This is a genomic window from Burkholderia pyrrocinia (genome assembly GCF_018417535.1).
In the GTDB taxonomy this organism is placed as follows: Bacteria; Pseudomonadota; Gammaproteobacteria; order Burkholderiales; family Burkholderiaceae; genus Burkholderia; species Burkholderia pyrrocinia_E.
The window spans coordinates 1,599,702-2,510,410 of sequence record NZ_CP070978.1 but is presented as its reverse complement, the minus strand read 5'-3'; the positions used below and the strand labels follow the sequence as shown (position 1 = coordinate 2,510,410).

Annotated in this window: 816 protein-coding genes, 23 pseudogenes and 1 riboswitch (2 of these 840 cut by a window edge); of the genes and pseudogenes, 455 read left to right on the top strand and 384 right to left on the bottom strand. The window is 66.3% G+C overall.

The window, feature by feature from the left end; all coding sequences use genetic code 11:
* Positions 1 to 438, bottom strand: partial view of a LysR family transcriptional regulator gene (locus JYG32_RS29480; RefSeq protein ID WP_213265952.1) — the start only. Its footprint begins 531 nt before the window's first position; only the first 438 of its 969 coding nucleotides appear in the window; the start codon lies at positions 436 to 438; its stop codon lies off the left edge, out of view.
* A gap of 140 nt (positions 439 to 578) precedes the next feature.
* Between JYG32_RS29480 and JYG32_RS29475 the strand changes: the two genes are divergently transcribed.
* On the top strand, positions 579 to 1,883 hold the full coding sequence (locus JYG32_RS29475) for an MFS transporter (RefSeq protein ID WP_213265951.1): 1,305 nt from the start codon (positions 579 to 581) through the stop codon (positions 1,881 to 1,883).
* A gap of 89 nt (positions 1,884 to 1,972) precedes the next feature.
* Entirely contained in the window at positions 1,973 to 3,466 is a 1,494-nt protein-coding gene (locus tag JYG32_RS29470) for a M81 family metallopeptidase (RefSeq protein WP_174380763.1), read from the top strand.
* Positions 3,467 to 3,620: 154 nt separating this feature from the next.
* On the opposite strand, the gene JYG32_RS29465 is transcribed toward JYG32_RS29470, so the two are convergent.
* Positions 3,621 to 4,049 carry a Tautomerase enzyme gene (locus tag JYG32_RS29465; protein WP_213265950.1) on the bottom strand — a complete coding sequence of 143 codons (429 nt, stop codon included), beginning with the start codon at positions 4,047 to 4,049 and terminating at the stop codon, positions 3,621 to 3,623.
* A 125-nt stretch (positions 4,050 to 4,174) separates the two neighbouring features.
* Between JYG32_RS29465 and JYG32_RS29460 the strand changes: the two genes are divergently transcribed.
* Entirely contained in the window at positions 4,175 to 4,771 is a 597-nt protein-coding gene (locus JYG32_RS29460) for a TetR/AcrR family transcriptional regulator (RefSeq protein ID WP_174380761.1), read from the top strand.
* An 89-nt stretch (positions 4,772 to 4,860) separates the two neighbouring features.
* On the opposite strand, the gene JYG32_RS29455 is transcribed toward JYG32_RS29460, so the two are convergent.
* Positions 4,861 to 5,136, bottom strand: a complete 276-nt coding sequence (locus JYG32_RS29455; RefSeq protein ID WP_213265949.1) for a hypothetical protein — start codon at positions 5,134 to 5,136, stop codon at positions 4,861 to 4,863.
* A 397-nt stretch (positions 5,137 to 5,533) separates the two neighbouring features.
* On the opposite strand from JYG32_RS29455, the gene JYG32_RS29450 reads away from it, so the two are divergent.
* Positions 5,534 to 6,481 (top strand): GlxA family transcriptional regulator, encoded by a 948-nt coding sequence (locus JYG32_RS29450; protein ID WP_213267506.1) that lies wholly within the window; start codon positions 5,534 to 5,536, stop codon positions 6,479 to 6,481.
* Between the two features lie 55 nt (positions 6,482 to 6,536).
* Here JYG32_RS29450 and JYG32_RS29445 read toward each other — a convergent pair whose 3' ends face one another.
* From JYG32_RS29445 to JYG32_RS29415, 7 genes are all read right to left on the bottom strand, one after another.
* The gene (locus JYG32_RS29445) at positions 6,537 to 7,019 is read right to left on the bottom strand and encodes a YybH family protein (protein WP_174380759.1); all 483 of its coding nucleotides are present in this window, start codon (positions 7,017 to 7,019) and stop codon (positions 6,537 to 6,539) included.
* Positions 7,020 to 7,145: 126 nt separating this feature from the next.
* On the bottom strand, positions 7,146 to 8,000 hold the full coding sequence (locus JYG32_RS29440; protein WP_213265948.1) for a DJ-1/PfpI family protein: 855 nt from the start codon (positions 7,998 to 8,000) through the stop codon (positions 7,146 to 7,148).
* Positions 8,001 to 8,152: 152 nt separating this feature from the next.
* On the bottom strand, positions 8,153 to 8,899 hold the full coding sequence (locus JYG32_RS29435; protein WP_174380757.1) for an SDR family oxidoreductase: 747 nt from the start codon (positions 8,897 to 8,899) through the stop codon (positions 8,153 to 8,155).
* Positions 8,900 to 9,625: 726 nt separating this feature from the next.
* Positions 9,626 to 11,161 carry a multidrug efflux transporter outer membrane subunit OpcM gene (gene opcM / locus JYG32_RS29430; RefSeq protein ID WP_174380756.1) on the bottom strand — a complete coding sequence of 512 codons (1,536 nt, stop codon included), beginning with the start codon at positions 11,159 to 11,161 and terminating at the stop codon, positions 9,626 to 9,628.
* Between the two features lie 10 nt (positions 11,162 to 11,171).
* On the bottom strand, positions 11,172 to 14,372 hold the full coding sequence (gene ceoB / locus JYG32_RS29425; protein WP_213265947.1) for a multidrug efflux RND transporter permease subunit CeoB: 3,201 nt from the start codon (positions 14,370 to 14,372) through the stop codon (positions 11,172 to 11,174).
* A 45-nt stretch (positions 14,373 to 14,417) separates the two neighbouring features.
* On the bottom strand, positions 14,418 to 15,635 hold the full coding sequence (ceoA, locus tag JYG32_RS29420) for a multidrug efflux RND transporter periplasmic adaptor subunit CeoA (protein ID WP_213265946.1): 1,218 nt from the start codon (positions 15,633 to 15,635) through the stop codon (positions 14,418 to 14,420).
* Positions 15,636 to 15,667: 32 nt separating this feature from the next.
* Entirely contained in the window at positions 15,668 to 16,528 is an 861-nt protein-coding gene (locus tag JYG32_RS29415; protein ID WP_174380753.1) for an alpha/beta hydrolase, read from the bottom strand.
* Positions 16,529 to 16,702: 174 nt separating this feature from the next.
* On the opposite strand from JYG32_RS29415, the gene ceoR reads away from it, so the two are divergent.
* The 4 genes from ceoR to JYG32_RS29390 all read left to right on the top strand — a co-directional run bounded on the left by ceoR (position 16,703) and on the right by JYG32_RS29390 (position 20,522).
* The gene (ceoR, locus tag JYG32_RS29410; protein ID WP_174380752.1) at positions 16,703 to 17,707 is read left to right on the top strand and encodes a putative multidrug efflux transcriptional regulator CeoR; all 1,005 of its coding nucleotides are present in this window, start codon (positions 16,703 to 16,705) and stop codon (positions 17,705 to 17,707) included.
* 443 nt (positions 17,708 to 18,150) lie between these two features.
* Positions 18,151 to 18,444 carry a DUF4148 domain-containing protein gene (locus tag JYG32_RS29405; RefSeq protein ID WP_096473389.1) on the top strand — a complete coding sequence of 98 codons (294 nt, stop codon included), beginning with the start codon at positions 18,151 to 18,153 and terminating at the stop codon, positions 18,442 to 18,444.
* Between the two features lie 694 nt (positions 18,445 to 19,138).
* Positions 19,139 to 19,750, top strand: coding sequence for a M35 family metallo-endopeptidase (locus JYG32_RS29395; RefSeq protein ID WP_249744705.1), 612 nt, complete (start codon positions 19,139 to 19,141; stop codon positions 19,748 to 19,750).
* A 13-nt stretch (positions 19,751 to 19,763) separates the two neighbouring features.
* A complete protein-coding gene (locus tag JYG32_RS29390) occupies positions 19,764 to 20,522 on the top strand; it encodes a hypothetical protein (RefSeq protein ID WP_213265944.1) in 759 nt (252 codons plus the stop codon).
* Between the two features lie 114 nt (positions 20,523 to 20,636).
* Here the strand turns inward: JYG32_RS29390 and JYG32_RS29385 are convergent, their stop codons facing one another.
* The 3 genes from JYG32_RS29385 to selD form a co-directional block, all read right to left on the bottom strand.
* Positions 20,637 to 21,716, bottom strand: coding sequence for a purine-nucleoside phosphorylase (locus JYG32_RS29385; RefSeq protein ID WP_213265943.1), 1,080 nt, complete (start codon positions 21,714 to 21,716; stop codon positions 20,637 to 20,639).
* A 283-nt stretch (positions 21,717 to 21,999) separates the two neighbouring features.
* Positions 22,000 to 22,590 (bottom strand): LysE family translocator, encoded by a 591-nt coding sequence (locus JYG32_RS29380; protein WP_213265942.1) that lies wholly within the window; start codon positions 22,588 to 22,590, stop codon positions 22,000 to 22,002.
* Positions 22,591 to 22,662: 72 nt separating this feature from the next.
* Positions 22,663 to 23,727 (bottom strand): selenide, water dikinase SelD, encoded by a 1,065-nt coding sequence (gene selD / locus JYG32_RS29375; RefSeq protein WP_213265941.1) that lies wholly within the window; start codon positions 23,725 to 23,727, stop codon positions 22,663 to 22,665.
* Between the two features lie 105 nt (positions 23,728 to 23,832).
* On the opposite strand from selD, the gene JYG32_RS29370 reads away from it, so the two are divergent.
* The gene (locus tag JYG32_RS29370; RefSeq protein WP_213265940.1) at positions 23,833 to 24,669 is read left to right on the top strand and encodes a DMT family transporter; all 837 of its coding nucleotides are present in this window, start codon (positions 23,833 to 23,835) and stop codon (positions 24,667 to 24,669) included.
* A 32-nt stretch (positions 24,670 to 24,701) separates the two neighbouring features.
* Here JYG32_RS29370 and JYG32_RS29365 read toward each other — a convergent pair whose 3' ends face one another.
* Positions 24,702 to 25,805: a porin gene (locus tag JYG32_RS29365; protein ID WP_213265939.1), complete on the bottom strand. Its 1,104-nt coding sequence runs from the start codon at positions 25,803 to 25,805 to the stop codon at positions 24,702 to 24,704.
* A gap of 350 nt (positions 25,806 to 26,155) precedes the next feature.
* Here JYG32_RS29365 and JYG32_RS29360 point away from each other — a divergent pair, with 350 nt between their 5' ends.
* The 3 genes from JYG32_RS29360 to JYG32_RS29350 are packed head-to-tail and all read left to right on the top strand — an operon-like array spanning position 26,156 to position 29,354.
* Positions 26,156 to 27,055, top strand: a complete 900-nt coding sequence (locus JYG32_RS29360; protein WP_213265938.1) for an N-formylglutamate amidohydrolase — start codon at positions 26,156 to 26,158, stop codon at positions 27,053 to 27,055.
* Entirely contained in the window at positions 27,052 to 27,825 is a 774-nt protein-coding gene (locus tag JYG32_RS29355; protein ID WP_213265937.1) for an IclR family transcriptional regulator, read from the top strand. Before JYG32_RS29360 ends, JYG32_RS29355 begins: the two co-directional genes overlap by 4 nt.
* 38 nt (positions 27,826 to 27,863) lie before the next feature.
* Positions 27,864 to 29,354, top strand: coding sequence for a YfcC family protein (locus JYG32_RS29350; protein WP_174380741.1), 1,491 nt, complete (start codon positions 27,864 to 27,866; stop codon positions 29,352 to 29,354).
* Positions 29,355 to 29,463: 109 nt separating this feature from the next.
* Here the strand turns inward: JYG32_RS29350 and JYG32_RS29345 are convergent, their stop codons facing one another.
* Complete coding sequence (locus JYG32_RS29345; protein WP_213265936.1) at positions 29,464 to 30,972, bottom strand: PLP-dependent aminotransferase family protein; 1,509 nt, start codon at positions 30,970 to 30,972, stop codon at positions 29,464 to 29,466.
* 126 nt (positions 30,973 to 31,098) lie between these two features.
* Between JYG32_RS29345 and JYG32_RS29340 the strand changes: the two genes are divergently transcribed.
* The 3 genes from JYG32_RS29340 (at position 31,099) to JYG32_RS29330 (ending at position 35,279) form a co-directional block, all read left to right on the top strand.
* Positions 31,099 to 32,382: a 4-aminobutyrate--2-oxoglutarate transaminase gene (locus JYG32_RS29340; RefSeq protein ID WP_213265935.1), complete on the top strand. Its 1,284-nt coding sequence runs from the start codon at positions 31,099 to 31,101 to the stop codon at positions 32,380 to 32,382.
* Positions 32,383 to 32,467: 85 nt separating this feature from the next.
* Complete coding sequence (gene gabD, locus JYG32_RS29335; protein WP_213265934.1) at positions 32,468 to 33,937, top strand: NADP-dependent succinate-semialdehyde dehydrogenase; 1,470 nt, start codon at positions 32,468 to 32,470, stop codon at positions 33,935 to 33,937.
* A gap of 394 nt (positions 33,938 to 34,331) precedes the next feature.
* Positions 34,332 to 35,279, top strand: a complete 948-nt coding sequence (locus JYG32_RS29330) for a hypothetical protein (protein ID WP_213265933.1) — start codon at positions 34,332 to 34,334, stop codon at positions 35,277 to 35,279.
* Between the two features lie 64 nt (positions 35,280 to 35,343).
* Here JYG32_RS29330 and JYG32_RS29325 read toward each other — a convergent pair whose 3' ends face one another.
* Positions 35,344 to 36,888, bottom strand: a complete 1,545-nt coding sequence (locus tag JYG32_RS29325) for a methyl-accepting chemotaxis protein (protein WP_213265932.1) — start codon at positions 36,886 to 36,888, stop codon at positions 35,344 to 35,346.
* Between the two features lie 325 nt (positions 36,889 to 37,213).
* Here JYG32_RS29325 and JYG32_RS29320 point away from each other — a divergent pair.
* From JYG32_RS29320 to JYG32_RS29310, 3 genes and pseudogenes are all read left to right on the top strand, one after another.
* Positions 37,214 to 37,648: pseudogene (locus JYG32_RS29320) on the top strand (class I SAM-dependent methyltransferase); the annotation flags it as partial.
* Positions 37,649 to 37,662: 14 nt separating this feature from the next.
* Positions 37,663 to 38,250, top strand: coding sequence for a GNAT family N-acetyltransferase (locus JYG32_RS29315; protein ID WP_174381416.1), 588 nt, complete (start codon positions 37,663 to 37,665; stop codon positions 38,248 to 38,250).
* A gap of 75 nt (positions 38,251 to 38,325) precedes the next feature.
* The gene (locus JYG32_RS29310) at positions 38,326 to 38,826 is read left to right on the top strand and encodes a DUF523 domain-containing protein (protein WP_433960876.1); all 501 of its coding nucleotides are present in this window, start codon (positions 38,326 to 38,328) and stop codon (positions 38,824 to 38,826) included.
* Positions 38,827 to 38,918: 92 nt separating this feature from the next.
* On the opposite strand, the gene pcaF is transcribed toward JYG32_RS29310, so the two are convergent.
* Positions 38,919 to 40,121: a 3-oxoadipyl-CoA thiolase gene (gene pcaF, locus JYG32_RS29305; protein ID WP_213265930.1), complete on the bottom strand. Its 1,203-nt coding sequence runs from the start codon at positions 40,119 to 40,121 to the stop codon at positions 38,919 to 38,921.
* A gap of 413 nt (positions 40,122 to 40,534) precedes the next feature.
* Here pcaF and JYG32_RS29300 point away from each other — a divergent pair, with 413 nt between their 5' ends.
* Positions 40,535 to 41,362: an IclR family transcriptional regulator gene (locus JYG32_RS29300; RefSeq protein ID WP_433960863.1), complete on the top strand. Its 828-nt coding sequence runs from the start codon at positions 40,535 to 40,537 to the stop codon at positions 41,360 to 41,362.
* Between the two features lie 294 nt (positions 41,363 to 41,656).
* On the opposite strand, the pseudogene JYG32_RS29295 reads toward JYG32_RS29300, so the two are convergent.
* A pseudogene (locus tag JYG32_RS29295) lies at positions 41,657 to 41,809 on the bottom strand (succinylglutamate desuccinylase); the annotation flags it as partial.
* A gap of 15 nt (positions 41,810 to 41,824) precedes the next feature.
* On the opposite strand from JYG32_RS29295, the pseudogene JYG32_RS29290 reads away from it, so the two are divergent.
* Positions 41,825 to 41,959 (top strand): annotated as a pseudogene (locus JYG32_RS29290) (LysR family transcriptional regulator); the annotation flags it as partial.
* A gap of 50 nt (positions 41,960 to 42,009) precedes the next feature.
* On the opposite strand, the gene JYG32_RS29285 reads toward JYG32_RS29290, so the two are convergent.
* The 4 genes from JYG32_RS29285 to JYG32_RS29270 all read right to left on the bottom strand — a co-directional run bounded on the left by JYG32_RS29285 (position 42,010) and on the right by JYG32_RS29270 (position 46,502).
* A complete protein-coding gene (locus tag JYG32_RS29285; protein ID WP_213265928.1) occupies positions 42,010 to 43,341 on the bottom strand; it encodes an MFS transporter in 1,332 nt (443 codons plus the stop codon).
* 53 nt (positions 43,342 to 43,394) lie between these two features.
* Entirely contained in the window at positions 43,395 to 44,585 is a 1,191-nt protein-coding gene (locus JYG32_RS29280) for a M20 aminoacylase family protein (protein WP_174381421.1), read from the bottom strand.
* A gap of 266 nt (positions 44,586 to 44,851) precedes the next feature.
* The gene (locus tag JYG32_RS29275) at positions 44,852 to 45,724 is read right to left on the bottom strand and encodes an SDR family NAD(P)-dependent oxidoreductase (RefSeq protein WP_213265927.1); all 873 of its coding nucleotides are present in this window, start codon (positions 45,722 to 45,724) and stop codon (positions 44,852 to 44,854) included.
* A gap of 199 nt (positions 45,725 to 45,923) precedes the next feature.
* Complete coding sequence (locus JYG32_RS29270) at positions 45,924 to 46,502, bottom strand: TetR/AcrR family transcriptional regulator (protein ID WP_213265926.1); 579 nt, start codon at positions 46,500 to 46,502, stop codon at positions 45,924 to 45,926.
* A 201-nt stretch (positions 46,503 to 46,703) separates the two neighbouring features.
* Between JYG32_RS29270 and zwf the strand changes: the two genes are divergently transcribed.
* Positions 46,704 to 48,179, top strand: a complete 1,476-nt coding sequence (gene zwf, locus JYG32_RS29265) for a glucose-6-phosphate dehydrogenase (RefSeq protein ID WP_174381424.1) — start codon at positions 46,704 to 46,706, stop codon at positions 48,177 to 48,179.
* A 90-nt stretch (positions 48,180 to 48,269) separates the two neighbouring features.
* Here zwf and JYG32_RS29260 read toward each other — a convergent pair whose 3' ends face one another.
* A complete protein-coding gene (locus JYG32_RS29260) occupies positions 48,270 to 49,211 on the bottom strand; it encodes a LysR family transcriptional regulator (protein WP_213265925.1) in 942 nt (313 codons plus the stop codon).
* Positions 49,212 to 49,312: 101 nt separating this feature from the next.
* Here JYG32_RS29260 and JYG32_RS29255 point away from each other — a divergent pair, with 101 nt between their 5' ends.
* The 7 genes from JYG32_RS29255 (at position 49,313) to JYG32_RS29225 (ending at position 55,700) form a co-directional block, all read left to right on the top strand.
* The gene (locus JYG32_RS29255) at positions 49,313 to 50,515 is read left to right on the top strand and encodes an MFS transporter (RefSeq protein ID WP_213265924.1); all 1,203 of its coding nucleotides are present in this window, start codon (positions 49,313 to 49,315) and stop codon (positions 50,513 to 50,515) included.
* 31 nt (positions 50,516 to 50,546) lie between these two features.
* Positions 50,547 to 50,870, top strand: coding sequence for a MoaF-related domain-containing protein (locus JYG32_RS29250; RefSeq protein ID WP_213265923.1), 324 nt, complete (start codon positions 50,547 to 50,549; stop codon positions 50,868 to 50,870).
* 13 nt (positions 50,871 to 50,883) lie between these two features.
* Positions 50,884 to 51,834, top strand: a complete 951-nt coding sequence (locus JYG32_RS29245; protein WP_213265922.1) for an LLM class oxidoreductase — start codon at positions 50,884 to 50,886, stop codon at positions 51,832 to 51,834.
* Positions 51,835 to 51,985: 151 nt separating this feature from the next.
* Positions 51,986 to 52,792: a 2,5-didehydrogluconate reductase DkgB gene (gene dkgB, locus JYG32_RS29240; protein WP_213265921.1), complete on the top strand. Its 807-nt coding sequence runs from the start codon at positions 51,986 to 51,988 to the stop codon at positions 52,790 to 52,792.
* A 69-nt stretch (positions 52,793 to 52,861) separates the two neighbouring features.
* A complete protein-coding gene (locus tag JYG32_RS29235; protein ID WP_213265920.1) occupies positions 52,862 to 53,977 on the top strand; it encodes an alkene reductase in 1,116 nt (371 codons plus the stop codon).
* A gap of 20 nt (positions 53,978 to 53,997) precedes the next feature.
* The gene (locus JYG32_RS29230; RefSeq protein WP_174381431.1) at positions 53,998 to 55,002 is read left to right on the top strand and encodes an aldo/keto reductase; all 1,005 of its coding nucleotides are present in this window, start codon (positions 53,998 to 54,000) and stop codon (positions 55,000 to 55,002) included.
* Between the two features lie 179 nt (positions 55,003 to 55,181).
* The gene (locus JYG32_RS29225) at positions 55,182 to 55,700 is read left to right on the top strand and encodes a DUF3455 domain-containing protein (protein WP_213265919.1); all 519 of its coding nucleotides are present in this window, start codon (positions 55,182 to 55,184) and stop codon (positions 55,698 to 55,700) included.
* A 140-nt stretch (positions 55,701 to 55,840) separates the two neighbouring features.
* Here JYG32_RS29225 and JYG32_RS29220 read toward each other — a convergent pair whose 3' ends face one another.
* Positions 55,841 to 56,506, bottom strand: coding sequence for an O-methyltransferase (locus JYG32_RS29220; protein WP_213265918.1), 666 nt, complete (start codon positions 56,504 to 56,506; stop codon positions 55,841 to 55,843).
* 48 nt (positions 56,507 to 56,554) lie between these two features.
* On the opposite strand from JYG32_RS29220, the gene JYG32_RS29215 reads away from it, so the two are divergent.
* The 3 genes from JYG32_RS29215 to JYG32_RS29205 all read left to right on the top strand — a co-directional run bounded on the left by JYG32_RS29215 (position 56,555) and on the right by JYG32_RS29205 (position 59,958).
* Complete coding sequence (locus JYG32_RS29215) at positions 56,555 to 57,232, top strand: TetR family transcriptional regulator (RefSeq protein WP_213265917.1); 678 nt, start codon at positions 56,555 to 56,557, stop codon at positions 57,230 to 57,232.
* A 529-nt stretch (positions 57,233 to 57,761) separates the two neighbouring features.
* A complete protein-coding gene (locus tag JYG32_RS29210) occupies positions 57,762 to 59,150 on the top strand; it encodes an NCS2 family permease (protein ID WP_174381435.1) in 1,389 nt (462 codons plus the stop codon).
* A 214-nt stretch (positions 59,151 to 59,364) separates the two neighbouring features.
* Positions 59,365 to 59,958 (top strand): hypothetical protein, encoded by a 594-nt coding sequence (locus JYG32_RS29205; RefSeq protein ID WP_213265916.1) that lies wholly within the window; start codon positions 59,365 to 59,367, stop codon positions 59,956 to 59,958.
* 9 nt (positions 59,959 to 59,967) lie between these two features.
* On the opposite strand, the gene JYG32_RS29200 is transcribed toward JYG32_RS29205, so the two are convergent.
* Both JYG32_RS29200 and JYG32_RS29195 read right to left on the bottom strand, forming a co-directional pair.
* Entirely contained in the window at positions 59,968 to 60,369 is a 402-nt protein-coding gene (locus JYG32_RS29200) for a CopD family protein (protein ID WP_174381437.1), read from the bottom strand.
* Positions 60,366 to 60,674 (bottom strand): DUF3817 domain-containing protein, encoded by a 309-nt coding sequence (locus tag JYG32_RS29195; protein WP_174381438.1) that lies wholly within the window; start codon positions 60,672 to 60,674, stop codon positions 60,366 to 60,368. Before JYG32_RS29195 ends, JYG32_RS29200 begins: the two co-directional genes overlap by 4 nt.
* 107 nt (positions 60,675 to 60,781) lie before the next feature.
* Between JYG32_RS29195 and JYG32_RS29190 the strand changes: the two genes are divergently transcribed.
* From JYG32_RS29190 to JYG32_RS29175, 4 genes are all read left to right on the top strand, one after another.
* Entirely contained in the window at positions 60,782 to 61,729 is a 948-nt protein-coding gene (locus tag JYG32_RS29190) for a GlxA family transcriptional regulator (RefSeq protein ID WP_213265915.1), read from the top strand.
* A gap of 142 nt (positions 61,730 to 61,871) precedes the next feature.
* Entirely contained in the window at positions 61,872 to 62,792 is a 921-nt protein-coding gene (locus JYG32_RS29185) for a LysR substrate-binding domain-containing protein (RefSeq protein ID WP_174381440.1), read from the top strand.
* 225 nt (positions 62,793 to 63,017) lie between these two features.
* Positions 63,018 to 63,800: an ABC transporter substrate-binding protein gene (locus JYG32_RS29180; RefSeq protein WP_174381441.1), complete on the top strand. Its 783-nt coding sequence runs from the start codon at positions 63,018 to 63,020 to the stop codon at positions 63,798 to 63,800.
* 226 nt (positions 63,801 to 64,026) lie between these two features.
* A complete protein-coding gene (locus JYG32_RS29175; protein ID WP_174381442.1) occupies positions 64,027 to 65,142 on the top strand; it encodes a succinylglutamate desuccinylase/aspartoacylase family protein in 1,116 nt (371 codons plus the stop codon).
* A 118-nt stretch (positions 65,143 to 65,260) separates the two neighbouring features.
* Here JYG32_RS29175 and JYG32_RS29170 read toward each other — a convergent pair whose 3' ends face one another.
* Positions 65,261 to 66,067, bottom strand: a complete 807-nt coding sequence (locus JYG32_RS29170; RefSeq protein WP_174381443.1) for a MetQ/NlpA family ABC transporter substrate-binding protein — start codon at positions 66,065 to 66,067, stop codon at positions 65,261 to 65,263.
* A 307-nt stretch (positions 66,068 to 66,374) separates the two neighbouring features.
* Between JYG32_RS29170 and JYG32_RS29165 the strand changes: the two genes are divergently transcribed.
* The 10 genes from JYG32_RS29165 (at position 66,375) to JYG32_RS29120 (ending at position 75,974) form a co-directional block, all read left to right on the top strand.
* Positions 66,375 to 67,532 carry a porin gene (locus JYG32_RS29165; RefSeq protein ID WP_213265914.1) on the top strand — a complete coding sequence of 386 codons (1,158 nt, stop codon included), beginning with the start codon at positions 66,375 to 66,377 and terminating at the stop codon, positions 67,530 to 67,532.
* A 206-nt stretch (positions 67,533 to 67,738) separates the two neighbouring features.
* Positions 67,739 to 67,999 carry a DUF2866 domain-containing protein gene (locus JYG32_RS29160; protein ID WP_011353838.1) on the top strand — a complete coding sequence of 87 codons (261 nt, stop codon included), beginning with the start codon at positions 67,739 to 67,741 and terminating at the stop codon, positions 67,997 to 67,999.
* A gap of 124 nt (positions 68,000 to 68,123) precedes the next feature.
* Positions 68,124 to 68,507: a DUF6232 family protein gene (locus tag JYG32_RS29155; RefSeq protein WP_174381444.1), complete on the top strand. Its 384-nt coding sequence runs from the start codon at positions 68,124 to 68,126 to the stop codon at positions 68,505 to 68,507.
* A 234-nt stretch (positions 68,508 to 68,741) separates the two neighbouring features.
* A complete protein-coding gene (locus JYG32_RS29150; RefSeq protein WP_174381445.1) occupies positions 68,742 to 68,969 on the top strand; it encodes a hypothetical protein in 228 nt (75 codons plus the stop codon).
* A 245-nt stretch (positions 68,970 to 69,214) separates the two neighbouring features.
* Positions 69,215 to 71,485 carry a TonB-dependent hemoglobin/transferrin/lactoferrin family receptor gene (locus JYG32_RS29145; protein WP_213265913.1) on the top strand — a complete coding sequence of 757 codons (2,271 nt, stop codon included), beginning with the start codon at positions 69,215 to 69,217 and terminating at the stop codon, positions 71,483 to 71,485.
* Between the two features lie 49 nt (positions 71,486 to 71,534).
* A complete protein-coding gene (locus JYG32_RS29140; protein WP_213265912.1) occupies positions 71,535 to 72,626 on the top strand; it encodes a hemin-degrading factor in 1,092 nt (363 codons plus the stop codon).
* Positions 72,623 to 73,540: a heme/hemin ABC transporter substrate-binding protein gene (locus JYG32_RS29135; protein ID WP_213265911.1), complete on the top strand. Its 918-nt coding sequence runs from the start codon at positions 72,623 to 72,625 to the stop codon at positions 73,538 to 73,540. The genes JYG32_RS29140 and JYG32_RS29135 overlap by 4 nt, the downstream gene beginning before the upstream one ends.
* Positions 73,541 to 73,555: 15 nt before the next feature.
* Positions 73,556 to 74,644, top strand: a complete 1,089-nt coding sequence (locus JYG32_RS29130; RefSeq protein ID WP_213265910.1) for a FecCD family ABC transporter permease — start codon at positions 73,556 to 73,558, stop codon at positions 74,642 to 74,644.
* Between the two features lie 19 nt (positions 74,645 to 74,663).
* Positions 74,664 to 75,485 carry a heme ABC transporter ATP-binding protein gene (locus JYG32_RS29125; RefSeq protein ID WP_213265909.1) on the top strand — a complete coding sequence of 274 codons (822 nt, stop codon included), beginning with the start codon at positions 74,664 to 74,666 and terminating at the stop codon, positions 75,483 to 75,485.
* A 105-nt stretch (positions 75,486 to 75,590) separates the two neighbouring features.
* Positions 75,591 to 75,974, top strand: a complete 384-nt coding sequence (locus tag JYG32_RS29120; RefSeq protein ID WP_213265908.1) for a VOC family protein — start codon at positions 75,591 to 75,593, stop codon at positions 75,972 to 75,974.
* A gap of 21 nt (positions 75,975 to 75,995) precedes the next feature.
* Here the strand turns inward: JYG32_RS29120 and JYG32_RS29115 are convergent, their stop codons facing one another.
* The 3 genes and pseudogenes from JYG32_RS29115 to JYG32_RS29105 form a co-directional block, all read right to left on the bottom strand.
* Positions 75,996 to 76,607, bottom strand: coding sequence for a trimeric intracellular cation channel family protein (locus JYG32_RS29115; protein WP_213265907.1), 612 nt, complete (start codon positions 76,605 to 76,607; stop codon positions 75,996 to 75,998).
* Between the two features lie 8 nt (positions 76,608 to 76,615).
* Positions 76,616 to 78,733, bottom strand: a complete 2,118-nt coding sequence (locus JYG32_RS29110; RefSeq protein ID WP_213265906.1) for a penicillin-binding protein 1A — start codon at positions 78,731 to 78,733, stop codon at positions 76,616 to 76,618.
* Between the two features lie 189 nt (positions 78,734 to 78,922).
* A pseudogene (locus tag JYG32_RS29105) lies at positions 78,923 to 79,054 on the bottom strand (ion channel); the annotation flags it as partial.
* A gap of 246 nt (positions 79,055 to 79,300) precedes the next feature.
* Here JYG32_RS29105 and JYG32_RS29100 point away from each other — a divergent pair.
* Positions 79,301 to 80,533: a molybdopterin-dependent oxidoreductase gene (locus JYG32_RS29100; RefSeq protein WP_249744694.1), complete on the top strand. Its 1,233-nt coding sequence runs from the start codon at positions 79,301 to 79,303 to the stop codon at positions 80,531 to 80,533.
* Between the two features lie 10 nt (positions 80,534 to 80,543).
* Entirely contained in the window at positions 80,544 to 80,888 is a 345-nt protein-coding gene (locus JYG32_RS29095) for a c-type cytochrome (protein ID WP_213265905.1), read from the top strand.
* A 244-nt stretch (positions 80,889 to 81,132) separates the two neighbouring features.
* On the opposite strand, the gene JYG32_RS29090 is transcribed toward JYG32_RS29095, so the two are convergent.
* Positions 81,133 to 82,566, bottom strand: coding sequence for an aldehyde dehydrogenase family protein (locus JYG32_RS29090; protein WP_213265904.1), 1,434 nt, complete (start codon positions 82,564 to 82,566; stop codon positions 81,133 to 81,135).
* 133 nt (positions 82,567 to 82,699) lie between these two features.
* Here JYG32_RS29090 and JYG32_RS29085 point away from each other — a divergent pair, with 133 nt between their 5' ends.
* Positions 82,700 to 83,611 (top strand): LysR family transcriptional regulator, encoded by a 912-nt coding sequence (locus tag JYG32_RS29085; RefSeq protein ID WP_249744684.1) that lies wholly within the window; start codon positions 82,700 to 82,702, stop codon positions 83,609 to 83,611.
* A 167-nt stretch (positions 83,612 to 83,778) separates the two neighbouring features.
* Here JYG32_RS29085 and JYG32_RS29080 read toward each other — a convergent pair whose 3' ends face one another.
* From JYG32_RS29080 to JYG32_RS29060, 5 genes are all read right to left on the bottom strand, one after another.
* The gene (locus JYG32_RS29080; RefSeq protein ID WP_174382998.1) at positions 83,779 to 84,615 is read right to left on the bottom strand and encodes a bifunctional allantoicase/(S)-ureidoglycine aminohydrolase; all 837 of its coding nucleotides are present in this window, start codon (positions 84,613 to 84,615) and stop codon (positions 83,779 to 83,781) included.
* 869 nt (positions 84,616 to 85,484) lie between these two features.
* Positions 85,485 to 85,940 (bottom strand): hypothetical protein, encoded by a 456-nt coding sequence (locus JYG32_RS29075; protein ID WP_034181694.1) that lies wholly within the window; start codon positions 85,938 to 85,940, stop codon positions 85,485 to 85,487.
* A gap of 376 nt (positions 85,941 to 86,316) precedes the next feature.
* A complete protein-coding gene (locus JYG32_RS29070) occupies positions 86,317 to 86,976 on the bottom strand; it encodes a methyltransferase family protein (protein ID WP_213265902.1) in 660 nt (219 codons plus the stop codon).
* Positions 86,977 to 87,128: 152 nt separating this feature from the next.
* A complete protein-coding gene (locus JYG32_RS29065) occupies positions 87,129 to 87,293 on the bottom strand; it encodes a hypothetical protein (RefSeq protein ID WP_167347856.1) in 165 nt (54 codons plus the stop codon).
* A 253-nt stretch (positions 87,294 to 87,546) separates the two neighbouring features.
* Positions 87,547 to 87,966, bottom strand: coding sequence for an HIT family protein (locus tag JYG32_RS29060; RefSeq protein WP_034181692.1), 420 nt, complete (start codon positions 87,964 to 87,966; stop codon positions 87,547 to 87,549).
* Positions 87,967 to 88,251: 285 nt separating this feature from the next.
* Here JYG32_RS29060 and JYG32_RS29055 point away from each other — a divergent pair, with 285 nt between their 5' ends.
* Together JYG32_RS29055 and JYG32_RS29050 are read left to right on the top strand one after the other, a co-directional pair.
* Positions 88,252 to 89,427, top strand: a complete 1,176-nt coding sequence (locus JYG32_RS29055; RefSeq protein WP_213265901.1) for a YncE family protein — start codon at positions 88,252 to 88,254, stop codon at positions 89,425 to 89,427.
* A gap of 192 nt (positions 89,428 to 89,619) precedes the next feature.
* Entirely contained in the window at positions 89,620 to 91,020 is a 1,401-nt protein-coding gene (locus JYG32_RS29050) for a serine hydrolase domain-containing protein (protein ID WP_213265900.1), read from the top strand.
* Between the two features lie 83 nt (positions 91,021 to 91,103).
* Here JYG32_RS29050 and JYG32_RS29045 read toward each other — a convergent pair whose 3' ends face one another.
* From JYG32_RS29045 to JYG32_RS29015, 7 genes are all read right to left on the bottom strand, one after another.
* A complete protein-coding gene (locus JYG32_RS29045) occupies positions 91,104 to 91,727 on the bottom strand; it encodes a glutathione S-transferase family protein (protein WP_174383002.1) in 624 nt (207 codons plus the stop codon).
* A gap of 71 nt (positions 91,728 to 91,798) precedes the next feature.
* Positions 91,799 to 93,298, bottom strand: coding sequence for a TIGR01777 family oxidoreductase (locus JYG32_RS29040; protein ID WP_213265899.1), 1,500 nt, complete (start codon positions 93,296 to 93,298; stop codon positions 91,799 to 91,801).
* Positions 93,295 to 94,164 (bottom strand): thiol-disulfide oxidoreductase DCC family protein, encoded by an 870-nt coding sequence (locus JYG32_RS29035; protein WP_213265898.1) that lies wholly within the window; start codon positions 94,162 to 94,164, stop codon positions 93,295 to 93,297. The genes JYG32_RS29040 and JYG32_RS29035 overlap by 4 nt, the downstream gene beginning before the upstream one ends.
* Positions 94,165 to 94,257: 93 nt before the next feature.
* Positions 94,258 to 94,728, bottom strand: coding sequence for a DUF2269 family protein (locus JYG32_RS29030; protein ID WP_174383005.1), 471 nt, complete (start codon positions 94,726 to 94,728; stop codon positions 94,258 to 94,260).
* Positions 94,725 to 96,044 carry an SDR family oxidoreductase gene (locus JYG32_RS29025; RefSeq protein ID WP_433960862.1) on the bottom strand — a complete coding sequence of 440 codons (1,320 nt, stop codon included), beginning with the start codon at positions 96,042 to 96,044 and terminating at the stop codon, positions 94,725 to 94,727. Before JYG32_RS29025 ends, JYG32_RS29030 begins: the two co-directional genes overlap by 4 nt.
* Before the next feature lie 88 nt (positions 96,045 to 96,132).
* Entirely contained in the window at positions 96,133 to 96,666 is a 534-nt protein-coding gene (locus tag JYG32_RS29020) for a GbsR/MarR family transcriptional regulator (protein WP_174383519.1), read from the bottom strand.
* Between the two features lie 141 nt (positions 96,667 to 96,807).
* On the bottom strand, positions 96,808 to 97,938 hold the full coding sequence (locus JYG32_RS29015) for an RNA-guided endonuclease InsQ/TnpB family protein (protein WP_433960861.1): 1,131 nt from the start codon (positions 97,936 to 97,938) through the stop codon (positions 96,808 to 96,810).
* Positions 97,939 to 98,030: 92 nt separating this feature from the next.
* Here JYG32_RS29015 and fabV point away from each other — a divergent pair, with 92 nt between their 5' ends.
* A complete protein-coding gene (gene fabV / locus JYG32_RS29010; RefSeq protein WP_213267502.1) occupies positions 98,031 to 99,233 on the top strand; it encodes an enoyl-ACP reductase FabV in 1,203 nt (400 codons plus the stop codon).
* A 55-nt stretch (positions 99,234 to 99,288) separates the two neighbouring features.
* On the opposite strand, the gene JYG32_RS29005 is transcribed toward fabV, so the two are convergent.
* Positions 99,289 to 99,993: an SDR family oxidoreductase gene (locus JYG32_RS29005; RefSeq protein ID WP_213265896.1), complete on the bottom strand. Its 705-nt coding sequence runs from the start codon at positions 99,991 to 99,993 to the stop codon at positions 99,289 to 99,291.
* A 340-nt stretch (positions 99,994 to 100,333) separates the two neighbouring features.
* Here JYG32_RS29005 and JYG32_RS29000 point away from each other — a divergent pair, with 340 nt between their 5' ends.
* The gene (locus JYG32_RS29000) at positions 100,334 to 100,918 is read left to right on the top strand and encodes a TetR/AcrR family transcriptional regulator (protein WP_213265895.1); all 585 of its coding nucleotides are present in this window, start codon (positions 100,334 to 100,336) and stop codon (positions 100,916 to 100,918) included.
* A gap of 85 nt (positions 100,919 to 101,003) precedes the next feature.
* Here JYG32_RS29000 and JYG32_RS28995 read toward each other — a convergent pair whose 3' ends face one another.
* The 3 genes from JYG32_RS28995 to JYG32_RS28985 all read right to left on the bottom strand — a co-directional run bounded on the left by JYG32_RS28995 (position 101,004) and on the right by JYG32_RS28985 (position 102,686).
* Positions 101,004 to 101,582 (bottom strand): hypothetical protein, encoded by a 579-nt coding sequence (locus tag JYG32_RS28995; protein WP_213265894.1) that lies wholly within the window; start codon positions 101,580 to 101,582, stop codon positions 101,004 to 101,006.
* A gap of 185 nt (positions 101,583 to 101,767) precedes the next feature.
* A complete protein-coding gene (locus tag JYG32_RS28990) occupies positions 101,768 to 102,121 on the bottom strand; it encodes a YhfC family intramembrane metalloprotease (protein ID WP_213265893.1) in 354 nt (117 codons plus the stop codon).
* Positions 102,122 to 102,155: 34 nt separating this feature from the next.
* Positions 102,156 to 102,686 carry a GNAT family N-acetyltransferase gene (locus JYG32_RS28985; RefSeq protein WP_213265892.1) on the bottom strand — a complete coding sequence of 177 codons (531 nt, stop codon included), beginning with the start codon at positions 102,684 to 102,686 and terminating at the stop codon, positions 102,156 to 102,158.
* Between the two features lie 191 nt (positions 102,687 to 102,877).
* Here JYG32_RS28985 and JYG32_RS28980 point away from each other — a divergent pair, with 191 nt between their 5' ends.
* The 4 genes from JYG32_RS28980 (at position 102,878) to JYG32_RS28965 (ending at position 105,044) form a co-directional block, all read left to right on the top strand.
* Entirely contained in the window at positions 102,878 to 103,243 is a 366-nt protein-coding gene (locus tag JYG32_RS28980; RefSeq protein ID WP_213267501.1) for an ArsR/SmtB family transcription factor, read from the top strand.
* Positions 103,215 to 103,700, top strand: coding sequence for an SRPBCC family protein (locus JYG32_RS28975; RefSeq protein WP_213265891.1), 486 nt, complete (start codon positions 103,215 to 103,217; stop codon positions 103,698 to 103,700). Before JYG32_RS28980 ends, JYG32_RS28975 begins: the two co-directional genes overlap by 29 nt.
* Before the next feature lie 119 nt (positions 103,701 to 103,819).
* Positions 103,820 to 104,296, top strand: coding sequence for an SRPBCC family protein (locus JYG32_RS28970; RefSeq protein ID WP_174383508.1), 477 nt, complete (start codon positions 103,820 to 103,822; stop codon positions 104,294 to 104,296).
* A gap of 109 nt (positions 104,297 to 104,405) precedes the next feature.
* The gene (locus tag JYG32_RS28965) at positions 104,406 to 105,044 is read left to right on the top strand and encodes a 2-hydroxychromene-2-carboxylate isomerase (RefSeq protein WP_174383509.1); all 639 of its coding nucleotides are present in this window, start codon (positions 104,406 to 104,408) and stop codon (positions 105,042 to 105,044) included.
* 270 nt (positions 105,045 to 105,314) lie between these two features.
* Here the strand turns inward: JYG32_RS28965 and JYG32_RS28960 are convergent, their stop codons facing one another.
* Positions 105,315 to 105,572 (bottom strand): hypothetical protein, encoded by a 258-nt coding sequence (locus JYG32_RS28960; RefSeq protein WP_174383510.1) that lies wholly within the window; start codon positions 105,570 to 105,572, stop codon positions 105,315 to 105,317.
* On the opposite strand from JYG32_RS28960, the gene JYG32_RS28955 reads away from it, so the two are divergent.
* Positions 105,571 to 106,263: a phosphatase PAP2 family protein gene (locus JYG32_RS28955; protein ID WP_174383511.1), complete on the top strand. Its 693-nt coding sequence runs from the start codon at positions 105,571 to 105,573 to the stop codon at positions 106,261 to 106,263. The genes JYG32_RS28960 and JYG32_RS28955 overlap by 2 nt on opposite strands.
* A gap of 100 nt (positions 106,264 to 106,363) precedes the next feature.
* Here the strand turns inward: JYG32_RS28955 and JYG32_RS28950 are convergent, their stop codons facing one another.
* The 3 genes from JYG32_RS28950 to JYG32_RS28940 all read right to left on the bottom strand — a co-directional run bounded on the left by JYG32_RS28950 (position 106,364) and on the right by JYG32_RS28940 (position 108,731).
* Positions 106,364 to 107,023 carry a glutathione S-transferase family protein gene (locus JYG32_RS28950; RefSeq protein ID WP_213265890.1) on the bottom strand — a complete coding sequence of 220 codons (660 nt, stop codon included), beginning with the start codon at positions 107,021 to 107,023 and terminating at the stop codon, positions 106,364 to 106,366.
* Between the two features lie 126 nt (positions 107,024 to 107,149).
* A complete protein-coding gene (locus JYG32_RS28945) occupies positions 107,150 to 108,220 on the bottom strand; it encodes an MBL fold metallo-hydrolase (protein ID WP_174383513.1) in 1,071 nt (356 codons plus the stop codon).
* 229 nt (positions 108,221 to 108,449) lie between these two features.
* Positions 108,450 to 108,731: a hypothetical protein gene (locus JYG32_RS28940; protein ID WP_213265889.1), complete on the bottom strand. Its 282-nt coding sequence runs from the start codon at positions 108,729 to 108,731 to the stop codon at positions 108,450 to 108,452.
* Positions 108,732 to 109,561: 830 nt separating this feature from the next.
* Here JYG32_RS28940 and JYG32_RS28935 point away from each other — a divergent pair.
* The 3 genes from JYG32_RS28935 (at position 109,562) to JYG32_RS28925 (ending at position 111,537) form a co-directional block, all read left to right on the top strand.
* Positions 109,562 to 110,164, top strand: coding sequence for a hypothetical protein (locus JYG32_RS28935; RefSeq protein WP_213265888.1), 603 nt, complete (start codon positions 109,562 to 109,564; stop codon positions 110,162 to 110,164).
* Positions 110,161 to 110,556 carry a hypothetical protein gene (locus tag JYG32_RS28930; RefSeq protein WP_213265887.1) on the top strand — a complete coding sequence of 132 codons (396 nt, stop codon included), beginning with the start codon at positions 110,161 to 110,163 and terminating at the stop codon, positions 110,554 to 110,556. Before JYG32_RS28935 ends, JYG32_RS28930 begins: the two co-directional genes overlap by 4 nt.
* Positions 110,557 to 110,628: 72 nt before the next feature.
* Positions 110,629 to 111,537 carry an HTH-type transcriptional regulator ArgP gene (locus JYG32_RS28925; RefSeq protein ID WP_213265886.1) on the top strand — a complete coding sequence of 303 codons (909 nt, stop codon included), beginning with the start codon at positions 110,629 to 110,631 and terminating at the stop codon, positions 111,535 to 111,537.
* 32 nt (positions 111,538 to 111,569) lie between these two features.
* Here the strand turns inward: JYG32_RS28925 and ltaE are convergent, their stop codons facing one another.
* The 3 genes from ltaE to JYG32_RS28910 form a co-directional block, all read right to left on the bottom strand.
* Complete coding sequence (ltaE, locus tag JYG32_RS28920; RefSeq protein WP_213265885.1) at positions 111,570 to 112,583, bottom strand: low-specificity L-threonine aldolase; 1,014 nt, start codon at positions 112,581 to 112,583, stop codon at positions 111,570 to 111,572.
* Between the two features lie 115 nt (positions 112,584 to 112,698).
* Positions 112,699 to 113,232: a YMGG-like glycine zipper-containing protein gene (locus JYG32_RS28915; protein WP_213265884.1), complete on the bottom strand. Its 534-nt coding sequence runs from the start codon at positions 113,230 to 113,232 to the stop codon at positions 112,699 to 112,701.
* A 13-nt stretch (positions 113,233 to 113,245) separates the two neighbouring features.
* A complete protein-coding gene (locus tag JYG32_RS28910) occupies positions 113,246 to 113,572 on the bottom strand; it encodes a hypothetical protein (protein WP_213265883.1) in 327 nt (108 codons plus the stop codon).
* Between the two features lie 493 nt (positions 113,573 to 114,065).
* Between JYG32_RS28910 and JYG32_RS28905 the strand changes: the two genes are divergently transcribed.
* The 3 genes from JYG32_RS28905 to JYG32_RS28895 are packed head-to-tail and all read left to right on the top strand — an operon-like array spanning position 114,066 to position 116,666.
* Positions 114,066 to 115,478, top strand: a complete 1,413-nt coding sequence (locus JYG32_RS28905; RefSeq protein WP_174383387.1) for a cytochrome ubiquinol oxidase subunit I — start codon at positions 114,066 to 114,068, stop codon at positions 115,476 to 115,478.
* Between the two features lie 29 nt (positions 115,479 to 115,507).
* Positions 115,508 to 116,515 (top strand): cytochrome d ubiquinol oxidase subunit II, encoded by a 1,008-nt coding sequence (gene cydB, locus JYG32_RS28900; RefSeq protein WP_174383388.1) that lies wholly within the window; start codon positions 115,508 to 115,510, stop codon positions 116,513 to 116,515.
* The gene (locus tag JYG32_RS28895) at positions 116,487 to 116,666 is read left to right on the top strand and encodes a hypothetical protein (protein ID WP_174383389.1); all 180 of its coding nucleotides are present in this window, start codon (positions 116,487 to 116,489) and stop codon (positions 116,664 to 116,666) included. Before cydB ends, JYG32_RS28895 begins: the two co-directional genes overlap by 29 nt.
* A 106-nt stretch (positions 116,667 to 116,772) precedes the next feature.
* Here JYG32_RS28895 and JYG32_RS28890 read toward each other — a convergent pair whose 3' ends face one another.
* The 3 genes from JYG32_RS28890 to JYG32_RS28880 form a co-directional block, all read right to left on the bottom strand.
* Positions 116,773 to 117,060 carry a helix-turn-helix domain-containing protein gene (locus JYG32_RS28890; protein WP_213265882.1) on the bottom strand — a complete coding sequence of 96 codons (288 nt, stop codon included), beginning with the start codon at positions 117,058 to 117,060 and terminating at the stop codon, positions 116,773 to 116,775.
* 14 nt (positions 117,061 to 117,074) lie between these two features.
* Positions 117,075 to 118,391 (bottom strand): type II toxin-antitoxin system HipA family toxin, encoded by a 1,317-nt coding sequence (locus JYG32_RS28885; protein ID WP_213265881.1) that lies wholly within the window; start codon positions 118,389 to 118,391, stop codon positions 117,075 to 117,077.
* 119 nt (positions 118,392 to 118,510) lie between these two features.
* Complete coding sequence (locus JYG32_RS28880; RefSeq protein ID WP_047902250.1) at positions 118,511 to 118,705, bottom strand: YqaE/Pmp3 family membrane protein; 195 nt, start codon at positions 118,703 to 118,705, stop codon at positions 118,511 to 118,513.
* A 165-nt stretch (positions 118,706 to 118,870) separates the two neighbouring features.
* On the opposite strand from JYG32_RS28880, the gene JYG32_RS28875 reads away from it, so the two are divergent.
* Positions 118,871 to 120,010, top strand: a complete 1,140-nt coding sequence (locus JYG32_RS28875; protein WP_213265880.1) for a hypothetical protein — start codon at positions 118,871 to 118,873, stop codon at positions 120,008 to 120,010.
* Positions 120,011 to 120,112: 102 nt separating this feature from the next.
* Here the strand turns inward: JYG32_RS28875 and JYG32_RS28870 are convergent, their stop codons facing one another.
* Positions 120,113 to 121,789 carry an alkaline phosphatase family protein gene (locus tag JYG32_RS28870; protein WP_213265879.1) on the bottom strand — a complete coding sequence of 559 codons (1,677 nt, stop codon included), beginning with the start codon at positions 121,787 to 121,789 and terminating at the stop codon, positions 120,113 to 120,115.
* A gap of 250 nt (positions 121,790 to 122,039) precedes the next feature.
* Here JYG32_RS28870 and JYG32_RS28865 point away from each other — a divergent pair, with 250 nt between their 5' ends.
* A complete protein-coding gene (locus tag JYG32_RS28865; protein ID WP_174383393.1) occupies positions 122,040 to 122,261 on the top strand; it encodes a hypothetical protein in 222 nt (73 codons plus the stop codon).
* 59 nt (positions 122,262 to 122,320) lie between these two features.
* Here the strand turns inward: JYG32_RS28865 and JYG32_RS28860 are convergent, their stop codons facing one another.
* Positions 122,321 to 126,130 carry a DUF748 domain-containing protein gene (locus tag JYG32_RS28860; RefSeq protein WP_213265878.1) on the bottom strand — a complete coding sequence of 1,270 codons (3,810 nt, stop codon included), beginning with the start codon at positions 126,128 to 126,130 and terminating at the stop codon, positions 122,321 to 122,323.
* A 151-nt stretch (positions 126,131 to 126,281) separates the two neighbouring features.
* A complete protein-coding gene (locus tag JYG32_RS28855) occupies positions 126,282 to 127,718 on the bottom strand; it encodes a DUF1254 domain-containing protein (RefSeq protein WP_213265877.1) in 1,437 nt (478 codons plus the stop codon).
* Between the two features lie 298 nt (positions 127,719 to 128,016).
* Between JYG32_RS28855 and JYG32_RS28850 the strand changes: the two genes are divergently transcribed.
* The 3 genes from JYG32_RS28850 (at position 128,017) to JYG32_RS28840 (ending at position 131,626) form a co-directional block, all read left to right on the top strand.
* Positions 128,017 to 128,295, top strand: a complete 279-nt coding sequence (locus tag JYG32_RS28850; protein ID WP_213265876.1) for a toxin HicA — start codon at positions 128,017 to 128,019, stop codon at positions 128,293 to 128,295.
* Positions 128,292 to 128,615 (top strand): type II toxin-antitoxin system HicB family antitoxin, encoded by a 324-nt coding sequence (locus JYG32_RS28845; protein WP_047902238.1) that lies wholly within the window; start codon positions 128,292 to 128,294, stop codon positions 128,613 to 128,615. Before JYG32_RS28850 ends, JYG32_RS28845 begins: the two co-directional genes overlap by 4 nt.
* A gap of 182 nt (positions 128,616 to 128,797) precedes the next feature.
* Positions 128,798 to 131,626 (top strand): heavy metal translocating P-type ATPase, encoded by a 2,829-nt coding sequence (locus tag JYG32_RS28840; protein WP_213265875.1) that lies wholly within the window; start codon positions 128,798 to 128,800, stop codon positions 131,624 to 131,626.
* Between the two features lie 187 nt (positions 131,627 to 131,813).
* On the opposite strand, the gene JYG32_RS28835 is transcribed toward JYG32_RS28840, so the two are convergent.
* From JYG32_RS28835 to JYG32_RS28820, 4 genes are all read right to left on the bottom strand, one after another.
* Entirely contained in the window at positions 131,814 to 132,293 is a 480-nt protein-coding gene (locus JYG32_RS28835; protein ID WP_213265874.1) for a GNAT family N-acetyltransferase, read from the bottom strand.
* A gap of 135 nt (positions 132,294 to 132,428) precedes the next feature.
* Entirely contained in the window at positions 132,429 to 132,584 is a 156-nt protein-coding gene (locus JYG32_RS28830; RefSeq protein ID WP_174382494.1) for a hypothetical protein, read from the bottom strand.
* 175 nt (positions 132,585 to 132,759) lie between these two features.
* Positions 132,760 to 134,148, bottom strand: coding sequence for a flagellar hook-length control protein FliK (locus JYG32_RS28825; RefSeq protein WP_213265873.1), 1,389 nt, complete (start codon positions 134,146 to 134,148; stop codon positions 132,760 to 132,762).
* A gap of 92 nt (positions 134,149 to 134,240) precedes the next feature.
* Positions 134,241 to 134,939, bottom strand: coding sequence for an MgtC/SapB family protein (locus JYG32_RS28820; protein WP_213265872.1), 699 nt, complete (start codon positions 134,937 to 134,939; stop codon positions 134,241 to 134,243).
* 113 nt (positions 134,940 to 135,052) lie between these two features.
* Here JYG32_RS28820 and JYG32_RS28815 point away from each other — a divergent pair, with 113 nt between their 5' ends.
* Positions 135,053 to 136,162: an AGE family epimerase/isomerase gene (locus tag JYG32_RS28815; RefSeq protein WP_213265871.1), complete on the top strand. Its 1,110-nt coding sequence runs from the start codon at positions 135,053 to 135,055 to the stop codon at positions 136,160 to 136,162.
* Here the strand turns inward: JYG32_RS28815 and JYG32_RS28810 are convergent.
* Complete coding sequence (locus tag JYG32_RS28810; protein WP_213265870.1) at positions 136,135 to 137,754, bottom strand: methyl-accepting chemotaxis protein; 1,620 nt, start codon at positions 137,752 to 137,754, stop codon at positions 136,135 to 136,137. The two genes, JYG32_RS28815 and JYG32_RS28810, sit on opposite strands and share 28 nt — an antisense overlap.
* A 291-nt stretch (positions 137,755 to 138,045) precedes the next feature.
* Here JYG32_RS28810 and JYG32_RS28805 point away from each other — a divergent pair, with 291 nt between their 5' ends.
* Positions 138,046 to 138,489 (top strand): PaaI family thioesterase, encoded by a 444-nt coding sequence (locus JYG32_RS28805; RefSeq protein WP_047902232.1) that lies wholly within the window; start codon positions 138,046 to 138,048, stop codon positions 138,487 to 138,489.
* 53 nt (positions 138,490 to 138,542) lie between these two features.
* Here the strand turns inward: JYG32_RS28805 and JYG32_RS28800 are convergent, their stop codons facing one another.
* Together JYG32_RS28800 and JYG32_RS28795 are read right to left on the bottom strand one after the other, a co-directional pair.
* On the bottom strand, positions 138,543 to 139,595 hold the full coding sequence (locus tag JYG32_RS28800) for a CaiB/BaiF CoA transferase family protein (RefSeq protein WP_213265869.1): 1,053 nt from the start codon (positions 139,593 to 139,595) through the stop codon (positions 138,543 to 138,545).
* A 249-nt stretch (positions 139,596 to 139,844) separates the two neighbouring features.
* Positions 139,845 to 140,609, bottom strand: coding sequence for an IclR family transcriptional regulator (locus JYG32_RS28795; protein WP_213265868.1), 765 nt, complete (start codon positions 140,607 to 140,609; stop codon positions 139,845 to 139,847).
* A gap of 135 nt (positions 140,610 to 140,744) precedes the next feature.
* On the opposite strand from JYG32_RS28795, the gene JYG32_RS28790 reads away from it, so the two are divergent.
* The 7 genes from JYG32_RS28790 to JYG32_RS28760 all read left to right on the top strand — a co-directional run bounded on the left by JYG32_RS28790 (position 140,745) and on the right by JYG32_RS28760 (position 148,495).
* Positions 140,745 to 141,527: a crotonase/enoyl-CoA hydratase family protein gene (locus JYG32_RS28790; RefSeq protein ID WP_213265867.1), complete on the top strand. Its 783-nt coding sequence runs from the start codon at positions 140,745 to 140,747 to the stop codon at positions 141,525 to 141,527.
* Between the two features lie 82 nt (positions 141,528 to 141,609).
* Complete coding sequence (locus JYG32_RS28785) at positions 141,610 to 142,830, top strand: CaiB/BaiF CoA transferase family protein (RefSeq protein WP_213265866.1); 1,221 nt, start codon at positions 141,610 to 141,612, stop codon at positions 142,828 to 142,830.
* Positions 142,827 to 143,627: an enoyl-CoA hydratase/isomerase family protein gene (locus tag JYG32_RS28780; protein WP_213265865.1), complete on the top strand. Its 801-nt coding sequence runs from the start codon at positions 142,827 to 142,829 to the stop codon at positions 143,625 to 143,627. The genes JYG32_RS28785 and JYG32_RS28780 overlap by 4 nt, the downstream gene beginning before the upstream one ends.
* Before the next feature lie 86 nt (positions 143,628 to 143,713).
* Positions 143,714 to 144,766 carry a porin gene (locus JYG32_RS28775; RefSeq protein ID WP_213265864.1) on the top strand — a complete coding sequence of 351 codons (1,053 nt, stop codon included), beginning with the start codon at positions 143,714 to 143,716 and terminating at the stop codon, positions 144,764 to 144,766.
* 10 nt (positions 144,767 to 144,776) lie between these two features.
* On the top strand, positions 144,777 to 146,099 hold the full coding sequence (locus JYG32_RS28770) for an MFS transporter (protein ID WP_213265863.1): 1,323 nt from the start codon (positions 144,777 to 144,779) through the stop codon (positions 146,097 to 146,099).
* Between the two features lie 37 nt (positions 146,100 to 146,136).
* Positions 146,137 to 147,291 carry an acyl-CoA dehydrogenase family protein gene (locus tag JYG32_RS28765; RefSeq protein ID WP_213265862.1) on the top strand — a complete coding sequence of 385 codons (1,155 nt, stop codon included), beginning with the start codon at positions 146,137 to 146,139 and terminating at the stop codon, positions 147,289 to 147,291.
* Between the two features lie 265 nt (positions 147,292 to 147,556).
* Positions 147,557 to 148,495: an alpha/beta hydrolase gene (locus JYG32_RS28760; RefSeq protein ID WP_213265861.1), complete on the top strand. Its 939-nt coding sequence runs from the start codon at positions 147,557 to 147,559 to the stop codon at positions 148,493 to 148,495.
* Positions 148,496 to 148,552: 57 nt separating this feature from the next.
* Here JYG32_RS28760 and prpF read toward each other — a convergent pair whose 3' ends face one another.
* From prpF to prpB, 4 genes are all read right to left on the bottom strand, one after another.
* Positions 148,553 to 149,743 (bottom strand): 2-methylaconitate cis-trans isomerase PrpF, encoded by a 1,191-nt coding sequence (gene prpF, locus JYG32_RS28755; protein WP_213265860.1) that lies wholly within the window; start codon positions 149,741 to 149,743, stop codon positions 148,553 to 148,555.
* A 192-nt stretch (positions 149,744 to 149,935) separates the two neighbouring features.
* Complete coding sequence (gene acnD, locus JYG32_RS28750) at positions 149,936 to 152,530, bottom strand: Fe/S-dependent 2-methylisocitrate dehydratase AcnD (protein WP_213265859.1); 2,595 nt, start codon at positions 152,528 to 152,530, stop codon at positions 149,936 to 149,938.
* A gap of 81 nt (positions 152,531 to 152,611) precedes the next feature.
* The gene (gene prpC / locus JYG32_RS28745) at positions 152,612 to 153,784 is read right to left on the bottom strand and encodes a bifunctional 2-methylcitrate synthase/citrate synthase (protein ID WP_174382478.1); all 1,173 of its coding nucleotides are present in this window, start codon (positions 153,782 to 153,784) and stop codon (positions 152,612 to 152,614) included.
* A gap of 157 nt (positions 153,785 to 153,941) precedes the next feature.
* Complete coding sequence (gene prpB, locus JYG32_RS28740) at positions 153,942 to 154,835, bottom strand: methylisocitrate lyase (protein WP_174382477.1); 894 nt, start codon at positions 154,833 to 154,835, stop codon at positions 153,942 to 153,944.
* Positions 154,836 to 155,005: 170 nt separating this feature from the next.
* Here prpB and prpR point away from each other — a divergent pair, with 170 nt between their 5' ends.
* Positions 155,006 to 156,988 (top strand): propionate catabolism operon regulatory protein PrpR, encoded by a 1,983-nt coding sequence (gene prpR / locus JYG32_RS28735; protein ID WP_213265858.1) that lies wholly within the window; start codon positions 155,006 to 155,008, stop codon positions 156,986 to 156,988.
* Between the two features lie 48 nt (positions 156,989 to 157,036).
* Here the strand turns inward: prpR and JYG32_RS28730 are convergent, their stop codons facing one another.
* Complete coding sequence (locus tag JYG32_RS28730; RefSeq protein WP_213265857.1) at positions 157,037 to 157,681, bottom strand: CGNR zinc finger domain-containing protein; 645 nt, start codon at positions 157,679 to 157,681, stop codon at positions 157,037 to 157,039.
* A 254-nt stretch (positions 157,682 to 157,935) separates the two neighbouring features.
* On the opposite strand from JYG32_RS28730, the gene JYG32_RS28720 reads away from it, so the two are divergent.
* Positions 157,936 to 158,319: a VOC family protein gene (locus JYG32_RS28720; protein WP_174382474.1), complete on the top strand. Its 384-nt coding sequence runs from the start codon at positions 157,936 to 157,938 to the stop codon at positions 158,317 to 158,319.
* A gap of 141 nt (positions 158,320 to 158,460) precedes the next feature.
* Here the strand turns inward: JYG32_RS28720 and JYG32_RS28715 are convergent, their stop codons facing one another.
* The gene (locus tag JYG32_RS28715) at positions 158,461 to 159,309 is read right to left on the bottom strand and encodes an ureidoglycolate lyase (RefSeq protein ID WP_213265856.1); all 849 of its coding nucleotides are present in this window, start codon (positions 159,307 to 159,309) and stop codon (positions 158,461 to 158,463) included.
* A gap of 663 nt (positions 159,310 to 159,972) precedes the next feature.
* Here JYG32_RS28715 and JYG32_RS28710 point away from each other — a divergent pair.
* Complete coding sequence (locus JYG32_RS28710; protein WP_213265855.1) at positions 159,973 to 160,794, top strand: IclR family transcriptional regulator; 822 nt, start codon at positions 159,973 to 159,975, stop codon at positions 160,792 to 160,794.
* Between the two features lie 173 nt (positions 160,795 to 160,967).
* Positions 160,968 to 161,519 carry a hypothetical protein gene (locus JYG32_RS28705; protein WP_213265854.1) on the top strand — a complete coding sequence of 184 codons (552 nt, stop codon included), beginning with the start codon at positions 160,968 to 160,970 and terminating at the stop codon, positions 161,517 to 161,519.
* Between the two features lie 652 nt (positions 161,520 to 162,171).
* Here JYG32_RS28705 and JYG32_RS28700 read toward each other — a convergent pair.
* From JYG32_RS28700 to JYG32_RS28680, 5 genes are all read right to left on the bottom strand, one after another.
* Positions 162,172 to 164,529, bottom strand: coding sequence for a GNAT family N-acetyltransferase (locus tag JYG32_RS28700; RefSeq protein ID WP_213265853.1), 2,358 nt, complete (start codon positions 164,527 to 164,529; stop codon positions 162,172 to 162,174).
* Positions 164,530 to 165,103: 574 nt separating this feature from the next.
* On the bottom strand, positions 165,104 to 165,406 hold the full coding sequence (locus JYG32_RS28695) for an H-NS family nucleoid-associated regulatory protein (protein ID WP_213265852.1): 303 nt from the start codon (positions 165,404 to 165,406) through the stop codon (positions 165,104 to 165,106).
* Between the two features lie 103 nt (positions 165,407 to 165,509).
* A complete protein-coding gene (locus JYG32_RS28690) occupies positions 165,510 to 165,782 on the bottom strand; it encodes a hypothetical protein (protein ID WP_213265851.1) in 273 nt (90 codons plus the stop codon).
* Positions 165,783 to 165,843: 61 nt separating this feature from the next.
* Positions 165,844 to 166,371 (bottom strand): BON domain-containing protein, encoded by a 528-nt coding sequence (locus JYG32_RS28685; protein ID WP_213265850.1) that lies wholly within the window; start codon positions 166,369 to 166,371, stop codon positions 165,844 to 165,846.
* A 54-nt stretch (positions 166,372 to 166,425) separates the two neighbouring features.
* Complete coding sequence (locus JYG32_RS28680) at positions 166,426 to 167,913, bottom strand: sigma-54 interaction domain-containing protein (RefSeq protein ID WP_174379451.1); 1,488 nt, start codon at positions 167,911 to 167,913, stop codon at positions 166,426 to 166,428.
* Between the two features lie 315 nt (positions 167,914 to 168,228).
* Between JYG32_RS28680 and JYG32_RS28675 the strand changes: the two genes are divergently transcribed.
* Complete coding sequence (locus tag JYG32_RS28675; RefSeq protein ID WP_034181616.1) at positions 168,229 to 169,632, top strand: GntP family permease; 1,404 nt, start codon at positions 168,229 to 168,231, stop codon at positions 169,630 to 169,632.
* 432 nt (positions 169,633 to 170,064) lie between these two features.
* On the top strand, positions 170,065 to 170,316 hold the full coding sequence (locus JYG32_RS28670) for a DUF4148 domain-containing protein (RefSeq protein WP_174379452.1): 252 nt from the start codon (positions 170,065 to 170,067) through the stop codon (positions 170,314 to 170,316).
* 39 nt (positions 170,317 to 170,355) lie between these two features.
* Here the strand turns inward: JYG32_RS28670 and JYG32_RS28665 are convergent, their stop codons facing one another.
* Both JYG32_RS28665 and JYG32_RS28660 read right to left on the bottom strand, forming a co-directional pair.
* Positions 170,356 to 171,951: a thioredoxin family protein gene (locus tag JYG32_RS28665; RefSeq protein WP_174379453.1), complete on the bottom strand. Its 1,596-nt coding sequence runs from the start codon at positions 171,949 to 171,951 to the stop codon at positions 170,356 to 170,358.
* Between the two features lie 298 nt (positions 171,952 to 172,249).
* Complete coding sequence (locus JYG32_RS28660; protein WP_213265849.1) at positions 172,250 to 172,750, bottom strand: GNAT family N-acetyltransferase; 501 nt, start codon at positions 172,748 to 172,750, stop codon at positions 172,250 to 172,252.
* Between the two features lie 574 nt (positions 172,751 to 173,324).
* Between JYG32_RS28660 and JYG32_RS28655 the strand changes: the two genes are divergently transcribed.
* The 3 genes from JYG32_RS28655 (at position 173,325) to JYG32_RS28645 (ending at position 177,361) form a co-directional block, all read left to right on the top strand.
* Entirely contained in the window at positions 173,325 to 175,676 is a 2,352-nt protein-coding gene (locus JYG32_RS28655) for a phosphocholine-specific phospholipase C (RefSeq protein ID WP_213265848.1), read from the top strand.
* Positions 175,677 to 175,943: 267 nt separating this feature from the next.
* The gene (locus tag JYG32_RS28650; protein WP_011353737.1) at positions 175,944 to 176,213 is read left to right on the top strand and encodes a hypothetical protein; all 270 of its coding nucleotides are present in this window, start codon (positions 175,944 to 175,946) and stop codon (positions 176,211 to 176,213) included.
* A gap of 152 nt (positions 176,214 to 176,365) precedes the next feature.
* The gene (locus JYG32_RS28645; protein WP_174379456.1) at positions 176,366 to 177,361 is read left to right on the top strand and encodes a DedA family protein/thiosulfate sulfurtransferase GlpE; all 996 of its coding nucleotides are present in this window, start codon (positions 176,366 to 176,368) and stop codon (positions 177,359 to 177,361) included.
* 64 nt (positions 177,362 to 177,425) lie between these two features.
* Here JYG32_RS28645 and JYG32_RS28640 read toward each other — a convergent pair whose 3' ends face one another.
* From JYG32_RS28640 to JYG32_RS28610, 7 genes are all read right to left on the bottom strand, one after another.
* The gene (locus tag JYG32_RS28640; RefSeq protein ID WP_213265847.1) at positions 177,426 to 178,898 is read right to left on the bottom strand and encodes an OprD family porin; all 1,473 of its coding nucleotides are present in this window, start codon (positions 178,896 to 178,898) and stop codon (positions 177,426 to 177,428) included.
* Positions 178,899 to 179,062: 164 nt separating this feature from the next.
* Positions 179,063 to 180,082, bottom strand: coding sequence for an ABC transporter ATP-binding protein (locus tag JYG32_RS28635; RefSeq protein WP_174379458.1), 1,020 nt, complete (start codon positions 180,080 to 180,082; stop codon positions 179,063 to 179,065).
* A complete protein-coding gene (locus JYG32_RS28630; RefSeq protein ID WP_213265846.1) occupies positions 180,079 to 181,071 on the bottom strand; it encodes an ABC transporter ATP-binding protein in 993 nt (330 codons plus the stop codon). Before JYG32_RS28630 ends, JYG32_RS28635 begins: the two co-directional genes overlap by 4 nt.
* 1 nt (position 181,072) lies before the next feature.
* Positions 181,073 to 181,975, bottom strand: a complete 903-nt coding sequence (locus JYG32_RS28625; RefSeq protein ID WP_174379460.1) for an ABC transporter permease — start codon at positions 181,973 to 181,975, stop codon at positions 181,073 to 181,075.
* Between the two features lie 13 nt (positions 181,976 to 181,988).
* Positions 181,989 to 182,927: an ABC transporter permease subunit gene (locus JYG32_RS28620; RefSeq protein ID WP_213265845.1), complete on the bottom strand. Its 939-nt coding sequence runs from the start codon at positions 182,925 to 182,927 to the stop codon at positions 181,989 to 181,991.
* Between the two features lie 11 nt (positions 182,928 to 182,938).
* Positions 182,939 to 184,552: a peptide ABC transporter substrate-binding protein gene (locus JYG32_RS28615; protein ID WP_213265844.1), complete on the bottom strand. Its 1,614-nt coding sequence runs from the start codon at positions 184,550 to 184,552 to the stop codon at positions 182,939 to 182,941.
* 179 nt (positions 184,553 to 184,731) lie between these two features.
* Positions 184,732 to 185,313 carry a cupin domain-containing protein gene (locus JYG32_RS28610; protein WP_047902204.1) on the bottom strand — a complete coding sequence of 194 codons (582 nt, stop codon included), beginning with the start codon at positions 185,311 to 185,313 and terminating at the stop codon, positions 184,732 to 184,734.
* 499 nt (positions 185,314 to 185,812) lie between these two features.
* Between JYG32_RS28610 and JYG32_RS28605 the strand changes: the two genes are divergently transcribed.
* Positions 185,813 to 187,333, top strand: a complete 1,521-nt coding sequence (locus JYG32_RS28605; protein ID WP_213265843.1) for a peptide MFS transporter — start codon at positions 185,813 to 185,815, stop codon at positions 187,331 to 187,333.
* 117 nt (positions 187,334 to 187,450) lie between these two features.
* Complete coding sequence (locus tag JYG32_RS28600; protein WP_213265842.1) at positions 187,451 to 187,657, top strand: hypothetical protein; 207 nt, start codon at positions 187,451 to 187,453, stop codon at positions 187,655 to 187,657.
* A gap of 46 nt (positions 187,658 to 187,703) precedes the next feature.
* On the opposite strand, the gene JYG32_RS28595 is transcribed toward JYG32_RS28600, so the two are convergent.
* The 3 genes from JYG32_RS28595 to JYG32_RS28585 all read right to left on the bottom strand — a co-directional run bounded on the left by JYG32_RS28595 (position 187,704) and on the right by JYG32_RS28585 (position 190,440).
* Entirely contained in the window at positions 187,704 to 188,828 is a 1,125-nt protein-coding gene (locus JYG32_RS28595) for an OpgC domain-containing protein (protein WP_213265841.1), read from the bottom strand.
* A 399-nt stretch (positions 188,829 to 189,227) separates the two neighbouring features.
* Positions 189,228 to 190,127, bottom strand: coding sequence for an EamA family transporter RarD (rarD, locus tag JYG32_RS28590; RefSeq protein WP_174379467.1), 900 nt, complete (start codon positions 190,125 to 190,127; stop codon positions 189,228 to 189,230).
* Between the two features lie 16 nt (positions 190,128 to 190,143).
* Positions 190,144 to 190,440 carry an acylphosphatase gene (locus JYG32_RS28585; RefSeq protein WP_174379468.1) on the bottom strand — a complete coding sequence of 99 codons (297 nt, stop codon included), beginning with the start codon at positions 190,438 to 190,440 and terminating at the stop codon, positions 190,144 to 190,146.
* Between the two features lie 204 nt (positions 190,441 to 190,644).
* Here JYG32_RS28585 and hpnA point away from each other — a divergent pair, with 204 nt between their 5' ends.
* Together hpnA and JYG32_RS28575 are read left to right on the top strand one after the other, a co-directional pair.
* Positions 190,645 to 191,652, top strand: coding sequence for a hopanoid-associated sugar epimerase (gene hpnA, locus JYG32_RS28580; protein WP_213265840.1), 1,008 nt, complete (start codon positions 190,645 to 190,647; stop codon positions 191,650 to 191,652).
* Positions 191,653 to 191,760: 108 nt separating this feature from the next.
* Positions 191,761 to 193,164, top strand: a complete 1,404-nt coding sequence (locus tag JYG32_RS28575) for a phage tail protein (protein ID WP_213265839.1) — start codon at positions 191,761 to 191,763, stop codon at positions 193,162 to 193,164.
* Positions 193,165 to 193,294: 130 nt separating this feature from the next.
* Here JYG32_RS28575 and JYG32_RS28570 read toward each other — a convergent pair whose 3' ends face one another.
* Positions 193,295 to 194,482 carry a glycosyltransferase gene (locus tag JYG32_RS28570; protein ID WP_174379470.1) on the bottom strand — a complete coding sequence of 396 codons (1,188 nt, stop codon included), beginning with the start codon at positions 194,480 to 194,482 and terminating at the stop codon, positions 193,295 to 193,297.
* Between the two features lie 396 nt (positions 194,483 to 194,878).
* Here JYG32_RS28570 and ispH point away from each other — a divergent pair, with 396 nt between their 5' ends.
* Both ispH and hpnH read left to right on the top strand, forming a co-directional pair.
* The gene (gene ispH / locus JYG32_RS28565; RefSeq protein ID WP_174379471.1) at positions 194,879 to 195,820 is read left to right on the top strand and encodes a 4-hydroxy-3-methylbut-2-enyl diphosphate reductase; all 942 of its coding nucleotides are present in this window, start codon (positions 194,879 to 194,881) and stop codon (positions 195,818 to 195,820) included.
* A 12-nt stretch (positions 195,821 to 195,832) separates the two neighbouring features.
* The gene (hpnH, locus tag JYG32_RS28560) at positions 195,833 to 196,993 is read left to right on the top strand and encodes an adenosyl-hopene transferase HpnH (RefSeq protein ID WP_174379472.1); all 1,161 of its coding nucleotides are present in this window, start codon (positions 195,833 to 195,835) and stop codon (positions 196,991 to 196,993) included.
* A gap of 215 nt (positions 196,994 to 197,208) precedes the next feature.
* Here hpnH and JYG32_RS28555 read toward each other — a convergent pair whose 3' ends face one another.
* From JYG32_RS28555 to JYG32_RS28545, 3 genes are read right to left on the bottom strand one after another with little or no spacing between them, the layout of a single operon-like run.
* Positions 197,209 to 197,697 carry a hypothetical protein gene (locus tag JYG32_RS28555; protein ID WP_213265838.1) on the bottom strand — a complete coding sequence of 163 codons (489 nt, stop codon included), beginning with the start codon at positions 197,695 to 197,697 and terminating at the stop codon, positions 197,209 to 197,211.
* Positions 197,694 to 197,888, bottom strand: coding sequence for a hypothetical protein (locus JYG32_RS28550; RefSeq protein ID WP_174379474.1), 195 nt, complete (start codon positions 197,886 to 197,888; stop codon positions 197,694 to 197,696). Before JYG32_RS28550 ends, JYG32_RS28555 begins: the two co-directional genes overlap by 4 nt.
* 14 nt (positions 197,889 to 197,902) lie before the next feature.
* Entirely contained in the window at positions 197,903 to 198,280 is a 378-nt protein-coding gene (locus JYG32_RS28545) for a hypothetical protein (RefSeq protein WP_213265837.1), read from the bottom strand.
* 490 nt (positions 198,281 to 198,770) lie between these two features.
* Here JYG32_RS28545 and JYG32_RS28540 point away from each other — a divergent pair, with 490 nt between their 5' ends.
* Together JYG32_RS28540 and JYG32_RS28535 are read left to right on the top strand one after the other, a co-directional pair.
* A complete protein-coding gene (locus JYG32_RS28540; RefSeq protein ID WP_213265836.1) occupies positions 198,771 to 199,124 on the top strand; it encodes a DOPA 4,5-dioxygenase family protein in 354 nt (117 codons plus the stop codon).
* A 118-nt stretch (positions 199,125 to 199,242) separates the two neighbouring features.
* On the top strand, positions 199,243 to 199,674 hold the full coding sequence (locus tag JYG32_RS28535) for a nuclear transport factor 2 family protein (protein ID WP_213265835.1): 432 nt from the start codon (positions 199,243 to 199,245) through the stop codon (positions 199,672 to 199,674).
* A gap of 46 nt (positions 199,675 to 199,720) precedes the next feature.
* On the opposite strand, the gene trhA is transcribed toward JYG32_RS28535, so the two are convergent.
* The 3 genes from trhA to JYG32_RS28520 all read right to left on the bottom strand — a co-directional run bounded on the left by trhA (position 199,721) and on the right by JYG32_RS28520 (position 202,835).
* Positions 199,721 to 200,341, bottom strand: a complete 621-nt coding sequence (gene trhA, locus JYG32_RS28530; RefSeq protein WP_174379478.1) for a PAQR family membrane homeostasis protein TrhA — start codon at positions 200,339 to 200,341, stop codon at positions 199,721 to 199,723.
* Between the two features lie 196 nt (positions 200,342 to 200,537).
* Positions 200,538 to 200,744, bottom strand: a complete 207-nt coding sequence (locus JYG32_RS28525; RefSeq protein ID WP_006480280.1) for a YbdD/YjiX family protein — start codon at positions 200,742 to 200,744, stop codon at positions 200,538 to 200,540.
* 12 nt (positions 200,745 to 200,756) lie between these two features.
* Positions 200,757 to 202,835 (bottom strand): carbon starvation CstA family protein, encoded by a 2,079-nt coding sequence (locus JYG32_RS28520; RefSeq protein WP_174379479.1) that lies wholly within the window; start codon positions 202,833 to 202,835, stop codon positions 200,757 to 200,759.
* Between the two features lie 270 nt (positions 202,836 to 203,105).
* Here JYG32_RS28520 and dapF point away from each other — a divergent pair, with 270 nt between their 5' ends.
* Positions 203,106 to 203,936 carry a diaminopimelate epimerase gene (gene dapF, locus JYG32_RS28515; protein ID WP_213265834.1) on the top strand — a complete coding sequence of 277 codons (831 nt, stop codon included), beginning with the start codon at positions 203,106 to 203,108 and terminating at the stop codon, positions 203,934 to 203,936.
* A gap of 208 nt (positions 203,937 to 204,144) precedes the next feature.
* Here the strand turns inward: dapF and JYG32_RS28510 are convergent, their stop codons facing one another.
* The 3 genes from JYG32_RS28510 to JYG32_RS28500 form a co-directional block, all read right to left on the bottom strand.
* Positions 204,145 to 204,573: a PRC-barrel domain-containing protein gene (locus tag JYG32_RS28510; protein ID WP_213265833.1), complete on the bottom strand. Its 429-nt coding sequence runs from the start codon at positions 204,571 to 204,573 to the stop codon at positions 204,145 to 204,147.
* A gap of 198 nt (positions 204,574 to 204,771) precedes the next feature.
* Positions 204,772 to 205,896 (bottom strand): 3-deoxy-7-phosphoheptulonate synthase, encoded by a 1,125-nt coding sequence (locus tag JYG32_RS28505; protein WP_249744682.1) that lies wholly within the window; start codon positions 205,894 to 205,896, stop codon positions 204,772 to 204,774.
* 190 nt (positions 205,897 to 206,086) lie between these two features.
* The gene (locus JYG32_RS28500) at positions 206,087 to 207,403 is read right to left on the bottom strand and encodes a lipase family protein (protein WP_213265832.1); all 1,317 of its coding nucleotides are present in this window, start codon (positions 207,401 to 207,403) and stop codon (positions 206,087 to 206,089) included.
* A gap of 472 nt (positions 207,404 to 207,875) precedes the next feature.
* On the opposite strand from JYG32_RS28500, the gene JYG32_RS28495 reads away from it, so the two are divergent.
* Positions 207,876 to 208,430 (top strand): hypothetical protein, encoded by a 555-nt coding sequence (locus JYG32_RS28495; RefSeq protein WP_213265831.1) that lies wholly within the window; start codon positions 207,876 to 207,878, stop codon positions 208,428 to 208,430.
* Positions 208,431 to 208,458: 28 nt separating this feature from the next.
* Positions 208,459 to 208,881 (top strand): hypothetical protein, encoded by a 423-nt coding sequence (locus JYG32_RS28490; protein ID WP_174379489.1) that lies wholly within the window; start codon positions 208,459 to 208,461, stop codon positions 208,879 to 208,881.
* Positions 208,882 to 208,960: 79 nt separating this feature from the next.
* Here the strand turns inward: JYG32_RS28490 and JYG32_RS28485 are convergent, their stop codons facing one another.
* Complete coding sequence (locus JYG32_RS28485; RefSeq protein WP_174379490.1) at positions 208,961 to 209,668, bottom strand: YceH family protein; 708 nt, start codon at positions 209,666 to 209,668, stop codon at positions 208,961 to 208,963.
* Positions 209,669 to 210,101: 433 nt separating this feature from the next.
* Here JYG32_RS28485 and JYG32_RS28480 point away from each other — a divergent pair, with 433 nt between their 5' ends.
* Positions 210,102 to 210,866, top strand: a complete 765-nt coding sequence (locus tag JYG32_RS28480) for an SDR family oxidoreductase (protein ID WP_213265830.1) — start codon at positions 210,102 to 210,104, stop codon at positions 210,864 to 210,866.
* 37 nt (positions 210,867 to 210,903) lie between these two features.
* Here the strand turns inward: JYG32_RS28480 and JYG32_RS28475 are convergent, their stop codons facing one another.
* Genes JYG32_RS28475 through JYG32_RS28465 form a run of 3 tightly spaced genes read right to left on the bottom strand, consistent with a single transcriptional unit; the run spans position 210,904 to position 213,334 of the window.
* Complete coding sequence (locus JYG32_RS28475) at positions 210,904 to 211,608, bottom strand: MOSC domain-containing protein (protein WP_213265829.1); 705 nt, start codon at positions 211,606 to 211,608, stop codon at positions 210,904 to 210,906.
* Positions 211,605 to 212,501 carry a dihydrodipicolinate synthase family protein gene (locus JYG32_RS28470; protein WP_213265828.1) on the bottom strand — a complete coding sequence of 299 codons (897 nt, stop codon included), beginning with the start codon at positions 212,499 to 212,501 and terminating at the stop codon, positions 211,605 to 211,607. The genes JYG32_RS28475 and JYG32_RS28470 overlap by 4 nt, the downstream gene beginning before the upstream one ends.
* A 50-nt stretch (positions 212,502 to 212,551) precedes the next feature.
* Positions 212,552 to 213,334 (bottom strand): aldolase, encoded by a 783-nt coding sequence (locus tag JYG32_RS28465; protein WP_213265827.1) that lies wholly within the window; start codon positions 213,332 to 213,334, stop codon positions 212,552 to 212,554.
* Positions 213,335 to 213,467: 133 nt separating this feature from the next.
* Between JYG32_RS28465 and JYG32_RS28460 the strand changes: the two genes are divergently transcribed.
* Positions 213,468 to 214,010, top strand: a complete 543-nt coding sequence (locus tag JYG32_RS28460; RefSeq protein WP_213265826.1) for a helix-turn-helix domain-containing protein — start codon at positions 213,468 to 213,470, stop codon at positions 214,008 to 214,010.
* 31 nt (positions 214,011 to 214,041) lie between these two features.
* Complete coding sequence (gene hutC, locus JYG32_RS28455) at positions 214,042 to 214,779, top strand: histidine utilization repressor (RefSeq protein WP_213265825.1); 738 nt, start codon at positions 214,042 to 214,044, stop codon at positions 214,777 to 214,779.
* Positions 214,780 to 214,863: 84 nt separating this feature from the next.
* On the opposite strand, the gene JYG32_RS28450 is transcribed toward hutC, so the two are convergent.
* Both JYG32_RS28450 and JYG32_RS28445 read right to left on the bottom strand, forming a co-directional pair.
* Positions 214,864 to 215,712: a phytanoyl-CoA dioxygenase family protein gene (locus JYG32_RS28450; protein ID WP_213265824.1), complete on the bottom strand. Its 849-nt coding sequence runs from the start codon at positions 215,710 to 215,712 to the stop codon at positions 214,864 to 214,866.
* 31 nt (positions 215,713 to 215,743) lie between these two features.
* Positions 215,744 to 216,544: an ABC transporter substrate-binding protein gene (locus JYG32_RS28445; RefSeq protein WP_213265823.1), complete on the bottom strand. Its 801-nt coding sequence runs from the start codon at positions 216,542 to 216,544 to the stop codon at positions 215,744 to 215,746.
* Positions 216,545 to 217,023: 479 nt separating this feature from the next.
* Here JYG32_RS28445 and JYG32_RS28440 point away from each other — a divergent pair, with 479 nt between their 5' ends.
* Positions 217,024 to 217,503, top strand: coding sequence for a helix-turn-helix transcriptional regulator (locus tag JYG32_RS28440; protein WP_213265822.1), 480 nt, complete (start codon positions 217,024 to 217,026; stop codon positions 217,501 to 217,503).
* 229 nt (positions 217,504 to 217,732) lie between these two features.
* The gene (locus JYG32_RS28435) at positions 217,733 to 218,593 is read left to right on the top strand and encodes a LysR family transcriptional regulator (RefSeq protein ID WP_174379500.1); all 861 of its coding nucleotides are present in this window, start codon (positions 217,733 to 217,735) and stop codon (positions 218,591 to 218,593) included.
* Between the two features lie 55 nt (positions 218,594 to 218,648).
* Here JYG32_RS28435 and JYG32_RS28430 read toward each other — a convergent pair whose 3' ends face one another.
* The 3 genes from JYG32_RS28430 to JYG32_RS28420 form a co-directional block, all read right to left on the bottom strand.
* Positions 218,649 to 219,122 carry a nuclear transport factor 2 family protein gene (locus JYG32_RS28430; protein WP_213265821.1) on the bottom strand — a complete coding sequence of 158 codons (474 nt, stop codon included), beginning with the start codon at positions 219,120 to 219,122 and terminating at the stop codon, positions 218,649 to 218,651.
* 56 nt (positions 219,123 to 219,178) lie between these two features.
* Positions 219,179 to 220,363 (bottom strand): amidohydrolase family protein, encoded by a 1,185-nt coding sequence (locus JYG32_RS28425; protein WP_213265820.1) that lies wholly within the window; start codon positions 220,361 to 220,363, stop codon positions 219,179 to 219,181.
* A gap of 67 nt (positions 220,364 to 220,430) precedes the next feature.
* Positions 220,431 to 221,630, bottom strand: a complete 1,200-nt coding sequence (locus JYG32_RS28420; protein WP_213265819.1) for an amidohydrolase family protein — start codon at positions 221,628 to 221,630, stop codon at positions 220,431 to 220,433.
* Between the two features lie 539 nt (positions 221,631 to 222,169).
* On the opposite strand from JYG32_RS28420, the gene JYG32_RS28415 reads away from it, so the two are divergent.
* From JYG32_RS28415 to JYG32_RS28405, 3 genes and pseudogenes are all read left to right on the top strand, one after another.
* Positions 222,170 to 222,814: a glycine zipper 2TM domain-containing protein gene (locus JYG32_RS28415; protein WP_213265818.1), complete on the top strand. Its 645-nt coding sequence runs from the start codon at positions 222,170 to 222,172 to the stop codon at positions 222,812 to 222,814.
* A gap of 344 nt (positions 222,815 to 223,158) precedes the next feature.
* Positions 223,159 to 223,278: pseudogene (locus JYG32_RS28410) on the top strand (transcriptional regulator); the annotation flags it as partial.
* A gap of 147 nt (positions 223,279 to 223,425) precedes the next feature.
* Positions 223,426 to 223,935, top strand: a complete 510-nt coding sequence (locus tag JYG32_RS28405; protein ID WP_213265817.1) for a GNAT family N-acetyltransferase — start codon at positions 223,426 to 223,428, stop codon at positions 223,933 to 223,935.
* A 64-nt stretch (positions 223,936 to 223,999) separates the two neighbouring features.
* Here JYG32_RS28405 and JYG32_RS28400 read toward each other — a convergent pair whose 3' ends face one another.
* Positions 224,000 to 226,000 (bottom strand): glycoside hydrolase family 28 protein, encoded by a 2,001-nt coding sequence (locus JYG32_RS28400; RefSeq protein WP_213265816.1) that lies wholly within the window; start codon positions 225,998 to 226,000, stop codon positions 224,000 to 224,002.
* A gap of 262 nt (positions 226,001 to 226,262) precedes the next feature.
* On the bottom strand, positions 226,263 to 226,841 hold the full coding sequence (locus JYG32_RS28395; RefSeq protein ID WP_213265815.1) for a CS1 type fimbrial major subunit: 579 nt from the start codon (positions 226,839 to 226,841) through the stop codon (positions 226,263 to 226,265).
* A 515-nt stretch (positions 226,842 to 227,356) separates the two neighbouring features.
* Between JYG32_RS28395 and JYG32_RS28390 the strand changes: the two genes are divergently transcribed.
* Both JYG32_RS28390 and JYG32_RS28385 read left to right on the top strand, forming a co-directional pair.
* Positions 227,357 to 228,715 (top strand): aspartate aminotransferase family protein, encoded by a 1,359-nt coding sequence (locus tag JYG32_RS28390; protein ID WP_213265814.1) that lies wholly within the window; start codon positions 227,357 to 227,359, stop codon positions 228,713 to 228,715.
* Positions 228,716 to 229,325: 610 nt separating this feature from the next.
* Positions 229,326 to 230,732 (top strand): amino acid permease, encoded by a 1,407-nt coding sequence (locus JYG32_RS28385; protein WP_213265813.1) that lies wholly within the window; start codon positions 229,326 to 229,328, stop codon positions 230,730 to 230,732.
* Between the two features lie 17 nt (positions 230,733 to 230,749).
* On the opposite strand, the gene JYG32_RS28380 is transcribed toward JYG32_RS28385, so the two are convergent.
* Positions 230,750 to 231,934: a M20 aminoacylase family protein gene (locus JYG32_RS28380; protein WP_213265812.1), complete on the bottom strand. Its 1,185-nt coding sequence runs from the start codon at positions 231,932 to 231,934 to the stop codon at positions 230,750 to 230,752.
* A gap of 29 nt (positions 231,935 to 231,963) precedes the next feature.
* Positions 231,964 to 233,196, bottom strand: a complete 1,233-nt coding sequence (locus tag JYG32_RS28375) for a diaminopropionate ammonia-lyase (RefSeq protein ID WP_213265811.1) — start codon at positions 233,194 to 233,196, stop codon at positions 231,964 to 231,966.
* 178 nt (positions 233,197 to 233,374) lie between these two features.
* Between JYG32_RS28375 and JYG32_RS28370 the strand changes: the two genes are divergently transcribed.
* Positions 233,375 to 233,851: an Lrp/AsnC family transcriptional regulator gene (locus tag JYG32_RS28370; RefSeq protein WP_213265810.1), complete on the top strand. Its 477-nt coding sequence runs from the start codon at positions 233,375 to 233,377 to the stop codon at positions 233,849 to 233,851.
* A gap of 26 nt (positions 233,852 to 233,877) precedes the next feature.
* Here the strand turns inward: JYG32_RS28370 and hpaB are convergent, their stop codons facing one another.
* The 9 genes from hpaB to JYG32_RS28325 all read right to left on the bottom strand — a co-directional run bounded on the left by hpaB (position 233,878) and on the right by JYG32_RS28325 (position 245,142).
* Positions 233,878 to 235,299, bottom strand: a complete 1,422-nt coding sequence (hpaB, locus tag JYG32_RS28365; protein WP_249744680.1) for a 4-hydroxyphenylacetate 3-monooxygenase, oxygenase component — start codon at positions 235,297 to 235,299, stop codon at positions 233,878 to 233,880.
* An 84-nt stretch (positions 235,300 to 235,383) separates the two neighbouring features.
* The gene (locus tag JYG32_RS28360) at positions 235,384 to 235,563 is read right to left on the bottom strand and encodes a hypothetical protein (protein ID WP_213265808.1); all 180 of its coding nucleotides are present in this window, start codon (positions 235,561 to 235,563) and stop codon (positions 235,384 to 235,386) included.
* A 443-nt stretch (positions 235,564 to 236,006) separates the two neighbouring features.
* Positions 236,007 to 236,879 (bottom strand): JmjC domain-containing protein, encoded by an 873-nt coding sequence (locus JYG32_RS28355; RefSeq protein WP_213265807.1) that lies wholly within the window; start codon positions 236,877 to 236,879, stop codon positions 236,007 to 236,009.
* A gap of 1 nt (position 236,880) precedes the next feature.
* Entirely contained in the window at positions 236,881 to 238,533 is a 1,653-nt protein-coding gene (locus tag JYG32_RS28350) for an ABC transporter ATP-binding protein (RefSeq protein WP_213265806.1), read from the bottom strand.
* 96 nt (positions 238,534 to 238,629) lie between these two features.
* Positions 238,630 to 239,325, bottom strand: coding sequence for a hypothetical protein (locus tag JYG32_RS28345; protein ID WP_213265805.1), 696 nt, complete (start codon positions 239,323 to 239,325; stop codon positions 238,630 to 238,632).
* Between the two features lie 873 nt (positions 239,326 to 240,198).
* Positions 240,199 to 241,920, bottom strand: coding sequence for a tannase/feruloyl esterase family alpha/beta hydrolase (locus JYG32_RS28340; RefSeq protein ID WP_213265804.1), 1,722 nt, complete (start codon positions 241,918 to 241,920; stop codon positions 240,199 to 240,201).
* Between the two features lie 28 nt (positions 241,921 to 241,948).
* Positions 241,949 to 243,088, bottom strand: a complete 1,140-nt coding sequence (locus JYG32_RS28335) for a porin (protein ID WP_213265803.1) — start codon at positions 243,086 to 243,088, stop codon at positions 241,949 to 241,951.
* 67 nt (positions 243,089 to 243,155) lie between these two features.
* Positions 243,156 to 244,361: a 3-(3-hydroxy-phenyl)propionate transporter MhpT gene (gene mhpT / locus JYG32_RS28330; RefSeq protein WP_213265802.1), complete on the bottom strand. Its 1,206-nt coding sequence runs from the start codon at positions 244,359 to 244,361 to the stop codon at positions 243,156 to 243,158.
* Positions 244,362 to 244,647: 286 nt separating this feature from the next.
* The gene (locus JYG32_RS28325; RefSeq protein ID WP_174379515.1) at positions 244,648 to 245,142 is read right to left on the bottom strand and encodes a MarR family winged helix-turn-helix transcriptional regulator; all 495 of its coding nucleotides are present in this window, start codon (positions 245,140 to 245,142) and stop codon (positions 244,648 to 244,650) included.
* Between the two features lie 256 nt (positions 245,143 to 245,398).
* Here JYG32_RS28325 and JYG32_RS28320 point away from each other — a divergent pair, with 256 nt between their 5' ends.
* From JYG32_RS28320 to JYG32_RS28310, 3 genes are all read left to right on the top strand, one after another.
* Positions 245,399 to 246,166 carry a GntR family transcriptional regulator gene (locus tag JYG32_RS28320; RefSeq protein ID WP_213265801.1) on the top strand — a complete coding sequence of 256 codons (768 nt, stop codon included), beginning with the start codon at positions 245,399 to 245,401 and terminating at the stop codon, positions 246,164 to 246,166.
* Between the two features lie 86 nt (positions 246,167 to 246,252).
* The gene (locus JYG32_RS28315; RefSeq protein WP_174379517.1) at positions 246,253 to 247,296 is read left to right on the top strand and encodes an aromatic ring-hydroxylating oxygenase subunit alpha; all 1,044 of its coding nucleotides are present in this window, start codon (positions 246,253 to 246,255) and stop codon (positions 247,294 to 247,296) included.
* A 56-nt stretch (positions 247,297 to 247,352) separates the two neighbouring features.
* Positions 247,353 to 248,333 carry a PDR/VanB family oxidoreductase gene (locus tag JYG32_RS28310; RefSeq protein ID WP_213265800.1) on the top strand — a complete coding sequence of 327 codons (981 nt, stop codon included), beginning with the start codon at positions 247,353 to 247,355 and terminating at the stop codon, positions 248,331 to 248,333.
* 40 nt (positions 248,334 to 248,373) lie between these two features.
* Here the strand turns inward: JYG32_RS28310 and JYG32_RS28305 are convergent, their stop codons facing one another.
* The 4 genes from JYG32_RS28305 to JYG32_RS28290 form a co-directional block, all read right to left on the bottom strand.
* Positions 248,374 to 248,556: a hypothetical protein gene (locus JYG32_RS28305; RefSeq protein ID WP_213267534.1), complete on the bottom strand. Its 183-nt coding sequence runs from the start codon at positions 248,554 to 248,556 to the stop codon at positions 248,374 to 248,376.
* Positions 248,546 to 250,459 carry a feruloyl-CoA synthase gene (locus JYG32_RS28300; protein WP_213265799.1) on the bottom strand — a complete coding sequence of 638 codons (1,914 nt, stop codon included), beginning with the start codon at positions 250,457 to 250,459 and terminating at the stop codon, positions 248,546 to 248,548. The genes JYG32_RS28305 and JYG32_RS28300 overlap by 11 nt, the downstream gene beginning before the upstream one ends.
* 91 nt (positions 250,460 to 250,550) lie before the next feature.
* Positions 250,551 to 252,002, bottom strand: a complete 1,452-nt coding sequence (locus JYG32_RS28295) for an aldehyde dehydrogenase (protein WP_213265798.1) — start codon at positions 252,000 to 252,002, stop codon at positions 250,551 to 250,553.
* Between the two features lie 42 nt (positions 252,003 to 252,044).
* Entirely contained in the window at positions 252,045 to 252,872 is an 828-nt protein-coding gene (locus JYG32_RS28290; protein WP_213265797.1) for a p-hydroxycinnamoyl CoA hydratase/lyase, read from the bottom strand.
* Positions 252,873 to 253,042: 170 nt separating this feature from the next.
* Here JYG32_RS28290 and JYG32_RS28285 point away from each other — a divergent pair, with 170 nt between their 5' ends.
* Complete coding sequence (locus tag JYG32_RS28285) at positions 253,043 to 253,936, top strand: amidohydrolase family protein (protein ID WP_213265796.1); 894 nt, start codon at positions 253,043 to 253,045, stop codon at positions 253,934 to 253,936.
* A 94-nt stretch (positions 253,937 to 254,030) separates the two neighbouring features.
* Here the strand turns inward: JYG32_RS28285 and JYG32_RS28280 are convergent, their stop codons facing one another.
* The 8 genes from JYG32_RS28280 to JYG32_RS28245 form a co-directional block, all read right to left on the bottom strand.
* On the bottom strand, positions 254,031 to 254,933 hold the full coding sequence (locus JYG32_RS28280; protein WP_213265795.1) for an SMP-30/gluconolactonase/LRE family protein: 903 nt from the start codon (positions 254,931 to 254,933) through the stop codon (positions 254,031 to 254,033).
* 46 nt (positions 254,934 to 254,979) lie between these two features.
* A complete protein-coding gene (gene araH / locus JYG32_RS28275; protein WP_174379525.1) occupies positions 254,980 to 255,999 on the bottom strand; it encodes an L-arabinose ABC transporter permease AraH in 1,020 nt (339 codons plus the stop codon).
* Positions 256,000 to 256,030: 31 nt separating this feature from the next.
* Entirely contained in the window at positions 256,031 to 257,584 is a 1,554-nt protein-coding gene (araG, locus tag JYG32_RS28270; RefSeq protein WP_213265794.1) for an L-arabinose ABC transporter ATP-binding protein AraG, read from the bottom strand.
* A 20-nt stretch (positions 257,585 to 257,604) separates the two neighbouring features.
* A complete protein-coding gene (locus tag JYG32_RS28265; RefSeq protein ID WP_213265793.1) occupies positions 257,605 to 258,618 on the bottom strand; it encodes an arabinose ABC transporter substrate-binding protein in 1,014 nt (337 codons plus the stop codon).
* Positions 258,619 to 258,692: 74 nt separating this feature from the next.
* Positions 258,693 to 259,622 carry a Gfo/Idh/MocA family protein gene (locus JYG32_RS28260; protein ID WP_213265792.1) on the bottom strand — a complete coding sequence of 310 codons (930 nt, stop codon included), beginning with the start codon at positions 259,620 to 259,622 and terminating at the stop codon, positions 258,693 to 258,695.
* 25 nt (positions 259,623 to 259,647) lie between these two features.
* Complete coding sequence (locus tag JYG32_RS28255; protein WP_213265791.1) at positions 259,648 to 260,577, bottom strand: dihydrodipicolinate synthase family protein; 930 nt, start codon at positions 260,575 to 260,577, stop codon at positions 259,648 to 259,650.
* 50 nt (positions 260,578 to 260,627) lie between these two features.
* The gene (locus JYG32_RS28250; protein ID WP_213265790.1) at positions 260,628 to 261,986 is read right to left on the bottom strand and encodes an MFS transporter; all 1,359 of its coding nucleotides are present in this window, start codon (positions 261,984 to 261,986) and stop codon (positions 260,628 to 260,630) included.
* 189 nt (positions 261,987 to 262,175) lie between these two features.
* Complete coding sequence (locus tag JYG32_RS28245; protein WP_213265789.1) at positions 262,176 to 263,927, bottom strand: IlvD/Edd family dehydratase; 1,752 nt, start codon at positions 263,925 to 263,927, stop codon at positions 262,176 to 262,178.
* Between the two features lie 114 nt (positions 263,928 to 264,041).
* Here JYG32_RS28245 and JYG32_RS28240 point away from each other — a divergent pair, with 114 nt between their 5' ends.
* Positions 264,042 to 264,992: a LysR substrate-binding domain-containing protein gene (locus tag JYG32_RS28240; RefSeq protein ID WP_213265788.1), complete on the top strand. Its 951-nt coding sequence runs from the start codon at positions 264,042 to 264,044 to the stop codon at positions 264,990 to 264,992.
* A 91-nt stretch (positions 264,993 to 265,083) separates the two neighbouring features.
* On the opposite strand, the gene JYG32_RS28235 is transcribed toward JYG32_RS28240, so the two are convergent.
* Positions 265,084 to 265,560 (bottom strand): OsmC family protein, encoded by a 477-nt coding sequence (locus JYG32_RS28235; RefSeq protein ID WP_213265787.1) that lies wholly within the window; start codon positions 265,558 to 265,560, stop codon positions 265,084 to 265,086.
* 94 nt (positions 265,561 to 265,654) lie between these two features.
* Here JYG32_RS28235 and JYG32_RS28230 point away from each other — a divergent pair, with 94 nt between their 5' ends.
* Both JYG32_RS28230 and JYG32_RS28225 read left to right on the top strand, forming a co-directional pair.
* Positions 265,655 to 266,296 (top strand): GntR family transcriptional regulator, encoded by a 642-nt coding sequence (locus JYG32_RS28230; RefSeq protein WP_213265786.1) that lies wholly within the window; start codon positions 265,655 to 265,657, stop codon positions 266,294 to 266,296.
* 438 nt (positions 266,297 to 266,734) lie between these two features.
* The gene (locus JYG32_RS28225; RefSeq protein WP_213265785.1) at positions 266,735 to 268,840 is read left to right on the top strand and encodes a TonB-dependent siderophore receptor; all 2,106 of its coding nucleotides are present in this window, start codon (positions 266,735 to 266,737) and stop codon (positions 268,838 to 268,840) included.
* Between the two features lie 107 nt (positions 268,841 to 268,947).
* Here JYG32_RS28225 and JYG32_RS28220 read toward each other — a convergent pair whose 3' ends face one another.
* A complete protein-coding gene (locus JYG32_RS28220) occupies positions 268,948 to 269,982 on the bottom strand; it encodes a LacI family DNA-binding transcriptional regulator (RefSeq protein ID WP_174379536.1) in 1,035 nt (344 codons plus the stop codon).
* Positions 269,983 to 270,171: 189 nt separating this feature from the next.
* Here JYG32_RS28220 and JYG32_RS28215 point away from each other — a divergent pair, with 189 nt between their 5' ends.
* From JYG32_RS28215 to JYG32_RS28195, 5 genes are all read left to right on the top strand, one after another.
* Positions 270,172 to 271,329, top strand: a complete 1,158-nt coding sequence (locus JYG32_RS28215) for an ABC transporter ATP-binding protein (protein ID WP_213265784.1) — start codon at positions 270,172 to 270,174, stop codon at positions 271,327 to 271,329.
* 9 nt (positions 271,330 to 271,338) lie between these two features.
* Entirely contained in the window at positions 271,339 to 273,324 is a 1,986-nt protein-coding gene (locus JYG32_RS28210; RefSeq protein WP_213265783.1) for a beta-galactosidase, read from the top strand.
* A 63-nt stretch (positions 273,325 to 273,387) separates the two neighbouring features.
* Positions 273,388 to 274,647: an ABC transporter substrate-binding protein gene (locus JYG32_RS28205; protein ID WP_213265782.1), complete on the top strand. Its 1,260-nt coding sequence runs from the start codon at positions 273,388 to 273,390 to the stop codon at positions 274,645 to 274,647.
* A 54-nt stretch (positions 274,648 to 274,701) separates the two neighbouring features.
* Positions 274,702 to 275,646, top strand: coding sequence for a carbohydrate ABC transporter permease (locus tag JYG32_RS28200; RefSeq protein ID WP_213265781.1), 945 nt, complete (start codon positions 274,702 to 274,704; stop codon positions 275,644 to 275,646).
* A gap of 16 nt (positions 275,647 to 275,662) precedes the next feature.
* Entirely contained in the window at positions 275,663 to 276,514 is an 852-nt protein-coding gene (locus JYG32_RS28195; protein WP_213265780.1) for a carbohydrate ABC transporter permease, read from the top strand.
* A gap of 118 nt (positions 276,515 to 276,632) precedes the next feature.
* On the opposite strand, the gene JYG32_RS28190 is transcribed toward JYG32_RS28195, so the two are convergent.
* Positions 276,633 to 277,184 (bottom strand): ArsR/SmtB family transcription factor, encoded by a 552-nt coding sequence (locus JYG32_RS28190; RefSeq protein WP_213265779.1) that lies wholly within the window; start codon positions 277,182 to 277,184, stop codon positions 276,633 to 276,635.
* On the opposite strand from JYG32_RS28190, the gene JYG32_RS28185 reads away from it, so the two are divergent.
* Positions 277,090 to 278,313, top strand: a complete 1,224-nt coding sequence (locus tag JYG32_RS28185; protein ID WP_349631815.1) for an MFS transporter — start codon at positions 277,090 to 277,092, stop codon at positions 278,311 to 278,313. The two genes, JYG32_RS28190 and JYG32_RS28185, sit on opposite strands and share 95 nt — an antisense overlap.
* Positions 278,314 to 278,324: 11 nt before the next feature.
* On the opposite strand, the gene JYG32_RS28180 is transcribed toward JYG32_RS28185, so the two are convergent.
* From JYG32_RS28180 to glcC, 3 genes and pseudogenes are all read right to left on the bottom strand, one after another.
* Positions 278,325 to 279,728 carry a GGDEF domain-containing protein gene (locus tag JYG32_RS28180; RefSeq protein ID WP_213265777.1) on the bottom strand — a complete coding sequence of 468 codons (1,404 nt, stop codon included), beginning with the start codon at positions 279,726 to 279,728 and terminating at the stop codon, positions 278,325 to 278,327.
* A gap of 333 nt (positions 279,729 to 280,061) precedes the next feature.
* A pseudogene (locus tag JYG32_RS28175) lies at positions 280,062 to 280,436 on the bottom strand (DUF6306 domain-containing protein); the annotation flags it as partial.
* Positions 280,437 to 280,668: 232 nt separating this feature from the next.
* Entirely contained in the window at positions 280,669 to 281,439 is a 771-nt protein-coding gene (gene glcC / locus JYG32_RS28170) for a transcriptional regulator GlcC (RefSeq protein ID WP_096473203.1), read from the bottom strand.
* 223 nt (positions 281,440 to 281,662) lie between these two features.
* On the opposite strand from glcC, the gene glcD reads away from it, so the two are divergent.
* The 8 genes from glcD (at position 281,663) to JYG32_RS28130 (ending at position 292,730) form a co-directional block, all read left to right on the top strand.
* Positions 281,663 to 283,162: a glycolate oxidase subunit GlcD gene (gene glcD, locus JYG32_RS28165; RefSeq protein WP_213265775.1), complete on the top strand. Its 1,500-nt coding sequence runs from the start codon at positions 281,663 to 281,665 to the stop codon at positions 283,160 to 283,162.
* Positions 283,162 to 284,238 carry a glycolate oxidase subunit GlcE gene (gene glcE, locus JYG32_RS28160; RefSeq protein ID WP_213265774.1) on the top strand — a complete coding sequence of 359 codons (1,077 nt, stop codon included), beginning with the start codon at positions 283,162 to 283,164 and terminating at the stop codon, positions 284,236 to 284,238. Before glcD ends, glcE begins: the two co-directional genes overlap by 1 nt.
* Before the next feature lie 19 nt (positions 284,239 to 284,257).
* A complete protein-coding gene (gene glcF, locus JYG32_RS28155; protein ID WP_213265773.1) occupies positions 284,258 to 285,478 on the top strand; it encodes a glycolate oxidase subunit GlcF in 1,221 nt (406 codons plus the stop codon).
* Positions 285,479 to 285,498: 20 nt separating this feature from the next.
* Positions 285,499 to 285,903: a GlcG/HbpS family heme-binding protein gene (locus JYG32_RS28150; RefSeq protein ID WP_174384003.1), complete on the top strand. Its 405-nt coding sequence runs from the start codon at positions 285,499 to 285,501 to the stop codon at positions 285,901 to 285,903.
* A 326-nt stretch (positions 285,904 to 286,229) separates the two neighbouring features.
* Complete coding sequence (locus JYG32_RS28145; protein WP_213265772.1) at positions 286,230 to 288,404, top strand: malate synthase G; 2,175 nt, start codon at positions 286,230 to 286,232, stop codon at positions 288,402 to 288,404.
* A 550-nt stretch (positions 288,405 to 288,954) separates the two neighbouring features.
* On the top strand, positions 288,955 to 290,520 hold the full coding sequence (locus JYG32_RS28140; protein WP_213265771.1) for a sensor domain-containing diguanylate cyclase: 1,566 nt from the start codon (positions 288,955 to 288,957) through the stop codon (positions 290,518 to 290,520).
* Positions 290,521 to 290,670: 150 nt separating this feature from the next.
* On the top strand, positions 290,671 to 292,053 hold the full coding sequence (locus tag JYG32_RS28135; RefSeq protein WP_174384000.1) for a cache domain-containing protein: 1,383 nt from the start codon (positions 290,671 to 290,673) through the stop codon (positions 292,051 to 292,053).
* A 32-nt stretch (positions 292,054 to 292,085) separates the two neighbouring features.
* Positions 292,086 to 292,730, top strand: coding sequence for a response regulator (locus JYG32_RS28130; protein ID WP_174383999.1), 645 nt, complete (start codon positions 292,086 to 292,088; stop codon positions 292,728 to 292,730).
* An 84-nt stretch (positions 292,731 to 292,814) separates the two neighbouring features.
* On the opposite strand, the gene JYG32_RS28125 is transcribed toward JYG32_RS28130, so the two are convergent.
* A complete protein-coding gene (locus JYG32_RS28125) occupies positions 292,815 to 293,411 on the bottom strand; it encodes an MlaC/ttg2D family ABC transporter substrate-binding protein (RefSeq protein ID WP_213265770.1) in 597 nt (198 codons plus the stop codon).
* Positions 293,412 to 293,740: 329 nt separating this feature from the next.
* Between JYG32_RS28125 and JYG32_RS28120 the strand changes: the two genes are divergently transcribed.
* Both JYG32_RS28120 and JYG32_RS28115 read left to right on the top strand, forming a co-directional pair.
* Complete coding sequence (locus JYG32_RS28120; protein ID WP_213265769.1) at positions 293,741 to 296,374, top strand: MMPL family transporter; 2,634 nt, start codon at positions 293,741 to 293,743, stop codon at positions 296,372 to 296,374.
* Entirely contained in the window at positions 296,367 to 297,362 is a 996-nt protein-coding gene (locus tag JYG32_RS28115) for an MlaA family lipoprotein (protein WP_213265768.1), read from the top strand. The genes JYG32_RS28120 and JYG32_RS28115 overlap by 8 nt, the downstream gene beginning before the upstream one ends.
* 110 nt (positions 297,363 to 297,472) lie before the next feature.
* On the opposite strand, the gene JYG32_RS28110 is transcribed toward JYG32_RS28115, so the two are convergent.
* From JYG32_RS28110 to JYG32_RS28090, 5 genes are all read right to left on the bottom strand, one after another.
* Positions 297,473 to 298,129, bottom strand: a complete 657-nt coding sequence (locus tag JYG32_RS28110) for a phosphorylase (protein ID WP_433960875.1) — start codon at positions 298,127 to 298,129, stop codon at positions 297,473 to 297,475.
* A 54-nt stretch (positions 298,130 to 298,183) separates the two neighbouring features.
* Positions 298,184 to 300,157, bottom strand: a complete 1,974-nt coding sequence (gene shc / locus JYG32_RS28105; RefSeq protein ID WP_213265766.1) for a squalene--hopene cyclase — start codon at positions 300,155 to 300,157, stop codon at positions 298,184 to 298,186.
* A gap of 10 nt (positions 300,158 to 300,167) precedes the next feature.
* Positions 300,168 to 301,421 carry a hydroxysqualene dehydroxylase HpnE gene (hpnE, locus tag JYG32_RS28100; protein ID WP_213265765.1) on the bottom strand — a complete coding sequence of 418 codons (1,254 nt, stop codon included), beginning with the start codon at positions 301,419 to 301,421 and terminating at the stop codon, positions 300,168 to 300,170.
* 13 nt (positions 301,422 to 301,434) lie between these two features.
* On the bottom strand, positions 301,435 to 302,283 hold the full coding sequence (hpnD, locus tag JYG32_RS28095; protein ID WP_174381315.1) for a presqualene diphosphate synthase HpnD: 849 nt from the start codon (positions 302,281 to 302,283) through the stop codon (positions 301,435 to 301,437).
* 269 nt (positions 302,284 to 302,552) lie between these two features.
* Complete coding sequence (locus JYG32_RS28090; RefSeq protein ID WP_174381316.1) at positions 302,553 to 302,885, bottom strand: hypothetical protein; 333 nt, start codon at positions 302,883 to 302,885, stop codon at positions 302,553 to 302,555.
* Between the two features lie 192 nt (positions 302,886 to 303,077).
* Between JYG32_RS28090 and JYG32_RS28085 the strand changes: the two genes are divergently transcribed.
* Positions 303,078 to 303,962 (top strand): alpha/beta fold hydrolase, encoded by an 885-nt coding sequence (locus JYG32_RS28085; protein ID WP_213265764.1) that lies wholly within the window; start codon positions 303,078 to 303,080, stop codon positions 303,960 to 303,962.
* Positions 303,963 to 304,013: 51 nt separating this feature from the next.
* On the opposite strand, the gene JYG32_RS28080 is transcribed toward JYG32_RS28085, so the two are convergent.
* Genes JYG32_RS28080 through JYG32_RS28070 form a run of 3 tightly spaced genes read right to left on the bottom strand, consistent with a single transcriptional unit; the run spans position 304,014 to position 305,936 of the window.
* Positions 304,014 to 304,952 (bottom strand): GGDEF domain-containing protein, encoded by a 939-nt coding sequence (locus tag JYG32_RS28080; RefSeq protein WP_174381318.1) that lies wholly within the window; start codon positions 304,950 to 304,952, stop codon positions 304,014 to 304,016.
* On the bottom strand, positions 304,949 to 305,575 hold the full coding sequence (locus JYG32_RS28075) for a chemotaxis protein CheC (RefSeq protein WP_174381319.1): 627 nt from the start codon (positions 305,573 to 305,575) through the stop codon (positions 304,949 to 304,951). The genes JYG32_RS28080 and JYG32_RS28075 overlap by 4 nt, the downstream gene beginning before the upstream one ends.
* Positions 305,568 to 305,936, bottom strand: a complete 369-nt coding sequence (locus JYG32_RS28070; protein WP_011548759.1) for a response regulator — start codon at positions 305,934 to 305,936, stop codon at positions 305,568 to 305,570. The genes JYG32_RS28075 and JYG32_RS28070 overlap by 8 nt, the downstream gene beginning before the upstream one ends.
* A 470-nt stretch (positions 305,937 to 306,406) precedes the next feature.
* Here JYG32_RS28070 and JYG32_RS28065 point away from each other — a divergent pair, with 470 nt between their 5' ends.
* Positions 306,407 to 308,650, top strand: a complete 2,244-nt coding sequence (locus JYG32_RS28065) for a hybrid sensor histidine kinase/response regulator (RefSeq protein ID WP_213265763.1) — start codon at positions 306,407 to 306,409, stop codon at positions 308,648 to 308,650.
* A 60-nt stretch (positions 308,651 to 308,710) separates the two neighbouring features.
* Here JYG32_RS28065 and JYG32_RS28060 read toward each other — a convergent pair whose 3' ends face one another.
* The gene (locus JYG32_RS28060; RefSeq protein WP_174381321.1) at positions 308,711 to 309,265 is read right to left on the bottom strand and encodes an NADPH-dependent FMN reductase; all 555 of its coding nucleotides are present in this window, start codon (positions 309,263 to 309,265) and stop codon (positions 308,711 to 308,713) included.
* Between the two features lie 367 nt (positions 309,266 to 309,632).
* On the opposite strand from JYG32_RS28060, the gene JYG32_RS28055 reads away from it, so the two are divergent.
* Positions 309,633 to 310,232, top strand: coding sequence for an RNA polymerase factor sigma-70 (locus tag JYG32_RS28055; RefSeq protein WP_174381322.1), 600 nt, complete (start codon positions 309,633 to 309,635; stop codon positions 310,230 to 310,232).
* Positions 310,210 to 310,425 carry a zf-HC2 domain-containing protein gene (locus tag JYG32_RS28050; RefSeq protein WP_174381323.1) on the top strand — a complete coding sequence of 72 codons (216 nt, stop codon included), beginning with the start codon at positions 310,210 to 310,212 and terminating at the stop codon, positions 310,423 to 310,425. Before JYG32_RS28055 ends, JYG32_RS28050 begins: the two co-directional genes overlap by 23 nt.
* Before the next feature lie 122 nt (positions 310,426 to 310,547).
* Here JYG32_RS28050 and arsC read toward each other — a convergent pair whose 3' ends face one another.
* The gene (gene arsC, locus JYG32_RS28045; RefSeq protein ID WP_174381346.1) at positions 310,548 to 310,904 is read right to left on the bottom strand and encodes an arsenate reductase (glutaredoxin); all 357 of its coding nucleotides are present in this window, start codon (positions 310,902 to 310,904) and stop codon (positions 310,548 to 310,550) included.
* Positions 310,905 to 311,887: 983 nt separating this feature from the next.
* On the opposite strand from arsC, the gene parA reads away from it, so the two are divergent.
* Entirely contained in the window at positions 311,888 to 312,550 is a 663-nt protein-coding gene (parA, locus tag JYG32_RS28035; protein WP_034181507.1) for a ParA family partition ATPase, read from the top strand.
* Positions 312,551 to 312,573: 23 nt separating this feature from the next.
* Positions 312,574 to 313,635, top strand: coding sequence for a ParB/RepB/Spo0J family partition protein (locus tag JYG32_RS28030; RefSeq protein WP_174381324.1), 1,062 nt, complete (start codon positions 312,574 to 312,576; stop codon positions 313,633 to 313,635).
* A 90-nt stretch (positions 313,636 to 313,725) separates the two neighbouring features.
* Here JYG32_RS28030 and JYG32_RS28025 read toward each other — a convergent pair whose 3' ends face one another.
* Positions 313,726 to 315,093 (bottom strand): replication initiation protein, encoded by a 1,368-nt coding sequence (locus JYG32_RS28025; RefSeq protein ID WP_174381325.1) that lies wholly within the window; start codon positions 315,091 to 315,093, stop codon positions 313,726 to 313,728.
* 1,821 nt (positions 315,094 to 316,914) lie between these two features.
* Between JYG32_RS28025 and JYG32_RS28020 the strand changes: the two genes are divergently transcribed.
* Positions 316,915 to 318,096: a DNA-binding protein gene (locus JYG32_RS28020; protein WP_213265761.1), complete on the top strand. Its 1,182-nt coding sequence runs from the start codon at positions 316,915 to 316,917 to the stop codon at positions 318,094 to 318,096.
* Positions 318,097 to 318,233: 137 nt separating this feature from the next.
* Here the strand turns inward: JYG32_RS28020 and JYG32_RS28015 are convergent, their stop codons facing one another.
* The 3 genes from JYG32_RS28015 to JYG32_RS28005 form a co-directional block, all read right to left on the bottom strand.
* Positions 318,234 to 319,253 (bottom strand): tyrosine-type recombinase/integrase, encoded by a 1,020-nt coding sequence (locus tag JYG32_RS28015; protein WP_174381327.1) that lies wholly within the window; start codon positions 319,251 to 319,253, stop codon positions 318,234 to 318,236.
* A gap of 101 nt (positions 319,254 to 319,354) precedes the next feature.
* Positions 319,355 to 319,732, bottom strand: a complete 378-nt coding sequence (locus JYG32_RS28010) for a DUF2471 family protein (RefSeq protein ID WP_174381347.1) — start codon at positions 319,730 to 319,732, stop codon at positions 319,355 to 319,357.
* Positions 319,733 to 319,862: 130 nt separating this feature from the next.
* Complete coding sequence (locus tag JYG32_RS28005; protein ID WP_174381328.1) at positions 319,863 to 320,474, bottom strand: helix-turn-helix domain-containing protein; 612 nt, start codon at positions 320,472 to 320,474, stop codon at positions 319,863 to 319,865.
* Positions 320,475 to 320,635: 161 nt separating this feature from the next.
* On the opposite strand from JYG32_RS28005, the gene JYG32_RS28000 reads away from it, so the two are divergent.
* Both JYG32_RS28000 and tdh read left to right on the top strand, forming a co-directional pair.
* Entirely contained in the window at positions 320,636 to 321,835 is a 1,200-nt protein-coding gene (locus JYG32_RS28000; protein ID WP_213265760.1) for a glycine C-acetyltransferase, read from the top strand.
* Between the two features lie 13 nt (positions 321,836 to 321,848).
* Complete coding sequence (tdh, locus tag JYG32_RS27995; protein WP_034187547.1) at positions 321,849 to 322,877, top strand: L-threonine 3-dehydrogenase; 1,029 nt, start codon at positions 321,849 to 321,851, stop codon at positions 322,875 to 322,877.
* A 385-nt stretch (positions 322,878 to 323,262) separates the two neighbouring features.
* Here tdh and JYG32_RS27990 read toward each other — a convergent pair whose 3' ends face one another.
* Entirely contained in the window at positions 323,263 to 323,679 is a 417-nt protein-coding gene (locus JYG32_RS27990; protein ID WP_174381329.1) for a hypothetical protein, read from the bottom strand.
* A 53-nt stretch (positions 323,680 to 323,732) separates the two neighbouring features.
* Positions 323,733 to 323,945, bottom strand: a pseudogene (locus JYG32_RS27985) (GNAT family N-acetyltransferase); the annotation flags it as partial.
* A 191-nt stretch (positions 323,946 to 324,136) separates the two neighbouring features.
* On the opposite strand from JYG32_RS27985, the gene JYG32_RS27980 reads away from it, so the two are divergent.
* Positions 324,137 to 324,742: a TetR/AcrR family transcriptional regulator gene (locus JYG32_RS27980; RefSeq protein WP_174381330.1), complete on the top strand. Its 606-nt coding sequence runs from the start codon at positions 324,137 to 324,139 to the stop codon at positions 324,740 to 324,742.
* Positions 324,743 to 324,806: 64 nt separating this feature from the next.
* Entirely contained in the window at positions 324,807 to 325,286 is a 480-nt protein-coding gene (locus JYG32_RS27975; protein WP_174381331.1) for a DUF1348 family protein, read from the top strand.
* 580 nt (positions 325,287 to 325,866) lie between these two features.
* Here JYG32_RS27975 and JYG32_RS27970 read toward each other — a convergent pair.
* Positions 325,867 to 326,952 carry a tartrate dehydrogenase gene (locus JYG32_RS27970; protein WP_213265759.1) on the bottom strand — a complete coding sequence of 362 codons (1,086 nt, stop codon included), beginning with the start codon at positions 326,950 to 326,952 and terminating at the stop codon, positions 325,867 to 325,869.
* 116 nt (positions 326,953 to 327,068) lie between these two features.
* On the opposite strand from JYG32_RS27970, the gene JYG32_RS27965 reads away from it, so the two are divergent.
* The gene (locus tag JYG32_RS27965; RefSeq protein ID WP_213265758.1) at positions 327,069 to 327,992 is read left to right on the top strand and encodes a LysR substrate-binding domain-containing protein; all 924 of its coding nucleotides are present in this window, start codon (positions 327,069 to 327,071) and stop codon (positions 327,990 to 327,992) included.
* Positions 327,993 to 328,102: 110 nt separating this feature from the next.
* On the opposite strand, the gene argC is transcribed toward JYG32_RS27965, so the two are convergent.
* Positions 328,103 to 329,041, bottom strand: coding sequence for an N-acetyl-gamma-glutamyl-phosphate reductase (argC, locus tag JYG32_RS27960; protein ID WP_213265757.1), 939 nt, complete (start codon positions 329,039 to 329,041; stop codon positions 328,103 to 328,105).
* A 120-nt stretch (positions 329,042 to 329,161) separates the two neighbouring features.
* Here argC and JYG32_RS27955 point away from each other — a divergent pair, with 120 nt between their 5' ends.
* Positions 329,162 to 330,046 carry a LysR family transcriptional regulator gene (locus JYG32_RS27955; protein ID WP_213267499.1) on the top strand — a complete coding sequence of 295 codons (885 nt, stop codon included), beginning with the start codon at positions 329,162 to 329,164 and terminating at the stop codon, positions 330,044 to 330,046.
* A gap of 40 nt (positions 330,047 to 330,086) precedes the next feature.
* Here JYG32_RS27955 and JYG32_RS27950 read toward each other — a convergent pair whose 3' ends face one another.
* Both JYG32_RS27950 and JYG32_RS27945 read right to left on the bottom strand, forming a co-directional pair.
* Positions 330,087 to 330,551 carry a hypothetical protein gene (locus JYG32_RS27950; protein ID WP_213265756.1) on the bottom strand — a complete coding sequence of 155 codons (465 nt, stop codon included), beginning with the start codon at positions 330,549 to 330,551 and terminating at the stop codon, positions 330,087 to 330,089.
* Between the two features lie 59 nt (positions 330,552 to 330,610).
* Positions 330,611 to 331,828 (bottom strand): patatin-like phospholipase family protein, encoded by a 1,218-nt coding sequence (locus JYG32_RS27945; RefSeq protein WP_174381336.1) that lies wholly within the window; start codon positions 331,826 to 331,828, stop codon positions 330,611 to 330,613.
* Between the two features lie 86 nt (positions 331,829 to 331,914).
* Here JYG32_RS27945 and JYG32_RS39145 point away from each other — a divergent pair, with 86 nt between their 5' ends.
* Positions 331,915 to 332,121, top strand: coding sequence for a hypothetical protein (locus JYG32_RS39145; RefSeq protein WP_249744671.1), 207 nt, complete (start codon positions 331,915 to 331,917; stop codon positions 332,119 to 332,121).
* Positions 332,028 to 332,255, top strand: a pseudogene (locus JYG32_RS27935) (zinc ribbon domain-containing protein); the annotation flags it as partial. The gene JYG32_RS39145 and the pseudogene JYG32_RS27935, both read left to right, overlap by 94 nt.
* Here the strand turns inward: JYG32_RS27935 and JYG32_RS27930 are convergent.
* Both JYG32_RS27930 and JYG32_RS27925 read right to left on the bottom strand, forming a co-directional pair.
* The gene (locus JYG32_RS27930) at positions 332,245 to 333,030 is read right to left on the bottom strand and encodes a 3-hydroxybutyrate dehydrogenase (RefSeq protein WP_174381337.1); all 786 of its coding nucleotides are present in this window, start codon (positions 333,028 to 333,030) and stop codon (positions 332,245 to 332,247) included. The pseudogene JYG32_RS27935 and the gene JYG32_RS27930 sit on opposite strands and share 11 nt — an antisense overlap.
* A 50-nt stretch (positions 333,031 to 333,080) precedes the next feature.
* A complete protein-coding gene (locus tag JYG32_RS27925) occupies positions 333,081 to 333,821 on the bottom strand; it encodes an acetoacetate decarboxylase (protein WP_071333518.1) in 741 nt (246 codons plus the stop codon).
* A 439-nt stretch (positions 333,822 to 334,260) separates the two neighbouring features.
* Between JYG32_RS27925 and JYG32_RS27920 the strand changes: the two genes are divergently transcribed.
* Positions 334,261 to 334,842 (top strand): undecaprenyl-diphosphatase, encoded by a 582-nt coding sequence (locus JYG32_RS27920; protein WP_213265755.1) that lies wholly within the window; start codon positions 334,261 to 334,263, stop codon positions 334,840 to 334,842.
* Between the two features lie 26 nt (positions 334,843 to 334,868).
* On the opposite strand, the gene JYG32_RS27915 is transcribed toward JYG32_RS27920, so the two are convergent.
* From JYG32_RS27915 to JYG32_RS27905, 3 genes are all read right to left on the bottom strand, one after another.
* Positions 334,869 to 335,105, bottom strand: a complete 237-nt coding sequence (locus JYG32_RS27915; protein WP_174381339.1) for a hypothetical protein — start codon at positions 335,103 to 335,105, stop codon at positions 334,869 to 334,871.
* 197 nt (positions 335,106 to 335,302) lie between these two features.
* Positions 335,303 to 336,124: a siderophore-interacting protein gene (locus tag JYG32_RS27910; RefSeq protein WP_213265754.1), complete on the bottom strand. Its 822-nt coding sequence runs from the start codon at positions 336,122 to 336,124 to the stop codon at positions 335,303 to 335,305.
* 37 nt (positions 336,125 to 336,161) lie between these two features.
* Positions 336,162 to 336,872, bottom strand: a complete 711-nt coding sequence (locus JYG32_RS27905; protein ID WP_174381341.1) for a PadR family transcriptional regulator — start codon at positions 336,870 to 336,872, stop codon at positions 336,162 to 336,164.
* 820 nt (positions 336,873 to 337,692) lie between these two features.
* On the opposite strand from JYG32_RS27905, the gene JYG32_RS27900 reads away from it, so the two are divergent.
* From JYG32_RS27900 to JYG32_RS27880, 5 genes are all read left to right on the top strand, one after another.
* Complete coding sequence (locus JYG32_RS27900; RefSeq protein ID WP_213265753.1) at positions 337,693 to 338,694, top strand: FHA domain-containing protein; 1,002 nt, start codon at positions 337,693 to 337,695, stop codon at positions 338,692 to 338,694.
* Positions 338,691 to 342,734 (top strand): TOMM system kinase/cyclase fusion protein, encoded by a 4,044-nt coding sequence (locus JYG32_RS27895; protein WP_213265752.1) that lies wholly within the window; start codon positions 338,691 to 338,693, stop codon positions 342,732 to 342,734. The genes JYG32_RS27900 and JYG32_RS27895 overlap by 4 nt, the downstream gene beginning before the upstream one ends.
* A gap of 33 nt (positions 342,735 to 342,767) precedes the next feature.
* Positions 342,768 to 343,112: a BMA_0021/BMA_0022 family TOMM bacteriocin gene (locus JYG32_RS27890; RefSeq protein ID WP_174381344.1), complete on the top strand. Its 345-nt coding sequence runs from the start codon at positions 342,768 to 342,770 to the stop codon at positions 343,110 to 343,112.
* A gap of 16 nt (positions 343,113 to 343,128) precedes the next feature.
* On the top strand, positions 343,129 to 343,491 hold the full coding sequence (locus JYG32_RS27885; RefSeq protein WP_174381345.1) for a BMA_0021/BMA_0022 family TOMM bacteriocin: 363 nt from the start codon (positions 343,129 to 343,131) through the stop codon (positions 343,489 to 343,491).
* Positions 343,492 to 343,582: 91 nt separating this feature from the next.
* Positions 343,583 to 345,820 (top strand): TOMM precursor leader peptide-binding protein, encoded by a 2,238-nt coding sequence (locus tag JYG32_RS27880; RefSeq protein ID WP_213265751.1) that lies wholly within the window; start codon positions 343,583 to 343,585, stop codon positions 345,818 to 345,820.
* Between the two features lie 137 nt (positions 345,821 to 345,957).
* On the opposite strand, the gene JYG32_RS27875 is transcribed toward JYG32_RS27880, so the two are convergent.
* Positions 345,958 to 346,530, bottom strand: a complete 573-nt coding sequence (locus JYG32_RS27875; RefSeq protein ID WP_213265750.1) for an AidA/PixA family protein — start codon at positions 346,528 to 346,530, stop codon at positions 345,958 to 345,960.
* 683 nt (positions 346,531 to 347,213) lie between these two features.
* On the opposite strand from JYG32_RS27875, the gene ansP reads away from it, so the two are divergent.
* Entirely contained in the window at positions 347,214 to 348,704 is a 1,491-nt protein-coding gene (ansP, locus tag JYG32_RS27870) for an L-asparagine permease (RefSeq protein WP_213265749.1), read from the top strand.
* 54 nt (positions 348,705 to 348,758) lie between these two features.
* On the opposite strand, the gene JYG32_RS27865 is transcribed toward ansP, so the two are convergent.
* Entirely contained in the window at positions 348,759 to 349,298 is a 540-nt protein-coding gene (locus JYG32_RS27865; protein WP_174379262.1) for a cytochrome b, read from the bottom strand.
* Positions 349,299 to 349,484: 186 nt separating this feature from the next.
* Entirely contained in the window at positions 349,485 to 350,435 is a 951-nt protein-coding gene (locus JYG32_RS27860; RefSeq protein ID WP_213265748.1) for a helix-turn-helix domain-containing protein, read from the bottom strand.
* Positions 350,436 to 350,630: 195 nt separating this feature from the next.
* On the opposite strand from JYG32_RS27860, the gene JYG32_RS27855 reads away from it, so the two are divergent.
* Positions 350,631 to 352,121, top strand: a complete 1,491-nt coding sequence (locus tag JYG32_RS27855) for an aldehyde dehydrogenase family protein (protein ID WP_213265747.1) — start codon at positions 350,631 to 350,633, stop codon at positions 352,119 to 352,121.
* Positions 352,122 to 352,196: 75 nt separating this feature from the next.
* On the opposite strand, the gene JYG32_RS27850 is transcribed toward JYG32_RS27855, so the two are convergent.
* The 5 genes from JYG32_RS27850 to JYG32_RS27830 all read right to left on the bottom strand — a co-directional run bounded on the left by JYG32_RS27850 (position 352,197) and on the right by JYG32_RS27830 (position 357,138).
* On the bottom strand, positions 352,197 to 353,288 hold the full coding sequence (locus JYG32_RS27850; RefSeq protein ID WP_213265746.1) for a porin: 1,092 nt from the start codon (positions 353,286 to 353,288) through the stop codon (positions 352,197 to 352,199).
* A gap of 170 nt (positions 353,289 to 353,458) precedes the next feature.
* Complete coding sequence (locus JYG32_RS27845; protein WP_174379266.1) at positions 353,459 to 354,181, bottom strand: SDR family NAD(P)-dependent oxidoreductase; 723 nt, start codon at positions 354,179 to 354,181, stop codon at positions 353,459 to 353,461.
* The gene (locus JYG32_RS27840) at positions 354,159 to 355,280 is read right to left on the bottom strand and encodes a 2,3-butanediol dehydrogenase (protein ID WP_174379267.1); all 1,122 of its coding nucleotides are present in this window, start codon (positions 355,278 to 355,280) and stop codon (positions 354,159 to 354,161) included. Before JYG32_RS27840 ends, JYG32_RS27845 begins: the two co-directional genes overlap by 23 nt.
* A 1-nt stretch (position 355,281) precedes the next feature.
* The gene (locus JYG32_RS27835; protein WP_213265745.1) at positions 355,282 to 356,586 is read right to left on the bottom strand and encodes an MFS transporter; all 1,305 of its coding nucleotides are present in this window, start codon (positions 356,584 to 356,586) and stop codon (positions 355,282 to 355,284) included.
* Between the two features lie 18 nt (positions 356,587 to 356,604).
* A complete protein-coding gene (locus tag JYG32_RS27830; protein WP_174379269.1) occupies positions 356,605 to 357,138 on the bottom strand; it encodes a 2,4'-dihydroxyacetophenone dioxygenase family protein in 534 nt (177 codons plus the stop codon).
* A 184-nt stretch (positions 357,139 to 357,322) separates the two neighbouring features.
* Between JYG32_RS27830 and JYG32_RS27825 the strand changes: the two genes are divergently transcribed.
* Positions 357,323 to 358,303: a helix-turn-helix domain-containing protein gene (locus JYG32_RS27825; protein WP_213265744.1), complete on the top strand. Its 981-nt coding sequence runs from the start codon at positions 357,323 to 357,325 to the stop codon at positions 358,301 to 358,303.
* 80 nt (positions 358,304 to 358,383) lie between these two features.
* Here JYG32_RS27825 and JYG32_RS27820 read toward each other — a convergent pair whose 3' ends face one another.
* The 3 genes from JYG32_RS27820 to JYG32_RS27810 form a co-directional block, all read right to left on the bottom strand.
* A complete protein-coding gene (locus tag JYG32_RS27820; protein WP_213265743.1) occupies positions 358,384 to 359,949 on the bottom strand; it encodes a GMC family oxidoreductase in 1,566 nt (521 codons plus the stop codon).
* A gap of 153 nt (positions 359,950 to 360,102) precedes the next feature.
* Positions 360,103 to 361,071, bottom strand: a complete 969-nt coding sequence (locus JYG32_RS27815) for a helix-turn-helix domain-containing protein (protein WP_213265742.1) — start codon at positions 361,069 to 361,071, stop codon at positions 360,103 to 360,105.
* A gap of 346 nt (positions 361,072 to 361,417) precedes the next feature.
* Entirely contained in the window at positions 361,418 to 362,365 is a 948-nt protein-coding gene (locus JYG32_RS27810; RefSeq protein WP_213265741.1) for an aldo/keto reductase, read from the bottom strand.
* Positions 362,366 to 362,521: 156 nt separating this feature from the next.
* Here JYG32_RS27810 and JYG32_RS27805 point away from each other — a divergent pair, with 156 nt between their 5' ends.
* Genes JYG32_RS27805 through JYG32_RS27790 form a run of 4 tightly spaced genes read left to right on the top strand, consistent with a single transcriptional unit; the run spans position 362,522 to position 368,721 of the window.
* Complete coding sequence (locus tag JYG32_RS27805; protein WP_249744670.1) at positions 362,522 to 365,224, top strand: type VI secretion system Vgr family protein; 2,703 nt, start codon at positions 362,522 to 362,524, stop codon at positions 365,222 to 365,224.
* A gap of 13 nt (positions 365,225 to 365,237) precedes the next feature.
* Positions 365,238 to 366,140: a DUF4123 domain-containing protein gene (locus JYG32_RS27800; RefSeq protein WP_213265740.1), complete on the top strand. Its 903-nt coding sequence runs from the start codon at positions 365,238 to 365,240 to the stop codon at positions 366,138 to 366,140.
* 46 nt (positions 366,141 to 366,186) lie between these two features.
* Entirely contained in the window at positions 366,187 to 366,939 is a 753-nt protein-coding gene (locus JYG32_RS27795) for a DUF3304 domain-containing protein (RefSeq protein WP_249744669.1), read from the top strand.
* A 36-nt stretch (positions 366,940 to 366,975) separates the two neighbouring features.
* Positions 366,976 to 368,721 (top strand): T6SS phospholipase effector Tle1-like catalytic domain-containing protein, encoded by a 1,746-nt coding sequence (locus JYG32_RS27790; protein ID WP_213265739.1) that lies wholly within the window; start codon positions 366,976 to 366,978, stop codon positions 368,719 to 368,721.
* Between the two features lie 81 nt (positions 368,722 to 368,802).
* On the opposite strand, the gene JYG32_RS27785 is transcribed toward JYG32_RS27790, so the two are convergent.
* The gene (locus JYG32_RS27785; RefSeq protein WP_213265738.1) at positions 368,803 to 369,423 is read right to left on the bottom strand and encodes a LysE/ArgO family amino acid transporter; all 621 of its coding nucleotides are present in this window, start codon (positions 369,421 to 369,423) and stop codon (positions 368,803 to 368,805) included.
* A gap of 110 nt (positions 369,424 to 369,533) precedes the next feature.
* On the opposite strand from JYG32_RS27785, the gene JYG32_RS27780 reads away from it, so the two are divergent.
* On the top strand, positions 369,534 to 370,427 hold the full coding sequence (locus JYG32_RS27780) for a LysR family transcriptional regulator ArgP (protein WP_174379279.1): 894 nt from the start codon (positions 369,534 to 369,536) through the stop codon (positions 370,425 to 370,427).
* A gap of 48 nt (positions 370,428 to 370,475) precedes the next feature.
* Here JYG32_RS27780 and fnr read toward each other — a convergent pair whose 3' ends face one another.
* The 4 genes from fnr to JYG32_RS27760 form a co-directional block, all read right to left on the bottom strand.
* Entirely contained in the window at positions 370,476 to 371,222 is a 747-nt protein-coding gene (gene fnr, locus JYG32_RS27775) for a fumarate/nitrate reduction transcriptional regulator Fnr (protein ID WP_085038217.1), read from the bottom strand.
* 103 nt (positions 371,223 to 371,325) lie between these two features.
* On the bottom strand, positions 371,326 to 371,793 hold the full coding sequence (locus JYG32_RS27770) for a universal stress protein (protein WP_174379280.1): 468 nt from the start codon (positions 371,791 to 371,793) through the stop codon (positions 371,326 to 371,328).
* Between the two features lie 391 nt (positions 371,794 to 372,184).
* Complete coding sequence (locus JYG32_RS27765) at positions 372,185 to 372,352, bottom strand: hypothetical protein (RefSeq protein WP_174379281.1); 168 nt, start codon at positions 372,350 to 372,352, stop codon at positions 372,185 to 372,187.
* A gap of 29 nt (positions 372,353 to 372,381) precedes the next feature.
* Positions 372,382 to 372,792 (bottom strand): DUF3005 domain-containing protein, encoded by a 411-nt coding sequence (locus tag JYG32_RS27760; protein ID WP_174379282.1) that lies wholly within the window; start codon positions 372,790 to 372,792, stop codon positions 372,382 to 372,384.
* A 279-nt stretch (positions 372,793 to 373,071) separates the two neighbouring features.
* Between JYG32_RS27760 and JYG32_RS27755 the strand changes: the two genes are divergently transcribed.
* Positions 373,072 to 373,305: a hypothetical protein gene (locus tag JYG32_RS27755; RefSeq protein WP_059238184.1), complete on the top strand. Its 234-nt coding sequence runs from the start codon at positions 373,072 to 373,074 to the stop codon at positions 373,303 to 373,305.
* Between the two features lie 127 nt (positions 373,306 to 373,432).
* Positions 373,433 to 374,353, top strand: coding sequence for a serine O-acetyltransferase EpsC (gene epsC / locus JYG32_RS27750; protein WP_174379283.1), 921 nt, complete (start codon positions 373,433 to 373,435; stop codon positions 374,351 to 374,353).
* A gap of 29 nt (positions 374,354 to 374,382) precedes the next feature.
* Here epsC (JYG32_RS27750) and JYG32_RS27745 read toward each other — a convergent pair whose 3' ends face one another.
* The 3 genes from JYG32_RS27745 to JYG32_RS27735 all read right to left on the bottom strand — a co-directional run bounded on the left by JYG32_RS27745 (position 374,383) and on the right by JYG32_RS27735 (position 376,828).
* Positions 374,383 to 375,186, bottom strand: coding sequence for an SDR family oxidoreductase (locus JYG32_RS27745; RefSeq protein ID WP_213265737.1), 804 nt, complete (start codon positions 375,184 to 375,186; stop codon positions 374,383 to 374,385).
* Positions 375,186 to 375,815: a GTP cyclohydrolase I FolE gene (folE, locus tag JYG32_RS27740; protein WP_174379285.1), complete on the bottom strand. Its 630-nt coding sequence runs from the start codon at positions 375,813 to 375,815 to the stop codon at positions 375,186 to 375,188. Before folE ends, JYG32_RS27745 begins: the two co-directional genes overlap by 1 nt.
* Before the next feature lie 86 nt (positions 375,816 to 375,901).
* Positions 375,902 to 376,828, bottom strand: a complete 927-nt coding sequence (locus JYG32_RS27735; RefSeq protein WP_174379286.1) for a LysR family transcriptional regulator — start codon at positions 376,826 to 376,828, stop codon at positions 375,902 to 375,904.
* A 165-nt stretch (positions 376,829 to 376,993) separates the two neighbouring features.
* On the opposite strand from JYG32_RS27735, the gene JYG32_RS27730 reads away from it, so the two are divergent.
* From JYG32_RS27730 to JYG32_RS27700, 7 genes are all read left to right on the top strand, one after another.
* A complete protein-coding gene (locus tag JYG32_RS27730) occupies positions 376,994 to 378,226 on the top strand; it encodes a 4-hydroxybenzoate 3-monooxygenase (RefSeq protein WP_213265736.1) in 1,233 nt (410 codons plus the stop codon).
* Between the two features lie 143 nt (positions 378,227 to 378,369).
* Positions 378,370 to 379,086 (top strand): 3-oxoacid CoA-transferase subunit A, encoded by a 717-nt coding sequence (locus tag JYG32_RS27725; RefSeq protein ID WP_047902047.1) that lies wholly within the window; start codon positions 378,370 to 378,372, stop codon positions 379,084 to 379,086.
* A gap of 13 nt (positions 379,087 to 379,099) precedes the next feature.
* Positions 379,100 to 379,756 carry a CoA transferase subunit B gene (locus tag JYG32_RS27720; RefSeq protein ID WP_213265735.1) on the top strand — a complete coding sequence of 219 codons (657 nt, stop codon included), beginning with the start codon at positions 379,100 to 379,102 and terminating at the stop codon, positions 379,754 to 379,756.
* An 88-nt stretch (positions 379,757 to 379,844) separates the two neighbouring features.
* Positions 379,845 to 381,218, top strand: a complete 1,374-nt coding sequence (locus tag JYG32_RS27715; protein WP_213265734.1) for a 3-carboxy-cis,cis-muconate cycloisomerase — start codon at positions 379,845 to 379,847, stop codon at positions 381,216 to 381,218.
* Entirely contained in the window at positions 381,218 to 382,003 is a 786-nt protein-coding gene (gene pcaD, locus JYG32_RS27710; RefSeq protein ID WP_213265733.1) for a 3-oxoadipate enol-lactonase, read from the top strand. Before JYG32_RS27715 ends, pcaD begins: the two co-directional genes overlap by 1 nt.
* 10 nt (positions 382,004 to 382,013) lie before the next feature.
* Positions 382,014 to 382,400 carry a 4-carboxymuconolactone decarboxylase gene (pcaC, locus tag JYG32_RS27705; RefSeq protein ID WP_213265732.1) on the top strand — a complete coding sequence of 129 codons (387 nt, stop codon included), beginning with the start codon at positions 382,014 to 382,016 and terminating at the stop codon, positions 382,398 to 382,400.
* 201 nt (positions 382,401 to 382,601) lie between these two features.
* Complete coding sequence (locus JYG32_RS27700; RefSeq protein ID WP_174379291.1) at positions 382,602 to 383,960, top strand: MFS transporter; 1,359 nt, start codon at positions 382,602 to 382,604, stop codon at positions 383,958 to 383,960.
* Positions 383,961 to 384,018: 58 nt separating this feature from the next.
* Here JYG32_RS27700 and JYG32_RS27695 read toward each other — a convergent pair whose 3' ends face one another.
* From JYG32_RS27695 to JYG32_RS27670, 6 genes and pseudogenes are all read right to left on the bottom strand, one after another.
* Entirely contained in the window at positions 384,019 to 384,267 is a 249-nt protein-coding gene (locus tag JYG32_RS27695) for a hypothetical protein (RefSeq protein ID WP_047903701.1), read from the bottom strand.
* 108 nt (positions 384,268 to 384,375) lie between these two features.
* On the bottom strand, positions 384,376 to 384,993 hold the full coding sequence (locus tag JYG32_RS27690) for a LysE family translocator (protein WP_213265731.1): 618 nt from the start codon (positions 384,991 to 384,993) through the stop codon (positions 384,376 to 384,378).
* Positions 384,994 to 385,528: 535 nt separating this feature from the next.
* Positions 385,529 to 386,083: pseudogene (locus tag JYG32_RS27685) on the bottom strand (transposase); the annotation flags it as partial.
* Between the two features lie 526 nt (positions 386,084 to 386,609).
* Positions 386,610 to 387,014, bottom strand: coding sequence for a hypothetical protein (locus JYG32_RS27680; RefSeq protein ID WP_213265730.1), 405 nt, complete (start codon positions 387,012 to 387,014; stop codon positions 386,610 to 386,612).
* Between the two features lie 170 nt (positions 387,015 to 387,184).
* Positions 387,185 to 388,423, bottom strand: a complete 1,239-nt coding sequence (locus JYG32_RS27675; RefSeq protein WP_213265729.1) for a dicarboxylate/amino acid:cation symporter — start codon at positions 388,421 to 388,423, stop codon at positions 387,185 to 387,187.
* Positions 388,407 to 389,069 (bottom strand): GntR family transcriptional regulator, encoded by a 663-nt coding sequence (locus JYG32_RS27670; RefSeq protein WP_174379301.1) that lies wholly within the window; start codon positions 389,067 to 389,069, stop codon positions 388,407 to 388,409. Before JYG32_RS27670 ends, JYG32_RS27675 begins: the two co-directional genes overlap by 17 nt.
* A gap of 150 nt (positions 389,070 to 389,219) precedes the next feature.
* On the opposite strand from JYG32_RS27670, the gene JYG32_RS27665 reads away from it, so the two are divergent.
* Positions 389,220 to 389,684, top strand: coding sequence for a GNAT family N-acetyltransferase (locus JYG32_RS27665; RefSeq protein ID WP_174379302.1), 465 nt, complete (start codon positions 389,220 to 389,222; stop codon positions 389,682 to 389,684).
* Between the two features lie 129 nt (positions 389,685 to 389,813).
* Positions 389,814 to 390,904, top strand: a pseudogene (locus tag JYG32_RS27660) (IS3 family transposase).
* 32 nt (positions 390,905 to 390,936) lie between these two features.
* On the opposite strand, the gene JYG32_RS27655 reads toward JYG32_RS27660, so the two are convergent.
* The 7 genes from JYG32_RS27655 to JYG32_RS27625 form a co-directional block, all read right to left on the bottom strand.
* A complete protein-coding gene (locus JYG32_RS27655) occupies positions 390,937 to 391,995 on the bottom strand; it encodes a maleylacetate reductase (protein WP_213265728.1) in 1,059 nt (352 codons plus the stop codon).
* A gap of 34 nt (positions 391,996 to 392,029) precedes the next feature.
* On the bottom strand, positions 392,030 to 392,929 hold the full coding sequence (locus tag JYG32_RS27650) for a sugar phosphate isomerase/epimerase family protein (RefSeq protein ID WP_213265727.1): 900 nt from the start codon (positions 392,927 to 392,929) through the stop codon (positions 392,030 to 392,032).
* Positions 392,930 to 393,099: 170 nt separating this feature from the next.
* Positions 393,100 to 394,452, bottom strand: a complete 1,353-nt coding sequence (locus JYG32_RS27645; RefSeq protein ID WP_174379306.1) for an amidohydrolase family protein — start codon at positions 394,450 to 394,452, stop codon at positions 393,100 to 393,102.
* A 75-nt stretch (positions 394,453 to 394,527) separates the two neighbouring features.
* Entirely contained in the window at positions 394,528 to 395,106 is a 579-nt protein-coding gene (locus tag JYG32_RS27640) for an NADPH-dependent FMN reductase (RefSeq protein ID WP_213265726.1), read from the bottom strand.
* An 81-nt stretch (positions 395,107 to 395,187) separates the two neighbouring features.
* Positions 395,188 to 395,439: a hypothetical protein gene (locus tag JYG32_RS27635; RefSeq protein WP_249744668.1), complete on the bottom strand. Its 252-nt coding sequence runs from the start codon at positions 395,437 to 395,439 to the stop codon at positions 395,188 to 395,190.
* Positions 395,440 to 395,606: 167 nt separating this feature from the next.
* Positions 395,607 to 395,954, bottom strand: coding sequence for a Dabb family protein (locus JYG32_RS27630; protein WP_213265725.1), 348 nt, complete (start codon positions 395,952 to 395,954; stop codon positions 395,607 to 395,609).
* The gene (locus JYG32_RS27625) at positions 395,951 to 396,835 is read right to left on the bottom strand and encodes an intradiol ring-cleavage dioxygenase (RefSeq protein ID WP_213265724.1); all 885 of its coding nucleotides are present in this window, start codon (positions 396,833 to 396,835) and stop codon (positions 395,951 to 395,953) included. The genes JYG32_RS27630 and JYG32_RS27625 overlap by 4 nt, the downstream gene beginning before the upstream one ends.
* Positions 396,836 to 396,950: 115 nt before the next feature.
* Between JYG32_RS27625 and JYG32_RS27620 the strand changes: the two genes are divergently transcribed.
* The 12 genes from JYG32_RS27620 to JYG32_RS27565 all read left to right on the top strand — a co-directional run bounded on the left by JYG32_RS27620 (position 396,951) and on the right by JYG32_RS27565 (position 411,295).
* Positions 396,951 to 397,871: a LysR family transcriptional regulator gene (locus JYG32_RS27620; protein WP_174379310.1), complete on the top strand. Its 921-nt coding sequence runs from the start codon at positions 396,951 to 396,953 to the stop codon at positions 397,869 to 397,871.
* A 242-nt stretch (positions 397,872 to 398,113) separates the two neighbouring features.
* Complete coding sequence (locus JYG32_RS27615) at positions 398,114 to 399,184, top strand: zinc-binding dehydrogenase (protein ID WP_174379311.1); 1,071 nt, start codon at positions 398,114 to 398,116, stop codon at positions 399,182 to 399,184.
* 89 nt (positions 399,185 to 399,273) lie between these two features.
* Positions 399,274 to 399,993: an SDR family NAD(P)-dependent oxidoreductase gene (locus JYG32_RS27610; RefSeq protein ID WP_124825509.1), complete on the top strand. Its 720-nt coding sequence runs from the start codon at positions 399,274 to 399,276 to the stop codon at positions 399,991 to 399,993.
* Between the two features lie 136 nt (positions 399,994 to 400,129).
* A complete protein-coding gene (locus tag JYG32_RS27605; protein WP_213265723.1) occupies positions 400,130 to 401,293 on the top strand; it encodes a Gfo/Idh/MocA family protein in 1,164 nt (387 codons plus the stop codon).
* A 247-nt stretch (positions 401,294 to 401,540) separates the two neighbouring features.
* Positions 401,541 to 402,467 (top strand): ABC transporter substrate-binding protein, encoded by a 927-nt coding sequence (locus tag JYG32_RS27600; protein WP_213265722.1) that lies wholly within the window; start codon positions 401,541 to 401,543, stop codon positions 402,465 to 402,467.
* A gap of 90 nt (positions 402,468 to 402,557) precedes the next feature.
* Entirely contained in the window at positions 402,558 to 404,099 is a 1,542-nt protein-coding gene (locus JYG32_RS27595) for a sugar ABC transporter ATP-binding protein (RefSeq protein WP_174379315.1), read from the top strand.
* 83 nt (positions 404,100 to 404,182) lie between these two features.
* Entirely contained in the window at positions 404,183 to 405,145 is a 963-nt protein-coding gene (locus JYG32_RS27590; RefSeq protein ID WP_249744885.1) for an ABC transporter permease subunit, read from the top strand.
* 367 nt (positions 405,146 to 405,512) lie between these two features.
* The gene (locus tag JYG32_RS27585) at positions 405,513 to 406,697 is read left to right on the top strand and encodes a porin (protein WP_213265720.1); all 1,185 of its coding nucleotides are present in this window, start codon (positions 405,513 to 405,515) and stop codon (positions 406,695 to 406,697) included.
* Positions 406,698 to 407,566: 869 nt separating this feature from the next.
* The gene (locus JYG32_RS27580; RefSeq protein WP_213265719.1) at positions 407,567 to 408,733 is read left to right on the top strand and encodes an MFS transporter; all 1,167 of its coding nucleotides are present in this window, start codon (positions 407,567 to 407,569) and stop codon (positions 408,731 to 408,733) included.
* Positions 408,734 to 409,027: 294 nt separating this feature from the next.
* Entirely contained in the window at positions 409,028 to 409,771 is a 744-nt protein-coding gene (locus tag JYG32_RS27575) for an AfsA-related hotdog domain-containing protein (protein WP_174379319.1), read from the top strand.
* Positions 409,772 to 409,774: 3 nt separating this feature from the next.
* Complete coding sequence (locus JYG32_RS27570; protein ID WP_174379320.1) at positions 409,775 to 410,533, top strand: HAD family hydrolase; 759 nt, start codon at positions 409,775 to 409,777, stop codon at positions 410,531 to 410,533.
* 18 nt (positions 410,534 to 410,551) lie between these two features.
* Positions 410,552 to 411,295 carry a dienelactone hydrolase family protein gene (locus tag JYG32_RS27565; protein ID WP_174379321.1) on the top strand — a complete coding sequence of 248 codons (744 nt, stop codon included), beginning with the start codon at positions 410,552 to 410,554 and terminating at the stop codon, positions 411,293 to 411,295.
* Positions 411,296 to 411,365: 70 nt separating this feature from the next.
* On the opposite strand, the gene JYG32_RS27560 is transcribed toward JYG32_RS27565, so the two are convergent.
* Positions 411,366 to 412,310, bottom strand: coding sequence for a LysR family transcriptional regulator (locus tag JYG32_RS27560; protein WP_213267496.1), 945 nt, complete (start codon positions 412,308 to 412,310; stop codon positions 411,366 to 411,368).
* Between the two features lie 390 nt (positions 412,311 to 412,700).
* Between JYG32_RS27560 and JYG32_RS27555 the strand changes: the two genes are divergently transcribed.
* The 9 genes from JYG32_RS27555 to JYG32_RS27515 all read left to right on the top strand — a co-directional run bounded on the left by JYG32_RS27555 (position 412,701) and on the right by JYG32_RS27515 (position 424,905).
* Positions 412,701 to 413,492 (top strand): alpha/beta hydrolase, encoded by a 792-nt coding sequence (locus JYG32_RS27555; RefSeq protein WP_213265718.1) that lies wholly within the window; start codon positions 412,701 to 412,703, stop codon positions 413,490 to 413,492.
* 101 nt (positions 413,493 to 413,593) lie between these two features.
* Positions 413,594 to 414,328, top strand: a complete 735-nt coding sequence (locus JYG32_RS27550; RefSeq protein ID WP_174379324.1) for an SDR family NAD(P)-dependent oxidoreductase — start codon at positions 413,594 to 413,596, stop codon at positions 414,326 to 414,328.
* 146 nt (positions 414,329 to 414,474) lie between these two features.
* Entirely contained in the window at positions 414,475 to 415,410 is a 936-nt protein-coding gene (locus JYG32_RS27545) for a LysR family transcriptional regulator (protein ID WP_213265717.1), read from the top strand.
* Positions 415,403 to 416,518: a ketoacyl-ACP synthase III family protein gene (locus JYG32_RS27540; protein WP_213265716.1), complete on the top strand. Its 1,116-nt coding sequence runs from the start codon at positions 415,403 to 415,405 to the stop codon at positions 416,516 to 416,518. Before JYG32_RS27545 ends, JYG32_RS27540 begins: the two co-directional genes overlap by 8 nt.
* A complete protein-coding gene (locus tag JYG32_RS27535; protein WP_213265715.1) occupies positions 416,515 to 418,146 on the top strand; it encodes an FAD-dependent monooxygenase in 1,632 nt (543 codons plus the stop codon). Before JYG32_RS27540 ends, JYG32_RS27535 begins: the two co-directional genes overlap by 4 nt.
* A 26-nt stretch (positions 418,147 to 418,172) precedes the next feature.
* Positions 418,173 to 419,345, top strand: coding sequence for an efflux RND transporter periplasmic adaptor subunit (locus tag JYG32_RS27530; RefSeq protein WP_213265714.1), 1,173 nt, complete (start codon positions 418,173 to 418,175; stop codon positions 419,343 to 419,345).
* Positions 419,346 to 419,351: 6 nt separating this feature from the next.
* Entirely contained in the window at positions 419,352 to 422,546 is a 3,195-nt protein-coding gene (locus JYG32_RS27525; protein WP_174379329.1) for an efflux RND transporter permease subunit, read from the top strand.
* A gap of 12 nt (positions 422,547 to 422,558) precedes the next feature.
* Positions 422,559 to 424,067 carry an efflux transporter outer membrane subunit gene (locus tag JYG32_RS27520; protein WP_213265713.1) on the top strand — a complete coding sequence of 503 codons (1,509 nt, stop codon included), beginning with the start codon at positions 422,559 to 422,561 and terminating at the stop codon, positions 424,065 to 424,067.
* A 76-nt stretch (positions 424,068 to 424,143) separates the two neighbouring features.
* Positions 424,144 to 424,905: an SDR family NAD(P)-dependent oxidoreductase gene (locus JYG32_RS27515; RefSeq protein WP_249744667.1), complete on the top strand. Its 762-nt coding sequence runs from the start codon at positions 424,144 to 424,146 to the stop codon at positions 424,903 to 424,905.
* A gap of 136 nt (positions 424,906 to 425,041) precedes the next feature.
* On the opposite strand, the pseudogene JYG32_RS39735 reads toward JYG32_RS27515, so the two are convergent.
* A pseudogene (locus JYG32_RS39735) lies at positions 425,042 to 425,164 on the bottom strand (slipin family protein); the annotation flags it as partial.
* Positions 425,165 to 425,441: 277 nt separating this feature from the next.
* Between JYG32_RS39735 and JYG32_RS27505 the strand changes: the two are divergent.
* From JYG32_RS27505 to JYG32_RS27490, 4 genes are all read left to right on the top strand, one after another.
* The gene (locus JYG32_RS27505; RefSeq protein ID WP_213265712.1) at positions 425,442 to 425,894 is read left to right on the top strand and encodes a type II toxin-antitoxin system HicB family antitoxin; all 453 of its coding nucleotides are present in this window, start codon (positions 425,442 to 425,444) and stop codon (positions 425,892 to 425,894) included.
* A 62-nt stretch (positions 425,895 to 425,956) separates the two neighbouring features.
* Complete coding sequence (locus JYG32_RS27500; protein WP_213265711.1) at positions 425,957 to 434,584, top strand: GH36-type glycosyl hydrolase domain-containing protein; 8,628 nt, start codon at positions 425,957 to 425,959, stop codon at positions 434,582 to 434,584.
* Between the two features lie 161 nt (positions 434,585 to 434,745).
* Complete coding sequence (locus tag JYG32_RS27495; RefSeq protein ID WP_249744666.1) at positions 434,746 to 434,964, top strand: glycine zipper 2TM domain-containing protein; 219 nt, start codon at positions 434,746 to 434,748, stop codon at positions 434,962 to 434,964.
* 91 nt (positions 434,965 to 435,055) lie between these two features.
* Complete coding sequence (locus tag JYG32_RS27490; protein ID WP_213265710.1) at positions 435,056 to 436,237, top strand: DesA family fatty acid desaturase; 1,182 nt, start codon at positions 435,056 to 435,058, stop codon at positions 436,235 to 436,237.
* 64 nt (positions 436,238 to 436,301) lie between these two features.
* Here the strand turns inward: JYG32_RS27490 and JYG32_RS27485 are convergent, their stop codons facing one another.
* Both JYG32_RS27485 and JYG32_RS27480 read right to left on the bottom strand, forming a co-directional pair.
* Complete coding sequence (locus JYG32_RS27485; RefSeq protein WP_174379334.1) at positions 436,302 to 436,481, bottom strand: hypothetical protein; 180 nt, start codon at positions 436,479 to 436,481, stop codon at positions 436,302 to 436,304.
* A 67-nt stretch (positions 436,482 to 436,548) separates the two neighbouring features.
* Positions 436,549 to 436,821 (bottom strand): hypothetical protein, encoded by a 273-nt coding sequence (locus tag JYG32_RS27480; RefSeq protein ID WP_213265709.1) that lies wholly within the window; start codon positions 436,819 to 436,821, stop codon positions 436,549 to 436,551.
* A gap of 123 nt (positions 436,822 to 436,944) precedes the next feature.
* Between JYG32_RS27480 and JYG32_RS39140 the strand changes: the two genes are divergently transcribed.
* Positions 436,945 to 437,292 carry a hypothetical protein gene (locus tag JYG32_RS39140; RefSeq protein WP_249744665.1) on the top strand — a complete coding sequence of 116 codons (348 nt, stop codon included), beginning with the start codon at positions 436,945 to 436,947 and terminating at the stop codon, positions 437,290 to 437,292.
* 156 nt (positions 437,293 to 437,448) lie between these two features.
* On the opposite strand, the gene JYG32_RS27470 is transcribed toward JYG32_RS39140, so the two are convergent.
* On the bottom strand, positions 437,449 to 437,625 hold the full coding sequence (locus tag JYG32_RS27470; protein WP_213265708.1) for a CsbD family protein: 177 nt from the start codon (positions 437,623 to 437,625) through the stop codon (positions 437,449 to 437,451).
* A gap of 707 nt (positions 437,626 to 438,332) precedes the next feature.
* On the opposite strand from JYG32_RS27470, the gene JYG32_RS27465 reads away from it, so the two are divergent.
* Entirely contained in the window at positions 438,333 to 438,479 is a 147-nt protein-coding gene (locus JYG32_RS27465; protein WP_213265707.1) for a DUF3096 domain-containing protein, read from the top strand.
* Positions 438,480 to 438,774: 295 nt separating this feature from the next.
* On the opposite strand, the gene JYG32_RS27460 is transcribed toward JYG32_RS27465, so the two are convergent.
* Positions 438,775 to 440,064, bottom strand: a complete 1,290-nt coding sequence (locus tag JYG32_RS27460; protein WP_213265706.1) for a cation:proton antiporter — start codon at positions 440,062 to 440,064, stop codon at positions 438,775 to 438,777.
* Positions 440,065 to 440,418: 354 nt separating this feature from the next.
* On the opposite strand from JYG32_RS27460, the gene JYG32_RS27455 reads away from it, so the two are divergent.
* Positions 440,419 to 440,637: a hypothetical protein gene (locus JYG32_RS27455; protein WP_213265705.1), complete on the top strand. Its 219-nt coding sequence runs from the start codon at positions 440,419 to 440,421 to the stop codon at positions 440,635 to 440,637.
* A 183-nt stretch (positions 440,638 to 440,820) separates the two neighbouring features.
* Here the strand turns inward: JYG32_RS27455 and tkt are convergent, their stop codons facing one another.
* A complete protein-coding gene (tkt, locus tag JYG32_RS27450; RefSeq protein WP_213265704.1) occupies positions 440,821 to 442,896 on the bottom strand; it encodes a transketolase in 2,076 nt (691 codons plus the stop codon).
* Positions 442,897 to 442,976: 80 nt separating this feature from the next.
* A complete protein-coding gene (locus JYG32_RS27445) occupies positions 442,977 to 443,762 on the bottom strand; it encodes a PRC-barrel domain-containing protein (RefSeq protein ID WP_174379344.1) in 786 nt (261 codons plus the stop codon).
* Positions 443,763 to 445,300: 1,538 nt separating this feature from the next.
* Between JYG32_RS27445 and JYG32_RS27440 the strand changes: the two genes are divergently transcribed.
* Entirely contained in the window at positions 445,301 to 445,726 is a 426-nt protein-coding gene (locus JYG32_RS27440; RefSeq protein WP_174379345.1) for a PRC-barrel domain-containing protein, read from the top strand.
* A gap of 113 nt (positions 445,727 to 445,839) precedes the next feature.
* Here the strand turns inward: JYG32_RS27440 and JYG32_RS27435 are convergent, their stop codons facing one another.
* Complete coding sequence (locus JYG32_RS27435; RefSeq protein ID WP_174379356.1) at positions 445,840 to 446,559, bottom strand: Crp/Fnr family transcriptional regulator; 720 nt, start codon at positions 446,557 to 446,559, stop codon at positions 445,840 to 445,842.
* A gap of 268 nt (positions 446,560 to 446,827) precedes the next feature.
* The gene (locus JYG32_RS27430; RefSeq protein ID WP_213265703.1) at positions 446,828 to 447,100 is read right to left on the bottom strand and encodes a glycosyltransferase; all 273 of its coding nucleotides are present in this window, start codon (positions 447,098 to 447,100) and stop codon (positions 446,828 to 446,830) included.
* A 57-nt stretch (positions 447,101 to 447,157) separates the two neighbouring features.
* Between JYG32_RS27430 and JYG32_RS27425 the strand changes: the two genes are divergently transcribed.
* Entirely contained in the window at positions 447,158 to 447,484 is a 327-nt protein-coding gene (locus JYG32_RS27425; RefSeq protein ID WP_249744664.1) for a divalent metal cation transporter, read from the top strand.
* 148 nt (positions 447,485 to 447,632) lie between these two features.
* On the opposite strand, the gene JYG32_RS27420 is transcribed toward JYG32_RS27425, so the two are convergent.
* Positions 447,633 to 448,244: a TetR/AcrR family transcriptional regulator gene (locus tag JYG32_RS27420; RefSeq protein WP_174379347.1), complete on the bottom strand. Its 612-nt coding sequence runs from the start codon at positions 448,242 to 448,244 to the stop codon at positions 447,633 to 447,635.
* Positions 448,245 to 448,421: 177 nt separating this feature from the next.
* Between JYG32_RS27420 and JYG32_RS27415 the strand changes: the two genes are divergently transcribed.
* From JYG32_RS27415 to JYG32_RS27400, 4 genes are all read left to right on the top strand, one after another.
* Positions 448,422 to 448,595 carry a hypothetical protein gene (locus JYG32_RS27415; protein WP_213265702.1) on the top strand — a complete coding sequence of 58 codons (174 nt, stop codon included), beginning with the start codon at positions 448,422 to 448,424 and terminating at the stop codon, positions 448,593 to 448,595.
* 128 nt (positions 448,596 to 448,723) lie between these two features.
* Positions 448,724 to 449,311, top strand: a complete 588-nt coding sequence (locus tag JYG32_RS27410) for a tetratricopeptide repeat protein (protein ID WP_213265701.1) — start codon at positions 448,724 to 448,726, stop codon at positions 449,309 to 449,311.
* Positions 449,312 to 449,431: 120 nt separating this feature from the next.
* A complete protein-coding gene (locus JYG32_RS27405; RefSeq protein ID WP_213265700.1) occupies positions 449,432 to 450,259 on the top strand; it encodes a hypothetical protein in 828 nt (275 codons plus the stop codon).
* Between the two features lie 190 nt (positions 450,260 to 450,449).
* Positions 450,450 to 451,214, top strand: coding sequence for a hypothetical protein (locus JYG32_RS27400; RefSeq protein ID WP_213265699.1), 765 nt, complete (start codon positions 450,450 to 450,452; stop codon positions 451,212 to 451,214).
* Between the two features lie 220 nt (positions 451,215 to 451,434).
* On the opposite strand, the gene JYG32_RS27395 is transcribed toward JYG32_RS27400, so the two are convergent.
* Positions 451,435 to 453,768, bottom strand: a complete 2,334-nt coding sequence (locus JYG32_RS27395) for a molybdopterin-dependent oxidoreductase (protein ID WP_213267493.1) — start codon at positions 453,766 to 453,768, stop codon at positions 451,435 to 451,437.
* A gap of 109 nt (positions 453,769 to 453,877) precedes the next feature.
* Here JYG32_RS27395 and JYG32_RS27390 point away from each other — a divergent pair, with 109 nt between their 5' ends.
* The 3 genes from JYG32_RS27390 (at position 453,878) to JYG32_RS27380 (ending at position 456,461) form a co-directional block, all read left to right on the top strand.
* On the top strand, positions 453,878 to 454,441 hold the full coding sequence (locus tag JYG32_RS27390; RefSeq protein ID WP_213265698.1) for a TetR/AcrR family transcriptional regulator: 564 nt from the start codon (positions 453,878 to 453,880) through the stop codon (positions 454,439 to 454,441).
* A gap of 516 nt (positions 454,442 to 454,957) precedes the next feature.
* Positions 454,958 to 455,842 carry a metal-dependent hydrolase gene (locus JYG32_RS27385; RefSeq protein WP_213265697.1) on the top strand — a complete coding sequence of 295 codons (885 nt, stop codon included), beginning with the start codon at positions 454,958 to 454,960 and terminating at the stop codon, positions 455,840 to 455,842.
* Between the two features lie 121 nt (positions 455,843 to 455,963).
* Complete coding sequence (locus JYG32_RS27380; protein ID WP_213265696.1) at positions 455,964 to 456,461, top strand: DUF6632 domain-containing protein; 498 nt, start codon at positions 455,964 to 455,966, stop codon at positions 456,459 to 456,461.
* A 220-nt stretch (positions 456,462 to 456,681) separates the two neighbouring features.
* On the opposite strand, the gene JYG32_RS27375 is transcribed toward JYG32_RS27380, so the two are convergent.
* Positions 456,682 to 456,945, bottom strand: coding sequence for a TRIC cation channel family protein (locus JYG32_RS27375; RefSeq protein WP_213265695.1), 264 nt, complete (start codon positions 456,943 to 456,945; stop codon positions 456,682 to 456,684).
* 402 nt (positions 456,946 to 457,347) lie between these two features.
* Here JYG32_RS27375 and JYG32_RS27370 point away from each other — a divergent pair, with 402 nt between their 5' ends.
* The 7 genes from JYG32_RS27370 (at position 457,348) to JYG32_RS27340 (ending at position 461,945) form a co-directional block, all read left to right on the top strand.
* The gene (locus tag JYG32_RS27370) at positions 457,348 to 457,503 is read left to right on the top strand and encodes a hypothetical protein (RefSeq protein ID WP_174378585.1); all 156 of its coding nucleotides are present in this window, start codon (positions 457,348 to 457,350) and stop codon (positions 457,501 to 457,503) included.
* Positions 457,504 to 457,746: 243 nt separating this feature from the next.
* Positions 457,747 to 458,226, top strand: a complete 480-nt coding sequence (locus JYG32_RS39730; protein ID WP_433960860.1) for a hypothetical protein — start codon at positions 457,747 to 457,749, stop codon at positions 458,224 to 458,226.
* Complete coding sequence (locus JYG32_RS27360) at positions 458,227 to 458,493, top strand: DUF1488 domain-containing protein (protein WP_174378586.1); 267 nt, start codon at positions 458,227 to 458,229, stop codon at positions 458,491 to 458,493.
* A gap of 249 nt (positions 458,494 to 458,742) precedes the next feature.
* Positions 458,743 to 460,341 (top strand): SagB/ThcOx family dehydrogenase, encoded by a 1,599-nt coding sequence (locus tag JYG32_RS27355; RefSeq protein ID WP_213265694.1) that lies wholly within the window; start codon positions 458,743 to 458,745, stop codon positions 460,339 to 460,341.
* Between the two features lie 118 nt (positions 460,342 to 460,459).
* Positions 460,460 to 460,708, top strand: a complete 249-nt coding sequence (locus tag JYG32_RS27350) for a hypothetical protein (RefSeq protein ID WP_249744662.1) — start codon at positions 460,460 to 460,462, stop codon at positions 460,706 to 460,708.
* 65 nt (positions 460,709 to 460,773) lie between these two features.
* The gene (locus JYG32_RS27345) at positions 460,774 to 461,493 is read left to right on the top strand and encodes a Crp/Fnr family transcriptional regulator (RefSeq protein WP_174378588.1); all 720 of its coding nucleotides are present in this window, start codon (positions 460,774 to 460,776) and stop codon (positions 461,491 to 461,493) included.
* Between the two features lie 248 nt (positions 461,494 to 461,741).
* A complete protein-coding gene (locus JYG32_RS27340; RefSeq protein WP_174378589.1) occupies positions 461,742 to 461,945 on the top strand; it encodes a hypothetical protein in 204 nt (67 codons plus the stop codon).
* Between the two features lie 195 nt (positions 461,946 to 462,140).
* Here JYG32_RS27340 and JYG32_RS27335 read toward each other — a convergent pair whose 3' ends face one another.
* Complete coding sequence (locus JYG32_RS27335; protein WP_174378590.1) at positions 462,141 to 462,563, bottom strand: type II toxin-antitoxin system HicB family antitoxin; 423 nt, start codon at positions 462,561 to 462,563, stop codon at positions 462,141 to 462,143.
* Between the two features lie 380 nt (positions 462,564 to 462,943).
* On the opposite strand from JYG32_RS27335, the gene JYG32_RS27330 reads away from it, so the two are divergent.
* Entirely contained in the window at positions 462,944 to 463,816 is an 873-nt protein-coding gene (locus JYG32_RS27330; protein ID WP_174378591.1) for a slipin family protein, read from the top strand.
* Positions 463,817 to 464,122: 306 nt separating this feature from the next.
* Here the strand turns inward: JYG32_RS27330 and JYG32_RS27325 are convergent, their stop codons facing one another.
* From JYG32_RS27325 to JYG32_RS27290, 8 genes are all read right to left on the bottom strand, one after another.
* Entirely contained in the window at positions 464,123 to 464,302 is a 180-nt protein-coding gene (locus JYG32_RS27325; RefSeq protein WP_213265693.1) for a hypothetical protein, read from the bottom strand.
* A gap of 805 nt (positions 464,303 to 465,107) precedes the next feature.
* Positions 465,108 to 465,326 (bottom strand): hypothetical protein, encoded by a 219-nt coding sequence (locus JYG32_RS27320; RefSeq protein ID WP_217447100.1) that lies wholly within the window; start codon positions 465,324 to 465,326, stop codon positions 465,108 to 465,110.
* Positions 465,327 to 465,344: 18 nt separating this feature from the next.
* Positions 465,345 to 465,557, bottom strand: coding sequence for a 30S ribosomal protein S21 (gene rpsU / locus JYG32_RS27315; RefSeq protein ID WP_129516188.1), 213 nt, complete (start codon positions 465,555 to 465,557; stop codon positions 465,345 to 465,347).
* Between the two features lie 33 nt (positions 465,558 to 465,590).
* Positions 465,591 to 465,800: a hypothetical protein gene (locus tag JYG32_RS27310; RefSeq protein WP_174378594.1), complete on the bottom strand. Its 210-nt coding sequence runs from the start codon at positions 465,798 to 465,800 to the stop codon at positions 465,591 to 465,593.
* A gap of 47 nt (positions 465,801 to 465,847) precedes the next feature.
* Positions 465,848 to 466,132: a hypothetical protein gene (locus JYG32_RS27305; protein ID WP_174378595.1), complete on the bottom strand. Its 285-nt coding sequence runs from the start codon at positions 466,130 to 466,132 to the stop codon at positions 465,848 to 465,850.
* A gap of 335 nt (positions 466,133 to 466,467) precedes the next feature.
* Positions 466,468 to 466,734, bottom strand: coding sequence for a translation initiation factor IF-1 (gene infA / locus JYG32_RS27300; protein ID WP_174378596.1), 267 nt, complete (start codon positions 466,732 to 466,734; stop codon positions 466,468 to 466,470).
* Positions 466,735 to 467,281: 547 nt separating this feature from the next.
* Positions 467,282 to 467,485, bottom strand: a complete 204-nt coding sequence (locus JYG32_RS27295; protein ID WP_174378597.1) for a cold-shock protein — start codon at positions 467,483 to 467,485, stop codon at positions 467,282 to 467,284.
* A 282-nt stretch (positions 467,486 to 467,767) separates the two neighbouring features.
* Positions 467,768 to 468,052 (bottom strand): hypothetical protein, encoded by a 285-nt coding sequence (locus JYG32_RS27290; protein ID WP_174378598.1) that lies wholly within the window; start codon positions 468,050 to 468,052, stop codon positions 467,768 to 467,770.
* 719 nt (positions 468,053 to 468,771) lie between these two features.
* On the opposite strand from JYG32_RS27290, the gene JYG32_RS27285 reads away from it, so the two are divergent.
* Complete coding sequence (locus tag JYG32_RS27285) at positions 468,772 to 468,987, top strand: hypothetical protein (RefSeq protein ID WP_174378599.1); 216 nt, start codon at positions 468,772 to 468,774, stop codon at positions 468,985 to 468,987.
* Between the two features lie 117 nt (positions 468,988 to 469,104).
* Here JYG32_RS27285 and JYG32_RS27280 read toward each other — a convergent pair whose 3' ends face one another.
* From JYG32_RS27280 to JYG32_RS27270, 3 genes are read right to left on the bottom strand one after another with little or no spacing between them, the layout of a single operon-like run.
* A complete protein-coding gene (locus JYG32_RS27280) occupies positions 469,105 to 469,839 on the bottom strand; it encodes a polysaccharide deacetylase family protein (RefSeq protein ID WP_213265692.1) in 735 nt (244 codons plus the stop codon).
* A gap of 22 nt (positions 469,840 to 469,861) precedes the next feature.
* On the bottom strand, positions 469,862 to 470,422 hold the full coding sequence (locus tag JYG32_RS27275) for a hypothetical protein (RefSeq protein ID WP_213265691.1): 561 nt from the start codon (positions 470,420 to 470,422) through the stop codon (positions 469,862 to 469,864).
* A gap of 5 nt (positions 470,423 to 470,427) precedes the next feature.
* Positions 470,428 to 471,573 (bottom strand): glycosyltransferase, encoded by a 1,146-nt coding sequence (locus tag JYG32_RS27270; protein ID WP_213265690.1) that lies wholly within the window; start codon positions 471,571 to 471,573, stop codon positions 470,428 to 470,430.
* 536 nt (positions 471,574 to 472,109) lie between these two features.
* Here JYG32_RS27270 and JYG32_RS27265 point away from each other — a divergent pair.
* The 3 genes from JYG32_RS27265 (at position 472,110) to JYG32_RS27255 (ending at position 477,097) form a co-directional block, all read left to right on the top strand.
* A complete protein-coding gene (locus JYG32_RS27265) occupies positions 472,110 to 473,411 on the top strand; it encodes a dicarboxylate/amino acid:cation symporter (RefSeq protein WP_174378602.1) in 1,302 nt (433 codons plus the stop codon).
* A gap of 540 nt (positions 473,412 to 473,951) precedes the next feature.
* Positions 473,952 to 475,886, top strand: a complete 1,935-nt coding sequence (locus tag JYG32_RS27260) for an SMP-30/gluconolactonase/LRE family protein (protein ID WP_213265689.1) — start codon at positions 473,952 to 473,954, stop codon at positions 475,884 to 475,886.
* Positions 475,887 to 476,239: 353 nt separating this feature from the next.
* On the top strand, positions 476,240 to 477,097 hold the full coding sequence (locus JYG32_RS27255) for a peptidylprolyl isomerase (RefSeq protein ID WP_213265688.1): 858 nt from the start codon (positions 476,240 to 476,242) through the stop codon (positions 477,095 to 477,097).
* A 22-nt stretch (positions 477,098 to 477,119) separates the two neighbouring features.
* Here the strand turns inward: JYG32_RS27255 and JYG32_RS27250 are convergent, their stop codons facing one another.
* The gene (locus tag JYG32_RS27250; RefSeq protein ID WP_213267492.1) at positions 477,120 to 477,557 is read right to left on the bottom strand and encodes a GNAT family N-acetyltransferase; all 438 of its coding nucleotides are present in this window, start codon (positions 477,555 to 477,557) and stop codon (positions 477,120 to 477,122) included.
* A 43-nt stretch (positions 477,558 to 477,600) separates the two neighbouring features.
* On the bottom strand, positions 477,601 to 478,557 hold the full coding sequence (locus JYG32_RS27245) for a hypothetical protein (protein WP_213265687.1): 957 nt from the start codon (positions 478,555 to 478,557) through the stop codon (positions 477,601 to 477,603).
* Between the two features lie 350 nt (positions 478,558 to 478,907).
* Here JYG32_RS27245 and JYG32_RS27240 point away from each other — a divergent pair, with 350 nt between their 5' ends.
* Together JYG32_RS27240 and JYG32_RS27235 are read left to right on the top strand one after the other, a co-directional pair.
* Complete coding sequence (locus JYG32_RS27240; RefSeq protein WP_213265686.1) at positions 478,908 to 480,200, top strand: MASE1 domain-containing protein; 1,293 nt, start codon at positions 478,908 to 478,910, stop codon at positions 480,198 to 480,200.
* Positions 480,201 to 480,213: 13 nt separating this feature from the next.
* Entirely contained in the window at positions 480,214 to 481,029 is an 816-nt protein-coding gene (locus JYG32_RS27235) for an alpha/beta hydrolase (protein WP_213265685.1), read from the top strand.
* Positions 481,030 to 481,075: 46 nt separating this feature from the next.
* Here JYG32_RS27235 and JYG32_RS27230 read toward each other — a convergent pair whose 3' ends face one another.
* From JYG32_RS27230 to JYG32_RS27200, 7 genes are all read right to left on the bottom strand, one after another.
* A complete protein-coding gene (locus tag JYG32_RS27230; protein ID WP_213265684.1) occupies positions 481,076 to 482,098 on the bottom strand; it encodes a MerR family transcriptional regulator in 1,023 nt (340 codons plus the stop codon).
* Between the two features lie 176 nt (positions 482,099 to 482,274).
* Positions 482,275 to 483,234 (bottom strand): amidohydrolase family protein, encoded by a 960-nt coding sequence (locus JYG32_RS27225; protein ID WP_213265683.1) that lies wholly within the window; start codon positions 483,232 to 483,234, stop codon positions 482,275 to 482,277.
* Position 483,235: 1 nt separating this feature from the next.
* Entirely contained in the window at positions 483,236 to 484,183 is a 948-nt protein-coding gene (locus tag JYG32_RS27220; protein WP_213265682.1) for a YncE family protein, read from the bottom strand.
* A gap of 87 nt (positions 484,184 to 484,270) precedes the next feature.
* Positions 484,271 to 485,563, bottom strand: coding sequence for an MFS transporter (locus JYG32_RS27215; protein WP_213265681.1), 1,293 nt, complete (start codon positions 485,561 to 485,563; stop codon positions 484,271 to 484,273).
* Positions 485,564 to 485,759: 196 nt separating this feature from the next.
* A complete protein-coding gene (locus tag JYG32_RS27210) occupies positions 485,760 to 486,677 on the bottom strand; it encodes a dihydrodipicolinate synthase family protein (protein ID WP_174378611.1) in 918 nt (305 codons plus the stop codon).
* Between the two features lie 8 nt (positions 486,678 to 486,685).
* Complete coding sequence (locus tag JYG32_RS27205; protein WP_174378612.1) at positions 486,686 to 487,858, bottom strand: L-rhamnonate dehydratase; 1,173 nt, start codon at positions 487,856 to 487,858, stop codon at positions 486,686 to 486,688.
* 59 nt (positions 487,859 to 487,917) lie between these two features.
* On the bottom strand, positions 487,918 to 488,964 hold the full coding sequence (locus JYG32_RS27200) for a 4-hydroxythreonine-4-phosphate dehydrogenase PdxA (protein WP_213265680.1): 1,047 nt from the start codon (positions 488,962 to 488,964) through the stop codon (positions 487,918 to 487,920).
* A 169-nt stretch (positions 488,965 to 489,133) separates the two neighbouring features.
* Here JYG32_RS27200 and JYG32_RS27195 point away from each other — a divergent pair, with 169 nt between their 5' ends.
* Complete coding sequence (locus JYG32_RS27195) at positions 489,134 to 490,078, top strand: LysR family transcriptional regulator (protein WP_174378614.1); 945 nt, start codon at positions 489,134 to 489,136, stop codon at positions 490,076 to 490,078.
* Between the two features lie 195 nt (positions 490,079 to 490,273).
* Here JYG32_RS27195 and JYG32_RS27190 read toward each other — a convergent pair whose 3' ends face one another.
* Complete coding sequence (locus tag JYG32_RS27190) at positions 490,274 to 491,548, bottom strand: MFS transporter (protein ID WP_213265679.1); 1,275 nt, start codon at positions 491,546 to 491,548, stop codon at positions 490,274 to 490,276.
* Positions 491,549 to 492,228: 680 nt separating this feature from the next.
* On the opposite strand from JYG32_RS27190, the gene JYG32_RS27185 reads away from it, so the two are divergent.
* The 7 genes from JYG32_RS27185 to JYG32_RS27155 all read left to right on the top strand — a co-directional run bounded on the left by JYG32_RS27185 (position 492,229) and on the right by JYG32_RS27155 (position 498,926).
* The gene (locus tag JYG32_RS27185; protein WP_213265678.1) at positions 492,229 to 492,756 is read left to right on the top strand and encodes a CS1 type fimbrial major subunit; all 528 of its coding nucleotides are present in this window, start codon (positions 492,229 to 492,231) and stop codon (positions 492,754 to 492,756) included.
* 90 nt (positions 492,757 to 492,846) lie between these two features.
* Positions 492,847 to 495,102 carry a TcfC E-set like domain-containing protein gene (locus JYG32_RS27180; protein WP_213265677.1) on the top strand — a complete coding sequence of 752 codons (2,256 nt, stop codon included), beginning with the start codon at positions 492,847 to 492,849 and terminating at the stop codon, positions 495,100 to 495,102.
* Positions 495,103 to 495,135: 33 nt separating this feature from the next.
* Positions 495,136 to 495,822 (top strand): pilus assembly protein, encoded by a 687-nt coding sequence (locus tag JYG32_RS27175; protein ID WP_213265676.1) that lies wholly within the window; start codon positions 495,136 to 495,138, stop codon positions 495,820 to 495,822.
* On the top strand, positions 495,822 to 496,295 hold the full coding sequence (locus tag JYG32_RS27170; protein ID WP_213265675.1) for a hypothetical protein: 474 nt from the start codon (positions 495,822 to 495,824) through the stop codon (positions 496,293 to 496,295). Before JYG32_RS27175 ends, JYG32_RS27170 begins: the two co-directional genes overlap by 1 nt.
* A 478-nt stretch (positions 496,296 to 496,773) precedes the next feature.
* Positions 496,774 to 497,472, top strand: a complete 699-nt coding sequence (locus JYG32_RS27165; RefSeq protein ID WP_213265674.1) for a hypothetical protein — start codon at positions 496,774 to 496,776, stop codon at positions 497,470 to 497,472.
* Positions 497,473 to 497,480: 8 nt separating this feature from the next.
* The gene (locus tag JYG32_RS27160) at positions 497,481 to 498,032 is read left to right on the top strand and encodes a hypothetical protein (protein ID WP_213265673.1); all 552 of its coding nucleotides are present in this window, start codon (positions 497,481 to 497,483) and stop codon (positions 498,030 to 498,032) included.
* A gap of 195 nt (positions 498,033 to 498,227) precedes the next feature.
* The gene (locus tag JYG32_RS27155; RefSeq protein ID WP_213265672.1) at positions 498,228 to 498,926 is read left to right on the top strand and encodes a hypothetical protein; all 699 of its coding nucleotides are present in this window, start codon (positions 498,228 to 498,230) and stop codon (positions 498,924 to 498,926) included.
* A gap of 52 nt (positions 498,927 to 498,978) precedes the next feature.
* Here the strand turns inward: JYG32_RS27155 and JYG32_RS27150 are convergent, their stop codons facing one another.
* Positions 498,979 to 499,185: a DUF1737 domain-containing protein gene (locus tag JYG32_RS27150; RefSeq protein WP_174378622.1), complete on the bottom strand. Its 207-nt coding sequence runs from the start codon at positions 499,183 to 499,185 to the stop codon at positions 498,979 to 498,981.
* A gap of 187 nt (positions 499,186 to 499,372) precedes the next feature.
* Between JYG32_RS27150 and JYG32_RS27145 the strand changes: the two genes are divergently transcribed.
* From JYG32_RS27145 to JYG32_RS27120, 6 genes are all read left to right on the top strand, one after another.
* Positions 499,373 to 500,047 carry a histidine phosphatase family protein gene (locus JYG32_RS27145; protein ID WP_213265671.1) on the top strand — a complete coding sequence of 225 codons (675 nt, stop codon included), beginning with the start codon at positions 499,373 to 499,375 and terminating at the stop codon, positions 500,045 to 500,047.
* A gap of 49 nt (positions 500,048 to 500,096) precedes the next feature.
* Positions 500,097 to 501,128, top strand: a complete 1,032-nt coding sequence (locus JYG32_RS27140) for a phosphotransferase (RefSeq protein WP_213265670.1) — start codon at positions 500,097 to 500,099, stop codon at positions 501,126 to 501,128.
* A 67-nt stretch (positions 501,129 to 501,195) separates the two neighbouring features.
* The gene (locus JYG32_RS27135) at positions 501,196 to 501,960 is read left to right on the top strand and encodes an SDR family oxidoreductase (protein ID WP_213265669.1); all 765 of its coding nucleotides are present in this window, start codon (positions 501,196 to 501,198) and stop codon (positions 501,958 to 501,960) included.
* Positions 501,961 to 501,967: 7 nt separating this feature from the next.
* Positions 501,968 to 502,726, top strand: coding sequence for an SDR family NAD(P)-dependent oxidoreductase (locus tag JYG32_RS27130; RefSeq protein ID WP_213265668.1), 759 nt, complete (start codon positions 501,968 to 501,970; stop codon positions 502,724 to 502,726).
* A 33-nt stretch (positions 502,727 to 502,759) separates the two neighbouring features.
* Positions 502,760 to 504,004 (top strand): acyl-CoA dehydrogenase family protein, encoded by a 1,245-nt coding sequence (locus tag JYG32_RS27125; protein ID WP_213265667.1) that lies wholly within the window; start codon positions 502,760 to 502,762, stop codon positions 504,002 to 504,004.
* 100 nt (positions 504,005 to 504,104) lie between these two features.
* Positions 504,105 to 505,010: a LysR family transcriptional regulator gene (locus JYG32_RS27120; RefSeq protein WP_213265666.1), complete on the top strand. Its 906-nt coding sequence runs from the start codon at positions 504,105 to 504,107 to the stop codon at positions 505,008 to 505,010.
* Between the two features lie 137 nt (positions 505,011 to 505,147).
* On the opposite strand, the gene JYG32_RS27115 is transcribed toward JYG32_RS27120, so the two are convergent.
* From JYG32_RS27115 to JYG32_RS27085, 7 genes are all read right to left on the bottom strand, one after another.
* Entirely contained in the window at positions 505,148 to 506,218 is a 1,071-nt protein-coding gene (locus JYG32_RS27115; protein ID WP_213265665.1) for a porin, read from the bottom strand.
* Between the two features lie 84 nt (positions 506,219 to 506,302).
* Entirely contained in the window at positions 506,303 to 507,403 is a 1,101-nt protein-coding gene (locus JYG32_RS27110; protein WP_213265664.1) for a porin, read from the bottom strand.
* 166 nt (positions 507,404 to 507,569) lie between these two features.
* Complete coding sequence (locus JYG32_RS27105; RefSeq protein WP_213265663.1) at positions 507,570 to 509,204, bottom strand: HAL/PAL/TAL family ammonia-lyase; 1,635 nt, start codon at positions 509,202 to 509,204, stop codon at positions 507,570 to 507,572.
* Between the two features lie 17 nt (positions 509,205 to 509,221).
* Positions 509,222 to 510,544: an MFS transporter gene (locus tag JYG32_RS27100; protein WP_174378632.1), complete on the bottom strand. Its 1,323-nt coding sequence runs from the start codon at positions 510,542 to 510,544 to the stop codon at positions 509,222 to 509,224.
* Between the two features lie 30 nt (positions 510,545 to 510,574).
* The gene (locus JYG32_RS27095; RefSeq protein WP_213267491.1) at positions 510,575 to 512,215 is read right to left on the bottom strand and encodes a urocanate hydratase; all 1,641 of its coding nucleotides are present in this window, start codon (positions 512,213 to 512,215) and stop codon (positions 510,575 to 510,577) included.
* 24 nt (positions 512,216 to 512,239) lie between these two features.
* Positions 512,240 to 513,331 carry a DUF917 domain-containing protein gene (locus JYG32_RS27090; protein WP_213265662.1) on the bottom strand — a complete coding sequence of 364 codons (1,092 nt, stop codon included), beginning with the start codon at positions 513,329 to 513,331 and terminating at the stop codon, positions 512,240 to 512,242.
* Between the two features lie 260 nt (positions 513,332 to 513,591).
* A complete protein-coding gene (locus tag JYG32_RS27085) occupies positions 513,592 to 514,482 on the bottom strand; it encodes a LysR family transcriptional regulator (RefSeq protein ID WP_174378634.1) in 891 nt (296 codons plus the stop codon).
* Positions 514,483 to 514,581: 99 nt separating this feature from the next.
* On the opposite strand from JYG32_RS27085, the gene JYG32_RS27080 reads away from it, so the two are divergent.
* Both JYG32_RS27080 and JYG32_RS27075 read left to right on the top strand, forming a co-directional pair.
* On the top strand, positions 514,582 to 515,967 hold the full coding sequence (locus JYG32_RS27080; protein ID WP_213265661.1) for a dihydroorotase: 1,386 nt from the start codon (positions 514,582 to 514,584) through the stop codon (positions 515,965 to 515,967).
* On the top strand, positions 515,964 to 517,235 hold the full coding sequence (locus tag JYG32_RS27075) for a Zn-dependent hydrolase (protein ID WP_213265660.1): 1,272 nt from the start codon (positions 515,964 to 515,966) through the stop codon (positions 517,233 to 517,235). Before JYG32_RS27080 ends, JYG32_RS27075 begins: the two co-directional genes overlap by 4 nt.
* Before the next feature lie 53 nt (positions 517,236 to 517,288).
* Here the strand turns inward: JYG32_RS27075 and JYG32_RS39135 are convergent.
* From JYG32_RS39135 to JYG32_RS27060, 4 genes and pseudogenes are all read right to left on the bottom strand, one after another.
* Positions 517,289 to 517,354 (bottom strand): annotated as a pseudogene (locus JYG32_RS39135) (hypothetical protein); the annotation flags it as partial.
* A 60-nt stretch (positions 517,355 to 517,414) separates the two neighbouring features.
* A complete protein-coding gene (locus tag JYG32_RS27070; RefSeq protein ID WP_213265659.1) occupies positions 517,415 to 518,542 on the bottom strand; it encodes a J domain-containing protein in 1,128 nt (375 codons plus the stop codon).
* A gap of 210 nt (positions 518,543 to 518,752) precedes the next feature.
* Positions 518,753 to 521,137: a DNA polymerase II gene (locus JYG32_RS27065; protein WP_213265658.1), complete on the bottom strand. Its 2,385-nt coding sequence runs from the start codon at positions 521,135 to 521,137 to the stop codon at positions 518,753 to 518,755.
* 264 nt (positions 521,138 to 521,401) lie between these two features.
* Entirely contained in the window at positions 521,402 to 522,976 is a 1,575-nt protein-coding gene (locus JYG32_RS27060; protein ID WP_433960859.1) for an EAL domain-containing protein, read from the bottom strand.
* Positions 522,977 to 523,461: 485 nt separating this feature from the next.
* Here JYG32_RS27060 and JYG32_RS27055 point away from each other — a divergent pair, with 485 nt between their 5' ends.
* Positions 523,462 to 523,758 carry a hypothetical protein gene (locus JYG32_RS27055; protein WP_174378640.1) on the top strand — a complete coding sequence of 99 codons (297 nt, stop codon included), beginning with the start codon at positions 523,462 to 523,464 and terminating at the stop codon, positions 523,756 to 523,758.
* A 35-nt stretch (positions 523,759 to 523,793) separates the two neighbouring features.
* On the opposite strand, the gene JYG32_RS27050 is transcribed toward JYG32_RS27055, so the two are convergent.
* Both JYG32_RS27050 and JYG32_RS27045 read right to left on the bottom strand, forming a co-directional pair.
* On the bottom strand, positions 523,794 to 524,102 hold the full coding sequence (locus tag JYG32_RS27050) for a hypothetical protein (protein ID WP_213265656.1): 309 nt from the start codon (positions 524,100 to 524,102) through the stop codon (positions 523,794 to 523,796).
* Positions 524,103 to 524,176: 74 nt separating this feature from the next.
* Positions 524,177 to 525,223 (bottom strand): AraC family transcriptional regulator, encoded by a 1,047-nt coding sequence (locus JYG32_RS27045; protein ID WP_213265655.1) that lies wholly within the window; start codon positions 525,221 to 525,223, stop codon positions 524,177 to 524,179.
* 94 nt (positions 525,224 to 525,317) lie between these two features.
* Between JYG32_RS27045 and JYG32_RS27040 the strand changes: the two genes are divergently transcribed.
* The 3 genes from JYG32_RS27040 (at position 525,318) to JYG32_RS27030 (ending at position 527,112) form a co-directional block, all read left to right on the top strand.
* Positions 525,318 to 526,247 (top strand): sterol desaturase family protein, encoded by a 930-nt coding sequence (locus JYG32_RS27040; protein WP_213265654.1) that lies wholly within the window; start codon positions 525,318 to 525,320, stop codon positions 526,245 to 526,247.
* Positions 526,248 to 526,499: 252 nt separating this feature from the next.
* Positions 526,500 to 526,781, top strand: a complete 282-nt coding sequence (locus tag JYG32_RS39130; protein ID WP_249744660.1) for a transcriptional regulator — start codon at positions 526,500 to 526,502, stop codon at positions 526,779 to 526,781.
* 88 nt (positions 526,782 to 526,869) lie between these two features.
* On the top strand, positions 526,870 to 527,112 hold the full coding sequence (locus JYG32_RS27030; protein ID WP_249744884.1) for an energy transducer TonB family protein: 243 nt from the start codon (positions 526,870 to 526,872) through the stop codon (positions 527,110 to 527,112).
* A 52-nt stretch (positions 527,113 to 527,164) separates the two neighbouring features.
* On the opposite strand, the gene JYG32_RS27025 is transcribed toward JYG32_RS27030, so the two are convergent.
* From JYG32_RS27025 to JYG32_RS27015, 3 genes are all read right to left on the bottom strand, one after another.
* Positions 527,165 to 528,790, bottom strand: a complete 1,626-nt coding sequence (locus JYG32_RS27025) for a histidine-type phosphatase (RefSeq protein ID WP_213265652.1) — start codon at positions 528,788 to 528,790, stop codon at positions 527,165 to 527,167.
* Between the two features lie 179 nt (positions 528,791 to 528,969).
* The gene (locus JYG32_RS27020) at positions 528,970 to 529,404 is read right to left on the bottom strand and encodes a phosphatase (protein WP_174378646.1); all 435 of its coding nucleotides are present in this window, start codon (positions 529,402 to 529,404) and stop codon (positions 528,970 to 528,972) included.
* 324 nt (positions 529,405 to 529,728) lie between these two features.
* Positions 529,729 to 531,078 carry an NAD(P)/FAD-dependent oxidoreductase gene (locus JYG32_RS27015; RefSeq protein ID WP_213265651.1) on the bottom strand — a complete coding sequence of 450 codons (1,350 nt, stop codon included), beginning with the start codon at positions 531,076 to 531,078 and terminating at the stop codon, positions 529,729 to 529,731.
* A 99-nt stretch (positions 531,079 to 531,177) separates the two neighbouring features.
* On the opposite strand from JYG32_RS27015, the gene JYG32_RS27010 reads away from it, so the two are divergent.
* The gene (locus tag JYG32_RS27010; protein WP_174378648.1) at positions 531,178 to 532,131 is read left to right on the top strand and encodes a LysR family transcriptional regulator; all 954 of its coding nucleotides are present in this window, start codon (positions 531,178 to 531,180) and stop codon (positions 532,129 to 532,131) included.
* 34 nt (positions 532,132 to 532,165) lie between these two features.
* Here JYG32_RS27010 and JYG32_RS27005 read toward each other — a convergent pair whose 3' ends face one another.
* Positions 532,166 to 532,363, bottom strand: a complete 198-nt coding sequence (locus JYG32_RS27005) for a hypothetical protein (RefSeq protein ID WP_213265650.1) — start codon at positions 532,361 to 532,363, stop codon at positions 532,166 to 532,168.
* Between the two features lie 191 nt (positions 532,364 to 532,554).
* On the opposite strand from JYG32_RS27005, the gene JYG32_RS27000 reads away from it, so the two are divergent.
* Complete coding sequence (locus tag JYG32_RS27000; protein ID WP_213265649.1) at positions 532,555 to 533,472, top strand: AraC family transcriptional regulator; 918 nt, start codon at positions 532,555 to 532,557, stop codon at positions 533,470 to 533,472.
* A 66-nt stretch (positions 533,473 to 533,538) separates the two neighbouring features.
* Here the strand turns inward: JYG32_RS27000 and JYG32_RS39125 are convergent, their stop codons facing one another.
* Entirely contained in the window at positions 533,539 to 533,697 is a 159-nt protein-coding gene (locus JYG32_RS39125) for a DUF1016 N-terminal domain-containing protein (RefSeq protein WP_249744659.1), read from the bottom strand.
* Positions 533,698 to 533,896: 199 nt separating this feature from the next.
* On the opposite strand from JYG32_RS39125, the gene JYG32_RS26990 reads away from it, so the two are divergent.
* Positions 533,897 to 534,784, top strand: coding sequence for an NAD(P)H-binding protein (locus tag JYG32_RS26990; RefSeq protein WP_213265648.1), 888 nt, complete (start codon positions 533,897 to 533,899; stop codon positions 534,782 to 534,784).
* A 43-nt stretch (positions 534,785 to 534,827) separates the two neighbouring features.
* Here JYG32_RS26990 and JYG32_RS26985 read toward each other — a convergent pair whose 3' ends face one another.
* Both JYG32_RS26985 and JYG32_RS26980 read right to left on the bottom strand, forming a co-directional pair.
* Positions 534,828 to 536,030 carry a benzoate/H(+) symporter BenE family transporter gene (locus JYG32_RS26985; RefSeq protein WP_213265647.1) on the bottom strand — a complete coding sequence of 401 codons (1,203 nt, stop codon included), beginning with the start codon at positions 536,028 to 536,030 and terminating at the stop codon, positions 534,828 to 534,830.
* 241 nt (positions 536,031 to 536,271) lie between these two features.
* Positions 536,272 to 537,297, bottom strand: a complete 1,026-nt coding sequence (locus JYG32_RS26980; RefSeq protein WP_213265646.1) for a fatty acid desaturase — start codon at positions 537,295 to 537,297, stop codon at positions 536,272 to 536,274.
* A gap of 306 nt (positions 537,298 to 537,603) precedes the next feature.
* On the opposite strand from JYG32_RS26980, the gene JYG32_RS26975 reads away from it, so the two are divergent.
* Positions 537,604 to 538,704, top strand: coding sequence for a porin (locus JYG32_RS26975; protein WP_213265645.1), 1,101 nt, complete (start codon positions 537,604 to 537,606; stop codon positions 538,702 to 538,704).
* A gap of 23 nt (positions 538,705 to 538,727) precedes the next feature.
* Complete coding sequence (locus JYG32_RS26970) at positions 538,728 to 539,552, top strand: phosphate/phosphite/phosphonate ABC transporter substrate-binding protein (protein WP_213265644.1); 825 nt, start codon at positions 538,728 to 538,730, stop codon at positions 539,550 to 539,552.
* Positions 539,553 to 539,647: 95 nt separating this feature from the next.
* Here JYG32_RS26970 and dbpA read toward each other — a convergent pair whose 3' ends face one another.
* From dbpA to JYG32_RS26945, 5 genes are all read right to left on the bottom strand, one after another.
* Entirely contained in the window at positions 539,648 to 541,045 is a 1,398-nt protein-coding gene (dbpA, locus tag JYG32_RS26965) for an ATP-dependent RNA helicase DbpA (RefSeq protein ID WP_174378656.1), read from the bottom strand.
* Entirely contained in the window at positions 541,042 to 541,239 is a 198-nt protein-coding gene (locus JYG32_RS26960) for a hypothetical protein (protein WP_174378657.1), read from the bottom strand. Before JYG32_RS26960 ends, dbpA begins: the two co-directional genes overlap by 4 nt.
* 338 nt (positions 541,240 to 541,577) lie before the next feature.
* Positions 541,578 to 543,260 carry a malate dehydrogenase (quinone) gene (gene mqo, locus JYG32_RS26955; RefSeq protein WP_213265643.1) on the bottom strand — a complete coding sequence of 561 codons (1,683 nt, stop codon included), beginning with the start codon at positions 543,258 to 543,260 and terminating at the stop codon, positions 541,578 to 541,580.
* 560 nt (positions 543,261 to 543,820) lie between these two features.
* Positions 543,821 to 544,102, bottom strand: a complete 282-nt coding sequence (locus JYG32_RS26950) for a hypothetical protein (protein WP_213267490.1) — start codon at positions 544,100 to 544,102, stop codon at positions 543,821 to 543,823.
* Positions 544,103 to 544,167: 65 nt separating this feature from the next.
* A complete protein-coding gene (locus JYG32_RS26945) occupies positions 544,168 to 544,656 on the bottom strand; it encodes an Lrp/AsnC family transcriptional regulator (protein ID WP_213265642.1) in 489 nt (162 codons plus the stop codon).
* A 125-nt stretch (positions 544,657 to 544,781) separates the two neighbouring features.
* On the opposite strand from JYG32_RS26945, the gene JYG32_RS26940 reads away from it, so the two are divergent.
* Positions 544,782 to 545,819 (top strand): histone deacetylase family protein, encoded by a 1,038-nt coding sequence (locus JYG32_RS26940; RefSeq protein WP_213265641.1) that lies wholly within the window; start codon positions 544,782 to 544,784, stop codon positions 545,817 to 545,819.
* Between the two features lie 71 nt (positions 545,820 to 545,890).
* Positions 545,891 to 547,033: a branched-chain amino acid ABC transporter substrate-binding protein gene (locus JYG32_RS26935; RefSeq protein WP_213265640.1), complete on the top strand. Its 1,143-nt coding sequence runs from the start codon at positions 545,891 to 545,893 to the stop codon at positions 547,031 to 547,033.
* Positions 547,034 to 547,058: 25 nt separating this feature from the next.
* Here the strand turns inward: JYG32_RS26935 and JYG32_RS26930 are convergent, their stop codons facing one another.
* Positions 547,059 to 547,955: a mechanosensitive ion channel family protein gene (locus tag JYG32_RS26930; protein WP_213265639.1), complete on the bottom strand. Its 897-nt coding sequence runs from the start codon at positions 547,953 to 547,955 to the stop codon at positions 547,059 to 547,061.
* 328 nt (positions 547,956 to 548,283) lie between these two features.
* Here JYG32_RS26930 and JYG32_RS26925 point away from each other — a divergent pair, with 328 nt between their 5' ends.
* On the top strand, positions 548,284 to 549,636 hold the full coding sequence (locus JYG32_RS26925; protein ID WP_213265638.1) for a M23 family metallopeptidase: 1,353 nt from the start codon (positions 548,284 to 548,286) through the stop codon (positions 549,634 to 549,636).
* A gap of 173 nt (positions 549,637 to 549,809) precedes the next feature.
* Here the strand turns inward: JYG32_RS26925 and JYG32_RS39610 are convergent.
* Positions 549,810 to 550,198 (bottom strand): annotated as a pseudogene (locus tag JYG32_RS39610) (fucose-binding lectin II).
* Between the two features lie 941 nt (positions 550,199 to 551,139).
* Between JYG32_RS39610 and leuA the strand changes: the two are divergent.
* Complete coding sequence (gene leuA / locus JYG32_RS26915) at positions 551,140 to 552,849, top strand: 2-isopropylmalate synthase (RefSeq protein WP_213267489.1); 1,710 nt, start codon at positions 551,140 to 551,142, stop codon at positions 552,847 to 552,849.
* Here the strand turns inward: leuA and JYG32_RS39725 are convergent.
* Positions 552,846 to 553,619 carry a condensation domain-containing protein gene (locus JYG32_RS39725; RefSeq protein WP_433960858.1) on the bottom strand — a complete coding sequence of 258 codons (774 nt, stop codon included), beginning with the start codon at positions 553,617 to 553,619 and terminating at the stop codon, positions 552,846 to 552,848. The genes leuA and JYG32_RS39725 overlap by 4 nt on opposite strands.
* A gap of 415 nt (positions 553,620 to 554,034) precedes the next feature.
* On the opposite strand from JYG32_RS39725, the gene JYG32_RS26900 reads away from it, so the two are divergent.
* Together JYG32_RS26900 and JYG32_RS26895 are read left to right on the top strand one after the other, a co-directional pair.
* Positions 554,035 to 554,817: a DUF3050 domain-containing protein gene (locus tag JYG32_RS26900; protein WP_213265637.1), complete on the top strand. Its 783-nt coding sequence runs from the start codon at positions 554,035 to 554,037 to the stop codon at positions 554,815 to 554,817.
* Entirely contained in the window at positions 554,814 to 555,203 is a 390-nt protein-coding gene (locus JYG32_RS26895) for a cupin (protein WP_213265636.1), read from the top strand. The genes JYG32_RS26900 and JYG32_RS26895 overlap by 4 nt, the downstream gene beginning before the upstream one ends.
* Positions 555,204 to 555,279: 76 nt before the next feature.
* On the opposite strand, the gene JYG32_RS26890 is transcribed toward JYG32_RS26895, so the two are convergent.
* The gene (locus JYG32_RS26890) at positions 555,280 to 556,053 is read right to left on the bottom strand and encodes an AraC family transcriptional regulator (RefSeq protein ID WP_213267488.1); all 774 of its coding nucleotides are present in this window, start codon (positions 556,051 to 556,053) and stop codon (positions 555,280 to 555,282) included.
* A gap of 109 nt (positions 556,054 to 556,162) precedes the next feature.
* Between JYG32_RS26890 and JYG32_RS26885 the strand changes: the two genes are divergently transcribed.
* From JYG32_RS26885 to arsN2, 9 genes are all read left to right on the top strand, one after another.
* Entirely contained in the window at positions 556,163 to 557,653 is a 1,491-nt protein-coding gene (locus JYG32_RS26885) for a TolC family protein (protein ID WP_213265635.1), read from the top strand.
* Between the two features lie 59 nt (positions 557,654 to 557,712).
* A complete protein-coding gene (locus JYG32_RS26880; RefSeq protein ID WP_213265634.1) occupies positions 557,713 to 558,837 on the top strand; it encodes an HlyD family secretion protein in 1,125 nt (374 codons plus the stop codon).
* Complete coding sequence (locus tag JYG32_RS26875) at positions 558,834 to 560,414, top strand: DHA2 family efflux MFS transporter permease subunit (RefSeq protein ID WP_213265633.1); 1,581 nt, start codon at positions 558,834 to 558,836, stop codon at positions 560,412 to 560,414. Before JYG32_RS26880 ends, JYG32_RS26875 begins: the two co-directional genes overlap by 4 nt.
* Positions 560,415 to 560,526: 112 nt before the next feature.
* Positions 560,527 to 560,934, top strand: a complete 408-nt coding sequence (locus tag JYG32_RS26870) for a peptide ABC transporter ATPase (protein ID WP_174378665.1) — start codon at positions 560,527 to 560,529, stop codon at positions 560,932 to 560,934.
* A gap of 204 nt (positions 560,935 to 561,138) precedes the next feature.
* Positions 561,139 to 561,474, top strand: a complete 336-nt coding sequence (locus tag JYG32_RS26865; protein WP_213265632.1) for an ArsR/SmtB family transcription factor — start codon at positions 561,139 to 561,141, stop codon at positions 561,472 to 561,474.
* Between the two features lie 22 nt (positions 561,475 to 561,496).
* Positions 561,497 to 561,991 (top strand): arsenate reductase ArsC, encoded by a 495-nt coding sequence (locus tag JYG32_RS26860; RefSeq protein WP_213265631.1) that lies wholly within the window; start codon positions 561,497 to 561,499, stop codon positions 561,989 to 561,991.
* Positions 561,992 to 562,055: 64 nt separating this feature from the next.
* Complete coding sequence (arsB, locus tag JYG32_RS26855; RefSeq protein ID WP_213265630.1) at positions 562,056 to 563,126, top strand: ACR3 family arsenite efflux transporter; 1,071 nt, start codon at positions 562,056 to 562,058, stop codon at positions 563,124 to 563,126.
* 65 nt (positions 563,127 to 563,191) lie between these two features.
* Complete coding sequence (arsH, locus tag JYG32_RS26850) at positions 563,192 to 563,914, top strand: arsenical resistance protein ArsH (protein ID WP_174378668.1); 723 nt, start codon at positions 563,192 to 563,194, stop codon at positions 563,912 to 563,914.
* Positions 563,892 to 564,464 carry an arsenic resistance N-acetyltransferase ArsN2 gene (gene arsN2, locus JYG32_RS26845; RefSeq protein WP_249744656.1) on the top strand — a complete coding sequence of 191 codons (573 nt, stop codon included), beginning with the start codon at positions 563,892 to 563,894 and terminating at the stop codon, positions 564,462 to 564,464. The genes arsH and arsN2 overlap by 23 nt, the downstream gene beginning before the upstream one ends.
* A 321-nt stretch (positions 564,465 to 564,785) precedes the next feature.
* On the opposite strand, the gene JYG32_RS26840 is transcribed toward arsN2, so the two are convergent.
* Together JYG32_RS26840 and JYG32_RS26835 are read right to left on the bottom strand one after the other, a co-directional pair.
* The gene (locus tag JYG32_RS26840) at positions 564,786 to 565,106 is read right to left on the bottom strand and encodes an XRE family transcriptional regulator (RefSeq protein WP_174378669.1); all 321 of its coding nucleotides are present in this window, start codon (positions 565,104 to 565,106) and stop codon (positions 564,786 to 564,788) included.
* Entirely contained in the window at positions 565,103 to 565,444 is a 342-nt protein-coding gene (locus JYG32_RS26835) for a SymE family type I addiction module toxin (RefSeq protein WP_213265629.1), read from the bottom strand. Before JYG32_RS26835 ends, JYG32_RS26840 begins: the two co-directional genes overlap by 4 nt.
* A 498-nt stretch (positions 565,445 to 565,942) precedes the next feature.
* Between JYG32_RS26835 and JYG32_RS26830 the strand changes: the two genes are divergently transcribed.
* The gene (locus JYG32_RS26830; protein WP_249744655.1) at positions 565,943 to 566,125 is read left to right on the top strand and encodes a hypothetical protein; all 183 of its coding nucleotides are present in this window, start codon (positions 565,943 to 565,945) and stop codon (positions 566,123 to 566,125) included.
* A 39-nt stretch (positions 566,126 to 566,164) separates the two neighbouring features.
* On the opposite strand, the gene JYG32_RS26825 is transcribed toward JYG32_RS26830, so the two are convergent.
* Entirely contained in the window at positions 566,165 to 566,974 is an 810-nt protein-coding gene (locus JYG32_RS26825) for a TlpA family protein disulfide reductase (protein WP_213265628.1), read from the bottom strand.
* Between the two features lie 735 nt (positions 566,975 to 567,709).
* Positions 567,710 to 568,711 (bottom strand): hypothetical protein, encoded by a 1,002-nt coding sequence (locus JYG32_RS26820; RefSeq protein WP_213265627.1) that lies wholly within the window; start codon positions 568,709 to 568,711, stop codon positions 567,710 to 567,712.
* Positions 568,712 to 568,904: 193 nt separating this feature from the next.
* On the opposite strand from JYG32_RS26820, the gene JYG32_RS26815 reads away from it, so the two are divergent.
* A complete protein-coding gene (locus tag JYG32_RS26815; protein WP_213265626.1) occupies positions 568,905 to 569,630 on the top strand; it encodes a class I SAM-dependent methyltransferase in 726 nt (241 codons plus the stop codon).
* A 221-nt stretch (positions 569,631 to 569,851) separates the two neighbouring features.
* Here the strand turns inward: JYG32_RS26815 and JYG32_RS26810 are convergent, their stop codons facing one another.
* Positions 569,852 to 570,328 (bottom strand): GNAT family N-acetyltransferase, encoded by a 477-nt coding sequence (locus tag JYG32_RS26810; protein ID WP_174378674.1) that lies wholly within the window; start codon positions 570,326 to 570,328, stop codon positions 569,852 to 569,854.
* A gap of 245 nt (positions 570,329 to 570,573) precedes the next feature.
* Here JYG32_RS26810 and JYG32_RS26805 point away from each other — a divergent pair, with 245 nt between their 5' ends.
* Positions 570,574 to 572,238 carry an ABC transporter ATP-binding protein gene (locus tag JYG32_RS26805; protein ID WP_213265625.1) on the top strand — a complete coding sequence of 555 codons (1,665 nt, stop codon included), beginning with the start codon at positions 570,574 to 570,576 and terminating at the stop codon, positions 572,236 to 572,238.
* A gap of 33 nt (positions 572,239 to 572,271) precedes the next feature.
* Here JYG32_RS26805 and JYG32_RS26800 read toward each other — a convergent pair whose 3' ends face one another.
* Positions 572,272 to 573,309 (bottom strand): aldo/keto reductase, encoded by a 1,038-nt coding sequence (locus JYG32_RS26800; RefSeq protein WP_213265624.1) that lies wholly within the window; start codon positions 573,307 to 573,309, stop codon positions 572,272 to 572,274.
* A gap of 133 nt (positions 573,310 to 573,442) precedes the next feature.
* Between JYG32_RS26800 and JYG32_RS26795 the strand changes: the two genes are divergently transcribed.
* From JYG32_RS26795 to JYG32_RS26780, 4 genes are all read left to right on the top strand, one after another.
* Positions 573,443 to 574,330 (top strand): LysR family transcriptional regulator, encoded by an 888-nt coding sequence (locus JYG32_RS26795; protein ID WP_213265623.1) that lies wholly within the window; start codon positions 573,443 to 573,445, stop codon positions 574,328 to 574,330.
* A gap of 221 nt (positions 574,331 to 574,551) precedes the next feature.
* Entirely contained in the window at positions 574,552 to 574,851 is a 300-nt protein-coding gene (locus tag JYG32_RS26790) for an ArsR/SmtB family transcription factor (protein WP_213265622.1), read from the top strand.
* A 20-nt stretch (positions 574,852 to 574,871) separates the two neighbouring features.
* Positions 574,872 to 576,224: a pyridoxal phosphate-dependent decarboxylase family protein gene (locus JYG32_RS26785; protein WP_213265621.1), complete on the top strand. Its 1,353-nt coding sequence runs from the start codon at positions 574,872 to 574,874 to the stop codon at positions 576,222 to 576,224.
* 177 nt (positions 576,225 to 576,401) lie between these two features.
* Complete coding sequence (locus JYG32_RS26780) at positions 576,402 to 576,869, top strand: cupin domain-containing protein (protein WP_213265620.1); 468 nt, start codon at positions 576,402 to 576,404, stop codon at positions 576,867 to 576,869.
* A 238-nt stretch (positions 576,870 to 577,107) separates the two neighbouring features.
* On the opposite strand, the gene JYG32_RS26775 is transcribed toward JYG32_RS26780, so the two are convergent.
* Positions 577,108 to 577,782, bottom strand: a complete 675-nt coding sequence (locus tag JYG32_RS26775; RefSeq protein WP_174378680.1) for an ArsR/SmtB family transcription factor — start codon at positions 577,780 to 577,782, stop codon at positions 577,108 to 577,110.
* A gap of 72 nt (positions 577,783 to 577,854) precedes the next feature.
* Here JYG32_RS26775 and JYG32_RS26770 point away from each other — a divergent pair, with 72 nt between their 5' ends.
* The 4 genes and pseudogenes from JYG32_RS26770 to JYG32_RS26755 all read left to right on the top strand — a co-directional run bounded on the left by JYG32_RS26770 (position 577,855) and on the right by JYG32_RS26755 (position 581,081).
* Positions 577,855 to 578,595 (top strand): MBL fold metallo-hydrolase, encoded by a 741-nt coding sequence (locus JYG32_RS26770; protein ID WP_213265619.1) that lies wholly within the window; start codon positions 577,855 to 577,857, stop codon positions 578,593 to 578,595.
* Between the two features lie 4 nt (positions 578,596 to 578,599).
* The gene (locus tag JYG32_RS26765; RefSeq protein ID WP_213265618.1) at positions 578,600 to 579,841 is read left to right on the top strand and encodes an MFS transporter; all 1,242 of its coding nucleotides are present in this window, start codon (positions 578,600 to 578,602) and stop codon (positions 579,839 to 579,841) included.
* 14 nt (positions 579,842 to 579,855) lie between these two features.
* Positions 579,856 to 580,676 (top strand): annotated as a pseudogene (locus JYG32_RS26760) (SDR family NAD(P)-dependent oxidoreductase).
* 36 nt (positions 580,677 to 580,712) lie between these two features.
* The gene (locus JYG32_RS26755) at positions 580,713 to 581,081 is read left to right on the top strand and encodes a hypothetical protein (protein WP_213265617.1); all 369 of its coding nucleotides are present in this window, start codon (positions 580,713 to 580,715) and stop codon (positions 581,079 to 581,081) included.
* Here the strand turns inward: JYG32_RS26755 and surE are convergent.
* The 3 genes from surE to JYG32_RS26740 form a co-directional block, all read right to left on the bottom strand.
* Entirely contained in the window at positions 581,014 to 581,793 is a 780-nt protein-coding gene (surE, locus tag JYG32_RS26750; RefSeq protein ID WP_174378684.1) for a 5'/3'-nucleotidase SurE, read from the bottom strand. The two genes, JYG32_RS26755 and surE, sit on opposite strands and share 68 nt — an antisense overlap.
* 177 nt (positions 581,794 to 581,970) lie before the next feature.
* Positions 581,971 to 582,279, bottom strand: coding sequence for an AzlD family protein (locus tag JYG32_RS26745; RefSeq protein WP_213265616.1), 309 nt, complete (start codon positions 582,277 to 582,279; stop codon positions 581,971 to 581,973).
* Complete coding sequence (locus JYG32_RS26740) at positions 582,272 to 583,006, bottom strand: AzlC family ABC transporter permease (RefSeq protein ID WP_213265615.1); 735 nt, start codon at positions 583,004 to 583,006, stop codon at positions 582,272 to 582,274. Before JYG32_RS26740 ends, JYG32_RS26745 begins: the two co-directional genes overlap by 8 nt.
* A gap of 125 nt (positions 583,007 to 583,131) precedes the next feature.
* Here JYG32_RS26740 and JYG32_RS26735 point away from each other — a divergent pair, with 125 nt between their 5' ends.
* From JYG32_RS26735 to JYG32_RS26725, 3 genes are all read left to right on the top strand, one after another.
* A complete protein-coding gene (locus JYG32_RS26735) occupies positions 583,132 to 583,590 on the top strand; it encodes an Lrp/AsnC family transcriptional regulator (RefSeq protein WP_006749370.1) in 459 nt (152 codons plus the stop codon).
* Between the two features lie 220 nt (positions 583,591 to 583,810).
* On the top strand, positions 583,811 to 584,380 hold the full coding sequence (locus JYG32_RS26730) for a hypothetical protein (protein ID WP_174378687.1): 570 nt from the start codon (positions 583,811 to 583,813) through the stop codon (positions 584,378 to 584,380).
* Between the two features lie 145 nt (positions 584,381 to 584,525).
* Positions 584,526 to 585,215: a YebB family permuted papain-like enzyme gene (locus JYG32_RS26725; protein ID WP_213265614.1), complete on the top strand. Its 690-nt coding sequence runs from the start codon at positions 584,526 to 584,528 to the stop codon at positions 585,213 to 585,215.
* Positions 585,216 to 585,256: 41 nt separating this feature from the next.
* Here JYG32_RS26725 and JYG32_RS26720 read toward each other — a convergent pair whose 3' ends face one another.
* The 3 genes from JYG32_RS26720 to JYG32_RS26710 form a co-directional block, all read right to left on the bottom strand.
* Complete coding sequence (locus JYG32_RS26720) at positions 585,257 to 585,544, bottom strand: helix-turn-helix domain-containing protein (protein WP_072438177.1); 288 nt, start codon at positions 585,542 to 585,544, stop codon at positions 585,257 to 585,259.
* Positions 585,531 to 585,872, bottom strand: coding sequence for a type II toxin-antitoxin system RelE/ParE family toxin (locus JYG32_RS26715; RefSeq protein ID WP_213265613.1), 342 nt, complete (start codon positions 585,870 to 585,872; stop codon positions 585,531 to 585,533). Before JYG32_RS26715 ends, JYG32_RS26720 begins: the two co-directional genes overlap by 14 nt.
* Positions 585,873 to 586,087: 215 nt before the next feature.
* On the bottom strand, positions 586,088 to 586,720 hold the full coding sequence (locus JYG32_RS26710; protein WP_174378690.1) for a LysE family translocator: 633 nt from the start codon (positions 586,718 to 586,720) through the stop codon (positions 586,088 to 586,090).
* A 405-nt stretch (positions 586,721 to 587,125) separates the two neighbouring features.
* Between JYG32_RS26710 and JYG32_RS26705 the strand changes: the two genes are divergently transcribed.
* From JYG32_RS26705 to JYG32_RS26685, 5 genes are all read left to right on the top strand, one after another.
* The gene (locus JYG32_RS26705) at positions 587,126 to 588,787 is read left to right on the top strand and encodes a ShlB/FhaC/HecB family hemolysin secretion/activation protein (RefSeq protein WP_433960857.1); all 1,662 of its coding nucleotides are present in this window, start codon (positions 587,126 to 587,128) and stop codon (positions 588,785 to 588,787) included.
* A gap of 63 nt (positions 588,788 to 588,850) precedes the next feature.
* Positions 588,851 to 592,213 carry a GLUG motif-containing protein gene (locus JYG32_RS26700; RefSeq protein ID WP_213265612.1) on the top strand — a complete coding sequence of 1,121 codons (3,363 nt, stop codon included), beginning with the start codon at positions 588,851 to 588,853 and terminating at the stop codon, positions 592,211 to 592,213.
* A gap of 593 nt (positions 592,214 to 592,806) precedes the next feature.
* The gene (locus tag JYG32_RS26695; protein WP_213265611.1) at positions 592,807 to 595,911 is read left to right on the top strand and encodes a hybrid sensor histidine kinase/response regulator; all 3,105 of its coding nucleotides are present in this window, start codon (positions 592,807 to 592,809) and stop codon (positions 595,909 to 595,911) included.
* Between the two features lie 622 nt (positions 595,912 to 596,533).
* Positions 596,534 to 597,202 carry a response regulator gene (locus JYG32_RS26690; RefSeq protein ID WP_174378693.1) on the top strand — a complete coding sequence of 223 codons (669 nt, stop codon included), beginning with the start codon at positions 596,534 to 596,536 and terminating at the stop codon, positions 597,200 to 597,202.
* A 189-nt stretch (positions 597,203 to 597,391) separates the two neighbouring features.
* Positions 597,392 to 600,478: a hybrid sensor histidine kinase/response regulator gene (locus JYG32_RS26685; RefSeq protein ID WP_249744653.1), complete on the top strand. Its 3,087-nt coding sequence runs from the start codon at positions 597,392 to 597,394 to the stop codon at positions 600,476 to 600,478.
* Between the two features lie 210 nt (positions 600,479 to 600,688).
* Here JYG32_RS26685 and JYG32_RS26680 read toward each other — a convergent pair whose 3' ends face one another.
* Both JYG32_RS26680 and JYG32_RS26675 read right to left on the bottom strand, forming a co-directional pair.
* Positions 600,689 to 601,021 carry a DUF2322 family protein gene (locus JYG32_RS26680; RefSeq protein ID WP_213265610.1) on the bottom strand — a complete coding sequence of 111 codons (333 nt, stop codon included), beginning with the start codon at positions 601,019 to 601,021 and terminating at the stop codon, positions 600,689 to 600,691.
* A 104-nt stretch (positions 601,022 to 601,125) separates the two neighbouring features.
* On the bottom strand, positions 601,126 to 601,830 hold the full coding sequence (locus JYG32_RS26675; RefSeq protein WP_213265609.1) for a flavin reductase family protein: 705 nt from the start codon (positions 601,828 to 601,830) through the stop codon (positions 601,126 to 601,128).
* A 288-nt stretch (positions 601,831 to 602,118) separates the two neighbouring features.
* Here JYG32_RS26675 and JYG32_RS26670 point away from each other — a divergent pair, with 288 nt between their 5' ends.
* Both JYG32_RS26670 and JYG32_RS26665 read left to right on the top strand, forming a co-directional pair.
* Positions 602,119 to 602,445: a thioredoxin family protein gene (locus JYG32_RS26670; protein ID WP_213265608.1), complete on the top strand. Its 327-nt coding sequence runs from the start codon at positions 602,119 to 602,121 to the stop codon at positions 602,443 to 602,445.
* A 10-nt stretch (positions 602,446 to 602,455) separates the two neighbouring features.
* A complete protein-coding gene (locus JYG32_RS26665) occupies positions 602,456 to 602,875 on the top strand; it encodes a secondary thiamine-phosphate synthase enzyme YjbQ (protein WP_213265607.1) in 420 nt (139 codons plus the stop codon).
* Between the two features lie 75 nt (positions 602,876 to 602,950).
* Here the strand turns inward: JYG32_RS26665 and atsR are convergent, their stop codons facing one another.
* Genes atsR through JYG32_RS26650 form a run of 3 tightly spaced genes read right to left on the bottom strand, consistent with a single transcriptional unit; the run spans position 602,951 to position 606,179 of the window.
* Positions 602,951 to 604,759 carry a hybrid sensor histidine kinase/response regulator AtsR gene (gene atsR / locus JYG32_RS26660; RefSeq protein ID WP_213265606.1) on the bottom strand — a complete coding sequence of 603 codons (1,809 nt, stop codon included), beginning with the start codon at positions 604,757 to 604,759 and terminating at the stop codon, positions 602,951 to 602,953.
* A gap of 1 nt (position 604,760) precedes the next feature.
* A complete protein-coding gene (locus tag JYG32_RS26655) occupies positions 604,761 to 605,264 on the bottom strand; it encodes a molybdopterin-dependent oxidoreductase (protein WP_174378701.1) in 504 nt (167 codons plus the stop codon).
* A 42-nt stretch (positions 605,265 to 605,306) separates the two neighbouring features.
* Entirely contained in the window at positions 605,307 to 606,179 is an 873-nt protein-coding gene (locus tag JYG32_RS26650; protein ID WP_174378702.1) for a response regulator, read from the bottom strand.
* A gap of 360 nt (positions 606,180 to 606,539) precedes the next feature.
* Here JYG32_RS26650 and JYG32_RS26645 point away from each other — a divergent pair, with 360 nt between their 5' ends.
* The 3 genes from JYG32_RS26645 (at position 606,540) to JYG32_RS26635 (ending at position 609,197) form a co-directional block, all read left to right on the top strand.
* Entirely contained in the window at positions 606,540 to 607,127 is a 588-nt protein-coding gene (locus JYG32_RS26645) for a tetratricopeptide repeat protein (RefSeq protein ID WP_174379349.1), read from the top strand.
* Between the two features lie 119 nt (positions 607,128 to 607,246).
* Positions 607,247 to 608,074, top strand: a complete 828-nt coding sequence (locus tag JYG32_RS26640) for a hypothetical protein (protein ID WP_213265605.1) — start codon at positions 607,247 to 607,249, stop codon at positions 608,072 to 608,074.
* A 97-nt stretch (positions 608,075 to 608,171) separates the two neighbouring features.
* Positions 608,172 to 609,197 carry a hypothetical protein gene (locus tag JYG32_RS26635; RefSeq protein ID WP_213265604.1) on the top strand — a complete coding sequence of 342 codons (1,026 nt, stop codon included), beginning with the start codon at positions 608,172 to 608,174 and terminating at the stop codon, positions 609,195 to 609,197.
* A 190-nt stretch (positions 609,198 to 609,387) separates the two neighbouring features.
* Here JYG32_RS26635 and JYG32_RS26630 read toward each other — a convergent pair whose 3' ends face one another.
* Positions 609,388 to 609,657 carry a hypothetical protein gene (locus JYG32_RS26630; protein WP_213265603.1) on the bottom strand — a complete coding sequence of 90 codons (270 nt, stop codon included), beginning with the start codon at positions 609,655 to 609,657 and terminating at the stop codon, positions 609,388 to 609,390.
* A gap of 517 nt (positions 609,658 to 610,174) precedes the next feature.
* Between JYG32_RS26630 and JYG32_RS26625 the strand changes: the two genes are divergently transcribed.
* From JYG32_RS26625 to JYG32_RS26575, 11 genes are all read left to right on the top strand, one after another.
* On the top strand, positions 610,175 to 611,581 hold the full coding sequence (locus tag JYG32_RS26625; protein WP_213265602.1) for an undecaprenyl-phosphate glucose phosphotransferase: 1,407 nt from the start codon (positions 610,175 to 610,177) through the stop codon (positions 611,579 to 611,581).
* Positions 611,582 to 611,667: 86 nt separating this feature from the next.
* The gene (locus JYG32_RS26620; protein WP_213265601.1) at positions 611,668 to 612,852 is read left to right on the top strand and encodes a polysaccharide biosynthesis/export family protein; all 1,185 of its coding nucleotides are present in this window, start codon (positions 611,668 to 611,670) and stop codon (positions 612,850 to 612,852) included.
* The gene (locus tag JYG32_RS26615; RefSeq protein ID WP_213265600.1) at positions 612,849 to 613,340 is read left to right on the top strand and encodes a low molecular weight protein-tyrosine-phosphatase; all 492 of its coding nucleotides are present in this window, start codon (positions 612,849 to 612,851) and stop codon (positions 613,338 to 613,340) included. The genes JYG32_RS26620 and JYG32_RS26615 overlap by 4 nt, the downstream gene beginning before the upstream one ends.
* Before the next feature lie 7 nt (positions 613,341 to 613,347).
* Positions 613,348 to 615,597 (top strand): polysaccharide biosynthesis tyrosine autokinase, encoded by a 2,250-nt coding sequence (locus tag JYG32_RS26610; RefSeq protein WP_213265599.1) that lies wholly within the window; start codon positions 613,348 to 613,350, stop codon positions 615,595 to 615,597.
* Positions 615,598 to 615,616: 19 nt separating this feature from the next.
* Positions 615,617 to 616,795 carry a non-hydrolyzing UDP-N-acetylglucosamine 2-epimerase gene (gene wecB, locus JYG32_RS26605; RefSeq protein WP_174381732.1) on the top strand — a complete coding sequence of 393 codons (1,179 nt, stop codon included), beginning with the start codon at positions 615,617 to 615,619 and terminating at the stop codon, positions 616,793 to 616,795.
* Between the two features lie 28 nt (positions 616,796 to 616,823).
* Positions 616,824 to 618,068 carry a UDP-N-acetyl-D-mannosamine dehydrogenase gene (wecC, locus tag JYG32_RS26600; RefSeq protein WP_213265598.1) on the top strand — a complete coding sequence of 415 codons (1,245 nt, stop codon included), beginning with the start codon at positions 616,824 to 616,826 and terminating at the stop codon, positions 618,066 to 618,068.
* A gap of 20 nt (positions 618,069 to 618,088) precedes the next feature.
* Positions 618,089 to 619,375: a hypothetical protein gene (locus JYG32_RS26595; protein WP_213265597.1), complete on the top strand. Its 1,287-nt coding sequence runs from the start codon at positions 618,089 to 618,091 to the stop codon at positions 619,373 to 619,375.
* Entirely contained in the window at positions 619,372 to 620,622 is a 1,251-nt protein-coding gene (locus JYG32_RS26590) for a hypothetical protein (RefSeq protein ID WP_213265596.1), read from the top strand. Before JYG32_RS26595 ends, JYG32_RS26590 begins: the two co-directional genes overlap by 4 nt.
* Positions 620,619 to 621,635 (top strand): glycosyltransferase, encoded by a 1,017-nt coding sequence (locus JYG32_RS26585; protein ID WP_213265595.1) that lies wholly within the window; start codon positions 620,619 to 620,621, stop codon positions 621,633 to 621,635. The genes JYG32_RS26590 and JYG32_RS26585 overlap by 4 nt, the downstream gene beginning before the upstream one ends.
* Positions 621,632 to 622,396 (top strand): WecB/TagA/CpsF family glycosyltransferase, encoded by a 765-nt coding sequence (locus JYG32_RS26580; protein WP_213265594.1) that lies wholly within the window; start codon positions 621,632 to 621,634, stop codon positions 622,394 to 622,396. Before JYG32_RS26585 ends, JYG32_RS26580 begins: the two co-directional genes overlap by 4 nt.
* Before the next feature lie 19 nt (positions 622,397 to 622,415).
* Entirely contained in the window at positions 622,416 to 623,156 is a 741-nt protein-coding gene (locus JYG32_RS26575) for a heparin lyase I family protein (RefSeq protein ID WP_174381726.1), read from the top strand.
* Positions 623,157 to 623,237: 81 nt separating this feature from the next.
* On the opposite strand, the gene JYG32_RS26570 is transcribed toward JYG32_RS26575, so the two are convergent.
* Positions 623,238 to 624,254: a 1-aminocyclopropane-1-carboxylate deaminase gene (locus tag JYG32_RS26570; RefSeq protein ID WP_213265593.1), complete on the bottom strand. Its 1,017-nt coding sequence runs from the start codon at positions 624,252 to 624,254 to the stop codon at positions 623,238 to 623,240.
* Positions 624,255 to 624,452: 198 nt separating this feature from the next.
* Between JYG32_RS26570 and JYG32_RS26565 the strand changes: the two genes are divergently transcribed.
* The 3 genes from JYG32_RS26565 to JYG32_RS26555 all read left to right on the top strand — a co-directional run bounded on the left by JYG32_RS26565 (position 624,453) and on the right by JYG32_RS26555 (position 626,037).
* Positions 624,453 to 624,953, top strand: a complete 501-nt coding sequence (locus JYG32_RS26565; RefSeq protein ID WP_213265592.1) for an Lrp/AsnC family transcriptional regulator — start codon at positions 624,453 to 624,455, stop codon at positions 624,951 to 624,953.
* A gap of 110 nt (positions 624,954 to 625,063) precedes the next feature.
* A complete protein-coding gene (gene parS / locus JYG32_RS26560; RefSeq protein WP_213265591.1) occupies positions 625,064 to 625,567 on the top strand; it encodes a type II RES/Xre toxin-antitoxin system antitoxin in 504 nt (167 codons plus the stop codon).
* The gene (locus tag JYG32_RS26555; RefSeq protein ID WP_174381722.1) at positions 625,564 to 626,037 is read left to right on the top strand and encodes an RES family NAD+ phosphorylase; all 474 of its coding nucleotides are present in this window, start codon (positions 625,564 to 625,566) and stop codon (positions 626,035 to 626,037) included. Before parS ends, JYG32_RS26555 begins: the two co-directional genes overlap by 4 nt.
* A 60-nt stretch (positions 626,038 to 626,097) precedes the next feature.
* On the opposite strand, the gene mdeB is transcribed toward JYG32_RS26555, so the two are convergent.
* On the bottom strand, positions 626,098 to 628,836 hold the full coding sequence (gene mdeB / locus JYG32_RS26550; RefSeq protein ID WP_213265590.1) for an alpha-ketoglutarate dehydrogenase: 2,739 nt from the start codon (positions 628,834 to 628,836) through the stop codon (positions 626,098 to 626,100).
* Between the two features lie 149 nt (positions 628,837 to 628,985).
* Here mdeB and JYG32_RS26545 point away from each other — a divergent pair, with 149 nt between their 5' ends.
* On the top strand, positions 628,986 to 629,513 hold the full coding sequence (locus JYG32_RS26545; protein WP_047901851.1) for an Lrp/AsnC family transcriptional regulator: 528 nt from the start codon (positions 628,986 to 628,988) through the stop codon (positions 629,511 to 629,513).
* Positions 629,514 to 629,749: 236 nt separating this feature from the next.
* On the top strand, positions 629,750 to 631,471 hold the full coding sequence (gene poxB, locus JYG32_RS26540) for a ubiquinone-dependent pyruvate dehydrogenase (RefSeq protein ID WP_213265589.1): 1,722 nt from the start codon (positions 629,750 to 629,752) through the stop codon (positions 631,469 to 631,471).
* 39 nt (positions 631,472 to 631,510) lie between these two features.
* On the opposite strand, the gene JYG32_RS26535 is transcribed toward poxB, so the two are convergent.
* Positions 631,511 to 632,431, bottom strand: a complete 921-nt coding sequence (locus JYG32_RS26535) for a LysR family transcriptional regulator (RefSeq protein WP_213265588.1) — start codon at positions 632,429 to 632,431, stop codon at positions 631,511 to 631,513.
* 120 nt (positions 632,432 to 632,551) lie between these two features.
* Here JYG32_RS26535 and JYG32_RS26530 point away from each other — a divergent pair, with 120 nt between their 5' ends.
* The 5 genes from JYG32_RS26530 to JYG32_RS26510 all read left to right on the top strand — a co-directional run bounded on the left by JYG32_RS26530 (position 632,552) and on the right by JYG32_RS26510 (position 638,168).
* Entirely contained in the window at positions 632,552 to 633,535 is a 984-nt protein-coding gene (locus JYG32_RS26530; RefSeq protein ID WP_213265587.1) for an aldo/keto reductase, read from the top strand.
* Between the two features lie 235 nt (positions 633,536 to 633,770).
* Positions 633,771 to 634,361 carry a class I SAM-dependent methyltransferase gene (locus JYG32_RS26525; protein ID WP_174381717.1) on the top strand — a complete coding sequence of 197 codons (591 nt, stop codon included), beginning with the start codon at positions 633,771 to 633,773 and terminating at the stop codon, positions 634,359 to 634,361.
* Between the two features lie 154 nt (positions 634,362 to 634,515).
* The gene (locus JYG32_RS26520; protein WP_213265586.1) at positions 634,516 to 635,949 is read left to right on the top strand and encodes an alkaline phosphatase; all 1,434 of its coding nucleotides are present in this window, start codon (positions 634,516 to 634,518) and stop codon (positions 635,947 to 635,949) included.
* A gap of 32 nt (positions 635,950 to 635,981) precedes the next feature.
* Complete coding sequence (locus JYG32_RS26515) at positions 635,982 to 637,373, top strand: alkaline phosphatase (RefSeq protein ID WP_213265585.1); 1,392 nt, start codon at positions 635,982 to 635,984, stop codon at positions 637,371 to 637,373.
* 33 nt (positions 637,374 to 637,406) lie between these two features.
* Positions 637,407 to 638,168: a hypothetical protein gene (locus JYG32_RS26510; RefSeq protein ID WP_213265584.1), complete on the top strand. Its 762-nt coding sequence runs from the start codon at positions 637,407 to 637,409 to the stop codon at positions 638,166 to 638,168.
* Positions 638,169 to 638,315: 147 nt separating this feature from the next.
* On the opposite strand, the gene JYG32_RS26505 is transcribed toward JYG32_RS26510, so the two are convergent.
* The 3 genes from JYG32_RS26505 to JYG32_RS26495 form a co-directional block, all read right to left on the bottom strand.
* Positions 638,316 to 639,455 carry an acyltransferase family protein gene (locus JYG32_RS26505; protein WP_213265583.1) on the bottom strand — a complete coding sequence of 380 codons (1,140 nt, stop codon included), beginning with the start codon at positions 639,453 to 639,455 and terminating at the stop codon, positions 638,316 to 638,318.
* A complete protein-coding gene (blaOXA, locus tag JYG32_RS26500) occupies positions 639,452 to 640,261 on the bottom strand; it encodes an OXA-1043 family class D beta-lactamase (protein WP_213265582.1) in 810 nt (269 codons plus the stop codon). The genes JYG32_RS26505 and blaOXA overlap by 4 nt, the downstream gene beginning before the upstream one ends.
* Positions 640,262 to 640,629: 368 nt before the next feature.
* On the bottom strand, positions 640,630 to 641,781 hold the full coding sequence (locus tag JYG32_RS26495; RefSeq protein WP_213265581.1) for a porin: 1,152 nt from the start codon (positions 641,779 to 641,781) through the stop codon (positions 640,630 to 640,632).
* A gap of 572 nt (positions 641,782 to 642,353) precedes the next feature.
* On the opposite strand from JYG32_RS26495, the gene JYG32_RS26490 reads away from it, so the two are divergent.
* The 8 genes from JYG32_RS26490 to JYG32_RS26455 all read left to right on the top strand — a co-directional run bounded on the left by JYG32_RS26490 (position 642,354) and on the right by JYG32_RS26455 (position 649,337).
* Positions 642,354 to 643,391, top strand: a complete 1,038-nt coding sequence (locus JYG32_RS26490; protein ID WP_174381712.1) for an ABC transporter substrate-binding protein — start codon at positions 642,354 to 642,356, stop codon at positions 643,389 to 643,391.
* A gap of 70 nt (positions 643,392 to 643,461) precedes the next feature.
* On the top strand, positions 643,462 to 644,427 hold the full coding sequence (locus JYG32_RS26485; protein WP_174381711.1) for an ABC transporter permease: 966 nt from the start codon (positions 643,462 to 643,464) through the stop codon (positions 644,425 to 644,427).
* A 14-nt stretch (positions 644,428 to 644,441) separates the two neighbouring features.
* On the top strand, positions 644,442 to 645,263 hold the full coding sequence (locus tag JYG32_RS26480; RefSeq protein ID WP_174381710.1) for a quaternary amine ABC transporter ATP-binding protein: 822 nt from the start codon (positions 644,442 to 644,444) through the stop codon (positions 645,261 to 645,263).
* 31 nt (positions 645,264 to 645,294) lie between these two features.
* The gene (locus JYG32_RS26475; RefSeq protein ID WP_213265580.1) at positions 645,295 to 645,564 is read left to right on the top strand and encodes a hypothetical protein; all 270 of its coding nucleotides are present in this window, start codon (positions 645,295 to 645,297) and stop codon (positions 645,562 to 645,564) included.
* A 387-nt stretch (positions 645,565 to 645,951) separates the two neighbouring features.
* Positions 645,952 to 647,196, top strand: coding sequence for a hypothetical protein (locus JYG32_RS26470; RefSeq protein ID WP_249744883.1), 1,245 nt, complete (start codon positions 645,952 to 645,954; stop codon positions 647,194 to 647,196).
* Positions 647,197 to 647,427: 231 nt separating this feature from the next.
* Positions 647,428 to 647,916, top strand: a complete 489-nt coding sequence (locus JYG32_RS39110) for a hypothetical protein (protein WP_249744652.1) — start codon at positions 647,428 to 647,430, stop codon at positions 647,914 to 647,916.
* A 3-nt stretch (positions 647,917 to 647,919) separates the two neighbouring features.
* Positions 647,920 to 648,612 carry a C39 family peptidase gene (locus JYG32_RS26460; RefSeq protein WP_213265579.1) on the top strand — a complete coding sequence of 231 codons (693 nt, stop codon included), beginning with the start codon at positions 647,920 to 647,922 and terminating at the stop codon, positions 648,610 to 648,612.
* 8 nt (positions 648,613 to 648,620) lie between these two features.
* Positions 648,621 to 649,337 (top strand): hypothetical protein, encoded by a 717-nt coding sequence (locus tag JYG32_RS26455; protein ID WP_213265578.1) that lies wholly within the window; start codon positions 648,621 to 648,623, stop codon positions 649,335 to 649,337.
* 105 nt (positions 649,338 to 649,442) lie between these two features.
* Here JYG32_RS26455 and JYG32_RS26450 read toward each other — a convergent pair whose 3' ends face one another.
* From JYG32_RS26450 to JYG32_RS26425, 6 genes are all read right to left on the bottom strand, one after another.
* Positions 649,443 to 650,810 (bottom strand): acetate kinase, encoded by a 1,368-nt coding sequence (locus JYG32_RS26450; protein ID WP_213265577.1) that lies wholly within the window; start codon positions 650,808 to 650,810, stop codon positions 649,443 to 649,445.
* A 623-nt stretch (positions 650,811 to 651,433) separates the two neighbouring features.
* Positions 651,434 to 653,101, bottom strand: a complete 1,668-nt coding sequence (locus JYG32_RS26445) for a GMC family oxidoreductase (RefSeq protein ID WP_213265576.1) — start codon at positions 653,099 to 653,101, stop codon at positions 651,434 to 651,436.
* 17 nt (positions 653,102 to 653,118) lie between these two features.
* Complete coding sequence (locus JYG32_RS26440) at positions 653,119 to 654,336, bottom strand: mandelate racemase/muconate lactonizing enzyme family protein (protein WP_213265575.1); 1,218 nt, start codon at positions 654,334 to 654,336, stop codon at positions 653,119 to 653,121.
* The gene (locus JYG32_RS26435) at positions 654,333 to 655,664 is read right to left on the bottom strand and encodes an MFS transporter (RefSeq protein ID WP_249744651.1); all 1,332 of its coding nucleotides are present in this window, start codon (positions 655,662 to 655,664) and stop codon (positions 654,333 to 654,335) included. The genes JYG32_RS26440 and JYG32_RS26435 overlap by 4 nt, the downstream gene beginning before the upstream one ends.
* 133 nt (positions 655,665 to 655,797) lie before the next feature.
* Positions 655,798 to 657,222 (bottom strand): aldehyde dehydrogenase, encoded by a 1,425-nt coding sequence (gene aldA, locus JYG32_RS26430; protein ID WP_213265573.1) that lies wholly within the window; start codon positions 657,220 to 657,222, stop codon positions 655,798 to 655,800.
* A gap of 314 nt (positions 657,223 to 657,536) precedes the next feature.
* Positions 657,537 to 658,475: a LysR substrate-binding domain-containing protein gene (locus JYG32_RS26425; protein WP_047901832.1), complete on the bottom strand. Its 939-nt coding sequence runs from the start codon at positions 658,473 to 658,475 to the stop codon at positions 657,537 to 657,539.
* Positions 658,476 to 658,700: 225 nt separating this feature from the next.
* On the opposite strand from JYG32_RS26425, the gene JYG32_RS26420 reads away from it, so the two are divergent.
* A complete protein-coding gene (locus tag JYG32_RS26420) occupies positions 658,701 to 659,576 on the top strand; it encodes a LysR substrate-binding domain-containing protein (RefSeq protein ID WP_174378431.1) in 876 nt (291 codons plus the stop codon).
* 175 nt (positions 659,577 to 659,751) lie between these two features.
* On the opposite strand, the gene JYG32_RS26415 is transcribed toward JYG32_RS26420, so the two are convergent.
* The 3 genes from JYG32_RS26415 to JYG32_RS26405 all read right to left on the bottom strand — a co-directional run bounded on the left by JYG32_RS26415 (position 659,752) and on the right by JYG32_RS26405 (position 661,216).
* Positions 659,752 to 660,114: a hypothetical protein gene (locus JYG32_RS26415; RefSeq protein WP_174378430.1), complete on the bottom strand. Its 363-nt coding sequence runs from the start codon at positions 660,112 to 660,114 to the stop codon at positions 659,752 to 659,754.
* Positions 660,111 to 660,836, bottom strand: coding sequence for a hypothetical protein (locus tag JYG32_RS26410; RefSeq protein WP_213265572.1), 726 nt, complete (start codon positions 660,834 to 660,836; stop codon positions 660,111 to 660,113). The genes JYG32_RS26415 and JYG32_RS26410 overlap by 4 nt, the downstream gene beginning before the upstream one ends.
* 107 nt (positions 660,837 to 660,943) lie before the next feature.
* On the bottom strand, positions 660,944 to 661,216 hold the full coding sequence (locus JYG32_RS26405) for a hypothetical protein (RefSeq protein WP_213265571.1): 273 nt from the start codon (positions 661,214 to 661,216) through the stop codon (positions 660,944 to 660,946).
* A gap of 236 nt (positions 661,217 to 661,452) precedes the next feature.
* Between JYG32_RS26405 and JYG32_RS26400 the strand changes: the two genes are divergently transcribed.
* Positions 661,453 to 661,710: a type II toxin-antitoxin system ParD family antitoxin gene (locus JYG32_RS26400; RefSeq protein WP_213265570.1), complete on the top strand. Its 258-nt coding sequence runs from the start codon at positions 661,453 to 661,455 to the stop codon at positions 661,708 to 661,710.
* Positions 661,707 to 662,006 carry a type II toxin-antitoxin system RelE/ParE family toxin gene (locus JYG32_RS26395; RefSeq protein ID WP_213265569.1) on the top strand — a complete coding sequence of 100 codons (300 nt, stop codon included), beginning with the start codon at positions 661,707 to 661,709 and terminating at the stop codon, positions 662,004 to 662,006. Before JYG32_RS26400 ends, JYG32_RS26395 begins: the two co-directional genes overlap by 4 nt.
* 179 nt (positions 662,007 to 662,185) lie before the next feature.
* Here the strand turns inward: JYG32_RS26395 and JYG32_RS26390 are convergent, their stop codons facing one another.
* The 4 genes from JYG32_RS26390 to fae form a co-directional block, all read right to left on the bottom strand.
* Positions 662,186 to 663,559: an MFS transporter gene (locus JYG32_RS26390; RefSeq protein ID WP_213265568.1), complete on the bottom strand. Its 1,374-nt coding sequence runs from the start codon at positions 663,557 to 663,559 to the stop codon at positions 662,186 to 662,188.
* A 122-nt stretch (positions 663,560 to 663,681) separates the two neighbouring features.
* Positions 663,682 to 665,133 carry an NAD-dependent succinate-semialdehyde dehydrogenase gene (locus JYG32_RS26385; RefSeq protein WP_213265567.1) on the bottom strand — a complete coding sequence of 484 codons (1,452 nt, stop codon included), beginning with the start codon at positions 665,131 to 665,133 and terminating at the stop codon, positions 663,682 to 663,684.
* 30 nt (positions 665,134 to 665,163) lie between these two features.
* The gene (locus tag JYG32_RS26380) at positions 665,164 to 666,186 is read right to left on the bottom strand and encodes an aldo/keto reductase (RefSeq protein ID WP_213265566.1); all 1,023 of its coding nucleotides are present in this window, start codon (positions 666,184 to 666,186) and stop codon (positions 665,164 to 665,166) included.
* A 40-nt stretch (positions 666,187 to 666,226) separates the two neighbouring features.
* Positions 666,227 to 666,751: a formaldehyde-activating enzyme gene (fae, locus tag JYG32_RS26375; protein ID WP_174378423.1), complete on the bottom strand. Its 525-nt coding sequence runs from the start codon at positions 666,749 to 666,751 to the stop codon at positions 666,227 to 666,229.
* 326 nt (positions 666,752 to 667,077) lie between these two features.
* On the opposite strand from fae, the gene JYG32_RS26370 reads away from it, so the two are divergent.
* The 3 genes from JYG32_RS26370 to JYG32_RS26360 all read left to right on the top strand — a co-directional run bounded on the left by JYG32_RS26370 (position 667,078) and on the right by JYG32_RS26360 (position 669,530).
* Positions 667,078 to 668,091, top strand: coding sequence for a LysR family transcriptional regulator (locus JYG32_RS26370; protein ID WP_249744650.1), 1,014 nt, complete (start codon positions 667,078 to 667,080; stop codon positions 668,089 to 668,091).
* A gap of 389 nt (positions 668,092 to 668,480) precedes the next feature.
* Positions 668,481 to 668,831, top strand: coding sequence for a hypothetical protein (locus JYG32_RS26365; RefSeq protein WP_213265565.1), 351 nt, complete (start codon positions 668,481 to 668,483; stop codon positions 668,829 to 668,831).
* 138 nt (positions 668,832 to 668,969) lie between these two features.
* Positions 668,970 to 669,530 (top strand): hypothetical protein, encoded by a 561-nt coding sequence (locus JYG32_RS26360; protein ID WP_213265564.1) that lies wholly within the window; start codon positions 668,970 to 668,972, stop codon positions 669,528 to 669,530.
* On the opposite strand, the gene JYG32_RS26355 is transcribed toward JYG32_RS26360, so the two are convergent.
* Positions 669,531 to 670,406: a LysR family transcriptional regulator gene (locus JYG32_RS26355; RefSeq protein WP_174378420.1), complete on the bottom strand. Its 876-nt coding sequence runs from the start codon at positions 670,404 to 670,406 to the stop codon at positions 669,531 to 669,533.
* A gap of 129 nt (positions 670,407 to 670,535) precedes the next feature.
* Here JYG32_RS26355 and JYG32_RS26350 point away from each other — a divergent pair, with 129 nt between their 5' ends.
* Together JYG32_RS26350 and JYG32_RS26345 are read left to right on the top strand one after the other, a co-directional pair.
* Positions 670,536 to 671,855, top strand: a complete 1,320-nt coding sequence (locus tag JYG32_RS26350; protein WP_213265563.1) for a DUF3422 family protein — start codon at positions 670,536 to 670,538, stop codon at positions 671,853 to 671,855.
* A 29-nt stretch (positions 671,856 to 671,884) separates the two neighbouring features.
* Entirely contained in the window at positions 671,885 to 672,085 is a 201-nt protein-coding gene (locus JYG32_RS26345; protein ID WP_213265562.1) for a hypothetical protein, read from the top strand.
* 37 nt (positions 672,086 to 672,122) lie between these two features.
* Here JYG32_RS26345 and cynR read toward each other — a convergent pair whose 3' ends face one another.
* Positions 672,123 to 673,049 (bottom strand): transcriptional regulator CynR, encoded by a 927-nt coding sequence (gene cynR / locus JYG32_RS26340; RefSeq protein ID WP_213265561.1) that lies wholly within the window; start codon positions 673,047 to 673,049, stop codon positions 672,123 to 672,125.
* Between the two features lie 113 nt (positions 673,050 to 673,162).
* Here cynR and JYG32_RS26335 point away from each other — a divergent pair, with 113 nt between their 5' ends.
* The 3 genes from JYG32_RS26335 (at position 673,163) to JYG32_RS26325 (ending at position 675,143) form a co-directional block, all read left to right on the top strand.
* Positions 673,163 to 673,822, top strand: coding sequence for a carbonic anhydrase (locus JYG32_RS26335; protein WP_174378416.1), 660 nt, complete (start codon positions 673,163 to 673,165; stop codon positions 673,820 to 673,822).
* Between the two features lie 30 nt (positions 673,823 to 673,852).
* On the top strand, positions 673,853 to 674,323 hold the full coding sequence (gene cynS, locus JYG32_RS26330) for a cyanase (RefSeq protein WP_174378415.1): 471 nt from the start codon (positions 673,853 to 673,855) through the stop codon (positions 674,321 to 674,323).
* A 385-nt stretch (positions 674,324 to 674,708) separates the two neighbouring features.
* Positions 674,709 to 675,143: a GNAT family N-acetyltransferase gene (locus JYG32_RS26325; RefSeq protein ID WP_213265560.1), complete on the top strand. Its 435-nt coding sequence runs from the start codon at positions 674,709 to 674,711 to the stop codon at positions 675,141 to 675,143.
* A gap of 131 nt (positions 675,144 to 675,274) precedes the next feature.
* Here the strand turns inward: JYG32_RS26325 and JYG32_RS26320 are convergent, their stop codons facing one another.
* Positions 675,275 to 676,171: a LysR family transcriptional regulator gene (locus tag JYG32_RS26320; protein ID WP_213265559.1), complete on the bottom strand. Its 897-nt coding sequence runs from the start codon at positions 676,169 to 676,171 to the stop codon at positions 675,275 to 675,277.
* Positions 676,172 to 676,309: 138 nt separating this feature from the next.
* Between JYG32_RS26320 and tam the strand changes: the two genes are divergently transcribed.
* A complete protein-coding gene (gene tam, locus JYG32_RS26315; RefSeq protein ID WP_174378412.1) occupies positions 676,310 to 677,095 on the top strand; it encodes a trans-aconitate 2-methyltransferase in 786 nt (261 codons plus the stop codon).
* A 30-nt stretch (positions 677,096 to 677,125) separates the two neighbouring features.
* Here the strand turns inward: tam and JYG32_RS26310 are convergent, their stop codons facing one another.
* Positions 677,126 to 677,725, bottom strand: a complete 600-nt coding sequence (locus tag JYG32_RS26310; protein WP_174378411.1) for a GNAT family N-acetyltransferase — start codon at positions 677,723 to 677,725, stop codon at positions 677,126 to 677,128.
* Positions 677,726 to 677,763: 38 nt separating this feature from the next.
* On the opposite strand from JYG32_RS26310, the gene JYG32_RS26305 reads away from it, so the two are divergent.
* The 3 genes and pseudogenes from JYG32_RS26305 (at position 677,764) to JYG32_RS26295 (ending at position 679,080) form a co-directional block, all read left to right on the top strand.
* Positions 677,764 to 677,907 carry a hypothetical protein gene (locus JYG32_RS26305; RefSeq protein WP_213265558.1) on the top strand — a complete coding sequence of 48 codons (144 nt, stop codon included), beginning with the start codon at positions 677,764 to 677,766 and terminating at the stop codon, positions 677,905 to 677,907.
* A gap of 134 nt (positions 677,908 to 678,041) precedes the next feature.
* Positions 678,042 to 678,224: pseudogene (locus tag JYG32_RS26300) on the top strand (porin); the annotation flags it as partial.
* Positions 678,225 to 678,420: 196 nt separating this feature from the next.
* On the top strand, positions 678,421 to 679,080 hold the full coding sequence (locus JYG32_RS26295; RefSeq protein ID WP_174378409.1) for a M24 family metallopeptidase: 660 nt from the start codon (positions 678,421 to 678,423) through the stop codon (positions 679,078 to 679,080).
* A gap of 75 nt (positions 679,081 to 679,155) precedes the next feature.
* On the opposite strand, the gene JYG32_RS26290 is transcribed toward JYG32_RS26295, so the two are convergent.
* The 4 genes from JYG32_RS26290 to JYG32_RS26275 all read right to left on the bottom strand — a co-directional run bounded on the left by JYG32_RS26290 (position 679,156) and on the right by JYG32_RS26275 (position 683,660).
* Positions 679,156 to 681,609 (bottom strand): phosphocholine-specific phospholipase C, encoded by a 2,454-nt coding sequence (locus JYG32_RS26290; protein ID WP_213265557.1) that lies wholly within the window; start codon positions 681,607 to 681,609, stop codon positions 679,156 to 679,158.
* Between the two features lie 97 nt (positions 681,610 to 681,706).
* Positions 681,707 to 681,844, bottom strand: coding sequence for a hypothetical protein (locus tag JYG32_RS39105; protein WP_249744649.1), 138 nt, complete (start codon positions 681,842 to 681,844; stop codon positions 681,707 to 681,709).
* A gap of 167 nt (positions 681,845 to 682,011) precedes the next feature.
* Positions 682,012 to 682,692, bottom strand: a complete 681-nt coding sequence (locus JYG32_RS26280; RefSeq protein ID WP_213265556.1) for an HAD family hydrolase — start codon at positions 682,690 to 682,692, stop codon at positions 682,012 to 682,014.
* 23 nt (positions 682,693 to 682,715) lie between these two features.
* Positions 682,716 to 683,660 carry a choline ABC transporter substrate-binding protein gene (locus JYG32_RS26275; RefSeq protein ID WP_433960856.1) on the bottom strand — a complete coding sequence of 315 codons (945 nt, stop codon included), beginning with the start codon at positions 683,658 to 683,660 and terminating at the stop codon, positions 682,716 to 682,718.
* A 260-nt stretch (positions 683,661 to 683,920) separates the two neighbouring features.
* On the opposite strand from JYG32_RS26275, the gene JYG32_RS26270 reads away from it, so the two are divergent.
* The 4 genes from JYG32_RS26270 to JYG32_RS26255 all read left to right on the top strand — a co-directional run bounded on the left by JYG32_RS26270 (position 683,921) and on the right by JYG32_RS26255 (position 686,502).
* Positions 683,921 to 684,601, top strand: coding sequence for an MgtC/SapB family protein (locus JYG32_RS26270; protein WP_213265555.1), 681 nt, complete (start codon positions 683,921 to 683,923; stop codon positions 684,599 to 684,601).
* Positions 684,602 to 684,645: 44 nt separating this feature from the next.
* The gene (locus JYG32_RS26265) at positions 684,646 to 685,413 is read left to right on the top strand and encodes a DeoR/GlpR family DNA-binding transcription regulator (protein ID WP_213265554.1); all 768 of its coding nucleotides are present in this window, start codon (positions 684,646 to 684,648) and stop codon (positions 685,411 to 685,413) included.
* Between the two features lie 152 nt (positions 685,414 to 685,565).
* Positions 685,566 to 686,057, top strand: a complete 492-nt coding sequence (locus tag JYG32_RS26260) for a molybdopterin-dependent oxidoreductase (protein ID WP_213265553.1) — start codon at positions 685,566 to 685,568, stop codon at positions 686,055 to 686,057.
* 121 nt (positions 686,058 to 686,178) lie between these two features.
* Positions 686,179 to 686,502: a winged helix-turn-helix domain-containing protein gene (locus JYG32_RS26255; protein ID WP_174378446.1), complete on the top strand. Its 324-nt coding sequence runs from the start codon at positions 686,179 to 686,181 to the stop codon at positions 686,500 to 686,502.
* Between the two features lie 25 nt (positions 686,503 to 686,527).
* Here the strand turns inward: JYG32_RS26255 and JYG32_RS26250 are convergent, their stop codons facing one another.
* Complete coding sequence (locus JYG32_RS26250; protein ID WP_213265552.1) at positions 686,528 to 687,874, bottom strand: DUF2325 domain-containing protein; 1,347 nt, start codon at positions 687,872 to 687,874, stop codon at positions 686,528 to 686,530.
* Positions 687,875 to 687,994: 120 nt separating this feature from the next.
* Complete coding sequence (locus tag JYG32_RS26245) at positions 687,995 to 688,531, bottom strand: hypothetical protein (protein ID WP_213265551.1); 537 nt, start codon at positions 688,529 to 688,531, stop codon at positions 687,995 to 687,997.
* Positions 688,532 to 688,935: 404 nt separating this feature from the next.
* On the opposite strand from JYG32_RS26245, the gene JYG32_RS26240 reads away from it, so the two are divergent.
* Both JYG32_RS26240 and JYG32_RS26235 read left to right on the top strand, forming a co-directional pair.
* Entirely contained in the window at positions 688,936 to 689,748 is an 813-nt protein-coding gene (locus tag JYG32_RS26240) for a class I SAM-dependent methyltransferase (protein WP_213267481.1), read from the top strand.
* 147 nt (positions 689,749 to 689,895) lie between these two features.
* Positions 689,896 to 690,300, top strand: a complete 405-nt coding sequence (locus JYG32_RS26235; RefSeq protein WP_213265550.1) for a nuclear transport factor 2 family protein — start codon at positions 689,896 to 689,898, stop codon at positions 690,298 to 690,300.
* Positions 690,301 to 690,674: 374 nt separating this feature from the next.
* Here JYG32_RS26235 and JYG32_RS26230 read toward each other — a convergent pair.
* Together JYG32_RS26230 and JYG32_RS26225 are read right to left on the bottom strand one after the other, a co-directional pair.
* Positions 690,675 to 690,902: pseudogene (locus tag JYG32_RS26230) on the bottom strand (arginase family protein); the annotation flags it as partial.
* Positions 690,903 to 691,055: 153 nt separating this feature from the next.
* Positions 691,056 to 691,937, bottom strand: a complete 882-nt coding sequence (locus tag JYG32_RS26225) for a helix-turn-helix transcriptional regulator (RefSeq protein WP_174378403.1) — start codon at positions 691,935 to 691,937, stop codon at positions 691,056 to 691,058.
* Positions 691,938 to 692,134: 197 nt separating this feature from the next.
* Between JYG32_RS26225 and JYG32_RS39605 the strand changes: the two are divergent.
* Both JYG32_RS39605 and JYG32_RS26215 read left to right on the top strand, forming a co-directional pair.
* A pseudogene (locus JYG32_RS39605) lies at positions 692,135 to 692,477 on the top strand (cupin domain-containing protein).
* A gap of 84 nt (positions 692,478 to 692,561) precedes the next feature.
* Positions 692,562 to 692,899: pseudogene (locus JYG32_RS26215) on the top strand (FAD-dependent oxidoreductase); the annotation flags it as partial.
* Between the two features lie 232 nt (positions 692,900 to 693,131).
* Here the strand turns inward: JYG32_RS26215 and JYG32_RS26210 are convergent.
* From JYG32_RS26210 to JYG32_RS26200, 3 genes are all read right to left on the bottom strand, one after another.
* A complete protein-coding gene (locus tag JYG32_RS26210; RefSeq protein WP_213265549.1) occupies positions 693,132 to 694,511 on the bottom strand; it encodes an MFS transporter in 1,380 nt (459 codons plus the stop codon).
* Between the two features lie 247 nt (positions 694,512 to 694,758).
* Positions 694,759 to 695,127, bottom strand: a complete 369-nt coding sequence (locus tag JYG32_RS26205) for a hypothetical protein (protein WP_213265548.1) — start codon at positions 695,125 to 695,127, stop codon at positions 694,759 to 694,761.
* 32 nt (positions 695,128 to 695,159) lie between these two features.
* On the bottom strand, positions 695,160 to 695,540 hold the full coding sequence (locus JYG32_RS26200; RefSeq protein WP_213265547.1) for a winged helix-turn-helix transcriptional regulator: 381 nt from the start codon (positions 695,538 to 695,540) through the stop codon (positions 695,160 to 695,162).
* A 136-nt stretch (positions 695,541 to 695,676) separates the two neighbouring features.
* Here JYG32_RS26200 and JYG32_RS26195 point away from each other — a divergent pair, with 136 nt between their 5' ends.
* The 6 genes from JYG32_RS26195 (at position 695,677) to JYG32_RS26170 (ending at position 703,269) form a co-directional block, all read left to right on the top strand.
* Positions 695,677 to 696,309 carry a glutathione S-transferase C-terminal domain-containing protein gene (locus JYG32_RS26195; RefSeq protein WP_174378399.1) on the top strand — a complete coding sequence of 211 codons (633 nt, stop codon included), beginning with the start codon at positions 695,677 to 695,679 and terminating at the stop codon, positions 696,307 to 696,309.
* Between the two features lie 106 nt (positions 696,310 to 696,415).
* The gene (locus JYG32_RS26190) at positions 696,416 to 696,802 is read left to right on the top strand and encodes a hypothetical protein (protein ID WP_213265546.1); all 387 of its coding nucleotides are present in this window, start codon (positions 696,416 to 696,418) and stop codon (positions 696,800 to 696,802) included.
* 92 nt (positions 696,803 to 696,894) lie between these two features.
* Positions 696,895 to 698,187 (top strand): TolC family protein, encoded by a 1,293-nt coding sequence (locus JYG32_RS26185; protein ID WP_213265545.1) that lies wholly within the window; start codon positions 696,895 to 696,897, stop codon positions 698,185 to 698,187.
* An 11-nt stretch (positions 698,188 to 698,198) separates the two neighbouring features.
* Positions 698,199 to 699,722, top strand: a complete 1,524-nt coding sequence (locus tag JYG32_RS26180; RefSeq protein WP_213265544.1) for an efflux RND transporter periplasmic adaptor subunit — start codon at positions 698,199 to 698,201, stop codon at positions 699,720 to 699,722.
* Positions 699,719 to 702,925 carry an efflux RND transporter permease subunit gene (locus tag JYG32_RS26175; protein WP_213265543.1) on the top strand — a complete coding sequence of 1,069 codons (3,207 nt, stop codon included), beginning with the start codon at positions 699,719 to 699,721 and terminating at the stop codon, positions 702,923 to 702,925. Before JYG32_RS26180 ends, JYG32_RS26175 begins: the two co-directional genes overlap by 4 nt.
* Entirely contained in the window at positions 702,916 to 703,269 is a 354-nt protein-coding gene (locus JYG32_RS26170) for a copper-binding protein (protein WP_213267480.1), read from the top strand. Before JYG32_RS26175 ends, JYG32_RS26170 begins: the two co-directional genes overlap by 10 nt.
* A gap of 121 nt (positions 703,270 to 703,390) precedes the next feature.
* Here the strand turns inward: JYG32_RS26170 and JYG32_RS26165 are convergent, their stop codons facing one another.
* Complete coding sequence (locus JYG32_RS26165; RefSeq protein ID WP_213265542.1) at positions 703,391 to 704,401, bottom strand: sodium:calcium antiporter; 1,011 nt, start codon at positions 704,399 to 704,401, stop codon at positions 703,391 to 703,393.
* Positions 704,402 to 704,474: 73 nt separating this feature from the next.
* A riboswitch (yybP-ykoY riboswitch) is annotated at positions 704,475 to 704,651 on the bottom strand.
* 116 nt (positions 704,652 to 704,767) lie between these two features.
* Between JYG32_RS26165 and JYG32_RS26160 the strand changes: the two genes are divergently transcribed.
* The 4 genes from JYG32_RS26160 to JYG32_RS26145 all read left to right on the top strand — a co-directional run bounded on the left by JYG32_RS26160 (position 704,768) and on the right by JYG32_RS26145 (position 707,573).
* Positions 704,768 to 705,043 carry a metal/formaldehyde-sensitive transcriptional repressor gene (locus JYG32_RS26160; protein ID WP_096475699.1) on the top strand — a complete coding sequence of 92 codons (276 nt, stop codon included), beginning with the start codon at positions 704,768 to 704,770 and terminating at the stop codon, positions 705,041 to 705,043.
* 11 nt (positions 705,044 to 705,054) lie between these two features.
* Positions 705,055 to 706,071 carry a CDF family Co(II)/Ni(II) efflux transporter DmeF gene (dmeF, locus tag JYG32_RS26155; RefSeq protein WP_213265541.1) on the top strand — a complete coding sequence of 339 codons (1,017 nt, stop codon included), beginning with the start codon at positions 705,055 to 705,057 and terminating at the stop codon, positions 706,069 to 706,071.
* A 2-nt stretch (positions 706,072 to 706,073) separates the two neighbouring features.
* On the top strand, positions 706,074 to 706,259 hold the full coding sequence (locus JYG32_RS26150) for a DUF1289 domain-containing protein (RefSeq protein WP_082146167.1): 186 nt from the start codon (positions 706,074 to 706,076) through the stop codon (positions 706,257 to 706,259).
* 105 nt (positions 706,260 to 706,364) lie between these two features.
* Positions 706,365 to 707,573 (top strand): MFS transporter, encoded by a 1,209-nt coding sequence (locus JYG32_RS26145; protein ID WP_213265540.1) that lies wholly within the window; start codon positions 706,365 to 706,367, stop codon positions 707,571 to 707,573.
* A 22-nt stretch (positions 707,574 to 707,595) separates the two neighbouring features.
* On the opposite strand, the gene JYG32_RS26140 is transcribed toward JYG32_RS26145, so the two are convergent.
* The gene (locus JYG32_RS26140; RefSeq protein ID WP_213265539.1) at positions 707,596 to 709,023 is read right to left on the bottom strand and encodes a heavy metal sensor histidine kinase; all 1,428 of its coding nucleotides are present in this window, start codon (positions 709,021 to 709,023) and stop codon (positions 707,596 to 707,598) included.
* Positions 709,020 to 709,691, bottom strand: coding sequence for a heavy metal response regulator transcription factor (locus JYG32_RS26135; protein WP_213265538.1), 672 nt, complete (start codon positions 709,689 to 709,691; stop codon positions 709,020 to 709,022). The genes JYG32_RS26140 and JYG32_RS26135 overlap by 4 nt, the downstream gene beginning before the upstream one ends.
* A gap of 275 nt (positions 709,692 to 709,966) precedes the next feature.
* Between JYG32_RS26135 and JYG32_RS26130 the strand changes: the two genes are divergently transcribed.
* The 10 genes from JYG32_RS26130 to JYG32_RS26085 all read left to right on the top strand — a co-directional run bounded on the left by JYG32_RS26130 (position 709,967) and on the right by JYG32_RS26085 (position 720,361).
* Positions 709,967 to 710,332, top strand: coding sequence for a hypothetical protein (locus JYG32_RS26130; RefSeq protein ID WP_213265537.1), 366 nt, complete (start codon positions 709,967 to 709,969; stop codon positions 710,330 to 710,332).
* Between the two features lie 88 nt (positions 710,333 to 710,420).
* Positions 710,421 to 710,732 carry a hypothetical protein gene (locus tag JYG32_RS26125; RefSeq protein WP_213265536.1) on the top strand — a complete coding sequence of 104 codons (312 nt, stop codon included), beginning with the start codon at positions 710,421 to 710,423 and terminating at the stop codon, positions 710,730 to 710,732.
* Positions 710,729 to 712,213 (top strand): TolC family protein, encoded by a 1,485-nt coding sequence (locus JYG32_RS26120; protein WP_213265535.1) that lies wholly within the window; start codon positions 710,729 to 710,731, stop codon positions 712,211 to 712,213. The genes JYG32_RS26125 and JYG32_RS26120 overlap by 4 nt, the downstream gene beginning before the upstream one ends.
* A gap of 1 nt (position 712,214) precedes the next feature.
* Complete coding sequence (locus JYG32_RS26115; RefSeq protein WP_213265534.1) at positions 712,215 to 713,510, top strand: multicopper oxidase family protein; 1,296 nt, start codon at positions 712,215 to 712,217, stop codon at positions 713,508 to 713,510.
* Positions 713,511 to 713,578: 68 nt separating this feature from the next.
* Positions 713,579 to 713,926 (top strand): copper-binding protein, encoded by a 348-nt coding sequence (locus tag JYG32_RS26110; RefSeq protein ID WP_213265533.1) that lies wholly within the window; start codon positions 713,579 to 713,581, stop codon positions 713,924 to 713,926.
* Positions 713,927 to 713,940: 14 nt separating this feature from the next.
* Complete coding sequence (copC, locus tag JYG32_RS26105; RefSeq protein ID WP_174378383.1) at positions 713,941 to 714,321, top strand: copper homeostasis periplasmic binding protein CopC; 381 nt, start codon at positions 713,941 to 713,943, stop codon at positions 714,319 to 714,321.
* Complete coding sequence (locus JYG32_RS26100; RefSeq protein WP_213265532.1) at positions 714,318 to 715,259, top strand: copper resistance D family protein; 942 nt, start codon at positions 714,318 to 714,320, stop codon at positions 715,257 to 715,259. Before copC ends, JYG32_RS26100 begins: the two co-directional genes overlap by 4 nt.
* A 214-nt stretch (positions 715,260 to 715,473) precedes the next feature.
* Positions 715,474 to 717,285: an ExeM/NucH family extracellular endonuclease gene (locus JYG32_RS26095; protein WP_213265531.1), complete on the top strand. Its 1,812-nt coding sequence runs from the start codon at positions 715,474 to 715,476 to the stop codon at positions 717,283 to 717,285.
* A gap of 732 nt (positions 717,286 to 718,017) precedes the next feature.
* Positions 718,018 to 719,886, top strand: a complete 1,869-nt coding sequence (locus JYG32_RS26090) for a S10 family serine carboxypeptidase-like protein (RefSeq protein WP_213265530.1) — start codon at positions 718,018 to 718,020, stop codon at positions 719,884 to 719,886.
* A 43-nt stretch (positions 719,887 to 719,929) separates the two neighbouring features.
* Positions 719,930 to 720,361: a 2-oxoglutarate dehydrogenase gene (locus JYG32_RS26085; RefSeq protein WP_213265529.1), complete on the top strand. Its 432-nt coding sequence runs from the start codon at positions 719,930 to 719,932 to the stop codon at positions 720,359 to 720,361.
* Between the two features lie 62 nt (positions 720,362 to 720,423).
* Here the strand turns inward: JYG32_RS26085 and JYG32_RS26080 are convergent, their stop codons facing one another.
* On the bottom strand, positions 720,424 to 721,386 hold the full coding sequence (locus tag JYG32_RS26080; protein ID WP_249744645.1) for a helix-turn-helix domain-containing protein: 963 nt from the start codon (positions 721,384 to 721,386) through the stop codon (positions 720,424 to 720,426).
* A 382-nt stretch (positions 721,387 to 721,768) separates the two neighbouring features.
* Here JYG32_RS26080 and JYG32_RS26075 point away from each other — a divergent pair, with 382 nt between their 5' ends.
* Together JYG32_RS26075 and JYG32_RS26070 are read left to right on the top strand one after the other, a co-directional pair.
* A complete protein-coding gene (locus tag JYG32_RS26075; RefSeq protein WP_213265528.1) occupies positions 721,769 to 723,016 on the top strand; it encodes a D-arabinono-1,4-lactone oxidase in 1,248 nt (415 codons plus the stop codon).
* Between the two features lie 33 nt (positions 723,017 to 723,049).
* Positions 723,050 to 723,829 carry an SDR family NAD(P)-dependent oxidoreductase gene (locus tag JYG32_RS26070; protein WP_174378376.1) on the top strand — a complete coding sequence of 260 codons (780 nt, stop codon included), beginning with the start codon at positions 723,050 to 723,052 and terminating at the stop codon, positions 723,827 to 723,829.
* A gap of 47 nt (positions 723,830 to 723,876) precedes the next feature.
* Here JYG32_RS26070 and JYG32_RS26065 read toward each other — a convergent pair whose 3' ends face one another.
* On the bottom strand, positions 723,877 to 724,959 hold the full coding sequence (locus JYG32_RS26065; protein WP_174378375.1) for a helix-turn-helix transcriptional regulator: 1,083 nt from the start codon (positions 724,957 to 724,959) through the stop codon (positions 723,877 to 723,879).
* A gap of 573 nt (positions 724,960 to 725,532) precedes the next feature.
* Between JYG32_RS26065 and JYG32_RS26060 the strand changes: the two genes are divergently transcribed.
* Positions 725,533 to 725,802, top strand: coding sequence for a DUF4148 domain-containing protein (locus tag JYG32_RS26060; RefSeq protein ID WP_174378374.1), 270 nt, complete (start codon positions 725,533 to 725,535; stop codon positions 725,800 to 725,802).
* A gap of 253 nt (positions 725,803 to 726,055) precedes the next feature.
* Here the strand turns inward: JYG32_RS26060 and JYG32_RS26055 are convergent, their stop codons facing one another.
* Together JYG32_RS26055 and JYG32_RS26050 are read right to left on the bottom strand one after the other, a co-directional pair.
* Entirely contained in the window at positions 726,056 to 727,588 is a 1,533-nt protein-coding gene (locus JYG32_RS26055) for an amino acid permease (protein WP_174378373.1), read from the bottom strand.
* A 268-nt stretch (positions 727,589 to 727,856) separates the two neighbouring features.
* Entirely contained in the window at positions 727,857 to 728,936 is a 1,080-nt protein-coding gene (locus tag JYG32_RS26050; protein ID WP_213265527.1) for a zinc-binding dehydrogenase, read from the bottom strand.
* Positions 728,937 to 729,046: 110 nt separating this feature from the next.
* On the opposite strand from JYG32_RS26050, the gene JYG32_RS26045 reads away from it, so the two are divergent.
* Positions 729,047 to 729,844, top strand: coding sequence for a helix-turn-helix transcriptional regulator (locus tag JYG32_RS26045; protein ID WP_213265526.1), 798 nt, complete (start codon positions 729,047 to 729,049; stop codon positions 729,842 to 729,844).
* Between the two features lie 160 nt (positions 729,845 to 730,004).
* Here JYG32_RS26045 and JYG32_RS26040 read toward each other — a convergent pair whose 3' ends face one another.
* From JYG32_RS26040 to JYG32_RS26015, 6 genes are all read right to left on the bottom strand, one after another.
* Positions 730,005 to 731,483, bottom strand: a complete 1,479-nt coding sequence (locus JYG32_RS26040; RefSeq protein WP_213265525.1) for an aminotransferase class V-fold PLP-dependent enzyme — start codon at positions 731,481 to 731,483, stop codon at positions 730,005 to 730,007.
* 352 nt (positions 731,484 to 731,835) lie between these two features.
* The gene (locus JYG32_RS26035; RefSeq protein ID WP_174378369.1) at positions 731,836 to 732,150 is read right to left on the bottom strand and encodes a TrfB-related DNA-binding protein; all 315 of its coding nucleotides are present in this window, start codon (positions 732,148 to 732,150) and stop codon (positions 731,836 to 731,838) included.
* An 18-nt stretch (positions 732,151 to 732,168) separates the two neighbouring features.
* Positions 732,169 to 732,426 (bottom strand): PAAR domain-containing protein, encoded by a 258-nt coding sequence (locus tag JYG32_RS26030; protein ID WP_174378368.1) that lies wholly within the window; start codon positions 732,424 to 732,426, stop codon positions 732,169 to 732,171.
* 71 nt (positions 732,427 to 732,497) lie between these two features.
* Entirely contained in the window at positions 732,498 to 733,979 is a 1,482-nt protein-coding gene (locus JYG32_RS26025; RefSeq protein ID WP_213265524.1) for a virulence factor, read from the bottom strand.
* The gene (locus JYG32_RS26020) at positions 733,976 to 736,150 is read right to left on the bottom strand and encodes a T6SS effector phospholipase Tle3 domain-containing protein (protein ID WP_433960874.1); all 2,175 of its coding nucleotides are present in this window, start codon (positions 736,148 to 736,150) and stop codon (positions 733,976 to 733,978) included. The genes JYG32_RS26025 and JYG32_RS26020 overlap by 4 nt, the downstream gene beginning before the upstream one ends.
* Positions 736,151 to 736,292: 142 nt before the next feature.
* Positions 736,293 to 739,061, bottom strand: coding sequence for a type VI secretion system Vgr family protein (locus JYG32_RS26015; protein WP_213265522.1), 2,769 nt, complete (start codon positions 739,059 to 739,061; stop codon positions 736,293 to 736,295).
* Positions 739,062 to 739,960: 899 nt separating this feature from the next.
* On the opposite strand from JYG32_RS26015, the gene JYG32_RS26010 reads away from it, so the two are divergent.
* The 11 genes from JYG32_RS26010 to JYG32_RS25960 all read left to right on the top strand — a co-directional run bounded on the left by JYG32_RS26010 (position 739,961) and on the right by JYG32_RS25960 (position 750,489).
* Positions 739,961 to 741,214 (top strand): MFS transporter, encoded by a 1,254-nt coding sequence (locus JYG32_RS26010; RefSeq protein ID WP_213265521.1) that lies wholly within the window; start codon positions 739,961 to 739,963, stop codon positions 741,212 to 741,214.
* Between the two features lie 152 nt (positions 741,215 to 741,366).
* Positions 741,367 to 742,296: a LysR family transcriptional regulator gene (locus tag JYG32_RS26005; RefSeq protein WP_213265520.1), complete on the top strand. Its 930-nt coding sequence runs from the start codon at positions 741,367 to 741,369 to the stop codon at positions 742,294 to 742,296.
* 114 nt (positions 742,297 to 742,410) lie between these two features.
* Positions 742,411 to 742,905 (top strand): hydroxyquinol 1,2-dioxygenase, encoded by a 495-nt coding sequence (locus tag JYG32_RS26000; protein WP_213265519.1) that lies wholly within the window; start codon positions 742,411 to 742,413, stop codon positions 742,903 to 742,905.
* A gap of 42 nt (positions 742,906 to 742,947) precedes the next feature.
* Positions 742,948 to 743,967 carry a hydroxyquinol 1,2-dioxygenase gene (locus tag JYG32_RS25995; RefSeq protein WP_213265518.1) on the top strand — a complete coding sequence of 340 codons (1,020 nt, stop codon included), beginning with the start codon at positions 742,948 to 742,950 and terminating at the stop codon, positions 743,965 to 743,967.
* A 50-nt stretch (positions 743,968 to 744,017) separates the two neighbouring features.
* Complete coding sequence (locus JYG32_RS25990) at positions 744,018 to 745,484, top strand: aldehyde dehydrogenase family protein (protein WP_213265517.1); 1,467 nt, start codon at positions 744,018 to 744,020, stop codon at positions 745,482 to 745,484.
* A 7-nt stretch (positions 745,485 to 745,491) separates the two neighbouring features.
* On the top strand, positions 745,492 to 746,559 hold the full coding sequence (locus tag JYG32_RS25985) for a maleylacetate reductase (protein WP_213265516.1): 1,068 nt from the start codon (positions 745,492 to 745,494) through the stop codon (positions 746,557 to 746,559).
* A gap of 28 nt (positions 746,560 to 746,587) precedes the next feature.
* Positions 746,588 to 747,460, top strand: coding sequence for an intradiol ring-cleavage dioxygenase (locus JYG32_RS25980; protein WP_213265515.1), 873 nt, complete (start codon positions 746,588 to 746,590; stop codon positions 747,458 to 747,460).
* Positions 747,461 to 747,464: 4 nt separating this feature from the next.
* Entirely contained in the window at positions 747,465 to 747,776 is a 312-nt protein-coding gene (locus JYG32_RS25975; protein ID WP_174378357.1) for a YciI family protein, read from the top strand.
* A gap of 3 nt (positions 747,777 to 747,779) precedes the next feature.
* Positions 747,780 to 748,115, top strand: coding sequence for a Rieske (2Fe-2S) protein (locus JYG32_RS25970; protein WP_213265514.1), 336 nt, complete (start codon positions 747,780 to 747,782; stop codon positions 748,113 to 748,115).
* A gap of 193 nt (positions 748,116 to 748,308) precedes the next feature.
* A complete protein-coding gene (locus tag JYG32_RS25965) occupies positions 748,309 to 749,397 on the top strand; it encodes a porin (protein WP_213265513.1) in 1,089 nt (362 codons plus the stop codon).
* Between the two features lie 279 nt (positions 749,398 to 749,676).
* Complete coding sequence (locus JYG32_RS25960) at positions 749,677 to 750,489, top strand: hypothetical protein (protein ID WP_213265512.1); 813 nt, start codon at positions 749,677 to 749,679, stop codon at positions 750,487 to 750,489.
* 334 nt (positions 750,490 to 750,823) lie between these two features.
* On the opposite strand, the gene glmS is transcribed toward JYG32_RS25960, so the two are convergent.
* Entirely contained in the window at positions 750,824 to 752,653 is a 1,830-nt protein-coding gene (glmS, locus tag JYG32_RS25955; RefSeq protein WP_213265511.1) for a glutamine--fructose-6-phosphate transaminase (isomerizing), read from the bottom strand.
* 156 nt (positions 752,654 to 752,809) lie between these two features.
* On the opposite strand from glmS, the gene JYG32_RS25950 reads away from it, so the two are divergent.
* A complete protein-coding gene (locus JYG32_RS25950; RefSeq protein ID WP_034181959.1) occupies positions 752,810 to 753,301 on the top strand; it encodes an Lrp/AsnC family transcriptional regulator in 492 nt (163 codons plus the stop codon).
* 19 nt (positions 753,302 to 753,320) lie between these two features.
* On the opposite strand, the gene panB is transcribed toward JYG32_RS25950, so the two are convergent.
* A complete protein-coding gene (panB, locus tag JYG32_RS25945) occupies positions 753,321 to 754,175 on the bottom strand; it encodes a 3-methyl-2-oxobutanoate hydroxymethyltransferase (protein WP_213265510.1) in 855 nt (284 codons plus the stop codon).
* A gap of 77 nt (positions 754,176 to 754,252) precedes the next feature.
* On the opposite strand from panB, the gene JYG32_RS25940 reads away from it, so the two are divergent.
* Positions 754,253 to 755,071, top strand: a complete 819-nt coding sequence (locus tag JYG32_RS25940; protein ID WP_213265509.1) for an AraC family transcriptional regulator — start codon at positions 754,253 to 754,255, stop codon at positions 755,069 to 755,071.
* A gap of 33 nt (positions 755,072 to 755,104) precedes the next feature.
* Here the strand turns inward: JYG32_RS25940 and JYG32_RS25935 are convergent, their stop codons facing one another.
* Positions 755,105 to 755,638: a methylated-DNA--[protein]-cysteine S-methyltransferase gene (locus JYG32_RS25935; protein ID WP_213265508.1), complete on the bottom strand. Its 534-nt coding sequence runs from the start codon at positions 755,636 to 755,638 to the stop codon at positions 755,105 to 755,107.
* The gene (locus JYG32_RS25930; protein ID WP_213265507.1) at positions 755,635 to 757,113 is read right to left on the bottom strand and encodes a DNA-3-methyladenine glycosylase 2 family protein; all 1,479 of its coding nucleotides are present in this window, start codon (positions 757,111 to 757,113) and stop codon (positions 755,635 to 755,637) included. Before JYG32_RS25930 ends, JYG32_RS25935 begins: the two co-directional genes overlap by 4 nt.
* A 321-nt stretch (positions 757,114 to 757,434) precedes the next feature.
* On the opposite strand from JYG32_RS25930, the gene JYG32_RS25925 reads away from it, so the two are divergent.
* Positions 757,435 to 758,727, top strand: a complete 1,293-nt coding sequence (locus JYG32_RS25925) for an MFS transporter (RefSeq protein WP_174378348.1) — start codon at positions 757,435 to 757,437, stop codon at positions 758,725 to 758,727.
* Positions 758,728 to 758,796: 69 nt separating this feature from the next.
* On the opposite strand, the gene JYG32_RS25920 is transcribed toward JYG32_RS25925, so the two are convergent.
* Positions 758,797 to 759,900, bottom strand: a complete 1,104-nt coding sequence (locus JYG32_RS25920) for a LacI family DNA-binding transcriptional regulator (protein WP_174378347.1) — start codon at positions 759,898 to 759,900, stop codon at positions 758,797 to 758,799.
* 101 nt (positions 759,901 to 760,001) lie between these two features.
* Here JYG32_RS25920 and JYG32_RS25915 point away from each other — a divergent pair, with 101 nt between their 5' ends.
* Complete coding sequence (locus JYG32_RS25915) at positions 760,002 to 760,838, top strand: NAD-dependent epimerase/dehydratase family protein (RefSeq protein WP_213265506.1); 837 nt, start codon at positions 760,002 to 760,004, stop codon at positions 760,836 to 760,838.
* Positions 760,839 to 760,857: 19 nt separating this feature from the next.
* On the opposite strand, the gene JYG32_RS25910 is transcribed toward JYG32_RS25915, so the two are convergent.
* The 4 genes from JYG32_RS25910 to JYG32_RS25895 all read right to left on the bottom strand — a co-directional run bounded on the left by JYG32_RS25910 (position 760,858) and on the right by JYG32_RS25895 (position 764,658).
* Positions 760,858 to 761,178 (bottom strand): DUF1330 domain-containing protein, encoded by a 321-nt coding sequence (locus JYG32_RS25910; protein ID WP_174378345.1) that lies wholly within the window; start codon positions 761,176 to 761,178, stop codon positions 760,858 to 760,860.
* A gap of 194 nt (positions 761,179 to 761,372) precedes the next feature.
* Positions 761,373 to 761,984, bottom strand: coding sequence for a LysE family translocator (locus JYG32_RS25905; protein ID WP_174378344.1), 612 nt, complete (start codon positions 761,982 to 761,984; stop codon positions 761,373 to 761,375).
* Entirely contained in the window at positions 761,984 to 763,714 is a 1,731-nt protein-coding gene (locus JYG32_RS25900) for a B12-binding domain-containing radical SAM protein (protein ID WP_249744644.1), read from the bottom strand. Before JYG32_RS25900 ends, JYG32_RS25905 begins: the two co-directional genes overlap by 1 nt.
* A gap of 485 nt (positions 763,715 to 764,199) precedes the next feature.
* On the bottom strand, positions 764,200 to 764,658 hold the full coding sequence (locus JYG32_RS25895) for a MerR family transcriptional regulator (RefSeq protein ID WP_174378343.1): 459 nt from the start codon (positions 764,656 to 764,658) through the stop codon (positions 764,200 to 764,202).
* A 77-nt stretch (positions 764,659 to 764,735) separates the two neighbouring features.
* On the opposite strand from JYG32_RS25895, the gene JYG32_RS25890 reads away from it, so the two are divergent.
* A complete protein-coding gene (locus JYG32_RS25890) occupies positions 764,736 to 765,980 on the top strand; it encodes an NADH:flavin oxidoreductase/NADH oxidase family protein (protein ID WP_213265505.1) in 1,245 nt (414 codons plus the stop codon).
* A 172-nt stretch (positions 765,981 to 766,152) separates the two neighbouring features.
* On the opposite strand, the gene JYG32_RS25885 is transcribed toward JYG32_RS25890, so the two are convergent.
* The 4 genes from JYG32_RS25885 to JYG32_RS25870 form a co-directional block, all read right to left on the bottom strand.
* On the bottom strand, positions 766,153 to 768,270 hold the full coding sequence (locus JYG32_RS25885) for a TonB-dependent receptor (RefSeq protein WP_213265504.1): 2,118 nt from the start codon (positions 768,268 to 768,270) through the stop codon (positions 766,153 to 766,155).
* A gap of 38 nt (positions 768,271 to 768,308) precedes the next feature.
* The gene (locus JYG32_RS25880; RefSeq protein ID WP_213265503.1) at positions 768,309 to 769,772 is read right to left on the bottom strand and encodes a PepSY-associated TM helix domain-containing protein; all 1,464 of its coding nucleotides are present in this window, start codon (positions 769,770 to 769,772) and stop codon (positions 768,309 to 768,311) included.
* Between the two features lie 242 nt (positions 769,773 to 770,014).
* Complete coding sequence (locus JYG32_RS25875; RefSeq protein WP_213265502.1) at positions 770,015 to 770,500, bottom strand: hypothetical protein; 486 nt, start codon at positions 770,498 to 770,500, stop codon at positions 770,015 to 770,017.
* Positions 770,501 to 770,710: 210 nt separating this feature from the next.
* Entirely contained in the window at positions 770,711 to 771,034 is a 324-nt protein-coding gene (locus JYG32_RS25870; protein ID WP_213265501.1) for a DNA-binding protein, read from the bottom strand.
* Positions 771,035 to 771,629: 595 nt separating this feature from the next.
* Between JYG32_RS25870 and JYG32_RS25865 the strand changes: the two genes are divergently transcribed.
* Complete coding sequence (locus JYG32_RS25865; protein WP_213265500.1) at positions 771,630 to 772,262, top strand: LysE family translocator; 633 nt, start codon at positions 771,630 to 771,632, stop codon at positions 772,260 to 772,262.
* Between the two features lie 69 nt (positions 772,263 to 772,331).
* On the opposite strand, the gene JYG32_RS25860 is transcribed toward JYG32_RS25865, so the two are convergent.
* On the bottom strand, positions 772,332 to 773,960 hold the full coding sequence (locus JYG32_RS25860) for an NADP-dependent glyceraldehyde-3-phosphate dehydrogenase (protein WP_213265499.1): 1,629 nt from the start codon (positions 773,958 to 773,960) through the stop codon (positions 772,332 to 772,334).
* A 610-nt stretch (positions 773,961 to 774,570) separates the two neighbouring features.
* On the opposite strand from JYG32_RS25860, the gene JYG32_RS25855 reads away from it, so the two are divergent.
* Positions 774,571 to 775,038, top strand: coding sequence for a hypothetical protein (locus JYG32_RS25855; protein ID WP_213265498.1), 468 nt, complete (start codon positions 774,571 to 774,573; stop codon positions 775,036 to 775,038).
* A 15-nt stretch (positions 775,039 to 775,053) separates the two neighbouring features.
* On the opposite strand, the gene JYG32_RS25850 is transcribed toward JYG32_RS25855, so the two are convergent.
* Positions 775,054 to 776,001, bottom strand: a complete 948-nt coding sequence (locus tag JYG32_RS25850) for a LysR family transcriptional regulator (RefSeq protein WP_174378336.1) — start codon at positions 775,999 to 776,001, stop codon at positions 775,054 to 775,056.
* Between the two features lie 225 nt (positions 776,002 to 776,226).
* Between JYG32_RS25850 and JYG32_RS25845 the strand changes: the two genes are divergently transcribed.
* The 3 genes from JYG32_RS25845 to JYG32_RS25835 all read left to right on the top strand — a co-directional run bounded on the left by JYG32_RS25845 (position 776,227) and on the right by JYG32_RS25835 (position 780,197).
* Positions 776,227 to 777,255 carry a DUF1338 domain-containing protein gene (locus JYG32_RS25845; protein ID WP_174378335.1) on the top strand — a complete coding sequence of 343 codons (1,029 nt, stop codon included), beginning with the start codon at positions 776,227 to 776,229 and terminating at the stop codon, positions 777,253 to 777,255.
* 435 nt (positions 777,256 to 777,690) lie between these two features.
* A complete protein-coding gene (locus JYG32_RS25840; protein WP_213265497.1) occupies positions 777,691 to 778,842 on the top strand; it encodes a branched-chain amino acid ABC transporter substrate-binding protein in 1,152 nt (383 codons plus the stop codon).
* A 182-nt stretch (positions 778,843 to 779,024) separates the two neighbouring features.
* Positions 779,025 to 780,197 carry an NAD(P)/FAD-dependent oxidoreductase gene (locus JYG32_RS25835; RefSeq protein WP_213265496.1) on the top strand — a complete coding sequence of 391 codons (1,173 nt, stop codon included), beginning with the start codon at positions 779,025 to 779,027 and terminating at the stop codon, positions 780,195 to 780,197.
* Positions 780,198 to 780,290: 93 nt separating this feature from the next.
* On the opposite strand, the gene JYG32_RS25830 is transcribed toward JYG32_RS25835, so the two are convergent.
* Entirely contained in the window at positions 780,291 to 781,472 is a 1,182-nt protein-coding gene (locus JYG32_RS25830; protein WP_213265495.1) for a serine hydrolase domain-containing protein, read from the bottom strand.
* A 231-nt stretch (positions 781,473 to 781,703) separates the two neighbouring features.
* Between JYG32_RS25830 and JYG32_RS25825 the strand changes: the two genes are divergently transcribed.
* From JYG32_RS25825 to JYG32_RS25800, 6 genes are all read left to right on the top strand, one after another.
* Entirely contained in the window at positions 781,704 to 782,570 is an 867-nt protein-coding gene (locus JYG32_RS25825) for an AraC family transcriptional regulator (protein WP_213265494.1), read from the top strand.
* An 87-nt stretch (positions 782,571 to 782,657) separates the two neighbouring features.
* The gene (locus JYG32_RS25820) at positions 782,658 to 783,560 is read left to right on the top strand and encodes an alpha/beta hydrolase (protein WP_213265493.1); all 903 of its coding nucleotides are present in this window, start codon (positions 782,658 to 782,660) and stop codon (positions 783,558 to 783,560) included.
* 1,224 nt (positions 783,561 to 784,784) lie between these two features.
* The gene (locus JYG32_RS25815) at positions 784,785 to 785,630 is read left to right on the top strand and encodes a GNAT family N-acetyltransferase (RefSeq protein ID WP_213267478.1); all 846 of its coding nucleotides are present in this window, start codon (positions 784,785 to 784,787) and stop codon (positions 785,628 to 785,630) included.
* A gap of 108 nt (positions 785,631 to 785,738) precedes the next feature.
* On the top strand, positions 785,739 to 786,119 hold the full coding sequence (locus tag JYG32_RS25810) for a VOC family protein (RefSeq protein WP_213265492.1): 381 nt from the start codon (positions 785,739 to 785,741) through the stop codon (positions 786,117 to 786,119).
* Positions 786,120 to 786,272: 153 nt separating this feature from the next.
* Positions 786,273 to 786,812, top strand: a complete 540-nt coding sequence (locus JYG32_RS25805; protein ID WP_213265491.1) for a hypothetical protein — start codon at positions 786,273 to 786,275, stop codon at positions 786,810 to 786,812.
* Between the two features lie 73 nt (positions 786,813 to 786,885).
* A complete protein-coding gene (locus JYG32_RS25800; RefSeq protein ID WP_249744882.1) occupies positions 786,886 to 787,536 on the top strand; it encodes a hypothetical protein in 651 nt (216 codons plus the stop codon).
* A gap of 62 nt (positions 787,537 to 787,598) precedes the next feature.
* Here JYG32_RS25800 and JYG32_RS25795 read toward each other — a convergent pair whose 3' ends face one another.
* A complete protein-coding gene (locus tag JYG32_RS25795; protein WP_213265489.1) occupies positions 787,599 to 788,570 on the bottom strand; it encodes a LysR substrate-binding domain-containing protein in 972 nt (323 codons plus the stop codon).
* Positions 788,571 to 788,706: 136 nt separating this feature from the next.
* Between JYG32_RS25795 and JYG32_RS25790 the strand changes: the two genes are divergently transcribed.
* Positions 788,707 to 791,007: an NADP-dependent malic enzyme gene (locus JYG32_RS25790; RefSeq protein ID WP_213265488.1), complete on the top strand. Its 2,301-nt coding sequence runs from the start codon at positions 788,707 to 788,709 to the stop codon at positions 791,005 to 791,007.
* A gap of 175 nt (positions 791,008 to 791,182) precedes the next feature.
* Here JYG32_RS25790 and JYG32_RS25785 read toward each other — a convergent pair whose 3' ends face one another.
* Entirely contained in the window at positions 791,183 to 792,106 is a 924-nt protein-coding gene (locus JYG32_RS25785) for a recombination-associated protein RdgC (RefSeq protein ID WP_213265487.1), read from the bottom strand.
* A 361-nt stretch (positions 792,107 to 792,467) separates the two neighbouring features.
* Between JYG32_RS25785 and JYG32_RS25780 the strand changes: the two genes are divergently transcribed.
* The 3 genes from JYG32_RS25780 to JYG32_RS25770 all read left to right on the top strand — a co-directional run bounded on the left by JYG32_RS25780 (position 792,468) and on the right by JYG32_RS25770 (position 794,562).
* Positions 792,468 to 793,667, top strand: coding sequence for a PLP-dependent aminotransferase family protein (locus JYG32_RS25780; protein WP_213265486.1), 1,200 nt, complete (start codon positions 792,468 to 792,470; stop codon positions 793,665 to 793,667).
* Positions 793,668 to 793,679: 12 nt separating this feature from the next.
* Positions 793,680 to 793,871 carry a hypothetical protein gene (locus JYG32_RS25775; protein ID WP_174378318.1) on the top strand — a complete coding sequence of 64 codons (192 nt, stop codon included), beginning with the start codon at positions 793,680 to 793,682 and terminating at the stop codon, positions 793,869 to 793,871.
* A 94-nt stretch (positions 793,872 to 793,965) separates the two neighbouring features.
* The gene (locus tag JYG32_RS25770) at positions 793,966 to 794,562 is read left to right on the top strand and encodes a pyridoxamine 5'-phosphate oxidase family protein (protein ID WP_213265485.1); all 597 of its coding nucleotides are present in this window, start codon (positions 793,966 to 793,968) and stop codon (positions 794,560 to 794,562) included.
* Between the two features lie 16 nt (positions 794,563 to 794,578).
* Here JYG32_RS25770 and gcvA read toward each other — a convergent pair whose 3' ends face one another.
* Positions 794,579 to 795,472, bottom strand: a complete 894-nt coding sequence (gene gcvA, locus JYG32_RS25765; protein ID WP_213265484.1) for a transcriptional regulator GcvA — start codon at positions 795,470 to 795,472, stop codon at positions 794,579 to 794,581.
* 134 nt (positions 795,473 to 795,606) lie between these two features.
* On the opposite strand from gcvA, the gene JYG32_RS25760 reads away from it, so the two are divergent.
* Positions 795,607 to 796,311, top strand: a complete 705-nt coding sequence (locus JYG32_RS25760) for an SDR family oxidoreductase (protein WP_174378315.1) — start codon at positions 795,607 to 795,609, stop codon at positions 796,309 to 796,311.
* Between the two features lie 210 nt (positions 796,312 to 796,521).
* Here JYG32_RS25760 and JYG32_RS25755 read toward each other — a convergent pair whose 3' ends face one another.
* Both JYG32_RS25755 and JYG32_RS25750 read right to left on the bottom strand, forming a co-directional pair.
* Entirely contained in the window at positions 796,522 to 796,863 is a 342-nt protein-coding gene (locus tag JYG32_RS25755) for an NIPSNAP family protein (RefSeq protein WP_174378314.1), read from the bottom strand.
* Positions 796,860 to 797,096, bottom strand: a complete 237-nt coding sequence (locus JYG32_RS25750) for a hypothetical protein (protein WP_213265483.1) — start codon at positions 797,094 to 797,096, stop codon at positions 796,860 to 796,862. Before JYG32_RS25750 ends, JYG32_RS25755 begins: the two co-directional genes overlap by 4 nt.
* Positions 797,097 to 797,483: 387 nt before the next feature.
* On the opposite strand from JYG32_RS25750, the gene JYG32_RS25745 reads away from it, so the two are divergent.
* The 9 genes from JYG32_RS25745 (at position 797,484) to JYG32_RS25705 (ending at position 805,731) form a co-directional block, all read left to right on the top strand.
* The gene (locus tag JYG32_RS25745; protein WP_213265482.1) at positions 797,484 to 798,527 is read left to right on the top strand and encodes an alpha/beta fold hydrolase; all 1,044 of its coding nucleotides are present in this window, start codon (positions 797,484 to 797,486) and stop codon (positions 798,525 to 798,527) included.
* A 32-nt stretch (positions 798,528 to 798,559) separates the two neighbouring features.
* On the top strand, positions 798,560 to 799,063 hold the full coding sequence (locus JYG32_RS25740) for a cytochrome P460 family protein (RefSeq protein ID WP_213267477.1): 504 nt from the start codon (positions 798,560 to 798,562) through the stop codon (positions 799,061 to 799,063).
* A 277-nt stretch (positions 799,064 to 799,340) separates the two neighbouring features.
* On the top strand, positions 799,341 to 799,664 hold the full coding sequence (locus tag JYG32_RS25735; protein ID WP_213265481.1) for a DUF4148 domain-containing protein: 324 nt from the start codon (positions 799,341 to 799,343) through the stop codon (positions 799,662 to 799,664).
* A 95-nt stretch (positions 799,665 to 799,759) separates the two neighbouring features.
* The gene (locus JYG32_RS25730) at positions 799,760 to 800,551 is read left to right on the top strand and encodes an alpha/beta fold hydrolase (protein ID WP_213267476.1); all 792 of its coding nucleotides are present in this window, start codon (positions 799,760 to 799,762) and stop codon (positions 800,549 to 800,551) included.
* Positions 800,552 to 800,997: 446 nt separating this feature from the next.
* Positions 800,998 to 801,468 (top strand): rhodanese-like domain-containing protein, encoded by a 471-nt coding sequence (locus tag JYG32_RS25725; protein ID WP_174378308.1) that lies wholly within the window; start codon positions 800,998 to 801,000, stop codon positions 801,466 to 801,468.
* Positions 801,469 to 801,496: 28 nt separating this feature from the next.
* The gene (gene epsC / locus JYG32_RS25720; protein ID WP_174378307.1) at positions 801,497 to 802,438 is read left to right on the top strand and encodes a serine O-acetyltransferase EpsC; all 942 of its coding nucleotides are present in this window, start codon (positions 801,497 to 801,499) and stop codon (positions 802,436 to 802,438) included.
* 8 nt (positions 802,439 to 802,446) lie between these two features.
* A complete protein-coding gene (locus JYG32_RS25715) occupies positions 802,447 to 802,668 on the top strand; it encodes a helix-turn-helix domain-containing protein (RefSeq protein WP_011356215.1) in 222 nt (73 codons plus the stop codon).
* Between the two features lie 143 nt (positions 802,669 to 802,811).
* On the top strand, positions 802,812 to 803,744 hold the full coding sequence (locus tag JYG32_RS25710) for a family 2A encapsulin nanocompartment shell protein (RefSeq protein ID WP_006479760.1): 933 nt from the start codon (positions 802,812 to 802,814) through the stop codon (positions 803,742 to 803,744).
* Entirely contained in the window at positions 803,719 to 805,731 is a 2,013-nt protein-coding gene (locus JYG32_RS25705) for a family 2A encapsulin nanocompartment cargo protein cysteine desulfurase (protein ID WP_213265480.1), read from the top strand. Before JYG32_RS25710 ends, JYG32_RS25705 begins: the two co-directional genes overlap by 26 nt.
* 62 nt (positions 805,732 to 805,793) lie before the next feature.
* On the opposite strand, the gene JYG32_RS25700 is transcribed toward JYG32_RS25705, so the two are convergent.
* From JYG32_RS25700 to JYG32_RS25665, 8 genes are all read right to left on the bottom strand, one after another.
* Positions 805,794 to 806,687, bottom strand: coding sequence for an acetylglutamate kinase (locus JYG32_RS25700; RefSeq protein WP_213265479.1), 894 nt, complete (start codon positions 806,685 to 806,687; stop codon positions 805,794 to 805,796).
* Between the two features lie 48 nt (positions 806,688 to 806,735).
* Positions 806,736 to 807,257 (bottom strand): PTS sugar transporter subunit IIA, encoded by a 522-nt coding sequence (locus JYG32_RS25695; RefSeq protein ID WP_213265478.1) that lies wholly within the window; start codon positions 807,255 to 807,257, stop codon positions 806,736 to 806,738.
* Positions 807,258 to 807,396: 139 nt separating this feature from the next.
* The gene (locus JYG32_RS25690) at positions 807,397 to 807,615 is read right to left on the bottom strand and encodes a hypothetical protein (RefSeq protein WP_217447073.1); all 219 of its coding nucleotides are present in this window, start codon (positions 807,613 to 807,615) and stop codon (positions 807,397 to 807,399) included.
* Positions 807,616 to 807,673: 58 nt separating this feature from the next.
* Entirely contained in the window at positions 807,674 to 807,823 is a 150-nt protein-coding gene (locus JYG32_RS25685) for a hypothetical protein (RefSeq protein ID WP_213267531.1), read from the bottom strand.
* A gap of 335 nt (positions 807,824 to 808,158) precedes the next feature.
* On the bottom strand, positions 808,159 to 808,773 hold the full coding sequence (locus tag JYG32_RS25680) for a LysE family translocator (RefSeq protein ID WP_213265477.1): 615 nt from the start codon (positions 808,771 to 808,773) through the stop codon (positions 808,159 to 808,161).
* Positions 808,774 to 808,952: 179 nt separating this feature from the next.
* The gene (gene groL / locus JYG32_RS25675) at positions 808,953 to 810,593 is read right to left on the bottom strand and encodes a chaperonin GroEL (protein ID WP_213265476.1); all 1,641 of its coding nucleotides are present in this window, start codon (positions 810,591 to 810,593) and stop codon (positions 808,953 to 808,955) included.
* Positions 810,594 to 810,605: 12 nt separating this feature from the next.
* The gene (locus JYG32_RS25670) at positions 810,606 to 810,896 is read right to left on the bottom strand and encodes a co-chaperone GroES (protein WP_174378300.1); all 291 of its coding nucleotides are present in this window, start codon (positions 810,894 to 810,896) and stop codon (positions 810,606 to 810,608) included.
* 153 nt (positions 810,897 to 811,049) lie between these two features.
* Positions 811,050 to 812,009, bottom strand: coding sequence for a LysR substrate-binding domain-containing protein (locus JYG32_RS25665; RefSeq protein ID WP_213265475.1), 960 nt, complete (start codon positions 812,007 to 812,009; stop codon positions 811,050 to 811,052).
* 184 nt (positions 812,010 to 812,193) lie between these two features.
* Between JYG32_RS25665 and JYG32_RS25660 the strand changes: the two genes are divergently transcribed.
* The 3 genes from JYG32_RS25660 to JYG32_RS25650 are packed head-to-tail and all read left to right on the top strand — an operon-like array spanning position 812,194 to position 815,381.
* A complete protein-coding gene (locus JYG32_RS25660; RefSeq protein ID WP_213267475.1) occupies positions 812,194 to 813,315 on the top strand; it encodes a M20 aminoacylase family protein in 1,122 nt (373 codons plus the stop codon).
* A gap of 46 nt (positions 813,316 to 813,361) precedes the next feature.
* Positions 813,362 to 814,144, top strand: a complete 783-nt coding sequence (locus tag JYG32_RS25655; protein WP_213265474.1) for an ABC transporter substrate-binding protein — start codon at positions 813,362 to 813,364, stop codon at positions 814,142 to 814,144.
* Positions 814,145 to 814,196: 52 nt separating this feature from the next.
* Positions 814,197 to 815,381, top strand: a complete 1,185-nt coding sequence (locus tag JYG32_RS25650) for a porin (protein ID WP_213265473.1) — start codon at positions 814,197 to 814,199, stop codon at positions 815,379 to 815,381.
* A 503-nt stretch (positions 815,382 to 815,884) separates the two neighbouring features.
* Here JYG32_RS25650 and JYG32_RS39095 read toward each other — a convergent pair.
* Positions 815,885 to 816,064 (bottom strand): annotated as a pseudogene (locus JYG32_RS39095) (NAD(P)-dependent alcohol dehydrogenase); the annotation flags it as partial.
* Between the two features lie 233 nt (positions 816,065 to 816,297).
* Between JYG32_RS39095 and tssF the strand changes: the two are divergent.
* From tssF to JYG32_RS25565, 17 genes and pseudogenes are all read left to right on the top strand, one after another.
* Positions 816,298 to 818,178, top strand: a complete 1,881-nt coding sequence (gene tssF, locus JYG32_RS25645; RefSeq protein WP_213265472.1) for a type VI secretion system baseplate subunit TssF — start codon at positions 816,298 to 816,300, stop codon at positions 818,176 to 818,178.
* A gap of 151 nt (positions 818,179 to 818,329) precedes the next feature.
* Positions 818,330 to 821,329: a type VI secretion system Vgr family protein gene (locus tag JYG32_RS25640; protein WP_213265471.1), complete on the top strand. Its 3,000-nt coding sequence runs from the start codon at positions 818,330 to 818,332 to the stop codon at positions 821,327 to 821,329.
* Positions 821,329 to 822,198 carry an ankyrin repeat domain-containing protein gene (locus JYG32_RS25635; RefSeq protein WP_213265470.1) on the top strand — a complete coding sequence of 290 codons (870 nt, stop codon included), beginning with the start codon at positions 821,329 to 821,331 and terminating at the stop codon, positions 822,196 to 822,198. The genes JYG32_RS25640 and JYG32_RS25635 overlap by 1 nt, the downstream gene beginning before the upstream one ends.
* 15 nt (positions 822,199 to 822,213) lie before the next feature.
* Positions 822,214 to 822,657: a hypothetical protein gene (locus JYG32_RS25630; protein WP_213265469.1), complete on the top strand. Its 444-nt coding sequence runs from the start codon at positions 822,214 to 822,216 to the stop codon at positions 822,655 to 822,657.
* Positions 822,658 to 822,722: 65 nt separating this feature from the next.
* Positions 822,723 to 823,181 (top strand): DcrB-related protein, encoded by a 459-nt coding sequence (locus tag JYG32_RS25625; RefSeq protein ID WP_213265468.1) that lies wholly within the window; start codon positions 822,723 to 822,725, stop codon positions 823,179 to 823,181.
* 24 nt (positions 823,182 to 823,205) lie between these two features.
* A pseudogene (locus tag JYG32_RS25620) lies at positions 823,206 to 827,066 on the top strand (RHS repeat-associated core domain-containing protein); the annotation flags it as partial.
* 329 nt (positions 827,067 to 827,395) lie between these two features.
* A complete protein-coding gene (locus JYG32_RS25615) occupies positions 827,396 to 827,830 on the top strand; it encodes a hypothetical protein (RefSeq protein ID WP_249744642.1) in 435 nt (144 codons plus the stop codon).
* A 61-nt stretch (positions 827,831 to 827,891) separates the two neighbouring features.
* Positions 827,892 to 829,033: pseudogene (locus JYG32_RS39495) on the top strand (RHS repeat-associated core domain-containing protein); the annotation flags it as partial.
* Positions 829,023 to 829,448, top strand: a complete 426-nt coding sequence (locus tag JYG32_RS25605) for an NTF2 fold immunity protein (protein ID WP_213265465.1) — start codon at positions 829,023 to 829,025, stop codon at positions 829,446 to 829,448. The pseudogene JYG32_RS39495 and the gene JYG32_RS25605, both read left to right, overlap by 11 nt.
* A gap of 165 nt (positions 829,449 to 829,613) precedes the next feature.
* Complete coding sequence (locus JYG32_RS25600) at positions 829,614 to 830,138, top strand: SMI1/KNR4 family protein (protein WP_213265464.1); 525 nt, start codon at positions 829,614 to 829,616, stop codon at positions 830,136 to 830,138.
* A 1,542-nt stretch (positions 830,139 to 831,680) separates the two neighbouring features.
* A complete protein-coding gene (locus tag JYG32_RS25595; protein ID WP_213265463.1) occupies positions 831,681 to 832,553 on the top strand; it encodes a DMT family transporter in 873 nt (290 codons plus the stop codon).
* A 157-nt stretch (positions 832,554 to 832,710) separates the two neighbouring features.
* Entirely contained in the window at positions 832,711 to 833,430 is a 720-nt protein-coding gene (locus JYG32_RS25590) for an SDR family oxidoreductase (protein ID WP_213265462.1), read from the top strand.
* Between the two features lie 147 nt (positions 833,431 to 833,577).
* On the top strand, positions 833,578 to 835,536 hold the full coding sequence (locus JYG32_RS25585) for an arylsulfatase (RefSeq protein WP_213265461.1): 1,959 nt from the start codon (positions 833,578 to 833,580) through the stop codon (positions 835,534 to 835,536).
* Between the two features lie 142 nt (positions 835,537 to 835,678).
* Entirely contained in the window at positions 835,679 to 836,728 is a 1,050-nt protein-coding gene (locus tag JYG32_RS25580) for a formylglycine-generating enzyme family protein (RefSeq protein ID WP_213265460.1), read from the top strand.
* Positions 836,725 to 837,537, top strand: a complete 813-nt coding sequence (locus JYG32_RS25575; RefSeq protein ID WP_213265459.1) for a MetQ/NlpA family lipoprotein — start codon at positions 836,725 to 836,727, stop codon at positions 837,535 to 837,537. Before JYG32_RS25580 ends, JYG32_RS25575 begins: the two co-directional genes overlap by 4 nt.
* Positions 837,531 to 838,505, top strand: a complete 975-nt coding sequence (locus JYG32_RS25570; protein ID WP_213265458.1) for a YkgJ family cysteine cluster protein — start codon at positions 837,531 to 837,533, stop codon at positions 838,503 to 838,505. The genes JYG32_RS25575 and JYG32_RS25570 overlap by 7 nt, the downstream gene beginning before the upstream one ends.
* 65 nt (positions 838,506 to 838,570) lie before the next feature.
* A complete protein-coding gene (locus JYG32_RS25565) occupies positions 838,571 to 838,897 on the top strand; it encodes an antibiotic biosynthesis monooxygenase family protein (protein ID WP_034182033.1) in 327 nt (108 codons plus the stop codon).
* A gap of 218 nt (positions 838,898 to 839,115) precedes the next feature.
* Here the strand turns inward: JYG32_RS25565 and JYG32_RS25560 are convergent, their stop codons facing one another.
* Positions 839,116 to 839,421, bottom strand: a complete 306-nt coding sequence (locus tag JYG32_RS25560; protein WP_249744640.1) for a hypothetical protein — start codon at positions 839,419 to 839,421, stop codon at positions 839,116 to 839,118.
* 22 nt (positions 839,422 to 839,443) lie between these two features.
* Positions 839,444 to 840,376: a LysR family transcriptional regulator gene (locus JYG32_RS25555; protein WP_213265457.1), complete on the bottom strand. Its 933-nt coding sequence runs from the start codon at positions 840,374 to 840,376 to the stop codon at positions 839,444 to 839,446.
* 205 nt (positions 840,377 to 840,581) lie between these two features.
* On the opposite strand from JYG32_RS25555, the gene JYG32_RS25550 reads away from it, so the two are divergent.
* The 4 genes from JYG32_RS25550 (at position 840,582) to pdeR (ending at position 849,216) form a co-directional block, all read left to right on the top strand.
* The gene (locus tag JYG32_RS25550) at positions 840,582 to 841,355 is read left to right on the top strand and encodes a putative hydro-lyase (protein ID WP_174378287.1); all 774 of its coding nucleotides are present in this window, start codon (positions 840,582 to 840,584) and stop codon (positions 841,353 to 841,355) included.
* A gap of 87 nt (positions 841,356 to 841,442) precedes the next feature.
* Complete coding sequence (locus JYG32_RS25545) at positions 841,443 to 842,741, top strand: MFS transporter (RefSeq protein WP_174378286.1); 1,299 nt, start codon at positions 841,443 to 841,445, stop codon at positions 842,739 to 842,741.
* Positions 842,742 to 842,856: 115 nt separating this feature from the next.
* The gene (locus JYG32_RS25540) at positions 842,857 to 846,501 is read left to right on the top strand and encodes a hydantoinase B/oxoprolinase family protein (protein ID WP_213265456.1); all 3,645 of its coding nucleotides are present in this window, start codon (positions 842,857 to 842,859) and stop codon (positions 846,499 to 846,501) included.
* Positions 846,502 to 847,212: 711 nt separating this feature from the next.
* A complete protein-coding gene (pdeR, locus tag JYG32_RS25535; protein ID WP_213265455.1) occupies positions 847,213 to 849,216 on the top strand; it encodes a cyclic di-GMP phosphodiesterase in 2,004 nt (667 codons plus the stop codon).
* Positions 849,217 to 849,265: 49 nt separating this feature from the next.
* Here pdeR and JYG32_RS25530 read toward each other — a convergent pair whose 3' ends face one another.
* Entirely contained in the window at positions 849,266 to 850,129 is an 864-nt protein-coding gene (locus tag JYG32_RS25530; protein WP_174378283.1) for a crotonase/enoyl-CoA hydratase family protein, read from the bottom strand.
* Between the two features lie 427 nt (positions 850,130 to 850,556).
* The gene (locus JYG32_RS25525) at positions 850,557 to 850,739 is read right to left on the bottom strand and encodes a hypothetical protein (RefSeq protein WP_213265454.1); all 183 of its coding nucleotides are present in this window, start codon (positions 850,737 to 850,739) and stop codon (positions 850,557 to 850,559) included.
* Positions 850,740 to 851,208: 469 nt separating this feature from the next.
* On the opposite strand from JYG32_RS25525, the gene JYG32_RS25520 reads away from it, so the two are divergent.
* From JYG32_RS25520 to JYG32_RS25465, 12 genes and pseudogenes are all read left to right on the top strand, one after another.
* Positions 851,209 to 851,931: a response regulator gene (locus JYG32_RS25520; RefSeq protein WP_174378281.1), complete on the top strand. Its 723-nt coding sequence runs from the start codon at positions 851,209 to 851,211 to the stop codon at positions 851,929 to 851,931.
* Positions 851,932 to 851,935: 4 nt separating this feature from the next.
* Positions 851,936 to 854,539, top strand: coding sequence for an ATP-binding protein (locus JYG32_RS25515; protein ID WP_213265453.1), 2,604 nt, complete (start codon positions 851,936 to 851,938; stop codon positions 854,537 to 854,539).
* A gap of 157 nt (positions 854,540 to 854,696) precedes the next feature.
* Positions 854,697 to 855,965, top strand: a complete 1,269-nt coding sequence (locus JYG32_RS25510; protein WP_213265452.1) for an ABC transporter substrate-binding protein — start codon at positions 854,697 to 854,699, stop codon at positions 855,963 to 855,965.
* Between the two features lie 68 nt (positions 855,966 to 856,033).
* The gene (locus JYG32_RS25505; protein WP_249744880.1) at positions 856,034 to 856,990 is read left to right on the top strand and encodes a carbohydrate ABC transporter permease; all 957 of its coding nucleotides are present in this window, start codon (positions 856,034 to 856,036) and stop codon (positions 856,988 to 856,990) included.
* Between the two features lies 1 nt (position 856,991).
* Positions 856,992 to 857,822 carry a carbohydrate ABC transporter permease gene (locus tag JYG32_RS25500; RefSeq protein ID WP_213267411.1) on the top strand — a complete coding sequence of 277 codons (831 nt, stop codon included), beginning with the start codon at positions 856,992 to 856,994 and terminating at the stop codon, positions 857,820 to 857,822.
* A gap of 35 nt (positions 857,823 to 857,857) precedes the next feature.
* Entirely contained in the window at positions 857,858 to 858,994 is a 1,137-nt protein-coding gene (locus JYG32_RS25495) for an ABC transporter ATP-binding protein (RefSeq protein ID WP_213267410.1), read from the top strand.
* 105 nt (positions 858,995 to 859,099) lie between these two features.
* Entirely contained in the window at positions 859,100 to 859,909 is an 810-nt protein-coding gene (locus JYG32_RS25490; protein WP_249744879.1) for a ThuA domain-containing protein, read from the top strand.
* Positions 859,906 to 861,054: a Gfo/Idh/MocA family protein gene (locus tag JYG32_RS25485; RefSeq protein WP_174378274.1), complete on the top strand. Its 1,149-nt coding sequence runs from the start codon at positions 859,906 to 859,908 to the stop codon at positions 861,052 to 861,054. The genes JYG32_RS25490 and JYG32_RS25485 overlap by 4 nt, the downstream gene beginning before the upstream one ends.
* Before the next feature lie 148 nt (positions 861,055 to 861,202).
* Complete coding sequence (locus tag JYG32_RS25480; RefSeq protein ID WP_213267409.1) at positions 861,203 to 862,621, top strand: maltoporin; 1,419 nt, start codon at positions 861,203 to 861,205, stop codon at positions 862,619 to 862,621.
* Positions 862,609 to 863,550, top strand: coding sequence for an aldo/keto reductase (locus JYG32_RS25475; RefSeq protein WP_213267408.1), 942 nt, complete (start codon positions 862,609 to 862,611; stop codon positions 863,548 to 863,550). The genes JYG32_RS25480 and JYG32_RS25475 overlap by 13 nt, the downstream gene beginning before the upstream one ends.
* A 39-nt stretch (positions 863,551 to 863,589) precedes the next feature.
* Positions 863,590 to 864,597, top strand: a pseudogene (locus tag JYG32_RS25470) (glucokinase); the annotation flags it as partial.
* Positions 864,598 to 864,938: 341 nt separating this feature from the next.
* On the top strand, positions 864,939 to 866,909 hold the full coding sequence (locus JYG32_RS25465; protein WP_174378271.1) for an APC family permease: 1,971 nt from the start codon (positions 864,939 to 864,941) through the stop codon (positions 866,907 to 866,909).
* A gap of 42 nt (positions 866,910 to 866,951) precedes the next feature.
* On the opposite strand, the gene JYG32_RS25460 is transcribed toward JYG32_RS25465, so the two are convergent.
* Complete coding sequence (locus JYG32_RS25460) at positions 866,952 to 867,110, bottom strand: hypothetical protein (protein ID WP_174378270.1); 159 nt, start codon at positions 867,108 to 867,110, stop codon at positions 866,952 to 866,954.
* A 252-nt stretch (positions 867,111 to 867,362) separates the two neighbouring features.
* On the opposite strand from JYG32_RS25460, the gene JYG32_RS25455 reads away from it, so the two are divergent.
* A complete protein-coding gene (locus tag JYG32_RS25455; RefSeq protein ID WP_249744881.1) occupies positions 867,363 to 869,249 on the top strand; it encodes a DUF3857 and transglutaminase domain-containing protein in 1,887 nt (628 codons plus the stop codon).
* 56 nt (positions 869,250 to 869,305) lie between these two features.
* Positions 869,306 to 869,473, top strand: coding sequence for a hypothetical protein (locus JYG32_RS25450; protein ID WP_213267406.1), 168 nt, complete (start codon positions 869,306 to 869,308; stop codon positions 869,471 to 869,473).
* Positions 869,474 to 869,529: 56 nt separating this feature from the next.
* Here JYG32_RS25450 and JYG32_RS25445 read toward each other — a convergent pair whose 3' ends face one another.
* The 3 genes from JYG32_RS25445 to JYG32_RS25435 all read right to left on the bottom strand — a co-directional run bounded on the left by JYG32_RS25445 (position 869,530) and on the right by JYG32_RS25435 (position 873,170).
* Entirely contained in the window at positions 869,530 to 870,846 is a 1,317-nt protein-coding gene (locus JYG32_RS25445) for an MFS transporter (RefSeq protein ID WP_213267405.1), read from the bottom strand.
* 117 nt (positions 870,847 to 870,963) lie between these two features.
* Positions 870,964 to 871,899, bottom strand: coding sequence for an HpcH/HpaI aldolase/citrate lyase family protein (locus JYG32_RS25440; RefSeq protein ID WP_213267404.1), 936 nt, complete (start codon positions 871,897 to 871,899; stop codon positions 870,964 to 870,966).
* 41 nt (positions 871,900 to 871,940) lie between these two features.
* Positions 871,941 to 873,170, bottom strand: a complete 1,230-nt coding sequence (locus JYG32_RS25435) for a Zn-dependent hydrolase (RefSeq protein ID WP_213267403.1) — start codon at positions 873,168 to 873,170, stop codon at positions 871,941 to 871,943.
* 141 nt (positions 873,171 to 873,311) lie between these two features.
* Here JYG32_RS25435 and JYG32_RS25430 point away from each other — a divergent pair, with 141 nt between their 5' ends.
* Positions 873,312 to 874,274 carry a LysR family transcriptional regulator gene (locus JYG32_RS25430; RefSeq protein ID WP_213267402.1) on the top strand — a complete coding sequence of 321 codons (963 nt, stop codon included), beginning with the start codon at positions 873,312 to 873,314 and terminating at the stop codon, positions 874,272 to 874,274.
* Between the two features lie 27 nt (positions 874,275 to 874,301).
* Here JYG32_RS25430 and JYG32_RS25425 read toward each other — a convergent pair whose 3' ends face one another.
* From JYG32_RS25425 to JYG32_RS25405, 5 genes are all read right to left on the bottom strand, one after another.
* Positions 874,302 to 875,228, bottom strand: coding sequence for a 2-hydroxyacid dehydrogenase (locus JYG32_RS25425; RefSeq protein WP_213267401.1), 927 nt, complete (start codon positions 875,226 to 875,228; stop codon positions 874,302 to 874,304).
* Positions 875,229 to 875,282: 54 nt separating this feature from the next.
* Positions 875,283 to 876,077 carry a class II aldolase/adducin family protein gene (locus tag JYG32_RS25420; RefSeq protein ID WP_213267400.1) on the bottom strand — a complete coding sequence of 265 codons (795 nt, stop codon included), beginning with the start codon at positions 876,075 to 876,077 and terminating at the stop codon, positions 875,283 to 875,285.
* 89 nt (positions 876,078 to 876,166) lie between these two features.
* Positions 876,167 to 876,814, bottom strand: a complete 648-nt coding sequence (locus JYG32_RS25415; protein WP_249744877.1) for an RraA family protein — start codon at positions 876,812 to 876,814, stop codon at positions 876,167 to 876,169.
* Positions 876,815 to 876,840: 26 nt separating this feature from the next.
* Complete coding sequence (locus JYG32_RS25410; RefSeq protein ID WP_213267398.1) at positions 876,841 to 878,193, bottom strand: MFS transporter; 1,353 nt, start codon at positions 878,191 to 878,193, stop codon at positions 876,841 to 876,843.
* Positions 878,194 to 878,354: 161 nt separating this feature from the next.
* The gene (locus tag JYG32_RS25405) at positions 878,355 to 879,404 is read right to left on the bottom strand and encodes an AraC family transcriptional regulator (RefSeq protein ID WP_213267397.1); all 1,050 of its coding nucleotides are present in this window, start codon (positions 879,402 to 879,404) and stop codon (positions 878,355 to 878,357) included.
* Positions 879,405 to 879,475: 71 nt separating this feature from the next.
* On the opposite strand from JYG32_RS25405, the gene JYG32_RS25400 reads away from it, so the two are divergent.
* A complete protein-coding gene (locus JYG32_RS25400; protein WP_213267396.1) occupies positions 879,476 to 880,678 on the top strand; it encodes an MFS transporter in 1,203 nt (400 codons plus the stop codon).
* A gap of 48 nt (positions 880,679 to 880,726) precedes the next feature.
* On the opposite strand, the gene JYG32_RS25395 is transcribed toward JYG32_RS25400, so the two are convergent.
* Complete coding sequence (locus tag JYG32_RS25395; protein WP_213267395.1) at positions 880,727 to 881,605, bottom strand: aldo/keto reductase family oxidoreductase; 879 nt, start codon at positions 881,603 to 881,605, stop codon at positions 880,727 to 880,729.
* Between the two features lie 96 nt (positions 881,606 to 881,701).
* Between JYG32_RS25395 and JYG32_RS25390 the strand changes: the two genes are divergently transcribed.
* Complete coding sequence (locus JYG32_RS25390; protein ID WP_213267394.1) at positions 881,702 to 882,601, top strand: LysR family transcriptional regulator; 900 nt, start codon at positions 881,702 to 881,704, stop codon at positions 882,599 to 882,601.
* A 78-nt stretch (positions 882,602 to 882,679) separates the two neighbouring features.
* Here JYG32_RS25390 and JYG32_RS25385 read toward each other — a convergent pair.
* The 3 genes and pseudogenes from JYG32_RS25385 to JYG32_RS25375 form a co-directional block, all read right to left on the bottom strand.
* A pseudogene (locus JYG32_RS25385) lies at positions 882,680 to 883,039 on the bottom strand (carboxymuconolactone decarboxylase family protein); the annotation flags it as partial.
* Positions 883,040 to 883,175: 136 nt separating this feature from the next.
* The gene (locus JYG32_RS25380) at positions 883,176 to 883,937 is read right to left on the bottom strand and encodes an isocitrate lyase/PEP mutase family protein (RefSeq protein WP_213267393.1); all 762 of its coding nucleotides are present in this window, start codon (positions 883,935 to 883,937) and stop codon (positions 883,176 to 883,178) included.
* On the bottom strand, positions 883,924 to 884,982 hold the full coding sequence (locus JYG32_RS25375; RefSeq protein WP_213267392.1) for a saccharopine dehydrogenase NADP-binding domain-containing protein: 1,059 nt from the start codon (positions 884,980 to 884,982) through the stop codon (positions 883,924 to 883,926). The genes JYG32_RS25380 and JYG32_RS25375 overlap by 14 nt, the downstream gene beginning before the upstream one ends.
* Before the next feature lie 118 nt (positions 884,983 to 885,100).
* On the opposite strand from JYG32_RS25375, the gene JYG32_RS25370 reads away from it, so the two are divergent.
* Complete coding sequence (locus JYG32_RS25370; RefSeq protein ID WP_213267391.1) at positions 885,101 to 885,694, top strand: TetR/AcrR family transcriptional regulator; 594 nt, start codon at positions 885,101 to 885,103, stop codon at positions 885,692 to 885,694.
* 31 nt (positions 885,695 to 885,725) lie between these two features.
* On the opposite strand, the gene JYG32_RS25365 is transcribed toward JYG32_RS25370, so the two are convergent.
* Complete coding sequence (locus tag JYG32_RS25365; protein ID WP_174378261.1) at positions 885,726 to 886,193, bottom strand: MarR family winged helix-turn-helix transcriptional regulator; 468 nt, start codon at positions 886,191 to 886,193, stop codon at positions 885,726 to 885,728.
* 81 nt (positions 886,194 to 886,274) lie between these two features.
* Between JYG32_RS25365 and JYG32_RS25360 the strand changes: the two genes are divergently transcribed.
* From JYG32_RS25360 to JYG32_RS25340, 5 genes are all read left to right on the top strand, one after another.
* The gene (locus JYG32_RS25360; RefSeq protein ID WP_213267390.1) at positions 886,275 to 886,643 is read left to right on the top strand and encodes a YciI family protein; all 369 of its coding nucleotides are present in this window, start codon (positions 886,275 to 886,277) and stop codon (positions 886,641 to 886,643) included.
* An 88-nt stretch (positions 886,644 to 886,731) separates the two neighbouring features.
* The gene (locus JYG32_RS25355) at positions 886,732 to 887,349 is read left to right on the top strand and encodes a glutathione S-transferase family protein (protein ID WP_174378259.1); all 618 of its coding nucleotides are present in this window, start codon (positions 886,732 to 886,734) and stop codon (positions 887,347 to 887,349) included.
* Between the two features lie 154 nt (positions 887,350 to 887,503).
* A complete protein-coding gene (locus JYG32_RS25350) occupies positions 887,504 to 890,299 on the top strand; it encodes a type VI secretion system Vgr family protein (protein ID WP_249744876.1) in 2,796 nt (931 codons plus the stop codon).
* Between the two features lie 44 nt (positions 890,300 to 890,343).
* On the top strand, positions 890,344 to 895,245 hold the full coding sequence (locus JYG32_RS25345; RefSeq protein WP_249744875.1) for an RHS repeat-associated core domain-containing protein: 4,902 nt from the start codon (positions 890,344 to 890,346) through the stop codon (positions 895,243 to 895,245).
* A gap of 2 nt (positions 895,246 to 895,247) precedes the next feature.
* Positions 895,248 to 895,712 (top strand): hypothetical protein, encoded by a 465-nt coding sequence (locus JYG32_RS25340; protein ID WP_174378258.1) that lies wholly within the window; start codon positions 895,248 to 895,250, stop codon positions 895,710 to 895,712.
* A gap of 897 nt (positions 895,713 to 896,609) precedes the next feature.
* Here JYG32_RS25340 and JYG32_RS25335 read toward each other — a convergent pair.
* From JYG32_RS25335 to JYG32_RS25315, 5 genes are all read right to left on the bottom strand, one after another.
* Positions 896,610 to 897,332, bottom strand: coding sequence for an HAD family hydrolase (locus JYG32_RS25335; protein ID WP_213267389.1), 723 nt, complete (start codon positions 897,330 to 897,332; stop codon positions 896,610 to 896,612).
* 23 nt (positions 897,333 to 897,355) lie between these two features.
* On the bottom strand, positions 897,356 to 898,327 hold the full coding sequence (locus JYG32_RS25330) for an ornithine cyclodeaminase family protein (RefSeq protein ID WP_213267388.1): 972 nt from the start codon (positions 898,325 to 898,327) through the stop codon (positions 897,356 to 897,358).
* Positions 898,328 to 898,435: 108 nt separating this feature from the next.
* Positions 898,436 to 899,566: a DSD1 family PLP-dependent enzyme gene (locus tag JYG32_RS25325; protein ID WP_213267387.1), complete on the bottom strand. Its 1,131-nt coding sequence runs from the start codon at positions 899,564 to 899,566 to the stop codon at positions 898,436 to 898,438.
* 127 nt (positions 899,567 to 899,693) lie between these two features.
* Positions 899,694 to 900,620 (bottom strand): LysR substrate-binding domain-containing protein, encoded by a 927-nt coding sequence (locus JYG32_RS25320; protein ID WP_174378255.1) that lies wholly within the window; start codon positions 900,618 to 900,620, stop codon positions 899,694 to 899,696.
* A 196-nt stretch (positions 900,621 to 900,816) separates the two neighbouring features.
* Positions 900,817 to 901,731: an NAD(P)/FAD-dependent oxidoreductase gene (locus JYG32_RS25315; RefSeq protein ID WP_213267386.1), complete on the bottom strand. Its 915-nt coding sequence runs from the start codon at positions 901,729 to 901,731 to the stop codon at positions 900,817 to 900,819.
* 129 nt (positions 901,732 to 901,860) lie between these two features.
* Between JYG32_RS25315 and JYG32_RS25310 the strand changes: the two genes are divergently transcribed.
* From JYG32_RS25310 to JYG32_RS25295, 4 genes are all read left to right on the top strand, one after another.
* The gene (locus tag JYG32_RS25310; RefSeq protein ID WP_065502838.1) at positions 901,861 to 902,301 is read left to right on the top strand and encodes an Rrf2 family transcriptional regulator; all 441 of its coding nucleotides are present in this window, start codon (positions 901,861 to 901,863) and stop codon (positions 902,299 to 902,301) included.
* 260 nt (positions 902,302 to 902,561) lie between these two features.
* Positions 902,562 to 903,143 carry a DUF2760 domain-containing protein gene (locus JYG32_RS25305; RefSeq protein WP_213267385.1) on the top strand — a complete coding sequence of 194 codons (582 nt, stop codon included), beginning with the start codon at positions 902,562 to 902,564 and terminating at the stop codon, positions 903,141 to 903,143.
* Positions 903,140 to 904,981, top strand: coding sequence for an Hsp70 family protein (locus tag JYG32_RS25300; RefSeq protein WP_174378252.1), 1,842 nt, complete (start codon positions 903,140 to 903,142; stop codon positions 904,979 to 904,981). The genes JYG32_RS25305 and JYG32_RS25300 overlap by 4 nt, the downstream gene beginning before the upstream one ends.
* Positions 904,982 to 904,986: 5 nt before the next feature.
* On the top strand, positions 904,987 to 907,788 hold the full coding sequence (locus tag JYG32_RS25295) for an Hsp70 family protein (RefSeq protein ID WP_213267384.1): 2,802 nt from the start codon (positions 904,987 to 904,989) through the stop codon (positions 907,786 to 907,788).
* Positions 907,789 to 907,921: 133 nt separating this feature from the next.
* Here JYG32_RS25295 and ctlX read toward each other — a convergent pair whose 3' ends face one another.
* Together ctlX and JYG32_RS25285 are read right to left on the bottom strand one after the other, a co-directional pair.
* Entirely contained in the window at positions 907,922 to 908,920 is a 999-nt protein-coding gene (gene ctlX, locus JYG32_RS25290; protein ID WP_213267383.1) for a citrulline utilization hydrolase CtlX, read from the bottom strand.
* Between the two features lie 59 nt (positions 908,921 to 908,979).
* Positions 908,980 to 910,059, bottom strand: a complete 1,080-nt coding sequence (locus tag JYG32_RS25285) for an ornithine cyclodeaminase (RefSeq protein ID WP_213267382.1) — start codon at positions 910,057 to 910,059, stop codon at positions 908,980 to 908,982.
* A 289-nt stretch (positions 910,060 to 910,348) separates the two neighbouring features.
* Between JYG32_RS25285 and JYG32_RS25280 the strand changes: the two genes are divergently transcribed.
* Positions 910,349 to 910,709, top strand: the 5' portion of a protein-coding gene (locus tag JYG32_RS25280) for an Lrp/AsnC family transcriptional regulator (RefSeq protein ID WP_006753967.1). 71 nt of this gene lie beyond the right edge of the window; the window shows 361 of its 432 coding nt (coding positions 1-361); its start codon is at positions 910,349 to 910,351; its stop codon lies off the right edge, out of view.

Here is a 910,709-nt window from a genome sequence, read left to right as displayed (position 1 = left end):
GACATGCGCGCGACTCTCGGCCACCTCCTGAAGCACGCTGTTGACGGGCAGCACGTCGACGATCACGTCGAGCTTCGGATAGCGCATGCAGAAATCGGTCAGCACCTCGTCCATCAGCACGTCGACATAGCCCTCGCTGGTCACGATACGCACCTGGCCGGATTGCAGCCGCCGCAACGCCTGCAGGCGCTCCTCGAACAATTCCTGCTGCGAGCGGCAGCCGCGCCAGTATTCGAGCAGATGCGCGGCGGCCTCGGTCGGGCGCACGCCGCGCGCCTGGCGCTCGAACAGCACGACGCCGATTTCCTCCTCGAGCAGGCGAATCTGCCGCGTGATCACGGACGGCGCGGTATTGATGCTGTCGGCCGCGCCGCGGATCGAGCCGTGGGTCAGGACTTCATGAAAGTAGCGCAAGCGGCGCTGGTTCAGTTCGCGCATGGAGATTCCGGTTTGCGGTATGTGTTGCCTGTCGAGCAACATTAGCTCACTTAAGTTGCTCTTGCTCTGCTTTTTCGTCTCTCCGACGATGCGGCAATCGAGATCGATGCCGCAAGACGCTCACGCCACTGGAGACAGACATGTCCGCCGTTTCATCCTCCCGCCATCCGGCCGCGCAGGACAGCGCGCCCGTGCAGGCGCTGTATCGCAAGCTGAACTGGCGCCTGCTGCCGCTCCTGCTGCTGTGCTACACGTTCGCGTATCTGGATCGCGTGAACATCGGCTTCGCGAAGCTCCATATGCAAAACGCGCTCGGCTTCTCCGACGCGGCCTACGGCCTCGGCGCGGGCATCTTCTTCCTCGGCTACGTGCTGTTCGAGATTCCGAGCAACCTGATGCTGCCCAGGATCGGCGCGCGCAAGACCATCAGCCGGATCATGGTGCTGTGGGGCCTGACGTCAGCCGCCATGATGTTCGTGCACGACGTGACGTCGTTCTACGTGCTGCGCTTCCTGCTCGGCGTGTTCGAAGCCGGCTTCGCGCCGGGCATGATCTTCTACCTGACCTACTGGTACGGCCCGCGGCGAATGGCCGGCGTGATGGCCGTCGTGATGCTCGCCGGCCCGATCGGCGGCATCGTCGGCTCGCCGCTCTCGACCTGGCTGATGACCGCCCTCGACGGCGCGCACGGGCTGGCCGGCTGGCAATGGATGTTCGTCGTCGAGGGCCTGCCGTGCGCCGTGCTCGGCGTGCTCGTGCTCAAGGTGCTGGCCGACCGGCCGGCCGATGCGGCGTGGCTGACCGAGCGCGAGAAAAGCCTGCTCGCGGCCGAACTGCAAGCGCCCGCGGCCGGTCACCACGCGTTCGGACAGGCGGCGCGCGACCCGCGCGTCTACCTGCTGGCCTTCGCGTACTTCACGATGATCTGCGGAATCTACGCGGTCAGCTTCTGGCTGCCGTCGATCCTCAAGGCGAACGGCGTGACCGACACGATGCAGATCGGCTTCTATTCGATGATTCCGTACATCGGCGCCGCATGCGCGATGCTCGTGATCGGCCGGCGCTCGGACCGCCGCGGCGAACGTCGGCTGCACAGCGCCGTGTCGGCGCTGGCAGGCGCCGCCGCATTGGCCGCCGCGACCTTCGCCGGCGGCAACCTTGCGGTATCGCTCGTCTGCATGACGATCGCCACGGCGTTGTTGTGGGCAGCCTACACGGTGTTCTGGGCGATCCCGTCGCAATACCTGACGGGCAACGCAGCCGCGGGCGGCATCGCGCTCATCAACACGATCGGCCTGTTCGGCGGCTTCCTCAGCCCGACCGTCATCGGCGAAATCCGCACCGCGACCGGCAGCATGCAGGCGGGGCTGCTCGTCATCGTCGCGTTGATGGTCGCAGGCGCCGTGGCGCTGATCATGAACCGCCTGCCCGCCGCGGCGCGATGACATGACGCGCCGCCGCGCGGCCGCCGTACCGCCGGCCGCGCCGGCGGGCGCGTACCGCCCGCATCCATCGTTTTCCTGGAATCAGTTTCATGACCACACGCATCCTGATTGCCGGTTTCCAACACGAAACCAACACCTTCGCGCCCACCAAGGCCGCCTATGCAAACTTCGAACGCGGCGAGGGGTTTCCGGCCCTGGTGCGCGGCTCGGACGTGCTCGCGCTGCGCGACGTCAACATTCCGGCGGGCGGCTTCATCAACGCTGCCAAGCGGCGCGGCTGGACCTTGCTGCCGGTGATCTGGGCGGGCGCGAGCCCGTCGGCGCATGTCACCGAGGATGCGTTCGAGCGCATTGCCGCCGAGATCGTCGACGCGGCGCGACGCGGCGGCTGCGACGCGGTGTATCTCGATCTGCACGGCGCGATGGTCGCCGAACATACGGACGACGGCGAAGGGACCTTGCTCGACCGTGTCCGCACCGCGATCGGCCCGGCCGTGCCGGTGGTCGCCTCGCTCGACCTGCACGCGAACGTGACCGACCTGATGCTGAGCCGTGCCGACGCGCTGGTGGCCTTTCGCACCTATCCGCACGTGGACATGGCCGAGACCGGCGAACGCGCGGCCGTGCTGCTCGAACGCCTGCTCGCGGGCGGCGGCCCGCTGCGTCGCGCGGCGCGGCGGCTGCCGTTCCTGATTCCGATCAACGGGATGTGCACGCTGCTCGATCCCGCGCACGACATGTATGCGCGCCTCGCGGCGCTGGAGACGGGCGGTGTGGTCTCGCTGTCGTTCGCGCCGGGCTTTCCGGCAGCGGATTTCCCCGAATGCGGGCCGGTTATCTGGGGCTACGGTGACACCGACGCGATCGACACGGCCGTGCAGGCGCTGTACGACAAGATGCTGGCCGACGAGGCGAAGTGGCAGGTGCCGTTCCTGTCGCCCGACGACGCCGTGCGCGAGGCCATGCGGCTCGCGGAGGGCGCGAGCAAGCCCGTCGTGATCGCCGACACGCAGGACAACCCCGGCGCGGGCGGCGATTCCAATACGACGGGCCTGCTTCGCGCGTTGCTGCGCAACGGCGCGCGCGACGCGGCGCTGGGCTTGCTGTGGGATCCGGCTGCTGCTGCGGCAGCCTGGCGAGCCGGTGTCGGCGCCAGCCTCGAACTGTCGCTCGGCGGCTCGGGCGTGCCCGGTGACGAACCGTTTCACGGGCGCTTCGAGGTCGTCGCGCTGTCCGACGGCGTGTGCCGCTACGACGGCCCGATGATGAACGGCATGCAGGCCGACGTCGGGCCGGTGGCCTGTCTGCGGATCGACGGCGTGCGAATCGTCGTGAGCGGCGGCAAGGCGCAGATGCTCGATCGCAATCTGTATCGCGTGGGCGGCGTCGAGCCGGAAGCGATGAAGATCCTGGTCAACAAGAGCTCGGTGCATTTCCGCGCCGACTTCCAGGACATCGCGCATGCGGTGCTGGTCGCCAAGGCACCGGGGCCGATGCAGGCCGACCCCGCGGACCTGCCGTGGACCCGCCTCGCGCGGGGCATGCGGACGAAGCCGATGGGAACTGCGTTCGCGGGAACGTGACGCGCTCGAACGCTGCCGGTTCGTCGAAGCAGGCCCGGTTCGCGGGATGGCGGATTGCCGCCCTGCGCGCTGCAGGCGGCAATGCCCGAGCGGTGCGGCGGCGATCGCCGCCGCACCGTCGGTCGACGTATGATGGCTCGACCGTTAGTTGCAGTTACTGCGCAGCCGCCGCACTCTGGATCGAATCGACGAGCGACGCGTTGTCGTAGCGCCGTCCGGCAATCCCCCATCCACCGTCGACGGCATGGACGACATTCACCCAGACTTGCGCCGGCATCAGCCGCCCGCCTGCGCGGCGCAGCACGATCGCGGTCGCCCGTTCGACGAATTGCCGCTGCTTGTCGGGCGCCGCGAGCGCCACGGCGGGAAGCTTCAGTTCGACGAATGCGGCGGGCTCCGCGCGTCCATGCACGAAGGTCCGGTGCCGCGGCAGCACGTTGAGCGTGCCCACCACGTTCGGCGCCAGGAACGCATTCCCGGTCAATCCTTCGACATCCAGCAGCGCATCGGTCAGCTCGGCAAACACCGGCCCTTCGTCGTCCGGCGTGAAAACTCCTTCGGATACTGTCAGCGTAATCGGCATCGCACTTCCTCCTGGTCAGGTCATCGGAATCGTGACGTGATATAAATATCAGTCACTCTCTATACATTAGACACTGATCGCTCTCTATGCAAGATAAAGAGTGATCGCTCTGAAGCGAGCCTGTCATGCGTTATTCCGTCGAGCACAAGCACGAAACCCGCGCGCGCATCCTCGAAGCCGCGAGCCGATTGTTCCGTCAGGAGGGATATGGCGGCTCCGGCATCGGCCCGCTGACGAAGGCGGCGGGTGTCACCAACGGCGCGTTCTACGGACATTTCAAATCGAAAGGCGAAGCGTTCCGCAGCGTCGTCCTCGCCGGCCTCGACCAGCTCCGGCAAGGTGTCGCGATATTCAAGGCCGAGCATGGCGCGCGCTGGCGGCGGCCATTTGTGTCGTTCTATCTCGGGCCGCGGCGCACCTGCGAACTCGGCGAAAGCTGTGCGCTGCCGAGCCTGTCCCCCGAGGTGATGCGCGCCGACGACGACACGCGCGACGCGTATGAACAGGCATTGCGGCAGATCGTCGACGAAGTGTCGTCGGGACTGGGCGACACACCCGACGACGACCGCGCGATCGCATTCCTCGCGCTGCTTTCAGGCGGCGTCACGCTCGCCCGCGCGGTGCGCGACCCCGTGCTGGCGGAGCGCATCGCCGATGCGGTCGGGCGATATGCGGTGCTGATCGCGGAACGCACGGACGTGCTGCCGGAGGAGCGCGCTTAGTGCAGCGCGGTGTGCCGGGTGTCAAACGAGGCCGCCGAGGATTGGCGGGAGAGCGTTGGGGTGTCCGAGGTCGGCCACGAAGCATGGCATCAGTCCAGTGGGGCGAGCGCATCCAGTCCATCCGGAAGACCCGACGCCCCGTTGAGTTTGGTGATGTTCCATCTCGTGGAGTCGTTCCACTCGCAATCCATTCGATAGGAATACCGAGAGTTGGCACGAAGGAGGCAGACGCGAAATTTCTTTCCGTTGTTCGATAACGCGTCGCGCAGTTGCACGCCGATGCGCACAATGCCGCCAATGAAATCCCGATGCTGCATCGTCGGGATCAATTCGATGCCGCCTGTCGTGGTGCAGAACGCTCGCACCCCATACTGGGAATCGCTCGGCGCGTCAAAACGAAATAGACTTCGCGCCAACCTGGAAATGTCGCCTGCATATGACTGACGACGTGTTTGGCCAGCGCAATCACCTGTTCTGTTGCAACACTCCTCGCTGCTATGCAGCCTCAAGTGCGTTGCATCGACGGGTTGAATCCGCAGACCTTTTGCAGCCAATATGCGCGACGTGGTGGCTGCGATGACGGCCAGAACGAACGTCCACCTCCTCGAGGCTGAAGACGTGCCTGCGCCGTTACCACCATCGGCTGCAGGCTGGTCGATGAGGGCACAAATGACGATTTTCCCTCATTACACGCCGCATGACGCTATTCGAGGGTTTTTTGTAAAATACGCCTTTCTTGGGTCTTCCACTAACGATTTCGTCATGCATCGAATTGGATTTTTCGTTTGCCGTGGCCACGATGCTCTTGATCTCGGTGGACCACTTTCGGCTTTTAATCAGGTGGCCGCAGTCGCTGGCCATACTCCGTATGATCTTCATGTAATCTCGCAGTCTGGAGGTCCGGTTCCTGGCAATACGGGCCTTTCGATCGAGACAAAGCCGATCGGAAAGCGCACGTTTGATACCGTCGTCTTCGTGGGCGGTGATATAGATCCGATGCAGACATCGGAGAACATCGCCGCTGCCAGGAAATTGGGCGCCAGGGCCTCGCGGGTGGCAAGCGTGTGTACGGGAGCGTTTCTGCTTGCGGAAACCGGCTTGCTGGATGGATTGAGAGCAACGACACACTGGCGATACGCTGCTCTATTGCAGTCGCGCTTCCCCCGCACCAGGGTCGAGGGCAATAGTATCTATATCGTGGACGGCCGTATTTGGACGTCGGCGGGAATCGCCTCCGGAATAGACCTGGCGCTCGGCATGATTGAAAGAGACTTGGGTTCGAATATTGCGCGCGCTGTTTCCAGGCTTTTGGTTGTTCCGTATCGTCGACCAGGAGGGCAGTCCCAATTCTCCGCTATGTCGCAAATGGAGCCGGAATCGGATCGTATCCGCATCGCCCTGAACTTTGCCAGGGAACATTTGGCTGAAGCGTTACCTGTAGAACGACTCGCCGATGCGGCAAGATTAAGTCTGCGACAGTTCGGACGAGCATTTCGCCGGGAAACTGGTGAAACACCTGCCAAGGCGGTCGAACGCTTGCGGGTTGAAGCTGCGAGGCTGCGCCTGCAGGATGGTAGCGAACCGATCGAACAAATTGCTCTGGCTGTAGGATTCACTGATCCGGAACGGATGCGGAGGGCCTTCATCAAACTGCATGGCCACCCTCCGCAGGCGATCCGGCGCGAGAGCAGATTGAACAGTGCGCGCTGATCGAGCGCCGGCCTACTGGCGCTCGCGGTACGTGGCTACCTATATCGCCAGGCGCTCAACGGCCATCGGATTTCTGGGTAGCGTAATCATTCCAGATGTCGCGATGCAATTTCCACGCGCCGCCCTCCTTGAGAAAGAGGAGGATCTGCTTACCACTGTATTTAAGGTTTCCAACATGGTCACGGATTTCCGCATCCGAGACCTCCGTCACGATGCGGTCGTTACCGTAGAACTCGTAATTGCTGAACGATACGGTGTCGGGTTTTGCCCCGGCATACCCCTTGGCGAAGTACGCGGCAATCGCGCTGCCACCCGTCACCCTGTCGCCGCCGGGCGGCAGGAGTGCGCCGTCGTTGGTATACAGACGGCCTATCGCCTCATAGTCCCCTCGCGCAAAGGCATCTGCCCATCGCGCGTTCTCGGCTTTGATGGCCGCTTCGGTTCGAGGCTGCGGGCCGCCAGCAATTGCTGGCACGGCAAACGCGAAAAAGGAAAAGCAGGCTGCAAGGGCTGCAGCAAAACGACGAATCTGTTGCATTTGAGAATTTCCGATCAGGATTTAAATCGAAGGGGCTGCGCCAGATTGGGCAGGTGAGGCAAGCAATGTCGGCGGCGGCTTCATCGAAACCCGTGCGAGTACTCACAGACATTGCCTGCGGGCATCTCAGCTAACGCCTGGGATTCGTGCGAGCCCCCTGGATGCACCGGGCAGTTCTTTGTCGACCATCGCGACGACTTCCTGCCGTGCGTCTCTGGGATGACCGGAATGGAACGGCGGAGCGGGATCGTATTCGATCACGAGTTGCGTGAATTCGGCGGCCTGTTGACCACGCAGCTTCGCTGCGACGCGAAGTGCGAAATCGATGCCCGCCGTCACGCCGCCGCCGCTCATGAAGCGGCCGTTGTCGTCTTCCGCGAATCGATCCGGCACGGGGATCGCACCATATTCGGACAGCTTGTTGACGAAGGCCCAATGGCAGGCGCTTCGCTTACCCTTGAGAATGCCCGTCGCAGCGAGCACCAGCGATCCGTTGCAAACCGACGTCACATGTTTGGCGCTTTCCGCCAAACGCCGGATCTGCGCTTGATACTCGGGCCGCATCGGCGCCGTCAAATCGGACCCGCCGGGCACCAGAATCAGGTCTGTCTGCTCGATATCGGCCAGTCGTTCAGTCTTGCCATACACGACTCCGAATTCGAGGGTCACGTTGCCCCCATTGAGGCTCGCATAGCGAACGTTCGTATTCGGTAACCGGTGGAAAATCTCGCTGGGGCCGGCGAAGTCGAGAAGCGTCCCGCCGTCGTAATTGACAATCAAAATGTTGAGCGGGTCGATCGGCGCAAGTTCTCCGTTGCTGGCTGCCTGCGCAAGAGCAGGCGTGGTATGGCCAAGCAGGGCTCCGCCACCCAGCACGGCGCCCAGCGTGGCGATGCTTCCCAACTTGAGAATATCGCGGCGCGAACGACCTGCTCCGGTGAGGGGCTTTCCGGAGGCATTGTTTTCGCTACTGTCGGTCAAGATCATTTCTCCTTGCGCTTCGACCCCTCCGCGTGCGCAACCAGGTTGGGCCGGATTGAAAACCACCACGACAAGAAAGCGTGGTGGACATGTGATCACGGTGTGGATGAGCCGGAAGGTCGTGCTGGGCTCTTGAATCGGAAAGCTCAGGCTTAAAGCTGCGAGGCACCGCCATCGACAATCAGTTCGCTGCCGACAACGTAGGAAGATTCGTCGCTGGCGAGATAGAGCGCCGCGTAGGCAATGTCCTCTGCCTTTCCCAGATGGCCAACCGGGATGGTCTTCGCGAACTCGTTTTTGAAGTTGCGGACGTCCTCGTCCGACATACCCCACTTGCTGAGCAGGGGCGTGTCCGTGCCGCCAGGCGCGATCGCGTTGAACCGGATCTTGCGATCGAGAAACTCGTAGGACCAACTACGGGCAAGTGATCGCACCGCAGCCTTCGCCGCCGCAGTCAACGATATGCCATGCTTGCCGGTCTGGGCGACGAACGATGTGTTGAGAATGACTGAGGAGCCCTCTCGCAAATCCGGCAGCATCGCTTGAAGCGTGTAAACCACGCCCTTGACGTTGATGTCCATGATCTCGTTGTAGAGGTCGTCATCGATGTCATTGACCGCGGACGGGAAAGCCCAACCAGCGTTGGCGAACACGACATCCAGGCCGCCGAACTTTTCTTTTAACTCTGCGGCAATCGCCCGCATGTCCTCGATCGAACGTACATCGCCCTTGAGAACTAACGCATTCTCGCCAAGCTCGGCCTTCACGCGCTCAAATGCGGCAACATCGCGACCGGTAACCGCTACCCGAGCGCCTTCTGCAATGAAAAGCTTGGCGGTCGCCAGACCGATGCCGCTAGTACCGCCCGTAATCAAAGCTGACTTGTTCTTAAGCCTCATTCTCTGCTCCTTTCTTTGCTTGAGATCGATCAAACCGAGAGCTCAAGGCGCAATCGCGGTTGTGCTCGTATTCCGGCTTGATTCCTGCGCAAATTATGGAGCCTGAAATGAATGGCTCAAAGGTCGTATAACCCTCAAAAAACGCCAACCGATCCAAACTAATGACTAACGCACCTCAGCGTTTACCGGCGGGCCGCGCACAAAGATGCCGGGCCCGCGGCTAACCCGAAAATCGAGCGAAACCTCGGACTCTCCATTAACTTCGGCGCATTCGTGTCGGGCGTGCAACTTCCGTTGAAACAGCAGACGCCGCGTGTCAAGCAGGCACAGGGGGCCCGGAATCGCGCCAACGTGCCGCTCGCTGCCCCCGGTCGGCAGGGAAGCGCGCACGCAAGGGCCGGGGCCGTCATACGCCTGATAGAGATTTGCTGGTTTTGCAGGCTCGTCATGTAGCGTGCTGGTACTAGTGACTGCAGTGCAGCGTGCGAATGTCTGATATCGACGAGACAGCGGACTAGCGTCACATGCTGACGAGTGACTCAACCGGGTCGACAACAGCCCTCGAACCCGGATGCTACCCACCGCCCCCACTGGATCGCCACACCCCCACCCCGCCCGAAATCCACAAACGACAAAAAGCCCCGACCCGCGCTACCGCGGATCGGGGCAGTTCCCGGCCAGCAACCGTTCCGGCTGCCGCCTCGGCTCGCTATGCGTGTCGGCGTCTCAACGCGCGGCCACGTTCTCCTTGCTCGACGCCGCGTCGCCGACCGCCGTCGGCGCCGCACCCCATCCGCCGCCCAACGCGCGGATCAGGTTGACGGTCGACACGGCCTGCGCGCCGGTCAACTGGTTCGCCTGCAACTGCGACACCAGCACCGACCGCTCGCTGTCGATCACGTCGAGGTAGGCGACCTCGCCCTCCTGATACTGCGTGCGCGACAGCGTCGCCGCGCGGCGCGACGCATTGACGGCCGCATCCTGCGCGCGGATCTGGTCGTCGAGCAGGCGCAGATCGGCGAGATTGTCCTCGACCTCGCGGAACGCAACGAGCACCTGCTGGCGGTAATTCGCGACCTGCTCGTCGTACTGCGCGCGTGCCTGCTGCACGCCGGCCGCGCGGCGCCCGCCGTCGAACAGCGGCAGCGTCAGCGCGGTGCCGGCGAACGGCCCGAGCAGGAACGTGCGGCTCGACCACATGAACAGGCTGCCGAGCGTCGACGCCTCATAGCCGAACGCCCCCGTGATGTCGAGCTTCGGGAAATACGCCGACTTCGCGAGCCCGATCCGCGCGTTCGCGGCCGCCATCGCGCGCTCGGCCGCCGACACGTCCGGACGGCGTTCGAGCAGCGCGGACGGCAGGCCCGCCGGAATCTTCACGCCGACCGGTACGATCGGCGTTTCCTTGAACGCGAAATCCGCGGGCGCCTTGCCGAGCAGGATCGCGAGCGCATGCTCGGAGGCCGCGCGCCGGCGCGCGACGCCGACCGCATCGGCCTGCGCCGTGGCCAGTTCGTTCTTCGCGCGCGACACGTCGAGCTCGCTGATGTCGCCTTCGTTGAAACGGCGCTGCACGAGCTTCAGTGCCTGCTCGCGCAGCTCCATCGTGCGGCGGTACAGGTCCTGGTCCGAGTCGAGCTGGCGCAGTTCGAAATAGTTCTGCGCGACGTCCGCCTGCAGCGCGAGCTGCACCGAACGGAACAGCGCTTCGCTCTGCGCCTGGTCGGCACGCGACGCCTCGACGTTGCGGCCGACACGGCCGAACAGGTCGGCCTCGTAGGACACCGTGCCCTGTGCGCGCCACAGCGTCGCGTTGGTCGGGCCCGTGCCTTGCGGCTGGAACTGCGACGCCGACGACAGCCCTTCACGCGTCGGCCCGAAACCGGCGCCGATCTGCGGGAACCATTGCGAGCGCGCCGAACGCGTCGCCGCGCGCGCTTCCTCGACACGCGCAGCCGCGGCCTTCAGGTTCTGGTTCGCGGCGAGCGCCTGCGTCTCGAGCGAATCGAGCACCGGATCGCCGAACACCGTCCACCATTCGCCGCGATGCGCGCCGTCCGCCGGCTCGGCCGTCTTCCACGTGCCGGCCTGTTCGCCCGCGGCGAGCGTCGGCGCTTCCTTGAACGCGGCAGGCGTCGACACATCCGGGCGCTTGTAGTCGGGGCCCACCGCGCACGCGGCGAGCAGCGTCGCGAGCAGGGTGCTCGCGGCCGCTACCTTCGCGAAACGCATCAGGCCATTCGTGTTGTGCATGTTGTCCATCTTCCTATCCTCAAGCATCCGAAGCCGGCACGCCGGGAGCCGCCACGCCGTAGCCAGCCGAATCCTTGCCGGCGACGTGGATCTTGCCGCCCGCGAGCGTACGCAGCACGACGTAGAACACCGGCGTCAGCATCAGCCCGAACAGCGTCACGCCGAGCATCCCGAAGAACACCGCGATACCCATCGCATGGCGCATCTCCGAACCCGCACCCGTCGACGTGACGAGCGGCACGACGCCCATGATGAACGCGATCGACGTCATCAGGATCGGGCGCAGCCGCAGCCGGCTCGCCTCGATCGCGGCCTCGAGCGGCGTCCTGCCGTCGTGTTCGAGTTCACGCGCGAACTCGACGATCAGGATCGCGTTCTTCGCCGACAGCCCCACCAGCACCATCAAGCCGATCTGCGTGAAGATGTTGTTGTCGCCCTGCGTGAGCCACACGCCCGTCAGCGCCGACAGAATGCTCATCGGCACGATCAGGATCACCGCGAGCGGCAGCGTCAGGCTTTCATACAGCGCGGCGAGCACCAGGAACACGAGCAGCACGCTGATCGGGAACACCCACATCGCCGAATCGCCCGCGAGGATCTGCTGGTACGTGAGGTCGGTCCACTCGAACCGCACGCCGCGCGGCAGCGTCTCGTGCGCGATCCGCTCGACCGCGGCCTGCGCCTGCCCCGACGAGAAGCCCGGCGCCGGGCCGCCGTTGATGTCGGCCGCGGTGTAGCCGTTGTAGCGCACCACCATTTCCGGGCCGAACGTCGGCGTCACCGTGACGAGCGACGACAGCGGCACCATCTCGCCCTTGTCGTTGCGCGTCTTCAACTGCAGGATGTCGTCCGCGCGCTGGCGGAACGGCGCATCGGCCTGCACGCGCACCTGGTATACGCGCCCGAAGCGGTTGAAGTCATTCACGTACAGCGAGCCGAGATACACCTGCATCGTGTTGAACACGTCGGTAACCGGCACGCCGAGCTGCTTCGCCTTCACGCGGTCGAGATCGACGTTGAGCTGCGGCACGTTGATCTGGTAGCTCGTGAACAGCGGGCCAAGCTCCGGCGCCTGCTGCGCGCGCTTGATGAAGTCGTTGGTCGCATCCGCGAGCCGCGCATAGCCGACCGCGCCGCGATCCTCGATCTGCATCTTGAAACCGCCGAGCGTGCCGAGGCCGAGCACCGGCGGCGGCGGGAACACCGCGACGAACGAGTCCTTCATCGCGCCGTACTGCTGGTTCAGCGCTCCCGCGATCGCGCCGGCCGACAGCGCCTTGCCGTGCCGTTCCGAGAACGGCTTCAGCGTGACGAACACGATGCCCGCGCTCGAGCTGTTGGTGAAGCCGTTCACCGACAGCCCCGGGAACGCGACCGCGCTCTCGACGCCCGGCTGCTTCAGCGCGATCGAACCCATGTCGCGGATCACCTTCTCCGTACGGTCGAGCGATGCACCGTTCGGCAACTGCGCGAACGCGATCAGGTATTCCTTGTCCTGCGCGGGCACGAAGCCGCCCGGCACGACCTTCGACACCAGCACGGTCGCGCCCACCAGCACGAGATACACGCCCAGCATCAGCGTCTTGCGCGACAGCACGCCGCGCACGCCGCGGCCGTAGTTCTCCGCGCCGCGATGGAACACCTTGTTGAAGCCGCGGAAGAAGCCGCCGAGCACGCGGTTCATCACGCGCGTGAGCCAGTCTTCCTTGTCGCCATGGCCCTTCAGCAGGATCGCGGACAGCGCCGGCGACAGCGTCAGCGAGTTGAACGCCGAGATCACCGTCGAGATCGCGATCGTCATCGCGAACTGCTTGTAGAACTGGCCGGTCAGGCCCGACATGAACGCGAGCGGCACGAACACGGCGACGAGCGTCAGCGCGATCGCGATGATCGGTCCGCTCACTTCCTGCATCGCCTTGTAGGTCGCCTGTCGCGCATTCATCCCGCTCTCGATGTTGCGCTCGACGTTCTCGACGACGACGATCGCATCGTCGACCACGATCCCGATCGCGAGCACCATCCCGAACAATGACAACGCATTGATCGAATACCCGAACGCGAGCAGCAGCGAGAACGTGCCGATGATCGACACCGGCACCGCGATCAGCGGAATCAGCGACGCGCGCCAGGTCTGCAGGAACACGATCACGACGATCACGACCAGCGCGATCGCTTCGAGCAGCGTGTGCACGACGGCCTTGATCGACGAACGCACGAACTGCGTCGGGTCATAGACGATCTTGTAGTCGACGCCCGCCGGCATGTCCTGCTTCAGCTCGGCCATCGTCTTGCGCACTTCGTCCGAGATCTGCAGCGAGTTCGCGCCCGGCGACTGGTTGATCGCCATCGCAACGGCCGGCTTGTTGTCGAGCAGCGAGCGCAGCCCGTATTCGGACGCATCGAGCTCGATCCGCGCGATGTCGCGCAGGCGCGTGACGCCGCCGTCCGGCGTCGTCTTCACGACGATATCGCCGAACTCGTCTTCCGTCTGCAGGCGGCCGCGCGCGTTCACCGACAACTGCAGCGGCGTGCCGGGCAGCGACGGCGACGCGCCGATCACGCCGGCCGCGACCTGCACGTTCTGCTCGCGGATCGCCTGCACGACGTCCCCGGCGGCCAGCCCGCGCTGCGCGACCTTCTGCGGATCGAGCCACACGCGCATCGCGTAGTCGCCCGAACCCCACAACTGCACCTGGCCGACGCCCTGGATCCGCGACAGGCGATCCTTCACGTTGATCAGCGCGTAGTTGCGCAGGTAGGTCATGTCGTAGCGGTTGTCCGGCGAGATCAGGTGCACGACCATCGTCAGCGTCGGCGAGCTCTTCACCGTGGTGATGCCGAGCCGCTGCACGTCTTCCGGCAGGCGCGGCAGCGCCTGGTTCACGCGGTTCTGCACGAGCTGCGTGGCCTTGTCCGGATCGGTGCCCAGCTTGAACGTGACGGTGATCGTCATGTTGCCGTCGCTGTTTGCCTGCGACTGCATGTAGAGCATGTCCTCGACGCCGTTGATCTGCTCTTCAAGCGGCGACGCGACCGTCTCGGCGATCACTTTCGGGTTCGCGCCCGGGTACTGCGCCTTCACGATCACGGAAGGCGGCACGACTTCCGGATATTCCGAAATCGGCAGCAGGAACATCGCGATCACCCCGCCGAGCAGGACGATCACCGATAGGACTCCTGCAAAGATCGGTCGGTCGATAAAGAATTTGGAAATGTTCATGTGTGGCTCTGTCTGGTTGAACGCGGATGCGAAGCGGCGTGCCGCTTACGAATCCGCCTTCGCCGGTGCGGCCGGCTTCGCGGTGCTCGCGATCGGCGCGGACGGCGCGTCGCCGCCCGTCATCGGGACCATGTGCGGCTTCACCTGCTCGCCGGGCCGTACGCGCTGCGTGCCGTTCACGATCACGCGGTCGCCCGCGGAAAGCCCGCTCACGATCACGCGCCGGTTGCCGTGCTGCATCCCCTGCTGCACTTCGCGGTACGACACGCGGCCCTGCTGGTCGACGACGAACACGAACTTCTTGTCCTGGTCGGTGTTGATCGCCGCGTCGTCGACGAGCAGCGCTTCGTGCGGCGCGCTGCCGCCCACCTTCACGCGCGCGTAGAGGCCCGGGACGAGCGCACCGTCGGCGTTGTCGAAGCGCGCGCGCACGCGGATCGTGCCCGACGACGTGTCGAGCCGGTTGTCGACCGAATCGATCACGCCGCTGCGCGAGTAGCCGGTTTCGTTCGCGAGGCCGAGCTCGACCGGCACCTTGCGGCCGTCGCGCGCACCGTTGATGTATTGCAGGTAGGTCTGCTCGTCCGCATCGAACGACGCATAGATCGGCGACACCGACACGAGCGTCGTCAGCGGCGCGGCCGATGCGCCGGCCGACACGACGTTGCCGACCGTGATCTCCGCGCGCGACACGCGGCCCGACACCGGTGCGGTGATCCGCGTATAGCCGAGGTTGATGCGCGCCGTTTCCAGCGCGGCATCGGCGGCCTTCAGGTTCGCATTCGCCTCGCGCGCCGCGTTCTGCTTCTCGTCGTAATCGCGCTTCGCGATCGCGTTGTCGCCGATCAGCCGCTGCGCGCGCTGCCAGTCGGTCTGCGCGTAGCCGTTGCGGGCCTGCGCGCCTGCGAGCTGCGCGGCCGCGCGGTCGGTTTCCGCCTGGTACGGGCGCGGGTCGATCACGAACAGCACGTCGCCCTTCTTCACGAGCGCGCCGTCCTTGAAGTTCACCGCGACGATCGTGCCCGACACCTGCGGGCGCACGTCGACCCTTTCGACCGCTTCGAGGCGGCCCGAATAACTTTGCCAGTCGGTCACGGTCTGCGGCACGACAGTCGCGACGTCGACTTCGGGCAGCGGCGCGGCCGCTTTTTCGGGCGCGTTTGCGTTCACGCGCATTGCGCCGAACGTTCCGAGGCCGACGACGGCGAGCGTCACGATCGCCGCTGTCGCGATTCGGGAACGGGAGGTGCGTAGGATGGCCATGTGGATCTCCAATAAACGTGGATTGGTTTTGGTTATTCGGAACGATTCGGCTGGCGCGCCTGGAAGCGGCACTGGAAGAAGCGCACGGCTTCCTCGAATGCGGCTTCGTGCGTCGCGAGCGCGGCATGCGTGATATCCGGATAGCGGATCACCTGCGTGAGCACGCCCGACGAAATCAGGCAGCTCGCATATTTCTCCGCTTCGATGTGCAGCACGTCGTTCTGCGCGGTGACGACGAGCGTCGGCGGCAGCCCCGCGAGGCGCACCGATTCGAGCGGCGCCGCATACGGGTGCATGCGTTGCGCCGCCTGCGGCAGATACGCGCGATAACACGCCGCGCATTCGCGCGCGGTGATGTCGGACGCGAGGCGCTCAGCATCGCCGATGCGCGTCATGCTCGGGTCGAGCATCGGTCCGAACAGCGCCTGCGCGGCGATCGACACTTCGCCGCGGTCGCGCGCGATGAACGCCAGACAGTTCGCGAGCTGGCCGCCCGCGTCGTGGCCCGCGACACCGATCTTCTTCGGATTGCCGCCGAACGCGCGAGCACGCGTCGCGGCCCACACGGCCGCGCGATACGCATCCTCCGGCGCGGCCGGAAAAGGAAAGGCCGGCGCGAGCGAATAATCGACCGACACTACGAGAGCTGGTAAGCGTTCTGCTAAAAAACGCGCGGCGAAATCGGCGTCTTCGAGCGAACCGCGGACGAAACCGCCGCCGTGGAAATAAAGCACTACTGGCAGCCCGGTCTTGTCCGGGCGGCGGTAGAGGCGCAGCACGATGTCCTGCGCGTAGCCGGGAATTTCCACTTCGGCGACCGTCAACGCCGCGCCCGCCAAGGCTTGCGCGGGCAACGCGGCTTTCAGGAATTTGCTGAATTCAGAGGCGTCCATGACGATGCAGCATCCATTTCGAGATGGAACGAATTCTGGGTCCGGCAGACATTGGGATAAATGCCTATAATCCGGCAACACAATTCAACGACCCCGAACAATCCGAGGCTGCGTTCACCCACGAGGTAGCGCAGCCTTCTTGTTCCGGCGGCAAATTAGATTGCGGAGGTTGTGATGGACCGGCTTCAGGCCATGCAGGTGTTTACTCGCGTCGTCGATACAAGCAGCTTCACCAAGGCAGCAGAAACGCTCAGCTTGCCGCGGGCGTCCGTCACGACGATCATCCAGAATCTCGAAGCGTTCCTCGGCGTGCGGCTGATGCACCGCACCACGCGTCGGCTGTCGCTGACGCCGGACGGCGCCGCGTACTACGAAAGATGCGTACGGATCCTCGCGGACGTCGAGGAAACCGAAGCGAGCTTCCAGGCCAACAACCGGAAGCCGCACGGAAAGTTGCGTATCGACATGCCGGGCTCGATCGGGCGGCTGCTCGTGATTCCGTCGCTGTGCGAATTTCATACGCGCTATCCGGACATCGACCTGCAGCTCGGTCTGTCCGACCGGCCGGTCGACCTGCTGCAGGAAGGCGTCGACTGCGTGATCCGCGTCGGCGCGCTGCAGGACTCGTCGCTCGTCGCGCGCCGGGTCGGCCTGTTCGAATGCGTGACAGTGGCCGCGCCCTCGTATCTCGAACACTTCGGCGAACCGAAGACGATCGACGACCTGAGCCAGCACAAGGCCGTCAACTATTTCTCGAGCCGCACCGGGCGCACGATCGACTGGACCTTCCTGATCGACGGCAAGGAAGTCGAGATGAAGATGGAAAGCATCGTGTCGGTGAACGACGCGGATGCTTACGTGACCTGCGGGCTCGAAGGCTTCGGGCTGATCCAGCCGCCGCTGTTCATGGTGCTGCCGCACCTGCGCGAAGGCCGGCTCAAGGAAGTGCTGCCCGGCGTCAAGCCGCTACCGATGCCGATCTCGGTCGTGTATCCGCACAGCCGCCATCTGTCGCCGAAGGTGCGCGTGTTCGTCGACTGGGTCGCCGAAGTGTTCGACCGCTGCCCGCTGCTGAGCGGCAAGGGCAGCCTCGACGCGACGTGCAGCAAGCGCACGTTCGAGGAAGCCGAACGCGCGCCGGCGCTCGATACGCCGGTCATCAACGAGTGGGTCGCGTAATCGTCTGAACCAGCACGCGCGGGCTGCGAGACCCGCGCGCTGTCCCGCCTTCGCGCTGCCTTCCCGCGCGGCGCCCGTCATCTTTCCCGAATCCGCAGCAAACCTTTGTGCCGAGCGCGGCAATCGTCCGCGTGCGTCGTTGCGCGCCGTCGTCGCACCCGTGCGAGCCCCGCTGCACGGGGCTACCGGCGATTTCCGCATAACCCTGCCGACCGTGCGGATGACGATTGTTCCTTTGCAACGACAAATCAATTCGCGTCTGCCGCATTTATCGCGACGGAACAGATACCTAGAGTAAACCCTGTCGCGCACCTCGTTGCGCATCGAACAGATCCCGCTTGATGGGACTGGAGCGAGCGCTGAAGCGCCAACTCCGACCTGATGCAAAGCATGGGATCTGAGTAAGCGCTGAAGCGCTAACTCGTATCGACAGGAGTCATGCCATGAACCGCCGCCACCTTTTCTCCGCTCTCGCCCTCGCACTCGCCGTGTCCGCACCGGCCTTCGCCGATTCGGGCACGCCGCACGCCGGCGACTACGGCAACACATCGTGGTACTCGCAGCACAACGGGCCGCGTACGCGCGCCGAAGTGAGCGCGGAAGTCGAACAGGCTCGCCGCGACGGCACGCTCGCGTACCTGCGCAAGGCGACTTCGTATCCGCAAGGGCTCGAACTCGCGCAAGGCCCGTATCGCTCGATGCCGGAAAGCAACCAGCTCGCCGGCGGAGGCCGGTAAACGCGCAACGCCGCGCAGCGGGTCGCCCCGTGCGCGGCGTCGCGAAACACCCATCGACGACTCGCTGAGTCAGTTAGTTGCAGGAGCACATGATGAACGACCAACTTCCTTCGCCGCTCGATCACTGGGACGACACCACGCCGGTCTGGACGCCGTTCCGTTCGGCCCCGCGATCGCATTGACCGCCGGCTGAATCATCGTTCGGCCATTACCTGCGCGGCACGCCGTCGCGCCATTCGCCCCAGTGCGTCACGATGTCCTGCACGAGCGGATTGCCCGCGCGGTACAGGTTTTCGGTCGCCGGGGACGGCGCGTCGGCCACTGCGGCGTATTTGTGCCGCAGTCACAGCAACCACTGTAGCGACACAATTGGTGACGTTATCCACGGTAAATCCAACGACCAAGACGCATCAATGCTCGACACATCGATTGACACGGGCTGATTAGTCTGTCGGGTCATACTCGATGGTCTATCGGCCGCATATCGCATGTCCAAGCGGCCTCAATCCAGATCATCACGCCGGTTGAGCCAGTGAAAGAACACCTGTTCGCCGCAAGAAACCGCGGTCTTGCCTACCTTCCATTCACACTTCCCAATACTCATTCGTTCCGTCAACTGCAATTTGGTGCATCATCGGTCTACTTCAGGCACTTAGCATCAGTACTCCAAATGATATCCATATGGAGAGTGCCTATGACAGCGTCGTCACAGCCCCGTGTATCGCTCGACGGACCGCCAATCTGTCCGAACATGACGGATTCAGCGTTCAGGAAACGGATACTTGAATTGCGGGACGAAGCAGTCGAGATCACACTGCAACGGCGCAGGGAACTGATGCGATGGAATCCGGCCACGGAAGCGCGAGTCATCGAGTGGTTCGGCTCGGCAAATATCGATACAAGGCGCAGACTAACTTCGGGGCTCGACGCCCTTGCCAGGGTGATGGCTAGTCTCGGCCCAAGCAATTTCGTCCGCATCGGTTCCGATGCCGACCGCGCAACAGGATGTCTGCCAAACATGAAACATCTCGACGCCGAGGTCGCGCATGTCTGTCGCCCCGACACCGCGACTCATACTATCGCCATCAATCTCCCGTTTTGCTCGCTACCCGAGCGATCAGCCGGAAACCTCTCCTCGCAGCAACTGACCATCGTTCACGAATGCGCCCATTTTGCAGACACTTTCGACGCGGGCGACCATCCAGCGGCATACGGTCGCCGGGCCTGCGCCCAGTTCGCGAAACGCTACCCGGGCATGGCGATCGGCAATGCAGACAACATCGCCTGGTTCATTCTGGCGCGTTGAATCGGAGCAACTCATGCGACATGCCCTCCCTGTCATATTCGGTGCCCTCCTGTCACTCCCGATACAGGCCAATGCATGCAAGATCCTGTTGACCGACAGCATGGAACTGCCGCTCAATTCGACCGAGATCGCCAACAGCGACAGACTCGCCGTCGTCAGACACTACCTGACCGCCAAGGAATGGACGCGCGAAGGGGCGGCGGCCTCGATCGACGCGACGGCCTATGATTGGGAAAACCGCCCCAATCGACTCGCGCGGCAACGCGGTGCGCAGATGAAATCGTTTCTCGTGCAACTCGGTATGTCCCCCGATGACATCTACGTCGGCGAGCGAATCGTGTCGCGCAGGAACGGCAAGCTCGATCCCGATGACAGGAAGCAGCTTTGGGTCCAGTTCGTTCCGAAATGCCCGCCTGCAGGGTGTCAGAGTCTCTGCAACTCGGCAGGTACGCCCGGTGTCGCCAGTTATGCACTGACACCCGAGACGCCAGGGCCCCGGCCCGACTCGACCCGCTTTTCGTGCGGCGACAGCAGGGAGCCCACATCGGCGCGTTTTGTGACAACGGAACGCTGGACCGCACGCACACGCAACCAGACCTTGCTTTTACGAACTCAAGACCAGAAGCCGTTGATGCACACCTGCTACCGGATCAGCACCAGTGCAACGCAATACATCGGCATGACGGACGAGCACGGTGAGACTGCGACCATGCAGTTATTGGGGCCCGAATATACGCGCATCGAACTCAAGCTCGCGCAACCCGGGCCGTGATCCTCGGCAGCCGGTCCCGCGAGCCCCAATCCGGTCGCTCCAGGCGATATTGACTCGCCCGGAGTTCGGCTACGCGTGAATGATCGAGTGACTCCAGCGCGTCGCTACACCCACTCACCTGCGCGGCACGCCGTCGCGCCATTCGCCCCAGTGCGTCACGATGTCCTGCACGAGCGGATTGCCCGCGCGGTACAGGTTTTCGGTCGCCGGGGCGAAGCCGCCCTGGTCCGCATAGTTCAGCAGGTTGTCGGCGCTCGTCTGCCCTGCATACGGCCGGTCGAAATCGGACCCCGTGCGCAGCACCGCGACGCGCGACAGGTCGACCCGCTTCACGCTCGCCGCGCGCTTGAGCGCTTCGTACGTCGCGTTGTCTTCCTGCGCGGTCATGCAGTAGGTGCCCTTGCCGTCCGTCAGGATTTTCGTCCACTGGCGCGCGCGCTCGCCGATCAGCGTGCCCGAGAACCACGTGTTGCCCGATGACGTGTCGCACTGGATCACCGTCGGCGGCCGGTTCGCCGGCGCATACGTGAACTTCGCGCGCGCGGCCTGCGCCTGCGCACTGTCGGCGAGCACGACGTTGCGCGACAGCGCGTACGCGGCGTCGGTCAACTGCGGATTGAGCTGGAACACTTCGGTGCGGTAGTCGAGCGGCGGCTTGTCGTTCGGGCTCTTCGTGTTGATGCCGAGATAACCGGTATTCCAGCCGGCCGGAATCTCGCGCGCATCGAGCTCCCACTGCAGGCTGAAATCGACGAGATATTTCGACCACGCGGCCGAACCGACCGTGCCTTGAGCGGGGTCGACGCCCGCGATGCCCGAGACCAGGAAATACGTGCGGCGCAGATCGAAGCGCTGCGAGAACGTGAGCGCCATGATCGTCGCCGACGCGTTCGCATAGCCCATGCCGGTCGTCACCACGCACACGTCCTGCTTGTTGCAGTGAACGGCCGGATAGTCGGGCGACAGGCCCGGCATGGCGATGTCGCGCCACGGGCCGATCCGGTCGAGCCACGCCTGGCCCTCCGGACCGAACATCGTGATGATCATGACCTTGACCGGGCGGCCCTGTGCACCGGTCTCGGCAAATGCAGTGTTGCCCGCGTTGTTGCCCTGGTTGTCCTGCGCGATCGACGGCGCGGTCGCACAGGCCGCGAGCGAGAATGCGGCGGCGGAAAGAATGGAGCGAGTCAGCATCGGCGTTCCTTGTTTCGGTGATGTTGGGTGAGAACGGCTCTCGGAGACTGCGCGAGGGAGTATAGAACGGGCCTGCGCATTGCGGAACCCGACTACGAAACGGTGGCCGGTGTTTCGTGCGACGGTGCGCGTGTTGCGCAATGCGACACGCGTCGTCGGTTTCGCACCGTCGCCGTGCACCACAACCATCAGGAATGCTATCCGGTTGGCAGGAACGAATGCCCGCCGACATGCCGCTGCGCATCGCACCCGTCGACGTCGACTTCGGCCGGCTCCCGAGCCGCTACACGCGCACCAGCCCCGCGACGCCGTAGCCGAGCACGACCAGCGCGGCGACCACGTGGCTCGCCGCGAGCCACCCCGGCGATTTCACGACGTGCCCGATCGCACTGCCGCCGAACGCGAACACGAGCTGCCCCGCGAGGCTGCCGGCAAACACGCACGCGGCGCCGAACAGCCAGTGCCGATGCGCACCGGCGGCAGCCGTCGCATAGCCATAGAACAGCAGGATGGTGAGCGGATTCGCGAGCGTGACGAAGAACATCGACGTGAACGGGCGATTGCCCGGCGGCGGCGCATCGCCATCGAGTGTGCGGCGCCGATCCGTCAACGCCAGCCACAGCATCCGTATGCCCATCGCGAGCAACACGAGCGCGCCGATGGTACGGAACAGCGACAGGTGCGACGCGAGCGTGCTCGCGAGCATCGCGCCGATCGTGAACGCGACGACCGCATAACAGCCGTCGGCAGCGGCCACGCCCACCGCCGCGCGCACGCCGGTGGCGGTGCCGGCACGCATGCCGTAGTTCGCGATCATCAGCGCGACGGGCCCGACCGACAGCGCGATCATCAGCCCGAACAGGAAGTCGTTCATCGGTCGTCGATGCGTTCGATGGAAGGCATCGATTCTAGCGACCGCACAACGATCCGGCGTGGAAAATCCGCGTCAGGCGACGTCGACGCGCGCAGGCCCGTCCACCATCTCGCCGATCACCGCGGCGCGGTCGAAGCCGTCGGCACGGAAGCACGCAAGGACTTCGTCGACCGCTTCCGGCGCGCACGCGACGAGCAGGCCGCCCGACGTCTGCGGATCGGTCAGCAGCGCCTGTGCAACGGGCGGCAGGCCGTCGGCGAGCCGCACGTCCGTGCCGTACGCGGCCCAGTTGCGGCCCGATGCGCCGGTGAACACGCCGTCGGCGACGAACGCCTCGACACCCGCGAGCCATGGCAGCGATGCGTAATGCACGCGCGCGGTGAGATGCGCGCCGCGCGCCAGTTCGAGCGTATGGCCGAGCAGCCCGAAGCCCGTGACGTCGGTCAGCGCGTGCACGCCCGGCAGCGCGGCAAGCTCGGCGCCCGGCCGGTTCAGCTTGGTGGTCGTCGCGACCATCTGCGCATAGCCCGCGGCGTCGAGCTGGTTCTTCTTCAGCGCGGCCGACAGCACGCCGACGCCGAGCGGCTTGCCGAGCACGAGTACGTCGCCCGCGCGCGCGGCCGCGTTGCGCTTCACGCGCGACGGATGCACGACGCCGATCGCCGCGAGCCCGTAGATCGGTTCGACCGAGTCGATCGAATGGCCGCCCGCGACCGGAATGCCGGCCTCCGCGCACACCGATTCGCCGCCGCGCAGCACGGCCGCGATCGTCTCGTGCGGCAGCACGTTGATCGGCATCCCGACCAGCGCGAGCGCGAGGATCGGCTTGCCGCCCATCGCATAGACGTCGGACAGCGCGTTGGTCGCCGCGATGCGGCCGAAGTCGAACGGATCGTCGACGATTGGCATGAAGAAGTCGGTGGTCGCGACGATCGCCTGCTCGTCGTTCAGCCGGTACACGGCCGCGTCGTCGGACGTCTCGGTGCCGACCAGCAGGTCCGGGAACAGCGCGGGCGGCGTCGCGCGCTTCAGCAGCTCGGACAGCACGCCCGGCGCGATCTTGCAGCCGCAGCCGCCCCCGTGCGACAGGCTCGTGAGGCGCGGAACGGCAGGCTGGGCTTGGGTGGCTTCGGTCATGGTCGGCATCCGGTGAATAACAACGTTCCATTATCGACAATTCCGCGCGAGCGCGCCCGATACCCACATAATCGTCGGCGCCCGTCCTCGTCCGCACCCTCATTCATGGATCACCTGTTCATCGGCCTCGTGCTGTGCTCCGCGCTGCTGCACGCCATCTGGAACGCGTTCCTGCACGTCAGCGAGGACCGGCTCGTCCAGCTCGGCACGATGTCGCTGCCGTATCTCGCGTTCGGCGTCGCCGGCGCCGTGCTGCTGCCCGCGCCGGCGCCCGCCGCCTGGCCGTACGTCGCCGCATCGGCCGCGCTCGAGGTCGCGTACTGCTTCACGCTCGCGCGCGCATATCGCAGCGGCGAGTTCGGGCAAATCTACCCGATCGCGCGCGGGATGTCGCCGCTGCTCGTGTCGGTGCTCGCGCTCGCGGTGCTGCACGAGCAGCCGACGCCGTTCGGCTTCGCGGGCATCGCGCTCGTGTCGTTCGGCATCATGTCGCTCGCGCTGCGCCGCGGCTTCAGGTTTTCGGGGGAAGGCGTGCCGTATGCGCTGCTCACGGGCGTGTTCATCGCCGCGTATTCGATCTGCGACGGGATCGGCTCGCGCGTGTCCGGTAGCGCGCTCGGCTACATCGCGTGGGTATACCTGCTGTGGAGCGTGCCGCAGCTCGTGCTCGTCTGCGCGGTGCGCGGCGGCCCGCGCGCGGTGCTCGGCTCGCGCATCGCGCTCACGCAGGGCGCGATCGCCGGCACGATCTCGCTCGCCGCATACGGGATCGTGATCCTCGCGTACCGGCACCTGCCGGTCGCGACGGTGTCGGCGCTGCGCGAAACAAGTTCGATCTTCGCAGTCGCGATCGGCTGGTTCGTGATGCGCGAGCGGCCCGGCGCGCAGCGGCTCGCCGCGTGCGCACTGGTGGTCGCGGGCGCGGCGCTGATCCGGCTTTAAGCGGAAGGAACGCGCGCCCGCGGCCTGCCGCGTCAGAACTTGTGGCGGATGCCCGTCACCGCGACGATCTGCGTACGCGTGCTCGACGGATTCGAGATCCCTTCGATCGCGGCCACCGTGTTCGACGACGCGCGCTGGTAGAACGCATTCACGTAGATATCGGTGCGCTTCGACAGGAAATACTGCGCGCCGACGCTCGTCTGCAGGTAGTGCGAACTCGGCTTCGGCCCCTGCGACGCGAGCACCTGCGTATAGGTTTCGCCGAGCGCGAACTGCAGCGCGGGCGTCATCAGGTAGCGCACGCTGCCCTCGTAGTTGTTGAAGCGCATCGCGCCACCGGTCTGCAGGTTGAACAGCGAGCTCGTGTACAGCACCCCGAACGTCGCGGCGCCCCATGCATACGCGCCGCCCGCGCCCCAGATCTGCTGGCGCGTCACGCCCTTGATGAACGTGTAGTAATTGTCGGACGCCGCCGCGCCGGTCGTGTCGACTGCCGGATGGTCGACACGCACATACGCCGCGCCGAGTTGCAGCGGCCCGTTCTCGTAGCTCGCGCCGACGCTCCACACGCGGTTTTCCGCGAACGACGTCGAATTCGAGAAGCCGTACAGGCCGACCGCGCGCAGGCCGTACCACGTGGGCGTCTGGTACTGCACCGAGTTGTTGGTGCGGAACGTGTTGTTCAGGTCGTCGGTATCGAACGGATGCAGCGCGTACTGCGTGAGCGCGGTGGTCGCGCCGATCTGCAGCGGCTCCAGCACTTCCTGCGCCGCGTTGTACTGGCGGCCCATCGTCAGCGTGCCCCAGCGGTCGTTTTCCAGCCCCACGTACGCGCGGCGCCCGAACAGCCGGCCGCCCTGGCTCGCGGCGCCGGTCTCGATGTTGAAGCCGTTCTCGAGCCGGAACACCGCGCGCGTGCCGCCGCCGAGATTCTCCTTGCCGAGCAGCCCCCAGCGCGTGCCCTGTTCGTTGCCGCCCGTCGCCTGCCACGCGGCATGCCCGTTCTGGTTGTTCGTGTACGTGATCCCCGAATCGACCACGCCATACAGCGTCACGCTCGACTGCGCATGCGCGTGCGTCGCACCCGCCGCGATTGCGACGCCTGCCAGCGCGACCGCCATCTCTTTCCGTTTCATCTCCGACCCCTTTTGTCGATTGAATATGGGAAGCGATTTATTTCGCCCCACAACGTGTTTTATTGAATAAAACATCGTCTTATTCATTGTCGAATTCGGCGATTTAAAGCGTCAAGCCATGCCAAAAATCGCTCGCGAGAGTCAAAACGCCCCGGCTCACCAGGCGTTTCGAGGAATGAAACAAACCCAATAACGGCGGGCGAGACAGGCCAATCTCCGCGCGTAATCCCGGCACCGAAAAAAGCCCTTGACCGCGATTTTCTGCCGTTGTGAAATATTGATACGCTGTTTTAATGTTTAAAACAAACAGACGAGACGCTTCGAGAAACTAGGTAAAGAACCTGATCCCCATGCTGACGTTTAATTGCAACAACGCGACCGCCGGCGAATCGCCCGCGTATTTCGTCGCGCAGCCGACGGCGCCCGCGCTGCCGATCGTCGTCGATTCGCCGCACAGCGGCATCGCGTATCCGCCCGACTTCTCCCCCGTTTCGCCGGACGACGCGATCCGCACGACGTGGGACGCATACATCGACGAACTGTGGGCCAGCGCCCCCGCGCACGGCGGCACGCTGCTCGGCGCGACGTTCCCGCGTGCCTACATCGATCCGAACCGCGCGGAAACCGACATCGACGCGACGCTGCTCGCCGAGCCGTGGCCCGAGCCGCTTTCACCGCAGCCGTATACGCAGCGCGGGATGGGGCTGATCCGGCGCGACGCGCTGCCCGGCGTGCCGCTGTACGACCGCAAGCTGTCGCTCGCCGAAGTGCGCCACCGGATCGACGCGTACTACCTGCCGTACCGCCGCGCACTCGCCGGCATCGCCGAGCCGCTGCATGCCGCGCACGGCGCGCTGTGGCACATCGACTGCCATTCGATGAAGTCGCGCGGCAACGCGATGAACGTCGACGCGGGCGCGTTGCGCCCGGACGTCGTCGTCAGCGACCGGCGCGGCACGACCGCCGACCCGGCCTTCACCGCGTGGACCGCGCAGTGGTTCGCCGGCGCCGGTTATCGCGTGCAGATCAACGATCCGTACCAGGGCGGCGACCTGCTGACCGCGCTCGCCGATCCGGCGCGGCAGCGCCACAGCATCCAGATCGAATTCAACCGCGCGCTGTACATGGACGAAGCCGCGTTCGCGAAACACGCGGGCTTCGCCGCATTGAAGCGCTCGGTCGACGCATACCTCGACGCGCTCGCCGATTACGTGCGTACGCGCGTCGCATCGCCGGGAGGTGCCGCATGACGACCTATATCGTCGACGCCGTCGACAGCGCGCTGCAACTGCTGACCTACGTGGCCGAGCATCCGAACCTCGGCGTGACCGAGTTGGCGTCGCAACTCGGCATCAACAAGTCGCGCACGTACCGGATGCTGTGCACGCTCGAACTGCACCGCTTCGTCGTGCAGGACCCGCGCACGTCCACCTATGCGCTCGGCCCGCAGGCGTTCGTGATCGGCGTGGCCGCGTCGCAGCAGAACGCGCTCGTGCGCGCCGCGCACCGGCACATGCTCGCGCTCAACCAGGCGATCAACGAGACCATCGTGCTGCGCGTGCGCGAAGGGCTCGAATCGGTGTGCGTCGCGCGTTGCGAAACGACGCACGCGGTGCGCACCGTCGGCTCGGTCGGCAACCGCCGGCCGATCAATTTCGGCGCATCGGGCAAGGTGCTGCTCGCGTTCGCGCCCGACGCGGTGCGCGACGAATATCTCGCGCAACTGCGCAGGAACGGACAGGCCGACGACCTGCCGAAGCTCGCCGGCGAACTCGACGCGGTCGCGCGCAAGGGCTACGCGGTGAGCAGCGGCGAGGTGACGCCCGGCGCGGTCGGGATCGCGGTACCGGTGCGCGACCTGACGGGCGCGACGGTCGCGTCGGTCAGCGTGACAGGGCCCGAGGTGCGCGTAAGCCACGCGGACATCCCCGACTATCTCGAACGCCTGCAGGCGTGCAGCCACGCGATTTCCGCCGAACTCGGCTACGTCCCGGCGCGCGCCGCGCTGCAACCGGCCTGACGGCCCGCTCCCTTCACCGACGAACCGACGAGGATCCGATGTCCGCCTCTTCCCCGAACCCGGCCGGCGCGCATGGCGCCGACGCTGCCGCCCTCGCCGCCGACGATCCGGTTGCGCCCGCCGGCCACGCGCCGCATCCGCACGGCAAGATGCTGCACCCGGTCGTGATGATGCTGTGGGTGCTGGCCGCCGCGATCGCGCTCACGTGGAGCGTCGACTCAGGCCACTTCGAGCGCAACGGCCGGCTCGTCGTGCCGGGCACCTATCACGTGGTGCCGAAGACGACCGCGCTAGCAACGCTCGTCGCGCCGGCCGTCAGCCACAGCACGCCCGCGCACGCGCTGCCGGCAAGCCTCGTGTCCGCGTTCGTCGCGGTGCCGGAAGGCTTGCTGAAAAACGCGCCGCTGATCGTGATGGTGATGTTCGTCGGCGGGATGTTCGGCGTGATGCGCCGCACGGGCGTCGTCGATGCCGGCATCGACCGGCTGCTGCAGCTCACCGGCAACAACGCGTACCTGCTGACGCCGATGCTGATGATCCTGATCGGGCTCGGCAGCACGCTGCTCGGCTTCATCTCCGAATACCTCGTGATCATTCCGATGGTCGTCGTGATCGCGCGGCGCCTCGGGCTGTCCGACCTGTTCGCGGTCGCACTCGTCGCGCTCGCCGCGAAGATCGGCTATATCGCGTCGGTCACGAACCCGCTCGCGCTCGCCGTCGCGCAGCCGCTCGTCGGCGTGCCGCTGTTCAGCGGCGTCGCACTGCGCGCGGCCGTATTCGTCGTATTCCTGACGATCGGCATCCTGTACCTGCTGCGCTACGTGCGCAACACCGGCTACCGGGCCGGGCAAACCGCGTCGGGCAACGCCGCACACGCGGCCGCGAAGCTGTCGCTGCGCCACAAGGCGACGCTGCTCGTGTTCGCCGCGGCGGTCGCGATGCTGATCTACGGTACGCGCGAACTGAAATGGGGCAACGTCGAACTGGCGGCGTTCTATGCGGCGGTCAGCATCGCGACTGCCGTCATCGGCCGGCTCGATTCCCGCAGCGCGGCCGACGCGTTCGTCGACGGGATGAAGAACATGATGCTCGCGGCGCTGCTGATGGGGCTCGCCGCATCGGTCGAGCTGCTGCTGCAGAACAGCCTCGTGCTCGACACGCTGATCCATTTCTTCACGCGGCTCGCTGACGGCCAGTCGCCGGTGTGGGTCGCGAACGGATTGATGGGCGTGCAGATGGTGCTCGACGTGTTCATTCCGTCGGTGTCGGGCAAGGCCGCGGTCAGCATGCCGATCATCGGGCCGATCGCGCAGCTCTCGGGCGTGAGCGGCCAGACGTCGGTGCTCGCGTTCGTGCTCGGCGGCGGGCTGACGAACCTCGTCACGCCGACGTCCGGCATGCTGCTCGCTTATCTCGCGACCGCGCGCGTCGACTTCGGCGCGTGGATCCGCTTCGTACTGCCGCTGTTCCTGACGCTGCTCGCGCTGTCGTGCGTCGTGCTGACGTTCGCGGTGTGGATCGGGTATTGAGGTTCGGCGGCACGGCAAAACGCGAATGCTCTCCGCGCTGCGGAGAGAATCGTTCCCTCCCACCTCGACGGCGGGAATCTCGACGTGATGCTGCAACCAGGTACGCTGCTCAAGCCACCTCGATCGCACCGCCGAACGCCCGCTCGTCGATCGCCTCGGCAAGCGTCGCGAACGCCGGCGCGATCTCGTCCTCCGGCACGCACGCATAGCCGAGCAGCAACCCCGGCGCCGCGCGCTCGCGATCCGCGTAATAGCCGGACAGCGGCCGCACGACGATATTGCGTTCGAGCGCAGCCTGCGCGACCGTGCGATCGTCGACGCCTTCCGGCAATTGCGTGACGAGATGCAGCCCCGCGTCGCTGCCGAGCGCCTGCAGCGTATCGCCGTAGCGGCGCGCGACCGCATCGAGCAGCACCTCGCGGCGTTGCCCGTACAGCGTGCGCATCTTGCGGATATGCGACACGAAGTGCCCTTCCGCGATGAATTCGGCGAGCACGGCCTGCTGCAGCAACTGCCCTTCGCGATACAGCTCGGCGCTCGCGGTCGCGAAGCTTTCCGCGAGCGGTTCCGGCGCGACCAGGTAGCCGACCCGCAGCCCGGGGAACAGTGTCTTGCCGAAACTGCCGACGTAGATCACCTGCCCGGCCGTATCGAGACCCTGCAGCGACGCGAGCGGCCGGCTGCCGTAGCGGAATTCGCTGTCGTAGTCGTCCTCGATGATCCAGCAGCCGTGCTGGCGCGCGTATTCGAGCAGCATCCGCCGACGCGCGAGGCTCATCACCATCCCGAGCGGATACTGGTGCGACGGCGTGACGAGCATCAGCTTCGGCGGTTCGGCGAGATCGGCGGCCGACGGCGCGATGCCTTCTTCGTCGACCGGAATCGGCCGCGTGGTCAGCCCCGACACGTTCAGCACGCTGCGCACGCCCCAGTAGCACGGATCCTCGGTCCAGATCGCGTCGCCCGGATCGGTCAGGAGCCGCACCGCGAGGTCGATCGACTGGTGGATACCGGTCGTGATCACGATCTGCTCGGGCGTGCAGCGCACCGAGCGCGACGTGCGCAGGTAGTCGGCCAGTGCCTCGCGCAGCAGCGCGAGCCCGCCGCCCGGCGCATAGGTCAGCAGGTCGGGGCGCAGGCGCCGCCAGTACTTGTTGTGCAGCCGCGTCCACGCGCGCGCCGGAAATCGCGACACATCGGGCACGCCCGGCATGAACGCGCCGCCCTGACGCTTCGACACGCCGGCCCCGTCGACGAGCCGCGTGCCGCGCGCGGACAGCCGCCGCGCGGACGCCAGCACGACGGCCGGGCCGGCCGCCGCGTCGGGCGGCGCACCGACGATCTCGTCCGGCGCGCTGTCGGCGACGAACGTGCCGCGGCCCGTCGCCGAGTTCACGTAACCTTCGAGCGCAAGCTGTTCGTAAACCTGGGTGACCGTGTTGCGCGCGATCCCGAGTTCGGCAGCCAGCAGCCGCGACGACGGCACGCGCGTGCCGGCCGGCAGTTCGCGCGACAGGATCGCCTGTTGCAGCAGCCGGTGAAGCTGCCGGTAGATCGGCTGTTCGCCGCCGCGCACGAGGCGCTGCGCCAGCCAGTCCGACAACACGGTCGCGCGCATGATTGGCTCCTGAATATTTATTAAAATGGCTCTGATTGCCAGAGCCAAATGTGATTATAGTCGCCTCCATGGGCTGCCAACGCACCCGATTTTCTACCCACCGGAAAGAACATCAAGGAGATGACCGTGAAGAATGCCGACCTGCAAGCCCGCAAGAACGCCGCCACCCCGCGCGGCGTCGGTGTGATGTGCGATTTCTACGCAGCCCGCGCCGAGAACGCGGAACTGTGGGATGTCGAAGGCCGCCGCTTCATCGATTTCGCCGCCGGCATCGCGGTGCTGAACACGGGCCACCGCCACCCGAAGATCGTCAAGGCGATCGCGGATCAACTGAACAACTTCACGCACACCGCTTACCAGATCGTCCCGTACGCGTCGTACGTCGAGCTGGCCGAGAAGATCAACGCACGTGCGCCGGGCGATTTCCCGAAGAAGACCGCGTTCTTCACGACCGGCGCCGAAGCCGTCGAGAACGCGATCAAGATCGCGCGCGCAGCGACCGGCCGGCCGGGCGTCATCGCGTTCTCGGGCGGCTTCCACGGCCGCACGATGATGGGCATGGCGCTGACCGGCAAGGTCGCCCCGTACAAGCTGAACTTCGGCCCGTTCCCGGGCGACGTGTTCCACGCGCCGTACCCGAACGCGCTGCACGGCGTGACGACCGCCGACTCGATCAAGGCGATCGAGATGCTGTTCAAGGCCGACATCGATCCGAAGCGCGTCGCCGCGATCATCTTCGAACCGGTCCAGGGCGAAGGCGGCTTCAACCCGGCGCCGGCGGAATTCGTGCGCGCGCTGCGCAAGATCTGTAACGAACATGGCATCCTGCTGATCGCCGACGAAGTCCAGACCGGCTTCGCGCGTACCGGCAAGCTGTTCGCGATGCAGCACTACGACGTGCTGGCCGACCTGATCACGATGGCGAAGAGCCTCGCGGGCGGCATGCCGCTGTCGGGCGTCGTCGGCCGTGCGGACGTGATGGACGCGGCAGCGCCCGGCGGCCTCGGCGGCACGTACGCGGGCAACCCGCTGGCGGTTGCGTCGGCGCACGCGGTGCTCGAGATCATCGACGAAGAGAAGCTGTGCGAGCGCGCCACGCAACTCGGCGACGTGCTGAAGGCGAAGCTGAGCGCGCTGCAGGCCGACGTGCCGCAGATCGCCGACGTGCGCGGCCCGGGCGCGATGATCGCGATCGAGTTCCTGAAACCGGGTTCGGGCGAGCCGGATGCGGAATTCACGAAGCGCGTGCAGACGCGTGCGCTCGAGCGCGGCCTGCTGCTGCTCGTGTGCGGCGTGTACTCGAACGTCGTGCGTTTCCTGTTCCCGCTGACGATCACGCAAGCCGTGTTCGACGAAGCGCTCGTGATCCTCGAGGAAGTGCTGAAGGAAACGGTCGGCGTGCCGGCCTGAGTTCCCGTCCACTGAATGCGCCGCCGCCGTCGTCAGGACGGCGGCGGCCGTTTCGTCTCCTTCATCTTCAAAGCAGACTACTCAAATGAGCACTGTTCAGGAAACCCTGGCACTGAAAGATCCGTCGCTGTTCCGCCAGCAGGCGTACGTCAACGGCGAATGGCAACGCGCATCGAACGGCGAGACGTTCGAAGTCCGCAACCCGGCGACGGGCGGCCTGCTCGGCACCGTGCCGGCGATGGGCACGGCCGAGACGCGTCAGGCGATCGACGCCGCGAACGCCGCATGGCCGGCGTGGCGCAAGAAGACCGCGAAGGAACGCGCGGTCATCCTGCGCAAGTGGCACGACCTGATGATGGAAAACGCCGACGACCTCGCGCTGATCCTGACGACCGAGCAGGGCAAGTCGCTGGCCGAGGCGAAGGGCGAAATCGGCTACGCGGCATCGTTCCTCGAATGGTTCGCGGAAGAAGGCAAGCGCGTGTACGGCGACACGATCCCGACGCCGGCGAGCGACAAGCGCATCGTCGTGACGAAGGAAGCGATCGGCGTGTGCGCGGCGATCACGCCGTGGAACTTCCCGGCGGCGATGATCACGCGCAAGGTCGGCCCGGCGCTCGCCGCAGGCTGCCCGATCGTCGTGAAGCCGGCCGAGGCAACGCCGTTCTCCGCGCTCGCGATGGCCGTGCTGGCTGAGCGCGCAGGCGTGCCGGCCGGCGTGTTCAGCGTCGTCACGGGCGACCCGAAGGCGATCGGCGGCGAGCTGACGTCGAACCCGATCGTGCGCAAGCTGTCGTTCACCGGCTCGACGCCGGTCGGCCGCCTGCTGATGGCGCAATGCGCGGCGACGGTCAAGAAGGTGTCGCTGGAACTCGGCGGCAACGCGCCGTTCATCGTGTTCGACGACGCCGATCTCGATGCGGCCGTGCAGGGCGCGATCGCGTCGAAGTACCGCAACAGCGGCCAGACCTGCGTGTGCACGAACCGCTTCTACGTGCATGAAGCCGTGTACGACCAGTTCGCGCAGAAGCTCGCGGCGGCAGTCGGCCAGTTGAAGGTCGGTCGCGGCACGGAGCCGGGCGTGACGCAAGGCCCGCTGATCAACGAAGCGGCCGTGCTGAAGGTCGAGGCGCACATCGAGGACGCGCTCGCGAAGGGTGCGACCGTCGTGACGGGCGGCAAGCGCCACGCGCTCGGCCACGGCTTCTTCGAGCCGACCGTGCTGACGGGTGTCACGCCGGCGATGAAGGTCGCGAAGGAGGAAACGTTCGGGCCGCTCGCGCCGCTGTTCAAGTTCGGCAGCGACGACGAGGTGATCCGCCTCGCGAACGACACCGAGTTCGGTCTGGCCGCGTATTTCTTCAGCCGCGACATCGGCCGCGTGTGGAAGGTTGCCGAAGCGCTCGAATACGGGATGGTCGGGGTGAACACGGGCCTGATCTCGAACGAAGTCGCGCCGTTCGGCGGCGTCAAGCAGTCGGGCCTCGGCCGCGAAGGCTCGCACTACGGCATCGACGACTACGTCGTGATCAAGTACCTCTGCCTCGCCGTGTGACGGTTCAGGGCCTGCCGCTTGCGTGACAGGCCCTGACCGCCCGGCCGGAACCGGGCGGTCCGACGCGGGCCGGTGCCCCTCTCCGCCGCGCCCGCGTCGCCTTGCGGCGCTACTCTCGATGTCTTCGTGCTCCACATGCGCGATTTCGGCGCCGCCTCGGCCGAACGTCACAACGTTCGCGAATTTCGTTCAAGTCTCATTTCTCGTTCCGCGGCAAGCCGCTAGATTGAGCGTTCCGCCTCGATCCGGTTTGCACACGCATGAACACTTCACCCGACGGCCTGGCCTGCGCACAACCCGCGCGCAGCGTCCCCGCACCGCTTCCTCGCATTCGCCCCGGCGCCCGCCGGCGCCCGCGGCGCGCCATCGCGCCTGCGCAGCAAGGAGCCTGCGCATGATCTTGAGTACGTCCAATCGTCGAACGATCCCGCCTGCGGGAAACTCGCGCGGCACGAGCAATCACCAGCCGTTCACCATCATCTACGACGGGCCGGCACTCGCCGAGCACCGGATGGACGTGCGCGACCTGGCCCCGGCGCTCATCGCGATCGCCGACCTGTTCACGTCCACCAACAAGGAGCTCAACGGCGAAAACGCCGAGGTGCGTCTCGAGGTCCGGGGCAGCTTCAAGGCCGGCTCGTTCCACTCGGAGCTGATCTTCGTCCAGTCGCTCGCGAGCCAGATCCGCGACCTGTTCGCGGGGCCGAACGCCGGCGCGTTCAGCAACGCAATGGCGATCCTCGGGGCACTCGGCATCGTCGGAGGCGGCGGCCTGATCGGCCTGATCCGCACGCTGCGCGGACGCAAACCGCATCGCATCGAGCAGGAAGGGGAACAAACCCGGGTCTGGATCTCGGAACAGGAATCCTTCACTGTCGACGAAGTCACCTATCGGCTCTACCTGAACCGGACGGTCCGCGTCAGCCTGCAGAAAGCGCTGTCGCCGCTCGAACGCGACGGCATCGCCAGCTTCCGCATCGCTCGCGGCGACACGGTCGAACTCACGATCGAGAACGACGAACTCGATGCGTTCGCAAGCGGCGACGATCCCGGCGAAGTGGTCACCGATACGGTCGCACGCAAGGTGCTGCTGCTCGAATCCGTCGTGTTCAAGGACGGCAACAAGTGGCGCGTGCACGACGGCACATCAGCGTTCTTCGCCGCACTGGAGGACGAACAGTTTCTCGCGAAAGTCGACGCCGGCGAGCGCTTCGGAAAAGGTGACGTGCTGGTCGTCGATCTTCGTCAGACACAGATCGTCACTGACGAAGGGCTCCGCAACGAATACCGCATCGTCAAGGTTCGCGAGCATCGTGCGCCGCTGCAGCCGGCGCTGATCTGACCGTCGCCGGCATGATGCGCGGGCCGGTGCCCCTGTCCGCCGCGCCCGCGTCGCCTCCCCGCGATCAGCGGAACACGTTCACCGCATCGACCAGCCGCGTCGCCTGCTGCTTCAGGCTTTCCGACGCCGCCGTGCTCTGCTCGACGAGCGCCGCGTTCTGCTGCGTGATGTTGTCCAGATGCACGACCGCCTGATCGACCTGCGCGACACCCGTGCTCTGCTCGGCCGTCGACGAGCTGATCTCCGCGATCAGGTCCGACACGCGCTTCACTTGCGTGACGATGTCCTCCATCGTCTTGCCCGCGCCGTCGACAATCCGCGCGCCCGATTCGACCCGTGCGACGCTCGCGCCGATCAACGTCTTGATTTCCTTCGCCGCGTTCGCGCTGCGCTGCGCGAGCGCCCGCACTTCGCCCGCAACCACCGCGAAGCCGCGCCCCTGTTCGCCCGCACGCGCGGCCTCAACCGCCGCATTCAGCGCGAGGATGTTGGTCTGGAACGCGATGCCGTCGATCACGCCGATGATGTCGGCAATCTTGCGCGAGCTGTCGGTGATGTCGCTCATCGTCGCAACGACCTCGCTTACCGCCTGCCCGCCGCGCCCCGCTGCGTCGCTCGCCGACACCGCGAGCCGGTTTGCCTGCAGCGCGGTTTCCGCGTTGCTGTCGACGGTCGCCGTCATCTCGGCCATCGACGCGGCCGTCTCCTGCACGCTCGACGCGGCCTGCTCGGTACGCGCGCTCAGGTCGTTGTTGCCCTGCGCAATCTCGTTGCTCGCGCGCTGCACGTTGTGCACCTGCTCGCTGACGTCGTCGACCAGCCAGCGGAACATCAGCGCGAGCTGGTTGATCGTGCGCAGCGTCATCCCGATCTCGTCGACGCGGTTCATCCGCACTCCGCGCCGGCTTTCACCGGTCGCGACGTTCAGCGCCTGGTCGTGCAGCCGCTTCAGCGGCCGCACGATCTGCGCGTCGAGCCACAGGCCGGCCACCGCCGCCACGCCGACCGTCACGCCGGCAAACGCCGCGAGCCCGCCGCCGGCCAGCCCGCATGCCCAGCCTGCGCCGATGACAGCCGGCGCCAGCACGCACAGCGCCGCATGAACGCGCGCGCGCACCGACATCGTCTGCGACAGCGACGCAATGCGCAGCAGCCCGGTGCGGATGACCAGCCCCTTGTGGAACCGGCGCTGACCCGCCTTGCCTTCGCGAAACGCGCGATACAGCGCGTCGGCAGCCTCGGTTTCGTCGTGCGGCGCCTTCGTGCGCACCGACAGGTAGCCTTGCGGCTCGCCGTTGCGCATCACCGGAATCGCGTTCGCGCGCACCCAGTAGTGATCGCCGTTCTTGCGGCGGTTCTTCACGAGCGCGGTCCACGGCTCGCCGCGCCGGAGCGTCGCCCACATGTCGGCGAACGCCTCGCGCGGCATGTCCGGGTGGCGCACCACGTTGTGCGGCTGGCCGACGAGCGCCTCGTTCGAGAAGCCGCTCACCTGCGCGAATGTCGTGTTCGCGTACGTGATGATGCTGTCGGCATCGGTCGTCGACATCAGCGTAACGTCGTCGGGAAAATCGAATTCTTGTTGGGTAACAGGCTGGTTGTTGCGCATGCAAGGCTCCGAAAGGCGGATCTGTCGTCCGCGCCGCGCTGAAATCACGCTCAGTAGCCGAAAAACGGTTTATCGCTTTACGACGGTCTTCAACTTTACTGTCGGCAATTCGGCCGAAAACCTTACCCCTGTCGCGTATAAAATATTCAATTCGGCCGATACCATGATTTCGATCAAATAATCCGGCGATAATCACCGCGCGCGTTTATCCGGATGTCACGACGCGCTGCGCGGCAACCCCGTTCGGCGTGCCAATGCGGGCAGCCGTTGCACGCGACGAAACGATTCGGTCTATCCTGCGCCATTCAACCGGCATTCAAATTCGATGAAAAAGGCATTGCACGAACTGAATCGGCTGTCCTGGAATACGGCGACGGTCGCGCATAACAGCCATAAAGGCGATCAGGCCGCGTTTTTCCGCAATGGCGGCTCGACGCTCTTTCCGGAAGAACGCGAGTTGCTCGGCGACGTCACCGGACTGCAGCTCCTGCACCTGCAGTGCAACGCGGGGCCGGACACGCTGAGCCTCGTGCGCGACGGCGCGGATGCGACGGGCGTCGACATCTCCGACGAAGCGATCGGCTTCGCGCGGCAACTGTCGGCCGATGCAGGCCTGCCAGCGCGATTCGAGCGCGCCGACGTGCTCGACTGGATGCCCGACGCCACCGCGTGCGGCGAGCGCTTCGATCGCGTGTTCACGTCGTACGGCGCGATCTGCTGGCTGTCGGACCTGAACGCATGGGCGCGCGGGATCGCCTCGCACCGGGCTGCCGCATGACGCGCCGCACCGCCGCCGAACGCGACGCGCTTTCCGCACGCAAGCTCGCGCGCGCCGAGGTGCCGCTCGTGTGGACCATCGACCGGCGCGAGATCATCGAGCACCTGTATGTGCTGCGCGACGGCGCACTGCATCTCGTTCCCGAGTTCTACGACGTCGGCGGCTGGCCCGACGGCGAAGCCGATCACTACACGCCGATCCTGCTCGACTGCCACGATCGCGGCGGCTGGTTCCTCGGCATGTTCGACGGCGCACGGCTCGTCGCGGCGGTCATCGTCGACAGCCGCCCGCTCGGCCCGCGACACGACATGCTGCAACTGAAGTTCCTGCATGTGAGCCGCGACTGGCGCGGCTGCGGGCTCGGCGAGCAACTCTATCGCGCGGCCCACGCGCAGGCGCGCGCGATGAGCGCCGAACGCCTGTATGTGTCGGCGACGCCGTCGCAGCGCACGATCGACTTCTACCTGCGGCTCGGCTTCACGGTCAGCGCATCGCCCGACCCGGCGCTGTACGCGCTCGAGCCGGAAGACATTCATCTGGAAGGGCCGACGGCCCTGACGCACCGGCATGCGGGTAACGCGTAGAATTTCCCGCTTTGCCGCGGCTACCATCAGCCAACACGGAGAGCGAAATTGCAGAACGAACCGCAGCCGCAAGCCATGCCGAAGATCCTCGTCAGCATGTGCGTGGTCGGTCATCCGGTGCGTTACAACGGCTCGGCCAAGACCGCCGCGCACGAGACGCTCGAACGGTGGCAGCGCGAAGGGCGTCTCGTGCCCGTCTGCCCCGAACTGGCGGGCGGCTTCAGCGTGCCGCGCCCGCCCGCCGAAATCGCGGACGGCGCGTCGGGGCAGCGGGTTCTGGCGGGCACCGCACGCATCGTCGACGTGAACGGCACCGACGTGACAGCGCCGTTCGTTTCCGGTGCACAAACCGCGCTGGCACTCGCACGCACGCACGATTGCCGCTTCGCGATCCTGGCCGACGGCAGCCCGTCGTGCGGCAGCACCTTCATTTATGACGGAAGTTTCGCGAACCGGCGGCATGCAGGCGCCGGCGTCACGGCGGCGTTGCTGCGCCAGCATGGCATCGAGGTGTTCGCGGACACCGAGATCGACGCGCTCGACGCGCGCCTCAGGCAGATATCGCAGGCCGGTTAACGACGATGCGCGGCACGACGATTGTCGTGCCGCGCATCGTTGCGGAAACGGCAAAGCGGCGCGTGTCCGGCCGCTTTACCGCGTCACGCGGGTCAGACGCGTTCGATCGCGATCGCGATACCCTGGCCGACGCCGATGCACATCGTGCACAGCGCGAAGCGGCCGTTCGTGCGATGCAGCTGGTACATCGCGGTCGTCACGAGACGTGCGCCCGATGCGCCGAGCGGATGGCCGAGTGCGATCGCGCCGCCGTTCGGGTTCACGCGCGGATCGTCGTCGGCGACGCCGAGCATGCGCAGCACCGCGAGGCCCTGCGACGCAAACGCCTCGTTCAGCTCGATCACGTCGAACTGGTCGATCGTCATCCCGAGCCGCGCGAGCAGCTTCTGCGTAGCCGGCGCGGGGCCGATGCCCATCACGCGCGGAGCGACGCCGGCCGTCGCGATGCCGAGCACGCGTGCGCGCGGCGTCAGGCCGAAGCGCTTCGCGGTTGCCTCGTTCGCAAGCAGCAGCGCGGCGGCGCCGTCGTTGACGCCCGACGCGTTGCCGGCCGTCACCGAACCGTCCGGGCGCACGACGCCCTTCAGCTTCGCGAGCGTTTCGAGCGACGTCTCGCGCGGATGTTCATCGCGCGACACGACCACCGGATCGCCCTTCTTCTGGGCAATCGTGACGGCGACGATTTCCTCGGCGAGCGTGCCGTCCTGCTGCGCGCGCGCGGCCTTCTGCTGGCTGCGCAGCGCAAATAGATCCTGGTCGGCGCGGCTGATGTTGTAGTCGACCGCGACGTTCTCGGCCGTCTCGGGCATCGAATCGACACCATGCAGCTGTTTCATCAGCGGATTGACGAAGCGCCAGCCGATCGTCGTATCGAAGATGTCGGCCTGGCGCGCGAACGCGCTCGCGGCCTTGCCCATCACGAACGGCGCGCGCGTCATGCTCTCGACACCGCCCGCGACCATCAGCGCGGCCTCGCCCGACTTGATCGCCCGTGCGGCCACGCCGACCGCATCCATCCCGGAACCGCACAGCCGGTTGATCGTCGAACCCGGCACGCCCTGCGGCAGGCCCGCGAGCAGCAGCGACATGCGCGCGACGTTGCGGTTGTCCTCGCCGGCCTGGTTCGCGCAGCCATAGATCACGTCGTCGATCGCCGTCCAGTCGACGTCGCGGTTGCGCTCGACGAGCGCCTTGAGCGGCACCGCGCCCAGGTCGTCGGCACGCACGCCGGACAGCGCACCGCCGTAACGGCCGATAGGGGTACGGATCGCATCACACAGAAAAGCTTCGGTCATCAGTGTCTCCTGTCGATCAGATGTCGACCGGACTTGGCGCTTTAGCGCTTAGTCCGATCCCATGCAAAGCTGTTAGCGCTTTAGCGTTTACTCAGATCCCATGGCGTGGTTGGCTGGAGTTAGCGCTTTAGCGCTTACTCCAGCCCCACGGCGGTCGATCTGAGCTGGCGCTTTAGCGCTTACTCCGGTCCCATGCTTCGCGGTCGACCGGCGTGGGCGCGTCAGCGCCGGCTCCGGCCACATGCAAGGCTGGGAAATGAACGGGGCGCGCCCCTTGCCTTGCCTGCCGGGATGCGCTTAAATGTTCTATATACGAACATAAGATCGTGTATCGAACGTTCAACGCATCATAGGGAGTGCGGGGACGACCTGTCAAGCGCCCGGTCCGCCGTGCGGTTGGCGTGTCAGGCCCCATGCGCTATCTTCTCGGCTGCACGACATTCCAACCGCTCATGACAACCGAAGACACTCAGACGAAACCCGGCGACTCCTATGTGCAGTCGTTCGCGCGCGGCCTCGCGGTGATCCGCGCTTTCGACGCGGCGCGCCCGGAGCAGACGCTCACCGAAGTCGCGTCGGCTACCGGCCTGACGCGCGCAGGCGCGCGCCGGATCCTGCTCACGCTGCAGACGCTCGGCTACGTCGAGGCCGACGGCCGGCTGTTCCGGCTCACGCCGAAGATCCTCGAACTCGGCTTCGCGTACCTGACGTCGATGCCGTTCTGGAATCTCGCCGATCCCGTGATGGAGCAATTGTCCGCGCAGATCCACGAAAGCTGCTCGGCCGCCGTGCTCGACCGCACCGAGATCGTCTACGTGCTGCGCGTGCCGACCCGCAAGATCATGACGATCAACCTGTCGATCGGCAGCCGACTGCCCGCGTACTGCACGTCGATGGGCCGCGTGCTGCTGTCCGCGCTCGACGACGCGGCACTCGACGAAACGCTCGCGCAGAGCAGCATCCGCGCGCACACGCCGCGCACGATCACGGACCTCGGCGAACTGAAGGCGACGATCGCACAGGTGCGCCAGCAAGGCTGGGCCGTGGTCGACCAGGAACTCGAAGTGGGCCTGATGTCGATCTCCGCACCGATCCGCAACCGGCGCGGGCAGATCATCGCGGCGATGAACATCAGCGGCAACGCGCAACGGCACACCGCGAAGCAGATGGTGAAGGAGTTTCTCGGGCCGCTGCAGCAGGCCGCGCAGACGGTGTCGGAGCTGGTGGCGCGGCGGGGGTGAGCAACGGGTCGGGTGGGCGTAGCGCCCCGATGCGTCCGTCCGGCATAAGACTTCCCGGGCAACTGGGACAACCACGCGCCCGGCTCGATTGTCGTATCAGCGACACGACAATTCACGCAAAAAAGACGGGCGACACAGGCCGCCCGTTCAACGCTCTGACTCAATTGCAACGTTCTTCTCACGGAACACGGAGCAAACTCCGCGCCGCACAATGTAGTGACGCGCGGAAGCCCCGTCAATTTGACAAGAACGAAACTGCGCTGAACCTCTCGGACACCGTGCCCGCCGCGCCCCTCACGCGCCGAGCCACATCCCCGTGCGCACCGGCACCGTGCCCGTCACGCGGCCGAGCGGCGCACCGGCCGTCACGAAGCGGATCGTGCGCCGCATGTAGAACACACCGTCGGTCCCGCTCGAGATCGTCGTGATCGCATCCGTCAGCGGATCGCCGGCGCGCTCGCGAAGGTGCCCGTGCGCGAGCTGGCCGAATCGCAGGACGTCTGCCTGCTGCAGCGCGCGGCCGTTCCGCTGACGCCGGCCGCGCAGGAACCGACGACGATGCTCGCGTCGTACCTGAGGACGGTGCGCGGACGGTAGGCACGTATTGCCGCCGGCTGCCCGTCGCCGGACGCCCGTCACACCGCACGTCAGTCCATCGACTCGTGGGCCGTCTCGCGCAGCATCGCGACCGCGATCAGCGACAGCACCACGCATGCGGCCACGTAGCCGGCCGGTGCGAGCTTGCTGCCGGTCGTCTTCACGAGCCAGGTCGCGACGAGCTGCGCGGTGCCGCCGAAGATCGTCACCGCGAGCGCATACGCGATCGAGATGCCCGTCGCGCGCACATGACGCGGCAGCGACTCGCACATCAGCGCCATCTCCGACGCCGAGCCGAGCGAATAGAACAGCAGCATCAGCGCGGTCAGCGGCAGGATCACCGACAGCGTCGGATGATGGTTCATCAGCCAGAACGCCGGGAACAGCAGCGCGACCAGCACGCCGCGGCCGACGAAGATCGGCAGGCGCCGGCTGCCGATCCGGTCCGACAGCCAGCCGAACAACGGGCACGTCACCAGCATCACGCAGCCCGATGCGACGCCGACGAACATCGACAGCTTCATCGGCAGGCCGAGCGTATGGATCGCGTAGGTCGGCATGTAGAAGGTCAGGATGTAGGTCGACACCGTACCGCCCATCACCGTGAGCATCAGCAGCAGCACCGTGCGCGTGTGCTTCGAGAACAGCTCGTGCAGCACGCCGCGCTCGATCCCGTGATGGCCGTCGCCGGGCGCATCGTCCGCGAGCCGGCGGCGCAGGTACATGCCGACCGGCGCGATCAGCACGCCGACAAGGAACGGCAGCCGCCAGCCCCAGCTTTCGAGCGCATCCTTCGTCATCGTGTTCGACAGCAGCGCCGCGAAGCCCGAGCCCATCAGCGCGGCGCCGCCCTGCGTCGCGAGCTGCCAGCTTGCGCGGAACGCGCGGCGCGACGTGCCGCCCTGTTCGAGCAGCGTCGTGGTCGCCGCGCCGAATTCGCCGCCCTGCGAGAAGCCCTGCATCAGCCGCGCGAACACGACCAGCAGCGGCGCGGCCACGCCGGCCTGCGCATACGTCGGTGCGATCGCGATCAGGCCCGTGCCGAACGCCATCAGCATGATCGTCAGGTTCAGCGCGGCCTTGCGCCCCTTGCGGTCCGCGTAGACGCCAAGCACGACGCTGCCGAGCGGCCGCGTGAAGAAGCCGGCGGCGAACGTCGCGACCGACAGCAGCAGCGACGTGGTCGGATCGCTCGACGGGAAGAACAGCTTGCCGATCAGCACCGCGAAAAAGCCGTACACGGTGAAATCGAAGAATTCCAGCCAGTTGCCGATCACGGCCGCCGCGATCGCGCCGCGCCGCGTGACGGCCGGCGCGCCGGTTGTGCCGGCTTCCGCGGCCCCCGTCGATGCCGGGTGCAGTGCGAGATGGTCTTTCTGCATCGTTTTATTCTCCTCTCAATGCGGCCGGAAGCGCCGGCCGCCCGCCGCCGCGATCACTGCCCCAGGTAACGCTCCACGAGACGCGTCCAGAACGCCGCGCCGATCGGCAGGTTGCGATCGTTGAAGTCGTATTTCGGGTTGTGCACCATGCAGCCGTCCTCGCCTTCGCCGTTGCCGAGCCGCACGAACGAACCCGGGCGCTGCTGCAGCATGAACGCGAAATCCTCGCTGCCCATCAGCAGGTCGGTCTGCTCGACCACGTGCGCGTCGCCCACGAGCTCGCGCGCGACCTGCGCGGCGAAATCCGTTTCGGCATCCGTATTGACGACCACCGGGTAGCCTTCGATGTACTCGACGTTCGCGGTCGCGCCGTAGCTCGCGGCCTGCGTTTCGGCCAGCTCGACGATGCGGCGCTTCAGCAGCGCACGCACGTCGGGGCTGAACGAGCGCACGCTGAGTTCGAGGCGCGCACCGTTCGGAATCACGTTGTTCGCGGTGCCCGCGTGCATCGAGCCGACCGTGACGACCGCCGGCTGCGCGGGGTCGACGTTGCGCGCGACGATCGTCTGCAACGCCATCACGATGCTGGCCGCGACGACGACCGGGTCGACCGTCAGGTGCGGCCGCGCCGCGTGGCCGCCGACGCCTTCGATCGTGATGATCGCCTTGTCGCCGGCCGACATGAACGGGCCGCGCCGCGTGAGGAATACGCCGGGCGCCGCGCCCGGATGGTTGTGCATGCCGAATACGGCGTCGCACGGGAAGCGTTCGAACAGGCCGTCGTCGATCATCTTCTTCGCGCCGCTGTCGACGCCGTGCTCTTCCGCCGGCTGGAAATACAGGTGCACGGTGCCGGAGAAGTTGCGCGTCTTCGCGAGATGCTGCGCGGCGCCGAGCAGCATCGTCGTGTGGCCGTCGTGGCCGCACGCGTGCATCTTGCCGTGCGTGCCGCTCGCATACGGCAGGCCGGTCGCCTCGACGATCGGCAGCGCATCCATGTCGGCGCGAATGCCGATGCTGCGTGTGCCGTCGCCCACGCGCAGCGTGCCGACCACGCCCGTCTTGCCGACCCCGCGCGTCACCTGCCAGCCCCATTGCCCGAGCTTGTCCGCGACGAGCGCGGCCGTGTCGTGCTCTTCGTACGCGAGTTCGGGATGGTGATGGATGTGGTGACGGATCTCGCGCAGCCCGCCGGCGGCGGGCAGCAGATCCTCGATTTCGGTGAATCGGACGTCGGTGGTCATCAAGCGGCTCCTGCTGATTGTCAGCGTGTCAGCCGCACGCCGGGGGTGCGTGCGGGAAAGCGAGCCACTATATCGAGCCGATATCGGTTCAATAAGATGCGGAATTTTTCACCGCGATAAGGTTTATTAATCAGGGTTAGTACGGGGAGCAATACGTGTATCGCGCCCCGTCACATCGGCCGGTATCCGATTGTCCGGCCGCCCGCATCGGACCTGCCGTTACGCACGGCCCATGCCGCCGCGCGAGCGGCGCAGGGCCACGCTCATTACACGCGCTTCAACGCGTCCAGCCCCTCCGGCAGCTTCGTATCCGGAAACTGCGTGGCCAGCGTCGTATCGCGCCACCGCGCCGCTTCTTCCGCGCGCTGCGTTTCCGCCTGCTCGCACACGACCAGCGCATCGCCACCGAGCAGCAGGCGCATCGGCACATCGTCGCGACGCGACAGCTCGACGATCAGCTTCGCGATCCGTACCGGGTCGCCCATCTCCTGGCCGCCATACGTGCCGAGCAACTCGAGCATCCTCCCGACCGACGGCTGATAGTCGGGCAGCAGATCGTCGATGCCGCGCTTCGCCTGCGCGGCCCAGTCGGTGCGCATCCCGCCCGGTTCGAGCGTGCAGACGCGCACGCCGAACGGCGCGACTTCCTTCGACAGCACGTCGCTGAATCCGCCGACCGCCCACTTCGCCGCCTGATACGCGGACAAACCGGCCATCGACGTGCGCCCGCCGACCGACGACACCTGGAAGATGTGACCCGAGCGCTGCGCGCGCATCGTCGGCAGCACCGCGCGCGTCAGGTTGACCACGCCGAACAGGTTCGTTTCGATCTGGTCGCGGAAGTCATCGGCGCCCATCTGCTCGAACGGAGCCGTATGGCCGTAGCCCGCGTTGTTCACCAGCACGTCGATGCGGCCGAACCTGTCGCGTGCCGCCGCCACCGCCCGCTCGGCCGCCGGCTCGTCGGTGACGTCGAGCGCCACCGGCAGCAGCCGGTCGCCGTATTGCTCGGCCAGATTGGCCAGCCGCGCGGGATCGCGCGCGCCGGCCACCAGCCGGTCGCCCGCCGCCAGCACGGCTTCCGAAATCGCTCGCCCAAGACCGCGCGCGGCCCCTGTTACCAGCCAGACTTTCGACATTTTTCCACTCCTCGAAAAGATGAAACCACGAAAATGAATGATTGCTCACTCATTAATATCGACGATGCATCGATGATTCGCACGACGCCTCGCCCTGCCTGAAACCGTCCTGCCTTCCGTCGGACCGCACGCACACCGCGCACGCACCGCCTATGCCGTTACGACGGCCAACGCTTCCGTCACATCGTTCGCCGCACGCTCACACCGCGTGCAGCACAGCCCACAGCGCACGAAACCCGGCTTCCCGGTACGCATCGGCCCGCGCGGGATCGCGCGCGATCGACTCCATCGCCGTTTCCGCGATCGACATAAACAGCGCAGCGCAAAATGCATGCGCCTCGTCGGGTTTCAGCCCGCTCGACGCGGCGACCTGCTCCCGCAGCAACGTGTTGATCCCGCCGAAGCCTGCGGCGCCGGCCGCGCGATGCGCGTCGTCGATGCGCCCGCTCACGCCGAGCTGCTGCAACGCGCGCCGCCCGTCCGGATTCGCGACGCCCCACGACACATAGCCGTTCCACGCATGCCGCACGGCCTGCTCGACCGGCGCACCCTCCGGAAACCCGGCCATCATCGCTTCGCGCATCTCGGCCTTCAGGCTCAGATACAGCGCGTTCAGCAACGCATCCTTGGTCTCGAAGTACGTGAACACCGTGCCTTCCGCCACGCCGGCGAGCCGCGCAATGCGCGCGGTCGTCGCGGTTGCGCCATCCTCGGCGAGCGCGCGCGCGGCGGCAGCGAGGATTGCTTCGTGCTTGTCGGGACTGCGCGGTCGAGCCACGTTCGATTCCTTTAATGAGTGAGCACTCAATCATAATCAAGCCTGCTGACGGAATGCAAGCCCTGTTACATCTGGGGGAACGCACACACAATCCATCAAAACCGTGCACTATTATCGTTTTGCCGTACTGGTGCCGGCCATCCGGCGCCCGATGCCCACGACGTTCGTTTCACGTTCACCGTTTCAACCCGCGAACCTCCCATGACGAATCAGCCTACCCAGACCGCGGCCGACCGGCCCGTCGACATGATCATCTTCGGCGGCGGCGGCGACCTGGCCGCCCGCAAGCTGTTGCCCGCGCTGTACATGGCGCACCTGCACTGCAACCTTCCGCCCGAAACGCGCATCATCGCCGTCGGCCGCCGCGACTGGGGCATCGACGGCTATCGCAAGTTCATGGACGAGCAGTCGCGCCCGTTCATCGACGAAAAGGCGTTCAACGCCGATGCGTGGAGCCGTTTCCTCGACCTGTTCAAGTACGTGCTGATCGACGTGAATGCGCCGGACGACTACCTGCGGCTCGCCGAAGCGACGCGCGGCGATGCGATCCGCGTGTTCTACCTGTCGACGTCGCCGGAGCTGTTCACGACGATCTGCGACAACCTGTCGGCCGCGCGCCTCGTCGACGCGCGCTCGCGCGTCGTCCTCGAAAAGCCGCTGGGCCACGATCTCGCGTCCGCGAAGGCGATCAACGATGCGGTCGGCAAGCACTTCGAGGAATCGCAGATCTATCGGATCGACCACTATCTCGGCAAGGAAACCGTGCAGAACCTGATGGTGCTGCGCTTCGGCAACCCGATCTTCGGGCCGCTGTGGCAGGCGCCGAACATCCGCAGCGTGCAGATCACGGTCGCGGAAACGGTCGGCGTCGGCAGCCGCGCGGGCTTCTACGACCATACGGGCGCGCTGCGCGACATGGTGCAGAACCACCTGCTGCAACTGCTGTGCATCGTCGCGATGGAGCCGCCCGTGTCGCTCGACCCGGACGCGGTGCGCGACGAGAAGCTGAAGGTGCTGCGCTCGCTGCGGCCGATGGCGGTGTCGGACGTCGCGCGCGACACGGTGCGCGGCCAGTACACGGCCGGCGCGGTCGACGGCCAGCCGGTCAAGGGCTATCTCGAGGAAGACAACGTGCCGGCGGACAGCCGCGCGGAAACCTTCGTCGCGCTGCGCGCGCACATCAACAACTGGCGCTGGGCGAACGTGCCGTTCTTCCTGCGCACGGGCAAGCGGCTGCAGCGCCGCCAGTCGGAAATCGTGATCGAGTTCGCGGACATGCCGTTCTCGATCATCCCGACCGGCCCGCGCCATTACGGCAACCGCCTCGTGATCCAGCTCCAGCCGGAAGAGTCGATCCAGCTGCAGATGCTCGCGAAGGAACCGGGCAGCGGCATGAACATGGTGCCCGTGAGCCTGAACCTCGACCTGCAGCAGGCGATTCCGGAGCGGCGCGCGGAAGCGTACGAACGGCTGCTGATCGACGTGATCCGCGGCCGCCTCACGCACTTCATGCGCCGCGACGAGCTCGAAGCCGCATGGTCGTGGGTCGAGCCGATCCTCGACGGCTGGAAGCAGCTCGGCGACCGGCCGCGCCTGTACACGGCCGGCACGTTCGGGCCGGCGGCCTCGTCTGCGCTGCTCGCGCGCGACGGCATGTCCTGGTCCGAAGAGGCGTAATCGCAGCACGACGGCGTGCCGCCACACGGCACGCCGCGCCCATCGGGGCGTGTGCCCGCCCCGCCTTCCCCCGCAAACCACCCGCCGCCGCTACCGCGGTTCCAGCCACGCGGCCTTGCGCCGCGCCGGCACATCGTTGCCACTGCCGCCGCCCAGCACCTCGATCATGTAATCGACGAACGACGCGATCCGCGACGAAATCGCGGTATTGCGGTAGTACACCGCATGGATCGGCTGCTCGACGTCGAGCGTCTGGCGCGCGAGCACCTGCACGAGCCGCCCCGCTTCGCGATCCTGCGCGGTCATGAAATCCGACAGGCAGACGATGCCCGCGCCGTCCAGCGCAAGCTGCCGCAGCGTCTCGCCGCTCGACGACCAGATGCCCGGCTCGATGCGGCACGGCTCGCCGTCGGTGCCGAGGATCGGCCACACGTTCAGCGATTCGGGCTGCGTGAAGCCAAGCAGCGTGTGCTTGTCGAGATCCTCGACCTTGCGCGGCTGGCCATGCGCTTCGACATACGCGGGGCTCGCGAGGATGCGCAGCCGGCTGTTGCCGATGCGCCGGCTGTGCAGCGTCGAATCCTTCAACCGGCCGATCCGGATCGCGACGTCGGTGCGCCGCTCCAGCAGGTCGATGATCCCTTCGTTGCTGTTCAGCTCCAGTTCGACCTTCGGGAAGCGTTCGCGATAGCCGCGCACGAGCGGCACGATCACGTGCAGCATGAACGGCGTCGCGGCGTCGACGCGCAGGCGCCCCGACGGCATCTCGCGGCGCGCGAGCATCTGCTCTTCCGCGTTCTCGACCGATTCGATGATCGCGCGCGCATCCTGCAGGAACGCGCGCCCTTCCTCGGTCAGTTCGAGCCGCCGCGTGGTCCGGCGCAGCAGCGTGGTCTTCAGCTTCTCCTCGAGCCGCGCGAGCGTGCGGCTGGCGGCCGAAACCGTGAGGTCGAGCTGCTGGGCCGCAGCGGTGATCGAACCGGTGTCGACCACGGCTGCAAAGGCCTGGAGTTCGTCGAGCGTGATCTTCATTGTTGATTTGAAATCAAAACAATTTGGTTTATAGACCAGTTTTTCCGCAAAAGTAAAGGCGGCACACTGCGATCCATCCTTACTGGAACCCGGATCCCACCATGCCACTCGCCCTGCTTGCGCTGACCATCAGCGCCTTTGCCATCGGCACGACCGAATTCGTGATCGTCGGGCTGATTCCGACGATCGGCGCCGACCTCGGCGTCAGCCTGCCGTCGGCCGGCCTGCTCGTCAGCCTGTACGCGCTGAGCGTCGCCATCGGCGCGCCGCTCCTCACCGCGCTCACCGGCCGCGTGCCGCGCAAGACGCTGCTCGCCGCGCTGATGGCGCTCTTCACCGTCGGCAACCTCGTCGCATGGCAGGCGCCGAGCTACGAATCGCTGGTCGTCGCGCGCATCCTCACCGGCCTCGCGCACGGCGTGTTCTTCTCGGTCGGTTCGATCATCGCGACCACGCTCGTGCCGAAGGACAAGGCCGCCAGCGCGATCGCGACGATGTTCAGCGGGATGACCGTCGCGTTCGTCGCGGGCATTCCGCTCGGCACCTTCATCGGCCAGCACTTCGGCTGGCGCGCGACGTTCCTGATCGTCGCGCTGTTCGGCCTCGTCGCGTTCCTTGGCGCGGTCGCATTCGTGCCGCGCGGGCTGCCGCAAACGCCGCCGGCGCCGCTCGCCCGCCAGCTCCGCGTGCTCGGAGAGCCGCGCCTGCTGCTCGTCTATGCGATGACGGCCGTCGGTTACGGCGGCTCGCTGATCGCGTTCACGTACATGGCGCCGCTGCTCGAACAGATCGCCGGCTTCACGCCGTCGCAGGTCAGCCTCGTACTCGTCGGCTATGGCGTGTCGGTCGCGTTCGGCAACGTGTGGGGCGGCAAGCTCGCGGACGCCGTCGGCCCCGTGAAGGCACTCAAGCGGATCTTCCTGCTGCTCGCGATCGTGCTGCTCGCGCTGACCTTCACGATCCACGTCAAATGGCTCGCGGTGCTGACGATGCTCGCGTGGGGCGCGGTCGCGTTCGGCAACGTGCCGGGGCTGCAGGTGTATGTCGTCAAGCAGGCGCGCCACTTCGCGCCGGACGCCACCGACGTCGCATCGGGCTTCAACATCGCCGCGTTCAACCTCGGCGTCGCCGGCGGCTCGTCGCTCGGCGGCCTGATCGTCGCGAACGTCGGCCTCGGCCATACGCCGTGGATCGCCGCCATCGTCACGCTCGGTGCGTTCGCGCTCACCGCACTGAGCGGCCGTCTCGACCGCCACCACGGGCTGCCGGAACGCACGGCAGAACCCGTCGAACTCGCCCATTGAACGTCACACTTTTTTGCAGGAGCTGATCAGCATGCACGCATCGACCCAGCGTCCGCCGTTCGCCGGCCAGACATTCGAAGTCCGTTACGACGGCCTCACCGCGCTCAACGCGTACGACGAGGACGGCCGCCACATACGCTACGAGATCATCGAAGGCGCATACGCCGGCGCGAAGGGCGAAGTCGCGTGCACGTGGCAGCACATCGCCGGCGAGACCTACGCGATCTCGTGGCAGGAAGCCGACCGCGCGACGGTCGTACATATCGACGATTTTTCCGCCGGCACGTCGCGCTCGTTCTTCACCGCGTCGTCGCTCGATTTCTACCGGCTGGAAGGCAGCCTGCGCGCGGTCTGACCGGAGCCCGACCATGTCCACTTCACTCGACACACTCGCCGACGGCGGCTTCAGCGTCGGCATCGAACTGCCGCTCGACAACGACTGGTCGCCGGCCGGCGACGCGAAGCGCCGGCATGACGGCCGCCGCCCCGGCGTGCCCGACCTGGAAATCCACGCGGAACTCGCGCAACTGGCCGACACGCTCGGCTTCCGCGCGCTCTGGGTGCGCGACGTGCCCGTGTACGACCCGTCGTTCGGCGACGCCGCGCAGGTGTTCGAAACGTTCTCGTATCTCGGCTACCTCGCCGGCATCACGCGCGACATCCTGCTCGGCACGGCGGCCGTCGTGCTGCCGCTGCGCGAACCGCTGCTGACGCTGAAATCGGCCGCAACGATCCAGGAACTGAGCGGCGGCCGACTGCTGCTCGGCGTCGCGAGCGGCGACCGGCCCGTCGAATATCCGCTGTTCGGCCGCGACTTCGCATCGCGTGGCGCGAATTTCCGCGACCAGATCGCGCTGCTGCGCGACGGCGCGCGCGCTCACCTGCCGCCCGGCCTCGACGTGCTGCCCGCCGCCCGTTCGCCGGTGCCGCTGCTCGTCGCGGGTCTCGCGCAGCAGACGCCCGCGTGGATCGGCGAGCACATGGACGGCTGCCTCGCATATCCGGGCACGCCGGCCGACCACGCGCAGCGCGCCGCGAACTGGCGCGCGGTGGCCGGCGACAAGCCGTACGTGAGCTTCATCCACCTCGACCTCGCGGAAGACCCGCACGAACCGCTGCAGCGGCACCGCTTCGGCGCCCGCGCGGGACGCATCGCGCTGACCGAAGAACTCGCGGCGATGCGCGACGCCGGCGTGCGGCACATCGGCCTGCATTTCCGCCGCAACCGCCGTCCGCTCGACGAGACGATGGCCGAGATCGCCTCGGATGTGCTGCCGGCGTTCCACGCGAATGCGAGTGCGCGAACGCACGTCGCATAAGGCCGGCAACGGCTCGCGGCGGGCCCGGTTCACGACCGATATTTGAATTTAAATCAAATATTTTTGACCCCTAAAGGCGTTTATCTCATCAGTCTCAAGCGCCAGAATGACTCGCATACCGCAACGGTTCCCCTTCTCCCAGGAGCACACGATGAGCAAGATTCCCGCATTCGGCCTCGGTACCTTCCGCCTGCAAGGCCAGGTCGTCATCGACTCGGTCCGCAACGGCCTCGAAGTCGGTTACCGCGCGATCGACACCGCGCAGATCTACGGCAACGAAGCCGAAGTCGGCGAAGCGATCGCCGCATCGGGCGTGCGCCGCGAAGACCTGTTCCTCACGACGAAGATCTGGGTCGACAACCACGCGCCGGACAAGCTCGTGCCGAGCCTCGAAGAAAGCCTGCGCAAGCTGCGCACCGACCATGTCGACCTGACGCTGATCCACTGGCCGGCCCCGGACAACGGCGTCGCGCTCGACACGTTCATGACCGCGCTCGCCGATGCGAAAGCAAAGGGCCTCACGCGCCGGATCGGCATCTCGAACTTCAACATCGAACTGACGAAGGAAGCGATCGCGGCCGTCGGCAAGGAGGCGATCGCAACGAACCAGATCGAACTGAGCCCATACCTGCAGAACCGCAAGCTCGTCGAGTTCCTGAACCGCGAAGGCATCCACGTGACGTCGTACATGACGCTCGCGTACGGCAAGGTGCTCGACGACCCGGTGATCGGCGCGATCGCGCAACGTCATGACGCGACGCCCGCACAGGTCGCACTCGCGTGGGCGCTGCAGCTCGGCTACTCGGTGATTCCGTCGTCGACGAAGCGCGAGAACCTCGCGAGCAACCTGCTCGCGCAGACGCTGCGCCTGACCGACGAAGACATGGCGCAGATCGCCGCGCTCGAACGCAACAGCCGCGAAGTCGACCCGGCCGGCCTCGCGCCGACGTGGGACTGACGCGCCGCCCGCCATTCGACATTTGACCCGTCCGCGGCCAGCCGGCCGCGGCACCGACAGGACATCATCGTGACCCAGGACCCGCTTTTCCAACCGCTGCGACTCGGTACGCTGACGCTGCCGAACCGCATCGTGATGCCGCCGATGACGCGTTCGCGCGCGAGCCAGCCCGGCGACGAAGCCAACGAACTGATGGCCGCGTATTACGCGCAGCGCGCGAGCGCGGGCCTGATCGTCAGCGAAGGCACGTATATCGCGCCGCTCGGCAAGGGCTACGCATGGACGCCCGGCATCCACACGCCGTCGCAGGTCGCCGGCTGGCGCAAGGTGACGGACGCCGTGCATGCCGCGCACGGCCGCATCTTCGCGCAGCTGTGGCACGTCGGCCGGCTCAGCCACACGAGCCTGCTCGGCGGCCGGCAACCCGTGTCGTCGTCGCCGATCCAGGCGAAGGGCGTGAACGTGTTCGTCGCCAGTGAGGACGGCAGCACGCCTGGCTTCGTACAGGCGTCCGAGCCGCGCGCACTGACGATCGACGAGATCCGCGAGATCGTCGATCAGTACCGCGCCGCCGCGCGCCACGCGATCGAGGCCGGTTTCGACGGCGTCGAGCTGCATGGCGCGAACGGCTATCTCGTGAACCAGTTCATCGACTCGAACGCGAACACGCGCACCGACACCTACGGCGGCTCGCTGGAAAACCGGCTGCGCTTCCTGCGCGAAGTCACGCAGGCGCTGATCGAAGGCACCGGCGACGCGTCGCGCGTCGGCATCCGCCTCGCGCCGCTGACCACACTGAACGGCTGCGTCGACGACGATCCGGAAACGACCTACCTCGCCGCCGCGACGCTGCTCGGCGAACTCGGCGTCGGTTACCTGCACATCGCGGAAGCCGACTGGGACGACGCGCCGCTGATGCCGGTCGCATTCAAGCAGCAACTGCGCGCCGCGTACCCGGGCGTGCTGATCTATGCCGGCGCTTACACAGCGGAACGCGCACGCGAAGCGATCGCCGCGGGCTGGGCCGACCTCATCGCATTCGGCCGCCCGTTCGTCGCGAACCCCGACCTGCCCGAGCGCCTGCGCTCCGGCGCCGTGCTCACGCCGCACGACCGCAACACGCTGTTCGGCGGCGGCGCACAGGGCCTGACCGACTATCCGACGCTCGCGCAAGCCGCGGCGTGAACGATCCACAGGAGTCCGACATGAGAATCACGCTCCCTTCCCGCCTGGGTTTCGGCACTGCGCCGCTGGGCAACATGTATCGGGACATCCCGAACGAGGAAGCACTGGCCACGGTCGATGCGGCCTGGGAAAGCGGTATCCGCTACTTCGACGCGGCACCGCTGTATGGCGCCGGCCTCGCCGAGCTGCGCGTCGGCGAAGCGCTCGCCGGCCGTCCGCGCGACGAATATTCGCTCGGCACCAAGGTCGGCCGGCTGGTCCTCGACGAACACGAGGATGCGTCGCAACGCGATCTCGGCGAAAAGGGCGGCCTGTTCCGCCATGGCCTGCCGAACAAGATCGTCTACGACTACACCGAGGACGGCACGCTGCGCTCGATCGAAGCGAGCCTCGAGCGGCTGCGCACCGACCGGCTCGACACCGTGTGGATCCACGATCCGGCCATCGACTTCCACGGCGAGCGCTGGCTCGACGTGTTCGACGTCGCGATGTCGGGCGCGGCCAGGGCGCTCACGCGGCTGCGCGACGAGAAGGTCATCAAGGGCTGGGGCCTCGGCGTGAACCGGATCGAACCGTGCGAGCTCGCACTCGAACGCTCGGATCCCGACGGCTTCCTGCTGGCCGGCCGCTACACGCTGCTCGACCATGCGGGCGCGCTCGAACGGCTAATGCCGGAAAGCGCCGCACGCGGGCTCGGCATCATCGTCGGCGGTCCGTACAACTCCGGCGTGCTCGCCGGCGGCACCCACTTCGAGTATCAGCCGGCGACGCAGGCAATGCTCGATCGCGTCGCGCGCATCCGGCAGATCAGCGAACGGTTCGGTGTCGACGTCCGCGCGGTGGCGCTGCAGTTCTCGCTCGCGCACCCGGCCGTCGCGGCCGTGATCCCCGGCGCGAGCCGGCCCGATCGCATCGACGAGAACCTGCGGCTCGCGTCGGCGCCGATTCCGGCCGCGCTGTGGGACGCGCTGAAGGCCGGACGCCTGATCGCGGAACACGCGCCGACGCCGGCCGGCGCGGCCTGAGCCGCTTCCGTACGACCGCCGCGACGAGCGGCCGCGCACATCCATTCCGTCGCAATCGCGGCGACTCGGCGACTATCGCCGCGATTGCCATTTCCGAATTGCAGCCTGCGCAATCGGCGTCTAGCGTTTACGGGATCGACCCCGCACGACCGTCACCCGACCTGAAAGGACGCCCCGCCATGCCAGGCTGCTCCCCGAAACGCGACATGCTGCCGGCCCTCGCGGCCGGTCTTTCCTTCGCAGCTTTCACGTTGCCGGCATACGCCGACGATCCGGCCGGTCTCGCGCCGCCCGAGCCTGTGACGCCCGTGCTGTCGACGACTGCGACCGGCGTGCAGATCTACGCGTGCGAATACGACGCCGGACACCGGCTCGCGTGGGCGTTCCAGCGCCCGGAAGCGATGCTGTTCGACGCCGCCGGCGCGCTCGTCGTCCGGCACGGCGCGGGGCCGTCGTGGGAAGCGCTCGACGGCAGCCGCATCACCGGCAAGAAGCTCGCGGAAGCGCCGAGCGCGCATCCGGGCAGCATTCCGCAGCTCCTGCTCGCCGCGACGCCGGCCGCAACCGGCACGCTCGCCGGCGCGCGCTTCGTGCAGCGGCTCGATACCGCGGGCGGCACGCCGCCGGAAGCGACGTGTTCGACCGAGCATGCGATCGGCCGCTTTCCGTATTTCGCGCGATACGTGTTCCTGAAGTAACGCGCGGCGGCATCCCGAAGCGCGGACGCCGCCGTCAGGTTACTCGAAGCCCGTCAATTTGATCAGTTATCCTTCATTTACAGATCGGATTCCCGGCATCTTCATCGCCATCGTTCCGGCTACGACACGATGCGCTCGCGTCAGCGCGTGCGCATCGACAGCTCGACATCGCCGCCGAATGGCACCGACAGGTAGCCGTTTTCCGGCGCGCGCACGTAGGCGAGGTAGTCGGGACTGTATGCCGCGTTGTCGGCGACGACGAACGCGCCGGGCCGCAGCCGGCGCTCGACCAGCGCGAGCACGTCGGGATACAGCGCCTTCGCGCCGTCGAGCAGCAGCAGGTCGACCGTTTCGGGCAGATCGGCCGCCAGCGTGCGCAGCGCGTCACCTTCGCGGATCTCGACGAGTTCGGCCAGCCCGCCGGCCGCCAGGTTCTCGCGCGCCCGCGCGACCTTCGACACTTCGAACTCGCTCGTGATCAGCCGGCCGCCGCCGTTGTCGCGCAGCGCGGCCGCGAGGTGCAGCGTCGAGATGCCGAACGACATGCCGAATTCGACGATCGCGCGCGCGCCGGTGCTACGCGCCAGCATGTACAGCAGCGTGCCCGTGTCGCGCGACACGGCGAGCGGAAAGTCCTTCAGGCGCGCATAGAAATCGACGTAGTCGGTCTTGCTGCGCATCAGCCGCGCATGCTCGTCGTGCGTCATGCCGGCGAACGCCGGGCTCGTCGCGGGCGACGACGCGTCGGCCTCGTCGAACAGGCGGTCCAGCAGCGAAGCCAGCGGGTCGAGAATCAGGGTGGTCATGCGAATCTCCGGGATCGGGTTGAGTGCGTCGTTGCACCCGATTAGAATATGACGAACTATTCAGGTTTTACTATTCGCATTGGCAACCCGCTCATGACCGACCGCCGAAACGCCCGGATCGCCACGCGCAAACAGCCTCGGCAGGCCCGTTCGACCCGTCTCGTCGAAGATGTCCTCCAGGCCGCTGTTCAGGTTTTGGCGAGCGTTGGCGCGCAGCGCTTCACGATGGCGCGCGTGGCCGAGCGGGCCGGCGTGAGCGTCGGTTCGCTGTACCAGTACTTCCCGAACAAGGCGGCCGTGCTGTTCCGGCTGCAGCACGACGAATGGCGGCAGACGTCCGAGATGCTGCGCGGGATGCTGGAGGACGCGCGTCAAACGCCGCCCGAGCGGCTGCGCACGGCCGTCCACGCGTTCATCCGTTCGGAATGCGACGAGGCGCGCATGCGCATCGCGCTCGACGACGCCGCGCCGCTCTATCGCGACGCGCCCGAGGCGCAGGAAGCGAAGGCGGCCGGCAATCGGATCTTCCAGACGTTCATGCGGGCGGCGCTGCCCGATGCACCGGACGCGACACGCACGCTCGCGTGCGACCTGATCACCACCACGCTCGCCACGGCCGGCAAGGCGTTTTCGGAAACCGAGCGCACGCCCGCGGAAATCGACGCGTATTCGGCGGCCATGGGCGACATGTTTTGCGCGTACCTCGAGCGTCTCGCGCACGCTTGATGCCTGGACGGGAGCGGAACTGCGCACGCGCAACGCGCCGTATCGTCCGGATGCAGGTTGCGCGCAGCGGCGAACCACCGCATGCGCAGCCGCTTCCACCCGCGTTCCCTGCCACGATGAAAGATTGTCGTAATACCCGATGCACCACCCGCTTCCGCCCTGCCCGCCGACCCCGCATTCAAATAGTTGCCTTAACGGATTCGAACTAGGCGTATACACGCGTTCCGGCACGACGGAGCCCCGTTGCACGCCGATATAAGCGCTGCGACATGCGCTGCATGCTCTTCCCCCAATGGGACGTGATGGGCGGTTCGCCTAACCTTCGCTACGGCAAAGCACACGTGACGGGGTCGACAACACAACGCGTCGTACGACGCGACACACTCGCGATCGTTTCGATTCGCGCGTAACGACACGGATCACGCGTCATTCGTCCCCACGACGTTGCCGACAATCCCAACCAGATACGAGACACCCTGACGACGGCTCGCTACGGGCCGTTTCAGCATGCTGATAAAGGAGCAAGCTCATGAGTGATACCCCGGTGCAGCCGACGGTCGGCGTCGGCGCGGAAGAAACTGACTTTGGCACCCAGGGTGTCATCGACCGGTACTTCGGCATTTCGTCGCGCGGCAGCACGCAGCGCCGCGAAATCATTGCGGGCGTGACCACCTTCCTCGCGATGGTCTATTCCGTGTTCGTCGTGCCCGGCATGTTCGGCAAGGCCGGCTTCGACACGAGCGCCGTGTTCGTCGCGGTCTGCCTCACCACCGCGTTCGGCTCGCTGCTCATGGGCCTGTGGGCGAAGCTGCCGATCGCGATCGGCTGCGCGATCTCGCTGACCGCATTCACCGCGTTCGGCCTCGTGCTCGGCAAGGGGCTGCATCCGACGGTCGCGCTCGGCGCCGTGTTCCTGATGGGCCTCGTGTTCACGGGCATCTCGGTCACCGGCGTGCGCTCGTGGATCCTGCGCAACCTGCCCGCGGGCGTCGCGCACGGCACGGGCATCGGCATCGGCCTGTTCCTGCTGCTGATCGCATCGAACGACGTCGGCCTCGTGATCAAGAACCCGGGCGCCGGGCTGCCGGTCTCGCTCGGCCAGATCACCGCGTTCCCGGTCATCATGTCGGTCGTCGGCCTCGCCGCGATCTTCGGTCTCGAAAAGCGTCGCGTACCGGGCGGCATCCTGCTCGTCGTGATCGCGATCTCGGTGTTCGGCCTCGTGTTCGATCCGGCCGTGAAGTACCACGGCATCTTCGCGCTGCCGTCGCTGAGCGCACCGGGCCACGCATCGCTGATCGGCGCGATGGACATCAAGGGCGCGCTGTCGATGGCCGTGCTGCCGAGCGTGCTGGCGCTGGTGATGACAGCCGTGTTCGACGCGACCGGCACGATCCGTGCCGTCGCCGGGCAAGCCGGCCAGCTCGACGAGAACGGCCGCATCATCAACGGCGGCCGCGCACTGACCGCCGATTCGCTCAGCTCGATCTTCTCCGGCTTCCTCGGCGGCGCGCCGGCGGCGGCCTACATCGAGTCGAGCGTCGGCGTGGCCGCGGGCGCGAAGACGGGCCTCGCGGCAGCCGTGGTCGGCCTGCTGTTCCTCGTCGTGATGTTCTTCTCGCCGCTCGCGGGCCTCGTGCCGTCGTACGCCACGGCACCCGCGCTGATGTACGTCGGCCTGCTGATGCTCGGCAGCGTGAGCAAGCTGCACATGGACGACATGGTCGACGCGATGTCGGGCCTCGTGTGCGCCGTGTTCATCGTGCTGACCGCGAACATCGTGACGGGCATCATGCTCGGCTTCTCGACGCTCGTGATCGGCCGCATTGCGAGCGGCGAATTCCGCAAGCTCAACGTCGGCACCGTGCTCATCGCAGCCGTGCTCGTCACGTTCTATCTCGGCGGCTGGGCAATCTGACCGCGGGTCATGCGCGACGTCGCCGGCAGAAGGGCGGCGCGCATCGGGACGACAACGTCTCCTCCACCATCGTCGTTGATGGTCTCCAGGCCTGGGAACGCAAGTTTCCAGGCTTTTTTTGTCGATGCGGCGCGGTGCGATGCGCATCGCCGAAGCGGCGCGGCGCGAATTCGCGCCCGGTGCTACGATCGGGCTTTGCCTTCAGGAGCCGCCCATGAACGCGCTCGGCATCGTCTCCGAATCGAGCACCCGGACCTCGGCGCGCAAGCCGCCGTTCATCCCGTCGTTCGGCTTCCACGAAGTGCACGAATCGCAGCCGATCCATGCGTCGCCGGCCCGCATCATCGACGCGGTCGCGTCGCTCGACATGCGCGCCGATCCGGTCATCGATGCACTGATGACGGTGCGCGAATTCCCGTCGGCCGTCGTCGACACGCTTCGCAACGGGCCGGCCCGTTGCGAACGCGCGCGTTTCGGTTTCCACACGTTCACGCTGCTGCACCGGGACGACACGTCGCTGTCGCTCGGTCTCGTCGGACGCTTCTGGCGCCCGACGACCGACGTGCGCGCCATCGCCGATGCAACGGCCTTCGTCCGGCACGACGACCCACGCGACGCGAAGCTGGTGCTCCGGTTCGAAGTCGTCGGGCTGGCATCGGGTGCGTACATCCTGCGTACCGAAACCTTCATCCACTGCCCGATCGCACGGACGCGGCGGCTGTTTACGCCGTACTGGCTCGCGATCCGGCTGGGGAGCGGGTGGATCCGGCGCCGCATGCTGGCGGCAATCGAAACGGCACTGGCGTAGGCCAACGCATCAAAACGGCTTGATCACGACCAGCCCGACGACGATCCCCGTCGCGACCGCGACAGCGCCCGCTGCATGCCCGAGCCATTGCGCGGGCACGACGACGAGATCGTCGCGCTCCATGCGCCGCAGCGTGCCGGCCAGCATCCCGTGCAGCGCCGACAGCGCTGTCACGACCACCAGCTTCACCGACAGCCATGCAGCGCCGAACCAGTGCCCGCTCAGCGCGATCGCAATCCCCGTGATCCAGACGAGCGCGAGCGCGGGCGCCGTCACCGAACGATCCCAGCGCCGCACCGCGCGATGCACGGCGAGGTTGGCGATACGGACGCCGACGGACAGCATCAGCAGCCCGCCGACGAACGTGACGACGGCGACGACATGCGCGGCCTTGAGCAACAGGTAAATCATTGCGCGTGCCTCCTGCGTGCGATCCATCCGGCGCTCGCCAGCCCCGCAAACGGCACGACGGCCGACAGCACGAGCCGCGCGACGTCGCCCTTGCTCCACAGCCCGCTCGACGCGGTGCCGACGACCGCCCACGCGTACATCGCGAAAGCGATGCCGTGAATCGGCCCCATGATCGATACCGCAACCGGATAACCGGCCAGATGCTTGAGCGGCACGGCGATGCACACCAGCACGACGAGCGTGGTCGCCTCCAGCAGCGACAGGTACTGCAGGTTGCGCAACGCATTGCGATCGTCTTGTTTCATCGGCAGGCCTCCGGGTTGGTCCGCGGCAATTGTCGCGTGTGGTGCGGGTCCGATCCATTGGCTAAAATGACATCTTTAAACGGATTCTGGCCACGGCCTCGAACGCCATGCATACGGTCGCCGTCCTCGCTTTGCCCGATGTCGTCCCGTTCGATCTGGGCGTCGCATGCGACACGTTCGCGCGCGTGCGTTCGCCCGGCGTCACGCACGCGTACCGCGTGCGCGTGTGCAGCGAGCATGCGCGCGTCGCCGGCGACCTGTTCGAACTGCGGCCCGCGTTTCGCCTCGATGCGCTCGCCGACGCCGCCACGATCGTCGTCCCCGGCACGTCCGTGCCGCTCGCGCCCACGTCGCGCCGCGTGATCGCCGCCCTGCGCGCGGCGGCCGCGCGCGGTTGCCGGATCGCGTCGATCTGCAGCGGCGCGTTCGTGCTCGCGGAAGCCGGCCTGCTCGACGGCCTGCGCGCGACGACGCACTGGCTGGCGGCCGGCGAACTCGCGCGCCGCTACCCGAACGTGACGGTCGACCCGAACGTGCTGTTCATCGACAACGGGCAGATCCTGACGTCGGCCGGCGCAGCGGCCGGCCTCGATCTGTGTCTGCACATGATCCAGGCCGACTACGGCGCGGCGGTCGCCGTCGACGCCGCACGCTATGCGGTGGCGCCGCGCGTCCGCGAAGGCGGACAGGCGCAGTTCATCGCGCCGGAATGGCCGACCGGCACCGACGGGCTGCAAAGCCTGATGGACTGGTTGCAGGCGAACCTGCGCAAGCCGCTCACGCTCGACGCGATGGCCCGCCAGGCGTCGACGAGCGTGCGCACGCTGACCCGGCGCTTTCAGGAGCAGACGGGCACGTCGCCGCGGCAATGGCTGCAGACCGCGCGCGTCAGGCATGCGCAGCAGTTGCTCGAAGTCACGGAGCTGTCGATCGAACATGTCGCGACGGAGGCCGGGTTCGGTTCGGTCACCGCGTTTCGCGAGCGGTTCGCGCGCGTCGTCGGCATGTCGCCGCAGCGCTATCGTCACGCGTTCCGCGCGCGGTCCGGCGCATGACGTCCGCTGCGCATCGGCACGCGATGCTTCGACCCGACGACGTGAGCCCACGCGCGCACGATCATCAGGATTGCTGCCGAACACGACTGCCGCCCCACCTCGCCCGCCCAAGCCACACTTTCGCGCCAACCGGACCCGACCGATGACCCGCATCCGCAATCCCCTGAACATCGCGCAGCTCCAGGCGTTCGTCTCTGCCGCGCATCTCAAGAGCCTGCGCGCCGCCGCTCGCGAACTCGGCGTCACGCAGCCCGCGATCACGCACACGATCCGCGAACTCGAAACGGCGCTCAACGCGGAGCTGCTCGCGCGCAGCGTGCGCGGCGTCGAGCTGACCGCCTGCGGCCACGCGCTGCTGCCGCGCGCCGAGCAGTTGCTTGGCGACATCCGCCGCACGGTCGAGGCCGTCGAGCAGGTGAAAGGCGAGATGTCGGGGCGCGTCGCGGTCGGCACGATGCCGTCGATCGCGCTGACGGCGCTGCCGCGCGCGGTAACGGCATTCCGCCGGTCGATGCCGAACGTCAACCTGCATCTTGTGGAAGTGACGGTGCCCGACGCGCTCGCGCAGCTGCGCAACGGCACGCTCGACATCGCTGCGATGCATCATGTGCCCGCGCTCGACCGCGATTTCACGCAATCGCCGCTGTTGTCGACCGAATTCACCGTCGTGATGCGCGAAGGCCACCCGCTCGCGCATGCGCGCCGTTTAGAGGAACTGCTCGACGCCGAGTGGATCGTCACCGTCGGCGCCGAGCAGTTTCCGCACAGCGTGATGGTCGGGATGTTCGAGGCGCACGGGCTGCCGCTGCCGAAGCGCCTGCTGAGATCGCCGATGTCGTTCGCGGTGACGCTCGGGCTCGTCGCACGCTCGGACGTGATCGGCTGCTTCACGCGTCCGCTCGCCGCGATGGTCGCGCCGCTCGGCATCCGCACGGCCGAACTCGACGAAAGCATGCCGCGCTTCGACCTGTCGATCATCGCGCGGCGCGACATGCTGCCCACGCCCGCCGTTTCGCAATTCGTCACGTGCCTGCAGCGGGCGGTCAACGAAACGCTCGGCTGAATCGTTCCTGTGTCTGAAACGGCGGCGCACCCGACGCGCCGCCGCCGGGCCCGGTATCGGGGCTTGTCCTAGGCGCCCTGCCGGTATTTTGTCTTGATAATCTCCGCACGTCGCGCGCCCGCATCGGGCGGGCGAAACGGACAGTCCGGCGCGAAGCCGTGCCGGACCGAAGGCTTACGGCGCGGCACAACCGCGCACCCATCGAACAAAACGAGGAGTCACCGAGTGAAAAAGATTCTTGCGGCTGTGACCGTTGCCCTGCTCGCCGTATCGGCCGGCAGCGCGTACGCGAAGGACTGGTCGACCGTGCGGTTCGGCGTCGACGCAAGCTACCCGCCTTTCGAATCGAAAGGCGCCGACGGCAAGGTGGTCGGCTTCGACGTCGATCTCGGCAACGAAATCTGCCGCCGCATCAACGCGAAGTGCGTGTGGATCGAAAACGACTTCGACGGGATGATCCCGGCGCTGAAGGCCCGCAAGTTCGACGGCGTGCTGTCGTCGATGTCGATGACGCCGGCGCGTCAGGAACAGATCGCGTTCTCGGCGAAGCTGTTCAACACGCCGACGCGCCTCGTCGCGAAGAAGGGCGCCGGCCTGATGCCGACGGCCGAATCGCTGAAGGGCAAGTCGGTCGGCGTCGAGCAGGGCACGATCCAGGAAACCTACGCGAAGACCTACTGGGCATCGAAGGGCGTGAACGTCGTGCCTTACCAGAACCAGGACCAGGTCTACGCCGACCTGATCTCCGGCCGTCTGGACGGCGCGCTGCAGGACGCGGTGCAAGCCGAGATCGGCTTCCTGAAAACGCCGCGCGGCGCGAACTTCGATTTCGCCGGCAAGGATATCGACGATCCGAAGACGCTCGGCGAAGGCGCCGGCATCGGCCTGCGCAAGGAAGACACCGACCTGAAGGCGAAGATCGACGGCGCGATCGCCGGCATGCGCAAGGACGGCACGTACGCGAAGATCGCGAAGAAGTACTTCGATTTCGACGTCTACGGCAAGTAACACCGCAAGCAAGCGCACGATTCGCATCCGTGCAGACGGGCTCCGCAAGGAGCCCGTTTTTTTTTGCGCACGGCGCCGGGAACGTTATTTTTTTCGCGCCAAGCCGATGATTCTCAACGGAAAACTACGCGATCGGGTACCGGTTTGATGGGGGCGACGCAGGCAACGTACAATCGATCTTCCACGCACACCGGATCATTCGCGGCTGCGCCGCACTCCCCTCATCATGCAAACGCAGATCCATCCGCTGATTTCCCCCGCCGTCGGCACCGAACGCCAGATCACGAGCTTCCACTACGGCCCGCGCGGCGGCAAGAAGGTCTACATCCAGTCGTCGCTGCACGCGGACGAACTGCCCGGCATGCTGGTCGCCACGCTGCTGCGCCGCAAGATCGCCGCGCTCGAGACGGCCGGCAAGCTGCGCGGCGAAGTCGTCATCGTGCCCGTGCCGAACCCGATCGGCCTGTCGCAGCACGTGTTCGGCGATCACCTCGGCCGCTTCGAACTCGGCTCGATGCAGAATTTCAACCGCAATTTCTACGATCTCGCGGCGCTCGTGCTGCCGCGCGTCGAAAGCCGGCTCACGCACGACGCGCAGCGCAACCTCGCCGCCGTGCGCGCCGCGATGCGCGAAGCGCTCGACGAGCAGAAGCCGCGCACCGAGCTCGACTCGCAGCGCCTCGCGCTGCAGAAGCTGTCGTTCGACGCCGATATCGTGCTCGACCTGCACTGCGACAGCGATGCGGTGATGCACCTCTATACGAATCCCGATCTGTGGGCGGACGTCGAGCCGCTGTCGCGCTATCTCGACGCACAGGCGTCGCTGCTCGCGCTGAATTCGGTCGGCAACCCGTTCGACGAGATCCACAGCTTCTGCTGGTCGGATCTGCGCAGCCGTTTCGGCGACCGCTTCCCGATCCCGAACGGCGCGATTTCCGTCACGGTGGAACTGCGCAGCGAACGCGACGTGTCGTACGAGTTTGCCGAAAAGGATGCGCAGGCGATCGTCGAATACCTGACCGAGCGCGGCGTCGTCGACGGCACGCCGGCGCCGCTGCCGCCGCTCGCGCATCCGGCCACGCCGCTCGCGGGCACCGATCCGCTCGTCGCGCCGGTGTCGGGCGTGATCGTGTTCCGAACGCCGGTCGGCGCGATGATCGAAGCCGGCCAGGCAGTGGCCGACATCGTCGATCCGCTGACCGATCGCGTCGTCACGCTGAAGAGCAGTGTGTCGGGCGTGCTGTACGCGCGCCAGATCGTGCGCTTCGCGACGGCCGGCATGGAAGTCGCGCGGATCGCCGGCGCGACCGCGATCCGCACGGGCTCGCTGCTGTCGGCCTGAGCGATCGGCCCGCGCGCCGGGCCGCGGCGCGCACCAACGAAATCGCCCGCTTGCGCGGGCGATTTGCTTTCCGGGTCGTCGGTATCCGGCGATCCGGCCGGCCGGTACGCGTGAACGCTCAGAACGCCGGCACGATCGCGCCGCCGAACTTCTGGTCGATGAACTTGCGCACGTCGTCCGATTCATAGGCCGCGACGAGCTTCTTCACCCACGGCTTGTCCTTGTCCTGCGCGCGCACCGCGATCAGGTTCGCATACGGCCCGCGCAGATCCTCGATCGCGATCGCATCCTTCACCGGCGTGAGCCCCGCCTTCACCGCGTAGTCGGTGTTGATCGACGCGGCATCGACATCCGGCAGCGCGCGCGGCAACTGCGCGGCGTCGAGCTCGACGATCCTGATCTTCTTCGGATTCTCGGCGACGTCGAGCGGCGTCGCGTTCACGCCGTTCGTGCCGGCGCCCGCCTTCAGCTTGATCACCCCGTATTTCTGCAGCAGCAGCAGCGCGCGGTTGCCGTTCGACGGATCGTTCTGGATCCCGACCTTCGCGCCCGCCGGCAAGTCCTTCAGCGACTTGATCTTCTTCGAATAGAAGCCCATCGGCGCCGTGTAGGTGAGCCCCACGTTGACGATCCTGTAGCCGCGCTGCTTGATCTGGCTGTCGAGGAACGGCTGGTGCTGGAAGCCGTTCGCGTCGAGGTCGCCCGAATCGAGCGCCGCGTTCGGCTGCACGTAGTCGTTGAATTCGATGACCTTGATCGCGAGGCCTTCGCGCGCGGCCACTTTCGTCACTTCGGTCCAGATCTGCGCGTCGGGGCCGCTCATCGTGCCGATCTTCAGCGTTTGCGGGTCGGCGTGCGCGCCGGGCGCAGCGATTGCCAGCGCCGCGGCGAGTGCGCCGAGGCCGGTCAGGATCGAACGTCGCATGGTGTCCTCTTGTCCCGTGTCGTTGTTGAAGCACGGATCGTGGCACGGGGTCCGAACACCACCAACCAAGCTTATTTCATGTGCATATTCCCGATCCGGATCGAATCTCAGCCGAAATCGGTATAACTCCCCGCTATACAACCGGGCAGAATTCAGTGTCGCATCGGCGCCACAGATTCTTCATATGACAGTCGTTGTCATATTCATTACGTTGCTTACCGATAAAGTTGCGGCCGGTACGTGAAAGCGCCCATAGAGAGCGCCGGAACCGCAACTGGACACGCCATTTATTCGCTCGGAGAATCCTTTGAACAAGAAACTGTTGACCATCGCCGCCCTGGCAGCAACGGCCGGCACGGCGCACGCACAAAGCAGCGTGACCCTGTACGGCGTCATCGATGCCGGTATCAGCTACGTGAACCACAGCAAAACCGCCAACGGCGGCACGGGCAAGCTGTTCAAGTATGACGACGGCGTTGCCCAGGGCAGCCGTTGGGGCCTGCGCGGCACCGAAGACCTCGGTGGCGGCCTGAAGGCGATCTTCGTGCTCGAAAACGGCTTCAACAGCGGCAACGGCACGCTCGGCCAGGGCGGCGCGATCTTCGGTCGCCAGGCTTACGTCGGCCTGAGCCAGTCGCAATACGGCACGGTCACGTTCGGCCGCCAGTACTCGTTCTCGACCGACATCCTCGGCTCGAACTACTCGACGGGCGGCAACACGGTCGCGGGCAACTACGCGTACCACGTGAACGACATCGACCAGCTCACGTCGAGCCGCATCAACAACGCCGTGAAGTTCCAGAGCGCGAACTACTCGGGCTTCACGTTCGGCGCGTTGTACGGCTTCTCGAACTCGACGGACTTCGCCGGCGCAGCCGCGACGACGACGGGCACGACGACGACGGCAGGCTCGTCGCGCGCATACAGCTTCGGCCTGAACTACGCGAACGGCCCGCTGTCAGTCGGCGCCGCGTACACGGACATCCGCTTCCCGAGCCAGTCGACGCCGGCGTTCTCGACGACGATCGCGAACATCAGCACGGGCAACGTCCGCGACCTGCGCACCTACGGCGTCGGCGGCCGCTACGTCTGGGGCCCGGCAACGGCATGGCTGCTGTGGACGCGTACGCAGTTTTCGACCGTTTCGGGCGCGGGCGGCACGTTCTACAACGCGTACGAAGCAGGCGGCAAGTACGCCTTCACGCCGGCTCTGTCGGGCGGCATCGGCTACACGTACACGAACGCGACGCAGAACGGCAACTCGTGGCACTGGAACCAGGTCAACGGCATCGCCGACTACGCACTCAGCAAGCGTACGGACGTGTACGGCCTGGTCGTGTACCAGCAGGCATCGGGCCGGGGCGTGCAGGCGCAGATCGGCTCGAGCACGAGCTACTTCAATACGTCGGGCACGGGTTCGAAGAACCAGATCGCCGCACGTATCGGCATCCGTCACAAGTTCTAAAGCATCCGCTTAACTCGCGGATCACGACGGCAAGAAGCGCCCCGCTCCACGCGGGGCGCTTTTTTATGTGCTTTTAAGTTTCGCTTAATTCTGGGCTGAGAGGATGCTCTCACCCCCCCTGTTGGCCGCCTGAGCATCGGCGGCTTTTTTTTTACATGCCGACGGCGCCGCCATCGATTGCCCACAAGACAGGATCGGAGGCCATGATGATCGAAGATACCGTTTTCAGCCATCTGCACGCGATTCTGACGTGCCAACACTCGATGCCGGTCCAGAGCTGCCGCGTATCGGTCGAAATGCAGCGCCCGTGGGGCCGCCCGTACCGGCTCGTCGAATGGACGATGCATCTCGACGCACCCGCGCGGCGCCAGATCGTGCCGGCCGAATCGACCGACGAAGAGATCGCCGAGGTCGTCGCGTCGCACGTGCCGGGCCGGCTTTACGGCGACGGCCGGCTGCAGTTCTGAACGCCGCCCTGTTCCACCCGCTTCCCGTATTCCGGCCGCCCCGCACGCATCGTGCGGCAGTCGGTCTCGTTTGACGCGGCAACGAAACCTGCTACGCTGCGCGTTTTCGTCCACGCAACACACGATGGAAAACGCATTCAACGAACGCGGCGTCATGATCACGCGCAACGGCCTGTCGGCCGCCGGGCAGGTATTCGCACTGCGTGACATCCGCCACGTCGACGTCGTCAAGATTCCGAAGAACCGCCTCGTTCCGTTGCTGATCGCGCTGATCGGCGCGGCCGTCGCCATCGCCGGCGGCATCGGCGCATCGAGCGCCGCGCTCGTCGTCGGCGTGATGCTCGCCGTCGTCGGCTATCTCGCCTGGGCCACGCAGGACGTCACGTATCGCCTGATGGTCGAGATGCCCGACGGCAAGCGCGAAGCGCTGTCGAGCGTCGACGCCGAGTTCGTCGAACGCGTCGCGCAGGTCGTGCGCGATGCGCAGGCCGCAACGGCAGCCGGCTGATTCCGTTCGCATCCCTTGCACGCTTCGGTTCGCGGCTGCCGATGCGCGCGGCGTGTTTCGGCTCGCTCGCCACATCGCCACATCGCCACATCGCCACATCGCCACATCGGACCGTCGCGTCTCCATCGCATCGCGTTCCCGCCGCATCCTCGCAAGCACCGCGCCTGCGCTGCGCACGCCGACCGCCTAGTATGGAAAGAGCGGCCCGCCGCCGCATCGTCCGAGGAGGTCGGCATGAACGCCCAATTGCTGTCCGGCATGCTTCGCGCGCAGGAACTGCTGCTCGTGTCGATGATCCGCGCGCTTCCCCTTGACGAACGCCGCGCGCTCGTCGACCTCTACACCGAACAGATCGCGTTCGCCGAACAGGCGGGCCTCGAAAGTCACAGCGATCGCGCGACGCACGATGCGTTCATCGCGCATGCGCGCAACCTGCTGATCCGCATCGAAGCGCTGGCCTAGCGCTGGCGCGCCGGCGCGTTTCTCCCGAATTCCCCACCGCGGCTCGCCCGGGCCGCGCAGGTAAGCGCTCACCCACACGGGCCGCTTTCCTTCCTTGTATTGATAATAATTCTCATTTACACTGGTAAAGTTATCAGTTGCCTTTCAATTCGCCGTTCGCCGCATGCCGCGCGCGGACGGGCCAGCCAGGTGAACGCGTCACCCAGCCAGCCTTCGGGCTTGTCATCGTCAATGGGAGACCACCTGTGCATTGCTATACGCTGGCGCGGCGGCCGATCTGCGCCGCACTGTTCGGCGCGGTCGGCCTGTCCGCCGCCCCGGCTCACGCCGATTCGTCGCCGCAAGGCGCCGCCCGCCCTTCTGCCGTCCTCGTCGCCGCGTCCACGCGCGGCGATGCGGCGCTGCTCGACCCCGTCACCGTCACGGCCACCCGCACCGCCACCGCTGCGAGCCGCACGGCGGCGTCCGTGTCGGTGATCACCGACGAGGATCTCGACGAGCAACAGGCCACCAACATCAAGGACGCGCTGCGCTACGAGCCCGGCGTCACGGTGCGGCGCACCGCGTACCGGCCCGGCAGCGCCGCGCTCGGCGGAGGCCGCGACGGCGATTCGAGCATCAACATCCGCGGCCTCGAAGGCAATCGCGTGCTGCTGATGGAAGACGGCATCCGCCTGCCGAACGCGTTTTCGTTCGGTCCGCTCGAAGCGGGGCGCGGCGACTACGCCGATCTCGACACGCTCAAGCGCATCGAGATCCTGCGCGGGCCGGCCTCCGCGCTTTACGGCAGCGACGGCCTGACCGGCGCGGTGAACTTCATCACGAAGGATCCGCGCGACCTGCTGTCGATCTACAACAAGCCCTACTATTTCTCGTTCCGGCCGGGCTACGACTCGGCCGACCGCAGCATCGGCGCGACCGTGTCGGCCGCGGGCGGCAACGACCGCGTGCAGGGGATGATCATCGCCGACGGCCGGCGCGGCCACGAGGTCGACACGCGCGGCAGCAACAACTCGGCGAGCACGCTGCGCACGACGTCGAATCCGCAGGACGTCTATTCGGAATCGCTGCTCGGCAAGCTCGTGCTGACGCCCACCGCGCGCGACACGATCAAGTTCACCGCGGAAACCGTGCAGCGGCGCGTGAGCACCGACGTGCTGTCCGCGATCAATCCGCCGAATACGCTCGGCCTCACGACGAACGACCGGCTCGAGCGCAACCGCTTCAGCGTCGACTACGACTTCCGCGACGACGCGTTCCGCTGGTTCCAGACCGCGCACGTGCAGTTCTACTACCAGGGCGCGAAGCAGGATCAATACGCGTTCGAGACGCGCGGCGCGCCGCTGAAATCGCGCTCGCGCGACAACCAGTACAAGGAACGCACGTTCGGCGGCTCCGCGTTCGCCGAAAGCGGCTTCGCGACCGGCCCGCTCGCGCACAAGCTGCTCTATGGCGTCGACGGCAGCCTGTCGCGCGTGACGAACATGCGCGACGGCACGGTGCCGGGCGTCGGCGAAGCGTTCCCGAACAAGGCGTTCCCCGACACCGACTACACGCTGTTCGGCGCGTTCGTACAGGACCAGATCGGCTACGGCCGCCTGCTCGTCACGCCGGGCCTGCGCTTCGACACGTACCGGCTGAGCCCGACCGAAAACGATCCGCTGTTCACCGGCAAGGCCGTGTCGACGAGCGCGAACGAACTGTCGCCGCGCGTCTCGGTGCTGTACGAGATCACGCCCGCGCTGATTCCGTACGTGCAGTACGCGCACGGCTTCCGCGCGCCGACGCCCGACCAGGTGAACAGCAGCTTCTCGAACCCGGTGTACGGCTACACGTCGATCGGCAACCCGAACCTGAAGCCCGAGACGAGCGACACGTTCGAAGCCGGGCTGCGCGGCAAGGCCGGCACGGGCTACGGCGTCGTGCGCTACAGCGCGGCCGCGTTCACGGGCCGCTACCGCAACTTCATCTCGCGCACGACGATCGCCGGCAGCGGCCGGCCGGCCGACCCGTTCGTGTTCCAGTACGTGAACTTCGCCGACGCGCGCATCCACGGCCTCGAAGGCCGCGCCGAATGGGCGATGCCGAACGGCATCACGCTGAAGACGGCGATGGCGTTCACGAAGGGTTCGACGCAGAACAACGGCGCGGCCAGCCAGCCGCTCAACACGGTCAACCCGTTCTCGGCCGTGTTCGGCGTGCGCTACGAGCCGGGCGAGCGCTGGTTCGTGCAAACCGACCTGCTGTTCCAGGCCGCGAAACGCGGCAAGGACATCGACAAGTCCGACTGTTCGAACAAGGCGTGTTTCGCGCCGCCGTCGTCGTTCGTCGTCGACCTGCGCGGCGGCTATCGCTTCAACAAGCACGTGAGCGCGACGATCGGCATCCGCAACCTGTTCGACCGCAAGTACTGGAACTGGTCGGACGTGCGCGGCATCGCGGCCGATTCGCAGGTGCTCGATGCGTATACGTCGTCCGGACGCACGGTCGCCGTCAGCATGAAAGTGGATTTCTGATGCGCGGCGCCCGCGCTACCACCCCAACCGTTACTTGAAGGAGTCCGACATGATGCAATCCGCCCTTCCCGGTCAACCGGCCAGCCCGGCCCGCGCGGCCGCCGCATTGCGCGACGCGTTCATCAAGCTCAAGACCGAGCGCCAGTTGCGCAACCGCGACGTTGCGCAGGCGCTCGGCGTCAGCGAAGGCGAGGCGCTCGCCGCGTTCGTCGGCGAGCACGTCGTGCGGCTCGACGCGCGCTTTCCGGCGATGTTCGAGGAAATGCCGCGCCTCGGCCGCGTGATGGCGCTCACGCGCAACGACACGGCCGTCCACGAGAAGGACGGCGAATATGCGCAGATGAGCCACGATGGCCCCGTCGGCCTCGCGCTCGGCGACATCGACCTGCGGATCTTCTATCGCCACTGGGCGTCGGCGTTCGCGGTGCGCGACGAAACCGTGCACGGCCCGCTGAAGAGCCTGCAGTTCTTCGACGCGCAGGGCCATGCGATCCACAAGGTCTACCTGCGCGCGCACAGCGACCACGCCGCGTACGACGCGTTCGTCGAACGCTGGCGCGCGCCATCGCAGGAGCCGGGCCTCGAAGTCGTGCCCGCCGCGCCGAAGACGCCCGAGCGTGCCGACACCGAGATCGACGTCGCGGGCTTCCGCGCCGCGTGGGATGCGATGACCGATACGCACCAGTTCTTCGGCATCACGCAGCGCTTCGGCGTGAGCCGCATGCAGGCGCTGCGCCTCGCCGATCCGCAATACGCGTATCCGGTCGAAACCGCGCGTGCGCTGCGCCACGTGCTCGAACAGGCCGCGCAGAGCGGCCAGCCGATCATGGTGTTCGTCGGCAATGCGGGGATGATCCAGATCCATACGGGCCCCGTCGCGAACGTGCGCGAAGTCGGCGCGTGGATCAACGTGCTCGACCCGGGCTTCAACCTCCATGTGCGCGAGGACCTGATCGCCGCCGCGTGGGTCGTGAAGAAACCGACGAGCGACGGCATCGTCACGTCGCTCGAACTGTTCGACCGCCAGGGCGACCACGTCGCGCTGCTGTTCGGCGAGCGCAAGCCCGGCAAGGTCGAGCGCGACGACTGGCGCGCGCTCGTCGCGACGCTGCCGTCGGCTGCACGCGGGGACGCACGGTGAGCGCGCGGTCGTTCGATCCGCGGCGCCGCGCGGTGCTGGCGGGCACGGTTGCCGGCGCGCTCGCGGGCGCGCTGCCGGGCAGCGTGCTCGCACAAGTTGCGCAGGCCGCGCCGAAGCGCGTGATCGTGATCGGCGGCGCGCTCGCGGAAACCGCGTTCGCGCTCGGCGGTGCCGAAACGCGCCGCTACCGGCTCGTCGGCGCCGACACGACCTGCACCTACCCCGACGCCGCGAAGCGCCTGCCGAAGGTCGGCTACCAGCGCGCGCTGTCGGCCGAGGGGCTGCTGTCGCTGCGGCCCGATCTCGTGCTCGCGTCGGCCGAAGCCGGCCCGCCCACTGCGATCGCGCAGGTGAAAAGTGCCGGTGTCGCGGTGACGACGTTCGACGAACGCCACGACGTCGAGTCGGTGCGCGCGAAGATCACCGGCGTCGCGCAGGCACTCGACGTGCGCGACGCCGGCACCGCGCTGCTGCAGCGCTTCGATCGCGACTGGCAGGCCGCACGTGACGCGGTCGCCGCGCGCGCACCCGGCGGCGCGCAGCCGCCGCGCGTGCTGTTCGTGCTGAACCATACCGGCAACCAGGCGCTCGTCGCCGGCCAGCGCACGGCCGCCGACGCGATGATCCGCTACGCGGGCGCGCGCAACGCGATGCAGGGCTTCGATCACTACAAGCCGCTGACGACCGAGGCGCTCGCGGCCGCCGCGCCCGACGTCGTGCTGATCTCCGACGAAGGGCTCGCGGCCGTCGGCGGCCGCGCCGCGCTGCTCGCCACACCCGGCTTCGGCGCGACGCCGGCCGGCCGCGCGCAACGCGTGGTATCGCTCGATGCGCTGTTCCTGCTCGGCTTCGGCCCGCGCCTGCCGCGCGCCGTCACGACCCTGCACCGACGCCTGTCGGATGCGCTCGCCTGATTCCGGACTGCCCCGATGCCCGCTCACGCTTCGCCTTTCCCCGCGCCATCGCCCGCCTCGCGCCCCGGCGCCGCGCGCGTCGGCACGTCGCGCCGCTTCGCGCCGTTCGCGCTGGCCGCGCTCGCGTGCCTCGTGTGCGCGATGTCCGTCGTCGCGCTGTGCGTTGGCGCGTACCGCATTCCGCTCGCGGAGGCATGGGCGGCGCTGACCGGCGATGCGGCCGCGCAGCAGGCGCGCGCGGTGCTGCTCGACATTCGCGCGCCGCGCGTCGCGCTCGCGCTGCTGGTCGGCGGCGGCTTCGGCGCGACCGGCGTCGCGATGCAGGCGCTGTTCCGCAATCCGCTCGCCGATCCGGGGCTCGTCGGCGTGTCGAGCGGCGCCGCGCTCGGCGCGACGACAATGATCGTGCTGGGCCCCGTCCTCTTTGCTTCACACGTGAGCGCGGCCGCATTGCCCGTCGCGGCCTTCGCGGGCGCGCTCGCGGTCGCGACGCTCGTCTACCGGCTCGCCGCATCGCGCGGCCGGCTCGCGCTGCCGCTGCTGCTGCTTGCCGGCATCGCGATCAACGCGCTGGTCGGCGCCGCGATCGGGCTGCTCACGTTCGTCGCCGACGACGCGCAGTTGCGCTCGCTGACCTTCTGGAGCCTCGGCAGCCTCGGCGGCGCGCAATGGTCCGCGCTGGCGGCCGTCGCACCGTGCGTCGCGATCGGCTGCGTGCTGCTCGCACGTGAACGCGATGCACTCAATGCGCTGCAGCTTGGCGAAACCGAGGCGCTGCATCTCGGCGTGCCGGTGCAGCGGCTGAAGCGGCGCGTGCTCGTCGCGGTCGCGCTCGCGGTCGGCGCGCTCGTGTCGTGCGCGGGCATCATCGGCTTCATCGGGCTCGTCGCGCCGCATTGCGTGCGCCTCGCGTGCGGCCCCGATCAGCGCGTCGTGCTGCCCGGCGCCGCATTGCTCGGCGCGTTGCTGACGCTCGCCGCCGATCTCGCCGCGCGCACGATCGCCGCGCCCGCCGAAATTCCGCTCGGCGTGCTGACCGCGCTGCTCGGCGCGCCGTTCTTTCTCGCGCTGCTGTGGAAGAGCCGCGGCGCGCTCGGCGCGTAACCCTTCCGTCACGACGATCATGCTGACCGCCCACCACCTCGACGTCGCTCGCCGACACAACGCCATCCTTCGCGACCTGTCGCTGTCGATCGAGCCCGGCCGCGTGACCGCGCTGCTCGGCCGCAACGGCGCGGGCAAGAGCACGCTGCTGAAGACCTTCGCCGGCGAACTGACCGGCAGCGTCGCGCCGAACAGCGTGCGCGTGACGGGCGACATCACGCTGAACGGCGAACCGCTCGCGCGCATCGATGCGCCAAGGCTCGCGTGCCTGCGCGCGGTGCTGCCGCAGGCCGCGCAACCGGCCTTCCCGTTCAGCGTCGACGAAATCGTGCTGCTCGGCCGCTATCCGCATGCGCGGCGCAGCGGTGCGACGTCGCACCGCGATCGCGACATCGCGTGGCACGCGCTCGAACGCGCGGGTGCCGAAACGCTCGTCGGCCGCGATGTCACGACGCTGTCGGGCGGCGAACTCGCACGCGTGCAGTTCGCGCGTGTGCTCGCGCAGCTGTGGCCGGACGACGACACGATGGAAAACGGCCCGCGTTACCTGCTGCTCGACGAGCCGACCGCCGCGCTCGATCTCGCGCATCAGCACCGCTTGCTCGATACCGTGCGTGCGGTCGCACGCGAATGGCGGCTCGGCGTGCTCGCGATCGTCCATGACCCGAACCTCGCCGCGCGGCACGCGGATACGATCGCGATGCTCGCCGACGGCACGATCGTCGCGCATGGCACCCCGCGCGACGTGATGACGCCCGCGCATATTGCGCAGTGCTACGGATTCGCGGTGAAGATGGTGGAAACCGGCGACGGTACGCCGCCGGTGATGGTACCCGCGTAGCGCAGACGCTTACTGCGCGGTCGTCGTGTCGCTCGATGCCCTCCCTTGCCTTCTACAGCGACTTTCACCTGACATCATTCGTGCATCGCCCTCGAGGAGACCCACATGCCGCTTCCGATGACCCGCATCATCCTGTACGTCCGCGACGTCGCGTTGCAGAAGGCGTTCTACCAACGGTATTTCGACTTGCCCGTCACCGAGGAAATCGACGATGAATGGGTCGTGCTCGACGCGGGCGCGGTCGAACTGGCGCTGCATCGGGCGGGCCCGGCGTTTCGCCAGGCAGCCTCGTCCGTGCATGCGAATGCCGACGCAAGCACCGTGAAGCTCGTCTTCTCCATCGCCCCCGATATCGACGCGCATCGCGACCGGCTCGCCCGCGATGGCGTGACCGTGCGCGATCTCAAGCGCTACGACGGCTTCGCGTACCGGATGTATGACGGCCTCGATCCGGAGGGCAATGTCTTTCAGGTGATGCAGCCGGACTGAATGTCGGCGCGCGGGCCGTGCTCAATGCTCGACATCCGCCGCACCGAAGGTCCGCATCTTCCACCCGAGCCGTACCGCGAGCATCCGCATCGAGAATCCGGCCGCCAGCGCGACCACCGTCGCGAAACCCGCATCGATGCCGACATGCTGGATCCCGACGTACAGCGTGCCCGTGACGAACGCGACGCTCGCGTACAGCTCCTCGCGCAGGATCAGCGGCATCTCGTTGCACAGCAGGTCGCGCAGCATTCCGCCGCACACGCCCGTGATCGCGCCGGCCAGCACGACGATGATCGGCGCCGTGCCGGTCGATGCGCCGATGTCGCAGCCGATGATCGTGAACGCCGCGAGGCCGATCGCGTCGACGGTGACGAACAGCGTCTTCATCCGCGCGACATGCCGGGCGACCCACGACGCGACGGTTGCCGCGACGAGCGTGATCACGAGGTATTCGGGATGCGCGATCCAGCCGAGCGGGTAGTGGCCGAGCAGCACGTCGCGCACGGTGCCGCCGCCGAGCGCCGTCACCGCGCCGACCAGCGCGAGCCCGAAGCGGTCCATTCCGCGCCGCATGCCCATCAGCGCCCCCGACATCGCTTCCGCGACGATCGCAATCAGATAGAGCGTATGCATGGCGCGCGTCAGTCGTCGGTCCGGAACAGGTCGAGCACGCGTTCGCGCTCGGCCGCATCGACCGCGGCGGGCATCGGCTCGTCAGGCTTGCCGTTGCCGGCAGGCGCGTCGGACGCGTCCTGCACAGCCGCGCCGCCGCATGCAAAACGGCTGCGGATGTACGGCGGCACGTCGGCCGTGCACGCGCCGCGCGTGTATTCGGCGTAGACGAAGTCGCCATCGACCAGCGCGACGTCCTGCGGCGGTGAAGCATCGACCGGCGTGCGCCCGTCGACGGCCGTCTTCATGTAGTCGAGCCAGACCGGCAGCGCCAGCGTCGCGCCGGTCGCGCGCCCCATCGGGCGCGGCGTGTCGTAACCGAGCCACGCGACCGCGACGATGCCCGACGAGTAGCCGGCGAACCACACGTCCTTCGAGCCGTTCGACGTGCCCGTCTTGCCTGCCGCGTCGTCGCGGCGCAGCGCGAGCGCGCCGCGCGCGGTGCCGGAGCGCACGACGTCGCGCAGCATGCTGTCCATCACGAACGCGTTGCGCGACGACACGACGCGCTCGCCTGCCGGTGCGGTCGCCTCGTACATCGCGCCGCCGTGACGCTGCTTCACCGACAGGATCAGGCGCGGCTCCATCCGCGTCCCGCCGTTCGCGAACACGCTGTACGCGCTCGCGAGTTCCAGCGGCGTCACCGCGCCCGCGCCGAGCGCGAGCGGCAGCGATGCCGGATTGCGCTGCGCGTCGAAACCGAAGTGCGCCGCGTGCTGCTGCACGTAGCGCGCGTCGGCGGCCTGCATCAGGCTGACCGCGACCAGGTTCTTCGAGCGCACGAGCCCGCGCCGCACCGGGATGAAACCCTCGTAGCGGTTGCCGAAATTGCGCGGACGCCACGGCCGCGCACCGGTTTCCGCATGCGTGAGCGTGCGCTGCGTATCGTCGACGAGCACGCCGGGGAAGTAGCCCTTCTCCAGCGCCGCCGAATAGACGAACGGCTTGAAGCTCGAGCCCGGCTGGCGGTACGCCTGCAGCGCATGGTCGAACACGTTGCGCTTGAAATCCGCGCCGCCGACGAGCGCGAGCATGTCGCCGGTCGCCGCATCGAGCGACACGAGCGCGCCTTCGAGCCCGTTGCGCGCATCGCGCTTCGCGCGTGGCTGCCGGCTCAGCGTACGTTCGAGCGCGGCTTCGGCCGCGCGCTGGTCGCGCATCGAGACCGTCGTCGTCACGTCGAGGCCGAGCGTATAGGCATCGTCGTGAAAACGCTCGACCATCATGCGGCGCGCGCGCTCGGCAACGTACGGCGCGGCGACGATCCCGGGCGGCGGCGTGGTCGCCAGCGCGATCGGCGCATCGACGGCCGCGCGGTACGTCGCGTCGTCGAGCTGGCCGAGCGCATGCATCCGGCCGAGCACATAGTTGCGCCGCGCCGTTGCGCGCGCCGGGTTGACGACCGGGTTGAACGCGGACGGCGCCTTCGGCAGCCCCGCGAGCACGGCCGCCTCGCCCGCGCTCAGCGCGTCGAGCGGCTTGCCGAAATACACGTTCGCGGCGGCCGCGAAACCGTATGCGCGCTCGCCCAGGTAGATCTCGTTCATGTACAGCTCGAGCAGCTTGTCCTTGCTGTATTCGCGTTCGAGTTTGGCCGCCATCAGGATCTCGGCGAGCTTGCGGCTCAGCACCTTGTCGCGCGTCAGGTAGAAGTTGCGCGCGACCTGCATCGTGATCGTGCTGCCGCCCTGCCCCGGCTGCCCCGTCACGACGTTCGCGAACGTCGCACGCGCGAGGCCGCCGAAATCGACCGCGCCGTGCTGGTAGAACTTTGCGTCCTCCGCGGCGAGCAGTGCCTGACGCATCAGCGGCGGAATGCGTTCGAGCGGCACGAACTCGCGCCGCTCGACGCCGTATTCGGCCAGCAAGTCGCCGTCGCGCGAGAAGATCCGCAGCGGCAGCGCGGGACGATAGACGGCCAGGTGCTCGACGGACGGCAGCTGCGTCCAGATGCGCTGGATCGTCCATGCGCCGATGCCCGCGCATGCGAGCGTCAGCCCGAACAGCGCGCCCGCGAGCGTGCGCCACACGCGTCGGCGGCACGGCGGCGCGGGTTGCGGCGGAGGGGAAGCGGTGTGGTCGGTCATGTCGGGCTCCTTCTTCGAGGCCGCGACGGTCGGCGCGCGATACGCGCCGACCGGTCACGGAAGGCGCGCATTGTCGAATGGGATGCGGGGAAACCGGAACCTTCTTTAGCCAATGTTTGGCAGGCTAAATTTAATTTAGGAAAGCGCGCCGGGGCCGTTCGCGCGTCTCGCGCCGGGCGCGTACCTGATCAACGTCAGCGCGCGGTGATACGGGTCGCGCCAGCCGAGCGGCGGCATGCCGCAGGCGATCACGTGACGGGTGCCCGACCAGATCTTGCGGCCGCGGCCGCGGGGATGAAGGGACGCGGGGGAGTCGTTCATGGCACGTCGCCGCTGACGGGAAGCGACGAGCGCAGCAGGGGGGAACCCGAGCGGGAATGCGCGGCGCGACCGAGGCCCGGCGGCCGTTGCTGCACCGCTTCCACGTGTGACTCCCTTCCGGCCCGATATCGCGCCGGATTGCGCCTATCATGAAATCTCGACTCATCGGCCGCGCATGATCCGGCGTTTTGGCAGCCACGCGCGATCGCGGGTTCGGCAGACAGATCGGCAAACAAGGGAGTCGTCATGGCAGACCCACATAATCCACAGCGCCGTCACCTGATGCAGGCCGCCGCCGCTGGCGGCCTGCTGGCCGTCGGCGCAAGCTGGTATCGCCGCGCATGCGCGGCCGACGCGGTCACGCTGCCGTTCGAGAACGGGCTGCGCGAGCTGACCCGCGACTTTCCGCAAAAGGGCGAAATGCTGCTGGTGCGCATCCGCCCCCCGCTGCTCGAAACGCCTTTCTCCGTGTTCGATGACGGCGTGTTCACGCCGAACGACCGGTTCTTCGTGCGATGGCACCTCGCCGACATCCCGGTGCGGATCGACGCCGGCGCGTTCCGGCTCGCCGTGCACGGGCTCGTCGACCGCCCGCTCGAACTAAGCCTGCACGACCTCATGAGCGGCTTTCCGCGCGTCGAAGTCACTGCCGTCAATCAGTGCGCCGGCAATTCGCGCGGCTTCTTCAAGCCGCGCGTCGCCGGCGGCGAATGGGGCAACGGCGCAATGGGCAACGCGCGCTGGACCGGCGTGCGGCTCAAGGACATCCTCGATCGGGCGGGCGTGAAGGCGGGCGCGGTGCAGGTCCGCTTCGACGGCCTGGACAAGGGCGTGCTGCCCGCCACGCCGGCCTTCATCAAGGCGCTCGATGTCGATCGCGCGCGGGACGGCGAAGTGATCGTCGCGTTCGGGATGAACGGGCAGCCGCTGCCGCTGCTCAACGGCTTCCCGCTGCGCCTCGTCGTGCCGGGCTGGTATTCGACGTACTGGGTGAAGATGCTGAACGACATCGAGGTCATCGACCGGCGCGACGACAATTTCTGGATGGCGAAGGCCTATCAGATTCCCGACACGCCGCACGCGAGCATTCAGCCCGGGCAGGCCGGCGTCAAGACCGTGCCGATCAGCCGGATGGTGCCGCGATCGTTCATCACCAACCTCGACGACGGCGTCGTGATCGCGCTGGACCGGCCGCAGACGGTCCGAGGCATCGCGTTCGGCGGCGACACCGGCGTGCGCAAGGTGCTGTTCTCCCATGATGGCGGCGCGTCCTGGGCGACGGCGCGCCTCGGGAAGGACTACGGCAAGTACAGCTTGCGCCGCTGGGAAGCGCAGTTCACGCCGCACCGCGCCGGACGGGCCGTGTTGCAGGTCAAGGCGATCAACGACGGCGGCGTCGAGCAGCCGGACACGCCGAACTGGAACCCGGCCGGCTACATGCGCAACGTGGTCGAAACGACGAATGTATTCGTCGCGTGAGGAGCCGATCATGATGAAGACGTGTGCCGCGCTCCTGCTCGCAGCGGTGACCTGCGCGGGAAGCGCCGCGATGGCGGAAACGGGCAAGACGGCGCGCGCCGCGCCGACCGGAACGGTCGAGGTCGCGTTGCCCGGCGATACGCAGAAGTTTCCGCCCGGCCCGGGCGCCGATCTCGCGAACCTGCATTGCCTGATCTGCCATTCGGTCGACATGGTGACCCGGCAACCGCCGCTGTCGTTCCAGGAGTGGAAGGCGGAGGTCATCAAGATGCGCGCGGTCTATGGCGCGCCGTTGCCGCCCGAGGCGATCGACGATCTCGCGCGATATCTGACCGCGATCAACGGGAAGCCGTGACATATCGCAACGGGCGTCGCACGCGTGCGCGAACTCGCCGCGCACGCACTTGGCGTGCAGGCGTGTGGCGCCGCCGTGTTCGCCGGCGGCCCGGCATGGTCCGAACGCACCGCATTCGCCCGTTCCGACCCGCGCACGCGATCGCCGGCGACGCCCTGGCGCATGCGATGCGGTGCCGTGCAGCGGTTCGCGATGCGCAAACGCCCCCGCACGGCATACGGGGGCATCGGACGGGAACGCTTGCTCAGACAACCCGGCTTGCGCTGCCGATCAGGGTCTTGGGTTCCAGGTACGCGCTGATGCCCCACCGGCCCATTTCGCGCCCCAGCCCCGAATGCTTGAAGCCTCCGAACGGCGCAAGCGGCTCATGGGCCAGCGTATTGACGAGCACGCGGCCGGCATCGATCTGCAGCGCCACGCGCTCGCAACGTTCGGGATCCGTGCCCAGCACCACCGCGCTCAGGCCATAGCGCGTATCGTTGGCAATGGCGATCGCATCGGCATCGTCTTCGTAGGGGATGATGGTCAGCACCGGGCCGAAGATTTCCTCCTGCGCGATCCGCATCCGGTTGTTCGCACGAGAAAAGATCGTGGGCCTCACGAACCACCCGGCTTGCAAGCCTTCGGGCCGCCCCTCGCCGCCCGCCAGCAGCACCGCACCTTCTTCCTGTCCGATGCGGATGTAGTTTTGCACCCGCTCCCATTGCTTCGCGCTGACCATCGGTCCGATGTCGGACTCGGCGTTGCGCGGATCGCCGGAGCGGATGCGCGCAACCGCCTGCCTGGCCACGTCTTCGAATTCCGTAAGCCGGTGGCGCGGCACCAGCACGCGCGTACCCGCGATGCACGCCTGGCCGCTGTTGACGAATCCGGCCTGCAACACGAGCGGCATGATGCTCGCGAAATCCGCATCGTCGAGCACCACCGTGGGCGACTTGCCGCCGAGCTCCAGCGTCACGCGCTTCATCGTGGCTGCGCCCGCGCTCACCAGATGCTGGCCCACCGCGGACGAGCCGGTGAAGGAAATCTTGGCGACGTCGGGGCTGCGCGAGATCGCGTCGCCCACCACGTCGCCCCGCCCGTTGACGATATTGAAGACGCCGTCGGGCAAGCCCGCCGCATGCAGCGCCTCGGCGACGATCTGCGTCTGCATCGCGCTCATCTCGCTGGGCTTGATGACCGCGGTGCAGCCGGCCGCCAGCGCGGTGGCCAGCTTGTTGCAGATGAACCCCGCATCGCTGTTCCACGGCGTGATCAGGCCGGCCACGCCGACGGGCGTCATGATCACGCGGGCCGAGCCGGCCTGCTCCTCGAACGCGAACGACTCCAGCGCGGCGATGGCCTGCCGGATGGCGTCGGCCGGATAGGTCGCCATCCAGCGGCCGCGCACGACCGGCGCGCCGTATTCGGTCACGATTGCCTGCATCAGGTCGGCTTCCCGCGCGACGACGGCCTCGCGCATGCGCGTGAGCGCGGCGATGCGTTCTTCCCGCGTGGTGCGCGACCAGCCGGGGAACGCGGCCTTGGCCGCGGCGATCGCCCGCTCGGCATCCTGCGCGTCGCCGAGTCGGACCTGGCCGATGACCTGCTCGGTGCTCGGGTCGTGCAGGTCGAACCATTCGTGGCCGTGCGGCGTCACGAATTCGCCGTTGATGTAGATGTGTTCGATGCGTTGCATGGTGCGTGCTCCTTTGCGCGTATCCGACAAGCTGTCATGACACGCAGTCTAGGAATACATTACTGTTCTGATAAGCCGCTTTATGGCTGATGACTCATCCCGAAAATCAGGACAATCGATGCACCGCACCGGAATGACCGAACTGGAAGTGGTCCTGGCCGTCGCGCGCCGCAGCAGCTTTCGCGGTGCGGCGCTGGAACTGGGCATGTCCACGACGGCGGTGAGCAGCGCGGTGGCCGGACTGGAGGCGCGCCTGAAGGTGCGCCTGTTCAACCGCTCGACACGGAGCGTGTCGCTGACCGATGCAGGCCAACGCTACGTGGAGCGCATCGCGCCCGCGCTTGCCGAGATCAGGAGCGCCGGCGAAGAAGCCGGCACCGGGCCCGACACGCCCAGCGGCACGCTGCGCATCAATGCGCCGCAGGGCGCCGCGCACCTGTTGATGGAACCGCTGTTTTACCCGTATGCACGGCGCTACCCCGACGTCCGCATCGACATCGTGAGCGAGTCGCGCCTGATCGATATCGTTGCCGAAGGGTTCGACGCCGGCATCCGCCTGGCCGAATCCGTGCCGCAGGACATGATCGCCGTAGCGCTCTCGCGCGATACCCGCATGCTGGTGGTGGCGACGCCCGACTATCTGAAGCGCCAGGGCACGCCCCGTCATCCGCGCGATCTGCTCAAGCACCAAAGCATCGGCATGCGCATGTCCCACGGCGGCATCTATCACTGGGAGCTCGAACGCAACGGGCAGAAGCTGCAGATGGACCTGCCCGTACGGTTCGCGCTCAATGAACCGTCCGCCATCAAGCAGGCGATCCTGTTCGGGCTGGGCATCGGCTTCGTTTCCGAATGGTTCATCGACGAAGAACTGAAGACCGGTGCCCTGGTGCCGGTGCTGGTACCGTGGTGCCCGTCGTTCGGCGGGCTGCGGCTCTACTATTCGGGCCATCGCTTCGTGCCCGCGCGGTTGCGCGCGCTGATCGGCCTGGCGCATGAGCTGCGCTTGACCGGCGCGCCATTGCGCGACGGGCAGGCGGGATGATGCGCGGGATGGCCTCCGCCTTTCCGGCGCGGGAAAGGTCACTGAGCTTGCAGTCGAAATGCGCGTCACCGGCCGCCTGGATGCAATGACCCGCCAGTCTCCGCGCCATGAAAAAAACCCGCCGGCATCCGCTGGCGGGCTTTCGCGTTCGACTGCCGGCGCGGCGTTCAGCGCGCGGGGTTCAGCGTCAGGTTCATGTGACGGTTCACATCCTTGTACAGCAGGTAGCGGAAGCGGCCAGGGCCACCCGAATAGCATGCCTGCGGGCAGAACGCGCGCAGCCACATGAAGTCGCCCGCTTCCACCTCGACCCAGTCCTGGTTCAGGCGATAGACGGCCTTGCCTTCGAGCACGTACAGGCCGTGCTCCATCACGTGCGTTTCGGCGAACGGAATCACGCCGCCCGGCTCGAACGTGACGATGTTCACGTGCATGTCGTGACGCATGTCGCTCATGTCGACGAAGCGCGTCGTCACCCACGCGCCGTTGGTGCCCGGCATCGGGATCGGCTCGACGTCCTGCTCGTTGGTCACGAAGGCTTCGGGAAGCGGGATGCCGTCGACGACCTGGTAGTGCTTGCGGACCCAGTGGAAACGCACCGCGGCGTCGCTGACGTTGTGCAGCGTCCAGTCCGCGCCCGGCGGAATGAACGCGTAGCCGCCCGGCTTCAGCACGTGCTTCGTACCCTGCAGCGTCAGCTCGGCTTCGCCTTCGACGACGAACAGCACGGCTTCGGCGTTCTTGTCCTGCTCGGGCTTGTCGCTGCCGCCGCCCGGGTTCACTTCGACGATGTACTGCGAGAAGGTTTCGGCGAAACCCGACAGCGGGCGGGCGATCACCCACAGGCGCGTGTTCGTCCAGAACGGCAGCCAGCTCGTGACGATGTCGCGCATCACCCCCTTCGGGATCACCGCGTACGCCTCGGTGAACATCGCGCGATCGGTCAGCAGATCGGTCTGCGGTGGATGGCCGCCGTGCGGCGCGTAATACGTTGTCTTAGACATAGTGCATCCAGGCAATGGGTTGGTCCGGCCCCGGGCGCAAACGGCATCGGGCGGCACGCAGGCGCGTGGGGCACGCATGCGGCGGCGGGACATCGTTGCCGGGGTGGCTTGAAAGCGCATGCGCCTTCGTTCGGTCGGCCAGGCTTCGCGACGGATCCGTCCGGTTGATCGGACGCGGCGACCGATGCAGGTGGGTCCGGCGGCCGGGCCGCGACGCTCGCGATCATGCGGCGAGGCGCGGCTAACGGCACGGTTCGATTCCGTACGCGGGCATCGTTGACGATAGCGAAGTCGATCGCAATCGACCAATTAAATGTTGCGATGCTATCCATTCGATTTTCCACTACTCGCCGGCGCCCGCGATGCGCGGTGAAGCGGCATGGCGCAGCGGTCTGCATATCAGGGAAATCCTGACGGCGGGCGCATTGCGGACGAGCGCCGGGACGATCGACGCATCGCCTCCGATCGCGGCAACACCGGTCTCGCAACGCGGATCGCGATACATCCGGTTACGCGGATTGCAGACGGTCGATGTGCGCGCGCAAGCGAGTGGCTCCATTGCGGTCGCGAGCCTTCGTCAGGCCGGAACGGGTTGACGCGTCGAACGGAAAACCGATGGCGTTCGCCGATCTTGCGCACACGTATTCAGGCGCGGCAGGCGGTAGGGTCGGAAAGCGGGGAAATACGACGAGGAGGGAAATGGCCGGCCCGTCGATCGGGCATATGGCAGCGGCTGATGAAGCCGGAAAGGGTCGCCGGTCTTGCCGGCGATGGCGGCCCGGCAGGCCGCCGGGCCGACTCGCGCGTCGGGTGCCGACGCCGTCGGCTCGACGGTGCGCAGGTCGCGCACCGTGCCGCGCCAGCGGCGATCAGTCCCAGTCGCGGTGGTGATGATGCTTGTGGCGACGATAGCCGCGATCGCCTCGATAACCGCGATCGCCGTAATCGCGTTCGTACGAGCTGCGCGACATGTTGCCGCCGAGCGCCGCGCCCGCGCCGCCGCCGACCGCCGCGCCCAGCAGGCCGCCGGTGCGGCCGCCCATCGCGTTGCCTGCCGCGGTACCTGCGCCGCCGCCGAGTGCGCCGCCGATGATCGCGCCGGTGCGCTCGCGACGGTTCGACGTCACCGCACCACCCGCGCCACCGCCGATGGCGCCGCCGATTACCGAGCCGGTGCTGCCGCCGACCGCACCACCGACCGCTGCGCCGGCAACCCCGCCGAGCGCGCCGCCAAGCGCGTTGTTCAAGTCACCGGCCAATGCCGGCAGTGCAGTCGTGCCGGTCAGCGCGGCGACGACGAGAGCGGGGGCGATTTTCTTCCACATTCCCGTATTCTTCCTTGTTCGCAATCTGGTTATCGAAGGTCCGCTCGGTACGACGATCTGAATCGATCGACGTCGGTTCAGGCATTGTGCCGAACCCCGGACCAATTCATTTCAACGAGCTTGCGGCGAAGAATAGCACCGGTCCCACCCCCTTGCCGTGGACATTCTGGTAACAAGTTGTTTGCGAATAACGGACGTAGAACGCGCTCCCTGAAATCGCCTGGAACCCGCGCCGGCATTGGCTTCGGCGACAATCAGGCCCTGCGGAACGGCAGGCCGGCCACGCACGGCGTCGCGCGTTTGAGACACACGTGGCAACACATCGGGCCCGTGTCGCGAGCGCGCCCCGAAACGACGGTCGGGGCGAGACGAGGGGTCAGTACACGCCGGGCAGCAGCCGCCACGTCCGCGCGCAATACGCGTCGTATTCGGTGCCGAATTGCGAACGCAGCAGCGCTTCCTCGGAGCGGATGCGCGCGACGAGCGGCACGATCATCAGCGCGACCAGCAGCACGCCGACGCCCGAGCGGAACGCGAGCGCCCAGCCGACCGAATTGACGAGCAGGCCGAGATAGCTCGGATTGCGGATGCGGCGGTAGATGCCGTCGGTCACGAGCGTATGGCCCGGCTGGATCGCGACGAGCCCGCTGAAGCGCTTGCCGAGCACGAACACGGGCCAGATGCGCAGCGCACCGCCCGCGATGTACAGCACGACGCCGAGCCATCGCACCGTATCGCCGCCGAAGGTCCAGACATCGAGCCGGTCGGTCAGCGCCGGCAGATAGGCGAGCAGGAAGCCGGTCACCGCGAATGCCGCGAGCACCCAGCGGTTGTCGCGGTTCTCGCGCTCGCCGGCGCTCAGGTTGCCCTCGGTGAACATCGCGACGACGGCCATCGCGAGCGTCGCAACGACGACGACGATCAGCGGCGGATGCGAGAAAAAGGCAGCGAACCCGCCGCTGCCGAGCACGGCGAGCCCGAGATAGACGAGCGTGGATACGCCCGACAGGACAGCGACCTTGCGTGTGACCGACATGGCTGCCTCACCGGAGATGCGCTTTCCTGTGAAGTATAGGAACCGCGCGCACGATGCGCAGCGCGCCGTCGTCATGCGGCGCGCGAATCCGCGCGAATCTTCCGGCGAAGGGCAGCGGACCGGCGCGGGCAGCGCCCGCGCCGGGTGCCCGATCAGCGGATGCGGAAGTTGCCGCCGATCCCGATGCTGACGGGCGGCGCGTAATACGCCGGCGCGTAGCCGTAGTAGGCCGGCGCGGGCGCATAGCCGTACGGCGGCGCGACGTAGCAGCCGGACAGGCCGCCGATCAGGGCAAGCGTGATGAGAAGTCTGGACATGGCTCGATTCCCGGCGAGAAAGACGAATGACACCTTGCGAAGACCGCGCCGCCGCGAGCGGCGGCGGCCGGCACGAAGAGGCGCTCCGCTCTTCCTGTCGCTCGATGAAGCAATGCGCCGAGTCTAGCGCCGGGCTTGCCGGGCCGAGTTTCGCCGACGGTTACACGTGTTACTTCGCGTGACCGCCGAAACAACCCGCTGCGACGCGGCGGCCGGGATGTACGCCGTCGCCGCGCCGCATGCGAACGCGCCGTTACACGAAGCGCGCGCGAATGCGCTGGGCGATCGATTCGAGCGTCGCCGCGTCGGCAATGTCGCGTGCATGCATCCGCAGCTCGGCGCCTTCCCAGCGCGGGATCACATGGAAGTGCACGTGCGGGACCGTCTGGCCGGCCGCCGCGCCGTTGAACTGGCCGATGAACACGCCGTCCGGCTCGAGCGCCGCGCGCACGGCCGCCGCGACACGCTGCGTCATGCGGATGCCGGCCGCGGCCGCGTCGCCGGACAGCTCGAAGATCTGCGCGGCCGGCTCCTTCGGAATCACGAGCACGTGACCGTCGGCCTGCGGCATCAGATCCATGATCGCGAGGGTTGCGTCGTCTTCCGCGACCTTCACGCACGGCAGTTCGCCGCGCAGGATTCTGGCGAACGGGTTGTTGTTGTCGTAGGACATGGCGGTTTCCGATAACGGTTGGAATGGGTGAGCGTTCGATGCCCGACGATTATCGGCCGACGGCGCCCAATATTTCAACTTGTCAGGCCGTGTCGCCATCGCAGCGAACAATGGCTGCCGGTGCGCGTGCAACGAGCGCAACCGGATGGAATAAGCAGCCGTCGCCATCCGTTTATTTCGAGCGTGGGTTCGCGCGGCAAGATCGCGAACCGGCGCCGGACACCCGTCGGCTGCGCTGGCCGGCAGCCGGGATGACTGATCGCGATCATCAACCGGAGTCATGTCATGGACCCTCTCCCCTCCTGTCGTTCGCCCGCCCCGCCCGTCTTCGCGGTTCACCCACCGGTTTTCGCGCGCGCGTCGCACGCACTTGCGCGCACGCTATGCCGCGCGGCTTGCGCCGCCGGGCTGGCCGCCTTGTCGTCGACGTTCGCGTGGGCCGGCGGCAACGACATCATCCTGCCGATTTCGTCGGTCACCGCATCGACCGTGCCCGCCAACGGCGATCTCAATCCGTACGGCATCGCGTTCGTGCCGCGCGGCGTGCCGACCTGGAGCACGCTGAAACCGGGTGACGTCGTCGTGTCCAACTTCAACGCGGCGTCGAACCTGCAAGGCACCGGCACGACGATCGTGAAGCTGTCGCCCGGCAATACGCCGGCGACGTTCTTCCACGGCAGCAATCTGGGCCTGACGACCGCGCTCGCGGTGCTGCGCAGCGGCTTCGTGCTGGTCGGCAACGTGCCGGCGCCGGACGGCAAGACCGTGGTCGCGCCGGGCTCGCTGCTCGTCATCAATCCGCAAGGCAATCTCGTCAAGCAACTGGTCAGCGCCACGCTGCTCGACGGGCCGTGGGACATGACCGTGATCGATCGCGGCCAGCGCGTGACCGCGTTCGTGTCGAACGTACTGAACGGCACGGTCGCACGAATCGAACTGGCGATCGGCGACGACGGCGTCACGATGCTGCCGGGCTCGCGCATCATCGCGTCGGGCTACGTGAACCGGACCGATCCGAATGCACTCGTCGTCGGCCCGACCGGCCTCGCGTACGACCCGGACGTCGATGTCCTGTATGTCGCGTCCACGGGCGACAACGCGGTGTTCGCGATCCAGAACGCCGCGTCGACGAACCGCAACGGCGGCGTCGGACGGATGATCTACTTCGACGCAAAGCACCTGCACGGCCCGCTCGCGCTGGCGCTCGCGCCGAACGGCCATCTCGTGACCGCGAACGGCGACGCGGTCAACCCCGACCCGCTGCAACCGAGCGAGATCGTCGAATTCACGGTGGACGGGCGCTTCGTCGCGCAAATGCAGGTCGATACCGCGCCAGGCTCGGCATTCGGCCTTGCGTTCGGGCACGGCAGCAAAGGCCAGCCGCAATTCGCGGCCGTCGACGACAACACGAATACCGCGACGGTCTGGACCCTGCGTTCGGACAACAACAACATGCAATGACGTACCACGTGAACGGGCCGCAATGCGGCCCGTTCACATGCGCGATCGACACATACGATTCGCACACGCCGGGCAACATGCGCCCGATCGACGCCACCCGGCGTCGCCAGCACCCGCGATTGCCACCGCTTGCCCGAACCTGCGACACTGCCGGTTCATGGCTTGCCTGCAGACAACCAAGGACGCTCGCGCATGACGACACCCATCAAGCCGTTGATCCGACGGGGCGCCGCCCTCGTGCTGCTGGCCGCGCTCGGCTATGCGGGATACATGCTGTCCCGGCTCGCGCCGATCGCGACCGGCTATGCGGCGAAGGCGCTGTGTTCCGGCGTGTACGTGTCGGGCCGCCCGGCCGCGTCCGTGATCGACGTCGACATCATGGCCGGCGTACATCCGCTGCTGAAACTGGTGCGCCCGTCGCTCGATCCCGACCATCATCGTGCGGTGGCGACCTTCGCCGGCTTCGCCGAACGCGCAGCCGACTTCCGGCCCGGGCTCGGCTGCACGCTCGTGCTCGGGCCGTCGCCTGCCACGTTGCCGGCTGCGTTGCCCCTTCTCCCCGATCCGCCGCCCGCACAGCCGGCGCCCGTCGCGCCACCCGCCGGCATCGACGCGCACAAGCTGCAGACCGCGCTCGATCGCGCATTCGACGAACCCGATCCGGCGAAACCGCGACGCACGCGCGCGGTCGTCGTGATGTGGCGCGGACAGGTGATCGCCGAACGCTATGCGCCCGGCTTCACGGCCGATACGCCGCTGCCCGGCTGGTCGATGACGAAGACCGTGACGGCCGCGCTGGTCGGCATGCTCGTCGCGCAGCACAAGCTGTCGCCCGATGCGTCGGCGCTGCTGCCCGAATGGCGCGGCACCGGCGACCCGCGCGCGGCCATCACGCTCGACGAGTTGCTGCGGATGACGAGCGGCCTGCAATTCAGCGAGGACTACGACGACCCGCTGTCCGACGTCGCCGTGATGCTGTTCACGCAGCCCGATACCGCGCGGTTCGCGTCGGCGAAGCCGCTCGCCTCGACACCCGGCACGCAGTGGTACTACTCGAGCGGCACCAGCGCGATCGTCGCGCGCGTGATGCGCGAAGCGCTGGGCGGCAGCGAGGAAGACTACCTCGCGTTGCCGCGCCGCGCGCTGTTCGCGCCGCTCGGGATGCGCAGCGCGGTGTTCGAGCCCGATGCATCCGGCACGCTCGGCAGCTCGTCATACATGTATGCGAGCGCGCGCGACTGGGCTCGCTTCGGGCAGCTTCTGCTGCAGGACGGCGAGTGGAACGGGCAGCAGCTGCTGCCGGAGGGCTGGGTGCGCTACCTGACGCGCGTGACGCCGCAGGCACCGCGCCAGGAGTTCGGCGCGCATCTGTGGGTCAAGGTACCGGAGCCGTTCAACGATCGCGATCCGCATGCGAGCGCGATGCCGGCCGACGCGTTTCATGCGGTCGGCCATGAAGGCCAGTTCGTGAGCGTGGTGCCGAGCCGCCAATTGGTGGTCGTGCGGCTCGGGCTGTCGCGGCCGGAATCCGCGTGGAATCACGAGGCGTTTCTCGCGCGCGTGCTCGACGCCGTGCCGGCACCCGGCGCGTGACGACCGACGCGCGTGCCCGTGCATGCCGGTAGTAAAGCGGCGGCGCTTGCAACGCCGCCGCTTCGCGCGCTACCTGCGATGCGTCACGGATTCGCGCTGCCGGCGTAGGTCTTGAAGCCTTCGCGCGTCGCAAGACGCTCGATATAGCGCGACACCGCCGGGAAATCCGGATGCTCGAACGGCGTGCCGAACCAGCGGTTCACCGACAGGCCGATCGGAATGTCCGCGAGCGTGAAGGTGTCGCCGGCCACGAACGCGCCGGTCGATTCGAGCTGCGTATTCAGCACGCGCATGTGCTTCGTCCAGCCCGCGATCGACTGCGCGATGCCGTCCGGGTCCTGATGATCGGGCGACTTCCGCACGAGGCCGAGGAACGCGCCGACCCACGAACGGTTCAGGTCCGCGCCCTGCCAGTCGATCCATTGATCGACCCGCGCGCGCGCCTGCGGCTCGGCCGGATACAGCGCGTCGCCGCCATAGCGGTTCGCGAGGTAGCGGATGATCGTGTTCGATTCCCAGAGCACGAAATCGTCGTCCTTGATGACCGGCACGAGCGCGTTCGGATTCAGCGCGAGATAGGCCGGATCGTTGGTCGTGCGAAAGCCCGCGCCCCAGTCTTCCTGTTCGAACGGCAGGTTCAGCTCGGTGCACAGCCACAGCACCTTGCGGACGTTGATGGACGGGATCTTGCCGAGGATGTGCAGCATGCAGTCTCCTTGTGAGGTCGGATGCGAGCGCTCGGGACGCACGACACGCCCCGAACGCGTTCACGCCGAATTTAAACACGACGTCGCGGGAAACGGCAGGCCGTGCAGGCAAAATCGGCGTGCGGCCGCTTCGTCAGGTCGCGCAGCGCGTGCTCGGCGGTCGGGAACCCGAACATGAAGCCGTCCTGATGCAGCCGCGCCGGCATCACCCGCTGCCCGTCCAGCAGCAGCTCGGCCATCTCGCCCATCGCGCAGCGCAGCGGCGCGGCCGGCACGTGCAGCCATGCGGGGCGACGCAGCACCTTCGTCACGACCTGCACGAACTCGCGCTGGGTCAATGCACCGGGCGCGACCGCGTTGTAGACGCCGCGCATGCCCGGGTTCGACATCGCGCGCGCGATGATCCGCAGCACGTCGTCGCGGTGAATCCAGCTCATCACCTGCGCGCCGTCGCCGAAACGTCCGCCCATCCCGAAGTAATGCGGCAGCAGCATCGGGCGCAACGCGCCGCCGGGGCCGAACACGACGCCCAGCCGCAGCACCACCGAGCGCACCCCATGACGCTCGAGCGGCTGCGCGGACAGCTCCCACTGCCGGCACAGCTCGGACATGAAGCCGGTGCCGGCGCTGCTGCCCTCGTCGAGCCGTTCGTCGGCCGGGCGCACGCCGTAGTAGCCGATCGCGGATGCCTGGATCCACGTGCGCGGCTTGACCTCGGCGGTCTCGACCCAGCGCATCAGCGACTGCGTGACGCCGACGCGGCTGGCGAGCAGCAGCGCCTGCCGGCGCTTGCTCCAGTGCGCGCCCAGCACCGGCGCACCTGCGAGATTGATCACCGCGTCGAAACGCTCGTGCGGCTGCAGTTGTGCGACGGACGTCACGCTGCGCACGCGGCCCTGGAACTGATAGGCCGCGCGCAGTGGATCGCGCGCCAGCAGCGTGACCGTATGCCCTGCATCGAGCAGCCGGTTCACGAGGGTTTCGCCGATAAAGCCGGTCCCGCCAGTGACCAGCACGTTACCGGCCGGCTGTCCCGCGAACGGATTGGCGACCGGAGCGTGTTGCGCGATCCGGCAGGCGGCAATCCCGTCGCGGATACCCGACACCGTCACGCCGACGGCGAACAGGCTGAGCAGCCAGCCGCGCCAGCCGAGGTCGATCGCATGCAGCGCGGTCGGTTCGTGCGCCCAGACGGCCAGTTGCATCGCGAGCATCCCGAACAGCGCGCCGCCGTTGACGGCCAGCAACGTGTGCAGCACGCGTTCGGTCGCCGGCAGCTTGCGGCTTTGGTCCTCGACAACGAAATCCCACAACGTCAGCACCACTTCGACGAGCACCACCAACGCGATCGCCGCGACCCAGGCGCCATGAAACGCGACGTTCGCGATCGATGCGAACACGAGACCGTAGAGCACGGAACGCACCGCATGAATCGCCAGCTCGAGCCGCGCGCGCGGGCTGTGCGGCAAGTCCTGCGTGAGTTCGTGGTGATAAAGCGTATCGAATGCGCCCATCGCGCCCTGCACGATCAGCAGGTTGAGCGCCCAGTCGAAGGCAGGCAAGGTGTTCATACGGTATCCCTCCTCCACAGCCAGACAAGCGGCGGAACCATCGCGACGAGTGCCGCCGCGTCGATCGCCACGTGGCCCCGTACATGGGCCTGCAATGAAAACAGCATGTCCTGCGGCGCCCAGACCAGCAGGCCGGCCAACAGCCATCCCCACACGTCCCGCTTCCGCAACCGGTTGCCGAGGTGGACGAGCGCGAGCATCCAGACCGACGCGCACTGCACCGTCGCGCCGATCAGCGACATCCACCATATCTGCTGGGCACGCGCCTGCTCCGGTGCCGCGCCCGCCCAGAAATGCAGCTCGATGCCGCGGTGATACGCATCGACGAACGGTGCACCGGCGAGCCACGGAACGGCCACGCCGACGAGCAGATGCACGATCGCCGCGCCATACATCCAGCTCACTACGATGCGGCGCATGTCATCGCGCGCAGGGCGATCCGCCGGCGTGCTTTCGGCGGCCTTGCCGATACCGCACGCCGGCCCGTCGCAGTGCGCTTCGGCGTGATAGCCGAGCCAGCGCGAAACCGCATGCCGGTTGCGTGCGAAGCGGCGATACAGCGGCGCAAGTGCGTCGCGCATCGCCTGCACGCGAAGCGGCCAGACAAGCCAGCGGCGCCCGACCAGCGTATAGGCGGCCAGGATGCTGTCCATGCCGGTCAGCATGCGTCCGTCGGGCAGGCGCGCGTGCAGTTCGCGATTCAGCGCGGGCAGGTCGACACCCAGCGGCGCGGGATCGAAACCCGGCTCGGCGATATCGACGAACGCCAGCCGGTGTCGCGTATTCCAGGCCCCGAGACGCCGTATTTCCGCGACGCACAACGGACACCGTCCGTCGAAGTACAGTACCAATTCATTTGAGTCCATGCTTCGCACTCCTTCTTTTTATCGCAAGCATCGTGAATCGATCGACTGCGTTCAGGTGCGCGTTGCCGCCGCTCCCGTGCGGAGACAACGCGTTTACATCGGCTTGAGCACCATCAGGAAGTAGACGGACAGCATCGCGAAGAACGCCGGGTAGCCGAGCAGTTCCCAGCGCTTCGCATAGCGCCAGTAGCGTTCCGGCAATGCGGCGTCGCCGTTCACGTGAGCGAGCTTCGCCATCGCGGCGAGTTCGACCTGCAGCCACACGACCGGCAGCCAGCACGCGCCCGCGACCGCGTACAGCACGATCGACGCGACGAGCCACGGCGTATGCCACGGCCAGCCGGCCGTGTGCGCGAGCCACAGCCCGGATGCCGGCTGGAAGAGCACGGCCGGCGTCGTGAACCACCAGTCCGCGCGCACCACGAGTCGCGACACGGCCGCGATCGCGGGCACCGACCGCGTGCGGTTCGCGAAGAACAGGTAGAACGCGGTGCCGAACCCCGTGCCGACCAGCAGCACCGAGGACAGGATATGCAGCGCCTTGACGACGAGATAGGTATTCATGCGTGCTCTTCTTCTGAAAACAGGATCAACAGGATCGCGAGAATCGGCACGTTCTTGAGCACCGGGCCGAACGGTTCGGCCAGCAGGCCCGGCATCGTGACCGCGATGACGGCCGAATACGCGACGATCAGCGCGGCTTGCGCGGCCCACAGGCGGCGCGACGGCGCGGCGACGGTCGCGATGCCGAACGCGAAGTCCAGCGCGCTTGCCGCGTAGAGCGCGACCAACGCAGGCAGCCCCGTCAGGTGCGCATGCGCGAGCAGTGCGAGGCTCGCGTGCAGCGGATGGATGAACGCGCTTGCGATGGCCGTCCAGATCCACACGATCGCGAGCGCACCCAGCAGCAACGGGCGCCGCCACATCGCAAGCGCGTCGCGACGCAGCGCGGCCGCGTCCGCGCCGATGAAACCATCGATGCCGCGTGGCGGCCGGCCGAGCACGGCCGTGGCAGCCGCCGGATCGCCGGTGTTTCCGCCGCGCAGCATCGTCCACGTGTCGCGCGTCAACATCGCGCCCGGCAGCGTGCCGAGCAGCGCGGCCGCCGCGCCGACCAGCGGGCCCGGCAGCGTCACGCCGGCGGCCGGCGGAAAACCCAGCGCGGCGCGGTAGCGGGCCAGCATCTCGCGGTATTCGACTTCGTCGTTGCCGACCACGTCGATCACCGCGCTGCCGGCCGCCGGCGAATCGAACGACTGCGCGACGAGCCGCGCGACGAGTTCGGCGAGATCGTCGACGTGCACGGGACGCAGCCGCTGATGGCCGCCCGCCGGCAGGGCATGCACGGGCAGGCTCGCAAGCATCCGGAAAAACCGCGCCGACGTGCCGGCCGCCCCGTAGACGAGCGCGGGACGCACGATCCGGGAGTCGATCGGCAGCGTCTGCAGGAAGCGATCGGCTGCGTGCTTGCTCGCGAAGTACCGCGTATCGCCACGCTCGACACCCAGCGCCGAGATCTGGATCACGCGCCGCACACGCGCGCGGCAGCAAGCGGTGAAGAGCGCGCACGGCGCGGCGCGATGTACGGCATCGAGCGTCGCGCCGCGTCGATCGCCGAGGATGCCGACCGCATTGATCACGACGTCGACGCCTTCCAGCCGCGCCAGCCACGCTGCGGGATCGACGTCCTTCGCGAAGTCGATCGCGACGTCGCGCGGGCCGGCCGCATCGCGCACGCCGCGCAGCACGCGATGGCCGCCGGCCTCGAGCTGCGCGCACAGTGCCCGCCCGATGAAGCCGTTCGCGCCGCAGACGAGGACGGTCATGCTGCGTTCCCCGGTACAGCCGCTCTGGCCGGCCGACGGCAAGACTGCGTTCATTTTCATCCTCTATTTACAGTTATTTCTGTAACGACAGAAATATCAATTCCGAAAAAAGCGGGCTGCCTGCCCGCACTTCCGTTACCGCTTACTTCGACGGCTTGCGCCTGACCGTCTGGCTGATCTTCGCGCCGATGCCGAGCGCCTTCATCAGCGTGTCGGGCTTGAGCCGCAGCATCTCGTCCGACCAGGTCGTGAGCGTCTCGACGAACTGCAGCGTGTCGCGGATGCGCTGTTCGGTCTCGCGGCTCTCGTTGGCGATCTCCGGGCTCGTCAGGCAATCGCGCAGCACCGTGAGCGTCGGCTCGATCTCGCGCTGCCGCCGCCCTTCGACGATCAGCTTGAACAGTTCCCAGATGTCGGTCGACGTCTCGAAATGGTCGCGGCGGTCGCCGAGCACATGCACGACCTTCGCGAGTCGCCACGCCTGCAGCTCCTTCAGGCTCGTGCTGACGTTGGAGCGCGCGACGTCGAGCGTCTCGGCGATCTCGTCGGCCGCGACCGGCCGGCCGGCCAGGTAGAGCAGCGCGTGGATCTGCGAGACGGTTCGGTTGACGCCCCACCGCGAGCCCATTTCGCCCCAGTGGAGAATGAATCGTTCGGCAATCGGTGTGAGTTCCATGTCGGGAAATTTATTCATTTCAGTTATTTCTGTCAAGAGAGAAATAAATGATGCAACGAGAATCGCTGCCCTCGTGGTCCGACCCCAGGCAATTGCGGCCGCCGTCGCCCCCGCCTTTCCCGCCGTGCCCGCCCGCTTCCATTACAATGCGCGGGATTTTTCCGATTTCAGACCGCCCGCGCCTTTCTGACAAGAGGTTTCCTTGACGTCCTCCCACGCCTGAAGGCGGAGGATTTCCACACCTGGCGATGCACGTCCGCATCGGAGAATGTTCAACGCAGCATTGGTATCTCGATCATGCAAGACACCGCAGTCACTGCAGGTCCACTCCCTTATTCGCAGCCCCGCGATACCTTTCGGCCGCGTCGTGCTGTCTTTCGAACCGCACGACGAACAGGACTGGGTAGAACCGCTTTCGTCGATTTCCTCGAACGTGACCCCGTGCGCCATCGCCTTGTAACGGAGCTTGTTTCGGAAGGACGACCAGGATGCGTCGTAGATGCTCTTTGCCATCCTGGTTCCGGCGAGTTTCACGGCCGACACGTTGCCGACCGCGATGTAATCGAAGCGTCGTACCAAATCGAGCGCGAGCTTGTGCTGGAAATCGGCGCGCACATGCGCCACCTTCGCATGCAGTTTCGCGATATGGCGCTTGTGCTTTCGCGCCCGTTGGGCTTTCGCCAGCTTTTCGGCCGCGCGCCGGCTGAACCGGTCGTTGGGCACCTTCTCGCCGGTCGAAAGTGTGGCGAAGTCTTTCAGACCGAGATCGATACCGATGCCGGAACGGATCGGTCGGACTGGAACATCGGGCATCTCGATCACGATATTCAGGAACCAGTTGCCCCGCGCATCCTGCGCAAAGTTGGTTCCGTCCTTGATCTTGCCTTCGGGAAGCGGCCGGCTGTTGAACACGCGAAAGGTATTGCCGGCGAAACGAAACGCGTATCCCTCGCGTTTCAGATCACGCCCCTTCAGCGGTACCCAGCCGAGCGATTTCGTGCCGCGATAGCGCAAGTAAGGCCGCCGACGCTGGCTGCGCGACTTCGCGTATTGCTCGCAGGTTGCGTTGATGGTACCGGAGTGGATACCAAGCTCCTTGCTGCTGCCGGTGGTCAGCACGTTCAGGTCAAAGCCGGTCGGCCATTTCTTGCTCCACTTGAGCGCGTGCTTCTGCGTGTCGTTGCAGAAGTTCCAGACGTAGTTCACCGCACGGCTCTGCTTGTTAAGCAGTCCGTTGAGCGACTTCACCCGGTAGCGGTAGACAAGAATCATACCGGTGATCCTAAACTGTGGAAGAAGCTGCCTGTCAACAGCATTCCTTTCCTTCCCGCCATCAATGGCGGGGTTTCTCGGAGCAAATTCTGATGATCATCAAACCGCGCGTGCGTGGCTTCATCTGCGTGACGACTCATCCCGTCGGCTGCGAAGCCAACGTCAAGGAACAGATCGACTACGTGACTTCGCACGGCCCGATCGCCAACGGCCCGAAGAAGGTGCTCGTGATCGGCGCGTCGACCGGCTACGGCCTCGCCGCCCGGATCTCGGCCGCATTCGGCTCGGGCGCGGACACGCTCGGCGTGTTCTTCGAGCGCGCCGGCAGCGAATCGAAGCCCGGCACGGCCGGCTGGTACAACAGCGCCGCGTTCGAGAAATTCGCGGCGGAAAAGGGGCTGTATGCGCGCAGCATCAACGGCGACGCATTCTCCGACAAGGTCAAGCAGGTCACGATCGACACCATCAAGCAGGATCTCGGCAAGGTCGATCTCGTCGTCTACAGCCTCGCGGCACCGCGCCGCACGCACCCGAAGACGGGCGAAACCATCAGCTCGACGCTCAAGCCGATCGGCAAGCCGGTCACGTTCCGCGGCCTCGACACCGACAAGGAAGTGATCCGCGAAGTCGCGCTCGAACCGGCGACGCAGGAAGAGATCGACGGCACCGTCGCCGTGATGGGCGGCGAGGACTGGCAGATGTGGCTCGACGCGCTCGATGAAGCCGGCGTGCTGGCCGACGGCGCGAAGACGACCGCGTTCACGTATCTCGGCGAGCAGATCACGCACGACATCTACTGGAACGGCTCGATCGGCGAAGCGAAGAAGGATCTCGACAAGAAGGTGCTGTCGATCCGTGAAAAGCTGGCCGCGCACGGCGGCGATGCGCGCGTGTCGGTGCTGAAGGCCGTCGTCACGCAGGCGAGCTCGGCGATCCCGATGATGCCGCTGTACCTGTCGCTGCTGTTCAAGGTGATGAAGGAAACCGGCACGCACGAAGGCTGCATCGAGCAGGTATACGGGCTCTTCAAGGACAGTCTGTACGGCACGACGCCGCACGTCGACGATGAAGGCCGCCTGCGCGCGGACTACAAGGAACTCGATCCGCAGGTGCAGGCGAAGGTCATCGCGCTGTGGGACCAGGTGACGAACGAGAACCTGTACGAGCTGACCGACTTCGCTGGCTACAAGACCGACTTCCTGCGGCTGTTCGGCTTCGAGATCGCCGGCGTCGACTACGACGCGGACGTGAACCCGGACGTGAAGATCCCGGGCACCATCGACACCACGGCCTGACGGCGCGGCCCGCCGCGCGCGCAGCGCGGGCGGCGGGCCGACCTTCCCGGCGGCGTCAACGCGGCGCCGGTTCCTCCAGATAGACGCCCGCCGACAGCGTGGCCTTCACGTGCCGCGTGAACTCGTCGGTCGACACTTCCTCCGCGCCCGCTTCGATCGCGTCGTAGGCCTGGCGCACGACGTCGTCCGGCGTTGCCTTCGGCACGTCGAAGCCGCGCGTCAGGTCGGTATCGATGAAGCCGGCATGCAGCCCGACGACCTGCGTGTGCTGCTCGCGCAGCGAATGGCGCAGCCCGTTGGTCAGCGCCCATGCGGCCGATTTCGACACGCCGTAGCCCGACAGGACCGGCCGGTTCACCCAGCTCGCGACGGACAGGATGTTCAGGATCGCGCCGCCGCCATGGCCGGCGAGGGTGCCCGCAAACGCCCGCGACATCGCCAGCATCCCGAATACATTCGTTTCGAAGTGCTCGCGCAGCGCGTCGGGCGCGCCGTCGTCCGTCAGGCTGCCGGGCCGCGCAATGCCTGCGTTGTTGATCAGCAGCGTGACGTCGCGCGCCGCGTCGGCAGCCGCGGCGACGGCCGCCGGATCGGTCACGTCGAGCTTCACGGGCACGACGCCCGGCAGCGTCACGGTGGCCGGATCGCGCGCCGCCGCATAGACCTTGCGCGCCCCTCTTGCGAGCGCCTGCTTCGCAAACTCGAGCCCGAGCCCGCGGTTTGCGCCCGTCACGAAAACGACTGCACCTTCGATCTTCATGATCGCTCCTTTCGCATGATGAATCGCCCGCACGCCGGCTCGTCGCGCGCGGGAGATCCGGTGGAAAACGAGGCTGCCATTGCATACCGAATCGCTGCGCCACCGGGGGCAGGCGGCGAGCCGTCCGCTGCCCGTCACCCTGCGGCGCCAAAGACCCTGACCGATTTCCATCCGTATTCCGGCCGTGGCTTCGCACCACCCGCCAAGTCGGCTACACTCGATATCAATGTCGATCACCATTGTCTTTGCGGTGCATTGTGTTCGCGCCATTCGAACGTGTCAATGGTGATCGACATTGTGTTTTTCAATCGACGTGATCGACAGAATCAGGGAGGGATCGATGGGCGTGTCAAGACAGCAGGCTGCCGAGAACCGGAGCGCGATCGTCGCGGCTGCCGAGCGGCTGTTCCGCGCGCGCGGCGTCGACGCCGTGGGGCTGACGGAGCTGATGAAGGAAGCCGGCTTCACGCAGGGCGGCTTCTACAACCACTTCAAGTCGAAGGATGCGCTGGTCGCCGCGGTGATGGACAAGGCGATGCAGGACCGCGCGGATTCGCCGAATGCCGACAGTCTCGCCGCTCAGGTGGCGTCGTATCTGTCGGCGGCGCATCGCGACAACGTCGAGGCCGGGTGCCCGCTGTCCGGCTTCGCGGGCGATGCGCCGCGACTGACCGATGCGGCGCGCGCGTGCTACGCGCACGGCCTCGCCACGTATCTCGACCGGCTGGAACGAATGGTGGCGATCGAAGGCGCGACGCCGGAGCAGACGCGGCGCGACGCGCTCGCAGTCTTCAGCCAGATGGTCGGCGCGCTCGTGCTGTCGCGCGCGATCGCCGGCACCGATCCCGCGCTGGCCGACGAGATCCTCGAGGCCGGACGCGATACGCTCATCGACGGACGCGACGCTCCGATCGCGCCGGCGTAACGAAGCGCGCGGCGGTGCGCCGCGCTTCCTGCGCTTCCTGCGCTTCCTGCGCTTCCTGCGCTTCCTGCGCTTCTGCGCTTCTGCGCTATTCGACCGCCCGCGCGGCATCCCACAGCGGCTGCCCGCCCAGCGCCGCATGCCACGCATCGAAACGCGTGCGCCACGATTCGAACGGCTCGGTCAGCGGATGGCGCGGATCGTCGCTGAGCGAATACGCCATCCCTTCGATCAGCCAGCGCGGCTTGGTCGCGACGGCCAGGTTGCCGAGCACTTCGGCCTGACGGTGATGGATCAGCTCGTGCGCGAGAAAGTAGGTCTGCCAACCGCGCGGCGCCACGGCCACGCCGAAATTGCCGAGCGTCAGCGCCGCGCGTTGGCCGAGGCCGAATGCGTCGGCGCACGCGCGCGTCGAACAGAACACGATGCGCGGCACGGCGTGGAACCCGCCGACAGCCGCCGCCGCGCGCGCATAGCCGTCGCGATAGAGCTGCTGCGCGTCGCCGAGCTTCGCGGCATCGTCCGTGCAGATGTCGGCGCTCGGGCAGGACACGCCGGGGATCAGCGCGGGCGCGACGATACGCAGCGGCTTGACGAGCGCATACGCGGCAATCGGCAGCGCGACGAGCAGGCCCGTGAGGGCGAAAGCGACATGGGAGCGTTTCATCGAGGCGGCGGGTCCGTAGCGTTTTGTTGGAGTTCTTCCTGCGTGAATATATCGGACCGGCACGGTTGCCGGCCCCGCTTTTCTTTCTGACCGGCTTCCGACGCCGCCCGGCTCTCGACTCGCGGCGCGACCGGGGACAGGTCCCTGCGCTCGCCGGCATCGCCATCGTCACGACCGCATGGCCTTCAGCTTCGCCGGCCGGCGGCGAACCGGAGACCGGCCGGCGATCCGGCGACCGAGCCTCGCCGCGCATGGCTGAAACGGGCGACGCACATCACGCGGCGTGCCCGGTGCGCGCGAACAGGATCGCCTCGACCAGGCCAGCGCGGGTCGTGAGCAAGCCAGCGATACAGCGGAACCTGCCACGACATGCGCAGCACCGGCTGGAACACGAAGAAGGTCAGCATGCCGTAGAAGAACACGCGCAACGGTGCCTGCGTGCGGCGTCGCCATGCGGCCGCAAGCAACGCAGGCACGAGCAGCGCGACGACACCGGCCGCGAGCGTGACGAACAGGAGAGCCGGGGCGACGGGATGCACGGTGGATGCCGATGAGCGACGCGGACGCGCGCCGCTACGCGAGTTGCTTGTGGAAGAACGTCGTCGCGCAGAGCGCGCCGTCGGGCATCAACGCAAAGTTCGGCACGACGCCGACGCGCTGCCAGCCGGCCCGCTCGTACAGCCGCTCGGCGTCGCCGCCCGTCACGGTGTCGAGCACGAGCACGGTCTTGCCGGCGGCGCGCGCGGCTGCGTCGGCCGCCGCCATCAGCCGCGCGGCGACGCCCTGCCGGCGCGCGTGCCGGGACACCAGCATCTTCGCGATGTCCGCGCGATGCGGCTGGTTCTCGGGCTGCGCGGTCACGACCTGCACGGTGCCGACGATCCGGCCTTCGGCGTCCTCGGCGACGAGCAGGATGCGCTCGCCGTTCTCCACGCCCTCGGCCACGCGCGTCCAGAACGCGACGGCGGTCGGCCGCTCGATCGGCAACATGAAACTCACGGACGCGCCGCCCTCGACGCAATCGATCAGTACGTCGGCCAGCGCGTCGACGCAGGCCCTCGCGTCGCGCGCGCTGATGCGGCGGACGGTAACAGGTTCGGTCATGCCATCTCCGGTAGTCGGCCGGGCGGCACGCGTTCGTTCGTCATACGCCCGGATTGGAAAGAACGCCGGCCGGCCGTCTAGGCTTGCACAACGGCGGCAGGCGTCCGGCAACGCGGCGCAGGTTGGCGCGTGTTACCGCCCCATCATCCTACGCGACGAAATTGTCCGCTGCATCGCCTATACTTAGCCACATGGCTAACTTTCAACCCGGCATCAGCGACGTATTCCACGCCCTCGCCGACCCGACGCGCTGCGCGATCGTCAGCGCGCTCGGCCAGGGCGAGCGGACCGTCTCCGCGCTGGCCGCGCCGTTCGACATGGCGCTGCCGTCGTTCATGAAGCATGTCGCCGTGCTCGAGCGCAGCGGCCTCGTCCAGACCCGCAAAACCGGCCGCTCGCGCACCTGCGTGCTGGTCGGCAGCCGGCTGACCGAGGCCGAGGAATGGCTCGCCGCGCAGCGCGCGCTGTGGGAAGCGCGATCCGATCGTCTCGTCGAATTCGTCGAACGCCGCCATCAGGAGGAGCAAGATGCCAGCCAACCACGTCGAACCCGCTGAAGCCCACGATCTCGTCATCACACGCACGCTGCGCGCGCCGCGCCACGCGCTGTGGCGTGCCTGGACCGACCCCGAACTGCTCAAGGAATGGTGGTGCCCGAAGCCGTGGACCACCGAGGTGCGCGCGTTCGACCTGCGGCCGGGCGGCGCCTTCCACACGTTCATGCGCGGCCCCGATGGCGGCACGAGCGACAATCCCGGCTGCTTCCTTGAAATCGTGCCGGAAGCGCGCATCGCGTTCACGTCGATGCTCGCCGGCGGCTGGCGCCCGCAGGTGCCGTGGATGGGCTTCACGGCGATCGTCACGATGGCGGACGACGATGCGGGCAGCCGCTACGAGGCGCGCGTGATGCACCCCGATGCCGCGACGCGCGAGCGCCACGAAGCACTCGGCTTCTTCGAGGGCTGGAACATATGCATCACGCAGCTCGACGCATTCGCGGCCACGCTGCGCTGACCGCGGGCGTGTGCGCGGTCATTGCATGCCGCCGCGCCCGCGCCTACGATTCCTGAAGGAAGCGTGACGACACGCCGGCATCCGGCGTGCACCGTCGCGCGCGCTCCGCGGGAGGCGAAATGTTGCAGACGCACACACATTCGACCCGGGTCAGCCGGCACCTGAACGCACCGCGGGGGCGCGTCTACCGCGCGCTGCTCGATCCGCACGCGGTCGAGCAATGGAAGGTGCCCGACGGCATGACGTGCCGCGTGGACGCGTTCGATGCGCGTGAAGGCGGCGCGCTGCGCGTATCGCTGAGCTACGACGCGCCGTCGGCCGGCACCGGCAAGACCACCGCGCGCACCGATACCTATCACGGCCGCTTCGTCACGCTCGTGCCGGACGAGCGGATCGTCGAGATCGACGTGTTCGAGACCGACGATCCGATGCTGCGCGGCGCAATGACGATCACGATCACGCTGTCCGACGAAGCGGGCGGCACGCGCGTGGACGCCGTGCACGACGGGGTGCCGCCCGGCGTGCCGGCCGCCGACAACGAGACCGGCTGGCGCATGGCGCTGGCGAAGCTCGCGGCGCTGGTGGAAACCGCGTAGCAGCCGTTCGCGCCGGCGACGGGAATGCAGCGCGACAGCGCGAAACGCCGCTGCGTGCGACACTGGCCCGCACCCGATCCATCCGGACCCGCACGAGGAGACTCTCGCGATGAACGCCGCGCGCACCGCCACCTGGTATTTCGATTTCGTTTCGCCGTTCGCCTACCTGCAGCAGGAACGGTTCGACCGGTTGCCGCCCGCCGCGGCGTTCGAGCCGCGGCCGATCGTGCTCGGCGCGCTGCTCGCGCACTGGGGCCAGAAAGCGCCGGCCGAGATCGCGGCGAAGCGCGTCTTCACCTATCGCCACGCGCAATACCGCGCGGACAAACTCGGCATCCCGTTCCGGATGCCGCCGGCACACCCGTTCAACCCGATCAAGCCGCTGCGCCTCGCGATCGCGATGGGCAGTTCGCTCGATGCGATCCAGCGGATCTTCCGGCATATCTGGCGCGACGGCCATGACGTGTCGACGCCGGAGGGCTTCGCCGCGCTCTGCGAAGCCGTCGGATTTCCGGAAGGCGTGACGGCCGTCGAAGCACAGCCGGTGAAGGACGCGTTGCGCGCAAACACCGACCACGCGATCGCGCATGGCGTATTCGGCGTGCCAACCTTCGAACTCGACGGCGACCTGTTCTGGGGCGAGGATGCGACCGACATGTTCGCCGACTGCGCCACGTCGCGCGCATGGCTCGACTCGCCCGAGGTGCGCCGCATCAGCGCGCTGCCCGAAGGGATCCGGCGCGGCTGACGGCTCAGCCGCCATCCGGCGCTTCCGTCTTCTCCTGCGTCGGACGTCGCGCCCTTCGACGCGCCCCGCAAGGCCTCGCGCATCATCGCGACGAACCGCGCAAGCGCGTCGGTCGGACGAGGCGGACAGGCCCACCGGGCTTGCCCGCCTTTTCTTTTATTTTCGACCGGCGCATGCATCGCGGTGCGCGGCCTGACAGATTCGCACCGGGCATAACCCGCATTCGTTCATCCGGCGCAAGGTCCGCACCGGCCTGCGGAATTGTCCAGTTCAACCAAATATTTTTCCGGCGACCGTGTGCATCGACGCACAAACGTCGGACGATTCGATTCTGCCCCGCCGCCCGGCGCTCTCCCATCCGGCCCCACCACACAGCCCCGTTTTATCAGGGGATTCCCGGTATTTTTTCGCATTTTCTTCGAAATAACGGGTGACATACTTGCCCCCCGTTGCGCTCCAGTGCGAGCGCGCTTCCAGATCCTGCCGGCCGCACGTCATGCGTTGCGCGTCCGAGGGGGCACAGAACATGAACAATTTCGACACCACGATCCAGCTCTTCCTCACCCACATGACGTTCGGCCCGCTGATGAATCACGTGATCCGCGTGGTCGCCGGCCTGTACACGTTCAAGGGCTTCGTGCTCATCCCCGTGCTGTGCTGGCTCTGGTTCCAGCCGGGCCCGGACCGCGAGCGGCAACGCGAGCTGGTTATCGCGACGGTCGCGAGCGGGCTCATCGCGCTCGCATTCGGCCGGCTGCTCGCGCAGGTGCTGCCGTTCCGCGTACGGCCGATCTACAACCCCGACCTGCACCTGCACTTTCCGTCGGCCGGACTGCGCGCGGCAACGCTGCAGACGTGGAGTTCGTTTCCGAGCGATCACGCGATGCTGTGGATGGCGATCGCGACCGGCATCTTCATCATCGCGCGCCGCGTCGGCGTGCTCGCGCTGCTGTATTCCGTCGTATTCATCTGCCTGCCGCGCGCGTATCTCGGCTTTCACTACCCGACCGACCTGATCGCGGGCGCCGCGATCGGCATCGCGATCGCGTGGCTGCTGACGCGCGACGCGATCCGGTCGCGCTTCGCGCCGCAGGTGCTGGCGATGATCCGGCGCTTCCCTGCGCCGGCCTACACGCTCGCGTTCCTGCTGTGCTTCGAGTTGATCACGCAGTTCGACGAACTGCTGACGCTCGCGCAGTCGGCTACGCACACGATGTGACGGGCACGCGCCGCGATGCTCCCGCTGCTTTCTTTCCGTCGCCCCGGCACGCGCTGCCGGCCATGCGCGGCGGCCGCGCGCCGCGCGACGGTTGCGCAAATCAATCTCGATCGGGCGCGCCGAGCGGAAAGAACGAGCGAAACGGCCGCGCCTCGTCGACCGCTCGCGCGAACGACGGCCGCGCTAGCAGACGCTTGCGGTACGCGAGCACGTTCGCGAACGACGGATCGATCCGGTGCGTCCAGTCCGCGTAGAACAGGAACGGTGCCGCGCCGCAATCGGCGAGGCTGAAGCGCTCGCCGGCTGCCCATTCGCGATCGGCCATCTTCTGGTCCAGCCACGCATACGACGTATCGAGCATCGCGCGCGCATCGGCAACGCCGCGCGCATCGCGCTCGGCTTCCGGCCGCAGCGCGTCGTGCACGACCTTCTGCTGCGGCGTCGACACGTAGTTGTCGAAGAAGCGATCCATCATCCGCACCTCGAGCGCCGCGTGCGGATCGTCGGGCAGCAGGCGCACCGGGCCCGGATGGTTGAGGCCGAGATACTCGATAATGATCGACGCCTCGACCACGGTACGGCCCGCATCGACGAGCACCGGAAACCGCTTCAGCGGCCACAGCGCGGTCAGTTCCTGCATCGGCTTCGGATCGTCGTGCGCGAGCACGCGATACTCGAACGGCGTGCCGTTCTCGTACAGCGCGGTCAGCACTTTCTGGCAGTAGGACGAAAAGGGATGGGCGTAAAGCGTCGGCATCATCGCGTGGTCTCTCAGGGTTTCGGCGCCGCGTCATGCGGCGCCACATGATCTCGGATACCTTGACGACGAACGGCGCCCGGCCGTTTCGACATCGGTCCGGAAATTTTTTTGCGCGGCCTCGGGACGCTACGACCGGCCGTCCATCACGACGCGCCCTTCGGCGCGCCAGCGCAGCATCCCGCCGCCGAGATTCGCGACCGCATCGAAGCCGGCTTTCTGCAGGATCACGTTCGCCTGCGCGGACCGCCCGCCGGCCCGGCACACGGTCACGACCGGCCGGTCGCGCGCGATCTCGCCGGTGCGCGCGGCCAACTCGCCGAGCGGAATCGGCGCCGCGCCGGGCAGGTGGCCGAGCGGGCCCGTGAATTCGTCAGGCTCGCGCACGTCGACGACCTGCACCGCCGACAGATGATCCTCGAGCCACTGCGGATCGATTTCCCAGAAGCCGGCGAACGTATAGACGAGCGGCGCCCAGTCGGGCCCCGCCTGCGCATCGGGCGCGTTCGCGGCGACGCCGCACTGCAGGTTCGCCGGCACCGCGACGTCGATCTGGCGCGGGTGCGCGAGCCCGAGGTTGCGCATGTAGCCGGCGAAATCGTCTTCGCTGAGATCGCCGCCGAGGCGTGGATTGAAGCGCCGCTCCTCGCCGACGCTCGTCACCGTGAGCCCGCGATAGTCGTGCGCGGGATACAGCAGGCACGCGGCGGGTAACGTGAAGAGCCGCCCGTGCACCGCGCGATACAGCGCGCGCGGGTCGCCCTGCTGGAAGTCGGTGCGGCCCGTGCCGCGGATCAGCAGGCAATCGCCGGTGAACGCCATCGATTCGTCGTCGAGCACGAGGCTGATGCAGCCGCTCGTGTGGCCGGGCGTCGCGCGCACGGTCAGGTAGCGCGAGCCGAATGCGCAGCGGTCGCCGTCGTTCAGGTAGCGGTCGGCGCCCTGCGCGCCGCTCGCGGCCGAGATCGCGATCGTGCTGCCCGTGCGCTGCTTCAGCAGCCACGCGCCCGTCACGTGATCGGCGTGCACATGCGTGTCGACGGTCGCGACGAGCCGCAGCCCGAGCTCGTCGAGCAGCGCCACGTCGCGGCGCACCTGCTCGAACACCGGATCGATCAGCAGCGCTTCGCGCGACGTGCGGTCGGCGAGCAGATACGTGTAAGTCGACGATTGCGGGTCGAAAAGTTGCCGGAAGATCATCGCGAAGTCGCTCCGTCGCCTGTTCAGGTTGGTGTTGTATGGCCCACGTGCCGTGCGTCACCGACGCGCGTGTGCGCGAGCACGAGTGCCGCCCCGTCCGTATGCCTGCCGCGCCGCATGATCCGGAAGCTCACGGCTACGTCTGCTGCGCATCGTCGTCCGGCATCGACGTCGGCATGATGACATCGTCGCCGGACAACCGGCATCGCACCTGCCGCGTTTCGCGCATTCATATAGCGTAGATCAAAATGCATGCGCTGCCGGCATCCCACACATCGCAACCGATTCCGATGACGAATGGCGCACGGAGGGACGATTCGCCGCGCCCGGACGGCGGCGCGCGCTGCCTTACACTCACAAAGCGCGGGCTTGACTCCGGGCGATCAGAGTATTTTGCATTTTTGACGTCTGCGATTTTTACCTGCTGCCGGTCGTATGTGATCTTCCTCCAATCGACAGCACAATCCACTTCGATTTCTTGTTCTGTTTTTTTCCAAAAAATCCGGGTCATCCGATTTTGGTCGTTTCGACTCGAGCAGCTTCTTCATTTCCACCGGTACCGGTAGTTCCGACGCTCAACCGAGCAAGACGGCGCGACGCGAAGGAAGAGACGGGAGATCTCCCAGCAAACCGCGCAGATTTTCAGGTGCTCGCCGGTGCATCAATGCCCGATGCTGGCGGCGTTTCGTCTGAAAAAAACGATGCTCGATATTATTCTGAGTGTCCGAAATTTCTCTATTCAACATATAAAAGTTTCGCAACGTGCATTGTGAACTGCGACCCCTTTAGTATTTATCGATCAAATGTAAAATGAAGTGACTCATCGATCAGTGTCCGAATCCAAGTCAGAACAATTCGGCATACTCCAGATGGCGGAATTCGCGCAAGGGTCGGACCGTTCTCCCACCCGATTTCTCGCTCGTTACGCTCTTTGCATTTCGTAACAAGTCGGGTTGATTCGTCGCGGCCTGCTGTTTTAAATTTCGCGGGTCGTCCGGCAGCATCCGGCAGTTGGGCGACGTTTCATTCTACAAATCGCGACATGCCGGATACCTGGGTGGCCAGCCATCCGACACTGCAAGCCTGCACGCTGTGCGGGCTTGATCAAGCGATCGAACTCGCAATGGGTATCGATTCGACTACATGCAGCCCGTTGGGACCCGACGCGCCGTAGTGGGCTCGCCGAGTTGTTCATGTCATGCCGAACTGGAGCCAGCTTGATAGTGGAATCCACGGTCGCATTTTTATATTTGCGTCGTACTCCTAATGTATCGCCAAGATTCACCCAGATTTGCGACGGTACAACTCAACTTTGCGCAACGCGCCGAAAAAGGACAGAAAATGGAATTCGTACGAATGGGAATCGTCTTTGTTCATCTCATAGCCTGCTGTGTCGCGATTGGTCTCGTGCTGACCAGTGACATTGCCATGGTCAGGCGACTGTTGGATTCTGACGCGCCTACCGATCTTGCCCAGGTCCACCTGCCCAGCCTGCAGCGCACCGTCACGTTGGCGCTGATGGTGCTTTGGATCACCGGCATCGCGATCATTGCGTTCGATATGCGGACTCAGGGTCTCGGGTATCTCGGCAATCCCAAGCTGCAGGCCAAGATTGGCATCGTCGCGTTGCTGACCTTCAACGGTATCGCTTTGCACTCCGCGGTCCTCCCGGCATTGCAGAAGGCGGGATCCTTGCTGAAGCTTTCCTTCGAACGGCGCATGGTTGCCATTTTCGCGGGCGTGATTTCCGCCGTCTCGTGGTTCTATGCGGCAATGCTTGGCGTCGGGCGCCCATTGAGCTGGAAGTATTCATTGATCCAGATCCTGGCGGCTTACCCGGCACTGGTTGCGAGTGGAATCGCCGCCATGTTGTTTATCACGGCAGTGGCGAAATCCAGGACGCCCGTTGAACGACGGAATACCGAAAACGTGGCGGCCTATTGATCGCCGACACCCGAGGGATGCGCACTGCTCGCGGCAGTGCGCATTCTGTCTTCGCACATTCCGCGCTTTGGCCAGCGTCGGATCCCGAATTTTCGGGTGCACGCGTGCACTCGCCGGAGCCGGCGCGGCTGTTTCTCCCTGGACATCGAACAGGTACCGGCGACGCCACGCGCGCGATCGCGTACCTCGAACACGCCGACACGTTGAAATACAGCGCCCCGCTGCGCCGCTTGTCGAACAAGATCGACAAAGAGATCATGCGGGCAAGCCGAATGGGAAATCCGCGCGAGCACCTTGCGCCAGACCATCTGGCACAACATGCCGAATCGGTCACGGTTTGGTCCCAAGGCATGACCGAGTTCCATTTCACAATTGATCGCCACGCGTCATAATCGGCCGCAACGCCATGACTAGCAGGGCTTCATCGTTTTGAACATCACAATCTGTCTCGTTTCATCTGAACCATGTCGCTGACGATCGATCCGAAGCAGGCCGCCGCGCTGCTGGCCGTCGCCGACACGGGCAGCTTCGAGCAGGCGGCCGTGCGCCTGCACGTGACCGCATCCGCCGTCACGCAGCGGGTCCGCGCGCTGGAGGCGAGCCTCGGCACGCCGCTCGTGTTGCGCACGCGCCCGTGCCGCCCCACGATGGCCGGGCAGCGCGTGCTGCAGCACCTGCGCCGCGTCGCGCTGCTGCAGGCCGACCTGCAAAGCACGCTCGCGACCGAGCGCGAATCGCCGATCTCGGTGACGATCGCGCTGAACGCCGACAGCCTCGGCACGTGGTTCCTGCCCGCGCTGACCTCCGTGCTCGCGGGCGAGCGAATCCTGTTCGAGCTGATCGTCGAGGATCAGGACCACACGTTCGCGCTGCTCGAAAGCGGGATGGCGGTCGGCTGCGTGACGACCGAACCGAAGCCGATGCGCGGCTGCATCGCGACGCCGCTCGGCACGATGCGCTACCGGCTGCTCGCGGCCGCCGCGTTCGCGGTCCGCTGGTTTCCGCGCGGGCTGAACCGCGCGAGCGCGCGCAAGGCGCCCGTCGTCGCGTATTCGCGGCGCGACACGCTGCAGTCGTCGTTCCTGAAGGAGAAGTTCGGATTGCCCGAAGGCGCGTACCCGTGCCACTACGTGCCGGGCACCCATTCGCACTTCGCGGCGGTGCAGCACGGGCTCGGTTACGCGATGGTGCCGGAGCCGCTGATCGGTACCGCGCCGCTCGACGCGCAGGGGCTCGTCGATCTCGCACCCGCGCATCCGACCGACGTCACGCTGTACTGGCACGCGTGGACCGTGCAGTCGCCGACGATGGCGTCGCTGTCCGCGCGGGTCGTCGAGGCAGCGCGCCGGTTGCTCGCGCCGCTGCCGAAATGACATGAGCCGATGACGAGCCCGGCTCGTGGCGGTTACGCGCGCCGCTGCGAGAAATACGCGCCGACCGCGCCGAGGAACGTGTCGATGTCCGCGCGCGACACGTCGCAGTGGGTGACGAAGCGCGACGCGTACAGCATCTGCGTGAGGATCCCGCGCGCCTTGAGCCACGCCTCGAGCGGCGCACAATCGGCTTCGGGGAATTGCGCGAACACCATGTTCGTCGCATGCGACAGCACCTTCACGGCTTCGATGCGCGCGAGGCCATCCGCGAGATGCGCGGCGTTCGCGTGATCGTCCGCGAGCCGCTCGACGTTGTGGTCGAGCGCATACAGGCACGCCGCCGCGAGAATGCCCGACTGCCGCATCCCGCCGCCGAGCACCTTGCGCCAGCGCTGCGCACGCTCGATCAGCGCACGGCTGCCGACCAGCACCGAGCCGACCGGTGCGCCGAGCCCTTTCGAAAAACAGATCGACACGCTGTCGAACGGTGCGCACAGCTCCGCGATCGGACGGCCCGACGCGACGGCCGCGTTGCATACGCGTGCGCCGTCGAGGTGCGTGGACAGCCCGCGGCTGCGCGCGAACGCGACGGCTTCCTGCACATAAGCTTCCGGCAGGACCTGACCGCCGATCGTGTTTTCGAGCGCGAGCAGGCGCGTGCGGGCAAAGTGATTGTCGATCGGCTTGATCGCCGCGGCGATCTTCGCGAGCGGCAGCGTGCCGTCCGGCGCGTTCTCGATCGGCTGCGGCTGGATGCTGCCCAGCACGGCGGCGCCGCCGCCTTCGTACTTGTAGGTATGCGCGAGCTGGCCGACGATGTACTCGTCGCCGCGCTCGCAATGGGACATCAGCGCGGCGAGGTTGCTCTGCGTGCCGCTCGGAAAGAACAGGCCGGCTTCCTTGCCGGTCCGCCCGGCCGAAACCGCCTGCAGGCGCAGCACGGTCGGGTCGTCGCCCCATACGTCGTCGCCGACTTCGGCGGCAGTCATCGCGGCCAGCATCGCCTGGCTCGGACGTGTCACGGTATCGCTGCGTAAATCGATCATCTTCGTGCCCTGAGTGAACGCGGACCGGAACCGATGCGCCCGGCCCTGCCGAAACGAAACTCAGAGTGTACGCAATTCACGCAGCGCATGCCGACGCGCCGGACGAACGCTCCCGTCAATACCGCGGCGGCGGCTGGACACCCGCCGGCGGCATCGGCGGCGCCGCGCGCGGCGCGCCCCCGCCATATCCGCCGCCACCGCCGCTCATTCCGCCGGGCACCGGCACGCGGTTGCCCGTCGCATACATGCATTGCAGGTACGCGTAGTCGTAGCGGCGCTGGATGTCGTAGGCCGAGCCCTGCGCGGCGCCCGCGCCGACGACGCTGCCCGCGAGCAGCCCCGCACCGGCGCCGACGGCCGCACCGGTACCGCCGTTGAACGCGGCGCCGGCCGCCGCGCCGAGCGCGGTGCCGACGGCCGCGCTGCCGACCGCGCTCGCGGTCGATGCCTGCCCGGCACTCACGCCGCCCGATTGCTCGAATGCGTACTGGCGGCAGCTTCCGTCGTCGGCGCGGAACTGGTCGAACGACTTGCCGGTGCCGGGCAGCGCCATCACGCTCGGCCCGGTCGGCAGGTACGCGCACGCGCCAAGGAGGCCGGCCAGTGCCAGTACGGCCGGCACGCGCCAGGATCTGAATGCGGATTTCATCGTCGCGCCTCCGTCACTGCGGCCGCGCCGGCACCGATCGCCAGCCCGACTTGCAGGTCTTCACATACGGGTAGTAATGCTTCGACGCGTCGCAGTAGTACCAGAGGTTCGCGTCGCGATCGTCCTGCGGCTGCCCCTTCTCGACGTACTCGGGCGGCGGGCCGGGATCGACGGGCACCGCGACGACGGGCGGCGGGTAGTAATACGGCGCGGGGACGACGGGGTAGTAATACGGGTAGCCGGGGCCGATGTAGACCCCGACCCGGGCGGCATGCGCCACGCCGCCCGTCGCGAGCGCCACCGCGGCCGCCGCGCCCAGCGCGAGCTTCATTCCATTCACGTCACGTTCTCCGGCAGACCGGTTCGTCGATGCGAACCCGACACCCCGAACGCTACGCCGCGCGCGATCCGGCAGCCATTACCGGCGAACGCGCGAATGTTGCGCGACGTTACCAATGTGACAGACCCCGCCTGCCGCACGGCCGCCCGCATTACGCGGCTAACGCGTCGAAACGGATCGGCCGCGCAGGGCGACGCACGGAGGGCGCCCGGCACGCCGCTTGCGCACGCGCGAAACCGTTCCGATGACGCGACGCGCCATATTGACGCACGTGCGTCAGACCGCCGCGCCGCGGCCTCGCGCGCCGCGAACGGCCTTCTTGATACGAATCAACGATTTATCCCGAAATCGCGCGCGGCGGACTGGACATCTGCGACGAGTTGGCGCATTTCGCGGTGCAACATCGCGGCACATACTCCAGCCAACCCCGCCACCTGTCGGCCGGGGTCCGCCGGCACCCGCCGGCGGGTATCGTCAGCTTCGGTCATCTGGTATGGACACCGCACTTTCGGCCCTCGATCTGGCCCGCCTGCAATTCGCGTTCACCGTCTCCTTTCACATCGTCTTCCCGGCGCTGAGCATCGGCCTCGCCAGCTTCATCGCGGTGCTCGAATATCGCTGGCTCAAGACCGGCAAGCAGTACTACAAAACCCTCTGTCTGTTCTGGTCGAAGATCTTCGCGGTCGCGTTCGGGATGGGCGTCGTCTCCGGCGTCGTGATGAGCTACCAGTTCGGCACCAACTGGTCGGGCTTCTCGAGCTTCGCCGGCGCCGTCACCGGGCCGCTGCTGATGTACGAGGTGATGACCGCGTTCTTCCTCGAGGCCGGCTTCCTCGGCATCATGCTGTTCGGCTGGAACCGCGTGAGCCCGCGCGCACACTTCGGCGCGACGCTGATGGTCGCGGTCGGCACGCTGATCTCGACGTTCTGGATCCTCGCATCGAACAGCTGGATGCAGACGCCGCAGGGCTTCGAGATCGTCGACGGCCGCGTCGTGCCGACCGACTGGTTCGCGATCATCTTCAACCCGTCGTTCCCGTACCGCCTGTTCCACATGGCGATCGCCGCGTTCATCGTCGCCGCGCTGGTCGTGGCCGCGACGGGCGCATGGCACCTGCTGAAGGGCCGCCGCGACAAGAGCGTGAAGAAGATGTTCTCGATGGCGCTGTGGCTGCTGCTCGTGCTCGCGCCGCTGCAGGCCGTGATCGGCGACCAGCACGGCATCAACACGCTGAAGCACCAGCCCGCGAAGATCGCCGCGATCGAAGGGCTGTGGGAAACCGAAAAGGGCGGCACGCCGCTCAACCTGTTCGGGATTCCGGACATGAAGGCGGAAACGACCCGCTACGCGGTGAAGGTGCCGCACCTCGGCAGCCTGATCCTCACGCATAGCTGGGACGGCGAGATCCGCGGGCTGAAGGACTTCCCGCCTGAGGACCGCCCGAACTCGACCGTCGTGTTCTGGAGCTTCCGGATCATGGTCGGCCTCGGCTTCGCGATGATCGGCCTCGCCGCGCTCGCGTGGTTCCTGCGCCGCCGCGGCCGCCTGTACGAATCGAAGTGGTTCCAGCGCGTCGCGCTCGTGATGGGCCCGACCGGCTTCGTGTCGCTGCTCGCGGGCTGGGTGACGACCGAAGCGGGCCGCCAGCCGTGGGTCGTGTATGGCGTGATGCGCACCGCGCAGGCCGTGTCGCCGCTGTCGGTGCAGCAGGTCAGCCTGTCGATGATGACGTTCGTGATCGTGTACTTCCTCGTGTTCGGCACCGGCGTGTACTACATGCTGAAGCTGATGAAGGCCGGCCCCGCGCTGCCCGACGCGAAGCACGACGACACGCCCGACACGCGCCCCGATCACACCGCGCGCCGCCCGATGTCGGCCGTCGACGAGCTGATCGAGACCGTCTGAGCCCACCCCATCCGCAAACGAGAAAACCTATGGACGTCACCGTAATCTGGGCCGCAATCATCGCATTGGGGCTCTTCATGTACGTCGTGCTCGACGGCTTCGACCTCGGCATCGGCATCGTCTTCCCGTTCTTCCCGGACGAGAAGGAACGCGACCTGATGATGAACACGGTCGCGCCCGTGTGGGACGGCAACGAGACGTGGCTCGTGCTCGGCGGCGCCGGGCTGTTCGCGGTGTTCCCGATCGTCTATTCGACCGTGCTGTCGGCGCTGTACCTGCCGCTGATCTTCATGCTGGTCTGCCTGATCTTCCGCGGCGTGTCGTTCGAGATCCGCGCGAAGGCGCGGCGCACGAAGCAGCTGTGGGATCTCGCGTTCATCGGCGGCTCGGCCGGCGCGACGCTGTTCCAGGGCATCGCGCTCGGCGCGTTCCTGCAGGGCATCGACGTGAAGGACGGCGTGTTCGCGGGCGACGCGTTCGACTGGCTGACGCCGTTCAGCCTGCTGACGGGCCTCGGCCTGATCGTGACCTATGCGTTGCTCGGCTGCTGCTGGCTCGTCGCGAAGACGGAAGGCGACCTGCAGCGCCGGCTGCATCGGGTCGTGTGGCCGCTGACCGTCGTGCTGCTCGGCTTCATCGCGGTGGTCAGCCTGTGGACGCCGCTGCAGGATCCGGCCATCGCGCAGCGCTGGTTCGATTCGGGGCTGTTCTGGCGCCTGCTGCCGGTGCCGTTCCTGGTCGCCGGGTGCGCGGTGTGGATGCGCCGCGCGGTACGCGACCGGCACGACATGACGCCGTTCGTGCTTGCGCTCGCGCTCGTGCTGCTCGGCTACGTCGGCCTGCTCGTCACGCTGTTCCCGTATGCGATTCCTCAGACCATGACGATCTGGGAAGCGGCGGCGCCGCGTTCCAGCCAGACCTTCACGCTGGTCGGCGCAGCGGTTATCCTCCCGATCATCATCGCCTACACGACGATGGGCTACTGGGTATTCCGAGGCAAGGTGCGCCATGAAGACCAGCATTACTACCACCACTGATTCCGCCGATCGCCCGCCCGAGGCGCCACGACCGCGGATGCGCGGCTGGATGTGGTTCGTCGTCCTGTGGGCGGGCGGCGTGGCCGGCGCCGTCACGCTCGGCTATGCGTTCAAGATCTTCATGAACCTGACGCTGTTTGCGGTGAAGTGAAGTCGGGGCGCCTGGGCCGGGCAATCGCGCCGCGCGCGCGGCCCAGGCACGGCGCGCATCGATCGCCCGATGGATACGCGATGCGCGGCCGCTTCCTCCGCGTGCGTTATTGCGGCGCCCGCCGCACGACGCCGAGCTTCAATCCCAACATGCCGAATATGCGGTTCATCGTCTGTACCGTCCCGTCGCTGCGGCCCTGCTCGATATCCTGAATCGTCTTCGTCGACACGCCGGCGAGCTTCGCCATCTCGGCGCTCGTCAGCCGCATCGTCTGCTTCAGATGACGCACCGATTCGCGCAGCGACCACTCGGGATGCGCGAGAACGTCGTCGATCGCTTGCCGCCGCAACGCAAGCTGTTCGGGAAGCGACATCGCGTTATAGCGTTTGTCCATCGTGTCGCCCCCGCCTAGCGCAGTACATCCAGTTCGCGGGCGAGCCGCTCGATGCCCGGTTTCAGGAACGCATGCACATCGTGCTCCAGTCCGAGATCGACGCCCCGATCGGCGATCTCCTGCAAGCGCGGCGCCATTGCGTGCAGCCGTGCCCGCAATGCGTCGCGATCCAGCGCGGCATGCGCCTCCCCCGCCTGCGGCTCGCTCGACCGGACGACCCCATCGAGTACCCGCGCCCAGTCTGGCCGACCACCGTCATTTCCTTCCCAGCGGATGCGCCGTGCAATGCCGTCGGGATGCAGATACATCGGTGCGAAGTCGTAAAGCGGCGTCAAGGCAACGCGTCCATCGAAGTCGCGTTGCAATGCCGTGTTCCGCGCATGATTGTCCTTGTTGCCCAACGCAAGATTCGCGACGTCGCGGCACAGATACTCGGCCACCTCGGCTTGAGGATCCGTGCATTGGCGTACGAGATGCCCGCACACCTCGTCGTGACTCGGCACGACACCGAAGCCGGCTTTACCCGTCAACGAAGCGATGCTTTCCTGAGCGAACCGGACGACGCTATCGTCAACGCGCGCGCGATCGAACCGCGGGATGAATAGCGACCGGTCGCGCAGCATCAGCGGCGCATGCACGCGCAAGCCAAGATGCTGGGCCAATGCCATGTAGGGTGCTTCATGACGCAGGATCTGTGCAAGACGCTCGTTCGCGCCGCGTCCGAACTTGACGATGTAGTGTGCGACCGCGCGCGCGTCGGGCAGCGTGTGATCGAGGTAGAGCAGTCCGTCGTCGGCACGGGTCAGCAGCAGCTTCGGCCACTCGCCCTGCACGCCCGAAGAGCCTGCGACGAAGAATCCGTGTTCGGCGAGATATTCGCTGAATGCGTCTCCGCGCGCGGCTACGTCATCGTCCGTAAAACCTTGCTGCGGCCCCTGGCGCTCGGCAAGCCACTGCGCGGCTTCCTTGACGCGCAGATTGCCGATCGAGTTACCGGCTCCCGCGAGCAGCAACGGCCAGTCGGCACGCTCCTCGGCTGTTTCCGGCAGATCGAGGCGGCGCAACAGTTCCTGACGACCGAAGCCTTGCGGCAGCAAATCGATCAGGAAAATCGGCCAGTGGTGCGTCACCAGCGGCTCGAGATCGACCGGAAAACCGCACGCCATCGCGTGCGCATCGCGGGCGAATTGATGCCGGACGACCCATTCGACGTCGTAACCCGTATAGGCACGACCACGCCAGCCCTCGTCGGGCTCGCCGAACAGGGTGACAACGCCGACGTCGTGCCAAATGCCGTCGGCGTGGAGCTGGATCGTGCAGGAGGCGCTCATTTCAGCAGAAATCTATATAAATCATGCCGTTTACCATAGATGAATTATATAGATTTCTACTGAAATAGGAATCTTGCTCTTGAACGCCAGAAGCAGCGGTCGGGGGAATCTCCCGCCGCTTACCGCCGCTCGCGCAGCGCCGCCTCGATCTTTTGATCGGTCTTGTACTGGCTCAGCGCATACACCGACCAGATCGCGGCCGGGAGCCAGCCGATGATCGTGAGCTGCAGGATCAGGCAGATCACGCCGGCGATCGGGCGGCCGATCGTGAAAAACTGGAACCACGGCAGCAGCAGGGCAAGCAGAAGGCGCATGAACAATCCTTTCGGTGCGTCGTCGAACGGGTGATGCGTGACGAATATGCCGGTGCGGGTGGCGTAATTCAAGCCGCCCGCCACGATATGGGCCGTATCGGCGCCCCTGCTACACTTCCGCGTTTCAGAACGACAAGTAATCAGAAAAACAAAGGAGAGAGAGCATTGAACGATAAACCGGTACGCCACCATCGCGCGCCGTCAGCCTACGCGCACGGCAAAACGTGGCAACGCTGCACCGCCGTCGCGCTCGCCGCATCCTGCATCGCCGGCGCGACAACCGCCGCACCGGCCGCGGACAAGACCCCGCGCTACTACCTCAGCCTCAGCCGCGACGGCGGCGACCAGATGCCATGGAGCGACGAGCCGTATAGCTGGACCACGCACGACGGCAAGGTGCTGCAACAGGGCGTGACCGACGCGAAGGGGCGCGCCGCCGTCGCCCGGCAGCCGGGCGAGACGCGCTATTCGCTCGACACGGTCAATCTCCGCTGGGACTACACGGTCGACGACGCGTGCTGGACACGCCGCGGCGCCGATTTCGGACATTGCGTCAAGACGGTGGACACGGTCGACAAGGTTGCGCAGCGCAGGGCCGACGAGGACCGCGCAGAGCAGGACGCAGCCAGGGCCCGTCGCGACGCTGCGCTCGCCCGCTATCGCGCAGCGGCCGCCGCCAACGACGACGAACTCGCGTGGCTCGGCCCGCTGCCCGCCGAATGGTCGAAAGACAAGGTCCAGCAGCAGCTTGACGATGTGTACGGCAAGATCAAGCACGAGCTCGACAATCTCGGCGACGCCGACATCGACGTGTCCCGTTTCGTCTGCAAATCGCCGGATCAGATCGGCCCGGTACCCGACCAGCAAGCCGTGATTGACTACCTGGGCAGTTTGCGCGAGCCGGGCTCCACGACGCGCGCGCAATGGAAGGCGCTCGTAGAAGCCGCGCGCCAGGGCAACTGGCTCGCGCGGCTGCAGATCTTCCTCGCGCTCGGAGCGCGCCCGAACGACGATCTCGTCGCGACCTACCGACGGACACAGTTGATGGCGTGGCTACAGGCAAACCACGTCGGCGCGCTCTACACGTACTACCTGAACGCGCTTGCCGCGACGGGCTTCTTCGAGGGCCGCGGGCCCGGCGACGCGTCGCCGATCCCGCTCTATGCGGCGATGCGCGGCAGCTATTCGGCGATGAAGCGCGCCGGCGACAGGCTCATGCTCGACAACGACCCGAAAATCCAGGCGATCGGCAAACGGATGAGCGACTGCGCGATGCAGATGATGCCGGTGCTGTTCGCGAAGTAAGCACCGGCGTCCTCGCAAGCGCGGCGCCGTCAACCCTCTGCCGGCGCCGCATGCCCGCTCCCCGCCGCGAGGCGGCGGGGGATTTTCGGGATGTCGCCCCGCTCAGTGCCCGATACCGAGCCCCGGCAGCACGCCCGTATTCTCGGCCACGACCGCATGCAGCAGGCGCGGATCGGCGCCGAGCAGCTTGAGGATCGTCGGCGCGACCTGCTTCGTGCCGACGAGATCGTTCACGGCGCGCGCGCGATGGATGCCCGGATACGACACGAGCAGGCCGAGGTGGCTGTCGTCCGGCGCGTTGCCGCCGTGCTCTTCATCCTTCTTCGTGCTCGACGTGTAGATCACGCCCGGATTCGGCTGGACGATGATGTCCGGCGTGCGGCCGTTGGCCGGATCGCCGAACCGGTCGGCGAGCGCCGCGCCGTACAGGATGTAGGCCTGCGGACCGTCCGCGCAGATTCCCGGCGCGTTGCAGCCCAGGTTCGCCTTCAGCGTCTGCACCACGGCCGTGCGCTGGCTGCGGTCACGCAGCCAGATCAGGCCGACGTCGTCGGTCTGCACGAAGCCCGTGCCGACCAGGCCCGACCCGTCGTTCAGGTTGCCCGTCGTCGTGTTGTTCTGGCCGAAGTTGCCGTTCGAGTCGAGGTAGTTGTTCGCTTCGAGCAGCTTCGACAGCGTGTCGCCGTTCTTTACGAGCTTCGTGTGGTCGGTCGGCGACTGGCCGTGCTTCGACGTCACGATCACGGCCGTCGACGTGTACAGGTTGGCCTGCTTCAGCGCCGCGACGATATGGCCGATCGAGTTGTCGACATAGGTGATCGCGTTCGCGACCTGCCCGCTCGGCGTGAAGTCAGCGTCGAGATACCCGCCGCCCTTCGCGACCGGCGCCTTCTGCGCGACGCTCAACGTCTGGAAGTCGGCGCCGAACAGCGTCGGCACCGGCGCGCTCTTCGTGCCCGTCGAATCGCGGCCTTCGATCTGGTTGATCAGCGCCTGCACGTGCAGGTTGTCGAAGCGCGCGGTGTGCGAATAGACGTCCGTGTAGTCGGTGTTCGTCGCCGGGTCGATCGAGTTGATCTCGGTGCGCATCAGATCGTCGACGCCGGTGCCCGACGGGCCGTTCAGCCAGTCGTAACCCCACGCATGCTTGTCGGCCCACGCGGTGTGCGCATTCGGCACGCCGGCCTTCACGGCTTCGAACACCGTGTTGGTCTTCACGTAGTTGTGCGGATAGACCGGCACGCACTGGCCGCCCACGCGTGCATGCGGGATCGCCTGCGGGTTGAACGCGCCGCCGCCGTCGAGGTGCACGAGCTTGCCGCCGTTGATCGCGTCGATGCCGGTCGTTTCGTCGAACACGACGTTCCAGCCCTGCTTGCCCGAGCAGGTCGTGTCGCTCGGCGCATACAGGTTGCGGTCATACGACACGTCGTAGAACAGGCCGGCCGTCTTCGGCGAGCCGCCCGTCACGAGTGCCGCGAGGCCCGGGAACGAATCCGACAGGCCGGGCGTGTACGCATTCGTATACGTCACGCCGCTCTTGGCGAGCACCGCGATGTTCGGGCACGTGTTCGCGCCGATGCAGCGCGCGAGATCCTGCTCGTGCAGACCGTCGACGCTGATCAGCAGCACGTGCTTCACGACACGGTGCGCATTGCCGCGATCCTCGCCCTGGCTGTTGCCGTCCTGCTGCGCCGCGTGCGCGCCCACGCTTGCGAGCGCCAGCGCGCCCGCCACCATCGCCGCCATCTTCCGCTGCTTACCGAAAAACGAAATCATCACCCCACCTCATCGATTGATGTTGAACTGCGTGACTTGCCAACAGGCGCGCAAAATATCGCCGGATCGTGCGGCGGTCGGATGAAGCAAGGCTTTCTGTTGTCTGTCAAACGTAACCAAACGCAAGTGACATGAAGCGGTCGCAATGCGATCCGCTCCGTGCGTCGGGCCGTACGACCGGATTTTTTTTCGGCTTGGCCCACGACTATTGGCGTGTGATAAAGGGTTTTCCCTGACCCGGAGCACGAGTATGTCGACCCTGGAAGCTCTCCGGTTCGTGCTGGACGATGCACGTACCCCCGAAATCATTCGCCATCATGTCGTCGACGCGCTGCAATACGCGCTGCGCAACTACGGACAGGTGTTCACCGCGAAGGAAATCGAATGGCTGACGCAGTGGGACGACGCGCGTCTGCCGCTGGCCGCGAGGAAGGAACTGGAGAAGCGCGAACCGGCAATCGCCGCGCGCTGAAAAAAAACGCCGCCGCGCCCGGCTCGTGCGGACGCGGCGGCAGCAGATGAAGCGACGGCTTACTGGAGCCCGAAGTCGACGCGGGTCGTCGCGCCCTTGTCTTCGATGCCCTTCGCATCGAGCTTCGGCGCGACAACGAACATGCGGCTCGAATCGATCTTCCCTTCGAGGTACTGGCGCACGGCCTGCGCGCGCTGCTGCGCGAGCGCACGCAGCGCGTTGTCGTCGGCCGGAGCGTGATCGGCCAGCGCCTGCTTCATGTCCGCATCGGGCAGCGTCTTCTGCAGGCCGACCAGGTTGCGCGGCTTCTTGAAGTCGGCGGCCTTGTACGCGCGCGTCAGGTACTTGGAATATTCGGCGGGGTCGACCTTCACCGACATCGGATCGATGCTCTCGCCCTGGCCGACCACGTCCTTCAGCTTCTGCTGGCGAACCAGCCGCTCGACGTACGCGTCGCGCAGCCCCGGCGTGTCCTTCGCCGGATCGACGCGGCCGATCAGGTCGAGGCGGATCGACGGCTTCTCGGTCAGCATCTTCACGACGGTGTCGAGCTTCTTCTGCTGTGCGTCGGTCAGGTCGTACGTGCCGGGCGCGAACTCGACGTAGCCGAGATCCTCGCCGCCGCCGCCGAACGCATTCGCGAGCAGCGTGAACGGCGACGTGACGGCCTTCGCGATCAGGTTCAGCACCGCATGCCAGATCAGCCCGCCGACGCTGAACTCCGGATTCGACAGCGAACCCGACACCGGCAGGTTCACGTCGATCTGGCCGCGCGTGTTCTTCAGCAGCGAGATCGCGAGCTTCACCGGCAGCTTCGTCGCCGTGTCGTTTTCTACACGATCGCCGAACGTGAGCTGATCGATGAAGATGTGGTTGTTCGCCGACAACTGGTCGTTCGCGAGCTGGTAGTGCAGGTCGACGTTGAGCTTGCCCTTCGTGATCGGGTAGCCGGCGTACTTCGCGGAATACGGCGTCAGGTTGGTCAGTTCGATGTCGTGCGCGGTCGCCGTGAGGTCGAGCGCGGGTTTCTCGATCAGCGGGTTCACCGAGCCCTTGATCGAGATCGGCCCGTTGCCCGCCAGGTTCGCGGCGACATCGACCGGCGCGGACGTCGTCGAATCCGTGCCGAACGCGCCGACCGTGCCCTTGATCGCGATCAGGTTCGCCGTGTAGTTGGGCTTGATGAAGTTGTCGGTGTACGTCACGCGGCCGTCCTGCAGCACGAGCTGGCCAAAGTGCATCCGTACCGGGTTCTGCGGCGGCGTCGCGGCCTTCACGACCGCCGGCGCCGATGCGGCGGCCGGCGCGGACGCCTGCTGCGCGACCGCGGCCGACGCGGCAGGCGCGGCGGCCGGCGGCGTCATGCCCGGCGACAGCGGCACCGGTTCGCCCTTGCTTGCATCGCGCGTCAGCGACTGCGCGGGGCCCGATTGCTTCGCGACGACGTCCTTCAGGTTCAGGCGCCCTTGCGCATCGAGCAGCACGCGGCCGTAGAAGTTCGAGAACGTCACGCGCGCGGCGTCGACGTCGGTGCCCTTCTCGTCGTAGTTCGCCTTCAGGTTCGACAGCGCGAGCGAGCGCCAGCCCGCGAACGGGTCGGACGTCGCCTTGTCGAGCATCCGCACGTCGACGAGCGCGACGTCGCCGCGATAGGTCGCGCGCGGCGCGTCCTTCACCTGCGCGAACGTCAGGTTGCCCTGTGCGTTGAGCAGCGCGCTCGCGATCGTCGCGTTCAGCGCGCTGCCGAAGTACGGCTCGAACGCAGCCGCGTCGAGGCGGTTGCCGTTGATCTTCAGGCCGAGCTTCAGCGGCTGCGCGGTCACGTCGCCCGCGACGTTCAGCGAGCCCTTGCGGTTCAGCGTCGCCTTCAGCTGCACCGGCAGCGGCTTGGTCATGTCGTCGCTGAGTTTCTGCACCGACAGTTCCAGCGGCTTGATCGCCAGCTTCACCGGGCGCGACGTCGACAGGTCGGTGAAGTTCGCAGACGAATCCTTCACGTTCAGCGCGTCGATCCGGTAGTGCCACGATGGCGCGGCGGCCGCGGCCTTGCGCGCGACCGTGCGCTTCGGCACCGACGCCTGCGCGGGTTCGGCCAGCGCCGCGAGGTCGATCTTGCCGTCCTTCAGGCGCTTCACGTCGAGCGCGAGCCCGCTCGCGTCGACGCTCGCGATCTCCGCGGTGCGCGCGGCGACGTCGACCTTCGTGATCTTCGCGCTCGCGTCGGGCAGCACGATCGCGGGCGCCTTCGTGTCGGGCGTCGCGATCTTCAGCGACTTCAGGCTCACCGTGCTGTCGGCGACCTGCGCGGCGAGCGGCGTCTTGCCCCAGTCGGCCTGTGCGTTGACGGTCGCGCCGAGCGTGCCGTCGAGCACGCGCGCGCGCGTCGCCTCGCCGAGGTACGGCTGCAGCGCCGGCAGTGCGAGCGCGGCGACCGTCAGCTTCGTGTCGGCCTGCTTCGCCGCGAGATTGAACGCACCTTCGGCCGTCACGTCGCCGCCGCGCGACAGCGACGTCGACAGCGTGTATTTCGCGGGCGTCTTGCCCTGCAGCGAGAAGCCGTCGAGCGTCGCGGCGAGCTTCGTGAGCGACAGCGCGGTCGGCGGCGCCGGCACGCGATCGTCGACGTTGACCGTGCCGCCGTCGATCGCGAAATGACGGATCGTCAGGTCGAGCGGCGCCGCCGCCTTCGCGCTGGCGGCGGTTTCGGCCTTCGCGCCGCTGGCTGCTGCTGCGGCGGCGGTCCCGGAAGCGGCTGCGGCACCCGACGCCGCCGGCTCACCGGCTTCGGCCTTCGGTGCGGCGCCCGGTTGTGCGACGAGCTTCTCGACGTTCAGCACGCCCTGCTTGTCGCGCGACAGGTCGACCACCGGCTGGTCGATCCGGATCTCGTCGAAGTGCATCGCGTTGCGCAGCGGCTCGAGGCTGGCCGCCGCGACGTGCACGCCGCGCGCGGCGAACAGCGGCGCGGACGCGTGGTCCGTGACCTTCGCGTCGTTCAGGTCGACGGTGCCCGAGACACGCAGCGCGGGCGTCTCGCCGCTCATCACGAAATTGATCGCAAGGTTGCTGCTCAGCAGGCCGCTCGTCACGGCCACCGGCAGCTTCGCCGGCACGTACGAGATCAGCTTCGGCACGTCGAGGCGGTCGAACTTCAGCGCGATCTCCGACTCGCGCGACTGCGCGAACGGCTTGGTCTTGCCGTCGATCGCGATCGGGCTGCCGTCGAAACGCGCGCGCAGCTTCGGTTCGACGAAGATGTCGGTCTTCGACGCCAGCGTCGCGATATACGGGATGCCGAGCGTCCAGTTGTCGACGACGTGCTTTTCGTTCAGCAGGCGATCGTCGAAGTCGATCCGGCCGTCGTTCACCTGGATGTTCGATATCGAGAACTGCGTCGGCTTGCTTGCAGGTTTGGACGGCGTGGAGAATTTCTCGATCAGGTCGGTGAAGTTGAAGCGCTGCGCGTCGTAGCGGACGATGTGAAAGCGCGGCGAATCGAGGCGGATTTCGTTGACGATCGGCGCGCCGCGGAACAGCGACGACCACGACGGCCTCACGACGAGCTTGCCGATGTCGACGAAGTCGCCGTGGCCGCCGCGCTCGCCGACGTGGATGCCGTCGGCTTCGAGATTCAACGTGTACGGGTTCAGCGCGATGCGCTGGATCGTGGCCGGCCGGTCGAGCTGCCGGCTCAGTTGCTGTTCGGCGACATGGCGGATCAGCGGCGGCGCAGCGAAGAACCCGAGCAGTCCGAATAAAACGAGGAAGATCAGCACGCCGATGCCGATACGCCGGGTCCGGCGCGAGCGTGCAATGCCGCCGAGGGCATGGAGGGTCGAGGATACGGTTTCTTTGTCTGCGCTTGCCATGCTTGAATATCTCGGGAATGGATGCCGGGCCGCATCGGAGAACCGGGCGGCCCCGCACGCTATCCCGAAAGTATAGGCTCAGGAGGTGACGGTACGGAGGTCGGGCGCCGCCGCTGCGCCCGCGGGTCGGACAACGGCGGCGGTCAACCGTTCATTTGCGGACGACGACGGGCGGCATCCACGACCCGTCGCTCGCCTGCGGCTTCGGCGCGTACAGGCGCAACGCGAGCGCGAAGTCGGTGCGCGGCGCCGGCAGCCAGTTGCCGGCATGCGTGCCGCCCGGCGACGCCGACACGACGACGTCGATCGAGCCGTCGTGGTTGCGGCGCAGCCGGTCGCGATCGCCAAGCGAGCGGCGGGCTGCCCCGAGGTCGGGCAGCGCGCCGTTCGTCTCGTACGGCGTGAGCGTCCAGAACGCGCGCGCCGGCGGCAGCGCGCCCGGCGCGAAATGCAGCACGTAGCGGTTCGCGCCGTTCAGCGGATGGCCGTCGCTGTCCACGCGGACGACCGCGAGCGTCTCGTCGTCGCGCGTCGCGGTGCCGAACTGCGAGTAGGCCGCATACGCGCGCAGCGCGTAATCCTGGCCGTACTTGCCGGCCGTGTCGCCGATCCAGCTCCAGCCGTTCGCGTTCAGCAGGTTCGACGGCGGCGCCGCGAGCCGCGCGCGCGCCTCGGCGACGCCGGCCGTCGCGGCCGTGAGGCGGTCGCCCGTCCACAGCACCGGGTAGCCGGCCGACACGCCGATGTCGCCGAGCAATTCCTGCGCGTGCGCGTCGTCGGCCGGCGCCGGGTTGTCCTGCAGCGCCTGCGCGAAGCGCGCGAAGAACGCCTTCGGGTCGAGCGCGGCCACCTGCTCGGCCGGCGTGCCGCCGCCCACCGCTTCGGACGGCGCGCTGCCCGCATGGACCGCGACCGACGCGCCGCGCGCGGCGCCCGTGTAAACGGACAGCGGCACCACGCGGATCGCGCGCTGCAGCTTCTTCACGTTCGTCAGGTCGCGCCCGCCGCTCGTCTGCAGCCGCACTTCGAGCCAGGCATTGCCCGACGGCACGTCGACGCGCTGCACGCCCTTCGGCAGCGTGCCCTGCCAGTCCTTCGCGGCAAAGGCAATCGTTTGCGATCGCGCGCCGCCACGGGCGCCGCGTGCCGGCACGCTCGACGACGACCACAGCACATTCGTCCACATGTCGAGCGCACGCGCATCCCAGTAGCGGCCGCGCGTGTCCGGCAGCGTGACGATCACGGGTTCGGCGGCGACGTCGAGCCAGCCGGTCGAGTCGAGCGTGTCGACGCCCGGCAGCGGCGGATTGACCGCGCCGACGGGCGGCAGCGCCTGCGCGTGGCGCAGCGTGTTGAGCGGCGCCTGCCCCGGCTGCGCGCCGTCGCCGCCCGTCGCCGCGTCCTTCGCGACGTCCATCAGCACGAGCGGATACGCATAGATATAGGAGTCGGCGACTTCCGCGCGCATCCAGCCGGTTTTCCGCTGGATCGCGTCCGGTTGCGACGCGCATCCCGCAAGCAACGCCGCAATGGCCAGCGACGCGCACGCGCGCCGCAGAGAAACTGATTCCCGCTGGTTTTCAATCATCGATTACTGGCCGAATATCGTTCTTTTCAGTCAACGCCTTGTTCGACTCGCGAACGACGAAAACAAGGCACCTCAGCTTGCCCGCATGACCGTCTCGCTACGGTGGGCGCTGATGTCAGGCCGGTATCATAGCGCCTAAGGGCATCCCCCAATATGCCGAATAGAGGACGGAACGGTAGCGCTATCGACGGATTCGAAATATTTCGCGAGATTCGCCAAAAAACCGGGGACGTCGAAGCGACACCTGCACGCGCCGGAACGATTCCGAAGCGGAGAGGTTCGTGGTCTGGATTGACAAATGGTGTCACTATTGACACCATGCGCTATGGCAAGCGATTGGAAGATCCTCGAACAAATGAGGCGCGAGCCCGCGAATGTGCGATTCAACGATCTGTTCAAGGTCTGCGAGGCACACTTCGGAGCGGCCCGCCAATCCGGTTCAAGCCAGGCCATTTTCAAGACACCGTGGCAAGGCGATCCACGAGTGAATATCCAGAATGATCGCGGGAAAGCGAAGGCGTATCAGGTGCGGCAGGTTCTCGACGCGATCGATCGACTGAAGGAACAGAAATCATGACCCAAGACCACTTTACGTACCGCGTAACGTGGTCCCCGGAGGACGGGGAGCACGTCGGCCTCTGCGCGGAGTTCCCGTCTCTTTCATGGCTCGACGAAACGCCGGAAGGCGCACTGGCCGGCATTCGCCGGCTCGTCGCCGATGTCGTGCGCGACATGGCCGCGAACGGGGAGAAGGTGCCCGAGCCGATCGCCGACCGAACCTACAGCGGTGAATTCAAAGTCCGCATCCCTCCGCAGGCGCACCGCGCGCTGGTGATCCAGGCCGCCGAACAAGGCGTCAGCCTGAATCGTCTCGCGAGCGCCAAGCTCTGCGCCTGACCGCGCAATCGAGCGCAAACGCACGACCGCCCGGCTGTCCGTCTGGAAGCCGGGCGCTGGCTTTTTCCGGGCCGTAACAACCGGTGTGCATCGACAGCGTCACCACCGCTTGACCTTACCATCATGGGAATGTTGATACTGGAACCATTCGCGGCACGAACCGCGCTTTTGGGGAATCCGACATGACTGAACCACTTGCCTCCGCCGCGCTGCAAACGATCGAACTGACCGTCGACGGCATGCATTGCGGCGGCTGCACGGGCCGCGTGCAGCGCGCGCTGGCCGCCGTGCCGGGCGTCGTCGACGCGGCGGTCGATCTCGACGCGCGCACGGCGACGGTGACCGCGCAGGAAACGGTCGAGCCCGGCCAGCTCGTCGACGCGGTCGGCGAGATCGGCTACCGCGCGGTGGTGCGTGACGCGGCGGTTGAAGCCGTCGCGGCCGTGCCTGCGGCACACGCGCTGCGCGAAGAAACGCCGCCCGTGCCGGCGGCGGCGTTGCCTGCAGCCACGGCCACGATCGAACTCGATATCGACGGAATGACCTGCGCGTCGTGCGTATCGCGCGTCGAAAAGGCGCTCGCGAAGGTGCCGGGCGTCACGCGTGCGTCGGTCAATCTCGCGACCGAACGCGCCACGGTTGACGCTGCGGCAGACGTTTCCGCGTCGCAACTGACGGACGCCGTGAAGCAGGCCGGCTATGGCGCGACGCCGGTCGCCGACGCCGTCGCCACGCGGCCGGCAGAATCCGCCGCCTCCACCGATCTCGGTCTCGAACTCGATATCGGCGGCATGACCTGCGCGTCCTGCGCCGGCCGCGTCGAAAAAGCGCTGGCCGCCGTGCCGGGCGTCGCGCGCGCGTCGGTCAATCTCGCGACCGAGCGCGCATCGGTGCACGGCGCCGGCGCACTCGACGCCGCCACGCTGATCGCGGCGGTCACCACGGCCGGCTACCGCGCGTCGCTCGCCGTCGCGCCGTCGGCCGGCGCAATGGCCGGCGCCGACGCGCAACCGGCCAGCCCTGCGCAGGATCCCGACGCCCGCAAGCGCCGCGAAGCGGTTCGCGAACGCAATCTCGTGATCTGGTCGGCGGTGCTGAGCGCGCCGCTCGTCGCGCCGATGCTCGTCGCACCGTTCGGCATCGACCTGATGCTGCCCGGCTGGCTCCAGCTCGTGCTCGCGTCGATCGTGCAGTTCGGCTTCGGCGCGCGCTTCTACCGTGCGGCCTGGCATGCGGTGAAGGCGCGCGCCGGCAACATGGACCTGCTGGTCGCGCTCGGCACGTCGGCCGCGTACGGGCTGAGCCTGTGGATGCTGCTGCGCGATCCCGCGCATCCCGGCCACCTGTATTTCGAGGCGTCGGCCGTCATCGTCACGCTCGTGCGCTTCGGCAAATGGCTCGAATCGCGCGCGAAGCGCCAGACCACCGAGGCGATCCGCGCACTGAACGCGCTGCGGCCCGACCGTGCGCGCGTCGTCGAGCACGGCATCGAACGCGACGTACCGCTGTCGCAGGTGCGCGTCGGCACGAACGTCGGCATCCGCCCCGGCGAGCGCGTGCCCGTCGACGGCCGGATCGTGTCGGGCCGTTCGCACATCGACGAATCGCTGATCACCGGCGAAAGCCTGCCCGTGCCGAAGGACGACGGCGATGCCGTCACGGCCGGCTCGATCAACGGCGAAGGCGCGCTCGTCGTCGAAACCACCGCGATCGGCGCGGAGACGACGCTCGCGCGCATCATCCGCCTCGTCGAATCCGCGCAGGCCGAGAAGGCGCCGATCCAGCGGCTCGTCGATCGTGTCAGCGAAGTGTTCGTGCCGGCGATCCTCGGGATCGCGCTGCTGACGCTGGTCGGCTGGCTGATCGCCGGCGCCGGGACGGAAACCGCGATCCTCAACGCGGTCGCGGTGCTCGTCATCGCGTGCCCGTGCGCGCTCGGCCTCGCGACGCCCGCCGCGATCATGGCCGGCACGGGCGTCGCGGCCCGGCACGGCGTGCTGATCAAGGACGCGCAGGCGCTCGAACTCGCGCAGCGCGCCACCGTGATCGCGTTCGACAAGACCGGCACGCTGACCGAAGGCAAGCCGTCCGTGACGGCGTTCGAAGCGGTCGGCGTGCCGCGCGACGAAGCGCTCGCGCTCGCGGCGGCGGTGCAGCGTCAGAGCGACCATCCGCTCGCACGCGCCGTGGTCGCCGCGCACGACGCGGACGTGTCCGCGCGCGGTGCTGGCGCGCCGTCGGCCGTCGCGGCCGATGCGCGCGCGGTGGCCGGACGCGGCGTGGAAGCGCGCGTCGGCGGGCAGTTGCTCGCGCTCGGCAGCACGCGCTGGCGCGACGAGCTCGGCATCGCGGTGTCGCCGGCGCTCGACGCTCGCGCGGCGGAACTCGAACGCGCGGGCAACACGATTTCGTGGCTGATGCGCGCCGATGCGCCACGCGCGTTGGTCGCGCTGATCGCGTTCGGCGACACGGTGAAGCCGGGCGCCCGCGACGCGATCGCGGCGCTGTCGGCGCGCGGCGTCGCGAGCGTGCTCGTGACGGGCGACAACCACGGCAGCGCGGCGGCCGTCGCGGCGTCGCTCGGCATCGGCGAAGTGCATGCGCAGGTGCTGCCCGACGACAAGGCGCGCGTCGTCGTCGAACTGAAGCGTACGCACGGCGGGATCGTCGCGATGGTCGGCGACGGGATCAACGATGCGCCCGCGCTCGCCGCGGCCGATGTCGGCATCGCGATGTCGACCGGCACGGACGTCGCGATGCACACGGCCGGCATCACGCTGATGCGCGGCGATCCGGCGCTCGTCGCCGATGCGATCGACATCTCCAAGCGCACGTACCGGAAGATCCAGCAGAACCTGTTCTGGGCGTTCGTCTACAACCTGGTCGGCGTGCCGCTCGCGGCGCTCGGCTTGCTGAACCCGGTGATCGCGGGCGCGGCGATGGCGTTTTCCAGCGTCAGCGTCGTGACCAACGCGCTGCTGCTGCGGAGATGGAAAGGCCGCGCGCGCTGATGTGCCGGTGATGCGTGCCGAATGGCCGTTCGGTGTTCGGTGTTCGGTGTTCGGTGTTCGGTGTTCGGTGTTCGGTGTTCGGTGTTCAGCGCTTGGCGAACAGGAAGGATCGGGAGGGTGGCCGGTGGTGGCCGTCAGCGGTGTGTCGAATCGGCCGCACGTGACGACGCAGCGCCGGCCAGCGGATTCAGCCCGGGATAACAGGCTTGATCAACGTCGTCGTGATCGGCGCGAAGCCGCACGCACGATACAGCGCGCGGGCCGCCGTGTTGTGATTGAACACCGACAACCCGATCTCGGTGATGCCATACCCGCGCGCCTCGGCGTCGAGCGCATCGAGCGCGCGCGTGGCCCAGCCCTGGCGGCGCCGGGACGGGACGATATCGAGGTCGTAGATGAACAGCGTGCGGTTCGGCCCTTCGGGCACGATCGCGTACCAGAGGTCGCCCACCGCATCGCCGCTGGTGCCGTCGATGAGCACGACGAGTATCTGGCCGGATGTCCGCAGGCCGTCCGGCAGCAGCGTGTCGAAACAGGCGCGCGCACGATCGGCCGCGTCTTCGACAGCGTTTTGTCCGGATGAAACGAGATCGCGCGCATAGCCGTCGATGGCTCGCGTGCGGTACGCGTGGAATTCGCCGGCCGTCATCGGCCGCATCTGGAGCATGGCCCGGTCGCCGTGAAGGGTATCGGACTTCCAGTGTAGCGGGACGGTCGCGCCGGCGCGCAATGCGGCGGCGGAAAGCGGGCGGGCAGGTACGGCAGGCGCCGCGCTGAATCAGCGAATCAGCGAATCAGCGAATCAGCGACGATACAGGACGATCGGCACGAGATGCGCACGGCGCACGCGCTCGGCTTCGGCTCGACGCGCAGCGTACGAGTAATCGGCGTCGAGCGGCAGGTGCGGCGACACGAACAGGTCGTCGATCTTTTGCAGCAGGGCAAGGATGAAGCTCATGTGAGACTCCTGACAGATGTGGCTAGGGTTTTCCCTTAGATTGACTCCATTCTAAGGGTTTTCCCTGAATTCTGCCAGTGCGCCGCATCAGTTTGCCGCATACGCACCGTCGCCGATCGCAAGCGCGGAACGGCGATCCTTTGCCCGTCGGGCTTCCAGGATAGGGTCGGAACGATCAGCGCGTGCGGCGGGCACGCTTGGCGACGGCCGCCTCGCGGTTCGCATTGCGCTGAAGCCGGTCGACCTGCGACAGGAGCGCTTCGTGGTGCTCCTCGAGCGTCGTCAGCGTCGCCTGCTGCGTCGACAGATCGGCCGCCAGGCGATCGATCCGCTGCTGCTTGTTGGCCGCGTCCTGCTTCAGGTGTGCGATCTGCCGCGTTTGCAGCACCAGCGCGACGAGCCCTGCCAGCACGACGACGGCCAGCGCCAGCAGCAGGCGGTTGACGCGGCGCATCTCGCGATCGGCCGTGCGCGTCAGACCGTCCACGTCGGCCTGCAGCGCGGCGAGCCGGTCGGTCAGCGGGCGCAGGTGCGTGTCCGGATCGAAGGCCGGCGCGACCGGTTGCGCGCGTTCCGACGACGGCTTCGTCACGAACGACGCGGCGGAAGCCACCGGCTGCGTGACCGGCAACGGCGAGGCGTTGGTCGGGGCAGCGTCACCGGGGTTCGCGGGGTTCGCGGCGATCGCCGACTCAGCCGGCTCAGCCGGTTGTGCCGGCGCCTGCGGCTTGACTGTCAAAGCGGCATCCAGCACCGGATTCGATCCGTTCGCGTCCAGCGCCTTGTCGACGCTCGTCGCAGCCGGCGCAGATTGCACCGCCGTCGCGTCGATTGCACCGGCAGTCGCCCGGCGTTTGGTGCCCGACGAGGAACGGCGCTCTTTCACTGCGTCGCCGCGAGATCGCCCTTCGCGGGATTTGACGGCCGCGTCGCCGGTCGCCGCTTCGACAGCAGCCTTCGCGACTTCGCCATCAGCCGCTTGCCGATCGGCCGCCTCCACCACGGCGCCATCTGCCGCTTGCAGCCCGGTTGCCGTTACGGTGGCGCCATCGGCCACACGCACATCGGCCGCCTTCGTTGCAGCGCCGTCGGTCGCAGGCACATCGACCGCCTTCACTGCAACACCATCAGCCGCAGACACACCGTCTTCGCTCCCGGCATCACCACCTTCAGGCGCCGAAACACTGTCGACCTCCACCGCCACTTCCGGCTTCACCGCAGTATCAGCTTCCGCCTGTCCCACGACACTCGCACCCTCCGGCGCGCTGAATCCGTCCAGCGAGGCCTGCCGCCCGGCGGCCGCATCGTCCGCGACGCCGGCCGCCGCGTCGGCTTCCGCAACCGCTTCGTCGCGCCCCGTGACCTGCACCCGCTCGCCCGGCTCGAGTACCGGATCGCCGAACAGGTCGAACGTCAGTTCGTCCCGCGGCGCATCGCCGGGCCGCGACGTCGCCCTCGCGGACGTGCTGCCCGCGGCAGCCGCCGAGCGCTGGCGGGAACGGGCCGACGAACGATTGAAACGGGAACGGGAACGGGAGCGAGGCGTGGAAACGGATTCGGTCATGGAAATCGGATGGCAGGGCCCGCGAGCGCGGAACCGGATGTCGAACGGAATCGGTGGCCGGCCATTGTCGCACGCCCCGCAACCGATTCAGCCTATTCGTCGCCCGACAGCCCGCTCCCTTCCTCGAAACGCGTGACGCCCGGCAGCCCGCGCAGCTTGTCGCAGATCGCCCGGTATTCGAGTTCCGACACCCGCGCGAGCGCGATGCGCACCTCGTCGTGCTCTCCGGTGTCGTCGGCGCGCTGCGCGATGAACTGCTTCACGCGCGCGCTGTCGGGGCCGAGCGCCGCGTGCAGCGAATCGAACGTCAGCGCACCACTCACCACCGTCAGCGCGAGCTGGCGCCGCTGGCGCACCGTGAAGTAGCGCCGCTCCAGCGGCTTGATGCCGGCCAGGATGATCAGGATGATGATCGTCGCCGAAATCGACGCGACATAGAGCCCGCCGCCCACCGCAAGGCCGATCGCGGCGACCGACCACAGGCTCGCGGCCGTCGTCAGCCCGCGCACGATCTCGCCGCGCAGCAGGATCGAGCCCGCACCGAGGAAGCCGATGCCCGACACGACCTGCGCGGCGATCCGCGACGGATCGAGCACGATGTGCTCGCTGCTGCCGAGCACGTCGGCGAAACCGAACGCCGATACGATCATGATCAGCGTCGAGCCGACACACACGAGCATGTGCGTGCGCAGGCCGGCCGCCCACGACAGGCGCTCGCGCTCGAAGCCGATGACGCTGCCGAGCGCGGCCGCGAGAACGAGCCGCATCACGAGTTCCAGATTGCTGAGCATCCGATTTATCTCCTTTTTTTTGGTGCCGGCCGCGCGGAATGTTTTATCCTTGCCGTCGGCCGCGCCGATCCGGGCCGCGCCGACACGTTTCGATCCAAACGCTCAACCCCGTCATGTCCGTTTCCGACTCTGCTTCCGCCCAGGCCGCCCAGCTGCGCCACCATTTCGCGCACGTCGTCTTGCCGATCTGGCGAGGTTCAGGGTTCGACCACACCTTGCGGCTGCCGTTCGAGGCCGTCGATCCGGCCACCCACGCGCCGCTGCCCGCTACCCGTTATCGCGCAATGGCCTGTGCGCGGCAACTTTTCGTGTTCGCGCAGGCCGGCGACGCGACGCACGCGGCCACGCTGTTCGACGCGCTGTGCAGCCGCTTCCGCGACACGCGCCACGGCGGCTGGATCTACAGCGTCGACGCGCAGGGCGCGCCGCTCGATACGACCAAGGATCTCTATACGCACGCGTTCATCGTGTTCGCGTGCGCCGCGTGGCATGCGGCGTCGGGCGACGCCGCCGCGCGCACGGTGGCCGAGGAAACCGCCTCGTTGATCCAGGACCGCTTCGCGCCGCGCCCCGGCGACGCGCTGCTCGATGCGGCGCGCCACGCCGATTTCTCGTCATCCGGCAGCGGCGCGCTGCAGAATCCGCTGATGCACCTGACCGAAGCGTGGCTCGCGGCCGCCGACGCATTCGGCGATACGGCGTTCGACGATGCGCTCGCGCGCACCGCGCAGGCCGTCGAGCGCACCTTCGTCGACACGGCGACCGGCTGCGTGGCCGAGTTGCCGCTCGGGGCGGCCGACAACCGCTTCGAGCCCGGCCATCAGTTCGAGTGGTTCTATCTGGTCGATGCGGCCGGCGCACGGCTCGCGCAGACCGGGCTCCCCGGCGCGCTGTCGCGCGCGTTCGCGTTCGCGGAGCAATACGGCGTCGACGCGCAGACGGGCGGCGTCTGCGCGGCGCTCGATGCGCAAGGCGCGTGCATCGACGGCACGCAGCGGATCTGGGCGCAGACCGAATACCTGCGCGCGCTCGCGACGCACGGCGGCACGCCGGCCTCCGCGCCGCTCGCGCAGCAGATCGGGCGCTTCGCCGCGCGCTTCCTGCATCCGCGCGGCTGGTTCGAGTGCAAGACGGCGGACGGGCAGGTGTCGCGCGCCGACATGCCGTCGACGACGCCCTACCATCTCGCGACCGCCTACGCGGCGCTGCCGGCCGGTTCGTAACCCGCGTCGGCGAACGACGGCGCCGCGCGTTCGCCACGTGCGGCGCGCGCATCGCCGAGTTCGAACACCGACACCGCCTGCATCAGGTGCGCGGTCTGGTCGTTCAGCGACGCGGCCGCCGCCGCGACTTCCTCCACCAGCGCCGCGTTCTGCTGCGTCAGTTGATCCATCTGCGTGACGGCCTGGTTCACCTGCTCGATCCCGACGCTCTGCTCGACCGACGCGGCCGTGATCTCGGACATCGTCTGCACGACGCGCGTGATCGACGCCGACACCGTCCGCATCGCGTCGCCGGCGCGCTCGACCAGTTCCGCACCGCCGTTGATCTGCGCGACCGAATCCTCGATCAGCGCCTTGATCTCCTTCGCCGATTGCGCGCTGCGCTGCGCGAGCGAGCGCACTTCGCCCGCGACGACCGCGAAGCCGCGCCCCTGTTCGCCGGCCCGCGCGGCCTCGACCGCCGCGTTCAGCGCGAGGATGTTGGTCTGGAACGCGATGCCGTCGATCACCGAGATGATCTCCGCGATCCGCCCCGAGCTCTGCGCGATGCCGCGCATCCGGTCGATCACGCTGTCGACCACACCGCCGCCGTGGCTCGTCGCTTCAAGCGCCGCGTCGGCCAGCGCGCTGGCCGCGCGTGCGCTGTCGGTGTTCTGCCGGACGGTCGCGGTCAATTCCTCCATGCTCGCGGCCGTTTCCTCGAGCGATGCGGCCTGCGTGCCCGTGCGCGCCGACAGGTCGGCGTTGCCGCCCGCGATCTCGCCCGCGCCGAGGTGGATCGCATCGGACGCGTGGCGCACCGTGCGCACGGTGCCCGCGATGCTCGTCTGCATCGCGGCGAGGCCGCGCAGCATCCGGTCGATCTCGAATACGCCGCCCGCCCGCACGGCTTCGTCGAGCCGGCCCTGCGCGATCTGCTCGAAATGGCGGCCGGCCTCGTCCAGCGGCGCGACGACCGCGCGCCGCGCGGCCGCGTAGATCGCCGCGCTCGCCGCGAGCATCGCCGCCAGCAGCGCGATGCCGACCGACTTGAACCAGAGCATGCCGCCGTCTATCGTGTCGAGTGCCGTGCGGCTCGATGCACTGCCGTATTCGGCGAAGCGATGCAGCTCGGCGATGTAGGCATCCTGGATGCCTTGCGTCGGCTGGTCGAGGAAGGCCTGGATGTTGTCGGCGTCGAGGAACTGCACGAGTTCGCCAAGCGCGCCGCGCAGCGCGCGATAGCGCCCGGCGAGCGCCGCGACGCGTGCGCGGTTCGTGTCGTCGACCGGCTGCGCGGCCGTCAGCGCGGCAAACGCCTTGTCCGCTTCGGCAAGCGAAGCGCCGGCATGGCGGATGATGTCCCCCGGCTTCGGGCCGCCGCGCACCATCCGCGTGCCGGCGCGCGACAGGTTGATGCGCGCGTCGAGCAGTTGCTCGGTCGCCTGGTTGGCCGCGTCGACCTGCGCGATCGCGACGTTCGACAGATCGTCGACGCCGCTGCGCGTCGACGCGAGCGCCCAGAAGCCGAGCGCTTCGATCGCAAACAGAAAGAGGCAGAACACGGTCAACACGCCGAGCAGACCCGACGCGAGCTTGATTTTTCCGAACATGGGGAGATTCCTGGAGAGCGGACGATGAGGCAATGCCCCGGCATTAGCGGCATTTCTTCGTCGGACTTTAGGAGCGGCCGTTCAGGTGCGGCCGGCAACGCGGACCCGTGACGCGCGTCGCTCGCGCATTCCCGCCGAATCGCCCGCAAACAAGGACAACTCCCGCGTTCGACGCAATAATCGCGTCGCATCGCGCCGGAAATTGCAGGAAACGCGGACGAATTTCCTTGCTTATCCGCAGCCCCCTTCCTAGAGTTCAGCGCAAGCGGGCACTCATTTCGAGGAAAGTCGATGACCGACATCACGGACCACGCGCGCGGCGCATTGCGCGCGCAACCGTTCAGCATGCTGCTGGGCACGGAGCTGATGCATATCGGCGACAACGAGGTGTCGCTGTGCCTGCACGTGCGCGACGAACTGCGGCAGCAGCACGGTTTCGTGCACGGCGGCGTCATCAGCTATCTCGCCGACAACGCGCTGACATTCGCCGGCGCGCTCGTGCTCGGCCCGCGCGTGATCACGGCCGAATACAAGATCAACTACCTGCGGCCGGCCGTGAACGGCACGCTCGTCGCCCGCGCGAAGCTCGTCTATGCGGGCCGGCACCAGGCGACCTGCCAGTGTCATGTGTTCGTCATCGACGGCGATCACGAGCGGCTCGTCGCGATCGCGCAAGGCACGATCAATCGCGTCGGCGACGGCAAGGTGCCGGATATGCCGGAGGAAACCGCCTGAAAACGGCCTGAGCGGCCGTCACCCGATACCGCGAGCAGCGTGCCTCCGCGCCGCTAACCCGCGGCGTCCCCTGTCAGCGGCAGGAAACGCGGCGCCACGCGCGCCCGCACGTTGCCGTTCCCGTCGGTACGGTAGATCCCGCGCGCCGCGTTGTGCGGATGCGCGGCCGCGTCGGCCACGCTCAATACCGGCGCGAAACACGCGTCGGTGCCTTCGAGCAGCGCGCGCCAGTGCGCGGACGGCTGCTGCGCGAACACCTCGGCGAACCGCACCTTCAGCGCGGGCCAGCGCGCGCGGTCGTACTGCGACGCCGGATCGACGTCGGTCAGCCCGAGCCGTTCGACCAGCAGCGCATAGAACGGCGGCTCGAGCGCGCCGATCGTCACGCATTCGCCGTCCGCGCAGCGATACACGTCGTAGAACGGCGCGTCGTGGAAGAGGCTCGGCTGCGCGCCGTCGAGCTGCCCGTTCGCGCGCGCCCACAGCGCGAGCGAACCGAGCATCGACACGATGTCGACGATCGCGCCGTCGACCACGCGCCCCGGCCCGCCGCCGCGCACGTCGAACAGCGCGCAGACGATCCCGAACGCGAGCCCGAGCGCGCCGCCCGCATCGCCGACGACGGTCGGCGGCAGGCCCGGCCGGCCGTCGTTCGGCGCCGACAGCGACAGCAGCCCCGTCAGCGCGACGTAATTCAGGTCGTGCCCGGCCGCGGCCGCGAGCGGGCCGTGCTGGCCCCAGCCGGTCATCCGCCCGTACACGAGCTTCGGGTGGCGGCGCGCGCAATCTTCCGGCCCGAGGCCGAGCCGCTCCATCACGCCGGGCCGCAACCCCTCGATCAGCGCGTCGGCCTGCGCGATCAGTTCGAGCGCCGCATCGCGGCCGGCCGGCGCCTTCAGGTCGAGCTCGACCATCGTCTTGCCTTCGCGCAGCAGGTCGCCGTCGCGGCCCCGCAGCGCGTCCGGCGCGCTCGTGCGCCCGGACGGGCGCGCGATCAGCGTGATCCGCGCGCCCATCCCGGCAAGCATCCAGCCCGCCAGCGGACCGGGGCCGAGACCTTCGAATTCGACGATGTGGATGCCGGAAAGCGGCGCGTTCAATGGCATTGCGACCTCGCAGAAATGCAACCGGGACGGGGCAACGAAACGCATCGATTCTATGCGAATGCGTGCGACGCGCGCGGCACGCGTGGCACGAACGACGACCGGCCCGATACACGGGAACGACGTCCCGGCCGCATCGCCCTCGCTCGCCCTCGCTCGCCCTCAATCGCCCTCAATCGCCCACAATCTCCGCCAGGCACCGGCACTCGCCCGATGCCGGCAACGCCCGGCGCGCAGGCCAGCTTCGCCCGGCTAGCCGGCCGCCTCATCCGCGCGTTCGACCAGCGCCTCGCGCATCGCCCCGACGATCGCGTCGCGATGCGCGTCGATCCGCTCGACCGGCCCGGCCACGCCCATCGCCAGCGGCAGGCCGTTCCAGCCGTCCGCGATCACCATCGAGATCATCGCGGCGCCTTGCGTCACCGTATGCGCCGAATACGAGTAACCGTGCCGGCGCGTCTGTTCGACCTTGTCGAGCACGACGTCCTCGTCGATCGTCCTGCCCGACTTCCCGAGCCGGCGGATGCTGCGCGCCACGAGCCGGCGGATCGTGCTGTCCGGCTGGATGCTCAGCAGCGCCCAGCCGAGGCTCGACATGCAGATCTCGCGGCGCGTGCCGATCGGCGCATAGAACTGGATCGGAATCGTATGGGTACCCGCGACCGCGTCGAGGTACTGCACGTACAGATCGCTCTGCACCGCGACCACGACCGCCTCGTGCGTGCGGGCGGCCAGCCGCTTCGCGACGGCGTGCCAGTGCCGCCGGCTGCCTGCCGCCGAATCGACGAGCGCTTCGCCGAGATTGACGAGCCGCGCGGTCGGCGCATAGGCGTGCGTCGCATCGTCGTACGCGAGATAGCCGAGCGCCTTCATGCTGGTCAGCAGCGCCGCCGCGCTCGACCCCGGATAGCCGCAACGCGTGGCGATCTCGCGCACGCTCAGCGGCCGCTGCAATGCGCTGAAGAGTTCCAGCACCTCGAACACGCGCGCCGCGCTCTTGACCACGTTTCCGCTCATCCCGCCCTCTCCGCACGCAACCGGGACGGGCGTTCCACATATGTGGAACGGAATTTCCCGCCGCCAACCGTCGTGACGATACTAGGCTTCGACCCGCGGCGTGAAGTCCCGCGGCACAGAACCCACGGAGACACCATGGCAGCCTTTCTGATCCGTGAACGGCAGGGCCCGATCCTGACCGTCACGATGAACCGTCCCGAAACCCGCAACGCCATTTCGGACACCGATGCGATCGACGCGCTGACCGAATGCTGCGACGACGCGAACCGCGACGACTCGATCCGCGTGCTGGTCCTGACCGGCGCCGGCACGGCGTTTTCGTCGGGCGGCAACGTGAAGGCGATGCGCGCGTTCATCGAATCTGACCCGCACGACCTCGCGGCGATCCGGACGAGCTATCGCCGCGGCATACAGCGCGTGGCGCAGGCGTTCCAGCAGCTCGAAGTGCCGGCCATCGCGGCGGTCAACGGCCCGGCCATCGGCGCCGGTACCGATCTCGCGTGCATGTGCGACATCCGCATCGCCGCCGACAGCGCGCGCTTCGCCGAAAGCTTCATCGCGCTCGGCCTCGTGCCGGGCGACGGCGGCGCGTGGTTCCTGCCGCAGATCGTCGGCGCCGCCGTCGCCGCGGAAATGTCGTTCACGGGCGACGCGCTGGACGCGCAGGCGGCGCTGCGCTGCGGGCTCGTCTCGCGCGTCGTTCCCGACGGCGACCTCCTCGCGCACGCGCATGAACTGGCCGGCCGCATCGCCCGCCACTCGGGCACCGCGTTGCGCCTGACCAAGCGGTTGCTGCGCGAAGGCCGGCACGCGAGCCTCGACACATTGCTCGACCTGTCGGCCTCGTACCAGGCGTTCGCACACGCCACGCCCGAACATCGCGCGGCGGTGAACGCGCTGTTCGCCGCACGCGGCTGAACCGGCGACGCGTCGCATGCCGTGCGGCCGGCACATGCCGGCATGCCGGACCATCGAATTCCACATCGAAGGAGACATCGTCATGACCAGCAACAACGAAGGCGCACTCGCAGGCGTGCGCGTGGTAGACCTGAGCCGCGTCTATGCGGGGCCGTTCTGCGCGCAGACGCTCGCCGACCACGGCGCCGACGTCATCAAGATCGAGCCGCCGCAGGGAGACGAAACGCGCGACTGGGGGCCCGCAATGCCGGGCGGCCTCTCCAGCTACTACTGGGGGCTCAACCGCAACAAGCGCAATCTCGCGCTCGACCTGTCGCATCCGGACGGACGCGACGTACTGTTCCGCCTGCTCGAGACGGCCGACGTGCTGGTCGACAACTTCAAGCAGGGCACGCTCGAACGCTGGGGCATCGGGTACGAAGACTGCCTGCGCGAACGCTTCCCGCGCCTCGTCCATTGCTCGATCTCCGGATACGGCACCGACGGCCCGCTCGCGCGGTTTCCGGGCTACGACGCCGTCGCGCAGGGGCTGGCCGGCTTCATGTCGATCAACGGCGAACCAGGCGGCATGCCGCTCAAGGTGCCGTTTCCGGTCGTCGATTACGCGGCCGGCCTGAGCGCCGTGTCGAGCATCCTGCTCGCGCTGGTCGAACGGACGCGCTCCGGGCTCGGGCAACACGTCGACATCGACCTGTTCAGCACGGCGCTGTCGATGCTGCATCCGGTCAGCACGAGCTGGATGGCGACCGGCGACATCCCCGTCGCGACCGGCAACGTGTACGGCGCGATCGCGCCGTACGGCGTCTATCCGTGCAAGGACAAGCCGGTCGCCACCGGCGCCGGCAACAACCGCACGTTTGCGCGGCTCGTCGAAGCGCTCGGCGTGCCCGAGCTTGCGCGCGATCCACGGTTCGCGACCAACGCAAAACGTGTCGCGAATCGTGACGCGCTCGACACGCTGCTCGGGCAACTGACCGCCGAGCTCCGCGCCGACGACGTCGTCGACCGACTGTTGCACGCGGGCGTCGCGACGGGGCCGGTGAACACCGTCGCCGACGCATTCGGCCATCCGCAAACGGCTCGCAACGCGATGTTCGTCGACACCGACACGTACACCGGCGCGGGCATCCCCGCCAAACTCTCTCGCACGCCCGGATCGATACGCCGGCCGCCGCAGCCGTTCGCCGCCGACACCGACGCCGTGCTCGACGCGTTCGGCATCGACGCAGCCCGTCGGGAAGCGTTGCGGCAGGCGGGCGTGCTCCACGACACGCGCGCGAACGCGACCGGGAGCGCGTCATGACCCGTTCGAGCGCGTTTTCTTCGCCGACGGGCGACGACGCCCCGTCGATCCTGCGCAACGACGACGACGGCATCGCGTGGCTGACGATCCATCGCCCGCACGTCGCCAACGCGTTGTCCGCCGAAGCGATCCGGCGCCTGTGCGACGAACTGGTCACGCTCGACGACAACCCCGCGATTCGCGCGATCGTGATCCGCGGTGCGGGCGAACGCGCCTTCAGTGCGGGCATCGATCTCGGCGATCCCGAAATGCGCGGGATGCGGCCGATGCGCGGGCTCGCACGAAACGTGCACGAGCTGATCCTGGAGCTGCGCAAGCCGACCATCGCGGCAATCAACGGCTTCGCCGTCGGCGGCGGCTGCGAAATCGCGCTCGCGTGCGACCTGCGGATCGCCGCCGAGCACGCGTACTTCGCGCTGCCCGAAGCGCGGGTCGGCATGGGCGCGAATTTCGCGAGCGTGCTGTTGCCGCGCATGCTGCCGCGCGCCATCGCGATGGAGCTGCTGTTCACGGGCCGCCGCTTCGACGCGGACGAAGCGCAGCGCGCCGGGTTGCTGAACCGCGTCGTCCCCGGCGCCGCACTCGACGACACGGTGCGCGAACTGGCGCAGGCGATCGCCGCGAACGCGCCGCTCACGATCCGCCGCATCAAGGAAACCGCGACCCGCAGCCAGGGGCTGCCGGTTGCCGCGGCGCTGCGGCTGGACGTCGGCCCCGACGTCTACGCGAGCGAGGACCGGATCGAAGGCGCCCGCGCGTTTCTCGAGAAGCGCAAGCCGGTATTCAGGGGGCGCTGAGCCCGACGCAGCACGGCGACACAACGCGCGCAACCGCTCCCAGAACGCGGGCGCGCAAAAAAAAGACATGGAACGGAGACACCTTCATGCAACGGAAAGCCTTCCTGATCGGCGCCTTCGCACTGTGCGCGGCGTCGGCACACGCGTCGTCGGTCACGCTGTACGGGATCGTCGACAGCTACGTCGAATTCGATCGCATCGGCAGCCTGTCGAGCGTGCGGCAGAGCGGCGGCGGATCGTCGACCAGCCGCTTCGGGCTGACGGGCGTCGAGGATCTCGGCGGCGGCACCTCGACGAAGTTCGTGCTGGAAAGCGGCTTCTCGCCAGCCGACGGATCGTTCCAGGGCGGCACGCTGTTCTACCGGCAGGCATACGTATCGCTGCAGAACACACGCTACGGCGACCTCCGGCTCGGCCGGCAATACACGCCGTCGTTCTACATCGTGTACGAAGGCGATCCGTTCGGGCTCAACGAACGGCTGTCGCCGCTCGCGCTGCTCGCGACGTCGACGGACACGATCACGAGCAACACGACACCGCCGATTCCGCGCTTCAACCAGGCGGCGTCGTATCTCAGCCCCGACTGGAACGGCCTGCGCGTGATGGCCACGTACGGCTTTCCGACACCGAACGCGCTGTCCACGCAGGCCGGACGCAACTATGGCGCCGGGCTCCAGTACCGGATCGGCGGGCTCTATCTCGGCGCGGGCTTCCAGGGCGACGTGTCGGCCGGCAACCTGTCGCCCGTCGTCTACCCGTCGACGACCCGCCATTACGTGTTCGCGGCCAACTACGCGTTCGCGCGCGTCAAGCTGTACGCCGCGTTTCTCCATGGCGTCAGCACGGCGCCGAACCTGCCCGCGTTCTCGACCGCGAGCGTCGGCGCATCGATCAACGTCGGCGCGCTCGATCGCGTGCTCGTATCGGTCGTGCGCCGTGACGTGAAAGGCTCGGCAAACGACGCGACCGCGCTCGGCGTCGGGTACGACCATCCGCTGTCGAAGCGGACTTCGCTCTACGCGCGCTATCTCTACATGAAAAACGGCGGCGACGCACGCAACACGATCGTCGTCGGCCTGCAGCCGCAACCGGGCGGCACCGAGCAGGTGCTCGCGCTCGGCATCGTTCACCGCTTCTGACGGAGTGCCCATGACCCCGACCCTTTCCACCCGCCCGGCCGCCGTCGACGATGGCGCGACGCAGGCGCTCTACCGCCGGATCTCGCGCCGGCTGCTGCCGTTCCTGATCCTCTGCTACACGCTGTCGTTCATCGACCGGATCAACGTCGGCTTCGCGCACGCGCAGATGGCCGCCGAACTGCACTTCTCCGACGCCGTCTATGGGCTTGGCGCGGGCATCTTCTTCATCGGCTACATGGCATTCGAGATTCCGAGCAACGCGTTGCTCGCGCGGATCGGCGCACGCAAGACGATTGCACGAATCATGGTGCTGTGGGGGCTCGGCTCGGCCGCGACGATGTTCGTCACGACGCCCGCGCAGTTCTACGCGTGCCGATTCCTGCTGGGCGTGTTCGAGGCCGGCTTCTTCCCCGGCATCCTGTTCTATCTCGGCGCGTGGTATCCGCCGCGGCAGCGCGCGAAGGCGTTCGCGCTCTTCATGACGGCGCTGTACCTCGCGGGCATGATCGCCGGGCCCGTGTCGGGCGCCATCCTCACGTACTTCGACGGAGCGGCCGGCCTGAGCGGCTGGCAATGGCTGTTCCTCGTGGAAGGCCTGCCGAGCAGCGCGATCGGCATCGTCGCGCTGCGGTTTCTCGACGACCGACCGGACGATGCACGCTGGCTGTCGGACGCCGACAAGGCCGCGCTGCGCGCCGCGCACGCGCATGCCGAACCCGGTACGCCGGATGCGAACGCGGCGCGGCCGCTGCTCGCGCACCGCGATTTCTGGCTGCTATGCGCGGCCAATTTTGCGATCGCGGCCGCCGGCTACGCACTCGTGTTCTGGATGCCCGTGATCCTGCATCGCGGCGGCCTGCACGGCGCGATGCAGATCGGGCTGCTGTCGGCGCTGCCCTACCTGTGCGGCATCGTCGGCATGCTCGGGATGGGCTGGCGCACCGAACGCCGGCGCGAATGGCGCGGGCACGGTGCATTCGCCATGCTCGCGTGTGCGGCGGCGCTCGCCGGGCTGGCGAGCGTCGACGGCACGCCGCACCTGGTAATCGCGCTCTGCATCGCGGTCGCCACGCACGCCGCGGCACTGCCCGCGTTCTGGGTGGTGCCGGGGCTCGCACTGCCGAAGCGCTCGATGGCGGTCGCGATCGCGGCGATCACGATGTCCGGCGCGATCGGCGGGTTCGCAAGCCCGTTCCTGATGGGCGTGCTCAACACGGCCACCGGGTCGATGCGCGGCGGGCTCTATTTCAACGCGGCGTTGCTCGCGGCCGGCTGCGTGGCGCTGCTCGGCACGCTGCGCGCGCGGCCGGCGCCGCTGCCAGCCGCGCGCTGATCGCGCCGGTTTCCTTCACTCAATCATCGATCTGCACATGAACTTCGAACTTGAACTCGAACACCGGATGATCAAGGACCTCGTCGCGCGCTTCGTGAACGACGAGCTGATTCCGATCGAAGCAGCCGTGATGGCGCGCGAGGCCGACGGCCAGCGCTTCGCGCTGCTCGCCGACGAACGCGCGCGACTCGACGAACGCTCCCGGCAGCTCGGTCTGTGGGGGCTCGACGCGCCCCTCGACGTCGGCGGCGCGGACCTGTCGGCCGTCGCGATGGTCGGCGTGAACGAAGCGATCGGCACGACCGTGACGCCGTACATCCTGCCGCCCGATTCGCCGAACCTGAGGATGCTGTGCGACTCGGCCGACGACGCGCAGCGCGCCCGCTATCTCGACCCTTATGCGCGCGGCGTCTCGCGTTCCGCGATGGCCATCTCCGAACCGGGCGCCGGCTCGGACCCGGGCGCGCTGTCGACGACGGCCGAGCGCGACGGCGACGGCTGGGTGCTGAACGGCCGCAAGATCTGGATCAGCCACGCGAGCGAAGCCGACTGGACGATCGTGATGGCGCTGACGGACCGCAACAAGGGCAAGCGCGGCGGCATGTCGGCGTTCATCGTCGAGCGCGATACGCCGGGCTTCATCATCGAACGCCGGATCGCGATGATCGGCGGGCTGTCCACCTACGAGATCGTGCTGGACAACTGCCGCCTTCCCGCCACGCAACTGCTCGGCCGCGAAGGCGAAGGCTTCGTGCCGATGCAGGGGCGCCTGTCGAACCGGCGGCTGGAGATGGCGGCCTGGTGCATCGGCCGCGCCGAGCGCGCGGTCGCGCTGCTGTGCGACCATGCGAAACAGCGCAAGACCTTCGGCGTGCCGCTCGCGGAACGCCAGGCAGTCCAGTGGTGGGTCGCCGACGCACTGACGCAGATCCACGCATGCCGCCTCATGACCTACGAAGCGGCCGCGCGGGTGGATGCCGGGCAGGATGCGCGCACGCAGATCTCGATGGTCAAGGTGTTCGCGACGGAGATGGCGTGGACCGTCATCGATCACGCGATGCAGACGCTCGGCGCGATGGGCATGACGAAGGAACTGCCGTTGCAGCAGATGGCCAGCGAAGCGCGGCTGATGCGCATCTTCGAAGGCCCGAGCGAGGTCCACCGGTGGGTCGTCGCACGCAGTGTGCTGTAGGCAGCCGCGCCGCGCGGGCCGCGCACGACGCATCGCGACGCATCACGACGACGATGTCGTGCCGGTCGGCGCCGCTGCGGGAACTTGCCCGTCGACGGCGAGGTCAGCCCACTGTCGTGCCGCATATGACCCGCACCCGACGGCACCGGTCACCTGACGCGGCATGCCTGACGGACACGATCGCGGCGGCCTGCCGGCCGCCGGGCCCCGCTGCGGCGACGCCGGTTCGTCCGTTATCGCCGCCACCCAACCACGGAGCAACCGCTTGGATACCCTGCATCTCGTCGATCCCGAAATCCGCCCGCTGCTCGACGTGTGGCCGACCGTCACGCTCGGCGCCGACAACCTCGCGCAGGCGCGCGAGCGCGTGCTGCCGCTGCCGCCGCCGGACCCGGCCGGCAGCACGCTCGAGCGCCGCACCGTCCCGGGCCCCGCCGGCGCGCCGGACGTCCCGCTCCACCTCTACACGCCCGACGACGCCGCGCGACCGCTCCCGGCGATCGTCCACATGCACGGCGGCGGCTACGTGCGCGGCGCGGCGAAGGACCTGGAGGCCATTCATCGCCAGGCAGTCAAGCAGCTCGGCTGCGCGCTGATCTCGATCGACTACCGCCTCGCGCCGGAAACGGTGTTCCCCGGCGCGATCGAGGATTGCTACGCGGGCCTCGCGTGGACCTTCCGCCATGCCGATACGCTCGGCATCGACGCGACGCGCATCGGCATCATGGGAGAAAGCGCGGGCGGCGGGCTCGCCGCCGCGCTGGCGCTGCTGGCGCGCGACCGCGGCGAATTCCCGCTCGCGTTCCAGCACCTGATCTACCCGATGCTCGACGACCGCACCTGCACGCGCACACCGCATCCGCATGCCGGCGAGTTCGTCTGGCACGCGGCCAACAACCGGTTCGGCTGGACGTCGCTGCTCGGCCACGCGCCGGGCATCGACGGCGTGTCGCCTTATGCCGCCGCCGCGCGCGCGGAAACGCTCGACGGCCTGCCGCCGACATTCCTGTCGATCGGCTCGCTCGACCTGTTCCTCGAAGAAAACCTCGACTATGCGCGACGGCTGCTCCACGCGGGCGTGCCGACCGAACTGCATGTGCTTCCCGGCGGCGTGCACGGTTTCGACATCGTGCCCGACGCGCGCCTCTCCGAAACGGCACGCCGCCTCAGCCACGACGCGCTGCGCCGCTTCCTGCACGGCTAGCCGAAACGACGCGGGCGGCCGAAGCCGCCCGCGCATTCCGGTCGATCGACGGAAACGTCAGAACGCGTCGCCCGGCACCCTCACCCAGCCTTCCATCAGCACGCGTGCGCTGCGGCTCATGATCGCCTTCGTGACGATCCACTCGCCGTTCTCCTGCTGCGCTTCCGCGCCGACGCGCAGCGTGCCCGACGGATGCCCGAAGCGCACCGCGTTGCGTTCGCCGCCGCCCGCCGCCAGATTGACGAGCGTGCCGGGGATCGCCGCGGCCGTGCCGATCGCGACCGCCGCCGTACCCATCATCGCGTGGTGCAGCTTGCCCATCGACATCGCGCGCACCAGCAGGTCGACGTCGCCCGCATTCACGCGCTTGCCGCTCGATGCGACGTAATCAGCCGGCTTCGCGACGAACGCGATCTTCGGCGTGTGCTGCCGCGTCGCGATTTCATCGAGCGTGTCGATCAGGCCCATGCGCAACGCGCCGTGCGCGCGGATCGTCTCGAACTTCTCGAGCGCCTTCGCGTCGCCGTTGATCGCGTCCTGCAGCTCGGTGCCCGTATAGCCGATCGCTTCGGCCTCGACGAAGATCGTCGGGATCCCCGCGTTGATCATCGTTGCCTTCAGCGTGCCGACGCCCGGCACCGCGAGATCGTCGACCAGGTTGCCGGTCGGGAACATCGACCCGCCCGCGCCTTCTTCGTCGGCGGCCGGGTCCATGAATTCGAGCTGCACTTCTGCGGCCGGGAACGTGACGCCGTCCAGCTCGAAGTCGCCCGTCTCCTGCACCGCGCCGTTCGTGACCGGCACGTGGGCGATGATCGTCTTGCCGATGTTGGCCTGCCAGATCCGCACGGTCGCGACACCGTCGCGCGGCACGCGCGCCGGATCGACGAGCCCGCCGCCGATCGCGAACGGGCCGACCGCCGCCGACAGGTTGCCGCAGTTGCCGGTCCAGTCGACGAACGCCTTGTCGATCGCGACCTGCCCGAACAGGTAGTCGACGTCGTGGCCGGGCCGCGTGCTCTTCGACACGATCACCGTCTTGCTGGTGGACGACGTCGCGCCGCCCATCCCGTCGATCTGCTTGCCGTACGGATCGGGGCTGCCGATCACGCGCAGCAGCAGCGCGTCGCGCGCGGCGCCCGGCGCCTGCGCCGCATCGGGCAGGTCCTGCAGCCGGAAGAACACGCCCTTGCTGGTGCCGCCGCGGATATAGGTCGCGGGAATCCTGATTTGAGGAATGTGAGCCATGTCCGTTTTATCCCAGGTCGGCGGGACCGGTGCGTCGGCACCGCTTCCCGCCCGCTGCAACGCACGCCGAAGCCATGCGCAGCAAACCGAATCGGGCCAGCCGCACGGCCGGCACCCCTGCGCCGCCGCGACAACCGGCCCTTCGCTCCACGCGCCGCCACGGCGCGCGGAACCGCCTTTACCGCCTTCCCGTCACGCCGCCTGCGACGATTCGAGGAAGTCCTGCGCGAAGCGCTGCAGCACGCCGCCGGCTTCGTAGATCGACACTTCCTCGGCCGTATCGAGCCGGCACGTCATCGACACCTCGACGCGCTCGCCGTTCCTGCGGTGAATCACGAGCGTCAGGTCGGCGCGCGGCGTGCGCTCACCGATCACGTCGAAGGTCTCGGTGCCGTCGATGCCGAGCGTCGTCCGGTTCGTGCCGGGCTTGAACTCGAGCGGCAGCACGCCCATCCCGATCAGGTTCGTGCGGTGGATCCGCTCGAACCCTTCGGCGGCGATCGCCTCGACGCCCGCGAGCCGCACGCCCTTCGCGGCCCAGTCGCGCGACGAGCCCTGGCCGTAGTCGGCGCCGGCGACGACGATCAGCGGCTGCTTGCGATTCATGTACGCCTCGATCGCTTCCCACATCCGCATGACCTTGCCTTCCGGCTCGACGCGCGCGAGCGAGCCCTTCTTCACCGCGCCGTCGACCACCGCCATCTCGTTGATCAGCGTCGGGTTCGCGAAGGTCGCACGTTGCGCTGTGAGGTGGTCTCCCCGGTGCGTCGCGTACGAGTTGAAGTCCTCTTCGGGCAGGCCCATCTTCGCGAGGTATTCGCCGGCCGCGCTGTTCGCGAGAATCGCGTTCGACGGCGACAGGTGGTCGGTCGTGATATTGTCGCCGAGCACCGCGAGCGGACGCATCCCCTGCAGCGTGCGCTCGCCGGCCAGCGCGCCTTCCCAGTACGGCGGACGGCGGATGTACGTGCTCTGCGCGCGCCAGTCGTACAGCGGCGCCGCGCGCTCGCCCGCATCGGCGCTGCGCGCGAACATCGGCTCGTAGACCTTGCGGAACTGCTCGGGCTTCACGCTCGACGCGACGATCGCATCGATCTCCTCGTCGGTCGGCCAGATATCCTTCAGCGTGACCGGCTTGCCGTTCTGGTCGTGGCCGAGCACGTCCTTCTCGATGTCGAAGCGGATCGTGCCGGCGATCGCATACGCGACGACGAGCGGCGGCGACGCGAGGAACGCCTGCTTCGCATACGGATGGATGCGGCCGTCGAAGTTGCGGTTACCGGACAGCACGGCCGTCGCGTACAGGTCGCGATCGACGATCTCCTGCTGGATCTTCGGGTCGAGCGCGCCCGACATCCCGTTGCAGGTCGTGCACGCGAACGCGACGATGCCGAAGCCGAGCTTCTCGAGTTCCGGCAGCAGGTTCGCTTCTTCCAGATACAGCTCGACCGCCTTCGAGCCCGGCGCGAGCGAGCTCTTCACCCACGGCTTGCGCGTCAAGCCCTTCGCGTTCGCGTTGCGCGCGAGCAAAGCCGCTGCGATCACGTTGCGCGGGTTGCTGGTGTTCGTGCAGCTCGTGATCGCGGCGATGATCACCGCGCCGTCGGGCATCTCGCCCGCCTTCTCTTCCCACTGGCCGGCGATCCCGCGCGCGGCGAGGTCGGACGTCGGCAGCCGCTTGTGCGGGTTCGACGGGCCGGCCATGTTGCGCACGACGCTCGACAGGTCGAACGTCAGCGTGCGCTCGTACTGCGCATCGTTCAGCGTATCGGCCCACAGGCCCGCCGCCTTCGCATAGGTCTCGACGAGCTTCACCTGCTCGTCGCTGCGGCCGGTGAGGCGCAGGTAGTCGATCGTCTGGCCGTCGATGAAGAACATCGCGGCCGTCGCGCCGTATTCGGGCGCCATGTTCGAGATCGTCGCGCGATCGCCGAGCGTGAGGCTCGCCGCGCCTTCACCGCGGAATTCCAGATACGCGCCGACCACCTTTTCCTTGCGCAGGAATTCGGTCAGCGCGAGCACGACGTCGGTCGCGGTGATGCCGGGCTGGCGCTTGCCGGTCAGCTCGACGCCGACGATGTCGGGCAGGCGCATCCACGACGCGCGGCCGAGCATCACGTTTTCGGCTTCGAGCCCGCCGACGCCGATCGCGATCACGCCGAGCGCGTCGACGTGCGGCGTGTGGCTGTCGGTGCCGACGCAGGTATCCGGATACGCGACGCCGTCGTGCGCCTGGATCACCGGCGACATCTTCTCGAGGTTGATCTGGTGCATGATGCCGTTGCCCGGCGGGATCACGTCGACGTTCTCGAACGCCCTCTTCGTCCACTCGATGAAGTGGAAGCGATCCTCGTTGCGGCGATCCTCGATCGCGCGGTTCTTCGCGAATGCGTCCGGATCGAAGCCGCCGCACTCGACGGCGAGCGAGTGGTCGACGATCAGTTGCACGGGCACGACCGGGTTCACTTTCGCCGGGTCGCCGCCGCCGTCGGCGATCGCGTCGCGCAGGCCGGCGAGATCGACGAGTGCCGTCTGCCCGAGGATGTCGTGGCACACCACGCGCGCCGGGAACCACGGAAAATCGCGCTCGCGCTTGCGCTCGACGATCTGTTTCAGCGACTCGGCGAGGATCGCCGGATCGCAGCGGCGCACGAGGTTTTCGGCGAGCACGCGCGACGTGTACGGCAGCGTGTCGTAGGCGCCGGGCGCGATCGCTTCGACCGCGGCACGCGCGTCGAAATAGTCCAGCGACGTGCCGGGCAGGGGTTTGCGGTTGGCGGTATTCATGATGTGGGGGGATACCTGGGTATGGCGTTCAGCGCGCGGCGGCCGCCCGCGCTGCGGGGGCCGGCGCGCGCTGCGGGAGGATCAGCGCTTCTCGATCGGCACGAACTGCAGGTCTTCCGGGCCCGTGTAGTTCGCGCTCGGGCGGATGATCTTGTTGTCGACGCGCTGTTCGATGATGTGCGCGCTCCAGCCCGACGTGCGCGAGATCACGAACAGCGGCGTGAACATCGCGGTCGGCACGCCCATCATGTGATACGACACCGCGCTGAACCAGTCGAGGTTCGGGAACATCTTCTTCGCGTCCCACATCACCGATTCGAGGCGCTCGGCGATGTTGTACAGCTTCAGGTCGCCCGCTTCCTTCGACAGCTTGTGCGCGACGCCCTTGATCACCTTGTTGCGCGGATCGGAGATCGTGTAGACCGGGTGGCCGAAGCCGATCACCACTTCCTTGTTCTCGACGCGGCGGCGGATGTCCGCTTCGGCGTCGTCCGGCGAGCTGTAGCGGCTCTGGATTTCATATGCGACTTCGTTCGCGCCGCCGTGCTTCGGCCCGCGCAGCGCACCGATCGCGCCGGTGATCGCCGAGTAGATGTCCGAGCCCGTGCCCGCGATCACGCGGCCGGTGAACGTCGACGCGTTGAATTCGTGCTCCGCGTACAGGATCAGCGACGTGTGCATCGCCTCGACCCACGACTTCGACGGCGTCTTGCCGTGCAGCAGGTGCAGGAAGTGGCCGCCGATCGAGTCGTCGTCGGTTTCCGTCTCGATGCGCTTGCCGTTGTGCGAGAAGTGATACCAGTACAGCAGCACCGAGCCGAGCGACGCCATCAGGCGGTCGGCGATGTCGCGCGCGCCCGGCAGGTTGTGGTCGTCCTTCTCCGGCAGCACGGTGCCGAGCACCGACACGCCCGTGCGCATCACGTCCATCGGGTGCGCGGACGCCGGGATCTGCTCGAGCGCCGCCTTCAGCGCGCTCGGCAGGCCGCGCAGCGCGCGCAGCTTGGTCTTGTACGCGGCCAGTTCGGTCAGGTTCGGCAGCGTGCCGTGCACGAGCAGGTGCGCGATTTCCTCGAATTCGCACGATTCGGCGACGTCGAGAATGTCGTAGCCGCGGTAGTGCAGGTCGTTGCCGGTCTTGCCGACCGTGCACAGCGCCGTGTTGCCGGCCGTCACGCCCGACAGCGCCACCGACTTCTTCGGCTTGAATGCGCCTGCGGCGGCCGGTGCTGCTGCGTCTTTCGTCTCGCTCATGTTTCCGTTCTCCAATATGTAGCGGTGTCGACCGGACTTGGCGCTTCAGCGCCTAGTGCGGTCCCATGCAAAGCTGTCGACCGGACTTGGCGCTTTAGCGCCTGGTTCGGTCCCATGCAAAGCATCCCGGGAATCGTGTCCCGGCGCGCGGGCCGCGTTACTTCTTGCCCTGCGCGAACAGCTCGTCGAGCTTGCGTTCGTATTCGTGATAGCCGAGGAAGTCGTACAGCTCGGCGCGCGTCTGCATCGTCGGCACGGCCGCCTTCTGCGTGCCGTCGCGGCGCAGCGTCTCGTAGAAATTCAGCGCGGCCTTGTTCATCGCGCGATACGCGCCGCAGCAGTACAGCGCGATGTCGACGTTCGCCTCGCGCAGTTCGTCGAGCGTGAACAGCGGCGTCGAGCCGAACTCGGTCAGGTTCGCGAGGATCGGCACCTTCACGGCCGCCTTGAAACGGCGGTAGTCGTCGAGCGTCTTCATCGCTTCCGGGAAGATCATGTCGGCGCCGGCTTCGACGTACGCGACCGCGCGCTCGATCGCCGCGTCGATCCCTTCGGCGGCGGCCGCATCGGTACGCGCCATGATCACGAACTGGTCGTCGGTACGTGCGTCGACCGCGGCCTTGATGCGATCGACCATTTCCTCGGCCGGCACGACTTCCTTGCCCGGACGATGGCCGCAACGCTTCTGGCCGACCTGGTCCTCGAGATGCACGGCCGCGACGCCGGCCTTGATGAACGAGCGGACCGTGCGCGCGATGTTGAATGCGCCGCCCCAGCCCGTATCGATGTCGACGAGCAGCGGCAGGTCGGTTGCGTTGGTGATCCGGTTCGCGTCGATCAGCACGTCTTCCATCGTGCTGATGCCGAGATCGGGGATCCCGAGCGAGTTCGCGGCGACGCCGCCACCCGACAGGTACACGGCCTTGAAGCCGACGGCCTGCGCCATCTTGGCTGCGTATGCGGTGATCGCGCCGACCACCTGCAGCGGCTGCTCGGCCGCGACTGCCGCGCGGAATTTCGCGCCGGCGCTCTGAAGATGCGTGTTGCTCATGAACGGCCTCCTGAAGGAATGCCCGATAACAGCAAGGACCGGGCCAGCTCGCGAAACGTCGCTAACCCACTGATTCTTAAGCAAGCGGCGCGGGCGCTGCAGCGCCCGGCGATTTCAATTCGGCAATTTCGTGTTTCAAAAATGAAATCCCGCGCGCATAATCGATCGCCATGGACCTCTCCTCGACCAAGCCTGTCGGCCCGGCCGATCGCGCGGCGCGCCCGCGCATCTGGGCGATGGGCATCAGCCGCCTGCGCGAACTTTTTCGCGAGATCGCCGGCGAATTCGACGAACGCGCCGACGTGCGCATCGTGACGCGCGCGTATGAGGATGCGCTCAGCGCGATCGCCGAGGCCGGCGCCGCGCGGCCCGACGTGATCGTCGCAGCCGGCTCGAACGGCGCCTTCCTGAAGACGCGTGCGCAGGTGCCGGTCGTGGTCGTGTCGCCGACCGGCTTCGACGTGATGCAGGCGCTCGCGCGCGCCCGGCGCGACGCGTCGCGGATCGCGCTCGTCAGCGCCGGAGAAACGCCGCCCGAGGTACGCCGCTTCGTCGCCGCGTACGGCCTCGACGTGCAGTTTGCGTCATATCAGTCCGCGCAGGAAGCGGAAGCCTGCGTGCACGACCTGCGCGACCGCGGCATCGAGACGATCGTCGGCCCCGGCCTCGTCACCGATCTCGCAGCCAGCGCCGGCATGGGCGCGGTGTTCCTGTATTCGCATGCGTCGGTACGCAAGGCCGTCGATACGGCGCTCGAAGTCGCGTATGCGACGCATGCCGAGGCGTTCCGCCGCCAACGGCTCGACAACCTGCTGCAACACCTGCGCGACGGCGTGGTCGCGCTCGACGCGCGCGGCCGCGTCGAGGCGATCAACGAGCGGCTCGCGTCCGCGCTCGGGGTCGAACCCGCGGCGGCCGTCGGCCGGGCACTCGTCGACCTGCGGCCCGAGCTGCGCACGCTGCGCGGCGAGGACGGCGACGCGCTCGCGACCGTGCGCGGCGTGCGCTATGTCGTGCATCGCGGGCCGCTCGTCGATCGCGGCGTCACGTCGGGCAGCGTGCTGACGTTCCAGGAATCGCGCGCGGTCGAACGGCTCGACCGTGCGCTGCGTTCGCAGCCGACCACGCAACAGTTCGCGGCGCGCTACGCGCTCGACGACGTGATCGGCGCATCGGCGCCGATGGCGCGCGTGCGCGACCTCGTGCGCCGCTACGCGAAATCCGACGCGACCGTGCTCGTGCTCGGCGAAAGCGGCACCGGCAAGGAAATGATCGCGCAGAGCCTGCACGCGCTGTCCGCGCGGCGCAGCTACCCGTTCGTCGCGGTCAATTGCGGCGCGTTTCCGGAAGCGCTGCTCGAGAGCGAGCTGTTCGGCTATGAGGAAGGCGCGTTCACCGGCGCGCGGCGCGGCGGCAAGACCGGCCTGTTCGAGGCCGCGCACCGCGGCACGCTGTTTCTCGACGAGATCGGCGAGATGCCGCCGTCGCTGCAGAGCCGGCTGCTGCGCGTGCTGCAGGAGCGCGAGGTGATCCGCCTCGGCTCGACCGAGCCGATCCGCATCGACGTGCGCGTGATCGCCGCGACGCATCGTCCGCTGCTCGCGGCCGTCGAGGCCGGCACGTTCCGCGCGGATCTCTATTACCGGCTCAACATCCTGAACGTCGGCCTGCCGCCGCTGCGCGAGCGCGCGGCCGACATCCCCGCGCTCGCGGCGACGCTGCTCGTGCAGGCCGCGCGGCGCGAGCCGCGCCTCGCCGAGCGCCTGCGCGACGCCGGCGATGCCGCGCGCGTGCTCGGCGCGACGCAGGCAACCCTGGCGCGCTACCGGTGGCCCGGCAACGTGCGGGAACTGCAGAACGTGATCGAGCGCATCGCGGTGGAACTCGCCGAGGAAGCCGATGAAAACGATCCCGCCGCAGCGTGCGCCGTGCTCGATCCCGACGCGCTGCAGGCGATCGCACCCGAGCTGTTCGCGGCGCCGCCCGATGCGCTCGACGCCGACGATGCGCAGACGCTGCACGCGCGCCGCCGCCGCGCGGAAGCCGACGAGATCCGCGCGGTGCTCGACGCGTGCGGCGGCGACCGCGACCGCGCATGCGCGATGCTCGGCATCAGCAAGACGACGCTGTGGCGGAAGTTGTCGGCGAAGTAGCCAGGTTCGGGGGCGACGCGCCGGTGCGCGTGCGCCCGGGCAGGCTCGTCAGTCGGCCTTGTGATAGTGGCGGTAGGCCTTCGCGCGATTGCCGCACGACGACATCGAGCACCAGCGGCGACTGCCGTTCTTGCTGTCGTCGATGAACAACCACTGGCATGCGTCGTTCGCGCAACGCTTGACCTTCGCGAGCCGCGCGCCGCCCAGCAGGTCGGTCGCCGACCACAGCACCGGGCTCAGCAGCCCCGCGAGCGTTGCGCCCGCGCCGCCGATCCGCCACGCATAGCCGCCGTCGATGCGCGCCAGCGCGACGCGCGGCGACGCTTCCGCCAGAAAACCGCCGAGCAGCGCGAGATCGTCGGGCTGCGGCTCGCGCCGCTCGGCCTGCGCATGAAAGAGCCGATACAGCGCCTCGCGCAACGCGAGCGCACGCGCGAGCATCGCCGGCTCGCCTTCCTCCACGCCGCGCACGCGGCACCGGTCGGCCATGCCGGCCGGCACCCCGGCCTGCTCGCGGCACCACGCCAGCAGGTCGTCCATCGTTCCGAAGGTTTCCGTCGGCGGGTCGCTGCCACGCCAGTACAGCGTGTTCGCGAAATCGATGCTCAGGGTTTCGGGCGGCGCCGGAATCAGGCAGTCCATCGTGACGGAAGGTTGCGTATCGCTCATGACACCATCGTATCTAACCACCATGCCGGTTGACAAGCGTCCGGACGCTTTCTAACATAACCAGCATGGTGGTTAAAAAGGTTTGCTGCACTGACGTCCCCCCTTCAGTTCAAGGAGCCACAGATGATCGATCGTCTTTCCCGCGGAGTTATCCACAACGACCGCAACTGCGCGTTCTACGACAGCACGCTCGGCGCGCTCCGCTACAAGCGGCTGGCATGGTGCTTATAAGCGGGTTTGCTGCACTGAGGTCCCCCTTCAATTCAAGGAGCCAACAGATGATCGATCACCTTTCCTTCGGCGTCGCCCACATCGGCCGCAGCCGCACGTTCTACGACAGCACGCTCGGCGCGCTCGGCTACAAGCGGCTGTATAGCGACGACGGCTCCATCGGGTACGGCACGACCGAACCGGAGCTGTGGTTGCAGCACGCTGCCCGCCCCATCGCCGCCGATCCCGAATCGGGGCTGCACCTGTCGTTCAAGGCCGCGTCGCCCGTCGAGGTCGACGCGTTCTACCGCGCCGCGCTCGAGCACGGCGGTCAGGACAACGGCGGGCCCGGCAAGCGCGAGCATTACGGTCCCGGCTACTACGCGGCGTTCGTCGTCGATCCCGACGGGTATCGGCTCGAAGCACATTGCGAACTCGACAACGTCGTGTGATCGAGCCCGCGTACACCGCGTACAAACGGCAAGGGCCCGATTCCGCATTGCGCAGAATCGGGCCCTTAGTTTTGACACATCAGCGTCCGGCTCCCGGCGACCGCCGCCGGCGGTCGTGTAACAGGATCGCAGCTCGTACGGTTACTGTGCGCCGCGCGTGTGCTGCAACTGCTCGCCGAGCCCTTCGATCCCGAGGCGCACCGTCTGGCCGGCCTTCAGGAACACCGGCGACGGCTTGACGCCCATGCCGACGCCCGGCGGCGTGCCGGTCGTGATGACGTCGCCCGGCTGCAGCGTCATGCAGCTCGACAGATAGGCAATCAACTGCGCGACGGTGAACACCATCGTGCGGGTGTTGCCGTTCTGATAACGGTGGCCGTCGACTTCGAGCCACAGGTCGAGACGCTGCGGATCGGGCACCTCGTCGCGCGTGACAAGCCACGGCCCGATCGGGCCGAACGTGTCGAAACCCTTGCCCTTGTCCCACTGGCCGCCGCGCTCGATCTGCCATTCGCGCTCGGACACGTCGTTGACGACGCAATAGCCCGCGACGTAATCGAGCGCACTCGCTTCGTCGGTGTCCTTGCACCGCGCGCCGATCACGACGCCCAGCTCGACTTCCCAGTCGGTCTTGACCGAACCCTTCGGGATGTCGATGCCGTCGTTCGGGCCGCAGATCGAACTCGTCCACTTGCCGAACACGACCGGCTCCTTCGGTACCGGCATGCCGGCTTCGGCCGCGTGATCGGCATAGTTCAGGCCGATGCCGATGAACTTGCCGACGTGCCCGACGCACGCGCCGATGCGCGGCTCGCCGGACACGAGCGGCAGCGTGGCCGGATCGATCGCGCGCAGCCGCGCGAGACCCGCGTCGGACAGCACATCGCCGGCAAGCTCCGGCACGTGTGCGGACAGGTCGCGAATCCGGCCCTCCGCGTCGAGGATACCGGGCTTTTCCTGGCCGGACGGGCCATAGCGAAGCAGTTTCATCGTGCTCAACCTCTGTTGTCGAATGGGACAGGATACCGGCCGACGCGGCCATTCGCGGCCGCACGCCGGACTGATCGTCGATCGTCGATTGCGCGCGTCGGCGCCGCATCCGGCCTGCCGTCGACGCGCGAGGGTCGCGCGGGCGCAGCGATCGCGGCGCCGCACGGAAGCACGGCGCGCATCGAACGGGCGGCCGCCGGTCTGCGCATCGGCGACGACGGCCCGGCACCCGCGACGCATGCCGGCCGATGCCGGCCGGCTTCACGCGCGGCCGCGCCCTCGCTGGCCCGCAAGCCTTTGTACCATCGGCCGCGCGCCGTGAAATGACGCGCGACGGATACCGACTATTGGTGCGCCTGCAGACGTTGCGGCGCAGCATCGGACGCGACCGCACAGCGCGAACCGCCACGCATGCCGGCATCGCCTGCCACCGGTGCATGAATACTGGCTATTCGGGGTGCCCCTGTCATCGAAAACGTTTGCCAATCCGTTCTTATTCGGTAACGATCGGTAAAAAGACACGGCATTGCACACTATATGTTTATTGCTAAGCTCGCACGAATGGCTTTCATCGCCATACGCGGGCCCGACTTATGCGCGTGCAGAACCGGCCAGCGTGCGTCGCCAGCCGATCGACGGTAATCCCCCAACCTCACACCCATAATGCAGACAACCAACGACCCGCTTCCTGGCTGCGACGCACGGGAATCGATGGCCGCCATCGACCGCTATCGCGCACCCGCGCTCGACAAGGGCCTCGACATTCTCGAACTCCTGTCCGAGCAGAAAGAAGGACTCACCCGCACCGAAATCACGAAGGAACTCGGCCGCAACGCGAGCGAAATCTACCGGATGCTCGAACGCCTCGTCGCGCGCCGCTATGTGATGCGCTCGACCGGCGGCGACCGCTACACGCTCAGCCTCAAGCTGTTCGCGCTCGCGCACCGGCATCCGCCGATGAACCGGCTGATTGCCGAGGCCTTGCCGCCGATGCAGCGCTTCGCCGATGCCGCCGAACAGTCGTGCCACCTGACCGTCTACGATCGCGGCAACCTGCTCGTGATCGCGCAGGTCGACGGGCCCGGCCCGTGGGGCGTGTCGGTCCGGCTCGGCTCGCGCGTCGGGCTCGCCGATACCGCGTCGGGGCGCGTGATGCTGTCGTTCCAGGGCCCCGAGCAGCGCGCACACATGCTGGCCGAGCATCGCAAGGTCAAGGGTGAAGCGCCGCTGAACGAGCAGGAACTCGCGTATGCGTGCCAGTCCGTCCGGCAGGATGGCTATCTGCGCCAGGACAGCCGCCAGGCGTACGGCGTGACCGACCTGACCGCGCCGATCCTCGGGCCGTCCGGCCATGCGGTCGCGGTGCTGACCTGCCCGTACATGCGCCGGATCGACACGCACGCGGCGCCGTCCGTCGACGTCGTCGTCGAAGGGTTGCGCGACACGGTCGCCCATCTGTCGATGGGCCGCACCGAGACCTGCTGACGCGCGGGTTCGACGAAGCGCACCGGGCGCGGCGCAGTTGCGCCGTACCCGGTCGCGCGCGATGCCCGTGCAGTGCACGATACGCGGTGCCATATCGTGCGCTCACCGCGCTACGCTAGAATAGCGGCCCTCTCAAAAACTACGGCGGCCGGTTGTCACGGCCGTCGTGTCCGATGGATGTCATGGCCAAACTTCTGAACGATCAAGAATTCCAGCGTTTCTCCGAACTTCAGCAGAAGCAGGCAAGCTTCACGATCACGCCCGAGGAGGCGGACGAGCTGCGCGATATCGTCGCGCGCGCGCAGAAGAAGCGCGACGATCGTGCCGCCGCGATGCAGGCGATCGAGAACTACATCGAGCAGTTCGACATCACGCCCGACGAACTCTTCTCGCCCGAGCAGATCGGCGACGCGGCCCGCACCTACGGGCTCATCACCGCGACCAAGAAGGAACGCACGCTGCCGCCGTCGATCACGTTCAACGGCAAGCCGTACCAGTGGACCAAGACGCTCCCGGACGACGTGCGCGGTGCGCTGTTCGAAGCATTCACGTCCGGCGAGTCGGTCAAGCGTTTCATCGCGATGCCGAAGGACACCGCGCGTTGCGCGCTGACGATCGCCCGCCTCGAGCGCGAAACCGGCGCCGTCTATGCCGATCCGCACCTCGAGGAACTCGCGATTTCACGCGACCAGGTGAACGACGCGGCGTCGAAACTCGTTGCCTGAATCTGACCGCGGGCACGGTTCATGCGTGTCCGCACCCGTGTGTGACGCCGGCATTGGCCGGCGCCGCGCTCTCGGGAGCCGTGCATCCGCATGCTCCCGAAAAGTCTCACCTTGGTGTCCCGCAAGCGCTCACCAATGCCTCCCGAAAAAGCTCACCCAAGGCTCCTGGAGACCCTCACCAAAGTCTCCCGAATGTCCTCACCGAACTCTCCCGCAGACCCTCACCAACGTGCCCCGGAAAGGCTCACCAGCATCTCCCGCAAGTGCTCACCGGCCGCTCCCGGGAAGGCTCACCGAACGCTCCCGTATCGGCTCACCACGCTTCCCCGGAAAAGCTCACTCGCGGCTCCCGAAAAATCTCACCTTTGTGGTAATTCCGGATCGGCGAGGCTGAAATACGATGGCGAATACGTGTGGACACATCGCGTGAAGCGGCCGTGCGGAGCAGATAACGTGGAACGCCGCAGGCGTCTTCCGGTGCTGCGGGAGTGTCGATATCGCGTGTGAACGGATCCAGGACATTCACCGGCGCTTCGTGCAAGAGGCAGGTTCAAATGCTCTGCATTCCTGAATTGACACACTCTCGGCATGACAGGATCTCGAAGACATCGACTGCATGCGATGTCTCCACGCTTCACGCAGCCGACAGACGCTACTGCTGCAACTTCATCCGGAAACCCACTACGCCGGGCTCCTCGGTCGTCGACACCGCAAAGCCGCACGACTTCGCGAGCGAGATCATCGCCGAATTCTCGCGCAGCGCCTCGCCGATCATCCATGCGGTTCCGCGCGAACGCGCGTAGTCGATGATGCGGGCCATCATCAGCCGGCCGAGCCCCTTGCCCTTCTGGTCGGGCCGCACCGCGATCGCGAACTCCGCCGTCTCGTTGTCGGGATCGGCGACCGCGCGCGCGACCGCGAGCGTGTGGTCGCGCCCCGACACATCGGTGAACGACACGATGAAGGCCATCTCACGGTCGTAGTCGATCTGCGTCATGCGCGCCACCTGCGAATGATCGAAGCTGCGCACCGCGCCGAAAAAACGCATCCGCAGATCGTCCGGCGTCATCGCACCGAGCAGTTCGTTGTGCGCGGCCTCGTCTTCCGGACGGATCGGACGGATCGTCACCGTCTCGCCGCGCCACTCGAGCGTCTGCTCGAGGTGGCGCGGATACGGCATGATCGCAAGCCGGCTGCGCCCCGCAGCCAGCGTGATGCGCGGCGCGATCACCTGCGCGCGGTCGGTGCGCACGCGTAGCGTGACGGACATCGCAACGACTTCGCGCACGTCGCAGACGACCTGCGACAACGCCGTCAACGCGTCGAGCGTCGGCTCGACAGGCGTGCTGCGCGCATACGGCGAGCGTTCCATCACCGCGCGCGCAAGCACGGTGTTCAGCGGCGGCAGGCCGTAGACGACGAACGGCGCCGATACGCCGTCCGCCGGCGGCACGGCATAGCGAAACACCGGACCGAAGTTCGAATCGTCGTACATGTCGACCGTGACATCGACGACTTTCGCGCCGGCCGGCTCGCCTGCCTGCTCGCCCTGCAGACCGAAATGGGACAGCCAGCGCAGCGCGGCATCGCCGGCCAGTTCATGCTGGCCCGCTTCGACCATCCGGCGCGCGTCGACCTGCGCGGATGCAACGCACTCGGCCGGCTGCAGCGGCGTACCCTCGGGCGTCTGCATCAGCAGTTGCCGCCCGAGACTGTAGTCGACGAGACGCGCATACGCGCGCGCGAGCCGCTGCGGCGTCGTGTACACCGGGATGCCGTTCGCGTGCAGCGCATCGCGCGTCGCCGCGTCGACCGCGCCGAAGAAACACGCGAGGATGCCGCGATGCGCGTACTGCCGCGATTCAATCAGCGTGCGCGCAACCGAACCCGCCGGCGCGCTGTGGGACGTCGAATGGACGACGAACAGCGTGCCTGTTTGCGGGAACGGCGCGAGCGCCTTGATCGCCGCGGAGAAGTGCTCGGGGCGCGCATCGTCGCCCAGCGTCAGCGGATTGCCGGGCGCAGCCAGATGCGGCAAAGCCGCCGATACGGCCGACGTTGCCGCCGGCGACCAGTCGGCCAGCCCGACGCGCACTTCCGCGACCGCATCGACCGCGAGTTTCGCGACGCCCGCGTCGCTCGTCACGAGCGTCGCCGCGCCGCGCGCCGTGACACGGCCGACGCCGAGCGTCTCGATCTCGTCGAGCAGATCGTCGAGCGCATCGACGCGCACCATCCCCGCGCGCTGGAACGCCGCCGTATAGAGCGCGTCGCCGGGATCGGCGCGCCCGGTGCGCAACGCAAGCACCGGCTTGTTGCGGGCGGCCGCGCGCGCGGCCGACATGAACTTGCGTGCCGCGCGCACGGAATCGAGTTCGAGCAGGATCGCGCGCGTGCCGGGATCGCTCGCAAGATAGTCGAGCACGTCGCCCGCATCGACGTCGGACTCGCTGCCGAGCGCGACGACATGCGAAAAGCCGAGGCCCCGCGCATCGGCCCAGCCGAGCACCGCGTTCGTCAACGCATTCGATTGCGACACCCATGCGACGCCGCCCGAACGCGCCGTATAGGCCGGTGCGCCGAAATGCGCATGTCGCGCGGGCGACAGCACGCCGAGGCTGCCGGGCCCGACGATACGGAGCACGAACGGCTTCGCCGCCTTCAGCGTGCGATCGAGCGCGGTGCGATCGGCATCCGTGCGCGCCTCACCGACGATCACCGCGACGCGCGTGCCGAGTTCGCCGAGCTTGCGCACGATGCCGGCCCAGGTCGCGGGTGGCGTGCAAATCACGGCAACCGACGGCGGTGCGGGCAGCCGGTCGACGTCGGCGACGACCGCATGCCCGTTCAGCTCGCGATATTTCGGATTGACGGGCCACACGGGCCCGTCGAACGCGCCGTCGAGCACGCGCGACCACACCATCGCGCCGATACTGCCCGCGCGCGATGACGCGCCGACGACCGCAACGGACTTGGGCTGGAACAACGCATCGAGATGGCGAACGGTCACATCGGCTCCCTGCGGTAACGAAACACGACCCGAGCGGCATACGGCACGAACCTGCCGTGCGCCGCTCGACGCGAACCCCAAGCATAGGCGAAGCGCATGCGGCTGCCTATATGCCGAACGGCCGACTACCCGACGAACGTCAACGCTCGCACCATGGACCTGCAATACACGCGCGGCCCGGCATCGCCGCGTGCCGCAAGCCACGCGGCACGACGCTGCCGCCGCTTCCTCGAAGGTGAGGATTTACAGGAGCCATGGTGAGCATTTTCGGGAATTGCACCGCACAACGCGCAAACGCGCGAAAGGTGATGAAAATCCGCGACGCATGTGCACCGCGAAAATCGCGAATGCCGATGCGCATGCGCTGCGCGATTGCACGGTTGTTTACCGGAATTCACCGCGATAGGCCGCCGAATCGCGGCGAATTCGCAAAACAGCATCCGTTAATTGCGCGGCATTGCGCTGCAATTCGTCGACGGGAATCGCACGGCGACGACACAAAAACAAACGGTGCGACGGCCGCATGGCCGTTCGCACCGTCAGTCAACGCACGAAAGGTGAGGATTTTCGGGAGTCAGTCCTTGATCAGGAAACGCCCGCGGTTCTTGCCCAGCCACGCCGGCGCCCGCCCGCGGCCACTCCATGTTTCGCCCGTCTTCGGGTTCAGGTATTTCGGTGGCAACGTGCGCTTCGGCTTCGCGGTGGCAGCGGCGGCGGACCCTACCGGAAGAAAACCGAGCTCTTCCGGCGTAATGTCGTATTCGTCGATTTTCGCGCGGATATCGGCAATCGCGTCGGCAATCGCCTTTTCGCGTTCCTTGTCGATCTTTTGCTGAAGCCGTTCGAGCTGCGCGGTCAGTTGCCTGTAGGTCGCCATATGGATGGGACTCCGTGAGTGTTATTCGTGAAAAATAGGTGACTCCAAGCAAACAGAAAAGCGCTTCGCCCGATCGTGGTTTCCTCAGCCGGTCATTTCGGGATCAATAACCGCTTTTCTTCTTGCATGCGAAGAGAAGATTTCGCGCGGCGTCATCAGTCGATTGCTGGATCACTTCGAAATCCCCGTTGCAGATGGCCCGGGCATTGTCCGTGCAATTGCTCCAGTCGTTGCCGGTGCATTGCACCTGCGTAGTCGGACGCCCGTCCGAAGTGAACAGCGGCGCGCTGCCACCGCACCCGCCGAGCGCTGCAACCAGGGCCAACAATCCGGCCGCCCGAGGCCACCGACTGACCGACGCAAGCATGTGATTCATTGTTCTTCCCGTCAACCATTTTTTGAATGTCGCGAGTATGCCATGCGTGGCCCGCTTTCCGTCAGTTCGGCGTGCGGCCCGGTTGCCCGCGCGCCTTGTACGGCAAGCTCCGGCGCGGATCGTCGGTGATGCGAACGAACACCTGCTCGACGTCCGGAAGCGCCTCGAGTTCGCGTTGCAGCGCCTGGCGATCGAACGCCGTATCCGCGCATCCTTCGACATAGATAAAACGCCGCTGCACGGTGATCCACAGGCTCGTCCCGCGCAGGCGATCGGAGCCTGCGAAGTGCGCCTTCGCGGCATCGGCGATCGGCGCGTCATACATATACGAGTTCGGCTTCGTGCAGCGATGGGCGAGCCAGCAGGTCGTACCGCGTTCGGCGCGGTAATGCGCGTCGTCCGTCATCTCGGCCCGGGTCATCCATGGGCCGAGCGGCAACGGGCATTCGGCCACGTCCCGCGACAGCGCGACGAACGGATCGTTGTACCAGTTGCGCCGCGCCTCGGGCGCGCCTGCGTCGCCGGACTGCGCGAGCGCCGTGGTCGCCAGCAACAGGGTCAAGCACCCTGCGATGCCGATCCGCTTCATCGTGATCTCCTGTTCGATGCTTCACGTCCGACCGCATCGGCAGCGCCGATCGGCCTACCGGTCGATGCCCAGCGCTGCCAGCTTCTTGTACAGCGTCGCGCGGCCGATCCCGATGCGCGCGGCCGCTTCCACGACCTTGCCGTCACAGGCCGCCAGTGCGTCGATCAGGAACTGACGCTCCCAGGCCGCCAATGCATCGGCATACGAAGCGACCGGCGCACCGGCTGCACCGGTTGCATCGCTGGCGCCCCGCTCGACCGGCGCTGCGGCAATCCTCTGCGCCGGCGATACGCCGTCCGTCGATACGCGCACCGGCCCGAGGAACGGTGCGAGCGCACGCGCATCGATCACCGAACGGTCCGACAGCATCAGCGCGCGTTCGAGCGTATTGCGCAACTCGCGCACGTTGCCCGGCCACGGATACGCGCACAGCATCCGCAGCGCATCGTCGGTCAGCTCGCAATGCGCGGCACGCCCGTGCTGGGCGGCCAGTTCCTCGAGCGTCGCGTAGACGAGCGCCGCGATGTCGGACGCCCGCTCGCGCAGCGGCGGCGCGTGGATCGTCAGCACGTTCAGCCGGTAATAGAGATCCGCGCGAAAACGCCCGGCCGCCACGAGCGCCGTCAGGTCGGCCGACGTCGCGGCGATGATCCGGACGTCCGCGCGCACGATCCGGTTCGAGCCGACCGGCTCGAACTCCTTGTCCTGCAGCACGCGCAGCAGCTTGCCCTGCAACGGCAGCGGCATGTCGCCGATCTCGTCGAGAAACAGCGTGCCGCGATCGGCCAACTCGAACTTGCCGATGCGCCCCTTGCGGTCGGCGCCCGTGTACGCGCCGGGCGCCGCGCCGAAGAATTCGGTTTCGAGCAGCGTGTCGGGAATCGCGGCGACGTTGACGGTCACGAGCGGCTGGAGCGCACGCGCCGACGCCGCGTGGATCGCGTGCGCGAGCAGTTCCTTGCCGGTGCCCGTCTCGCCGAGCAGCAGCACCGGCGAATCGACCTGCGCGGCCCGCCGCGCCTGGCGCTTGGTTTCGAGGCTCGCGGCACTCGTGCCGACGAAGCTCGCGAACGTGTATTTCGCGCGGCGCGCCTGCGCGAGCGAACGCTGCGTCGCGATCAGTTGCTGCTGAAGCTGTGCGTAGCGGGAAAAGATCGGCGTAAGCGTCTTCAACTGGTCGAACAGCGCGAAGCCGATCGCACCGACCGTCTCGCCGGCCTCGTTCTTCAGCGGCAGGCGCGTGACGACGAGCGGCTCGCGGCCCGTCTCCATGATGTCGAGCAGGATCGGCTGCCCGGTCGACACGACCTCGCGCATCAGGCTGTTCGGGATCACGGCCTCGCAGTCGAGACCGACGGCCTGCTGCGGATCGGCGAAACCGAAGCGCGCCGCGTAACGGTCGTTCATCCACACGACGCGCGCGTCGCGATCGACGACCACCGTGCCCGCGCTCGAATCCTCGAAGGTCCGGAACAGCGACTCGGCGGCGCGCCGCAGCACGTCGCCGTAGTTGACGGGCAGGCGGGCCCAGTCATTCATCATCGTGTCTTCGTCTCCGTGTATTTTCGGCCGGATGTCTCCGGATCGAGACGGATTATCTCACTCCGGAGACACGCCACAATGCTGGTCCGGGAAAGCCCTGCACGATTTCACGGGCTGGCCGGACGGCCATATCGTCTCCGGATGGAGACGTTTTCTGTAGAATCGTCAGACATGGACCGGCGCGGGCCCGCCGGTCTCCGGCGGACCCATGTCCGGCGGCGCAATCCGGCCGATGGCACGAAACCTGCACGAACCTGAGCCGGTCCGCGGCGCGTCGCGCGATCGAACAACAACCAAAGCCATTAGGAGACTCCCTTGTCTTTCGTGATCGTCCTCGCCGCGCTGGCGTTCCTGATGTACGCCGCGTATCGCGGCTACAGCGTGATCCTGTTCGCGCCCATCGCCGCGCTCGGCGCGGTGCTCCTGACCGAACCCGCCGCCGTCGCCCCGGTCTTCTCCGGCATCTTCATGGAGAAGATGGTCGGCTTCGTCAAACTGTATTTCCCGGTATTCATGCTCGGCGCAGTGTTCGGCAAGGTGATCGAACTGTCCGGGTTTTCCGAGTCGATCGTCCATGCGGCGATCCGCTACATCGGCCGCTCGCGCGCGAATGCGGTGATCGTCGCGGTGTGCGCGCTGCTCACCTATGGCGGCGTGTCGCTGTTCGTCGTGGTGTTCGCGGTCTATCCGTTCGCGGCCGAACTCTATCGCCAGAGCAACATTCCGAAGCGGTTGATGCCTGGCGCGATCGCGCTCGGCGCGTTCTCGTTCACGATGGATTCGCTGCCCGGCACGCCGCAGATCCAGAACATCATCCCGACCACGTTCTTCAAGACGACCGCGTGGGCCGCACCTGCGCTCGGCACGATCGGCTCGCTGTTCATCGTCGTCGTCGGCCTCTCTTATCTGGAATGGCGCCGCCGCTCGGCAATGGCGAAGGGCGAAGGCTACGGCACGTCGCTCGTCAACGAGCCGGAGCGCGTCGAGGCGACGTCGCTGCCGCACCCGGCGCTCGCGATCCTGCCGCTGATCCTCGTCGGCGTGTCGAACTTCCTGTTCACGAAGCTGATCCCGCAGTGGTACGGCGCCGCGTCGTACACGGTCGCGCCGGACGTGCTGCCGGGCGTGCACACGCCGGTGACGACGTCGATCAAGACCGTCGTCGCGATCTGGTCGGTCGAGGCCGCGCTGCTGCTCGGCATCGTGCTGGTCGTGCTGACCGCGTTCAATCGCGTCAGCGACCGCTTCGCGGCCGGCTCGAAAGCCGCCGTCGGCGGCGCATTGCTCGCCGCGATGAACACCGCGTCGGAATACGGCTTCGGCGGCGTGATCGCCGCGCTGCCTGGCTTCCTGGTCGTCGGCGATGCGCTGAAAAGCATCCCGAACCCGCTCGTCAACGCAGCCGTGTCGGTCAGCTCGCTCGCCGGTATTACCGGCTCGGCGTCGGGCGGCATGAGCATCGCGCTCGCCGCGATGTCGGACCTGTTCATCAAGGGCGCGCAGGCAGCCAACATTCCGATGGACGTGCTGCACCGGGTCGTCGCAATGGCAAGCGGCGGCATGGACACGCTGCCGCACAACGGCGCGGTGATCACGCTGCTCGCGGTCACGGGCCTCACACACCGCGAGTCGTATCGCGACATCTTCGCGGTTACCGTCATCAAGACGCTCGCGGTGTTCTTCGTGATCGCCGTGTACTACACGACGGGGCTCGTGTAAGCACCTGCATGAGGCGGCGTTCCGTACGCCGCCTCCCGGCCTGCCGCATCGCCGCGACAGGCCACTTCAAGCCCGGCCTGCCTGTCACGATCGGACCGGATGCGAACCGGAATGGATTCCGGAATTCACATCCGGTCCGATTTCATTTCCTCGCTCGCCTGAACCGGTCGGCTCCGCACCGTCGCACGACTCGCGCGGCGTCTCGCCCGTCTCGCCCGTCTCGCCCGTCACGCCCGTCACGCCCGTCACGCCCGTCAAGCCGCCATCCGATATCGCCCGCCACCGCCCGCCCATTGTTGCCCACAACAAAACACTGCGTTGGGCGCGATCGCATTTTTCGCGCGCCCGCCCCGGCCTACACTGGGTTCAACGTCGCCCGGCGCTTCGACTCACGAAGCGCGGCGATTCACCGGAATCCTGGAGGTCCCGATCATGAAGCGCCTGATCCAAGCCGTTGCCATTGCCCTGGCCGTATCGGCCCCGCTCGCCGCGCAAGCGCAGTCGAACCAGCCGCTGACGCGCGCGCAGGTCCGCGCCGAAGTCAAGGCGCTGAAGCAGGCCGGCTTCCAGTCGAGCGACTGGTTCTATCCGGCCAGCATCGTTTCCGCCGAAGCGAAAATTGCCCGCCAGCACGACGCCGGATACGGCAGCGATCGCGGCGCGTCGTCGGAATCGGGCCAGTAATCGATCGTCCGGCCCGCTCGACGATGCGTGCGTGCGTCGTCAAGCCTTCACGGGCTGGATCAGCTTCGCGCACGCCGCTGCCTGCGGATCGCCCGCGGGCAGCTTCCCGCATACGCCGTCGAACTGCTTCACGACCGACCGGACCGACGCATCGTGCGCGCCGCCGCTGCGCCAGCGGTTCAATTGCGTGACGACCTTCGTCAACGCACGCAGGTTCGCGCCGTAGAACGCGTCCCGCGTCTTGCCGGCCTGTGCGAGCACGCTCGCGGCAATCCCTTCGATGCGCGCCGAATCGTCCGGCGCCAGTTCAACCGCATTCGCAAAATAGGTCGCGCCCCAGCGCAGCTTCGTCGCCGGCCCGCTCGCCAAGTCGTATGCCTTGCGATACCAGTCGAGTGCCGCGGCCTTGTCGCCGCGCGCCTTCGCATTCGCGGCCAGCCCTGACATGAAGTAGTACGGCGTCGACGAACGCGGCAACTCGGCCTTCAGCAACGCATCGGATTCGTCGTACAGCCCCGCGTCGGTCAGCGTGTCCGCGCCCTCGCTGACAAGCGCCTGCCGTTCATACGCATTCGCTGCGCCCTGCACCGACGCGGCGATCTGCTTGCGCGCGGTGTCGACCAGCGCCGGCGCAGCGAGCGGCGCGCCCTTGCGCGCGTCGCCGCGCGCGAGCAGCACGCGGCCGTGCAGCGCCATCAGCCGGTCGATCGACGACAGCGTGGTGTCGGTCGACAGCCGCGCGAGCGCCGTGTCGTACGCGCCGCGCAATTTCGCGCGCTGCGCGTCGTCGCCGCCGAGATACGCAACCACGCGTGCGGGCGCCGCGACCAGCACGTCCGAATCGGCCCGCGACAGCGCGGGATCGTGCAACACCGTGCGCAGCGATTCGGCGAGCGCCGCCTTGTCGAGCGCGCCGGCCTGCGCCGGGTCGTCCGACGCGGCAACCACCGCCGACTTCAGCGCGAAGCGCGCCGATTCAGCCTTCGCACCGGCCGCCCGCGCGCGTTGCGCAAGCGACTGCAGCGTCTCGGCGACACGATCGGCCGGCACCGGCAGCGCGCCGTCGGTATCCCACGAATAGTCGGCCAGCAGGCGCCATTCGTCCGGCGTCAGCGACGCGCCGTTCTTCAGCGCCGTCGCGAGCGTCTGCCGCACCGGATGCGCGGCCGTCATCCCGAGCGACAGCGCCTGCATGTAGCGGTCGAGATCGGCTTCGCCCGGCAGCCGCGTCACTTCGGTGCCGTCGGGGCGGAACAGGATCATCGTCGGATAGCCGTGCACCTTGAAACGCTCGCCGAGCTTTTGCGCGCTTTCGGTATCGCCGTCGAGATACACGGGCACGAAGAACGACGAGCGGGTCTTGAATGCCTGCTGGCTGAAGATCGTCGACTTCACCTGGTTGCACGACGGGCACCACACCGCGCCCCAGTAGAGCAGCAGCGGCTTGCCGGTGCGCTTCGCCAGCGCGAAGGCGGCATCGACATCGCCGTGCTGCCACGCGATGCCGGGCGGCAGATGCGCGCCTTCGGGCGACGCACTCGACACGGTGGCGCCCGAAGGCGCGGCAGCGGCAAACGCCGCACCCGCGGCGGCGAACAGGCAGGCGGCAGTCAGATTCCGGAGAGCGGTTTTCATCGAAGCGGGTTCCGTTGAAGGAGACGGTTGCGGGAAGGTGTGTCGCGCGAAACGGTGACCATGAAGCGATGTTCATGAAGCGATGAAGCGCACCGGCGTGCGGCGTGGCGCACGCCGGAATGCGGCGACGCATGGCGCGCGCGCATCGACGCAAAAAAAGCGGACACCGGCCGAATCGACCGGCAAATCGATCAACGATACGACCGGCGCAGCCTGCGGAAAACCAACGAATTCTCGAATGAATATGACGCGCGGCATCGCGGCCGCGTGTGCCGTCACATACGCATCGGCCGGCCCTTCATTGCCGCGCCTTGATCCGCGCCATGTAATACACGGACGCATGCACGCCGTCGCGCAATGCATAGCCTGGCGATTCGCCTTCGATCCGGAAACCGTGCTTCTCGTAGAGCGCGATTGCCGCGCGGTTGTCGGTGAACACGGTCAACTCGAGACGCGTGAGGTTCAGCCAGTTTTCCGCGAAATCGATCGCGGCCGCGAGCAGCCTGCTGCCGACGCCGCGCCCGTGATGGGCCGCATCGACCATCATGCCGAGCCCCGCCGCATGGCGCCGGCGCGGATTCGGCTCGAACTGCAGGCCGAGATGGCCGACCACCGCGCCGTCGATTTCGGCGACGAGGCTCACGCCGCGCTCGTGCGCGTTTTCGAGTCGCTTCCGCCATTTCTCGAGCGACGGAAACGGATGCTGCAGCGTATCCATGTACACCGCGGGATGGGCGGCGATCTGCCGGATCGCGTCGACGTCGTGCGTCTCGCTGTGCCGGATCTTGATGTCGGTCATGGGTGGGCCGGTTCCGAAAAGTCGCGCCGGCGGCGCGGACTGCGCACATGCGCAGCAACGTTTCGAGCTTAGCCGATTTCACGCATTTGAAACATGGGCGTCACGTCGTCGCGCGATGCCGTTGCATCCGCAACGACACGCGATCACGGCTGCGATTCGAAAAATATGACCGATTCCGCATGCGGCAATCGGTAATTCCTTACCCCCTTCCGTCACGCATCGCACCCGAATGAATCGTTGTGCACACAACGTCACACGCGCGACATGCGATGTCATTTCTTCATCACGTCGACGTCATGTCGCCTCCCTAGACTGGGCGCGGCCCAGCCCGGCATGCGCCGGGCCGGTGTGTGCCGACGTCCTGGCCCGCGCATCACGAGCGCGCGGCGCACAGGATCGCGACGACCGCCGATACATCCGCACGACACCCGTGTCGCGCGCGATGCACGCAGATCCGGCACGCGCGGCCGACGCACTCGAACGCACCCGCATCGCGGATCGTCCCAGGGGGGCGACGCACGGGCGCCTCCGGACGAAGTCACGAACGCTCCCACCATCACAGGATCCGAACGCCATGACGTCACGCCGCAAATTCCTTCAACAGACCGCCACTTCCGGCCTCGCCGCCGCCACGCTCGCCGCGTTTCCGCCGAGCATCCGCCGCGCGCTCGCCATTCCCGCGTTTCACGAAACGGGGACCATCAAGGACGTCAAGCACGTGGTGCTGCTGATGATGGAGAACCGCGCGTTCGACAGCTACTTCGGCACGTTCAAGGGCGTGCGCGGCTACGGCGACCGCTTCGCGGTGCCGTCGCCGAACGGCCGCGACGTGTTCCATCAGACCTACACGAAGACGACGCCCGCCACGACCTGCACGCCGTATCACCTCGACGCGAGCCAGGGCAACGCGCAGCGCGCGGGCGGCACGCCGCACACGTGGGCCGATTCGCAGGCCGCGTGGGATCACGGCCGGATGAACCGCTGGCCCGACTCGAAGACGCCGCTGTCGATGGGTTATTACGACGCGGCGGAAGTGCCGTTCCAGCGCGCGCTCGCCGATGCGTTCACGCTGTGCGACCACTACCACTGCGGGATGCACACGGGCACGATCGCGAACCGCCTGTTCTACTGGAGCGGCACCAACGGCCCGAACGGCATCAGCCCCGCCGACGGCAGCCGCGTGAAGATCGCCGCGCTGAACAACCAGTTCAACGGCGGCAACGACATCGGCCCGTCGAGCCAGGGCTGGACCTGGACGACCTATGCCGACCGGCTGCAGCAGGCCGGCGTGAACTGGAAGGTCTACCAGAGCCTGATCGACAACTTCGGCTGCAACGAGATGATGAGCTTCCGCCACTGGCGCGCGGCGATCGAGCAGATGCCGGCCGCGCGCCGGCCCGCGTACGTCGCGTCGACGGACATCACGCAGCCCGCGACGGCGGCCGGTGCGTTCTACGATCCCGCGATCGACGATCCGTTGAGCCCGCTCGCGAAAGGCTTCGGCAACACGATGCCGTACGGCTTTCTCGAAACGTTGCGCGGCGACATCCGCAACGGCAAGCTGCCGGAAGTGTCGTGGATCATCCCGCCGTCCATGTACAGCGAACACCCGGGGCCGTCGAGCCCCGCGCAGGGCGGCTGGTACGTGCAGGCCGTGCTCGATGCGCTGACGGCGAACCCGGAGGTGTGGAGCAAGACGGTGCTGCTGGTCAACTACGACGAGAACGACGGCTTCTTCGACCACATGCCGTCGCCGGCGGCGCCGTCGCGCAACGCCGACGGCACGCTCGCGGGCGGCCATACGCTGCGGGATGCCGACGTCGCCGTCGAGTACCACGACTTCACGCCGGCCACGTCGAGCCAGCCGGCGACGGACGGCCGTCCGTACGGCCCGGGCCCGCGCGTGCCGATGTGGGTCGTGTCGCCGTGGAGCCGCGGCGGCTGGGTCAACTCGCAGGTGTTCGACCATACGTCGACGCTGCTCTTCCTCGAGAAGCGCTTCGGCGTCGCGGAGCCGCAGATCGGCGCGTATCGCCGCGCGGTGTGCGGCGACCTGACGAGCGCGTTCAACTTCCGCTCGCCGAACAACGAACCGCTGCCGACGCTCGCGGGCCATACGACGAAAAGCCAGGTCGACGCGCTGAGCGCCGCGCAGCAGGCCGCGCCGAAGATCGTGCCGCCGGCTACGCCGGCGCTGCCCGCGCAAGCCACCGGCGTGCGCCCGTCGCGCGCGTTGCCGTACGAGCTGCATGCGAGCGCGCGGACCGATGCCGGCACCGGCACGGTCACGCTGAAGTTCGCGAACACGGGCCGCGCCGCCGCCGTGTTCCACGTCTACGACAAGCTGCATCTCGACCGCCTGCCGCAGCGCTACGCCGTCGAGCCGGGCAAGACGCTGCACGGCGACTGGGCCGCGCGCGCCGACAATGGCGGCAAATATGACCTGTGGGTGCTCGGCCCGAACGGCTATCACCGCCGCTTCACCGGCGACCTGAGCCGCCTGGCCGGTGCGCGCGCGCCTCATCCGGAAGTTCGCGTCGGCTATGCAGGCGCGAGCGGCAACCTCCACCTGCGACTGCGCAACGACGGCGGCGGCACGGTGCGCTTCACGGTGAAGTCGAACCAGGTCTACGGGCCGCTGTCCGGCCGTGGCACGAACGACGATCGCGGTCATGGCAACGAGAACGGCAACAGCCAGGGCCACCATTACGGCAATGGCAACGGTACGGGCACCACGTGGACCGTCACGGTGCGCGCCGGCGACCAGTCCGAGCTGCACTGGAAGCTCGACTCGACCGGCCACTGGTACGACTTCATCGTCACCGCGGACAGCGATGCGAGCTTCTCGCGCCGTGTGGCCGGCCGTGTCGAAACGGGCCGCCACTCGGTCAGCGACCCGGCGATGGGGCTGGCCGACCGCTTCTGACACCGCGGCGACGCGCGTTGCAGCGCGTGTCGCCGCCCGCGCCGGCGCGGCCGCGAACGCCGGTCAGGCGCCGGCCGCGGCCGCGCCCGATCGGGCTGAAACGCCCGCCCGGCGCGGGTCAAACATCAGAGGGATCGGTGGTATAACCCTCATTTCGCCCCCACGAAAATGCTCCGTGTTGCGGCCCGTTCGCGTTAAACTGCGACAAGTTGTATTCAACAAAGACATCTTCGCCGCCACGGCATCCACGATACGAGGATAGGTTCGATGCGCACTACCGGCTCATCCGGGGCAATGACCCTGCTCACCGAACACGACCCGGCCGACGGCCGCGAACTGCGGTCGCTCCGGCTCGAAGCAACCGGCGACGGCAAGAGCGTGCTGCTGATCGAGATCGACGAACGCAAGCCCGGCATCCACCGCGAGGTCCGCTACGAGATCACGCCGGCCGAACTGATCGCGGCGATCCGCTCGCACGGCGCCGAGCTGCCCGGCGAAAACCACGGCGCCGCGTCGCTCGCCCGCACCTCCTCCTGATTTCAAACGGTGAGCCGCGCGCAGCGCGCCGGCTCACCGCGCCCCCTGCCGCCGTCAGGCGCTTTCCGTCATTCCCGCCGCTGTCTTGAAAATGGCCGATAATCGGCCCATCTGCGTTTCCTGCCCACGCGTTTCCTTTTCGGCCAGCCGTCATGCTCCTCCGTGACCTCGTCGCCCAGTACGGGCCGCTTCTCGTGTTCGCCAACGTGCTCGCGGCGGCCATCGGCCTGCCGGTGCCCGCGATGCCGACGCTCGTGCTGTTCGGCGCGATGTCCGCGATGCATCCGGAGATGATCGGCTCGCAACTGGTGACGGTGGTGGCGCTGTCGGTGTTCGGCGCGCTGATCGGCGACACCGTCTGGTACGTCGCCGGGCGGCGTTACGGCGGCACGACGCTGAAGACGATCTGCCGGCTGTCGCTGTCGCGCGATTCCTGCGTGAGAAAGACCGAACGCTTCTTCGGCCGCTACGGCGTGCGCGTGCTCGCCGTCGCACGCTTCATTCCCGGGCTGTCGCTTGTGTCGGTGCCGATGGCCGGCGCGCTCGGCACGCGCTATCGCACGTTCGCCGGTTACGACGCGCTCGGCGCCGCGCTGTGGACGATCGTCGGGCTGGTGGCCGGGATCGTGTTCTACCGGCAGATCGACTGGCTGTTCGCCGGCGCGAGCCACCTCGGCCGCGCGGTGCTGCTGGTCATCGTCGCGCTGCTGGCGATCTATGCGGCCGTGCGCTGGATGCGCCGCCGCGCGCTGATCCGCCAGCTCGCGAACGCGCGGATCGGCGTCGACGAACTCGACCTGCTGCTGCGCGACGCCACCGCGCCGGTGGTGCTCGACGTACGCTCGCCCGAGCACCGCAAGCTCGACCCGTTCACGATTCCCGGCGCGCAGTTCGCCGACGAGCGGCAGATCGGCGACATCGTCGCGCGCTATCCGCTCACGCAGAAGTTCGTCGTGTACTGCTCATGCCCGAACGAAGTGACGGCCGCGCTGATGGCGAAGCGCCTGCTGGACGCAGGCTTCACCGATGCGCTCGCGCTGCGCGGCGGCCTCGACGCATGGCGCGATACGGGCCGCCAGCTCACGTCGCTCGCGGAAGAAATGCCCGCCGCGAACGATCCGGTCGCGGGGTTGCACAAGCCGGCCTGATTGCACTGCTCGCAGGCCGGCCGCGCGATGCGGGGAATGCGGGGGACCCGGCGTCCCCCTTCGATCAGAACGCGTGCAGCGGCAGGTTCACGACCAGACGGTACTCGCGGTTCGTCGCGTCCGAATAGTGTGCCGAACCGTTGTGCCACATCGCGATGAACGTGACCTTCGTGTCCTTCAGCTTGCCGCTCTGGAACGTGTACGACGGGATGAAGCCGAACTCGTGGTGACGGCCCTGCACCGGCGCGCCGTTGCTCCAGTAGATGCTCGACTTGGTCGGGTCGTTCGCCGCGCCCGCGCTGCCGTCCGCACCCCAGCCCGTCACGCCCCAGACCATCGCCTTGAAGCCCGGCAGGCCCGCTTCCTTGCCGTAGAACGTGTAACGCAGTTGCAGCGACTTTTCGTGCGGCGCGTTGTAGTCGACGTCCATCGAGTTGGTCAGGAAGATGCCGTTCGTTTCGTTCAGGTAGTCGAAGAACTGGTCGCCGAGCACCTGCTGGAAGCCGAGCAGCAGCTCGTGCGGGCCGTGCTGCGCGGCCACCGACAGGCTGTATGCGTTGTTGTCGATCTTGCCCTGCAGCGCGTCGCCGGTGTCGTGCGTCGAGTAGACGTTGCCGAAGCCCGTCCACTTGATCGTCTGCGGGCTGCCGATGCTGTGCTTCACCGACGCGTAGTACTGGTGCCACACGTCGTCGGCCTGGTTCGCGTACAGCGCGACTTCGCCGTTCGGCGAGTAGTCCCACGTGCCGCCGACATACGACAGGCGATTGATGCGCGTGCCGCCGTATTGCGTCGTCAGGTTGGTGAGCGTCGTGTGACCGCGCGCGTCGGTCTTCGTGAAGCTGCCGGCCTCGAGCATCACGTTCTTGAATTCATTGCTGACGATCGTCGCGCCGAGGAACGTCGGCGGCAGCGCACGGTTGTCGTGCTGCTCCATGAACGGGTTGTCGACGGCCTGCAGACCGTACTTGACCACCGTGTTGGAGATGCGCGCCTTGATGTCGTAGATGCCCGGGTAGGCCCACGCGAGCTGGTTGCCGCCGCCGCCGCCCTTCGCGATGTGCACCATGCTGCCGGCGCCCTGGCCGCCGTCGAGCTTCAGTGCCGCATACAGCGACGCGTCGAAGCCGATGCCGATCAGGCCGGTCGTATAACCCGACTCGAAGTTCGCCATCGCGCCCTGCACCCACGCGTGGCGATGCGGGCCGCCCTTGCTGTCGAGCACGTCCGAATAGTTGCGGAACAGGAAATCGAGATGGCTGTCGGCAATGAAGCCCTTCGACTTCGACTGCGCCGACGGCTCGTCGGGCGGCGTGACGGCCTGGTTCGCCTCGGCATTGATAATGGCGTTCGGGGTCGTTGCCTGCGCAACGCTCGTGGCGGTACCGGCGGCCGGTGCGGCCTGCGCGACCGTCAGCGGCGCGGGCACCGCGTCGTCGGCATGCGCCGCGCCCGTCAGCGAGACGCCGGCGAGTGCCGGCAGTCCCCATGCAAGCAGCATCTTCGATGCCGTCCCGATCGTCTTCTGTTTTTTCATCGTCATTCTCGTCTTGTGTTGATATCGTCCACGCCGGTTGCGATCCGCTCCCGGCCCCCCGGCGCGCCCGGTTAAGGACGCGCCTGTACCCGCAACGCGAAGATCGTTCGCGCCGCACCTGCCCCTGTTGACCTGCCTGGTTTTATTGGTTGCGCTACTTCAAATCACGCCGCGCCCGCACGAATGCACGCAACACGCGCCGCCGAGCCCTGCCGCACTTCCGGCAGCGGCACGTCCTGCGCGCACGCGTCGATCGCGACCGGGCAGCGCGTACGGAACGCGCAGCCGGACGGCGGGTTGAGCGGCGAGGGCATCTCGCCCGCCAGCAGCATCGGACGGCGAGCACGCTCGCGCGCCGGCTCCGGCGTCGGCGCCGCATCGAGCAGCGCCTTCGTGTACGGGTGCTGCGGCACGCCGTACACGTCATGCCGCGTGCCGAACTCCATCACGCGGCCGAGATACATCACGAGCACACGCTGGCTGATCGCCTTCACCACGGCGAGATCGTGTGCAACGAACAGATAGGACAACGACAGTTCGCGCTGAAGATCGCGCAGCAGGTTCACGATCTGCGCCTGGATCGACACGTCGAGCGCCGACACCGGTTCGTCGCAGATCACGAGCTTCGGCTCGCCGATCAGCGCGCGTGCGATGCCGACCCGCTGGCACTGCCCGCCGGAAAATTCATGCGGATAACGCAGCAGGTGATGCGCGTTCAGGCCGACGCGTTCGAGCATCGAGACCACGCGGCGGCGCACTTCGGTGCGGCCGAGGCCGGCCTGGTGCGTGACGAGCGGCTCGGCGACGACCTGCTCGATCGTCATGCGCGGATCGAGCGACGCGAGCGGATCCTGGAAGATCATCTGCACTTCGCGCCGCATCGCGTTGCCGCGCAGGTGGTCGGGCGTGACGGCTTCGCCGCGCCATTTCACGGTGCCGGCCGTCATCGGCACGAGGCCGATCAGCGCGCGCGCGAGCGTCGACTTCCCGCAGCCCGATTCGCCGACGAGCCCGACCGTCTCGCCGCGCTTCACGTCGAACGACACGCCGTCGACCGCGCGCAGCGTGCCCTTCGGCGACCACGGATAGCCGCCGAGCGGCACGCGAAAATGCACCTTCAGATCGTCGACGGACAGCAGCGTGTCGTCCGTCGCGCCGGCATTGCGGCGTTCATCGACGCTCATCGCAGACCTCCCGTCAGATCGGCCACGGGGCGGTGGCACGCGCGCACCGCGCCCGCGGCGCCATAGGTTTCGAGCGCGGGGCGCGCGGCGCCGCAGCGTTCTTCCGCATACGTGCAGCGCTTCGCGAACGCGCAGCCGGCCGGCGCGGTGCCGGGCATCGGTGGATTGCCGGGAATCGCGACGAGCGGCGCATCGTCGGCGTCGGTCAGGCGCGGCAGCGCGTTGAGCAGGCCGATCGTGTACGGATGCGACGGCGCCGCGAAGATCGAGTTGGCCGGCGCGTATTCGACGGTGCGGCCCGCATACATGACCATCACGTCGTCCGCGAGGCCGGCGACCACGCCCATGTCGTGCGTGATCAGCACGATCGCGGTGCCGCGCTCGCGGTTCAGCTCGCGCAGCAGGTCGATGATCTGCGCCTGCACGGTCACGTCGAGCGCGGTGGTCGGCTCGTCGGCGATCAGGATTTCCGGCTCGGACAAGAGCGCCATCGCGATCATCACGCGCTGGCGCATGCCGCCCGAGAACTCGTGCGGATACATGCGGATGCGCCGCGCCGCGTCGGGAATGCGCACCGATTCGAGCGCCTCGATCGCGCGCCTGGTCGCGTCCTTGCGCGACAGCTTGCGATGGAGCTGCAGCGTCTCGGTCATCTGCCGCTCGATCGTCAGGAACGGATTGAGCGACGTCATCGGATCCTGGAAGATCATTGCGATCCGGTCGCCGCGCACCTTGTTCAGCGCGCGCGTATCCATGTCGAGCAGGTTGTCGCCGCGATAGCGCGCGGCGCCGGTCGTCGTGCCGTTGCCGGCCAGCAGGCCGAGCAGCGCCATCACGGTCTGGCTCTTGCCCGAGCCCGATTCGCCGACGATGCCGAGCGTCTTGCCGGCTTCGAGCGAGAACGACACGCCGCTCACGGCGTCGATCGGCGGCGCATCCTTGCGCGTGAAGCGCACGCCGAGGTTGTCGACTTCTAGTAGTGCACCCATCTCAGCGATCCTTCGGGTCGAGCGCGTCACGCAGGCCGTCGCCAACGAAGTTCACGCAGTAGAGCGTCACGCACAGCATGACGGCCGGGGCCAGCAGCAGCCACGGCATCGATTCCAGTTTCTGCGCGCCGTCCTGGATCAGCACGCCCCAGCTCGTCATCGGCTCCTGCACGCCGAGGCCGAGGAACGACAGCACCGATTCGGTCAGCACGATGCCCGGCACCGACACGGTCGCGTACACGACGACCACACCGAGCAGGTTCGGCACGACGTGGCGCAGCACGATCGACGTCGGCGTCACGCCGATCGCGCGCGCCGCATCGACGAACTCGCGGTTGCGCAGCGACAGCGTCTGGCCGCGCACGACACGCGCCATGTCGATCCACGAGAACGCGCTGATGGTCAGCACGACGAGCATGAACGAGCGGCCGAACAGGGTCATCATCAGGATCGCGATCAGCAGGTACGGGATCGCGTACATCATGTCGACGATGCGCATCATCACGGAGTCGACACGGCCGCCCGCGAAGCCCGCGGTCGCGCCCCACGCGACGCCGAACAGGCCCGACACGAGCGTGCCGAGCACGCCGACCTCGATCGACACGCGGCCGCCGATCAGCGTGCGCACCAGCAGGTCGCGGCCGAGCTCGTCGGTGCCGAACCAGTGCTGGTTCGCCCACGTCGGCGGCAGGCTGATCGAGCTCCAGTCGCTCGCGGCGGGATCGGCCGCGAGCAGCCACGGGCCGACGACGCACGCGAGCGTGATCAGCACGAGCAGCACGAGGCTGAACACGGCCGCGCGGTTGTGAAGGAAGCGCGCCATCGCGAGCGCAAGCGGCGAGCGCGAACGCGGCGGCGAGTCGGTCTGCACGGGCAGGCCGACGACGGGAGTAGTCGGAGTCATCGCTGTGCCTCGCTCAATAACGGATGCGCGGATCGAGCCACGCGTACGCGAGGTCGACCAGCAGGTTGAACAGCACCGCGCAGACGGTCGTCAGCACGACGAGGCCGAGCACCAGCGTGTAGTCGCGGTTGATCGCACCGTTCACGACGAGCTGCCCGAGCCCCGGCAGCGCGAACACCGATTCGGTGACGACGGCAGCCGTGATCGACGAGATGCAGACCGTGCCGAACAGCGACACGACCGGCATCAGCGCGGGCTTCAGCGCGTGGCGCAGCACGATCGTCGAGCCCGGCAGGCCCTTCGCGCGCGCGGTGCGGATGTAGTTGCTCGACAGCGTCTCGATCATCGAGCCGCGCATCACGCGCGCGAGCAGCGACATGTTGATGAAGGTCAGCAGCACGATCGGCAGCAGCCGGTACTGCCAGCCGCCGTCGCCCCAGCCGCCCGCCGGCAGCCAGCCGTTGCCGGCCGAGGTCTTCAGCAGGATCGCGAAGATCCACACGAGCACCGGGCCGAGCACGAACGGCGGCACGACGTTGCCGACGTTGCCGATCAGCATCACGATGCGGTCGATGAAGCTGTCGCGGCGCACGGCCGCGACGGTGCCGAGCAGCACGCCGAGCCCGATCGAGATCGGGATCGACACGCCGCCCACGCCGAGACTCACCGGCAGCGCCTTGCGCACGAGGTCGTTCACGGACCAGTCGACATAGCGGAACGACGGACCGAGGTCGCCGTGCAGCAGCGCGTCGAGATACATCAGGTACTGCTTCCACAGCGGCTGGTCGAGGTGGTACTTCGCGTTCAGGTTCGCGAGCGTCGCGGCGGAAAGCTGCTTCTCCGTATCGAACGGGCCGCCGGGCGTGAAATGCAGCAGCAGGTAGCAGACGGTGACGACCGCGAGGATCGTCGGCACCGCCCACAACGTGCGCCTCAGTGCGTAGGCCAGCATGATCGCTCCGCTCAGTGCTTGACCAGGTACATGTCCTGCGAAGCACGCATGTCGATCACGTTCTTCAGCGAGTAGCCGCCGACGTACGGCTTCACGAGACGGTCGGCCGAGTACTGGAACAGCGGCACCATCGGCGTGTCGTTCAGCGCGAGGTCGTGCGCCTGCGTGAGCAGCGCGGCGCGCGCCTTGTCGTCGAGCTTCTGGTTGCCTTCGTCGACGAGCGCGTCGGCCTGCTTGTTGCAGTAGCCGACCGTGTTCTGCGCGCTGCCGCAGCGCAGCAGGTCGAAGAACGTCATCGCGTCGTTGTAGTCGGCGAACCAGCCGTCGCGCGCGATCTGCACCTTGCCGTCATGCCGCTCTTTCATCAGCACCTTGAACTCGACGTTCTCGAGCTTGGTGTTGACGCCGAGCTTCGTGCGCCATTCCGACGCGGCGAACAGCGCGACCTTCTTGTGCAGGTCGTTGGTGTTGTAGGTCAGCGTGAACGACAGCGGCTTCGCATCCGAGTAGCCGGCCTGCTTCAGCAGGTTCTTGGCCGTCTCGACGCGCTTGGCCATCGGCCACGACGCCCAATCCGGCGTGAACGGCTGCACGCCCTTCGTGCCGTTCGGCATCAGCCCGTACATCGGCTTCTCGCCGGCCTGCGTGAGCTTCGAGGTCAGCACCTCGCGATCGAGCACCATCGACAGCGCCTGGCGCACGCGCTTGTCCTTCAGCGCCGGATCGCTGTTGTTCAGGTAGTAGTAGTACGTCGCGAGCTGCAGGCCCTGGCGCAGTTCGCCGCCGAACTGCTTGCTGACCTGCTGGAAGATGCCCGACGGGATCGAGTAGCTGTAGTCGATCTGGCCGGCCTGGTACATGCGCATCGCGGTCTCGTCGCTTTCGATCGGCAGGTACGTAACCTTGTTGATCACGACCTTCGGCGCGTTCCAGTACTTCGCGTCCTTCGCGATCACGATGCGGTTGTTCGGCTGCCAGTCGACCAGTTGGAACGGGCCGTTGCTGACGATATTGCCCGGGCGCGTCCATGCGTCGCCGAGCTTTGTCACCGTGTCCTTGTTCACCGGCGCAAGCGGCACCATCGCGGTCAGCTCCGGGAAGAACGCGACGGGCACGTCGGTCGTCACCTCGAGCGTGTACGGGTCGATCGCGCGCACGCCAAGCGTCGACGGCGCGGCCTTGCCCGCGATGATGTCCTTCGAATTCTTCACGAACTCGACGAGGATCGTGTATTTCGAGCCCGTCTTCGGATCGACGAGGCGCTGCCACGCATAGACGAAATCGGCGGCCGTCACCGGCTGGCCGTTGCTCCACTTTGCGTCGTGGCGAAGCTTGAAGATCCACGTTTGCGGCGTCTTGCGCTCCCACGACAGCGCGACGCCCGGCACGACCTGGCCGGCCGCATCGATGCGGGCGAGCCCTTCGAACAGGTCGAGGCCGATCGTGTTGCCGGTCCACGATTCGATGTGCGCGGGGTCGAGCGACTCGACCTCGGCGGGCACCTGTCGCGTCAGGTCCTGTTGAGGAGCGAGCGCGACGTTCGACGGAACGGTAACGGCGTGGGCGACGGGCGTCGTCAGGGCGAGCGCGGCCAGCACGGCCAACATGGCATGCAAGGATTTCATCGTGGCAGTCTTGAGAAAGTGGGTTCGGTGAGCGTCGCGCGGCGAATGCCGCGGCTTACGCGTGAGACGCTGACGGGTGCAGCGATTGAGGAGGCCCGTGATTCCCGTATTGCATATTAGTATTCCTTACGTTTCTTTCGACAGGCATTCCGTCTTGGAAACGAAGGAATACCTGTGCGTTAGAACAGCCTCGGTGTACCGACCCAGACCACCACCGACTCGATCTTCGCGGTGTTGACCCAACTGTGCGGGACCGTCGACTGATAGTGCGAACTGTCGCCGGCCTGCAGGACGAACGTCTTGCCTTCCAGCGTCAGCGACACTTCCCCTTCAATCACATACAGGAACTCCTCTCCCGCATGTGTCGTCACCTCGGACCGCTTCTGCCCCGGCGGCAACCTCACGAGGATCGCCTCGAGCTGTCGCCCTTCGGATACGTTCGTCAGCCGCGCGAACAGGTTCGCCGAATCGGCAAACCCGAAGAAGCGCAACTGCTCGCCTCGGCAGACCGAGCGTTCCTCGCTCGGCGTATCCACGAAGTACTGCACCGTCACACCGAGCGCGTGCGCGATACCGGCCAGCGACGTCAGTGACGGCGACGCGAGCCCGCGCTCGACTTGAGACAGAAACGGCTTCGAAATCCCCGCGGCGGTAGCGGTGTCGTCGAGCGTGCGCTTGAGTCGTTGGCGCAACGCGCGAATCTTGCTGCCCAGTACGGCGGCAGCGTCTGCGGACCGCGGGTTTTCAGTGGGGGGAACCATAGCAGGCCGAAAAGTAGTCGTCAAAAAATGTTTGATGGAAAGTAACTAAGTTAATTCGAGATAGCTTAGTCTTCGGGTTCACGCACGTCTTCGGTGTTGAGCCCGGTGCACTAAACGGGGCACGAGACGAGCGAAACGACGCGCTATCTTGCCAGACTCGCCGGCTTCACAGGCAAGCTGCAAGCGGCTCTCCGGGAATCTTCGGAGGGCCGGAGAGAAATCTTACAAATAGGTTATGAGACGAATGTTCTTGAAAGCTGCTGCCGCATCGGGAGTTTCCCTGAGTGGCGCATACCTGACGCACCGGACCGGCGAACGTTACCATTCGCGCGCCGGTCGGGGCCACTCGCCGCCCTATCATGCGGAGTCCGACCCCGGCCCGGGTTAACCGCCCGACTGTTCCATCGCCAGCGCAAAGCCTATCCGGCCCATTGTGCATCGGCTCCAGTTCGACCCCAAGACGACGCGTGATCCGTGCCGTCCGTTTCAAACGAGATTGATGATGCATTCACCTGTTTCACAAACCCGATCGTTTACGACGGTCTTCCTCATCGAAATGTGGGAGCGCTTCGGCTACTACGGCATGGCCGCGCTCCTGGTCCTCTTCATGGTCGACCGGCTCGGTTTCACCGACAGCCATGCGAACCTGACCTGGGGTGCGTTCACCGCGCTCGTCTATGCGGCACCGTCGATCGGCGGCTGGATCGGCGACAAGGTGCTCGGCGCCCGCCGCACGATGATCATCGGCGCGGCCGTGCTGTGCACCGGCTACCTGATGCTCGCGGTACCGAACGACCAGCTCACGTACATGTACGCGTCGCTCGGCGTGATCGTCGTCGGCAACGGCCTGTTCAAGGCCAACGCGGCGAACCTCGTGCGCCGCATCTATGAAGGCGACGATGCGCGCATCGACAGCGCATTCACGATCTACTACATGGCGGTCAACATCGGCTCGACGGTGTCGATGCTCGCGACGCCGTGGATCAAGGATCACTGGGGCTGGCACGCCGCGTTCGCGGTCTGCTGCGGCGGCATGCTGCTCGCGATCCTCAACTTCATGCTGATGCATCGCACGCTCGCGCACGTCGGCTCGCAGCCCGACGACGAACCGATCCGCTGGAAGCGCCTCGGCGCGGTCGCCCTGGGCGGCGTCGCGCTCGCGCTGATCACGCTGTACGTGCTGCAGCACAAGCAGCTCGCGGTTGCCAGCGTGTGGACGGCAGCGTTCGCGATCCTCGCGATCTTCGCGTACATGATCGCGAAGTCGGAGCGCTCGGAGCGCGCGGGCCTGATCGCGGCGCTCGTGCTGATCGGCCAGGTGATCCTGTTCTTCATCTTCTACGTGCAGATGTCGACGTCGCTGACGCTGTTCGCGCTGCGCAACGTCGATCCGCGCTTCATCCTGTTCGGCACGACGCTGTTCACGTGGAGCGCCGCGCAGTTCCAGGCGCTGAACCCGATCTGGATCATGCTGCTGAGCCCGGTGCTCGTGTGGGTCTACAACGCGGTCGCGAAGGGCGGCCGTGACCTGCCGGTCGCCGCGAAGTACGCGCTCGGTTTCGGCGCGGTCGCCGCGGGCTACCTGGTGTTCACGATCAGCGGTCGTTACGCGGTCGACGGCCGCGTGTCGTCGTGGTTCATGGTGTGGGGCTACGGCCTCTACTCGCTCGGCGAGCTGCTGGTGAGCGGCCTCGGCCTTGCGATGATCGCTCGCTACGTGCCGGCGCGCATGAGCGGCTTCATGATGGGTGCGTATTTCGTCGCGACGGGCGTGTCGCAGTATCTCGGCAGCGTCGTCGCGAACTTCGCGCAGATGCCGTCGCACGAGCTGCCGGCCACCGAATCGCTGCCGCTCTACCTGTCGCTGTTCGAGAAGCTCGGCTGGCTCGCCGCGATCGGCATGCTGCTCGCGCTGCTGCTGCTGCCGCTGATGAACCGCCTGTCGCGCCAGCATCAGCGCTGCGCGGAAGAGCGCCGCGAAGAAGCGCTGCAGGCGCAGGCCGCCGTCGCGGCCCAGTAAGTACTATCCCTTGGCGTGCGGCATGCACGCCACATTCCCCTGCCGGTTGCGCGATCGCGTCCTACACTGGTTGCAAGAAGCGCTTCAACCGAGACGCGCGACAGGCAGGGGAATACGATGAAAAGCAAGACCACGCGGCTCCTGAGGATACTGTCGGACATCCGGCACGCTCAGCGCTGCACCGCGATACGCGCCGCCCGGGCCGCAGCCGAAGTCGACGCGGTGCTCGCGGAACACGACGACCCGGCGCCGGACGACCGCGACGACGCCGAATCCGACGAAGCGACCGCCGTTCCCCGCTCCCGTATCGGCTCACCTCACTGACGCCGCGCGGCACGTTGCGTGCCGCACGTGCCGCCTCCCGCGCCGCTCACGCGGCCGCGCTTCGCCATCGCGCGATCCACGTTCCCGAACCGGCCACGGCCATCATCAGCCCGAGCGCGCATGCGTCGGCCACGAGGCCCACGCCGACATGCCGCAGATCCGCGCTGTGCGCGACCGGGTGCAGCAGCGAATCGATTACGAGCGAGATCGCCGCCCCCGCGACGAAGCAGATCAGCCCGCGCTGGCCGACGGCGACGACGGGGCGCACGGCCTGCGCGATCCGCGCGATCCAGCCGTAGCGCACGCAATCGGCCATCAGCCACGCGATGGCCGCGAAACTCACGACGCGCGGCAGCGCGAGATCGCGCTTGAGCACGCCTTCGGGCAGCGGCAGCCCCGAGAACAGCTTGTAGCTCGCACAGCCGAGCACGACCGCGCACGCGACGCCGGTCGCCTCGGCGCCCCACCGCCCGAGCGCGACGCTTCGGTAGAACGGCTGACAGCGCGCCAGCACGCCGGCGACGAACATCAGTTGCCATGCGAACGGGTTGAAGCTCCAGCGGAAGCCGTCGGTGTCCAGCAGTTCGGGGCCGAGCCAGCCCGCCGCCAGCCACGACGCGACGCTGAACGCGACCAGCAGCCACGGATGGCGGCGCGCGCACGGCACGAGCGCCGGCGACGCGAGCGCGAACAGCACATACATCGGCAGCACCGACGCGAGATACGGCTGGCGCTGGAACGTCAGCAATTCGGCGAGGCCCGTGAGCGGCGACGCGAGCATCACGCTGACGTCGTCGAGCGCGAGGTTCGGCGCATCGATCCCGTAGTGATCGAGCACGGCCGACACGACGAGCATCAGCGTCGACGTCGCGAGAAACGCGCGGTAGATCTGCATCGCGCGGCGCACGAACCGGCGCTGCGCGGCACGCGCACCGTGCCGTTCGGCGATCGCGCCGTACGCGCTCGCGGTCGCGAAGCCGCCGAGGAAGACGAACACTTCGGCCGCGTCGCACAGCGCGAACGCGTGCAGCGTCACGCGCGACAGCACGCTCGCGCCGATGTGATCGACGACGATCATCAACAGCACAAGCCCGCGGAAGAAATCGACTTCGATCAGGCGGCCGCTGCGCGACGGCTGAACCGTGGCGGAAGGCGGCATGCTCAACGACATGAGCGCACCTGCGCAACGGCGGCACGACACGCGCCGGGGAAAGGATCGGGAAGGAGAAGGCGAGCGCGATCAGCGGCGATACGCGTATGCTCGCATCGCGCCAACCCGGCCGGCCAGGCACGGAGATGACCGTTCATTGGAAAGCTGCATACGAAGGGAAGTCGGTCAGGCCAGTCTAATGGCCGATCGGGGGAGACCCTAAGTAACAAAGTGCAACCGAATCTTCTGTTCGATTACAACGGCGAGGCCGGCGACATGAAGCAGGCAGTGTCGCCAGATTCACGTCAGCGCGACGCCAGTTTGCAGTCAGCATCGATGCGTTCGGCGGCTGTTCGACCGATGTTCGATGCGCGATGCGCGGCACGTTCCGCGCGGCCGCACCGCGATCGAGCTCGACGTTTATCCGCGTGCGGGCAATCGCCGCATCAGCATGGCGCTGTGCCACGCGGTCAGCGCGACGGCGACCCAGATCGGCCCGTACGTCGCGAGCTTCGCGACGCTCAGCGTTTCGCCGAGCAGCAGCAGCGACACCGCGACGAGCAGCACGGGCTCGACATAGCCGAGAATCCCGAACAGCGCCATCGGCAGCATCCGGCTCGCCTTCAGGTAGCTTGCGAGCGCGAGCGTGCTGAGTACGCCGAGCCCCGGCAGCAGCACGGCCCACAGCACCGGATGGCTCGCGACACGCGTCGCGCTCGTCGCGACCATCGCGAACGCGATCGGGCACAGCAGCGCGATCTCGACCGCGAACGCGGCCAGCGAATCGGCGTTGATCCGCCGGCGCAGCACGAAATACGGCGGATAGCCGAGCGCGACGACGAGCGTCGGCCACGCGAACGCGCGCGTCGTCCACACTTCGTGCGCGACGCCGAGCGCGGCGCACGCGACCGCCGCCCACTGCAGCGGATCGAGGCGTTCGTGATAGTAGAAGCGGCCGACGAGCACCATCGTCAGCGGCAGCAGGAAATAGCCGAGCGACACCTCGAGCATCCGGCCGTGCAGCGGCGCCCACAGGAACAGCCACAACTGCACGCCGAGCAGCGCCGCGCTCGCGGGCAGCGCGATCAGCAAACGCCAGTCGCGCACGCCGCGCTGCGCGAGCGCGACGAGCGCGGGCCAGCGGCCGCGCAGCGCGATCAGCGCGAGCGCGCCCGGCGCGGTCCACAATACGCGCCACGCGAAGATGTCGAGCCCCGTGAGCGGCGCGAGCAGTTTCGCGTAAGCCGACATCAGCGCGAACAGCGTCGATGCCATCACCGACAGCATGAGCCCGCGCCCGGCTTCCGGATACCCCGTCATCGTTGTCGTGCGCCTGTTACTGCTGCTGGAAACGCTCGAAGCGCCTTTCGGTCCGACGTTCCTCGAACGTCACCTCGGTCACGTGCGCGGCCGGCGGCCCGTGGCGCAGCCACGCGAGCATCCGGTCGATCTGCGCGCCGGGGCCCTGGATCATCGCCTCGACGCTGCCGTCCTCGAGATTCGCGACCCAGCCGCGCAGCTTCAGCGCATGCGCTTCGCGCACCGTCGCATGACGGAAGCCGACGCCCTGCACGACGCCGCGCACCCGCACGTAGTAGGTCTCGATCCGTTCGTCCAGTTCATTGCGGCTCATCGCGTCGCCCTCCCGTTGCATTCAAGCCCGGCATTGTAGTCGCGTCGGCCGCTTCGCACACGCGCCGGGCAGGCAGGCCGCGCGCCGCCGCGGAAGCACGGCCCGCCGGGCGCGCCGGCGATGCGTCGCCGCGCGCGCCGACCACGTACAATCTCGCCGATGCTCAACCGCCGCGCCGCTCGCGCGCGGCCCCGAAGGAAACGCATGACTGATACCTCCCGCGATCTCGTTCTCGTCACCGGCGCGTCCGGTTTCGTCGGCTCGGCCGTCGCACGCATCGCGCAACAGAAGGGCTTTGCGGTGCGCGTGCTCGTGCGCCCGACCAGCCCGCGCACGAACGTCGCGGATCTCGACGCCGAGATCGTCACCGGCGACATGCGCGACGAGGCGTCGATGCGCGCCGCGCTGCGCGGCGTGCGCTACCTGCTGCACGTGGCGGCCGACTACCGGCTGTGGGCGCCCGATCCCGACGAGATCGAACGCGCGAACCTCGAAGGCACGGTCGCGACGATGCGCGCGGCACGCGCCGAAGGCGTCGAGCGGATCGTCTACACGAGCAGCGTCGCGACGCTGAAGGTCACGAGCGCGGGCGACCCGTCCGACGAAAACCGGCCGCTCACGCCCGAGCAGGCGATCGGCGTCTACAAGCGCAGCAAGGTGCTCGCGGAACGTGCGGTCGAGCGGATGATCGCCGACGAAGGGCTGCCGGCCGTGATCGTCAACCCGTCGACGCCGATCGGCCCGCGCGACGTGAAGCCGACGCCGACCGGCCGCATCATCGTCGAGGCCGCGCTCGGCAAGATTCCCGCGTTCGTCGACACGGGGCTGAACCTCGTGCACGTCGACGACGTCGCGCACGGCCACTTCCTCGCGCTCGAGCGCGGCCGGATCGGCGAGCGCTACATCCTCGGCGGCGAGAACCTGCCGCTGCAGCAGATGCTGGCCGACATCGCGCAGATGACGGGCCGCAAGGCGCCGACCATCGCGCTGCCGCGCTGGCCGCTGTACCCGCTCGCGGTCGGCGCCGAAGCGGTCGCGAAGTTCACGAAGAAGGAGCCGTTCGTCACCGTCGACGGGCTGCGGATGTCGAAGAACAAGATGTATTTCACGTCCGCGAAGGCCGAGCGCGAGCTCGGCTACCGCGCGCGCCCGTACCGCGAAGGGCTGCGCGATGCGCTCGACTGGTTCGGCTCGGCGGGGTACCTGAAGTAACACAAAGCGGCGCGCCTCGCGCCGCTTTGCGCACTTTGTTACACGTCGCGCACGGACCAGCCCCTGCGCAGCGGGTAAAATCGCGGGTCTTACGCAGAGAAGACACGCATGAACCTGAACGATCAGATCGATTCGCTCAACGCGGGCGTCGATCAGCTCCTCCACGATCACCACGCCGCGCAGCAGGCGGCCCGCAGCGCGGAAGCCTTCGCGCGCGCCGCAGCAGCGCAAGCCCAGGCCGCCGCGCAACGTCACGCCGACGCGGAAACCGCAGCGCAGGCCGCCGCGCAACGCCACACGGCGGCAGCCGCCGAGGCCGAAGCCGCGCAGCAGCGCCACGCCGAAGCGACCGCCACCGCCGAAGCCGCCGCCCACCGTCATACGGATGCCGCCGCGCAAGCCGAAGCCGCCGTGCAGCGCCACGCGGAAGCCACCGCACTGACCGAAGCGCTCGCGCAACGTCACGCGGATGCCGAAGCCGCATCGCAACGTCACGCAGCCGCGATCGCCGAAGCGGAGGCCGCCGCGCAACGCCATTACGCCGCCGCGACCGAAGCCGATGCGGCCGCGCAGCGCCATGCGACCGCGACCGCCGAAGCCGAGGCCGCCGCGAAACGTCACGCGCAAGCGATCGCCGAGGCCGACGCGGCCACGCAGCGTCACACGGCCGCGATCGCCGAGGCCGAAGCGCTCGCGCAGCGTCACACGGAAGCGATCGCCGAAACGCAGGCCGCCGCGCAGCGTCATGCCGACGCCACCGCCGAGGCGGAAGCCGTCACGCAGCGTCACGCCGCGGCGATCGCGCAGGCCGAAGCCGCCGCGCAACGCCACGCCGACGCCACCGCGCAGGCCGAAGCCGTCACGCAGCGCCATACCGAAGCGATCGCGCAGGCCGAGGCCGCCGCGCAGCACCACGCGAAGGCCATCGCCGACGCCGAAGCGCTGGTCGAGGCCGTCGTCAAGGAAGCCGCGACGAACGCAATGGCCGCCACGGCCGTTGCCGCCGAAGTCGTCGAACCGGCACCGGCGGACACGCCGGCGGCGGAACCGGCTGTGAACGCAGCCGCGCCGGCTGCGGCCGATGTAGCCGATGTAGCCGATGCGGCGGCCGACGCCGGAACCGCGATCGTCGCGACGGCGCAAGCCGAAGCCGCGACCGAAACCGAAGCCGCCGCCAACCCGGCCGACAAATCGACGCTGCACGTGTCGCGTCCGACGCAGAACGAACTCACGCTGACCGTCAACGGCGAATCGATCACGCTGCATCCGGAGCAACTGGGTCAGTTGATCGAGGAACTCGCGCATGCGCGCGCGTCGATGCAGCCGGAGCCGCCGCCCGGCATCCCGGCCGGCTGGCGTTTCGTGACGACGAAGAACCCGATGATGGCCGTGCAGAAGCAGTCGAACGGCGACCGCCTGCTGGTCGCCCGCCACACGGGCTACGGCTGGGTGCCGTTCACGTTCTCGCCGGACGTCGTGGTCCAGATGTACATGATGCTGACCCAGCGGTAGGCGCGCACGCATCGGTCCGCCATTGCGCCGAAAACGAAACAGCCCGACCGGTTTCCACGATCGGGCTGTTTGCTTTCCGGCCGCCGGAAAGGCAGCCTCCCGGGACGCGCCCCAACGGCGCGCGAAACGCTCAGCGATCCACCGGCGCCTGCACGCGCGCCTTCCACTGGCCGCCCTTGCCGCGCCAGTAGCGCCACGCGGACGCGAACGTCGCGCCCACATAGAACAGCGCGACGAGCGGCAGCGCGGGCGCCCACAGCGGCGAGCGCCGGTAGTAGCGCAACATCGGCGCATACGCGGCGCACATCGACGCCCACGCGAGCCACGCCGGCCACGCGCGCGCGCCGTAGGCGAGCGCCGCGACGGGCGGCACGAGGTAGATGATCGCCATCCCGAGCAGCGTGCCGGCCAGCAGCAGCGGCGAATAGTGCAGTTGCGTGAACGCGGTGCGCGCGATCATGTTCCAGATCTCGCGCCAGCTGTCGTACGGGCGCAGCGACACGCTGCGGTCGGCCAGGTCGAGGCGGATCGGATGGCGGCCGCTGCCGCGATGCTTGATCTGCGCGGCGAGGCTGCAGTCGTCGATCAGCGCGCCGCGGATCGACTCGATGCCGCCCGCTTCCTCGAGCGCCGTGCGCTTCACGAGCATGCAGCCGCCCGCGGCGCCGGCCGTCCGGTTGCGCGGGTTGTTGATCCACGAGAACGGGTAGAGCTTCGCGAAGAAGAACACGAACGCGGGGATCAGCGCCTTTTCCCAGAACGAATCGCAGCGCAGCCGCACCATCAGCGACACGAGATCGCGGCTCTCGGCCTGCGCGCGCGTGACGAGCTGCGCGACGGCGTCGGGCGGATGGCCGATGTCGGCATCCGTCAGCAGCAGGTAGTCGGCCGGCAGGCCGAGCGTCTGCACCGCGGCGATCCCCTGCGACTGCGCCCATACCTTGCCCGACCAGCCGGCCGGCAGCGGCTTCGCGGCCAGCACCGTCAGCCGGTCGGCGCGGTTGATCGCGAGCGCCGCCGCGCGGGCCGCGTCGGCGGTGCCGTCGTCGCTGTGGTCGTCGACAATGATCAGATGAAAGTCGCCCGGATAATCCTGCTCGAGCAGCGAAGTCGCCGCGCGGGCGATCACGTCGGCCTCGTTGCGCGCCGGCACGACCGCGACGACGGCCGGCCACCCGGCTTCGGCCGCCGCACCGCGCGCCTCGGGCGGCAGCGGCCGCGCGGGCACCGCCCGCCAGAAGCCGCCGCGCGCGACGAGCAGCACGATCCAGATCACCAGCGACAGGCCGGACACCAGGAAAGCGATCGCCAGCATCATCGGCGCGCCTCCTGCCGATCGCCGGCATGCTCAATAGGGGTCAGGATAAAAGCGCCCGAAACCGCACGGGCGGCCGGACAATACGCGTAAGAATCGACGGTCATCGAATGGCCTTGAAATGAGCGCGACGCCGGGCAGCCGGAGCGGCCGCCCGCGAAACCGCGTAGTTTACTGGGTTCCGCGCGCGCCAGCGCCGACGCGGCTCTCCCGCAATTGCAACAGGACCGACACGGCACCAGAGCAAGGACGGCCCGATAGAGTTAAAATGCGCGATTAATTCGGGGTTCCGGGGCCTGGCTTGGCCGGTTCGTTCCTGCCTTCATAACATCAAGCCGGGGCGAGCGAGCAGTGCCAGCTCCTCGAACCCCGGTGTCTGTCGTCGGAGTTCGCTCACTTATGCGAGTCATCCTTGCCCAGCCCCGCGGCTTTTGTGCGGGGGTTGTCCGTGCGATCGAGATCGTCGATCGCGCGCTGCAACAGCACGGCGCGCCGGTCTATGTGCGTCATGAGATCGTTCATAACCGGCATGTCGTCGAAAATCTGCGTAATAAAGGGGCACGATTCGTTGAGGAACTCGACGAGGTGCCGCACGGCGCTGTCGCGATCTTCAGCGCGCACGGTGTCGCCCAGACGGTCGAGCGCGATGCTCAAACGCGCGGGCTCGACGTGCTCGACGCGACCTGTCCGCTGGTCACGAAGGTGCACGTGCAGGGCCGCCAGTATGCCGCGGCGGGCCGCCGGCTGATCCTGATCGGCCATGCGGGCCACCCGGAAGTCGAGGGTACGATCGGCCAGATTCCGGCCGAGGTGATCCTCGTGCAGAGCGAAGCCGAAGTCGCTACGCTGACGCTGCCCGTCGATACGCCGGTCGCGTACATCACGCAGACGACGCTGTCGGTCGACGACACGCGCGGCATCATCGAAGCGCTGCAGCGCCGGTTCACCGACCTCGTCGGCCCGGACACGCGTGACATCTGCTACGCGACGCAGAATCGCCAGGCCGCCGTGCGCGAGCTGAGCGAACAGGTTGAAGTGCTGCTCGTCGTCGGCGCGACGAACAGCTCGAACTCGAACCGCCTGCGCGAGATCGGCACCGAAAGCGGTGTGCCGAGCTATCTCGTCGCCGACGGCTCGGAAGTGAAAGCCGAATGGTTCACGGGCGTGCAGACGGTCGGCCTGACCGCCGGTGCGTCGGCGCCCGAAGAGATGGTCGAGGATGTAATCGGCGCGCTGCGCGCGCTGGGGCCCGTCGATGTCGCGACGATGGCGGGCCGTGAGGAAAAAGTCGAATTCAAGCTGCCGGCGAAGCTCACGCAAGCTGTCGCCCGCGAAGTTTAAGGAGGACATCCCTTGTCTATTCCGCTGCTCCAGCAAGTCCGTGTCGGCGCGTACATCGTGCGCCAGCACCTGTCCGGCAACAAACGCTATCCGCTCGCGCTGATGCTCGAGCCGCTGTTCCGCTGCAACCTCGCGTGCAACGGCTGCGGCAAGATCGATTATCCGGATCCGATCCTGAACCAGCGCCTGTCCGTCGAGGAATGCCTGCAGGCCGTCGACGAGTGCGGCGCGCCCGTCGTGTCGATCGCCGGCGGCGAACCGCTGCTCCACAAGGAGATGCCGGAAATCGTCAAGGGCATCATGAAGCGCAAGAAATTCGTGTACCTGTGCACGAACGCGCTGCTGATGGAAAAGAAGATGGACGACTACGAGCCGAGCCCGTATTTCGTCTGGTCGGTCCACCTCGACGGCGACCAGCAGGCGCACGATCACTCGGTGTCGCAGGAAGGCGTGTACGACAAGGCCGTCGCGGCGATCAAGGAAGCGAAGCGCCGCGGCTTCCGCGTGAACATCAACTGCACGCTGTTCAACGATGCGGTGCCCGAGCGCGTCGCGAAGTTCTTCGACACGCTGGGGCCGATCGGCGTCGACGGCATCACGGTGTCGCCGGGCTACGCGTACGAGCGCGCGCCGGATCAGCAGCACTTCCTGAACCGCGACAAGACGAAGAACCTGTTCCGCGAAATCCTGAAGCGCGGCGAAGGCGGCAAGCGCTGGTCGTTCAGCCAGTCGTCGCTGTTCCTCGACTTCCTGGCCGGCAACCAGACGTACAAGTGCACGCCGTGGGGCAACCCGGCGCGTACGGTGTTCGGCTGGCAGAAGCCGTGCTACCTGGTCGGCGAAGGTTACGTGAAGACCTTCAAGGAACTGATGGAAACGACCGAGTGGGACAACTACGGCGTCGGCAACTACGAGAAGTGCGCGGACTGCATGGTCCACTGCGGCTTCGAGGCCACCGCCGTGATGGACACGATCGCGCACCCGCTGAAGGCGCTGCGCGTGAGCACGAAGGGCATCAAGACCGACGGCCCGTTCGCACCGGACATCTCGATCGCGAAGCAGCGTCCGGCCGAGTACGTGTTCTCGCGCCACGTCGAGATCAAGCTCGAGGAAATCCAGCGCGCCGGCAAGGGCAAGCTGCAGAAGCCGGCGAAGCCGGCAACGGCCGCTTAAGCGCGTTTCGCCACGCGGGGGTTGTACCTCCGCACAGGCGGGCATGAATGAAGCGCCACGGAGTTCGCTCCGTGGCGCTTTTGTTTTGGGCCGCTGATTTGCCCGCACGACGTTACCGCGGCAGCCGCGCAATCGCCGACGTCGCGCGATTGCATCGGCCGCGCCGGTGCGGCCGGCCCTGTCTCCTCCATCCTCCCCGCGAAACCGGCGCGGCGCTACGCGGCCAGCGATTCGGCCGCATGCATGCGCATCTTCTCCGCCGCGCCCGCCACGAGCGCAGGCTGGCCGCTCGACGCGAACGTGCAGACGTGACCCCACAGCTCGGCCAGCCGATGCCGCGTGAGCGTCGCGACGCAGGTGTCGTGCGCCGCGAGCACGCGCTCGAGCACCACGCACTCGTCGTCGCGCAGCGCCCATGCGCCGCTTTGCGCCGCGCGCGCCACGCTCGCATCGAGCGCGCGCTCCGCGTCGACGCACAAGTCGATGTCCGCCTCGGGGCACACCGCATCGTCGATCGCCAGGAACACCAGATAGACGCTCGTGCGCAACCGCATCAGCAGCGCCTCGTTGCCGTGCTCGCCGCGCAGCGCGACGAGCGCCATGTGGCATTTCAGCGAGATGTCGCGTACATGTGCGGGCGGCAGCGGTAGCAGCCACTCGCGGGTCAGCGGCACGTGACGACGATTCTTCCGGGTGGCCTTCATGATTCGCGCTCGCTGGCGGCAGCATCGCTCGCCGCGAAATCCGGCCACGCGATGCGGCACGCGATCGTGCCGCGACCCGCATTGCGATTGTGCTTCGCACGGCGCCACGCGCCGTGCCCATCCCGCACATCCGGCAGCCGGCGCGGCGCCGACGCGCGCACGACGCCGGCGAATCGGATCGGGCAAGCCATGCTCGTCTCCTGCATCAGAACGTGTTCTCGCCCTTCAGGTAGTACGCGGTCTTGACGAAGAACGCCTGGACCGGATGGCCTGCTTGCGCGTCGCGGGCCACGCGCGCTTCCATCGCGGCCCGCTCTTCGCGAGACCGGTCGGGCACCGGATTACGGACACGCTCGAGCGCACGCTGCATCGCGAGCGGATAGTTCTGGTTGCCGGCCGTCGTCGCGCGATAGCCGGCACGCGTCATCTGCATCAGTTGCGCGTCGGTTTCGGCGCGCGCCGCCGACCAGCTCAACCGTGCGTCATTCGGCGACCAGTCGGAACCGGCCGACTGCGCAAAACCGACGGCGGGCAGCGCAACGAGTGCGCAGGAGAGAACAGCAACGGGAACGAGGGATCGCATAGTGGCCTCCAGATGGTTGTCCCCGCATCGATCGCGATCGTCGATGCGTTGAAACCATCGTATGTCGCGCTGCATTCCGCTTGAATAGCCGATTTCGCAATTGATATTTTCGGCTTTGCATTCGGCATTCGATCGGCGTCATTCGTGACTCCCGCCGAAACGGAATTTCTTTATTTCATTCAACTGCCTGATCGTACTTTTCCGGACGACCCGAGACGACGCGCGCACCGCTTTTTCAATTTCCGAAATGACGTGTTGCCTGTGCGAGTGCAGCCAGCGCAAGTGCCGACAAGGCTTCCGGCGTGATATCGCGCACGCGGATACCACGGGAGCGGTTTCATCGGATCAAACAGTTCTTCTGATACAGGACAAATCATCCGCTTCGGATTGCCGGATCGCGACACGACGCACACGGCAAGGACGCGCGATAATCACGCATCGGCCGTTTCGCACGGCGCCTCATGCATTCCCTTTTTTATCGAGTCCTTCCATGGCTGCCCTCGACACCACCGCCATCGACAGTTGGCACGCGCACGTCTATTTCGATGCGGCCAGCCGCGACGCGGCCTGGGCGTTTCGCCACGTCGTCGACGAACGGTTCGGCGCGGTCATCGAACTCGGCCGCTTTCACGAACGCCTTGTCGGCCCGCATCCGGCATGGTCGTACCAGATCGCGTTCGACGCCGCGCGATTCGACGACATCGTGCCGTGGCTCGTGCTGAACCACGGCGCGCTCGATATCTTCCTGCATCCGAATACGAACGACGAACTGCGCGACCATCGCGATTGCGCGGTGTGGATCGGGAAGTCGTATGTGCTGAATCTCGACGCGCTGGCGGGATAACGGTTGGCGCAGGACGGCCTTCGGCCAAGGCTGCATCCACGTTTCAGGCCGGCGTGAAACGTCTCGCGGCATCGCGCCCATACAGTGGGTTCCGTTATCGACGCTTCCGGAACCCGCCATGACACACGCCGACGCCGATGCCCGGCGCATCCATGAAAGCTGGCACGCCGCCGTTGTCGCTCGCGACCTCGATGCGCTGATATCGCTGTACGCGGACGACGCGATACTCGAAACGCCGCTGATCGTCGTCACGCTGCCCGACCACGGCTCCGGCGTGCTGCACGGCAAGGCCGCGATCGGCGAATTCTTCGCGGCCGGCCTGCGCAATCCGGGCAACAAGCTCGGACGCTGGTACCGAACCGGGCTGTTCTTCTCGAACGGCCGCCAGCTCACGTGGGAATATCCGCGCGCCACGCCGGAAGGCGACCAGGTCGATCTCGTCGAGGTGATGGATCTCCGCGACGGGTTGATCGTTCATCATCGCGTTTACTGGGGATGGGTCGGGTTCATGGCACTGCACGGCACAGCAGCGGCGGCCGGGCGCGGATAAGGTCCGTCGTGCCGTACGCGATCACACGCACGTAACGACGCCCCGCTCACGCGACATACATCGCGACACTGACGAACTGGCACAGGCTGCCGGCCAGCACGAAGAGGTGCCAGATGCCGTGTCCGTGGCGGATGCGTTCGTCGTTGATGAAGAAGTAGATGCCCACGCTGTAGATGACGCCACCGGCGACGAGCCACGCAGTGCCCACCGGCGGCAGCGCATGGATCAGCGGACGCACCGCGACGAGCGCGAGCCAGCCCATCAGCACGTACAGGATCATCGACAGCATGCGCGTGCGCCGCCCGAGCGTCAGTTCCTGCACGATGCCCAGCGCGGCAAGCCCCCAGCTCACGCCGAACAGCGACCAGCCCCACGGGCCGCGCAACGTGACCAGCGTGAACGGCGTGTAGCTGCCGGCGATCAGCAGGTAGATCGCCGAATGGTCGCATTTCTGCAGGATCGCTTTCAGGCGCGGGTTGCGCACGCTGTGGTACAGCGTCGAGATCGCGTAGAGCAGGATCAGCATCGCGCCGTACACGCTGAAGCTCACCACCTTGTACGGGTCGCCTTCGAGCGCGCCCATCGTCACGAGCGCCACGAGGCCTGCCACCGACAGCACCGCGCCGACGAGATGGGAAATGCTGTTGAAACGCTCACCGACATGCACGACGTGTTCTCCTGCGGGTCCATCGGGAAAAATGAACCCTATGATACCGGCGGCCGGAATTTGCCGTGCTGCGCGCCGGCAAACGGCGACGCGACAGCCGCGCGATGGGCGCCGCCCGGCCCGCAAAAAGAAAAAGCGCCGCGATATCCATCGCGGCGCTTCCTGGTCGATCACCGAACCGTTTCACCGGCCCGGTTCAGCAACACTTCCCTGCTCCCGACCCGTACCGCGCATTCTGACGTTCGCGGAAAAATTCCTCGTACGTCATCGGCTCGCGGTCCGGATGGGTCTCGCGCATGTGCGCGACGTAGGTGTCGTAGTCGGGCAGGCCGACCATCAGCCGCAACGCCTGCCCGAGGTAACGCCCTGCGCTGCGCAGGTCGCTGCCAAGATCGCTGAACATCGCGGCCTCCCCTTAACGTCCGCTGCCGAGCGCCTGCGCGGCCGGCATCGCTTCGTACGGCGTCTCGCGCACGGTCGGCTTCGACTCGCGGCGCGCGCGCAGCACGGCAATCACGCCGTACACCGCGATGCTGATGACGACGAAGATGAACAGCCCGGCCAGCGCCGCATCGATATAGTCGTTGAAGATGATCCGCTTCATCTGCGCGATCGACTTGGCCGGCGCGAGCACCTTGCCTTCGTCCACCGCGGCCTGCAGCTTCGCGGCGTGCGCGAGGAAGCTGACCTTCGGGTTCGCATCGAAAATCTTCTGCCAGCCGGCCGTCAGCGTGCAGATCAGCAACCACGCCGTCGGCACGATCGTCACCCATGCATAGCGCTCGCGCTTCATCTTGAACAGCACGACGGTGCCGAGCACCAGCGCGATCGCGGCGAGCATCTGGTTCGAGATGCCGAACAGCGGCCACAGCGTGTTGATGCCGCCGAGCGGATCGACCACGCCCTGGTACAGGAAGTAGCCCCACGCGGCCACGCACAGCGCGGTGGCGACCAGGTTCGCGGGCAGCGACTCGGTGCGCTTGAGCGCCGGGTGGAACGTGCCGAGCAGATCCTGCAGCATGAAGCGGCCCGCGCGCGTGCCCGCATCGACGGCCGTCAGGATGAACAGCGCCTCGAACAGGATTGCGAAGTGATACCAGAACGCCATCATCGCTTCGCCGCCGATCACCTGGTGCAGGATGTGCGCCATGCCGACGGCCAGCGTCGGCGCGCCGCCCGCGCGCGCGATGATCGTCGTTTCGCCGACGGCCTTCGCGGTCTGCGTCAGCATGTCGGGCGTCAGCACGAAGCCCCACTGCGTGACCGTGTTCGCGACGGCTTCCGGCGTCGAGCCGAGCACGGCGGCCGGCGCGTTCATCGCGAAGTAGATGCCCGGCTCGATCACGCACGCGGCGACCAGCGCCATGATCGCGACGAACGATTCCATCAGCATCGCGCCGTAGCCGATGAAGCGCGCGTTGGTTTCGTTGTCGATCAGCTTCGGCGTCGTGCCCGACGAGATCAGCGCGTGGAAGCCCGACACCGCGCCGCACGCGATCGTGATGAACAGGAACGGGAACAGGTTGCCCGACCACACCGGGCCCGTGCCGTCGACGAACTTCGTCAGCGCGGGCATCTTCAGTTCCGGCGCGACGACCAGGATGCCGATCGCGAGACCGAGGATCGTGCCGATCTTCAGGAACGTCGACAGGTAGTCGCGCGGCGCGAGCAGCAGCCACACCGGCAGCACCGATGCGACGAAGCCATAGCCGATCAGGATCCACGTGAGCTGCGTGCCGCTGAACGTGAACCAGGCGGCGAGCGCCGGCGACGCGCTGACGTTCTGCCCGAACGCGATCGCCGCCATCAACCCGACGAAGCCGATGATCGACACTTCGCCGATGCGGCCCGGACGGATGTAGCGCGTATAGACGCCCATGAACAGCGCGATCGGAATCGTCGCGGCGACGGTGAACGTGCCCCACGGCGAATTGGTCAGCGCCTTCACGACGATCAGCGCGAGCACCGCGAGGATGATCACCATGATCAGGAACGCGCCGAACAGCGCGATCACGCCGGGCACCGTGCCGAGCTCCATCTTGACGAGATCGCCGAGCGAGCGGCCGTCGCGGCGCGTCGAGATGAACAGCACGATGAAATCCTGCACCGCGCCGGCGAACACGACGCCGGCCAGGATCCACAGCATGCCGGGCGTGTAGCCCATCTGCGCGGCGAGCACGGGCCCGACGAGCGGCCCCGCGCCGGCGATCGCGGCGAAGTGATGGCCGAACAGCACGTACTTGTTGGTCGGCACGTAGTCGAGGCCGTCGTTGTACTTGACCGCCGGCGTCATCCGCAGCCCGTCGAGCTGCATGACCTTGCTGGCGATGAAACGGCTGTAGAAGCGATACGCGATCAGATACACGCAGACAGCGGCGATCACGATCCAGAGGGCACTGACGCGCTCGCCGTGCGCGAGTGCGATCGTTCCGAACGAGAACGCGCCGAGCAGCGCGACCGCGATCCAGAGCAGGGTACTGGAAGCCCGATTCATGGCGTCTCCTGGTCTCCAATGTGGTTTTGATGGCATGCGGCGAAGTGGCCGCACACGCGTGACGTCGATGCGTCGCGCCGCGGTCTCGCAAAGGCCGCGGCGATGGGCCGTAGTATTCCGTGCGACGGGGGCGGCTTACAAGCGGATAACTACGTATGCGGGGCTACGTAGAATTACGTATATTCGCGCCGCATGTCCGCCATCCGGCCGCGATTGATCGCGCTCGACAAGCCACGTACAGTGTTCGCGTGCCTCGATTCCGGAACCGCCATGCCGATCCGATTTCAGAAGATGAACGCGAATGGCGATGATTTCGTCATCGTCGACCTGCGCGGTCAGGATCAGGATCGAGCGCACGCGATCGACCGCGACCTCGTACGGCGCATGGGCGACCGGCATCGCGGCATCGGCTTCAACCAGCTCGCGGTGATGTCGGACTGCGACGACGCGGTCGCCCGTGTCGCATTCCGGAACCCCGACGGCTCGGCGCTCGATACCTGCGGCAGCGCGACGCGCGGCGTCGCATGGAAGGTGATGCGGGAAACCGGCGCGGCGTCGGTCGTGCTGCGCACCAACCGCGGGCGCCTGCTCTGTTCGCACGATGCGCACGGGCTGATCACGGTCGAAATGGGCGCGCCGCGCGTCGGCTGGCAGGACGTGCCAGTCGCCGAAGCCGTCGACACGCTCGCCCTCCCGCTGCCCGGCGCACCGGCCGCGTGCAACATGGGCAATCCGCACTGCACGTTCTTCGTCGACGATCTCGATGCGATCGATATCGAAACGCTCGGCCCGGCGCTCGAAACGCATCCGCTGTTTCCGCTGAAAACCAACGTGCATTTCGTGCAGGTGATCGGCCGGTCGCATATCCGCCTTCGCATCTGGGAGCGCGGCGGCGGCGTGCCGCTCGGCTCGGGCTCGTGTTCGTGCGGCGCGGTGGTCAACGGCATCCGGCGCGGGCTGCTCGACGATACCGTGCGTGTGACGTGCGACGGCGGCGACGTTACCGTTCAATGGGACGGCATCGGCAGCGTGTTCCTGAGCGGGCCGGTCGCGTTCGGTTTCGACGGGGTGTGGGTGGACGGGGTGATGTCGGCAAGCTGAGCGCCGGCGTTCGCGGTGCGGCGTGAATCACGCTACCGATTCGCGTCGGATGCGCAGCGGCAACGCAGCCGCATCGTCATCGATCGTCGACGCAATCCGTTCGCCGCGATGATGTGGCGCACAGCCTCCGACGATCGCGCCGACGCGCGGGGCCATCCGTCACCCGCGGTCGGCCGAGCCCGGCGCAGCGCGCGCCGGGCCGCATCGATCACTGCTTGTCGTCGATCTTCTTCGGCTTCGGCGGCGACGGCACCTTCGCGTACTGGAACGCCGGCGTCGCCTTCAGCGCATCCTTCGTCGCGCCCGGCAGGTAGATGTTGCCGTTGCGCACGTCGAGCGACGCGATCGGCACCGCGACGTCGTGCGCGGCCACGCCGAGGAAACCGCCGGCCGACACGATCGCCGCCGACACCGAGCCGTCCGGTGCGACGATCAGGTCGCGCACGGTGCCGACCTTCTGGTTCTGGTCGTTGTAGACGGCCTTGCCGAGCACGCTCTTCTTCACGCTCCAGCCTTCGAGCAGCGCCTGCGATTGCTCGACGGTGACGCTGATCGGCTGCGCGCCGGCGATCTGCGCGTGCGCGCTGACGCTCGATGCGAGGACGGTTGCTGCGATGAGGGTCTTGTAGAACGCCATGTTTTTATGCACTCCGGTGAATTGTTGTCGGTATCGGCGGCCGGCCTCGCCGCCTCCGTGCGCGCGACACATCGCACCGGCCCATGTTAGCGCCACTCGCGAGACGCTGCATCGGACGCGATGCCGCAGCACCCGGCGCGCCGCCCGCGCGATTCGCTGCGTTACGGACAACGCAGCGAATCGCGTACCTGCCGGAATTCACGCAGATAGCGCGCGCCGTTGCCGCACCGCCTCCGCCAGCACACCGAGCACCGGCTCGGTCTGCGTCCAGCTCAGGCACGCATCGGTGATCGACACGCCGTACTTCAACGGCACGCCCGGCTTCAAATCCTGGCGCCCGGCCTCGAGATGGCTCTCGACCATCACGCCGACGATCCGTTGCTCGCCCTGCGACAGTTGCCGCGCGAGATCCTGCGCGACGTCGATCTGCCGCTCGTGCGACTTGTTCGAGTTCGCATGCGAGCAGTCGACCATCACCTGCTCGCGCAGCCCGGCCTTGCGCAGCACCGCGCAGCACGTCTCGACATGTTCGGCGTCGTAGTTCGGGCCGGTCTTGCCGCCGCGCAGGATCACGTGCGCGTCGTCGTTGCCGCGCGTTTCGAAGATCGCGGCCATCCCCATCTTCGTCATCCCCATGAACGCATGGCTCGCGGCCGCGGCGACGATCGCGTCCGACGCGACCTGCACGCCGCCGTCGGTGCCGTTCTTGAAGCCGATCGGGCAGCTCAGGCCCGATGCGAGCTGACGATGGCTCTGGCTCTCGGTCGTGCGCGCGCCGATCGCGCCCCACGCGATCAGGTCGGCGATGTACTGCGGGCTCAGCAGGTCGAGGAATTCGGTCGAGGCAGGCAGGCCGAGCGCGTTGATGTCGAGCAGCAGTTGCCGCGCGGCGCGCAGCCCTTCGTTGATGCGGAAGCTGCCGTCGAGGCGCGGATCGTTGATGTAGCCCTTCCAGCCGACCGTCGTGCGCGGTTTCTCGAAGTAGACACGCATCGTGATCAGCAGGTCGTCCTTCAGCGCATCGGCGGCGATCTTCAGGCGGTGCGCGTAGTCGAGTGCCTGGTCGTGATCGTGGATCGAGCACGGGCCGACGACGAGCAGCAGCCGGTCGTCGCGGCCGTGCAGGATGTCGCCGATCGCGCGGCGCGTATCCTCGACGAGCGTCTGCGTGGCGGCCGGCACCGGCAGTTCGTCGAGCAGCAGCGCCGGCGAAATCAGCGGGCGCACGGCGCCGATGCGGACGTCGTCGATGCGCGTGGTGTCCTGCGTCGCGTCGGCGCTGCCTACCTCGCGATCGTGGGAAGGATTGTCGAGGTTCTGCATGGTGATTCTCCGGGGGACGTCTGGAATGATGTGCAGGCTCGATTATGGCACCCGGAAGAGTCGGCGGCCGGTCGTGGCGGGGGAATGCGTGCGACGGCGATCAGGGTAATGCGACAGGCTGCGAAACGCGGGACAAAAAAAGGCGATCCTCGGTGGATCGCCCGGCCCTTCGCCGCGTCGTCCGGCGCGTCTAGTGCGGCGTCTCGGGCGCCAGCGAATTGCTCGGCAGCAGTGCCGTCAGCCAGCAATTGCTCGGCGCGGCTTTCCCGTTGAAGCGGTCGTAGAGCCACGGCAGCATGCCGGCCACCCAAGGCACGATCGCGCCCGCATGTTCGAGCGGATACTCGGTGTACGTGACCGGCGTGCCGCTCGCGCAGAACTTCTGCGCAAGCGCGCGCACGTCGTATGCAAGCATCACGCCGTCGCCCACCTGGCTGCTGAACGTGCCGTCCAGCGCGCCCGCCGTGCCCTGGCCGATATACATCGGGATCGTCGGCGACGCGGCCAGCCCCGCATTCACCTTGTTCGCATACGTCACATACACCGGAATGCTGTTGATGTCGTTCGCGTATTGCGGCTTGAACAGCGTCCCCCAATGCAGGCCCGTGTACTTCGGCAGGATGTACGCGAGCGACTGGCTCTGGATGTCCTTGAACACGGCGACGCCGGTGTCGTTGAGATACGGTGTCAGGTCGAAGCCGTAGCCGCGCGACAGCCCGGCGAGCGCGGCCGCGGCGACGCCGCCCCAGACGATGCTGCCGTCGACATAGCGCAGGTTGTGCGCGGGGTCGACCAGCACGCCGCCTTCGGCCGCGCCGACGAGCTGCCTGTTGATGTCGGGCGCATAGCCCGGCGCGAGTTGCGCGGCCCAGTTCGTCGCGATCGCACCGCCGGAATAGCCGACCATCGCGACCTTGCTCGACGGATTCAGGCCGGTCGACGGCGTATTCAGCGCCGCGCGGATCGAATCGAGCGTCGTCATCCCGTATTCGGGGCCGGCGGCGAAGTCGGCCGTCTGGCCCTCCGTATCGGGCACGATGATGTTGTAGCCCAGCAGCAGCAGTGTCGACAGCGGAATCGATTCCGCACTGTAGAGCAACGTGCCCACGTTGATGACCTTCGTGACGTCGCGGTCGCCGGCGATCACCTGCGACGGCTCGTCGTACGGGTTCAGCGAATCGTAGGCCGACTGGTACGAGATGGCCTGGCCGTTGCTGACCGCGCTCCGGATCACGGACGTCACGTTGACGACGGGCTGGTTCTGCGCGTTGTTGGTGCGGTACAGCAACTGCTGCGCGGTCAGCGCGGTCGGAATGCCGGCCACGTGATAGGTGACGTTGCGCGTCTTCAGCACCGTGCCCGGTGGAATCGATGCCAATGGCGTGGTGCCGGTGTACGTATAGAACGGATCGGACACGGTCGGCGCGCCGGCGCTGGCCGGTGGTGCGCCGATGGCCAGCGCGGCGGACACGGCAGCCGCGGCAATCATCAAACGTCTGGAGGACATGGGTGGGGGCCCCTGGGATAACCTGCTTTCATCGAAGGAAGTTCGGCGGTGTTGCAGACCATCGTGATTGCCGCTTCAAATCCGTTTCCGAGCCATTGACTGTCTCCTGTGAATGAATAGTCCGGTTTGTTCCGAATATGCAATTTCAGTAGGAGTACAAACCGGATGAATTGAAGCACAATGGGAACGCAAGCGAAGCGCGTTTTCCATTGTTTGAAGGTAAACGTCTAAATCCCGACACGACGAATCGTGCCGACAGGCCGGTGTCTTGTGTTGCGCATTTCGCGGCAGTTGCGTATCGCAGCGAGCGTCCTGGCCGTTTGGCCGACTGCCGGCCCGCGGCCGGAGTGCCGTACGATGACGTCTGTCCGATACCGGCACAACCTGTCATTCGGCACGGGCCTCACGGGCGCGGGCTTAATGACCGCCTGCCTGCGATTCGATCGTTCCCTGACCCATCCGACTTGCCACGATGACCGTATCCGAACTGCTCCGCGCCATCCGCCAACCCTATGCCGACCTGCTCGCGAAAGCGGCAGCGCAACCGGCGGTGATCGTCGAACCGGCCTACCGGCAGGCCGACGGCACGCTGGCCACCGAAGGGCCGCTCGCGCTGCCGTGCCGGGCCGACACGATCCCGGCCGAAGGCGAAGCGGCCGGCCAGCCGTCGATGGTCGATTCGACCTCGCAACTGGATTTCGAACCGTTCGCGTTCGACCTCGAAACGGCGGCCGTGTCGATCCGCCCGTTCGTGTGGGACTGGGCCGCGATCGAGGCCGACGGCCTCGACGAAAGCGCGGCGGTCGACGCATTCAAGACGTGGTTCTTCGCGTGGTTCGATGTCGACGACGAGAACACGCCGGCCGAAGACGGGCTGCATGGCATCGTTCACTACCTGTCGGAACCGGTTCGCACGGACCAGGGCTGGCGCGTCAATGCGGATCTCGGGTCCGCGCCCGAGACGGCCGTCGAGGATCTGCTGTTCCGGCTCGTCGACGCGGGGGCTACGCGGATCAGTGTCGGTTGAATTTCCTCACCATCGCTCACACACCATCATGAAGAAAGCCCTCGCCGCGCTGCTGCTTTGCATCGCGCTGCCCGCATCGGCCGAAGTCAGCACGGAAGTGCTGTGCTTCCGCACAAACGGCGACAAACCCGTGCGTTTCGAATTGCGCACGTATTACGACGACGTGGCCAAATGGTCCGGTGGCGTCGTCCGATATGCGAAATCGAAGACGGCCATTCCGCTGCTGTTCAAGCACCGGGACGAGGAAATTCTGGCGGAAGACCGGCCGTATCAATACACGACGACATGGTGGGAAATGGTCGACGGCAAGATCAACGGCGAATACGAGATGATGAGCCAGGGCGCCGTGGTCTATTCGATGACCTATACCAATGCGCGCACCGGCAAGAAGACCGATTTCGCGTGGGCGCCGGATGTCGACGCTTCGGCGAAATCGGGGTGTCGCTGGTAGCGATGGCGTCGCGGCGATTGATGCCCGCTGCACGGCGCGCGTGCACGCGCGCCGGCACCGCATTGCATCGAGCTGTGGATCAGCCCGCGTCGCCCTGCACGTCGACGTCGATTCCGAGTTCGCTGGCCATCCGCTGAACCAACGCAGTCAATCGCGCCACTTCATCCGCGAGGCGCTTCTGTTCGGCCTTCAGCGCCTCGAATTCGGAAGGCGGCACAGAATCCGCACCGCCGGCATCCACGCCCGCGAAGTCGGCCACGTTCACCTCGCCGCACATCAGGTGCATCCAGCGGTTCTCGCGCGCGCCCGGCGCACGCGGCAGCCGGATGACGAGCGCCTGCGCACGCGCCGCGAGTTCGTCGAGGAACGCCTCGACCGACGAGATATCCGCGAAGCCGTGCAGGCGCGCGCTGTTCAGGCGCAGCTCGGCGGCCGTCTGCGGGCCGCGCAGCAGCAGGATCGTCAGCAGCGCGATCGCCTGGCTCGGGATGCCGAGCACGCGGTTCATGTTGTGCTCGAAACGCGGCACACGGCTGCTGCTGCCCTCCATCACGAGGCTCAGGTGCTTCAGCCCGTCGAGCGCGGTCGTGACTTCATCGTCGCTGACGTTCATCACCGGCAAGCGTGCGGTTTTCTGATTGCAGCCCGCGGTCAGCGCATTCAGCGACAGCGGGTAGGTGTCCGGCACCGTGTGCTGTTTCTCGACCAGCACACCGAGAATGCGGGCTTCGAGAGGCGTGAGTTCGCGAAGGGTGCGTGGCGTGGGCATATCCGGCGTGGTGTTCATGTGTGGCTTCGCAGCGTGCAGCAGGTGAGGGGAAACGTCGCGGCCCGTCCGGCATCGCAAACGGGCGAGCCATATGATAGCTCGCGACGCGTGCCCGGCGCCGCTTGCCGCGCCGGCGCGCGCACTTGCCGCAGCCGGCTTTCGTCCAACGGATCGACCGCCGGGTGCCGCGCGGCGATGCATGCGCACGGCACTTGCGAATTCGCGCTCCACACACGCTGCAGCCTGCGGCGCATGCACGGGATCGCCCCCGCGTTTGCGTGCCGCGGATGCCGGCGCTACGATATGCGTTCACGCGGGCATCCGCGGCGCCGCGCGCGACCGTCTTCGCACGCCGATACCACGCATCACCCGCCCGGCACGCACTGCCGCCGCGCCGGCGCGCCGCTCATCAACACCGTTCACCCTTTCATCCCTTCACCGGTTCACCGCCATGACTGCACCCTCTTCCGCGCCGCACGTGCGCGCCATCGTCACCGGACACACGCGCGGCGTCGGCGCATCGCTCGCCGAACAACTGCTGCAGGAAGGCATCGCCGTGCTCGGCGTGTCGCGCAGCCGTCATCCGTCGCTCGCATCGCAAGCCGGCGACCGCTTCGCCGAAATCGAACTCGACCTGTCGGACACGTCGGCCGTCGCGACCTGGCTGGCCGGCGACACGCTGCGCAGCTTCGTCGATGGCGCATCGATCGTGCTGCTGTTCAACAACGCAGGCATCGTCGATCCGATCGGCCCGCTCGCCGCGCAGGATCCGGTGATCGTCGCGCGCGCGGTCGGCCTGAACGTCGCGGCGCCGCTGATGCTGTCCGCCGCGCTCGCGCAGGCGGTGTCCGCCACGACCGAATGCCGGATCGTGCACCTGTCGAGCGGCGCGGCGCGCAACGCGTATGCGGGCTGGAGCATCTACTGCGCGACCAAGGCCGCGCTCGATCACCATGCACGCGCGGTCGCGCTCGACGCAAACGGCGCGCTGCGGATCTGCAGCGTCGCGCCGGGTGTCGTCGATACGGGCATGCAGGCGACGATCCGCTCGACCAGCGAAGACAACTTCCCGATGCGCGAGAAGTTCGACCAGTTGAAGTCGAGCGGCGCGCTCGCGACGCCGGAGGCGGCCGCACGTCAACTGATCGGCTATGCGCTGAGCGACGCGTTCGGCTCCGCGCCGACGGCCGACATACGGGAATTGCCGGCCAGGTAAGCCGCGGGCCGCGAGGTGAGCCGCAAGACGCGCTCCATCATCCTTCGAGCCGTTTCGTCCAGCCTTCGACCTGCCGCTCGGTCCGGCGCTTTTCAAGCATCTTGCGCCAGCCGGGCGGCAGCGCCGGGACATCGCACAGCGCATCGAGCGCGGCCATGTCGAGCGTGCGCCGGTACAGCACGTCGAGCACCGTCGACAGCGGCCATTGCGGATAGCGGCGCTCATGCAGCGCCAGCACATCGCCCGGCGCCACCCAGCCTTCGTGCAGCACGCGGTAGTACCAGCCGGTCCGGCCGCTTTGCTGCACGAGCGCGGCCATCCGCGGATGATCGAAGCGCGCGTTGAGCTTCCAGCACGGCTGCCGCGACTGCGACACCTGAAGCATGGCGCCGCCCAGCGTGAACACGTCGCCGAGGCACACGTCGCGCTCGGTCACGCCACGCGTCGACAGGTTCTCGCCGAATGCGCCCGGTTGTGCAAGCACGTCGCGCGCGCCAATCTGCGCGGACCACCACGCATAGTGGTCGTGCGCATAGTGATGGACCGCCTTGTCGGGGCCACCGTGATGCCGCGCATCGGCCTGCTCGTCGCCGGCAAAGCCGAGCGCGCCCAGCCACAGACGCGCATCGACCGGACGCTTGTCGATCGCGCTCGCGTGCGGCGAGCCGGCCAGCGGCCGGCTCGTGCCGACCCGCACCGCGCCGACGATGGCCGCGAGCGCCGGCCGTGCTTCGTCGCTCACGCCGGTACACCGCCCGGCAGCGCCGCGAGCAGGCGTTCGAGTTCGCGCGTGCGCGTATCGCCAAGCGGCAGCAGCGGCTTCCTCGGTTCGCCGGCGTCGAAGCCGCGCAGGCGCAAGCCGGCCTTCACGGTCACCGGCAGCCCGCCGTTGACGATGAACTGCAGCAGCGGCAACTGCGCATGAAAGGCCGTCCGGGCGCGCGCGAGGTCGCCCGCGCGCATCGCATCGACCAGCGCGAGCGGCAACGCCGCGTTCAGGTTCGGCGCGGCCGTGCACCATCCGGCCGCGCCCGCGGCCAGCGCGGCGAGCGCCATCGGATTGCTGCCGTTGTAGAACGGGATCGTCCCGTCGCTCAATTGCGCGAGCCGGTGCATCCGGCCGATGTCGCCGGTGCTCTCCTTCACCATCGTGACGTTGTCGACGGTCCGGCAGATCGTCGCGATCAGGTCGGGCGACATATCGACGCCGCTCGTCGCGGGGTTGTTGTACAGCATGATCGGAATGCCGATCGCGTCGCCGATCGCGCGGTAGTGCGCGACGATCTCGTCGTTGCCGAGCTTCCAGTACGACACCGGCAGCACCATCACCGCATCGGTGCCGGCCTGTTCGGCGAAGCGCGCGCGGCGCACCGCACCCGCCGTGGTGAGATCGGAGATACCGACGACGGTCGGCACGCGCCGGCGCACCGCGTTGATCGACGCGGTGGCAACCGCCTCCCATTCGGCGTCGGACAGGTACGCGCTCTCGCCGGTACTGCCGAGCGGCGCGATCGCGTGAACGCCGTCGGCGATCAGGCGCTCGATCAGCGCATCGAGCGCTTTCAGGTCGACGTCGCCGTCGGCGGAGAACGGCGTGACCGGGTAGGCAATGATGCCTTGCAGCAGGATAGACACGATGTGTATTCCTCAATGATGAGTGAATGCGACGGAAGCGTTGCGCTCGTTCACGCGACGCAGTCGCGATGCGTACGCAATGCGCGGCGCGCGTAATAGTCGAACGTCACGGCATCGCGCTTCGGTTTCGAAATCCAGTCGTGCGCTTCCCGTGCCAGCGCCGGCGGCACCGGCTTGATCTCGCCGGCCGACATTGCGAGCAGTTGCAGCTTCGCGGCCCGCTCGATCAGCAGCGCGAGGATGCACGCTTCCTCGATCGTCTTGCCGACCACGAGCTGGCCGTGATGCGACAGCAGGATCGCGCGCTTGCTGCCGAGCACCTTCGAGATGATCTCGCCTTCCTCGTTGCCGACCGGCACGCCGGGCCAGTCCTTCAGGAACGCGCAATCGTCGTACAGCGGACAGGTATCCATGTGCGACACGACGAGCGGCTGCTCCAGCATCGACAGCGCCGCGACATGTGCCGGATGCGTATGGATGATGCAGTTCACGTCCGGGCGCTCGCGATAGATCCACGTGTGGAACCGGTTGGCCGGGTTCGGAATGCCTTCGCCGTCGACGACGTCGAGATCCTCGTTGACGCGCAGCAGGTTCGCGGCCGAGATCTCGTCGAAACCGAGCCCGAGCCGCTGCGTGTAGTACGTGCCGGCGTCGCCCGCGCGGCAGGTGATCTGTCCGGCAAGGCCGGAATCGTGGCCGGCGTCGAACAGGATCCGGCACGTGAGCGCGAGCTTCTGCCGCGCGGACCAGCCGCTGTCGCCCACCTCGTTTTCAAGACGCCGCTCAGCCAGCGCGACCAGCGCCTCCTTCGTCAAATTCAGCGTTTCCGCCATGCTTACCTCCTGGATGGGTCGGATGTGTCGCGTCGTCCGCAGTCGTTTCCCCGAGATCGGTGACACTCGATCCATTATATGACACATTGTGTCATGCGTTACAATCGGTTCTTCGAAGGACACCTGGCGCCCCATGACGATTCGCCTGAAGCTGCTCAGAAAACAGAAGGGCTGGACGCTCGATGTGCTGGCCGACGAGACCGGCCTCACCAAGAGCTACCTGTCGAAAGTCGAGCGCGGCCTGAGCGTGCCGTCGATCGCGGTCGCGCTGAAGCTGTCGAAAGCGCTGAATGTCGACGTCGAGCAACTGTTCTCGGAAAGCCGCAATCGCGAGCTGATCACGGTCACGCGCGCCGGCGAGCGCACGGCGATGGGCGCGGCGGCCGACAGCCACGCGCACCGCTTCGAAAGCATCGCGGCCGGCGTCGCGCCGAAGAAGATGCTGCCGTTCGTCGTGCATCCGCCGCACGAATTCGTCGCGTCGACGTTCCGCGAGCACGAAGGCGAGGAATTCCTGTTCGTGCACAAGGGGCGCGTCGAAATCGAATTTCCGAACGAGACGGTGCAACTCAGGACCGGCGATTCAGTCTATTTCAACGCACTCATCCCGCACCGCACGCGCAGCCTCGGCACCGCGCAGGCGGAGATCCTGGTCATCGTCAGTCACGACGACTAGACTCGTCACTTCTTCGCGCAAGGATCCCCCGATGGTCACGAAGGCCACCGCACCGTTCCAGCAGATCAAGACGCTCGTTCGCCAGAACGTCGAAGCGGGCGACTGGCGCCCGGGGGACCGCATTCCGTCCGAGCTCGATCTCGCCGCGCAGTTCGGCGTCGCGCGCATGACGGTCAACCGCGCGCTGCGCGAGTTGACCGAGGAAGGCGTGCTGAAGCGCATCGCGGGCGTCGGCACCTTCGTCGCCGAGGTGAAGCCGCAGTCGAACCTGCTGATGATTGCGCATATCCGCGACGAAATCCGCGCGCGCGGCCACGAATATCGCTGCCGCGTGCTGAGCCAGTCGAGCGAGCCCGCGTCGTTCGACGTCGCGGCCGCGTTCGGCCTGCCGGTCAACACGCCGGTCTTTCATGTGGTGTGCGTGCACGAGGAAAACGGTCGCCCGATCCAGCTGGAGGACCGCTACGTGAACCCGGCCGCCGCGCCCGGTTTCATCGACCAGGATTTCCAGACCGAGCCGCCGTCCGAGTACCTGTACAACAACGTGTCGCACTACGAACTGGAAATCGAGCACGTCGTCGACGCGTCGTTGCCGACCGGCGAACAGGCGCGGCTGCTCGACATGCGCGCCGACGAGCCGTGCCTCACGCTCACGCGCCGCACCTGGACGGACGGGCTGCCCGTCACGTTCGTGCATTTCCTGCATCCGGGCAACCGCTACCGGCTCGGCTCGCGTTTCAAGCCGGGCGCTGGACGCCACCCGACCTGATCCTTCGTCACACGCCGACACGCACAAAAACACGCGGCGGCCGTTTCGTCAGGAAACGGCCGCCGCGTTCGTTACCTACGTCGGTCAGATCGCGTCGACCTGCCCCGCACCGCTCGACCACACGACCGGAAACAGCGGGTGTTCGAGCGGCGCGCCGTCGGGCAACTGTTCCGCAAGCCCGGGGAAATCGGGCGACGTTTTCCAGCGGCGCGGCGCGTGGCGGATATCGTCGCCGACGAAGCGGATCGAGAACGCGCGCCGGCGGTTCTGCGTACCGCCCGACGCATGCAGCGTGAGCATCCGGAAGCACACCATGTCGCCGGGCTCGAGCGCCCAGTGGCGGATCGGGAAGGCTGCTCGATCGGCTTCGATGTCGGGCAGATCCGCGAGGCTGCCTTCCGGGAACCATTTCGCTTCCTTGTCCATGAACGTGCGCGGCATCAGCCACGGCCCGCGATGCGAGCCCGCGACGAATTCCAGCGTCGATTCGAGCGGCACCGGATCGACCGGAATCCACATGCTGACGTTGTCGTCGCCTTCGATGTTGTAGTACGGCTGGTCCTGGTGCCACGGCGTGCGCTGCCGCGTGCCGGGCTCCTTCACGAGCAGGTGATCGTGATGCAGCCGCACGTGCTCCGTGCCCATCAGCGCGGCGGCCACCGACGGCGCCGGCGAGCGCACGATGAAGTCGCGGTACGCGTCGTTGTGCTGCCAGTTGCAGAAATCCTCGAAGAACCAGCCCGGATCGTCGGGCCGGCTCGCGACTTTCGCGCGCTCGCTCGGCTGCGCGAGATTCGCGTCGATGCCGGCCCGGAGCGCGGCCACCTCGTCGGGCGAAAAGATGCCCTTGATGCAGACCGCGCCTTCCTCGCGGAACGCGGTGATCAGTTCGGGCGTCACGGCTTTCGCGACGCGGTCCTGGATACTCGTCATGGTTTGCCTGTCGATTGAATGAATCACGGGGTCACGGTGCGGCGGTCAACTGCTTCGCGCCGTAGATATCGAAGTCGAAGTATTTCGCGGCGATCTTCTGGTACGTGCCGTTCGCGCGGATCGCGGCGATCGCGTCGTTCAGCCGCTTCTTCATGTCGGCGTCGCCCTTGCGCAGCCCCATCGCGACGCCATAGCCGGTGATCCGCACGTCGGTCACGTCGGGGCCCGCGAACGCGTAGCCCTTGCCGCGCGGCGTCTTCAGGAACGAGTAGCCTGCCTGCGTCTTGTCCTGGAAGGTCGCGTCGAGGCGGCCGTTGACGAGATCCTGGTACACCTGGTCCTGGTTCTGGTACGAGACGATCGTCACGCCCTTGGTCGCCCATTCGGCCTTCGCGTACGCCTCCTGCGTCGTGCCCTGGTCGATCCCGATACGCTTGCCCGCGAGCGACGCCGCGGTCGGCAGCAGCTTCGAGCCGACCGGCGCGACGAGCGCGCCCGGCGACGCATACAGCTTGTTCGAGAAGTCGATCTGCTTGAGCCGCTCGTCGGTGGCCGTCATCGCGGACATGATCACGTCGAACTTGCGCGCGCGCAGCGCCGGAATCATCCCGTCGAAGCCCTGCTCGACCCACACGCACTTCGCACGCAGTTCCTCGCAGATCGCATTGCGCAGGTCGATGTCGAAGCCGGCGAGCGAGCCGTCGGGCTGCTTCGCCTCGAACGGCGGATACGTGGGATCGATGCCCCAGCGGATCGTCGACGTGTCCTGCGCGAACGACACGAGCGGCGCGAACGCCAGCGCGGTGACGAGGAGCTTTGCAGTGCGGTTCATGGCGTGTCCTTGAAGGTCTCGACGCGGCGGGCGACCGCCGGCGTCCGGTGGATGGCGCCGCGCCGGGATGCCGGCGCGGTGCGCGAAAGACGGGGACTTCGATGGAGCTGCGATGCAGTCTAGACCGCTTAATTTTTGAGCGCAAGCGGGAAGAATCGGGGGCGAGGTGAAGTGAGGCCGGGCGGGGGTGGAAAGGAAGGGATGGCGCTCGGAATACGGCCTCGTGGCGAGGATTTTCGCGGTTTTCGGGTGTTTACCCTGCGCGACGCACGCCTGCCACAGAGCGCGTTTCTCCGGATATCTGCGGTGTGACGATGTCTATACAGGCGCTCGATGCCCAGCCTCGTCCGATCCTGCTCCGTCGGCATTTGCGATCCGACCTATACCACTCTGGAAATCGTTCGAACGCAATAGCTCGTCCAGCGATGCAAGATATACCTTACATTCATGAGCCGCTGAACCCATGCCGGCAGGTCCGCATGCAACTCCACGAAATCGGTCAGGTCGTTGCAAAACGGAGGGCGGAACTCGACCTCACACAGGCCCAGCTTGCCAAGTTCGCCGGGCTGTCTCGGCTCACCATAAACCAGCTCGAAGCCGGCAAGGACAAGGATCTCGGCATCAACAAGCTGATCCCGTTGCTTGGCTTGCTCGGCATCGAACTCACGACGCGGACACGGCCCGCTCAAAACGGTCTCTACAAAGCCGTCGTTAGCGCAAACGTCAGCTACAAGGGCGAATTGACTGAAGGTCTGCTGATCGACGCGTTGGCCAGCGGGCAAATTCCGGCGGGATATGAACCGCACCTCGCCGTCATCCTCGACGAGGTGCCGCTGCCAGTCGTGGTGAAAGCGGCCGAGGAAGCCGCCGAACGCTCGGGCACCCCGCTTCGGACCATCTGGAAAAACCTCGCGGCATGGTCGAAGGCGCTTCATCTCTATCGGGAGGTATGGGTTTGACCGCAGCACCTTCCCGTCCCGGCTGAAACCTACCGCGCCCCCGCCAGCACCCGCCCGATCTCCCCATACCCGCGCCGCCGCGCATGCTGCAGCGGCGTCTCGCCGTTCGAATCCACGAGATTGACGTCCGCGTGCCCGGCGAAACCGCGATTGCCCGCGGCGGACGGCCATGTTAAAAGTCGTCGCACGCATTTGGAAATGAAATGTTCGAATCCGCAAAAGTGCATAAATGAATAGACCCCTGTTCGACCTCGACCTGCTGCGCGCGCTCGTGATGGTCGCCGACTGCGGCAGCTTCACGACGGCCTCCGCGCGCCTGCATTCGACGCAGTCGACGGTCAGCCAGAAGGTGCGCCGGCTCGAGGAAATCGCCGGTCACCGCCTGCTCGATCGCGGCACGCGCGACGTGCGGCCGACCGACGCGGGCGTGACGGTGCTCAGCTATGCGCGGCGCATGCTCGCGCTGAACGACGAGATGCTGGAAGCGCTGTCGGGCGCGACGGTCGCACTGACGATCCGGCTCGGCGTGCCGGACGATTTCGCGGCGGGCCGCACGACCCACGCGCTCGCCGCGTTCAATCGCACACATCCGCAGGTCAAGCTCGAAGTGACGTGCGGGCTGAGCCGCGACGTCAGCGCGGCATACGACCGCGGCGAACTCGACCTCGTATTGATCAAGCAGCGCCGCGACAGCCGCGAGGCCGTCGTGCGCTGGCCCGAGAAGCTGCGCTGGATCGACAGCGCGAAGCATCCGTCGATCGATCTCGACCCGGTGCCGATCGTCGTGTTTCCGCCGCGCGGGCTCTATCGCGACGACATGATCAAGGCGATCGAGGAGCGCGGCCGCCGCTGGCGGATCAGCTTCACGACGTCGAGCCTGAGCGGCATCCAGGCCGCCGTCGCCGACGGGCTCGGCATCAGCGTGCTGCCCGCGCGCGTGGTGACGGACGAGCACACCGTGCTGACCGCGAAGCAGGGTTTCGCGCCGATCGAGCACATGGACATCGCCATCCTGCATCGGCCGACGGCCGACCCGATGGTCAGCGAGCTGACGAAGACGCTCGCGGCGATGCTGGAGCACGAGGAATAGTCGCGCGGCGGGGTTCGCTCAGGAACGAGGAAGGGGGCTGCACGCTCCGGACAACTCAGAACATCGTGTTCCCGTTCGCGGCCTGCTCGGGCACCGGCTGGTTGACGTCCCAGTGCTCGACGAGCTTGCCGTTCTCCAGCCGGAAGATGTCCATGATCGCGCTGCCGCGCGTGCCGGGTTCGCGCACCGCGTGCACGTGCAGGATCACATAGTCGCCGTCGACGAACGAGCGTTTGATCTCGCTGTGCGACTGCGGATACTTGTCGCGCAGGAACGCGACGAACTTGCGAAAGCCGTCGCGGCCGTCAGCCGCGTTCGGGTTGTGCTGCACGTAGCGCTCGCCGACATACGCGAGCGCGGCGTCCGCGTCTTTCTCGTTCAAGCCTTTTTCGTAGAACGCGAGCACCGCCCGCCGATTGGCTTCCTGCTGCGCGTCGTTCGGGCCGGCCGCCACCGCATGCGCGGCGGTCGCGGCGAACAGGGCCGCCGCCATCCATCGAGCGGCCCGTGCCGCTGTCGTGCGTCGCATCGTCGTCTCCCGGGAAATCCGGCTGAAAACCGGATCATACCGGGCCGACGCTGCGCTCAGACCAGCGCGCCGTTACGCGCGACGATCTTCCCCGACGACACGACGAGACGCCGCACCGGCCGCGCGACGACCGCCTCGGCGAAAGTCAGCGCATCGACGAGCACGACTTCCGCACGGTTGCCCGGCTGCAGCCCGTAGTCGGCGAACCCGCAACCGCGCGCCGCGCTGTGCGTCACGCAGTCGAGCGCGACTTCGAGCGCATCGTCGCGGCGGAAATCGTTGCGCATGCCGATCAGCATCGCGCGTTCGAGCATGTCGGGCGAACCGTACGGCGTCCACGTGTCGCGCACGCCGTCGTTGCCGCCGATGACGGTCACGCCCGCCGCGCGGCACGCGGCCACCGGCGGCACGGGCACCGCCGCCGGCGCGGTCGTGACGATCGCGACGCCGAGTTCGGCCATCCGCGCGAGCAGCGCATCGCGCTCGCGTTCGGCGATATCGCCGAGACAGAACCCGTGGCTGATCGTGACCTTCCCCTGCATGCCGTGCGCGGCCGTGCGCTGCAGGATCAGGTCGAGCGAGTACGCGCCCATCGACGCACGCTCGTGCAGGTGGATGTCGAGCCCGCGGCCGTGGCGCTCGGCGATCGCGAACAGCACGTCCACCGCCTCGACCGGATCGCCTTCGATCGCGCACGGGTCGAGCCCGCCGAGCAGATCGGCGCCGGCAGCCAGCGCGTCGGACAGCAGTGCGTCGGTGCCCGGCCGCTCGAGCACGCCCGATTGCGGAAACGCGACGATCTGGATTTCAACCTGCCCGCGCAGCGTCTCGCGCGTCGCGAGCACGCCGTGCAGGTGCCGCAGCCCGGCTTCGGTATCGACGTCGACGTGCGTGCGGACGCGCGTCGTGCCGGCCGCGAGGAACGCGCGCGCGAGCGCGAGCGACGCGGCGCCGGCGTCATGGCCGCTCGTCGCGCGATAGTGCCGTTCGTTCTCGATCCGGTCGACGAGGCGCGGCCCGACCTGGTTGCGATACCACGGCATCCCCCAGTGCGTCTTGTCGAGGTGCGTGTGGCCTTCGACGAGGCCCGGCAGCGCGAGCGCGCCCGCGCCGTCCTCGATCGCGCAGCCGGCCGGCGCGTCGAGCGACGGGCCGACGCGCGCGATGCGATCGCCTTCGATCAGGATATCGAGCGCAGTGTCGGCGCTCGTGCGGACATTGCGGATCAGCAGGTTCGTCATGTCGGTTCCGGTGTGGTCGGTCAATGCGAAGCGGGCACGGCGCGTGCCGTGCCCGCGGTCAGGTCGGTCAGCGCGTGAAGCGCAGCGCGGGGGCGAACGGTGCGCCCGTGTCGCTTTCGCCGCGGCGGAACACCCAGCGTTCGGCCGGCACGCCCGCAACGGCCGCCGCCGCGTTCGGCGCGCGCACCGCGACGAACGTCGCGTCGCAGCCGACCGCGATTCCGTAGTTCTCCTTGCCGATTACGCGTGCGCCGGCATGCGTCGCCATGTCGAGCGCGATGCCGAGCGCTTCGTCGGTGTAGAACCCCGACCGATAACCGACCATCATCGCGCGCTGCAGCATGTCGCCGTTGCCGTACGGCCACCACGCATCGCGGATGTTGTCGTTGCCCGCGAACACGTGCACGCCCGCGTCGCGCAACTGCTGCACCGGCGGAAACGCGCAGTCGCCCGGCGCGTTCGTCAGGATCGACACGCCGGCTTCGGCGAGTGCCGCCGCCGTGCGTTGAACATCGTCGTAGCCGACTTCGCCGAGCGCATACGCATGGCTCACGTTCACGCGCCCGCCGAGCCCCGCCGCACGCGTGCGCGCCGCGATCCGCAGCAGTTGCGCGATGCCCGTTTCGCCCGGCTCGTGCAGGTGGATGTCGATCTTCGCACCGCGCTTCTCGGCGATGCCGAACACGATGTCGAGCTGGCCGCCCGCGTCGCCGTCGAGCGTCGTCGGGTCGATCCCGCCGACCACGTCCGCGCCTTCGCGCACGGCCGCGTCGAGGATGTCGGCGGTGCCCGGGCACGTCACGACGCCGGCCTGCGGAAACGCGACCAGTTCGATGTCGACGATCCCGCGCCACTGTTCGCGCGCGGCCATCACGGCCTGCAGGTTCGACAGGCCCGTCGTCGCATCGACGTCGACGTGGCTGCGCATCGCGACCGTGCCGAATGCGGCGGCCTGCGCAATCAGCGCGTTCGCGCGCTCGACGATCGGCGGCGCGGCCGCGAGCTGGCGCTTCTCGACCGCGAGCCGCTCGCGCAGCGAGCCGACCGGTTCGTGCGGCACCCAGCGATCGCCAACGAAGCTCTTGTCGAGGTGGATGTGGCCGTCGATGAAGCCTGGCAGCACGACGCGGCCGTCGAGGTCGATCGTCTCGGTGCCGGGCGCGGCCGCGCAATCGGCACCGATCGCGGTGAAGCGGCCGTCACGGACGACGAGGTTGACGGGCTGGCCGCCGGCGTCGACGGCGTTGATGAAGATACGATCGGTCATGGCTCGGAATGTGGGGCGGTCGCTGCGCGACACCGGCGCGGACAGGGGAAGGAACCGCAGCCGGCGCGGCGCGACCGTTGGCAGGGAATCCGGCCACGATATCGGACGCCGCCGCCCGAGGCCAATTAAATGTCGCGATGCCGCGCATTCGATTTCGCGATGTGCGGCGCAAACGCCATGCCAGCAAGGTGCGGCGGCGGGGTCCGATCTCGTCGGCGACGGCCTGCATGCCAATGGCCCGTCGGACGACGTCGCGGAAACCGAAGTTTCGGGCGCCGGTATCGAGGGGCCGACCGCCTCGCAAGACACTCCGCCGGACCGCGATCGACGCGCGTCATCGAAGCTGCCGAACGGGCGCCGCCGCCCTTGCCGGGCGTTGCGCGACCGCCCCGCGCAAGCCGCGATTTGCGCGGCAACAGACTTTACACGTTGTTACCCGGCCGCACCGGACGCGCATCCGGCCATTCCTTATACTCACGCCGAGTTCGCCCCCCGTCCCGGAATCCTTCGGCGGACACATTGCCGATTCAGGAAACATCATGATGCGCATGCCTTCCACGAAGACCGTTCTGTTCGCCTCGCTCGTCGCCGTGGCGGCGCTTCCGCTGACCGCCTGCGTCGCGCCCGGTTATTACGGCGCGCAGCCGGGCTATCCGCAGCAGCAATACGCGACGCCCGGCTATGCGCAGCCCGCGTATTCGCAACCCGGCTACGTGCAGCAGCAACCAGCCTATCCGAACCAGGCGCCGCAACCGTACGACCAGTACGGCAACCAGCCGCAATACGGGTCGCAGCCGTATGACCAGTACGGCAATCAGCAGCAGTACGGGAACGGCTACGGCACGCAGTACGGCACCGTCGCGAACATCCAGCCGGTCAACGGCTCGGTCGGCCCGTCGGGCGTCGCCGGCACCGTCGTCGGTGCGCTGATCGGCGGCGTGCTCGGCAACCAGGTCGGCCGCGGTCACGGCCGCGATGCGGCCACCGTGATCGGCGCGCTCGGCGGTGCGGTCGCCGGCAACCAGATCGGCCAGCAGATGGGCGCGGCGCAACCGCCGAGCAGCTACCGGATCGACGTGCAGGTCAGCGACGGCTCGACGCGTTCGTTCGACGTGCAGTCGCCGGGCAACCTGCGGCCGGGCGACCGCGTGCAGATCAACGGCAATCAGTTGTCGCGGTATTGATGCCGATTCGGGGCGCCTGACCTGAGCGGGCGCACCTCGCGCGTTTGATGCCGTGCGCCGGTTCGGCGCGACGGCGCGACGGCGCGCCTGTTTTACGTCATCCTCATCCTTCGCGTCGACGCGGCGCGCATCACGCGCCGCCGGCACATCCGCAATACGCCCTCCTCCACGTCAGCCTCCAGCGCAACGCGTTGCACGACCGTTCCACCGCTCGCCTGCACGGACCGATCGCGTCGCCATCGCACGCGCTCCGCACCGAGCGCGATGCGCGTCGACCGCGCGGCCGCCTGCAGATGCCGCGAACGCCGGTAGACGATTGCCATCGGCACCATCATCGCAGCGCCGGCGACAGCCTGTATTTCGACAGCGCGGTCGGGCACGTGTACCTGAGCCTCGGCGACACCGATGCCGAGGTGCTCGCATGCTGCGTCGACGGCGATACGCGGCGGCCGCGCGACACGATCCGAGGACACGGGCCCGGCGTGGCCGGGACGCGCGATGCGTCGAACGCCGCCACGCGTCATCCGGATTCCGATTAGCATAGGCACGATGCATCCTGCGGCCGCAGCAGCCCGCGCCGGCATGCACAGCCCTCTACCGGAATCCCCTCGATGACGATCACGACCCGCCTGCTCGACGCGGCCGACGCCGCCCGTTTCCAGACCGTCCGCCTGCGTGCGGTCGACACCGCGCCTACCTCCTTCGTGCCGACACTCGACGAAGAAACCAGCGTGCCGGTCGACGAATTCGCGGCACGCATCACGCCGACGCACATGCGGGCCGTGTTCGGCGCGTTCGACGGCGACACGCTCGTCGGCATCACGGGCGTGCGCCGCGATGCGCGCGCGAAGGTCGCGCACAAGGCGACGATCTGGGGCGTGTTCGTCGATCCCGCGTATCGCGGGCGCGGCATCGCGCAAGCGCTGCTCGAAAACGCGACCGAGCATGCGGCGCAGGCGTGGCAGTGCAAGCAACTGATGCTGTGCGTGAACGAGGTCAACGACACCGCGGAGCGGCTGTATGCGTCGCAGGGGTTCGTCCGGTTCGGCACGGAGCCGCGCTCGCTGTTCGTCGACGGCCGCTTCTACGACGAACATCACATGGTCAAGACGCTGGCTTGACGCGTTCAATCAGGTTTGCGTTCGCGTGCATCGACCGCCGCACGCGAACGCCCCTCCCCTCACATCACCGCTTGTCGGTGATCGTCGTGTTGACGGCCTGCCCGGCGATCGTCACGTTCGCCAGCGTCATCGCGCTCACGTTGAACGCATAGATCGGCCCCGGCGACGTGACCGTCGGCGTGCCCGACGCGACCGGCGTGCCGAAGTCGCAGTTGCTGATCGTCACACCGGAGATCGGCCGCACGGCAGGCGCAGGCGGCGTGCCGTTGTAGTCGAACGCGACCGGCCCCTGCGCGACGATCGCCTGGAAGCACGACGCGGTCACGCCGTTCAGCGTCACGTTGCTCGCCTTCACGTCCGAGATCGTCACGTTCTGCACGACCGGCGCGCGCGTGCGCACCGCATCGTTCGCGGGCTGGTAATCGCAGTCGAACGTGACGATGCCGCCCTGCGCGGCCGACGGATTACCGGCCGACGGCGTGACGACGCCGAGCGGCACGCTTGCGTTGATGGGGCTGCCGGCGAGCAGCGCGCTGCCGTAGCCGCCGCCCTTCAGCGTCACGCCGTTCGGCAGCGTGACGCCCTTCACGTGGAAGTCCTTCACGTAGCCGCCGCGATTCATGTTGGTCTTCACGCGGATCGCGATATTCAGCGGGTTGGTCTGCCAGTTCGCGTTCAGCATCGACAGGTTGGTCGCATAGATCTGCTCGACGCCGCCGCCCATCTCGCTGCCGAGCGTGATGCCGCCGTGCCCGCTGTTCATCGTGCAGTTGCGGATCAGGTGCCGCTTCGCCGGGCCATATTCGGTGTCGCGGTCCTTGCCCGACTTGATCGCGATGCAGTCGTCGCCGGTGTTGAACGTGCAGTCCTCGCACAGCACGTCGGTGCACGCGTCCGGATCGAAGCCGTCGTTGTTCGGGCCGATGCTGTTCGTCGTCACGCCGCGCATCACGACATTGCGGCTCGCGGTCGGATGGTGCTGCCAGAACGGCGTGTTCTGCGTCTGGTAGTTCGCCATCAGCACGTTGGTGCAGCCGATGAATTCGACCATGCACGGCCGCAGGTAATGGCCGAGGCCGAAGATGCGCTTCTCGACCGGCACGCCGGACTCGGACAGCGCGGGCAGGTAGTTCTGGTCCTGCTGCCACGGCGTGACCGGCGACGTGAGCAGCGCATAGAGCGCGTCGGGAATCGCCGGCGAGACGATCCGCAGGTCGACGTTGTTCGGATTCGCATACGCCTGGCTCGGCACCGACGCGCTCGCGCCGTACGCGCCCGACGAGCCCTTGTAGGTCCACCAGCAGACGCTGCCGGCGCCGCTGCCGGAGAACGGCGTCATCGCCTGCCCGTTCAGCACCGACGTCGGGCCTTCGCCCGTCAGCGCGATGTTCGTCGCGTTGCGCGCGTAGACCGGCGCACCGTAGTTCAGGCAATCGTTCGCCTGCCAGCGGCTGTAGTACAGGCGGCCGTTCGTGCCGCAGTCGACCGGGCCGTCCTTCGCGTAGTCGGCCGGGTTCGGGCTGAAATAGATCGTGCAGTTCGCGCTCAGGTGAAACGTGACGTTGCTTTGCAGCACGATCGGCCCCGCGCAGTACCAGTTGCCGGACGGTACGACGACCCGGCCGCCGCCTTCGCGGCGGCATGCGTCGATTGCCGCGAGAAACGCAGGGCGCGAATCGAACGCGCCGGGTGCGGTCGTCAGTTCGGAACCCGGGCTCACCGGCGATTTCGCGACGTTCGTGTACGGCGACGTTTGCGCGACCGTCGCGCATGGGCGCGCGCCGTAGTGCGTCACGTCGAAGTCGCGCCCGCGCAGCGCGAGCCGCGACACGTGCGCGAGCGACGCGGCGATGCGCGCCGCCGCACCGTGCTCGCCCCACACGAGATCGACCGCCGACGCATTGGGCATGTGGCCTCCCGCAAACGCCCGGGTGGCCGCGAGCGGTCCGCCGAGCACGGCGCCGCCGGCGAGCGCGCCGGTCCAGCCGATGAATGCACGGCGCGACACCGGCTTCGACGAGGGCAATCGGACGGACGAAGACGAACGGCGGCTGTTTGCGGCCATGGGCACTCCTTCAGTGTATGGGGTATCGATGCGCCGGGCGGCGGATCGCTATTTATACGTCGTCGTACTACAACGTGCAGTCTAAATGCGATGGAAGCCGGACACGTATTTGTCGTTTACCCTGTTTTTACTGAACTAATTCTTCGAATGTGTGCGCCCACTCACATTGCTGATTGGATCTTTAGAGATACGTTGTCGTATGTTTATGCGCAAAAACTTCAACTGAAACGCCCCGGCCGACGACAGTCGCCGGGGCAACAACCTACTCGCCGGCCGCCGCTACCGCACCCGTTGCCGGCTCGCGTCCCGCCGAAGCGGCTGGTTCGAACATCAGCACCAGGTCGCCGCGATAACTCCCGTTGGTCGACGCCGCCCCGCGGGCGACCGGCGCTTGTGCGCTGACCTTCAGGTTGCGGGTTTCGTCGTAGCCGTCAAAGCCGTCGTGCCCGGGCTTGACCAGCGTGATCGTACGAGCGGCGCCGGACGCGATTTCCGCGTCGCCCGCCTTGCCTGTCAGCACGACCGTCGCGTTGGCCATGTCGTCGCGACCGCTCGACAGCCGCAGCGGCTGCAACAGCGTGACGTTGATATCGGGGTTCGTCGTGCGCACGCGGATCGGCAGCGTCGTGGCGAACGTCTGCTGCGCACGGTCCGTCGCGTTCAGTTCGACCACGTCGTACCACGCGGAATTGTCTGGTTTCGAGACGAACAGGCTGTCGCCGATATGCGCCGTCAGCGTGATCCTCTTGACGACCGCCTGCGGCGACGTCGGGCCTGCGTGAGCGATGCCGGCCAATGTGCCGCACACAGCGAGTGCGGCAAGATGTTTTCCGATCTTCATTGTGTTGCTCCGCATTCTGGATGGATGGTTGAAATCCGATCGCCGAGAAACCGGCCCGCTTCGAGTTCACGATCCCGCCATTGCAGGAAAATCCGGTATTCGCTTATCTCTAAATTAACCAGCAAATCCCTGCGGAATTCGAAATGCCCAGCCGCATGCGCGATCGATCAAATCGACCGGACGCACTCGCAACCGCGTATCAAATCCCCGCGTCGGCCAGCAACGACCGACTCTGACGAACACCTCGCGCCACGGCTTGCAATAACGATAGGCCACGAGAATCAGGATAAATATCCATGAAAACCTTCACGATTCTTTCCGGCTTCCATTCACCGGCGCCATCTCCAAATCAAATAAAACTCTTGCGGGAAACACCTGCTGCCACACTCGGCAACGTCATCGTCAATCGCAACGGATATTCGCGCGCTGCCGCTCGCCTCGGTAATTCCGCCCCTGTTCAGCCCCCCGCCGCCCGCGCTATCGTTTCCCCCATCTTCACAGCCCCGGAGCCCCACTTGCCTTCCCGCCACGGAGTCGACCTCATCCGCGCCCGCGCGCTGTTCGATCGCGAGCGCCGTGCGTTCACCGAAGCCATGCCAGCGTCCCGCGCACTGTCCGCGGAAGCGTCCGAGCACCTGCTGTTCGGCGTGCCGTTGCACTGGATGCAGGACTGGTCGACACCGTTCTCGCTGTACGTGAAGGAAGCGCGCGGCGCGACGTTCACCGACGTCGACGGCCATCACTACGCGGATTTCTGCCTCGGCGACACGGGCGCGATGTTCGGCCATGCGCCTGAACCGGTCGCCCGCGCGCTCGTCGAACAAGCCACGCGCGGCTACACGACGATGCTGCCGAGCGAGGACGCCGCGTGGGTCGCGCGCGAACTCGCGCGCCGCTTCCGGCTGCCGGTCTGGCAGTTCGCGCTGAGCGCGAGCGACGCGAACCGCTTCGTGCTGCGCTGGGCGCGCGCGGCCACCGGCCGCAACACGATCGTCGTGTTCAACGGCTGTTATCACGGCACGGTCGACGACGTGTTCGTCGATCTCGTCGACGGCCGCCCCGTGCAGCGCGACAGCCTGCTCGGGCAGTCGTACGACCTGCTCGCGAACACGCGTGTCGTCGAATTCAACGATCTTGATGCGCTCGAAGCGGCGCTGAAGGGCGGCGATGTCGCGTGCGTGCTCGCCGAGCCCGCGATGACGAACATCGGCATGGTGTTGCCCGACCCGGGCTTCTGGGATGCGGCGCGCGAACTGACGCGCCGCTACGGCACGCTGCTCGTGATCGACGAGACGCATACGATCAGCAGCGGCCCGGGCGGCTACGCGGTCGCGCACGATCTCGAACCGGACATGCTGGTGGTCGGCAAGCCGATCGCAGGCGGCGTGCCGTGCGCGGTGTACGGTTTCAGCGCCGAATTCGCGGAACGCGCGAAGCAGGCGAAGCTGAACGCGCCGCCCGGCCATTCGGGCATCGGCACGACGCTCACCGCGAACATGCTCGCGATGCATGCGATGCGCGCGACGCTGGCCGAAGTCGCGACCGACGCCGCGTATGCGCACATGTTCGAACTCGCCGCGCGGCTGGCTACCGGGCTCGAACAGGCGATCGCGAAACACGGGCTGCCGTGGTGCGTGACGCGCATCGGCGCGCGCACCGAATTCCAGTTCGCGCCCGAGCCGCCGCGCAACGGCACGCTCGCCGGCGCGCAACTCGACAGCGAGCTCGAACACATCGTGCACCTGTACCTGCTGAATCGCGGCGTGCTGATCACGCCGTTCCACAACATGATGCTCGTGTGCCCGCAGACGACGAGCGACGACGTCGACAAACTCGTCGCGCAGTTCGACGCGTGCCTGGGCGAACTGGTGTGACGTGATGCGACACGCGTCCGGCTCGCCAGCACGCGCGAGCCGGACTCATGCTTCCGGAGGCTACCTCGGCAGATCCGTCGGATCGACCTGCGTGCCGGACACGCTTGCGGCACGCACCGGGGCAGCGGTCAGCCGAAGCAGGCGGCAGGGCTGTGCGTCCGCCCTGCAAAAAACTGGAATATCGATTTATCGACAGTCAGATTTTGTTCACAAATGCTGACGACCAGTATCTTTTTCTGAAATCGTCAATTTTTCGATAACAACAACTCATGCTCCGTCGCTAGCATAGTCCTTCACACAAGGCTCCATCAGAGAGTCGATTTCGCTATTTGACGGAGACGCCGCTCGATGCAACGCCAGATCCTTTCCATTCATTCGCACTCCATATTTCCTCTTCGTGCCGCGCACCGGCTCGCGCGCGCGTTTCATCCGTTTCATCGTTAACCGACAGCCCACTCGACCATCACGCCTGCGCGGCATCGCACCGAAAGCGACCGGCACGGCTGGCTGCGCGGTCGCCTCGATCGCGCGCGGACCCGGCTGATTCGTTGCGCGCTTGCCAGCTCGTCGGCCCCCTTTCCCTTCCTTCAAATTCAAAGAGAGTGTCCTGATGCAACAAAACGAATCAGATCTACATCGAGGTCTCGGACAACGGCAGATGCGCCTGATGGCGCTCGGCGCCGCCATCGGCGTCGGATTGTTTCTGGGTTCGGCCAATGCAATCAAAATGGCGGGGCCCGCCATCATTCTTTCCTACGTCATCGGCGGCGCGGTCATCTTCGTCATCATGCGCGCGTTGGGCGAAATGGCCGTGCACGAGCCCGTTGCCGGATCGTTCAGTCGCTACGCGCGCAATTATCTCGGTCCACTCGCCGGCTACCTCACCGGATGGAACTACTGGTTTCTCTGGCTGGTCACGTGCATTGCGGAAATCACCGCGGTCGGCATCTACATGGGTATCTGGTTTCCCGACGTGCCACGCTGGATCTGGGCGCTCGCCGCGCTGGGAATGATGGGCTCCGTCAATTTATTGACGGTCAAGGCATACGGCGAACTCGAATTCTGGTTCGCGCTGATCAAGGTCGTGACGATCGTCGTCATGATCGCCGTCGGTCTCGGCATGATCGTGTTCGGCTACGGCAACCATGGCGTAGCGACTGGCATTTCGAACTTGTGGGCGCACGGCGGCTTTCTCCCGAACGGCCTACATGGCGTCATGATGTCGATGCAAATGGTCATGTTTGCCTACCTGGGCGTCGAAATGATCGGATTGACGGCGGGCGAAGCGGCCAATCCGCAAAAGTCCATTCCGAACGCGATCAACTCCGTGTTCTGGCGCATCGTGATCTTCTACGGCGGCGCACTCTTCGTCATTCTGTCGATCTACCCGTGGAACGAGATCGGCACGCAAGGCAGCCCGTTCGTGATGACGTTCGAGCGGCTCGGCGTCAAGACCGCCGCCGGGATCATCAACTTCGTCGTGCTCACTGCAGCGCTTTCGTCGTGCAATGGAGGCATCTTCAGTACCGGCCGCATGCTTTACAGTCTTGCGCAACAGGGTCATGCACCCCGCGCGTTCGGCATGACGACCGCCAGCGGCGTGCCGCGCCGGGCGATTCTCGTCTCGGTGGCCGCATTGCTGGCCGGCGTGCTGCTGAACTACCTCGTTCCCGAAAAGGTCTTCGTCTGGGTCACGTCCATCTCCACGTTCGGTGCGATCTGGACCTGGGGCGTCATTCTCGTTACGCAGATGAAATTTCGCCAGTCCCTCGCACCGACCGAACAGCGCACACTCGGCTTTCGTATGCCGTTCTGGCCTTACGGTTCGTGGTTCGCGTTGGCGTTTCTCGCATTCGTAATCGGATTGATGGCGTACTTCCCCGACACGCGCGTCGCACTGCTCGTCGGACCGGCATGGCTCGTCCTGCTGGTCGCCTTCTACTACGGGCTGAAGCTCGAATCCGCGGTCTCGTCGGATGCGGAGCCGACACTGCGGAGTGAGCGTCAGCGGGCCTGACTGCCACACGATGCGTATCACCGGGAACTCAACGCGCGCCGCGCCACTTCAGCGAAATAACGCGCGCCGACCGGCAGGATCTCGTCGTTGAAATCGTACGCCGCGTTATGCAGCGGCACGCCGCCGCGATCGGCCGCTTCGCCGTTGCCGATGAACACGAAATTGCCGGGCACGGCCTGCAGGAACGCGCCGAAATCCTCGGAGATCATCATCGGCTGCACGTCGGCGTTCACCGCGCCGGCGCCAGCGATATGCGCGGCGGCCTGCACGGCCGTGTCGACCCACTCCGGAGAATTCACCGTCGGCGCGAACTCGTGCGTGTAGTCGAACGTGCAGGTCGCGCCGTGCGTGCGGCAAATCCCTTCGCTGATCTCGCGCATCCGCGTTTCGAGCAGCGCCTGCACGTCGCGCGAATAGCTGCGCGTATCGCCCTTGATCGTCACGGTCGACGGCAGCACGTTGCGCAGCCCGTCGGTGATGAACTCCGTGCACGAGATCACGGCCTGCTGGCCCGGATCGAGATTGCGCGACACGATCGTCTGCAGCGCGAGCACGATCTGCGAGCCGATCACGATCGGATCGATGCCCATGTGCGGACGCGCCGCATGCGTGCCGCGCCCGTCGATCCGGATCACGAAGTTGTCTTCGCTCGCCATGATGCCGCCCGCGCGCGTCGAGAACGTGCCCGCACGCATGCCCGGCATGTTGTGCGCGCCGAAGATCGCGTCGACCGGAAAGCGTTCGAACAGCCCGTCGGCCATCATCGCCTTCGCGCCGCGGCCATGCTCCTCGGCCGGCTGGAAGATGAAGCGCACCGTGCCGTCGAAGTCCTTGCGTTCGGCCAGCAACTGCGCGGCGCCGAGCACCATCGACATGTGGCCGTCGTGCCCGCACGCATGCATCTTGCCGGGCGTGCGCGACACGTGTTCACGGCCCGGCGCGTGTTCGGCGATATTCAGCGCGTCCATGTCCGCGCGGATCCCGATCGCGCGCCGGCCCGAGCCCACCGCCAGGTTCGCGACGAGCCCCGTGCCGCCGATGCCGCGATGCACGTCGAGCCCGAGCGTCGTCAGGATGCGCGCGACGTAGTCCGACGTGTTCACCTCTTCGAAACCCGTCTCGGGAAACTGGTGCAGATGCCGGCGCCAGGTTTTCAGTTGCCCCTGCAGCGTGCTTTCTTCGATTGCGTCCATTGTGTCCATTGCGCTTGCCTCGTCGGTCGTTTTGTCGTTCAGGCCGCTACCGCCGCGCGGTCCAGCCAGTCGCGCTGCCGCGCGAGCACGGCGTCGGCCGTGTCGCCGACGCAGTTCCGGTACACGGACGGCGCCGTCGCGCCTTCCGTATTGATCGCCAGCACGCGCGAGTTTGCGTCGAGCCCCGCCTGCCGCGCGAGCGCAGGGTTGCGCATCAGCACTTCCAGCCCTGCAATGCCGGCCGCACCCGATTCGCCGGCGACGAGCGGCACGTCGCGTTCGCTGCCGGCCGCGAGGCCGCGCATCGCGTGCACGGCGTCTTCATCGTCGATCAGCATGAAGTGGTCGATGCACAGCTCGAGGAAATCCCACGCGAGCGGCGACGCCTCGCCGCATGCGAGCCCGGCCATCACCGAATCGACGCTGCCGGTCGCCTTCGCCGCGCGCCCCGCGAGCGCGCTCTGGTACAGGCAGTCGGCCTGGCGCGGCTCGACGACGATGAAATGCGGCCGCTGCGCGCCATCGCGCTCCCACAGGTAACTCGCCACGCCCGCGGCGAGGCCGCCCACGCCGCCCTGCAGCAACACGTGCGTGAACGGCCGGCCATCGTCCTGCGCCGCCTGCGCGGCGGCCTCGGCGGCGATCACGCCATAACCCTGCATCACGTCGCGAGGAATCGCCTCGTAGCCGTCGTACGACGTATCCGACACGACGTACCAGCCGTTCGCCTGCGCAAGCTGCGCCGCGCATATGACCGACTCGTCGTAGTTCCCTGCGATGCGCACGATCCGCGCGCCGTACGCCGAGATCGCGCGTTCGCGCTCGGCGTCGACATGCGCGTGCAGCACGATCACGCACCCGCAGCCGATCGCGCGCGCGGCGGCGGCCAGCGCACGGCCGTGATTGCCGTCGGTCGCGCTGATCACCGTCAGGTCGGCCAGTTGCGCTGCGTAGCGGCCGGTGACCAGCCCTTGCGGATCGAAATCGTGGGTGCGCCGCAGGCGCTTCACGAGCCGCACCAGCGCGATCGGCGCGCCGAGCGCCTTGAAGCTGCCGAGCGGCGAGCGGCACGACTCGTCCTTCACGCTCACGCTCGCGACGCCGAGCCGCGCGGCGAGGTCCGGCAACGCGCGCAGCGGCGTACGCGCGTTGCCGACGAGCGGCCAGTGCGACAGCCACACGCCGCTTTCGTCGGCCGACGCGATGTTCATCACGCGGCGCAGCGCGTTCGGATAGGCGGCGCGCGACGCGCGGGGGTTGGCGATCAGCATGGCGAAAGGCTCCGGAGCAGGACCGCGCCGGCGGTCCGTCGGGTGGGTCGGATCGGGCAAGCGCGGGTTGCGTTCGCCGTCGGTCCGAAAAATAATATTGCGCGGGATGATCAATAAAATCGCCAAATCGACCATTCAGACGCAAAAATTTCTCATTCTTTCGACGTTCCAGACCACCATGCCCCCCTCTCTCGATGCGTTCGATCGCAAGCTGTTGATGGAAATCCAGCGCGACGCGCAGACGCCGCAAACCGAGCTCGGCGCACGCGTCAACCTGTCGACCGCGGCCGTGAACCGGCGCCTGCGGCGTCTCGCGGAAGACGGCGTGATCGAACGCTATACGGCCATCGTCGCGCCGGACAAGGTCGATCATCCGCTGACGATCGTCGTGAACGTCGAGGTCGAGAGCGAGCAGATCGACCAGCTCGACGCGATGAAGCGAACCTTCGAGCGGTGCCCGCAGATCCAGCAGTGCTACTACGTGACGGGGGAATGGGATTTCGTGCTGATCCTCGCCGTGCGCAACATGGATCAGTACAACGCGCTCACGCGCGAGCTGTTCTTCGCGAACAACAACGTGAAGCGGTTCAAGACGCTGGTGAGCATGAGCCGCGTGAAGGTGGGGCTCGAGGTGCCGGTGGCTCTGGACACGTAGCGCTTAATCCAGGATATCAAAAGCAGCTAATCCACGTTATTGTGAATAAATTCACTCACGCGCTCCATCAATTCCGAGCATGGGTTGCTTCGGAAGATTCGTGTCGCCATATTCACTGGATCGCCGAAGAAGAATCGCTCGTAGAGGACCTGACGACCAGCGAATGCAGAAATTGAAGCGTCCCACGCTAGTCGGTACAGATCAATCTTGTCTGCCGCCTCCAGTCTCATGCCTTGAAAATATTTATCGATCTCGCCGCGCATCGGCCCATCCAAATCCTGGCTCGTCGGCAATGCCACTAAACCGCTAGCACCAATCTGCTGCACGACTTCCACGATCCGGGGGTATATGCGAGGAAACAAGAACCGAGCAGCCTCTAGCGGCTCCCAATCAGGAACCAGAACACCAAAATCGTTTGGCCTTGCTCCGGCCTCGGAAGCTGCCTTGAACGCCTTCATAGTTTGCCAGCCAGCCCAGACATCGGCCATCTTATCGTGAATATGCTGAAATAACTCGAGCCCGGAACCGCGAATCATCAGGGAAATAAGTCCGAGAAAGAACTCCACTTTGACAATATTCTTGCACACCACTTGATAGGTGATGTGTGCGGTTGCTCCGGTCGCGTCGTAGAAACGATTGCATATATCTATATCACGATAACAAAATACCCTCTCCCATGGAACGAATACGTTGTCAAACAGTGCTACGGCATCCATTTCCTCGTATCGTGCACCAAGAGGATGATTTTTTCGTCCCATCCCATAATCAAGGGACTCGCGACAGATGAACTTCAATCCTGGGGTACAGGTCGGCAGAACGAACGCAAATGCATACGCTTTCGACGCATCCGAGACGTCCAGCAACCTTGCCGGAAAGACCGCAATCTCATCGGCAAAAGGAAGTGTAGCAATCAACCTAGCACCTGTTATATAGATGCCAGCATCTGTTTCTCTTGTAACATGGGCGGATACAGTCGGATCATCTTGAAATGCCGGTCCGACGCGACGATTTGCTCGCGGATTCAAGAGAGTGTGTGTGAGAGCAAGATCATTGTCCCGCACAAACCGAAAATACTCCCTGACATTACCGGAAAATCCCCGCCCCCCGATGTCAAAAAAATCCGCGCATCCTGCGAACGAAGCAATTGATCTATTTAGGTAAGCCGGATCACGGCCGAGCATACCTTGACTAAACTCAGCGCCAGTAAGCAGCGCCTTACCAACGGCCAACAAATCACTTCGACTCTTTGTGATGGAAAAGGACCTGCTTACCCTCCTACCATCAATAGTCTCCAACATAAATTCACTGTGATCCCATTGGTAGTCGTAGAGCGCAGCGAGTGTCTCTACGCCATTTCTGAGCCCTGCGGTATCTCGAATGCTTGTGACCCGCTCACCCTGATACCAAAGCTCTGGAGGATAGTTCTCGAGACGCTGCAAGAAATTCACCCCTTTTCTTGCACCTTGGTATTCATCGTCAAAAAGCGAGCGACATGGACATAGTTTCCTTATTTCTACAAGCATCGATCATCATCAAGACTCCTGCTTATGATCGATATCTTCAATGCAGAGCTTTGCGATCTGCCAACGATTGTCGACGACCAACCACAATTCAAAGAAATAAAATTGACTGGCTATCGCGTCATTTTTTTTGATTTTCGCCGAACCGGATACTGTGCCCCAGTACTTACGCTCCTGCATCTGGTCGACCACTTCGGTATACTCGACATTATCCGCGCGTCTGTTTGGAAATTTTCTTCGACTTCGCTCTATGAACTCAATTTCCTCAGACTTCGATATGCTCCGCCCATTTCTAATCACGAAAAACAAAGGAATCTCAAGATAGTCAAGCCAATCCACCTCTCCATGCAAGTAAGCATTAATCCAAACCTCCCGAATCTGCATTATCGAGTATTTATTTTTCGTACCCAAAACAATATAGAAATCCTAATTGACACTGATCGACCCGCTCGTTCGCGCGCGCTTTGCGTCACACATGCGCTCGCCTTCAATCTGGGTAAGCACCAATTTCTATAGCTTCTCTACAAGCGGCACCCGCGGTTGCCGACCGAAACATGTATTCATCATCCAATACATCGCATGCCATGAGGCATAGCGTAATCCGACCTTCATTATCGTTGTACGTGATGCACGCATCAAAGCGTCGGAAAATTAAACTCGGCTTTTCTTTCGCGCCACTGCCCACGCAACTCGTCAAGTAACATTTCCATATCCAGCTCTCCTATCGCATCGACTATCCTCTCCTTCAGCTCACGCGCCTCGGCTGTAGTCGTCGAATAGTTCACCTTGTCGCGAAAAAAGCGACTCTTAGCTAGCTCGTCGATGAATAGCTTCAGCACATCCGCCCTTCTGACGAAATCGAGACCAATTGTCACGTGCATCGAAATATCGCTAATAGCCTCGACGTCGTGCCAATATCCGAAAGGCAAGTACAAGCCATCACCCGTGGATAGCGTGTATTCTTTAAGTGGTTCCCCCTTAGGGAGCGGAAAATGAAAACTCTTATCCCCTCGATTCGGCGAGTGGTATGTAGGTGCATATACTACCCATCGTTTGACACCATGAATCTGTATGGCAAAAACATCATGGTCATCGAAGTGACAACCAAATCCGCCTGGCCCCTTGGGTGAGACATACAAGTTGGCCCACGTCCGGCAGCAAAACGAATCGCTGATTTCCTCTGTCAGCGCACTAACACCCGGGAAGAATGCTTCACAGTTGTCAATGATGATTGCGCAACCATCGCTCAGTACCTTGCGCAGTACGCCAGGAACCACTCTTGGTCGTCGCTCCCCCCGTTCCGAGATCGAATAGCGCAGGAATCCGTTATAGCCGCGGCTGTAGTCATTGCCTGCAGCAGCAATCCGGATCCTCGGATAATCGATCAGCCCACTCGATAAGAGCGAATTGACTTCATCCCAAGTGGCGATTCGATCGACGTTTATCGAGTCGAATGCATAGGGCCGCAAATTAAGCCCCTCAGACAAGAAATCTCCGGAACTAAGCATGCTACCTCCCACGCTTAATATGAATCTCGCCGCCAAACTCCTCCATGACGTGCGAGTTAATCGTTGAACTAGAATTAAAAACTGCCTCTGGACGCTGATGCATAATCACGAATATGACAGTGCTATCCGCGAGGCGCACTATAGTACCTGCAAGATCGGAGGCTCTCTTTTCGTCCAACCCGGAAAATGGCTCGTCAAGTATCAAGATGTCACATTCTTGCAGCAATCCCCTGGCGATAACCAGTCTCTGGCGCTCCCCGCCAGAAAGTCGACCACCCTTTTCGCCCACGACATATTCGAGATCGCCCGTAAATTTGTGAAGCCCAACCTTTGTAAGCGTATCGACGATTTCTTCTGGCGTAGCACCGCGTTTACCATAGCGAAGATTTTCGACGATAGACTCATTGAAGATGATATTGTCTTGAGAAACATAACCCATCTTTTTCAACAACAAATCCGAATCCAGACCAATTACGTCAGCACCATTTATAAGTAATTGCTCTGCCGAAGAGCGAATTTCTCCGCGCATTGCACGTGCAACAGTACTTTTTCCAATTCCACTTGGGCCACGCAGTATGTTCAACGAACCCAGTTCGATCGTGATATCCCCGTTGATTGGCGGCATGTTTCTGTTCGATGAGTCTGCCATTCTGAAATCTCGAAAGGAAAATTTATATCGGCCTCCATCCAACACCGGACAACCCGCATCACAATTTAAATCCCCCTCAATTCTCAATCCTTCCGAAATCCTCAATATATCAATCTTCGCACCGAGAACATTACGATAATTGAATCCAAGCGCATTGATCTGAGAAATCAATTGCGCCAACCCGGTCGCAAGCATGACAACGACTCCAATCGAATCCCCCCCCTGTCCGTAGTACAGCATGAGACTCGCGAAACACACCACCAGACATATAACAGAGGAAACAAGACTGTCAACAAATAGCCTATTTGAATTCCCATCCTTTCTAATTTCCAGCTTTGCCAGCAATGCATGGTGGCGATTTATTCTTTCCGCCATAACAGCGGGGGAAATGGAATCCGAATTGATAAAGCTGTCGTGCATGAATGCCGAACATTCAGCATCCAATTTTACGATATCCCTCATCAACGGCACTCGCCTCTTCGTGACATAGATGACAAAAGCAGAGTAAACCACCGCGAACGAAATCAAAATCGCGCCCGCTCGCCACCCCACAAGCCAAACCGAAAATAGCGTGACGGACACAATTTCAAGCGTGATCGAAAGCAGTGATCTTAAAGTGTTGTTTAACAGAGCTCGTACTGAAGCAACCGCCTCCTGGATTTTCTTTTGATATTCTCCGGAATTCTTATGGCTAGCATTACGGTAATCCATTCGCACAACGTGCTCATACCATCTGTCACGGACGTCGCTTTCGATTCGATTCGCGAGCTTATTCGAAACCAATGTCCCGCCAGCACCCGCGATTGGGAGCAAGAATCTTTGCAACGAAAATAGTGCAATAAAATAAAAAATCACATCCTGCCTTCCGTGTTGCAGGCCGTCCGTCAACCACTTCAACATCGCGCCAAACGACGTATTTAGCACCGCACTCAAACACGCAAGGACCAGCACAGCACTAAAATACCACCTATAAAGGACCAGCAATTTATAAATATACTTAGACACACGCCACCCTTTATTTCATTTCACCCAAACTGCTGCCCCAAGCTTGATTGCGCACACCATCCATTCAGGGCAGCTGATCTTATAGGCCACTCAACATCATGCATAAAGATCACGTGAAGAGTTGCAGGTGCAATACATACCGCATCCTCGTCTACCACAGCCCATCGTAATTTCCGATTTTTTAACGATTTCCGATATTAATTCGCCATTTGTCATTCCCAAGGTCGATTGCAAATTCATTGACACCCCTGATTTATCAGGCGCACCATGATTGATCGATCTTTTCAACACATTCATTTTCTTTAACGAATATTTCTCCCCGTACTCCACATACCACTTCCTGAGCGTCTCATCCCCAAATGTTGAGCCAATGAAATTGAGCTGCTGCTCCAGACGAGCTCGATTATGATCCTTCAGAGTTGTGCCACTCTGAACTAGCTTCTTTATTTTCTGGGCCAAATGCGCCGAACAGAATGGTATGTGATGAAGCGTCTTACCAAAAAAATGATGGCAAAATTTCTCATAGTCCTTTGTGAAAAGAATAAAGTGATGCCACATCTTATCTATCATCAGAATCGGCTCATCAACCTCAAACTCAACGCATTGCTTTTGCGCATACTCCGATACAAAAAGAAATTTCTTTGTTTCAGAGAAGATATCGATCGCCTCCGCTTCCTCGACATCCCACTCATCTCTGAATTTCCCAATCACACCCTCATGCTCGTATCGAGCCAATGCTTCCGGATACAAGAAATCGACAACGTTATAATTGCAATCCACGACGGCACTCATAGGTTCTCCAATCTGAATAATCATCCGAATAGATACGAAGACACACTTGCCACAACGTCACAATGCATTCTTGCGAGAGTGCCGCCTCGAAAAACACAAGTCCATAAGACAAGTTCGAAATGCTCATTAATAATTTCCAAATTTCATTCAAAAAAATGAAATTATTGGTTGAGTTATTCAAGAACAATAAATATGTGGCTTGACTGACCGGTGTGTCAGGGCTATGAGTTCGTTCAGAGGAAAGCCGGCGCAGTAACCTATCTATCGTGCAACACGAACAACATACGTTGGAGAAACGTCGGGATGCACAATTGATCGATATTCGCTGCACGATTTGTGCAAAGCCCTGAATATAGAAACCCTGTCAAGCGTCGCCGGACGGTTGTACGCCGCTATTGCCTCCTGCTCTGAGACGTTAAGAGCAGAACCGCGCGCGTAGTTCAATCGTGAGAGTTAGCCCGGCAGATATCTCTTCCCGGCATAGATGGGTCAATTGAGTACGTTGCCGAACGCGGTACTGTGAGGAATGAGGTCAAACCGCTCACACACGACTCGGCGTGCGATTTCCTCGGGGGACGATCACTATCGGTCGATGAAAGGAAGCGCTGACGTTAGATTGACGGACGCCTCTTTGGGCGAGATAGCGACTCGATGCTGGCACTCGAGCAGAATCATCAGCAGAAGTGAGTTGGATTCTTCGTGTTCGACGCAATTGGACGTATTCTGGCTTCAGACCGGACTACGCCATCGAGCATGAGCCGCGTGAAGGTCGGGCTCGAAGTGCCGGTCGAACCCGGCGAGTAAGTGAGCGGTTGCACACATGAGGCGACCGGCGCACGATAGCACACCGGTCGCCTCCCATCGACGGCTACGTCAACGGCAACTGAAGCTCGCCGCCGAATTCACGTCACCCGAGCCGTTGTAGCGCGCCACCTGCGGATATGCGCACAGCGGGCGCGTACGCCCCGCGCCCCACGATGCCGGCACGTCCGCATTCGGCACCGCGTTGGTCGCGTCGCGCGCGGCGGCCACGATCGCGGCGGGTGCGTGCCCCTGCTCGACCCACGCGACGAGCGGCGTCAGCATGTCGAACTGGTCGGCCGCCGGCCCGCCCGAACAATGATTCATCCCGGGCACCGGATAAAAGCGTGCGAAGCTCGACGCATCGCCGCCGTTGGCCTGCGCGAGCCGCCCGTACCAGTCGCTCGTGTCGTTGAACGAGAACACCGGGTCGCCCGTGCCGTGATAGACGAGCAGCTTCGCGCCGCGCGACTTCAGCGCAGTCAGGTTCGTCTCGTCGGGCGGCGTCATGAACGACCACGCGGATTGCGCGTACATGCCGCTCGTCGCGAAGATCGCCGGCGCGTCGTTGTCCATGTCGAAACCGAGCGCGAAGCCGGGCACGTTCGCGAGCACCGCCGCGGTTTTCGGCGGCGACATGAACGTAAACGCCATCGCGACCGGATCGAGCGTGATGGAATTGGACTGCTTCCACGCGGCCCAGCCGCCGCCGGCCACGCCCGGATCGTACGGAAAGCTCGCGTAGAGCGCCGTGCCCGCGCTGTTGCGCGCCCCCGCAAACACGTTCTCGAGCGCGGTTTTCTGCGCGGGCGTCAGGCATGCACCGGTGCGCGTGCCGTTCGCACAGGTCGGGATGTCCGTCTCGACGCTGAAGTGCGCCTGGCACGCGGCAACATCCTGCACCATCCCGTCGGCCGCCCCATCGAGCGCATCGCATTTGTCGAGGATCTTCGCGCCGACGAACCGGCGCTCCGCATCCGTGAAGCCGCTGCGGATGTCCGGCAGCCCGTTCGATCCGGTCGCCGACGCGATCTTCGCGAACTGCTGCGCACCGTACATCTCGCCGATCGCCGCCTTCGGCAGATGGAAACCCGGATCGCCCGCGATGATGCCGTCATAGTCGCCCGCGTTGCGCACGGCCGTGACCATCGCGTGACGGCCGCCGTTCGAGCAGCCGCCGAAGTAACTGCGGTCGGGTGCCTTCCCGTAGGCGAGGCGGATCACCTGCTTCGCCATCGGCGTCAGCGCATCGACGGCGCCGTAGCCGTAGTCGATCCGCGCCTGCGGATCGATGCCGAACAGCGGGTTCTGCGCGGCGCTGTGCCCGGAATCCGAGCTGATCACCGCGAAGCCCTGGTTCAGCGCATCGGACAGCGGCCCGCCGCCGCCGATCTCGCCGGTCGCGGTCATGACGTTGCCGTCGAGCCCGCCGTTCGCCTGGTAGAAGAAGCGGCCGTTCCATGCCTTCGGCAAGCGCATCTCGAAGCCGATCGCATAGGTGTTGCCGTCCACCGCGCTCACACGCTGGTTCATCTTCCCTTCGATCACGCAGTGCTCGGCGATCGGCTGGCCGGCCACCGTCAGCGCGCCAGCGGCCGCGGTCGTCACCGACGTAAACGACGTGCTCGCATACGCGAGCTTCGCGGCGAGCGCGTCGCAGGTCTGCGCCATCGCGGCCGGCGTCGCGGCGCTCAGGTGCGTGGGCACGGCGTTGACCGAATCGTCGCCGCCGCAACCGGCAAGCATCGCGGCGGACAGCGGCGCAATGCAGAGGAATGCAGATTTTCTGTTCAAGATATCTCCCGTTCGTCAGGTTGCCGGATCAGAACATGTGCTTGACGCCGACCATCGCGCCGAGCTGCCCCATCCCCTCACCGGGCGTCGTGCCGGGGCCGCCGCCGCTGACCGCGTAGCGCGCATGCGCGCTGTTCCACAGATACGAGCTTTGCGCGTAGACCGACGTGCGCTTCGTCAGCAGATAGGTCGCGCGCAGCGTCGCCATCGTCGCGCGCGTGTCGTGCGCGCTGTTGACGATCCGGTAGCCTTCGCCGTCGACGATGAAGTCCGGCTTGACCGCATACGACGCACCGACGAAGAACAGATCCGAATGCGCGCCGGGCGCGGCCGGCGAACCGGTCGACACGCGCCGCCCGATCCAGCCCGCGCCGAGCCGCGCGCCCGCGGCCTGCGCATACGCGCTCACGTGCACGCGCGCGTCCTTGCCCGCGCTGCTCGTGAAGGCGACCGGCGCGACGCCGTCGAAGAAGTTCGCGGCCGCGCCCGTGCCGCCGCGCTGCTCCTCGTACGACGCCGCCGCGCCGAAATACGCGCTGTCGTACTTGAGCATCGCCGACCAGTTGCGGCATTCGACCGCGTGGCCCGGCACCTGCCCCGCGCACGTGCCCTGCCCCGGCGAGTTGCCGGTGCCGGCGCTGTCGCGGCCGAACGAATAGGCGGCGCCGAGCGTCACGCCGCGATACATGCCGATGTAGGTCACCGCATTGTCGGCGCGGCCGTTCGGCACGTACGCGTCGAACGAGCCGAGCCCGTAGATATCGGGGCCGATGATGTCCGCGCCCTGCAGCGCGAGGTAGGTCATCGTGTACTGGCGGCCGAATGCGAGCGTGCCGAAGCCGCCCTTCAGCCCGACGAACGCCTGCCGCCCGAACAGCCGCCCGCCCTGGCCGAGATCGCCGCCGCGCACGTTGAAGCCGCTTTCGAGCACGAACACGGCCTGGTAGCCGCCGCCGAGATCCTCGCTACCGCGCAGGCCCCAGCGCGACGGCATCTCGCCGGTCACGGCCGGCATCCGCACCACGTGATCGCCGGCCGCGTTCGCGTGCGACACGAATTCGACGCCGGTGTCGATGATCCCGTACAGCGTCACGCTCGATTGTGCGTGCGCGCTCGTCGCGGCCAGCGCGCATGCGCCGGCCGCCAGCAAGGCTTTGGTGTGCTTCATGGTAAGTGTCTCCAGACCTGCGTCGATATCGCGCTCTGCCGGCGCTCGTGGTTGAAAGTAAACAAACTCAGTCGTGCGCCTGCGGACGCCGGATCAGCACCAGCGCCGCGACGGCGGCGACCAGCGTGACGGGGATGCTCGCGCCGATCACGACCGATGCGCTGCGGCCCATCGCGAGCAACTCGGCGGCCGCGAGCGGGCCGACCACGGAGCCGAGCCGGCCCACCGCGACCGCGGAGCCGACGCCGGTGCCGCGCATCGCGGTCGGGTAGTACATCGCGGCCAGCGCATACAGCACCGACTGGCCGCCCACGACGAACATCCCGGCCGCGAACGCCGCGGCGGACAGCCATACGAGCCCGGGCGCGATCGCGAGCGCGGCAAGCGACAGCACGATCCCCGCGTACATGCCGCCGACGACCCGCGACGGCCGCAGCCGGTCCATCGACATGCCGATACCGAGCACGCCGAGGCCGCTGCCGATGTTGAAGAAGATCTGCACGATCCCGGCCTGGCTGCGCGCGAGCCCCTTCGCCGCCATCAGCGACGGCAGCCAGTTCAGCAGGAAATACAGCACGATCAGCGTGCAGAAATAGCTGAGCCAGAGCGCGAGCGTGGTGCCCGTGCGCGCGCCGCCGAACAGTGTCTGCGCGACGCTCGGGCGCGCGGCGCCCGATGCGCTGACGTCGAGGAACGCACGCGATTCCGGCAGCAGCGCGAGCAGCAGCGGGGCGAGCAGCAGCGGCCCGATGCCGCCGACGTAGAAGATGTGCCGCCACTCGGTATCGCCGGCCAGCAGCACGCCGATCAACGACGCGATCACGCCGCCGAACGGAATGCCGCAGTACATCACGGCGACCGCGCTGCTGCGCGAGCGCGCGTCGGCCGCTTCGGAAGACAGCGCGATCAGGTTCGGCATCGCACCGCCGAGGCCGAGGCCGGTCAGCGCGCGCACGACGACCAGCATCGCGAAGCTCGACACCTGCGCGGTCGCGATCGACAGCAGCCCGAACAGGCAGACCGACGCGATCAGCACGTGCTTGCGACCGATCCGGTCGGCGAGCCACCCGCCGAGCAGCGCGCCCGGCAGAAGCCCGAACGTGCCTGCGCTGAACGCGAGCCCCATCTGCGAAACCGTGAGCCCGAACTCGTGAGCCATGCGCGGCGCGGCGACGCCGACCGACTGCAGGTCGAGCCCCTCGAGCAGCGCGATCGCGAAACACAGACCGAGCGTCGTCGCGACGGCCGGCCTCTCGGCAACGGAAGTGTCCATATCGTCTCCAAACCTTGTACTGCGCGTCATGCCGGGACGCATGCGCGGTGTCTTTATCGTGATCGGACCATGCTTCAGTAATTATCAGGTAGCCTGATTCATTGTCCGAAATAAAATCCGCGCGACCAGCCGGTCGTGCGGACCGTCATCCCATCGAAGGACGGGACGATTTAATAACAGGTAACCTGATATTTCAAGTGCGCAGTGCGCCGGTGTTAACCCGCAACGCGCGCGGAAGCCGGCCCGGCAAGGCCGTGCGGAGCGACGAATGAAGCGAAAGCGCGGTTCAGTCGCGCAGGTTGCGCACGAACAGCTCGAGCGTGCGCTGAACCTGCACGGCGTCGGCGGCGGTGAGGTCGTCGCCGAGCATCCGGCGCTCGAGCGGCCGCAGCACCCGTTCGCATTCGCGCAGGATCGCCGAGCCTTCGTCGGTCAGGCGCAGCAGGATCACGCGGCCGTGATTCGGATCGGCCTCGCGCGTGACGAAACCGCGGCCCGCCATCGCGACCATCACCTCGTTCGCGGATTGCGGCGTGATGAACGAGCGCACCGCGAGCTGCGCATTGGACAGCGCGCCGCGCGCCTCGAGCACCGACAGCGCCGTGTATTGCGCGAGCGTCACGCCGAGCGGTGCGAGCGCATCGCTCATCTGGCGGCGCAGCAGCCGATCGAGATTGCCGATCAGGTAGGTCAGCCGCTGCTGGGCACGCATGGGCGGCCTGGCCTCGGTGGCGCGGGCAGCGCGTTTCGCGCCGGCCGGTTTGACGGGTGTCGAACTCATGAAGGTGTCGGGAGGAATATCGCGGGCCATCTTACCTCACGCGGCCCGCGTGGCGGACACGCTCGCATCGCCTGCATCGCGGCGACCGATGCGCTGTATACAACGCAAATCCCATCCGATGGTTTAGATCGTGGTTTACCCGCTTATTTGTACGATTCAGCTTGATCATGCGGCAGCGATGTATACAATTTTATCAAGTAACCTGATAACACCGCACGCCTGCACCGGCAATGCGGTACAGCCCCCGATATCCGCCATGACCGACCTCGACGCCCCGCCTTCCGACACCCGCACCGCTTCCCCGTCGCAAACCGTCCGCACGCTGCTCGGCCTGCGCGAGCTCATCGTCGGCGGAGAGCTCGCTCCCGGCGCACGCATTTCCGAACTGTGGGTCGTCGAGCGGCTCGGCGTATCGCGCACGCCGGTTCGCGCGGCGCTGATCCGGCTTCAGGAGGAGGGGCTGATCGAGCCGATTTCGACCGGCGGGTTCGCGGTCCGCGCGTTTTCGGCGCGCGAGATCGGCGACGCGATCGAACTGCGCGGCACGCTCGAAGGGCTCGCCGCGCGGTTCGCGGCCGAACGTGGCGTGCCGCCGTCGATGCTGCGCGACCTGCGCGCGTGCGCCGACGAGATCGACGTGCTGCTCGCCGGCCCGCTGACCGACGACACCTTCTCGCGCTACGTCGACGCGAACGCCCGCTTCCACCGGCTGCTCGCGGCCGCAGCCGGCAGCGACGTCGTCGCGCGGCAGATCGACAAGGTCGCGACCTTGCCGTTCGCGTCCGCGAGCGCGTTCGTCGTCGTGCAGTCGCTCGATCCGCGCGCGCACGAAACGCTGATCGTCGCGCAAGCCCAGCATCGCGCCGTGCTCGACGCGATCGAACGCCGCCAGGGCGCGCGCGCGGAAGCGCTGATGCGCGAACACGCGCAGATCGCGCACGACAACCTGCGGCGCGTGCTCGACAACCAGCGCGCGATGACGAAGCTCAAGGGCGGCAACCTGATTCGCCGCGACGCCGGCTGACCGGCACGCGGCACCTTCGCGCGGCGCACGACGCGCCGCTTGTCCAACGATACACACGGCGTGCGCGCACGCCATGGAGGAGACGCATGTTCCTGAAAAACGCGTGGTATGTGGCCTGCACGCCGGACGAATTCGCCGGCAAGCCGCTCGGGCGGCAGATTTGCGGCGAACGCATGGTGTTCTTTCGCGACGCGGACGGCGCAGTCGCCGCGCTCGAGGATTTCTGCCCGCACCGCGGCGCGCCGCTATCGCTCGGCACCGTGCGCGACGGCCGGCTCGTGTGCGGCTATCACGGGCTGACGATGGGCGCGGACGGCAAGTGCACGAGCATGCCGTGCCAGCGCGTCGGCGGCATGCCGGCGATCCGCCGCTATCCGGCCGTCGAGCGGCACGGCTTCGTGTGGGTGTGGCCGGGCGACCCGGCCCAGGCCGATCCGGCGACGATACACCGGCTGCACTGGGCCGACGATCCGGGCTGGGCGTATGGCGGCGGTCTTTATCACATCGACTGCGATTACCGGCTGATGATCGACAACCTGATGGACCTCACGCACGAGACCTACGTGCATGCATCGAGCATCGGGCAGCCGGAGATCGAGGAAGCACCGCCCGCGACGAAGGTGAACGGCGACACGGTCACGACCAGCCGCTTCATGGAAGGCATCGTGCCGCCGCCGTTCTGGGCCGCCGCGCTGCGCGGCAACGGGCTCGCCGACGACGTGCGCTGCGATCGCTGGCAGATCTGCCACTTCACGCCGCCGAGCCACGTGATGATCGAGGTGGGCGTCGCGCATGCGGGCAAGGGCGGCTATCACGCGGACCCGCGCGACAAGGTGTCGAGCATCGTCGTCGATTTCATCACGCCGGAAACCGAGACGTCGATCTGGTACTTCTGGGGAATGGCGCGCAGTTTCGCGGTGGACGACCGCGCGTTGACGGAGACGATCCGCAACGGACAGGGCGCGATCTTCGCCGAGGATCTCGACATGCTCGAAGCGCAGCAGCGCAACCTGCTGCGCTGGCCGGGCCGGCCGCTGCTGAAGCTGAACATCGACGCGGGCGGCGTGCAGTCGCGACGCGTGCTCGACCGGCTGATCGACCAGGAGCGCGCCGCCGCGCTGCCGTGCTGACCGCGTGCCGCACCGCCGCCGCATGGCGGTGCGCCACCCCTACTTCACCATTCCCCATGAAAGTCACGCTCATCCGCAAGCTTCCCGTCGCGACCGACATCTGCGCGTTCGAACTCGCGCCGGCAGACGGCACGGCGCTGCCGCCATTTACGGCCGGCGCGCATATCGACGTTCACGTCGGCGGCTTCGTCCGCCAGTATTCGCTGTGCAACAGCCCGTCGGAGGCCGGCGTCTACCGGCTCGGCGTGCTGCGCGAGCCCGCGTCGCGCGGCGGCTCGCTCGCGATGCACGCATGCGAGCCCGGCACGACGCTCGACATCAGCGCGCCGCGCAACCACTTCCCGCTCGACCCGCGTGCCGCGCACAGCGTGCTGCTCGCCGGCGGCATCGGGATCACGCCGCTGCTCAGCATGGCCGCGCACCTGATCGAGACCGGCCAGTCGTTCGAGCTGCATTACTGCGCGCGCGAGCCGGCGCGCGTCGCGTTCCTCGACCGGCTCGACACGCCCGGGCTCAAGGCCCGCACGCGGCTCTGGTTCGACGACGCGCCGGGCGGCCAGCGCATCGATTTCCCGCGCGTGCTCGCGAAGCCGGATGCGCGCACGCACCTGTACGTGTGCGGCCCCGGCGGGTTCATCGGCGCCGTGCTCGCGGCGGCCGCGCAAGCCGGCTGGGATCCTGCGAATGTGCATCGGGAGTATTTCGGCGCGGCCGGCTTGGGCGCGACCGGCGTGGACGCCGCAACTGCCCCGGGAGAAGACGGAGGCGATCGCACGTTCCAGGTATCGCTCGCGCAATCGGGCCGCGTCGTCGACGTGCCTGCCGGCACGACGATCGTCGAAGCGCTGCGCGGCTGCGGAATCGAGGTGCCGGTGTCGTGCGAGCAGGGCGTGTGCGGCACCTGTCTCACGCGCGTGCTGTCCGGCACGCCCGATCATCGCGATGTCTACCTGACCGACGACGAACGCGCGGCCAACGATCAGATGTTGCCGTGCTGTTCGCGTGCGGTTACGCCGCTGCTGGTGCTGGATCTGTGAAGGTGCGCGCGGCGCGCTCGGCGCGCCGCGCGCCGCCTGTTCACGCCGACAGCCGGCTTTGCGCCGCTGCAGCCGGCAACGACGCCCGGCACCCGGCCTCGACTAGCGCGAGCGCGAGCGGATAGTCGAAGAGGTAAGCGCCGACCGCGCGCTTGTCCGCACGGAACGGATCGTCGCACGGCGCGTCGCCGCCGATGCGCAGCGTGCGCGCCTTATGCGCCACGCGCCGCGCCGGCGACGATCACGCCCGCATCGGCCACATCGGCCGCATCGCGCGCATACATCGCTTCGACCACCGCCGCGCGCTGCGTCAGCACCGCGCGCTGGTTGATCGAACCCTTGTCGGTGATTTCGCCGAGATCGAGCGACGGCGGCGTGTCGAGCAGGCACAGCCGCGTGATGAACGTCGCGCTGCCGGTCGCGTCGCGGTTCAGCCGCGCCAACAGGTCCGTGAAGAACGCGCGCACGGCCGGCGCCTGCAGCACGGTACGCACGCCGGCGTCCGGCCCCGCGCCGGCGAGGCGGCGGCAATCGTCGATGCGCGGGAAGATCATCGCGCCGACGTCGTCGCGGTTCATCCCGGTCACGACCGCGTCCTGCACATACGGCGCGCCGTTCGACACGATCCGCGCGCGCATCGGCCCGACGCTCACGAAGGTCCCCGACGACAGCTTGAAATCCTCGGCGATCCGGCCGTCGAACATCAGCCCGATCTCCGGACGCTGCGGGTCGACGAAGCGCACCGCATCGCCGCTGCGGTAGTAGCCTTCGTCGTCGAATACTTCCCGCGTGTCGTCGCCGCCCGCGCGCCAGTAGCCGGCCATCACGTTCGGCCCGCGAAAGCGCGCCTCGAGCTTGCCGTCGACCGGCACCAGCTTCGCGTCGCAGCCGGGCGCGGGCAGGCCGATGTAGCCGGCGCCCGACATCGGCCCGGTGGTGAACATGCACGACGGCGCGGCCTCGGTCATTCCGAGGCCCGCCATGATCCGGATGCGCTCGCCGCAGTGCGCGAGCGTCACGCGCTCGAGCCGGTCCCACGCGGCCTGCGACAGCCCCGCGCCCGCGAAGAAATACATCTTCACGCGCGAGAAGAAGGTCGCGCGCAGCGCCGCGTCCGTTTCAAGCGCGGCGGTCAGCTCCTCCCAGCCTTTCGGCACATTGAAGTACACCGTCGGCGCGATCTCGCGCAGGTTGCGCAGCGTCTCGTCGAACTTGCCGGCAACCGGCTTGCCGTCGTCGATATACAGCGTGCCGCCGTTGTACAGCGCGATCCCCACGTTGTGGCTGCCGCCGAACGTGTGGTTCCACGGCAGCCAGTCGACCAGCACCGGCGGCTCGATGCCGAATTGCGGAAACGTTTCGAGCAGCATCTGCTGGTTGCTGCACAGCATCCGGTGCGTGGTCGGCACCGCCTTCGGCAGCCGCGTCGAACCGGACGTGAACAGGAATTTCGCGATCGTATCGCCCGTGATCGCATCGTGCGCGGCGTCGACGCTGCCCGGCGCGGTGTCGAGCAGCGACGCGAAGCACGTGACGCCGCGCATCCCGTCCGCCGCCGATACGACCACGCGCTCGACGTCGGCCGGCACCGTCGCATCGAGCGCGGCGCGGAATGCATTGCCGTCGGCGGCAAACACGAGCCCCGGCGTCAGCAGCGCCAGCGCATGGCGCAGCTTGCCGTAGTCGCTCGACACGAGCGAATACGCGGGCGACAGCGGCGCATACGGAATGCCGGCCCACATCGCGCCGAACGCGACCTGCAGATGTTCGAGATCGTTGCCGGACAGGATCGCGACCGGCCGCTCGGCCGACAGCCCGCGATCGAGCAGCGCCTGGCCGATCGCGCGCGCGCGTTCGAGCATCTGCGCGTAGCTGATGCCGATCCACGCGCCGTCGGGGCCGCGCCGCGCGACGAGCCAGCGGTCCGGATGCGCTTGCGCACCGCTGACGAGCCGGTCGGTCAGCCGGCGCGGATACGCGCCGAGCGCGGTCGCTGCGCGCAGGGTCCAGCAGCCGTCGCGTTGCGCGATGTCGGGCGGTGCCGTACCGATCGCAACGGGGCGGTAGCCGGCGGGGGCGGGCTGCGCGGCGGGAATGTCGCGCAGTTGGGTCGGATCCGCATCCAAGGTCTGTCTCCAGTCGGTTCCGCCGGCGCGTTCGCGGCGCGCGGCGGGAACTTCATTGTGTCGTTGTCTTTGCCGCGACGCGGCGGCGCGCTCAGATCGGGTAGTGGCGCGGCGCGGTCTGCACGGTGATCCAGCGCAGGTCGGTGAATTCGGCGATCGACGCCTTGCTGCCGAACCGGCCGTAGCCGCTCGCCTTCACGCCGCCGAACGGCATCTGCGCCTCGTCGTGCACGGTCGGGCCGTTGATGTGGCAGATGCCCGACTCGATCCGTTTCGCGACCTGCATCGCGCGTGCGATGTCGCGGCTGAACACCGCGGCCGACAGCCCGTATTCGCTGTCGTTCGCGGCTGCAAGCGCCGCTTCGTCGCCGTCGACGCGCTGCACGGTCACGACCGGCCCGAACGATTCGTCCGCGTAGAGCTTCATGTCGCGCGTGACGCCGTCGACGATCGTCGGCTGTATCACCGCGCCGTCGACTTCGCAGCCGAGCGGCAACGCCGCGCCGTGTGTGCCCGCGTCGGCGACCAGCGCCGCGATGCGCTGCGCGGCCGCCGCGCTTTCCAGCGTGCCGAGCACGACGCCCGGTGCGGCCGGGTTACCGGCCTTCAGCGTGCGCGCCTTCGCGACGAGCCGCTCGACGAACGCGTCGGCGACTTGCCGGTCGACGATCACGCGCTCGGTCGACATGCAAATCTGGCCCTGGTTGAAGAACGCGCCGAACGCGACCGCGTCGACCGCCGCATCGAGATCCGCGTCGTCGAGCACGAGCACCGGCGCCTTGCCGCCGAGTTCGAGCAGCGCCGGCTTCAGGTGCTGCGCGGCGAGCGTCGCGACGATCCGGCCGACGCGCGTCGACCCGGTGAAATTGACGCGCCGCACCGCCGGGTTCGCGATCAGCCGTTCGACGATCGCGGGTGCGTCCTGCGGCGCATGCGTGATCACGTTGACGACACCATCGCCGAGCCCCGCGTCATGCAGCACGCTGCCGATCAGCCGGTGCACGCCCGGGCAGCCTTCGGACGCCTTCAGCACGACCGTGTTGCCACACGCGAGCGGCATCGCGAGCGCGCGGGTCGCAAGAATCACCGGCGCGTTCCACGGCGCGATGCCGAGCACGACGCCGCACGGCTGGCGCACGGCCATCGCGAGGCTGCCCGGCACATCGGACGGAATGACCGCGCCGTCGATCTGCGTCGTCATCGCGGCGGCCTCGCGCAGCATGTTCGCCGCGAGCATCACGTTGAAGCCGTACCAGTTCGCCATCGCGCCGGTCTCCGCGCGGCCGGTCTCGATGAATTCGCCGGCGCGCGCGTCCATCCGGTCGGCCGCCGCGAGCAGCCGCCGGCGGCGCTCGGTCGGCGCGAGCGCCGCCCACGCGGGAAACGCGCGCGCGGCCGCCGCGACCGCGGCATCCGCATCGGCGAGCGTCGCCGCGGCGGCGCGCGACGCCACCTGTCCCGTCGCCGGATCGATCCGGTCGAACGTGCCGCCGTCCGACGCGCCGCGCGACACGCCGTCGATCAACAAACTCACTTCGTGCATTTCGCTGTCTCCACTCGGTCCGGTTGCGTGCCGCGTCGCGCGTCAGCGCTTGTACGTCTGCAGGCCCGGCTTGATGCTCTTGTCGTCGAGGAACTGCTTGAGCCCCTGCTCGCGGCCGCCTTCCGGATCGCGATAGTTCGCCTGGTCGAGCTTCGCGTACAGGTAGTCCTCGTTCTGCTCCCACGTCAGTTCGCGGCAGCGCTTGAAGCCGTGCTTCGCATTGCGGATCACGACCGGATTCTTGTCCAGCAGCTTCGCGGCGAGCGCGCGCACTTCGTCGCGCAGTTGCGCACGCGGCACGCTCTTGTTGACGAGCCCCATCTTCGCGGCCTGCTGCCCGGTGAAGGTATCGCCGGTCATGATGTAGTACAGCGCCTCGCGATGCCCGACCGTGTCCGCCATCGCCTTGCTGACGAGGTTGCCCGGCGGGATGCCCCAGTTGATCTCCGACAGGCCGAACACGGCTTCGTCGGCCGCGATCGCGAGATCGCACGCGACGAGCGGCGAGAAACCGCCGCCGAAACACCAACCGTTGACCATCGCGATCGTCGGCTTCGCATACATGCGCAGCAGTTGCCACTGCCAGCGGCTCGCGTCGCGGCGGATCTTTTCCTGCAGGATCTCCGGGCCCGCGTCCACTTCGCGGAAATACTCCTTCAGGTCCATCCCGGCCGTCCATGCGTCACCCTCGCCGGTCAGCACGAGCACTTGCGCCTCGGCGTCGAGCTCGACCGCTTCCAGCACGTCGATCATCTCCGTATTCAGCGTCGGGCTCATCGCGTTGCGCTTGTCCGGGCGGTTCAGCGTGACCCATGCAATCCCGCCCTCGACCGCGACCTTCACCGTTTTCCAGCGACCTTCGTAACTCATCTTCGTTCTCCAATGACCGTGCCGCCCTGCGCGACTCGATGCCAATTTACTATCAGGTAACCTGATATGTAAAGTAGAATGGAAGCGGCTCGGGACAAACCCCTAAACGGGCACGAACGCGCGGTTTCGCACCGCGCGGCGCCGGTGCTTCACGACATGAGGAGACACGCTTGGACGTCCGCAACCTGATCGCCATCGACACGCACGTGCATGCCGAAGTGTCGTGCTGCCAGCCGCCCGACCTGTTCGCGAAGGCATTCGACGACGCGGCCGACAAGTACTTCGGCACGGTGCTGAAGCAGGGCCGCCGGCCGACGATTCCGGAGACGATCGCGTATTACCGCGAGCGCCGCATCGGCTTCGTGATGTTCACCGTCGACTGCGAGACGAACATCGGCCGGCGCCGCATTCCGAACGAGGAGATCGCGCAGTTCGCGCAGGACAACGCCGACGTCATGATCGCGTTCGCGAGCATCGACCCGCACAAGGGCCGCCTCGGCGCGCGCGAGGCGCGCCGCCTGATCGACGAACACGGCGTGAAGGGCTTCAAGTTCCACCCAACGATGCAGGGATGCTTTCCGAACGACCGGCTCGCGTATCCGATCTACGAGGTGATCGCCGAATATGGGCTGCCGGCCGTCTTTCACAGCGGGCATTCGGGGATGGGGTCGGGCATGCGCGGCGGCGGCGGGCTGCGTCTGAAGTATTCCGAACCGATTCACCTCGACGACGTCGCGGCCGATTTCCCGGACATGAAGATCGTGATCGCGCACCCGTCGTGGCCGTGGCAGGAGCAGGCGCTGTCGATCGCGCTGCACAAGCCGAACGTCTACATCGACCTGTCGGGATGGTCGCCGAAGTACTTCTCGCCGGAGCTGGTCAAGTATGCGAATACGCTGCTCAGGCACAAGGTGCTGTTCGCATCGGATTTTCCGCTGATCCGGCCGGATCGCTGGCTGGAGGATTTCCACGGCGCCGGGTTCCGGCCCGACGTACATCCGCTGATCCTGAAGGACAACGCAGTGGCGTTGCTGGGGCTGGGGCTCGACGCGCCGCGCGCGTGACACGCCGAGTGGTGAATGTGCCGATCGCCGCGTGGCGGCCGGCGCGGTCGTGCGACGATGCCGCGCCCGCCGGCCGCCGGCCGCGCCGTGGCGTTCAGGTCGCGCGCTTCGGCATGAACCGCGCGGTCGGCAGCCCCGCATGCCGCGTCTGCGCGACGAACACGCCGCCCGCATGCGCATCGCTTGCCAGCGCGTCGTCGCTCAACCCGACGCGCGCGCTCGTCACGTACAGGCGACCTTCGCCGTCGAGCGTTGCGCAGCTCGGCTGTGCGGTCGGCACGTCGACGCGCGCCGTCTCGACGCCGTCCGGCCCGTAGCGCACGACCCGCCTGCCGCCCCACTGCGCGTTCCACAGGCCGCCGTCGCGATCGATCGTCGAGCCGTCCGGGTCGCCGTCCGGGTCGGTCAGGCGCGCGAACGGCCGCACGTTCGCGACGTCGCCGCCCGCACGGTAATCGCAGACGAAAATCTCGCGCGCGAGCGAATCGCAGAAATACATCTTCGAACCGTCCGGCGAGAACGCGATGCTGTTCGCGATCGCCGCCGGCGGCAGCGCGAGCCGTTCGAGCGTGAGATCCGGATTGAGCCGGTAGAATCCGCCGACCGCACGCGGCGGTTCGGCACCTTCGTCCTTCATCCCGAGCACGAACGCGCCGAACGGATCGCAGCGCCCGTCGTTCAGCCGCGTCGGCAGTTCGGGCTCGACGTCGACGATCCGCGTGAACGCGCCGCTGCGCAGGTCGAAGAACGCGAGATGCGTCGCGAGCCCGACGAGCAGCACGTCCGGATCGTCGGTCAGCGCGAAGCACGCGAGCCGCTCGGGCATCGCCCACGGCGTCAGGTCGGAACCGTCCGCGCGGCATCGCCACAACTGCGCGCCTTCGATGTCCGTCCAGTACAGCGCGTGTGTCGCATCGCACCACGTCGCGCCTTCGCCGAGCGTGTTGCGGCTGTCGGCCAGCAGCGTCGCCGACGCGGCCGGATGAGTCTGTTGCATGCCGTCTCCCGATATCTTGTCGCATTCGCGGGCGGCCGCGCTCTCGTCAGATCTTCATCGCGCGCCGCTGATTGCGACGATACTGGTCGAACAGCACCGCGAGCAACAGAATTCCGCCGCGTATCAGATATTGGTAAAACGTCGGTACGTTCAGCAGGCTCATCGCGTCCTGCACCGCGCCCATGATCAGCACGCCGACGAGCACGCCGGAGATCGTCGCGACGCCGCCCGTCAGCGACACGCCGCCGAGCACGCACGCGGAGATCACGCCGAGTTCGAGGCCGACCGACGTCTTCGGATCGCCGAGGCTCATCCGCGACGCGAGCATCACGCCCGCGAAGCCCGTCACGAGCCCCTGCAGCACGAACACCGCGATCTTGATGCGCATCACCGGCAGCCCCGCGAGCAGCGCGGCCTCGCCGTTGCCGCCGACGGCCAGCACGTTCTTGCCGAACACCGTCTTGCGCAGCAGGAAGCCGAACACGACGAAGCCGACGATGTTGCTCCAGATCGGATACGAGATGCCGAGGAACGAGCCGGACCCGAGTTCGAAGAAGCGTTCCTCGGAAATCATCACCGCGTCGCCGTTCGACGTGATGAATGCGAGCCCGCGCACGACTTCCATCATCGCGAGCGTGACGATCAGCGAATTGATCCGGTAGCGCGCGATCAACACGCCGTTGACGAGCCCGACCGCGCCGCCCGCGAGCACGCCGGCCGCGGTACCGAACAGCACGCTGTGCGTCGCGGTGATCAGCGTCGACGCGACGACGCCCGAGAACGCGACGATCGACGCGACCGACAGGTCGACCTCGCCGAGCGCGAGCACGAACATCATCGTCACCGCGATCGAGCCGATCAGCGTGACCGACAGCAGCAGGCCCTGGATGTTGCGCGGCGTGAGGAAGTCCGGCACCGTCAGCGACAGCGTCGCGAACAGCACGAGAAACACCATCACGATGCCGGAGCGGTTGATCAGTTGCCACACGCCGCCGCGCGCTCGCGCGGGCGCGGCGGCGGCATCAGGGGACGGGGAGGTGCGTTGGGGTTGCATTGCCTGGCTCATGTCATTTGCATTCCGGTTGAACAGCAAGCCGCTAGCGCGGCAGCGCGAGCTTGATCAGCGCGTCGGGCGTCGCCTGCGCCTTCGCCACTTCGCCCGCGATCCGTCCTTCCTTCATCACGACGATCCGGTCCGACACGCCGATCACCTCGGCCAGATCGCTCGACACGAGGATCACCGTGCGGCCCGCTTCCGCGAGTTCGTAGAACAGGTTGTAGATTTCCGCGCGCGCGCCGACGTCGATGCCGCGCGTCGGCTCGTCCATCAGGAACACGTCGATGCGCTCGGCCAGCCAGCGCGCCAGCACGACCTTCTGCTGGTTGCCGCCGGACAGCGCGCCGATCGGCGTGTCGCCGTCGCGGGTCTTGATCGCGAGCCGCTCGATGTAGCGTTGCGCGAGTTCGCGTTCGCGCCGCGTGTCGAGCAGCATGCGGGCCGGGCTGAAATGGCGGCGCGCGCTGATGTTCAGGTTGTCGGCCACCGACGCGATCGCGACGATGCCTTCCTGCTTGCGGTCTTCCGGGCACAGCGCGATGCCGGCGCGCACCGCATCGCGCGGGCCGGCAAACGCGACACGCCGCCCACCCAGCTCGACATAGCCAGCGGTCGGGCGCACCGCGCCGTACAGCAGCTTCATCAGCTCCGAGCGACCGGCACCGACGAGCCCGAAGAAGCCGACGATCTCGCCGCGCCGCGCGGTAAACGACACAGGCTCGGCGAGCCCGGGCCCCGTCAGCCCTTTCGCCTCGATCAGCATGTCGCCGGCCGCGCGCGGCCGGTAGCCGTACACGTCCTCGATCGAGCGGCCGACCATGCAGCCGATCAGCCGGTCGCGGTCGAGATCGGCGACCGAATCGAACGTGTCGATCCGGCGGCCGTCGCGAAACACCGTCACGCGGTCGCACAGTTCGTAGACTTCTTCCATCCGGTGCGTGACGTAGACGATCGCGCGCCCTTCCGCGCGCAGCGCGCGGATGATCCGGAACAGCTGCGTGGCCTCGCGCGCGGACAGCGAGCTCGTCGGTTCATCGAACGCGATCACGCGCGCGTCGCGCATCAGCGCCTTGCCGATCTCGATCATCTGGCGCTGGCCGATCGACAGGTACTTCACCGGAATGCCCGGATCGATATGCTCGCCGAGCCGCTCCAGCGCATCGAGCGCGCGCGCGGCGAGCGTGCGCTCGTCGACCACGCCGAGCCGGCTCGGCAACTGCCCGAGCATCAGGTTCTCGGCGACCGTCAGCTCGGGCACCAGATGCAGCTCCTGGTAGATGATCGCGATGCCGGCCTCCAGTGCGGCGCGGGTCGACGCGAAGCGCTGCACCGTGCCGTTCAGCGTCAGCGTGCCGGCCTGCGGCTGGTTCACGCCGGACAGCACCTTCAGCAGCGTCGATTTGCCCGCGCCGTTCTCGCCCATCAGCCCGTGCACTTCGCCCGCGCGCACCGCCAGCGACACGGCGTCGAGCGCGCGCACGCCCGGGAACGTCACCGTGATGCCGTCGAGCGCGAGCAGCGGGCCGTCCGGCGGCCGCGCGCCTGCTTCCGCGGCGTCGCCGAGGGACACGGCCGTCATCGTCTGCATCGTCATCGCGTTCTCGCCCCGGCCGCTCAGATGCCGAGCTCGGTGCGCACGGCCTGCCAGTTGGCGCGCGTCATCAGCTTGCCGCTCGTCTGCGTGTCGGCCGCCGGCGTCTTGCCGTTGCGGATCCAGTCGACGAGATTCTGCGTGCTGTCCTTGCCGTGGTTCGTCGAGCTGACCGCGATCGTCCCGTAGAAGCCGGTCGGCTCCTTCTTCTGGAACTCGGCGAACGCTTCGCCCGCGCCGTTGATGCCGACGCCGATCACGTCGGCCGCCGGGATGTGCAGCTGTTCGGTCGCGCGCACCGCGCCGAGCACGGTTTCCTCGTTCAGCGCGTAGACCACCCATTTCTTCACGTTCGGATGCCGCGCGAGCACCGGCGCGGCCGCGCTGAAGCCGCCTTCGTCGTCGGTCGTCTTCTGCGGCGCGTCGAAGATGTTCTCCTTGCGGAAGCCGTTCGCGAGCAGCGCCTGCGTCGCGCCGTCGGTGCGCAGCTTCGCGGTCGGCAGCTCGTAGTTGGTGATCCGCAGCGCGCCGACTTCCTCGGGCTTCCAGCCGCGCCGCTTCATCTCGTCGGCGATCGCCTGGCCGACCTGGTTGCCGATCTTGGTCGCCGACATCCCGAGGTGCGGCACATTCGCGAGCGGCTTGCCGGTCGAATCGACGAGCTGGTCGTCGACGGTCACGAACTTCATGTTGTAGCGCTTCGCGCGCGCGGCGATCGCCGGGCCGAGGCGCACGTCGGGCGCGCAGATCACGAAACCCTGCGCGCCCTGCGAACCGAGGTTGTCGATCGCGGCCAGCACCTTCTCGCCGTCGGGCGTGCCGATCTTCACAACCGAGAAATTCTCCTTCTGGCCGAGCGCGGACGCCGCGTTCTGTTCGTTGATGAACCACGCCTGCTCGGGCATCTTCACCAGGAAGCCGATCTTCAGCGGCGCGTCGGCGCGCGCGGCGCCCTGCATCCCGAGCGGCGCGATGCAAAGCGCGGCGAGCAGCGCGCGCAACGTGTGTCGGCGAATCGTGCGAGTCGTGCGGTTCATGCGGTGTCTCCTTTCTACTGGCTTGGGTCGTAATGATTCGTCGTGCGCGGTCGCGGCGAAGCGCGCCGGCACGTTCAGCGGCCGAACGCGTCGGTCTGCACGCGCCGGCCGAACAGAAACGCATCGGCGACGAGCCGCAGCGGCCGCGCGTCGACGTCGCTTTCGCCACGCGCGATCAGCGCATGGAAGTGCGCATACAGCGCCGGATACTCGCGTTCGGGCCCGATCTCGACCGGTTCGCCCGCGATCGACAATTGCGCGCCGCCGCGGCTGATCGCGAGCACGCCGTCGGCCGTGTCGACCGCAATCTCCCATTGCTCGACCGGGCCGTGCCGCCAGTCGAATTCCGCGCGCACGGGCACGCCGTCGGTATCCGCGCAATCGAGTTCGGCCGCGATCGGCGTCTGCACGTCGCTCGGCACGTAGAGCGTCGCCTCGCGCAGCACGAGCTCGCGCGGCAGGATTCGCGTGACGATCGACAGCGCGTTGATGCCCGGATCGAACACGCCGAGGCCGCCGGGCTCCCAGATCCACTGCTGCCCCGGATGCCAGCGCCGCACGTCCTCCTTCCAGCGCACCTGCACCGCGCGGATCGCGCGTGTCGCGAGCCACGCGCGGGCGGGCTCCACCGCGCTCGCGCAGCGCGAATGCCAGGTCGCGAACAGCGTGAGGCCGCGCTCGTGCGCGAGCGCCTCCAGCGCGGCCACTTCGCCGAGCGTCGCGCCCGGCGGCTTCTCGAGCATCACGTGCTTGCCGGCTTCGAGCGCGGCGCGCGCCTGCGCGTAGCGCACCTGCGGCGGCACGCACAGCGACACGGCGTCGAGTTCGCGCTCGGCGGCCAGCAGCGCGCGGAGATCCTGATAGTTGCGCACACCGGTGACTTCCGCGTGGCGGCTCGCGCACGCGGTCAACGCGAAGCCCGGTTCGGCGGCGATCGCCGGAAGATGCTGGTCGCGCGCGATCTTGCCGATCCCGACGACACCCAGCGAAACCCGATCATTCATCGTGCACTCCTCCTTCGCGTATCGCTCAGTGCGCCCAGCGCAGCACGAGCGGATCGAGCCGGCGCGCGATCGCGAGCAGCTCCGCGCGCGTGTCCGGATGCAGTTCCGGCATCGGATGCCGCGGCCGCTCGCACGCGATCACGCCGCCTTCGCGCATCAGCGCCTTCGCGGCGAGGATCCCGGACTGGCGGTTCTCGTGATTGATCAGCGGCAGCCACGCCTGGTAGCGCGCGTACGCGTCGTCGTGGCGCCCCTCGCGCCACGCTTCGAGGATCGGCCGGATGCCGTCCGGATACGCGCCGCCCGTCATCGCGCCGGTCGCGCCCGCATGGAGGTCGGCGAGCAGCGTGATCGCCTCCTCGCCGTCCCACGGCCCCTCGATCGCATCGCCGCCGAGCCGGATCAGCTCGCGCAGCTTGTTCGCGGCACCGGGCGTCTCGATCTTGAAGTACGCGACCTGCTCGATCTCGCGCGCCATCCGCGCGAGGAACGGCGCGGCGAGCGCGGTGCCGCTCGCGGGCGCGTCCTGGATCATGATCGGGATGTCGATCGCGTCGGACACGCGCGCATAGAAATCGAAGATTTGCGCCTCCGGCACGCGGAACGTCGCGCCGTGATACGGCGGCATCGCCATCACCATCGCCGCGCCGAGCTGCTGCGCGCGCAGGCTGCGCGCCGCGCATACCTGCGTGCCGTAGTGCGACGTCGTGACGATCACCGGCACGCGGCCGGCGACGTGTTCGAGGATCGTGCGCGTGAGCACGTCGCGCTCGTCGTCGGCGATCGCGAACTGCTCGGAGAAGTTCGCGAGGATGCACAGCCCGTCCGAGCCCGCGTCGATCATGAAATCGACCGCGCGTTTCTGGCTCGCGAGGTCGAGCTCGCCGGTGTCGGTGAAGGTCGTCGGGACGACCGGGAAGATGCCGCGATAGCGCGGCGTGCTGCTCGATGTCATGGCTCGGTCCTGCGTCGGTCGAATCGGCGTTCAGCCGGAAAACAAAGCGTTCACGATTCGCGGGCGAGCGTGCCCGCGGCCGGCTGCGGCGCGCGCAGCGTCGCGCGGACCACGAACGTGATCAGCACCGCGAACAGCAGCGTCGCCGCGAGGAAATACAGGCCGGCCGCGAGGCTGCCGGTCGCCTGCTTGATCAGGCCGATGCCGTACGGCCCGACATAGCCGCCGAGATTCGCGAGCGAATTGATCGCGGCGATGCCGACCGCCGCGCTCGTCCCGGTCAGGAATTCGCCGGGCAGCGTCCATACGACGGCCTGGATCGAGTAAAGCGAGAACGCCGTGAGGCAGATGAACAGGAACTGCAGCGCGGGCTGCCGCGCCCATGCGCTCGCGGCCATCGTCAGCGCCGCGGCGGCCGACACGACGACGATGTGCCAGTAGCGTTCGCGCGTGCGATCCGAGTGACGCGGCACGACCAGCAGCCCGACCACCGCGAACAGGTACGGCACGGCGGACAGCAGGCCGGTGGCCGCGTCGCCCGCGCCGAACGCGTGAATGATCGTCGGCAGCCACAGCGACAGCCCGTAGATGCACAGCGGGAACGGCAGGAACAGCGCCGCGAGCAGCAGCACGCGCCGGTCGGCCAGCGTGGCGAGCGGATTGCGGTGCGCATCGGGGCGGTATGTGTCGCGATCGGCGGCGAGCTGGCGCGCGATCCAGCGCCGTTCGTCATCGTTCAGCCAGCGCGCCCGCGCCGGCGATTCGGGCAGCAGCCGCAGCGTCGGCCACGCGAGCAGCACGGCAGGCAGGCCGCTGACGACGAACAGCGTCTGCCAGTTCGACAGCCCGAACAGCCCGTGCGTGGACAGCAGCAGCCCCGCGAGCGGGCCCGTCACGATGCCGGCGAGCGGCTGCGCGAGCACGAGCAACCCGATCACGCGGGCGCGGTCGCGCATCGGGAACCATTGCGTGAGGAAGTAGAGGATGCCGGGATACAGGCCGGCTTCGGCCGCGCCGAGCAGGAAACGCAGCACGTAGAAGCTGGTCGGCCCCTGCACCAGCGCCGTCGCCATCGTGATCGCGCCCCACGTCGCGAGGATCCGCGCGAACCACACGCGCGCGCCGAAGCGTTCGAGCGCAAGATTGCTCGGCACCTCGCACAGGAAATAGCCGATGAAGAACAGGCCCGCGCCGAGCCCGTACGCGGCGTCGCCCAGGCCGATCGCCGCGTTCATGTGCAGCTTCGCGAAGCCGACGACGGTACGGTCGACGTACGCGACCACGTAGATCAGCGCGAGAAACGGCACGAGCTTGCGCGTGAGCAGCCGGGTCAGTTGCCGTTCGTTGACGGCGGTCGGCGAGTCCGGCTGTCCCGCCGCCGGTTGCGCGGGCGTGTACTGCGTCGTCATCCTGTCTCCTGTTCGCCCACGTCGGCACTTGTTGCGTGGGTTCCCTGCTTCGCTGTCGGCATACGCCGGCGCGTCAGCGCGTGCGTACGCCCCCTGCCCTGCGATCGGCCGCAGCCGACGCTGCGCGGTTTTCCGTCCGGCCCCGTGGCTGTCGATTGCCGTCCGCGACCGCGGGCCGCAGCCCGCCGCTCAATGCGAATGGCTCGGCACGTCCGCGCCGCGCGTGCCGACCAGGAAGTCGAGGTCGCACCCCTCGTCGGCCTGCAGCACGTGATCGATATACAGCCGCGCATAACCGCCCTTGCCGAGCTGGCCGGCCACGCCCGGCGCCGCGGTCGGATCGACGTCCGACAGGCGGCGCTGCAGTTCGTCATCCGTAATGTCGAGATGCAGCGAGCCGGCCTCGCAGTCGAGCTCGATCCAGTCGCCGTCGCGCACGGCCGCGAGCGGCCCGCCGGCGGCGGCTTCCGGCGCGACGTGCAGCACGACCGTGCCGTACGCGGTGCCGCTCATCCGCGCATCGGAAATCCGCACCATGTCCTTCACGCCCTGGCGCAGCAGCTTCGGCGGCAGCCCCATGTTGCCGACCTCCGCCATCCCCGGATAACCGCGCGGCCCGCAGTTCTTCAGCACGAGCACGGAACTCGCGTCGACGTCGAGCGCTTCGTCGTTGATCGTGGCCTTGTAGTGATCGAGGTTCTCGAACACCACCGCGCGGCCGCGATGCTTCAGCAACTCGGGGCTCGCCGCCGACGGCTTCAGCACCGCGCCGCGCGGCGCGAGATTGCCGCGCAGGATGCGGATGCCGCCGTCCGCGATCAGCGGCCGGTCGAGCGGGCGGATCACTTCGTCGTCGTAGTTCGGCGCTTCGCGCACGTTGTCCCACAGCGACCTGCCGTTCACCGTCAGCGCATCGGGGTTCGGCAGCAGCCCGCCTTCGCCGAGCCGGCGCAGCACGGCCGGCAGCCCGCCCGCGTAATAGAACTCCTCCATCAGGAAGCGCCCCGACGGCATCAGGTCGACGATCGTCGGCGTGTCGCGGCCGATGCGCATCCAGTCCTCGAGTTCGAGCGGCACGCCGATGCGGCCCGCGATCGCCTTCAGGTGGATCACCGCATTGGTCGAGCCGCCGATCGCCGCGTTCGCGCGGATCGCGTTCTCGAACGCCGCGCGCGTCAGGATCTTCGACAGCACGAGCCCTTCGAGCGCCATCTCGACGATGCGGATGCCCGACATGTGCGCGAGTACGTAGCGGCGAGAATCGACGGCCGGAATCGCCGCGTTGTGCGGCAGCGCGACGCCGAGCGCCTCGGCCATGCACGCCATCGTCGACGCGGTGCCCATCGTGTTGCAGGTGCCGGCCGAACGCGACATCCCGGCTTCGGCCGACAGGAAGTGATGCAGGTCGATCTCGCCGGCCTTCAGCGCTTCATGAAGTTGCCACACGGCCGTGCCGGAGCCGATGTTCTTCCCTTCGAGCTTGCCGTTCAGCATCGGGCCGCCCGACACGACGATCGCCGGCACGTCGCAGCTCGCCGCGCCCATCAGCAGCGCGGGCGTCGTCTTGTCGCAGCCGGCGAGCAGCACGACCGCGTCGATCGGGTTGCCGCGAATCGCCTCCTCGACGTCCATCGACGCCAGGTTGCGCGTGAGCATCGCCGACGGCCGCAGGTTCGATTCGCCGTTCGAGAACACCGGGAACTCGACCGGGAAGCCGCCCGCCTCGGAGATCCCGCGCTTCACGTACTCGGCGAGCTTGCGGAAGTGCGCGTTGCACGGCGTCAGTTCGGACCACGTGTTGCAGATGCCGACGATCGGCCGGCCGTCGAACTCGTGATCGGGGATGCCCTGGTTCTTCATCCAGCTCCGGTACATGAAGCCGTTCTTGTCGTTCGTGCCGAACCATTGGGCGGAGCGCAGCCTGGGTTTTGTTGCCGACATCGTCAGTCCTGTGGTGACGGGATACCGGCGCAGTCTAGGCAGATTTTTGATAACTCGCTAATGACGTTTTAGGCGATTACGATATCGATTCCGATATCGATATAAACCCGTACGATGCCCGATGCCAGCCCGTGGGGAAACCGCAGCCGCCTGAAGACCCGCCAGCTCCTGCTGGTCGTCGCGCTCGCCGACGAAGGCAGCATTCATCGCGCGGCGGCCGCGCTGAACATGACGCAGCCGGCCGCGTCGAAGCTGCTGCGCGAACTCGAGGAATCGATCGGCGCGGTGCTGTTCGAGCGCCTGCCGCGCGGGATGCGGCCGACGCTGTACGGCGACGCGCTGATCCGCCACGCGCGCGCGGCGCTCGGCAGCCTCGACCAGGCGCACGAGGAACTGGCCGCGCTGAAGGCCGGCCATCTCGGGCATGTGGCGGTGGGCGCGATCACGTCGCCCGGCCTGCGGCTCGTGCCGCCGGCCGTGGCCGCCGTGAAGGGCACGCATGCGGGCCTGCACGTGTCGGTCGAGATCGACACCAGCAACGTACTGCTGGAACATCTCGCGCAGGACAAGATCGACATCGTGCTCGGCCGGCTCTCCGCCGAACACGACAAGCTGCGCCTGCGCTACGAGCCGCTGACCGGCGAGTCGGTGGCCGCGGTCGTGCGGCCCGGCCATCCGCTGCTCGCGCAGGCGCCGCTGTCGCTCGCGGACGTGCAGCGCGCCGCATGGGTCGTGCCGCCGGCCGGCAGCGTGCTGCGCCATCGCTTCGAACTCGTGTTCCAGCGCGCGAGCCTCGCGCCGCCCGCGAACCTCGTCGAGACGTCCGCGCTGCTGTTCATCACGCAACTGCTCGAACAGAGCGACATGATCGCGGTGCTCGCGGAGGACGTCGCGCGCTACTACGCGCGACACGGGATCGTCACGGTGCTGCCGCTGGAGATGGATTGCCGGATGGACGATTTCGGGATCATCACGCGCACCGACCGGCTGCATTCGCCGGCCGTCACGGTGATGGCCGACGCGATCCGGGCGGCTGCGCGGGAGGTGTACGGGATCGGGTTGTGAGGCGCGTGCCGGATGACGTTCGGAAGACCGCGACCACGCGCCAAACCGGAGGCGCCGCGCGCCCTTCGGTTTCCGGCACTCGCGGCACGCGTCACGCGGCCGCGACCTCGATCACCGGTTCACACCGGATCGGGAAGTTCACCGAGTTCGCCACATAGCACTTCGCATGCGCGTCGTGATGCAGCCGCTCGGCGAGCGCACGATCGTCGCCCGCACGGATCGTCACGTGCGGATGCAGCACGATTTCCGTGAAGCGGCCCGCTTCGGCGCTGTCGACCATCGTCCCTTCCGCATCGTCGACATACGCAAGCACCCGGATCCCCGCATCGGAACACAGATGCAGATACCAGAGCTTATGGCACGCCGAGGCCGACGCGAGCAGCAAATCCTCCGGATTCCAGCGCGCCGCGTCGCCGCGGAACGCTGCGTCCGACGAGCCCGGAAGGTCCGGCTTCGAACCCGCGCGGATCACGTGATCGCGACCGTAATCGCGATACCCCGACGTGCCCGTTCCCCGGTTGCCGGTCCACTCCACCGTCACGCGGTACTTATGTTCGCCATGGGCCATCTCGCTCTCCTTCGATATCGGAACGTGAGGCGGTCATTGTGGCACCGGAATGCCATTTGGTATACCATTATTCCAAAATGAGGAACCCGACGGGATGGAAGCCAGACTCGATTCGACGGCGGACGCGGTGGCCGCATCGCTGCGGGAAATGATTATCAACGGCGAGCTGCACGGCGGCGAGCGGCTCGTCGAACGCGACCTCGCCGAGCGTTTCGGGATCAGCCGGATTCCGATGCGCGAAGCGATCCAGCGGCTGGAGCGCGAAGGGCTGCTGGACATCTTCCGCAATCGCGGCGCGGTCGTGCGGATGCTGGGCGCGTCCGACGTGCAGGAGATCTACGACATGCGCGCGCTGCTCGAAGGCGACGCGATCTATCGCAGCGTGAAGCGGCTCGACGACGAGACGCTCGCGCGCGCCGAACTCGTGCATCGGCTGCTCGGCGAATCGAACGTGCCGCGCCGGCAAGGCGAGCTGAACCGCGAATTCCATGCGCGGCTGTATTCGTGCTGCGGCAACGAGCGGCAGTTGAAGGCGATCGCGGAGCTGCGCAGCCAGGTCGAACGATATGAGCGCCTGCAAGCCACGCTGCTCGCGGACACACCGTCGTTCCAGGTCGAGCACGAGGAGATCCTGCAAGCGTGCCGCGAACGCAATGCACGCGGCGCCCGCGCGATGACCGTCGCGCATCTCGATTCGGCTCGGCGCATCGTGTTGCGGCTCGTCGAAGGCGGGTGACGCCGGCACGTGTCCGGCCACGGTTATGCGAGCAGTCAGCTGACCGGCCCGTGCGGCCCGGGTCTTCGCACTTCCGGGACGTTCTGCGCCCGTAGAACGGCGCAGCGCGCTTATCCACCGCTGCCGTGAACCGCGCAGGTCGGTGAGCCGTCATTCGGCTTTTCGCGCACCCTTCCCGAATTCGCACGGCATGGACAATACCCGCCGGCAACTCCCCCGAACCCGAACGCGCCTCGTCCGGTGCTCCCCGGCAAATCCGACCGCGCCGCCCGTTCTCCCGCACGCCTTTTCGTCTAAACGCAACAAGGTCAACTTACGATTGAGAATAGCTCTCATTTGCATTAAATTTCGGCTCGCAAATGTACTGTTTGGAACACGGTTGCCGGCGCGAGACGGCCCGCGGTGCCCGAACGCGGACCAATCTTTGAAGGACGGGGTATGAGCAGGAAGAAATGGGCGGCCGCACCGATGGCCATCGTCGTCGGCACGGCCGGGCTGAACGCCGCCGATGCTCAGGAGCTGTCGCTGCCCGCGATCGAAATCTCCGGACAGCGCACGAAGGCACCGTTTCGCGCGCCCGAATCGACGAGCGCGACGCACACCGAGACGGACGTGATGGAGATTCCGTTCGCGGTCAGCAGCGTCGATACGAAACTGATCCAGACCGTGGCCGCCACGCGCGGTGACGACCTGTACGACTGGGTTGCCGGCGTCGCGCGGCAAAACAACTTCGGCGGCCTGTGGGACAACTACGCGGTGCGCGGCTTTGCCGGCGACGGCAGCACGTCAGGCACCGACTACCTCGTCAACGGCTTCTCGTGGAATCGCGGCATGAGCGTGCCGCGCGATACCGCGACGCTCGAGCGCATGGAAGTCCTCAAGGGCCCCGCGTCCGCGCTGTACGGCCGCGGCGACCCGGGCGGGCTCATCAGCTACACGACGAAGCAGCCGCAGTTCGCGCGCTCGAACACGATCGGCGTGTCTGCCGGCAGCTACGGCGCGCTGCGCGAGACGCTCGATTCGACCGGCCCCGTCACGAAGTCGCTCGCGTACCGCTTCATCGCGATGAACGAGGACAACGGCAGCTTCCGCGATACGGTGTCGAGCAAGCGCTACCTGTTCGCGCCGTCGTTCACGTGGGATATCGGCACGGACACGACGCTCCACTACGAATTCGAGACCGCACGCCAGCGCGCGCCGCTCGATCGCGGCGTGGTCGCGGTCAACGGGCAGCTCGGTGCGGTGCCGGCGTCGAGGTTCATGGGCGAGCCGCGCGACGGCGATTACGACGTGCGCAACTCCGGGCACCAGTTCACGCTCGAACATCGCTTCAATGCCGACTGGTCGGTCAACGCCGGCTTCGCGCAGCGCGACACCGACCTGTCCGGCCGCTCGTCCGAGGCGTTCTCGCTGCAGCCGGACGGCCGCACGCTGTGGCGCCGCTACCGGCAGGTCGCGTTTCACTCTAACGACGTGCAGGGGCGTGTCGAAGTGGCCGGCAAGACTCGCACCGCCGGCATCGGCCATTCGTTCGTAATGGGCGTCGACGCGTACCGCTTCAACTACGACCAGTTCGTCTCGCGCTCGACGCCGACGGCCGCCGCGCCGTATGCGATCGACATCTTCGATCCGGTCTACGGCCAGCCGGCGCCCGTGCCGCGCACCGCGACGAACCTGCTGGAGCGTGACGACGGCCAGGGCCTGTACGCGCAGGACACGCTCGCGTTCGGGCCGCACTGGAAAGTGCTCGCCGGGTTGCGCTGGGACCGCTTTCATCAGTCGGTCGAGAATCGCCTGAAGGGCGTGACGACGAGCCAGCTGCAAACGGCGCTGAGCCCGCGGCTCGGCATCGTGTACGAGGCCAGCCCCGCGCTGTCGCTGTACGCGAACACCGCGTATTCGTTCCGGCCGAACAACGGCGCCGACGTGAACGGCCGCGCGTTCGATCCGGAGAAAGGGCACGGCTACGAAGCCGGCGTGAAATGGGCTGGCACGCGCTGGCTCGCGACCGTCGCTGCGTTCTACGTGAACAAGCGCAACGTGCTGACCGCCGATCCGGCGAATGCCGGGTTCTCGCGCGCGGCCGGCGAAGTGCGCAGCCGCGGCGTCGAATTCGAATGGAACGGCGAACTGGGTCACGGATTGCGCGGCATCGTCAACCTCGCGTACGTCGATGCGCAGGTCACGCACGACAGCGTGCTGACGCCGGGCGCACGCCTCGTCGACATTCCGCGCCTGAGCGGCAGCGCGCTGCTGATGTACGAAACCGCGCTGCCGCTCGTCGACAAGGCCGGCGCGGGCGCGGGCGTGATCTACGTCGGGCGCCGCGCGGGCAACACCGCGAACACGCAGGACGGCTTCGACCTGCCGGCTTACGCAACCGTGCAGCTCAACGGCTATGTGCAGGTCAACAAGCATCTGCGTGCGTCGGTCGTGCTGAACAACCTGTTCAACCGCACGTACTACGTCAGCTCGTACAACAGCCTGTGGGTCACGCCGGGCGCGCCGCGCAGCCTGTTCGCGTCGCTCGCGTACTCGTTCTAGAACGGCTGCCGCTACGGCGCGGCGCGCGGACGCAAAAACGCCACCGACCGCGGGGCACTTCCATCCATTGCCCGCAACAGGCATATGCGACGCGCGTCGGCCCGCCGCTACGTGGCCGTGCGCCGCCGCGGCGCCGCGCCCGTCGTCCGCCGCACCACCAGCCGCGGCGCCGACGCCGTCCGCACGCGCGACGCATCGTCGATCTGCCCGCCTGCCTCGCGCAACGCGTTGAGCAATTCAACCGCGAGTCCGGCCGCCTCGCCGGTCGGAATGGCGACCGTCGTCAACGTAGGCCGCGTATCGCTCGCCAGATGAATATCGGTGATGCCGACGATCGACAGGTCGTCGGGCACGCGCCGGCCGCGATCGGCCGCTGCGTGCAGCGCGCCGATCGCGGGCAGGTCGTTGGTCGCGACGAGCGCGGTCAGCGCGGGGTGCGCGTCCAGCAGCTGCCCCGCCGCGCGCACGCCGCCTTCGATCGAATCGTGCCCGGCGCCGACGCGCGACGCGTCCAGCCCGGCTTCGCGCATCACGTCGACGAAGCCGTCGTAGCGCGCGGCCTGCACGCCATTTGCCGACCCGCCGACGATCACGCCGATCTCGCGATGGCCGAGCTCGACCAGATGCCGCGTCGCGATCCGCCCCGCCTCGCGGAAATCCACCGCGACGCACGGCAAGCCTTCCGGCGGCGCATCGGGCCGCTCCCACAGACACAGCACGACCGGCACGCCGCGCCGTGCGACGTCGACGAGATCCGGCAGGTGCAGGTTCGCGTTCGTCACGAGAATGCCTTCGGAAATCGTGCCGGCGATCTGGTCGAGATACGCTCGCCCCTGCAATGGATCTTCGTTGGTATTGCAGACGATCAGGAATTGCCCGTTGCGGCGCACCGCACGTTCGACCGCCAGCGCGAACTCCGGATAGAACGGGTTCGCGATGCTCGACACCATCAGCGCGACCGTCGGCGCGCGTCCTTCCGCCAGCGCCCGCGCGGCGAGATGCGGCCGATAGCCGAGCGCCTGCACCGCTTCGAGCACCCGCGCACGCGTGGCTTCGCCGACCCGGCCGCGGTTGCGCAGCACGTTCGAAACCGTCGCTGCCGTCACGCCGGCGCGACGGGCAACTTCATCCAGTGTCGCCATCGTTTGCTCACTATATGAGACGTCGATCCAGTATTTGCTTCGCTTACCGAAGCGGCGCACTATCGCCGCACACCTTGCCGCCCGACCGACGGGCGCGACTCGGCCGCGATCGCTTCGCATCTTTTTTTGATCGCGATGATTAAGCGCTTAATCAAGCATGATGGCGCATTAGAACATGGAGCGGAGACAATGGCGAGCATCTCGATGCGACGCGTGCAGAAAGCCTATGGCGATCACGCGCCGGTCATTCGCGACGTCGATCTGGAGATCGGCGCGCACGAGTTCTGCGTGTTCCTCGGGCCGTCCGGATGCGGCAAGTCGACGCTGCTGCGCATGATCGCCGGGCTCGAGGATCTCAGCGCGGGCGAGCTGTCGATCGACGGCCGCCGCGTCGACGACGTGCCGGCCGCCGAGCGCGGCGTCGCGATGGTGTTCCAGAGCTACGCGCTGTTTCCGCACATGACGGTCTACGAGAACATGGCGTTCGGGCTGAAGCTCGCGCGCGTGCCGAAAGCCGAGATCGACCGGAAGGTGCGCGATGCCGCGCGCATCCTGCAGCTCGACACGCTGCTCGAGCGCAAGCCGAAGGCGCTGTCGGGCGGCCAGCGGCAGCGCGTCGCGATCGGCCGCGCGATCGTGCGCGAGCCCGGCGTGTTCCTGTTCGACGAACCGCTGTCGAATCTCGACGCGGCGCTGCGCGGCCAGACCCGCATCGAGATCGCGCGGCTGCACCGGCAGTTCGAACGCGCGAGCGTCGTCTATGTGACGCACGACCAGACCGAAGCGATGACGCTCGCCGACAGGATCGTGCTGCTGCACGCCGGCGCGGATACCGCGCAGCACGGCAGCATCGCGCAGGTCGGCGCACCGCTCGACCTCTACCACCATCCGGCCAGCCGCTTCGTCGCCGGCTTCATCGGTTCGCCGCGCATGAACTTCCTGCCGGCCGTCGTCACCGCATCCGATGCCCGCCGCACGACCGTCACCGTCGCGCCGTCCGGCGAAACCTTCACGCTGCTGCGCGACGGCGCCGCGCTCGATGCCGGCGCAACCGTGACGCTCGGCATTCGCCCGGAGCACCTGACGCTCGGCGCCGCACACGACGCGACGACGCTCGTGCGCGACGTCGCGCTCGTCGAACGCCTCGGCGAGCAGACCTACGTGCACCTCGACCAGCCCGGCCAGCCCAACGCTACGCCGCTGATCGCGAAGGTGCCCGGCGACGCGCAGGTGCGCAGCGGCGAACGCGTGCACGTGCATGCGCCGGCCGCGGCCTGCCACCTCTTCACCGAAGACGGCCGCGCGGTGTCCGCGTGCGCCGACGTCCACGTCCATCACTACGCTTAAGGATCGCGTATGCGCCTCGGAGTCTGTTACTACCCGGAACACTGGCCGGAATCGATGTGGGCCGACGACGCCCGCCGGATGAAAGCGCTCGGCATCGAGCAGGTGCGGATCGCCGAATTCGCGTGGAGCCGCATCGAGCCGTCGCCGGGCGAATACGACTGGGGCTGGCTCGACCGCGCGGTCGACGTGCTCGGCGCGGCCGGCCTCGAGATCGTGTTGTGCACGCCGACCGCAACGCCGCCGAAATGGCTGGTCGACCGCCATCCCGACATCCTCGCGATCGGCGCGGACGGCCGGCCGCGCGCGTTCGGTTCGCGCCGCCACTACGATTTCTCGTCGCCGACCTACCTCGAAGCGTCGCGCCGGATCTGCACCTCGGTCGCCGAACGCTACGGCCGCCACCCGGCCGTGCGCTACTGGCAGACCGACAACGAGCTGGGTTGCCACCAGACCGTCGTCAGCTACTCGCCGGCCGCGCTCGTGCGCTTTCGTGCCTGGCTGAAGGCGCGCTACGGCACGATCGACACGCTGAACCGCGCATGGGGCACCGTGTTCTGGAGCATGGAGTATCGCCATTTCGACGAGGTCGACGCGCCCGTCGGCACCGTGACCGAGGCCCATCCGTCGCATCGCCTCGACTACCGGCGCTTCGCGTCCGACGAGGTCGCGCGTTATCACCGGATGCAGGTCGACGTGATCCGCGCGCACTCGCCGGGCCGCCCCGTCGCGCACAACTTCATGCAGCTGTTCACCGAGTTCGACCACTACGAGGTGGCACGCGACCTCGACATCGCGACGTGGGACAGCTACCCGCTCGGCGCGCTCGAGGAGCAATGGTTCGCGCCCGACGTGAAGGCGCGCTGGCTGCGCACCGGGCATCCCGATTTCGCGTCGTTCAATCACGACGTGTATCGCGGCATGTCGAAGCTGCCGTTCTGGGTGATGGAGCAGCAGCCGGGGCCCGTGAACTGGGCGCAGTGGAACCCCGCGCCGCTACCGGGCATGGTGCGCCTGTGGAGCTGGGAGGCGTTCGCGCACGGCGCCGGCTGCGTGTCGTACTTCCGCTGGCGGCAGGCGCCGTTCGCGCAGGAGCAGATGCATGCGGGCCTGAACACGCCGGACAACAAGCTCGACGAAGGCGGCCGCGAGGCGCAACGCGTCGCGCGCGAGATCGCGGCCGTGCATGACGCCGGTGCGGAGGCGGACGACGCAGTACGTGCATCCGTCGCGCTGGTCTTCGACTACGAGGCGAAGTGGCTGTTCGAGGTGCAGCCGCAGGGCGCCGATTTCCACTACCCGCGCTTCGCGTTCGAGTACTACTCGGCGCTGCGCTCGCTCGGCTTCGACGTCGACGTGATCTCCGTGCATGCGCCGCTCGACGGCTACCGGCTCGTGGTCGTGCCGCCGCTGCCGATCGTGCCGGACGATTTCGCGGCACGGCTCGCCGCATCGGGCGCACATGCCGTGTTCGGGCCGCGCACCGGCTCGAAGACCGTCGACCTGCAGATTCCGCCGACGCTGCCGCCCGGCCCGCTCGCATCGAGCCTGCCGGTTCGTGTGTGGCGCGTCGAATCGCTGCGGCCGAACGTGACCGAGCGGATCGACGGCACGCTGCGCGACGGCGCGCCGCTCGCGGGCAATGCGCGCCACTGGCGCGACTTCGTCGAGCTGCACGACGACACGCGCAGCGTCGTGCGCGCGCGCTTCGCCGACGGTCATCCGGCCTGCGTGTCGCATGGCGCGCTGCACTATTGGGCCGCGCTGTTCGACGACGCGACCACCGCGCGGCTGTTCGACGATGTCGCGGCCGAAGCGGGCCTTGCCCCGACGCCGCTCGCCGACGGCGTGCGCGTGAGCCGGCGCGGCGGGCTGACCTACGTGTTCAACTATGGCGACACGCCGCACACGATCGATGCGGTGCCGCCATCGGCGTTCGTGCTCGGCGCCGCGCAGGTCGGGCCGCAAGACGTGGCCGTATATCGAAGCCGTTCGTAGCACCCGCCACCGGCGCCACGACGCGCCGGTCACGCACAACGACACCCAGGAATGGAGACAACCATGACACATCGCCCCCTTCGCGCCGCCGCCCGGCTCGCCGCGGCCGCCGCCGTCGCGTTCGCTTCGTTCGTCGCCGCCGCGCCGGCGAGCGCAGGCACGCTGACGATCAACATCGCGTTCAAGGGCGCCAGCCAGCGCGCGGTCTGGCAGTCGACGCTCGACGCATTCCACAAGGCCCATCCCGACATCGACGTGAAGGCGACCTTCGTCGACGAGGAGGCGTACAAGGTGCAGCTCCCCGCGTGGCTCACGACCGTCGCGCCTGACGTCGTGAACTGGCACGCCGGCGAGCGGATGGCGTACTACGCGAAGCGCGGGCTGTTCGAGGACCTGAGCGGCGACTGGGCGAAGAACGGCTGGGGCGCGATGTATGCGTCGACGCGCGACGCATCGTCGTACAACGGCAAGCAGTACGCGGCGCCGACCGTTTACTACTCGTGGGGGCTGTTCTACCGCAAGGACCTGTTCCGCAAGGTCGGCATCGCCGACGAGCCGAAGACGTGGGACCAGTTTCTCGACGCGTGCAAAAAGCTGAAGGCGGCCGGCATCACGCCGGTCGCGATCGGCGGCCGCGACGCGTGGACGCTCGCCGGCTGGTTCGACTATCTCGACCTGCGCGTGAACGGCAACGTGTTCCACCAGCAGTTGATGGCCGGCGACGTGCCGTACACCGACCCGCGCGTGAAGAAGGTCTACACGACGTGGAAGTCGCTGATCGATGCCGGCTACTTCATCGACAACGCGCTGTCCTACGATCTCGACGGCGCGCAGCCGTTCCTGTTCCAGGGCAAGGCCGCGATGATGCTGATGGGCACCTTCATCGCGGCGGGGTTTCCGCCGAACGTGAAGCAGGAAATGGGCTACTACCGCTTCCCGATCATCGACCCGAAGGTGCCGACCGCCGAGGACGGCCCGGTCGAATCGCTGCACATCCCGACGAAGGCGAAGAACAAGGCCGACGCGCACACGTTCCTCGCGTTCGTGGAAACACCCGAGATGGGCGCGAAGCTCGCGGAAGGCCTCGGTTCGCTGTCGGCCAACAGCAAGTCGCCCGAGCCGGCCGATCCGATCTCGCGCATCGGCTTCCGGATCCTCGCCGATACGAAGGGCGGCGTCGCGCAGTTCTACGACCGCGACATGACGAAGGAAATGGCCGACGAGGGGATGAAGGGCATGCAGCAGTTCCTGGCCAATCCCGCGCAGCTCGATACCGTGCTCGCGCAGCTCGAACAGACCCGCAAGCGGATCTACAAGAAGTGACCGCGTGACCCAACCGGCGGCACCGCGCCGCCGCGTCAGTACAGGAGGCTTGCCGTGTCCAGTCCGATCACGTCCACCCCGCCCGCCGGCACCGCGCCGCCGCCGCGCGGGACATCCGCCGCCGCCGTGCCCGCGCGCCGCCCGTCGCCCGCCGTGCGGCGGCAACGACGCGCCGCGTGGCTCTTTCTCGCGCCGGCCTGCGCGATGGTTGCCGTCTATGTGATCTGGCCGATCCTGTCGACGCTGTGGCTGAGCTTGTACAACTGGGACGGGATGACCGAGCGCACCTTCGTCGGCCTCGCGAACTACGCCGAACTGCTGCACGCGCCGACGTTCTACACGGCGCTGCGCAACAACGTGATCTGGCTCGCGCTCTTCATGCTCGCGCCGCCGCTCGGCCTCGCGCTCGCGTTGTACCTGAACCAGGCGGTTGCCGGCATCCGGCTCGTGAAATCGCTGTTCTTCGCGCCGTTCGTGCTGTCCGGCGTGGTCGTCGGCCTGATCTTCTCGTGGTTCTACGATCCGACGTTCGGGCTGCTCGCGCTGATCGCCGGGCACGGCATCCCGGTACTCGGCGACGCGCGCTATGCGACGCTCGGCGTCGTATTCGCCGCGCTGTGGCCGCAAACGGCGTACTGCATGATCCTGTACCTGACCGGCCTCACGTCGGTCAATCCGGAGCAGATCGAGGCGGCGCGGATGGAAGGCGCGCGCGGCTTCGCGCTGCTGTGGCACGTCGTGCTGCCGCAACTGCGGCCGACCACGTTCATGGCGATCGTCGTCACGGTGATCGGCGCGCTGCGCAGCTTCGACCTGATCTCGGTGATGACGGGCGGCGGCCCGTTCGAGAGTTCGACCGTGCTTGCGTATTACATGTACGACCAGGCGATCAAGTACTACCGGCTCGGCTATTCCGCGTCGATCGCGGTCGTGCTGTTCGCGATCATGCTCGTCTACATCGTGTTCCAGTTGCGCCGCATGCTGCGCAACGAGCAGTGACTACCGGGGAATCCTCATGTTTCCGACTCCCGTTGCCCAATGGAAGCCCGTCTCGCGCCAGCTCTACAAGCTGTCGCTGCCCGTCGCGCTTCTGATCTGGCTGCTGCCGATGATCGCGGTGTTCGTCACGTCGGTGCGCTCGACCGAGGAACTGGTCGAAGGGCACTACTGGGGCTGGCCGCGACACTTCGCGATGGTCGAGAACTATCGCGACGCGCTGACGACGTCGCCGATGCTGCATTACTTCTGGAACAGCGTGCAGATCACCGTGCCGTCCGTGCTCGGCTCGATCGCGCTGGCGGCGATGGCCGGCTTCGCGCTCGCGACCTACCGGTTTCGCGGCAATTCCGCACTGTTCGGCACGTTCGTCGCCGGCAACTTCGTGCCGGTGCAGGTGCTGATGATCCCGGTGCGCGACCTGTCGCTCAGGCTCGGCGTGTTCAATACCGTCGAAGCGCTGATCCTGTTCCACGTCGCGTTCCAGACCGGCTTCTGCACGCTGTTCCTGCGCAACTTCATCAAGCAGTTGCCGTTCGAGCTGATCGAGGCCGCGCGCATCGAGGGCGCGGGCGAATGGACGGTGTTCTGGCGGATCGTGCTGCCGCTGATCCGGCCCGCGCTCGCGGCCCTCGCGATCCTCGTGTTCACGTTCGTCTGGAACGACTACTTCTGGGCGCTGTGCCTCACGCAAGGCGACGAAGCCGCGCCGATCACGGCGGGGGTCGCGGCGCTGAAGGGGCAATGGACGACGTCTTGGAACCTGGTGTCGGCGGGTTCGATTCTTGCCGCGCTGCCGTCGGTTGCGATGTTCTTCGCGATGCAGAAGCATTTCGTCGCGGGGCTTACGTTCGGCGCGACGAAAGGCTGAACGCGCGCCGCCTGCACACTCGCATCTCCCCCTCCGCATCGTGAGGTTGCCCGCTTTGGCGGGTTTTTTTTCGTTCGGTGCGGATCTTCATATCCGCCCGTAGACGACACGGGCGGATTCAGCCCGGTTCGTCGCCGGACGGCTCCCATGCGATCACCAGTTGCAGGAGTCCCGGAAATCGCGAATCGAGATCCTCGGTTCGCACGCGGCTGCGTCGCTCGAGCCCGTATTGACGCTGGCGAATCACGCCCGCTTCACGCAGCGCCTTGAAGTGATGGGTCAATGACGATTTCGCACGATTGAAACCGAACCAGCTGCACGGATGGTCGTACGCCTCGGATTCCAGCAACAACCGGCGGACGATCGTCAGGCGCAGCGGGTCGGCCAATGCGCCGAAGATCGCGTCCAGGCGCAAATCGGATACGGCCGGTTCCGGCAGCGGATCGGGAAGGTTGGCGGGGACTGCGGCGGCCGGGTCGTGGTGGGGAGTGCGTTTCATGTTCACGACTATATCACTGTACGAGTTTTTTCGAACTAAGCTATAGTACGACAAAACTCGTACAAGGAAGGTTGCCGTGTCCAACACTGCCGCAGTGCAATCCACCCGCGCGTCCGCGCGCATTTCCCCCGACATGTGGCGCGCCGCATGGACGGTCACGTCGGTGTTCATGCTGTCCAATTCCCCGACGCCGCTGTATGTGGTCTGGCAGCGTACGCTCGGTTTTTCATCCGGCACGCTGACGGTCATCTTCGCCCTTTACATCCTCGGGCTACTGGGCACGCTGTCGGTCGCCGGACAGTTATCGGATCGTTACGGCCGCAAGCCGGTTCTTCTGCCGGGGATCCTCGTGGCGCTGGTCGCGTGTGCGTTGTTCGCCAGCGCAACGTCCATTGCAACGCTTGCCGTTGCCCGGCTGCTGACGGGTATCTCGGTCGGCGTCATCGTGTCGGCAGGAATGGCGTCCGTGGCGGACCTCGGCGGCAGCGAGCGTCGACGTCAGGCAGCCCTGCTCGCATCGGTGGCGATGGTTCTCGGCGCGGGCCTCGGGCCGTTACTGGCCGGCGGCGCTGCGCAAGCGGTCGCGCATCCGATAGCGCCGGTTTTCGGTATCGAATTTCTCGTGTTGCTGAGTGCGCTCATCATCGCGTGGCGGTTGCCCCTTGGCCGGCCAGCACGGGCAAGCGGCCATGGCGAGCGTCTGCATTTGCCGTCGGTCCCGGCGATGAATCGACGCCACGTCGCAGCCGGTATCGGCGTGTTCGGGCCCGGCATTACCGCAACATCGTTCGTGCTTGCGTTGGGGCCTTCGTTACTCGCCCGTCTGCTCGACGTTCGCAGTCCGTTGCTCGCCGGCGGCATGGCGTGCGCGATGTTTCTCGCTGCAACGGGCGTTCAGTTCGCCGTGCGGCAGTGGTCGGTACGTGCGTTGTTCGCGGCGGGTACGACGGCAACCGTACTGTCGATGGGTGCGCTGTGCGCCGCGGTGCATATGTTGTCGGCATCCGTTCTGGTGGCCGCTGCGTTGTTCGCGGGGATGGCGCAGGGTCTCGGGCAATTGGGCGGCCTGACGCTCATCGGCCTGCATGTGCCGGACACGCGCAGGGCCGAAGCCATTGCCGTCATGAATATCGGCGGCTATCTGCCGGCGGGGCTGCTGCCCGTCATGACCGGCTACGCGATCGACTTCCTTGGCCTGGCGGCCGGTGCCACTGCATTTGCCATCGCACTGGCGCTGATTGCGCTTGGGGCCGGCTGCATGGTTTTCCGATCGCTGAAACGCGGCGGCGACCGACCGTAGGCGCGCGTCAGCTACGCAGCGATCACGCGGTTCCGCCCCTGATGCTTGGCCTCATACAAGCGCTCGTCGGCCTTGCGCAGAATCGCGTCGATCGTCTCCCCGTCACTGCCAAACTCCGATATGCCGACGCTCACCGTGAGTTCGATCGGTTTGCCATCGCCATTCTCGAATGGCGTGCCGGCAATCGCCGCGCGAATGCGCTCGCCGACCGAGCGGGCAGTATCCAGCGCGGCCCGCGGCAACAAGACCATGAATTCCTCGCCGCCCACCCGCGCCACGCCGTCGTACGGGCGGATCGCGTCGAGGCATTTCTTGACGAAGCGTTGCAGGACCTGGTCGCCCGTCTGATGCCCGTAGCTATCGTTGATGACCTTGAAGTGGTCGAGGTCGAGTGCCAGCAGCGAGAACGGTGCACCGTCGCGTCTCGCACGGGCAATTTCCGCCTCGACGCTTTCAATGAACCGTCGCCGGTTGGCCGCGCCGGTCAGCGGATCGGTTGCAGCCATGTATTCGAGTTTCTCGTTGGTTCGCCGCAGCTCCTGCAACGCACGTTCCGTGCGCGCCATCGCTTCGCGCAAGCGCGCAAACAGCTCTTCCTGGCTATAGATGGTCGAGAACGAGCGCGTGGTGTGAAATGCCTGCACGACACCGTAACTCAGCAGGAAAAAACCTCCGGCGAAGATCACATGCGCGAGCCACCACATGTGGTTCCACGGGCGGCCGAGGATGAACGCAAGCGACGACAGCGCGAACGACGACACCGAGATGCCGTAGATCAGCATGAGCGGGGTGCGGATGCGCCGCACCACCAGCGCGATGACGTTGATGGTCGAAAAGGCGAGTGTACCGCCTTCCATCGACAGGCGAACCCACGGACTGCCGGCAAATGGCGAGTACGCGACCCAGGCCACCAGCACATCGATCAGCAGGAACACGACGATCCATGTCGCCCACGCCCGACGATTGACGCGGACCGCCTCGCTGTCCGCCGACCGACTGTACGAGAGTTGTCCGACGAAGATCAAAATGGACATGACGAGGCGCGAGGCCGGCCCATACAGCAGAAAGAGCCAGATATTGTGATGCGCCATGCCGGTGAAGGCACCGTGCAATGCGTAGACGAGCGAAAAGCCCAGAAAACCGAGCGTCAGCCAACGCAGCAGCGGCTCTCCCGACAAGCGATAACAACGCCAGCACACGTAGGTGACGAACACACCTTCGAGCGTCGCGGCTGCGATCGCCAGCTCGTGGAAAGCGTGATTCTCGAATTTCAGCGAGGGGTTCTGAAAGAAATAGAGGTACGCGATCAGAAATGCCGGCACCAAAGCGAAGCCGGCGAGCAGCAGCCTGGCGTAGACCTTGGTGATGAACTGGATGGCGGCGGCCGGCTCGTTTGCGGATGCGGCGATGCTCATCGTCTCCCCTCCGGATTTCATCGGATGAATCCAGTATATGCGTAGCGATTTGCATTTGATACGGGCCGGACACCATAGAATCGCGCGCAGTAAATAGATCGTCGAATTGAATCGAAACCGGTTCTTACGATCGTAATCCGGGTGTTGCGGATGACGGGAATGGTCGGTGAAGCAGCGTTCGTCTTCGCCAATCGAACGTCTGTTTACAGGACGGACCGGATGTCGGAGTGATTACGCGGCGCGCTTGGCGAGTGACCCTTCGTGGCCGGCCGCCGGCCCTTTTGCCCCGCGTTCCCGCAATGCTGCGAAACACCTGTTTTCGTGCGCCCGCCGCTACCCGCGGCCCGACCCTCCATCGCGCAACCGCGCATCCACCGCGCCGATGTTCTTCTCGTGCGCAACCAGCATCAGCGACAGCGCGTGATGGATGTCCGGTTCCGCGAGCGTCGGCAGCAGCGTCTGCAGTTTGCGGACGACCCAGCGCTGGCCACGGTTCAGGAACGCCATGCGCGCCGCCAGATCGTCGATCGCCATCGCCTTTTCGTAGAACGCGCCGGTCGCGCGCGTCGGAACGGCGTCGAGCGACCGGATCGCGTCGACGAGCACGCTGCACCAGTGCGCTTCGTCCTGGCGAATGTCCGCGACAAGCCTGTGCAACTCGGGATCGGTGATCTCGGCCGCCGTCTCCGACGTCACGCGCGCATCGGCGGGCCCGTCGTCGCCGGTCAGGTTCGACATGGAATGTCCTCCGTTTCGGGATGGGCGACGCACCGCTACGTCCGACGCGGACCCGTCACGCACTGCGCGCACAACCGATCCACGCATCACGTGGAAGGCAGCGGACCGCGCGAGGAATGGATCCCAGCGTGACACGTCAATGTGACTCGCGCCGCCGTACGACTCGCTGCGCGTGATGCGCGTCAAGTCACGCCGAACAACCTCAGGTCCACCCTTCGAGCCGCAACGTCGAGCGCACGAGCCGCTGTTCCTCCTGCTCGATCTCGCGCAGATAGTCGACGCACTGGCGGATATGTTCGCTCGCGGCCTTGCGCGCCTGGTCGGGCAGCCGCCCCGTGACCGCGTTGTAGAGCCGCGCATGCTGGCGGTCGATCTGCTTCTTCAGCGGCTCGCGGTGATAGAGGTTGTTCACCGACGCGAACACCGAGCTGAGCAGCAGGTCGGTCAGCGACTGCAGCGTGTTGACGAGCACGGGGTTGTGCGACGCCTCGCAGATCGCGAGATGGAACGCGTGGTCGAGCTTCGCGCGCGCGGCGGGGTCGAGATCCTGCGCGTCGGCTGCCGTCATTTCATCGTAGCGGCGCTTGATCAGGATGAAGTCCGCCGGCGTGCCGCGCAGCGCGGCGAGCCGCGCGGCCTCGGCCTCGAGCATCCCGCGCACCTCGAACAGGTCGTACAGCGTGCGCGGCTGCGAGCCGAGCAGATGCATCATCGGCGTGATCTCGCGCTGCGGGGTCAGGCTCGCGACGAACGAACCCTTGCCGTGCGTCGTGTCGATGATCCCGCGCGCGTGCAGCAGCTTCATCCCTTCGCGCACGGCCGTGCGCGACACGCCGAGCTTCTCGGTCAGCCGCCGCTCGGACGGCAGCGCCTGCCCGGCCTTCAGCACGCCGTCGACGATCAGCTTCTCGATCCGCTCGGCGACGACGTCGGCCACGCGCCGCGCCGGCCCCTCTCGATCCTGCATTTCCATACTGGTATGACCACTTTGGGCGGATATCGTCGATTTTCGCACAAACCCTTGTACTGATTCGGTTTTCTGGTTCTCCATACAGCGGCTTCCTGGTGCCCGCTCAAAAACTGGTATGACCACACGGAAGACGTCTGGACACGCAAGCGCGGCCCGCCAAGAATCCCGTCCATCCGGCGTGTCGCGCATCGTGCGGCCGCCCGCATGGTGGAGACGGAGACAGACGATGAGTTTCATCTACGACGAACGGATCGACGGCCCGCTGGCAACCGTCGACCGCGACACGCTCGTCGCCGCGCTGCACGCGGCGGCGCCCGGCCTCGACGTGTTGCACGAACGCGAGGCGCTCAAGCCGTTCGAATGCGACGGCCTCGCCGCGTACCGCACGGTGCCGCTCGCGGTCGTGCTGCCCGACACGGTCGAGCAGGTGCGCGCGGTGCTGCGCGTCGCGGCCGCGCACCGCGTGCCGGTGGTCGCGCGCGGCGCCGGCACGGGGCTGTCGGGCGGCGCGATGCCGCTCGAAAAAGGCATCCTGCTCGTGATGGCGAAGTTCAACCGGATTCTCGACCTCGACCCCGATGCCGGCATCGCGCGCGTGCAGCCCGGCGTGCGCAACCTCGCGATCTCGCAGGCGGCCGCGCCGCACGGCCTCTACTACGCGCCCGATCCGTCGTCGCAGATCGCATGCTCGATCGGCGGCAACGTCGCCGAAAACGCCGGCGGCGTGCACTGCCTGAAATACGGGCTCACGGTGCACAACATCCTGAAGGTCGAGATCCTGACGATCGCCGGCGACACGCTCACGCTCGGCGCCGATGCGCTCGATGCGCCCGGCTTCGACCTGCTCGCGCTGTTCACGGGCTCCGAAGGCATGCTCGGCATCGTCACCGAAGTCACCGTGAAGCTGCGGCCGTTGCCGCCGTGCGTGAAGGTGCTGATGGCGAGCTTCGACGACGTTGCCAAGGCCGGCGCCGCGGTCGCGCGAATCATCGGCGCGGGCGTGATTCCCGGCGGCCTCGAGATGATGGACAACCTCGCGATCCGCGCGGCCGAGGATTTCATCCACGCGGGCTACCCGGTCGACGCGCAGGCGATCCTGCTGTGCGAGCTCGACGGCGCGGCAAGCGACGTCGACGAGGACGCCGAACGCGTCGCGGCGCTGCTGCGCGACGCGGGCGCGACCGAGATCCGCGTCGCGCGCGACGAGGCCGAGCGCCAGCGCTTCTGGGCCGGCCGCAAGAATGCGTTTCCCGCGGTCGGCCGCATGTCGCCCGACTACTACTGCATGGACGGCACGATCCCGCGCCGCGAGCTGCCGCGCGTGCTCGAAGGGATCGCCGCGTTGTCCGCCGAATACGGGCTGCCCGTCGCGAACGTGTTCCATGCGGGCGACGGCAACATGCACCCGCTGATCCTGTTCGACGCGAACCGGCCGGGCGAGCTCGACCGCGCGGAAGCGCTCGGCGGCCGGATCCTCGAGCTGTGCGTCGCGGCGGGCGGCAGCATCACCGGCGAGCACGGCGTCGGGCGCGAGAAGATCAACCAGATGTGCGTGCAGTTCAACGCCGACGAAATCACGTTCTTCCACGCGGTGAAGGCCGCATTCGATCCGCACGGGCTGCTCAATCCCGGCAAGAACATCCCGACGCTGCACCGCTGTGCCGAATTCGGCGCGATGCACGTCCATCACGGCAAGCTGCCGTTTCCCGAACTGGAGCGCTTCTGATGCGACGCGACATCGAATCGATCGACGACAGCGCAGCGCTCGTCGCCCAGGTCGGCGCCGCGATCCACGACCGCCAGCCGCTGCACATCCGCGGCGCCGGCACGAAGGCCTTCCTCGGCCGCCCCGTCGAAGGCCGCACGCTCGACGTGCGTACGCACCGCGGCGTCGTCGCGTACGACCCGACCGAACTCGTCGTCACCGCACGCGCGGGCACGCCGCTCGCCGATCTCGAAGCGATGCTCGACACGGCCGGCCAGATGCTGCCGTGCGAGCCGCCGTCGTTCGGCGGCGCGGCGACGGTCGGCGGGATGTTCGCGGCGGCGCTGTCCGGGCCGCGCCGCCCGTGGGCCGGCGCGGTGCGCGACTTCGTGCTCGGCTGCCGCGTGATCACCGGCCATGCGAAACACCTGCGCTTCGGCGGCGAGGTGATGAAGAACGTCGCGGGCTACGACGTGTCGCGACTGCTCGCCGGCAGCTTCGGCTGTCTCGGCGTCGTGACCGAGGTATCGCTGAAGGTGCTGCCGAAGCCGCGCGTGACGGGCGATCTCGCATTGACGCTCGCGGCCGGCGAAGCCGTGCAGCGCGTCGCCGCGTGGCGGCGCGCGGGGCTGCCGCTCGCGGGCGCGTGCCACGCGGACGGCGTGCTGCGCGTGCGGATCGAAGGCGGCGAGGGCTCGGTGCAGGCCGCGCGCGCCACGATCGGCGGCGACCGGATGGACGACGCCAACGACGCGTTCTGGGCACGGCTGCGCGATCTCGTGCTGCCGTTCTTCGACGATCCGCGCCCGCTGTGGCGCGTGTCGGTACCGGCCGCCGCGCCGCTCGACGCATTGCCCGGCGCGCTGCTCGTCGACTGGGGCGGCGCACAGCGCTGGCTGAAGAGCGATGTCGCGCCGGCCGACGTGCAGCGGCTCGCCGCGCAATGGGGCGGCCACGCGACCTGCTTCACGCCGGGCACGACGCACGAGCCGTTCCAGCCGCTGCCGCCCGCACTGTTGCGCGTGCATCGGCAACTCAAGACGCAACTCGACCCGCACGCGATTTTCAATCCCGGGCGCTTGTACGCCGACCTCTGACCTTCGAAGCGACCCGCCGATGCAAACCAATCTCAGCGAAGCAAGCAAGGCCCTCGCCCGGGCCGACGAAGCGGAAGCGATCCTGCGCGCGTGCGTGCACTGCGGCTTCTGCAATGCGACCTGCCCGACCTACCAGGTGCTCGGCAACGAGCTCGACGGGCCGCGCGGCCGCATCTACCTGATCAAGCAGTTGCTCGAAGGCGAACCGTGCGGCGAACGCACGCAGCAGCATCTCGACCGCTGCCTGACCTGCCGCAACTGCGAGACGACCTGCCCGTCCGGCGTGCGCTATCACACGCTGCTCGACATCGGCCGCGCGGAAGCCGAGAAGCGCGCGCAACGGCCCGCGCGCGAGCGCCTGCTGCGCGCGGGGCTGCGTCACGTCGTACCGCGCCCGGCGGCGTTCGCCGCGTTGCTGAAGGCCGGCCGCGCGCTGCGCCCGCTGCTGCCCGGCACGCTGCAGGACAAGATCCCGGCCGCCGTTCCCGCGGCCGCGCCGCGCCCGGCCGTGCGCCACGCGCGGCGCGTGCTGATGCTGGAAGGCTGCGTGCAGCCGTCGCTGTCGCCGAACACCAATGCGGCCGCCGCGCGCGTGCTCGACCGGCTCGGCATCGGCGTGAGCCCGGCGCGCGAAGCCGGCTGCTGCGGCGCGACCGAATATCACCTGAACGCGCAGGACGCGGGCCTCGCCCGCGCACGCCGCAACATCGACGCGTGGTGGCCCGCGATCGAAGCCGGCGCGGAAGCGATCGTGCTGACGGCGAGCGGCTGCGGCGCGTTCGTCAAGGAATACGGCGACCTGCTGCGCTCCGACCCCGTCTATGCGGAGAAGGCGCGGCGTGTCAGCGCGCTCGCGCGCGATCTCGCCGAGGTGATCGCGGCCGAACCGCTCGACGCGCTGGCCGATTCGACACAACGCCGCGTCGCGGTCCACTGCCCGTGCACGCTGCAGCACGCGCAGCGCCTCGGCGGCGCGGTCGAAAGCATCCTGACGCGGCTCGGCTTCGATCTGGCGAATGTCGCCGACGGCCATCTGTGCTGCGGCTCGGCCGGCACGTATTCGCTGACGCAGCCCGAACTCGCGACGAAACTGCGCGACAACCGACTCGATGCGCTCGAAGCCGCGCGGCCGGACCTGATTGTCACGGCCAACGTCGGCTGCCAGACTCACCTGAATGGCGCGGGCCGCACGCCCGTGCGCCACTGGATCGAGCTCGTCGACAACCGGCTCGTCAACTGACCTGGTTCCGGAGGACATCCATGCAAACGAAACCCGAACTCGAACTCGCCGATGCCGACCGCATGCTCGCCGCCGCCCGCGCGGAAGCGGAGGGCCACGGTTGGGCCGTGTCGATCGCCGTCGTCGACGACGGCGGCCACCTGCTCGCGTTCGCACGGCTGAACGGCGCATCGCCGGCGAGCTCGTATATCGCGCAGGACAAGGCCCGCGCGGCGGCGCTCGGCCGCCGCGAGACGAAGGCGTATGAGGATATGATCAACGGTGGCCGCACCGCGTTTCTCAGCGTGCCGCTGACGGGGTTGCTCGAAGGCGGCGTGCCGGTCACGGTCGGCGGCCGGATTGCGGGCGCGATCGGCGTGTCTGGCGTAAAGTCGGAGCAGGACGCGCAGATCGCCCGCGCCGGCACACAAAGCGTCGCGACATAGGAGGGCCTGTTCACGCTAATAACGGGCTTGCGCTGGCCACCAGAAGGGCCGAGCGCAAGGATTGCGACGAAGCGAATACTCGACGTATTCGCAAGGAGCATGACGCAGCGATCGGCCCTTCTGGTGGCCAGCCCCACAAATGATTTTTTCCGATCAGGGGAACGAGCCTTGCCGGCCGCATTGCGGCGTCGCGCGTCGCTTGTTTGGCTCGGCCAAACGGCGCTCCTTGCTCCTTGCACTACGGCCGGCAAGGCTCGTTCGCAAGCCCGTTATTAGCGTGAACAGGCCCTCTAGCCGCGCGCGTATTTTTCCCCGGGAGGATAACGATGATCGACCAAGCAGGACTGCAAGTCGCGCCAGCGCTGAGCCAGTTCATTGAAAACGAAGCGCTGCCGGGCACCGGCATCGACAAGGCCGCGTTCTGGAGCGGTTTCTCGGCCCTGGTGCACGACCTGGCGCCGCGCAACCGCGAACTGCTCGCGGAACGCGACCGCCTGCAGCAGGAACTCGACACCTGGCACCGCGCGCACCCCGGCCCCGTGCGCGACCACGCCGCGTATCGCGCATTCCTCGAAAGGATCGGCTACCTCGTGCCGGTCCCGTCGAACGTCGCGGCAGCCACCGCGAACGTCGACAGCGAGATCGCCGCGCAGGCCGGCCCGCAGCTCGTCGTGCCGCTGTCGAACGCGCGCTACGCGCTGAACGCCGCGAACGCCCGCTGGGGCAGCCTGTACGACGCGCTGTACGGCACCGACGCGCTGCCGGAAGACGGCGGCGCCGAACGCACCGCGACCTACAACCCGACGCGCGGCCAGCGCGTGATCGACTACGCGCGCAACGTGCTCGACAACGCGGCGCCGCTCGAGAGCGGCTCGCACCGCGACGCGCTGCACTACCGCGTGCAGGACGGCCAGCTCGCCGTCGAAACCGGCAAGGGTGTCGTGCATCTCGCGCAGCCGGCGCAGTTCGTCGGCTACCAGGGCGCGGCCGACGCACCGTCCGCGATCCTGCTGAAGCACAACGGCCTGCACCTCGAGATCCAGATCGATGCGTCGACGCCGATCGGCCGTGCCGATCTCGCGAACGTGAAGGACGTCGTGCTCGAAGCCGCGGTCAGCACGATCATCGACTGCGAGGATTCGGTCGCGGCGGTCGACGCCGACGACAAGGTCCAGCTCTACCGCAACTGGCTCGGCCTGATGCAGGGTACGCTGGTCGAGGAAGTCGCGAAGGGCGGCAAAAGCTTCACGCGCCGCCTGAACGCCGACCGCGACTACACGACGCCCGACGGCGGCACGCTGTCGCTGCACGGCCGCTCGCTGCTGTTCGTGCGCAACGTCGGCCACCTGATGACCAACGGCGCGGTGCTCGACCGCGACGGCAACGAGATTCCGGAAGGTATCCTCGACGGTGTCGTCACGACGCTGTGCGCGCTGCACGACCTGAAGGCGAAGCGCAATTCGCGCACGGGTTCGATCTACATCGTGAAGCCGAAGATGCACGGCCCGGTCGAAGTCGCGTTCGCCGATACGCTGTTCGCACGCATCGAGGATCTGTACGGCCTGCCGCGCAACACGCTGAAGATGGGCATCATGGACGAGGAGCGCCGCACCAGCGTGAACCTCGCCGCGTGCATCGCGGCCGCCGCCGCGCGTGTCGCGTTCATCAACACCGGCTTCCTCGACCGCACCGGCGACGAGATGCACACCGCGATGGAAGCCGGCCCGATGATCCGCAAGGGCGACATGAAGTCGTCGGCCTGGATCACGTCGTACGAGCGCAACAACGTGCTCGCGGGCCTGTCGGCCGGCCTGCGCGGCCGCGCGCAGATCGGCAAGGGCATGTGGGCGATGCCGGACCTGATGCACGCGATGCTCGAGCAGAAGATCGCGCATCCGCGCGCGGGTGCGAACACCGCGTGGGTGCCGTCGCCGACCGCCGCGACGCTGCACGCGCTGCACTACCATCTCGTCGACGTGCAGGCCGTCCAGCAGGAACTCGAAAAGACGCCGTACGCGAGCGAGCGCGACGTGCTGCTCGAAGGCCTGCTCACCGTGCCGGTCGTCGAACGTGCCGAATGGAGCGAAGACGAGATCCTGAGCGAGGTCGAGAACAACGCGCAGGGCATCCTCGGCTACGTCGTGCGCTGGGTCGAACAGGGCGTCGGCTGCTCGAAGGTGCCCGACATCCACGACGTCGGCCTGATGGAGGATCGCGCGACGCTGCGCATTTCGAGCCAGCACATCGCGAACTGGCTGCGCCACGGCGTGATCACCGAGGCGTTCGTGCTCGACGTGTTCAAGCGGATGGCGCGCGTCGTCGACCAGCAGAACGCCGGCGACCCGAACTATCGCCCGATGGCGCCCGGCTACGACCAGTCGACCGCGTTCAAGGCTGCGTGCGCGCTCGCGCTGCAGGGCACGTCGCAGCCGAGCGGCTATACCGAGCCGCTGCTGCACCGGTTCCGGCTCGCGTACAAGGCACAACCGCACGGCGCTTGAGCATGCGCATGCGGGCCGGTCCCGCATGCCGGCCCCACGAAACGGGCGGCCTTCATGGCCGCCCGTTTTCATTTTCGCGTTCGCGCGGCCGTTGAAACCGATAATCGGAACATATCGCGCACTTTCGAGTTTCGCATGCGCCGGCCGTTAATCCACCTGAATCGGCGGCCGTACGCGGCGCGCTTGCACCCGCCATGCGGCAAAGCCTTGCGCCATAACGATCTACCCGATATTTGCAAGCCCGGGATTTCACCGAAATTTGATCCGGATCAACGGGCCGCAACATTTTCCGCGCACGCGAACGCGCGCGTTATACTCCGTTGAATCCGCGCCGCCCGATTCGTCGGATCGTCGAATCGCGGCAGATGTCGCCGATGAATATAAGATTTACTGGTTAATCCGGCCGCGATTTCCGATAATCGGTGTCCATTTTCTCCGCCGAGCGGGAAGAAGGCGCCGGAAGGGCCGCGCACCGGATCGCTGCCGACACGTCATACGAACAATCGCATCGGCCCGCCGCCTGGCGACGATGCCCATCGATCCTCGGACCATGGCAGAAACCGACTACGCAATGCCCAGCGAATCCGGCCTGACGCGCCGTGTCGCCGCTCATCTGCGCCGGTTCCTGCTGCCGCACCTGATCTTCTATACGGGGCTGCTGATCGCGCTGCTCCTGCTGCTCCTGTGCGGGGTCCTGCTGTACGAAGGCCGCATCGACGCGCGCGACCGCTCGCGCACGATGCAGCAGAACCTCGCGCTGATGGCGTCGTGGGACATCGAGCGCAACATCGAGATCTATTCGCTGTCGCTGCAGGCCGTCGTCGAAGGCGAGAACGACCCCGCGGTCGTCGCGCTGCCGATGTCGCTGCGCCGCCAGGTGCTGTTCGACCGCGCGACGACGGCCAAGTACCTCGGCGGCATCTACGTGCTCGACACAAAAGGCGACATCAAGGTCGACGGCAAGGGCGACGTGCCGCGCAAGGCCAACTTCGGCAACGAACCGTACTTCACCGTCCACCGCGACCACCCCGACGTCGGCCTGTACGTCAGCAACCCATACCATTCGCGGCTGCGCGGCGGCTCGCCCAGCATCGCGCTCAGCCGGCGGATCACGAGGCCCGACGGCTCGTTCGGCGGCGTCGCGGTAATGTCGATCCGGCTCGAATATTTCCAGAACCTGTTCTCGCGCCTGTCGCTCGGCGATCGCGGCTCGGTCGCGCTGATCAACACGAGCGGCCTGATGCTCGCGCGCGAACCGTACGACCCGAAGATCGTCGGCCGCGACATCAGCCGCGCCAGCACGTTCCGGCATTTCATGACCGCCAGCGAAGGCAGCTTCGCCGACACCGCGTCGATCGACGGCGTGCGGCGCCTGTACGTGTTCCGGCACCTCGGCCGCCTGCCGCTCATCATCATGGTCGCGCGGTCGGAAGCGGACACCTACGCCGCGTGGTACGACCGCGCGATTCCGATCGGCTCCGCGATGGGCGTGCTCGCGATCGGCTTCGTCGGCCTGTCGCTGCTGCTCGACGTGCAGTTGCGCAAGCGCCACCGCGCGGAAACCGAACTGCAGGCACTTGCGCGCACCGACGGCCTCACGGGCCTCGACAACCGCCGGATGCTCGACGTCACGCTCGCGCGCGAATGGCGCCGCGCCGCGCGCTCGCAGCTTGCGCTGTCGCTGCTGTTCATCGACGTCGATTACTTCAAGCGCTACAACGACACGCAGGGCCACCAGGCCGGCGACGACGCGCTCGCCGCGGTCGGCCATTGCATCGCCGGCTGCCTGCGCCGCCCGGCCGACTATGCGGCGCGCTACGGCGGCGAGGAGTTCGTCGTGGTGCTGCCCGACGTCGACACGGACGGTGCGGTGACGATCGCAGAGACGATCCGCACGGGCATCCTCGATCTCGGCATCCGGCACGACGCCGGCACGGTCGGCCGCCTGACGGTGAGCGTCGGCGTGACGACGAGCTATCCCGCACTGGACGACGACATTCAGGCCGCGCTGAAGCTCGCCGACGATGCGCTGTATCGCGCGAAGGAAGCCGGGCGCAACCGCATCGTCGTGCAGGCGGCCGCGTCGCCCGACGATTTCGAGTCGCGACGGGCCTGAGCGCCCGGGCACCTGAGCGGCGGCGGGGCCGCCGCGTCCAAAATCGCCGACAATGTCGGCTCGATACGCCACCGCGCCGCCGTGCGGCCGACGCACCCGGTCGGCCCGCGCCTCGCCGGCCGCACCGGTTCACGGCCGCTTCGCACCACCATGAGACTCAAGGCAAAGATCTTCCTTCTGGCCATCGTGCCGTTCCTGCTCGCGATCGCCGGCATCGGCTTCGGCGTGCGCCAGCAGGCGACGTCGCTCGCGCGCACGCAGCACGCGACGATCCAGGCCGCGTACCTGTCGAGCAAGGAAGTCGAGCTGAAGCACTACGTCGAGCTCGCGACGAGCGCGATCATGCCGCTCTACGACGCGAGCGGCCGCAACGCGCGCGACGACGCGATGCTGCGCACGCAGGCGCTCGCGATGCTGCAGAAGATGGATTTCGGGCCCGACGGCTACTTCTTCGTGTACGACCTGCACGGCAATTCGCTGATGCACCCGCGCGAGCCCGAGCGCGTCGGTCACAACTTCTGGTCGATGCGCGACCCGAACGGCGCGCTGACGATCCAGACGCTGATCGGCGCGGCGTCGCGCGGCGGCGGCTACGTGCGCTATGCGTGGCAGCGGCCGTCGACGGGCCGTGTCGCGCCGAAGCTCGGCTACGTCGTCGCGCTCGAACGCTGGGGCTGGATGGTCGGCACGGGCATCTATCTCGACGACGTCGACACCGCGCTGCAGCGCATCGACGCGCGCGCATCCGCGAACATCGAGCGCACGATGAGCTGGCTCACCGCGATCGCGCTCACGGGCGCAGCGGCGATCGCCGTGTGCGCGCTGGTGCTGAACGTCAGCGAGTCGCGCAGCGCCGACGCGAAGCTCAAGCTGCTCGCGCAGCGCGTTGTCGAGTCGCAGGAGCAGGAGCGCGCGCGGTTGTCGCGCGAACTGCATGACGGGATCAGCCAGATGATGGTGTCCGCGAAGCTGATGCTCGAATCCGCGCTCGCGCGTTTCGAACGCGGCACGTCGCGCGTGCCCGAGGCCGAGCAGGCGCTCGTGTCGGGCGTCGGGCGCCTCGGCGACACGCTGCGCGAAGTGCGGCGCATCTCGCATGCGCTGCGTCCTTCCATGCTCGACGATCTCGGCCTCGCGGCCGCGCTCGAGCAGCTCGTCCGCGAGCTCGGCGCCGAAAGCGGCATCGACATCGGCTACACGCAGGTCGCGCACAGCGGCACGCGGCCGCTGCCCGAGGCCGTCAACACCGCGCTGTTCCGGATCGCGCAGGAAGCGCTCAGCAACATCGTGCATCATGCGCAGGCGACGCGCGCAGCGGTCACGCTCGACATCGGCGCGCAATCCGTCACGCTGACGATCGCCGACAACGGCTGCGGCTTCGACGCCGAACGCTCGCAGGCCGACGCGCGTCACGGCATCGGCCTGCGCAACATGCGCGAGCGCCTCGACGCGCTCGGCGGCATGCTGACGATCACGTCGCAGGTCGGCCACACGATCGTCGTCGCGCGCGTGCCGCTGCACAGCGCCGCGTGACGACACGCCCCATGACAGGAGACCTTTCACGCATGAGCGCCCCCGATACCGCCCGGCCCGCCGCCCGACTGCTGCTCGTCGACGATCACCCGCTCGTGCGCGACGGCCTGCGGATGCGGCTCGAAGCGGCCGACCTGTCCGTGGTCGGCGAAGCTGACAACGCCGACGAAGCGCTCGCGCTCGCCGCGTCGCTCGAACCCGATCTCGCGCTGATGGATATCGGCATGAACGGGATGAACGGCATCACGCTCGCGGGCATGTTCCACGAGCGTTTTCCCGGCATTCGCGTGCTGATGCTGTCGATGCACGACAACATCGAATACGTGACGCAGGCCGTGCGTGCCGGCGCGAGCGGCTACCTGCTGAAGGATTCGCCCGCGAGCGAGATCGTCCGCGCGATCGGCGCGGTGCTGGCCGGGCAGACGTTCTTCAGCGAAGGGCTCGCCGCGCGGATGATCCACGCGAGCGCGACCGCGTCGCCGCTCGATCGCCTGACGCCGCGCGAACGCGACATCCTCGACGCGCTGGCCGAGGGGTTGTCGAGCAAGCAGATCGCGCAGCAGACGGCGCTGTCGGTGCGCACGGTTGAAACGCACCGGCTCAATTTGAAGCGCAAGCTCGAGATCGAAGGGCAGGCCGAGCTGATCAAGTTCGCGGTCGAGCATCGGCGGCGGTAGGGCAGCGCGGCGCCGCGAGCCGCAACGAAAAAGGGCGCCCGTGGCGCCCTTCATGCATCCGGACTGCGAGCCGCGCGGCGGCCGTCAGTTCGTCCGCGAATTGTGCTTCTGCAGATACGCGATCAGGCCATCGATCCCGCCCGACGCGAGCTGGCTCTTGAACTGGCCCTGGTAGACCTGGATCAGCCACGCACCCGACATGTCGATGTCGTAGATCTTCCAGTCGTTGCCGACCTTGCCGAGACGATAACCGACCGACTGGCTGTCGCCCGGCGTCGTCACCGTCGACTGCACGAGCGCGTCGGCGCCCGACGCGCCGCCGGCCTTGAACGAGAACTTCGCGTCCTGGCTGCCGAGCTGCGCGAGCGACGCGGCGTAGGTACGCGTCATCAGCAGCCTGAACTGCTTGTACAGCTCCTGCTGCTGTTGCGGCGTCGCCTGCTTCCACGCGTCGCCGACGGCGATGCGGGTCGTGCGCTCGAAGTTGGTCGCGGGCAGGAAGCGCTGCTCGACGACCTGCGTGACCTTCGCCATGTCGCCGCCGCGTGCCGACGGATCGGCCTTCATCGCGGTGACGGTGCCTTCGACCGCATTGCGGACGATGTCGACCGGCGCGCTCTGCGCGAAAGCGGAAACCGACACGGCGGCGGCCGCGACGAAAGCAAACAGATGACGTTTCATACGATATCGCACTCGATGAGAAAAAACGGCCGGCTCTTTGCGTCGGCCGGTGTGGCAACAAAGTATACCGAGCCTGACGCCCGGTTGCCGCGCCGTGACCGACTGTTACCTTTCAGTTCCATTTGTCACAGGCACGGGCGGCGGCACGGCGAGGCAGCGCGGCGCCGATTATGTAAACATGCCCTTACATGGCAGCCGGCCGCCGGCATCGATTCCGTCGCCGCGAACAAATCTCCTTCCCGCCCCGAAACCCGCAACGTCACGTCCGTCGCCACGCCGCGCCGGTATACTTGGCTACTTTGCCCTTGCCAGCCGCTCCCCACCGCCACATGGTGACATCTCTCATCGTCCGACTCGTTGCGTGGTCGGTGCGCCGTCCCGTCTGGGTCGTCGTCCTGTCGCTCGTCATCGCTGCCCTCAGCGGTGTCTACGTCGCGCAGCATTTCAAGATCAACACCGACATCAGCAAGCTCGTCGATGCGGAACCGCAATGGGCCGCACTCGGCCAGGCCGTCGACAAAGCGTTCCCGCAACGCAACGGCACGATCCTCGCGGTCGTCGAAGCGCCCGCGCCCGAATTCGCGAATGCCGCCGCGCATGCGCTGACCGAGGCGCTGCAGAAGCAGGCGGATGCCGGCCGCATCGGCCAGGTCGCCGAGCCCGGCGGCGGGCCGTTCTTCGAGCACAACGGGCTGCTGTTCCTGTCGCCGCAGGAAGTCGCCGATACGACGTCGCAGCTCGCGAGCGCGCGCCCGCTCGTCAACGAACTCGCGAAGAACCCGAGCCTGACCGGGCTCGCGACGACGCTGGCCACCACGCTCGGCCAGCCGCTCCTGACCGGCCAGGTGAAACTGCCCGCGATGGCGAAGCTGCTCGCGCGCAGCGCCGCGACGGTCGACGACGTGCTGGCCGGCAAGCCGGCCGCGTTCTCGTGGCGCGCGCTGGTCGACAGCGACGCCGCGCGCCAGCCCGCGCGCGCGTTCGTCACCGTGCAGCCCGTGGTCAACTACGGCGCACTGAAGGCCGGCGCGGAAACCAGCCAGGTGATCCGCGACGCTGCCCGTTCGCTCGACCTCGAAAAGCGCTACGGCGCGGCCGTGCGCCTGACCGGCGAACAGCCGCTCGCCGACGACGAATTCGCGTCGGTCGAGGACGGCGCGGCGCTCAACGGCGCCCTCACGCTGCTCGCCGTGCTCGTCATCCTGTGGCTCGCGCTGCGCTCGAAGCGGATGATCGGCTCGGTGCTCGTCACGCTGTTCGTCGGCCTCGTCGTGACCGCCGCGCTCGGCCTCGCGATGGTCGGCTCGCTGAACATGATCTCGGTCGCGTTCATGGTGCTGTTCGTCGGCCTCGGCGTCGACTTCTCGATCCAGTACGGCGTGAAGTACCGCGAGGAACGCTTCCGCGATTCGCGCATCGATCACGCGCTGATCGGCGCCGCGCACTCGATGGGCATGCCGCTCGCGCTGGCCACCGCGGCCGTCGCGGCGAGCTTCTTCTCGTTCATCCCCACCGCCTATCGCGGCGTGTCCGAGCTCGGCCTGATCGCGGGCGTCGGGATGTTCGTCGCACTGCTGACCACGCTCACGCTGCTGCCCGCGCTGCTGCGCCTGTTCGCGCCGCCGGGCGAATCGAAGACGCCGGGCTTCCCGTGGCTCGCACCGGTCGACGATTTCCTCGATCGCCATCGCAAGCCGATCCTGATCGGCACGCTCGTGGTCGTGATCGGCGCGCTGCCGCTGCTCGCGTTCCTGCACTTCGACTTCAACCCGCTGCACCTGAAGGATCCGAACAGCGAATCGATGGCGACGCTGCTCGCGCTGAAGGATTCGCCCGAAGCGGCCGTCAACGACGTCACGCTGCTCGCACCGTCGCTCGCCGACGCCGACGCGGCCGCGAAGCGCCTCGACGCGCTGCCCGAAGTCGGCCGCACGACCACCCTGTCGACCTTCATCCCCGCCGACCAGCCGGCCAAGCGCGCGGCGATCGCCGCGGCCGCGAGCGACCTGCTGCCCGCGCTGACGCAGCCGGCCGCGCCGCCCGCGACCGACGCGCAGCGCGTCGCCGCGCTCAAGCGCGTGTCGGACCTGCTCGGCTACGCGGCGGAAGATCACCCGGGCCCGGGCGCGGCCGCCGCGCAACACCTGTCCGCGTCGCTCGCGAAGCTCGCCGCCGCCGACAGCGCGACGCGCGACCGCGCCGAGCGCGCGTTCTCCGAGACGCTGCGCATCGCGCTCAACCAGCTCGCGGCGCTGCTGCAGCCGCAGGACATCACGCGCGAATCGCTGCCGCCGCAAGTCGTGCGCGACTGGGTCGCGCCGGACGGCCAGGCGCTCGTGCAGATCTCGCCGAAGGTGCCGAAGGGCGTCGACCCGAACGACGACACGATGCTGCGCCGCTTCGCGCAGACCGTGAAGGCCGCGGAACCGGGCACGACCGGTGGGCCGATCTCGATCCTGCATTCGGCCGACACGATCATCAACGCGTTCCTGCACGCGGCACTGTGGTCGATCATGTCGATCACGATCCTGCTGTGGGTCACGCTGCGCCGCTTCGGCGACGTGCTGCGCACGCTGGTTCCGCTGCTCGTGTCGGGCGTCGTGACGCTCGAGATGTGCGTCGTGCTCGGCATGCCGCTCAACTTCGCGAACATCATCGCGCTGCCGCTGATGCTCGGCGTCGGCGTCGCGTTCAAGGTGTATTTCGTGATGGCGTGGCGCGCGGGGCAGACGGGGTTGCTGCATTCGAGCCTCACGCATGCGGTGCTGTTCAGCGCCGCGACGACGGCGACCGCATTCGGCAGCCTGTGGCTGTCGCACCACCCGGGCACGTCGAGCATGGGCAAGCTGCTCGCGCTGGCACTGACCTGCACGCTGATCGGCGCCGTGGTGTTCCAGCCCGTCCTGATGGGCAAACCGCGCGTCAAACGCGCCAAGAACCAATTGCAAGGAATCAATGAATAAGGTGCGAATCATTGCGGCGACCGTCGCCGCCAGCGCGATGCTGACCGGCTGCGCGACGGGGCCGAACCGCAATCCCGACGACCCGCTCGAGCCGATGAACCGGACGATGTACAAGATCAACGACGCCGTCGATTCGAACATCGCGGTGCCGATCGCGAAGGGTTACCAGAAGGTCACGCCGACGCCCGTGCGCACCGCGATCAGCAACTTCTTCTCGAACCTCGGCGATCTCGGCAACATGGCGAACAACCTGCTGCAGTTGCGCATCACCGATGCGACGCAGGATCTGATGCGCGTGGCGATGAACTCGCTGTTCGGCGTCGCCGGCCTGATCGACATCGCGACGCCGGCCGGGCTGCCGAAGCATCACCAGGATTTCGGCCTGACGCTCGCGCGCTGGGGCGTGCCGTCCGGCCCGTACCTCGTGCTGCCCGTGTTCGGGCCGAGCACGATCCGCGACGGCGTCGGCCGCGCGGTGGACGTGCGCTTCAACCTGCTCAACTACATCGAGCCGGCCGCGCGCAACCCGATGTACATCGGGCAATTCATCAGCGCGCGTTCGGACCTGCTCGGCGCGACCGACCTGCTGAAGCAGGCCGCGCTCGATCCGTATTCGTTCGTGCGCGACGCGTACCTGCAGCAGCGCAAGTCGCTGACGTATCGCAGCCAGTCGTCGTCGACCGCGCTGCCGAACTACAGCGAGCCGGGCGAATCGGGTGCCGCGCCGGCCGCGACGCCGGCCGTACCGGGGCTGCCGAACTACGAGGATCCGGGCGAGTCGGGCGGCGCATCGGGTACCGCGCCGAACAACGCACCGGCCGCGCCGGGGTTGCCGCAGTACGACGATCCGGGTGCGGACAATGCGATGCCCGCGAGTGCGCCTGCTGCGGTACCGGCACCGGCATCGTCGGGCTCGGCGTCAGCGCCGGCCGCCGGCGGTGCACCGGCCGCGCCTGCAATGCCCGCGAGCAGTCCGGCCGCGCAGTAACGCTGCAACGGCGACCGCCGCAAAGACAAAGAGCGCTGCATGATGCAGCGCTCTTTTTTTGCTCGCGAAAAACGGGGAGAGGAAGGGAAGAGAAACGCGGCGCGTGCCGCTCAGACGATCCGCATCGCGCCCGTACGCTCGAACGCGTGCCGTGCCTGGATCAGCGTCGTGCGCGCCGCACGCGCATCGCTCGCGACCTGCAGCAGCGGGCCGAGTTGCGACGGCTGCTTCAGCAATTCGCGCAGGATCGGCAGGATCGCCGTGCTGCCGTCATCGCGCAGGCCGGCCGTCGCCGCGCGCGGCAGCGTGCGCCACGCCGGATCGACGATCGCGCGGCACACCGCGAACGGCACGCCGCGCGCGGCCGCGAAGGCCGCCGCGATATGCGACTCCATGTCGACGGCGAGCGCGCCCTTCGCGTGGTGCAGCGACGCCTTGTCCTGTTCGCTGATGACCGGCGCGCCGACGGCCGCGATCGTGCCGCGCGTGACGCGCGCCCATACCGGCGTGTCGTGCAGCGCCGCGACGAGCCGCGCGCTCCAGCCCGCATCGGTCTCGACGCGGCCGAACGGCCCGTCGATCGCATTCGCGATCACGAGCGCGCCGGGCGCCAGATCGGGCGCGAGCCCGCCCGCCGTGCCGAAGCTCACGATGCCCGCGCAACCGCGCGCGGTCGCGTCGGCCAGCGCGCGCTCGAGCCGGTCGGCCCGCGCGGCGAATACGGCCTCGACGCCGTCGCCGCGCGCGATGCGCGCCTCGAACGCCATCCCCGTCACCGCGATGACGGGCAATGCGCCGTTGTGCCGTGATGCGCCCACGCGTTACATCCCGACCGTGACGCGCGTCGCGTTGTCGCGCTTCAGGTTGCGGTAGCGCGCGAGCGCCCACAGCGGGAAGAACTTGCGATAACCGTGGTAGCGCAGGTAGAACACGCGCGGGAAGCCCGTCGCCGTGAAGCGCGTCTCGTCCCACAGACCCTCTTCGTTCTGCTCGGCGATCAGGTAGTCGACGCCGCGCGCAACGGCCGGGTTGTTCACCTCGCCGGCCGCCATCAGGCCGAGCAGCGCCCAGGCCGTCTGCGACGCCGTGCTGGGCGCCTGCTCGAAACCGCGGTAGTTCAGCTTGTAGCTGTCGCCGTCCTCGCCCCAGCCGCCGTCCTTGTTCTGGATCGACAGCAGCCACTGCGCGCCGCGCTTCACGCGCGGATCGTCCGGCCCGAGGCCGGCCGCGTTCAGCGAGCACAGCGCGGTCCACGTGCCGTACACGTAGTTCATCCCCCAGCGGCCGTACCAGCTGCCGTCCGGCTCCTGCTCCTTCAGCATGTAGTCGAGCGCGCGACGGGCCGGCTCGCTGTTCGCGGCCGTCTCGCCGAGCTGCGACAGCATCGACAGGCAGCGGCCCGACACGTCGGACGTCGGCGGATCGAGCAGCGCGCCGTGATCGGAGAACGGGATGTTGTTCAGGTAGTACTGCGTGTTTTCCGGCTCGAACGCGCCCCAGCCGCCGTCGCTGCTCTGCATGCCGACGACCCATTCGCGCGCGCGCGCCATCGAATCGCGATACGCGTCCGACTGCCTGAGCTTCTGCGCGCGGTCCATCGCCATCACGACCACGGCCGTATCGTCGACGTCCGGGTAGTGCGCATTCGCGTACTGGAACGCCCAGCCGCCGGGCCGCACGTTCGGGCGGCGCGAGATCCAGTCGCCGCGCACGTCGAGGATCTGCAGCGGGCGCAGCCAGTCGAGGCCGCGCAATACGGCTTCCTCGGCGCGCGCATCGCCGGTTTCGAGCAACGCGTGTGCCGCGAGCGACGTGTCCCACACCGGCGACAGGCACGGCTGGCAATACGCTTCGTCCTCCTGCACGACGAGCAGCTTCTCGAGCGCCTTGCGCGCGATCGCGCGGTTCGGATGATCTTCCGCGTAGCCGAGTACGTCGTACATCATCACCGCATTGGCCATCGCCGGATAGATCGCGCCGAGACCGTCCTCGCCGTTCAGGCGCTCGTCGACGAACGACACGGCCTGGCGGATCGCGCGTTCGCGCGAGTAGCTCGGGAACAGGCCGTCGACCGCGCGCAGCGCATGGTCGACCACACGGAAGAACGCGAACCAGCCGGCGCTCTGGTGGCCCTGGCGCGGCAGCAGCCCGGCGTTGACGGGCGGATCGACGAACAGCTCGTCGATGCGCACGCCGCGCGGGTTCTTCGCGAGCGGGCGCTTCGCGTTCAGCACGAGCAGCGGCACGATCACGGTACGCGCCCAGTACGACACCTTCGACAGGTGGAACGGGAACCACTGCGGCAGCAGCATGATCTCGACCGGCATCATCGGCACCGCGCGCCACGGAATCGCGCCGTACAGCGCGAGCTGGATGCGCGTGAACACGTTCGACATCTCGGCGCCGCCCATCGCGTGGATCGCACGGCGCGCGCGCTGCATGTGCTCGGCGTTCTCGTCGTCGCCGATCACCTTCAGCGCGAAATACGCCTTCACGCTCGCGCTGATGTTCGGCGCGCCGTCGGTGAACAGCGGCCAGCCGCCGTCCGCCTGCTGGATGCGGCGCAGATACCGGCCGATCTTCTGTTCGAGCTCGAGGTTCGGCGTCTCGCCGAGATAGTGGACGAGCAGCACGTATTCGGCGGGAATCGTCGAATCGGCTTCGAGTTCGTAGACCCAGTGTCCGTCCGCTTTCTGCGCGGCCAGCAGCGCGTCGGTCGCACGCGCGACGGCCGCGTCGACGCCGGCCGGCGCGGTGCCGGCGGACAGGGTAGCCATTTCGGTGAGATCGTTCATCGGTCCCTCTTTATTGTGTCTGGAGCACGTCCGCGGCCAGTTGGCCGGAACGGATCGCGCCCTCGATCGTGGCGGGCAAGCCGGTGGCAATCCAGTCGCCCGCCAGCACGAGATTGGTCCAGCGCGTACGCACGGCCGGACGCTTCATTTCCTGCGACGGCACCGCCGCAAAGCCCGCGCGCGGCTCGACGACGAGCTGCCACGCGGGGATGGTTTCCGGGTTCGCGCCGGTCACGCGCGCGACGTCTTCCCAGATCTGCCGCGCGAGCGTGTCGCGCGGCGTATCGAGCCAGCGGCCCGCATCGCGGATCGTCGCCGCGAGCTGGCCGCCGCCGGCGCGCACCGCATCGACGACGCCGTTGACGACAGTCGTCTGCAGCGGGCTGCCGACCGGCGGCTCGACCGCGAAATACGCGGTCACGACCGCGCTGAATGTATCCGGCGCGGTGAGTTCGGGTACCAGCGGCTGCGCGACCTCGGGCGGCACGGCCAGCACGGCCGCGTCACCCGGCGCGAGATCGATGCGCCCGCCGCCGATCGCAACCGCATCGACTGCATTGCCGTGCGCGCCGAATTCGAACGCGTCGAGCCGCGAATTCAGCCGGATCTGCGCGCCGCCGTGTTGCAGCATCCGCAGCGCCGGTTCGACGAATGCGCTGCCGAGCCCGTGGCGCGCGACGAGCGGACGGCAGCCGGGGCCGCCCGCGGCAAACGTGCTGCACAGCACCGCGCGCGCGAGCTCGGCACTCGCGTGGCGCGGCTCGACATTCAGCACCCCGAGCCAATACGGCCGCAGCCAACGATCCCACAGCACGCCGTCGCATCGCATCGTCTGCGCGAGTGAGCGGCCCGTGCGCGCGAACGCGAGCGGGGCGAGCGCGAGGTAGTCGAGCGGCGTCGTGCCCGGCGCGCGCGACGCGGCATCGAACAGCCACGACGGCCAGCGCCCGTTGCCGAAACGCAGCGTCCAGCGCTGCTGCGACGCGACGTCGACCACCGGAAATTCAGGCAGCGCGGGCCCAACTAGCTGATCGGCCGCGCCGATCGCGCGCAGGTAGCGCTGGGTTGCGGCCTGTCCCGCGAAGACCGCATGCAGCCCGCTGTCGAGCGTCGTGTTCAGCGTCCCGTCGAACCACGAGCGGCAGCGGCCGCCCGCATGCGCATGCGCGTCGTGCAGCACGATGTGCCGCCCGCGGCGTTGCAGCTCGACCGCGGCTGACAGGCCCGCGAGTCCGGCACCGATCACGTGGACGGTTCTGGGCATCGACTCGGTCGACTCAGAACAGCGCGTAGCGCGCGGCGATCATCAGCATGCGCGCTTTCGGCTTGCGCAGCGGGGCGCGCGGGGCGGCGAAGCCGCGTGCGATCGCGGCGTCGAGAATGCAGCGATATGCGCCCGACATGATGCGCGGCGCCTTCACCTGCGCACGCGGGCAGGTATCCATCACCGCGTCGGCCTGCCGGAAGTGCTCGAGCGCGCGCTCGACGAGCGTCGCGCACACGCGCGGCAGCGCCGGATTGCGGACGATCGTCGCCGGATCGGTGATCGCGATGCCTTCGCGTGCGAGCAGCTCGCGCGGCAGATAGCAGCGGTTGATCGCCGCGTCGTCGTCGATGTCGCGCAGGATGTTCGTCAGTTGCAGCGCGCGGCCGAGGTGGTGCGACAGCTTGATCCCTTCGGCTTCCGGCATCCCGAAAATCCTCACCGACAGCCGGCCGGCCGCGCTCGCCACGCGATCGCAGAAGAGGTCGAGCGTCGGCTCGTCGGGCGCGCAGATGTCTTCCACCGCGTCCATCGCCATCCCGTCGATCATCGCGTGGAAATCGTCGCGCTGCAGGTTGAATGCGCGGATCTCGCGATCCAGCGCGGCCAGATGGCGCGGCGGGCGGCCCGCGAAGCACGCGTCGATGTCCGCGCGCCAGCGATCGAGGCCCGCGTTGCGCTCGGCGCGCGGCAGGTCGCTGTCGGCGATATCGTCGACAGCGCGGCAGAACGCATAGACCTGGAACATCGCATCGCGCTGCACCGCCGGCAGGATGCGCATCGCAAGATAGAAAGAACTGCCCGATGTGACGGCAGCGGCGTCGGTTTCTTGTTCGTCCACGACGGAATTGGAAACGGCCAAGACAAGCTCCACGGAGACACCCACGCGGGGCGATTGAAGAAGCCATGCCCGGCTGGGATGGTCAGGGTGTCAAATGCGTGCGAGATATGCGAACGATCGACGCAGACAGGCACAAATTACCGGCCGGATGCCGGAATTGGGCGAAAGTATAGCAATCTTTGAAGTTCGATGGCGGACACGCGCCACGCCCGGCGGGACGCCGGGAGCCGCTGGCACGCCGGCGCGGCCGGCCTCGGCGGGAACCGGCGCCGCGCGGCGCCGGCGGCTCGTCAGCCGTAAACGACATCGCGCTGCAGGTCGAGCGCAATGAGCCCCATTTCGCGGGTGAGCTGCAGCATCGAGCGGCGTTCCAGGCGCGAACCCATGAAGCTCGTCACGCGGCCGTCGGGCTCCGCGGTGAACTGGAATACCGCGCCGCCCGTGCCGAACCACGCGCCCGGCACGTCGGGCGATTCCTGCCAGTCGATCTGCTCGAACACGCGCGCGATGGCCGCGCGCACCAGGTCGCCCGGGCCGATCGGCGGCGCGATGTCACCCAGGTCGTCGAGCGAATAGGGGCCGGGTTTGTCCGGCTTCCGGTAGAAGAGATAGTCGACGTTCATGGGGCGCAATCGCGGGCAAAGCAACAAATTAGCGCGCTTCGGCTCAAATTCATATCGGATCCGGACGAAATGTGGCCTGTGCGAGACAAGCAGGACGGATCGCAGCACGCCGTGCAATCGAGCCGTGCGTTCGCGCTTGGATGCGCACGGGTTCGTCTAAGATGACACCTTTCTCGAAAAAACACGAATGCCATGGAGACGACCGTAACCGCCCCCCCGCAGTCCGACCATCCCGTATTCGTGCTCGTGCACGGCGCCTGGCACGGCGCGTGGTGCTACGCGCACGTCGCGGCCGCGCTGGCCGCGCGCGGCTACCTGTCGATCGCGCGCGACCTGCCCGCGCACGGCATCAACGCCCGCTTTCCCGCGTCTTATCTCGAACGGCCGCTCGACAAGGACGCGTTCGGCGCCGAGCCGTCGCCGGTCGCGAACACGACGCTCGACGATTACGCGTCACAGGTGATGCAGGCGGTCGACGACGCGTATGCGCTCGGCCGCGGCAAGGTCGTGCTGGTCGGGCACAGCATGGGCGGCCTCGCGATCACGGCGGCCGCCGAGCGCGCACCGGACAAGATCGCGAAGATCGTCTATCTCGCGGCCTTCATGCCCGCGTCGGGCGTGCCGGGCCTCGACTACGTGCGTGCGCCGGAAAACAACGGCGAGATGCTCGGCCCGCTGATGCTCGCGAGCCCGCGCGTGGCCGGTGCGCTGCGCATCGATCCGCGCAGCGGCGACGCCGCGTATCGCGAGCTGGCGAAGCGCGCGCTGTATGACGACGTGCCGCAAGCCGACTTCGAGGCCGTCGCGAACCTGATGACCTGCGACGTGCCGGCCGCGCCGTTCGCGACCGCGATCCCGACGACCGCCGCTCGCTGGGGCGCGATCGACCGCCACTACATCAAGTGCCTGCAGGACCGCGTGATCCTGCCCGCGCTGCAGCAGCGCTTCATCGACGAAGCCGACGTGTTCGTGCCCGGCAATCCGACCCACGTGCACCAGCTCGACAGCAGCCATTCGCCGTTCGTGTCGCAGCCGGCCGTGCTGGCGGGCGTGCTGGCCGACATCGCGAAAAGCTGAACGCGGCACGCGCGGGGCGAAGCCGCTTCGCGCGAGGCGGGGCGGGCGCGCCTACGCGTAGGCAACCGAGCGGTCGCGCCCGAGCCGCTTCGCGCGATAGAGCGCGGCGTCGGCCTCGTTCACGAGCACGTCGCTGGTCGGCGCGCCCGTCTTCGCGCACGCGCCGCCGACGCTCGCTGTCACCGGCACGCTGACGCCTTCCGCATCGACCGGCATGCTGCCGATCGCGTCGCGCACCTTGTCGGCCACCCGCATCGCCTCGTCGAGACTCGTGCACGGCAGCAGCAGCGCGAATTCCTCGCCGCCGAAACGACCGAACGTATCCTGCGCACGCACGATCGACGCGACGCGACGCGCCGTCTCGCGCAGCACGGCGTCGCCGGCCGCATGCCCGAAGCGGTCGTTGATCGTCTTGAAGTGGTCGAGGTCGAACAGCAGCACCGACATGTCGCCGCCGTAGCGCTGCCAGCGCGCGAATTCGTCGCCGAGCCGCGCTTCGAAGAAACGCCGGTTCGCGATGCCGGTCAGGCCGTCGCGATTCGCGTGTTCGCGCAGCTTCGCGACCGCTTCCTCGCGCTCGCGCTGCATCACGCTCACATGCGTGACGTCGGAGATCGTCACGCACACGGCCTCGACATCGCGGCCGCGCGTGAGCGGCATGAACGTACAGTCCTGCTGCATGTAGTCGATGCCGCCGGTAATCGGCCGGTCGTGCTCGAAGCGGAACAGGTAGGGGCGCTGTTCCCACGAGCTGAATGCGAAGCTGCCGAGCTGGAACACGCTCTCGACCTTGCGCGACAGCCACGCATGCGGCAGCTCCGGAAAGCAGTCGAACAGGTTGCGGCCGATTACGTCGGCGGCCGGGATGCCGCTGTGGTCCTGCATGAAGCGATTCCACATCAGCACGGTCATCGAACGGTCGAGCACGAACAGGCCGAAGCCCACCCGCTCGATCACGAGGTCGCTCAGCGACTGTGCGGCGGCCGTCATAGCGCGGACAGCAACGCGTCGAGCGCGTCGCCCATCAGCCGGATCGAATCCTCGGCCATCAGCATCACGAAGTGGGCACGGAACGAGTGATCCTCGAGCCCGAAGTTCACCTCGAGCAGCAGCGCGACGCTCCACGCGAGCGCGGTCGGCTGGAATACGTCGTCGAACGACACGTTCGCGCCGAGCAGCCCCGGCGGAAAGAACACGGGTTTGCGGCCGAGTTCGTCGAGGATCGACGCAACGCATGCGCCCATCAGCACGTTCGCGACATCGAACACGAGTTCGTCCGGCGTCGCCATCCCGCCGGACACGCCTTCGCCGAACGTGCGGTCGACGATCGACATGAGCCGCGCGACGCCCGCGCTGCGGCACAGCACGATCGCCTCGCCCTTGATGTCGGAACGGAAGCCCTGGCGCACGGCGGTCACGTTGTCGTGAATGCCCGTCATCTCGCGCAGCGCGTCGCCCGCGTCGGCCGCTTTCACGACGCGCACGCGCGGCACCGACAGCTCGATGAAACGCCCGAGCAACAACGCCAGCCGCGCGGCGGCGCGGCCCATTGCAAGGTTGGCGATCTCCTGCAACGCGTCGCGTTGCTCCGCCGTGAACACCGATTCAGGCATACAACCCATACTCCTTGAGAATGGGCAGCAATGCCTCCGACGTCACGGGCTTGGCAACGAATGCGATCGCGCCCAGTTCACGCACGCGTGCTTGCGCCTGCGGCTGGATATCGGCGGATACCACGATCACGAACGTGTTCAGATCTTCGTGGCGCAGTGTTTCCAACACCTGATATCCGCTCATGTCGGGCATCGTCAGGTCCAGAAACATCACGGAAGCTTTGCCGTCACGATAGAGCGCCAAGGCCTCGCGACCATTCGCTGCATACGCGACGTCAACGTCCCAGTCTCCCGGCAGCGCCTTTGTCAGAAGTTTGCGAGCGAGCAGCGAATCGTCGGCAATTACAATTGGCAAAGGCATGGAGCGAAGCGGTATACGGAATGGTCTCTCTCGCGTTAACGACCGCGCGGCGCGCTTCTTGAGGCGCCATGCGTTTCGGGCGCGGGCAACCGCCTTGCGGCCGCGCGCGGGCGCCGCGAGCAGGTGCGCGCGACGCTCCGCGCGGCGAGCGCCGGCGGGCACATATATCTGTCATAGGGAAAGCAAGGCGCGATTCTCGGAGTAAACCGGGGGCGATGCAACTCGCCATATTCACCATTTCGAACAGATTCGGTCCGATCGCGCGCCATTCCGAAAACAGCCGCGACCATTTTCGAGATATGTACGCAAAATTTTTCCTTGTGTACGTTTGCGCTGCCGGATTCGTCGCGTTTTCAATTTGACAATTTCACCCTGTCGGATTCGACAGGATCGCGTGCGTACGGGGCCGCGCGGCGGGCCGTCGCAACTCGTTTATGATGGCAGGCACCTCCGCCTCACCCGCTTTTCCAATGACGTCCGAACGGCCTGCCGACTCCCACGCCCCCGCCTCCACGCCCGCCGACGACTGGCAGGACGGCGGCAACTACTCGGCCGGCGCACCCGAGCACGATTTCGCGGTCCGCCGCGTGACGCTGATCGTGCTGCTCGTCGCGGCGATCGTGCTGCCGTGCATCTACGTGGTGGTGATGGCGTACAACGACCTGCAGGCGCGCGAGTCCGCGGCGAGCGACGTGACGATGCGCACCGTGCGGGTCGCAGAGGAGCACGCGCTCAAGGTGTTCGACCTGAGCGAAACGCTCGATGCGCGCATCGTCGACCTCGTGCAGGACATGGACGACGCGACCGTGCGCAACAGGGAATCCGACATCCACGAAGCGCTGAACACGATCGGCGGCGGCTATCCGCAAGTGGCCGCCGTGTCGATCTTCGGCGCGAGCGGGATGCTGCTCGCCAACAGCCTCTACTATCCGGCGCCCTATGCGTCGATCGCGAACCGCGACGATTTCGCCGGCATCCGCGACGGCAAGGTCATCGAACACATCTCGCGGCTGATGATGGGGCCGCTCAAGCTCGAGAACATTCCGGTGTTCAACACGGGCGTCGCGCGGCGCCATAGCGACGGTTCGTTCGCCGGGATGGTGTCGATCGCGCTGAAGTCGTCGTATTTCAACGCGTTCTACCGCGACCTGCTCGGCGGCGCGAGCACGCCGATGACGATGGCGCTCGCGCGCTCGGACGGCGCGGTGATCGCGTCGTATCCGCCGCCGCCGTCGCTCGCGCACACCGATCGCTCGGTCACGTTCGGCGACGCGCGCAACGATCCGCGCGCGGGCGTCGTGCGCGTACGCCACGACGGCTCGAGCAGCGAGATCGTCGCGTACCGCCAGGTCGGCAGTTATCCCGTCTACGTCACGTGCGCGTACCGCACGTCGGCGATCTGGCATGAATGGTACGAACACCTGAGCGTGCTGTTCATCTCGATGTTCGCGCCGTCGATCGCGCTGTGGTCCGTGATCTGGCTGTCGCTCAAGCGGCTGAAAGCGGAAGAGGAGGCGTGGGACCGCTGGCAGGCCGAAGCATCGATGCGGCGCTCGATCGAATCGGCATACCGGCAGTCGCGCAAGATGCAGGCGCTCGGCAACCTCGTCGGCAGCGTCGCGCACGACTTCAACAACCTGCTGATGATCATCTCGAGCAACGTGCAGATCGCGCGGCGGCGCGGCGTCCAGGATCTCGACAAGGAACTCGGCGCGATCGAACGCGCGCTGAAGAACGGGCAGTCGCTCACGCGCCAGCTCCTCGGCGTCGCGCGCAAGCAGCCGCTGCACAGCGAGACGATCGACGTCGGGCAATGGGTCGGTACGTGCCGCGAACTGCTGAAGACGTCGCTCGGTTCGAAATCGTCGCTGGTCGTCGCGATCGAGCCCGGCGTCTGGCCGATCCGCGTCGACGTCGCGGAGCTCGAGCTCGCGGTGATCAACCTCGCGGTCAACGCGCGCGACGCGATGGCGACCGGCGGCCGCTTCACGGTCGGCGCGCGCAACGTGACGCTGCGCCGCGAGGACGGCTTTCCGCTCACCGGCGATTTCGTGCAGATCTCGCTCGACGATACGGGTTCGGGCATGGCGCCCGACGTGCTCGCGCGCGCGTTCGAACCGCTGTTCACGACGAAGGCGCAAGGGATGGGGACGGGGCTCGGCCTGCCGCAGGTGTTCGCGTTCTGCGAACGCTCGGGCGGCCTCGCGACGATCGACAGCGCGGTCGGCGCCGGCACGTCGGTGCGCCTCTACCTGCCGCGCGCGCGCGCCGAGGACGTCGTCGCGCGGCCGCAGGCCGTCGTGCACGACACGGGCGCGCTCGCCGGGCTGCACGTGCTGCTCGTCGAGGACAACGGCGAAGTCGCGGCCGGCACCGAAGCACTGCTTTCGCTGCTCGGGCACCGCGTGACCTATGCGCCCACCGCCGACGACGCATTGCGCCTGATCGAGGGCGCGGCCGCGAACGACGCGTTCGACCTCGTGATTTCGGATATCCACATGCCGGGCAGCCTGAACGGCATCGATCTCGCCGAAGCGGTCGAGAAGCGGCCGGGGAAGCTGCCCGTGATTCTCGTCACGGGTTACGCAGAGGAGCTCGACCGCACGCGCACTGTCAACGTCCGCGTGCTGTCGAAGCCGTTCGACATCGCGCTGCTCGACGAGATTCTGCTGGGCATCCGCGAAGCGCGCGACGCGCGGCACGCCGGCGCGTGACCCGCCAAGTGCGGGCCGGCGCCAGCGCCATGAACGGCCGTGGTGGCCAGGCCGAAGTTGTCAGGCCGACTTCAGCACGCGCACCCAGCCCGCGTAGCGATCGACGAAGCCCTGCAGGAACTTGCGGGTGTCCTCGCTGACGATCTGGCCGTGCTCGTCGATGCGCGCCGGGTCGTGCTTGATGAACATCTCGGGCTGCCCGAGCGTCTTCACGTCGAGGTACGCCAGCACGTTGCGCAGGTGCTGCTGGGCGAGCGCAGTACCCGTCGCGCCCGGCGACGTGCCGAGCACCGCGCCAGGCTTGCCCGCCCACGAGTTGGAACCCCACGGCCGCGAACCCCAGTCGAGCGCATTCTTCAGCACGCCCGGCATCGACCGGTTGTACTCGGGTGTGACGAACAGCAGCGCGTCGGCGGCTTCGATCGACTGCTTGAAGCGCTTCGCGACTTCCGGGAAATCCGCGTCGTAGTCCTGGCTGTACAGCGGCAGCTCGCCGATCTCGACGAACTCGAACGAAAAATCGGCGGGGGCGAGCGAGATCACGGCGTGCGCGAGTGCGCGGTTCGACGAAGCGCGGCGCAGGCTGCCGACGACGACCGCAATACGATAGGACATGGCGTTCTCCTTCCGGTGAGTGAGGAATCGGATCGATTGCTTCCGAACAGGCGACAAAGGTCTGTTTATAGGCAAGCCAGCCCGCGAACCGCCCGACGGGGCCGTCCGGCCGACTTTCCACAAGGTTTTCCACAGAAATTGTGGATAACTCGACCGTTATGTTCTGACGTTACAAACTGCCCGCCGCGCGGCGCCGTCGACACGCGACACGGGTTTCGGCAAGCATAGCGCAGCGCGCCGGCCGGTTTCGTGAATTCGTGACGGAACAGACGTTGCAGGCCGGCACCGCGCCCAGTAAGCTGCTCGCACCGCGATGTGCCCGCCCGGTGGCGCAAGCGCAATCGCCTCGAGACACTGCTACCCAGACATGCCGTCCGCGTACGACGACCCCGTTTATCTCGCGCAACTGCGGCGCGACCTGCTGCGCTTCGCGCGACTCCAGCTCCGCGATGCCGACGCGGCCGAAGACGCCGTGCAGGAAGCACTGGCCGCCGCATGGTCGCACGCGGGCGATTTCGCGGGGCTGTCGGCCCACAAGACCTGGGTATTCGGCATCCTGCGCAACAAGCTGATCGACGTGCTGCGTGCGCGGCAGCGGACTGTGAGCCTGTCCGCGCTCGATGCCGAGCTCGACGGCGAATCCATGCTCGATCGCGAGCTGTTCAAGGAAAACGGCCACTGGGCCCCGCATGCGAAGCCGCGGCCGTGGCCGCGCCCCGAAACGCTGTTGCAGCAACAGCAGTTCTGGACGCTGTTCCAGGCCTGCCTCGATCACCTTCCCGAGCAGATCGGGCGCGTGTTCATGATGCGCGAATTCCTCGATGTCGAGATGACGGACATCTGCAGCGAATTGACGCTGACGACGAATCATTGCAGCGTGTTGCTGTATCGGGCGCGCACGCGCCTGCGAACCTGCCTGAGCGAAAAAGGACTGACGACCGAAGATGCTGCCGGGGAAATGTACTGACGTGACGCGACTGCTGTCGGATGCGCTCGACCGGCATCTGACCTTGCATGAGCGTGTGCAGGTGCGCATACACCTGCCGACCTGCAGTGGCTGCAGAGCCTATCGCGGGCAGATCGCACTGCTGCGGACGGCCGCGAAAGCGGCGGCGGGGCGGGAACCGGTTGATGGCGACACGTCGTCCGGCGAAGGCTAGACCCGGTCCGCGTTGCCGCTATCGTCCGGCGGTGGGAGGTATGCTGCCCGGCGATCGCACCGACTTCGATTGCCGGTGGGTACGCCGGGCTGATGCAATAAGAAAAATACGCCGGGCAAGAATTATTCGAACAGCGCTTGCACCGATTCGGGCGGCCGACCGATGGCCGCCTTGCCGCGATAGACGACGATCGGACGCTGCAGCAAAACCGGATGAGCGGCAATCGCGTCATAGGCTTGCGCATCGGTCAGATCCGCGCGGGCCAGATTCAGCGTCTTGTACGGCTCCTCGCCGTCGCGCAGCATGTCGCGAACCGGGCGGCCGAGCTGCCGGTGCAGCGCTTCCAGTTCCTCGACCGTCGGCGGCGTCTTCAGGTACTCGACGACGTTCAGCGGCGTGCCGGCGGTATTCAGCGCCTCGACCAACGCAAGCGTCTCGCGCGACTTCGAGCATCGGGGGTTGTGGTAGATCGTGATCATCATTCGGGCCTGGATGGGAGAGGGCTGTATTGTAGCCAGTCTGCATCGGAGGTTTCGGTGCGGGCCGCCGTGGGGTAGCCGGGTGCGGATTCGATGCTTTGGTGAGGCTGGTTGGCGAGAAGGTGCCGCCAGAAACACCAGCCTCGGGCGGGGTGATGCATCGGCGATGTGCTTTAACGGATCGCTTTGTTTATGCGCATAAAGTTGTGCGGCCCGCTATCGCGCTGCAAGGATAAGGATTCGCGAGCCTGCGCATCGTGACGGGTGTCTCGGGTGGCGATGGACGCAGGCGATAGCGTGGTACGTCGATTGGTTTATGCGCATAAAGCCTGCGATCGCTGGACAGAGCATCTGGCGATTCATCGCGCCGACGAGCGTCGACGCGTCACGGCACCGAAGCGATCGTCGCATCGATGCGCTGCGTCGTCAGCGCATCCCCGCGTGCCGAATTCACGCGGGGTCGGCACGTGATCGCCCGGTACTCGCCATCCATCGACCGCGGTTTATGCGCATAAACGTAGCGGCTCGGTATGGCGCGATGCCGATGCATACCGGCTAATGGCACACCGCCCAGGCTGCATATCTGCCAACGTGCATAAGATCACACCCGCGCTCAGGAATGCCCGACTGTCCTGTCGCACGGTTGGCCGCCCCGGTCGCCGCAGAGTTTATGCGCACAAACTCACCCGTCTGCCGGTACGACCCTCCACCACCATCAAGCGAAAGGGCAGCGCAATCCGATATCGCCAGCAACCCGCTGCGCGTGCCGACGACGCGCGTCGTGATAGCGTCATCATCGCGAGGTTCGTCGACGCGTCCGCAGACATCAACCACGCCGTCCGATCACGCCGCCGATCACCGCCGGTTCGTTTATGCGCATAAACCGATAGCCCGAATGGCTAACGTGTAGTTGTCGAACGACAATTTCATTGAAATATAAATATCGTCCTGTAGAATTCCAACGACCAAAATAGGAGTGAAAATTGGCCGCGGAAATCATTGCAGTCACTCAACAAAAAGGTGGCGTCGGCAAAAGCACGATTGCCATGCACCTCGGCGCCGCGTTCCATGAAAAAGGGAAGCGCATCCTCGTCATCGACGCAGACCGTCAAAACACACTGGTTCACTGGTCGAGCGCATCCGGCGACAGCGACACCGGCATCCCGTTTCCGGTCGTCAACCTTGCTGAAGCCGACGGCCAGATCCATCGCGAGATCAAGAAGTTCATCAACGACTACGACATCATCGTCGTGGACTGCCCGCCGTCGATCACCGAGAAGGTATCCGGCGTCGTCCTGCTGGCGGCATCGATTGCCGTGATCCCGACTTCGTCGTCGCCGGCCGACTACTGGTCGAGCGTCGGGCTGGTCAAGCTGATCCAGCAGGCGCAGGTCATGAACGAAGACCTCCGCGCGGTATTCCTGCTGAACAAGACCGAAGAGAAGCGCATGCTGACCCGCGAGCTCAAGCGCGCGCTCGAAGAGCTCGGCTTCCCGCTGCTGAAGACGCAGATCCCGACCCGGGAAGCGTACAAGCAGGCGATGGCGCTCGGTCAGACCGTGCTGCAGATGAACGATCGTGGCGGCAAGCTGGCCGCCGCTGAAATTCGCGCATGTGCCGACGAAATCGTCGCCATGCTGCCCTGACTTTATGCGCACAAAGGAGTCACATGAAACCCTCCCAATTTGCAAAAGGATTCCAAGCGCGCCCGGATATCACGACGAGCGAGAAGCGCACGGCACTCGACCGGCTCAATGCGATTGACGGCATCGTCAAGTCCGAGACGCCCGCCGCGGCACCGACCAAATCGGCGAAGAAAGACATCGCACCGCCGCCCGCTCCGGAGTTCACGCTCGATCCGTCGATCGACGAATCGCCGCAATACCGCGCGTGGCGTCTCGAGAACCGCTATGCACCCGGGCAGGTGATCGAGCTGTCGCTGAAGGCGATCAAGCATAGCCCGTTCAACCCGCGGCACTTCTATCTAAAGTCGTCGATTGCCGAACTCGCGGTCAACCTTGCGAAGCAGGGGCAGCAGCAGGCGATCCACGTGATTCCGGATTACGACAATCCGGGTACGTATTTCGTCAGCGACGGCGGCCGTCGCGTGCGAGCGCTGAAGGAAGCGAACAAGGAATCGGTCAAGGCGATCGTGATCGACGTGCCGATCGGTATCCAGAGCTACAAGCTCGGCTACGACCTGAACGTCCAGCGCGATTCGCAGACGGTGTTCGACAACGCCGTCGTGTGGCGCCGCTTCCTCGACGACCAACATTTCCAGAGCCAGAAGGAGCTTTCCGAGCATCTCGGCCTCGACGAGTCGACGGTGGCCGTCGCGCTGTCGATCGGCAAGTTGCCGGAAGCGATCATGCAGGAAATGGTCGCGCGTCCCGATCGCTTCGGCTCGAACATGGCGTATCAGGTCGGGCGCTATCACAACGCGCGCGGCACCGAGGCCACGCTGCGGCTGATCAACAAGATCGTGTCGGACGATCTCAGCACGCGCCAGGTGTCGGACATCGTCAAGGGCCGCGTCGCTGCGCAGGAGACGCCGAAGGCCGCGGGCCGTCAGCGCTACGCGCAGCGTCTCGAGATCAAGCTCGGTGGCAAGTCGGTCGGCGACCTGAAGTCGTATGGCGAAGACCGCATCGAATTGCGCCTGCGCGGCCTCCCGAAGGACAAGCGTGACGCGATCCTCGAGCAGCTCGAGCGGATGCTGTTGTCGGAGTGATGGAAGCGGCCGGCAGGGCCTGGTGAGGACGCCGGCCCGCCCGATTGAGCGGGCGGCCCGCGGCGGCCCGTCAGCGGGCCTGAGCGGGCCTCACGCGGCCCGCGACTGATTCAGCGTGAACGACAGCAGGTCGCCGTCCGTCGGCTCGCCCCAGGTCTTCTGGGCCAGCCAGTCGAAGAAGGCCGTCTCGGCCAGCTTGGAATCGAGGCCGCGCTTGCGCCAGTCGTCGCGCAGATGCGTGCCCATCGTCGGCAGCGCCTCCGACTCGAACGACTCGCGCGCCACTTCGCGCTCGGCGTCGCCCTGCTCCTCGTACAGCACCTTCGCTTCCTTGCGGCGGAACGCCGCGAACTCGCTCATCAGGCGTGCCTTCAGATCATCCGGCTGCGCGGCTGCGATCTTCGCGGACGGCGTGCCGGCAGGCAGCGCGTCGACCGACTCGACCGGCGGCGCATAACCCTTCTTCAGCGCATCCTTGAACAGCGCCGGCGCGCTGCGCACCGGCGGCAGCGTCGTGCTGCGCATCCGCTGCTCGGTCATCTGCAACGCGGCGCGAATGCGATTCTCCTCGCTGTCCGCATAGAGCGTCTGCGCCTCCTTCAGCGGGATTCCGAGCTTCACCATCCGGTCGACCAGCGTGCTGTCGAACACGTTCGGGTGTTCGTCAAGCGCCAGCATCGGCTGCTTGCGCTCGGTCACGCGGAACTGGATCTCCGCAACCCGGCGCCCTTCACGGTGCTCGATCAGCTCGACGAAGATATTGGTGACCGCGTTGACTTCCGCGATCGCGGGGCGCAGATAGTCGCGCTTGAAGTACTTGTACTCGCGCTTCGCCTCGTCGCCGGCTTCCGTGTCAGGCGTGCCCGACAGGATCGGCCGCCACCATTCCCACGGCTCGCGCATCGTCAGGTGGCTCGGGTTCGTCAGATAGCGCACGCAGATTTCGTACAGCGCCAGGCCGGCGCTGCTGCGCAACTGGCTCTGGAACTGCAGGCTCAGACGCGCATACTGGACCGGGTCGAGCAGCTTCTTCTTGATCTTCGGCGCGAACGAGAATTCGACCCATACGCGACGGGTCGTCGGATCCTCGAGAATTTCCGCGTCGGCGATCAGCGTCGAGATCCCCCACTTGCGGCCCGGCTTCTGGCTCGACGTCCCCGTGCTCCATTCGACCTGCACCGACACCATGCGGCGCAGGTGTTCCTTCACCAGTGCGGTGTCGTTCGAATCGAAAGCGGAGTTGGCGACGATGTCCGACAGCAGCGCGCGATACGTATCGCCCGAGTCGTCGGCCTGCTGCGCGACGGCCAGCAGCACGTTGAACAGCTTGCGGGTCAGGAGTGTGATCTTGCCGCTCTTCGGCTGAATGGCGATCGCCTCGACGGCCTTGCGCAATTCGGCTGAACTGGCACTCACCACATCCACATCGGTTTTCTTGGCGCGCTTCGTCGTGGCCATACGTCGGGTCGGAGGAGAAGTTTTCCGGAAGGATAGCGCCTGCGGTGATGTGCGTCCAGAACGACATGCTCACCATAGCCGGTGAAGCGCGCGTGCAAAACGGCACTCACCCCAACCACTCCCGAAAACACTCACCGGTCCTGAATTGCAGCGTTCCGGACTCTTCCAGACGTGCCGCGGGATGCGCCGATTCACAGAATTTCCCCTGTGCATGACACGTGCGAAACTTGCTCCCGTATCGACTCACCTTTCGATTTGTCGTAATTTTGCGACTGCACAGCCGTGAGTTCGGCACAGGGTCGCGATCGCACCTCACAGTGCCCTCCCGATCGCGCCGCATCGGGCTGTATGCATGTACAGGCACGGCTCGCCGGGAAATCATGATCGCGTCCGGCATCCGGAAAAGCGCCGTCGAAACCGGCCCGCGCCACCTGATCGGACCTGCTTTCCCGGCCCGGGCGCGCATTGTACAGCGCACAAACCGTATCGGGTCCCGAAAATACTCACCTTGAGCACAGCTTGTTCTTTCGTCCGGATGCCACCGAATCCCCGGCACGCGCGGGATTGACCGCCAGAGCATCCCGAAAACGCTCACCTTATTGAAAAAATACGGCACGGCAACGGGCACGGAAACGGCTCCCGAAAAATCTCACCGTAACTGTTGCGGTATCAAAAAACCCAATGCCTTCCGATACTTATGCACAGAAGGCATTTGGCTGTGCCCGGCAGGCATCCCCCGAAAAACCTCACCTTTCGACCGAAAACCTTCATACGACAACCGTATGTCGGCCCCCGAAAAATCTCACCTGTGCCAAAAAGGGGCACAGCAAAAACGAGATTTCTTCCAGTCCTGGCGGGCTTTTCGGCGAATCCGGCCGCTCACGGGTCCCGAAAAGCCTCACCTTTGACCATTTTTCGAGCAAATACCGTTCCCGAAAATACTCACCTGTGACCGCGATCACAGCCTGTGATTCATGCCCCGAAAAAGCTCACCTCAGCGAGATCGGGGCAGGAAAACCCGGATTTCCCTCCCGAAAAGCCTCACCTTTAGTGCATCACAGGCCCGGAAAGCACTTTTGCTGTGCAAAATGGCGTTCGTTTCCCGGAAATCCTCACACCAAATTCCCGTGGAGTCCCGTGAAACCTCACCTTTCGCCAAAACTGCCTAAAAGATGGGCAGAATCGGGGCGCGAAGAGGGTCCCGCAAATTCTCACCTGTGTCTGCACAGGCAGAAAACTGTGCAGTCAGGCACAGCGCGGGTTCTGTGGCTGTGAGGCCCCGAAAACCCTCACCTTTGGGAAATCTCGTGTTTCACTGTGATCCCGAATCCGCTCACGACCTTTCCTGCAACGGCTCACGCTGCTCCCCGAACCCCATCACGTCAGCTCCCGCAGAAGATCACCTTGGCTCCCGTAAAACTTCACCTTGCCGGCCGGAGAGCCTTGCTACATAAGGCTGTGCCGTGGCGTTAACGTTTTTAACTAAGGGTTCAAGGGTGTTTACTTCTAATACTCTCAAGACATCGGCTGACGAGTTTTCCACAGAGACCCCAAACCCTGAACACCCACCGGGAATCGGATCATCCGTCATGTGAAACAAATGCCGATTTTCGGGATCTGCTGAAAATTGCTTGCATTACAAAGACTTGGCTGACTTTCTTCGCTTTGTTTCACGGAATTCCGGACCACGCTCGTCCGGAATGGCTCACAGGCCCGCTTTTTGTGGAAAGCGACGTAAATCCGCAACGTCAGCCCGAAACAGGTATCAATAAATACGTATTTCGTTATGATTTCCACATTTCAATGTCTGTGAGCTCTGCCATGACCCTGGACGAGATGCGCCAAGTCATTCGGGACGAACTGGAATCGCTGCGTGCAAGCGGTGCGCGGCGCCAGGAATTGTCATTGCACGCGTGCAAGCGCCTGTTCTTCGATCTTGGCATCCGGCCGTCGGCCGCCAACGTCCGCGATCTCACCCAAACCGGCAGCGCCAGCGACATCCCGAAAGACATCGATCATTTCTGGGAGCGCATCCGTTCCGCGTCCAAGATCAGGCTCGACGGTGCGGCAATTCCGAAAGCCGTCGAGGAAAAGGCCGGTGCGCTGCTCGGCGCACTCTATGAAGAAGCGTTGAAAGCGGCGCGCGACAGTCTCGATGGCGACCGCGAGCAGGTTCGCGCTGGCGTTGCCGACGCCGAACAGCGGTTGCGCGATGCAACCGTCCGTCATGAGACGCTCGAAAGCGCGCTCGCCCGCGGTGAAGTCCGAAACGAGCAATTGCAGGCGCGCGTGACCGAACTCGAGGTTCAGCTCGCGTCGCAGACGACGCACGGTTCGGCAAGCGAAGCCACGTTGCTCACCACCGTCGCCCGACTGGAGAAGGAACTGGCCGCGGCGGCCGGCCGCGTCGACGCCGAGCAGGCGCAAAACGCCACGCTGCGCGACCGCATCGATGCGCTGCAAGCCGAATTGCAGCAGCGCACCGAGCACTACGCGCAGCAAATCAAGGACGCGGTGGCCGAAGCCGAACGCCGCGTCAAGCCGATGCTGGTCGAGCTGGACTCGCTGCGCAGCATGGCGTCGACCTACCAGAGCGGTTTGCGCGACGTCCAGCGCAAGGAATTCGATTTCCTTCAGCAACTGAGCTCGGCCAAGGCGCGCGCCGACCGGCTTGAAGAACAGTTGCGCAGCCAGAGTGATGAACTGGAACGGGCGACGCGCGATGTGAGTTCGCTGCGCGCGAGCCGCGGGATGAATCCGGAGATTGTCGCGCTGATCCGGCGCCTGGCCGATGCCGGGCAACTGGATGCGGAAGCGTTTGCCGCGATCGGCACCTCGCTGGATCAAGAGATTCCGGTGCCGGCTCAGTGCCCGCGTTGCGACGGCGAACCGGAGCTGTCGCACGGCGAGGAGGGTTTTGAAGTGGCGTGCCCGGATTGCGAGCACGCTTCGGGCGCATGGCCGTCCCGATTCGAAGCCGTCGCGCACTTTACGCATACCTGACCCGAAGATCGGCCGCACCTGCACAGGTGAGACGATTCGGGACGCTTGAGGTGAGGTTTTTCGGGAGCTGTGAAACGGTGAGGCTGCGCCACGCAAGGCTGCTCACGGATCGTGTCGCGTGAGCAGCTGATTCCCGATCAGTGAGTTTCGTCGCCGTCGGATGCGTCACCGTTGCTGTCGGCCAGACCATCGCGCCAGTTTTTCCATGCGCGATGCAGGCGGTTCGACGAGATCGGCCGCATGAAGCCCAGCCATTTGCCGACCCGCTCGGGCGGCACGTCGTTTTCGAACAGTTCGGCCGCATAGGTATTGCGCAGCGTCTGCGGGCTCGCGCGCGCGGTGCGCGACGACGTGAGCCCGGCCGATTCGACGATCGCGTCGATCGCGCGCAGCATCGTCGCCTTGTGCATCGGCCGCCCGGCATGCGATGCCGGGAACACGAGCTCGCCTGGGATTTCCTGGCGCTTGCGTTCCGTGAGCCACGCTTCGAGCAGCGCGATCGCGAATGAGGCGAGATGGGTTTCGCGCGCGTAATTCGGGTGCGCCGACTGGATCTGCAGCGACGTTCCGCTCATATTGATGCAACTAATCGTAAGCGCACGCGCTTCGCCGGTTTTAATGCCGGCGCCGAGAAACGCGGCCACGAGTGCGCGGTCGCGCCGCTCTTTCCAGTACGCCGAACCGGATACGCCGATCGGCGAAAACAGATACGCGAGCAACGTCGCGCGTTCGGCCGGCGTGAGGAAACCGGTCGGCTCGTTGTCGCGCGCCTTGCGCCAGTTCGCTTCGCCATCCTGAGCAATGAAACGGGCCGGGTTGGTCGACGCGTACTCGGTGCGCCGGATGTGGTCGAGCACACGTTCGATCAGCCGCAGATAGCGCATGCGCTGCGTTTTCCGGATCGGTAACTCGCCGACGAAGTTTGCGATCGTTGGCGTATCGACCGTTGCCAGGTTTTTCTGCTGCGCGCGCATCCACGTGAGAAACGCGCCCCATTGCGCGCGATAGACGTCGGCCGACGAGCGGCGATAGTCCTGCATGGCCAGCCACGCGTCGAATGCGGCTTCGGGCGACACGATCCAGTCGGATGCGCCGCGGTCGAACAGATCCTTCTCTTCCGGGCGGGCCGGGGTGTCGGGAGAGGCGGGAAGGGACATGTTATTTATTCCGTTAGTTGCGTATATGGTAGCCCTTTCCGCAACGTCTCGGGCAGCAAGAGGCTGGACAGGCCGCCATGCGCGGCGGCTCGGGCTGGCAGTCAGTCGCCCCACGCCTTGGACAGGCGATGAGCGCGCTCGCGGGGCACCGCGTCATGCGACGTTGCCGCCGCTTCGTAGGCCAGAACCGCGAACGAAAAGACGGCGGGCAGCGCATTCGAGCGCCCGAAGTCGATCGGATCGTCCGTTTCGGGAAACGTCATGTCCGACGGCCGTTCGAACAATTGACGCATGCCGGCGTCGTGCCGGCTGGCAAAGCCGAGATCGGCGAGCGCCTCGGCTTCGATCGCGTGCAGCAGGCGCCACGTCAGCGGGACGCGCTGACGGATATAGCGCCCGGCAATATGGCGAACGATCAGCTCGAGGTCGTGCGCGGCAGCCTTGAAGCTGAGCGCGGCCAAATCTTGTTCTTCTGTCATCGCAGGCTCCTGTCGACCGGGGCGGGCGCCTCGGTGCGCCGGCTCCGGCCCATGCATGGCGGAATGTCCGTATACTGTACAAACATACAGTGTTTTCCGCAACTGGCGCTTTGGCCAGCCATACGCGCCGTCAGCGGTGTATCACGATCAGCAGTGCCCGCGCTTCGGCCTTGCCGGGATTGCGGATCGCATGCGGCTCGTCGGCCGGGTAGCGTGCGGTGTCGCCGGCCTTCAGGCGCCGGCTGGCCGCAGCGGCTTCGATCTCCATCGCACCCTGCAACACGGTGAGGTGCTCGCGCGTGCCGGGTTCGTGCGCGTTCGAAACGAGTGCGCCGCCACCCGGCAGCGTCAGCTCGTACCACTCGAACTTGCCGGCGAGGTCGATCGGGCCCCATACACGAAGCTGGTACCGGCCGTCGTGGCCGGCGAGCGTCGGAATGTCGTGCGGGCCGTCCACACGAATCGTCTCCGGCGCCTTCGGCTGCGAGAACAGTTCGTCGAGCGTGATGCCGAGCGCGTTCGTCAGCCGCCAGGCGACGGCGATCGTCGGGTTGGCCTTGTCGCGTTCGATCTCGGAGAGCATCGATTTCGATACGCCGGCCGCGCGCGACAGGTCGTCGAGTGTCAGCTTGCGCTCGTTGCGCAGCCGCTGGATCTGCTCGCCGACACGCGGCGGCGTGGCGGCCGGCGGCGGCGGTGCGGCGCCGGCAGGCGTGCGCCGCGATCCGGAGGAACTTGCCATTTGGATTCCGTTCGCTTAGAGTTGTTCGGTATTTCGAATTCTAGTTCGGAATATCGGATAAATGCGGTCAACCGAACGACCGACTATAACAGTAGCAGGCCGTTGAGCCGCCGCCACGAGCGGCACGCTGCGGAATGCGAATCCCTGTCAGGAGCTTTGTGATGCGTGATGCCTTTCTCGCCCAGGTACGCGGGACGCTCGACCAGATCCGCGCGGACGGTTTTTACAAGACCGAGCGCGAGATCGCGAGTCCCCAGGCGGCGGCCGTGCGGCTCGCCGGCGGTGCCGGCGTGCTCAATTTCTGCGCGAACAACTATCTGGGTCTGGCGAACGATCCGCGCCTGATCGATGCGGCGAAGGCCGGCCTCGACCAGGACGGCTTCGGCATGGCATCGGTGCGTTTCATCTGCGGCACGCAAACCGTGCACAAGCAACTGGAAAGCGCGCTGGCCGCGTTTCTCGGCACCGAGGACAGCATCCTCTACTCGAGCTGCTTCGATGCGAACGGCGGGCTGTTCGAGACGCTGCTCGACGAGAACGACGCGGTGATCAGCGACGAGCTGAACCACGCGAGCATCATCGACGGCATCCGCCTGTGCAAGGCGAAGCGCTTTCGCTACCGGAACAACGACCTGTCCGACCTCGAGGCGAAGCTCAAGGAAGCCGATGCAGCGGGCGCACGCCACAAGCTGATCGCGACCGACGGCGTGTTCTCGATGGACGGCATCATCGCCGACCTGAAAGGCATCTGCGATCTCGCCGATCATTACGGCGCGCTCGTGATGGTCGACGATTCGCACGCGGTCGGCTTCATCGGCGCGAACGGTCGCGGCACGCCCGAGCACTGCGGCGTCGAAGGCCGCGTCGACATCATCACGGGCACGCTCGGCAAGGCGCTCGGCGGCGCATCGGGCGGCTACGTCGCCGCGCGCCGCGAGGTCGTCGAACTGCTGCGCCAGCGCTCGCGCCCGTACCTGTTCTCGAACACGCTCACGCCGAGCATTGCCGCGGCATCGCTGAAGGTGCTGGAGCTGCTCGGCAGCGACGAAGGCGCGAAGCTGCGCGAGCGCGTGCGCGAGAACGGCGTGCGTTTCCGCGAGCAGATGACCGAAGCGGGCTTCACGCTCGTGCCCGGCGCGCATCCGATCATCCCGGTGATGCTCGGCGACGCGCAGCTCGCGACGAACATGGCCGACAAGCTGCTCGGCGAAGGCGTCTACGTGATCGGCTTCTCGTTCCCCGTCGTGCCGCGCGGCCGCGCGCGCATCCGCACGCAGATGAGCGCCGCGCATACGCCCGAGCAGATCGACCAGACGGTCGCCGCGTTCGTGCGCGTCGGCAAGTCGCTCGGCATCGTTTGACGGAGGCGCCACCATGAAAGCACTGGCAAAGCTCGAACGCGGCCCCGGCCTCACGCTCACGCGCGTGAAGCGTCCCGAAGTCGGCCACAACGACGTGCTGATCAAGATCCGCCGTACGGCGATCTGCGGCACCGACATCCATATCTGGAAGTGGGACGACTGGGCGCAGAAGACGATCCCCGTGCCGATGCACGTCGGTCACGAATATGTCGGCGAGATCGTCGAGATGGGGCAGGAAGTGCGCGGCTTCGCGATCGGCGATCGCGTGTCCGGCGAAGGCCACATCACGTGCGGCTTCTGTCGCAACTGTCGCGCGGGGCGCCGGCATCTGTGCCGCAATACGGTCGGCGTCGGCGTGAACCGCGAAGGTGCGTTCGCCGAGTACCTGGCGATCCCGGCGTTCAACGCATTCAAGATCCCGCCCGAGATCTCCGACGACCTCGCGTCGATCTTCGATCCGTTCGGCAACGCGACGCACACGGCGCTGTCGTTCAACCTCGTCGGCGAGGACGTCCTGATCACCGGCGCGGGCCCGATCGGCATCATGGCCGTCGCGATCGCGAAGCACGTCGGCGCGCGCAACGTCGTCATCACCGACATCAACGACTACCGGCTGGAACTCGCGCGCAAGATGGGCGCGACGCGCGCGGTCAACGTCGCACGCGAGTCGCTGCGCGACGTGATGGCCGACCTGCACATGACCGAAGGCTTCGACGTCGGTCTCGAGATGTCGGGCGTGCCGAGCGCGTTCACGAGCATGCTCGAGGCGATGAACCACGGCGGCAAGGTCGCGCTGCTCGGCATTCCGCCCGCGCAGACGGCGATCGACTGGAACCAGGTGATCTTCAAGGGGCTCGAGATCAAGGGCATCTACGGCCGCGAGATGTTCGAGACCTGGTACAAGATGGTCGCGATGCTGCAGAGCGGCCTCGACCTGTCGCCGATCATCACGCATCGCTTTGCGGCCGACGATTACGAGCAAGGTTTCGCCGCGATGCTGTCCGGCGAAAGCGGCAAGGTGATTCTCGACTGGACGGCCTGAGTGCCGAAGGGGCAGCGCGGCGCGTCTGCCGCCTGCCCCGCGTTCGTTTGCGCGCGCTTCGTCGAGGTCCGAACGCGCGAATCCGGGCTTGAGGTGAGATTATTCGGGAGCTGTGTTTGCGCGCCGATTCGCGACGCGATCGCGCATCGGTGACTTGCAATCGAACGTTCACTTCACCTGTCGACCCTCGCCTCGCTTCCCCCATCACGCCATTCGGCGCCTGTTCTTCCTCTGCCATACGCTTGCCTGCTTTGCTTGTCGGGCGGTCGCGTGCCATGCACCGCATGCGATGCCGTGCCGAATCGGGACGTCAATCGTGAGCTCGCGAGCCTTGTCGCGACTCACTCATGCGCGGCGCAATAGACATCGACCGGTGCGCAGGCCGCTACTTGTTCTGTTCACCCTTCAACCATCGCGGTTCGAGCTGGAGATTCAACACGACGAGCCAGCGCTTCGGGCACTGCGGTGCAACGTCGATCGGATCGCCGTGCGTGCCGGAACCCGTGACGAACCCGTGCTGCGCTGCATACCGATACGCGCGTAACGCATCGGCTTGCAGCCAGAAGCTGACGAGCGCGCAGGTCACGAAGCGGAACAGCAGCAACGTCGCGGCTTCCGGCGCAAAACCGGCTGCGACCAGCAGGCCTTCGAACGCGAACGTCAGCGCATGCGCGACCGCGATCGTGACGATCGTCAGCTTCATCACGCCGCGCAGCCGCAGCGCCGCACGCACGCGTGCTTGCCGGACGGCGAGCTGCGCGTGATCGTCGTCGCCATCGTGCTCCGGCACATCGTGTTTCATGACGCCGCACCGGCTTGCCGCGCAACGTCGATCTGCGCCGTGTCGCAGGCACGCACGCGTTCGCGCGTTGCCGCTGCCGGCTGATCGACGCACGGGCAGTTGAAGCCCAGCGCGCCGAGCGGCGCGTAGGCGCGATGCAGCAGCACGGTCAGCGCGTCGTACGAATCGCTGCGCGGGTCGAAACGCCGCACGACGACGCGGCCGTCGAGCCGCTTGGCATAAGCCGCATAGGCGCGCGCGGGGCGCGCGGATTCCGGTCGCTGCATGATGTCCTTTCGCCCAGACAGGGTGACCGAAGTGTAGTGAGCGTCGCGTATCCGCTTCAAGAAAAAATGTCGTAAACGCGGCGGGCCGCGTCGCGTGGCGGCCGCGCGCCAGGCCGCGATTCAGCCCTCTCGTCGACATGGCTTTTCAAACGGGTGTTGACGACGGAGAACGATCGTTCTACCGTAAACGCATGAACACACATCACGACCCCTCCGGCGAACCGGGCGTTCGCGACCGGCTGCTCGACGCGGCCGAAGCGCTGATTTATTCGGGCGGTATCCATGCAACGGGTGTCGACGCGATCGTGAAACGGTCCGGCGCGGCACGAAAGAGCTTTTATTCGCAGTTCGAATCGAAAGAGGCGCTGGTGGTCGCCGCGCTCGAACGCCGCGACGAGCGCTGGATGCGCTGGTTCGTCGACGCAACCCATGCGCGCGGCAAGGCGCCGCGCGCGCAGTTGCTCGGCATGTTCGACGTGCTGCGTGACTGGTTCGGGCAGCCCGACTTTCATGGCTGCGCGTTTTTGAACGCGTCGGGCGAGATTCCCGACGCGGACGATCCCGTGCGCGTCGTCGCGCGTATGCACAAGGCGCGCCTGCTGGCGTTCGTGCGCGAGCGGTTCGATGCGTATGCCGACGCAACGGGAATCGAGCGCCGCGGGCTTGCACGCATCGCGCGCCAGTGGCTCGTGCTGATCGACGGCGCGATCGGCGTGGCGCTCGTCAGCGGCGACGCAAACGCCGCGCGCGATGCGCGCGCGACGGCCGAACTGCTGCTCGACACCGTTTCGCGGTAGTCGACGCAGCGAATCCGAACCGGCCGCGATCGTCCGCGGCCAGAACCCTGAACAGGAGCAACCCATGTCCGCTTCCCCCGAAGTCCGTCCGCCCGTTCCGCCCTTTACGCTCGAATCGGCACGCCAGAAGGTGCGTGCCGCCGAGGACGCGTGGAATACGCGCGACCCGCAGCGCGTGTCGCTCGCCTATACGCCGCAAAGCCGATGGCGCAATCGAGCGGAATTCGTGACCGGCCGCGACGAGATCGTCGGGTTGCTGCAGCGGAAATGGACGCGCGAGCTCGACTACCGGTTGATCAAGGAGCTGTGGGCATTCGGCGGCAATCGCATCGCGGTGCGCTTTGCGTACGAATGGCATGACGATGCCGGCAACTGGTTCCGTTCGTATGGCAACGAAAACTGGGAGTTCGACGAAAACGGCCTGATGGCGCATCGCCATGCGAGCATCAACGACCTGCCGATTCGCGAGAAAGACCGTCTCTATCGCTGGCCGCTCGGCCGCCGTCCCGACGATCATCCCGGGCTGTCCGACCTCGGGCTGTGACGTTCGCGCCACGCCGGTTTATTGGATCGGCGAACGCATCAACCGTGCTCTATGGTGAGGAAATTCGGGAGGCGATGCGCTGAAGGTGAGATTTTTCGGGACGAGGTGAAATGTCGCGTCGGACTGTGTGCTTCGCGCAGATCGATGCGCCATCGCACCGGGTAAAGCGGTCATGTCGCTCACGTCGCTATCGCGTCATGCGCGTATCGACGCGCAACGGTGTACTTCATCACGCGATGCATCTCACCGATCGGATCGGTTCGGTTCGACGATATCGCGTCATGCACGCATCGACGCGCAACGGTGTGCCTCACGACGCGATGCATCTCACCGATAGCATCGGTTCGACAGTGAGTTGGCGATCGGTGTGCGTGAACGTGATGTGCAACTCACCGATCGGATCGATTTCGACGAGAGACAGCGCAAGCAGTGCGCGTTGCAGAGTGTCGTTGCTCACCGCTCGACTTCGCCACGCACGCAGCGGAACCTGCACGGGTGCGCAACCGCATCGCGTGTTGCTCACCGCCGGTTGATTCATGAAGTCGCTGCCCGGCGCGATCGCTCGCGCCGGGCCTGACCGTCAGCCCGCAATCCGTGCGGCGATCGCCTCGCCCACTTCCTGCGTGCCCGCGTTGCCGCCGAGATCGCGCGTATGCGGCCCGGTGCGCAGCACGTCCTCGATCGCGGCGACGATCGCGTCGTGCGCTTCGCGCTCGCGGCCCGCACCGTTGCCGAGGAAGTCGAGCATCATTGCCGCCGACCAGATCATCGCGACCGGATTCGCGATGTATTGCCCCGCGATGTCGGGTGCGGAGCCGTGCACGGGTTCGAACAGCGACGGAAACGTGCGGTCGGGGTTGAGGTTGGCCGACGGCGCGATGCCGATCGTGCCCGTACAGGCCGGCCCGAGATCCGACAGGATGTCGCCGAACAGGTTCGACGCGACGACGACGTCGAAGCGGTCCGGCTGCAGCACGAAGCGCGCGCACAGGATGTCGATGTGCTGCTTGTCGACGGCGATCTCGGGATAGCGTTCGGCCATCTCGGCCGCGCGCGCGTCCCACCACGGCATGCTGATCGCGATGCCGTTGCTCTTCGTCGCGACGGTGACACGCTTCGCGCGCCGCTGCGCGAGCTCGAACGCGAATTTCAGCACGCGTTCGGTACCGTGGCGCGTGAAGATCGATTGCTGCATCACGATTTCGCGATCGGTGCCTTCGAACATCGTGCCGCCGACCGACGAATATTCGCCCTCGGTGTTCTCGCGCACGATCATGAAATCGATGTCACCCGGACGGCGGCCGGCGAGCGGCGACGGCACGCCGTCGAACAGGCGTGCGGGCCGCAGGTTGATGTACTGGTCGAACTCGCGGCGGAATTTCAGAAGCGAGCCCCACAGCGAAATGTGATCTGGCACCGTCGCGGGCCAGCCGACCGCGCCGAACAGGATCGCGTCCATGTCCGACAGTTGCGCCTTCCAGTCGTCCGGCATCATCTTGCCGTGCTGCGCGTAGTAGTCGCAGCTCGCCCAGTCGATCTGTACGAAGTCGAAGCGGACGCCGAAGCGCGCGGTCACGGCGTCGAGCGCGCGCAGGCCCTCGGGCATCACTTCACGGCCGATGCCGTCGCCGGGGATCACGGCAATTCTGTAAGTCCTGTCGGTCATGCAAAGCTCCTTGGCTGGTCGGCCCGCTGCCGGGGAGGCAGCGGTACATCACGCCATTCTATTTATTTCCATCTGGATTAAAATCGCTCGAAAGGTTAATCGACTTTCCACGAATCGTGAACAAATCGCCGAACCTCGAAGACCTGCGCGTGTTCAGCCTGGTTGTCCGCCTGACGAGCTTCAGCGCGGCCGCCGAGCAGCTCGCGGTGTCGCCCGCGTATGTCAGCAAGCGTATCGCGCTGCTCGAGGCGCAGCTCGGCACGCGCCTGCTGCATCGCTCGACGCGCCGCGTCACGGTCACGGAAGCAGGCGAACGCGTGTTCGCGCGCGCCGAAAAGATTCTCGACGACGTCGATCATCTCGTCGAGGACGTGTCGACGACCCGCACGGTGCCGCGCGGCACGCTGCGCATGTCGAGCAGCTTCGGCTTCGGCCGGCACGTGGTCGCGCCGGCGTTGCTCGACTTCACCGCGCGCTTTCCGCAACTGAACGTGCGGCTCGATCTGTTCGACCGGCTCGTCGACGTCGCGGGCGAAGGCTACGACCTCGACGTGCGCATCGGCGACGAGATCTCCGATCACCTGATCGCGCGCCGCCTCGCCGCGAATTACCGCGTGCTGTGTGCATCGCCCGACTATCTCGCACGACGCGGCACGCCGCGCTCGCTCGCGGATCTCGCGTCGCACGACTGTCTCGCGATCAAGGAGCGCGATCACCCGTTCGGCGTGTGGCGGCTGAATGTGCGTGGCGAAACGGCAACGGTGAAGGTTGGCGGCGCGCTGTCGACGAATCACGGCGAGGTGGCCGTGCAATGGGCGCTGGCCGGGCGCGGGATCGTGTTGCGTTCGATCTGGGAAGCCGGGCCGCTGATCGAACGCGGTGCGCTGTGTCGCGTGCTGCCCGATGCGATCCAGCCCGCGAACATCTGGGCGGTTTATCCGGAACGCGTCGCGGCGTCGGCGAAAGTGCGCGTGTGCGTGGATTTTCTGGTGGAGACGCTGGCTGGCCTGAATGCCGCAGCGGGCGACGATACGGCCTGAATTCGGCTAAAGGTGAGCTTTTACGGGGGGCGTGCGCAGGCACCGGCGCATCGCCGCACGCGACGCTGATCGGCCTGCCGCGCAGGCCTTCGACGGTGCCCGCGGGAGACTCACGCCGCGCTCGACGCACCGAGCATCAGGTCGAGATTCTGCACGGCTGCGCCGGATGCCCCTTTGCCGAGATTGTCGAACACGGCGGACAGGAGCACCTGACCGTGATCGGCATTGACGAACACGCCGAGCCGCAGGTCATTGGTGCCGTTCAGCGCTTGCGGATCGAGATGCGTGATCGCGCGCGCGTCCGCGAGCGGCGTGACGTCGACGTGACGCGCGCTGGCGTAGTGGTGCGCGAGACACGCATGCAGCTGCTCACCGGTCACGCCGGCCGGGAGCAGGCGCAGCTCGATCGGCACGGTCAGCACGATGCCTTGCCGATAGGCGCCGTAAGCCGGCACGAACAGCGGCCGGTGCGCGAGACCGGCATGCTGCTGGATCTCGGGCACGTGCTTGTGCGCGAGTGCGAGGCCATAGACCTGCAGCGGCTTCGCGTGCGCGGCGCCGTCCGATTCGAATGCGTCGATGGCGGTTCGCCCGCCGCCCGAGTAACCGGAGACGGCATGGATGCTCACCGGGTAGTCGCGCGGCAGCAGGCCGGCCTGTTGAAGCGGTCGCAACAGGCCGATCGCACCGGTCGGGTAGCAGCCCGGATTGGTGATGCGCCGCGCGTGCGCAATCTTCCGCGCATGTCCGTCGGCCATCTCGGGAAAGCCGTAGACCCATTCCGGTTGCGTGCGATGGGCCGAACTCGCATCGATCACGCGTACCTCGGGATTCCGGATGAAGCCGACCGCTTCGCGCGCGGCCGCGTCGGGCAGGCACAGAATCGCGATGTCGGCTGCGTTGATCGCTTCAGCGCGCCGCACGGGATCCTTGCGCTCGGCATCCGGCAGCGTGACGAGCCGCAAGTCGGTGCGCTCGCGCAGCCGCTCGTGAATCTGCAATCCGGTCGTGCCTTGATCGCCGTCGATGTAGACAGTGGGGAAGCCCATGATGGTCGCGTTCCTTGCGCTCGGTCGTCGGGAAAACCGTATCGTCCATCGAACGCCTAGAATAGGAAAAGTTGAATTTACTGACCAACTGATTCAGCATTTCTGAACGAGAGGTGTGTGATGCGCGAGATCAGTCTGGACCGCCTGCGCACGCTGGTCGCGATCGCGGACCAGGGATCCTTTGTGGCGGCGGCGCAATTGCTTCATCTCGCGCCGCCGACCGTCAGTCTTCATGTCGCCGAGCTGGAAAGCCGCGTCGGCGCGCCGCTGCTGTCCCGCACGCGCGGAAACGTGCGGCCGTCGGCTATCGGCGAAGTGCTGGTGGAGCGGGCGCGCAGTCTGCTGGCCGAGGTCGAATCCACGCTGGACGACGTGCAGCGACAGGTGCAGGGGTTGACCGGACGGGTGCGCCTCGGCGCATCGACCGGGGCGATCGCGCACCTGTTGCCGCAGGCAGTGGCGCGGCTGCGCGAACAGCATCCGGACATCGACGTCCAGATCGCGGTGCTCACGTCGCACGACACGCTGGCACGCATTGCGCAGGGCACGCTCGACGTCGGGCTGGTCGCGTTGCCGCAGGCGCCGGTCGCGGGGCTGTCGATCCGCGCATGGCGGCGCGATCCGGTGATGGCCTTCCTGCCCGCGGACTGGCGGCTTCCGGCTCGCGTGACACCGGGCTATCTGGCCGCGCGTCCGCTGATTCTCAACGATGCGACCACGCGCCTGTCGCGACTCACGACGGAATGGTTTGCGCTCGGCGGCCATCGGCCCGAGCCGCGGATCGAACTCAACTACAACGATGCGATCAAGAGCCTGGTCGCCGCAGGTTATGGCGCGACGCTACTCCCGCACGAGGCCGGAGCGCCGCTGCCGGATGCGCGCATCGTCATGCGCGCGCTGCGACCGGCGTTGTGGCGGGAACTGGGGATCGCCCATCGGGCGGGACCGGTCGAGCGGGCGACGCAGCACGTGCTCGATGCGCTGTGGGCGCTCGGCGCGCGATAGCGGATCGTGGCGCGGCTGCCCGTGCGGGCGGCCCGCGCGTTCAGAGCCGGTTGTCCTTCGCGAGCATCAGCACGCGCGCCCAGCGCTGCGCATCGCGTTTGTCCGTCATCGGCAGCTTCCATTCGCTGCGCACCGCGTCGCGCACGCGCACGACCAGATGCCAGCGGCCGCCGATCGGCGCGGCCTGGCAGCCGTCGAGCTGCGACAGCGTATAGCGGCCGTCCGCGCCGTCGTGCGACAGCCACAGCAGCCCCTGCGTCGCGGACAGGCGCAACTCGCCCCACGCGCGATGCACGATATGCGTCCAGCCTTCTTCCTTCGTATTCGGTGCGATGTCGCGGCGGCGCTTGATCCACCACGCGACCAGCGCGATCAGGATCGCGGCGGCGAGCACGGCGGCCGTGATCGCAACCGGCTGGCCGAACTGCGCGGCGATGACGTGAAACAGGTGAACCGCGCCCCATCCCATGGCGATGAGCGCGAACAGTGCAATGAAAATCGGCATGTCGAATCGGAGAAGAGGACGGACCGGCGCAGGCATCGCACCGATCCGTCGCCCAGGCATCACCGGCGGCGGTGAATGTCGTGCGTCACGAAGCCCGCGTCGTTGTTGGGCACCGCGAGGCCGTCCTTCACTGCGAGCGTCTTGCGGATGTCGTCGAGCCCCGCGGACCAGTGGTCGCGCATCGTCGACAGACCGAACTGATAGTCCTTGTAGTGATGCTCGTACGCCTTCTGCTGATAGATCAGGTGCTGGATGTTGTACTTCTTCCCGCTCGACATCGCGTCGGCCTCGACGCACCACGGGTCGCTCTTGCGCTGCTCTTCCGGCACCTGGTCGAGCACGTGGCGCAACACGTTGCGGTAGCGCTGTTCGCGCTGCAGCGTATCGGTGACGAAACGTGTGCGGCTCGAGTACTGCACGTCCTTCGTGCGTTCCGCGACGTCGGCCATCGTGCGCGGCAGCGGCCCGCGCGCGCTCCACAGATCGACCTGGAACGCGAGCGTGTCGCGGCGCGGCCGTGCGCGGAGCACTTCCATCAGCGGCGTGTTCGACACGACACCGCCGTCCCAGTAATACTCGCCGTCGATCTCGACCGGCGGGAACGCGGGCGGCAGCGCACCGGACGCCATGAAATGCTCGGGCGCGAGACGGATGCGCGAGTTGTCGAAGTACACGAAGTTGCCGGTGCCGACATTGACCGCGCCAACCGATACGCGCGTTTCGCCCGAGTTGATCCGGTCGAAGTCGCACAGCTTCAGCAGCGTCGTGCGCAGCGCCGACGTGTCGTACCAGCTGATCTTTTCCGGATGGTCGGACACGCCCGGCAGCGGCGGCGGGAAGCGCGGCGAGAAGAAGCCCTGCTGGCCCTGCATCATCGCGCTTGCAGCCTGCGACGCTGTGAAGAACGTGCGGATCTGGTCGATGCTGTTGAACAGCGCGAATTCGAACGCGGCCGGAATCGCGGGAAAGAACGCCGGCTGGCAGATCGTTTCCCAGAATTCGCGCAGCCGCTCGACACGATGCTCGGGCGCATTGCCGGCGATCAGCGCGGTGTTGAGCGCGCCGATCGAGATGCCCGCGATCCAGTCGAGCGGAATGCCCGCCTCGTGCAGCCCTTCGAACACGCCGGCCTGATACGCGCCGAGCGCGCCGCCGCCTTGCAGGACGAGCGCGATCGTCTCGTACGGCAGCGACCGCGCAGCGGCCGGCGCGCCGGCTTCGTGATGCAGGTCCGCCGCATCGACGGCCTGCTTTTCTGTTCGGGCGTGCGGTTTCATCAGTTGCTCCGAGAAATCCCGCCATTGATGGCGGAGTGGAAAGGAGTGACGTCGACAGACGGCATTCCATCGTTAGAATGACCGGTATGAACCTCGACTACCGCTACCGGGTGAAGTCGCTCAACGGCCTGCTGAACCAGCAGAGCCGAGCGGTGAACGACGTCTGGAATTTCTGCAACGACACGCAGAAGCACGCGCGCAAGTGGACGAAAGCGGTACTACCCAGCCCTGTTCGGCGTGCGGGTCGAGAGACAGCGCGACGCGGCCGAAAGGTATCGCGGGACTGCGAATAGAATGGACCTGCAGTGACTGCGGTGTCGTGCATGATCGCGATACCAACGCTGCGTTGAACATTCTCCGATGCGGACGTGCATCGCCAGGTGTGGGAATCGCCCCCCTTCAGGGAGGCGAGGACGTTACTGCATGAACCAGCCGTGGCTGACGATGAACGACTGGCCCGTGAGCGCGGCGCTCGGGAACGCAGACAGGAACAGCACCGTCTGCGCGACGTCCTGCACCGTCGTGAACACGCCGTCGACCGTGTTGCCAAGCATCACCTTCTTCACCACTTCGTCTTCGCTGATCCCGAGCTCCTTCGCCTGCTCCGGAATCTGCTTGTCGACCAGCGGCGTGCGCACGAAGCCCGGACACACGACGTGCGAGCGCACGTTGTGCTTCGCGCCTTCCTTCGCCAGCACGCGTGCGAGGCCGAGCAAACCGTGCTTGGCCGTCACGTACGCCGACTTCAGCGGCGACGCTTCGTGCGAGTGCACCGAACCCATGTAGATCACGACGCCGCCGCGATCGTCCTTGTACATGTGCTTGAGCGCGGCCTTCGTCGTCAGGAACGCGCCGTCGACGTGGATTGCCTGCATCTTCTTCCAGTCGGAGAACGAGTAGTTCTCGATCGGGTTGACGATCTGGATGCCCGCGTTCGACACGAGGATGTCGACCGAGCCGAACGTGTCGGCAACCTTGTCGATGCCTGCGTTCACGGCTTCCTCGTTCGTCACGTCCATCGCGACGCCGATCGCCTTGCCGCCTGCCTTGTTGATCTCGTCGGCGACCGCATTGGCACCGTCCTGGTTCAGGTCGGCGATCGCGACGGCCGCGCCCGCCTTCGCGAGCTCGAGTGCGATTTCCTTGCCGATGCCGCTCGCGGCGCCCGTGACGACTGCGGTCTTGCCATTCAGGTTGCTCATTTCGAATTCCCGTGGTGAAAGGATTGACAGGGAGAAGGACTGCGGACGTGTTACTGAGCCAGGTAATCGTAGACGACTTCGCCGAGACCCAGTGTCAAATCTGCGACGAGGTGCCGGGCTTCGACGATCTCGAGCACGGGCAGGTCGGCCACCGGTGCGAGCGCGTGCGGCGCCAGCTCGAGCGATGCGGGGCCCGTCCACGCGCCCTTCATCTTGATGTCCTGCATGTAGTAGCGCACCAGTTCGCACACGCGCGCGGTGCCGTCGACGTGCGGAATGATCTTCAGCAGGAAATTGGGGCCGGCGAGACGCCGGGTCTGCTCGTCGATGTCGAGTTCCTTGTGCTTGTAGCCCATCGTGCCGGTCGCGACGCGCACCTTGCCGTAGTCGAGCGTGCCGAGGAGGTGATCGGTGTTCACGTGCAGCGTGGGCGACGCGAGCTTCTTCGGGAAGCCCCACAGCTCGCGGCCGCCGGCGATCGGCGGGTGATCGTCGAGATACATCGCGAGCGTGTAGCCGCCCGGCTGGCCGTTGTATTCGACGGGGATCACCTGGCCGCTTTCGGTGTAGTCGCCGAAGCCGGTCGAATCGGCCATGCGGATGAATTCGTAATGCACGAGCGGCTCGGTAACCTGCAGCGGCTCGGGGACAATTTCACGGAGACGGTCCGGATCGGTGCGATACGTGATGATCAGAAACTCACGATCGACGAAACGGTACGGGCCCATCGGGAACGCAGGGCTGGTCAACGGCATCGCAAACGCTTTCGATCGGACATCGCTGGGTTTCATGCGGACTCCTTGTGGTTGATCGCTTCGTGGATGAGTGGTCGTAATCGTATGCCTGTGCGTTGCCGTTGTGCGATGCCGCAATTGGAATTAATTGTTGCCGATTTCGATGGAGTTACGGCGTAAATGTTGAGACGAACGACGCAAACGGCCTGGATGGCGCCCGGCGGCCCGATGTTCGCACGCGTCGATGACACCACGATGTGAAAAAGGTGAGTCTTTACGGGATGCCGGGTGAGCCTTTCCGGGAGACGGTCGCGCGGGAATATGACAATTGTGTGAACTTGTGCTGCAGTGCAGGCTCTAAGTGCGTTCGCCGCGGCGGTCGCGTCCTGTCCCGCAGGCCTGACGCATTAAGCATTGCTTAAGCGGGCGCGCCCTAACATCGTTCCTGTCCGACCGGGCAACCGGTCGAATCTTTACGCCCTACGCAACCGGATTCATGCAGAACCTCAATCTCGCCCTCTTTTCCGCCATCAACGCCGGGCATGCGCCGCAGCCGGGCGTGGCCCGCCTGGCCGTCTTCGCCGCCGACTGGCTCGTCTATGCGCTGCCCGCGATGCTGCTGCTGACCTGGATCTTCGGCGCGCGCCCGACGCGGCGCCAGGCGATCGAAGCCGGCGTCGGCGTATGCGTGGCGCTCGCGCTCGCGCAGGTGCTCGGACATTTCTGGTTCTCGCCGCGCCCGTTCATGGCCGGCGTCGGCACGCAGCTGATTCCGCATGCGCCGGACAGCTCGTTTCCGAGCGATCACATGACGTTCGCGTGGAGCATGGCGGCCGGCCTGATGCTCGGCGGCACGACCCGGCTCACCGGGTACGTGATGGCCGCGATGGCCGTGGCGATTGCATGGGGGCGCATCTATGCGGGCGTGCACTGGCCGTTCGACATGGCGGGCGGCGTGCTGGTCGGCACGGCCGGCGCGCTGGCCGCGCACCTGTACGGGCAACGCGTGACCGCGCTGCTCGAACGGTTCGGCGATTCGGTGCACGCAGTGGTGATGGGACGCCGGCACGCGCCGTAAGCGGAAGGAAATCGGACGGGGCGCCGTCAACCGGGCGAGCCGGGTGTGCGGGCCGATGATTCGGCCGACGCGGACGGGCCGCCGCCCGCATCGTGCAGTTCGGGCGTATCGGCCGGATGCTGCGCGGCGTCGCGATCAAGGGCGCTTTCCGTCAGGATCGCGCACATCGCGATGAACAGCGCGAGTACGACCGCGGCGAGGCCGCAATAGCCGGCGATCTTCAGGTTGCGAAGGAAAGGCGAAGCGTGGCTTTCTTTTGTCATGACCGGGCGCTCCTGGGCGGGCTGCGGCGGCTGTCGCCTGACAGCGGCGTCGCAGACATACATATATACCAGCCGCGATGCCGATGCCAAGCCCGCCGGTGCGCCGGCGCCACGGTCTCGCGTCAGCCGTCCGCCGGCCGGGTGCCCGTAAGCCGGATGCCCGTCGCCGGGAGCCCGTATGCCGGATGCCCGTCGCGTCAATCTTCCAGCGTTTCGTGTACGGCCGCCGCGCCGCGCTTCCAGTAGGCCGCCGCGCGGATGCGCGACTTGTCGACGCCGCGTTCGCCGGTCAGGTGCTGGCGTACCGCACGCATCGACAGCGCTTCGCCGGCCGCCCATACGTAGCCGTCGCCGGACGGCGGCAGCGGCAGGTCGCGAACCGCATCCAGCAGCACGTCGCCGTCCGCCGCGTCGGCTTCGGCGCGGAAGCGCCAGATTTCATGCACGTCGGCGCGCGTATCGAACGAAATCTGCGCGGTGCGATCCGCGACTTCCAGCACGACCGCCGCGCGCGCACCGGCCGGCAGTTCCTCGAGACGCCGTGCGACAGCCGGCAGCGCCGTATCGTCGCCGATCAGCAAATGCCAGTCGAAACCGGTCGGGACGACGAACGAACCGCGCGGGCCGCCGATGCCGAGCCATTGGCCGACACGCGCCTGCGAGGCCCATTGCGACGCGGGGCCCGGATGGTTCATCACGAATTCGAGATCCAGCTCGCATGCGGCGCGGTCGAAGCGGCGCGGCGTGAAGTCGCGCGCGACCGGCTTCGGTTCGCCTTCCGGAAACTCGGGGCCGTTCGCGCCGAGCGTCGGCATCGCGGGCCGTTCGGCGCCGGGCGGCGGGAAAAACACCTTTACGTGATCGTCGAACGACGCGGATTCGAAATCCGCGAGATCGGGGCCGCCGAGCGTGACGCGCAGCAGATGCGGCGTCACTGCGTGTACGCGCAGGACCTGCAGCAGGCGGAACTTGAGGGTATGGCGCACGCGGGTCACGGTGCGGTCGGATGTGTTCTGCATCAATCCGTTCTCCTGAGGTTTGACGGGGCGGCGCGGATTACGCGCCGGTGCCGCCTTCGATTTCAGCCGTCGCGCGGCGCATGATTGCCGCGATGCGGCGCTGTTCGTCGGGGCCGGCTGCGCTCTTGTGCAACAGCGCCCGCTTGAGCGCGACGCGCGCTTCGACGAACTCCGGCAGCCAGCCTGCCTGCACTTCGTCCTGGGCTTCGTTGCCCGCCGATTCCCCGGCGAACGCGCGGCGCATGAATTCCATCTTGCGCGCGAGGTGCGTGAGGCGCGCGAACAGCGTGTCGACGCGTTCGCGCTGCGCGTCGAGATGCGCGCGGCCGGCGTCGGTCAGCGCATAACGCTTGCGGTTGCCTTCCGCCTGCGACGCGACGAAGCCACCTTCCTCGAGATACGTGAGCGCCGGATACACCATGCCGGGGCTCGGGCTGTAGAAACCGTTCGAACGCGTGTCGAGCGCCTTGATCAGCTCGTAGCCGTGGCTCGGTTGCTCGGCGACCAGCGCGAGCAGCAGCAACTGGAGATCGTCGGAGCTGAACTGGCGGCCGCGCGGCATGCCGTCGTCGCCGAAATCGCCAAAGCCGCCGCGCCCGCCACGGCCGCCGAACGGGCCGCCACCGAACGGATCGTGGCCGCGACGGTGGCGGCCGATCGCGTACCAGAGACCGGCGAACCAGTCAGGGCGGGCATGCGCACCATGACCGTCGCATCGGGCATGGCCGCGGGAGGGGTTGTGTCGCATGATCGTGTCCTATATGTCGTAAAACATATCTAAAGATATATATCGAAAGATAGGTCGTCAAGGGGATTTATTTGGGGTTGGATGGAGGGGGGCGTCCGCGTCCGTCTGCTTGCGATGAGGATTCCCGTCGATGCGCTCTCTCAATCTCTTTGGCGAGTCGATCCTGACGATCGGACGGTCGGCGTCATGTCCGCTTTCGCAGTCGTTGACGCAATCGATCATGAGACACAGCCGTGCCGACCCTCATTCGCCTGCCGATGACACCGCAAGACATCCGCCGTAGTGCGGCGGCATGCCGTAATAAATAATGTAATGCCAATCGCCAAAATGCCGAGGGTCATTATTTAAATTACCGAAATGATTTAATTTATTTTCTGTTTATCAAACAAAATTTCCGCGGTGGCAAAGGTGTTTAAATCAGACCCGTCATTCAATGTGATTTCATCCAGTCAACGCACGCCACGTCGAGGTTTTCGCGCCGATGATGATTTTCGACCCTTTATTTGCAATCCGAAAATTCGTCGAGAATGTAAAGCATTGCAATATAAAATCCCGGGCCGGGTATTTCGGTTGCGATATGCGATTTTATTTGGCAGGATTTTCAATAAGTTGCTCGCCTTTTAAAACAACAAAACGGTCGATAATTCAATTGGCCGAAATAACACGTGCGAATGAGCAGCGATTCGAAGGGAAGCTGACGAGAAAACAGGTAACGAGGCGGCGAACAGTCGACATTGTTCGCGATCAGTGAATCAATTGCTTGCCCGGCAGCGCCGATGCGTCACTCGAGCGATCCGGGCGAATCCGACGCGGAGCGGCCATGGCGACACTCAAGAACGATTCATCCGGAGAAGCGTGCCTGCTCCGCGCGTATCACGTGTTCGGTCGCGATGCCGCGCGCTGCGACACGGTCATCCGGGATGCGTCGGTGTCCCGTGTCCATGCCCATATCCGCTGGATCGGCGGGCTGTGGGAACTCCACGATCACAGCAGCAACGGCACGTCGATATCGGGCGTGCCGCTGCGCGACGGCGAGCATGCGGTGCTGCAACAAGGCGACGTGATCCGGTTCGGCAGGGCGGGTATCGCGCCGTGGCGCGTCGATGCGCTCGACGATCCGGCCGATACGCTGTGGCCGATACGAGGCGCCGCGCATCCGATCGTGCTCGCGCCGCGCCAGATGCTGCCCGCACACGCCGCGCAGCCGGTCACGATCGTCCGGTCGCCGGCCGGCGAATGGCTGTGCGACGACACGTTGCCGCCGCGCGCGCTCCATGACGGCGATGAAGTATCGACCGGCGACGTCACGTGGCGCCTGGCGGTCGTGCGCAACGGCTCGACGATGATGCTTGCCGCGCCCGCCGATCCGGCCCCGCCGGCGCAACTGCTCGAATTCTTCGTCAGCCGGAACGAAGAGCACGTGCGCATGCTGCTGCACGTTCGCGGCGGCGTGGTCGACCTCGGCGAGCGAGCCCATCACTACAGCCTCGTTACGCTCGCCCGGGCGCGCTCGGCCGACATGCAGGCCGGCTATGACGCCGCCACGCAAGGCTGGATCGAACTCGACCGGCTGGCGCGCATGCTCGGCATCGATACGTCCCATGTCAACGTGCAGATTCACCGTGCCCGGAGCCAGTTCGCGGCCCAGCCGGGGCTGGACGCGAGCCAGCTCGTCGAGCGCCGGCGCGGCGGCGTCCGGTTCGGCGATTTTCCGTTCCGCGTCATGCGCGGCGAGCATCTCGAATGCCAGTCGGTGCCGGGCGTCCAGTTGCGTATCGGCGTGCATCGTCCGGCGCCGGACCCGGTCGTCCACTACTCGTGAACACGGGAGAACCGGCCGTGTTGCCGACCGCGTCCCGTGCGCCCGTCGTGCCGGAAGCACTTGAACCCCGGCAGCCCGCCGCGCCTTTCGCGGAGCTTGCCGGCAAGTGGCATTACCGGCTCGGCTCGCTGCTCGGCGAAGGCGGCAATGGCGTGGTGTTTCGCGCGACCTGCGGCGAGACGGGACAAGGCGTCGCGATCAAGCTGATGCGGGATGACGCCGCGCGGACCGCGACGGAGCGCGCGCGCCAGCGTGCGCGCTTCCAGCGCGAGACGAGCCTGTGCGAGGCGCTGCGGCACCCGAACATCGTGGCGTTGCTGGACAAGGGGGAAGCGCCCGACGGCCGGCTGTTCGCCGTATTCGAGCTGGTGCAGGGCTCGACCTTGCGCGACCGGCTCGCGGCGCAGGGGCCGCTGTCGGCCGTCGACACGGGCCGGCTGATGACGGAGGTGCTCGACGCGCTTGCGGCCGCGCATCGGCGGGGCATCGTGCATCGGGACCTGAAGCCGCAGAACATCGCGATCACGACGGCCGACGACGGGCCGCACGCGAAGCTCCTCGATTTCGGCATCGGCGCGTTGTTGCCCGGCACGGAAGACATCGCGCGCCAGACCTCGACGCTGGCGACCGAGGTGCTCGGCTCGCCGCCCTATTGCGCGCCCGAGCAATTGCGCAACGAGCCGCCGACGCCCAGGAGCGACCTGTATGCATGGGGCCTGATCGTGATCGAATGCCTGACGGGCAATGTCGTCATGCACGGTGCGAGCGTGGCCGACATTCTCTATCAGCAGCTCAGCCCGGTGGATGTCGCGCTTCCTCCGTCGATCGCGTCGCATCCGCTCGGCTCGGTATTGCGGCGCGCGCTGAACAAGAATCCGGAACAGCGCGCCGCGTCGGCCGACGAACTCGCGGAGCCGTTTCGCGCGCTCAACTTCGCCGCGCTCGTCGGACAGTTCGATGCCAGCCGCGCAAGCGGGCAGACGCGTCCGCCCCCGTTCGCGCCGGGCAGCGAGACGGTCGCAACGGTTGGCGAGTACCGGCAGATCACCACGTTGTGCTGTTGCGTGACGATCACCGGAGAGGGCCGGCGACGCCGCGCCGGAACCGAACACGGCGACTTGCTCGACGGCTACGAGGAGCAATGGCTGACGAAGTGCGTCGACATCGCCGTCGGTTATGGCGCGCAGGTCGACGGACGGCTCGGCGACACGCTGCTGTTCCATTTCGGCCTGCGAGGCGACATCGACCGGCCGGCGCGCCGGGCGGCGCGCGCGGCACTCGACATGGCGCGGGTGGCGGAGCGCGTACGGCTGCCGGTGCCGGCGGCGGCCGGCGGCCACGCCGGTGGCGAACGCTGGCGCGTCGAAGTGGCCGCCGCGATTCACGTCGGGCAAGTGCTCGCACATGCATCGCGCATGTCGGGCATATCGACGCCCGCCGCGGCGGCGCGGCTGCTGCGGCTTGCCGGGCCCGGGCAGATCCTGATCAGTGACGATGCGCGGCTCGCGCTCGAACGGCATGCCGACTATCGGCCGACCTCGTTGCGGCTGGCGCGGGCGGGCCTCGTGCCGCAGCCGGTTCATGAATTGCTCGGCGAGCGTCGTGCCGATACGCCGTTCGATTCGCTCGATGCCGGTATGCGGGCGCCGATGGTCGGCCGCGCGCGTGAGCTCGACGCGCTGTTGCGCGCGTGGCAGGAGACGCTCGCGCGACATGGTCGCGTGCTGCGCGGCGAGCCTGCGCCGCGCGGCGTGCCGCGGCTCGTCGTCGGCGACGCGGGAATCGGCAAGTCGCGCCTCGTGCACGAGCTGTGCGAGGCCGTCCGGATCCAGGGCCACGCCTTCGCGCATTGCGGGTGCCTGCCCGAGCGGGAGAATCATGCGCTGTTTCCGATCCTGCGATTTATCGGCGCGCATTGGCATATCGACGCCGACAGCCCGGCCGGTCCCGCGCTCGCGGCGATCGACACCATGATCGCGCCGCTCGAATGCGATCACGCGGCGGCCCGTGTCGCGCTCGCGACCTGGCTGGGCCTGCCCTGCGATGCGAAGGGGCTTCTGTGGTCGAGTGCGCGCGAACAGCACGCGCTGTTCGACGTCCTCGGGCAACTGATCGTGTCGCTCGGCAACGGCGCTCCGGTACTGCTCGTGGTCGAGGACGTCCAGTGGATCGATCGCTCGACCGAGGACTTTCTTGCGTACCTGCAGCGCTCGCCGCGCGCAGCGGCGCTCGGCATCGTGTTCACGTCGCGCCCCGACAAGCTCGGGCGCTGGCGCGGCGCGACCGAACGCCTGGTGCTGCGCCGCCTGCCGAGCGACGACGCGCAGCGCCTGATTTCTGCGTGTCTGGGCCAGGGCGTGCTCGATCCGGCCTGGCTCGACCAGCTTGCCCGTCGCACGGCGGGCATCCCGCTGTTCATCGAGGCCGTTGCGCGCGAGCTGATGATGAGCGGCGCGGACGGCTCGCTCGCCGGGCTGCGGGCAACGGACCCTTATCCGCTTCCGCTCAGCCTGGGCGGCATGCTCGGGCTCGCGTTCGACCGGATCGACGACGCGCGCGACACCGCGCAGCTCGCCGCGACCATCGGGCTCGAGGTGGATGCGCGACTGCTCGCCGATGCATCGCCGCATGATCGGGCCACGCTCGACGCGCATCTGCGGCTGCTGCTCGAAGAGCGGATCGTGTACGCGCAACATCGCCGCGATCGCGTGTTCTATTCGTTCCGCCACGCGTTGATTCGCGATGCGGCGTATGAATCGATGCCGCCCGCCGTGCGGCGCGGCAACCACGCACGCGTCGGCCGCGCGCTGGTCGCGCAAGCCGATCGCGGCGCCGGTGCGCATGCGTTCGGCGTCGCCGGGCACTTCGCGCGCGCGGGTGCCTTCGCCGACGCGATCGCCCACGGCATCGACGCGGCGCGCCGCGCACTCGAACGTTCCCGGTACGACGACGCAATCCGCTACGGGCAGTCCGTGTTCGACTGGCTCGGCAATGCCGACTACGCGCAACGCGAGCACGACAGCGCGCGCATCCGCGCCACGTTGACGCACGCGACGATGGCACGGTTCGGCTGGGCGGATCCGCAGGTGCGCGAGCATGCGGAGCAACTGTTGCGGCAGATGCAGACGCTCGACGACCCGGAGCTCGAGATCAGCGCGCTATGGACGCTGTCGACCTACTACCACGTCGCCGGCGATCGCTCCACCGTGCGCGGGATCGGCATGCGGCTCGACACGCTCGCGACCGAGCGCGGCGATGCCGGCGTTCAGGTCGCGGCGGACGCGATGCGCGGCATGAGCCTGTGGGTCGACGGCGACTATGCACGCGCCCGCGCCGCGTTCGACGCGGTGCTGGCCGGCTACGACGTGCGGCGCGACGTGGACCATCGGCGCCTCCTGGGGCTCGATACGCGTGCCTGGACGATGGCGTCGCTCGCGAGCGTGCGCTGGTGCATGGACGACGATCCGCAGGCCGCGCTCGCGATGGCGCGCGACGCGGTGTATTGCGCGACCTGCCTCGACCATTTGCCGACGCTCGGCGTCACGATGATGTACCTCGCACGCATGCACCAGCTGGCGGGCGATCGCGACGCGGCCCGCACGCTGTCGGAAGCGATTCTCCGTCTGTCGGAGGTGCATCGGCTGCGCGCGGTCGGGCACTACGCCGCGATCATTCATGCGTGGGCGCAAGGGGATCGCGCGGGCGTCGTCGCGCATCTCGATGCGCAGCGGCAGTCGGGCGGCCTGCTCGGGCTGAGCTACTACGCGTCGTTGCTTGCCGAGCTGGATGCCGGGCGCGGCGACTACCACGCCGCGCTCGCGCAGATCGAGCATTGCCTCGCATGGTGCGAGTCGACCGGAGAACGGTATTACGAAGCACAGCTGCTGCTGAAGAAGTGCGAGTACTTGCGTCAGGCCGATCCGCGATGCGGCGGCGTGGCCGCGCTGGCCGCGTGCCGGCGCGCATGCGAAGTTGCAACAACGGCGGGCATGGGCCGCATTGCCAGGTTCGCCGAAGCGATGTTGCAGTCGTTGCCGTAAGTGGTTCCATTCGTCAATCAGGAGAACATACCGATGAGCAAGGATCTTCGATTACCGACGTACGAACAGTTTCTCGAATATCGGGCAACCGTCATCCGGGCGATCGCCCTCGCGTGGCATTCCCCGGCGTTTGTCGACGAGCTCGAGGCCGATCCGGTCCTGGCGTTGCGCGAGCATTTCGACTATCACTTTCCGTTCAAGCTCGACCTGAAGGTGCAGACCAAGTCGTCTGCCTGGACGCCGAGCGTCAATGGCGACTGGACGGGCGGCCGGAAAAACAAGCTCACCCTGTTTCTGCCGCCCGCGCCGGCGGACGAGGCGCAATTCGCGCAGGCGCTGGCCGCGTACAACGCGAACCACATCACCATCATGGAATGACCTCGGGGAAACCGACATGGCAAAGGACAACGCTAATCCGACGCTCGAATCGATGCTGGAGTTTCAGAAGGTCTATCTGCGCGCGATCGCGCTTTCATGGCGGAACCCGGAGTTCAAGGGCGAGCTGCTGGAGAAACCGCTGGACACGCTCGCGAAATACTTCGGTTACCAGTGCCCGTGGATCATCGACGTCGAGGTCGTCGAAACGGGCGGCGATCATGGCTGGACGAGCGACGGAAACGGCAGCGGTAGCTGGAACCTGCCGCGCAACGTGATGACGGTCGGCATACCGGAGCAACCGACGAACCTGGACGAAGAGGCCGTCGCGCTCGCGGCCTACTGCGACGCCGGGCCGAGCTACCTGTTCACCTGCTGCTGACCTGGCGCGGCCGAGCCGCGCACCGTCGCGCGGCCCGGGTCGGCTGCCCGGGTCGCGCGATGTTTTTTTACCCGCCGCACGGAACCCGACGATGCTTGATGACTTTTCGCGCGTGTTGCGCTTCAAACCGCATTTGCTCGTGCTCGATGCGGGCCCCGAGACGCTGTTCGTCGTCGACGAATTCAAACGCGCGATGCTGTCCGGCGCGATCTTCGTGCAGATAGCCGCCTGCTTGCGGGCGCGGATGACGATCGCCGAGATCGTGACATCGCTTGCCGGCACGTTTGGTGAATGGGACGTACTCGCGCGGCTCGATCACCTGGTGCGTCGCGGGTACGTGCGCGGCGACTCGCCGCACGACGACGATGCGGCGCGCGGCTTCTTCGAGCGCGCCGGACTCGACGGCGACGCGGCTTGTGCGCGCGTCGTTCAACTGCGCGTCGCGGTCGAGGCATTCGGCGCCGACGATGCGGCGCTCAGGCGCGCGCTCGACACGGCCGGCATCGATGTCGTGCCGGACGCCGAATTGACCGTCGCGATCGCCGATACGCACGACCGCGACGATCTCGCCGCGTGCGCCGCCCGCGTGGCGGCGCGCGGCGGGGCGTTGCTCGTCGTGGCGGCCGGTGGCGTGCAGACGCTGATCGGGCCGTTGCTGGCCGGCCGCGGCGCGCTGGCCGACGCGCCGTGCATCGAATGCGTGCGCTACTGGATTCGCATCAACCGGCCTGTCGAGGCGCTGCTTGCGCGCCATCACGGCAGCGACGCGACGCGTCTGCCGCCGGCGGCCTCGCGCGCCGGGGCCGCAGCAGCGGCGGCGCTCGTGGCGGCGACGCTCGAGCAGATCGCGGTCAACCGCATGGCATCGGAACGGTCGCAAACGCATATCGTGGCGCAGCGCGTCGACACGTTGGCCGCCGAGCGGCACCGCGTGCTCAAGCGTCCGCAATGCCCGTGCTGCGGCAATCCCGCGTGGATGCGTGAACAGGCGGCGCGGGCGCCGCGGCTCGCCGATCATGCGCCGTTGGCGCGCGCCGACGGCGGCTACCGTACCGCCGACCCGCAACAGGTGTTCGAGCGTTATGCCCATCTGATCTCGCCGGTCAGTGGCGCGATCGCGTATCTGCACCCGATGCCGAAGCGACACGCGGGCCTGCGCAAGGTTTATGCGTCGGGTTTTCTCGTGTGCCCGGCCGCCGTACCGGCCAGCAACCGGTTCGACAGAATCTGCGCCGGCAAAGGCCGCACCGACGATCAAGCCCGCGTGAGCACGCTATGCGAGGCGCTTGAACGGTTCAGCAGCGTGTATCAAGGCGACGAGGCGACGTTGACCGGAAGCATGGAAAGCCTGCTCGCCGATCCGGCATGCGACGCCGTACCGATTCACGTGAACGACCTTCAGCAGTTCAGCGAACGGCAATTCGACGCGCGCGATGCGATCAACGCATTGACCCGCGATGTTCGGAAGCAGGTGCCGCCGCGTTTCACGGCGCGCGACGTCATGGACTGGACGCCGGCCTGGTCGCTCGTGACCGGCAGGCGCTACCTCGTACCGCTGAGCTACTGCTATGCGGAAACGCCCGACAGTGCGCAGGCGCACGCCGCATGCGTTCACAATCCCAACGGCTGCGCGGCGGGATCGAGCGTCGACGAGGCGATTTTGCAGGGCATGCTCGAATTGATCGAGCGCGATGCGGTCGCGATCTGGTGGTACAACCGGATTCCGCGCCCCGACATCGATCTCGCGAGTTTCGACGATCCGTATTTCGATGCGCTCGTGCGTGAATATGCGACGTTCGGGTGGCGTTTGTGGGCGCTCGACATCACCACCGATCTCGGGGTGCCGACTGTCGCCGCGCTGGCGGAAAATCCGCAAGACGGGCGTTTCTCGATCGGCTTCGGCTGCCATCCGGACGGCCGAATCGCAGTGCAGCGGGCGCTGACCGAAGTCAACCAGTTGCTCGATGTCGCAGCGGAGGCGCCGCACCCGTGGGATCGCGACAAACTTTCGGCAACCGGATTTCTGTATCCGGCGAACGGCGTGCGCGGCACGACGCGCTCGACGTGGCAGCCGATCGACGCACCGTCGTTGCCGGCGGCGCTCGCGCATTGCGTCGGGCGCATCGCGGCGGCCGGCATGGACGTGCTCGTCGTCGACAAGACGCGGCCCGACATCGGCTTGTCCGTGGTGCAAGTCATCGCGCCGGGGCTGTGCCATTTCTGGCCGCGTTTTGGCGCGCGACGGCTTTACTCGGTTCCGGTGGAACTGGGATGGCGCGCGCAGCCGTGCGGCGAACAGGAACTGAATCCGGCGCTGCTGTTTCTGTGACTTGACCGATTGTCCTTTCATGGCGGCGGGATGGATTCGCCAGCGGAAAGCACCGGGCGGGCCGAATCCGCCCGCCCGGTGCTGCCGGGCGCCTCGCGCCGATCACGCCGCGGCCTTGTCGAGGCGCCGGTTCGAGATCACCCGTGGCTGATGGTGAGGTAAGCATCCCAGGTGACGTAGCCCTTCAGTTGCGCGTGCCGGTCGTAAACGGCGACGACGAACGCATAGGTCTCTTGGCCGGTACTGAGCACGGTGGCTTGCGCCCAGTAGTCCGCGCGCTGCTCTGTTTTCACACCGTTGTTGTCGGGCCAGCCCGGTACCGGGTAAGGCTCGGTGACGTTCTCGGTGTGGTACGAAACTTCGCCCAGAAGGTCGCGGGTGATCACTTTGAAGCGATGCAGGAAGCACTTGTAGTTTTCCGTGCCCGTCAGAGACACGGTGCGCCAGTAAATCACGTCGTTGACATTGGCCTTGAGCAGCAAGTTGCTGCCGGCCTCGCCCTGGTACACACCTTGCACCGAGCCTTGGCCATAGCCATACGCCGCATCCGCCAGCGGGGTGATCATGTAGACGGAATCGGGGTCGTTCCCGAGCGAGGTCGCCTGATCCGGCTCCATGCCGAGCGCGTTGTTGTTCTTTTTCAGGATCTCCTCGACATCGAACGCAATCAGGACATCGATGAATTTGAAGCTATCCAAGCTATGAGACATGGCAGTTCCTTTCACGTTTTATCGTTGAAGAACACGCTGCTGAGTGACGACGCCCGTGGCGCCGGTATCTCTCCCATCCTGCGAAGCAGCGCCAGCGGAGAAAGCGGGCGGGCGGAAGAGTATCGATAGCGTACGAGGGATTGATCCGCGAGTCGATTACACGTGGTAACAGTGTGCGCGTGTACCCGATTACAAGATTGCACCGGGCGTGCCGCTCGCGCAGTACTGGAGCCTGTCGGTCGACGAGCAGTTCTATCTCGTGCTCCCGCTGTTTTTGATGCCGACGCGCTCCACGCGGCAGCGGGCGAGACACGCGCCCGAGGTGTCGTGGCCGTATCGGCCGTCATGACTTCCACGGGGGCTCGAGCGTTGAGTCCACGTGCGGGACGAGTCCTGCCGAGCCCGACGGATCGCGCCGAATCTTTCGAAATCCTGACGTATTTAGAAATGCTTTCCGTTCGTGTCGCATGCGCGATTCGGGGCCATGCAAGTCGAAATTTGCATAGCGTTTGTGAGCGGAATTACGGCTGCATACGTTTGCGGTTGACGGTGCCGCGCGCCATGTCCAGCGTGCAGCGGCCTCGATGCGCGGCGTGATGGGGCGTCGTGCGGCCGCGGGCACCGACGGGCCCGGATCGCGGTACGGTCCGAACGCAATCACGCAAGCACATGAGGATGCGATCATGGCATCGATTCCCGAACCCGCGCCGACCGGCGACACCAGCAAACGGAACTGGCTCGAATCCCACGAGGCCGGCTATCACAAGACCCTCGGCAATCGGCAGGTGCAGATGATCGCGATCGGCGGCGCGATCGGCACCGGCCTGTTCCTCGGCGCGGGCGCGCGCCTGCAGGCCGCCGGGCCGTCGCTCGCGATCGTCTATCTGGTGTGCGGCGCGTTTTCCTTCCTGATCCTGCGCGCGCTCGGCGAACTCGTGATGCATCGCCCGAGCAGCGGCAGCTTCGTGTCGTACGCGCGCGAATTCCTGGGCGAGAAAGCGTCGTTCGTCGCCGGGTGGATGTATTTCCTGAACTGGGCGATGACCGGCATCGTCGACATCACCGCGGTCGCGCTCTACATGCATTACTGGGCGCCGTTTTCGGGTGTGCCGCAGTGGATCTTCGCGCTCGTCGCGCTCTGCATCGTCGCGACGATGAACCTGATCGGCGTGAAGTGGTTCGCCGAGATGGAATTCTGGTTCGCGTTGGTCAAGGTCGCCGCGATCGTGCTGTTCCTCGTGATCGGCAGCGTGATCCTCGGCAGCGGCGGGCACGTCGCGGGCCATGATACGGGCATGCACCTGATCACCGACAACGGCGGGTTCTTCCCTCACGGGCTGATGCCGGCGCTGGTCCTGGTGCAGGGCGTGGTATTCGCGTTCGCGGGCGTCGAACTGGTCGGCACCGCCGCCGGCGAATGCAGGGACGCGCGCAAGGTGCTGCCGCGCGCGATCAACAACGTGATCTGGCGCATCGCGATCTTCTACGTCGCGTCGGTCGTCCTGCTGGTCTGCCTGCTGCCGTGGAGCGCGTACAAGGCGGGCCAGAGCCCGTTCGTCACGTTCTTTGGCGCGCTCGGCGTGCCCGGCATCGGCTCGGTGATGAACCTGGTGGTGTTGACTGCCGCGCTGTCGAGTCTCAACTCGGGACTGTATTCGACCGGACGCGTGCTGCGTTCGCTGTCGATGGGAGGCTCGGCCCCTGCGTTCCTCGGGCGGATGAGCGGGCAATCCGTGCCGTACGCGGGCATCCTCGTGACGGTCGCGATCTACGTCGTCGGCGTGCTGCTCAACTATCTGGTGCCGTCGAGCGTGTTCGAGATCGTGCTGAACATCGCGTCGCTCGGCATCATCAGCACGTGGGCATTCATCGTCGTCTGCCAGATGAAGTTCCGCGCAGCGGTCGCGCGCGGCGAGGTGGATGACGTGTCGTTCACGATGCCCGGCGCGCCGGTGACGTCATGGCTGACGCTGCTGTTCCTGCTCGGCGTGCTGGTCCTGATGGCACTCGACTATCCGAACGGCACGTGGACGATCGCGTCGATCCCGCTGGTGGCGCTGCTGCTCGTGATCGGCTGGAAGTGGCTGAGCGGTCGCGCGCACCGCGCGTCGCTCAAGCCGACGATTCCGTCGGTCGCGCTCACGCAGAACGTGCTCGAGAAGGGCGAAGACTGACGTAACGCGATGCGCGACGAGGGGTGGGCGCCGGCCCGATTCCGCCGCGCCCGCTCAAATACCCATCCGCCCGGCAACGCCGTCGCGATCGACGAACTTGTGCTTCAGCGCGGCCGCGACGTGCATGGCCAGCAGCAAGCCGAGCGTCAGCACGAGTGCACGATGCAGCGCATCGGTCAGGAGTCTCAACGGTTCGTCGCGGCCGACGAGCACCGGCAATTCGGCGATGCCGAAGAAGCTGACCGGATGCGCACCGGCGAGGCGGTGCACGTAGCCGGTCAGCGGCACGAGAAACAGCAGCAGGTACAGCACGCCGTGCAGCGCGCCGGCGATCCGCGCCTGCCATGCCGGAACGCTGTCCGGCAGCGGCGGCGGCGTATGCGTCGCGCGCCACACGAGGCGCGGCACGGTCAGCATGAAAATCAGGCTGCCGATCGACGCGTGATAGAACAGGATGCCGTTGAACTGCGACGAGTTGTGCGGGAACGTATCCATGTAGAGCCCGATCGACAGGTTCGACAGGATCAGGATCGCGATCGACCAGTGCATGGCGATCGCGAAGCGTGCGTAGGCGGCGTGGTTGGGCTGTGACATGAGCGGTCTCGCGGTTTCGGGTGGGGCGTCGCCCGCCCGTCCGGCGTGGCGAACGGCGTGGCGACCGACGATATACCGGAGCCGGGCCGGATTTATTCCCGTTGCATGCTTTGATCGCCGCTGTCTTGTGGTTGCTCCGCATTTATTATGCATACGGAACGTTGAGCGGCCGCTGGAAACAGCGTTTCAAGCCCCCGGAATAATTCGATGCGCGAGCCGGTAAGCCCCGGGGCTGCATCCGAACCGCGCCTTGAACGCCCGCCCGAAATGCGTGATGTCCGAGAAACCGCACGCGATCGCCAGCTCCAGCAGGTTCCGGTTGGTATCCGCCGGATCCTCCAGTGCACGCCGGCTCGCCTGCAGCCGGTATTCCTGGATCAGGCTCTGCGGCGTCTGGTCGGTTGCGGCGAGTGCACTGTAAAGCGTGCGCCGCGATACGTTCAATGCGCTTGCCAGCCGGTCCGGCGACAGGTCGGGATCGCGGTAGTGATGCGCGAGATGGATTTCGGCATTCATGCGCAAGGTCGCGCTGCGCGCGTCGGCGCCGGTGAGCGAATCGCCGGCTTCGCGGCGGATCACCGAATCGAGCAGCATCAGCGTCGACTGCTCGAAGCCGAACAGGCTTTCCGGATCGTTCGGCACCTGCCCGTCCATCAGAAAGCGGATGGACTGCAGCGCCAGCCGCGCATTGCCGACGGTCTGGCGAACCTGGACACCCGCACGCTCCACGAACCACCGCCACATCGTGCTGCTTCTCGGCGGCGTCAGCGCGGCGACGAAGCGCGATGCGTTCGCGGATTCGATCCGGTACGGCTGGGTCGCGTCGTAGATCACCCATTCCCCCGGATTGACGGTCGACGTCGTGTTGCGTTGCGTGATGCGGCTTTGCCCGGCGATCTGGAACAGGATCTTGTAGCAGTCGCTTTCCGTGCGCGCGGCCAGCGCACGATCGCGGTCCACCCGGACGGCCGTGGTGTCCACCTCCGCCATGCGCAGCCCGCCCACCGACGCAACGCGCACCGACATCCGGAACAGAGGGCCGGTGTCGTGAAAAACCAGCGGCAGGAAACTGTCTGCGACGAGTTCTCGCAGGTTTGCGCTGCCGTTGGTGGCGCTGACGACGAGTTCATGTGCCATGGCCGGGTGAGGGAAGGTTCCGGGAACGCACCAAGGTTAATGCAAATGAAAAAAGCCGGTACATTCGCCGCGCCGTTCTGCACGCTGAAGCCAAAAGTGTGCACGGAGCGCCGATGTGCGCCGGTGACGCGCTTCTAGAATCGGAACGCGGCCTGACCGATTTTTCATCCCAATCGATTTCCGGAGGTAAAGCAAATGGCGCTGGTGCAGATGCTGGACGAAGTCAAAGCGTTTCTCGCGCGCGAACATGGCCAGTACATCGACGGCCGGGCGGTGGCCGGCCGCAACGGCGAACGGATCGAGGTCGTGAACCCGGCGACGCGCGCGGTGATCGGTTCCGTCGCGCAGGCGACCGACGACGAGATCGAGGCCGCGATCTCGTCGTCCGATCGCGCGTTCCGCGGCGAGTGGGCGCGCGTGACGCCGGCCGATCGCGAGCGCATCCTGTTGCGTTTCGCGGATCTCGTCGACGCGCACGGCGAGGAGATCGCGCAGATCGAAACCGCGCAGTCGGGCAAGCTGATCGGCGTGTCGCGCATGATCGAGGTGGCGTGGTCGGCGCGCTGGCTGCGCTACTACGCGGGCTGGGCCACCAAGATCGCGGGCGAAACGCTGGCGCCGTCGTTTCCGAGCATGGGCGGCGAGCGTTACACGTCGTTTACGCTGCGGGAGCCGCTGGGCGTTGTCTTCGGCATCATCCCGTGGAATTTCCCGGTGATGATTCCCGTGTGGAAATTCGGTGCGGCGCTCGCGACCGGCAATACGGTGCTGATCAAGTCGTCGGAATTCACGCCGCTGACGATGCTGCGCATCGCCGAGCTCGGCACCGAAGCCGGGTTGCCGCCCGGGACGCTGAACGTCATCAACGGCGCGGGCAAGGTCGGCGGAAAGGTCATCCGGGATCCGCGCGTGGCGAAGGTGTCGTTCACGGGGTCGGTGCCGACCGGCCGCATCATCGGCGAGGAAGCCGTCAACGCGAACTTCACGCGCTTCACGCTCGAACTGGGCGGCAAGAACGCGGCGGCGTTCCTGCCGGATACGCCGGTCGAGAAGATTCTCGACGGCGTGATCGAGGCCGGGTTCCTGCACAGCGGGCAGATCTGCGCGTCGGCGGAGCGCTTTTTCGTGCATCGATCGCAGTTCGATGAAGTCGTCGGAAAACTGAAGGCGCGCCTCGACAGCTTCGAGCCGTCCGATCCGATGGACGACGCGGGCATGATCGGTCCGGTCTGCAACGAACCGCAGTTTCGCAAATGCCTCGATGCGTTCACGCTGGCGAAGGCCGAGGGCGACGACATCGTCGCGGGCGGCGGCGCGTATGCGCGCGACGGTTTCTACGTGAAGCCGACCCTCGTCGTGCCGAAGTCGCTGCAGTCGAGCGTGTACCGCAAGGAAATCTTCGGGCCGGTCGGCGCATTCGTGCCGTTCGACGAGGAGGAGGAGCTGATCGCGATGATGAACGACACGCCGTTCGGGCTGACGGCAAGCCTCTGGACGAACGACTTGTCGAAGGCGCTGCGCTACGTACCGCGCATCCAGGCGGGCACCGTGTGGGTGAACATGCATACGCTGGTCGATCCGGCCGTGCCGTTCGGCGGCGCGAAAGGGTCAGGCATCGGCCGCGAATACGGGTCGGCGTTCATCGATGCGTATACCGAGCCGAAATCCGTGACGATCCGCTTCTGACGACGTAAAGGGCATGGCCGGACGGGATGAGGCGGGGCCGGCCACGCAGGTTCGCGCGGCCGGCCGCCGCGCGTGTCAGAACCGCGTGCTGAAGCCGATCCGCGCGATCGACTGCAGCGCGCCGCTCGACGCGCCGTTCGCATCCATCACGCCGTTGATCTGCGCGTTGCTGCCGTGGCTCGCGCGCTGGTGAACGCCGGCGACGTACACCATCGTGCGCTTCGACAGCCAGTACTGGACGGCGGCGAGGAACTGGTGCGCATGCGCGTTGTCGAGCGTGTCGTTGCCCTTCATGTACGTGTAGCTCGCGCCGACCACCCACGCAGGCGACGGATGCCACGCCGCGCCGGCTTCCGCCGACCACACGCCCGCGCCGTTCTGCGCGTTGCGCACGGTCGTGAAGAGTGCCTTCCCCGTGACCGTGCCGAGCGTGTAGTGCACGCCCGCCCCCCAGTTGCGCACGCTGGTCGGCGGCAGCCCGGCCGCCGCGCCGTATTTCTGGTTCGTATAGGCCGCGCCCGCGCCGAACGGGCCGTTGTCATAGCTCGCGCCGACGCTGGCCGTGTTGTTCGCGCCGACCGACCCCGCGACGTTGCCGAAGCCGTACAGCGCGCCGAAGATCAGGCCCGACAGCGACGGGCTCGTGTACTTGACGGAGTTCGCGACGCGATTGCTGCCCGCGACACGATCCCAGTCGAACGCGCCGGTCGGGTTGTTGGGCAGCGCGAGCTTGTCGAACGGCCCGTTGCGAAAGCCGTACAGGCCGACGAGATCCTGCGCGATCTCGTTGCCGCTGGCGGCCAGCGAGTCGACCATGAACTCGTACTGGTTGCCGAGCGTGAGCTTGCCGTAGCGATCGTTTTCCAGCCCGACGTAGGCCTGCCGCGCGAACAACCCGCCGCCGATGATCGAACCGTTGCCGAGCGAATACTGATTCACGAGCCGGAAGATCGCGCGCGTGCCCGCGCCGAGATCCTCCTTGCCTTCGAAGCCGAGCAGGTTCGGAAAAAAGATGTTGTCGTCGAATTTCGCGTTTCCGTGGCCGCCTTCGTTGCTGACGTAACTGAGGCCGGCGTCCATCAGCCCGAACATCGTCACGCTGCTCTGCGCGAGCGCCGCGGCCGGGATCGCGCAGGCCGCGAGGGCCAGAAGGGTCTTTTTCGTCATCTCCAAGGTGCTCCTCACATGTTTCCGATCGGATCGGATATTTTTGATGGGACTACTGATTGTCGTGATGAATGCCGGGCCGGAACGGACTCGGCCCGACGGGGATAAAGCGGAACCGGATGACGCGTCGCGGCGGTGGGGTACCGCTTGCCGCCGCGACGCGCGGGCGGCTAGACCGTCGAATACCCGCCGTCCACCGGCACGACCGCGCCGGTCACGAACGACGCGCCGGGCGAGCACAGGAACAGGATCACGTTCGCGACCTCGTCGGCGGTGCCCCAGCGCCCGAGCGGGGTGCGATCGAGGATCTGCCGCGACGCCTGCGCGTCGGCCATCAGCCCGCTGCTGAGCGGCGTATCGATCCAGCCGGGCGCGACGGCGTTCACGCGAATGCCGCGCTCGGCCCACGCCTGCGCGAGCGAACGCGTGAGCTGTGCGATGCCGCCCTTGCTCGCGCTGTACGCGGGCCGGTCCTTGCTGCCGAAGTACGTGTACATCGACGCGACGTTGACGATGCTGCCGCCATGCGCGGACAGCGCCGGCAACGCGGCGTCGGACGCGCGCATCACCGACGTCAGGTTCACGTTCAGCACGAGCTCGAACTGATCCATCCGGTATTCGTCCGCGTGCCGGCTGATGCCGACGCCGTTGACGAGCACGTCGAGCCGCGGCAACGCGGCGATCGTGCGCGTCAGCGCGTCGCTGTCGGTCACGTTCAGCTCCACGCACCGGACGCGCGGATGCACGGGCGCATGCGGGCCGGCGACGTCGAGCCCGAGCGCGACGACCGACGCGCCCGCTTCCGCGAAGCGCCAGGCCGTGCTCGCACCGATGCCCGACGTGCCGCCCGTCACGACGACGGTCTTGCCTTCAAACGCCCACGGGTGACTCATGTTCGACACTCCCGATGAGGTGGGCGCGGCGGGCGGACCGCTGCGCGGGAGAAACCAGGATCTTGATCTGCGTACGATCGGCGAGCAGCGCGTCGAAGCCGTCGGCGACGGCATCTTCGAGCGATACGGTGCGTGTAACGATCGACGTGAGGTCGAGCGCGCCCGACGCGACGATGCGCAGCAGGTCTTCGTATGCATGCCGGTAACCGACGCTTGCCGTGAAGGTCAGTTCGTCGTTGACCGCGCGGAACGCATCGAAGCCCGCCTGCGGCATCAGGCCGACCATCACGACGCGGCCGCCCTTGCGCAGCGCCTGCATCGCCGCTTCGAACGTGGCCGGCAAACCGGCGGCCTCGAAGCTCGCATCGACGCCGAGCCCGCCCGACGCCTCGCGGATCGCGTCGCGCAGCACGGACGCGTCGAGCGAGCGCGCATTGAACGTGTGCGTCGCGCCGAAGCGTATGGCGGCCGCGAGGCGCTCGGGCGACACGTCGACCGCCACGATGGTCGTCGCGCCCTGCAGCTTCGCGAGCTGGATCAGCAACAGGCCGATCGGCCCGAGCCCGAACACCGCGCAGGTGTCGCCGAGCCGGAGTTCGGCACGGCGCAACGCGTGCAGCGCGACGGCGGCGGGTTCCATCACGGCGGCCTGCTCGAGACTGACGCCGTCGGGCAGCCGATGCAGCATGTAGGCCGGCACGACCGCGAAGTCGGCCATCCCGCCGTCGCCCATCAGGCCCGCGAAGCCCATCGACACGCACAGGTTGTACGAGCCCGAGCGGCAGTACGCACATTGGTGGCAGCGATATTCGGGCTCGACGGCGACGCAGTCGCCCGGGTTCAGGGTCGTCACGCCTTCGCCGACTTCGACGACGGTGCCGCAGAACTCGTGGCCGAGCGTCAGCGGCGCGGTGCGCCCGGACAGCGCATGCGGCGTGTCGACCGGAATCGCGTGCGGGCCGTCCGCGTATTCGTGCAGGTCGCTGCCGCAGATGCCGCAATAGGCGACCGCGATGCGCACCTCGCCCGGTCCGACGCGCGGCGTGTCGATTTCCACGAGACGGACGTCGCGCGGGCCATGCCATTGAAGTGCGCGCATGTCAGCGTCCTCCGAGGTTCGGTGTATCGAGACGGCTGGCGGCGGCGCCGGCGAGCGCGCGCTTGCGCAGCACGGCGGGCGCGGTTTCGACGAGGCCGAACGACAGCACGCACGCGAGGATCGCGCCGGTTGCCGACGTCCACATCGCGAACTGCAGGCCGTACTTGTCCGCCGCGAAGCCGGCAACGGTCGGCGCGACGAAGCCGCCGATCAGTTCGCCGGCGCCCATGATCAGCCCGAGCGCGCTGGCGATCGAGCGGGGCGGCACCGTTTCGGCCGGGATCGTCGCCATGAACAGCGTGAAGCAGCCGAGGCCCGTGTAGGTCGCGAGCACGAGTGCGCACAGCGCCACCAGCGAATTCGCGTGAATCATCGCGATGGGGCACGCGGCGGCGATCAGCGCGAACACGATCATCGTCGGCTTGCGGCCGATCCGGTCGGAGATCGCGGGCACCGCGAAACCCCAGAACACCCACGCGGCGCCGAGGCAGGTCATCACGACGCCCATGTCGGACGGGGACAGGTGGCGGCTGTCGACGAGGAACACCGGCGCGAACGAGATGATCACGATGAACCACGTGAGGAAGAAGCAACTGATCAGCACGCAGAGCAGGATGTTGCGTTCCTTCAGCAGCGCCCAGCGGCTGATTGCCGCGCCGCCCGCCGCCGGCGCGCCGACGGTGTCGGCCTGCGCATGCCGTGCGCCGCCGGGCGGTGCTTCGCGAACCCAGCGCCAGATGCAGAATGCGATCAGGAAGCCCGGAATGCACGACACGTAGAACGCGTGGCGCCAGCCGTACGCGGTCGCGATCCCGATCACGACCGGCGGCCCGATCATCGCGCCGAGCAGGCCGGCAGCCGAGCCCTGCAGCAAGCCCATGTTCAGCCCGCGGCGGCTGGGCGTCGAACTCTCGACCATCAGCGACTGCGACAGCGGCAGCACGGGGCCTTCGGCGATGCCCATCAACGCGCGGAACGCGATCAGGCTCGCGAAGCCGCCGACCAGCCCCGACAGCGCCGAGCACACGGAAAAGCCGAGCACGGCGGCGATCAGCAGCGGCTTGCGCGTGCCGCGCGCGTCGGACCATGCGCCGGTCGCGGCGCCGGACAGCGCCCAGGTGAGCGCGAGCGCGGACGACACCATGCCGAGCTGCGCATTCGTCAGGTGCAGTTCGGCGGACATGAACGGGAACAGGAACGACAGCGCCAGGCGGTCGAAGAACACGAAACCGAACGTCATGAACAGGATCAGCAGCAGCCTGTTCTCGTACGTCCATGAAAGCTTGGGGGAGGATTGGGATGTCATGGCCGGCCTCGTCGCGGGTCAGCGGAACAGCTTCTCGATCGCCTGCGCGCCGAGGCCGACCTTCTCGTAGTGGGCCTTGCACATCGCGATGTACGAATGCACGTCGAAATAGCCGTCGGGGTTGCCTTCGTCGTCGAGCCAGATCAGCGGCCCCTTGACGATGAAGAACGCGCGCATCGGCTCGGGATGGTCGAACGCGACGAGCGTGTGGCCTTCGCCCGGCGTCTCGTACACGAAATCGCCCTTCGTCGCGGTCCATTCGTGTTCCAGGTAGCCCCATTTGCCGGACAGCGTGTATGCGAACACCTCGTGCGGGTGATAGTGCCGGTTCACGAGCCCCGCTTCCTTCGCCATCAGGATGTCGCACCATTTGTTCTGCGACGGCGAGATCCACAGCGGCCGCGACGAAACCGTTTCGGTGAACGGAACGTAATAACGTTCGTCGTCGGTGGCCGCGTTCGCGATATACGCTTCGGGCAGCGCATCGGGCTTGAACGGATTGGCAATCGGCGCAATGTTTTGCCAGAATTCGGCTACGGCTTGGTCGACCACGGTCTGTCTCCTTGTATAGAGGTGTCGTGGGCTCGACTTTAGCCAGACGGTGCGCGCCGCTCTTGACTGGGCTGGACGAATTGCTTGATCGGGCCGGACATCGCACCGCACGACGTTTAAACGATCCATCCCCCAATTCCGCAATGCATGCCGCTCCGTACGACGGGCGCCAGCAGGAGGCGACGTGACGAATTCGACCGTTTTTTCATGCACGCGAGGCTCGACGGCCGACGTGCCGGTGCGCGACCGGATGGCGTACTGGGATGCGTTCAATGCGGCGACGCTGGTCGGCCTGCGCTGCTCGTCGCTGTCGCCGGCCGGGCTCGAAGTCGAGAAGACCGACATCTCGCTGCCGGGCCTCGGCCTTGCCGACATCAGCGGCCAGGATCACGTGATCGAGCGCAGCCCCGCTTTGGTGCGCCAGTTGCCGAAGGAATCGCTGTTCGCGTGCCAGATCCTGAGCGGGCGCGCGTATTTCATTCAGCGCGACCGGTGCCTGCTCGCGGACGCCGGCGATGTCGTCGTCTACGACACGCGCGTGCCTTATCTGTTCGGATTCCTGACGCCGATGCGGCAATTGCTGATCGATATCCCGATCACGACGTTCGACGACCGGCTCGATGCGGAACTGGCGGCGCTGCCGCTGCGGATCGCGCCGAAGCCGGGTGCGGGCGCGATGCTCGGCGCGACGTTGCGCGCGAGCGTCGAGCGGTTCATGAAGGATCCCGTCGAGCACGATGCCGCGCGGTTCGCCGAGCACACGCGCACGCTGATTGCGGAACTCATCGATGCGGAAGTGAACGGCGCGGGCGCATCGCGCGCGTCGCTGTCGTACCTGCTGACCGCGAAGCAGTACATCGCGACGCATCTCGGCGAACCGGAGCTCGGGCCGCAGGCGGTGGCCGACGCGGTCGGGCTGTCGCTGCGCCATCTCGGCCGGCTGTTTGCGGCCGAAGGCGAGTCGATCACGCAGCACATCTGGTCGGAACGGCTGTCGCACGCGCATCGCGAGCTGACGGATGCGCGGCTGCGCAAGACGAGCGTCGGCGAGATCGCGTTTCGCTGGGGGTTCTCGAGCCAGGCGCACTTCAGCCGCGCGATTCGCGAGCGCTACGGCGCGTCGCCGATGGCGCTGCGCGATGCGGCGCGCGCGGCCGAGTCCTGATCCCGGCAGTGGATGGGGTGGCGGCGCGTGTCTCACGCGCCGTTTTTGTTTTCAGTGCGGTGCAGCGCACGCGTGCCACGTCACTCCGCCAGCATGAACTCGGCACAGCGCTCCGCGATCATGATCGTCGGCGCGTTCGTGTTGCCGGACACGATGCGCGGCATCACCGACGCATCGCAGATCCGCAATCCGTCGATGCCTTGCACCGCGAGGCGCGGCGTGACGACCGCGTGCGCGTCGTTGCCCATGCGGCAGGTGCCGGCCGGGTGATAGACGGTTTTCGCGCGGCGCCGCACGTAGTCGGCGAGTGCCGCATCGGCCAGCATCTCGGCTTCGCGAACGATGCGCGCGAGCGACGGCGCGCGGATGATCTGCCGGGCGAGCGCGACGCCGCGCACGAGGCCGTCGACGTCGGCCGGGTCGGACAGCGCGCCGCTGTCGAACCGGATCGGCGCGGCCGGATCGTTGCCGCGCAGTTGCACGGAGCCGCGCGAGCGCGGCCTGAGCAGGCACGGATTGATCGACAGGCCGTGGCCGGGCAGCGGCGCGCGATCGACGTCGCCGACGAGCGTCGGCAGCACGTGGAACTGGAGGTCCGGCCGACCGCTGCCCGTCGTGTCGACGAACGCGCCGGATTCGACGACGTTCGACGTCAGCAGGCCGGTGCGGCACAGCATCCACTGCAGCCCGTGCCGCAACGCCTTCAGCCCGCGATCCTCGCCCAACAGGCTGACCGGCGCATGGCTGTAGCCGTAGATCGATACTTCGAGGTGGTCCTGGTAGTTGGCGCCGACGTCGGGGCTGTCATGCAGCACGTCGATGCCGTGCGCGTGCAGGTGCGCGCCGGGCCCGATGCCGGACAGCATCAGCAGTTTCGGCGTGCTCAGCGCGCCGGCCGCGAGCACGACGTCGGCGCGCGCGGCGGCCGAACCCGTCGCGCCGCTTTCGGTTCGCCATTCGACGCCGGTCGCGCGCCGGCCGTCGAACCGGATGCGCGTCACGCGGCAGCCGGTCAGCACGCGCAGGTTCGGGTGGCGGATCGCGTCGGCGAGATAGGTGGCGGCGGTGCTGCCGCGCTGCCCGTCGAAGATCGTCGTGTGATAGAAGCCAACGCCGTGTTGCGCGGCGCCGTTGAAGTCGTCGTTGTACGCGATGCCGGCTTCCTGCGCGGCCTTCACGAACGCGAGGCTCAGCGGATGCCGGAAGCGCGTGTCGCCGACCTTCAACGGCCCGTCGGTGCCGTGGAACGGCTCGGAGAGCCGCAGGTGCGATTCGGCGCGCTTGAACACGGGCAGCACGTCGTCCCAGCCCCAGCCCGTGCAGCCGAGCGCGGCCCAGTCGTCGTAGTCGTCGCGCGTGCCGCGCACGTACAGCATCGCATTGACTGAACTGCCGCCGCCGAGCGTGCGACCCTGCGGCACGTAGGTCTTGCGTCCCGCCGCGCCGGGCTGCGGCTCGCTTTCGAACGTGACGGTGCGCTGCGTGCCGAGCACACGAATGAACGTCGCCGGAATCCGGATGAACAGGCTGTCGTCCTTCGGGCCGTCCTCGAGCAGCAGCACGCGCCTGCCGGCCTTCACCAGCCGATGCGCGACCGTGCAGCCGGCCGAACCGCCGCCGACGACGATATGGTCGTACGTCTCCATCCCGCTTCTTCTCCTTGATGTCGGGCGACGGAACGTGTGCCGCCGCGCAGGAAGCCAGCTTAGCGAGCGGTATGCGGCCCCATTTGACCGGGACGGACGCCGGGCTTGCCTCGCAGGGACACGGTGGCGAGTGGCGGGTTGTGTGGTGTCCGGTTATCGCGCGTCGGCCGGAGCGCGCGTGTCGCTCGGGGTCTCGCCGAAGCGTGCGCGATAGCTGCGGCTGAAGTGCGCGCTGTTGTTGAAGCCCCAGCGGAACGCGATTTCGCTGACCGTCAGGTGCTTCAGCGACCGGTCGCGCAGGTCGGCGCGGCAACGCTCGAGCCGCCGCGCGAGGATATAGCGCGTGAGCGGCATCCCTTCGATCTCGAACACGCGCGCGAGCTGGCGCGGCGACAGGTTGATCGCGCGGCTCACCGACTGGCTGTCGAGATCGTCGTCGGCGAGATGGCTGTCGATGAACGCCTTCGCGCGCGACAGCGTGTGGACGGTCGACTTCGTCGGCGATGCATCGCCGTCGCGCAGCCGCAGCATCGACTGCACGAGCTCGAGTATCGCGGCGGCGCGCCGTTCGCGCGCGTCCGGTGCCGGTTCCTGCGGCGCGGCGAGCAGCGCGTACACCTGTCGCACGGCCCACGACGTCACGCCATCGCCGCGATCGATCTTGACGAGGCTGCGATAGCGCCACGGCCCGACACGTGCTTCGAACACGTCGCGCGGCACGTCGAGCACGGTCATCGCCATGTCGGCGGGAAAGCCGTGCCCGTACGGCACCGCCGTGTCGTAGAGGACGAGGTCGCCCGGCGCGTGCTGCATGCAGTCGACGTCCTGGAACGTATAGCCTTGCCCTTCGTGCATCAGGCAGATGAACACGGCGTCGCGCTGGTCCGCGTGGATGTTGTGCGGCGTACGCACCACCGCATGCCGGTTCGCGACGATGTCGCATGCGCTGAACAGCCCGAGATCGCGCTTGCGCAGCGACGCGTCGATGCCTTCGGACGATTTTCCGCTGCATTCGATCCGCACGAGCGTGCGGGCGACATGGTCGACCCAGAAGTCGACGCGCTCGGCGCCGCGTACGGCGCGCGTCGAGATCGTGTCGATTCCCGTGCTGGTGTCCGGCATGACGTTCTCCCAATGACCGCCCGAGCGGCGCAGTCTCGGGCACGTCGAATGCCGCAGTCAATCCGTGTAAGACCCGGGGCCGGTGCGCGACGCGCTTGCAGCGGGGCGTTGCGGCCGGACGATCGATCGATGTCTGGCCGAGTCAACGGAAGCGGCCGTACGAGTCAAACCGCGCGTGCGATTTTCGGCTAGGTGGTGCGCGTATCGCGATGCGCTGCCGACAGGTGCCGCCGGCTTGCTTCGACGAAGACGGCGGCAGCCCGGGCGAGCGGGATGCGCATGACGCAGGCCGATCGCGGAACCGCGAGACTGCGCGATGCCATCGACCGGCCTGCCGCCGACGACCTCAGGTCGCGCTGGCTTCGTCGATCTGGCGAATGTCGTCCTGATCGAGCCGGACGCGGATCGCTTCACCGAGCAATTCGAGTTGCGCGAGCGAAGTCGCGCTCGCGATCGGCGCGGTGATCGACGGCCGCGCGATCTGCCATGCGAGCGCAATCGCGGCCGGCTGCGTGCCGTGCTTCGCCGACACGGCGTCGAGCGCGGCGAGAATGCGCAGGCCGCGTTCGTCGAGATAGCCGGCAACGCGGTCGCCGCGCACGCTCTTCTTCAGGTCGGCCTCGCTGCGGTACTTGCCCGACAGGAAACCGCTCGCGAGCGCGTAATAGTTGACGACGCCGAGCTTCAGGTCGCGCACGACCGGCTCGAGATCGCGTTCGTAGTCGGCGCGGTCGATCAGGTTGTATTCGGGCTGAATGACCTGGTATGCGGGCAGGCCGTCGCGCCGGCTGATGTCGGCGGCTTCGCGCAGGCGCGCGCCGCTGTAGTTCGAGGCGCCGATGATGCGCACCTTGCCCGCGTCGATCAGCGTCTGGTACGCGCCGAGCGTTTCCTCGAGCGGGGCCGTGTCGGCGAGGTCGCGATGCGAGAAATACAGGTCGATGTATTCGGTCTGCAGGCGACGCAGCGAATCGTCGGCGGCCTTCAGGATGTTGTCCTTCGTCAGGCCCGCACGCGCCGAGAGCAGGCCGACCTTGGTCGCGATCACGACCTGTTCGCGCTTGCCGGAACGCTTGAGCCACTTGCCGATGATCGTTTCCGATTCGCCGCCGCTGTTGCCGGGCGCCCAGGCCGAATAGACGTCGGCCGTGTCGATGAAGTTGATGCCGGTGTCGGCGAGCGCGTCGAGCAGCGAAAACGATGCGTTCTCGTCGACGGTCCAGCCGAAGACGTTGCCGCCGAAGGCGAGCGGCGAAACCTGGATGCTGGACGTGCCGAGGGTGCGTAGTGCCATGTTTCTCTCCTAAAGCTGCGGGTGACGGGATTGAATTGCGGGAGATGAAGCCGGTCGCGTTGAGACGGCGAAGCGCATCGCGAGGTTCCGCCGTCAGCGCGCAAACCGGCGTGTTTCGCGGCCGCGCGGCGGGATGCCGGACAAGGCGACGTCATCATGGAGACGCTGTCCGTTCGAGCGCCGCCCGGCATGCGCCGGGGTTCCGTATTTATTACCGATTTACCGCGCCGGACTCGGGAATTGCCGGAGCGCGTCAGCGTTGTCGCGGGCCGTTGTCTACGATATCCTTTCATCCCAAAATTAAGGGGCAGCGGGCCGCTGCCATACGAACGAAAAAATCATTCTGAGGCGGTCATGGCTGACCTAGCGGCATTCATTCGAACCCCGTTTTTCCAGCAAGACAAGCGCTTGCTTGCGCTGTCTTTTCCTTACGACGACGCACCCTCCGTCACCGACTCGTACGGCCGGCATCGTCCGGCGCGGCTGGTCGCCGAGCGTCTCGTCGCGCACGAGGGGCTCGGGATCGATTTCACGTTCGAACTGACGCTGCTGTCCGGCGAGGCGGGCGTCACGCTGGCCGACATGCTGGGCAAGCTGCTCGCGGTGTCGATGGTGCGCCCCGACGGCAGCCTTCGCCATTTCACGGGTTATTGCACGGAGTTTTCGCTCGTCCGCAACGACGATTCGATCGCGGAATATCGCGCGGTGCTGCGCCCGTGGAGCCACTTCCTGCGGACACGCGTGAACAACCGCCTGTTCCTCGGGCAATCGCTTCAGCAGCAGATCGGCACGCTGCTCGCCGATTACCAGGGGCTCGCGCCGTCCTGGGAATGGCGCGTGCGCGGCGACGATCCTGCGCGCACCATGAACGTTCAGGGCGGGGGGCTCGGCGAAAGCGACTGGAACTACATCGTCCGCCATCTGGAAGCCGTCGGGTTCCTGTACTGGTGGGAGCACGACGAGAAGGGGCTGAAGCTGATCGTCGGCGACGACAGCACGGTACAGTGCCCGGCGGTCGACGGTCGCTCGCCGGCGATCCGTTTCCAGACGCACGACGGCCCGATGGCCGCGGACGCCATTTCGCAATGGTCCGCGGTGCGGTCGCTGGCCGCGGGCAGTTACAGCGCGACGGCGTTCGACTTCAAGGCGCCGCATGCCGCCAGTGCGCAGATACCGACGCTTCATCCGCCGGGTGTCGCGCCGCAGGTCGAGCACCACGAATACGTGGGGCACTATGGTTTCGTGAAGGAAACGCGTTCCGGCGATGCGCTGGCACGCGTTCGGATGGAAGAGATCGAGGCTGCGGCGTCGCGCTTCGACGCGGCCGGCAACCATCACGGCATCCTGCCCGGACGCTGGTTCCAGTTGTCCGACCACTTCAGCACGTCGGCGGGCAGCCCGGAGGACCACCGGTACCTGATTCTCGAAGCCCGTCACGAGGCGGCGAACAATTATCTGCAGGCCGACGGCAAGCCCGAATATCGCAACCGCTTCGTCGCGGGCCTCCGGCATACGCCGTGGCGTCCGGGCCGCGGTTTCAACAGCGAATCCGTGCGGGTGCTTGCGCCGCAAACCGCGACCGTCGCGGGCGCGAAGGGCGCCGGCAGCGTCGACGTCGACGAATACGGCCGGGTTTGCGTCGTGTACCACTGGGATCGCGCGGCGCAGACCAGCGCGCGGATTCGCGTGGCCGCCGGCTGGGCCGGCGGCGAGAAGGGCATGATCGCGCATCCCCGCGTGGGCAGCGAGGTGCTCGTGATGTGTCTCGACGGCAATCCCGACCGGCCCGTCGTGTCGGGCACCACGTACAACGCGGAACGGATGCCGCCATGGGCGCTTCCCGACCAGCAGGTGCTGACAGGGCTGCGCAGCCGCGAGCTGTCGGGCGACGGCGGCAATGCGGCGGGCGGTCGTTCGAATCACGTGCTGCTCGATGACACACCGCAACAGCTCCAGCTGAAGCTGCGCAGCGATACCGACGCCAGCGAACTGACACTGGGACATAACGTCCGCATCGACAATACGCAGGGGCGCACCGATCAGCGCGCGCGCGGTTTCGAGTTGCGGACCGATGCGCATGGTGCCGTACGGGCAGCCAAGGGCCTGCTGGTGACCAGCGAAGCGCGCTACGACGCGCGTGCCCATGCGACGGACATCGGTGAAACCGTTGCTCGCCTCGAGACGGCGCACGACCTGCACGAATCGCTGTCGGGTTCCGCGCATGACGTGAGGGCGCAGGAGTCCGGCGACCAGGATGCCGTCCATCAGGCGCTCAGGACGCAGAACGACGGCCTCAAGGGCAGCGGCGGCAATCCGCAGCAGGGCGAATTCCCGGAGTTCTCGCAGCCGTTCCTGGCGCTCGCCAGCCCGGCGGGCATCCTGGCCACGACGCCAGGGTCGACTCACGTCGCGAGCGACCAGCACGTCGCGCTGACGAGCGGTGCCCACACGAGCATCGGTGCGGGCAAGAGCATGCTGGTTAGCGCGAAGGAGGCGGTGCGCGTCGCCGCATTCGAGAAAGGCATCCGGCTCGTTGCCGCTGCTGCCGACATCGACATTCAGGCGCTGAAGGACAGCATCAACGTGCTGGCCAAGCTGGACGTGAAGGTCGATGCGAACCGCATCACCATCACTGCAAAGGAAGAAGTCCTGATCAACGGCGGCACCAGCTATACGCGCTGGAACGGCAGCGGCATCGTCCATGGGACCAAGGGCGAATGGACCGCGCATGCTGCGTCGCATACGTTCATCGGACCGGACAGCCTGCCGGTGCCCGCGCGGGCGTTCCCGGGCACGGCGTGCGCGCCGTGCATGGTCAATGCGGCGTCGATGGCGTCGCCGTTCGCGGCCAAGGCTTGAGACCGGGCGCCGAATGACGAATGACCTGATGGCCGCGCAGGCGGCCGATGCGCTGCAGGCTGCGCTGTCGTCGCAGGCCGGGCTGCGCGCCTACGTGCTGATCGATGGCGCGTTGCTGGACACCTTGCCGGATGACGAAAAGGCGTCGTGGCCGGCGTTTGTCGCGGCATCGCTGCTCGACAACGCCGACGACGATGCGAGGGTCGTCGGGCCGCTGCTGTTCGAATGGCAGCCTGCCGCCGACAGCGCCGACGCGGCCGACGCAATCGATCCGCGCAGCATTCCGTGGTCGGCGGCGAGCGTGTTCGTTTCGCCATTGACGCTCACGCAGTTGGCTGCGCATCTGGCACCGATGGTGGATGTTCAGCTCGAGCAGATGGAGAGCGCGATGCTGATGCGCTTTTTCGATCCGCGCGTGCTGCCGTTCTGGCTCGACATGCTGCCCGCGGCGCATTGCGCGTATCTGGCGCAGGGCGTGCGGCACTTTATTTATCTGGATACCGAACTGAATATCCGGACGGCGGAACTTGCTGCGCCCGCCAACGTCAAGCATGTCGCCGAGTTTCCGCTGCAGTTGACCCAGGCTCAGGAGGACCGCCTGCTGGCCGCCTGCTATCCGTACACGATGATCGAGCGGCTGCGCGCCGAGAAGCCCGCGCTGCTGGCGTCGTTGCCGGCCGCGCAGCACTACGGTTTCGTGCGCGATCAACTTGCGCGATGCCAGGCACATGGTGCGGAAAGCGCGGCGTCGCTGCTGATCTACTGCGAGCTGGCGCTGCGGTACGGCTCGCGCTTCGACGAGCATCCGGCGATGGCCGCCGTGTTCGACGCGTTGGCGCAAGGGCAGGACTTTCCGCAGGCGCTGGCGCTTGTGCCGGCGGAAGGCTGGCGGCGGATGCAGGAAGCGGCGGGGTGATGGGCGCGGGGGCGCCGCCGTGCGCCGCGAGACGCGCGCGTAGCGGATGCAATCGATCGATTCAGGTTTGTCCTGCGGGCGTCACGCGCACCCAAATGAATGTCACGAGAGAAAAATGATGTCGAGAACGAAACACCGTTGGATCACGCTGCTGTCGGTCCTGGCTTTTTTCACAGCCGGATGCAGCAAGGCCGAGAGCGGCTCGGAAAGCCTCGGGACCGGCGAGACCGCAAAATGGAATGACCCGAACTACGAGATCATCAAGGCAGGCTCGTACAACTATTCAGACTACGACATTTACCGGGTCTATCTGCTGCCGCCGGACCAGGGCAACCTGGACGATGCCGCGAGTGTCGACGGCGCGCGGGCGACGCCGCGCACGCAGAACTACTGGAGCGGAGGCAAGGGGTCGCGGCCCAGTCTCGCATGGGATTTCCGCTGGAAAACACCGAAGAAGTTCAAGGTGTGGTGGGAGCGCGTGGTCGACAAGCGCGCGATGGAAGCGTCATCCCCGAATTACGACGAATACACGCATCGCGAAACCCAGCCGGGGATGGCGTGGTGCGAGGGCGAAATCACGATCACGCGTCCGCCGATCAAGGACAAGGATGGCAACGTGCTGCTGCATTTCTTTCCGGACGGACGTGTCGCCGGGGACATGGATTTCAGTCTGGGTCGTGCGCCGACCAAGGTCGAGCTTTCCCGGCGCGACGACCAGCCGAAGCTGACGGACCGCGCATGCGTGAAGGAAATCCCCAATCCGTTCTACGGACGCAAGAAACCGGCGCAGTGGAATTGACGCCGGACGCATTGCCGGAACAGGAGCATAACTGCCATGAGCAATCCCCCCATCATCCGACGCATCACCGATATCACACCTGTCGAGGACGCCATTCGAAGCGCCCACCGGGAGGCGCTCGACCCGATGCTGATCGAGCAGTGCAAGGAGTGTCCGAAACCGGTCTGGTTCACGGCGTTTTTCGATGGAACGGGTAACAACTATGGCGTCGATGGCGGCGGTTCGACGGACGTCAACCGGACCAAGTACAGCAACATCGCCAAGCTCTGGCAATTTGCGCATGCGGAAGACGACGTGTTCCCTCGTACTGTCCGCAACTATGTAGAGGGCGTTGGCACACCGTGCAGCAAGGTGGGAGACACGGGTAAAGGTCTCGACAACGCGCTCGGTATGGCAGCTGCGAGTAAAGGCGAGCTGCGCATCCGCTGGATGCTCAACGAACTCGACCGGCACGTGACCAGATACATGCCGGCCGTGAGCCAGATCAACGTGGCCGTATTCGGCTTCTCGCGCGGCGCGACCGAAGCGCGAGCTTTCGTCCGCATGCTGACCGAGCAGCTCACCGAGAATATCGGTGGGCGGCTCTGGTGGAACAAGAAGAACATGAAGGGGCTCCGCCCCGAAGTGGTTGTCTATTTCCTGGGAATTCTGGATACGGTTTCGTCGACGGGCTTCGGTGGCAGCCGCCTTGAGACGAAGGCACCTATCCTTGTTCAGCCTGTCCTCGGGCCGGTTCTGGGGACGATCGCCGGTGGCGTGTTGCGGCATATTGACAAAGGTGGTCACGCAGAGTGGGCGAACGATATCCGCATTCCGGGCTACGTTCGGCAGTGCGTTCACTATGTGGCTTCGCAGGAAGTCCGGGAGAAATTCCCCGGCGACTCGGTGCGGGAGGACCAGATGGTTCCGGGGAACTGCCGCGAGGTGTACTACCCGGGCATGCACTCGGACGTGGGCGGCGGTTACGAGCGCAACTACCAGGAAGGGCGCACCAACGAGCTGGCCAACGTCGCGCTGAACAACCTCTATATCGAGGCATGGAAGGCCGGCGTACCGTTCCGTTCGCCGCAAGAGGTGATGGCGAACGCCGGACAACTGTTCGAGATTTCCAAGGACCTGGAGGCAGCCTGGAACCTTTACATGGGTCAGGGCAACGAGAAGCGCGCGGGCGTGGCGCCGAACGGCGACCGGCTCGAGCCGCAGGTCATCTGGCACATGAACCGCTATTACCAGTGGCGCGCCAGCCGCAGCCGGCGCCTGCAGGACGGTCGGCTGAAGCCGCCGGGCGGCGTGAATTCCTACATGGCCATTACCGACAGCGAATGGAACGACGATGCCGAAAGCATCCGTGAGGACAACGGCGGCTACGTGACGAGCTACGTTTCGGAGCAGCACAAGGCCATCGATGCGGCCACGCGGGTCAAGGGCAACTGGCTGGGCGGCATCGATCCGGCGGCACGGGCGACGTTCGACCAGTTCTTCGACCGCTACGTGCACGATTCGATTGCCGGCTTCAAGAAGCAGATGGAAGACGGTCACGTCGGCTTCGCCGAATCGAGCCGTTGGTCGGTCAACCGCCAGTACTTCATGGGTAAGCGCGGCAAGAAGTTTCTGTACTGGCGCTACGAAGGCGACAAGGCCGTACAGGCCGCCACGCAAGTGGCCGTGGCGGATCCGGCCAGGCAGAAAGACCCGATGGCGGCCGACGAGCCTCAGCTTGCCAGCAACCAGCCCGCGATGACCGGCGGCGATGCGCCGCCCGATGCGACGTCGACCGCCTGACGCCGCACGCGACACCGTTCGCAACCGCGAGCGGACGACCTGACGTCGCGGCAGACCGGATCTGCCGCGACGCTCCCAATCTCACCGCAGCTGCACCGCCGCGAGAAACAGCACCATGCTGCCGATCGCGCCGTCCAGCACGCGCCACGCGATGGCCTTGCGGAACCACGGCGCGAGCAGTCGCGCACCGTAGCCGAGCCCGAGGAACCACACGACGCTGACCGTCATCGCGCCGATCGCGAACGCGAGCCGCGCGCCTTCCGGCTCGCGCGCGCCGGCCGTGCCGATCAGCAGGAACGTGTCGAGATACACGTGGGGGTTGAGCCACGTGAACGCGAGCGTCATCAGCACGACCGCCATCCCGCTCTGCGGCGGCGGTGCGACCGCGTCGCCGCGCACGTCGAGCGTTGCGTGGCCCGGCTTGAACGCGCGGCGCAGCGCATTGATGCCGAACCACGCGAGATACGCGAGGCCGACGTACAGCACCGCATGGACGAAAGTCGGATAACGCTCGACGAGCACCGATGCGCCGCCGACACCCGCGCCGATCAGGATCATGTCGGACAGCGCGCACAGCAGCACGATCTTGCCGACATGCGCGCGCATGATGCCTTGCCGGAGCACGAACGCGTTTTGCGCGCCGATGGTGACGATGAGCGACGCGCACAGTGCAGCGCCGTGGGAGAAAGTGAGCCAGTTCATGATGGGTGACAGCAGTAGAAGCAGTAGACGGATGAATCGGGTAGCGCTAGTCTGCGGCCAGCATGAGAATAAGAGAAGCTAATTCACCTAATGCGGATTAAGGAAATCTAATGCTCGACTACGCCCTGCTCGATGCGCTCTCGGCGGTGATCCGGTACGGCTCGTTCGAGCGCGCGGCCAAGGAGCTGAACGTCACGCCGTCGGCCGTGTCGCAGCGCGTGAAGCTGCTGGAGGAACGCGTCGGCAGCGTGCTCGTCAAGCGCGGGCAGCCGTGCGTCGCGACGACGTCGGGCGCGCTGCTGTGCCGGCATACCGAGCGCGTGCAACTGCTCGAGGCCGAGCTGGGCGGCCGGATGCCGGCGCTGCCGGGCCAGATCGCGAGCGCATGGCCGATGTTGCGCGTGGCCGTCAACGACGACAGCGTCGCGACGTGGTTCATCGACGCGGTGGGGCCCTTCTGCACGGAGCGCGAGATGCTGCTTGACCTCGTGATCGACGACCAGGACTACACGGCGGCGCGCATTCGCGACGGCAGCGTGCAGGGCGCGGTGACCGCGCAGGCCGAGCCGATCCAGGGATGCCGCTCGACGCGGCTCGGGCGCATCCGTTATCGCGCGGTGTGCTCGCCGGCGTTTTACGAACGCTACTTCGGCGCGGGCATTACCCGCGATGCGCTGCGTCGCGCGCCGTGCGTGATGTTCAATCCGAAGGACGGGCTGCAGGCGCGTTTCATCCGGCGCGTGACGCGCGCGGATCTCGATCCGCCGCAGCACTGGATACCGCACGTCGCGGGCTATTTGCGCGCATGCGAAACGGGGCTGGGATGGGGGATGTGCCCGGACCGGATGGTCGACCGCCAGCTGGCGGCGGGTGAGCTGGTCGACATGTCGCGCGGGCGAACCGTCGATATCGATCTTTACTGGCAGAGCTGGCGCCTGTCGATCGGCTGGCTCGACGATTTCAGCGCGGCGCTGAAGGCGCGCGCCGCGCTGTTTCTCGACTGATCGGTAACGTCACGCGGGCGGCGCGCGAGATGCGCGCGCCGTGCGGGATCAGACGTGATGCAGGCCGTCGAAGTCGACGATCTGCACGTGGCGGCCCTGCATTTCGATCAGGCCGCGCTTCTGGAATTTGGACAGCGTGCGGCTGACCGTTTCGAGCGTCATGCCGAGGTAGCTGCCGATGTCTTCGCGTGTCATCCGCAGGTTGAATTCCGACGGCGAGTAACCGCGCTTCAGGTAACGCGACGATACGTCGAGCAGGAAAGCGGCGACCCGTTCTTCGGCGTTCAGCGAGCCGAGCAGCATCGTTTGCGACGTTTCGCGCACGATCTGTTCGCTCATCAGCTTGTGCATGCGCAATTGCATCGAACCGGCTTCCGAGCACAGCGTCTTGAGCGCGCTGTACGGAATCACGCAGACGGAGCTGTCTTCGAGCGCGACCGCGGTGCGCGGATGCGTGTCGTCGCAGATGCCGTCGAGGCCGAGCGCTTCGCCCGCGAGATGCAGGCCCGTGACCTGTTCGCGGCCGTCATGGCGCGTGGCGACGGTTTTCAGCGAACCCGAGCGCACCGCGTACAGGTTGTCGAATGCGTCCCCTTCGCGGAACAGCGCTTCGCCGCGCTTGACGGGGCGAGCCGCGCAGATGACCGACTCGAGGCGACTGAGCGCTTCGGGCGCCAGGCCCTGCGGCATGCACAGGTGCCGCATTGCGCACGACGAGCAGTGCGCGGCCTGGCGAGGAGCCCAGCTACCGGCATGAGGCGTGGCGGCGGGACGTGTGGCGACGGGCGTCAGCATGATCGTTTACTCCGGCGTTGAATCGACGGAATCATTGTCCCACCGCAAGTTGCCGCTGTCGGGTGACAAAACGTCGCGACCGGCCGCGCATGCCGGACTCCGTTCAGGCGGCTTGTTCGTCCACGTTGGCGGCGGCTGGAATCAGCAGCACGGGCAGCGTCGCGTGCCGCACGCATTGTTCGGCGATGCTGCCGAGTACGAGGCGGCGGAACCCGCGGCGGCCGTGCGTGCCGAGCACGAGCAGATCGGCGCCGAATGCGGTCGCGCCTTCGAGGATCAGCGACGACACATCGATGAGCGACGTCGCTTCGGTCAGCCGCGTCTCGCCTTTCACGCCCGCTGCCTGCATCAGCTTCGTGAAATCCTGCGCGAGTTCGTTGCCTTGCGCGACGAGCTGATTGCGCAGCACGGACGGATCGTAGCCCGGCACGTTGTAGTAGATCGCGGCGTTCTCGACGACGTAGAGCGGTTGCAGCTCGGCGCCGTGCGCTTTCGCGAGCGCCAGCGCCGCGTCGAACGCATGGCGGGACGTGTCGCTGCCGTCGACGGCAACCAGAATACGCTTGTACATAGTGTCTCCGAGTGGCGGGTTGAAACGAAGTCGGCCGGATGGCCGATCAGGCTGGGCAATGCTGCGAGGCAGAGTAAACCAATGGCGGGGACTTTGCAGTGCGGTGCCCGTCGACCCGCGCGGCCGCGACCCTTCTGTCGCTTCAGCGCACGGCCATGCGCGCGGCGCATGCCGCACCGCGCGACGCGTGTCGCGTGGCAAGGTCGCATCCGTCGTCCTGGCGGTTCGCGACAGTCGATCGCATGGCGATGACGGGTGAAGACCACCTCGTCGCCGGGAACGAATGCGCGGGCACCGGAATCGTGCGTTGCATGGGCATACGCATCGCGGCGCGCGCATGCCGCACCGACACAGTGCGACAGCCACGCCGATGAATCGCACGCATCGTCATTCAATCGCAACCGCGCCGTTTCGACATGACTTCGATCAACGCAGGTGCGTCGGTGCGATTCGCGGCATGCATGAAACCGCCGATGCCGATGCGCGGAATCGTTCGCCTGAGCACCCGTCGCGTGCGCCGATCCGCCGGCATCGGTCGTCGACCGATGCCGGTCTGCAAACGAACGATCGATTCAATCGCCGCGCCGGTTACCTCGGCACGGCCGTCAGCTCGATCACGCGCTCCGGCCGCCGTCCGTGGCCGGGCCAGAACGCGCTGCCGTACATCCGGTGGACGGGACCGAACTGCGCGTCGCTCGCGGGCGACGGCGCGGCGAAGCCTTTCTCGATCACCACGTAGCCCGCGCGCAGTGCGAACGCCGGATGGTTGCCGCCAGGGCGGCTGTCGAAACCGGCGATGCCGTCGCCGGCTTCGGGCATCGCGTTGACGAGCGACGCGTTGCTGCCCGTGATCTGGTCGGGCGAGATCGGCCCGCCGCCGGCGATAAGCCACGCCTCGCGGTTCTTGCCGTCGGTGTCGACGGTGCTGTCATGGGTTTCGTCGTTGTCGAGCTCGACGCTGTGCGGATGCAAACGACCTGTTCGACCGGATGATTCCATCGCGGCTCTCCTGACGGCGAAGCGGTCCGGATCGAAGCAAATCCCGTTCCGGGCACGACGGGAAAAAGGCGCGCGGACGATCGCCGCGGTCGCGCGACGCGCACTGATTTGTCATGATTTATTTCAGCTAGAAGACGCGTTTTCTACAGAGTATGATTCTTTTCCTGCGAAGCGGCGACAGGGGATTTGGCCGCGCCGCCTCTGCCCGCGCCGGGGCGCCGCAGCACCCTTAAAGACGGGTAGCGAACAACAAAGCAAGGGACTAGAGGTGGCGGATTCATGCAAGCGACTACTGCCTTCACGCACCGCGGTTATCTGTTGAACTGCGCGCCCGCGCGCGCCAGTGACGGTTCGTTCAAGCCCTATGTCGTGATCTCCCGATCGAGCGACGGGGAACTCGTTGCGAACCGGTTTTTTCCGATCGAGCTCCAGTTCAACGACGAAGGCGACGCGATCGCGCACGCGCGCGACTGGGCCGTGCGCTGGATCGACGCGAGCAGCATCACGATGTGACGCCGCCGCGCGTCGGCCGTCCGGCCGATCCCCGGTGCGCCGCGCCCGGACAAAAACGCGGTAATCTTGTGGAACCCGTCACTTTATTAGCGGCCGTGCGACCGAGCGCGGCCGCCTGCATTGGCCTATGTCGACATCACCCGCCCGTCAGTGGGGCCTCGAAGAAATCGTCACCGGCTTGCGCGAGTCGCGCGAGGAACTCCATCGCACGCGCCATCCGCGCGGCATCCGCGAACTGCCGTCCCGCGATGCGATCTGCAAGATTGTGACCGGCCTGCGTGCGTCGATGTTTCCGACGCATTACGGCGCGCCGGATCTCACCGACGAAAGCGTCGACTACTACGTCGGCCACACGCTCGAAAGCACGCTGCGCATCCTGTCCGAACAGATTCGCCGCGCGCTGCCGTTCCTGCCCGAATATGCGGACACGCCGTTCGCCGAGCTCGACGAGCGCGCGTTCGAGATCGCGCGCGAATTCGGCCGGCAGTTGCCGGCGGTCCGCGCGCTGCTCGTCAGCGACATCCAGGCCGCGTACGCGGGCGATCCGGCCGCGCAGCACATCACCGAAATCCTGCTGTGCTATCCCGGCGTGCTGGCGATGATGCACCATCGGCTCGCACACGCGCTGCACCAGCTCGGCGTGCCGCTGCTCGCACGTTTCATCAATGAAATCGCGCACTCGGCCACCGGCATCGACATCCACCCCGGCGCACGGATCGGCCCGAGCTTCTTCATCGACCACGGCACCGGTGTCGTGATCGGCGAGACGGCGATCATCGGCGAGCGCGTGCGCCTGTACCAGGCCGTCACGCTCGGCGCGAAGAGTTTCCCGGCCGATGGCGAAGGTGCGCTGGTCAAGGGCAACGCACGGCACCCGATCGTCGAGGACGATGTGGTGATTTACGCGGGTGCGACGATTCTCGGCCGCGTGACGATCGGGCGCGGCTCGGTGATCGGCGGCAACGTATGGCTTACGCACAGCGTGCCGCCCGGCACGAGCGTCGCGCAGAGCAAGGCCCGCGAAGGCGGCAGCGCCGACAAGCCGTAACGCGGCGCGCGGCCGCCGCCGCGGGTGCGTCAGTGCTTGCCGGCGGGCGAGCGGTGCTTGTACAGCACGTCCTGGTCGACGCGGATCAGGTTCTGGCCCGCATCGACGACGAAATCCACGCCGTTGTACGCGTTGCCCGTCAGCAGCAGGATCGCGCTCGCGACGTCGTCGGGGCCCGCGATGCGCGCGAGCGGCGTCGATGCGCGGCTCGCATGTTCGAAGTCGGCCTGCGTCTGGTCGTCGCTCGGCAGCATCAGCCCCGGGAACACCGCGTTCACGCGCAGCACCGGCGCGGACGACAGCGCGAGCATCTGCGTGAGATTGCCGAGCGCGGCCTTCGCGACCGTATAGCTGAAATGGTCGCGGTGAAAGTTTTCCTTGATCTTCTGGTCGACCACATTCACGACGACACCCTGCGTGCCGGCTGCGCGGGCCCGTTCGTAGAACGCGCGCGTGAGCAGGATCGGCGCGCGGCAGTTGACGGCCCACGCCTGGTCGAACGCCGCGAGATCGAAGCTCGGGAAATGGTCCTGCCAGAACACCGACGCGTTATTGACGAGCACGTCGAGGCGCCCGAAGCGCGCATACACCTGGTCGATCAGCGCGGTGATCTGCGCGGCATCCGACAGGTCGGCCTGCAGCGCAATCGAATCGTGCCCGCGCTCCGCGATCGCGCGGGCCGCTGCCTGTGCGGCATCGGCCGAACGGTCGTAGTGCACCGCGGTGCGATAGCCGTGCGCGGCGAAATACTCGGCGAACGCACGCCCGGCCCGGCGCGCGGCGCCGGTCACGAGCACGACGGGCGCGTGCGCCGCTTGCTTCGTCGACTCCATCACGTATTCGTCAGGTTGACTGAAGAAGGATTGGCGACGATCGACAGGAATTCGCGCCGCGTCGACGGATCGGTGCGGAACGTGCCGAGCATGCGCGACGTGACCATCTCGACGCCCGGCTTGTGCACGCCGCGCGTCGAGATGCACTGGTGCGCGGCTTCGAGGATCACGCCGACGCCCTTCGGCTGCAGCACGTCGAACAGCGTATCGGCGATCTGCACGGTCATCTTTTCCTGGATCTGCAGGCGCTTCGCGAACGCGTCGACGAGGCGCGCGAGCTTCGAGATGCCGACGACGCGATGGTTCGGCAGATATGCGACATGCGCGCGGCCGATGATCGGCACCATGTGGTGCTCGCAGTAGCTCTCGAAGCGGATGTCCTTCAGCACGATCATCTCGTCGTAGCCGTCGACTTCGCTGAACGTGCGCGCGAGGATGTCGCGCGGCTCCACCGCATAGCCGGCGAAGAACTGTTCGTACGCGCGCACGACGCGCGCGGGCGTGTCGACCAGGCCTTCGCGCGCGGGATCGTCGCCGGCCCAGCGCAATAGCACGCGGACGGCGTCTTCTGCTTCTTTGCGGCTCGGCCGGGATGCGGCCGGCTCGGAACGCGCGGATTTTTTACCCATGTAGTGGCTCCATCGAAGGCCGCCCGAGGCGGCCGGAATCCGGCCATTGTTTCATGCTTTCGCGGGTCGTGTGTGCGGCCCGGCGCTCACTTCGGCCATTCGTCCTGCTCGTCGTTGAACAGCGACGCGACCACGCCGCGCAGCCACGCGGTGCGCGGATCGTTGTGGTATTTGCGATGCCAGTGCTGCTTCAGGTCGAAGCGCGGCAGCGCGAGCGGCGGCTCGACGGGCACGATGAACGCGTGCTCGGCCGCATACGCATAGCCGATCGCATGCGGCACCGTCGCGATCAGGTCGGTGCGGCTCAGGATGAACGGCAGGCTCATGAAGTGCGGCGTCTCGAGCACCGCGCGGCGCTGCATGCGCTGCTTCGCCAGGTACTTCTCGAGCACTTCCTGGCTGCGCCCTTCCGCGCGCACGACCGCGTGCCCGCACGCGAGGAACTGCTCGACCGTGAACGGCGGCGTTTGTTCGAGCGGATGGCCGCGTCGCATCAGGCAGACGAACCGGTGCGTGAACAAGCGCTGCTGGAAGAAGTTGTTGCCGTCGAGGTCGGGGAAGTAGCCGACCGCGAGATCGATCGAGCCGGCTTCGAGCCCGCGTCCGACTTCGTCGTGCGCGAGCGAGACCGAACGCAGGTTCGCGTGCGGCGCGCGCGTCGCGAACGCCTGCAGCAGCTTCGGCAGGAACACGATCTCGCCGACGTCCGACAGCGCGATCGAGAACGTATGCGTGCTCGCGGCCGGGTCGAAGTCGTGCGGCGCGACGAGGCCGCGTTCGATCTGCGCGAGCGCATCGCGTGCGGCCGGCAGCAGCGCGAGTGCGCGCGGCGTCGGCTCCATCCCGCGCGACGTGCGCACGAACAGCGGATCGCCAAAGTACTCGCGCAGCCGGCCGAGCGCCGTGCTCACGCGCGGCTGGCTCACGCCGAGCTGGTCGCCGGCGCGGCTCACGTTGCGCGTGTCGTCGAGCGCGACGAGGTAGGGAATGAGGTTCAGATCGAGCGTATCCATTACCGGGCCAATATCTTCAAAACGTATACAACATATCTCCTGAATCGCGTTGCCGCATAGTCGGGAAAGCGCTCAAATGTCTTCCACGATTCGAATTAATGTTCCGCAAAGCATGGGACCGGAGTAAGCGCTAAAGCGCTAACTCCGGTCGACAGGAGACAAACAATGCGCACTCAAGTTGTAATCATCGGCGCCGGTCCGGCCGGCCTTCTGCTTTCCCATCTGCTGCGCCTGCAAGGCGTCGATTCCATCCTCGTCGAAGCGCGTTCGCGCGAATACTGCGAGAACCGCATCCGCGCCGGCGTGCTGGAGCAGGGCACGGTCGATACGCTGAACGACGCCGGCCTCGGCGACCGGATGCGCCGCGAAGGGCTCGAGCACCACGGCATCGAGCTGCTGTTCTCCGGGCAGCGCCACCGCATCGATCTGTCCGCGCTCACTGGCGGGCGCGCGATCACCGTCTACAGCCAGCATGAAGTCGTGCGCGACCTGATCGCGGCCGGCGTCGAGCATGGCCACCAGATGCACTTCGAAGTCAGCGACGTCGCGCTGCACGACGTCGAAGGCGAGCACCCGTTCGTTACGTTCAAGCACGCGGACGGCCGCGCGGACCGCATCGACTGCGACTACGTCGCCGGCTGCGACGGCTTCCACGGCATCGCGCGCCAGACGATCCCGGCCGAGCGGCTGAACACGTTCGAGCGCGTCTACCCGTTCGCGTGGCTCGGCATCCTCGCCGACGCGGCGCCGTCGCTCGACGAACTCGTCTACGCGCATCACGACAACGGCTTCGCGCTGTTCTCGATGCGCTCGCCGACCGTCACGCGCCTGTACCTGCAGTGCAAGCCCGACGAGGACCTCGCCGAATGGTCCGACGCGCGGATCTGGGACGAACTGCATGCGCGCTTCTCGAACGACACGGGCTGGACGCCGACCGAGGGCCGGATCACGCAGAAGAGCGTGACGCCGATGCGCAGCTTCGTGTCGGAGACGATGCAGCACGGCCGGCTGTTCCTCGCCGGCGACGCCGCGCACATCGTGCCGCCGACCGGCGCGAAGGGGATGAACCTCGCGGTGGCCGACGTCCGCGCGCTGTCCCGCGCGCTCGGTGCGCGCTACCGGACGGGCGATGCGACGCTGCTCGACACGTATTCGGCGACCTGCCTCGAACGCGTGTGGCGCGCCGAGCACTTCTCGTACTTCATGACGAACATGCTGCACTCGTCGCCGGAGGATTCGCCGTTCGTCAATCGCCTGAAGTTTGCCGAGCTGAAATACGTGACGCGCTCGCGGGCCGCCGCGCAGTCGCTGGCCGAAAACTACGTCGGGCTGCCGTTCGACGATGCGGCGACCCCCGAGGCAACCCGCCTTGACAACGCGCTGTGCACGACTCTATGATCGGCCCATCGTTCGCTAATCGAATCTAGGTTCGAATAGCGAACAAATGCCGGGCTCGAGATCGGCCCCGGCGCGGCACGCGGCACGCGCGTGTCCCCTCGACAGGCCGCGCATCGTGCCGCGGGTTCGTATCAGGAAGAGACATGGTCAACAAGATTTTCGAATCGCTTCAGTCGGCGGTTGCCGACGTCCACGATGGCGCGACAATCATGATCGGCGGCTTCGGCACGGCCGGCATGCCGTCCGAGCTGATCGACGCGCTGATCGAGCAGGGCGCGCGCGACCTGACGATCGTCAACAACAACGCAGGCAACGGCGAGACGGGCCTGGCGGCGCTGCTCAAGGCGAAACAGGTGCGCAAGATCATCTGCTCGTTCCCGCGCCAGAGCGACTCGCAGGTGTTCGACGGGCTGTACCGCGCAGGCGAGATCGAGCTGGAGCTCGTGCCGCAGGGCAACCTCGCGGAGCGCATCCGCGCGGCGGGCGCCGGCATCGGCGGCTTCTTCACGCCGACGGGCTTTGGCACCAAGCTCGCGGAAGGCAAGGAAACGCGCGTGATCGACGGCAAGCAGTATGTGTTCGAAACGCCGATCCACGCCGATTTCGCGTTCGTGAAGGCGTACAAGGGCGATCGCTGGGGCAATCTCGTGTATCGCAAGACCGCGCGCAACTTCGGGCCGATCATGGCCAGCGCCGCGAAGGTCGCGATCGTGCAGGTGTCGGAAGTCGTGCCGCTCGGCGCGCTGAACCCGGAACACATCGTGACGCCGGGCATTTTCGTTCAGCGCATCGTCGAGGTGCCGCAGGCCGCTCATGCGGCCGAGCTGGCCGCCGAACACGCTGCATCGCAAGCCGCTTGAGGGAGATATCCAGATGAAACGACTGACCCGCGATGAAATGGCCAAGCGCGTCGCCCAGGACATCCCCGAAGGCGCGTACGTGAACCTCGGCATCGGCGTGCCGACGCTGGTGGCGAACCACCTCGACCCGAGCAAGGAAATCTTCCTGCACAGCGAGAACGGCCTGCTCGGCATGGGCCCCGCGCCCGCGCCCGGCGAGGAAGACGACGAACTGATCAACGCCGGCAAGCAGCACGTGACGCTGCTCACGGGCGGCGCGTATTTCCACCACTCGGATTCGTTCGCGATGATGCGCGGCGGCCACCTCGACTACTGCGTGCTCGGCGCGTTCCAGGTGTCCGCGAACGGCGACCTCGCGAACTGGCATACGGGCGCGCCCGATGCGATCCCGGCCGTCGGCGGCGCGATGGATCTCGCGATCGGCGCGAAGCAGGTGTTCGTGATGATGGAGCACCTGACGAAGCAGGGCGAAAGCAAGATCGTCGCGCAGTGTTCGTATCCGGTCACCGGCGTGCAATGCGTGAGCCGCATCTATACGGATCTCGCCGTGCTCGAAGTGACGGCCGACGGCCTTGCGGTGAGCGAGATCTTCACCGACCTGTCGTTCGACGAGCTGCAGAAGCTGACCGGCGTGCCGCTGATCGACGCGACGCAAAAGGCCGCCGCCTGAACCGGAAGCGTGCCGGCGCGCGCGGTCGAGCGCACGCCGGCACGCTTGGGTGGACAATAGGCGCACGCCGTTTCCCCAATCTGATGCCATGCTCGAAGACAGCGCCCGCCTGACCTCCCTCATCTGCGGCACCGAGCCGCTCAACCGGATCTGGTCGCCGCGCGCGACGATCCAGCGGATGCTCGACGTCGAGGCCGCGCTCGCTCGCGCGCTTGCCGCGCAGCAGGTGATTCCCGCCGCCGCGGTCGCGCCGATCGAACGTGCGTGCGATGCCGGCCGGCTCGACGCCGACGCGCTCGCGCATGGCGCGGCGCTCGGCGGCAATCTCGCGATTCCGCTCGTCAAGCAGCTCACCGCACAAGTGAAGGCCGACGACCCCGAGGCCGCGAAGTTCGTGCACTGGGGCGCGACGAGCCAGGACATCATCGATACCGCTACCGTGCTGCAGCTGCGCGACACGCTCGACGTGCTCGAGCCGCTGCTCGACGAAACGTGCGCATCGCTCGCGGCGCTCGCGCGCACGCATCGCGCGACGCCGATGATCGGCCGCACCTGGCTGCAGCAGGCACTGCCGATCACGCTCGGCCTGAAATTCGCCCAATGGCTCGATGCGCTGCTGCGCCATCGCGCGCGCTTTGCCGAATTGCGCGAGCGCGCACTGGTGCTGCAGTTCGGCGGCGCGGCCGGCACGCTCGCGAGCCTGCGCGAGCACGCGCGTGGCGTGACAGCCGCGCTCGCGGCCGAGCTGCAGCTCGCGGCGCCGGCCGTGCCGTGGCATACGCAGCGCGACCGCATCGCGGAAGCCGCGTCTTGCTTCGGCATGCTGACGGGCACGCTCGGCAAGATCGCACGCGACGTGTCGCTGCAGATGCAGACCGAAATCGGCGAACTCGGCGAGCCGGCCGCCGCCGGCAAGGGCGGCTCGTCGACGATGCCGCACAAGCGCAACCCGGTCGGCTGCGCGGCCGTGCTGACCGCCGCCGTCCGCGCGCCGAACCTCGTCGCGACCGTATTCGCGGGGATGGTCCAGGAGCACGAGCGCGCACTCGGCGGCTGGCAGGCCGAATGGGATGCGCTGCCCGACCTCGCGCGGCTGACGGGCGGCGCGCTCGCGCAGATCGCGCAGATCGTCGCGGGCCTCGACGTCAACACCGAACGCCTTGCCGCGAACCTCGACCTGACGCACGGGCTGATTCTCGGCGAAGCCGTGATGCTCGCGCTCGGCGACCGGATCGGCCGGCTCGATGCGCACCACGTCGTTGAGCATGCATCGAAGGAAGCGGTGCGCACCGGCGCGACGCTGTTCGACGTGCTCGCCGCCGATGCGACCGTGTCGGCCCACCTGTCGCGCGACGCGCTCGCGCGGCTGCTCGATCCCGCACATTACGTCGGCGAGGCGCAGGCCTATGTCGACGCCGTGCTCGCGCTGCATGCGGGCACGACCCAACCAGGAGAACATTGATGCCTTTCGCCACTGTCAACGGCGTGAAACTGCATTACCGGATCGACCGTGCCGCGCGCGACGACGCGCCGTGGCTCGTCTTCTCGAACTCGCTCGGCGCCGACCTGCAGATGTGGGCGCCGCAGATCCGTCCGCTCACGCAGCACGTCAACATCCTGCGCTACGACACGCGCGGCCACGGCCATTCCGATGCGCCGGCCGGTTCGTACACGATCGACCAGCTCGCCGGCGACGTGATCGGCCTGCTCGACCACGTCGGCATCGCGCGCGCGCATTTCTGCGGGATCTCGATGGGCGGGCTGACGGGCGCCGCGCTGGCCGCGCGTTACCCGTCGCGCATCGTTCGCGCGGTGCTGTCGAACACCGCCGCGAAGATCGGCTCGCCGGAAGTGTGGGTGCCGCGTGCGCAGAAGGCGCGCGCCGAAGGGATGGCCGCGCTCGCCGACGCCGTGCTGCCGCGCTGGTTCACCGACGCGTTCGTCGAACGCGAGCCGCGCCTGTTCGACGCGATCCGCGACACCTTCGTGCATACCGACAAGGACGGCTATGCGGCGAACTGCGACGCGCTGAACGCGGCCGACCTGCGCGAAGAGGTGAAGGGCATCGCGCTGCCGGTGCTCGTCGTGACCGGCGCGAAAGACATGTCGACGCCGCCCGACCAGGGTCGTGCACTTGCCGCGGCGATTCCCGGTGCGCTCCACGTCGAATTCGACGCCGCGCATATTTCGAACATCGAGTGCACCGGCGGCTTCAACCGCGCGCTGCTCGATTTCCTGACCGCGTGAGGCACCGGCGATGGACGACCGGGAACGTTACGAAGCCGGGATGAAGGTGCGTCGCGCGGTGCTCGGCGACGCGCACGTCGACCGTTCGCTCGAGAACCGCACCGAGGTGACCGACGAATTCCAGAACCTGATCACGCGCTATGCATGGGGCGAGATCTGGACGCGCGACGGCCTGCCGCGCCATACGCGCAGCCTGCTGACCATCGCGATGATGGTGGCGCTGAACCGTGGCGAGGAACTGGCGCTGCATCTGCGTGCCGCGCGCAACAACGGCGTGACGCGCGACGAGATCAAGGAAGTGCTGCTGCAGACCGCGATCTATTGCGGCGTGCCGGCTGCGAATTCCGCGTTCCATCTCGCGGACAAGATCTTCAAGGAACAGGACGGGGCGGCCTAGGACGGCCGGTCAGGTGCGGCCGGCTGAGGGCGGCCGCAACCGATCGCGTGGCCTGCTGTCGCAAGCGGGCCGTCGACGACGGGATCGATGAACGCGCCGGCAGAGCATCGGCGCGCGGCACACCGGATGGCCGGTGGGCGAACAAAGGAAGGGCGCGGCTGCCATGCCGTATTGCTCATATATATATTCAGGAGACTCGCGATGAATCGCGCACCCGTGGTCGATGTCCAGACCTTCATCAACGAGCAGCCGTTCGGCGGCTTTCAGTGGCTCGTGTTCCTCATGTGTTTCGTGATCGTGCTGCTCGACGGCTTCGATACGGCCGCGATCGGCTTCATTGCGCCGTCGCTGCTCGGCGAATGGAACCTGACCAAGCCCGATCTCGCGCCCGTGCTGAGCGCCGCGCTGTTCGGCCTCGCGTGCGGCGCACTTGTGTCGGGCCCGCTGTCCGACCGGCTCGGGCGCCGCTCGCTGCTGCTCGGCTCGGTATTCCTGTTCGGGGTCGCGTGTCTCTTTTCGGCATTCTCCACGACCATCGGACACCTGACGATCCTGCGTTTCGTCACCGGTGTCGGGCTTGGCGCGGCGATGCCGAACGCGGTCACGATGATGGGCGAGTTCTGCCCGGACAAGCGCCGCGCGACCGTGATCAACCTGATGTTCTGCGGCTTCCCGCTTGGCGCCGCGTTCGGCGGTTTCCTGGCCGCGTGGATGATTCCGCATTTCGGCTGGCGCAGCGTGCTGATGCTCGGCGGCGTGACGCCGCTGCTGCTCGGCGTGCTGTTGCTGCTGAAGATGCCGGAATCGGTGCGCTTCATGGTCGCGAGCGGCCAGGCTGTCGACAAGATCCGCGCAACGCTCGCGCGCATCTCGCGCGACGCGCTGAACGCCGGCGCGTTCGCGATGACCGAAGCCGCGCCGCAGACGGGCAGCAAGGGGCTCGGCGTCGTGCTGTCGCGCTCGTACATCGTCGGCTCCGTGATGCTGTGGATCGCGTACTTCATGGGCCTCGTGATCTTCTACGCGTCGATCAACTGGATGCCGATCCTGCTGAAGGATGCCGGCCTGACGCCGAAGAGCGCGACGCTGATTTCGGCGTTGTTCCCGCTCGGCGGCGTGGGTGCCGTGCTGTGCGGCGTGCTGATGGACCGTTTCAATGCGAACCGCGTGATCGCCGTGTGCTACGCGCTGACGGCGATCAGCGTGGTTGCGATCGGGCAGGCGGCCGGCAACGTCGGGCTGCTCGTGCTGGTCGTATTCGTGGCCGGCGTGCTGATGAACACCGCGCAATCTTCGATGCCGGCGCTCGCCGCCGCGTTCTATCCGACCGAGGGGCGCGGCACGGGTGTCGCGTGGATGCTCGGCGTCGGCCGCTTCGGCGGGATCGCGGGGTCGTTCCTCGTCGCGGAACTGACGCGCCGGCACTTCACGTTCGCGGGCGTGTTCGCGACGATCGCCGTCGCGGGCGTGCTCGCGTGCGTCGCGCTGCTGATCAAGCAGATGGCGCGGCCGCATGGCGTCGCGCAGCCGGCAGGCAAGATCGAGTCGCTCGGGCATTGAGCGAAGCGCGGGCCGGTGCGATGCACCGGCCGCTCCGTGAGCGGCGCCCTTCGCGCCGCTATTCTTCCGCGTCGTGTTCCTTGACGAAGTTGCGCAGATACGCGCGCAGCGCGGCCTCCCGGCTGCGATGATCGGCGAGGTTCGCGGCGCCCATCTCTTCCTCGTCGCCGAACAGCGTGGGCGGCGCGCAGTAAGTGCCGACTTCGATGTTGTCGCGCAGCACGAGGATGTCGTGCGTGAGCGGGTGATACTCGGCGATCCAGTGCATCCCCTCGATATGCTCGCCCGTCCTCAGGAATGGCTTCATCGGCTTGTCTCCCGGCAGCAGCGGCACAACCGGCGAACCGGCTGCGCGCGCCCGTACCAAAAGGGTACGCCTGCCTCGCATGAATCTCAACGGGCGCGCTGTGAGCGCTCACTGCGGCAGCAGGTGCGCGACGAGCGGGTACAGCGACAGGATCAGCAGTACGGCCATCGTCACGTTGAAGATGCGCAACGCGCGTTGGTTCGACAGGAAGCGGCGCAGGCCGAGGCCGAACGCTGCCCACAGGCAGATGCACGGAAAGCCGATCAGGATGAACACGACGGCCATCCACGCGGCGTTCATTCCGTAGTCGGCGGACAGGCGGACCGTCGTCGCGGCGGTTAGCACCATCATCCAGGCTTTCGGGTTGACCCACTGGAACGCGGCGGCTTCGATGAACGTCATCGGCCGCGGCTTGGCGCCGTGTGCCTTCACTTCGCCCGATGTGCCGATGCGCCACGCGAGGTACAGCAGGTACGCGACGCTTGCGGCTTCGAGGATCGTGTACAGCAGCGGCAGGCGCTTGAACGCTTCGCCGAGGCCGAAGCCGACGCAGAGCATCAGGATCGCGACGCCGATGCTGATGCCGAACAGGTGCGGCATCGTGCGGCGGAAGCCGAAATTGACGCCGGATGCGAGCAGCATCGTGTTATTGGGGCCGGGCGTGATCGACGTGACGAGCGCGAACAGCATGCCGGCCGGCAGCGCGCTCAGGGTGAGGAATTCCATCGCGGATTCTCCATTCGGTTCTGGACTGGGATGGAGGTCAGTTTAGCGACGGTTTTCTGTACAGTACCGGTACAGTTGGTTTGACGATTGCCGGTACGGGGCGGGGCTAGGGCTGGCGACGGTAGGGGTGGTTGTTGTCTCTCAGAAAAGATGTCCGTGGTCTCAATTAGTTGTCTTTGAATAAAAAACTGCATTCCGTGATCAAATGAAGTGATCTGCATTGATCGAAAAGAAATAGTCGGATAATTTTTGTCTGCCACGACTGCTAACACAATGTTCGATCGACAACGCCACATCAGTGTCGTCCCAGCGGAGGCACGCAACCGCCACTTCGCGACTGAAGCTCGTCCGCACGAACTTGCGGCGAGGTCGACGCTCAGCCGGCAGGTCGAACCCGGTGTAGCATGCAATTGCGTTCAGAGCTTCCCGCTTGGTATCTGGGGTTCAGTTGCCCTGCGATGTCAACACCCTCAGTTCCACAAATCTTGCGGAGAAACGAAGTGACTACCCCGAAGCGCTGGATCATTGAGATTCAGGATGCCCCTGATGGGAGCGGCGACGGCGTTCTGCAACTTCCCGATGATCTCTGGAGAGAATTGGCGGACCAAGGGTGCCGTTCCAGAAATATCTGAATTCGACGGTAGCCGTAGCGCGGATATTGGGCCGACAGGATGCTCATTGCCGCCAGCACCGGCGCGTCACGTGCCGCAAGCCTCGACTCGTAATGCAGCGCTGATCGCGCGACCGAAATCAGCGCGCACGCACGCCGCTCCGACAAGCCCCGTACTTTCGCGTAGGCAACTTGCTGGCGGCGGGCGGACGCGCTTACGCATTTTTTTGCGTTGATCTCCTTCATCACGTCCAACTCGAGATCCCGCTCCGCCAACATCTTCTTCAGCCGGGCATTTTCCTGCTCAAGCTGCTTCAACCTCTTCACGTCAGCGGCCTCCAGGCCGCCGAAATGCTGCCGCCAGTTGTAGATCGTCTGTTCGCTGATTCCGTGCTTCTTCGCGACCTCCGCGACCGGCGACTTGTCCGCCTCGCGCAGGATCGTGACCATCTGTTCTTCGGTAAAGCGGCTCTTCTTCATGACTTCCTTTCACCGTTCAGGAAGCCATTCTCTCAAGTTTCAACTGGTCCGAAAATTCCCGGGCAGGTCAGTCTACGCTAGCATTTCAGCCGCATTCATCAACGTTTTCGCAAATGTCGGTGAAGCAGATGCCGAGAGGTCTGCACTCAACCGAAGGCGCCCGATGACTTTGGTTTTGTTTTGTCGGGATCGCCGCTTTTCCAGATCGCGATGTTATTTCGCGCTTCACCGACGAGTGAGGCCAACTGAGTCTGGACGTCTTCGCTCGACGGGGACTTCGGCGCAGCACGCCTCTCCTTGATCGGTGAACGTGAAGCAAGCGAACCGATGCGATCGGCTCAATGAATAAAAAGCGCTGGCCGGTGAACGGGCCAGCAAAATGGTCCTGGCGATCCGAGGTTGATGTGTGCCAGAACCAAAGGCATTGAACGGCGTATGCGTGCAGACAGACGGGCATGTCAAACGATCGGTCCCGAAAATCGGGGCTTTTCCGGCTCGAGCCCTCGCAACAATCTGTGATCGCAGTTTAGGCTAAGCTAGCGGATGCGACCAGGTGTGCACTCACGCCCGGAGACGTGAAGGCATCGTCGGGCTTCGGTACGTCCCATGTTGCGATCATCGCGTCAGTCGGAAGATAGTCAGGATCGGCCGACGCGACCCCGGCCCACACTCCTCGAGACACCTGCCTGCCATGGAGATAAAAGTGCAGCTCCCGGCCAGCGCGGTCGCAAGTACACCTGATTCTCTCCGCCGATTGGCCCAATCCTCTAATCTGTGCGACCTGGTTGCGATCCAACTCGAACATGGCACTCATCACCCCGTCGCAATCGCCAATGCCAATCATGTTGCTGTCATCAGTAAATGTCCACGGCGGATGCGGCGTGCCTAAGCGCAGCATAAAAAAATCTGCGGATTCTGAACCAATCATCATGTTTCTCCTGCAAAAATACGTCGCTCTACTAACTGAAAGTTAATAAATGCACATGCTCATTCAATCCTGTTCTCCTCGCCGTGCCTGGATGCTTGAGTGGACGTACCCCAGCGCCTTGCAATGGGCGGGCGCAACATTGAAACGCCCGGCGCCCGTAGCTTCCGAAGCACCTACACGCTTGCCTGACGAGTCACGGTTTCTGCGGAGATACTGTCCGAACCGGAAAGTCTCGCAGCAACAGCAGCTGCCGCCGTGCTCCCGTAGACGTTGAGGGCGGTTCTCCCCATGTCGAAAAAGGCATCAACACCCAAAAGCAGCAGCACCGCATCGGCCGGCAACCCTATCGACGTTAGAACGATGGTGATGGCTACGATCGCCCCGGAGGGCACATTGGCTGCTCCGTCGATGGTGATGATCGTCAAAATCAAAATCGTAATCGCCAGCGGCCAAGACCAGACAAGGTGATATGCGTCGGCCAGATAGCCGACCGCAAGGGCCGTGTAGAGGACCGCGCCGTCGCGATTGAAAATATATGCCAGAGGCAAAATCGTGGACGCCACGCCGTAGGGAACGCCCAATTCAACCAACTTCTTCAGGTGCAACGGGTATGTAATTTCGGACGAACGCGTCGTGAAACCAAGGATCAGTGGTTCCTTCACCTTCCTGAGAACTGCGAGAGGCGACTGGCCGGCGAGGCGAATGACGGTGGTGAGTACAACCGCCAGAACCGCCATGCCGAGATATGCCACGCCCAGAAGCTCGATAAGCGAGTGCGCACCGGTAAAGCCCTTAGCTGACAACAGCTGCGCGATCGCGGCGAAGATCGCGAGCGGCGACCATGCGATCACCCACTGGGTCATCTTGAATAGTCCCGACAGCAGCGCCTCGAAAACGGCAATCGCAGGCTCAGCACGCTCCGGGGCAGCCGCCAATGCTGCGCCGAAAATTACTCCGAAAACGAGCACTGGGAGAGAATTCCCTGCAGAGAGCGCAGCGACGATGTTTGCGGGGATCAAATCAACGAGAAATTTCGTCCAGTCGATGCTGGACGCGAGAACTGTGGGCATCGATCCAGAGTGAATCACGCTCGCACCGAGACCCGGTCGAAATACAAAGTTGAGCAGCAGGCCGAGCGATGCAGCCAAGCCAGTCATGGAAATGAAGAAGCCGATACTGGACAGTGCGACCTTTCCAAGCCGCTCGCGAAGTCTGCCCGCACGAAAGACACCGACCGTGACCGACAGGAAGATCAACGGCATGACGACCATCTTGATCGCGTGGCCGAACATCGTGCTTAAAAAGCCTAGCTTCGCGGCAAAGCCGGGAGCAAACACGCCGCAAGCGGCGCCTAGGACAAGTCCGCCAAGCATTTGCATCGGGAGGGAAGGCCCCTTATTTTTCGTGTTCATGCCGCGCCTTTAACAGTTTTATCCGTGCCGGAGTACCGTCAACGATGTGATTCCACATATGCTGACGCGCAAGCTCGCCGTTGTTCGCTTCGATTGCGTGAAAGATATGCAGGTGCTCGATCGTGCCGCGCCGAACGGTTTCAGCGTCGCCACGCGGGAGTTCGTTTAGGGCTAAGGTTTGGGCCCGCAATAGACCATATGCCGATGAGATTCGCACGTTCCTTGCGGCGGCAAACAACTCTTGATGAAACACCCAACCGACACGTTGCTCGAGCATGATGTCCGCGACGTCTCGGTCAACCAACTCCTGCATTTTCTCTGCCGCCTCGCGCAGGCCTGCCGTTACTCCCGACCTAGCTGCAAGAAACGCTGCTGTACTCTCTAGGGCCAGCCGCATTTCAAAAATTTCGCGGAGATCGCTCGTAGTCGGCGATGCGACATAGGTCCCACTCTTTTCGATCACGACGACCAACCCTTCTGACTCAAGCAAATGCAATGCGCTGCGCACGGGCATTTGGCCGAAGCCAAGTTCGTCCGAGAGGCCTCTGTGGGATACTTTCTGCCCAGGCGCAAGGCGGCCGTCAAAGATCCTCGATCGGATCTCGTCGTAGGCAAGCTCTGCATCTGTCGAGACTTTCGACGTCATCTGTGATCGCAGTTAGCGTATGAATGGAAAAGAGATGTCTGATAGGAAATTACCCTTACTGGTAACGCCCGGCAACTGCTAGTTTTGCGAGTGGATATGCAGAAAGAAAACCGATAGAAAATCTGCGTCACGACGAGAGCTGATCATTAAATGACTTCACAAGATGTGCGCTTTACCATCTGCGGCGTCCGTGCGGAAGAAACCTATCCCCTCAGGGCCGCAATCTTGATGGCAGGAGACGAGGAGCGGAGCGCTCTACACGGAGACCTCGCCCCAACGACAATGCACTTTGCCGTTCGTGACAACGACAATATTGTTGCTGTGGCGACAGTGTGTAAAGAAGGACAATCCGGCGTTTCGAACTCTGAAGCCTGGCGCCTTCGCGGCATGGCCGTCCATCCATCGGTACGTGGTCTAGGATTCGGACGCCTGCTGGTCAATCTATCCATTCGCTATGTCCGCGAACAGCGTGGAATTCTGCTCTGGTGCACGGCGCGCGAATCAGCATACCAATTCTATGAAATGCTCGGCTTTAATCGCGATCCGATACCGATTTCAATGCACGGTCGCGACGACATGAGATTCTATCTAATGCAGCGCCAGATCGAGTGCTGATTTTCGTCTGCTACTGACGTTCGATCGCAATCGGGGGCCGATATCGGGTGACCCTGACCCAAGAAATAGTCCGGTTCAAAAGTAGAGATATTCGGCATGATGTGTCCAAGCGGACACGAAGGCCATGCCATGAAGACAAGCAAGTTTACGGAAGAGCAGATCGCATTTGCACTGAAGCAAGCGGAACTGGGCACGAAGGTCGAAGAAGTCTGCCAGCAAGCTGGGAATCAGTGAGGCGACGTTCTACAACTGGAAGAAGAAATTCGGAGGGTTGGGGCCTGCTGAGCCGCGCCGATTGCGACAGCTCGAAGAGGAAAACGCGAAGCTGAAGCGACTCGTGGCAGACCTGAGCCTGAATAGGGCATGCTGCAGGACATACTCGCAAAAGAGCTCTGAAGCCTGCCCGTCGGCGCATGTTGATCGATGAATTGCGTGATCGCTATCGAACGAGTTTGACGAAGGCCTGCGCGTTGTTTGGCATGTCTCGTTCGCTGTATCGGTATCAGTCAGTCGTGCGCGATTCATCGGCGCTACTCATGCGTATCAAGGAAATTACGTCCACACGCGTGCACTACGGATATCGCCGCGTGCACGTGGTCCTGCGACGGGAAGGCTGGCGAGACAATTGCAAACGTGTCTACAGACTCTATCGGGCGGAAGGCCTGTCGCTACGGCACAAGCGGCCGCTGCGTAACAAGTCGGCTCGGCTGCGACAGCCCAAGCATATCGTGACCGCGATCAACGAAATCTGGAGCATGGCTTTCGTTGCAGATGCACTGTTCGATGGGAGGCGTCTTCGGACACTGACCGTCGTCGATAACTACACACGGGAATGCCTGGCCATCGAGGTCGGCCAAAGTCTGAAGGGTGAACACGTGGTCGAAGCGCTGACGCGCATCACCGCCATGCGCGGACACCCTGCCACGATCAAGGTCGACAATGGCAGCGAGTTGATCTCGAAGGCAATGAATCGCTGGGCATATGAACATGGCGTTGAACTGGATTTCAGCCGACCGGGCACGCCAACTGATAACGCCAAGGTCGATAGCTTCAATGGACGCTTCCGGCAGGAATGCCTGAATGCGCATTGGTTCTTGTCATTGGCAGACGCGCAGAGCAAAATCGAAGACTGGCGCACGTACTATAACGAGGCTCGCCCCCACTCTGCACTGATTCCATCACCGCGCTGCGCTTCTGTCCGCCCCGTGGTATATGCGTAGCTCAACAACGGTCGCAATGAGCCGCTTGCGCGTTAACGCGGCGTGCTTCCTGTCCACGCGTCGTGAAGCAAGGATAGGAGCGGATCATGTTCGATCGGGCGTGGGTTCCAGTAGGGGTTTGCCAGCGCGATCTCGCACGCTCGTTCGAGATCGGATTCTTGCATTCCGATCTCGCGCAATCCGGAGGGAATGCCGAGGTCGCGCCCGAGTTCGAAGACACCCAGCGCCGCACTTTGACTACCGAGCGCCCGGGAAATGCGCCGCATCGCGTCCGGTGCAGCGTCGCTGTTGTAGGCCAGCGCATGCGGCAGCACGATGGCGTGAGTTTCCGCGTGCGGGAGATTGAAACTTCCACCCAGAGTGTGACAAAGCTTGTGATGCAACGCCATCCCCACGTGTCCGAGGACGTTGCCGCACAACCATGCGCCATAAAGGCACTCGCTGCGTGCGGCGAGACTCAGGGAGTTCTCCTGGAGGCCACGCAATCCTGCCGCCATCGAGCAAATTCCATCCTCGGCCATTAACGACATGACGGGATTGCCGTCGCGCGCATAGAGTCCTTCCGCAGCGTGCGCGATAGCGTTGATGCCGCTGACAAACGACAGGGCGAGCGGAAGGTTCAACGACAACATCGGATCGTAGATCACCGTCTTCGGCAAGACTCGCGCATCGCGTCCGGTCCGTTTAAGTCCGTCTTCCGTCACACCGTAGATTGGCGTCATCTCCGAACCGGCATAGGTAGTCGGAATCGCGATGATCGGCAAGCTCGACTCGAGCGCGATCGCCTTGCCGAGGCCGACCGTGGATCCTCCACCGATCGCCACGGCACAGTCGGCGCCGACCTCGCGTGCATGGTCGCGCGCCCGCCTCGCGGTTTCAATCGGCACGTGCATCCTTGCTTCGGGGAAGACGCCTGCACTCAGCGGGCCCAGCAGATGCGCAACCTCCGTGGCCTGCGCCTCCTGCTCCGGGGTACAGAGAACCAGGGCCTTTCGCGCGCCCAGTGCCTGAACCTCTTCCTCGACGCGAGCGAGGGAGCCCGCGCCGAATATCACCTTTGAAGGCTGGGACGTATAAATGAAATCGTACATGGATGCATCCTTGGCTTTCGTTATGCGCCGTTGGTCATCGACCGGTGAGGGCCGCCTTGTTCTTGCGCGCGGCAACCTCGAGAAACTGTTGCCGGGTCGTGTCGAACGCGCGGGTTGCCATCTCTTCAAGCGGCAGCTTGCGCAGCTCGGTGGAAATGATTTCGACTCCGTACCATTCGCCTCCGAAGCCGGCGTCCTGAACCGCCTCAATGAAGCCCGGCGTGTCGAAATCGCCTTCACCGCAAAGCTTGCGGCGGAACACCGTGTCTTCGAGCAGGGTACCCTCGATCGTCGAGCTGGCGTCGTCGAGTTCGACGCCCTTGATGAAATGCGACGGCAACCTTGCGATCTCGCTGAAATCGATACCGCCGCGCACGACGTGCCAGATATCCAGCAGCAGGCCGCCGTTCGGCTGATTCGCTTGCTGCACGATGGCCAGACCGTCTTCGAGCGTCCTGACGATCGAGAACGGCATCACTTCGAGGGATACGTTCGATCCGACTTCGGCGGCTTCCTGGCACAGCTTCGCGAATTCGTCGGCCATTCGCGTGAAGTCCGGGGAGCGCTGGTCCAGTACGCTAGCCGCAACTTTCACGTTCTTCATACCCAGTCTGGCACCGAACTCAAGGATTACACGGCGAGCACGATCCGATACCTCGCGCTCGGCACCGTCTCGATACCAGTCGACGAGGAATTCGAGTTCGAGATGGCGGATTCCGTTGTCTTCGAGGATGTGCTTGACCGTGTCGATGCCGACTTGATCGATCGTCGCCGTTAGGTCCTCGTGGATCACACCGATGCCCCGCCAGCCGGCCCTGGATGCCGCTTCGACCCGTGCCTGCAGCGAGTAAGGGCTGATGGAGGGGCGCAGCGGATCCACGTCTCCGGCGAGAGTCCAGTACGCGGCCAGCAGATCTGTGTCACTTGTGTTCACTTGGTGTGCTCCGGAAGCAGAATTTGAATGTGTGTGGCGGTGCGTGACGGCCTGCAAGTCGTGCCGGGTCTTTTCACGGCACAGCAAGTCGAGGCGCGACGCCGGCCGGACTGACAGATGACGCGCCTCGCCATCCGTTCCGCCGGCTCCGCCTCGGCGCAGGAAGCCCGTCAGGCAGGAGCCAGCTCCGCGAAGCGGTCGCTGATTCGCCGGCCCGACGCATCGAGTTCGTCGAGACGTTGTTCAAGGTGGGGGTAAAGAAGCTTGCCCGCCCGTTTCCGGATGGCGCCGGCCACTAGCACGGTATCGACGTTCGCCGCACTGCCTTGCATCAGCACGGACGCGACGGGATCGTGCACCGGTCTCATGCTGATCCCGTCGGCGCGGATCAAAACGATATCCGCCTGCTTGCCCGGCGTGAGGGAGCCGACACGATCCTGTAGGCCGAGCGCCTCGGCACCGCGAATCGTGATCCAGCTGAGCGCCTCGGAGGTGGAAATCGTGGAGTGAGCGGGCAGTTGCCCGCTGTCGGTTCGGGCCTGTGCATTGTCCAGCGCGCGCTGCGATGCCAGCGCAACACGCGCGACCGTGAACATGTCGCCGGCAATCGCCGATTCGAGATCGACGCCGAGCGAGGGTGCGCCGCCGACATCACGTAGGCGGCCCGTGATCGGGTGGCCGTGTCCTTGAGTCATTTCCGTCTCGGGTGCGACCGAGAACGTGACGCCGCGGCCGATCATCATGCGAAGCTGTGCCTCGCTCAGGTTGTTGCCGTGGACGATGTTGGTACTCGGGCCGAGCAATCCGCGCTCGGCCAGGCGCTCCCAGCCATCCGGTGTCTTTGGTTCGAGTCCGGCGCAGTGCATGCTGGCGATCAACCCGTACTCCGCCGCGAGCTCGAAGTCGTGCTCCGAAACTTCGTAGGTCGAGTAGTGCGGACCGAGGATCGCCATCCCGAGCGTGACCAGCGCATCCCGCCGGGTGAATCGGTCCTTCAGCAGCCGTTCGATTTCACTGCGCGGATGCGGAATCTCGCTGAAGTGCTTCTGACCGGGTTTGGGGTCCGGCTTCGGCGAGCCATGAAAATAGACCGCGCGGATCCCCGATTCGAGCAGCCCGTCGATCGCGCGATCCGTGTGCTCGGGCGTCGGATTGTTGTGACACCAGTCGCCAAGCGTCGTCGTTCCGAGATTCAGTTGATTGAGCGCGCCGACCAAGGTGCCGATGAACAGGTCGTCCGGGTTGAACAACGTTGCGAGCCCGGCATGAACGCTTCGGAAATACGTCGGTAACGTCCAGTTTGCAGTGACTCCGCGCAATGCGGTCTGCCACGTATGCATATGCGCGTTGATGAGGCCCGGGATGACGATGCAGCCGGTGGCGTCGAGTCGTTGCGCATCGTGCGCCAGAACCTGCGGCCCGACTTCGACGATCAGGTCGTTCTCGATCAGGATATCGAAACGGCCATTGCCGATGACCGGGTCCATCGTGATCACATGACCGCCTGTAATCAGCAGCTTCATCAACGCGTCTCCTTTTTATGAATGGGGGAGCTGAAGGGCGAACCGTGCTGCCTTCGCCCTGCCACCGTTACGGCATCACTTGTTCAGCAGTTTGCGCTGCGCGGCAAAGAGTGCAAAGGCCTTCAACTGAGCCGAGACGATCTCGCGTGTCGGTGCGTCCGAAATGGTCTTGCCTTCGACGTCGACCTTGTTCGCGGCGCCGCCGATCATTACTTCCGGCTTGTTCAGCACCTGCGAGTCAAGGAACACCAGGCTCTGACGCAGATGATATTGCACGCGCGCACCACCGAAAATGCCGGGCGATGCCGACTGGATCGCCACGGGTTTGCCCACGAACGGCGTTGTCGGAAGACGCGACAGCCAGTCCAGCGCATTCTTGAGCGCGCCCGGAATCGAGTAGTTGTACTCAGGCGTTACGATGATGACGCCGTCGGCCTCGGCAATGGCGCTACCGAGATCGAGCACCGTTTGCGGAAAGCCTTTTGCCTGTACGTCAGCATCGTAGTGGGGAAGCAGGCCGACCGACGGCAACCGGGTGATCCGGACATTGCCGGGCGCAAGTTCCTGAAGAGAGTCGGCAACGGCGGCGTGCAGCGAGAGGCGGCGCAGACTGCCGACGAGGGTGACGAAGCGCAGCGAGTTCTGATCGGACATGATGTTCCTTGAAAAGTACTTGGAAAGTAATCACACGAAACCGCTGTCGGGGTCGCGTGCATTAAGACAATGGGTAGAAATTCACCGTCGCGGGTTTTCGCTCGGGCTGGCTCGCGTGGCGCGTACGTTGATCAGCCGGGCTGACTCAATGTGTCGACACGCTTCAGGAAGGGGCGGATTTCGATACTTTCCCCCCGCCTTGTTGAACGGGTCTTCATCGACACAACGCCGCAGCACGTCGATCCGGTCGGTCTCGTACAGAAAGAAACTTCCGATCATCGTGTTGCGTTCCTGGTTCATCAGCGGGCCGGATATCAGCGTGCTGACTGGCACGCGCTGCAGGTACGCCTTGTGTGTGCGTCGAATTGTTCCGGGCGCTGCTGCAATGCCCCCCGGTGGTCAAGACAATAGACCGTGAAATGCATACGCTCCTCCGCTCGGCCACGGGTCTGAAGTGTCGGTAGTCGAACACGCGCCCGAGAATATGCTCGTGCACGGGTTCAGGAGGTGGTGGCAGCGGACGCGCGTCGCTCGGGATACGCGTTCGTCTCGACGCTGTAGTCGACCTGGAAGCGGGCCGTCCTGATGTCGCCCAGTAGCGCTCGAACCCGCAGGTGCTCGGGGTGCGTTGCATATGCATCGAGAGCGGTCTGGGAGTCGAATTCCGTGACAAGGACGACATCGCATGCATAGTCGACCTCGCTCGAATCGAGTCCGATCTCGAGCTTGCGCATGCCGGGGATCCGCCCCCGCAGTCCCTCGAAGCTCTCCTTGACGAGCCGCCGCGCTTCTTGGCGCTCGTGGGGCGTTTCACCTCTGAGCCGCCACATGACGATATGCCGGATCATGCAGGAACCTCCGCGGGGTTGAGCACGAAGTCGTAATCAAGCGTGTAAAACGGCTCCTGAACTATCGAGCCGTCAGGCGCGACACCGGCGTCATGCTTGATCCAGTCGGTGATCAGCGTCGAGCGAACCCCGAACACCGCGTCCGAATCGAGGTACTGATCGCCGTCACGGAATACGTGGGTGATCAGCGTCTCGTAGCCGGGTGCCTTGATCATGAAATGCAGATGCGCCGGGCGCCACGGGTGCCGCCCCAGCGCCTCCAGCATCCGGCCCACCGGTCCGTCATGCGGGATCGGGTAGGCCTCGGCCAGGATCGAGCGGAATCGGAAGCGGCCGTCCGCATCGCTGCGCAGTCGGCCGCGTGCCTGATGCGCGGGCTGAGCGGGATCGTCGGACGATTTCTGGACGTCGTAAAAGCCGTCTTCGTCGGATTGCCACACATCGATCCGGGCGTTCGCCACCGGCGTGCCGTCCGGGCCGCGCACCTGACCGCTGACGAAACACGGCTCGCCGCGTGCGCCGTTCGCGATGTCGGCGCCATTTTCATACTCGGGCGCACCCTCGATGTAGAACGGGCCGAATACGGTGGCTTCCGTACACTCGGCCGGCTTCTTGTTGTTCTGCGCCATCACCAGCATGGACAGGCCAAGGGTGTCGGACAACAGAATGAATTCCTGCCGCTTGTCGTCGGTGATATGCCCGACCTCGGTAAGGAACTGGATGGCCTTGAACCATTCCGCTTCGGTGAGCTTGACGTCACGCGCGAAGCTATGAAGATGCTGCACTAGGCTGGTAATGACCGTGCGAAGCCTGGCGTCGCAGCGACTGTCCACTGACGCAAGTACGGCCTGCGTAATGGTGTCTTCGTTGATGTTGCGCATCCCTGTCGTCTCCAATGTGCGCTTATGCATGAGACGACAGGGTAATGGCCTCGTAACGGAAAAGAAATGCGCTATAGTGAAATGACATTTCCGCTAGGTGGATTAATCGCACAAAATGGATCGCTGGTCGCAAATCGAATTATTTGTATTGACATCCGAACTAGGTAGTTTGTCGAAGGCTGCGGAGCAACTCGGCATGTCCAACGCAGCGGCGAGCCGGACGCTGAGCGCGCTCGAGGAGCGTCTGGGTGCGCGCCTCATCGAGAGGACGACGCGTCGCCAGTGGTTGACCGATGCGGGACAAGCTTACAAACGGAGTTGCGTCGCCGTCCTCTCCGAAATGGCCGAGGCCGAAGCCGCGGCGAGCGAGGCGACGCTGCGACCGAGCGGCGTGCTGCGAGTCACGAGTTCGGTCTCGTTCGCCACGCTCCACATCGCGCCGTTTCTGACCGAGTTCAATCGCCGGTATCCGAACATATCGGTCCAGGTCATCGCGGCAAACCGCTACCCCGACTTCATCGAGGCAGGGATCGATATCGCGATCCGCACGCGCGAGCATGAAGGCGATTCAGGCATCACGGTCCGCAAGCTGGCCGACACCAATCGCATCTTGGCCGCATCGCCCGCCTATCTCACCGAATACGGTCGCCCGGGCCGGCCGGAAGATCTGAATCAACATCGAATGCTGGTCTACAACCTGGCCGTCGATCCGTACGTTCTTCACTTCCGGCGCGGCGAGGAAACGTGCGATGTGCCGATCACCAGTGTCCTGGATTCCAACGAAGGGCAAGTGATCGTTGCCGCAGGACGCGCCGGCCTGGGCATCGCGATACAGCCGCTTTATATCATCCACGACGACGTCGTGGCCGGCCGGCTGGTGCCGATCCTCGAAGACTGGCAATTGCCGCGCCTCACCATCAATCTCGCCTATCAAAGCCGCCGTTATCAGCCTGCAAAAATCAGGGTATTCACCGAGTTCCTGATCGAGTGGACCGAGCGTCGTCAACTCGCCGCCAAATGGCGTGCCATTCGTTAGGAAATCTTTCGGCGACCGGAACGCGTCTGTCGATATGACGACGTGATTTTCGGGGAAATCCCGATGGACAGCCGGGGTCGCCATCATGGAGTCACGGATATTTCCGCCCACCGGAAATATGATTTCACGGAGGCGCATATTTCTTTACCCCACGTTCGAATAGTCTGTGGCCACTGAGCATTGCAGCACAAACAACAGTTGCCAAACCATCTCGCCCTCGCAGGCTTGGTAGGAGACATTCGATGAAGGCAGTCCGGTTTCACGGCAAGCATGATCTTCGAATCGACGACGTCGATGCCCCTCGAAATCCCGGGTTCGGAGAAGTGCTGGTTGCTCCCACGTTTTGTGGAATTTGCGGTTCCGATCTTCACGAATACGACCACGGCCCGACGTGGACCTCCTCGGAGCCGAACCCCTACAGCAGTGCTTCCCTTCCTCAGATTCTCGGCCACGAGTTCGCGGCCCGTGTCGTGTCGGTCGGTGACGGCGTGAGCACGCTGGTAGCCGGCGATCGCGTTTCGATTCAACCGCAGACCGGCCCACGTGATGACTACTTTGGACGACGAAATGTTCCGTTCCTCGGGCCTCAGGCATCGGTCATCGGCCTGAGCTGGCCGTGGGGCGGAATGGCCGAGCTGGCGATCGTGAACGAGAGCAATGCGGTCCGACTGCCGGAGTTCATCACCGATCAACAAGGCGCGCTCGTCGAACCGGCAGCGGTCGGCGTGCACGCGGTCGATCGTTCCGGCGTGCAGCCCGGCGGCAGTCTGCTGGTGACAGGTGGCGGCACGATTGGTGCGATGGCCGCGCTCGCGGGCCGCGCCGCCGGTGTCGCCCGGATCTTCGTCAGCGAGCCGAACGCCAATCGGCGCAGGCGCATTGAGGGTCTCGGTATCGGCGCTGTCGTGCTTGACCCGGCCGAGTGCGATGTGGGTGCGTTCATTCGTCAGGCGACCGAGGACGGGGTCGGCGTGGACGCGGCGATCGAATGCTCCGGCAACGGCCGTGCGCTGAATGCCTGCGTCGATGCGGTAAAGCCGCAGGGAACGATCGTGCAGGTTGGACTGATGGGCGGCAAGGTCGAGGTCGAGCCGTTCCGCTGGACGGTGAAGGACATCACGATCAAGGGTTCGCTGAACTATCCGATCACGATCTGGCCGCGGATTTTCGAAATGATGCGCAGTGGCCTCTTTCCCGTCGAGAAAGTGGTTGATGCCGAAATCAGTATGGCCGACGTGAAGCATGACGGCTTCGACGCGTTGCTGGACAAGGCGAGCGCGAAGCTCAAGATCCTCGTCGCGATGCCTCGGTAAGACCGCGGGCATGCCGAACGAGGCGGCCGTTCCGACAGGGCGGCGGGACGATGGCACGAGTAGTGAAATATCAATCAAGGAGATGGAAATTGGACCGGCTGAAAGGAAAAGTCGCTTTGATCACCGGTGCCGCACAGGGCATCGGACTGACGGTGGCGCAGATTTTTGCACGCGAAGGTGCGACGGTCATCGCGGCCGATGTGAAGCCGGCGAGCGAGTCGAACGGTTTCGAGGTCGAAAAGCTGGATGTGTCCTCGCCCGAGGATTGGTCGCGAGTGGTGGCATCGGTGATCGCCAGGCACGGTCGCATCGACGTGCTGGTCAACAACGCGGGCATCGTCGGGTGCTATGAAACCCTGGACGGTACCGATCTGGAGAGCTGGCAGACCGTGCTCGCTGTCAATCTCACCGGGAGCTTCCTCGGTATTCAGTCGGTGTTGCCGTCGATGCGCGCGATGCGCAAGGGTTCGATCATCAACTTCTCGTCGATGTGGGGCATCGTCGGTGTCGCCGGCGCCGCGGCCTACGCCGCAGCAAAAGGCGGCGTGCGCAACATGACCAAGAACGCGGCCGTCACGTATGCGCCCGAAAACATCCGCGTGAACTCGGTGCATCCGGGATTGATTCGGACACCTCTCGTCACGAGCCAGTCCGACGACATGAATGCCGAGATCATCGCGAAGACGCCCATGGGGCGGATGGGTACTCCGGAGGAAGTCGCGAACGTCGTACTGTTCCTTGCCAGCGACGAGTCGTCCTTCATGACGGGTAGCGAACTGGTGATCGACGGCGGTTATCTCGCCCAGTAGTCTCCGCTGCGTGGCGGCTGCATCGAGGCGCTGAAGAAAAGGTACTTCCATCGACGTTGGCCGTTCGCTCCTCGGCACGGCCGGCACATTTCAACAGCCTTTGGCGTTTGTCGAAGGCGTGCAGCAGGTGAAACTCATGTCTATCGATCTTCTTTCTCAATTCGGCCGTCGCTTGCGAGTAGGCCTGGTTGGAGGCGGTAAGGATTCCGTCATCGGGCGTACCCATCTCGTCGCTATGCGGGTCGACGGGTATTACGACGTGGTGGCCGGCGCGATGTCGGTCGATCCCGAAGTGGCGAAAGCTTCCGCACGCGCCGAATTGATCGACGAGGACCGGATCTACACCGATTTTCGCGTGATGGCGGAGCGTGAGGCCGCACGCGAGGACCGGATTGATGCCGTCGTCATCGCAACGCCGCCGCAACTGCATTTCGAGGTGGCGAGCGCATTCCTGGAAAAGGGCATCGACGTCATCTGCGAAAAGCCGCTGAGCCGCGATCTCGGTGAGGCACAGCGGCTTGATGCGCTCGTTCGGAAACACGACCGCCTGTTCCTCCTCACGCACTGCTATACCGGCTATCCGATGGTGCGCGAAGCGCGCGCGCTGGTGGCGTCGGGTGCACTAGGCAAGATTCAGTGCATCGAAGGCGAGCTGTGTGCCGGGTTCGTCGTCGATCCGCAAAACCCGGATCGCCACTGGCGGTTCCGCGAGTCGTCGATGGGCAAGGGCGTGTTGCTGGGCGAGGTCGGCTCCCACGCCCACCATATCGTGTCGTACGTCACCGGCCTTCAGGTCGACGAAGTGTCTGCCGAAATGACGACGTTCGCCGAGGGACGCGAAGTGTACGACAACGCCTACCTGACGGCTCGCTTCGAGGGCGGCGCGCGTGGCCGCCTGTGGGGCAGCTACGTTGCGACCGGCAACGATCACGGCCTGTCGTTCCGGATCTTCGGCGAGAAAGGCAGCCTCAGCTGGGTTCAGGAAGAACCGGAAGTACTCTGGTTCAAGCCTCCCGGCAGGCCGGCACAGCGACTGGCTCGCGGGTACAGCAGCGTCTCGCCGGCCGCCGCCGCGGCCACGCGCTTCACGGCCGGCCACCCCGAGGGTTACGCGCTGGCATTTGCAAACCTGTACGCGGATTTCGCGAAGGCCCTGATCGCACGACGTCTCGACTTGCCCTATCAGTCGTATCTCGATGGCATTCCGGGCATCGCCGATGGCGTGGATACGATGGCGTTGATCGATGCGGCCGTCCGGTCCAGCGAGAAGGGCGGGGCGTGGACCGCGCTCACTCGATGAGCGCACGACATCGAACTGGTTGAGGACCCAAGCCGGGCCCCGCGTCGAAGATCGAACATCGGCAGGGGCCGGCCAACATCGTCAAGATGGCTGATCTATCGGACACGGTGGATTCGTTGGATATGCCATAAAAACTTCGTCATGCAAATCAAGACTCTTCGAATTCGGCACGTAAGTAGTCTGAATCGGGTCACGCGGACGGACGTGACGTAGCAGAGATTCTTTCAAATCAGAAATGGAGACAATGATGTTCAAGAAAATCGCAGTGAGTTTGGCAGCGATGAGCCTGTTGGCGGGCACGGCGTCGGCGAAGGACCTGACCTCGCTCGGCGTCACCGTCAGCACGCTGGGCGATCCGTTCCAGACCTCGATCGTCAAGGGTGCCACCGAGCGTGCCAAGCAGATCAATCCGAACGTCCGGGTCACGGCGGTTGCGTCCGACTACGACCTGAACAAGCAGTTCTCCCAGATCGATAATTTCATCGCCGCGAAGGTCGACCTCATCATGCTGGTCGCTGCCGATCCGCAGGCAATTCTGCCGGCAGTCAAGCGTGCGGAAGCGGCCGGCATTCCGGTTGTGGCGGTCGACGTGTCCGCGGAAGGCGCGAAGGCGACCATCCAGACCAACAACATCAAGGCCGGCGAGATGGCGTGCCAGTATCTGTCCGACAAACTCGGCGGAAAAGGCAAGGTCGTGATCCTGAACGGGCCGTCCGTGTCGTCCATCAAGGACCGTGTCAAGGGCTGCAAGGAGGTGCTGAGCAAGGGCAAGTTCGAAATCCTCTCCGACAATCAGAACGCGAAAGCGACCCGTGAGGGCGGCCTTGCCGTGATGCAGTCGCTGCTGACCCGTTTCCCGAAGATCGACGGCGTGTTCACCGTCTGTGACCAGACGGCAGTCGGCGCCGATCTGGCGGCCAAGCAGATGAACCGCAAGGACTTCTCGATCGTCAGCGTCGACGGTTCGCCTGAAGTCGAGGCGTCGTTGAAGTCGGCGTCGCTGATCAAGGGCACGGTGGCGCAGAATCCGTTCGCGATGGCGATGAAGGCGGTCGATGTCGGCAACGAAATTCTGAAGACGGGCAAACCGCCGGCAAAGCCCGTCGTTCTCCTCGACCCGAAACTGGTCACGCCGGAGAACATCGCTTCGTACAAGGGCTGGGCTGCCAACTGAGGCAGGTAATCGGCGGTGCATATCGCCTGACACCGGTGCCGCGCATGCACGTTCCGATGCGCGGCAGCCCCCCAACAAAAAGGAGACATCATGCCATCGGATAACCGAACCCCTCTGCTCGAGATGCGGAACGTCAGCAAGACGTTCGTCGGCACCAAGGCGCTCGACAACGTCCAGCTGTGCGCATGGGGCGGCGAGGTTCTTGCCCTGATGGGAGAGAACGGCGCCGGAAAATCCACGCTGATGAAGATCCTCTCTGGTGCGTATCAGGCCGATACGGGCAGCGAGATCCTGATCGACGGCAAGCCGGTCAGCATCGCCGATCCGCTGGAGGCGAAACAGCATGGCGTCTCGATCATCTATCAGGAACTGAGCCTCGCGCCGAATCTCACCGTTGCCGAAAACATCTATCTCGGCCGCGAGCTCGCATCCCGTGGCATGGCGAATCGTCAGGCGATGTACGCCGGCTGTCGCGAGGTGCTGGAGCGACTGGACGTGCCGTTCAGCGCCCGAACGATCGTCGGTACGCTCTCGATCGCGGAGCAACAACTGGTTGAAATCGGCCGCGCGCTGCACGCGAAATCGCGGATCCTGGTGCTCGACGAGCCGACCACGGCGCTTTCGTCGCGAGAAAGCGAACGGTTGTTCGCGCTGATCCGACAACTGCGCTCCGAAGGCATCGCGATCATCTACATCAGCCACCGGATGGAAGAGGTCTACGACCTGTCCGACCGCGTTTCGGTACTGCGTGACGGCCGCTATGTGGGCACGATCGATCGTGCCGAGCTGTCGGCTCAGACGATCGTCAAGATGATGGTCGGCCGGGATCTATCGACGTTCTATATGAAGGAGCACGACGCCGGCGGCAGCCGCGGCCCTGTGATCTTCGAGGCGAAGGACATTTCGGACGGCGACAAGATCAAACCTTGCAGTTTCCAGGTTCATCGTGGCGAGGTGCTGGGCATCGCCGGGCTGGTCGGCTCCGGCCGCACCGAACTTGCCCGTCTGATCTACGGAGCCGACGACAAGACGAGCGGAAGCGTCTTCATCGACGGCCAGGCACTGGACATCCGGCAGCCGGCAGACGCGATCCGGCACGGGCTCGCATATCTGACCGAGGACCGCAAGGCGCTTGGTCTCTTCCTCGACATGTCCTGCGCCGAAAATATCAACGTCGGCGTGATCGCGCCGGATTCGCGATTCGGCGGTCTGCTCGATCTCGCGAAAGGCCGCAGCCGTGCGAAGTCGGCGTTCCAGCAGTTGCGCGTGCGGGCGGCAAGCCCGCTGGTGAATGTAGGTAGCCTCTCGGGCGGCAACCAGCAGAAGGTACTGCTGTCACGCTGGCTGCAGATCGGCCCAAAGGTCCTGATTCTCGACGAGCCGACGCGCGGCGTTGACATCGGCGCGAAATCGGAGATCTATCGCTTGATCGACGACCTCGCCCGTCAGGGTATCGGCGTCGTCGTTATATCGAGCGAGCTCGCGGAAATCATCGGCGTCTGCGATCGTGCGCTTGTGATGCGCGCGGGCCAGATCGTCGGTGAAGTCGGCGGACCCGATAAGGAAGCAATTACGCAGGAAAGCATCATGGCCCTGGCGGCAGGCGCCGATGCAACCCTGGATGCCGCATGAAGCATGGATTTCGGAGACAAATCATGAATAAATCGACCCTTGGCGTTACCAAGGCGAGCCAGACGCTCACCGACGGCGTCGGCATGTCGTCCCGCAAGGTGCAGGTTCGCAGGCTGATCGGCGCGATTGGCATGCTGCCCGTGCTGATCATTCTCTGCGTCGCATTCAACTTCGCCACGCAAGGCACGTTCTTCACCGGCCAGAACATCGCGATCGTTTCACAGCAGGCCGCGATCAATACGGTCCTCGCGGCCGGGATGACCTTCGTCATCTTGACGGGCGGCATCGATCTGTCAGTCGGCTCGATCGTGGCGACCGCCGCGATGACGGCGATGATGGCGTCGCTCAGTCCGTCATTCGGTGCGCTGGCGCTGCCGATCGGGCTGCTGACCGGTGCGTTTCTCGGCGTGGTCAACGGTCTGCTGATCGCGTATCTGCGGTTGCCGGCGTTCATCGTCACGCTTGGCTCGCTGACCGCCGTGCGTGGGCTCGCACGCTTGCTCGGCGACGACGGCACCGTGATGAACCAGAACCTGGGCTTCGCGTGGATCGGTAACGCAAGCGTGCTGGGTGTGCCGGTACTGGCGATCATCGCGCTGGCCGTCATCCTGATTTCGTGGTTCATCCTGCGTCGCACGGTGCTCGGCATCTGGATCTATGCGCTCGGCGGGAATCCGGCGGCCGCGCGTCTGTCGGGCATCAAGGTCAGTCTGATCCTGCTGTTCGTCTATGCGATCTCCGGCCTGCTTTCCGGCCTGGGCGGCGTGATGTCCGCCGCGCGACTCTATGCGGCGAACGGGCTGCAGATCGGGCAGGGCTACGAGCTCGACGCGATCGCTGCCGTGATTCTCGGCGGAACGAGCTTCGTCGGTGGCGTGGGCTCTATCTGGGGCACCCTCGTCGGCGCACTGATCATCGCCGTACTTTCCAACGGCCTCGTGATTCTCGGCGTGTCCGACATCTGGCAATTCATCATCAAGGGCCTCGTCATCATCGCGGCCGTGGCACTCGACCGCTTCCGCCGCAACGGCGAGAACCGCACCTGATACCCCGACCGGGCCGGCCGGAACGCGACGACAGGCAAAGGCTCGCGTTCCGGCAAACCGGGATCGTCCTGCCACACGGCTCCAGAGATTATCCGGCCTGACACGCCACGCCGGCAGGCCGACAAGGGCCGGTCCGTCCGGCAATCGAAGCACATCCGACAGCGGCACAACAGCGACACAACAGCGACGCCGGCAACGCGTCGGCGGGACTTGCGCGTCGGCCAATCTTGAGCCCGCGACAGGCGTGACGCCGGCCGAGGGTCCGACCGGAACAGAGGGGGGAATAAAAAAAACAGAAACCGTCTTTTAATAAGTAGTGCGAATTAAAAAATAGCAGTTATCCAAGCTTTGGGGATCGGAGATAAAGATGAAACGTATCATTCTGGGCTCGCTGACCATGAGTCTGGCCGCTGTCGCCAGCGCACAGAGCAGCGTGACGCTGTACGGCCTCGTCGACAACGGCGTGCAGTACGAGACGGGCTTGCCGAATGGCCATCGTCTGTCCGCGGAATCGGGAAACTGGGCGCAATCGAGGTTCGGCCTGAAGGGCGTCGAGGACATCGGCGGCGGCACGTCCGTGAGATTCCAGCTCGAGTCCCGGCTCAACACGCAGAACGGGTCTTATGCGAACGGCTCGTTCTTCGAGGGGCAGGCGACTGTCGGGATGAGCAATGCGAGCTATGGTTCGTTCCGGATCGGTAACTTTGGTGCGAGCGAATTGCTGCAATATGCGGGGGTTCTCGATCCGCAGCAGACGATGAAATATTCGTTCGGGACCCTTGTGCGCGGTCGCATGTTCCCGCAGGCAGCAAACGGATTCGAATACGTGTCGCCGAGCTTCGGCGGATTCACGGTTCAAGGCCAGTACAACCTGACCAACTCCACCAAGTGGAATTCCGGTACGCCAGGCAGCGCGCCGAGCCAGCTCGGCACCTCGACGGGAGTCGGCAGTTCGCAGGGCCGCGTCGCCGGCCTCAAGCTGGAATACAACGCGCACAGCGTCGACTTGCAGGTGATCTACGACGAGGTGCGCGACGGCAACGGGAAGTTCAGCAACGTCTACTTCGCGTCGCGCTCCCTGTTCGCCGGCGGATCGTATGCATGGGGGCCGGTGACGTTCTATGCTGGCTACCAGCACCTTTCCGCGCCCGATGCGTCCAATGCCGGCTATTACGGATCGACGACCGCGTCCACGCTGCCCGCCGGCACGTCTCTGCCGAGCGCAGTCGACCATGAGTGGGCAGGCGCGCGATGGGAGATATCGCCCACGACTTCGGTAACGGGAGCGATTTATCACGCGAATGCCAATCGCGGCAACGGCAACGCGACCATGTATACGCTGTCCGGCGGATATCAGCTCTCGAAGCGGACTCGTCTGTACACGGAACTTGGCTATCTGCGCAATAGTGCGACCTCGAACCTCGGACTCAACGGAGGATCGTACGGGGCAAACACGAACAACGATCCGGTCAACGGTAATGCGTCGAGCCTGAATCCGAACTATGGCCACAGCCAGTTCGGTGCGTTTGCCGGTGTCGCCACGCTGTTCTAACCGCGGGCGGAGGGGCGGCGGTTCGCCCGCGGCCCCTCCACGCTGTTCGAGAAGACTATAGACGATCCGCCTGTACGTCGAAGCGCCGGGTGATCGCATCGACGACACGGTCCGCCATCGCCTGTCGGGTTGACGGTGTAGGTGTGATCGTGCTGGAAGGCCGGACAGACGGCATCCGGAACGGATGCGGATTCTTGACGAACGTCTTTTCCGTAGAGGGTTATCGCTTCATCTCGGAGGGTTGGCGAGAAAGATACGGCTCCCGTGAGTCGTCGCGGTAGCAAGCTTCCGCAGGTGGATCCCGAAGACGGCTTTTCCGAGAATTCAGGCACCCAAGGACGACTTTCCTGAGATGGGGAAAGATCACCTCATCTTGGAAAAGTTGTCCAAGTTATTGATTTTTATAGGGTGTCAAAGACATCTTTTCCGAGAGCCAACAGGTGTGTGGTCTCCCGGAAAAGATGTTCGCGGTCTCGATACGTTGTCTTTGAATATAAATCTTGATTATTGTAATTTGTGGATTTTTATGGCTACAAATAGACAGATTGATAGAGCATAAATCTAATTTTATGAGAATAAATGGTGCAATCTGTGGCGACGGTGGTGTCAAGGGAGCACTCCGCGCAAAGCATGCCGACGGAGCCGACGAGCGTTGATCTATTAATGCGGTATCCGCAGCTGCGTGGCTGTCGGCGAATTCCCTCCAAGTGTGCAGTCCGCGCTGAGCGATGCATGCCTACCCGTCCCGTCCAAAAATCGTTTCACGATTCCGCAATTCTGCTGCGAACTGAAAACACCGCTATCGGCTTTATGCCGATCTCTATTGCCGGGACACTGGGCGCCTGTTTTTTCGATCTGGAGAATCAGTCATGCCCGTTGCCATTTTTGCGCTAGCCATAGGCGCCTTTGCAATCTGCACCAGCGAGTTCGTGATCATGGGGCTGCTGCTCGATGTCGCGCGCGACCTGCATATCTCGATCTCGAGCGCAGGATTCCTCGTGACCGGCTACGCGATGGGCGTGGTGGTCGGCGCGCCACTCCTGACGCCGTTCCTCGCGCGCCTGCCGCGCAAGCCGGTACTGATCGGTCTGATGGGGCTGTTCGCCGTTGGCAACCTGGCCTGTGCGGTTGCGCCAAGCTACGAACTGCTGCTGCTCGCGCGCCTCGTCACGGCGCTCGCGCAGGCGACCTTCTTCGGCCTCGGTGCCGTTGTCGCGGCGAGCCTCGTTGCGCCGGACCGACAGGCAAGCGCGATCTCGACGATGTTCCTCGGCGCGACGATCGCCAATATCCTCGGGGCGCCGGCTGGCACGGTGATTGGCCAGTGGTTTGGCTGGCGCACGACCTTCATCGCGGTTGCCGCGATCGGTGTGCTGGCCGCGATCGCAATCGCACTGCTCGTGCCTCATCTGAAGCGCTCGGAAGACCACAATTTCGCGAAGGAGGTGCGCACGCTGACGCAGGCAAGCACGCTGCGCGCGCTGTTGATCACGGTGCTGGGATTCGGCGGCACGTTCACGGCGTTCACTTATATCGCGCCGATGCTGACCGAGATCACGGGCCTTAACGCGAAATTCGTCGCGCCGCTGCTGCTGCTGTTCGGGCTCGGCATGACGGTCGGCAACCCGGTCGGCGGTCGGCTCGCCGACCGCAACCTGATGGGTGCGCTGCGTTTGACGCTCGGTGCGCTGATCGCGGTACTCGCGCTGATCGGTGTACTGATGCATAGCACAGTCGCGATGGTCGTACTCGTGTTCCTGTTCGGTGCCGCGATGTTCGCGACGATCGCGCCGCTGCAGATGAATGTGATGACCTATGCGAAGGACGCTCCCGTGCTGGCCTCGGCCTTCAACATCGCCGCCTTCAATCTGGGCAACGCGGGTGGCGCCTGGCTCGGCGGCCTCGCGATCGATCACGGGCTCGGCTTGACGAACCTGCCATGGGTGGCCGCGCTCGTCAGCGTAGTCGGCCTGCTGCTGTCGCTGACCGTGCGCCGCGAGGCGCTCGCGCCGGCCGGCCTGCCACAGAAGAGCTGATGCGCGTAGTCCGAATCTGCCCCGTCGGTGTGCCGGCGGGGCGTTGGCCATTTTGGCGTAGATGGATCGCGCAAGCGGCACGGCTTGCGGGGCATGCGCGGCACAAATGCAGGACCGCATGAGTGGCGTGGACAGCAGGCGATTCCAGCTTGCCGATATATCCGATTTTCCCGTTTCATGGATAGCAAATCACTGAACGGCTGTTTCAGATCTGGGTATTTTATAAAAAAGGCACTTCGATAGAATCGATCCGTTGGTTGGGGATTTTGTTAAATTGAATCAACGGAGATCGCAATGGAAATTGTTTACGTGGTGCATAATCGGTTTTCCCAATTCGCGGAAAAGCATGACTCGGTATTCACGGTCTCGGCATTCATTGATCTGATCGCGAAGGAACCGCTCGCAAAGCGCCTTAAGGTCATGCCGGGCCAGGGCGTCGATACCGAAGAACTGGGGGCGCTGATCGCGCGTTACGCGGAAGCGCCCGCAATGATCGAACTGTCGATCGCGACCAGGCGTCCCAAGGCGACCTATTTCGACGCGCACAAACACAAGTCGCGCAATATCGTCGTGAGTCTTGCCGAGCAGGTCACGGATTGCGAATTCCTGATGGATCTGTATTTCGACGGCGATAACGAATTCTTCGACGATCACATGTCGGGCCAGCATATCCAGGGCATGGGAATTACCGAGGCGGCACGCCAGGCATTTCTTGCCGTCACCGAGCAGTTCTTCCTGCCGTCGAAGAAGCGCCATTACTTCGTGATCCATCGCATGGAGACCGAATTCAAGGCCTTCGTGTTTCCGATCGACGCCTGCGCGCGCTATTTCGTTCTGTCGGAAAAGCGTAACGACAAGGGCAATGTGACGATCGAGGCGCGGATTGAAATCTGGCAGGCCCAGGCGCTCTGCGCGGTCTGCATGGTGTCGTTTACGGCATTCGACGTGTCGTGGATCAGCGGTCGTGAGCATGCGGCGGCGACCAGCATGCTGGCCGCCCGCACCGAGCAGTTGACCCAGACGCAAATGGTGGCGTGAATCATGCGCACACTCCCGCGGTGTTCGACCGTACCGAGGCTCGCGGTATTCGACGTCGACGAAACGATCCTGTCGATCAAGGGCCTTTTCAGCTTTGCCGAATACTTTTTCACCGCGCGTGCGGGTGCGGACGGTCGCGTCGGCGGCGAACCGTTCGCGGTCTGGTTCGACGCGCTGCGCCGCAGCGGCGCGACGCTTTCTCGCGAGCAGGTAAACCGCCACTTCTATCGCGCGTTTGCCGGCTTCGACTCGGCGCTCGTGCGGCGCTGCGCGGACGACTGGTTCGACCGTCTGCTGACAAGCGGCGACGCGATTCTGATCGAGCCCGTACTCACGGCGCTGCAGATGCATCGATCGAACCAGACGCCGGTCGCGTTGCTGTCGGGCTCGGCGCGCCTGTTCCTGACGCCGCTCGCGACGCTGCTCGATGCGACCTACGTGCTGTCGATCGAACTCGAGATCGACGCGGCCGGCCGCCTGACGGGCGAGTTGCTGCCGCCGCAAACAATCGGCGAGGGCAAGTGGCAGGCACTCAGCGCGCTGCTTGAAGAGCTCGGGCTGGATGCGGACGAGTGCATCGGTTATGGCGACCACCTGTCCGACCTGCCGTTTCTCGCGCGGCTCGGCGAGGCCGTCGTTGTCGCGGGCGATGCGGCGCTCGAGTGCATCGCGTCCGAACGCGGCTGGCGCGTCCTGCCGCGACTGCCGATTACACCGCCACGCGCCTGGCTGACCTCGGGCGCTCCATTGACCATCCCCTGATAAGGTTCCGTTTCCACCATGCCCCCATCCATATCAGCAATCGATACGTTTGATATCGAAGTCGACGGCATCGTACATGACGTCCGTCGACACGACGACGCGCGACTGGAGGAGACGCGTGCGCGCATCCTGATGTTTCCGGACTTCGAAGGCACCGCCTCGCCCGGTGCGGCACGCCTTGCCGCGGCCTACAGCCGCGCGTGCGGTGCGGAGGTGCTGCTGACCGATTTCTATGGCAAGAGCTACAAACCGGACGGCTATGACCATCGCGCCGATTCGGTGATCCGTTATGCACGTGCGCGTCCGCTCGAGACGCGACGGCGTCTGACCGGCATCCTTGCTGCGCTTGTCCCGCACTGGCACGCACGCGGACCTCTCGTTACGATCGGTTTTTGCTTTGGCGGCTCGCTCGCGTTCGAGCTTGCGCGTGCCGATCGCACCGTTACCGCAGCGGTGTCGATTCACGGCGACCCATCGACCGAGGCGTCCGTGAGCGCAGGTGCGACCGACGCGGAATTCACGATGATCCATGGCGGCAGCGATCCGCTGATTCCATCCGAATCGATTTCGTCGTTTACGCAGGAGGTCACTGCGGCGCAACTACGATGGCAACTGATCGTGCTGGGCCATGCGCGGCACAGCTTCACCAAGCGCGAGATGGGTGGCTCGAACTGGGCGATGCGCTACGATGCGCGCGCCGACGAGATGGCGCGTGCGCATGCTGCCGCGATCGTCGATCTCCACGTGCGCGAGGCGCGGTGATGCACGGTGCGACGATCGCGAGCGCGCAAGCACGGTCGTACCGGGCGGAGCTGCGTCTATCGTGCCGCTATCACGCGGCGGGCGCATCCATCATCGTTGGCGGAGGCGCGGTGTCGCCTGCTGCGGAGTCGGGTCGCCAGGTGTCGAGCACGAAATTGACGAAATGCCGGACCTTCAGCGGCATGTTGATGTCGCGCTGATAAACGAGATGCATCGGACGCTCGGGCATCCGCTCGTTTTCGAACAATTGCACGAGCGAGCCGTTGCGCAGATCGTCGGCGACGAGCAACTCGGGCTGCATCAGGATGCCCGCGCCCGCGAGCGCGGCCATCCGCAGTGCAGGGCCGTGGTTCACCGTGAGCCGTCCGCCGATCTGAACGGCGCGACCTTCGCCGTTCGCCTCGTAGAAGCGCCATTCGCGCGTACGCCGGTGGACACCGAACGACAGGCACTCGTGATGAATCAGATCGCCCGGATCGCGCGGCGTGCCGTGCCGTTCGAGATAGGCCGGCGCCGCGCAGACAACCATCCGGTACGGAATCAGCGGGCGTGCGATCAGGTTCGAGGCCGGCAGGTGGCCGATCCGGATCGCGACGTCGAAGCCTTCGTTGACGAGTTCGACGAGACGGTCCGACAGCGTCAGTTCGACCTCGACGTTCGGCGCTTGCTCCAGGAAACGCGAGAGCGCCGGCGTCAGGCACTGCGCGCCGAACGACACGGGCGCGGTGACACGCAATACACCGCGCGCGACGGCCGTCATTTCGCGCGCATCGGATTCGGCCAGCTCCATTTGCGACAGAATGCTGACGCATTGGCCGTAATACGTGCGCCCGACCTCGGTCAGGCTTTGCTGCCGCGTGGTGCGATTCAGCAGTCGCGCACCGAGATGGGCTTCGAGCGCACGAATATGATTCCCGACCATGGCCGCTGAAATGCCCGTGACTTCAGCCGCAGCAGCGAATCCGCCGGTTTCGACCACGCGAACGAAAACCGACATGCTCGTGAAACGATCCATCATGGCCCTCGGTAAAAGTCCCGTCAGATTAATTCTCGTCACGTCGGTAATTCACATCATGCCGACCTGATACTCGCTATTTCTTTTTCGGTAGAAAGCAAATTGAAATATTTCTTTTGTTTTTCGATCTGACGGATTCTTCAATTTGATTGTTTTCTATAAATACTGGCCGCTACTGTATCAGATATAAAGAGATCGACAAAATTACACCAACACATCACGTTTTGCCGATTAATTAATCGGACCACGGAGTCGGACAGGGCGCGGGAGAGGTAACTGGCGTTGCAATGCGATTTCCGATGCAGATTCGCCGAATGGAACCGATACAGGGAGAGGGCCGTGCAGAAATACCGACTGCGGAAGCATTCACGTCCGACATCAATCACACGCATGATCGCGGCAACGGTCGCGGCGGCCGGCATCGCCATGGCGTCGATGCCGGCTGTCGCGCAGACCGATGCGGCGGCTGCCGTTCCGGTCCGCAACATCGTGCTGGTCCACGGTGCATTCGTCGACGCGTCGAGCTGGTCGCGCGTGACAGAGATACTGCAGGACAAGGGCTATACCGTCACTGCCGTGCAGAACCCGCTGACCTCGCTGCACGATGACGAGGTTGCGGTGCGCCGCGTGCTCGAGCGGCAGAGTGGCCCTACGGTGCTGGTTGGCTATTCGTGGGCAGGTATGCCGATCACCGAGGTCGGCACCGACGCGAAGATCACCGCGCTCGTCTACGTCGCGGCGCTCGCGCCCGACGTCGGCGAATCGGTCCACGACTTGCAGAAGCATACGGCAGCCCAGGCGACGATGCCGGGTCTCAAGGCCGTCACCGAAGACCGCTACGGCAACTATTTGATGGATCCGGCCGGCTACTGGCAGGCGCTTGCGCACGACACGCCCGAGAAGGTCGTGCGCGTGATGGCGGCCTCGCAACTGCCGATGTCGATTGACGCGTTCGACGACAAGGTCGCGGTTGCCGCCTGGCACAGCAAGCCGTCGTGGTACGCGGTGTCGACGCGTGACCAGATCGTCGATCCGGCGCTGCAGGAATGGATGGCGCAGCGGATCAACGCGCACATCGTGAGGATTCCGTCCGGCCATGCATCGATCCTGTCCCACCCCGACACCGTCGCCGCAATGATCGAGGACGCTGCGCAGCACAGCGGCCCGACTGCCGCGAAATAGCCGACTTTTCCGCTGCAACCGACGTTCCGCCGGCGCGCGCCTCGCGCCGGCGAGGACGGGCTTTGTCTTCATTTTCCCCATTACGCAACTCAGGAGTCGACATGGATCTGCAATTGAACGGATTGAATGCGGTGGTCACGGGCGGCACGGCGGGCATTGGTCTCGCGATCGTCGAGACGCTCGCGGCGGAGGGAGCGAACGTCTGGTTCTGCTCGCGCTCGGCCGATCGTGTCGCGACCGTCGAGGCGGCGCTCGCGGGCAAGCCCGGCAAAGTACACGGCACGTCGCTCGACGTCACGGAGCCGGGTGCGCTGGCGCGCTGGATTTCCGGCATCGACGTGATCGATATCTTCGTGCCGAACGTCAGCGCGATCTCGGGCGACTGGGACGCGTCGATCGACACCGACCTGCGCGCAACGATCGCGGGCGTCGAAGCGGTGCTGCCCAAACTCGCGCGCTCGCCGCATGCGGCACTCACTTACATCGGCTCGAAGGCCGGCAGCTTCGCCACGCCGGGCTTCGAGGCCTATGGCAGCGTCAAGGCCGCGCTCGCGCATTACATGAAGTCGCTCGCACGCAAACACGTGACAGACGGCATCCGCGTCAATGTCGTCTCGCCCGGGGACACCTATGACGAGGGCGGTTTCTGGGGGCAAATCAAGCGAAATGCGCCCGAGATTTACGAGGCGACCGTGCAGGCGAATCCACTTGGCCGCCTCTGCACCCCGGCCGAGATCGGTCGCGTGGTCGCGTTCGTGTCGAGCCCGGCAGCGAGCTTCATTGCCGGCGCGAACCTGCTGGTCGACGGTGCGTCGACCGCCCATGTGCATGGCTGACCGCCCCGAGCTGTCCCCTCGGATCGTATCGATGTTCGTGACACTGCCCAGAGGCTCCCATGTTGCAACGAGTTCCCCCCGACACGAACGCCAGTGATTTGCCCGCCACGTCGGCGGGCAAGTGCGCCCGGCCGGTTTCAGTGTCCATGAGTGCGGCCGCGCTGGCGGACACGAAGCGGCGCAATCATTTGCATTGGGATTGGGACGCATACCGCCATTTCGTCGTGCTCGCGCAATGCGGTGTGATGCGGCGTGCGGCCGAGACGCTCGGCGTCAGCGTCGCGACGCTGAGCCGTCGCATCGAGCAGCTCGAGGACATGCTCGACCTTTGCCTGTTCCAGCGCCGGCCGCACGGCATCGAACTGACCATGGCCGGCCGCCAGGTGCTTGAGAACTGCGAGCAGATCAGCGATGCGTTCGGCGTGCTTGAACAGTCGATCAAGGGGGGCGGCACCGTGATGGACCACGTCAACCTGTCGGTCGATTCGATGCTCGCACGGCTACTGCTGCCCGCGTTGCCGCCGTTCCTCGCGGCAAACGCGGGGATCACGGTGAGCGTCACGACCTTCTGTGCGCGCCAGCGCGATATCGGCGACGCCGACCTGAGCTTCGGCTTCACGCGGCCGGATCGCGGCCGGCGGCGGATTCGCCGCCTCGCGGAACTGACGATGTCGATGGCCGCGTCGAGCGCGTGTCGGGAAGGCGAGCGCTCGGTGTTGCCGGTCTGGAGCTTTCGCGACGGCGTCTGGCTCGGGCGGCAGGTGAGCGGAAACGGCTCGACCGAGCTGCACATCACGCATCTCGAAGATGTCGCGACCCTCGTGCGCGACGGTTTCGGCACCGCCATGCTGCCCGACTACATGATCGGCGGGTACTCGGGACTCGTGCGCTTCGAACCGTCCGGCGACGGGCCCGGCGAGTCGGTGCTTCCAGTCTGGATGTCGCTGCTCGAGACCTCGAGCCGGTCGAGCGCGGTGCGCGCTGTCGCGGCGATCTGCTGTGACGTGATCCAGGCAAACCTTCCACCGGCGCGTGTCGACGATGGCCGGCTCGACTCTGTCGTGGAGGGCGATCGTGAGTGATCCGAAGCGAACTGCCGGCCACGCGCCCGCAACGGACGAATTCTGGATCCGGACCTGCGCTTCCTATGTGCCGGCCACGCGCGTGACGGTCTATGAGGCGATCGGGCGCGATTGGTATGGCGACGAGGAACACACGAAGGACGGCTATTTGTCGATCGCGATCGAGTCTGAGTGGTGGCCGGCAGACATGGCGCTCGCGACTGCGCGCACGGCGCTCGACGTGGCCGGCGCCGACGGCGCTCGGCTCGTGCAGTTGAGCTACGCGTCGATTCACCGGCACGGCAATGCACGCCTCTGGCAGCCGGCTGCCTTTCTTCAGCGCGTGCTGAACGCCCCGCAGGCGCTTGCGTTCTCGCTCTCGCACGGCTGCAACGCGATGTTTGTCGCGGCGCGACTGGCGCTTGACGCGCTGCGCGGCGCCGCGCAAGGCGAGGAACGCGATGCGCTGGTTGTCGGTGCCGACCGTTTCGGCACCTCGTCGTTTGACCGCTGGCGCGGCGACTATGGCGTGCTCTATGGCGACGCGGCGGCTGCCGTCCTGTTCGGGCGTACACCCGGTTTCGCGCGGGTCCGGCATCTGTCGATAGCCAGCGTGCCGGAACTCGAAGGCATGCATCGTCACGCCGACGAGCACATCGAGGACGCGGGGCATGCGGCACGTGAATTCGGCGTGCGGGCCAGCAAGAAAGCCTTTATCGAGCGCTACGGCCGCGAACGCTTCTTCGACGCAATCGGCGCCGCGCTCGCGCGGCTGCGCGACGACGTGCTCGGCGCAACCGATCTCGGCACGCGGCCCGCCGACTGGCTGATCACGCCGCATCTGAGCCGCGCGATCACGAAGCCGCTTTATGCCGGCATGTTTCGCAGTCTTGCGGTGCGCCACTACGAAGAATACGGGTTGACCGTCGGACATACCGGCACGGCGGATCCGTTCGTGTCGCTCGCGGCGCTTGCACGGAGCGGTCAGCTCGAGCGCGGTCAGCGCGTGCTGCTGATCGATTCGGGCGCCGGCTTCAGTTGCGGGCTGATGCTGCTCGACATACACGACGTGTCGCACGCGACGCAGTGTGGCGACCTTCATTCACTCCTTTCGGACCTGGAACGATGAACGACATTCTGGTGGTGGGCGCGGGGCCGGTCGGCCTGATGGCGGCCGCGTACTTGCAGCGGCTCGGAGTCGGTTTCGATATCGTCGACCCGAAGCCGAGGCCGGTGACCGAGTCGCGGGCGCTCGGCATCCATGCGCGCACGCTCGAATTCCTGCATTTCCTCGGACTCGACGAGACCTTCATTCGAGCCGGTCGCGCGACGCGCTACATGCGCTTTCACCGACCGGATCGTGAGTTGTTTTCGCTCGACTTCGAGGTGTTGCGCGACGAGACAGCTTATCCGTTCTACCTGATCCTGCCGCAATCGCGCACCGAGGCGTTTCTTGCCGAGCACCTGGAGGAGCAGGGCGCGACGCCCGAATGGTGCGTCGGCCTCGTCTCGCTTGTGCAGGACGCCGACGGCGTTGATGTTGTGCTGCGTCACGCGACCGGCGAGGACGAGACGCGCCGCTACCGCTACGTGATCGGTGCCGACGGCGCGAACAGCGCCGTGCGCGCGGCGCTCGGCATCGAGTTCGAGGGCGCAACCTATCCGGCCAAGTTTCTGTTGGCCGAGGCCGAGATCGGCGAGCAGCGGCTCGACACCGACAGCACGCACGTATTCATCGGCGACCGCACGACGGTCGCGGTGATTCCGCAGCCGGGGCGGCAATTCCGGATCGTTGGCCCTGACTTCACGCAGGACGAGGGCGTGGCCGAGCAGCTCGACTTCGCGCAATTCTCGCGATTTCTGGAGAACAACAGGTTGTTCAACGGCTGGTCGTTCCACTCGCCGAGTCGCGTGATGGGCTACCGGATGCACAAGCGCGTCGCCGCGCGCTTCGGAGAGGGGCGCGTGTTCCTTGCCGGCGATGCGGCGCACATCCATTCGCCGGCGGGTGGGCAGGGCATGAACACGGGCATGCATGACGCAGTGAATCTCGCCTGGAAGCTTGCGCTCGTGTTGCGCCATCGCGCGGCGCCTGCGTTGCTCGATACGTACGAGGACGAGCGCCGCCGCGTCGCGAACGAGGTGGTGGCATCGACCGACCGCGCGATGATGATGGTCACGCGGCCCGGCCCGTTCGTGCGTCTTGCGATGTTCGCGCTGGGGCCGATCGCGCTGCGGATCCGCCAGCCGGTCACGATGATCGCCGCGATGGCGCAACTTCGGCTCGGCTATCGCGGAACGCATTTTGGTCGTGGAGCAGCTGCCGCGCTGCAGGCCGGCGACCGCATGCCACGCATCGGGGTTGGCCGTCTGCAGACGACGCTCGACGCGTTTACGGGTGGCCGCTTCGTGCTGTTCCTGACCGGCCCCGCGAGCGACTCGGCCGAGGCCTTCGCGGCGGCGCGGCTCGTCGCGCGGCAACTGCCACTCGTCTGCTGGGCGATCTGCGCCGACCGGCATTTCCACGCGGGTCCGGCCGACGACGTGGTCCGTTTTCCCGACAGCGCGGCGATGCATGACCGGCTCGGCGGGCTCGTCGCCGTGCTGTGCCGCCCCGACGGTTACGTGCTCGCGACAGACGTATCGACCGGTCTGCCCAACGCGCTGGCGTCAATGCGCGCACTCCTGGGCCCGCCCGGCGCGGCCGGCACGGAACCGGCACGCAACGACGCGTTGCCCGCGCATCGCACGATCTGAACCTGAATCACGACAAGGGCAACCCTATGACATCCTCTCCCCAATCCGGCCGGATCGGCCGCCGGCGCGGCAGGACTGCGCTGACGATCGCGGCCGCCGCGGCCGTCGCGGTGGCCGGCTTCACGGCGCTCGGTTTCGACCGCCACAGCGCGGTAAAGGCCAACGAACCCGCTGCGTTCACCGAAGTCGATGTGGCGCCTGTATTGCAGCGGCGCATCACCGAATGGCAGAGCTATTCGGGGCGCGTTGAAGCGATCGAGCAGGTCGAAGTCCGGCCGCTGGTTTCCGGCACGGTCATCGCCGTTCACTTCCGCGACGGCGCGCTCGTCAGGAAGGGCGATCCGCTCTTCACGATCGATCCGCGCCCGTACGCGGCCGAGGTCGACCGCGCTGCCGCGCAGCTCGCGGCAGCGCAGGCCCGCAGCGACGATGCAGCCACCGACGCCGCGCGCGCGCAGCGTCTCATCGCCGACAATGCAATCGCAAAGCGCGACTACGACGCGAAGCAGAACGCCGCGCGCGAGGCGTCGGCCGGCCTGCGGGCGGCGCGCGCCGCACTCGAGTCCGCGCGCATCAACCTGTCCTATACGCGGATCGTCGCGCCGGTCGCGGGGCGTGTGTCGCGCGCCGAACTGACGGTCGGCAACATCGTGACGGCGGGAGCGAATGCGCCGCTCCTGACGACGCTGGTCTCGACCTCGCCGATCTACGCGTCGTTCGACGTCGACGAGAAGACCTATCTGCGCTTCCTCGGCCGCGCCGCGCACGACGATGTGCCCGCGCGACTGGGTCTTGCAGACGAAACTGGCTACTCGTACAAGGGCAGCGTCGCATCGGTCGACAACCGGCTCGACGCCCGCTCGGGAACGATCCGCGTACGCGCGCGTTTCGATAACCCGAACGGAACGCTCGTGCCCGGCCTCTTCGCGCGCGTGCGAATCGGAGGCGACGCGCCGCACGAGGTGCTGATGGTGCCCGACGAGGCAATCGGCACCGATCAGGACAAGAAATTCGTGCTCGTCGTCAACGACCGAAACCAGGTCGAGTACCGCATGATCGTCCTCGGCGATCTCTCCGACAACGGCCTGCGCATCGTCGATAGCGGGCTCGCGAAGGGCGAGCGCATCGTCGTGAACGGTGTACAGCGCGTGCGACCCGGCGACGGTGTCCGGGCTCATCCCGTCTCCCTGAACGGCTGATCCGCCATGAACATTTCCCGTTTCTTCATCGACCGGCCGATCTTCGCGTGCATGCTGTCTGTCGTCGTGCTGCTCGCCGGGCTGATCTCGCTGTTCCGGCTGCCGGTGTCCGAGTACCCGGAAGTCGTACCGCCGTCGATTGTCGTGCATGCGCAGTATCCGGGCGCGAATCCGAAGGTGATCGCCGAGTCGGTCGCATCGCCGCTCGAGGAGCAGATCAATGGCGTCGAGGACATGCTCTACATGCAGTCGCAAGCCAATGGCGACGGCAACCTGACGCTGACCGTCACGTTCCAGGTCGGCACCGATCCCGACAAGGCACAGCAGCTGGTGCAGAACCGCGTGTCGCAGGCGCTGCCGCATCTGCCCGAAGACGTGCAGCGGCTTGGCGTGACGACCGCGAAATCGTCGCCAACGCAGACGCTCGTCGTGCATCTCGTGTCGCCCGACAACCGCTACGACATGACCTATCTGCGAAACTACGGAATCCTCAACATCAAGGACCGTCTCGAGCGCGTGCCCGGCGTCGGCGAGGTCAAGATCTGGGGCGGCGGCGACTATGCGATGCGGATCTGGCTCGATCCGGCGAAGGTCGCCGCGCGCGGCCTGACCGCGAACGACGTGGTCGCGGCGATTCGCGAGCAGAACGTACAGGTTGCAGCCGGCGTGGTCGGCGGCTCGCCGATGTCGGTCAACGCGCCGATGCAACTGTCGGTCAATGCGCGCGGGCGGCTCTCGACCGAGCGCGAGTTCGGCGACATTGTCCTGAAGGCGGCGCCGGGCGGCGGCGTCACCTATCTGCGAGACGTCGCACGCGTCGAGCTGGCCGCCTCCGAATACGGACTACGCTCGCTGCTCGACGGCAAGCCGGCCGTTGCGTTCGCGATTCTGCAGGCGCCGAACGGCAACGCACTGGAGATTTCCCGACAGGTGCGCGAGATCATGACGCAGGCCAAGCGTGACATGCCGAAGGGCGTCGACTACCGTATCGTGTTCGATCCGACCCAGTTCGTTCGCGCGAGCATCGACGCCGTTATCCGTACGCTCGCCGAGGCGGTTGCACTCGTCGTGATCGTCGTCGTGCTGTTCCTGCAGACCTGGCGCGCGTCGATCATCCCGCTGCTCGCGGTGCCGATCTCGATCGTCGGGACATTCTCGCTGCTGCTCGCATTCGGGTTCTCGATCAACGCGCTATCCCTGTTCGGGATGGTGCTCGCGATCGGGATCGTGGTGGACGACGCGATCGTCGTGGTCGAGAACGTCGAGCGCAACATTGCGGCGGGGCTGAGTCCGCGCGAGGCGACTTATCAGGCGATGCGCGAGGTTAGCGGGCCGATCGTTGCAATCGCGCTGACGCTCGTCGCCGTGTTCGTGCCGCTCGCGTTCATGTCGGGGCTGACCGGGCAGTTCTATAAGCAGTTTGCGATGACGATCGCGATCTCGACCGTGATCTCGGCGTTCAATTCGTTGACGCTGTCGCCGGCGCTGTCTGCGCTGCTGCTCAAGCGCCACGACGCGCCGCAGGACTGGCTGACGCGCACCATGCATCGGATCTTCGGGGCGTTCTTCGCCCGTTTCAATTCCGTATTTCATCGCGTGTCGGGTGCCTATGGCGGAGGCGTCGCGCGAATCGTCGGCCGCAAGACGGCGGTGATGGCCGTCTACGCGGCGCTGCTCGGCGTCACCGTGTTCGTCGGCAAGACCGTTCCGGTCGGCTTCGTGCCCGCGCAGGATAAGGAATACCTGATCGCGTTTGCGCAACTGCCGAGCGGAGCGTCGCTCGATCGGACCGAGAAGGTGATCGCCGACATGACGCGGATCGCGCTGAAGCAGCCTGGCGTCGCGAGCGCGCTCGAATTCCCGGGGCTATCGGTGAACGGCTTCACGAACTCGTCGAGTGCGGGGATCGTCTTCATCACGCTGAAGCCGCTCGGCGAGCGCGGCAGCAGCGCGCTGTCGGCCGACGTGATCGCCAGCCAGCTGAACCAGGAATACGGGGCGATCAAGAGTTCGTTCATCGCCGTGTTCCCGCCGCCGCCGGTGCTCGGCCTCGGAACGCTGGGCGGCTTCAAGCTGCAGATCGAGGATCGCGGTGCGCTTGGCTACGAACGCCTGAACGAGGTCACCCAGGCCTTTATCAAGCGTGCCGCGTCGGCACCCGAACTGGGGCCGCTGTTCTCGAGCTACCAGATCAATGTGCCGCAGCTCAACGTCGACATCGACCGTGTGCGCGCCAAGCAACTCGGCATTCCCGTCACCGACGTGTTCGACACGATGCAGGTCTATCTCGGTTCGCTCTACGTGAACGATTTCAACCGCTTCGGCCGTGTCTACCAGGTGCGTGTGCAGGCCGATTCGCCGTTTCGCGCGACGGCGGACGACATCGGCCTGCTGAAGACGCGCAACGCGAACGGCGAGATGGTGCCGCTTGGCTCGCTCGTCAGCGTGAAGCCGACCTATGGCCCGGAGATGGTGGTCCGCTACAACGGCTTCGCGGCCGCCGACTTAAACGGTGGCCCGGCTCCGGGCTACTCGTCGGGGCAAGCGCTCGCGGCGATCGACCGGATCGCGGCCGAGACCTTCCCGCCCGGCATCAAGTACGAGTGGACCGAGATGACCTACCAGCAGGTGCTGGCCGGCAATTCGGCGCTCTGGGTGTTCCCGATCAGCGTGCTGCTCGTGTTCATCGTGCTTGCTGCGTTCTACGAGAGCCTTACGCTGCCGCTCGCGATCATCCTCGTCGTGCCGATGGGCATGCTGTCGGCGCTTGCGGGTGTCTGGCTCACGCGCGGCGACAACAATATCTTCACGCAGATCGGGTTGATGGTGCTTGTCGGGCTGTCTGCAAAGAACGCGATCCTGATCGTCGAGTTCGCGCGCGAACTCGAGCAGCAGGGGCGCACGATCGTTGCCGCTGCAATTGAGGCAAGCCGGCTTCGATTGCGCCCGATCCTGATGACCTCGATCGCGTTCGTGATGGGCGTCGTGCCGCTCGCGCTGTCGTCGGGCGCCGGCTCGGAGATGCGGCGCGCGATGGGCATTGCCGTGTTCTTCGGGATGCTCGGTGTGACGCTGTTCGGGCTGCTGCTGACGCCGGTGTTCTACGTTGTGCTGCGCAAGCTGGCGGGTGGCGAACGCGTAGGGGAAGCCGACCCGGCGCGCGGGGCGCTTCAGGGTGTCGGCGCGTCGCTTGAGATGTGATGGAGGAAACGAATGAAGCTATTGCGCAATTTCGCAGGGCCGGCATCGCTCGCCGCGCTGCTGGCTGCAGGCGGCTGCTCGCTCGCACCGAACTACGTGGTCCCGGCAGTTGGCGTGCCGTCGGGTTTCAAGGAAGCGTCGCCGCCCTCGGCATCCCCGGCTTCCGACGCGCCGGTTGCGTCGGCCGCTGACATGGGGGCGTGGAAGGCAGCTGAACCAGCCGACGATGCAGCGCGCGGCGCATGGTGGACGATATTCGGCGAGGCGACGCTCAATTCGCTCGAGGACGCCGCGCAGGCGGCCAGCCCGGGCCTGGCCGCTGCCGCCGCACGCATGAAGCAATCGCGTGCGGTACAGCAGGCCGCGCGCGCGAGCCTGTTCCCGTCGCTCGACGCAGGGTTCGGCCCGACGCGGCAGAAGTTCTCGCCGGCTTCGCAATTCCTGCCCGACGACGGGAACGGTCCGTTCCAGACCTTTTGGCGCGCGCAGGTCGGCGCTTCTTACGAGGCCGACCTGTTCGGCCGTGTATCCGATACGGCCGCCGCGGCGAAGGCCGACGCGCAGCAGAGCGAGGCGCTCTACCGCTCGGTACTGCTCGCGCTGCAGGCTGACGTCGCGCAGCAGTATTTCACGCTGCGCGAACTCGATGCGGAGCTCGTCGTGTTCGACCGCACGATTGCGCTGCGCGACGACGCCTGGCGGCTCGCGCAGCATCGTTTCGACGACGGCGACATCGGCGAACTCGACCTTGCGCGTGCGCGCGCCGAGCTCGAGTCGGCGCGCGCCGACCGATTGACCGTGGCGCGTGCGCGTGCATTGGCCGAGCACAGCCTCGCGATTCTGCTCGGCAAGGCGCCGGCCGACTTCACGTTCGTCGCGGCGCCGCTCGAGCCCGTGACGGTCGAGATCCCTCCGGGCCTGCCGTCGACGCTGCTTGAACGGCGGCCCGATGTCGCGGCGGCCGAGCGTGCGATGGCGGCGGCGAACGCGAGGATCGGCGTCGCAAAGGCCGCCTATTTCCCGTCGCTGTCGCTGACCGCTACGGGTGGCTTCGAATCGGGCTCGCTCGGCGATCTGTTCCGGTGGAGCAGCCGGACCTTCGTCCTCGGGCCGCTCGCCGGCGCCGCGCTGACGTTGCCGCTGTTCGATGGCGGAAGGCGTGCCGGCCACCTGGCAAGCGCGCGTGCCGTCTACGACGAGAGCGTCGCCAACTATCGCCAGCAGGTGCTCGGCGCGTTCCGCGACGTCGAGGACAACCTGTCCGCGCTACGCATCCTGAAGACCCAGCGGGCGACGCAGGACGCGGCGGTCACCGCGTCGTCGCGTGCGTCGACCCTGTCGCGCACACAGTACCGCGAGGGCGCGGTCGGTTATCTCGACGTGATCGACGCCGAGCGCGACACGCTGCAGTTACGCCGCGAGGCTCTGCAGCTCGCGGGTGCGCAGGCGATCGCTACCGTCAATCTGATCCGGGCGTTGGGAGGAGGCTGGGGCGCGGCACCAACGGTTGCCATTCGCTGAGGAGACGGTGTAGGCATCGGCGTTTCACCTGCGTGCAGCTTCGAACAACAATTAACTATCGGACAAATCGACAACCATGATGGATCTGGAACTGAAAGGGCGGACCGCGCTGATCTCCGGCGCGAGTTCTGGGATCGGCGCCGGCATTGCGCGCGTTCTGGCAAAACAGGGGGTGCGCGTCGCAGTGACGGCGCGGCGCTCGGAGCGGCTCATCATGCTCGCGACCGAGATCGAGAATTTCGGGGGCGAAACACCTGTCGTACTGACGGGCGACGTAACCGACGTGGCGGACGTCGCGCGCATCGTCGCCGAGGCTGAATCGGCGCTCGGCGCGATCGACATCCTCGTCAACAATGCCGGCGGCTCGCGGCAGGTGCCGGTGATCGCGCCGGAAGCGACATGGGACGAAGCGTTCGCGCTGAATTTCTCGGCTGCGCGTCGGCTCGCCGAAGCGGTGCTGCCAAGAATGCGCGCGCGCTGCTGGGGCCGCATCATCAACATCAGCGGCTCGATGGAGCCGCGCACGCTCAACGCTGCCAGTGCGGCGAAGGCGGCGCTTCATCTGTGGGCGAAGGGGCTCTCCTGCGACGTCGCCGCCGACGGTGTGACCGTCAACACGATCCCGCCGGGCCGCATCAACAGCGAGCAGACGCTGACGAAACTGCATCCGACCGAGGATGCACGCCAGGCGTTCGTCGCGAACAACATTCCGGCTGGCTATTTCGGCGAGCCCGACGATATCGGGCACCTGGTCGCATTCCTGGCCTCACCGCTCGCGCGATACATCACGGGCGCGGTCATTCCGGTGGACGGGGGCATGCATTACTTCGCGCACTGACCGCCTCGAGCGCGAATCGACGCCGTCGGAACGTTTCGATGCCTGCTCAGCGAAACGGACGACAAGCGCAGATTCCCGGCCCTGGGTTCAGGAGTGTCGTCGGGTGGTCTGCCTCGATGACAAGGTGAACGAGTGCTCATCCTTGCAATGTCATACCCGGATTCAGGCTGTCCACCATCGCACCGTGGATCAGGATCGTCGCGCCGCGTTCCTTCGTCGTTTCGCAGACGATGTTCATCGCCCGCAACTGAAGCGCGCCGCATCCCGGGTCGTCCTGGCCCTCCCGGCAACAGAGGCCGACGCGCCTGATGCGAACGTGCGCTCGGTCGCCGTGCAAATCATCGGTACGGTGCCGTACCTGGATCGAGCGCGTTGCGCTTGCCTGGCCGGATAGCGCGGCATCGGGCGATCCGGTGTGTGAACGGCCGGCAGCGCACCACGAAACGTGCCCCGGAGACTGTTCTTCAGCGTACCGACTCGTCGAGCCGCCGCGATGCACGATGACGTTCGTCACATTCCACTGTCGGGAGTGGTTCATGAAATATCCGATCTATATCACGCGGCACCGGAATCCCCGCTATCGCGGCGCGCTTCCGGATTTTCCCGATGTCGATGTGGAAGGTGACTCGTATGGCGAGTTGCAGGCGGCCGCTGCGCAACGGGTCATGGCCCGCTATGACCGGTCCGCGCGTCTCGTTCCGCCGCCGACTACGGACATGTCGGTATTGCAGGCGTCGGAGGTCGATGCCGGCGACGGGATCTGGCGGTTCTTCGATATCGATCTGACCCGGATGACGTCGAGTTCCGTGCGGATCGAGCTGTGCTTGCCGAAGCACATCGTGCACGACATCGATCGGACGGCGAGTGCGCTGCATACGACTCGCGATGCGTTCGTGTCGATGGCGTGCGAGAACGCCACCGACCGATCCGCGCAGCACGGCGGGGTGCTTGGCGAACCCGTCGCGAAATCGCTGTCGGAAGCGGCCTGACGGCGCGGGCGCGCCGGGCGTGAAGCCTGGGCGGCCGGTGCGGCCATTTCGGAGGAGGCGCCTTGAAGATTCGCGTTGCGCGTGTTTCTCGACGCCGGACATCGCCATGGAGCAATGCCCGGCCGATTCGCGAGGAGTTCTTCGGCGAGGAGCGACTGGCGCAGCATGCGGGCAGCCTGGCTCGCGCGCAGAAGGTGTTGCCCGGGGTGGCCTCGGGCCCCTCGCTGGCGACACGGCTGAAGGACAACGCGGATCATCTGCTGAAGGCCTACCGGAACACGGTGGCCGCAGACGCGCGCGGCGAAGAAATCACGCCCGCGGCAGAGTGGCTGCTCGACAACTACTATCTTGTCGCGGAACAGGTGCGGCAGATTCGGGACGATCTCTCCCCTCGCTATTACCGGCAATTGCCCAAACTCAGCAACGGTCCGTTCGCCGGTTATCCGCGCGTGTTCGGGATCAACTGGTCATTCGTCGCCCATACCGACAGTCGTTTCGATCCCGATGCGCTATGCCGTTTCATGCTTGCCTATCAGGCCGTGGAACCGCTGACGATCGGCGAACTGTGGGCGGTGGCGATCACGCTGAGGATCGTGCTGATCGAAAACCTGCGGCGGCTCGCGGATCAGATCATCGACGACCGGCGCGCGCGGCTCGACGCCGACGCGCTCGCGGATCGCCTGCTCGGCGAAGGCGGGCAGGCGCGGGTGGAGGCGGAGCCGCTCGTCGCCCGTTATGCGCAGGCCGTATTGCACGATGCGTTCGCGGTGCAGTTGATTCAGCGGCTGCATGATCCCGATCCGGCTGTTGCGCCGGCACTGGCGTGGCTGCATCTGCACCTGGCGGCGCGCGGCGCGACGCCGGACCAGATCGTCGCCTCCGTCAACCATCAGCAGGGCGCCGCCAGCCTGACCGTGCGCAACGTGATCACCAGCATGCGGCTGATTTCGGAGGTGGACTGGACCGATCTGTTCGAGCGCATCAGCCTGGTCGATCAGGTGCTGCGCAGCCACCCGGGCTTCGCGGAGATGGATTTCCCCACGCGCAACCTGTATCGCGACGCGGTTGAAGCGCTTGCCCGCGGCGCGCCCGTCAGCGAGCTCGAGATTGCCCGCCGCGTCGTCGCCGATGCGGCGGCGCAGGGTGCGAGCCGCGCGCCGGCCGCCGGCGCGGTGCCGGGCCGCGAGGCGGACCCCGGTTACTACCTGCTGGCGGACGGCCGCGCCGCGCTCGAAGCGGCGATCGGCTATCGGCCGCCCGTTGCGTTGTGGTTACGGCGCCTGACACGCCACGCCGGTCTCGGCGGTTATCTCGGCCGTATCGGGCTGATCGTCGCACTGCTGCTGGCGGGCATGCTGGCGTGGCTCACGCGCGTCGAACCGCCCGGTCACTGGATGATCTGGCTCGGCCTCGCCGGCCTGCTGCCCGCGCTGGATGCCGCAGTCGCGCTCGTCAATCGCGCGGTAATGAGGGATATCGGCGCCAGCATCCTGCCGGGCCTCGCGCTGCTCGACGGCATCCCGCCGGGCCTGCGCACCCTGGTCGCGGTGCCGGTGCTGCTGACGACGGAAGCGGCGCTCACCGAGCAGATCGAGCAACTGGAAATCCATCATCTGGCAAGCCCCAACGGGGCGCTTTACTTCGCATTGCTCTCCGACTGGGTGGATGCGCCCACCCCGCACGCCGACAGCGACGACGGGCTGCTGGCATCCGCGGTGGCGGGCATCGACCGGTTGAATCGTCTCTATCCGGCGGCGCCGGACGAAGGCGAGCGCTTTCTGCTGCTGCACCGCAAGCGCGTGTGGAACGACGGCGAACGGTGCTGGATGGGCTGGGAGCGCAAGCGCGGCAAGCTGCACGAGCTGAACCGGATGCTGCGCGGGGCATCGGACACGACGTTCATCGCGCCGGAAGGCCGGCCGCCGTGCGTGCCGCCGGACGTGCGCTACGTGATCACGCTCGATGCCGATACGCGGCTGCTGCGCGATACCGTGCGCCGCCTGGTCGGCAAGATGGCGCACCCGCTCAACCGGCCGGTATTCAACTCGGCGAGCCGGTGCATCGTCGAAGGCTATGGCGTGCTCCAGCCGCGCGTGACTTCGTCCCTCGCGAGCGGCGACGAGGGCTCGCTGTTCCAGCGCGTGTCGTCGAGCGCGCACGGCATCGATCCCTACGTGTCGGCCGTATCGGATGTCTATCAGGATTTGTTCGACGAAGGCTCCTATGCGGGCAAGGGCATCTACGACGTCGACGCGTTCGAGGCGGTGCTCGCCGGCCGCGTGCCGGAGAACACGGTGCTCAGTCACGATCTGTTCGAAGGCATTTTCGCGCGGGCCGGGCTGGCGTCGGATATCGAGGTCGTCGAAGCGTCGCCGTCCCGCTACGACGTCGCGGCGGGACGCCTGCACCGATGGGCGCGCGGCGACTGGCAGCTCCTGCCGTGGTTGATTTTCGGCCACGAACCGCTGACGGCGGTCGGCCGCTGGAAGATGCTGGACAACCTGCGCCGCACGCTCACGGCACCTGCCATGCTGATCGCGCTGCTGGCCGGATGGGTGCTGCCGCTCCCCGTGTCGATCGCCTGGAGCGCCTTCGTGCTGGTGACGATCGCGCTGCCGTTTCTGTTGCCCGTATTGAGTGGACTGGTGCCGCGCTGGCGGCGCACGCACGTCAAGATGACCACGCGCAGCGTGCTCTATGCGTGGTCGACGGAGCTGCGGTTCGCGTTGACGCGGTTCGGCTTGTCGATCGTCATGCTGCCGCAGCAGGCGTGGTCGATGGGCGACGCGATCGCGCGCACGCTGTTTCGCGTGGGGATCAGCCGTCGCCATCTGCTCGAATGGATCACGGCGGCCGAAGCCGGCGCGCGCGACCGGCGGACCCTGGCGTTCACCTATCTGCAGATGCGCGGCGGCGTGACGCTCGCGCTGCTTGGCGCGGCTGTCAGCCTGATGGCGGGCTGGCGCTTCGATCATCATGCGGGCTGGCTGGCCGTTCCGTTCGCGCTGGTCTGGCTCGCTGCGCCGGCGATCGCCTACTGGCTGAGCCGCGCACCGCGGCCGGCGGGCGAACTGGCGGTGGCCCCGCACGATGCACGCCAACTGCGGCGCGACGCGCGCCGGACCTGGCGTTATTTCGAGACCTTCGTGACGGCCGACGATCAGATGCTGCCGCTGGACAATTTCCAGGAGGACCCGAAGCCCGTTGTCGCGCACCGGACTTCGCCCACCAATATCGGGCTGTACCTGTTGTCTGCCGTCAGCGCCCGCGAGTTCGGCTGGCTTGGCACGCTGGACGCGGTGTCGCGGCTGGAGGAGACCCTCGCGACGATGCGGCTGATGCAGCGCTATCGCGGTCATTTCTATAACTGGTACGACACGCGGGACCTGCGGCCCCTCGAGCCGAGGTATGTGTCGTCGGTCGACAGCGGCAATCTCGCCGGCCACCTGATCGCGCTCGGCAACGGTTGCCGAGCGTGGGCGAATCAACCCGTTGGCGTGGGGCGGCAGGCCGCGTATGAAGGGATCGACGACACGCTCGCGCTGTTGCGCAAGGCAGTGTGCCGGGATGGCGATGCCCGGACGACCTTGCACGGCGAATTCGAGCGGGCCGCGACCGAGCTGGAGGAGACGCTCGCCGCGCCGCCCGGGGAGGGCGCCGCACCGGAATGGCCCGCGATCACGATCCTCGCCGCGACGGTCGCCGATGTCGCGCGCGCGCTGATGGACGACGTCGGCCGGGTGCGGGGCGGCGACGTCGACGACGTGCTGTTTTGGGCGCAGGCGCTGGAGCACGCGGTGCAGGGGCATTGTCGCGACGCGACGCGCACGCCGGACGAAGCGGACGTGTTGAACAAGCGGCTTCATGCGCTGGCCGATACCGCGTTGCAGATGGCCTATGCGATGGAGTTCGGCTTTCTGCTCGACCCGGTGCGGAATCTGCTGTCGATCGGTTACGCGGTGGCTGACGGACGGCTCGATCCGGGCAACTACGACCTGCTGGCGTCGGAGGCTCGCCTGGCGAGTTTCGTCGCGATCGCGAAGGGCGATGTCCCGGCACGGCACTGGTTCCGGCTCGGTCGCCTGGCGACGCCGATCGGGCACGGCGCGGCGCTGATCTCGTGGTCGGGATCGATGTTCGAATACCTGATGCCGTCGCTGGTGATGCGCGCGCCGGACAGCAGCCTGCTCGCGCGCACCAATCACCTCGTGGTGCGTCGGCAGATCGCCTATGGCGACGGCCTGCGCCTGCCGTGGGGCATGTCCGAATCGGCGTACAACACGCGCGACATCGAGCTGACCTATCAGTATTCGAGCTTCGGCGTGCCAGAATTGGGGCTCAAGCGCGATCTCGACCAGAATCTGGTGGTCGCGCCCTATGCGACCGCGCTCGCGGCGATGGTCGCGCCGGACGCCGCCGCGCGCAACTTCGAGCGGTTGCGCGCGGCCGGCGCGAGCGGGCGCTTCGGCTTCTACGAAGCGCTCGACTACACGCCCGCGCGCGTGCCGGAAGGCATGCCGGTTGCCATCGTGCGGGCGTTCATGGCGCATCACCAGGGCATGTCGATCGTGTCGATCGCCAATGCGTTGCTGGGCGGGCGCATTCGCGCATTCTTCCACGGCGAGCCGGCTGTCCGCGCAACCGAGCTGCTGTTGCAGGAGCGGGTCCCGGGCCGGGTCGCGGCAGGGCGGCCGCGGGTCGACGCGAGCCCCGCGGGCAGGATGCACGGCATCGATGCCGGCGTCGCGCGGCATCTGCTGTCGGCGGACGATCCCGCGCCCGTCACGCATCTGCTGTCCAACGGCCGCTACGCCGTGATGCTCACGGCCGCGGGTTCCGGCTACAGCCGTCGCGACGATCTGGCCGTCACGCGCTGGCGGGAAGACGCGACGCGCGACGATTGGGGCAGCTATCTGTATCTGCGCGACGCCGAGAACGGCGACGTCTGGTCGGCCACGTGGCAACCCACCGGCGTGGTGCCGGACAGCTACGAAGTGACGTTCACCGAGGATCGCGCCGAGTTCGTGCGTCGCGACGGCACGTTGACGACGTCGCTGGAGGTGGTGGTATCCGCCGAGGACGACGCGGAGGTGCGGCGGGTGTCGGTGGCCAATGCGGGCACCCGGGCCCGCGTGATCGAATTCACGTCCTACGCGGAAATCGTGCTCGCGCCGCCCGCCGCCGATCACGCCCATCCCGCGTTCTCGAAACTGTTCATCGAGACCGAGTACGTGCCGGCGTCCGGCGCGATTCTGGCGACGCGGCGCAAGCGCGCGCCGAACGAGGCGGAGGTCTGGGCCGCCCATCTGGCGGTGACGTCCGGCGAAACCGTCGGCGCGGAAGAATTCGACACCGATCGATTGCGCTTCATCGGACGCGGGCGCAGCGTTCGCCTGCCGCTTGCGCTGGCCGAACAGCGTGCGCTGAGCGCTTCCGAAGGCACGGTGCTGGACGCGGCGTTCACGTTGCGGCAGCGGCTGCGCATCGAGCCGGGCGCGAAGGCGAGCATCGTCTACTGGACCATCGTCGCGGATTCGCGCGCGCAGTTGCTCGACCTGGTCGACAAGCATCGCGACGGCGAGTCGTTCGCGCGTGCGGCGATGCTCGCGTGGACCCAGGCGCAGGTGCAACTGCGGCATAGCGCGGTGAGCCTCGACGAGGCCGCGTTGTTCCAGCAGCTGGCCGGATACATGCTCTACAGCGATGCGTCGATGCGGCCGGGTTCCGCCGCGCTGCTGCGCCATGCGGCGGCGGTGTCGGCGGCGGGCGGCGTGGGCGCGTCGCCGCTATGGACGCATGGCGTATCGGGGGATCTGCCGATCCTGCTGGTGCGGATCGACGACATCGAGCACATCGCCATGGTGCGGCAGTTGATCCGCGCGCACGAGTATTGGCGGATGAAGCGGCTCGAGGTCGATCTGGTCATCATCAACGAGCGCGCGGCGTCGTATGTGCAGGATTTGCAGGCTGCGCTGGAGGGGCTGGTGCGGGCCCGACAGCCGCCGGGAGAAGCCGGGTGCGGCAGTATTTTCGTGCTGCGCGAGGACCTGATGGCGGCAGCGGCGCGCGCGCTGTTTCCGTCGGTCGCGCGAGCCGTGCTCGCCGCGCGCAATGGCCGGCTGGTGGACCAGTTGCGGCGCCTCGCGGCTTCGCCGCTGCCCGCCCGCCCGGATGCCGCGCGAGCGCCGCTGTTGCCGCCTGCGTTGCCGCCGCCGAAGGGCGCGCAGGCCGGTGCCGGTCTCGAATACTTCAACGGCATCGGCGGTTTCGCGCGGGGCGGCCGCGAATACGTCGTGATCCTGCAGCCCGGTCAATGCACGCCGATGCCGTGGGTCAACGTCGTCGCGAATCCATCGTGCGGTTTCCTGGCGTCGGCGGAGGGGGGCGGCTATACCTGGGTGACGAACAGCCGCGAGCATCCGCTGACGCCGTGGTCGAACGACCCGGTCACCGATCCGCCCAGCGAGGTGTTCTATGTTCGCGACGACGAGACCGGCGTGCGCTGGGGGCCCCAGGCGGGCTCGATCGGCGAGGATGCGCCGGGCGCGACCCCTTTCGTCGCGAGTCATGGTCAGGGCTACAGCCGGTTTGCGCATACCGCCGCCGATGTCGCTGTCGAATTGCTGCAGTTCGTGCCGCTGGCCGATCCCGTCAAGATTTCCCGCCTGACCTTGCGCAACCTGTCCGACCGGACCCGCCGGCTGTCCGTCGCAACCTATGCGGAGTGGGCGCTGGGCGCGTCGCGCAGCGTCGCGGCGCCGCACACCGCGAGCGAGATCGATCCGCCCACCGGCGCGCTGTTTGCCCGCAATGACTGGAGTCAAGCGTATCGCGGCAGGGTGGCGTTCGCCGATCTATGCGGTCTGCAAACCTCCTGGAGCGCGGACCGGCGCGAGTTCATCGGCCGCAATGGTGTCCTGAGCGATCCCGCCGGGTTTCCGGGCAGCGTCGGCGCGTCGCCGCTGTCGGGCCGGGTCGGCGCCGGGCTCGACCCGTGTGCCGCGTTGCAGACCACGGTCGATCTCGAACCCGGCGGTGTCGTGGAAATCGTCTTGCTGCTCGGCGAAGGCGCCGATGCGGCAACGGCGCGACAGTTGATCGCGCATTACCGTCAGGCGGATCTCGACGCGATATTCGCCGCCGTGACGGCGTTCTGGGACGAGACGCTCGGCGCGATCCAGGTCGAGACGCCGGACCGCGCGATGGATCTGATGCTGAACCGCTGGCTGCTGTACCAGACGCTGTCGAGCCGGATCTGGGCGCGTGCGGGCTTCTATCAGGCCAGCGGCGCGTACGGTTTTCGCGACCAGTTGCAGGACGGCATGGCGCTCGCGGTCGCCCGCCCGGCCCTGACGCGCGAGCATCTGCTGCGGGCGGCGGCGCGCCAGTTTCCGGAGGGCGACATGCAGCACTGGTGGCTGCCGGAAAGCGGCAGCGGCGTACGCACGCGGATCTCCGATGACCGCGTCTGGCTTGCCCATGCGGTTGCGCACTACGTCGACGTCAGCGGCGACCGGGCGATTCTCGATGCGTCGATCCCGTTCATCGACGGGCGACCGCTGGCCGCCGACGAGCAGGACGCGTTCTTCATCCCGCGCATCTCGGAAACGAGCGCGTCGCTGTTCGAGCATTGCGTGCGCGGGCTGGAGTCCAGTCTCGCGCATGTCGGCGAGCATGGCCTGCCGCTGATCGGCACGGGCGACTGGAACGACGGCATGAACCGGGTCGGCGAGGCCGGGCGGGGCGAAAGCGTCTGGCTCGGCTGGTTCCTGCATGCGACGCTCACGGCGTTCGCCCCGCTCGCCACGGCGCGCGGCTCGGGCGAACTGGCGGCGCGCTGGTCGACGCGCGCCGGCGCGTTGCGCGACGCGCTCGCCGATGCGGGATGGGACGGCGAGTGGTATCGGCGCGGCTACTTCGACGACGGTACACCGCTCGGCTCGGCCGGCAATGCCGAATGTTCGATCGACGCGATCGCGCAGTCGTGGAGCGTGCTGTCCGGCGCGGCGGACCCGGCGCGCGCCGCGCGGGCGATGGACGCGCTGGAAGCGCGGCTGATCCGCCGCGACGATGGCCTGGCGCTGCTGTTCGCGCCACCGTTCGATCGTTCGCCGGTCGATCCCGGTTATATCAAGGGCTATCCGCCGGGCATCCGGGAAAACGGCGGCCAGTACACGCATGCGGCCACGTGGTCGGTGCTTGCGTTCGCGCAAATGGGTGATGGCGATCGCGCCGCGAAGCTGTTCGCGCTGCTCAATCCGGTCAATCGCAGCCGCACGCGCAGCGGCGCGAATCGCTATCGGGTGGAGCCATACGTGGTCGCGGCCGACGTCTATTCGGTCGCGCCGCATGTCGGCCGGGGCGGATGGACCTGGTACACCGGCTCGGCGGGCTGGCTGTATCGCGCGGGCGTCGAAGGTCTGCTAGGCCTGCGCAGGCACGGCGACATGCTGTCCATTCAACCGTGCATACCGCGATCCTGGCCGGGTTTCAGGGCAACGCTGTGCCACGGGGCGTCGCACTACGACATCGTCGTCGAGAATCCGGACGACGTCAGCGGCGGCGTGTCCCGCCTCGTCGTGGATGGCGTGCGGCTCGCCGCCGGCGAAGCGGCGGTGCGGCTCGTGGACGACGGTCGGCGTCACAGCGTGGTCGTGACGCTGGGGGCTGCACAGGCGGTGCTTTTGTGAGGCGGCAGGTTGGCATCCGGGCCGGTACGTTAGCGGACGGACTGCGCGCAATTCACCGCCCATCATGAACCGACGTCCCGAATTTCATCGGGATGTCAGCGCATGGGCTTCCGTGCGTCGTGCCGGATCGGGCGGCGCAGCGGCAACCCGAGGAGATGATCATGAGAAAGCTACATTCCGCGGCAGTCGAGATGGCGATAGTCACCATGACGATTGCCGTGCTGGCGGGTTGCGGCGGTATGTCTCGCCGTGGAACGGATACCGTGATCGGGGCAGGTGTCGGCGGCGTCGCCGGCGCAGTCCTGACGGGCGGCAGTGCATTGGGCACGGTGGGCGGTGCGGCCGTCGGCGGGGTTGTCGGCAATCAGGTCGGGAAATAGGCCGGCCGGCTGAAGGGTAGGGAATCGGCACGCGTACTCGCCGACACGGCGAAGCGCGCGCGACATGAGACGGGTTTGGAGTGCGACCGGTATGTCGGCATTTCTCCTGAACGGCGAGCTGAGACTGTCCTGGTGGCAGCTTGCGTGCGTCGTGCTCGCGCTCACGCATGTCACCATCATCAGCGTGACGGTGTACCTGCACCGCTGTCAGGCTCACCGGGCGCTGGATCTGCACCCGGGCGTCAGTCACTTCTTCCGGTTCTGGCTGTGGTTGACGACCGGCATGCTGACCCTGCAGTGGGTCGCGGTGCATCGGAAGCATCACGCGAGAAGCGAGACCCCGGAAGATCCGCATAGCCCGCGAACCCGCGGCCTTGCGACCGTGCTGCTTCGCGGCGCGGAACTGTACCGGGCGGAAGTGCGGAACGAGGAAACGCTCCGCAGATATGGATCGGGTACGCCGGACGACTGGCTCGAACGCCACGTCTATGCTCGTTATCCGAATCTCGGCGTCGGGCTGCTGGCCGTGATCGACGTCGGGCTGTTCGGGCTGCCCGGCGTGTCGGCGTGGGCGATCCAGATGATGTGGATTCCGTTCTGGGCCGGCGGCGTGATCAATGGTTGCGGCCACTTCAGCGGTTATCGGAATTTCGCGACGCCCGATGCGAGCACCAACCTTTTCCCGCTGGGCATTCTGATTGGCGGGGAAGAGCTGCATAACAATCACCACGCATACGTGACGTCCGCCAGACTGTCGAACCGATGGTTCGAATTCGACATCGGCTGGCTGTACATCCGCCTGCTGGCGGCATTGAGACTGGCGACCGTTCGGCGAGTCGCAACGAAGCCGCACCTGCTCCCGAACAAGGCAGTGGTCGACGACGCGACGCTGCAAGCGATCATCCGCAACCGGCATGCGGTGATGGCCGCCTATGCGCGCATGCTCGAACCCGCCTGCCGGCGGGAGCTCCGCCGCATCAAGGACATGAGCCGCGACGACAAGCGCGCGTTCGCGCTCGGCATGAAACGCTGGCTGCGCCAGGACTGGGGCCATCGGGACAAGCCCGATCTGCGGGCACTGACGAGCCCCAATGCCCACCGGCGAATACGCATGTACGTGGACATGCATGACGCGTTGCTCGAGCTATGGACGTGGTCACACGCATCGCACGAGCAATTGCTGGTTCAGTTGCAGGATTGGTGCCGTTGCGCGGAGCAGAGCGGCATCAAGGCGATCGCCGATTTCTCGATGCACCTGCGCAGGTACGCGTGATCCCGGCACGCCCGCGACCCGCCATGCGGGACCGGCATGCCACAGTGCGCGGCGCAAGCACCGCTCATCTTGCCCGATTGTCGGGACGCGAATAACGCCACTTGCTCGCATTGGAATTGATGCCGGCATCCTGCCGGATGCGCTTTTCGGCGCGCTCGACGTCGGCACGGGCCAGATCATCCCGCTGCTTTTGCCGGGTCGCGTCATCGCGCCGATCAATCGAGGCGCCTGAGTAATATTTCATGGATCGCTCCTGAGTGAGGTGTGCTCGCGTCGCGAGACGCCGCGTCGAGTCGGATGCGGCGGACGGATCAGATCGCCGCAGGGGCGATCTTGCCATCCACGATGTCCTTGCCGAATTGCATCGCCAGGTCGAGTGCGAGCGCCGCCGTTTGCGGAGCGCCATGCTCGAAAATGGTCGAGTAACGCGGTGCCGTTGCCGAGGTCGCCGGAATCGTGTCGATGCGCACGATTGAAGCGAAACGCTTCGGGCCGGGGGCGTGGGGATCGCCGAACGGCGGGAAAAGCGTTTGTGAATAGACGCGGAGTTCACGTCCGTGATATTCGAGAGTGGGGATGGTCATGATGTGCTCCTGACAGAGCAACCGTTGGCGCCGAAGGATTCAAGGGAACCGATGCCTTGACGACAAACCGGCAGGTATCTTCAGTGTGCGCGCTTGACAATGGTTTCGCAATAAAAACATCGGATGCCGAAGCATATTTTCGATGCGGGTAAATCATCGGGTTGCAATACGACAGTCAACTGCGGTGTCGGAAGAACCCGCTTCAAAATAGTCGATACCGTACAGACCAACGCGTGTCGTCCGGTTCACGATGAACTCGATACCGAGGAGGCCGCCATGTGCATCCCACTTTCACCCGAGGTCGTCGAGACCCTCAAATCGCTTGATCGAATTCCCGATTCCCAAGCCGATATTCCACGCGCCATAGCCAATGAACTATTAACTAACGGGCTTGCATACGAGTCGCGCACCGGCGGCTCGATCAATATGACGGCCGCAGGCCGGCTGTGGCTGAATCGGTGCGCCGATTAGCTGGCGCGCACTGCGACGACACCCGACGCATCGAAGCATCGTGACGGTCGGCCGGGAAACAGATATCGCCGGATGCATACGTGCGTCATCGACACCGGCGAGTCCGCGGCACGTTGCTCGATCGCGCGGCGCTTCGGAACGGTTCGCGCGAATACCCTACGGCCGCTTCTTGAATTTCTCTTTCGCGTCGCCGAATGACGCTTGTGTCTTTCCGACGACTTGCTCGACCTTGCCCTTCACTCTGGTCATTCGATTTCCCATGACCTTGCCGACCACTTCCTTCAGTTTGCCTTGCGCTTCCGCGATGCGGCCTCTCACCTGATCCCTGTTCATGACATTGCTCCTTGACACTGGTCGCCTGTTTCACCGGTACGAAACCTGGACCATCGAAGCTTCGTATCGGGCGCTTTAGCGCGGGAAAATCAGGGCGCCCGAAGACACGCTGCGCGTCATCGTGATGGAAGTCGGTACGATGCCGTACGCGAATCGGCGCGAAGACGGGTTGTCCATATTGTCTTTTTTACACGCTTGGTACGCTTTCGTCCCGTATTCGCCTGTGTGCAGCATCAGGGATATCCACGAGCCATCCGGGGCGAATCATGCTGCGGCGAATATTTCTATGGGATGTGTGCCGGGATCGTTCCTGGCTATCGGCCTGACGACCGGCGCATCCGGCGCCCGTGGCCACCAGACCGGCAAACGTCACACCATTGATGCAGGCGTCGACGCCTTTACACGACCGCCAAAGGCTCGCGTGAACTCGCCGGCAAGGCACGCGATGTGCTGCTGATATTCCCGTCAGTCATCGCGGCCGGTCTCTTCGTCGGCAGTCGGTATGGTGAGGCTCGCTGCGCGTCGGCGGCAGTACCGTAGGGTATGACGGCACCAAGACCGGTTCGATCGGGTTAACGAACAAAACGGGTTGATGGCCGGCGTGACGCTCGAAGGCACGAAGGTCACCAGGCTCAAGTCGCTGTAACCAGCGGCGGAGGCAGGGCGGCTTTGTATCCGTGTGTTGTTTTCAATCTTGCGGAGGGCGTATGCACATGCTCACGAGCGCGGGCCCGCTGGTTTCGCTGATCGCCGGCATTCTGATCCTTGTGGTGCCCCGTCTGTTGAATTACATCGTTGCGATCTACCTGATCGTCATCGGGTTGCTCGGGCTGTTCGGAGGGCATATCCACTGAATCGAGACCACCCGCGAAAAAGCAGGTGACGAACATCGCAGGCGGCACCGGCAATCATCAGCCCGTTGACGTTGCCGTTGGCATGTCGAGCGCTTTTATGGCCCAAGCGGATTGCCGGGCTTGGTACCGGTTGCGTTGCTCGTCCTGATGCTGCCGGGCAGACCGTGACGCGGGACATCATCGACGCTGCAGGTTCATGGAAAGACCGCCGCCCGGCACCTCGAGTGCCGCGTGTGGCACCGCGCCGAACCGTGCGACCAAGGCACGCATCGCGCCACCGCACCCGCCTTGGATCTCACGCAAAGCGGCGCATGAGCGGCGCGGCTGAAATGCCGTGCAGCACGATCGACACGGCGACGATGGCCAGTACCCACGGCACCAGCGGCAACAATTCCGCGCGCGGCCCTTGCTCGAGGGCCAGCATCAGGTAATACAGCGAACCCACGCCGCGAATGCCGAACCAGCTGATCAACCGGCGCTGGTGGCGCGACGCGCGGGAGCCGATCAGCGCGAGCTGGATGGCGGCCGGCCGGATGACGAACAGCAGTGCCGCGACCACGGCCACGCCCGTCCAGGTCAGCATGTCGGCCCAATAGCGGGAGACGAGCGCGCCGATCAGCAGGATCAGCACGGCTTCGGCGATGTGTTCCAGTTCGGCCGTGAATCCCATGACAGATTCCGCGACGAAGGCATGGGCTTTGTCGGGATCGGTGGCGGTGGCCTCGACATCCTCGCTGTCCACGACGCCGATCGTTTCCTTCGACGTCTTCCGGCCGCTCGTTCGATGCTCGACGCGCCGCATCGCGACGCCCGCGGCGAACACGGCCAGGAACCCGTAGCCATGAATGGCGAGCGCCACGCCATACGACAGCATGATCAGGCCAAGCGCGAAGAGCCCTTCGAGCCCGAGTGCCTGTCCGTGACGGCTGCGCAGGAATGCGACGAGCCGGGCAGTGGCAAAGCCGAGCAGCCAGCCGGCGCCCACACCGGAGGCGATGCCCCATGCAACGGCGCCGACCATGCTCCAATGAAGCTCCGACGTCGTGCCGGAACCGCACAAAAGCAGGCCGAGCACCGCGCACGGGTAGGCCGTGCCGTCGTTGATCCCGCCTTCGCCGGACAACGAAAAACGCACCAGTTCGACGTCACCCGCGTCGCGCACGCCGACGTCATGAGCGAGCACGGGGTCCGTCGGCGCGATCATCGCGCCCAGCAGTACCGCGACGCCCAGACTCAAATGCAACACCAGCACGCCGAGTGCGGCGATCGACGCGACGGTGAAGATCATCGCGACGACGCCAAGCCGCAGCGGCAACATCCAGCGGGGATCGGCGGGCGGGACACGCAGCCTCAGGCCGATCGCGAACAGCGAGATCAGCAAGCCGATTTCGGCGGCGATACGCAATCGCGTGACGTCGTCCGGCAATGTCATCGACAGGAGGCCGGTGCCGGCCGGTCCGATCAGAAAGCCGATCCCGAGATACACCATGGCCGCGCTGAGCGGCAGGCGCTTGAGCGACGATCCGATGAGTCCCATGAAAATCAGCAGGGCGCCGAAGATGAGGCATCCGATCGTTTCGGTCACTTTGCATACCCCGCATGAGTAACGTCGCGCTCGCCGCGCTTCGGTTGCAGGTCGCCATGTGGCGTCGCGGAGGCTGTACGCGGCGCGCACCGGACGGGGCGTCGGTGCCCCGCACTCGTCGCACAGTATCGCGCCGATCGTCCCACGTTCGCAGCGAGCCGGTCCGGCGTCTGTCCGATGGCGGACAAAGGACCGGGCACGACCATTGCGATCGCAGCGACGCGTACCTGCGGCTGAAACGGTCGGGAACGCGTACCCGAAACGGCACGCATGCGATGTACGGTAGCGGGCAGAGTGGCGCTGTGCCTCGTCATAGACTGTTCGCCCGATCCTCACGACGACTGGAGCATTGCCATGGCCACCACCGCAATCGAGGGAGACCTGCGTTCACTTGAACGACTCATTGCACACGTCGCGCCCGGTGAGCCTGCGCCATGGGGACTCTGGCGAATTCGGCTGGAATCGATTCTGGAACACGGCCTTCTGACGCCCTCTGAACGCACGCATTTCGTCAGCATCATCGCCGTTATCGTCATGCTCGAGCGTCGAGCTGGCAAGCCGGCCGCGCATTGAGCACGGCCGGCCATCGGGTACCGAGGATCTGTACCGGATCGATGCGGAAAGCTTCAACGGGGAGGATCACGTGGCGCGCATCGTGTCCGATGCTCAGCGGATGGTCGACGCGGTGCTCGAAGCCGGTACGCGCCATGCCGGCGGCGGCCCGAACGCCAGATACGCGCACGGGCCGTCCACGGATCAGGCGAGCAGTTTCAGTGCGCGGTCGCAGACGTTCTCGACCGTGAAGCCGAAAGCGCGCATCAGCTCGGCGCCCGGCGCCGACGCGCCGAAACCCGCGATGCCGAGCACGTCGCCACGATCGCCGACATAGCGGTGCCAGCCTTGCGACACGCCCGCTTCGATCGCCAGCCGCGCGCCGACCGACTTCGGCAGCACGGCGTCCTGATACGGCTGGGGCTGAGCGTCGAACAATCGCCAGCAGGGCAGCGACACCACCCGAACCGCCACGCCGCGCGCGAGCAATTCGACTTGCGCCGCCAGCGCGAGCGCGACTTCCGAGCCCGTCGCGATCAGGATCAGCGTGGGGTGGCCATCGGGGGCATCGGCCAGGACGTAGCCGCCGCGCCGCAAGCCCTCGGCCGGCGCGAACCGGAGGCGATCGATGGTCGGCACGTCCTGGCGGGTCAGGACCAGCGCGGTCGGCCGCTCCCGCGCTTCGAGCGCCACACGCCACGCGACGGCCGTCTCGTTGGCATCGGCCGGTCGAATCACCAGCAGGCCCGGGACCGCGCGCAGGCCGGCCAGCTGCTCCATCGGCTGATGCGTCGCACCGTCCTCGCCGACGGCCAGGCTGTCGTGCGTGAACACATAGATCACCTGCAGGCGCATCAACGCGGCGAGCCGGATCGGCGGACGCATGTAGTCGGAAAAGATCAGGAAGGTCGCGCCGAACGGCAGGATGCCGCCGTGGGCCGCCAGGCCGTTCAGGATCGCGCCCATCGCATGCTCGCGCACGCCGAAATGCAGATTGCGGCCGCTGCGGCTCCAGCCGCCGCCGTCGGAACCTTGCCGGTCGAGCGCGTTCATGCCGGCGGCCTCGAAATCGCCGTGCCCGGTCAGCGCGGTGAAGGTGGAGGGATTCAGATCGGCGGAGCCGCCGACCAGCGAAGGGACGCGGGAGGCGAGGGCATTCAGCACCTGGCCGGAGGCAACCCGCGTCGCAATGCCTTTCGGATCGGCCGGAAAGACCGGGATATCGCGGTCCCACCTGTCGGGCAGCGTGCCGCGCACCGTGTTCAGCAGCGCTTCGGCCAGCTCGGGAAACGCGCGCGCATAGGCTGCGAACCGCGCGTTCCAGTGATCTTCTCGTGCTCGCCCCTCCGTCAGCGCGCGACGAAAATACGCGAGCGCCGGTGCGGGAATATGAAACGCGGGGTCGGGCGGCCAGCCGAGGTTGTGCTTGGTCAGGCGCACCTCGGCGTCGCCGAGCGGCGATCCGTGCGCCTGGTACGTGTCTTGCCGGTTGGGCGAGCCGTAGCCGAGATGCGTGCGCACGAGGATCAACGACGGACGCAGCTTCTCGGCACGTGCATTGACCAGCGCCGTGTCGATGGCGGCCAGATCGTTGCCGTCGTCGACCGTTTCGGTATGCCAGCCGTAGGCGTCGAACCGTCGCGCGCGATCTTCGGTGAAGGTGATCGCGGTGCCGGCGGACAGCGTGACCCGATTGTCGTCGTACAGGCAGATCAGCTTGCCGAGCCGGAGATGGCCGGCAAGCGAGGCCGCCTCCGCTGCGACGCCCTCCATCAGGTCGCCGTCGCTGACGAGTGCGTAGGTGTGGTGATCCACGATCTCGAAACCGGGGCGGTTGTAGCACGCGGCGAGTTGCGCTTCCGCCATCGCCATGCCGACGGCGTTGGCGAAGCCCTGGCCGAGCGGGCCGGTCGTCGCTTCGACACCCGGCGTAAGGCCGCGCTCCGGATGGCCGGGCGTGAGGCTGCCCGATTGCCGGAAGCGCCCGATCTGGTCGAGCGGCAGATCGTAGCCGGTGAGGTGAAGCAGGCTGTACAACAGCATCGAACCATGTCCGGCAGACAGGATGAAGCGATCGCGATCGAGCCACGCCGGATTGGCGGGGTGATGCTTGAGATGGCGCATCCATAACGCATAGGCCATCGGTGCGGCGCCGAGCGGCAAGCCTGGATGGCCGCTCGCCGCTTTCTGCACGGCATCGATCGACAGGAAGCGCAGCGTATTGATGCAGAGCGCATCGAGTGCCGAACCTTCGGTTGACGGGAAATCGGTTGAGGTCATGTAGCTGCTCCCTGGCGTCCGGTCACGCGATATCCCGCACGGGATCGGGTTGCGTTGGCGACCCATCGCGCGGGTCTGCGTTATCGGTCTCCGTTCCAGTAGCCGTGCTTGCCGTAGAACTCATGCAACTCGATCTCGTAGCTTCGATGAACGAGCTGCGAGTCGTCGTATGGAGGACTCCGGCGGATCGCATCGCGCGTGAGCGTGGCCGACACCGTTTCCGTGGACCAGTCCACCTGGTCGAGCCAGTGCGTCGCGATCAGCACTTCCTTGCCGGTCGACCACCAGCTCGACGTGTCGATCGCCAGATAGCGGATCACCCAGGCTTCATCGTCGTAAATGAAGTCGGACACGTGACCGATATGCCCGTCCGTGGCTTCGAGCCGATATCCGTCGACCTCGCCGGTGCTGCGCAGATGCGTATCCGCCGCTGCGCTTGCCGGCGCGGTGCGCGAGAAAAGCGGATCGCCCGCTTCAGGGTCCTGCGACGGCCCGGCGGGATCGAAAGCCGGGTACGCGCCCATCCCCCAAAGGTTGGGGCCGCCCCAGTAAGTCGGGTAGTTGTAGTAACGCAGGTACTCGATCTCGTGCTGGCGCGATACCGGCTTGTGCGTGTCCACGTTCGGGCTGTCTCTCACCTGCTGTTGAGTGAGGCTGACGTATAGCGTGCGGGTTTCGGGATCGGCATGCGTGACGGAATACGGCGAGACCAGCACCTGCCTGTCGTGCAGCCAGTCGCCCGTCTCGACGACGAGGTAGCGGATGCACCAGTTGTCATCGTCGAAGTAGGCCTGGTGGATGTGCCCAATATCGCCGTCCTTCGCTCGAACGGTGTCTCCGTGCAACCTTCGGATGCTTCGCAACATGATGTCCTCGCGAAAGCGATGCTCGGCACTTCAGTGATCCGGCCGACATGCCTGCCGTGCGGTGGCATCCAGCCGTTCGTCCGTCGATGCGGAGCGATTCCTGCCGATCGCGTCCCCTCGGATAGTCGGCATGTTTGAGACGCTACACGCGACGAATGGCCGATGCGGTACGAAACCGTACAAAGCACGCACGGGGGCGAGCGCGGAGGCGCTCCATCCGGCGGCGAGCCGTCCCTCGCGGCATGTCGCGAAACATCCTCTCGATCTTCGTCATCAGGATCACGAAGCGGTGAGGCATCGCCACGTCGATGGGCTGCCGGGCGAACGGGGCAGCCGGAATCGGTTCGTGCCTCAACGCAGCCGAAGCGGTATGAATAGCGCGATGCCCGGCGCCGGTGCCGGCGCGTAAAGCTGGAGGAAGACGGCTGCTCCGAGGGCGACTGTCGCCGCCAGAGAGGAGGCGCAGGCAATCTGTCGGGGGAAGGCGAGAAGAGCGAGTGTCACGGCGGATCCTGGTGAAAAATCGGGAAGGAGTCGACGTATGGCGACTCATCCGGTCGGCGGCGAATTCGGCCCGGTAGCGTAGCTATACGCGGGATGCGCGGGCTCAGTCTGTCCGATGCCGGACGGTTTGCCTGCGCACTTGTCGGCACTGCGACCGTGCTCGACATCCCGATGTCCGGCGTTATGCGCTGGATTCCGATCGTGCCCAGCGGAATTCTCGAATCGGGCCTATGCTGGCGTCGTGACCGGCGGCATTCCACGCTGACGGGTCGTCCGCACGCGGCGAGTCGAATCCGGGTCCGCCTGGTCCGGCAATCAGCTCCATGGAGGCTGCTATGCGCAACAGGTATCGAGAGCAGCATACGAACGGCGGCAAGAGCGAACGCAATGTCGACGAGGCGGTCGAGGGGACGTTCCCCGCCAGCGATCCTCCGTCGATAGGCGGTGTCACCAGGATGATTTCCAGCCCGGCCCATCGAAAGCATCACCGGAAGTCGTCGCACATCAAGCACCGTTAGCGCCGGTTGCGCGGCGCGGGTCGGCGCCTTGCGCAGACGGACGACGACGAAGACGAACGGAATGGCCCGATACGCGATGGCCTTGCCGCCCGCAAGTCAGGAATGCGTTTCCACCGGATCGATCGTCGCGTTAACGACGATGCCCCCGCACAAGGCATCGTGTGGAGCGAAGTCCGGTTCGCAATCGCGAATACGCTGTCGACGGTCGACAGCATTCGGACATGACGGATGACCGCGCTCTATGCGGTCTTCATCAAGCGGGTCCTGCCGTACCTGAGCGTCGGCTTCCAATGTGACCAAAATCCATCGAGTCGTCGCCGATATTCAGCGATATCGATGGAGTGGTGGTATCGGTCAGAGCGACGGCGGGCCGATATTCCCGGCGTGCCCAGGTACGGAACCGTACCGACTTCCGATGCCTGTGCGCGCAGCGTTTTCTCGTGCGTTGAGTGCCATTGTCATTGTCGAGACTGTGCACGAAATGGATATTCCCGGATCTTGTCCAAGGAGGACATCATGAGGATGCTCCACACCCCCAATCGATCTGGGGATGATAGCAACGGGGGCAGGCTTGTCGAACGCGACGCCGTCGATGAACCCGGTCATATGGTCAGGACCGCGGATGTCCTGAAGGGCAGCAAGATCATCGCGTCGGACGGCGAGGATATTGGCAATGTTTTCGACATCGTGCTCGATTTGCACCACGGCAGAATTGCCTATGCGGTTGCTTCCAGCGGAGGAGCGGGCGAGATGCTTTGCGCCATTCCGTGGAGTGCGATGAAATACGATATCGACGACAAATGTTTCCATCTGGATGTGACCGGCGCGCATGTCAAAGGCACCCCGGGCTTCGACGACGAGCATTGGCCGGTGATGACGCAATCGCAGTGGGGAATGTCGCTTCACCAGTACTACAACCGGACGCCGTACTGGGTAGCCTGAGGGTGGCTGATCCGTCGCGTCGATAGCGGCAAGGTGTCGATCCTCCGCTTCCACGCCTTCGCAGGCGTCAAGGGCATCTGCAGGGAAGGCCGGTCGATGCGGTGCAGTGGCGGCTAGAGTCGCTTCAGATCGGGAAGCAGGCGATCGAATTCGCGTTTGACCACGCTGTAGCATTCGCACACGCGCTTTTCGAGCGCCGGCCGGTCGAGCACCTCGATATGGCCGTAGTTGTAGCGGATGAGACCCGCATCCTGCAGCTTCAATGCCGCTTCCGTCACGCCCGACCTGCGCACGCCCAGCATGTTGGCGATCAGCTCCTGCGTCATGCGCAACTGGTTCGAGGGCAGGCGGTCGAGGCTGAGCAGCAGCCAGCGACACAATTGCTGATCGATCGAGTGATGCCGGTTGCACACCGCGGTCTGGGCCATCTGCGTGATGAGCGCCTGGGTATAGCGCAACAACAGGCGCTGCATCGCGTTGCCGCGCCGGAATTCTTCCTTCAGGATGCTCGCGTCGAGCCGGTAGGCCTGCCCCGCGCTTTGCACGACGGCTCGACTCGGCGTCGTTTCGCCTCCCATGAACAGCGACACACCGATCATGCCTTCATGGCCGACGATCGCGATTTCAGCGGACGAGCCGTCCTCCATCACATAAAGCAGGGAAACGATCGACGTGGTCGGAAAATAGACGTGATGAAGCTGGCCGCCCGACTCGTACAGCACTTTTCCCAACGGCATCTCGACGAGCGTCAGGTGTGCGGCGAGGTGGGCGCACTCGTTTTCCGGCAGCGCGGCAAGCAGGTGATTTTCGGTAATGGGCGGGTTGTCCTGCATGCGTGGCTCCTGCGCTCGCGCGCGGCTGACGATGGACAATCCGGCCGATGTGGGCGCAGCGGGGATCGGCGGGAGGGGCCAACCATCATATCTTACCGATCCGACGGCCGGACGGGAGGGTGGCGGCAAGGTGCCTCTTTTCTCGATGAGTTCGGGATGACCGTTCGAATGCGAATCTACCTTCAAAAATTATAGTGTCGGCACATGTCCCATCAAGGTACGCGCAATCGCGCGCGCTCGATATGGGACCGATATGTCACGGAACAAGTTACGGGAAATATCGGTCGCCAGGCCTCCATGGCGTCGACCGTGCAGCTGTGTGCCGTTCGTTGTCCGGTTGCGCCATCGCTCCGGCGCTGAAGCGGCGTTCGAACCGAGCGCGGGTTTCCGTGCGTGACAACTCATCGAGACGTTGCAGCACACCTGCGGCACGCTGCACGTCTTCGCTGACATGACCGGTGATGCCGTGGTCAATCGCTTCGGGTACCAAGCCGCGATTGAACGCCATCACCGGGGTACCGCACGACATCGCCTCGGTCATGACATCGCACGAGAAGAGGGCGCTGCTCCGGACAGATACGACCGGGGAACGCCAGGTATGCCGATGCTGGCCGGCATGCTCCGGTGGAAAAACAGCCTCGCGTTTGAGCTGCAACTGGCGAAACGGTTTTACGCGATCATCGTGGTCGCGACCGTCGTGGGCCTCGCGCTCGATTTCACGTCGATCGACCCGATCAAGGCGCTGTGCTGGAGCGCAGTCATCAATGGCGTCACGTCGGTACCGATCATGGTGCTGATGATGCCGATGGCGTCGAACCCAAAGGTCATGGGCACCTTCGTCACACCCGTGCTGCTGCGGTGGGTGGGGTGGCTTTCAACCGGTGTGATGGCCGCCGCCGTGATCGCGATGTTCGTTTTCATCTGAGAACCGGCTCTGATCGGCATACGGTCGAGTGGGGTGCCGATCCTGTATTTTGCAGACCCGCAACGTACGCTTTCCACCTTGCCCGGTCGCACCTGCCTCGAGCGAAACAACGTAGAGAAGCAAGTTGTCTACCTGTCAGGACAACCCGTCACACGTGTTGCGTATGGGCGTCCGCATGTTTCGCATGCCCGGTGTCGCCACGTATTTCCTGTTCCAGAAGCGATTTCGCAGCTTGCCACGCCCGCCCCGCAGACGCCGAATCGTTGAACGCTCTCGCTTCTACTGTCGCGCCGTCCAGCAGCATCATATAAACGGCCGCCAGCCGTTTTGCCGTTTCGGGCGAAACGAGATCCGCGAGCAGTTCGGCGATCCATTCGACCATCTTGCGGCGATAGCGGATCGCGACATCCGAGATGGGCGCATACGCCGTTCCGAATTCGGCCAATGCACGCTCGAACAGGCAACCGGCGAATGCCGGCGTATTGAACCATGCTTCGTACCAGTCGAAGATCGTCTTGACCCGCTCGACCGGATCGGCAACGTGCTGCAGTTGCGCGTCGATGCTGCCTACGATCAGGTCGTAACGCTGGACCAGCACTTCCCGGATCAGTTCGTCCTTGCTCGGAAAATGCCGATATAGCGTCATTCGGGCGACGCGAGAATCGTCGATGATCCAGTCGACACCGACTGGATGAAAACCGTGCTTCGAGAACAGTTCGGTGGCTTTGTCTACCACCAACTGGCGTTTGCTGGCTCTCACGAACGGTTCCCTCCTTGATTCTTCCGACTGCGTAGATCCACGATTTTAGCATCGTACCGCTCGGTCACATCCGGTCTCGCCACCGGCCTCCCGGACTTGGCGGGCCAGCCCATGATGCGCATTCGCAAGTTGTCTTGACTATGATATAGACCGATATGTATCATTTGAAAAAAGAAAATGACGATCGATGATGCGTGCTTTAAAAAACCAGGAACGTCAGCCATCGATTCGCCGCTCGACGGTGCCGCAGCGGGCACAGTGGCGGAATTGAAAGAATGCCGGGGCGGCGCCCAGTGCCTCTTGCCGGCTTATGACGATGCAGTGGTAACGCAAGACGAAAAGAGAACCTGAGAGAGCCTTGGGCTACGTATCGGCGCTGGCGGATGGTATTCGCCGCGCCGCGCGCAAACCGGTGCGCACTCGTGGGGCGGGATCGCGCGAAGCAGTCGGCGCGAATAAAACTTGAGGAAAGCACCAAAATGTACCGCCGTTTATTCGCACCGGGGCTGTTGTTGCTGTTGGCCGCGTGCGCGCAGGATCCGTATGCCACCAGCAACACGGTGCGGATCTGCGACGACACCGGCTGTTCCGATCGCCCTAAAGATCAGGTCTCCTACCAAAAAAAGGACGATGCGGAAGATCGCGAAGACCCGCGCATCGTCGCGCTGAAGCAAGCCGCGAAGACCCAGCCGAAGGCCGCCTACGACCTCGGCCTGCGTTATTTCCGCGGCGACGGCGTGCGCCAGGACAGCTACCAGGCACTCAAGTGGATGCGCGACGCCGCCGAGCGCGGCGACCTGCACGCGCAGAAGGCGCTCGGCAGTTTCTACCTGTTCGGCCTCGAGGAAATGGGCTCCGATCCGCGCGAAGCGGACAAGTGGCTGTCGATCGCGGCCGGCCGCGGCGACAAGGAATCGAAGCAGCTGCTCGAGCTCGCGCGCAAGGCCAAAAAGGAAGACGAAGAAGACTGGAAATGGCGCACGCAATGGCGTGACGTCTATTACGGCTACTGGTACTCGGGCTATCCGTACTACGGCGTCTGGAATCAGACGTACTGGTACTACTGACCGGGCCGGAAGCAACGGCAGCGGCAGCGGGGAGACCACCATCGCGCGCCACGCCGGGGGGCTTATCGAAGTTCGCACGAACACATAAGCCGAACAACGACTCTATCGATCGATAACGACATGAAGACCATCCTTTCCCATCGTCTTACCCAAGGTGCGCTGGTCGCAGCGCTTGGCGCGTCCGTCGCGGGCTGCGGCGGCATGGTGACGCCCGGCGGCCAGAACGCCGGCGTGACGGGCGCCGCGGCAGGCGGCGCGAGCGCCGGCGCCGATTCGGGGCTGCAGCGCTGCGCGTCGCCGCTCGGCACGATCGCCGTGGACGACGGCCGCAATGCCGACTGGTGGGGCCCGTTCGGCAGCGCGACCAAGATGACGACCATCGACCCGCTGCTGCGGCTGGCGGTCCAGCAGTCGAACTGCTTCGTGATCACGTCGATCGGCAACCAGAAGAGCGACGCGCGCCTGTCGCGCATCACGCAACTGCAGCGCGGCTCGGGCGAATACCGCGCGGGCTCGAAGCAGCAGAAGGGCCAGCGTGTCGCGGCCGACTACTACATGGAACCGCAGATCGTCATCAACGATTCGCCGATCGGTGGCATCGGCAGCATGATCGGCGGGCTGATCGGCAACAGCGCGGTGGCGGCGGTGGCCGGGCATCTGCAGACGAAGGCATCGGTCGTGACGCTGACGCTGTTCGACGTGCGTTCGGCCGTGCAGATCGCGGCGTCGGAAGGCAGCTCGACGGCGACCAACTACGGCGCGGCGCTGGGCGGTTTCGGCGGCGGCGTGGGCGGTGCGCTTGCCGGTTTCTCGTCGACGCCGGAAGGCAAGGCGACGGTCGTCGCATTCATCGACGCGTTCAACAAGATGGTCGTCGCACTGCGCAGCTACAAGGCGCAGGACGTCAAGGGCGGCCTCGGTCGCGGTGGCCAGTTGCAGGTCAACTGATCGCGGCCCGCGCGGCGGGCCCTCTCCCTGCCATTCCGGCATGCGCATCGCACGGGATGGCGCGCGCGATGGCCGCGTCGTCGCAGCGTGCGATGAGCGGACCGGCGCAACGACAAGCGCTTTCCGAGGGCATTTCTGTCAACCGGCTTGAGAGGAATAAATGAACAAGAAACAAATCGTCGGGTTCCCGATGGCGGCACTGGTGAGTGTGGTGCTGGCCGCCTGTGGCGGAGACGATGCGCCGGCTCCGGGTACCCAGGGCACTGCGAGCGGGAATGCCGGCGCGACGCCGACCCCGGGTGCGCCGAGCGGTAGCTCCGGCACGACCGGGACCTCGAACCTCGGGTGCGATCCGATTTACCAGCCTGGCGATACCGTGAATCTGCGCCTGTATTCTCAAACGACGCAGCAAAGCCCGGCTGTCGACAACGGCGTGTACACGCGGACCTATGCGCCGGCGACGTTCCAGGGCGTCGCGCTGACCCAGCAGGCCGAAACGACGGCCGGCTCACCCATCCAGACCAATCACTACTATCTCGTCGGCAACGGCGTGCGCACGAATTACGGCGGCGAAGTCTACAGCTCGGGAACCCTCGTGCTGCGGGACGTGAACTCGCCGCCGTATGTCGAAGCGATCGGGCTATCGGGAAGCGAAACGGTCAATTACGTGGATACGCCGGTCATTCCGTCGAGCGGGGCACAAACATCGATCTCGATACAGCGCGCCTATGTCGCACGCGAAACGGTCAGCCTCAAGAACGGCAAGGTCTTCGCGAATGCGTGCCACTATCACACCACGGAGACGTTCTCCAATTCGACGACAGCGAGCACGACGATCGCGGATGATTGGTTGGCGCCGGGCGTCGGCATGGTCAAGTCGGTCGCCGCTATAGGTGGCGCCCGGATCCTGACGCGCGAACTGGAGTCGGCCACCGTTGCCGGCAAGTCGTACTGAACGCACCGACAGACGTGCCGGCGGGCGACGATGGCGGGCCAGGTCCGGCGATCCGTTCCGCGGCGCCCCGTGTCATGAGGCCGTAGACCATTCGGCGAGCCGAGCGGGGCGATCGGAAACGAATGCGGCGACACGCGTCGACAGTCGCTCGGCGTGGCGAATGCGTGACGCTCGCGCCACCGCCGCGCTCGTCCATCGCCGCGCGCGGCGGCCCCCGCGATCAAGCCGGCTCGGCTTCGGCAGTCGCCGGCGTGGCGACCTGCGTATCGATGACGCGCAAATGCACGGGTACGTACTTGTGATATGGCGTGCGCGACAGCGGATCGCAATGCGCGCCCGACGTCAGGCGATTGAGATCGGGCCCGATCGGCGGTCCGTCCTTGTAGCGCATGCCATAGCCGTGCGGCAGCGTGACCATGCCGCGCCGCACGCTGTCGTCGATCTCGGCGACGACTTCGATGCTGCCCGTCGCGGACGCGCACAGGAGCTTGCCGCCGTCCGCGACGCCGAGCGCGTCCGCATCGTCAGGATGAATTCGCAGCGAGCCGTGCGGATCGACCTTGCGCCACGCCGGATCGCGATAGATCTGGTTCGCGTTGTACGCGCGCCGCTCGCCCGCCATCAGCACGAACGGATAGTCGGCGCCGGGCGGCGTTTCGGTCTCGAGCGCGCGCAACTCGTCGATCATCTCGGGAATGTGCAGATGCACGCGGCCGTCAGGATGGCGAATGAAGCGCCACATTTCGTCGAACTCGTGAATGCTCATCAACGTCCCCGAGCGCCGCTCGAGAATCGCGCGAAAGAGCGCGGTGCCGAGCGTCGCGCGATTGCCGCGAAATCCCGCGCGGCGCACGGCCGCATGGTGCCGTTGCGCATACAGCATCGTGAGCGGCAGCAGGGGCGCGGTCGCCGCCGCGCCGTCGGGCAGCGCGTGGCCGAGCGTTCGATAAACGATCGACGCCGCGTGACGCTGCCACTTCTTGTTCGCCGTGAGTGCGATGCCGAGCGCGCCGATGTAGGCGAGATGTTTCGACGCGCGCGGCTCGAGCCGCGCGACGCGCTCGAGGACGGGAAAACGGCGCGGCAGCTCGCCCATCTTCTCGAGCAGCCGCGTGTAGATCTCCGGCTCGGGCAGCGATTCGCCGAGCGGCTGCAATAGCGGATGACGCAGGTGGAACGCGTTCGCGGGAAACTCGAGGTTGAAGCCCGTCGCTTCCCACTTCTCGAATTGAGACGCGGCGGGCAGCACGTAATGCGCGAGGCGTGCGGTCTCGGTCATCGCGACGTCGATCACGACGAGCAACGCCAGCTTGCCGAACGCGCGCTCGTACGCGTTCGAGTCGGCATACGTGACGACCGGATTCGCACTGTCGACGAATACCGCGCGCACGCGGCGCTCGCCCGCAAGCTCGATCTCGTCGGGCAGGATGTTCGGCGGATAGATGCCCGCGATCGGAAACATCCCGTGATGCGCGGTCCGCTTGAGCGGCTTGCCGTTCCTGGTCGCACGCTCGTCGGTATGGCCGATGACGGGCAACAGGAACGAATGCAGGTTGTTGCCGCCGCGCTTGCCGAAGTTGCCGGTCAACAGAAACAGCAGCTTCTCGAGATAGCCGTTGAGCGTCGTGTGCAGCGTGTGCTGGATGCCGAGATCGATGCGCAGGCATGCGGCGCGCGCGGTCGCAAATCCGTGTGTGACGCGTTCGATGTCGCCGAGCGGCACATCCGCCCGGCGTGCGTATTCGGCGATCGGCACGTCGCGCAGCGCGCGCTCGACGTCCTCGAAACCCGTGCAGTGCCGTGCAATGAACTCGCGATCGATCAGCCCGTCGCGCAGGATGATCGCGAGCATCGCACTCATCAGATACGCGTCCGCGCCGGGCCTGACCTGCAGATGCAGATCGGCGAGCTTCGCCGTCTCCGAGCGCCGCGGATCGACGACGACCAGCGTGCGATGCGGATCCTTCTTCAGATCGCGCAGCGTGTCGCGCGCGTTCGGGATGCCGTGCGCCTGGTACGGATTCGCGCCGATGACGAGCACGTAGTCCGCGTGCTCGATATCCTCGGTCGTGTGGCAGTCCTGACGACCGAAGAACCGGCCGTTGAGCCAGAAATCACCGGTCTTCTCCTGGCCGAGCGAGTTGTACGCATAACGGCTTCGCATCGCTGCGAGCAACTGCCGGCTGTATGCGCCGCCGAGGTGATTCCCCTGGCCGCCGCCGCCAACGAACGCGAACGCGTCGCCGCCGTGACGCTCGCGCAACGCGACGAGGCGCTGTGCGATGTCGTCGAGCGCCTCGTCCCAGGTCACGCGCACGAAGCTGCCGTCGGGCTCGCGACGCAACGGATGCGTCAGGCGGTCGTCGTGATGCTGGTAGTACGCGAGGCGCGCGGCCTTCTGGCACAGGTAGCCTTTCGAAACCGGATGATCGTCGTCGCCACGGATTTTCGCGAACTTGCCGTCCACGACGTCGACGACAAGACCGCAATTGCGCGAGCACAAGATGCACGCGGTTTTTTCGACTGCCATCGCACGCTCCATCTGCCAGCGTATTCGCCGGATCGGGGAAGGATGAATATGGAATAACGATCGTTACGGTAACGAACGTTATTTTATACTTCCATGGGTGTCAATCGAACAAAGCCTCGAAATCGGAACGGACATGCGTTACTTACCGAAACACAAGGAGGCGAGCCGTGCACGCCTCGTCGAGGCGGGCGCCGCGCTTGCCAAGCAGAGCGGCTTCGCGAACACCGGCATGGACGCGCTCACCGCGGCGGCCGGCGTGACGACGGGCGCGTTCTATTCGCAATTCCGCTCGAAGCCGGAATTCCTGCACGCGATCGTCGAGCACGAGATGTCGAAGGTGCTCGCGACGGTCGAGAACCGCTCGAAGGACGACCTCGTCGCCGCGTTGCGAAGTTATCTGAGCACCATGCACGCCGATCATCCGGAACTCGGCTGTCCGGTGCCCGCGCTCGGCGCGGAAATCGCGCGCGCCGACGTCGCGACCCGCCAGATGTTCGAAGACCTGATCAAACGCTTTCAGACGTCGCTCGCGAACGTGCTGCGCGACGACGAAGCGGCATGGACGCTCGGATGCGCGGCGATCGGCGCGGTGCTCGTCGCGCGCGCGATGGCGACGCCCGAGCAGCGCAGCGAAGTGCTGCGCTCGGTGCTCGCCTATACGATGCGATCGTTCGACGGCGACGCGCCGAAGAAGTAACGACGGGCGCACGTGGCCGTCGGCGCAACTGCCTGCCGACCCGATGCCGGATAGCGCCCGAAACGCCTGATCGACAAGCTCGCGGTCGGCACAAACCGGCCAGGTGCTGCCGCTCGACGCATGGCCGCGCTCGACCGCCCGAAGCCCGGTCGCTTCAGCTCCGCGCGGCCGTGCCCGTCGCGCCCGCCGCGCGCGGCTAGCTTGCCGGCCCGCCTCTGGCCACGGCGTCGGCCTGTCGACCCTCTTCCGTCACGACGCCCCTCTGCTCCCGCTGCGCGGAACACGAACGATCCTGCGTCAGGACCGGCCGCCCGTCGGCTCAATCAATACATTGAACACTGACTCAGTTGACAAAGGTCAAGTGGCGACGTAGTGTTCGTTGCATAACGATCGTTATTGAAAGGCGCCGCCGGGATTCCGCAAACGGGACCAGGACGGTCCGACCGTCCGTGTCCGCCCGCGATGCGTCAACTCGATGCGGACGCGCTATCGATTCGCAAGATATGGAGAGACCCGATGGCCGCTATTGTCCGCCGCGACGTCCGCTTCGCGCTTCCGCCCGATCGCATCGGCGATTGGCACGTGAACGGCGTGGTCAACACGCATTACTTCAACGCGCTGTCGCTGATGTTCCCGGCAGGCGAGCGCTTTTTCATCGATTCGGTCCGTCACTATCGAGATAGAATTCAGGATCCCGAACTGTTGAAGCAGGTCCAGGGTTTCATCGGGCAGGAGGCGATGCACAGCCGCGAACACGTCGAGTTCAACGACGTCGCCGAAGCAGCGGGCTATCCGGCTCACCGGCTCGACCGGGGCTTCTGGAGGTTCACGGGCCTGATGCGGAAAGTGTTGCCGCCGCCGCTTCGGCTCGCGCAGACGATCGCCTTCGAGCACTATACGGCGATCATGACCGACATGCTGCTCAGCAACTTTGAACATTTCCACGACTCGGTCGACGCGTACGCGAACATGTGGCTTTGGCACTCGATGGAAGAGACCGAGCACAAGGCGGTCGCGTTCGACGTATGGAACGCAGTGATGAAGCCGGGGCCGATGCGCTATCTGATGCGCGTCGGCTCGATGGTGCTGACGAGCGCCGTGTTCTGGGGCACGAACTTCTATTTCCACATGGCGTTCATGAACGCACACCGACGCATGCACGGCAAGGTCACCGGCAAGTGGGCGTTCCTGAGATTCTTTGCGAAGGGCGTCGTGAATCTGACGCCGCAAACGCTCGCCTACTTCAAGCCCGGCTTCCATCCATGGGATCACGACAATCGCAAGCACTTCGCGGCGCTCGACCAGTTGCTCGCGAACATCGACGCGAGCAACGCGCGATATGCGGCGAATGCGGCGCCGCGGCGCATTCCGCTGCACCCTGCGACGGCGCAAGCAAGCTGAACGCAGCGCGATCGCCGACGTGCGATGCGACCGGCGATCGCTGCGCTTTTCTCCGGCACGGGTGCCGCGGCCTCGCGTCGATACCCTCGGCTCATCCGGTCCCATACAAACGGTGTCTTCCATGTCTTCGACTTCGACAAAGCGGCGTGACTGGCCGCAAGCTTCGCCGTGGCTATCGCTGATCACGCGCCTGCTCGGCGTGTCGTTCCTGCTGTTCTTCGGCACGGCGATCGTCACGATCCTGCTGGGCATCGACCACCAGATCGCGGGCAGTCCCGTCGGTCTTCTGATCTTGCGTCTCGTGCGCTGGGGAGGCGTGCACGGCGGCGCCGAGCACTACGAATTGATGATCTCGGTCATCTACGTCGTGTGGGGCGTCTTCCTGTGGAGGGCCGCCAACGATCCGTTCAAGCACACGCTGTTTCTCGACTTCACGGTCGCGGCGAACGTCGCGCATTTCGGCCTGATGGCCTTGCAGGGACTGATGATGCCGGGTGAGCACATCCATCTGGTGGGCGACGTCGCGCTCGGCTGGTTCGCGCTCGTGCTGTTTGCCGCCACGTGGATTTCGGCCCGGAGCAAGGCGGCGAGACTGCGGACCTCGAGTTCCGGACGCTAGCCGGGCACCGCGCGCATACGCACAAGAGACTGTCGAGCCCGCCGTCGTGCTGCCGTTTTGATCGCTGGCATGGTTCGCCGGTCACCAGGCGCTGCTCGGAACAGCGGGGCATCCAGACACAAAACGTTGCCTGTCACTCGACGACCGATCGGACCAGCGAAACGGTTGCCTGCAGATGCAAAGCGGACGTCGAAGTGTCCGGACAACGGCACGACGCATATCAGAGCTGCGCGCGCGGCAGTTGCCAGCCATAGCGTACGGCGGTGAGCCGCAGGGCAAAGCAGGCGGTGCCCGCACCCACTGCCGCAACGACGGGCGGCAATCCTGCCCGACGGCCGCCGCCACCGAGCGCGACGGTGAACGCGACGACCATCACGCCGAGCAGATCAAGGCCGCCGCGCATTGCGGCGACCGCGCCTTCGATGGCGAACACGGCCGTGCCAGCCAGATCGGCTGCTGGAACGAGCTTCGTTGTAGTTTTCATCGAGCGCAGAAGAGGAGAACCCGCGCATGTGCGCGGACGTTGTAGCAGCACCGGTTTCCGAGTGCAGGCTATTGGCGAGGCGGGCTGGCGGTTACGACGCGATTCTCGACGCCGAACCGGGTCTCGGAACATCGGCGGTGGTGAAACGAATCCTGCGCGCATCGAATCCGGAACTCGACGCGGCTCAGCCCCTCGAGCTGCAGGTTGATCCGGTCGCGATTGTACGGTTGGTCTTGGTCTGCACGGGCTTCGCAAGGCGGGACGTAGTGGCCCCCATTCGACCGCCGGGCCAGGGAAACGCTGATTCGTTTTCCTGAGGGACAGAAGCCGGGCGGGACGCTGGTTTCCGTGAGTGCATCACCTACAATATAAAGATGGTCGCGACCTGATAAGGAGGCTGCCATGACTCAGTCGATGATTAGCTTTGTGGTTGGCCTGGCGGTTGTATTGGCCATCGTGGTCATGCTGGCGCTACGTTACCTGCGCGACCACAAGGGCGAAGGGATGGTTCAGTGGCTTGATGCCCATCACATGGGTTGGATGCACCATAAGCATTGATGGCGTGATAGACGATGCGGTTTCGATCCCGCTCTACAGCGCAGTGACGACAGTTGCGCCCCACGCCGAACCAGCCGCCGCGCGCGCTGCGCTTCGTCCGGTCGTGGGGCCCGGAAAAACGCTGGCCGGCGGGGCCGCCCATGTCCGGGTTGATGACAGTAGTGTGGCTTCAGGGGAGATCGTGCCGATCATGGCCCTGACGAGAGATAGCGCTTGCGTGGCTGTGATATAGGGCGCATTCTCATGAGGTTCGAGGTGCGCGACCGGTGCTTTTGTTTCGACTCCTTACGCTTCCCCCTGTCCGCACGGCTCCGCAGAAAGCTCATCACAACGATCCTGCGCGCGAACGTCGAAGCTGCGAACATCGCGCGTCAACCCGGCCTTCCCGTGAGGCTCGATCCGGCAGTTCAGTGCGCAACAGAGGCCGTCGGCGGCAAGCCCGCGGGTAGTCGTCCGTGCCTCCTGCAGGGCGGACGACGACGAAATTCGGTCGCCGCGACGGTCCTGACATTTGAAGTTCATTTTTCGGGAACCGGCATGCCCAAGCAAACCACACTGAAGTCAGCCACGTCCGTCAGGCAAAACGATTACGTTGACGCGCAAAAGTCTCGCGCCCTTGCACTGAAGCGCGCGGACATCGAGCGCGCCGAGAAGCGGCGCGAAAATGACGCCCGCATCAACGTCAACGCGAGCAAGTGGCGTTATATCTGTCAGGAGGGTTAGATGGGAAAAAGCGACGCGGCACTCAACTTTCCTAATCCCAGTCGCTCCTACGACATGTCCAGACACTGTGTGTGCTTCTGGGGCTACGACAATTCCCGCGAGATTACCTTTCTGGTCGACGATGCGATGCTGGCGAAACTGAACGCCGACATGGATTCCAGCGAGCCCGCGTTGCTTGCGGCCTTCGACCGCAACCGCGACCGGATTCTGGGGCTCGCCAGAGAGCTTTACAACGGCGGTCCCCAGAACAGGTACACGATCTCGTAAGAGAGATCCCCGTTTGCGCACGCACCCGACGTGCGCCTTCCTTCCGATCTGCACGAGCAGCAGGTAGTTGTCTGCTGGCGTCGGAACCGCTGATCGTTCGGCCCGAATGCGTTCGAAGACACCTGAAGGGCGACCAGCGTGCCGGAAAACGCGCACCGGATTCCACGACGTGATGACGGCCGCGCTTCAACGTCGAGCCATCCGGTTTTGTACAGTCGCGTGTGCGGGTATTCCGGGGCCGAGGGGGACATGGATCGGTTAAAGCATGCGCTGCTTGATTATCACGAACGCAGCAAGCACCGTCTCGACTTCTACGCGTCTGGCCCCGGGAGGCTCGACTGGGCAACCCAGCCGGACCCGTTCCGGGTGTTTCACGGCGCACCGCGCGTCGATCTGCCGTTAGCCGCGGACACCCTGGCCACGCGCTACAACGCGTTGCGTTGCGGCAACCTGCCGCCCGCGCACGGATTCGATCTATCCAGTCTGGCCATCCTGTTCGAACTCTCACTCGGCTTGTCGGCGTGGAAATCCTATGGCGCTCAGCGGTGGGCACTGCGCTGCAACCCTTCGAGCGGAAATCTGCATCCGACCGAGGGCTATCTTCTGTGTCCGGCTCTGCCCGGCTTGTCTGCAGGCGTCTACCACTACCTGAGCCGGGATCATGCGCTGGAACATCGCGCTGCGGTGGACGACCCGCAATGGAGCGAGGCGTTTTCGGAAAGCGGTGTCCTGGTCGGCATCAGCTCGATCCACTGGCGCGAAGCCTGGAAGTACGGCGTGCGCGCGTGGCGCTACTGCCAACAGGATTGCGGCCATGTCGTCGCTGCGATGAGTTACGCGGCAGCAGCGCTTGGCTGGCAGACGCGATTGATGGAGGCGGCTGCGGATGATGCCGTGGCTGGCTTGCTGGGAGTGGACCGCCGCGAAGATTTCATGGAAGCCGAAACGGAGGCGCCGGATCTTCTGCTCTGGATTGGCAACCCCGAGACGCGACCCGATCTCGAGAGCATGCAGATCGCTTTGGACAGGGCACAGTGGCACGGACGCGCCAATCGGCTGAGTTCGGGACATGTGACGTGGCCGGGCATCGATTCGATTCATCGCGTCACACACAAGGCCGGTACTCGCGAACCACCCTCGCGGAACCCGGAACAGTGTTCGGCGCCGGCGACGCCAGCTCTCGATCTCAGCTTCGCCAGAATCGCCAGGCAGCGTCGCAGCGCGGTGAATTTCGATGGCACGACGCGCATCGGCGACGCGGCTTTTTTCAGCATGCTGACCTGCCTGCTGACACATCCCGGCACGCCGCCGTGGAATGCGCTGATGTCTCCCGCCGCGGTGCATGCGGCGCTATTGGTGCATCGCGTCGACGGCCTGGAGCCGGGCCTCTATATGCTCGTCAGAACCCCGGGCGCACTGCCGGAGCTCAAGCGATCCCTGCGTCCGGAATGGCTGTGGCAAAAGACCGGGCCGGACCTTCTGCCGCTCTATCTTCTACTGCCTTACGATCTGCGCACGGTGGCAAGGTTGATCTGCTGCCACCAGGATATCGGCGCTGATTCCTGTTTTGCGCTTGGAATGATCGCGAGATTCGAAATCGCGTTGAAGCAGCCCTGGCGGTATCGCCATCTGTTCTGGGAATGCGGCATGCTTGGCCAGGCGCTCTACCTCGAAGCAGAAGCTGCCGGCGTGCGCGCGACGGGGATTGGCTGCTTTTTCGACGATGAAATGCACGCGTTGCTCGGCGCGAAGGATCACGTGTGGCAATCCCTGTATCACTTCACCGTCGGTGGCGCGGTGGACGATCCACGTCTGTCGGCATTTCCGCCGTACCAGATTCAGCCTTGACGCGAAAGCTCGCACATCGATCCTGGCGAGGGGATATCCGCAAGGATCGTCCTTGCCGGCTTCCCGGTGACCTGTCCGGATTCGACCGCATCCGTTCGATTTCACCCGGAGTGCTAGGATGATTGAACACACGCCGATAGGCATCATGGACGATCTCACATTCAGTACCAAAACACACTTCGCACGCATTCGTGTGATGGAATCTGCGCATGGTCTGTACCGAGGTTATGTGTATCTGCGCCGCACCAACGAGGGGCCGAACGATGATCCCCCATACCAGACCGATTCCGATCGGGAGCAGTACGATCTCGCGCTCGAAGACGCCAAGATCCTCGCGCAACGTCTGCTTCGCGAGTGCGAGTCTTGAGCCGATGACGCTTCGCGGCTTCGATTCGCGTTGGGTAGAGGCCGCAATCACTGCAGGAGCGACCTATGTCGGGGCAGTCCTTTCCGATTGAAAATCATCTGCTCGCAGCCTTGCCGCCAGAAGGTTTCGCGCATATTTCGCCGCAGCTTGTGCTGGTCGACATGCCGTTGGGAAAGGTGCTGTACGAGTCGGGTGGTGCGCTCAGTCATGTCTATTTTCCGACGACAGCCATCGTCTCGCTGTTGTACGTGATGGAGGACGGTTCGTCGGCCGAAATTGCCATCGTCGGCAACGACGGGTTGATCGGCATCGCGCTGTTCATGGGGGGCGAAACGACCCCGAGCCGCGCGATCGTCCAAAGCGCAGGACACGCTTACCGACTCGATGCGCGCATCCTGAAAGACGAGTTCCGTCGAGGCGGTTCGATGCAGCGGCTCCTGCTGCGCTACACCCAGGCACTCATCACCCAGATGGCGCAAACAGCCGTATGCAATCGACATCACTCGATCGATCAGCAGCTTTGTCGATGGCTCCTGCTCAGCCTCGATCGCCTGCCATCGAGCGAACTGAAAATGACGCAGGAGCTGATCGCCAACATGCTCGGTGTCCGACGATCGGGCGTGACGGAAGCCGCGCTGAAACTTCAGGATGCCGGGTTGATCCGGTATAACTACGGGCACATCGAGGTACTGGATCGCGCCGGGCTTGAAAAGCGTGTGTGCGAATGCTACGGCGTGGTCAGGCGGGAATTCGACCGCTTGCTCCCTGATTTGAAACGCCTTTAGAACCGGCATCGAGGCCAGGCGCCTATTCATGCCATCCGGTCCGTACGGCAGCGTACCGACTGTCGAAGCCCGCAGGCGCATGGTGGTACATGACGCACAGACTGCAGATCGGCCGCAGACTTCATGGAGATGGAAACGCCGTGATCGAAGTGGGCCGTCGCAATCCGACTCGCTTGCGCCGTTTTATCTCGACTCGGGCGGCGCAAGCCCATCCATGACGAAACGCGGTTTCTTGAGGGAGCCTGTTGATGAACGATCACCCGAAACGAGAAAAAAATTCGCAGGAGGGGCAACAGGAACAGGCGGACGCACGCGCGGCCGACGATGGCATGCCCGTTGTTCATCCGGAGTGGCCAAGAAGCCATACCTTTTCGTGGAAAGCCGTCACGCCCAAGCAACGTATTTCCGATGCAAGGAAACGTCTGGGCATGGGTTTTCTGTCGAACCAGTAACGTACGCGTAGTAAATCTCCTCGATCTCAAACAGAACGTGGAGCCGCCTTAGCAACGCGGAATTCGAAGCCGGCCAAGCGCCGGCTTTTTACTTTGACGCGTTGCCCATTACGACAAGCGGCGCCTGCAACGCTCTCCCGCATCGGTGAAGCGACGCAAACCGGGCAGATGAATCCGCTGAGTCGCGTTCGCCAGCTACGCCAGGACAAGTTCGTGGCACGAAGACCGCGATGCGGGTACGCCAATTCCTTTCGTACACTCGGCCACCAACGCTTCGCGGCTTATATGGCGCGATTTCGCCACCGCATCGATTTTTTCCACGAGCTCCTTGGGGAGGCATAGCAAGACCAGCACCGAACACGACGTCGGCCGGGCAATATCGATGAACCTCCAGATTCCGTCGCCGTCGTCGATACAAGACGCCTGCAATGCCGTCATGTCCGTTGTCGGGGAGGGGACGAGGCGCGCGCATTGGTCATACAGTGCATCGACCCGATCGTTTGCGGCGTTTGCCAGCTCGCTGTACGAGTCGCCCTCCACGTCCACGCCAGGAAAATCCGGTAGCCAACCGCGATAGCCTGAGCCTTCCTGTCGGGTGATAAAAATGGGGTATTCCACGATCGGCTCCGGGATTCCTGTATGACACCGATCATTGTGTGTCCCGGGGCCACGCGTGTCGGTACGCTAGAGAACGATCTTCAGGGATCCGCCCTCATGCAGGCAGGTTCGCATCGCGGCTTGCCGGAAATCGGCGCAACGAGCGCGAGAGCGCCTCTCGTTGAGATTCGATATCGCCGGCTTTGCGTATCACTCACAACCGCGGCCGCTCCGTAGCCCTGTCCGGGTACGTCACCGTACAGATTTGCATCGCAATCCGGCGCACGTTCAGGACGAGCGCCCAAACCGCTGATGCCTGGGCGCGAGAAGGCAACCGGGCGAATGGGTGTCGTGCTTCGCGACGCTTGCCGGAAGTCGGCATCATCGAATGGAGCGCCGCCATGAACCCCGTCACACTATTTCTTTCCGCCGCCTTCTTGTTTGCCGCGCTAGCCGTTGGCGCCTTGGTCAATCCGTATCTCGCGTTACCCCTCTTCATCGTCGCCGTCCTTATCGCACTCTCCGTGAAAGTGGCAAATGTCTGGGAGAAGTTTGTGATCCTGCGTGTCGGGAAACTACAGAGCGTCAAGGGTGCCGGTTTTTTTATGATTATTCCGATACTGGACAACGTTGTCGCAGTGATCGACGAGCGCATTCAAACGACTGCGTTCAACGCACAGGAGGCACTTACCAGGGATACCGTGCCGGTCAACGTCGACGCCATCATTTTCTGGCACGTACACGACGCCCAGAAGGCGGCACTCGCCATCACTGATTACCGGCAGGCCATCGATCGCGTCGCGCAAACCTCGCTGCGGGAGATGATCGGTTCATCGATGCTGGCCACGCTGCTTTCCGATCGAAAAGCTGCCGATGCACATCTGGCGGAGGAGATCGGCAGAAAAACCGCAGATTGGGGTATCACGGTACGGTCCGTGGAAACCCGGGACGTAGCGATCCCCGTCGCGCTGCAGGATTCGATGTCACGGCAGGCGCAAGCCGAACGCGAGAAGCAGGCGCGCGTGATACTCGGGTCTGCAGAGGCCGAGGTGGCGGCGAAATTCGTCGAAGCTTCGCGAGTCTATGAAAATCACCCGGCCGCACTTCAATTGCGGGCCATGAACATCATCTATGAAACGACGAAGGAGCGCGGGGCCACGATCCTGATTCCGAGCTCGATGGTGGACAGCCTGAACCCGGTTCTGGCGTTGGCAATGGCCGGGCATGACGTGACGGAGTCGACATCGCCGCCGACGCTCAAGACAGCGGCATAACCACGCAGACGGCGCATGTCGCTCGCGACCGCGCTGCTCCGTGTCGCGGAGCCGTACCGGGCCGAACCGCGGAACGAGGAAACGCTACGCAGATATGGGTTGGGCACGCCGGACGACTGGCCTGGTCGCCCGAGCGGTGTCGTTGTGCGGAGCAGCGCGGGATCAAGGCCGTTGCAGAATTCTCGATCCGCCCGCGCCGGTGTGCCTGACGCCGAAACGTCTGCGATGCATCCTGCGCGACGCGCGCACGACGACGCGAGGCGCGAATATCATCCGCCGCCTGCGTCGGGAGCAGCGCCGCGTCATTCACTTCACCTGAAGGTCGGGACGGACGTAGCGCCACTTGTCCGCATTGGAGTCGATGCGGGCGTCGTTTTGCGTACGCTTGTCGGCCCGTTCGATGTCGGCGCGGGCGAGGTCGTCGCGCTGCTGTTGCCGGGTTGCCTGATCGCGTCGATCGATTGCCGTGCTTTCGTAATATCTCATGGTTCCCTCGGAGCAAGGTGAGCGGGTTGTTGGCCAGTCGCGTCGAATCCGTTGCGGCTGGTGGGTCGGATCGATGGTGGAGCGATCGCCGAAGGAAGCGGCGGTGCCGTGCCGTGGCAGCCGGCAGCTGTCATTCGGCGATCGCGTGCGCGATGGCGACGGCGATACATGCATGTCGACCCAGCATGGACCGGCGGGGAGAAGAAGTCGGTACGATGCCGTGCAGTGGGGCTCGTGTCGATTCAGGTCGGCGGCCGCGGCCGAATCTTGTGCTGAACGGACCAACTGCGATGTACCAGGTGTCCGCGTATATCGTGCAAGCGTGCACAGCGGGCGGGTACGGGATCGAAGCGCGTGTTGCGGCGTGCTTTTAGCGTCGCTTCGGATGGCTGAGCAGCAGCCAGCGGCACAGTTGCTGATCGATCGAGTGATGCCGGGATCAGACCTGCTCCCTAAGGTAGCGGATGCACTTCCTCCGTAGACTCGACCGATCCGCGAGCGCGTCTCGTGGAGGGAGTGTCGAGTCTTTCGCCACACCTGGGAGCGATTCTGAAAATGCAGCGTTGCCAACCGGGCGGACCGACTTCGCTATCTGAAGGGAGGCATGGCCTATCCAGACACGATCGCGCCACTCACATTTCGCGCGATGGACGATAAGCCATGCTTGCAGCGATTCGACGAGCTGAAAGGGCGACAGCCACTCACGCGTCTGCCTTTCGGTGACGAGTTGCAGAGCAACCAGGAAATAGAGCAAATCTACGTACTTGGTGCGGACGCGCATAGTCCATCTTCTGGTTGTCGATGCTCACGAGTGTGCCGGCGTCGGCTCACCCCGGACGCTGAGTGCCTTCTCGATCGCGGCAATCAGTTTGAACGCATCGTCGCGCCCGATCAGAAAACCGCGGCTGGTGTACTCGCATCCGAAGGCGTAGAAGCTCGGCAGCAGTGTCACCATGTCTTTCTGCTGATCGAAATCGACTTCGCATTTCGTCAGCGGGAAAAACGGCGGCTCTTCGCCCGGCATGTTGTACACGATGCGCTCCTAGTACATTTTGCGAGGCGGCAACATGCGCTTCGCCCGCAAGCGTTGTCGGGCGACGGCGCTGGCCTTCTTCCGCTTGCGTTCCGTCGTGGGCTTTTCATAGCCGGTGCGACTGCGCAACTCGCGAATCAGCCCGGTTTTCTCGATGCTACGTCGGAATCGCCGCAGAGCGACATCGATTGGTTCGTTGACCTTGAGCGTAACTGTTGTCATGTAGATCCTGTTTGGGAGCGTTTGAACGGAAAACTAGCCGAGCCGTGTCATGACGGCACTCGCTATCTCGTCGGACTCGAACTCCGAATATCCGGCTCCGATCGATAGCGCGCGTACCGCCACGAACATTTGCAGCTCTTGTTGGTGGCACAGCGCCGAATCGGCCATTCCGGCGGGCAAGTTGGCGTCGGTCCAGGTGACCTCGCGCCGCGTGACCAGACCGAGTAGTTCGTCGATGATCATTTCGTCCTCCAGATTGCCGACGCATTGCGCTGCGTTGACGAGTCGCGTCAGGGCCCGTTGGAAAAGAAGCCCTGTTTATCGCGATTGTCGTCGATGATGTTCTCTGCATAGCGCAGCGAAGCACGACGTGCGTCACCGGCGTTGTCAAATGGAGAGTTGTCGCGCAATCTGAAAGTCTGGCTCTGCGTCAGCGTGTCGGTGGTGCCGCGAAGGCAAATCTTGACTGCCGCGTCGAAACCGGCGTCGTAGTTATGCGGACTGCCGCTCGGTGCCGGTACGTGAGGGTAAATCAGTGGATATATCTCGAATCCACGGTAGACGTGCATGCTCATAGCAAACTCCTGGCGTTCGGCCACGGCGAATTGCATGGGCGAACACAACCGGCCCGTATCGCCGTTGCAGGGCGTGCCGGTGGGGTGAAAGGGACAACGTTGCAGCGCGGAGGCGAGGCGATGCAGCAAGAGGGTAGATGGAGGGGCGAGCGGCCGAGGGCTGGCGATCGCTCGGATAAACCCATCATACGCGCATCGTTTGTCGGGCGCCCAACTTATTCCGGATTTCGCGCCACAACGCACGCGGGTGCGACCCACGGACACACGGTATCGGGTTGCGACGGGTTCGGAGGCGACACCGTCGCTTTGTTTGCGCGACGATGCCCGCGATCCGGCTAGCGTCGCACGAATCGCTTGCGTGGCGAAGCGGTCGATGCGTGGTCGTCCTTGTGCCGGAAATTGATGCGGCCCTTGGTCAGATCGTAGACAGACAACTCCAACCTTACCCGATCACCTGCGAGGATCCTGATACGGTGGCGGCGCATGCGCCCCGATGCGTAGGCGGCGACAATCGCGCCGTTTTCCAGTGTCACGCGGAACCTGCTGTCCGGAAGAACTTCGTCGACGACGCCGTCCAGTTCCAATAGCTCTTCTTTTGCCAAGCCAGTTTCTCCAATCAAGGCGATTGCCTGCATTCGAAGGCAAGGCCGTTGTGACTACCGGACCGCGACTGGCTTCGACACGTTGCACGACAGCGGTGGCTGCCGCTTCGAAACGCAGCGGTTGGCTCGATTCGCTATTACGGATTACGGAGCAGGCGTGCGCTTCTTCGGGCGCGATTCCGTGACAGTGGGAGACTTGGGCGGCACCCAGTTCAATGCCGTGCCGAACTTGGGCAGCGTCATCGCAGGCTTGGCTCGCGGAGGCACCTTGTTACTGCGAGGTTGATTTCTGGTCATGCGGGTTCTCCTGCTGCGCCGCTTGCGCGATCAGATGAACGGGACCCGTTCGATCGCGCACGCGCGGCTGGACACGCGCGCTGCGAGGGGTATTGGGGCATCTGCATACGCGCATGCTCGACGTCCGGATGCGAAATGACGGGCCCGGTCGGGCTTGCATCGAGGCGTGCGGCGTGCGCGATGGAGATGCGTATTCAGGGAAGCGGCAGTTACGTGCCGCTCCATGAACGAGGCTGACGGCTTACGGGAATTACAGGGGGGTAATGTTCGACGCCTGCAGGCCCTTGGGGCCGCTCTTGGTCTCGTAGCTGACCTTCTGGCCTTCGGCGAGGGTCTTGAAGCCATCGCCGCGAATCTCGGAGAAGTGCGCGAACAGATCGTCACCACCCGCGTCGGGCGTGATGAAGCCGAAGCCCTTGCTGTCGTTGAACCACTTGACGGTACCGGTATCCATATTAGATCTCCTGAAAATGGACGAGCATATGCGCCCGAATGGGCACGCAAAAATAATCAAGGAGGGAGAGGACAACGAATACCGCAGGCCGCGGTGAATGGTGGACAGCAATCGCGCTTCTTGAATACTTCAGCGACTGACAGTACGCCTCGTCGAGGCCTGTGTCAAGCGCTTTCGGCCGAGGGGCAGAACAAGTGACCGTCCGGGAAAATCAGCATTCCGTAAAAATCCCCGGGCGCGGCCGTTCGTCGACCCTGGCCGTACGCCGTCCCCGCGGCAACGTCAGAGGGTTGCCAGCAAATGCAACTGATGCTCGGTCTCGGTTCCGGTGATCAACGTAAAGAACCCCGTTTCCCGACGCTCGATCACTGAAAGACCCTCTGCGTCGGAGAAGATGTTCCACGCGACGTCGTCGACATGTGCGAAGCTTCCGCGGGTTCGCGCGAACGCGCGCAACAGCGGGCTCGCGTCGCGGCGGAGCACCAGGCGGTCTGCATTCAACACATAGGGTGGCCAGCCGGCACGAAGGACGAGGTAGTGGGGAATGGAACTGCGGTCGATTTTCATGGGTGGCGCGGTTTCTTCAGAGGGGCTTACGTTAGCCGGTCCAACTCGTGTCAACGCGATTCCCCGAGCGCTGCCTGCTTCGAAGTCGACGACGCTGCATGATGCCAACCATGAGAATCGGTGCCCATGCGCCGCCCGGACGATGCCGCCCCCAAGTGCCGAACTGTCTTCTGGAACCGGCGGTAAGGCTAGCCCCACTATACGCGCTGTCGCTGCGACTCACACCTCGTGACAGTACGAAGGCATGCTCCGGCGACAGGCATTTGCTGGAAATTTCGCTATACAAATTTATGGAACGGCGTAGCATCGAACCATCGGATGACCCATTGCCGATTCCAGCGTATTGCTCAGCATGCCCCTCTGAATGCGATCGGGCCTCTCGCCGTGATCGATCGTCCGGGCACCATCGATAGTGCTGACGCTCCCCTCTTGTCCCATCGCTTGAGAGTGGCTCCGTAGGTATTGCGGAGCAACGTGCTTCCATCTCCGCTTGCGGGTTGCACCTCATTCGCCGGTCTGTCCGTGACCATCGCTGCAAGGTCGATGCGGATGCCTTCCTGATGTTCGTAGCGGGTCGCGTGCCACACGGAAAAGGCAGGATGGCGAGCCGTGAATCCAGTCAGGAGGCGGGCCGGACTACGGCACTTCTTCATGTCCGACGTTTTCTCGTGCTGCTCCCGCGACAGCCTGGCTCGCGGTAACCCAACAGGGAGGAGCCCATGCTCTTCAATTCGACACGGTTCCGAATCGACCCGACACCCCGCAGGGCGGACGGAGAGTACATCGCGCATGTGAGGATCTCCACGGTTCTGCTGGACGGAGGTGAGCGGGAAGTACACGCCAGCGGTGATCTGGCTGGCTTCGATGTGCGCGATGACGCGGTTGCATACGCGACCAAATGGGCTGAAGGATGGCTGACCGCCCAATTTGGTTGAGGGCGACGGGTCACTTGTCCGAAGTGTTCGCCGCAGGATCGAACTGCGATGAGCAAGAGGCTGGCTTTTGTCAGAGAGCGAAGTCGAAGCACCACGCCACGAGCGCTGTTCCCGACGCTACCCACGCCCCCGAACCCGCCACCGCGCGCATTTGAACAACAACCGAAGCGCACCGACACCACCCGCCACCGGAACCCGCGGCAGCAGAAACGGATCGTCGGACGCATCGGCGCAGCCGCGCCGGGTCGTCGTCGCATTACCGTATCCCGCGGCGGCGACCTGATCGCGGACGCTCGCGCTCAGCTCGCCGTACGGATAGCAGAACGATTCGACGCGCCGGCCGCTCAACGCTTCGAGCCGCCGCTTCGATTCAGTTACCTGAAGGTCCGACATGTGCGCGGGCACGCGCGACAGCGCGACGTGATCGAGCGTATGCGAGCCGATTTCATGGCCGTGATCGCGCCACGCGAGCATGTGCTCGCACGTCATGAGCGGCGAGCGCGCGGTATCGGCGCCCGCATCCCAGTCGTTCTCGCCGCCGAACCGTCCGGCGACGAAGTAGCAGGTCGCCGTGAACCCGAGCTCGTCCAGCACGGGCATCGCCTGCGTCAGCACGTCGAGAAAGCCGTCGTCGAACGAAATGCCGAAGACTTTCCCGCTGCGCTCCCCGCGCAGATACGGCTGCAGTTCGCGCACGCTCAGGCCGCGGTAGCCGAGCCGCCTGAACAGCGTCATCTGGCGGCGGAACGCGTCGGGCGCGACGCTCAGGCTGCGCAGCCGATCGGACGGCGGCGGCAGCGGGCGTATCTGGTGATACATCAGGATCGGAAAGCGTGTGGCGGACAGAAGCATCGGCGGATCGCGAGAATGGAGGTTACGCGGCCTTGCGGAAAATCCGCAAGGTCTTGAAGTCGCCGACCTCGACGAAATCGGCATTCGCCGCCCATTGCGCGATGATCGGTTCGGCCTTCCGGTAGGCCGACGAGCCCTTGTAGAACAGCAGGTGACCTTCGCGTGCGGTATGGCGTGCAAACAGGTCGAGCACTTCCGCGTCGGTCTTCGCACCGTAGCGGCTGTTCGTCTCGTCGCGGAATTCGCACAGGTGGAACAGCGTGACGACGTCGAATGCCGGCAGCAGGTCCGAGTTGCTCGTATAGATGTCGCCGAAATAGGCCAGGTAGGTCTTGCTCACCTCCGGTTGCCGCGTGACGAGATCGACATACGACTTGTATTCCTTCGGCGACGCCGTCACGCCGAAGACCGCGTTGTTCAGGTGCGGGCGCGCGCATTCCACGCCGACATGGTGGTGGCCGCCGGTGCCGAAGTGATAGATGCGGATGCCGTTGAGGCGAACGGATTCCAGCCATTCGACGAAGTGCACGTCGCACGGGCACTCCTGCATCCGCAGGCGCCAATACTTCTTCCAGATATTCATGGCCATTACATGGACCTCAAGGATGTCACCCAACGATACGGGTTGTGTCGAACCGATTTCTGATAGACGGACAAAGTCGCATCGACGAAGGTGTCGAACGAGAACTCGCGCTTGCCTTTCAGCCGCGCGCTGCGTCCCATCGCCCGGACGCAACCGGGCTCGCGCACGATCGCGCGCAGAATCTCCTCGATCGCTTCGGGCTCGCGCGGCGGAACGACCCAGCCGTCCACGCCCGGCTCGACGTTCTCGGGCAGGCCGCCCACGCGCGTCACGATCGCGGGGCAGCCCAGCGACATCGCTTCGCGGCACGCGTACGACAGGCTCTCGTGGTACGACAGCACGAACGACACGTCGATGATCGAGAACGGCGCCCATACGTCGTCGAGCCGTCCGGTGAACGCCGTGCGCGACGTCATGCCGTGTTGCGCGATCTGCTTGCGCTGCGCGCCGGACGGCTCCGCGCCGACCAGCAGCACGCGAAACCGCTCGCGCTCGGGTTCGGGCAAGCGGCCCAGCGCCGCGATCAGGTCCATCCAGCCTTTTTCCGGCGCGGTGCCGGCGCTGCTGCCCAGCACGATCGCATCCGCGCCGGACGGCCCGAACAGCGCCACCTTGCGGCGGCGGATCTCGTCGCTGGCCAGTCGTTCCGCAGCCTGCCGGCGCACGCCGTGCTTGACGACCGTGACGTTGCCATACGGCGACCGGAGCGCGAGCATGCCCGCGACATAGTCGCTGACCGCGATGGTGTGGTCCGTCGCGAACCGTGCGCGCAGCAGGTTGCCGAAGCTGTCGGCGCGATACGTGTTGTGCTTGGTGAGCACGACCGCGGGCCGATATCGGCACCCGAGCAGCGCCAGCATCACCTGCCGGTGATCGGCGGACCCGTTGACGTGAATGACGTCGTAGCGCTCGGCGACGATCCGCTGACGCAGCCGGGCAATTTCCTGGCACAGGCGGTTCCAGCGCGGTTTGAATTCCATGTCGAAGATGGCCACGTCCGGGCTGTCCTTCAACAATCGCGACAGGCGGCTTCCCTCCGGCGACGCAACGGTCACGCGGTGATGCCGGCTCATTGCGACGGCGAGATCGCGGACGTAGGTATCCTGGCCGCCGCCGTAGTCGCCGTGGAAGTTGGTGTACAGAATGTTCATCACGATGCTGATTTTTCCCGTTCGTTCATTGGAAGGACTGCTTATGAAGCGAACGACTCGACCTGGTTGGAACGATGACCCGAACGCGGCGCCGCATTCCCGACTCGTCGTGCGCATTGGCGCCGGGTCATTGCGGGAACGCGAACCATTTCCAAATATTACATAGCGATTACGTGCGGTAGTGTCGAGGTCTGCGCATCTTTGTGAGAATGTGTCGCGATCGTCGTCCGGTGGCGTCGTCGGACGGCCCGGGCGGCATGTACGTCAAGGTCGAAGCACGTGATGGCCGCTGGAGCCGCTCGGCCGGATCGCGACAAAACCCGCTTTTCCGGTGCTGAATGGACGCAGATCAACCTGCACCTGCTTTCGGAATTGAAAGCTCGCGCGCCATTTGCGTTAGAATGCCCCCCCTGTCCGCTCTGGCGACCGCCAGAAGCGGGCCTGTCGCACGCATTGCGACGTGAGTTCCGATTCGCAGCCGGACGCGAATGATTTTCCAGCCGTTGGAAACACACGCTTTGTAATTTGGATTACTAATGAAGAAGAAGCACAACATTACCAAGTACATCGTCGTCGCGATGATTCTTGGTATCGCAGTGGGTTACGCGTGCCATAGCGCGTTTCCCGACCCGAAGATGGCCAAGGAAGTCGCCGGTTACGTGTCGTTGCTGTCCGACGTATTCCTGCGATTGATCAAGATGATCATCGCGCCGCTGGTATTCGCGACGCTGACCGTCGGCATTGCGCAGATGGGCGACGGCAGCGCGGTGGGCCGCGTGGGCGTCAAGGCGTTCGGCTGGTTCTTCATCGCGTCGTTCACGTCGTTGCTGCTCGGCCTGCTGACCGCGACGATCCTGCAGCCGGGCAGCCACCTGAGCCTGCCGTTGCCGGCGTCCGATGCGGCCCTCAACCTGAAGACGGGCGCATTCACGCTGAAGGATTTCGTGGTCCACCTGGTGCCGAAGTCGATCGCCGAGGCGATGGCGAACAACGAAATCCTGCAGATCGTCGTTTTCTCGATCTTCTTCGGCACCGCGCTGTCCGCGCTCGGCGAATCCGGCAAGCGCCTGACCGGCGTGATCGACGATCTCGCGCAGGTGATGCTGAAGGTGACGGGCGCGGTGATGTGGTTCGCACCCGTCGCGGTGTTCGCGGCGCTGGCGTCGACGATCACGACCGAAGGGCTCGGCATCCTGCTCACGTTCGCGAAGTTCATGGCGAGCTTCTATCTGGCGCTGGCGCTGCTGTGGGGCGTGCTGACGCTCGCCGGCGTGGCGTTCCTCGGCAAGCGCGCGTTCACGCTGATCCGGCTGATCCGCGAACCGTTCCTGCTGTCGTTCGCGACGGCGAGCTCCGAGGCCGCGTATCCGAAGCTGCTGGACGCACTCGACCGCTTCGGCGTGAACCGCAAGATCTCGAGCTTCGTGCTGCCGATCGGGTACTCGTTCAACCTCGACGGCTCGATGATGTACTGCACGTTCGCGGTGCTGTTCATCGCGCAGGTGTATGGCATCCATCTGCCGCTGGGCACGCAGATCACGATGCTGCTGATGCTGATGGTGACGTCGAAGGGAATGGCGGGCGTGCCGCGCGCATCGCTGGTCGTGATCGCGGCGACGCTCAACCAGTTCAACATGCCCGAGGCGGGGCTGCTGCTGATCATGGGCGTCGACATGTTCCTCGACATGGGGCGCTCGGCCACCAACGCCGTCGGCAACTCGATCGCGGCTGCCGTGGTCGCGAAGTGGGAAGGGCAGCTCGACGCACCGCGTGACGACGATTCGGACGGAGGGCGCGTCACGCAGGTGAAGGTGCCGGAGACGTCGGCATCGGCATGATGCGCGGTATCGCGGCGGCAACAGCGCGTTGCCTGCTCCGCGGTAAATGACGATCGCCGGCCTGGATTCGAATCGGATTCAGGCCGGCGATTTGTTTTGGGGCAATGATTCCGCATCGCATGCGGTAGCTTTTTCCTGATTCTCCCGAAACGGCATTCGCAGTTTCAATCTGTCGTCGTTGAACCAGCGGCGATATTCCCGCAGGCGAAAAGCCTGATCCCGCCGATTTCCCCCATTCCCGATCACGCGTGCAAGTGAACATTCACTGTCGCACAGCCGCGCACGCCGTCAGGGCAGGCGCCACGGGCCATGCGATCGAAGGAAGCCGAATCGGTGAAAAACGCGATGGCGCGAGCGGCCCGCAATTTTTTTCGATTTATATAACGCTATTCTCGCCCTGCTTATTATCGAAGGCAGGCCGCACGTATTACTGACTGCGCCAGATGATTCAGGGGAAGAATTTACGCATCGCCGATTTCAAGCCATCTGGCCGGCCGACCCCTCATGTGAATGTTTGCATCATTCAGGAGAGCATCAGTCATGGTCGCTGGAAAACGTATTCAGGCTGCGCTTCTTGCCGGCGCGATCGCCGCGATCGCGCCGACCGCTCACGCGGGCAACACCACCGACTGGCTGGCGAACACGTACGGTACGCTCGCGGCCCACGTCGGCAACGTCGCGCGTTCGATGTGGGTCGCGCCCGAAGGCGTCATCTACACGGCCTCGATGTGGGACGAAGATGAAGGCGGCGTCGCGATCTACCAGAACGGCAAGAGCGTCGGCTCGATGGGCTCGCATTCGGAATTCCAGGGCAGCGCGATCACGGGCAACGCGACATCGCTGTTCGTCGCACTGCAGCCCGGCAAGACCTACGGCAGCGGCGCGGTCGGGCGGTACAACCGTGCGACGAAGTATCGCGACCGCGTCATCCAGATCAGCGCGGCAACCAACCAGCCGCGCATCGACGTCGTCACCGGGCTCGCGACGGCCGGCTCGCTGCTCTATGCAAGCGATTTCTACGGCAATCGCGTGCGCGTGTTCACCACCGACGGCGTCTGGCAGCGGGATATCAACGTGTCGGGGCCGGGCGCGCTCGCGGTGGATGGCGCGGGCAACGTGTGGGTCGCGCAGAAGAGCGCGGGCTCGGTCGTCGGCTTCAGCCCGGCCGGCGCGCTGCTGAACACGATCCGGATGCCGGCCGGGTCGCAGCCGTCGGCGCTGTATTTCGATGCGGCGGCCGGACAGCTCATGGTGGGCGACGAAGGCCCCGACATGAACATCAAGCGCTACACCGTGTCGGGCCGGCCCGCGCTGGCCGGCACGTTCGGCGTGCGCGGCGGCTATCTCGACACGACGACGGGCATCAAGGGGCAGGTCGGCGCGCAACGCTTCACGCGCGTCGCCGGGATCGGCAAGGACGGCGCCGGCAACCTCTATGTGCTCAACAACCCGTGGGGCGGAAGCTGGGATCTCGGCCGCAACGGCGCCACCGACATTCATGCGTACAGCAGCGCCGGCAGCCTGCGCTGGACGCTGCAGTCGCTGAACTTCGAAGGCATCGCCGCGCCGGACCCGGTCACGGACGGCGCGCTGTTCTATGGCGGCACGCACGTGTACGGCGGCAGCGCGGGCGGCACGTTCGTCGCGAACACCGTCGATCCGTTCACGTACCCGTCGGATCCGCGCATCAACATGAGCGACACGCAGCGCGACGAGCATTTCGGGCTGCTCACGTCGGTCGGCGCGAACCGGATTCTCGTCGCGGCGGGGCAGAACCCGCCGGTCTTCTACTTCTTCCATTTCAACGCGGCGAACGGCTATATCGCGATTCCGGACGGATCGATTCCGGGCCCCGCGTTCAACACGACGCAGCGCGTCACGAGCGGGTTCAGCCTCGACAGCAAGGGCGGCGTGTGGGCCGGCCTCGACAAGACCGGCGCGATCTACCACTACCCGCTGACCGGCTTCGACGCGAGCGGCAAGCCGTCGTGGGGGCCGGGCGTCGGGACCCGCGTTCCCGCCAGCATCCAGCCGCTGACCCGCATCGTCTACCTTGCGGACAGCGACACGATGGTGCTCGCGCAGGGCGCCATCGGGACGAACGACTGGACGTCGATCGGCACGCGCATCGAGGTGTATCACGGCTGGAGCGCGGGCAACACGACGAAGCCGGATCCGGTGATCACGCTGCCGCACAGCGGCGCGAAATCGATCGACGCGGCCGGCAACCATCTGTTCGTCGGCTACTGGTTCAGCAGCAGCGGGCCGCTCTGGCCGAACGTCGACGCGTTCAACCTCACCACCGGCAAGCTCGACACCACGCTGGTCAACGCGAGCCCCGCGACCGTGGATACCAGCAGCGCGATCGATGCGATGTACAGCATTCGCGCGTACCGCCGATCGAACGGCGAGTATGTGGTGATGAAGAACAACGTGAAGGGGAACAGCATCACCGTGTATCGGTGGACGCCTTGATGCGGTTCGGCCGGTGCCGGTGAAGCATGCCTGTCGCCGCTGCGACCAGCGGCCGGGCCCGCGAAGCAACCACCGACTTCGACGTTGCTTCGCGGAATTTCCACGCGCCGCGATCGTTCCCGCGCGCGTGACGAACGGCGCGCACAACGCGCGCCTCGCCGCCTTGGGCGGCCGTCCCCAACCTCCCGACGCGCAAACGCGGTTCCGTGCACAATGACAGCGGCATGGGCGGAGGCTGCCGGTGCTCGCGATGATGAACCTGAATGACTGAACGGTTGCGCCGGCGTGTTGCAGTGGCGGCGAACCTGCGCGGCAGCCCGTGCCGCGTTTCTTGAGCACGAAGCGACATAACGATGAAGATGAAAACGATACCGAACCGCCTGTTGCTGATTGCCGCGCTGGCGGGCGCGCTGAGCGGCCCCGTCCACGCACAGACGGCGGCTGCGTCGCAGCCTTCCGGCGCGACGGCAACCGTCGCGACCGTCAACGGCACGGCGATCACGCAGGCCGACGTCGATGCGGTGCTGCGCGCGTCGCGGCAGCCCGATTCGCCGCAGATTCGCGACGCGATCAAGCAGCAACTGATCACGCGCGTGCTGGTTCAGCAGGCCGCCGAGAAGGCGAACTACGGGGACAAGCCCGAGGTCAAGGCGGCGATGCAGCAGGCGAAGGCGGATGCCGAGGTGCAACTGTACGTGCGCGACAACGTGAAGCCCGAGCCGGTGACCGACGAACAGGTCAAGGCGCGCTACGACGAGCTCGTCGCGGCGCTCGGCAAGAACGAGTACAAGCCGCGGCTGATCGTCGTCAAGGATCCGGCGACGGCCGCGACCGTGCTGAGCGAGCTGAAGTCGGGCAAGTCGTTCGACGGGCTGGCGCGCCAGTACAGCATGGCGCCGAGCCGCGATGCCGGCGGCGAGCTGCCGTGGGTGAGTTTCAATACGCCGGCGGCGGAAGGCAAGACGGGCGGATTGCCGTTGCCGATCGCGCAGGCGCTCGCGAAGCTGACGGTCGGCGCGGCGACGACGGATTCGATCCCGGTCGATGGCGTGCGGGCGATCGTGAAGCTGGATGCGAAGCGGCCGACGCAGGTGCCGGGCTTCGAGACGGCCAAGCCGGTGCTTCAGCAGCAATTGCAGGCGATTGCGGTCGAGAAGGCGAGTGCGCAGATGATGGGCAATCTGCTGAAGGACGCGAAGATCACGCAGTAATGCGGCGGCGCAACGCCGGGCGTCATGCGCGCCAGACCATGCGCGCACTCGTTTCCGTTTCCGACGCGATGCGAAAGCCGAGCCGTTCGTAGAGCCGCCGTGCGGGGTTGCCGTGCAGCACGCTGAGCGACACGGGCACATGCGCTTGTGCCGCGTCGCTCAGCAATTCGCGCAGCACGGCTTCGCCGATACCCTGGCCCTGGCGGGCAGGGAGGATCTGGATCTGATGGACATGCCATTCGCCCGCGGCACGCGTCACCTTCAGCAAGCCGATTGCGGTGGCGCCTTCGCAGACGATCATCGCGTCTTCGAAGTGCGCGCGGATGCGCCGGTCGTGCGCTTCATCGTCGGTCGGTGCGCCGACCCGTTGCAGGTGCTCGGTCATCGTGAGCCGGCGGAGGGTCAGCAGGAACGGGAGGTCCTCCAGGGAGGCAGGACGCAGATCGATCGCAGGTTTCATGATGGATGACGGGTTGTGTCGGGAGCTTGGCCTTCGACGCGGATCAAAGGCCGGGCAACTGAATCTGCAGGCCGGCCGGGCGATGTTCGAGGACATCCATGACCTCGTATTCGGTTTTTGCGCCGTCCGAGGTTTGCCACTGCTGCATTCGGACATTGCAGACGAGCACGTCCCCCTTGCTGAAGCTGATCTGGCTGTTGTTCACGCGCGACAGGAAGCGGGTATCCGTGATCGCCGCGTGAATCGTCGATGAGCCGTCGTACAGTCGCCACTTGTTGTCGTCCTTGAACGCGAGCGACACGATCGAGAACGCCATCTTTCGATGTTCGTCGAGAAGGAGCGCATCGGCTGGTTCGGGCGCGAGAAACCACGCGATCTCGTTGCGGGTGACCGTCTCGATGACTTCCGTATCGGTGCCGGCCGCGAAAATCACGACGCCTTCACGCGCGAGCGGCGCAAGGACTTGTGCGGTTGCGTTGCGAACGCGGACGTCGCGCAGCAGGGTGAGGACGGGCAGGTCGATCTCGAGTTCGTCGCCGTCGACGTGCAGCACCGCGGTGTGGTCCTGCATCCGCACTTGCCGGATCTCGCGCCCGCGCAGCCATTTGAGGACGGCGAAGAGCCCCTTCCTTGCCCGGGGCGCGGCGATGCCGAGCGCGGTCAGGATCGTGACCGCATTGGCGAGCGCCGTGCCTTCGTTGCCGCTCAGCATGTCGCGCATCCGACCGAGCAGCGATGTCGCGAGCGTGAAGTCGATGCCGAAGCTGCCGGTCTTGAAGCTGCCGCGCACGTTCACCTGCGGCCGAACCTGAACGCCGCACAGCGCCCGGGTCGACGCGTCGAGCAAATCGCCGATTGCAAGCAGCGCGGGTGCAAGTTCGCGCACGTCCATCTCGGACGATTCGAGCGCGGGCCCGTCGTACGTGACGCGAAATCGGCTCATGGCATCAAAGGGGCCGATATCGGCCAGGCCGGTACTGTATCCATTGCGTGTGGTCATACGGAATGTTGGCTGGAGACGTGGACGATACCTGAAACGAACGCTTTCGGATGCCTTTCATGTCAGTCGTGATCGACCGGCTGCGCGCGATTTTGGCCGTCCGGCCAAGACGACACGCTGACCTGTCCTGATAGCGCCCGGCAAACAACGAACTTTTCCGATACTTTCCCGGTCACAATCGCCAGCTTGCGGGCGCGCCGGCGCCCCGAACGCGCTTCCGGCTCCCGGTATTCCACCGCCCAACCCGTCCGCATATCATTCGCACATCGCGCACCTGCCGGCCACGGGCGCGCCGCCGCTTCCGAGCGGCGGCGCGCTTGCCCGCACGGCGCAGCACACAGGAATCCTCGATGGACACCAAACGTTCCCGCCCGGGACTCGTCGCCGCGCTGCTCTGGGCGGCGCTGTATCTCGCGACCGGCTACATCTCGCACGAATTCAACGGCCCCGTCCGGCTGACGGGCTATATCTGGCTGCCGGCCGGCGTGACGGTCGGCGCGTTCATGCTGCGGCCGCTGCGCGAATGGCTGACGCTGGCCGGCGCGTTCCTCGTCGCGCAGCTCGCGCTGACCGGCATCGAACACGGCAGCCTGGTCAACGCGGCGCTGTTCACGGTCGACGAGGTCGGCGCGGCCGCGCTCGCGGTGTGGCTCGTGCGGCGCGTTCGCTTCTCGCTCGAAGGACTGTACTTCCTGCGCTCGGTGATCGTCGCCGGGCTGATCGCGGGCGTCGTCGGCGCGATCGGCGGCGCGGCGTGGTACGCAACGCTCAAGGACGCGTCGTTCTTCGACGTGTGGTCCGTATGGGCCGCGTCCGATTTCGTCGGCGTGCTGCTGGTCACGCCGGTGCTCGCGTCGTGGTCGCGCTTCCGTGCGCACCGTTCGGGCGATCACGAGCGCTTTGACCTGATGCTCGGCGTCGTCGCGTTCGTGCTGCTCGCGATCGTCGCGCTGGTGATCTTCGACGGCGACACGTCGCAGAAATTCGGCACGGGCGCCGGCTTCGCGCTCACGTATATCCCGTTGTTCCTGACCGTCGCGGTGACGCTGCTGCTCGGCGGCCGCACGGGCTCGTCGTCGGTGCTGGTGCTCGCGCTGATCGTGATCGAGCAGACCGCGCAGGGCGACGGCCCGTTCGCGTCGTTCCACGAGCACTACGGCAGCTCGCTGCTCGAGGCGCAGCTCTATCTGGCGGTCGCGTCGCTGCTGGTGCTGACGGTGAGCACGCTGAAGACGACGCGCGAACGCGTGCACGAGCATGCGGCGGTACTGCAGAACAACATGGAGCTCGCGCTCGCGAGCGCCGGCCAGATCGCGTACGTGCTCGATCCGGAGTCGGGCCGGATCGAGTGGAGCGGCGACGTCGAGCGCGTGTTCGGCGTCGGCGTCGATGCGGCGCAGATCGCGAGCGTGCCGCTCGTGCTCGAACGCGTGCAGCCGGGCGACCGCGCTGCGCTGAGCGACTACTGGAATGCGGAGATCGCGGGCGAGGATCGCGCGTCCCTGTCGTTGCGCGTCGTGCAGCGCGACGGCGGTACGCAGACGATCACCGATCACGGCGCGCCGTTGCTCGATTCGAACGTCGACGTGACGGTGGTCGCGGGCGTCTGGCAGATCGAGCGCGTGTGGCCGGCGGACGAATGAGCGGACACGCGTCATGACAGGCCGCACGGGCGTCCTGCTGATCCACGGGCTCGGCGGCACGCAATACGATCTCGGTGCGCTGCACAAGGCGATGCGGCGCGCGGGTAGCGACCCGCACATGATCACGCTGCCGGGGCACGGTACGCGCCCCGAGGACCTGGTCGGCGTGTGCGCGGAGGCGTGGCTCGACGCGGTGACCGAGCAGTATCGCGCGCTGGAACGCGACTACGACACGCTGCATGTCGCGGGCATGTGCATGGGCGCGCTGGTCGCGCTGCTGCTGTGCCACCGCGTGCAGCATGCGCGCGGCCGGCTCGCGTTGCTGGCCGCGCCGGTGTTCATCGACGGCTGGTCGACGCCGTGGTACCGGTCGCTGCGGCATGTGCTGTATCGGGTGCCGGGTGTCGCCGAGCGGATGCGCGTCGAGGAAGGCGAGCCGTTCGGCATCAAGAACGCGACGATCCGCGCGATCGTGAAGAAGAAGTTCGAGCGGCAGGACAGTTTCCACTATGCGTGGGTGCCGCTCGCATGCGTGCGGCAGGTCGACCGGATGCGCGACTGGGCGCTCGAGGCCGCGGCCGACACGCGATGTCCGACGCTCGTGCTGCATGCGCGCGAGGACGAGCTGACGAGCCTGCGCTCGGCCGATTTCCTGCTGGAGAAGATGCCCGACGCGCGCGGGATCGTGCTGGAGAACAGCTACCACATGATCTGCGCGGACAACGATCGCGACGACGTCGCGCGGCATGTGCTCGAATTCTTCGGTTTCGATCCGGTGCATGCGGTGAGCCCGGCGATGGCGCGCAGGATGGGGCGGCTGGAGTCGTGATGGTCGATGCGTTCGCATGTCACGGACACCGCGAACGGATGACGGCTTACGCCATTTCCGGCCGATGGGCGATTCGCTCCCGGATCCCGGGCGACGCAAGACACGTGGCAACCGCTTCGTAGCCGGGTGCGCCCGGGTAGGGCGCCACGCGCGACGGCGGGCTGTGATTGGCCGGGCACAGGATGATGGTTTCGTTCGGGCCGACCGCCGACAGATCGAGGATGGCCGACGAGCGCGTCAGCAGGAACAGCGGCCGCATCCCGGCGGTTGCGCGTTCGCGCAGATGGGCGATCAACGTCTGTTGCGTGGGCCGGTCGAGATCCTGTTCGATCATGTCGACGACCAGCGCGCGCGGGCCATCCGCTTCGAGACTGACGAGCAGCGCAGTCAACGCCGCCGACGGCGTTGCGCCGTTGCCAACAAGCACGGCCGATGCGCGGTCGACACGCGACTTCAGTTCCGGATCGACGCGCAACGAATCGCATGCGGCAGCGTCATCGTTTTCCAGTCGATCGAGGCCCACGAACACGGCGCCGGGCAGTGAATCGGCCAGCCGAAGCGCCAGCCGCGTCTTGCCGCTTCCCAGCGAGCCGATGATGTAGTTCAACGGCCGGATATCGCGACACTCGAACCACTCGCCGCCCCACGGCCACGGCAGGCTGAACGCTACGCCGGCGCCGGTATCGTCGAGCAGCCGCGTCAGTTCGCCGTCGGCCGGCATTCTGCCGCGTGCGAGGCCGGCGCGGATCGAGCGCACCCTGTCGACCTTGCGCACGAGATCCTGAATGCCGTGGTCAAGCGCCGCCTCGTGAGCCGCCAGCGCGTCGTCCAGACTGCATGCATCGCCATCGAGCACGCTCGCCACCTGCGCGAGGCTGAGGCCGAGCGCACGTAGTGCCGCGATGTCGGCGGCGCGTGCGAGGTCGTCCGGGCCATACGCGCGGTATCCGGCCGGTGTTCGCTCCGGTGTCACGAGGCCATGCTGTTCGTACAGCCGCAGCGCCTTGACCGATACGCCGAGCCGCGCGGCGGCCGCCGATGCGCTCAAACGGGGCGTGGACGTGCCCATCCGTCACCTCTCTCTGCTGTCGATTCGTTGCGGTCAGCATAAAGGCGACCCCAAGGGCCGGGTCAAGCACGATTACGCGCGAAGGGTCGAATACGCGACCGCGCTGCCACTTGGTCGATGGCCGCGCCGGGCGCGATACCCGATCGACGGGATGGGGAAAGGCGCGGAAAGCAGCGTTATCCGCGAGCCGGCCGGGATGGCTCGTCGAGCGCAATCCGGTACACCCGCACCGCGTTGTCATGCCAGATCGCGCGGCGCGCCGCGTCGTCGAGGCTTGCCATCGCGCGGGCGAACGTGCGCAGCAGCGCGGGATAGGACACGCGCAGGCCGGCCACCGGGAAGTTGCTGGCGAACATGCAGCGTTCCCGGCCGAAGATCGCGATCGTGTCGCGGATGATCCGCGCGTTCTCCGCGTCGTTCCACACGGCGTCGCGCAGGCCGAGTTCGGAGATCTTCACGGTCACGCGCGGCGATGCCGCAAGCGCTTCCATGCCATGGCGCCAGCGCGCGAGCCCCGCGTCCGAGCGATCCCACGGCAGCCCGGCGTGTTCGAGCACGACGTCGACCTCGGGCGCATCGGCGAGCAGCGCGGCCGCGTCGCCGAGATGCCAGAACGGCACGCGCAGATCCCAGCTCAGGCCGTGCGCGGCGACGCGTTCCAGCGCGGCCGGCCAGCGCGGATCGCGCAGCGTGCCGGGCCCGTCGACGGGCACATCCGGCGACGATGCGGTGCGCGGCTTGAAGCGCACGCCGCGCACGCGCGGCCACGCGGCCTGCTCGGCGAGCCGTTCGTCCGCATCGCCGGCCAGCAGGTCGACCCACGCGACGACTGCCGACGGCAACCCGTGCGCCGCCGCAACCTCGTGCAGCCAGCGCGTTTCCGCCAGTGCTTCGTCGCGTGCGCGTTCGGCCTCGACGTGCACGCTGGCGACGATCGGCGCGCGTTGCGCCGCGTGCCGGAATTCGTCCACGCCGAAATCGCGGCACAGCGCCGCGTAATCGCCGAACATGAAGCGCGCCGGATCGTAGTGCGTCTGCAGCCACGGATAGTGCGCGCCCGCATCGAGCCGCCACAGGTGGTGATGCGCATCGACGAGCGCGTCCGGCATGCCGTCGGGCGGCAATCCGTCGTGCATATCAGCGTGCTCCCGCGAGCACGTAAGACGCATCGGGCTCGCGCAGCGTCGCCAACGCACCGACGAAACGCCAGGTATCGAGATCGAGTTCGCGCACGTAGTCGTCCTGGAACGACACGTAGGCGACGCGCCGCGACGGATGGAACGACAGCGCGGTCGGGTTCGCGGGCAGCGCGATGCGTTCGATTTCCTCGAGCTGGCGTGCATCGAACACGGAGATCGACCGTTCGCCCGAATTGGTCAGCAGCAGCAGGTCGCGGCCGTCCGGCGCGCTGGTCCGGTAGATGCGGTTCGGATCGCTGCGCGTCTTCACGCGGCGCCCGCAGGTCATCGTCTCCGTGTCGATCTCGACCAGCGTGTCGTCGCCGCGATTTGCGACGAACAGCGTGCGCTCGTCGGCCGACAGCGCGTTGCCTTCGGGGCGCGGGCCGGGCATCACCGCGCGCGGCGCGACCGTCGCGTCGCGCGGATGGAATTGCGTGACCGTGTTCGACAGCAGGTGCACGCCGTACGCGCGGCTCGCATCGCGCGTGAGCGTCACGAGGTGCGTCTTCACGCCGCCGGACGGCACGGCCATGTTCGGCACGGGCTGCCGGGTCGGCTCGTCGAACACGAGCAGCATGTCGTGCGCCTCGCTCATCGCGTACAGCCGGCCGTCGCGGTCGCTCGCCATGCCGTGCGGCCGGTAGTACGGCCACAGGTCGAGCATGCGCGTGTGCGTGCGCTCGACGAGGTCGATCTCGGCGATCCGGTGGTCGCCTTCATGGCCGAGCGACCACGCGGTCTCGATCCCGAAGATGCCGACGTACGCGTAGCGGTCGTTCGCGTCGACGGTGAACTCGTGCGGGAAGTTCGGCAGCACGATGTGCTTGAGCGCGGCTTTCGTGTCGAGGTCGTAGAAACTGAAGGTATGGGCGCATTTCTGCACCAGCAGCAGGATGTCGTTCATCGTGAATCTCCGTCCTTCGATTGGTTGCCGCGGCACGTGCATCGCGCTGCGGCAAATATGGGCTCGTTGCGTTCGCGAGGCCGCGTCTTAGTCCTCGCAGCGCTTCGGCAGCGTCAGCGCAAGCAGGCCGGCCACCGCGAGCGTAACTGCCAGGCTGTACACGCCGGCCGCCGAGCTCACGTGCTGGGTCAGCACGCCGACCGCATACGGCCCGCAAAACCCGCCAAGATTGCCGAGTGCATTGATCAGGCCGCGCGCGCTGCCGGCCGTCTCGACGCTGCAGAGCTTCGGCGGAATCGCCCAGAACACGCCGGCGGCCGCCTGCAGGAAGAAGCCGCAGCCGATCAGGAACGTGAACGACACGGCCATCGACGCGTGCGTGAGCACCGACAGCGCGAGGCACGCGGCGAAGCCGACGAGCGGCAGCAGCACGAACAGGCGTCGCTTGCCGGTTCGGTCAGACAAATACGACGTGACGAACATCCCGATCACCATCGCGACATACGGCAGCATCGCGAGCAGGCCGACCTTTCCCATCCCGCCGTGCGTGAGGTTTTTCAGCAGAGTCGGCAACCACATCGTATAGCCGTAGATGCCGACCTGATAGCAGAAGTTGATCGCGATGAGCAGCCAGATCGTCGGGTTGCGCAGTATCTCGCCGAATGATGCGGCGGCCGGCGTGCCGGCCGCGCGCTTGCGTTCCTGCTCGTCGCGCAGCGCATCGAGGATGTACGCCTTCTCGCGCGGCGACACCCAGCGCGCGGTTTCCGGGCCGTCGTCGGCGAACAGCAGCCACGCGACCAGGCACAGCAGCGACAGCGCGCCCGCGCTGAAGAACAGGTGACGCCAGTCGTACGCGGCGAGGATGAAGCCGGACAGCGGCGCGGTGATCATGCCGGCGAGCGGCACGAACATGATGACCATCGCATTCGCGCGGCCGCGTTCGCGGTCGGGGAACCAGTGGCTGACCATCGTGAGCACGACGGGCAGCATGCCGCCCTCGGCCACCCCGAGCAGGAAGCGCAGCGCCAGCAACTGCCAGGTGTGCGTGACGAGCCCGGTCAGCACCGACAGCACGGCCCAGCTCACGAGCGACCACGCGATGAATTTCTTGCCGCTGCCGAGCGCCGCGCGCCGGCCGCCGGGAATCTGCAGGAACAGGTAGCCGAAGAAGAAGATGCCGCCGGCGAGACCGGCCATCGTCGCGTCCATGCCGAGCTCGGCGTTCATCCCGCCGGGCATCGCGAACGCGATGTTCACGCGGTCCATGTAGGAAATGATGCAGGCGAGCAGCAGCGGCGGAATCACGCGCAGCCAGCGGCGGCGCGGAATGGCTTCGCCGGCTTCGTATGCCGGGGTGGCCGGGGTCAACGAATTCATGATGTCTCCAATATTGTTGATCTGCAGCAGCGATCTTCTGATGGACCGCTGTCACGCCGTGACGAATCCGCACGGGGTTAACCGCCGATGCGCAACGCATGTACGCATTCCCCATCGGCGCGAACGTCTGTCCGGCCGCGCGGCGTGCGCCCCGCGGGCCGGAGCCGTGAAGCGCACACCGCATGCGCCCGAACGTTTAATGCCCCCAGCGCAGCACGAGCGGATCGAGTCTCCGCGCGACGTCGAGCAACCCGGCACGCACCTGCGGATGCAATTCCGGCCACGGTGCGCGCGGCCGGTCGCACGCGATCACCCCGCCTTCCAGCATCAGCGCCTTCGCGGTCAGGAAGCCCGACTGGCGGTTCTCGTAGTTGATCAGCGGCAGCCAGCGCGCGTACTGCTCGCACGCTTCATCGCGGCGCCCGGCGAAATACGCGTCGGTGATCCGGCGAATTCCGTCCGGATAGCCTCCGCCCGTCATCGCGCCGGTCGCGCCGGCATCGAGATCGGCAAGCAGCGTGATGCCTTCCTCGCCGTCCCACGGCCCCTCGATCGCGTCGCCGCCGAGCGCGATCAGCTCGCGCAGCTTCGACGCGGCGCCGGCCGTCTCGATCTTGAAGTACGACACGGCATCGATCTCGCGCGCGAGCGTCGCGAGCAACGACGCGGACAACGCGACGCCGCTTGCGGGCGCGTCCTGGATCATCAGCGGGATGTCGAGGCCGTCGCTTACCTCGCGGAAGAACGCGCGGATCGATGCCTCCGGCACGCGAAACGTCGCGCCGTGGTACGGCGGCATCACCATCACCATCGCCGCGCCGAGCGCCTGCGCGTGCCGGTTGCGTTCCGCGCAGATCCGCGCGCTGAAGTGCGACGTCGTGACGATCACCGGCACGCGGCCCGCGACGTGCTCGAGCGTGGTGCGCGTGATCAGTTCGCGTTCGTCGTCGCCGAGCGCGAACTGCTCGGAGTAGTTTGCGTGGATGCAGAGGCCCTGCGAACCGGCATCGATCATGAAGTCGATGCAGCGGCGCTGGCCGTCGAGATCGAGCGCGCCGTGCGCGTCGAAGATCGTCGGCGCGACCGGAAAGACGCCCTGGTAGCGTGCGTTCATGGTCGTCCTCATTCCACGATGTCGAACTGGTCGAGGAATTCGGTCTTCAGCGTGAGGCCGAGGCCCGGCACGTCGTCGCGCAGTTGCAGGAAGCCGTTCTCGGCCACCGGCTCGCCGTCGAAGATGTAATAGAACAGTTCGTTGCCGACCTCGACGTCGAACATCGGGAAGTATTCGCTCATCGGCGACGCGAGCGTGCTCATCGTCAGGTGATAGTTGTGCATCTGGCCCGCATGCGGAATCACCGGCACGCTGTACGCCTCGCACAGCGCGTTGATCTTGTGCGCCATCGTGATCCCGCCGACGCGGTTCGTGTCGTACTGGACAACCGACACGGCCTTGCGGTCGAGCAACTGCTTGAAGCCGTACAGCGAGAACTCGTGTTCGCCGCCGGAGATCGGAATGCGTGTCAGCTGGTTCAGCTCCGCGTAGCCGTCGATGTCGTCGGCGATCACCGGTTCCTCGAGCCAGCGCGGCTGGTATTTCTCGAGCTTCGGCAGGATGCGCTTCGCGTACTCGAGATTCCAGCCCATGTAGCACTCGAGCATCAGGTCGTTGTCGTAGCCGATCACCTCGCGGATCGCCGCGACCGACTTCAGGTTCTCGACCACCCCCTGTTGCCCGTGCGCGGGCCCGTAGCCGAAGCGCATCTTGAACGCGCGGAAGCCCTCCTTCAGATAGCGCTGCGCCTCGTCCTGCATTTCCCTCAGGTCGGTACGGTAGAGCTTCGAGTAGTAGCAGGGGATCTTTTCCTTGGTGCGGCCGCCGAGCAGCTTGAACACCGGCTTGCCGACGCTCTTGCCGAGGATGTCCCAGATCGCGATGTCGACCGCCGAGATCGCCGCCATGCCGATGCCCTTGCGGCCCCACGCGTGGGTTGCGCGATACATCCGCTGGTTCAGGTATTCGTAGTCCCACGGGTCCTGGCCGATCACGAGCGGCGCGAGGTACTGGTCGATGATGACTTTCGCGACGTGCGGCGCGAGCGCGACGTTGCCGAGGCCGACGATGCCGTCGTCGGTCTCGACTTCGACGACCGTCCACGCATGGAAGCGGAACGTGCTCATCGTTTCCTGCGGCGCGTACAGCAAATCCATCGCGTTCGAGCAGAAGTTGCCCTGCGGCGGGACGGTCTTTCCTTTCCACTGGAATACGCGTGCGCGCACGGACCGGATTTTCATGGTGGTGTCTCCGAGAATCGATGTTGTCGTGTGTGAAAGGCGGGCGGCCGGCGCGGCCGTCACGCCGGAACGGCGGGAGTGCGGCGCGCGGCGCCCATCCGGCACGCGATCTGCAGCGCCTGCCAGGTGGCGCCGACGTCGGCCGTGCCGCGGCCCGCGATGTCGTACGCGGTGCCGTGCGCGGGTGTCGTGATCGGCACCGGCAGCCCGCCCTGCACGGTCACGCCGCGCGAGAAGCCGAGCAGCTTGATCGCGATCTGCCCCTGGTCGTGGTACATCGTGACGATCGCCTGGTAGTCGCCGGCCTGCGCCTTCAGGAAGATCGTGTCGGCGGGGAACGGGCCGTGGAACGGCGCATCGGTCGGCCAGTCGCGTGACTGCAGCTTGCGCACCGCTGGCTCGATGATGTCGACTTCCTCGCGGCCGCAACTGCCGCCGTCGCCGCCGTGCGGATTGAACGCGGCGATCGCGACCTTCGGCGTGGCGACGCCGTTCGCGAGCAGCGACCGGTAGATCAGTTCGGATGCCTGTTCGATCCGCTCGATGCTCAGTTGGGCCGCCGCATTCTTCAGCGGGATATGCGACGAGATACGCGCGGTCCACAGTTCGCCGAGCGTGTTGAATTCGCAGAAATAGCCGGTCACGCCGAGGTATTCGGCAAAGTGATGGAGTTCGTCTTCGTGCTGCAGGCCACCGAGCTTCATCGCGTACTTGTTCAGCGGCGCGAAGCAGATCGCGTCGATGTCGCCGGCGAGCGCGGCGTCCATGCATGAGTTCAGCACGTTCAGCACGGAACGGCCGCCGGCCGCGCCGGCCTGGCCGACCGCGACCTGCGCGGGCGCGACCGTATCGACTTCGACGAACGCGGCGCGCGCGGCCGACGGCCGGCCGCGCACCGCGGCCAGCGATGCGACGGGTTCGACGTCGACCTGCACGCCGGCGACGCGCTGGCCGGCTTCCCACAGCCAGCGGTCGCCGATCAGCACGAGATTCGCGTGAGCCGTCGCGTCGGGCCGCGCGAGCAGTTTCGCGATCAGTTCGGCGCCGATGCCGGCGGGGTCGCCGAGCGTCAGCGCGACGACGGGCAGGGTGGCGGCGGTCGTCATGCGGCGTCTCCGTGGCGGGCTGCGCGTCGGGCGGCGGTCGGTTTCGTGTTCATGCTGTGTCTCCGGTGGCGGCGCATGGCCGTTCGTGTCATGGGGTTCATGCTAGGTAGACGGAATGAGTCGGTAAATTGAAAACTCTTGATGAATCGATAACCTGGAGTAATCAAAAATGGGCTCGATCGACAGACGAGACTCGACCCCGCAGTTGCTGAACCGGCTACGCATGCGGCAGATCGCGCTGTTGCTTGCCGTCGACGAATGCTCGACGCTGCGCGCGGCGGCCGGGCAGATGGGCCTCACGCAGCCGGCCGCGACGAAGATGCTGGCCGAACTGGAGAGCGCGCTCGGCCAGCGGCTGTTCGATCGCGTCGGGCGCGGGCTCGTGCTGAATCCGGCCGGCGAGCGCGTGCTCGGTTATTTCCGCGGGATCCGCGGCAGCATGGAGGCGCTGAACCGCGAGCTCGGCGAACTGCAGCTCGGCAGCGCGGGGCGGCTGGCGATCGGCAGCATCATGGCGGCGTCGCCGGGGCGGCTCACCGAGGCGCTGGTGCAATTGAAGGCGCGTTATCCGCTGCTTGCGATCGATATCGCGGTGGACACGAGCGACCGGCTGATGCCGCAGCTTCGCGAAGGCGTGCTCGAAGTGGTGATCGGCCGCAACGTGGGCACCGATTGCGACTTCCGCGTGGTCGACGACGAGGCGCTCGCGATCATCGCGGGCCGCGACCATCCGCTCGCGGGCGCCGGGCCGGTCGAATTCGACGCGCTGCTCGACTACACGTGGATCCTGCAGCCGGCCGGCAGCCCGGCGCGCGAGGTCGTCGAGCGCGAGTTTCATGCGCGTCACCAGCCGATGCCGCGCGGGCTGGTCGAAACGGGCTCGATCCTGACGACGATGAACCTCGTCGACCGGTCGACGATGCTCGGCGTGATTCCGCTGACGGTCGCGCAGCGCAACGCGGAGCACGGGCTCGTCGCGATCATCGACTACGCGCTCGAGCAGAAGCTGCCGTCGTACGGCAGCATCGTGCGGCGCGACCGGCCGCTCAGCATCCCCGCGCAGCAGTTTCTCGCGCTGTTTCACCGGGAGGGCGTTCAGGACGACGGCGATTGAAGGGAGGGTTGGTCGGGTATGCCGGATTTGCCGATCACGCATCGCGAAACGGCACGATGCGTGATGGCGAAACGGGCGAAACGGGCGAAACGGGCGAAACGGGCGAAACGAGCGAAACGAGCGAAACGAGCGAAACGAGCGAAACGAGCGAAACGAGCGAAACGAGCGAAACGGCCGCCACGGCTGTGGGCCGCTTCAGCGCGCCGACGGCGCGGCTGGCGCATCGGCAAGCGACGGCATCGATTCCGACAGCGTGCGATCCGGACGAATCCGCAGCGCGGCGACGATGCCGATCAGCAGCATCGCGACCGACCCGATGAACGGCACCGTCCAGCTGCCGGTGTGGTCGACCAGATAACCGAACAGGATCGGCGACAGGATCCCCGAGATCGCGGAACCGGCGTTCATCATCCCGCTGGCGATGCCGGCATGGGTTGGTGCGATGTCGCTCGGCACGGCCCAGATCGGCCCGATCGTCAGTTCGAGGCAAAGGAACGACCCCGACAGGCACAGCGCAATGCCGGCCGTGGAATGCACGAACGCGAGCGGCAGCAGGCAGACGAGCGCGCCGGCGAAGCTCGTCACGATCACGCTCTGGCGCGACAGCGCGAGGTTGCCGGTCTTCCGGTAGATCCGGTCGCAGAGCCAGCCGCCGAGCGTGTCGCCGACGACGCCCGCGAAGAACACGCCGGAGGCGAACAGCGCGGTCGATTTCAGGTTCAGGCCCTGGCCGTTCAGGAAGAACGTCGGCAGCCACGTGAAGAACAGCCACGCGGTCCAGCCGTAGCAGAAATAGACGAAGATGGTCGGCGCCATCCGGCGGAACAGCGGGCCCCACGGCGTGGGCCCGGCCGGCGGCACGGGCCGGGCGGCGCCGCGCGCGCGGCCGTCGTCGTCGCCGAGCGGGTGCTCGCGGAAGCCGACGATCCACCACGCGAGCCACACCAGCGTCACCGCGCCGATCACGAAGAACGCGGCGCGCCACGACAGCCACGTCATCAGCGCGGCGACGATCGGCGGCGTGACCGCGTTGCCGAGCCGCGAGAACGAATGCGTGAAGCCCTGCACGACGCCGCGCCGCTCGCGCGGGAACCAGTGCGTGATCGCGCGGGCCTGGGCGGGCAGCGTCGCGCCTTCGCCGATGCCGAGCAGCAGGCGCGCGGCGAACAGGAGCGTGAGACTGTGCACGAGCCCGGTCGTGAAGGTCGACACGACCCAGATCAGCCCGCAGCCGATCAGCGTGATGCGGGCGCCGAACCGGTCGGCGATCCAGCCGCCGCCGATCTGGCAGATTGCATACGAATACGCGAACGCGGAGAACGCGATACCGAGTTCGGTGTTCGACAGCCCGAGTTCGGCCTTGATCGCGCCGGCCGCGGTCGCGAGGTTCACGCGGTCGACGTAGAGGATGAATGACAGCGCGCACAGCAGCCACAGCGTGTGGCGCCGTTGACGGTGATCGTTAGGCATGTGTCTCGCTCCGTGCCCGGGCGCGGCGTTGCACAGACGCCGCGTTGATTGGCGGAGCCAGCATCGCGCGCCGGGGAGGGGCCGTCCAATGAATCTTTTGGATCGGTTGATAACCTGAGGCATTCATTTCAGCCCGAGCGCATCGGCGTGTTCCGTGGCGGCGCGGTTGACCGCAGGTTCCGTGCAGTAGCGCTTTCCCTTGCCCCTAGCCTCTCGATGCGTCGACGCATCGCATGCGCCGCGTGGCACGCGCGCCATCCCGAGCGTCCCGCTCCATGCGCGTTGCATGCGTGAATGCGCGTGGACGCGCCTGCGCGGCACGACAAGCCGTCTCGCCACGCGACAACCGCGTCCTGCCGCAGCCGGCGTCTTGGCACTCGACGCCCGGGCGCGGCAACCACGCGCGTTCGATCCGTCGAGACAAGCGTTCTGCTTACCTCGACTCGGACAATTCTTTAAATCAACTTAACAATCATGGATTTAAGGCGACGGATTTATATTTTTAGTACTTGTACTAGCAGTTTGGGTGCGTAACTCCGAATTCGTCCCATATTCCGCCGGCAGCAATGTCCATAGACTAGCGTCAGTGGGATTTATCTCACACACATCGAATTTCGATTGATTATTAACTCGTCGCGGTTCGATTTCAGAAACCCATCTTTTTTAATAGAGATTATTCGATGAAACTCAGCAAACTCGTTCTGGCAATGGGCGTCACCACGGCACTGTTCGGCATGGCACATACGGCACAGGCCGATACGGTATCGAAGAAGATCACGCTGACCGCCCAGATCAACGACGGCATTTTCGTGTCGAAGCCGGACGGCTCGACCTGGTACGGCACGGAAGAACTGAACGCCACCGACTACACGCAAGCCAAGTTCGAGAAGACGCTGCCGGTCCGCGTCTGGTCGAAGAACGCCGACTTCAACGTCTCGCTCGCGCAACCGCTGAAGATGTCGAGCGGCCGGTACGAAATGAAGAACGCGAAGGTTTCGCTGTCCGGCAACAGCGGCGATGCTGAAGTCACTTTCGGCGCGGTCCAGAAGATCACGCAAGTGACGGCGGGCAACGGCGGTTTCGACGAAATCCACAACCTGAAGATCAACGTCGACGCACCGACCCAGATCGGCACGAACAGCACGAACGGCAGCTACAGCGGCGATCTCGTGATGGTGTTCGAGCCGGTCGCAGCAGCGGCACCGTAACCGTCCCTTATGGAGCCCCGATTCGATCGGGGCTCTTCCTGAAGAACCCCCGATGCCAGCCCCTCCCACCCCTCCATAGAAGAAATCAGCGTGGTCGCCTATCAAGCTCCTTTCCGTTTCAACAAGCTGTGGTTGGGTGCATTTCTTTTTGTTTCGTCGCACTCATTCGCAGAACTAAAGGTCACGTATGGCGTGCCTGAAGGATTCAGTGCGGCTGAACTGGACGATAGCGCGAACTATGTTGCAACCTTCAACGGGCGCACGCTGCCGGGGTTCATCAGTTATTCGTCAAAGGACGCGTCGCTTGAATTCGACGCGGCCAAGTATGCGGCAAACGGTATCTCGCCCGAAAATGTCGACACCATCCGGAGCGTGATCTCGCAGCTCGACTACAAGCGCTGCAGCAAGGGCTGCGACGACTTGATAGCCGGGTACTACGTTACCGTCGACAAGCTGAAGCGGTCGATCTCGATCCGCGATTCGCGCGAGGACTATATCGCGCCGGAAACGGGTTTCGGGCTGGTCAACAACCAGGCGATCGACTTGCGGGCGGCGTCCGACGGTTACCGTGCGGTCAACGTGAACGGCAACACGTATGTCGGGCTTCCGTTCCAGAGCTTCGGCTACATGAGCTGGTACGCGAACCGTACCGAAACGCGAAATTCCAGCGGCAGCCAGCAGGGGCTGTCGTCGTACTACCTGCAGAAGAACTTTGCCCGAACCTACGTGCGGGCGGGCAAGCAGAACAATATCGACTACGCGGCCGGCACGGTCAACACGCTGCTGTCGCCGAGCTTCGACCAGTTCGTGACCGTCGGGAGCCAGACCCACCTGCAGGTCGACAGCAAAGCCGGTTCGCTGATCCTCTATGCATCGGCCGAAGGCAACTACGAGTTCTACCGGAATGGCCGGCAGATCCTCAAACGGCCGGCGGTGCTCGGCCGCAACGAGATCAGCTTCGCCGATCTGCCGGGCGGCTACTACTCGGTCGAGGTCCGCCTCGTCGACCGGAACGGTAATGTGGTCAACCGGGAAACCCGCGAGGTCAACAACCTCAATTTCGGCGCGAACAGCGGCAACGCGTGGCATGTGACGGCCGGCAAGGAGATGGGCAGCGGCGGCTATCTGCTCGAGGCAGCGGTCAGCCGGAACTTCAAGCAGTTCTACCTGAACGGGTCGATGCTCGCCGGAAAGGGCGGCAAATGGGCGGGCGAAGTCAACATCACGCGGCCGATGCAACTGGGCGGCGTCGACATCACGCCCACGCTCGGCCTGTTGAGCGGAGAACGCAGCACGGGCGGCTACGTCAACCTGTCGATGGCGAGCGAGGCGCTCGGCAGCCTGATGGTCAGCCGCTACCAGAACACGGAGGTATCGCGCTTCTACGTCGGCCAGCCGAGCACGGCGGTGTCGTATAGCCGCACGTTCCGCGGCGTGACGTTCGGCTACAACTACCAGCGCTCGGCGTTCAGCGAATCGCAGCAGGCCGAGGCGCGCTGGAACTACCGGCCGAACGGCCTGTGGGGCACGTTCGCGCTTGGCGTGCAGAAGGGCGGCTATCAGGGCAGCGGCGGCTACGGCGTGTATTTCAACATGACGATGATGCTGGACAAGGCGCAGGCGAGCTTCAGCGCCGCGCATTCCGGTGGCCAGACGCAGATCAGCGGCGACGTCCGCAAGGATTTCCAGGACGGCTTCGGCACGACATCCGTCGGCCTGTCGGCGAACCGGATCGGCACCCATTACGGCGTGAACGTCTACGGCACGCGCTCCGGCACGCGCGGCGACGCATCGCTGAACCTCGGCCAGAGCAGCGGCGGCGGCAACGTCGATTTCAACTACCGCGGCATGGTCGCGGCCAGCAAGGACGGCGTTGCGTTCGGCCGTTACAGCTCGAGCGGCAGCGCGATGCTGTTGAAAACGCCGAACATCCAGGGCATGAAGTACGGGTTCAACGTGGAAGGCAGCCCGGTTGCCGGCAACAGCACGTATGCGGTGCCGCTCAATGCATATCGCGACGTGCCGTTCGCGCGCGTGATGAGCAACAGCGAGAAGTTCGACATGAACGTCGAGGTGCCCGCGAACATCGTCCGGGCTCACCCGGGCCAGGTCTACGCGGCATCGGCGAAGGTCGACATCAACATGGTGTACAGCGGCTTCCTGAAGGATACGAACGGCAAGCCGGTAAGCGGGAAGGTGATCGAAACCGGCGACACGGTGCATCCGAACGGGCTGTTCTCGATCGTCAGCAAAACAATGCTGCCGCAGATCACGCTCGATCAGAACGGGCATCGCTACACGTGCAGCCTGAAGGACGCCAGCGGAAACGACTTCCGTTGCCAATGACGGCGCATTCAACCATTTACAGGAATTGACGACATGAAACTGAACTTGCAAACCGCGCTTCCGATAGCGTGCGCGCTGCTGTTTGCCGCCGCTCAACCGGCGCATGCCGACGGTGAGTTGATGGTGATGCCGGCCACGACCAAGGTATTCAACAACCACGACCAGAACGTCACCGTGAAGAACATGGGCGACGCGCCGCTCTATCTGTCGATCTCGGTGCAGAAAGTGATGAATCCGGGCAAGACGCCGGAGGAGAAGCAGAACCTCGGCGATCTGCAGCATCCGGGCATGCTCGCGAGCCCGGACAAACTCACGCTCGGCCCGAACCAGACGCGCGCGATCACGCTCAAGTCGCTCGCGGAACCTGAGAACGAAGCGCTGTATCGGCTTTATATCGTGCCGGTCAGGTCGCTCAAGGTGGACGACGCGCCGCAGGACAAGATCACCGCGCCGATGTCGGTATCCGTCGGCTATGGCGTGCTGGTGCGGCACATGCCGCCGCCGGGCAAGCAGCGCGTGGGCTGGGCGCACCGTTGCGAAAGCGGCGGGCTGACGCTCGAGAACACGGGCAATGTGCGTCAGGTCTTCACCGATGTGAAGTATGACGGAGCACCGTCCGCGCAAACGATCGCCGTATTTCCGGGCACGCCTCAGCATTTCGCGACGAAGCGGATGACGTTGCGTGTCGACGACAAGCCGCAGACGCTGGAGTGCCCGTGATGATGCGCGTAGCGCGCACCGCAATCGGGATGCTGGCCGCGCTGGCCTGCACCTGCAGCATGGCCGCCGGCGTGCTGAAGCTGTCGCGCACGGAGGTGACGCTCGAGCCGGAGAAACCGGCAGCCGAACTGTATGTCGAGAACGTCGGCGATACGCCGCTTTATCTGGATATCGAGCAGCACCTGCTGACCAATCCGGGTGATTCCCCCGAGCACCTGGTACCGGTAGCCGACGTGCAGCGGCCCACGTTGCTGGTGGTGCCCGGGCGTCTGACGCTGGCGCCGGGGCAGAAATATCGAATCGGGCTGAAGCAACTGGCTGTGCCTTCGAAAACGCAGGTATGGCGAGTCACGTTTCGGCCGAATGAGCGGATTGCTGTCGATGCCGAACAGAGCGAAGGTGCGCCGGCCCCATTGTTCGTCAAGGTTGGGTATGGCGTGGTGATCTACCAACGTGCGGCGTTGGCGCAGTAATACGGGCTTGTCGAAACGATGAGCGCCGGTGCCATCGAGATGACTAATGGCTGAATGCAATCGCGCATGCGATGCCGCGTCATTGCATCGTCAAGCATGCATCGCAGGCCGCAGAGGCCATTTTCGGTGATGTCAGGCTTGACGTATTGACCTAATCGGAATGAAGAGATCGATGAAAGAATTCGGAATTATTCGGCGATGGCGAGGTTGCCTATTGGGTGCATGTCTGATGGTGCTTGTGTCCAATGCATTTGCGTTCAACTGGTCACTTCGGTACGCCAATGTGACCGACAGCTATGGGGGGTGCCTGTGGAGAAACAACGGGGACGGAACCAGTACGATCCAGGTGGTCTTTAATTATCGATCGATAGAGGGTACCACCGGGAACTACGTCTTTCGGTCTCGAGGCGTCCTGATCTATACATATGATGCGAAGGGGAATATGCGGCCAAGCAGTGCTGCAGCGAAGTATGTCACGATGAATGGCATACAGAGCGGGTACCCCTATGTGGGCAACGGTTATATGATGTATGCCAAGTCAATGAACACGCCACCGGAATGGGGTACCAAGGAGCCGTACGCGGCCCTAGTCGAGGTCTTGATCGACAATGCCGCCATCAAGGATTGGCCCGGCATTTCCATTCGTGCCGGTAACTATACGAGCGGCGACGACGTGGGCGAGATCACCGGCGGGGCCTATGTCACCAACGCCAGCATTGCCAACGCATGTCAGGTGATCGATCCCGAAGTCCCGCCGCCAAAACCGCCGCCCTCTCTCGTGGTAGATGTGGCGGCACCCGACTGGAATCTCGGAGAATTGCCGCGAGGCAATGGCGAAAAGACGCTCGCCGGTGCGGCACAGCAGCTTTGCTTCACATACACGGGCCTCGACGGCTATCGCAATTTCGTGATCAATGCGACGAGTGCGAACGGTGTTTCGGGTAACCGGTATCTGCTCAGGAATACCAGCAAGCCGTCCCAGACGATTCCGTACGACATGACGCTGGACAGCGGTAGCGCAACGTTCCGGTTGCCAAATACGAGCGCAAGCGCGGTGAGGTTGAACAACAACTATCGCACCTGCTTTGTGCCGACGTTCAGGACCTCGGTGGACATGACCGTGGACGCTGGCGACTACAACGATGTGCTGTCGTTCACGGTCGTGACGAAATCATAGGAGGCGAAATGCGCAAAAACATCCTGAGCGGATTGCTGGCGACGCTGATGTTCCTGCCGATGTTCGCGTCGGCGGAAACCCTGTTGGTCAAGGGCAAGACGCAGAGCGCGATTACTGCCAAGGTCGTCCGCCCGAACAATCTGATCATCACCGACGACAAGGGCGGCTGGTTCGGGCAGGGCCTGACGATGCAGCAGCTCGGCGGCTGGGAGACTGCGTACGAGGTGGACGCACGGCTGCGTGTGGTCTCGACGACGGGCAGATTTCAGGTCCGCATGGATCAGCCGCTGGATATCAGGAATCAGGCAAAGCCGACGCTCGCGTTCCGCACGCCGGCGGTCAGCATCGGCGCGGAAGGCGCCGACCAGAAGCCGCTCGTCATTGGGCAGGCGATCGAGTTCGACAACCCGGCGCCGCCGTCGCCCAATGTCGATTCCGAAGGCTATTACCGTCTCGCCGTCTCCGCGTATCCGCCGGAAGGCGATTTCAGGAGCACGGTCGGTACCTATACGGGCACACTGTCGCTGGTTTTCGAACCGATCGTGGTGAAACAGCCATAGCGGCGGTCGTCTCTCCCGATCTCGGAGACGTCCCGGCTCCTCATCGCCCGCCGTGTTGCGGGCGGTGTGCTTTCAATTTTCCGTTTCTGATTGTCGTCTGCGTCAAACCCTGAGTGCGCGCATGCGAATGACAACCTGCGCACGGCGGCAGTCCCGGCATGCCTTGTCAGGGTGCCGACTCAACTGGACCCCAACATGAGATTGCGTTCATTCTTTCTTCCGAGTGCGGCCACGCTCGCCGCGCTGATTCCAGGCGTCGCCCTCGCGACGATCGACGTGTTTCCGAAGGAAATCTCGGTCGATTCGGGTACGGCAAGCGTGCAGATCGTCAATAACGGCGATCGTCCCGAGTACGTGACCATTTCATTGTCGCGCTTGCTCAATCCCGGCGTGCCGCTGAAAGACGAGAAACTCGAGCCGGTCGGCAACGACGCGAAGCCGGCGCTCTATGCATTTCCGTTCAAGCTGACGCTCGCGCCCGGGCAGACCAAGAACATTGCATTGAAGCCGTTGCGGGCGGTTCAGGACGAGACGGTGTATCGGCTGGACGTCAAACCCGAGATCAAGGTGATGCCGCAGGGGCAGCAGAAGGCGACCGGGAGCATCGTCGTCAATCTGGGATTCAGTGCGCTTGTCCGGCAGATGCCGGAGAACCGGAAAGAGGCATTGTCCGTCGTGTGCGATGCGTACGGCGCGCGGCTGACGGCGACGGGAACCGTACGCTACGCAGTGAAGGACGCGAAGTTGGACGGGCAGGCCGTCGAACCCTTCAATGTGTATCCGGGCGTGCCGCGGCCGCTGCAAGGGCGCGTCGTCGAGATTCCGGGGCATCCGACGTGTCGCGGCAATTCTGTCCCGCCGGACGCGAGCGCAAGCGGAACGGACAGTCTTTGACCGAAGTCGGGGGCGGGGCGGCGCTTTCTTTGCCGCGTGCCGTCCGGTGCGATCAGGCGCCGGGAGCAGCCCCGTCTTCGTCGGGCCAGAGCAGCGCTTGCGCCACGACGACATGGACGCCGTTGAAGGTGGCCGCCGGCGATCCGTACAGACGGTAGCCGAGCGCCAGCGCGTCCGATACGCGGTGGCAAAACACGGCGTCGTCCTTGCCGGTCAGCAGGCGATAGCGCGGCAGATCGTTCGGCGGGGAATGCGGCATGGGCTTGGTTCCGGGCAGGCTTCGGGTCGGTTGCGCAGTATAAGCCGGCCTGCCGTCATGGGTTCGCCGGCATCCATGCGGTCTCCATGTGGAATTCGCATCGTGAATGACGATCGATTCACCAAATAAATTTTAAAAATAACCGTCGGCCCCCTATGCTGAATCCTTCTGATCTGGCGGGCATGCGATGGCTGAACTCTTTCTGGTACGGCACGGGCAGGCGTCGTTCGGCACCGACGACTACGACCGGCTTTCCGCGGCCGGCGACCAGCAGGGCGTCTGGCTCGGCGAATACTTCGCGCGGCAGGGCCTCGCATTCGATCGCGTGATCTGCGGCACGCTGAACCGCCACGCGCAGACGGTCGACGCGATCCTGCGCGGGATGGGCCGCGAAGGCGTGTCGTATGACCGCCATCCGGGCCTGAACGAATACGACTTTCACGGGCTGTTCGCGGCCGCGGCCAGCGACTATCCGGAAATCGCGCGGCTCGCCGCCGGCTCGATGAAGGAATATTTCCGTGCGCTCAGGCAGGTGCTGCAGCTGTGGTCCGAGAACAAGCTCGGCGATACGGCCCCCGAGAGCTGGGCGCACTTCCAGCAGCGCGTCGCCGAGGCGCGCGACGCGATCCGCCACGGCGGCGGCCAGCGCGTGCTCGCGGTGAGCTCCGGCGGCCCGATCGCGGTGACCGTGCAGCAGGTGCTTGCGGCGCCGCCCGCGAGCGCGATCGCGCTGAACCTGCAGATTCGCAACAGCAGCCTGTCGCAGTTCTTCTTCAACGCTGACGTGTTCCACCTGGCGTCGTTCAACGGCATCCCGCATCTGGAAGATCCGGAACGGCACGCGTTCCGGACCTACGGCTGACCGAAGCCGAAGTACCCACTCACTCACGCATTCACGAACGATCGCGACGATGACGAACCCTTCCCAGCAACTCGATACAGCCCGCCTCACGCGCTATCTGGAAGCGCACGTGCCGGGCTTCGAAGGCCCGGTCGACACGGAGAAGTTTGCCGGCGGCCAGTCGAATCCGACTTTCCTGCTGCACGCGAAGAGCGGCCGCTACGTGCTGCGCCGCCAGCCGCCGGGCGAACTGCTGAAATCCGCGCATGCGGTCGACCGCGAATTCCGCGTGTTGACCGCGCTGTCGGGCACCGCGGTGCCGGTCGCGCGTCCGTATCACCTCTGCGTCGACCGCGACGTGATCGGCAGCATGTTCTACGTGATGAGCTTCGAGGACGGTCGGATCTTCTGGGATCCCGCGCTGCCGGAACTGCCGAAGGCCGATCGCGCGGCGTGTTACGACGCGCTGCTGCAGACGATGGCCGCATTGCACGACGTCGATGTCGACGCGGTGGGCCTCGCCGACTACGGCCGCCCCGGCAACTACTTCGAGCGCCAGATCGGCGTGTGGACGAAGCAGTATCGCGCGGCCGAAACCGAGCGCCTCGACGCGATGGAGACGCTGATCGACTGGCTGCCGAAAGCGTGCCTCGAGGACACGGGCCGGCCGGCGCTGGTGCATGGCGATTTCCGGATCGACAACCTGATGTTCGCGCGCGACGGCTATCGCGTGCAGGCCGTGCTCGACTGGGAGCTGTCGACGCTCGGCAACCCGCTCGCCGATCTCGCGTATTTCTGCATGTGCCTGCGGCTGCCGTCCGGCGGGCAGGTGCGCGGGATCGCGGGCCTGGATCGCGCCGAACTCGGCGTCCCGGACGAAGCGGCGATCGTCGCGCGCTATTGCGAACTGCGCGGGATCGAGCCGATCCGCGACTGGCATTTCTACCTCGCATTCAGTTTCTTCCGCCTCGCGGCGATCGCGCAGGGCGTGAAGGCGCGCGCGCTGCAGGGCAACGCGTCGAGCGAGCAAGCGCTGCGCGTCGGCGCAATGGCCGGCCGGCTGGCCGAACTGGCCGTGAGCGTGATCGACGCGCATCGCTGAAATTGCTGAAATCGCCGGGATCGTAGCGCGGCGACACGACAATCCATCAATGGAGGAGCGAGACAACATGGCAACGAATCTGTTCGACCTGACCGGCAGGATCGCGCTGGTGACGGGCGCGAGCCGCGGCATCGGCGAGGAAATCGCGAAGCTGCTTGCAGAGCAGGGCGCACACGTGATCGTGTCGAGCCGCAAGCTCGACGATTGCCAGGCCGTGGCCGACGCGATCGTCGCGGCGGGCGGCCGCGCCGAGGCGCTGGCCTGCCACGTCGGGCGGCTGGAAGATATCGCCGCGACGTTCGAGCACATCCGCGGCAAGCACGGGCGACTCGACATCCTCGTGAACAACGCGGCCGCGAACCCGTATTTCGGGCACATCCTCGATACCGATCTCGCGGCATACGAGAAGACGGTCGACGTGAACATCCGCGGCTACTTCTTCATGTCGGTCGAGGCCGGCAAGCTGATGAAGACGCACGGCGGCGGCGCGATCGTCAACACGGCGTCGGTGAATGCGCTGCAGCCGGGCGACCGGCAGGGCATCTACTCGATCACGAAGGCGGCCGTCGTCAACATGACGAAGGCGTTCGCGAAGGAATGCGGGCCGCTCGGCATCCGCGTGAACGCGCTGCTGCCGGGCCTCACGAAGACGAAGTTCGCGGGCGCGCTGTTCGCCGACAAGGACATCTACGAGAACTGGATGGCGAAGATCCCGCTGCGCCGCCACGCGGAGCCGCGCGAGATGGCCGGCACCGTGCTGTATCTCGTGTCGGACGCGGCGAGCTATACGAACGGCGAATGCATCGTCGTCGACGGCGGCCTGACGATCTGAGCGCGGGATGAAAATCGACAGCTACGCCGGGCAGGCCGTGATGATCACCGGCGCCGCGAGCGGCTTCGGCGCGTTGCTTGCGAGCGAGCTGGCCGCGATGGGCGCGCGGCTGGCGCTCGGCGACCTGAACGGCGAAGCGCTCGAACGCGTGGCCGCGCCGCTGCGCGCGGCCGGCGCCGACGTGATCGCGCAGCGCTGCGACGTGCGCATCGAGGCGGACGTCGCGTCGCTGGTGCACGCGGCCGCCGCGCGCTTCGGGCGGCTCGACGTCGGCATCAACAACGCGGGCATCGCGCCGCCGATGAAGGCGCTGATCGACACCGACGAAGCCGATCTCGACCTGAGCTTCGCGGTGAACGCGAAGGGCGTGTTCTTCGGGATGAAGCACCAGATCCGCCAGATGCTCGCGCAGCGCGAAGGCGTGATCCTGAACGTCGCATCGATGGCCGGGCTCGGCGGCGCGCCGAAGCTGGCCGCGTACGCGGCGTCGAAGCATGCGGTGGTCGGGCTCACGAAGACAGCCGCGCTCGAATACGCGCGCCACGGCATCCGCGTGAATGCGGTGTGCCCGTTCTACAGCACGACGCCGATGGTTACCGACAGCGATATCGGCGACCGCCAGGATTTTCTCGCGCAAGGCTCGCCGATGAAGCGGCTCGGCCGGCCCGCCGAAATCGTCGCGACGATGCTGACGCTGTGCGCGAAGGAAAACACTTACCTGACCGGGCAGGCCGTCGCCGTCGACGGCGGTGTCTCTGCCTTCTGACCGAACGGAAACCGGAATCTCGAGGAGTCGATCATGGACTTTGGCTACACCCCGAAAGTGGAAGAACTGCGCGAACGCGTGCGCGCGTTCATGGACGCGCACATCGTGCCGCGCATCCGCCAGTGGAACGAGGAAGTGCATGCGGGCCAGTATCCCGTGTCGTTCATGGAGGAGCTGAAGGAACGCGCGAAGGCAGAGGGGCTGTGGAACCTGTTCCTGCCGCACCTGAAGGACGACGAGCCCGGCATGGGCCTGACGAACCTCGAATATGCGCCGCTCGCCGAGATCATGGGGCGCGTGAGCTGGGCGTCGGAGGTGTTCAACTGCAACGCGCCGGACACGGGCAACATGGAGCTGCTGCACATGTTCGCGACGCCCGAGCAGCGCGAACAGTGGCTGCTGCCGCTGCTGCGCGGCGAGATCCGTTCGGCGTTCGCGATGACGGAGCCCGACGTGGCGTCGTCGGATGCGACGAACATCACGACGCGCATCGAGCGCGTGGGCGACGAGTATGTGATCAACGGCCGCAAGTGGTTCATCACGAACGCCGCGCATCCGAACTGCAAGATCTTCATCGTGATGGGCAAGACCGATCCCGATGCCGAGTCGCACCAGCAGCAGAGCATGATCCTCGTGCCGCGCGACACGCCGGGCGTGACGATCGTGCGCAACATCACGGTGGTCAATCACCACGCGCCGGAAGGGCACTGCGAGATCACGTTCGACAACGTGCGCGTGCCGGCGCGTAACCTGCTCGGCGCGGAAGGCAGCGGCTTCGCGCTCGCGCAGGCCCGCCTCGGGCCGGGCCGCATCCATCACTGCATGCGTTCGATCGGCGCGGCCGAGCTCGCGCTGGAACTGATGGTCGACCGAGCGCAGTCGCGCGTCGCGTTCGGCAAGCCGTTGAACCGGCACGGCACGGTCGGCGAATGGATCGCGCGCTCGCGCATCGAGATCGACCAGGCGCGCCTGCTCGTGCTGAAGGCCGCGTGGATGATCGACAAGGTCGGCGCGAAGGCCGCGCGCAAGGAAATCGCGATGATCAAGGCGCTCGTGCCGACCGTGTATACGGACGTCTGCGACCGTGCGATGCAGGTGTTCGGCGCGGCGGGGTTGAGCCCCGATACGCCGCTCGCCGATCTGTGGACCTGGGGCCGCGCGCTGCGCTTCGCCGACGGCCCGGACGAGGTGCATCTGCAGGCGATCGCGCGGATGGAGATCAAGGACGGCGAGCCGGGCTCGACCGCGCCGTACCTGACGCCGCCGCCGCGCGGTTGAGCGGCGCGCCGGGATGCGCAACGCGTCTGGTGCAGCCCGCGGGGCCGGCATGGACGAACGAGAGGCGCACGCCGTAAGATGCCGGCAAGGAGATCCGGCGATGCGCCTTTCGAAGATTGATCTGAACCTGTTCGTCGTATTCGAGGCGATCTACAACAAGCGCAACCTGACGCGGGCGGCCGAGGTGCTGAACCTCACGCAGCCGGCCGTCAGCAATGCGCTGGCGCGGCTGCGCAAGACGCTGAACGATCCGCTGTTCGTCAGCACGCCGGCCGGGATGATGCCGACGCCGATGGCCGAGAACATCGTCGGCCGCGTGCGCGAGGCGCTGCAGTTGCTCGATTCGAGCGCGCACGAAGGCGACGTGTTCGATCCCGCATCGTCGGCGCGCGTGTTCCGGCTCAGCATGAGCGACCTGACCGAAGCGCTGCTGTTGCCGGCGCTCGGCGAACTGCTGCAGCGGGAAGCGCCCGGCATGCACGTGCGCAGCTACACGATGGACCGCCGCGAAGTGGCCACGGCACTCGCGAACGGCTCGGTCGACATCGCGATCGACGCGCCGCTGATTGGCGATCCGCATCTGCACCAGGCGCTGCTCGTGCGCGACCGCTACGCATGCATGATCCGCGACGATCACCCGTTCAAGGGCGACACGCTGACCATGGACGACTACCTGTCGATGGGGCACATCCACGTGTCGAGCCGCCGCAAGGGCAGCGGGCACGTCGACGCGGAACTGACGCGCCTCGGGCTGCGCCGCAATATCCAGATGCGCGTGCAGCACTACATGGTCGCGCCGCTGATCGCGATGCGCGGCGATCTCGCGCTGACGGCGCCGCTGCGGCTGCTGCAGCGCTATCCGGCCCGCATCCTCGAACTGCCGTTCGAGATGCCGGGCCTCGATTACTTCTGCTACTGGCATCGCAGCGCCGATCAGGACCAGGGCAGCCGGTGGCTGCGCGAACAATTGATGGCGCTGATGGGCGGGATGGGCGAGCCGCAGTGACGCAGGCGGGCTGCGCCTCTGCGTCTCGTGTTTTTTCGGTATCGCAGATCAACTGCGCAACGCCTGCGCCAGCACACGCGCCACATGCACGGCCTGCGTCTGCGCACGATCGTGGCGCCGCACCGGTGCGTGCGGGCTCAGAATGCGGTGCGCAGGCCGAGCCCGGTCGAATCGCCGTTCCCGTATCCGCGCGCGCGGTCGCGCATGAACGCGACGTAGACGTCGGTCCGTTTCGACAGCCGGTAGTCGTAGCCGAGCGCCCAGGTCGTTCTCGACGGGCGGTCGCGGCCGTGGCTTTTCGCGGCCATGACCGACGCGAGCAGCGTGCCGAAGCCCACCGGCACCGCTGCGCCCACCTGCCCGCTGTGCGTGCCGAGCCCGCCGCCGTCGATCGCGTCGTGCACGTACTGGTAGAACGCGGTGAACTTCACGAACTTCAGGTCGTAGCCGACACCGGCCAACACCGCGTCCTGCTGCGTGAAGCCGGCGATGGACGCGTTCAGGTCGCCCGGTGTCCGGTCGTAGCGCGCCTGCTGGAATGCGAGCGTCGCACTGAATGCGCGTTGACGGTCGTAGGTGACGCTGCCGCCCCACTGGTTCGCGCCGGTGTGACCGGGCTCGTTGCCCGTCGCATAGATCAGGCTCGCCTGCAGCGCGTGGTCGGCGGGCGTCGAATACAGGATCGAATTGCTCCAGCCGTTGTCGCCGACGAGGCCTTGCCCCGATACGCCCTTGTACATCTGGTTTAGCGCCGGCGAGAAGCCGAACGACGTCGAGAACGGGTTGAAGCGCACGACGGAGATGTAATACGGCGTCGTGTTGCGTCCCGCGCGCAGCGCGCCGTACGGCGTCGCGACGCCGACATACGCGTTGCGGCCGAAAAACGTATCGCCGCTGAAGCGGCCGGCGCCGCCGTTCGACGGGCGCATGAACGCTTCGAGCGCGAACTGCAGCGCATAGCCGCCGCCGAGATCCTCGCGGCCGCCGATGCCCCAGAAGCTCGTCGTGAAGCCGCCGGAATTCATCGCATACGCACGCGGCTTGCCGAGGCTCTTTTGCGTGCCGACATACACGTCGGCCAGACCGTACAGCGATACGGACGACTGGGCCGAGACGTCGTCGGCGATCGTGCAGGCGATCAGCGATGCGCCGAGGGTCGACAGAAGGCGGCGACGCCGGCCGGTGTTCCGGGTTGAATGGATAGGCATACTGATCGAATTGTGTGGAGAAGGCGAAGGCGAGCGGATCGGCTGCCTGCACGCGCGACGCGCGGCCGTCAGCCGTGGGAAACGTCAGAACACGTGCCGGATACCGGCACGGCCGACCGCCTGCTTCTGGTTGCCCGACGGATTGAAGCCCGCGATCTGCGCGACCGGCGCATCGCCCGCCGCCTTCTGGAACGCCCCCATCACATAGACGCTCGTGCGCTTGGACAGCGCGTACTCCACGCTCAGGTTGAACTGGTGATACTTCGGCTCCGCGTTCGTCGCATGGTCGCGGCCCGTCGTGTACGTATAGCCGGCGCCGATCGTCACCGCCGGCGTCGGCGTGACGAGCGTCGACAGCTCATAGTTCTGGAACGTCGCATCGTGCCCGGCGCTGCCCTGCTGGAAGTTCGTGTTCGTGAAGTCGGCCAGCACCTTCAGCCACTGCACGACTTGGTACGACGCGCCGACGCCGAACACCTTCTGCGCGCGCGCCGCATCGAGGTAGTTGCCGTAGATCGCGTTCGTGAAGCCCGGATAGTTCTGGTAGCCCTGCGTCGACACGCCCGGGTTGTTGATCCGCAGGTAGCCGATGCCGAAGCCGACCGGCCCCGCCGCGTAGCTCGCGCCGACGCTGAACGTCGCGTTGTCCGAGAACCGGCCCGGCTGCCCGCCGAACGCGTAGAGGCCGCCGAACGTGACGCCCGCGATCGTCGGGCTGCGGTACTTGACCGCGTTCGAGATCGGGAAGCCGTTGTCGGTGTTGTCCATGTCGTTCGGGTGCGCGAAGTAATAGCCGCCGATGTTGCCGTTCAGCGTGAACGGCTCGACGTAGTCGACGATCGAGTCCCACTGGCGGCCGAGCGTGAGCGTGCCGAGCTTCGCGTCGTTCAGGCCGACGTAAGCGTTGCGCGAGAACGCGAGCCCGCTGCCGAGGCGGCCGGAGTTGATGTCGAAGCCGCTTTCGAGCCGGAAGATCGCGCTCAAGCCCACGCCGAGATCCTCGGTGCCGTGCACGCCCCAGCGGCTGCCGGCCGTCACGCCCGACGCGAGCTGCACGAGATGCTTGCCCTGCACGTTCGACACGTAGTCGACGCCGTCCTCGACGATGCCGTACAGCGTGACGCTGCTTTGCGCGTGCGCGGTGGCGGCCGCCGCGAGCGGCAGCGCGAACAGGATTTTTTTCATGATGATGTTCCAGTGCGTGGTGGTTGGAAGACGGCGTTGAAAGACGGCGAACGGCGGGTCGATCCGGCTGCGTGCAAACATCCGGACGTGCGTACCCCGCACCGCGATCGGGCGACGATCGCGGCGGCTGGTAAAGCGATGAAACGAATGAAGGGCGGCGCGCCGTTCAGTCGCGATACGCGCGCAGCAGCGTATCGGCGGCCCGGAAGTCGGGCGTGAGCGGGCGGTCGCGCTCGAGGAACGCGACCTTCGTGCGCAGCGCGCGGTAGAGCGGCTGCGTGGCCGGCGCGAGCGTGAACGACGGCTGCTTGCGCTGGCGCAGGTCGATCGCCTGCGCGGCTTCGACGAGTTCGAGGCCGAGCAGCGCGTAGCTCGAGTCGATCTGTTTCTGCACGCGCTGCACGATTTCGGGCGCATTCGTCGCGACGTCCTCGATGCCGCCGGCGACCGGCAGGTAGTCGAGCGACACGGGCATCGCGAGCGACTTCACCGTCATCGCGAGCGCGGTCGGCGGCTTCTCCATCGCGCCGAACGCATGCACGGTCTCCTCGGTGCCGAGGAAGCGGGCGAGGCCGGTGAGGTGCGGGTCGTTCAGCTTGACGATGCGCTGCGCGGACGCGAGCGCGTTGTGGCCAAGCGCGAGCCCGAGCTGTTCGAACGCGAGCACCCACGGCAGCGGTTCGAAGTTCGCGCTCGGCAGCACCGCGCCGCCGCTGTCGACATAACCGGCCGTATCCTGCGCGCGGTTCGACTTCGGCGTGACGCCGACCGCGACGCCCGGGTTGTCGTCGCTCGAATTGAGCTGGACCTGCAGCAACGCGCGCGCCTCGTCGTAGGTGCGATCCTCTTCGCCGAGCAGGTAGACGCCGGAGCGGAAGCTGAGCGGATCCTGCAGCGGCCGGTCCGGATCGCGATTCCACAGGCTGCTGCCCGCGAGCAGCGTGCGCAGCGCCGAGCCGGCGCGCAGCGTGGCCGGGAACGGCCGCAGTGCCAGCGTGTCCTCGCGGAACGGCGACACGTTGCCGTTCAGCCCCTGCAGGCTCAGTGCGAACACGACCTTCGACACCTGCGCGAGACGCGCCATGTCGGTGAGCGCCAGCGCTGCCATGCCGGCCGAATACGCGTTGGAACTGAGGATCGCGAGCGCATCCTTGCCGTACGGACGGATCGTCGCGATGCCGGCCGACTTCAGTGCGTCGGCGGCGGCGAGCTTGCGCCCCTGGTAGTACACGTCGCCTTCGCCGAGCATCGCGAGGCCGACGTGGCTCAGGATCGTGATGTCGGCTTCGCCGATCGAGCCGTCCGCCGGCATCGCCGGCGTGACGCCGCGATTGAGGAATTGCGCGTACGCATCGACGATCGCCGGCTGCACGCCGGCGCCGCCGTCGAGCATCGCGTTCAGGCGTGCGGCCATCGCGGCGCGGGCGACGCGCACGCTCATGTCGGGGCCGACGCTGCCCGAGTGTGCGTGGATCAGCCCGATGTTGAAGCGCGTCGATGCGTCGATGACCTCCTGGCTCAGCTTGCCGTGCGCGTCGACCATCTCGCGGTCTTTATTGAGGCCGACGCCGACCGTCAGCCCGTAGATCTGCTGGCCGGCCGCGGCGGCCTTCAGCAGCACGTCGTGCGCGGCGACGACCCGCTGGCGGGCGGCCGGTGCGATCGACACGGCTTCGCCGTCGGCGATGCGCGCGATGGATTCGGGCGTGACGGAACGGCCGTCGAGCGTGACGTCCGCGAAGGCCGGGACGGCGGCGAAAAGCGCGAGCGCGACCGCGCTCCGCATGAGGAAGCGTTGCATGAAGCAGTTCTCCGAATTCAGGCGTGACGTGACGTGGAAGACAGCGCGGCGATCGACGCGAGCGCGATGACGCTTGCGACCATCACATACCAGGCAGGCGCGAACGGGTTGCCGGACCGTTGCGTGAGCCACGCGAGGATCGCGGGCGCGAAGCCGCCGAAGATCGTCGTGGCGATGTTGTAGGACAGCGACATGCCGGTCGCGCGCACGCGGGTCGGGAACAGCTCCGACAACGCGGCGGGCGCGACGCCGGTGAAGATCGCGACCATCACGCAGAACGCGCTCTGCACCGTGATCAGCGCGGCGAGCGTATGCACGTCGGCGAGCCAGCGCAGCAGCGGATACACCGACACGAGCATCAGCACCGCGCCGGCCGTGAGCACCGTGCGCCGGCCGAAGCGATCCGACCAGCTCCCGGCGCACACGCAGGTGACGGCCATCAGGCAGTTGCCGACCAGCGACGCGATGAACGCGTCGCGCCCGTCGAAGTGCAGCGCGCGCTGCACGTGCGTCGGCATGTAGATCACCAGCGCATACACGCACACGGCCCACAGCACCGAGAACCCGGTGCCGACGACGAGCGCGCGCGGATAGTCGCGCACGACCTGCAGCAGCGGCGTCTTGCGTTCGGCCGGTGCGTGTGCGGCACGGGCCATCTCCGCGCGGAAATGCGGCGTTTCGTCGAGCGTCTTGCGCAGCCACAGGCCGACCGGCGCGATCGCGAGACCGAGGATGAACGGAATCCGCCAGCCCCAGTCGCCGATCTGTTCGCGCGACAGCGTGAGCGTCACGCCGGTGGCGACCAGCGCGCCGAGGATGTTCGATGCGGCCATGCTGGCCTGCAGCCACGACGCGTAGCGGCCCTTGCGGTCAGCCGGCGCGTGCTCGATCAGGAACGCCGCCGCGCCGCCTACTTCGCCGCCGGCCGAGAAGCCTTGCAGCAGGCGGCCGCACAGGATCAGCAGCGGCGCGCCGACGCCGATCGCGGTGAACGGCGGCGCGAACGCGATGATGGCGGTGCCGGCTGCCATCACGAGAATGGTCAGCGTCAGCGCGGCCTTGCGGCCTGCGCGATCGCCGTACACGCCGATCGCGAGCGCGCCGAGCGGCCGCGCGATGAAGCCGATCCCGAACGCCATGAACGCCTCGACCAGCTCGGTGCCCGTGTCGCCGCGATGGAAGAAGTTCTGCGCGATATACACGGCAAAGAACGCGTAGACGGAAAAGTCGTACCACTCCAGCGCGTTGCCGATCGAGGCCGCGGCGATGGCGCGCCCGGCGCTCGAAGCGGGGGGCGACACGGCCGTGGCCGTGTCGAGGGGAACCGCGGTTTGCTTCACTTCGATCTCCTGTCGTCGTGCGGGACGGAATTACAGCCGGATATGCGGAATCTGCTTGCGTTGCGCTTCGTCGAGCGCTTCTTCGTAGCCGGCGTCCGCGTAGCGGATCACGCCGAGCGCGGTGTCGTTGGTCATCGACAATGTCAGCCGCTCGTTCGCCGCCGCGCTGCCGTCGGCGACGACGGTGATGCCCGCGCTCGTCATGTAGCCGCTGTAGCCGCCGCCGCCCGAATGAATCGCGACGAGATCGGCCATCGACGAACAGCTCATCATCGCGTTGAGCAGCGGCCAGTCGGCCACCGCGTCGGAGCCGTCGCGCAGGTTCTCGGTCATGATGTTCGGGTGCGCCATCGCGCCGGCGTCGAGGTGGTCGCGCGTGAACGCGACCGGCCCGGCCAGCACGCCGTCGCGCACCATCGCGTTGACCGCGAGCGCGAGCCGCGTGCGTTCGCCGTGGCCGAGCCACGCGATCCGTGCCGGCAAGCCTTCGAACGGCACGCATTCGCGGGCGCGCCGGATCCAGTTCGTGACGATCCGGTTGTCCGGGAAGTGTTCGAGCAGGTAGTCGTCGACGATGCGGATGTCGTTCGGGTCGTTCGACAGCGCGATCCAGCGGAACGGGCCGATCGCGCGGCAGAACAGCGGGCGCAGGAACGCCTCGGTGAACACCGGGATCTCGAACGCGCGCGCCACGCCGCCGTCCTTCGCATGCGTGCGGATCAGGTTGCCGTTGTCGAACACGATCGCGCCGCGATCCTTGAAGCCGAGCATCGCCTCGACGTGACGCACGATCGACGCGCGGCTCGCGTCCATCAGCTGCGTGCGGTCGCTGTCGCGCAGCGCGCGTACTGCGTCGAGCGTGTAGCCCGACGGCACGTAGCCGTACACGAGATCGTGCGCGGCCGTCTGGTCGGTGACGATGTCGGGCACGACGCCGCGCGCGAGGATCGCCGGGAACACGTCGGCCGCGTTGCCGAGCAGGCCGACCGAGATCGGCTCGCGCCGTGCCTGTGCGTCGCGGATCAGCGCGAGCGCCTCGTCGAGATCGCGCGCCTGCCGTTCGAGAAAGCCGATCTGCAGCCGCTTGTCGATGCGCGTCTGGTCGATCTCGACGACGAGCGTCGCCGCGTTTGCCATCCGGCCCGCGAGCGGTTGCGCGCCGCCCATTCCGCCGAGGCCGGCCGTCAGGATGAAGCGCCCGCGCAGGTCGTTGTCGAAATGGCGCTCGGCGATCCGCGAGAAGATCTCGTAGGTGCCCTGGATCACGCCCTGCGAGCCGATGTACTGCCAGTCGCCGGCCGTGAGCCCGCCCCAGCAGATCAGGTTGCGCCGTTCCAGTTCGTAGAAGTGCTCGGCTTTCGCCCACTGGCCGATCAGGTTGCAGTTCGCCATCACGACGAGCGGTGCGCTCGCATGCGTGCGCAGCAGCGCGACGGGCTTGCCGGACTGGACGACGAGCGTGTGGTCCTCGTCCATCGTCTTCAGCGTGCGCACGATCGCGTCGTGCGACGGCCAGTCGCGCGCCGCGCGCCCGAGCGCCGCGTAGACGATCAACTGGTCGGGATCCTCGCCGACGGCGAGCACGTTCTCGAGCAGGCGCAGCAGCGCTTCCTGGCGCCAGCCCTTGCAGCGCAGCGTATTGCCGGAGGTGACTTCGAAGGTGCGGGTCATCTGATTCACGATCGTGCCCTCCGTTCAGCGCGCGAGCGCGTAGTCGGCGATCGAGATGCCGAGCGCCGCTTCGACGGGCGGGTAGACCGCCGGATCGAACACCGACGACGACAGCGGAATGTGCGCCTTCGCGACCCGCAGCACGTGAATCTCCATCCCTTCCTTCAACTGGCCCGCGCTGACGGGGCGGCCTTCGGCATCGAGCGTCGTGATCACGTCGGGGTAGGTTGCGATCCGCTCGCCGTGCGCGTCGTCCACCGCCATGTGTTCGTTCATCACATGAATGACCGCGCGCTGCGCGCCGCTGCCGAGATGGACGAGGCCGACGTCGAACGCCTCGCGCGTGTATTCGAGCGTATTGCGTTCGACCTTGCCGCTCGCGACGATCTCGCCGTGCGTGGCCGCGCAGATCGCGTCGATCACCGCGCTGCCGCCGCGCCGCTCGGCGTCGATGATCGCTTCGCCGAGTGCGAGCGCGCGGCTGATGCCGCCGAGCGCCGCATGCTGACGCACGTACGACGCGCGAATCGGGTTGCGGCAGCTCGCGATGAAGCCGCCGGCCATGTCGGCCGCCTTGCGCAGCACCGGCGACACTTTCGCGGTCGCGCCGCGCACGACCACTTCCATATACGCGTGCTGTGCGCGGTTGCCGCCGGCCGCGGCCTGGATCATCGGTGTCGTGCTCGATGCGAGACCGAGCGAGCCCATGTCGCCGGTCGGATGCGCGCGGATGTCGCCCACCGCGTCGACCACCTTGGTGCCGAGCAGCGCGGACGGCAGCCACGCGTTCAGCGTGCTCGACATCCCGTTCTGACCGATGATGAGCCCCGCGAGCGGCGCGCCGAGCGCGTCCTGCACGAGCTGTGCGGCCTTCACGTAGTCGGCGCCGAGCATTTGCCAGTCGGTGAGGCCGCCCGGCGCGCCGATCGCGGCGGCCGTGGCGATCCACGCGTCGTCCGGCAATTCGTCGATGGCAACCAGTTCGGGGCGGCCGATCGTGACCGCGAGCGTGCCGAGTTCGCGGCCGTGGTCGGCCCAGCCGCCACCTCCGCATGCGAAAACCGAGCCGCCCTTGACGGCGGCTTCGACGTCCTTCGAAGACAGAATGCGTCCCATGTGTCGTTTGTCCTGAGAGGGGAAAAGGGCTGTACGCGCCGGCCGGAAAGCCTTGTGTGGCGGTACTGTCCAAACGATTCTAGGGACGCCGAATATTGAGCGTTATTGCTATTTTATGGAGACTTCATAACGCGATGTTAAGCGTAGGGTAATCCCGGTGATGCTTGAACGACGGATCGCGAACGGGGCGATCCGCCGCCGCCGGTTCAACGGCGAAATGCAGGCTGGACAACGATTTCGGCCCATTTCGACAACGAAACTCATGCCTCCGCGGAAAGCGCGTGAAGCGTGTCGATGAACTCGTGCGCAAGGCGCGACAGCGGCGCGAGCACGGGATGCAGCACGCTGACCGGCGCGGCGATGGTCGGCACGATCGGCTTCACGACGATCTGCGGCCACACGGGCCCCGCGACCGTCAGCTCGTCGATCAGCGCGATGCCGGTGCCGGCCTGCGCGAGCGCGCACGCGACGTGCGCCTGCTGCACTTCGATCTTGACCTGCGGCACGAGGCCTTCGTCGCTGAACAGCCGCCGCACCAGTTGCCCGAGCGGAATGTCGCTGCCATAACCGATCAGCGGCTGGTTCGCGAGATCGCGCACGGCCAGCGTCTTGCGCCGCGCGAACGGGTGCGACGCGGGCACGGCCGCGACCATCCGGTTTTCATAGAGGAGCTGGCTTTCGACGTTCGGGTGCGTGTCCTCCAGGAACGCGATGCCGAGCTCGACCTGCTGCGTGAGCACGGCCTGCAGCAGCACGTTCGGGATCATCGTGTGCAGGATGATGCGCACGTCGGGAAAGCGCTCGTAGAACGCCGCGATCGCGCGCGGCAGCAGCGATTGCCCGAGATTGGGGCTGCACGCGATGCGCAGGTGGCCCATCCGGTTCTCGATCAGGTCTTCCGCGATTTCGTTGACGCGCTGCACGCCCTGGTACACCGCATTGACTTCGACGAACAGCCGCTGCGCTTCCGGCGTCGGATAGAGCCGCCCCTTGATGCGCTCGAACAGCGCGAGACCGAGCCGCTGCTCGGCATACGAAATGAGCCGGGACACAGCTGGCTGCGACACGTGCAGCAGCTTCGCGGCGCCGCTGATCGAGCCGGTCAGCATGATGGCGCGAAACACCTCGATCTGGCGCAGGTTCAGACGCACAGCCTTAACTCCATGTTATGTGGGGGCGATAAATCGGCATGAGACATTCTGGCAGAGCGCTGCCTAAACTGCTCGTGATCAAAAATGCAGGAGGTGGAGATGAGCGAATTCGAGCAGGTGGTGCGCGGCCGGTTGGTCGATGCGCGCGAAGTCGTCGACGACGGCTGGCTCGCGATACGGGAGGGCATGATCGTGGCGCGCGGCGCGGGCGTGCCGCCGGCGGCACGCGACACGATCGACGCGCGCGGGCAGTGGGTGCTGCCGGGCGTCGTCGACGGGCAGGTGCATGCGGCCAGCCAGGCGAACCAGGAAGGGCTTGGCCATGCGTCGCGCGCGGCGGCCGCGGGCGGCGTGACGGTGATGGTCGACATGCCGTACGACGATCCGGAACCGGTCGCGTCGCGCGCGCAGCTCGACCGCAAGATCGCGGAGGCCGAGCGCGATTGCCACGTCGACGTCGCGTTGTACGGCACGCTCAACGCGAAGCACGGCCTCGAAGCGGCGGCCGGGCTGATCGACGGCGGCGTCTGCGCGTTCAAGTTCTCGACGTTCGAGGCGACGCCCGGCCGGTTCCCGCGTGTCGAGGAGGACGTGCTGCACGACGCATTCCGGCTGATCGCGCCGTCGGGCCTCGCGTGCGGCGTGCACAACCAGATGCAGGACATGACGCGCAAGAACATCGCGCGGATGATCGAAGCCGGCGACACGGGCTGGGACGCGTTCCTGCGCGCGCATCCGCCGCTGATCGAGAACCTTGCGACCGCGCTGATCTACGAGATCGGCGCCGAAACGGGCGCCCGCGCGCACGCGGTGCACGTGTCGACGTCGCGCGGCTTCGAACTGTGCAACATGTACCGGCGCGCCGGCCATCGCGCGAGCATCGAGACCTGCGTGCAGTACCTGATGCTCGACCACGAAACGCATACGAAACGCTTCGGCGCGAAGACGAAGCACTACCCGCCGATCCGGCCGCGCGCGGAGCAGGAACGGCTGTGGACGCATATCGCGCGCGGCGAGTGCACGTTCGTGTCGTCGGATCACGTGAGCTGGGGGCTCGAACGCAAGGGCGATCCGAACGTGTTCCGCAATGCGTCGGGCGGCCCGGGCCTCGAAACGCTGCTGCCGGCGTTCTGGACCGGCTGCGAGCAGCACGGTTTGGCACCGACCCGCGTGGCGGCATTGCTGGCGACGAATCCGGCGCGGCACTTCCTGCTCGACGATCGCAAGGGTTCGCTCGACGTCGGCGCGGATGCGGATTTCGTGATCCTGACGCCGGAGCGCTACGCGTTCGATCCGTCGCGCAGCCTGTCGGCCGTGCAGTGGAGCGCGTTCGAGGGTATGGAATTCACGGTGCGCATTGCGGCCACCTACTGCCGAGGCGCGTTGGCTTACGACGGCAAGCAGATCGTCAATCGGGCTGGAACGGGCCGCTTTCTGCGGCCGCATGACGGCAGCCCGGCCACGAAGCAATTGGAGCAAGCATGAACCCGACGAATTTCCCGCCATTGAACGCGGCGCGCCTGAACGCGCGTGTCGAGCAACTGGCGCGCTTCACGCGGCCCGACGTCCCGTGGACGCGCCGCGCATTCTCGCCGCTGTTCGCGCAAGCGCGCGCATGGCTCGCCGCGCAGTTCGCCGAAGCCGGGCTCGCGGTGTCGATGGACGCGGGCGGCAACCTGATCGGCCGTCGCGCAGGCAGCGGCCGATGCACGAAGCCGCTCGTCACGGGGTCGCATTGCGACACGGTCGTCGGCGGCGGCAGGTTCGACGGCATCATCGGCGTGCTGGCCGGCATCGAGGTCGCGCATACGCTGAACGAGCAGGGGATCGTGCTCGACCATCCATTCGAGGTGATCGACTTCCTGTCGGAAGAGCCGAGCGACTACGGCATTTCGTGCGTCGGCAGCCGTGCGCTGTCGGGCGTGCTCGATGCCGGCATGCTGCGCGCGACGAACGCCGAAGGCGAAACGCTCGCCGAAGCATTGCGCCGGATCGGCGGCAACCCCGATGCATTGCGCGAACCGCTGCGTGCGCCGGGCAGCACGGCGGCGTTCGTCGAACTGCATATCGAGCAGGGCCCGGTGCTGGAAACGCGTGGCTTGCCGATCGGCGTCGTGACCAACATCGTCGGCATCCGGCGCGTGCTGATCACCGTGACCGGCCAGCCCGATCATGCGGGCACGACGCCGATGGATATCCGCCGCGACGCGCTCGTCGGTGCCGCGCACCTGATCGAGGCCGCGCATGCGCGCGCGTCGGCGCTGTCGGGCAACCCGCACTACGTGGTCGCGACGATCGGGCGGATCGCGATGACGCCGAATGTGCCGAACGCGGTGCCGGGGCACGTCGAGCTGATGCTGGAAGTGCGCAGCGACAGCGACGCGGTGCTCGACGATTTCCCCGAGGCGCTGCTGGCCGGTGCGGCCGCGCGGCTCGACGCGTTGCGGTTGAGTGCGCGCGCGGAGCACGTGAGCCGCGCGCGGCCGACCGACTGCCAGCCGCTCGTGATGGACGCGGTCGAGCAGGCGGCCACGCAACTCGGTTATCCGAGCATGCGGCTGCCGAGCGGCGCGGGGCACGATGCCGTGTATGTCGCGCCGACGGGGCCGATCGGGATGATCTTCATTCCGTGTCTGGGCGGCCGCAGCCATTGCCCGGAGGAATGGATCGAGCCGCAGCAGCTGCTCGACGGCACGCGCGTGCTGTACCAGACGCTCGTCGCGCTCGATCGTTCGCTGGCGGGCGCTGCGTAACCGCGGCGGCGTGCGGCGCCGTTACATCGCCGCGCGCTCCCCTCTCTCGGCCCGTGCCCCGTCCAGCGCTTGAACGCGCGCCGGAAGTTGTGCGCGTCGCTGAACCCGACTTCGTGCGCGACATCCTCGAGTCAGGCCGGATACGCGCTCGGCGTTCTACGGGCCGAGCGCGTGCGCGCTCAAAACGGATCGTCGTCGAAGCGGGAGGATGCCTGCCGGCGCTTCACGTCTTTCAGCCAGTCCTTGACCTTTTCCGGATCGTCGAACTCGCGCAGCGCCACGTTCAGGTCGTGGTTGCTGCGCTGAATGGCGGCAATGTCGCGCGTAAGCATGCGGACGACGGTATCGGGCGCCAGCTTGACGGAAGGCGCGATGCCGTAAGTCCGCCGGAAACCGGTCTCGACGTGCAGGATCTCCTGATCCAGCTCGCGGAGCTGTTCCTCCAGGATGCCGTTGTAGCGCGTCAACCGATCTTCGCCGAGGCCGTCGATCGCGTGCCGGTCGATCTGTTCGATCTCCAGTTGCAGCTCCAGCAGTTGCAGGAGATTGCCCTTCGCATAAGCGTGGTTGACGCGCTGCATCAGCACGGTCTTGCGTTCCTGTTCCCGGGGATCGGATTCGCGATCGGGGTGCAGCGCGCTGGCGAGCTTGCGATAGACCTCGCGGATCGACCGGCTCGATTCGGCCTGCTCGGCTTCGCGCCTGGCCTGTGCGGCCGATTGCCTGGGCGATTTCTTGCGCTTGGCGCGCTGTGCCTCGCGGGCCTCGTGGGCGGCCATGTCCCGCTTGAACTGTTCGTCCTGTTCGGCTTGCACACGCTCGATCAGTTCGTCGGGCGACAGCGTGTCGAGATCGTCTGCCGGTTCAACGCCGGGCATCGACTCCGGTTCCGCCTTCATCTGCTGGAGATCGGCCGCTGCGTTGCTGTCGTGGTCGGATGCGCAGTGCCGGTTGTAGATGACCTTCAACTGCGCGTCGTCGCTGACGTCGAGCAAGTTGCGAGCCATATCGGCGATCAGCGCGGAAAGGGTGCGTTGCTCGGCCTTGCTCAATCCTTTCTGCAGGAAGGCGTCGTCGAGCCGATGGAGCATTTTGATTCGCAACGCCGTCGACGCCTGTTCGAGCGGCAATAGCCCGTCGACGAATTTTTTCTGGAAGACCGGCATGACGGCTTCCCACGCACCGAGACGTTCGCGCCGTTGTTCGATTTGCTTGACGAGCGTATTGAACGTCTTCTGGGCTTTCGACAGGCTGGCTGTCTCGTGGCTGGGCGCGATGACGACCGCGGCTCCGCGACGTGCGGTCATGATTGATGTCCTCCGGCCGCGGCAGGAGGCGCAGCAGACCGGTATTTTAGCTGGATGGGCGCGCCCTCGGCTTCCGGTTCCGTGCCCGCGTCGTATCGGAGGCGTGGTCGTCAGGGCAACGGCGAGCAACGCTACGCACCCTGGATGTTTCGATCGCCGGCGGCCCGGCTCGATGTTGCATGGCAATTCGTGGAGAAGTGCGACGCGCCCTTATTCCTGAAACAACTGCCCCTGCCCGGAGATGACGCGTTCGAAATCGTCCCGCAGGAACGGCAGGATCGCATCGGCGACCGGCTGCAACTGGCGGCTCAGGTAGAACGCGTAGTCGATCGGCGAGCGCATCGTTTCGAGCGGCTCGGGGCCGGCCGTCGTCATCACGTAGCTGATCCAGCCGCCGCGCTGGTACTGCAGCGGCCGGCCTTGCGCGTGGTTGAACTCGTCGGCGATCCGCGCCGCACGCACATGCGGCGGCACGTTGCGCTCATACTCGCGCAGCGGCCGGCGCACGCGCTTGCGGTAGACGAGCTGGTCGTCGAATTCGCCGGCGAGCGTGCGCTGCACGTAGTCCCGAATGAAATCCTGGTATGGCTCGCGCCTGAACACGCGCCGGTACAGCTCGCGCTGGAACTGCTGCGCGAGCGGCGTCCAGTCGGTACGCACCGTTTCGAGCCCCTTGAAGACGAGGTCCTCGCCGCCGTCGGCCGTTGCCGCGAGGCCCGCGTAGCGCTTCTTGCTGCCTTCTTCCGCGCCGCGCACGGTCGGCATCAGGAACCGGCGGTAATGCCGCTCGTACTGCAGCTCCAGTGCGCTTTCGAGCCCGAATTGATCGCGCAGGTGCGCGTGCCACCAGCGGTTCACATGCTCGACGAGCGCGCGGCCCTTGCGTCCGGCTTCGTCGTCGTCGTGCGCGCGACCGAGCCACACGAACGTCGAATCGGTATCGCCGTAAATCACTTCGTAACCCTGAGCTTCGATCAGCTCGCGCGTGCGGTGCATGATCTCGTGGCCGCGCATCGTGATCGACGACGCGAGGCGCGGGTCGAAGAACCGGCAGCCCGTCGAGCCGAGTACGCCGTAGAACGAGTTCATGATGATCTTCAGCGCCTGCGACAGCGGCGCGTTGCGCTGCCGCTTCGCGTCGTCGCGGCCTTCCCATACGCGGCGCACGACATCGGGCAGGCAGTGCGCGGTGCGCGAGAAGCGCGCGCCGAGAAAACCGGGCACCGATGCGTCGTCGCCGGGGTTCGCGAGCCCTTCGATCAGCCCGACGGGATCGATCAGGAACGTGCGGATGATCGACGGATAGAGGCTCTTGTAGTCGAACACGAGCACCGAGTCGTACAGCCCGGGGCGCGAATCCATCACGAAGCCGCCGGGGCTGTTTTGTCCCGTCACGTCGCCGAGGTTCGGCGCGACATAGCCGAGCCGGTGCATGCGTGGCAGGTACAGGTGCGTGAACGCCGCGACCGAGCCGCCGGTGCGATCGGCAGCCAGGCCCGTGACGCTCGCGCGTTCGAGCGCGAAGGACAGCAGGTCGGCCTTGTCGAAGATGCGCGTGACGAGCTCGCAGTCCTTCAGGTTGTAGCGCGCGAGCGCCGGCTTGTCGTGGTCGAAGCGGCGCTGGATCTCGTCCATCCGCTGGTAAGGATTGTCGATCGACTTGCCTTCGCCGAGCAGCGCTTGCGACACGTATTCGAGGCTGAACGACGGGAACGTCCACGTCGCGGATTTCAGCATGTCGATGCCGTCGAGGATCAGGCGACCGGCCGCGCCCGCGAAGAAGTGGTCGGGTTGCTGGCCGTGCGCGCGCCAGTCGAGCACGCTGCCGCCGCGCCCGAGCTTCAGCGGCACGCCGTATTGCTCCGCATGCGCGTGCAGGATGCGCAGGTCGAACTGCACGAGGTTCCAGCCGATCACCGCATCGGGATCGTGTTCGTCGAACCAGTCGTTGAGCCGCGCGAGCATCGCGGGCCGGCTGTCGCAGTAGTCGAGGCGGAAGTCGACGGCGCCCGCGGCACCGCTTTCGTCACCGTTCGGCGGCCCGAGCATGTAGACCTGCCGTTGCCCGCAGCCTTCGAGCGCGATCGAATACAGTTCGCCGTGGACGCTGGTCTCGATGTCGAGCGACACGCAGCGCAGCACCGGGCGGTAGCCGGTCGCGGGTTTCAGCTCGCCGCCGGTCAGCGTGCCGTCGCGGCCGGGCTGGCCGCGAAACTGCACGGGGGCCGTGATGAAGCGCTCCATCGCGTAGCGGTCGGGCGGCTGCACGTCGGCTTCGTAGACGTCGACGCCGGCCGCCGCGAGGCGCTTCTGGAGCCCGGACAGATGGCGATAGCGCCGGCAATAGAGGCCGACGACCGAGCGCTGGCGGAAGTCGCGCAGCGCGAGCGGGCGCAGTTCCGCATCGCGCTCGCCGGCCAGCGCGCGTTCCGCGAGCGCCTGCTGTTCGGCCGGAATGAACGCGACGGCTTCCTGCGGGCGCAACCGCACGCGGCGCGGACCGTGTTCGGTTGCCAGCCAGAACTCGATCTCGATACCGGTCGTGGTGTCCCGCCAGTGGCGGGTGAGGATGAAACCCTGCTCGAACTTCGTCAAAACGCTTGCTCGTCGTGGATGCCCAGGCGGCGGATTTTAGCGCTTGGGCGGGGGCCGTGCCGGAGGCGGGCACGGACAAAATGGGGGATCGATATCGACTTGTTGACTGAACTGTTCATAATGCCTGCCGGAGGCGGCAGGACGGGCGATTTCCGCGCGGCGAGGGCATCGCCCGGAAGCGTCCGGCATCGAGCCGGCGGCGGTCGCGCAGGATTGAGCGCGCGGCATGCGGCATGATGGCCGCCCGCAGCGGCAGCAACGCCGCTACGCCCACGCGAAATCGCGCTTCAAATGCTCCGCACGCTGCGGCCGCTGATACAGATAGCCCTGCGCATACTGAATCCCGACCGCGTGCAACGCACTGTGCTGCGCTTCCGTCTCCACGCCCTCGGCGATGATCTTCAGGTCGTAGTGGTGCGCGACGGCCGCGATCCCCTCGATCAACCGCGCACCGCCGTCGTTCAGTTGTGCGACGAATTGCCGATCGATCTTCACGTAGTCGAACGGAAAGCGCGACAGCATGTCGAGATTGCTGTGATGCGTGCCGAAATCGTCGATCGCGAACTTCGCGCCTTTCGACCGCAGCGCCTGGAAAATCTCGGTGGTCCGTGCGTTCTTTTCGAGCAGGATGCGCTCGGTGACTTCGAGCACCAGCGTAAAGCCGGGCGGCAGCGCGCGGATCGCTTCTTCGACGACGGACACGAACCGCGCACGTTCGAGATCCTTCGGCGCGATGTTCACGGCGATGCGCAGCGGCACGGATGGCGTCAGCGCGGTCAGTTCGGACACGGCGGTGCGCAGCACGAATTCGGTCACCTTCGGCAGAACCGTGCTCGATTCCACCTCCGGGATGAACACGGCCGGGCCGATGGCCCCCCACTTCGGATGGTTCCAGCGCAGCAGCGCCTCGACGCCGACGGTCCTGCGCGTCTGCACATCGACGATCGGCTGGTATACGACATGGAATTCGTTGTGCTTGAGCGCGTGTCGAACGGCCTTCAGCAACAGTCGCCGCGGCGCCATCGCCAGCAGGTAGGCGGCCATCACGAGGCCATCCGCGAGCAAGACGATCGTCATGCAGATCAGCCGATCGTGGCGCCGGACCTGCGACGCGTAGTGCGCCGATGCGGCAACCGACACCGTGAACGGCCAGCGGTGCGATGCGATCGCGTTGCCGCCCGCGGGGGCCGGCTCCGATTCCGGCGCGAACTTCCCGTGCTGGTCGAGACGGCCCGAACCCTTGATCGACAGCGTGGCGGTTTCCACGCCGAATCGGGCGCTTTGCGAGAGCGCGTCGGCCACATAGTCGCCCTCGATCAGGTAGAGGACGCCCGCGCCGCGCGCGGTGGCGCGAAACACGGACAGCACCGGGATGCCATGCTGAAACGGCGTCTGGCGCAGCAGCGTGATGATCGTCGATCCCGGCTCAGGCTCCCGCTCGCGCATGTACGCGTCGAGCGGCACGTCGATCGCACCGAGCGCCGACGAGCAGGTGACGCGGCCGTCGTTCACCAGTCCGACGGCACGCAGGTAGCGCAGGCGAGTGCCCACTTCGGCCAGTGTCCGGAATATCGTCGCGCATGGTCGCCCGACGAGCGCGTTCAGTTCGTCAGCGTGTCGCAGGTGAACGCCGTCCAGGATGCGGTCCATCGATGCCACGATGTCGTTCGCGACGACGCGTTCATGCGCGGTGACGGCATCGCGCGCGTAGCGATCGGCGAGCATGATCGCGAACGCGGGCACGAGCACGCAAACGATTACAGCAACGAACAAGACAACCCGCGGCCACACGCCGCTGCGCTGGAAAACTGGCTTCGAGCCTGGCGTGAGCGCCGACATTCCCGCGGTTGCCTTTGGTGTTGTTCGTATGGAGACGCAAGTCGAACCGATCGATGCGCAAACGGCGAGCATGCGTCATGCCCGGTCAGGCAATACGGCGCGTGCGCCGATATCGCGATGCTAATCGATTCGACGGTCGCGAGGGGCATGGGCGCAGCGCCGTCGCGATCGGCCGTTCATCCGGAGGCCCGCTTCCATAACATGTGCCTGTTGCGCATGTATATCGACGTAGCACACCGAAAAAAACCCCGGCCGCAGGGTCGTGCGGCCGGGTTGAAAGACACCTTCTCTTGGCACGAGGATGGTGCGCGGCAAGTATAAGGTCTGACGCCGGATTACGAAATATTGTTATTCAACAAATGGTGTAGTTTTGTGATTGTGTCTCGACAGGAAATATTTTCGCAAGGTGCCGTTTCCGGCGATTCGCGGCCGACGCGCGAGCGGCCGCTGCACGGTCCGGTTGCACGTCATGCCGGAGTTTCGTGATGAAAGAAAAACCGGCGCCCACGGTCGTCGTGACCGATGGTGCCGCCGTGGCCGACGGCGGCTCGCCGTGGATCCGGATTTCAGCGAACGGACGGATCGGCAACTACCTGCTCGATCGCGCACTCGCGTCGCGCGGTGCGCCGCGCCATGACGCGATCCGCGGGGCAAACGGACTGCTTTCGAAAGGAGAACGACAGGCATTGGTGTCGCTGCAGGAGCGCATTGCCGACCCCGGTATGCGGGCCGGTATCGCGGGCACGTTGATGCAGGTGCTGAAGCGGTCTGCCGTTGAATGATCGATGCGGCGCCGGCGCGTCGCACCGGCCGCGATTCAGAAATCGTTGCGCATCTTGTGAAGCAGATCGCCGGGCGACTGGTGCGTGTCCACCGCGGTGAGCACATCGGTCAGGAACCACGGCAGGTTCAGTTGGGTATCGGAATCGCCGACGCACACGCGGATCGGCGGTGCCTTTGACGGGGAGCGGGCGTCTTGCGTGGCGTCCCGGGACGGAACGCAATTTTTCGCATGCGCTTGAACTGGAACCGGTGCGTTGGCGCCGGATGACGGTGCGCCGGCGGCTGCCGGCAAGCTGACGGCGGCAAGCAGGGTCAGGACAGCGAAGGCGGTAACGCGTTTCATGGGAATCTCCGGCGATGCATGTTCGACCGCGCGGGCGCACGCGAGTTCGTCGACGGCGCCTCTGCGCCAGCCGCTCATCCTCGCGCGACGCTTGCTGTCCGCACCGGCCGCCGGCTGCGCCACTGCCGCGGCGATTCACCGGTCCAGCGCCGAAAGGCACGCGTAAACGCGCTGTGTTCCGAATAACCGAGCAGCCAGGCGACTTCCGCGAGCGTCAGCCGCGGATCGTTCAGATGGTCGATCGCGAGCCGCCGCCGCGTGTCCTCGCGCAATATCCGGAAGTTCAGCCCGAGTTCGGCAAGCCGGCGATGCAGCGTGCGCGACGACACATGCAGGTCCGATGCGATCTGCTCGATGCTCGCGTCACCTTGCGTCAGCAAGCGCGCGACGGCTTCGCGCACCGACTGTTCGAGGTCGTCCGTCTGCCGCAGCTCGGCGAGCAGCGCGCTTGCCTCGCGCTCCATCATCTGCAGCAGCGCGTCGTCCGGCTGGCGCAACGGCTGCGTGAGCAGGTGCAACGGAAACGCGAGCCGGTTCACCGGCTGACTGAACCGCACCGGGCAGCCGAAATAGTCGACATACGGCTGTTCGTCGCCGGGCGACGGATGCACGAAGCAGACTTCGTCGGGCCCGTCGCGCGTGCCGGTGATATTGCGCGCGAACTGGACGACGGCGGTCAGTGCCACTTCGTCGACGAGCGGGCCGAGCGGTTCGGGCGCATCGTGCCATTCGATCGCGACCGACGTCGCCTCGACCCGCACTTCCATGCGCGCAACGTTCGCGATCAGGTGTTCGTACTGCTGCCAGCGCGCGAGCGCGGCGCCGGCGTCGCGGCACGCGTGCAGCGCATAGCCGAGCGCGCCGAGATGCGCGGGCGTGATCCGCTGGCCGACGTGCAGGCCGAGCAGCGGATCGTCGAGCGCGCGGACCGCGCGTTCGAGCAGGCGCCGCCAGTGAGCGCTCGCATACAGCGTCAGCCCGCGATCGTCCTCGGGCGGGCGCACCTCGCCGAGCACGCGCGTCGCGTCCTTGCCCTGCCCGGACAGATAGTCGAACAGCAGCCGCACGTACGTGCTCGAGTAGTAGACGCGCTGGGTCGAGAGCGGAGAGGCGGCGGGCATGGCGGAAAGTGTCAAGTAATCGTCGGCAAGTGTCAACGCGAGCCGACCCGCGCGCGACGATACTGCCCGGCAGTTCCCGATCGAGGCTGCGAACATGCCGACCGAGTTGATGACGTGGCTCCATGCGTTCCTGGGTAACGACGTGGACTGGAAGCAGGTGCTGCTGATCGGCATGACGCCGGTCTTCCTGATCGCGTTCGCGATCGAATACGCGGTGGCGACCAGGCGCGGCCGCCGCGCGCCGTTTCGCTGGAAGGAGGTCGTCGCGAACCTGTCGCTCGGCGCCGGCTATCAGGTGGCCGAAACCGTGATGGGGCTCCTGTTCACGGGGGCGATCTTCGCGTGGGTCTACCGGCACCGGCTGTTCGACGTGCCGGTGAACGGCGTCACGATCGTGCCGATCTTCGTCGTCGTCGAGTTCTGCTACTACTGGTTTCATCGCACGTCGCATCGCGTGCGCTGGTTCTGGGCCGCGCATGTGCCGCATCACAGCGGTGAAGTGATGAACTTCACGACGGCGATGCGGCAGTCGCTGCTGAACGCATTCGTCGGCGTGTTCTTGTTCTACCTGCCGCCGGTCTGGCTCGGCATCCCGCCCGCGGTCGTGCTGTTCCTGCTCGCGGTCGATCTCGCGTACCAGTATTTCGTGCATACCGAAGCGATCGGGCGGCTGCCGCGCTGGTTCGAGTACGTGTTCGACACGCCGTCGAACCATCGCGCGCATCACGGCCGCAATCCGCGTTATATCGACAGGAACTACGGCGGCGTGCTGATCGTCTTCGACCGGATGTTCGGCACGTATGTCGAGGAGACGGAGCCGGTCGACTACGGCATCACGCAGCAGATTCGTTCGTACAACTTTGTTGTACTGAACCTGCACGAGTTCGTCGACATGTGGCGCGACGTGTTCGCGCCGGGGCCGGTTCGGCAGCGGCTGAAGCACCTGTGGATGCCGCCCGAATGGGAGCGGCCGGGGCATCGGCCGATCCATACGTGGAGTGTCGAGCGCAAGGGCGAGGAATAAGGAGGGGCGGGCTGGCGTGGCGATCCAAACGTTAACAATCGTTTGGATCACCGGTCGGACGCTTGCGGTGCGGAATGCGCTCATTTATTGTGCCGCCACGACAACGCCGACACCGGGCGTCAAGCCAGATCGCAAGGAGCACCCGTCATTACCGCATCGAATCGACGCACGCATGTTCGTGCATTTCTCGTGGCATCGCTCGCCTATCTCAATCTTGCGCATCCTGCGTCAGCGGCCTACACGGAGGCGTGGATGAGCGACCGCGACGTGAAGGAGTACGCGCGGCAGGTCAAGCATCCGACCGTGGCGGCGAGCAGCTCGACGGCCGCGAAGCAGGTTCGGCAATCCGTTCGCTCACGCCCGACCGGTCCGGTCGCCGCGCATGCCGACGCGAAGCCTGCTGCAAAGGCGCATCCGGCTTCCGCCAAGGCCCGGAAGCTTAAAGATGCGGGGAGCGCCGACCCGAAGCCGAAAGCCGTCGCGAACCCGCAGGGAGCACGGGCGCTACGTACGGGCACGGCGGTGCGGTCTTGAAGCATTGAAGCCACGACGAGCGTCGAACCGTCGACGCGCTCGGCGATAATCGCAGCATTCGACGGTTGCGGAGAATATCGTGTCGCTGATGGACCGCCTGTTGTCACGTGGAGTGCAGAACACCTCGTCGCGAAGGCGTGTGATCGTGCGTGTGTGGCTCGACGAACAGGGGCGTGTCCGCGATCTCAAGGTCCGGCGCAGTTGTGGCGATCCCGCTCTCGACGAGAAAGCGCTCCACGCGATTGCCGTGATGCGCTTCCCCGGCGGTCACCTCGGCTCCGGGGGGAAATCCGCCAAGCGCTGGCACGATCTCGACTATCCGGTGGACTGACCGCGCGCCACGCCACGGCTTTCTGCCGAAGACGCGGGTGCGCCGCTGCACATCACTGATACCCGTAACACTCCTTCAGCCCCGCATAGTCATAGAAGTGGCTGCCCGGCGCGATCTTCGCGCCGTCGCACGCAGCCTGGAAATCCGTCTCGCGCTCGTTGTACAGCAACTTCACGATGAGCCGCGGCCCGTTGCGATAGACATCCCACTGCATGTTCGCGGCCATCGGCGACACCTGGTCGCCGCGCCACGGATTGTTCGCATACGTGTACGTCTGCGCCTGCGGCATTGGCACGAATACGTTCTTCAGGTTCATGATCGACGCGAACGGAATCACGATCTCCGCATGCGTGAAGCGCAGCTTCGCGGCGCGGGTCAGGTCGCCGCGCGCGATCGCATCGACTTCGCCGAAGAAGTCGTCCTGCAGCACCTTCGCCATCCGGTACGTGACGGGATTCGCTTCCTGGATGCCGGGCCCCTTCTGGTAGTAGTCCTCGGCATCCTGCAGATACGCAAGATACTGCGCCTGCTCCGCGCCGATGTACTTCTCCATCGTGACGCCGCCGGTTTCCGCCGTCATCGCGGGCGCGACCTGCAGCAGGTTGTACAGCACGTTCACCGCATCGACGGCCGTTGCGATCTTCGTCTTGCCGTCGCCCTTCAGCGTGTTGGTGAACTTGCCGTCCGACGACGTGAACGAATAGGTCCCCGTGTTCGCGAACGTGTAGCCGTCGGTGCCGAGTTTCGCGATGAACGCCGGCGATGCGAGCGCGGACAGCACCGTTTGCGCGACGTCGGCCGCCTGCGGTGCGGCCTTGATCGCCTTCAGTTTCGCGGCCACCGTCGTGTCGTTCGCGTAGGTCTGGTAGGCCTGGCTTGCCTGATAGGTTGCGTAGTACGGATCGCTCGTATCGGTCACGAGATCGGTGGCCGGCTTCAGCGAATGGAAATACAGCAGGACGCGGTTGGTGCCGGCCGGTTGCGCGGCCGGTGCGTTCGCCGGGTAACCGGACGGCGCGGACGGCAGCGTGATCGCGGCGGCCAGCGCCGGCTGCGCGGCGACGAGCGCCGCGGAGAAAACCGTCGAGCTGTCGACCGCGCGATCCTGGCCCGAGTTGACGACGACGACCTGCCGGTTGCCCGCCGAGAACAGCGCGGGCAGCCGCTGCGCGAGACGCGCGGCGAGTTGCTGGTGTTCGCGGATGCCGGTTTGCGTGAGGTTGCCGTACCCGGGCGTCGAGATGCCCGACACGCCGTAACCGAGCAGCGCATTGGCCTTCATCATCGCGTACGTGTCGGCCTTGAGCTGCGCACCGAGCGCGGTCAGCGCGCCGTCGGCGTCGGCCTTGACCAGCATCGCGTAGATCGCGCCGTCGTACTTGAAGCCCGACAGCCCGCGCGAGCCGTGGCGCGCGACGAGTTCGGCATAGACGGGCGCGTAGCCGGCGGGCGGCGCTTCGTACGTTGCGGCATCCTGCTGCGGACGGTACGGTGTCTTCGTCTGGTAGTAGGTCGCGGGCGCCGGCGTGGGCCGAGGGGTGGGCTGTGGCTGCGGTGCAGGCGTCGAGCCGCTGTCGTCGGCCGATGTGGCGGGCGGTGTCGAGGTTTCCCCGCCGCAGGCGGTGAGCAGCAGGCTGGCGATTGCGAGGGCGGCGGCGGTGTGGGTCGGGCGTGTCATCGTGGCGTGCAACGGGCGGGACGATACGGTATTGCGTCGTCCCGTCTCCGGGAGAGATCGGTCAAGCCCGGAAGTGTTGCAAGCGACTTTGACAGCGAAATGTCAGGATTAAGTCGGGCAAGCGTCGGAATGCGGCCCGCTCGACGATGGCCGGCCGCCGCCGGCCCATATGCCGGCGTTCAGTGCAGGCCGGCCGATGCGATCGAGCGCACCGTGTCGGTGATGTTCACGCAGCGCGACAGGCCGAAATGCTCGGCTTCGCGGCGTTCCGGTTCGCTGCTCGCAATCGCCACCGCGCGTTCGGGCGGCACGCCGAGTGCCTGCAGTGCGACGTCGAAAGGATGCTGGTTTGATCCGGACTCCTGCTGATTGGCGTCCGTGACGACGACCGAGAAGCGGTCGAGGTTCGCGCGGCCGAACTGGCCTTCGAACATGTCGCTGAGCCGTGCGGCCGGCAGCGTCGTGACGAGACCGAGTCGATATCCTTCTTCCGACGCACGGTCGAGCCACTGGATGATTGCGTCGCGTTGATGGCGCGATTCGTGCGAATCCGGTGTCGCTTCGATCTGCGCGAATGCAGCGTCGAGACGGGTGACGATGGCTTCGATAACCACGGTGATTCCTCTTCAGAAACGTGATGATCCGTTCGCCGACGGGAATGCCACACACCTTAGCGTCGATCCGGAAAACGCGACCAATTAATATTTATATCCGACTCATACGATTTCGCTAATGAATCGCGTTGTGAGCCAATGTGGGCATGGGATGCGTATCGTGAAGAGTTTTTTGGACGACATGCATCGTATCGACGGCCTTCAATGTGATGCACCAAACTTGCGCACGTTGCGAATGCCCCGGTCATATGCATATGAAAAAACGGCGTATCGGGCACGCATCGCCCGATACGCCGTGCTGGGTTCCCGCGAGTCGGCGGTCGATCAGTGCAGCTTGATCGACGGCTGGTTACGGCTTTGCAGCCAATGGCTCAGCGACTGGAACAGCGCGCGCTTCGCGCCGTACACGCTGAACAGGTGCTTGCGGTACAGGAACTTGTACAGGCCGATCGCGGCGAGCCCGTCGACGATCAGCGAGCGCGAACGCATGCCGAGGTCGGCCTGGTACACGGCGCCGGCGTGCCCGAGCGACACGACGGTGCCCGCATCGCGGAACGTGAAGCCGGCCACCGGCTTGCCGGCAACGCGGCGCGCGAATGCGTGACCCAGATACACGGCCTGCTGGTGCGCGACCTGCGCGCGCGGCGGCAGGAAGCCGCTCGCGCCGGTCGACGGGCACGCGGCGCAATCGCCGAACGCATACACGTGCGGATCGTCGGGCGTCTGCAGCGTGTCGGTCACGATCACCTGGTTCGACCGGTTGAGCGCGATGTCGCCGATCTCCCGCAGGATCGCGGGCCCTGCGACGCCGGCCGCCCAGATCGTGATGTCGCTCGCGAGCCGTTCGCCCGTCGCGGTCGTCACCGCATCAGCACCCACTTCGGCGACGCGTGTATCGGTCAGCACGTCGACGTCCAGCGCGCGAAGTTGCGCGTGCATCTTCGCGGACAGCCGCGCGTCGAGCGCCGGCAGGATGCGCGGGCCGCCTTCGATCAGCCGGATGTGCACGTCGCGTGCGGACACCAGCGCCTTGAAGCGGTACGTCGTCAGCTGCTGGATCGCGTGCCGCAGCGCCGCGGCCAGCTCGACGCCCGTCGCGCCTGCACCGATCACGTTGATGCAGATCGGTGCCGCGCGCTTCGCCGGATGCTGCTCGGCCAGATGATTCGCCTTCGTGCAGGCCGCGAGAAACTTGCGGCGGAAATCCTCGGCCTGGTCGAGGTTTTCGAGCGGCAGCGCATGGCGCGCCGCGCCCGGCACGTTGAAGAAGTTCGTCACGCTGCCGACCGCGAGCACGAGATCGTCGTAGCCGAGTTCGCGCTGCGGCAGGATTTCCGTGCCGTCGGCGTCCTGCACGGCGGCGATCGTCGCCGTGCGTGCCGCGCGGTCGACCCGCTGCAGCGCGCCCTGCACGAAGCGGAAGCCGTGGCGCTTCGCCTGCGCCGCGTATTCGATCGTGTGGGAGGCCGGGTCGCGATGGCCCGACGCGGCTTCGTGCAGCAGCGGCTTCCAGAAGTGCGTCGGGTAGCGGTCGACGAGCACGACTTCGGCCTGGCCGCGGCGTCCGACCGTATCGCCGAGACGCGTGGCGAGCTGCAGGCCGCCGGCGCCGCCGCCGACGATCACGATGCGCGGCGCGCGGTCCGTTGCAAGGTTGGGCGTGGTGTTGTCCATGTTGGGCTCCCGCTGATGACGATTCGGATGACATTGCTCAAGAACCGACGATATAGTTTCGAACCCACTCGAACAATTTAATGTTTATAAGCGACTCATATGTATTCACTTATAGGAAAGACCGCGACATTCCGACAGTTGAAGGCGCTGGACATGATTGCGCGGCTCGGCAGCGTGTCGCGCGCGGCCGAGGAACTGAACCTGACGCAGCCGGCCGTGTCGCTGCAGGTTCGCCTGCTCGAGGAGGCCGTGGGCGCCGCGTTGTTGCAGCGGGTGGGGCGCGGTGTGCAGCTGACCGCGGCCGGCGAGATCGTGTCGCGTTACGCGCGCGAGATCCTGCATCTGTGGAGCGAGGCCGGCGACGAAGTGGCCGCGCTGACGGGCGACCTTGGCGGCACGCTGCGGATCGGCGCGATCACGACGGCCGAGTACCTGATCCCGCCGCTGCTCGTCAAATTCACCGCGACGCGTCCGCATGTGAAGACATATTTCAAGGTCGGCAACCGCGACGACATCATCCGCATGCTCGCGACGCATGAAATCGATCTCGCGGTGATGGGCAGCGCGCCGAAGGAACTGCGCACGCACGCGGTCGAGTTCGCGAAGCATCCGATGGTGTTCGTCGCGGCGCCCGGCCATCCGCTGATGCAGCGCAAACGCGTCGCGCTGAAGGATCTCGAATCCGCGCACCTGCTCGTGCGCGAACGCGGCGCGGGCACGCGCTCGACCGTCGAGAGCCTGTTCAAGACGGCCGGCTATCGTTTCCATGTGGGGTCCGAATTGTCGAGCAACGAGGCGATCAAGCAGATGGCCGAAGCGGGGCTCGGCATCGCGTTCCTGTCGTTGCACGCGTGTGCACTCGAACTGCGCGCGGGGCTGCTCGGGCAACTGCCGTTCCCCGGCAACCCGATCGAGCGCGAATGGTATGTGGTCACGCTCGCCGACCGGCGGATCTCGCAGGTGACCGGGCTGTTCCGCGACTTCCTGATCAAGCAGGGCGCGCCGGTGATCGACGGCGCGACGGCGGCGCCGCACGAGCGGCGGCGCAAGTAGGCGCAAACGGGTGGCTGCCGCGCGCGCTGGCCGCTCAGACGAGCCCGAAGTCGTCGTTGCTGTCGGGAATCGACGCGAGCAGCCGTTCGAGCCGATACCAGCCGACGAGGCGCAGGCCCCAGGCGGCGATGGCGGTCCGGTTGTTGCGGGAGCGGGGGGCGGCGAGAAGGCTGGCGGCGCCGGACGGCGGCGGCGCGGTGAACGCCGCGCGTTGCGGGCAGTAATGGGGCATGACGTTCTCCGTAGGTGTCGGATGGGGCGATCGTAAGCGGCACGGTGCCCGCCGGCGCTCACGTAAGGATCGGCTTGAGCAGAAACGGATGATCTTTTCCGTCCGTCCGGGTGCGGCCTCCGCAGGCCCGGCACGCCGCCCGAAAACGCGTCACAATGCGCGTTCGATACACGATCTGGTGGAGCCAAGCCATGAGCGACCCGATTCTCGCCGCGCCGCCGGACAACGGCGTACCGGTCAGCCTGCGTTCCAGCCGCGGGCTCGGCTGGCGGGGCTTCGGCGCGGCGCTGCTCGACATTCGCGCCGGCACGTACCGGATTCCGGCGGCCGACCATCACCGCATCGGCGTGCATATCGGCGGGCCCGTTCGTGCGGACTGCGTGTGCGACGGCGAGCGGGTGTCGCGCATCCAGGCGCATGGCGACGTCGACGTGATTCCGGCCGGCCTGCCCGGCCAGTGGACCGACAGCGCCGACTGCCGGATCCTGCACATCATGCTCGGCGACGCGTTCGTGCGGCGCACCTTCGAGCACCTCGAACTGAAGCCGTCGCAGGCGCAGATCCGCCGGCGGTTGCAGGTGCGCGACCCGCGCCTGCAGCATATCGCGTGGGCGATGGCGGCCGAACTCGAAGCGGACGATGCGTCGGATCCGCTCTATGCGGAAAGCCTGTGCACGGCGCTCGTCACGCGGCTGGTCGACAGCCAGCCGGCGTTCCGCGAGCGCCGGCGCACGCTTGCACCGAAGGCGGCGACGCGCGTGATCGACTATGTCGAGGCGAACCTCGACCGGCGCCTGACGCTTGCCGAACTCGCTGCGCTCGTGTCGATCAGCGTGCCGCATTTCAAGGTGCTGTTCCGCGAAACGGTCGGGATGCCCGTGCACCAGTACGTCGTGCGGCGCCGGGTCGAGCGTGCGAAGGCGCTGCTGCTCGAAGGCCGGCTCAGCATCAGCCAGATCGCGCTCGAAGCCGGTTTCGCGCACCAGAGCCACATGGCGAACTGGATGAATCGCGTGCTCGGCGCGACGCCGACCGAGATCGCGCGCTCGGGCGCGCGGGGCGCGCTGCGGCTGGCGTCCGGTGGCGAGGGCGGGGGGAGTGAGGCGTAACGACGCGGTGGCGCCGTGACGGATGCGGGCTGTCGGGTTCGATTCACTGCAAGCAGGTTTGCGACCTCAGGGAAATTGTCCAACAGGTTGTTGGACAATTGCCGCGTCCGGCCAGACGTCGGCGAAAGAGGGCATGGACATCAGGTCGGCGCGGGAGAAGCACTTCATGTCGGGAAAGGCCGTCTTGAGGTCGTGCGCCAGCCGCTCGATAACCTTGCCCCCCAACCTTGCGCTGCCTGCCTGCAGGATGTCACGGCCGATCTGTCAATAGGGCAGTACCGGTTCGCGATTGACGGCCGGTGCGGCGCGTTGCCTGGTACTAGTCGAATCACTCATCTTTTCCTGCTCGATTCATCCCTCCCTGCGCGCCGTCCAGGCCGCGCATGCCGACAATCACCACACCTTCATCCCCCAGGAGCGGATCGTGTTCGTGATCTTCGGTGCATCAGGCAACGTCGGCTGGTCGACCGTGACGACCTTGCGCAACACAGGCCATCCCGTGCGCGCGGTGCTGCGCGATGCACGCCATCGTGAACGTTTCGCGCAGCTCGGCTGCGACGTGGCGATCGCGGCGCTGACGGACGCGAACGCGATCGCGTCGGCGCTCGACGGCGCGCAGGCCGTGCAGATGCTGTGCCCGGTGCCCGTCGCCGATCCCGATCCGGCCGCGACGATGACGCGGACGATCGACGTCGCAACCGCCGCGCTCGCCGCGAACCCGCCGCCCGCGCTGCTCGCGCTGTCGGACTACGGTGCCGAGCGCGACGGCAATACGGGCATCACGCGTCTGTTTCATCACTTCGAGGAGCGGCTGAAGACGATCCCGACGCAACTGACGCTGCTGCGTTCGGCCGAGCATCTGCAGAACTGGACGCGGATCCTGCCGGTTGCGCTCGGCACCGGCGTGCTGCCGAGCTTTCATCATCCGGTGGCCAAGGTGTTTCCGACGGTCTGGGCGCCCGATGTGGGCGTCGTCGCCGCGCGGCTGCTGCTCGATGCGCCCGAAGGCGGCAACGGGCCGCGCATCGTCAGCGTCGAAGGGCCGCGGCGGGTGAGCGTGACGGCGATCGCGGATACGCTCGGCGCGGCGGCCGGCCGCGCGATCGTCGCGCATGAGCTGCCGCGCGACACGTGGACTGCGACGCTATTGCGCACGGGCCTCGGCGAACGCCATGCGCAACTGATCGTCGATCTGTACGACGTGCACAACGCCGGGCAGATCGATGTGGAGGATGGCGTGTCGGAGCGGCTTTACGGGACGACGACGCTGGCGGATGCGCTCGCGCAACTGGTGCGCCGGCACGCGCGCTGATCGAAGCGGCGGCGAGCGATGCGCACGACGGGCGCAACGTGCACTACGCGGGCCGCCGCACCTTGTTCAGTACCGCATACGACAGCGACCCGATCACGATCCCCCAGAACGCGGAGCCGAGCCCGAGCCACGTCATTCCCGACGCGGTTGCGAGGAACGTGATCACCGATGCTTCGCGGTGGCTCTCGTCCTCGAAGATCCCGTGCACGTTCGCGCCGATCGCGCCGATCAGCGCGAGCCCCGCGAGGATCGCGACGAACGCCTTCGGCAACGCGAAGAACACCGTGACGATCGTACCCGCGAAGAGTCCGCCGATCAGGTAGAACGCGCCGTTCGCGAGCCCGGCGATGTACCGCCGATCCGGATCCTCGTGCGCGTCCTTGCCGGTGCAGAGCGCCGCGGTGATCGCCGCGACGACGATCGTGATCCCGCCGAAGCACGCGACGACGAGCGACATCACGCCGGTGGCCGTGATGATCGGGCGTGCGCTCGTGTGATAGCCGGACACGCGCAGGATCGTCATCCCCGGCAGGAACTGGCCGGTGAGGCTGACGACGACGAGCGGCAGCGCGAGGCTGAGCGTCGTGCCGAGCGTCCATTCGGGCGCGATGAAGATCGGCCGCGCGATGCTCGGCGACACATTGCCGAGATGCGTCATGCCGAGCAGCGTCGCGAGCGCGGCGCCCGTGAGCAGCACGAGCACGATGCTGTAGCGTGGCAGCAGGCGCCTGAAGATCACGTAGGCCGCGATCATCCCGAACGCGAGCGCCGGCTGGTCGGATGCGGCGGCGAACGCATGCGTGCCGAACGGCAGCAGGATGCCGGCCATCATTCCGCACGCGATGCCGCGTGGAATGTGGCGCACGAGTTTGTCGAAGTAGCCGGTGACGCCGATCAGCAGGATGATCAGCGCGGCCGTGAGGTACGCGCCGACGGCCTGGTTGAGCGTCAGTTGCGGAAACAGGCCGACGAGCAGCGCGGTGCCGGGCGCCGACCACGCGGTGACGACCGGCACCTTCAGCTTCCAGCTCGCGAGCAGGCCCGACACGCCCGCGCCGATCGAGATCGCCCAGACCCACGACGACACCATCGCGTTCGACGCGTGCGCTGCCTGCGCGGCTTGAAAGAAGATCGCGAGCGGGCCCGCGTAGGAAATCAGGACCGCGAGAAAGCCCGCGGTGATCGCGGAAACGGACCAGTCGTTACCGATCGCGCGGATCGCGCCGGGTGGGGTGTTCGGTTGCATCGTCGTCGGGGAGTGCGGCGCGCGGCCGGGGGCAGAGCCGGGGCGAATGATTGTTGGAAGCCCTGGATGAGCCGCCATTCTGGACATTGCCGGCGCAATTGGCAATTCGCCGACGCGTCTCCGCATTGTCGGAATTTCGTAAGGAATTCTGGCGGGGACGGGCGGGTCGGCATGCCGCGCGGCCTTGCGCCCGCATCGTCGACCCGGGCGACGTGACGACGAAGCGCGGCTCCGTCGACCGTTACGTGCTGATCTGCAGAACCTTGTCGGCCACCGCCACCTTCACCCCGCCACCCGTCGACAGCGACGCCGTGCCCTGATCGAACGGATGCACCGGCGCATCGGTCGGCGTCCAAGCATGACGCGCCAGCAATTCGCGATATCCGCCGCGGATCACGAAGCCGCCGCATTTTTCCGCATACGCGTCGCGACGCATCCGGTACGCGCGCGGCAGGTCGTACCACGGCAGCTTCGGCAGGTCGTGATGGACGAGGTGGTAGTTGTTGTTCAGGTACAGCAGCCGCATCGCGAAGCCGGCTTCGTTGATCGCGATACGCGCCTTCGGGTGTCGCGCGGCGCGGTGCTCGTACAGCGAGCGGATCATCGCGAGCGAATGCGCGGGCCACGTGACCGCGAGCAGGTAGTACCACCACGGCACGCCGATCACCGATTGCAGCCATGCGAGCAGCGCCACGACGCACGCGATGTGGATTGCCCACATCGGCAGGTAGCGAAACTCGCCGCGCCGGAACTCGGCGAACGCATCGGCGAACATCGCGGCGATGCTCGTCGGCGGGCCGCATACCATCCGCCCGACGAACGTCTTGCGCGCGACCGACAGCACGCGACGCCAGCGCGGCAGCGTCGCCCAGCACGCACGCGACACGTAGTTCGTTTCGGGATCGACGCCGGGCACGGTCAGGTCTTCGTCGCGATGATGGTCGAGGTGCGTGTCGCGATACAGCGTGTACGGATACCAGACCGTCAGCGGCGGATAGCCGAGCAGCTTGTTCAGCCGCGCGGAACGCGTCGGATGACCGTGCAGCAGCTCGTGCTGCAACGACAGGTGCCACGCGCCGAGCAGGATCAGCGGCGGCGTCGCGGCAGCCGGCGACAGGTGCCGTTCGCGCACGAGCAGCAGCACCGCGAGCCAGCCGCCGTAGATCGCGACGACCAGCAGCCAGGTCGGCCACTCGGTGCGGGCGGTGAAACGGGCGTCGAGCGCGGCGATCGCGCGCGCGTGGTCGACGTCGAAGTATTCGGCCATGGTTCTGGAATGGAGCAGGCCGGGCGCCGGCCGCGATGCGACGTGCGGGCGAACCGCAGGCGGCCCGTGACGATTCGGAAGGAAAGCGAACTGTATCGAATCGGTGCCGGGCGGCCAATCAACCGATTCGCATTTGCTTATCGCGATGGGTCACAAGCCCGCCGGCCGGCGTCTGGCGGCGCGCGACCCGGAACTTCGGGAATCGAATTCTCGATTCGTTCGTTGGCGCGCGCGGAGGGCGCCGATATAGTCCCGCATTCCACGAAGACGCTTCGCATATCTGATCAAAACAACCGGACGTTCCCGATGAAGAAACTCCTGTTCGCGCTGCCGCTCGCCGCGGCCGCCACCGCGCACGCGCAAAGCAGCGTCACGCTGTACGGCATCGTCGAGGACGGCGTCGACTACGTGTCGAACGTGCAGGGCAAGCATCTCGTGCAGCTCGCGTCGGGCGTGACGGCCGGCAGCCGCTGGGGCGTGCGCGGCACCGAGGATCTCGGCGGGGGCTTGAGCGCGATCTTCCGGCTCGAAAGCGGCTTCGACATCAACTCCGGCCGCCTCGGCAGCGGGCTCGCGTTCTCGCGCAACGCTTACGTCGGCCTGAACGACGCGAAGCTCGGCACGCTCACGCTCGGCCGCCAGTGGGACTCGATCGTCGACTATGTCGAGCCGTTCACGCTGAACGGCAACATCGGCGGCTATTACTTCGCGCACCCGAACGACATGGACAACACCGACAACGGCTTCCCGATCTCGAACGCGGTCAAGTACCGCAGCCCGACGATCGCGGGCGTCACGTTCGGCGGCCTCTACGCGTTCGGCGGGCAGCCGGGCCGGTTCTCGGACAACGCGACGTTCAGCGTCGGCGCGAGCTACGCGGCGGGGCCGGTCGGCTTTGGCATCGGCTACCTGCGGATCAACAACCCGGGCGTGTCGACGCAGGGCTACCAGAACTATCCGGGCTTCACGAACGCGATCTACGGCAACTACCTCGATGCGGCGCGCGCGCAGAAGATGTTCGGCGTCGGCGCGTCGTACCAGGTCGTGCAGTGGCTGAAGGTGCTGGCCGACTTCACGAACACGAACTTCCAGCAGGGCAGCGCGGGGCACGACGCGACGTTCCAGAACTACGAGCTGTCGACGCTCGTCACGCCGACGCCGGCGGTGACGATCGGCGCGGGCTATACGTACACGACGGGCCGCGACCATGCGACGAACGCGGAGCCGAAGTATCACCAGTTCAACCTGAGCGTGGAATACGCGCTGTCCAAGCGCACGAGCGTCTATGTGATGGGGGCGTTCCAGAAGGCGGCGGGCGATGCGCCGGTCGCGCAGATCGCGGGCTTCAATCCGTCGGGCAACCAGAAGCAGGCGGTCGGCCGTGCCGGTATACGGCACGTGTTCTGACGTTTCGCCCGTAGAATGCGCGCATGAGCCGATGGATCGCAGAACTGCCGATGTACAACGTGACGCCGCGCCACGCCGCGCTGTGGCGCGCGCTGCTGCGCGACGCGCTCGATGCGTTCGCGAACGCGGGCGGGCCGGCGGACGCCGCGCTGCCCGACGAACCGTTCGGCGATTTGCACGCGCTGTGGCGGCGCGACGATCTGCTGCTGTCGCAGACGTGCGGCTTCCCGTACCGGATGCTTGGTTTGCGCGACGCCGTGCGATTGATCGCGACACCCGCTTTCGACGCGCACGGCTGCAACGGTACGCGCTATAGCAGCATGCTGGTCGTGTCGGCGCGCGTGCATGCAGGCGGCGCGACAGCGCTCGCCGCCTGTCGAGGGCTGCGCGCCGCATTCAACGGTGCCGATTCACACAGCGGGATGAACGCGTTCCGGCATGCGGTCGCGCCGCATGCGCACGACGGCCGCTTCTTCGGGTCGGTGACGGCGTTCGGCTCGCACCTGAACGTGTTGCGCGCGCTGGCGGCAGGTGTTGCCGACTGCGCGGCGATCGACTGCGTGACGTTCGCGTATGTGCGCGATGCGTTGCCCGACTTATTGAAGGACATCCGGATCATCGGCACGACGGCATCCGCGCCGGGGTTGCCGTTCATCGCGTCGCGGGCGCTGGAGGAAACGCAGGTGGCCGCGTTGCGCGATGCGCTCGATCGCGCGGTGGCGGCCGATGCGGAACGCTCGCGCGTGCTGAGACTGAAGGGATTCGAGCGGTTGTCGCCCGACGACTACGACACGATTGCGCGGTTTGCGCGAGAGGCCGCCGCGCACGGGTATCCGGAACTGGCGTGATGCGCAGGTAGTGCGGGGTAGTGCCGGGCGGCGCGGAACGGCGCGACACGGTGCGACACGGTGCGACACGGTGCGACCGTCCGCGCCGCTTCCCGTCACTCCTCGTCCATCAACCGGACTTTGACCCGCTTGCCCTTGATCTTGCCCGCATTGAGCTTGCGCAGCGCGTCGTGCGCGACGCCGCGCTCGATCGCGACATAGGTCGAGAACTCGGTCACGTTGATCTTGCCGATCTGCTTGCCGTCGAACCCGGCGTCGCCGGTCAGCGCGCCGAGCACGTCGCCCGGGCGGATCTTGTCCTTGCGTCCGCCGAGGATCTGCAGCGTTTCCATCGGCGGCAGCAGCGTGTCGTCGCCGGCCGGCTTCAGCTCGGCGAGCGGATGCCATTCGACATCGCGCTTCTGCGCCTGTTCGATCGAGCCGACGCGGCCCATCTCGTCCATGCTGGCGAGGCTCAGCGCCCAGCCGTCCTGATCCGCGCGGCCGGTGCGGCCGATGCGGTGCACGTGCACTTCCGGGTCGGGCGTCACGTCGACGTTGATCACCGCTTCGAGCTGCGCGATGTCGAGCCCGCGCGCGGCGACGTCGGTTGCCACCAGCACCGAGCAGCTACGGTTCGCGAACTGGATCAGCACCTGGTCGCGCTCGCGCTGGTCGAGCTCGCCGTGCAGCGCGAGCGCGTGGAAACCCTGCGCATGCAGCACGTCGAGCAGGTCGCGGCACTGCTGCTTCGTGTTGCAGAACGCGATCGTGCTCACGGGGCGGTAGTGGTTCAGCAACTGGCCGACCGCGTGCAGCCGCTCGTTTTCGGTCACTTCATAGAAGCGCTGGCGGATCTTGCTGTTGTCGTGGCGCTCTTCGAGCTTCACTTCCTTCGGGTTGCGCAGGAATTGCTGGCTCAGCTTGACGATGCCGTCCGGATAGGTCGCGGAGAACAGCAGCGTCTGGCGCGTCGTCGGGCACATCCGCGCGACTTTCGCGATGTCGTCGAAGAAGCCCATGTCGAGCATCCGGTCGGCTTCGTCGAGCACGAGCGTGTTCAGCGCGTCGAGCTTCAGGTTGCCGCGATCGAGGTGATCCATGATGCGGCCCGGCGTGCCGACGACGATGTGCGCGCCGTGCTCGAGGCTCTGCGCCTGCGGACGCATCGGCGTACCGCCGCACAGCGTCAGTACCTTCACGTTCTCCTCGGCGCGCGCGAGGCGGCGCACTTCCTGCGCGACCTGGTCGGCGAGTTCGCGCGTCGGGCACAGGATCATCGCCTGCACGTCGAAGCTGCGCGCGTCGAGGCGCGACAGCAGCGCGAGCGAGAACGCGGCGGTCTTGCCGCTGCCCGTCTTCGCCTGCGCGATCAGGTCCTGGCCGGCCAGCGCGATCGGCAGGCTCGCGGCCTGGATCGGCGTCATGTCGACATAACCGAGCTGCGCGAGGTTGGCGAGCGTGGCGGGCGTCAGCGGCAGCGCGCTGAAGGGCGTGGCGGTCGGTTGGGTCATTCCACGTCTCCGAGGTAAGGCCGGCCTTCCATCTGCTCGTAGACGATGGTGCCGTCGTCGGCTTCGAAGCGCTCGAGATAGTTGCGCGCGCCGCACAGCGGGCAGCGGAACAGCAGCCCCTGGCCCTCGTCCTTGATGACGACGTCGGACGTTTCCCACTGCGTGCCGCAGCTTTGGTTTCTGCAGGTAAACACGGTCTTTCTCCAGCTGAATTCGGTTGGTGGCGCGCCCGGGCGGGCGCGGCAACGGTGTGCGGCGCTCGCGCGGCTCGGGCGCGGGCCGCACCGGCGGTCGCTTGGACTGCGTCGATGCGGATGATGGATCGGGCGGCGACGAGGTCGCGCGTGCCCGCAATTCTAGCGGATGCGGGCGCCCGGCGCGGGCGACGCGTGTCGGCAACCCGGTTGGGGCGGCCGGTGTGAGGCGACCGGCTGCCGGACGCGTCGGCGGGGGCCGGCGCCGGACCCTCCATGAAAAACGGCCGCCCCGGTCAAGGGCGGCCGTGCGGGGCGGCGCAACAGTGTCGCGTGCGTTACAGCGCCATATCCGCGGCAGCCTTCGCCGGGCGTGCCGGCGCCGTGCCCGCGGCTTGCGACGGCGTATTCATGTCGATCTTCGGCGGCGGCGAGAGCTGCAGCACGTCGCTCGTGTAGGTCCATTCCTCGACGACCTTCGCCGGGCTGTCGTTCAGCTTCGTGCCGTAGCTCGGCACGATCTGGCGGATCTTCTGCTGCCACTCGGGCGTCGCGACCTTGTCCTTGAACACCTTCTTCATCAGGTTCAGCATGATCGGCGCGGCCGTCGACGCGCCCGGCGATGCACCGAGCAGGCCCGCGATGCTGCCGTCCTGCGAGCTGACGATCTCGGTGCCGAGCTTCAGCACGCCGCCCTTCACCGGGTCGCGCTTGATGATCTGCACGCGCTGACCGGCCTGCCACAGGCGCCAGTCTTCCTTCTTCGCGTTCGGGAAGTATTCCTTCAGCGCGTTGAAGCGGTCATCGTCGGACAGCATCAACTGGCCGGCCAGGTACTGGACCAGCGGGAATTCGTCGACGCCCACGCGCATCATCGGCGCGACGTTGTGCGTGTTGGTGCTCTTGAGCAGGTCGAAGTACGAGCCGTTCTTCAGGAACTTGGTCGAGAACGTCGCGAACGGCCCGAACAGGATGATCTTCTTGCCGTCGATGATCCGCGTGTCGAGGTGCGGCACCGACATCGGCGGCGAGCCGACCGACGCCTTGCCGTACGCCTTCGCGAGGTGCTGCTTCACGACATCGGGGTTGTCGGTCACGAGGAACGAGCCGCCGACCGGGAACGCGCCGTAATCCTTCGCCTCGGGGATGCCCGACGCCTGCAGCAGGTGCAGCGCACCGCCGCCCGCGCCGATGAACACGAACTTCGCGTCGACGGCCTGCGGCGGTTCGTCCGAATGCAGCTTGACCCACGACACGTGCCACGTGCCGTCGGCGTTGCGCGTGATCTCGCGCACTTCGCTCGACAGCGACAGCGTGAAGTTCGGCTGGGTCTTCAGGTAGCCGACGAACTGGCGCGTGATCTCGCCGAAGTTCACGTCGGTGCCGATCGGCGTCCACGTCGCCGCGACCTTCTGGTTGCGGTCGCGGCCTTCCATCATCAGCGGCACCCACTGCTTGATCTGGTCGTAGTCTTCCGAATACTGCATGCCGCGGAACAGCGGGCTTGCCTGCAGCGCTTCGTAGCGCTTCTTCAGGAAACGGACGTTGTCGTCGCCCCACACGAAACTCATGTGCGGCGTCGAGTTGATGAACGAATGCGGGTTCTTCAGCACGCCCTGCTTGACCTGCCACGCCCAGAACTGGCGCGAGATCTGGAACGACTCGTTGATCTCGATCGCCTTCGAGATGTCGATCTTGCCGTCCGCCTTTTCCGGCGTGTAGTTCAGTTCGGCGAGCGCCGAGTGGCCGGTGCCGGCGTTGTTCCAGCCGTTCGAACTTTCCAGCGCGACGCCGTCGAGGCGCTCGACCATCGTCATCGACCAGTCAGGCTGAAGCTCGTGCAGCCAGACGCCGAGCGTAGAGCTCATGATGCCGCCGCCCACCAGCAGGACGTCGACCTTCTTCGTATCGGCGGCGTGCGCGGACGACGCGGCGACGCACAGCGCGAGCGCCGACAGTATTACCCGTAACGTTTTGATCACAGCAGATCCCTTCTCAACTTGGATGCATCGGTTTGCCATGCCGCCCGGCGAGCGTTGCGACCGCGCCGATACAAGCATCCGGAGATCCGGATCGCGAATCCGGAATTCCGGATCGACGCTGCGCGCCGTTGCATTTGCGCACGCGAAACCGTTGCGAAGGAGACCTTCGGATCGGCTTCTTGCGGGCCGGCAATTGCCTGCGTCGCGGTGGCGCACAATGCGCCCGGGCCCTTGCGGCAAGCCTGGGCGGACGGCGCTTCAGGCTGCGTGGAAAGAGGCCGCGCGCGACGCGTGTGGCGGGGGCGGGGTGGCAAGGGGCGCGTAATATAACCGAACTCGGCTAACGTGTCGCACGCGGAAAATGTCCTTGTTTTTGTGGGGTTTTTCGCGTGTCCGGGTTTCCGGAATCGCGGTGCGCCGCACCGGAAAACCGGCGGGAAATTGACGGCGCGGCGCGCGCGATTGGCGCGCCCCGTGCCGATGCGAAACGTCGAAACGTTTAATCGTCGGAATGCCGATGCGCCGACGCAATGCGCGAGCGTTCGCGCAATGCTTCGCGTCGGCACGTCATGGCATCGCGGCATTGCGCCGCGATCCGCTTATTTCGCCGAAGTGTTCCTGCAGAACTGCTCGTACGCTTGCGCCGAATTCGCGAAGCCCTTTTGCTTCGCGAGTTCCCAGGGGCGCTCGCATTGTTGCGTCTGTTCGCACCATGCGTAGCCGGCCGAGCCGATGCAGCCGTGTGCATCGCGATCGCCGCCGACCCTCGGCGGTGCGGCTGGCGCCGACGAATCGGCGGGCGCGGACGATTGTGCCGCACAGGCGCTCAATGCGAATGCGATCGCGACGGCAAGCGAGACGGAACGGATGAAACGTTTCATGGGGTAGTGTTTCATGGGATGGGTTTGGGGAAACAAAATGAGGGCCCGCGCGTCCATCGCGCCGTTCACGCGTCCGGCACCGGCACGCGCGACGAGAACTTCACCTCGCGCAACGCGAGGCTCGACTGGATCGACGACACGCCGGCCTGCTTTCTCAGCACGCGCTCGACGAATTCCGCATACGCGTCGAGATCGGCCGCGACGACCTGCAGCATGTAGTCGGCCGCGCCGGTGATCTTGTGGCACGACGTCACCTCGTCGTGCCGCCGCATCACGTCCTCGAAGTGATCCGAATCCTGGCCCGAGTGCATGTTGAACGTCACCTGCACGAACGCGAACACGTTCATCCCGAGCGCGCGCCGGTCGAGGTTCGCCTGGTAGCCGGTGATCACGCGCTCGTCCTCGAGCCGCTTGCGGCGGCGCCAGCACGGCGTGACGCTCAGCGACAGCTTTTCGCCGAGCGTCGCGTTCGACAGCGCGCCGTCTTCCTGCAGCAGGCGGAGCATCGCGCGGTCGACGCCGTCCAGTTCAACCGAGGCACGATTTTTGCTCATATCCGTGATTCCGTAGACAGTTTTCTCAAAATTGTACGAAACGCGAATGTGAAAAGCAAAGTTATTGCCGGTCGGCGTCAATAAACTGTTGCCACCCCTCACTGCCATCACTGCGACGGTCAACCATGCTCACGGTCTACAGCAGCGATCATCACCTGCATCGCGGCGTCGAACTGAAGGACGGCGCGATCACCGAGTCGTTCGAAAACCCCCTTCGCGCCGAAACGGTGCTCGCGCAGGTTCGCGCGGCCGGCCTCGGCGACGTGATCGCGCCGCGCGCGTTCGACCGCGCGCATTACGCGGGCGCGCACAGCGCGCGCTACGTCGAATTCCTCGCCGGCGCATGGGACGAATGGACCGCGACGGGCCGCACCTGCCAGGCGCTGCCGCTCGTGTGGCCGGTGCGCGCGATGCCGGCGGCCGCGACGCTGCCCGACTTCATCGACGGCAAGCTCGGCTTCTTCGCGATGGACGCCGGCGCGCCGATCAACGCGGGCACGTGGGACGCGGTGAGCGCGAGCGCGAACTCGGCGCTCACCGGCGCCGACCTGCTGTCGAACGGCGGCGCGCGCGCGGCGTTCGCGCTGTGCCGTCCGCCCGGCCACCATGCGGGCCGCGAGTACATGGGCGGCTACTGCTACCTTAACAACGCGGCGATCGCGGCGCAGCACGTCATCGCGAGCGGCGCGTCGCGCGTCGCGGTGCTCGACGTCGACTTCCATCACGGCAACGGCACGCAGGACATCTTCTACGAACGCCCGGACGTGCTGTTCGCGTCGCTCCACGGCGAGCCGTCGGTGTCGTACCCGTACTTCTCCGGCTACGCGGACGAGCGCGGCGCGGGCGCGGGCGAGGGCTTCAACCTGAACCTGCCGCTGCCGAAGGGTACGCAGTGGGACACCTACGCCACGGCGCTCGGCCATGCGACGGACGCGATCGCGGCGCATGCGTCCGACCTGCTCGTCGTGTCGCTCGGCGTCGACACGTTCGAGCACGACCCGATCAGCCATTTCCGGCTGCGCTCGCCCGACTACCTGCGCATCGGCGAGGCGCTCGCGCGCCTGAACCTGCCGACGCTGTTCGTGATGGAAGGCGGCTACATGGTCGAGGAGATCGGCATCAACGCGGTGAACGTACTGCTGGGTTTCGAAGGGCGCGCGTGAGCGCGTCGCATTACCTTCAACGAACGACGTATCCGAACACGAACGAAGCGGGACAAGGAAGGAGACAAACCATGAATCGACATCACAAGACGGCATTTGCCGCTGCGGCTGCACTGACGTGCGCGGTTGCCGCGTTCCCCGCGCACGCGGACGAGATCGTGCGCATCGGGCACGTCGCGCCGCTGACCGGCGCGATCGCGCACCTCGGCAAGGACAGCGAGAACGGCGCGCGGCTCGCGGTCGAGGAAATCAACGCGAAGGGGCTCACGATCGGCGGCAAGCAGGTCACGCTGCAACTCGACGCGCAGGACGACGCGGGCGATCCGCGCACCGCGACGCAGGTCGCGCAGCGGCTCGTCGACGACAAGGTCGTCGGCGTCGTCGGCCATCACAACTCGGGTACGTCGATCCCGGCATCGCGCGTCTATCGCGACGGCGGCGTCGTGCAGATTTCGCAGGCTGCGACCAACCCGACGTACACGCAGCAGGGTTTCAAGACCACGTATCGCGTCGTCGCGACCGACGCGCAGCAGGGGCCGGCGCTCGCGATGTATGCGGCGAAGAACATGGGCATCAGGACGGTGGCCGTGGTCGACGATTCGACCGCGTACGGGCAGGGCCTCGCGACCGAGTTCGAGAAGGCCGCGAAAGCGGCCGGGATGAAGGTCGTGTCGCGCGACGCGACCAACGACAAGGCGATCGACTTCCGCGCGATCCTCACGAAGATCAAGGGCGAGAACCCGGACGCGATCATGTACGGCGGGATGGACGCAACGGGCGGCCCGCTCGCGAAGCAGGCGCGCCAGCTCGGCATGCGCGCGAAGATCCTCGCCGGCGACGGCGTGTGCTCGACCGACCTGCCGAAGCTCGCGGGCCCTGCGTCGGACAACGTCGTGTGTTCCGAGGCCGGCATCGCGCTCGAGAAAATGCCGAGCGGCGCGGCGTTCGCGAAGCGCTACGAAGCGCGTTACCACCAGCCGATGCAGGTGTATGCGCCGTTCTCGTACGACGCGGTGTACATCATCGTCGACGCGATGAAGCGCGCGAATTCGACGGACCCGGCGAAGGTGCTGGCCGCGATGCCGGCCACCGACTATCGCGGCGTGATCGGCGAGACGAGCTTCACGCCGCAGGGCGATCTGAAGCACGGCGCGATTTCCGTGTTCACGTACAAGAGCGGCAAGAAGGCGCTGCTCGATATCGTGAAGATGTGACGACGAAGCCGGGGCGCGCCGCGCGTCATGCGCGGTTCCGCGCCCCGATGTCTTGCGACGCCGGTGCGCGCGTGCCGGCCTGGCGCGACTCCGCGTCGTGCACGATGTGCAGTTCGCGCGTGCGGATCGGCAGCGCGCAGTCCGCATCGGCGAGCGTCTTGCGTACCTGGCGCGCGAGGCGCCAGCGCATCGCCCAGAACTTGTCGGTGTGCGTCCACACGCGCATGTTCGCGACGGCCGTGCTGTCGTCGAAGCGCATCACCATCACGTCCGGCGCCGGCTCCTGCAGTACGTCGGGATCGGCCACGGCCAGCGCACGCAGCGCATCGAGCGCGCGATCGATATCGTCGTGCACCGACACCTCGACTTCGAGATCGAGGCGGCGCGTCGGATTGCGCGTGTAGTTGCGGATCGAGCTGCCCCACAGCGCGCTGTTCGGCACGTACTCGCAGATGCCGTCCGGCTTCGTCAGCCGCGTCATGAAGAGCCCGACTTCATCGACGGTGCCCGCGACGCCCGTGCCGCCGTCGATATAGTCGCCGACCTTGAACGGCCGCAGCAGCAGGAGCATGATGCCGGCCGCGATGTTCTGCATCGTGCCCTGCAGCGCGAGCCCGATCGCGAGGCCGGCCGCGCCGAGCACCGCGACGATGCTCGCGGTCTGGATGCCGAGCTGCGACAGCGCGCCGACGATCGCGACGATGCGGATGCCCCACACGGCGACGTCGCAGAGAATCGGCCGCAGCGTGTCGTCGACGCGCTCCTTGTTCGAGAGCAGCCGGTTCAGCCAGTTGCCGATGCGTTTCGACAGCCACCAGCCGGCGACGAGCAGCGCCAGGCCGGCGCACAGCTTGATGGAAAGGGTGGACAGCGCGTTCCACAGGAACGTCCAGCGTTCCGGATGAAGGTGATCGAGAAACATACGGGATTCCGGTTGGGTGACACGATGCGCGACACGCGATGGTCCCGCCGCATTCGGGCAGGCACGGGCTCGCGCGCCGGCAGCGTTCGACTGTACATGGCACACGATGGTTCGTGCGAATGCATGGGGTCGGAGTGCCATGCCGTCGGACGGTGCAATCCGAATTTCGTTCAAGTACTAAGCAGCGGTGCCAAAAAATAAGATTGGTCCTATTTAGCCGTTTCAGGCATGCCGATACACTCGTATTCAAGTTGCCGGATCGCGACGCCAGTTCCTCCGCGATACCCGGTCCTTTCCCGATTTTTCATCGATAGCGAGTGACGACGTCATGCGATTAGACCTGCGTTTCCGTCTCGCACGCGAACAAGGTCAATCCGCCCGACGCAGTGCTCCGTGTTTTCCGATTCGCCGCGTGCTGTTGCGCGGTGTCGTCGCGACAGCCTGCGTGGCCGGCGCTCACGCTGCGGCAGCCCAAGCCGCTCGCGATGCCGCACCCGTCGCATCCGCGACGGCGGAATCGACCGACCTTGTCGACGTGCCTTTTTTCAATTCCGCCCGGACGACGTGGGGCGGCTTGCGCGCATCGGCGGCAGCGCCGCTCGACGTCGCATACGCATCGCATGCGTCGAACATGCCGACGGGCATCGATCGCGACGACCCCGTTGCGCGCTTCGGCGCATGCGTGGCTTACCGCGTGCTGTGCGATGCGGCGCGCGATGCGGTCGAACGCGCGTACGCGTCCCGGTTCGACTACGGTCTTTCGTCGCCATTGCCCGCGATGGGCACGCAAGCGGCGTTCGAGCGGCGTCCGGTCGATCTCGCCTCCGCCGAGCCGTTCATGCTCGCGGCGCCGGATCGCGGCACGCGCGCCGGTGCGATTGACGGCAGCCTGCAAGCATCGCTGGCGCGCGCCGAACTGCCGGCCGGCGTTGCCGCGCAAATCACCCGCATGCTGGCCGGGCGCGTCGATCCGAAGCAGCGCGGCGCGATCGGCGACACCTTCCGCGTGACATTCGAACCGGACGACGATGCGACGCTGCCGGGCGGCGTGCGCGTGACGGCGCTCGACATCCGTTTTCGCGGCCAGCACGTCGCGGGTGTGTGGTTCGCGCCCGATGCAGGCTCGCCGGGCGCTTATTACGACTTCGACGGCCTGCCGCTCGCAGGCTCGCGGTTCGCGATGCCGGTCGCCGCGAAGCGGATCAGCTCGCAGTTCGGCGTGCGCGTGCATCCGGTGACCGGCGCGCGTCACGTGCATTCCGGCGTCGATCTTGCTGCACCGGCGGGCCGCGCCGTCCATGCGTCGGAGCGCGGCGTCGTGTCGTTCATCGGCACCGAGCCGCGCGGCTACGGCAAGTATGTGGTGATTCGTCATGACGGCGGCTATGCGTCGTACTACGCGCACCTGTCGGCGTTCGAGCCGACGCTGCGAACCGGCGCGCGCGTCGTGCGCGGTCAACGCGTCGGTGCGGTCGGCAGCACCGGGACGGCGACCGGCCCGCATCTGCACTTCGAGGTCCGGCGACATGACCGTCTCGTCGATCCGGTCGCGCTGGTGCACGCGGCCAATGCGGCGAAGCTGAAGGGCGAGCGGCGGGTGGCGTTCAACCGCGTGGCGCATGCCGCGCGTACGCAACTGGCCTCGGCCGCGTGGACGCAGGCTGTTGCAAGGTCGACCTAAGTCTCGGACGTGACGACGGATGCACTGGTGATCGACGCTGAAAGGATGGGCATCGTGGTCTGCTGAAGGCGAAACGGGTTTCGAGTGCGTTGCTTCGCGATGCGATGCAGAACCGCCGGGCTGCGCGACAGGTGGCTGCCCGGCGGTCGTCGGTGGATCGGCGGAGCGATCGATCAGCCGATCGGCCATGGAGCACGACGATGCCGTCGTTGTAGTCGCTGTCGTGGCCGTCTTCCGACACGACGATCCCGAAGTTGACCGTGTACGGCGAACCGTCCGACTTCTTGCCGTTGATCGGCGCGAGGCGCGCGTCGGTGGCCGACGGCTTGCCGTTCACCGTCACTTCGAAACGGATCTTGCCGTTGCCGGAATTCAGCGTGGCTTCACGCGTGCCGTCGCGCGTCGTCAGCTTGTGATACGCGGCGGGTTCCTTGCTGTCGCCGATAAACAGCTTGATGTGCTGTTGTTCGGCGGCATTCGCGAAGAAAATCGCGCGGAAATCGGTATTCGGCGGAATCGAAAATTCACCGGCGCGATTGGACGACGTTTGAGAATCGGCCATGCTTTCCTCCTGAAGGACAGTGGTAAGGCGTCTCGCCGCGTCGCGCAAACGTTTGTTGTTTGAAACGCGGTTTTGAAAGCATGTCGAAAAATAAATAAAAAAATATTCTCCGTGTAATGGTTATTGTTCAGTCAATCGAAAATGAATGCGATTTGATTTAATGGGCCGGTTTCAGTCGGCGGCGTTTCGAGATATTCGATAAACTATATCGGCGCGTGTATCGTTTTTCTGAACGATGCGCGGCCGCGCAGGCGGATCGAGAGAGGCGGGGCAATCGGGCTTCGGAGCAGACGCTCGGCGCTCGCATATGGCAGCGTGTCGTTTCAACATCAGCATCTTTGTCATGGCTGCGCCCACCGACCACCACCGAACGCCCACGCCGAAGCCCGATCGCAATGGGGAGGCGTGCGGCGACCGGCGAAGAGGATGGACCGACTCACTCCGAACATGAATAGGGCCTCACCGGTGCCGCACCCGTGAAGCATATCGACGGGGGAAGTCGTCGCCTATCGGACGGGACTGATTTTGCAGGCCACGTTGCCGCAAGATTCACGCGCACCCCGTTGACAGCAGCGGTCACCCTGTGATTTGATGCCGGTCATGCACGCCGCTCAGTTCCTCTTCTCGCTACGACTACTAGCCCGCTTCTCCGGGCTGGGTCTGCGGCTGCGCGCTTTCCATCTGCTTCTTTCCTGAAGCGCCAGATTTCCCCTGCATCACCGACCTGGCCCCGGTTGTCGACCGGCGCCTGAGTTCGTCTTTTTTCCGTATCGCTCCGCTCCGTCCCGGTCGCCCAACCGCCAAGGCTGTCGTTTGCCGTACCGCTTTGCCGTTGTGCTGATTTCTTGCCGTTTTCACCGCTGCGCGTGCAGCCGGCCTCTACCCGTGATGGCCGCCGCGCCGCGGTTTCCCGACAAACAGACCGAGGACCGAACATCATGATGCTGAAGAACCCCGCGACGAAGTACCGACCGTTTACGCCCGTCAACCTGCCGAACCGCGTGTGGCCGACGCGCACGATCACGCACGCGCCGATCTGGATGAGCACCGACCTGCGCGACGGCAACCAGGCGCTGTTCGAACCGATGGACGCCGCGCGCAAGATGCGGATGTTCAAGACGCTGGTCGCGATCGGCTTCAAGGAGATCGAGGTGGCGTTTCCGTCGGCGTCCGAGACCGACTTCAACTTCGTGCGCGAACTGATCGAAGGCGGCCACATTCCGGACGACGTGACGATCGAAGTGTTGACGCAGGCGCGCGACGACCTGATCGAGCGCACGTTCGAATCGCTGCGCGGCGCGAAGCGCGCGATCGTGCACTTGTACAACGCGACCGCGCCGGAATTCCGCAAGATCGTGTTCGGCCTCGACCGCGACGGCGTGAAGCAGCTCGCCGTAAACGCGGCGCGCACGATCAAGCGCTGCGCCGACGCCGCAACCGATACGCGGTTCACGCTGCAATACAGCCCCGAAACCTTCACGGCCACCGAACTCGACTTCGCGAAGGAAGTCTGCGACGCCGTGTTCGACGTCTGGCAGCCGACGCCCGGGCACAAGGCGATCGTGAACCTGCCGGCCACGGTAGAAATCGGCACGCCGAACTTCTATGCGGACCAGATCGAATGGATGCACCGGAACCTCGCGCGACGCGATTCGCTGATCCTGTCCGTGCATCCGCACAACGACCGCGGTACCGCGGTCGCGGCGGCCGAGCTCGCGGTGATGGCCGGTGCCGACCGGATCGAGGGCTGCCTGTTCGGCAACGGCGAGCGCACCGGTAACGTCGATCTCGTCACGCTCGCGCTGAACCTGTACACGCAGGGCGTCGATCCGGGCCTCGATTTCTCGCAGATCAACGAAGTCGCGCGCACGTCCGAGGAATGCACGCAGTTGCCGATCCACCCGCGTCACCCGTATGTCGGCGACCTCGTGTTCACCGCGTTCTCCGGCTCGCACCAGGACGCGATCAAGAAGGGCTTCGTGGTGCAGCGCGCCGATGCCGTGTGGGAAATGCCGTACCTGCCGATCGATCCGAGCGATCTCGGCCGCACGTACGACTCGATCATTCGCGTGAACAGCCAGTCGGGCAAGGGCGGCATCGCGTACCTGCTCGAACAGGGGTATGGCGTCGCGCTGCCGCGTCGCCTGCAGGTCGATTTCAGCGCGGCCGTGCAGCGGCTGACCGACGACAGCGGACACGAGGTGACGAGCGCGCAGATCTGGTCGCTGTTCCAGCAGGAGTACGTCGAAAGCGATGCGCCGCTGCGCTATGTCGGCCATGAGCTGACCGAACGCGACGGTCGCGAAACGATCGTGCTGACCGCCGATGTGCACGGCGAGCGCCGTGTGCTGCGCGGCGAAGGCAACGGCCCGCTCGACGCGCTGATGCACGCGCTGCGCACGCCGCTGCGGATTCAGCACTACGAGGAACGCGCGCTGTCGCAGGGCGCCGATGCGAAGGCGATCGCGATCGCCGAGCTGGCCGGCACGGGCGTGAGTGGCAGCGCGTTCGGCGTGGGCGTCGACGCGAACCTGACGACCGCGTCGATTCGCGCGGTGATCAGCGGCGTCAACCGTGCGTATGCGTGGGCCGACGAAGCGGCGCAGGCGACGTTCTTCGGCGCGCAGCCGGCGGTGAAGGCCGTCGCTTAAGCGGGGCCGAGGCCCGGGCGGCGTGACCGGCCCGGGCTTCTTTCAGGTTGCGGCGTGCAGGCGCGCGCCGTCAGGGCAGCAGCCCGAGCATCGCGGCCTTGGTGGCCGCATGTGTCTTGTTCATCGCGTCGAGCTTCACGACGGCGTTCTGCAGATGGAACTTCACTGTCCGCTCCGCGATCCCGAATATCTTGCCGATCTCGTAAGCTGTCTTGCCATCGGCCGTCCATGCCAGCATCTCGCGTTCGCGCAGCGTCAGTCCGCCGCCGGCCGGCGCGATCGGATCGGCGAGGCGCGGCATCAGGTACGCGTGCGCGGCATGCGCGAGGCGCGCGCACGGCGATCAGGCTGCCCGAGTAGCCGTCGACCAGGATGTGCGCGTAGCCCTGGTACCAGTAGTAGTGATCGGGCGCGATGCGGTACAGCGTGTGGCGGAAGAACGGCCCGCGCGCAAGCTCGATCGCGCCCGTGCAGTGCGCGCGCATGCCGGCGTGCGCGTCGGCCGTGCCGGCGAGGTCCACGTATTCGAGCGTCCAGTCGTCGGCGATCGCCGCGTCGAGCACACGCACGGGCGTGTCGCCGTGCAGGACGATATGCGTCGTGTGCAGCGTCTGCGCCTCGCGGATCACTTGCCGCAGCGCGCGCTCGAATGCACCGGTGTCGAGCGCGCCGCGAATCTCCAGATACTCGGCCGCATAGATATGCGTCGACGGGACGGGATACGCGAGCGCGGCCTCCCAGAAATCGGGCTGCGGCGCGGACAGCGGCAATTGATGCGTCGAATCGGTCACGTCGTTCTCCCGGGAACCTTATTCCGGTGGATGGATTAAATGCGCGTATTTGTTTAATGAAAAATACATATTCGCATCGTGCATTTCATTTTTGATGAATCGCAATTCTTATCCTAGATAGCCCGATTTGCGGCTGTCAATTCCGGGCGGTTTCGTTGGTAATTCGGCAAAGCCTTGCCAGTAAATGGGTTTGGGTGATTTGATGCGGTCTAGTCCGGGAAGAGTGTGAGAATGTCCGTTTTGAATAGACGGCAAATTATCAACTTATTTAGCATCGACGCCTGAAATTGCTGCGCGGGCCGAAAACGGCATGCAGGCAATTCGCCGGAAGGGTTTCCGGCGACGGAGGCCGGCGCGGTCGGCTGGCGCGAGCGGACATCACAAGGAGAGTGTCGTGAATCAACTGGAAGGGCTGGAGCGAAAAATCGGCGAGCAGCACGAGCGGCTCGCGCATCATCCGGTGTTCGGATCGATCCGCACCATCGACGAGCTGCGCGTGTTCATGGAATGGCACGTGTTCGCCGTGTGGGATTTCATGTCGCTCGTGAAGCGGCTGCAGCTGGACCTGACGACCGTCGCGGTGCCGTGGGTCGCGCCGCGCAACGCGAACGCGTCGCGCCTGATCAACGAGATCGTGCTCGGCGAGGAATCGGACGAAACGCCGAACGGCCACATGAGCCATTACGACCTGTACCTGCACGCGATGCGCGATGTCGGCGCGTCGACGTTGCGCATCGAGGAAATGGTGTCGCTGGTGCGCTCGGGCTTCTCGGTGTCCGCCGCGCTGAAAGCCGTTGACGCGCCGGAGCCGGTGATCCGCTTCGTCGAGGCGACGATGGCCGCCTGCACGTCGGGCGCGACGCACCAGGTGCTGGGCAATTTCTTCTACGGCCGCGAGAACGTGATTCCCGACATGTTCCGCACGCTGCTCGACGAATGGAAGATCGATCGCTCGTCGATCCCGCTGCTCGTGTATTACCTCGACCGTCACATCGAAGTCGATTCGGGCGAGCACGGGCCGGCGGCGCGCGCGATGATTCGCGAGGCGGCCGACGGCGACGCGGCGAAGCTCGAGGAAGCGCTGCAGGCCGGGCTCGATGCGATCGACGAGCGGATGCGGCTGTGGGACGGGCTGCTCGCGCATCTCGGTCAGACCCGCAACGTGGTGCCGGCATGAACGCGCGCGGGCTGTCCGAGCGCATCGTCGATTTCGCGGCGCTCGACCGGGAGCATCCGCCGGCCTTCGACGACGGCATCGACCAGGTCGTGCTCGTCGATACGCTGGACGAGCACGCGAAGCGCGGCATCCGGACGCGGATCGTGCGGTTCGATCCCGGCGCGGCCACGCGCGTGCCGTTCCTGCACGACTACCACGAGGAAGTGCACCTGTTCGACGGCGACCAGAGCCTGGTCGACGTCGCGACGCGCGAGTATCGCGCGACCTATCGGGAAGGCAGCTACTTCGTGCGTCCGGTCGGCACGCCGCATGGCCCGTTCCGCAGCGACGCGGGCTGCCTGCTGCTCGAAATCCATTACTACGGTTCCCCGGAGGGCACGCGATGACGACCGCCGTGACATACGTGAGCCACGTCGACCGCTGGGAGGCGCGCGCGACCAGTTGCACGCAGCGATGCGCAGTTCAGCGCCGCCGAAAGTATTCGCTCGGCGCGACGCCAAGCGCCTTGCGGAACATCGCCGCGAACGCGCTGGGGCTGTCGTAGCCGTGTTCGAGCGCGAGTTCGAGGATCGGCGTGCCGGCGGCGAGGCGCGGCAGGCTCAGCAGCAGCCGCGCGTGGCGGCACCACGCGCCGTGCGTCATGCCTGTCTCGCGCTTGAACGCGCGCGCGAGCGTGCGCTCGTTCATGTGCGCGTCGCGCGCCCACGACTGCAGCGTGACGACCGACGACGGTTCGTTGATGAGCCGCGTGCACAGCGCGACGAGCGCGGGATGGCGCGGCATCGGCACGTGCAGCGACAGCGACGGTGCGATCTCGATCTCGTCGAGGATCAGCGCGAGCACGCGGCCCGCGCGGTGCGACAGGTCGTAGTCGGCGGGCAGGTCGCAGGCCGTCACGATCAGTTCGCGCAGCAGCGTGCCGACCTCGATCACCCGGCATTCGTTCGGCAGGCTCGGCCGTACCTCGGGGCCGACGAACACGGTGCGCATCTGGACGTCGCCGGCCGAGCGGATCTCGTGCTGCGTGCCGCCCGGCACCCACACCGCGCGGCCCGTCGGCACGACCCAGCTGCCCGCGTCCGCGTGCACGATCATCACGCCGGAAATTGCGTGGATGAGCTGGCCCTGGCGGTGCGAATGCGGCGGGTACGACATGCCGGCCGGCGAGTCGGACGCGACGACGGCGATCTGCTTGTCGCGCGCCTGGCGCTCGAGCGCGATGAAGAAATTTTCCAATTGATCCGTGTGTCCTTTTCTCGACGACGAATGCACTTTACGCGCGAGATCGACCGCATAGGTCGAAATTACCATAAGCCCATCGTTTGTTCGACCTTCTTGCCACCCGATGCGCGTTCCGTCCATTCCGTCCGCTTCGCCCGTTTCTCCTGCCCCCGGCGCACTGCCGCGCGCGCGGCGCGCCACCTGCGCGGCCGTGCTGCTGGCGTCGGCCGCGCTGGCCGCGTGTTCGGTCGGCGAGCCGTACCGGCCGCCTGCGCCCGACGCGGCGCGTACCGGGCCGTTCCACGCAGCATCAGGCGTGCCGGTCGCGGCCGGCGGCGAGCCGCCGGAGCGCTGGTGGCGGCTCTACGACGATCCCGTGCTCGACGGCCTCGTGCGCGATGCGCTCGCGCAGAACCGCGATCTCGCGGCGGCCGTCGCGCGGGTCGAGCGGGCGCGCGCCGTGTTCGACGAGACCGGCGCCGCACGGCTGCCCGACACGACGGCGGGGTTCGGCGTCGACTACGGCAAGCACGCGCCCGACCAGGTCGTCGCGGCGGCCAAGGGCACCGACGCGCGCACGCGCTGGGGCTTCGCGCCGTCGTTCTCGCTGTCGTGGGAAGTCGATCTGTGGGGCCGCGTGCGCCATCTCGTCGACGCCGCACGCGCGGACGCCGACACGGTGCAGGCCGCGTCCGATGCGATGCGCGTCGTGGTGGCCGCCGAGACGACGGCCGCGTATGCGCAGGTGTGCGCGTACGGCGAGCGGATCGACGTGGCCGAGCAGTCGGTCGCGATCGCGGACCGGCTTGCCGCGCTGACGGCGAAGCAGCGCGCGCACGGGCTCGTGTCCGACCTCGAAGTGGCGCGCTCGCGCGCGTTCGCCGACGACACGCGCGCCGACCTGCCGGCGCTCGTCGGGTCGCGTCGCGCGGCGCTGTACGAACTCGCGGTGCTGACCGGGCGCGCGCCGGGCGCGCTGCCCGATGCGGCCGCGCACTGCCGCACGGCGCCGGTGCTCGCGCGGCCGTTCCCGGTCGGCGACGGCGCGTCGCTGCTGCGGCGGCGCCCCGACCTGCGCGAGAGCGAGCGCCAGCTGGCCGCCGCGAATGCGCGGATCGGCGTGGCGACGGCCGAGCTGTATCCGTCGATCTCGCTCGGCGGCTCGGTGAACTGGCTGTCGACCGGCAGCGATCCGTCGACGCTCGGCGACAAGTACGCGATCGCATGGGGCGTCGGTCCGCTGATCACGTGGCGTTTCCCGAACCTGGCGGCGAGCCGGGCGCGGCTCGCGCAGGCGCGCGCCGACAACACGCTCGCCCGCGCGCAATTCGATGCGCAGGTACTGCGCGCGCTGAAGGAAACCGAGCAGGCGCTCGCGCGGTACGGCGCCGCGTGGCGCCGCCGCGCCGCGCTCGAAACCGCGCGCGCCGAGCATGCGCGCGCCTATCGCCTCGCCGAGCTGAACTACGAGGCCGGTGCACTCGATTTCCTCGGCGTGCTCGACGCGCAGCGCAGCCTCGTCGCGGTCGATTCGGCGCTGGCCGAATCGACGCAGCAGGTCGCGCTCGACCAGGTCGCCGTGTTCAAGGCGCTCGGGGGCGGCTGGCAACCGTAGCCGGCCGCCTTCGCTGCGCCCCTGTCCGTTCTCTTGCACGCCAACTCATCATTCCGATCATGAGCACGACTGCCGTACCCGAAAAAACCAAATCCGCCCGGTTCTCCCGGCGCCAACTGATCGTCGCGGGCGTCGTGCTCGCCGTCATCGCGCTCGCCGTGTTCGGCTGGCACTGGTGGGCCGTCGGCCGCTTCATCGAGGGCACCGACGACGCGTATGTCCGCGCCGACGTCGTCACGGTCAGTTCGCGCGTGTCGGGCTATGTCGCGCAGGTCGCGGTCGACGACAACCAGCCGGTGAAGCGCGGCGACGTGCTCGTGCGGCTCGACGATCGCGACTATCGCGCGAAAGTCGACGATGCGCAGGCCGCCGTCGCGGCGGCCGACGCGACGCTGCAGGCCGAGCAGGCGGCGGCCGCGACGCTCGACGCGCAGGTCGGCCAGCAGCGCAGCCAGATCGCGCAGGCCGACGCCGACGCGGCCGCCGCGCGCGCCGAGGCCACGCGGCGCGATGCCGATGCGACGCGCTACAAGCAACTGCTCGCCGAATCCGCCGCGAGCGGACAGCGCTGGGAGCAGGCACACGCGGACGCGCTGAAGGCGCGCGCCGAGCTGGCCCGCGCGGGCGCGGCCGTGCGGGTGCAGACCGACCAGCAGACCGTGCTGCAGCGCCGCCGCGAGCAGAGCACGGCAGCGATCGCGCAGGCGCGCGCCCGGCTCGCGGCCGCCCAGGCCCGGCTGGCGCTCGTGCAGCTCGATCTCGACCACACGGTGATCCGCGCGACGCGCGACGGCAGCGTCGGCCAGCGCGCGGTGCGTGCGGGCCAGTATGTCGAGGTCGGGATGCCGCTGCTCGCGGTGGTGCCGCTGAGCGACGTGTACGTCGTGGCGAATTTCAAGGAAACGCAGCTCGGCGCGATGCATGACGGCCAGCCCGTCGAGATCGACGTCGACACGTATTCGGGCCGCACGCTGCACGGCCGCGTGATCGGCCTCGCGCCGGGCTCCGGCGCCCAGTTCGCGCTGCTGCCGCCCGACAACGCGACCGGCAACTTCACGAAGATCGTGCAGCGCATCCCCGTGAAGATCAGCGTCGATACGCCGCCGGCCGGCGTCGTGCTGCGACCCGGGATGTCGGTGATCGCGCGCGTGGACACGCGCGGCACGCAGGGGGCCGGCTCGTGACCGCCGCGACCGCGCAGGCCGCGCAAGACGATACCGTTTCGCTGCGCGCGTGGGTCGCGGTGCTCGGCGGCGTGTTCGGCTGCTTCATGGCCGGCATGAACGTGCACGTGACCAACGCGTCGCTACCCGACATCCGCGGCTCGCTCGGCGCGAGCTTCGAGGAAGGCTCGTGGATCACCACCGCGTACCTGGTCGCCGAGATCGTCGTGATTCCGCTCACCGGCTGGCTCGTGCAGGTGTTTTCCGCGCGACGCGTGCTGTTGGTCGGCGCGACCGGGTTTCTCGCGTTTTCGCTCGCGTGCTCGGTCGCGCCGAGCATCTCGACGATGATCGTCGCGCGTGCGCTGCAGGGCGCGTTCGGCGGCGTGCTGATCCCGCTGTCGTTCCAGCTGATCGTCACCGAACTGCCGCCGTCGAAACACCCGCTCGGGATGGCGCTGTTCGCGATTGCGAACAACGTTGCCCAGGCGGCGGGGCCGTCGGTCGGCGGCTGGCTGACCGACATGTATTCGTGGCGCTGGATCTTCTACCTGCAGATTCCGCCCGCGATTGCGCTGGTCGCGGCGATCGGCTGGGCGATCCGGCCCTTGCCCGTGCAGCTCGGAATGCTCAGGCGGGCCGACTGGTTCGGGATCGCGACGATGGCGATCGGGTTGAGCGCGCTGCAGATCGTGCTGGAGGAGGGCGGGCGCAAGGACTGGTTCGCGTCGGACCTGATCGTCGAACTGTCGATCGTCGCGGCGGTCGGTCTCGCCGCATTCGTCGCGATCGAGCTGCGGCGCAAGGAGCCGTTCATCAACCTGCGCCTGCTCGGCCGCTACAACTTCGGGATCGCGAGCCTGATGCAGTTCCTGTTCGGCGCGGTCGTGTTCGGCGTGGTGTTCCTCGTGCCGAACTACTTCGCGGAACTGCACGGCTACAGCGCGCGCGACATCGGCCTCGCGATGATTCCATACGGGCTCGTGCAGTTCGCGATGTCGTTCCTCACGCCGCCGCTGATGCGCCGCACCAGCCCGCGCACGACGATCGTGCTCGGCTTCGTGCTGGTCACGGCCGGGTGTCTGATGAACATTCACCTCGACGCCGACGCTGCATCGAACGTGATCGTGCCGTCGCTGATCGTGCGCGGGATCGGGCAGTCGTTCGTCGTGATCGCGCTGGCCGTGATGGCCGTCGACGGCATCGAGAGGGCGCAGCTCGGCTCCGCGTCGGGCGTGTTCAACATGGTCCGCAACGTTGGCGGCGCGATCGGCATCGCGGTGATGAGCCAGATCGTCGTCGAGCGGCAGAAACTGCACGCGATGCGGATCGGCGAGGCGGTCACGCCGTTCTCCGAAGCGTTCCAGGAGCGCATGGCGATGCTCGCGCGGCTGCTCGCGCGCGTGCATGCGCCGCGCGCGGACGCGCTGCCGGGCGGGTCGGTCTCCGGCGTGCACGAGTTCGCGCTCGGGCTCATCAACCAGCGCGTGATGCGCGAGGCGTTGCTGATGGCGTACAGCGATACGTTCCTGATCGCCGGGATCGCGATGATCGGGTGTACGGCGGCGGCGTTCGTGCTGAAAGGGAAGAAGGCGTGACGGTGCTCGGGCCTGACAAACCTGACAGGCGATGACTTCGCACAACGGGCGTATCGTGCAAGCGGCGCGCGCGGGGCCACTTTCCCGCGCCCATCACCATGAGGATTGCGTCATGTCGAAGCACGAGGCCCTGCGGGGCGATATCAAGGGGCAGGCCCGGGAAGCGGATCGCCACAATCTGGTTCGGCCGGATGTGAACGGTGCGCTGTGGGCGCGCGGCCTGACGACGAAGCGCGTCGCCGACCTGTTCCGGACGCTGCCGGGTTTGCCGGGCCACTGGATGCAGCTGCAGAACGAGGTCAACGCCGGGAATCGCTACTTCTACGGCGGCATCCAGAACGGCAGCGTGACGACCGACGAAGGGAAGGCGCTGATCCGCTGGATCGCCGACGCGGTCGTGAGCGCTGCCGGGAAGGCCACGTTCGATTTTCCGCTGCAGCAGCTGCGCTTCACGGCCGACATGGGCTGGCTCAAGCTGCAGCGCGTGTCGGGGCGCGTGATGGTGTTCTCGCGGCCGTGAGCCGTGCGTCGAGCGAGATGCCGACGGCCGTGGGAGCGCATCGGGAAGCGCGCGACGCGTCGTTGAAAGCGGGGTTGTCGGCGGACGAAGGGTTCGTCGGCTGAGGCAGTCGTTTTGGGTGTCCCCGATCGTTGGTCACCGCCTGGCCGCCGCTTCATCTCGAAGTGGCTTTCCATGATTCGATATTTCGACTATTATCGAAAAATGGAAACGAACCAGACCATTTCGGCGCTCTCGGCGCTCGCGCACGAATCCCGGCTCGCCGTCTTCCGCGCGCTGGTGCAGGCGGGGCCGCAGGGCCTGCCGGCCGGGCAGATCGCCACGCTGCTGGATGTGCCCCCTTCATCGCTCTCCTTTCATCTGAAGGAATTGGCCCATGCCGAGCTCGTCACGAGCCGGCAGGAAGGCCGCTTCGTCATCTACTGCGCGAACTTCGCGACGATGAACGGCTTGCTGACCTATCTCACGGAGAACTGCTGCGGCGGTAATCCGTGCTCGCCGATGTCCGCCTGTTCGACGCCCGGCACGCAATCTTCCTGAAGCGCCTTCGCGTACCTCGCCCATGACCACGAACGTCCTGATCCTCTGCACCCACAACTCCGCGCGCAGCGTGCTCGCGGAAGGCATGCTCAATCATTGGGCGGCGACGCTCGGCAAGGACGTGCGCGCGTACAGCGCCGGCAGCGCGCCGAGCGGCCGGCTCAATCCGTTCGCGCTGGAAGCGCTGACGAACGCCGGTGTCGACGTAAGCGGCTACCGCAGCAAGAGCTGGGACGAATTCGTCGGCGACGGTGTGCCAGAATTGCGCGTCGTCATCACGGTGTGCGACAGTGCGGCCGCGGAGACGTGTCCGTACTGGCCCGGCAGCCCCGTCAAAGTGCATTGGGGCTACGCCGATCCGTCGAACGCGTTGGGCGGCGACGAAGGCAAGCGTCTCGCGTTCGAACTCACGCGCCAGGCGATCGGCTATCGCATGCTGCAGTTGCTGGCGCTGCCGCTCGATCGCATGAGCAACGCCGAACTCCAGGCGGCACTGACCGAGATTTCCCGGAGCTGATCGTTCGCGTGGCGGCCGGCCGAATCCACGGGCCGCCAGCGACTTCAAGACCGATACCCGTCCAATGAACACGTCCAACGTCGCCCCGCCGGAGCAGGCCGTTGCAAAGCCCTCCATCAACTTCTTCGAACGCTATCTGACCGTCTGGGTGGCGCTGTGCATCGTCGCCGGCATCGCGCTCGGCCAGGCGCTGCCCGGCCTGTTCCAGCAGATCGGCCGGATGGAATATGCGCAGGTCAATCTGCCGGTCGGATTGCTCATCTGGGTGATGATCATCCCGATGCTGGTCAAGGTCGACTTCGGCGCGTTGCACGAAGTGCGTCAGCACGTAAAAGGCATCGGCGTCACGCTCGTCGTGAACTGGCTCGTCAAGCCGTTCTCGATGGCCTTCCTCGGCTGGCTGTTCATCCGGCATCTGTTCGCGCCGGTGCTGCCGGCCGAGCAGCTCGACAGCTACATCGCCGGCCTGATTCTGCTGGCTGCTGCACCGTGCACGGCGATGGTGTTCGTGTGGAGCCGGCTGACCGGCGGCGATCCGCTGTTCACGCTGTCGCAGGTGGCGCTGAACGACAGCATCATGGTGATCGCGTTCGCGCCGCTGGTCGGATTGCTGCTTGGGATGTCGGCGATTACGGTGCCGTGGGCGACGCTGCTCACGTCGGTGGTCCTTTATATCGTCATCCCGGTGATCCTTGCGCAGCTCTGGCGCAAGCGGCTGCTCGCGAACGGTCAGGCCGCATTCGACGACGCGATGGCGAAAATCGGCCCGTGGTCGATCGCCGCGTTGCTGGTTACGCTCGTGCTGCTGTTCGCGTTCCAGGGCGAAGCGATCCTGAAGCAGCCGCTGGTGATCGCGCTGCTTGCGGTGCCGATCCTGATCCAGGTGTTTTTCAATTCGGCGCTCGCGTACTGGCTCAATCGCGCGGTCGGCGAGAAGCACAACATCGCGTGCCCGTCGGCGCTGATCGGCGCGTCCAATTTCTTCGAGCTGGCCGTCGCGGCTGCGATCAGCCTGTTCGGTTTTCATTCCGGCGCGGCGCTGGCCACCGTGGTGGGCGTGCTGATCGAAGTGCCCGTCATGCTGCTGGTGGTGCGCATCGTCAACCGGTCGAAGGGCTGGTACGAACGCGCTTGAGCAAACAGGAGAATCCATCCGCATGAACTACGTCACGATTCACCGCGATTACGCGGAGGGCAAGCATGTCTGACCGTCTGGACAACCTGCCGCAACTCGACATCGAATCGTTCCGCGTGCCGGATGCCGGCCAGTTGCGGCCGGCGGCGCCGTCGACCCATCCGCCCCGGTTCCTGCTTTTGTACGGCTCGCTGCGCGAGCGTTCGTTCAGCCGGCTGCTGATCGAGGAAGCCGCGCGCCTGCTCACCGCGATGGGCGCCGACGTGCGCGTGTTCAATCCGAGCGGCCTGCCGCTGCCGGACGATGCGCCGGAGAGCCACCCGAAGGTCGTCGAGTTGCGCGAGCTCGTGCAATGGTCGGAAGGCATGGTGTGGTGCTCGCCGGAGCGGCACGGTGCGATGACCGGGATCATGAAATCCCAGATCGACTGGATTCCGCTCACGATGGGCGCCGTTCGGCCGACCCAGGGCAAGACGCTAGCCGTCATGCAGGTCAGCGGCGGCTCGCAATCGTTCAATGCGGTGAACCAGATGCGTGTGCTCGGGCGCTGGATGCGCATGCTGACCATCCCGAACCAGTCGTCGGTGGCCAAGGCGTTCGCGGAATTCGACGAAGCAGGGCGGATGAAGCCGTCGGCTTATTTCGATCGTGTCGTGGATGTGCTGGAGGAACTGGTGAAGTTCACGTTGCTGACGCGGGATGTTGGCCCTTATCTCGTCGATCGATATAGCGAGCGGAAGGAAAGCGCGGAGGAACTGTCGAAGCGTGTCAATCAGCGCAGTATCTGACGCGACGTGGCGCGGTGGCTCGCCGGCCGCCTGCGCCTCGATCGAGGCCATACCTGCCAGCGATCGTTACCGCGAGCAAAGCCTCCACCACCCTGGGATCGACGCCATGCAACTTCGTGCTGCCGCAGTATCCGATCTGGTCTCGATAGAGGTTCTGCTTCGCGCCTGCGATTTGCCGGTTGCCGGTGTTGTTGACCACTTGCCTAATTTCATTGTGGCTGCGGATACCGGACGCATCATCGCATGCGGCGGCATCGAATATCACGGTGACTTCGCGTTGATCCGTTCGATTGCGGTCGCTACGCAAGCTCGCGGGAGCGGCTTCGGAAAGGCGATCGTCTCGCGCCTGCTGGCGGCATGTCGCAGTCGCTCGATCGAGGCGGTAGCGTTGCGCACGACCACCGCGGAGGACTACTTTGCTCGGCAGGATTTCGTACGGGTTCAGCCTGGCGACGTGCCCCGGCCACTCCTGTCGTCCGGCCAGTTCGCGGGCGTGTGTCCGGCATCTGCGATTGTCATGCTGAAAGTGCTTTGCCCGCGATCAGCGTGAACGGGCGTTAGCCGCGTTCGGGTATAGGCTGCAAGGGCCGACATTGTCGCGATAGTGTCGGTGTTCATCGCGGACGCCGAAAATTTGATTGGCCGGCGGATTGATGTTGTGCATGCGCCCTTCGGCATGCTCGGCATGGCCTTGTCGGCCGGATGGCTCGAGCAGTACGGCATGGTTTCGTGCCGTCAGTGCGCAGTGTTTGCTATCCGCGTGGATCGGTGCCAGCCTGTTCCGATCCTTGAAAAGTGTGGCGCCGGAGCCGCTTGGGCGGCGGCCGTCGGGCCCGGCCGCCACACTTTTTTTCGCCTGCTTCGCAGGCCGTCAGATTGAAACCGTGATGCCCGCCGAACGCGAGCGCCCCGCAGGCCGCACCACGATTTCGACATGCTGGCCAAACGACACCAGCGTCAGCATCAGCAGATCCAGCGAAACGTTCCGGAGCCTGTCGCGCTGCGCCGGGGTTGCTACCGGCCGGGCCATGTCCGCGAGCGCCGCAGCCTCGGTCTCGCTCAGGCCACGCGAGGCGATCAGTGCGTTTAGCTTCAGCGCGAGAGCGGCCTTGGCCGACAGTGTCCCGGCGTCGTCGAAACCGGGGGCGAACGGAGCGTTGTCAGTGCGTTGACGCGAGTCGTTGCGATTCATTGCGCCTCCCGCGTCATCACCGGAAACTGCCGCCGTTGCTGTCGCGTCGCGCGATCGACATCAGCGACACCGTCCTTCCCGACAGGGTCGCCGTCTATTTCGTCGATTGGCGTGATCACCAGCCGCTTGTGTGTTACCTCGATCTGCAAGCGCTGCTCGGGCTCAAAACCTGCGCCTTCGATCCACTGGCCGGACAGCTTCATCCACAGATACAGGACCGGCGGTGCCCTGTCGGAGAACCGGAGGTGCGGAATGGTGCGGCGATGTCGGAAAGACGCTTGAGGGGTGACGAAACAATCGTGGACAAGTGCCGGTGCGTTATGATTCGCGTCAGCCATGGTCAACTCCTTGGTTGAGTTGGTTGTGGTCAGCGGTCCGTGGGTGCTCTTAACACCTGCGGGCCGCGCTCGTTTACGCGACGGATTTTTATCGCCGGGACCATCACTCACATGACGCTCTCGATGGCCCGACATCCTCGCGCAAACGCGTAACTACTGTAGCCCGATTCGGCGTGTATCGGGTTACGGAAAGGTGCGTTTCCTTAACGTTAGCCATTCGGCCAGGGTATCGCGCGATCGCATCTTCATCGATTCGCAGCGGGCGCACCGGCAAGCAGCGCGGTCGGCTGTTTCGCTTCGCTTGAAGCACGCCGCACGGGTATGTCGTTCGCACTATGCCGATCGCGCTCGAACTCGCGCGCGAACGCCGCTACATCACCCGCCAGCGCTTCCATCGACGCACAAAGCCCCGAAATCTCCCGTTCGCCGACCATCGCGAATGCACCGCGCATGCTGTGAATCTCCGGGCGTGCGACCTTCAGATCGCCCTACTGGCTGGTGCGCGACGCGCTGCGCAGCGGCGCGTTGCGGGAACGGCTGCCCGATCGGCCGGGCGTGATCTATCCGATCCATGCGGTGTGGCCGACCACGCTGCATCTTCCGCTGAAAGTCCGGGCCGCCGTCGATGCGCTGCTGGAACATCTCCCCGCCCGGCTGGCCGCGGTCGAAGCGCGCATGTGACGAAGCGGCGTCGCGCCGCTTCCCGGTGGCCGACGCGCGTTACTGCCCGAAGCGTTGCGTCACGGTGTCCTTCAGCCGTGCGGCGGTCAGCTCGCCCATGTGCGATTCGACGAGTTCGCCTTTCGCGTTGAAGAACAGCGTGGTCGGCAGCCCGCGCGACCCGTACGCGTGCATCGCGTGCAGCGACGGATCGAGCAGCACGTGATCGAAGCGCAGGCCCTGCTGTTCGAGGAACGCGCGCACGGCTTGTGCGTTTTCACCCTGGTTGAGCATCAGCACCGTGATGTCCGGATGGTCGCGCTGCGCCTGTTCGAAGATCGGCATCTCGCGGCGGCACGGCGGGCACCATGTCGCCCACAGGTTCACGACGACCGACTTGCCGGCAAAGCTTTGAGGCAATACGGGCGTCGAATCGAGCGCTTCGAGCTGCATCGCGGCGAGCGGCGGCGCGGCATGCTGCCACGTCGCCAGCGTGCCCTGCGCAATGCCCCATGCGGCGAGGCCCGCGACGATGCCGGCCAGCACTGGGCGACGCAGCGCAGGCAGCCGGCGCAGCCGCCAGCCGGCAAATACCAGCGCGGCCGCGACGCCGATGCGCCAGTCGAAGCCGCCATCGCCGAGCGCGACGATCGATCGCGGCGCGGCCGCGTAGTCGCGCCACCATTGCGCGACATAACCGATGCGCGCGGCGACCAGCCCGAGCAGCAGCACGTCGAGGATCAGGCTCGCTGCGGTCTTGTGATGTCCGTCAGGCGGGCGGCGCTGGATGAAACGTGCGACGAGCCACGCCAGCAACGCGGCGACGGCTACCGCGACGACGCGGATCGAGAAGGGACCGATGCTCAGCATGAAAGGAAAAGGGTGGGTGTGATCGAGCGGGGCAGGAGACGGGATTGTCCGCCGCGGCGATGAAGTTGTCGACGGGCGTGCGGCGTTTCGACCGGCTGTGATGCACACGGGTTCCGTTCGCGAACGTAACGGCGTGTTGCGAATTCGATGAGCGTGGTTGCGTCAGGAAGGCGTGATTTTCATGCGGATGGGCAGCGAATCAGACGGATCTGATGGTCGGTCGCGGATCCTTCAACAACAATACGTATGCCGGTCCGGCGTGGTGTCCGCCGGCATCCCGAACAGGGATCTCTCGTTGACGGCAGCTTCCCCCGCGACCGGCCGCTGTTCTATCGTCCTGCGTGCGGGTGTGAATGCGTTGTGGCGGCCGGTGGGCGCGGCCGCGCGCCGATTCATGTCGGCGGGTTCAACGGAACAGGAACGCTGCCGGATGCGAGCACCGGGCATTCACTCGCGCATTGCATGACGCCCGGCTTCATGATTTGGTCAATGGATTCAGGTTATTTGAAATGGCTTTGTGGCCGGGCGGAAATTCAGCGCGGGACGATCTGATTCAGATGGTCGAATAGATCGAAAAAACAACTCGACATTTATTTGTTGCGGTCTTTTGCGCCGATGAAAAACATGAGCCGCGGCGTGGCGAGCGACGACAGCAGGCTGTTCACGGGCCGACCAGTTTGATGCAGGTGCTGGAGATCCTTATCCGCTGCCGCGGCGCTTACCATTTGCATGCGATCACTGGCCGTTGCCGGATGCCGTACCGCCGAGCCGATAGGCGGTGAAGAACTCGTACCACGGCGACCCTTCGGCAATCGGAACCCCGAGCGCCGATGTGCGTCGCTTCAATGCACCGAACACGTCGTTGATGCGTGCCGTCTGCGCGGCATCGTTGAACGGATAAGGCCGGGATCTTCCCGCCGCGAACGCGCCATACGCGATCGCGAGCAGGCGCGCGCTGTCGTCGGTCGCGGCGATCGATCCGTCGATCGCTTCGGCGAAGCGCGGCCGGTCTTCGGCACGCGACCCGGACAGGCACAGGAACACGATGGCCGACAGTTCATGCAGGTCCTTCACCTGCAGCAAGGCGGGCAGCCGTGCGACGATCCGCTCCACCGGCTCGTCACGCAGCGCAGCGCCGAAGTCGAGCACGGCGGTCATCGGATTCCTGTCCGCTTTCAGGCGATCGAGCGCAGGCGGTGTGGCCGACGTGCCGTCCGGCAACGATGGCGGCGCGGATCGCAACGCGTCGGCCACCTGCTGCGTCCATTCCGGAAAGATCATCCGCACGTTACCGAACTGCTCGCCGCCTTCGGCTGCCGGATTCCACCGATAGACGATCGTGCCGCCGCGAATGAACGGCGAATACAGATGCTCGGGCGTTAGCGGCAGCGGCCGCCGGTTGATCGGCAGCCACGCGAGCGTCAGCCAGTCGTAACGGCCCGTCGCGGGCACGGCAGGGCTCGAACTCGCGACGACCTGCCACGTGCCGCGGTTCGCATAACGACGACGCGCGTCGGGCACCGGGACGGTCTGGCCTTTCGCGGTGTCGAAATACGTCGCGCCGGTCACGTTCGCGCCGCTGTCCGCGGCCGGCGTGATGGTGGAGATGACCCACGACGAACCGTCCGCCGAACGGTAGTCGGACGGCTTCAGCGTGGCGACGTCGTGAACCATGCGCGTTTCCGCCGCGACGGGGCTCGGGGGAAGATTGGCGGGGGCGGCGACGATACTCGGCATGGGCTTTCCTCGGAATCGGCTGCGTATCGTCGAACGGGACGATGCACGGCGGCGCGGGTTGTTTCCTGTAACTGTAGAACTTCGCCGCCGGAAACGGCAACCGCCGCACGTGGCGCAACCCGCTCACGCCTTCCGCCGCTTCGGCTTACCATGCGCATCCTGGGCCAACGACGAATACCGATCGGGAGTGGACATGTCCGACACGAAAGCCATCACTGAACACTGGACGCAGGTGGCCGATCAATGGATCGGCTGGGCCGGCACACCGGGCCACGATGCGTTCTGGAAATACCGCGCGGGGCTCGCGGCCTACATCGGCCGCGGCACCGGCCGCGCGCTGGAAGTCGGCTGCGGCGAAGGCCGCGTGAGCCGCGAACTGAAAGCGCTCGGCTACGACGTGACCGCGAGCGACGCGGTGCCCGCGATGCTCGACGCCGCGCGTCACGCGGATTCCGCGCATCGCTACGAACTGGTCGACGCGGCGTCGCTGCCGTTCGACGCGGCCAGCTTCGATCTCGTGATGGCGTACAACGTGCTGATGGATCTCGACGACATGCAGCGCGCGTTGAACGAGGCGCGCCGCGTGCTGAAGCCGGGCGGGCTGCTGTTCATTTCGCTCGTGCACCCGTTCCGCGATCGCGGCGGCTTCGCGGGGCCGCAACCCGATGCGCCGTTCGTGCTGAAGGGCAGCTATTTCGGGCGCGAGCACTTCGATGGCGTGGAGACGCGCGACGGGCTGTCGATGCACTTCGCGGGCTGGTCGCTGCCGCTGCAGGCGTACATGGAAGCGCTGGAAGCGGCCGGATTCGCGATCGTGTCGCTGCGCGAACCGCCGCCGGACCAGGCCGATACGGACCAGTTGAAGCAGTGGGCGCGTGTACCGCTGTTTCTGTGGATCAAGGCGCGGCCGTTGGACTGAGCACTGGGGCTGCTCCAGCCGGCGTGTTGTACAGGGAACTCCGGTGACGGTGGATTCGCTTGGGCGGGAAGCGAATACAAATCGACGCACCGAAATTGTGTCCTTCGGGATACCAAGGCCGTGACGGCGTACAACGCGCGGCGGTGTGGCCGCGCGACGGGCTGTCGATGCATTTCGCGAGCTGGTCGCAGCCGCTGAATCGAGCGCCCGACCCGCCGCGCTCAGCGCGGCAGCTCCTTCCTGTAAACCACGCCCCCCGTTTTTCCCGCGACGGTGTCGTAGAGCCGCATCGCCGTGTGATTCGTTTCGTGCGTCTGCCAGTACACGCGTTCGGCGCGATGCCGGCGCGCGGCGTCGTACACGGCCTCGATCAGCGCGCGGCCGACGCCTTTGCCGCGCTCGCTGTCGAGCGTGAACAGATCCTGCAGATAGCAGGTCGGCCCGGCATGCGTCGTGCTGCGGTGATACAGGAAATGCACGAGCCCGACGAGCCTGCCGTCACGTTCCGCGACGAAAGCATGCACGGGTTCGTAGCCGTCGAAGAAGCGCGACCACGTGAGCTGTGTGATGGCCAGTGGCAGTGCCGTATCGTCGAAGCGGCCGTAGAAGCGGTTATAGCCGTCCCACAGCGGCAGCCAGCGGTCGTAGTCGTCTTCCCGGACCGCACGTACGGTCAGGCCGGCGTCGGCAGCGTTCATGTTTGCGAACCTTTTCGATGAGGGATGGACGCGTTGCCGGGCGGGCCGACAACGACGCAAATCGCCACGATAGGCAGTTCGCGGCGCGCTGGGTAGGCCCATGGCGGTCGCGGTTTCTGGTGCCACGGTGGACGTCCGCGCGTTGCCGCCGCCATGCCGCTCCAGCGCCGCCACGGCATTTCTTTCAGTCTGTTAGACTTTTCGCCCGCTCGTCGCCATCCGGGCCGCGCCCGGTTCTTCGCGTCATGAACGAACACCACGCGCCGAATCCGATCACCGAGGTCCTGCGGGCCTACTGGAAGTCCGATCGCTGGATGTTGCTGGCGGTCGCGGCGGTCGTCGTCCTGTCGAGTACGAGCGCCGTCGCCGCGCCGTATCTGTTCTCGCGCCTGATCGATGCGCTGTCGCATCGCGGCGCGCTCCACGCGCTGATCCCGGGCTTCGTGCTCTACGCCGTCCTGCTGGGTGTCTCCAGCGCGTTGCAACGCGTGGTGCAGTACCTGGCGTTCATGAGCGCGGAGAATCTCGGGTTCATCACGAGCACGCGCTTCTTCGAGCGCATCCTGAAGAAGACCACGGCCTTCTTCGTCGAACACAATCCGGCGGAAATCCAGAACGCGAATGCACGTGGGCGTTCGTCGCTGTCGGTGCTCGTGCAGCTCGGCCTGATGGACCTGATCCCCGGCGCGCTGCAGATCGTGCTCACGCTCGTCACGCTCGGTGCGCTGATCAATCTCGAGGTGGTGACGATCGCGGCCGCGTACGGCGTGGTCGCGGTGGTGATCGCGATCGTGTCCGCGCGGCGTTCGCGGGCGTTTCTCGACCGCGCGATCGAGGCCGGACAGGAGAATGCGCGTTTCGTCGGCGGCGCCATCAACGCAATGGAGACGCTCCGGCATTTCGGCAGCCATCGCTGGATGAACGAGCGTTTCGCGGAGAAAGCGCGCGCCGTGCGCGACAACTGGCGTGCGTATGTGCTGCGTCACGTCGGCTATCTCGCGCTGCTGGGCCTCGGCCTCGCGATCCAGTTCGCGGTGACGTTCTGGCTGCTCCTGCCGCGTCACGAGGCCGGCGCGCTGTCGATCGGCGACATCGTGCTGTTCAACACGCTGCTGCTGCAGCTCAACCTGCCGTTCGAGATGATCGCGCGCGCCGTCGACGAGATCGCACGCGCACGCGCGACGCTCGCGCCGTTCGCGGCGATGTGGGCGGCGCCCGAGGAGCGGCAGGTGTCGCATGCTTCCGCGTTCGTGCCGCGCGAAGGGCGCGTCGTATTCGAGCGCGTCGGCTACGCGTACGGCAACGGCCGCGGCGTGGCCGACGTCGACTTCGTCGCGGAACGTGGCGCGATCACGTTCGTCGTCGGCGAGACGGGCGCGGGGAAATCCACGGTCTTCAAGCTGGCGTTGAAGTCGATCGAACCGACCGACGGGCGCATTCTCGTCGACGGCGTCGATCTCGCGGACATCGACCGCGCCGACTGGTATGGCGCGGTCGCCGTCGTGCCGCAGGACGTCGTGCTGCTGAACGAAAGCCTGGAGGACAACATCCTGCTCGGCCGGCCGCGCGACGCGCGGCGTTTGCGCGAGGCGGCCGCGAAAGCCACGATCCTGCCGTTCATCGACGCTTTGCCGGACGGCTTCCGCACGACGGTGGGCGAACGTGGCTTGAAGCTGTCGGGCGGCGAGCGTCAGCGCATCGCGATCGCGCGTGCGCTGTACGGCAAGCCGACCGTGCTGTTTCTCGACGAAGCGAGTTCCGCGCTCGACGAGGCCACGGAGCGCGACATCATGGAGCACGTGCGGCTGCTGGCCCGCGATGTCACGGTGATCGCGATTACGCACCGGCGTTCGGTCATCGGCGCGACCGACAAGGTCGTGCGGCTCGGCGACGCGGGCGTGCCGGCGTAGGGCGGCACGGCCACCTCCGTAGGCCGTCGCCGCTTACCCGCGCATCGGCGGATCGAGCCGCGCGAACGCCGGTTGCCGGCGATACGGGAAGTGCGGATACGGCGCTTCCACCGCGCTCGCCGCGTCGAGCGTCGCGACCTGCGCATCGGTCAGCGACCAGCCGACCGCGCCGAGGTTCTGGCGCAACTGTTCCTCGTTGCGCGCGCCGATGATCACCGACGACACGGTCGGGCGCTGCAGCAGCCAGTTCAGCGCGATCTGCGGCACGGTCTTGCCGGTTTCCTCCGCGATCGCGTCGAGCGCATCGACCACGTCGTACAGGCGTGCGTCGTCGACCGGCGGCCCGTAGCTGGCCGTTTCATGCAAGCGGCTGCCTTCGGGCAGCGGCGCATTGCGGCGGATCTTGCCGGTGAGCCGGCCCCAGCCGAGCGGGCTCCACACGAGCGCGCCGAGCCCCTGGTCCGCGCCGAGCGGCATCAGGTCCCACTCGTAGTCGCGGCCGACGAGCGAGTAGTAGACCTGGTTCGCCACGTAGCGCGACCAGCCGTGCCGGTCGGCCGCCGCGAGCGACTTCATGATCTGCCAGCCGGCGAAGTTCGACACGCCGATATAGCGCAGCTTGCCCGCGCGCACGAGATCGTCCAGCGTCGACATCACTTCCTCGACCGGCGTGCCCGCGTCGAACGCGTGCAACTGCAGCAGGTCGATGTAGTCGGTGTCGAGGCGGCGCAAAGCGGCGTCGACGGCGCGCACGAGCCGCGCGCGCGACGTGCCCGCATCGTTCGGGCCGTCGCCGGTCGGCAGGCCCGTCTTCGTCGAGATCAGCACCCGGTCGCGGCGCCCGTTGATCGCGGCGCCGAGTACGCGTTCGGATTCGCCGTCCGAATACACGTCGGCCGTGTCGAACAGGTTGACGCCCGCTTCCAGGCAGATGTCGACGAGGCGACGCGCTTCGTCGACGCCCGTGTTGCCCCATGCGCCGAACAACGGGCCGGTGCCGCCGAACGTGCCGGCGCCGAAGCTCAGGACGGGAACCTTGAGGCCGGAGCGGCCGAGCGTACGGTATTCCATGTGCATTTCCTTTGAATGGTCGAAGCCCGGCGCGTGCCGGACGGGCGCACGGCGGCGGAATCACACTGTATCGCTTGCGGATATTTCAGATAATTGGGCAGACTTCAAAAATATCCTTCGGAGGAAGCGAATAATGCTGCTCGATAACCTCGCGCTGTTCCTGCGCATCGTGGAGAAGGGCGGGCTGGCTGCGGCGGGCCGCGAGATCGGCCTGTCGCCGGCCACGGTGTCCGAGCGGCTGGCGGCGCTCGAGCGCCACTACGGCGCGGCGCTGCTCACGCGCACGACGCGCGCGATCAGCCTGACCGACGAGGGCCGCACGCTCGTCGCGGGCGCGCGGCGCCTGCTGGCCGAGGCCGACGAACTCGAAAGCCGTGTGCGCGTGGGCGCGCAGACGCTGTCGGGGCCCGTGCGCCTGAGCGCGCCGGCCGATCTCGGGCGCGAGCGCGTCGTGCCTGTCGTCGACGCGTTCCTGGCCGAGCATCCGGGCGTCACGGTCGACCTGCATCTCGGCGACGGCTACGTCGATCTCGTCGGGCAGGGGCTCGATTTCGCGATCCGCCGCGGCACGCTGGCGGACAGTTCGCTGCGCAGCCGTTCGCTCGGCCGTGCACGGCGCGTGGTGTGCGCGTCGCCCGCGTATCTCGCCGCGCACGGCACGCCACGGCATCCGGACGATCTCGCCGCGCACGACTGCATCGTGATGCGTTTCGGGCTCGACCTGTATGCCGAATGGCCGTTCAGCATCGACGGCGAATTGAAGCGCGTGATGGTGCGCGGCCGGCGCGTCGCCAATGACGGCGCGCTCGTGCGCGCGTGGTGTGTCGCGGGGCACGGCGTTGCGCTGAAGTCGCTGGTCGACGTCGAACGGGATCTCGCGTCCGGCGCGCTCGTCGAGGTTCTGCGCGCGTTCTCGCCGGGCGACGTCGATTTGCAGATCGTCTATCCGGGCAGCGCCGTGCAGCCGCGGCGCGTGCGTGCGCTGATCGAGCGGCTGGCGCAGGCACTGGCGGGGGCGTAAAGGCGCGTCGAACCTTGCGCGGATGGCGACGGCGTCGCGGCCCGATCGCGCGGTCCCGGGGCGATCGCAACGTGCGTGCCGATGCCGCAACGTCGAATCCCGCAGTTCGGCAGCCGTCGTTATCCGGCGAACGGCATGACCGCGTGAAACAGCCCCCCGATTCGCTTGCTCACATTTCGTCATTTAGCTAATATTCAAAACGTAAAACGAGACCTAACCCCATGGACGACGTCACCCGCATCAGCGCACTGGCCAACGAAAGCCGTCTGGCCGTGATGCGCTGGCTCAAGCAGCCGCGCAAGCATTTCCCGCCGCAGCCGCACGGCGACTTCGACAAACTCGGCGTGTGCTGCACTTACATCACCGAGAAGCTCGGCATCGCGCCGGCCACGACCACGCGCCACATGCGCATCCTCGCGGATGCCGGGCTCGTGCGCGCGACCCGCGTCGGCAAGTTCACGTACTACAAGCGGATCGACGGCGCGCTGCAGCAACTCGGCCGCGATCTCTCGCAACTCTGACTCCCAACGAGGCAACCGACATGGACGAACTTGCACTGTTGGCCGACGCCGACCGGCGCGCGCACGCGTATCTGGCCGCGACGAACGAACGGCGTGCGTTTCCGGACGCGGCCGCGCTGGCCGGCCTCGCCGCGTTCGACGAGCCGCTGCCCGGCGAAGGCCATGCGGCCGACGACACGCTGCGCCTGCTCGACGTGCACGGCTCGCCGGCCACTGTCGCGTCGAACGGCCCGAACTACTTCGGCTTCGTGATCGGCGCGGCGTTGCCGCCGGCCGCCGCCGCCGAGCGTCTGATGCTCGCGTGGGATCAGTGCGCGTCGTCGTACGCGAATTCGCCGGTGGCCGCGACGATCGAGCGCCAGGCCGCGCGCTGGGTCGTCGACGCGCTTGCGTTGCCAGAAGGCAGCGCGGTCGGTTTCGGCACGAGCGCGACGGCCTGCACGCTGGTCGCGCTCGTCGCCGCGCGGCGTGCGCTGCTCGCGCGCAAGGGCTGGGACATCGACGAGGACGGCCTGATCGGCGCGCCCGAGGTGAAGGTCGTGATCTCCGAGCTCGCGCACATCACGGTGAAGAAGGCACTGCGCGTGCTCGGCTTCGGGCTGAAGCGTCTCGTCGTCGCGCCGGTCGATGCGCACGGTCGCATCGACCCGGCGCGGTTGCCGCCGCTCGACGACATGACGATCCTCTGCTTGCAGGCCGGCGAAGTGAACACCGGCGAATTCGATCCGTTCGCGGCGCTGATTCCGCCCGCGAAGGCGGCCGGCGCATGGGTGCACGTGGACGGCGCGTTCGGCTTGTGGGCGCGCGCGTCGTCGAAGCGCGCGCTGACGGACGGCATCGACGGCGCGGACAGCTGGACGACCGATGGCCACAAGTGGCTCAACACGCCGTATGACGGCGCGATGGTGATTTGCCGCGACGCGGACGCGCTCGCGACCGCGATGAACAGCGATGCCGTCTATCTGAGCGGCGCGCGGGACGCGCAGAAGAACCTGAACCTCGAGTTCTCGCGGCGCGCGCGCGGCATTCCCGTATGGGCCGCGCTGCGCTCGCTCGGCCGCGCCGGTGTGGCCACGATGGTCGAGCGGCATTGCGCACAGGCATCGCGTGTCGCGGACGGCCTGCGTACGGCCGGCTATGACGTGCTGAATCGCGTCGTGCTGAACCAGGTGCTGGTGCGCGCCGGCACCGACGACGAAACCATTGCGATCCGTGAGGCCGCGCAGGCATCGGGCGACGTGTGGTTCGGCGCGACTGTATGGCAGGGGCGTCCGGCGTTTCGCATCAGCGTGTCGTCATGGCGCACGGAAGACGCGCACATCGATCGGCTCGTGGCGCTGCTGACTGAACTGCGCGGCACGCACGTGCGCTGAAGGGGGCGGGGGCGGCGGCGAACCGGCGTCGCTACGCGATGCCGTGTCTCCACGCGACCGGAAATGTCGGACAATGCCGGAGCGCATCCATGCGCCGCATCGCCCGTCGGCCGATTGCCCGTTCGCCGGCCCGGGTGACGCGTCCAACCGATGCAGTCACGCTAACGAGAGCCCCCCATGTCGACCACCCCACCCCGGGAATTGCTGAAGGCCGCCGATATCGCGAAGATGGAACCGACGCGCGCCGTGCATTCGCTGAATCCCAATGCCGTCAGGTTTAAAAAGCAGCTCAGCGACCTGACCGGCATCACGCAGTTCGGTTTCCACCTGCTCACGTTGATGCCCGGTCACGAATCGGCCGAATACCACCGTCACCTGTACGAGGAAGAATGCGTGTACGTGCTGTCCGGCACGGGCACGGTCACGATCGGCGAACGCCCTTACGACGTCGGGCCCGGCGATTTTCTCGGCTTCGCACGCGGCGGCGAAGCGCACACGCTGCAGAACACGGGCGACGTGCCGCTGGAATTGATCGTCGTCGGGCAACGCCTCGAACACGACGTGTGCGAATACCCGCGAATCGGAAAGCGGTTGTACGTGGCCGGCGAGCTCGAGGATTTTGTCGATCTGCCGAAACAGCGCTGAGCCGATCCGCGATGCCCTAATGCAGGCTGCAGGTCACCGCGCCCGGCGATCGCTGGGCCAAGCGGTCGTGACGCACAGCGCGCTCGACTTCGTGATGGATTCGACGCCGAATAACGCATGGGTCAACCAGTGGAACGGGCAGGATCCCAATAGCGCGCTTGCGCCGTCGCTGGCGTTGGCCGGCAAGCCGCAGCAAGCCGCCGCAAGCGGCCCGCTTCGACGCGGGCCGCGCATCCCCTTACTCCGCAGCGTCGGTCTCGACCGCGAGGCCGGCCGCTTTCCACTCCGGAAACCCGTCTTCCAGCCGCGCGGCCTTGAAACCGCGCGCGCGCAATGCGGCCACGGCCTCGAACGCGAGCACGCAGTAAGGGCCGCGGCAATACGCGACGATCTCCGTGTCGGCCGGCAGCTCGCCGAGGCGCGCTTCGAGGTTGCTCAACGGAATGTTCACCGCGCCGGGCAGGTGCCCGAGCGCGAATTCGTCGTGCGGACGCACGTCCAGCAGCGTGACGAGCCCGTCGGCCAACCGCGCGGTCAACTCGTCGCGCGACACCGGCTCCAGCGCATCGCGCGCATGGAAATAATCGCCCAGCACCTGGTTGACCTCGGCGACATTGCGCTCGCCGACGCGGCCGAGCGCCTTCATCAGCACGACGACCTCGCTGTCGCCGGCGAGGCGGTACACGATGTGCTTGCCGCGCCGCTCGGTATCGACGAGGCGTGCGCGCCGCAGGATCTGTAGGTGCCGCGACGTGTTCGCGAACGTCATCCCCGACAGCGCCGTCAGTTCCTCGACCGACCGCTCGCGCTGCGCGAGGTGTTCGAGCAACTCGAGCCGGTTCGGGTGGCCGATCGCCTGCGCGACCTCGGCGAGGCTCGCATAGATCGCTTGCTTGGGTCCCGTGCTTGACACGTGGCCTCTCCTTGATCAATCATTCATCAAATTGATTGAATATTACCGCATTCGCGGGACGGGAGCAATCCGATGATCCTCAGACAATTCCTGCATCCCGATACGGGGGGCATTTCATACCTGTTCGGCTGCGGCGGCAAGGCGACCGGCGCGGTCGTCGACCCGGTCGACGATCCGGCCGACTACCTGCGCGCGGCCGAGGCCGCCGGCATGAAGATCGCGTACGTGATCGATACGCATGTCCATGCGGACCATCTGTCGACCGGCCGTGCGCTGGCCGACGCGGCCGGTGCGTCGTATGTGCTGTCCGCGCGGGCCGAGGTCGCGCTGCCGTTTTCCGGCGTAGAGGACGGCGACCGGATCGCGCTCGGCAACGTCGTCGTCGACGTGCTGCACACGCCGGGCCACACACCCGAGCACGTCAGCCTGCTGGTGACGGACCGCACGCGCGCCGACGAACCGTGGTTCGTGCTGACCGGCCACACGCTGATGATCGGGGACGTCGGCCGCACCGAGCTGGCCGTCAGCGCCGAAGCGGGCGCGCGCGACCTGTTTCGCAGCGTCCGGCGGCTCGTCGCGCTGCCCGATCATGTCGAAGTGCTGCCCGGTGCGTTCTCGGGTTCAGTTTGCGGACGTGGACTCAGCGGGAAGCCGGCGTCGACGATCGGCTTCGAGAAGCGCTACAACGCGGCCCTGCGCATCGACCGCGAAGACGCATTCGTCCGCTTCATGCTGACCGACGTGCCGCCCGCGCCGCCGGCCGCCGCGCAACTGCGCGCGGCCAACGCGGGGCGCGATGCGGCGGGAGGCTAGCGCGATGGCGAACCCGGCAGTGGCGCGCGGCGAACGCGCGGTGGTGCTCGGCCTGCGCGCGAACTGGCGGCAGTTCGCGCTGCTCGTGCTGGTCAACGCGTTCGTCGGCGGGATGGTCGGCATCGAGCGCACCGTCGTGCCGCTGATCGGTTCCGAACAGTTCCATCTCGAATCGACCGCGCTCATCACGTCGTTCATCGTCAGCTTCGGGCTGGTCAAGGCGTTCGCGAATCTCGTGTCGGGCCAACTGGCCGACACGTGGGGGCGCAAGCGCGTGCTCGTCGTCGGCTGGCTGCTGGGCCTGCCCGTGCCGTTCATGATCATCGCGGCGCCGAACTGGGGATGGGTGATCGCCGCGAACGTGCTGCTCGGGCTGAGCCAGGGGTTCGCGTGGTCGATGACGGTGATCATGAAGGTCGATCTCGTCGGGCCGAAGAGCCGCGGCCTCGCGGTCGGCCTCAACGAATTCGCCGGCTATTTCGCGGTGGGCGTGACCGCGTTCCTGACAGGCTATCTCGCGAGCCGCTACGGGCTGCGGCCGGTGCCGATCTATCTCGGCGTGTTCTACGCGATCGCGGGCCTGCTGCTGTCGATCCTCGTCGTGCGCGACACGCGCGAGCATGTGCGGCTGGAAAGCGGCAAGCCGGCCGGCGCGTCCGCGCTGTCGTTCCGCGAAGTATTCATGCTGACGTCGTTTCGGGATCGCAACCTGTTCGCGGCGTCGCAGGCCGGCATGATCAACAATCTCAACGACGGGATGAGCTGGGGCATCTTCCCGCTGTTCTTCACGACGCTCGGGCTCGGCATCGAGCGGATCGGTATCCTGAAGGCCGTCTATCCGATCGTGTGGGGAGGCTGTCAGATCGTCACCGGCCCGTTGAGCGATCGCTGGGGGCGCAAGGGGCTGATCGTCGCCGGGATGTGGGTGCAGGCGGCCGGGCTCGTGCTGACCGCGCTGACGGGGCAGTTCCGCTGGTGGCTCGTCGCGAGCGTGCTGCTCGGCCTCGGCACGGCGATGGTCTATCCGAGCCTGATCGCGGCCGTGTCCGATGCGTCCGAGCCCGGCTGGCGCGCGCGTTCGCTGAGCGTGTACCGGTTCTGGCGCGATCTCGGCTATGCGATCGGTGCGCTGTCGGCCGGCCTCATGGCCGACCGTTTCGGCTTTGCCGATGCAATTCTGGCGGTGGCCGGCGTCACGTTCGCGTCCGGGTGCGTCGTCGCGCTTATGATGCGGGAACGCCACTGACAGGGTTTCCCGATATGGACGCGCCGCTCCCGCCGATGCATGCCCCGATTCCCGAAACAGCACCTGAAACCGAAGCCGCTGGCGAGCCGCGCGCGTCGCGCCTGCATCGGCCCGTCGCGCTCGTCACCGGATCGACGTCCGGAATCGGCGCGGCCATCGCGCGCCGCCTGTCGGCGGACGGCTACGCGGTGATCCTGCATTCCCGCAACTCGGCCGACACGGGGCGCGCGATGGCGCGCGAACTCGGCGCGGCTACGTGCAGGCCGATCTCGCCGACGATGCGGAGCGCGTGCGGCTGATCCGCGACGCGCTCGCCGTGCACGGGCGGCTCGACGTGCTCGTCAATAACGCGGGGATCAGCCGCGTGATTCCGCACGACGATCTCGCCGCGGCGACGCCCGACGTGTGGCGCGAGATGCACGAGATCAACGTGATCGCGCCGTTCCGGCTCGTCGCCGAAGCGCAGCCCGCGCTGCTCGAAGCGGCGTCGCGCGGGCGGGCCGGGTGCGTCGTGAACGTGAGCTCGCATGCGGGCGTGCGGCCGAAGGGCGCGTCGATTCCGTATGCAGCGGCGAAGGCCGCGCTCAATCACACGACGCGGCTGCTGGCGCGCACGCTCGCGCCGGCGATTCGCGTCAATGCGGTCGCGCCGGGGCTGGTCGATACGCCGCTGACCGCCGACTGGACCGAAGCGCAGCAACTCTGGCGCGAACGCGCGCCGATGCGCCGCGCGGCGACGCCGGACGATATCGCGCAGACGGTCGCGATGCTCGTCGCGTCCGATTATGTGACGGGCGAGATCGTGATGCTCGACGGGGGATTGAACCTGACGTGATGCGGTGCGGGCGGCGCCGCGCGCGACGTTGTGCGCTTGCGGAACCGGGCAACGGGGCTGCCTCGCGCAGGCGTTACGCGCAGGCGCCGAAGCTGCCGCCCGGCCAACCCGGCCAATCCGGCCAACCCGACCAACCCGGCCAACCCGGCCAACCCGGCCAACCCGACCAACCCGGCCAACCCGGCCAACCCGGCCAACCCGGCCAACCCGGCCAACCCGGCCAACCCGACCAACCCGGCCAACCCGACCAACCCGACCAACCCGACCAACCCGACCAACCCGACCAACCCGACCAACCCGACCAACCCGACCAACCCGACCAACCCAGCCAACCCGGTCAGCCGAGGCTCGACCGCAGCCGCGCGAGCGCGCCGTCGTGCGTGCGCTCGAACTTCAGCGGCGTGACGGCGATGTGGCCTTCGCCCAACGCGACCGTTTCCGAATCCGCGTCGTCGTCGCGCGGCGCGCGAGCGAGCTTCAGCCAGTGATAGTCGATCTCGCGCGGGTCGCGCCCCGATACGATCTCGACTCCCTGCAGCGTGCCGGCGCCCTGGTTCGTCACCTTCAGCCCGCGCACGTCCTGCGCGGGGCGCGCCGGGAAATTCACGTTGAGGCACGCGTCGCTGTCCCAACCGGCGGCGACGAGCCGGCGAATGACATCCGGCGCATGCACGAGCGCCGTGTTCCACGGCACCGCGTTGCGATCGGTGAACGCCTGGCTCAGCGCGATGGCCGGCACGCCGAGCAGCATGCTCGTCATCGCGGCGCCGACCGTGCCGGAAAACACCGTTTCGGTGCCGAGATTGGCACCGCGATTCACGCCGGACAGCACGACGTCGGGCCGCGCGTCCTTCATCAGGTGGCTGACCGCGATCGCGACGCAATCGCCGGGCGTGCCGCGCACGGCGAAGCGGCGTTCGCCCTTGCGATGCACGCGCAGCGGCTCGTGCAGGCTCAGCGAATGCGACGTGCCGCTCTGGTCTTCGGCCGGCGCGACGATCCACACTTCGCGCGCCAGTTGCGTGGCGACCTGCTCGAGCACGTCAAGGCCGGGGGCGTCGAATCCGTCGTCGTTGGTCAGCAGGACGCGGTCGAACAGCGGGCGGGTTTCTTGCATCGGAGCGATCCTCGCGGAGATGGGCGATGAGAGGGAAGTGCAGCGTGGCGCAAGCCACAAGGCTAGCATCCCGGCGTGAGAATCGTCGTGTCGCGTTGTCGGCACGGATGTGAAAACGGGCGCATCGCGCGCCCGTTCGTCGGTGGAGGTGCCGCGTGTGCGGCGGGTCGGAACGGTTTATCCGAGCAGGTGCCGCAACAGCCCCGCCGACACGACGCCGACAATGACGGTCGGCAGGATCGACAGGCGCGTCGCCGCGAGCAGCGTGACGGCGAGCGCGAGCAGGTCGGCGGGGCGCGTCGACACGAAGGCCGGCGCGATCACCGAGATCAGCACGCAGCCGGGCACGTTCTCCATCACGGACGCCATCCGCGGGCTGAGCGTGCGGTTGCGCAGCAGCACGTAGCCGAGCACGCGCGACAGGTAGGTCGTCGACGCCATCAGCATGATCGTCGCGACGGTGCTGAAATCCGGAAGCTCAGGCATCGCGCGGCTCCCACAGCAGCGCGGCGACCAGTCCCGCGCACGCGCCGGCCGCGACGTACCACGCGCCGGGCACGGCCAGGTGCGTGGCTGCCGCGACGACGAGGCTCACGAACCACGGGCGGCTCGCGCGCATCCCCTTCCACATTCCGCGCAACAGCACCAGAAACACGGCCGTGAACGCCATGTCGAAGCCGTACTGCTCGATGTTGCCGATCGTCGGGCCGACCGCCGCGCCGAGCGTGGTCATCGAGATCCACGTGAGGTAGAGCCCCGCGCAGATGCCTGCGTAATAGGGGACGCTGATGTGCGTGGCCGAGCGCGAGCGCGCATCGGCGAGCGACATCGCCCAGCTCTCGTCGCACATGAAGAACAGCGCGGCGAACGCGCGGCGGCGCGGCAGGCGCCGGATGTACGGCTCGAACGCCGCGCCCATCAGGATGTGACGCGAGTTCACGAGGAACGACATCGCGACGATCAGCGCGATATGCGGCGGCGAGGTCCACAGATGGATCGCCGCGAATTCGGACCCGCCGCCGAAGTTCAGGCCCGTCATCATCGGCACCTCGAACAGGCTCAGCCCTTTTTGCGCGGCCTGCGCGCCCAGCACCAGCGCGAACGGCACGAAACCCAGCATGACGGGCAGCGCCGCGCGCAATCCGCGACCCATCTCGGCGACATAGGCGGGCTTGTCGCGAAGCCCGGACGACGTTGAAACGCTACTGCTCATTACTCCTCCTTCGGGGGAGGAATTGTCTGCTTTTTTGACTCGAATCGGGTTGCGTTGTCGCCATAAGTTTCGGAGAATTTGGCATTGAACGCGTGATTTGAGAATTTTTTGGAATCGGATGCCAAATGAAACTGGATGCCATCGACCGCCGGATCCTGAGCGCACTCCAGCGCGACGGCCGCATGCAGAACGTGGAGCTCGCGCACGAGGTCGGGTTGTCGCCGTCGCCGTGCCTGCGGCGCGTGCGGCTGCTCGAGGAAGCGGGCGTGATCGAGAAATACGTGGCCGTGCTGAACCCCGCGAAGGTCGGCAAGGGGCTGACGATCTTCACGCGCGTGTGGCTGAAGGGGCAGGACGCGGAATCCGTGAACCGCTTCGCCGATGCCGTCCAGCAGATGCCGGAAGTCGTCGAATGCCACCTGATGGCGGGCGACTGCGATTTCCTGCTGCGCGTCGTCGCGGCCGATATCGACGACTATCGGCGCTTCCAGATGGAAACCCTGACGCGCATTCCCGGCGTGCTGAGCGTGAAGACCGATATTCCGATGCAGAAGGTCAAGCTCACGTCGGCGCTGCCGACGTAGCGCGGCGCGGGCGTGCGGCGATGAGTCGACGAACGGTCACGGCTCGGTGACAATCACCCGATAAACTGGCGAGTCACGCCGCTTCGAACGTATTGCTCGTACCGGCGTGCGACGTTCGATGCGTAAGCAACTAACGGTCAATGTCGACGCGATCGGGCAGGCGCCGCTGCGCGCCGGGTCATGCGCCGGCGCGGATGCGTTCCTTCTTGTCGGGCCATTCATGCAGCCATTCAACAATCCGTGGAATTCGCTGGAAATCGTCAAGCTCGTGCTCGGCGTGCTGACGCCGATGTCGGTCGCGTGTCTCGGCTGGCTCGTCGCGCGCCGGCTGAAGCGGCTCGAACTCGTGCAGTGGACCAACCAGCGGCTGATCGAGAAGCGGCTCGCGCTGTACGACGCGGTCGCGCCGCAGCTCAATGCGCTGCTGTGCTTCTACACGTGGATCGGCTACTGGAAGGACATTTCGCCGGACGACGTGATCCGCGCGAAGCGCGAGCTCGACCGCACGTTTCACATCTACCGCTACCTGTTCGACGACGACGTGTACGACGCGTATCACACGTATATCCACGCGCTGTTCGACATGCACACGGGCCCGGGCCGCGACGCGCGGATCCGCTCGCTGATCCAGGCGCCCGACGGCGACCGCAGCGTGCACGGCTCGTATGAATGGAAGCCGGCGTGGTCCGATCGCTTCGCGACCGCGAATGTCGTGCCCAAGGACGACGTGCTGCGGCATTACACGCAACTGATGGAACGGCTGCGCGTAGCGCTGGGCGCGACGCGCTGACCGCTCGGCATCGCACGCCACGCGTCTCGCCGGTACCGAAATTCGCCACCCGGCGGCGCGGATTTGCACCCTCGCGCAGGCGGCGGATGCGGTGCACGGCTGCTGCTGACATGCTCTTTCGCATGTTCACTTGCGCGAGGCCCCTATGTCGGTCACTACCGGTTGCCGGCCGCTGATGAGCCGCCCGCTCGGCGTCGGTCGGCGGCGCCTCTTTACCGTCGATTCCGCCGAACCGCATGACATGTCGTTGCCGGTCGAGCCGGAGATCGGCGACATCGTGTTCATCCGCGTGACGGTGCGGCCGTTTCTCGAAGTGGCAAGCGCGACGCGGTCGTGGACGAATCACGTCGGGATCGTCGTCGGCCGGCGCGGCGGCGAGGTACTGGTCGCGGAGAGCACGTTTCCGCTGTCGCGCGTCACGACGATGTCGCGGTTTCTCGCGCGCTCCGATCGCGGCGCCTGCGTGATCGCGCGCCTGAAGCAGCCGCTCGATGCCGCGCAGCGGCGCCGACTCGTCGACGCGGCGATGCGCCGGGTCGGCGTGGTCTACGACACGGGTTTCAATCTCGCGTCGCGCCGGCAATTCTGTTCGCGTTTCGTTCGGGAAGTCGTGCATGATGCGACGCGGATCGTGCTCGGCGACGTCGAAACCTTCGACATGCTGCTGCATCGGAATCCCGATCATCCGCTCGGTTTCTGGAAGGTCTGGTACTTCGGCCGGATTCCGTGGCAGCGCCGCACGGTGACGCCGGCGAGTTTGATGGGCAGTCGGGAACTGCGCGTGGTGGTGGATACGCGCGATTGCGCCTGCGATGCGTTCGAGGACAGAGAATAGAGCGGAAGCGCGGACGTGAGCCGTCAGTCGTCCGGTATGACTCAGGCAAAAGAGATCACGAGTTTCTTTCCGCACGCGGCTGCATACTTGCGCAGCGTCTCGATCGATGGAGAGTGCTGGCCTGTCGCGAGCGCGCGTTCGAGCCGCGTGACGGCAGGCGCCTTCGTGCCCATGCGCTCCGCCACATCGGCTTGCGAAAGACCGGCGGCTCGCCGGGCGGCCAGCATTGCGTCGAGCAGCGCGAATTCCTCGCGGTTCAGCCGGTCGTATTCGGCGCGTACCTTCGGATCGGACAACGCGCGCTCGCGCAGTGCCTTATAGGTTGCCATAACGAATCTCCTTCAATCGGCGGCGCGCGGTTTCCAGCTCTTTCTGCGGCGTTTTCTGCGTCTTCTTCACGAAGCAGTGAAGCATGACGATCCGCCGGTTGACGACCGCACAGTAAAACACACGGGCGATACCTTCCAGGCCCTTCAAGCGCATTTCATACAGCCCGTCGCCGATCGGCCTGGTGTGAGGTTCGCCCAGATTCGGGCCGTACTGCTCCATACGGTCAGCGAGTGCGAAGAACCTGGCGGTCAGCGTCTTCGGCAACGCAAACACGCCTGCCTCGACTTGCTCGCTGAAGAAATGGATTTCATACGCGACGGTTCGCATGGTAACAAATTTGTTATTTCCTTGCAAGAAGGAGCGCCGTCGTGTCTGTCATGAGGGCGGCTCGTCGAATGCACGGAAGCACCGGAGAAACGTCTGGACGTTTCTCCGGTGCTTCGTTGCTGATGTGCGAGCCAGATTGTTTGCCGGTGGGCTGAATTCGACTAGTTGTCCGAATGGATATCAGGCCTGCCGGTGCGCTTCGGGAAGCGGCGGGATCAGTTCCGTCCCGCTACCGCGAGTCGCGCCGCGAGCCCCACGAACACCGAGCCGAGCAGGTATTGCGGCAGCTTCGACGGACGGCGGCGCGCGCCGATCCGCTGGCTCAGCCGGCTCGCGGAGAGAATCACCGCGCCGTTCACGACGAGCCCGATCAGGTTGAGCACCGTCGCGAGCACGAGAATCTGCACGGCGATCGAGCCGTGCCCGGGCCGCACGAACTGCGGGAACAGCGCGAGCACGAACAGCGCCATCTTCGGATTCAGCAGGTTCGTCGTCAGGCCCTGACGGAAGATCGTGGCGGTCGAGTGCCGGCGCTGCGACGCGACGGGCGATAGTGCGGTCGCGTCCGAACGAAACGTCTTCCACGCGAGATAGAGCAGATAGGCGGCGCCGGCGAAACGCACGATGTCGTATGCGATCGGCACCGCGAGAAAGAGCTGCGACAGCCCGAGCGCGGCGGCGAGCGCATGACAGTAGGTGCCCGCCTGAATGCCGGCGAGCGTCGCGAAGCCCGCGCGCCGGCCCTGGCTCACGCTGCGGGATGCGATCAGCAGCATGTCGGGGCCCGGCGTGGCCGTCAGCGCGAGACACGCGCCGGAGAACAACGCGAGCGTGGAGAAGTCGATCATGGGAATCCTTCTTGCGTGAGCGGCGTAAAAAGGAATGCCACTTTAGGCGTGCCGCTTCAGGTGGTCAACCGTGCTCGCGCCGGGATCCGGCCGACGGCCGACTCGCTTCAATCCTTCCGATAAAGCGGAAGCCGTTTCTACGATTTGGGCATGTCGCGCGGCTGCGCCAGCAATTAACAATTACGTCACGAATTTTCGTACGTGATCTAAATACATGCGGAATGTCTGTCTGTAGCATTCGGCGATTGAGTCACAGCCGGCAAGTGCCTTGCCGGCCAGGTCCGAATGTATTCCATGTGGGTAGATCATATGCAAGTCGTCGACCGCCGTCGGGCCGACATCGGTAGCGTCGAAGCGACGCGTTCGCGCGGGGCTGGTTTGCGTGCGGTACCGCGCGAGGCCGGCGTGGTCTTGCGGGTCCGCCACGCAATGTGCGTTGCGCTGATCTGTGGCGGTGCCGCGAGCCTGTTCGAGCCGGTCCATGCGCAAGTGCCGGATGCGGGGCGAGCGATGCGCGACATCGAGACGCCACGGCCGGATCTGCCGCCGGAAACCGCGCCCGAGCTTACGATCGCGCCGTCGGAAGAGGCCGCCGAGCGCGCGCCCGAGTCGGGGCCTCGCGTGCTCGTTCGCGCATTCGCGCTCGACGGCAATACCGTGTTCGGCAACGACGAGTTGCAGCCGCTCGTCGCCGATCTTGCCGGCAGCACGCTGGGTTTCGCCGACCTGCAACGCGCCGCCGCGCGCATCACTGCCTACTATCGCCGCCATGGCTACGTGCTTGCACGCGCCTATCTGCCTCGCCAGGACATCGACGACGGCGTCGTGCGTATCGAAATCGCCGAAGGGCGCTACGGCGCAATCACGATCCAGAATCATTCGCGCGTGCTCGGTGCCGCGCTGCGCCAGCCGCTCTCTGCGCTGCATCCGGGCGATGTCGTGCGCGGGTCCGGTCTCGAGCGCAGCCTGTTGCTGCTCGACGACCTGGCCGGCGTCGCTGCGCGCGGCACATTGCGTCCGGGCGATATGCCCGGCACCACCGATCTCGTCGTCGACGCCGACAAAGGGCCGCTCGCGTCCGGATCGCTCGAATTCGACAACTTTGGCGACGTAGCGCTCGGACGCTACCGTGTCGGCGGCAGCGTCGACGTCAATTCGCCGCTGCGGCTCGGCGATCGCCTGAGCCTGCGCGGGCTCGTCAGCAACGAGCTGCAGCGCTACTACCGCACCGCCTACCAGCTACCGGTCGGCCCCGCGTCGACGCGGGTCGGCGTCGCGTATTCGTCGCTGCGCTACCGGCTCGGCGGAGCGTTCTCGGATCTCGATTCCAGCGGCCGTGCGAGCGTGCAGACCGCGTACGTGACGCAGCCGCTCGTGCGCGCGCGAAACCTGAGCGTCACCGCGCAGATCCAGTACGAAAACAAGAACCTGCGCGACGACTATGGCGTATTCGACATTCGGCGCGACAAGAACATCGGCCTGTGGACCTTCGGCGTCAGCGGCAACAGTCAGGACGGCTGGCTGGGCGGCGGCCGCAACGGGTTCTCGGTGATGTTCGGCGTCGGGCGGCTGCGCAGCAACGATCCGTTCAAGGCGGATGCGCTGAAAAAGTCGATCGGCAGCTTCGCGAAGCTCAATGTGAGCGCGCTGCGGGTGCAGGCGCTGGGGCGCCGGTTCGAGTTGTACACGCAATTCAGCGCGCAGCTCGCGTCGCGGAATCTCGACGAATCGGAGAAATTCAGTCTCGGCGGCCCGTACGGTGTGCGCGCGTATGCGCTCGGCGCCGGTAGCGGCGACCAGGGCTGGCAGGCCAGCGCGGAGGTGCGTTATCTCGTCGCGCCGGGGTGGCAGGTCAGTACGTTCGTCGACGCCGGGCGCGTGCAGGCCGACAAGTATCCGTGGGCGCAAGGGCGAAACATGCAGCGCATGCAGGCCGGCGGTATCGGCGCGAGCTGGTTCGGCGCGAAGCGCCAGGTGGCGCTGACGGCCGCGTGGCCGCTCGGCGCGGCGTTCGGCTCGCCGACCCGCGCGCCGAGCGTATGGGTTCAGGCCGCTCAGTATTTCTGAGCGCGTGTGATCGGTCCGTCCGGCAGGACGGGTTCTATAAAGCAGATTGAAGAGGATACCAAAATGAATAAGGCCTATTCACTGGTGTGGAATGAAGCACAGGGTGGCTGGTGCGCAGTCGGGGAAACGGCGCGCCGTCGCGGCAAGTCGGGCGGCGCCAAGCGCCTGCTTGCGGCGGGCGTGTCGCTGCTGGGGCTGGCGGCGTCGTCGGGCGCGTACGCACTGCCGACGGGCGGCGAGATCATGTCGGGGCAGGCGGACATCGCGAAGTCGGCGGACAACAAGACGATGTCGGTCAACCAGCACACGGACAAGCTGATCACGAACTGGCAGGACTTCAGCGTAGGCAGCGGCGAGCGGGTGTCGTTCCGGCAGCCGACGAGCCAGTCGATCGCACTGAACCGGGTGGTCGGCGCGAACGGCAGCCAGATTCACGGCCAGCTGGACGCGAACGGGCGCGTGTTCCTGGTGAACCCGAACGGCGTGATGTTCGGCGCGGGCGCGCAGGTGAACGTGGGCGGTCTGGTGGCGTCGACGCAGAACCTGTCGGACGCGGATTTCCTGGCCGGTCGCTACCGGTTCGCGGGGACGTCGGGCCAGTCGGTGGAGAACGCGGGGACGATCGCGGCGGCAGACGGCGGCAGTGTGGCGCTGCTGGGCGCGCGAGTGTCGAACACGGGTGTGATCCGCGCGCAGATGGGCCGCGTGGCGTTGGGCGCGGGCAATGCGTTCAACGTGAACTTCGACGGCAACGGGCTGCTGAACCTGCAGGTCGAAGGCGGGGCGGTGGACGCGCAGGCGCACAACGGCGGGTTGCTGAAGGCGGACGGCGGGGAAGTGCTGATGACGGCGCGCGCGGCAGGCGATCTGCTGGGCTCGGTGGTCAGGAACAGCGGCACGATCGAGGCGAAGGGCCTGAGCAGCCGCGCCGGGAAGATCACGCTGGACGGCGGCGACGTTAAAGTCGGCGGGAAGCTGGACGCGAGCGCGCAGGACGCATCGACGGCGGGCGGCACGGTGACGACGCGCGGCGAGCGGGTGGCGGTGTCGCGCGACGTGCAGGTGGATACGCGCGCGGCGTCGGGCCGCACGGGCCTGTGGACGATCGAGGCGGCCAACGCCGGGGTCGGCGGTAACGCTGGCGTCGCGATCGACGGCGAGACGCTGTCGCGCAACCTGGGCACGACGAACGTGGCGCTGACCAACACGTCGGGCGACCTGACGGTGGGCGACGCGGTGAACTGGACGAACGACAACGCGCTGGCGCTGACGTCGAAAAAGGGCAACGTCGACCTGAAGCAGTCGCTGACGGCGAGCGGCGCGAACGCGGGCGTGACGGTGAACGCGACGCAACAGATCCGCGTCGGCAACAAGGTGACGCTGACGGGCGAAAACGCGAGCCTCGCGCTGAACTCGGGCAGCGGCCATACGCTGACGAACGATGCGGTGGTCACGCTGTCGGGTCGCAATGCATCGTTCTCGGCGAACGGTGAAGCGTATCGCGTGATTCACGATCTCGCGGGGCTGCGCGCCGTCGACGGCAACATGAACGGCCGTTACGTGCTGGGTAACGCGATCGACGGCAAGGGTGCGCAATTCCGCAGCCTCGGCGGCGACCGTGCGTCGTTCAGTGGCGTGTTCGACGGTCTGGGCAATACCATCGGCAATCTGTCGATCTCGAATCCCGACAGTGCGGTCGTCGGGTTGTTTGCGGTCAACCTCGGCCGCATCGCCAACCTCGGGCTGGAGAAAATCACGGCGCGCGGGTCGGTCGGGTACACGAGGTCGCCGGTCAGCGTCGGCGCATTGGCCGGCTACAACACGGGTGACATCACCAACGTCAAGGCGAAAGACGTCGTGGTGACCGGTTATGGCCGCGCGATCCTCGGTGGCCTGGTCGGCAGCAATCTCAGCGGACGCATCGATCGCGCTTCTGTTTCGGGCCGTGTCGAAGGCGGCAAGGACGCGCTGTACGTTGGTGGTCTGGCTGGCGAAAACCGCACGGTCCTTTGGCCGGATTATCGCGACGCGACCATCAGCAACAGCCACGCCAACGTAACGGTCATCAGCGGGGCGAGCGGCGTCATCGGGTCGGGCGGCGATACGGGCGGTCTGGTCGGGATCAACCGGGGCGTCATCACGGCGTCGACGGCAGCGGGCAGCGTCAGCGCCCTGGCCCGCGGCGCGCGCGTCGGTGGCCTCGTCGGCTTCAACGAAGGCGGGGCCAAGGCGGGGCGCATCGAGGCCTCTTCGTCGACCGCGAGCGTACGAGGCGGTCATGACGCGACGGCGGGCGGCCTCGTCGGCTACAACGCCGCGTTGATCGAGGCGTCCGACGCGACAGGTGACGTGACCGTGGGCGACAGCAGCACGGCGGGTGGCCTGGTCGGGGAAAATCGCGGCAAGATCGCCGCGTCGACGGCGGGAGGCAAAGTCGTTGCGGGTGCGTCGGGCGTGGTTGGCGGGCTCGCTGGCGTCAACCGTGCGACGATCGCGGCGTCGACGGCGAACGGCAGCGTTCAGGCCGGCAACGCCTCGGTGGCGGGCGGCCTCGTGGGGTTGAACGAAGCCACGATCAGCGCATCCACCGCGAACGGCGACGTCTGGACGGGCGCCGACAGCCTGCTGGGCGGTCTCGTCGGCCGTAACAGGGGCGATGCAGAGATACTCGCATCGAGCGCACATGGCAAGGTGGACGGGCGTAACAACGTGAAGGCTGGCGGGCTCGTCGGTTCGAACCTCGGCAAGGTGGACAGTTCGTCGGCCGACGGCGCGGTCAAGGTCGGCGCGCAGAGCCAGGCGGGCGGTCTCGTCGGCGAAAACCACGGCACCGTGACCGCCTCCTCGGCGGACGGCAACGTATCGGCCGGCGATGACAGCATCGCAGGGGGGCTCGTCGGCATGAATCTCGGCAAGGTGGCGAGCGCCCACGCAAGCGGGGCCGTGAACGTCGCCGGCAGGGGCAGGGCAGGCGGCCTGGTCGGACTCAACTGGGGCAGCGTGTCGTCGTCGAGCGCGTCGGGCGACGTCGTTGCGGGCGCCGGTAGCTACGTCGGCGGCCTGGTCGGCCATAACTTCACGATTGCGTCGATCGATGCGTCCGACGCCATCGGTTCGGCGAAGGGCGGCGATGGCAGTTCGGTCGGCGGTCTCGTCGGCAAGAACGACGGCACGATCGCGTCGTCGTTGTCGTCAGGCGCGGTGTCCGGCGGGCGCAATGCACGGCTGGGCGGCGTGGCAGGCGAAAACTTTGGCAACGTCGATTATTCGAGCTCGAGCAGCCTTGTTGCCTACACGGCCGGCTACGGTCAGTTCTACGGCGGGCTGGTCGGCGTCAACTTCGGCCGGATGCGCGGCAATGGCGTGAGCGGAAACGCGGCGGCGGTGCCGCTCGCGGGCCTCAATTTCGGCGCAATCCGGAACTGATCGGTCCCGTTCCGGGAGACGGGGGGGGGGTTGCAGTGATGCTCGCCTCCCGGGCGCGTCGCGTTTTCGCGACTTCGATCCGACGCCCGTTCGGCACAGGTGTCGGGCGGGTTGGCCGACCGGCGATGGCGTACGCGTGCCATCGCCGGCCCGGTCTTCGTCGCAACGATGTTTTTCAAGGGTTCTTCACGTCGATCTGCGAAGAACCCTTTCTTTTGGCGGCGAGCCGGGCACGGCCGGAACATCGTGGGACAGTCGGTATTCGGCGCCGTCGTTACGCATCAAGGTAGCCGCGCGGCCGGGCTATCCCAAAAAAGCTCCAGCCGATTGTGTTGCCTGAGCGGCTAACCCGCCGAACGCTCTGTCAACGCAATGCGAAACAAACGACTCGCATTTACCGCGTCATAGTTCGTTCAAGTCCGAAAGTTCGAGTCCATTCTATTTGACGTGTACGAAATGGTTCGTACGATACGGACACTCCCGCAGGCCTTTGGCATGATCGGAACTCCCCCTTCTTTTCAGGTGTTTTCGAGACGATCACGGATGTCGGAACAGCGTTGTTCCGGCCGCGTTCGCGATCGCCGCCGCGCGCCATGTCGCAGAGCCCGCTTCAATCCCTTCGTCGTTACCAGAGCATTTCGGTGTTCGGCGGCGGCATCGTCGTCACCGTCCTTGTCCTGATCGCGTGCGGTCTCGGGATGGCATCGATCGTCTCGGGCTATGTCGAGGGGGCGCGGCGCAGCTACCTGAACGGCCTGGAGCAGACGCTGAACGAAATCCAGGTGAGCGAAACCTCGTTCCGCAACGGCGTCGCGAACGCGCAGTTGATCTGGCAGGAGGCCAGCGCCGCGCCGGCGGCGGTCGTCGACGAATTCTTCCTCAACGACCAGCGCGTCACGACCCGTCCGCATCCGTCGCTCGTCATCGGCGTGCCCGCGCAAACCGGCGATCGGGCCGAAGTCGCGCGCTATCTGTCGTTGTCGGTCCTGTTGGCACGCATCTGCGCGGCCAGTTCGATCAATCGCGGGCGCACGCTGGAGGGCTACCACTACAGCACGCGCACGGGTTTGTTCGCGCTGATACCCCATCGGAACCGCGACGATCCGGCGCTGGTTTCTCCGGAAAGCCGCGCACGCGTGCTGGATGCGCTGCGCGTCGATTTCGAGCGCCCGTATCCGGGCATCGTCGATGCGCGCCCGCACGTGCGCTGGCTGGCGCCGTTCACCGATCCCGTGTCGGGGCAGCCGCGCATCCGGCTCGCGGCCGAGGCGCGCGACAACGGCAAGCCGTTCGCGGTGCTCGTCACCGAATATCCGACCGATTACCTGCTGTCCTGGCTCGCCGACTATCGCCCCGAAGGCATGTTCTACATCACGACGGCCGATGGCCAGCTCGTCACGATGGATCCCACGGCGGGCGAATCCGGCCGCGTGGAAAGCCTGCTGAAGCTGAGCCCGTGGCGGGGCGGCGCGTCGTCGTCGAGCGCGCCCGTGTTCCGGGACGGCTTCCTGCTGTTTCACGGCAAGCTCGAATCGACGGGCTGGACGCTTGCCTATGCGCTGTCGTGGACCGACATCGCGGCCGGCGTCGCGCGCTCGGCCGGTACGCTCGGCGCCGCGACGCTACTCGCGCTCGTGGTCATGTGGGGGTTGCTGCTGCGCTTTCATCGGCGAGAGTTCGTGCCGCTCTACGCGCACTCGCAACGCGTGTTCGACAGCGAAGCGCTGTGCCGCAGCGTGATCGAGATGGCGCCGATCGGGCTCGGGCTGATCGCGCGCGATGACGGCCGTTTCATGCTCGTGAGCCCCGCACTGACGGACATGGTCGGGCGGATCGGCGGCGACTATCACGCGCTGTCGAGCCAGGTGATCGCCGCGTGGCAGGCGCGCGGCGATGTCGGCGGCGTGCAGCACGACGACCTGCTGCTGGGCGACGTGCAGGCCGCGCCGCTGCACCTCGAATTCATTGCGTGCGGCGCACGCTATCAGGGCACGGACGTGCTGATCGCCGCGGTTGCCGACGTGACCGCCAAGCGGCAGCTCGTGCAAAAGCTGGAAGAGGCCGTGCGCGCGGCCGATTCGGCCAATGCGGCGAAATCGTCGTTCCTCACGGCGATGAGCCACGAGATCCGCACGCCGCTGAACGTGATTCTCGGCAACCTGGAACTGCTCGAGCGCTCGGCGCTCGACGCGGTCCAGCATGATCGCGTGTACACGCTGCGGACGTCGGCGACGAGCCTGCTCGCGCTCGTCGGCGACATTCTCGATTTCTCGAAGATCGAGGCCGGCGCGATGTCGGTCGAATCGATCGAGTTCGACGTGATCGAGACGGTCGAGCGCGAGCTGAACGCGTTCGCGACGATCGCAAAGGCGAAGGGCTTGCAGCTGTTCTGCGAGATCCATGCGTGCAGCACGCAGCAAATGCGAGGCGATCCGACGCGGCTCGCGCAGGTGCTCCGCAATCTGGTGAACAACGCGCTCAAGTTTACCGATGCGGGCCGCGTGACCGTGCGCGTTGCCGTCGTCGCCGGGGGGCACGACGCGCCCGAACTGTCGATCGAGGTCGAGGATACCGGCATCGGCATCGCCGCCGAACATCGGCACAAGTTGTTCAAGGCATTTTCCCAGGTCGACACGTCGATCACGCGGCGTTACGGCGGTACCGGCCTCGGGCTTGCGCTGTGCAGCCGGCTCGTCGCGGCGATGGGCGGCCGCATCGCGGTGGAGAGCAAGCCGGGCGCCGGCAGCCGTTTCAGGGTGCTGCTGCCGCTCGGCATGGGCGTCGTCGCGCTCGACCGGCCGCGTGCGGCTCGCGCACATGCGCTGGCGCTGATCGCTGCGCATCCCGGGTGGCGCGATTTTGCGTTGCCACATCTACGGGCATGGGGATTCGACGTCCGCGTGTACGACAGCCCGTCGAGTCTGCCGGCCGGCATTGCACGACGCGGTGCGGTCGTGCTGTTCGGCGATTCCGATACGTGGTCGCGAGCGGATCTGAACAGCCTGAGCGATTGCGCACCGCTGATACTCGCGATACCCGACGGCCCGCTCGAACCATATCGCGCGGGCGACACGGTACGCGTGTCGAGTTATTCGCTCCGCGGCTTGCGCGCCGCGTTGGCGCTCGGTGGCCCGATGGGCGATGAACGCGGGATCGATGCCGTATCGGGCGAGGCCCTGCATCGTGACGATTCGCACGCTCGCGATTCGGCGACGGCTGCAACGCCGCCCGGCGCGGCCGCGCACGGCAGTCGCGCATTGCGCGTGCTCGTCGCAGACGACGAAACCATCAACGGCTCGATTTTCAGCGAGCAACTGTACGTGCTCGGGTGCATGGCAGCCGAGGTCGGATCGGGGCGCGCGGCGCTCGAATCACTGGCCAGCAACGACTGGGACGTGTTGCTGATCGGCGACGATCTGCCCGACATGCGCGCGCACCAACTGGCCGAGGCGGCACGCGGCGTTGACGCCGCGTGCGACGTACTGGTCGTGACGTCGCATTTGACGCCTGAAGGCATGCGCCGCTGCACGACAGCGGGTGTCCGGCGCATATTGACAAAACCCGTGACGCTCCGGCACCTGCGCGGCGCGCTTGCGCATGCGTGGCAGCGACGTGCCGCGACGTCGGCGCAGGACGCATGCGTGGCCGCTTGCCCAGTGGACTCAACTCATCAGGAAACGGAATTGCATGACAAGTAACCGACAGCATCGAACGTATCGACGCGTATTCGAGATAACAACAACGGCAGGGTGCCGACGCACGTCGCGCGGCAGATTTCAAATCAATACTGGAGGGGAACATCGTGCGCCATGTAGGGAAGATATTCGCACTGTTACTCGATTTCGCCGCACTTTCTGAGAAGTCTCGTCGAGAATTCCTGACGATGATGAACGAGTTTCTGGTCATGTCGCCGAGTCAGAGGCGACGTACCCTTGTCGAGTGGAAAAATAGGGTGGATGGCAACCCGCATGACCTGCCCGGCGATTCGAGCCGCCAATAGCGCGCCGGGTCGCGGCATGGCCGCGCTGCGCGAGAGCGCGGCCCGCATCCCGTAACGGCCCCGAGCCGTCGTGCGCCTCGGCAAATCTGCGCGATGCGGTCGCGCGGACACGTCGTGCGCACCGCCGGCGCCGACGCTGGCGCGCATCGTCCGCTGCTTGGCCCGCGCCGATTGCAGGGCAAACCGGGATTTATCTTAAAATTGAGGCACTATTTGTCCGGTGTGCCGAATACGGCCAGCCATCGACACGATGGCGCGAGCATGCTCCCCATCGCGGCGGGGACCGGATGCGTGACTGAAAGCCTCGGGGAAACAGGAACATGGACGAATTCTTTGTGCGCGTGATGGTGGCCGACGATCATCCGGCGTCAGCACTCGGCATGTCGCAGGCGATGCAAGGCAACAGCACGATCAAGCTCGTGGGTACCGTTTCGAACTCGACGGACCTGGTCGCGGCGCTCGACGCGCAGCAGAGCGACGTGCTCGTGCTCGACTATGTGATGCCGGGCGGCAAGTACGGCGACGGGCTCGTGCTGCTGTCGTTCCTGCAGCGCCGCTATCCGGCGCTGCATATCGTGACGATCACGATGATCGACAATCCGAGCGTGCTGCGCGCGATCCACAGGCAGGGCGTGAGTTGCATCCTCAGCAAGTCGGACGCGATCTCGCACCTGATCGGCGCCGTGCATGCCGCGTACGTCGGTGCGAACTACATGTCGCCATTCATCAAGCAGCTCCTGCAGGACGTCGAATCCGAGCCCGCCACTCGCGCACTGACGACGCGCGAGATCGAGGTTGTCCGATTGTTCGGCGCGGGCTACACGGTGGGCGAGATCGCCGCGCAGCTTCATCGCAGCAAGCAGACCATCAGTTCGCAAAAGTCGAGCGCGATGAAGAAACTCGGGATCGTTCGCGACGCGGATCTGATCCGCTATAACGACGAGCAAAAGCTCGCGGGCGCGTCCGACGGCGATGCGTCGCCGACATGACGATCGCGAGGGCCGGTTGTCGCTCCGGATCGGCTTCGGGGCAGATGCCGCCGAAGTGATGCATTGCGTGTGGCGGACGCACGCCACGCCACGTCACGTGCACGACTAGCCTGTTTTCGACGGCACCGATGCGCCGGTATCGGCGAATGATGCGGTATTCCCCGCCGCGAGCGACGAGATCGATAGAACATGCCTGCAAAGCTGAAAAGACTTGTATCTCACGCCGCGGTGGCGGTTCGCAAGCCATTCGAGCCGGGGCGCGTCCGGCGGCAGCAGCAGTTCCTGCTGTACGCAAGCGGCGCGGCGATCTCGGTGTTCGTTCTGGTGTGCGCGGCGCTCGTTTTGCTGCTCGACGTGCAGGAGTCCCTCGAGCGCTTCCGGGTCGAGTTCACGGAGCGCAGGGCCGAACTCGTTGCCGAGGTGGAGATCATGAGGGCGCTGCGGAATCGCTATGTCGAGGACATGGAACTGCAATGGGCCAGCGTCGTTGAAAATTCGCGAAGCCTGCCCGGGGTGCTCGCCGGCAAGCACGGCAAGCAGACGTTCGTCGGGCGAAATGGACGAATTGCGATCGCCGCATTCGCCGACATCCCGCCGGCCGCATCGGCGAACAGTCACTTGCCTTACCTCGCGCGCTATCTCGAGCCGGTCGAGGTGACGGGCGTCCTGCCGCCGCCACAACCGGCCGATCCGGGCGGTACTTCCTATCTGATCGATCCGAACGGCGATTTCATCGTTGCGGCAGGGCATCCGCTGGTGAAACGAGCGCTTGCGCTGCCAGGCGGTTTCGATGTAAAGGCACTCGTCGAGCAATTGCGACCGATGACGAACGATACATCCGTATCGATGGCGCCCGTCGCTCGTCAAAACACGATTGCGCTTGAGCGGCGATTCGATCCGGTGCTCGGACGCTCCGTGCTGCGTATGGCGCAATGGGTGCGTGGCGCGAACGGCAAGCCGGTCGTCTGGTTCGTCATCAACAGCCCGCCGCTGATAGAGGGGATACTGCGCTCGCCGGGTGCCGGCAGGGAATACGCGCTCGTCGATTCCAGCGGAAATCTCCTGCTCGGCGGGCAACCCGACAGCACGATGGTGGCCCGTGCGCTCGAGCATGCGCGCCACGACGCCGGCGAACGAGCGGCCGCGCATCGTGTCGGCATGAACTTCGTCGTCAGCGACAGGATACCGAGATCGGACGAGGTGGTGATGGCGACCATCTCATGGCGTGCCGTTCTGAGTGACGTAGCCTTGCGCGCGAGCTTGACGGTCGCGCCCGCGCTCTTCGCAATCGCGCTGCTGTGGATTGCAATCGTGATGTTCGACAAGCGCGCGCTGCGTCCGGCGAATCGGCGGGTGATTCGCCTGATCGAAAGCGAGGCGCTCAACCGGACGCTGATCCGCACGGCGCCGGCCGGGCTCGTGCTGCTGTCGTTCGTCGACGGCGAAGCGATCGTGCGCAACGACGCGATGATCGCGTACGAGCGGGACGTGTCGGGCGAGCCGCTCGGCAAGCGCTTGTGGCGCGCGTACCGGGACGGCGCGCCAGCCGGCAACGCGCGTGGGCGCGTCACGCGGGAGCTGGCCGTCGAGCGCGCGGGATCCGGCACCGTCTATCTCGACGCGCACATCGTGCGCACCAGGTATCGCGGGATCGACGTGCTGCTGTGCACGCTGCTCGACATCACGGCCCGCAAGCAGGCGGAAGAGATGCTGCGCGACGCGCGCGAGGCCGCCGAGCTCGCGAACAAGGCGAAGTCGACGTTTCTCGCGACGATGAGCCACGAGATCCGCACGCCGCTCAACGCGATCATCGGTAACCTGGAGCTGATGGAGCGCGCACAGATGGCGGCGCCGATGCGGCGCCGGCTCGGGACGATCATGTCGTCGTCCGATGCGCTGCTGCGCGTGATCAACGACGTGCTCGACCTGTCGAAGGCCGAGTCGAACCAGATGGTGCTGGAAAGCATTCCGTTCGACCTGCGTCGTGTCGTGAACGACGTGGCCGCGATCTTCCGCCCGCTCGCGGACGCGAAAAACCTGGCGCTGACGTGCCGCATTGCCCCGGATCTCGTCGATGGTTACGTGGGCGATTCGGCCCGGCTGCGGCAACTGGTCTCGAACCTCGTCAGCAATGCGATCAAGTTTACGAAGCGCGGCGGCGTGACGATCGACGTGCGGCTTGCACCGGCGGGCCCGGCCGGCCGTGGCGTCGAAATCGCCGTCCGCGATACGGGCATCGGCATTCCTGAAGACAGCCTGCCGACCCTGTTCGACGTCTATGTCCAGACCGATGCGTCGATCTACCGGCGCTTCGGCGGCACGGGGCTCGGGCTGCCGCTGTGTCGGCGCATCGTGACGCTGATGCGTGGCGAACTGAGCGTCGACAGCCGTCTTGGCGAAGGCACGGTTTTCGTGGCTGAGTTGCCGTTGCCCGAAGCACCGTCCGGCTGGCGAGACGATGCGCCGGAACCCGGGACGTTCGCGAATACCGCGCACGGGTACGAAGCGGAGGCGGGATCCGAAGCGGGCGCAGAGGCAGACGCGGAGGCAGACGATGACGAACCGCTGCGCGTGCTCGTCGCCGAGGATCATCCGGCAAGCCGGGCGTTGCTGCGCGACCAGCTCGACGCGCTGCGCTACGACGCCACGATCGTATCCAACGGCATCGAGGCGATGCGCGCCTTCTTCGAGCAGCCGTACGACGTCGTGCTGACCGATCTCGGCATGCCGGAACTCGACGGCTTCGCGCTCGCGAATTTCTTGCGCGAGCAGGGCGCCCGCGTGCCCGTGATCGCGATGACGGCACACGCGACCGACGAGGATCGCCGGCGCTGCGAACAGGTTGGCGTGGCGGAGGTCGTGCTCAAGCCGCTGTCGATCGAGACACTCGACGCCGCGTTGCGGCGGCATGCGGGACGCGACGCGACGTCGCCCGTGCCGGCGCACGGGCAAGTGCCTGTCGCGCCCGCGATGACCGACGAGGTGCGGCGCACGCTGCACGACGCGACGCTGCATTCGCTCGCGGCGATCGGCGACGCGCTCGCGCACGGCGACGCCGATACGCTTCGCATCGAACTGCATTCGATGCGTGGCGGCTTCGCGCTGGCGGGCGATGTCGATGCGAGCGACGCATGCGCGCGGGCCGAACACGCGATGCAGGATGGCGGCCCGGAAGCACTGCAGCGCATCTGGCATTCGACCGAGGATACCGTTCGGTTGGCACTCGGACGACTGTCGACGGGTGGCAGGTCAGGCTCGCACGACGCGGGCAAATAGTCCGGTGTGTGGATCATCGGTTCGGAGCCGGCTGCTGACGTGCGGGGCGGCGCTGCTCGAACATTCCGACAACCGCCGCGCAAACTACGACGCGTTTCTGTTATTGAAAGCAGCCGCGCTTGCGCACGAAAACGCAAGCGGCCGCGCAGCGAATACCGTTGCGTGAACACGCCACGCATCGATACACGGCCTCATTGCCCCGCCTGTCGCTTAGCCCTTCGCGACGACGTCGATGCGCAGCGCTTCGCCGCCCGCGACGATCGCGAGCAAGCGATCGACGTTCGGGTGCGCGCCAGGGCGGTTGCGTGCGTCGGCGGTATGCTCTGCGAACACCGCGAGGCCATGCTCGGCAGCCTTCGCGTCGAGCGCGCCGAATGCCTGCTTCAGGTAGTGGTAGACCGCGAGCGAACCCTGTTTGCCGGGCTGGTTTTCGATGCTGGCGACCACGTCGCCGCTCGCGCCGACGAGATCGATGCGCGCGATGCCGTCGATGGCCGGCAATTGCGCGAGGTTGTCCTTGAATACTGGGGTAGCTTGAATCACTGAAAACACTCCGTCGGTTCGGTCATGGGCCAATGAGCGTGGCCGGCCATATTTTATCCGATCGGTTTCGGTGCACCGGCCGGCGCGGCCCGCGACATCGCGTTTCAACACCGCCCGGCGTCGGCCTGCACACCCGCATCGCGCGAGCGCTCGATGTCGGGGCTGCGGTACGCGCGCTCGGGAATCTCGGCGAGCCGCGACGCGTGCACCTGATGCGGCGCGAGGCCGTAGAACTTCTGGAAGCTCATTATCAGCGGCGACCATTTGTCCGGATCGATGCGGTCTTGATGACTATCCATCAGCAGGTCGGGATGCACGTGCACGCGCTGGATGCACACCTCGAACAGCGTGATCTTGCCGCGCAGGTCGGGTGTTTCATCGGCGAGGCCGTGCGTGGCCGCGACGATCGCTTCCAGGTGAATCGGGCACTCGAGCGCGCGCGGCGGCGACACGGTTTGCGATGGCGTCTCCGTCAGCCCCGCCGTGCCGAACTTGTCCGGCTCGTACACGTAGCCTTTTGCTCGCTTCGATTCGGGCACCGGATGCGTGCCTGTCGTCCGTGCGATCCGGTTGACCGCGTGTGCTTGCCCGGTCGACGGCAGGTTCAGCACGCATTCGCCGGTACGCATCAGGTTGCGGGTGGTCTGCGAGCTGGCGGCGATCCCGATCACGCCGCGCCAGCCAAGCCAGAACGCGGACGAGATCGGCGCGAGATTTGCTGCGCCATCCGGGTTCAGCGTGCTGACCAGCACGACGGGCGTGCCGAAATAGAGGATGTTCGGTTCGGTGACGCGATGCGGAGCGTTCATGGTCGGAGCCTTCGCTTCGTTGAGGGATCAGTCCGCATGCTGACCCCGTCGCGGCGGCGCGGCGCTCCGATTCTTGTCGTGTCATCCGGAGGGCGGCGCGCTGCAGCGACGCACGGAAATTGCTCGCCAGGCAGCGCTTGCAACCCGCGGCAACGGCGCGAGCATGCGCCGCGCGAACGGCCATGAGCGTATCGGCGCCGCGCAGGCTTTTCCGCTACAGTAAGAAATCTCAGGCCGCGCGCCGCCGCGCCGCGCGACCACATTCCGGAATTGCATATGAGGGCCCCGATGGACACGCCGCAACGCTATACCGCCAACGCGCCCACGCGCGCTGAAGTCGATGCACTCGCCGGCGCGACCGTCATCGAATTCGGCGCGAACTGGTGCGGCATCTGCGCGGGCGCGCAGCCCGCGATCGTCGAATCGTTCGCCGTGCATCCCGCCGTGCGCCACCTGAAGATCGAGGACGGGCCGGGCCGCCCGCTCGGCCGCTCGTTCCGCGTCAAGCTGTGGCCGACGCTGGTGTTCCTGCGCGACGGCGTCGAGGTCGCGCGCGTCGTGCGGCCCGCCGATGCCGGGCAGATCGAAGCCGACGGCTTCGCCGCGCTGGCCTGACGCCATGGCCATGCAACAGGCCATCACGCATGTCGCCGTCGACGCGCGCGGCAGCGGCCTCGTCGAATTCACGCCGCAGGTGCGCGCGTTCGTCGACCAGCAGTCGATCCGCACAGGCCTGCTCACCGTGTTCTGCCGGCATACGTCGGCGTCGCTGCTGATCCAGGAGAATGCGGATCCATCGGTGCGGCGCGATCTCGAACGCTACTTCGCGACGCTCGCGCCGGAGGACGAGAGCCGCTACGAGCACGACACCGAAGGCCCCGACGACATGCCGGCCCATTTGCGCACGGCGCTTACGCAGGTGCAACTGTCGATTCCGGTCGAGCATGGACGCATGGTGCTCGGCACCTGGCAGGGGATCTACCTGTTCGAGCATCGCCGCGCGGCGCACCGGCGCGACATCGTGCTGCACCTGATCGGCGAGTAAGCGGGAAGGTGAGCGAGAACGCGTGACGCAGCGCCGGCACGCGATGCCGCGCGCGGTTGCACGCGGCATATCGATTCAGCCGAGCAGCTTCTCGACGAGGGCACCGAGTTCGCGCAGGTGCACGGGCTTCGGCAGGAATTCGTCGAACACCTGCTTGTTCTCGCGCAGCGCGGCCGATTCATACGCGCTGACGCCGAGGATCGCCGGATGGCGGCCGTCGTCGGGTTGCGCGACCGCGCGAATGCGCCGCGCGACCTCGAAGCCGCTCAGGTCCGGCAGTTCGAGATCCAGTACCACGATGTCGTAGCGGCCCGCGCCGAAGCGCGCGACGCCTTCCTGGCCGGTGCCGCACAGATCGGCGTCGATGCCGAGCGCCGACAGCATCGCGCCAAGCGTTTCGCGGGCATTGTCGTTGTCGTCGACGACCAGCGCGCGCCGGTCGCGATGCGCGGCGGCGGCCGGCCACGCGGGCGCTTCGCTGGCGGACTCGACGAAGTTGGGCACGTCGACGGGCAGCGTCACGACAAATTCGCTACCTTCGCCGACCACGCTGCGCACATCCACATGTCCGCGCAGCGTCGTGACGATTTCGCGCACGACGGCGAGCCCCATGCCGATCCCGTCCACATGCAGCCCGACCGCGTCGTTCGCGCGGTAGAACGGCTCGAAGATCTTCGACAGGTGCTGCTTCCCGATGCCGGCGCCCGTGTCGCGCACGGCGATCGTCAGTTGCTGGCCGGCCGGCGCGTCGGCGAGCGTGATCGATACCTTGATCGATCCGCCGAGCGTGTATTTGACGGAATTTTCGATCAGGTTCGACAGCACCTGCCGCAACAGCTTGCGGTCCGAGCGGATCGCGAGAGCGTGCGGCTCGACCTGCCGCGCGACCGCGATGCGCTTGGCCGCAATCTTCTCGCGCAGCGGCTCGATCACTTCGGCGAGCAGCGATGCCATGCCGACCGTTTCCAGTTCGGCGAGGCGCTTGGTCGAGCGCAGCTTGATGTAGTCGGTCAGGTCCTTGACGAGCGCTTCGAGCGACAGCGCGGAATTCTGCAGCCGCCGGATCGTCTTCAGGTTCGCGTCGGATTGCGGGCGCGCGAGCAGGATCTCGATCGACCCGCAGATCGCCTGCAGCGGCGTGCGCAACTCGTGGCTGACCATTCCGAGGAACGCATTCTTCGCCTCGATCATCTCGAACGCGCGATCCGACGCCTTGCGCTCCGCGTCGAGCGCTGCGTCCTGCCGTTCGAGCAGGTCGTCGCGCGTGCGCATCGTATAGAACAGCAGCAGGAACAGCGCGCACAGGATCACACCGAGAATGGTGCCGAGAATCAGGATCGCGCGCTGCTTTTCCTTCAACTGATGGAACGTGAAATCGCGCTGCGCCATTTCGATCGCGCGAAAGTAGTTCGCGAGGCCGTTCACCTTCGGCCAGTACGCATTGACCTCGTCGATCACCTGCTGCGCGTTCTTCGGCGCACCGCGCAGCAACGGCACGTCGCGCTTCAGGCGCGTCATGAATTCACCGAGCGCGTCGATCTCGTTGCGCGCGCGCGGGATGCGCAACCAGTATTCGGATACCTCGGACGGCCGCTGCAGGAACCCGAACGACACCGACAGGCTGTCGAGCTGCATCTGCACGCGATCGAAGTCGTCATCCTCGTGCGTCGCGTAGAGGATCAGTTGCCGGTCGAACCGTGTAAAGACGTTGCGGTATTGCGCGGCGGTCCAGAACACGCCTTCGCGCGGCCCTTCGAGCACGCCCTCGTTGACCGATGTCGCCAGGAGATCCCACAGCAGGAACGCCCATGCGGCGAATCCCGCGATCCACAGCGACCCGAGGACCAGGATGATCTTTCTGTTTTTCCATCGCCGCCGCGTCATTTCACTTCACGGTCAGGCCGATGATCTGCCACGCGAACTTGGCTTCGCCGAGCGGCGTCTTCAGCTCGTTGGGATACTGGTCACGCGGATACATGATCCACAGCGGGCCGTAGTTGTCGTTGCCGAGCACCTTGCCGTTCATCGTTCGCGCGAGGATCACGCCGTATTTGTCCGCATCCGACACCGGAATCGTGAACGTGTATTCGTCGATGCAGCGGAATTCGATCTGCGTACCGTGCGCGCCGACGGTCTTCAGCACGTCGGAGAGGCGTGGGCCGGTGAAGGTCGCCTTCGGCGTCCAGCTCGTCGACGTGACGATCGTATGCTGCGGCAGCGCCATCAGCGCTTGTTCGGAAAAGACGTATTCCGTCTTACCGGTCTGGTTGCTCTTGGCGATCTTGCCGTCGACGGTGAACGTAAACGACGAAGCGGCCCATGCCGCGGCGGCCATGCCGAGCAGGCAGGCCGTCAGCAGGCTCTTGGCCCAGATGGTCGAAACTCGCATGTCTTTCCCTCGGTCGTCCAGTTGTGGTGTTTCGTTGTGCTCTCAGCTCGCGGCGGCCGCGGCCGGCAGCGCGATCTTCAGTTCGCGCGCCACTTCGGCGAACAGGATCGGCAGGCGCACCGGTTTTTCCTCGCAGCGCGCGTTGTAGTGCGACACGATGTGCGCGATCTCGTCCTCGCTGGCTTCCCCGGTCGAGATCTTGCCGGTCAGCAGGAAGATCGGCGCGCCGCTATTTTCGCTCGAACGGATGCCGCGCACGAGCTCGGCGGCGGTCTGGTCGCCGAGCATCCAGTCGAGGATGTAGCCGTCGAAATCCTCGACCTCCAGCGCCTTGCGGAACGTCGCGCCGTCGAAATACGGGATCGCGTTCACGCCTTTTTCGATGAAATATTCACATACCGTTTCGGCGACGTCCCGCGAATCGTCCACCACGGCGATCCGCGCCGCATACACGTTCGGCTGGGTCGAGCGCAGCTCGATGACGTCGACCGGATACGTGCGCCCCTCGCGCGCATGTTGACGTTCTGTAACGATCCATTCGCCTTGCCACTGCAGCGCGACGAAATCCGTTTCGCTCTGGCTGCTGGCTTTCGCCGAGATCGCGGCGCGGCAGCGGAAGCGCCGCGATTCGATCACGAGCGTCGCGTCGATCATCTCGACGGCGGCAGGCTGCGGGCCCTTGTCGTCGAGCAGGATCGCGGGCGGCACGCCGAAGTGCGTCGCGATGTCCTGCAACTGCGACAGGTTCCACGGGATCAGGCCTTTCATCTTGCGCGTCACGACCGAGAAACTGAGGCCGAGCACGTTCGCGATCGTCGTGTTGTGACTGCGCGGCGGGATGCCGTTCCGGTTCAGTAGGTCGCGCACCTTGTTGGCGGTGATGAGATCGACGTTGGCCTGCTCGCTGTTGGACATCTCGATGGGGTCTCCAGGGGTTTTGGCGAGGAAGAGCATATCAAAACTGACGTGACACGCAAACTTTGAAAAAGCGAATCACCTTGACATGCCATTTTTCTTCATTATTATTGCTCACCACGTCACTATTGTTTGTTGCGTCATGTTTGGAGATCGGTGCCGGCCACGGTCGGTACAGCGAAAAGCGTCGGCAATGAAGCAGTGACTGAACGATTCGAAGAGAGAGCCTGAGAGAGCCTTGGATAGCGTGTCGGCGTTGGCGGATGGTATCCGCCGCGCCGCGCGCAGCCGGGTGCGAGCTCACGGGGGTGAAAAGCTCGAAGAATTGCGGCGCAAATAAAACTTGAGGAAAGTACCAAAATGTACCGCCGTTTATTCGCACCGGGGCTGTTGTTGCTGTTGGCCGCGTGCGCGCAGGATCCGTCCGTGACCAGCAACACGGTGCGGATCTGCGACGACACCGGCTGTTCCGATCGCCCTAAAGATCAGGTCTCCTACCAAAAAAAGGACGATGCGGAAGATCGCGAAGACCCGCGCATCGTCGCGCTGAAGCAAGCCGCGAAGACCCAGCCGAAGGCCGCCTACGACCTCGGCCTGCGTTATTTCCGCGGCGACGGCGTGCGCCAGGACAGCTACCAGGCACTCAAGTGGATGCGCGACGCCGCCGAGCGCGGCGACCTGCACGCGCAGAAGGCGCTCGGCAGCTTCTACCTGTTCGGCCTCGAGGAAATGGGCTCCGATCCGCGCGAAGCGGACAAGTGGCTGTCGATCGCGGCCGGCCGCGGCGACAAGGAATCGAAGCAACTGCTCGAGCTCGCGCGCAAGGCCAAAAAGGAAGACGAAGAAGACTGGAAATGGCGCACGCAATGGCGTGACGTCTATTACGGCTACTGGTACTCGGGCTATCCGTACTACGGCGTCTGGAATCAGACGTACTGGTACTACTGACCGGGCCGGAAGCAACGGGGGCGGCAGCGGGGAGACCACCATCGCGCCATGCCCGGGGGGCTTATCGAAGTTCGCACGAACACATAAGCCGAACAACGACTCTATCGATCGATAACAACATGAAGACCATCCTTTCCCATCGTCTTACCCAAGGTGCGCTGGTCGCGGCGCTTGGCGCGTCCGTCGCGGGCTGCGGCGGCATGGTGACGCCCGGCGGCCAGAACGCCGGCGTGACGGGCGCCGCGGCAGGCGGCGCGAGCGCCGGCGCCGATTCGGGGCTGCAGCGCTGCGCATCGCCGCTCGGCACGATTGCCGTGGACGACGGCCGCAATGCCGACTGGTGGGGCCCGTTCGGCAGCGCGACCAAGATGACGACCATCGACCCGCTGCTGCGGCTGGCGGTCCAGCAGTCGAACTGCTTCGTGATCACGTCGATCGGCAACCAGAAGAGCGACGCGCGCCTGTCGCGCATCACGCAACTGCAGCGCGGCTCGGGCGAATACCGCGCGGGCTCGAAGCAGCAGAAGGGCCAGCGTGTCGCGGCCGACTACTACATGGAACCGCAGATCGTCATCAACGATTCGCCGATCGGCGGCATCGGCAGCATGATCGGCGGGCTGATCGGCAACAGCGCGGTGGCGGCGGTGGCCGGGCATCTGCAGACGAAGGCATCGGTCGTGACGCTGACGCTGTTCGACGTGCGTTCGGCCGTGCAGATCGCGGCGTCGGAAGGCAGCTCGACGGCGACCAACTACGGCGCGGCGCTGGGCGGTTTCGGCGGCGGCGTGGGCGGTGCGCTTGCCGGTTTCTCGTCGACGCCGGAAGGCAAGGCGACGGTCGTCGCATTCATCGACGCGTACAACAAGATGGTCGTCGCACTGCGCAGCTACAAGGCGCAGGACGTCAAGGGCGGCCTCGGCCGCGGTGGCCAGCTCCAGGTCAACTGACGTTCACGGGCCGGCGGCGCGCCGCCGGCCGATTCTCCTGACATGTGAATGTCCGCGCGCCGGCTTCGCTCGTCCTGTTCGTTTCGAGGTGACTCCGATGAAAGCCGTTGCATTGATCGCACTGACCTGTCTGGCCCTGACCGCCTGTGGCGGCGACGACAACCCGTCGACCGGCAGCGGCTCCGGTTCGAGCAACAACGGCGGCAGCGGAGGCACCGGCTCGACGGGCTCCGGCGGCAACGGCAGCGGCGGTAGCGGCGGTTCGGGCGGCAGCACGCTGACGTGGCGCTACGAGGCGACGACCCCGGCGTCGGACGGCCCGAGCTTCCTGACGCTGCTCAACAGCGAAGGCGCGAAGGGCTACCGCTATCTGGGCGACTACTACTATGACGCGTCGAACGGCGGGTCGCGCTCGATCTTCGTGAACGACGGCACCGCGCCGACCTACACGTATCAACTGCAGTCCGCGCCGGGTGACTGGGCGACCTTCCTCAACCAGGCCAGCACGCAAGGGACGAACGGTTACCGCTACGAAGGGCCGCTCGCGTATGGCTACCTGTATCGCAAGGATGGCGGCTCGTCGGCGACGTACACATACGCGACGGCGACGTTGCCGGCCAGCCAGGACGCGTTCGTCACCCAGGCGAACGGCCAGGGCCAGTCGGGCTACTGGTTTGTCGGCCCGATGATGGTGGGATCGGCGCAAGCGAACCTGTACATGAAGAACAATGCGTCGGGTTCGACCTATACGTACGATGCACTGATACCGCCAACGGGCGTCAACGACTTCATCGCGCAGGCCAACAGCGAGGGCGCGAAGGGTTATCGCGTGAAGGGCGGGATGTCATTCGGCCCTGCCAATCCGACTGGCGCCATCAATGTCGCGTGGGTCTACGTGAAGGACCAGACGCAGTCGCCGACATTCACGTACCAGTCGGCCGCGATCCAGTCGACCGGCGCCGGCTTCGTCCAGCAGTCGAACAATTACGGCGCGCAGGGCTCCGCGTATCTGGGCGATCTCGCGCTCGGCACGACGACCCCGGTGATGGCGTCGTTCTATCTCAAGCCCACGAACTGCACGGGCTTCCTGTGCACGACACTGAATCCGCTCACGCAGAACTGAGCGGGCGCCACTGGCGCAGCAGCGTCGCGCGGGTCATTCACGGCTGAATGACCTGCGCTCACTGAATCGAGTGCCTCAGGTGCGCCACGTCCGCCGTGGACGCATCTTTTGCCGCCGGCTTGCCGGCGGCGTTTCGTTTACGCCCGGGTCGCGCCCCGTACGCGATCTCGCGGCAAAATTTCGATCACGTTCAAAGCAGACTGTCTTGTTCTCGCACGTGAACCGAGCGCTGGCGCTGCCGCGACGGATGCGCACGAGCGGCAGCGTGACGCGCGCGGCACACGCTCGCCTTTTTGCTGCAGTCGAGATCCTCGAATTCACCGCCGAGCCGGTACGTCATGTCGGAATGGGCGACACCGATGCGCGTCGACACCGGTTCGGCCGGCAGCTGAGACGACGCGCGGAAGTAGCGCTGGGGCGCGTTGCTCGTCAGGACGCGCAGCGAAAACCGGTCGTCCATGCGCAGTGGCGCAACGCCGGCACACGTCGCGGTCGTCGGTCATCGTGTTCGCGGGATGGCGGTGTGTCCACACTGCGTCGCGAATTGACCCGATGCACATCACGCCGCTTGTTTGATCACTTGACATCAACCAATCTGCCATGTAGGCAGGGGCCTCATTGGTAAATAGGACAAGAAAAGTCTCTATATCAATTTGTTTAGGACTTGACCGATTTAAAACGCCAGATCGTAGTGGCAGTATCCAGTCTTACATCGTCTCGATAAGCGATGGGCCCGCGGTAAGCGGAGGGCGTCGGTCTCGTTGAAGTTGTTAGGCCACGTCAACCGGGTTCGAAATTTAACGATCCGTGATGTTTGATTGAAGGCCCATGTCAATCGATTCAGATTCGCATTACTAAACAACGGATGAAATAGGTCATCGGTCCGGGAATCGATCCGTGCCGGCGTGGCGTGCATTGCGTGAAGATGCGCCGCCGTTCCATCGCCAATCGATCGCGACGGGTGATCGCCCAGGGTTATGCCATCGTTCAACCAAACTAGATACACCCCCGCCGTTCGCGGAAAAGCTTCACGGTTCAGGTTGCTGGATGCCGCGCTGCTTGTCGTCACCGCATGGGCCGCGAGAAGCTGGCTGGGCGGCTCGCTGTCTGCCGGATCGGATGCCGTGCTGATTGCCGTTTCGATCGTGTGCGCGCTGGTCCTGTTTCCGTTAGTCGGTCTGTACGGCGATCCCGAGCGCCGCCTGTCATGGCGTCGCGTGTGGCTCGCGCTGGCCTGTCTGGCCGTCGCGTTGTGTGTCGGCGCGATTTCCGTCGTGGCGCACGACCGGCAATTCCCGGTCGCGCTCGACTGGCTAGCCGGCTGGTTCGCGTTGTCGGCGGTCGCGCTCGTCGTGTCGCAGGCCGTGCGGTGGTGGCTCGGCGTTTGCGCGGCGGCGCGGCATGCCCGGCGCAAACCGGTTGCGCTCGTCGGGCATCGCGAACGTTGCCGGACGCTCATTGGTCGTGAGGCGCTGGAAACGGGGCGGCCGTTCCAGATAGCCGCGATCTTCGACATGTCCGGTTCGTCGCCTATCGGGCCGGAAGAACCGGCCGTGCATCGTGACCTGGCCGAATTCGTCGAGTACGTGCGTCGCGCACACGTCGGGGAGATCTGGATCGTGCTGCCGTTGTCCGAGGCCGATCGTGTCGGCGAGATCGTCCGCGCGTTCGCCGAGGATCTGGTCGACATCCGCTTCATGCCGGACCTCACCGGCATGACGCCGCTTCATCCGAACGGGGCGATTCGTGGTCACGCGCTCGATCTCGTCGCATCGCCGCTGTCCGCGCGGGCGCTGGCGGGCAAGGCGATGTTCGATCGCGTGTTCGCGGGCCTGGCGTTGATCGGAATCGCACCGCTGATGGTTGTCGTTGCGCTGGCGGTGAAGCTGTCGTCGCCGGGGCCGGTGCTGTTCCGGCAGCAACGCAGGGGCGCTTACGGGCGCATCTTCACGATCTACAAGTTCCGGACGATGCGCGTGCGTGACACGCGCGAGCCGGGCGAAGTCCGGCAGGCGACGCAAGGCGACCCGCGCGTCACGCGGGTCGGCGCGCTGCTGCGGCGCACGAGCCTCGACGAGCTCCCGCAGTTCTTCAACGTGCTGAAAGGCGACATGTCGGTGGTCGGGCCACGCCCGCATGCGGTGGAGCACGACCGCTTCTACCGGCACCTTGTCGACGGCTATATCCAGCGCTACCGGATCAAGCCGGGCATCACCGGCTGGGCTCAGGTGAACGGGCATCGCGGCGAGACGGATCGCATCGAGAAGATGCAGAAGCGGGTCGAACACGATCTCTACTACCTGAACAACTGGTCGTTTGCGATGGACATGCGAATCGTGGCGGCGACCGTTCTGTATGGATTCACGCATCGCAATGCCTATTGAATGACGCGTCGACGCACGTCGTCTGGATAACGGAAATGGAAACTGGAAAACGGCCCGGCTCGCGGGCGCAACGATTGCGAGCGGCGATGAAGGTCTTGTCCGTCGTGCTGCTGTCCGCTTGCGCGGTCGAACCGGGCATGCATATGAACCTCGCGCACGATGCGCCGCAGGATGGTGGCATCGCGACGCAGACATACGAAGGCGGCTTGACGGTGTCGATGCAGCGCATCGTTGCGGCATCGCCCGGCCAGCCGCAAAACGTGCCCGCTTCGCGTGAAGCGGCGGCGCCTGTGCCGATCGGGCCGATCGACGGCGAGCTGATCGCGGCCCAGCGGCGCGAGGCGCGCACACAGGATGAACGCACGCGCGCGGCGCTCTTTGCGGCGCCGGCGCCATACGCGATCGACGCGGGCGACGTGCTGCAGATCTCCGTGTGGGATCACCCCGAACTGGCCGCGGCGCAGGGCAACCCGGGCACGCAACAGGTGCGCGCTGCCGATCCGCCGGCGGGCTTCGTCGTCGATCAGGCCGGCAACCTGGCTTTTCCGTACGTGGGCGAACTGCATGTCGCGGGCATGAGCACGAGCGAGATCCAGTCCGCGCTTCGCGCGCGGCTGTCGAAGTGGTTCGTCGCGCCGCAGTTGACGGTGCGCGTCGCGTCGTATCGCGCGAATCGCGTCTACATCGACGGCGAAGTGCGTGCGCCGGGCGCGCAACCGCTCAACGACACGCCGATGACGTTGCTCGAAGCCGTCACGCGCGCGGGCGGCTTCACGGCCGACGCCGATCAGAGCCGCATGACGCTCGTGCGCGACGGTGCCGCCTATCCGGTCGACCTGCCGGGGCTGATTCGCGAGCGCGTCGATCCGTCGCGCATCGTGCTGCGCAACGGCGACCTGCTGCAAGTCGGCGCGCGCGATCAGTTCGGCGTGTACGTGATGGGTGAAGTCAACAAGCCGACGACGGCGCTGCCGCTGCGCAACGGCCGGCTCACGCTGGCCGACGCGCTGTCGCAAGCGGGCAGCGTGAACCAGGGTACGGCCGATCCGAAGCAAACCTACGTGATTCGCGCCGGCGCGGACCGGCAGGCGCAGGTGTTTCATCTGGATGGCAGCTCGCCGGTGTCGATGGTGCTCGCCAACGCGTTCGAGCTGCAGCCGCGCGACGTCGTGTACGTCGACAGCACGAAGCTGGCGCGCTTCGGCCGCGTGCTCGCGCAACTGCTTCCGGCCATCAACGCGGGCCTGACGGCCGCGATCGTCACGAAATGATGAAACGGATCCTGGTGGTGTGTACCGGCAACGTATGCCGCAGCCCGGCCGCGCAGGCGCTGTTGTCGCGCGTGCTGCCCGGTCGCACGGTGGAGTCGGCCGGCGTCGCGGCGATCGGCGGGACGCCGGCCGACCCTGTGATGAATGCGCTGTTGATCGAGCGCGGCTTCGACCTGTCGGCGCACCGGGCACGACGCGTCGATGACCGGGCCTGCCGGTGGGCCGACCTGATTCTGGTGATGGAGGTCGCGCATCGCGAACTGATCGAGCGGACCTTCCCGATGACGCGCGGCCGTGTGTATCGGCTGACCGAGCGCTACCGGATCGACGTTCCTGATCCGTACCGCCGAAGCCGCTACGCCTACGACTACGCGACGAAGCTGATCGAGCACGGCGTTGCCGATTGGGCCGCGCGGATCGCCACCTTCGAACCGAACCTGCAGCAGCATCCGGATACCGGCGCGGATGCGCCGGAACACTTGCAGTGAGCCTCAAATGAACGCATCGAATCCACGCCAATCCCATTTACGCGACGCCGATGAACTCGACGTGCGCGGCATCCTCGACGTGCTGATCCGGCATGCAGGCCGCATCGTCGCGGTCACGGTGGCGTGTGCCGCGCTCGGCGCCGGCTATGCGTTCGTCGCGAAGCCGGTCTACAAGGCAGACATTGCCGTGCAGGTGGAAAGCGGCGGCTCGGACCTGCGCAGCATGGCGGAGGGCGGGCTGGTCGGCGGCCTCGGCGCGCTGTTCGACGTGAAGTCGACCGACGACGGCGAGATGGAAATCCTGCGCTCGCGGCTCGTGACCGAACCGGTCGTCGACGGTCAGCGTCTGCACATCGAAGCGCGTCCGCGCCGCGTGCCCGTGATCGGCTCCGCCGTCGCGCACTTCAATCGCGGGCTGTCGACGCCCGGCCTGTTCGGGATCGGCGGGTTCGTCTGGGGCAACGAGCGCATCGATGTTCCGGCATTCGACGTGCCGCGCGGCTTCCAGAAACACACATTCATCGTCACGTCGCTGGGCGACGGGCGCTATCGCCTGGCCGGCGGCGATCTCGAGCGCGATGTGGACGGCGCGATCGGCGAGCCGCTGCGCGTGAAGACGGCCGCCGGCGACGTGACGCTGCAGGTGGCCGGCATCGAAGCCGAAGCGGGCGCGCAGTTCGTCGTGAAGGCGGATTCGAGGCAGGTCGTGCTCGCCGAACTGCAGAAGAAACTGACGATAGCGAACCGCGGCAAGGATCAGTCCGGGGTGATCGGCGTGTCGTACGAAAGCCATGATCCGGAGCGCGCGGCCGCCGTGCTGAACGCGATCGCCGACAACTACGTGCGGCAGAACGCGAGCCGCAAGGCGGCTACCGCCGAGAAATCGCTGGCGTTCCTGGGCGACCAGGTCCCGACCGTGGAGCGTCAGTTGCGTGCGGCCGAAGATCGCCTCAATGCCTATCAGGCCCGCCATGAAATCGTGGATCTGAGCGAGCAGGCGAAGGCGATGCTGGCGCAATCGACTGCCGCGCAGATGTCGCTGTTCGAACTCGAACAGAAGCGGCTGGCGTTGGCGTCGACGCTGACGCCGGCTCACCCGGAGCGCGCGGCGGTCGATCGGCAGATCGCCGCCGCCAAGGCCCGGATCGGGACGATCAACGACACGATCCGGCGCTTGCCCGACGCGCAGCAGAACGTCGTACGCCTGCGTCGCGACGTGACCGTGCAAACGGAGATCTATGTCGGCTTGCTGAACAGCATCCAGCAGCTTCGCCTCGCGACCGCGAGCAAGATCGGCAACGTGCGCGTGATCGATCGCGCGATCGTGCCGGACGAGCCCGTGCGGCCGAAGCAGGCGCTGGTCACGGTGATTGCCGCCCTGATGGGGCTCGTGCTCGGCACGTGCGCCGTCGTCGGCCGCGCGGTGCTGTTCGGCGCCGTGACCGATCCTGCGGAGATCGAGCGCGACACGAACCTGAACGTGATGGCGACGATTCCGCACAGCGTTGCGCAACGCCGGCTCGCGCAGCGCGCCGCTGCGGTAGACGGAGCGACGGTCCTGGCGCTGGCGCGACCGAACGAACCCGCGGTCGAGGCGCTGCGGAGCCTGTGCACGGCGCTGCGGTTCCAGTTGACGGACTGGCCCGACGGCAACCGCGTGCTGATCACGGGACCGTCCGCAGGTGTCGGGAAATCGTTCGTGTCGGTTAACGTGGCCGCGCTGCTCGGACAGTCGAACCAGCGTGTGTTGCTGATCGACGGCGACCTGCGTCGTGGCGAGCTGGCCAGGCGCTTCGGCATGCGGCCGGAGATCGGCCTGTCGACCGTCCTTCGCGGCGGCGTGGCCGCCGCCGACGCCATCGTGCGCGACGTCGCGCCGAACGTCGACCTGCTGCCGGCCGGCCCGCATGCCGACCGGCCCGTCGAACTGCTGTCGTCCGATCGTCTGCCGGCGTTGCTGACGCACGTTGCACGCGATTACGACGTCGTGCTGCTCGACGCACCGCCGCTGTTGCCGGTGACGGACGCCGTCGTCCTGGCCGCGCATGCGGACACGATCCTGCTCGCGGCGCGTGCCGGCGTGACGACCTCGGGCGAACTGCTCGAAGCGGCGAAGCGGATCGAACGCGCCGGCGCGCGCGCGACCGCGGTCGTGTTCAACGGCTTCCGGCCGGGGCTGCGCTCCGCTCGGTACGGCAACTACGGCGCGTACGGGTATGACGACGCCGATTCGCAAACCGCTGCGGATCGCACGTGATCCGCCGACGGAGATTCCGATGACCCATCACCACGAAAACATCCTCGTTACGTTCGGCACCCGCCCGGAAGCCATCAAGATGGCGCCGCTCGTCCGCGCGCTGCGGGCCCGCGAAGGCGTGCGCTGCGGCGTCTGCGTGACGGCCCAGCATCGCCAGATGCTCGACCAGGTGCTCGACCTGTTCGGCATCGTGCCGGATTTCGATCTCGACCTGATGCGCACCGGGCAGACGCTCGGCAGCCTGACCGGGCACATCCTCAATGCGCTCGACCCGGTGCTGGAATCGTTCCGGCCCGATCTCGTGCTCGTGCACGGCGATACGACCACGACGCTCGGCGCGACGCTCGCGGCGTACTACCGGCGCATTCCGGTCGGTCACGTGGAAGCCGGGCTGCGCACCGGCAACCTGTATTCACCGTGGCCGGAAGAGGCGAACCGGAAGGTGACGGGCGCGCTCGCGCTGCATCACTTCGCACCCACCGAAACGTCACGGGCGAACCTGCTGGCCGAAGGCGTCGAAGCCGACCGCGTGCACGTGACCGGCAACACCGTGATCGACGCATTGCTGACGATCACCGCGCGCCTCGAGCACGACCGGGCGCTGGTGCAGCAGATGCGCGAGCGGTTTCCGTTCGTCGACGACGCGCGGCGCATGATCCTCGTGACCGGCCACCGCCGCGAGAACTTCGGCCGCGGATTCGAGCAGATCTGCGAAGCGATCGCGACCATCGCGAAGCGCTATCCGGCGTGCCGCATCGTCTACCCGATGCACCTGAATCCGAACGTGCGCGAACCCGTCACGCGGCTGCTCGGCGACATCGGCAACGTCGTGCTGATCGAGCCGCAGGAGTACTTGCCGTTCGTCTATCTGATGAGCCGCGCGTGGCTGATCCTGACCGACTCCGGCGGGATCCAGGAAGAGGCGCCGTCGCTCGGCAAGCCGGTGCTCGTGATGCGCGACACCACCGAGCGGCCGGAAGCCGTCGCGGCCGGCACGGTCCGGCTGGTCGGCACCGAAGTCGAGCGGCTGGTCGGCGCGGTGGTCGAGCTGTGGGAAGACGGCGGCGCCTATCGCGCGATGAGCCGCGCGCACAACCCGTATGGCGACGGCCGTGCGAGTGCTCGGATTGCGGATCTGCTGGTCTCGCCGCCGATCTTGACGCAGGGGCCGGCATACCTGGCCGGCTCGCCCTGCTGAATCCCCCGAAGTCTGGAGAACCTCATTCATGTCATTCGAAACCGTTTCCGTCATCGGGCTGGGCTATATCGGCCTGCCCACCGCGGCGGCCTTTGCCGCGCGCCGTAAAAGCGTGGTCGGCGTCGACGTGTCGCAGCATGCGGTCGACACGATCAATCGCGGCGAGATCCATATCGTCGAGCCCGAACTGGACATGCTCGTGCATGCCGCCGTGACGCAAGGCTACCTGCGCGCGACGGCAACGCCCGAGCCGGCCGATGCGTTCCTGATCGCGGTGCCTACACCGTTTGCCGAGGGCAACAAGCCGGACCTGACCTATATCGAGGCCGCATGCCGGTCGATCGCGCCGGTGCTGAAGAAGGGCGACCTGGTGGTGCTGGAGTCGACTTCGCCGGTTGGCGCGACCGAAAAAATTGCCGCGTGGCTTGCGACGCAACGCCCGGACCTGACCTTTCCGCAACAGGCCGGCGAGCGCTCGGACATCCGTATCGCGCATTGCCCCGAGCGCGTGCTGCCGGGCCATGTCGTGCGCGAACTGGTGGAGAACGACCGCGTGATCGGCGGAATGACGCGCAGATGCGGCACGCGTGCGCAGGAGCTGTACGAGGTGTTCGTGCGCGGCGAGTGCATCCTGACCGATGCGCGCACGGCCGAAATGTGCAAGCTGACCGAGAACGCGTTTCGCGACGTGAACATCGCGTTCGCGAACGAGCTGTCGGTGATTTGCGACCAACTGGACATCAACGTGTGGGAACTGATCCGGCTGGCGAACCGCCATCCGCGCGTCAGCGTGCTGCAGCCGGGGCCGGGCGTGGGTGGCCATTGCATCGCGGTCGATCCCTGGTTCATCGTCGATTCCGCGCCGGAGCACGCGCGTTTGATCCGCACCGCGCGCAACGTGAACGACGACAAGCCGCATTTCGTCTACGAGCGCGTGCGGCAGGCGGCGAGCCGGTTCCGCGAGCCGGTGATCGCGTGTCTCGGGCTCGCGTTCAAGGCGGATATCGACGATCTGCGCGAGAGCCCGGCGATGGAGATCGTCGAAGCGCTGGCGCAGAACGCCGGTGCGACGCTGCTGGTCGTCGAACCCAACATCGCCGCGCTGCCGGTATCGCTCGAAGCAAAGGCCCGGCTGTGCGGTCTGAACACCGCGCTGGCCGAAGCCGACGTGATCGTGATCCTCGTCGATCACGCGCCGTTCCGGCGCATGGACCCGGTGCGGCTGCAGACCAAGGTCGTGATCGACACGCGCGGCGTGCTGGCGCACGGGTAACGGGCGGGCGCGCAAAAGTCATGCTGCGAAATGCCGACGCCAAAAAGCTGCTGGGCCGTCTTGAGGCGCTTGTCTGTACCGGCGCGCCCGGCCTCTATCGCGTGCTGACGTTCTGGGTCGTCCAGCGGATCTATTCGCTGGACGAGCTCGGGCATGCGGCGTCCAACCTGGCGATTGCACAGATGATGGGTTTCTTCACGGCCATCGGCTGGGCGACGCTGATTCTGGTACGCGTACCGGCGAGCGACGGGAAGCAGGCGGCGCGTGGCGCGTTTTACTCGCTCGTGTCGATGGCGGGATGGACCGCCGTGGCCGCCACGCTCGCATGCGTGCTGGTGTCCGCGACAGGCCTCGTCGCGTTCGATCTCGGCGGCGTGGTCGCGCTGATGTGGGGCTGGACCGTGTATCAGCTTGCGCGACATTTCTTCGTGTCGTATCGCCGCTACCGGATCGCGATCGCGTTCGACTGCCTGCTGATCGCGGGCTCGTGCGCGATGCTGTGGATCGGCACGCGCCACGGCTATTCCGCGTCGCTGTGCCTGGCCGTTGCGCTGGTCGTGGTGGCCGTCGCGATGTTCGCCGCGATCGGCGCGCCCGATCGTCGCGCGTTCTCGATGCGCATCGACGTGAAGGGGCTGCAGTTCGGGCTGACCAATTTCCTGTCCGGCGGCATCGCGCTGGTGACCGTACCGGCGGCGAAGGCAATGTGCGGTGCGTCGTTCGCGGGGATGCTGTCGTTGTTTTCTTCGGTGACCGCGATCGGCAACCTGCTGCCGCGCGCCATTTCGATCGCGCAATTGCCGGACCTCGTGAAGCGGAAGAAGGACAAGGCGCCGCTCGATGCGACGCTGGGCGCGATGCGGCGCAATATCGACCTGTCGAATCTGGTCGTACTTGTCGCGAACCTGGCGATGGTGGCGGGGCTGACCTGGCGCTACGGGTTCGACGGCAACGGCGTGTACGTGGTGCTCGCGGGCGGCGTGCTGCTGGCGATCCAGTGCGCGGCCGGCGTGCTTGGCGTCGTCGGCAGCAACGTGATGATGGCGTTCGAGCAGAGCGCGGTCACCGCGCGGATCAACATCGTTACATCGGCGCTGTTCGTCGCATTGCTCGGCGGCTGCGTCGCCATCGGCGGCGAAATCGGGTTCTTCTGCATGCTGGCGTCCGCGGTGGTCGTGACGCTGATCCGGAACGCGATCGTCGTGACGCATGCACGGCGGGTATGCGCGGCCTATGCGGAATCGATCGGGGCGTCGGACGTTGTCGATATGAATGCGATGTCGGCGGCGTCGGGAGCGCGTCCATGAATGCGGCCGCTCGATTCCCGGCGATCGTGCCGCATCGTCGATCGCGCGTAGCCGACCTGGGCGCCGGACTGCTGGCGCTCGCTTACTTCGTCTTCTGCGTCAGCGACACGCTGCTCACGCTCGACGACGATCGTTCGCAGGTCGTCAAGATGGGCGCGTTCGGCCTCGTGTTCGCGGCGATCCTGCTGCGCCCGCGCTTTCACCGGCTGGCCGTCGTCGCGCTCCCCGTCGCCGTGTCGCTCTGCATCGGGATGCTGCTGTCGTTCAACCTCCAGGCGGGGATCGAGGAACTCGTCCGCTTCCTGTTTCCGGTCGCGATCACGGTGGCGATCTTCCCGTACCGCGACCGGCTCGACGTGCTGGTCAGGACGTTCATCGGCGTGGTCGTGAGCAACGACCTGTTCCAGCTGTATTTCTACGTGTCGTATGCGACCGGGCTGCCGCTGTTCATGCCGGTGAGGATCGACTCGGGATTGTTCCTGCGTGCGCAGGGGTGGATGGGATTCTTTTCGGAGTTCAGCTTCATCAATCTCTGCGCGTTTCTGCTGTGCCGCTGGTACTGGTCCGGCCGTCGCGCGGCGATCGCGTCGTGGGGTTTCCTGTTCTTCGCGTTGCTAGGCTTCTCGTTCAAGCTGTTCGCGGCGCTGGCGCTCTATCCGTTCGTGAGGAACGTCAGGGACGTGCGCGCGTGGCTGGCTGCCGCCGGCATCGCGGGCACGATGCTCGTGCTGATGGCGATGGGCGTGCTGGATTCGCTGTTGAAGGTCGGCATGGCGAAGATCCTGTTCTACGTCGTCGCGGGCAATTCGGCGCGCGCCGAATCCTATCGCGTGATGTTCGAGTCGATCCGCAACGGCAATCTGCTCGGCGAAGGGCTGGGCAGCTTCGGCGGCCCGGCATCGGTGAAGTTCTCGTCGCCGCTCTACCCGCTCTATCACTTCGACTGGTACGGACTCGGCGGGCTGTTGAAGACCACCGACACGTTCTACCCGCACCTGTTCGTCGAGATGGGCGCGTTCGGCGCGCTCGCGTGGCTGGTGTTCGTGCTGGGATACGGGCAAGGGCGGCGCAAGCCGGCTGTCTGGTTCTACATCGTCGGCGCGTTCTGCTTCGACAACATCTTCTCGATGGCATTTGTGTCGCCGTCTTACGTATTTTCCGCGCTGCTGGCGATGTATGCGTTCTCGTGGGGGCGGCCGCGCGTCGGCCCGGCGCATCGCGGCGGGGCGGTGGAGGTTCGCTCATGAAAATTCTCGTCGTTACGAACATGTATCTCGGCAGCAACCGCGCGAGCCCCTGGCAAGGCGTGTTCGTGACCGAGCAGGTCGAGGCGCTGCGGCGTTCCGGCGGCTGCACGGTCGATGTGCTCGTCATCGAGGGGTATCGCGACAAGCGCGAATACCTGCGCTCGATCTGGCAGGTCTGGAAGACCGCTCGGGCGGGCCGGTACGACGTCGTGCATTACCACTTCGGCCTGAGCGCGTGTTCCGCACCGCTGGTCCGGCTGTTCACGAAAGCGCGGGTTGTCGTCACGTTCCACGGTACGGACATCCTGGGTCCGCTCTGGATGCGCGCGGTGTCGAAATCGATGGCGTGCTTCGCGCATGCGTGCATCGGCGTGAGTGCGGAAATTTCATCGTGTCTGATCCGGCTGCGCCGCCGCTGCGTGACGATTCCGTGTGCTGTCAATGAGACGGTCTTCGCCGAGGATCGCGACGATGCGCTCATGAAATCCGCCGTGCCGATCGTTGTCTTCCCGTCGTCGCCGAAGCGTCCGGAGAAGAACTATCCGCTGTTTTCGCTGGTGCTGCGACAGCTTGCGGAACAGCACGGCATCCGGGTGCAGGAGCGGCATATCGACGGTCTCGATCGCGGCGAGGTGCGCGACCTGCTGGCGCGTGCCGCGTGCCTGCTGATGACGTCGACCCGGGAAGGGTCGCCGCAATCGGTCAAGGAAGCGATGGCGCTCAATCTGCCGGTCGTATCGGTCGATGTCGGCAACGTGCGGCAACTGCTCGACGGCGTGTCGCCGGGCATGGTGGTGTTCGACCACGACGCCGGCCGTCTCACGAACGAGCTAGCCGATGTGTTGAAGGCCGGCGCGCGATCCAACGGGCGCGAGAAGCTTGCGGCGCTCGGTTACTTCTCCGCCGATGTGTCGGCGAAGTTGAAGGAGCTGTACACGTTGCTGCACCGGTCGTCGCGATTTGCCGACGATATTCCGGATGTCAAAAAAAATGATGGCGAGGCCATGCAATGAACCGCGTTGAATTCTTTTCATGCCCGATCCATCTGATGTCGATGAACGATACGGTGGACTGGATCGGCGCGAGAGTCGAGAAACGGCAATTCACGCAGCACGTCGTCGTCAACGTCGCGAAGATCGTCAATCTCCAGCGCGATCCGGAACTCGCCGCGTCGGTCCGAGAATGCGACATCGTCACCGTCGACGGCATGGGCGTCGTCTGGGGCGCGCGGATGCTCGGCATCCCGGTGCCGGAGCGCGTCGCGGGCGTGGATCTGTTCGATCGGCTGCTGGCGCTGGCCGAAGCGAAAGGGCTGCCGGTCTATCTGCTCGGCGCGACGCCGGAGGTCGTCGAGCGGGTCGTCGCGGTGACGGCGGCATGCTATCCGCGGCTGCCGGTCGCCGGATATCACCACGGCTATTTCTGGGACGACGAACAGGCGGTCGTGGACGACATCCGCCGGTCGGGTGCGCGGCTGCTGTTCGTCGCGATTACGTCGCCGCGCAAGGAAAACTTCATCAATCGCTGGAAATCGCAGTTGGGCGTCGATTTCGTGATGGGTGTGGGCGGGACGTTCGACGTGGTGGCGGGGAAGGTGAAGCGGGCGCCGCTGTGGATGCAGCGCAGCGGGCTGGAGTGGGCGTTTCGCGTGATCCAGGAGCCGGGGCGGATGTGGAAACGCTATCTGTCGACCAACAGCCGCTTCCTGGCGATGCTGGCGCGCGCGTATGTGTCGCGGTTGTTTCGGCGCAAAGGAGAGCGGAATGCGCGGTAGATTCGTCGTTGCCGCATGCGTGCTCGTCGCATCGATTTGCCACGCGGGCCCGGAAGGCGGCAAGCATGACGATGCGCGCTTTTATCGGTCGGACTGGGCGCGCGGCATCGATTCGCGGCTTCGTTTGCAGGAGCCGGTGGTGCAGAACATCACCACCGCCGAAATTTCCGGTATTCACGGCACGCTGTTGAGGGTGACGATGAATCGCTCGCAGGACTTCAGCAGCGTGGCGAGCGGCACGCCACGTTCCGAGATCGGCTTCTCTCCGGTGTTTCGCTTCGTCAACGGTCGCGACTACGAGGTGCGCTGGTCGACGGTCATTCCCGCCGACTACCGGTTCGATTCCAGACAGCCGGAACTCATCGCGCAGTTGCATCAGGGCGGCAGCGATGGATCACCGCCGTTTGCGTTGCTGCTGAGTAACGGGAAGTACGAAGTCGATGTGCGCGGCGCGCCGGGCATGCCGAGCCGATCCATTGCGTTCGGCGACCCGTCGGCGGATCGCGGGAAACGGGTCTGGTGGGTGCTGCGGTATCGACCGGACGATCAAGGCGTCGACGCGCTGACCGATGTTTTCCGGAACGGCGAACGCGTCGTGCATGTTCCGGGCGTACCGAACGCGTATCCGAACGATCGCGACGCTTACTTCAAGCTCGGCCTCTACAAATGGTGGTGGAAGACCCGCCCGTCCGATGTGACCGAGCGAACGCTATATTACGGCGACATCGAGATGAAGGCACTGCGTGAGACGGCCCGATGAGCGGAGCCGAACCGGGCGGATGCCGTGCCGGTTCGACGGAGGCGTGACGCCGGTGCACGCCGCGCCTCCGCCCGGCCCGCATCACCCCTGTCGGAAAATCTCCGCATATGCGCTCAACGCCGGCACCCCGCCGAGATGCGCATACAGCACCTTCGACCCCGGCTCGAATTCCCCGCGCCGCACCTTGTCGATCATCCCGTGCATCGATTTGCCTTCGTACACGGGATCGGTCAGCACGCCTTCGAGCCGCGCGCACAGCCGAATCGCCTCGAGCGTGCCGTCGTTCGGCAGCCCATATTCGGGGCCCGCATAACGCGTGTCGAGCACGACGTCCTGTTCGTCGATGCGGCGTCCGAGTTCGACGATCTCGGCCGTGTGCCGCGCGATGCGCGTGATCTGCGCATGCGTCTTCTCCGGCGTCGCGGATGCGTCGATCCCGATCACGCGATCCGCGCGCCCGTCTGCCGCGAAGCCGACGACCATGCCCGCCTGCGTGCTGCCCGTCACCGAGCACACGACGATGTAGTCGAACTTGAACCCGAGTTCGGCTTCCTGCTGCCGTACCTCCTCGGCGAAGCCGACGAACCCGAGCCCGCCGAGCGGATGCTCGGAGCAGCCGGCCGGGATCGGATACGGCTTGCCGCCCGCCTGCCGCACGCTTTCCATCGCCTCTTCCCAACTACGGCGGATGCCGATGTCGAAGCCGTCGGCAACGAGCCGGACGTCGGCACCCATCATGCGCGACAACTGGATGTTGCCGACCCGGTCGTACACGGGGTCTTCATAGTTGACCCAGTGCTCCTGCACGAGCACGCATTTCATCCCGAGATGCGCGGCGACGGCCGCGACCTGACGCGTCTGGTTCGACTGGACGCCGCCGATCGACACGAGCGTGTCCGCACCCTGCGCGAGCGCGTCGGGGATCAGGTATTCGAGCTTGCGGGTCTTGTTGCCGCCGAACGCGAGGCCGCTGTTGCAGTCCTCGCGCTTCGCATACAGCTCGACCTTGCCGCCGAGGTGCGCGCTCAGGCGCTTGAGCGGCTGGATGGGCGTGGGGCCGAACGTCAGCGGATAACGGGGGAAGCGTTGCAGGTTCATCGACTTTTGTCTCCGGAAAGGCGGGGTTGGCGCAGGCATCGGTGCGCTCGGGAGCGGCCGGCACGCCGTCTACCGATGGAAAAATGATAGGCAAGCACGCGAGAAATGAGCTTGCGAAATAAATATCATCGGCCTACGTTGATAACGAATCGAGCGTTAATCAAGCAATTCGAGTTCAAAAAAATCGAGGAAGACGCAATGAAATTAAGTGGAAGACCGGCGACGCCGGCCGATGCCGCACCCGCGCTCGATCGCATCGATCGCGCGATCCTCAGGCAGCTTCAGCAGGACGCGTCGATCTCGAACGTGAGCCTCGCCGCGAAGGTGAAGCTGAGCGCGCCGGCGTGCCTGCGGCGCGTCGAGCGGCTCAAGGAGACGGGAATGATTCGCGGGATCGTCGCGCTGCTCGACCCGAAGCCGCTCGGGGCCGGCATGCTGGTCGTGATCGGCTTCGTGCTCGACCGCTCGACGCCGGAAGCGTTCGCCGCGTTCGAGAAGGCCGCGCAGAAGGTGTCGGGATGCGTCGAATGCCACGTCGTGACCGGCGAGTTCGACTATTTCATGCTGGTGCGCACACGCGACAACGAAAGCTTCAACCGGCTGCACGCGGAGCAACTGCTCTACCTGCCCGGCGTACGGCAGGTGCGCTCGTTCATGGTGCTCAAGGAGATCCTGTCGACGCACGCGTTGCCGGTGTAGCGCGGAGCGCCGTCGATTCCCGTTGGTCAAGGCTATGCCGTTTGGTCGATTGAAAATTCCCGTTTGGTTGTATACAATGAGAGTTTAAATTAACCCATTCGGGAGTCGCCATGACTGCAACCACACCTGCGGCCCGTCAACCTGCCAAGCGGGCTGCCGCGTCCCGTGCCGCGACGCCGGCAGGCGGCTCGAACGGTTTGGGCGCCGGCAAGGGCGATTTCGACACCTTTCGCCGCATGGCGCCGATGTTGCAGCGACGCGCGATCGCGGACGGTTTCGACGCGGGCATCATCGAGCGCGTCGCGCGCGAGTTGCTTAGCGTGCCGGTTCAGTCCCTCTTGAGCGCGCTGAGCCTTCCCAGCTCGACCATTCTGCGGAAAATCGCCAAACACGACCGGTTGTCGCAAGGCGAGTCCGATCGCGTTGCGCGCGTGCTCTATGTGCTGGATCTCGCCACCGATCTGTTCGAGGACAGCGAGCGCGCAGCGGCGTGGATGAGCCGGGCGAACGCGGAGCTCGACGGTTTGAAGCCGCTCGAAGTGCTCGATGTACAGCCTGGCTACGACCGGGTGCGCGACATTCTGAACCGTGCCCAGTTCGGGGTCGGGGCGTGAAGTTGTATCGTCTCGCGAAAGAACGAAAGGGGCACTACCTCGCCGACGACCTGAGCGGGAACGGCGCGGCGATCGCAGGTGGCCGCTGGAATCCTCGCGGCATGCGTGTGCTTTACACCTGCTGCCATGCGTCGACGTCGTTGCTCGAGGCGCTCGTCCATATGTCCGGCTTGCTTCCCGCTGGCGGATTTTTTTTAGTGACGCTGGAAGTGCCCGACACTGTCCATGACAACGCGTACCAGCCGGACCTGCCGGACGATTGGGCGGTACTGTCGCAGGATCCGGAGTCGACCGCCCGGATCGGGCAGGTCTGGCTCGAAGCGGGCGAGCAGTTGGCGATGCGCGTACCGTCGGTCGTCTGCCCGACCGACTTCAACTTGCTGCTGAACCCTCTGCATGCGGATTTTGCTTCGAGTGTGAAAGTGATTAGCAAAGAAGCGTTCGTGCTGGATCCCCGCCTCTTCGGCTAATCGGTTGTATTGCGCGGATCGACGAACAGTCGTCGGCTGCTGAGCAGTCGCGTCGCCCGATCAGCGCTGCCACGGCGCGACGCCTGGCTGCGCGGACTTGCCGAGACGCTCGCGTGCGTCGCGCACGATAGTCGCATCGAGTGCTCCGTCATCCGCCAGCGCCTTCAGCGCGGCGAGCACGATGCTCGCGCGGTCGACCTCGAAGAACGCGCGCAGCGCGTCGCGCGTATCGCTGCGCCCGAACCCGTCGGTGCCCAGCGTCACGTAGCGGCGCGGCACGTATGCGCGGATCAGTTCGGGCACCGCGCGCACGTAGTCGGTCGCGGCGATCACGGGCCCGCGCGTCGCGGCGAGCGCGGCGGTGACGTACGGTGTCGAGTGCGCGTCGTCGTCGAGCCGCGCGCGCCGCTCGGCCTCCATCCCGTCACGCTGCAGTTCACTGAAGCTCGTGACGCTCCACACGGCCGCATCGATACCCCAGTCGTCCTTCAGCATCCGCTGCGCGGCGAGCACTTCGCCGAGGATCGCGCCCGAGCCGAGCAATTGCACGCGCGCGAGCGCATTTGCATCCGCATCCGACGGCAGCGGATGGATGCCCTTCAGGATGCCTTCGCGCAGCGCGTGCGGATCGCCGGCCGGCATTGACGGCTGCGCGTAGTTCTCGTTCATGACCGTCACGTAATAGAACACGTCGCGCTGCTGCTCGACCATCTCGCGCATGCCCGCATCGACGATCGTCGCGACTTCGTACGCGAACGCCGGATCGTACGCACGGCAGTTCGGAATCGTCGACGCGGCGAGGTGGCTGCTGCCGTCCTGGTGCTGCAACCCCTCGCCGCCGAGCGTCGTGCGCCCGGACGTCGCGCCGATCAGGAAACCGCGCGAGCGCTGGTCGGCGGCGGCCCAGATCAGGTCGCCGATGCGCTGGAAGCCGAACATCGAGTAGTAGATGTAGAACGGCAGCATCGGCAGGTCGTGCACGCTGTACGACGTCGCGGCGGCGATCCACGACGAGATCGCGCCCGCTTCCGAAATGCCTTCCTCGAGGATCTGGCCGCGCGTGTCCTCGCGGTAATAGAGCATCGAACCGAGGTCTTCCGGCTCGTAGCGCTGGCCGAGCGGCGAGTAGATGCCGACCTGCCGGAACAGGCTGGCCATGCCGAACGTGCGCGCTTCGTCGGCCACGATCGGCACGACGTGCGAACCGAGGTCGCGATCCTTGATCAATGCGGCGAGCATGCGCACGAGCGCCATCGTCGTCGACATCTCGCGGCCGGCCGCGTCCAGCGCGAACGCTCCCCAGGCCGGCATCGAAGGGACGGTCAGCCCCTTCGATGCCGCTCTCCGCCTTCTGGGCAGACAGCCTCCCAGGGCAGCCCGGCGAGCATGCAGGTAACGCATCTCCGGGCTGTCTTCCGCTGGCTTGTAAAACTTCAACTGTTCGACGTCGCTGTCCGACAGCGGCAACCGGAAGCGGTCGCGGAACGCCTTCAGATCGTCGACGTCGAGCTTTTTCTGCTGATGGGTCGTCATCCGGCCCTGGCCGGCCGCGCCCATCCCGTAACCCTTCATCGTCTTCGCGAGGATCACGGTCGGCTGGCCGCGGTGCGCGAGCGCGCGCGCGTACGCGGCGTGCAGCTTGCGCGCGTCGTGGCCGCCGCGGCGCAGGCGGTCGATCTCCGCATCGGTGAGCTGCGCGGCGAGCGCTTCGAGCGCGGGGTCCTGGCTGAAGAAGCGCGCGCGGTTGTACGCGCCGTCGTTCGCGGAGAAGGTCTGGAATTGTCCGTCGACGGTGCCGGCGAACGCGCGCGCGAGCGCGCCCGCATGATCGCGCGCGAACAGCGGGTCCCAATCGGACCCCCACAGCACCTTGATCACGTTCCAGCCGGCGCCCTCGAACTGCGCCTCGAGCTCGTCGATCACGCGGCCGTTGCCGCGCACCGGGCCGTCGAGCCGCTGCAGGTTGCAGTTGATCACGAACACGAGATTGTCGAGCCCCTCGCGCGCGGCGAGCGACAGCGCGCCGAGCGATTCGGGTTCGTCCATCTCGCCGTCGCCGAAGAAGCCCCACACGGTGCGGCCTGCGGTGTTCGCGAGGCCGCGATGCTGCAGGTACCGCATGAAGCGCGCCTGGTAGATCGCGTTGATCGGGCCGATGCCCATCGAGCCGGTCGGGAATTGCCAGAAGTCGGGCATCAGCCACGGATGCGGATACGAGCACAGGCCCGGGCCGGCGATTTCGCGGCGGTAATGCTTCAGGTGATCCTCGGTGAGGAAGCCTTCGAGATACGCGCGCGCATAGACGCCCGGCGACGAATGCGGCTGGAAGTACACGAGATCGCCGCCGGCCGTGCCGGGTGCGTCGCCGCTCGCGGGCGACGAGGCGCGGAAGAAATGGTTGAAGCCGGTTTCGAACAGGTCGGACGCCGACGCATAGCTTGCGATGTGGCCGCCGAGTTCGCCGTATGCGCGGTTCGCGCGCACGACCATCGCGAGCGCGTTCCAGCGCAGCGCGGCCGACAGCCGTTCCTCGAGGTCGAGGTCGCCCGGATACGGCGGCTGTTCGGCGAGCGGAATCGTGTTCAGGTAGCGCGTGACGGGCGTGCGCGGCGATGCGAGGCCGGTCGCACGCGCATGCTCGGCGAGCCGGTCGAACAGGTATTGCGCGCGGTCGCGGCCGACGTGCGCGACCACCGCGTCGAGCGCGTCGAGCCATTCGGCGGTTTCTTCCGGGTCCGCATCGACGCGCGCGAGGGCCGCGCGCTGCGTGTGTTCGATACCGTTCGACAGATCCGTCATGCGAGTCTCCCGCGCGCCGGCGGCGGCACGCATCAATGGGACTCATGCTACGCGCCGATCCCCAGAATATGCGTCTGATTTCATTGGGAATTTGCCGCTGGATAGTGTAAATATTCCGGAATCGTCGCGAGAAAAGGAATATTCAGGCCATGAGCACCTCCCCCAAGCGGCTCGACCGCATCGACATCGGCATCCTGAACCAGCTTCAGCAGAACGCGCGGATCACGAACGCGGAACTGGCGCGCGCGGTGAACCTGTCGACGACGCCGTGTTTCAACCGCGTGCGCGCGCTCGAGAAGCTCGGGCTGTTCAGGCAGCAGGTCACGCTGCTCGATCCCGAGCCGCTCGGGCTGCGAATCAACGTGTTCATCCAGGTCAGCCTCGAGAAGCAGGTCGAGGACGCGCTGCAGCGTTTCGAGGAAGCGATCTCGCAGCGGCCCGAGGTGATGGAGTGCTACCTGATGTCGGGCGACGCCGACTATCTGCTGCGCGTCGTGATGCCCGACATGCGCACGCTCGAGCGTTTCATCATCGAGCGGCTCACGACGATTCCGGGCGTGTCGAACATCCGGTCGAGCTTCGCGCTGAAACAGGTGCGCTACAAGACCGCGCTGCCGCTGCCGGCGGCGGGGCTCACGCTCGTCGATCCGGACGAGTCGGCGTCCGACTGGAGCTGAGCGCTCGATCTGTCCGCCTGTCCGTTCGCTGACGGCACGCTGACGGAACCATGACGCCCGCCACGCACGCCCCGCCGGATCGAACGAAACGCGCGCCGGCGCCTCATACGGCAGTCGGCGCGCCTGCGTCGTCACGACGCGGCGCGGGTCAATCGCGTATGCTCGTCCGGTCGGTGCCGGCTGCGAACGTACGGCCGGTTCATGCATGTCTCGATCAATCAACGAGTGAGGGCATCATGGCAAGACAGACGATGGCGGAATACCTGGCGAAGACGCTCGCGGCGGCGGGCGTCGAGCGCATCTGGGGCGTGACGGGCGACAGCCTGAACGGCCTGTCGTTCAGCCTGGCCCAGATCGGCTCGATCCGCTGGATGCATACGCGGCACGAGGAAAGCGCCGCGTTCGCGGCCGGCGCGGACGCCGCATCGACCGGGCGGCTCGCGGTGTGCGCGGGCAGTTGCGGCCCCGGCAACCTGCACCTGATCAACGGGCTGTACGACTGCCACCGCAATCACCAGCCGGTGCTCGCGATCGCCGCGCACATCCCGTCGACCGAGATCGGCCTCGGCTACTTCCAGGAAACCCATCCGCAGGAACTGTTCCGCGAGTGCAGCCACTTCGCGGAACTCGTGACCAATGCGTCGCAGTTTCCGCGCGTGCTCGCGCGCGCGATGCGCACCGCGATCGACGAACGCGGCGTCGCGGTGATCGTGCTGCCGGGCGACATCGCGCTCGGCGACGGCCCGGAAGAAGCGCCGGCGTGGAGCGAATCGGCACCGCCGTCGATCCTGCCGGCCGATGCCGACCTCGATCGGCTAGCGGCATTGCTGAACGGCTCCGACGCGGTCACGCTGCTGTGCGGCAGCGGCACGCAGGGCGCGCACGACGAAGTGGTCGCGCTGGCCGACACGCTCGGCGCGCCGGTCGTGCATGCGCTGCGCGGCAAGCAGTTCGTCGAATGGGACAACCCGTTCGATGTCGGGATGACGGGGCTGATCGGCTTCAGCTCGGGTTATCACGCGATGGAATCGTGCGACACGCTGCTGATGCTCGGCACGGATTTCCCGTACCGGCCGTTCTATCCGTCGAACGCGAAGATCGCGCAGATCGACTGGAAGGGCTCGCAGCTCGGGCATCGCGCGCCGCTCGCGCTCGGCCTCGTCGGCACCGTGAAGGGCACGATCGCGGCGCTGCTGCCGCGCCTGACGCGCAAGACGCAGCGGCGCTTCCTCGAGAATGCGCTGAAGCACTACGCGGCCGCGCGCAAGGGGCTCGACGATCTCGCGGTGGCCGAGCCGCCGGGCCGCGCGATTCATCCGCAGTACCTGACGAAGATCGTCGACGAAGTCGCGGCCGACGACGCGATCTTCACGGCCGACGTCGGCACGCCGACGCTGTGGGCCGCGCGCTACCTGACGATGAACGGCAAGCGGCAACTGCACGGTTCGTTCAATCACGGCTCGATGGCGAATGCGATGCCGCAGGCGCTCGGCGCGCAGGGCGCGCATCCGGGCCGGCAGGTGGTGTCGCTGTCCGGCGACGGCGGGCTGTCGATGCTGCTCGGCGATCTGCTGAGCGCGCGCCAGCTCAAGTTGCCGATCAAGATCGTCGTGTACAACAACAGCCTGCTCGGCTTCGTGTCGATGGAGTTGAAGGCGGCCGGCTATCTCGACACGAACGTCGACCTGAGCCCGACCGATTTCGCGGCGATCGCGAAGGGCGCGGGCATCTTCAGCGTGCGGGTCGAGCATTCGGAGAACGTCGAGGAGGCGCTGCGCATGGCGTTCGCGCACGACGGGCCAGCGGTGGTCGACGTCGTCACGTCGAAATACGAACTCGCGATGCCGCCGAAGATCGAGATCGCGCATGCGAAGGGCTTCAGCCTGTTCATGCTGCGCGCGATCCTCAGCGGACGCGGCGACGAAATCGTCGAACTGGCGAGAACCAACCTGAGGTGACGCGGTGCCGCGCGCGATGCGGCGTGCATCGCGTGCGGTTCACGATTCGTTCTCGACCGGCCGGGGCTGCGTCGCCCACTCGCGCACGGCCTCGACGAACAGCCGCAACGCAGCCGGCGGATGCCGGTTCGCCGGATAGTAGAGGCACAGGCTGTCGAAGGTCTGGCTCCACTCGGGCAGCACACGTACCAGTCGTCCGGACGCCAGATGGTCGACGACGCGCGATTCCGTGACCCAGGCGATTCCGATCTCGGCCAGCGCCGCGTCGATCATCAGGTTCTGGTTGCCGAGTGTCAGCGGCCCGTCGACATCGACGGTCACGCGCTTGCCGTCGCGCATCAGGTCCCAGCGATAGAGCGTGCCGCTTTCGAACCGGTACCGGATGCACGCGTGACGCATGAGGTCCGGCGGGTTCTCCGGCGGCGCGTGCCGCGACAGGTAGCCGGGTGACGCCACCGCGACGAAGCGCACCGGGTCGCCGAAGCGCACGGCGATCATGTCGCGCGGCACGTCTTCATGAACGCGGATGCCGGCGTCGAAACCGTGCTCGACGATGTCGATCAGCCGCGAATCGACGACGAATTCGACGTGAATATCGGGGTAGCGGGCGGCGAAGGCCGGCAGCACTTGCCGGATCAGCGGGCGCGATGCGGCCTCCGATGCGCTGATCCGGATCTGGCCGGACGGCCGGTTGCGGGCGGTCGCGGCGTCGTTCAGCGCGTCCTCGAGATCGGCCACCGCGGGCCGCACGCGCAGCAGCAGTTGTTCGCCAGCCTCCGTCAGCGCGACGGAGCGCGTCGTGCGGTTGAACAGCCGCACGCCGAGCCGCGCTTCGAGGTGGCGGATCGCATGGCTCAGCGCCGACGGCGACACGCCCAGGATGCGGGCCGCGCCGCTGAAGCTGCGCTGCTCCGCGATCGTGATGAAGGTCGTCAGTTCGCCGATGCCGGTGCGTTGCATTTGTGAGATTTCATCAATAACGCATGAAATAGTACGCTGATTGTTGAGCGGTATCCATCAACCTACACTGGCTTCCTCGGCGTCTCGTCGATCGTCTTCATCTTTCAGCAGGAGAAATTCATGCAAACGCGCGTGCTTGGAAACAGTGGCCTCGAAGTCTCGGCAATCGGGCTCGGCTGCATGGGATTGAGTTACGGCTACGGCCCCGCCACCGACAAGGCGAGCGGCATCGCGCTGATCCGCGCGGCGTTCGAGCGCGGCGTGACGTTCTTCGACACGGCGGAAGCGTATGGCCCGTTCGTCAACGAGGAACTGGTCGGCGAGGCGGTGGCGCCGTTTCGCGATCAGGTCGTGATCGCGACCAAGTTCGGTTTCGAGAACGGCGAGGCGATGAAGGGCGTCGACAGCCGCCCGTCGCATATCCGCGAAGTGGCCGACGCGGCGCTGAAGCGGCTGAAGGTCGATCGCATCGATTTGTTCTACCAGCATCGCGTCGATCCGAACGTGCCGATCGAGGATGTGGCCGGCACGGTCAAGGATCTGATCCGCGAAGGCAAGGTCGCGCACTTCGGGCTGTCGGAAGCCGGTGAGCAGACGATTCGCCGTGCGCACGCGGTGCAGCCGGTCGCCGCGCTGCAAAGCGAGTATTCGCTTTGGTGGCGCGAGCCGGAAGCGCGGATCCTGCCGACGCTCGAGGAACTCGGTATCGGCTTCGTGCCGTTCAGCCCGCTCGGGAAAGGCTTCCTGACCGGCGCGATCGATGCGAACACGACGTTCGCCGCGACTGACTTCCGCAATGTCGTGCCGCGTTTCTCGGAGGAAAACCGCAAGGCCAACGCGGGCCTCGTCGATCTGCTCGGCCGCATCGCCGCCGACAAAGGCGCGACGCGCGCGCAGATCGCGCTGGCCTGGCTGCTGGCCCGCAAGCCTTGGATCGTGCCGATTCCGGGCACGACGAAGCTGCATCGGCTCGACGAGAACGTGGGCGCGGCCGCCGTCACGCTGACGGCCGACGATCTCGCCGCGATCGAGACGGCGCTGCAGCAGGTCAGGATCGTCGGCGAGCGTTATCCCGCGCACTTCCAGCAGCGCATCGATCGCTGATCCGGGACGGGTACGGCACGGGCGCGCAGCACAGGAGCGCGATGCCGCGTATTAGGGACAATCTTCACGTCGCCTTAAGATTGCGTTTCCTAGAATCGATTTGATCGTCGCTCTTCCTGCGACGGACCGATTCGTCCAGGAGGATGCACGTGAAAAAGCCCCGTGTTGCCGTAGCCCCGTTCCACGAAGTCATCGGCGCGTCGAAACCGACGGCGCAACCGCTCAAGGCCGGCCAATGATCTGGCCGAACGCGTGGCGTGTCTCGGCACTGTTCGTGCGCGAGTGGGTCGGCCGTCCGGCCGCGGTGGGTGCGTTGTGCCCGAGTTCGCGGCATCTGGCGCGCGAGATGGCCGACGCGGTGCCGGACGGCGACGGGCTGGTCGTCGAACTCGGCGGCGGCACCGGCGCGATCACCGCGGCGTTGCTCGAACGCGGCGTCGCGCCGCGGCGCCTCGTCGTGGTCGAGCGCTCGCCGGCGTTCGTGCAGCACCTGCGGCGACGCTTTCCGGATGTCTCGATCGTGTGGGGCGATGCGCGGCAGCTCGAACGGCTGCTGCCGCCCGACGCGCGGGTCGATGCGATCGTGTCGTGCCTGCCGTTGCGCACGCTGCCGCGCCAGGACGTGACGGCCATCGTCGATCAATGTCACCGCGTGCTGTCGGCCGACGGCGTGATGATCCAGTTCACGTACGACCTGCGCTCGCCCGGCCGTCATCCGTTGGGCGATTCGGCATTTGTTGCCTGCGGCAGCCGTATCGTCTGGGCAAATATTCCGCCTGCGCGAATCGTGACCGTGCGCAGCGTCGCCACCGAACACGCCGGTTGACGCGGCCGTGCGCACGGCGCCCGAACACGGCGCCGCGCCGGTTTCTTTCATAAGTCATACCGATCCTTCCAATTTCCATTCATATTGTCGTCACATCAGGTTCCTACCATCGCCTTTCATTTCGAAAGCATCAACACCGGGGGGAACCGGCAACATGAATCGAATCAAAATGGCGGCGCTGCTGTGTGCCGGCGCCTTTGCGCTTGCCGGATGCAACAGCGACGATGGCCCGACCAGCTCGACGCCCGCGCCCGTGCAGGCGGCGGCGCGCAACGTGATCTTTTTCCTCGGCGACGGCATGGGGATGACGACGCTGACGGCCGCACGCATCTACGCCGTCGGTGAAGACGGCGCGCTCACGATCGACACGCTGCCCGAATCCGCGTTCGTGAAGACCTATTCCAACGATGCGCAGGTGACGGACAGCGCGCCGTCGATGTCGGCGTACATGACCGGCGTCAAGACCAACAACGAAGTGATTTCGATGTCGCCCGACACGAAGGCGGTCGACCCGACCGCCGGCCTCACCGGCAACTGCGGCGCGAACAACGGCAAATCGGTGTCGACGCTGCTCGAGATCGCGAAGGCGAAGGGGATGGCCACCGGTGTCGTGACGACCACGCGCGTCACGCACGCGACGCCTGCCGCGACCTACGCGCACGTGTGTCATCGCGATGCCGAGAACGACATCGCGGCCCAGCTCGTGCCGGGCGGCGCGGGCTACAACGGCGCGCTCGGCGACGGCGTCGACGTCGTGCTCGGCGGCGGCACGCAATTCTTCGTGCCGAAGGACGGCGGCGGCAAGCGCACCGACGGACGCAACCTCGTCAACGAGCTGAAGGCAAAGGGCTACGCGTTCGCGCAGAACCGCGACGACCTGCTGGCCGCCGATGCGACGAAGAGCGGCAAGCTGGTCGGCCTGTTTTCGTCGAGCCACATGAGCTACGACCTCGATCGCGGCGCGACGAAGGAACCGAGCCTGTCCGACATGGCGACGCGCGCGCTCGACGTGCTGCAGAACAACCCGAACGGCTATTTCCTGATGGTCGAGGGCGGCCGGATCGATCACGCGCTGCACGACACCAATGCGAAGCGCGCGCTGCAGGACACGGTTGCGTTCGACAACGCGATCAAGGCGACGCTCGACAAGGTGCGCAAGACCGATCCCGACCTGAAGAACACGTTGATCGTCGTCACCGCCGATCACGATCACACGCTGGTGTTGAACGGCTATGCGGCGCGCACCGGCAAGACCGAAGCGGGCAAGCCCGGCGTGCTGGGCGTGCTGCGCAGCTATCAGACGGGCGCGGTCGCGAAGGACGCGGACGGCGCGCCGTACACGATCATCGGCTTCGGCAACGGCGAGAACCGTGTGCAGGGCAGCCGCGCGGGCACCGCGCTCACCGACGCGGTGACGGGCGCCGACGACTATCGCCAGGAGGCGGTCGTGCGGATGGACAAGGGCAGCGAGACGCACGGCGGCACGGATGTGTTCCTCGGTGCGATCGGCCGCGGCGCGGATGCCTTCCACGGCGTGATCGAGAACAACAGGGTCTTCGAGCTGGTGCGCAACGCGGTGCAGCTTTGAGCGCCGACAACACGGGTACAGGGGAATACAGGATGTCGACCATCAAGTGCATCGCGGCTGCGTTGGCCGTCGTGGGTTTCGCATGCGGCCCGGCGCAGGCCGCCGGCCAGGCGAAGAACGTGATTTTCTTTCTCGGCGACGGCATGGGGCCGACGACCGTGACGGCGAGCCGGATCTACAAGGTCGGCGAGTCGGGACAACTGACGATGGAGAAGCTGGCCCGCACCGCGCGCGTCAAGACCTTCTCGAACGACGCGCAGACGACCGACAGCGCACCGTCGATGGCCGCGTACATGACCGGCGTGAAGATGAACAACGAAGTGCTGTCGATGTCGTCCGACACGCGCGCAGTTGCGCCGGGCAGCGACGTCAACGGCAACAAGACCGTCAACCACTGCGCGTCGGGCAACGGCCAGCCGGTCGCGACGCTGCTGGAACTGGCGAAGGCGCGCGGCAAGGCGGTTGGTGCGATCACGACGACCGAGCTCACGCACGCCACGCCCGCCGCGACCTATTCGCACATTTGCCACCGCGACGCGCAGTACGACATCGCCGCGCAGGCGGCGCCGGGCGGTGCCGGCTACAACGCGGCGCTCGGCGACGGCGTCGACGTGCTGATGGGCGGCGGCCGCAATCACTGGACGCCGTTCGATCCGGTGGCGAACAAGCGCGGCCGCGCGGACGGGCGCAACCTGCTCGACGAGATGAAGGCGAAGGGCTACACGGTCGTGGCTACGAAGGATCAGCTCGCTCAAGCCGGCAACGGCAAGCTGGTCGGCCTGTTCAGTTCGACCAGCCATCTCGAGTACGAGCTGGACCGCGTCGCGGGCAAGGGCGAAGGGCCGTCGCAGCCGAGCCTCGCGGACATGACGTCGAAGGCGATCGACGTGCTGTCGAAGAACTCGAACGGCTATTTCCTGATGGTCGAAGGCGGCCGGATCGATCATGCGCTGCACGGCACCAACGCGAAGCGCGCGCTCGAGGATACGGTGGCATTCGATGAAGCGATTCGCGTCGCGCTGTCGAAGGTCGACCTGTCGAATACGCTGATCGTCGTGACGGCCGACCACGACCACACGATGACGATCAACGGCTATTCGAAGCGCGGCAATCCGATTCTCGACATCAGCCGCAACTATCGCGACGGCCAGCCGAGCAAGGATGCCGACGGCAATACCTACACGACGCTGGTGTTCGGCAATGGCGCGAACCGGCCGAACGTGCGCGCGTCGGTCGATTCGGCCACGGCGATGAACGAGGCGTACCTGCAGGAAGTCGGCGTGCGGATGGGCAGTGCGGGCTCCGAGACGCACGGCGGCGGCGACGTGATGCTGTTTGCCGACGGCGCGGACGCGAAGGCGTTCAAGGGCACGATCGACAACACGAAGGTGTTCGGTCTCGTGCGCTCGGCGTTCGGTTTCTGAGGCCGGCGACTTCATGACGAACGGGACCCTCCGATGAAACGCCAGCTTCTCTGCGCGCTCGCTTGCGGGCTGGCTGCGCTCCCCGCCGGTGCGGCGGCGGATCTCGACGCCGTGTTGCTGCACGAAAGCCGCACGGTGACGGCCGACGGCGTGACGCGCACGACGATGTACCGCGAACGGATGGTTCGGCGCGACGGGCATGTGTGGGTCGAGCGCGTGCTGCCCGTCGCGGCGGCGGGCGGCGGTCATGGCGACGAACACGATCACGACCATGACCACGACGCGGGCCGTGTGCGCCAGGACCCGCCGCGTGCCGGTGTGCAGCCGGCCGCCGCCCATGCCGGACACAAGCACTTCAACTTCCAGGCAGCCGCACGGCACGTGACCTACGACGGCAAGACGGCGCGCATCGAGTATGTGGACGCGGCGACCCGGACGGTCGTTAGCGTGCCGCCGGCCGAGTACGAAACCACGGGCTTCGACGGCTCGTGGGACAACGCGTACTACGTCACGCCGCCGTCGCAACTGAAGCGGCTCGCGGCGGCGACGCGCGGCGACGCGCCCGGCACCCGCTGGTACGAGCAGGCGGTCGAGTCGCCCGGCGCGCGCGGCGTGAACCGGATTCTGTGGAGCGAACGGTTGCAGGCGCCGCTGTCGGTCGAATACCGCAGTGCCGACGGACGCGTGGTGCGCAAGCTGACGCTGACGCAGGTGCCTGCCGCGCGGCGCGAGCCGTTGCCGTGGCAGGCGCTCGCCGGCTACGCGCACAAGGAATACGCGGACTATCTGGATTGACCGACGCGCGACCGATGACGCGGTTGCGCGGTCGATCGACGTTTCGCAAGCGGGGCTTGCGGTCAGGCCGGCCGGTATCGTCGCGATACGGCCGGGCCCTGGCCGGTTTTTTTCCGCCGCCGCCCGGAACAGGTCGCCGACGAAGCGCTAGAAGCGCGCGCCGTCCGGCACGCGCGCCGCGGGCCGCGACGCGACCCGCTTGATGAAGCGGTCGAGCGGCGTCGCATAGCCGCGCGCGATGACCGCGCTCAAGCCGGCCGACAGCACCAGATACGCGACGAGCAACGCCAGCTTGCCGTCGCCGTGCGTACCCGACGGCGGCCAGAACGTGCGCAGCGCGCCGAGCACGATCAGGTGGAACAGATACAGCTCGTAACTGAGCCGGCCGCTCCAGCGCAGCGGCGCGAGCACGCGGCCGTGCCCGTGTTCGCGTTCCGCATGCGCGCCGATCAGCAGCACGGCCGTGCCGAGCGCCATCGCGGATATCCCGATCACATGGCTTTCCGCGATCGGCCACGCGAGATAGAGCGCTGTCATCGCCGCTACCGCGAGCCATTGCACGGGCGCCGCCGCGAGTACCTGCCAGCGCGCGCGTTCGGCGAGCAACGCGGTACAGCAGCCGATCGCGATGCCGTCGAAGCACGCGAAGTACGCATAGAGGAATCCGCCTTCGTCGCCAGGATGCGTGAAGCGGTACACGGGGCCGATCGCGGCAATCAGCAGCCAGAACGCGAACAGCCGCGTGTCGCGGCGCAGCGCGATGCACAGCAGCGGAAACGACAGGTAGAACACCTCCTCGACCGACAGCGACCACAGCACGCCGAGCGCGTAGTTGACCCATCCGTACGCGCCGATCAGCACGTTCATCCAGAACGTGAGCGACGCGAGATTCACGAGCCAGAACGACAAGGCGATGCCCTGCGGCGCATGGTTCGTGAAGATCGGCACGCCGGCCGCCGCGAGGCCGTTGACGAGCGCGAGCAGCAGGAGCAGGCACGGGACGATGCGCGCGACCCGCGACATGTAGAACGCGCGCACGTCGAGCGCACCGAGGCTGCCCCAGCGGCGGCGCGCATTCGACGTGATCAGGTAGCCCGAGATCGCGAAGAATATCGTCACGCCGTAGTTGCCGTTGCGCACGATCGCATGGACCGTGTCCCAGCCGAGCATGCGCGCGAGCGCCGTGTCGCGCAGCGGATACGCGATGTTGAAGTGGTGCAGCAGGACGAGCAGGATTGACACGCCGCGCAGCAGGTCGATCCGCGCGTTGCGCGGCGCGGTGCTCATTGCGGCCGGGCCGGTTCGGCGAGTGCCGGCAGCGCGGCCAGGAACGTATCGCGTGAGCGCAGGCCGGCGTTCGGCGTCTGCCGCTTGTCGTCCTGAATCAGGTTCGCGAACACGAGCGTGCGCGACCCCTTCTTCGCCCAGCCGACGAACCAGCCGTACGCGTGCGCGCTGTCGTACCTGAAGCCCGGCGAGCCCGTGCCCGTCTTGCCATGCACGGTCCAGCCGTCCAGCTGCGCGTCGATCAGCGTGATGCGCTCGGTCATGTCGTACGCATGCGCGCTGACGGGTAGCGTCCGGTGCACGATCTTGCGCATGAACGCGACCTGTTCGAGCGGCGAAATTCGCAGCGATGAATTGACCCATGCGCCCATCACGCCGCTGAGTTCGCCCTGCTTGCTGGTCACGTCCGTATTGCCGTAACCGAATGCGTTCGTGTACTGCTGGAAGCGTGCCGGCCCGAGTGCTTGCGCGACCTGTTCCGAGTACCAGAAGAGCGACAGCTTGATCCAGCGCGCCGGGTCGGCCGGCACGCGCCACGGGGCGCCGCCCCAATCGGGATAGCCGGCGTGGAAGTCGAGCGTCGGCGTGTGTTCGTCCTTCAGGAAGCCGGCGTCGAAGCCCATCAGGCTGATCGCCACCTTGAAGGTCGACGCCGGTGTGACGCGGGTCGCGCAATCGCCTCGCTGGATGAGCATCTGGCCGGTGGCGGCATCGGCGACCACGGTGCAGACGGGATGGGCCGATGTGGTCGCGGCGGCCAGGAGGCCGGCGGCAAAGACAAGCAGCGTGCGGCGCCAGGTTTTCAAGCGAGACTCCAACGGATCGTGATCGGGAGGTGCGTCGTGCGGGCCCGCCGGCGGATCGTGTCGCCGGGGACGCGCTCAATGGGGCAGGGCCGGGTCGGCGGCGAGTGCCGGAGCCGGCTGTCGAGGCCGCGCACAGTGTATCGGAGGCGGGGCGGTTGCCGACCTGTCATGGTTGACGGGACGCGTGGTCTTCGGCGGTACCGGTGAGGATGAGCAGGGCGATGGTGACGACGAGGCGGGCGGCAGCGCGCGTCGAGCCGCCCCCTGACGAAAAAGCCCGCCGGCATGCGCTGGGCGCGTGGCGGCGGGCAAAGACACCTCGGCGGATCCGCGCGGGTGTCGCGTGAAGAACGGAGAACCCGGCCGCGTCAGAACTTGTGGCGCAGCGCGAGACGCACGGCCACCTGGTTCGACGTCGAAGACGGCGCGTCGGTGCCGGGGATGAACGCCTGGTCGAGGATCGAGTTCGTCTTGTCGCCGGCGATGTGCTGGTACGCGGCCTGCACGTACACGTCGGTGCGCTTCGACAGGTTGTAGTCGGCCATCAGCCCGACCGAGTGGATCTTCGGCTTCGCGTCGCCGGTCGACGCGTCGTACTTCTCGAGCGACAGCACGTACTGCGCGCCGACCATGAACGCCGGCGTGATCTGGTACGAGCCGTTCACTTCGAAGTTCTGGTACTTGATCGCGCTGACCGTCGCCCCCGGCGCGATGATCGCGCCCGGCGTGCCGAGGTAACCGTTGCCGGTCGGGTTCTTGTAGTTCGAGTTCGTGTACGCGAAGCCGACCGTCGCGGGCCCGAACGTGTAGTTGATGCCCGCGCCGAACACGCGCATGCGCTCGGCGATGTAGCTCGCGTCGTTCGCGGTGATCGCGCCGGCCGAACCGTTGCCCGGATGGTTCGCCTGCAGGTACGCGGCGCCGATCAGCAGCCCGTTGTTCTGGTATTGCGCGCCGAAGCTGTACGCGCGGTTGTCCGAGAAGCTCGTGCTGTTGCTGAAGCTGTACGCGCCGCCGAACTGGAAGCCGCCGAAGTTCGGGCTCGCGTACTTCACCGTGTTGTCGAGGCGGAACGAGTTGTCGGTGTTGTCGTTGTCGAACGGGTGCGCGAGCAGGTAGCCGCCCCAGTTGCCGTTCGCGGTGGTCGGCGCGAGATAGTCGACGACGGAGTCGTACTGGCGGCCGAACGTCAGCGTGCCGTACTGTGCCTGGCTCAGGCCGACGTACGCCTGGCGGCCGAACATGCGGCCGCCCTGGTTGAGCCGGCCGGTGTTCACGTCGAAGCCGTTCTCGAGCTGGAAGATCGCCTTCATGCCGCCGCCGAGATCCTCGCTGCCCTTCAGGCCCCAGCGGCTGCCCTGCGCGTAGCCGCTCGCCATCTCGTAGACGTGGCCGGTGCCGACGTTGTTCGTGTAGTTCAGGCCTTCGTCGATCACGCCGTACAGCGTGACGCTGCTTTGCGCGAACGCGGGCGACGCGAATGCGGCCGTTACGGCGAGCGCCGTCAGTTTCTTGTTCATTGAGAGATCTCCGGGGTATCCAGCTTGTATCGGTTGTCGTGAGCGCGTCCGGCGAGGCGCGTCCCGTCATCCGGGGCGACCCGGCGCAGCGCGCGCGGCGCCGGAAACGCGCAATGCGCGGCGGCGCGGCGACCGGCAGTGTCGGGTCGTGTCTCCTCCGATGACACCGCGCATTCTTCCGAAGCCGAAACGGAATCGAAAGCGAGTAATTTCGATGGATGGGATCGGGATCGCCGATGGGGGCGCGACGGGTGGTTTCGACAGCCGAAACGGCGTGCGCGCAGCCGCGGTTCAACGCCGGCCGGGCAACGGCGGAACGGGGGCGCGACGCAGCCCGCTGCAGGCCGTGCGCGGTCTCGGAAAATCGGCCGCGAGGCCCGCCCGGCGGGCCTGACGGGGTGTCCGGCGATCGATTGGCGCTGCCGATTGCAATGATCGGAATTACTCGTTTCCCTAAACAAATTGGCGGTTGAAACATGCAGGCTGACCGGACGTGGAGGGATACGCGATTCGCCGGTCGCCGCGCATGCCGCGACGCACAAACAACAGATTCGATTTGGAGACGACCCACCATGCAGATTCGACGACTGAAAACGGTCCTTCTCGCCGCCGCGGCGATCCTGTCCGCGCCCGCGGCCCACGCGGCCGGCGGCGCGTGCGCCGACGGCAAGACGGTCCATTTCGCGGGCATCACGTGGGAAAGCGGGTCGTTCGCGACCGAGGTGTTGCGGCAGATCATGGAGAAGGGCTACGGCTGCAAGACCGACGTCGTGCCGGGCAGCACGGCCGCGACGGAAACGGCGCTCGCGCGCAACGACCTGCAGATCTGGGCCGAGCAGTGGACGGGCCGCAGCGAGATCACCGCGAAGGCCGTCGCGTCGGGCGCCGTGAAGCTGATCGGCGACACGCTGCCGGGCGGCACGACGGAAGGCTGGTTCGTGCCCGAATACGTGGTGAAGGGCGATCCGGCGCGCAACATCAAGCCGGTCGCGCCGGGGCTCGTGTCGATCGACGATCTGCCGAAGTACAAGCAGGTGTTCGCCGACGAGGAGGAGCCGGACAAGGGCCGCTTCCTGAACTGCCCGACGGGCTGGGACTGCGAGCGCGTGAACACGCGCCTGTTGCGCGTGCTGAAGCTTGACCAGACGTACACGAACTTCCATCCGGGCACGGGCGCGGCGCTCGACGCGGCGATCGCGTCCGCGTACCAGCGCGGTGCGCCGATCGTGTTCTATTACTGGGGCCCGGCCGCGCTGATGGCGAAATACAAGTTCGCGGCACTGAAGATGCCGGCCTATAACGAAGCATGCTGGAAGACGCTGCGCGACGAGAGCAGCACGCACCAGTGCGCGTCGTCGTACATGGTGTCGCGGCTGACGGTCGGCGTGTCGAAGCCGTTCGCCGATGCGAACCCCGATCTCGTCGGCGTGTTCGGCAAGGTGCGCTTTCCGATGGACTTCCTGAACCAGACGATCCTCGAGATGACGACCAGGAAGATCGACGGCGCGGCGATGGCCACGCAGTTCCTGAAAACTCGCCAGGACATGTGGAAGCAGTGGGTGCCGGCCGACGTCGCACAGAAGATCGCCGGCAGCCTGAAGGGCGCGTAACCTGCGCGCGGCGGCGGGCCCGCGCCTGCCGTCGCCGTCACGCGCCTTCGCGGCGCGACGGAGATTCAACATGAACGGCTTCTTTCTGCACCTGTCGATCGCCGACTGGGTGAACAGCGCGCTCGAGACTTTCGTCGCGCAATACGGCGACAGCTTCCATCACTTCAGCACGATGCTGCTGCGCTACCTGCTCGTGCCGCTCGAAGGCGTGCTGCGCGTGGCGCCGCCGTGGCTCGTGCTGCTGGTCGTCGGCGCGATCGCGTGGAATGCGACGCGCCGCATCGGCCTCGGCGTGCTCTTCATGCTGCTGCTCTACGCGATCGGCTGCTTCGGCCTGTGGGACAAGCTGATGCAGACGCTCGCGCTGATGCTCGTCGCGACGGTGCTGTCGGTCGCGCTCGGCGTGCCGTTGGGCATCCTCGCGTCGCGCAGCGCGTGGCTGCGCCGGATGCTGCTGCCGGTGCTCGACGTGATGCAGACGCTGCCGAGTTTCGTCTACCTGATTCCGGTGCTGATGTTGTTCGGCCTCGGCAAGGTGCCCGCGATTCTCGCGACGATCATCTACGCGCTGCCGCCGCTGATCCGCCTGACCGATCTCGGCATCCGCCAGGTCGATCCGGACGTGACGGAAGCCGCGCGCGCGTTCGGCACGACGCGCTGGCAACTGCTCGTCAACGTGCAGTTGCCGCTGGCACGGCCGAGCATCATGGCCGGCATCAATCAGACGACGATGATGGCGCTGTCGATGGTCGTGATCGCGTCGATGATCGGCTCGCGCGGGCTCGGCGAGGACGTGCTCGCGGGCATCCAGACGCTCGACGTCGGCAAGGGCACGCAGGCCGGCCTCGCCATCGTGATCCTCGCGATCGTGATCGACCGGATCAGCCAGGGCTTCGGCCAGGAGCGGCGCGCGCGCCGCCGGCTCGCGCAGCAGCGCCGGCAGAAGGGCGCGTCGCGCGTGCCGTACCGGCTGCCGCGCAAGGCGCAGTCGGCGGGCGTCGATTCGAATCAGGCGACGCAATCGTCGCGCGCATAGGAACGGAGGCAGACATGGCGACCATCGACGTCAAACACGTGTACAAGCTGTTCGGGCCGCAGGCCGCGCATGCGCGCGTGCTCGACCTGCTGCGTTCCGGCAAGCGCAAGGCCGACGTGCTGGCCGAAACGGGCTGCAACGTCGGGCTCAACGACGTGAGTCTCGGCATCGAGTCGGGCGAGATCTTCGTGATCATGGGGCTGTCGGGCTCCGGGAAATCGACGCTCGTGCGGCACTTCAACCGGCTGATCGAGCCGACGGCCGGCGAGATCGTGATCGACGGCAGCGACGTGATCAAGCTCGACGCGCACGGGCTGCGCGAGCTGCGCCGCTACAAGGTCAGCATGGTGTTCCAGAACTTCGGGCTGCTGCCGCACCAGACCGTGCTCGACAACGCCGCGTATGCGCTGCGCACGCGCGGCGAAAAGCGGCACGACGCGGCCGACGCGGCGCGCAACTGGCTGACGAAGGTCGGGCTCGACGGTTACGGCGATCATTATCCTGACGAGTTGTCGGGCGGGATGCGGCAGCGCGTCGGGCTGGCGCGCGCGCTGGCGGCCGACACCGACGTGCTGCTGATGGACGAGGCGTTTTCTGCGCTCGATCCGCTGATCCGCACCGAGATGCAGGATCAGTTGCTCGAACTGCAGGCGACGCTTTCGAAGACGATCGTGTTCATCACGCACGATCTCGACGAGGCGCTGCGCATCGGCGACCGGATCGCGATCCTGCGCGACGGCACGCTCGTGCAGGTCGGGACGCCGGACGACATCCTGTCGCGGCCGGCGGACGATTATGTGCGGCGGTTCGTCGAGAAGCGGTCGAGCGTGAACTGAGCCGGCGCGAGAACGGCCGACGAAGCACGGGGTGCCCCGCCTGCGTTTTGAGCGGCAGCCGGCGGGCACCCCGCACACGATTGAACCGCAGGCGGCCCACGGGTTCCGTGCGGTGCACCGCAGCGGGATTTGCGTCGCCATTCCATCGCGCCTGCCTGCCGGAATCCTCGTTCCGGCCGATAACCCGACCCGCGCGCGCCAACGCTCGCCGCTAACAGGTTCCGAAGAAAAAGCGTCCTATCACAGTCGAAACATTTCTGAATGGCGCTTCATGCGGGTTTTTAACGACTTGGCGGAATGAATTCGCGTGCGTCCTTGCCGGGCGTGCGTTTGCGATCGAGATCGAATATCCGGCGCTGCAGGCATACCCGGATGCGCCCGGACGGCAGCCTCAAAAGTGAAACATGCCGCGCTTGCAGGGGCCGCCTTGGGAAGATCGGGCAAGCGTCTGAATACAAAGGGGAAATCCATCCGCGCATCACGGATGCCCCGGCACCGTGCCGATCAATACGTTTCAGACTTGAAACATAAACCGCGTGCCGGAATCGGGCGGGTCGGGCCATGTCGTGTGAAGCATCCAACGGTCTCTTTGCAGTCATGCCGCTGGCGAGATTGGCATCGCCGATGCGTGGTGTCGTCCGGATTGGTGCGGTCGGCCAACCGTTCCTCGTTACTTCAGGAGGATTTCATGCGTAAAACTTTATTGGCGTCCGCTGCGCTTCTCGCCTTGGGATGCAGCGGCTACGCGATGGCGAATCCATGCAGCAGCGATACCAGTTCGACATGCAGCCAGAAAGCCGATGACGGATCGAACACTCTCAGCAACGCAGTCAGCTCAAGCCAGACCAGCAGCACCGGGTCCAATGCAAATGAAGTCTCGCCTGGCGCGAGCGTCTATCAGGATTCGTACAACAGCACCAAGATCGTCGCGATCAGCAAACTCGACGGGTACGTGAGCAATGTCCAGGTCTGGGGCATCGGCAACCACGCGACCAACTCGGGCAGCGCGGCCGGCGGAAGCGGCGGCAAGGGCGGCAACGGGTACGGCTACGGTGGCACGGGCGGTAACGGCGGCGGCGGCGGCGCGGGCGGCGCCGGCGGCAGCGGTGGCAGCGCGCATAACGGCAGCGCCACGGCGGGCAACGCCAGCAATGGCAGCGCGAGGGCCGGCACCGGCAACGGCGGCGGCGGCGGAGCCGGCGGTTCACCTGTCGCCAGCGGCGGGAGTGGCGGCAATGCCACTGCGAGCGGCGGCTACGGCTCCGGCAAGGGCGGCGGCGCGATCGCGGCTTCGGTCGGGGTGGGCGGCGCCGGCACGGGCAGCGGCACAGGCTGGGGCGGCGGCACCGGCACAGCCGATCCCGGTTCCGCGTGGGCCAGGAATCATGGCAGCGGAAGCGCGTCGGCATCGGCCGGCAGCGGTACCGGCACCGGCACGGGTACCGGCACTGGCTCGGGTAGCGGCACCGGCGGCGCAGGGTCGGCGGGTACGTCGACCGCTTCGGGCGGATCGGGCTCGGGCACCGGCGGCTCGGGTGCGGCGGCGGGCGGCAACGGCGGCGCGGCGGCGGCCACGGCGGGCAACGGCGGTGCCGGCGGCTCGGGCACGGGCGGCAGCGCGACGAACGGCGGCGCGACGACGACAGCCAGCAACGGCAGCGCAACCGCGGGTAGCGGCGCGGTAGGCGCGATGGGCGGCGCGGGCGGCGCAGGCGGCACCGGCAACGGCGGCGTCGGTAACGGCGCGGTCGGCGGTGCGGGTGGCGCAGGCGGAGCCAATGCGGTCAACGCGGGGACGTTCAACATGTCCAACGCGATGGCGAGCGTCGGCCAGACCGCGGCGGGCATCATGGTCGCCAACCAGAACAGCGGCATGGCGTCGCTCGTTCAGCAGGCTGTGACCGTGCAGGCGAACCTGACCGTAGGACGTTAGAACGGCTGGCTGGTCCTGGCGAGCCGGATGCATTGACGCGGGCGCAGGCGATCCCGCGGCTTGCGTTCCATCGCCGATGGACAGGACTGCCGGCGAGGGCGGGATGGCCGAACGGCCGTCTCGCTCCCGTTGGCGCGGGCCGGACTGATTTCCGTCGATCGACGGTCACGCGGATTCCGCTCCCTGTGCGCCGGGTTCGAGCCAACTCGCGCAGGGGCCAAGGAGACAGTCATGCGAATCCGAACGGCACTTTCGCTGGTGATATTGCCTGCGGCGCTGCTGCCGGGCCTGACGGCCCATGCCACGGCTGACGGGTCGCAAACCGTTGCGGTGGAGGCAACCGTCGGCGTTGCGCCGGCAGCCGCCCCTTCCCTACCCGCCGCACGCGCGGATCAGGCCGATCCGGCCGCGGCCGTCGCACCCCCTGCGACAACTACACCCCCTGCGACCGGCGCCGCGACCGCGCAAGCGGGCAGCTTCGGCGTCGCGATGTCGCCCGACCAGCTCGACGAGCATCGGGGCGGCGATGCGCTGATCGGCCAGAACTATCTGACCGGCGCGGTGACCGACAACGTGGCGAACCGGGTGTCGACCGGCTCGAATTCGATCGCCGACGGCTCGTTCGCCAATGCGAGCGGCCTGCCGACGGTCATCCAGAATACCGGCGCGAACGTGCTGATTCAGAACGCGACGGTGCTCAACGTGCGCTTCGGGAACTGAGCGATGAGACAGGTTGCCGCAGCGTGCATCGCGGCGCTCGCGTGCGCGCTATCCGGCCCGGCTGCACAGGCGGACGAGATGACGGTCGTCGATCCGGCGGGCGCCGGCTATGCGATGCACGTCACGAGTCTCAAGGAAGCGCGCTTCAAGCGCACCGTCAAGCAGCAGTTCGATTTCAGCTGCGGGTCGGCTGCCGTCGCGACGCTGCTGACTTATCAGTATGACTATCCGGTGACCGAGCAGACCGCCTTCGCCCAGATGTGGGAGAACGGCAATCAGGAGAAGATCCGCCGGCAGGGCTTCTCGCTGCTCGACATCCGGCGTTTTCTCGACGCGCACGGCTTCGTCGCGGACGGCTTCGAGCTGCCGTTGCAGACGCTCGCCAAGACGCACACGCCGGCGATCGTGTTGATCACCGAGCACGGCTATCACCATTTCGTGGTCGTGAAGGGGCTGCGTGACGGGCGTGTGCTCGTCGGCGATCCGGCCACCGGCACGCGGCCGATGTCGCTGGCGAGTTTCGAGCAGAAGTGGGAAGACCATGTGATTTTCGTGATCCACAACCGGCCCGAGCTGGCGGTGTTCAACGACCCGCGTGACTGGCGCGTCGCGCCCAGCGCACCGCTCTACACCGGCATCGCCCGCGACGGCCTGTACAACGTCGTGATGCCGAAGCACGGCCCGAGCGACTTTTGAGGACCGTCATGAGATCCGAGACCAGGAAGATCGCCGGCATCGCCGCGATGGTGTGCGGCGGGATGACGTCCGTGAGTGCGGCGGCGATGCAGGACGGCGCGCCGGCCGCGACCGTCGAGCCTGTCGCGCAGACGAGCAGCGGCGTCGCGCCGGCATCCGGCACGAACGCGGGCGCCGATACGGCGCCCGCGGAGTCGCGGGCCGGGGTGGCACCGATCCTGCGTGCCGCGCCGCTCGCGATGGCGGAGTGCGCGGCCGGGCCGCCGGCCTCGGAACCGCGGGGCGTGCAGCGCGAACGGAACTGGCCGGCAGCCGGTGCGATCGCGCTCAGCGACGCGCGCCTCGATGCGATGCGCGGCGGCTTCGATCTGCCGAGCGGCCTGAAGGTTTCGTTCGGGGTATCGCGTGTCGCGTTCGTGAACGGCAATCTGGTCACGACGACCAGCTTCAACATCCCGGACATCAGTCATATCACTGCGCAACAGGCGCAGGCACTGGCGGCCGCGAACGCGGGCGCACTGATCCAGGTTGGCGCCGCCAACGCCGCGCAGCCCGCCGCGCTGCCGGCGCTGACCGGCGCGGTGATCCAGAACACGTTGAACAACCAGCAAATCCAGGCGATGACGACGATCAACACGACCGTCAACACACTGTCGACGTTCAAGAACCTGAACGTGATGCAGACGCTGAACAATGCGCTGATCGGCGCGTTGCCGGGACGATGAAGGGGCGATAAAGGCTCGGTAAGCGACCGATGAATGGCGGATGAGCGGGCAGTGGCCCGCCGGCCGGTGGGCGTCGCGCGGCCCGCCGTCGGCGCCGTCCGGCGATCAGAATGCAAACGGCACGCGCAGCGTCATGACCACGTCCGGGGTGTCGCGCGTGAGGCCGGCGCCGATCGAAAGATTCAGCGTGGTCTTCGGCGACAGCCGGTACGAGTAACCGACGAGCAGCGAGCCGAGGATCACGCGCACCGAGCTGGGCACCGTCTGGCCGTTCTGTTTCGTGGGCAGCACGATGCTCTGGTCGTAGCCGAGGCTCACCGCCGCTTTCTCGTTCAGCGCGAGGCCCATGCCGATATTGAAACCCCAGATGTCGCCGGGCTGCACTTTGCCGATGAAGTCCTTTTGTCCGTCGCGAATCGTGAGGCTGAGATTGTCGCGGCTGAAGCTGTGCAGATAGCTCAGGTTGCCGAAGAACACCACCGGATCGGACGGAAACAGCCACGTGAGGCCCGGCTGGACCGCATAGAAGCCGGAGCCCGTCGGCTGCTCGAGCGGCAGGCCGGTGCCGGTGGCATTGCCGACGCAGCGCGTGACGCAGTCGGTGACGACGTCGAACGGGCTCTTGCCGGTGGCGGTCTTGAAGCGCAGCCAGCCGATGTAATAGAACTTGTCGGGGCCGCCGGTATTGAACTGGTAGCGCAGCGTCATTTCGACGTCGCCGAGGCCTTTGCCGTGGCTGTTGAACGCGTTGTCCTGGGCGGTACCGGTGAAGATCTCGCGGCTGATCGTGTCGTTCGTCGAGTACACATAGGGGACGCGGACTTCGACTTCCATCCGGTTGGTGATCCCGTAGCGCACCGCGACCGCGCCCGTCAGCGTGGTCGTCTTGACTTCCCGCACGTCGACCAGGCCGATCAGCAGCGCCGGGATGATCGTGTAGCCGACGAGTGCGACGCGGTTCGACGACGAATAGTTGAACTGGAACGACGGCTCGACGACGAACTTGTGCTTCGGCGTCAGCACGCCGGGCTGATCGAAGATCGGCGCGACGGGCGGCGGTGCGGTGTCCGGCACCGGCGCCTGGCCGACCGGCTGGCTCGGCGCCGCGGCGGACCCGGCCGCGGATTGCACGTTGCCGGGGGCGTTGCCTGCCGTGCCGCCCGGGGCGCCGGTATCGGCCTGCGGCGCAGCGTCGCCGGGGCCGCCGGCATCACCGGGGCCCGCGCCGCGCCGGGTCGCGAGTTCCCGGTTGTCCAGCGCCCGGCTCAGACGCGAGAGATTGGCTTCTTCGTCGGCCAGTTTGCGCTTGAGCGCGTTCAGTTCCTGCAGATGGTGATCGACTTCCTGGCGCAGTACGGAAATGTTCTCCTGCGTCGACTGGGCGTCCAGCGACTGCGCGTGCGTTTCGGCCTGAAAGAGCAGCACGCTTGCATAGCTGATGGCATGGATGCAGCGAAATGGCATGCGCTTCACGGTGCGTCTCCACGATCGGGCCCGCGGTTCCCCCCGGTGCACGCCGACGGCAGGCCGGCGCGCGCGTTGCCCCGGATCGCTTCGCTGCGCGTCACGTCACGCGAGCGCTGAACGCGCGTCACATCGCACGCGAGCCAAAGGATGTCTCTCTGGCGGCATCGATGTGCGTGATCGAACGCAATGAAACTTCGGCAGCGAGGCCGCGCGCCGACACTGGATTGTCGTGTGCACAACCACCACAACGTCACGTCACGTCCCGCCGGCCGAACGACGCGACGGCAGACCTCACGAGGCTAGTGCAGGCAGGCATCGAAAGCCAACCAGACAAACCCTTGCTCGCGTACGGTGGACAACGGACGACACGGCGACACCCGTTTCACGGGGACTTTCGTCACAACCGAATGCACGTTTCGAGCCTGTGCGCGCGGGCCGCGCGGCGTGTTCATGGCGGTGTTTTCCCGTGTGCCGGCGGGCATTGTCGGGACCAGACGATGCACGGGGCCGGCCGCCGTTGCCGGAGACGCGATCGTGCGGAAATCGCGCGTTCTCTTCCATCCGCGGGGCGCGTCGATTCCGCGGGAAACGGTTGGCGCCAGGGTTCGCACGAGCGTCGCGCCGTCGCGTCAGTGCGGGACGGTTTCGCGGGTGCGCATCCGCGCGCCGGCGGTTTCTGCGTGTTGCGCGTCGGCCAGAATCAGGTCCGCGCCTTTCTCCGCGACCATCATCGTCGGCGCGTTGATGTTGCCCGACGTGATGTTCGGGAACACCGACGCATCGACGATCCGCAGCGCCTGCAGCCCGTGCACGCGCAGCGACGCATCGACGACCGACGTCGCCGCATCGGGCCCCATCGCACACGAGCCGCACAGGTGGTAGATCGAACCCGACTGCTCGCGGAAGTACTGCAGCATCGCGTCGTCGGAGTCGACCTGCGGCCCCGGCGAGATTTCCTCGACGGTCATCGACTTCAGCGCCGGCGCGCGCATCAGCGCGCGGATCACCTTGCTGCCCTGCACGGCCTCGTCGAGATCCTTCTGCGTGGTCAGCGCGTTGATGCGGATCTTCGCGGCATCTTCCGCGCGGTTCGACGCGATCTCGATCGTGCCGCGGCTCGTCGGCCGGCACGGGTTGAACGCGATCAGGAAACCCGGATACGGCTCGGGCTTGATGCTCGCGCGGTCGCTCTTCGGAATCCGGTACGACAACGGATTGAAATAGAGCTGCAGGTTGGGTTCCTGCGCATCGTCCGTGCCGCGGAAAAAGCCGCCGGCCTGGTTCACGCTCATCGCAAGCGGGCCGCGCTTCGTCAGCAGGTAGCGCAACCCGATCTTCAGCTTGCCGAGCAGCGTACCCATCTCGTCGTTCAGCGTCGGCCGGTTCGCCTTGAAGTAGAAGCTCACGCACAGGTGGTCCTGCAGGTTGTGGCCCACGGCCGGCAGCGCATGCACGAGCGGTACGCGTCGGCGCGCGAGCAGCGCCGGATCGCCGACGCCCGACAGTTGCAGCAGCTTCGGCGTATCGACGGCGCCGGCCGCGAGGATCACCTCGCGCGCGGCGACGAGCGTCTCGTCGCCGTGTTCGCCCGCGACGACCACGCCGGTCGCGTGCGTGCCGTCGAACGTCACGCGCAGCACCAGCACGCCCGAGCGCAGCGTGAGGTTCGCGCGACCCAGCGCGGGCCGCAGGTACGCGAAGCTGCTCGAACAGCGTTCGCCGTTCTTCGTGTTCAGGTCGTAGATGCCCGCGCCTTCGAACTGCGCGCCGTTGAAGTCGTCGGTGCGCGGCAGGTTCAGTTGCCCGCAGCCTTTCAGGAACTCGTGGACGATCGGATGCACGTCGGCCTTCATCGACGTGATGTGGATCGGCCCCGTCGAGCCGTGATGCTGCGGATCGGTCGCGCCGGCCGCGTGGGTTTCGAGCTTGCGGAAGTAAGGCAGCACGTCGTCGTACGCCCAGCCCGGATTGCCGGCGTTCGCCCAGTCGTCGTAGTCGCTGCGCTGGCCGCGCACGTAGACCATCGCGTTGATCGAGCCCGATCCGCCGACCACCTTGCCGCGCGGGCAGTACAGCTGGCGCTCGGCGAGCTGCGCCTCGGGCTCGCTGTAGTACATCCAGTTGTAGCGGCGGTTGTAGTAGGTCTTCGTGAAGCCGACCGGCACCTTGAACCAGAACGACGCGTCGCGTTCGCCCGCTTCGAGCAGCAGCACCGAGTGCCGGCCCGATTCGCTCAGGCGGTTCGCGAGGATGCAGCCGGCCGAGCCCGCGCCGACGATGATGTAGTCGTAAGTCATGGTCGCGTTTTTCCTGGTCAGCCCTTCGCGGGAGCGAGATCCTTCACGTCGACGGGCTTGTCGCCCATCTGCAGGTGCAGCCGATTGCCCGTGTACGGCGTGTGACGGCGCACGACCTCCATGTCGAGCTCGATGCCGAGGCCCGGCTCGTTCGACGGGATGATGTAGCCGTCTTCCCAGCGGATCGGCGACTTCACGACTTCGGCATGGAAACCGCCCCACGTCATGATGCTTTCCTGGATCAGGAAGTTCGGCGTGCAGGTCGAGAGCTGGATACTCGCGGCCGCGCCGACCGGCCCGTTGTACAGGTGCGGCGCGATCTGCGCGTAGTGCACTTCCGTGAGCGTCGCGATCTTCTTCGCTTCGAGCAGGCCGCCCACGCGCGCGACGTTCAGTTGCAGGATCGACGCGCCGCCCGCCTGCAGCAGCTTGTGGAATTCGTACTTGGTCGTCAGGCGCTCGCCGGTCGCGATCGGAATCGACGTGTGCTTCGCGACTTCGGCGAGCGCTTCTTCCTGTCCGGGCGGCACGGGTTCCTCGAACCACAGCGGGTCGTATTTCTCCAACCGCTTCGCGAGCCGGATCGCCGACGACGGCACCATCTGCCCGTGCGTGCCGAACAGCAGGTCGGCCTTGTTGCCGACGGCCTCGCGCACGCGACGGCAGAACAGCTCGCAACGGTCGAGCACTTCGAGCGACAACTGGTGGCCCGAGTAGGCCGTGTACGGGCCGGCCGGGTCGAACTTGACGGCCGTGAAGCCGAGCTTCACGTTCTCGGCTGCGCATTCTGCCGCGAGATCGGGATCGTCGTAGTCGTATTCGCCGTTCGCGTTCTTCGGATACAGGTACGTGTACGAGCGCAGCCGCTCGTGGATCTTCCCGCCGAGCAGTTCGTACACGGGTTTGCCGGCAGCCTTGCCGATGATGTCCCAGCACGCCATCTCGAGGCCGCTGACGACGCCCATCATCGTGAGGTCGGGCCGCTGCGTGAAGCCGCTCGAATACGCTTGGCGGAACAGCCGCTCGACGTGGTGCGGATCGTGATTCAGCAGGTAGCGGTCGAACACGTCGTCGATGATCGGGCCCATCGCCTTCGGGTGGAACGTCGCCGAATAGATCTCGCCGACGCCTTCGATGCCGTCGTCGGTCTTCAGCTTCACGAAGATCCAGTACATCCCGCCGACATGCGGCGGCGGCACGGCGACGATATGGGTTTCGAGCGAAACGATCTTCATACGGACTCCTTGAGGCGGTTGAGGCGGTATTTGAGGAACGCGGCGGCGCCCGCACCGCAAAGCGCGATCGCCGCGATATAGCCGAAATAGAGCTGGTAGCCGTGCGCGCCCGGGTAGGTCTGCGTCACGTAGCCGTTGATCAGCGGCACGAACACGTCGGGCGAATAACCGAGCACCGAGATCAGGCCGATCGCGAGGCCCGCGCAATGCGTCGGTACCTTGCAGTCGTCGAGCAGCGACCAGTACAGGCCGCGAATGGCGTAGGTGAGGATGCCGATGAACAGCACGAGCACGACGAGCATCGCCTGCGGGCTGTGCGGCGGCGCGGCGATCAGCCCGACGAGCGACAGCGCCGCGAGCACGAGCGCCCAGAACAGCACGGACACCTTCGATACGCGGTCGCCGAGGAAGCCGCCGCCGATGCCGCCGACGGGGCGCATCCACAGCTTGAGCGTCGTGATGAAGCCGGCAGCCGTCGCGCTGAGCCCGAAGTTGCCTTCGTGCAGGTACGCGGAGAAGCTGTAGGTCGCCCAGAACACCTGGTAGCCGCAGAACACGATCGCCGCGACGAGCCACAGCTCGGGGATTGCCGCGAGCGTCTTCAGGTCGGTCAGCACGTTGCCCTGGCGGCGCTTTGTGGCCGCCGTGCGATCGCCCGTGCGCGCCGGATCCTTCACCAGCGCAAGCAGCACGCCGAGCGTGATGCAGAAGAATGCGTACAGGTGTACGACGAGCTTGAAGCCGGCCGCATCGGTGCCGCCGTGCGCCTGCGTCACGTACGCGAACAGCGTGATCGCGATCGTTGCGAGCAGCGCCTCGACGAGCCCGCGGCCGCCGTCGAGCAGCCCGAAGAAGCGGCCCTGTTCGTCGGGGCCCGCGATCATGTTCACGCGCTTGATCACGGCCGCCCAGAACGTGAGGCCGGTGGTCAGCCCCCAGCCGCCGAAGATCAGCACGAGCGTGTTGAACGACGGCCCGGTCGCATAGACGAGCCCGAGCGCGCCCGTCGCGAGCAGCGAGAAGCAGATCAGCCAGCGCGGCGACAGGCGGTCGGCGAGCCAGCCGCTCGGCAGGTAGCTGACGAGGAAAATCGTGCCGAGCGACGAGTACAGGTAACCGAGCTGCACGTCGTCGATACGGAAGAACTGCAGCATCGTCGGCTGGTACACCTGCCGCAGGTACAGCATCGGGTAGATCGCGCCCGCGGCGATCACGAGCAGCAGCAGTTGCAGGTAGCGCTGCGCGCGCGAGTCGTGCGACGCGTGTGCGTCGTGCGCTTTGTCTTGCAACGCGAGCGACGTCGCGGGCGTCGACGGTTGGGTCGGCATGATGTCTTCCTCCATCAGACCGCCTTCAGGCGGCGGTCTGCAGATTTGTTTTGTATTCGATCGGATCGGGGGCGGCGCGCGCGGCGCGGTGTCGGGATGCGCGCGCCGGAAACGGGGCGTCGGCCCTGCCGTGTCAGTACTTCATGACGACGAGGCGCGTCTGCGTGAATTCGAGCATCCCGTGCTTGCCGTCGTCGCCGCCGAGGCCGGAACGCTTCCAGCCGGCGTGGAAGCCCTGGTACGGATCGGCCGGCGTGCGGTTCACGTACAGCTCGCCCGCCTCGATCGCGTTCGCGACGGTCATCGCGGTGCGGTAGTGCTCGGTGTACAGCACCGACGACAGCCCGAACTGGTGGTCGTTCGCGAAGCCGATGGCTTCGTCGATCGTCCGGTAGCGCAGCACGGGCATGATCGGGCCGAAGGTTTCCTCCCGCACGATCTCCATGTCCTGCCGGCAGTTCGTCAGCAGCGTGGCCGGGTAGAAGAAGCCGGGGCCGTCGGGGATCGCGCCGCCGGTTTCGAGCGTCGCGCCGGCCGCGATCGCGCGTTCGACCATCCCGTGGATGTGGGCGCGCGCCGATGCGCTGACGAGCGGGCCCATGTTCGACGAATCGGCCGCGCGGTCGCCGCTGCGCACTGCGCCCATCTTCTCCTTCAGCAGCGCGACGAAGCGGTCGTGCACGCTGTCGTGCACGTACACGCGCTCGATGGCCGTGCAGAGCTGGCCGCAATGGGTCGTCTTCGATGCGACGAGCGCGGCGGCCGCGCGTTCGAGGTCGGCGTCGGGCTCGATGATCGCGGGCGTCTTGCCGCCGAGTTCGAGCGACGGCTTCGCGATGTTCGCCTTGCAGTAGTCGAGCACCTTGCGGCCCGCGTTTACGCTGCCCGTCAGCGTGATCATGCCGACCGCCGGATGCGTGCACAGCGCCTCGGCCGTCGCATGGTCCATCGTCAGGATGTTGACGACGCCCGGCGGGAAACCGGCTTCGTCGACGGCCTTCGCGATCTCGAACGCCGACACCGGCGTGTGGTTGCTCGGCCGCACGACCACGGTGTTGCCGGCGATCAGTGCGGGCGCGACCTTGCGCAGCAGCGTGTAGACGGGATAGTTGAACGGGATCAGGCACGCGACGACGCCGATCGGCTCGCGCTGCAGGAACAGGTTCTCGTCGGGCGTGTCGCTCGGGATGATCTCGCCCTCGATCCGGCGCGCCCACTCGGCGTGGTAGCGCGTGATCTGGCCGGCGTAGACGGCTTCGTTCGACGCGTCCGCGACGCTCTTGCCGGATTCCTGCGCGAGCGCCGCGCCGATGTCGGGCGCGCGTGCGGTCAGCGCGTCGGCGAGCTTGTGCAGGCAGGTCGCGCGTTCGGCGCTCGGCAGCTTGCGCCACGCCTTTTGCGCGGCGGCCGCGGCGTCGACGGCGGCCAGCGCGTCGGCCGGCGTCGCGGCCGGCACGCGCGCGAACGGTGCTTCGGTGGCGGGATTGTGGACGACGATGGTCGCGTCGCTTTCCGGGACGACGAAACGGCCGTTGATGTAGTTGCGTTCGATGCGCATGAAGTGGCTCCTCCGATGGATGCGGGCGGATCGCTTCGGGCGGCGAAACGCACGGCACGGGATAGAGGCCATTCTGTTCATGCGTTTAGCGCACGACAAACGACTTATTTTCGCGTCGAGCATGAGAAAAACGCACGTTACTCCGCGAATCGGCCGGAATCGCCCGTCCGGCAAGGCGGGTGCGGCGATGGCGGGACGGGGCGCGGGCGGCGGTCGGGCCGCATTTTCCGACCGGTCCGAATGCGGGCGGGTGCGGAAGGCGCCAAGGTGTCGCCCGCGACCGCCGGTCGGGGCTGGCAGGGCCGGATCGCGCGCTAGGCCAGCGGCACCTGCGGCAGCGGCGACGACGGTTCGAGGTGGCGCTTCGCGAGCCACACTTCCTGCTGCAGCCAGTCGCGGAACTGCACGATGTGCGGCAGGTTCGTCTGCTCGGGCCGCGTGACGAACCAGTACGACTGGTGGCCGTCGACGTGTACGTTGAGCACCTGCATCAGTTGCCCGGTCGCGAGCTCGCGCGCGACCATGTGGCGATCGGCGATCGTGATCCCGAGGCCGTCGATCGCCGCGCGGATCGCATGGTCGAGCAAGTCGAATTCGTAGCCGCCGCGCGTGTCGACGTCGGCGATGCCGGCCGCCTTCAGCCAGTGTTGCCAGGTCAGGTAGCGCTGGTCGTCGGTCGCGAGCACGTGCAGCAGCGTGAAGCGGTTCAGGTCGATCGGCGCGCCCTCCTGCCGCAGCCGCGCATACAGCGCGGGCGCGCAGACGGCGATATGCTGCTCCTGCATCAGCAGTGCGTTGTCGAAGCCATCCCATTCGCCGTCGCCGAACCGGATCGCGCAGTCGAGCACGCGCGATTCGCCGAGGCTGTCGTGAATGCGGGTCGTGAGGCTCAGCTCGAATTCGGGATGCGCGTCGCGCAGCCGGCCGAGGCGCGGCATCAGCCAGCGCGCGGCAAAGGTCGGCGGCACGTTCGCGCGCAGGCGGTTCAGGTGGGTTTTTTCCTGCAGGCTGCGCACGGTCAGCTCGATCTTGTCGAACGACTGCTGCAGCGCGCGCAGCAGCACGCGGCCGGCCGCCGTCAGTTCGAGCTGGTGATGGCGGCGCTCGAGCAGCGTTTCGCCGAGCTGGCCTTCGAGCTGGCGAACCTGGCGGCTCACCGCGCTCTGCGTCACGTTGAGCAGTTCGGCCGCGCGCGTGAAGCTGCCGGTGCGGCCGGCCATCTCGAAGGCTTTCAGCGCATTCAGCGCCGGCATCTTGCGTCTCACGGGGCGGTGTCGTGTTTGGTGCGGGATGCTTATTGTAGGCGGGAGGCCGGCGGGACGGGGACGATGAATGGCGCGGCGGGCGGCCGGGCCCGCGCGCGCCGGACGTCGGGGTTTTCACGGCGTGACGGCCGGTGCACTTTTTTGCGATAAAGCTGCCCGCAGGATGGCCGGCGGGGCCGGCCGGCAACAACACGAACGAGAGGGACACACATCATGCGACGCCTGCCATCGTTGATCGCGCTGCGATTTTTCGAGGAGACCGCGCGTCACCTGAGCTTCAATCGCGCGGCGGTCTCGCTGTGCGTGACGCAGGGCGCGGTGAGCCGGCAGATCCGGCTGCTCGAGGAAGCGCTCGGGGCGCGCCTGTTCGAGCGCGATCACAAGGGCGTGCGTCTGACCGATGCGGGCCAGCGGTTGCTGCCGTTCATCGGACAGGCATTCGACACGATCGAGCGCGGCGTCGGCGAGGTCGCCGCCGCGCAGCCGGGCGCGAAGCGGCGCCTGACGGTGTCGCTGCCGCCGACGTTCGCGACGCAGTGGTTTTCGCCGCGGCTCGGCACCCTCGCGGAGGCGCTGCCCGATGTCGAGTTGTCGATCCGCACCGAGCCGGCCGACGATTGCCATTGCCACATCCGCTTCGGGCGTGCGGCGCGGCCCGGCATGCAATCGGAGCTGCTGATGATGGAGCGGCATGCGCTCGTCGGTGCGCCGCGCTATCGCGGCGACGCGCTCGATGCGCTGTTCGGCCGGCTGCCGTCGCTGCATGTGTTGCACGAGGGGAAGCGCCTGGCGCTGTGGGCCGACTGGTGCGAGCAGGCGGGCGTGCCGGTCGCGCGGATCGGCGACGGCATCGAGTTCTCGACGCTCGAACAGGCGATCCGTGCGGCGCGCAAGGGCGCCGGGCTCGCAGTCGTCGACCTGAACATGATCGAAGAGGAGATCGGCGAGGGCAGCCTCGTGCGGCTGTCGCCGGTGCAGCCGATCGGGCCGTTCGGCTATTGGCTCGATGTCGAGCCGGAGAGCGTCGCGGTCGAGCATGTGATCGCGTTTGCCGCGTGGTTGCGGGAGCAGGCGGCGAGGAGGGGGTAGGGGCGAGTGCCGGGCGGTGAGTCGCGGCTGATCAGGACATGGAAACAATCGGATCAGTCCACGTTTGTCTTGCCGTGCTTCCGGTCGCTGTATCTGTCAACGATCGTTACCGAGAACGGAGATCGGCACGATCGTTGACGACTCGAGGCATGCGGTTTCTTTCCGTCGCTGCCGGTTACGAGTCGGGATCCAGCCCGAAGTGCATGAGCGTTTCACGGCGGGCCATGGCTTCTGCTTCCGCGTCCGTGAAGATCGGCAACTGGCACTTCGATGGATCGATGCGCCCCACGTTGAAGACGGCTCGTTGCGGCGGAGATGCGGCTGCGGCGGCTGCCGCAGCCGCTCGTGCGTCGTGCTCGACGGCGGACTTGCGCATGACGCGCGCCAGGCTGTGATGGAGTTCGCGCGTGACGAACGTGTCAAGGAGTCGGCGGGCTTCCGAGAGGCGAACGGGACGATGCTCGCTCATCGGGCGGCCACGCATCGCCGCGGGCCGCGTAATCCGGAATCCGGTGATAGGCGTGTGCTTTCCGGTCATTCGTAAATCTCCTTTTCAATCAAGTATTCCTGCAACGTCTGCACGGACTTGCCGTGCGGCGTGACGTCGAAAGTCATCCAGCGATGTGATCCCGCTACGCGCCAGAAATCTCGCCCGAATCGCGTTGAGTAGAGCGCACGCAGCGACCGTAGCGACCCGTCGGCCAGACCGGCCGGGTCTTCCTGGAAATACTGAAACAGTGCCGCTTCGTCGCCGTGCGGGGCGGGAATGGGTGCGTCGAAGCCGAAGCGCGGCCAGGCGTAATATCCAAACAGTCGGCGCCCGCCAGGCTTCGGTGCGGCCTTGCGCCCGCCCGCCGCAAGTGTGCGGATCTGGACGATCCCCAACGTATCGCATGCCCGAACGATTCGCCATAACATCACCGCGCCGAGTCCGGCGATCGCATGATCGACGAGATCGATTGTCCTGAGTTCGAGTGCGGATACGTCCGATTTTCGAACGACGGATACGCGATTCTCGGATCGGATCAATGCAGGGTGGGTGACGCTGAAAGTCAACCTGTTCGCGCTGTCGAGATACGCTTGAATTTCCGATCCGGCAGGTGCTCCGCATAATGAAACGAGCAGTTTGTCGGGGATATTGCCGTTCATGCCCAGCAACGCGGAGATATCCAGATCGCTTCGATCGATCGTTAGCCGATCGTCGAAGTACGTCGTCTCGTACGGCAGGACATGGCTGAGATCGACAAAGCGGGCGGGCATGGTGGCGGGCGAAAAGCGGAAAACCCCAGCATATCGCCGCGAATCCGGCGGGCCGAGTCCGCCGAACGGCCAGGTCGAACGCGCGGAGACCCACGGCCCCGCGCGCTTTACGTCCAGTCGAACGTCAGCACCGCAACGCGGCTGACCGGTTCGTCGAACAAAAGAATCCAGTCGGCGTCCATCGCGCGGTACTCCCGGCCGGTCACGCTGGCGACGAGCAGATGAATCCAGTCTTGCCATGACGGATCGACCGCCGACAGGTCGATCGACACGAGCGGATGCAGGTGACGCGCCAGCGCGGCAGCGGGCTCGGCGAACACGTCGGCGTCGGACGGATAGACCTTCAGGCCAGGTTGTGGCGTGACGACGTCTTCAATCATGATCGGCGTTCGCACGGTGAGGGTCCGGCAAGGCTGCACGAGAGAAGGCGATCACCGGATGAATGCCCGGCGCCGCCGCAGCCTGCCCGACGCGCGTTCCGTTCCGTCCATCCGCCCGATCGGCGGCGCCTGCATGCATGCAGGCGCACCGATCCGTCTGGAGTCCATTTCCTTGATAATAGTTGATAACCGGGTTACCCTGCATGGATCGAATTCAATGCCGTCGGGAGGTCGACATGATCAGTGCCGAACTGGGCCAGCAACTGGAGGCTTACGTCGCGAAGCTGGTCGAATCGGGGCGTTACGGATCCAAGAGCGAAGTGCTTCGGGAAGGCGTGCGCCTGATTCAGGATCGCGAAGCGCAACTGAACGCGCTGGACGCGGTGATCGCGCGCAGCCTGGCCGATGCGGAAGCAGGACGCGGCGCCGATGCGGAGGCCGTATTCGATCGCCTCGAGGCGAAGTATCGGGCGCAGGCGGATCGTCAGGCATGATCGTCCGCTTGTCGGACCTTGCGATTGCAGAACTCGAAGCGATCGCCGACTACATCGCGCGCGACAACCCGCAACGGGCCGTGACTTTCGTGCGGGAGATTCGCGACAAGTGTCTGGGCCTTGCCGGGTTGCCGTTGGCGTTTCCGCTGGTGCCGCGCTTCGAGCGCCACGGCGTGCGGCATCGCGTGTACGGCAACTATCAGATCTTTTATCGGGTCGTCGGCGATCCGCCGACGCGGATCGACATTCTTCACATCCTGCACGGCGCGCGGGACTACGCGTCGATTCTGTTCTGAGCGATTTCGCGAATCACGTCTCGTCGGGAAGGCAAAAAAATTTTCGGCCAGAATGCATGAACCCGGCCTCGGCCGGGTTCGTTCAAATTGCATTCGCATCGCCGCGGCGCACGAGCCGTGTGTCGATGCGAAAGCCGTGAGCGCGACGACGCAGGCAAGCACGAAGCCCGCCTCCACCGTCAATGCCCCGACGCCTCCTCCAGCGTCAGATGTTTCGTCTCCGGCGCCCACGCGATCGACACGATCATCCCCACCATCAATACGCCCGCCAGCGCGAACATCGTCGCGTGAAAACCGAGCGTCACGATGCCGACCGGCAGCAGGAACGTGCCGATCGCCGAGCCGAGCCGGCTGCATGCGATCGCCAGGCCGACGCCGCTCGCGCGCACCTCGGTCGGGAAGCACTCCGGCGGGAACACGCCCACGAGGTTGCTGAACGCCGACATCGTCAGCGTGAAGATCGCGAACGCGACGATCATCGCGACGGCCGCCGACGACGGCAGCACCGCCAGCGCGACGAGCGACGCGCACGTCACCGCGAACGAGCCGATCAGGAAGCCGCGCCGCGACAGCCGGATCGTCAGCCAGATGCCGATCAGCGCGCCGAGCACGAGGAGCGCGTTCAGCAGCAGGTCCGCGCCGAAGCCTTCGGCGAGGCCGATCGTCTTCAGGATCGTCGGCAGGAACGTGTAGATCGCGAAATATGGAATCACGAGACACACGAAGAACGCGCAGTTGAAGACCGTCCGGCGGATCAGGTCAGGCCGGAACAGCCGCGTGAAGCCCGCATTCGCATGCGGTTCGCCCGAGCCGTCGAGCATCACGTGCGGCCCGAAATGCTTCGCGACGATCGCGCGCGCTTCCTGCACGCGGCCCTTGCCGAGCAGCCAGCGCGGCGATTCGGGCGTGCCGATCCGCAGCACCAGCACGATCAGTGCGGGCAGTGCGGCCGACGCGAGCAGCCAGCGCCATGCGTCGGGCGTGGCGTCGCCGTACGCAAGGCCGAGCACGTTCGCGGCGACATAGCCGATCGTCCAGATCACGCTGAACGAACCGAGCAGCGCGCCGCGATGCTTGCGCGGCGAGAATTCGGCGAGGATCGCGTGGCCGACCGTGAAGTCGCCGCCCATCCCGAAGCCGATCAGCACGCGCAGCACGCACAGTTCGAGCGGCGAGCTCACGAAGCACTGCGCGAACGCGGCCGCGGTGATGATCACGAAGCTCGTCAGGAAGATCTTCTGCCGGCCCATCCGGTCGGACAGCCAGCCGAACACGAGACTGCCGAAGAAGATGCCGATCAGCGCCGAGCTGCCGATCATCCCCATCCAGAACGCGTCGATCGGCATTTGCTTGCCGAGCGCGGCGAGCGCATAACCGATCGTGCCGAGCGTGTAGCCCTCGGTGAAATGCGCGCCGAACGTCAGGCCGGCGATCTTCACATGGAAACGGTTGAGCGGCACGTCGTCGAGCGCGACGGGGCGGTGCGGCGCATCGGCGCCGCGCGACAGCGGCAACGCGCGCGCGGTGCCGGATTGAACGTTGGCTTGGGTCAAGCTGCCTCCGGATTGGGTATGCATGCGGCGCGCGGGCGTCGAACGACGTCGCGAGAGCCGTGCGAGGCGCCGCGCGGCCGGGCGGCGCGCGGCGCGGATCGACCGCGGAGAGCGGTCAGGGGTCAGCGGCCGAGGCCGGCCATCAGCGTGTACTTGAGTTCCACGTATTCGCCGAGGCCGTACTTGGAGCCTTCGCGGCCGAGCCCCGATTGCTTGACGCCGCCGAACGGCGCGACTTCGGTCGAGATGATCCCGTCGTTGACGCCGACCATCCCGCTTTCCAGTGCACCCGACACGCGCCACGCGCGGCCGAGGTCGCGCGTGTAGAAATACGCGGACAGCCCGAACGGCGTGTCGTTCGCCGCGGCGACGGCTTCTTCCTCGGTCGCGAAGCGGAAGCAGCCGGCGACGGGGCCGAAGGTTTCCTCTTCGGCGATCAGCATGTCGGGCGTCATGCCGGTCAGCACGGTCGGCTCGTAGAACGTGCCGCCGAGCGCGTGACGCTTGCCGCCGGCTAGCACGGTCGCGCCCTTCGCGGCGGCATCGGCGACGTGCCGTTCGACCTTGCCGAGTGCCGCTTCGTTGATCAGCGGCCCCTGGTCGACGTCGCCCGCGAGCGCGTTGCCGACGCGCAGCGTGCGCACGGCGTCCGCGAGCTTGCGCGTGAACGCGTCGTACACGCCGTCCTGCACGAGGAAGCGGTTCACGCACACGCAGGTCTGCCCGGTGTTGCGGAACTTCGACGCGATCGCGCCTTCGACTGCCGCATCGAGATCGGCATCGTCGAACACGATGAACGGCGCGTTGCCGCCGAGTTCGAGCGACAGCTTCTTCAGCGTGTCGGCCGACTGCTTCGCGAGCAGCTTGCCGACCCGCGTCGAGCCCGTGAACGACAGCTTGCGCACGACGGGCGAGCTCGTCAGCGTCTCGCCGATCGCGACCGCGTCGCCCGACACGACGTTGAACACGCCGGCGGGCACGCCCGCGCGCTCGGCGAGCACCGCGAGCGCGAACGCCGACAGCGGCGTTTCCTCGGACGGCTTCAGCACCATCGTGCAGCCGGCCGCGAGCGCGGGGCCGGCCTTGCGCGTGATCATCGCGAGCGGGAAATTCCACGGCGTGATCGCCGCGACGACGCCGACCGGCTCGCGCGTGACGACGATCTGCGCGTTCGACTTCGGGCTCGGGATCACATCGCCGTACATGCGCTTCGCTTCTTCCGCGAACCATTCGAGAAAGCTCGCCGCGTACGCGACTTCGCCGCGCGCTTCCGCGAGCGGCTTGCCCTGTTCGCGCGTCAGCAGCTCGGCGAGCGCGTCGCGGTGTTCCAGCATCAGCTCGCCCCAGCGCTTCACGCGGGCGCCGCGCTCTTTCGCGGTCAGTGCGCGCCACGCGGGAAACGCGTGTGCGGCCGCATCGATCGCGCGCTGCGTGTCGTCGGCGCCGCCTTTCGCGACCTTCGCGATCGTTTCGCCGGTCGCCGGGTTCAGCACCGGATAGGTCGCGTCGCTCGCGCCATGCGATTCGTGCCATTCGCCGCCGATGTAATGGCCGGTCCTCAGAAATTCGTTCATCGTGTGTCGTTCCTTCAGTGCTTCAATGCTTCATTCGGCCGCGAAACTGCCCTGCGCCGGACGCGACTCGCGTGCGATGCGCTTGCCGGCCGTGTAGTCGTTGATCAGGTCGCACGGCGTGTAGTTGCGTTCCAGTTCGTGCAGTTCTTCTTCGGTGAGTTGCGTTTCGAGCGCGCCGAGCGCGCTGTCGAATTGCGCAACGGAATCCGCGCCCACCAGCATGCTCGTGATGCCGGGGCGGCTCAGCACCCACGCCTGCGCGATTTGCGCGGGCGGCACGCCGCGCCGCTTCGCGACCTTCGCGACCGATGCGGCGATCGCGAGCGACGACGCGTCGCCGTACATCTGCGCGGTGAAGAAGTCGGTCTGGTTGCGCGTCGATTGCGGCTCGCAGGTCAGCAGGCCGCGCGCGAGCGGGCTGAATACCGACACGCCGACGCCCTGGTCGATGCAGTACGGCACCATCTCGCGCTCCTCCTCGCGGTACGCGAGATTGAGCTGAAGTTGCATGTTGATCGGCTTGTCCCAGCCGTTGCGCTCGCACGCCTGCATGATCTTCGCGAACTGCCACGTGTACATCGTCGATACGCCGATGTAACGCGCCTTGCCCGCGCGTACGATGTCGTGCAGCGTGCTCATCGTTTCCTCGACGGGCGTGTTCACGTCGAAGAAGTGCAGCATGAAGATGTCGACGTAATCCATCCCGAGCCGCTTCAGCGAGCCGTCGATGCCGTCGAGCACGTGCTTGCGCGAATGGCCGCCCGCGTTCGGATAACTGCCCATGTCGTAGCCGACCTTGGTCGTCACGACGAGCTCCTCGCGGCGCGCGTTGCGCTTCAGGATGCGGCCGACCACTTCCTCGCCGACGCCCGTCGAATAGAAATCCGCGAGATCGATGAAGTTGACGCCGGCGTCGAGCGCGCGACGCACGATCGGCTCGCTCTGCGCTTCGTCGAAGATCCACGGCTTCCATTCGGGGGTGCCCATGTTCATCGTGCCGAGACACAGGCGGGACACCTTCAGGCCGGACTGGCCGAGGCGAACGTATTCCATGCTTCCTCCTGGTGCGGCCTTGCCGGCCGTTCGTTGTCCGTCAATGCTTGTTCGGCGTGTAGAACGGGTTCGACACGTCGCGCGCGGCGGCGAACACCGCGTCGCGATGCGGCAGCCCTTCCATCGCGGCGACGATCGCGTTGCGGCACGCGCGGTAGTTGTTCTCGAACACGGCGTCGAGGTCGTCGGTCTGCGGGTTGACCCAGTTGGCCGACACGACGACCCAGTCGTTCTCCGCCTCGGGCGGCAGAGTGCCGTTCTCCAGCGCTTCGGCCACGGCCTTCGCGATGCCGGCCTGCGACGCGCCCCACGTGGCATTGCCGTGGAAGTCGCCGGCGATCTGCGCCTTGTTCACGTACAGCGTGAGCGGCTTGGTCGGCACGCCCGGTTGCGCGATCACGACGAACGGCGCGTGGCCGGCCGACGGCGTCGCGAGCGCGGTCGCGAAGGCCTGCCCGGCCGGGCCGTTGCGCGGGCCGACCAGCACGTTGATGTGCGCGAGGTTGACGCCGGGGCCTTCGAAGCCTTCGCCGATGTAGAGCTGCCTGGGTTGCGGTGCGGTCATTGCGGTGTCTCGTCGATGAGGTTGGGTGTGAGGCGATTGTGGTGGGCCGCGGCGCGGCCGGTGAATCGATGTTTTCTGATCGGGCTATGAGTTTTCGTCGTCTCCGGGAAAGCCCTCGGCCTGTCGCGCGAACGCCCGCCGGGCGGGCTGCCGCCGCCGCCGCGACGGCATGCGGGGCGGAATCCGCGGGCGGGTTTTCGCGTGCAGGCTCCGGGTTTGTCATACCCGGGTAGGGGTTGGAGGGCCGAGCGCATCCGGACAACAATCGGCGTACTCCGAGCCCTATCTTTCGTCTTCCCATTTCTTTTCGAAAGCGAGTAATTCCGATGGCTGCCATTGAGAAACCTGTCGCTTCGCGCCAGATCCCCCAGGAGGGGCGCTCCCCCAAGGGGACTTCCTTCGGGACGGAAAACCTGGGGCGGCCCGGGGTTTTCTCGAAGCCCGATTGGTCGAAGCTGACTTCGCTCGATCCGGAGCTGATCCGGGCATTCGTCGCCGTCGTCGAAAGCGGCGGCTTCACCGCCGCGGCCCGGCAACTGCACCGTACGCAGTCGACGATCAGCCTGCGCATCCGCACGCTCGAGGAGCGGCTCGACACGCACCTGTTCATGCGCAACAGCCGGCGGCTCGAACTGTCGCGCGATGGCGAGAACTTCCTGATCCACGCGCGGCGGATCATCCAGGTGCAGAACGACGCGATCATCGCGCTGAAGCAGACGAGCAGCGACCGCGGCGTCGTACGCTTTGGGTTACCCGAGGACTATGCGGAGCTGTGGCTGCCCGACCTGCTGAAGTCGTTCTATGCGCTGCGGCCGGGTGCGCGCCTGCACGTGCATTGCCGCACGTCGCTCGAACTGCTGGAACGGCTGCAGGCCGGCGAGCTCGACGTCGCGCTCGTCGTGCGGCACGGGCCGAACGCGGGCGGGCGGCTGCTCGGCCGTCATGACGTCGTGTGGGCCGCGCACCGCGATTTCGCGCTCGGCACGCACGCATCGGTGCCGCTCGCGCTGTTTCCCGAGACGTGCTGCTACCGGCAGCGGGGGCTGCAGGCGCTCGCGACGGCCGAGCGGCCATATCACGTCGTCTATACGAGCCAGAGCCCGACCGGCATCAAGATCGCGGTGAACCACGGCGCGGCCGTGACGATGATCGATCGCTGCACGCTGCCCGAGAACTGGCGCGTGCTCGACGAGACGGACGGGCTGCCGCCGCTGCCGGCGGCCGATCTCGAACTGCATCGCTCGCCCGGCATCTGCGACCCGCTGACCAACGATCTGGTGTCGCTGATCGAATCGATGGTCGACGAGCGGCGACGCGCGTCGCTCGAGGCGTTCGCGTAGCGGGGCAAGCTGGGCGACTGGAGCGACTGGGGCGACTGGGGCGACTGGGGTGACTGGGGCGACTGGGGTGACTGGGGTGACTGGGGCGACTGGGGTGACTGGGGCGACTGGAGCGACTGGAGCGACCGAAGCGACCGAAGCGACCGAAGCGACCGAAGCGACCGAAGCGACCGAAGCGACCGAAGCGACCGAAGCTCGGGCGCGGGCGCGGCTGACGCGAGCGACGGGCGATCCTGGCGCGCGCCCGTCCGTCGCGCGGCCCGCAGATGGCGGGCTGCGTTCCACATGCCGCTTTTTGCACCGCGGCCCCGTTTTTTTTGCACGACGTTTATGCGGTCTCTTCTAAGCTGGGGATGTGTCGAACAGCCGAGACGGCTTCCGTCCGCTCCATGACCTTCATTCATCCCGTTCCCGCCTTCGATGTCGCCGGCCGCCAGTTGCGCGCAGGCGCACGCAAGAACGTCATTCCTTTCCCGCCGCCGCGCCCGCGCCTGCAGTTGCCCGTCACGCTGACGGCCGACTCCGGCGAACTCGCGCGCGCCCGTCTCGCCGCGCTGCTGCATTCTCCGCTCGGCGTGTATGTCGTCAGCGCGCGCGCCGTGCGCGACGTGATCCATGTGCACTTCGAGATTGCACCGGAGGATCTGGACTTCACGCTGCACACGCTGATCGCGCAGCAGGCCGATGCGACGATCGGGCCCGTCGCGCGCCGGTTGCGCGTCGGGCCGCAGGCCCGGTGAAACGGGGAACGGTTATTGCTCGTTCGTGTATGGCGTGTTTGACCCGCCGCCGGATCGCCGGTCGTCGTGCTGTCCACCCGGCGGCGGATGCCCGTGCGCCGCGCCGTGCGCGGCGCCGATCCTGAATACGGAGTGTCCATGTACCTCACGGAAGAAGTGCATGTCGCGCGGCCGGCAAGCCGCCGTGTGCGGACGGCGTCGCTGCCGTCGGGCCGGCAGCTTGCGCGGCAGCTCGTGACGACGGTTCGCGTGGCCGAAATGTTGCTGCATCAGTCGATCGTCGTGCCCGACGGGCATCAGTGGTCGGTCGACACCGAGCGCGTCGACGCGGACGGCGGGCCGCTCGCGGCCTGGGAGCGCTGCGTGACGTTGCGGATCGGCAAGGTGTTCGCGCCGGCGGTCAGCCCGGCCTCGCGAGTCAACGATCCCGGCCAGGTCGCGGTCGAGATCCGCCTCTGTCTGCCCGAGCAGGCGTATCTGGACGAGCGGCGCGTGAGCATCTTCGGTCGCCGTCACGGCAAGCGGTACGGCGCGACGCTGTCGGTCGCGTCCGGCGCGCAGTGGGGCTGGCAACGTGCGGAGCATGTCGCGCCGGAACACGCGCAGGTGCGCGGCGATACGCTCGAAGCACTCGTCGACGCGGTCGCGGCGAACGTCAATGCCGCGCTGACGACGGCGGGGTTCGGCGCGACGCGCTGATCACGCGTCGGCGGTTTGCCCGGTCTGCCGCTGAAGGTCTTCCATCAACTGTTCCGCGAGAAAGTCGCACGGCGGCCGCTTCGATTTCGTGCTGCGCGCGAGGATCAGTTCGAGCGGCGGCAGGTCGGGCAGCCCGTGCGAGCGGCCGAGCATCGACAGTTGCGCGGGAATCGCGCAGCGCGCGAGCGGCGCGACCGCGAGGCCGGCCTCGACCATGCTGAGCAGCCCGAGCAGGCTCGGGCTTTCATAGGACGTGCGGTACGGCACCTTCGCGCGTTCGAGGCTGCGGATCGCGTTCTCGCGCGCGACGCTGCCCGGCATGAACACCGCGATCGGCAGCGGGCGCTCTTCCCACACGCGCGGCCCGTTCGTCATCGCGGCCCACGCCATCGGCTCGTGGCGGATGAAGTCGCCGGTCAGCCCCTTGATGCGCGTGCCGCACACGAGATCGACGGTGCCGTCCTTGATCAGCGGCGCGAGCGCGCTGCTCGGCAGCCCCATCACCTGGATCTCGACCTTCGGGTAGGTCGCCGAGAATTTCTTCAGGACCGACGGCAGCAGCGACGACGCATAGTCGTCCGGCACGCCGATCACCACTTTCCCGGTCACTTCCGGCCGCACCACGGCCGCCCACGCCTCGTCGCGCAGCGCCAGCATTCGTCTGGCGAATCCCAGCAGCACTTCGCCCTCGCGCGTGAGCACGATGCTGCGCGGCTTGCGCACGAACAGCGGCCGGCCGATCGCGTCTTCCAGGCTCTTGATCTGCATGCTCACGGCCGACTGCGAGCGGTTCACGGCTTCGGCGGCGCGGGTCATGTTGCCCGTCTCCGCGACGGCGACGACGGTGGCCAGCACGTCGTGATCGAGCATCTTCATGGGTATCAGGAAAACTGAACGTAACGATCAGCATTATGCGTTTTTATTGTTGCTGTGTGTCTGCCATAGTGCGATCACGCTGGCGTTTCGCCCGGCACGCAGGCTTGAACAGGAAAAAGTGGTGTCTCGATGATGGATCATCCGTTGCGCGCCGCACTGGCCGCGGAATTGCATGCCCGGCCGTTCCTGCGGCTTGCCGAAGCCGTGTCGCTCACGCATTACGCGATCTACGCGGACGGCCAGCCCGACATCCACGAAACGCTGCTGCATGCGCTGTGCCGCGACACCGGCATCGCCGCGCCGCACGAGGGTGCGACGCACTACGCGGCGCAGTCGCCGTGCGGCTGGCACCTGAAGTGGGAGCGCCACACCGAATTCTCGACCTTCACGTTCGTCGCGCCGCGTCGCGACACCGCCTATTTCGACGATCTCGCGATCGAAGGCATTCCGGCCGCATGGTTCGCGCGGCTCGCCGGCATCCGCTTCGTCGCGGTGCGGATGGAGCTGCTGTCGGGCGATGCCGCGCGGCTCGTCTGCGGCGACCTGCGCCGCTGGATCGACGGGCCCGCGCTCGTCGGCAGCAACGTGCTCGGCGGCGGCAAGGTGTTCTGCGACTGGCATGTGCGCGACGACGGCTTCATGCGCTTTCTCGTCGTCGACGAGGATTTCCGCGAGGAGCAGGGCGGCCGCCTGCTGCAGCGTCTCCATGAAATCGAAACGTACCGGATGATGGCGCTGCTCGCGCTGCCCGTCGCGCGCCGGATGAGCCGCGAACTCGACGAAATTCACACGGCGCTGCATGCGTTGATGCAGCGGATGGACGCGAGCGGCGCCGACGGCGACGACACGGCGCTGCTCGTCAAGCTCACGCATCTCGCGGTACGGGTCGAATCGCTGTCGGGATCGGGTGCGCGTTTCAGCGCGTCGCGTGCGTACGAGAAGCTCGTGCTGGCGCGCATCCAGGAATTGCGTGAGGAGCGCATCGAAGGGATGCCGACGATCGCCGAATTCATGGAGCGGCGTTTCGCGCCGGCGATGGAGACGTGCCGCAGCGTGTGGGCGCGCCACGAGCAGATCGCCGCGCGGATCGCACGCGCGGTCGACCTGCTGCGCACGCGCGTGAACCTCGCGCAGGAAAAGGACGTGACGCGCCTGCTGGCGGGAATGGAGCGCACCGCGCGCAATCAGCTTCATCTGCAGCATGCGGTCGAAGGGCTGTCGGTGGCGGCCATTTCGTACTACGTGCTGTCGCTCGCGACGGCGGCGTTCAAGGCGTTGCACGTGATGAACCTGCCGGTCGATCCGGAGCTGGCGGAAGGCCTGCTGATCGCGCCGGTGGTATTCGCGGTGATTCACATCACGCGGCGTACGCGCGCGCAGCTTGCGCGATCGGAGGCCGTGCATGACGACGCGTCCGTGCATGCGGCGGCGTTGAAACAGGTCAGCTAGAACATCAACGACATATCAAAGGAGTGGAGATGGCTTTTTCGCAGAAACAACCGGGGTTCTTCAGCGGTTTCGACGCGTTCGACGAACCGGCACCCGATGAAGCGGGCGTGCCGGAAGAGGCGCGCGTGACGTCGTATCAGGCCGTGCTGCAGGAGCCGATGACGTCGCTCGTCGGGAATACGCTCGATCGGCCGGATGTCGCGGCGGTGGCGATTCTCGGCTACAACTGACGCGTTTCTTCGCGTCGATTCGATCCGACGCAGGCGTTCATTTGCCGGCCGCCCTTCGGCGCGCCGGGCGTGAATCGCCTTCCCGTTTTCCCTTTCCCACTCCTGGCGCCAGCTCGACGAACGCGCGCGCGGCCGCACTCCGGTACGCGCCCTTGCGCTGGAGCAGCACGGCCGTGCGCCGCAGCCCGGCCGGATCGAGCGCGACGGCGACGAGATCGTCGTGCCCGGTCGCGATCGTCGCGGGCAGCAGCGTCGCGAGATGCGTGCGGCGCACGATCTCGATCACCGCACCAAGCGAATTCGCCTCCATCAACACACGCGGCCGCACGTCGTGCTCGCGGAAATAACGGTCGATCTGTGCGCGCGTCGCGAACTCGGCGGTCAGCAGCACAAGCGGCGCGTCGTGCAGCGCACGCAGGCCGGCCTTGCGTTTCCCGGCGAGCGCGTGCTGACGATTCACGACCAGCGCGAGCGTCTCGACCAGCAACGTTTCCACTTCGATATCCGCCGTCTGCACCTCATCGAACGCGATGCCGACATCGAGCTCGTCGTCGACGAGCAGCGCCTCGATGCGCTCCTGCGACATCTCGCGTACCGACAGCGACACATCCGGATAGCGGCCGTGAAACGCCTCGACGAGCGGCCCGACGAGATAGCTCGTGAAAGTCGGCGTGACCGCGATCCGCAGCGAGCCGCGGCTGAGATCCTGCACGTCGTGAATGGCGCGCCGGCCTTCCGCGAGATCGTGCAGCGCCTGCCGCGCATAGCGGAAATACACGTCGCCGGCGTCCGTCAAGCGGGTGACGCGCCCGGTGCGGTCGAACAGTTGTGCGCCGAGCGTCTCCTCGAGCTGGCGGATCTGCTGTGACAGCGCGGGCTGCGACACGTGCAGCGCAGCGGCGGCACGCGTGAAGCTGCGGTGTTCGGCGACGGCCAGGAAGTAGTTGATGTGGCGAAGCAGCATGGCGGTTCCTATAAGTCGTGCTTATCCGCTGGATCATAAATCAGTCTTTTACGTTATTGGAAGTCCGGCGTAACCTGCCCTTCATCGATTTCACCCACACCGGAGGACACGCGATGAAGGACATCATCGAAGGCTTTCTGAAGTTCCAGCGCGACGCCTATCCGGAGCGCGCCGCGCTGTTCCGCGATCTCGCGCGCAGCCAGAACCCGCGTGCGCTGTTCATCTCGTGCTCGGACAGCCGGCTCGTGCCCGAGCTCGTCACGCAGCGCGAACCGGGCGATCTGTTCGTGATCCGAAACGCCGGCAACATCGTGCCGTCGTACGGCCCCGAGCCTGGCGGCGTATCGGCATCGGTCGAATACGCGGTGGCCGCGCTGCGCGTGACCGACGTCGTGATCTGCGGGCATTCCGATTGCGGCGCGATGACCGCGATCGCGACCTGCCAGTGCATGGATCACATGCCGGCCGTCGGCCACTGGCTGCGCTACGCCGATTCGGCGCGCGTCGTGAACGAGGCGCGCGCGCATCGCAGCGAACGCGAACGGATCGACTCGATGGTGCGCGAGAACGTCGTCGCGCAACTCGCGAACCTGAAGACGCACCCTGCCGTGCGGCTCGCGCTCGAAGAAGGGCGTCTCGCGCTGCACGGCTGGGTCTACGACATCGAATCCGGCTGCATCGACGCCCATGACGGCGCGACCGGCCGGTTCGTCTCCCTGGCGGACCATCCCGACGTCCGCGCCACGCCCGCGACGCTCCCCGTTGCGGCCTGAATCGCTCCCACCCAGCCACGAGGTATTGCCATGATCCAGTCCCAGCACAGTCAGACCGCCCGCCACGCGCTTGCGGAAACCATCGTCCTCGCGAAGGCGCGCAAGAACCTGTCGTTCGCGCAGCTCACCGAAGGCACGGGCCTCAGCGAAGCGTTCGTCACGGCCGCGCTGCTCGGCCAGCATGCGTTGCCGGCCGACGCGGCGCGCGTCGTCGCCGACAAGCTCGGCCTCGACGACGACGCGGTGCTGCTGCTGCAGACGATTCCGCTGCGCGGCAGCATCGACGATCGCGTGCCGACCGACCCGACCATTTACCGCTTCTACGAAATGCTGCAGGTGTACGGCACGACGCTGAAGGCGCTCGTCCACGAGAAGTTCGGCGACGGCATCATCAGCGCGATCAATTTCCGGCTCGACGTGAAGAAGGTCGACGATCCCGAAGGCGGTTCGCGCGCGGTGATCACGCTCGACGGCAAGTACCTGCCGACCAAGCCGTTCTGACCGTTCCGACGCCGGCGCGGCGCTGCAGCGACGGTGCCGCGCAGGTTCGCTCGACGTGCGTCGGCCACTGGCTGGCGCACGTTCCCGCCATGCCGTTCCTACGAGGACGCAGCCATGGATTTTGTGAAACGCACGATCGATCGTGCGATGAAGAACGTGGAAGAGGGCGGCCGCCCGTTCGCGACGGCGAGATCGTCGTGAACCGGACGATGATCGCGCGCGAGCGGCGCCGCGTGGCCGACATTAAGGCGGCGTTCGCGGTGGCGTCAGCCCACGCATCGCGACAACGCGGAACGGAGCGGCGGGCGCGCGACGCGCTATAGTCGTGCGACGCCCGCAGCGGGTGCTGTACGCCCGGCGGCCTTTTCACGCACGCGTTCGCCCGATGACAGCCCTTCCCGACGTTACCCTTCAATTGACCGACACCGAGCAGCCGGCCGCACGAGACTTCATCAGCCGCAAGCTCGGCGAATTCAACCATGCGATGACGGGGCGCGCCGACACGGCCGCGCTCGACGTCTACGTGACCGATCCCGCGACCGGCGAGGTATTGGGCGGCCTCACCGGCAGGACTTCGCTCGGCCTTTTCTTCATCGATCTGTTCTACCTGCCCGAATCGCTGCGCGGCGGCGGATTCGGCAGCCGGCTGCTGCGCGAGGCCGAAGCGGAAGCGAAACGGCGCGGGTGCGCACGCGCGGTGCTGTACACGATCTCGTTCCAGGCGCCGGATTTCTACCGGAAGCACGGTTACGAGACCTTCGGCGAAGTGCCGTGCGAGCCGGACGGGACCGCGCGCGTGTTCATGGTCAAGACGCTTTGAGCGCGTTGTCGCGGCCACCGGCTTGTTCCTGACATCCGCCGACATCGTGAGCGAGTGACGGCACGCGTAATGCAGGATGCCCCGCCGTTCATATCCGGCGATGTTTCGGAAGCGCCTGTACCGCTTGCGAATCACCGCTCCCGCGTCGCGCGCTCGACGATCATGTCGTAGAGCGCGCGCGCCGCAGGCGACAGTTGCGCGCTCTTGCGCGTGACGAGCACCAGCGTGCGCGATACCGACGGCTCGACGAGCTCGATCGTGCGGATCATCGGATACGCGTTCTTCTGGATCGCGAGCTTCGGCACCACGGCCGCGCCGAGCCCTTCCGCGACGAGCCCGAGCGCGGTCGAACTGCGCTGCACCTCGTAGAACGAATGCAGCGACACGCCGCTGGTCTTCAGCGCGCCTTCGAGCAGCCCGCGATTGCCGCTCACTTCGCCGGCGAAGATCAGCGGATGCGGCTGCAGCGCCACCCAGCGGATGCGCCGCCGCTTCGCGAGCGGATGATCGTCGCGGCAGACGAGCACGTAAGGGTCGTGCGTGAGCGGCACGCTGACGAGTTCGGGGTGCTGGTCGCCGGCGATGCCGATGCCGAATTCGGCTTCGCGGCGCAGCACGGCCTGCAGCACCGATGCCGATGCGTGGTCGAGGATCTTCACGCGATCGTGCGGCCGGTGCCCGGAGAACGCGCGCAGGATGCGCGGCAGGTATTGCACGCCGACCGTCGGCACGCACGCGATCGTGACGTCGCCGCGCTGGCTCAAACCCGTCTCGCGGATTTCGGTCAGCGCATCGGACAGTTCGTTCAGCAGCCGCCGTGCCTGCGGCAGGAAGCGCCGGCCGATCTCGGTCAGCGTGGTGCGGCGTGTCGTGCGTTCGACCAGCGCGACGCCGAGAAACGACTCGAGCTTGCGCAGCCGCTGCGTGATCGCGGTCTGCGTCACGTGCAGCGTGTCGGCGGCCTGCCGGAAGCTGCCGCCGTCGGCGATCGCGACGAAAGCCTGGACACCGAGCGTATCGATCTTCATCAGAAATTTGAATCAATCACGATATTAAATTCATTTTACTGAAGTGCGGTGTCAGTCGCAGAATGCGCTGCATCGACGGCCGCATGCATCCCGCGCCCGGATGCGGCGACGCCGCCCATGCCGACAAGGAGAACCCTCGTGACGACCCCACTCGATCAATACGCGAACCAGTACGTGCAATTCGAGGACGAACGCACGCGGCCGGTGCGCGACCTGCTGGCCGCCGTGCCGCGCACGCCGATCCGCACGGCGGTCGATATCGGCTGCGGGCCCGGCAATTCGACCGAAGCGCTGATCGCGCGCGCACCCGACGCGACGGTCCACGGGATCGACGCATCGGCGGACATGATCGCGGCCGCGCGCAAGCGCCTGCCCGCGTTGCGTTTCGATATCGCGGATGTCGCCACGTGGGACGATCCGGGCGGCTATGACCTGATCCTGTCGAACGCGGTGCTGCAATGGGTGCCCGCGCACGACACGCTGTTTCCGATGCTCGTCGGCCGGCTCGCGCCGGGCGGCCATCTCGCGGTACAGATGCCCGACAACCTCGACGAACCGGCGCACCGGCTGATGCGCGAAGTCGCGGCGGCCGGGCCATGGGCGGACAAGCTGAAAGGTGCGGCGCGCACCGAGCGGTTCGACGCGCGTTACTACTACGCGCTGCTGTCGCCGCTGGGTTCGCGCGTGGATGTGTGGCGCACGACCTACTACCACCCGCTGCGCGGTGGTGCGGATGCGGTCGTCGAATGGTTCAAGGGCAGTGCGTTGCGGCCGTTTCTCGCGGCGCTCGATGACGGCGAACAGCGTGCGTTCCTCGCGCGTTATCGCGATGCGCTCGCCGGCCCGAACGGCTATCCGGCACTGGCCGACGGCACCGTGCTGCTGCCGTTCCCGCGCCTGTTCATCGTGGCGACGCGGAAGTGACGCGGCAATGACGCGCCGGTCGGCGCTGCTTCATCGCACCGGCCGCACCGGCCGCAGCGATTCCGGGTCGACCGTGCGGCTTCGAGCGGTCTGCCCGTCGCGCAGGTCCTTGTACCAGAACAGCGCGACTTCCCCGTCGTTGTCGCCATCCGCGTACAGGAAGCGGTCGTGGCCGCCCAGCACGAAGCCGGTGCGTGCATACGTGCTGCAGGCCGCGACATTGTTCGCCTGCGTTTCCAGCCGCATGAAGCCGAACCCTTGGTTGCGCGCCCACGCTTCCGCGGCGGCCAGCAGGAACTGCCCGATCCCCTGGCGCCGGCAATCGCGGTCGACGGCCAGCTCCGCGATCTCGGCCATGCCGTTCCAGCTCTCCGCGATCGCGACGAACCCGGCGAGCCGCCCGCCGGCCGTTGCGCGAAAGAGCGCCGTCTTGCCCGACGCTTCGCCTGCCCAGCCGGCCGGATCGAAGCCGTAGTCCTTGCGCCGTACCGGCAGCGCGCGAAGATCGAGCAAGTCCTGATACGGCGCATTCAGCGCCCATGCGATATCGAACGAGAAGTCGCATCGGTCCAGTTCGTTGGCGGGAAGCCCGCTCGCTGGTTCGATGCTGATGTGCTCGGCTCGGTCCATGTGTCGGTGTCCTGTATTCGGCGGGATGGCGTGGTCTGATGTGTGACGCGATCGCCGGCGCCATGATGCATGCCGGAGCGCGTCCGTTCCTCGTTCGTCTTTTTGCACCTGCACAATTGGCCGCGCGCGAAACCGGCACAAACCGGCTGTATCCGCGGCTGCCGAACGAGCACAAGCCGTGAACCGGACGACGTCGCCCGCGTGTGCGCCGTTCGCGCGCCGGCTGCGGTGCTTGTTCAACCGCCTGATTATGCTGGATTTCGATGACGGTCCGGTGCCGGCATCGGCGCGACGGCGGCCGCCACGCATCGTGTCTGCACTCTCGAAGCGCACGGACGTGTACGTGAGCGCGGTGTACCAGAAGGCGTCGGGCAGCAACACGATCAACGGCCGCGCGGTGCCGGTGCAGGCCGAGATCGGTTCGTCGCCATCGTTCGTCGGCAGCGCGGGCGCGAACACGCAGTTCGTCACGCATATCGGCCTGCGTCACAAGTCCTGATCGACCGGGCGGACGGGCGTTGCCGAAGCAGGCGGCGCCCGGCACGACAACGGGCGCTCCTTCAGAGCGCCCGTTTTGCTGTGGATGACGGAATGCGCGGGCGACGCGCCGGCGTGGAAAGCGCTATATTTATCCGCGCATATCGAAGCGACGATCGACCGTATCACCCCACATTCACCAGCACGGGAGCACCATTTTGAATTCGACGCACCGCGAAGCCGTCGGCGAGACCTTTTCGCTCGACGCGATGCAGCATGCAAGAACCATGACGTGGCAGGCCGTCGACGCGATCGCCGCGGGCATCCGCCCCGGTATGCGCGAATCGGAAGCGAACGCGCTGGGGTCGAGCGTGCTCGAGGATCTCGGGATGGACCGAATCTGGCATCCGATTCTCGTCCGCTTCGGGGAAAACACGCTGCGCACGTTCAAGGAGCGTTCGGTGGCGGACCCCGTCCTCGCCGCCGACGACATCTTCTTCATCGACCTCGGCGCCGTCTGGGCGAAGCACGAGGGCGACGCGGGCGCGACGTTCGTGTGCGGCGACGATCCGGACATGCATGCCTGTGCGCGCGCGGCGGGCGTCATCTACGGCGAAGTCGAGCATCACTGGCGGACCACCGGATGCGCGGGCATCGCGCTGTACGAATTCGCGGCGCAACGCGCCGACGCGCACGGCTTCCGGCTGAACGTCGACATCAAGGGGCATCGCGTCAGCGATTTCCCGCACGCGATCTACAAGGCCGGCAATCTCGGGGATTTCGACGGTGCGCCGGCGCCCGGCCTGTGGATCCTCGAGATCCAGATCGCGCATCCGACGCGGCCGTTCGGCGCGTTCTACGAAGACCTGCTCGTGTAAGCGCGGCGCCCGGCGACGCGCGAGAAGCATGCGCGCCGGCCGGGGCCGTTGGGCAATGGCGGGACCGCCACGATCTCAGATGTTGATCGCGATGGGGCCCGCGAGCGGCGTGTAGCCGTCGTCGAACAGATACCACGCGTCGTACTGGCCCGACGCGAGCGTGCTGTTCGCGGTCGACGAGAACAGCAGCGAGCCGGTGCTCTTGGGCAGGTACGCCCACGACTTGTAGCTGCCCTTGGTCGGCTGCGCGCCGCGCGCATAGATGCCCACCCAGTTCTTCGGGCTGTGGCGCCACGGCGGCACGACGTAGTCGAACCGCAGCGTGCCGTACGACGCTCCCTGCGACGCCAGTGCCGCGACGAATTTCCCGTTCGTATTGCCGATCGCCGAATCCGTCAGCAACGTGCCGGATTGCATCTGCACGCAGCCGGCGATACGGCGCAGGAAATTCGGATCGTTCGCGTCGCGGATGCTCGCGTCGTACCAGCCGGCGTCGCCATACCACGTGACGGCCTGCGTCGCGCCGGCCGGCACGCTGACCGACTGCGCGGCGTTCATCCCGTACGCGTTGTCGACGAGCTGGAACGTCGTCGCGCTCGACCCGGCGGAGTTGTCGAGCGTGATCTGCACGTTGCCGTTCTGCACGTCGTAGCAGAGGCTGACTTCGGCCGGCGATCCCGTGTTCCCCGACGCGCCGATGTTGCCGCGGAAGGTCTGCAGGAACCCGTTCGGGCCGTAGATCGAGTAATCGTAGCCGCCGCCCGAATTCAGCGCGAGCGCATCCGACAGGTTCGTGCACGCGCCCGTGCCGGCGCCGATCGTGTATTGCCGCGGGATCGTGCCCGTGCCGTCGACCCACGCCTGCAGATGCACGCCGGCCGCGCCGGTGTTGGTCATCGTCAGCGCGAGCGTCTTGCCGGACCGGTTGACCTTGCCCTGGACGAAGAACTCGTACGGCAGCCGGCATGCGGCGTTGCGGCCGGTCGTTTGCGCCGGGACCGCGGTGGTGGTCGGGGCGGGGATCGGCACCGTCCAGCCGTTCGGGTCCATGTTGCTGGCCGCACCGGGGATCGCCGGAATCGTCTGGTCGGGATTCGTGAAATCGAACGCCGACGCGAGATCGCCGCATACCGTGCGGCGCCACGGCGTGATGTTCGTTTCCTGCAGCCCGAAGCGCGCTTCCAGGAAGCGGATCACCGACGTGTGATCGAAGACCTGCGAGTTCACCTTGCCGCCCTTCGACCACGGCGAGATCACGAACATCGGCACGCGCGGGCCGAGCCCGATCGGCACGTCGCCGCTGGCCGAGCCGTCCGATGCGCCGCCGCCGCCGGCGACGAATTCCGCCGCGGTCGACACCGTCGACTGGCCGGTGCCCGCGTAGGCGCTCGACGGGACGGCCGGCGGCACGTGATCGAACAGGCCGTCGTTCTCGTCATACATCACGAGCAGCACCGTGCTGGCCCACACTTTCGGATTCGACGTCAGCGCATTGAGGACGTTGCTCACATACCATTCGCCGCCGCTCGCGGCCCACGACGGATGTTCGCAATACGCATACGGTGCGGCGATCCACGATACCTGCGGCAGCGTGTCGTTCGCGACGTCGGCCTGCAACTGGCTGAAGAGATTCGTATCGTATTCCTTGCCGCCGCCGCTCGGATCGATCTGCGTACCGTTGAGCGCCGGTGCGAGCGGATCGCTTGCGCCGAGGTTCTGGTACTGCCTGAAGTTCAGGATGACGTTGTCGCCATAGTTGCCGTTCCACCAGAGATCCTTGCTGGAACCGTTGTATTCGCCGTAGCCGTGGCTGGAATCCAGCCCGTTGCCCTTGTCCTGGTAGAACTTCCACGTGACGCCGGCCGCGTTCAGCCGTTCCGGCATCGTGGTCCAGCCGGTGCCGGTCATCGTGTTCGTCGTGTACGGCGAATAGCCGGCGACGTTGCCGCAGCAACCCGTCCACAGATACAGGCGGTTCGGGTCCGTCGGGCCGAGCATCGAGCAGTGATAGCTGTCGCACACGGTGAAGGCGCTCGCCAGCGCGTAATAGAACGGAATGTCGTTCTGCGTGAAGTAGTACATCGTGCCGCTGGTCTTCGCCGCGACCCAGTTGTCGTAACGACCGTTGTTCCACGCGCTGTGCGTGCCGTCCCAGCTGTGATCGAGATCGTTGTAATAGGTGTCGCCGTTCGCGACGCCGGAAACGGGCGGCGACGGGTTGAACGGAAACACGTACGACAGCAGCGAAGGCTGGCGCCATACCGGATAGCCGCTCGAAATCACGACCGGCCGCGGATCGCCGAAGCCGCGCGCGCCGCGCAGCGTGCCGAGGTAATGGTCGAACGACCGGTTTTCCTGCATCAGGATCACGACGTGCTTGACGTCCTGGAGGGTGCCGGTGACGGTTGCCGCCGGAATCGACTGCGCGCGCAGGATGCTCTCGGGCAGCATGCCGGTGACCGCGGTGGCGCCGGCGAGCTTCAGCGCATCGGCGAGGAACTGACGTCGTGTCGTGGATTTGTTTTGCATGATCGCTCTCTGTCTTGGAATGCCGGTCGGACTTGCCGGACGCTGCGTTTCGCCGCGCGTCGCGCGGGCAGTCGGCCGGCCGAGGGGCCTGCGTCAGTCAGTGGCACGCGCTCGCGCAGTGCAGGACCGGCGCGGAGGCCGAACCCGGTGCCGATGCGCGGGCGGCGGCGACATTGCCCGCCGCACCCGAATCGCCGTCGCCGCAAGCGGCCAGCGTGCACAGGAGCGCGATCATGAAAACGCCGCGCCAGTGCGGAAAGCGGCTTTCCGACCGTGTCGGCGATACGACATCCTTTCGATCCGATTCGAATCGGATTCCTGATTGATCAGGATTGGTGCTGTTGACTCCGGATTTCATTTCCCCTCCGAACATGAAATGGACAGCAGAGCATATCGCCCGAATCAGAACAACTTCATGACAGGCCACCCGCGTGTGCCTGCCACCTGCGAAAGCCGTATGTCGGGATTGGTCGCGACGGGATGCGTGACGTAATCGAGCAACGGCACGTCGTTGATCGAGTCGCTGTAGAAGTAGATTCGTTCGAAATCCGCCGGCACGTAGCCGAGCGAATCGAGCCACGCGGCCGTGCGCACGATCTTCCCTTCGCGGAAACTCGGCACGCCGGTGCTGCGCCCGGTGAATTGCCCGCCGGGCGTGCCGTCGTCGGTATCGAGCTCGATGCCGAGCAGATGCTCGATCCCGAACTCGGCCGCGATCGGCCGCGTGACGAACACGTTGGTGGCCGTGACGATGCAGCAGAGGTCGCCGTGCTCGCGATGCCGGTCGACCAGCGCACGCGCCTGCGGCGTGATGGCCGGCCGGATCACCTCGTCCATGAACTGCGCATGCCAGCGTTCGAGCTGCTCGCGCGAGTAGCGGGCGAGCGGCGCGAGCGTCACGGCGAGATACGCGTCCATGTCGAGCGTGCCGGCCGCGTAGTGGCCGTAGTGCTCGTCGATCAGCGCCGCATGCGCGCCGTCCTCCCGCCAGCCGACCCGCGTGATGAAGCGGCTCCAGGCCTGGTCGCTGTCGAGCGGCAGCAGCGTGTGGTCGAGGTCGAACAGCGCGAGATTCTTGTCCATGGGTGGTTCCTTGTATTGCGTGCTTACGCGCCGATCAGCTTCTCGATCGCGTCCCTGGCGCTCTTCCCGTCGATGGTCGTCACGCCGTCGAGCCACTTCGACAGCACGCCGGGGTTCTTCCTCGCCCATTCCTTCGCGACCGCGACCGGATCCGCGTGATTCATGATCGGCACCATCAACTGGTTTTCTTCGTCGGTCGTGAAGGTCAGGTTGGTCAGCAGCCGGCCGACGTTCGGGCAGCGTTCGAGATAGCCGGGGGTGACGAGCGTATAGACCTTCGCCGACCCGTAGTTCGGGCCGAACACGCTGTCGCCGCCGTCGAGATAGGAAATCCTGTAGTTGATGTTCATCGGGTGCGGCTCCCAGCCGAGGAACACGATCATCCGGTGCTCCTGCACGGCGCGCGTGACCTGCACGAGCATCCCGGCCTCGCTCGATTCGACCAGCTTGAAGCCGCCGAGCCCGAATTCGTTCCTGTCGATCATCCGCTGGATCAGCGCGTTGCCGTTGTTGCCGGCACCGATCCCGTAGATCTTGCCGTCGAGCTGGTCGCGGAATCGGGCGATGTCGGCGAAGCTCTTGAGGCCCTTGTCCGACGCGTATTGCGGCACGGCCAGCGTGTAGCGCGCGCCGATCAGGTTGGGCTGCGGCAGTTGATGAACGGCGCCGGCATCCACGAACGGCTTCACCGTCGGCGTCATGCTCGGATCCCAGTAGCCGAGGAACGCATCGATCTGCGCCTTCTTCACGCCGGCCAGTACGATCGGCGGCGACGCGATCGTCTTGGTCGCCTCGTAGCCGAGCCCGTCGAGCAGCATCATCGCGATACCGGTGGTGGCCGCGATGTCGCTCCAGCCGACATCGCCGAGCGTCACCTTCTTGCAGACGTCGCCCCCGGATGCGTGAACGGGGGCGGTCGCGATCGCCGCCAGCAGTGTTGCGGCCAGCATCCATGCCTTCTTCATCATGTCGGTCTCCTAAGCAAGTGTTCCGGATCGTGTTGCCTGAATGGTCTGACGATTGATCGTATTGATCGGATGAAACAAACGAACTTGGGTCTGGCTTTGTAGTTTTTCGTACCGTATATTAGAACGCACAAAATCGCAAGATCGCACAAAAATACAACTCGCCGGTCGTGGCGACGAGTGGACGAAGGCAAGGAAAGGCGGGCGGCGGTCCGGACGGGCCGTGCTTCACCAAGTGGATAGGCAAAGCAAGGAGACTTCGAATGATCAGTCAACTGGAAATCGTTTCCCGCCTGTTGCTGGCGGCATTGCTCGGCAGCATCGTCGGCATCGAGCGCGAGCGCCTGTCGTGGGCGGCCGGCTTGCGCACGCACATGCTGGTGGCCGTCGGCGCCGCGCTCGTGATGGTCGTGTCGGCGTTCGGCTTCGCGGATATCCAGAACGCGAAGAACGTGTCGCTGGACCCGTCGCGGGTCGCCGCGCAGGTCGTGTCGGGCATCGGCTTTCTCGGCGCCGGGTCGATCATGCTGCGCGGCGAGATCATCCGCGGGCTGACGACCGCGGCGAGCCTGTGGGTCGTGGCGGCAGTCGGGCTGGCCGTGGGCGGCGGCATGTACGTCGCCGCGATCGCCGCGACGGCGATCGTGCTGGCGATCCTGGCCGGCCTGAAGCCGATCGAGAAACGCTTCTTCGCCGCGCGGCAGCGCTGGGGCGTGCGCATCCTCGCGAGCCGCGGCACCGTGAAGCTGACGTCGCTGCAGGCGATGCCCGGCATCGACCAGGCACGCATCGTCCAGTTCATCATCGAGCAGGATGACGCGGCACCGGACGACGACCGCATCCACGTGGTGTTTTCAAAGATGACGAGCGCCGAGTTCCAGGCGGTCCGTCAATCCTTGCAGACCCTCGTCGGCATCAAAAAGATGGAGGAGAGCGCAGCATAGATCGCCGTTCGAATAACATTGACGTTCACTTCCGAGGACATTTCATGTGGCAAGAAGAGCGATATCAGAGGATTCGGCTTCTGTTATCGAAGATGCAGCGCGTTTCCACCGACCGGATCATGGCCGACCTGAACGTGTCGCGGGAAACCGTGCGCCGCGATCTCGTCGATCTCGAGGCGCTGGGGGAACTGAAGCGCGTGCATGGCGGTGCCGTGCAGGTCGGCGACGAAGCGCCGATCGCCGAGCGCGCGCAGACGCACGTCAAGGCGAAGCTCGCGATCGCCCGCGCGGCGGCCCGGCTGGTCACGGGCTCGCAGACGCTGTTCATCGACGCGGGCACGACCACCACGCTGCTGGCCGAGGAACTGTCGAAGCTGTCGGGCCTCACGATCGTCACGAACTCGATCGATGTGGCGCTGAAGATGCGGTCGAGCGACCCGGCGCAAGCGAAGAACGAAACGATCCTGCTCGGCGGGATGATCGGCAGCCGCGCGGCCGCGACGGTCGGCGACGGCACGGTCGCCGAAATCTTCCGCTACCGTGCCGATCTCGCGTTGCTGTCGCCGGTCGGCGTCGATCACGTGCGTGGCGCGACGAACTACGACCGGATGGAAACCGAAGTGGCGCGCGCGATGGTGAGCAACGCGGCGGAGGTCGCGATCCTGGCCGATTTCAGCAAGCTCGGCACCCACAGCCGGATCAGCTTCTGCGAACCGGCGCGGATCGGCGCACTCGTGACGGACCAGAAGGCGGAATCGGTCGACAGCTTCAAGAGCCTCAGGAAGGTCATCAAGCACATCGTGCTGTCATAGCGCGCGAGACGCGTGGGGTACGATCGGCCGTCGTTATGCCGTTCATGCGGCGCGCATTCTGCCGGCCGGCCCCGGTTGACCTTTTCCCAGCGTAATATATCCGCCGATACAACGAAGGCGCGCCGTCCGGCGGGCCGGCACGGAGGCGGGCGATGGAGATGGCAGGGATGGCGGCGCCTTCGGCGCATCAGGCGGCGGCAGGCTCGATCGCGCTGACGGGCGCGTTCGTGCGGCCGATGACGGTCACGCTCGACGATCTGCGTCGGCATGCGAGTGCGACGGCCGAGCCGTTCGACCTGCGCTGCTTCACGACGAACCGCTTCATCCGCTCGGTCGCGCCGTATCGCGGCGCGCGGCTGAAGGATCTGCTCGACGCGGCCGGGCTGCGCAACGACGCGCCCGGCGACTTCAAGCGCATGGTGTTCATCGCGCATGCGCACGACGGCTATGCGGTCACGTTTTCATGGCACGAGCTGTTCAACACACCCGTCGGCGAACAGGTGATCGTCGCGTTCGAATGCGGCGATGCGCCGCTGTCGATCGACGACGGCGCGCCGCTGCTGTTTTCCGGCGCCGACCGCCTGCCCGCGCCGCGTCACGTGAAGCGGCTGGCCGGCATCGTCGCGCGCGTGCTCGAGATCTGAGCGCGGCACGTATGCTGCCGGCGTTCGCCGCGCCGGCCATCGTGTATGCTTGCCCGCATCGTTCTAACGGCAGGACAACATGAAGACTTCGGCACACCCCAAGCCAGAGGTGCGGTTCAGGATGCGCATCCAGCAGGCCGATACGATCGCGATCGGCCCGGGCAAGGTCGCGCTGCTGGAGGCCGTGCGCGAGCATGGTTCGATTTCGGCGGCGGCGCGCAGTTTGAAGATGTCGTACCGGCGCGCGTGGCTGCTGATGGACGAGCTGAACCGCTCGCTGAAGTCGCCGGCGACGGTGTCCGAGCATGGCGGGCAGAGCGGCGGCGGCAGCGTGCTGACGCCGGTGGGCGAGGAGATCATCCGCCTCTATCGCGGGATCGAGGAACGCGCATACGCGGCCTGCGCGGGCGAGATCGCCGCGCTCACGAAAATGGTGCGCCGCTGAAGGTTTCTTTCCGGTAGACGCTTGCCTAGCCGTGCCGCAGGCAGAAACGCGGCGTGTCGCCCAAGGCTGCGTCCGGCGCGATGACATCGCGCGCCTGCGCATCGAGCCGCCCGATCAGTTCGACGAAGCTGGCGACGCTGGCGGTCCGCAGCGGGTAGTACGCGATGTGATGGCGTTCGCAGATGCGCTTGAGCAGGTTCATCGAATCGTGGTCGATGCAGTCGACCGGGAACACGACCAGGTGCGCGCCCGGTAACGCCGCGGCCAGCAGGCCCTTGCGATCCTCGATGCCGCCGTCGTGCAGCGTCACCTCGCCGCCCGCCGTTTCGACGATCCGCCGGATCGCACGGTTCGAACCGGGCCGCCCGCCGACATAAACGAGGCGCGTGTGCCGAAGCATCGACAGCGCGTTCACCGTCTGCTCGGCCGGATCGTCCGTCGACGCCTGCACCGCCTGTTCGATCGCGCTCGCTTCGGCGCGCAGCGTCTTCACCATCGCCATCAGGTCGTCGAGCCGTGCGCGCATCGCGCGGGCGCTCGCCTGTTCCGCGGCGATCCGCTGCTCGGCCGCCTCGCGGCGGCTCGTGTGCAGCGCGAGCCGTTCGTCGCGTGCGGCCAGCGCTTCGCGCAGTTCGTGTACTTCGTCGCGCAACGCGGTTTCGGCAGCCGGCTGCTGCGCGTTCTGGCGCGCGTTGATCGCGTCCAGTTCCCGCAGCGCCGCGTCGCGCTGCGTGCTCATCTCGTGCAGGCGCGCCTGCTGCCGTTCGATCTTCTCGTGCAGCGCCGCATTCTCTTCCTCCAGCGCGACCAGCCGCCGGATATCGGCGCGATTGGCCGCGCCGACCAGGTGCGACAGCATGTGCAGGTCGCCGAACGCGGCCTGGCGCACGCCCATCGTCGTGCGCGGATGCGTCATCAGCGCCCAGTACGCGGGTGGAATGTCGCCGCTCTTGAGCGCTTCCTTCCAGCGTGCGAGGAGTTCGTCCGCGTCTTTCGCGCTGTCGAACGCGCGTATCGCACCGGCATAGCGCTCGTCGAGTGCCTTGTGCAGCGCCTTGGCGCCGGCCGTGCCTTCGATCGCGAGCTCGACGGCCGCATGATGGATTTCGAGGTCGGTTGCGTGCTGCCGGTCGAGATCGGCGAATTTCGGTACGAGCCGGCGCAGTTCGTGCGTGGTCAGGCAGGTGCCGATGATCGAGCAGTGCAGGTTCGCATCGAGTTCGGACAGGCGCGTGCGGCGCTTCAGTTCGGCCTGTTGCGCACGGGACGGCGCGCAGCATGCGTCGACTCGCGCGCCGCTTGCCGCGGCCGGGTGGCCGGCGGACGACGGGAGGCCCGCCGTGCGGGCAAGGCGAAAGGGCGGAGCGTGCATGGTGACCTCGATCCGGCCCAGTCGGACCGGAGACGGATGCGCGAAAGATTCGCGAAATATACCACGGAATATAACGGGCGAAATTCCGGGGAAATTACCGGGCAATGCGGGGTGGCCCGGTCAGCAGAGTGCGGCGGAACGGTCGGTGCGCGGCGGTGTGGCCGGGGCCGGTGCTGCGGTCGAAACCGGGAGCGATGCCGGCGCGTGGCACGCCATCACGTATTCGACGCACAGCCCGACCAGCAGCACGTCGACGCGCTCCAGCGCGGCGACCGCGTCGCGCATCGCGGCCGGGTCGTTGCTGAACGAATCGGAAAACACGTCGTCGCGCGTGCGTTCGAGGCGGCGCGCCTGCCCGATCGCCCGTTCGAGTTCGGGCAGGCGTGTGAAGCGCGCGGCGCGCGCGTCGCGTTCGAGCGTCGACAGCAGTTCGCGCAGACTCATCGCGGACAGCGTTTCGTCCGTGGCGGCCGAGAATAGCCGGATGAAGCGCGCGACGCTGCCGCGCAGGCGCCGGAACGCATCGACGACGTCCGTGACCTGTTGCGCGCGCCCGTCGCTCGGCAACGGCCTGAGCGCGCTGATCTTGCACGTCAGTGTCGGCGTCTGGTCGCGTGCGGCGCGCAGCAGTGCGCGGTCCGTCGGCGTGCGGGGCATGGCGTGTCTCCGATGGTGCAGATGTCGATATATTCTATTGGATATATCGAGCGCACAAAACGACGCTTCGCAGATCTCGTTGAATGTCGCTGATCGACTGCGGATTCAACCCGTCATTGCAACACTCCCCGCTGCTATGCAGCCTCAAGCGTGTTGCATCGACGGGTTGAATCCGCAACCCGTTGCCGTCGTTCGTTCCCGCCACGGAAACGGCGGCTTTCGGCATACGTCCGACGCCCGCACCGTTCGTCGGTTCCGAGGCCTATCATGTATCGAGCCGACTTCACGTTGGCATGCGCGACCACCTTCGCAGATGGTCGCCGATGGCCGACCATGCCGAGCGTTCGCTGGAGTGGCTCGGCGTGTCCTGCAACGGGTTATCAGGCGTTTGCAAAGGGGGCATCGTGGCTGATCGCGACAAGGTGTTTGCGGGCTCGATTCCGGCGTTCTACGACACGTTGATGGTTCCGCTGATCTTTGAAGCCTATGCCGCCGACCTGGCGGAGCGGGTCGCCGCCTTCTCGCCCCGCTCGGTACTCGAAACGGCCGCGGGCAGCGGCGCGGTCACGCGGGCGCTTGCGCCAAGGCTCGACCCCGGCACGCGCTACGTGGTGACCGACCTCAACCAGCCCATGCTCGACCATGCCGCTGCCAGGCAGGGCGCCGACAGCCGCATCGAATGGCGGCAGGCGGACGCGCTCGACCTGCCGTTCGAAGGTGCGTCGTTCGACGTCGTGTGCTGTCAGTTCGGCGCGATGTTTTTTCCCGACCGGGTCGCTGGCTACGCCGAGGCGCGCCGCGTCCTGAAGCCGGGCGGGCGCTTTGTCTTCAATGTCTGGGACCGCATTGAAGAGAACGCCTTTGCGGACGAAGTCACCAACGCCGTCGCCATGGTGTTTCCGCGCGACCCGCCGCGATTCCTGGCCCGCACGCCGCACGGGTATCACGATATCGCGCTGATCCGGGAGGAGTTGCGCCGCGCGGGTTTCGCCGACGTCGACATCGAGACACGCGAGAAGGTGAGTTGCGCGACCTCGGCACGCGACGTTGCCACCGCCTATTGCCTGGGAACGCCGCTGCGCAACGAAATCGATGCGCGCGATGCCGGCTTGCTTCAGCTGGCTACGGACCGGGCGACAGAGGCCATTGCCGCCCGTCATGGCGACGGGCCGGTGGCCGGCAAGATTCAGGCGCATGTCATCGTGGCGGCAGGATAGCGGCATCCCGGATTGCTCATATCGAATCGGCGCCGCTCGATTGCTCGCCAACCCTAAGTGTGTCGCCCTGCGGTTCGACTATGCTGAATTGTCTGCAGCCGGGCTTCGCGCCGCAAAGCTGCGAACCGGCGACGACGGGAGGGCACGATGACCGAGCAAAGCAACGTTCAACTGGTGCAACAGGCGTACGCGGCGTTCGGCAGGGCCGATATCGACGGCATCCTGCAGACGCTCTCCGAAAGCGTCGACTGGTACATACCAGGGCCGACCGGCTTCATTCCGTTCGCCGGCAGAAGACATGGGCCTCGGGAGGTCGCGGCGTTCTTCGAGGCGCTTGCGTCGACGCAGACCGCGGAACGGTTCGAGCCGCGCGAGTTTATCGCCAGCGGCAACCGGGTCGTCGTGGTTGGCGCACAACGCTGGTATGTCCATTCGACCGGGCGCACGTACGAGGACGAGTGGGTGCATCTGATCACGATCGAAAACGGAAAGATCACGGCGTTTACCGAGTATCACGATACCGAGGCGGAAGCGGCGGCACATCGACAGTGACGGTGCGGCACGCGCGCCTGCCGCCCGGGAAAACCCGCTCGGACAAGCGAGGCCGCCTCTTGCGGCCCCGGAATCCGGTGCGAATCTTCCAGCCGGCAGTGCCGGTGCCCGATGGACCTCAGATGAAACCCGGATTCGGCGGGAGATAGTGCATCCAGTCGCCGCAGCCGTGCGTTGACATCGACACCATCGGAAGGGCGAAACGCATGCGTTGGCCGGCGGTCTCTTCCTGGCGGAACGCGGACAGGTCCTTCCGCGTTGTCCGGCACTCCGCGGAGAAAAAAGACGACACCGTGCCGCCAGATACGGTGTCGCCAACGGCCTGAACGGCCTGAACGGCCTGAACGGCCGCACGGGTCAGTCGATCGCGTGCATCGCGTGGCCATGTTGTACGGGCGAAGCAGCACGGATTCGGTGCGGATCTGGCGCGGGCCGAAACGCGAACCCGAGCGGTTCGACGTGCCGAGGTCGAGCGGCACGCCGACGAAGCTCGCGTCGAGGCCGTCGGTCGTCGCGGCCTGCGGCAGCCGCATCATCGTGGCGATGCCGCCAAAGCGCGGCATCTCGTTGCCGCCCATCGGTTGGTTCGATTGGCGGGGCATGGGACCGTCTCCTCTTTCCTGTGTAAAGCGATCGGCCGATGGTAGAGGAGAACGCCCGCGCGAAGATTTTGAAGTCGCAACGTTTACATCGACGGGTCTCGATGCGAGTGGCGCCGCCGCATCGACGCGGCGCGGCCGAAGGCGGCCGCGCAGTCAGCGCGCGTTTGCGGGCTGCACGGCGCCGTCGCGCGATCCGGCGGAAGGGAACGCGGTCGCGGCCGAACCCCACGCGGCGAGCTCGCGCTTGGTGCGCACGCCGAGCTTCGCGAACGCGCGCTTCACGTACGACTCGGCCGACGCGACGCGCACGCCGAGAATCCCGGCGGTTTCCGGCACGGTCCTGCCGGAGAGCAGGTGCTTGCAGGTTTCGTATTCGCGCTTCGACAGCTTCACGCCGTCGGCCGCGATCCGCGCGTCGAACTGCGCGAGCGGATGGACTTCGGGCGTCGGGTGCGCGACGCGCCGCACGGCGGTGGTCGACGCATGCAGTTCGAGCAGCGGGAACAGCACGTCGCTGATGCTGCGAAAGCGGTTCATCTCGGCGAGCGTGAACGGCGGCCGGTCGCGGCCGCGCTCCAGCGCGATCGAATGCTGCGAATAGCGCGTGCCGCGCGCGAGCACGCATTCGTGCCCGATCCGCACGTCGTCGAACAGCCGCTGGCGGAATTCGCCGGGCGGGATCGCCGCGATGTCGCGCACGACGAGCATCGTGCCGGTCTTGCCGCGCAGCCCTGCGAACAGCGGGTCGCTGTCGAGGAAGCGCTCGTAGTAGAGCGTCATCACGTCCGAGATGTCCGACGTCGCGGTGCCGATGCCGCTGCTGCCGATCCATTCGCATCGGTAGCCGGTGGGCATCGTGCCGTCGACGCGCGAGCGTTCGACGTGCGCGACGTCGAGCGGTACCACGTCGTTCAGCAGTTGCGTGAGGCGCGGCACGAAGTGCGGCGTGCCGACCGTCTCGATCAGCTCGCCCAGCGCCTTGAACGACACGTTGAAACGGTCGTTGTCGCGGTGGAAGGGGTTCACGTTGAGCATGCGGTTCCCCGGTGAAAAGCGGCCGGATTCTAGCGTTTGCGGTGAAAAACGTCATTAAGGGGAAACACCGTCGGGTGCCCTGTCGGCCTGCCCGTCTGCGTAAAGCATCGCTTGTCCCCCCGAAGGAAGGCATACCGGGGCAGTGTAAATGAGCAACTTTGTCTCTGCTTTTTTCAATCGAGAGACGAAAGATTCAGATGACCAAACTGATCGAGGGCATCCTGCCGCTCGGCGCAGACATCGGCGAATTCACGAAGCTCGACTTCGGGATGGACGAAAGTGACTGGCGCGCGAACGAAGGCAAGAGCGGTAACTACATCATCGGCTGGCGGGAAGGCAAGATCGGCTCGGTGAGTTTCCGGAAACCGCGGCCGACGAAGCGGTGCGGCTCGCCGAGGGCCGGATCGCTCTGACCGACGTCGAAGGCAACCGCAAGGAATACACGCAGGGCCAGGCTACCGGCTGCCCGCCGGCGTCGCGGGCAGCCGGGAGACGATCGAGGACGCGAAGAAGTTCTACGTGCGGCTCGAGAAGTCGTGATATCGGAAACCGCCGCCGTGGTGTCGTCGTCCGTGTGACGCGCACCCGGCAGCGGTTTCGTTTTCGCGTGTGATGGCCGGGATCATGGAAATGGAAGTCAACGAAGCAAAACAGGGCGTGCCGGTTCAGGCGCACGCAATGCGCGGCGCGCCGGTCGCACCGGGCGTCGAAGCGGTGCTCGCGAATACGAAGCTGTTCCCGTACTGGCTCGACAACCCGGCCGCGCCGGCGACGTGACGGCCGACCTGCTGATCGTCGGCGGCGGTTTCACGGGGCTGTGGTCGGCCGCACCGGCGAAGGAACAGATGCCGCACCTGAACGTGGTGCTGATCGAGGCCGGCAAGGTCGCGCACGGCACGTCGGGCGGCGCGGGCGGGATCATTTCGACGTCGGTGATGCACGGGCTGCCGAACGCGGTGCGCCGACGATGCCGGCCGATACGGTCAACCGCAATCTGGTCGAAGCCGATCGTGCGAACGCAGACGTAATGGCGCATTGCATTGGCGACGCAGCCGGCCGGCTGGCTGCTGCATACGAATCACTTCCTCGACGTGGCCGGCAATCCGCACGACCTCGCGCGCGACGGGTTCCTGCGGTTCTGATCCACGGGCAACGGGAAAGCAGGGCGGCACGCGCGTGCCGCCCGCGTGACGGTCAAGCGTCGATGCGCTCGACCTTGCCGACGAGCAACCCGTACGACAGGCTGCCCGCGAGCGCCATCGCGGCGATGTAGGTGATTGCGCGCGAGAAGTCCGCGCCGTTCACGAGCAGCCCGATCACGATCGGCGTCGCGATCGCGGACAGGTTGCCGATCAGGTTGAACACGCCGCCCGTGAGGCCGAGCAGCCGCGCGGGCGCAAGCCCCGATACCAGCGACCACGTGATCGACGCGAAGCCGTTGCCGAAGAACGCGATCGTCATGAACGCGATCACCCAGCCCGTCGAGCTCACGTAGTTCGCACCGATGATGCAGGTCGAGATGAGCAGCCCCGAGATGATCGGCAGCTTGCGCGCGAAGCCCTGCGACGCGCCGCGGCGCATCAGCCAGTCCGACAGCACGCCCGAGCACAGCACGCCGACAAACGCGGCGAGAAACGGCAGCGACGCGAGAAAGCCCGACTTGATGAAGTCCATCCCGCGATACTTGACGAGATAGGTCGGGAACCACGTGAGGAAGAACCACAGCGTCGAGTTCAGCGCGAACTGGCCCAGATAGATGCCCCACAGCTTGCGCTGGCCGAGCACCACGCCGAGGTCGCGCCATGTCGACGGCGCGCGTTCGCTGCGCGCCGCGATGCGGTCTTCGAGATCGACGAGCCCGCCGCCGTCGCGGATCAGCGCGATTTCGGCCGCGTTGACGCCGCGAAATGCACGCGGCTCGCGATACACCGCATACCAGATCGCGGCCCACGCGATGCCGGCGAGGCCGGTCGCGACGAACACCATGTGCCAGCCGAGATGCACCTGCAGCCATGCGAGCACCGGCGTGAGGAACGCGAGGCCGACGAACTGGCCCGACGTGTAGCCGCCGATCGCGCTCGCGCGCTCGCGGGTCGGGAACCACGTCGTGACCACGCGGTTGTTGATCGGGTACGCCGGCGCTTCGAGCGCGCCGACCGCGAGGCGCAGCACGATCAGCCCGACGAACGAACCCGCGAAACCGAGCAGCAGCGTCGCGGCCGACCACAGCGCGAGCGCGCCCGCATACAGCACGCGCGGCGACACCTTGTCGACGAGCCAGCCGCCCGGAATCTGCATCAGCGCATAGGTCCAGCCGAACGCGGAGAACACGAGGCCCGCGCGGACGGGATCGATGTTCAGCTCCTTGAACAGCGCAGGCGCTGCGATCGACAGGTTGCTGCGGTCGAGATAGTTGATCACGACCGTGACGAACAGCAGCGCGAGGATCAGCAGCCGCTTGCGGCTCGGCTGGGCGGTCGCGGCTGCGCGGGCGGTGGATTCGGGTGCGGTATCGGCGCGCGCGCGCGGTTGCTCCGACGGGGTGGCGTGGGTGCGTGACGCGGATTGGGCCACGGTTGTCTCCTGTGTTCCATGCCCGGCCGGCGCCCGCGAGCGGGGCGGCCGAATCGAATGGCGTTGGGGCGAACGTTAGAGCCGTGGGGTGAAACGCGTCAACATTTGGACAGGCATCCCTATTAATGGGATGCCGAGTGTTCAGTATGTGGGAATGCAACGCGAACGCGCCGCATCGTGCCTCGGTGGACCATCGCTTCCTTCGCGCCGACCGAGCCTTGCACCGCGCTGGCGTGCAGGCGATCGACTAACCGTGCGCGCTGTCGTCGCGATAACCGCTCTTGCCGACGAAGATCTCCTTCAGCGCGGCGCGCAGCGCGACCGGATCGTACTGGCCGGGCGCGAGATGGATCACGTAACGCGTTTGACCGTCGAGACGCGTGGCGATGCCCGGTTCGAGCTCGACGTCGATCGTGTCGTCGGTCAGGCGCACCGACAGATCCTTGACGCGCATATTGATCTGGTCGCGCACCATCACTTCGATCAGTGCGTCGTCCGGAAAGCGCGACAGCGCGAAGCAATAGTCCTGCTCCGCGTCGTGACAGTAGATGTTGGCGAAGCTTTCGTCGTCGTCGAGGTCGGACGTTGCCGCGCCGACGGTGGCGTGAAGTTCCATGAGCGTGGTTCCTGCGTAATGATTGCCGGGGGTTATCGGGGGGCGTGCATGGTCGATTCGATCGCAGCCGCGGCTTCGGGTATCGCATCAGCCTGCGCATCGCGCGCCTTCAGCCACAGCCCGAATTCGCGCATGACGTCGACCACCGGCCGCAGCCGGTCGCCGTCCGCGGTCAGATCGTACTCGACCCGCACCGGCACTTCCGGATAGACGGTTCGCCGCACGAGCCCCGCGTCTTCGAGCGCACGCAGGTCGAGCGTCAGCATGCGCTGCGAGATGCCGGGCACGTCGCGGCGCAGGTCGCTGAAGCGCCGCGGCCCGTCGAGCAGATACGACACCAGCAACAGCCGCCAGCGGCCGCCGAGCAGGCGCATCGCTTCTTCAACGGAACATCCTGTCGCACTCGTTTTCATCCTGCTGAACCCTGGTCGGTAAATTTTTTGTGACTACGGCACAAACGACTGCCGTCTTCTCAGCCATGCGCCGATGCGAGATATTAGCGCCCGCGTCGCGGCGAATCGATACACGGACAACAAACCAAGGAAACGCATGAAGCTTTATCACGCCCCCGGAAGCTGTTCGCAGGCGATCTGCATCGTGCTGCGCGAAGGCAACATCGACGCGGCGATCGTCAAGGTCGACGCGCGCAGGCATGTCGTCGAGGACGGACGCAACTACTACGACGTGACCGGACTCGGCTACGTGCCGCTGCTCGAACTCGACGACGGCACGATGCTGCGCGAAGGGCCGGTGATCGCGCAGTATCTCGCGGATCTGCGCCCGGAAGCCGCGCTCGCGCCCACCTGCGGCACGCTCGCCCGTTACAGGCTGATGGAGTGGCTCAACTTCCTCGGCACCGAGATCCACAAGGGCTTCATCCCGCTGCTATACGCGGTGCAGGCGGGGAAGTACGTCGAGCCGGCGCGGCAGAAGCTCGACAGCCGCTTTGCATGGATCGACCGCCAACTCGACGGCAAGGCGTTCGTCACGGGTGACACGTTCACCATCGCCGATGCGTACCTGTTCGCGTTGACCGGCTGGGGCAAGGCCGACTGGATGCGTTCCGTGTACAACGCGGATATCGACCTGAGCCGGTATGCGCATCTGCGCGCGTGGTACGAGCGCGTGCGCGAGCGGCGGGCCGTGCAGGCCGTGCTCGCTGCGGACGGCCTGTTGCGATAGCGTGCGGCGACGGTCGCGGATACGGTGCGTCGTCCCGCTGCACCGCGACCGTTCGTTCATATCGAGACGCCTCCACGCAGCAAAATGCCGCGTTATAATCGCCGCCATGAAACTGCTTCGGACCTTCATCCTGCTGCTGCTTTGCGCGGTGCTGCCCATCAGCGGGCTGGCAGCCAGCGGCCTGACCGGTGAATGTCCGATGCAACACACGATGTCGATGGAAGCAGACACGGGCATGAACATGTCCATGTCCGCCGACATGAGCGATTGCGATTCGATGAAGTCGCCCTCCGCCGATCACACCAAGGCCAAAACCAAGGGCATGGCCTGCAAGGTGACGGCCCAATGCCAGTTCGGCAGTCTCTATCACCCGGCCGCTCGCGCCGATGTCAGCCGTCCCGCTGCATTCGCCAGCACGATCGTCTTCCACTACACGCAGTCCGTCCCGGTCCGCGACCCGAGCGGGTTGTGGCGCCCTCCACGCATTAGCTGATCCCGATCCGACCGGTTCACCGCCACGGCGGTGAGGTTCGTCCTGTGCTCAGGACGTGGAATCCCTATGGGTTCCGACGTTGGGGTTAGACCATGTCATTCGATTTCGGCACGCCGCGCACGCGGCGTGCGTGTCGGCGCGCGCCCGTGCTTTGGGCCGCGCTGCTGGTGGCGGGCGCCGTTCACGCGCAGCAGTCGCCATTCACGCTGGACGCCGCGCTGCAGTCCGCCACCGATCATTCTGCTTCGATGCAGGCCGCACAGGCTTCGGTGCGCGCGAGTTCGGAAGCGGCCGTCCGGGCCGGCCAGTTGCCGGACCCGATGCTCAAGGCCGGCATCGACAACCTGCCGGTCAACGGGGGGCAGCGCTTCACCATCGGCCAGGACTTCATGACGATGCGCCGCATCGGCATCGAGCAGGAGTGGGTATCCGGCGACAAGCGGCGGCTGCGTACGACGCTGGCCGACGAACAGGTCGGCCGCGACCGCGCGGGCTATCTGGTGCAGCTCGCCGCCGTGCGCCGGCAGACCGCGACGGCGTGGCTTGACGCCGTCTACGCAAAGCAGGCGCTCGCGCTTCAGCAGGCGCTGCTCGGTCACATGCACCATGAACTCGACGCGACGCAGGCGTCGTATCGCGGCGCGAAGGCGAGTGCGGGCGATGTCGTTCAGGCCCGCGCGATGCTCGCGCAAACGCAGGATCAGGTGCTCAAGGCACAGCAGGCGTATCGCACCGCACTCATCGCGCTTGCCCGCTGGACGGCCACGCCGGTTGCGGACGTGACGGGCACGCCACCGGCGCCCGAGTCCTTCGTGTCGTCGCTGCCGCCCGACGAGCTGCGTCTGTCGCAACCGGCGCTCGTCGCCGCCGCTGGCGACATCGCGGTCGCCGAAGCCGACACCGCGGTCGCGAACAGCGAGCGCAGCCCGAACTGGACGTGGGAAATCGCGTACCAGCAGCGCGGCGGCGCGTATTCGAACATGGTGTCCGTCGGCGTCTCGATCCCGTTGCCGCTCAACCGCAAGAACCGCCAGAACCGCGATGTCGCCGAGAAGGCCGAACTCGCGACGAAGGCGCGCCTGATGTACGAGGACACGCTGCGTCAGGTGCAGGCCGATATTCGCACGCAGTCCGAAACGCTGGCGAGCGGCCGCGAACGCATCGCGAACCTGGGCGCCGCGCTGTTGCCCGCCGCCGATCAGCGCGTGCAGCTCGCGACGGCCGCGTACCGGGCCGGCACGGGTTCGCTCGCCGACACGTTCGCCGCGCGGCGCGCGCAACTGGACGCGCAGCTACAGGTGCTCGATCTCAGGCGCGACGTGTCGCAGACCTGGGCGCAGCTCGAATATCAGGTCGTGCCGTCGACGATGGCTGCCGCGCAGTGAAGGAGAACCTCATGACGAAGCAATCACTGGCGCGCGCGGCGCTGACGGCGTTCGCCGGCGCGGCGCTGCTTGGCGCGGGTTATTTCGCGGGCGTCCGCCATGCGGCGGGCGGCGCGGGGATGCCCGCCGCGGCCGCTGTCGCACCTGCAGGCGCGGCCGATCCGGACACGGGGCGCAAGGTGCTGTACTGGCACGACCCGATGGTACCGAACCAGCACTTCGACAATCCGGGCAAATCGCCATTCATGGACATGCAGTTGCAGCCTGTCTATGCGGACGAAGGCGGCGGTTCGTCGGGTATCCGGATCGATCCGGGCCTGCAGCAGAACCTCGGCATTCGCTACGCGACCGTCCGACGCCAGCAGACGGCGGCCGGTTTCGATGCGGTGGGCACCACGCAATTCGACGAATCGCGCGCGGACGTCGTCCAGTCGCGCGTCACCGGCTACATCGACCGTCTCTATGCACGCGCGCCGATGCAGCGCATCGCGAAGGGCGCGCCGGTCGCGTCGCTGTTCGTGCCGGACTGGCTCGCGCCGCAGGAGGAATATCTCGCGCTCAAGCGCGGCGGGATGGACGGCAGCCTGCTCGATGCGTCGCGCGCGCGGATGCGGGCGCTGTCGATTCCCGACGGCATGATCGCGAATCTCGATCGCACCGGCCGCGCGCAGACGCACGTCGTGCTGAGCGCGCCGGAAACCGGCGTCGTCAGCGAGCTGAACGTGCGGGACGGCGCGATGGTCGCGCCCGGGCAGACGCTCGCGAAGATCGCCGGGCTGTCGACGCTGTGGCTGATCGTCGAGGTGCCGGAAGCGCTCGCGCTGAACGTGCAGCCGGGGATGTCGGTCGACGCGACGTTCGCGGGCGATCCGGCGCGGCACTTCACCGGACGCATCCGCGAAGTGCTGCCCGGCATCAGCACGGGCAGCCGCACGCTGCAGGCGCGCGTGGAGATCGACAACGCATCGCTGAAGCTCACGCCCGGCATGCTGATGCGCGTGCGCGTCGCCGCGAAGGAGTCGGTTTCGCGCCTGCTCGTGCCGTCCGAAGCGGTGATCGCGACCGGCAAGCGCTCGATCGTCATCGTGAAGAACGGCGACGGCCGGCTGCAGCCGGTGTCCGTGACGCCGGGCAACGACGTAGGGGGCGACACGGAAGTGCTCGACGGGTTGAGCGAAGGCGACACGGTCGTCGCATCGGGGCAGTTCCTGATCGATTCGGAAGCCAGCCTGAAAAGCGTGCTGCCTCGGCTGGAACGGGCGGCGGGCGCAAGCGCGGCGGCATCGTCCGCCCCAGCAGCGGCGCCGATGTACGAAACCACCGGCAAGGTCGAGAAGGTCACGGCCGACGACATCACGTTTTCGCATCAACCCGTTCCGGCGCTCGGCTGGGGCGCGATGACGATGGCGTTCGGCAAGCCGTCGGCGCACGCGTTCCCGGACGTGAAGCCGGGCCAGACCGCGCGTTTCGCGTTCACGCAGACCGACGACGGCTACCGGCTGACGAAGGTCGAGCCGCAAGGAGGCGAGCGATGATCGCGCGCGTCATTCGCTGGTCCGTCCGGAATCGCTTCCTGGTGCTGCTGGCCACCGTGTCGATCGCGGCATGGGGCGTCCATTCGCTGCGGCAGACGCCGCTCGATGCGTTACCCGACCTGTCGGACACGCAGGTGATCGTGAAGGCGTCGTATCCGGGCAAGGCGCCGCAGGTCGTCGAGGATCAGGTCACCTATCCGCTGACGACGACGCTGCTCGGCGTGCCGGGCGCGAAAACCGTCCGCGCATACTCGTCGTTCGGCGACGCGTTCGTCTATGTACTGTTCGACGATCACACCGACCCGTACTGGGCGCGTTCGCGCGTGCTCGAATACCTGAGCCAGGTGCAGAGCCGGCTGCCGGCGGGTGCGACCGTGTCGCTCGGGCCGGACGCCACGGGCGTCGGCTGGGTGTACGAGTACGCGCTCGTCGACCGCACCGGCCGTCACGATCTCGGGCAACTGCGCGCGCTCAACGACTGGTTCCTGAGGTTCGAGCTGAAGGCCGTGCCGGACGTATCGGAAGTCGCGAGCATCGGCGGCATGGTGCGCCAGTACCAGGTCGTGCTCGATCCCGACAAGCTGCGCGCGTACGGGATCACGCAGGCGGCGGTGGCGGACGCGCTTCGCCAGGCCAACCAGGAATCCGGCGGTTCGGTCGTCGAGCTGGCCGAGTCGGAGTACATGGTGCGGTCGTCCGGCTACCTGCGCACGCTCGACGATTTCCGGCACGTCGTGCTGCGCACGGACGACGCGGGCACGCCGGTGCTGCTCGGCGACGTCGCGCGCATTCAGGTCGGCCCGGCGATGCGGCGCGGGATCGCGGAGCTGAACGGGCAGGGCGAGGTGACGGGCGGCGTCATCGTGATGCGCTCGGGCAAGAACGCGCTCACGACGATCGACGCGGTGAAGGCGAAGCTCGCCGACCTGAAGCGTTCGCTGCCGCCCGGCGTCGAGATCGTCACGACCTACGACCGCTCGCAACTGATCGAGCGCGCGGTGGGCAACCTGAAGGACAAGCTGATCGAGGAGTTCGTGATCGTCGGCATCGTCTGCGCGGTGTTCCTGTTCCATCTGCGCAGCGCGTTCGTCGCGATCCTGTCGCTGCCGCTCGGTGTGCTGGCCGCGTTCATCGTGATGCGCTACCAGGGCGTGAACGCGAACCTGATGTCGCTCGGCGGGATCGCGATCGCGATCGGCGCGATGATCGATGCGGCGATCGTGATGATCGAGAACGCGCACAAGCATCTGGAGGCGTACGACCACGCGCACCCCGGCGAGCCGATCACGGCCGCGCGCCGCTGGGAACTCGTCGCAACGTCGGCCGCCGAGGTCGGGCCGGCGCTGTTCTTCTCGCTGCTGATCATCACGCTGTCGTTCATCCCGGTGTTTTCGCTGGAAGGGCAGGAGGGCAAGCTGTTCGCGCCGCTGGCGTTCACGAAGACCTACACGATCGCCGCCGCCGCCGGGCTGTCGGTGACGCTGGTGCCGGTCCTGATGGGTTATCTCGTGCGCGGCCGCATTCCGCACGAGCACGCGAATCCGATCAACCGCGTGCTGATCCGCCTGTACCGGCCGCTGCTCGAAGCGACGCTGCGGCGCCCGTGGTTCGCGATCGGCGTCGCGGCCGTCGCGCTCGTGCTGACGGCCGTGCCGTTGTCGCGGCTCGGCGGCGAATTCATGCCGCCGCTCGACGAAGGCGACCTGCTGTACATGCCGACCGCGCTGCCGGGCATCTCGGCCGACAAGGCGAGCGAGCTGCTGCAGCAGACCGACCGGCTGATCAAGACCGTGCCGGAGGTCGACACGGTGTTCGGCAAATCGGGGCGTGCGGATTCGGCCACCGACCCGGCGCCGCTGGAGATGTTCGAGACGACGATTCGCTTCAAGCCGCGCAGCGCGTGGCGGCCCGGCATGACCCCGGAGAAGCTCGTCGACGAACTCGATCGCACGGTGAAGGTGCCGGGCCTGTCGAACGTGTGGGTGCCGCCGATCCGCAACCGGCTCGACATGCTGTCCACCGGCATCAAGACGCCGGTCGGCGTGAAGATCTCCGGGCCGGACCTGAAGGGGATCGACGCGATCGCGACGCAGGTCGAAGCGGCGGTGAAGCACGTGCCGGGTGTGACGTCCGCGCTCGCGGAGCGGCTGAACGGCGGCCGCTACATCGATGTCGATATCGACCGGCTCGCCGCCGCGCGCTACGGGCTGTCGGTCGCCAATATCCAGTCGGTCGTGTCGTCGGCGGTCGGCGGCGAGGACGTCGGCGAAGTGATCGCGGGGCGCGAGCGTTTCCCGATCAACATCCGCTATCCGCGCGAGATTCGCGATTCGCTCGAGAACCTGCGGCAACTGCCGGTCGTCACGGCACGCGGTGCGCAGATCCGCCTCGGCGACGTCGCGCGCGTCGCAATTGCCGACGGCCCGCCGATGATCCGCAGCGAGAACGCGCGACTGTCCGGCTACGTGTACGTCGATATCCGCGGCACGGATCTGAACACGGCGGTCCGCGCGATGCAGCAGGCCGTCGCGCAACAGGTCGCGTTGCCGCCCGGTTATTCGATCGCGTGGTCGGGGCAGTTCGAGTATCTCGAACGCGCGGCGGCGACGCTGCGCACCGTCGTGCCGGTGACGCTCGTCGTGATCTTCCTGCTGCTGTTCCTCACGTTCGGCTCGGTGGCGGACGCGCTGCTGCTGATGTCGACGGTGCCGTTTGCGCTGGTCGGCGGCTTCTGGCTCGTGTGGGCACTCGGCCATGCGGTATCCGTCGCGACGTCGGTGGGTTTCATCGCGCTGGCAGGCGTGGCCGCCGAGTTCGGCGTCGTGATGCTGCTGTACCTGAAGGGCGCGCTGACGCGCCGGCTCGATACCGGCGAACCGCTGACCGATGCGCTGCTGCTCGACGCGATTCGCGAAGGCGCGGTGCTGCGCGTGCGGCCGAAGGCGATGACGGTCGCCGTCGTGCTCGCCGGCCTCGTGCCGATCATGGTCGGGCACGGCGCCGGCTCCGAAGTCATGCAGCGCATCGCCGCGCCGATGGTCGGCGGCATGGTCACGGCGCCGCTGCTGTCGATGTTCGTCATTCCCGCCGCGTGGCTTCTGCTGCAGCGCCGTCGCGTGCGACGCGCGGGCGATGCGCGGCATTCCGATGCAGTTCCTCACGGCATGAACGTGCCATCCACCCAAACCGGAGAATCCCGATGAAGAAATTGATTGCTACCACCGCCGCCGTTCTCGCGATCGGCGCTTTCGCAACTCCCGCCTTTGCCGCCGGTGAAATGTCCGGCATGAAGATGTCGTCGGACGGTTCGGCCGAGTCGCATGCGGCGCTGACCGACGCCGAAGTGAAGAAGGTCGATGCCGCGAGCGGCAAGGTCACGCTGAAGCACGGCGCACTCGACAACGTCGGAATGCCGCCGATGACGATGGCGTTCAAGGCGAAGGACGCGGCCATGCTCGCGCAGGTGCATGCGGGCGACAAGGTCAAGGTCCGGATCGAGAACGTCAACGGCACGCTGACGATCGTCAAGCTGGTCAAGGCATCCTGATCGTCCGGATGCGGGCGTTACTGTCGCCCGCATCCGTGCAACGATGTACACGGCACGGACGCGGCGGCCGTTGCCGCGTCCGCGTGCGTGCGCCTGCCGGGCAGCGTGCCCGATCCGGGCGTCAGCGTGCCAGTGTCAGGAACAGATATCCCGCATAGCCCGCACCGTTCGCCAGCAACGCCCAGATCGCGAGCCCGCGCGTGCGGGCATTGACGCGCATCCAGGCCGCCGCCGCGAGCGTGATGATCACGCCGGTCAGCACTTCGGGGCGCGGCTCCCACGGCGTCAGCATGATGCCGATCGCCGGCAGCAGCGTGCCCTGGAACACCATCGCGCCGGTGATGTTGCCGAACGCGAGCGTGTCCTTATTGCGGCGGATCCACAGCACGCTGTTGACCTTCTCCGGCAATTCCGTGGCAATCGGCACGATGATCAGCGACAGCAGCAGCGCCGATACGCCGAGCACGTGCGACACGCCTTCCACGCCGTGAATGAAGCCCTTCGCACCGCCGACCAGCAGCGCGACGCCGAGCAGCAACTGCAGCGCGATGGTTGCCAGGTTGGTCGGCAGGCCCGTGCGCGCCAGGAACATCGCATGCGGCGCCTCGGTGCCGTGCCCGGCATCGACAAGCTGGCTCGACGCGCGGAACGTCATCACGACGTACATCACGTAGATGCCGACCAGCATCACGGCGAGCAGCGCGCGCACGGCCCAGTTGTGGTGCGGGACGAACATCGCCGCGGTCGCCAGCGAGAACGCGGCGAGGAAGTAGTTCATGTCGCGCACGAAGCCCGTACGCTCGGGTGCGATCGTGCCGCGCAGCCCGCGCGAGCGGATCACGGCGAGCGTCATCAGGAAGGTGGTCAGCGTCGCGAGCATCAGCGGCGCGCCGAGAATCGCGCCGACGCCGATTTCCTCGTTCACGGCCTGGTTCGCCGTGCCGCCGGCCAGCGCGAGCAGCGGCACCATCGTTTCGGGCAGCGCGGTGCCGACGGCCGCGAACAGCGAACCCGTCACGCCTTCGGAAATCTTCAGACGTTCGCCGAGATGTTCGAGCGCATTGGTGAAGACCTCGGCGGCCACGAGGATGACGACCAGCATGAACGCCAGTTCGAGGAACATGAAAGTCATGCGGCGCCTCCGCAGGCAGGTGCGTAGCGGGCGATGGGGCGCGGGGGAAGGGCGGGGAGGAACATGGTGACTCCGTGGTCGGACGCTGACGAACCATGGCGCATCCGCCGACGTCCGACCAGGAACGACGCGATACGCCCATGGTCTCGCCAAACCGATTCGGTCGAACGCGCCACGGCCGAAGGCCGAGTGTGTTGACGCGTTCGCTTTCCGGGGGACGGAAAGCAGGCTACTCCCCAAAGACGAGCGCAAGTCTAGCCGAGCGGTTTTCTTTCGACAAGCCTTCATCTCGAAAAAATATACCCCTCTACCCTATGTGGAAAACACTTTGGAGATATACTCCCCCACCCTATACAGGAGCAATCGATGAGTCACACAGTTCGTGAAAAACAGAAGCTGCTGAACCGCGTGCGCCGTATCAAGGGCCAGGTCGAAGCGATCGAGCGCGCGCTCGAGGAAGAGCGCGGGTGCAACGACGTGCTGCAGCAGATCACGAGCTGCCGCGGTGCGATGAACGGTTTGCTGGCCGTCGTGCTGGAGGACCACATCCGGTCGCACCTCGTCGATGCGGACACGCCCGACGCGCACGAAGGCAGCGCGACCGAGCAGCTCATCGAGGTCGTCCACAGCTATTTCAAGTAAGCGGAACGAACATGAACGGATTCAACGGCACGGCGGCCGGCGGCGGGCACAGCCATGCGTTTCTGGGCGCCGCGCACGAGCAGAACGAACGGAAGACGTGGATGGTCATCGGCCTGTGTACGGCGATGATGGTGGCCGAGATCGTCGGCGGCACGTTGTTCGGGTCGCTGGCGCTCGTCGCCGACGGGCTGCACATGTCGACGCATGCGGGCGCGATGCTGATCGCGGCGCTGGCCTATACCTATGCGCGCAAGCACGCCGACGATCCGCGTTTCGTGTTCGGCACGGGCAAGTTCGGCGACCTCGCCGGATTCACGAGCGCGATCGTGCTGGCGATGATTGCGTTGCTGATCGGCTATGAGGCGGTCGCGCGTCTTCTGTCTCCCGTGCCCATTCAATTCAGCGAAGCGATTCCGATCGCCGTACTGGGGCTCGCAGTGAACCTGGCCAGCGTGTGGCTGCTGAGCGGCGATCATCATCACGGGCATGGCCACGGCCATCATCATGGGCACGACCACGATGATCACGACCACGATCATGACCACGACGACGAGCATCACGCGCATCACGATCATGGTTCGCATACGGCGGCCCACCGCGATCACAACATCCGGTCGGCCTACATTCACGTGATCGCCGATGCGGCCGTTTCGGTGCTGGCCATCGTCGGCCTGCTGCTCGCGCGTGCGTTCGGATGGGTCTGGATGGATCCGCTCGCGGGCATCGTCGGCGCGCTGGTGATCGCGAACTGGGCCTACGGGCTGATGCGCGATACGGGCGGCATCCTGCTCGACGTCAACGTGGATCGCAAGCTGGCGGACAACGTTCGGCGCGCGATCGAGGCGCTCGGCGACAAGGTCAACGATCTGCACGTCTGGCGCGTCGGCCCCGGGCACATGAGCGCGATCGTGTCGGTCGAGACCGGCGACGCGGCGCGCGATGCGCGTTTCTACCATGCGCTGATCGCGCGCTTCGACGGCGTGTCGCATGTGACCGTCGAAGTGATGACGCCCGCGACGGCGGCCTGATCGTGGCCGTGAAATCGCCGTGTATCGAGCTGTGTGCGTTTGACGGTCGAACGGGTTTTTGCGTCGGCTGCCTGCGCACGCGCGACGAGGCGCGCGACTGGAAGAAACTGACCGACCACCGCCGGCACCAGATACTGAACGACCGCTCGCGCCGGCAGGCGAAGATCCGGCGCGAGCCGGGGGAATAGGGCGGCGCGCGCGAGGCAGGCGCGACAGCCCATGCGTGCCGCGTGTCACGGGCCTGCAGTAGTATCGGTGGTCTCGTGTCAGGATTCCCGAATCGAGAGCGACCCATGCAGACCGAATCATCGACCGGCATTCTTCGTCAGATTCCGCGCAGCGTCTGGGTGCTGGGCTGCGTCAGTCTGTTGATGGACGTGTCGTCGGAAATCATCCACAGCCTGTTGCCGATGTTCCTGATGGCGGGGCTCGGCGCGAGCGCGACCACGATCGGCTTCATCGAGGGGATCGCCGAGGCGACGGCGCCGGTCGTCAAGGTGTTCTCCGGCACGTTGAGCGACTACCTGCGCAATCGCAAGTGGCTGGCGGTCGCCGGATACGGGCTCGGCGCGCTCAGCAAGCCGCTGTTCGCCATCGCACCGACGATCGGCGTCGTGGTGACGGCGCGGATCGTCGACCGGATCGGCAAGGGGATCCGGGGCGCACCGCGCGATGCGCTCGTGGCCGACGTCACGCCGGTCCACCTGCGCGGCGCGGCCTACGGGCTGCGACAGTCGCTCGACACGGTGGGTGCGTTTCTCGGGCCGCTGCTGGCCGTCGCCATCATGCTGATGTGGCGCGACGACTTCCGCCTCGCCTTCTGGCTGGCCGTGATCCCGGGCATGCTGGCCGTGGCGCTGCTCGCGTTCGGTATCGAAGAGCCGGCGCGCGCGCCGGGCGACAAGCGCATCAACCCGATCCGCCGCGACGTCGTGAAGCAACTCGGCGCTCGCTACTGGTGGGTCGTCGCCGTCGGCGCCGTGTTCGCGCTGGCCCGCTTCAGCGAGGCTTTCCTGGTGCTGCGCGCGATGGGCGGCGGTGTGCCTGTCGCGCTTGTTCCGCTGGTGATGGTGGCGATGAACGTCGTGTACGCGTTGTCGGCCTACCCGTTCGGCAAGCTCGCCGACACGACGAGCCATACGAAGCTGATGGTGGCCGGGCTCGTCATGCTGATCGCAGCCGACCTCGTGCTCGCGCACGGCACGCACTGGGGAACCGTACTCGTCGGCGTGGCGCTGTGGGGGCTCCACATGGGGATGACGCAGGGGTTGCTTGCCACGATGGTCGCGCATGCCGCGCCGTCCGAATTGAGAGGAACGGCGTTCGGCGTTTTCAACCTGCTCAGCGGCGTCGTGACGCTCGTATCGAGCGTCGTCGCCGGCATCCTGTGGGACAGGGTGGGCGCCGCGGCCACGTTCTATGCGGGGGCGGTGTTCAGCACGGCGACCATCGCGCTGCTCGTCTGCTTGCGCGGATCGTTCGGCGTTGCGCAGGCCAGGTGATCGCAAGCCGGCAGCGAACGGTCTAGCTATCGGTGCCGCGCGGAAAGTAAAGCGCAAACGTCGTGCGCCCGTCGCGGCTCGCGACCTCGACCTTGCCGCGATGCAGCTCCATGATCGACTTGACGATCGCGAGCCCGAGCCCCGCGTTCCTTGCCGCGCCGTGCCGCGACGAATCGATGCGGTAGAAGCGTTCGAAGATCCGGTCGACCTGTTCGGGCGGAATCGCGGCGCCGCGATTCGTGATCTCGACGACCGCGTAACCGGCTTGCGCGGACACGGCCAGCTCGATCGTCGACGCGGCTTCCGCATGTTCGAGCGCATTCGACGCGAGGTTGCTCACCGCGCGCCGGAACAGCGTCGCGTCCGCGACGACCGGCGCGTCGCCATGCACGTCGATGCGCACGCCGGCCTCGTCGGCCAGTGCCTGGAAATACGACGCGAGCCGGCGCAGTTCGCTGCCCGCGTCGAGCTCGGCGGTCTTCAGGTGCTGCCGCGCATTGTCGGTGCGCGCGAGAAACAGCATGTTCTCGATCATTCGCTGCAGCCGTTCGCATTCCTCGATATTCGACTCGATCAGCACTTCGTACTCTTCGGTCGTGCGTGCGCGCGACAGCGTGATCTGCGACGAGCTGATCACGTTGGCGAGCGGCGTGCGCATGTCATGCGCGAGATCGGACGAGAACTGCGACAGCCGCACGAATGCGCGTTCGAGGCGGTCGAGCATCCGGTTGACCGACGTCGCGAGCTCGCGCAGCTCGACCGGGCCGCCGCGCGCGTCGAGACGCGCGTTCAGGTTGTGCGCCTCGATGCGCGACGTTTGCCGGCCGAGGCTCTTGACCGGACGCAGGCCGCGCGACGCGACCGCATGGCCGAGCGCGCCGACCAGCAGCGCGCCGACGGCCGCCGCGAGCCAGATGTCGACGCGATAGCTTTCGAGCAGCGACTGGCGATCGGTCGCCGTGCGTGCGAGCGCGACCTGGATCGCCTCGCCGGACGGCAGCGTGTCGCGTGCGTACACGCAGCGCGACGTGCCGATGCCGGGCGGCGAGCAGGTGAACGGGCCGCCGGTGCTACTGGTTCCACCGGTTCCGCCGGCCGGATGCGGCGCCGCGATCACCGTGGCGAGCGTGTTGCCGGCTTCGTCGGTGTGCTCGACGAGCGGGCGGTGCTGCCCGTCGTAGATGCCGAGATAGACGCCCGGATGCGACAGCAGCACTTCGTGGAACACGGCCGGATCGGCGCGCAGCGCGGCCGTCGATCCGCTCGCGTGCGCGAGTTGCAGGAACTGGTTGAGCTTGCCGGAGATCTCGATGTCGTCGCGACGCTTCAGTTCGGCGGACAGCGAGCGATAGAGATACGCGCCGGTCAGCGCGAACACGAGCGCGGCGACGACGGCGAACGCGAGCGTCAGGCGCCGCAGCAGCGAATACGAAGCCGGGCCGGCGGTCACGAACGATCCTCGAGCACGTAACCCATGCCGCGGATCGTGTGGATCAGCTTCTTGTCGTACGCGTTGTCGATCTTCGCGCGCAGGCGCTTGATCGCCGCATCGACGACGTTCGTGTCGCTGTCGAAATTCATGTCCCAGATCTGCGACGTGATGAAGGTGCGCGTCAGCACTTCGCCCTCGCGTTCCGCGAGCAACTGCAGCAGCGCGAATTCCTGCGCGGTCAGGTCGATGCGGTTGTCGGCGCGCCGCACGCGGCGCTTGATCAGGTCGACTTCGAGATCGGCGACCTGCAGGAGGTCGCGCACGTTGCGCGGTGCGCGCCGCAGCAGCGAGCGGATGCGTGCGAGGAATTCGGCATACGCGAACGGCTTGAGCAGGTAGTCGTCGGCGCCCAGTTCGAGGCCGGCGACCTTGTCCTCGATCGCCTCGCGGGCCGTGAGCAGCAGCACGGGCGTCTGCTTTTGCGCGCGCAGCCGCCGTAGCACGTCGAAGCCGTCGATCTCCGGCAGCATCACGTCGAGCACGACGAGATCGAAATCCTCGTGCAGCGCCAGGAACAGCCCGTCCTTGCCGTTCTCCGCCACATCGACCGTGTAGCTCGCCTCCATCAGCCCCTTCCGGAGGTACGACGCCATCTTGGGTTCGTCTTCGACTATCAGTATCCGCATGGTGAGGCAGGCTGTCCGTGATTCCAGCCGGTCAGTGTAACGCCTGAGCTTACGGTGCCGCGCGTGCGCGAACCATGACCGCCGGATGACGGAATTTTCATGAAGCTGCGCGCGCCGCTCCACCCGCGTTTCATGAAAATCCGGTCATGTTTCGGCCATGTCGTCGTCACGCCGGCGGCGATAAGCTGCAGCCGTCTTGTCTCCGGAGCGCGCCGTCGCGGCGCTGCGCCGGCCCATCCGGTCATTGTGGCCATTGCCTGCCTGATTCCGTTTCCATGTCGTACTGGCGCAAATTCATCGTCGTCGTGCTGCTGGCGCTGAGCCTGCCGATCCAGTCGTTCGCGGTCGTGTCGATGCAGTGCGCGGGCGCTGCCGTGCCGCATCGGGAAGCGGCGCCGCACACGATGCCGATCGCCCAGGGTACGCAGGGCAGCCACGCCGATCACGACGGCTACGCACGGCATGCGCCGTCGTGTTCCGCCTGTGTGTCCTGCTGCTTCGGCACGAGCATGTCGGGTGTGCCCGCGGTGCCGGCTGCGTCGGACGTCAGCATCGCGATCGCGTCGTATCAGCCTTCGGCCGTCGTCGTGTCGTTTCTGACCGGCGGCATCGAGCGGCCGCCTCGCCGGATTCCCGTCTAGTCCCTGCCCGCGGCCGACCGGCCGCGATCCGCAATCCACGCCGGCGGCCGCCCGCGGTCCGCCGGACGACTCACGACGAGACTTATTCATGCGATTGATCATTGCGGCGCTGCTGAGCGCGGCGGCTATCGTGCCGTCGCTCGCGCCTGCGCAAACCCCGTTTCCCGATCCGGCGGACGCCGCCGCGACGGTGCCGGACGTCACCGTGACGTCCGCGTTCGACGGCTACCGGCCGTATCGGGACGACGAAGGCCCGGGCTGGAAGCAACTGAACCGGGACGTGATGGAACGGCCCGCGAAGGGGCGCACGACCGGCGCCGCGAAGTCCGGTAATGCGAAGCCCGGCAACCCGGCTGGCAACGGCGGCGCCCATTCGATGCACGGAGGGGCCGCGCAATGAAGAACCTGGCGATATCGCCGCGGATCGGCGCGGCTGCGGTCGTGCTGGCGTTCCTCGCGGGCTGCACGACGTTTTCGAAGGACGGCGGCTTCGATGCCGTGTCGTCCACCGCGTCGGAACGGATCGGGAAAGATGCCGTCGTCGTCCGCACCGATGCCGACCGCGAAGCCGTCGACAAGCGGACCCGGGAATTGCTCGCGAAACCGCTGTCGATGGACGATGCGGTGCAGGTCGCGTTGCTGAACAACCGCGGCTTGCAGGCGTCGTACGCGGAACTCGGGCTGTCGGAGGCCGATCTCGTGCAGGCCGGCCGGCTGCCGAACCCGCGCTTCTCGTTCAGCCGCACGCGTGCCGGCGACGGCGAGCTGACGCTCGGCCGCACGTTCTCGGCGAACGTGTTCGCGCTGCTGACGATGCCGCTCGCGACGAACATCGAACGCCGCCGTTTCGAGCAGACCAAGCTCGAAACGGCCGACGCGATGCTGAAGGTGGCGGCCGACGCGCGCCGCGCGTATGTCGAGGCCGTCGCCGCCGAGCAGGCCGCGAACTATGCGCAGCAGGTGCGCGACGCGGCGAGCGCGGCCGCCGAACTCGCGCAGCGCATGCGGCAGGCCGGCAACTTCAGCCGGCTCGATTACGCGCGCGAACAGGCGTTCCATGCGGACGCGGTCGCGCAGCACGCGAAGGCGCGCCAGCAGGCCGTGGCCGCGCGCGAGAAGCTCACGCGCGCGATGGGGCTGTGGGGCGAGCGCGCGCGGTACGCGCTGCCCGAACGCTTGCCCGACCTGCCGAAAGCGCGCCCGGATCTGCCCGATCTCGAACGCTTCGCGATGAGCAACCGCCTCGACATCCAGGCCGCGAAGCTGCAGACGCAGGGCGTTGCGTCGTCGCTCGGCCTCAGCAAGGCGACGCGCTTCGTCAACGCGGTCGATCTCGGCTACGTGAACAACTACGAGACCGGCAAGGGCCACGAGCACGGCTACGAGATCAGCGTCGAGATTCCGCTGTTCGACTGGGGCGGCGCGAAGGTCGCGCGAGCCGAGGCCGTCTACCTGCAGTCGGCGAACCGGCTCGCGAAGACGGCCATCGATGCTCGCTCCGAAGTGCGCGAATCGTATGCGGCGTACGTGACGAGCTACGACGTCGCGCAACACTATCGCGACGAAGTCGTGCCGCTGCGCAAGACGATCTCGGACGAGCTGCTGCTGCGCTACAACGGGATGCTCGCGAGCGTGTTCGAGCTGCTGACCGATGCGCGCGAACAGGTCGGCGCGGTCAACGGCTACATCGATTCGCTGAAGGACTACTGGCTCGCCGAAACCGATCTGCAGATGGCCGTCGGCGGCCGGCTGCCGGCTTCGGGGCCCGCGCCGCGCGCGACGGCTTCAGCCGCACCCGAACCCGCAACCGACGCTGCACCGCAGCCGGCTTCCTCACCCGCGGCGCAACCGGCGCCCGCAACGCATCCTGAAGGCTATTGACATGGTGTCCCGTCGACAATTTCTCAGCGGCTCGGGCGCCGCGCTGCTGGGCGCCGCGATGGTCAGCAAGGCCGGCGCCGCGTCGCTGCCCGAAGCGCCCACGATGGCGAAAACCGCCACGCAGCCGCCGCTCGTGCCGCCCAACGGCCGTCCGTACACACCGGTCGCGACGCTGAACGGCTGGACGCTGCCGTGGCGGATGAAGAACGGCTGGAAGGAATTCCACCTGACGGCCGAGCCCGTCGTGCGCGAGATGGCGCCCGGCATGAACGCGAACCTGTGGGGCTACAACGGCCAGTCGCCGGGCCCGACGATCGAGGCCGTCGAAGGCGACAAGGTCCGCATCTTCGTGACCAACCGGCTGCCCGAGCACACGACGATCCACTGGCACGGGCTGCGGCTGCCGAACGGGATGGACGGCGTCGGCGGCCTCACGCAGCCGCATATCCCGCCCGGCAAGACCTTCGTCTACGAGTTCCGGCTCGAATCGCACGGCACCTTCATGTATCACCCGCACGCCGACGAGATGGTGCAGATGGCGATGGGGATGATGGGCATGTTCATCGTGCACCCGAAGGATCGCGGCACGATGCCGGTCGATCGCGACTTCGTGTTCCTGCTCGCCGCGTACGACATCGATCCGGGCAGCTACACGCCGCGCGTGAACGAGATGACGGACTTCAACATGTGGACCTTCAACTCGCGCGTGTTCCCGGGCATCGATCCGCTGCCGGTGCGCGCGGGCGACCGCGTGCGGATTCGTTTCGGCAACCTGACGATGACGAACCATCCGATCCACCTGCACGGCTACAGCTTCGAAGTCGCGGGCACCGACGGCGGCTGGATTCCGCCGGCGGCGCGCTGGCCGGAAGTGACGGCCGATGTCGCGGTGGGCCAGATGCGCGCGATCGAGTTCACCGCCGATCGCCCGGGCGACTGGGCGTTCCACTGCCACAAGTCGCATCACACGATGAATGCGATGGGCCACCAGGTGCCGAACCTGATCGGCGTGCCGCAGAAGGATCTCGCGAAAAGGATCGGCAAGCTCGTGCCCGACTACATGGCGATGGGCAGCACGGGCGGCGCGATGGGCGGCATGGAGATGCCGCTGCCCGACAACACGCTGCCGATGATGACGGGCACGGGCCCGTTCGGGCCGCTGGAGATGGGCGGCATGTTCACGGTGCTCAAGGTGCGCCAGGGGCTCGGCCGCAACGACTATCGCGACCCGGGCTGGTTCCGGCATCCGCAGGGCACCGTCGCGTACGAATACACCGGCGAATTGCCGGACGGCTGAGCAGCAGCAGGCGGCGGCCGTGCCGATGCGGCCGCCGGTTTCGATTCACTCACTCCGGAGTAGGCACGATGAAGAAGGGACTGGTTTCGATGGCAACGGGTTGCGCGCTGGCGTTTTCCGCCGCGTCGTATGCGGCCGGCGACATGGCCGGCATGGACATGAGCGGCGGCGCGAAGCAGGGCGCCGACGCGAAGCAGGGCATGTCGCACGGCGAGATCCGCAAGGTCGACACGGCCGTTGGCAAGCTGACGATCAAGCACGGCCCGCTGGACAACCTCGGGATGGACGCGATGACGATGGCGTTCAAGGTGAAGGACCCCGCGATGCTGTCGCAGGTGAAGGTGGGCGACAAGATCGACTTCGTCGCCGAGGACGTGGGCGGCGCGTTGACCGTCGTCGAGCTGAAGAAGCCGTGACGCCTGGCATGCACATGAAGATCACGACAGTCAGGCGGCTGGCCGCCTTCGCCACGGCCGGCGCGATCGCCGCCGCCGTGCCGGTCGTCGCCTCGGCACATGGCAAGCTGGAAAGCGCCGCACCGGCGACGGGCAGCACGGTCGACACGGCACCCGACACGTTGCGGCTTACGTTCAACGAAGACCTCGAACCGGCGTTCAGTTCGGTGAAGGTGTCGGACGCGAACGGCAACGCCGTCACGCAGGAAAAGGCGAAGGTCGATGCGTCGAACCCGCGCGTGATGACCGTCGCGATGCCGAAGCTCGCGCCGGGCGCGTACACGGTGCAGTGGGCGGCGATGACGGCCGACGCGCATCGCACCAAGGGCACCTATACGTTCAAGGTGAAAGGGTGAACGAAGGCTTCGTCGGCCTGCTGCGGCTCGTGTCGGTGGCGATCCAGAACGCGGGGTTCGCGGTGATCGTCGGCGCGCTGCTCGGCAGCCACTGGCTCGTGCGCGGCGCATCGGCGTGGCAGCACGGCATCGGGCGGCGTCTCGTCGCGACGCTGCGCATCGCGTCCGTCGTGTCGCTGTTCGCGAGCATCACGGCGTTCTGGGCGCACTGCGCGCTGATGAGCGAAGTGTCGATGCTCGAAGCGGGGCCTGCGGTCCGCGCGATGCTCGCGGGTACCGGCTTCGGCCACGCGTGGCTGGCCGGTGCCGCGTTCATGGTCGTCATCGTGTTGCTGTCGTTTCTCCGGCGCGCGAACGACACGCGCTTTCCGTTCGCGATGTGGGCCGCGTTCGCATGCGTCGCGCTCGCGCGCAGCAACGGCGGGCATCCGGTCGATGCAGGGCTGTTCAGCGTGCCGGTGTGGGTCGACTGGCTGCATCTGCTCGCGATCAGCGCGTGGGTCGGGCTCGTGCTCGTGACGGCGTTCGGCGTGATGTCGCGTCTTGCCGGCATGCCGGCAAGCGAACGCGCGACCGGCGCGTCGTTCGTGCAGTCGCTTTCCGATGCGTCGACGCTCGCGCTGATCGTGCTGTTCGCGACCGGCGCGTTCAACGGATGGCGCGGCGTCGATACGCCGGCGAACCTGCTCGCATCGACGTACGGGCAGATCCTGCTGCTCAAGCTCGCGCTCGTGCTGTTCGCGGCGGCGCTCGGCGGACACAACCGCTTCTTCGGGATGCCGAAGTTGCTGGCCGCGCTGAAGGATCCGGCTGCCGCGATGCCGGCCGGCCCGTTGCGGCGGTTCGGCGCGGTGTTGCGGATCGAGGCGGTCGTGCTGGCCGGCGTGCTGATGGTGGCGGCCGTGCTCGCGTCGAGCGCGCTGCCGGGGACGATCTAACGCGGCGGTGCGGCGCCGAAGGTCATGCAGGGAATCGTCGCGAGCACGGCGGATTATTGTCAGACGATTCCCTTGCGTTTTCCGGCACAACCAGCGCGGCCGGTTGCGATCCCGGCGCGATAACGGAAATTACATCGGCCTGTCTGTCTATTACCAAAAACTGTCATTGAGCGCCGCTAAGCTTTCGCCACCCTCACAACCGAGATTCCCCGTCATGCGCTCGACAATCCGCCTGTTTGCCCCGCTATTGCTTCTGCCCACGCTCGCCGCCCCGGCGATCGCCGCCACCGCCGCGCCCGTCAGCGCGAACTGCGGCGGCAGCGCGACGCCCATTGCCGATATCCAGGGGCCCGGCGCGCCGTCGCCGCTCGCCGGCCAGAACGTGTCGATCGAAGCCGTCGTCACCGCCGATTTCGGCGGCACGGACGGCTTCGGCGGCTTCTTCGTCCAGCAGGCCGACGCGCAGCGCCGCAACCAGCCGGGCGTGTCCGAAGGCCTGTTCGTCTATGCGCCGAAAGTGCGTGCGAAGGCCGGCGATCTCGTGCACGTGACGGGCAAGGTCGAGGAGAAATACGGTCAGACGCAGCTTACGCAGTCGGGTGTGATCGCGGTGTGCGCGAACGGCCAGAGCGTCACGCCCACGACGGTCACGCTGCCGGTCGAAAGCCCGAACGCGTTCGCCGCGTATGAAGGGATGCTCGTGCGCCTGCCGCAGACGCTGAGCGTCACCGACAACTACGAGCTCGGCCGTTACGGCAGCGTGTTGCTCAGCAACGGCCGCCTGCGCACGCCGACGAGCGTCGTGCCGCCCGCACAGGCGCAGACGCAGATCGACGCGAACGCGCGCAACCGCCTGGTCCTCGACGACGGCTCGAACAAGCAGAACCCCGCGACCGTGCCGTATCCGGCGCCGGGCCTGTCGGCCGCGAACACGCTGCGCACGGGCTACACGGTGCGCGACGTCGAAGGCGTGCTCGAAGTGCGTTACGGCGCATGGCGCGTGCAGCCGCTGCCCGGCGCGGCCGTGCCGGCATTCGAGGCGCGCACGAACCCGCGCACCAACGCACCCGCGCGCGATCCGAAATCGAACCTGCGCGTCGCGTCGTTCAACGTCCTCAACTACTTCAACGGCAACGGGCTCGGCGGCGGCTTCGACGATCCGAACAACCGCGGCGCGAAGAACTACCAGGAATTCCAGCGCCAGGAAGCGAAGATCGTCAGCGCGCTGAAGGCGCTCGACGCAGACGTGATCGGCCTGATGGAAGTCCAGAACAACGGCTACGGCGAGCTGAGCGCGGTGCGCCAGCTCGCGGCGAAGCTCGGCAACAACTGGCGCGTCGTCGATCCGGGCACGTCGCGCCTCGGCGGCGATGCGATCGCGGTCGCGCTGATCTACGACAGCCGCAAGGTCGAACCGGTCGGCCGCGCGGCGACGCTCGCGATCGACGACAAGAACCGCCAGCCGCTCGCGCAGTCGTTCCGCCGCATCGGCGGTAACCAGGCGCTGACGATCGCGGTGAACCACCTGAAGTCGAAGAACTGCCCGGACGCCGCGAACGACGATCTCGACCAGGGCGACGGCCAGGGCTGCTGGAACCCGACGCGCATGCGCGCAGCGGCGAAGGTGGCCGACTGGCTCGCCGGCACGCCGACGGGTGTCGCGGGCCAGGGTGTGCTGCTGATCGGCGACTTCAACAGCTACACGTATGAAGACCCGATCCGCACGCTCGAATCGCGCGGCTACCGCAACCTCGTCGCGCGCTGGATCGGCGCGAACGCGTACAGCTACGTGTACAACGGCGAAGCCGGTTATCTCGATCACGCGCTCGCGACGCTGCCGCTCGCGTCGCACGTGAAGGCCGTGCACGAATGGCACATCAATGCGGACGAGCCGCTCGCGCTGCAGTACACGCTCGCGTACAAGTCGGCCGAGCAGCAGAAGACGTTCTACGCGCCGGATGCGTATCGTTCATCGGATCACGATCCGGTGCTGATCGATATCGCGCTGCCGGGCGGCGGGCATTGATTGCGGGTTGAGTGTTCGTGACGGGCGACGTGCGGCACTGCCGCACGTCGCCGCGCGGGCGGCGGCGCGTGTATCGCGCGCCGCTCGCGCTGCGGAAAATCCGGTCGGATATCGGGTAAATAATGCCGCCGTGGCCGGTGTGAATTAACGAAGTCGGTATTTTATGGGTGCCGAGGTGCGCATAAGTCACTGGATTGACGAATGGTTGAAGTGAATCTAGTCATCGAATTACGGATGCCTGCCGCTGCAACGCCTTAATCGATTGAGAATAATAAAAATGAAAGAAAAATCCTGTCGACCTGAAGAAATTTGAGGCGCTGCATCAATACAGGAAAGGCTTCGGTGTTGTGCGAGAAAAGTAAAATATTCGGTGAAGCATTGCCGATAATGTGCACCTTGCACGAATAGTCTCGTTTTCTTTCAAATGCCAGACACTGGCCGGCGTTCGCATCATTACGGGATTTTTAATATCGGAATGATCTTTGACAACGCGGCGCAGCACCGCCTATTTTGTCGATGTCGTAAATTTCGGTAATCAGAAAAGAAGTCCAGACTGCAGGGGGCGGTTCAAGCACGATTCTCGCCAGCAGTTTGCTGTGTCTGTATCACGTTCAGTCTCTTGAAGCAGTCCGATCCCAACCGCCTTATGCGCGAGTGGCGGGTGTTGCTGCGCGTCTCGCCAGCGAAGGCGGCCTTTGTGAAGTGGTATCCGAACCAAGCACAAGGATAGAGATGAAACCAGACAGGAGCTGTACTGGCAGCCGCCATGGCCGCCATGGCCGCCATGGCCGCCATGGCCGGTTGGCCGGGCTAGGTGCATTGGCCGTCATGACACTGGCGCTCGCCGCATGCGGCGGCGACGATTCGTCGTCCGTCGGCGCGTCGAGTCTCGCGCAGGCGACAACCAGCCAGCAGGCCAGCGCGCAACAATCGGCCGGCAGCCAGACGCCGGCGGCCAACCAGCCTTACGTCGATCAGGTCGCGTATTCGATGAATGCGACCGACGGCCTCGCCGCCGCGCAGGTGTCCGAAAAAGCGGCGGTCATGCATTACCAGTGGAAGTCCGGCGGCGCGACCGTCAACTACACGACGACCACCGGCCACCTGACCGCGCAGGACGCGAACGGCAATGCGGAAGCGTCGATGTCGTATGTCGCGTACACCGCGCCGAGCACGAACGGCAAGCCGCGTCCCGTCACGTTCGTGTACAACGGCGGCCCCGGTTCGTCGTCGATCTGGCTGCGTCTCGGCTCGTTCGCGCCGACCCGCGTCGCCACGCCCGATCCGCTGTTCGGCAGCAACTGGCCGAACTATCCGCTCGTCGACAACGCGGAAAGCCTGATCGACACCACCGACCTCGTGTTCATCGACCCGCCGGGCACCGGGCTGTCGGAAGCCGTGTTGCCGAACACCAACCAGAAGTACTGGGGTTCCGATGCGGACGTGAACATCATGCGCGACTTCATCCAGCGCTACCTGAACGTCAACAGCCGCAGCAGTTCGCCGATCTACCTGTACGGCGAATCGTACGGCACGCCGCGTACCGACATGCTGGCGCTCGCGCTCGAATCGGCCGGCGTGCACCTGACGGGCATCGTGCTGCAGTCGGCGATCCTGAACTACTTCGCGGATGCGGTGGAAGCGGTGGCGATCACGCAGTCGACGGAAGGGCTGCTGCTCGAAACCGATACGGTGGCCGGTTATCTGCCCGGGTATGCGGCGGTCGCGGCGTACTTCAACCAGGTATCGCCGGCGCCGGTGAACCAGGATCTGTACGCACTGCAGACGGAACTGTTCACGACGCTGATCTACAACCAGTTGCAGAAGTACTCGCAATCGTGGGTGTTGAGCCAGCTCGGCATTCCGGATGCGCTCGGCACGCCGGTGTTCCCGAGCGATGCGACGCTCAGGCTGTGGTCGATCCCGTCGAGCCTGACGCAACAGGCGCTGCGCGGCTACTTCAACGCGAACCCGTTCGGCACGAGCATGCTGCCCGGAACGACGATCGGCCGGTATGACGGACGCGTGTCGCTGCCGAACGCCGATCCGCGGCTGCAGACCGACGGCGACCCGTCCGACATCCTGATCTCGCAGCCGTTCACGAACGCGCTTGCGACGCAGATGCCGGACTACCTCGGCTATACCGCGCCGAATGCGACCTACCTGCCGCTGAACGACAACATCATCGGCGTATGGGACTTCTCGCACGACGGCCAGCCGATGCCCGACACGATCCCCGATCTGCTCGGTGCGCTGCAGCTCAACCCGAAGCTTCGCGTGCTCGCGGAGAATGGCTTCCACGATCTCGCGACGCCGTTCTTCAACACCGAGAAGCAACTCGCGCGGCTGCAGACCGTGAAGGGCCTGAATCCGAAGCTGCAGGTGAACTTCTTCCAGGGCGGTCACATGACTTACCTGGACGATGTCGCCCGTCCGCAGATGAAGCGTGACCTGAAGACGTTCTACAAGGGCGCGCGGATTCCGACGGCGCTGACGCTGCATACGCTTCCGCCGCCCTGGCCGGACGAGAACCCGCCCAGCGTGCCGACCGGCAGCGTCCCGGGCGCGACGGCCGCGACGACGCTGGCGGCGGCGCCCTGAGCGACGGACTCCTTGTCAAAGGAACCCTCTATTCATCCATTGAATGCGAGTGATCATGTCCCTAATCAAATTGATTCGGCGTATGTCTGCGTTGATCGTCCTCGGTGCCGTAGTGAGCAGCGCCTACGCGTTGCCGCCGCAGGCGGTGGCGCCGGTGAAGCTGCCGCACGGCGGGCGCGGTGTCGACGGTCCGTTCTTTCCTGCCACGCGGGCGGCGCCGGTGTTGCCGTCGACCGGCGCGACGCTGCAGCAGCAGGCGCAGCGGCGCGTCGACGCGAGGCTCGGCGCCAATACGGTGCTGAGCAACGGCGCGGCCGTGACGAAGGCACAGGCGCAAAGCAGCGGGCTCGGTTTCGTGTCGAAGCACTTCGACGAGATCGATGCGAAGCACACCGGCCGCGTGACGATGAGCGATGTGCGGCAGTTCATCCAGCAGCGGCAGATGCAGGCGCAGCAGGAACAGCAGGACGAGTGATGGCGTGAGCAGGACGGCGGCCGGTGCGAGGTCGGCACCGGCCGCCGAACCGCGCCACGCGTTCAGGTTGCCTGGCGCGCGTAGCGCCTGGCCGTGGCCGACGGCAACTCGCCGAACATCGCGCGATAGTCTTGCGCGAAACTGCTCAGGTGCCAGAAGCCCCATTTGGTGGCGGCAGACGTCACGGATTCGCCGAGCCGAAGCTCGCGGCGCGCGTGATTCAGTCGAACGGCCCGCAGATACGCAATCGGATTCAGGTTGAGCGCGTCGTGGAACGCATACTGCGCGGTGCGCCGGCTGATGCCGAGTTGCACGCACAGTTCGGCGATCGACAGCGGGCAGGTCGATGCGTCCTGAAGGCGCTCCTGCACCGCGTTGACCAGCGACCAGTACTTCGTCGGGCGCGCGGCTTGCGCGCCGGCCTCCGGCGCGGCCGCCGTCAACACTTCCGAGATCGCATACAGGACGGTGCGCTCCAGCAGTTCGATCCGGTCCTGCGTCGTCACGTCTTCGACGGAGGTACTTTTCGCCGCGGCGGCCAGCGTCCGGCGCAGCAGGTCGCGAAGATGGTCCGCGACGCAGGTGGGCATCGGGATCAGCGGCGCGAGGGTGCGCGCGCGCAGGGACGCGGCGACCGTGCGCATCGCCTGCGTCGACAGCTTGTCGGGCTCGATTTCGACATTCACGAGCAGGTGCCGGTCGGGCGAGTAGAACTCGAATTCCGGCAGGCTCGAGAACACGTGCAGGCTGTCGCGCCCGCTCTTCTCGCCGCACATGCGTGCATGCCCTTCCAGCTCCAGCGGCACGGCCACGGCGATCCGGTCCGACGGCACCGCGCCCCGCTGCAGGATCACCTTGTCGAGGTCTTCGACCAGCAGCTTGATGCCGCCCAGCGACACGATCGACGACGAGCCGTGAAACAGGCCGCCCGAGATCTGCGTGTAATTCAGGTTCCAGCCTTCGAACGACCGCGCCTGTTCCTCCACGTCGGTGAACGCGCAGAACGCGACCGCTCGCGCGAACAACGGGGCGCCAGAGAAATCGCTCGGGTGGGCAGACGGCGTCATCGGGGGCGGGAAGGGGCGGGCCGGATCGAATCATTGTAGCCGGTCAAAAAGCGCGGCCCGGCGCATCCTCGTGGAAACCCTCGCTTGCCGAAATCCGATAGTGGAAAGCGTTTCGGCACCCTACCTTTGGCATGAATACGATGCAACGGCCGGGCGCCCGGGGACATTCCCCGGCACGCGAACGAGGACCAGCCGCTGGCCGACTGTGCGGACTTGCAAGAGGCGTAGCCCGCGCGCGTCGAGTTTCACCGCGCGGTTCGGCGGGGCGGCCAACCGCCAACCCGCCAACCCGCCGAGCCATACCCACAACGCACCGTGGTGCCTATCTGGAGAGACGTCGATGGAACTTCCCCGTGGTGGATTCTGGAGAAACTGGGTGGGCAATCAGTCGTGCGTGGCCGCGCACATGGCGTCGCCGACCAGCGAGGCCGAGATCGCGGAACTGGTGCGCACCGCGACGCGCCAAGGCAAGCACGTCCGATGCTCGGGGTCGGGGCACTCGTTTACGCCCGTCGTGGCGACGAGCGGCCTGCTGCTGTCGCTCCAGGACTACCAGGGCATCGTCGATGTCGATCAAGCGCGCAAGCGCGTGACGGTGAAGGCCGGCACCAAGCTCAATGCGGTGACGCGCCACCTGAAGGGAATCGGCCTGTCGCTCGTCAACCAGGGCGACATCGATTCGCAGGCGATCGCCGGTGCGTTCGCCACCGGCACGCACGGCACGGGAGCGACGCTGAGCAATCTGTCGTCGCAGGTCGTCGGGATGCGCATCGTGCGTCCGGACGGCTCGATCATGGAAGTGAGCGAACGGAAGGACCTCGACCTGCTCCATGCGACGCAGGTGAATATCGGCATGTTCGGCGTGGTCTCGGAGATGACGCTGCAGGTGACCGACGCGTTCTGGCTGCACGACCGTGTCTGGCGCGAGGACTTCGAAGCGCTGATGGAGCAATACGACGACCTGGCGGCGAAGCATCGGCATTTCGGTTTCTTCTGGTGTCCGACGCCCGAAAGCCGCCACCTGTACTGCCTGCCCGACACCACCAGGGTGTCGAATTCGAAGAAAGACTACGACGTATGCGAGATCAAGGTGATGGATGTCACCGCCGAGCGCACGTTCCATGAAGGCGAGCACGAGAAGATCGCATACAGCTCCGAGGTGTATGCGATTCACTACGTGCCGAACTTCCACGAGCTCGAGTACGCGGTGCCCGCGCAACACGGAAAGGAAGCGCTGCGTCGCGTCCGCGACCTCATTCTCACGAAACACCGCGACTGCATTTTCCCGGTCGAGTACCGCTTCACGAAGGGCGATCCGGCGTGGATCAGCCCGTTCAACCACCAGGACAGTGTCACCATTTCATGCTCGGGCGGCCCGAATGGCGTCGACTACTGGCCGTTCCTGAAGGACGTCGACGACATCCTGCGCGACTACGACTCGCGTCCGCACTGGGGCAAGCTGCATTTCACGAACCGTGAAGACGTGGACCGCTGGTTTCCCAAGGCGGAAGCATTCCGCGCACTGCGCCGCAGCGTGGACCCCGAAGGCTATTTCCTCAACGATCATCTTCGGACGCTGTTCAGTTGAGCACGCCGATCGAACCAGACAGGAGAACGAATAATGAATGTCAAGATTGACGGCCGCCTGGCCGGCAAGGTCGCGATCGTGAGCGGCGGTGCCGGCGGATGCGGCGGGGCTGCATCCGAACTGTTCGCCGCACAGGGCGCGAAGGTTGCGATCATCGACCGGGACGGCGACGCCGCCGAAGCGCTCGCGTCCAGGCTGCGCGATGCCGGCTTGCAGGCGATCGGCCTGGGCGCCGACGTGTCGAAGCAGGCGGAGGTCCGGCAGGCAGTCGATGCGGCGCGGGAGCAGTACGGCAATGCGGACATCCTGTTCAATCACGCCGGGACGCTGATCGTCAAACCGTTCCTCGACATCGAAGAGTCGGAATGGGACTGGCTGATGGGCGTGAACGTCAAGAGCATGTTCCTGATGACGAAGGCGGTGCTGCCGCAGATGCTCGAGAACGGGCGTGGCAGCATCGTGTGTACGTCGTCGATTTCCGCGGTCTGCGCGACGCCGGGCGAAGTGCTGTACGACGCGACCAAGGGGGCTTGCCACATGTTCGCGCGGGCCATCGCGGTCGAGTACCGCGACCGCGGGATTCGCTGCAACGCGCTGGCGCCGGGGTTCATCCGCACGCCGCACGGGATGCGCGAACTCAGGGACCTGCAGGCGATGGGCGTCGACGCGACCGAAGCGGCGATCGCGATTCAGCAGGGCCGGTTGTGCGAGCCGTCGGAAGTCGCGGCGGCCGCGCTGTTCCTGGCGTCCGACGAGTCGAGCTTCGTCAACGGCACCCATCTGTTCGTCGACAACTGTTTTTCCGCCGTCTGATCGCCGATGCTCGCAGCTGCGCTTTCGACGCGACACGACATGCGACGCTAATCGTGCCGGCCAACGCGAAAGACGCTGCGCAATTCGTCGTGGTTGTGGACGTTGAGCTTGCGGTAGATCTTTCGCACATGATCGACGACGGTGCTGTCGCGCAGCGCGAGGCAGCGCGCGATTGCGGTTTGCGAGTGGCCGAGGACGAGTAGCGAACAGAGCTGCCGTTGTCGTTCGGTCAGACCGAACTCGAAGCCGAGTCGCTCGATTTCCAGTTCGTGCGGGGGGAAATGCTCGATGTAGATCACGATCGCCTGTTCGCAGGGCATCGCGCTTGCGTGTGCAAAGCGATACGCCTTGAATCGGAAGCGGCCGGCCGCATTGCGGCGTTCCATCGTGGCGGGCGCCACCGGGAGGCCGCACCAGATGCGATTGACATTCGTCAGCAGCGGCGCAAGCCAGTTCGGAAAGCGGTCGCGACGATAGAACGCAAGCGGTTCGCCGGAGGCGAGCGCCAGCATTCTGGTGCTGTCCTCGCTCTGCAGCAAGAGCTTCCCGGTGTTGTCGATGACCATGATCGCCGACTGGCTGCCTTCCGCTTCGCGCGACGGCGGATGGATCGGGCACGAAAGCGCATGCGCGATATGTCGCGCGAAGGGCTCGATGTCCCGATGATTCTTTTCCGAGAACGGGTGACCGCCGGGCGCGCGGCACAATTTCAGGCTTCCCCAGCCACGGGCGCCATCGGTCGCCGTCAGCTCGAGACAATGCCGCATGCCGACCGGCCGCCACAGCTCCGCATACATTGCACTCTTCAGCAGCGCGGCGTCGTAACGGGCACTGTTTTCGAAACCGCGGCCGCGGCGCATCGCATCCGAGAACGTGACGCCGAGCACTTCCTGTTTTTCGGTGTTGTGGACTTCGGCAAAGTAGGTGGGCAGGACTTGATAGACGGTGTCGTTTTCGCTGTATACGTCCGACACGGCATAGTGCTCGTCGGTATAGAAGAACATGCCCCAGTCGGCGCCCACGATGCGCCGCGTCGCTTCAACCACATGAGGAATGACGAGGCGCGGTTCGATGCCAAGCGAACATAGTCGCCGGATGTGGCCCGCTAGCGCGACATACTTGTCGGACATGGTGAGCCCCTTGAGCTACGACGGGCTTGCACGCGACTGCGTCGTAACGCGGGCCGCCGGTGCGTTGCGCATACGGTGTCCAGTTTAGGTCGGCAAGTCGACGAATTCCACAATTGCCCCCTCGTCAGGGGGCGTTAAACCAGCAGGCTGGTTTCTATCATTGATTGACCCATTCCTGCTGGTGGCCCCGCCCGGTGCGCGGTGGCTCGAAGCGCGAGATCCGCCCAGTCGCGGGCGCGCGCCGCTGGAATGTTCGATCCGCGTTGCGGCACGATGCGCAGGCAAGCGCACGCGCGAGGCCGCAGCGAGGCAATATCGCGCATTCGCATGCGAATGCGCTGGCCCGGGGGAAGTCACTGGAGGATGCGAAGGTCGCTCGATGGAACCTCGAACGCGCGAAGCCAGCCGATGACTGGAGCGACGCAGCAGAATGCTCGCGATTCGCGAGGCGCTGTGCATGCCGTCACGGCCGATGTTGTCGCCTCGGCGAGGTGTGTCGAATCGCGCGGACGGCCGGACCTCGGCTCCGTTCCCGCGTATGAGTCGCAATATCTTTTCATATGAGGTGCCACGATGAAGACGATGTACAAGGCGGCGCTGGTTGCCGTTTGCATGCTGGGTGCGGCCGGGCTTGCCCGGGCGGGCGGCGGAGCCGACGAGAGCCCCGGCACGCCCTCGGATGCAGCGATCAGCGCGAACGCAGTGGGCTCCATGCCCAGTGCCGGGTCACAGGCGGGCGGCCCCGCAGCGATTACGCGTGCTCAGGTGAAGCAGGAACTGATTCGCGCGCAGAAGTCGGGCGAGCTCGAGCGGATCAATCAGTTCTACGGCGGCGGGCAATAGGGGCGGCGTGACGAACCGGCGCGGCCGCCCGAACCATCGGCGACCGCGTGGTCGGTGCGCTGGTTGCACGCGAGGACTGTCGTGACCGGCAACGCGACCCTCGCGAAGATCACGGGCATGATCGTCACGCGAGGGTTCGACGGCCCGAAGGGTTGGATTGCCGGATCAAGGTCGTTCGCATCGATGTCGAAAAAAAACCGACTCGCGGCATCACACCTGCGAGCCGGCGGTTTCAGCCTGTTTCAACGGCGCTTCAGACGGACGGATCGACGTTCGCCTCGAGTTCGCGGATGCGCTCGAGGTTCCGCGTGTCCTTCAGCACCGGCGGCCCCGCGAAGGTGTTGCGCACCCCGAAGCCGTACCAGATCACCATGAGCACCGCCACGAAACCGACGAGCACGTAGAGCACCTTTTCATTCGGCGGCTGGATGCCGACATACGCAAGCACACAGGCGCCGACCAGCGCGAGCAACGCACACGGCTTGGACCAGATACCCAGTTGAAACGGGCCCTTCTCGGTCCACGTGCGGCCTTCGGCCAGCATCCCCGAGCCGATCGGCATCGCATACGAGATGAACAGGAACACGGCGCTTCCGGCACTCAGCACCGAGAACGCGTCGCCGTACAGCGTGACGACGATCGCGAGCACCGCACACGTCCAGATCGCGGGCCCGGGTGTCCGGTGCGTGTGATTCACGCTGCGCAGCAGCTTCGACGCCGGCAGCCCGCCGTCGCGCGCGAACGCATACACCATCCGCGACGTCGACATGATCGCGGCCAGCCCGCACACGTAGTTGATGAAGAACATCGCGAGTTCGAGGCAGACGCGCAAGGTCTTCGGAATCGGCGCGAGTATCGCTTCGAAAAAGCCGGTGCCCTGTTTCATGCTGGCGGTCAGGTCGGGCATCACGAGCACGAACGCGCACACCATCACGTAGCCGAAGATCGCGGACCAGAACACCGACCCGATGATGCCGCGCGGCACGTTTTTTGCCGCATCGTGCGTCTCTTCCGACGTATGCGCGGACGCGTCGAAGCCGGTGATGGTGTAGGTCACCAGCAGCAGGCCGGACAGGAACGCGAGCGGCGTGGCCTGCTTCGGCCACGCACCACCGTCGACACCGGTGAAGTTGGTGAAGGTGACCAGCCGGTGCGCATCGAATGCGACCGGCGAGTAGTAGAGCAGCGAAACGACCAGCGCGATCGTCACCACGAAAATCAGATAGCCCGACAGGTCGGTGATCCTGCTTGCGATCTTGATGCCGCGTGCGTTGAGGATCGCCTGCGAGAGCGTGATGAACGCGATGAACGCGGTTTGATGCCACCAGGTCAGGCTGTCCGGACTGACGCCGAACATCGGTGCGATCAGCGTCTTGAAGAACGGATCGTAGGTGCCGAAGTTGATCGCGGCGATCACGAAGATGAGGCCGATCAGGTTGAGCCACGCCGTCATCCACCCCCATTTCTTCCCGCCGAGGATGGCGCCCCAGTGATAGAGGCCGCCCGCCGTCGGGAACGCGGACGCGATCTGCGACATCGACACGGCGACGATCAGCGCGAAGAGCGAACCCAATGGCCAGCCCAGGCCGACCGACGCGCCGCCGGTGGCGGAAAACGCGAGCTGAAACGCGGTAATGCCGCCCGACAGGATGCAGATCACCGAAAACGACACGGCGAAGTTCGAGAAACCGCTCATACGTCGCGACAGTTCCTGCGCATAGCCCATCTTGTGCAGGAGGCTTACGTCACTGTCGGTGCCTGAATCAGGCGGGAGTTTTGCATCCATGTTCGCTCCGTCACGAATGTCCTGCGTGGCAGGACTGTCATCGCCGCCCGGGCCTTGTGTGACGGCCCGCTCCTGGGATTCGTCGGCGGCACGCGACGCCGCGGTTGAACGGCAATCGCGTTCCGGTCCGATGCGTGAACGGTATGAAACCAAATTTCCGGGCAATATCGGATTTCGGCAACGTAGTGAAAATCCGGATGCGTGCACTGTTCCGGGGCGTGGTGCCGTGTCATGGCAGGCCGACCCGGTGCGACGCCGGATACACGTGTCAAGGCGCGATCACGGTCATCCTGAACGGCCCGCCGTTCGCCGCCGCATGCGCGACCGCGTCGTTTGCATCGTCGAGCGCGAACACCGTCACGTCGAAGTGCCCGAGGTCGAGCAGCCCGCCGCGGACGAGCCCCGCCATCAACGTCACGGCTTCCGTCGGGTACATCCACTTGCCGCGCAGCGTGATGTCGTTGCGCATGATCCACGGATACGGCAGCTCGAGCCCCGCCCCGCCGAGCATGCCGACGCCGCCCATCAGCACCACGCGCCCGTACGGGCGCACCGCCATCACCGCAGCACGCACCGTCGTCGCGGGCACCGACGGCGGCATCAGGTCGATCACGCAGTCGATCGGCCCCGGCGCCGCCTGCTGCATGCGTGTGCGATCCGTGGTTTCGTCGCCGGTCAGCGCGACGGTGCGCACGCGTTCGCCGAAGCGGCGTTCGAGATCCGCGAGCGCGCGCGCATTACGGCCGGGCGCGACCACGCACCGCGCGCCCATCGCCAGCGCGACCGCGATGCCTGCACTGCCGAAGTTGCCGGTCGCGCCGCTGACGAGCAGGATCTCGCCCGCCCGCAGCTCGGACGCGAGCAGCCCGCCATACGGCACGAGCAACGTATTGAGCGCGCACCAGCGCGCGGCGTCGGCCGGCGGGATGTCGCCGATGCGCACTGCGTTCTCGGTCGGCACCCGCAGCCGTTCGGCGAACGGCCCGTCGTGAAAATGGCGCTGCAACCGCTGGCCGCCTTCGCCGCGCGCGCTCCAGCCCTGCAGCACGATGTCGGGCATCCGCGCATCGTCGCGCGAGCGCACGGTCGGATCGCAGAACACCCAGTCGTCCGGCTGCAACTGCGTCGCGTCGGGGCCGGTTTGCCGGACACGGCCGATTGCGCCGCAGCCGGGCACGATCGGCAGCTCGATCGGATACCGGCGCTCGCCGCTGAACACTTCCTGCGCATAGGACAGCACCGGCGTCGCGACGATATCCACGATGACCTCTCCGGTGCCGAGCACGGGGTCCGGCATCGTTTCGATCGCGAGCGGCATGTCGAGGGACTTCAGAATTGCAGCTTTCATGACGCTTCCAGAGGGTGGGGGACGCGTCGATTCTGGCAGGCTTAGAATCCGCAACAAGGCCCGGCACGAGCCCAGGATTGCCCGATACCACCCTGCACGGAGCGAACCCGATGACCGCCACCACGCGAACCCCGTTCGGCGATTTTCTGCGCTCTCGGCGCAAGAAGCTGCGACCGGATGCCGTCGGCCTGCACGACGGCCCGCGCCGGCGCACGCCCGGCCTGCGGCGCGAGGAAGTCGCGGAACTGGCGGGCATCGGCGTCGACTGGTATGTGCGGCTCGAGCAGGGGCGCGATGTCAGCCCGTCGGACGCGACGCTCGACGCACTGGCGCGTGCGTTGCGGCTGGACAAGGCCGAGGCCGCCCATCTGCGCACGCTCGCGCGGCGCGACACGTCGCGTGCGTTCGTGCCGGAGAGTGTGCCGCCCACCATCGCGCGGCTCGTCGCGCATCTTCACCTGCCTGCGTACGTGACCGGGCGGCGCTGGGACATCCTCGCGTGGAATGCCGCCGCGGCCGACCTGCTCGGCTTCGACCGGCTCGCGGAAGCCGACCGCAACATCCTGATCTACATGTTCGTCGAGCCGCACGCGCGCCGGCTCTTCGCCGCGAGCTGGGCCGACGAGGCATGCCGGATGATCGCGCTGTTTCGCGCGAGCCATGATCTTTATGCGAGCGATCCGGCGTTCATCGCGCTGGTGGAACGCTTGCGCGCGAGCAGCGACGCGTTCGCGCAATGGTGGGACGCGCACGACGTGCGTAGCGGGGTGTCGGGCCAGAAGGTGCTCGTGCATGCGCAACGTGGCGCGCAGCGTTATGAATACGTGACGTTTCAGGCGAACGACGATCCCGCGTTGAAGCTGGCGATTTATACGCCGGTGAGTGGCGATGGGGACGTCGGCGAATAGGGGGCGTGCGACAGGATTGCCGGTGGGTCATGCAACGGCAGGCGCCAGCCGGGCGGCCGAGGCTTGATTGGCCGGCGCCACCACCCGGCGACATATCAACGCATCGGCATCCTTTGCGTGCGAAGGCGGGTGGTGCAGCGTGTTCGGGCAGTGTTTTGCGTCAGGCCGTGCGCCGGCTCGACAAACGATTCCACAGCATTCCTGACCGGTTCCCGCTTCGGCAATACGCGAGCACCGGCTTCTGCAGCGAGTCGACCAACGCACCGAACGCATCGACTTCCGCGTCGCCGATGCGATCGCGTTCGACCGGCAGGTAGCGCGCTTCGAGGCCCAGTTCGCGGGCAGCCGCAGCGATTTCGTCGAAGGCCGGATGGTCGTCGCCTTCGCCGTCCGGGCGGTTGCAGATGACCGAGCGGAAGCCCGCATTCCGGATCGCCTTCAGGTCGGCCGGCGTGATCTGCCGCGAAGCGGAAAACCCGTTCGCGGCCGTCGCGCGGCATTGTTCGATGGCTTTGCGGAAACAGGCGATCGCGAAATCGACGTCCTGCTCGGTCGTAAAGCGACCGAAGCTCACGCGCACGGTGCGGCCCGCCGTATCTGCATCGAGGCCGATCGCAGTCAGCACATGGGACGGTGCGCCGCTGGTCGAGTTGCATGCGGATGTCGACGACACGGCGAGTTCTTCGCCGAGCATGAACGGGAAAAAGCCCGGCGCATTCACCGTCAGGCTCAGCGTATGCGGGATGCGGCGTGCCGCTGCAGCGTTCTGCGTGACATCGCCGAGCGCGAACAGCGCGTCCGTCAGGCGTGCGCCGAGCGCCGCGATCCGCACGGCTTCGCCGTCGAGTTTTCCGGCGGCCAGTTCGCACGCGACGCCCATGCCGACGATCTGATGCGTCGCGAGCGTGCCCGAGCGCAAGCCGCGTTCGTGTCCGCCGCCGTGAATCTGAGGGGCGATCCGGTCGGCGATGTCGCGGCGGACGAACAGCGCGCCGATGCCCTTGGGGCCGTAAACCTTGTGGGCCGACATCGACATCATGTCGATGCCGAGCGCACGCACGTCGATCGGCGTCTTGCCGAGCGCTTGCGCGGCGTCGACGTGGAGCAGTGCGCCTGCGGCGTGCACGATGCGCGCGATCGCGCCGATGTCGGTCAGCGTGCCGAGCTCGTTGTTCACGAGCATCAGCGACACGAGGCCGGTATCGGGGCCGATCGCCGCGGCGACTGCGTCGGCGGTGATTTCGCCGTCGCGCGTGGGCGTCAGGTAGCTGACCGACATCCCGCGCTTCGACAGGTTCGCCATCGTGTCCAGAATGGCCTTGTGCTCGATGCGGCTCGTGATCAGGTGGCGCTTGCCGGTCGCGGTTTCCGCATAACCCTTCAGCGCGAGGTTGTTCGATTCGGTGGCGCCCGAGGTCCAGACGATCTCGTCGGCATCCGCACCGATCAGCGCGGCGACTTGCGCGCGAGCGCGCTCGACCTGTTCCCGCGCCAGCCGGCCGGCGGCGTGCGAGCTCGACGCGGGATTGCCGAAGATGCCGTCGAAGCCGAGGCAGGCCGTCATCGCTTCGATCACGCGGGGATCCGCGGGCGTCGTTGCCGCGTAGTCGAGGTAGTGCAGCGTGGTGGTATCGCTCATGTCCTTCTCTTGCTCTTTCTCTTTCGGAATGGGAGAAATGATACGGGGGACAGGAGGGAAAATGGATCCAAAATTGGTCGGCAAGCTAGCTTGATATGGAATTAGGTTTTCTTGTTTTTTGATATTGGGGAATTTATTTCTTCGTGGGTCGGGGCGCGCGTTATGGCGGCGGACTGGCCATACGGATGCTTGTGCCGTCCTCCCCGATGACGTGTCCGTGGCTATCGATCCACTCCGTGTTCAACGTGCGGCGTGCCTCCGTCGTCGGGTTGTCGTGAGACGCATGGACATGCGGCGCCTTCCCGCGTCATTGCGAATTCGGGGAGGTAATCGCTACCGTTCCCCGGTTCGGTCAAGCCGTCGGCTGCGGATCGGATGACACAGCCAATCGGTGAGCATCACGAACCCACGCGTGCAATGCGCTTTCGTACTTCGCCGGGATCGTAATCGTGAGTGTGGTGACGCGCGTGTCGTTGCCCGGCAGTTCCAGATACCTTTGCCAAGCCTTCCGCACAAGTTGCGACATTGCGGAACGGGACATGCCGAGTTCGGCGGCAAGCGCGCGCTGTGTCCGGCCCTTGACGAAGATTTCAAACAACGCCCAATGGTTCATGGGCTTGATCCGGGTATCGTGCAACCGCAATAGTTGGAACTGTTCGGCGGTCATGCGTCGACTCTGCCGCATTCAGACACGCCCGGAAGTTTGCAGGGAAGAAATCAATGCGGCTCCGCAGGAAGTCTTGTGACCATCGAATGCGACGGCGCGGCCTTCAACGTCAAACGCGACGTCTCCTTCGGCAATCACACCGGCTCCGTGAATCGGACATGAACACGCGTCGCCAATGCGGGCGACCGCGCGTCCCATTACCTTGCTCCTTCCGGCTCCGGACTCAACCCGGCCACCGTGGGTGTGTACGTCGCCTACCCGAACAATTCCTCGCATATAACCAATCTCCTGAATGACTCGGCGCGGTGGTCGCGTTCGCTCGAAACGCGCTGTCGCGTCGGGTTACATCACCACGAATAGCCTTGCATCCCGTAATCGGTATCGTGACGGCGTCCCCACCATGGCAGGTAGGCGTTGTTCCCGCCGCGCGCGCGGAACCAATCCTTGTCCGGATCGATTGGCGTGAGCTTGGATGGCGGCATGACGACAACTGCGACGGGATGCTCCGGGTCGGTCGTGCCGGCGACCAACGCGTTACCGCCGAAGTGATTGATCCGGCCAATTGCCAGCGCAACGTCGGTCAATGCGCTACCGGTTCCCATGTCGCCGAGCAACGCCGCCGTGTTGAACGTCTGCTTCTGGTGGTCGTATTCGGGCAGGACTTCGGTAAGTGTCTGCGACAGGCCGACAAGGCGCTTTGATGCGGCGTCGCTACCGGCACCCGCATCGTGAACGATGTACTTGAGATCCGGGACCGCAATCCCTGCGTTGCGCGCTGCCTGATCGATGGTCGCTTTCCACGCTTGCACCGTTCGTGTCGTGCCGGCCTTCTGCGAAAACTCGTCGATGTTGCCGGTCGCGGCCTCGCCGATCCATGCAAGCGGTTCGCGCTCGGTGTTGAAGGTCGGGCCGGCGAGGAACAGCACGACGAGGTTTTCGTTGATCTGCGCGTCCGTGGGCGGGAAGCTAGGCGCATCCCAATTCATCACCCAGACGCTTTTGTCGGGGTTCGCCTGCAGGTAGTTCAGCGCCTTGTTCAGCGACGTGAAGCCGGCGTTCGCACCGCCTTGCGTAACTTGCACGTCGGGGGGAGTGTCGCGGCTCCACAGGGTCTTGGGGGACGGCGGGCCGATTTCAAAGAATGTCATCATTCGATCTGTCATGCGCGACCGAGCGAACGTTGCATCGAGGCGATAAGGAATAGCGATTTCGACACGTGTACCGGCAAGTTCACGCCAGTCCTTCTGGCTCTCCGGTTTCACAGTGTAGAAATACTTCGCGTTTGTCCCATAGCGAGTTCGAAGTAGCAGTATAGATTTATCAACGTACTTGGCATAGAAGCCCTTGAACGTCTCGGCACCATCGTTGCCATATACAAGTGCCCCGATGGATTTGAGCTTCGAGAATGACTTCGGATCGGTACGCACCATGTCGTCGTTCTTGTTTGGAGCGACAAGCCCTTGCGCCCACAACAATTGCCATTCAGTTGGGTAATCCATACGTTGAAGTGGATTGAGCCAAATCAGGCCGACAACTTGCGCGATGAATGGCTTGGAAGGTTCTTCAGTCGGTGCGGCGAAACTGGCGTCTTGATTGGCTCCCGGTGCGGCTTGCGCGGGGCGCATCATTGCTGTGGTTATCAACAACGCCATGAGCGCCAGCAGGCCAGGGGCAATCACTAATCGTTTCATCCAATCTCCTGTTTCGAGTAATGCCGGATGTTGTTGGTCAAAATGTGCCATCAGGACGATCATCAGCAGAGCCGCCGTTATCCACACCGCGATCGCCACGGCGACGCGTCGCGGCCATGTAGTGATCAGCGCCTTCATACCACCCCCCCGGCCTTCAGATAAAGCTGGCCTTCGCGCTCGTCTACGATCTTGCCGGGCATGTTGCCTTCGCAATCTTTGACGTGCACCCATTCATGCATCGCCAGCCGGTCGAGTTGCCCGGACGCAAAATAGTCGGAGTATTTCTTGTGCTCGTTGTCCAGTGGAATACCTTCCCCAATCCGCCAGTCAGCCTCAATCCGCAGCGCTTTCAATTGCTCAGGCGTCAGGTAACAGGGACCAATCGCAATATCATACGCAAGCGCCTTTTCCGCATGTTCCGGGTTCGTCATCGTCGTTGAGTGGTTCGTCGGGCTGTTAGTCGTACCGCGATCAAACCAATCCGTGATCTGCTTGTCGCGCCAGTCCTTGTAGCCGTCAGGCAGATCACTCTTCCCATCCTCCCCGATAACATGACCGTCGCCGTCGACCCACTCGGTGTTCAACGTGCGGCGCGCCTCCATGCGCATCAGTGCGCGGTCCTCGTAACGCTGTCCGGCTTCACTATCGGCCGTGCCCTTGGCGTCGCCGTCCTTGTTCTTCGCCTTGTACTGGTCATAAGGATCGTCGGCCTGTTTGTCCGAATCGGTCTTGCTCGCGTCGCGCCATGCGGACGGCGGATCGTTACCTTCGTTGAAGTCGCTTACCGCGTCGCCGTCCCGCGTTTCGACTGGCTTGCCGAACCGCAGCGCCTTCGGCGGAAATGTTTCGTCTAATGCAGGAGCATCCGCCACGATCGTCCATCCCTTCGGCGGGTCTTCGTTCACACGAAACATCTTCAGTGCGGAAGTCGCTGTGGTCGCCGCATACATGATCGGCGCAGTGATCAATGTCCCCATCATCCCGAAGATCGATTCGTTTCCTTTGAGCGCACCGATCAGACCGAATTTGGCCGGCGGCGACGGTGGGTACCAGAAACCCGGCGTCGTTCCTTTCTTGTCGTGCCGCCAGTCGTCTTCCCAATATCGATAGGGCTTCTGCACACCGACCGGGAAGCCGGATGCGAACACACGTTGCGTCAGGACGCCGGAAACGCCGATGTCGTCGAGTTCATGCTTGCCGATACCGCGCCAGCCGATACCTTGCACGGTTATTGCCGAGATCACCTGATCGTGCGGGCAGCAATACGACGTGACGCGCCCATACGTCGAACCGTTCAGACCGTGACGCGCACGGTCATCCTGCGCGGCATAGGACTTGTTGCTCGTCCGCGATACGCGGCCATTTGCCATGTCTTCGTCAACCTTGTCGGGCGACAGTTCGTATGCGGCGCGGGCGCCGATGATCGACAGGAATTTTCCGAAGGTCTGCGTGCGCGCCGCGTAAGTCTGCCGTCCGCGATGGCCCTTGTCGTCCCTCGTCCCGCGCTGTGACCACGTGTCCATGAACGTGCTGGATTTTTGCTGACCTTCGCCCTGAGCGAAACTGTACGGGGCGTTCGCCAGCACATACGTGTCCGCGACACAGCTTCCCTCGCGTTCCCACGGGTCTTTCATTTTCTGGAGCGCATCGCCGAAGAAAGCCGCTGCCAGGCCTACGATGTTGCCTTGGCTGTGGCACACGACCGTGATCGGCACGTTGGCCTGCATCCTGCGGATCGACTCGATCAACCTGGCGAGCCGCAAGGCGGCAAGCACGCCGTACGCACGCGGCGGTGCGCGATACAGTGGCCGGTTGGTCGGGTTGATTGCCTGCACGGTTGTCCACCCGAACGCCCGGTCGTCGAGGCCGCCGTGCCAAAGATCGGGTAGGCTTGAACAGCCGTTCGTGAACGGCCCGCCGCCCCAATAATCCTTCTCGTTCAGAAAAATCTTGTCGCCGTACTCCTTCAGTTCTTCTAGTGTTGCCCTATAGCCCCACCGAAAATGGATGACGGGCGAGAACGACGGGTCGGGCTTGACGTAATTGTCGGCCAGCAGCTTGGGATTCAGAAACCCATCCGGCGTCACGCTCTCGGTGTACTTCGCGGGCGTCAACTGTCCGGCATCGACGCCTTGATACTTCATCTGATCGTCCAGACGTCCAAGCCGGCGATTCAGGCCGTCACACAGCCCTTCTTCGGACGCTTCGAACCATTCGCCTTCAGAGTTGACGCCATGAACGAAGATGACGACACCGGGCAATGGAAGTTGCTTGATGCAGATAAGCCGGTTGTTCTTGTCGAACAACATTGGCCCGTCGGTTCGGCCGACGATGACAGGCGGCGGTTCGGAATGCGATGCAGCCGTGTCGGGCGCGTCGGTCTTGGTGGTGGGTTCGTCGGTGCGCGCGTCCGCTACCGGTCGAGGATCGAGAAACGAGTCGGCCATCGTCTTAAACGTTCTTCTTGATGAACTGCACCGCCAGTTTCTCGAACCGGTCGGCATGGACCGCCGGCAGTTCGCCGGCCGCGTCGGTCGTCAGGTTCGACAACGCCCCGGACGCCTTCAGAATTTGCCCGTCGAAGCCTGCCACCGCATCGCCATCGGTCGCGCGAACGAGTTTCGGCACGCGGCCAAGCGGGGCTTTGTCGAACTTCGGCATATCGGTGTCCATGCTGGCCGGATCACCCCATAAGTGGCCCGCCGACTTCACCGTGAAGGTGCCGGGGCAACCGAGTTCGATGTTGCCGCCGTCAAGCTTGAGATACGCGCCGCCCGACGTGACGAGCACCACTCGATCGTTTGCCATGCCGGTAAGCGCGCCGCCGGCCGCAGTCAATTGAATGTTCTTCGCCGAATCCACCTGCGTGTCGTCGTTCTGCGACTGGATCGTCACCTTTCCCTGATTCGCGATCGCCGACACACCGTCGCTGTGCGCGAACATCGCGATGCCATGCCCGCCATGCAGATTGATGCGCTCGCCGCTGGTGATTTGCACGTGTTGCTGTGCGATCTGGTTAACGTTCTCGCCCGCATATACGACATGCGTTTTAGGAGTGACGTGCAGCGCCCCTGCCTGCGCGCCGAACGCCATCAATGCGGATGTGTCCTCGGTCGCACCGGAATTCGAGCCGCTGGGCGCCCAGTGACGGAACGCATCGGCGAGCTTGTCCTGACCGGCGGTATCGGCGGACTGTCCGCCATGCTGGCCGGCATAGTCGCCGAGCGATTTGAAGAGTTCCGTGCACTGGTCGAGCAAGTGAATCAGTTCATCGCGATCAAGCTGACCACCGGTCGCGCGTGTGCGCGCATAGGTCGATAACAGAATGCCTTGGGCGGCCCGCAACGCCGCCGCGGCGTCGGTGCGCAGTTCCGCACCTTCGCCACGATGGCTTCCGTGTCCATCCTTCCGGGGCTGCGTCAGGTACCCCAGATTCAATTGGGTATGCGCGTGTTCGCTCGCCAACTGCGCCGAGATTTGCGATGGCGTATCGTCCAGGCGAAGCTGGTTGTACCGATCGCCGTTGATTTCCTTGGTCTTGATCCCGGACAAGTAGCGGTTGCCTGGTAGCGCGCCGGTATCGCTGAAGGCCGCGGGCGGGTTCGCCCCGTTGCTCAAAACCCCGATGATGACCAAACGGTCTGGATCGCCCGACAGGCACCCGAGCAAGACTTCCATCCCGACCCGAGGCAGGAAGAGCGCACCGAAGTATTTGCCCGCCAGACTCGTCCCGACACGTATCGGCGCACTGTCACCGGCCGAACCGTTCGTTCCGGCACCTTGCGCGTGCGCATGATCCGCCGGATCGAAGCCGTGAAGCCGCACGCGCACGCGGCCGGCTGCGTCGCAAAACACTTCTTCCCCCTGCGTGCCCACGATCGTGCCGGTCAGCAGGTGAGCCGGCGGGAGGTCGGTTTTCGGATCGTAGGGCGGCTTGAGCGGCACACCGCGCCGCACGCACGTGAAGCTGTTCTCGTAGCGCGTGTCCGTCTGTTCCGACGCATCGGCCGGTGCGGGCGGTGCGGTTTGCGTGAGGTTCCGGCTCGCCGCGAATAGTTCGATCACGCGGCCCGTCAGGTCTTTCGGCAGGTTGTTCCAGATATCGTGCCGAACCGACGTAACGACGAACTGCCGCTGGTCGGCCAGCTTCATGTCCAGTTCGGGGTCGCCCGTCAGCGTGAACCAGTGACCGACCGGCATATCGCGCACGCTACTCAGGCCGTCGTAGCGCTCCGCGTCGAACTGGTGGGCCAGTATCCGGTCGTGTGTGAGGCGGTCGTGATCGTTCCACGAATCGCCGACGTGCGGAATGTCGATCGCAACATCGGTCAGCAATCGGGCAAGGTCGTTGCCGGCGTCGCCCTGATGGATGCCGGTTGCGATGGCGGATTCGTCTACGCGGGCTTTCTTGTAGTCCCACGACGGACGGCTGGCTTTGCCGGGGGACAGGCTTTGACAATGCGCGAACAGCGTCACGGTATCGCGTTGCTCGGTTCCCGCATCGCGCGGGTGAAGACGCACGGCACCGGCCGGCGATTCCGCCAATCGAAGCGGGTTATCGCAGAATACGAGCGTGTGAATCGGCCGGTCGTCGACAATGCTGCGTGCCCCTCCGACCGGCCCGGCCTTCGCAAAAACCGTGATGCCTTCGCGCCGCAGCAGTCGGCGCACAAAGCGCGCGTCCGACTCGTTGACCTGCCGCGTCAGTTCGCGTACCGGATAGCGCTCGGCTCCCAATCCCGACAGATCGAAATCGAATGCACGCGCGAGTGCGGCGCTGCGTTGTCGCCATTCGTTCATCAGCGTGGCAAGAATCTCGATGACGCTCCGCGATCGGAATACGCGGGAGTTGGTGCGGCGGTCCATCAACGAAAGCGCATCACAGACGCGCAACTGGTACACCGTCAGCTCGCCGTCGGATTGACCCATGTGCACGTCCCGCACGATCGCATTGATCGTCCGCACGTCGCCCCGGTCGGTTGTTAGCCGGACCGATACAGGCAGGCCGAGAAACAGCGTGGGCGACAGATGATCGCGCGTGGAAACGCAGGTCAGGTACCCGTCGATTCCCGACATCAACCCTTCGCGGATATCGGCATGATGGAGCGCCAGCAGATGGCCGACTGCGCGCTGCGCCTGCCCGAAATGAAGGGCGACCGGCCGCTTGTTCCAGTCGACACGACCGGACGCAAAGTTTCGAAGTGTTGCTGCTATCGACATGACGGCAATCTCGTTATTATTTTTTCCGGATTCGGACTTGTTCGAATCGGACTCTCGGTTCGATAAAACGATGGCGTTCGTAATTTCGACGCGGAGAATATCAAACTTATATCGGTTTCAATACGTATTGATATTTTGAGATGAAAAATCGTGCGTTAAGAAACAGTATTTGACGTTTTTGTTGAGGTGGATCTGTTAATAAAAGTCCTATATCGAACATATTCGGTGATATTCGTATCTGTTCTTTTCGGGTCGTCGCACCGCGATGGCTGGTTTTTTCGTCGAAACCGAATGGGATCGTCAATATTAAAAATCAGGCTTTTCCCAATTCAGAATGGACATCGGCACATTGCAGTATCGGAAGGGGCCAGAACAGGATCGTGCTCGTGCACTTGCCGTGCGTGTCTGTTCGAGCATGTACAGTCAAAAAACGCCTGCCGCAGGGTTCACACCGGTAGCGCCGTCGGGTGGTGCAGGATGAGTCGTGCCATATATCCGGATCGAACACGTTGGCGCCGAGCTTGCCGGGTCGTATGCAGGCAGGGCGTAAACGGGGCAATACACCGATTCTTCGATGTCCATGAGGGATTTCCCCGTAACGCGTGCGCGAGCGTCATTTTCAACGCCGCGCCGATTCACTCCATGCTTCCCCACCGACACTTTCGCCCACCCCTCCCGATTATTTGCATTTCGCGAATGGCGCGTTCGCCGGTTGTTCCATACCGGATCCGCGGCCTTGCACCTATCGTTCGGGCGTCGGCTGATTGAATTCGACGCCTGAAACCGGAAAGGCGGCCGGCACTTCGTCGCGATTCGCGTCGCACACAAAAGACATCGGACCTGGCTCATGCGCAGGCGCTGCGGCGCGCGCAGGCGAACCGGCGTCCACGGAGACGGAAATGAAAGCAAACGAGTGGGATACCTCCTATGAATGGAAGGCGGTGACGCTGCTGGCGCTCGGTTTCGGGCTGGTCGGCCTCGACCGCTGGCTCATCGCGCCGCTGTTCCCTTCGATCATGAAGGACCTCAACCTGACCGCGCAGGACGTCGGCAACTGCATCGGCGTGCTCGGCCTGTCGTGGGGCGTCTTCGCGGCGCTGATGGGTGGTATCTCGGACAAGATCGGCCGGAGGAAGGTGCTCATTCCGGCCATCATCGCGTTCTCGCTGCTGTCCGGCTTTTCGGGGCTCGCGGGCGGCCTGCTCGGGCTGATGGCGATTCGCGGGCTGATGGGCGTCGCTGAAGGCTCGTTCTGTCCGACGAGTTTCGCGGCGACGGCCGACGCGTCGCATCCGCGGCGGCGCGGCCTGAATCTCGGCCTGCAACAAAGCGGCTTCGCGCTGTTCGGACTGGCGCTGTCCCCGATCATTGCCACGCAGTTGCTCGGCTTCGTGTCGTGGCGCTGGGTCTTTGCGCTGGTGGCGATTCCCGGCCTGATCCTCGGCGCGATCATGTTCTTCGTCATCCGCGAGCCGAAGGTCACGAAGGCGGTTGCGTCGGAACACGCGCCGGCTTCGCTCGGCCATGTGCTCAAGAGCCGCAACATCCTCGTCGCGATGGCCGCACTGTGCTGCGCGATGACCGGCGTCTTCGTGCTCGGCGCGCTGCTGCCGCTGTACCTGACGGATTACCTGTCGCTCGGCACGCAGAAGATGGGCCTCGTGGTTTCGGCGATCGGCTTCGGCGGTTTTCTCGGGCAGTTCGGGTTGCCCGGCCTCTCCGATCTGGTCGGCCGCCGCCTCGCGAGTATCGTCGGCTTCGCGGGAACGGCCTTGATGCTCTATATCTTCCGCGGCCTCGGCCCGCAGCCGCTCGCGTTGTTCGGCGTCCTGTTCGTCGCGTCGTTCTTTACGCTCGGGCTGGTATCGCTGCTGTCCGGCCCGGTCGCGACCGAGGCGGCGCCCGTCGGCCTCGTGTCGACGTCCATCGGCGTGGTGGTCGGCGTCGGCGAGATATTCGGCGGCGGCATCGCGCCGGCGATGGGCGGCTACGTCGCCGCACACTTCGGTATCCAGAACATTCTGTGGTTGCCGATGTGCGCGGTCGTGCTGGGCATCCTGGTCAGCATGCTGTTGAAGGAAACCGCGCCTGCCGTGCTGCAGCGTCGCGTGGTCGCGCAACCGGAACTGGCGGCCGGCAAGCAGCCGAGGTAATAGCCGCGCGGGCGTGCCGGCGAACGCCGGTGCCGGTGCGCTTCGCTCCGCGATTGACATCGTTTGGGCGACACAGTGACGCCTTTCGCATGACGCAGCCCATGGCCCGCTACAGGTAGACTGGTGACTTCGCTGTCGAAAAAGGGCGCAGTATGGACCGGTTTCTGAGCATCGAGGCATTCGTAAGAGTCGCCGAGGCGAGCAGCTTCGCCGAGGCGGCGCGGCAGCTTGGTGTGACGAGTTCGGTCGTGACGAACCGCATCCAGCAGCTCGAGAAGTTCGTCAATGCGCCGCTGTTTCATCGCAGCACGCGCCACGTGCGCTTGTCCGAAGTGGGCGAAGCGTTCTATCGCGAGTGCGCCGAGGTGGTGGGGCGCGTCAACGAGTTGACGGACCAGATGCGCGAGCTTCGCGCCACGCCGACCGGGCGGCTGCGCATCCAGATGCTGCCCGGTTTCGCGCTCGATCACTTCGGCGCGCCGCTGGTCGAATTCAATCGACGCTACCCGGGCATCCAGCTCGACGTCATCGTCAACGATCGTGTCGTGGACCCTGTCGAAGAAGGGTTCGACATCGCGTTCCAGATCTTTCCGCCGATTTCCGAGTCGCTGATCGAGCGACGGCTGTTCACGGTCAGGCGTCTCTTCTGCGCGTCACCCGCTTACCTCGAAGCGCATGGTGCACCACAACATCCGCGCGATTTGCTGCAGCACACCACCGCGCTGTATTCGGGTTATCCGTCGCGCAATCGCTGGACGATGACGCGCGACGACGAGGTCGTCGAAATGGAGCTGCCGGGCATGATTCGCTCGAACTCCGTTCACCTGCTGCGCGAGTACGCGCTGACCGGCGGCGGCATCGTTTGCCTGCCGACGCTGGTGGCGAGCGACGCGCTCGTCGCGGGCCGGCTGGTGCCGATCCTGACCGACTACCAGCTCGCGCCGCTGAGCTTTGCCGCCGTTTATCCCGCAACGCAGCGACAGGCGTTGAAGGTGAAGGCTCTGGTCGAATTCCTCGCCGAATACATCGGCGCCGAGTCCCCGTGGGATCTTCCGCTGCTGGAGCGTGGCTGGGTGCGGTGAATCGCGCGATTATTCGCGAAACGCAAATGCCGTAATCGCCATCCGTTGCCTTGTTGCCGCTGTTCCTTGCCCCTAGAGTTGAATCCAACAAGCAGTTCAACTCAGGAGACAGCAATGACCGACACGGCATTCCACACCGTCTTTGGCTCGCTCGACAGCTACAGGAAGGGCGAGATCGAAATCACCAGCGGCAGCGCCCAGCACTACGCATTCTCGAACGTCTTCGACGTGGCAGCGAAGTCGGCCCCTTACGAAAAGGTCGTCGCCGGCAAGAATCTCGAATACGTGATCGAAGTGATGAGGACCGAGGGCCAGTCGCCCTGGTTCGCGTGCGCCCATGACGAGTTCACGATCCAGATGGATGGCGAAGTCCGGATCGAATTCATCAAGCTCGACACGCCGCCGGCATCGGGCCGCGGCACCGTCAGCGCCGGCACGCAACCGGCCGGCCGCAACATGGGGTACGTCGTCCTGCGCAACGGACATCAGGCGCTGCTGCCGGCCGGCTGTGCGTATCGCTTCGTCGCCGGCAAGCCGGGTGTCGCGCTCGTGCAGACCATCCTCGGCGAGCTGTCCGTCGAGAAGTGGGCCGAGATCTGCCTGCACTGACCCTTCCGACCGCTCACATTCGACTACCCCAGGAGACACGTTATGGCCACCCTCGAAACCCTCGACCCTTCCGCGGGCTTTGCAGCCGATCTGGTGCGATCCACGGAGGCCGATGCGGTCACCGGCTACCGCCGCTTCCAGCTCGGCGAATTCGCGTTCCAGCGCGACGAATATTTCGTGAAGATCAGCTGGCCCGCGAAAGGCCAGACGCGCACGCATGCGATGCCGGCGGACGCGTTCCTGCGCGCGATGATGCGCGACGTGGCGTGGGGCTTCTTCTACGGCTGGGTGAATTTCGATCACGTGTTCGGCACGCGCAATCACTACGGCAAGGTGGACATGTATGCGGGCACCTTCAACGGCATCCTGAAAGACGCCGGGGTCGACTACACCGAGACCTTCGAAACGCCGACGATCATGGCGACCTTCAAGGCAATGCTGCACGACTGGACGAACGAAGGCTTCGACCCGTTCGCGGCGCCCGAGGAAACGGGCACGGCATTCGGGCGCAAGCACGGCGAAAACGGGTCGGCCATCGAGCGCACGCGGATCGCGACGCGCCGCATGCCGGGCCTCGAAGGCGACTCGCCGCTGCGCGACGACCCGCCGGTCAACCGCGCGTTCCTCGATGTCGCCCAGGACGAGCCGGAGGTGCATGTCGAGCCGGGCTTCGAAGGCGAGCTTCACGCGTTCAACCTGTTCAAGTATCTGTCGCGCTCGGACGTGACATGGAATCCGTCGGTCACGTCGGTGTGCGGGCGCAGCCTGTTCTGCCCGACCACCGAGGAATTCATCCTGCCGGTCTTCCACGGCAACGATCGCGTCGAATGGTTCCTGCAACTGTCCGACGAAATCGTGTGGGACATCGGCGACAAGAACACCGGCGCGCCGCGGGCACGCGTCACGATGCGCGCCGGCGACATTTGCGCGATGCCCGCCGACATCCGGCATCAGGGCTATTCCACGAAGCGTTCGATGCTGCTGGTCTGGGAAAACGCGACGCCGGACCTGCCGCAACGCTACGAGAGCGGCGAGCTGGCTCCGTATCCGATCGCGTTCTAGGCAGCGCTTCAGCTTCAGATTCAGATTCAGCACTATATCGAGGACGATTCATGCAAACCCAACTCTTCATCGACGGGCGCTTCGTTGACGCCGTCGACCGCGGCACGATCGACGTGCTGAATCCTCACGACGGCTCCGTCATCGCGAAGATCGCTGCGGCCACCGCGGCGGACGTGGATCTGGCCGTCGAAGCCGCGACCCGCGCGTTCCCGAAATGGTCGGCCATGCCGGCAGCCGAGCGCGGCCGGCTGCTGCTGCGCCTGGCCGATGCGATCGAGGCCAATGCGGAGGAGCTGGCGCAGCTCGAATCGCTGGACACCGGCCACCCGATTCGCGATTCGCGCTCGCTCGACGTGCCGCGCACGGCCGCCTGCTTCCGCTACTTCGGCGGCATGGCCGACAAGCTCCAGGGTTCGGTAATTCCCGTCGAAACCGGCTTTCTGAACTATGTGCAGCGCGCGCCGATCGGCGTCGTCGGCCAGATCGTGCCGTGGAATTTTCCGTTGATGTTCACGAGCTGGAAGATGGGTCCGGCGCTGGCCGCCGGCAACACGGTGGTGCTCAAGCCGTCGGAAATCACGCCGTTGTCGACGTTGCGCATCGTCGAACTGATGGCCGAGGTCGGGTTCCCCGCGGGCGTCGTCAATATCGTCCCCGGCTACGGGCATACGGCCGGCCAGCGGCTCGCCGAACACCCGGGCGTCGGGAAGATCGCGTTCACCGGTTCGACGGCGACCGGCCGCCGGATCGTCGAAGCGTCGCAGGGCAACCTGAAGCGCGTTCAACTGGAGCTGGGCGGCAAGGGCGCCAACATCGTCTTCGACGATGCCGACCTCGATGCCGCCATCAACGGCGCCGCTTGGGCGATCTTTCACAACCAGGGGCAGGCGTGTATCGCGGGTTCGCGTCTCGTGCTGCACGAACGCATCGCGGACGCGTTCCTCGAGCGCTTCGTCGCACTCGCATCGTCGATCCGGATCGGCAACCCGCTCGACGCCGATACCGAGATGGGCCCGCTGACGTCGAAGCAGCACCTCGAGCGCGTGCTGTCGTTCGTCGACGTCGCGCGCGAGCAGGGCGGCCGCGTGCTCGCCGGCGGCAGCGCGCCGCAAGATCCGGCGCTCGCCAATGGCTACTATGTGCGCCCGACGGTCATCGAAGCCAAAAGCGCGACCGACCGCGTCGCGCAGGAGGAAGTGTTCGGTCCGTTCGTCACCGTGCTGCGCTTCGGCAGCGACGAGGAAGCGCTTGCCATCGCCAACGCGACGGAATACGGGCTGGGCAGCGGCCTCTGGACCAAGGACCTCTCGCGTGCGCACAAGATGGCGTCGCAGATCAATGCGGGCATGTGCTGGATCAACTGCTACAAGCGCGTCAATCCGGGCAGCCCGTTCGGCGGCGTGGGCAAGTCGGGCTACGGCCGCGAGATGGGCTTCGAGGCGATGCACGACTACACGGAAGCGCGCTCGGTATGGGTCAATGTCGACGGCAACGTGCCGCCGCACTTCAAGCGCTGAGGCTTTCATGGAACGCTTCGTCTATCAAGGCACGCCTTCCCGCGTGGTGTTCGAATGGGGTGCGCTCGCCAGGCTGCCGGACGAGCTGTCGACGCTCGGCGCGCACCGCGCGCTCATCCTGTCCACGCCCGAGCAGCGGCCGCTTGCCGACCGAGTGAAGGAGGTGCTCGGCGAGCGCGCGGCCGGCGTGTGCGCGCAGGCGGTCATGCACGTTCCGGTCGAAGTCGCGCGCGCCGCGCGCGAGATGGCCGCCGAGCTGGGCGCGGACTGTTGCATCGCGATCGGCGGCGGTTCGACGATCGGGTTGGGCAAGGCCATTGCGCTCGAATCGTCGCTGCCGATCCTGGCCGTGCCGACGACTTACGCCGGTTCGGAGATGACGCCGATCTTCGGTCTCACCGAAGGCCGGCTGAAGCGCACCGGGCGCGACGCACGCGTGCTGCCGCGTACCGTGCTCTACGACCCGTCGTTGACGTTGTCGCTGCCGCCGGGCATTTCGGCGGCGTCCGGCGTCAATGCGATGGCGCACGCGGTCGAGGCGCTCTATGCGGAAGACGCGAACCCGGTGATCAGCCTGATGGCCGAAGAATCGATTCGCGCGCTCGGCGAAGCATTGCCGGTCGTGGTGCGCGATCCGGAAGACCGAACGATGCGCAGCCGCGCGTTGTATGGTGCCTGGCTCGCGGGAACCTGCCTTGGCGCGGTCGGCATGGCGTTGCACCACAAGCTCTGTCACACGCTCGGCGGCACCTTCAACCTGCCGCACGCGCAGACGCACGCGGCGATGTTGCCGCATACCGCGCACTACAACCACGCCGCTGCACCCGACGCGCTGCGCCGCGTCGCGCGGGCGCTGGGCGGGAACGATGCAGCGGAAGCCGGCCCGCTGCTGTTCAGGTTGAACGAGCAGCTCGGCATCGCGCCGGTGCTCGCCGACATCGGGATGCCGCAGGAAGGCCTCGACGAAGCGGCCGACCTCGCGTGCCGGAACCCGTATGCGAACCCGCGGCCGATCGAGCGCGCGGCGATTCGCGCGTTGCTCCAGGACGCGTGGGAAGGGCGCGCACCGCATTGAATGGCCGGACGCGCAAGCGGAGACAAACGTGATGAACGACCACCATGACGGCGACACGAGGCTGACCGAGCAGGTCGTCGCGAGCTTCGACGGCACGCCGAACCCGCGCCTGCGCACGCTGATGCAGAGCCTCGTGCGGCATCTTCATGCGTTCGTACGCGAGACGGAACTGACGGAGGCCGAGTGGATGGCGGCGATTCGCTTCCTGACCGAGACGGGGAAGATGTGCGACGACGTGGTGCGCCAGGAGTTCATCCTGTTGTCGGACACGCTCGGCGTCTCGATGCTCGTCGATGCGATCAACCATCGCTTCGCCACCGGCACAACGGAAACGACGGTGTTCGGCCCGTTCTATATCAAGGGGATGCCGGAGCGTGCGTATGGCGAGAACATGGCACTCACGCCGGGCGCACCGGTCGTCGTGCACGGTCGCGTGCTGACCACCGACGGCGCTCCGGTGACGGACGCGGTGCTCGACGTGTGGCAGACGGCGGAGAACGGCATGTATTCCGGGCAGGACACGGCGCAACCGCACGGCAACCTGCGCGGCCGCTACCGGACCGATGCCGAAGGCCGTTACGCGATCACGACGATTCTGCCGGTCAGCTATCCCATTCCGACCGACGGCCCGGTCGGGAAGATGCTCGACGCCACCGGCCGCCATCCGTGGCGGCCCGCGCATCTGCACTTCATGATCGACGCGCCGGGGTTCCGTACGCTCGTCACGCATCTGTTCGACGAGGACGATCCGTATCTGAAGTCGGACGCCGTTTTCGGCGTGAAGCCGTCGCTGATGGTTGCGTATCGCCAGCGCGCCGCGCATGACGCGCTCGCCCGTCAGATCGGCCTTAACGGCCCGTACCGCGAAGCGACGTACGACTTCGTCCTCGACAGGAGCTGACCAAATGGCTCGATTTTTCGCGGTGTTTGCGACGGACCAGCCCGGCATGCGCGAGGTGCGCGACCGCGTGCGGCCGAGTCATCGAAGCTACCTGCGCTCGGCTGCGCAGCACGGCGTGTATGTGCGGCTCGGCGGCCCGACGCTGGACCCTCAGGGCGACGCGATGAACGGAACGCTGCTCGTCGTGGAGGCGGACGACATCCATGCGGTGATGCAATTCGTCGGAAACGATCCGTATGTGAAGGAGGGGTTGTTCTCGCGCGTGGAAGTGCGGCCGTGGGACTGGAGCCTGGGAAACCCCGAGCAGAGAGTGTGAATCATGGGCGCAACGCAACTCTGCCGCTTTTCCGATGTGCCTGACGGCGGCGCGCGGGTCGTCGACGAAGCATGCATCGGACGCCCCGTCATCGTGGTGCGGCGAGGCGAGCAGGTATGGGCCTACGTGAATCGTTGCCCGCATTTTTCGGTGCCGCTCGATTTTGTACCGGGCAATGTTTCCTGCTACCGGTCGCAGGTATTGATGTGTGCACATCACAGCGCGCTGTTCCGGTTCGATGATGGTGTGTGTATCGACGGACCATGCTCGGGATCTGCGCTGGAAGCCGTGGATGTGGAGGTGGATGCCACTGCTTGGGTGGTCAGTCGAGGCGCCTGATTCGAGCGTTCTGATCAGTAAGGGTGGGACCATTCCATACGGCGATTTCCATATTTATAAATAAGTAAAACTAAGCATATTTTCGGAATCTTTGTATCTGCCGGAATGAAGGCGTTGTCATACGAAGCATTGGGTGAGCACCCGCCACGTAGGGGGTGGCAGGCTCGCACTTCCATAAAAAGACGGAGACTGAATGAAACTCAGGTTTGGAGCAGTGGCGATTCTTGCCGTAGCGCAGGGCGCATGGGCACAGAGCAGCGTGACGATGTTCGGTTTGATTGACTCCGGCATCACGTATGTCAGCAACGAGGGCGGCGGAAAGAACGTCAAATTCGACGACGGCATATTCGCGCCCAACCTTTTCGGCTTCCGCGGCACGGAAGATCTCGGCGGCGGGTATCGCGCGACGTTCGCGCTTGTGAACCAGTTCTCGATGGCGAACGGCGCCATCATCGGGTCCGGAATTTTCGGACGCAATGCATACGTGGGCCTCGAGAGCGACCGGTTCGGCAGCATCACGCTGGGCAATCAGTACGACTTCATGGTGGATTCCCTCTTTTCCAAGGGAAATGCGATTGCGAGGGACATCAATGGGCTATACGGCTTTCGGAATGGCCCGTTCCAGCGCCTCGCGCTGCCGGGCAATCCGACCGGTGCGTTCGATTGGGATCGCACGGCAGGCAGCAAGCCGATCGCGAATTCCGTCAAATACAGTTCGCCGACGGTCGCGGGTTTGTCCGGCGGCGTGATGTATGCGTTCGGTGGGGTGGCCGGCGCGATCGGCGCGGACAATGCCGTCAGCGCCGGGTTGAACTATGAGGTGGGGGCTTTCGGGGTGGGCGCGGCCTACACGAACGAGAAGTACGGTCCGGCGCCGGGCACGCCGTCGACCAGCGTGCGGAACTGGGGCGTCGGGATGCATTACGACTTTGGTGTCGTGACTGCGAGTGCGCTGGTGACTACCGTTCGGAATTCGTTCAACGATGCCGGCGTGTGGATGGCCGAAGCCGGTGGGGTATGGCGGGTCAGGCCGGACGTCGTCCTGGGGGCGAAATACATGTACATGAAGGGTAATGAAGCGGTGAGCAATAACCATGCTCATCAGTTCAGCGTGGCGCTTCAATACCTGTTGTCGAAACGGACGATGGTCTATGTGTCGGCTGATTATCAGCGGGCGAATAGCGGCGCGAATGCGCAGGTTAATGGCGTGCTGGATCCGAATGGGGCTTCAAGTTCGGCGAGCCAGACGGTGGCGCGGGTGGGGTTGCATACGGTGTTTTGATTGTGGGGTGGGGCGGCGGGCGGAACTTGCGTCAAGGTCCGCCCGCCGCCGGACTGGTCGCGCGGCGACATGTCGACATGTGCGCCGCCGCTCGCTTCCAGTCGATTGTTGTCGCCCGAGCAACACGGGAGTGTGCCCGTTGACCTGCTGCCGGGCCGACAATGAGCTTACGATGAGACGCGCCGGCCATCGATGAATTCAAGCAGTGGATGCGTTGCCGATCGTTCCGCTCTATAGTGCTCGTCGTTGACCGCTCTGCGAGAAAATCAGGAGTTCGCCGTGTTTCACCGGAAATCCAAGTTGGGTCGTTCGAACTTCGTGTGCGTTGTCACCTTGACGATGATGCTGGCGCCAGTCGCGGCGCATGCAGAGGCGGAGGCTGTCGACGGCACGACGCGCATCGCGTCCGCCGTCAATCACGACACGTCACCCGCACGACCGATTGTCGGCGACGACCCGGTTGCAATTCGGGATGCCCTGAAGAAGCAGCACATCAGCACCATCCCGCCTTCCTTGAGCAACCGGGTTCGCGGCCTGGTCTCCGGTGCTGCCGGCCGGCATGGCCCGAATCCCGACCTGGCGGCCGTCGATCTGGATCGTGACGTGACGTTCGTCGTGCCGGTGCGGTACGGGCTGAGGTACCGGCAACAGCGGCACCTATTGACGCTGGACGTCGACCTGTTCGACGCAGAGCGCGACGACCGGACGGGCATCCTGCTCAGAAAGGTTACGACGGGGCCACGAGGGCGAGGGCTCGTGATTGCACCCGAAGCGAAGGCAAAAGGGTACATCCAGCAGATCGACATCATCGAACTCGAGTCCGGGAAAGGCAAAATGTCCACGGTTCGTGGCCGCATGCGGCTTTCGCCCGCCGTGTACGCCCAAACGCATGGCGACTTCGCACTCGTTTTTTCCGGGCGCCTGGTTCGGCCTTACCTGACCGAACAAATCGAGCATGTCGATCCGAGCATTGACGAGCCGACGGACATTACGACCAGGATCTCCAGGTTGCACATGGATCTCCATGGCATCTGGCTGGTGAGTCCGTCGACCGGTGTCGTGCTGTCGAAGAAACTGCGTCTGTCGAAGTAGCGTTTTTCCTGTACGAGGCGATGATCTTGACCGGCTTCCGGCGTGTACGCATGTCCCGTGCTTCGACGCCGATCCTCTGCACGAATGCGTGCGACCGCGGTGTAGTCGGCGTCCGGTCGAAACAATACAACCGTGCGCGAAATGCACCAATGTTCCGGTATGTCGCTGTCAAGGGGGCGATGCGTCGCTCTGGGTTCGCGACGCGAAGAACCGCGGCTGGGTCGCCATTGCAAAGTTAGGAAAGCTTTGATTGGCCGGACAAGTGGGAGGCGAGCCCCTTCTCCCAGTTGTGGTCCGCCAAGGCATATTCGTGCTCTCCATAGAACAGGTGTCATCACTCCACCGTCACCGACTTAGCCAGATTCCTCGGCTTATCAATATCCGTCCCCCGCGCCAACGCAGCGTGATACGCCAGTAGTTGCATCGGCACCGTATGCAGAATCGGCGAAAGCGGCCCGTAGTATTCGTTGAGCCGGATCACCTCGATCCCGTCACTCGGCACCAACCCGCAGTCCACATCCGCAAAGACAAAAAGCCGCCCGTTTCGCGCACTGACCTCATGCATGTTCGACCTGAGCTTTTCCAGCAGCATGTCGTTCGGCGCAACCGCAATCACCGGCATCTCGTTACTGACGAGCGCAAGCGGCCCATGCTTCAGCTCCCCCGCCGGATAAGCCTCCGCGTGAATATAAGAAATCTCCTTCATCTTCAGCGCACCCTCGAGCGCGATCGGATAATGCATCCCGCGCCCGAGAAACAGCATGTTGTCGCGCCGCGCGAGCAGTTCCGACCACGCCATGATCTGCGGCTCCAGCGCGAGCACCTTCGACATCGCATCGGGCAGGTGCCGCAGCGCACGCAGATGCGCCTTCTCTTCTTCGTCGCTCAACCGCCCGCGCACCTGAGCAAGCGACAACGTCAGCAAGAACAATGCAACGAGCTGCGTCGTGAACGCCTTCGTCGAAGCCACCCCGATCTCGATCCCCGCACGCGTCACGAACTGCAGCGCACATTCGCGCATCAACGCACTCGTCGCGACGTTGCAGATCGCGAGCGTATGCATCATCCCGCTGCGCTTCGCGACATGCACGGCGCCGAGCACGTCGGCCGTCTCGCCGCTCTGCGACACCGCGACGACGAGCGTGCGCGGATTCGGCACGCTGTCGCGATAACGAAACTCGCTGGCAATTTCAACGCTCGCCGGCAGCTTCGCGATGCTCTCGATCCAGTACTTCGCGGTCAGCGCCGCGTGATAGCTGCCGCCGCACGCGAGCAGCAGCACCGAATCGACATCGTTGAACACGCGCCATGCACCGTCGCCGAACAGCTCGGGCATGATCGACGCGACGTCGAGCAGCGTATCGGCCACCGCCTGCGGCTGCTCGAAGATCTCCTTCTGCATGTAGTAGCGATACGACCCGAGATCGGCCGCGCCGCTATGCGCGGCCACCCGCTGCACCGCGCGTTCGACGCGCTGGCCGCGCGCATCGACGATCCAGTAGCGATGCAACTGGATATCGGCGACGTCGCCGTTCTCCAGGTACGCGATGCGATCGGTGATGCCCGACAACGCGATCGCGTCGGACGCGAGGAAATTCTCGCCTTCGCCGACGCCGACCACGAGCGGCATCCCGTCGCGCGCGCCGACGATCCGGTGCGGCTCGTCGCGGCACATCACCGCGATCGCGTAGCTGCCGCGCAGCCTTGCGACCGCGCGCCGGACCGCATCGAACAGGTCGCCGTCGTACAGATGGTCGATCAGGTGCGCGATCGCCTCGCTGTCGGTCTGGCTCGCGAACACGTAGCCGTGCGCCTGCAGTTCCACGCGCAACTGGTCGCAGTTCTCGATGATCCCGTTGTGCGACAGCGCGATGCGCGCGTTGGCGTCGCTCGGCGAGAAGTGCGGATGCGCGTTGAGCGTGACCGGCGCGCCATGCGTGGCCCAGCGCGTATGCGCGATGCCGGTGTATCCCGACAGCGCATGCTCGGCGATCTCGCGCTGCAGGTTGGCGACGCGATCGACGCTGCGGGCGCGCGCCAGCGCACGGTCGCGGTAGACCACGACGCCGCACGAATCGTAGCCGCGGTATTCGAGCCGCTTCAGGCCGTCGACCAGGTTCGGCAGGATGTCCCGCTGGGCGACCGCCCCGACAATTCCACACATATCGCGCTCCGTAAATGTCCTGTCTGGATCAGTGAGAGCGATGGTAGAGGTGGTAGATTGGAATTAAATTTCAAAATATCACAGTAAATGAAACGAACAGTAGATCGTCTATCATCTTGAAATTAAATTTCAAATCCTGACCGGAAGGAGCCGCCGATGGCCGGCATCACCCTCGACGATCTCGACCTGCGCATCCTCGCGATCCTGCAGGACGATGCGTCGGTGTCGAACCTGCAACTGGCCGAGCGCGCGTTGTCGTCGCCGCCTACCTGCATGCGCCGCGTGCGCCGGCTGACGGAAGCGGGCGTGATCCGCCGGCAGGTCGCGGTGCTCGATCCGGTCGCGATCGGTACGGCCGTCACCGCGCTGATCGAAATCAGCCTCGACCGGCAGACGGCCGAAGACTACGACGCGTTCGAAGCGTACGTGTGCGCGGAGCCGGCCGTCACGCAGTGCTACCGCGTGTCGCCGGGGCCCGATTTCGTGGTGGTGGCCGATCTGGCCGACGTCGCCGAATACGACGAATTCGCGCGGCGGCTGTTCACCGGCGCATCGAACGTTCGCAACGTGCGAACGTTCTTCTCGACGCATCGCGCGAAGTTCGAGGCGAACGCGCGGGTCGCGCATGCGATGCGCAAGCGCGCGTGATCGCGTCGTTCGAGCGGCATTATTCGGCGGCGGCCGCGTCCGTCAGTTGCAGCGGCTTGCCGTACCCGAAGCAATGCGCCGGTTCCGGAAACACGCGCTGCCGCACGTCGTGCGCGTACTGACGGATCGCGTCGCGCATCACCGCATTCGCATCCGCGTAACGCTTCACGAAGCGCGGCGTGTACGCATCGAATGCGCCGATCATGTCCTCGGTCACGAGCACTTGCCCGTCGCACGCGGGCGATGCGCCGATGCCGATCGTCGGGATTGTCAGCGTTTCAGTCAGATGGCGCGCGAGCGCTTCGGCGGTGCCTTCGATGACGACGCTGAACGCGCCGGCGCGCTCGGCTGCGCATGCGGCGTCGAACACCTGTGCGGCCGAACGCGGGTCCATCCCCTGCGCGCGGAAGCCGCCCGTCGCGTTGGCCTGCTGCGGCATGAGGCCGACATGCGCCATCACCGGTATGCCGCGCTCGGTCAGGAAGCGGATCGTGTCGGCCATCTCGCTGCCGCCTTCGAGCTTCACGGCCTGCGCGCCGGTTTCGGCGAGCAGCCGCGCGGCGGAGCGATAGGCTTGCGCGGGCGATTCCTGGTATGTCGAGAACGGCAGGTCGACGGCGACGCACGCCTGCGCGGCGCCGCGTACGACGGCCGCGCCGTGTGCAATCATCATGTCGAGCGTGACGCGCAGCGTATCGGGCATCCCGTACAGCACCATGCCGACGGAGTCGCCGACGATGATCACGTCGGCCACGTCGTCGACCAGCTTCGCCATCGGCGCGGAATACGCGGTCAGCGACACGAGGCTGCCGATGCCTTTGGTCGAACGGATCGCGGTGACGGTCTTGCGGGTGGTGCGGGTATGAGCGCTCATGAACGGAAGCCGTGTGAAAGAAGAGCCGTCACGGTAGCATCGCGCTCGTTCGTGCAATGACCTTCGGAGGACGTCTTATGTTGCTGGCGGGACAATCGGGTGACCCCTGGGCAGTACCGCCGATGGCGCGCCTGCCGAGGCCGCTGTACGTGCGTGCGTTCGGGATTCCCGGCAACGCGAGCGTCGACGCGCACAGTCATCCGTGGGCCCAGCTGATGTATGCGACGAGCGGCGTGCTCGAGGTGTCGACGCCGTCGGGCCGGCATCTGCTGCCGCCGCACTACGCGATGTGGATTCCGCCGCATGTGCCGCATGCGGTGACGACGCGCGATTGCGTCGCGTTCCACAGCCTGTATCTCGACGACGCGATCGCACGCAGCGATGCGAACGACGATTGCACGATTCTCTGCATGACGCCGCTGCTGCGCGAGCTGGTGATCGCCACGGCCGAATTGCCGGTGAACTACGACGAGACGGGGCCGGACGGCGCGCTCGTGTGCCTGATCGCCGACCGGATTGCACGGATGCGGCCGGCGCCGCTGACGGTGCCGCTGCCGCGCGATCCGCGTCTGCTGAAAATCGCACGCGCGTTGCATGTGTATCCGGGCGATACGCGCAGTCTCGACGAATGGGGCCATCAGGTCGGCGCGACGCGACGCACGTTGTCGCGGCTGTTCCGGCAGGACACGGGGCTGTCGTTCACCGAATGGCGGCAGGCCGTGCGGCTGCTCGCATCGCTGCCGCTGCTCGATGCCGGCGAGCCGATCGGTGCGGTGGCTGCACAACTGGGCTACGACTCGACGTCGTCGTTCATCGCGCTGTTCCAGGCGAAATTCCGCGTGACGCCCGGTGCGTATGCGAAGCGTGAAGCGCGCCGGCCGGTATTGACTGCGTGACGCGGCAACGCGTGCCGCCCCGCGCACCGTCACTCAGAACGCGAGCGCTGCCTGCACCGGATGATGTGCGCCGCGCTCGAACCCTGCGCCTTCGAGCGACAGCAGCGCGCGCTTGCGGTCGATGCCGCCCGCATAACCGGTCAGGCTGCCCGACGCGCCGACCACACGATGGCACGGCACGATGATCGACACCGGGTTCCGGCCGACCGCGCCGCCCACGGCGCGCGCGCCGCTCATCGGCAACCCGACGCGTTCGGTGATGTCCCCGTACGACACGAGTTCACCGAACGGAATCGCGAGCAGTTCCTTCCACACACGCCGCTGAAACGTCGTGCCGCGCAGGTGGATCGGCACCGAGAACGTTTCGCGCGTGCCGGTGAAGTATTCCGCGATTTCTTCCGCCACCTTGCGCGCGATCGGCGACGCGACGCGCGCGTCTGCTTCGTGCGCGATCGCAAGCGACGGGAAATATTTCTGGCCGACGAAGAACAGGCCGGTCAGCGCATCGTCCTCGATGCGCACGGCGATGTCGCCCAGCGGGCTCGGAATCAGGTGAGCGGGAGTCATCGCAATACATCTCCATGAAGGCGCCACACATGCAGTGCGGCATACGCGCGCCACGGCGCCCAGCGCGCGGCATGAGGCGCGGATGATGGCATGCGCGTGCGTTCGGTGTGTTCGGTGCGCACGGAAAGCAACGCATCGTCGGCAGGAAACGCATTCGGCCAGGCCATCGCACGCATCGCGACGTACTGCACCGCGCGCTCGTCGAAGCCGGGCATCGCGCGCAGCGCGGCGAGCGTCGCGTCGAGCGGCGCCATCGGTTCGAGCGCGAGCGTGCCGTCGGCGATCGCGCGTGCGAGCGACACGATCGCCTGTGCCGTTTCGCGCGCGATCCCGAGTGCCTCGAGGGCTGCCGGCGGCAGGCCGGCCAGCGTCGCCGCGGCAGGCAGCGTGTGCGTCAGCCCCGGCGGCGCGCCGTCCACCGATGTGCCGAAGCGTTCGGCGATGCGTGCCAGCACGGTACTCGCATGCGCCGCCGCCGCGAGCTGTTCGCCCGCGATCGCGCGAAGTGCGATTTCGAGGCCGTCGAACGCGCCGGGCACGCGCAGGCCGGGCGAGCCGCTCGCGAGTGCGCCGAGATGCGCGTCGATCACGTCGGGGCGGCTGTCGAGATCGAACAGCCGCCGCACGCGCGCGAGCACGGCCGGCACGACCGGCGTCAGTGCGGGCGACACGGTGACGGCCAGCGCGAAGCGTTGCGGCACGTGCGTGACGGATAACCACCCGGTTACGCGGCCACCATCGTTTCGATTCGGCAATTCGACGACACGCGCATAGCCTTGCGCGTCGATCCGCTCGACGCCGTCGATCTGCCGCTGCGCGAGAAAGCGCATCAGGTCGGCCCACGCGAACGGCGGCCGGTACGGTAGCGGAAACGTCATGTCGCCCTCGGCGGACGCGCCGGCCCCCTTGCGAAGACGCAGCGGATTGAGGCCGTAGCGCTGCCGGAACAGGTCGTTGAAGCGCCGCACGCTGCCGAACCCGGCCGTCGACGCCACGACGGCCACCGGCAGCGCGGTATCGGTCAGCAGCCGCTTGGCCATCAACAGCCGGTGCGTCTGCGCGAATTCGACCGGCGACACGCCGAACTGCGCGGCGAAGATCCGGCGCAGGTGGCGTTCGGTCACGCCGACCCGCTGCGCGAGCGCGTCGACGGAATGTGCGTTCAGGAAACCGTCCTCGATCAGCGTGGCGGCCGCGTCGGCGAGATTGCCGGACAGGTCGAGCAGCCCGTGGCCGGGCGCGAGCTCGGGGCGGCAGCGCATGCACGGCCGGAAGCCGGCTTTCTCGGCGGCCGCGGCGGTCGGGTAGTAGCTGCAGTTCTGCGCCTTCGGCGGCTTCACGGGGCAGACGGGGCGGCAATACACGCCCGTCGTCGCGACGCCGACGAAGAACCAGCCGTCGAAGCGGCGGTTCCGCGCAAGCAGGGCGTCGTAGCAGGTGTCGGGATCGAGGCGCATGAAACGACTGTAAACCATCCCCGTCACCGATTCTGGCTGGAATCGGACCTGTGGTTCGGTGGCCGTGCCCCAATTTGCACGCTGGAAAATCCGGGAAAAACGGTTAATGCCAACCTGCGAAACAGTCGTCTCTTTTGCCGCGACCCATTTGAGATGACTCATCGAAATCCCCGACTGACAGGGTGCCGGCACACGCCCTATGCTTTGAAAAACGTTTTCCAGATTGGTTGGCGATCGGCCGCGACGCGACAGCGCGCGACGGCCGCCCGCCCCGGCGCCGGTCGCCGGTCAACGAACATCGTGCGGCGCGACGGGCGCGGCCGCGCATCGGAGACATTCATGCAATCTGCCGTCGTCGGCTCGGTGCGCGCCGTCGCCAGCCGCTACCGCTGGACCGTCTGTGCGCTGCTGTTTTTCGCGACCGTCATCAACTACATGGATCGGCAGATCCTCGGCCTGCTCGCGCCGATGCTCCAGCACGACATCGGCTGGAGCCAGGTGCAGTACGGCCGCATCGTGATGGCGTTTTCCGCGTTCTACGCGCTCGGCCTGCTCGGCTTCGGGCGCATCGTCGACTGGCTCGGCACGCGCATCTCGTACGCGCTGGCGATGCTGGTGTGGAGCATCGCCGCGATGCTGCACGCGGCGGTCGGCTCGGTGACGGGCTTCGCGTTCGTGCGTGCGCTGCTCGGGATCGGCGAGGGCGGCAACTTCCCGGCCGCGATCAAGACGACGGCCGAGTGGTTCCCGCGCCGCGAACGCGCGCTCGCCACCGGCATCTTCAACTCGGGCGCGAACATCGGCGCGGTGTTCGCACCGGCGATCATCCCGGCGATCGCGGTGGCGTACGGCTGGCGCGCGGCGTTCGTGATCATCGGCGCGATCGGCATCGTGTGGCTCGCGGTGTGGCTCGTGCTTTACCGCAAGGCCGATACGCGCGCGCTTGCCGCGGAATACGACGAGCCGCGCGACGAGGCCGAAGCGATGGACGCGGCGAACGCGGACGCCGGTGCGCCGCGCTGGGGCGAACTGATCCGCAAGCGCGAGACGTGGGCGTTCCTGATCGGCAAGTTCCTGACCGACCCGGTGTGGTGGTTCTACCTGTTCTGGCTGCCGAAGTGGCTCAACGAGTCGCGCGGGATGGACATGCAGCACATCGGCCTGCCGCTCGTCTGCATCTACGCGCTGACGACGGTCGGCAGCATCGGCGGCGGCTGGCTGTCGTCGAGGCTGCTGCGCGCAGGCTGGAGCGTGAACGGCGCGCGCAAGACGGCGATGCTGATCTGCGCCTGCTGCGTGCTGCCGATCGCGTTCGTGTCGCAGGTGCAGAGCCTGTGGATTGCGGTGCTGATCGTCGGTCTCGCCGCCGCCGCGCACCAGGGCTGGTCGGCGAACCTGTTCACGACGGCATCGGACCTGTTTCCGCGCCGCGCGGTCGCGTCGGTGGTCGGCATCGGCGGGATGGCCGGTTCGATCGGCGGCGTGCTGTTCTCGGAAGTAATCGGCCAGGTGCTGCAGCGCACGGGCCACTACTGGGTGCTGTTCGCGATCGGCGCGCTCGCGTACCTGCTCGCGCTGGCGATCATGCAGATGCTCACGCCGAAGATGAAGCCGGCGAAACTCGATGCGTAATCGCAGGTCGGCAAACGAACGCGCCGCCAATGGCGGCGCGTTCTCTTGTCGGGGTGCGGGGCAGGCGATTCAACCGGCCGCCGCCGTCGACGCGCGCATGATCAGCCGCGGCTCGAACGTCGAATAGCTCGCATCGGTACGCCCCGCGAGCGCGTCGATCAGCTTCTGCATCGCGAGTTCGCCCATGTTCTCGCTCTGGATGTCGACGGTCGTCAGCGCGGGCGCCGCGTATTCGCCGTACGGCACGTTGTCGATGCCCGCGACCGATACGTCCTGCGGCAGCCGGAAGCCGAGCGACGCGGCTTCCTTCATGAAGCCGAGCGCGATCAGGTCGTTGTAGCAGATCACGGCCTGCGGGCGCTGCGGCCCGAGCATCACGCGCGAGCATGCGCGCTCGCCGGCTTCGGCGGTCGGTGCGTGCGCATCGTGCACGTCGAGCGTGAGCCCGGCTTCGGCGAGGCAGTCGCGCGCGCCCTGGATCCGTTCGTCGTTCACGCGTGCCGTGCCGAAGCCGAGATACGCGATGCGCGTATGCCCGAGATTGAGCAGGTGACGCGCGAGCATGTAGGTCGACAACCGGTTGTCGATGCCGACGCTCGGAATCGGCAGGCCGGGGCTGCGACGCAGCAGCACGAGCGGCTTGTTGAGGTCGAGCATCCAGCCGGCTTCGTCGTCGGGCATCCGCGTGCTGACGATCAGCCCGTCGACGCGCTGCGCAAGCGCCTCGATCAGCGAGCGTTCGCGTGCCTGGTTCTCTTCGGTATCGACGAGTAGCAGCGTGTAGTCGTGCTGCAGCGCGATCCGGTTCGCGCCCTTGACCACGTTCGTGAAGTGCGGGTTGCTGATGTCGAGGATCACGAGTCCGATGGTGCGCGTGCGCCCGGTGATCATCGAACGCGCGAGCGGGTTCGAACGGTAGCCGAGCCGCTCGATCGCCTCCTTGAGCCGCGCTTCGACCGTCGGCGAGAAGCGCTGCGTGCCGTTCACGTACTTCGATACCGTCGCGACCGACACGCCGGCTTCCGCGGCCACGTCACGGATCGTCGGGGAAACTTTTTTCATCGGAAGGGTAACGTTTTCGTTCGATAACGCCGGATTGTGGCAGAAAAAGGCGGCGCGCGGCCACGGGGCGATATCGGGAAAGTGCGGATGGCTGCGAACGGGTTCGACCATTGACGTTCGGCTGCGCTCCCGCGTATAGTTGGAAAACGTTTTCCGATTCGGGTCAATTGCTGGATCGGAGTCCAGGTCAGATTCAAGGAGAAGGAGATTCGATGAACGCCTCATCCACCGGCGCGCGCAAACCGTTCGGGCGCCTGCTGCTGACAGGTGCGGCCGGCAACCTCGGCCGCCAGTTGCGCGGCGCACTCGCGGACTGGGCCGACGTCGTGCGCGTCAGCGACATTGCGGCGCTCGGCGACGCGGCCGCGCATGAAGAAACCCGCGTGGTCGACCTGGCCGACCGGCCGGCCGTGATGCAGCTGGTCGACGGCGTGGATGCGATCGTCCACCTTGGCGGCATTTCGGTCGATGTGCCGTTCGACGATCTCGTCGGCGCGAACATCACCGGCACGTACAACCTGTACGAAGCCGCGCGCAAGCACGGCGTGAAGCGCGTCGTGTTCGCGAGCTCGAACCATGCGATCGGTTTCCATCCGGTCACCGAAGTGCTCGACGCCGATTCGCCGCTGCGCCCCGACAGCCTGTACGGCGTGACGAAGTGCTTCGGCGAATCGCTGTCGCGCTACTACTTCGACCGCTTCGGGATCGAGACCGTGTGCCTGCGGATCGGCTCGTCGTTCGAGGTGCCGAAGAACCCGCGCATGCTCGTGACGTTCCTCAGCTATCGCGACTTCATCGAGCTCGTGCGCTGCTCGCTGCTGACGAACCGCGTCGGGCACGCGATCGTCTACGGCGCGTCGGACAACCCGGTGAAGTGGTGGGACAACACGAAGGTCGGCTTCCTCGGCTTCCGCCCGCGCGACAGCTCCGAGCAGTTCGCCGAGCTGTTCCCGGTCGCGGCGCCGACCGCCGACTACGACGATCCCGCGCAGCGATTCCAGGGCGGCGGCTTCGTCGTCGGCGAGCCGATGGAGCGCAACGCGTCGTAAGCGTCGCCGGCGTCGTGGATCAGCGCAGGACGTCGGTCGCCTTGTGCCGTTCGTCGACGCCGTCGATCAGGATCAGCGGGCCGCTCGCGTGCCGTGCGCGCAGCGGCTGGATCTGTCGGTACGCATCCGATTCGTACCACGCGCGCGCCGTGTCGAGATCGGGAAATGCGATCGCGATCAGGTCGCCGCGCCACACGCCTTCGCGCACGTCCGGCCGCGCGCCGTGAATGGCGAAATGGCCGTCGAACGGCGCGAGCGTGCCGTCGATGCGTTCGAGGTATTCGACGATGTCGTCGCACATGTCGACGTCGTGCAGGTGGGCGATGGCGTAGGCGGTCATGGCGGGCTCCCTGGCGTGATGCGGTTCGGTGATCGGTGTAACCATGATCGGGCCTCGCAACGCGCGCGTCGATTACCTGAGACGTAAGCGAATCCGCACAGCCGCGCGCAAGCGTGCCGACCTGCCCACCGCTCGCGCGGTCCGGCGTCGCGCGGTCGGTGCGCCGGTCGTTGCCTCGTGCGGGCATGCCCGCGCTAATCGCTGACGATCGCAATCACGCCCAGCACGACGAACAGCGTGCCGGCGAGAAACTGGCCGATCCGCAGCGCCTGGCCTCCCGGTGACACGCGGGCACGCAACGGATGGGCGAGCAGGATGCAGAACACGTCGGCGGCGGAGAACAGCAGGTTCGCGCACGCGCCGAGCAGGAACAGTTGCCAGCCGAGCCCGAGCGACGCGTCCGGATCGGTGAACTGCAGCAGGAACGAAAAATAGAACAGCGCCGACTTCGGATTCGACGCTTCGATGAACGCGCTCGACGACACGACGTTGGGCGGCACGTCGATCGCCGCGTCCTGCCCGACGGGCGCGCGGATGCGCTGGATGCCGAGCCAGACCAGGTAGGCACCGCCGACCACCTTGAGCACGTGATACAGCATCGGCGATGTCTTCAGCACCGCGACCGCACCGAGCGCGACGATGCAGATCTGGAAAAAGGCGCCGAGGTGAATGCCGAGCGCGGACAGGAAGCCGGCCCGGCGCCCGTGCTGAAGCGTCAACGAGACGGTCTGCAGCAGCGCGGGCCCGGGAATGAAACCGAAGCCGAGGCAGGTCAGGCCGAAGAGCAGCGCTTGTTCTGGCGACATCAGAGGTCGTCTCCGATCACGATACCGAGCCGGCCGCATTCGCCGCGCACGCGATCGCGCGCGGTGGCGAGCCGCTCCTTCGACAGTTCGGGCATGAACACGCCGATATAGTCGTCGATGGCGGCCTCGCGATCGAAGATATCGACGTTCCGGTAGCGATCGGCCACCGCCTGCCGCTGCGCGCGGCTTCCGAGCGCGAGACCCAATCGAGCCGACATCGTTTCAGCCTCGTCCGGATCGGTCAGGTAGCGAAAATCCTTCGAGCCCGGTTCCGGCGACAGCAATTCGATGTCGGCGCTGATGATCACATCCCGCCCGGCCTTCAGAAACGCGATGTAGGTTTCGATGTTTTCCTCCAGCAACGCCTCGTTCATCCCCAGATGCCCCAGCACGAATCCCGCCTTGATCGCCACGCCATGCGCGCGCGCGTTGTCCAGCGCCCGCAGATTGGCGTCGGACATCCGCTGCGCGGCCGCCACCGGATCCTTGTTCCGCAGTGGCTTGTTGAGCGCCTGCAGCGAACGCGCGGCGCCCGCGTCGACGCCCACGAACAGAATGCGAAAGCCGATCTCGCGCATGGCTTTCAGTACCTGTTCCTTCTCCATGCCGTCCGCGCGCGCGTAGCCGACCAGGACCGGGCGCGCGTCCGCCGGCAACGCGCGCCACCATGGCGGCGGCGACTCCGCCATGTCGAGCATCAGCCGCGCGAACGTGAGCGGCAGTTCGTCGGCCGTCACGTACAGGTAATCGTAACCCGCCTCCCATGCGCCGCGGACGGCGGACCACGCGTGGTCCGCGGGCAGTTCGTTCTTCCACATGCTGCCGTACTGAATCGAGCAGAACGAACAGGCATCGTCGCCGCTGAATTTGATGCAGCCGCGCCCGATTTCGACAGGCACGCCCTTGCGCACCTGCCGCCCGGTCAGCGCCAGGATCCGCCGGCCCAGGCGCCGGGTGAAATTCTCGGTGTAGACGGCGGTATGCGGCAAGGTCCGGTCGATCAGGCCGTAGTCGATGACGCGGTTCACCGCCTCGCGAATCGCCGGATCGGCGACGATCCGCCCGGATTCCAGGCGAACCGAACCGGGATAGACGCCGTCGGTGCGTGATTGCTGCCGATCCCTCAGGAAATCGACCAGGCCGCCATACACTTCGTTGCCGACAAATCCGCAATCGATCAGTTCACCGTGGCGATCGAGGATCTCGCGGCTCAATGCCGTGAAATGATCGTTACCGACCACGATCGCGATATGCGGATCGATGGATTTGACCGCGCGTGCGATCCGGATCGCGGCTTCATAATTGGCCGTGATCGCACTGAGGCAGACGGCGAGCGTGCGGCCGGCCCGCTCGCGGATAGCCGCCAGGATACGGTCGAGCGGATGAATCACGCCATCGACGTAATGGCCTTCGAAACCCGGCAGCGCATCGACATAAGAAGCCAGCGACAGGATGCCGAGATGCGGGAAATTGGCCCAGTCGGTATGTTGAATGCCCTTCGATACGACGATGTCGTTCGTTTGGCCCGCGCCGTCCGCATCCAGGTCGTTGCTGTTCGGCGGGTTGATGAAAAATACGACGGCCCTCGGCTCGCTCATCGCTCGGTTCTCTCGGTATTGTGGATCGTGTCTGGCGGCTACAACCGGCCGGCACACGCCTCCACCTCCGCAGGCCCGGCTGCCCTCGATCTCGTTAATGTAAGAGAAAGCCTTTGAACCAGAACCTGTCACCTATGGCAGGTTCGGATACCGGATATCCCGCGTCGTGCGCACGTTATTTCCGGTACGGCGATAGTCCGCCCGTTTCGCCGGACATTGCACGTCAAACGGATCGGTGCACGGGGGAGCTCTGCCATGGATACGCCCCCCACGTCGGAATGGCTGTCGCCCGAATCCTGGATCTTTGGCCGAAAACGCATGTCTGGCACGCGTAGACCGAAATGATGTCGTCACCGTTTGCGAACGAGAGATGTCACTTCGCCAGTCGGCCTTGATGAGGAGAAAGGAAACGCTCGCGAAGCCCCTTGTCAACTCCCCGTGGCGTCGTTGCAGCGAGGCCCGTCGCGGTCACGCATTGTGCGGATCGTCGGTTTGAACCGACAATCGTGCCGTCGTGACAAGGTCATGAGATCGCGGTGCGGAAGCCGACGCATACGCGTCGTCTCGTCTCGCCGCCGCGCGGGTTGATGGATCGGTGGGTGCCGCCGTGCAATCAGTCACGCGCGCTTGCGCGTCGGCCGCGCGACGGGGGCCGGCGCCAGCGGTTCGCTGGCCTGCTCGCACAGCCGGTCGAGCATGCGCTGCGCGGCGCCCGCGCAATCCTCGCCCGCCGGCTTGTTCTCGATCTCGTCGATCAGCGTCTCGAGATGTTGCCGGTTCTGCGCGAGACGCCGTTCGAGCAGCGCGATTTCGTCGACCTTGTGCCGTAGCGCGACCAGCAGTTCGTCGCGCGGCCACGCGCCGAGATCGGGCGGCAGCACCGCGCGGATTTCATCAAGCGCGAAGCCCGCGCGCTGCGCGCGGTCGATGATCGCGAGCCGCGTCAGCGCTTCCGGCCCGTATTCCCGATAGCCGTTCGCCTGTCGGCGGGCCGGTTCGAGCAGGCCGCTCGCTTCGTAGAAGCGGATGCGCGATGCCGCGAGGCCGCTGGCCCGTGCCAGTTCGCCGATTTTCATGTGGTGCTCCAAAAGGGCTTGACCTTAAAGTTGACTTTAAAGTTATCGTTGGGCATCGTCAATCGAGGATGCCCTCCATGAACCTGTTTACGCCCCTGACACTGCCCAACGGTGCGGTGATCCCGAACCGGCTGGCCAAGGCCGCGATGGAAGAGAACATGGCCGATGCGGATCACGCGCCGTCCGACGCGTTGCTGCGCCTGTACCAGGCCTGGGCCGATGGCCAGGTCGGGCTGATCCTGACCGGCAACGTGATGGTGGACGGCCGCGCGATGACGGGGCCGAACGGCGTCGTGCTCGACAGCGACGCGCCGCTCGATCGCTTCCGCCGCTGGGCGCAGATCGCGCGCTCGGGCGGCGCGCAGGTGTGGATGCAGATCAATCATCCGGGGCGCCAGATGCAGGCGGCGCTCGGCCAGACGACGCTGGCGCCGTCGGCCGTGCCGCTCGCGCTCGGCGCGCTGTCGAAGCAGTTCCCGGTGCCGAAGGAAATGACGCCAGCCGATATCGCCGATGTGCAGCAGCGCTTCGTGCGCGCCGCGCAGCTCGCGGAACAAAGCGGCTTCACCGGCGTGCAGATTCACGCGGCGCACGGCTACCTGCTGAGCCAGTTCCTGTCGCCGCTGACGAACCGCCGGCAGGATCAATGGGGCGGCAGCGTCGAAAATCGCGCGCGCCTGCTGCTCGACATCGTGCGGGCCGTGCGTGCGACGGTGTCGCCCGGGTTCGTCGTCGCGGTCAAGCTGAACTCCGCCGATTTCCAGCGCGGCGGTTTCAGCGCGGACGATGCGAAGCGCGTGGTCGAGCTGCTGAATCCGCTCGACGTCGATCTCGTCGAACTGTCGGGCGGCAGCTATGAAGTGCCGGCGATGCAGGGCGAGGCGCGCGACGGGCGCACGCTTGCGCGCGAAGCGTATTTCCTCGAATTCGCGCGCGATATCACGGCCGTCGCGCGGATGCCGCTGATGGTCACCGGCGGGATCCGGCGCCGCGCGGTCGCCGAGCAGGTGGTTGCAAGCGGTGTGGCGATGGTCGGCATCGCGACCGCGCTGTCGATCGATCCGAACCTGCCGCGCGACTGGCGGGCCGGCAAGGAGAGTGCGCCGGTGCTGCAGCCGATCCGGTGGAAGAACAAGGCGCTGGGCGCGCTGGCCAACATGGCCGTCGTCAAGTTCCAGCTCACGCGGCTCAGCGAAGGGCGGCGCACGAACCCGCAGGTGTCGCCGTTGCGCGCGCTGGTCCGGCAGCAACTGGCCGCGCAGTGCCAGACGCGGCGCTATCGGAAGTGGATGGCGCGGCGCGCGGCCGCTCCGCGTGCGTGACGGCGGCGATTCGCGGCTGGGTGATTGGTTGCCCGGTGGGGTGTTTGCCGGGCGGCTGACCGGCTGACGTCAGGCACCCGCGCAGGGTCGCCATGCACTCACGATGAAGCAACGATGGCCGCGCTCGCCGACGCACACGCGCCGGCGAGCGCTCGCATCGCACCACGCAACGTCAGAACCGGTAGTTCGCCAGCACCTCGAACCGTCGATCGTTGCCGAGCAGATACTGCGTCTCGTTGTAATACGCGGACTGCACGTAGCGGCGGTTGAACACGTTGTACGCGCGCGCCGTGATCGTCGTGTCCTTGCGCGGCTTCCATGCGAGCCCGAGGTCGACGGTCGTGTACGACGGCATCACGAGCTGGTTCGCCGTGTCGGCAAAGCGCTTGCCGACGTACTTGACGCCCGCGATACCCGTCCAGTCCGGCGCGAAGCGCCAGCTTACCCACAGGTTCGCGAGCCGCTGCGGCACCGATACCGGCACGTTGCCCGCGCGCGAGACCGTCGTGCCGCCGGACGTCTGCTGGAAGTCGTCGTATTTCGCGCGCAGGATCGACACGTTCGCGTCGACGCGCCAGTCCTTCGCGATCTCCGCGCCGACCGTCGCCTCCAGCCCGCGCGACGACTGCTGGCCGACCTGGATCGACCGGTTCGGGTTCACCGGATCGGCCGTCAACAGGTTGCTCTTCACGATCCGGTACGCGGCCAGCGTCCATTCCGCCTTGCCGTCGAGGAACGACTGCTTCACGCCGATCTCGATCTGCCGGCCGGTCGCGAGCGTGAAGTTCGCCTTCGACGCATTCAGCGACAGCAGCGAGCTGACCGGATCGGCCGCGACCGAGTACTGGCCGTACACGGCGAGACCGGGCCGCACGTCGTACACGGTGCCGACGCGCCAGCCCGTGTTCGCGAACACCTTCGTGAACGCGCCGCCGTTCACGAGATCGTCGCGGTTCACGCTCGCATGGTCGTAGCGCAGCCCGCCGATCACCGACCAGCGCGGCGTGATCTCGAGCCGGTTCTCGGCGAACAGCGCGTACTGGTTCGACTGGCTGCGGTACTTCGGATACGTGCCGGCCATGTTGATGAAGCTGCCCGGGTCGAAGCTGAACGGATCGACCGTCGACGTGCCCGAGTATGGCGAATTGTTGTCGTGCTGGAACGTCGTGTGATTGAACTCGAAACCCGTCGAGAACGTGTTGCGCATCCCGAGCAGCGCGCCGGTCACGGTGGCCGTCGTCACGTTGCCGTACTGTTCCTGGTCGTGGAAGATCTCCGTATAGCTGCTGCGCCGGACCTGCGCGGCCGACGGCAGGTACGTGTAGTACTCGGCGTCCTTCCAGTGACGGTTGCTCTTCATCCGGTACAGCGTGCTCGTCACGTTCAGGCTGTCGCTCGGCTGCCAGTTCGCCGACACGGTTGCCCAGCTGTCGCGGAACGCGATGTCGCTGTCGCCGACGTTGTAGTTCTTCTTGTCGAGCGCCCGATCGCGCGCGCCGTTCACGAGCGGCACGCCGAAATACTGCATCGGATGCTGGAAGCCCTGCGCATACGATGCCGTCACGTACAGGTCGGGCGTCACGTCGTAGCGCAGCGCGCCCGAGATCGACAGGTTGCGCGAATCGCCGCGGTCGACCCAGTTCGACGAGCGGTTGCCGCTGATGTCGAAGCGGTACGACAGCTTGTCGTTGATCGCGCCGCCGCTGCCGAACGCGACCCGCGCCGTGCCTTCGGTGCCGCCGCCGACCTGCAGCTCGTTGCGGATCGGCGTGCGGGTCGGCTTCTTCGGCACGATGTTGACGACGCCGCCGATCGCGCCTTCGCCATAGATCACCGAAGCCGGGCCGCGCAGCACGTCGATATGGTCGACCGACCACGTGTCGAACGGAAAGGTGACGCCGATCGCGCCGTACGGGCGCACGCCGTCGTAGAGCTGCGTGACCGACGACGCGCCGACGAAGCCGCGCGCGCTGAGCTCCGAGCCGCCGTTGCCGGGGTGCGGCGACTCGCTGATACCGGCTGCGCGGCTCACTGCGTCGACGATCGAACTGTCGCCGCGCGTGTCGAGCGTCGTGCGGTCGATCTGCTCGACGCTCGCGGGGGTTTCGAGCGACGACAGCCCGAGACGGCTGCCCGTGTCGAGCGGCCGCGTCAGCGCGGCCGCCTTCTGTGCGTTGATGCGAATCGGTGCGAGTGTGGCACCGGTGCTCTTGATGTCGCCTTCCTGGGCCTGCCCGGCCGGCGAGAAGGCCGCGAGAACGGCGACGGGAAACATCGATCTGAACTTCATACTTCGGAATCCTTTGAATCGGTGGAATCGCTTTACGATCACGCTGCCGCGCGCGCCGCACGGCCGAACAGCAGGCGGTCGATCAACCAGACCGCGACGATCGTCATCCCCATCAGCGGGAATACGATGCCGAGCAGCACGAGCCCCGCGATCCAGCCGCGCATCGGCGGCGTGCAGCGTTCGCGCGACGGCGCGCCGAGCTTGCCGGCCGGGCGGCGCTTCCACCACATCACCGCGCCCGTCACGGCCATCGCGGCCAGCCCGAGCGACAGCACCGCACAGACGATCTGGTTCGCGAGCCCGAAGTAACGACCCATGTGCAGCGACGTGCCGTACGACACGGCTTGCGACACCGCGCCGTAGTCGTCATAGCCGATGTCCTTCAGCACCTCGCCGCTGTACTGGTCGATGTAGATCGTCCGCTCCGCCTTCGGGTCGGCCGGGAAGTACGACGCGGTGAACACGCCGTCCGCGCCCGACGGCAACGCGAGCGTGTAGCCGCTCGTCACGCCGAGCCCTGCAACGATCGCGATCGCGCGTGCCAGCGGCAGCGGCGCCGGTAGCGGCGCGGACGGCGAATGCGGAACGGGCACATTGCCGACCGCCCACGGCGTTTGCGGCAACGACAGGTCGTCCATCACCATCCCCGGCATCGACTCGCCCGATTCGTGATGATGGCCGGACGGCGCAGCGGCCTGCGCGTGCGTGGGCTCCGCGGCTGCGCCCGGGCGCGTCGAACGCACCGACGTGCCGCCCCATGCGCCTTCCGGTGCGCCGAGGTTCACGGTCGCGGCGAGCGCCTTGAAGTTCTTGCCCCACGAGCCCGACCACGGCAGCCCCGTCAGGATGAACGCCACCGTGCCGGCCGCGAGCCAGATGCCCGCCGTCGCGTGAATGCTTTTCCACAGCGGCCGGCCGCGCAGCGACAGGTCGGGCCGCAGTGCGCGCCCGATGCGCGCTGTGCCGCGCGGCCACCACAGTGCGATGCCGGTGCCGATCATCACGAACGTCCAGCATGCGGCGAGCTCCATCAGCAACTCGCCGGTCTTGCCGAGCAGCAGCTTGCGATGCAGCATCCGGTCGACCTGCATGAAGCGGCGCTCGACGCTCAGCGTGCCGAGCAGGCTGCCGTCGTACGGGTTCACGTACACGCTCTCGCGGCTGCCGTCGCGGAGCCGGAACACGTATTCGGCGCTGCGGTCGGGCGCCGTGGAGACCTGGACGGAAACGGGCGTTGCGCCGGCCGGCATCGCGGAACGCGCGCGGGCGAGCAGCGCATCCGGGTCGAGCCGCGGCGTCGCACGCGGCTCGACGACCAGCCGGTGCGGATACAGCAGCGGCTCGATCTGCGGCTGGAAACAATAGAGCGTTCCCGTGATCGCGAGGATCACGAGAAACGGCATGACGAACAGGCCGGCATAGAAATGCCAGCGCCAGAGCGTCCGGTAACCGGCGCTTGCGGAACGGGCGGGCGAGATCGACCGCTCGATGGTGGTGGACATGGTGTCAGCTCCTCGTGATCGTCGATCGGCGAGGCCGGTGCGGGCCGGCTGCCGTCAACGCGCGGAACACCGGCATGCCGGCGTCGACGCAATGGGCAACGCGGCCTTGTGCGCAGGCGATACGCAAGGCGGCGTTGCCCGCGCGACGCGGGCAGTCGGGGGAACGCTTGAATCAGGTTTGATGAAACGAACGGCATGAAGGCCGGCGCACGTCGACGTGCACAGGCCGCTTGGCGGAACGTTCAGCAGAACAGGGGAGGGGCGCGGGACGGCGGGCGATCGTCGAATATCGATCGCACGACGGGAAGGAAATCGGGCGGAATGCGCAAGCGCCGCGGTGCCGCGGCGGGAAACAGCAGCACCAGCAGTACGAACGACGCGAGTGCCGTGAACAGCGCGGCGCTAAATGAGCAGAGGCTGTCTCCGTTTCCGGAGGACGCCGTTTTGTCGACGTGCGCATCATGTTTGAGCGCGTCGACGAGCGCCAGCGCATCGTTGGCCGGCGTGATCGGCGCGCCGGCATCGAAGCGCGCGGCCAGCGCGGCCACGCTGACGATCAGCGGGCCGCGGCCCGAACACAGCACCACCGAGCCCGCATCCGGACCATCCGGATCGAGCATCACGGCGCCCGACATCAGCGCGCGGGACAGCAGCGTCACGAGGAGGAAACCCCACAGAAGCTGTCGCGCGACGCCTTGCCGGTGCAGGAAGTGGCGTAGTGCGTTCATGGCGCGCGATTGTACCTCCGTTTGCGGGGAGGGGCTGGCCGCAGCGCCGATAACGAGGATAAGCCGGCGTGCGAGCGGACGTGTGCGCGGGGTTACCGCGTCATGCGTCGCCCGGCTTCGTGATCGCGGCGACGATCGATGCGCGCATGCGCTCGTATCGGGCGTACTTTCTACGGCAGCCGGTTCGTCAGGCCACCTCGCCAAGCGGCGTCACGCCGGATACGAATCGTCGACCTTCAGGTTCGCGAGCCGGAACAGCGTGCGCAGCGTCTGCGGGTGAATGTCGCGGCGCGCGGCGAGCGCCGTCAGCATGAAGTCGAGCACCTTCGCGTAGCGGAGCAGCACGAGGCAGCGCGCGAGATCGGGCGTGCGGCCGCGCATCTCTTCGGCGAGGTGAACCATTTCGGTCGACAGCGTGCGGGCCATCTCGAGTTCCATCTGCTGTTTCTCGGTCCAGTCGGGCAGCGGCTGTTCGAGCACCTTTGCGAGAAAGAGCTGGAACGCCGTGTCGGACGAATTGGGCAGCGCATCCATGAAGGGCCTCGTTGCTTGCGCGGATCGTTCGGGCGTATCCGTGGACGCGCCCGACGTTGGGTTCGTGACCGCGCGGGTCGTCGGCGCGGCCTTCACCGGAACGGAATGCAGGTTCCGTACCAGCGCCGCGATCCGAATGTTGAGCAATGTTGAGCGGCGCTACGGCGCCGGTCGGCGAGTCCCGCCGGGACTGGGTTGCGCAGACGGTCGAGGACGGTGTCTACAGGCGGGGCGCGGTCGACGTCGGGCGCACGAAGCGGCTCGGCAAGGCGAAATGCTTCACGGATGTAACGTAACGCCGGGGTAAAACGCGGGCTGCGTTTCTGTCGGCTGACGGCCGAAACGTGTCGGCCTGCGCGTTCCGCCCGCGCCTGCCGTGCGTTCGCTGGCGGGAAACGTCGATACGGGACGACCTCCGTTGGGCGGCGGAAACCGGCGGCGAATGCGCCGGATGTTTCATAACCGAGACGGTTTCACGTATGGCGATTCGATTGGCGTGGTCATCAAACTGGCCCAGCGAATTGCGGCCCAACTGTCCATGGGCAGACCGCGCGCGATTGCCAACAATCTCCGAACCAACCCTGCGAGATTCGACATGAGCGTCCACGCCTTCTTCTCGGCCAACCTGCTGCTGGCCTACACGGCCTATTTCATCGGTACGGCCAGCCCGGGGCCGAGCAATCTCGCGATCATGTCGGTCGCCGCAAACCAGGGCCGCAAGGCGGCGCTGGCGTTCGCGCTCGGCGTCATTTCGGGGTCGATGTTCTGGGCGACGGTGGCGGCGCTCGGCGTGTCGGCCGCATTGCTCGCGTGGTCGAAGCTGCTGGTCGCGATCAAGATCTTCGGCGGGCTGTACCTGCTGTGGCTCGCATTCAAGTCGGGGCGCACGGCGCTGTCGGGTACGGCGGCGGCCTCGCCGAACGCGGCGGGCGAGCAGCGGCTGTCGCGCTTCTACGCGCGCGGCGCGATGCTGCACCTGACCAATCCGAAAGCCATCCTCGTGTGGGTGTCGATCGTCGCGCTGTCGTCGAACGGTGCGGGCGCGTCGCACGGCGCCGTCGTGCCGGGCTGTGTCGTGATCGGGTGCGTGGTGTTCGGCGGCTACGCGCTCGTGTTCTCGATGGACGGCGCGCGCCGGCTGTACGTGCGCGGCCGGCGCGCGATGGAAGCGGGTCTCGCGGTCGTGTTCGGCGTGGCGGGGATCAGGCTGCTGGTGTCGAACGTGTAGCCGCGTGGTGCTCGCTGAAACCTTCCGCCGCATCGAAGCGCGGCGGAAGGTTTCCGCATCGAAGCGGCTTCAGAAAATGAAGCCCGTATTGATGAACTTCGACGTGTGATCCGACACGATCGAGTCGAGCAACTGCTTGCTGCTGTCGGTCTGCTTTGCCGCGACCATCGAGCGGATCGAGAACGCGCGCAGCGCATCGCTCACCGACAGCGTGCCTTCGGCCGAATCCTTGCGGCCCGCGAACGGGAACACGTCGGGCCCGCGCTGGCACTGGCAGTTGATGTTCACGCGGCACACCTGGTTCACGAGCGGATCGACGAGCGCGCCGATTTGCACCGGATCGGAACCGAAGATGCTGACCTGTTGGCCGTGATCCGACGTCGTCACGTAGTCGAGCGCGGTGTCGACGTCGTCGAACGGCGCGACCGGAATGATCGGCCCGAACTGTTCCTCGCGGTACAGCTTCATCCCTTCGGACACCGGGTGCACGACGGCCGGATAGAACAGCGTCTTGCTGAACTCGCCGCCCGAGTGGTTGACGACCTGCGCGCCCTTCGCTTTCGCGTCGTCGATCGCGTCCGTCATGTAGGCCGTGCGATGCATGCCGGGCAGCGGCGTGATGCTGACGCCTTTCTCCCACGGCATGCCGATCTTCAGCTGTTCGAGCGCGGCGGTGAAGCGCTTCAGGAATTCGTCGACGATCGAGCGGTGCACGAGCAGCATCTTCAGCGCGGTGCAGCGCTGGCCGTTGAACGACAGCGCGCCGAGCAGGCATTCCTTCACGGTGAGGTCGAGATCGGCGTCGGGCAGCACGATCGCCGCGTTCTTCGCGTCGAGGCCGAGGATCGCGCGCAACCGGTGCGACTTCGGGTGCTGCTTCTTCAGGTGATCGGCCACCTTGCTCGACCCGATCAGCGCGAGCACGTTGATCTTGCCCGACGCGAGCATGTGCGGCACGACCACCGCGCCCGGCGCGTAGATCGTGTTGATCACGCCCTTCGGGAATGCGTCGCGGAACGCTTCGAGCAGCGGTTCGAACAGCAGCGTGCCGTACTGCGGCGGCTTGAACACCACGGTGTTGCCCATCAGCAGCGCGGGGATCAGCGTCGCGAAGGTCTCGTTCAGCGGATAGTTGTACGGGCCCATGCACAGCACGACGCCGAGCGGCGTGCGGCGGATCTGGCCGATCGTGCCTTCCGCGATCACGAAGCGCGAGTTCGCGTTGTCGAGCTCCTTCAGCGCGTCGATCGTCTGCGTCATGTACGTGACGGTGCGGTCGAACTCCTTCTGCGAATCGGCGAGGCTCTTGCCGATCTCCCACATGATCAGGTTCACGACCAGCTCGCGCTGCGCGACCATCCGCTTGATGAAGTCCTGCATGCACGCGATGCGCTGCTCGACCTTCATCGTCGGCCACTCGCCGCGGCCCGAGTCGTACGCGCGCACCGCGGCGTCGAGCGCCGCGTCGCTTTCCGGCTCGCCCATCACCGGGTAGCTGCCGATCTCGACCTGCTCGACGCTGCCGTCCGCCTGCCGCACGCACACGGGCGACAGCACGGTCTTGGTTGCGCCGTCCCACGGTCGCAACTCGCCGTCGACGAGCGACACGCGCTGGTGGATCGGCGAAGCGAGCCGGAATTCGGCGGGGATGTCTTGATAGGCGGGAAACAGCTGCTGCAGAGAGGCGGAATCGGGCATGACGGTCTCGTTTGACGGGGTGTCCGGGAAGGACGGGCACTGCGAATCCTGAGCTGAATGATCCTCGATCCTGAATCGGCATGATGACGCGAGCACGACGGCGCGTCACGCGGGAACCTGGCCGAATCAGCGATTGAAACCAGTTCCATTAAAAAGGAACGCCGACGCGAATGCAAGATTTGCCGAATCGACTCGCGTGCATCGTAAGCGTCCAGAAAGACTGTTACCGAATGGCCGGTATAACGCGTTGGGTGCAACCGCAAACGTTTCACTCCGGCCGATTTGGGCGGATAATGGCGCCGCGTGGCGAAGAAAAAAATGAAGCGAGCCTGAGAGAGCAGACGTAGTGAACAACAGAAGAAGGTCCGCCGCGCTGCCGATGCGAGGTCGGCTGCCCGGAGCGCCGGGTCGGGGTTGCCCGGCTCGGCGCGCACCGGACCTCGAATGCGTGCCGCCTGCTTCACCGGATCCTTCGTGATCCTCTCGAATCTCTTCGTAGCCGTGTTCCGAATCCCCCCTTCTGCGTGACCGTTTTCGAACGATGCGCACAATGCGCACGATGACCTGTACCTCACTGCCCATGATCCGGAAAGCGATCGATGTGTCGAGCTTGAACAGTCGCGCCCGCGCGCTGTGTCTGATGTTGCTGGCATGCGGTTCGGCCGCAGCGGGCGCGCAGGCGGTGCCGGTGTCGGCCGACGCCGAGCCGGAGTGCCATGCGGTGCATGTCGGGCGGACGATCGCGTTGTCGGGCAGTTATGCGCTCGACTACGGCGACGAATCGATCGGGCCGGACGTGTGGTTCGAAGAGGACGACGCATCGGCGCGGCGCTTGCCGGACCGTTCGCGACGCGCGGGTGTGATCGTTTTCACGAATCAGCGCGATGCGACGCGCGGGCTGCGGCTGCCGAACGTGCAGCCAGACGGCGTGTGCCGGTTCGACGGGCGCGCGACGATCGTGATCCGCGATCTGTATACGGCGTGTCCGGGGCTCGAAACGCCCGATCGCGCGAGGCTGGTGAAGGTCGTCGCGGCTGGTCTGCCGACGCGGCACGCCTGCGATGCCGCCGCACCGTGACCTGAAACGGCCGCGCTACTCGACGTCCTCGTCATCCTCCGCGTCGGCGTCATCCGCATCGCGCGCCGGCGCCGCATACGCGCTCGCCTGTTCGAGCAGCCAGCCGCGAAACGATTCCAGCGGCTTGCTGTGGCTGAATTCCGTCGGATACACGAGGTAGTACGCGGAATCGCCGACCGTCGCCGCGTCGCACGGCACGACCAGGCCGAGCTGCTGCAACTGTTCCTCGACGAAGAACTTCGGCACGAGCGCGATCCCGAGCCCGGCCGCGGCCGCGCTGATCAGCATCGTATGCAGTTCGTAGCGCACGCCCTGCATCGTGCGGATGTCCTCGACGCCGTGCGCCTCGAACCACTGTGCCCACGCACCGGGGCGCGTCGTCGAGTGCAGCAGCGGATACGCGAGCAGATCCTCGACACGTTCGACGGGCCTGTCGAGCAGCGCGGGCGAGCAGATCGGCACGACTTCCTCGCCGAACAGGTAGTCGGACGACGTGCCGGGCCAGGTCGGCTTGCCGTAGTGGATCGCGGCCTCGAAGTGCGTGTCCTCGAACGAGAACAGGTCGGTGCGGCTGCCCATGTTCACGCGCACGTCGGGCGTGCGGTCGTAGAAGCTCTTGATGCGCGGGATCAGCCAGTGCGACGCGAACGTCGGCAGCACCGCGAGTTCCAGGTAGCCGCCGCCGCTGCCGTGCGCGATGATCGACAGCGTGTCGCGGTCGAGCGCTTCCAGCGCGCGCCGCACCTGCGTGCCGTACAGCTTGCCGGCCCGTGTCAGCACGACGCGCTGCTTCACGCGTGCGAACAGCCGCACGCCGAGGCTCGCCTCGAGCGTCGCGATCTGGCGCGATACCGCGCTTTCGGTCAGGAACAGCTCCTTGGCCGCGTGCGTGAAGCTCTCGTGGCGCGCGGCGGCTTCGAAAGCCACGAGCGCGCCCATGTTGGGGATCTTGAATTTGCGCATGATGCTCGATTCATCTGACGAACGGGGCCGCGCCACGCGGGGGCGGAGGGCGGGCGAAGGGCGGTCAATAATTCCAAAAACTCATCACGTGTCAATTTAATCTCGCTTTACGCCCGGCTGCAACCCTTTGAATAATGCTCTCCACGCAAGGTCAGGCGCCCGATGGGCCGCCGGCCGACGAGTTGCCGGCACGTTTGCCGGCGGTCCCCCGAGACGAGAATCCTGATGCGCAATCCGAATATCGAGAGCTTGCTGACGAAGCTGCTGGGACAGGCGAAGACCGACGCCCTGTTCTCGACCCTGAACATGCCGGCCATCCTCGAAGAATGGGAAGACGGCGTCGTGACGCGCGCGGAAATCGCGCAGGCGATGAACATGGCGCTGTTCGAGGGGCTGCTCGAACGTTCGGCGAACGGCCGTGCGTACACGGCCGACGCGATCGAAAGCGGCGGCTCGGTCTATTTCGATCACGGCGCGCTGCGCACGGTGCGCTGGCCGCACACGGGCGCGCTGCCGCCGGGCGAGGCCGCGTTCACGCGCATCCTGCGCCCGCTCGGCTTCCGCCTGAACGGCCGTTACCCGCTCGACAAGCTCGGCATGACGGGCCGCGCGTATGCGCATGAAGACGCACCGGACGAGATCGCGCAGTTCTTCGTCAGCGAACTGCATCCGGAGCGTTTCTCGAAGGAATTCCAGCAGGCCGTGACGAACGTCGTGAGCTCGTCGCGCGATCCGCTGTCGCCGGCGGCCGTTGCGCTGCTGTGGGAAGTCGAGCGCGAAGGCTGGCTGTCGCTCGACGCCGCGCACGCGCTGCTGCCGGAGATCGTCGGCGCCTTCGCGCGCCAGCACGACCTGCCGAACGAACTCGACTACGAAACGCTGCTGATGGAATCGGCGGAGATGGCGTGGATCTCGACCGAAGGCAACGCGTTCAATCATGCGACCGATCGCGTGACCGACGTGTTCAAGCTGTCCGACGACGAGAAGGCGAAGGGCCGGCCGATGAAACCGGAAGTCGAGCGCTCGCGCTCGGGCCGCGTGTTCCAGACCGCCTATCGCGCGGATACCGTCGAGCGCGAATTCCGCACGCGCGACGGCGGCACGGTGAAGCGCAACGTGCCGGGCTCGTTCTACGAGTTCATCACGCGCAAGCGCACGTTCGACCAGGCGGCGCGCCGCTGGGTGACCGACCTGCGTTTCGATGCGGGCAACGCGCAGGGCATCTTCAAGATGACGGCGAACGCGACGAAGTGACGGGGCGGAGCGGGCGGTGATGCGGCGGCGGCATGATTGCCGCGTGCGTACCGATCCGCAGCTCCGGATGTCGCGAGTCGATCGGGCGGGGCGCGTAGGCGCACCGCCCGATTGCGTTTGGCGGCGGCCGAAGCACGGCGGGTCGCAGGCCCGTCGAGGTACGGGCCGCGCGCTTTCCGCACATCGGAACTTGATGACAAATCCTCACAACATAGTTCCGATAATTCGTTTGCTGCACGGGTATTGGCTACCCACAATCCATTCACCTCTTTCGCGGTGAAAGGTTCTTCGGAGACGGAACCACGGTGATCGGCTGGCCGGATCGGCGCCTTCCATGAATGGCGCTCGGGCGGCGGACGAAATCACCGGCACGCAGGAGGTCGCCGACGCGCGGCAGTCGCGCGTTGCATCCCGACCCACAGAAGAAGGACTGCCATGACGTTCCGCATTCGTTCGCTTTCCGGCGTCGTTCTGACCGCCGCGATCCTCGCGTTCCAGACGGGCGCGGCCCATGCGCAGGAGACGGTCGTCAAGGTCGGCGTGGCCGGCCCGCTGACGGGCGGCGGCGCCGCGTACGGCAAGGACATCGAGAACGGCGTGCGCATGGCTGTCGACGAAGCGAATGCCGCGCGCACGACGGTGGGCGGCAAGCCCGTGAAGTTCGTCGTCGCGTCGCAGGACGACCAGAGCGATCCGCGCACCGGCGTGCAAGCCGCACAGCAGCTCGCCGATGCGCAGGTGGCTGTCGTGATCGGCCATTTCAATTCGGGCACGACGCTGCCCGCGTCGAAGATCTACGCGAAGGCCGGCATTCCGATGATCACGCCGTCGGCGACCAATCCCGACATCACGCGCGCCGGGCTCGGCACCGTGTACCGCGTGATCGCGACCGACACGCAGAACGCCGGCAACGCAGGGGCCTACGCGGCGAGCGTGACCAAGGCGAAGCGCATCGCGATCCTCGACGATCGCACCGCGTTCGGCCAGGGCGAAGCCGACGAATTCGAGAAGGCCGTGAAGGCGAACGGCGGCACGATCGTCGCGCGCGAATTCACGAACGACAAGGCCGTCGACTTCAGCGCGCAGCTCACGAAGATCAAGAGCACGAATGCCGATCTCGTGTTCTTCGGCGGCCTCGACGCGCAGGCCGCGATGCTCGTCAAGCGCATGCGCCAGCTCGGCATCCGCGCGCAGTTCCTCGCGGGCGGCGGCGTGATGAACGCGAACTTCATCAAGCTGGCCGGCAATGCGGCGGAAGGCGCTGCCGTGTGGGAATACGGGCAGCCGCTGTCGCGTCTCGCGAAGGGCAAGCTGTTCGAAACGAAATTCAAGCAGAAGTACGGCGTCGACATGCTCGCGTATGCGCCGTTCGCGTACGACGCGACGTGGATCGCGATCAATGCGATGCAGAAGGCGAACTCGACGAAGCCGGCCGATTTCAACGGTGCGTTGAAGGGCACGCGCTACGACGGCATCACGGGCACGATCGCGTTCACGAACACGGGCGACCTGAAGAACCCGAGCTCGACGCTGTATGAAGTGAAGAACGCCGCGTGGCAGCCCGTCACGACGAAATCGGCGGATTGAACGCAAGCGCGCGCGGACTTTCGCGGCGATGCCGGACGTGCTGAAATACCGTGAGCGATCGCGGCGCACGCCGGGGCGATCGCTCGGGAAGCCTGCAGACGCGACGCCGCGCGCGACGCGGCACGAACAACCAACGGGTCTGGCCGGGTGGCCGCGCCTTTTACGTGCAACTGGAGTCAGTCGTGAGTTCTCAAGTCGTCATCGTCGGCGGTGGTGTGATCGGCAGCTCGATCGCCTATTTCCTGCGCGCCACCGATCCGACGGTCGCCGTGACCGTCATCGAACGCGACCCCACCTACGCGCGATCGTCGTCGGCGCTGTCGGCCGCGTCGATTCGCCAGCAGTTCTCGACGCCGCTGTCGATCGAGATGTCGCTGTTCGGCATCGACTTCCTGCGCACGATCGGCGAACGGCTCGAAGTGGACGGCAACCGGCCGTCGATCGATTTGCACGAAGGCGGCTACCTGTTCCTCGCGACGCCGGCCGGCGATGCGACGCTGCGCGAGAATCACGCGCTGCAGACCAGTCTCGGCGCGGATATCCGGTTGATGGATCGCGATGCACTGCGCGCGAAGTTTCCGTGGCTGAACGTCGACGATCTCGTGTCTGGCGCGTACGGCGTGAGCGGCGAAGGCTGGTTCGACGGGTATGGGCTCGTGCAGGCGTTGCGCAAGAAGGCGCAGGCGCTTGGGGCGCGTTATGTGGCGGCCGATGTGAAGTCGGTTGGACGCGATGGACGGAAGATCACGCATGTCGTGACGGGCGACGGCGAGCGTTATGCGTGCGACACGCTCGTCAACGCGGCCGGTGCGTGGACGCGCACGCTGTCGTCGATGATGGGCATCGACATTCCCGTGTATGCGCGGCGCCGCAGCATCTTCAACGTGTCGTCGCCGGCAAAGCTCACGGATTGCCCGCTGCTGATCGATCCGACCGGCGTGTATTTCCGGCCGGAAGGGCGCACGTATATCTGCGGGACGTCGCCGAGCCCGGACCGCGACCCGGACGATCTGCCGCTCGACGAAGTCGATCACGACCTGTTCGACGAGGTGATCTGGCCGACGCTCGCGAATCGCGTGCCGGAGTTCGAGGCGCTGCGCGTGGAGAACTGCTGGTCCGGGTACTACGAGTACAACGTGTTCGACCACAACGCGATCATCGGGTATCACCCGGAGCTCGACAACGTCGTGTTCGCGAATGGCTATAGCGGCCACGGGCTGCAGCAGGGGCCGGCGACGGGGCGTGGCGTCAGTGAACTCATTCTGGGCGGGCGTTATGAAACGCTCGACCTGTCGTCGCTCGGCTGGGCGCGAGTGCTGGAAAACCGGCCGATCGTCGAAAAGAACGTCGTGTAGCGCGGCGTAACCGCCCGGTGTGGGGTGGGCGGGATTCTCCTTGTGTCTCAAACCCGTTGGCCCGACTTTGTCGGGCTTTTTTTGTTCCGCGTGTTACCTGGTGCCATAGACTGCGTCGCGCAGATCGACGGTATATTGGCCGTTCATGCCCTCGTAGAGCGTGTTCGAGAGCGACACGACGGTCAGCCCGCGTGCGCGGTCGACGAACCACGAGTGACCATAGACCCCTCCCCAGCGCCACGTGCCCGGCGACTCCGGCGAAGCTGCCGCGTGCGGGTCGCGCAACACCGAAAATCCGATCCCGAAACCTGCGCCGGGCAGGTCCGGCAATTCGAGGTCGCCCGTCTGTACGCGGCCCATCTCGTCGACGAAGGTGGCAGGCAGCAGTGTGCCGCCGCCCGCCCGCAGCGTGTCGAGCACCGTCAGCACGTCGCCGGCGGTGCCGACCATCCCGGCACCGCCCGAGGCGAACGCATGCGCGTCGAGCGCGCGTGACGGCGAGTACGTCACACCGACGGTTCCTTCGAAGATGGGCACGGTCTCGTTTTCGGCGAGTCGATGCGGCTGCGGCGCGTCATTGACGTAGGGTGTCGCGAGCCGTGCGGGATCGACTGCGACGAATGCCGTGTCGCGCGTACCGAGTGGACGGAGCACGAGTGCATCGACGGCGTCGGCGAGCGACGCCCCGCAGACAGCTTCGATCAGCGCGCCGACCACGTCGAGGGCGACCGAATAGTTCCAGTTTGTTCCGGGCGCATACAGCAACGGTGCACTCGCGATCCTGCGTACGTTTTCGGCGAGTGTGATCGACGCGCCATCTAGCCCGTCGGAGACGCCCGCGCGCGCATAGGCGCCGTTCGCGTCGGCTTCCGCAAAGCGATAGTCGAGGCCGGCCGTGTGCGTGAGCAGTTGGCGCACCGTGATCGCCGGCACGCGGCCGTCAGGCAGCGCCGGACGAAAATCGGGCAGCCAGCGGGTGACGTCGTCGTCGAGCGACAGCTTGTGTTGCGCCACGAGCGCCATGGCAGCCGTCGAGACGATCGGCTTCGTCACCGACGCGAGTCTGAACAGCGTGTCCTCGCGCATCGGCGTGCGCGATTCGCGGTCGGCGAACCCGGCCGCGCGGCGATAGACGAGTTCGCCGTTGCGTGCGACCAGTACGACCGCACCCACCAGGCGCTGCGTGTCGAGTTGGCGGGACAGTACCGCGTCGATGCGCTCGGCGAGCGCCGGATCGGTTGACGATTGCTGTGGCGATGCTGGAGAGGAGATCATCAGAGAATCGGTCGTGATGGGGCAGTCGACATGTTAGGCGGCGCGCGCCGACGGTGCCATTAACCCATACTCGGATGAGGGCTACGCGCGCTGCGCTGGCGATCGTTGCTTCCGCGGTTCGCGGGCGGTTGTCGATGACCGGAATTCTCCGAAGCAGACATTCCCGTATCATTTGCCCGATCTGCCGGAATCGCATGGCCCGGCAATCCTGCACAAGTGAGAGAGCTGGCGATGAAGGTCGAGGGAAACTGCCGCTGTAGCGCAATCGAGTACGACGCGACAGCTGGCCCGAGGCGCGCCGGCGTCGCCGCCGTCCGGAAGAGTACCGATCCGCGTGATTACCAGAATGTGCCGGGTATCGCGGCCGTCATGCCGAAAGCGTTTCCCGACGGCTTTGTCGTCGACGCGCATCGGCACACGCGGGCACAACTCGTCTTTACGACGACGGGCATCGCCGAAGTCGTCGCATGCCGGTCGCTGTGGATGATTCCCCCTCATCGCGCACTCTGGATTCCTCCCGACCTTACGCATGCCATGCGCGCGCATGGACAGCTCGAAATGCGGACCGCGTACGTCCATCCGCGCGCATACCCGTCGCAATACCCGAATCGACCGAGACTGGTGGACGTTTCGCCGCTGCTGCGCGAATTGATCATGCGGGCATCGCATTTCCCCGTCGACGCCGATCCCCGTGGGCGCGACGATCTTGTGATCCAGCTCTTGCTTGCTGAAATAGCGTGGTCTCCCGAGCAGCCATTGCGGCTTCCGTCCGGCCAGGATCGGCGTCTTGCCAGGGTGTGCAACGCGATTCTTGCGAATCCGGCCGATCAACGAACACTGACGCAGTGGGCGCATGAAGTCGGCGCATCGAGCAGGACGTTGGCCCGGCTGTTCAACGCCGAAATCGGGCTGTCTTTCAGCCAGTGGCGGCAGCAGGCCCGGATTTCGACCGCGCGTCCGTTGCTGGCATCGGGATGTTCCGTGATCACCGTCGCCGCTGAACTGGGCTACGAAACAACGAGCGCATTCTCGACCGTGTTTCGCCGGTTTACCGGCATGACGCCCAGCGCTTACGCGAAACTGTCCGATTCCGCGTAGCAAACGTCTTTCCAGCGCATGCGGATCAGGGTGAACGTGCTTATCGTGTCGGTCATCGAACCAACTGACCGATTGAGGTAAGCCGACATGACGCGATACGACATCGAATTCCTATCCGAAGGCACGACGCTGCGAGGCTGGTATTACGAGCCGGCGCAGCGCATCACCGATAGGCAAACGTATCCTGCCATCGCGATGGCTCACGGCTTCTCGGGCGTGAAGGAACAATATCTGGACCGTTACGCCGAGGTGTTTGCCGCCCGCGGCTTTGCCGTGCTGCTCTACGATCACCGGAATTTCGGCGCAAGCGATGGGCACCCGCGTCAGGAAATCGACCCGGTGCAACAGAAGCGCGGCTATCGCGATGCGATCAGCTATCTGCTGACACGCCCGGATGTCGATGCCGCACGCATCGGCATCTGGGGAACCAGTTTCAGCGGCGGCCACGTGCTCGAAGTCGCCGCAATCGACCGGCGCGTCAAATGCGTGGTGTCGCAGGTGCCTACGATCAGCGGCTATCAGTCGGCATTGCGTCGCACCCGTTCCGATCTGGTACCGGCGATGCTGGCTCGCTTCGACGAAGACCGCCGGCTGCGATTCGCGGGTGGCCGGCCAGCGATGTTGCCGGCAGTCAGTGCCGATCCAACGGCAGCCTGTGCGATGGCTGGCGCGGATGCCTACCGGTTCTTCACCGAGTCTGCGGCGCGATTTGCCCCGAGCTGGAAAAACGAAGTGACTTTGCGCAGTGCCGAAATGTCCCGCGAAAACGAGCCGGGGCAGTATGTGGACCGCATCTCGCCGACCCCGTTGCTGATGATCGTGGCTGACCAGGACTTTCTGACGCCCACCGACCTTTGCCTCAAAGCGTGGGGAAACGCGCTGGAGCCGAAGCGGTTGCTCCAGATCAACGGAGGACATTTCGCACCGTATATCGAGCGATTCGACGAAACCAGTCAGGCGGCCGTGGATTGGTTCAGGCAGCATCTGTGATCTGCCCACTGCATGTACGAAACCGTCAGGCCGAAGCGAAGCTGCCGAGTACACGCTGCGCAGCGACACGCGCCAACGAACGATGCGTCACCCGTTGCCAGACGACAACGGCCGATGCTTCGTCATCGGAAGTAATACCTGTAATCCGCCATGAAATCTTCTTTTCGGTGACTCGGGCTAGACTGGTCTCGCCTTGTCCCCCCAAGGTGCTGTGATACCTCCGCTCGGCCCGCGCTTTCCGGCGTGGGCCAATTTTTCGAGCGGGCGCTACCGGCAGTCAAACGATCGCCGAGCGAATGCACATTGGAGGAAACGTAGCGTGACAGTACGCCCGACACCCTGTGATGCCGGTTCGCTCATGCTGATACGCATCGTCGCGTTGAGCGCAGCGACTGGCGCAGCCGTAATGACCATTGCGCCGGCGGCTGTCGCGCAAGCCCGCGCACCCGTTAACAGCAGCGTATTCGTGCACCCGTACGACACGGGCGATAGCACGATCAATGACAACTTTCAGTACATCGCGCATCCGCCGCTACGGCAGGTTGCTGCGAGCGAGCCCGCGGCAGTGCGTAGCTCGCACCGAGGCCGCCGCGGACAAGCGGGCGCCGCGAGCGCAACGGGCGGCGGCACGAACAACGCGGCTGCGGTTCCACTGCCGACAATGCCGGCGGCACCTCCATCCGGCACGCCCGATTCGCAATAGTCACTTTTCACGGAATTCCTCCAGACAAGCACGGTGGCTGACGATCGGCCTTCAACTCGATCGAGCGTGTGTGCCGGAGAACCGGCCTGCCGTTGGAAAGAACGTCGCGTCGTGCGGTGCGACCTCCCGGTGAGGGGTGAGCGGGATTCTCCTTGTGTCTCGCTCGTTGGCCCGACTTTGTCGGGCTTTTTTCGTTCTTCGTGGATTTCGGTGCGGTCGCTTGGCGACCCGTTGCAACCGGTCGCTCGCTCGGACATTCGAGGATAGCTAACTTCGTGACCCGATCGTCCGGGCCGCCGATACGCGTCAATTGCGGTACGCATCGGACCGGAACAACCGTGATGACCGCTCCACACTGAGGCCCGCCCTTGGGATTATGATGACGCGGTCGGTAGCCGTGGCTTAGGGCACGATTGCACGGCCTGTTCTGTCAGTTGGCCGGCGCTCGCTTGCCGGCGCTTTCCCGATGCATTTTCCGTAACACGAGGCGGCAATCTTTAGAGCCGCGAGTGGGGCGAACCATGGATCAAGGCGGAGACTTTATCGTGCGCACCATGTCGGCCGGCGAGGTGGCCATGTCGGTCGAATGGGCGGCTGCAGAAGGGTGGAACCCCGGCTGGCATGACCCGCACTGTTTCAGGGAAGCGGACCCGGCCGGTTTCTTCGTCGGCGTTTGGCGCGGCGAGCCGGTCGCGTGCCTCGCCGCCGTCGCCTATGACGAGCGTTTTGGCTTCATCGGTCTCTACATCGTGAAGCCCGGGTTCCGCGGCAAAGGCTTCGGCATGCGGATCTGGCAGCACGGCATGCGTTATCTCGGAGACCGCAACGTCGGTCTCGATGGTGTCGTCGCCCAGCAGGCGAACTACAGGAAGTCCGGGTTTCGGCTCGCGTACCGCAACATCCGCTATCAGGGGCGCGTGAACGGCATCGGGTGCGCGCATGTAGCGTCAGCGGCCGATGTGCCGTTCGAGCAGTTGCTTGCGTACGATCGCCAGTGTTTTCCCGCGGCGCGCGAGCGTTTCGTCTCCGCGTGGATCGCACAGCCGGATGCCGTTGCGCTCGCAACAGTCGACGCCGGCCGTGTCGCCGGATACGGTGTCGTGCGCCGCTGCAAGGCGGGCTGCAAGATCGGCCCGCTCTTTGCCGATGACGCAGGCGTCGCCACCGGGCTGTTTCGCGCGCTGGCGGCGAGCATGCCCGGCGAGGTCATGGTGCTCGACGTGCCGGAAACGAATCCCGCGGCCGTCGCGCTGGCGGAACGGCACGGGATGACGAGCGTCTTCGAAACCGCGCGGATGTACACGAAAGACCCGCCCGCGATCGCGATCGATCGCGTGTTCGGAGTGACGTCGTTCGAACTGGGGTGATGGGGCGGACGGGGCTGCCGTCGATGGCTGCATGTGATGTGGCAACATCGCGATGATCCGTTCAACATGTCGGGGCGCGGGCGAGCCCAACTATCCGAGGGGGAACTCATGTTTGACCACGTCAAATTCGGAGTCAGCGATTTCGCAGCGAGCAAGGCGTTCTTCCTCAAGGCGCTTGAACCGCTTGGCGTGGTAGTCGCGGGGGAGGGGGAGCCTTCGTACGGCGTCGAGCTTTGTCCGCCGGGGCCGTGGCAGCCTTCGTTGTGTCTGTTCCAGACGACGGAGAAGCCCGCGCATCTTCACATCGCATTCAAGGCCGAGAATCGGCGGCAAGTCGACGAGTTCTATCGCGCGGCGCTGGAGGCGGGCGGGAAAGACAATGGCGCGCCGGGGCTGAGGACGCGTTATCACGCGAATTACTATGCGGCGTTTGTCATCGCGCCGGACGGTCACAATATCGAGGTGGTTTGTCACCGGGCTGAGGGGTGAGTCGCTGAACCGAAGCACGAGGCGCCGCCTTCGCTCTATACGCTCGAAGGCGACTGGCGCATCGTGGCCGCGCAGGAACGTGAATCCCTTGTGTCATTATTTCGCCCTTCAGACTAACGCCCGTTCAGAATGGTGAGCAGAAATTTCCCGCTATTGTCGTTCCTCGCCATTTTGATCGGCAGTCTGCTTGCGGGCTGCACGAGCATGGCGTCCGCTCCTCGCTCGGACTTTGACGACTTTCTCGGGCGTATTCGGGGCGTCGTCATGAGCGGCCGGCTATCCGACACAACCTACGTCGCAAGCAAGTTGGGCTGCGGTGTGGAGGTATTGAACGATCCCCTTCGCCCTGAAGGCGCTGAGATACACGACTATGTGCTGTATGACTGCCCCTCTCCCGTCAGCAAGGGGGAGCGTGCCATTACGCTGTATGGCACCCGCGGCCCGGATGGCAAGACGAAGGGCGCCTACATTGACTTCAACGCCTTTGATTGGGACAAACTTCCGCCGAAAGCGGAAGTGATGTCGATTGCCACTCGCCGATTCGGTCAACCAAAGTGCAAAGACGAGATGCGTGAGGGAACTCGGTTCACGTACTGCAGTTTTGCGCCGTCAGAACAGCTTCCAGTAGGCATTGGCCTGATGTATCAGAATGGCGATCTGTTTCTCGGTTTGAGTATTTGGGGTTATGACTGATTCGACAATCTGCAGAAATCACCGGATGAGGGAAGAGGGGCGGTATATGCGCTGGATCTGCAAGACGCTCGGAGTGATCTTGAGCATTTCCGTCGTCGGCATCACCGATGTTCAGGCGACATCCAGCGAACCTGCTTTCCCGCGCTTCACCCAGACGGAGGGCAAGCATGATGCCGATGGGCTTCCGCTGTCCGGGGTGAAACTCTGCGTGCTTCCTGACCGTGCGCCGTGCTTCGAGATGCCGCCGGCTCCTGTTTCCGGTTCGTCAAAGGAGCTATATCAGTTCGGACTGAATCCACGATCCGAACGGTTGCCGCTTTCATCGGGCGGTTCCTGGGTTTTCTTCTCGGGGATGTTCTCGGGCGGTGGCAGCGGGATGCTGGAGCGCGTAGCCGTACTGCGTTATGGCGCGAACGGAAAGATCGAGAATCTGATGCCGGAAGTCACCGAAACAGAGATGGCCGATCGCGCGATGTGGAAGGTGCCGGACGTTTCGCCCTATCCGCTGTTCGTTCGGGCCGACTATGTCTGGGGCAAGGACGAGAGTCATTTCGAAAAGCACTTTTTCGAAGTCGACGCGTGGGCGTTCGATCCCGCAACCAGTCAGTACAAAAAGCGGTTTTCCTACCGGACAACCAGGCGCTACGACAGGGGCGAGGGCGCGGATCGTGTGCTGAGCGCCGAACGCACGGAAATACTGCGACGCCTCACCGCCGGCAAGTAGCCTGCCGCAGGTGCGTCGAATATCCATCGAGATGCATGACTGTTTTCGGCGGGACGGCAGCCTTATCGCCGCGCTTCCCCATACGTCTCCTTGCACACCTCGCGCAACGCGTCGACGAGCAAATCCCGCGCCGGCGAGCGCGAATCAGAGGAGCGGGTAAACAGCGCAATCGGCGGAAGCGTCCACACCAGCGAGTAAGGCACGATCGCCACGCCGGCAATCCGCACCAGTTCCTCCGCGATATCGGCCGGCACGATCGATACGGCCTCGTCGCTCGACGCGATCATTTCGCCGATCAGCTTGGACGAGTAACTTTCGACGATCGGAACGGGCGGCGGGATGCCGGCTGACAGAAACAGGTCGGTCACCTGTTCCCTCATCGGCGTATGCGGCGCGCCGAGAATCCAGTCCAGCGCGTGCAGCTTGTGCCAGTCCAGCGTCGTGCGAGCCAGTTTCGCGGCAAGACGCCGGCTCGCGATCATGCGCGGCTGCTGCTGGTACAGCACCTCGAACGAAACCTGGCCCAGATCGACCGCCGACGACGCGCGCCCGATCACGATGTCGACGCTGTGGTCCTTGAGCTGCAGCAGGAGCTGATCGCTGGTGCCTTCGTGAATCGTCACGGTCAGGCGCCGCTCCATGCGCGATTGCAGCCGCTTCAGCGCCGCCGACAGCATCTGGCCGGAGATGAACGGAATCACGCCGATGTGCAGATGGGCCGCGTGCCCGGCGGCGACGGCCTCCATTTCTCGGGCGAGGTGGTCGAGATCCTTGATCATCGCCTTCGCCCGCTCGAGCACGACCGCGCCGAGCGCGGTCGGCCGCATGCCGCGCGACGAGCGCTCGAAGAGCGGCGTGCCGAACATGCTCTCCAGCTCGGACAGCGCGTTCGTCACGGCGGGCTGGCTGCTGGCCATGTGCTCCGCGACGCGCGTCAGCGACCCGTGCTGCTGGATCTGCAGCAACAGCACCAGATGCCGGATCTTCAGACGCGCGCCAAGCCGCCTGACCACATCGTTCGCGTCGAATGTCATTGGCTGGCCACGCACCCATCATGAAAAAGTGATGGACCGATATTAAAACAGAATCATCTCCTTATGGCAAAACCCTAGAATCACCTTCATGGATCGCGCCGGGACTGGCCTGGCGCCCGTGCCCGGACCGAAAAACATGAAACAGACAGAGACACAACAGCAGGCGGCGTTCGACTATCACGAGTTTCCGACCCCGGGGAAGATCTCGGTCGTCGCCAGCAAGCCGCTCGTGACCCAGCGCGATCTCGCGCTGGCTTACACCCCGGGCGTGGCGGGGGTGTGCGAGGCGATCGCGGCCGATCCGTTGCAGGCGCACCGCTTCACGAGCCGCGGCAACCTGGTGGGCGTGATCACGAACGGCACCGCGGTGCTCGGTCTGGGAAACATCGGCCCGCTCGCATCGAAGCCGGTCATGGAAGGCAAAGCCGTCCTGTTCAAGAAGTTCGCGGGGATCGACGTCTTCGACATCGAGATCAATGAGACCGATCCGGACAAGCTGGTCGACATCATTGCCGGCCTCGAACCCACGTTCGGCGGCATCAATCTCGAGGACATCAAGGCGCCGGAGTGCTTCACGGTCGAGCAGAAGCTCCGCGAACGGATGAAGATTCCCGTCTTCCATGACGATCAGCACGGCACCGCCATCACCGTATCCGCGGCTTTCATCAACGGGCTGAAGGTCGTCGGGAAGTCGATTTCGGAGGTGAAGGTCGTGACGTCGGGGGCCGGTGCGGCCGCGCTGGCCTGCCTGGACCTGCTCGTCGACCTCGGGCTGCCGGTTGAAAACATCTGGGTGACCGATATCGAAGGCGTCGTCTATCGCGGCCGTACCACGCTGATGGACCCGGCGAAGTCGCGCTTTGCGCAGGAAACCGATGCGCGCAAGCTGTCCGAAGTCATCGGTGGTGCGGACGTGTTCCTGGGCCTGTCGGTCGGCGGCATTCTGAGCGCGGAGATGCTGAAGGAGATGGCGGCGCGTCCGCTGATTCTCGCGCTGGCCAACCCGACGCCGGAAATCTTCCCGGAACTGGCGCATGCGACGCGCGACGATGTCGTCATCGCGACGGGCCGCTCGGACTATCCGAACCAGGTCAACAACGTCCTCTGTTTTCCGTACATTTTCCGCGGCGCACTGGACGTGGGCGCGACGACGATCACCCGCGAAATGGAGATCGCCGCCGTTCACGCGATCGCGGGGCTTGCCGAGGAAGAGCAGAACGAGGTCGTTGCGGCAGCCTATGGTGCATACGACGTGGCGTTCGGTCCGCAATACCTGATTCCGAAGCCGTTCGATCCGCGCCTGATCGTTCGTATCGCACCGGCCGTGGCCAAGGCGGCGATGGAAGGCGGCGTCGCGACGCGCCCGCTGACGGATCTCGACGCGTATGTCGAGCAACTGCAGCAATTCGTGTACCACTCCGGCGCGTTCATGAAGCCGCTGTTCGCGACGGCGCGTCAGCTCGTGCGTGACGGCGGCAAGGCACGGATCGTCTTCACCGAAGGCGAAGACGAACGCGTGCTTCGCGCCGTGCAGGTGATCGTCGACGAGAAGCTGGCGCGTCCGATCCTGGTTGGGCGTCCGGAAGTGCTGCTTGCTCGGATCGAGCGGTTTGGTCTGCGTCTTCGACTCGGTCAGGATGTCGAAGTGACCAATCCGGAATATGACGAGCGATTCCCGCAGTACTGGACGACGTATTGGGAACTGCGGTGCCGGGATGGTATTTCGAAGGAGATGGCGCGCGTCGAAATGCGGCGTCGCCTGACCTTGATCGGCGCGATGATGGTGCGGCTCGGCGATGCGGACGGGATGATTTGCGGGACGGTTGGCGAGTATCACAATCACCTGCGGTTCGTCGACGAAGTGATCGGCAGGAAGCCCGGTGCTTCTACGTATGCGGCGATGAATATTCTGTTGCTCGATCAGCGGACGGTGGCGCTGGTGGATACGCACGTCAACGACAATCCCGATGGCGAACAGATCGCGGAATTCACGATTGCGGCGGCGCGGCAGATGGAATGGTTGAATCTCACGCCGAAGGCTGCGTTGCTTTCGCGGTCGAATTTTGGGTCAGGGAGTGCGGCTTCGGGGGTGAAGATGCGCCGGGCGCTGGAGATCGTCCGGGAGCAGGCGCCCGACATCGAGGCGGATGGCGAGATGCATGGCGACTGTGCGCTCGATGAAGGGTTGCGGTCGCGGCTGCTTCCGATGTCGCCGCTCAAGGGGGCCGCCAATCTGCTCGTTTGTCCGAACGTCGATGCGGGGAATATTGCGTACAACCTGCTCAAGACCGAGGCGGGCAGCAATGTGGCGGTGGGGCCGTTCTTGCTTGGCGTCAACGCGCCGGTGAACATCCTCACGTCAAGCTCGACCGTGCGGCGGATTGTGAATATGGCGGCGTTGACGGTGATTGAGGCGAATCGCAGTACTTCTGCCTGATTGATTGGCTCTTTCGGGAAGCCGACGTCGGAGCCGTACTGGGGCGAACGATGGTACCGGGTCGCGAGCGCCCGGTCGCGACCCGCCGCCAGGGCGGCGACGGTCCTCATCGAACTGTCGCGTCGGCGTGAAACCTCGCCGTCGCAGGGCGATGATCCTCGACAGCCGACGGAGTTCAGGCCGCTGCCGCCGGATGAAGCGAGTCGTGCTGATCGCCACCCAGGATATCGACAAGATCGGTCAACATCCGTGCCAATTCACCCGTCATCAGCGTGACATCCGAGTCGAAGCGTTCATCGTCGTTCTGCGCGGTGGGATCCGCCGCCTCCTTGATCACGTCGAGCGGCGTGACACGCTTGATCGTCAGCGACGGTGTCAGCACGAAGGAGATCCGGTCATTCCAGGTCATCGCGAGACGCATGCATTGTTTGCCAGCCTCGATGTGCCGGCGCATGTCGTTCGCTTCCAGCGCGTGGCCGACGTATCGCACCGTGGCGCCGCCTTCGCCGCTCGAGCGCAACTCGGCGTCCTGGTCCACGGTGAATCCGCCCGGCGCCTCGCCGGACAGCAGCCAATCCGTCATCGCGGCGACCGGCGAAAGCGCCACATGAACGCCGGCGAGCGGCAACTGATCGATCGATTTGACGAGCAGGCCGCGAACGTCGTCGGCAAGAGCCTGTGCAGCCGCATCGATGACGAGCCAGCCGTTCGCCGTATCGATCCACACGCGGGTATCGCGGCGAATGGTGAACGCGCGCGGCAGCAGTTCGTCGGTAACCTGCTCCTTGAGTTCGCGCAGCTGTTTTCGCCCCACCTTGAAGCCCTGCTGCTCCTCGACTTCAAGCGCCCGGGCCTTGGTCACCTGATTGACGACCGACGCCGGGAGCAGCTTCTTTTCGGCACGAAACACCAGCAGCATCTGCCGGTTGATCGAATACACGAGCGCGCCGTCGTCACGCGGCGACGCCCATCCGAGGCTCTGCATCTCGACGCTGTTGCCCGGCTGAAACGCGTAGGGCGCCAGCCATTTTTCCATCTGATCGAGGGTAACGGCCCAAGGTGCCGGAAGACGATGAAGCTGAAGATTTTTGAACCACATGGGAGTACGGGCAAAGCGCACCATTCTATATGACGGTGACGCTTCCCGGCCAGATTCGGTCACTCGACGTGACGGTCCAAATCGTTGACGGTTGTAGCGCCGCGTAGGTGGGCATTGCCCGCCAAATTGCACGGCATTTATCCAGGCAAAACGGTGACATCCATTTCAGTTCGGCTTTCCTCAAGCAGATCCCCCCATTTAATGACCAAACCGCAAGACCTAGTGCATAGATATCGTTTGCCGCGGCCTTAATGACTATCGACAATCGTGGCTCGAATTCGCCGCCGTGGCGCCAGAAGCACCGCGACGGCCGGCACCAGACGGCTATCCCGGCCGTCCGCGCCATCCAGCTCACGACGACATGTACGCGTTCACTCCCTCATTCCAGAATCCCGCCGGCTCGCCGATTCGCGAGTTGTTCAAGTACCTGTCCGAACCGGGCATGATTTCCTTCGCGGGCGGCTATCCGGCCAGCGACCTGTTCGACGTCGACGGCCTGAACACGGCCGCCGAACGCGCGTACGCGCAGCCCGTCCGCTGCCTGCAATACGGCCCGACCGACGGCCTCGCCGAACTGAAGCAGCAACTGATCGCGCTGATGGCGCGTCGCCGCGTCGCGTGCACGCCGGCCGAACTGCTCGTCACGACCGGCTCGCAGCAGGGCCTCGACCTGCTGCTGCGCGTGATGGTGTCGCCCGGTGACGTCGTGCTGACCGAACAACCGGCTTACCCGGCGACGCTGCAGGCGATGCGTCTGCAGCAGGCGCGCATCGTGACGATTCCGGTGGACGGCGAAGGCCTCGACGTCGACCGCCTCGCAGCACAGCTCGCGTCCGGCGCGATCGCACAGCCGAAGCTGCTCTACACCGTCCCGACCTTCGCGAACCCCACAGGTGCGACGCTCACGCGCGAACGCCGGCTGAAGCTGCTGCGCCTCGCGGTGCAATACCGTTTCCTGATCATCGAGGACGATCCGTACGGCGACCTGCGCTTCGCGGGCGAAGCCGTGCCGTCGATGCTTGCGCTCGCCGACGACGTGGACGGCGCGCGCGACTGGATCGTGCATTTCGCGAGCCTGTCGAAGATCGTCGCGCCGGGGCTGCGTGTGGGCTGGACGATCGCGCCGGCCGAGATCGCGCGGCGCTGCGTGATCGCGAAGCAGACGGTCGACCTGTGCAGCACGCCGTGGACGCAGGCGGCCGCCGCCGAATATCTGGCCGACGGCGCGCTCGAGCGCCATCTGCCACGCATCACGGCCGCGTACCAGCGCAAATGCGACGCGATGTGCGACGCGCTGTGCGACGGTTTCGGCGATGCGATCGAATTCCATCGCCCCGAAGGCGGGATGTTCGTGTGGGCGCGGATCGGCGCGGTGTCGTCGGACGTGCTGCTGCAACAGGCGATCGCAAACAAGATCGTGTTCGTACCCGGCAAGGCGTTCTTCGCGGACAACGTCGACGCGGCGTCGCTGCGCCTGTCGTTCGCCGCGCCGGACGTCGACGCGATCCGGGAAGGCGTGGCGCGCCTCGTGCGCGCGTATGGTGCGGCTCTGGCCGCGTGAGGAGACATGAACGTGAATATCACCGTCAACGACACCGTATCGATGGGCGTAGCGCCAGGCGCCGGCGATAACCGGCCGGTTGCGCATCGCTCGTCGCAGATCAGCGCCGGGCCGCAGTATGTGGCCGACGTGCTCGGCCGCTTCGGCGCGGAGCCGGCGAGCGATGCCGGCGATGCGGCACCGGTCGTACTCGGCTACAACTGAACGGCACCAAGGCGGCCGCATCGCACGCGAGCCGTTTCCGAAGCAAACGGTTAAGCTTGCGCGATCGACACACGTACGATTGCCGCCGCCCCTCATGTCCGACTCAATCTCCGAATCGCTCACCGAAACGTACGACCGCCTTTGGTCCTGCCTTGAATCCGGCGTCAGCGTGCAGCGCTCGCCGTTCACGATGCTGCAGGCGGCAACGCTCGGCCTCGATGGCGCGCCGAAGGTGCGCACGATCGTGTTGCGTCAGGTGAGCCGCGCCGATCGCGTGCTGTCGTTTCATACCGATGTGCGTTCGGAAAAAGTCGCGGAGTTGCGCCGCGATCCGCGTATCTCGATCGTCGCGAACGATCTCGATGCGCTCGTGCAGATTCGCGCGGAAGGCGTTGCGTCGATCTGTGACGATGAAGCGCAGCGGCGTGCGATCTGGCAATCGAGCCGTCCGCATACGCTGCTGTTGTATCGTGCGCCGTTGCCGCCCGGCACGCCGGTCGAGTCGCCTGAAGACGCGCATGTCTCGGCGAGCCAAGGCACCGCGCCCACCGGCGACGGCTACGAGAATTTTTGCCTGATCCACATGTCGGTCACACGGATCGACTGGCTCGAACTCGCGCGCACCGGCCATCGCCGAGCGGTATTCGAGCTGAACGAAAGCGGCTGCGAAGGCCGCTGGATCGCCCCCTGATCCGGACGAAGGCTGCTCAAGGCCGCCCGTCCGCCGCCGCCTGCCCGATCATCCAGTCGCGCATCACGGCGATCGCATCGTCGTCGCGCCGCTCGGCCGGATACACGAGATAGAACCCCACCGACAGCGGAAACGCGAAATCGAACGGCTTGCACAGCCGGCCTGCCGCGATATCGCGTTCGACCAAAGGATCGGTCGCGAGCGCAATCCCCTGGCCGGCGACGGCCGCATCGATTGCGAGCGACGTCTGGTTGAAGCGCAACCCCTTGTGCGGATCGATATCGACAGGCTCGGGCATCGCTTCAAGGAACTCGGGCCACAGGTCGTGCGCATCGTGCAGCAGCACATGGCCGGCGAGCGCACGCGGCGACGCGGGCGCGGCCAGCAGCGCGGGGCTGCACACGGCGCACACGTCGAGCGGGAACAGCGCATGCGCGGCGAGATGCTTGCCGAACGGCGGCTTGCCGTAGCGGATCGCGAGATCGACGCCGTCGTGGCGGAACGTCGCGAGTTGCGAGTCGGCGATCACGCGCACGTCGTAGTCGGGATGCGCATCGGTGAACCGCGCGAGCCGCGGGATCAGCCATTTCGACGCGAACGACGGCGTCGTGCTGATCGTCAGCGCGGCGCGCCGCTTCACGAGCTTGTCGGTTGCGTCTGCGATCGCGTGCAGCGCGCGCTGCACGTCGGAGAAATACGCGGTGCCGTCGTGCGTCAGCGCGAGGCCGCGCGGCAGGCGCTCGAACAGCCTCAGGCCGAGCACGTCCTCGAGGTGGCGCACCTGCTGCGCGACGGCGCCCTGCGTCACGCCGATCTCGTCGGCCGCGGCGCGAAAATTGAGGTGCCGCGCGGACACTTCGAACGCGCGAAGCGCATTCAGCGGCGGCAGGCGGGAAGGGCGGGGCGGCATCGTCAGGCTGTAGAAAAACTATCGGCTGGAGGCAGAAATACTGGTTCGACAGTCGTGTGTGATGCGCCTACATTACCACCATGGCGCGCCGAATGGCGGCTGCGCGACGGCAGGATTCGAACGAGGAGTGGATCGTGACTGTAGAAAAAGTGGCATTGATCACGGCGGCGGGCAAGGGCATGGGCGCGGCGATCGCGCGTGAACTGGCGGCAACGGGCTATCGCGTCGCGCTGATGTCGCCGTCGGGCAGCGCGGTGGCGCTCGGCGAGGAACTGGGCGGGTTCGGCATCCAGGGCTCGGTGACGGAAGAAGCCGATATCGACCGGCTCGTAAAGGAAACAGTCGCGCGCTACGGCCGGATCGACGCGGTCGTGAACAACACCGGGCATCCGCCGAAGGGCGAACTGCTGGCGATCACCGACGACAACTGGCACGCAGGGCTCGACCTGATCCTGCTGAACGTCGTGCGCGTGATGCGCCGCGTGACGCCGATCTTCCAGCAGCAGCGCGGCGGCGCGGTGGTCAACATCTCGAGCTTCGCGGCGGACGCGCCCGAGCAGCCGATGCCGGTGTCGTCGGCGCTGCGTGCGGCGCTGAGCGCGTGGACGCGTCTTTACGCGGAACGCTATGCGGCCGAGAACATCCGGATGAACGCGGTGCTGCCGGGCTTCATCGATAGCTGGCCGGAAACGCCGGAGATCGTCGCGCGCATTCCGGCCGGCCGCTTCGGCAAGACCGGCGAGATTGCGAAGACGGTCGCGTTCCTGCTGTCGGACGGTGCGGGCTACATCACCGGGCAGAACATTCGCGTCGACGGCGCGATCGTCAAGGCGCTCTGAGCGTCATGCCGGCGAGCGGCGGCGCGTGCCGCTCGCCGCGGATCGGCTACAAACAAACGCGTACAAATCAGACAAAGCGCGGCCCACAGATACAGGTTCTGCCCGCACGGCCGGTAGACTTCCGCGCCGAGACGGACGAGCGCATCGAGCGCAGTGCCGGTCGCGTGGCGCTGAGAGCCCATATGTGTTTTCACCTTATCCGGCTGACCGTCACGACGGATTGAGCGTGCGAAGACTCTCGACAGCGTCGTCCGCCATCCACAGCAGCGTGTTGAGGTACGTCTCGATGTGCACGACCAGCGCCTGGCGCGGACCTTCCCGCCATTCCTTGGAGTTGTAGAACGCCGCCTGCTCCGTCTCCAGGGACTGGCGGTCGGCATAAGCCCGCACGAGGCAGTAGCTCTCTTCTTCGTGGTCCGAATGGCCGTAGCACACGACATCCATGCCGCTTGCACGGATCATCGGAACGGCATGCTGGTGCATGGCCGCATGAAATGCGTGCAACGTTCCCGGCTTCAGGCGGTACGTACGGATTTCCAGCAATCGATTCATTTTCCGTCTCCTTTGCTTTCCGCATCGACGGCATCGGACTTTCCCCGGAGCCGGACGTCGCGCCGCAGGGCCTTGGCCGCCAGCATCTCGATTCCATCGTTGCGCAGCAAGCATCGGTCAGGCGCGATCCGCATTTGCGTTGGTTCGTGCTGTCGGCGGAGCAGCACGCTTTCGGGCCAGGAATCGATATTGTGTTGAACGAGGTCTCTATTGTAGATCGTTGGGTATTTCATTAACGAGGTGCCTGTCGATGCGTCCGGCGACTCGTGCCTGCTCGCGTTCAATACAGCCGTGCAGTTCATGGGCTGCTAGTCGCGGTGCCCAGCCGGCCCGCGATCGCCAGGCTGTTCTGACGCACGGGCGCAAGGACGCACGGAGGCCGCGTGTGCCGCGCGGCCCGCCGAAAACCGCCGTTTCCCGAGCGATTTTTGAATCGCCGTGTGTCGTGTTCGCACACAGATACGTTGCGATACAAAGCATCCGGATGGTTCGGATATAAAACCGGTGAAGCGTTTCACACGGCGGCGCGGTGCCATGCGCCGCCGTTGCGAACGGCGATATCCGTATGCCCGCACGTGCCGCGGGCCCCTTCCTTCGCAATCGACAATGGAGAACGAGTCATGCCCGATACCGTAAACACCCGCCGCCGCCTGATCCTGGGTACGACGCTGGCGAGCCTGAGCCTCGCCGACCTCGGGTTCGGCAACCTGGCGCGCGCGCAGTCGGCGCCCGATGCATCGACCGCGAAGCGCACGGCCGGCGTCGCGTCGCTGGGCACGATCCACCAGATCGACGCGGGCGTGCTCAACGTCGGGTATGCGGACCTCGGGCCGACGAACGGCCCCGTCGTGTTCCTGCTCCACGGCTGGCCGTACGACATTTACAGCTACGCGGAAGTCGCGCCGCTGCTGGTCGCGGCCGGTTATCGCGTGATCGTGCCGTACCTGCGCGGCTACGGATCGACGACGTTCCGCTCGGCCGATACGGTGCGCAACGGCCAGCAGGCGGTGACGGCCGTCGACATCGTCGCGCTGATGGATGCGCTGAAGATCGACCGCGCGGTGTTCGGCGGCTACGACTGGGGCGCACGCACGGCCGACACCGTCGCGGCACTGTGGCCGCAGCGCGTGAAGGCGCTGGTGTCGGTGAGCGGCTACCTGATCGGCAGCCAGGAGGCGAACCGCAAGCCGCTGCCGCCGCAGGCGGAACTTCAGTGGTGGTATCAGTTCTATTTCACGACCGAGCGCGGCGAGCTCGGCTACGCGGCGAATCGTGATGCGTTCAACAAGCTGATCTGGAAGCTCGCGTCGCCGAAGTGGCAGTTCTCCGACGAAACCTATGCGCGCACGGCCGCATCGTTCCAGAACCCCGACCACGTGGCCGTCGTGATCCACAACTATCGCTGGCGCCTCGGGCTCGCGAAGGGCGAAGCGCAATACGACGACATCGAGCGGCGGCTCGCCGCCGGGCCGGCGATTCCCGTGCCGACGATCACGATGGAAGGCGACGCGAACGGCGCGCCGCATCCGGACCCGGCCGCGTACGCGAAGAAATTCACGGGCAAGTACCAGCACCGGACGATTACCGGCGGCATCGGCCACAACCTGCCGCAGGAAGCGCCGCAGGCGTTTGCCGACGCGATCCTGCAAGTGGAGCATCTGTGACGACGGCACGCAGTGGCATCCTGCGTCGCGACATGGGCCGCGCGCTCGTTGCGGGCGCATTGCTGGCCGGTGCGCTGTCGGCGAGCGGTCCGGCCGCGTTCGCGCAACAGCCGAAACCGGCCGCGTCGCCGATCTACGGCGTGACGATCCCGCCCGGCTACCGGAAGTGGGAAATGGTCGCGCCGGCCGAAGAGGCCGCGCCGCTCGACGAACTGCGCGTGGTGCTCGGCAACCCCGTCGCGATCCGCGCGCTCGAACAGGCGACGCTGCCGTTTCCGGACGGCACGATCCTCGTGAAGCTCGCGTACAAGCGCAAGCAGTCCGACGAGTTCGCGCCGGCGACGGTGCCGGGCCGGGCGACGACCGTGCAGGTGATGGTGAAGGACTCGCGTCGTTATGCGTCGACGGGCGGCTGGGGTTTCGGGCGCTTCATCAACGGCGTGCCGGCCGATATCGGCCAGCACCGGACGTGCTTTGCCTGTCATCAGGCGCGTGTGAAGAACCATGACTACGTGTTCACGCGGCTCGCGCCGTGACGTGACTCGAAGCGACGGGTTGGACGGAAAGGCGTGCCGAGCGAGGCACGCCTTTTTTTCTGGTGCGCGTACGTGGGAGAACGCTGCGGCATGCGGGTTTGTATCGCACTGTATCCGAGGCCATTCCGGAAAAACTGGCATGCATAAAGCACCGGTTTCGGAAACATGCCGGATACGTGAGCGGGTTCTACTGTCGACATGCAGGAAACGTTCGATGCCAGACGTTTGCATCGGATGCCGAATGATTGAATGCCCCCTTCCTTTTAGGAGAACACTCATGAAAGCCACCCGACTCCTCGCTGTTGCCGTTCTCGCTGCCATCCCCGCATTGTCTTTCGCCGATGCCGGCCACGGCCTCACGCGTGCCGACGTGCGTGCCGAACTCGTCAGGCTGGAACAGGCCGGCTACAACCCGGCCCGCAGCGAGCCGCACTATCCGGACGACGTCGCGGCCGCATTGCAGGTGGTCCGCTCCGACCAGAACGGCCCGTCGAAATCACCGGGCGACAACGTCGCCGATGCGTCGCCCGCAGGCCATCGCGTTGCGGCGCAAGGGCGCTCCGCACGGAACGCCGCCGACGATCTCTATGCGCATTCGTGATCCGCGGCTGCCGTCGGTGCCGCTGTCATGCACACGCGGCGCGGCGGCATGCACAGGACTTCATTTCGAACAACACGACAGAAAGGAGCATGACAATGATTCGTTTCACGAAACGGGTTCTGGTATCCGCCGCAATGATCGGAGGACTGTTCGGTGTGGTCGCGGCGCAGGCCGCGCCGAAGGACGACCTGAAGGGCACGAACGTCGTGCTCGTGCACGGCGCGTTTGCCGACGGGTCGAGCTGGAACCGCGTGATTCCGCTGCTCGAGGCGCGCGGGCTGCACGTGGTGTCGGTTCAGAACCCGCTGAGCTCGCTCGCCGACGATGCGGCCGCGACGAAGCGCACGATCGACGAGCAGAAGGGGCCGGTCGTGCTGGTCGGCCATTCGTGGGCCGGCGTCGTGATCAGCGATGCGGGCAACGACGACAAGGTGAAGTCGCTCGTCTATGTCGCGGCGTTCGCGCCCGACAACGGCCAATCGATCGCCGACGTCACGCAAGGGCTGCCTGCACCGGCATGGGCCGGTGAGTTGCGCAAGGACGCAGGCGGTTTCACGCGGCTGTCGGACAAGGCGATCGCGCAGGATTTCGCGCCGGACCTGCCGCCTGCGCAGCAGCGCATCGTCGCAGCAACTCAGGGGCCGTGGTACGGTGGCTGCATTTCGGAGAAGGTTACGCAGGCCGCATGGCATGCGAAGCCGTCGTCGTTCGTCGTCGCGACGCAGGACCGGATGATCGATCCGAAGCTGCAGGAAGCGATGGCGAAGCAGATCGGCGCAACGGTCACGCGCGTGAACGGCAGCCATGTCGCGATGCTGAGCCAGCCGAAGGCCGTGGCCGACGCGATCATCGCGGCGGCGGAACGTGCGAAGCAGGATACGCAGTAAGCAGATGCGGCGCCGCTGCGTGGCGGCGGCGTTGCTTCTCGATGCGTGCGCGAGCGTGTCTTTCGTCGAGACGGTTCACTGCTGCAGGTTGATCTTCGCTATCGTTGTAGACACAACGTTATAACCCTCCGCTTCATTCGTTCGGGTCCCGTTCGGCGACCCACTCACCTTTCAGCTCCGGCAGCGACGCGCTCAAGCGTCAGGCAGCACGCATACCGCCCGGCGCCTTTCATCGGCATTACCTTCCGCCACGCAGCAATCCGTCCGATCGCGCCTGTCCGTCGTTGCATTTCTCGCGGTGCTGATTAGGAAATGAATTTTTATTGGTTCTGCTTGCCTGTTCGCGCTCGCATAGTGGCGCTGACGGCTATAGACAGCACGCAAGCTGCAACGGCCGCATTCCCGGTGTTTTTGATCATACGAATCTGCGAAAACAAGGAAGTGTCATGACGGTTGCATTGGAAGAACGAACCGCTGCGCAGCAGGCGCTCGAAGACGCCCGCGCGGCGGCCGCGTCGGCCGGCACGCCCTACGCGGGCGGCGTCGCGCCGGAAGCCGCATGGGCGCTGTTCTCGGCCGGCGACGCGTTGCTGGTGGACGTGCGCACGGCCGAAGAACGGAAATTCGTCGGCCACGTGCCGGCGTCGCTGCATGTGCCGTGGGCGACCGGCACGAGCCTGACGCGCAACCCGCGCTTCGTGCGCGAACTGGAAGCGAAGACCGGCAAGGACGCGGTGGTGCTGCTCCTGTGCCGCAGCGGCAACCGGTCCGCGCAGGCGGCCGAAGCCGCGACGAAGGGCGGCTTCACGCAGGTATTCAACGTGCTCGAAGGGTTCGAGGGCGACCTCGACGAAGGACAGCATCGCGGCGGCCATAACGGCTGGCGCTTTCGCGGCCTGCCGTGGGCGCAGGATTGATTTACGGCCGACAAGGGGAGAAGTGAGCATGGCCGCATTCGACATCGACGACATCGTTCAATCGTTGCAGACCGTCCGTCGCGCATGGCGCGAGAAGCAGCGTCGCTCGCTCGAACCGGGCGGGCGCGACCTGCCGGCGCGCGAGGCGCTCGCGCAGATCGTCGGCGCGCTGAAGGGCGTGCTGTTCCCGATGCGGCTCGGGCCGCCCGACCTGCGCCAGGAGAGCGAAAACTTCCATGTGGCCCATGCGCTCGACACGGCGCTGAATGCGCTGCTCGCGCAGGTAACGCTCGAGTTGCGTTATGCGGCGCGCCAGCGCAATGCCGACGGGGTGCCGATCGATAACGTCGACGAAGTCGCGTCGACGGCCGTACAGGCGTTCGCCGCGCGGCTGCCGGAGATTCGCAGGCTGCTTGACAGCGACGTGCTGGCCGCGTTCCACGGCGATCCGGCGGCGGGCAGCGTCGACGAGGTGCTGCTGTGCTACCCGGGCATCCTCGCGATGATCCACCACCGGCTCGCGCATGAGTTGTACCGGCTCGGCCTGCCGCTGCTCGCGCGGATCATCGCCGAGCAGGCGCATGCGGAGACGGGCATCGACATTCATCCGGGCGCGCGTATCGGCGCGGGCTTCTTCATCGACCACGGCACGGGTGTCGTGATCGGCGAGACCGCGATCATCGGCGAGCGCGTGCGCGTGTACCAGGCCGTCACGCTCGGCGCGAAGCGCTTCCCGCGCGATGCGGCCGGCCATCTGGAGAAAGGGCTCGCACGCCATCCGATCGTCGAGGACGACGTGGTGATCTACGCGGGCGCGACGATTCTCGGCCGCGTGACGATCGGGCGCGGCGCGGTGATCGGCGGCAACGTGTGGCTCACGCAGGACGTGCCGGCCGGCGAGAACGTCACGCAGGCCGTGCTGCGCAGCGAAGCGAACGCCGCGCCGCGCGCGGCGGCGCGTGTTGCCTAGGAGGCGCGATGAGCGACCTCATCCATCACTTCGGCGCCAACGTGCGCAAGCTGCGCGAAGCGCGCACGTGGTCGCAGGAGCAGCTCGCCGAGCATGCGGGGCTGAACCGCTCGTATGTCGGCGAGATCGAGCGCGGCGAGGCGATCGCGTCGATCGTCACGGCCGACAAGATCGCGCGCGCGTTCGACGTGTCGATCTCGACGTTGCTGCCGGGCGCATACGTCACCTGAGGCCGCTCCGCCCCGTTTCGTTTCCCTTTCGGTTGCGCGCGACCTGACGGCTATAGCATGTTGAGCCGGCAGGTGCGTGCTTCCGATAATCACCGAGCGTCATAAGCAATCCCGTTTTTCATCTTAAGAACCCGGAGCCACACATGTCGACCGTTGCAAGCGGCACGGCCGCGCTGAGCGATCACGCCGCCCGCCAACTAGCGAACGCTACCAAGACCGTCCCGCAGCTTTCCACGATCACGCCTCGCTGGCTGACCCATCTGCTGCAGTGGGTGCCGGTCGAGGCCGGCATCTACCGCCTGAACCAGGTGAAGAACCCGGAAGCCGTGCGCGCCGCATGCACGCAGCTCGAGGACGAAAGCGTGCTGCCGCAGACCTTCGTGCCGTACGAGGAGCAGCCGCGCGAGTACTTCCTGAACGCGGTGAGCACGGTGCTCGACGTGCATACGCGGATCTCCGATCTTTACAGCAGTCCTCACGACCAGATCAAGGAACAGCTGCGCCTGACGATCGAGACGATCAAGGAGCTGCAGGAAAGCCAGCTGATCAACAACCCCGACTACGGGCTGCTCGCGAACGTGACCGACGAACAGCGGATCTTCCCGCTGACGGGCGCGCCGACGCCGGACGATCTCGACGAGCTGCTGACGAAGGTGTGGAAGGAGCCCGCGTTCTTCCTCACGCACCCGCTCGCGATCGCCGCGTTCGGCCGCGAATGCACGCGGCGCGGCGTGCCGCCGCCGACGGTCAGCCTGTTCGGCTCGCAGTTCCTCACGTGGCGCGGCATTCCGCTGATCCCGTCGGACAAGGTGCCGGTCGCGGACGGCAAGACCAAGATCCTGCTGCTGCGCGTCGGCGACAAGCGGCAGGGCGTCGTCGGCCTCTATCAGCCGGGCGTCGCGGGCGAGCAGGGGCCGGGCCTGTCGGTGCGCTTCATGGGGATCAACAACCAGGCGATCGCGTCGTACCTGATCTCGCTGTATTGCTCGCTCGCGGTCCATTCCCCGGACGCGCTGGCTGTCCTCGATGACGTCGAAATCGCCAAGTTCCATGACTATCCCGACACCTACCGTTAATCCCGGCCTGGCCGGCGGCGACGCGCACGCGTTGCCGCACGCATCGCTGCCGGCCGGCTTGCCCGACCCCGCGACGCTGGCGCGGCTCGCGTCCGAGTTCTTCGCGACGCCGCCCGGGCAGGCCACCGCGCCCGGGCTGTCGGCGGGCAGCGGCGCGGTCGGCGGCGTGCCGTCGGCGTTGCCGGCCGCCGCGCCGATCCTCGCGTCGGTGAGCAACCCGGCGCCGGGCGGCTCGCCGCTCGCGGGGCCGGGCGGCACGGGCACCGGTGTGCCGGGTCTCGCGTTGCCGCAGGGCAAGGCGCCCGGTACGAACCTCGCGCCGTCCGCGCCGACGCACGTGCTGTCGCTCGGCAATCGCGCGCCCGCGCTCGCGCCGCATGCTGCTGCGCAGAACGGGCTGCCCGACACCGTCGTGTCGATTGCGCCGGCGCTCGAGCCGCGCATCGGCGGCGCGGCGCTCGGCGTGCCGCAGGGGAATGCGGCGGCATCGGAGGGCGCGCCGAAGGCAGCACCGGCTGCGTCGCCGTACTATTTCACCGACGGTTCGCTGCAGGGCTGGCAGGCGACGCCGCAGGACATCGTCGTGCCGTCGAACGGCCTCGCGTCGCCGGAAGCGTTCGGGTTGCCGGGCGACGATGCGCTGCGCGACCTGCTCGCCGTGCATCGCGACGTGCCGGTCTCGCGCGCATCGGGCGCGGACGTGCAGCGTTACTTCATCGACGATACGCATGCAGCCGAGCCGCAAGGCCAGTTGTATCGGGGCGCCCACCCGCCGTTCGACGTGAACGCGATCCGCCGCGATTTCCCGATCCTGCAGGAGCGCGTGAACGGCAAGCAGTTGATCTGGTTCGACAACGCGGCGACGACGCACAAGCCGCAGGCCGTGATCGACCGCCTCGCGTATTTCTACGCACACGAGAACTCGAACATCCACCGTGCCGCGCATGCGCTGGCAGGCCGCGCGACGGATGCGTACGAGCATGCGCGGGAAACGGTGCAGCGCTTCATCGGCGCATCGTCGCCCGACGAGATCGTGTTCGTGCGCGGCACGACCGAGGCGATCAACCTGATCGCGAAGACGTGGGGCGTGCAGAACGTCGGCGAAGGCGACGAGATCGTCGTGTCGCATCTCGAGCATCACGCGAACATCGTGCCGTGGCAGCAGCTTGCCGCGCAGAAGGGCGCGAAGCTCCGCGTGATTCCGGTCGACGATTCGGGGCAGGTGCTGCTCGACGAATACCGGAAGCTGCTCAACGACCGCACGAGGATCGTGTCCGTCACGCAGGTGTCGAACGCGCTCGGCACGGTCGTGCCGGTGAAGGAGATCGTCGAGCTCGCGCATCGCGCGGGCGCGAAGGCGCTCGTCGACGGCGCGCAGTCGATCTCGCACATGCGCGTCGACGTGCAGGCGCTCGATGCGGATTTCTTCGTGTTCTCCGGGCACAAGATCTACGGGCCGACCGGGATCGGCGTCGTGTACGGCAAGCGCGCGATTCTCGACGACATGCCGCCATGGCAGGGCGGCGGCAACATGATCGCGGACGTCACGTTCGAGCGCACGGTGTTCCAGCCGCCGCCAAACCGGTTCGAGGCCGGCACCGGCAACATCGCGGATGCGGTGGGGCTCGGCGCGGCGCTCGACTACGTGAACCGAGTCGGCATCGAGAACATCGCTCGTTACGAGCACGACCTGCTCGCGTATGCGACGAGCGTGCTTGCGCCGGTGCCGGGCGTGCGGCTCGTCGGTACCGCGCGCGACAAGGCGAGCGTGCTGTCGTTCGTGCTGAAGGGTTATGAAACCGAGGAAGTCGGGCAGGCGCTGAACGAAGAGGGCATCGCAGTGCGTTCGGGGCATCACTGCGCGCAGCCGATCCTGCGGCGTTTCGGGCTCGAGGCAACGGTGCGGCCGTCGCTCGCGTTCTACAACACGTGCGACGAGGTCGATGCGCTCGTTCGCGTCGTGCGGCGTCTCGCGACACGGCGCTGACGTTGCTCGCTTGCGGCGGCCCCGGCGGGTCGCCGCAAGCGATTTCAGGTCATCAAGTCTGGTCAGAAACGCACGACCTGCTTCTGCTCGACGCTGAAGCCGTCGCGCAGCACGCACGACGAATCGGCGAAGTAGCGGCGCGTTTCCGACAGCAGGTCGGTATTGCCGCGACGGCAGAACACCACGCCCGACCCTTCCTCCGTCAGCAGTTCGTCGATCAGCGATTCGGGTTGCCCGATATCGGCGAGATGGACGTTCTGCACGCCGTGCGCGAGCGCATCGAGCGCTTCCCGCACGCAAGGCGCCGCATCGGCGGCCGGATGCTCGGTGAGCCATTGCTCGAGTTCCGTGATGCCGTACAGCCCCGCGAGTTCGCCGAGTTCGCGCAGCAGTGCGCTTTCGACCATCATCACCAGCGTGACGGCGCCCGTGCGCTGCGCGAAGAGGTTGCCGAGCCGTTCCGGGCGCAGCAGGCGATCCTGGCCCGCGTCGTCCGGCGCGACGGGCATCACGACGGGCACCAGCCCGTTCCCTGGAAATGCGTTCAACGCGGTGCTGTCGAATTGCACGACCGGGCTCGTGTTTGCGCGGTCGGATTCGGCGCCGGCGACCAGCAGGCCGCCGTCGTGACCGTCGATGCCGATCGCCTTGGCGCCGTGACTGCCGATCAGGCGCACCAGTTCGTGGTTGATGTCGGCCATCGCGGCGCGCGCGGCCTGGACCGGCTGCGCGCCGGACGCGGCCGGCACGCCCTGGACGACGACCGGACGAATGCCGGTGAGCGCGAGCAGCGCGACATCCTGCGCGAACGCCTGGCGAGCGTGCGTATCGCTCGCGGCGCCGTTATCGACGATGACGACGGTCTGCCCGTGCAGGGCCTGCATGAACGGCAGCGAGCGAGCCAGTCCGGCTACGCGTCGTGAAGTAAGGGTAGGACTTTCCGGGTCTGGGAACATGGGAATCCGAAAGGATGAAGGGAGTGCCTGTCGCCGCACGGTGCGGCGTCAGTGCGTGCGTTGCATGAGCCGGTGAATTTCGTCGGGTGTTTGCGCGTCGCGCGACGCCTGCCGGAACGGGCGTTCGCCGAAGCACCGCGCCGCGTCGGCGAGCAGTTCGAGGTGCGCGCGGTCGTCCCCTTTCGGCAGGACCAGCACGATGAATTCGCGCACGGGCTTGCGGTCCGGCGCATTGAACGCGAACGGGTACAGCGCGCGAACGAACAGTGCGACGGCCGAGCCGAGCCCGTCGACGCGCGCATGCGGAATCGCGACGCCCTGGCCGAGGCCGGTCGAGCCGAGCTGTTCGCGCTTCGTCAGTTCGGTCCTGATCCGGTCCGCGGAAACCCCGCTGCTGCGCGCGATGTATTGCGCGGCGAGGTCGAACAACTGGATCGCGCTATCGACCGGCACGTCGAGCAGGATGTTGTCCGGCGGACAGGCGTCGGCCAGCCGGGTCGCGAGCGGCAAGCCGCCGCGTCGGTGGGGAAGGTCGGGGTGGCCGCCGACGGCGGCCTGCTGCGTTTGCATGCGGATCTCTCCGTGTCGGGATGACAGGGAAATCCTAGACAAAACCGCGTAAAGACGGTGTCAGAGACGCGGGGCGCCGGTATTAAAATTTCGTATCGATTGCGGTGGAGCTTGCACCGCGCGCCCGATACGGATGCCTTCACGTACCCGACAGGACGAACGGCAGCGTCGTCAGCAGAAAGACCGAAATGCCGACGACCGGCGCGCCGAACGCGATCGCCGCGAACGCCACCGCGGCGCTGGTCAGCACGAGCGTTCTCGACCGCCGGCGGTGCCGGTCATGCGCCGTTGCCTTGTCCTCGCGGATTGTATCGGTCCGCGCGCCGATCACGTGTTTCCAGAACGTCCAGCCAAGCATGATTGCTCCTGTATGAAAGACGACCGAGACGGGGTGCGCGATGCGCAGTGCAAGCGTGTCAGCAGCGCTTGAGCTTCGGCACGCGCGAGATCTGCCCGGGCGTGAAGCCGCTGTTGCGCACATAAGGCGCGCAGTCGAGCAGTGCGGTCAGCGGTTCGCTGACGATTGACCGGATCGGCATGCCGGATGCGGGCAGGCGATCGATCATTGCCGGTACGGCGGATCGATGGCGCGTCGTTGCAGGGGATTTGCCGCGAGCACATGCCTGAGCGCACGATGCGCGATTACCGCATCGACGTCGTGTTCAAGCGTGCGCGGGAGTGACTACGGCGCGCACCGTCCGCCTGTCGGCAGGACGGCGGCTCGGGAAAGAGAGACGCGGGCGTCCTGCCTGTCAGGCAGAAAAGCAACTCGGGGGACGAGGACTTCGGATGCGCATGTCGCGTGCTCGGTGGTGGATTGCGAACACATTCTAGTGAACGCACACGCGGCCGCAAGTAAAAAGGTCGTAAAGGTGTGAGGGCGGTGCGTCAGGCACGTCGCTCAACGCCCGGCGAGCATCCTGCCGCCGACGCCCATCAACAACAGGCCGGCCGTCGTATCGAGCACGGCCTTGCGTCGAACCAGCAGCCGGCGCACCGACGGGTGCGACGCTAGCAGCGCCATCGTGCAATACCACGCGCACGATATCGCGATCGACAGCGCGACGACCGAGATATCGAGCCATGCCGGCGCGTGGGTCGGCACCATCAGCGCGAAGATGCTGCCGTAGAACGCGACGGATTTCGGGTTCGTCATGCTGACGACGTAGCCCTTTTTCGCGGCGCGCCAGTCGGAGGCCGTGGCAGGTGCGGAAACGGGCAACGGCTCGCGCGCGGTCAGAATCATTTTCAGGCCGAGCCAGATCAGGTAGCCGGCACCCGCAAGCCGCAGTGCGGTGTGTACCCACGCGACGTGCGTGACGAGCAGGCTCAGCCCGGCGATCGCGATCGCGGCCCAGGTGCCGGACGCGGCGGCCAGTCCAAGCCCCGTCATCACGCCGGCGCGGCGCGATGCGACGGCGGTCGACGTGACGATCACGAAATTCGGGCCCGGGCTGGCGACGCTCAGCAGCAGGACGCCGGCGAGCGGGAGCAAGACGTTGAGGGTGGTCGACATGGCGTGGAAGACGGCGCGGCGGGATGGGCCTTTATCTTACCCGAGCGCTGCAACGGGCCTGCGCACCACGGTGTTGCGTCGATCCCAAACAAAAAACGCGTGACGACTTCCGTCGCCACGCGTTGCATGTTCCCGCAAGGCAGCGCGCATGCCGGCGAACCGGCACGCGCGGCGCATCGTCAGAAATCGAACCCCGGCCCGCCCGCACCGGGGCCGCCCGGCGTCGCGGCCGGCGCCGCATCCTTCGGCGCTTCGAACACGGTCGCATCGGTCGTCAGCAGCAGTCCGGCGACCGACGCCGCGTTCTGCAGCGCCGTGCGCGTGACCTTGGTCGGATCGAGCACGCCCGATTCGACGAGGTCGCCGTACTCGCCCGTCTGCGCGTTGTACCCGAAGTTGCCCGAACCTTCCGCGACCTTCGCGACGACGACGCTCGCTTCCTCGCCCGCGTTCGCGACAATCTGGCGCAGCGGTTCCTCGAGCGCGCGCAGCACGATCTTGATGCCCGCGTCCTGGTCGGCATTCACGCCCTTCAGCTCGCGGATCGCCTGACGCACGCGAATCAGCGCAACGCCGCCGCCCGGCACGATGCCTTCCTCGACGGCCGCGCGCGTCGCGTGCAGCGCGTCGTCGACGCGATCCTTCTTCTCCTTCACCTCGATCTCGGTTGCACCGCCGACCTTGATCACCGCAACGCCGCCCGCAAGCTTCGCGACGCGTTCCTGCAGCTTTTCGCGGTCGTAGTCCGACGTCGCTTCCTCGATCTGAACGCGGATCTGCTTCACGCGCGCTTCGATGTTCTTCGCATCGCCCGCGCCGTCGATCACGGTCGTGTTTTCCTTGCCGACCTCGATGCGCTTGGCCTGGCCGAGTTCGGCGAGCGTCGCCTTCTCGAGCGTCAGCCCGGTTTCCTCGGCGACGACCTGCCCGCCGGTGAGGATCGCGATGTCCTCGAGCAGCGCCTTGCGGCGGTCGCCGAAACCCGGCGCCTTGACCGCGACCGTCTTCAGGATCCCGCGGATGTTGTTCACGACGAGCGTCGCGAGCGCTTCGCCTTCGACATCTTCCGCGATGATCAGCAGCGGCCGGCCCGACTTCGCGACCTGTTCGAGCACCGGCAGCAGGTCGCGGATGTTCGAGATCTTCTTGTCGTGCAGCAGGATGTACGGGTTCTCGATCTCGGCGATCTGCTTGTCCGGATTGTTGATGAAGTACGGCGACAGGTAGCCGCGATCGAACTGCAGCCCCTCGACGACGTCGAGCTCGTCGGCGAGCGACTTGCCGTCCTCGACGGTGATCACGCCTTCCTTGCCGACGCGGTCGATCGCTTCGGCGATGCGCTGGCCGATCGATTCCTCGCCGTTCGCGGAGATCGTCGCGACCTGCGCGATTTCCTTGCTCGTGGTGGTCGGCCTGCTGATCTTCTTCAGCTCGTCGACGGCCGATGCGACGGCCTTGTCGATGCCGCGCTTCAGGTCGAGCGGGTTGAGCCCGGCCGCGACGTATTTCTGGCCTTCGCGTACGATCGCCTGTGCGAGCACGGTGGCCGTCGTCGTGCCGTCGCCGGCCGCGTCGCTGGTGCGCGACGCGACTTCCTTCACGAGCTGCGCGCCGATGTTCTGCAGCTTGTCCGCGAGTTCGATTTCCTTCGCGACCGACACGCCGTCCTTCGTGACGACGGGCGCGCCGAAGCTGCGTTCGAGCACCACGTTGCGGCCCTTCGGCCCGAGCGTGACCTTCACCGCGTTCGCGAGAATGTTCACGCCTTCGGTCAGCTTCGCCCGTGCGACGTCGCTGAAAATGATTTCCTTCGCTGCCATGATTGCGCTCCGTTATTGATTGACGACCGCGACGATGTCTTCCTCGCGCAGGACGAGGAACTCGGTGCCGTTCACCTTGACGGCCTGGCCCGCGTACTTGCCGAACAGCACGCGCTCGCCGACCTGCAGGTCGGGCACGATGCGTTGGCCGTCCGTGTCCTTGCGGCCGGGGCCGACGGCGATCACTTCGCCCTGGTCGGGCTTTTCGGCGGCGCTGTCGGGGATCACGATGCCCGACGCGGTGGTGGTTTCCTGATCGAGTCGCTTCACGATGACGCGGTCGTGCAAGGGGCGTAGGCTCATCTTTTCGTCCTGTGCTGTTCTGTCGAAATTGGCTGGCACTCTTTGGGAGAGAGTGCTGACGAGTATAAAAACGCTCGACGGCGCGATCCAATAACGGATTCGGAAAAGCATTTGCGCGGATGCGCTATGGACGGGAGACGGGCGGGGCGGAGGTCAGATCAGCAGCGACACAGTCCTGAACAGCGCGAGATCCTCCTTGCGCGCGGATCGCGCATGCTTGCGGATCACCTGCAGCAGGCAGTCGATGAAGCAGCGTGCGGCGTCGCTCAGCGTGCTGCTGCGGCGCGTGACGATCCCGAGGTCGCGCGGCTCGAACGTCTCCTTGAGCTGCAAGGCGCGCATCCGTTCGCCGAACGGCGGCACGGCCGCGAGTATCGTCGGGCACCACGTGCACATGTCGGCCTGCTCGAGCATCGTCTGCAACATCGCGACCGACTGCGCCCGCACGATGCGCCGTTCGTCGATGTGTGCGCCGTGGCGCGTGAACAGGTAATCGACGAGCGCGGCCTGCCCGTCGGCCGCGAAATTCAGCACCCAGTCGTTATCGAGCAGGTCGTGGATCGACCTTACGCGTTCGCGCGGATGGCCGGCGCGCACCATGACCGACGTCTCGTAGCACAGCATCGGCTCGAACGCGAATTCCTGCGTGCCGCCCGGTTGCACGTGCCCGAGCGCGAAGTCCATGCTACCGTCGCGCAGCAGCGGCTGCGCGACGGCCATCAGCGCTTCGTAGAGTTCGAGGCGCACGTCGGGCAGCCGCTCGCGAAAACGCAGCACGGCTTCCGCGAGGAAGGTCACCGTGAGCCACGGCGTGACGCCGATGCTCAGCCGGCCCTCGACGCGGCCGCGCATCCGTTCGAGATCGCTCTGCGCGTGTTCGAGCTGCTTCAGCACGAGCTTCGCGTGCGTGAGCAGCGTTTTTCCGTAGTCGGTGAAGCCGATGCCTTCCGGCGCGCGCACGAGCAGCGGCAGGCGCTCGCTCGCTTCCAGCTCGCGCAGCGCGCGCGTGACGGCCGCCTGCGACAACCCCAGCGTACGCGCCGCGCCGCGGATACTCCCGGCCTCCGCGCTCGCGACGAGCGCCTGCAACTGATGCAGCTTCATCGTGCTCATGGTGCGATACCCGACAACGAAAGGTTGTCATCATAACGAAACCGCGGCTGTTCGAAGGGATTTTCGCTGCATACGATTCGGCCACGATCGGTCATCCGGGCGATCGACAACCGGAACGTGTCAGGGAGAATCGGGGTTGGACCAGAAACATATTCATCCGGAAATGACGGCCATCGAGACGGAGATGATTGCGCTGCGCCACCGGCTGCACGCGCATCCGGAGCTCGGCTTCGAGGAGCACGCGACGAGCGATCTCGTCGCCGATTGCCTGACAACGTGGGGTTATCGGGTGACGCGCGGGCTCGGCGGCACGGGCGTGGTCGGCACGCTGACGCGCGGCGCCGGGAAACGGCTCGGGTTGCGCGCGGACATGGACGCACTGCCGATCCGCGAGACAACCGGGCTGCCGCATGCGAGCCGGCGCGACGGCGTGATGCACGCGTGCGGCCACGACGGCCATACGGCGATGCTGCTCGCGGCGGCCCGCTGCCTGGCCGAACGCGCGCGTTTCGCGGGCACGCTGAACCTGATTTTCCAGCCGGCCGAAGAAGGGCTAGGCGGCGCGAAGCGGATGATCGACGACGGCCTGTTCACGCAGTTTCCGTGCGATGCCGTGTTCGCGATGCATAACGTGCCGGGCCTGCCGGCCGGCGTGCTCGGCTTCTGCGACGGCGCGGCGATGGCGTCGGCCGACGAGGTGCGCGTGCGCGTGATCGGGCGCGGCGGGCATGGCGCCGCGCCGCACACGACGATCGATCCGGTGGTCGTGTGCGCGTCGATCGTGATGGCGTTGCAGACGGTCGTGTCGCGCAACGTGAATCCGCAGGAACTGGCGATCGTCACGGCCGGCTCGATCCATGCGGGCACCGCATCGAACGTGATCCCGCCGCATGCGGAACTCGAGCTCAGCGTGCGTGCACTGTCGCCGGACGTGCGCGTACTGCTGGAACGGCGCATCCGCGAGATCGTGAACGGGCAGGCCGCGAGTTACGGCGCGACGGCCGAGATCGACTATCGATACGGCTATCCGGTGCTCGTCAATCACGCGGCGGAAACGGCATTCGCGCGCGACGTGGCTCGCGAATGGGGCGGCGACGCGGCGCTGATTCCGCATCTGCGGCCGATCGCGGCGAGCGAGGATTTCGCCTTCATGCTCGACGCGTGCGCGGGCAGCTACCTGTCGATCGGCAACGGCGACGGTGCGTCCGGATGCGGGCTGCATCACCCGGGCTACGACTTCAACGATGCTTGCCTCGCGACCGGCGCGAGCTACTGGACCGCGCTCGCGGAGCGATACCTCGCATGATGCGGTTGCACGATTTCGATTCACGATTTACACAAGGAGACGGGCAATGAAACAGTGGATGGCGGCGCTCGCGGTAGCGCTGGCGGCAGGGTCGGTGCATGCGGGCGACTGGACGGGCAAGGAGATTCGCCTCGCGGTCGATCCGACTTACCCGCCGCTCGAATACAAGCTGCCCGACGGCACGCTGACGGGCTTCGGGATCGATATCACGAACGCGTTGTGCGCGGAGCTGCACGCGCGCTGCGTGTGGGTCGAGTCGAGCTTCGACGGGATGATTCCGGGGCTGCTCGCGCGCAAGTTCGACGTGATCGCGTCGTCGATGACGATCACGCCGAAGCGGATGCAGCAGATCGCGTTCACGAACCGCATCTCGAACGCACCCGCCCGGCTGATCGCGCACAAGGGCTCGCCGCTACTGCCGACGGCCGAATCGCTGAAAGGCAAACGCGTCGGCGTCGAGCAGGGTTCCGCGCAGGCCGACTACGCGGTCGCGAACTGGCAGCCGGCCGGCGTGCAGATCGTGTCGTACCAGAACCAGGATCAGGTGTACGCCGATCTCGTGACGGGGCGGCTCGATGCGGCGTTCCAGGCATCGATCGCGGCCAGCGACGGCTTTCTGAAGAAGCCGCAGGGCAAGGACTTCATGTTCGCCGGCGCACCGATCGACGACGCGAAGTACTTCGGGCAGGGCGACGGCCTCGGGTTGCGCAAGCAGGACAACGACCTGCGCGACGCGTTCAATCGCGCGCTTGCAACGATTCTCGCGAATGGCACGTACCAGCGGATCAACCGGAAGTATTTCGACTTCGACATCTACGGCGCGAAGTAAGCGGCGGCGCACGCAATGTGCGCGATCGATCATAAATAAATAAGGAATACGGATGAACTGGAGATCTATTTTTGTCGCGATTCCGGCGCTGTGCGCAGTGCCCGCGTTCGCGCAAGGCAGCGTCACGCTCTATGGCCTCGTCGATGCGGGAATCGACTATACGAACAACGTCGGCGGGCACAGTGCGTGGCAGATGGCGAGCGGCTTCGCGCAGGGTAGCCGCTGGGGGCTGAAGGGCACCGAGGACCTGGGCGGCGGCTACAGCGCGCTGTTCCAGATCGAGAACGGCTTCAACGTGAACAACGGCACGCTTGCGCAGGGTGGCCGAATGTTCGGGCGTCAGGCCTACGTCGGGCTCGGCAGCACGCGCTTCGGCACGCTGACGCTCGGTCGGCAATACGATTCGGTCGTCGACTATCTCGCGCCGACGACCGCGAACGGGAGCTGGGGGGTCTATCCGTTCTCGCATCCGCTCGACAACGACAACACCGGCAACACGTTCCGCACGAACAATACCGTGAAGTATGCGAGCCCGGATTTCTCCGGATTCTCGTTCGGCGGCACGTACAGCTTCAGCAGCGAAACGGGCTTCGCGAACAACCGGGTATGGAGCGTCGGCGCGCAGTACGAGCAGGGCGGCCTGCTCGTCGGCGCGGCGTTCCTGAACGCGGACAACCCGGGCGCGACGTCGGGCGGCGCGATCGCGGGTTCCGGGTCGGTCGGCGCTGACGCGAATTTTGCGTCGGCGCGGCTGAGGATCTTCGGGGCGGGCATCAACTACACCGCAGGGCCCGCGACGGTCGGGTTCGCGTACACGAACAGCAACGTCGTGCGGCCGACCGCGAACGTCGGTTACCTGTTCGGCGACGAAACGATCGAGCCGGTGACCGGGCCGCTCGCGGGCGGCACGGTGACGTCGATCAAGTATCAGAACTTCGAAGTGAACGGCAAGTACCAGTTCACGCCGGCGTTGTTCGTCGGCGCGCAATACGTGTACACGACGGTGCGCTACGACGCGACGACCGGCGCCGCGAAGCCGAAGATCCATTCGGTCGGGCTGATGGCCGACTACAACCTGTCGAAGCGCACGGATGTGTATCTGATGGGCGCGTATCAGCGAATCGCGGGAGACGCGACCGGCTCGTCGCTCGATCAGGCGTATATCCCGGGTGCGGCCGATCTGTCGTCGACATCGAAGCAGTTGATGGTGCATGCGGGGATCCGGCACCGGTTCTGAGTGTGCCGGAAGACCTGCAGTGATCGCATGCGGGCGAGGCCCAGGCAGATCAAGGAGGAACTACGGCGGCGCATGCACGAACCGATTCCCGTGCAAGGGAAATGGCTCGGGCAGATGGTTCGCGGGTACTTTGCGTACCACGCGGTCCCGACGAACTCGCAAGCACTCGGCGCGTTCCGTTACCACGTCGTTGATCTCTGGCGGCGGACGCTTCGGCGTCGCCGCCAGAAGGATCACATGACGTGGACGCGAGTCGAGCGGATCGCGAATGCGTGGTTCCCCCCAACCTCGAATCCTTCACCCGTGGCCGGAGCGGCGTTTCGCCGTCAAATACTCGAGGTAGGAGCCCGGTGCCCGAGTTGGGCACGCCGGGATCTGTGCGAGGGGTGTCCAGTAATGGGCATTCCTGCTGCGATCGGAGCTTGCCGGAAAGACGGCGGCCGGCCGCCGTTTTCATCGATTATTGCGCGACGCGAATCCCGACCTTCCCGAAATGCTGGTGTGTTCCATGCGGTGATGCCCGCGCACGAAAGCGTCGCTGCTTCGTTGTAGTCGAGATGCGCGGCGGTCACGACCAGCGCCAGTTCGTCGGATACGCAGTGTTCGGCCAGCACACAGTCGAATTGCGCGCCGGGCGAACCAGAGACTTTCTGGGGCGCGGGCGGCCCGTCGATCCAGCTGGGGGGCTCCTTTCCGCATTGTTCCTCCGCATATTGCATAATAAAGACCTCTCAGGTTTTGGCGGGCCTCTCATTCGCCGGAGCTATTTCGGCCGACCCGATGGGGGGCCATTTTTTGTTCTGCGTCTGACTCGATGAAATCGAGATATGGGTGGCTGACGTCCGGTTAAAATCGCCCCCTCTATCTCTTGAGCACGGTACCGATTATCTGATCGGCGTGACCATTCGGAAAGTGTATGGCCATCGAACCCGAGGATCTTCTACCGCATTTTGAGCGCGAGTTGGGGCTGCTGCGCCGTTCGATGCGCGCGTTCACTCAGCATTACCCGAAAATCGCGGCTCGCCTTGCGATGGCAGGTGAGCATTCGGATGACCCCCACGTCGAACGGCTGCTGCAATCGTTCGCGTTGATGTCCGCCCAGCACGACATCCGCCTCGAGGACGAAGTACCGGAATTTACTCACGCGCTGATCAATACGGCGCATGGAGTGTTTTTGCGACCGTTTCCGTCCTGTGCAATTGCGCACTTTCACGGGAACCGGGAAGGCAAGCAAACCGAACCCCGTGTGATTCCGCGCGGCACGCGACTGGTAGCGCCGAATTCCCGGCAGGTGTTTTGTACCGCGACCGACGTCACGCTGGTGCCGCTAGCTGTCTCGGCTGTGCGTTACACGACTTCGGCCGTCGCGCCGATGCAGGCGACCCTGCCGCCCGACACTACTGGCCTCCTATCCTTCACCCTCGAACTCACGTCGCCGTCGGCCCAGTTCGCGACCGCACCGGACAGGCTGCGCCTGCATTTGACCGGCGAGAGGGAGGTCGTCGCAGCGCTTGCCGATGGCGTGCTGCTGCATGCGGCCCGTGCGTTCGTTGAGCTTGATGGCAGTGGGCGCTGGAGCCGTGTGGACATGCCCCTTGTGGCCGCAGGTTACAGCGACACCGACGCGTTGCTCCCGATGCCTCACGACGGGTCAATTGCACCGTTTCATCTGCTGATGGAGTACGGCGCATTTCCGCCCAGGTTTGACTGCCTCGACCTGAACCTGGCGCGGTTGAAGCGGATGGCGGCAGGTGCCCGGCGGATCACACTGCATTTGGCGCTTACCGGCATCCATCCCGATTCGCATCGCGCCCAGCGCCTGGTTGCAGCCTCGGCCGACAATCTCCGGCTATTCTGCACGCCGGTGGTCAACCTGTTCTCAAGCAACGCCGAACCGATCGAAACGAAGGCCGGGCTGGCGTACTACGCGCTTAAGCCGTTTTCGCTCAAAACAGCGGTTACGACGGAAGTTTGGTCGGTTGACCAGGTGCGCGTAACGACCGCCGAGGGCGCCGCGATTCTGCCGCCGTTCGAGTCGCTCCAGCACGCGCTTGGGGCCGCGCCTGGACTGTACTGGATCATTTTGCGCGACGAGTCCCGACGCGCGCCGAAAGGCGCCGCCGAACCACCCAAGCCTGGTCAGGAGGCGCCGCACGAACGGGCGGCCGCGGTGAACCGCGATGTGCTCCGCGGCTTGGAGCTCGCGCTTGTGAGCGCCAACGGTCAACCCGTCGACCCCGCCGGGCGGCGCCAACTCGACATTACCTTGTCTTGCACGAATGGCAATCTGGCTGGCATGCGTGAGCGGAGGCTGGCGCTACGGGATGGGGACTCCGCTGACGAGATTGTGCTGCTGGCTCCGCCGAGTGCAAGTCCAGCGCCGGCTTTTCGTCGCGGGGAGCTTTGGGAACTGCTGTCTTGGCTGGTTCCACAGGCGATACGGCTGAACGCCGATGGCCTCGCTCAATTCAAGCGGCTGTGTACCCGTTTCGCGATGTTTGCGCCCGACGCCGGGCGGCGCTTCGATGCCCTGGTGTCTCTGTCGACCGCCCGCGTGCGACGTTGGATGCCCGGCAAGCCCGCTTCTGCTTTTGTACAAGGGCTGGAGATTCGACTCGTGATCGACGAGCAGCGCTTTCTGCAGTTCAGTCTTGATGGGTTGGGTCGCGTGATGGAGCGACTTTTTACGCCCTATGTGCCGGTTACAAGCTTCGTGCAAATCGTGTTGTTTTCGGCCGTTACGGGCGCGGTGTTGCGACACGGCGAACCCTGCCCGGGCTGCCAGCCACTTGCTTGATAAACGACCTGGCCGAGTGCGTGCGAAAGGAAATTGCAAAGGAGTATTTCAGGCATCTTTCGTTCGCAAACGTTTTGTCCTACAGTAGCGGGGCCTCGCGCTGGTCAGCCAGTTGGGGACAGAACCTGAGACGAGAATAAAGGGAATTGAAATGAGTTTCGCCCCGAATGGCGGTATTCCGGCCGGTTCCGGCGGGAATCTGTTGGGCTCGCTGAGCGCGCTTGGTGGCCTTGCCGGGCCGGTTGCGTCCACAGTGGCCGGCCAGATTGGCCCGCTCGCTGGCCTCGCCAGTCATCTCGACACCGTGCAACGTGCTGTCCAGCTTGCGCAGACCGGCTTCTCATTGATGAACAAGACGCCCGCCGCTATCGCGGACGCGCTTAACAATGCTACAGGCGGCGTTGCTCGCCTGACGCAGTTGAACCGATACGTGACGATCGACTCGCCGCTTGGTCCGGACGTGCTGCTGGTCAGCACCGCGGTTATCGATGAACACGTGAACCGGTTGCCGGAGATCCATCTCGATTTGCTGTCGCACCAGCACGATCTGACACCCGACCACCTGATCGGTCAACCGATCAAGATTCGGCTCGACCAGAGCGCGCGGCAGTCGACGCTGGAACGCATCGTTTCGTCAGGTGGTGCCGACAGCATTCGCTATTTCGACGGCTACGTCACCTCGTTCGACCGGGCCGGCAACCCCGGTCAGGTGACCCAGTACCAAATGACGGTGGCGCCCTGGTTCTGGTTTCTGACGCGCTCGACCGATTGCCGGATTTTCCAGAACAAGACCGTGCGGGAGATTCTCGGCGAGATCTTCCAGGACCACGGGTTCACCGATTTCGAGTTCGACATCCGGACCGCGCAGAAGCCGCTTGAGTACGTGGTGATGTACCAGGAGTCGTACTTCAATTTTTGCGCACGGCTGATGGAGCAGGAAGGACTGATCTGGACGCACCGCTACGAGAAAGACAAGCACATCCTTGTCATCGGCGACACGAATTTCGTCTTCCGTTCGATCGACGGCCTGGCCAATCTGCCGTACGCCGCCACCGCGGCGAGCGAAGATAGCGGCATCGACCAGTTGCACGAAGGGCGACGCTTTGGCGTCGGCAAGATCGCCTTTCGCGACTTCAATCACCAGAACCCCTCGTCGCCGCTGATGCTGGCGCAGGCCGAACCGGAGAATCTCCGGCATGCGGGACTCGACACAACGGAGCGTTTCGAGCACCAGTCGCTGTACGATCACGGCGATGATGGCGATCGTTATGCGCGTATTGCGATGCAGGCGGAAGAAGCGAGCGCACATCGCTTTACGGGCGGCGGTTACGCGTGGCGGATGACGTCCGCGGGCAGTGTGACGGTGACGAACCATCCCGTCATGGCGAACAATCAGGAATACGCCATTCTGCACGTGCGTCACGAGGCCGTGAACGACTACACGCAGCACAGCGCAAAACTGCCGTACCGCAATACATTCGCACTGCTCCCGAAGAAGATTCCTTACCGCGCGCCCCGAAATACGCCGAAGCCCGTCATTCACGGCACGCAGTCGGCGATTGTGGTCGGCCCAAAGGGCGAAGAAATCCACACCAACGGGAGTGCCGTGAAGGTGCACTTCCTGTGGGATCGCCGCGGCAAGATGGATGGCTCGGATTCGATGTGGATCCGTGTGTCCCAGCCGTGGGCGGGCGACGGCTGGGGCGCGGCCGCGATCCCGCGGATCAATCAAGAGGTCTTGGTCGCGTTTAATCAGGGAGACCCCGATAACCCGGTCATCGTGGGCCGCGTCTACAACGGTGAGCAGGGCAATCCGTACCACGGCGCCGCCGGGCAGACGATGGGGATCAAGAGCCAGACGCACAAGGGTGCGGGCTCTAACGAGCTGCGGTTTTCTGACGTGAACGGTTCGCAAGAAGTCTTTCTGCACGCGCAGAAGGACATGAACACGGTCATCAAGGATGCGGAAACACACACGGTCGAAGCCGGCGCACGTACCGTTTCGCTGCTCAAAGGCAGCGAGACGAAGCAGATCGCGCAAGGCGGGTTGAAGGAAACCATCGCGCTGACTCGCGACACCACGGCGAACGTCATCAACACGAAGGCCATCGCGAGCAAAGCCGGGCCGGGCATGCAGAGCCATCAGGCAAGCGACGGTATCGAGCATCGGGTCGGAGAAGGCGTCGTGACGATGACGCCGGACAGTATCAAGCTGACCTTCGGCCCCTCGACGATCGTCATCAATGCGAACGGCATCTATCTCGACGGACCGGTCATCCATCTGAATCGGGGCAGTGCGCAGTCAGCCGAACAAGCCCTCGCGCTTGAGTGGGCGGCCGAGCAAGCAACCATCGCGAAGGGGCTGGCGAGTCCCGATCCCGCGACTCGCGCGGCCGCAGCCAAACTGGCGAGTTCACTGAAAGCACAGCAACTGGCGAAACTTGCCGATCACGTCTATCACCCGAACGATCCGCCGCCGACCGGATGGAAGATGGCCAGCAGCGATCCGGAAGCGCTCAAGGCATTCGGCCTGAAACCGAGCGATTTCGAGAAAACCGGCAGCAATTTCGGTTCGCAAATGTATATCCCCGATCCGAAAGTCTTCGGCGACAGCATGAAGCCGACGGTCGCGTTCAAGGGGACGCAGCAGCTCTTCGGCGAGGACATGACCAACAACATGGCGCAAGGGCTTGGCGCGGATGCGCCGTACTACCGCAATGCTGTCACGATCGGCAAGGACCTCGAATCCGCCGGTGCGTCGTCCGGCGTCGATTTCACCGGGCACTCGCTGGGTGGAGGGCTGGCGTCCGCGGCAGCCCAGGCCAGCGGCGGTTCAGCAGTAACCTTCAATGCAGCGGGCCTCAATCCGGAGACTGTTGCGCAATACGGCGGGACTGCTCAGGCGGCCAACGTCACGGCATACCGGGTCGATGGCGACATCCTGACGGGTCTGCAGGAAGGTCGACTCGGTCCGATCAGCGACGGTACCGCGCAGCTTATGCCCAAAGCGGTCGGCAGCCCCGTCACGCTCGACGGCGAGAGCGTGACCACGGTCGGACGCCACCTGATGGGTGACGTGACGAACGGGATCAACCAGCAGGTCGCGAAGGATCAACTCGACCTCGTCTCCCAACTGAATTCCTCTCACTGATGCGATACAAGAAAGCAATAGCCGCCGGCGCGATTGCCGCACTCGTTGGAGTGACGTCGCCGCTCTGGTGGCCCACTCAAGCCCAAGGGACGAACATGACTGGCTTCAAACGTTACGCACCGGAAGATTTCTTTTCGGGGCAGCAACTCACGTTGGCTCAGGCCATTCATGACGGGGATCTCACCCGCGTTCAGCAGCTCGCATCGAAGACGGACCTGAATGCGCCAGGCGCGAAGAATACGACGCTGCTGTCGTATGCTGTTCAGGAAATCGTCCCGGTCAAGAACGATGCGTCGAATCCGCGCTACCAGATCATTTCGGTGCTCCTGAAGAGCGGGGCGGATCCCAAGGCGCCGGTGGGCGCCAGCGGCGGCTCGGTGGCCGATGTCGCGTTGCGGGCCGATACGCCGAATCTCCTTCGTGTGCTGCTGAACGGCGGGCTCGATCCCAACTGGCTATACAACGGCGACACGCCGATGATTTTCGCGGTGGCCGAGAACAGGCTGCTGCCCCAACTGAAGCTGCTGATCGAGCATAAGGCGAACGTGAATGCCCGAGATTCGCTTGGCAAGACGGCGATCTTCGAGGCGACGATGATTCAGCAGTGGGACATCGTCGACTATCTGCTTGCGCACGGCGCGGATCCGAAGGTCGCCAGCCAGCTTGGCGTTTCGTACGGGTGGGTGCTGCAGAACGAGTTGAAGAACCACACAACTGCGGATTCTCCCGCGCGGACGCGCATCGAAGAGATCCGCCGCAAGATTGTCACGGCCGGCGCGCCCTGGCCGCCGCTCGATCCGAAGGCGCAACGCGCAGCGATGCGCGCGCGCGGTGAGAAAGTCGTGACGCCGGCCGGCCAGACGGATTGAGCACGCACTCCGGAAATGATGAGCGCTTTTGATTGGGCGCCGCGTGTCAGGCGAGAGGCCGTCCTTGGGGTGTCCGGGGTGCTGTACATCCTCTCCCTGATGCTGCCAGCGATGTATTTCGAGAAGGAAGCGCCGCTTAGCGGGATGTCGGTTCTCGTTCAGGGCTGGTGGGGCCTGCTCATGCTCAATCCCGCATGGCTCGCCAATCCGCTCTACGTGGTTGCGATCATTCAGCTCGCCCGGAACCGATATGCCCGCGCCAGCCTGTTTTCGGCTGCGGCGCTCGCATGCGCACTGTGTTCGCTGCTCACGTCGAAGTGGTATTTCAACGAAGCAGACGCGACACCGATTTCCAGCTTCGGGATTGCGTTTTACGCGTGGTGCATCGCGCAGCTCGCATTGCTGTTGGGCAGCTTGCGCTTGCGTCGGGAAACCGCCGCTGCGCTGCCGGGCGAATGAGTTTGGGCGGGCGCGGACGCTGATTTCGACAACTTCCAACTTCCAAGTATTTCGAGAGAACCAGCATGACGGATTCCGAAAACCGTATCCGGATTCACGAAGGCAGCATCATTCTGCCGGACGGTTTCGAGGATCGCACGACCAATCTCTTTGTGCCGTCCGATACGGCCGCACAACCGAACCTCAGCGTTGCGCGCGATTGGCTCAAGGACGGAGAAACTCTGGCACCGTACATCGATCGCCAGATCGCGTTGCTCAAATCCCGGTTACAGGGGCATCGGCTGCTTTCTCGTCAAGCGGAACGACTTGGGCCTGAGACGGATGGCATGCCGGGCGAACGTATCGACGCGGCCTATCGGAGCGGCCCGAAGACGGTCTTTCAACGGCAAGCGGCATTCATCGTCGCGCCGGGGCGCGTGCTGATCTTTACCGCGTCGAGTGCAAAGAGCTTCGGCGAAACGCTCGACGCATTGTGGCGGAACTGGCTCGACGGCTACCGTCCAGCCGAACAAGAGTCGGCATAACAACAACCGCAAAGGACACTCATCGTGTACGAAGCCGCACGAGTTACTGACCCGATCGACCACACCAGTGCGCTCGCAGGTTTTCTGGTCGGGGCCGTGTTGGGCATCGCCTTGATCGCCGCAGTGGCATTCGCCACGTTCACGTGCGGATTCGGCGTGGCATTGCTGGCGGGCATGGCGGCCGGTCTCGGCGCCCAGGTGCTCCTATCGTTAGGAGAGTCGATCGGCAAGATGTTCAGCTCGCAATCCGGCAACATCGTTACCGGTTCGCCGGACGTCTACGTCAACTCCATGTCGGCGGCCTATGCGACGCTGAGCGGCGTGGCGTGCAGCAAGCACAATCCCGTCCCGCTCGTTGCGCAAGGCTCGACGAACATCTTCATCAACGGGCGGCCTGCGGCGCGCAAGGACGACAAGATTACCTGCGGCGCCACGATCGCCGATGGTTCACACGACACGTTCTTTCACGGCGGCACGCAGACGTACCTGCCGGTTGATGACGAAGTGCCGCCTTGGCTACGGACCGCGACGGAATGGGCGTTCGTGCTGGCGGGTCTGGTCGGCGGGTTGGGCGGGCTGTTGAAGCAGGCCGGTGGCTTGTCGCGCGCCGTATTGCCGTGTGCAGCGAAATTCATCGGCGGGTTCGTGCTTGGCGAAGCCTTTGGGCGCTACGTCGCCGGGCCAGCTATCAACAAGGCGATCGGCGGGATGTTCGGCAATCCGGTCGACGTCACGACCGGACGAAAGATCCTGCTGGCCGAATCGGAAACCGACTACGAGATCCCGAGCCCGATGCCGGTCGCGATCAAGCGGTTCTATTCGAGCAGCATCGACTACGCGGGGACGCTTGGTCGTGGGTGGGTGTTGCCGTGGGAGCTTCGTTTACACGCCCGCGACGGGCGCCTCTGGTACACCGACGCGCAAGGGCGCGAGAGTGGATTTCCGTTGCTGCATGCCGGACAAGCGGCGTTCAGCGAGGCCGAGCAGCGGTACCTGACCTGTACGCCGGACGGGCGCTATATCCTGCATGACCTTGGCGAGACGTATTACGACTTCGGTCGATACGAACCGGACTCCGGCCGTATCGCCTGGGTGCGCCGCATCGAGGATCAGGCGGGGCAGTGGTACCAGTTTGAGCGCGACAGCCGTGGGCGCGTCAGCGAGATTCTGACGTGCGGCGGGCTGCAAGCCGTGCTCGATTATGAGCAGGAACACGGGCGCCTTAGCACGCTCACGCTCGTTCATGGCGATGAGCGCCGGCTGGCCGTCGCTTATGGATACGACGAGAACGGCCAGCTGGCGTTGGTGACGGATGCAAATGGGGCGGTTGTGCGCCAGTTCGCGTACGCCGACGGCCTGATGGCGAGCCATACCAACGCGCTGGGCTTCACGTCGAGCTACGCATGGTCGACGATCGAAGGGCAGCCGCGCGTCGTCGCGACGCGCACCAGCGAGGGCGAGGACTGGGCGTTCGAATACGACGTCGAAGGTCGGCAGACGCGTGTTCGGCACGCCGATGGCCGCACCGCACACTGGCGCTTCGACGCGCAATTCCAGATTGTCGAGTACACCGACCTCGACGGCGGCTTTTACAGGATCAAGTACAACGACGCTGGCATGCCGGTGATGCTGATGCTGCCGGGCGAGCGCACGGCAGCGTTCGAGTACGACGACGCAGGCCGGATTGTCGCCGAGACGGATCCGCTCGGCCGCACGACCCGCACCCGTTATGACGGCAACAGCATGCGGCCCGTGGAAGTTGTCGGGGCAGACGGTGGGGCCTGGCGTGCCGAATACGATCCGCAAGGCCGGCTGCTGTCGAGTCAGGATCCGCTTGGCCGCGAGAATCGCTACGAGTATCCGAAGGGACTGACCGCGCTGCCGATCGCGCATATCGACGCGCGTGGCGGACGCAAGACGCTGGAGTGGAATCGCCTCGGGGAGTTGGTTGCCTATACGGACTGCTCGAGTAAAACCACGCGTACCAGTTTCGATGTGTTTGGGCTACCGCTAGCGCGCGAGAACGCGCTGGGGCAGCGAGTCACGTATGACGTGCGCCCGACTGGCGAGCCGCGCCGTATAACGTATCCCGACGGCAGCACGGAGACCTTCGATTACGATGCGGCCGGGCTCGTCGTGCGGCATGTCGACCTCGGCGGACGGATACAGCAGTCGCTGCGCAATGCACGCGGCCAACTCGTCGAGGCGATCAATCCTGCCGGGCGACGGACCCGCTATCGCTATGACGCCGAGGGGCGCCTGCGCGAACTCCAGCAGGACCACGCACGCTATGCGTTCACGTACAGCGCCGGCGGCCGCCTGTTGACCGAAACGAGGCCGGACGGTGTCCAGCGGCGATTCGAGTATGGAGAAGCTGGCGAATTGCTGGCTCTGGACATCGTGGGCTCGCCGGACAGTCATGCGACGGTGGATCGTCCGATCCGCACGATCCGATTCGAACGCGACCGGATGGGTAATCTGAAGGTCCAGCATACGCCGACCGAAGTTACACGTTACGAGCGTAACAAGAGTGACCAGCTGGTGAAGGTCGAGCGTACGCCGACGTCGGCTGGTATAGCACTCGGTATCGCGCCGGACATTGTGCGTTTCGAATACGACAAGGTTGGCCGCCTTGTCGCCGAGCACGGTGCGAACGGCGACGTTGAATATGAGCTTGATGAACTCGACAACGTGACATCGCTCGCGCTGCCTAACGATCAGACACTACAGATGCTGCGTTACGGCTCCGGTCACGTTCACCAGATCCGCTGCGGTGATCAGGTGGTGAGCGACTTCGAGCGTGACGATTTGCATCGCGAGATCGCGCGAACACAGGGGCGACTGACTCAGCGTTCTGCCTACGATCCACTCGGCCGGAAGGTCTGGCAGTCCGCTGGCTTTCAACCCGAGGCGCTCGGTCGAGGACGTGGCCAGTTGTGGCGTAACTACGGGTACGACGCCGCCGGCGAACTGATCGAGACCAGCGACAGCCTGCGCGGCAGCACGCAGTACAGCTACGATCCGGTCGGACAGCTGACACGTCGCGTCAACACCATGGATCGGCAGCTCGAGGAATTTGCGTGGGACGCCGCCGGCAACCTGCTCGACGACGCGCAGCGCAGGAGTCGCGGATACGTTGAAGGCAACCGCCTGCGGATGTGGCAGGACCTGCGCTTCGAGTACGATCCATTCGGCAATCTGGCGACGAAGCTTCGTGGAGCAAACCAGACGCAGCGCTTCACTTACGACGGGCAGGACCGGCTGATTGTTGTTCATACGCAGGACGTGCGTGGCGTTGCCGAAACGCACTTTGCATACGATTCGCTCGGACGACGCATTGCGAAGACCGATACCACTTTCGATGTGCGCGGCGTGAAACTGCGCAGCGAGACGAAATGGTTCGTGTGGGAGGGGCTGCGACTCGCTCAGGAAGTGCGCGAGACTGGGGTGAGCAGCTATGTGTACAGTCCGGACGCCCCTTACTCGCCTGCGGCGCGTGTCGACGCGGTAATCGCGGAGGCACTAGCGGCCGCCGCGATCGACACGGCGAAGCGCGCCGCACGGATCTATCACTTCCATACGGATCTGGTGGGGGCGCCGCTGGAAGTGACCGACGAGGCGGGCGAACTGGCGTGGACTGGACAATACACGGCGTGGGGCAAGGTCGAGCCAAGCAGTCGGCAACTGACTGCGGCGCGCACGGATCAGCCGCTGCGCTATGCTGGGCAGTATGCCGATGATAGTACGGGCCTGCACTACAACACTTTCCGGTTCTATGATCCGGATGTGGGGCGGTTCATCAACCAGGATCCGATCGGGTTGCTGGGCGGTGTCAATCTGTATCAATACGCGCCGAATTCAATCTCGTGGATCGATCCATTGGGGTGGATCAACTTAAATACCAATGATGCATCGGGAAATTTTGGGATCTATAAAATAGAAATCAATGGCGATTTGTACAAATATGGAAAAGCCGATCTTGATCGCGTTACACAGAGTTCCGGTCTTCCGACTCGTTTGCATCAACAAGTGAGAAAACTTCAAGAAATTTATGGTGATGAGAGCGTAAAGGGCACAGTTTTGGAAGAGGGTCACCCAACCACTTCCGCAGCAAAAGCCGCAGAAACAGCCAGACTTGATGAACACTTCCGGACAACTGGCGAAGTTCCAGAGGGAAACCGGAAAAGCTACAAACCAAAGAGTGGGTGTTGACAATGAAAATTAGCTTTGGGCAGATATATCCAGAGGTTGGTGTCTCCTTTGATTTCACCAACACTGTTTTGGCCGAGTTGAATGAGGGTATCAACAGCCTCGAAGGAAGCTTTGCTCACTATGTAAAACTATTTTCTGGGGATGATTTTTCTGTTGTTTTTATAATTTCTGCAACAAAAAAATCAGATATTCTTTCCGTTAAGGGGCCAACAACTCTCGCAAAAAAGAAGCGGGTGGAGTTTGTGCTTCATATTCCATACAAGCAATTTGAATCATTTTTAGATCAGATGGATTACGCCCTCAATTTTATTGAGTGTGGCGTTAAATCAACGTTTGATAGATACAATAGCGACTCAAGTGGTGTTGCGGAAATGGTTTCTAGAACAAAGGACGCGATTCGCGCAGATCCTGATAAATATATGAAATGGATAAAATGAGCGATCGTTATTCATTGGCGCGCTAGACGGTCATGTGACGGCGAATCGTCCGATCCGTAAGGTTCGCTTCGAGTACGATCCATTCGGCAATCTGGCGACGAAGCTTCGTGGAGCAAACCAGACGCAGCGCTTCACTTACGACGGGCAGGACCGGCTGATTGTTGTTCATACGCAGGACGTGCGTGGCGTTGCCGAAACGCACTTTGCATACGATTCGCTCGGACGACGCATTGCGAAGACCGATACCACTTTCGATGTGCGCGGCGTGAAACTGCGCAGCGAGACGAAACGGTTCGTGTGGGAGGGGCTGCGACTCGCTCAGGAAGTGCGCGAGACTGGGGTGAGCAGCTATGTGTACAGTCCGGAAGCACCTTACACGCCTGCGGCGCGTGTCGACGCGGTAATCGCGGAGGCACTAGCGGCCGCCGCGATCGACACGGCGAAGCGCGCCGCACGGATCTATCACTTCCATACGGATCTGGTGGGGGCGCCGCTGGAAGTGACCGACGAGGCGGGCGAACTGGCGTGGACTGGACAATACACGGCGTGGGGCAAGGTCGAGCCAAGCAGTCGGCAACTGACTGCGGCGCGCACGGACCAGCCGCTGCGCTACGCCGGGCAATATGCCGACGATAGTACGGGCCTGCACTACAACACTTTCCGGTTCTATGATCCGGATGTGGGGCGGTTCATCAACCAGGATCCGATCGGGTTGCTGGGCGGTGTCAATCTGTATCAATACGCGTCGAATCCAACCGGCTGGATGACCCGTGGGGATGGTGTGTTACACCTGCGGTCTCCCGCGGCGCTGCCGGTCAGCCTTTGCGTGCAACAGCAACAATTACCGCCAAGGATCTCGGCACCGGAACGACCACGAACGCGTCGTCTCGTGCGTGGGCAAGATTGTTGGGGTATCCGACAGACGACGCCGGCCACATTCTAGGAAAACTCCTCGGTGGCAGCGGCGGGAAAGATGGTGTATTCCCTCAGTTGCCAGGTATCAACCGCGGGTTGTTCAGGGATTTCGAGGGACGAGTCGCTGCATATGTGAAGAGAGTTGGCTCAGCTGATGTGGACATACAATTTATCTACGGTAACGGTGGGACTCGCCCAACGCAGATAATCTATGACGTATTCCAAAATGCGCAAAAAGTCATGGGCGATATTTTCAAAAAATTAAAGGTTGAATGCGATGATCGATAATTTTGAGGAAGCACGAAGTGCATTGCGATCGTTTGTGTTGGAAATGAAGCAATGGGAAAGGAATTTTTATCGGCAGAAGCGTGGTGATTTGGAAGGTGGGCTCGATGTAACGGCAATTGATGATCGCGCACGGGAGGATCTTTCTGGCATTTTGGAGAAATGGGCCTTCCAAGATAAAACAAATCGAGGTCGTTTAATTGATCTGGGTTGCTCGGATCCGCCAACGTATGACCCTGAGACTGACGTTGAGGATAATGTGGAGGAAAACGGCGATGAGCTCATTTTTACCATCCATCAGACGGTAGGTTTGTTGACATTATTTCGATTCACCATGAAAAACAAGGATGGTGAATGGAAAATCAAGAAAAAGGAATTTTTTAATTATAAAGATAAATGGCAGCGTTCAGTGCTGTAACTATGCTGCGTGATCTCGTTGCCAAGGTCGAGCGTTGTGAGAATCGGCGCATCTCTTCATGTGCGTGAGATTTGGATGGGCAACTCCCTGTCCGGTTTCGTGGCGATTTAATCACGTATGGTGCTGCGGTATATTAGAATCAACCGTCGTGTTGAGGATGGTAATGTGCCAGTTTTGTACGGAGTAAAGCCTGCAGAGCCGTTGTTCGCTAAATTGGAATCGCGGATTGGATTCGGTATTCCCGCGGAATGTGCGAATTTATTGAGAAAGTGGAATGGCTTGTTTATCAGTGGTGCTGATTATCTGGATCTCGACTTTTCGGGTGTCGATAATGGGATGATTTCTTTTGCGTCGTTATTTGGGCTTGATGCGAGTGGCGGTAACTTTGATTTAATCGAGCAAAATGAACGAGGCAGAGATGAGGTTGGATTCCTGAATGAGTTCTTTGTGATCGGAGATGATCCGGGGGGCAATTACTACGCACTTGCGAAGTTCGATGATGTTCACAAAGTTCTTTATTGGGATAGAACGCATCTGCATGCGAACGACACTGCCAAGCCGGATATCGCGGAGGTGGCCGAATGTGGCAACCTTTACTATGTAGCAGATGGATTCTCGGTATTTCTGGATATGATCGTCGCTGGAACAAAGCACATGCAGTTCGTCCCCCTCGATGACTGGCCCGGCTAAGAGACGAATGTCACGGCTGATTTGGCAGTGCCATAGTTGCAGTTGGGTATACGAGAGCAATCACGCGGAGCTGCAACGTTGTCGGTCGATCAGCTGAAACGAATGCGCCAGGCACTTCGCCCATATGGACTGAAGTTGCTGGAGCCAGAATGGAAGGGTTGGCACGCGCAGTATCGATTTCGATGTCGTGAGGGACACGAATCGAGCCGATGCGGCTCCTATCTGTTCTATACGATGGTCCAGTGCCCAGCGTGTCGCGATAACGAGGCTCTTCGTCAGATCCGTCAACTCGCGCACCATGCCGGCGGGCGCTGTCTCTCGGAACTTTATGCTGGCCGCGGCGCACCCCTCCAGTTCGTATGCAGGGCAGGTCACGTTTTCGCGAAGACTGCCGAGAATTTGCGAAAGGGCTCTTGGTGCGTGCTTTGCGCGAGGGCGCAACATTCGAAACGCATGGCGGATCCGGATGGGATGACGCGCATGCGAGCCGCTGCGAGAACGAGAGGCGGTAAGTGCTTGTCGACGAGCTACACGAAATTGACGGAGCGGTATCGTTTCCGATGCGCAGCAGGGCACGAATGGGAAACCGCCGGTACCGAGGTCGTGCGTGGCGCCTGGTGTCGCATTTGCTCGGATGAAGAGAAGGTCCGCGCATATCGTTACAAGGACGGGTTGTCGCGGTTACGTCAACGAGCAATGAGCCATGGTGGCGTTTGTCTTTCGAAGGTCTACGAGGGCAGCAAGGCCTACTATCGGTTCCGGTGTGGCGCGGGCCACGAGTGGGAAACGCTCGGCGCGAGAATTTTTCGTGGAGCTTGGTGCCCGGAGTGTCAGCGTGAGGCGATGCGGTTTGGGATCGCACGCATGCACCAGCTGGCGACTGAGCTTGGCGGTTGTTGCTTATCCGATACATACCGAAACACGGCGACGCGACTGAAATGGGAGTGCGAACACGGCCATCGCTGGGAGGCTGCTTCAGGAGCAATTGTTCGGGGGCATTGGTGCCCTGTATGCAGCCGCGACGCGGTCAAGCTTGGGCTTGAGCTGATGAACAGCATCGCGGTCGAGCGCGGTGGGAAGTGTGTCTCGGCGACCTATGTGAACAGCGCAACCAGACTCGAGTGGGAATGTGCCCAGGGCCATCGATGGTTTGCCACGCCGAATACGATTCGACGTGGCCACTGGTGTGCTCGGTGTTATTTCATCAGCATCACGACAACCGAAAAGACGCGCCGCAAGCGGAGACATGAAGCGGTCCGGAAATGAGTCTCGATAAGGGGGAAACCTTCCTTTTCGTGCATGTAAAATCTGGCGCTTCAACCTGGAACCTCTCCGCATTTTTGTGGGCGAGGCGGTTGAACAACTTGTTATCCGCGCACCTGCATAAATCGCTCGCCAAACAGAATGGCAAACTGGTTCATGGCCGATTTCCAGTCGAAAGTGGTGGGTACCGTCTTGGCTCGCACGCGGCCCCGGCGCGAGTGGGGCAGGCGGCCATCCGACGATGCAACGCGAGGGCGCTTGACCGTGATCGATTCCCCGATGACCACGCGGCAACCCGGCTGGTTGCGCATCGCACCCGCACTGTTCCTGCTGCTGTGGGCAAGCGGCTTCGTGTTCCTGAAGCTCGGCTTGCGCTATGCCGATCCGCTCACGTTCCTCGCGCTGCGCTATGCGTGCGTCGTCGCGTTGCTCGCCGGCCTGTTGCTGTGGCTGCGCCCCGCGTTGCCGCGCACGCGGCGCGAATGGCGCAACCTCGTCGTCGTCGGCCTGTTTCTGCAGGCCGGCTATTTCGCGTTTACGTACCTGAGCCTGAAGCGCGGCATGTCGGCCGGCGCCGTCGCGCTCGTCACGTCGCAGCAGCCGATTCTCGTCGGGTTGCTCGCACCGATGATCGCCGGCGAGCGCGTCGGCGTGCTGCGCTGGATCGGGCTCGCGCTTGGCGCTGCGGGCGCGGTGCTCGTGATCCTCGCACGCTCGTCGGTCGACGTTGCGTCACCGTGGGCGCTGGCGTTCGCGCTGCTCGCGCTCGCGTGCATCACCGGCGGCACGCTGTGGGAAAAGCGCTTCGGCACCGACGTTCATCCGGTCACCGCGAACCTCGTGCAATACGCGGTCGGCCTTGCCGTCACGGCACCGCTCGCGTTCGCGCTCGAACCGATGCACGTGCATTGGACCGCCGGCCTCGCGGGTTCGCTCGCGTACCTCGTGATCTGCAATTCGCTGATCGCGATCTCGCTGCTGCTCGCGATGGTGCGATACGGCGAAGCGTCACGCGTGTCGGCGCTGTTCTTCCTGATTCCGCCCGCGACCGCGCTGATCGCGTTGGTGGCGCTCGGCGAGACGATTGGCATGCTCGCATGGCCCGGCATGGCGCTCGCGGCGGCCGGCTTGTTTCTCGTGATGCGTTACTGAAGCGCGCACCGCATCCGGGCGGAGCGGCTGAACGACGCGAGTGCCGGCGACCGTACGCGTTTTTCCGGCCCGATGCACAATCGTCCGGAACGCGCATGCGCCGCGTGGCTGCGTACGCATCGCGACTTCTTCGATTCCTTCCACAAAGGCACGAATCATGTCATCCCGCACCTATCTCGTCACGGGCGCATCGCGCGGCATCGGCTTCGCGGTCAGCACACTTCTGGCGCAGCGCGGCCATCGCGTCATCGGCCTCGCGCGGCACACGCAGGACATCGACTTCCCCGGCGAATTGCTCGCATGCGATCTCGCCGACATCGAACAGACGGCGGCAATCCTTGCATGCATCGGCGAGCAATACGACGTCGACGGCATCGTCAACAACGCGGGCATCGCGTTGCCGCAGCCGCTCGGGAAGATCGATTTCCGGTCGCTGCAGGCCGTGTTCGATCTCAACGTGCGGGCCGCGATCCAGGTCACGCAGCATTTTGCGGACGCGATGAAGGCGCGCGGTCACGGGCGCATCGTCAACATCTGCAGCCGCGCGATTTTCGGCAGCCTCGATCGCACCGCGTACTCGGCCGCGAAGAGCGCGCTCGTCGGCTGTACGCGCACGTGGGCGCTCGAACTCGCCGAGCATGGCGTGACCGTCAACGCGGTTGCGCCGGGCCCGATCGAGACGGAACTGTTTCGCCAGACGCGGCCGGTCGGCAGCGAAGCCGAACGCAAGGTGCTCGCGACGATTCCCGCGCGCCGGCTCGGCACGCCCGACGACGTGGCGGCCGCGATCGCGTTCTTCCTGTCCGACGAAGCCGGTTTTGTCACGGGGCAGGTGCTGGCCGTGGACGGCGGCGGCAGCCTCGGCGGGCGGAGCTGACGCATCGCGGCGCGGGTCGCGCCAATCGGCCTGCATCGGGCCCGCATCGCATATTCCCGCGCTCCGTTAGCATGTGACGAATCCGACTTTGGGCGCCGCGCGCGCGACGCTAAGATCGCCGATCCCGTAGATCGAGCGTTCGACAAAATGAAAAAGTCCGCGTCGCCGTTGCATGCTTTCCGTTTCCGTGTCGTCTGCGCCGCGATCGCCGGCGCGCTGTCGCTCGCATCGTGCGGCGGCGTCGACAGCGATACGCCGCCTCCGCAGGCCGACACGACACCGCCGCAGGCCGCAAAACGCCCGAACATCCTGTACATCATGGTCGACGATCTCGGCTATTCCGACATCCATGCATTCGGCGGCGAGATCAACACGCCGAACCTCGACGCGCTCGTCGCGTCGGGCCGCATCCTGTCGAATCATCACACGGGCACCGTCTGCGCGATCACGCGCGCGATGCTGGTGTCCGGCACCGATCACCATCTCGTCGGCGAAGGCACGATGGGCGTGCCGACCGACGAGCGGCGCGGGCTGCCCGGCTACGAGGGCTACCTGAACGATCGCGCGCTGTCGTTCGCGCAACTGCTGAAGGACGCCGGCTATCACACGTATATCGCGGGCAAGTGGCACATCGGCTCGGGGATCGTCGGCAGTGCGACGGGCAGCGGACAGACGCCCGACCAGTGGGGTTTCGAGCGCAGCTACGTGCTGCTCGGCGGCGCGGCGACCAACCACTTCGCGCACGAGCCGGCCGGCTCGTCGAACTACACGGAAGACGGCCGTTACGTGCAGCCTGGCCAGCCCGGGCAGCCGGGCGGCGCGGGCGGCAGCCCGGCCGTGTTCTATTCGACGGATTTCTATACGCAGAAGCTGATCTCGTACATCGATTCGAACCAGCGCGACGGCAAGCCGTTCTTCGCGTATGCGGCATACACGTCGCCGCACTGGCCGCTGCAGGTGCCCGATCCGTGGCTGCACAAGTACGCGGGCGTGTATGACGCCGGCTACGACGCGATCCGCAATGCGCGGATCGCGCGGCAGAAAGCGCTCGGCCTGATTCCCGCCGACTTCAAGCCGTTCGACGGCCTGCCTGAAACGACGGCGGCGTCGCCCGCGACCGCGAACAACGGCACCGCGAGCGCGAAATACATCAGTGCGGTGCATTCGGCCGCGGACGGCTACAACGACTACGGCCCCGGCAAGGTCGACAAGCTGTGGTCGAGCCTGTCGCCGGCCGAGCGCAAGGCGCAGGCGCGCTACATGGAGATCTACGCAGGGATGGTCGAGAACCTCGACTACAACGTCGGCCTGCTGATCCAGCACCTGAAGGACATCGGCGAATACGACAACACGTTCATCATGTTCCAGTCGGACAACGGCGCGGAAGGCTGGCCGATCGATTCCGGCGCGGACCCGACGGCGACCGATACCGCGAACGGGCAGGAGCCGACCTATTCGGCGCTCGGCACCGACAACGGCAAGCAGAACGCGCAGCGCCTGCAGTACGGGCTGCGCTGGGCCGAAGTGAGTGCGTCGCCGTTCCGGCTCACGAAGGGTTATTCGGCCGAAGGCGGTGTGTCGACGCCGACGATCGTGCGCCTGCCGGGCCAGTCGCAGCAGTTGCCGACGCTGCGCGCGTTCACGCACGTGACCGATAACACGGCGACGTTCCTCGCGGTCGCGGGCGTCACGCCGCCGTTGCAGCCGGCGCCGCCGCTCGTCAACACGCTGACGGGCGTCGACCAGAACAAGGGCAAGGTGATCTACAACAACCGCTACGTATATCCGGTCACGGGCCAGTCGCTGTTGCCGGTGCTCACCGGGACGGCGACGGGCGAGGTGCACACGGCGCCGTTCGGCGATGAAGCCTACGGTCGCGCGTACCTGCGCAGTGGCGATGGCCGCTGGAAGGCGTTGTGGACGGAGCCGCCGCTCGGGCCGCTCGACGGGCACTGGCAGTTGTACGACCTCGCGTCGGATCGCGGCGAGACGACCGACGTGTCGGCGCAGAACCCGTCGGTGATCGGCACGCTCGTCGACCAGTGGAAGGCCTACATGAGCAACGTTGGCGGCGTCGAGCCGCTGCGTCCGCGCGGTTATTACTGAGCGCCCCAGACCTGTCGTTTCGCTCCAGGTCCCCCCGACGGGGCATCCCCCAAGGGAGCTTCCTTCAGGGCGTCCCCCAAGGGGACTTCCTCCGGGGCGAACAACCTGGGGCGGCAAGGCGTTTTCTTGAAAGGATGACACGATGCGGTTCCGGTTCTGGACGATCGGCGCGGCGCTCGCCGCCACGCTGTTCGCCGCCGCGTTCGCGGCCGGTTATGCGAATCCGGCGGCACCGGCTGGCGGTGCTTTCGACGACGCGAATCGCGGCCGCGCGCTCGCGCCGCTCGGTTCGGAACGGCAGTGCGAGCGCTACTCGGGGCTGCCTGCAAAGTGGCGCGACGACCCGAAGGCCGGGATGGTGCACTTGCGCGGCGGCGCGTTCGTGTTCGGCAGCACGCGTGGTTATGCGGACGAGCGTCCGGTCGGCGACGGCCGCACGCGTGTCGGCGGCTTCTGGGTCGACCAGACCGACGTGACGATCGCGCAGTTCGCCGCGTTCGTGCAGGCGACCGGCTATGTGACCGAAGCCGAGCAGCAGGGCGGCGCGGCGGTGTTCCATGTACCGACGCGCGACGAGATGAATGCGCGCGACCTCGCGTGGTGGTCGTGGGTGAAGGGTGCGTCGTGGCGCCATCCGCGCGGCCCCGGCAGCGGCGTCGACGGGCTCGGCAACCTGCCCGTCACGCTCGTCACGCAGCGCGATGCGCTGGCCTATGCGCGCTGGCTTGGCCGCGATCTGCCGACCGAGGCCGAATGGGAATACGCGGGCAAGGCCGGCCGCGACGACGCGTCGCTCGACGCCGCGCCGCTCGACGCGCAGGGCAAGCCGGCCGCGAACTACTGGCAAGGTGCGTTCCCGGTGCTCGATACGGCCGAAGACGGTCACGCGGACCTCGCGCCGGTCGGTTGCTATGCGGCGAACGGCTTCCGCCTCTACGACATGATCGGCAACGCATGGGAATGGACGAAGGACACATACACGGGCCCGCACCAGTCGCACACGAACGGCGACACGGCGGCCGTTGCGCCGCCGACGCGCCGGCACGATACGCCGATGGTCATCAAGGGCGGCTCGTTCCTGTGCTCGCGCGACTACTGCGTGCGTTATCGCGCGTCGTCGCGCGAACAGCAGGAGGCCGATCTCGGCGCATCGCACATCGGCTTTCGTACGATCTTGAGGGATGCTTCATGAGGAAGGGCATCGTGCGATTCGTTTCCGTGTGGCTGCTGGCCGCGTGCGGTGTCGTGCATCAGGGATCGGCCGTTGCGGCCGAATCCGCGGCCCCGGCCGTGCGCGTCGGCGTGACGCGCGGCGTGCATGCGCAGATCCTGGACGAAGTGAAACGGGTTGCGGCTGCGCGAGGGCTAGGCGTCGACGTCGTCGAATTCGATGATGCGTCGCGCATCGACGCGGCGCTCGCCGACGGCCGGATCGACGCGGCCAGCTTCGAGGATGCGCAGCAGCTTGCCGCGACGCGCGCGCAGAAACGTTATGCGCTGGCCGAAGTCGCGCCGACCGTCACGCTGCCGATGGCGCTCTATTCGCGCAAGCTGAAAAACCTGAACGAACTGCAACCCGGCGCGACGGTCGCGATTCCCGCCGATCCGCGCGGGATGGCGCGCGCGCTCGTGCTGTTGCAGAACGACACGCTGGTGACGCTGCGCGAGCAGGCGGGCCTGCATGCGACGCTGCGCGATGTGACCGGCAACCGGCTCGGGCTGAAGCTCGTCGCGCTGCGTCGCAATCGTCTTTACGCCGCGCTCGACACGGCCGCGTTCGTCGCGATCGACAGCGACGATGCCGCCCGCGTCGGGCTGCAGCCCGCGCGCGACAGCATCGGCATCGAGGATGCGCGTTCGCCGTATGCGAACGTGCTGACGGTGCGCAACGCCGATCGCGCGAAACCGTGGGTCGCGCAACTCGTCGCCGCGTATCACTCGGACGACGTCGCGCGCTTCATCTTCACGCGTTACCAGGACTCGGTGCGGCGGCCGTGGTAGACACGTACCTGCTCGCGTGCAACGCATGCGGACGCTGCTGCAACAGCGCGCCGACGCTGTCGTTGCGCGAATTGTTCAGGCATCGGCACCGCTTCGTCGGCGCACTGACGATCCGTCGCGTGCCGAAGCCGCGAATCGGCGAACGCTGGCGTGCGGGCGGGCGCGAGCATGCGCTCGACGCGGACGATGTTGCGGATTCCGATGCGCTGGCGGAACGGTTGTTCCATCGTATCGGCGGCGCGAATGGCGAATGGGTCGCACTGACGCTGCAGGGTTACGACTATCCGTCGCTCGGCCGTTGCACGGCGCTCGCCGACGACGGCCGCTGCAGCGTGCATGCGGAGAAGCCGGCGATCTGCGGCGCGGTGCCGCTCGATCCGATGCTGCCGGACCGGTTGCAGTCGCGCGTGCTCGCCGCACGGCGCGACGAGGCGGGATGGCTTGGCGCGAATTGCATTGTCGAGGCGGGTGACGAACGGCCTGCCGTCGAACCCGCGTTTCCGATTCCACTGGTGACGGCCGGGCAAGTCGCGGATCGCGCAGCGCTCGACACGTATCGTGATGCGCTCGCGTTCGAGCGCGCGGTGTGGCGCGATGCCGTGTTCGCGTCGCTGATCGGTGGCGGGCAGGACGTGCGTCACGCATTGACGCGGCTCGCGCCGGGCGGCTACCTGACCGTGTCGATCGTGCCCGTCCTGCTGGCTGTCGCGCAGGTTTCCGCGCATTGCCGCGCGCTGTGCATCGACTTCATCGACGCCCAGCTCGCGTTGATCGGCGCGAACGTCGAAGCGGCGCTCGCGCGCCGGCGTGTCGACGACCGGCCCGCGACGCGCGAGTTGCGCGGCTTCGCGCAGGCGCTCGAACGTGCGCGGCACGCGCTTGCGGCGATGCCGGCGCGCGCGGCCGGAACGCATGAAGACGCGTCGCACATCGACGCATGGCTCGACGCCAGTCCGCACGCCGCATAACGATCGCGGCACGCCGCGCGTGCCTTACACTTGGCGCTCTTTCAATCGTTTACGACGGAGCGGGCATGTACGCGTCGACCTTCATTTTTCGTGCCGGACAATACGACGACGAATTTCACCGGCTCGACCGGCAGATCGCCGACATGGCGCGCGCGACGCCCGGCTATCTCGGCGAGGAGACGTGGGAGAACGCCGAAGCGGGGCTGATCCAGAACGTCTACTACTGGGAATCGGAGGCGGCATTGCAGCAATTGATGCAGCATCCGGCCCATCTCGAAGCCAAGGCGAAACAGGCGCGCTGGCTGGACGGTTATCGCGTCGTGATCTCGAAGGTGCTCCGCGAGTACGGCGACGGCAAGCTGACGCAGCCGCACGCGGGGCAATCCGCGTGACTGGCTGTCTGATTCATTTCTTTTTGATTGCGGATAAATAACAAGAGGCCGCGCCGGGCGGCCCACCTTGGTATGCGGGTTTCGGCGGCATCGCGTGCATTCAATTCTTCATCAAGCATGGCTAAGGTGGCGGAGCTTCACGTCGTCAGTTCGTCCACAAAGGAGGCGCGGCCACGTGGTTCGGCGGCCGTGCCTTCGAACGTCATCGCGGCGCGCGTTCAGTCGGTGCGTTGCGTTTCGCCGTCTTTCGGCGCCGCTTGCGCCGCGCGTTCCCAGATCGGGAACGTCGCGTTCTGGACCGACGTCTGCGCGTCGATGACCTTGCGGTGATCGATGGCGGGCAGGTCGAGCAGCCGGTCGACTGCCGCCTTCGCGCCTTCGGCGTCCTGCGGGAACCCGCACGCGAACTGCTTGCTCGTATCGAACAGGATCCACCAGACGTCCGACACGAACGGCGCCTGATCGTTGGTTTCGATCAGGATCGCACCGAGGTCGGACAGCGCGATTCCGCGCCGGATGCGCAACCTCGCAACACCCCGCACCGCGTCAAAGCGCCTCAACCAGCCGCCGCGTACTCTTCTCGCAATACTCATGACACGCGGCCCGCGCGGCGATCGCCGCGCCGTGCACGAACCGCGGCGCATCCGCGCGCCGCGACATCGACACGACGATCGACGGCGGCGACGGCTGCAGCGGCAGCTCGACAACCTCGCCGCTCTCGATCAGCGCATCGACGAACAGCACCGGAATCGCGGCGACGCCGAAGCCGTCGCGCACGAGCTGTACGATCACCGAGATCGACGGCGATCCGGTAATGCGCGTGTCCGACAACGGCACGCCGTGCGCGTGCGCAAGCGTGCGGACGATGTCCTCCAGCGCACGGTGGGGCGCGGTGCCGCGCCCGTAGGTGAGGATCGGCTGGCGCAGTACCTGCCGCGCGAGGCCCGTGCGCGCGTTCGGCAGCAGCCCCGCGCGCGCGATCCAGCGCACCGGATAGTTCGCGAGCGCGTCGCAGACGACCGACGCCTCGTCGCTGCCCTCGACGCGGATGATCAGGTCGAGTTCGCCGGCCATCAGCCGGCGCTGCAGCACGACGCTCACATCGACGGTCAGGTCGATCTCGAGCTGCGGATAGTCGGCGGCGAGGCGGCGCATATAGTGCGGCAGCCAGCTATGCACGACGGTCTCGATCACGCCGAGCCGCAGTTTGCCGCGCAGTGCGCTTTCGCCGGACGCGGCGGCCTGCAGCTCCTGCGTCGCCTCGACGACGGCTTTCGCATAACCGAGCAGGTACTCGCCGTTCGGCGTGAGCCGGAATTCGCGGCTGTCGCGGTCGACGAGTACCGTCTGCAATTCGTCCTCGAGCGCCTTCAGGCGCTGCGAGATCGCCGCCGGCGTCGCGTGCAGCGCGGCGGCCGTCGTGCGGAAGTTGCGCAGCTTCGCGAGCGTGACGAAGGTTTCGAGAAAACGCGTGTTCATGGCGGTCGGACGGACGGTGGATGCGCAGCTTGCCGGTGAGGAAAAGTGAACGGGACCGGGGAAAACCCCAAGATCCGTTAAGAAATTCTATACATCAAGCGCAGAAAAACTCGTTGGCGACAAAATTTTTTCTTTTCTATTCTTCGCCGTATCCGATGACACGACACCGTCATCCCGACGACATCCCGATCTGCCATTGAATCTCATGACGCCTTCCGAATTCCGCCAGTCCGTGCGCCACGGCGCGTTCCGCGGCCCGACCGCAGGCCACTGCGGCCCGTTCGCGCAAGCGAATCTCGCGATCCTGCCCGATGCGTACGCGCACGATTTCCTGCGCTTTTGTCAGGCGAATCCGAAAGCGTGCCCGCTGCTCGGCGTCGGTGAACCGGGCGCGTTCCGGATCGACGCGCTCGGCGAGGATCTCGACATCCGCACCGACGTGCCGAGCTACAACGTGTACCGCGACGGCCGCCTGACCGAACGCGTCGAGTCGCTGGAAGCGCTGTGGCGCGACGACTTCGTCGTATTCGCGATCGGCTGCTCGTTCTCGTTCGAGGACATGCTCGCCCGTGAAGGGATCGGGCTGCGCCACGTCGAGGAGGGCCGCAACGTGCCGATGTACCGCACGTCGATCGCGAACCGTCGCGCGGGGATCTTCGGCGGCCAGCTCGTCGTGTCGATGCGGCCGATGCGCGGCGCCGACGCGATCCGCGCGGTCCAGATCACGAGCCGGTTCCCGGGCGTGCATGGCGCACCGATCCATATCGGCCACCCGCAGGAACTGGGCATCGCGGATCTGAACGCACCCGAATTCGGCGATGCGGTGACGATCCGCGACGGCGAGCTGCCGGTGTTCTGGGCGTGCGGCGTGACGCCGCAAACCGCGCTGATGGACGCGAAGCTGCCGGTCGCGATCGCGCATACGCCCGGCCACATGCTGATGACCGACATCACGAACGCGTCGCTGGCCGTGTTCTGATCCGGCATCGCGGCGACGTGCGCGACGCACGCACGACATACGACACACCACACGCAATTGACCGCGCATAACGACAGGAGCACCACCATGGAAAGCAAGACCCTCGCGGCACCCGCCGCCGAGCCCGCGAGCCCCGAGCGTAGCGGCCTGTTCTCGTGGTACGCGGACGCGCAGCCGCGCGAGCGCCGCGCGTTCTGGAGTTGCAAGGTCGGCTACATGCTCGACGGGATGGACACGCAGATGCTGTCGTTCGTGATCCCGACGCTCGTCGCGACCTGGGGCATCTCGCTCGCGGACGCCGGTTTCATCGGCACGATCACGCTGCTCGCGTCGGCGCTCGGCGGCTGGATCGCGGGCATCCTGTCCGACCGGATCGGCCGCGTGCGCACGCTGCAGCTCACGGTGCTGTGGTTCGCGGTGTTCACCGCGCTGTGCGGGCTTGCGCAGAACTATCACCAGTTGCTCGCGGCGCGTGCGCTGATGGGCTTCGGCTTCGGCGGCGAATGGACGGCCGGCGCGGTGCTGATCGGTGAAGTGATCCGCGCGCGCGACCGCGGCAAGGCGGTCGGCCTCGTGCAGTCGGGCTGGGCGATCGGCTGGGGGCTGTGCGCGCTGCTGTATGCGCTGCTGTTCTCGGTGCTGCCGGCCGAGCAGGCATGGCGCGCGCTGTTCCTCGTCGGGCTGGCGCCCGCGCTGCTGGTCGTCGCGATCCGCCGTTACGTGAAGGAGCCGGACGTCTACGAGAAGGAGAAGGCCGCGCAGGCGAAGGTGGCCGACGCACCGCGCCTCACCGAGATCTTCGCGCCGAAGCTGATCACGACGACGCTGCGCGCGGCGCTGCTGACGACCGGTGCGCAGGGCGGCTACTACGCGATCACGACGTGGCTGCCGACGTTCCTGAAGACCGAGCGGCACCTGACCGTGATGGGCACCGGCGGGTATCTCGCGATGATCATCTTCGGCTCGTGGGTCGGCTACCTGACGAGCGCGTACCTGACCGACCGCCTCGGCCGCAAGCCGAACTTCATCCTGTTCGCGATCGGCTCGATGGTGATTGCGTTCGCATACACGTCGCTGAACCTGACCAACGCGTCGATGCTGTGGCTCGGCTTTCCGCTCGGTTTCTTCGCATCGGGCATCTTCTCGGGGATGGGCGCGTTCCTCACCGAACTGTTCCCGACCCGCGTGCGCGGCTCGGGCCAAGGCTTCTGCTACAACGTGGGCCGCGCGATCGGCGCACTGTTCCCGTTCCTGATCGGCGCGCTGTCGAAGCAATATGGCCTCGGCACGAGCATCGGGATCTTCGCGGTCGCGGCATACGGCGTGGTGATCGTCGCCGCGCTGACGCTGCCCGAGACGCGCGGCCGCGAGCTCGACGCCGCGTAAGCGGCGGGGCGGCCCGCCCTTCGTTTTCTTCCCCTTTCATCGACACCGTGACACGGCGCGCGACGCGCACCGTGCGGCGGTGCTCGTTCCGAGATTTCACGACGCATCGACCATCATGACTGACCGACACCTTTCTCCCGTTCCCTCCGACGCCGCGCGCTGGCAATTCTGGATCGACCGCGGCGGCACGTTCACCGACATCGTCGCGCGCCGGCCCGACGGCACGCTCGTCACGCACAAGCTGCTGTCGGAGAACCCCGAGCAGTATCGCGACGCGGCCGTGGCCGGTATCCGCCACCTGCTCGGCCTGGCACATGGCGAGCCGATCACGCCCGCGCACGTCGACATGGTGAAGATGGGCACGACGGTCGCGACCAACGCGCTGCTCGAACGCAAGGGCGAACGTACCGCGCTCGCGACGACGCGCGGCTTTCGCGACGTGCTGCGCATCGCGTACCAGAACCGGCCGCGCCTGTTCGATCTCGACATCGTGCTGCCCGATGCGCTGTACGAGACCGTCGTCGAGATCGACGAGCGCATCGGCGCGCATGGCGACGTCGTCGTGCCGCTCGATGTCGAGAGCGCCGAAGCGTCGCTGCGCCGCGTGTTCGACACCGGCGTGCGTGCGCTCGCGATCGTGCTGATCCACGGTTATCGCCATACCGCGCATGAACGTGCGCTCGCCGAGCTTGCACGCCGCATCGGCTTCACGCAGGTGTCGGTGTCGCACGAGGTGTCGCCGCTGATGAAGATGGTGTCGCGCGGCGACACGACCGTCGTCGACGCGTACCTGTCGCCGATCCTGCGCCGCTACGTCGAGCAGGTCGCGCACGAGATGCCGGGCGTGAACCTGCAGTTCATGCAGAGCAGCGGCGGGCTGACGCGCGCCGATGCGTTCCAGGGCAAGGACGCGATCCTGTCGGGCCCGGCGGGCGGCATCGTCGGGATGGTGCGCGCCGCGCGCGCGGCCGGCTTCGGCCAGGTGATCGGCTTTGACATGGGCGGCACGTCGACCGACGTGTCGCATTACAACGGCGAGTTCGAGCGCGTGTTCGAGACGCAGGTGGCCGGCGTGCGGATGCGCGCGCCGATGATGAGCATCCATACGGTCGCCGCGGGCGGCGGCTCGGTGCTCGGCTTCGACGGCGCGCGGCTGCGCGTCGGGCCCGAATCGGCCGGCGCGAACCCGGGGCCGGCCGCGTACCGGCGCGGCGGCCCGCTGACGGTGACCGACTGCAACGTGATGCTCGGCAAGATCCAGCCCGATCATTTCCCGCGCGTGTTCGGCCCGCATGCGGACCAACCGCTCGATCGCGACGGCGTGGTCGCGAAGTTCGAAGCGCTTGCCGATGAAATCCATGCGGCGACGGGGCGGCGCGAGACGCCCGAGGCGCTCGCCGAAGGCTTCCTCGAAATCGCGATCGGCAGCATGGCGAACGCGATCAAGAAGATCTCCGTGCAGCGCGGCCACGACGTGTCGCGCTACGTGCTGACGACGTTCGGCGGCGCGGGCGGCCAGCACGCGTGCGGCGTGGCCGACGCGCTCGGGATGACGCAGGTGTTCGCGCATCCGCTCGCGGGCGTGCTGTCCGCGTACGGGATGGGTCTTGCCGACCAGACCGCGATGCGCGAGCGCGCGGTCGAGGCCGTGCTGTCCGATGCGTCGCTGCCGGCGCTGAACGCGGCGCTCGACCGGCTGGCCGACGAGGCCGTCGGCGCGCTGCTCGAACAGGGCGTGCCGCCGGAGCGGATCGCGACCGAGCGGCGCGTGCACCTGCGTTACCAGGGCACCGATTCGGCGCTCGACGTGCCGGCCGGCAGCGTCGACGCGATGCAGCAGGCGTTCGAGGCTGCGTACCGGCAGCGCTACGCGTTCCTGATGCCCGGTACGCCGCTCGTGGCCGAACTGGCGTCGGTCGAGGCGATCGGCCGCTCCGACGCGCCGGTGGAAATCGCGCCGCTCGCGCCGCGCGGGGACGGCGCCGCCGCTGCACCGCGCGCCGATTCCGCCGTGCGCTTTTATTCCGGCGGCCGGTGGCACGACGCGGCGCTCTACGTGCGCGACACGCTGCTCGCCGGCGACGCGATCGACGGCCCGGCGATCGTGGCGGAGAAAAACGGCACGACCGTCGTCGAGCCCGGCTGGCGCGCACGGATGACCGCGCAGGGCAACCTCGTGCTGACGCGCACGACGCCGCTGCCGACGCGTCGCTCGCTCGGCACCGATGCCGATCCGGTGCGGCTCGAGATCTTCAACAACCTGTTCATGTCGATCGCCGAGCAGATGGGGCTGCGGCTGCAGAACACCGCGTATTCGGTGAACATCAAGGAGCGGCTCGACTTCTCGTGCGCGATCTTCGACGGCGACGGCAACCTGATCGCGAACGCGCCGCACATGCCCGTGCACCTCGGCTCGATGGGAGAGAGCATCCGCACGGTGATCGAGCGCAACCGCGGCCGCATGCGCGACGGCGACGTGTTCATGCTGAACGACCCGTATCACGGCGGCACGCACCTGCCGGACGTGACGGTCATCACGCCGGTGTTCGCGGACGGCGCGGACACGCCGCTGTTCTACGTCGGCTCGCGCGGCCACCACGCGGATATCGGCGGCACGACGCCGGGCTCGATGCCGCCCGATTCGACGCATATCGACGAGGAGGGCGTGCTGATCGACAACTGGCAGCTCGTGTCGGCCGGTGTGCTGCGCGATGCCGATACGCGCGCGCTGCTCGCGTCGGGCCGCTATCCGGCGCGCAACGTCGAGCAGAACATGGCCGACCTGCGCGCGCAGGTCGCCGCGAACCAGAAGGGCGTCGACGAGTTGCGCCGGATGGTCGCGCAGTTCGGCCGCGACGTCGTGCTCGCGTTCATGGGGCATGTGCAGGACAACGCGGAAGAAGCCGTGCGGCGCGTGATCGGCGCGCTGCAGGACGGCGCGTACCGCTATCCGCTCGACAACGGCGCGGAGCTTCGCGTCGCGATCCGCGTCGATCGCGCGGCACGGCGCGCGGAGATCGATTTCACCGGCACGTCCGCGCAGCTCGACAACAACTTCAATGCGCCGAAGGCCGTGTGCATGGCCGCGGTGCTGTACGTGTTCCGCACGCTGGTCGGCGACGACATCCCGCTGAACGCCGGCTGCCTGAAGCCGCTGACGGTGATCGTGCCCGCGCGCTCGATGCTGAACCCCGAGTATCCGGCCGCGGTCGTGTCGGGCAACGTCGAGACGTCGTCGGCGATCACCAACGCGCTGTATGGCGCACTCGGCTGCGTCGCGTCGAGCCAGGGCACGATGAATAATTTCACATTCGGCAACGATCAATACCAGTACTACGAGACGATCGCGGGCGGCAGCGGCGCGGGCGACGGCTTCGCGGGTGTCGGCGCGGTGCAGACGCACATGACGAACTCGCGGCTGACCGATCCGGAAGTGCTCGAATGGCGCTACCCGGTGCGGCTCGATTCGCACCGGATCCGCGCCGGCTCGGGCGGCGGCGGGCGCTGGCGCGGCGGCGACGGCGCGGTGCGGCGGATCCGCTTCCTCGAACCGATGACCGCGTCGATCCTGTCGAACAACCGGATCCATGCGCCGTTCGGCGCGGCGGGCGGCGCAGCCGGCGCGCTCGGCCGCAACACGATCGAGCGCGCGGACGGCACGGTCGAGGCGCTCGACCATATCGGCCGCGCGCAGATGGCGCCGGGCGACGTGTTCGTCGTCGAAACGCCGGGCGGCGGCGGATACGGCGCGGCGGGCTGAGCCGCGGCACGCGCGGCAGCGTTGACGGCGGGCGTTCGTGCGGGGCGGCGAACGCCCGCCGCGCGTCTCGCGCGCCGGCCGCAACGGCGCGCCGTACCGGTTCCACCCGCGCCGGCAGCAGGACCCGGTAAAACACGCCGCTTCGGGGCAGCAGGATCCGGTAAAACACGCCGCTTCGGCAGTCGGCCCGATATTGCAACCGACTGTGGAATAAAGCGGCGCATTCACGCAAGAACGGAATCAAATTGGCCGGATTTCGTGTCGCAGGAACGCGATCCGGCTCTGCCGTGGCGGTCCCGACGGCCATCAGTCCCCACATTTATGAATTTCCCGCGAACCCTTTGGGAGCAAGGCGCTCCGCCCATCTCGCCAGCCCCATTTCGCACCGCCTCACCAGCGCTTGAGCATGCCGCCAATCATGAAAAATCCGGCTTGCCAATCGAGTCCCGATTCCTTGACACTCTTCACTAAATGTGAGTGCCAATCCTCATCGTCATTTGATAAGATGGCTCTCATCATTCGTTAGGCAAAACCTGCGCGCATTACGCGCGAACGCCGGTCGCATTGGTTGGAACCAAGTACGGGACGTGGGCCGTTGTCACGGCAATCACGGCTGCCTTGCCGGGAACGCGCGCTGCGCGGCCCGGGAGGGCAGTCGGCCAGTTCGCCTCCGTCTACACTGTGCGTTTTTTTCTGGATCGGGGCGTGTCCATGGATGACGAAAACGATAGCGCGGTGCTCGAGGCGCATGTCGGTACGCGCAGCCCCTGCTGGCGTCTCGGCAGCGACAGCAATGCGCTCGAACTGGCCGCCGTCCGCGGCCTGACCAACGTCGCCGTTGCGCTGACGGTCGAGCAGGCCGCGCGCATCCGTGCGCTGACGGGCGTCACGTCGCACCTCGTGCTCGACATCGCGCTGTTCGGCGAGCCGGTCAGCCTCCATCTCGTCGGCAGGAAGGTCGACACGACCGACTGGGCCGGCACGGCCTGCGCCTATTCCGATGCCGTGTCCGTCGCGGGCGATCTCGCGCACGGGCTCGAGTTCGCCGAGCAGGTCGTGTCCGAAGTGAATTCGCTCGTCGTGATTCTCGACCGCAACGGGATGGTGCAGCGCTTCAACCGCCTGTGCGAGGAAGTGACGGGCAAGCGCGAAGTCGACGTGATCGGCCGCAGCGCGTTCGAGCTGTTCATGAGCCCCGAGCAGGGCGCGCAGTCGCGCAGCAACATCACCGGCTTTTTCGCGAGCAACCACTCGTTCGCGGTCGAGCGCTACATCAATACGGTCAACGGGCCGCGCCTGTTCCAGTTCCGCAACAAGTTCGTGCAGAGCGGCAGCGGCGTGGAAGAGCAGTTCCTGATCTGCTCGGGCATCGACATCACCGAGGAGCGCAACGCGCAGCATCGGCTCACCGAACTCGCGAACACCGACGTGCTCACCGGGCTGCCGAACCGCCATGCGATCAGCGAGCGCATCCATGCGGCGATCGCCGACGACAGCGCCGTGTCGCGCGGCCAGGTCGGCATCCTGTTCCTCGATCTCGACAACTTCAAGCGCGTCAACGATCACTACGGCCACATCACCGGTGACCGCCTGCTGCAGGACGTGTCCACGATCATCAGCGGCTGCCTGCCGTCCGGCGCGACGCTCGCGCGGCTCGGCGGTGACGAATTCCTCGTGCTGTTCGAGCACGGCACGCGGCCGCTGCTCGAAGCGACCGCGCAGATCATCCTCGAACGGCTGCGCACGCCGATCCACCTCGGGCTGATGGAGGTCTACACGAGTTGCTCGATCGGCATCGCGATGCATCCGCAGCACGGCGATTCTCTCGAGACGCTGATTCGCAGCGCCGACACCGCGATGTATGTCGCGAAGGAAGAAGGCAAGCATACGTACCGCGTGTTCTCGCTGGAGATGAACCAGAAGGTCGCGAAGTACATGTGGCTCGACACGAACCTGCGCAAGGCGCTCGAGGAAGAGCAGTTCGTGCTGCACTACCAGCCGGTCGTCGATATCGCGACCGGCGACGTGCACGGCGTCGAGGCGCTGATCCGCTGGCAGTCGCCCGATCGCGGGCTCGTCGCGCCGGTCGAGTTCATTCGTTTCGCGGAGGAGTCGGGCCTGATCGCGCCGCTCGGGCGCTGGGTGATGCGCACCGCGGCCGCGCAGGCCGCCGCGTGGAAGGCGAAGGGGCTCGCCATCCGGATCGCGGTGAACCTGTCCGCGCGGCAGTTGCAGGACATGAACATCGTGCACCAGTTCGCGTCGATTCTCGACGGCGCGGGGCTCAAGCCCTGCCTGCTCGACATCGAGCTGACCGAGAGCTGCTTCATCGAGGACGAGGATTCCGCCAACGGGCTGATGCGGCAGTTTCGCCAGCTCGGCGCGCAGATCCATCTCGACGATTTCGGCACCGGCTACTCGTCGCTGTCGCAGTTGTCGCGCCTGCCGCTCGACGCGATCAAGCTCGACCGCACCTTCATCACGGGCATCGACCGCAATCCGCGCTCGCAGGCGCTGGTGCGCTCGGTCGTGTCGCTCGCGAAGGCGCTGAATTTCGCGGTGGTCGCCGAAGGCGTCGAGACACATGCGGAAGCCGACTTCCTCAAGCAGCTCGACGTCGACCACGCGCAGGGCTACTACTACGCACGCCCGATGCCGGCGCAGGCATTCGAGGCGTGGCTCGCGGAGACGAGAAAGCTCAGGCTGATCGCCTGAGCCTCGTTCCTGCATGGGGCGCCGCCGGCAACCGGCGGCGCCCGCCGCATTACACCGTGCGCAGCTTCGACACGCGCCGGTTCTGCAGCATCACCAGGCGTTCCATGTACGCGAGGTCCTTCGGCTCGATCGTGAACGCCGCATGCACCCACGCTTCCGTGATGTCCATCAGCTCCGAGCGCGACAACTGGAACACGCGCTCGCGTGCGCGCAGCATCGCGCGCACGCCGTTCAGCTTCGGCTTCGTCACGTCGATGAAGGTGCGCGTCGCGAGATACGCGTCACCGGCGTCGAACGTCTGGTCGATCAGCCCGCAGTCCTCGTACCACTCGGCCGCATGCGCTTCGCCGGTCGAGATCAGCGATTCCGCGAGGCCGCGGTGCGCCTTGCGCGCGACGAGCGAATAGCCGCCCATGCCCGGGAACAGGTTGAACGCGATCTCGGGGAACCCGAGTTTCACGCCCTTCTGCGCGAGCACGTAGTGATGCGCGAGCGCGGCCTCGAAACCGCCGCCGAGCGCGCTGCCCTCGACCATCGCGATCGAGATTGCCCCGGTGCCGAAGCCCGTGTAGATCTCGTACACGCCGTCGATGCAGGAGCGCGCGTAGGCCATCAGCTGGTCGCGGCGGCCGCTGCGGATCGCGTCGACGAAGAAGCTCAGGTCGCCGCCGACGTTGAACAGCTCGGGGACGAGCGAGCCCGTCACCCAGAAGTCGAACGTGAGGCCCGAGTCGCGTGCGACGCGTGCGAGATGGATGATGTCGGTGACGAGTTGCTGGTTGAAGCACGGCCGCGGCTCCGATCGCAGCATCATCCACATGACGTTGCGGCCTTCTTCGTAAAAGGCAGTCAGTTGCGCGAGTTCGCCGGCTTCGTAAAACGGGCGGCACGCCGGATGGGATTGGAGTTGCATGGTATGTCCTCGTGAGTTGTGGTTTGCGCTTGAAAAACCGTCGCGTGCCCGTTCCATGCAAATGCAAGACGGCCGCATGGCCCCGGTCGCGCGGCATCGCCATTGTTGCCCGCACAAACTCGGCCGATGTGTTGAATGGGTCACCCGATCGCGCGGTTGGCGATCACGAGGCGGCAGAAAAATCGGTTACATGCGATCGAATCGATGCGTGACGTCCGTGCGATACAGGAAGCCGGTTTCCCGCGGGGTTCGCGCAGGACATGCGCGACTCGGCAGGCCGCCGACGTTTCGGCGATGGAAAGTGCGATGTGGCGCGGAGGTCTTTCTCGATGTGTGCCGGAGCCGCGAAACCGGCAGGCCGCGCAGGTATTTCGCGTGTGTTTTTTTATCGGGAAGCGGCAACGACAGCGATGCGGAGCGATTGCCGCTACAACGGAAACCGGGCGGGCCACGATCGCGTGAACGCGGTGAACGCGGTGAACGCGGTGAACGCGGTGAACGCGGTGAGTGCGGTGAGTGCGGTGAGCGCGGTGAACGGCACCGAGATGCCGCACACGCCACGGCGATCGTGATCGGAGATTGGCAGCACGACGTCGATTTCGTTCGTCATGCAGATCGATCGACGAAATCGCCGCGGATCGATGCGCTCGTCAGGCGCGCGTGACGTGTCGGCGGCCCGATCGTGTCCGGGCATCGGGGCGCATGCGTGGTCGGTGCCCCTGCACGGCCGGCACGCCCGGTGCAATCGTGCGGCATGCCGTACGCACGTCGGCGCGTACGTTCGAACGGCGGTCCGGGCAGGGTATTCACCGATCGCGGCGCAGTCCCGCCGGGATTTTTCGACGTTAGAATCCCGCGCGCGTCCTGTTGAGCCACGCGAACGCGAAAGTGGCGCCGCGCCCATCCTTATGCCGATTCGCGTTCGCGGGAACTTGCCAGGATTGGCCCGGATCGGCCACCATTCGCTTCCGGCTCGACTGCGTCAACCCACCGCGGTCCGGCCTCATACCGACAGAAATGCCAGTCCGCACCGCGCGGCCGATCGAATCGGCGCGCGACCGGCTTGGAGGAGAACACCCATGTCAGAAAAACATCGGATCCTGGTGCTGGACGACGATCCGGACGTGCGCGCCTGGCTGAAGGGCGTGCTGGAAGAGGCCGGGTTCGAGGTCTCGGCGGTCGACAGCGCCGCCCGGATGCAGCAGCAGCTCGCGGCCGCGCCGCACGCGCTCGTGATTCTCGACCTGAAGCTGCGCGGCGAGGACGGCCTGACGGTCGCGCGCGAGCTGCGGCGCCGGTCCGACGTGTCGATCATCATGATCAGCGGCCTTGGCGACGAGACGGATCGCGTACTCGGCCTCGAGACCGCCGCCGACGATTTCGTCACGAAACCGTTCTCCGGGCGCGAACTGATCGCGCGGGTGCGCGCCCAGCTACGGCGCACGATCGAGTTGTCGATGCCGCGCCCCGCGTCGAACGGAGGCGGCCCGCGCTACTGCTTCGACGGCTGGACGATGGACCTCGCCGCGCGCACGCTGACGCACAACGGCGGCCCGTGCGCGCTGACGCAGGGCGAATTCGAGCTGCTCGCCGCGATGGTGCAGCAGCCGTCGCGTGTCTGGTCGCGCGACCAGTTGCTCGAACATACGCGCGGCTTCGGCATCGACGTGTACGACCGGACGATCGACGTGCTGATCCTGCGCCTGCGCCGCAAGATCGAGCCGAACCCCGAGCAGCCGACCTATATCCGCACGCAGCGCGGCATCGGCTATGTGTTCGCCGTGCCCGTCGTGCGCGTGTGACGCGATGCGCACGACGTTCAGGCTGTTGCCGCCCTGGAGTGTCCGGGCCAAGCTGATCGCGACGTTTCTGCTGCTGTTCGGCATCACGCTCGCGGTCGTGGTGGTCGGCGTGCTCGGCATGCGCGCGAACCAGAACGCGCTCGACGAATACGAGGCGAACGTCGTGCCGGAGATTGCCCGCGCGCTCGAGTTGTCGGACAAGGTCGCGCAGCTCGCCGCGGTTGCGCCGAGCATGATGCTCACCGATTCGCCGGACTTGCTGCACAACGACACCGAGCTGCTGCGCGGCCTGCTCGGCGACATCCGGCGGTTGTCGCCGGGCTTCGGCAAACAGCCGGGCCCAGCCGCGAAGGCGGGCGAACAGCTCGCGGTGATCGACGATCTCGACGCGATCGACCAGGATCTCGCCCGGCTGCTGATCGTGTCGGGCCGGCAGCGGCAGCTCAAGGAGGAACTGAGCGACCTGCGGCTCGCGAACGACCGCATCGGCGACAGCATCGCGCGCGACAAGAGCGTGATCGCGCAGCGCGCGCCGACGCTGCTCGAGATCTGGGCCCGCACGGCCGGTGCGCTGCAGGCGGCGAACGCGGCGGAGCTCGGCAGCGCGGAAAGCGATAACGAGGCGCTGTGGCTGCGCGCGCGTGAACGCGGCGAAGACCGCCGCCAGCCGGCGCTTGCCGAGGCGCTGCAGCGCCTCGACGGCGGTGCGCGCAACGCGTTCGCGGTGCGCCGCGAGTTTCTGTCGAGCGAAGCGCAGACGGGCTATCTCGTCACGGTCCTGCGCGGCCACGCGGATCACCTGAGCGGCAAGTCGGCGCGCTACGTCGAGCGGTTGCGGCAGATCGCCAGCGAGCGCAGCGACAAAGTGCGCAAGGTCGCGGTCTCCAGCCAGTCGGGCCTGCTGCTGCTGGCCGTCGCGGGCGTCGCGGTGGCGCTGCTCGGCGTCGCGTATGCGAGCCGCATCCTGCACAAGCTGCAGGCGATGACGCGCGTGATGACGCGACTCGCGAAAGGGATCACGTCCGACCGGATGCCGTCGACGCACCGGCCCGACGAAATCGGCGAGCTGGCGCGCGCGTTCGAGGTGTTCCGCACCAACCTGATCGAGAAAGAGCAACTGACCCAGGGGCTCGAGTCGCAGCGCCGCCTGCAGGAGTCGGTGCTCAACTCGATGAACGACGGGGTGTCCGTCCACGACACGCACGGCAGCCTGATCGCGTGGAATCCGACCTTCGCGACGCTGCTCGGGATCGACCCGGGCGCGCTGCATGCGGGCCTGTCGCTCGCGACGCTGCGGCAGGCCATGCATCAGCCCGCGCGCTGGCGCCAGGTGTCGCGCGAGACCGCGACCCGCACGTCGGACGGCGCGCGCATCGCCGCGTCGGCCGAACTGCACCTGCGCGACCAGCGGACCCTCGAATTCCACTGCCAGCCGCTTCCGGACGGCGGATGGGTGGCGGTCTGCCGCGACCTGACGAGCCGGCGCGCGGTCGAGGCGGAGTTGCGCCAGGCGCAGAAGATGGACGTGCTCGGCCAGCTGACGGGCGGCGTCGCGCACGATTTCAACAACTTCCTCGTCGCGATACTCGGCAACCTGGAGCTGCTGCTGCCGCGACTCGACGGGCAGCAGGACGCGCAGACGATGGCCGAGCGGGCGCGCCGCGCGGCCGAACGCGCGTCGCGGCTCACGCGGCGGCTGCTCGCGTTCGCGCGGCGCCAGCCGCTGCAGGCCGAACGCGTGTCGGTCAGGGCGATGCTCGCGGAGATGCTCGATCTCGTCGAATACTCGGCGGGCCAGCGGGTGGCCGTCGTGCTGGAGCCGGCCGCCGACGCGATGTGGGTGAACGTCGACCGCGGCCAGCTCGAGAACGCGGTCCTCAACCTGGCGCTCAACAGCGCCGCCGCGATGCCGGGCGGCGGGACGCTGACGCTGGCCGCGCGCCGCGAACCGGCGGCCGACGGTGCCGCCGCGCCGCACGCGATCGTGCTGAGCGTCACCGACACGGGCTGCGGAATCGCGCCGGTGCTGCTCGACAAGGTGATCGAGCCGTTCTTCACGACCAAGGCGGCCGGCGAGGGGAGCGGGCTCGGGCTCAGCAGCGTCTACGGCTTCGTGCGCCAGAGCGGCGGCGATCTGCGAATCCACAGCGAGGTCGGCCAGGGGACGCGCGTCGAACTGTGGCTGCCCGAGTGCGCGCCGCCCGAACGGCGCGGCACGCCGGCCGTCATCGCGGCCGCGCCCGTTGCCGGACCGGCCGGTGCCCGCGTGCTCGTGGTCGACGACGATCCCGAGGTGCGCGACACGGCGCTCAGCCAGTTCGCGGCGCTCGGCGCGCGGGCCGACGCGGTGGCGACCGGCGACGCGGCATTGCGCTGGCTGGCCGAGCACGGCCCCGTCACGCTCGTGCTGTCGGACATCTCGCTCGGCGCGGGCGGCAGCGGCATCGCGTTCGCGGCGCGGCTCGCCGAGCGCTGGCCGGCGCAGCGCGTCGTGCTCACCTCGGGCCTGCCGCCCGAGATTCATCAGACCCATCCCGACTGGCGCGCGGACCTGCCGTTCGTGCCGAAGCCGTTCGATCTGGCGGCACTCGCCGCGCTGCTGGGCTGACGCGCGACGGCGATTGTTTCGATTGTTAATGGCGCGGCGCGTTTCCGAAATTTTCGATTAACCGGACTGGAGTCTCATAGACCCACGGCACCCGGCGACGCGCTCGCGACACCGCGGCGCACGATTCGAACGATTCGAAAAAAACCGGAGACACCGAATGACGAAGCTCAAGGCAGGTTTGCTGACGATGGCGCTCGCGATGACGGCCGCCACGGCCGGCGCGGCGACGCTGCGGATCGCATGTGGCGCGGCCGGCGTCGACCAGGACATTTGCCAGGTCTCGGCGAAGCGCTGGGCCGAGAAGACCGGCAACGAGGTCGAGTTCATCAGCATGCCGAATAACTCGAGCGAGACGCTGGCGCTTTATCAGCAGTTGCTCGGCAGCGGCTCGGACAAGATCGACGTGATGCAGATCGATACGGTCTGGCCGGGTATCCTCGCGAACCACCTGATCGACCTGAAGCCGTACAGCAAAGGACTGGAAAGCCAGTCGTTCCCGAGCATCGTCGCGAACGATACGGTGAACGGCAAGCTGGTCGCGATGCCGTGGTTCATCGATACGGGGCTGCTCTACTACCGCAAGGACCTGCTCGACAAGTACCGCGTGAAAGTGCCCGCAACGTGGGATGAACTCGACGCCACCGCGCGCAAGGTCCAGTCGGGCGAGCGCGCCGCCGGCAACGAGAAGGTCTGGGGCTACGTGTGGCAGGGGCGTGCGTACGAAGGGCTGACCTGCGATGCGCTCGAATGGGTCAGCAGCTACAACGGCGGCACGGTGGTCGACGACAAGGGCCGCGTGACGATCGACAACCCGGGCGCGATCAAGGCGCTCGAGCAGTCGGCGAAATGGGTCGGCACGATCAGCCCGAAGGCCGTGCTGAACTACGGCGAAGAGGAGGCCCGCGGCGTGTTCCAGGCCGGCAACGCCGTGTTCATGCGCAACTGGCCGTACGCATGGGCGATCGCGAATCGCACGGGCAGCCCGATCAAGGGCAAGGTCGGCATCGCGCCGCTGCCGAAGGGCGGCGCCGACGGCCGCCCGGCCGCCGCGCTGGGCGGATGGCAGCTCGCCGTGTCGCGCTACTCGCCGAACCCGAAACTGGCCGCCGATCTCGTGATGTACCTGGCGAGCGCGGAAGTGCAGAAGATGCGCGCGATCCAGGGGTCGTTCAACCCGACGATGCCGGCGCTCTACCGCGACAAGGAGATCCTGCAGGCCAACCCGTTCATGGCCGATCTGCTGCCGACCTTCGGCACGGCGGTCGCGCGGCCGTCGACCGTGACCGGCGCGAAGTACAACCAGGTCAGCAACCAGTTCTGGAACGCCGCGCACGACGTGCTCGCCGGCAGCGACACCGCATCGGGTGCGCTCGCGCGGCTCGCCGCCGCGCTCAACCGGCTCGCGCCGGGCGGCAACTGGCACTGAGCGCCGCGGCGCGCGATTGATCGATCGGACCGGCTGCCGCATGGCGCCGGCCTGACAGGAGACATCGAATGAGAACCGGAAGCATCGAGATCAGTAGTACTCCTGTATTCGTGCAGGCGCCCGCCCGGGCCCGGGCCGGGCTTGCCCACGCGCGCCGACGCCAGGCGTGGCTGCTGGTGGCGCCCGCACTGCTCGCGCTGGCGGCGATCGCCGGCTGGCCGCTGCTGCGCACCGCGTGGTTCAGCCTGACCGACGCGCAACTGTCCGACCTGTCGCAGCGTCATTTCGTCGGCCTCGACAACTATCTCGGCGCGGCGGGCGTGCTGCGCGACCCGGCCTGGTGGCAGGCGGTCGGCAATACCGTGCTGTTCGCCGTCGTGTCGGTGGTGCTCGAGACGGGCACGGGCCTCGGCGTCGCGCTGCTGCTCGACGTGCCGTCGCGGCTGCGTACGCTGCTGCGTGCGGCCGTGCTCGTGCCGTGGGCGATCCCGACCGTCGTGTCGGCGAAGATCTGGAGCTGGATGCTCAACGACCAGTTCGGGATCGTCAACGCGATGCTGATGTCGATCGGCGCGATCCATGAGCCGCTCGCGTTCACCGCCGATGCGCACCTCGTATTCCCGACCATCGTGCTCGTCGACGTGTGGAAGACCACGCCGTTCATGGCGCTGCTGATGCTCGCCGCGCTGCAGACCGTGCCGCGCGATTGCTACGAGGCCGCGCGTGTCGACGGCGTGCCGCGCTGGCGCGTGTTCCGGTCGGTGACGCTGCCGCTGATCCTGCCCGGCGTGCTGGTCGCGATGATCTTCCGCTCGCTCGACGCGTTGCGCGTGTTCGACCTGATCTACGTGATGACGTCGAACAGCCGGATCACGAAAAGCATGTCGGTCTATGTGCGCGAACAGCTGATCGATTTCCAGCAGGTCGGGTTCGGGTCGGCGTCGGCGATGCTGCTGTTCGCCACGATCGTGCTGTTCACCATCGGCTACATGGCGGTCAGCCGCCGCCGGATGCAGGAGGCATGAAATGAAGAAGCATCCGCTCGACATCGCGATTCACGGGCTGCTGTCGGCACTCGTGTTGGTGATCGCGCTGTTCCCGTTCGTCTACATGATCGGCACGTCGATCAAGCACGGCGACGCGTTGTTCGATACGTCGCTGTTCCCGGTGAGCCCGTCGCTCGACAACTATCGCCAGCTGTTCCGCGGCCAGCCGTTCGGCGCGTACCTGCTGAACTCGGCGCTCGTCGCGGGCGGGGCGGTCGCGCTGTCGCTCGCCGTGTCGGTGCTCGCCGCGTATGCGCTCGGCCGCGTGTCGTTCCGCGGGCGCGGGGTGCTGATGATGTGCATTCTCGGCGTGTCGATGTTTCCGCAGGTCGCGATCCTGTCGGGCCTGTTCGAGCTGGTCCGCGCGCTCGGCCTGTACGACCACCTCGGCGCACTCGTGCTGTCCGACCTGATCTTCACGCTGCCGTTCACGATCTGGATTCTCGTCACGTTCATGCGCGAGTTGCCGCGCGAGCTGGAGGAGGCGGCGCTCGTCGACGGCGTCGGCGTGTTCACGCTGATCTTCCGGATCTTCCTGCCGCTGCTGCGGCCGGCGCTGGCCGCGACGTCGCTGCTCGCGTTCGTATCGGCATGGAACGAGTTCCTGTTCGCGCTGACCTTCATGATCTCGTCGGGCCAGCGCACGGTACCCGTCGCGATCACGATGATCTCGGGCGCGAGCAGTTACGAGTTGCCATGGGGAACCATCATGGCCGCGTCGGTCATCGTCACGGTGCCGCTCGTGCTGCTGGTGCTGGCGTTTCAGCGGCATATCGTCTCCGGCCTGACTGCCGGCGCGGTCAAGGGTTGACGCATCTCGGCCCGATCAGGATCAAGAGGGAAAACATGAGTCAGATCAAATTGAGCGGTCTCCACAAGCAGTTCGGCACGACCCCCATCCTCAGCGACGTGAATCTCACGGTCGAGCCGGGCGAGTTCTGCGTATTCATCGGCCCGTCGGGCTGCGGCAAGTCGACGTTGCTGCGGATCGTCGCCGGCCTCGAGGAACAAAGTGCGGGCGACGTGTGGATCGATGGCCGCTGCGTCAACACGTTCGCGCCTGCGAAGCGCGACATCGCGATGGTGTTCCAGAGCTATGCGCTCTATCCGCACATGTCCGTCTACGAAAACATGGCGTTCGGCCTGCGTCATCTGCGCTTGCCGAAGGACGAGATCGACCGGCGGGTGCGGCTCGCTTCCGAGTCGCTGCGCCTCGGCGAGCTGCTCGAACGCAAGCCCGGCGCACTGTCCGGCGGCCAGCGGCAGCGCGTCGCGATCGGCCGCGCGATCGTCCGCAAGCCGAAAGTATTCCTGTTCGACGAACCGCTGTCGAACCTCGATGCGGCGCTGCGCGTGAAGACGCGCGTCGAGATTGCGAAGCTGCACCGCAGCCTCGACAGCACCAGCATGATCTACGTGACGCACGACCAGGTCGAGGCGATGACGCTCGCCGACAAGATCGTGCTGCTGCGGCCGCTCGAAGGGCGCAGCGGGATCGCAAGCATCGCGCAGATCGGCACGCCGCTCGATCTGTATCACCGTCCGGCGAGCCAGTTCGTCGCCGGTTTCATCGGCTCGCCCGCGATGAACTTCCTGCCGGCAAGCGTCGCGGCGGCCGGCAGTGGCGAGGTTCGCGCGCTGGCACGCGACCAGCCGCTGAGCGCCAGCGTGTCCGGCGAAGGCCTCGAGACGGGCGCCGGCGTGACGCTCGGCATCCGCCCCGAACACGTGCGGGTCGGCACCGGCGCCGTGACGGGCGAAGTCGCGCACGTCGAGCAGATGGGCGAACACACCTATCTGTATCTCGACACGCCGCTGTGCGGCCAGCCGCTTGTTGCGAAGACCGATGCCGGCGGCGCGCGGATCGGCGAGCGCGTGCGCGTCGATCTGCCGGCCGGCGCGCTGCATCTGTTTCATCCGGACGGACGCGCGGCGGTACGCACGCCGCGCGAGCCTGCCGCGCCGGCGCTCGCGATCGCCTGAGCGGCGCGCGGCGCGCGGCGCGCGGCTAATCCGGCCACAGGTTTCAGGCGGCCACGGCGCATGGCCGCTGTCGAATTGGCGCCAAATCTTCGATAAAGGATAGTCATGCTAAACAAGAAGCTTTCAGTGATCGTGTGGAACGAGTTCGAGCACGAACGGGAAAACGCGGGCGTGCGCGCGATCTACCCGGACGGCATTCACCAGGTGATCGCCGGCGCGCTCGCCGAGACACCGGCGCTCGGCCATGGCGCGTTGCCGCTCGAGATCGGCACCGCGACGCTCGACCAGCCCGAGCACGGCTTAAGCGAAGCGCGGCTCGCCGCGTGCGACGTGTTGATCTGGTGGGGGCACAAGGCGCACGCGAAGGTCTCCGACGAGATCGTCGAGCGCGTGCAGCGCCGCGTGCTCGAAGGGATGGGCCTGATCGTGCTGCATTCCGGGCACTTCTCGAAGATCTTCCGCCGCCTGCTCGGCACGAACTGTTCGCTGAAGTGGCGCGAAGCGGCCGAGAAGGAGCGGCTGTGGGTCGTCGAACCGTCACATCCGATCGCGGCCGGGCTCGGCGAGTACTTCGAGCTGCAGCACGAGGAGATGTACGGCGAGCGCTTCGACATCCCGCAACCGGACAGCACCGTGTTCATCTCGTGGTTCGAGGGCGGCGAGGTGTTCCGTTCGGGCTGCTGCTGGGAGCGCGGCCATGGCCGGATTTTCTATTTCCGTCCCGGGCATGAAGCGTATCCGACCTATCACGACCGCAACGTGCAGCGCGTGATCGCGAACGCGGTGCAGTGGGCCGCGCCGCGCGTGAACCTCGCCGACCGTTGCCCGAACTCGCCGCCGCTCGAGACGCTCAGCGAGAAGAGCCAGCAGTTCGCGCACGTCGGCATCCAGCAAACCGCAGGAGACCTCGCATGAACGACGATTACAAGGTCGAGCTGCCGGAAGCGGCGGCGATCGCACGCGGCCGCCGACTGCGCGTCGGCGTGATCGGGCTCGGGATCGGTCGCAAGCATATCGAAGGCTGGCGCGAGCATCCGGACGTCGACGTGGTTGCGATTGCCGATCCCGATGCGAAGCGGCTCGCGAAGGTCGGCGACGCGTTCGGCATCGACGCACGCTACGCGTCGGCCGACGCGATGCTCGCAGCCGGGAAGCTCGACGTCGTCAGCGTGTGCACGCCGAACAAGTTCCATCGCGAGCTGACGCTCGCCGCGTTCGACGCCGGCTGCCACGTGCTGTGCGAGAAGCCGATGGCGCTGAACGCGGACGAGGGGCGTGAGATGCTGATCGCCGCGCAGCGCGCCGGCAAGCGGCTGATGATCAATTTCTCGTACCGCTTCAGCGCGCAGTCGCGCGCGCTGAAGGCGCAGGTTGACAGCGGCCTGTTCGGCGATTTCTATTTCGGGCGGACGGTCTGGCATCGCCGGCGCGGGATGCCCGGCTTCGGTGGCTGGTTCGGTACGAAGGCGCTGGCGGGCGGCGGGCCGCTGATCGATCTCGGCGTGCACCGGCTCGACCTCGCGCTGTGGCTGATGGGCTATCCGAAGCCCGTGTGGGTGATGGGCAGCACCTACGATCCGATCGCGCGCGAACTGGCGGCGCGCGCGGGCAAGACGTTCGACGTCGAGGATCTCGCGGCTGCGCTGATCCGCTTCGACAACGGCGCGACGCTCGCGCTGGAGGCGTCGTGGGCGACCAACATCCAGGAGGCGGAGCTGATGGAAACCCGCCTCCTCGGCACGCGTGCCGGGCTGCTGCAGAAGAACCTGAACGAGGGCTACACGTTCGACGCGCACGTGTTCATCGAGCAGAACGGCGCGCAGTTCGACATGCGCCTGAATCCGCCCGCGGACGCCGCGCATTCCGCGATGTACGACTACGCGGAAGCGATTCTGTGCGACGTCCCGCATCCGGCGCCCGGTGAGGAAGGGCTGATCGTGATGGAAATTCTCGACGCGATCTATGCGAGCGCGGCCGCGGGCGAGCCGATCCGCGTCCACGCGCCGGGGCCGGCGGCCGCCGACGCGCCGCCGGTGCTCGATCTCGACGTCGCCGGCTGAAGTCGCGGGCTGACTTCGTACGGGGCCGGCGCGCGGATCGTCCACCGCGCCGGCCCGACAGCAACATGACGGACGACGCAGCACACACACCTATTCGATGACGCCGCGCATCGCACGCGGCGCACTGACAACGTTTGGAGACACGTTCATGATCGACGAAGCAGGCTGCGCCGTGCGCGGCCCCGCACGCACCCCGTTCAGGCTCACGCGGCTCGCCGCCGCTTTCTCGCTGGCCGTCGCATCGGCCGCGCTGCACGCGGCGCCGGATCCGGCAACGACGATGGCCGAGGACAGCGCGCCGGGCGGCCTCTCGCAGGCAACGGGCGTCGTGCCGGCCGACACGAGTCCCGCCAACGTGGCCACGCCGACGCCGTCGTCGGCGTGGAACCAGCTGACGCCATGGACGCAGCTCCATGGCTATCTGCGGGCCGGCGTCGGCACGAGCGACGGCCATTCGCAGGCCTGCTTCCAGTTGCCGGGCGCACAGAGCAAGTACCGGCTCGGCAACGAATGCCAGGTCTACGGCGAGCTGGAGATCGACCAGACGCTGTACAAGTTCTCGAACGGCATGCAGCTGTCGGCGGTCGGCATGGCGAGCCTCGTCAACGATCTCGACCGCACGCCGACCTTCGACGGCAATCACGGCAGGATTCGCCTGCCGCAGTCGTACGTGCAGCTCACGAACTTGCCGGGGCTCGACGACATGCGGATCTGGTTCGGGCGCATCTACTACCGGCGCAACGACGTCCACATGAACGACTTCTACTACTGGAACCCGAGCGGCCTCGGCGCGGGCGTCGAGAACGTGCCGATCGGCGGCGGCCTGAAGCTCAGCTATGCGCTGTTCCGCGAGGACTACATCGACCAGCCGAACTACGCGACGCGCCACGACTTGCAACTGTCCGGCGTGCACCCGAACCCCGGCGGCGAACTGCAGTTCGGGCTGTCGTACATCCCGGCCCGCGCGCCGGTGCTGAATTCGAGCGGCGTGCTGCAGGACGCGCATGGCGGCTGGTCGTTCACGGTCCAGCACGTGCAGACCAACCTGCTCGGCGGCAAGAACAAGCTCGCGTTCCAGTATGGCGTCGGCCCGGGCACGGGCCTCGGCTACACGGGAACGCTGACCAACGACAACCGCTACAAGAGCTTTCGCGTGCTCGACGCGTTCGACTGGCAGGCGACGCGCGACTTCAGCGGCCAGGTGGTCGGCATCTACCAGCGCGACATCGCGCCGTCGGGCGGGTCGCAGACCTGGATATCGATGGGCGTGCGGCCGGTGTATGCGTTCACGCAGCACATCAAGCTGCAGGGCGACTTCGGGCACGATCGCGTGACGCCGTCCGGCGGCCCGACGCGCACGCTGCTGAAGGCGAGCGTCGCGCTGACGCTCGCGATGGACCGCTCGTTCTGGTCGCGGCCCGAATTCCGCGTGTTCTACACGTATGCGCGCTGGAACAAGGCCGCGCAGGATGCGGCGGCGCCCGGCGATCCGCTGTCGACGACGGGCATCTTCGGCACGTCGCGCACGGGTTCGACGGTCGGTGCGCAGGTCGAATGGTGGTGGTGAGCGCGATGACGGAACGCTGTACGACGATATCGATGGGGGCCGATGCCGCGCCGTTCTCGCGCATCGTGTTCGGGATGTGGCGGATCGGCGACTGGGCCTTGTCGGGCCGCGAGCGCCGTGCGCTGATCGAGGCGGCGCTGGAACTCGGCGTGACGAGCTTCGACCATGCGGACATCTACGGCGACTACACGGCCGAGGCCCTGTTCGGCGACGTGCTGGCCGATGCGCCGCACCTGCGCGAACGGATGCAGATCATCACGAAGTGCGGGATCCGGCTCGTGTCCGCGCGCCGGCCCGCGCACGGGATCAAGCACTACGACACGCGGGCCGCGCATGTCGTTGCGTCGGTCGAGCAGTCGCTGCGCGCGCTGCGCACCGACCGGCTCGACCTGCTGCTGCTGCATCGTCCCGATCCGCTGATGGATGCCGACGAAGTCGCGACGACCTTTGCCGCGCTCCGGCGTGACGGAAAGGTGAGGGAATTCGGGATATCGAACTTTACGCCGGCGCAGGCTGCGTTGCTGCAAGACCGGATGGCGGCGCACGGGATGTCGCTCGCGACGAACCAGGTCGAATGCTCGCTGCTGCATCTCGCGCCGCTCGACGACGGCACGTTCGACCAGGCGCAGCGCTGGCGCTGTCCGCCGATGCTGTGGTCGCCGCTCGCGGGCGGACGCGTGCTGACCGAGGCATCGCCCGCCGCGACACGCGTGCGTGCGAGCGCGGCGCGGATCGGCGACGCGCTCGGCGTGTCCGCGACGACGGTGCTGTTCGCGTGGCTGCTCGCGCTGCCGTGCCGGCCGCTGCCGATCGTCGGGTCGAGCCGGATCGCGGCGCTGCGCGAAGCGGTAGAGGCGACCCGCATCCCGCTCGGGCGCGAGCACTGGTTCGCGCTGCTGGCCGCGGCGCGCGGCGTGGAGGTGCCATGACCGTTGCGATCGACACACGATGACAATCCGGGAGAGACGATGAGCGAAGCGACCCTGAACGGTCAACCGGTCGCGCCGTGCGGCGTGCGCGCCGGAGAATCCCGCTTGCTGGCGGATATCGGCGGCACGCACGCGCGCTTCGCGCTGGAGACCGCGCTCGGCGGGATCGGCGACGTGCGCGTCTATCGATGCAGCGCCCATGCCGGCGTGGACGACGCGGTGCGCGCGTTCCTGCGCGACGCGGGCGGCGCGCGGGTGCGGGACGCGGCGATCGCGATCGCCAATCCCGTGGACGGCGATATCGTCAGCATGACCAACCATGACTGGCGCTTCTCGATCGACGCGACGCGCCGCGCGCTCGGATTCGACACGCTGCGCGTCTTCAACGACTTCGCGGCGCTGGCGATGGCCGTGCCGCATCTGTCCGCGGGACAACGGCGGCAGGTTGGCGGCGGGCACGCGGCGCCCGCGGGTACGATCGGCGTGCTCGGCGCCGGCACGGGGCTGGGCGTTTCGGCGCTCGTGCGCGCGGGCGACGCATGGGTGCCGTTGTCCGGCGAGGGCGGGCATGTGTCGTTCGCGCCCGCCGACGCACGCGAGGCCGACGTGCTGCACTACGCGCGGGCACGCTGGCCGCACGTGTCGTTCGAGCGGCTGGTCGCGGGCCCCGGCATCGCGGTGATTCACGCGGCGCTCGCCGCGCGCGACGGCTGCGACCCACCCGAGGCCGATGCGGCCGATACGGCAGCCATCATCGAACGTGCGCTCGCCGGCGACGCACGCTGCATGGCGACCCTCGATTGCTTCTGCGGCATGCTCGGCACGTTCGCGGGCAATCTGGCGCTGACCCTCGGCGCGACCGGCGGCATCCATATCGGCGGGGGCGTCGTGCCGCGCCTCGGTGCATGGTTCGATGCGTCGCCGTTTCGTGCCCGCTTCGAGGCGAAGGGCCGCTTTGCCGGCTATCTCGCGAGGATTCCGACCTTCGTGATCACCGCGCCGCATCCGGCCTTCGTCGGCGTGTCCCGCCTGCTCGCCCGCGCGCTGGGCGAGGCCTGCTGACGCGCTGCACGGGCCGCCGGGTCCGTACGCGAAGGTGTGCGTTCCCGTCGAGCGTCGATCGGATGAAGGCTCGCGTCGGCACGCATGCTTGTCCTGTTGCATGTCGATCGGCCGCGCCGCTGCCGCGCGCAACACGCGTGTGTCGCGGCCGCACCGTCATGTCCGGCTTGCGTGGTTGTAGTGCGACTGTCTGCAAGGTGTCGGCGTGTTGAAAGAAGCCGGCTGCGCGCGACGCCACCCTATGGAATACGCCGACTGGAAGTCGTCCCGGAACTCATTTACTTTTAGGGGAGTGTCGCCGATGCGTCGTGCGTGCCGGAGGAGCCGTGACCACCTTCCAGAAAGCGTGGCAGTTGCTGGTCGGAAAACCGCTGGACCCGCTCGATCCGCGCACGCGGCATGCGATCGCCGTGACGCCGTTGCTGGCCTGGGTCGGGCTCGGTGCCGACGGGTTGTCTTCATCGTGCTACGGCCCGGAGGAGGCGTTCCTCGCGCTGGCGCAACACACGCCGCTCGCGCTGTTTCTCGCGCTCGCGACCGCGGCAACCGTGTTCATCATCGCGCTCGGCTACAACCAGGTGATCGAGCTGTTCCCGACGGGCGGCGGCGGCTACCGCGTCGCGACGTCGCTGCTCGGGGCGAAGCCGGGGCTCGTGTCGGGCGCGGCGCTGCTGGTCGACTACGTGCTGACCGTCGCGACCTCGCTCGCGAGCGGCGTCGACGCGTTCTTCAGCCTGCTGCCGGTCAGTGCGCAGGTGTTCAAGCTCACGACCGAGATCGTGCTGATCCTGCTGATGACGGGGCTCAACTTCCGCGGGATGCGCGAATCGATCATGGTGCTGCTGCCGATCTTCATCGGCTTCGTGATCCTGCACTTCGGGCTGATCGTGTACGGCGTCGCCGTGCACGGCAGCAACCTCGCGATGATCGTGCCCGATGCCGTGCACGAGGCGCACGGGATGTCGCAGTCGCTCGGCGTATTCGTGATGCTCGCGTTGCTGATGCGCGCGTTCTCGCTCGGCGGCGGCACCTATACGGGCCTCGAGGCCGTGTCGAACAACGTGAACATGCTGGCCGATCCGCGCGTGCCGAACGGCAAGGTGACGATGTGGTACATGTCGACGTCGCTCGCGTTCACGGCCGGCGGCATCATCCTGCTGTACATGTTGTGGCACGCGCGGCCCGTCGAAGGCGAGACGCTCAACGCGGTCGTGTTCGGCAGCGTGATCGACCATCTCGGGCTCGGCTCGGCGTTCGCGCGGCATGCGTTGCTCGCGGCCGTGCTCGCGTTCGAGGCCGGGCTGCTGATGGTCGGCGCGCAGACGGGCTTCCTCGACGGCCCGGCCGTGCTGTCGAACATGGCGTCGGATTCGTGGGTGCCGCGCCATTTCCGCGACCTGTCGACGCGCCTCGTGCGGCAGAACGGCATCATCGTCGTCGGCCTGTCGAGCCTGCTGATCCTGCTGTGGACGCACGGCAGCGTCGACGTGCTCGTCGTGCTGTACAGCATCAACGTGTTCCTCACGTTCAGCATGTCGCTGCTCGGGTTGTGCACGTACTGGTGGCGTCATCGCAGCGAGCGCGGCTGGTTCAAGCATTTCTTCCTGTCCGCGCTCGGGCTGAGCGTGACGGCGACCGTGCTCGTCATCACGCTGGTCGAGAAGTTCACGGCGGGCGGCTGGCTCACGGTGCTCGTGACGAGCGCGGTGATCGCGCTGTGCTTCATGATCAATCGCCACTACGCGTATACGCGCGCGCAGCTCGCGAAGGAAGATGCGCTGTTCTCCGGCAAGCCGCCCGAAGTCGACGAGGCGAGCGCGCCGGGCAAGCCCGATCCGTCGCAACCGACGGCCGTGCTGCTGGTCGGCAAGCATCGCGGCGCGAGCATGCACGCGCTGCTGTGGGTCAACCGGCTGTTTCCCGGGCACTTCCGCAACGTGATCTTCCTCGCGGTCGGCGAAGTCGACGCGAAGGCGTACGACGGGCACGAACATCTCGAACGGCTGCGTCACTCGATCACCGAAGCGCTCGACTACTATGTCGCGCATTGCCGCCGCAACGGCATCGCGGCCGACTACCGGATCGCGTTCGGCACGAATCCCGTCGTGGAATTCATGAACCTCGCATCGTCGACGCTCGATGAGTATCCGAATGCCGTGTGCTTCGCGAGCAAGCTGATCTTCCGGCGCGTGAATTTCCTGACCGCGTGGCTGCACAACCAGACGCCCGTCGAGCTGCAGGCGCGCCTGCATGTCGAGGGCAAGCAGATGGTGCTGCTGCCGATGAACGTCGGGTAGCGGCGGCGCGGCAAGCGCGTGGGCGACTGCCGGTAGCAGCCGTCAGGGCTGATGATGCCGATGCGGGCGGTGAGGCCGCCGCAGTGGCGGATGACGGAATTTGGCCCTCAGCCGGTCGCGCCCCGAACGCCTGAAGAAGAACAGCGCGGCGAGTGCGAAAAACGCCAGCAGTACGACGACTTCCACGATCCTGTTTTCCATGGTGCCTCCCGGTCGCGGGCGGACGATCCTTCGTCAGCGTTCGGCGATCGGGCGTATGCCGGCGGCCGCGCGCGATGACGCATTCACGTTGCATTGTAGGCCGGCGTGCACCGGCTTGACGCGTGCGTATGCGTCGCCCACACTGGCCGCACGAGTGTCGCGCGGTTGACCCGCTTCGCTGCGCGACCGCGCTTTCCGTGAACCGCGACGAGGTGCGATGTGGTGCGCTTTTCTGTCGGCCTGGCCGGCTGGATGCTGGCATGCGCTGCCGCGTTCGGCGCATCGAATGCGGTCGGTGCGACGCTGGGCACGGGCCCGGCGGCGGGCGGGGCGAACGACGTTGCCGACGAAGCGCCCGTCACGCTGGTCAGCGATGTCCACGAATTCGTGATCCAGCACGACGGTTCGCTCGACGAGCACGACGATTCGACGCTGCGCGCGAACCACGCGAACGGCATCGACGCGGTCGCGCAGCGCTACGTGTGGTTCGACAAGAATCTCGAGCAGGTCGACCTGCTCGCGGCCGAGACGATCGACCGCGACGGGCTCGCGCATCCGGTCGGCGCGGACGGGATCCGCGACGTGCAGGAGCCGCGTTCGGCCGGCGCGCCGACGTTCCAGGACGGGCTGTTGCGCACCGTCGTGTTTCCCGGCGTCGAAGCCGGGTCGAGCACGCGCGTGGCGTTTCGCAAGACGCGCACGAAGCCCGTCAATCGCGGCTACTTCGGCTACTACGTCGAGCCGTCGCGCGAGCCGGTCGACAATCAGCGGCTGATCTTCGACGTGCCGGCCGACCTGCCGCTGTACGCGGACGCGCGCGGCTATGTCGCGCTGCCGCCGGTGACGGCGAACGGCCGCACGCGCTACGAATTCGACTACCGGCACGGCCCGTACGACCGCATCGAGAACGGCGCGGTCGGCTACCCGACCTACGGCGACCGGCTCGTCGTGTCGACGCTGCCCGACTATGCGGCGTTCGCCGCGCGCTACCGCAACGCGGCCGTCGATCCGGGCGTCGACGATCCGGCCGTCGTGCAGTTAGCGCGTGCGCTCACCGCGGATGCCGCCGATCCGCGCGACAAGGCGCGCATCCTGTACGACTGGGTGCAGGCGAACGTGCGCTACGTCGCGCTGTTTCTGGGCGAAACGGCCGCCGCGCCGCATCGCGTGACGGACATCCTGCGCAACCGTTACGGCGACTGCAAGGACCATGTCGCGCTGTTCGGCGCGCTGCTCGCGGCGGTCGGCATCCGCAGCGAACCGGTGCTGATCAATCTGGGCGCGGTGTATACGCTGCCGTCCGTACCCGGCTACGGCGGCGGCGCGATCAATCACGCGATCACGTGGCTGCCCGATCTCGCGCTTTACGCGGATACGACGACGGCCGGCATCGCGTTCGGCTACCTGCCGCCGATCGTGATGGATCGCCCCGCGCTGCTGGTGGACACGGGCGAGCTGTCGCGCACGCCGGCCACGCAGCCGCGCGGCCGCATCGCGCGGCTCGCGATCGATGCCGCGCAGCCCGGCGCCGCGCGGTTGCATGCGTACATCGAAGACGACGGCTGGACGGCCGAACTCGAACGCAACCTGTTTCGCCGCGCGACGCACGACCGCGTCGAGCAGCTCGCGACCGAACGCCTGCGGCAAAGCGGCTTGCGCGGCCGCGCGCAACTGTCGACCAGCGACCGGCGCGTGACCGACGGGCCGTTCGACGTGACGATCACAGGCACGCTCGACCATTTCGTGTGGCCCGACGGCACGACCGCGTTGCCCGCGCTGTCGAGCCTCACGGGCGGCATCGCGACGCAGGTCGAGAGCTGGCTGGCCGAACCCGTGCGCACGCAGCCGTGGGGCTGCATCGGCGGCACGTTCGACGAGACCGGCCAGATCGCGCTGCCGGCCGACGTCGTCGTGACCGACCTGCCGGCCGATGCGGCCGTGCACGACCGCTTCGTCGATTTCACGTCGCATTATGTGTTCGATGCGGCCGCGCGCGTCGTGCAGGTCACGCGGCGGATGAAGGCGGAGTTCGGCCGGCAGGTATGCACACCCGACGAATTCGCTGCGCTGCGCGCGTCGCTCGAACGCATCGATCGCGATACACAGGCGCAGATCGTCGTGCGGGCGAAAGGGCATTGAACGGGCAGGGGCAGTGGGCGCGTCGCCGCCATCGGCCGACGCACAGGAGGGACATCATGACGGAACGGGACTACGAGATCGCCGATCTCTCGAAAGATTTGCTGGGCCGGATCGTGCAGGGCACCGTCGCGAACGGTGCGCCCGTCGATGCAGAGCAGTGCGCGGCGCTCGCCGTGCAATGCGCGACGGCGCTGGTCGACAAGCTTGGAGCGCGTAGCGGCTGAACGGGCCGGATCAATGCGCTGCGCACGCCGTGCGGACGTCGCTCGCCAGTCCGGTATTACGGACTGGTCGCCAGCGATCCGTGGAGGGTGGCGCGCTGACGCCGGCAGTACCGCCCGAGCCCGACGATGCCGACGAGGGAGACGAACGACAGCAGCGTGAAGAACGCCGCCAGCGGCAGCCATTGCCCGCGGAACTGCTGGGCAAGCAGCGTGCCGATCATCGGCGTCGTGCCGCCGGCGATCATTGCGCATAGCTGGTAGGCGATCGAAATGCCGGAATAGCGGACGCGCGTCGGGAACGCCGGCGTCATGAAGCCGGCGATGACCGCGTAGACCGCCGACAGTGTGACGACCGCGAACGAGATGCCTGCGACGATCGCGACGGGGTTCTGTGTCTGGACGAGCAGGAACATCGGATAGGGTGTCGCCATCGACAGGAGCGCTGCGCAGGTCAGGAAGCGCGTCTCCCCGAACCGTTGCGCGAGCAGCGCGGAGACGGGCTGCGACAGCAACTGGATGACGGTGACGACGAACAGGCAATCGAGGATGAACGATTTGGACATGCCGAGGTAGGTCGTCACATACGAAATCATGAACGTGTTCGTGAAGAAGAAGCCCGCCGAGCCGATCGTTGTCGCCGCGGCCGCCAGCAGGATCGGCACCCAGGCGGTACGCAGCACCTCGGCGACCGGGTACTTCGCCACCGCGTTGGTATCGCGCACGCGTTCGAATTCGGGCGATTCCTTCACGCCGAGGCGGATGGCCATCCCGATGAGGAGCAGCACGAAGCTCGCGAGGAAGGGCAGGCGCCAGCCCCAACTGACGAAGCTCTCATGGTCGAGCGACGTGACGAAGCGGAACGAGAGCAACGACAGGATCAGCCCGGCCGGGCTGCCCATTTGCGGGAACGACGCGAAGAACGTCTTGCGGCCGGCCGGTGCGTGTTCGCTGGCCATCAGAACGGCGCCGCCCCATTCGCCGCCGACCGCGATACCCTGCAGGATCCGCAGCAACACCAGCAGGATCGGTGCCCAGATACCGATCGTCGCGTAGCCCGGCAGCAGGCCGATACCGGTCGTCGCGATACCCATCAGGAACATCGTCAGGACGAGCATCTTCTTGCGGCCGATGCGGTCGCCGAGATGGCCGAACACCGCGCCACTCAGCGGTCGGGCGACGAAGCCGACAAAAAAGGTGCCGAACGACGCCATCGTGCTCAGGTAATGGTTGCTGCTCGGAAAGAATACGTCCCCGAGCACGAGCGCCGCGGCGGTCGCGTATGTGTAGTAGTCGTAGAACTCGACGGCGGTGCCGATGAACGCCGCGGTGGCGGCGCGCACGGGTTGATGCGTGGTGGGAGTGGGTTGAGACATGGGCTGTCCTGTCGTTCGTCCTGGGGGCGGTCGGCCACGGCGATGCGCTGCCTGCGGTGTTGCGAGGTGGCTGCGTGGTTTATCCGTCGCCGATATGCGTACGTAAAATTCTGTTTTTTAATCGCCAGCATTAGTGGTGCTTATGCTCGACACCCCGGCATGCGCGTCGGCCATGCTCCGGCATTGCGCATGGCGCTCGAGCAGGCGGCGCGCGTTGTTCGCGTCCGGCGCGTCGATCCTGTCGGGCGTGGCGCCGTGACCGGACGCTGCTTGCGCGCGATAGGCGTCGAGCAACGCGCGCGCTGCATCCGCATCCGTGTCGGTAGGCGTCAGTGCGCGGTTGATGGCGTCGACGTGTTCGGCGAACACAGCGCATTTCGACTGGAAACCGAGCTGCGTCGACATATCGAGGTCGAGTGCGAGCGCGTCCGGCGCGCGGTAGGTGCAGGGCAGATCGATCGGCGCGCGACCGGCGGCGACGCACTCGATCAGGAACCGGCTGCGCGCATGCAGCAGTTCGCGTCCGTCGCGCGAGCGGCGGGCGCCGAGGCTGGCCGCGAAATCCTCGACCGCCAGCATCGCATGCCGGATACGCTGGCTCGCGGTGAGCATCGCGCCGAGATGCACGAGCCCGTACGCCGACTCGATCGTCGGCACGATTTCCGTCGACCCTTCCGGGATACCGTGATGCGCTTCGAGCGCCGTCAACGCATCGGCCAGCCGGGTGAGCTGCAGCGGGGTTTCCGCATGAGGCAGGAAGATCGCTGCGGGCCGGCCCGGCATTACGCCGACGAGATCGTCGTGGCCGTCGTGTTCCAGCTTGTTGATCCGCACCGCGCCGAGCGCGCCGCAGGCAGTCGCGTCGGCGAGCAGCGCGACGATATGCCGGCGGGCGGCCGGCCGGTCGAAGGGCACGGTCATTTCTTCCAGGTCGGCGACGATCGCGTCGGCAGACGTGCCGAGCGCGGCGGCGTGGGCGGCGGTGTCGGCGCCGGGCACGAAAAGCCAGACGCGTCGCAGCGTGGCAAGCGGTCGGTGGGGGTAGCGTGTCATGGTCGGGGGCGATTGCGGGGGCAGGAAGCGGACGGGACCGGTCACGCGCGCCCCGCACGGGCGAGCATCGCCTGCAGCAGCACGTCCGCGCCGCGCGCAACATCGGCTGGCAGCGCATCTTCGGCTTCGTTATGGCTCAACCCGCCGACGCACGGAATGAACACCATCGCGGTCGGGCAATGTTTCGCGAGATGGATCGCGTCGTGTCCCGCTCCGCTGATGATCCGCTGGTTCGGATAGTCGAGCCCGACGACCGCGTGCTGAACGGCGTCGACGCAGGCCGGATCGAACGGCGTGGCCGGGCTGACCCAATGCTGCCCGATCTCGACCGTCACGCCGCGTCGCGCGGCCACCGCGCCGAAACGTGCGCGCACAGCGGCTTCCATGTCGGCGATCGCCGCGTCGTCCGGATGGCGCAGGTCGACCGTGAACGCGACGTCGCCCGCGATCGTATTGCGCGACGCATTGCGGATCTGCCATTCGCCGATCGTCGTCAGGCCCAGCGGAAAGAAATCGGCGGCGATCGCCTCCAGTTCGGCAGCCATGTCGGTTGCGGCGAACAACGCATCCTTCCGGTATTGCATCGGTGTCGTGCCCGCATGCGCGGCCTGGCCCGCGACACGCACGTCGAGCCAGCGGATCGCCTGGCCGCCCGTCACGACGCCGATCGGCACGCCGCTTTCCTCGAGCACGGGGCCCTGTTCGATATGCGCTTCGAAGTACGCGTCGAACACCGTGCCCGGCACCGCGCGCTCGCCCGCGTAGCCGGTCGCGCGCAACGCGTCGGCGACGCTTTCGCCCGCCGCGTCCCGCGATCCGAGCGCGGCTTCCAGCGGCATCACGCCGGTGAACGCGGCGGAGCCGAGCATCGCCGGCGTGAACCGGGCGCCTTCTTCGTTGGTCCACACGACGATCTCGATCGGCCGTTCGGTGTCGATTCCCGCGTCGTTCAGCGTGCGCACGACTTCGAGCGCGGCGAGTACGCCGTATACGCCGTCGAATCGGCCGCCTTCGGGCTGCGTGTCGAGGTGGCTGCCGCTCGCGACGGGCGCGGCCGCGGCTTGCCGGCCCGCGCGCCGCGCGAACAGGTTGCCGACGCGATCGACGGACAGCGCGAGCCCCGCTTCCCGGCACCACGTCTCGAACAGCGCGCGGCCGGCCGTGTCTTCCCGGGTCAGCGCGAGGCGGCGCACGCCGCCTTTCGCGGTCGCGCCCACTTGCGCCATGTCCATGAGGCTCTGCCAGAGCCGCTCCGCATTGATCTTCAGCATCGTCGAGGTTCCTGATCGGTCGGCCGACAATCGGCCGGAGTTCATCGTGTCGTCTTTATCGAAAATCCAAAATAATTAGTCCAATTTTTAATCGTTATCCTGAGTATAATTTTCACGAATGATGAAGCCGTGAGACCCACGATGAGCAAAGACCGCCCCGACACCTACCTGAACGACCGCCTCGACTGGAACCTGCTGCGGACCTTCCTCGCGATTGCGCGGGAGAAGAGCGTGAGCCGGGCGGCGATGCGCCTGCATCTCACGCAGCCGGCCGTGAGCCAGGCGCTGCGGCGGCTCGAGGAGCAACTCGGCCTGCGCCTCGTCGATCGCCACGGGCCGCGCATCGAGGTCACGCAGGCGGGCATCGAGGTGCGGCAGATCGCCGAGGACATCTACGGCACGATCTCGCGCCTGTCGCTTGCCGACGTCGATCGCGATCACGACGTCTCGGGCACCGTGCGCATCGGGATCGTCAGCGGCATCGACTTTCCCGCGTACGACGATTTCCTCGCCGAATTTCATCGGACCTATCCGCGCATCGAATTCGAAAGCCAGGTGATGCGCAGCGCCGACGTCGTCAACAGCCTGCAACAGAGGGCGCTGACGCTCGGGCTGACGCCGCGTCGGGCGTTGCCGAAGCGCATCGACGCCCGCGTGTTCCTGCGCCAGCACTACGCACTGTTTTGCGGGCATCACCATCCGCTGTTCGGTCGCGACGGTCTGCGCACGGCCGACCTGGCCGGCCTGCCGTTCGTGTCCTTCACCGGCGACAAGGTCGGCGACCACATGTCGCCGCTGACGATCTTTCGCGACGAGATGGGTTTCACCGGGCGCGTGATCGCGTCGTCGTCGAGCATGGCCGAGGTCAAGCGCTTCATCTTCGCGGGGCTCGGGATCGGCTGCCTGCCCGAGCACATCGTGCGGGACGACATCGCGCACGGACGTTTCCAGCGCTTGCCGCCCGACGAAGGCGTGGCCGACGTCGACATCCATTTCCTGTGGTCGCAGGACCGCAAGCTCAATGCGGCCGAGTCGGCGTTCGTCGACGCGCTGAATGCGTTCCTCGACCGCCAGGAGGCGCTCGATGCGCCGGTCGCGCCGTGACGAGGGCGCACACGGCGTCGCCGGCGTTCAGTAGCCGCGCGCGACATCTACCACGTTGTGCAGCGGCTCGCCGTCCAGCAGCCGCTGCACGTTCTGCGCGACCTGCTGGCCGATCGTGTCGGAGCTGGCGACCGACGCCATGTGCGGCGTGACGATCAGGTTCGGCGCATGCCATAGCGGATCGTCGGCGGGCAGCGGCTCGACCGGGAACACGTCGACGAGTGCGCCGCCGAGCTGGCCGCGTTCGAGTGCCGCGACGAGATCGGCGCCGACGAGATGCTCGCCGCGCCCGACATGGATCAACTTCGCACCCGGCTTCAGCCGGCTGAACGTCGCCGCATTCAGGATGCCGCGCGTTTCGTCGGTCAGCGGCAACAGGCACACGAGGATGTCGGTGCCGGCGAGAAACGCGTGCAGGCTGTCATCGTGCTCGAACAGTTCGACGCCGGGCAGCGCGCGCGGCTGGCGCGCCCAGCCGCGGACCGCGTAACCGCGTTGCTGGAGATCGACGGCGACACGGCCGCCGATCTCGCCGAGCCCCATGATGCCCACCGTGCATTGCGACGGATGCGCCTGTTCCGGGCGAAACCAGCGTGCCGCCTGCTGGTTGCGCATCGCGAGGTCGAGCCGGCGATGGAAATGCAGCACGCCCCACGTGACGAACTCGCTCATGCCGCGCGCATGCTGCGGATCGACGACGCGGCACAGCGGCAGCGCGGGCAGCGTGGCGTCGGCGAGGATATTGTCGACGCCGGCCGCGATGCTGTGGACGAGGCGCAGGTTCGGCATCGCGGCGAGCGCTCCGTGCGGCGGATCCCAGCACGCAGCGACTTCCGCATCGGCGGCACCCGGTTCGCCGTGCATCACGACGTTGAAAGCCGGCGCGGCGCGCCGGATCGATTCGACGAGATGCGACATGTCGTAGCTTTTGCTGAGGAGTGCGATTGTAGTCATCGGAATCAATGGCTGTGAGGCCGGCCCGGATGGCCGGCACGTGAGGAAGAGGTTTCAGCAGCGGTAGTCGGACGCGGGATCGTCGATCAGGCGCAGCGCGGCGCGCCACGCGGTGTCGGCGATGTCGGACGAATCGTCGCGCGTGAATTGCGCGGCTGTGCGCCTGCAGACGTCGACGCTCGGCACGATCAGCTTTGCACCACCGGCCATCGCCTGCACTTGCGCCTGACAGGCACGTTCGAGGAAGTAGATTTCGTGGAATGCCTCCGCGGCTGTTGCTCCACCCGCGAGCAAACCGTGATTGCGCAGGATCATCGCCTTGTGCGTACCGAGGTCGCGCACCAGCCGCTCGCGTTCGGCGAGGTCGAGGGCGATGCCTTCGTAGTCGTGATAGCCGAGCTTTTCGTAGAACTTGAGCGCATGCTGGCTGATCGGCAGCAGGCCGTTTTCCTGCGCGGAGACGGCGATGCCCGCGGCGGTATGCGTATGCACGACGAAGTGCAGGTCGTCCCGCGCGGCGTGGACCGCCGAGTGGATCGTGAAGCCCGCCGCGTTGACGCGGAACCGGGCAGGGTCGCTGGCTGCGCGCGCGTCGATCACGTTGCCGTACGCATCGATCTTCACGAGATCGGATGCGCGCATTTCGTGGAACAGCACGCCGTAGCGGTTGATCAGGAAGGTCGGCGTGTCGCCGGGCAGGCGTGCCGAGATGTGCGTGTCGATCATGTCCGTCATGCGGAAATGCGCGACGAGGCGGTACAGCGCCGCAAGGTCGGTGCGGATCGCCCATTCGTCCGGCGGGCAGTCGTGCGCGCCGGCCGGCAGGCGTGCGTCGTCGAAGGATCGCATCGGTGTCTCTCCATGTTCAGGCATTGGTGGCGGGGTAGTGTTCGCCCGAGCGGGGCGGCCCGTCAATTTCATTGTGCTAATGCGGATCATTAGCGTGGCGAATGATCGCGTTGCGCGGCGACGGACAGCACGTCGGATACCGGTTCGCCGGCCCGCAGACGGGCAAGCAGGGCCGGCTCCGCGCGGTCCGACGCGAGTGCGGCTTCGATGACGGCGGCGAGCGTCGCTGCGTCGGCGAACAGCACGCCGTTGTCGTCGGCCACCACGATCGAGCCCGGGGCTACCGTCACGCCGCCGCATCGAACGGGTACGCCGAACGCGCTTGCGCCGTCGTCGAGGCGCTTGGTCGTCAACGCGCTCGTGCCGCGTGCGAAGACGGGCAGGCCGATCTGCCGAAGTTCGCGCAGATCGGTCGCCACGCCGTCGACGACGATGCCGGCCGCGCCCGTACATTGCGCGGCCGTCGCCGTGACCGCGCCGACGCATGCATGCGCGTAGTCGTCGTGCATGTCGATCACGAGCACGTCGCCGGTCGTGAGCCGTGCCAGCGCGCGGTTGACCGCGATCGCGTCAGGGCTGCGCAGTTGCAGGGTGACCGCGCGGCCCACCAGCTTCACGTCGGGGACGAGCGCCCGCAGCACGGGGTGTGCGAAGCCGGTCTCGAGAAAATGGCCGAGTGTCGGGAGACTCACGTCGCGCAGTTGCTGCGCGAGTGCGGGATCGAGGGAGCGTGTCACGGGATGCACCGTTCGGTTCGCCGGATTCATGCACGCCCGCCGGCCGGTTCGTCGCGGTGCGCGTTCGAGGACAAATCGCGTTTGAGCGTTTCGGTGAGCAGCAGGAGCGCGAGGGCGGATACCAGCGCGGACGCAACCATGTACCACGCGACCGACGAGCCGCGCCCGGTCGCCGACAGCAGCGCGGTCGTTACGATCGGCGTGGCGGCGCTGCCGAGCAGGCCCGACAGCATGTAGCTGACCGACAGCCCCGAATAGCGCACTTCGGTGCCGAACAGTTCGGCGAGGAAGGTCGCGATCGGACCGTAGTTCGCCGCGAACGCGGTCATCATCAGCAAGTAGCCCGCGAGCGTGAACGAGAATTCGCGGCTGTCGAGCAGCCAGAACATCGGGAACGCAAACAGCGCCTCGGCGAGAATGCCGCCGATGATGACGGGCTTGCGGCCGATCTGGTCCGACAGACGGCCGAACAGCGGCAGCATCACGATGCAGAGCGCACAGGCGATCAACACGATCGACAGCATCGCGCCGCGCGAGTAGCCGAGCGTCTGGGTGCCGTAGGTGAGCCCGAACGCGACCATCAGGTTGAACGCGGTGCCGGTCGACATCGTCGCGACGCCGCCGAGCACGACTTGCTTGCCGTAGCGGCCGAGCACCGCGGCGATCGGGAGCTTCACCTGCGCGGCGGTTTCCTTGACCTTCGCGAAGGTCGGCGTTTCGGTCGTGTTCAAACGGATATACAGGCCGACGCCGACGAGCAGCGCGCTTGCGAGGAACGGAATGCGCCAGCCCCACGCGAGCAGCGACTCAGGCGTCAGCATCGCACTGCTGACGAGGAACGCGAGATTCGCGATCAGCGTGCCGGCGGGCACGCCGATCTGTACCCACGAACCGAACAGGCCGCGCTTGCCGGCAGGCGCATGCTCGACTGCCATCAGTACCGCGCCGCCCCATTCGCCGCCAAGCGCGAGCCCCTGGACGATGCGCAGCGTCAGCAGCGACACGGGCGCCCAGATGCCGATCGCGCCATAGCTCGGCAACAGGCCGATCGCGAACGTCGCGCAGCCCATCAGGATCAGCGACACCAGCAGCATCGACTTGCGTCCGAGCCGATCGCCGAAATGGCCGAACAGCGCGGCCCCGACGATGCGCGCGAGATACGCGGACGCGAAGGTGCCGAAAGCGAGCAGCGTGCCGACGAGCGGCACGAAACTCGGGAAGAACACTTTGTTGAATACGAGCGCGGACGCGGTCGCGAACACGAACAGGTCATACCATTCGACCGTCGTGCCGATCACGCTCGCGATGGCGACGCGCTTCAGGTCGTTGGGGGCCGCATGAAGCGCGGGGGATGAGGCGGCGGGACGAACCGTGGCCATGGCGTTCTCCGGGGTGGGGCGGTCAGCGTTGAGATGACGGGCCGCGCAGCGTGCGCGGCAGGTGCGCCTTTATCGGAAGCCAAAAACAATAAGTAAAAGTGCGTTTTCTGATTCTTTGTATTAATGGCGTTGATGATGCATCCGGCGGTTGCCGGCGATTTTCAGTGCTGACTGGCTACCTCGCCATCCGCCCGCACGGCGCCCGGCGGTTTTCCGATCACGCGCTTGAACGCGCGGCTGAACGCGGCGAGCGAACCGTAGCCGAGCCGGTACGCGACGGCTTCGATCGCCTCGTGGTCGCGCGCGATCCACTGCGCGGCGAGCCGCATCCGCAGCTCGGTCAGGTAGCGTACGGGCGTCATGCCGGTCGCCGCGAGAAAGCGTTCGGCGAACACCGAGCGCGACACGCCCGCTTCGGCGGCCAGCTCCGCGACGCTCCAGTTGCGGCCCGGATCGCGATGCAGCGCGACGATCGCGCGGCCGAGCTTCGGCTCGCGCAGCGCCTGCACCCAGCCCGTCGCGTCGCCGCATCCGCACTCGACCCAGCCGCGCACGATGAACGCCGCGACCACGTCGGCAAGCCGCGCGAGGATGCCCGCGAAACCCGCGCGCGCCGAACAGGACTCGCGTTCCATCGCGTCGAGCATCGGGCGGATTTCCGGGTAGCGCGCGAGCAGCGTGCCGACGTGCATGAACTCGGGCATCGTGCCGACCAGCGGCTGCATGCCGCCGAGATCGAGCTCCATGCACGCGCTGAAGATCAGCACATCGCCGGCGCCCGGCTCCGTCGTCGCGCAGGCCGCAGGCGACGTGCCGGCCGATGCCACCGATGCGACCGTATCGCAGATCTTCGCGGCTTCGAAGCCGTTGATCTCGCGGCACGGCGCATCCGGATCGGATACCAGCGCATGCATGCGCCCGTGCGGCAGCAGGATGGCGTCGCCGGCCTCGAGCCGCATCGTTTCGCCGGATGCGTCGCGCAGCAGCACCGGCCCGCGCCCGACGAAATGGAACTGCGCGCGGCCCGGCGCCTGGCCGAAGCTCAGCCCGAACGGCCGCGCGACCTGGATACGGCGGTACTGGACGCCGCTCAGGCGCATCCCCAGCAGCAGCTCGCTGACGAGATCGTGCACGTCGGGGGCAGGAGGAAGCAGGGGCTCGGACATGATGAGATTCGGACGATCGATCAATAAGAGCGGATTGTATGTCATAGACCGTCCTGTCGCCGTTCCTTACGATACGCCGTCATCGGTATTTTCCCTATACGACAACGGACGGACGCATGAATCCCGGAATTTCCTCTGCAGCCTCGACGGCGGCCCCCCGCGAACCGGCCTGGGGCGCGGTATTCGCGATGACGCTGGGCGTCTTCGGGCTCGTCACGGCCGAATTCCTGCCCGCGAGCCTGCTCACGCCGATGGCCGACAGCCTTGGCGTGACCGAAGGCGTGGCCGGGCAGGCCGTCACGGCCACCGCGACGGTCGCGCTCGTCACGAGCCTGCTGATCTCCGCGTTGACGCGCACGATCGACCGGCGGCGCGTGCTGCTCGCGTTCTCGGTGCTGCTCGTCGCATCGAACCTGGCGGTCGCGTTCGCGCCCAACCTGACGACGCTGCTGATCGGCCGCGTCGTGCTCGGCGTCGCGCTCGGCGGCTTCTGGACGATGGCGACGGCCACCGCGATGCGGCTCGTGCCGACGGCGATGGTGCCGCGCGCGCTGTCGATCATCTTCAGCGGCGTGGCGGTCGCGACGATCGCGTCCGCGCCGATGGGCAGCTATTTCGGCCACCTGATCGGCTGGCGCAACGTGTTCCTGATCGCGGCCGTGCTCGGCGGCATCGCGTTCGTGTCGCAGGTGATGACGCTGCCGTCGATGCCGCCGAGCGGCACGACGCGGCTACGCACGCTGATCGACGTGCTGCGCCGGCCGACCGTCGGCCTCGGGATGTTCGCGACGATCCTCGTGTTCACCGGGCATTTCGCGTTCTTTACGTATCTGCGGCCGTTCCTCGAACAGGTCGCGGGCGTTGGCGTGAACGGGCTGTCGGCGATCCTGCTCGGCTACGGCATTGCGAACTTCGTCGGCACGTCGCTCGCGGGCCGCGTGCTCGAACACCGGCTGCGGCCGATGCTGATCGCGATGCCCGCACTGATGGTCGTGCTCGGCATCGCGCTCGTCGCGCTCGGCCGCGCGCCGATACTCGACGCGGTGCTCGTCGCGTTGTGGGGGATGGCGTTCGGCGGCGTGCCCGTCGCGTGGTCGACGTGGGTCACGCGCACCGTGCCCGACGAGGCCGAGAGCGCGGGCGGGCTGATCGTCGCGGCGATCCAGCTCGCGATCGCGACGGGCGCGGCGGCCGGCGGCGTCGTGTTCGACGCGAACGGTGCGGCCGGCGTGTTCGTCGGCGCGGCCGTCGTGCTGGCCGTCGCGGTCGCGACGATCGTCACCGGCGTGCCGAAGCGGGTCGGCGTGGCGGTGTCGTAACCGGCGGGCGGCCCGCGCTTCGCGGGCCCGCCGACGGTTGCCGGGCCGTCAGGCGGCGCCGGCGCCTGCGATGCGGTCGAGTTCCGCGAGCGCATCGTCCGGCAGATCGAGGTCGGCCGCCGCGAGATTCTCGCGCAGGTGCGCGACCGACGACGTGCCGGGAATCAGCAGGAGGTTCGGCGCGCGGCGCAGCAGCCACGCCAGCGCGACCTGCATCGGCGTCGCGCCGACGCGGGCCGCCACGCCGGACAGCGCCGACGACTGCAGCGGCGAGAAGCCGCCGAGCGGAAAGTACGGCACGTACGCGATGCCGTCGCGGGCAAGCGCGTCGATCAGCGCATCGTCGCTGCGATGCGCGATGTTGTAATGGTTCTGCACGCAGACGATGTCGCAGATCCGCCGGCCTTGCGCGACCTGCGCGGGCGTGACGTTGCTCAGGCCGACGTGGCGGACGAGCCCGCGCTGCTGCAGTTCGGCGAGCACGCTCAGCGGTGCTTCGATCGATCCTTCGGCCGGCCCGTGCGGGTCGAACATGACGCGCAGGTTGACGACGTCGAGCACATCGAGCCCGAGGTTGCGCAGGTTGTCGTGCACGGCCCGTTCGAGTTCGTCGGGTGCGAAAGCGGGCAGCCACGCTGCGTCGTCGCCGCGTCGCGCGCCGATCTTGGTGACGATCACGAGGTTGTCGGGATACGGATGCAGCGCATCGCGGATCAGCCGGTTGGTGACGTGCGGGCCGTAGAAGTCGCTGGTGTCGATATGGTCGACGCCGGACGCGACGGCTTCGCGCAACACGTTCAGGGCCGCGTCGCGGTCCTTCGGCGGGCCGAATACGCCGGGCCCCGCGAGTTGCATCGCGCCGTAGCCGATGCGTTTGACGTTGCGATTGCCGAGCCGGAAGGCGGCGGTGTGGCGAATGTCGGACATGACTGTTCTCCTGTCGATGAGTACGCCCAGCATAGGCATTGGCCGTCCGCGCGATAAGCCGTCATAATCCGCACGGGTTGTACGAAAAGGCGAACAATGCAAACCGATCTGGGCGATCTGAATGCGTTCATGGCCGTGGCGCGCGCCAGCGGATTCCGCGACGCCGCACGCATGACGGGCCTCAGCGCGTCGGGGCTGAGCGAGGCCGTGCGCCGGCTGGAGGCGCAGCTTGGCGTGCGGCTGCTGCACCGCACGACGCGCAGCGTCGTGCCGACCGAAGCCGGCGAACGCCTGCTCGCGCGTCTCGGGCCCGCGCTCACCGAAGTGGCGGCGGCGCTCGACGGTATCGGCGAATTCAGGGACAGACCGGCCGGCACGCTGAAGCTCAACGTGCCGCTCAGCGCGGCCCGGCTCGTGCTGCCCGCGATCGTGCCGCGCTTCCTCGATGCTTACCCGGACATACGGCTGGAAGTGATCGCCGACGAAAGTTTCGTCGACGTGCTGGCGGCCGGATGCGACGCGGGCATCCGCTACGACGAACGGCTCGAACAGGACATGATCGCGGTGCCGATCGGCCCGCGCATTCAGCGGTTCGCGACCGCGGCCGCTCCCGGTTATCTCGATCGTCATGGCCGGCCGCGACATCCGCGCGAATTGCTCTACCATCGTTGCCTGCGCGGGCGCTTCGCGAGCGGGGCGATGCCGCCCTGGGAGTTCGAGCGCGACGGCGAGGTCGTGCGGGTCGAGCCGGCCGCCGGGCCGCTGCTGGTGCAGGTCGGCGGTGCGTCGGACCTGCTGGTCGACGCGGCGATCGCCGGCACGGGCATCCTGCATCTCTTCGAAGACTGGCTGCGCCCGCATTTCGACAGCGGCGCACTCGAACGCGTGCTCGAACCGTGGTGGCGGCCGTTTTCAGGACCCTTTCTCTATTACCCGGGGCATCGTCTCGTGCCGCCGGCACTGCGCGCGTTCGTCGATTTCATCAAGGCATCCTGATTTTCGAGGGCATGGCGCGCGTCGCGAGCAGCCCGCCGCTCAGCGCACCGGCGCGTGCGCGTCGAGCAACTGCCGGTGGCGCGCGATGTGCGACAGCGCGGCCAGTTTCGCATCGCCGGGCAGGCCGCCGCGACGGATCGCGTCGACGTCCGCGCGGAGTACTCCCTGTTTCAGCGCGAGCGCGGTATGGAACGCGACCGGCCATTCGCTCGCGTTCGTGACCGCGTTGGTGAGCAGCAGCGTCTGGATCTGCGGCTCCGTGAGGCTGCTCGCGTGCACGCGCTCGAACAGGCCGATGAAGCCGTTGATCAGTACCGGCGACGCGGCCATCGCTGCCGCGATGTTGGGGATCAGGCCGAAGGTCTGCTGAAGCTGCCGGAGTACGGGCTTCGATTCGGCTGGCGCCGAATCGATCGTATGAAGCGAATAGGCGGACATGATGTCTCCCGGGCGACGAGCGCCGCCGGAATGGCGGCGCGACACCGGAAGCGTAGGGACGGTCGGGTCGCGCGCCAATTACATGGGATGTAATCGTTTGACGCGCGCCGCGACGCCCGACCGTCCCGCGAATCTGCTAGCCGCTTTGCTTGACCATCGCCGCAAGCGTCTTCATCGCCTGCAGATACGGATACGGCCCGTGGCTGATGCGGGCCACGCCGTATTCCGCGAGTTCGGCGAGCGTCGGCGTTTCCGCGACGCGCATCACGTTCACGGGCAGCGGCGACGCGGCCGTCAGTGCGCGAATGAGCGCAGGCGACCGAAGGCCCGGCACGAAGAGGCCGTCGGCGCCGGCCGCCGCATAAGCGCGTGCGCGTGCCAGCGTGGCGTCGAGCAGGCGTTCGTCGTGCGTGTCGGCAGGCGCCTTGAAGAACACGTCGGTACGCGCATTGATGAAGTAGTCGGCGCCCGCGCGATCGGCCTCCTGCCGTGCCGCCGCGAGACGCGTTGCCGCCGCTTCGACGTCACGCAATTCTCCCGTCGCCGGAAAGCTGTCTTCCAGGTTGCAGCCGATCGCACCGGCCTCGATGCTGAGCGCGATCGTCTCGGCGACATCCTCGGGCCGTTCGCCGTACCCGCTTTCGAGATCGACGGTGACCGGCAGGTCCGTCGCACGCGCGATCCGCGCAAGCACTTCCATCACGAGCGCGCGCGGCATCTGCTCGCCGTCGACGAACCCGTTCGCCGCTGCCACCGACCAGCTCCCGGTCGCCAGCGCCACCGCGCCGGCCTCGGCCACCGTGCGCGCGCTGCCGGCGTCCCACACGTTGAACAGCGCCAGCGGCTGGCCCGCGCGGTGAAGCGACCGGAAATACGCGCCTTTTTCATTGCTGCTCATTCTCGTTCCTCCTTGTGAAAACCGGATCGGTTGTCGTGCCGAACGATACTGCCACCGTATCGAGCGCCGCAAGGAAATCGCGCGCATCGAACAATTCGCCGAGGCTGCGCACGCCGCCTGAAACGACGGCCTTGCCGGCCATCAGGCGCGTGGTCGCCTCGACGATGATCGGCGCGCTGACCGCGTAGATGTCGCGCCCCGACGCCGTGACGCGGTGCGTCGTGCCGCCCTGCACGACGATCGCGTCCATCGCGAACTGCTGCGCCGAGCGGCCCAGCGCGTCGGTCGGCTCGGGCGGCGGCGTGGCGGCATCGCGCACGTCGCGCAGCGCGAGCGTCGCGAGCCACGATTCGATCGTATCGATGCGCAGATGGCGCGACAGTGTCATCACTTCCGAAAACGGCAGCAGCGTCACGCCGACGCTGCCGATCGGCGCCGGGAACGGCCACACGCGTTCGCGCGCCGTCGACGGCACCGGCGTCGGCTTGCCGTCCTTCTGGACGAGCCGCACCGCGCGGTTGCGTTCGCCCGTCACGCGCGTGCCGCGCGTCGGGTGCCAGCTATCGAGGCCGGTCGCGATATCGACACGGTCGATCGGCATGCGCGGGTCGACCGCGGCCGTGACGAGCAAGTCGGCCAGGCCGCCGTAGAACGCCGCGGCGGGAACGACGGTCACGCCCGCGGCGCGCGCACGGGCATCGACCTGTTCGGCCAGCGCCAGCACCGACGGCTGTTCGGCCGTCAGGTCGAGATAGGGGATGCCGGCCCGCAGCGCCGCATCGGCCAGCGGCAGCGCGGTATCGAGGTACGGGCCCGCGCAGTTGATCACGGCATCCGCGCCGCGCAACGCGGCGTCGAGCGCGGCCGGAGCGTCGATTGCCGCGACGCGCGAAGGCGCAGCGTCGCTTGTGCCGCCTTCCGCGAGCCGTGCGGCATCGCGGCCGATTCGGATCGCGCCAACGCCGCGCCGGGCCAGTTCGGCGACGACAAACCGCCCGGTGTGACCCGTGGCGCCATAGACAGCAACCGTCTTTCGATCGTCCATGATTGGATTCGCTACAGAACGGTCTGTTTTATAGTACAGACCTGTAGCGTCGTCAACCCTGCGGTGCTATGATCGGTCCACTGTTGCGGTACGGGCGGCCCTGAGCGGCCGAGCTTGGATGAAAAAGGGATCGGATACACAAGGAAGCGCGCCCGATACGCGCGAACGCATTCTGCAAACGGCCAGCACGCTGTTCTACCGGGAAGGCACGCGCGCGGTTGGCGTGGACCTGATCGTCGCGCAGGCGGGCGTCGCGAAGACGAGCCTCTATCGTCATTTCGCGACGAAGGACGACCTGATCGAGGCGTTCCTGTTGCGCGAGGACGCCGATTTCTGGGCGCATTGGGATACGGTGGCCGCGCAATACCGGCGCACGCCGCGCGAGGAACTGGACGCGCAGCTTCAATGGATCGGCGAGCGCATTGCGCGCCCCGGTTATCGCGGCTGCCCGCAGATCAACATCGCCGCCGAATATGCGGACGACAATCATCCGGCCCGCAAGGTCGCCGTCGCGCACAAGCAGGAACTGCGGCGCCGGCTGACGGAGCTGGCGAGTGCGATGCGAGTCGACGAACCTGAAGCCTTCGCGCTGCGGCTTGCGACGGTCATCGACGGCGCGCTGAGCAGCGGGCGTGCGCTGCACGAGCACGGTCCCGTGCACTTCCTGCAGGAATTCGCGCAACTGCTGCTACCGAAGAAGGGCAGGAAGTAAGTCCGCCCACTGCCGCGATCCGCGTGCCGGTTCAGCCGCGTGCAGCCGGCTCCTCCGACAGCGCGCGCAACTGGCCGCGCAACCGATCGACTTCTCCCGGCGCGAATGGCCGCTCGATGTCGGCATGCGTCTGCTGCCACAGCGGAAACGCTTCGGCCAGCAGGTCGTGGCCGGCCGGCGTCAGTTCGAGCAGGCGGCTGCGCCCGTCGTCCGGATCCTGCACGATCGTGACGAGCCCGCGCCGCTCGAGCGGCTTGAGCGCGGCCGTCAGCGTGGTGCGGTCCATTGCGAGCAGCGACGCGACCGATTTCATCGGTGCCGGTTGCGGTCGGTTCAGCGACATCAGCAGCGAAAACTGGCCGTTGGTGAGATCCAGCGGGCGCAGCACATCGTCGAAGATGCGCGCAAGATTGCGCGCCGCGCGCTGCATGTGCAGGCACAGGCAGCAATCGCGCACCATCAGCGTCGTTTCGAAAGGGAGCTTTTCTTTTCGTGCCATGTTGCAATTGTGTTGATATCAACCTATCTTGTCAAGGTCGAGGCGCGGCAGCCCGCCGCGCCCGTCACCGGAGGAGAAAGCATGAGTGCTCAACAGCAGTTGTATCTCGCCGTATTCCTCGGCAGCAAGGACAGCCCGGCGATGAAGGCGTGGTTGGCGCTTTCGGACCAGGAACGGCGCGCGAAAGAGCAGGAAGGCATCGCGGCGTGGAAGGCGTGGGTCGACCGCCATCGCGACGCGATCGTCGAGATGGGCGGGCCGCTCGGCAAGACCAAGACCGTCGACGCAGGCGGCGTGAAGGACACGGCCAACGCGCTGAGCGGTTTTACCGTCGTGCGGGCGGCCTCGCACGATGCGGCGGCCGCGCTGTTCGAAGGCCATCCGCATTTCACGATTTTCCCGGGCGAGACGATCGACGTGATGCCGGTGCTGGCGATTCCCGGCGCGTGAACGATGGCGGCCGCCGCGCGTTGCGATGCGTCGATGCGCCGTGGCCGCCATGCGGACATTTCCCCGACATTCTGGATGGAGATTGGCGATGAAGCTTTACGGATTTGCCGGCACCCGCTCGCAACGCGCGCTGTGGGGGCTGAAGGAACTCGATGCGGATTTCGAGTTCGTGTCGGTCAACCTGCTCGCGGGCGAGCACAAGCGGCCCGAATTCCTGCGCATCAATCCGGCCGGCAAGGTGCCCGTGCTGGTGGACGGCGACCGCGTGATTCCCGAGTCGGCCGCGATCGTGCTGTATCTCGCGGACAAGTACCCGGAGAAGGCGCTGTTGCCGGTCGATCCGGCGCAGCGCGCCCAGGCCTATCGGTGGGTCATGTTCGCGGTGACGGAGCTTGAACAGCCGCTGTGGCGGATCACGCGGCACACGTTCCTCTATCCGCCGGAGAAGCGCTCGCCGGCCGACATCGAACTGGCGCGCGAGGATTTCGCGACGATGGCCGCGATCCTCGACAAGCATCTCGAAGGGCGCAAGTTCATCGTCGGCGACACGCTGACGGTGGCCGACTGCGTAACGGCCTACCTGATCGACTGGGCCAGCGAATGCAACCTGATCGAGCCGTTCCCGCAACTGCGTGCGTATCTCGAACGGCTGTATGCGCGGCCGAAGGCGCCGCAGCGGATTGCGGAGGCGCGCAAGGCGGCGTGAAACGGTGGTCGGTCATGCCAAACGGCGTGATCGACCACGAACATTGTTTCAGACCGTTGCCGTTCGCTGGACGCGAACGCGGCCATCCGTTATCCCTTCGGGTTCCGAGAAAAAAGACGGTTGCTGAGGGAAAAGCATGGCCCAGGAACGAGGAATGCAAGGTGCGTTCGCGCAGTGGATCACCGGTCGTCAGTCGTATTTCCTGGAGATGCCGGGCGCGCCTCGGGTACAGGACCTGTCGATCATGTCGTTCGTGCTCGACGAGCAATTCGGCGAGCCCTACAGAATCGAGCTGACGCTGACGAGCCCGGATTCGCTCGCGCGCACCGACTATCTCAATCGCCCCGCGACCTTCACGATCGAGCCGGCGGGAATCTGCGGCGGCGCGGATGCCGTCCGCACCTTCGCCGGCTGTATCACTGCATTCGGACAGATACGCAAGACGCACGATTTCGTGTCGTACCGAATCGTCGTCGAACCGTTCGTCGCGCGCCTGCGTTTGACCGAGGCGTCGCGCATCTATCAGCAGCAGTCTGTGCCGGAGATCGTCGAGTCGATCCTGAGGCGGCACGAATTCCGCTCCCACCAGTTTTCGTTCAAGCTGCGGCGCGCCTATCCGCGTCTCGCATTCCGCATGCAATACCGGATGTCCGACTGGGACTACGTCCGCCTGCTGATGGAGCAGGCGGGCCTGTTCTGCTTCTTCCGTGCGGGACAGCATGGCGACGAACTGCATTTCGGCGATGACATCGATGCCTATACGTATCGTCCGGATGTCGTTATTCCGTACCGGGAGGCGAGCGGTCTCGAAACGGGCCACGAGGCCGTGCTGTCGCTCGAGTCGCTGAGCGAAACCATTCCGCAGTCGGTCAAGGTTGCCGATTACAACCCCGAAAAGGCCTACGACCGCTTCAATGCCGAAGCGAATATCGCTCGCGATGATCCGACCACGTGGGGGCGGCGTTATGTGTTCGGCACGCATCATCTGGACGGCGACGAAGCCCGATGTGAAGCGCAGCTGCGTCACGAGGCCGCGGTTGCCTGGCAGGTCGTGTATTCCGGGAGGAGTTCGGTGGTGGATTTCGCGCCGCGGCTCGTCGCGAAGCTCGACGAGAGGCCGGCCGATGCGCCGCACGGGATCGTCATCGTTTCCGTGCGTCACGCAGGCGGACGCGATGCGTCGTACATCAACACGTTCAACGCGATTCCGTGCGGCCGGCCGTTCCGCCTGAAGTTCGACGAGCGACGGTGGCCGACGATCGCGGGCACGCTGTCGGCGCGTGTCACGACGCCCGATGCATCGCCGTATGCGCATCTGACGAGCGGCGGCCGCTACACGGTGCGATTCGATTTCGATTTCGACACCTGGCCGGCCGGCGGCGAATGCGTGCCGCTCCGGCTCGCCAAGCCGTTCGCGGGCAGCAATCAGACCGGATTTCACTTTCCGCTGCTGGCCGATACCGAGGTGGCCATTGCATTTGCCGGCGGGAATCCGAACCGGCCGTATATCGCGCATGCGCATCACGACAGTCAGGCGGCCGACCTGGTGACGAGCCGGGACGGCTTCAATACACGCAATGTGATCCGCACGCGAGCGAACAACAAGCTTCGTTTCGAGGACCGGAAGGGACGAGAAGGCATCAAGCTGTCGACGGACTATGGCGGCAAGACACAGGTCAATCTCGGGCATCTCGTCGACGACCGGAAGGAGACGCGCGGCGAAGGGTTCGAGGTCCGAACCGACGAGCGTGGTGTCGTGCGTGCCGGCAAGGGGCTGTTCCTGACGGCCGATGCCCAGTCGAATGCACGCGGAAAGGCCTTCGACATGACGGCGGCCCGCCAGCAACTCGACGCGGCCCGGTCACGTATGCGCAGTCTGGCCGATTCGGTCGAGAAGGCCCGGGCGACGGTGGCCGCGTGCGACGCGCAGCAGGCATTGCTCGAATCGCGGATCAAGGATCTAGAAGCGGCCGTGCTGCTCGCATCCGCGCCGCACGGCGTCGCGATCGCCAGTGGCGAGCACCTGCAACTGGCGGCCGGCGGACATCTCTTTACGACAACGGGCGGCAATGCGGATGCGGCGATCGGCGGTAACTACACGGTCGCGGCCGGAAACGCGGTGTCGATGTATGCGAACGCGCAGGGAATGAAGCTGTACGCGGGCGCGGGCAAGGTCGACGTGCAGGCGCAAGCGGATGCGCTCGAACTCACGGCACTGAAGGGTGTGACGATCGCGAGCACGTCGGACGCCGTGACGCTGAATGCACAGAAGGCGCTGACGCTGATGTGCGGCGGGGCCTATATCAGGCTCGCGGGCGGGCTGGTGGAGATCGGCAGCGCGAGCGAGATCCAGTTGAAGGGGCCGCTGAGCATCGAGCCGGCCGCGACGCGACGACAGGCGCTGCCGCTGATGCCCGAACAGGAGCAAACCGGCATGCAGCTTTGGCATGCGTATCCGAATGGCGAGCCGGTCAGGAATGCACCGTATCGCGTGACGTTTCCGGACGGGTCGTGGCGCGAGGGGCTGCTGGATGCCAATGGCCGGGGCACGGTGGCGAATGCGCCGCGCGGCGGCGGTTCGGTCGAGTATCGCGAGGAAGACCACGATCTTCAGGATGCTGCGCGCAAGTGGGGCGACCCGAACGGGATGCCGGCATTTTCGGCAGCGAGTGGCGATGCCGGTCAGGCGGTGCCCAGTCTCGTCGGGGCGGCGATGGCGGCGGCAATACCGGAAGCCGGAACAGTCATGCAGGCGCTGCAGTCCGCGGTTTCCGTCCAGGCGGCGGCATCGGGCGTCGCGGCGAGTGGCGTGCAAGGCGATGTCGCCGCGCTCTCTCGATCCGCACTCGACATGGTCGGCCAGCCGGTTGCGAATGCCACCGCCAATCGCGCCGCAGCAGCGAAACCGGATGTTGCGCCGGGCCTCGTCAAAACCACCGTGTCGCGCTGATTCGCGCGTCGCGTCCGCTTCCCGTTCGAAACAGATAACAACTTATGGCCGGAACTGCAGCCCCTTCCACTCCTCAGCGCCCGATCCCGCGGGCGCTCCAGCAGAACGCCGAAGCACGGCGTGTCATCGTCAGTCCGGTTCCCGCGCCGGGAACATCACCGAAGCTGGTTGCCGCCGGCACCGAATCGGTCAGGAACCCCGGCCTCGAGCTCTTCGTGCAGTGCCTGTACATGGTGCCGTTCGTCGGTAACGCGATGTCGCTGTACGACGTCGGCGTCGACATTTACCGCATTTGCAGCGAGCCGGGCGGCACGAAGAAGGTGCTCAATTGGGGGATCCTCGCGATCGACGCGATCGGAGTCGTGCCGGCCGCGGGCAACGCCACGCGCCCGGCACGCGCGGTCGTCAAGGAAGTGCTGCTCGCGTTCGCGAAGGGTACCGGCGCGGCGGTGCTGGTCGATCTGTTCTGGGCGACGGCCGGCGGCGACGTGCTCGCGTTCATGGCCGAACTCGATACGCATCTGCGGAAGTGGAAGGACAGCGTCGTTCAAGGCGTGCGCGACGCGTCGCGTACGGTGCGGCGCTTCGTGCTCAATCCCGTGTCGACTGCCGAACAGATGGGGCGGATCAAGAAGAACACGGGCTTCCTGTCGTGGGTGCCATCGTCGGAGGAGATCGCGCTGATCGGCATCGACCAGTTGCTCAAGGTGTCGGGGCAGCGCGATGCGATCGTCGCGTGGCTGGACGCGTTCGATCGCGACACGGAGCCGATGCTCGACCAGGCATTCGGCAACGTGGAGGAAGCCGGCAGCCTGCTGTTCATGGCCGCGCAGATCACCGCGGAGATCAAGGCTCGCAAGGCGCGCAAGATTCCGTCGCATGTGGCGCAGGCCGCGCCGGGCACGATGCGCGAGCCGCACCGGAAGCCGGGCGAGCACCGCGATTCGACGCAGAAAGGGGCGGCGCCGAGCACACTGCCGGCAAAGGACGGCTGCGGGTGCCCGAAGACGGGCAGCAGCAAGCCGGTCAACTACGCGATGGGCGACGAGAATCTCGAGCAGACGGACTTCGTGCTAGACGGCATCGTGCCGATCGTGTGGACCCGACGCTACCGGTCGAGCCTTGCCGTCTACGATGCGAGCCCGCTCGGCGCGCGCTGGAGCAGCGCGTATCACCTGTCGCTGGAAGAACGGGACGGCGCGTTGACGTTCTTCGACCCCGACAGCCGCGCGGTGCCGCTGCCGCCGATGGCGGTCGGTGAGTCGGTCGAGGTGCCGACCGAACAGTTCACCGTGAAGCGTCCGGATGGACGACATGTCCTGCTGACGTACCCCGATGGCTCGCATGAGCGTTATGAGTTGCACGGTACGGTGACGCATGCTCGCTATCGCCTCATCGCCCGCACGAACCGCGATGGCCTCGGCCTGACCTTCACCTACAACACGGCCGGCGAACTCGCCGCGATCAGCGACGGCTCGGCAAACACGATTCGTATCGATTACGTCGACGGCCGCGTCTCGACGATCTACCGCGCGGGCGTCCCGGGTCTCGCCAACGAGGCACTGGCGCACTACACGTACAGCGCCGAAGGCGACCTGAGCGGCCACGTCGACATGCTCGGCTTCCGGCGCACGTATGCGTACGAACAGCACCTGCTCACGCGCTATACGGATTTCAACGGCCACCCCGCGAACCTGGCATGGGACTGGCCGGGGCGACGCGAAGGCGTGCCGGCGCCGGCCGACGCTCGATGCGTCCGCACGTGGCACGGCAATGAAGGTCAGCATGTCCAGGACGACACGCACTTCGAGTATCACCGCGACCACTGGTACACGAAGGTCACCGATGCGGACGGTAATGCGACGATCCATCGCTACGATTACCACAACCGGATCGTGCTGGTCGAACACGCGGACGGCTCGACCGAAACTTACGAATGGGACGAACAAAATCGTCTGGTCGGCACGAAGAACGCACTGGGCCATACGCAGCGTTTTGCCTATGACGCGCAGGGGCGGCTGACGGCCGAAACCGATACGCTCGGCAATACCACGCGTACCGACTACGACGAGAACGGGTTGCCGATCAAGGTGACTACCCCGGACGGGCGCGTCACGCAAACGGCCTATGACGAACTGGGCCGGCCGGTGTCAGTGACGGACCCTTCAGGCCGCACCACCCGCTACGCATGGGGCGTCCGGAGCGAGTTGCTGTCGCTGACCGACCCGAAGGGCGGCGTGAAGCGCTTCCGTTACGACCACGGCGGGCGGCAGGCCGAGGCGACCGACTGTTCCGGTCACGCGACGCATTATGGCTATGACGAACGCGGCCACCCGTCGCGGGTTACCGATGCCGCCGGTCACGTGACGCTGTACCGTTGCGATGCGCGCGGGCAGATCGTCAGCGTCACGCATCCGGACGGCAGCGAGGAGCGCTTCACGTGGGACGGCGAAGGCAACCTGCGCACGTACCGCGACGGCGCGGGCCAAGTCACCGAATACACGTTCAACGCGCGCGGACAGCCGACCTGGCGCAAGGATGCAGCGGGCCGGGAACTGGCATACGGATACGACCGGCAATGGCGGTTGGAGACGCTGACCAACGAGAACGGCGACCAGACGCGGTTCGGCTACGACCGGCTGGGGCGCGTCGTCGAACAGACGGATTTCGACGGCAGTACGACCCGTTACGTGTGGGACGACGCGGGGCAACTGAGCGGCTCGCAGGCTGGTGACCTCGAGACGACCTACGCACGTGACCCGCTCGGTCGATTGACGCGTCGGGAGACGAAGGGCGCGGGCGGTCGCGGCCACGTGACCGAGCGCTTTTATTACGACGTCCGAGGCCGCCTGACGACCGCACAGGGTCACGGCAGCCGCGTGCACCTGCACTACGACGATGCCGACAACTTGATCGCCGAAGAGCAGACGATTTACCCGGGTACCGACGGCACCTATACGACGGTGACCCGGCACGAATACGACGCACTCGGCAACCGGATCCGCACGCAGCTGCCGAACACGCGCACGATCGACTGGTTGCGCTACGGCTCTGGCCACCTGCACGGGGTGCTGCTGGATGGCCAGCCGCTGGTGGATGTCGAGCGCGATGCGCTGCATCGCGAAACGGTCCGCCGATACCGCAGCTTCGAGCAGACGCGCGAATACGATCCGGTCGGGCGGCTGAAGCGGATGATCGTGCGCCGCGAGACCTACGCGCGGCCGGCCGACTGGATCGCCAGCCGGCAACTGGGCTACGACGCGGTGGGCCAACTGACGCGCATCGAGGATCGCACGCGCGGCGTCACGGACTACACGTACGACCCGACCGGGCGCTTGCTGAAGGCGACCACGCCGGACCTGAAGGAAGTGTTTGCGTTCGACCCGGCGGGCAACCCGGTGGATCCGGAGAAGATCCCGCCGCGCCCGAGCGACGAAACGATCGAGTCGGTGACGGCGCGGATGCGGCGCCATATTGCGCAGGATCAGGCGTGGCAGGACGCGCACCCGGGCGAACGGATGTCGCCGGAGCAGGTCGCGCGGCGCCTGCACATGGCCGACGAGTTCATCGCGCTGACCAATTGGGAAAAGTCGCTGCCGAAGTGCGTCGGAAATGTGCTGAAGGAACTGAATCGCACATGCTATGAACACGACGCGCACGGCAATCTGGTGCGGAAGACGGAGCCGGGCGGGGTGACGTGGCTGTATGACTACGACGCGGCGCACCGGCTCAGACGGGCCGATCGCTATGCGAAGCCGCCGGTGGCGAACGAGATCGGGCGGGGCGAGTACGAAGCGGGCGGCTGGGCCTCCGATCCGGGTACGGTGCGGCCGGAGTTGCGCGTGAGCTTCACCTATGACGCGTTCGGCCGTCGCAGGTTGAAGGACGTGGGGAGAAAGGACGGCAGCATCGATCGGACGGTGTTCACGTGGGACGGCGATGTGCTGCTGATGGAGGAGCGGTTCCACATCCCGCCGCCGCAACCGGGCGAGCGCGAGCGGGTGACGCATCGTCCGACGCAGGTGGTGCGGGAGGATCCGGACGATGCGTACGCGGTGCCGGTGGCGCAGCGGATGCATACGTTCGGGGAGCGGTACCAGTGGCAGGGGGCGTCGCTGTACCTGCACGAACCGGGCACGTTCGTGCCGCTGGCGCGGCTGGACGAGACGCTGGTGGAGGCGGCGTTTATTGCGACAGGCATGGACGGGCGGTTCGTGCAGGTACCGGCGAAGACGCGGCATGCGACGCTGTTCTACCAGAACGATCATCTCGGGACGCCGCAGGAACTGGTGGACGAGTCGGGGAAGGTGGTGTGGCTGGGGCGGTACCGGGCGTGGGGCGGCGAGAAGACGGTGTGGCGGGAGGTGCCGGAGCGGAACGAGGCGGGTAACCCGATCCGGTTTCAGGGGCAGTATCACGATGACGAGACGGAGCTGCATTACAACCGGTATCGGTACTATGATCCCACCGCCGGACGGTTCATTAGCAAGGATCCGATCGGGCTCACTGGCGGGATCAACGTCTATCGATACGCGCCGAACCCGGTCGGGTGGATTGATCCGCTGGGCTTGGCTAAGACAACATGCGACTTATATGCATTTGGTAATGCCAGTGGTCCGCGCGAACCTAGAATCCAGGGCGTTAACACAAAACCGGGACAAAACGCAGACTTGATTGCCGACGCAGCTGGAATGGTGGGGCCGACTACTGAAGGAGGAGCGTCGACATTCGGTAATGTCAATAAGGCACCTATCAGTGGTACTTATCACAAGCTTCCAGTTGGATCGGAACTCCCAGATGGGATAGAGGTCGTCGCGGATGGCAAGGACGTTGGCGGAGCGCATGCCGCAACACATCATACAGTCTGTCCGTCTAAGCGAATGTCGGGACAGACATTTATCGAGAAATTCAAAAATCTGCCGTGGATTAAGGCTGGAAAGAGGTAATAATGAAAGATAAAGAAAATGACTCGTGGAAAAAACTTAAAGAGGCTTTCCATGTCTACGTGAAATTGAGAGGCGGGTTTGTAAAAAAAACATCTGCTGTTTCTTTTGTTAAGCGAGCCTTTTCCGTGCCTGAGGAAAGGGCTATGGCCATCGATTTGGTGTCGAGCTATCCTGAGTCGGAGAGAGTCGTATTTTTTAAGCAGTTGATCTTAATGTCCAGCTATGTAAATGGTTTCACGGAAGAGTGCAGAAATTTGATATTGGAGTTGCCGCGTGATTGGGTGATGAAAAATATCGAGGCAGAAATTGATGGAGTGCTGGATAATGGGGGTTATGAAGAGTATCGCTGTTTACTAGAATTGTGTTGTGAGCTGGATCGAGATTTGATGATTAAATTTGCGAAGCGTGCTCTGGATAGTTCTGACGAAGACATCAGGGATGCAGGGGCAGATTTCTTGTCCCGCTAATCTGGCCGAGGTCGAGCAGTTCAGAGGGGCAGCGATATCGCTTCAATGCGGCGGGGCAACTGTTGCGTATCGAGGATAGCCGCGAGGGCGGAATCTACTATCGTTACTATCTGGTCGAGCGGCTGATCGAGGTCGAGATCCGTGCCGGGAAATGAGGCACTGAGTGCCAGTGCACATGAACCTGCGGCGATACGGCTATGACGCGCTACCCCATCTACTCTAGCCAACTGTCGTGTGATGTCGAGATGACTCGGTATGCAATTCGAAGCAAAACTCGCCAATCCGGACAACGACAAAGCGCATTTTTAAATAACGTCGACCAGTCACGTAGCTGGGGATGGCTACAAGGGTTCTCTGGTAAAGATCAAGATAAAATGAAGAGGTGGAAATGAAAAAATAGAAATAAGATATCCGAGTTGGTATGACGATCTGGCGGAATTGGAGCATGAAAAAAGGGATGCCTGGAGCGTGTCGTCGTTGAGTCAGATGGAGCTGAATTTGAATTGAATTTTTATGATGTGGTTAGATTCGCCGCAGGATGCGGAAGATAGTGTTCGTGACAGTGGATTATTTTTTATGTCTAGTGTTGTGATTGTCGGGAGCGTTACCAGAAGTCATTTAGAGGTCGCGGTGCGAAAAATTATCGAGCAGATATCATGATGGGAAAGTTGAGCGTGTGATGCCGCTGAGTCGGACACGACCGTGCGCTTTGTGCAAGGGCCGGCGAAGACGCGGCGTACAACACCGTTCTACCAGTACGATCATCTTGGGGCACCTCAGGAACTGGTGGATGAAACGGGTGTGGCCGAAAGCGCCGCGGCGGATTGCAGACGCGAAGAAGGCGGCGTCGGTCATACCGGATGGCATGACCGACTGAGCAATTCCGCTGGCATGCGGTCACGACACCTCGACAGGCCCGCCGAGCGCGCGACACAGCATCGACAAGTCGCGAATGGTGAGATGTGGCGACGCGGCACGAGGTACAACCCGCTCCACTTCCGGATGATGGTCGCGAACCACCCATGCCGCCTGAAGCCCCGCATTCAATGCACCGACGATATCGAGGTGGTAGTCGTCCCCGACGTGCAGTAATTCCGCCGGCCGCACGTCGAGTGCCTTCGCCGCCGCATGGAATATTTCGGGTTCCGGCTTCGCGGTCCCGAACACGCGCGCGCTGAGCGTTTCCCGAAAGAATTCTCCGCCGCCGGTCAGCCGGAGATCCGCGTTGCCGTTGGTCACCGCGATCAACGGAAACCGCGCACTCAACCAGGCCAGCGCCGGCAACGCGTCTTCATAGAACTCGACGTTGTTCCGCGCGGCATAGAAGACGTCGTAGGCGCGCTCGGTCAGCGCGACGTCTTCGTTCGCGCGCTCCAGCGCAAGCCGGATCGAGCCGAGTCGCAACGCGCGATAGTCGCTGACGAGGTCCGGACACAAACGTTCGTATTCCTCACGTAGCTCGCTCAGCATCTGTTGCGTGGATAGCACGCTCGCGATATTGGGCGCGTGTTCGATCAACCACGTGCGAAGTGCCGCTTCGGCCCGTTCGACGGCAGGTCCGAACGGCCACAGGGTGTCGTCCAGGTCGAACGAGAGGGCGGATACTTTGGCGAGACGCATGGCGGTTGAAAGGGGTAGGTCGTTTACCAGGGCCACGGAACTGAGATCCCCGTGCCGTTTTCAAGGGCCTGCTCATACAGAAAGCGCGCGACGGTCAGGTCCTGGAGTGCGAGTCCGGTCATGTCGAATACGGTGATCTCGCTCGGCGAGCGGTCGACCGACGCCGTCCCGGCGAGCAGGTCGCCGATTTCGGTGCGCGGCAGATCCGGCGCCCACTGACACTCGCCAATGCTGCGCGCCTGATCGTGATCGTCCACAAAAACGCGCGCACGTTCCAGCACGCCGGCCGGAAGTTCGCGCTTGCCCGCAGTGTCGGCGCCCACGCAGGTCAGATGGGTGCCCGGTTGAACCGCATCCGCATCGAACAAGGCGCCGCCGCCGGGCGTTGCCGTGATGACCACGTCGCTATCGGCCACCGCGTCGTTCCGGTCGCGAGCGACGCGGATCGCGCATCGTTCGCGGAACGCCGATTCGAACACCGGGTCCGGCTCGCCGTTGCGGTTCACGTACTGCACCGCGCAACGTTGCGGCAGCAGCCTGAGCGCATAGTCGAGCTGGACGCGCGCCTGCACGCCCGTGCCGAACACGCAGATCCGCGTGCTGTCGCGGCGGGCCAGCAGTTGCAGCCCGAGGCCGCCGGCGGCACCGGTCCGCGCGGTGGTGATCGCGTTGCCGTCCATGATGCAGAGCGGGCGGCCCGTGGCCGGATCGAACAGCGCGACGGTTGCCTGATGCGGCTCGCCGCCGCGGGCCCGGTTGCCGGGCCAGAATCCGGCCGCCTTGAACCCGAGCAGATCCTGGCTCGCGACGTCGCCCGACTTGATGCCGAATACACCACCGGTGTGCAGTTTCTCGCGGACCACCGGGAACACGCGTCCGGCCCTTTGGCCGTGCAGCACAAAGGCTTCCCGCACCGCAGCCATCACGTGCTCGGCCTGAAGGGCGGGTTCGACGGCATCGCGGTCGAGAAGAAGGAGTCGGGCGTCTGTCGGCATGTCAGGTCAGGCTTTCCGGCCCAAGGCGAATCGGGAAAGTTTAAAGTGTGTCCAGATTTAGACAAATAGTCAATGTGTGGGCGGGATGGCTTCGATGCAGGGCACCGCTCACCATCCGTAGAAGCGCGGCCACGCGTGTACGGTGCCGCCTTCGCCGATTGCCTGATATTCGGGGTGTTGCGCGCCGGTGGCGCACGCGTGATTCGGCAGGATGCGCAGGCGCGTTCCGATCGGAAATCGCTGCGCGATGCCCGTGTCGGGCGAGCCGATACGCGACACGATGCCGTGCTCCTGGTTCGCTGCGCTCACGACGTAGTCGCCGAGTACTTCGCCGTCTTCGGAGCAGACCTGCCCGTAGCCGAAATCGCGCGCCTGTCGCTGCGTTCCGCGGTCGCGGCTCATCGCCATCCAGCCCGCGTCGACGATCGCCCAGCCTTTCTCTTCCTGGTGTCCGATGACGGTGGTCAGCACCGACAACGCGATGTCGGACAGCTCGCACACGCCGATGTTGTGCATGACGAGGTCGAACAGCACATACACGCCGGCGCGGACCTCGGTGACACCGTCGAGGTTGTCCGCCGACAGGGCGGTGGGCGTCGAACCGATACTTACGACCGGGCAGGGCAACCCGGCGGCCCTGAGTCGCTCCGCGGCCCGCACGGTGCGGCTGCGCTCCTGTTCGGCGATCGCCACCAGCGCGTCCCGCGTGTTGTAGTCGTAGCTGGAGCCCGCGTGAGCCAGGACCCCGCCCAGCATCATTCCGCCGTCGACCAGTGCGCGGCCCACGTCGATCAGCCCGTCGCCTTCAGGCGGGACGCCCGAGCGGTGGCCGTCGACGTCGACCTCGATCCAGACTTCGAAACGCTCGCCGTGCTCGCGCCCGAATTCGGCGATTGCGTGCGCGGCCTGCAGGCTGTCGGCGACGATCTTCAGGTCGCAGCCCTGCCGGCGCAGCGCGAGCGCCTGGCTCAGTTTGGTGGGCACCATGCCGACCGCATAGACGATGTCCCGGACGCCGCCCGCGAAGAACTGCTCGGCTTCCTTGAGCGTCGACACCGTGATGCCGTGCGCACCCGCCGCGATTTGCGCGTCGACGACGTGCCGGCATTTGGTGGTCTTGACGTGCGGCCGGAACCTGACGCCGAGTGCGTCCAGATGCGCCTGCATGCGGTCGATGTTGCGACGCATGCGGCCGACATCGATCAATGCGGCCGGGGTGTTGAGGGTTTGAATGTGCACGATGCGTTGCCTCGGAGTGTTGCCGACGCGAACACAGTAGGGCAGTCGGCGGGCACCGTGTTTAACGCATGACTAATCCGTCATTAAGCGTCGTTTAATCGGAAGAATCGCGGAGTCGTGGTGCGGCTCATGCTTTGCCGCGCCACGGTGGCGGATCGAGAAACTGCCGCGCGGCTTCGAGAAAAATCCGCTGCCGTGCGGAGCGGCCGGTGCGCGACGGCAACAGCGCCGTCACCGGCGCGGGCGGCAGGCTCCAGTCGGGCAGCAACCGGACGAGCTTGCCATTCGCCAGCAGCGGGGCGACGTCCCATTCCGAGCGTTCCACGATCCCGAGCCCGGCCAATGCCCATTCGGTGATGACGGTGCCGTCGTTGGAGGACAGCGCGCCCGAGACACGGATGACGGTGGACCGTCGGGGCTCGCGTTGACCGTTGCCGCTTGGCGAGAAGCGCCAGCGCGGGATGTCCTCGTCGTTCTCGCGCAGACACAGGCAGTCGTATCGAGCCAGGTCGGACGGATGATTCAGCTCCTTGATGCGGCGTGCGTACGCGGGGCTCGCACACAGGAAACGCTCGTTGGGCGCCAGCGGATAGCCGATCCACGAAGAGGACTTGAGGCTGCCGACATGCACGACCACATCGGCCGCCGACGCGCTCGTCAACGGGCTCTCCGACAGGTGGAGCGAGATTTCGAGCTTCGGATGCGCGCGTTGCACGTCGCGCACGATCCGCGCGACGTACTTGCGCCCGAAGCCGAACGGGGCGACGACGCGCAGCGTGCCTTGCACGTCGCCGTGGTCGCCCGAGATGCTGACCGGCAGCGCCTCCACGCGCTCGAGAATATCGACGGCTTCCTGGTACAGCCGTTGCCCTTCGTCGGTCAACGCGATCCCTTTCGACTGCCGCACGGCGAGCCGTGCACTCAATCGCGCTTCCATCCGCTGCAGGCGAATCGTGACCGCGGGCGGCGTGAGATCGAGCAGGCGCGCGGCAGCGGCCAATGAACGCGACGCGCCGATCGCGCGAACGAGTCGAAGGTCGTCGAGATCGAGCATTTCATTTCTCTTAATGCGGGCTTTGCCGGGCATTAAACCGCACATCACGCCGGGAATCCATCGATGCGGTTGCGGATCGCGGCAAGTGCGTGCGATGACCGACCGTGTGCGAGCCGGTGTCGGGCCAGACAGGTTGGCCTTTGTCACGCGACGAACGCGCCGCGCGTCGCGTAACACCCGGCTGCGCGCATTCCCGTCAAGCGTGCAGCCCGAAAATCAACGACCGGTGCGCACCGACCCCCGCCGCCACCCCCGACGCCGACGCGAACGTCGCATTGGTCATCAGGCTCGATGCGTCGCCGGCGGCAAACACGCCGGCGACGCTCGTCTGCTTCCACGTGTCGACGCGAATCGCGGCGCCGAGCGGCCCTTCGTCGAACGCACAGCCGAGCTGCTGCGCGAGATCGCTGGCCATTACCGTGCGCGCGCCGACGAACAGCGCATCGATCGGCACGACCTGCCCGTCGGCGAGCCGCAACGCTTCGATATGCGGCGCATCGCCCAGGATCTCGACGACCGGCGACCGCTCGATGCGCACGCCGCGCGCGTCAAGCAACGCGGCTTCTTCTTCATTCGCGTCGACCACGCCCTGCGTGAACCACGTCGTCGGGCCCCAGTCCGGGATCAGGATCGCCTGATGCACGGACAGCGGATGCGTGGCGAGCACGCCGAGCCGCTGGTCACTCACCTCGTACCCATGGCAATACGGACAATGCAGCACGCTGATGCCCCAGCGTTCGACGAGCCCTGGCAGCGCCGGCAGTTCGTCGCGGATGCCGGTCGCGAGGATCAGCCGGTCGGCGCTCGCGCGGCTGCCGTCCGACAGCGTCACGTGGAAGCGGCCGTCGGCATCGCGCTCGGCCGTGCGCACTTCACCGTCGATCCGCTGCACGGTCGGATACGCGTCCAGTTGCGCGACGGCTTCGGCAACGATCTGCGCGGGCGGCTTGCCGTCCTGCCCGAAAAAACCGTGCGCGTGTTCGGCAAAGCGGTTGCGCGGCCGGCCGGCATCGATCACGAGCACGCGGCGTCGCGCCCGCGCAAGCTGCATCGCGGCCGACAGCCCCGCAAAGCTGCCGCCGATCACGATGACTTCATGGTGAGTAGACATGCACAAGCTCCTTTCCTGGGTGAGGGGTGTGTCCCGATGGCGGCCAACTCATGAAACACGTGAAGTTGCATGATAGGGCGATGGTATCATTCATGCAACTTCAGAAGTTTCGAGAGAGGGGCGCCGCCCGTGAGAACCGACAGCCGTTTGTCGCGCATGCTGCATGCGCTGATCCACATGGACCAGGCCGACGGCCCGCTGACGTCGGAGACGATCGCGACGATGCTGGCCACGAATCCGGTCGTCGTGCGGCGCCTGCTCGGCGGCTTGCGCGATTGCGGCTACGTGCAGTCGGAGAAAGGGCACGGCGGCGGCTGGGTGCTGAGCGTCGCCCTCGACGACATCACGCTGCTCGACGTCTATCGCGCAGTGGGCGAGCCGCCGCTGTTTTCCGATCTGGTGCCGGAGGACGAGCCCGAATGCCTGGTCGAACAGGCCGTCAACGCGCATCTGTCGGCGACACTGAAGGATGCCGAAGCGTCGCTGCTGGCGCGCTTCGGCGAAGTCACGCTCGGCATGCTGTCGCGCGATTTCGAAGCGAAGGCCGCGCTGCGGGGCTACACGCGCTGACGCGGCGCAGCATCCCGATCGAACGCGCCTGACGTGCAATCCTGCACGATCCGGCGCGGCCAAAACCGTCGCGCCGCAATGTTCTGTCCCCCAACTTCTGCCCGGTTCGCCCGCCACAGGGCAAAATACGGGTTTTCCGCACCCGCGAGGGCGCGTCCGAATCACGCGCCGGGCGGCGGCGGTGCGCGTTGCGCACGCCGCCACCGGGCGCCCAGGCAAGATTGCTCGCCGTGTCGCGAGCCCACAGGAGTCCAGACCCCATGCCCGAATCCAACCTGTCCTTCTTCGGCCGGCTGTCGCTTGCCGTCGGCACGTTCTTCTCCGTGCTCGGCAACCGCGAATTCGCGGCCGGCGTGCTGCGCGTGCGCGACGGCGCCCCGGCACCGGTCGCGCCGGCAGCCGCACCGGCCCCGGCGCCCGCGCCTGTGCCCGTGAAGGCACCGGCGCCCGAACTGCGCGAAGCGAGCCCGCAGGCCGCGCTGCAACTGCTCGGCCTGCTGCAGCGCGATGCGCGCTTCATCGACTTCGTCGAGGAAGACATCGCCGGCTACGCGGACGCCGACATCGGTGCGGCCGCACGCCTCGTGCACGACGGTTGCCGCGCCGCGCTGCGCGAACACTTCACGATCGTGCCGGTGCGCGATGAGGCGGAAGGCAGCCGCGTGACGCTGCCGGCCGGCTTCGACGCGACGGCCGTACGCGTGACCGGCAACGTGGTCGGCTCGGCGCCGTTCACGGGCACGGTCAGCCATCGCGGCTGGCGCGTGTCCGACGTGCGCCTGCCGAAGCTGACGGGCAGCCCCGACGCATCGGTGGTCGCACCGGCGGAGGTGGAACTGTGAGCGATCCGCGCTATTCGATCGGCATCGACCTCGGTACGACCCACTGCGCGCTGTCGTATGTCGACAGCGCCGCGAGCGACGGCGAAACAATCACGCAGCAGGTGCTGCCGATCGCGCAGCTCACCGCGCCCGGCGCGCTGGAGTCGCGCGACCTGCTGCCGTCGTTCCTCTATCTGCCGCATGAAAGCGAACTGACGCAGGGCGACCTGACGCTGCCGTGGACGACTTCGCGCGGCTTCGCGGTCGGCGAGATGGCGCGCACCCGCGGCGCCGGCACGCCGATCCGCCTCGTGTCGAGCGCGAAGAGCTGGCTGTGCCACCCGGGCGTCGACCGCCGCGCGGCGATCCTGCCGAGCGATGCGCCGCCCGAAGTGTCGCGTGTGTCGCCGCTGGAAAGCTCGATCCGCTACCTGACGCACCTGCGCGAAGCGTGGGACCACACGCATCCCGACGCGCCGTTCGCCGACCAGGACGTGACGGTGACGATCCCCGCATCGTTCGACCCGGCCGCGCGTGAACTGACGGCCGAGGCCGCGCGCGCCGCCGGCTACACGCGGATGACGCTGCTCGAAGAGCCGCAGGCCGCGCTGTATAGCTGGATCCAGAAGAGCGAAGGCGGCTGGCGCAAGCAGGTGCAGGTCGGCGACCTGATCCTGTGCGTCGACGTCGGCGGCGGCACGACCGACCTGTCGCTGATCGCGGTGGTCGAGCGCGACGGCAATCTCGAACTGCATCGTGTGGCGGTCGGCGAGCACATCCTGCTCGGCGGCGACAACATGGACCTCGCGCTCGCGCACGTGGTCGCGCGCAAGCTCGCGCAGCAGGGCACGCAGGCCGATCCGTGGCAACTGCGCGCGCTCACGTACGCATGCCGTGCCGCGAAGGAAACGCTGCTGTCCGACCCGACGACCGACGCGGTGCCGCTCGTCGTGCCGAGCCGCGGCTCGAAGCTGATCGGCGGTTCGATCCGCACGGAGCTCACGCGCGCGGAACTGACGCAGACGATCCTCGAAGGCTTCTTCCCGCAGGTCGATGCGGCCGCGCGCCCGGTGAGCCGCGCGCGCGTCGGCCTGACGCAGCTCGGCCTGCCGTATGCGCAGGACGCGGGCATCACGCGCCATCTCGCGGCGTTCCTCGGCCGCCAGGTCGCGGCGCTCGACACGCTCGAAGGCGTGCAGCGCACGCTGCCGCAGGGCGCGACATTCCTGCATCCGACGGCCGTGCTGTTCAACGGCGGTGTGTTCAAGTCGACGCTGCTCACGCAGCGCGTGCTCGATACGCTCAATAGCTGGCTCGCCGCCGAAGGCGCGGCGCCCGCGCGCCTGCTCGCAGGTGCCGATCTCGATCTCGCGGTCGCGCGTGGCGCGGCGTACTACGGCTTCGTGAAGCGCGGCCGTGGCGTGCGCATTCGCGGCGGCACGGCGCGCGCGTACTACGTCGCGATCGAATCGGCGATGCCCGCGGTGCCGGGGCTCGAACCGCCGGTGCAGGCGCTGTGCGTCGCGCCGTTCGGGATGGAGGAAGGCTCGGACGCGGCGCTGCCGCCGCAGGAGTTCGGCCTCGTCGTCGGCGAACCGGTGCAGTTCCGCTTCTTCGGTTCGTCGGTGCGGCGCCAGGACCAGGTCGGCACACTGCTCGACTACTGGTCGCCGGAAGAGCTGCAGGAGCTGGAAGAAATCCAGGCGACGCTGCCTGCCGAAGGGCGCACGGTCGGCGAGATCGTGCCGGTGAAGCTGCATGCGCGCGTGACCGAAGCCGGCACGCTCGAACTCGAGGCGATCCCGAGCGGCACGAACGAGCGCTGGAAGGTCGAGTTCGACGTGCGCGGCGCCGCCTGAGCGCGATGAAGCGCTATACGGTCGGCATCGACCTCGGCACGAGCAATACGGTCGTCGCATACGTCGAAGCCGGCTCCGACGCGATCCGCGTGTTCGACGTCGAGCAGCTCGTCGGCCCCGGCGCGGTGGCCGCGCAGCCGCTGCTGCCGTCGGTGCGCTATCACCCGGCGGCCGGTGAGCTCGCGGCGGACGCGTTGAGGTTGCCGTGGCAGGCGGCCGGCGCGCGCGACGCGGCCGCCCGTTCGGGCGGCGGCCGTGACGGCGGGTCAGCCGGTCGTGACAGCGGCGCTGGTGACGCGCTGCCGCCCGTGATCGGCCGCTATGCGCGCACGCTCGGCGCGCAGGTGCCGGGCCGGCTCGTGTCGAGCGCGAAGAGCTGGCTGTCGCACGCGTCGGTCGACCGGCTCGCGGCGATCCTGCCGTGGGGCGCGGCCGACGGCGTCGACAAGGTGTCGCCGGTCGACGCGAGCGCGAGCTATCTCGCGCATGTGCGCGACGCGTGGGACGCACGTTTTCCCGACGCGCCGCTCGCGAAGCAGGACGTGATCCTGACGGTGCCCGCGTCGTTCGACGACGGCGCGCGCGCGTTGACGGTCGAAGCTGCGCGGCGCGCGAAGCTGCCCGCGCTGCGGCTGCTGGAAGAGCCGCAGGCCGCGTTCTACGACTGGCTGTACGGCCAGCGCGCGACGTTGCGCGACACGTTCGCCGAGGCGCGGCGCGTGCTGATCTGCGACGTCGGCGGCGGCACGACCGACCTCACGCTCGTCGATGTCGCACCGGGCGACGACGGCGAGCCGACCTTTACGCGCGTCGGCGTCGGCAACCACCTGATGCTCGGCGGCGACAACATGGACCTCGCGCTCGCGCGCCTGGTCGAAACGCGGCTGACCGAGCCCGGCACGCGGCTGTCGGCCGCGAGCCTGTCGCAGCTCGTCGAGCGCTGCCGCGCCGCGAAGGAGCGGCTGCTCGGCGACGACGCACCGGCGTCCGTCACCGTCACGCTGCTCGGCGCGGGCAGCAAGCTCGTCGGCGGCGCGCGCTCGGCCGAGCTGACGCGGCAGGAAGTCGAGCAGATCGTCGTCGACGGCTTCTTTCCGCAGGTCGCGGCCGGCGAACTGCCGCGTCGCGCGCGGGCCGCGATCGTCGAATTCGGGTTGCCGTATGCGAGTGACCCGGCCGTCACGCGGCACGTCGCCGCGTTCCTGAACCGTCATGCGGAAGGCCCGCTGCCCGACACGCTGCTGCTCAACGGCGGCGTGTTCCGTGCGGGTGCGCTTGCCGGCCGTCTTGCGCAGACGCTCGGCGCGTGGCGCGGCGCGCCGCTCGACGTGCTGCACAACGCGCATCCGGACGTGGCGGTCGCGCGCGGCGCGGTGGCCTACGGGCTTGCGCGTGCCGGGCATGCGCCGCGCATCGGCGGCGGTTCCGCGCGCAGCTATTTCCTCGTGCTCGACGACGGTGCCGATGACGCGGCCGCACGCGGTGTCTGCCTGCTGCCGCGCGGTGCGGAAGAGGGCCGCGAGATCCGGCTCGAGGATCGTACGTTCGCGCTGCAGCTCGGGCAGCCGGTGCGTTTCCACCTCGTGTCGACGGTGGCCGAGACCGCGTACCGGCCCGGCGATCTCGTCGAACTCGATGGCGGCGATTTCGTGCGGCTGCCGCCGATCGCGACGGTCGTCGAGCGGCAGGCGGGCAGCGATGCGCGCGAAACGCCGGTGAAGCTCACCGCGTCGCTGACCGAGGTCGGCACGCTCGAAATGCATTGCATCGCGACCGACGACGCGGCACGCCGCTGGCGGCTCGAATTCCAGTTGCGCAGCGATGCGCCGGCACACGGCGGCGACGATGCACCTGCGCGGCATCCGCGGCTTGACCAGGCCATCGAACTGATCGAGCGCTCGTTCGGCAGCAAGGCCGCGGACGTTACGCCGAAGGACACGCGCCGGTTGCGCGCGCAGCTCGAACAGGTGCTCGGCGCGCGCGAAGAATGGGACGTCGCGCTCGCGCGCGAGCTGTTCGACGCGTTGCTTGTGCGGGCGCGGCGCCGTCGACGCTCGGCCGATCACGAACGCGCGTGGCTGAACCTCGCCGGTTATTGCCTGCGCCCGGGCTTCGGTCATCCGCTCGATGCATGGCGCATCGAGCAGCTGTGGCCGCTGTTCGACGACGGGATTCAATACGTGAACGACGCTCAGGTGTGGTCGGAGTGGTGGACGCTGTGGCGGCGCGTGGCCGGCGGCCTCGACGACGATGCGCAGACGCAGGTGCGCGACGCGATCGCATTCCTCGAACCGTCCGACGACAAGCGGCGCAAGCTGCCGTTCGATCCGGGCAAGGTCGGCCCGGCCGACATGACGCGGTTGTCGGCGTCGCTCGAACGGCTGCCCGTCGAGCGCAAGGTCGAGCTGGCCGAGCGCCTGATCGCGCAATTGCAGAAGCCGGCCGAACGCGCGCTTTGTGCGTGGGCGCTCGGGCGCATCGGCGCGCGCCGGCCGTTCTACGGCAGCGCGCACAGTGTCGTGCCTGCGGAAGTCGCCAGGGGCTGGCTCGATGCGCTGTTCGCGCTCGACTGGAAGCAGGTCGAGCCGGCGGCGTTCGCGGCCGCGCAGATTGCACGGATGACCGGCGACCGTTCACGCGACCTGCCGGACGATACGCGCGACGCGGTGATCAAGCGTCTGTCGGCCGCGAATGCGTCGGCGGCCTGGATCGACATGGTGCGCGAAGCGATCGCGTTCGACGAAGCTGACACGGTGCGCGTGTTCGGCGAAACGCTGCCGGCCGGGTTGAAGCTGCTGGCGGGGTGAGCGGCGCGGTGGGCTCCGGTATCGTTCGGATACCGGAGCATTCCGCGGCGTTGCCGATTCAATACCCTTCGAATACGAGAACGGCTGCCGTTGCATCGCATCGGCAGCCGGTTGCGTTTTGCGAGCCTGTCGGTCAGATCTGCGGCGTCGTCTCGCGTGGCGATGCGGCCGATTCCACGGCGATCGCATCCGGCGCGGTTGCCCGCCGCGCGAGATGAATCCCCGCGAGCATGCAGCGCACCGACCCGCCGGCCAGTTCGATCGTCGGCACGTCGAGCGGAAGCAGCCGCGCGGAGCGCTCGATCGTCGCGCGCTGGTCGCGCGTGAGGCAATCGAATGCGCGCCGCGACAGCGCAAGCACGCGCCCGTTTCTTCCCGACAATTCCAGCGTATTACCCGCGAAGTTCGCAATCTGCGACTGATCGAGCGCGATCACCGCACGTCCCGTTTCGGTGAGGCGTTGCGCGATCTCGGCGCGACGCCGGCGGTCGGCGATCAGGTCGAGGCCGACCATCGCGAACTCCGTCGCGACGCTCATCATCACGTTCGTGTGATAGATCGGGCGCCCGTCGGCATCGGCCGTATCGAAGCAGATCGGCTCGAAATTGAAGTGCGTGCAGAAGCGTTCGAGCGCGACCGGGTCGGCACGGCGCGAACGCGCGGTGTACGCGATCCGTGCGACGTGGTCGAGCACCATCGCGCCGGTGCCTTCCAGGAACACGTCGTCGTATTCAAGCCCCGAATAGTCGATCACGTCCTGCACGCGATACTCGGCCTTCAGCATCTCGACGATGTCCGCGCGCCGCTCGCGGCGGCGGTTCGGGCTGTGCATCGGATACAGCGCGACGTGGCCGCCCGGATGCGTCGAGAACCAGTTGTTCGGGAACACGGAGTCGGGCGTGTCGCGCTCGCCGTGGTCGTCGAACACGTGCACGCGCACGCCCGCATCGGCGAGCGATTGCGCGGCGGCCGTGACTTCGTCGCGCGCGGCCGCGGACACCGACGACGTGTCGGTTGAGCCGCCGGCCGTGCGCTGGAACGCGTTGTCGGCCGCGGTCTGCGGGTTCGGCAGGAAGCGGTGCGGCCGGATCATCACGACGGCGGCCGGCGCCTGGATCGATACGAGATTCATGGAAGGCGGGAGCGAAAGGCAGGGAGCCGGGCAGCGCACGGGCCGCCCGGCGATGACGGTCAGCGCGCGAACGCGGCGACGGCTTCGGTCACGAACGCCGCGTGACCTTGCGCGATCGCAGCCGGGTCGTCGATCAGCGCGAACAGGTTCTTCGGGTCGACGGCCGGCGGAATCAGCGCGATCTCGACCCCCGCGTTGTGCTGCTGCGCGAGTGCGTACAGGTAGCGCAGCGCCGAATAATCCTCGAGCGCGAAGCCGACCGAGTCGAACACCGTGACTTCGTCCGCGCGTTCGCGGCCGGTCGTTTCGCCCTGCAGCACGCGCCACAGCTCGGTGACGGGGAAGTCTGCCGGCATCTGCTGGATCTCGCCCTCGACGCGCGACTGCGGCTCGAATTCGACGAACACGCGGCCCGCGTGCAGCACGCCCGCTTCGAGCTCGGTCTTGCCGGGGCAATCGCCGCCGACCGCGTTCAGGTGCATGCCGGGCTCGACCATGTCGGCCGTGACGATCGTCGCGTACGCCTTGTCGGCAGTGACGGTCGTCACGATGTCGGCGCCGCGCACGGCATCGGCGGTCGACGCGGCGCGCACGACGCGCAACTCGGGATACGCGGCGAGGTTTTGCACGAGCTTGTCGGTCGCGAGCGGATCGACGTCGAATACGCGGATTTCGTCGATGCCGAGCAGCGTGTGGAACGCGATCGCCTGGAATTCGCTCTGCGCGCCGTTGCCGATCAGCGCCATCGTGCGCGAGTCGGGCCGCGCGAGCACCTGCGCGGCGAGCACCGACGTGGCGGCCGTGCGCAGCGCGGTCGTCAGCGTAAGTTCGGCGAGCAGCAGCGGGTAGCCGGTATCGACTTCGGCGAGCGCGCCGAATGCCATCACCGTGTGCATCCCGCGTGCGGCATTGACGGGGTGGCCGTTCACGTACTTGAACGCGAACAGCGACGCGTTCGCGACGGGCATCAGCTCGATTACGCCGTCGCGAGAGTGGCACGCGACGCGCGGCGACTTGTCGAAATCGGCCCAGTGCAGGTAATCGGCGCGCAGCGTGTCGACGAGTTCGCGCAGGAACGTCGTGACGCCGGTTGTGGCGATCAGGCGAGCGGTGGCGGGAACGTCGAGGAAGCGAGTCATCGGTTTGTCTCCATTGTCTTTGCCGGTACGGGTGTCCTGGCATTCCGGTCGACCGGGCGATGCTTCGGCGCGGGCTTGCTGAAAAGCGGCGGCGCGGCGTATTCGGCCGGTCGATGGAGTCATTATTTCCGGGAGTCGAGCCAACAAAAAGACGGCAAAAGTGGCAGATTTATCGATAGACTTGGCAAATTGCCAGCCATATCCGGCAGTTTGCCAGGTTCGTGCTGGCCGGAATGCGCAGCCTCCGGCACGCTGGCGGCCGGTTCACGCTCAACAGGAAGGCCCGTTCATGATCACGCTCGACGACGTCGACCGGCAGCTCATCGCGCTGCTGCGCGACAACGCGCGACTGCCCGTCGTCGCGCTGGCGAAGGAATTGCGCGTCGCGCGCGCAACCGTGCAGAACCGGCTGACGCGGCTGGAGAAAAACGGCGTGATCGTCGGTTATACGGTGCGGCTCAAGCCGGCGGCCGAACGGCACCGGATCCGCGCGCTGATGTCGATCGCGGTGCAGGGCAATCGCGGGGCCGAGGTGGTGAAGGTGCTGCGCGGGCATCCGAACGTCGCGTCGATCCACAGCACCAACGGCCGCTGGGATCTCGTCGCCGAGCTGCATGCCGATTCGCTCGAGCATTTCGATCGCGTGCTCG

What these genes read in the sequence shown, in the direction of transcription:
- JYG32_RS29475 (WP_213265951.1), top strand. Translation starts at nt 579, where the DNA reads ATGTCCGCCGTTTCATCCTCCCGCCATCCGGCCGCGCAGGACAGCGCG.
- JYG32_RS29470 (WP_174380763.1), top strand. Translation starts at nt 1,973, where the DNA reads ATGACCACACGCATCCTGATTGCCGGTTTCCAACACGAAACCAACACC.
- JYG32_RS29465 (WP_213265950.1), bottom strand. Translation starts at nt 4,049, where the DNA reads ATGCCGATTACGCTGACAGTATCCGAAGGAGTTTTCACGCCGGACGAC.
- JYG32_RS29460 (WP_174380761.1), top strand. Translation starts at nt 4,175, where the DNA reads ATGCGTTATTCCGTCGAGCACAAGCACGAAACCCGCGCGCGCATCCTC.
- JYG32_RS29450 (WP_213267506.1), top strand. Translation starts at nt 5,534, where the DNA reads ATGCATCGAATTGGATTTTTCGTTTGCCGTGGCCACGATGCTCTTGAT.
- JYG32_RS29445 (WP_174380759.1), bottom strand. Translation starts at nt 7,019, where the DNA reads ATGCAACAGATTCGTCGTTTTGCTGCAGCCCTTGCAGCCTGCTTTTCC.
- JYG32_RS29435 (WP_174380757.1), bottom strand. Translation starts at nt 8,899, where the DNA reads ATGAGGCTTAAGAACAAGTCAGCTTTGATTACGGGCGGTACTAGCGGC.
- opcM (WP_174380756.1), bottom strand. Translation starts at nt 11,161, where the DNA reads ATGGACAACATGCACAACACGAATGGCCTGATGCGTTTCGCGAAGGTA.
- ceoB (WP_213265947.1), bottom strand. Translation starts at nt 14,372, where the DNA reads ATGAACATTTCCAAATTCTTTATCGACCGACCGATCTTTGCAGGAGTC.
- ceoA (WP_213265946.1), bottom strand. Translation starts at nt 15,635, where the DNA reads ATGGCCATCCTACGCACCTCCCGTTCCCGAATCGCGACAGCGGCGATC.
- JYG32_RS29415 (WP_174380753.1), bottom strand. Translation starts at nt 16,528, where the DNA reads ATGGACGCCTCTGAATTCAGCAAATTCCTGAAAGCCGCGTTGCCCGCG.
- ceoR (WP_174380752.1), top strand. Translation starts at nt 16,703, where the DNA reads ATGGACCGGCTTCAGGCCATGCAGGTGTTTACTCGCGTCGTCGATACA.
- JYG32_RS29405 (WP_096473389.1), top strand. Translation starts at nt 18,151, where the DNA reads ATGAACCGCCGCCACCTTTTCTCCGCTCTCGCCCTCGCACTCGCCGTG.
- JYG32_RS29395 (WP_249744705.1), top strand. Translation starts at nt 19,139, where the DNA reads ATGACAGCGTCGTCACAGCCCCGTGTATCGCTCGACGGACCGCCAATC.
- JYG32_RS29390 (WP_213265944.1), top strand. Translation starts at nt 19,764, where the DNA reads ATGCGACATGCCCTCCCTGTCATATTCGGTGCCCTCCTGTCACTCCCG.
- JYG32_RS29385 (WP_213265943.1), bottom strand. Translation starts at nt 21,716, where the DNA reads ATGCTGACTCGCTCCATTCTTTCCGCCGCCGCATTCTCGCTCGCGGCC.
- JYG32_RS29380 (WP_213265942.1), bottom strand. Translation starts at nt 22,590, where the DNA reads ATGAACGACTTCCTGTTCGGGCTGATGATCGCGCTGTCGGTCGGGCCC.
- selD (WP_213265941.1), bottom strand. Translation starts at nt 23,727, where the DNA reads ATGACCGAAGCCACCCAAGCCCAGCCTGCCGTTCCGCGCCTCACGAGC.
- JYG32_RS29370 (WP_213265940.1), top strand. Translation starts at nt 23,833, where the DNA reads ATGGATCACCTGTTCATCGGCCTCGTGCTGTGCTCCGCGCTGCTGCAC.
- JYG32_RS29365 (WP_213265939.1), bottom strand. Translation starts at nt 25,805, where the DNA reads ATGAAACGGAAAGAGATGGCGGTCGCGCTGGCAGGCGTCGCAATCGCG.
- JYG32_RS29360 (WP_213265938.1), top strand. Translation starts at nt 26,156, where the DNA reads ATGCTGACGTTTAATTGCAACAACGCGACCGCCGGCGAATCGCCCGCG.
- JYG32_RS29355 (WP_213265937.1), top strand. Translation starts at nt 27,052, where the DNA reads ATGACGACCTATATCGTCGACGCCGTCGACAGCGCGCTGCAACTGCTG.
- JYG32_RS29350 (WP_174380741.1), top strand. Translation starts at nt 27,864, where the DNA reads ATGTCCGCCTCTTCCCCGAACCCGGCCGGCGCGCATGGCGCCGACGCT.
- JYG32_RS29345 (WP_213265936.1), bottom strand. Translation starts at nt 30,972, where the DNA reads ATGCGCGCGACCGTGTTGTCGGACTGGCTGGCGCAGCGCCTCGTGCGC.
- gabD (WP_213265934.1), top strand. Translation starts at nt 32,468, where the DNA reads ATGAGCACTGTTCAGGAAACCCTGGCACTGAAAGATCCGTCGCTGTTC.
- JYG32_RS29330 (WP_213265933.1), top strand. Translation starts at nt 34,332, where the DNA reads ATGATCTTGAGTACGTCCAATCGTCGAACGATCCCGCCTGCGGGAAAC.
- JYG32_RS29325 (WP_213265932.1), bottom strand. Translation starts at nt 36,888, where the DNA reads ATGCGCAACAACCAGCCTGTTACCCAACAAGAATTCGATTTTCCCGAC.
- JYG32_RS29315 (WP_174381416.1), top strand. Translation starts at nt 37,663, where the DNA reads ATGACGCGCCGCACCGCCGCCGAACGCGACGCGCTTTCCGCACGCAAG.
- JYG32_RS29310 (WP_433960876.1), top strand. Translation starts at nt 38,326, where the DNA reads ATGCCGAAGATCCTCGTCAGCATGTGCGTGGTCGGTCATCCGGTGCGT.
- pcaF (WP_213265930.1), bottom strand. Translation starts at nt 40,121, where the DNA reads ATGACCGAAGCTTTTCTGTGTGATGCGATCCGTACCCCTATCGGCCGT.
- JYG32_RS29300 (WP_433960863.1), top strand. Translation starts at nt 40,535, where the DNA reads ATGCGCTATCTTCTCGGCTGCACGACATTCCAACCGCTCATGACAACC.
- JYG32_RS29285 (WP_213265928.1), bottom strand. Translation starts at nt 43,341, where the DNA reads ATGCAGAAAGACCATCTCGCACTGCACCCGGCATCGACGGGGGCCGCG.
- JYG32_RS29280 (WP_174381421.1), bottom strand. Translation starts at nt 44,585, where the DNA reads ATGACCACCGACGTCCGATTCACCGAAATCGAGGATCTGCTGCCCGCC.
- JYG32_RS29275 (WP_213265927.1), bottom strand. Translation starts at nt 45,724, where the DNA reads ATGTCGAAAGTCTGGCTGGTAACAGGGGCCGCGCGCGGTCTTGGGCGA.
- zwf (WP_174381424.1), top strand. Translation starts at nt 46,704, where the DNA reads ATGACGAATCAGCCTACCCAGACCGCGGCCGACCGGCCCGTCGACATG.
- JYG32_RS29260 (WP_213265925.1), bottom strand. Translation starts at nt 49,211, where the DNA reads ATGAAGATCACGCTCGACGAACTCCAGGCCTTTGCAGCCGTGGTCGAC.
- JYG32_RS29255 (WP_213265924.1), top strand. Translation starts at nt 49,313, where the DNA reads ATGCCACTCGCCCTGCTTGCGCTGACCATCAGCGCCTTTGCCATCGGC.
- JYG32_RS29250 (WP_213265923.1), top strand. Translation starts at nt 50,547, where the DNA reads ATGCACGCATCGACCCAGCGTCCGCCGTTCGCCGGCCAGACATTCGAA.
- JYG32_RS29245 (WP_213265922.1), top strand. Translation starts at nt 50,884, where the DNA reads ATGTCCACTTCACTCGACACACTCGCCGACGGCGGCTTCAGCGTCGGC.
- dkgB (WP_213265921.1), top strand. Translation starts at nt 51,986, where the DNA reads ATGAGCAAGATTCCCGCATTCGGCCTCGGTACCTTCCGCCTGCAAGGC.
- JYG32_RS29230 (WP_174381431.1), top strand. Translation starts at nt 53,998, where the DNA reads ATGAGAATCACGCTCCCTTCCCGCCTGGGTTTCGGCACTGCGCCGCTG.
- JYG32_RS29225 (WP_213265919.1), top strand. Translation starts at nt 55,182, where the DNA reads ATGCCAGGCTGCTCCCCGAAACGCGACATGCTGCCGGCCCTCGCGGCC.
- JYG32_RS29220 (WP_213265918.1), bottom strand. Translation starts at nt 56,506, where the DNA reads ATGACCACCCTGATTCTCGACCCGCTGGCTTCGCTGCTGGACCGCCTG.
- JYG32_RS29215 (WP_213265917.1), top strand. Translation starts at nt 56,555, where the DNA reads ATGACGAACTATTCAGGTTTTACTATTCGCATTGGCAACCCGCTCATG.
- JYG32_RS29210 (WP_174381435.1), top strand. Translation starts at nt 57,762, where the DNA reads ATGAGTGATACCCCGGTGCAGCCGACGGTCGGCGTCGGCGCGGAAGAA.
- JYG32_RS29205 (WP_213265916.1), top strand. Translation starts at nt 59,365, where the DNA reads ATGAACGCGCTCGGCATCGTCTCCGAATCGAGCACCCGGACCTCGGCG.
- JYG32_RS29200 (WP_174381437.1), bottom strand. Translation starts at nt 60,369, where the DNA reads ATGATTTACCTGTTGCTCAAGGCCGCGCATGTCGTCGCCGTCGTCACG.
- JYG32_RS29195 (WP_174381438.1), bottom strand. Translation starts at nt 60,674, where the DNA reads ATGAAACAAGACGATCGCAATGCGTTGCGCAACCTGCAGTACCTGTCG.
- JYG32_RS29190 (WP_213265915.1), top strand. Translation starts at nt 60,782, where the DNA reads ATGCATACGGTCGCCGTCCTCGCTTTGCCCGATGTCGTCCCGTTCGAT.
- JYG32_RS29185 (WP_174381440.1), top strand. Translation starts at nt 61,872, where the DNA reads ATGACCCGCATCCGCAATCCCCTGAACATCGCGCAGCTCCAGGCGTTC.
- JYG32_RS29175 (WP_174381442.1), top strand. Translation starts at nt 64,027, where the DNA reads ATGCAAACGCAGATCCATCCGCTGATTTCCCCCGCCGTCGGCACCGAA.
- JYG32_RS29170 (WP_174381443.1), bottom strand. Translation starts at nt 66,067, where the DNA reads ATGCGACGTTCGATCCTGACCGGCCTCGGCGCACTCGCCGCGGCGCTG.
- JYG32_RS29160 (WP_011353838.1), top strand. Translation starts at nt 67,739, where the DNA reads ATGATCGAAGATACCGTTTTCAGCCATCTGCACGCGATTCTGACGTGC.
- JYG32_RS29155 (WP_174381444.1), top strand. Translation starts at nt 68,124, where the DNA reads ATGGAAAACGCATTCAACGAACGCGGCGTCATGATCACGCGCAACGGC.
- JYG32_RS29150 (WP_174381445.1), top strand. Translation starts at nt 68,742, where the DNA reads ATGAACGCCCAATTGCTGTCCGGCATGCTTCGCGCGCAGGAACTGCTG.
- JYG32_RS29140 (WP_213265912.1), top strand. Translation starts at nt 71,535, where the DNA reads ATGATGCAATCCGCCCTTCCCGGTCAACCGGCCAGCCCGGCCCGCGCG.
- JYG32_RS29130 (WP_213265910.1), top strand. Translation starts at nt 73,556, where the DNA reads ATGCCCGCTCACGCTTCGCCTTTCCCCGCGCCATCGCCCGCCTCGCGC.
- JYG32_RS29125 (WP_213265909.1), top strand. Translation starts at nt 74,664, where the DNA reads ATGCTGACCGCCCACCACCTCGACGTCGCTCGCCGACACAACGCCATC.
- JYG32_RS29120 (WP_213265908.1), top strand. Translation starts at nt 75,591, where the DNA reads ATGCCGCTTCCGATGACCCGCATCATCCTGTACGTCCGCGACGTCGCG.
- JYG32_RS29115 (WP_213265907.1), bottom strand. Translation starts at nt 76,607, where the DNA reads ATGCATACGCTCTATCTGATTGCGATCGTCGCGGAAGCGATGTCGGGG.
- JYG32_RS29110 (WP_213265906.1), bottom strand. Translation starts at nt 78,733, where the DNA reads ATGACCGACCACACCGCTTCCCCTCCGCCGCAACCCGCGCCGCCGTGC.
- JYG32_RS29100 (WP_249744694.1), top strand. Translation starts at nt 79,301, where the DNA reads ATGGCAGACCCACATAATCCACAGCGCCGTCACCTGATGCAGGCCGCC.
- JYG32_RS29095 (WP_213265905.1), top strand. Translation starts at nt 80,544, where the DNA reads ATGATGAAGACGTGTGCCGCGCTCCTGCTCGCAGCGGTGACCTGCGCG.
- JYG32_RS29090 (WP_213265904.1), bottom strand. Translation starts at nt 82,566, where the DNA reads ATGCAACGCATCGAACACATCTACATCAACGGCGAATTCGTGACGCCG.
- JYG32_RS29085 (WP_249744684.1), top strand. Translation starts at nt 82,700, where the DNA reads ATGACCGAACTGGAAGTGGTCCTGGCCGTCGCGCGCCGCAGCAGCTTT.
- JYG32_RS29080 (WP_174382998.1), bottom strand. Translation starts at nt 84,615, where the DNA reads ATGTCTAAGACAACGTATTACGCGCCGCACGGCGGCCATCCACCGCAG.
- JYG32_RS29075 (WP_034181694.1), bottom strand. Translation starts at nt 85,940, where the DNA reads ATGTGGAAGAAAATCGCCCCCGCTCTCGTCGTCGCCGCGCTGACCGGC.
- JYG32_RS29070 (WP_213265902.1), bottom strand. Translation starts at nt 86,976, where the DNA reads ATGTCGGTCACACGCAAGGTCGCTGTCCTGTCGGGCGTATCCACGCTC.
- JYG32_RS29065 (WP_167347856.1), bottom strand. Translation starts at nt 87,293, where the DNA reads ATGTCCAGACTTCTCATCACGCTTGCCCTGATCGGCGGCCTGTCCGGC.
- JYG32_RS29060 (WP_034181692.1), bottom strand. Translation starts at nt 87,966, where the DNA reads ATGTCCTACGACAACAACAACCCGTTCGCCAGAATCCTGCGCGGCGAA.
- JYG32_RS29055 (WP_213265901.1), top strand. Translation starts at nt 88,252, where the DNA reads ATGGACCCTCTCCCCTCCTGTCGTTCGCCCGCCCCGCCCGTCTTCGCG.
- JYG32_RS29050 (WP_213265900.1), top strand. Translation starts at nt 89,620, where the DNA reads ATGACGACACCCATCAAGCCGTTGATCCGACGGGGCGCCGCCCTCGTG.
- JYG32_RS29045 (WP_174383002.1), bottom strand. Translation starts at nt 91,727, where the DNA reads ATGCTGCACATCCTCGGCAAGATCCCGTCCATCAACGTCCGCAAGGTG.
- JYG32_RS29040 (WP_213265899.1), bottom strand. Translation starts at nt 93,298, where the DNA reads ATGAACACCTTGCCTGCCTTCGACTGGGCGCTCAACCTGCTGATCGTG.
- JYG32_RS29035 (WP_213265898.1), bottom strand. Translation starts at nt 94,164, where the DNA reads ATGGACTCAAATGAATTGGTACTGTACTTCGACGGACGGTGTCCGTTG.
- JYG32_RS29030 (WP_174383005.1), bottom strand. Translation starts at nt 94,728, where the DNA reads ATGAATACCTATCTCGTCGTCAAGGCGCTGCATATCCTGTCCTCGGTG.
- JYG32_RS29025 (WP_433960862.1), bottom strand. Translation starts at nt 96,044, where the DNA reads ATGAACGCAGTCTTGCCGTCGGCCGGCCAGAGCGGCTGTACCGGGGAA.
- JYG32_RS29020 (WP_174383519.1), bottom strand. Translation starts at nt 96,666, where the DNA reads ATGGAACTCACACCGATTGCCGAACGATTCATTCTCCACTGGGGCGAA.
- JYG32_RS29015 (WP_433960861.1), bottom strand. Translation starts at nt 97,938, where the DNA reads ATGATTCTTGTCTACCGCTACCGGGTGAAGTCGCTCAACGGACTGCTT.
- fabV (WP_213267502.1), top strand. Translation starts at nt 98,031, where the DNA reads ATGATCATCAAACCGCGCGTGCGTGGCTTCATCTGCGTGACGACTCAT.
- JYG32_RS29005 (WP_213265896.1), bottom strand. Translation starts at nt 99,993, where the DNA reads ATGAAGATCGAAGGTGCAGTCGTTTTCGTGACGGGCGCAAACCGCGGG.
- JYG32_RS29000 (WP_213265895.1), top strand. Translation starts at nt 100,334, where the DNA reads ATGGGCGTGTCAAGACAGCAGGCTGCCGAGAACCGGAGCGCGATCGTC.
- JYG32_RS28995 (WP_213265894.1), bottom strand. Translation starts at nt 101,582, where the DNA reads ATGAAACGCTCCCATGTCGCTTTCGCCCTCACGGGCCTGCTCGTCGCG.
- JYG32_RS28985 (WP_213265892.1), bottom strand. Translation starts at nt 102,686, where the DNA reads ATGACCGAACCTGTTACCGTCCGCCGCATCAGCGCGCGCGACGCGAGG.
- JYG32_RS28980 (WP_213267501.1), top strand. Translation starts at nt 102,878, where the DNA reads ATGGCTAACTTTCAACCCGGCATCAGCGACGTATTCCACGCCCTCGCC.
- JYG32_RS28975 (WP_213265891.1), top strand. Translation starts at nt 103,215, where the DNA reads ATGCCAGCCAACCACGTCGAACCCGCTGAAGCCCACGATCTCGTCATC.
- JYG32_RS28970 (WP_174383508.1), top strand. Translation starts at nt 103,820, where the DNA reads ATGTTGCAGACGCACACACATTCGACCCGGGTCAGCCGGCACCTGAAC.
- JYG32_RS28965 (WP_174383509.1), top strand. Translation starts at nt 104,406, where the DNA reads ATGAACGCCGCGCGCACCGCCACCTGGTATTTCGATTTCGTTTCGCCG.
- JYG32_RS28955 (WP_174383511.1), top strand. Translation starts at nt 105,571, where the DNA reads ATGAACAATTTCGACACCACGATCCAGCTCTTCCTCACCCACATGACG.
- JYG32_RS28960 (WP_174383510.1), bottom strand. Translation starts at nt 105,572, where the DNA reads ATGTTCTGTGCCCCCTCGGACGCGCAACGCATGACGTGCGGCCGGCAG.
- JYG32_RS28950 (WP_213265890.1), bottom strand. Translation starts at nt 107,023, where the DNA reads ATGATGCCGACGCTTTACGCCCATCCCTTTTCGTCCTACTGCCAGAAA.
- JYG32_RS28945 (WP_174383513.1), bottom strand. Translation starts at nt 108,220, where the DNA reads ATGATCTTCCGGCAACTTTTCGACCCGCAATCGTCGACTTACACGTAT.
- JYG32_RS28940 (WP_213265889.1), bottom strand. Translation starts at nt 108,731, where the DNA reads ATGACCCGGATTTTTTGGAAAAAAACAGAACAAGAAATCGAAGTGGAT.
- JYG32_RS28935 (WP_213265888.1), top strand. Translation starts at nt 109,562, where the DNA reads ATGGAATTCGTACGAATGGGAATCGTCTTTGTTCATCTCATAGCCTGC.
- JYG32_RS28925 (WP_213265886.1), top strand. Translation starts at nt 110,629, where the DNA reads ATGTCGCTGACGATCGATCCGAAGCAGGCCGCCGCGCTGCTGGCCGTC.
- ltaE (WP_213265885.1), bottom strand. Translation starts at nt 112,583, where the DNA reads ATGATCGATTTACGCAGCGATACCGTGACACGTCCGAGCCAGGCGATG.
- JYG32_RS28915 (WP_213265884.1), bottom strand. Translation starts at nt 113,232, where the DNA reads ATGAAATCCGCATTCAGATCCTGGCGCGTGCCGGCCGTACTGGCACTG.
- JYG32_RS28905 (WP_174383387.1), top strand. Translation starts at nt 114,066, where the DNA reads ATGGACACCGCACTTTCGGCCCTCGATCTGGCCCGCCTGCAATTCGCG.
- cydB (WP_174383388.1), top strand. Translation starts at nt 115,508, where the DNA reads ATGGACGTCACCGTAATCTGGGCCGCAATCATCGCATTGGGGCTCTTC.
- JYG32_RS28895 (WP_174383389.1), top strand. Translation starts at nt 116,487, where the DNA reads ATGAAGACCAGCATTACTACCACCACTGATTCCGCCGATCGCCCGCCC.
- JYG32_RS28890 (WP_213265882.1), bottom strand. Translation starts at nt 117,060, where the DNA reads ATGGACAAACGCTATAACGCGATGTCGCTTCCCGAACAGCTTGCGTTG.
- JYG32_RS28885 (WP_213265881.1), bottom strand. Translation starts at nt 118,391, where the DNA reads ATGAGCGCCTCCTGCACGATCCAGCTCCACGCCGACGGCATTTGGCAC.
- JYG32_RS28880 (WP_047902250.1), bottom strand. Translation starts at nt 118,705, where the DNA reads ATGCGCCTTCTGCTTGCCCTGCTGCTGCCGTGGTTCCAGTTTTTCACG.
- JYG32_RS28870 (WP_213265879.1), bottom strand. Translation starts at nt 121,789, where the DNA reads ATGATTTCGTTTTTCGGTAAGCAGCGGAAGATGGCGGCGATGGTGGCG.
- JYG32_RS28865 (WP_174383393.1), top strand. Translation starts at nt 122,040, where the DNA reads ATGTCGACCCTGGAAGCTCTCCGGTTCGTGCTGGACGATGCACGTACC.
- JYG32_RS28860 (WP_213265878.1), bottom strand. Translation starts at nt 126,130, where the DNA reads ATGGCAAGCGCAGACAAAGAAACCGTATCCTCGACCCTCCATGCCCTC.
- JYG32_RS28855 (WP_213265877.1), bottom strand. Translation starts at nt 127,718, where the DNA reads ATGATTGAAAACCAGCGGGAATCAGTTTCTCTGCGGCGCGCGTGCGCG.
- JYG32_RS28850 (WP_213265876.1), top strand. Translation starts at nt 128,017, where the DNA reads ATGGTGTCACTATTGACACCATGCGCTATGGCAAGCGATTGGAAGATC.
- JYG32_RS28845 (WP_047902238.1), top strand. Translation starts at nt 128,292, where the DNA reads ATGACCCAAGACCACTTTACGTACCGCGTAACGTGGTCCCCGGAGGAC.
- JYG32_RS28840 (WP_213265875.1), top strand. Translation starts at nt 128,798, where the DNA reads ATGACTGAACCACTTGCCTCCGCCGCGCTGCAAACGATCGAACTGACC.
- JYG32_RS28835 (WP_213265874.1), bottom strand. Translation starts at nt 132,293, where the DNA reads ATGCTCCAGATGCGGCCGATGACGGCCGGCGAATTCCACGCGTACCGC.
- JYG32_RS28830 (WP_174382494.1), bottom strand. Translation starts at nt 132,584, where the DNA reads ATGAGCTTCATCCTTGCCCTGCTGCAAAAGATCGACGACCTGTTCGTG.
- JYG32_RS28825 (WP_213265873.1), bottom strand. Translation starts at nt 134,148, where the DNA reads ATGACCGAATCCGTTTCCACGCCTCGCTCCCGTTCCCGTTCCCGTTTC.
- JYG32_RS28820 (WP_213265872.1), bottom strand. Translation starts at nt 134,939, where the DNA reads ATGCTCAGCAATCTGGAACTCGTGATGCGGCTCGTTCTCGCGGCCGCG.
- JYG32_RS28815 (WP_213265871.1), top strand. Translation starts at nt 135,053, where the DNA reads ATGTCCGTTTCCGACTCTGCTTCCGCCCAGGCCGCCCAGCTGCGCCAC.
- JYG32_RS28810 (WP_213265870.1), bottom strand. Translation starts at nt 137,754, where the DNA reads ATGTTCGGAAAAATCAAGCTCGCGTCGGGTCTGCTCGGCGTGTTGACC.
- JYG32_RS28805 (WP_047902232.1), top strand. Translation starts at nt 138,046, where the DNA reads ATGACCGACATCACGGACCACGCGCGCGGCGCATTGCGCGCGCAACCG.
- JYG32_RS28800 (WP_213265869.1), bottom strand. Translation starts at nt 139,595, where the DNA reads ATGCCATTGAACGCGCCGCTTTCCGGCATCCACATCGTCGAATTCGAA.
- JYG32_RS28795 (WP_213265868.1), bottom strand. Translation starts at nt 140,609, where the DNA reads ATGAGCGGAAACGTGGTCAAGAGCGCGGCGCGCGTGTTCGAGGTGCTG.
- JYG32_RS28790 (WP_213265867.1), top strand. Translation starts at nt 140,745, where the DNA reads ATGGCAGCCTTTCTGATCCGTGAACGGCAGGGCCCGATCCTGACCGTC.
- JYG32_RS28785 (WP_213265866.1), top strand. Translation starts at nt 141,610, where the DNA reads ATGACCAGCAACAACGAAGGCGCACTCGCAGGCGTGCGCGTGGTAGAC.
- JYG32_RS28780 (WP_213265865.1), top strand. Translation starts at nt 142,827, where the DNA reads ATGACCCGTTCGAGCGCGTTTTCTTCGCCGACGGGCGACGACGCCCCG.
- JYG32_RS28775 (WP_213265864.1), top strand. Translation starts at nt 143,714, where the DNA reads ATGCAACGGAAAGCCTTCCTGATCGGCGCCTTCGCACTGTGCGCGGCG.
- JYG32_RS28770 (WP_213265863.1), top strand. Translation starts at nt 144,777, where the DNA reads ATGACCCCGACCCTTTCCACCCGCCCGGCCGCCGTCGACGATGGCGCG.
- JYG32_RS28765 (WP_213265862.1), top strand. Translation starts at nt 146,137, where the DNA reads ATGAACTTCGAACTTGAACTCGAACACCGGATGATCAAGGACCTCGTC.
- prpF (WP_213265860.1), bottom strand. Translation starts at nt 149,743, where the DNA reads ATGGCTCACATTCCTCAAATCAGGATTCCCGCGACCTATATCCGCGGC.
- acnD (WP_213265859.1), bottom strand. Translation starts at nt 152,530, where the DNA reads ATGAATACCGCCAACCGCAAACCCCTGCCCGGCACGTCGCTGGACTAT.
- prpC (WP_174382478.1), bottom strand. Translation starts at nt 153,784, where the DNA reads ATGAGCGAGACGAAAGACGCAGCAGCACCGGCCGCCGCAGGCGCATTC.
- prpB (WP_174382477.1), bottom strand. Translation starts at nt 154,835, where the DNA reads ATGAGCAACACGCATCTTCAGAGCGCCGGCGCGAAATTCCGCGCGGCA.
- prpR (WP_213265858.1), top strand. Translation starts at nt 155,006, where the DNA reads ATGGACCTCTCCTCGACCAAGCCTGTCGGCCCGGCCGATCGCGCGGCG.
- JYG32_RS28730 (WP_213265857.1), bottom strand. Translation starts at nt 157,681, where the DNA reads ATGGTGGTTAGATACGATGGTGTCATGAGCGATACGCAACCTTCCGTC.
- JYG32_RS28720 (WP_174382474.1), top strand. Translation starts at nt 157,936, where the DNA reads ATGATCGATCACCTTTCCTTCGGCGTCGCCCACATCGGCCGCAGCCGC.
- JYG32_RS28715 (WP_213265856.1), bottom strand. Translation starts at nt 159,309, where the DNA reads ATGAAACTGCTTCGCTATGGCCCGTCCGGCCAGGAAAAGCCCGGTATC.
- JYG32_RS28710 (WP_213265855.1), top strand. Translation starts at nt 159,973, where the DNA reads ATGCAGACAACCAACGACCCGCTTCCTGGCTGCGACGCACGGGAATCG.
- JYG32_RS28705 (WP_213265854.1), top strand. Translation starts at nt 160,968, where the DNA reads ATGGATGTCATGGCCAAACTTCTGAACGATCAAGAATTCCAGCGTTTC.
- JYG32_RS28695 (WP_213265852.1), bottom strand. Translation starts at nt 165,406, where the DNA reads ATGGCGACCTACAGGCAACTGACCGCGCAGCTCGAACGGCTTCAGCAA.
- JYG32_RS28690 (WP_213265851.1), bottom strand. Translation starts at nt 165,782, where the DNA reads ATGAATCACATGCTTGCGTCGGTCAGTCGGTGGCCTCGGGCGGCCGGA.
- JYG32_RS28685 (WP_213265850.1), bottom strand. Translation starts at nt 166,371, where the DNA reads ATGAAGCGGATCGGCATCGCAGGGTGCTTGACCCTGTTGCTGGCGACC.
- JYG32_RS28680 (WP_174379451.1), bottom strand. Translation starts at nt 167,913, where the DNA reads ATGATGAATGACTGGGCCCGCCTGCCCGTCAACTACGGCGACGTGCTG.
- JYG32_RS28670 (WP_174379452.1), top strand. Translation starts at nt 170,065, where the DNA reads ATGAAGCGCCTGATCCAAGCCGTTGCCATTGCCCTGGCCGTATCGGCC.
- JYG32_RS28665 (WP_174379453.1), bottom strand. Translation starts at nt 171,951, where the DNA reads ATGAAAACCGCTCTCCGGAATCTGACTGCCGCCTGCCTGTTCGCCGCC.
- JYG32_RS28660 (WP_213265849.1), bottom strand. Translation starts at nt 172,750, where the DNA reads ATGACCGACATCAAGATCCGGCACAGCGAGACGCACGACGTCGACGCG.
- JYG32_RS28655 (WP_213265848.1), top strand. Translation starts at nt 173,325, where the DNA reads ATGACGTCACGCCGCAAATTCCTTCAACAGACCGCCACTTCCGGCCTC.
- JYG32_RS28650 (WP_011353737.1), top strand. Translation starts at nt 175,944, where the DNA reads ATGCGCACTACCGGCTCATCCGGGGCAATGACCCTGCTCACCGAACAC.
- JYG32_RS28645 (WP_174379456.1), top strand. Translation starts at nt 176,366, where the DNA reads ATGCTCCTCCGTGACCTCGTCGCCCAGTACGGGCCGCTTCTCGTGTTC.
- JYG32_RS28640 (WP_213265847.1), bottom strand. Translation starts at nt 178,898, where the DNA reads ATGAAAAAACAGAAGACGATCGGGACGGCATCGAAGATGCTGCTTGCA.
- JYG32_RS28635 (WP_174379458.1), bottom strand. Translation starts at nt 180,082, where the DNA reads ATGAGCGTCGATGAACGCCGCAATGCCGGCGCGACGGACGACACGCTG.
- JYG32_RS28630 (WP_213265846.1), bottom strand. Translation starts at nt 181,071, where the DNA reads ATGGGTGCACTACTAGAAGTCGACAACCTCGGCGTGCGCTTCACGCGC.
- JYG32_RS28625 (WP_174379460.1), bottom strand. Translation starts at nt 181,975, where the DNA reads ATGACTCCGACTACTCCCGTCGTCGGCCTGCCCGTGCAGACCGACTCG.
- JYG32_RS28620 (WP_213265845.1), bottom strand. Translation starts at nt 182,927, where the DNA reads ATGCTGGCCTACGCACTGAGGCGCACGTTGTGGGCGGTGCCGACGATC.
- JYG32_RS28615 (WP_213265844.1), bottom strand. Translation starts at nt 184,552, where the DNA reads ATGAAATCCTTGCATGCCATGTTGGCCGTGCTGGCCGCGCTCGCCCTG.
- JYG32_RS28610 (WP_047902204.1), bottom strand. Translation starts at nt 185,313, where the DNA reads ATGGTTCCCCCCACTGAAAACCCGCGGTCCGCAGACGCTGCCGCCGTA.
- JYG32_RS28605 (WP_213265843.1), top strand. Translation starts at nt 185,813, where the DNA reads ATGATGCATTCACCTGTTTCACAAACCCGATCGTTTACGACGGTCTTC.
- JYG32_RS28600 (WP_213265842.1), top strand. Translation starts at nt 187,451, where the DNA reads ATGAAAAGCAAGACCACGCGGCTCCTGAGGATACTGTCGGACATCCGG.
- JYG32_RS28595 (WP_213265841.1), bottom strand. Translation starts at nt 188,828, where the DNA reads ATGTCGTTGAGCATGCCGCCTTCCGCCACGGTTCAGCCGTCGCGCAGC.
- rarD (WP_174379467.1), bottom strand. Translation starts at nt 190,127, where the DNA reads ATGACGGGGTATCCGGAAGCCGGGCGCGGGCTCATGCTGTCGGTGATG.
- JYG32_RS28585 (WP_174379468.1), bottom strand. Translation starts at nt 190,440, where the DNA reads ATGAGCCGCAATGAACTGGACGAACGGATCGAGACCTACTACGTGCGG.
- hpnA (WP_213265840.1), top strand. Translation starts at nt 190,645, where the DNA reads ATGACTGATACCTCCCGCGATCTCGTTCTCGTCACCGGCGCGTCCGGT.
- JYG32_RS28575 (WP_213265839.1), top strand. Translation starts at nt 191,761, where the DNA reads ATGAACCTGAACGATCAGATCGATTCGCTCAACGCGGGCGTCGATCAG.
- JYG32_RS28570 (WP_174379470.1), bottom strand. Translation starts at nt 194,482, where the DNA reads ATGATGCTGGCGATCGCTTTCCTGGTGTCCGGCCTGTCGCTGGTGATC.
- ispH (WP_174379471.1), top strand. Translation starts at nt 194,879, where the DNA reads ATGCGAGTCATCCTTGCCCAGCCCCGCGGCTTTTGTGCGGGGGTTGTC.
- JYG32_RS28555 (WP_213265838.1), bottom strand. Translation starts at nt 197,697, where the DNA reads ATGAAGGCCACCCGGAAGAATCGTCGTCACGTGCCGCTGACCCGCGAG.
- JYG32_RS28550 (WP_174379474.1), bottom strand. Translation starts at nt 197,888, where the DNA reads ATGGCTTGCCCGATCCGATTCGCCGGCGTCGTGCGCGCGTCGGCGCCG.
- JYG32_RS28545 (WP_213265837.1), bottom strand. Translation starts at nt 198,280, where the DNA reads ATGCGATCCCTCGTTCCCGTTGCTGTTCTCTCCTGCGCACTCGTTGCG.
- JYG32_RS28540 (WP_213265836.1), top strand. Translation starts at nt 198,771, where the DNA reads ATGGCTGCCCTCGACACCACCGCCATCGACAGTTGGCACGCGCACGTC.
- JYG32_RS28535 (WP_213265835.1), top strand. Translation starts at nt 199,243, where the DNA reads ATGACACACGCCGACGCCGATGCCCGGCGCATCCATGAAAGCTGGCAC.
- JYG32_RS28525 (WP_006480280.1), bottom strand. Translation starts at nt 200,744, where the DNA reads ATGTTCAGCGATCTTGGCAGCGACCTGCGCAGCGCAGGGCGTTACCTC.
- JYG32_RS28520 (WP_174379479.1), bottom strand. Translation starts at nt 202,835, where the DNA reads ATGAATCGGGCTTCCAGTACCCTGCTCTGGATCGCGGTCGCGCTGCTC.
- dapF (WP_213265834.1), top strand. Translation starts at nt 203,106, where the DNA reads ATGCCGATCCGATTTCAGAAGATGAACGCGAATGGCGATGATTTCGTC.
- JYG32_RS28510 (WP_213265833.1), bottom strand. Translation starts at nt 204,573, where the DNA reads ATGGCGTTCTACAAGACCCTCATCGCAGCAACCGTCCTCGCATCGAGC.
- JYG32_RS28505 (WP_249744682.1), bottom strand. Translation starts at nt 205,896, where the DNA reads ATGCAGAACCTCGACAATCCTTCCCACGATCGCGAGGTAGGCAGCGCC.
- JYG32_RS28500 (WP_213265832.1), bottom strand. Translation starts at nt 207,403, where the DNA reads ATGTCCTCCAGACGTTTGATGATTGCCGCGGCTGCCGTGTCCGCCGCG.
- JYG32_RS28495 (WP_213265831.1), top strand. Translation starts at nt 207,876, where the DNA reads ATGACCGTATCCGAACTGCTCCGCGCCATCCGCCAACCCTATGCCGAC.
- JYG32_RS28490 (WP_174379489.1), top strand. Translation starts at nt 208,459, where the DNA reads ATGAAGAAAGCCCTCGCCGCGCTGCTGCTTTGCATCGCGCTGCCCGCA.
- JYG32_RS28485 (WP_174379490.1), bottom strand. Translation starts at nt 209,668, where the DNA reads ATGAACACCACGCCGGATATGCCCACGCCACGCACCCTTCGCGAACTC.
- JYG32_RS28480 (WP_213265830.1), top strand. Translation starts at nt 210,102, where the DNA reads ATGACTGCACCCTCTTCCGCGCCGCACGTGCGCGCCATCGTCACCGGA.
- JYG32_RS28465 (WP_213265827.1), bottom strand. Translation starts at nt 213,334, where the DNA reads ATGGCGGAAACGCTGAATTTGACGAAGGAGGCGCTGGTCGCGCTGGCT.
- JYG32_RS28460 (WP_213265826.1), top strand. Translation starts at nt 213,468, where the DNA reads ATGACGATTCGCCTGAAGCTGCTCAGAAAACAGAAGGGCTGGACGCTC.
- hutC (WP_213265825.1), top strand. Translation starts at nt 214,042, where the DNA reads ATGGTCACGAAGGCCACCGCACCGTTCCAGCAGATCAAGACGCTCGTT.
- JYG32_RS28450 (WP_213265824.1), bottom strand. Translation starts at nt 215,712, where the DNA reads ATGACGAGTATCCAGGACCGCGTCGCGAAAGCCGTGACGCCCGAACTG.
- JYG32_RS28445 (WP_213265823.1), bottom strand. Translation starts at nt 216,544, where the DNA reads ATGAACCGCACTGCAAAGCTCCTCGTCACCGCGCTGGCGTTCGCGCCG.
- JYG32_RS28440 (WP_213265822.1), top strand. Translation starts at nt 217,024, where the DNA reads ATGCAACTCCACGAAATCGGTCAGGTCGTTGCAAAACGGAGGGCGGAA.
- JYG32_RS28435 (WP_174379500.1), top strand. Translation starts at nt 217,733, where the DNA reads ATGAATAGACCCCTGTTCGACCTCGACCTGCTGCGCGCGCTCGTGATG.
- JYG32_RS28430 (WP_213265821.1), bottom strand. Translation starts at nt 219,122, where the DNA reads ATGCGACGCACGACAGCGGCACGGGCCGCTCGATGGATGGCGGCGGCC.
- JYG32_RS28425 (WP_213265820.1), bottom strand. Translation starts at nt 220,363, where the DNA reads ATGACGAACCTGCTGATCCGCAATGTCCGCACGAGCGCCGACACTGCG.
- JYG32_RS28420 (WP_213265819.1), bottom strand. Translation starts at nt 221,630, where the DNA reads ATGACCGATCGTATCTTCATCAACGCCGTCGACGCCGGCGGCCAGCCC.
- JYG32_RS28415 (WP_213265818.1), top strand. Translation starts at nt 222,170, where the DNA reads ATGATGCGCATGCCTTCCACGAAGACCGTTCTGTTCGCCTCGCTCGTC.
- JYG32_RS28405 (WP_213265817.1), top strand. Translation starts at nt 223,426, where the DNA reads ATGACGATCACGACCCGCCTGCTCGACGCGGCCGACGCCGCCCGTTTC.
- JYG32_RS28400 (WP_213265816.1), bottom strand. Translation starts at nt 226,000, where the DNA reads ATGGCCGCAAACAGCCGCCGTTCGTCTTCGTCCGTCCGATTGCCCTCG.
- JYG32_RS28395 (WP_213265815.1), bottom strand. Translation starts at nt 226,841, where the DNA reads ATGAAGATCGGAAAACATCTTGCCGCACTCGCTGTGTGCGGCACATTG.
- JYG32_RS28385 (WP_213265813.1), top strand. Translation starts at nt 229,326, where the DNA reads ATGCAACAAAACGAATCAGATCTACATCGAGGTCTCGGACAACGGCAG.
- JYG32_RS28380 (WP_213265812.1), bottom strand. Translation starts at nt 231,934, where the DNA reads ATGGACACAATGGACGCAATCGAAGAAAGCACGCTGCAGGGGCAACTG.
- JYG32_RS28375 (WP_213265811.1), bottom strand. Translation starts at nt 233,196, where the DNA reads ATGCTGATCGCCAACCCCCGCGCGTCGCGCGCCGCCTATCCGAACGCG.
- JYG32_RS28370 (WP_213265810.1), top strand. Translation starts at nt 233,375, where the DNA reads ATGCCCCCCTCTCTCGATGCGTTCGATCGCAAGCTGTTGATGGAAATC.
- JYG32_RS28355 (WP_213265807.1), bottom strand. Translation starts at nt 236,879, where the DNA reads ATGCTTAGTTCCGGAGATTTCTTGTCTGAGGGGCTTAATTTGCGGCCC.
- JYG32_RS28345 (WP_213265805.1), bottom strand. Translation starts at nt 239,325, where the DNA reads ATGAGTGCCGTCGTGGATTGCAATTATAACGTTGTCGATTTCTTGTAT.
- JYG32_RS28335 (WP_213265803.1), bottom strand. Translation starts at nt 243,088, where the DNA reads ATGAAGCACACCAAAGCCTTGCTGGCGGCCGGCGCATGCGCGCTGGCC.
- mhpT (WP_213265802.1), bottom strand. Translation starts at nt 244,361, where the DNA reads ATGGACACTTCCGTTGCCGAGAGGCCGGCCGTCGCGACGACGCTCGGT.
- JYG32_RS28325 (WP_174379515.1), bottom strand. Translation starts at nt 245,142, where the DNA reads ATGAGTTCGACACCCGTCAAACCGGCCGGCGCGAAACGCGCTGCCCGC.
- JYG32_RS28320 (WP_213265801.1), top strand. Translation starts at nt 245,399, where the DNA reads ATGACCGACCTCGACGCCCCGCCTTCCGACACCCGCACCGCTTCCCCG.
- JYG32_RS28315 (WP_174379517.1), top strand. Translation starts at nt 246,253, where the DNA reads ATGTTCCTGAAAAACGCGTGGTATGTGGCCTGCACGCCGGACGAATTC.
- JYG32_RS28310 (WP_213265800.1), top strand. Translation starts at nt 247,353, where the DNA reads ATGAAAGTCACGCTCATCCGCAAGCTTCCCGTCGCGACCGACATCTGC.
- JYG32_RS28295 (WP_213265798.1), bottom strand. Translation starts at nt 252,002, where the DNA reads ATGCACGAAGTGAGTTTGTTGATCGACGGCGTGTCGCGCGGCGCGTCG.
- JYG32_RS28290 (WP_213265797.1), bottom strand. Translation starts at nt 252,872, where the DNA reads ATGAGTTACGAAGGTCGCTGGAAAACGGTGAAGGTCGCGGTCGAGGGC.
- JYG32_RS28280 (WP_213265795.1), bottom strand. Translation starts at nt 254,933, where the DNA reads ATGCAACAGACTCATCCGGCCGCGTCGGCGACGCTGCTGGCCGACAGC.
- araH (WP_174379525.1), bottom strand. Translation starts at nt 255,999, where the DNA reads ATGAGCCAGGCAATGCAACCCCAACGCACCTCCCCGTCCCCTGATGCC.
- araG (WP_213265794.1), bottom strand. Translation starts at nt 257,584, where the DNA reads ATGACGATGCAGACGATGACGGCCGTGTCCCTCGGCGACGCCGCGGAA.
- JYG32_RS28265 (WP_213265793.1), bottom strand. Translation starts at nt 258,618, where the DNA reads ATGAACCGCACGACTCGCACGATTCGCCGACACACGTTGCGCGCGCTG.
- JYG32_RS28260 (WP_213265792.1), bottom strand. Translation starts at nt 259,622, where the DNA reads ATGAATGATCGGGTTTCGCTGGGTGTCGTCGGGATCGGCAAGATCGCG.
- JYG32_RS28255 (WP_213265791.1), bottom strand. Translation starts at nt 260,577, where the DNA reads ATGACATCGAGCAGCACGCCGCGCTATCGCGGCATCTTCCCGGTCGTC.
- JYG32_RS28250 (WP_213265790.1), bottom strand. Translation starts at nt 261,986, where the DNA reads ATGACGACGCAGTACACGCCCGCGCAACCGGCGGCGGGACAGCCGGAC.
- JYG32_RS28245 (WP_213265789.1), bottom strand. Translation starts at nt 263,927, where the DNA reads ATGTCGGCAACAAAACCCAGGCTGCGCTCCGCCCAATGGTTCGGCACG.
- JYG32_RS28240 (WP_213265788.1), top strand. Translation starts at nt 264,042, where the DNA reads ATGCCCGATGCCAGCCCGTGGGGAAACCGCAGCCGCCTGAAGACCCGC.
- JYG32_RS28235 (WP_213265787.1), bottom strand. Translation starts at nt 265,560, where the DNA reads ATGGCCCATGGCGAACATAAGTACCGCGTGACGGTGGAGTGGACCGGC.
- JYG32_RS28230 (WP_213265786.1), top strand. Translation starts at nt 265,655, where the DNA reads ATGGAAGCCAGACTCGATTCGACGGCGGACGCGGTGGCCGCATCGCTG.
- JYG32_RS28225 (WP_213265785.1), top strand. Translation starts at nt 266,735, where the DNA reads ATGAGCAGGAAGAAATGGGCGGCCGCACCGATGGCCATCGTCGTCGGC.
- JYG32_RS28220 (WP_174379536.1), bottom strand. Translation starts at nt 269,982, where the DNA reads ATGGCGACACTGGATGAAGTTGCCCGTCGCGCCGGCGTGACGGCAGCG.
- JYG32_RS28215 (WP_213265784.1), top strand. Translation starts at nt 270,172, where the DNA reads ATGGCGAGCATCTCGATGCGACGCGTGCAGAAAGCCTATGGCGATCAC.
- JYG32_RS28210 (WP_213265783.1), top strand. Translation starts at nt 271,339, where the DNA reads ATGCGCCTCGGAGTCTGTTACTACCCGGAACACTGGCCGGAATCGATG.
- JYG32_RS28205 (WP_213265782.1), top strand. Translation starts at nt 273,388, where the DNA reads ATGACACATCGCCCCCTTCGCGCCGCCGCCCGGCTCGCCGCGGCCGCC.
- JYG32_RS28195 (WP_213265780.1), top strand. Translation starts at nt 275,663, where the DNA reads ATGTTTCCGACTCCCGTTGCCCAATGGAAGCCCGTCTCGCGCCAGCTC.
- JYG32_RS28190 (WP_213265779.1), bottom strand. Translation starts at nt 277,184, where the DNA reads ATGAACACCGACGTGACCGTCCATGCGGCGCGCCACATGTCGGGGGAA.
- JYG32_RS28180 (WP_213265777.1), bottom strand. Translation starts at nt 279,728, where the DNA reads ATGAGCATCGCCGCATCCGCAAACGAGCCGGCCGCCGCCATCCAGTTC.
- glcC (WP_096473203.1), bottom strand. Translation starts at nt 281,439, where the DNA reads ATGGAAATGCAGGATCGAGAGGGGCCGGCGCGGCGCGTGGCCGACGTC.
- glcD (WP_213265775.1), top strand. Translation starts at nt 281,663, where the DNA reads ATGAGTTTCATCTACGACGAACGGATCGACGGCCCGCTGGCAACCGTC.
- glcE (WP_213265774.1), top strand. Translation starts at nt 283,162, where the DNA reads ATGCGACGCGACATCGAATCGATCGACGACAGCGCAGCGCTCGTCGCC.
- glcF (WP_213265773.1), top strand. Translation starts at nt 284,258, where the DNA reads ATGCAAACCAATCTCAGCGAAGCAAGCAAGGCCCTCGCCCGGGCCGAC.
- JYG32_RS28150 (WP_174384003.1), top strand. Translation starts at nt 285,499, where the DNA reads ATGCAAACGAAACCCGAACTCGAACTCGCCGATGCCGACCGCATGCTC.
- JYG32_RS28145 (WP_213265772.1), top strand. Translation starts at nt 286,230, where the DNA reads ATGATCGACCAAGCAGGACTGCAAGTCGCGCCAGCGCTGAGCCAGTTC.
- JYG32_RS28140 (WP_213265771.1), top strand. Translation starts at nt 288,955, where the DNA reads ATGGCAGAAACCGACTACGCAATGCCCAGCGAATCCGGCCTGACGCGC.
- JYG32_RS28135 (WP_174384000.1), top strand. Translation starts at nt 290,671, where the DNA reads ATGAGACTCAAGGCAAAGATCTTCCTTCTGGCCATCGTGCCGTTCCTG.
- JYG32_RS28130 (WP_174383999.1), top strand. Translation starts at nt 292,086, where the DNA reads ATGAGCGCCCCCGATACCGCCCGGCCCGCCGCCCGACTGCTGCTCGTC.
- JYG32_RS28125 (WP_213265770.1), bottom strand. Translation starts at nt 293,411, where the DNA reads ATGAAACGTCATCTGTTTGCTTTCGTCGCGGCCGCCGCCGTGTCGGTT.
- JYG32_RS28120 (WP_213265769.1), top strand. Translation starts at nt 293,741, where the DNA reads ATGGTGACATCTCTCATCGTCCGACTCGTTGCGTGGTCGGTGCGCCGT.
- JYG32_RS28115 (WP_213265768.1), top strand. Translation starts at nt 296,367, where the DNA reads ATGAATAAGGTGCGAATCATTGCGGCGACCGTCGCCGCCAGCGCGATG.
- JYG32_RS28110 (WP_433960875.1), bottom strand. Translation starts at nt 298,129, where the DNA reads ATGGCGTTCGAGGCGCGCATCGCGCGCGGCGACGGCGTCGAGGCCGTA.
- shc (WP_213265766.1), bottom strand. Translation starts at nt 300,157, where the DNA reads ATGAACGATCTCACCGAAATGGCTACCCTGTCCGCCGGCACCGCGCCG.
- hpnE (WP_213265765.1), bottom strand. Translation starts at nt 301,421, where the DNA reads ATGCCCAGAACCGTCCACGTGATCGGTGCCGGACTCGCGGGCCTGTCA.
- JYG32_RS28090 (WP_174381316.1), bottom strand. Translation starts at nt 302,885, where the DNA reads ATGAACGTCGACTATCTCTTCTACCGGAAGCCGGACAAACCCGGCCCC.
- JYG32_RS28085 (WP_213265764.1), top strand. Translation starts at nt 303,078, where the DNA reads ATGGAGACGACCGTAACCGCCCCCCCGCAGTCCGACCATCCCGTATTC.
- JYG32_RS28080 (WP_174381318.1), bottom strand. Translation starts at nt 304,952, where the DNA reads ATGACGGCCGCCGCACAGTCGCTGAGCGACCTCGTGATCGAGCGGGTG.
- JYG32_RS28075 (WP_174381319.1), bottom strand. Translation starts at nt 305,575, where the DNA reads ATGCCTGAATCGGTGTTCACGGCGGAGCAACGCGACGCGTTGCAGGAG.
- JYG32_RS28070 (WP_011548759.1), bottom strand. Translation starts at nt 305,936, where the DNA reads ATGCCTTTGCCAATTGTAATTGCCGACGATTCGCTGCTCGCTCGCAAA.
- JYG32_RS28065 (WP_213265763.1), top strand. Translation starts at nt 306,407, where the DNA reads ATGACGTCCGAACGGCCTGCCGACTCCCACGCCCCCGCCTCCACGCCC.
- JYG32_RS28060 (WP_174381321.1), bottom strand. Translation starts at nt 309,265, where the DNA reads ATGTCCTATCGTATTGCGGTCGTCGTCGGCAGCCTGCGCCGCGCTTCG.
- JYG32_RS28055 (WP_174381322.1), top strand. Translation starts at nt 309,633, where the DNA reads ATGCCGTCCGCGTACGACGACCCCGTTTATCTCGCGCAACTGCGGCGC.
- JYG32_RS28050 (WP_174381323.1), top strand. Translation starts at nt 310,210, where the DNA reads ATGCTGCCGGGGAAATGTACTGACGTGACGCGACTGCTGTCGGATGCG.
- arsC (WP_174381346.1), bottom strand. Translation starts at nt 310,904, where the DNA reads ATGATCACGATCTACCACAACCCCCGATGCTCGAAGTCGCGCGAGACG.
- JYG32_RS28030 (WP_174381324.1), top strand. Translation starts at nt 312,574, where the DNA reads ATGAAACCCTCCCAATTTGCAAAAGGATTCCAAGCGCGCCCGGATATC.
- JYG32_RS28025 (WP_174381325.1), bottom strand. Translation starts at nt 315,093, where the DNA reads ATGGCCACGACGAAGCGCGCCAAGAAAACCGATGTGGATGTGGTGAGT.
- JYG32_RS28020 (WP_213265761.1), top strand. Translation starts at nt 316,915, where the DNA reads ATGACCCTGGACGAGATGCGCCAAGTCATTCGGGACGAACTGGAATCG.
- JYG32_RS28015 (WP_174381327.1), bottom strand. Translation starts at nt 319,253, where the DNA reads ATGTCCCTTCCCGCCTCTCCCGACACCCCGGCCCGCCCGGAAGAGAAG.
- JYG32_RS28010 (WP_174381347.1), bottom strand. Translation starts at nt 319,732, where the DNA reads ATGACAGAAGAACAAGATTTGGCCGCGCTCAGCTTCAAGGCTGCCGCG.
- JYG32_RS28005 (WP_174381328.1), bottom strand. Translation starts at nt 320,474, where the DNA reads ATGGCAAGTTCCTCCGGATCGCGGCGCACGCCTGCCGGCGCCGCACCG.
- JYG32_RS28000 (WP_213265760.1), top strand. Translation starts at nt 320,636, where the DNA reads ATGCGTGATGCCTTTCTCGCCCAGGTACGCGGGACGCTCGACCAGATC.
- tdh (WP_034187547.1), top strand. Translation starts at nt 321,849, where the DNA reads ATGAAAGCACTGGCAAAGCTCGAACGCGGCCCCGGCCTCACGCTCACG.
- JYG32_RS27990 (WP_174381329.1), bottom strand. Translation starts at nt 323,679, where the DNA reads ATGAAACACGATGTGCCGGAGCACGATGGCGACGACGATCACGCGCAG.
- JYG32_RS27980 (WP_174381330.1), top strand. Translation starts at nt 324,137, where the DNA reads ATGAACACACATCACGACCCCTCCGGCGAACCGGGCGTTCGCGACCGG.
- JYG32_RS27975 (WP_174381331.1), top strand. Translation starts at nt 324,807, where the DNA reads ATGTCCGCTTCCCCCGAAGTCCGTCCGCCCGTTCCGCCCTTTACGCTC.
- JYG32_RS27970 (WP_213265759.1), bottom strand. Translation starts at nt 326,952, where the DNA reads ATGACCGACAGGACTTACAGAATTGCCGTGATCCCCGGCGACGGCATC.
- argC (WP_213265757.1), bottom strand. Translation starts at nt 329,041, where the DNA reads ATGGGCTTCCCCACTGTCTACATCGACGGCGATCAAGGCACGACCGGA.
- JYG32_RS27955 (WP_213267499.1), top strand. Translation starts at nt 329,162, where the DNA reads ATGCGCGAGATCAGTCTGGACCGCCTGCGCACGCTGGTCGCGATCGCG.
- JYG32_RS27950 (WP_213265756.1), bottom strand. Translation starts at nt 330,551, where the DNA reads ATGCCGATTTTCATTGCACTGTTCGCGCTCATCGCCATGGGATGGGGC.
- JYG32_RS27945 (WP_174381336.1), bottom strand. Translation starts at nt 331,828, where the DNA reads ATGAAACCGCACGCCCGAACAGAAAAGCAGGCCGTCGATGCGGCGGAC.
- JYG32_RS39145 (WP_249744671.1), top strand. Translation starts at nt 331,915, where the DNA reads ATGAACCTCGACTACCGCTACCGGGTGAAGTCGCTCAACGGCCTGCTG.
- JYG32_RS27930 (WP_174381337.1), bottom strand. Translation starts at nt 333,030, where the DNA reads ATGAGCAACCTGAATGGCAAGACCGCAGTCGTCACGGGCGCCGCGAGC.
- JYG32_RS27925 (WP_071333518.1), bottom strand. Translation starts at nt 333,821, where the DNA reads ATGAAACCCAGCGATGTCCGATCGAAAGCGTTTGCGATGCCGTTGACC.
- JYG32_RS27920 (WP_213265755.1), top strand. Translation starts at nt 334,261, where the DNA reads ATGCAGAACCTCAATCTCGCCCTCTTTTCCGCCATCAACGCCGGGCAT.
- JYG32_RS27915 (WP_174381339.1), bottom strand. Translation starts at nt 335,105, where the DNA reads ATGACAAAAGAAAGCCACGCTTCGCCTTTCCTTCGCAACCTGAAGATC.
- JYG32_RS27910 (WP_213265754.1), bottom strand. Translation starts at nt 336,124, where the DNA reads ATGCAGAACACATCCGACCGCACCGTGACCCGCGTGCGCCATACCCTC.
- JYG32_RS27905 (WP_174381341.1), bottom strand. Translation starts at nt 336,872, where the DNA reads ATGCGACACAACCCCTCCCGCGGCCATGCCCGATGCGACGGTCATGGT.
- JYG32_RS27900 (WP_213265753.1), top strand. Translation starts at nt 337,693, where the DNA reads ATGGCGACACTCAAGAACGATTCATCCGGAGAAGCGTGCCTGCTCCGC.
- JYG32_RS27890 (WP_174381344.1), top strand. Translation starts at nt 342,768, where the DNA reads ATGAGCAAGGATCTTCGATTACCGACGTACGAACAGTTTCTCGAATAT.
- JYG32_RS27885 (WP_174381345.1), top strand. Translation starts at nt 343,129, where the DNA reads ATGGCAAAGGACAACGCTAATCCGACGCTCGAATCGATGCTGGAGTTT.
- JYG32_RS27880 (WP_213265751.1), top strand. Translation starts at nt 343,583, where the DNA reads ATGCTTGATGACTTTTCGCGCGTGTTGCGCTTCAAACCGCATTTGCTC.
- JYG32_RS27875 (WP_213265750.1), bottom strand. Translation starts at nt 346,530, where the DNA reads ATGTCTCATAGCTTGGATAGCTTCAAATTCATCGATGTCCTGATTGCG.
- ansP (WP_213265749.1), top strand. Translation starts at nt 347,214, where the DNA reads ATGGCATCGATTCCCGAACCCGCGCCGACCGGCGACACCAGCAAACGG.
- JYG32_RS27865 (WP_174379262.1), bottom strand. Translation starts at nt 349,298, where the DNA reads ATGTCACAGCCCAACCACGCCGCCTACGCACGCTTCGCGATCGCCATG.
- JYG32_RS27860 (WP_213265748.1), bottom strand. Translation starts at nt 350,435, where the DNA reads ATGGCACATGAACTCGTCGTCAGCGCCACCAACGGCAGCGCAAACCTG.
- JYG32_RS27855 (WP_213265747.1), top strand. Translation starts at nt 350,631, where the DNA reads ATGGCGCTGGTGCAGATGCTGGACGAAGTCAAAGCGTTTCTCGCGCGC.
- JYG32_RS27850 (WP_213265746.1), bottom strand. Translation starts at nt 353,288, where the DNA reads ATGACGAAAAAGACCCTTCTGGCCCTCGCGGCCTGCGCGATCCCGGCC.
- JYG32_RS27845 (WP_174379266.1), bottom strand. Translation starts at nt 354,181, where the DNA reads ATGAGTCACCCGTGGGCGTTTGAAGGCAAGACCGTCGTCGTGACGGGC.
- JYG32_RS27840 (WP_174379267.1), bottom strand. Translation starts at nt 355,280, where the DNA reads ATGCGCGCACTTCAATGGCATGGCCCGCGCGACGTCCGTCTCGTGGAA.
- JYG32_RS27835 (WP_213265745.1), bottom strand. Translation starts at nt 356,586, where the DNA reads ATGACATCCCAATCCTCCCCCAAGCTTTCATGGACGTACGAGAACAGG.
- JYG32_RS27820 (WP_213265743.1), bottom strand. Translation starts at nt 359,949, where the DNA reads ATGGAGACGTACGACCATATCGTCGTCGGCGGCGGTTCGGCCGGCTGC.
- JYG32_RS27815 (WP_213265742.1), bottom strand. Translation starts at nt 361,071, where the DNA reads ATGCCGGACACCAGCACGGGAATCGACACGATCTCGACGCGCGCCGTA.
- JYG32_RS27810 (WP_213265741.1), bottom strand. Translation starts at nt 362,365, where the DNA reads ATGGCACTACGCACCCTCGGCACGTCCAGCATCCAGGTTTCGCCGCTC.
- JYG32_RS27805 (WP_249744670.1), top strand. Translation starts at nt 362,522, where the DNA reads ATGGAGACGCTGTCCGTTCGAGCGCCGCCCGGCATGCGCCGGGGTTCC.
- JYG32_RS27800 (WP_213265740.1), top strand. Translation starts at nt 365,238, where the DNA reads ATGACGAATGACCTGATGGCCGCGCAGGCGGCCGATGCGCTGCAGGCT.
- JYG32_RS27795 (WP_249744669.1), top strand. Translation starts at nt 366,187, where the DNA reads ATGCAATCGATCGATTCAGGTTTGTCCTGCGGGCGTCACGCGCACCCA.
- JYG32_RS27790 (WP_213265739.1), top strand. Translation starts at nt 366,976, where the DNA reads ATGAGCAATCCCCCCATCATCCGACGCATCACCGATATCACACCTGTC.
- JYG32_RS27785 (WP_213265738.1), bottom strand. Translation starts at nt 369,423, where the DNA reads ATGAACTGGCTCACTTTCTCCCACGGCGCTGCACTGTGCGCGTCGCTC.
- JYG32_RS27780 (WP_174379279.1), top strand. Translation starts at nt 369,534, where the DNA reads ATGCTCGACTACGCCCTGCTCGATGCGCTCTCGGCGGTGATCCGGTAC.
- fnr (WP_085038217.1), bottom strand. Translation starts at nt 371,222, where the DNA reads ATGCTGACGCCCGTCGCCACACGTCCCGCCGCCACGCCTCATGCCGGT.
- JYG32_RS27770 (WP_174379280.1), bottom strand. Translation starts at nt 371,793, where the DNA reads ATGTACAAGCGTATTCTGGTTGCCGTCGACGGCAGCGACACGTCCCGC.
- JYG32_RS27760 (WP_174379282.1), bottom strand. Translation starts at nt 372,792, where the DNA reads ATGGAATCATCCGGTCGAACAGGTCGTTTGCATCCGCACAGCGTCGAG.
- JYG32_RS27755 (WP_059238184.1), top strand. Translation starts at nt 373,072, where the DNA reads ATGCAAGCGACTACTGCCTTCACGCACCGCGGTTATCTGTTGAACTGC.
- epsC (WP_174379283.1), top strand. Translation starts at nt 373,433, where the DNA reads ATGTCGACATCACCCGCCCGTCAGTGGGGCCTCGAAGAAATCGTCACC.
- JYG32_RS27745 (WP_213265737.1), bottom strand. Translation starts at nt 375,186, where the DNA reads ATGGAGTCGACGAAGCAAGCGGCGCACGCGCCCGTCGTGCTCGTGACC.
- folE (WP_174379285.1), bottom strand. Translation starts at nt 375,815, where the DNA reads ATGGGTAAAAAATCCGCGCGTTCCGAGCCGGCCGCATCCCGGCCGAGC.
- JYG32_RS27735 (WP_174379286.1), bottom strand. Translation starts at nt 376,828, where the DNA reads ATGGATACGCTCGATCTGAACCTCATTCCCTACCTCGTCGCGCTCGAC.
- JYG32_RS27730 (WP_213265736.1), top strand. Translation starts at nt 376,994, where the DNA reads ATGCGCACTCAAGTTGTAATCATCGGCGCCGGTCCGGCCGGCCTTCTG.
- JYG32_RS27725 (WP_047902047.1), top strand. Translation starts at nt 378,370, where the DNA reads ATGGTCAACAAGATTTTCGAATCGCTTCAGTCGGCGGTTGCCGACGTC.
- JYG32_RS27720 (WP_213265735.1), top strand. Translation starts at nt 379,100, where the DNA reads ATGAAACGACTGACCCGCGATGAAATGGCCAAGCGCGTCGCCCAGGAC.
- JYG32_RS27715 (WP_213265734.1), top strand. Translation starts at nt 379,845, where the DNA reads ATGCTCGAAGACAGCGCCCGCCTGACCTCCCTCATCTGCGGCACCGAG.
- pcaD (WP_213265733.1), top strand. Translation starts at nt 381,218, where the DNA reads ATGCCTTTCGCCACTGTCAACGGCGTGAAACTGCATTACCGGATCGAC.
- pcaC (WP_213265732.1), top strand. Translation starts at nt 382,014, where the DNA reads ATGGACGACCGGGAACGTTACGAAGCCGGGATGAAGGTGCGTCGCGCG.
- JYG32_RS27700 (WP_174379291.1), top strand. Translation starts at nt 382,602, where the DNA reads ATGAATCGCGCACCCGTGGTCGATGTCCAGACCTTCATCAACGAGCAG.
- JYG32_RS27695 (WP_047903701.1), bottom strand. Translation starts at nt 384,267, where the DNA reads ATGAAGCCATTCCTGAGGACGGGCGAGCATATCGAGGGGATGCACTGG.
- JYG32_RS27690 (WP_213265731.1), bottom strand. Translation starts at nt 384,993, where the DNA reads ATGGAATTCCTCACCCTGAGCGCGCTGCCGGCCGGCATGCTGTTCGCG.
- JYG32_RS27680 (WP_213265730.1), bottom strand. Translation starts at nt 387,014, where the DNA reads ATGATGATTGGTTCAGAATCCGCAGATTTTTTTATGCTGCGCTTAGGC.
- JYG32_RS27675 (WP_213265729.1), bottom strand. Translation starts at nt 388,423, where the DNA reads ATGAACACGAAAAATAAGGGGCCTTCCCTCCCGATGCAAATGCTTGGC.
- JYG32_RS27670 (WP_174379301.1), bottom strand. Translation starts at nt 389,069, where the DNA reads ATGACGTCGAAAGTCTCGACAGATGCAGAGCTTGCCTACGACGAGATC.
- JYG32_RS27665 (WP_174379302.1), top strand. Translation starts at nt 389,220, where the DNA reads ATGACTTCACAAGATGTGCGCTTTACCATCTGCGGCGTCCGTGCGGAA.
- JYG32_RS27655 (WP_213265728.1), bottom strand. Translation starts at nt 391,995, where the DNA reads ATGTACGATTTCATTTATACGTCCCAGCCTTCAAAGGTGATATTCGGC.
- JYG32_RS27645 (WP_174379306.1), bottom strand. Translation starts at nt 394,452, where the DNA reads ATGAAGCTGCTGATTACAGGCGGTCATGTGATCACGATGGACCCGGTC.
- JYG32_RS27640 (WP_213265726.1), bottom strand. Translation starts at nt 395,106, where the DNA reads ATGTCCGATCAGAACTCGCTGCGCTTCGTCACCCTCGTCGGCAGTCTG.
- JYG32_RS27630 (WP_213265725.1), bottom strand. Translation starts at nt 395,954, where the DNA reads ATGATCCGGCATATCGTCATGTGGCGGCTCAGAGGTGAAACGCCCCAC.
- JYG32_RS27625 (WP_213265724.1), bottom strand. Translation starts at nt 396,835, where the DNA reads ATGCGCAACATCAACGAAGACACCATTACGCAGGCCGTACTTGCGTCA.
- JYG32_RS27620 (WP_174379310.1), top strand. Translation starts at nt 396,951, where the DNA reads ATGGATCGCTGGTCGCAAATCGAATTATTTGTATTGACATCCGAACTA.
- JYG32_RS27615 (WP_174379311.1), top strand. Translation starts at nt 398,114, where the DNA reads ATGAAGGCAGTCCGGTTTCACGGCAAGCATGATCTTCGAATCGACGAC.
- JYG32_RS27605 (WP_213265723.1), top strand. Translation starts at nt 400,130, where the DNA reads ATGTCTATCGATCTTCTTTCTCAATTCGGCCGTCGCTTGCGAGTAGGC.
- JYG32_RS27600 (WP_213265722.1), top strand. Translation starts at nt 401,541, where the DNA reads ATGTTCAAGAAAATCGCAGTGAGTTTGGCAGCGATGAGCCTGTTGGCG.
- JYG32_RS27595 (WP_174379315.1), top strand. Translation starts at nt 402,558, where the DNA reads ATGCCATCGGATAACCGAACCCCTCTGCTCGAGATGCGGAACGTCAGC.
- JYG32_RS27590 (WP_249744885.1), top strand. Translation starts at nt 404,183, where the DNA reads ATGTCGTCCCGCAAGGTGCAGGTTCGCAGGCTGATCGGCGCGATTGGC.
- JYG32_RS27585 (WP_213265720.1), top strand. Translation starts at nt 405,513, where the DNA reads ATGAAACGTATCATTCTGGGCTCGCTGACCATGAGTCTGGCCGCTGTC.
- JYG32_RS27580 (WP_213265719.1), top strand. Translation starts at nt 407,567, where the DNA reads ATGCCCGTTGCCATTTTTGCGCTAGCCATAGGCGCCTTTGCAATCTGC.
- JYG32_RS27575 (WP_174379319.1), top strand. Translation starts at nt 409,028, where the DNA reads ATGGAAATTGTTTACGTGGTGCATAATCGGTTTTCCCAATTCGCGGAA.
- JYG32_RS27570 (WP_174379320.1), top strand. Translation starts at nt 409,775, where the DNA reads ATGCGCACACTCCCGCGGTGTTCGACCGTACCGAGGCTCGCGGTATTC.
- JYG32_RS27565 (WP_174379321.1), top strand. Translation starts at nt 410,552, where the DNA reads ATGCCCCCATCCATATCAGCAATCGATACGTTTGATATCGAAGTCGAC.
- JYG32_RS27560 (WP_213267496.1), bottom strand. Translation starts at nt 412,310, where the DNA reads ATGGATCGTTTCACGAGCATGTCGGTTTTCGTTCGCGTGGTCGAAACC.
- JYG32_RS27555 (WP_213265718.1), top strand. Translation starts at nt 412,701, where the DNA reads ATGATCGCGGCAACGGTCGCGGCGGCCGGCATCGCCATGGCGTCGATG.
- JYG32_RS27550 (WP_174379324.1), top strand. Translation starts at nt 413,594, where the DNA reads ATGGATCTGCAATTGAACGGATTGAATGCGGTGGTCACGGGCGGCACG.
- JYG32_RS27545 (WP_213265717.1), top strand. Translation starts at nt 414,475, where the DNA reads ATGAGTGCGGCCGCGCTGGCGGACACGAAGCGGCGCAATCATTTGCAT.
- JYG32_RS27535 (WP_213265715.1), top strand. Translation starts at nt 416,515, where the DNA reads ATGAACGACATTCTGGTGGTGGGCGCGGGGCCGGTCGGCCTGATGGCG.
- JYG32_RS27530 (WP_213265714.1), top strand. Translation starts at nt 418,173, where the DNA reads ATGACATCCTCTCCCCAATCCGGCCGGATCGGCCGCCGGCGCGGCAGG.
- JYG32_RS27525 (WP_174379329.1), top strand. Translation starts at nt 419,352, where the DNA reads ATGAACATTTCCCGTTTCTTCATCGACCGGCCGATCTTCGCGTGCATG.
- JYG32_RS27520 (WP_213265713.1), top strand. Translation starts at nt 422,559, where the DNA reads ATGAAGCTATTGCGCAATTTCGCAGGGCCGGCATCGCTCGCCGCGCTG.
- JYG32_RS27515 (WP_249744667.1), top strand. Translation starts at nt 424,144, where the DNA reads ATGATGGATCTGGAACTGAAAGGGCGGACCGCGCTGATCTCCGGCGCG.
- JYG32_RS27505 (WP_213265712.1), top strand. Translation starts at nt 425,442, where the DNA reads ATGAAATATCCGATCTATATCACGCGGCACCGGAATCCCCGCTATCGC.
- JYG32_RS27495 (WP_249744666.1), top strand. Translation starts at nt 434,746, where the DNA reads ATGAGAAAGCTACATTCCGCGGCAGTCGAGATGGCGATAGTCACCATG.
- JYG32_RS27490 (WP_213265710.1), top strand. Translation starts at nt 435,056, where the DNA reads ATGTCGGCATTTCTCCTGAACGGCGAGCTGAGACTGTCCTGGTGGCAG.
- JYG32_RS27485 (WP_174379334.1), bottom strand. Translation starts at nt 436,481, where the DNA reads ATGAAATATTACTCAGGCGCCTCGATTGATCGGCGCGATGACGCGACC.
- JYG32_RS27480 (WP_213265709.1), bottom strand. Translation starts at nt 436,821, where the DNA reads ATGACCATCCCCACTCTCGAATATCACGGACGTGAACTCCGCGTCTAT.
- JYG32_RS39140 (WP_249744665.1), top strand. Translation starts at nt 436,945, where the DNA reads ATGCCGAAGCATATTTTCGATGCGGGTAAATCATCGGGTTGCAATACG.
- JYG32_RS27470 (WP_213265708.1), bottom strand. Translation starts at nt 437,625, where the DNA reads ATGAACAGGGATCAGGTGAGAGGCCGCATCGCGGAAGCGCAAGGCAAA.
- JYG32_RS27465 (WP_213265707.1), top strand. Translation starts at nt 438,333, where the DNA reads ATGCACATGCTCACGAGCGCGGGCCCGCTGGTTTCGCTGATCGCCGGC.
- JYG32_RS27455 (WP_213265705.1), top strand. Translation starts at nt 440,419, where the DNA reads ATGGCCACCACCGCAATCGAGGGAGACCTGCGTTCACTTGAACGACTC.
- tkt (WP_213265704.1), bottom strand. Translation starts at nt 442,896, where the DNA reads ATGACCTCAACCGATTTCCCGTCAACCGAAGGTTCGGCACTCGATGCG.
- JYG32_RS27445 (WP_174379344.1), bottom strand. Translation starts at nt 443,762, where the DNA reads ATGTTGCGAAGCATCCGAAGGTTGCACGGAGACACCGTTCGAGCGAAG.
- JYG32_RS27440 (WP_174379345.1), top strand. Translation starts at nt 445,301, where the DNA reads ATGAGGATGCTCCACACCCCCAATCGATCTGGGGATGATAGCAACGGG.
- JYG32_RS27435 (WP_174379356.1), bottom strand. Translation starts at nt 446,559, where the DNA reads ATGCAGGACAACCCGCCCATTACCGAAAATCACCTGCTTGCCGCGCTG.
- JYG32_RS27430 (WP_213265703.1), bottom strand. Translation starts at nt 447,100, where the DNA reads ATGACCGAGGCGATGTCGTGCGGTACCCCGGTGATGGCGTTCAATCGC.
- JYG32_RS27425 (WP_249744664.1), top strand. Translation starts at nt 447,158, where the DNA reads ATGCCGATGCTGGCCGGCATGCTCCGGTGGAAAAACAGCCTCGCGTTT.
- JYG32_RS27415 (WP_213265702.1), top strand. Translation starts at nt 448,422, where the DNA reads ATGACGATCGATGATGCGTGCTTTAAAAAACCAGGAACGTCAGCCATC.
- JYG32_RS27410 (WP_213265701.1), top strand. Translation starts at nt 448,724, where the DNA reads ATGTACCGCCGTTTATTCGCACCGGGGCTGTTGTTGCTGTTGGCCGCG.
- JYG32_RS27405 (WP_213265700.1), top strand. Translation starts at nt 449,432, where the DNA reads ATGAAGACCATCCTTTCCCATCGTCTTACCCAAGGTGCGCTGGTCGCA.
- JYG32_RS27400 (WP_213265699.1), top strand. Translation starts at nt 450,450, where the DNA reads ATGGCGGCACTGGTGAGTGTGGTGCTGGCCGCCTGTGGCGGAGACGAT.
- JYG32_RS27390 (WP_213265698.1), top strand. Translation starts at nt 453,878, where the DNA reads ATGCGTTACTTACCGAAACACAAGGAGGCGAGCCGTGCACGCCTCGTC.
- JYG32_RS27385 (WP_213265697.1), top strand. Translation starts at nt 454,958, where the DNA reads ATGGCCGCTATTGTCCGCCGCGACGTCCGCTTCGCGCTTCCGCCCGAT.
- JYG32_RS27380 (WP_213265696.1), top strand. Translation starts at nt 455,964, where the DNA reads ATGTCTTCGACTTCGACAAAGCGGCGTGACTGGCCGCAAGCTTCGCCG.
- JYG32_RS27375 (WP_213265695.1), bottom strand. Translation starts at nt 456,945, where the DNA reads ATGAAAACTACAACGAAGCTCGTTCCAGCAGCCGATCTGGCTGGCACG.
- JYG32_RS27370 (WP_174378585.1), top strand. Translation starts at nt 457,348, where the DNA reads ATGACTCAGTCGATGATTAGCTTTGTGGTTGGCCTGGCGGTTGTATTG.
- JYG32_RS39730 (WP_433960860.1), top strand. Translation starts at nt 457,747, where the DNA reads ATGAGGTTCGAGGTGCGCGACCGGTGCTTTTGTTTCGACTCCTTACGC.
- JYG32_RS27360 (WP_174378586.1), top strand. Translation starts at nt 458,227, where the DNA reads ATGGGAAAAAGCGACGCGGCACTCAACTTTCCTAATCCCAGTCGCTCC.
- JYG32_RS27355 (WP_213265694.1), top strand. Translation starts at nt 458,743, where the DNA reads ATGGATCGGTTAAAGCATGCGCTGCTTGATTATCACGAACGCAGCAAG.
- JYG32_RS27350 (WP_249744662.1), top strand. Translation starts at nt 460,460, where the DNA reads ATGATTGAACACACGCCGATAGGCATCATGGACGATCTCACATTCAGT.
- JYG32_RS27345 (WP_174378588.1), top strand. Translation starts at nt 460,774, where the DNA reads ATGTCGGGGCAGTCCTTTCCGATTGAAAATCATCTGCTCGCAGCCTTG.
- JYG32_RS27340 (WP_174378589.1), top strand. Translation starts at nt 461,742, where the DNA reads ATGAACGATCACCCGAAACGAGAAAAAAATTCGCAGGAGGGGCAACAG.
- JYG32_RS27330 (WP_174378591.1), top strand. Translation starts at nt 462,944, where the DNA reads ATGAACCCCGTCACACTATTTCTTTCCGCCGCCTTCTTGTTTGCCGCG.
- JYG32_RS27325 (WP_213265693.1), bottom strand. Translation starts at nt 464,302, where the DNA reads ATGAGATATTACGAAAGCACGGCAATCGATCGACGCGATCAGGCAACC.
- JYG32_RS27320 (WP_217447100.1), bottom strand. Translation starts at nt 465,326, where the DNA reads ATGCCGGGCGAAGAGCCGCCGTTTTTCCCGCTGACGAAATGCGAAGTC.
- rpsU (WP_129516188.1), bottom strand. Translation starts at nt 465,557, where the DNA reads ATGACAACAGTTACGCTCAAGGTCAACGAACCAATCGATGTCGCTCTG.
- JYG32_RS27310 (WP_174378594.1), bottom strand. Translation starts at nt 465,800, where the DNA reads ATGATCATCGACGAACTACTCGGTCTGGTCACGCGGCGCGAGGTCACC.
- JYG32_RS27305 (WP_174378595.1), bottom strand. Translation starts at nt 466,132, where the DNA reads ATGAGCATGCACGTCTACCGTGGATTCGAGATATATCCACTGATTTAC.
- JYG32_RS27295 (WP_174378597.1), bottom strand. Translation starts at nt 467,485, where the DNA reads ATGGATACCGGTACCGTCAAGTGGTTCAACGACAGCAAGGGCTTCGGC.
- JYG32_RS27290 (WP_174378598.1), bottom strand. Translation starts at nt 468,052, where the DNA reads ATGAAAATCGACCGCAGTTCCATTCCCCACTACCTCGTCCTTCGTGCC.
- JYG32_RS27285 (WP_174378599.1), top strand. Translation starts at nt 468,772, where the DNA reads ATGCTCTTCAATTCGACACGGTTCCGAATCGACCCGACACCCCGCAGG.
- JYG32_RS27280 (WP_213265692.1), bottom strand. Translation starts at nt 469,839, where the DNA reads ATGCTTCTGTCCGCCACACGCTTTCCGATCCTGATGTATCACCAGATA.
- JYG32_RS27275 (WP_213265691.1), bottom strand. Translation starts at nt 470,422, where the DNA reads ATGAATATCTGGAAGAAGTATTGGCGCCTGCGGATGCAGGAGTGCCCG.
- JYG32_RS27270 (WP_213265690.1), bottom strand. Translation starts at nt 471,573, where the DNA reads ATGAACATTCTGTACACCAACTTCCACGGCGACTACGGCGGCGGCCAG.
- JYG32_RS27265 (WP_174378602.1), top strand. Translation starts at nt 472,110, where the DNA reads ATGAAGAAGAAGCACAACATTACCAAGTACATCGTCGTCGCGATGATT.
- JYG32_RS27260 (WP_213265689.1), top strand. Translation starts at nt 473,952, where the DNA reads ATGGTCGCTGGAAAACGTATTCAGGCTGCGCTTCTTGCCGGCGCGATC.
- JYG32_RS27255 (WP_213265688.1), top strand. Translation starts at nt 476,240, where the DNA reads ATGAAGATGAAAACGATACCGAACCGCCTGTTGCTGATTGCCGCGCTG.
- JYG32_RS27250 (WP_213267492.1), bottom strand. Translation starts at nt 477,557, where the DNA reads ATGAAACCTGCGATCGATCTGCGTCCTGCCTCCCTGGAGGACCTCCCG.
- JYG32_RS27245 (WP_213265687.1), bottom strand. Translation starts at nt 478,557, where the DNA reads ATGACCACACGCAATGGATACAGTACCGGCCTGGCCGATATCGGCCCC.
- JYG32_RS27240 (WP_213265686.1), top strand. Translation starts at nt 478,908, where the DNA reads ATGGACACCAAACGTTCCCGCCCGGGACTCGTCGCCGCGCTGCTCTGG.
- JYG32_RS27235 (WP_213265685.1), top strand. Translation starts at nt 480,214, where the DNA reads ATGACAGGCCGCACGGGCGTCCTGCTGATCCACGGGCTCGGCGGCACG.
- JYG32_RS27230 (WP_213265684.1), bottom strand. Translation starts at nt 482,098, where the DNA reads ATGGGCACGTCCACGCCCCGTTTGAGCGCATCGGCGGCCGCCGCGCGG.
- JYG32_RS27225 (WP_213265683.1), bottom strand. Translation starts at nt 483,234, where the DNA reads ATGCACGACGGATTGCCGCCCGACGGCATGCCGGACGCGCTCGTCGAT.
- JYG32_RS27220 (WP_213265682.1), bottom strand. Translation starts at nt 484,183, where the DNA reads ATGAACGACATCCTGCTGCTGGTGCAGAAATGCGCCCATACCTTCAGT.
- JYG32_RS27215 (WP_213265681.1), bottom strand. Translation starts at nt 485,563, where the DNA reads ATGAATTCGTTGACCCCGGCCACCCCGGCATACGAAGCCGGCGAAGCC.
- JYG32_RS27210 (WP_174378611.1), bottom strand. Translation starts at nt 486,677, where the DNA reads ATGAACGCACGCTACCAGGGCGTCTTTCCGGTCGCGCCGACGATCTTC.
- JYG32_RS27205 (WP_174378612.1), bottom strand. Translation starts at nt 487,858, where the DNA reads ATGAAAATCCGGTCCGTGCGCGCACGCGTATTCCAGTGGAAAGGAAAG.
- JYG32_RS27200 (WP_213265680.1), bottom strand. Translation starts at nt 488,964, where the DNA reads ATGACGACCGCCGCCACCCTGCCCGTCGTCGCGCTGACGCTCGGCGAC.
- JYG32_RS27195 (WP_174378614.1), top strand. Translation starts at nt 489,134, where the DNA reads ATGGGCTCGATCGACAGACGAGACTCGACCCCGCAGTTGCTGAACCGG.
- JYG32_RS27190 (WP_213265679.1), bottom strand. Translation starts at nt 491,548, where the DNA reads ATGCCTAACGATCACCGTCAACGGCGCCACACGCTGTGGCTGCTGTGC.
- JYG32_RS27185 (WP_213265678.1), top strand. Translation starts at nt 492,229, where the DNA reads ATGAAACTCAGCAAACTCGTTCTGGCAATGGGCGTCACCACGGCACTG.
- JYG32_RS27175 (WP_213265676.1), top strand. Translation starts at nt 495,136, where the DNA reads ATGAAACTGAACTTGCAAACCGCGCTTCCGATAGCGTGCGCGCTGCTG.
- JYG32_RS27170 (WP_213265675.1), top strand. Translation starts at nt 495,822, where the DNA reads ATGATGCGCGTAGCGCGCACCGCAATCGGGATGCTGGCCGCGCTGGCC.
- JYG32_RS27165 (WP_213265674.1), top strand. Translation starts at nt 496,774, where the DNA reads ATGAATGGCATACAGAGCGGGTACCCCTATGTGGGCAACGGTTATATG.
- JYG32_RS27160 (WP_213265673.1), top strand. Translation starts at nt 497,481, where the DNA reads ATGCGCAAAAACATCCTGAGCGGATTGCTGGCGACGCTGATGTTCCTG.
- JYG32_RS27155 (WP_213265672.1), top strand. Translation starts at nt 498,228, where the DNA reads ATGAGATTGCGTTCATTCTTTCTTCCGAGTGCGGCCACGCTCGCCGCG.
- JYG32_RS27150 (WP_174378622.1), bottom strand. Translation starts at nt 499,185, where the DNA reads ATGCCGCATTCCCCGCCGAACGATCTGCCGCGCTATCGCCTGCTGACC.
- JYG32_RS27145 (WP_213265671.1), top strand. Translation starts at nt 499,373, where the DNA reads ATGGCTGAACTCTTTCTGGTACGGCACGGGCAGGCGTCGTTCGGCACC.
- JYG32_RS27140 (WP_213265670.1), top strand. Translation starts at nt 500,097, where the DNA reads ATGACGAACCCTTCCCAGCAACTCGATACAGCCCGCCTCACGCGCTAT.
- JYG32_RS27135 (WP_213265669.1), top strand. Translation starts at nt 501,196, where the DNA reads ATGGCAACGAATCTGTTCGACCTGACCGGCAGGATCGCGCTGGTGACG.
- JYG32_RS27130 (WP_213265668.1), top strand. Translation starts at nt 501,968, where the DNA reads ATGAAAATCGACAGCTACGCCGGGCAGGCCGTGATGATCACCGGCGCC.
- JYG32_RS27125 (WP_213265667.1), top strand. Translation starts at nt 502,760, where the DNA reads ATGGACTTTGGCTACACCCCGAAAGTGGAAGAACTGCGCGAACGCGTG.
- JYG32_RS27120 (WP_213265666.1), top strand. Translation starts at nt 504,105, where the DNA reads ATGCGCCTTTCGAAGATTGATCTGAACCTGTTCGTCGTATTCGAGGCG.
- JYG32_RS27115 (WP_213265665.1), bottom strand. Translation starts at nt 506,218, where the DNA reads ATGCCTATCCATTCAACCCGGAACACCGGCCGGCGTCGCCGCCTTCTG.
- JYG32_RS27110 (WP_213265664.1), bottom strand. Translation starts at nt 507,403, where the DNA reads ATGAAAAAAATCCTGTTCGCGCTGCCGCTCGCGGCGGCCGCCACCGCG.
- JYG32_RS27105 (WP_213265663.1), bottom strand. Translation starts at nt 509,204, where the DNA reads ATGCAACGCTTCCTCATGCGGAGCGCGGTCGCGCTCGCGCTTTTCGCC.
- JYG32_RS27095 (WP_213267491.1), bottom strand. Translation starts at nt 512,215, where the DNA reads ATGACCCGCACCTTCGAAGTCACCTCCGGCAATACGCTGCGCTGCAAG.
- JYG32_RS27090 (WP_213265662.1), bottom strand. Translation starts at nt 513,331, where the DNA reads ATGGGACGCATTCTGTCTTCGAAGGACGTCGAAGCCGCCGTCAAGGGC.
- JYG32_RS27080 (WP_213265661.1), top strand. Translation starts at nt 514,582, where the DNA reads ATGAGCGAATTCGAGCAGGTGGTGCGCGGCCGGTTGGTCGATGCGCGC.
- JYG32_RS27075 (WP_213265660.1), top strand. Translation starts at nt 515,964, where the DNA reads ATGAACCCGACGAATTTCCCGCCATTGAACGCGGCGCGCCTGAACGCG.
- JYG32_RS27070 (WP_213265659.1), bottom strand. Translation starts at nt 518,542, where the DNA reads ATGACCGCACGTCGCGGAGCCGCGGTCGTCATCGCGCCCAGCCACGAG.
- JYG32_RS27060 (WP_433960859.1), bottom strand. Translation starts at nt 522,976, where the DNA reads ATGTCGGCGCTCACGCCAGGCTCGAAGCCAGTTTTCCAGCGCAGCGGC.
- JYG32_RS27055 (WP_174378640.1), top strand. Translation starts at nt 523,462, where the DNA reads ATGAAAGAAAAACCGGCGCCCACGGTCGTCGTGACCGATGGTGCCGCC.
- JYG32_RS27050 (WP_213265656.1), bottom strand. Translation starts at nt 524,102, where the DNA reads ATGAAACGCGTTACCGCCTTCGCTGTCCTGACCCTGCTTGCCGCCGTC.
- JYG32_RS27045 (WP_213265655.1), bottom strand. Translation starts at nt 525,223, where the DNA reads ATGCCCGCCGCCTCTCCGCTCTCGACCCAGCGCGTCTACTACTCGAGC.
- JYG32_RS27040 (WP_213265654.1), top strand. Translation starts at nt 525,318, where the DNA reads ATGCCGACCGAGTTGATGACGTGGCTCCATGCGTTCCTGGGTAACGAC.
- JYG32_RS39130 (WP_249744660.1), top strand. Translation starts at nt 526,500, where the DNA reads ATGAGCGACCGCGACGTGAAGGAGTACGCGCGGCAGGTCAAGCATCCG.
- JYG32_RS27030 (WP_249744884.1), top strand. Translation starts at nt 526,870, where the DNA reads ATGGACCGCCTGTTGTCACGTGGAGTGCAGAACACCTCGTCGCGAAGG.
- JYG32_RS27025 (WP_213265652.1), bottom strand. Translation starts at nt 528,790, where the DNA reads ATGACACGCCCGACCCACACCGCCGCCGCCCTCGCAATCGCCAGCCTG.
- JYG32_RS27015 (WP_213265651.1), bottom strand. Translation starts at nt 531,078, where the DNA reads ATGGACAACACCACGCCCAACCTTGCAACGGACCGCGCGCCGCGCATC.
- JYG32_RS27010 (WP_174378648.1), top strand. Translation starts at nt 531,178, where the DNA reads ATGTATTCACTTATAGGAAAGACCGCGACATTCCGACAGTTGAAGGCG.
- JYG32_RS27005 (WP_213265650.1), bottom strand. Translation starts at nt 532,363, where the DNA reads ATGCCCCATTACTGCCCGCAACGCGCGGCGTTCACCGCGCCGCCGCCG.
- JYG32_RS27000 (WP_213265649.1), top strand. Translation starts at nt 532,555, where the DNA reads ATGAGCGACCCGATTCTCGCCGCGCCGCCGGACAACGGCGTACCGGTC.
- JYG32_RS26985 (WP_213265647.1), bottom strand. Translation starts at nt 536,030, where the DNA reads ATGCAACCGAACACCCCACCCGGCGCGATCCGCGCGATCGGTAACGAC.
- JYG32_RS26980 (WP_213265646.1), bottom strand. Translation starts at nt 537,297, where the DNA reads ATGGCCGAATACTTCGACGTCGACCACGCGCGCGCGATCGCCGCGCTC.
- JYG32_RS26975 (WP_213265645.1), top strand. Translation starts at nt 537,604, where the DNA reads ATGAAGAAACTCCTGTTCGCGCTGCCGCTCGCCGCGGCCGCCACCGCG.
- JYG32_RS26970 (WP_213265644.1), top strand. Translation starts at nt 538,728, where the DNA reads ATGAGCCGATGGATCGCAGAACTGCCGATGTACAACGTGACGCCGCGC.
- dbpA (WP_174378656.1), bottom strand. Translation starts at nt 541,045, where the DNA reads ATGACCCAACCGACCGCCACGCCCTTCAGCGCGCTGCCGCTGACGCCC.
- mqo (WP_213265643.1), bottom strand. Translation starts at nt 543,260, where the DNA reads ATGGCAAACCGATGCATCCAAGTTGAGAAGGGATCTGCTGTGATCAAA.
- JYG32_RS26950 (WP_213267490.1), bottom strand. Translation starts at nt 544,102, where the DNA reads ATGAAACGTTTCATCCGTTCCGTCTCGCTTGCCGTCGCGATCGCATTC.
- JYG32_RS26945 (WP_213265642.1), bottom strand. Translation starts at nt 544,656, where the DNA reads ATGAGCAAAAATCGTGCCTCGGTTGAACTGGACGGCGTCGACCGCGCG.
- JYG32_RS26940 (WP_213265641.1), top strand. Translation starts at nt 544,782, where the DNA reads ATGCTCACGGTCTACAGCAGCGATCATCACCTGCATCGCGGCGTCGAA.
- JYG32_RS26935 (WP_213265640.1), top strand. Translation starts at nt 545,891, where the DNA reads ATGAATCGACATCACAAGACGGCATTTGCCGCTGCGGCTGCACTGACG.
- JYG32_RS26930 (WP_213265639.1), bottom strand. Translation starts at nt 547,955, where the DNA reads ATGTTTCTCGATCACCTTCATCCGGAACGCTGGACGTTCCTGTGGAAC.
- JYG32_RS26925 (WP_213265638.1), top strand. Translation starts at nt 548,284, where the DNA reads ATGCGATTAGACCTGCGTTTCCGTCTCGCACGCGAACAAGGTCAATCC.
- leuA (WP_213267489.1), top strand. Translation starts at nt 551,140, where the DNA reads ATGCTGAAGAACCCCGCGACGAAGTACCGACCGTTTACGCCCGTCAAC.
- JYG32_RS26895 (WP_213265636.1), top strand. Translation starts at nt 554,814, where the DNA reads ATGAACGCGCGCGGGCTGTCCGAGCGCATCGTCGATTTCGCGGCGCTC.
- JYG32_RS26885 (WP_213265635.1), top strand. Translation starts at nt 556,163, where the DNA reads ATGCGCGTTCCGTCCATTCCGTCCGCTTCGCCCGTTTCTCCTGCCCCC.
- JYG32_RS26880 (WP_213265634.1), top strand. Translation starts at nt 557,713, where the DNA reads ATGAGCACGACTGCCGTACCCGAAAAAACCAAATCCGCCCGGTTCTCC.
- JYG32_RS26870 (WP_174378665.1), top strand. Translation starts at nt 560,527, where the DNA reads ATGTCGAAGCACGAGGCCCTGCGGGGCGATATCAAGGGGCAGGCCCGG.
- JYG32_RS26865 (WP_213265632.1), top strand. Translation starts at nt 561,139, where the DNA reads ATGGAAACGAACCAGACCATTTCGGCGCTCTCGGCGCTCGCGCACGAA.
- JYG32_RS26860 (WP_213265631.1), top strand. Translation starts at nt 561,497, where the DNA reads ATGACCACGAACGTCCTGATCCTCTGCACCCACAACTCCGCGCGCAGC.
- arsB (WP_213265630.1), top strand. Translation starts at nt 562,056, where the DNA reads ATGAACACGTCCAACGTCGCCCCGCCGGAGCAGGCCGTTGCAAAGCCC.
- arsH (WP_174378668.1), top strand. Translation starts at nt 563,192, where the DNA reads ATGTCTGACCGTCTGGACAACCTGCCGCAACTCGACATCGAATCGTTC.
- JYG32_RS26840 (WP_174378669.1), bottom strand. Translation starts at nt 565,106, where the DNA reads ATGAATCGCAACGACTCGCGTCAACGCACTGACAACGCTCCGTTCGCC.
- JYG32_RS26835 (WP_213265629.1), bottom strand. Translation starts at nt 565,444, where the DNA reads ATGGCTGACGCGAATCATAACGCACCGGCACTTGTCCACGATTGTTTC.
- JYG32_RS26825 (WP_213265628.1), bottom strand. Translation starts at nt 566,974, where the DNA reads ATGCTGAGCATCGGTCCCTTCTCGATCCGCGTCGTCGCGGTAGCCGTC.
- JYG32_RS26820 (WP_213265627.1), bottom strand. Translation starts at nt 568,711, where the DNA reads ATGCCGAGTATCGTCGCCGCCCCCGCCAATCTTCCCCCGAGCCCCGTC.
- JYG32_RS26815 (WP_213265626.1), top strand. Translation starts at nt 568,905, where the DNA reads ATGTCCGACACGAAAGCCATCACTGAACACTGGACGCAGGTGGCCGAT.
- JYG32_RS26810 (WP_174378674.1), bottom strand. Translation starts at nt 570,328, where the DNA reads ATGAACGCTGCCGACGCCGGCCTGACCGTACGTGCGGTCCGGGAAGAC.
- JYG32_RS26805 (WP_213265625.1), top strand. Translation starts at nt 570,574, where the DNA reads ATGAACGAACACCACGCGCCGAATCCGATCACCGAGGTCCTGCGGGCC.
- JYG32_RS26800 (WP_213265624.1), bottom strand. Translation starts at nt 573,309, where the DNA reads ATGGAATACCGTACGCTCGGCCGCTCCGGCCTCAAGGTTCCCGTCCTG.
- JYG32_RS26795 (WP_213265623.1), top strand. Translation starts at nt 573,443, where the DNA reads ATGCTGCTCGATAACCTCGCGCTGTTCCTGCGCATCGTGGAGAAGGGC.
- JYG32_RS26790 (WP_213265622.1), top strand. Translation starts at nt 574,552, where the DNA reads ATGGACGACGTCACCCGCATCAGCGCACTGGCCAACGAAAGCCGTCTG.
- JYG32_RS26785 (WP_213265621.1), top strand. Translation starts at nt 574,872, where the DNA reads ATGGACGAACTTGCACTGTTGGCCGACGCCGACCGGCGCGCGCACGCG.
- JYG32_RS26780 (WP_213265620.1), top strand. Translation starts at nt 576,402, where the DNA reads ATGTCGACCACCCCACCCCGGGAATTGCTGAAGGCCGCCGATATCGCG.
- JYG32_RS26770 (WP_213265619.1), top strand. Translation starts at nt 577,855, where the DNA reads ATGATCCTCAGACAATTCCTGCATCCCGATACGGGGGGCATTTCATAC.
- JYG32_RS26765 (WP_213265618.1), top strand. Translation starts at nt 578,600, where the DNA reads ATGGCGAACCCGGCAGTGGCGCGCGGCGAACGCGCGGTGGTGCTCGGC.
- surE (WP_174378684.1), bottom strand. Translation starts at nt 581,793, where the DNA reads ATGCAAGAAACCCGCCCGCTGTTCGACCGCGTCCTGCTGACCAACGAC.
- JYG32_RS26745 (WP_213265616.1), bottom strand. Translation starts at nt 582,279, where the DNA reads ATGCCTGAGCTTCCGGATTTCAGCACCGTCGCGACGATCATGCTGATG.
- JYG32_RS26740 (WP_213265615.1), bottom strand. Translation starts at nt 583,006, where the DNA reads ATGAGCAGTAGCGTTTCAACGTCGTCCGGGCTTCGCGACAAGCCCGCC.
- JYG32_RS26735 (WP_006749370.1), top strand. Translation starts at nt 583,132, where the DNA reads ATGAAACTGGATGCCATCGACCGCCGGATCCTGAGCGCACTCCAGCGC.
- JYG32_RS26730 (WP_174378687.1), top strand. Translation starts at nt 583,811, where the DNA reads ATGCAGCCATTCAACAATCCGTGGAATTCGCTGGAAATCGTCAAGCTC.
- JYG32_RS26725 (WP_213265614.1), top strand. Translation starts at nt 584,526, where the DNA reads ATGTCGGTCACTACCGGTTGCCGGCCGCTGATGAGCCGCCCGCTCGGC.
- JYG32_RS26720 (WP_072438177.1), bottom strand. Translation starts at nt 585,544, where the DNA reads ATGGCAACCTATAAGGCACTGCGCGAGCGCGCGTTGTCCGATCCGAAG.
- JYG32_RS26715 (WP_213265613.1), bottom strand. Translation starts at nt 585,872, where the DNA reads ATGCGAACCGTCGCGTATGAAATCCATTTCTTCAGCGAGCAAGTCGAG.
- JYG32_RS26710 (WP_174378690.1), bottom strand. Translation starts at nt 586,720, where the DNA reads ATGATCGACTTCTCCACGCTCGCGTTGTTCTCCGGCGCGTGTCTCGCG.
- JYG32_RS26700 (WP_213265612.1), top strand. Translation starts at nt 588,851, where the DNA reads ATGAATAAGGCCTATTCACTGGTGTGGAATGAAGCACAGGGTGGCTGG.
- JYG32_RS26695 (WP_213265611.1), top strand. Translation starts at nt 592,807, where the DNA reads ATGTCGCAGAGCCCGCTTCAATCCCTTCGTCGTTACCAGAGCATTTCG.
- JYG32_RS26690 (WP_174378693.1), top strand. Translation starts at nt 596,534, where the DNA reads ATGGACGAATTCTTTGTGCGCGTGATGGTGGCCGACGATCATCCGGCG.
- JYG32_RS26685 (WP_249744653.1), top strand. Translation starts at nt 597,392, where the DNA reads ATGCCTGCAAAGCTGAAAAGACTTGTATCTCACGCCGCGGTGGCGGTT.
- JYG32_RS26675 (WP_213265609.1), bottom strand. Translation starts at nt 601,830, where the DNA reads ATGAACGCTCCGCATCGCGTCACCGAACCGAACATCCTCTATTTCGGC.
- JYG32_RS26670 (WP_213265608.1), top strand. Translation starts at nt 602,119, where the DNA reads ATGGACACGCCGCAACGCTATACCGCCAACGCGCCCACGCGCGCTGAA.
- JYG32_RS26665 (WP_213265607.1), top strand. Translation starts at nt 602,456, where the DNA reads ATGCAACAGGCCATCACGCATGTCGCCGTCGACGCGCGCGGCAGCGGC.
- atsR (WP_213265606.1), bottom strand. Translation starts at nt 604,759, where the DNA reads ATGACGCGGCGGCGATGGAAAAACAGAAAGATCATCCTGGTCCTCGGG.
- JYG32_RS26655 (WP_174378701.1), bottom strand. Translation starts at nt 605,264, where the DNA reads ATGCGAGTTTCGACCATCTGGGCCAAGAGCCTGCTGACGGCCTGCCTG.
- JYG32_RS26650 (WP_174378702.1), bottom strand. Translation starts at nt 606,179, where the DNA reads ATGTCCAACAGCGAGCAGGCCAACGTCGATCTCATCACCGCCAACAAG.
- JYG32_RS26645 (WP_174379349.1), top strand. Translation starts at nt 606,540, where the DNA reads ATGTACCGCCGTTTATTCGCACCGGGGCTGTTGTTGCTGTTGGCCGCG.
- JYG32_RS26640 (WP_213265605.1), top strand. Translation starts at nt 607,247, where the DNA reads ATGAAGACCATCCTTTCCCATCGTCTTACCCAAGGTGCGCTGGTCGCG.
- JYG32_RS26635 (WP_213265604.1), top strand. Translation starts at nt 608,172, where the DNA reads ATGAAAGCCGTTGCATTGATCGCACTGACCTGTCTGGCCCTGACCGCC.
- JYG32_RS26630 (WP_213265603.1), bottom strand. Translation starts at nt 609,657, where the DNA reads ATGGACGACCGGTTTTCGCTGCGCGTCCTGACGAGCAACGCGCCCCAG.
- JYG32_RS26625 (WP_213265602.1), top strand. Translation starts at nt 610,175, where the DNA reads ATGCCATCGTTCAACCAAACTAGATACACCCCCGCCGTTCGCGGAAAA.
- JYG32_RS26620 (WP_213265601.1), top strand. Translation starts at nt 611,668, where the DNA reads ATGAAGGTCTTGTCCGTCGTGCTGCTGTCCGCTTGCGCGGTCGAACCG.
- JYG32_RS26615 (WP_213265600.1), top strand. Translation starts at nt 612,849, where the DNA reads ATGATGAAACGGATCCTGGTGGTGTGTACCGGCAACGTATGCCGCAGC.
- JYG32_RS26610 (WP_213265599.1), top strand. Translation starts at nt 613,348, where the DNA reads ATGAACGCATCGAATCCACGCCAATCCCATTTACGCGACGCCGATGAA.
- wecB (WP_174381732.1), top strand. Translation starts at nt 615,617, where the DNA reads ATGACCCATCACCACGAAAACATCCTCGTTACGTTCGGCACCCGCCCG.
- wecC (WP_213265598.1), top strand. Translation starts at nt 616,824, where the DNA reads ATGTCATTCGAAACCGTTTCCGTCATCGGGCTGGGCTATATCGGCCTG.
- JYG32_RS26595 (WP_213265597.1), top strand. Translation starts at nt 618,089, where the DNA reads ATGCTGCGAAATGCCGACGCCAAAAAGCTGCTGGGCCGTCTTGAGGCG.
- JYG32_RS26590 (WP_213265596.1), top strand. Translation starts at nt 619,372, where the DNA reads ATGAATGCGGCCGCTCGATTCCCGGCGATCGTGCCGCATCGTCGATCG.
- JYG32_RS26585 (WP_213265595.1), top strand. Translation starts at nt 620,619, where the DNA reads ATGAAAATTCTCGTCGTTACGAACATGTATCTCGGCAGCAACCGCGCG.
- JYG32_RS26580 (WP_213265594.1), top strand. Translation starts at nt 621,632, where the DNA reads ATGAACCGCGTTGAATTCTTTTCATGCCCGATCCATCTGATGTCGATG.
- JYG32_RS26570 (WP_213265593.1), bottom strand. Translation starts at nt 624,254, where the DNA reads ATGAACCTGCAACGCTTCCCCCGTTATCCGCTGACGTTCGGCCCCACG.
- JYG32_RS26565 (WP_213265592.1), top strand. Translation starts at nt 624,453, where the DNA reads ATGAAATTAAGTGGAAGACCGGCGACGCCGGCCGATGCCGCACCCGCG.
- parS (WP_213265591.1), top strand. Translation starts at nt 625,064, where the DNA reads ATGACTGCAACCACACCTGCGGCCCGTCAACCTGCCAAGCGGGCTGCC.
- mdeB (WP_213265590.1), bottom strand. Translation starts at nt 628,836, where the DNA reads ATGACGGATCTGTCGAACGGTATCGAACACACGCAGCGCGCGGCCCTC.
- JYG32_RS26545 (WP_047901851.1), top strand. Translation starts at nt 628,986, where the DNA reads ATGAGCACCTCCCCCAAGCGGCTCGACCGCATCGACATCGGCATCCTG.
- poxB (WP_213265589.1), top strand. Translation starts at nt 629,750, where the DNA reads ATGGCAAGACAGACGATGGCGGAATACCTGGCGAAGACGCTCGCGGCG.
- JYG32_RS26535 (WP_213265588.1), bottom strand. Translation starts at nt 632,431, where the DNA reads ATGCAACGCACCGGCATCGGCGAACTGACGACCTTCATCACGATCGCG.
- JYG32_RS26530 (WP_213265587.1), top strand. Translation starts at nt 632,552, where the DNA reads ATGCAAACGCGCGTGCTTGGAAACAGTGGCCTCGAAGTCTCGGCAATC.
- JYG32_RS26525 (WP_174381717.1), top strand. Translation starts at nt 633,771, where the DNA reads ATGATCTGGCCGAACGCGTGGCGTGTCTCGGCACTGTTCGTGCGCGAG.
- JYG32_RS26520 (WP_213265586.1), top strand. Translation starts at nt 634,516, where the DNA reads ATGAATCGAATCAAAATGGCGGCGCTGCTGTGTGCCGGCGCCTTTGCG.
- JYG32_RS26515 (WP_213265585.1), top strand. Translation starts at nt 635,982, where the DNA reads ATGTCGACCATCAAGTGCATCGCGGCTGCGTTGGCCGTCGTGGGTTTC.
- JYG32_RS26510 (WP_213265584.1), top strand. Translation starts at nt 637,407, where the DNA reads ATGAAACGCCAGCTTCTCTGCGCGCTCGCTTGCGGGCTGGCTGCGCTC.
- JYG32_RS26505 (WP_213265583.1), bottom strand. Translation starts at nt 639,455, where the DNA reads ATGAGCACCGCGCCGCGCAACGCGCGGATCGACCTGCTGCGCGGCGTG.
- JYG32_RS26495 (WP_213265581.1), bottom strand. Translation starts at nt 641,781, where the DNA reads ATGAACAAGAAACTGACGGCGCTCGCCGTAACGGCCGCATTCGCGTCG.
- JYG32_RS26490 (WP_174381712.1), top strand. Translation starts at nt 642,354, where the DNA reads ATGCAGATTCGACGACTGAAAACGGTCCTTCTCGCCGCCGCGGCGATC.
- JYG32_RS26485 (WP_174381711.1), top strand. Translation starts at nt 643,462, where the DNA reads ATGAACGGCTTCTTTCTGCACCTGTCGATCGCCGACTGGGTGAACAGC.
- JYG32_RS26480 (WP_174381710.1), top strand. Translation starts at nt 644,442, where the DNA reads ATGGCGACCATCGACGTCAAACACGTGTACAAGCTGTTCGGGCCGCAG.
- JYG32_RS26470 (WP_249744883.1), top strand. Translation starts at nt 645,952, where the DNA reads ATGCGTAAAACTTTATTGGCGTCCGCTGCGCTTCTCGCCTTGGGATGC.
- JYG32_RS39110 (WP_249744652.1), top strand. Translation starts at nt 647,428, where the DNA reads ATGCGAATCCGAACGGCACTTTCGCTGGTGATATTGCCTGCGGCGCTG.
- JYG32_RS26460 (WP_213265579.1), top strand. Translation starts at nt 647,920, where the DNA reads ATGAGACAGGTTGCCGCAGCGTGCATCGCGGCGCTCGCGTGCGCGCTA.
- JYG32_RS26455 (WP_213265578.1), top strand. Translation starts at nt 648,621, where the DNA reads ATGAGATCCGAGACCAGGAAGATCGCCGGCATCGCCGCGATGGTGTGC.
- JYG32_RS26445 (WP_213265576.1), bottom strand. Translation starts at nt 653,101, where the DNA reads ATGACTTACGACTACATCATCGTCGGCGCGGGCTCGGCCGGCTGCATC.
- JYG32_RS26440 (WP_213265575.1), bottom strand. Translation starts at nt 654,336, where the DNA reads ATGAAGATCGTTTCGCTCGAAACCCATATCGTCGCCGTGCCGCCGCCG.
- JYG32_RS26435 (WP_249744651.1), bottom strand. Translation starts at nt 655,664, where the DNA reads ATGCCGACCCAACCGTCGACGCCCGCGACGTCGCTCGCGTTGCAAGAC.
- aldA (WP_213265573.1), bottom strand. Translation starts at nt 657,222, where the DNA reads ATGCGCATCGAACGCAACTACATCAACGGCCGTTTCGTCGTCCCGGAA.
- JYG32_RS26425 (WP_047901832.1), bottom strand. Translation starts at nt 658,475, where the DNA reads ATGCCGGCGCTGAATGCGCTGAAAGCCTTCGAGATGGCCGGCCGCACC.
- JYG32_RS26420 (WP_174378431.1), top strand. Translation starts at nt 658,701, where the DNA reads ATGCGACGCCTGCCATCGTTGATCGCGCTGCGATTTTTCGAGGAGACC.
- JYG32_RS26415 (WP_174378430.1), bottom strand. Translation starts at nt 660,114, where the DNA reads ATGACCGGAAAGCACACGCCTATCACCGGATTCCGGATTACGCGGCCC.
- JYG32_RS26410 (WP_213265572.1), bottom strand. Translation starts at nt 660,836, where the DNA reads ATGCCCGCCCGCTTTGTCGATCTCAGCCATGTCCTGCCGTACGAGACG.
- JYG32_RS26405 (WP_213265571.1), bottom strand. Translation starts at nt 661,216, where the DNA reads ATGATTGAAGACGTCGTCACGCCACAACCTGGCCTGAAGGTCTATCCG.
- JYG32_RS26400 (WP_213265570.1), top strand. Translation starts at nt 661,453, where the DNA reads ATGATCAGTGCCGAACTGGGCCAGCAACTGGAGGCTTACGTCGCGAAG.
- JYG32_RS26395 (WP_213265569.1), top strand. Translation starts at nt 661,707, where the DNA reads ATGATCGTCCGCTTGTCGGACCTTGCGATTGCAGAACTCGAAGCGATC.
- JYG32_RS26385 (WP_213265567.1), bottom strand. Translation starts at nt 665,133, where the DNA reads ATGAACGAATTTCTGAGGACCGGCCATTACATCGGCGGCGAATGGCAC.
- JYG32_RS26380 (WP_213265566.1), bottom strand. Translation starts at nt 666,186, where the DNA reads ATGGAATACGTTCGCCTCGGCCAGTCCGGCCTGAAGGTGTCCCGCCTG.
- fae (WP_174378423.1), bottom strand. Translation starts at nt 666,751, where the DNA reads ATGACCGCACCGCAACCCAGGCAGCTCTACATCGGCGAAGGCTTCGAA.
- JYG32_RS26370 (WP_249744650.1), top strand. Translation starts at nt 667,078, where the DNA reads ATGGCTGCCATTGAGAAACCTGTCGCTTCGCGCCAGATCCCCCAGGAG.
- JYG32_RS26365 (WP_213265565.1), top strand. Translation starts at nt 668,481, where the DNA reads ATGACCTTCATTCATCCCGTTCCCGCCTTCGATGTCGCCGGCCGCCAG.
- JYG32_RS26360 (WP_213265564.1), top strand. Translation starts at nt 668,970, where the DNA reads ATGTACCTCACGGAAGAAGTGCATGTCGCGCGGCCGGCAAGCCGCCGT.
- JYG32_RS26355 (WP_174378420.1), bottom strand. Translation starts at nt 670,406, where the DNA reads ATGAAGATGCTCGATCACGACGTGCTGGCCACCGTCGTCGCCGTCGCG.
- JYG32_RS26350 (WP_213265563.1), top strand. Translation starts at nt 670,536, where the DNA reads ATGATGGATCATCCGTTGCGCGCCGCACTGGCCGCGGAATTGCATGCC.
- JYG32_RS26345 (WP_213265562.1), top strand. Translation starts at nt 671,885, where the DNA reads ATGGCTTTTTCGCAGAAACAACCGGGGTTCTTCAGCGGTTTCGACGCG.
- cynR (WP_213265561.1), bottom strand. Translation starts at nt 673,049, where the DNA reads ATGCTGCTTCGCCACATCAACTACTTCCTGGCCGTCGCCGAACACCGC.
- JYG32_RS26335 (WP_174378416.1), top strand. Translation starts at nt 673,163, where the DNA reads ATGAAGGACATCATCGAAGGCTTTCTGAAGTTCCAGCGCGACGCCTAT.
- cynS (WP_174378415.1), top strand. Translation starts at nt 673,853, where the DNA reads ATGATCCAGTCCCAGCACAGTCAGACCGCCCGCCACGCGCTTGCGGAA.
- JYG32_RS26325 (WP_213265560.1), top strand. Translation starts at nt 674,709, where the DNA reads ATGACAGCCCTTCCCGACGTTACCCTTCAATTGACCGACACCGAGCAG.
- JYG32_RS26320 (WP_213265559.1), bottom strand. Translation starts at nt 676,171, where the DNA reads ATGAAGATCGATACGCTCGGTGTCCAGGCTTTCGTCGCGATCGCCGAC.
- JYG32_RS26310 (WP_174378411.1), bottom strand. Translation starts at nt 677,725, where the DNA reads ATGGACCGAGCCGAGCACATCAGCATCGAACCAGCGAGCGGGCTTCCC.
- JYG32_RS26305 (WP_213265558.1), top strand. Translation starts at nt 677,764, where the DNA reads ATGTGTGACGCGATCGCCGGCGCCATGATGCATGCCGGAGCGCGTCCG.
- JYG32_RS26290 (WP_213265557.1), bottom strand. Translation starts at nt 681,609, where the DNA reads ATGCAAAACAAATCCACGACACGACGTCAGTTCCTCGCCGATGCGCTG.
- JYG32_RS39105 (WP_249744649.1), bottom strand. Translation starts at nt 681,844, where the DNA reads ATGATCGCGCTCCTGTGCACGCTGGCCGCTTGCGGCGACGGCGATTCG.
- JYG32_RS26280 (WP_213265556.1), bottom strand. Translation starts at nt 682,692, where the DNA reads ATGGACAAGAATCTCGCGCTGTTCGACCTCGACCACACGCTGCTGCCG.
- JYG32_RS26275 (WP_433960856.1), bottom strand. Translation starts at nt 683,660, where the DNA reads ATGATGAAGAAGGCATGGATGCTGGCCGCAACACTGCTGGCGGCGATC.
- JYG32_RS26270 (WP_213265555.1), top strand. Translation starts at nt 683,921, where the DNA reads ATGATCAGTCAACTGGAAATCGTTTCCCGCCTGTTGCTGGCGGCATTG.
- JYG32_RS26265 (WP_213265554.1), top strand. Translation starts at nt 684,646, where the DNA reads ATGTGGCAAGAAGAGCGATATCAGAGGATTCGGCTTCTGTTATCGAAG.
- JYG32_RS26260 (WP_213265553.1), top strand. Translation starts at nt 685,566, where the DNA reads ATGGAGATGGCAGGGATGGCGGCGCCTTCGGCGCATCAGGCGGCGGCA.
- JYG32_RS26255 (WP_174378446.1), top strand. Translation starts at nt 686,179, where the DNA reads ATGCGCATCCAGCAGGCCGATACGATCGCGATCGGCCCGGGCAAGGTC.
- JYG32_RS26250 (WP_213265552.1), bottom strand. Translation starts at nt 687,874, where the DNA reads ATGCACGCTCCGCCCTTTCGCCTTGCCCGCACGGCGGGCCTCCCGTCG.
- JYG32_RS26245 (WP_213265551.1), bottom strand. Translation starts at nt 688,531, where the DNA reads ATGCCCCGCACGCCGACGGACCGCGCACTGCTGCGCGCCGCACGCGAC.
- JYG32_RS26235 (WP_213265550.1), top strand. Translation starts at nt 689,896, where the DNA reads ATGACCGAGCAAAGCAACGTTCAACTGGTGCAACAGGCGTACGCGGCG.
- JYG32_RS26225 (WP_174378403.1), bottom strand. Translation starts at nt 691,937, where the DNA reads ATGCTCAACGTGAACCCCTTCCACCGCGACAACGACCGTTTCAACGTG.
- JYG32_RS26205 (WP_213265548.1), bottom strand. Translation starts at nt 695,127, where the DNA reads ATGGAACTTCACGCCACCGTCGGCGCGGCAACGTCCGACCTCGACGAC.
- JYG32_RS26200 (WP_213265547.1), bottom strand. Translation starts at nt 695,540, where the DNA reads ATGAAAACGAGTGCGACAGGATGTTCCGTTGAAGAAGCGATGCGCCTG.
- JYG32_RS26195 (WP_174378399.1), top strand. Translation starts at nt 695,677, where the DNA reads ATGAAGCTTTATCACGCCCCCGGAAGCTGTTCGCAGGCGATCTGCATC.
- JYG32_RS26190 (WP_213265546.1), top strand. Translation starts at nt 696,416, where the DNA reads ATGAAACTGCTTCGGACCTTCATCCTGCTGCTGCTTTGCGCGGTGCTG.
- JYG32_RS26185 (WP_213265545.1), top strand. Translation starts at nt 696,895, where the DNA reads ATGTCATTCGATTTCGGCACGCCGCGCACGCGGCGTGCGTGTCGGCGC.
- JYG32_RS26180 (WP_213265544.1), top strand. Translation starts at nt 698,199, where the DNA reads ATGACGAAGCAATCACTGGCGCGCGCGGCGCTGACGGCGTTCGCCGGC.
- JYG32_RS26175 (WP_213265543.1), top strand. Translation starts at nt 699,719, where the DNA reads ATGATCGCGCGCGTCATTCGCTGGTCCGTCCGGAATCGCTTCCTGGTG.
- JYG32_RS26165 (WP_213265542.1), bottom strand. Translation starts at nt 704,401, where the DNA reads ATGACTTTCATGTTCCTCGAACTGGCGTTCATGCTGGTCGTCATCCTC.
- JYG32_RS26160 (WP_096475699.1), top strand. Translation starts at nt 704,768, where the DNA reads ATGAGTCACACAGTTCGTGAAAAACAGAAGCTGCTGAACCGCGTGCGC.
- dmeF (WP_213265541.1), top strand. Translation starts at nt 705,055, where the DNA reads ATGAACGGATTCAACGGCACGGCGGCCGGCGGCGGGCACAGCCATGCG.
- JYG32_RS26145 (WP_213265540.1), top strand. Translation starts at nt 706,365, where the DNA reads ATGCAGACCGAATCATCGACCGGCATTCTTCGTCAGATTCCGCGCAGC.
- JYG32_RS26135 (WP_213265538.1), bottom strand. Translation starts at nt 709,691, where the DNA reads ATGCGGATACTGATAGTCGAAGACGAACCCAAGATGGCGTCGTACCTC.
- JYG32_RS26130 (WP_213265537.1), top strand. Translation starts at nt 709,967, where the DNA reads ATGTCGTACTGGCGCAAATTCATCGTCGTCGTGCTGCTGGCGCTGAGC.
- JYG32_RS26125 (WP_213265536.1), top strand. Translation starts at nt 710,421, where the DNA reads ATGCGATTGATCATTGCGGCGCTGCTGAGCGCGGCGGCTATCGTGCCG.
- JYG32_RS26120 (WP_213265535.1), top strand. Translation starts at nt 710,729, where the DNA reads ATGAAGAACCTGGCGATATCGCCGCGGATCGGCGCGGCTGCGGTCGTG.
- JYG32_RS26115 (WP_213265534.1), top strand. Translation starts at nt 712,215, where the DNA reads ATGGTGTCCCGTCGACAATTTCTCAGCGGCTCGGGCGCCGCGCTGCTG.
- JYG32_RS26110 (WP_213265533.1), top strand. Translation starts at nt 713,579, where the DNA reads ATGAAGAAGGGACTGGTTTCGATGGCAACGGGTTGCGCGCTGGCGTTT.
- copC (WP_174378383.1), top strand. Translation starts at nt 713,941, where the DNA reads ATGAAGATCACGACAGTCAGGCGGCTGGCCGCCTTCGCCACGGCCGGC.
- JYG32_RS26095 (WP_213265531.1), top strand. Translation starts at nt 715,474, where the DNA reads ATGCGCTCGACAATCCGCCTGTTTGCCCCGCTATTGCTTCTGCCCACG.
- JYG32_RS26090 (WP_213265530.1), top strand. Translation starts at nt 718,018, where the DNA reads ATGAAACCAGACAGGAGCTGTACTGGCAGCCGCCATGGCCGCCATGGC.
- JYG32_RS26085 (WP_213265529.1), top strand. Translation starts at nt 719,930, where the DNA reads ATGCGAGTGATCATGTCCCTAATCAAATTGATTCGGCGTATGTCTGCG.
- JYG32_RS26075 (WP_213265528.1), top strand. Translation starts at nt 721,769, where the DNA reads ATGGAACTTCCCCGTGGTGGATTCTGGAGAAACTGGGTGGGCAATCAG.
- JYG32_RS26070 (WP_174378376.1), top strand. Translation starts at nt 723,050, where the DNA reads ATGAATGTCAAGATTGACGGCCGCCTGGCCGGCAAGGTCGCGATCGTG.
- JYG32_RS26065 (WP_174378375.1), bottom strand. Translation starts at nt 724,959, where the DNA reads ATGTCCGACAAGTATGTCGCGCTAGCGGGCCACATCCGGCGACTATGT.
- JYG32_RS26060 (WP_174378374.1), top strand. Translation starts at nt 725,533, where the DNA reads ATGAAGACGATGTACAAGGCGGCGCTGGTTGCCGTTTGCATGCTGGGT.
- JYG32_RS26055 (WP_174378373.1), bottom strand. Translation starts at nt 727,588, where the DNA reads ATGGATGCAAAACTCCCGCCTGATTCAGGCACCGACAGTGACGTAAGC.
- JYG32_RS26050 (WP_213265527.1), bottom strand. Translation starts at nt 728,936, where the DNA reads ATGAAAGCTGCAATTCTGAAGTCCCTCGACATGCCGCTCGCGATCGAA.
- JYG32_RS26045 (WP_213265526.1), top strand. Translation starts at nt 729,047, where the DNA reads ATGACCGCCACCACGCGAACCCCGTTCGGCGATTTTCTGCGCTCTCGG.
- JYG32_RS26040 (WP_213265525.1), bottom strand. Translation starts at nt 731,483, where the DNA reads ATGAGCGATACCACCACGCTGCACTACCTCGACTACGCGGCAACGACG.
- JYG32_RS26035 (WP_174378369.1), bottom strand. Translation starts at nt 732,150, where the DNA reads ATGACCGCCGAACAGTTCCAACTATTGCGGTTGCACGATACCCGGATC.
- JYG32_RS26030 (WP_174378368.1), bottom strand. Translation starts at nt 732,426, where the DNA reads ATGCGAGGAATTGTTCGGGTAGGCGACGTACACACCCACGGTGGCCGG.
- JYG32_RS26025 (WP_213265524.1), bottom strand. Translation starts at nt 733,979, where the DNA reads ATGAAGGCGCTGATCACTACATGGCCGCGACGCGTCGCCGTGGCGATC.
- JYG32_RS26020 (WP_433960874.1), bottom strand. Translation starts at nt 736,150, where the DNA reads ATGTTGTTCGACAAGAACAACCGGCTTATCTGCATCAAGCAACTTCCA.
- JYG32_RS26015 (WP_213265522.1), bottom strand. Translation starts at nt 739,061, where the DNA reads ATGTCGATAGCAGCAACACTTCGAAACTTTGCGTCCGGTCGTGTCGAC.
- JYG32_RS26010 (WP_213265521.1), top strand. Translation starts at nt 739,961, where the DNA reads ATGAAAGCAAACGAGTGGGATACCTCCTATGAATGGAAGGCGGTGACG.
- JYG32_RS26005 (WP_213265520.1), top strand. Translation starts at nt 741,367, where the DNA reads ATGGACCGGTTTCTGAGCATCGAGGCATTCGTAAGAGTCGCCGAGGCG.
- JYG32_RS26000 (WP_213265519.1), top strand. Translation starts at nt 742,411, where the DNA reads ATGACCGACACGGCATTCCACACCGTCTTTGGCTCGCTCGACAGCTAC.
- JYG32_RS25995 (WP_213265518.1), top strand. Translation starts at nt 742,948, where the DNA reads ATGGCCACCCTCGAAACCCTCGACCCTTCCGCGGGCTTTGCAGCCGAT.
- JYG32_RS25990 (WP_213265517.1), top strand. Translation starts at nt 744,018, where the DNA reads ATGCAAACCCAACTCTTCATCGACGGGCGCTTCGTTGACGCCGTCGAC.
- JYG32_RS25985 (WP_213265516.1), top strand. Translation starts at nt 745,492, where the DNA reads ATGGAACGCTTCGTCTATCAAGGCACGCCTTCCCGCGTGGTGTTCGAA.
- JYG32_RS25975 (WP_174378357.1), top strand. Translation starts at nt 747,465, where the DNA reads ATGGCTCGATTTTTCGCGGTGTTTGCGACGGACCAGCCCGGCATGCGC.
- JYG32_RS25970 (WP_213265514.1), top strand. Translation starts at nt 747,780, where the DNA reads ATGGGCGCAACGCAACTCTGCCGCTTTTCCGATGTGCCTGACGGCGGC.
- JYG32_RS25965 (WP_213265513.1), top strand. Translation starts at nt 748,309, where the DNA reads ATGAAACTCAGGTTTGGAGCAGTGGCGATTCTTGCCGTAGCGCAGGGC.
- glmS (WP_213265511.1), bottom strand. Translation starts at nt 752,653, where the DNA reads ATGTGTGGAATTGTCGGGGCGGTCGCCCAGCGGGACATCCTGCCGAAC.
- JYG32_RS25950 (WP_034181959.1), top strand. Translation starts at nt 752,810, where the DNA reads ATGGCCGGCATCACCCTCGACGATCTCGACCTGCGCATCCTCGCGATC.
- panB (WP_213265510.1), bottom strand. Translation starts at nt 754,175, where the DNA reads ATGAGCGCTCATACCCGCACCACCCGCAAGACCGTCACCGCGATCCGT.
- JYG32_RS25940 (WP_213265509.1), top strand. Translation starts at nt 754,253, where the DNA reads ATGTTGCTGGCGGGACAATCGGGTGACCCCTGGGCAGTACCGCCGATG.
- JYG32_RS25935 (WP_213265508.1), bottom strand. Translation starts at nt 755,638, where the DNA reads ATGACTCCCGCTCACCTGATTCCGAGCCCGCTGGGCGACATCGCCGTG.
- JYG32_RS25930 (WP_213265507.1), bottom strand. Translation starts at nt 757,113, where the DNA reads ATGGTTTACAGTCGTTTCATGCGCCTCGATCCCGACACCTGCTACGAC.
- JYG32_RS25925 (WP_174378348.1), top strand. Translation starts at nt 757,435, where the DNA reads ATGCAATCTGCCGTCGTCGGCTCGGTGCGCGCCGTCGCCAGCCGCTAC.
- JYG32_RS25920 (WP_174378347.1), bottom strand. Translation starts at nt 759,900, where the DNA reads ATGGTCGAACCCGTTCGCAGCCATCCGCACTTTCCCGATATCGCCCCG.
- JYG32_RS25915 (WP_213265506.1), top strand. Translation starts at nt 760,002, where the DNA reads ATGAACGCCTCATCCACCGGCGCGCGCAAACCGTTCGGGCGCCTGCTG.
- JYG32_RS25910 (WP_174378345.1), bottom strand. Translation starts at nt 761,178, where the DNA reads ATGACCGCCTACGCCATCGCCCACCTGCACGACGTCGACATGTGCGAC.
- JYG32_RS25905 (WP_174378344.1), bottom strand. Translation starts at nt 761,984, where the DNA reads ATGTCGCCAGAACAAGCGCTGCTCTTCGGCCTGACCTGCCTCGGCTTC.
- JYG32_RS25895 (WP_174378343.1), bottom strand. Translation starts at nt 764,658, where the DNA reads ATGAAAATCGGCGAACTGGCACGGGCCAGCGGCCTCGCGGCATCGCGC.
- JYG32_RS25890 (WP_213265505.1), top strand. Translation starts at nt 764,736, where the DNA reads ATGAACCTGTTTACGCCCCTGACACTGCCCAACGGTGCGGTGATCCCG.
- JYG32_RS25885 (WP_213265504.1), bottom strand. Translation starts at nt 768,270, where the DNA reads ATGAAGTTCAGATCGATGTTTCCCGTCGCCGTTCTCGCGGCCTTCTCG.
- JYG32_RS25880 (WP_213265503.1), bottom strand. Translation starts at nt 769,772, where the DNA reads ATGTCCACCACCATCGAGCGGTCGATCTCGCCCGCCCGTTCCGCAAGC.
- JYG32_RS25875 (WP_213265502.1), bottom strand. Translation starts at nt 770,500, where the DNA reads ATGAACGCACTACGCCACTTCCTGCACCGGCAAGGCGTCGCGCGACAG.
- JYG32_RS25870 (WP_213265501.1), bottom strand. Translation starts at nt 771,034, where the DNA reads ATGGATGCGCTGCCCAATTCGTCCGACACGGCGTTCCAGCTCTTTCTC.
- JYG32_RS25865 (WP_213265500.1), top strand. Translation starts at nt 771,630, where the DNA reads ATGAGCGTCCACGCCTTCTTCTCGGCCAACCTGCTGCTGGCCTACACG.
- JYG32_RS25860 (WP_213265499.1), bottom strand. Translation starts at nt 773,960, where the DNA reads ATGCCCGATTCCGCCTCTCTGCAGCAGCTGTTTCCCGCCTATCAAGAC.
- JYG32_RS25850 (WP_174378336.1), bottom strand. Translation starts at nt 776,001, where the DNA reads ATGCGCAAATTCAAGATCCCCAACATGGGCGCGCTCGTGGCTTTCGAA.
- JYG32_RS25845 (WP_174378335.1), top strand. Translation starts at nt 776,227, where the DNA reads ATGCGCAATCCGAATATCGAGAGCTTGCTGACGAAGCTGCTGGGACAG.
- JYG32_RS25840 (WP_213265497.1), top strand. Translation starts at nt 777,691, where the DNA reads ATGACGTTCCGCATTCGTTCGCTTTCCGGCGTCGTTCTGACCGCCGCG.
- JYG32_RS25830 (WP_213265495.1), bottom strand. Translation starts at nt 781,472, where the DNA reads ATGATCTCCTCTCCAGCATCGCCACAGCAATCGTCAACCGATCCGGCG.
- JYG32_RS25825 (WP_213265494.1), top strand. Translation starts at nt 781,704, where the DNA reads ATGAAGGTCGAGGGAAACTGCCGCTGTAGCGCAATCGAGTACGACGCG.
- JYG32_RS25820 (WP_213265493.1), top strand. Translation starts at nt 782,658, where the DNA reads ATGACGCGATACGACATCGAATTCCTATCCGAAGGCACGACGCTGCGA.
- JYG32_RS25815 (WP_213267478.1), top strand. Translation starts at nt 784,785, where the DNA reads ATGGATCAAGGCGGAGACTTTATCGTGCGCACCATGTCGGCCGGCGAG.
- JYG32_RS25810 (WP_213265492.1), top strand. Translation starts at nt 785,739, where the DNA reads ATGTTTGACCACGTCAAATTCGGAGTCAGCGATTTCGCAGCGAGCAAG.
- JYG32_RS25795 (WP_213265489.1), bottom strand. Translation starts at nt 788,570, where the DNA reads ATGACATTCGACGCGAACGATGTGGTCAGGCGGCTTGGCGCGCGTCTG.
- JYG32_RS25790 (WP_213265488.1), top strand. Translation starts at nt 788,707, where the DNA reads ATGAAACAGACAGAGACACAACAGCAGGCGGCGTTCGACTATCACGAG.
- JYG32_RS25785 (WP_213265487.1), bottom strand. Translation starts at nt 792,106, where the DNA reads ATGTGGTTCAAAAATCTTCAGCTTCATCGTCTTCCGGCACCTTGGGCC.
- JYG32_RS25780 (WP_213265486.1), top strand. Translation starts at nt 792,468, where the DNA reads ATGTACGCGTTCACTCCCTCATTCCAGAATCCCGCCGGCTCGCCGATT.
- JYG32_RS25770 (WP_213265485.1), top strand. Translation starts at nt 793,966, where the DNA reads ATGTCCGACTCAATCTCCGAATCGCTCACCGAAACGTACGACCGCCTT.
- gcvA (WP_213265484.1), bottom strand. Translation starts at nt 795,472, where the DNA reads ATGCCGCCCCGCCCTTCCCGCCTGCCGCCGCTGAATGCGCTTCGCGCG.
- JYG32_RS25755 (WP_174378314.1), bottom strand. Translation starts at nt 796,863, where the DNA reads ATGAATCGATTGCTGGAAATCCGTACGTACCGCCTGAAGCCGGGAACG.
- JYG32_RS25750 (WP_213265483.1), bottom strand. Translation starts at nt 797,096, where the DNA reads ATGAAATACCCAACGATCTACAATAGAGACCTCGTTCAACACAATATC.
- JYG32_RS25745 (WP_213265482.1), top strand. Translation starts at nt 797,484, where the DNA reads ATGCCCGATACCGTAAACACCCGCCGCCGCCTGATCCTGGGTACGACG.
- JYG32_RS25740 (WP_213267477.1), top strand. Translation starts at nt 798,560, where the DNA reads ATGGGCCGCGCGCTCGTTGCGGGCGCATTGCTGGCCGGTGCGCTGTCG.
- JYG32_RS25735 (WP_213265481.1), top strand. Translation starts at nt 799,341, where the DNA reads ATGAAAGCCACCCGACTCCTCGCTGTTGCCGTTCTCGCTGCCATCCCC.
- JYG32_RS25730 (WP_213267476.1), top strand. Translation starts at nt 799,760, where the DNA reads ATGATTCGTTTCACGAAACGGGTTCTGGTATCCGCCGCAATGATCGGA.
- JYG32_RS25725 (WP_174378308.1), top strand. Translation starts at nt 800,998, where the DNA reads ATGACGGTTGCATTGGAAGAACGAACCGCTGCGCAGCAGGCGCTCGAA.
- epsC (WP_174378307.1), top strand. Translation starts at nt 801,497, where the DNA reads ATGGCCGCATTCGACATCGACGACATCGTTCAATCGTTGCAGACCGTC.
- JYG32_RS25715 (WP_011356215.1), top strand. Translation starts at nt 802,447, where the DNA reads ATGAGCGACCTCATCCATCACTTCGGCGCCAACGTGCGCAAGCTGCGC.
- JYG32_RS25710 (WP_006479760.1), top strand. Translation starts at nt 802,812, where the DNA reads ATGTCGACCGTTGCAAGCGGCACGGCCGCGCTGAGCGATCACGCCGCC.
- JYG32_RS25705 (WP_213265480.1), top strand. Translation starts at nt 803,719, where the DNA reads ATGACTATCCCGACACCTACCGTTAATCCCGGCCTGGCCGGCGGCGAC.
- JYG32_RS25700 (WP_213265479.1), bottom strand. Translation starts at nt 806,687, where the DNA reads ATGTTCCCAGACCCGGAAAGTCCTACCCTTACTTCACGACGCGTAGCC.
- JYG32_RS25695 (WP_213265478.1), bottom strand. Translation starts at nt 807,257, where the DNA reads ATGCAAACGCAGCAGGCCGCCGTCGGCGGCCACCCCGACCTTCCCCAC.
- JYG32_RS25690 (WP_217447073.1), bottom strand. Translation starts at nt 807,615, where the DNA reads ATGCTTGGCTGGACGTTCTGGAAACACGTGATCGGCGCGCGGACCGAT.
- JYG32_RS25685 (WP_213267531.1), bottom strand. Translation starts at nt 807,823, where the DNA reads ATGATCGATCGCCTGCCCGCATCCGGCATGCCGATCCGGTCAATCGTC.
- JYG32_RS25680 (WP_213265477.1), bottom strand. Translation starts at nt 808,773, where the DNA reads ATGTCGACCACCCTCAACGTCTTGCTCCCGCTCGCCGGCGTCCTGCTG.
- groL (WP_213265476.1), bottom strand. Translation starts at nt 810,593, where the DNA reads ATGGCAGCGAAGGAAATCATTTTCAGCGACGTCGCACGGGCGAAGCTG.
- JYG32_RS25670 (WP_174378300.1), bottom strand. Translation starts at nt 810,896, where the DNA reads ATGAGCCTACGCCCCTTGCACGACCGCGTCATCGTGAAGCGACTCGAT.
- JYG32_RS25665 (WP_213265475.1), bottom strand. Translation starts at nt 812,009, where the DNA reads ATGAGCACGATGAAGCTGCATCAGTTGCAGGCGCTCGTCGCGAGCGCG.
- JYG32_RS25660 (WP_213267475.1), top strand. Translation starts at nt 812,194, where the DNA reads ATGATTGCGCTGCGCCACCGGCTGCACGCGCATCCGGAGCTCGGCTTC.
- JYG32_RS25655 (WP_213265474.1), top strand. Translation starts at nt 813,362, where the DNA reads ATGAAACAGTGGATGGCGGCGCTCGCGGTAGCGCTGGCGGCAGGGTCG.
- JYG32_RS25650 (WP_213265473.1), top strand. Translation starts at nt 814,197, where the DNA reads ATGAACTGGAGATCTATTTTTGTCGCGATTCCGGCGCTGTGCGCAGTG.
- tssF (WP_213265472.1), top strand. Translation starts at nt 816,298, where the DNA reads ATGGCCATCGAACCCGAGGATCTTCTACCGCATTTTGAGCGCGAGTTG.
- JYG32_RS25640 (WP_213265471.1), top strand. Translation starts at nt 818,330, where the DNA reads ATGAGTTTCGCCCCGAATGGCGGTATTCCGGCCGGTTCCGGCGGGAAT.
- JYG32_RS25635 (WP_213265470.1), top strand. Translation starts at nt 821,329, where the DNA reads ATGCGATACAAGAAAGCAATAGCCGCCGGCGCGATTGCCGCACTCGTT.
- JYG32_RS25630 (WP_213265469.1), top strand. Translation starts at nt 822,214, where the DNA reads ATGATGAGCGCTTTTGATTGGGCGCCGCGTGTCAGGCGAGAGGCCGTC.
- JYG32_RS25625 (WP_213265468.1), top strand. Translation starts at nt 822,723, where the DNA reads ATGACGGATTCCGAAAACCGTATCCGGATTCACGAAGGCAGCATCATT.
- JYG32_RS25615 (WP_249744642.1), top strand. Translation starts at nt 827,396, where the DNA reads ATGAAAATTAGCTTTGGGCAGATATATCCAGAGGTTGGTGTCTCCTTT.
- JYG32_RS25605 (WP_213265465.1), top strand. Translation starts at nt 829,023, where the DNA reads ATGATCGATAATTTTGAGGAAGCACGAAGTGCATTGCGATCGTTTGTG.
- JYG32_RS25595 (WP_213265463.1), top strand. Translation starts at nt 831,681, where the DNA reads ATGACCACGCGGCAACCCGGCTGGTTGCGCATCGCACCCGCACTGTTC.
- JYG32_RS25590 (WP_213265462.1), top strand. Translation starts at nt 832,711, where the DNA reads ATGTCATCCCGCACCTATCTCGTCACGGGCGCATCGCGCGGCATCGGC.
- JYG32_RS25585 (WP_213265461.1), top strand. Translation starts at nt 833,578, where the DNA reads ATGAAAAAGTCCGCGTCGCCGTTGCATGCTTTCCGTTTCCGTGTCGTC.
- JYG32_RS25580 (WP_213265460.1), top strand. Translation starts at nt 835,679, where the DNA reads ATGCGGTTCCGGTTCTGGACGATCGGCGCGGCGCTCGCCGCCACGCTG.
- JYG32_RS25575 (WP_213265459.1), top strand. Translation starts at nt 836,725, where the DNA reads ATGAGGAAGGGCATCGTGCGATTCGTTTCCGTGTGGCTGCTGGCCGCG.
- JYG32_RS25565 (WP_034182033.1), top strand. Translation starts at nt 838,571, where the DNA reads ATGTACGCGTCGACCTTCATTTTTCGTGCCGGACAATACGACGACGAA.
- JYG32_RS25555 (WP_213265457.1), bottom strand. Translation starts at nt 840,376, where the DNA reads ATGAACACGCGTTTTCTCGAAACCTTCGTCACGCTCGCGAAGCTGCGC.
- JYG32_RS25550 (WP_174378287.1), top strand. Translation starts at nt 840,582, where the DNA reads ATGACGCCTTCCGAATTCCGCCAGTCCGTGCGCCACGGCGCGTTCCGC.
- JYG32_RS25545 (WP_174378286.1), top strand. Translation starts at nt 841,443, where the DNA reads ATGGAAAGCAAGACCCTCGCGGCACCCGCCGCCGAGCCCGCGAGCCCC.
- JYG32_RS25540 (WP_213265456.1), top strand. Translation starts at nt 842,857, where the DNA reads ATGACTGACCGACACCTTTCTCCCGTTCCCTCCGACGCCGCGCGCTGG.
- pdeR (WP_213265455.1), top strand. Translation starts at nt 847,213, where the DNA reads ATGGATGACGAAAACGATAGCGCGGTGCTCGAGGCGCATGTCGGTACG.
- JYG32_RS25530 (WP_174378283.1), bottom strand. Translation starts at nt 850,129, where the DNA reads ATGCAACTCCAATCCCATCCGGCGTGCCGCCCGTTTTACGAAGCCGGC.
- JYG32_RS25525 (WP_213265454.1), bottom strand. Translation starts at nt 850,739, where the DNA reads ATGACGAACGAAATCGACGTCGTGCTGCCAATCTCCGATCACGATCGC.
- JYG32_RS25520 (WP_174378281.1), top strand. Translation starts at nt 851,209, where the DNA reads ATGTCAGAAAAACATCGGATCCTGGTGCTGGACGACGATCCGGACGTG.
- JYG32_RS25515 (WP_213265453.1), top strand. Translation starts at nt 851,936, where the DNA reads ATGCGCACGACGTTCAGGCTGTTGCCGCCCTGGAGTGTCCGGGCCAAG.
- JYG32_RS25510 (WP_213265452.1), top strand. Translation starts at nt 854,697, where the DNA reads ATGACGAAGCTCAAGGCAGGTTTGCTGACGATGGCGCTCGCGATGACG.
- JYG32_RS25505 (WP_249744880.1), top strand. Translation starts at nt 856,034, where the DNA reads ATGAGAACCGGAAGCATCGAGATCAGTAGTACTCCTGTATTCGTGCAG.
- JYG32_RS25500 (WP_213267411.1), top strand. Translation starts at nt 856,992, where the DNA reads ATGAAGAAGCATCCGCTCGACATCGCGATTCACGGGCTGCTGTCGGCA.
- JYG32_RS25495 (WP_213267410.1), top strand. Translation starts at nt 857,858, where the DNA reads ATGAGTCAGATCAAATTGAGCGGTCTCCACAAGCAGTTCGGCACGACC.
- JYG32_RS25490 (WP_249744879.1), top strand. Translation starts at nt 859,100, where the DNA reads ATGCTAAACAAGAAGCTTTCAGTGATCGTGTGGAACGAGTTCGAGCAC.
- JYG32_RS25485 (WP_174378274.1), top strand. Translation starts at nt 859,906, where the DNA reads ATGAACGACGATTACAAGGTCGAGCTGCCGGAAGCGGCGGCGATCGCA.
- JYG32_RS25480 (WP_213267409.1), top strand. Translation starts at nt 861,203, where the DNA reads ATGATCGACGAAGCAGGCTGCGCCGTGCGCGGCCCCGCACGCACCCCG.
- JYG32_RS25475 (WP_213267408.1), top strand. Translation starts at nt 862,609, where the DNA reads ATGGTGGTGGTGAGCGCGATGACGGAACGCTGTACGACGATATCGATG.
- JYG32_RS25460 (WP_174378270.1), bottom strand. Translation starts at nt 867,110, where the DNA reads ATGGAAAACAGGATCGTGGAAGTCGTCGTACTGCTGGCGTTTTTCGCA.
- JYG32_RS25455 (WP_249744881.1), top strand. Translation starts at nt 867,363, where the DNA reads ATGCTGGCATGCGCTGCCGCGTTCGGCGCATCGAATGCGGTCGGTGCG.
- JYG32_RS25450 (WP_213267406.1), top strand. Translation starts at nt 869,306, where the DNA reads ATGACGGAACGGGACTACGAGATCGCCGATCTCTCGAAAGATTTGCTG.
- JYG32_RS25445 (WP_213267405.1), bottom strand. Translation starts at nt 870,846, where the DNA reads ATGTCTCAACCCACTCCCACCACGCATCAACCCGTGCGCGCCGCCACC.
- JYG32_RS25440 (WP_213267404.1), bottom strand. Translation starts at nt 871,899, where the DNA reads ATGACACGCTACCCCCACCGACCGCTTGCCACGCTGCGACGCGTCTGG.
- JYG32_RS25435 (WP_213267403.1), bottom strand. Translation starts at nt 873,170, where the DNA reads ATGCTGAAGATCAATGCGGAGCGGCTCTGGCAGAGCCTCATGGACATG.
- JYG32_RS25430 (WP_213267402.1), top strand. Translation starts at nt 873,312, where the DNA reads ATGAGCAAAGACCGCCCCGACACCTACCTGAACGACCGCCTCGACTGG.
- JYG32_RS25425 (WP_213267401.1), bottom strand. Translation starts at nt 875,228, where the DNA reads ATGACTACAATCGCACTCCTCAGCAAAAGCTACGACATGTCGCATCTC.
- JYG32_RS25420 (WP_213267400.1), bottom strand. Translation starts at nt 876,077, where the DNA reads ATGCGATCCTTCGACGACGCACGCCTGCCGGCCGGCGCGCACGACTGC.
- JYG32_RS25410 (WP_213267398.1), bottom strand. Translation starts at nt 878,193, where the DNA reads ATGGCCACGGTTCGTCCCGCCGCCTCATCCCCCGCGCTTCATGCGGCC.
- JYG32_RS25405 (WP_213267397.1), bottom strand. Translation starts at nt 879,404, where the DNA reads ATGACATACAATCCGCTCTTATTGATCGATCGTCCGAATCTCATCATG.
- JYG32_RS25400 (WP_213267396.1), top strand. Translation starts at nt 879,476, where the DNA reads ATGAATCCCGGAATTTCCTCTGCAGCCTCGACGGCGGCCCCCCGCGAA.
- JYG32_RS25395 (WP_213267395.1), bottom strand. Translation starts at nt 881,605, where the DNA reads ATGTCCGACATTCGCCACACCGCCGCCTTCCGGCTCGGCAATCGCAAC.
- JYG32_RS25390 (WP_213267394.1), top strand. Translation starts at nt 881,702, where the DNA reads ATGCAAACCGATCTGGGCGATCTGAATGCGTTCATGGCCGTGGCGCGC.
- JYG32_RS25380 (WP_213267393.1), bottom strand. Translation starts at nt 883,937, where the DNA reads ATGAGCAGCAATGAAAAAGGCGCGTATTTCCGGTCGCTTCACCGCGCG.
- JYG32_RS25375 (WP_213267392.1), bottom strand. Translation starts at nt 884,982, where the DNA reads ATGGACGATCGAAAGACGGTTGCTGTCTATGGCGCCACGGGTCACACC.
- JYG32_RS25370 (WP_213267391.1), top strand. Translation starts at nt 885,101, where the DNA reads ATGAAAAAGGGATCGGATACACAAGGAAGCGCGCCCGATACGCGCGAA.
- JYG32_RS25365 (WP_174378261.1), bottom strand. Translation starts at nt 886,193, where the DNA reads ATGGCACGAAAAGAAAAGCTCCCTTTCGAAACGACGCTGATGGTGCGC.
- JYG32_RS25360 (WP_213267390.1), top strand. Translation starts at nt 886,275, where the DNA reads ATGAGTGCTCAACAGCAGTTGTATCTCGCCGTATTCCTCGGCAGCAAG.
- JYG32_RS25355 (WP_174378259.1), top strand. Translation starts at nt 886,732, where the DNA reads ATGAAGCTTTACGGATTTGCCGGCACCCGCTCGCAACGCGCGCTGTGG.
- JYG32_RS25350 (WP_249744876.1), top strand. Translation starts at nt 887,504, where the DNA reads ATGCAAGGTGCGTTCGCGCAGTGGATCACCGGTCGTCAGTCGTATTTC.
- JYG32_RS25345 (WP_249744875.1), top strand. Translation starts at nt 890,344, where the DNA reads ATGGCCGGAACTGCAGCCCCTTCCACTCCTCAGCGCCCGATCCCGCGG.
- JYG32_RS25340 (WP_174378258.1), top strand. Translation starts at nt 895,248, where the DNA reads ATGAAAGATAAAGAAAATGACTCGTGGAAAAAACTTAAAGAGGCTTTC.
- JYG32_RS25335 (WP_213267389.1), bottom strand. Translation starts at nt 897,332, where the DNA reads ATGCGTCTCGCCAAAGTATCCGCCCTCTCGTTCGACCTGGACGACACC.
- JYG32_RS25330 (WP_213267388.1), bottom strand. Translation starts at nt 898,327, where the DNA reads ATGCCGACAGACGCCCGACTCCTTCTTCTCGACCGCGATGCCGTCGAA.
- JYG32_RS25320 (WP_174378255.1), bottom strand. Translation starts at nt 900,620, where the DNA reads ATGCTCGATCTCGACGACCTTCGACTCGTTCGCGCGATCGGCGCGTCG.
- JYG32_RS25315 (WP_213267386.1), bottom strand. Translation starts at nt 901,731, where the DNA reads ATGTCTACTCACCATGAAGTCATCGTGATCGGCGGCAGCTTTGCGGGG.
- JYG32_RS25305 (WP_213267385.1), top strand. Translation starts at nt 902,562, where the DNA reads ATGCCCGAATCCAACCTGTCCTTCTTCGGCCGGCTGTCGCTTGCCGTC.
- JYG32_RS25295 (WP_213267384.1), top strand. Translation starts at nt 904,987, where the DNA reads ATGAAGCGCTATACGGTCGGCATCGACCTCGGCACGAGCAATACGGTC.
- ctlX (WP_213267383.1), bottom strand. Translation starts at nt 908,920, where the DNA reads ATGAATCTCGTATCGATCCAGGCGCCGGCCGCCGTCGTGATGATCCGG.
- JYG32_RS25285 (WP_213267382.1), bottom strand. Translation starts at nt 910,059, where the DNA reads ATGACTCGCTTCCTCGACGTTCCCGCCACCGCTCGCCTGATCGCCACA.